This is a genomic window from Arcicella rosea (genome assembly GCF_040543805.1).
GTDB lineage: Bacteria > Bacteroidota > Bacteroidia > Cytophagales > Spirosomataceae > Arcicella > Arcicella rosea.
The window spans coordinates 57,672-769,957 of sequence record NZ_JBEUMS010000001.1; the positions used below are offsets into that span (position 1 = coordinate 57,672).

Sequence of the window (712,286 nt, forward strand, 5' to 3'; positions counted from 1 at the left end):
CATCTGGTAATTCGGGCAAGCCATCTTTATTACCAGTAATTCCAGCAAATTTTTCAACATAGCTATACCAAGGTGCAATATCAGCGTAACGAATTGGCCAATCTACAGCAAAACCGTCACGAGCTGGCCCTTCAAAATCTAAGTTGCTCCAACGTTGGGTTTGTCTTGCCCAAAGTAGCGACCTCCCTCCTACTTGGTATCCACGCATCCAAGTAAATGGTGCATCCTGAACATACTCTTGTTCGGCATCTTTCACTAAAAAATGTAGTGTACTTTCTCCAAAAATATAATGGCTACTTGGTATTTTATATTCATCATGAAGAGCCAAAGGTATTTTCCCGTGATGTTCAAATTCCCACGGATTCATCATCGCAGTTGGATAATCACTAATATGTTTAACATCTCTTCCTCGTTCCAACACCAACGTTTTTAACCCTTTCTCTGTCAATTCTTTAGCTGCCCAACCTCCGCTAATCCCTGAACCAATTACGATGGCATCAAAAGTATTTTTCTTATTGCTGTCAATATTAAAGTATGTCATAAACCGAACTGAAAAATTTGTAATTTTTAAAGCTAATTATTAGGTTCAAGTAATAAAACTAAGCAATACATTTTTTATCTTTATCCTGCTAAGTAAATCTGCTTCTTTGATGCAACGTTCTGCATTAATCCCCTGTCTTACAGAATAACTACTCCCCACATTTACGCTCATAAGAATCTCGTCATCTGTTAAACGATAACTACTTGCTATTTCCTGAAAATTTATGCAATAATTTTTTCATTAAAGATTTTCACCAATCCACTGAAATGCAGAAATTTTTATTGTTTAGTATTCTTTTCGTGTCTTTGAATTTCAGCAGTTTTGCACAAACTGACTGCACAAATATTGGTTTTGAATTAGGAAATATAAGTGGTTGGACTGTGACCACTGGCAAAATAAGTAATGGCGGAACTTCAACCATCTATGGTCCTGAAGAACCTGGAGGTATTTACCAAATAACAAGCATTGGTAACGGTAATGACCCTAAAGTAACGAATGAAAAAATTCCGATGGTTGCTCCTGGAAGTAATTTTGCTATTCGACTAGGAAATACAGCTGATGATAATTCAGGAGGGTTTTATCATCGTTTAAAAACCTCTTTTTTAGTTACTCAAGACAATTCTTTATTTCAATACAAATTTGCGGTTATCCTTCAAAATGATAATAGACATACTGATGCTGAGAAACCTAGGTTTAATATCCAAATTACTGATGAAAATGGCAATCCATTGACTTGTAGCAATTTCAATATCCAATTATCAAGATCAGGAACAGCTTCAAATTTTAGTATTCAAAGCTATAACAACAGTGGAAATATTGAATATCGTAATTGGACTATTGGGTCAATTAACCTTCTGAGTTATCTTGGCAAAAAAATCAATATTGAAGTAACAGCTCATGGCTGTACCGAAAAAAGACATTTCGGCTATGCCTATTTTGATGCACAATGTTTGAAATCTGAAGTAAAACCAACAGCGGCTTGTCCAGATGAAAATGGTTATATGGTATTGAGTGCTCCTCAAGGTTTTGAAAAATATACTTGGAGTAACGGCGAAACTACTTCTTCCATCAAAGTATTAGCTAAATTAGACGATAAATATTCTGTAAGAATACTTCCCCTATCAAGTTTAGATGCTTCTTGTGAATTAAAACTTGATTATACCATCAAGTATCAACATGCCTACAATAACGTTAATGCAAAGATTTGTGAAGGGGAAAAATATACTTTGGGTGCTAGAGAGTATCAAACCAGTGGAACATTTATTGAAAATATACAAAGAACTGATATTTGCGACAGTACAATTACCTTGAATCTTACTGTAAATCCTTTACTCACAAAAAGTCAAGACATTGCCATTTGTGCTGGAACTACCTTTAAAGTTGGCACTGAAGTTTATAATAGTACAGGTTTGTACACAACAATCATTAAAAACGTAAACCAATGCGACAGCGTTGTTACGACCAATCTGAAAGTAATTGATTTTGACGTTTCATTACAAAATCAGGATTTTAATATTGTCACTGGTGATAGCGTTTTACTCAAAGCCATCGTAACAAATACTGGAAATTATCTTTATTCATGGCTGCCTGCCACAGATTTAAGCTGTAGTTATTGTGCTGATACTTGGGCTAAACCATCATCAAGTCGGCAGTATTCTGTTTATGTAAGTAGTTTGGATGGAAAAGCTTGCGAGAAAGTAAAAGTGGCAAATATTTCTGTAAGAAGTTGTGGTTTGGTTTTTATTCCAGATGCCTTTTCGCCCAATAATGATGGTAAAAATGATACTTTTTATACTTTCGCATCTGGCTGTGTAAAGCAAATTAAAAACATGAAGGTTTTTGATAGATGGGGCGAAGTAATTTTCTGGAAAGAAAACATTGCTCCTTCGGTGGCATCCAATGGTTGGGACGGCACCTTTAATGGTTTACCAGCCGACGTTGGTATTTATGCGTATAATGTAGAAGTAGAATTGAACGATGGAACAAGCTATACTACACAAGGAAGTATAACACTGATGAGGTAAGTATTATTTGCTTTCATTTTAAATCGGAAATATATTACACTAATACCTAGTAATTTTTGCCTATTTTATAAATACATTGAGTATTTTAAGGCTTTTTTCTTCCTTATAATTAGTATCAGAAGTAATTAATCCTTACTTTGTTTAACTAATTAATCACAAGCTTTGTCGTACTTATTGGGTTTTTAGCAAAAAAGACGACCATTATCCAAATTTAATACACATGAAAAAATTACTCCTTACTGGAATAATTGGGTTAAAACTGTGCACTTCATTTTCCCAAGTTATTTCCGAACCTCTTCAATATCATTGCTTCAAAACAGCTGAACCTTTAAAAATTGACGGAAAACTTTCTGAGGCTTCTTGGAAAAAAGCAAAATGGACAAGCCTTTTTATTGACATTGAAGGCGACAAAAAACCTAAGCCGCTACAAGCTACAAAAGCCAAAATGTTATGGGATGATAAATATTTGTACATCGCTGCCGAATTGGAAGAAAAACATATTTGGGCTTATCAAAACAAAAAAGACCAGATTGTTTTTCTTGAAAACGACTTTGAAATATTTATTGACCCAGACGGAGACGCTCATAATTATTTTGAATTAGAAGTAAACGCCATCAACAATACTTTTGACTTATACCTTCCGAAACCTTATAGAGATGGTGGGAATGCGTTAATTAACTGGGATATTAAAAAACTAAAAACGGCTGTAAATGTAGAAGGAACGGTAAACAATGCTACGGATACTGACAAGCGTTGGACGGTGGAAATTGCGATTCCATTTACTTCAATCAGTTTAGACAATGATGTTTTAAAACCACAAGATTTATCTTATTGGCGTTTGAATTTCTCAAGAGTAGAATGGAATCACGATGTTAAAGCAGGCAAGTACAGTCGCCAGAAAAATGCCAATGGCGAAGGTTTTTTACCAGAATACAATTGGGTTTGGTCGCCACAAGGAAAAATCAATATGCACATGCCAGAGAATTGGGGCTATTTAGTATTTTCTGATAAAAAGGTTGGTTCCGAAGATTTCGATTTCCCTTTGCCAAACATTGAAAAAGTAAAGCAAATTGCTTGGGACATTTATCATAAACAAAAAGCCTATTTTGCCCAAAATCAGCATTATGCTAAAGATTTGACACTTTTAGAACTTGATACGAACCTCCAACAAAACAAAGAACTTATTCAAAATATTGAGCTAGAAGCCACCAGTCAAACATTTTTCATCAGTATTATTGACAAAGAAGGCTTGAATAAAATTACGCTCAATCAGGATAGCCTCCTCAAGATAAGCAAAAGCAAGTCTTTATAATTGTAAAAAACTTCAACAACAGTTAACCGAAATGGAAAAACGTACCTTTTTAAAACAAATGGGTTTAGGAGTAATGGCGGTAGGCCAAAGTAGTAATTTACTTCAAGCACGCCCTCTACTTCCTGTCCAAAATAACACTCAATTAAAAAACTGGGTTTGGATAAATCCCGACCACAAAGAAACCGAAGCTGTTTTAATCGAGCGTTATAAAAAATATAAAGCACACGGTATTACTGGGATTTTCTTTGAAGCTGATGATGAAAAACACTTTACCATCGCTAAAAAACAAGGACTGACTACTCATCGTTGGATTTGGACTTTGAATAGAGGTGAAGAAAGTCTTTTGAAAGCACATCCAGAATGGTATGCCATCAACAGAAAGGGCGAATCTTGTGCAACAAATCCTCCTTACGTAAATTATTACCGTTGGCTTTGTCCTTCTCGTCCAGAAGTACGTGATTACTTAGAAAAAGCCGTAAAAACCGAATTAAGTAAACCTTATGTAGATGGCATTCACTTAGATTATGTTCGCTATTGCGATGTAATTTTAGCCGTAAATCTTTGGCAAGTATATGGCATCAAGCAAAATCAAGAATTACCTGAATATGATTTTTGTTATTGCGATGTTTGTCAGGCAAAATTCAAAGAATTGAAAGGTATAGATATCAGAACTTTAGAAAATCCTGACCAAAATTTATCTTGGCGAAAATTCAGATATGATAATGTTACTCGTCTGGTAAATCATCTGGCTCAAACAGCTGCTAGTTTCAAAAAGCCTATTACAGCTGCCGTTTTTCCAACGCCAGAAGTAGCCAAAAGAATAGTACGACAAGACTGGGTAAATTGGAATTTATCGGCAATTTGCCCGATGATTTACCATAAATTTTATAAAGAAGACGTAAGTTGGATTGGCGATGCCGTAGAAGAAGGCGTAAAAGCTTTACATGGAAAATTCCCTTTATATGCAGGTTTGTACTTGCCCGATTTCGATAATAATGACGAAATTGTTCAAGGCATAAAATTAGCGCTGAAAAATGGTGCCGCTGGCATTTCATTATTTGGCAACGTCAATGATGACGTTCTGAAAGCTTTGGTAAAAGGCACTAGCAAAGTCTAGTTTCTTCCTGATTTTCAAGGAGTAATACAAATTATCTAATTTTACTCCTTGAAAAATTCAATTAGCCTTATTATTTTTTAGTCTTTTAAAAAATAATTTCTACACTTTATCCCCTTCAAAGGCAATTATCACAATACTAAGGAAAAGATTCATTTTTAAAATGATTTAAGCTTTTGTATATCGCATTCATTTTAAGTAAATTGCTTTAATATATCTGATATTTTTTCAGAAAAATTTTATTCCAAAAACATTAGCTACTCGGTACAAGCAATTTTAACTTATGGTAAGCCTACTCCATGAGTATTGAATTGTCCGCTGAATTTTACACACATGGAAAATTACCTAAGGAATAAACTTACCGAAGTTATACAAGTAGATTCCTCCGTTTTTGATTTTATACAACAATTTGCACTTGATGGTCTTTGGTTTTGGGACGCCAAGAGTACGTCATCTTGCTGGATAAATCCAAAATTGGCATCCATGCTAGGCTATAATACCTCTGAAGAAATTGAAATTTTACAAAAAAACTGGTCAGATATTTTTCAGGAAAAAGATTTAACACTCCTTGCTGCTACAAGCCAAACTAATAGCTCCCACAAAAATATTGCTGTCCGTTATTTTCATAAAGATGGCTCAACGATTTGTATGGATTGTTCGATTTTGTTAATCTATGATTCAGAACAAAAGCTTGATACAGTACTTGGTGCAAATATTTTACATAAAGTCATTCAAAATACACCCAATAGCGTTGAAAAGTTTTACACAAGTATCGGAGAATCAACAATTAATAGCGATTTTTTATATGTGATTAAAACTAATATTTACGGAAATTACACCTACATCAACGACTATTTTTATAAGATTTTTGGCTTTACAGAAGACGAAATTCTAGGAACCAACGCTTTATTGTCGATTATTGAGGAAGACCATGCCGCTTGTCAAGAAACAGTAGCAAAATGTTTTATGAATCCTTTAAAACCCTATAAAGTAATTCTTAGAAAGAAAAACAAACAAGAGGAAATTGTTACAAATCAATGGGAATTTACAGGCTTGCCAGATAAAAATGGAAGTACTTTTGAAATACTTTGTGTAGGATATAATGTTTCGGAAAAAGTAAAAACTGAAAACGATTTATCTATTTTGGTTTCAAACATGACCGATTTACTCATCTCTGTAGATTATCATGGTATTGTAACTTTTGTATCGGGCAATGTTACTGAATTGTACTTATACGAACTTGATGAAATTGTTGGAAAACCATACATTGATTTTGTTCACGACGAAGACATCGAAACGGCAGTTGAAGCTATTCGTAAAACCATCGCTACGGGTATTCCATTTACCAATCTTGAAATTAGAATCAAGAAGAAAGAAGGCGATTTTTATTGGACAAATATCAATTCAAGTGTTAATCCAATCAATAAAGAGACAATTCTAGTAATTAATGATATAACAGCGAAGATGACTTCGCTTCATGAACTTAAACAAGCCAAAGAACTATTACAAGAAATCAGTGAAGTTTCGAATGTGGGTGGTTGGGAATATTTCCCTGAAATTAACCATTTCTTTTGGTCGGATATAAGCAGAAAAATCTATGATTTACCATTAGAATTTGTTCCGAGTATAGAAAACATCCAAAAGTTTTTAAAACCAAAAAGTAAAAAAACATTTCAGAATGCTATCAAAAAAGCGATTCAAAAAAATATTTCTTCTGATTTAGAACTAGAAATCATTACAGCTAATCAACAAGAAATTTGGCTTAGAAGTATCATCAAAGCCGACTTCACTAACGACATCTGTACCAGAGTGTATGGTACTTTTCAAGATATTAATCAGCTAAAAAAAGCAGAGATTGCCAGAGAAAAATCTACAAAATTATTAAAGCATTTAACCAAACAAGTACCAGGAATACTGTACCAATTCCAGCTTACAGACGATGGTCGTTATTTTTTCTCATATCTGTCACGTCAATTAGTAAATACTCCAGAAATGGATTTACTTAGCTCAGAAGAAAAGACTAAAGCCTTACTCAAGTTTATTCACCCTGATGATTATCAGATGGTTATCAATAGCATATTCAAATCATCTAAATCATTAACATTGAAAGATATAGAGTTTAGAGTTACTTTACCTTCGAAAAAAGAAAGGTGGCTTAAAGCAATTTCTACCCCTGAACGTTTGAAAGATAGTGTAATCTGGCATGGCTACATGGGCGACATTACCGACAGAAAACATGTAGAACAAGAATTAAGACGAACAAAAGATTTCCTTCAAGAAACAACCCAAGTGGCTAGAATTGGTGGTTGGGAAGCAGATATTGATGCCCAAACAGCATATTGGTCGAAGATTACCAGAGAAATTTATGAAGTAGATGAAAAATATCCTACGATAGACATAAATGACGGGATAAATTATTATAAAGAAGGACAAAGCAGAGAAACACTCACAAAAGCTTTCACTGAATGTATCCAATATGGAATACCTTTTGATATAGAAGCACAATTGGTTACCGCTAAAAACAGGGAAATTTGGGTACGAGTAATCGGTAAAGCAGATTTCAGTATTTCAAATAGAAAAAGAGTTTATGGTACTCTTCAGGATATTACTGATACTAAACTAGCTGAATTTCAACTCACTAGAACAAAAGATTTACTTGAAGAAACTAACAGAGTTGCTCGTATTGGTGGCTGGTCGGTAGATATTCCAAGCTATAATGTTTACTGGTCAAACATGATAAAGGAAATCGCACAAGTTCCACTTGATATTGAACCAAGTATAGCAATTGGTTTATCCTTGTACAAAGAAGGCTATAGCAGAAATCTCATTACAGAATCTTTCAAAAACTGTATTGAATTCGGTACTCCATTTGATGTAGAATTACAAGTTGTAAATACTAAAAATGAAGATATTTGGGTAAAAATAATCGGTAAAGCAGAGATTGAAGAAGGAAAAATCAAAAGGGTTTATGGTATTTTTCAAGACATCAATCAAGCAAAAATTGCTGAGGAAAATGCTAAAAACCTTCATCAACTTGAAATATTATTGACAAAGGAAAAACAATTGAACCTGCTTAAATCAAGATTCATTTCCTTGACTTCTCATGAATTCAGAACTCCCTTAGCGGGCATTTTAGGAAGTGCCGAACTTTTGGATTTATACGCTAAAAAGATTGAAAATGAACGAGTAAAAAACAAAATGCAAGAACATATTAGCCATATTACTTCGCAAGTGGATAGGCTAACAGGCATCGTTGCAGATGTACTTACTTTGGAAAAAACTGCTGAAGGAAAAATAGTTATGAAGCTCAAAGCTGTGCCAATTAAAGCATTTTTACAAAAAGTCACCAATGAACTATACATCAACCTTCGTGATAATAGACAGTTAAAATTGGTTTTACCAGAAGATGAAAAAGAAGTTTTCACAGACGAATCCCTCCTTGTTCATATTCTAAACAATCTCATTAGCAATGCCTTTAAGTACTCAAGAGGCAACAAACTAAGCCCAGAAATTCAACTATTTTACTTTGAAGACCATTTTACTATCATCGTAAAAGATTATGGTTTGGGGATTCCGATGAAAGACCAAGAACATTTATTTGAAACTTTTTTTAGAGCTGACAATGTAGTAAGTACAGAGGGTACAGGCTTAGGATTAAGCATTGCTAAAGAATTTACAGAGAAACTTGGTGGACAGATAAGTTTTGAAAGTAAAGAAGGCAAAGGGAGTTCGTTCACATTAAAGTTACCTTATTGAAATTACAGGCTGATTCTTTGATAAATACCAAAATTATCGTATATTAAATTACCTTTTTTCTAAAAATGATTCTTACTGTATTTAAAGACAATTATTGTGCATAAATTCCACTATGAAAACTAAAATACTATTTGTTGAAGACGACGTTGTTTTGAGGAACAATTACGTTGAAATTTTAGAATTATTTGATTTCACCGTCATCCCAGCAGAAGACGGCGTTGAAGCAATGGAAATTCTTCAACATCATGATATTGATGTAATCGTGTCTGATATACGAATGCCCCGTATGAACGGACTAGTTTTTCTAAAAAATGTTCGGGCAGATGCTAAGTTGGTCAATACTCCATTCATTTTACTTTCTGCTCATGCCGAAAATGCCGATTATGAAAATGGTATTAAAAGCGGTGCTAACGAGTACCTCACCAAACCCATAAGAGGGAAAGACCTTGTCAATGCTATTCAAAACGTAATAGCTGAAGTATAATAGTATATTTATTTAGGGTTAAAAATCTATGCTATCATTCTGTTCAAAATGATAAAATATCCACGAATAACCAATGGAATATAGTCAAAATCCTTCAAATGAAATCCTTCGTTTAGCGGCCTTGAAGGAATTGAATATACTGGATACTCCTGCCGAACAAGACTTTGAAGGCATTGTTACATTAGCTGTTCAAATTAGCGGTGCTTCTTTAGCTATGATTAGCCTCATGGATTCAACCAGACAATGGTTCAAATCTAAAATTGGAACAGATTTATGTGAAATCTCAAGAAAAGATTCTTTCTGTGAATATGTGATTCAAAACGAGTCTTTTTTAATCGTTGAAGATACTACTGTAGATGAGCGTTTTAAAAATAATCCATTCGTAGTTGGTCCGCCTTATGTTCGTTTCTATTTGGGTGTTCCTATCAAAAACCAACAAGGTTATATTTTGGGCTCTATCTGTATTTTACATACCTCAATTTTAACCTTAAATCAGCAACAAATTAAAAGTTTAGAGATACTCGCTCGACAAGCAGAATCGCTTTTTAATAAAAAATCTGATTTAATTTATTCTGAAAAAATCCTTTCAACTTATGTCAATAATACTTTAGACTCTATTATTTTATTAGATACAGAAAAGAGAATTATTGATGCGAATAAAGTATTTCAAGAAAGAGTTCGAAAGCTACTCAACAAAGAATATCATAAAGGAGAAAGTATTTTTGAATACTCGCATCCATCAACACATTCTCTTACTGAAACATATTTTGCCAAAGCAATGCTTGGCGAAGAAGTAAGTACCGAACTACTTATTCCTTTCGTAAATGTTCAAAATTGGTATAAAATATTATTTATTCCCTCGAAAAACGCATTCGATGAGATAGTTGGAGTAGTAATTACTTTAACCAATATCAATGAACAAAAAAGGTATGAAAAACAATTACAATCGCTGAATGAGGAGCTTAACTTTCATTATACCAATTCGCCTTTGGCGGTGATAAAATGGGATAGTGATTTAATCATAAAAAGTTGGTCGGGGCAAGCCGAAGTGATTTTTGGTTGGAAAGCCTCTGAGATTGTAGAAAAATCTTTTTATGAAGTCAACTTGATTCCTGAAAGTGATTTTGACCGTGTGAAGCTTTACGCCGAACAGATGCTCAGTGGAACAGTTAGTAGATTAACCTCTAAAAATAAAAACATTACAAAATCAGGTGAAACCATTTATTGTAATTGGCATAATTCAATTTTGATGGACGAAAATGGAAAGGTAATTTCTATTTTATCCTTGGTTGAAAACGTTACTGATGTCATCAATATCACCAAAGCCTTAGAAATAAAAACCAACAATTACGAAGCCCTCATTAACAGTACAAATGATATAATTTGGAGTATCGATACAAATTATCGGCTAATGACAGCCAATAATACTTTTCTGCAAACTTCAATTACTTATCTTGATGAAAAATATCAGATAGGAGATTCGGTATTTAAGCCAAAAATGCCTGAGTTAATGAGGAGTTTCTGGAAAGAAATTTATGATAGAGTTTTCCTTGGCGAAAGCTTTGTCACAAACTTTTTGGTTCCTGATAAGAAAATTGATATACCAGACATCCATTTTGAAATAAATGCCAATCCTATTTTCAAGAATAATGTTATTGTTGGTGCTGCTTTATCTTTAAGCGATGTTTCTGAAAAAAAATTAGCCGAACAAAAACTTTCGGAATCGGAAGCGAATCTTCAAGCTATTTTTGAAACAACCGACACTGGTTATATTCTCATCAATAAAAGTTTAGAAGTATTATCCTTCAATAAAATTGCGAATGATATTTCTTCTCAGAACTTTTTTAACGCTGATAAAGTACCCACAAATGGTACGCCAATCTTAGATTATTTCCCTGCCGAACGAAGACCCATCTTGCAAAAAATGATGGTAGAAGTATTGAATGGCAAGAGGATAGAGTATGAAATTTCTTTCCCTCAACCCAACAATACTACCAATTGGTATTTTGTAAGATTATATCCTATTCTGAACAAAAAAAATCAGAATTATGGTTTGATAATGGCTTTATCAGATATTACTGAACGTAAATTGGCCAATGAACAACTGAAACAAAGTGAAATGATGTTTAGCGATTTAGCTAAAAATTCTCCCGGAATTGTTTTTCAATTTTGCGTTGAAGCCGACGGTTCTTCATATTTCTCTTACATTAGTGATAAAGGTAAAAATGCTTTTGGTTTTCCGGTAAATGACAAAAATTGGCAGCAAAATGGCAAAATCAATAAAAGAGAAAGAAATGCTTTTTTAGATTCTATCAATCAAGCAGTTATGCACAAAAAAGATTGGAACTATGAAGGTGAAGTAGAAACTAAAGATGGGCGAAGAAAGTGGTTTCAAGGCTTAGCGAGTCCTACCATTAAAGGGGATAAAATCATTTACAATGGTATTTCTCTGGATATTACTGAAAGAAAAATTGCCGAAGAAGACCGCAAAAATTTGAGGAAATTAGAAATCTCATTAGCAAAGGAAAAAGAAATCAACAATTTGAAATCAAGATTTATTTCGTTGACTTCGCATGAATTCAGAACTCCAATTACGGCTATTGTAACCAGTTCTGATTTGCTAGATTTTTACTCAAAACAAATTGACAATCAAGAATTGAAACTCAAAATTAAAGACTATATCAATAAAATTTTGTTTCAAACCAACAGGCTAGACGCTATGTTGAAGGATATTTTGATGATTGAAAAAACAGCTGATGGAAAAATATTTGTAAAACCTCAACCGATTAATCTCCATAAATTCTTGCACGACCTCAACGAACAATATTATGTTGACAGAAAAGATAAAAGGAAGTTAAAGCTATTACTGCCTGAAAAAATCAGAGAAATCATGACAGACCCTTCGTTACTAAGCCACGTGGTTAGTAATTTAGTCAATAATGCTTTCAAATATTCTCCTGAAGCTCAAGACCCTGAATTAAGTGTTGAATATCATAGTGATTTTTACAGTATTAAAGTCACAGATTATGGTATTGGTATTCCTCTGGAAGAACAAGAACATTTATTTGAAACGTTTTTTAGAGCAAACAATGTACTAAATATTGAGGGAACGGGACTTGGACTAACAATCACCAAAGAATTTACTCAAAAACTAGGTGGCAATTTGAGTTTTATCAGTAAGCCATTAGAGGGAAGTTCTTTTACAATCAGCTTTCCTTATAATTCATAAATTATTTCAACTCAAAGATGCAGGGACTTTTAGAACTACTTCAAAAGTATTGTTATAAGTATTTACTTCTAAACTTCCTTTTTGTCTTTCAACCCACTCTTTTATAATATACAAACCCAAACCAGAACCATTCATATCTTTAGAATAATGCGCCTGATAAAATGGTTTTATCATACTGGTACTCATTGTATAAGTACCTTTATAATGATTTTTAATCGTCAGAACTACCATTTCATTTTCGAAGTAATTATCTGAAGTAATTTCAAATTTAGGATCTGAATATTGAATTACATTTTGTAATAATTCGGTAATCATTTGTTCAAGCGAATCACGATTGAAATCAAATAAGTAAAACGCATCACCTTGAATATTGAAATCAAATTGGCTGGTTGTACTGTTTTTCAAAAAACTAAAAATACTATTCTGTAGCTCAACAACATTTATTTTAGATTTACTAGTACTCCCCCAAGGATTTATCCCATTAACTAATTGATTGTGCCACAATAATTTACGAGTAACCCGCAACATTCTTTGTCCAGAAATCTGAATTGCTTTTACGATACTACCAGCATCAGTCAAATCATTTTGACTAATCATTTCTTCTAGCAGTGTTCCGAAATTGATAATACCATTCAGAGGAGTGAGATATTCATGTGTAGAGATTTGATAAAAAACATCTATTGCATTTTTCCTAGTTTCAATTTCGGCATTTACTTTTTTAACAGAACTGATTTCTATTCTGGCTTGAATCGTTTCAATTAAATCTTTAGAACTATATGGTTTTGTTAAAAAATCGTCAGCACCTAAATTCATACCTTTTCTCTTATCCGTCAAATCGGCTAAACCCGAAAGAAAAATAAAAGGTAGATTAATAAAACCTTTTTCCTGCCTGATAATCCTAAGTACATCAAAACCGTCCATAGAATCTAGCATTATATCACAAACAACTAAGTCTGGCTTAATTTCCTCTATCAATAAAATACCATCTTTAGTGCTATTTGCTACAAAACATTCATAGCCATTTAAAGTTAGTATTAAACTGGTATTTTCTGCAAGAAGTAAATCATCTTCAATGAGTACTATCCTAGACATATTTTTATATTGTTTTATCAGTAGATTATTTAATACTTTTATTAACTCAGGCAAGGGTTTTACTTAAATAGGAAATATTAATTCTTATGGAAACAACACTTCAAATTTGCTTATTAAAAATAAGCAAATTATCTCCATTTTATATCTTTTAATACTTCTTTTTTAAATAATTTATATTCAAACCAAAGATAGATAAGTATCATTCATTCAATACTTTACCTTTTATAAGATATTGAACGTGTTTGGAAAACACAATTTAATACAAAATAATGTTTTAAAAGTTAAATTTATATATTAATCTCTAAATAATCACTAGGGTTAAAAATGAAAAATCCCTTCCGCAATTGCTACGTGAAGGGATTTGTTTATTTTTTTGGAAGATTTAGGGAATCAAACTACAGCTTTAAAATATTCATTTGCCTCTAAAATCGCCTCATGGAGTATTTCTTTTCCTACCGGTTTTGGAAGATATTTTAAAATCTCAGCATGTGGTGCGTTCTTTCTAAAAATGGTGTAATCAGACGCTGAAACCACGATTACTAATATTTTTTTATCTTTAAATTCTAAGTAATGATTAGCCAAATACTCTAAAAACTCATAGCCATCCATTACAGGCATATTCAAATCCAGCAAGACAACAATTTTATCATGAGTTGTTTCTTTAAGAAACTCAACAGCTTCTTGACCATCAGTAGCTTCAGCAAATGGAATTTCATAAGTCTGTAAGTACTTTCGCATCAGAAAACGATTGAGGTGCTCATCGTCAACAATTAAAGTTATGGCGTTGGTAAACATATTTTTTATGTGTTAGTTCGCTATCGAATCTTAGTTTTGATTAATGATATACTATAAAAACTTAATAAAATTTAGGCTGTTTTCTTAAAATACCTTCATGTTATAAAGTTAAGGACTTTTAGATAAACAGAATTAGGACTTTTGAAAGTAGGAAAACTAACAATAATCATGTTAATCTTTTTGTTTTCTGAACGAATAACTTTTTCTTTCATCGTTTTCGAAAATCATTTCCTACAAAAACAATCCACAATCATCATTCCATTTTTTTAAAAATCAGAAAATTTGTTATATCTATCTAAAAATAAACCCATTTGTGCTGATTTTTAATAATTATTATCAAAAATACCTATTTTATATAAAGCAAAAATAACATTTGTTAATTCAAAAGCTACACATCATTGATAATTCTTTCTGATTATTTCATCATTTTAATGATGAAAATTTCTAAAGCCAAGAAAAGTAAAGCCGCAATGATAAAATATTTCCAAAGTGCTACCCCAAAATTCTGTTCATTAAAAGTACTTACAAAATCAGCATCATCTACTTTATCAAAAACTTGAATATTTTTCTTAGCTCCCAAAAGATTTTTCAATTCAGACACAGTATAAAAATCCATCATAGATTCCTTATGGTCATGATTAAATGCCAATACTTTCTGTACTTTCCCATCTAAAATCAATTCATAATATCCCGATTCCAACAATTGGTTTTCATTTAATTGATTCGCTTTGGGCAATTCAATCGTTAACAGATTTCCTACTAAATGCTGTACGGGAATAAATTCCATTTTGTTGCGTCTTAAAGTAAAAATTGGTTGACGGGCATTCACTTCAGTTTTTACTTCATCCAAAACAACAGAAATTGTATTTGATTCAAAAGAAAAAGCTGTTTGCTCCTGCGCTACGCTTTGTGCCGCAATTTTATACATAATGGGTACAAACAGGGCATTTCTAGCAAACTCACCAAACTGAATATCCAAAGGTGCGCCTAACAAATATACTCTTCCACTAGCAACTTCTGAAACTGTTAAGAAAGGCTGATTATTCCTGAAATTCAATAATTTTTCACCCACAGCTTGCCAAGTAATTAGGGCATTTTGATTGGGCATTTGTATCATTTCCTTTTGTGTAGAATTATCAAAAATATCTAAAAAAAATGACGAAGATTTCACAGGTTCAGCCAGTGGCGTTACTTCAGAAGTAATTGATTTTTTTGCCTGAATATTTCTTATGTTGAATGCACTAAGGAAATCATTGTAACTTTTTAAATCGGGCGATTGATTCGGAATGAGCATCAAACTTCCTCCGGACTTCACAAAATCATCTAAAGCCAATTTCATCGAACCTTCAATATTTTGTAGTCCTTCTAAAATAATAAAATCTACTGTTTTAAAAAGTCCAACATCAACGTTTGAAGCTGCATAATTCTTATAAGTAAAAACACTATCGTTAGCAAAAACCGCAGGCAAATATTTTCCCGAAGTATTTTGTCCTGACAAATGCAACACCTTAATTTTCGGTGCTACATTCAACACAAAGAAATAATCGTTGTCAAAAGTAATGGGTGTATCATCAAACGAAATGTTTGCTTTTTTAAAGCCTTTTCCTTGAATATTAAAAGAGAAAGTACTCATCGTTGAAGACTTAGCAGGAATAGTAGCAATCGTTGACGAAACCTGAACACCATCAATCAGCAATTTTACGGGCAAATTTTCAACTGCCGTTTCACCAGTGTTAAATAATTTTACAGACAATTGATTCACCTGCATTTCACGCACAAAAGGTGTATTCAACCAAACAGAATCTACAAAAATATTTTGAATCGCTTTCGACTGAACTGGTACTAGAAAAAGCCTATCAGTTGAATCTAAACTAAGTTTTGATAAATTCCCTACGGTAGATTTCTGAAAATCCGAAAACCATATATATTGGTTTCCACCTTGTGAATTATGTTTAGATGCTAGATTTTTCTGACGATTCAATACTTGTTCTAAAGTACGTGGACTATGCGTAAACTTGATAGAAGTAGTGCGCTCTTTGATTTGCTGAGTATTCCCAACAGCATGTTCATCAGCTGAAAAATCATTAGTAATCAATTGTAATTGAGAACCTTGTGGGAAAGAAAGCAGGAGCTCTTCTACTTTGTTGATGGCTTTATCTAAATATGATTTTTTATCCAATTCGTTTTGCATCGATAATGAATTATCAATGTATAAACTACTTATTCCTCCTACTTTTATACCTACTCCAGTTTTAGATGGGAAAAATGGCTGTGCAAAAGCAAGTACTAAAGCGATGATAAAAGCCATCCTTGCAGCCATAATCAATAAATGCTTTAGCCTACGAAATGAAGACGTCGTAGTATTAACAGCCCGCAGAAAAGCCACATTGGTAAAATATACTTTCTTGGTTCTTCTAAAATTAAAAAGGTGAATAATCAAGGGAATCGCAGCGGCTAAAAGTCCCCAAAGGAAAAATGGATATAGAAATTGCATGAAATATCTCTTCGTTTTTGTTCAAGTACAGTTAAAATCATCAATACTTGAAATTTCATTAATGTATAAAACTACAAAAAAAAGCCATCATTGATTAAATCAACGATGGCTAATTCAAGATTTGTATAACAATCTGCTTTTGAAAAATAGAAAATCAAACGTTTGTTTAAATTCTAACGAGTAATTTCAAGAATTTCAAATTCTAATTTACCTGCAGGCGCTTGAATTTCAGCAGTATCTCCCACTGATTTTCCAAATAATCCTTTTCCAAATGGCGATGAGTTAGAGATTTTACCAGCTTTCAAATCTGCTTCTTCTTCCGACACGATGGTATAAACAACTTCCATCCCATTTTTCTTATTTTTGATTTTTACTTTTGATAAAATCGAAACTTTAGACGTATCAATATTGGTTTCGTTCAAAACACGAGCATTGGCAACGATTTCTTCCATTTTAGAAATCTTCAATTCCAATAAACCTTGTGCATCTTTTGCGGCATCGTATTCAGCATTTTCACTTAAATCTCCTTTATCACGAGCCTCCGCAATTTGCTTTGCCATATCCGAACGTCCTTGCAATTTTAAATATTGCAATTCAGCTTTTAATTCCTCTAATTTCTCCGCAGTATAATACTGTACTTTTCCCATTGTCTTTATTTTTTACAAAAATGATGAAGCAAATTGTTTAAAATCATAGTCAAAACTACTATAAGCTTATATTACCACAATTTACATTCAGCACTTCTTTGAGTTGATACAAAAAAAATTACTGACATCGCTGCCAGCAAGTGAAATTCCTATTCTAAAAATATTTACCCAAACTCTTTACAAACAAAAAGAACGGCTTTCGACCGTTCTACAAGATTTTTTATGACCTTTGCAGAAATTTCGAAGCTAATGAATGATGCTTGTTTGAGTCTTTCGTTGCATATTTTACTGAATTGAGTTAGCAAAGATAGTAAAACAGATTTCGAATTCAAAGAGAAATTTCAAATTGTGTTTTTTTTAGAAAATTTATATTGAATTCACGATACTGTCAGTTAGAAGATTTAACCAACAAGCACCAACAAATCTTAATTTATCTGTTTTCTTTGTTGAGAAAAATTAGAAAAACCAAAATCAGCCATCTCAATCTAGCGTTTACGCTGATAAAACAAATATTAATCTTATGAAAATAATCTTTATGGGTACTCCCGACTTTGCCGTTGAGAGTTTAAGAATTTTAGTAGAAAATAACTGTAATGTTGTCGCAGTAATTACTGCACCAGATAAACCGATTGGTCGTGGTTTAAAAATTGGGATGTCGGCAGTAAAAGAGTATGTTTTAGCCAATGCGCCTCAGATTCCTATTTTACAGCCAGAAAAACTAAAGAATTCTGAATTCTTAGAAGAACTAAAAAGTTATGACGCCGACCTACAAATTGTTGTTGCTTTCAGAATGCTTCCAGAAGCCGTTTGGACAATGTCAAGATTGGGTACATTCAATTTACACGGTTCGCTTTTACCACAATACCGTGGTGCAGCTCCTATCAACTGGGCAATTATCAATGGCGAAAAAGAAACAGGTGTAACTACTTTTTTCTTAAAACATGAAATAGATACTGGCTCAATTATTTTTCAAGAACATGAGCCAATTGCTGAAACTGATAATGTAGGTGATGTGTATATTCGCTTAATGCACATTGGAGCAAAATTGGTTTTAAAAACCGTGAGAGCCATTGAAGCGGGCGATTATCCGCAAGAGCCACAAGTAGAATCTGATGAAATAAAACACGCTCCGAAGATTTTTAAAGAAACTTGTGAAATTGATTGGACTAAATCTAGCAAATTAGTTTATGATTTTATCCGTGGACTTTCACCATATCCTGCCGCTTGGACTACTTTAAACGGAAAAGTTTGTAAAATCTATCGTACTACCAAAGTAACTGACGAAAATATTCAGTTTGAAGAAGCCTTTAAAAGTGATGGCAAAAAATACTTGTACTTCAAATGCTCAGATGGCTATTTAGCCATTGAAGAATTACAATTAGAAGGCAAAAAGCGTATGGGAATTGAGGAGTTTTTGAGAGGGTATAGGTTGTAGTTTTGGACTTTTAGGATTTTAGGATTAATGACTTTAAGATTTTGGTTCTATATTATCACCTCCTAAATTTGACAAACAATTTACTTTTAATATTGTCAAATTTTAGGAGGTGAAATTTACATCAAGGATTCTCTAATTTATACCACTGTGTAGTCTTCAATAATTCACGTCTGTTTAGAATTTTCTGAGAAGCCATTTTTGGGGAATAATACTTCTCTAAATAATCTAATACAACTTTTTCGGATTCGCCTAAATCCCATAACTTATGGTTTTTCTGCATCCACCTGATTTTATCTTTCCAGCCTTCACGAGTAAAACGATGTTGCTGAATCAACTGTGTATTATGGCAAGCGGTACACTGTGCCTTTATCATCATCAAATTGGTATCGTTAATTAATCCCGTTTCTGAATCAATCGTCAACGAATCAGATAGATATGAGTTTTGAGTTTTGATTGCTGATTGCGGAGTTGAATACTTGGCTTGCTTGAAAGCAAAAAAAGTAATCAATATCGTTCCGACAAATAAATATATGTTGATAACTTTCATCTCGATGTTGGTTTATACGACTTTCACCGCAATTCTGTGACAAGCATTATTCAAATATCCGCCCGGATTCCACTGTGGAATTACCATTGGTTGCGTAATTCCTTCACTATCTGTTGCCTTTACCCATACTTCAAAATAGCCTTTTTGTGAAAAATCCAATGCTAAAGACCAATGTTGCCAAGCCAAACGATTTTTGGGAGCTTCCAAATTACATTTCTTCCAAGTAACACCATAATCAAGCGAGAGTGATACTTCATTGATTGTTAAATCACCCGCCCAAGCGTGTCCACGCAATGTAAGCGTTTTTCCAGCATCAATTACGGCCCCCGTTTTAGGATAAGTAATCAAAGATTTCACTGGCATCGCTCCAATAATTTTGAAATTTTCGGGTGTTTCAGCTAATTTTTCTCCCGGTTCTATTGGATGAATCGGTACTCTGTAGCTATGACCAGTCATTTTTTCGCCATCATGCTCCTTGTTTCTAACTACAATTTTATCTAACCATTTTCCAGAAACAGATGCAGGCCAACCCCCAATTACCAAACGAAGTGGAAAACCATGTTCCAAAGGAATATCTTTGCCATTCACAGCCCAAGCAATGAGCGTTTCGTCTTCCAAGGCTTTTTTAATAGGTACTCCTCTTGAAATTACCGACTTATTTGGTGTTCTACTCAAGTGAATATCTTGTCCGTAATAGCCAATATAAACGGCATCATCTTTCAAACCGACTTCCGCCAAAATATCTTTGAGCCTAACGCCCGTCCACTCAGCACAACTTACTGCTCCTTGCTCCCACTGGTTTCCAGAAGTCTGTGGGAAATAGCCCGAACGTCCATTTCCTCCACATTCTAAAGTAAGTTGATAAGTATAATGTTTGAATTTTTCCTTTAACTCTTTGAGTTTGTATGTCTTTGCCGTTTTAACAGATTCACCACCGATGGTTAAAGTCCAAGTATTAATATCGATATTGCCTTCTGGAATCAAGCCGTTATTACGAATAAACATTTTTTCCACAGGCGTTACTTTGTCGTCTAATAAATGTGGAGGTGTTTCTACATTCCAAGGTTTATCAGAAAGAATGATTAATTCTTTGTTTTTCCAGTGGGGCAAAACACCTTCAGCTGGCGTTAAAATTTGAGGAGTTTTTTGAGCAAAAGGAACGTTAGGAATAATTAACCCCAACAAGGTAGAGTAAGTGCTTTTCTTTAAAAAGTCTCGTCTGTCTTGAATCATTTTTTTCATTGTTAATTTGTCTTACAATAATGTACTAAAGTTTAAATCGACATTTTTAGCAAATCAGGTGGTTTGATTCTTCACTACAAAGTTGACTTATTTTAACATATTTAAAGCAATTTATTCAGTAAAAATAGTATTTCTATCCGCTTTTAGGATTTTATGCACTCAAAATAGAAACAACATTTAATATGAAAATATACAAAACTAAACAAGGAATTATCGTAGAATCGGCTGGTAAATTTTATTTATCTACTGAAAGCAATTGGGATATTTATGTAAATCGTGATGATTTATATGAACAAGTAAGCAAGGAAATTGCGACACTAACAGCCATTGAATGGGCTGGGAATGATATTCTTGCGCCTATCAGTCAACAAGAAATTTGGGCATCTGGCGTAACTTATATGCGTAGCCGTGAAGCTAGAATTGAAGAATCTAAAGATGCTGGTGGTGGCGATTTTTATGCTCGTGTATATGATGCAGAACGCCCAGAGATTTTCTTTAAATCGTCCGCAAGCCGTTGTGTAGGAACAAACGATTTTGTCCGTATTCGTAAAGATTCAGCTTGGAATATTCCTGAACCAGAATTGACACTTTTTGCTACTTCAAGTGGAAAAATTGTAGGTTATACCGCAGGGAACGATATGAGTTCAAGAGACATTGAAGGCGAAAACCCTTTGTATTTACCTCAAGCAAAAAGTTATGACAAAGCTGCTGCGATTGGACCATGTTTGTATGTAACGGATGGAGAAATCAGTCCTGATACTTTAATTTCGCTAGAGATTTTAAGAGATAATGTTTCACAATTTCAGGGAAGTATTGCCATCAATCGCATGAAGCGTAAGCATAATGAATTGATTTCATTCTTGTTTAGAGAAACATCTTTCCCTCACGGAGCATATTTGATGACAGGAACAGGCGTTGTGCCGCCAAATGAATTCACTTTAGCTGTTGGCGACGTCGTGAATATTTCTATTGAAGGAATTGGAACACTTACTAATACAGTAGAGCAAAAAGCATAAAATTTAATTTACTTGGTAGATTCTGACTGAATCTATCAAGTAAATTATTATTACAAAAACATTTCCTGTAAAGCCTTCCAAAGGGCTTTTTTCTTTTCTACATCATTTTGCAATTCACTCAAAGCATCTGAAAACAAAAAGCGAATGTTTTTTATTTCTTTAGTTTGATATGGATTGAGTGGAATTTCAAGCTTTATTTTCTGTAAAGCCACCCCAAAAGTGATAAAATGACTGATTAGATTCTGAGAAAAAGCAGTTCTAGCATTCATCTGGCTCAAATCAGCCAAGCGGACTAAATCTACTTGATTAAGATTTAATTTCACTGCCGTGAGAATTTTCCCCAATAAAGCTTGGTCCGCATCGCTACAATCATCTACCAAAATAACCACTCTATGGTTTGGCACAAAATGTAAAGGCTCTTGTACTTTCTCAACCTTTATTGTTGCTACAACTTGTTCAGCAATCGGTGCTACAATCTGTTTTTTTTCAATGGATACTTCTTCATTTAGCACCTTTTTTTCAGGAATTACATACAATTGTTCTCCTGCAAAAAGTTGTTGAAAAAGTATGGTATTATTCTCAGGCATTATCTCCTACAATTAACATTTTAACAAAAACTTCCCTACAAATTTCAAGCAATCTTCTGGTTCTTCAACCATTCCCATGTGTCCTACTTCATCAAGAATTGAAGAAGAGAAAAACTTAGGAATCATAATTTGTGCTTTGGCATCTGCTGGATTTACACTTTTATCTTTTTCTCCGATAATAAACATTACTGGACAACGCAAAGATTTTAATACATGCTTACGGTCTGGACGGTCACGCATGGCTTCCATACCTGTAATCAATGCTTCGACAGGCAAAGTTGAAGAAGCTTCAATATGTTTTTGAATAATTTCAGGATACTTTTTAGCAAAAGCTTCCGCATATAAATTAGGCGTTGATACTTTGATAAAAGCTTCAGCTCCGTGTGTTTTCAAAAACTCTACATTCTTATCTCTAGCGGCCTTTTTTTCATCGGAATCTGCAAAAGCAGTAGAATGAAAAAGTCCTAAGCCCAATACTTTCTCAGGATATTTTTCAGCAAAAGCTAAAGCGATATAACCACCCATCGAATGCCCAATGATAACACATTTTTCAAATCCTTTTGAAGTAACTTCTTTTTCAACAAAATCGGCATAATCTTCAATGGATTTCAAATTACTCAGTCGTGCATATTCTGGAACAATCATGTAAAAATCCTTCTGTAAAAAAGGTACATAACCACTCCAAATGGTAGCATCTTCACCAAAACCATGTAATAATACAACTGCTTTTTTCATAATATTCATTCACGAACGCTAACCAAAAGGTTTCATTCGTTTTATTTTAATGATTTTTCGGGATTTCTCTCCCTCTAAATTTTAGTAAGAATCCAAGTAAACACACAACCAAACTTCCAAAAAACAATACACTTAACCACTGATTATAATACATAATGGCGAACATACATACGACAGACAACACAAGGGCAATCAAGGGAAAATATGGATAAAATGGTGCAATAAATGGGCGGTCGAGTGTTGGTTCTTTTTTACGCAAAGCCAATAAACTCAACATACTCATCGCATACATTACCACAGCACCCAAACCCGACATGATGATAATTTTATCAGTCGTTCCCGTAAAAATAGCGATTGCTCCCACAAATCCTCCTGCAATCAAAGCCCAATGTGGCGTATGATATTTTCTGTTGACAACTGATAAAAATTTAGGCAAATAACCAGCACGAGCCAAAGCAAAGATTTGTCGAGAGTAACTAATCGTGTTACAATGAAACGAAGCAATCAAACCAAAGAGTCCTAAACTAGCAAATATTTTCGAAAGACTATTATTTTTCCCCAAAGCCATAGAAAGCGTTTCGGGCAAAGGATAGTCAATATTACTTAAAGTTCGCCAATCGCCAACACCTCCGCTCAAAATCATTACTCCCAAAGCTAAAATCACTAAAGTAATAATACTTGAAATATAAGCTTTTGGAATCGTCGTTCGTGGTTCTTTTACTTCTTCTGCTACCATTGCCACGCCTTCAATCGCTACAAAAAACCATATAGCAAAAGGTATTCCAGCAAAAACACTGTTAGCAGTAATCGTCGGAGGATTATGTGCCAGAAAATTTTCTGTTTTGTAAAAAGGAAAAATAACCGCAATAAAAATTATCAGTTCTACGACAGACAAAATCGTAACAAACAGTGAAAAACGGGCAGATTCTTTAATTCCAAAAAGATTAATCGTGATAAAAATCACATACATCCCGATAGCCGTTGGCACAACTGGAATAGCAGGATGTAAAAAATTTACATAGCTTCCCAAGGCATAAGCGATGGCTGGCGGTGCTAATAAAAAATCAACCAAAGTAGCAAAACCAGCAATGAAACCTCCTACTCTTCCAAAAGCACGATGAGCGTAATCAAAAGCGCCACCCGCATGAGGAATAGAAGTAGTTAGTTCAGTATAAGAAAAAATAAAAGTAACGTACATCACCGTTACCAATAAAGTAGCGATTAAAAAGCCAATTGTTCCAGATGAAGCCCATCCATAATTCCAGCCAAAATATTCACCCGAAATCACAAGTCCAACTGCAATTGCCCATAATTGAGTGGTGTTGATTACTTTCTTTAAGGTTGGTTGATCCTTCTCAGTTATCGGCTGTCGGCTGTCGGTTGTTTGCATAAGTTTATAATATTAATAAGGATTAAAATATTGATGAATTGGTAATGCTATATATTATTAAACTAGATAAAATACACCCTTTAAATTAAGAAGGAAACCACTAAATATTCTTTAAAACCTATTTCTAAAAGTAAAACCTCAAAAACTATCGCTAAAAATTGAAGACCGAAAGCTGACGACTGAAAGCCATTTTACAATTGGCAATTAAACAAATATACAAAAGGCTCAGAGAATCTCTGAGCCTTTTGTATTAAATTCTAAATAGATAATGTTGCTTACTAAGCTGTTACTTTCAGAATACTTACAAGTTTATCCACCACATAATCAATCTCTTCTACCGTATTATATTTCGAAAACGAAAATCTCACGGAAGGTCTTTCAGGGGAAACATTCAAAGCTGTTAACACGTGTGAGCCAATATCCGAACCACTCGTACAAGCACTTCCGCCCGACGCTGAAATTTTGTTAATGTCTAAATTAAACAAAAACATATCTGCTTCTTCAGATGGTGGAAAACTTACATTTAGAACTGTATAAAGACTTCTTTCTAAATTAGCTGAATCTCCATTGAATTCGATACCATCTAATTCAGTACTTAGTCTATGAATCATTCTGGCTTTCAATGCCTCAACGTGTTTTCTATGCTCATCCATTCCTGAATAGGCAATTTCTAATGCTTTTGCTAAACCTACAATTCCATACACATTTTCAGTACCGCCACGCATATTTCTTTCTTGTGAACCACCATGAATAAATGGCGTGATTTTGTTTTTCGCATTGATATACAAAAAGCCAATCCCTTTTGGTCCATGAAATTTATGTGCCGCACCCACCAAAAAATCTATTTTCAATTGTTGCAAATCATGACGATAATGCGCCATCGTTTGCACAGTATCCGAATGGAAAATTGCGACATAATCTTCACATAATTGTCCGACAACATTCAAATCTAATAAATTACCAATTTCGTTATTTCCGTGCATTAACGAAACCAATGTTTTTGGATTATCACGCAGTAATACTTCTAAATGTGTTAAATCAATGTGACCTTTATCGTCTAGTTCAACATAACTCAATTTGATTTTACCTTTTTTAGCCATGTACTCCAAAGTATGCAATACGGCATGGTGTTCTAAACGAGAAGTAATGGCATGAGTAATACCAAAGTCTTCAATAGAGCGAACGATGGCAGTATTATCAGCTTCTGTTCCACCAGAAGTAAAGAAAATTTCAGCGGGCGAAGTATTCAATAAACCAGCGATTGATTTTCTAGCACGTTCAATCGTATTACGCACTTCACGACCATGAGTATGGATGGATGATGGATTTCCAAAACTGGATTCCATCATGGGTAACATTGCATCGATAACAGCTCTATCCATCGGAGTTGTTGCTGCATTATCTAAATAAATTCTATTCATTGTTTTGATGAAGTCTATTACTTCTGTCTGTTTAATCGGATTTCTTATAAATGCAAAATGTCAGCCCACGTGTGGTCTGACATTTCATCAAATTGGTATCTTAATTTTTCCTTAAAAATCATACATAAACGAGAAAGCTACGTTTCTTAAACTTCCGTTTGTTAATTCTCTATATTCGATTTTCACGGCTCTCTTCCAGCTCATTCCAATACCTACAACGGCATCTCCTCCAAATTTATCCATCACTGATAAACCTACATTTACATAAGGTCTTATATTTTTTTTACCAAAGTGCATACCTCCTAAAACGTTCGCCCCAAACACTTGAAGTGCATCATCGTAATTAGGGTTTGCAAATTGTCCGCTTGACTCTCTTATGTTATTATAATTAGCCTCTACTAATAAAAAAGTATTTCTAAAATTTCTAGGAAAATTTATCCTCAAGGCCAAACCAGCAATCCAATTACTTGGATTGTTCACTTTTAAAAAATGTCCGCCAACTGCTCCTACAGAATATGTAATTTTTTCATCTTTACTTTTACTCGTATTAACTATAAATGCGGAATTATTACCCTTACATTTTAAATATGATAGGCAGATTTTTAAAATTTCTTTTTTAGTATAAGCTAGATTATCATTAATTTGAATAGCACTACAATCAGCCAATAACGCTCTCAGTTGACTAATGTAACCTTTCTTGCTTACCATGTACAAGATATTTTCTTTATTGTAGCGATATTCTTCTGAAAAAAACAATTCCTGAAAAGTATTATCTTTTTCAAGAAACAAATGGACTTTCTCATTTGAATCCACAAATTCTAGAAGTGTGATTATGTCTGTTTTTAATAATACCCTTAAAAATCTATCCCCTTCAAACAAAGTAGGAACAGTCTCAACATTAATTGATTTCTGGTTGTTGACATCCACAAAGATTTTTATCTTTTTTGATAAGTACAATTCATTGTGTACTGTAAACTCGTCTGCACTTTGTGAATCAATTAGGTCTGGGTAAGCATCTAAAGTGGATTTAAATTGAACACTTTTAGGCGTTCTAAGCCAATTTTCATAATTGATAAAACCTACAACCTTTTTACCATCTTTAATAAAGTATCCTTCTTCATAGTTTTGAGCATAACTTGATGAAAAGATAAATAGGATAGTTGAAATTAATAATAATATTTTCATGTAGCTTGAGTTTTAAATTGTCAATAAATAAGTGTATTCTCGGTAAATAAAATAAGTCAATACTATTTCCCTGAAACAATTTCCTTTATATCACTTATTAATTTCTTTGCTAAATTATCAGCCTTTGTAATAGAATCTGATTCTGAGTAAATTCTAATAATTGGCTCTGTATTTGATTTTCTGAGATGAACCCATTCTTTATCAAATTCAATTTTCACACCATCAATATCGTTAATTGGGTTCTTAGAATATTTCTTTTTAATCGCTTCTAATACTCCATCAACATCAATTTCGGGAGTCAATTCAATTTTATTTTTTGAAATATAATACTCTGGATAACCTTTTCTGAGTACAGAAATTCGTTTTCCTGCTTTTGCTAAATGTGTTAAAAACAAAGCTATTCCAACCAAAGCATCACGACCATAATGTAATTCTGGATAAATAATTCCTCCGTTTCCTTCGCCACCAATTACTGCTTTCGAAGATTTCATCAAAGTTACTACATTTACTTCACCTACTGCCGAAGCATAATATTTGCCTCCAGCTTTTTCAGTAACATCACGCAAAGCACGAGTTGAAGAAAGATTTGAAACAGAGTTCCCTTTTTTGTTTTGTAAAATATAATCAGCAACGGCCACTAAAGTATATTCTTCCCCAAATGGTGAACCATCTTCACACATGAAACAAAGTCTATCAACATCAGGATCTACAACGATTCCTAAGTCAAATTTACCTTTTTCCATTGCGTTGGTTATATCTGTTAAATTTTCAGGCAATGGCTCAGGATTATGAGCAAAATGTCCTGTTGGTTCGCAATGTAATTTTGTAATTTGTGTTACACCGAGTGCTTCTAATAACATCGGTACAGCTATTCCTCCAGAAGAGTTTACTGAATCAATGATTACTTTAAAATCTTTATTTTTAATCGCTTCAACATCAACCAATGGTAAAGCTAAAATCAAATCAATGTGCTTTTGAAGCCAAGTATTGTCTTGGGCATAAGTACCCAATTTCTTAACATCAACAAAATCAAAATCCTCATTTTCAGCAATTTGAAGCATTTCTTCTCCATCATTTCCTGAAATAAATTCGCCAGTAGCATTCAATAACTTCAATGCGTTCCACTGAATAGGATTATGACTTGCCGTTAAAATAATTCCTCCAGCTGCTTTTTCAGCAGGTACAGCCATTTCAACGGTTGGTGTTGTAGAAAGTCCTAAATCAATTACACTTAAACCTAAACTTTGTAGCGTTCCTGTTACTAATTTGGAAACCATGTCGCCTGAAAGACGAGCATCACGCCCTACTACAATTTTAAGTGTTTCGGGGTTTTTCCGCTTTAACCAAGTGCCAAAAGCAGCTGTAAATTTAACAACGTCTAAAGGTGTTAAGGCTTCTCCCGCTTTTCCACCTATAGTTCCTCTGATGCCCGATATTGATTTGATTAGTGTCAATTGCTTAATAAAATTTTAAGGAGATAGTTAAATTATCAAAAACTAAAGTTAATATAAAAAAGCCTGTTTCTTAAAATAAACCCTAATTGTATCAATTTAATTGTACATAAATTTATCTAACGGTAATTTTTTGTTTTTCATAATGTTTTTTCTAACCCCAATATGCTCAAAAGCAAAATTCATTTTAGAAAAAACGATATTAACATAAAAGCCTTCAAACTGTAAAGTCTGAAGGCTTCTGTTAACCGACATGGATTCGAACCATGAATGACAGTACCAAAAACTGTAGTGTTACCATTACACCATCGGTCAATTTAATTCTTTTGTGATTTGACTTGTTAATGAAAGAATTCTTGAAACGATGTTTCAAGAATTCTTTTGTTAACCGACATGGATTCGAACCATGAATGACAGTACCAAAAACTGTAGTGTTACCATTACACCATCGGTCAATCGCAATTGAATTGTGGTGCAAAATTAGTAGTATAATTTGGTTTTGTCAAGCTCTTTTTTCAAAAATTAATTATTTACATCCATTCAACTTCCTAAGTAATTGAATATTTGTTCATTAACATTTCAAAAAAAGGTTCGAATTTATCTGCAAATATTCTTTTATAATGAAACTCCGCTTGTTTCTACCGTTGGAGCAATCTTTTTTACCAAACCTTGTAATACTTTACCCGGACCACATTCTACAAAAACAGTTGCTCCGTCTTCAACCATATTTCTTACAGATTGCGTCCAACGAACAGCACCTGTCAATTGTGAAATAAGATTTGCTTTAATCGTTTCAACATCTGTTGAAGGTTGAGCATTTACATTTTGGTAAATCGGACAAGCTGGTTGTTCAAAATGAGTTGCTTCAATCGCTGCTGCTAATTCTTCACGTGCAGATTCCATCAATGGTGAGTGAAAAGCACCGCCAACTGGTAATAATAATACTCTCTTCGCTCCTGCTTCTTTCAATTTTTCGCCAGCTTTTGCCACGCCTTCGTTTGAACCTGAAATCACTACTTGACCCGGACAATTATAATTAGCTGCAACAACTACTTCATCTGTAATAGAAGCACAAATTTCTTCAATTACTTCATCTGACAGGTTTAAAACCGCTGCCATCGTAGAAGGATTGTTTTCACAAGCTTTTTGCATGGCTAAAGCACGTGCAGAAACTAATCTCAATCCATCTTCAAAACTCAAAGCACCAACAGAAACTAAAGCAGAGAATTCACCTAATGAATGTCCAGCAACCATTTCTGGTTTGAAATCAGCCGTTTCTTTCGCTAAAATAACAGAATGCAAGAAAATAGCTGGCTGAGTTACTTTAGTTTGTTTGAGTTCTTCGTCTGTTCCTTCAAACATAATATCTGTAATACGAAAACCTAAAATTTCGTTTGCTTGCTCGAATAATGCCTTAGCTGATGCTGAATTATCATAAAGGTCTTTACCCATGCCCTTAAATTGAGAGCCTTGACCCGGGAAAACGTATGCTTTCATTTGAATAATTAAATGAATGTGAGTAAAATAAGTAAAAAGAGTATAGCGTTTCTATGACTCTAAAAGTCCGCAAAATTAACTATTCAAATCAACTATTTACTATTCGTTCAGAGAAATCTTTCTTTTAAATCAGGACTTGGCATTCTACAAACCTCCGATTTCCCGAAGAGTTTATAACGATTCTTTGCTACCAAATCATAAAAAAAATCAAGGATAAAAGTAGGCAAAATACTGAATACCGATAAATACTTCCAAAAACCTGATAAATCTTTGGCAATTTCTAAAGCTGCTTCTGATTTAATGTATAAACGATTGTTTTTCAACAAAATAACCGAATCAAAATCTGAAGTATTTCTATCATACTTTTTCAATACTTCATATCCAAAATCAGATTGCAAAGAGGCAAATTTAAAACGCTTTTGAGGGTCATGGTCAATCACAAAATTGATGGAAGCATTACAAAAATTGCATACGCCATCAAATAGAATTACTTGTTGCCCCACTAAAGGCGTGTGTATATTTCCCATAAAATATTATCTTAGTAAAGCAAGTTTAATCGGAAGTCTAATAAATAATGCAAATTAAACTTTAATCATTCAGAATATGACTACAACCATCATTATTGCCATCTGTTCGCTATTATTAATTGCTTACGCATTTGACTTGACGTCTTCTCGAACAAAAATTCCTTCGGTAATATTATTACTTCTTTTAGGGTGGTTAGTAAAACAAGTTACTACTTTAGCACAAGTACAAGTGCCAAATCTTAACCCAATCTTACCTGTTTTAGGCACTATTGGTTTAATATTAATTGTACTAGAAGGTGCTTTAGAATTAGAATTGGATAAATCAAAAATTCCAGTCATCAAAAAATCATTTATAGTAGGCTTTTTCCCAATATTAATTCTAGCATTTTTCTTAGCTGGGGTATTCCAATATTTTGGAGATACTGCATTTAAAAATAACCTCATAAATGTTATTCCACTTTGTGTTGTGAGTAGCGCAATTGCCATTCCAAGTGTGAAGAATTTGAAAGCACACGACAAAGAATTCATTATTTACGAAAGTAGTTTATCAGATATTATCGGAGTACTTTTTTTCAATTTTGTGGCTTTAAATGCTTCTATTAGCTTTAATTCTTTTATGGAATTTGGCTTAGAATTACTCGTTATTATTATTGTTTCATTTATTTCTACAGCTACTTTATCCTATTTACTGAGTAAAATAGACCATCCTATCAAATTTGGGCCTATTATTTTACTGGTAATATTGATTTACGCTATTGCAAAAGTGTTTCATTTACCAAGTTTAATTTTCATTTTACTTTTAGGACTTTTCTTGGGGAATCTCGACAAGCTCAAGCAATTCTCTTGGATTCAGCGATTAAAACCTGAACAACTAGAAACTGAAGTCAATAAATTTCATGAGTTAGTTGCTGAAGCTACTTTCTTAATTCGAGCTTTATTTTTTTTGTTATTTGGTTATTTGATTGAATCTAGTGAAATTTTAAATACAGATACTTTGAGTTGGGCTGTAGGCATTGTGTTAATGATTTATTTTATTCGAGCCATTCAATTGAAACTATCAAAACTTAAACTTAAACCTTTACTTTTTGTGGCACCAAGAGGATTAATAACCATTTTGCTTTTTTTAGCCATTGAACCTGAACAGCATATTCCACTCATGAATAAATCATTAATCATCCAAGTAATTGTATTAACAGCATTGGTCATGATGTTTGGACTGATGAATGTTAAGCAAAATGAACAAAACCAACAAGAATAAATGTTAGCAGATTAATTGTTTAAATTAAGTTAATTCATAAGAAATTGAATATTAAATCCTTACGCAAAATTATGCTAACTGTTCTTATTTTTGTTGCCTTTATTGCTATTGGCATCTATATTTTTATGCAACAAAATGTTTTTGGGAAAGATCCTTCTGGTAATCGTTTAGAACGTATCGAAAAATCACCCAATTATAAAGACGGTTCTTTTCAAAACCTTTCTCTTACAGAAGTAATGCCCAAAGATGCGTCTTATTGGGGAATGTTTAAAGATTTTTTAAATAAACCTAAAACTGTAGAACCAGAACAAGCCATTCCTTCTATTAAAACAGATTTAAAAAATTTACAAGCTGAAAAACCAACAATTGTTTGGTTTGGACATTCTTCTTATTTGATTAAATCAAAAAACACAAGCATTTTGGTTGACCCCGTTTTTAGCGGTTCGGCTTCGCCTGTTTCATTTTTTGGAAAAGCATTCAAAGGTGCTGATGCTTATGAAGTAGAAGATTTTCCGAATATCGATATGCTTGTGCTTTCGCATGACCATTACGACCACCTTGATTACGTGACTATCAGTAAATTAATTCCAAAAGTAAAGAAATTCTATACAGCACTAGGCGTTGGCGCACATCTTGAACATTGGGGAGTAAAACCTGAAAATATTGTTGAATTTGATTGGTGGGAAAGCCAGAAAGTAGCCGATAATATCACAATTACTTCAACGCCAGCAAGGCATTTTTCAGGACGAGGTTTTACTCGTGGAAAAACACTTTGGTCTTCTTTTGTTTTGAACATTGATGGTTACAACATTTTTATCGGAGGAGATTCCGGTTATGATTATCATTTTAAAACCATTGGCGAAAAATTTGGACCATTTGATATTGCTTTATTAGAGAATGGACAATATGGAAAAGATTGGCCATTAATTCATACTTCGCCTGAAGAAACTGCTAAAGTAGCCGAAGAACTAAAAACCAAAGTATTGATGCCTGTACATTGGGCAAAATTTGCTTTAGGTTATCATGCTTGGAACGAACCTATCAATCGCTTAACAAAAAGTTTAGCCCATTCAAACATCAAACTAACAACTCCAGTAATTGGTGAGCCAGTGGTTTTAGATAGTATTTATCCACAAAAAGTCTGGTGGAATTTTTAAAATTTTGATGTATTACAAAGCCACACATACTTTTCATTTGCTTCTTTTATATTTGTGAGTGGTCAAACGAAACGAGCTTTAAAATCTAAATATTACTCAAAACTATGAAAAGAAGAGATTTCACTAAAAACATTATTGCTGGTACTGGTTTGGCAACTTTGCCTTCATTCGCAAAATCGTCAGATAAAGTAAACTTAGCAACTCCTCAACCTGTATTTAAATTAAAATATGCTCCACATTTTGGTATGTTCCAAAATTCGGCTGGAAAAGATGAAATCGACCAATTGAAGTTTATGCACGAAATGGGTTTTCGTGCTTTAGAAGATAATGGCATGATGGGTAGAAGCCCTGAATTACAAAAGAAAATAGGCGATACAATGGCTAAATTGGATATGTCTATGGGCGTTTTTGTAATTGATGGTGGTGATAACTGGAAAACTTCTTTGGCAACTGGCAAGCAAGAGTTCAAAGATGTTTTTGTGAATACTTGTAAAAAAGCGGTAGAAGTAGCCAAACGTTGTAATGCTAAATATATGACGATTGTACCCGGTTATTTCGAAAGAAATCTTCCGATTGGTGTACAAACTGCTAACGTGATTGATGCTTTTAGAAGAGGTGCTGAAATTTTTGAACCGCACGGTTTAGTAATGGTGATGGAACCGCTTTCGGATAATGCTGATTTATTTTTACGTCATTCAGACCAATCTTATTTGATTTGTAAAGCGGTAAATAGTCCGTCATGTAAAATTTTATTTGATATGTGGCACATGCAACGCAACGAAGGACGTATGACGCAACACATGGATTGGGTTTGGGATGAAATTGCGTACTTTCAGATTGGAGATGAACCAGGTAGAAAAGAACCAACAACGGGTGAAGTAAATTATAAATTCTTATTCAAACATATTCACGAAAAAGCAAAAGCGACCAATAGAGGTGAATTTATTTTGGGAATGGAACATGGAAATTCTATCGGCGGAAAAGAAGGTGAGATGAAATTGATTGAAGCCTATCGTGCTTCTGATTTGGCTTAAATATGTAATTTTTCAATAGGGTTGGATAAATCCAATCCTATTGAAAAAATTAAAATCTACTTCCTACCATAATCAGCAGGGTTTTCGCCCCAAAATTCAGTTTCCCATTTCAGGATTTTATTGCTGTATTTATTGTTCTGTAACCAAAGTATTCCTCTATCTACTAATTGAAAAAGTTCTTCATTTTTAGCATTTCGTTCAAGCTTAGTTTTTACCGCTTTATTTTTTATCCAGCTAATAGCCGTTTTTGAATCTGAATAAATTGGCAAGGTAGAATTATGCTTCTGCAAAAAAGCTAAACCGTGCACTATCGCCAAAAACTCACCAATATTCACCGTTCCTTCAGGAAATGGTCCCATCGAAAACAGTACTCTTTTAGTAGCAGTTTCAACGCCTTGATACTCTAGTTTCCCCGGATTTCCAGCGCAAGCCGCATCTACAGAAATACTTTCTTGTAAAGGTTTTCCAACTAACGCCGCAGATTTACTTGATTTGCCAGTAGCATTACTTTGTGTTTTCTGAACCGATTGCCAATAATTTCCTTTGAAGGCATCATCAGCTTCTTTTCTGCTTTCGAAAGATTTATATTGAGCCGTTTCAAAACCTTTTACTTGTTCTTCTGCCTCTGCCCAAGTTTCAAAAACGCCTGTTTTGCGTCCTTTCCAGACTACATAAAATTTTGGTTTCTTTGCCAATGTCAATCTATTCTTTAAATTCTTCCTAAAACGATTATCCAATTCTTGATTTAATAATTTTAATAGAAATCGCTAATAAAATTACCCCAAAAACTTTTCTTAAAACATTTGCTCCTACTTGTCCTAAACGGTTTTCTATCCATTGAGAAGCTCGCAAAACGGTGTAGATAAATACTAAATTCAATAAAATTCCAACCAGAATATTAATTTCATCAAACTGAGATTTCAAGGAAAGAATCGTAGTCATCGTTCCTGCACCAGCAATTACTGGAAAAGCCAATGGTACAATAGAAGCGGCTTTTGCTCCACCTGTTGATTCTTCTGATTTAAAAATACTTCTGCCAAGTGTCATTTCTAGCCCAATCAAGAAGATGATTAAAGCCCCAGCAATGGCAAAAGAATTAATATCAACCCCAAAAAGATTTAAAATAGATTTTCCAACATATAAAAAACCAATCATGATTCCACCTGAAACTAGCGTTGCTTGTTCAGCGTGAATATCTCCAGTTTTTCTACGAATATCAATAATGACAGGAATTGAGCCTAAAATATCAATGACTGAAAAAAGAATGAGTGAAACCGAAATGATTTCTTTAAAATTTAATTCCATTGCTATGATTGTAAAATTTCTTTGAGTTTACTTATTTCGAACGGTTCAATGGCTGGAAAATTAGCAATTCTAAAAGTTGTATTTTTCCAAGTACCGTAGCCATTTCCCAACGTAATGCCTGCTATTTTAGTTCGCTCTTTTATGGCTTTAATTTGTTGTTCGTTACCTTGTACAGCAATTACAGTATCTGACTGTATTTCAATATTTTGCGTTAAACAATTTAAACCAAATTTATCAGAACTATTAAAGAAATCATACCAATCTTTCGCTTGTCTTTTAATTTTTTCTGAAATCACGGAAATATTAGAAATATCACTTAAAACTTTATTCAACAAATAAATACTTAGTACATTTGGCGTATAATGTGTTTGAAATTTGGCAAAGTTTTCTTGCATGAACAAAAGACTATTATAGTATTTTCTATCATTAATTTGTTCGGCTTTTGCCAAAGCTCTTGGCGAACAAATCATGATGCCCATACCAGCAGGCAAGCCTAAACACTTCTGAACAGAAGCAAACCAAACATCTCCATTTTCCCAATCTAATTCAATTCCACCCAAAGATGAAGTAACATCAATAGCAATAATACTTTCTGAAAAAGTTTTTCTGAATGAACTAAAATCTTTGATTTGCGTACCATTAGAAGTTTCATTTTGAGTCAGACAAAGCACTTCTACTTCTACATTCAGTGCTAAGTTTACAGATGGATTTTCTGTTAATGAAAAAGGAATCCTATCGGTCTTCTCTACTATTTTGCTACTATAATCTGCCCATTTTTCGCCAAAAGCTCCATTATAAAAATGCGTTGTTTTTTGAGCAGTAAGCGACTGCGCAATAATTTCCCAAGCCTCTGTCGCCGAAGAAACAAAGTAAATGCTGTAATCGGTTGGAATATTCAGTTTTTCATGCAAAAGCTGGATAGCACTTTTCGTGATTTCCATACATTCTGCACTCCGATGATTAATACTCAAAACACCTTCTTCAAAAGCATTTTGCATATATTTTGCAACTTGCGGATAGACTTTTGAAGGGCCAGGATAAAAAGTTATCATTAGTTGGTATTTTTCGATGAACGAAGAAATGAGTAAAACACTTCTATTATTTCACTCATTTCTTAAAGCTAAAAGACTATAAATACGTCTGAATCGCAAAATCGTAGCCTCGCAAGCCAAATCCAATAATAATTCCGATAGAATTTTTACTGATATAACTATGATGACGGAATTCTTCACGCTTATGAACATTTGAAATATGTACTTCAACAACGGGTGTTTTTACACCAGCAATGGCATCAGCTAAAGCAATTGAAGTATGGGTAAAAGCACCAGCATTTAACACAATACCGTCGTAAGAAAAACCAATTTCATGAATTTTATCAATCAAAAAGCCTTCATGATTCGACTGAAAATATACTAAATCTACTCTATCAGAATACTTATCTTTTAATACTTCAAAATATTGCTCGAAAGTTTGGTGACCATAAATTTCTGGTTCACGTTTGCCCAATAAATTCAAATTTGGACCATTGATGATGATGATTTTTTTCTTTGACATTGTTTTTCTAAATGAAAGGTTATTCCAAATCTGTAAAGCAATGCTTCACAAATGGTTTTTGACTATCTTTGAATTAATTCTGCGAAATTAAAATCATTGTTTCCTATTTTAATTCAAATTTTCAATAAATCCCCAGCAATAATATCTATGCTATGGCAAAGCTATCTAAAAAATTTCAAAAGCTATCTTACTTTAGAACGTTCTCTTTCTGAAAATTCGATAGAAGCTTACCTTCGTGATGTTCATAAATTATGGCAATACCTCGAAATTGCTGGCGAAAACGACATCAATCCTGAAACCGTCAACGATAAGCATATTTTTAATTTCTTTACTTACATGGGCGAATTGGGCTTAGAAACTACTTCACAGGCTCGTATTTTATCAGGTTTAAAAGCTTTTTTTAAATATCTTTTATTGGAAGATGTCATAAAAACAGACCCAATGGATTTGATGGCTTCCCCAAAAATTGGCAGAAAATTACCTCCTACTCTTTCTTTTCCTGAAATAGAAAAAATATTATCTGTCATCGACCTTTCTACGCCCGAAGGAGCAAGAAATCGTGCTATTTTAGAAGTACTTTACAGTTCTGGTTTACGAGTTTCTGAATTGGTTGAAATGCAATTAACCGAATGTTTTTTAGACATTGGTTTTATCAGAATTATCGGAAAAGGAAATAAAGTAAGGCTTGTGCCAATTGGTAGAGATGCCATTCATTATCTTGAAATTTACTTAGAAAATATTCGAAAATATCAGGTAATAAAAGAGGAAGCAGGTAATTATGTTTTTTTAAACAGAAGAGGAAACAAACTTACCAGAGTAATGATTTTCCTGATTATCAAAGACTTAGTAGCACAAGCTGGCATTCATAAAAACGTGAGTCCGCATACTTTTAGGCATTCATTTGCCACACATTTAATAGAAGGCGGAGCAGATTTGCGTGCAGTTCAGGAAATGTTGGGACATGAATCAATTACAACTACCGAAATTTATACTCATTTAGACCGAGAGTATTTACAACAAACAATTGTAGATTTTCATCCAAGAAGTAAAAAACATCTTAAAGTTTGATATGATTTCGAATACGACTCAAACTATCAGGATGAATGCCTAAATAGGAAGCCAAATCTTTGATGGGGATTAATCTCAAGGCATCTGGCTGGTTTTCTAGTAAATACAAATACCGCTGTTTTGCATTTTTGGAAATCAACGAATAAGTACGTTTGCTTTCACGAACGTACAATTGTTCAGCAATCAATCGATGAAAACGTTCGGCATTTTTAGATTTTTCCATCAATTCCAACACTTTCGGGTAATATAAACGAAAAGCATTCACTGCTGTTACAGCCTGAATTGAAATATGAGAAACTTGTTGAGATAAACAAGAAGCAAAAGAGCTAACAAAATTACCTTTAAAGCCCAAATCAACACAAATTCCCTTACCATCTTGCGTAAATGCTTCGTATTTAACAGCACCTTCAATGATGAAATAAGCATATTTTTCTACCTCACCACGAACGGTTAAAAATGCTTTTTTAGGAAACGAAACTTCTTCAAGTAATTGTTTATAAAATTCCCATTCTTCCGTAGAGAAATTCGCAAGCTTAAAAATCGACTCTTTAACAAGATTCGTTTTATCGAAAGGGAAGTAAACCATATTCTGATTGTCTTAATTCAATATCAAAAAAAATGCTGAGTTTAGTTTAAAACTACACTCAGCATTCAACAAAGTTAAAAATATTTCTGGTTTCAATGTGATTTTTTAATTCCACATAAGATACGTGACTAGGTCATTATCTCTTTCCACTTCTTCAATGATTTCCAGTGGATAGTCAAATTTAATTTCTTTTGAATCCGTTTGAGTAAAAGTAATTACGTAGCCGTTCGATTTTAAATTAACAACTACCCCGTCTCCATAATCCGTATGGCGGATACGTGAGCCAATGCCTAAGATTGGGTTTAACATGATGATTATATTTAAATGATTAAACTTGCTTATTCCCTTATACAAACTAAACCAGCCGACATCAGAAATAAGCTTAGTGGTTGAGCTCGTAAAGTTAATAAACGTAATTTAATATTTATATAATATACATATAATTATTTTTTTTATTAATATAATCATATTTCATGTTTGCGCCAATCAGTTTTTTTCATCGTCAATCCTCTGGAAATGGAATATAGATGAAACTTGCGAAATCTCTATCTAACACAAAAAGACAGCAGTATTCATCAGCGTCTTTGTAACTTGACTGAAAAACCTCTAAATTTTCTTCTGCAATTATTTCTCTTTGTACAAATTCTTCCACAAACGAAGCATGATAATTCCAAGTATTTCCACTCATTTCGTGAATACCAATTAGCTTCTGTCCGATTTGAACTGGATTTTGTGAAACTGCAAAAATTGGGAATTTAGAGAACCCTCTCGTTCTGATTTGGTATGATGCTTCTTTCAAAAATTCTGCAACTAGAGCAAAATCAGCAGAAATAATTCCCAAATATTTCCCATTCAAATCTGGAGAATTGGGTGCATTCGATATGGCTGTGTAATCTTCAATCATTGTTTTTTTATTTTGTGGACTTTGGGATTTGAAGACTTGAGGATTTTGAGACTTGAGGACTAATTTTAAGAATCTTATTTTTAGATTAAATAAAATCTTAAAGTCCTCCAATCCTAAATCTTAAAGTCCTAAAGTTTTCGAGTCTTAAAAGCTAAAATCTCGCCGCAGACAGCAAACTTAAATCTTTATAATTCAAACCAAACTTCTTGGCGATGTTGGCATTGGTTAAGCTTCCTTTGAAAGAATAAACTCCTTTCATAAATGCTTTATTGGCAAAAATTGCCTCTTCTATTCCACCAGTTTTTCCAGTTTTCAACAAAAAGGAAGTAAAAATATTACTCAAAGCCTGACTTGCTGTATGCGCTACTCTCGAAGGAATATTCGGCACACAATAATGAATAACGCCGTATTTTCTAAAAATGGGCTGGTCGTGCGTGGTAATTTCTGAAGTTTCAAAACAGCCTCCTCTATCAATACAAACATCAATAATTACGGAATCAGGCTTCATCATCGAAACCATTTCTTCAGTAACGATACAAGGTGTGAAACCATCTTCTGCACGCAAAGCACCAATTACAACATCAGCATCACGAATCGCTTGTGTTAGCACATTAGAATCAATGATACAAGTATAAATATTTTGACCAACCGAATACTTCAATCGCTGTAATTTAAAAATATCCTTATCAAATACTTTCAAATCTGCTCCCAAACCAATGGCGATTCTTGCTGCATATTCTGAAACAGTTCCCGCTCCTAGAATCACTACTTTAGTGGGCGGTACTCCAGTAATTCCACCTAAAATTACGCCCATTCCATTATTGGCACTGCTCAAACATTCGGCAGCAATGAGCATTACAGTACTTCCCGCAATTTCGGACATGGCACGAATAATAGGTATTCCGCCGGCATTATCTTCAATATATTCATAACATAAGCCCGTTATTTTCTTGCGATTCAACTTTTCGAAATACTCTTTCGTCAGTTTCGACATATTTAGCGAAGAAACTACCGTTGCGCCATGTTGTAAATACTCAATTTCATCATCAGTCAGCGGTTGGATTTTTACAATTACATCTGCTTTGAAAAGCTCTTCGGTTGAATAAACTATTTGCGCTCCTGCTTCAGAATATTGATTATCTGTAAATTTTGCACCATTCCCAGCTCCTGTTTCAATCAATACTCTATGCCCATTTCTGATTAGTAAAGCAACGGCATCAGGTGTTAGCGAAATCCTATGCTCTTGCATCGATACTTCACGAGGAAGACCTATGAAAAGGCTTTTGGCATTTTGTTTTGTCCAAACTAATGCCTCTTGCGTCATTAATCCTGACTGAGCAAGTACTTCTTTAAATCCTGAGGGTTGAGCCATTTTGATTGCTTAATTTCAATTACGATAAGCTGAATGTTTGAAGACAAACATCAATGCTAACACTAAACTTTTGACAAATTTATCACTCTTTTACCATTTTCATCTACTTCGATATTTACTTTCAAATGTTTAGAAGGTAAAAGGTTTACCACTTTTGATGGCCATTCAATAAAACAAAAGCCACCAGAATAGAGATAATCCTCGAAACCAATGTCCATAGCCTCTTCTTCATTTTTGATTCTGTAAAAATCAAAATGGTAAATATTCTCTCCTCTTGTGGTAGCATATTCATTCACGATAGAATATGTTGGACTTTGCACATGGCTATTTACTAACATACATTCACAAATTGCTTTAATCAAAGTAGTTTTGCCAGCGCCCATTTGTCCTTCGAAAAGCCAAACAGGAGTATTTTTGCCAAAAGCCAAAATGGATTGAGCCGCTTTATTGATGTCTTTCAGCGAAGAATATTCTATTGTTTTGGTATTGATTTGGTTTTTACTCATTTTATCGTAGCTGTTAGCTTTCAGCAATAAGCTTTGAGCTTTTATTAATAATTCTTCAAAGGGTTTTACAATATATTACAAGTATAAATAATAATTCAGAACGCATAATCATTATTAGTATTAGTTTAACCTAAAAACTGACTTAAATAGTTTCTTGCTGTTAAGATTGCACTCTCTACATTTTCGACTGAACCTTCGTATGCTTTGTCTTCTACTTCAATCACAACTGGTCCACGATAGCGAGCATCATTCAATGCCGAAAAGAATTTTCCCCAATTGATATCTCCTAAGCCCGGTAATTTAGGTGAATGATACTCTAAAGGGTTTGCCATAATCCCTACTCTACTTAGTTTATCATAATATACTTTTGCATCTTTTAGGTGAATATGATGCAGACGATCAGAATAATCATATAACGGACGAGTATAATCCATCATTTGCCAAACCAAATGAGAAGGGTCATAATTCAAACCCAAAGTAGCAGACGGAATGATTTCAAACATTTTATCCCAAATGGCTGGCGTTGTTGCCATATTTTTTCCTCCGGGCCATTCGTCGTTTGTAAAAAACATTGGGCAGTTTTCAATACCAATCTTCACACCTACTTCTTCGGCGAGTTTAACAATATCTGTCCAAGTTTCTTTAAATTTATCCAAGTTATAAGCAATATTTTTAGAAGGGTCTCTACCGATGAAAGTGTTCATCACAGGAATTTCCAATTTAGCTGTAGCTTGAATAATTTTCTTGATGTGGTCAACATAAAAATTTGCCTTATTCACATCTGGGTCGAGTGGATTAGGATAATAGCCTAAACCTGAAATAAATACTCCTTTTTCGGTGGTATAATTCTTGATGTGAGCAACCTGAGCTTCATCGAGTGCTTCCACATCAATATGCGTAACACCTGCATAGCGACGAGCGTCGGCATTTCCTGCTGGCCAGCACATTACTTCTACGCATTTAAAATTCTTTTCTGAGGCGAAATCTATTACTTCTTCAAAAGTACGCTCCGCTAAAATAGCACTGACAAATCCTAATTGATGCATTGTATGTTTTGAAATGTATTAAATTGGTTTTTAGTAAATTTTAAGTAAAAATAGGCAATCGGTTTAAGAGTTAGAAGTATTCTGTTTCGATTTATGTTTAAAAATGATGAAACAAAAAAAGGTCGCTGAACAGCGACCTTTTTTGAAAATACTAAAAATTTTAAACCTATTTTAATGTTAAAACTTCTTGAACAATACGTGGAGCAGTAGCATTATAAGAATAATGAAGGTGGAAGCTCTTTGTAGCTGGGTCATAATAGTTTTTAGAATAACTTTGATTGATGTTTGGCGTAACACCAGTTGGCGAAACGGTAACGCTGTTGTCAGCATTAACTGTCAAAGTCATTGTATAACCTGAAGCACCTAAATCCCCTAGTTCTGTCGTAACGCTATTAGCTGTTAAAGTAACTACATCTTTCATTCTATCAATATCTCTTGGACCAGCAGTTGGGTGAGTAAACACTCCTACCGCTTTGTACTTTCCATGATATTTGTTTTTAGCAATAATTTGGAATAAAGCCGAACCTAAACCGCTTCTTACTTTATAGTTTCCAGCACTTACAACAGAAACCCCTAAAGCATATTTCTTGGTAGGATCTAATTTAGTTGGATCAAAAGTAATTGCGACATTTTTACTAAATTCTCCTACACCCATTTTTATATCAGTTCCTGATAATTTGTAAAGACTAGCTGGTAACGCATCAAACAATGGCTTTTGAGTTTTAGCATTGTCTGGATTTGCATTATATACTTTAGCATCTGCATTATACTTTGTAATCAAAGCATCATCAGCTTTGATGGTTACATTCACTTCAGAATTAAGCTGAGAAGAGCTGTTTACATCTCTGATAATTTCAAGGAATTCCGTTGTTTTATCACCTGCAACTAAGTCAACCCCTAGAAGAGTTGTTTCCTCACCTCCAGCAGGGAGTCTAACAAAGTTAGAACCCATGCCTTCAATCATATCTTTACCTTCTGGAACACAGGCTGTTGCTAAAACAACAAGACCTAAGACTAAGGCTTTTATTGATTTAATATATTTTTTCATTTTTTTCTCATTTAAAATTAAAAACATTTTTTCAAAGGAAGACTAGGCTACTTATCCCACCAGATTTTAGCATCTTGTGTATTTCCACCAGATAATCTACCAACAGCAGCATTGAAGTTTGTACCATTTAATGTAGCTTCGTTTGCTCCATAAACATATCTACGAGGAATCGCCTTACTTGCATTAGTTGCTTTTGAAGTTGCTACTAACGCAGGTACACCTGTTCTTCTCCATTCAGACCAACCCATGTGTCCGTTTGGATAGAATGCTACATAACGTTGTAATTGGATTTTTGTTAAAGCACTAGTAGCAAGCGATACGTTATCAGAACTAATAAAAGTATTGAATTTAGCTTGATCAAATACTCCCCATTGTTTCCATGACATTTCGATACCCTTTGAATACATATTTGCAGCATTCTCAGTAGTCCAACCCAATTGTGCAGCTTCAGCTCTAGCTAAATAAGCGTGTGAAGCAGTAAGAATTTGGTTAGTAGATGTTGCCTGACGTAAAGATTGTTCAAAAATGAAAGAATAATCAGCATGACCATTCGCATAAGTAATAGCATCATCACGAGTTAAACCATAAGGGAAAGATACAATTTCACCTTTACTATTTGGTTGAGCCATTGCATTAATACGAGCATCTTGGTTAGTAATCATAATGTTAGTAAATACATCACTAACTGCATAATCTTTACGACCATCGTATAAACTAAACCAAGGGTTTTTATATGCTCCACCTGGATAAGTAAGTGCTGTGTTGTCTTCATTAGCATCAATTACTCCACCTGTAGAAGCCAAAGCATCAAGAAATTGCGTTTTACCTGTAGTAGGATCAACTTTTGAAATACGCAATGCCATAATCATACGTAAAGTATTGGCAAATTTTCTCCATCTCGTCAAATTTCCGTTGTGTACAATGTCTCCTTTTGGAATAGCACCAGCATCAAATTGAGCGATAGATTCCTTCAACTCTTTAAAAATGAGATTATAAACCTCTTGCTGAGTATCATATTTAGGCTTTACTATTTCAAGAAGAGCCTCAGAAGCTGGCATATCTCCCCATAAATCTGTCATCGTTAATAATCTATATGCTTTCAGAATTCTAGCTAACGCAATTTGATTATTATTTGAACCATTTAGCGCAGCATAAGTAGCTGTAGCAGCATTAGTATTACTATTAATGATATTCTGCAAATCGTACAAACCTCCAGCATATATACCGTCCCAAGCAATTTGAGGTGTGGCATACAATGATGTTTCTGTATATTGTGTTTCAGCGAAGTATTGACAATATAAAGCACCATTTAAGCTTCCTGTTGAAGAAGGAGTACCAAAATCTAATAAGGCATTTGTCAATAATGACGAAGTAACTGGCACTAAAATTGAGTTTGGATTTTTATTAATATCTCCAAAGTCATCCAGTTTGCAACTTGATGCTCCAATCAACAAACTCGTTGCAGTTAATACTTTTAGTATATTTTTTTGAAATTTCATATCTTTAAAATTTATATCAGAAATTAGAAACCTAATTTAACGTTAACTCCGAAAGAACGTGTTCCAGGGAATTGACCATTTTCACCGTAGATATTTGATAACTCTGATGGGTCAAAATCTCTATTTTTTGCATAAACTAACCATGGGTTACGAGCAACAAACGAAACTGTTGCATTTTGCAAGAATTTAGAACCTTTCAAAGGAATTCTGTAACCAAGGCTAACCTCTCTTACTTTGATAAAATCTAAATCATAAACGTGCTCTTCTGCGATATTACTTCCTCTGAATTGGTGGTAATAAGTTTGAGCATCAACATAAGTATCAACATTTTCACCTGTAGCCGTTACTCCTACTACGTGTACACCACCACCATCAGCAACAGGATCACGCAAAGGATTTCCTTTGTCATTTAAGCCAGCTGTTCTTTCAAACAAACCTGAGAATGAACCCCAGTGGTCAGAAAGAGAGAAGTATTTACCTCCTTTAGAGAATTCGATGTTTGCACTTAAAGTGAACTTCTTGTAAGTCAATTGGTTAGTCCATCCACCAGTAAAATCAGGAAGTACACTACCTAAATATTTGTTTGGAGTTTGTACATACATACCATCAGCAGTAACTACTTTCTTACCATCTTTGTAAGTAAAACCGCCACCTCTGATTTGTCCCCATGCTTCTCCTTTTTGGTGAACAATTGTAGCACCTGAAGTAGAAGCGAAAGTACCCGAAGTAACAACAATCGCATCAACGCCTTCAGCTAACTCAATAATTTTAGAAGTGTTTTTAGCGAAGTTAAGCGTTGTATTCCAAGCAAAGTCCGCAGTTTTTACTGGTGTTGCATTGAATGAAATTTCAATACCATGACGATTTAATTTACCCGCATTGATTAATTTAGAAGTAAATCCACTTGCTCCAGTAATTGGTACACTGATAATTTCATTTACTTTATCTTCATTGTAATATGTTACAGATAAACCATATTTATCTTTCAAGAATCTTAAATCAATTCCAAGCTCGTAAGATGACGATAATGATGGTTTAATATTAGGGTCAACAATGGTATTGGGAGTTCCCATCAAGGTATTACCATTGAATTTATCATTAGCCAATGAATAATTTAAAGCTAATTGATAAGGAGATAAGTCAGATCCTACTTGTGCCCAGCTTGCTCTTACTTTACCGAATGATAATACAGGAACTTGGTCTTTAATTAACTCGCTAAATACTAAGCTTGTACCAACTGATGGATAAGTATATGAATTACCTCCAGCAGGTAAAGCAGAACTATTATCATTACGAACAGAACCTTCTAAGAAAACAAGGTCTTTGTATCCAAATGAACCACGAGCATATAAACTTCTTACTTCTTTAAAGGTTCTTGATGAAGTAGTAACAACATTTGATACTGAGTTACTTAATGCAAAATAATCAGGAACAACAAGACCATCAACAGTGTTTGCAGACATTACTCTGAATCTATCCTTACGAATATTTCCCCCTGCAATTACGTCAACACTAAAATCGTCGCCAATTTTTTTATTGTAAGCAGCAGTAATTTCATAGTTCGTTTCATTTGGAGACCAGTTATTGTTGACTTGGTTTCCTAAATATTGAGCAGTAGAGTAAGATGCTTTCAATCCTGTTTGTGAAGCACTTGTTTGAAGAATACTTGGAACTGCATTTTCAATTGTTCCTGTACCATTATTCAATCTTGCAAAACCAGAAATTTTGAAGTTATCATTCAACTTATATGTTAAATTAATATCTCCAAATAATCTTCTACGATTCTCAGTATATTGAATTTTTTCAAAGTAAGAATAGAAGTTATACCAGTAGTTTGCACCATAGAAATTTACAGGTTTGGTAGCATCATAAGCACCTGGGTTGTTATGATTCCAGCTTCCTAAAATTCCTTCAGGAGAAGTCAAGTCTTTCAACTCTTTCAATTTATCGAAATCTAAATCTCTATGAAACCAAGAGTTAAATGAACCTGATGAGTTATTTGAATAAGCATCATCAAACTGTCCCTTAATAGTATAATCAACATAGTTGATGTTTGCAGAAGCTGTGAAGTGCTTACCTAAATCTATTGTTGTTTGTGATGAAATTGTATATTTTGCTCCACTAGAGTTATACAACATACCATTTTGATTCTGAGCAGTAAACGATAAACGAGTTGTATAGTTATCACCTGCTTTAGAGAAGTTCAAGTTGGTGTTTGTAGCAACTTGCGACTGATAGAAACTTCTGATGTTATTTGGTTGAGGCAATAATTTTGCAGTTTTACCAGAATATTGAGTTCCTTCATACCAAGCATACCAAGGCAAATAATCTTGTCCTACCATTCTAGGTCCCCAAGAAGCATCATCAGAATAGTCATGATAATATTTACCATTCATTGCTTGCCAAGATGTAGGCATACCTGCTTCCCAATTAAATTTAATCAAATCTGGAGAACCTCCACCCGCATAAGAGTTTTGATATTTAGGAAGAATATAAACATTATCAACAAATGTACTTTGGTTGATTTCAACACCAATACCTTTTTTATTGGTACCTTTTTTAGAAGTCATGATAATAACCCCAGCATCACCTCTTTGTCCGTACAATGCAGTAGCACTTGGTCCTTTCAAAACAGTAACCGATTCAACATCATCAAGGTTAATATCTGATGAACCTACTGGATTACCATCAAGAATGTACAATGGAGCTTTGTCTGAAAGAGAACCAGCCCCTCTAATTCTGATTGCGGCATCTCTACCCAATGCTACACTTGACTGGCTTCTTACTTGAATACCAGCAACTTTACCTGCCAAAGCATTGTTCAAGTTTGTCTGACGAATCGTATTCAACTGTTCGTCTTTTACACTTTGTGCAGAATAGGTCAATGACTTTTCTGAACGCTTAATCCCTAAAGCTGTTACTACTACTTCCTGAAGTTGTGAAGTGTTTGCTGTCAAAGAAACATTAATAGTGGATTGGTTGCCCACTTCAACTGTTTTGGAATTAAAACCTACAAAAGAGAAAGTAAGAGATGATGAAGCGCCTACGCTGATTTTGTAAACACCTTCAGCATTAGTTGAAGTACCTCTTGAAGTTCCTTTTACAGAAATACTTACCCCTGGAAGTGGAGAACCATCCTCTGATGTTGTCACTTTACCGGTAATAATCCTGTCTTGTGCATAGGTTTGCCCGATTAAAGCCAACAGAAACACGGAGGTAATGAGTAGAAATTTTCTCATTTCGTTGATTAGTTTTGGTTGATAAAAATAGAAATATTACAAAAGAATGTAATCAAACTTCAGTAAACCCAAATTGGGTTTGTGTAATTGAAATCTAAAAAAACAGGGAAATGCACAAAACAAGTCTCTTATATAAAAGAGACCTTGTTCCTGAAAAGGAGCAATAGAAATAGTTTTTTTAGTTTTGGTCGATGATGGATAACAGAAATTCTGTTATCACAATGTTAAAATTAGTTAATTTTTTCAATAAACAAGCTAGTGAATGAAAATTTTTCTCCATCGAATAATCCAAAGTCTGATAATTTAAGATTGGGAATCACTAAAAGTGCCATAAACGATAGACTCATAAAGGGAGAATTCAATGTACATCCTAAATCTTTGGCAAATCTATCAATCGCAGAATATTCTTTGGCTACCAAATAACCATCTTCACCCGACATAATGCCTGCAATTGGTAATTTCAATAGGTTTTTTACTCCTTTTCCAGAAATTGCTGCCACTCCACCCCTTGCTTTTATAATCATATTCACCACCTCAGTAATGGCTTCGTCATCTACCCCAACTACGATGATATTATGAGAATCATGCGCTACAGAAGATCCTATAGCACCTTGTTTTAATCCAAAATTTTTAATAAACCCTATCGCTGGTGGAGCATCATGATAACGATTCACTACTGCTATTTTTAAAATATCATTCTTTACATCAGATACAACCAAGCCGTCTTTTACTAAAGCTGGGCATTCTAGTCTCAAAGTAATAAGTTGCCCATCCAACACTTCTATTACTTGGATTCTCTCTCCTTCTGCCTTTACTTGGAACTGTTCTGCTGTTTTAAAATTACATTCAAAATGATTGACAACTTCGCTTGGCAAATTCGGGATTTTTGAAATGCCATTTTCTGCAACAATTTTCCCTGAAATATAGGTCTGAAGTATTTCAAAGTTTTGGAGATTTTCTATCAAAATGAAATCAGCATTATCACCTTCACGTAATAAACCTACTGGAAGTTGATAATGTAAAACTGGATTTACACAAGCAACTTTAAGAATCTCAAATAAAAGTGAAGGATGCTTCGACAAAGCTCTTTTCACCAATAAATTAATATGCCCCTCCACCAAATTATCAGGATGCTTATCATCTGAACAAAACATTAGTTCATTATAATACTCAGGTAATAGCCCAATCAGCGCTTCAAAGTTTTTGGCAGCAGAACCTTCTCTGATTAAGATTTTCATACCATACTTTAATTTATCTAAAGCTTCTTCTTCGGTAAAGCATTCGTGGTCGGTCTGACAACCTGCTTCAATGTACTTTCTGGCAGCATCTCCTCTTAATCCGGGTGCATGTCCGTCAACTGGTTTATTGTATGATTTCGCCAAGGCTATTTTCGCTAGCATGTCTTCATCACCATTCAATACTCCCGGAAAATTCATTACTTCTGCCAAATAACCTATTTCTTCATATTGCTGAAATAATTCTTCAATATCGCTGGGTGTAATAATTGCTCCTGCGGTTTCAAAAGTAGTAGCGGGAACACATGATGGAGCACCAAAACAAAATTTAAATGGCGTTTGTCTAGCATTATGAATCATATATTCTACTCCTGCTTTACCCAAAACATTTCCAATTTCATGTGGATCAGAAACTGTTGACACTGTTCCATGTACAACTGCCAAGCGTGCAAACTGTACGGGAGTAAGCATCGAACTTTCGACATGCACGTGGGCATCGACAAAACCCGGTAAAATATAAGGAGTATTGCTTGCCGCTTCTTCGGCTAATATTTTTATGGATGAGATTTTTCCATCTTGAATTTCAAGAATGCCATACTTGATTGTTTTTTCAAAAATGTTGATGATATTCCCTATTACTTGCATAATTTTTATTTTTTTGAAAGTCAATTATTTAAACTAAAATGCGTTCAAACTGAAAATTTAATCTGTATATTTAAACATTCAGCAGGCTTCTGTACTGTCCATTTCAGTATCTTTGTTTATATTTAAATATTGCTGGTTTGATTTTTATCGGACGAATAAAGCAATTTATCTTATCATTCTATCATTTTATCCTCGAAAATTATCTTTCAATGAGAAAAGTCATTATTGCTCTTGACGGGCATTCGAGTTGCGGAAAAAGTACTACTGCAAAACGTGTTGCTGCTAAATTAGGTTATGCTTTTATTGATACTGGAGCGATGTATCGTGCTGTGAGTCTTTACTTTCATCAAAATCATGTTACTCCTACCAATCCTAAAGAAGTAGAAAAAGCCCTTAGCGAAATACGGATTAGTTTTCAATTCAACGAGCAACGTGGCGCAAGTGATGTGTATTTGAATGGTTTGAATGTTGAAAGTGAAATCAGAAAAATGTATGTTTCTGAAATGGTGTCTGAAGTAAGTGCAATTACTGCTGTCAGAAAAGCAATGGTGGCGCAACAACAACAAATGGCAAAACATGGTGGTGTAATTATGGATGGAAGAGACATCGGCACAAAAGTTTTTCCAGATGCCGAAGTAAAAATATTCATGACTGCCGACCCGGTAATTCGTGCTGAAAGAAGACAAAAAGAATTACTCGATAAAGGTGAATTAGTTGATTTGGAAGAAATTATTGAGAATTTAAAGAAAAGAGACATTCTGGATTCAACTCGTGCAGAAGGACCACTTATTCAAGCGGAAGATGCTGTTTTAATGGATACTTCATTCATGACTTTAGAAGAACAAGTAAATTTTGTGATTGAGCTACATCAAAGTGTATTAGAAAGATTATAACATTCAGAAGTGATTAAATAGGGAAAAACACCTCAATAAATGATGAGTAAAGAATCAAGTAAAATAGATTTTGTAATTGTTGGTCAAGGACTGGCTGGTTCTTTACTAGCTTACTTACTTCTTCAAAAAGGGAAAAAAGTACAGATTTATGATGCTCCAGAAATACCTTCATCATCGAAAGTAGCCGCAGGAATTTTCAATCCTGTTACGGGTAGAAAACTGATTAAAACTTGGATGGCTGATGAATTATTCCCCTTTCTTGAACAGTTTTACGTAGCCTTAGAAAAAGATTTACAAGCAAAGTTTTTTCATCAAGTTTTAATTTATCGTCCATTTCCTAATCAAGAAGTACAAGAATATTTTAAGCGCAATGTTCTTCCTGAAAATTTTGATGATTTTGCAAGCCTTGAATTTGAAAATATCAAGTACAAAAACTTAGTAAATAGCGAATGGGGTGGCGCTACAACCAAACAATCGGGTTGGGTAGATTTAAAAATACTTTTAGATACTTTTAGGCTTTATTTTAAAGAAAAAGGCATACTCGTCGAGGAAAAATTAAATCCAGAAGAAGCCCTTTCTCAGCCTTATAAAACTATTTTCTGCGAAGGTTTTCAGGGAAAATTCAATCCTTTTTTCAACTATTTACCCTTCAATCCTGTAAAAGGAGAAGTATTGGATATTACAATAGAAGGAATCAGTTTGGATGAAATCATCAGTCAAGGTGCTTTTGTTGTTCCTTTATCGAAAAATACTTTCAGATTAGGAGCCACTTATACTTGGCATGAACTCGACTTTAAGACTACTCCACAAGGAGAAAAAGAGTTATTAGATAAATATCATAAATTAATGAAACCCGATTTGAAAGTAGTGGCTCATTTAGCAGGTGTACGTCCAGCCAGTAAAGACCGTCGCCCGTTTATAGGAATGCACCCTGATTTACAACAAATCGGCATTTTTAATGGTTTGGGTTCAAAAGGAGTATCATTAGCACCTTATTTCGCTAATCAATTTGCTGAATTTTTAGTAACTGGAAAAGAACTTTCTTCGGAAGTCAATATAAATCGTTTTGCTTCGTTATATTTAGGGGCTGAGAATTCGTGATTGCTTATTTCATTGCTTTTGGGAAATTCAATTAATATGCCTTTCGTTTCCTGTATAAGTAATGATTAATTCACGAAGAAATGCCTTTTAACTTCGTCCTAAAACAATGAGAAAATTTTTACCTATAATATTTATTCTGACTACATTTTGCTCATTAGCTCAGAATTTTTTGCCTACACAAGAACCATTCGGTAAAAACCGTATTCAATATCGACCGTTCAAATGGAAAGTATTGGCTTCCCAAAACTTTGAAATTTACTTCTATGAAGGCGGACAACAAACTGCAACGCTGGCTGCACAATTAGCAGAATCAGAATTCGATAGAATTACTGAAATATTAGGCTATTCTCCTTTTACAAAAACTAAGATTTTTGTTTACAACGCTACACAAGACCTTAACCAAAGTAATGTGGGTTTACATCTTTCTAGCGAAAGAGAAATCAGAGAAGAAAATTTAGCCAAATCTCGTATTGAAATTGCCTATTCTGGCAATGCTGAAAGTTTCAAAAAACATATTACGAAAGAAGTTTCACATGTATTTGTGCATGATATGCTTTACGGTGGAAGTATTAAGGAATCGCTACAAAATTCATTACTCTTGAGCGTTCCTGAATGGTATATGACTGGAATTACAGCCTATATTTCTGACGGCTGGAACACGGAAATGGACACGTACATGCGTGATGCCATTAGTAATAAATATTTGAAAAGACCTAATCTTGCCAATGGAAAAGAAGCAGAATTGGTTGGGCAATCTATCTGGAATTATATCGCTGAAAAATACGGAAAAGACAATATTGCGAACATTCTGAACCTCACCAGAATTATCAGAAATGAGCAAACGTCAATTTCAAGTACTATCGGAATGCCATTTACAAGGTTTTTAAAAGATTGGCGAGAATATTATTCTGTCATGAATGATGCTATCAACAATAGCAGTTATCAAACACCAAAGTATGATTTTAAAATAGACGAAAATAAATTCAATAGTTTTGATAAAATCAGTAAGTTCAAAATCAGTCCAGATGGAGCTTTTATTGCTTATTCAAGAAACGAATTAGGCAAATCGAGTATAGAAATTTTAGACGTAAAAACTAAAAAGAAAGCATTATTACTTACTTCTGGCTATAAAACACTCAAACAATCTGTTGATTACAATACGCCTTTACTTTCTTGGACAAAAGGCGGAACACTAGCCGTAATTTATGAAAACCAAGGCGACGTTGTACTTTCAGTATTTACAGATATTACCGAAAAAGATTTGACAGGTAAATTTGCAGCCAGAAAAATCTTGAGCAATTTCGACCAAATTCAAGATTTTGATATTTCGGATAATGGAACAACGGTTGTTCTAAGTGCCATCAGCAAAGGACAAAACGACTTGTTTTTGTACGAAATTGCAAGAGGAAGAGTACAACAATTAACCAATGATTTATACGATGATTTAAGTCCACAATTTGTAGGAAATGCAGGAAAAATCATCTTTACATCAAATAGATTAAAAGATTCTCTAGAAATCGATAAAGGAACTTACAAAAATGTGAATAATCGTTTCAATCTGTTTTTACACGAAGGGAAAGCTAAAGAAGCAACGGTAAAACGGTTGGTTGATTCTCTAGGAACGATTTCAAGACCTATCGTTTCGAATGGAAGTACTGTTTACTTTTTAAGCGATGAGCGTGGAATTAAAAACATTTATAGACTTGTCGCTGGCGATTCAGTGGTTACACAAGTAAGTAGTTTCAAAAATGATGTTGAAGATTTTGACTTTACAGGAAGCACCAACAGCTTGGTTTATAAGTTTTTAGAAAAAAATCAAGAAATTATTGCTTATCAAGCTCAAGCAGATTTTGAAACCAAAAATAATGTTCCATACACACTTAGAAATGTAAGGCTTTATGGAATGACGCAAACAAACAATAATCCAATTCAGACCAAAACAGAAGCGCCAAAAACCATCGCAGAAGCTACAACGACTGTTACAAAAACGCCAAAATTGGTACTTGAAAAAGGAGAAATTGATACCAACGATTATTCTTTTGATATTACAACGATTTCTAAAAATGCTGGTCAAAGTGGAACAGAAGTACCTAAAAATGACAAAAGAAATAAAGTAGAAAAGATAATTTTAGCGAAGCAAAGTCGCAAGGAAAATATTAAAATTAAAGCTCCGACAGACTACAACAATCCTTTCGTTGTGAATAATACCGACCTTGATTTTATGGTTGACCCACTTCCACAAAGAGGATTTGGTTTGAAGGGAACAATTAATATGAATGACTTACTTGAAAACCATCATCTTCAAGGAGGAATATTTCTTACTCCGAACCTAAAAAATTCTGATTTGTGGGGAGAGTATTCATATTTAGCGAATAGAATTGATTATAGCGTAAGATTTGACCGTAGAACAATTTCTGAAGAAACAGAGTCCACTATCAAAAAATATCATTTTAATAGACTTTCAGTTTCGGCATCATATCCAATCAATACCAATACCCGTATTATTGCAACGCCTTCATTTACAGCAAATAGATTTTTGGATTTAAGAAGTTTAGCTGCTCCAGATGGCGTTTCTACATACTTAGGTGGTAAAGTTGAATTCGTTTACGACAATACCATCAGTCATGGAATCAACATGCTTGAAGGCACAAGATTCAGAGCTAGAATAGAGCATTACTCTGGTTTATCAAATTCAATTGATGGTTTCAATCGTGTATTTATCGACCTCCGTCATTACTTGAAACTAGGGCGAGGTACTATTGTAGCTGGAAGATTCTCTGGTGGACATTCCTTCGGAAATGCTCCAAAAGCAACAGTAATGGGTGGTATGGATAATTGGTTAGGAATTCAATATCAAGACAGAACTGGCGACACAAATAATCCTTTAAATCCAACAACAGCTGATACCAAAGAACCTAAAATAGATAATAAGGATTTGTTTTTGTTAGATTATGCTACTTCGTTGCGTGGTTTTAATGTGAATAGATTATCAGGAACAAGTCATTTTCTTTTAAATGTGGAAGTAAGATTTCCTATTGCAAAGTATTTGTACAATGGACCAATTTATAATAATTTCTTCAAAAATCTTCAATTGACAACCTTTACTGATGTGGGTTCTGCTTGGACAGGTGCAAGCCCATTCTCAAGAAGAAATGGATTTAATACTGTCGTAAAAGGGCCTTCAACCAATCCATTCCAAGCCACAGTAACCGATTTCAGAAATCCATTCTTAATAGGTTATGGAGTCGGTGCAAGAACCACCATACTAGGATATTTTGTAAAGTATGACTTGGGTTGGGGGTTAGATAATAATGAGATAAAAAGTCCAATTTCTTATATAACTTTAGGATATGATTTTTAAATTATCCTAAAGTTTATATGAATAAAACAATTTATGTCTTGATATTACTGTTAGGTTTTGGGATTTATTCAGTAAATAGCCAAAGCCTAACAACTTCAAATCTTCCTATCTTAAAAGTCAATACTCAAGGAAAAAGTATTGTTGATGAACCCAAAATTTTATCGACTCTTGAAGTGATTCATAAAGGAAATGGCTTACTCAATAGCATTAATGACCCTGCAAACATTTACAAAGGCTTTGCTGGCATTGAATTGAGAGGTTCTACTTCCAAAGATTTTTTTCCTAAAAAACCCTACGGTTTTGAAACTTGGAAAGATAGCCTTGGAAACGACCAAAAAGTAAGTCTTTTAGGAATGCCAGCAGAAGCCGATTGGGTGCTAAATGCTACTTATAATGACAAGACTTTCATGCGTGATGTACTCACTTATGATTTGGTTAATAAAATGGGGCGTTATGCTACTCGCACTCGTTATTGCGAAATGGTTTTGAATAATGACTATCAAGGATTGTACATCCTGATGGAAAAAATTAAAAGAGATAAAAACCGAGTAGATATTTCAAGCTTAAAAACGACTGACAATACTGGTGAAGATGTAACGGGTGGCTATATTCTTAAAATTGATAAAACATCTGGATCTCCTTCAAAAAACTGGACAAACAATACCAATACTCCTTTTGGTAATTACAAAACCTTCTTTCAAGTAGAATATCCTAAAATTGCAGATATTACACAGCCTCAATTCGAATACATTCAAAAGTATGTAAACGATTTTGAAGCGGCTTTGCTTTCACCAGATTTTCAAAGTCCACAAGCAAAATGGCGTGAAATGTGCGATTTGGATACTTTTATTGATTATTTCCTGATTACAGAATTTGTAAAAAATGTTGATGGTTATAGATTGAGTACCTTTTTTTATAAAGAAAAAAGTAGCAAAGGTGGAAAGCTAAAAATGGGTCCCGCTTGGGATTATAACTTAGCTTTTGGCAATGCTGATTATTATGATGGTTATAAATCTACAGGTTGGCAATATAAAATCAACGACATTGCTTTGCCAAAAGGTGATACTTATCCTGCGCCATTTTGGTGGCAACAATTAGCGCAAGATTCCATCTTTAAAACCAAAACGGTAAAACGCTGGGAAGTACTCCGCAAAACGACTTTCAATCCTGATAATATCAACAAATGGATAGATTCAACCGCTACGGTTTTAGAGCCTGCCATGAAAAGGAATTTCAACAAATGGCCTAGTGTTTTGGGAAAATATGTGTGGCCAAATTATTATGTTGGAAGTACTTATCAAGATGAAGTAAACTGGATAAAAGAATGGATTAGAACTCGTACTTTATGGCTAGATAGCCAATTTCAAACATTTGCGCTCACATTGGGCAATGAAGATTTTTTAGAAAAAGAAAAGCCAATCAAAGTATTTCCAAACCCTGTAGAAAGCGAAACAACTCTTGAATATCAGGTATTTAAAAAAGGGAATGTCTCCATTATTTTACATGATATGAATGGAAAAATAATCAGAACATTGGTTGAAGAATTTCAAAATACTGATACTTATCAAATCTCACTAAATTTAGGAAACCTCAGTACAGGAAGTTATATTTTGAATTATCAACTAGATGGAATTCCTATTGAAAGAGTTAAACTATTCAAAAAATAGCTTTGGGTTGATAGAAAGCGACTGACAATCTGGGCTGTAATTTGAACATTAATGTTTCAATTCCTTCCGAAGGTTTATCCAAATTTTCATCTAAAGAAATCAAATAATGTCCTTCCCAAATATCAATCAAAGAGATTAAAGGCGTGAAAAAAGTAATTCCGATTTCGTGCGCATTTTTATCTTTTATGTTGGAATCTATAATATCCATTTTGTATTGATTGAATGGCATAAAATTATTGCCAAGATTATCTCCCAAATGGTAAATTTTCCCTTTCCATTGTAAAATATAGGGATGTGCCGCCATACTTACTAAAAAATGTAATTGTTCGGCTTTTTCATTTTTACTCAGTATTTCTTTGAAAGTAAATAATGGAGCTGTTTTATCATTGAAAAGCTGAGATTGCATCAAGAATTCTTGATAAGTACTTTCCCAAATATACTTTTCCCAAGCAGTACGAGAATGTTGATTGATAACAATCCTAAAAGCGAATCTTACTTGTCCTTGTGGCATTTTCTTGAAATAATTCAAAAAGAGGTTTGAGAATACGATTTTCTCAAACCTCTTTTTGATAGTTTATAGACTAACCTTTCACATAAATAGTATGCGTAAGTACGTAACCAGCCGCTGTACTTCCAGTTACTGTTGACATTTCTGTCGATACTCCATCACTGAAAACATTATCATTTGCATTTTTAGTATCTGCTTGTCCATGACTCGCATAAACGCCTTGTGCATACACTACCGCACTAACAGCTTCAGGAAAAGCAATTTGTGTTACCAACAAAGAAGTACCAGAAGCATTATAAATATGAACGTGAATATGCGGTGCTCTACCAGAATACCAACCCGGATAAATACTCGTAAAAGCAGCGACTCCAGTACTATCAGTCGTCTGTCTGCCTCTTAAAAAATGAACAGAAGTATAATTTGTACTTTGCATACCAGTGCCTCCGTACTCTGAATACTCTCCAGCGGCATCGCAATGCCAAATATCTACAATGGCATTGGCTAAAATATTACAGCTATTATTTACATTTCTGACAACAATATCAATAGTCAAAGGCGTACCTTTTCTATCAGAAGTAATGTCTTTTTTGACTAAAGTGGCAGGTTGTAGTGTGGGAAAAGGTCCAGCCGTTTCAGAATTTGTTACCGAACAACTTGATGGAGTAACAGAAGTATCAACTCCTCCTGTTGTTGGTGTGGTTGTGGTAGCATCTGCTATTACTTCATCTTCTTTGCATGAAGCCAACAAGGGCGTGGCAACTGCCAATGCTCCAAGTGAACCAAAGCTTTTTCTTAAGAAATCTATTCTTTTCATTTCATTGAGGAATTTAGGGAGTTCCTACAAGAATACACGTATAGTTAAACATGTATTGCCTCAATGAATAAAATATTGAAACATTAAATTTTAATCTCAGCCAATAATATGATTGCTCCATTAGAAAGTGCTTCAAATTCTATATTCGAATCATCAGTAAAATACCATAAAGCTAAAGCATCTTTGGTTTCTAAAAGTCTATTCTGAACTTCAAACGCTCCTTCAATGATGAATGCAAACAAGCCATTTTTAGAATTTTTCAAGTTGTAAAAACCTTCTGCTCTGCCTTCATATTGCCCAATAAAAAAGTAATTTTCGTTTGAATCAAGTGAGATTAGCTGATTCTTTTTTTCAAGATTCAACTCATTGATGCTAAAGCTTCTTCCTTTACTTCCCTCCTCTTTTAGTTGTGTCTGCAAAAAACTGATAGTTTCTTCGCTATAAGGATTTGCTATTTCATAAGTATCTCCAGCTTCTCCTGAAAAAATAACTACCTGACTAGCAACCACATACTCTGCTTCGTTATTATCAAAACTAACTGCTAATCCGCCTACAATTGGTAACAATATTAATGTTGTCCTTTCTTTCAGCGTCAACATTAAATGCTCGCCTGCTGCTAATACTTCTTCATTGAATATTTTTAAAGCACCAAAAGGAACTCTACTTTCTTCAAAATATTGCTCATCATTGAAAGTATGAAGTCTTTTGAAAGTTTTACCAAAAGTAACTCCTCTTTTTTCGGCAAGATAGATTCTAGCTTCATTTTGCTCTAGCATGATTCCTGATAATTTTATCTGTTTATGTAGAATACAATGATTTTGAAAAATTATTGCTTTATACTTTCTCCAGAAAATAAAAAAGATAGCGAACGCTATCCTTCAAAAGCGATTTTTACATGTGAACCATCGCAATATGGTTTATTTTTTGAAGCGCCACATCTACAAAAAGCCGTCGTCTGACTTTTCATTGTTTCATTGCCGTCTTTATCTTTTACTTTCAAATTTCCATAAATCAATAATGGTCCATTCGCTAATACTTCTACCACCGTATTTTCTAAAACTTGGCTTTCTTGGTTATTTTCATCATTCATAAAATAGCTCAAGGCACCTGAAGGACAAGCTTTTACTTGTTCAACAATGTTTTTCGTTTCCTCCTGTTCCAAGGTTATCCAAGGACGTTTTTTAGGATTAAAAACAGTAGGAAGATTTTTAAAGCAAATGGCTGAATGAATACATTTTGAAGGTTGCCAAACTACAGTTACTTCTCCGTTGCTATATTTCTTCTTGATTTCCATGAATTTATTGCGCTTTGTTCAAACGATATTACAAAAAATCTGAATACATTCTAATAAATCTTTCCGAACTTTACACTGTATTTTGTTAATCAGAACAACAATGGAACTTGAAACGTTAACACTTCCAAAAACAATCATTCCACTTTTAGAGGAAACGCACGCAGCATCGGCAGAAATGAGACGTTTGACGGACGAAAAGAAAAAAGCCGTCCTAGAACGTTTGGCAGTGGTTTTGTTAGAAAACAAAACTCAAATCATCGCTGAGAACTTGAAAGATTTAGTCCGTATGGATTTATCTGACCCCAAGTACGACCGTTTAGTATTAAACGAAAATCGTATTGAAGCTTTAGCAGAAAGTATTAGAGAAATAGCGGTACTCCCCGACCCCTCTGGAGCAATTTTATTAGAAAAAACATTAGATAACGGTTTAAAAATCAAAAAAGTAGCCGTTCCGATGGGTGTTATCGGCGTTATTTATGAGGCTCGACCAAATGTAACAGTTGATGTCACGGCTTTGTGTATTCGTTCTGGAAACGCTGTGGTTTTGCGTGGCGGTTCGGATGCTTTTGACACGAACTCTTATTTGGTAAGTTTAATTCACCAAGTGTTAAAGGAGTTTGGAGTAAGTACTGCTTGTATTACTTTATTGCCAACCGACCGTGAATTGGTGAAAGAATTATTGACAGCAACCCGTTTTGTCGATTTAATTATTCCTCGTGGTTCAGCTTCTTTGATTCAGTTTGTGCGTACTCATTCTTTAGTACCAACTATTGAAACTGGCGCAGGTGTTTGTCATACTTATGTAGAAACTTCGGCAGATTTACAGAAAGCAAAAACGATTGTAGCAAACGCCAAAATTTCAAGACCATCAGTTTGTAATTCTTTAGAAACGATTATCGTTGACGAAGCCATTGCTGAAACATTTTTACCTTTAATCATCGAAGATTTTGCCAAAGCGGAAGTAGAGATTTTTGCCGATGAATTATCTTTTGAAGTACTATCTCAACATCAATATCCGTACTTACAAAAAGCGCAGGAAGATGATTTTGGCAAAGAATTTACTGATTTCAAATGCTCTATCAAAACCGTAAAAAATACGGATGGTGCTTTAGAACATATTCGTAAACACTCTACTCGTCACTCAGAAGCCATCATTACGACCAATGATGAGCTAGCCGAAAAGTTCATTACTGAAGTAGATGCTGCAGCGGTTTATACCAATGCTTCTACCAGATTTACGGATGGCGGACAGTTTGGTTTAGGGGCTGAAATTGGAATTTCTACGCAAAAACTTCACGCTCGTGGACCTTTTGCTTTAGAAAAATTAGTGACTGAAAAGTGGCTAATTAGTGGCGACGGACAAATTAGATAATATTCCAACAGTGGCATTTCAAAGAAAATAAATAAAGGGACGGAGCGATTCGTCCCGCTATGATTATGAAAATTGAAGCCTACCAAGTATCAGAAGTCATCAACTTAAAAAAGTTCAGAAACGAATACACCAACGAACCGCTGCTTTTCAATAATTCTGAACTTTTTTACAAGCAAGAAGAAAACAAATACTGCTATTTGCTGAGTTATGGCGTAGTAGTTTTTGGCGGATTTAATGATTTAGAAAAAAGTGCTTTTCTGAAATTCGTGAAAACCTTTGCAGAAGACCTTGTAACAACCAAATTTGAAGAAAATTTTGACCTTCAAACAGATGCCCAAACGGCACTTATTCTTCGCTATAATTCTATTACCATTCCCGAAATCACAGAAGATTCTATCAGAATCGTCATGTTGAACATCGGTCAATCTGTTTCTTTAGACTATTATGAATTCCTGACTTTAGAGATTTTTCAAGATTCCCAAAAATTCACAGACGAACTCGAACAAACAGGTACTTTTAGTCATTCTAAGAAAGATTTACTAAAATTTATCGGTCGAACACTCAACATCAAAAATTCCATTATTGATAATCTTTACATTTTTGATGCCCCAGATGTTGTGTGGGAAAACGAACATTTAGAACGCATCGACAAAGGTTTGAAGCGAAACCTCGATTTAAAAATGCGTTATCAAGACATTGATTATAAATTAAAAATCGTTCAAGAAAACCTCAAACTTTTTACAGATTTACTTCAAAACCGAGAAAGTACTCGTCTGGAATGGGTAGTCATTATCCTGATTTTGATAGAAGTTTTTGATATTTTGGTAAAGAAATTTTTTGAGTGAATTACCGTTTAATAAAAATCCTAACCATATTTATAAACACCCAATTAATACTTACACAAATGCAAAAAACTATCCTGATCGTTCTAAGCTTAACTTTTTTCACTTTCCCTTCAAAAGCACAAACACGCTTTGGTTTAAAAGGTGGAGTGAATCTAGCTAATGTTTCCATCACTTCAGGTGGAGTAACAGTTACGCCAGATGCACTTACTTCTTTTCATGCTGGTGTATTATTAGAAAGCAGATTAACAGAAAGAACGCTTCTTCAACTCAATTTGCTTTTCTCTCAAAAAGGCTATGAAAGCCAAGCTTTAAGTAGTAAGTTCACTGTTAACTATATTGAGATACCTGTAAACTTACTTTATGAAGTAACCAGAGATTTTACACTTGGTGGTGGAATTTATGCTGCTCATGCTATCAATGGCAAAGGTGTAATCCAAGGAAAAAGTAGTGATTATGATTTCGGGACGGGAAAAGCGAATCGTTTTGATATGGGTGTAAATCTAATCGCTGGCTATGAAGTTATAGAAGGATTAAGAGTAAGCGTCAATTATACCTATGGCACTGCTAACACAACAGATAATGGTTATATCAAAATCAGCAATAAAGTTTGGGGATTTTCTTTGACAAAACTTGTTGGTGAAAGATAAATTTTCACAAATTTCAGTGATGGTTCCTAGCAAATTATACTGGACTTTCAAATTACTAACCTTCAATAATAAAAGTATTATCGCCTCATCTTGATTTGCCAAATCGTACACTTGTACCTACATTTGTGTATGGAAAACTTTGTCGTTTCAGCCCGAAAATATCGCCCGCAATTATTTGATTCCGTCGTTGGTCAGTCGCATATCACTACAACGCTCAAAAATGCTATTCGTACCAATCATCTAGCGCAAGCTTTTTTGTTTTGTGGTCCTCGTGGTGTTGGAAAAACTACTTGTGCCAGAATTTTAGCAAAAACTATTAACTGTCAGAATCTTAGCGAAGAAGCCGAAGCTTGTGGAGAATGCGAATCTTGCCGTTCTTTTCAGAATAATGCTTCGTTTAATATTCACGAATTGGATGCTGCTTCAAACAATTCGGTTGATGATATTCGTAGTTTGATTGACCAAGTACGTTATCCTCCGCAATCAGGAAAATACAAAATTTATATAATTGATGAGGTTCACATGCTTTCAACAAGTGCTTTCAATGCCTTTTTGAAAACTTTGGAAGAACCGCCTTCTTATGCAATTTTCATTTTAGCCACTACCGAAAAGCATAAAATTTTACCGACGATTCTTTCTCGCTGTCAGATTTTTGATTTCAATAGAATTCAAATTCAAGACATGACTCAGCATTTATCAAGAATCGCTACGCAAGAAGGTATTGAAGCGGATAACGATGCGCTTGAATTGATTGCTCAAAAAGCCGATGGTGGTTTAAGAGATGCTCTTTCAATGTTTGATTTGAATGTTACTTTTTCTAAAGATAATATTCTTAGATACTCGGAAGTACTGGATAATTTACACATTCTAGATTATGATTATTATTTCAGAATGACAGACGCTTTGGTAAATGCTAATATTTCAGAATCGCTTTTATTATTCGATGAAATCTTGAAAAAAGGTTTCGATGGACATCAATTTATTGTTGGCTTATTAGAACATTTCCGAAATCTTCTGGTTTGCAAAGACCCCGTCACGGTCAGGCTATTGCAAGTTTCTGAATCTGTTCAAGCAAAATATTTAACGCAATCAGCCAATGCACCATATTCTTTTTTAGCTTCTGCTTTAAGTATTGGTTCTGCTTGCGATTTGAATTATAAAGCAGCCAAAAATCAGAAATTACACGTAGAAATTTGCTTATTGAAATTAGCTAATATTTCTAAAGTATTGAATTTAGCCAACTTACCAGCAACGGAGGGCGATGGCTTGGGAAAGGATTTAGGGACTAAGGAAAACGACACGAAGATACACGAAATTACAAATGTAAGTTCGGACAATACTTCAGTGAATATTCCCCAAATCCCAATCAGCAATCCACAAATTGGCAAATTAAGAAGTACTTCAACACTTGGAAAACCAGTTACTCAAGCTCAAGAATTACAGAATATCGTTACGCCAAAAGCTACAGTTCAACAAAATAAAGCATTTACGCTGGAGGAATTACAAACTGTTTGGAACCAACAAATAAAACATTTAGAAGAAAAAGAACGTTTTAGTGAATATGTAATCTTGAATAGACCATTTACATTAAAAGGAACGACAATTCATTTAGAAGTAGATAATGATATTCAAGTAGATTTATTAACGACTACTTTAAGAACAGAAATTCTTAATCATCTCAGACAAGTTTTACAAAATTCAACCATCCATTTAGAAGTAGTGGTGGCTGAAGTTGAAAACAAAACGCTGATTTATACCCAAGCTGATAAGTTTAGATTTTTGGCAGAGAAAAACCCTGCACTTAATGAATTGAGAAATGTATTGGGTTTGGATTATGATTATTGATAGCTAGAAGCTGTGAGTTATGAGCCTTGAGTTCTTGTGCCGTTGCGTGTGTCTACACACGCAACCACGTTACTGCCTTAGAATCGCTCGTGAAGACACTAGCGTCGGCAAAGCAACTTACTTAGAAACAATTCTTTATCTGATGAAAAGAAGGAACTTCATTCATAAAATACTTACCCTCGCTACGGTGTCAAAATCTAGCGGGGGTATTCTTTTTACCCAAGCTGGAAAAACGCAAATGATTAAAACTCGCACGAATAATCCCGATTTAAAAACCATTCTGGATACTTGGGAAGGTACACCGGTTGACCAAGATGGTCGTTTTATGAATCATGAATTTCCTTTTATTCATAAATTTGGCACTGTTTTTAAATTGATGACGACCAAAAATCCTCAGAAACAATTCAAAAAAGAAGATACTTGGCAATTAGAAGTAATAAAAAACGATGCTTTCTTAACTGAAACCAAAGACATGATTGTTTGGTTGGGTCATGCAACATTTTTTATTCGTTTGAATGGAAAACAAATTTTAATTGATCCTGTTCTAGGGAAAATTCCTGCCACAAAACGCCATTCTGAATTACCGATTTCGCCTGAAAAACTCCAAAATCTTGATTATATTCTGGTTTCTCATGCTCATTACGACCATTGCGATAAAGACAGTTTGAAATTATTACAAAGTCAAAACCCAAAAGCAATTTTCCTGACAGGTTTGAAAATGATACCATTACTTCGAAAATGGATTCCCAATAACGAAATCCAAGAAGCTGGTTGGTATCAACAATATCAAACCAAAGATGATTTATCTATTTACTTTTTGCCTTCAAGACATTGGTCAAATCGTTCTTTGGGCGATGCCAACGAAAGACTTTGGGGAGCGTTTGTATTAAAGAGTAAAGATAAAACCATTTACTTCGGCGGAGATTCGGGCTATGGCAGTCATTTTAAAGAAGTAGCCACTTTGTTTTCAAATATTGATGTCGCCATGATTGGCGCTGGTGCTTATTCGCCACGTTGGTTTATGTCGCCCAATCATCAAGACCCCGAACACGCTGTGCAAGCCTTTAATGAAACCAACGCTAAAGTAATGATTCCTTTTCATTACGGCACTTTCGACCAAGCCGATGAGCCACTTTCTGAACCTGAACAAATTTTAAGACAATTAGAAAAAGAAGGAAAAATCAATCAATCCTTAAAAATATTGAAAGTAGGCGAACAACTTTTAGTCTAAAGCGGTGGGAACATCGCTTTTTTTATGCTTTTTCAAAAAATAATTTCAAAAACTAAAAAAATAGTTTGTAAACTAAAATATTAGTTTTATATTTAACCAAGAATTCACAAGGGTATCAAACTTAAATAAAATTTAAAGAAAAAATGCAAGCAGTAGAAAGAGAACTAACCAAAGCTGAAGAACAAATTATGCAAGTACTTTGGCAAATAGAAAAAGGTTTTGTCAAGGATGTTTTGGATGAATTACCTGAACCAAAACCTGCTTATAATACGGTTTCGACAATTATCAGAATTTTACAAGAAAAAGGATTTGTTAGCCACAATTCTTATGGAAAATCGCATGAATACTTCCCGATAATCAGCAAAGAAAGTTATAGTTCTTTCGCTACTGAAAAATTGGTAGAAGGTTATTTTGAAAATTCATTCTCAAGTCTTTTCTCATTCTTCTCTAAAAAAGGAAAAATCGACGTAAAAGATGCTGACGAAATTTTGAACATGATTAATAAAATGAAAGAAGAAGAGAAATAGTAAAGCTTTAGGCTGTAAGCTCTGATTTTAGTAAAAATATTACATAGCCAATAACCTATTCAACCCTTAACATTTAACAATGTTCTATTACTGTTGACGAAGTAACTTTCTACACCTTTAACCTATTTTCTTGAAATATCAATAAAGCTAAATACTGATTACTTCTTAGTATTTAGTTTTAAAGCAAAATTCAATCAAAAACAAAAACATCATGGCTGAAATATCTGCATCCGACAAAAACAATGGTTCAAAAAAGAGAAGTCATAAATTATCAACCAAGATAGACATGACACCAATGGTAGATTTAGGTTTTCTACTCATTACTTTTTTCATGCTTACCACTACCCTAGCTAAACCTGTCATTTTGCAACTAAATATGCCTGATAAAGATGACCTTGGTCAAACTTCACCAGTGCGTTGTTCAGAATCACTGAATGTTGTATTAGATGACCAAAATAAAGTTTTCTACTATCAAGGATTGGAATGTAACTCGAAAGTGAATAGTACCGATTTCTCTGACAACGGCATCAGAAAAGTATTATTTGATTATAAACGTAGAATTGGTGACAATTTTACGGTGGTCATCAAATCTACAGATAAGGCAAAATATCGAAATATGATTGATTTATTAGATGAAATGAAAATCACTAATAATAGACGTTATGCCATCGTTAATATCACATCAGACGACGAAAAACTACTGAGTATTAAATAATTACGAGTATCCCTTTTTCTTTTATTAAGCTATCCGAAAACCAAATTTACGACACTATGAATTGGCTAAGCTACCTCCTCCAAGTTAATTTGTATTTAATACTTTTTTATGGTTTCTATCGATTGTTATTGCGAACAGAAACTTTTTTCAATCTTAATCGAGGCTACTTGGTAGCATCGGCTGCTTTGGCTTTTTTCATACCTCTGATGCAATCAGAATGGGTGCGTAGTTGGTTTGTTACTGAGCAAGTATCACAAACGTTTAGTACCTTCTATTCGCCAGAAACTTTTTATGTGACAGCCCAAAGTGCCACCAAAGGAAACTTAACGGTAGGTGATATGTTTGCGTTTGCGTATATCGTTGGGATTATTTTTGGAGTTTGTCGTTTTGGTGGGAATTTAGCCTATTTGGGTAAAATGATGAAGAAAAAGGTTTCAGGAGAAAAAAATCAAAGAGCTTTTTCATTTTTCAATATGGTGTTTGTTAGTAAAGAATTGAAAAATCGTTCAACGATTATGAAACATGAATTTGTACATATTCGTCAATTGCATTCTGCTGATATTATGCTTTTTGAGTTAATTGCGATTTTCAATTGGTTTAATCCTATTGTTTATCTCTACAAAAGTTCTATCAAACAAATTCATGAATTTATTGCTGACGAAGTAGCAAGCCGACACGAAGCATCAAAAGCAGACTATGCCATGTTACTTTTTCAAGAACAATTTGGAGTACAAGCTATTCCATTAACGAATAATTTTTTCAATAAATCACTCCTAAAATTAAGAATAGATATGTTACAAAAACAACGTTCAACCCAAACCGCATTATTAAAATATGGCTTAACAGCTCCTTTATTTATGACGATGATTGTAGTTTCTTCGGCTACTTTAGCGAGTAAATCAATTTCTAAGATAGAAGATAGTATTAATGAGGGTAGCCAACAAGTTGTAGCACAAAACATTGATATGTTCCCACATCAAACAAAAATCAAGAAAGAGATATTACCAGAAATTAATGATGCTATAGATTTATCCGAAGCACTCATTATTAGTCCAGCTTTAGCCAAAGATTTAAAAAGGGACTCCACTAATGTATTTAATGCAGTTGACCAACAGGCTGAATTCCCTGGTGGAATGGAAGCTTTTGCTAAGTATCTTCAGACCAATTTAAAATATCCAGAAGCTGCTCAAAAGGTATTTGCATCAGGTAAAGTTTATATACAGTTTATCGTCAATAAAGATGGTAGTACTTCTAACTTCGAAGTACTTTCAGGCGCTGGTTATGGTATGGATGAAGAAGCCATTAGAGTTTTAAAAAGTATCCCAAAATGGGAAGCTGGTGTACATCAGGGACAAAAAGTAAATAGTAGATTTACAATACCTATCAAATTTGTATTAGATGAAAAAGTAAGTCCTCTTTTTATCCTAGATGGTAAAGAAATTTCAAAGGAAAACTTAGATTTACACAATCCAGATACTATTGAAAGAATTGATGTTTTGAAAGATAAAAGTTCCTTAGAAAAGTATGGCGAAAAAGCTAAAAACGGCGTTATTATTATCACTTCCAAGAAAAAGTAATTCTCTTAAAAAACCTCAACTAAGATTGAGGTTTTTTTAAAATCAAATCAACTAAAAAATTAGTTTAACATCCAAACACAAACAATCATGGAAAATCAAACAGTAGTACACGAAGACGATACTTTGGAAGACATCGTTTTCCAAAACCGCAACAAAGCTTATGGTGCTTATATTTTGCGAACCGATTATCAAAGAGTAATCAAAATCGCCTTATTAGGAGGCATTGGTTTATTTTGCTTGGCAATTGGCGCACCTATGATTTTAGCTAATATTAAGCATGAAGATAAAATAGGAATAACGATAAATTTAGAAGATTATAAAATTCCAGAACCGCCCAAAGATATACCTGTAGAACCAGAAGTAACACCTCCGCCACCGCAAGAGGAAGTTATAGTACATAAAACAATTGCCTTTAACGAACCTGAAATTGTAGAAGACGATAAAGCAACTGAATTACCACCAGACCAAGATGTACTTAATAATACAGATGCTCAGATTAGTTCAGTGACACAAGAAGGAGAAATTGGTGAGATTCCAGTGGATGACCCTGATAAATTTAAAACAGGTGAAGGCTCTGCACCAGTTGAAATAAAAGTTGAAGAAGAAAAAACATTCCTATCGGTTGAAACAATGCCAGAATTTGCTGGTGGAAATGCTGCTTTGGCTAAATTTCTTCAAAAAAACTTACGTTATCCACGAAATGCTTCTGAAGTTGGTATTGGTGGAAAAGTATATGTACAATTTGTAGTTGGTAAAGATGGAAATATTTCAAGTATTGATATTTTGAAAGGTTTGGGCTTTGGGTGCGACGAAGAAGCACAAAGAGTAATTAAGTTAATGCCCCGTTGGAATCCTGGTAAACAGTCTGGTAGAAATGTATCCGTAAAATTTACTTTACCTATCGTTTTTCAACTCGACCAATAATCTGAGTGCAAATACTCAAATAGTATAAGAAAATAAAATTTGTTTTAGTAAAAAGTATTGTTAAAATATAATTATTTCAATTTTATTTTAATTTAATCATTTGGTTGTTAGGATATTATAAAATATTTTTTTGAATATTTGTGTTAACTTTGATTAAGAGAATAATCAAAAACATTCACTAGAATTATTTATAAAATAAAAATATTAATCTTAAAACCCAATTACGATTATGGCTTTAACGAAACAGTATTCAAAAAGTAAACCAGTATGTAAAGTAACTTTTGCGCTTCCTGCTGAAACAGTAAATGGTGCAAAAAAAGTAAGTTTATTAGGTGATTTTAACGAATGGAATCCTACAGCTTTGAAAAAACAAAAAGATGGTACTTTCAAAGCTTCAGTTGAATTAGAAGTTGGAAAAGAGTTTGCTTTCCGTTATTTAGTTGATAACGATATTTGGTTAAATGATGAAGAAGCAGATAAATTTGTTCCAACGGGTGTTTCTTACGATGAAAACTCTGTTGTAGTACTTTAATTTAAAAGGCGATTGAAAAAAGCTTAGCTTTCTTCAATCGCCTTTTCTGATATTATCAAACACTTTTGTACTGAAATTAGGGAAGTCGATTAATGTAATCTAAAGCCCAAATTCATTTCCTATCCGTCGCTTCTTTTATACTTTTACTATCATTTTCTTCTCGTACATTATCCACAAAATTCCCAACCAAATCAGTACAAAAGTGATTGCTCCTGCCAAAGAAGCATTCTTTGGCTCAGTGAAAAAAGGAACAATAAACGATTTATACAACCAAGTAATGGAACTTACTTTTTCGCCATCGGGCAAAGCAATTTTTATCATGTTCATCACTCTTGGGATTAAACCTGATAAAAAGAAAACCGTAATGGCATTTACGCCATAAACTACAAATGGTTTTGTCCAAAATTTGTATCCTTTTACATCTATCAACCAATAAAAACCTGCTAAGAAAAACATCGCCAAACCAATCGTCCAAAGAGAATAAGAACTTGTCCACAAAGATTTATTGATTGGAAAACCTGCGGCATCCCAAAACCAAGCCAATGCCAAAGCGATACTTCCGTACAAATAAATGTACATTAGTCTTTCTGTGATGTTTTTATCGCTTCTTTGCAACCAAGTACCTACTAAAACACCCGCCAAACCATTAGCAATAGCGGGTAAAGTACTTAGAATACCTTCTGGATCCCAAACTTTTACCGCTTTGTATAAATGCGCTGTTCCAAGTAACAATCTATCTAAAAATGCCCCTAAATTATGTTCTGGTTCAAGATTCGCAGCGCCAGCATCAGGAACTGGCACGAAAGTCATCAGTAACCAATAGCCAATTAAAAGTGAAGCAAAAATGATTTGTTGAGTACGTTGTTTTGTCGTCAGGAAAACGATAGAACTTACTAAAAAAACAATAGCAATTCTTTGCAAAACGCCGGGGATTCTAACAACTGAAAAATCAAATTTAGGAAAAAGGGAAAGGAAAATACCCAAAGCAAAAAGCTTAATACTTCTTTCTATAATCTTTAAAATCGTTTTGCGGTCTGCTACTTTTCCTTGAAAAGCAAATGAAATAGAAACGCCTACGATAAAAAGGAAAAAGGGAAAGACTAAATCCGTAGGAGTACAGCCATTCCATTCGGCGTGTTCGAGCGGTGCATAAATATGTCCCCAATCGCCTGGATTATTGACCAGAATCATCATGGCGACGGTCATCCCACGAAATACATCTAAAGAAAGTAAGCGTTGTTTCATTTTTTTTAGCTGTGAGTTTTGAGCTATGAGCTGTGAGCATTGAGCTTTGAGCTTTGAGATATGAGTTGTGAGCGATGAGACTTAAGATTTTAGCTGAGAAGTATCTTTCAATAATTATTAATAAAAAACTGATAACTCAAAGCTCAAAGCTCACTGCTGATAGCTCAAAACTAATAGCTCCAATTTACAAGCTATCAACAAATTCTACAACAGCCTCTACCATGCCTTTTGCAATTGGTAAATCTGGATTAGTATAAGTTTTTATATTCTCTGCTCTGTCGATTGGCGCATTTTTCAACACATGATTCATGCCATTAATTAAGATTAATTTTGCTTTTGGTTGGGCTTTAGCTAACAATTTCCCTTCGTTTTCATTCACTTGAATATCCGTCGTTCCTTGAATAATAAGTGTTTTTGCCTTTACTTTTTTGATTTCTTCCGTAGGCACGTACTTCAACCACGAAATCATATAAGGTTGAATACTTGGACGAAAAATCATATATACCGACATATTCTGCATAATTTTTGAAAACGTCTCTCCTTTTTTTAATCTTTCAAAGTTTTTCTTTACTTCATTCTTTGCAGAATCAGGCAAAGGTTGCTGTGCCATTTGTTCAATAATAATTTCATCAATGCCACGAGCTGGCCCAGCCAAAGAAATATAGCCATCTACAGGCGATTTTTGAATCGCAACCATTCCCAATAATGAGCCTTCTGAATGTCCTAAAACGGTAATTTTCGAAAAACGATTACTCTTTTTCAACGTATCAATCCACTGCTGAACGTCTTGAATATAAGTTTCAAAAGTCAAATCACTTTCTTTCATCATCGAAGACGCACTTTTTCCTACGCCTCTTTTGTCGTAACGCAAAGAAGCAATTCCCTTATTTGCCAAACCTTCTGCCAAAAGTTGATACGATTTTGCCGTTACACTCAAAGAACTATTCCCGTTGCGGTCTGTCGGACCAGAACCTGCCACAATTAATACGACTGGTACTTTTTTAGTACTTTTTGGTATTAATAATGTTCCATCCAAAACGCCTTTGGCTTGTTTTAAGACGATATTTTCTTCTTGAGATTGTGCTACGAGCTGATGAAATGATGAACAGAAAAAAGCAAGTAAAATAAAGATGGTGTTTTTCATAATATTGTTTTTTGATGGCTAAACGTCAATAACAAACCAAAGCATTTATATCAAAGCCTAATTTGTTGTAATTTTGATTTTCTTCAAAGATGCAAATTATCCCAAAAATCTAATGTCAAAAAGTATAAACGGTTTTCAATTTAAGCAATTCTTGGTGCGACAAGACCAAACGGCGATGAAAGTAACCACCGATGCTTGTATTTTGGGAGCTTATACTGCACTTGAAAACGCTACAAAAGTTTTGGATATTGGCACTGGCACTGGCTTAATTGCGATGATGTTAGCGCAACGCTCTAAAGCACAATTTTCAGCCGTTGAATTAGACGACAATGCTTATCAACAAGCGGTGGAGAATATTCAAAATAGCATTTTCAAAGAGCAAATCACAGTTTTTCATCAAAGTATTCAGGATTTTGCAGAAAACAATAAAGATTTGTATTTTGAGTTAATTGTCAGTAATCCTCCTTTTTTCCAGAATCATTTAAAATCCGAACAGGAAAAAAGAAATAAGGCTTTACACACGGATACGCTTTCTTTTGAAGATTTACTGACTTCGGTAATCAAATTATTGTCGGCTGATGGTCGTTTTGTCGTTTTACTTCCTGCTTATGAAAGTACAGTATTAGAAAATCTGGCTTTGCAAGAAGGACTTTATCCACACAAAAAATTACTGATAAGACATAGAAATGGGTCGAAAATATTAAGAATTATTACGACCTTTGGACTTACTGAAAAAGAAACGATTCAAGAGGAATTAATCATCCGAAATCTTGATGAAAGTTATACAGCACAATTTTCAACTCTTTTGAAAGAGTATTATTTAATTTTTTAAGCCGTACAACGGGATTTCATCTCGTAAATATATCATCACATCATGTTAGATATTTCTGTTATCATTCCCCTTTACAACGAAGAAGAATCACTGCCCGAACTTTGCTCTTGGATAGAAAAAGTAATGAAAACCCATCATTACAGCTACGAAGTAATCTTTGTAAACGATGGTAGTCGTGATAAATCTTGGCAAGTGGTGAAGGATTTATCCAGCAAAAATACTTTTGTAAAAGGTATTTCTTTTAGCAGAAATTACGGAAAATCTGCCGCTTTGCACGTAGGTTTTAAAGAAGCAAGAGGTAAAGTTGTGATTACGATGGACGCCGATTTACAAGATAGTCCAGAAGAAATTCCTGAATTATACCGCATGATTACGGAAGATAATTATGATTTGGTATCGGGCTGGAAACAAAAACGCTTCGACCCAATCACTAAAACCATTCCTACTAAATTATATAATGCGGCAACTCGCTCGATGTCGGGCGTGCATTTGAATGATTTTAACTGCGGACTGAAAGCTTATAAAAACGAAGTAATTAAATCTATCACGCTTTATGGCGAAATGCACCGCTATATTCCTGTGCAGGCAAAATGGAATGGCTACGATAAAATTGGTGAGAAAGTAGTACAACACCAAGCCAGAAAGTACGGTACAACCAAGTTTGGAATTGAACGCTTTTTGTACGGTTTCTTAGATTTACTTTCTATTACTTTCGTACAGAAGTTTGGTAAAAGACCGATGCACCTTTTTGGTGGTTTTGGGATTTTGTTTTTCTTGATTGGAAGCTTTATTACGATTTACCTAATTGGCGATAAAATTTACGCCATCGCTAACCATATAAAATTCAGAAACGTAACCGACAATCCACTTTTCTTTATGGCTTTGGTAGCCATTATTATAGGGGTACAATTATTTGTAGCAGGTTTTATTGGCGAATTAATGACCAGAAATTCAGAGAAGACTACAGATTATCAGATTCGGGAGAAGGTGTAGTGGGATATTATTATCATCAGAACGGTTAAATCTTTTTTCCAAAAATACATATTCAAATCACTAGGAACGGGTTTAAACCCGTTCCTAGTGATTTGAATACGTATTTTATTAGTATTTACAAGATGCGTCTTAAACAAAAAAACGAGATTCCATCCCATTTTACAATTGTTTTTTCATTTTCCAATGAGGAATTTCGCCGAAAAGCAAATAGGATTCTGCATAGATTTCATAGCCTATCGCTTTATAAAATTCAAGAGCATTGATGCGGGCATCAAGAATGATTTCTTCTAAGCCTTTTTCCTTCCCTAAGTCTTCTAAATATTTCATCAAAAACTTCCCTACTCCTTTTCCTTGTGCATTGTTGGCTACTGCCACACAGCGTACTTGACCTTGTGTAGCCGAATTCATTTGTAAGCGAGCAACACCTAACAATTCATCTGTTTCAGCATCAACCGCCATTACATGATGCGCTTGGTCTTCGTCGGGCAATACTTCACTTCCTTTTTTCTGATGCCACGGTTCACGCAAGACTGTAAAGCGTAAATCATAATATTGTTCCCATTCTTGGGCTGTATTGGGTATTTTGGCGATAAGCATTTTTTTAGCTTTAAGCCTAGAGCAATGAGCTTTGAGCTTGTTTTATGATTTAAGTTATTAACCAGAGTCTTGAATTACTCAAAGCTTGTAGCTCAATTCTCATTGCTAACAACCTACAATTCCGTTACTTCTCCAGACACGCCTAATTCTGAAAAGAGACGTTGCCAATATGTTGAAATGGCTGGATTATTGATTTTTCTGGAAGCCGTTGGTTCAAAAGGTTTGGCAATAAAGATTTGAGCCATGCTAATATTAGGTAAAGTTGCTTGCAAACGTGCGGCATCTTCTCTTGCCCAACCAACAGCCGAAGCATCATCTACAGGAGGGGCTTGATGAAAATCACGACGGTTAGCCCCTTTCATACTTTCAACCATATCTGAAAGGAAATAGGCTTTTACCGTAAAACCTTTACCAATTTCATGGTCAATCAAAGGCAAAGCGGCTAAAACATCAGTACTGTTTTTACTTGAAGAAGGATTGAGTGACGTTAAGTGATTAATCACTACTTTCTTGAAAATGCTACGTTCTTTACTGATGTCCATTTCAAATTCAGTCTTTTGCGCTTCGGCATCCGTAGCACTTGCTCCCTCAGCAATTTCCATTTCAGAACGAGCAACCAAGGCTGCTACTTTGGCTTTTGCCGTATTTTCATGGATAAAATATACTTCTATTTTATCCCCTTTGGTTTTAATATTTTCGTCGATTAACTGATTGATAATCTTAGTGTATTTTTCATAGATAAATTGTTTGTTGGGATCAACACTGACAGATTTATCAATAAAAATCATCGAACAAGTTTTACTTTCATCAACAGTATTTTCGTATTTGGTAGCGGGACTAGAACAGCAAAAAAAGATAGTAAGAGCAATGATAAACAAAAAATATTTCAACTTATTTTTCATGGTTTTTCGGGTTATGATGTGCGATAAAGGCAGTTAAAAGCTTGATTTAAGCTTAGTTATTTAAAACATTTGCAAAATAATCAGTTTTGTCTTAGAATCCATCATTCCACTAAACTTATCCTTTGTCAATATGTTATTATCTTTGTGTCATCGTTCTATTTTGAATTAATTTTAACGAATCATGAACAAGAATCAAAAAATATTTCGCTGGGTTTTTATCATTTTCACTTTGTTGATGGCAGGTTTAGCCATACAAATGGGCATGAGTACGACTGCTCCGTGGAATAAGAAAAAGAATAAAACAAAGATTGAAATCGGAAACGACGCAAGATTATTTTCTTTCTAAAACAAAAAAGACTTTCCGAATTTAATTTGGAAAGTCTTTTTTATGATTGAGGAACAATTACTTATTCAAAATTCGCTTAATATCATTGGCTTGTGTAAGATACTCTCCAAATTTATCATAACTCCCTGAAATCATTAATCCTTTGAAAGTCAACAAAGTAGTAATATAAGAATCAAGCACGTCGATGATATTTTCTTGATTTTGTCGGAAAATCGGAATCCATGTTTCTGGACTAGATTTTGCCAAACGAACCGTTGATTCAAAACCTGTACTTGCCAAATTGAAAATACTTTCTTCATCTTTCTCTTTCGCCAAAACAGTTGAAGCCAAAGCGAACGAACAAATATGTGAAATATGTGAAATATAAGCCGTATGAATATCGTGAGCGACAGAATCTAAATAAGTAATTCTCATTTTCAAACCTTCCACATACATTTTCTTGATTAACTCTACCAATTCAGGTTTTGAATCTTCAATATCACAAAGTACACAGTTTTTGCCATCAAAAAGATGCCTAATCGCTGCTTCTGGACCTGAAAATTCCGTTCCAGCCATTGGGTGAGTAGCCACGAAATTACCTCTGTTCGGATGATTTTTCACCGCTTCAATGACTGCCTTTTTAGTAGAACCAACTTCAATTACTATTTGGTTTTCTGTAATCTGATTCAATACTTCTGGCAATAAAGTCAACAAAGCATCTACTGGCACAGCCAAAATAATAATGTCCGATTGTTTTACGGCATCTTGCAAAAGAGCCACTCGGTCGATAAGCTTTAATTCTAAAGCCTTAATAATATGTTCGGTTTTGTTATCGACACCAATAACAGTATCGGCAAAACCATTTTCTTTTAAACTCAAAGCCATCGAACCACCAATAAGCCCAAGTCCAACTACTGAAATAATCATAATTTTGTATTTGGCTTTGAGCTTTAAGCTTTGAGCAATGAGCCTTGAGCTGTCGGCTTTGAGCCTTTATTTTTAAAATTCTTTTTTATTATCTTTTATTCTAAAAGCTTTCAAGTAATTTCTCTACTACTTCTTACATCTTATATCTCAAAATCCTAAAGTCTTATATCCTTCAATCTTAAAGTCCTAAAATCCCAAGTCTTGTATCTTGCATCTTGACTCTTGGTTCTTCTACAATCTTAAAGTCCTAAAGTCTTATAGTCTCAAAGCTCACCACTCAAAGCTAAAGAGCTAACAATCCTCCCAATCGCCTGCTCAAAAACTGATACTTCAGCACACAAAGAAGTACGAATATAGCCATCTCCAGCCGAGCCAAAGATTCCACCAGGAGTAATGAAAACACCTGACTTCTCAAGAATCTCATCCGATAATTCAAACCCTGTTTGATAATTGGCTGGAATTTTAGCCCAAACAAACATTCCAGATTGATTTTTATCGTATTGACAGTTTAACAAATCCATCATTTCAAAAACCTTCTGCTGACGTTCACGATATACAGCATTCAATTCATCAAACCAAGACGAAGGATTTTCTAAAGCCTTCACCGCCGCCATTTGCAATGGTAAAAACATCCCAGAATCCATGTTTGATTTAAAACGTAAAACAGGATTGATAAACTCGGCTTTTCCAACCAAAACACCCAAACGCCAACCAGCCATATTATGTGATTTCGACAATGAATTGAGTTCTAAAGCAACTTCTTTCATTCCTTCTACGGCTAAAGCACTTTCTGGATCATCGTTCAAGATAAAACTATAAGGATTATCGTTTACAATTAAGATATTATTGGCTAAAGCAAAATCTCTTAATTCTTCAAAAAAAGCTTTATTAGCTTTTGCCCCAGTTGGCATGTGTGGATAATTTACCCACATCAATTTTACTTTAGATAAATCTTTTTCAGCCAATTTTTTCAAATCAGGCAGCCAACCATTTTCTTCCGAAAGGTCATAATCAACCACCGTAGCACCTGTCAATAAAGAAGCCGCACGATAGGTTGGATAACCCGGATTTGGCACTAAAACTTCGTCGCCAGCTTCCAAATATGCCATCGAAATGTGCATTACTCCTTCTTTTGAACCAATCAAAGGCAATACTTCATCCACAGGATTTAAACTTACTCCGTAGGCATTTTGATAGAATTTCGCAAAACCTTCACGCAAGGCAGGAATACCTACATAGCTTTGATAGGCATGGTTTTTAGGGTTTTCTGCTGCTGTTGCCAAAGCTGAAATAGTTTCAGCAGAAGGCGGTAAATCGGGACTACCGATACCCAGATTCAACACATCAATACCTGAAGCACGCATCGCTGCGATTTGTTTTAGCTTGGTCGAGAAGTAATACTCCTGAACCAAATCCATTCGGGAAGCTGGTTTTACATTCATTGGTTAAAAGCCTTATCGTACTTGGAAGAAGGCACAAAAAAAACCGACTTTTTCAAGTCGGTTTGTGTATATGTATTTTTTGATTTTCAAAAAGATTAGTCAAAACACAACCGACTGCTACTGTGCGTAGTAGTAATAATAAGTACGGTATGTGTTCGCTGAATTATTCATGGCTTCAAAGGTAATGTGAATTTTTTATTTTGACAAGAATTTGTTTTGGGAATTGAAAAAATGGTAAAACTTAATCGCTCATTTTTTAATATTCATCAATTCCTAAAACGATTAATCGTTTTTACCAATACTCTTTTAGTACTTACTTTAACGGTATTAATGGCTGAAAGCACTTTTGTCTTTGGCTTCGGTGTTAAAGAAACATTATAGTTTTCTAACAAATGTTTTTTGGCTAATTCTTCTGAATTCCAATAAATATCTGCATTTGAATAGGCACTGATTCCATTGCCTAATGAATTGAAAGGCGAATGTGTGGCAAAATCTTCAAGTCTATGATGTTTAAAAATATAACCTTGATTTACCATCTGATGAAACCAAACCGTTCCCCAATCATTTCCGCCCCAGCCTGCGGCAAAAGTAACATTATTACCTTTGGGTAATGAGCTTTCACGATAAATGGATGTACTAATTAAAGCGGCATGTTCATTTAAACGACATTCTGGAAGTGGATGAATTTTATCTTCATTGATTAATCGCATTGTTACTTCCCTCCTTGGAATATCATGACGATTCATCATTTCAATTAATTCACTCTTTGTAGGCTTGTATTGGTCGAAAGTGCTAGACTTACATTTGTTCTCAAACGCAGCTGGACATACCCAACATTGACCAATCGCTCCTGTTCCTGCCAGTTTCTCAGGTCCTTTAGCAAAAGTATCTAACATTTTACCCACAGCATCGTCGTGAAAAAGGCAATCGTTATGAATTACTAATACATACTCTTGATCAGACTGTTCAAAGGCATATTGATAAGGAATTTGGTAGCGATACTTAGCGTCATTCCGAGTTCTCTCAAAATCTAGTTCTCCCAAATTATAAAAGTATTTAGGTTTGAAATATACGATTGGCTCATCTTTCAGCACTTGCTTCAATAGGTACATTCCATTAGAATCCTTTTGTGGTTGATTTTTTTCTACCGTAACATAGATTTTATTAATGTGTTCTCTACTGTACTTGAGCAAACTTTTAATGGCTAAAATCGTGTGATAGGGTTTACCATATAAGCATACGCTTACATCTACTTTCTTTTTTAAATTACTACTCATCGAAAAAACTGTATTAAGTGTATGTATGATTTAAAATGAATTGTGATTTCATTATCTCTCGTTTCATAGTGGTATAAACAGAGACAATAAAGTAATTTTTGAGCAGAGCTTGCTTGAAAGTAATTGTGGTAATTACTTCATTACTAAACGCATGTCTATTGTAATTTCCTGATGTCAGGCACTTTGATATGACTTTAATTTGGAAGTTTTCTAATCATGTAGATACTAAGAATATAGAACTTCTTTTGTTTAATCACGGAGTTGAAGTTAATATTGATTTTAATATTAATGAACTAAAGAAGATTATTTTTTCAAAAAAGATATTTCTTCACGAAAGATTTTTCATCAAATCAAACACCAAATCCGATTCAAAACCTTTACTGAGTGCATAACTTAATAGTTTTTGTTTGCGTTTTAATGGATTACTTTCTTTGATTTCTTTCGCTTTTTTTTCAAGAAGGTCTGTTAATGTTTGGAGATAATCTTCGTCGTCAATTTCACTCATTCCTGCTTTTAAACAGTATTCAGACACACCACGCATTTTTAATTCTTGCCGAATTTTTAATCTTCCCCAACGTTTCTGACGGTATTTACTGCCTGCAAAAATTCTGGCGAAACGTTCCTCGTTGAGGTAATTATTCTCAATCAGCCAAACAATCATCTCCTCCGCCTCATCGCCTTCAACCTCCAATTCAGCAAGTCTTTTTCGTACTTCTTGCTGCGTGCGTTCTTGATATGCACAAAAGTTAGCGGCTTTCACAAGTACTTCTCTGTTCATTATTTTCTCCTATTTTTTACTTTCTTTTCTTTGCCAAAAGAATCTTTCGCCACATAAATTACTCTGCTGATTAATCCTACACCAGCGATACCGCCAAAAAGTACCATCATGATTGTCTTTTCATTCAACCCAAAATCAAAAAGACTTGTTAAAGCCCAAACTAAAACCGCCAAGAGCATCAAACCAGCCACAGCCAATAATATATATGCGATATTTTTCATCTTAGAATTTTTATGCGTTCCTACAAATTTCGTGGATAGCTTTTAAATGTTTTTATTATCAACTATAAATTTCAGGTATATGTTGAAAATATTTGAACCACTATTCATTCCCTGACTAGTTAGAAACCAATTAGGAGAATGGAAATAGTACATTTCTTGGACGGGTTGCAAAATCTCTCAGTCGGGAAGCAAAATCCCTCAGTCGGGTTACAAAATCCCTCAGTAGGGAAGCTTAATCTCTTAGTCGGGTTACAAAATCTCTCAGTCGGGTTACAAAATCTCTCAGTCAGGAAGCTTAATCCCTCAGTCAGGAAGCTTAATCTCTAAGTCGGGAAGCAAAATCCCTTAGTCAGGAAGCAAAATCCCTCATTCAGGAAGTTTAATCTCTCAGTCGGGAAGCAAAATCCCTCGGTCGGGAAGCAAAATCCCTTAGTCGGGAAGCAAAATCCCTTAGTCGGGAAGCTTAATCTCTCGGTCGGAAAACAGCTACGGAAAGGATAAATCCAAAGGATTTAAATGTTTATAGATAATTCCAATGCCGATAAACATTATTCGACCCCGAAGGGGTCATACACTCACATCATTTCCCTTTTTCCTATAACCCTGTAATCCTTTCAGGATTATTGTAGGCTTAATCAATGAATTGGTGTACTCTTTTATTTTCTTACTTTTCTCTAAGTGAAAAGGTCTTTTGCCATTGTGTGTCTTTACTCATAATTTCAACTATTCTAACAAAATTCGAGCGTGATGCTCTTCTTTGTTTTTGGTCTTAGGAGAGCCTAAAACCAGTCGGAGGAGCAACTGCTCTTTTTTCATCAAACATAATTCAGCTTTAATATATCAAAGTCATAATTGAATAGGTTTGCATCAAAGTCGTCAAAAGGATTATCAAGGGCATTAAAACTCGTTAGTGTCGGGTGTTTAAAAATATTTGTGTCAAACGATTTTAGTTTGTTTTTGCTAATAAATATTTTTTTTATTTTAGGTAATTCAAATAAAAAATTGGGGAATATTTCAAAATTATTGTCATCCAACACAATTTCTTCAAGGTTTTTTAATTCGATAATATCGTTAGGTAATGATTTTAGTTTATTTCCCGATAGATTAAGACTTTTTAAATTGATAAGTTTGTTAAGCCCAACTGGAATAGTCGTAATTTCTTTTCCGTGAAACGAAAGAGATTCTAATTCTGTCAAGTCAAATATTTCTATTGGAAATGTCCTAATCGTATTATAATAAAAAAAGTACTTATTTCCAATGAGTTTATACCGTTCGCTGTTTTTGTCTGTATGTATAAATTCATTTATTTTTTTAATAGACTTCTCGTACCCATACCACTTATTATTTTGATGATAGAAAAGGATTGTTGCATGATAATCAAATGGATTACCACCCAAATCAAAGTTGTCAATGTAAGGCATTTCAATTAATAAGTTTTCAGAAATTTGCCTGATTTGGTTATTGAAAAGGTATAGATTTTTCAACTTTTTTAGTTCAATTATTCTTTCAGGCAGTTGAGTTATTCTGTTGTTCATTAACTTAAGAGTTTCAACGTCTTTTAAATCAAAAACAGTATCGGGAATAAAAGTCAAGCCAAGTCCAGAAAGATTAATTTCCTTGGAATTGTTCAATTTTGCTTGTTCAATTATTTGATTTGCGTTCATTAATTTCAGATTTTATTTGATTCGAGATTATATTTAGATTTGCTGTCAACAAAAATACAACCGCAATATACTAGATTATCGTTCTGTTTTATGTCAGCAATCCATCAGAAGCTCTCACTCATGGCATGACTAACAAAGATTTGTCTCTTTTCCCAAATCAATTAGAAGTCATGCCATGAGTATTTCTCCAATATTTTCCCTAAAAACCCTAATATTGAATTAAAAAGGCAAAATGCTGGTTTTAAAAATGCTTTTCTCTTTGAAAAACTTAACTTTGAAGATTGATATAGCCTTCCAAAAGACAATCTAAGTATTCGTGCAATATTATTTTCAATTAATATAAATTGTAAGTATCTGAAAATGAAAATTTTAAATTCACAATTCGCAACTCACAATTCTGCATTAGTACTTAATACCCTTCTAAAATGAATAGTATGAACCCAGATGTTATGCAAGCTCCCGTGGCGGCGATAAAGCCACATCCAATGACTCTCCACGGCGATACTCGTCAAGATAATTATTATTGGTTAAACGACCCCGAAAACCCAGAAGTAATACAATACCTTGAAGCTGAAAACGCTTATACAGATGCCGTAATGGCTCCCACAAAGGCTTTGCAAGAAGCTCTTTTCCATGAAATGAAAGGCAGAATCAAAGAAAACGATGAGTCTGTTCCAGTAAAAGATGGCAATTATTATTACTATTCAAGATATATTGAAGGTGGAGAATATCCTTTGTACTGTCGTAAAAAAGGTGCTTTAGAAGCCGAAGAAGAGATTATGTTGGATGGAAACGAAATGGCAAAAAATCATGCTTATTTTAGCATTGGTGGCTATGAGGTTTCCGATAACGAACAGATTTTAGCTTATGGTGTAGATACAGTCAGTCGAAGAAATTATACCTTGAAATTCATCAACCTAAGTACTGGCGAAATTTTACCCGATGAAATTGAAAACACCGAAGGCGGAGCTTACGCTTGGGCGACTGATAATAAAACGATTTTCTACATGGTGCGTGACCAACAAACTTTGTTGGCTTCAACAGTATTTCGACATGTAATTGGTACGGATACTTCTGAAGATGTATTAGTTTATACTGAAGAAGACCCACAATTTTATATGGGTTTGGGCAGGATGAAATCTAAGAAATACATCATTTCGGTTTCTGAACAAAATGGCGTTTCTACGGAATATCGTTTGTTAGAAGCTTCAAATCCTACTGGTGAATTTACTCCTTTTTATCCAAGAGAAGAAGGTTTGGAATATGCCATCGAACATTTTGAGGATAAATTTTATATCAGAACAAACGCTCAAGATGCCACCAATTTTAAATTGATGGAAGTAAATGAAGTCGAAAGTACTGACATGACAAAATGGAAAGAGGTAATTCCACATCGTGAGGATACTTATTTGGATAGTATGGAGGTTTTTAAAAACCATTTGGTGTTGCAAGAAAGAAGTAAGGCTCTGATGCACATCCGAATTATTAACCAAAGTACAAAAGCAGAGCATTATATTCAGTTTGACGAAACGGCTTATGATACTGGCGTATCATCAAATCCTGATTTTGATACAAACATTCTTCGTTACTCTTATACTTCGCTTTCTACACCAAGTTCAGTATTTGATTATAATATGGATACGCAAGACAAAACGCTGATGAAAGAGCAAACCGTTTTGGGTGAATTCAACAAAGAAGATTATATCAGCGAACGCCTTTTCGCTACCGCTCGTGATGGCGTAAAAGTACCGATTTCAATTGTTTACAAAAAAGGTTTCAAAAGAGATGGCTCGCAACCTTTGCTTCAATATGCTTACGGTTCTTATGGTTATTCGATTGACCCTTACTTTTCGGCAGCAAGATTAAGTTTATTGAATCGTGGTTTTGCTTTTGCGATTGCTCATATTCGTGGCGGACAAGAAATGGGTAGAAACTGGTACGAAGATGGCAAATTGTTGAAAAAGTTAAATACTTTTCATGATTTCATTGATGTTTCAGAATACTTGATTCAAGAAAAATGGACTTCAAAAGATAAGCTTTTTGCCAATGGTGGTTCGGCAGGAGGTTTGTTGATGGGTGCAGTAACCAATATGCGTCCTGATTTATACAAAGGGATTTTGGCGGCTGTGCCTTTTGTGGATGTGGTAACAACCATGCTCGACGAAAGTATTCCTTTGACCACTGGCGAATGGGAAGAATGGGGAAATCCAAAACAAAAAGAGTATTACGAATACATGAAATCGTACTCGCCAGTGGATAATGTAGAAGCAAAAGACTATCCAAATATGTTGGTTACCACAGGTTTGCACGATTCGCAAGTACAGTATTTCGAGCCAGCCAAATGGGTAGCCAAATTACGTGCCTTGAAAACTAACAATAATCTTTTACTTTTCCATATCGACATGGAAGCTGGTCATGGCGGAGCATCAGGCAGATTCAAACGTTTCCATGATGTAGCCTTAGAGTATGCTTTTATGTTGAATTTGATGGGAATTGATGAGTGAGGAGCTATCTGAGTGATGAGTTTTGAATGCGGAATGATGAATGTTTTTAGATTAGTCAACTTTTTGAAAGTTGACTAATCTGATTTTATCGAATCTGATTTTCTTTATTATTAAAAGCTTGATGCTTTACCATGAATAATTTCCAAAACAAAATAGTCTGGATTACAGGAGCTTCGTCGGGCATTGGCGAAGCTCTTGCCTATCAGTTTGCCAAGGAAGGAACAAAATTGGTACTTTCGGCAAGGCGTGAAAAGGAATTGCAAAGAGTAGCCGATACCACTGGACTCAGTGCTGATAAAGTATTAGTATTGCCAATGGATATGTTGAATTTTGATGTTTTTCCAGAGAAAGTAAAAACGGTTTTGGAACACTTCGGACAAATTGATGTGGTAATTCAGAACGCTGGCATTACGCAACGTTCATTAGTAAAAGATACAGATTTTAAAGTCTATCGAGACATTATGGAACTGGATTTTTTTAGTACTGTGGCATTTACGCAAGCAATTCTTCCTCATTTTAGCGAAAGAAAAACAGGACATTTTGTAGCAATCAGTAGCGTTGCTGGAAAAATCGGGACGCCACTCAGAAGTGGCTACTGTGCCGCCAAACATGCTTTGATTGCCTTTTTTGATTCATTAAGAGCAGAAGTTTGGCAAGAAAACATACAAGTAACGGTCATTTGTCCGGGTTATATCAACACTTCTATTTCACTAAATGCCTTAGATGGCAAGGGGAATGTTCATGGTAAAATGGATAAAAACCAAAGTAAAGGAATGAGCGCCGAACGATGTGCTGAAAAGATTGTAAAAGCCGTAAAAGCGAATCAAAAAGAAGTATATATCGGTGGTTGGTACGAAGTAATGGGTGTATATCTAAAACGCTATTTACCTTCATTGGTTTATAAAATCGTTCAGAAAGTAAATGCAAAATAATTTGAAGATTTGGAAATTTGAAGATTTGAAAATGTAAAATTTATTGATTAATAGAGTTAATAACTCTGTATTCTTAATGATTTACTGACTTAGTTTTGAAATTCAAAAGCTTATTTTCCTATTAGAGGTCGAATTAATTCGACCTCTAATAGGAAAATAAAAAAATCAAACAATTTCATTTTCAAATTAATTCTATTTTCCCACACTACTCTTTCCAGTATTCATTTCCATATAATCAACCACCAAACTTGCCATTGATTTCATACCTAATACAAAACTACCTTCGTCGATATAAAAATCTGGAGTGTGATGTGGTGCTGTTTCTGAAACGGGTTTACCTTTTGGAGCGCCGCCCAAGAAGAAGAAAACTCCCGGCACTTTTTGCTGATAGAAAGCAAAATCCTCTGCACCAGTCACCGCAGCAGTGATAGAAACATTTTCTTTACCAGCTACTCCTTCCAAAGTAGGAACCATTTTCTCCGTCAAAGGAATATCATTATAAGTAACAGGACACATTCTAGTGATGTTTACTTCGGCTGTTGCACCAGCACTTTCAGCAATATTTGTGGCAATTTGAGAGATTCTAGCATGAATCATGTCTTGTACACCAGTATCCAAAGCACGAATCGTCCCATTCATATTTACTTCTTCTGGAATGATGTTACTTCTTACACCACCATTAATTTGTCCGACCGTAACAACCGCCGCCGATTCTGTTACAGGAGCATTTCTACTCACAATGGTCTGCAAACCCATAATTACTTGTGATGCCGTGACGATTGGATCAATACTCGACCAAGGATAAGCTCCGTGCGATTGCTTTCCTTTAATTTTAATTTTAAACCAATCAGAACTCGCCATCGTACCACCCGGACGGTATTTTATTTTGCCAATTTCCGTTTGAGCATTGATATGCAAACCAAAAATAGCATCCACTTTAGGGTTTTCTAAAACGCCTTCTTTAATCATCAAAGCAGCTCCGCCCTCTTCTCCTTCAGGCGCACCTTCTTCAGCAGGCTGAAAAATAAATTTAATAGTTCCTTTTAATTCACTTTTCATCGAAGCAAGAATTTCAGCAGTACCCATCAAAATTGCCACGTGCGTATCATGCCCACAAGCGTGCATAATACTTACGGGTTGTCCATTATACTCGCCAGTTGCTTTAGAAGCAAAAGGAATATTAACACGTTCTTTTACAGGTAAACCATCCATATCAGCACGCAAAGCCACTACTGGACCGGGTTTTCCACCCTTCAAAAGACCTACAACACCTGTTTTTCCAACGCCAGTTTTTACTTCAATTCCTAATGCACGTAAATGCGCTGCTACTTTTTCAGCCGTTTTAAATTCACGGTTACCTAGTTCTGGATTTTGGTGAAAATCTCTTCGCCAAGCTACTACTTTGGCTTCAAGACCTTCAGCTTTCTGTGCGATTTTAGATTTTAATAGTGAAGTGGTTTGCGCAAATGAAGTGGAAAGAGAAAACATCAACAATGCCACAGGCAGAATAATCTTTTTCATGAAAAGTTTGATTTAAGATGAAATGATAATGATTTAAAGCTAACATTTTAATCGTCATCTCCCAAATTTTTATAATCACTTTGAAGATTTATACCCTATTAAATATTGTATTTGGTGACATTTATGATAGATAATGCTCAACGATGGCAAACTTTTAAGCTATTTTATTCAAACATTTTTATCATGAAATAGTTATATAAAAAATAAGAATCGAATCTTGTGTCAAAATGCAATTTGCAAGATTCTCCAAATTTTCATCTTCAATTTTCTAGTTTTACCTAAGAAAATACTGCTTACATGCAATTATTGCCCTATTAATTAATGTTTCAACAAATAAAATTTGCATCAGCAATAAAATTCCTGTTATTTTTGCATAATATTTTTTTATTCATCAACTCAAACTAAAATCAAATGAGCAAAAAACTACTTCTTAGTTTTGTGCTTCTGCTTGCGCTCGTATTTCGAGTAGCTGCACAAGACAGAACTATCACAGGGAAAGTTACATCTTCCGAAGACGGCTCAGCACTTCCTGGAGTAAGTGTTGGAGTGAAAGGTTCAACCAAAGGTACAGTTACTGCAACTGATGGTTCTTATAAAATCAATGCTTCTAGTTCGGCAACATTGGTATTCACATTTGTGGGTTTCAAAAAAACAGAAGTGGCTACAGGCTCAAAATCAATTGTTAATGTTTCTTTAGTTTCTGAAATTTCAGACCTTGAAGAAGTTGTTGTTGTTGGTTATGGTACTCAGGCTCGTCGTACATTAACAGGTTCGCAAGCATCTGTTAAAGGTTCAGACATTGCAAACATTCCCGTTCAAACATTTGACCGTGCTTTACAAGGACGTGCAGCAGGTGTTCAAATCACTGGTTCAAATGGTGTTCCGGGCGGTCAAGTACAAGTACGTGTACGTGGTGTAGGTTCTATCAAAGGTGGTACTGATCCTTTGTATGTTGTGGATGGTGTTCAAATTAACACATCAAGTAACTCTGCTTTTGCTTCTACTAACCCTTTATCATATCTTAATCCGAATGATATTGAAAACATAGAAATCCTAAAAGATGCTGCTTCTGCCGCTATTTATGGAGCTTCTGCGGCAAACGGTGTTGTGTTGGTTACTACTAAAAAAGGTAAAGCTGGAAAAACAAACATCACCTTAGATTACAACACAGGTTATGTTGAGCCAACTAAATACTTAGATGTTTTGAATACACAAGAGTGGATTCAATTAAGAAGAGAAGCTTTATTCAACCAAACAGGAAATGAAGCAACAGCAAGATCAGGAGCTTTGACGGGTGTAAGATTAAGTGGTACACTTACAGATGCTGAAATTGCTGCACTTCCTACTTATGATTGGCAAAAAGAAGCCTACCAAAGCGGAACAACGAATAATTATAACTTCTCGATGAATGGCGGTAATGAGAAAACAACTTTCTATTTATCGGGTGCGTACAACCAATCAGACGCCAACATTAGAAATGTGGACTATAAAGGAGGAAACTTTAGTGCAAAATTAAATAACAAGGTAAGCTCTCATTTGAATGTTGATGCTTCTATCAACTTGAGTTCATTTAATCAAAGTGGTACTTTTGGTGGTCCAAACGGTGGGAGTTTCTTAGGTTCTCCTGCGTTCTCGTCTCCATTAATTTTGCCAATGAACCGTATTTATAACGACGATGGTTCTTACTTCGGAACTCCTGCAGAAGGCGGTTTAGCTGGTGTATTGAACCAAAACGTTTTGATGGTAAGTGATTTGAACAAAATCAAATCAAGAACTAATCAAGCAATTGCGTCATTAGGTTTAACTTACAAAATTATTGAAGGTTTATCTTTCAGACCTTACGCTAGTTTAGATTACCGTACAATTAACGGTTATAACTTCCAAGACCCACGTACTGCAGATGCTTTCAACGTAAAAGGTCGTATTTCTGCTCAACAATTTGAGTTAATCAACTTCTTGACGAATGCTACTTTTATGTATGATAAAGTGATTAAAACTGACCATAAAATCAGTGCTTTAGCTGGGGTTGAATATCGCCAAAATACTCAAGAAAACTATCAAACAACTGCTGAAGGTATTCCTACTCCACAGTTTACGACTCAATCATCAGCTGCAAACCCAATTAATATATTTAGTTCTTGGACAGGTTTCAAAAAAGCTGGTGTGTTCACTCGTTTAAGCTACGATTTCAAAAACAAGTATTTCTTAGGACTTACTGCTCGTTATGATGGTTCATCAAGATTCGGTGCTGAAAATCTATATGGTTTCTTCCCAGGTGTTTCAGCTGGATGGGATATTTCTGGAGAAGATTTCTTAAAAAACAACCCTTCTATCTCTCAATTGAAACTAAGAGCTAGTTATGGTACATTAGGTAACGACCAAATCGGAAACTTTGATTCAAGAGGTCTATACGGTGGTGGAGTAAACTATAACGGACTTTCTGGTATTTCTCCTACCAGTTTAAGTAATGCTTCTTTGAGATGGGAAAGAAACACTACTGCTAACTTTGCTTTAGACTATGGTTTCTTCAACAGCCGTGTACAAGGTTCTATTGAATACTTTGTACGTACAAGTACTGATTTGTTGTTAGACCAACCTGTTCCTCAAACAAGTGGTTTTAGCACTATCTCTAACAACTTAGGAGGTATGCAGAATAAAGGTCTTGAATTTAGTATCAAAACAACTAACATTGATAAAGGAGGTTTCAGATGGACTACTGATTTTAACATCACGAAAATTGATAACAAAATCACAACACTTTATGATACTTTAACTACTTTGCCTGGTCGTGCAGTGGATGAGCAAATTAAAATCGGTCATTCTTTCAACTCTATTTATGTAGCAGAATATGCAGGTGTAAATCCAGCAACTGGTCGTGCTATGTGGTATGATAATGCTGGTAATATTATTTATCGTATTGCTGGTAATGTTGATTCATATTCAAAAATTATCGGTAGTCAAATCCCTAACTTATATGGTGGTTTTACCAACGATTTCTCTTATAAAGGATTTGACTTGAACGTGTTGTTCACCTATGAGTATGGTCGTACAGCATTAAATAACCAATCATCTTTCATGTTTGAAAACGGTGGACGTTTATTTAACACACTACGTTCAGTATATGAAAGTCGTTGGACAACTCCGGGACAAATTACAAGTACCCCTAGACCAATTAATGGTAATACCGAAACGCTTGGTTCAGGTGTCACTAGTAGCCTTGGTTCAAGATTATATGAAGATGCTTCATACATTCGTTTAAAAACTATTTCGTTAGGTTACAATGTTCCAAAAGCTACTGTTAGCAAATTTGGGCTTGCTTCAGCTAGAATATATGTTCAAGCTTACAATTTATATACTTGGACAAAATGGTCTGGTTTTGATGCTGAGTGGGCTAACTTAGGAAATGGAAATAGTGGTGTTGTTCCTCAACCACGTGTTGTAACCGCAGGTGTTAAATTAGGATTCTAGGCTTATAAACGAAACCCTGTTTTTAGAAACATTTAAAGAGAAAATCAAATGAAATTAAAAAATATATTTAAACCACTTGCACTTGGCTTAGTACTAACTGCAAGTTCATGTAGTGATCTTTTGGATGTGCAACCACGTCAATCAATTGATTCTGCTACTGCCCTTACAAGCGAAGATGCAATTCGTGCTGCAGTCAATGGTGTTTACGATGTGCTTCAATCAAACCTCCTTTATGGTCGTGATTTGATAGCTATCCCTGAAGCTTTGGCTGATAACGGAAGAGCCACAAATAAATCTGGTCGTTTAGTTGCTGAATACCAGAATCAAGCTACAAATGCACACTTTGTTATTTGGGAAAGAGCATATAATGCAATCAACCAATTAAACTTGATTTTAGAAGCACTTCCTAAAGCTACAGCAGTTCCAGTAGCAACTAGAGATTCATTTGAAGGACAAGCTTCTATGCTAAGAGCTTTACTTTATTTTGAATTAGCTCGTTGTTATGGTTATGAACCAAAAGTAGTAGTAACTCAATCGGACAGAGGAACAGTACCACTTCATAAAAAAGGAGTGTTGGATCTTTCTCAAATTGAGAGATTACCACGTGCTACTATTGCTGAAACTTATGATTTCATTTATTCAGATTTAACAAATGCAATAGCTAAATTATCTACCGTAACACTTTCAACAGCTTATGCTAACAAAGGTGCTGCGAATGCTCTTTTCTCAAGAGTAGCTTTATACCGTGGAGATTATGAAAATGCCATCAAATATGCAAATGCGGCATTGACATCAGGTATTGGCAAATTCCAAACTAAGGATGCTTATGTTGGTGCATGGCGTGCAGCCAATCACCCAGAATCAATGTTTGAAATTGTATATCAAACTAACGAGAATATTGGCGTTAACCTTTCTTTACAAACAACTTTCACAACTTTAGTAACATTAGGTAATACTGCTACTACAGGTGGTTTCGGAGATTTAGTACCAACTGATGCTTTATTAGCTTCTTTTGAACCTGGTGATGTTAGACGTAATTTGTATGAAAGAGGAACTGCTGGTAGAGGTACTGCTGAAATTGAATGTACTAAATTCTTCGGAAGAAGTGGTACTGTTAACTTAGATAACATTCCAGTTATTCGTATTTCTGAAATGTATTTGAACCGTGCTGAAGCTTATGCCCTTACTGGAAAAGAAACAGAAGCTTTGGCTGATGTTAACATAATCCGTACTCGTGCTGGTTTAGAAGCTAAAACTGGTTTAACTGGACAAGCTTTAATTAATGAAATTGCTAATCAAAGACGTATTGAGTTTGCATTTGAAGGACACCGTTTCTTTGATTTGAAACGCCGTGGGCAAGATATTATCAAAGCTGCTCCAGTTCAAAATATCGCTTATACAGATTTCCGTATTTTATCATTTATCCCAACCCGTGAAATTCAAGCGAATTCAAACTTGAAACAAAACGTTGGATATTAATATTTTCAATATTTAAAGAAATTTCAGATGAAAAGAATAATCAATATATCATTGCTTTTACTTGTCATGACTTCTTTATTTTCATGTTTTGATGAAAATAAACCACTGTTCGACAAAGTAACACTTGTAGAATTTCAAGACGCTGTCGTGGGTTCTCCAGCTTTAGGAAAAACATTTCCTTTATTAGCTTCTACTAATGCTGTACAAACTAAAACATTAAGAATCAACTTAGTGGGTGCACAGCGTGAGACAGAATCAGTAATCAAATTTTCAGTCGATCCAACTGAAACTACTGCAATTGCGGGTACTCACTACGATTTAGCAGGCGCTACTACCATTACAATTCCTGCCAAATCTAGCTTTGGTGAATTAAAAGTAAATATTTTAAAAGCACCTGCTCAGCCTAATCAAACAGCTACTGTAGTTTTTGTTTTAGAAGGAAACGGAACAGATATTAGCCCAAATGCTAATTACAAAAAAGTAGGGTATAGAATTACTTTATAGTATGTTTTGATACTCATTGAAAAAGCCTTCTTGGAACTTCCGAGAAGGCTTTTCACTTTCTTAAACTTTTGAAGTTTTGAAATACACTTTATAAAGCCAATATCCACCCAAAGCAAGCAACATAAACATCCAAAGTTTTGTAACAAATATTAATACTTCTTCAAAAAGAAACCATCCTGTTCGTACACTTTGCCAAATTCTAACAAAAAGATTGGGCTGATAGGCAAAAGGGTTTTCCATATTAGGAAGCATTTCTACAGTATTAGTAACAGGTTGATACAATTCAACGGTGAGCGTACTGTAATTTACTTGGTCGTTCAAACTCATTGTTTGTACTTTATTGTTATCGGCTTGAGTCTGATAATCTAATAATTTCTCTTCTGACGCTGTGGTTTCTACCAATTTTTTACCTTTCTGTTCAATCTCTTTTTCAAAACGATTTTCAAATTTTGAGAAGCGTTTCTTACGTAAATCGCTTGCAATTAATGAAAAACTTACATCATCCGCAGCAATTCTTTTACGCTCTACAAATGTCATTACTGGTTGAATTTCTCTCAGTACTTTATCAAAGTATTGATTCGGGATTCTCATCGTAATTTGGTTCGTGATTTCATAGGCTTTGTTATGTAAAACCGAATCTTCGCTTATTTCTACTTCATTGGTTTTAATTACATTGGTTAATAGCTCTGCTTCGGTTATAAATCCTTCATACTTTTCTGCAATGTCTTCAATTTTGTTAGTCGCATCTTGTACATTTTTTACTTTAAACCTCAAATCAGCCGTTTTAATAAATTTTCTTTTTTCAAAGGGCTCTAAGCTAGTTGTAGCACCATTAATCGCTAAAGAATCAGACATTTCTATTAAGTCTGTCGTTTCAGCTTTTTGCTCAGAACATCCCGTAAACATAAGCATTGCATAAATTGCAATAACAGAAAGAGAGAATTGGTAAGTTTTCATTGCTTGTGAAGGTTTTAGTTTTTAATGAAACGAACTCAATCCATCAAGTATTATCAATAATTAAAAACTTATTAAAAAAAACTTAAAAACTCATTAAAATGTATTTTTAATTATAAAAAAACCTCAAGCTTAGATAAACTAAACTTGAGGTTTTCTATTAATATTATTTAATAAAAATCTAAATAGTGATTAACATCGCTCCATAAGAATATCCGCCACCGAATACTGTTACAATGATATTTTCTCCTTTTTTAAATTCTGTTTTATGTTCATCTAAAACAATAGCACAACCCGCACAACCTGTATTACCTAAGTACTGAATATTAGAAAGCATAACGTCTTCTGAAACACCTAAAGTACCAGCCACATTTTTTGAAATTCTAAGGTTTGCTTGGTGCGGTGCGATATAAGCAACATCTTTAATCGTTAAATTATTTCTTTCAAGAATCTTCAAACTTGCTTTTGGCATATAAGTACATGCGTTAATAAACACATCTTTACCATAAGGCATCACTAAACCTTTCTGATTTAATTTCAATGTAACACTTTCAGATGCTTTTCCTACATTGGCTGCACCGCCAGTTAACAAATCTTTAATTTCCCAGTTACTTTCTCCGAAACTTTCTTTTGAAATTGAAACCACTACGGCTCCGTCTCCCCAAAGATGACCTGCTTTTGTATCGTCTTCGTTATTATAAGCTGTATTATGTTCTGAAGCTACTACTAATGCTTTTGTTGCTTTTCCAGTTGCAAAATATCCTTGAACAATTTCAATGGCATTTAATAAAGATGAACAAGCTGAGGAAATCGTAACTACTGGAATTTCACTAACATCGATATGGTGTTGAATTGAATGTGCTAAAGTAAAAATACTGTCATAAGGAGTATAAGTAGCACCAATAATTAAATCAACTTCAGAAATATCATAAGGTAAACTCGCTTTAATTTTATCGACTGCCTGAATTGCCATTGTATGCGTATTCTCATCGGCTGATGCTTTACGACGTTGGCGAATGCCAGTACGTTCGGTAATCCAGTCGTCAGTTAATCCATTTAATTCTTCAAAATAAGCATTGGTAATAATTTGTTCGGGCAAATAACTTGCTATAGCGTTTATAAACATTTGGGTTATTTTGGTCTTTTCTTGTAAATGTCAACGTAATCTCCTGACAATGAACTTGGTATAACTTTATGAGTATTCCGATTTCATTGACGACCACAAAAAATTAATTTTTGGGTCTAAATCTAATACAAAGGAACTCAATGTTTTTTCATAGTACAACAATTTATTAGAAATAAACAATTATTACTTAATAAAGTCCTGTATTTTTTTGTACTATTTCCATGTTTTTTGGATAAATCCCATAAAAGTAAAGCTAAATACTAAATTCAACAAATTTTAGCGAAGGGAAGTCAAAAATTACGATTCTATCCTAAAAATGATATTCGTCATTTCAGTAAGATTGATATTCATCAATCTTCTATCTTACTTCTGCCTTTTTCTTGAACCAAACTTTTTTACTTTTATTACTTACTTCGTCTGATTTACCATGTACTTTCTGAGAAACATGTGGTTTTGTTGGACTTGGAATTGGAGCCGCATTACTCTTTTTAAAATCATGGTCTTCAATCACAGGAATATTCTTTGCAATCAATTTTTGAATGTCTCTTAAAAAATTCTTTTCTTCCGAATCACAGAAAGAAAATGCTGTTCCGTTTGCTCCTGCCCTTCCAGTACGACCAATTCTATGCACATAAGTTTCAGGAATATTCGGAATATCAAAATTGATTACATAAGCCAGATTATCAACATCAATTCCTCTAGCGGCAATGTCAGTAGCAACCAATACTCTAGTCGTTTTACTCTTGAAATTATCTAAAGCTCGCTGACGAGCATTCTGTGCTTTATTTCCATGAATTGCTTCAGCTTTGATGTCGTTTTTCGCCAAAACTTTCACCACTTTATCCGCTCCGTGTTTGGTACGAGTAAATACTAAAACAGTTTCGATAGATTTGTCTTTCAAAATATCCATCAACAAAGCATTTTTCTGGTCTTTTTCCACAAAATAGACCGCTTGTTTGATGGTATCTGCCGTAGATGAAACGGGTGTTACTTCTACTTTAACAGGCTTGTATAAAATATTATCCGCTAATTTCTGAATTTCAGGAGGCATCGTTGCCGAGAAAAATAGCGACTGACGTTTACTTGGCAAAAAAGTAAGAATTTTCTTAATGTCATGCACAAAACCCATATCTAACATACGGTCGGCTTCGTCCAGAATAAAAATCTGAATATCTTTTAACGAAATAAATCGCTGATTGATTAAATCTAATAATCTACCCGGTGTGGCTACCAAAACATCTACGCCATCTTGTAAAATATCCGTTTGGCGTCCTTGTTTTACTCCACCAAAAATAACAGTATGTTTTAGTCCCGTAAATCTTCCATAAGCTTTAAAACTTTCGTCTATTTGAATCGCTAATTCACGAGTCGGCGTAACGATTAAGGCTTTGATACTTCTTTTCCCACGATGTTGAACAGGATTTTGGCACAACAATTGAATCGTCGGAATGGCAAAAGCTGCCGTTTTTCCTGTACCTGTTTGGGCTACTCCTAGCAAATCTTTTCCTTGAAGTATTGTTGGAATCGCTTGGGCTTGAATAGGTGTTGGCGTACTGTAACCTTCCTCAGCTAATGCTTTTTGGATAGGTTCAATTAAATTTAATGATTGAAATGACATGAGGATGTTGTTAAAAACGAAAAGGTTTTAATATGTAAAACGAACATATAAAACACTAAAAATCAAATATTTGCTTATTATTAATAAGCGAAAACAGTACAATTAAATTGTACACAATAGCGTAATAATTACTATAATTTTCTAAATGAGATATTCAATAATTTAGAAAATTCTGAAATTCTTTTTACTTCATTCTGGCTTACAAAACAGATTGAAATACCTCTTTTCCCAGCTCTGGCCGTTCTACCACTTCGGTGAGTATAATATTCGGGTTGGTCTGGCAATTGGTAGTGAATTACATAAGCCAAATCGTCCACATCAATACCTCTTGCAGAAATATCCGTTGCTACTAATATTTTCAATTTATGATTCTTGAAAGCACGCATTACTTTGTCTCTTTCACTCTGTTGCAAATCTCCATGAATAGCATCTACCGCTATATTTTTACTGACTAACTGTTTCGTTAGCGTTTGAACAGCCGCTTTTGTTCTACAAAATATAATGCCTGTAGAAGCGCCCATCGTTTTTAAAAACTGCATCACAAAATCAAACTTCTCTTTTTCTTCACATACAAAAAACTGATGTTCAATTAAATTGTTCACCACTTCGCTTTTACTTACTTGAATGGTATGTGTGTTTTTAGACATATAAGTATCCACCAATTTCTGCAAAGCGGTTGGCAAAGTAGCCGAAAACAACCATTTTGAGCCATCATGAGGCGTTTGTCTGAGAATATTATCTAACTCATCTTTAAAACCCATGCTCAACATTTCGTCGGCTTCGTCCAAAATTAACGTTTTAACGGCACTCAAATCCACGGCTTTTCTAGCTAATAAATCAATGAGTCTGCCAGGCGTGGCTACAATAATCTGAGTTGGTTTTGATAAAGCTCTTAACTGAATATCTATTTTTTCACCTCCATAAACTGCTTCAACAAATATTTTTTCTGGAGCATACTTTGTCAGTTTAAACAAATGTTTGGCTATTTGTTGACAAAGTTCACGAGTTGGTGCTAAGATTAATGCTTGTACTTCTTTTGATTTAGGATTTACTTTCATCAAAAGAGGCAAACCAAAAGCAGCAGTTTTACCTGTTCCTGTTTGTGCTTGTCCAATAAAATCGTTTTGATTTTTTAATAAGTAAGGAATTGCTTTTTCCTGTATTTCAGAAGGCTTATTGATATTCAGTTCAGTCAATGCTTGGATGAAATGTTCTGATACGCCTAATTGTTTGAATGTTGCCAAAATTGTATTTTTTTATTCACAAAGGTAAGGAATTATTAATGAAGAAGCTCTTTGATGAGCGATGATACAAAAAAGGCTACAAGTTTGGTTACTTATAGCCTTTGATTTTTTCTTGAAAATTACCAAGCCATTCTTGGTAATGGACTTACATCTTGTGTACAAAACTCTCCTTTTTCAGCTTTGAAATGTGCTGCCATCGCTATCATTCCTGCATTATCAGTACAATATTGAAAAGCAGGAATATAAACATTCCAATTTTCAGCCTCTCCCATTTTTTGCAATTCTGCTCTTAAACCAGAATTTGCCGAAACACCACCAGCAATCGCAATTTCTTTGATTTTATACTGTTTAGCCGCTTTTTTGAGTTTCTGTAAAAGAATTTTAATCAAAGTGGCTTGCATCGAAGCACAAATATCTGCCAAGTTTTCTTCAACGAAATTGGCATTTTTCTTAGTTTCTTTCTGTAAGAAATACAAAAATGAAGTTTTAATTCCTGAGAAAGAGTAATTCAATCCCTGCATTTCTACCATCGGAAACGGAAAACGTTCTGGATTTCCTTCTTTAGCGTACTTGTCAATTAAAGGTCCACCCGGATAAGGCAAATTCAATAATTTAGCGGTTTTATCAAAAGCTTCGCCCACAGCATCGTCTTGGGTTTCACCGATTACTTCCATTTCTAAAGGCGAATGCACAAATACAATTTGGGTATGTCCTCCGCTTACTGTCAAGCATAAAAACGGAAAATTGGGTTTGGGTTCATCAATAAAATGTGCCAAAACATGGGCTTGCATGTGGTGAACATCAATCAAAGGAATATTCAAACCCATCGCCAAAGCCTTGGCAAACGAAGTACCTACTAATAATGAACCTAAAAGGCCAGGTCCACGAGTAAAAGCAATGGCATTTAGGTCATTTTTTGTTATCTTCGCTCTTTCAAGTGCCTCTGCCACAACAGGTACGATATGTTGTTGATGTGCACGGCTAGCTAATTCGGGAACAACCCCGCCCCATTTTGTATGGATAGCTTGGCTTGCTACAATGTTGGAACAAATTTTGCCGTTAATAATTACAGCTGCTGAGCTGTCATCACATGATGATTCGATTGCTAAGATTGTCATAATAATGCAAAGATAATGAATGCTAGTTGATAGAACACAGTGAAAACAATACCTTAGCGCTTCTGTGATAGGCTTTTGTCTGATTTTTTACAGTCAACATAATTTCTATAGTAAAAATAAATGTTCATAAAGGTTTCTAAAATATTGACAAAAATAATCCTCTACACTGTTGTGGGTTTATTATTGTTGGCTGTTTTAGGCTCTTTAGCACTTAGAAGTTCCTATTTACAAACTAAGATTGCCCAATATTACGCTCCAAAAATTTCTAAAGCACTTGGCTATCCAATCGAAATTGATAAAGTAACTATTCGTTTTTTTGATGAAGCTACGCTAGAAGGCGTAAGAGTAAAAGATTATCAGAACCATCAAATGATAGATATTGAAAAACTAGATTTAGATTTTCAATTGAAAAGTCTTTTACAAGATTCTCTGAAAACGAAATTAGATTATGTAAGATTGTATCATCCAAAAGTTGGTTTAGTGACCGACAAAAAAGGTGATTTGAATATTGATGAATTTATTCGCCGTATCAACAGACTTACGGCTTCTAAACCTGACCCAAAGCATAAACCTACGCCATTTATCATTGGCGAAGCTGATATTGTAGAAGGTATTTTTAGCATGAATGATGAGTCGGAACCTTATATGAACGATAGAAAATCGTTCGACCATTATCATTTCAAACTGCACGAATTAAATGCGCATCTCAAAAACTTCACTTTGATTCGTGATACTGTTACTTTTCAAACTACGCTAAAAGCATACGACCGCTCTTCTGATTTAAGAATTAAAACGCTTAAAACACATTTCTTGATTTCTGATACGCAAATGCGTTTTGATGGTTTATTGCTGAAAGTAAATAATTCAGTGGTAAGGAATAATATCGTTATGTCGTTCAGAAGTCAAAAAGATTTCAAACATTGGAATGCAAAAGTAAGAATGCGTGCCAATTTTGATTCTACCGTGGTTGCGGCAAACGATATTGCTCGTTTTGTAAACGACATGTATCAGTACAAAGAAATTTATTATCTCAACGGAAAATTTGATGGCACCGTCAATGATTTTAAACTCCAAAATTTCGATTTATATTTTGGAGAAAAATCTAAATTAAGAGGCGATTTTGCCTTTAAGGGTTTACCCAATATTCCTAAAACAGACATGAATTTCAATATGCGAAAATCGTATGTTTTGGTAACTGATTTAGAAAAATATATTGGCAAAGACCCAGTAAAAGCCATTGAAAAATTTGGGCATATTACCTTTGATGGCACTTTCAAGGGAAGTACTTCTAATTTTAAAACGACAGGATTGTTGACTTCTGATTTAGGAAAATCGGACGTGGATGTTGCGATGGTTTTAAAACCAAACGAAGCTAATTCTACTTACAAAGGTTCGTTGAAATTAGAAGATTTTAAACTCGGAAAACTTCTTGAAAATGCAGGTTCATTAGGTGACATTTCACTTTCTGGAAAAATCGAAGGCGTTGGTTTTTCAATGAAAAATGCTAGTTTGAATTTCGACGGAACGGTTAAACAAATAGGTTACAACGACTATAATTACAAAAATATTGACATTAATGGCAAACTTGCCAAAGAGCTTTTTGATGGAAGAATTGCCGTAAAGGACACAAATCTTGTGTTGAATGTATTCGGAAAAGTAGATTTACGAAATGGGAAAAGTGACGTAGATATGCTGGGGAAATTATCGAAGGCCAACCTAAAAAATCTTCATTTCACCAAAGATGATTGGCGAATTTCTACGTTACTTGATATTCAATCGAAAGGAAAAACCATTGATGATTTGGTCGGGAAAGCTAAATTTATCAACACTTATGTTACGCTAGAGCAACGAAACTTAATTCTTGATTCTTTGTACATTACTTCCAAACTTGATGATAGTACTCGAAAATTAAACATTGAATCAGATTTAGTTAATTTGGATTTTAATGGGAATTTCAAGCCTAGCCAAGCTTTTGAAGATTTAAAAATACTTGTTGAAGAATATAAAATTTACTTTGTTGGCGACGAAGCTACTCGTAGAGCTTATTATGCGAAAAAGCCATTAACGCCTCCACAGAATTACCAAATTGCTTATCAGTTTTATCTCAAAAACTTCGACCCAATTCTTTCATTTTATTATCCAGACGGACATATTTCGAAAAAAACTTGGATAGATGGCACTTTCGGAATTAGCAATACTTCTACTTTCTCCTTGAGTTCAAAGATTGACACTTTGGTTTTGGGTCAAAAGTATCGTTTCTATCAGTCGGATATAGATTTGAACTCTTCAAAATTCTATAATACGCCAGAAATATTAGCGTCGTTAATCTTGAACTCTAAAAAACAAAAAATTAGTGTACTTGCGCCAACAGAACAACTTGACATTGATGCTTCTTGGGCAGATGAAGGCATTAGATTTACCAGTGGTTTAAAACAAGTAGGAACATCGAATTTAGTAAAACTCAATGGAAATTTGAAGTTTATTCCAGACGGTATTGCTTTACAGTTCAAACGTTCTAGGCTTCATTTACTTGATCAAGATTGGAACGTTAGTCCCGATAATGCCCTAACAATTATTGGTAATGAAATTACTGCCAAAGATTTATACTTGAGTAATTTAGAACAATTCATTGCCTTGAACGGAAATGTTTCGGAGGATTCGCTCAAGAACTTAACTTTCCAAGCTAAAAACTTCAAGCTTGAAACCTTAGCACCTATCGTTTCTTTGAATATGAAAGGCTTGGTAAACGGCGAAGTTGAAGTAAAAAACATTTATAAAAGTATTAACCTTGATAGCCATCTGAACATCAAAGATTTGTACTTGGATAATTTTTTGATTGGTAATGTAACAGGTGATGGCGTTTTTGATAACGAAAGACAAATTGTAGATATTAATTATTCATTAGAGCGTCTTCAAAATCAAGTACTGAGCGTAAGAGGTATTTACGACCCTAAACAAACTGAAAATTCACTCGATTTATTGGCTACTTTAAACCAAACAAATCTTCAAATTTTAGAACCTTTTACAAAAGGACTTTTCTCTAAAATTGGTGGCGTAGCGATTGGCAATATCAATATCAAAGGAAAACCTTCTCACCCGATTTTAGAAGGAGCGATTGACATTAAAAAGGGTACGTTGTTCTTCGATTACTTAAAATCTGTCTTAAATTTTGAAGATAAAATCACTTTTGAACCTGATGAAGTTAGAGCGAAAAGTCTTCGTTTAACCGACGATGAAGGCAATAAAGGAACGCTAAAAGGTAGTGTTTTCTTTGATGGTGACAAAACATTTAGTGTAGATTTAAACACAACAATGAACCGTTTTAAAATCTTGAATACCCTCAGAAGAGATAACGATACTTATTACGGAACAGCTTATGCTACAGGAAAACTAAATTTAAGTGGCACTTTCGATAATCTTAATATTTCTGCCGATTTAAAAAGCGATAGAGGAACAAGATTATATATTCCGCTTGACAAAGCACAAGATGCTGGAAATCAAGAAGAAATTGAATTCCTCAGTGCAAGAGTAGCCAAAGATTCTTTGAATAAAAGCCAAGCAAAAAATGGCTCAAGTAGCGGTATCAAAATGGATTTCAACTTTGAAATTACGCCTGATGCTTATGGAGAAGTACAATTCGACAAACAAACTGGTGATATTATGCGTGCTAACGGTTCTGGAATTATCAACCTAAAAGTTGATACCAGAGGCGGTTTTGATATGACTGGCGATTACAATATTGAACGTGGAGATTATACTTTTACTTTCCAGAATATTATCAACAAAAAATTTAATATTCAAAGAGGAAGTAAAATTTCATGGTCGGGTAATCCTTATGAAGCTATCGTTGATATTCGTGCCGCTTATACACAAAATTTAAGTTATTTGGGTTCTGTCATTGACTCTACTGGAAGAGGCAGAGAATTAAGAAACAAAGCCGATTATACACGCCGTTACCCTGTTGACATTACAATTAATTTAAAAGATAGACTTTTACAACCAACGGTTTCTTTCAATTTGAAAATGCATGACTATCCGCAAAACCCAGATTTCAATTCTGCGGTAACAGCATTTGAAAACAGAATGAAAACGGATGATCAGGAATTAAACCGACAAGTAAGTAATGTTTTATTGTTGGGACAAATGGTGTCGCAGACAAATTCAACCGCCTTTGCGACAGTCAATTTAGTCAGTAATTTAACTGAATTATTATCGAATCAATTGAGTAATGTTTTCTCTAAAATCGACCAAAATTTGAACGTCGATTTATCATTGAATGGAAACGGTTTGAATCAAGATTTGATTAATAATTTGCAGCTTAGACTTTCATACAATTTCAACGACCGCTTCAGAATTACGAGAAGTGGCGGTTTTACAACAGCTACCAATCAAACAAATGCCCAATCACTTATCGGCGACTGGGCATTAGAATGGTTTATTACAAAAGACGGAAGTTTGAGATTTAAAACTTATAACAGAAACTTACAAACGTCAATCTTGGGTGCTTTAAATACTTATCAAACCTTTACTTCTGGCGGAGCAAGTTTGCTGTACACCAAAAGCTTCAATTACTTGTTTTTAAATAGAAAGAAATCTAAAAACCCACTTGCAGAATCAAACGAACCAATCGTTAATCCATAGAGAATTTAGTTACATTTTCAACCAACCCTCAAATTTCACCTTCAAAAACTCTCACAGCTGGTCCAATCAAAAAGACATTTTGATAGCCATTTTCTGTACGTTCAAATTCAATTCTTAGCTGCCCTCCCATTACTTTAATATCCACAAATTTATCAAAGCCCAAACGAATATTAGCTGAAATAGCACAAGCTGTCACTCCTGTTCCACAAGCGTATGTTTCATCCTCTACACCACGCTCATAAGTTCTTACAGCCAAAGCATTTTCGCCAGTTACTTCCACAAAATTCACATTTGTTCCACCTTTGCTTACAAAAGGTTCTCCATAACGTATAGCCTTTCCAGTACTGTACACATCATAATTTTGTAAATCACTTACATAAGTAACATAATGAGGCGAACCAGTATTCATAAAATCATATTCAGGTGTTTCCTCAATATTATTCACATCAATCATTTTCAGTGAAATCACTTCTTTTGTTACTTTCGCTTCGTGTTCTCCATCTACAGCGATGAAAACAGTTGAATCACCAATAATGCCTAAGTCATGAGCAAAACGAACTAAACATCTTCCACCATTTCCACACATTGAACCCTCTGTACCATCTGAATTGAAGTAAACCATTCTAAAATCATAGCCTTCTGCTTCTTGTAACAACATTAAGCCATCTGCACCAATCCCAAAACGACGGTGGCATAAATGGGCAATAAACTCCTGTGAAATTGGGAAAGATTTTGAACGATCATCAACCACTACAAAATCGTTTCCGGTACCTTGATATTTATAAAATTTCATCTTAATAATTATTCAAAACTTAAAACGCCTTAATTTTTACCCAATATTATATCGTTCTTTTAATATATTCAAATGATGACGCTCATGTCCAGCAATCATACAAACCAAAGCTCTTGCCGAAACCTCATGTCCATTCGCTATTCCAATTCTTGAAGCTACCTCCTCTGAAAAAGAAGAAAACAATGCGATAGAACTTTCTCTTACTAAACGATACTGTTCTAATAAAGATTCAAAAGGAATTTCATTAAAATGCGACGCATCCATATATTCATTTTCATTAAAACCAGGTAAAGATTGTTTTTCTCCTCTTGCAATACACAAAGCACGGTAACCAAAAATGCGTTCCGTATCAGTAAGATGACCCAAAATTTGTTGCGGAGTCCACTTCCCAACTGCATATTGATACTTTTTTTGCTCTTCAGACAAATTTTTATAGATTTTTTTTACAAGACTTTCTTGCGCCATAAGTACATCAATAACATTTTGACTTTCAACCTTTTCTATATAAAAAGAAAAATACTTATCATCAGGAAACTCGTTTTCAAAAGGCTTTCTCATATATTTTTTTGATTTTTTTTGACAAAGGTATTGCATTCTAAAATAAAACGACTAATTTTGCATCACAATAACACAACGACATAACAACACAAAGTTAAGAAGTTGTTAAATTGCAAAAAAGGTTTGGTAGTTCAGTTGGTTAGAATACATGCCTGTCACGCATGGGGTCGCGGGTTCGAGTCCCGTCCAGACCGCCAATTAAAAGTCTCATAATCATTGATTGTGAGACTTTTTTGTTTACACTGCTTTATGTTACAATAAATTCAAATCAATACTTCATCGCTGTTTCTATTTAAATTCCTACTTTGTATCAGAATTCAATTTTTAAAAAATAATCCTAACTTCTCTATAGCAAGCCTTAGAAAGATTAATTTTAACCCTTCATATCAAAAGGTAGCAATGAATTTAGATAAGATTATTGACGCAATTTTCGAATTGCCAGAGGAATCAAAAAATGCTCTTAAGGAAAGTATTTCCGAAGTTGCCTATCCAAAAGGTCATATTCTATTGAAAGCCGACAAAATTGAGCCTACTATTTACTTTATCAAAAAGGGAATCGTGAGGGCATTTATTAACCAAAGTGACAAGGAAATTACTTTTTGGTTTGGGAGAGAAGGTGAAACGGTTATTTCTATGAAAAGTTATGTTGATAATCAAAATGGATATGAAAATATTGAACTTTTGGAAGACTGTGAATTCTATGAGTTAAAGAAAAGCGACTTGCAAAAATTATTCGAGAAGGACATAAACATTGCAAATTTTGGTAGAAGGTTCGCTGAAAAAGAACTTATCAAAACGGAAGAAAGATTAATACATAGACAATTTAAAACTGCCTCAGAAAGATATAGTAGTTTATTAAAAGACAGTCCTGATTTAATCCAAAGAGTACAATTGGGTCATATTGCATCTTACCTTGGCATCACACAAGTAAGTCTAAGCAGAATAAGAGCAACAATAAGGTAGCAGTAATTCGTTTTTTATCATTTGTAAAATTTTTATTCGACTCACTTCAAGAACTTTGTCCCATAAAAAACAAAGGATATGAACTGGATTATTTTGATTATTGCTGGGTTGTTTGAAGTAGCCTTTGCTTCATGCTTAGGAAAAGCCAAGGAAGCTACAGGAAACGATGTTTATTGGTGGTATGGTGGTTTTGTTGTTACAATGACCATCAGTATGTTACTTCTTCTAAAAGCTACACAAACATTACCGATTGGAACTGCCTACACTGTTTGGACAGGAATTGGTGCTGTGGGAACTGTTCTCATGGGCATTTTTATATTTAAAGACCCCATAAATTTTTGGAGATTATTTTTTATTACAACGTTGGTCGGTTCTATAATTGGCTTGAAATCAGTATCTCATTAGCGATTTCTTGTATTCTTTTCTAAGATATTTACAATAAAAGCTGTTCGTAGAATCTTGAATTTACAAAATTTTAAACGAACAGCTTCTAAAAAATAGGTGTAGAATTTTAATTAATCACATCTCAATAATAAACAATAATGATTCTTTAATTATAGCCATTATTCTGAGTAATGGCTGAATTTTGTGAACGCACAATTTGTGGAATTGGCAGTAACAATTTGTCGTTTGTAATGGCTTTGCCTTTAGTTGCTAATAATGAAACAGCTCTACTGTTTCTTTTCAAGTCAAACCAACGATGAAATTCTAATGCTAATTCTGTTCTACGCTCATGTTCGATGGCTAAATTCAAGGTTGTATAAGTAGCTGGATAATTGGGTTCACCAAATTTTGGCAAACCTGCTCTACTTCTAACCAAGTTCAAATAACTCGCATCTCCTGTTGCTTCTGATAGCATCAATAGCACATCAGCATAGCGTAAAACCATGAAATTATTATTCGACAATGGATTTCCTCCGCCCAATACTGCATTGGTATGAACCCATTTGATAGGATATTTCTGCGCAATGAAAGTATTTCCATTGTTATAACCCAAAGCAATTGATAAATCTCTGCGTGGGTCATTATTTTCATATTCGTTGTATAAATCATCCGTTACTTGGTTCATGCCAGAGCCATAAAATCCTAAGAAATTATTATTTGGATAAAATGTTTGATAATATCTACTGTATGGACTTGATACTGAACCGCCTTGATATTGAATCTCAAAAATTGATTCTTTGGTATTTTTTACATTTGGTCCCCAAAGACTAGCATAACTTGGCAATAATGCGTATTGATTACTGTTATATACTTCTTTCAAAACTGTAGCGGCTGAAGTCTTATCTCCAATCGTTAAATACACTTTTCCCAACAAAGTTTGTGCTGCTCCTTTTGAAGCTCTACCGATTTTTGCACTTGAAATCGCAGAAGCCAAAGGCAATTTATCAATGGCAAAAAGTAAATCTTTTTTGATTTGTTCATACACTGCTGCTTGTGGCGAACGAAGAACGGCATAAGCTTCAGTACCTGTCAATGGTGTTGTTACGATTGGTAAATCGCCCCAAGTTTGCACCATATTAAAATAATACAAAGCTCTTAAAAATTGCATTTGGGCTTTTACTTCATCTTTATAAGCAGTACTTAGGCTGGCACCTTCTATTTTATTCAAAACAATATTGGTACTGAAAATTGCTTTGTAATAATCTTGCCAAAATTGATAAACCATGGTATTGGTCGTCATCAAAGAGTAATCTTTAAACTGCCATTTATCAGCCTGAATCCCTGAAATATTAAACATGATGGCATTATCGCTCATTTGTTCATTCACGTATGAAACAGGTCCTTCCGGATGATAAACTGTATAAAGCGTAGCATAAGCTGAGTTTACAGCTAATTCAAAATCATCAGTTGTTTTAAAATTATCGGCGGTTGCATTTGAAATGGGCGCTAATTCTAAGAAAGAATCACCACAACTTGTTGCCGTTAAACTAATGGCAAGCAGGAAGCATAATTGTTTTATTTTTTTCATCGTCGTATGTCTTTTTGAGGTTTCTTCAAACCAAAATATCTTCTTAAAAATCGAATTTTGCACCAATCGTTATTACTCTTGGAATTGGATATGAACCATAATCAACACCAACAAAAGCTCCGTTTGGTGCATTTCCAGAAGCATTTAATCCATTTGAAGTATTACCATTGGCTTCTCCTGAAAAACTCGAAGCACTATAAGTAGTATTTTCAGGGTCATAATTGGTATAATGACTCCACAAGAAAACATTCTCAGCATTCATATAAATACGAGCTGTTTTGATTGGTAATTTTCTTAAAATACTTGCTGGTAAAGCATAAGAAACACGGATATTTTTTAATCTTACGAAAGACGCATCTTCAACCCATAAACTTGTAAATTGGTCTTGCAGACCCGTCAGCCCTAAAGTAGCTCTGAAGTGCTGCCCGTCGCCCGGATCAGTTTCCGAACGCCATCTGTTGGCTACTCCTGCGTACATATTACGTCCGTTGTTCCAGAAACCAGAGTAACGAAAATTTTGATTTACAATTTCGCCACCGAATGTTCCTTGAAGCATGAAAGAAAAATCAAAACCTTTGTATGAAAAAGTATTGGTTAAACCTGCCATAAAATCGGGCTGATAATTTCCTAAAGTTGTGCGATCATCGACAGTAATTTTGTTATCACCATTTACATCTCTGATAATTGGGTCTCCTGGTCTTGTTGTTGAATAATGTGGATAAGCATCAACAGCTGCTTGATTTTTGAAAACTCCATCAACGATATATCCATAAAAATTAGATATTGGCTGACCCACTTCTGTTTTTACCGCAACCACAAAATCTGTATAAGTAATTGGCGCATTGCTTTGTCCTAATTGCAATACTTTATTGCGATTCAAACTGAAATTGAAATCAGTTGACCAATTAAATTTCCCTTTTACATTTTGTGTATTCAAGTTTAATTCAATACCTGTATTTTCCATTTTACCAATGTTGGTCAATTGTGTTGCAAAACCTGTAATATCAGGTACTGGAACATTCAATAACATATCATTCGTAGTAGAATTGTAATATTCGGCTGATAAACCGATGCGATTGTTCAATGTTTTTAAATCAAAACCGATGTTAAATTGCGTAGTACGTTCCCATTTTAAATCTGTATTGGCAATATTTCCAATGGTTAAACCCGGCGCAAGAGTTGTTCCTGAAACATAATTAGAAGAGTTCAACAAGCTTTTTGAACCATAATTTGGAATCTGGTTGTTCCCAGCCATACCATAGCTTACTCTAAATTTAAGACTATTAATGGCATTAATATCTTGCATAAAATTTTCGTCTGAAACCATCCATGCACCAGAAACTGATGGAAAATAACCCCAACGAGTATTTGAACCAAATCGTGAACTTCCATCACGACGAATGGCAGCTGTTAAGAAATATTTATTTTTGAAATTATACTGTGCTCTCCCTAAATATGAAAGCATCGACCATTCAGTAGCATTGGTAAAACCACTTGACACTACACCTGCATTAAGCGTTTCAACTAAATCGTTAGGAAAGTTTCCAGAAGTAAGCGAAGCAAATTCATTGCGTTGACTTTGCGCTGAATATCCTAATAATACATTAAGGTTATGTTCTCCATAAGATTTTTCATAGCTCAAAGTATTCTCGCTCAGCCAGTTAAACATATAACCACTTGTTGAGTAACCTTCTGCAGCTAAAACGCCTGAATAACCATAACCTTGTTTATTTACACGATAAGAATTATAACGAGTATTGTACAAATTGGCATTGATACTTGTTCTGAATTTTAAACCATCTATAATTTTATACTCTAAAAATGCTGTTCCTAAAGTATTAAAAGTCTTGTTTTGCTTGTGGATATAACGTGTTAATGAATACGGATGCCATAAATTTAAATCGTTATAAGCCACGTATTTATTCCAAACAGAATTAGGGTCACGATAACCGATGTTGCCATTTTCGTTATACACTGGAAAAATCGGGTCACTTTGTAAGCCTAAACTTACCACATCACTTTTTCCTTGTGTTCCATCAGTGCGGTCGAAAATACTTGTTACGCCAATATTCAAACCAATGGTAAATTGGTCGCTTAATTGATGTTTAATATTCGAACGAATAGAAAGACGTTTATAATAGTTTTCGTCTAATACTGCTTGTTGGTTGAGATAAGCCGCCGAAAACATAAACTGTGTTTTTTCTGTACCACCCGATGCTGAAAATTGTGCATTTTGTGAAGGCGCAACTCTGAACATCACATCTTGCCAATCCGTCCCTTTTCCAAACTGTTGTGGATTTGTTAAAAACTCGTCAGGAATTCTATAAGTAGAAGTACGAAGACTATTTGGGTCGCTCGCTTTATTTTTAGCTGGATTCAAATCTACCCAAGCATTATTATGTGCATCAATATAATAGTTAATCCATTGCTGGGCGTCCATCATTTCTACTCTTCTTTCTACACTTTGCACGCCAGATTCATATCCTACACTGAAAGTCGTTTTACCCGGCTTTCCTAATTTTGTAGTTACCAAAATAACTCCATTCGCTCCTCTCGAACCATAAATTGCTGCCGAAGAAGCATCTTTCAATACCTCTACAGATTCAATATCTTGTGGGTTTACCATGTTGAGGTTGAAGTTTTCAAGCGGAACGCCATCTACTACAAATAATGGATTCGTTCCTGCTGTAATTGAACTTACTCCACGAATACGAATAATCGGCGAAACACCTGGTGCTCCTTGTCCTTGTGAAATATTTACCCCTGCAATCTGACCAGCCAAAGCTTGCGTAACATTGCTAAAAGAACGGTCTTGAAATTGCTTGAAATTTACTGACGAAACGGCTCCAGAAACGGCTCTTTTACTTTGTGTTCCATAACCAACAACAACTACTTCATCCAAAGATTTCTGGTCTATTGCCATTGAAATATTAAAAACAGTGCGTTTTCCAACAAGTACTTCTTGTTTTCCATAACCAACATAACTAAAAACTAAAACAGTATTTTCGTCTTCAATATCTATTTTAAACTGACCATTCGCATCCGAATTCGTTCCTTTTACTGTTCCTTTTATAGTAATATTTACGCCTGCTAACGGACTACCTTTTTCATCTTTAATCGTTCCAGAAACACTTTGAGCAATTTGAGCAACTGCAAATTCTTCCTTATTTTCCTCTACAGGTACAAACGATTGTGAAGCATTTTCCAGTTTTCTTAACACAATTTGTTTATTCACCACTACATAAGTAACGGCTAACGGCTTCAGTAAACGTTCAAGTACTTCTGCCAATTTTTCATTCTTGGCTGATAAAAAAACTACTCGTTCTAACGGCACTACTTGCGAATTATACGAAATCCTGATTTGGGCAGTCTTTTCAATTTTCTGTAAAGCTGATTTTAGCGCAATTCCATCAATTGATACACTGATTTTTCTATTCAGCTCTTCTTGTGCTGAACTTTTCGCCCACGAGAAGCTCGTGAGTAATAAAATCATGAAAAACTGTAGTCCAGTTATTTTCATAATAGTAAGCCATAAGGCATTTGATTGTCGATTTTTTTTCATATAATTGTTCGTTTTTGGAATGACAAAAGCACAAAAATCCCCTTTCCCTCGCTAAGGGTTTATGTTCTTCAGGCATCAAGGGGATTGAAAGTAAAGGTGTTAGCAGTGGTGGTACATTGCTAATACCTTTTTTTATGGCTACGGAGGTAATGTTAAAGGGAAAATCATAAAATGTACATGTTATTGGTTACAACCTCGTGATTGAATGATAATCTTTTCGTTTACTACTTCAAAATGGGAATTAGGCCCTATCGCTTCACAAATCAATTTCAATTTTTCAAAAAGTGGCTCATCGGCTAAACTGGTCGTTAACGAGCAATCAGCCAATAATTTTTCATCAAAATAAATCGTGACACCATAAGCTTTTTCGAGTGTTTGAAAAATATTGCTGATGGGTGTATCGCTAAATTCTAGGCTTGGTGTAGCATTTGAAGTAATTGCTTTCACTTCACCGAGCTCAACATTCGACTGATTCGCATGATGACTTTCGCTATTCACAACTACTTGTTGATTCGGCAATAATGTGATGATATTTTCAGTACTTTCGCCTTCTTTCGGGAAAACCATTACTTTTCCTGTTTTCACAACTACTTTTATATCAGCTGATTTCAAAAAAGCTTGAACCGTAAAACTCGTTCCTAATACTTTTACTACAACATCTTTGGCATGAACTAAAAAAGGGTGATTGGCATTTTTTACGACTTCAAAAAAGGCCTGACCTTTCAGATAAACTTCTCTATTATTGGTATTTTCAAAAGTTGCAGGAAAACTAATAGAACTATTGGGCTGTAAAAGTGCCGTACTTCCATCTGGCAATTGGACAGGCATTTTTTGTGCCGTGAGATTTTCTTTTTCAATCAACTTTCTGTTAATTTTTGTCAATAAAAGTTCTTCCGAAATATTTTTTTTCCATAAATAAGCGCCTAAACCCATCGCAAAAATGATGGCTACAGAAGCAACTAATTTCAAAAGCCATTCTCTGTTTTGGAAAAACTTTAATTGAATAGGCTCTCGCTGGTTTTCTATATTACTAATTGTACTCAGGGTTTTATTCACTAATAATTCTACTTGAAAATCGCTCACATTTTCGCCTTCTATTGCTGAAGCAAGGATAAAATCACTAGCTTGCTGCACGAGTAAATATTGCTGAGGATTTTCATCAACCCATTTTGTCCAGAAATCATTCGGGTTTTTATAGCCTGAACTCTTTACCCACTCCACAAATGATGGATTCAGAACAAAATCATCTATCGTATAATCATTATATTTTTTCATAAAATAATAATATGCTTCTATATACAGTAGAAACTATTGAGCAGGTTCATACTGCTTTTTGAATAAAAAAAATTAAAATATTTACAATTGTCCCTAAAAAGTCAATTTTCAAGGCAGGAAATGAAAGGTTTTACTCGAAATAAAGGAAAAGAATACTAAGCCAAACAGCATCATTCGGGAAAACTGTACGCAAAAATGTAAGTGCTTCGTGAATAAGATTACCAACAGTTTGGTATTTAACACCCATAATATCAGCGATTTCCTGATTATTCAATTCTTTGAAGTACTTTAAATAAATCGCTTCTTTTTGGCGTTTTGGAAGACTATTCAGGTGTTGATTAATAATTTTTACACGGTGAAGTTCAGTTTCATCCTGAATGATTTTTTCTTCAACAGAAAAACCTATTTCAAAACATTCTTCTGATTCTGAACCGTCGTATTGAGGACTAGCAAAAGTACTTTTCTTTACTTCAGTAATAATTCTTCGTCTTACCGATGAGTAAATGTATGCTTTCACCGAACCTACATCTTCTTTCAAAGTATGTCGATATTGCCAAAGCTGAATAAATACTTCTTGAATACAATCTTCAATAATTGAATCATCGCTGATCATTTTTCGACCATAGCCAATCAGGGGTTTTGCATAAAGCCTCAGAAGCGTAGCAAGCGCATCTTCATTGCCATTACGCAAATCGTACCAAAGGGCTAATTCATCATATTGAGAAGATGAATACGACATAAATCTGAGGAATGTTAAATATTAATGTACACAAACTAGGAAAGTAAAATACCAGTTACTAGAAAGGTAAAAAGAATAATATTCTACTCAAACATAAGCTTCATTTATTAATTGTTTTTTTCGAAAATTTTCGATTTCAATCAGTATTTGCTTCTTTTTACGTCATTATTGATAAAATATGAACTTGGAAGAAACCTTTGCTTTTCGTCTTATTTCCTTCAAAAAACATTTTTCCTTACATTTACTGCTATTTTAATATAAAATATCATTCTTATAGATGTTTGCGAAACTAACTTTTCCCGATTCTCTACATCCACACGAACTAGACGACTATCTTGCCAATGGATGGTTTAGAATGGGGCAGACTATTTTTACGACCAATTTTCTGAAGTTTTCAGGAATCATCTACAGCGCTATTTGGCTTAGAATTGATTTATCGACTTTTGAAAAAAGTAAAACGCAACAAAAACTTGAGAAACTTAATGCAGGTTTCAAAGTCGTGATTCAGCCCATTCAATTTAGTGAAAAACAAGAAAATCTTTTTCAAAAATATAGAAATCATATCACTTTTGATGCTTCTCCTTCTTTAGAAAACCTACTCTTTAATAATGGCGAAAACGATGTTTTCAATACTTATGAAGTAAGTGTGTATGACCAAGAGAAATTGATTGCAACAGGTTTCTTTGACTTGGGCGATAATACTTCTGCTGGTATTACTTGTTTCTATGACCCTGACTATAAGAAACATAGCTTAGGGAAGTTTTTGATGTACCAAAAAATAGATTTTTGTAAGAATTTGGGAATGCGCTATTTCTATCCGGGATATTTTGCTCCGGGTTATCCTTTGTTTGACTATAAATTAGATTTAGCAAAAAATAATCTTGAATACCTTGATATACATAGCAACAATTGGCTAAGTTTTAAGCATTTTGCAAAAGAGAATGTTCCTTTTTTAATCATGACCCAGAAGCTCAAAACATTATCTGAGCAACTGAGTGAAATCGGTTTTGAACATACATTTTTTAAATACGATTACTTCGATGCTGATTTGATGACCAACTTAAATGGCTTAAACCTTTTCGATTTCCCAATTTTTATTTTCTGTTTTGAAGTAGATGAAAATAACCCAAGTCCGATTATTGTTTATGATATTCGTGACCATCAATATCATCTATTACTTTCTAGTAGTGTTTTCAGAACCTATGCCGACCAAAACGTAGGCGACCATTATAGTACGAATCTCTTAAAAACAATCAAGTATTTATACTCAAGTGAATCGGCAAATATTATGGCAAATGTAGTTTCTATGTCTTTAATCAAAACAGTATAATTTTTTCATGATAATTATTCAAGATTTATATGTAATTTGAAAAACATAGACCATTGGAAAATATGAAGGGAAAAATTAGAGCAATCATTACAGGTACAACAGGCATGGTTGGTGAAGGCGTATTACATGAGTGCTTGATGCACCCGCAAGTTGATACTGTACTGGTAATCAATAGAAAACCTTGTGGAGTACATCACCCAAAACTGATTGAAATTATCCACGAAAATTTCTTTGATATTACTCCTATTCAAGATAAACTCACTGGTTACAATGCTTGTTATTTCTGCATGGGCGTTACTTCTTTAGGCAAAAAAGAACCCGAATACACTCAATTGACGCATACGCTTACTTTGCACATTGCCGAAATACTTAGCAAACAAAATCCAACTATGACTTTCTGTTATGTGTCTGGGGCTGGCACTGATAGTTCTGAAAAAGGAAAAAGAATGTGGGCAAGAGTAAAAGGCAAAACCGAAAATGATTTAATGAAATTGCCTTTTAAACACGTTTTTGCTTTCAGACCGGGTTATATTCAGCCGACGGATGGGCTGAAAAACACTCAAAGTTTTTATTCATATCTTAGTTGGCTTTTCCCAATTTTCCAGACTTTATTTCAAAACTACGTTAGCACACTTACTCAAGTTGGTTTAGCGATGATTCACGCTACACAGCATGGTTATCCAAAAAACATTTTAGAAGTAAAAGACATCAATGAATTGGCTGGAATATAATATCAAAATGCTGTTATTTTTCCTCAACACTCATAATATCAACGAGGTTACGCTTTCCTTTTAATTGTATTTTTCCAATTGATGCTACATCATATTTTGCTGTAATTTTAGCAAAATCAATCAATTCTTTAGACGCTAACAAGTATTTCCCATAATCATTACAAACACTTTGAATTCTGGCAGTGGTATTTAAAGTATCGCCATGATAGGCAATATCTCTTTTAATTTCCCCAATTTCTACCGCTGTTACTTTTCCTAAATGAACACCCGCTTTAAATTTTGGCACAGTACCATATTCGTTTTGATAAGCTGATGCTCGTTTGTTAAATTGTGCTTCGCAGGCAAAGTAAAAAGCGATACAAGATAAATCTTTCAGTCCTTCAGATAATGCCCAAGAAATCACAATCTCATCACCCACATATTGATATATTTCAGCCCGAAACTTCGGAACTACGTCGTTAATATCCATAAAACTTTCCTGAATAAAAGCACTGTATTTGATATGCCCTAAGTTTTCGGCAATACTTGTTGATGACTGCAAATCCATAAACATAAATACTCTTTCTTCTTCTTTAGGCGAACGATACTTCCCTAGTAAAAGAGGTAACAAAATCCCAGGACCAAACTTTTTATTCATTTGGTTGATGAAACTGATGATGATGTTCATAAAAAAAGTATGAAGCAGAAACAAGTAAAAAATATATTTCCACGATTCTTCATCTACTTTAATATTGCTTAAATCAACCATTGGAGCTATCAATTTTTCAAAAAGCACATACCTGATGATGTAGAAAAGTATCAAGGAAACGATAAATGAGAGTATTGCTTTGAATATCATTACTCTTCCAAGCGATTTTCTTCTGAAAATCCTATTTTCTAAATAGTATTCAATCATTCCAAATGAGATACCAAATAAAAATCCTAAAATCAGTGCTAGTAGAAAACTAGACCACAAAGTATCACCCATGACAAAATTAGCACTTGTCATAAACGAACGAAGTATTAAATAATTAACCAACCCAAAAGACAAGTGTGCTATAATCCAAAAATTTATTTGGATTGATAAATGAGAAAATAGTGGATATTGAAAAGCTACCCGTCTAGCTCTACTGGTATAATCTAACCTTTCTGACATATAAAATGCTATAAAACTGTTTTTAGACTTTGAGGTTTTCAACAAATAAAAATTAGTTCTTGAGAAAATAAAGCACCTTTGGCAATATTCAAATACTTATATTTTTATTCGTTTTCAAGCGAAGGTTTAAATTTAGGTTTTTAATGGCAATTATCCCATTCTTTGGCAATATGTCGTATGATAAAATCATTCTATAGTTAATCATCCTCATTATCCCCACTGACTTTTATCATATTTTAAGCCTATCCCTTGCCATAATTTTGTAAAAAAAACTTATATGGCAATCTTAATTTTCTTCGTAGCTCACTGGTATCTATCGTTATTCTCTCAGACATTCTTTTTACATCGTTATGCAGCGCATCAGATGTTCACGATGTCGAAGGGTTGGGAGAAATTCTTTTACTGGTTTACTTTTATCACGCAAGGTTCTTCGTTCCTAAGCCCAAAAGCTTATGGAATTATGCACCGTTTACACCATGCTTATGCAGATACTGAAAAAGACCCACATTCGCCAAGTTACTCTGATAACCTTTTCCACATGATGTGGAAAACTAAGGATTATTATAATGCTGTACTTAACGACCGTGCGGGTATAGAGCCTAAATTTTTGAAGGGGGTTCCCTATTATGCTTTGGTTGAAAAATTAGGAGACAAATGGTTTGTAAGAATCGCTTGGGGTGTTTTATATACTTTGTTTTATATGAAATTCGCTACACATACTTGGGAATATGCTTTGTTGCCAATTCATTATTTGATGGGTCCTGTTCATGGTGTAATTATCAACTGGTTTGCTCATAAATATGGTTATGTAAATTTCAAAGTAAATGATACAGCCAAAAACTTATTACCATTCGATTTCTTGATGATGGGAGAATCATACCACAACAATCACCATAAATTAGGTGGAAGAGCTAATTTTGGTATCAAATGGCATGAATTCGACCCCACTTATCCAGTTATCTTAGTACTGAATTTATTACACATCATCAAACTAAAACGCAATAACGATTTGAATTATATGTAGGTAATTTAGTGAATGAGTGAGTTGTGAATTAGTGATTATTGTTCTTAAAGTCAAAAAACTAATTGTAGATTCTCATTCACTAAATCACAATTCACTCATTCACAATTTATAATGATGGACTTTGATGCAAAAACTTTTACGCTTGGCGAGCAATTAACTCCTGAACAAAAAGCGTATTTCGACCAATATGGATTTATTCATTTCAAAAATTTCATTTCAAAAGAAACCGTAGAAGCTTTCAAAAAAGAAGCACATCGTGTAGAAAAAGAATGGCTTGAGGCAGGAATTGATAAGATGAACGGCATTCCTTTGAAATTCGGGAAGGATGAAAAGGGCAACCCTATGATTCAGCGTTTATGTTTTTTATCACAACACAGTGCTATCTTGCATGAATATTTGCAAGACCCACGTTTGAAAGCTTTACTGACATTGATTCCCAACAATGCTAATCGCATCGGCGAAGACGAAAAAGATGGTTTGGTTTTCAATCATTATGTGAATGCTGATAACAGTAAGTTTTCGCAAATGGGTTGGCATACCGATAGTCCAAGAGATTTATTTTTAGGACAAAAAATCTTAAAAATGTTGAATGTTGGTACGCATTTAGATGATTGTCCGATGGAAAATGGTGGTTTAAGAGTATTGCCCGGTACGCACAAACTAAGTAAAATGAAAGTGTTGTTTTTGAAGAAACAATTCATTGACCATAATCCAGATAAAAACGAAGTAGGTTTAAATATTGAAGCGGGCGATTTAACCGTACACGATGGCGACCTTTGGCATAGAGTAGAAGTTTGTCCGTTTACAGGTGAAAAATCTCGAAGAAGAGTCATGTATTTTCCAATTGTTCAAGGAAAATATCAACCTAAAGACGAAAAAAGTAAAACTCCTTTTTATCATAAATTGGGGAAATTAGTGGTAAAATAGTTTTTTAGCTTTGAGTTATGAGCCTTGAGCTTTAAAAAACAATGACTCTTAAAAGCTCAATGCTCATTACTCATTACTCACATGAAAAAAGACTTAGAAACCCGTGCTGACATAGAACTATTAGTCAATAGTTTTTATGATAAAATACGTGATAACGATACATTAGGCTATATTTTTGATGAAGTAGCCAAAGTAAATTGGGAAAAACATTTACCAAAAATGTATAGTTTTTGGGAGATGATTCTTTTCAATAAAGAAGGTTATGAAGGGCATCCGCTTCGTCCGCATTTGGTGATTAATAATCAACATCCATTGAATCCACAACATTTTGCTACTTGGCTAACAATTTTCGAAGCTACTGTTGACGAACATTTTGAAGGTGAAAAAGCAGAAGAAATTAAAAGTAGGGCTAAAAATGTAGCTTTATCTTGGGCATTTAAAATTCACCATTTTAATAGTCCTGCCTAAAAAAGATTTGTCCACTTTCATGAAAGAGGACAAATCAAAAAGTTTATTCCTCCTCAAATAAATGCGATTTAAAGAGTAACAATTCCATCAAAAACTCAAATTTAACAATTCAAAGGTCGTTCCTTACTCCTCTGTACTAAACGCTATTTCATTTCTACAACTAAATAGGTACTTTTGGCAATTCGCCCAACACACAATCTAAGTACATTTCTAATCGAAATAACACATGAAAATCATCTATTTTCTATTAGTACCCCTCCTATTCTTTTCTTGTAAAAAAACACAGGAGCAAACTCAACCCGAAATCATGAATATTTCGGAATCGGTTTATGCTTCGGGAATCGTGAAAAGTAAAAATCAATATCAGGTTTTCTCAAAAGTAAATGGTATCATCGACGAACTATATGTGAAAGATGGCGATTTTGTACAGAAGGGTCAACCACTGATGAAAATCTTCAATCAAACAAGCAGACTCAATACCGAAAACGCAGCCTTGCTCGCCGCCAATGCAGATGTAAAAGCGAATGAAGATAAATTAAAAGATTTAAGCATTGCGATAGAATTAGCTCATAAAAAACTTCAAAACGACTCTCTACTTTTTCTTCGCCAAAGTAATCTTTGGGCACAACAAGTTGGTACTAAAGTAGAATTTGAGCAAAGAGAATTAGTTTACACCAATTCAAAAATTGCTTATCAATCTGCCATTTTGAAGTACAAAGAATTGAAACGCCAAGTAAATTTTTCAGCGGCACAATCCAAAAAGAATTTAGCCATTAACCAAACTATTGAAGCAGATTATACTTTGAAAAGTGAATACGCTGGTCGCTTGTATAGTTTACAAAAAGAAAAAGGCGAAATGGTAAATGCACAAACCGCTATTGCTACTATCGGTGATGCCAATCTGTTTAGCTTAGAACTACAAGTAGATGAAGATGATATTGTTAGAGTAAGTATCGGACAAAAAATCATGGTGACACTAGATAGTTACCAAGGTGAAGCTTTTGAGGCAACCGTCAATGAAATTGATCCATTAATGAATGAAAAAACAAGAGCTTTTACAGTAAAAGCAAGCTTTACAAAACAACCGAAACTATTATATCCAAACCTGACGGTAGAAGCCAATATCATCATCCAAACCAAAGAAAAAGTACTGACAATTCCACGCAATTATTTAATAGAAGACACTTACGTTCTGAACGAAAAGAAGGAAAAAGTAAAAGTAAAAATAGGTTTAAAAGATTATCAGAAAGTAGAAATCCTATCGGGTTTAACGGCTCAAGACATCATTCTAAAACCTAGCAAATGAACGCAAAACTCATCATCAATATAGCCAAATCGCTATTATTAGCCCGCTGGCGACAAACACTTGTGGCGGCTGTAGGCGTTACATTTAGTATCACGATGTTCATTACGCTTTTGGGTTTTATGAATGGACTGAACGATTTATTAGATAATTTAATCCTCAACCGCACGCCACATGTTAGGCTTTTTAATGAAATAAAAGCCAATAAAAACCAACCCATAAATCTTTCAGAACGCTATAAAGCTTACCATAATTTTATAAGTTCAATCAAACCAAGTGGTAATAGTATTGAAATTCGTAACAATGGACTCATCATGCAGACACTCCGTAATGATGATAGAGTATTGGGAATTTCACCCAAAATGACGGCACAGGTATTTTACAATGTTGGGGATATTGATATTACAGGTGTGGTAAATGGCGTAGATGTAGAAGCAGAAAGTAAATTGTTTTTCTTTCAAGACTATGTTACCGAAGGCTCTTATCTTGATTTAAAAAATGTTCCGAATAGTATTATTTTGGGGAAAGGTGCTGCCGATAAAATGTTAGCCAGAATTGGCGACGTCATTCAGATTACAACGCCTAAAGGCGAACGTTTTCCTTTGAAAGTTGTTGGTTTTTTTCAATCTGGAATTGTTGAGATTGATAAAGTACAGAGTTATGCGTCCATCAAAACGGCTCAGAAATTATTAGGTCAAACAAATAGTTACGTTACCGACATCCAAGTAAAATTAAAAGACATTAAAATGGCTCCTGCACTTAGCAATGAGTACGCCCATGTTTTTAATACTGATGCAGAGGATATTCAAACAGCTAATTCTCAGTTTGAAACGGGAAGTTCCATTCGTTCTTTGATTTCCTATGCCGTGGGAATTACACTGTTGATTGTAGCTGGTTTCGGGATTTACAATATCCTAAACATGATGATTTATGAGAAAATGGATACTATTGCGATTTTAAAAGCAACAGGTTTTTCTGGCAAAGATGTGAATAGAATCTTCATTACGATTGCACTAAGTATTGGTTTCTTCGGGGGCATTACGGGTTTGATTTCTGGCTTTTTACTTTCCTCCGTCATCGACCAAATACCCTTCAATACAGCAGCATTGCCTACAGTAACGACTTATCCGATTAATTATAATCCAAAATTTTACTTCATCGGAATATCTTTTTCATTAATCACAACCTATTTCGCTGGACTTTTCCCTGCACGCAAAGCAAGTAAAATCGACCCTGTGGACATTATTAGAGGAAAATAATATGCAACATTCAACCATTATTCAGGCAAAAGCCATCAACAAAAGTTTCCACGACCCTGTGACAATTCCTATTTTGAAGGATATTAATTTTTCTGTGAACAAAGGAGAATTTACTTCTATCGTAGGAAAATCTGGCTGTGGGAAATCGACTTTGCTGTATATACTTTCTACAATGGATACTGCTTATGAAGGAGAGTTATTGATTGATGGCATCAGTATGCAAGGCAAAAAAGAGCAAGATTTGGCAAGAGTAAGAAATGAAAAAATTGGTTTTGTATTCCAATTTCATTACTTATTGAATGAATTTACGGTGTTACAAAACGTCATGTTGCCTGGTTTGAAACTCAATAAATATTCTGAACAAGAATTAGAACACCGAGCGATGGAACATCTTAGAAAATTGGGCATAGAAAACCAAGCCTTGAAAAGTGCTACACAACTTTCAGGAGGAGAAAAACAAAGAGTAGCCATTGCAAGAGCATTAATCAACGACCCGGTGATTATTATGGGCGATGAACCTACTGGTAATTTAGATAAAAAAAATACAGAAGTAGTTTTCGATATTTTTCAACAATTAGCCATAGAATACCAACAAGCACTATTAATCGTTACTCACGACCCAAGCTTCGCCAACCGTACTAATCGAATTATTGAAATGGAGGATGGACGGGTGATTAAATGTTAGGGCAAAACCAATAAATATGCTGAAAATCATTCCATTAACTTGAACTATCTCAGGCATTTTTGTAAATTTGCTTACTAATTTTCAACACCATGAGAGCAAAATACATAAATCCATTCACTGATTTCGGCTTCAAGAAAATCTTTGGTGAAGAAGCAAGTAAACCTCAATTGCTTGACTTCTTGAATGCTCTATTGCCACAACCTAATAAAATCGTTGACCTTTCTTTTAAAAATGCCGAACAGCTAGGCATTACTGATGCTGATAGAAAGGCGATTTATGATATTTACTGCGAAAATGAAAAGGGTGAAAAGTTCATCGTAGAGCTTCAAAAGGCGAAACAGAATTACTTCAGAGAAAGAACAATCTATTACTCAACTTTCCCTATCCGAGAGCAGGCTGAAAAAGGGAATTGGAATTATAATTTAAAAGCGGTTTACTGTATTGGCATTTTAGATTTTACTTTCGATGATTATGAAGCTGAACCAGAAAAGCATGAAGTAGTTCATTTTATTAAACTGAAAGATCAAAAGGGAAAAGTCTTTTATGATAAACTTACTTATATCTACCTTGAAATGCCCAATTTCAAGAAAAATGAAGAAGAACTCGAAACTCGCTTAGATAAATGGCTTTATTTTATCCAGAATTTGGAAGATTTTCAGTCAATACCTCTCATTTTCAAAGACGAAGTATTTACGCAAGCGTTTGAGAAAGCAGAAATTGCCAAATACAATCAAGTAGAATTAGATAGCTATGAAAGTAGCCTGAAAGTTTTTAGAGATAACAAAGCTACATTCGACTATGCCAAACAAACAGCTTTTGACGAAGGAATAAATGAGGGAAGAAAAGTAGGTCACGAAGAAGGCATGAAGGAAGGTATTAAAGAGGGCATCAAAGAAGGTATTAAAAAAGGCATTGAAGAAGGTGAATATAAAGCAAAATTAGAAATAGCTAAAACACTCAAAGCAAATGGAGTCCCTACTGAGCTTATTATTTTGACAACTAAGTTAAGCAAAGAAGAAATAGATAAGCTTTGAGATTTTGTTCGTTAAAATCTCAAAGCTTAATGCTCACCGCTATCAATAACTCAACTCTACAATTTCTTTCACTATCGCTGGCGTGATGTCTTTACGTTCGCCAAGGGCTTTCCAGCCTCTTTCTGTGAAACGTTTTTCGATAAATTCTGCTGATTTTGCATAATCATCGGTGTATTCAGATAAGCGAGTTTTTACGCCTAATTCATGTAAAAAGGCTACTGTACGGTCGATAGCGGCATTGGCTTTTTCTTCCAAAGTACCTTCGGTGATGTTCCAAATTCTTTGTCCGTATTGTGCCAACTTATCTTTTTTATTCTCGAAACGTACTTTATAAAGATTCGGGAAAATAATGGCTAAGGTTCTTGCATGGTCGATATTGTACAAGGCTGTTAGTTCATGACCAATCGCATGAGTTGCCCAATCCGTCGGAACGCCTTTTTGTATCAAACCATTCAAAGCCATTGTACAGCTCCACATAAAATTAGCGGCTGCCTGATAATCACTTGGGTCTGCAATAATTTTTGGCGCTACTTCTACCAAAGTTTGTAAAATACTTTCTGCAAAACGGTCTTGTAACAATGCTCCAGCTGGATAGGTCAAATACTGTTCCAAGACGTGCGTATAAGCATCTACAATACCATTGACCAATTGTGTTTTAGGAATACTTTTTATTACTTCTGGGTCGAGTACTGAGAACTTAGGAAATAATCCTGGACCACCCATTCCTAATTTTTCATGGGTTGATTGGCGAGTAATTACCGCTCCAGAATTCATTTCAGTCCCCGTTGCTGGCAAAGTAAGTATTGTTCCGAAAGGCATTGCTTTGGTTGTACGCACAGGCTTGGTTAAAATCTCCCAAGGGTCACCATCATAATCTACGGCTGCCACCAAGAATTTTGTTCCATCAATCACCGAACCTCCTCCTACTGCTAATACGAAATCAACCTTTTCTGCACGCATGATTGCTACGGCTTTCATCAAAGTTTCATAACTTGGATTTGGCTCGATGCCTGCAAATTCTATTATTTTTCTACCTTCTAAAGCTTTGGTTACTTGTTCATAAACACCATTGGTCTTGATACTTCCTCCGCCGTAAGTCATTAATATCGTTGCGTCGGTAGGAATTTCTTTGGCTATCGTAGCGATTTGTCCCTTACCAAAAATGATTTTTGTGGGGTTCTGAAAATCGAAATTTAACATGTTGATGGTTCTTTGTTTGTTTATAAAGTTTTACGCTAATACGCATAATCTTTCAACAAGCCTATGTATTGAAAAGTTTCTGCAATACTCTTTCTCAACACAAGCATCACAATGCTTTTTTGCCTTATTTATCCATTACAATGCCTTCATATTCTCCGATTTTAGCTACTTGAAAATTAATAAAACCATCTTTCCATACATATTTTATAGGTGATTTTGTAGCTAAGTCATATACTTTTGAAGGCTTAAAGCCTGTATTAATTTTAAAGTTACGTTCATAAACAGGCAAGGCATCAAAGTAAGAATTTCCACTAAAGCCTGTAAGGTTTATTAAGTGTAGTATCAAACCATCGTTTGTATTACCGACGCTTTTGTGGCTAATATTTTTTCCGTAGGCTTGTAAAATCACTTCTATTCTTTCTGGTGCATTGGTTTGTACAAGCTCCTTTGCTTTTGGCATTACATAATCTATCGCATCTAAAAGGATATTTTTATGTTCTTCATAACCATGTAAATAATATAGCTTTCCGATATTGATGGGTAATATCACATTTTTACTCTGTGGGAATTCTTTTATTCCCATCGCATAGTAATTGATGGGTTCGTGACCTCCAATGATTTCTGGAGGACCGGGTCTTCCTTTACTTAGTATTGGAAATAGCTTTTTGTCTGTTCCCGATAAATCATATAGCCCTAAATTAAATTTCCAAAACAACATTTTTTGTAGGGTAAAATGCTTGAGGATATTGGCATCATTGGGCTGTAAATAAAAGCCTGTTCCGTCATGGTCTTTATTGATAATCTTTGCTCCGAATAGCTCTTTCAAGGTTTCGGGACTATCAAACAAACTTCTGTTGGTCGCAATAATGTTTGTACCTGCTTTGCTTAGTTCTTTTAGTAGTGCTATGGCTTCTGGTTTTAGGTAAGTAATTTCTGGCAGAATGATTAATTGATATTGTTTTACTTTATCTGCTACATTGACAAGCTGTGCATCTTCAATAATATCAAAAGGTAAATGTGCTTCTTTTAACATTAACTGAATACCACGATACTCTTGCATTGGGTCGCCATTTGGCCATGAACCTGGGGCTATCAATGCTATTTTGGCAACAGATTGGTAGTTTCCAAAATAGGCTTCGTGCTTTTTGTGGAAAGCATAAATCTTTTTAAATACTGGGTAATTTCTTTCGTCTTCATAACCACGCATATCACCCATCATGCTCATATCTAAACCCGAACCATTGGCAATATTTTCATACAACCTAATATTTACTTCTTCTGGTTCGGCGGCATTATAACGTGACTGAAATGAAATTTGCTGAATACTTGCATTACTAATAATATGATTCGGAAACGAATTACGTGCATTACTCACATTATCCGATGCTGAATATGGCCAGTATGGCAAATTACTAGTTTGAGATTCATGCCGAATAATGTCCACATGTTTATCTAAATAAGTACAAATAGCAATTTGTTCGTTCTTAGACTTCACAAGGTTATGAAGTTTCTCTGACCAATCTTCAATAGTACTTTTTTTAAAGGCTAAGTATTCTTGGAAAATGGGGTCGGCTTTATCTTCTACCGTTGGTAAGGTCTTTCCATTGCTGTATTCGGCAAAACGTTTTTTATCATATTCATTTTGGTCGATGCCATGATATTTTCCTTCGTAAGGGTTATTCACTTGATAGCCTGGCATATTCAGGAAGATTCCATCAATAGGAAAGAAATTTATTACTTCTTCAATAATCTTAAAAGCCTTGTCTTGTACATAAGGAGCATTAATTGAAACGACGTACATATCGGTATTGATAATACGTTCATTCTTTGCTGAGATATAACACCAATCTGGATGTTTTTTGAAGATACTTTCGTGAACTCTACTAAAGTCAAAACGAACGATGACCTTAATATTTTTTTGATGACATTTATCCACTACTTCTTTCAACATATTATTTTTCATCCAAGGGTTCTTGTAATGAAAATCTAGCTTAGTATCATAAAACGCCATAATCCCCCCTGCATTGATGATAAGCGTATTGGCAGAAAAATCCACTAAATCTTTTACTAAGGAGTCTGGATTGAGTGTTGCAGCTTCGTAGTCAGGAAGATTGGTTTGTATTACTCTTAAATTATTCCGTTTCCACCAAAATTCAGGTTTAGATTCTTGAGCAAAGATGCCATTCGACAAAAATGTTAGTAGCAAAAACAGGGAAAGGATTCTCATAGATTAAATATTAAAGGTTCTTGCTATAAAAATAGAATAAATTACCGAAAAGGAAAGAAGGCTTTGTAGGGAACAAGGCTAATTGCTGATTGATGATATAGTGCTAAAAATGAAAATGATATATGTTTAAATTAGGACATAGATTAAATTCAGAATTTAGTACTATCCTGAAAACAGGAATATATCTAAAACAAAAATTTGATAACATCCTGAAAATAGGAACATATCTAAAACAAAAATTTAATACTATCCTGAAATCAGGAATATATCTAAAACAAAAATTTAATACTATCCTAAAATCGGGAATATATCTAAAACAAAAATTTAATAGTATCCCAAAATCAGGAATATATGTTTAATAAAAATTTGATTACATCCCAAAATCAGGAATATATGTTTAAACAGAATTTGATACTATCCCAAAAACATGAATATATGTTTAACAAAAATTTGATTACATCCCGAAATCAGGAATATATGTTTAACAAAAATTTGATTACATCCCGAAATCAGGAATATATGTTTAAACAGAATTTAGTCTATGTCAGAATTTGGACATAGATCTAAAAATAGAATTTTATATATATACGATTTCAGACATAGACCTAAAAATAGAATTTCATATATGGACGAATTCAGACATAGACCTAAAACTAAAATTTTATATATGTACGATTTCAGACATAGACCTAAAACTAAAATTTCATATATGGACAAATTCAGACATAGACCTAAAACTAAAATTTTATATATGTATGATTTCAGACATAGACCTAAAACTAAAATTTTATATATGTATGATTTCAGACATAGACCTAAAACTAAAATTTCATATATCCACAAATCATAGGATATATGTTATAATGATTTAGTCCTTATTTGATTTTTCTGAAACAAGTATCAATTTCCATATTCCTTTGCATTTCAATCATAATAAAGGACTTTCAATTTTACGATTTAGTATATTTACCGACTCATTATATTATAACCTTATTTACATGAAAAAGCTTTTTATCATTACATTATTATTGTTAGTTCAGTCGGCATACGCACAACAGCGTTATTATCAAATTGGAGATTATCAGTTAGAAAATGGACAAGTGCTAAAGGATTGTAAAATAGGATACCGCACCTTCGGAAAGCTGAATGCCGATAAATCAAATGCAGTATTAGTACCCACTTGGTTTACAGGCACTAGCCAACAAAAATCCTTTGTAGCGAATCCAAGTGATATAGCTGATAGCACCAAATACTTTGTCATTGTAGTAGATGCCCTTGGTAATGGAGTTTCCTCCTCTCCTTCTAATAGTATAAGCCAGAAAGATAAACTTTTCCCTACCGTCAGTATTCGTGATATGGTAAACACTGAATATAAATTGGTAAAAGAAGTTTTGAAGATTAATCATTTATATGCAGTAACGGGTATCTCAATGGGTGGAATGCAGTCTTTTCAATGGATGATGAGCTACCCAGAGTTTATGGATAAGGTAGTTCCGATTATTGGTAGTCCTAAGCAAAGTACTTATGATAAATTATACTGGAATCTTCAATTAAGTATTATTGAGCGTGGGCAATATTCAGCCGAAGCCATGAAATCAGTAAATGCGCTGCATCAACTAAACCTCTGGACGCCAAGCTACAGAGAAGCTCATAGCAATACGGATGAATATGCTACTTATATCAAAAAGATTGAGGATGATGCGCTGAAATTAAATGCTTATGATTGGGCGACACAGCTAAAAGCGATGATTAATCATGACATCTTTCAAGAGCAGAAGCCAGAAGAAGCCTTTGCAAAGGTAAAAGCAAAAGTGATGATAGTAATTGCAACGCAAGACCACATGGTGAATCCGCAAGCAGCGATACGTTTTGGTAAATTATTAAAAGCCCCAATTGTAGAACTAACAGGCGATTGCGGACACATGGCAACCTCTTGTGAAGGGGATAAGATGCGAGCGCATATTAAGGGCTTTCTGGATTAGGGATTAATATATATTAGATTCTTTATGAATTTCCTTATCAATACCGTAAAGATTATCCCGAATTTTCTAATCAATAATAATAAGATTTGGGTGTTTAATATTTATTATCGCCTTGTCCTTACTTTTCTTTTCTTGATAAAAGAAAAGTAACAAAAGAAAATCAAGAATTCCTAAACTCGCTTCGCTCAAACAGTAGGAATTCGTTGTTTCTCAATCACAAAAAAGTGGTCAAATTAGTTATTTGACCACTTTTTATCGAATTTAATCTCACAACTCTTAGCTCTATAAATCTCCCTTTAATTGAAAAGTCAACACAGGTAATGGCGAGCTAATGATTACTTGCTTAGATTTACTTGGGTCTATAATCTGACTTAAGAAGTTACGGTGATGTGCAGCCAAGACAATCAAATCCGATCCTTGTGCTTTGGCAGTTTTCAAAATGCCTTCTGTCACATTACTAGCAGTAACCTTCGTAATCTCAAAGTCTTCCTTCACAAAAGTACCTTTAATCTGGTCGATAAATTGTTTATCAGCTTGAATATCAGGTTCAAAAGAAGCCTCCACTTTTACTAAATTCACTTTAGCACCAAGCTTCTGCGCCAAGGCGAATACTTCTGCCAAAACATCGCATTCCTCATATTCTAGTTGAGTAGCATACAAAATTTGTTTAATACCCACACTTTCCAATTGTTGCGGAATCGCCAATACAGGAATAGAAGCCTTAGCGGTAATATGCGCCGCATTACTTCCGATTAGTTTATTAATAAATCCACCAGAGCCTGTTCTACCAATAACTAAGAAATCTATTTCATGTTCAGCAATAGCATCAAAAATTCCCGAAGTAACGTCATTGAGTTCAAGCAAGGTTTCGTGTTCTATTCCAGCCTCCTCAAGTTCTTTTACCAAAGGGACAAATTTTGCGTTCATACTTTCGTACTGTTCATTCAAGGCCTCTTGCATCATCAATGAGTCAGCATAAATGCCAGGTTCTACAAAATATGGTAGATAAGTATGAATTAAATAAATTTTAGCCTCATACGCTTTTGCTAACAAAGTTGCGTATTGCAAAGCCTTTTTAGCGTTCTCTGAGAAGTCGGTTGCAACAAGAATATTTTTCATGGTTTGTAATTGGTTTAATATAAAAATTCGCTAAAAATACTATTTTTTTCAGCCTATAAATATCTACTTTTTATCTGAAAATAGGCTTGTTTTGAATATTATGTTTTATTAATTATTTCCCTTGTATTCAAACTACTAAACCGTCTGTGAAAACAGTTTTCTTTCGGTATTTTCTTGGAGCATTCGTTTATCAAAAGCCATACAGATATTACGAATAAATGGGCGTCCTGCTGGATTTACTTGTAATGAGTTCTCATCATAAGTCAATAATCCATCTTGTTTAAAACCAGCTAGTTTCTCGAAAAGGACTTGTCTTTCTTCAAAACTAAATTCATCATCTTTCCAAGAAGTAGCAAATTGGCACATAATATCCAATATCTGTTGGCGAATGGTAAGGTCTTCGTCTGTTAAGATATGTCCTTTCAAAATGGGTAATTGGTCATTTTCAATCATGGTTTGGTACTCATCAATATCTTTGACATTCTGAGAGAAAGCAGTCCATGAATCACTAATTGATGATACTCCCAAACCTAATAATACTTTGGTTTGCGTGGTGGTATAACCCATAAAGTTGCGATTCAATGTGCCATTTTGCATAGCTTTATACATAGAATCGTTTGGTAAGGCAAAATGATCCATACCTATTTCTGCATAGCCATTTTCCTCAAAAAGTGTTCTTCCTGTTTCGTATAATTGACGCTTGAGCGCTGCTGAAGGCAAATCTTCATCCCTAAAACCACGCTGACCGTTTCCTTTAATCCACGGCACATGTGCATACGAGTAAAAAGCCAATCTGTCGGGCTGTAACTCAATGGTTTTAGAGATGGTATCTTGAATAGATGAAATTTGTTGAAAAGGTAAACCAAAAACTAAGTCATGACTGATAGATTCATAGCCAATTTCTCTGCTCCACTCTGTTACTTGTTTTACATTTTCAAAAGGTTGAATACGATGAATGGCTTTCTGAACGATGGGGTCGTAGTCTTGCACGCCAAAACTTACTCGTTTGAAACCTAAATCATATAATGTTTTTAGATGTTGATAAGAAGTGTTATTCGGATGTCCTTCAAAACTGAATTCATAATCTGTGCTAATACTGGTTTGTTTTACAATTCCATTGATTAATAAATCCAACATTTCAGGAGCAAAGAAACTTGGTGTTCCTCCGCCCAAATGAATTTCTGTGATTTGTGGTTTCTCAGAAAAATACTTTAAATACATTTCCCATTCCTTCAAAACCGCTTGAATATATGGTTTCTCTACTTGATGATTCTTGGTAATACGTTTATTGCATCCACAAAAAGTACAAAGACTCTCGCAATAAGGAAGATGAATATATAAGCTAATTCCAGTTGCTGTATTTGTACTTCTGAAAGTATCCGTTAAAGACGAAAGCCAAGCGTTTTCACCAAAACCATCGCTTTGCCAAAAAGGAACAGTTGGGTAACTCGTGTAACGGGGACCAGGAACGTTGTATTTATCAATTAAAGTATTCATAGTTCAAAATTACTTGTAAGTACTAAGCCCTTCTTATGATATTTATCAGTTTAGATACTGATAAATCCTTGTCTTTACTCTGACTTATCTCATGGGTGAAACGAGCCTTTTAGCCGAATTTTGAGGCATCAAACATTTCTAAAATCTTCAAAAAATGCAAGTTATCTTCTTTATGATTGGCGTAAGTTTATTGATGGCACTGGGTTTTCTGGGTGCTTTCTTCTGGTCGATGTCTAAAGGACAAAACGACGATTTGCACACACCCGCTATGCGGATTTTATTTGAAGACAAAGAATAAAACCATCCCACCATGAAAAACAACCCACAAACCACCGACAGTCAAGAACACAAAAAATGTACCTGTGACAAAGACTGCAAACGTTGTAAAGCACTAAAAGAAATTGACTTTGAGCTAATTAACCAGAAATAAATAATATTATGTCAGCGATCAATACCCATGTAGAACATTTTGAGTACGACAATAAAATAGTCCGAAATTTTGCACTAGCCTCTATCGTTTTTGCGATAGTTGGCTTGCTAGTCGGAGTACTTATTGCTACTCAACTTTTTATGCCTTCTGCCAACATTACGCAGTACTTTACTTTTGGGCGTATCCGTGCATTACACACTAATGCCGTGATTTTTGCTTTTGTAGGGAATGCTATTTTCGCAGGAATGTATTACTCTTTACAACGTCTTTGTAAAGCCCGTTTGTATAGCGACCTATTATCGAAGATTCACTTTTGGGGTTGGCAATTAATTATCTTGTCGGCAGCCATTACACTTCCTTTAGGTTTAAGTACTTCAAAAGAATATGCAGAATTAGAATGGCCAATTGATATTGCCATTGCTTTGATTTGGGTAGTATTCGGAATAAATATGTTCGGTACTATTTTAAAACGTCGTGAACGCCACTTGTATGTAGCCATTTGGTTTTACATTGCTACTTTTGTTACTGTGGCGATGTTACATATCGTGAACTCATTAGCGATTCCAGTGTCTTGGACAAAAAGTTATTCTATTTACGCTGGGGTTCAAGATGCTTTAGTACAATGGTGGTACGGACACAATGCTGTAGCATTCTTCCTTACTACTCCATTTTTAGGTTTGATGTATTATTACTTACCTAAAATGGCCAACCGTCCAGTGTATTCTTATAAATTATCAATTCTTCACTTTTGGTCATTAATTTTCTTGTATATCTGGGCGGGACCTCACCACTTACTTTATACAAGTTTGCCAGACTGGGCGCAATCATTAGGAACGGTTTTCTCAATCATGTTGATTGCTCCATCTTGGGGAGGTATGATTAACGGTTTGCTTACACTCCGTGGTGCTTGGGATGCAGTTCGAGAAGACCCTAGATTGAAAATGATGGTAGTTGGTATTACGGCTTATGGTATGGCTACTTTTGAAGGACCTTTACTTTCTTTGAAAAACATCAATGCCATTGCTCACTATACCGACTGGATTCCTGCACACGTACACGTTGGCGCTTTAGGCTGGAATGGTTTCCTTTCTTTTGCCATCATGTATTATATGATTCCAAAGATTTATGGGAATCAGATGTTCTCTAAAAAATTGATGAACGCACACTTCTGGCTAGGTACTTTGGGGATTTTATTCTGGGCAGTTCCAATGTATATCGCAGGATTTACACAAGGAATGATGTGGAAAGAGTTTACTGCAGAAGGTAATTTGAAGTACGCAAGTTTCTTGGAAACTACACTACAAATCATCCCAATGTATATGATGCGTGCCTTGGGTGGTGTTTTCTACTTATCTGGTGCATTGATTGGTGCTTATAATATTTTCAAAACTATGTTGGCAGGAAAATTAATTGCCAACGAAGCAGCACAAGCTCCAGCCTTAGAAAAAGTATTCGTAGCACAAGGTTCAGATACTTACTGGCACAGATGGTTGGAACGTAAACCAATGCCATTATTAGTAGGTGCTTTGGTTGTTGTAGCGATTGGCTCAATGATAGAATTAATGCCGACTTTAATGGTAAAATCTAATGTACCAACGATTGCTTCGGTAATGCCTTATACTCCTTTAGAATTAGAAGGTAGAGATTTATACATTCGTGAAGGTTGCGTTTCTTGCCATAGTCAAATGATTCGTCCTTTCCGTTCTGAAACCGAACGTTATGGTGAATACTCTAAAGCAGGTGAATTTGTATATGACCACCCATTCTTGTGGGGTTCAAAAAGAACTGGTCCAGATTTGCATCGTGAAGGTGGCAAGTATCCAGATTCATGGCATTATCACCACATGAGAGAACCAAGTTCAATGTCGCCCGGCTCTATTATGCCAGCTTATGATTGGTTATTATCTCAAAAATTAAATATCGCTGATACAAAAAACAAGCTAAAAGCGATGAAAACTTTAGGTGTTCCTTACGATGATTATGCCATTGCACATGGTGAAGAAGACTTGAAAATTCAAGCAAAAGGTATTGCAGATAATTTGGCAAAAGAGGGAATCAAAGTTGCGCCAGATAAAGAAATCATTGCCTTGATTGCTTATTTACAAAGAATTGGTACTGATATTAAAAAAGGACAACAATAGTAACCTCACCCCCTGCCCCCTCTCCTTTTGAGAGAGGGAATTTGGGAAAAACTCTTTAAAGACATTTCGTATCAAACACAGTTCTTTAAGAAATTGATATTGAATCGAAAATCATATAAACTTTTCCCCCTCTCAAAAGGAGAGGGGGCAGGGGGGTGAGGTTTTTCAAAACACATAAAACGATGTTCAGACAATTATTAGATAAAGTTCAAGGAGCCGATGTTCCAATGATTACTTCTCTTCTCATATTCTTTGTGTTTTTCTTAATGGTAGGAGCTTATCTGTTCATCATTGATAAAAAACACGTCCAATACATGAGTAATTTACCTTTAGAGGAAAATAATTAAGATAACCGATGAAACGCCCATCGTAAAGATTTAACACTCAATGAAAAATTGGGCGTTCCATCTGATGCCGTTGAAATTATTGAAATTTAAAATCAGATGAAAAAGATATTTATATTCTCATTTCTTTTAGGCTCGCATCAAATCTTTGCAGCCGATGCCCCACAAAAAGAGTACTTTTTCGGAGGTATCAAAACAGCGGAAGACTTGCTCATGGTTTCGTTATTGGGCATTTTAATCATTACTTGTATCGTCATTTGTTTTTTAGCATATAGCTTACAACAAAAAGTGCAGGCATTTATTAATCCATTAAAACAAACTGATGAAGCCTATGAACAAGCCATGCAAAACCGTACTTTCTGGCAAAAAATCGCAAGTTTAAAGCCTTTGTCGATGGAAAAAGACTTGGAAATGGAGCATAAGTACGATGACATTGCCGAGTTAGATAATCCTACTCCACCTTGGTTTATGTATCTTTTCTATGCTACCATTGTTTTTGCTGTAGTTTACTTAATTGGTTTCCACATTATTGGCAATGGTAAAATCATGGTTAATGAGTACTCTGAGGAGGTTTCGATTGCAGAAAAAGCTAGAGAAGAGTACATGAAGAAATTCGCCAATGCTGTAAACGAAGATAATGTAAAAGCCTTGACTGATGCTAAAGCAATAGAAAGTGGAGCGAAACTTTATACCCAAAACTGCGTAGCCTGTCACGGTGAAAAAGGAGAAGGAAAAGTTGGACCAAACCTTACTGATGAATTCTGGCTTCATGGTGGTTCTGCTAAAAATATTTTTCATACCATTACTGAAGGTGTACCCGAAAAAGGGATGATTTCTTGGAAAAAAACATTGAATCCAATTCAGGTGCAGCAAGTATTAAGTTTTATCGTTTCTTTAAAAGGTACGAATCCTCCGAATCCGAAAGAACCACAAGGAGAAAAGTATGAATCTTCTGAGGCTTCCACAGATTCGACAGCCAACAAAGCCACAAGTGCTATTTCGTTGAAATAATTCACCTAAATCCCCAAAGTGTTTGATACTCTTTGGGGATTTGCTTTCTAACATTAAACAAGATAAAATCGTAATAAGAAGTGATTAGAAATTCGTGATTGGTAATTAGAAAATACTCAGATTTGGAGGAGTAACAAAACCAATTATCAACAGCCACTTACGATAATTATCTACAACAATTATGAAACAAGCAAAAATAGATACAAGCAATTACCGAGATCATCTTTCGAATGTGACGGAAACTGGTAAAAGAATCTGGATTTACCCTCGTATCGTCATCGGAAATTTTTATAAGCTTCGTACTTATTTCTCTTGGTTATTGTTGGGGTTACTCTTCGGACTTCCATTGATTGAAGTAGATGGACATCCCGTGTTTCTTTTTAATGTCATTGAAAGAAAATTTATCTTTTGGGGAGTAACTTTTTTTCCGCAAGATTTTCATTTAGTTGCCATTGGCTTGCTTACTTTTATCGTATTTGTCATTCTATTTACGGTTATTTTTGGTAGAATTTGGTGTGGTTGGGCTTGTCCACAAACCATTTTTATGGAAATGCTTTTCAGAAAAGTAGAAGTATTAATTGAAGGCGACCACAATGCACAAAGAAGATTAGATAATGAGCCTTGGACTACCGAAAAAATCTGGAAGAAAACCCTTAAACACAGCATTTTTGTATTACTCTCATTTCTGATTGCGAATACTTTCTTGGCTTATATTATCGGTAAAAGAGAATTGTTTGCTATCATTTTAGATAATCCACTCGACCATCTTGCTGGGCTTTTTGCGATTATTATTTTCACTGCTGTTTTTTACTTTGTCTTCGCCCGTTTTCGTGAACTGGTTTGTATTGTCGTTTGTCCCTATGGGCGTTTACAAGGTGTAATGTTAGATAAAAAATCTATCGTTGTCGCTTATGATTTTTTACGTGGCGAACCTCGTGGCAAAAAGCAAACGGCTGAAGAAAAAGAAAAAGCTCCCGTAGTACACGGTTCTTGTATTGATTGTAAAATTTGTGTACAAGTATGTCCGACGGGTATCGACATCCGAAACGGAACACAATTAGAATGTATAGGCTGTACCGCTTGTATTGATGCTTGCGACGAAGTAATGGACAAAATTAGTGAACCACGTGGATTAATTCGTTATGCTTCACAAGAAGGTATCGAACAAAAAACAAAGCTTAAATTCAATCTTAGAATTGCTTCTTACTCTTTTGTATTAGTGGCTTTATTAAGCATTTTGGCTTATATGTTAATGACTAGAAATATCGTTGAAACAACTATTTTACGTGCGCCGGGTTTGACATATCAGGAAAATAAAAATGGTACTGTTTCAAACCTTTATAATGTTCAGGTTTTGAACAAAAGCTATCAAACAATGCCTATTCAATTAAAAATTAATCAACAGAATGCTCAGATTAAAATGATTGGAAAAGCAATTGTTGTTCAGCCGGGCGAAGTGGCAGAATCTTCATTTTTTATAGAAATTCCGAATAAATCTTTAACTGATGGAAGTCTAAAAATTGAGATTGAAGTAATTTCTGATGGAAAAGTAATTGACCATGTAAAGACAAAATTTTTAGGGCCGATTTTGTAGAGAGAGGCAAGATTTTAGACGGAAGAAGCAAGATACAGGATATTAAAGGCAAGATATTAGATAACTAACTTCAAGCTCTAAATTTTAATTCTTGTTTCTTACATCTTGTTTCTTCAGTCTAAAGTCTTCCAACTTTTTTCATCAAAAAGACTAACAAAACTCATATTTTTTTCAAGAATTGTACAGTAGCTTTGAATCATAAAAATAACATTATGAACTGGGGGAAATCAATCGTTTTATGTTTTATCATCTTCGCAGGTTTTATCGGCACGATGGTTTACAAAATGGCTACTACTAATGTAGATTTGGTAAATAAAGATTATTACAAAAACGAAATCAATTATCAATCTCAAATTAATAAACGCAAGAATTCGTCAAATCTCAATATAAACAATGCCATGACTTATTCCTCTGAAAACCAAACTTTAAGAATCGGTTTCCCAACAAATGTAAATGATGGAAGTGTAACATTCTTTCGTCCTTCAGATAAACGTTTAGACTTTACCGTACCTGTTCAAAAACAACCTATTTTCAATTATTCTACCGAAAAATTAGAAAAAGGCAAATGGAAAGTACAAGCTACTTGGACAGACGGAATTAGAGAGTATTATTTAGAAGATGAGTTTGTCGTTCGTTAATCGTTTTTCGACCTAACCATTAACCATTTTTAAAGCTTAAGTAACATGGAATTTCATTCCGTGAAACACCATTTTAATAATGAACATTCTTTTTTCCATAGCTTTCATGACGGGTTTGGCAGGCAGTTTTCATTGTGTTGGTATGTGCGGTCCGATTGCCCTAGCCTTACCCGTCGGGAAGCTTACTAATGTTCAAGCAATTTTCGCACGTGTTTTATACAATCTAGGAAGAATTATTACTTACGGAACACTGGGTTATGTTTTTGGCTATTTCGGAGGAGAAATTTTTGTAGCTGGTTTTCAACAACAATTATCTATTTCAATTGGGATTTTGATGCTCGTGTTGATGATTCCGAGCAAATCAATTCATTTCAATCCATTTCATCGAATTTCAAGTATTTTAAAAAAAAGTGTCGGCTCGTTGCTAAATACCCACTCACTAATTGGTTTTTTAATTTTAGGCGTACTCAACGGACTTTTACCATGTGGTACTGTTTATCTTGCTCTGGCAGGTGCAACAGCTACCACATCTCCTATTGAAGGGGCTATTTTCATGGCACTTTTCGGCTTAGGAACAGCTCCCTTAATGTTTTCAGTAAGTATTTTACCTAAATTTTTAAGCTTGAATGTTCGGCAAAAAATCAACAAATTCCTTCCCATTTACTCGTTGATATTAGCTTCTTTTTTTATTTTTAGAGGTTTGAATTTAGGAATTCCATATATTAGCCCAAAATTTGAAAAAGTACCGATTAGTCAACAAATTCCTATTTGTCACGAAAAAACAAAAAACTAACCCAATATATTTATAATTATATATTTTGAAACTCGTTAATATTAATATGCGTTTCAACAGCATAACCTGAATTAAACGAACATTGCCATGAAAAAAATACTTGTTCCAACCGATTTTTCTAATCTGTCATTACTTGCTTTAGATACAGCCGTAGAAATCGCTCAGCAATCAAAAGCAGAAATATTACTTTTCCATGCTCAGCCAATGCACTACATGATTAGTGCAGATCCATTTCCTGTAACAATGATGCCAAATTTAGATTTGGATTTATATAAATACGAAGTAGAAGAAGCCACGAAAAAACTCCATAAAATTGCAGAAGCACCCATTTATGATGGCGTGACGATTACTCCAATTTTAGGAGATAGTTATCTTCCAATTGAAGATGCCATCACACAACAATCTGATGTAGATTTAATCGTGATGGGCTCAACGGGTGCTGAAGGATGGAAAGATTTATTAAGTCGTTCAAATGCAGAATCTGTGATCAGAAATTCACATTGCCCAGTACTGATTGTCAAAGAATCAGACAAAAAATTCAAAATGAAACGCATCATGGTAGCGGTAGATTTTGAAACAAGGGTTTCGACTGAATTCATCAAAAAATTACATGCTACAAAAGCTAAATTAACTTTTGTGTTTATCAATACTCCTGATGGTTTTGAAGATAGCCATACTACCACAGAAAAAATGTTTAAACTAGGTGAAGAATTGGGTATCAAAGAAATGGATTTCTTGATTTATAATTATTACAGCATTGCCAAAGGTATCATTGCTTGTGCGAAAGACATGAAAACTGATATGATTGTTTTAACAACCAATAGCAGAAAAGGATTAAGTTTACTTTTTGCAGGAAGTATTACTGAAGATGTGGTAAATCATTGTGATATTCCAGTATTGGCTTTGGTTTAAAGGTATATTTTAATAATAAAAAAGCGACTTTTTCTTGATGAAGAAGTCGCTTTTTTTGTCTAATGTTTTTTATAAATTACTTATCTAAAAAATCAAACAATATCAGTATAATCTATATATTTGAATTATATTTTACAGAATATAAACAACTCATCCTAAACCGATTACAGCTATTTCTCTAATTATCTAAAACCAATAAAATTATTATGAAAACGAAATCATTTTTAATATTAATAGCAGGTATATTCTTATCCGTTTTCTTATCCTGTAAAAAAGAGGTAAATCCTACGCTAGATACCGACATATTAGTTTGTGGTACCAAAGACCCTATAAATGATTTGAATTGGTTAGCTGATGAAATGAAGTTTAGGGAATTTTATAGGATAAATTCTGAAAAAATTAACGGTGTGGTCTTGTATGATTACAAAGGAGATAATGTCATTGAGGTTCAATGCTCACTTTGCTCCTCCACTAATATTCACCAATATAAGTGCGATGGGACAAAAATAGATTTTACGAATTCTAATAATTACAACGATTATTTAAAAAATAGGACGAAAGTAAAAGTTTTATATGGAACAGAAATATGGACATTTTAAAGCCCGTTTTCAAACATAATTATCAGATAAAAACTTCTAAATTTAATAAAACATGAAACTCAAATCTATATTGCTGGAAATCTTGATTGTGCTTTTTATGGCTATTAGTTCTTTTGCGATATTGGTTTTATATGTAAAAGATATTATCTCAGACCCAAAAATTACTTGTGTAATGTATTTGATTTGGATGATGATTGTAGGGAACTACCGTGCAAATATTGAAGTCAACCAAGAAACAATCAGTGTTTACTTTGATGACGAAGAAATAAACAAAAAAGCAAAAAGATTTTTAGGAAAAATTCAGGTTTATGGGGCATTAATAACAATTATACTTGTATTAACTTTACCCGAACTTTTCAATTATTTCTCCATCATTCTTTACTTTATTTCATTACTAGCTCTTCCCTACTTTTACGCCCGAAAACTTCATAAACAGAAATTTGCTTAAGCTTCTGAATAAGTCATTTCTCTGAAAAGTGAATAATCCATTACCTTTGTGTATGGATTATTTCAAAAAACTACTCAACTTACTAAAAACTGAAAGAGATGAAAGTCTGAATCAGTACATCCAACTTACTGAAAAATCATCCGTGAGCGAACGCCGAGCGAACGGACTTACTTGGTATCCTATTGCGATTAGAGGCTCAGAAATTGGTCGTGGAGATTATCTCTCGGTTGAAATCGAACGCACTACTCATCAAGACCTTCCTCATCAATTCAGATTTGGAATGCCTGCTGTACTTTTCAGTAATCACGACCCACAAAATGATAGAATTGAAGGAACAATTGCACATCAAAATGGCAATCGTTTAAAAATTACTTTGAAAACGGACGAATTACCAGAGTGGAGTCGTGATGGGAAATTAGGAATTGATGTGTTGTTTGACGACAATAGTTTTGATGAAATGCAGTCGGCTATTAAACAAGCTGATACATTGGCTGAAAAATCCGAAAGTAATTTAGTTCAAGTATTAATTGGCGAAAAAACACCTACTTTTCAAGAGAACTTACCAAGCGTTTCAATTCCTCGTTTGAACACTTGGCAAAATGAAGCAGTCAATAAAATATTATCTGCCAACGAACTAGCCATCGTTCATGGCCCTCCAGGCACTGGAAAAACGACGACTTTGATTCAAGCGATAAAAGCATTGATTCAAAAAGATAATCAGAAAATTTTAGTGGTTGCTCCAAGTAATACTGCTGTAGATTTATTGAGTGAAAAACTGCACGAAGAAGGTTTAAATGTATTGCGTGTTGGAAATCCAGCCAGAGTAAATGAAAAACAATTAGCCCTTACTTTAGATTATAAAATGGCTGACCATTCTATGATTCGTGATGCTAAAAAACTAAAAAAACAGGCACAGGAATACAAAAATATGGCGCATAAGTATAAGCGTAGTTTCGGAAAATCTGAACGTGACCAACGTAAATTACTTTTTGAGGAAGCCCATAAAATCATGAAGGAAGTCGGCAATACCGAACAGTACATCATTGATGATTTAGTGGCAAAAGCACAAGTAGTTACGGCTACTCTTGTAGGCGCAACGCACTATACGGTTAGAAATCTAAAATTTGATACCGTCATTATCGACGAAGCCGGACAAGCTTTAGAACCTGCTTGTTGGATTCCAATCCTGAAAGCTTCCAAATTAGTCTTGGCTGGCGACCATTGTCAGTTATCGCCAACAATTAAATCTAGCGATGCTGCTAAAAATGGTTTGGAGGTTACTTTATTCGAAAAATGTATCGCTTTACATCCAGAAGCTGTTACTTTATTGGCAGAACAGTATCGTATGCACGAGCAAATTATGGGTTATTCTTCACAAGTATTTTATCATAATAAACTCAAAGCGCATCGCTCGGTTGCCAATCATACTTTAAAAAGTGATAGTACACCTTTGTTGTTTATTGATACTGCTGGCTGTGGTTTTGAAGAAAAAATTGAAGGAACTAGCTCAACAAATCCAGAAGAAGCCGCACTTTTAATGAAACACCTTAGCTTATTTAGTGACGAATTGGCTCTGGAATATAAACCTGAGAACTTTCCGACAGTTGCCATTATTTCGCCTTATAAACAGCAAATTAATTTATTGAAAGAACAATTAGTACATACGCCTGCATTGCAAATATTCACAGATAAAATTTCGGTGAATACGATTGACAGTTTTCAAGGACAAGAACGAGACATCGTATATATCAGCATGACCAGAAGTAATGCAGAAGGAGCAATCGGTTTTTTATCTGACATCCGAAGAATGAACGTTGCGATGACTCGTGCTAGAAAAAAATTAGTCATCGTTGGCGATAGCGCAACACTCGCACAATTTCCGTTCTATGCAGATTTTATAGAATATGCCGAAAATCTAAATGCTTACCAAAGTGCTTGGGAATTTATCAATTAAAATCACTGTATTCAATCAATAATTGCACTAACAAATATCATAGTTTAGCGCTAGAGGAGAAAGTAATTTTGACACAAGAAAACGGATAAATCATTTTCGCTTTATCCAAAGACTAAAGTTAAGACAACAAATATTTTTGTCTTAATCGTCTAATTCACCTAAATCTAACTCAAATGAAGACTTTTTTTTATAGTGTTAAGGAATTTGAAAAACAATACCTCATTGATGCCAATCAGGATAAACACGAAATTAATTTTAGTAATCAAAGTTTAGCAGCTGAAACCGCCATTTTATCTGCTGGTTATGATGCAGTTTCTGTTTTTACTAATGATGATGCCTCCGCAGAAGTTTTACAATTACTGCGAGAATCAGGTGTGAGATATATTGCGACACGCTCGGTAGGAACAGACCATATCGACCTTATTGCAGCCAAACAAATGGATATTAAAGTTGGCAATGTACCTTCATACTCGCCATATTCAATAGCCGAACATACCATTGGAATGATGTTGGCATTGAACAGAAAATTAATTCTAGCAAACGAAAATGCCCATCAATATCAATTCGACTTAGCTCCACTCATTGGTTTTGATTTGAATAAAAAAACGGTTGGGATTATTGGACTAGGTGAAATCGGTTCGATTGTAGCCAAAATTTTAAATGGTTTTGGTTGTAAAGTATTAGTTTATGATATAAAACATGACTATACGAAAGCTTTGACACAGCATTTTGCGTATGTTTCGCTAGATACACTTTATGCAGAGGCAGATATTATTACTTTACATTTACCTTTTACCCCTCAAACAAAGTATTTAATCAATCAAGAGAGTATCGCTAAAATGAAAGATGGCGTAATGTTGATAAATACTAGTCGTGGAGGAATTATTAATACCAAAGAAGTACTTGAAGCTTTAAAGACTGGAAAAATAGCCTACTTAGGCTTGGATGTTTACGAAAAAGAAAGAGGTATTTTCTTTAAAAATCACGAAAGTAAAGAGAAAAAAGACGAATTGCTTTTGGCTTTATTAGCACATAAAAATGTGTTAATAACAGGGCATCAAGCCTTTTTAACCAATGAAGCTTTAACAAATATTGCAGATAAAACCATCGAAAATTTAAGTGATTGGGAAAACGAATACTATAAAGAATGCAATTCAAAAATAGGAAAAGTAGCAGGACTAGAAGAATTATTACATTAGTTTTAGGGTGAATATTCATGAAAAAGGCTTCCGAATTCGGAAGCCTTTTTGTTTGTATTGATTAACCTTATTTACATAAAAACGAAGGTAAACTAAAATTAGAATTCAATTCTGCTGAATTATCAATCCACAAATCGTTCTGATAATACCAAATTCCACCAAGATTGAACATAAAGTTATATTTTTCTCCTCTATTTAAAAGTGTACTCTGAGCAACCAATTTATTATCAGCAGTTGCTTTTAATACACCAATACTTGTATATCCTTTTCCATCTTTTAAGTCTGCAGCAGCCTGAACGTCTCCAATCTTAAAGGCAAAACCATTATCGCATTTAGGATTAATTGTTATCTTAACGTAGTTGATTGGACTTATCAACGCAACATCAACATTTGTTACTGCATTTACATTAGCACAGCTTATATTAAGTGTTTTGGTAAAAAGTGTTTTTCCTGTAATACTTTTTGTCGTTACAGTAATGTTAGATGAAGTTGGCGCATTCCCTCCTATTTGACCTTGCACAAAAAGTTTACAATTTAATGTTGTACCTAATCCATGAGATTCATTAAATAATACTCTTCCGCTATTATCTACCACAGTTGTATGTATTGTTTCTCCAACATAAAGAGGATCACTTAAAACATTTAATTTAAGATTTGAGCATTCTGATAATAAATCACCACAGTAAAATTCTGTTAAATGATTTACTGAGGCTACAAATTCCAACACATTTCCATTTTTCTTAACAGTACTTGTACCTTCATATTTTAAGGTTTTAGCATCTTCATCGTAACTTGCAAAACTTAAAACATCTCCTTCTTTAATATCTTGTCCTGCCGAATTTTTAGTACCTACTCCAAACTGAAATTTAATTTCAATCGGTGCAGAAAAAGTTTTTACTTTCTGGCTACTTTCGTTTGAAATTTCCGCACTCACCGCTGAAATTGGATTGATACTGAAATTAGGAATAGCGTTATCGTTCTTGTCAACAACTTTCATTCCAGCTTGTTGCTTATTTACAATTACACTTGATTTTTTAGGGTCAACTTGTACTAATACAACATTCAATTTCCCAGCTACAGGGCTTCCAACAGCATCTTTTATTGTAATTCCAGCATTGATACTCAATGTAGCATTATGACTGCTTCCAGCTAAAGCTGGTGTAGTTATTTGGATAGCTTTTGTGGTTTTTCCGGTATTATCAGCATCTTCGGCTTTTTGAATCACGGTTGTACCTTCGGGCGGTGTGGCAATTTTAGTGACTTTAATGATAACTTTTTGTTCATCATTACTGGTTATCTCAATAGGAGTAATTTCCTTCAAATAACCTTCACTTTCTGTAATGATTGAAAATTTAATCGGTGAAGCAGCGCTTGCAACTGTGCCTGGTTTTAACGCTAAAATCATGATACCATTTTTGGGTTTATAAACTTTTTTGTTAAAGCTATCAACCACTTTTGAAGAATCTTTTCCACCAATACGTACATTCATTGTACTTGGCACTTCTCCTACATTATCATTTGCTTGAGAGTACTGCACAATAATACTTGAACCAGTAACAGCATCTGGAAATTTAAACTGAACACCCTCTAAAGGTGGCGTGCAGGAATAACTTATTGTAATGGCAGCAAAAATTAAAATTGCGTAATTAATATATTTTTTCATCTTCTGAAATATCGTTTTAAGTTAAATTTCAACAAATGATTGTGTGATTTCTTTTTAAGGAATTGCCACGCATCATTCATCAATCTTAGAATTAAAGATTTTAGACCGTAATTACCTTTTATAAATTAGATTTTAACTCTAATCGAAAAAGATAATTTTGGAATAAATGAATAGTTTTTGACATTATTCTGAATACTGAGAATATTGGCATCAGTAATAAGTGTCTCTACAACTCCAGAACGGTCTAACGTTAATTTAGGCGAACCAGAATAATAAGTCCCTAACTCAAAGCCAAAACCTACACGTCTTTTAGGAATCGCTCTACCAAAGCCAAAACCTACGTATGGGCGAATAGCATTTCCAGATACTTTAAGATTCGCTTTTCCGAAATCTTCAGCATCCATTTGAAAGTCTGATGCAAATTTAAAAGTACCTGTTTTAATTGTGGGTTCTGCCATTACTTCAGAATCTCCTGTTCCATAAGCCAAGCCTCCAACTAATTTGAAAGACTTGTTTTTAAATGGATGATAATCCACAAAAGCATCTATCAATATTGATTTAACTTTTGGAGTAACATCAATATCGGAAGCATCATCGCCAAGCGAAATTGTAATGGGCGGGGTAACAAACATACTGACATCAAAATAACTAACACCAATTCTAAGGTTCAAGGAATTGTCTAGTTTTAATGCTTGAGCTACTTCTCCACCAAAACCCATTGTTCCAAATTGGATACTAATAGAGTTTCTTCCATACTGATATTCAGTTAAAATTGGCGGTTCTTGTGATGAGGGAATGGATTGTGCTACTACTTGGCTAGTAATACCAAATGCAATTAGAAAGTAAAAGAGTTTTTTCATAAAGCGTCTAGTCAAATTATTTAAAAGTTAAAATTCTGATATGATAGTTTTAGTAAAAATATGAAAACAAGTAATAATACATCAATTATAAATCTAAGGTGCTTCGAAGAAGTTTACTTATTGGAAATGGAAAATGTAAGATTGATAAATTTAGGTTGAATTTAATCACTTAACAAGTAAAACGTATATAAAATATGCTATTTTTATATTTATACGTTTAATGCTATTCAACAAAAAAAGAGCTAGTACAAGTACTAACTCCTTCTCTACAAAACTAAAAAATAGTTAACGAATCAAAGTATTTTACCCAATAAACGATAAAACTGATGTTTATGTAAGATAAAGTCTTTTTCAAGCGTTTCGAAAGCTGACCTTTGTCGTTCGTGAATTAATTCCATTTGCTCATCAAATAAAAAACTTTGGGCTTGAGCATAATCTGCAAAACGTTCTTCCTGAGTTTTAATACCAATTAGTAAATTTTCAATTACTTCTTTTGCATTACTAAACTCTTGGTTGAAGGTATTTACTTCCAGCAACAATTCTTCATCAGTATTTTTATTTTTTACTTCTTCAATCAACTTTTGGAAGTACTTCAACTCATCAGCATAAAATGCCAATGAATCTATCCATTGCATGTTTTCGTGGTGACATACATCAAATTTCATAACATTCTAAGATTAAAGTATTTTTGATAAACATTTATAAAAATCGTGTTTTGTACGAATAAATTCATTTTCGAAAACTTGATAACGATCACGCAGTGAAAAATGTTGAGTACATATTTCTTCTCCTAATAAAAACTCTTTACCCAAAGCATCATCTACAAAACCCCATTGTTCTTGATTAATCACCTGTAATAATTCGTCTGATTCTCTATGAAGACTTTGTAGTCGGTTTTCAAAGACAAAAACCTGATTCAATACTTCTAATATGGTATTCTTAGCTTTTACGTCCTCAATCAATGTATCAAAATATGATAATTCCTCACGATAAAAAGTTAGATTTTGTAACCATTTTACGTTCTCTTTATGATACACGCCATATTTAAATACCTGAGTATCATAAACATTATTTTCTACCTTCTCCATAGTTTGTTTTCTTAATTATTAAATTTTATACTATAAATTTCTCCTATTTTTCATGGACTGCCTAGTATAAAAATCATATATTAAGCTGACATATCTCAAGTTTATTTTCTTAGCATCAAGCAAATTTGTACCTTTATTTATCAAAAAAATATTACTATGGACTTCCCTATCAATACTATACTTTTAAAAACTATTTTAGAAGATACTCCAGCTTTTATGGGTATCTATAACATATCTACTCATCGTTATGTTTTTATTAACAAAGTGGGGCTAAGTATGTTAGAAACTACTGATTTAGATGATTTTACGGCTAAATACCCACGTGGTTTCAGAAAAGATAAACTCAATCTTGAAACCCAAAGTAAAATCTATCAGCATTTAAAGGAGAATCAAACTTGGATAGAAGATACACTTTTTGAAACAAGTAATCATCTTGAGTTCTGGGGAACTTTACAAATCTCTATGTTCGAAAGTGAGGATACTCAGTATTACTTGGTGCGTATTAACGATATTTCATACCAAAAAAAGGCGGAACAACAATTAAAGGATGATAATAATCGCTTTGAAGCATTGTTTATGCACTCTGCCATTGGATTAATTATGGTTGACCGTGAAGGAGTAATCATTTTATCTAATCGCTTTGCCAATGTTATGTTTGGCTACGAACAAGGAGAATTGGAAGGTAAACAATTGGAAGTACTGATTCCACAAAATATCAGAGAAAAACACCGTGAAACCTATACAAATTATACCAATAAACCGCAATCAAGACCTATGGGGATTGGTCTTGATTTAAAAGCTCGTAAAAAAGATGGTACGCTTTTTCCTGTAGAAATCAGCTTGAGTCATTTTAAATCTGGTGATAAACCTTACTATATTTCTTTTATCAATGATGCCACTTTCAAGAAAAAAGCTGAAACCGATTTATTAATCAAAACTACTGAGATTCAAAAACTCAATAATAGTCTTGAAAAAGAAGTAGTAAATAGAACAAATGCTTTGGTAGAAACACTTAAAAATCTGGAGCAATCTAAAAAAGAACTCGAAGTTGCACTGAATAAAGAAAAGGACTTAGGCGAGCTTAAATCTAGGTTTGTTGCCATGGCTTCTCATGAATTCAGAACTCCTCTTACGGCTATACTTTCGGCGGCTTCCTTGATTGAGAAATATACAAAATCTGAAGACCAAGAAAAAAGAGAACGCCATACCCAACGAATAATGAATGCCGTTGGAAATTTAACAGATATACTGGAAGAGTTCCTTTCTGTTGGCAAACTTGAAGAAGGAAAAGTAAATGCTAAATTGGCAAATTTCGAATTACCAAAATTAGTAGAGGAAAGTACCAACGACCTCAAGAATATGCTCAAGAAAAATCAACAAATAGCATATCAACATTTTGGAGAAACCATCGTTTGTTTAGACAAATCTTTATTCCGAAAAATCATTATCAATTTAGGCTCAAATGCTATCAAGTTCTCAAATGAGAATTCCGTCATCAATATTTCTACTGAAAAACTCGACAATATGCTTATCTTGAAGGTTTCCGACCAAGGTGTAGGTATTTCAGAAGATGACCAAAAACATTTATTTGACCGTTTTTTCAGAGGTGCCAATGTTACCAATATTCAAGGAACAGGCTTGGGCTTACACATAGTAGCTCGCTACGCTGAACTATTGAATGGAAAAGTATTTGTTGAAAGTACCTTAAATCGTGGTACAACTTTCAGTATTAAATTTGCTCTGTGATTTTTAAAGTAACCAATATCTCAAAATATAATTAATCTTTTTATTTTTGGCAGAAATCTTTCTGGAATTTTAATTAACAAGAAACACCCTTAAATACTCGCAAATGAAAACAATACTCCTTATAGAAGACAGTGACGATATCAGAGAAACAACCGCTGAAATTTTAGAACTTGCAAGTTACAATGTTCTGACTGCCGAAAATGGAAAAGTTGGGGTTGAACTTGCCCAAAAAGTAAAACCCGACTTAGTGATTTGCGACATTATGATGCCAATTTTGGATGGATATGGAGTATTGCATATTTTTAGCCAAAACCCAGAATTACAAAACATTCCATTTATTTTCTTAACGGCAAAAGCTGAACGTTCAGACCATCGAAAAGGGATGGAAATGGGCGCTGACGATTACTTAACGAAGCCTTTTCAAGAAATCGAACTTTTGAATGCCATTGAAAGTAGATTGAAAAAGATTGATAACCTTTCTAAATCATTTAAAAATACGGAATTAGAATTAGAAGAACTTTATCAACAAGCCCGTGAATATGTTGATATCAACTCGCTTTCTAAAGATAGAAAAGTATCAGCAATTAAGAAAAAACAATTGATTTACACTGAAGGTGACGAACCGATTAAGTTTTACTTCCTAAAATCTGGGAAAATTAAAACGTATCAATCAAACCGAGACGGAAAGGAATTTGTAACAGGTTTATATAATTCTGGAGATTTTTTTGGGCATATTGCTATTATTGAATCAACTGAATATCAAGAATCGGCAGAAGCACTTGAAGACTGTGAAGTAATCGGAATTCCTAAGAACGATTTTTTAGAGTTAATTACTAGGAATCAATCTGTAGCGAATAAATTCATCAAAATGTTGGCTAATGATATTCAGGAAAAAGAAAAGCAGTTGACACAAATGGCTTATAATTCTTTAAGAAAACGTACTGCTGACGCTTTGGTGATGTTATCAAAAAAATACAAAACCGAAAAGCAAGACAAATTTTCAATTAGAATTTCAAGAGATGATTTAGCGTCTGTAGTAGGTACTGCGACAGAATCACTTATCAGAACTTTAAGTGATTTTAAGTCAGATAAATTGATTGAAGTAAGTGGAAGCGAAATCACCATTATCGAAGAACAAAAACTAGCGAACCTTAGAGGTTAAATCAATCTTTCTCAAAAAAATAAGTCATTCCTGCTTCATCAATATCGTCATAAGTAAACATTTGTTTATGACGATATTTGAAGTAATAATTTATCAAAATAAAGTCTCCTAAACAGCCATAAGTATGTAAAACAAAAGTAGAAACTATAAGTGTTTTATATTCAGGCAAAGCAAAAAAAGCAATTAACAAAGCCAAAGTAATCACTAGAAAAGGCATCACTGCAACAATAGCATTTTCTTTTAAACTCATCACAAATTTCTGAGCATAGGCATAAACCATCAATGTTTTGGGCGTCCACCCAAAACCTACTTTTTCTGCTCCAAGTACTTTAAATACTAATCCATGAATGCCTTCATGAATGGGCAATAAAACAAAAATCAATAGCCCAAAGGCTTCTAAAACTTGCCAAGGGTCAAGTTTAAACTTCCCAATTTGTTTTCCAATAAAATACCCAAGAACAGCTCCAATCATTCCTATCAGAACAATTCTCATAACTTTATTGCCTGTTTTGAGTTTAGTTGAGTTGGCTCCTAATTCTTTCATTAAAAACGCCATCATTTCATCAATCTTGAACGACTCTACGAGTGAAAAATGATTTGGATTATGGAGTTCATCAATACTTGGCTTTTTCATATAAAAGAAAAAATGGTCATTAGTTTTGATTTTAACTAACAACCATCTTGCAATGTTTATAAACTTAATAATTCTTTAAATCTGATTGCTTGACGACGAGAAATTTCAATTTTATCTCCACTTTCTCGCAAGGTTACTTGTAAACCACCTGAAAACCAAGGCTCGATTTTCTGGATATATTTAAGGTTAATAATATGCTTTCGGTTGGCTCTGAAAAAGGTTTTTGGGTCAAGTCTATCTTCTAAAGCATTTAAAGATTTTAAAACTAGTGGTTTTTGATCATCAAAATAAAGCCTAACATAATTCCCCATCGATTCAAACAAACGCACATTTCCTAAGCGTACAAACCAACATTTTTCACCATCTTTCACAAAAACTTGGTCATTTTCTGTCAAAACAACCGTGCTATCTTTTACTGTTTCAGTAAGCTGTTTTTGGCGATCAAATTCCTCTTCTACTTTTTGAATAGCTTCACTTAATCTGTGTAATTCAATTGGTTTAAGCAAATAATCTAAAGCATTAAATTCAAAGGCTTTGATAGCGTATTCGTCGTAAGCAGTTGTAAAAATTACTTCTGGCACATAACCTTCCAAGTCACTTAGTAAATCAAAACCTGTTTTGCCTGGCATTTGAATATCCAAAAATAACAAATCAGGATGTAGCTCGTCAATCATCACAACCGCCTCATCTGCATTGGCAGCTTCTCCAACGATGTTTATTTTAGGAAAATTCTCTAGCAAGCGTTTTAATTCGTTTCTTGCCAAACGTTCGTCATCAACAATGATAGCCTTCATATTAAAATTTATGGTTTCTGATTAGCTTCTCTTCTAATCATCTTTTTAGATTGTCACTTTAGGTTTTACAATATTAGTAATTTTTGAAAAAGGTGTATCTTTTTCGGGTTCAGCAGACGGAATTGGTATCGTAATTTCAGCCGTAACAACATCTTTGGATGCTTGATAAATTCTGAATTTAGATTCTGGACCAAAAAGTAATTCTAAACGATGCGCTGTATTTTCTAGTCCGAAACCTCCCGAATCTGTCGTTTCTAAAACTCCTGTATTACTGATAATGATTAATAAATTCTTTCCTACCAATTTTGCTTCTAAACTCACAAAACCACCTTTCACAGGTTTCGACACTCCATGTTTTATGGCATTTTCCACCAGAGTTTGTAATAACATTGGCGGTACTTGTACGTGCATTGTATCTGGATAAATATTTTTTCTGATTTGCAGACGCTCTTCGTAACGGATTTTTTCTAGTGCTAAATAATCTTCAACCGTTCTTAATTCTTCAGAAAGTGAAACCGTTTTTCTTCTATCTGCCAGCAAAGAACTTCTTAGAATATTAGATAATTGCGTGACTGCTTTTTGGGCTTTATCAGGTTCTTCCAAAATCAAAGCACGAATACTATTCAAAGCATTGAACATAAAATGTGGATTCATTTGCGCTCTCAATACTTTTGATTCTGTTTCTTTGACTGATGATTCTAATCGAATTTTATCTACTTCTACTTCAGATTTTCTTTCGAAATAATGGGAAGCATAATAAAATAGTGTCCAAATCATCAATGGTTTTGCCCAGCTAAAAATAAACTGCATTACAAAAAAGAATGACCAGAGGTCTCTTTCTTCTTCTTCTCGTAGCAAGTAAGAATCTAATGGAATATTGACAAATGCCATAAAAACTGACATAAAACCTACTGCAACCAATATTCGGGGAATTACTCTGTCGATTGGCAATTCTACCCAACCGTACTTTTTGATGATTTTTCTGAAATTATGAGTAATTACAATGGCAACAACAACATTCAAAAGTGCTGCAACAAACCAATCTAAAGACCAACCAAAATCATTCGAATAAATCAAAGCTTCGTTGGCCAACCACGCCGACCAGCCGAATACTTGTAAAATCCAATATAACTTAGCTCTAGACATATTAATCTTTTCTACTACACTTCTAAAATGAAATGTAAATCTCTATTTACCCCCGTTTCTTCTACCTTTTTACAACAAATTAAGGCAATGTACTAAAAAGCGATGGAATTATTCAGTAAACGGAAAGTGGGCTTGATAAACGGATAAAAGAGGAAATGAAGAATTGAGGGAAATATGAAAGAAGTATTTTCACATATTTCCCTTGAATATGATTATTCGACGATAAGGTCGTCGAGGTGTGAAAGATCGTTTTCTAATTCTACAAAAAACTTGCCTTGTTCATAATCATAAATAAGTTTATACAAACAAAGGTTGGCGTGTTCAAAAGTATCCATTTCTTGTAATTCACGTTCTAACAATAATGTTAAAATGATTCTGATGGCTCTTCCGTGCATGGCTACCAAAATTGTTTCTTCATCTGGGCGAGATAAAATCAAATCAATCACAGGCTTTTGGCGAGTAATTACATCTAATGGGCTTTCTCCGCCTTCTGAAGGCATATCTACCTTACCATTAATCCAACTATCAATAAGTATTTTATAATACTCGTTATCAACGTCATTAGGTACTCTTCCTTCACGTACACCCCAACTGATTTCGTTTAGTCCTTCGTGTTGTTCCCAAGGAAGTCCTTTTTCAAGAAACTTCTTTACCGATTGGTGTGTCCTCTGTAATGCAGAAGTATATACTTTATCAAAATCAATATGGTGATATTTTTGAAAAAATGCTTCTGCCTGAGCATGTCCTAATTCATTCAATTCAGAATCAACGCCACTGCCTTGAACAATACCTTGACGGTTGAAATCTGTTTCTCCATGGCGGATTAAATAAACGGTCTTTATTTTGGGAGTTTGTGATTGCTCGTTGGACATTGATTTGAAGGATTATATTTTATGACAATCTTTTTAATGGGTTTGTTGCCTTTTTACAAATTATGTAAAGTTAATCAATAAAAAACTCATTTAGTTTGACTAATTTCCCGCAAAAATACAGTTTTTGAGCATAATTCAAATCATCGACATGATAAAAACATCCTATACACTCGAAGAACTTAATGAAAGAAGTAAAGGCAATATGGTTGGATTTTTAGGAATTGAATTCACAGAAATAACCGATACTTATATTGCTGCCAAAATGCCTGTAGATGAACGCACTAAACAACCAATGGGTTTACTTCATGGCGGAGCATCAGTAGTATTAGCAGAATCTTTGGGAAGTATCGCTTCTTGGATGATGTTAGAAAACCCTGAAAAACAAGCTGCTGTTGGCATTGAAATCAATGCAAATCACTTAAGATCAGCTCGTGGTGGCTTTGTTTATGCCAAATGTTATCCCTTAAAAATTGGAAGAACTGTGCACGTTTGGGATATTAAAATTAGCGATGATAAAGGCGATTTAGTTTGCGCTAGCAGATTAACCACCGCTATTATTGAGAAAAGATAATGAGTGTTAAAATTTTCAACAACTTAAACTTTTAACACTCAAAGACTTATAAAATATTAGGAAAATTTTGAATTTTCTGAAACCGCATTTATACACAAGATGTTAATTTTATAGTTCTTTATAAATTACTAAAACACTTCAGGATATGACCCCGACTTCGGAATTTCATATTTCACAACAAACACATAAATTAGAAAGACTCTCACAAATTGCTTTTGCAGAGGGTTTTCCTTTGGCACTTTGGCAGTTGCCACAATCTACTGAGAAACAATTAATCATTGATCTTTCTGGAAGTACTCAACGTACAAAAATTGATTTAGATGAATTACCTGCGGGCTTTGTGATGAGTCCTTTTCAGGGAGAATCACTCTTTCTAAGAGGTGATTTATATTATCGATTTGATACGAATAATCATGAAATTGAAGATAATCTCAAAGGAAAAGCACTTGAAGCAGAAGTTTTTGAACGAAAATATTTAGATTATTCGGAAGAGGACGAAAACGAAGTAAATTCATCGTCCGAAAAAAAAATCAAAAAACAACAGGTTCACATTTCAGAAAGTACCTTAGAAAAATGGGACGGTGGCTTATACAATGAAATGATTTTTGCAGAAATGGTTTCAAAAGCCATTATCGCCATTGAAAATGGTGAAATGCAAAAAGTAGTTTTATCGAGGACTAAAAACGTTACTTTGCCCGAAAGTTTTGAAATAATTGATGCTTTCCAGAAACTATGTAAGGCTTATCCAAATGCCTTTGTTTCTTTAGTCTATTTACCAGAATTTGAAGCGATTTGGCTTGGAGCAACGCCAGAAACATTGGTCAGTGTAGATGCACAAGGTATTTTCAAAACGATGTCTTTAGCTGGTACTCAATCTGCTGTTGGCGATAATGGCGAAATGCTTTCGCCAATCAGTATTCGTTGGTCGCATAAAGAAATTGAAGAACAAGCTTTTGTGAGCAGGTACGTGATTGAATGTTTTAAGAAAATTCGTTTGAGAGAATACTGCGAAAGTGGGCCAAAAACAGTGCAAGCGGGCAATCTGATGCACTTGAGAACCGACTTTAAAGTAGATACAAAAGCGCTTAATTTCCCTCAATTAGGCACAGTAATGCTTGAATTACTGCATCCAACTTCAGCTGTTTGTGGAATGCCAAAAGATACTGCTTTGCGTTTAATTGCTGAAACTGAATTACACAATCGAGAATTTTACAGTGGATTTCTGGGTCCAATAAATATCCAAGAAGAAAGTCATTTATTTGTCAACCTAAGAACGGTAAAAATTCAAGGTAATCACGCTACTTTTTTTGCAGGTTGTGGCATTACTGCTGATTCAAATCCTGTAAAAGAATGGTATGAAACAGAAATGAAAAGCCAGACTTTAATCAACGTGATTCTGTAAAATAATCAGCCTAGTGTTTCATCGTGTAAGATTCTGATTTCTTTTCGATGTCGCCAATTATCATCAATTTTACAATATCAATTCGAGCATCCGTCATTTCAATAATTTGGAAATTGAACGGATGAAAAATAATGGTTTCGTTAATTTCTGGAATATCCTCATTAATACTGATTATCATACCTCCTAAAGTATCATAATCCCCTTCTGGAAGGTTCCAATCGTATTTATCATTCAAATAATCAATTTCTAATCTTGCAGAAAGTAAATAGGTTTTATCTTCAAGTCGTTTTTCGGTAAGATTTTCATTATCATCATATTCATCCTCAATTTCACCAAAAATCTGCTCCATTACATCTTCCATACTTACTAAACCAGCGGTACTTCCAAACTCGTCAACCACTAAAGCGAGCGATTTATGTTCTTTAGAAAAACGGAATAATAAATCTTTCGCAGGCATCGCTTCAGGCACAATTGGAATAGGCGTTAAAATGCCCTGAATCTCTTTTGGTTTTTTGAATAAAGCTAAAGAATGGCAATATCCCAAGACGTCCTCCATTGTTTCTTTATAAATCAATACTCTTGAATGCCCGCTTTCTACAAATACTTTTTTCAATTCTTCAATACCGTCTTCAATATCCACCCCCACAATATCTGTTCTTGGAATCATACAATCACGTACACGTACTTGTTTGAATTCAAGTGCATTATTGAAGATTTTAGTATCTACTTCTGCTTCTTCTTCTGTGGATGTTTTGCGGTTCAGATTTTGAAGATAATTGTTCAAATCTGTCAAGCCAAAAGCGGGTCTTTCTTCCGAATATTCTAAGCGTAAAATATTGTTAATAAACCATTTAGACAAACCAACAATTGCCCAAACCAATGGATACATCAATGTATAAACGATAAGAATTGGAATTGCCAATACTTCTAAAAATCCATCAGGATTTAATAAAAAAATGCTTTTAGGCGTAAATTCAGATGTCGCTAAAATGATAACAGTACCAATAAAAGATGCAATTAAACCCGCAGCAATCCCGGAAATTGGCAAGTATGCCTCTATCTCATGATGTAAATATCCTTCCATAAAAATACCGTAGGCTACTAAGGAAAGTGTATTTCCGATGAGCATCGTCCCGATAAATTTTGAAGGATTTTTTAGATAGTTAGAGATAATCTGCCCTGTAATTACTCCTTGTTTGGCTTGGAGTTCAAAATAAAGTTTATTGGCAGATACAAAAGCCATTTCTACACCTGAAAAAAATGCCGAGGCGATAATGGCGATTATTATACTTAGTGCTTGTTGGGAGTCCATATTTTGGGTTAGGAGCTTAGAGATTTACCTAACAAAATTGTTGTTTCTTTCTCAAATATAGAAAGAAATCTTTAAAATCACTTATTTTTTCCCTTTCAATAAAGCCTTTCTTTGGGCTTGTTTATCGTCTTTTGGCTTTTCGCTTGGTTTATTTTTAGCTTCTTCCTCTTCTTTTTTCAAACGAATTTGTTTAGAATACTGGAAGTAAAACAAACAAACCATTGCAAACATTAAGAATGAATAATGATAAAATATCTTATTCCAAAAGGTGGGTTCTAGCCCAGCTGGTAAACCTGCACGCAAATCTAATATCCACATGATGATAAAACCAATGGCTGCAAATAGAAGAAGTATTTCTTTTTTACTCATAAAATTTTTGAGACAAAGTTGGAAAGTATAAGACTTGATAGCGAATAATATATATAATTCCCATTCGCCATTGCTTACTTTTCTTGTCTTGATACAAGAAAAGTAACCGAAGCGTCGGTCGCAAAAGAAAATCAAGAAATTCCGAAAATCGCTGCGCTCAAACAGCGGAATTTCGGAAAATTGCTTTCGCTTGATTCAAACAAAACTGACTAAAAACCTTTGTCTCTCATCAATTTGAATTCCCTGTATCTTCTGATGATTGCCATTACAAAACCAACAATTAATACCAAAGTTCCTAACCAAAGTAAATTGATTAATGGCTTCTGAATGGCTTTCAAGATGATAAAATCTCTTTGTGTGGTGTTGATTGCAAAACCAAACTGACCTGTTTTAGGGTCGATGTTGGTAAACTTTGCTCTCACGCCAATTTCATCATTTTCTATTGCTGGCATGGCTACCAAACCTTCTTTAATCACAAAAATCGGATTTACTTCGTAAGGTCTGAAATCTTTACCCATTACTTTTATCGTAGCTTGAACTGCGGCATCGTTTGGTCCTAAAGGTTTGCCTTCGTAAGTATCAACACGTTTTACTTGGTCTAACACAGCTACATAGTCGTTCAAGAAGAAAGTATCTTTCAAAGCAACCGTAAAGTTTTCAGTTTTACTCCACTCCTTTTCTTCCAAATTTGGTGCTAAAGCCACATAAGTATAAAGGTCACCTCCAATGGTATGTTTTAAGGCTGGAGATGGCGCATTTCCCATTTTTTTATTAATCTGAAATCTAGGGAAAAGTGTCGTTATTTTTCCTTCTTTATCTCTGAAATCAATTTCATAGAATTTATTTTCTGGAAAAACAGGTAAAGTATCTCCTGCTGAATAATATTTTTTTCCTTGCTGAACGATGTCTTCCAAAGCTACTGCGTGGAAATCATTTTCAATCAATTCTACTTGTTTTGGATGAAGAAACTCTGGTAATTCTCTTCCTTCTACTCTTACTCCTTTGTAAGTAAGTGTGTAATCACTCATTTCAGATGGAGTATTCAACCAAAGAATTACGTTTTCTTTATTCTCTTTATCGTTGTCTTTGGTAAAGGCTTCATCTTTTTCAGAAATCGCAAAACCACTATTATTGATTGAAACTACTTTTGAATAACCCGAAGAAAACAAAATGCCCAGAAGCATCATTGCCACACCAATGTGCGTAACGGCTCCGCCTGATAATTTATAATTTCCTTTGAAAATATCTAGTAAAATAGTACCGTTCGTGATGATTGAGAAGATTCCTGCAAACAACAAAGTAATATAAGTTGGCGTACTGAAGAAATCACCTACTTGTGATTTTGTTGTGAAGAAAATCGCTACGAAAGTCAAAATTAAACTTAACAAAAGTGGTGTTAATAAATGTTTGCTAAGGGTTTCTTTTTTGATTTTTCTCCACCAAAATGATTGTCCGATTCCAGAGAAAATGGCGATACCAACACCAAACCATAATTGAAATTTAGAATAATAAGTTGGGGCATCGGCAGGTGGCGCTAATTTTGAAACAAAGCCTAATCCTTCAACAATTTTATTATAAACTGGCAGTGAAGTAGCCGCAATAATCTGGAAGGACGACAAGCAAAGGGTAGTTGCTCCCATAAAAATCCAGAATTCACGACTGTAGGTTGATACTTCTTTTTCATCTGAAGGAATGTCTTTCCAACGAATTACCAATAAGACAATCGCCACAAACAAGAAAAACAACATGTAAATCAATAATTGACCAGAAAGTCCTAAATCAGTAAAAGAGTGTACAGACGCTTCTCCTAAAATTCCACTTCTATTCAAGAAAGTAGAGTAAAGAACCAATACAAAAGTAGCAATTACTAAAATGTATGAAGTACGCAAAGCTGCTTCGTTATTTTTGTAAATAATCATGCAGTGAATTGCCGCCACTAATACTAACCAAGGTACAAATGAAGCATTTTCAACTGGATCCCAGTTCCAATATCCACCAAAGTTTAAGGTTTCATAAGCCCAATAACCACCCATAATAATACCAACACCCAATACTAAAGCCGAAACTAAAGCCCAAGGCAAAGCTGGACGAATCCATGAACTAAATTCTTTTCTCCAAAGCCCAGCAATGGCATAAGCAAATGGAATTAGAGTAGTTGCAAAACCTAAAAATAAGGTTGGAGGGTGAATAACCATCCAATAGTTTTGAAGTAATGGATTCAACCCATTTCCATCTTCAGGAACGAAATCAGGTTTCATTGCCCAAACTGGCAAATCTGGCATGGCTTCACGCATTAATAAAAATGGTGATGAGCCAATTTTTAAATCAATTATTGGTAATACTACTCCCAAAATCATTGAGCATAAAAACACTTGTACTGCGCCAAAAATAGCCATTACTGGTGCTTCCCAATGTTTATTGGTATTGATTAATACAATTCCTAAAACGGCATGCCAGAATATCCAAAGTAAGAAACTGCCTTCTTGCCCTTCCCAAAAACAGGAAATAATGTAATAAACAGGTAATGCTTTTGATGAGTGAGACCAAGCATAGTGGTATTCAAAATAATGCTTGTAAATAATGGTGTACAAAATGGCAATAATCCCGATAACAGCGGCTCCGTGTATATAAAATGCGAAACGAGAAAAACGTTTCCAAGAAGCTTGTTCTAATAAATCAGTAGTTTGTACCGATTTGAAGTAGCCAAATGTTGAAATTAATGATGCCACAAACGACAAAATAATAAACAAGTGACCAATATTTCCGATGGTTGTATGTAACATAAAGGGATTGGGGATTTCAGATTTAGCATTTCGGATTTTTAAACCCAAAATATTCTTCCCAAAATCGTTAATAAAAAGCTATCACAATATTGGATAGCTTCCTATACAAATTATAAAGATTATGACTGCTTTTCTGGTTTTGCTTCTTTAAACTCTACTTTACCATCTTGATATTTTGAAGGACATTTAAGCAAGATTTTTTCGCATTTGAAAACATTTCCATCCATGTTACCAATGATAACCATTTGCTCTGCTCTGCCCATATCTTGTGGTTTCGGAGCGTTATAAACTACTTTTTGTTCACGCCCATTGTTATCAATTAGCATAAATTCTAAGTGGTTGGCATCAAGTGTTGGATTATAGACTAAATCCTGAATATTTCCAGCTGCATCTTTTTTCAATTTACCAACTACATGTACTTGGTCGTTGTCGCCAGTTTTTGCCATGTTTTCAGCGACAGAAAAATCAACATAAGTACTTGCTTCTGTACCTGTTGAAACAAGGATTGCTACAGCAATAGCAATCACAATTAGTCCGATGATATGCGTCTTTTTCATATTTGTTTATAATTAGTGATTGAGTGAATTGTGAGTTAGTGATTCGTTAATATTCCTAAAATCTAACATTCCGAATTACTCATTTCTGAAAGCTTAAAGCTCGTAGCTCACAGCTTCCCACTATTTTCTTATTTGTTTTTCTAACTTAGAAATTTTACTGTCAAGATTTATTAAATAAACGATGATTCCAGCGAAAATGGTTGCAACAACTGCTACTACTACATAAATTCTACCGTCAGCAAATAATTTATCAGCCATTTCTGGTTCACCAGCGGCATTATCTTGTGCAAAAAGGCTTACTGAAATAAGTAAGCAAATGATTAACGAAAGTGTCTTTTTCATATTTCTAATCTTGATTCAATGCTATCAATTTTCTAATTCTTAAACGAAGGCTGGTAATCCAGAAAGCTAAACAAATCCAGCCGATACAAGCAGGATAAAACACGATTCTCATCGTATGTTCAGTATCCATTGGTTTAAAACCTGGATTTCCTCCATTTCCCGGATGAAGAGAATCGGTCATTCTTGGTAAAATAATCAATAATGGTATCAACAAGGCAACCGCAAAGATGTTATAAATCGCTGAAATCCTTGCCCTTTGCTGTTCATCTGTAAAAGAACCTCTTAGAATAATGTAAGCGAAATAAATCAACAAGCCAATCGCTGCACCATTTAGTTTTACATCATTAGTCCACCAAGTACCCCAAGTATATCTTGCCCAAACACTTCCTGTTGCAATACCTACAATGCCAAAAACAATGCCCGTATTGGCATATTCAGAAGCTTTGTCATCAAAACTAATGAGTGGATTACGAAGATATTGGATTGAATTCCATACCGAAACACTTAGCATGGCGAACATCGAAAACCACATCGGTACATGAAAATAAAGATTACGAGCAGTTTCATGAAGTATTGGTTGGCTCGGTATTCTACCCAGAAAACCCCAAATTACTACATAAGCCAATAGCACTACGGCCAAGATTTTATACCAGTTTTGTTTCATTATTTGAGATTCAAGTGATTAGTAAATAGTGATTGGTAATTAGTAGTTTACACACCCTCACTTATTATCACATTTTTTTATTTTCTAAATTCTCTAAGGTTTGTTTCTTAATTTTTATCCTACTTCTTCTATTTTTCCTTTTTTATTATTACCCTCCTAAAGTCTTGAATCTTGCGTCTTTCATCCTAAAGTCCAAAATCCTAAAGTCTTAAATCTTCAGTCTTGTCTCTTGCTTCTCCTCTAACTTCTCCACAAAAAAGGAAAAAGAATCACACTCAAAACAAGTACAATAGCATCTATTGCCAAGAGCATGAATACTTCGTCCAAGCTACTGGCTCTATCTAGTCCATCCAAAGCATTTTTAGAAATCTTCAACAACATCAAAAGCATTGGTAGAATAACTGGAAAGCTAAGGATTGCCATCAAAGTAGCACTATTTTCAGCTTTTGAAGCAATTCCAGCAATCATCGTAAGAGTACTCGAAAAACCAACTGCACCCAATACAATACTTGCTAAATACAAAGGCATATCTCCTACTGGATTTCCCATCACTACAGCATATACTCCAAAACCTGCCAAAGCCAGCACTAACATCAAAAGTGTATTATAAACAATTTTTGAAAGAATAATTCCGACAGGACTCGCCAAAGTATAATAATACAAAAGCCTTCCGTAACGCTCTTGTGTAAAACTTTTAGCAATGGCATTCATCGCAGTGAATAATAAAATAATCCAAAAAAGCGTATTCCACGTAATTTTATCAATTTGATTGGCTTTCATTCGAAAAGATAAATAACAAACATACACTGTACTAACAATATAGAGTAACATGCCGTTTAACGCATATTTCTGTCTTAGTTCAAGCGTAATTTCTTTTTCTATTAAAGCTTTAATCTCTTTAAACATTCTCGGGAATAAGCAAATGCCTACTTTCTGTATTTTTTTGCAAAGTTACGACACAAACAAAACGCTTGGTCATGAAACAAAATAATATTTTGACATTCCAAAATGATTTTAGTCATTAATTGTTTCTAATGAAGGAACTCTTTGTTAATTTGCATTTGTTTTAGAATAAGTCTAAATAAATCCATTTTTAAAGAGGAAAGATTAGCTGTTCAATTCCGATTATAGTATTTGAGTATTTATTCAGTTTTTACTGATGAAAACAAAGCCCATGAAAACCATTGCAGATTTAAAAATAGGAGAACGAGGAGTTATCGTAAATTTCACAGACCAAGGTTTATCGTTGAAATTACTTGAAATGGGTTGCCTACCCGGTACCCAAGTCACTATGACGCACATCGCCCCTTTCGGCGACCCTATTGCAGTAAAAGTTTCGGGCTATGTACTTTCTATGAGGTTAAACGAAGCCTCAACGATTGTAGTTGCCTAAAAAGTAATTGTACAATTTGATGATATTTGTATTTTCTTGATGAAAACAAATTATCTAACAAGTGAAAACAACATTTGATGTTATTCAATTACTTAATTTTAAAGCTTCTTTAAACAAAGGATGCTCTCAAGAAATTGCCGTTAATTAATTTAAAAAATTGAAAAAATCTCCAAAAATAGCTCTCATCGGGAATCCAAACGCTGGGAAATCATCGTTATTTAACTCACTAACAGGACTTCGTCAGAAAACTGGAAATTTTCCTGGGGTAACGATGGACAAACTAATTGGTAAGTGGAAATTAGAAACTGGGGATGAAGCCGAAATTCTGGATTTACCCGGCATCTACAGTATTTATCCAAAATCAATGGATGAACAAGTAGTTATCAACATCCTAGCCAATCCAAAACATCCCGATTATCCAGATTTAGCCATTGTTGTTGCTGATGCTTCAAACCTTAAGCGTAATTTGCTACTTTTCAGCCAAGTACGTGACTTAGGAATTCCAACAGTTTTAGCACTAAACATGATTGACGTAGCAGAATCGCAAGGAATTGTGATTAATTCTGTGAAATTATCTCGTGAATTGAATGTTGAAATTGCTGAAATCAATGCTAAAAAAGGAATCGGATTAAACGGTTTGCGTTTGGCAGTTAATAAAACCTTAGAATCTGGCTATAATTCAAATGATTCGCTACCAATGTCTTATTCAAAAGAATTGGTAGAAGAAATCAAAGAAAAATATGGCGATACCGATGATTACCATGCTTTACTTTGGCTTTCGGAACATGATAATTTAAGACAATTCAATACGCAACAAAGAATAGGTTTTGATGTACTTCAAGAAAAGTACGGCTGGAAAACGCAAGAAGCGCAATCAAAAGAAACCATGGCAAGGTATGCACAATTGAATGAAATTGTGGATAACTGTTTACACGAAATGCCTGTTGAAGAAGAACCTATCAATACTTGGACCGACAGACTTGATAAAATTTTCTTACATCGTTTCTGGGGTTATTTTATTTTCTTGGGCATTTTGTTCATTGTTTTCCAAGCAATTTTTACTTGGGCAACTTATCCAATGGATTTGATTGACGGTGGTGTAGCCTCATTAAACGAATTCCTCAAAACAGAACTCCCTAATTCAAAACTTACCGATTTATTAACCGACGGATTGATTTCGGGCATTGGCGGTGTGTTGATTTTTATACCACAAATTGCCTTTTTATTCTTGTTTATTTCCATGTTGGAAGAAACAGGTTATATGTCGAGAGTAATGTTTATCATGGATAAACTAATGCGTCGATTTGGTTTGAGTGGAAAATCTGTCGTGCCTTTAATTTCTGGTATCGCTTGTGCCGTACCAGCCATTATGAGTACCAGAAGTATCAGTTCGTGGAAAGACCGATTGATTACAATCATGGTAACGCCTTTGATGTCTTGTTCAGCACGTTTGCCGATTTACACGGTGTTGATTGCTTTGGTTGTTCCAGAAAAAAGCTCATTATTTGGCATTTTCAATTTACAAGGAGTAGCACTTTTTGCCTTGTATTTATTGGGTTTCTTCATGGCTTTATTCTCAGCTTGGATTATGAAGTTATTGCTAAAAGTGCAAGAAAGAAGTTATTTCATCATGGAATTACCTTCTTATAAAGGACCGAGATTTTCGCACGTTGCTATCACGATATTAAATTCTACTAAAGCATTCGTATTTGAAGCAGGTAAAATTATTGTAGCCATTTCAATTGTATTGTGGGTTTTAGCAAGTTATGGACCTGGAGATGCCATAGAACAAGCAGAAATTAAAGTAAAAGCAGAAAACCCAACACTTTCTGGTATTGAATTAGACAACAAGATTGCTTCTCAGAAATTGGAGAACTCTTATGCTGGCGTATTTGGAAAAGTAATAGAGCCTGCTATTAAGCCTTTAGGTTATGATTGGAAAATCGGAATTGCCTTGATTACTTCTTTTGCTGCCCGTGAAGTATTTGTGGGTACGATGTCAACTATTTATAGTTTAGGGGGAGAAGTAGATGATGAAAACTCAACAGTAATGAATAGAATGCGAGCAGAAATTAATCCTGAAACAGGCAAACCAATGTATGATACTGCATTAGGATTTTCATTATTGATTTTCTATGCTTTTGCCATGCAGTGTATGAGTACACTGGCAATTACTTATCGAGAAACAAAATCTTGGAAATACCCAGCCATCCAATTATTTTACATGACAGGCTTAGCTTATATTTCAGCGCTTATTGTGTATCAAGTACTGAAATAATATTTCCAACAATATTGACGATAAAGGCAGGCTCTGGGTCTGCTTTTATTGTTTTGTGATAAAATACATTTTTCAAAACGCTATTTACCAAAGTAGCTTTACACCGTATTCACTAAAAAAGCCATCTTTGCTTACAATAGTAATTTTTTCACAAAGGGTTTGGGCTATTAACATTCTATCGAAAGGGTCACGATGATGAAATGGTAATGAAGATACAAGTACAATATGTTCTGAAAAAATCGGAAGTATTAAAAAACCACAAGCCTCTATTTTGCTGATAAGAGATGGAATATCAATAGACATTGACAGCTTATTTAGGCTCACTTTTACAGCAATTTCCCAAAGACTAACAAGACTTACGTAGATTTCATTTGAAGGATTTTCTATTTCGATTTTAAGTTTGTGGGGTAGATTTAAATCATTTTCAACAAACCATATAAAGGTATGGGTGTCAAGAAGTAGTTTCATTCTGTATATTCTTTAAAATCATCTAAAGGCTCATCAAAATCATCTTCCATTTTAAAAGTTCCTTGCATACAACCTGCTTTGGGATGAGTTTTTGACGACTCATATTTCTTTTCTAAAAATTCGATATAATCCATCACCTCAATTTTAAGGGATTGAGGAAGACTTGATAATTTTGAAAGTAAAGCTAAGTCTGACATTCTTCTGAATTTTTACTTTAAATTAATTTTTTTTATGTTAAAACACAAATATCAAATTAAGTACTCTATTCCTACATAAATCGAAATATCTCTCAATCTCTCAAAGCTATTCTAAACTTTTCTTGGTAGATTACTCTTCGTCTTCTATATTTAAGGAAACGATTAATTTATTCACTCGCATCTCGACAAACAATGCCTCAACAAAGTGCACTAATTATTTTTATTAAAAATGCAGTATTAGGAAAAGTCAAAACTAGAATTGCTCAAGATTTAGGAGATGAAAAAGCTTTGAAAATTTATGAAACGCTTACTGAAATCACTCGTTCAATTACTGATCAATTAACTGGAGAAAAGGTATTGTTTTATTCCGATTTTATCGATTACAATGACGCTTGGGATAATACTTTGTACGATAAGCAATTGCAAGTTGGCAATGATTTAGGAGAAAGAATGCTCAACGCTTTTACTTACACATTAAGCAAAGAGAATATTAAAAAAGCAAGTATTATTGGAAGTGACTGTCCAGACATTAGTCTATGGCATCTTACCAAATCATTTTATGCGCTTGATACACATGAAATAGTAATTGGTCCAGCAAACGATGGTGGCTATTATTTATTAGGAATGCGAAAACCCTATCCCGCAATTTTTCAAAACAAATCTTGGAGTAGCAATAGCGTTTTAAAAAGTACTTGTGAAGAACTATTGGCTTCAAGAATTCCTTATTATTTACTTCCTTATTTGACTGATACTGATACCATTCACGATTTTAGTCCAGCATTTGAGCAATTACTTATTCAGAAAGGAATTCTTACAAAAAATGAATTGAGTCAATAAATTACCATTTCAAATTTTCGATAATGTCACTGGCAATCATTGCCATTTGCCCACGAGTTTCAGCGGCTAAATCTCCTGCTTCTCCATGTTTAAAAACACCTAAAATAGTGGCTTCTTTCGCTGAATAATTTTGAGCCAGTAAAGCAGCAATTATTCCAGTTAATACATCTCCACTTCCACCCGTAGCCATTCCTGCATTGCCTGTCGCATTAAAATAAATACCTCCTTCGGGTGTTGCAACTGCGGATTGATAGCCTTTCAACACTATAAATATTTGATATTTTTGAGCGAAAGTTTGAAGTAAAGCCAGTTTTTCATAATCGTCTTTCCATGTTTTCCCCAATAGTTTTTGAAACTCTTTTGGATGAGGTGTCAAAATTGTATTTCTTGGTAGTTTATTCAATAAATCTTTCCCTTCCTCAGTCGCTAAAAGATTTAAGGCATCAGCATCAATTACCAGTTTTTTATCTTGAGCCGACAAAATTACACTTTCCAACATTTTAAAAACATCTGGATGTGTACCTATGCCCGGCCCGATTGCGATGGACTGATAAATACTTAAATCATTCTCCGTAAAATCGGTTGAAATAAAATCAAAATCGTCAGCACTTGTCCAAGTCATCGCTTCAGGAACAGCAATTTGCATGATTTCAAATGCAATGTTCGGAACATGACAAGTAAGTTTTCCCACTCCCGAATGCAGACAAGCTTTGGCTGATAAAATAGCAGCACCCATCATTCCTTTTGAACCTGCAAGCAATAAAGTATGTCCAAAAGTACCTTTATGAGAAAATTTAGGACGAGCTATTGGTTGAATATCTTGAGTATAAAAATAATAAGAAGGTAATTCTGAAATCATTTCTTGGTTCAAACCAATATCTAAAACTTCCCATTCACCGACATACTCATAGTTCTGAGGAAGTATCAAAGCCAATTTTGGCAACTGAAAAGTAATGGTGAAATTCGGTTTAAAAATAACATCTACTTTTGTATTTGCTTCATCCATAAACAAACCAGAAGCGATGTCAACCGATATTTTTTCAGCACTCAATTCATTTAATTGAATAATCAAAGCTTTTAGAAGTCCATCAACAGCCCGATTTATACCAGCACCCAAAATGGCATCAATGATAATATCATTTGCTGTGATTTGTTGAAAAGCTTTAAAGTCATCTTCATTTTTAATAAAAAAAACCTTTTTTAATTCTTGTAACCTGCGAAGATTAATCTCAAAATCAGTACTTGTTTTTTCAGCATACTGAACAACAAAAACATTAACCGAAAAACCTTTTTGAATCAATAAACGGGCAATCGCCAAACCATCTCCACCATTATTTCCTAAACCACAAAAAACATTGACAGACAATTTTGAATTGTGAAAATACTTTTGAAGAAACCAATTCATAAAAGCAACGGAAGCTCTTTCCATTAAATCAACAGAAGAAATTCCTTCTTTTTGAATCGTAAAAGCATCCAATGCTTTTATCTGACTCGCTTTCAAAATTTTCAGCGTTTTCATTGGCTTTGATTATTTTTTATTAATCATACTTTCGGTTACTTCATTCAAAACTCTGATTTTTTCCTGAAAATCACCTTTGATTGATTTTCTAATTTCTCGCAAATTTTCTAATAGATTCTGAATATCATCTGGAATAATATCATCCAAAAACTCACGCATTCTTTTAGCCATCGTTGGCGATTTTCCATTGGTCGAAATTCCAATTTTCAAATCTCCTTTTTGTACGATTGAGCCCAAGTAAAAATCACAAAGCGCTGGTGTATCCGCAACATTACAAAGGATATGGCGTTCTGCTGTGATTCGCTTAATACTTGCATGTAAGTCAGGATTATCGGTTGCTAAAATCACCAAATCTCTTTCGTTCAAATCACTATTTTCGAAATTTCTTTCTTCTAAAATTACTTGAGGAAAATCTTTGGCGTATTCTCTTAATTCTGGTCTTATAAAAGTGCCAACAACGGTTACTTTGGCATCTGGACTATTGTTGAGCATTGCCGAAAGTTTTTCTAAACCAACATTTCCACCGCCAACAAGTAAAACATTTAGTTCTTCTAATTTAAGAAAAACAGGAAATAATCGGTTTTTTATGGAAGGATTTTGCATCGTCTTTTAATTAATTGAGATTAAGTACTTTTCGTACACGTTTTCCGTTGTTGGTTATTCTGTTTTGAATATCTTGACAATAATCAAAATACTTGAAAAAATTCTCGACAACTCAAGTATAAATTTAAGCTAACCATTGAAAAAGCGAAGATACAAACAAAAAACCTTGCTCGGAATCCGAACAAGGTTTCAGTAATCAAGCATTTATATAAAAATCATTATGAAAGACTTTTCTCTTCTAAGTTCGCCAACGAAGCTCTTATTACTTTTTTGTCGATTTTTCCGACTGATGTTTTCGGAATCGCTTTAGCAAAATCAACCGAACTTGGGATTGTCCAAGCAGTAATTGTTTGGTCATCCACATATTTTTGAAGGAAATCTTTGAGTGTTTCTTTCGTTAAACTTTTTCCTTCTTTTAATATAATCATTGCATGAGGACGTTCTCCCCATTTTATATCTGGAATTCCTACAACCGCTACTTCTTGAACAGCCTCATGTTTACCTATTAAGTTCTCCAAAGCGATAGAACTCACCCATTCACCGCCCGACTTTATTACATCCTTTATTCTATCAGTAATCTTCAAAGAATTACTTTGATTCATTGTGGCAACATCACCAGTATGCAACCAGCCATCTTTCCACAATTCTTCCGACTTTTCAGGTTCATTAAAGTAACCTTGAGTCAACCAAGGTGTTCTAGCGGTAATCTCCCCAATTGTTTCACCATCTTTCTCTGCTACTTTCCCCTCTTCTGTAAGTAATTGTAAATCAACCAAAATTGCAGGAGTTCCAGAACGAGTACGAGCTTTTACTTGAAAATCTATGTCTGTATTTTGTACATCTTCTGGCTTGAGATAAACTGTTGATAAAATCGGACAGGTTTCAGACATACCGTATCCAGTAATTACATCAACACCTCTTTGTAAAGCCGCTTTAGCTAGTGCTTCTGGTAAAGCAGAACCACCAATTACAACTTTCCAACGAGACAAATCAATTTGTTGTGTAGCTGGATGGCTGACAAACATTTGTAAAATTGTTGGTACACAATGTGAAAACGTGACTTTTTCTTTCACAAAACACTTTAAAACGGTTTCGGGCTCAAACTTACCTATGTAAACTTGTTTGGTATTACACATAGTTGCCACATACGGAAAACCCCATGCGTGAACATGAAACATTGGTGTAAGTGGCATATAAACATCTGAATTATTGAAGCGACAAGCGCCATCAATTGCACTAAATGTTACACTAATTGATAAAGTATGTAATACCAATTGGCGATGAGTAAAATAAACGCCTTTAGGGTTTCCAGTGGTTCCAGTAGTATAAAAAGTGGTCGCTACTGCATCTTCATCAAAATCTTCAAAATCGTATTCATCAGAAGCTTTTGCTAAAAGAGCCTCGTATTCACCAATAATTGGCAAAGTAGTATTATTAACAAATTCGCCATTATCAGCGCAAATAATAATACTTTTCACTGTAGTAATTTCATCAAATATTGAAGCCAAAAGTGGCAAAAAGTCAATATGACAAATAATTACTTCATCTTGAGCATGATTGATTGTATATAAAACCTGAGCAGGAGAAAGACGCCAATTAATAGTATGCAAAACGTTTCCTGTCATCGGAATGCCAAAAAAACATTCTAAGTAACGATGAGAATCGTAGTCGATTACAGCAATTGTTTTTCCACCATCAATTCCCAAATTTTTAAAAACATTTGCTTGTTTGCGTACTCTTCTGTTTAGTTCGAAATAATTGTATCGCAAAGTATCCTTATAAACAATTTCGTTATAAGGCTCTAACATAGTAGAATAAGCAAGGATACTTTTAATCAGTAAAGGATATTTAAAAGCTTGACTTGCTGGTGGTAATTTGCGAATATTCATTGAAAATCGTGAAAACAATCACTGATTTATTATAAAAAATATAAAATTATTAATAACATTACAAAGGTATATGTTTTGATAAATTAAAGTAAATAAATGTTTATTTTTTATTTGGAAAAACTAGCGAAATAACGAGCTAAAGGCATTTTAGAGTTATTTTCAGCCTTTATAAAAGAAAATACTCTTCAAAAACAAGTTAGAAAATCTATGACATATAAGACTGTAAAATATTTCCTGAAAAATTTAAAATCCCGAAATCAAAAAGTTTAATGATTTTTTTATGGTTTTAAGCCAGTCCTGTCTTATTTTTACTCCATACTTTACAGGGCATAGCATTTATTTAGAATATATTAGGTAAATTGCCTCGTACAAAGCCACTATCAATCTTTAAACTTTCTGAAATCTCAACCTAAAAATTTTACCAAAAAAATATTTTAATTATGAACAACCTTACTCAAAGAACACTCTTAGTCATTTTGTTTGTGATAGCGTCTTTAGGTGTTGTCTGGGCAAATGGTTCTACTTCAACTTCAGAGGAGAACACAAGTACCACAAAAACTTCGGGGAAGTCAGTAATTCCTGCTCGGCCAGTCGTTGAATACGTTGGTATTGATAGGTGTGGTTATCAATCTATTGGTGATCCTGTTAGTGTAGTTATTGTGAGAGCAACAGGATGTGGTTCTAGTCAAACACATTGGTATGATTCTAACAACAACGATTTAGGCTTAGACTCTCCAGGTCGTGACCTTAAGTTTTTAGAAATTACTTCTAACATTACTGTTTATGCTAAATGTTATGATGGATTTGGTTTTGGAGATCCTTCTAATAGTGTAAATGTTCAATATCAAGCTGCTCCGTCAACAATTCCAACTATCACACTTGACAGAAGTATTGCATGTGATGGAGAGAAAATAACGTTAAAGTCTAGTATTACTAATCCAAATTATGAATATCGTTGGGAGCGTACACTAGGAATAAACAATACTCCTTCGGCTCCTAATATTATAGACCATAATACAGAAGGTTTTGGAACACCTACCTTAAAAGCTACTTTGTCAGGTTATTACTACCTTTCTGTAGTTTCTCCAAGTTGTCCTCAAGCTCCTGCTTATGCAAGTGGAGTAGTTTTTGCTGAGTTTTATTCTTTACCAAAGCCAGTAATTACTGCATCAGCTACTACTTTCTGTGAAGACAATGGTATTACGCTTAAAACAGACAGTCTTCAATTTATTAAGAGCTATCAATGGTATTTGAATGGTGTTAGGCAACCTAACATGGGAACTATTAGCCATATTGAGAAATTCCAAAAAACTGGTTCAATTCAAGTTGTTTCTGTAGAAGCTAGAGTTGGCTGTCTTTCTCCAATTTCTGATCCAGTTGCTTTACAAGCTGTTACTGTACCAATTAAGCCTGTCATTACAGCAAGTGCTTTAGATTTTTGTGAGGATAAAGGTATCTCGCTAAAAGCTGACAGTGTTCAAGTGACAAAAAGTTATGATTGGTATTTAAATGGTGTTAAACAAGCTAGTTTAGGAACGATTAGTCATATTGATAAATTCTATCAAACTGGTTCGGTTCAAGTAATTGCTATTGAGGGCATTTTAAGTTGTCCTTCTCCAATTTCTGAAGCAGTTTCACTTAAAGCTATTCCAGTTCCTGCAAAGCCTGTTATTACTGCAAGTGCTTTAGATTTTTGTGAAGACAAAGGTATTTCTCTTAAAACGGATAGCTCATCAATCATCAAAAACTATCAATGGTTTTTAAACGGTGTTAGAAATAATAATCTAGGTACAATCAGTCATATTGATAAATTCTATCAAACTGGTTCGGTTCAAGTAATTGCTGTTGAAGGTGTTCTAAATTGTATTTCTCCAATTTCTGAAGCAGTTTCACTTAAAGCTGTTCCGGTTCCAACTAAACCTGTAATCACAGCAAGTGCTTTAGAATTTTGTGAAGATAAAACTGTTTCGTTAAAAGCAACAAGCAGTGCTATTGCTACGTCATTCCAGTGGTTCATTAATGGTGCTAAACAAGATACTTTAGGGACTACAAATACCGTCAATTCATTCAACAAAACTGCATCAATTCAAATCATTGGTGTTGAAAGCGTTTTAGGATGTTTATCTCCTATTTCTAATGCAGTTAATTTAACAGCGCTTGCATTACCAGCAAAACCAGTTATTAGTTCTTCAAAACTGAATGCTACTATTTGTGATGGCGATGTTGTAATGCTTACCTCAACTTCAGGATTTAGTTATACTTGGAATACAGGAGCTACAACTAGAAGTATTGACAACATTAAAACTTCTGGAAAATATGCTTTAAAAGTTACTGATGAAAAGGGGTGTGTATCAAAATCATCTGATACAACAACTGTTATCGTTAATGCTCTTCCTGCTAAACCAGTAATTACAGCAAGTGGTGTTTTAGCATTTTGTGATGGTGGTGCAGTTACTTTGACTTCAACACCAAATGTTAAATATGTTTGGAGTAATAATGAAGCTACTCAAGCTATCACGATTAAAACTTCTCAAGATTTAACAGTAGCAGTAATTGATGCAAACAACTGTAAATCTCCAGCTTCTGATTTAGTAAAAGTTACAGTTTATGCTTTACCTGCAAAACCAACAATTACGTCTAGCAGTAGCCTTGCATTTTGTGCTGACCAAAGTGTAATCATTACTTCTTCTGATTTACCAAATGGTGAAGTAACAAAGTATCTTTGGAGTAGTGCTGATGTTACTAAATCAATTACTGTAAAAACAACTGGTACATTCTCTGTAAAAGTAATTGACCCTCGTGGATGTGTGTCTCCTTCGTCAGACATCGTTACAACGACTGCTTTACCAGTACCAGATGCACCAACTATTGCAGCTGATGGACTTACGATTTTCTGTTCGAGAGATAATGCAGATTACAGCAAAATCAACTCTGTAAATCTATTAGCGACTAGTAATTTTGAAGTAACTTGGAGTACAGGTTTAGTAGGTAAAACACTTAATCTTACTTCTATTAATAGCCAAGGCACTTTCATTGATATTTCAAGAGAATATACTGCAACAGCTAAGAATACTACAACAGGTTGTATTTCTGCGAAATCAGCACCAATAAACATCATCGTTAGAAATAACCCTGATGCTTCGGCAGCAAGTATTGAAAAAGATGGTACATATACTTTGAAAGCCGTTAATTTCCCTACTGGAAATGAATATGAATGGAAATATGGTTCAGAAGTATTAGCATTTAAAGAAGGCGTAATTAAAGCGAATAGATATGGTGATTACAGTGCTAGAGTTAAAACAGTATTTGCTATTGCTTCAGCACCAGGTGGGCAATTAGCTTGTTTCTCTAATTTCTCTAAAGCATTTACATTTAGCGAAGAAGCAATTTTCAAAGGCTTATCTATCTATCCAAACCCAAGTAATGGTTTATTAACAATCGAAACATTAGCTGACTACGATAATCCTCAGATTTTGATTTACGACCTTCTTGGAAGACAAATCTACGCTAGTACTTTACCAACAATTAAAGGAAAAGTAATTGTCGATTTAAGAAATAATAATGAAGGAGAATACATGCTTCGCTTTAAAGCTGGAGATTTTGATTTAACTAAACGTATTATCGTAAATAGATAGTTGTAAAAAATAAAGAAAAGCCTTCTCAAATTATTTTGGGAAGGCTTTTTTTATGTCTATTTTGTACATTAGTATTTCATTCTTAAATCATTTCATCAATGACAACCCTAAAATATATTACTTACTTATTCGTCTTATTATTGCATCAAAATACTTATGCTCAATGGATAAAACAAAACGTTGCTACAGATGCTAGTTTTAGAGCGATACATGCCATTTCTAAAAAAGTAGTTTGGATTGGAGGCTCAAAAGGAACTTTCATTAAAACAACAGATGGAGGAAAAAATTGGCAAGTAAAACAAGTACCTGAAGCTGAAAAATTAGATTTCAGGGATGTTCATGCCTTTGATGAAAATACTGCTATTTTGATGAGCGCAGGAGAAGCGGAACAAGGACATGCCAAAATTTATAGAACTGAAGATGGTGGCAATACATGGAATATTGTTTATCAAACATCTGAAAAAGGTATATTTTTCGACGGAATAGATTTCTGGGATAAACAAAATGGTATCGCTTTCAGCGACCCAATTAATGGGCACTTTTTTATTATTAAAACCAAAGACGGTGGTAAAACTTGGTTGCCTATCAATCTTGAAAATATTCCGAGTAATCAAGAAGGTGAAGCAGCCTTTGCGGCAAGTGGTACAAGTTTAATTGTTTCTGGCAAGAATAATGTTTATATCTGTACAGGCGGTGCTTCAAATGCAAGAATATTTAAAAGTATTAATCAAGGTGAAAACTGGGAAGTAATCAATACTTCAATGCCCGCAGGAAAAACTAATGGATTATTTGGTTTGAGGTTTTGGGATAATCTTCATGGTATTGCCGTTGGGGGAGATTATTTAGAAATTAATAAAGCCATTCCCAATGTTTTAATAACAAACGATGGAGGTAAAACTTGGCTGGATGCTCCACAAACAAACCCAGCTGGATTAAAAGAAGGAGTGGCAATTTACAAGAAAAAAATCTTGATAGCCGTTGGACCATCTGGAACAAGTTTTTCAAAAGATTTTGGAAAGTCGTGGAAAGCGATTGACACTTCTCCTTTTCATGCCATTAGTATTTTTGGAAATAGTATTTGGGCAGTTGGAGGAAAAGGAAGTATTGCTAAATTAGACACTTCATTTTTCGGGAAGTAATTAAAAACTAAAAGCTTCAGGGTATAAACTAAAATTTATACCCTGAAAAGAAAAAGCTAATCCTTCGCTAAAATGAAATATGTCAATACTTAACCGCAAAAACTCATCACTCATAATTCCTATTACTTCTTTCCCTTCCAAGAAATCATCAATACTCCAAACAGTACTACGAATGTGCCTGTTAATTGCCAAGCTGATATTTGTTCTTCAAGAAAAGTATTCGCCATAATAATCGTTGCGACTGGCCCGATGCTCCCGATAATTGAAGCATTACCTGAGCCAATTCGTTTGATACCCTCCGAAATCATAAAAGAAGGAATTACGGTTGAAAATACTGCCATTGAAAGACTCAACCAATATGCTCCAGCTTCATACGCCAACAACCCTTTACCTACTGAAGCTAAATAATGAATAATTACCATGCCTGTAGAAATCAACATTGAATAACATGTAAAACGCAAAGCTCCAACCTTTTGAATCATTTCTCCACTTCCTACCAAAAACAAAGCATAAGTAAAAGCGCTTAAGAAAATCAAGAAACTACCAATTACTAAATCTTTCTGTAAGCCCAATTTTAAATCTGGAATAAAAGCTAAAGCAACACCTAAATAGGTAATTACCAAAGCCACATATTGAATTTTATGAATAGGCTTTTTTAAGAAAATTGCAGAAACCACAACCACAATAGTGGGATAGATAAAAAGGATTAGACGCTCAACACTAGCTGTAATATAATTTAAACCACAAAAGTCAAAAAGCGAAGCTAAGTAATAACCCACTAAACCAATGGCAAACATCCAAAACCATTGTCGAGCAGTTAGCTTTACTTGTTCCTCTTTTTTCTGTTGAAAAAATAAAATTATCAGGTAAAAAGGTGCTGAAAACAGCATCCTTAAAGCTAATAATGAAACGGTATCCACATGATAATGTATATAATTATACTTTACCAAAACGGCTTTTCCGGCAAATAAAACTGCGCCAGTCAACACTAAAATTACTCCAACAAAATACTTCGCTCTACTTATTTCCTTCATGGCTTATTAAAAATTGAGGTAAAAAACAAAAGACCTTTCGCATCGCTGAGAAAGGTCTTTTTAATAATATATTTTATCAAATAGCTACTTATCTCATACCTTGTGGGTTGATTGCGAGAAGTAACCAATTTGCTGAAATCATATTCATTGATAATTATTTTTTTCTAAAGAAAATCTGAATTGGCACACCATTAAAATCAAAATGCTCACGCATTTGGTTTTCTAAATAACGTTCATAAGACTCACGAATATACTGTGGTAAATTACAGAACATTACAAAAGAAGGTGCTTTTGTTGGTAATTGAGTCATGTATTTGATTTTGATATACTTTCCTTTCCAAGCTGGTGGAGGATAGTTTTCAATCACTTTCAACATTACATCATTTAATTTAGAAGTAGGAATTTTTCTGGTTTTGTTTTCATACACTTCCAGTACTTTTTCTACAGCTTGGAAAATACGTTGTTTATCTTTTACTGAAGTAAAGATAATTGGCATATAATTGATTGGTGCCATTCTCTGACGTACCGCATCTTCAATACGCTTCGCAGTCATTGAATCTTTTTCAACCAAATCCCATTTATTAATCATCAACACAATCCCTTTTTTTGCTTTATCAGCCATCGATACGATGTTCATATCTTGTGCTTGTAAGCCAGTTTGTACGTCGATTGTAGTGGCATCAACAATAATCACCGCAACATCACACTCTTCCATCGCTTTAATTGAACGCAATATCGAATAATATTCGATATTGTCATCAATTTTTGCTTTTCTACGAATTCCAGCGGTATCGGTAATGATAAAATCTTTTCCGAATAAAGTATAGTGATTATCAATTGCATCACGAGTAGTTCCAGCAATATCTGTAACAATACTTCTTTCTTTACCTAAAAGGGCGTTTAAGAAAGATGATTTTCCTACATTTGGTTTCCCTAAAATTGCAATTTTCGGAATACCAGCATTTGGATTTTCAATACCTTCTTCTGGGAAATGGCTAACAACTGCATCTAATAAATCTCCTGTTCCTGAACCACTTTCAGCAGCAATTGGAAAAGGTTCGCCCATTCCTAATTCATAGAACTCAACCGCTTCCATTCCTTTTTCATAAGTATCAGCTTTGTTGGCTACAATATAAACAGGTTTTTTAGAACGACGAAGCACTTTAGCAAAGTCTTTATCTAAATCGGTTACTCCAGTAGAACAATCTACGACAAACAAACAAACGTCTGCTTCTTCGATAGCCAATTCTACTTGTTCACGGATGGCACCTTCAAAAGTATCATCAGAACCATGCACATATCCACCAGTATCAATAATGGTGAAAAATTTACCAATCCACTCACCATATCCATAGTGACGGTCACGAGTAACGCCTGAAACGTTATCCATAATTGCCTTTTTCTGTTCGATAAGGCGATTAAAAAGCGTAGATTTACCCACGTTTGGGCGACCTACAATTGCAACAATGTTTGACATTTTTTGATTTTTTGAGCTGTTCCCTGCGTACCTTATATGATTAATTTCCTGAAAATCAGTCGTTCAATCTTGGCTTAACAAGCACCTCAACGTTAAAGATTATAATATACTGTTAAAAATTAGGGGTAGATATAGCTATCAGCAGTGAGCTTTCAGCTTTGAGTTAATTATATTTTAAAAATTATTTTCAAATTAACACACTTTCAAATTTTCAAATTCATTAGTCTTGACTATAACCAAATGACTTTACTTTTTGTGCTTTCGAACGCCAGTCTGGTTCTACTTTGATAAATTGTTCCAAGAACACTTTTTTACCAAAGAATTTCTCCATTGCTTCACGTGCCTGAGTACCTACTTTTTTGATAGATTCTCCTTTATGACCAATCAGAATCGCTCTTTGTGTTACTCTTTCCACATAAATTTCTGCCGAGATTCTGATAAGATTATCCTCTTCTTTGAAAGAAACAATAACAACCTCGCAAGAATAAGGAATCTCTTTTTTATAATTCAAGAAGATTTTTTCTCTTAAAATTTCCGAGGCAAAAAATCGTTCGGGTTTATCCGTTAATTCTTCTTTATCAAAATACGGTGGGTGAAGTGGTAATTGTTCAACGATAGAGTCAAAAATCTGACCAATGTTTTCTTCTTTCAAAGCCGAAATTGGAATGATGGCCTGTGTTGGAAAACGTTCACGCCAATGCGCAATTTTTTCTTGTACTTGTTCTTCGGTTGCTAAATCAATTTTATTGATTAACAACAACACAGGAACATGGTCAATCCTTGCTAATTTATTGATAACATCATCTTCGTCGTACTTTTCAAAAATATCCGTTACAAACAAAATTACATCGGCATCTTCCAAAGAACTATGCACGAATGTCATCATTGATTTATGTAACTCATATTTTGGAAGAATAATTCCGGGCGTATCAGAGTAAACCAATTGAAAATCAGTTCCTTTATGCGTACCATTCAAGATACCCATAATTCGATGGCGAGTGGTTTGTGCCTTTGAAGTAATAATTGAAAGGCGTTCTCCTACCAAAACGTTCATCAAAGTAGATTTTCCAACGTTTGGTTTTCCGACAATACTGACAAAGCCTGCTTTATGATTAATTGTTTCCATTATTATCCTCGTTTATTTGTCAAAATTACTGAAAAATCAGTAGAGGAAGGAATCAAGATAGTTTTGGGGAGTGGCTAACGAGTTCCCTACGGGATGACAAAACGATTTGTATAAATTTTAAAATAAAAAGACGAGCCGTATGACTCGTCTTCTCTCTGTAGCAGGAACAGGACTCGAACCTGTGACCTTTGGGTTATGAGCCCAACGAGCTACCTACTGCTCCATCCTGCGGTGTTGTTTCCATTTGATTGGACTGCAAAGGTACGATAGTTTTTTGTATTCTACAAGCGTTTACTGAATTAAAAAAGAAAAATATTTTAAATTTATTTCAAATAAACTTTTAATCTACTAATAAACAGACACTTATCTAAGTGAATTATTTTCAAATTATTTTATTTCAATGACCTTGAAGACCCGCCATTAAATCTTTTGCCTTCTTAACATTGGTATTTATCTTATCAGATTCTACCAATCCATCTCGTAATCTTACAATTCTATGGGCGTATTGCGCAATATCATCTTCGTGCGTTACCATTACAATGGTGTTTCCTTTAGAATAAAGCTGGTCGAACAAATCCATAATTTCATAAGAAGTCTTAGAATCTAAGTTACCTGTAGGTTCATCGGCTAAAAGTATCGAAGGGTCATTCACTAAAGCTCTGGCAATTGCTACACGCTGACGCTGACCACCTGAAAGCTCATTTGGTTTATGTCCAGCTCTATTTTCCAAACCTACTCCTTTTAAAGCCAACATGGCTTTTTCTATTCGGTCTGCTTTATTGTAACCTGCATAAATCAACGGCAAAGCAACATTTTCTAAAGAAGATTGACGTGGTAATAAATTGAAGGTTTGGAATACAAAACCAATTTCTTTGTTACGAACCGTTGCCAATTCATTTTCAGACATTTCACTTACGTCTTGATTGTTCAGAATATACCTCCCTGTTGATGGAGTATCCAAACAGCCGATGATATTCATTAATGTTGACTTCCCAGAACCCGATGGTCCCATAAAAGCTACATATTCACCTTTGCTGACTGCGATACTTACATCTTTTAAAGCTTGAATTACTTCTTCACCCATTACGTAACGTCTGGAGATGTGGCTAGTTTCGATGATTTTCATATTATTTCCTTAACTATAAAGTTTTGATCAGTTGAGCTTAGAGGCTCATATTTTATGTATTTCTTCAAAATGATAAATCATTTATGAATTATTACTCTTTTGTTGATATATTGAAATGAGAAAGATTCCGATGGCTAAGCATTTGTTATTCTCATGATAGATTTTTATTGTTCCATCATTGGTAAACAAGCTTTTTGAAAAATGAATCATTAAACCTTCTTCATTATGGAGTTCCCATTCATTAGCAATTAAACCTATCTGTTTGAAGAAAAACTTTCCTTCGTTTTCTAATAGAATATAGGCTTCTGTATTCCAAAAATTGATGTTAATTCTTCCTATTACTTTGTCTTTATCTTCGTAGATAATCACAGTATCGGATAGTAATCCTGTTACATCAAAAAAATATTCTTTATCTCCAATCCTTACATTTGAGTCATAAGACCAAATAGATTTCTTTTCTGTTTTAACAAGTACTTGAGCGCCATCTTTGACTTCGTAAGTGGAACTCCAAAAATCTTTAGAGAAGGTTAGTTGCTCGCTCATGTCCATAAAATTATTCTTAATAAACAAACTTAATAATTTACTGAAAACCAGCACTTGCCTTTTCGATAGAAGCTAATTTAGCTTGATAGGTTGGTAGAAAACGCTGATAGTCGGTTGGGGATAATTTTTGAAGTATCTTCATTCCATCTACAGCATAATCTTTCATCCCAACTTTTAAAGCTTGAAGGATGTATAATTGATATAGCACTGGAGAATCTTTTCGCCAAGCAATGGCATTCAAACTAGCTTCATAAGCTTTATCTTCTTGCTTTTGTTGGTTGAGTATTTCAATGGCTTTCGTCAGTACTTCTTCATTAACAGGATGTTGTTTCAAACCATCTACAGCAATATTTTTGATGCTTGAAATATCTACTTTTTCTGTTGCTTCTTTCTTTAATAAAGTATTCAATAACAATTGATAATACTTACCTTTTTTATCGGTAGAATCGCCTAGCGACCAAGCTTGTAGCGTTTGAAAAGTTATTACTTTATCTCCTTTATAATATTCTTGAACAATATCTGCAAAAAGTAAATCTTCAATATCTGCTTGATTTTCATCTAGTTCCGACAATCTTCTCAATGGCAAAATTTCTCCTTTTGCTTTCTGATAAAGTGCTTGATTGTACAATCTTGCGAAATCAGCGATATTACTTAGTACAGAATCTTTGGGTAAATCTATTTTGGTGATTTCTTCGGAAGCGATTACTTTTTTATTTTTCAATACATTTTTCAGGGCAAGCACATTAGCTTGGTATGAACTGTACGTGATATTCTCTGGCTTTTCTAACAATTCCTGAATGGTTTGTTCTTTTCCATTCATTGCCCAAAATGCTAACAAATTACTTGCGGGTACTTCTGACTTTCTAGCATTTTTCACTGCCATTTCATAATATAAAACAGTTGAATCTACCACATTCGATTTGTTGAATAGGTAAGCCAAATTATTCTGCAATTCTCCACTTGTCGGGAATTTGGCTAAACCTTCTTTCAAGGTAAACATGGCATCAAAAAAATGCTCGCCATCATAAAAAGAACGGCTCAGTCCTTCATAAGCAAAGACTGATGGATTTTTAGCCAAAGCTTTTTTGAAGTACAATGCTGCTCGTTCATTATCGTTTTGCCATAATGCCAAAGAAGCCAAAGCATAATTACTTTTATGATTGCGATATTCGTAAGCCAAAGCCATTTGGTACTCCGATTCTGCCACTCTATATTGTTTGTCAAAAGCATAATAATCGCCCAAAGCATTATAATATGCAGCATTTGCTTGCTGAAATGTAAAGAAATTTTTCAACACTAATAAAGCAGCAATGATAATAATTGACAATACTCTGGCTGTCCAAATCGGTAAGTTTATGGGTTTAAAAACTACTTTGTGTACTTCAAAACCTTGCTTGAAAAGCGGCAAGAAATTCACTAAGACATAGATTAAAAACACCAATCCCATCGCCAAATGCGTGTAAGTAATTGCATCTTCTAATACTTCTATCATGGGGTCGTTGCCAGTGGCAAAGGCTTGCCCGCAAGTGGCTAAGGTAACAATAGCTAATCCCAAATAAATAAACGAACCAGCATCTTCAAAGTCGACAATTTGCTTGTTTCCCTCCAATCGTTTTTTGAAACCCCAAATGCCTAAAAATGTAGAGGTAATTAATAAGACAAATGGGCTGATGTAAATCATTTCCCAGTCAATTACTTTGTTGTTATGTAAAAAAACAAGCAATACATTGGCTAAATAAATCAAAGAAATCAATAAGAAATTCTTTAATGCCTGTGGACTTTTTGAAGAGGTTGTCAGTACCAAAAAACCTTGAACGATTTCATAAGCAATCATAAAAATAAAAACCACACTCAATATCATCGCTCCCGCAGTTCTATAACTCGCTAATAACAAAAAAGGCGTATTCACTTTTGTGCTGTAAAGAATCACAAAAATGAGTAAGATGCTTATTAAAAAGAAAGATAAAAACCTTTTGAAAATATTAATATCTGGACGAAAAGCATGGAAGAAATAACTGAGACCTGCATAGAGTACAATCAAAGCCATCGTAAAATATCTGTTACTGGAATTATACAATAATTCAAGGTTGAACGTAACCAAGAGTAAAATAACAAGCCCCATCGACAACAAATACCAAAAACGAGCCAGCGACGAAAGTGCTGAGAGCATTAAAACAAAGGCAAAGACAAAGAGTGATAGAAAAATATAATTCCCGATAAGGTTTATTTCCATCGGTGAAGCCAAGAATTGTTCTGTTACTGTGAAAGTTTTACTTGGAAAGGAAAGTGTTTCCTGCCCAACATCAAAGTAATCCAACACAAAAGGAACTTCGCCTAATTCAGCTAAAATATTCCAATGCACCACATTTTCTAATCCTTTGAAATAAAAGAAAATAAATGCAACCACTGTAAACAACAAAATACTGATTGAGAAAAAATATAGCAGACGAGAAGCTTTTTGCCAGTTTTTCCAGAATTGTATTGAATTCATATTGATATGATAAATTAAGCCTTTGGTAGCGTAAAATAATGGTTATTTAAAAAGCAATTGGCATAAAGCACAAGCCTTTTTGAAAGATTGATAAAGCATTTAGCCTTTGTACAACAGACAAAATTCGCAATTATTATACTTGATTGGAAATCTATCAACTTATTTCTTAGCGAACAAAGTATAGATAGCCCAAGCTATCGTTTTTCCGAAACCAACTCTTTTATATCATCATGAAAAAGAGAATCTCAAATTTTCCACTAAAAGGATAAAATTTTATCCTTTTTACATCATCTTTCCTACTAAAAGAGGAAAGTTTGTCTCTTTTAGTAGGAAAGTTGCTACTCCAAATACCAACATTGCTATATTTTTACGGGAAATTGCGGTTTTAACTAAGAAAATTCCTACTAAACTTCGGGATATTGCGGTTTTAAGTAGCAATTTTTCTATTCCAAGTACCAACATTGCTATTTTAACAGGGAATATTCCGTCTTTTTTGCGGGAAATTGCGGTTTTTTATTAAATATCATTTCATCACAAATTGTATCATTGTGAAATTTGTCAATGTTGTCTATCATCTTCAACAAAGCATATAGCTCCTCATAAAAGTATCCTGAATCTTGTAAAAAATATTTGATTCACTTTTAAAGCCCTAGAAACAAAAGGACATCAAAACTTTATCGTGTTGAGGCGAAAAAATATTTTCGAATTTTGATTTTTGGAAAATTGCCCCAAAATCCCAAAAATCTAAGTATTTTTTGGGGTCACTCTTAAAGCAATCCAACAAAACGATACTTTTTAAGCAAAAAATATGGTAAAAATCCAAAAACAGAATTGTTAATCTGAATTTTACCAAGTAGTTTTGCAGTCTGAAATACTACGTTAAGTACATAAAAAACGTAATCACTTGACAATCAGATAACAAAATCACAATACAAATGGCAAATGCAGTCAATACAGGGAAAGTTACGCAAGTAATCGGACCAGTTGTGGACGTGAGCTTCGAGGGTGCTAACTCTCATCTCCCCACAATTTTGAATGCCTTGGAGGTTACAAAAGCCAACGGCACCAAAGTTATTCTCGAAGTACAACAACATTTAGGTGAAGACCGTGTTCGTACCATTGCAATGGAAGGAACAGAAGGACTTCAAAGAGGTCAGGAAGTAAGAGACTTAGGACAACCTATGTCTATGCCAACTGGTGACAGTATCAAAGGACGTCTTTTCAACGTAGTTGGTGAGGCAATCGATGGTATTCCTCAACCTAAGTCTAACAAATCAATGCCAATCCACCGTCTTGCTCCAAAATATGACGAATTGGCAACTTCAACTGAGGTGCTTTTTACAGGTATCAAAGTAATTGACTTGCTTGCTCCTTATGTAAAAGGTGGTAAAATTGGTTTATTTGGTGGTGCTGGTGTAGGTAAGACTGTATTAATTATGGAACTTATCAACAACATCGCTAAAGCTTACGAAGGTCTTTCGGTATTTGCTGGTGTTGGTGAGCGTACTCGTGAGGGTAACGACTTATTGCGTGAAATGATTGAATCAAACGTAATTCGTTACGGTGAAGATTTCAAACACGCAATGGAAAAAGGAGAATGGGATTTATCTAAAGTAGATGAAGAAGCTCTTTTAGGTTCACAAGCTACTTTGGTGTTCGGTCAAATGAACGAGCCTCCAGGAGCACGTGCTAGAGTTGCCCTTTCAGGTTTGACAGTTGCTGAATATTTCCGTGATGCAGAAGGAGAAGACCAAGGTCGTGATATCCTTTTCTTTATCGATAACATCTTCCGTTTTACACAAGCAGGTTCTGAAGTATCGGCTCTTTTAGGTCGTATGCCTTCAGCGGTAGGTTACCAACCAACGCTTGCTACTGAAATGGGTGCGATGCAAGAACGTATTACTTCAACAAAAAGAGGTTCAATTACTTCAGTTCAAGCGGTTTATGTACCTGCCGATGACTTAACTGACCCTGCTCCTGCTACTACGTTTACTCACTTAGATGCTACAACGGTATTATCACGTAAGATTGCTGAATTAGGTATCTATCCAGCGGTGGATCCATTAGATTCTTCATCACGTATTTTATCTCCAAGCATTTTAGGTGATGTTCACTATAACACTGCTCAACGTGTTAAAGAGATTCTTCAACGTTATAAAGAATTACAAGATATTATCGCCATCCTTGGTTTGGACGAATTATCTGAAGACGATAAATTGGTAGTATCTCGTGCTAGACGTGTACAACGTTTCTTGTCACAACCATTCTTTGTGGCTGAACAATTTACAGGTTTAAAAGGAGTATTAGTTGATATTAACGATACTATCAAAGGCTTCAACGCTATCATTGATGGTGATTATGACCACTTGCCAGAAGCAGCTTTCAACTTAGTAGGTAGCATCGAAGATGCAATTGCTAAAGGAGAAAGATTAGTAGCAGAAGCATCGAAATAAAGTTTAGGAGTAAATGAGTTTATGAGTAAAACCTTACTCATAAACTTTTAACTCATACACTCATAAACTGAAAAAAAATGAATTTACAAATCATTACTCCCGACAAAAAAGTGTTCTCTGGCGAAGTAGATGTAGTTACGCTACCGGGTACAGATGGTTCTTTCCAAATCTTGAAAGACCACGCTCCTATCGTTTCGACTTTAGGAAAAGGAACATTAGCGGCTGACAAACAAGAGTTCATCATTGATGGTGGTGTTGTTGAAGTATTGAACAACAAAATCTTGGTATTGGCAGAAGCAGTATTGTAATTAGTATATAGTAATTGTAGATTCGTTCTCAATTACAAAAACTATATTAAAAGCACAGGCTCATTGGAGTTTGTGCTTTTTTATTGCACTTATAATAAATGATTTACGATATATTTTTCATCTAATTCAAAATTAAGAATATTGGATTTGTCCAAAAATCATTTATTCCCTATCTTTGTACCAGAAATGAAACAAATGATGATACAAGCAGTTTTTACGAGTAACTTTTGGAAAATGTCCAAAGATTTACCTTCAAAAAAAGGCTGTGTTATCGTTTCTAAAAAATATTTTTATTAGGAGGTCAAGTTAATTGACCTCCTTTTTTATAGTACAATCTTTTTTCAGTAACCAAGAAACAATCAAATGAAAGTAACACAAAGCCAAGCAGCTATTTTGTTGTTGGAAGACGGTACAGTTTTTAGAGGGAATGCTCTCGGAAAAATCGGGACGAGTGGCGGAGAAATTTGCTTCAATACAGGTATGACTGGCTATCAGGAAATTTATACTGACCCTTCATATTTTGGACAAGTAATTGTAAATACAACTTCTCATATCGGAAACTATGGAGTAGTGAACGATTTAGAAGAAGAATCTGGCACTGTAACCATTTCTGGAATGGTTTGTAATGAATTCTCACCAATTCATTCACGTAAAACGGCTGATGGTTCTTTACAAGACTACTTCGAAAAAGCTGGAATCGTTGGTATTTCAGGCGTTGATACTCGTCAAATTGTTCGTCATATCCGTGAGGTTGGTGTAATGAACTGCATTATTTCTTCTGAGATTTTGGATGTAGAAGAATTGAAAAAAGAATTAGCGAAAGTACCGCCAATGGAAGGACTTGAGTTATCTTCTCAAATCTGTACACAAGAATCATATTTCTTGGGAAATCCAGAAGCAGAACACAAAGTAGCTGTTTTAGATTTAGGCGTAAAGAAAAGTATTTTAAGTAATCTTACTGATAGAGATTGTTATTTGAAAGTATTCCCAGCGAAAACTTCTTATTCAGAAATGCAAGCTTGGAATCCAGACGGATACTTTATCTCGAATGGCCCTGGCGACCCAGCAGTGATGCCTTATGCCATTGAAACTGTTAAGGCAATTGTAGAAAATGATAGCCCTACTTTTGGTATCTGTTTAGGTCACCAAATTTTAGCACAAGCGTCTGGTCTTTCTACTTATAAAATGAAAAACGGACACCGTGGTTTGAATCACCCAGTGAAGAATTTGATTACTGGTTTATCAGAAATCACTTCTCAAAATCATGGTTTTGCTGTAAAAATGGAAGAGTTGGAAGCAAATGAAAATGTTGAATTAACGCATATCAACTTAAACGACAAAACTGTTGAAGGGTTAAGAAGAAAAGATAAACCTGCATTCTCGGTACAACATCACCCAGAAGCATCTCCAGGTCCACACGATTCTCGTTATTTGTTTGATAATTTTGTGGGAATGCTTTAATTTGAGATTTGAGGATTTTGGACTTGAGGACTTGAAGATAAAAGGTTTTAGGCTTTCTATCTTCAAGTCTTTTGTTATTAAGTAATCTTAAAAGTCTCAAAATCCTATAGTCTTCAAGTCCTAAATCCTCAAGTCCCCAATAAAAATGCAAAGAGTAAGAATTACTGACGACGGTTTTACTACTTTATTCAGTGCAGAGTTTAACCAATTTTATCATTCTGTTCGTGGTGCTTTAGACGAAACCCAAAGAGTATATATCGAATTGGGTTTATTGGCGAAAATGCAGGAAACACAAGAAATTAGCATTCTGGAATTGGGTTTTGGTACTGGATTAAATGCTTTAATAACCGCTGGAGAAGCTGAAAAAAATCAGCTAAAAGTACATTATACCAGTCTTGAGCCATTTCCCATTTCTGAAGAAGATGTCAAATTATTAAATTATCAGACGGACACAGCAACTGATTTACTCCAAAAGCTTCATTCAGTAAACTGGGAAGAAAACATTGAAATCTCTTCTAATTTTTCACTCAAAAAAGTAAAGAGTACGCTTCAAGATTTTAAAACTGACGAGCTATTTGACGTCGTTTATTACGATGCCTTCGCTCCTTCGTCACAACCAGAACTCTGGACGGTGGAAACATTTACTCATGTTGCGTCTTTCTTAAAAAAAGGAGGATTCCTGACTACTTATTGTTCAAAAACTATTGTCAGAAGGGCAATGGAACAAGCAGGATTTAAAGTAGAAAAACATGTAGGAATATGGGGTAAAAGAGAGGTAGTGAGAGCCATTAAGTTATAAAAACTACAATTCCTATTAGGCGGCGACTTAAGTCACCGCCTAATAGCAAAGGATTTGAGAATTATATTATCAAAAGGTCTTTTTAGTATCTCAAGCAGGCGTTACTTCGCAAGGATAACCAAATAAGCAATTTCCTTTTACTAATTTCGATACGACTGATGGCACTAACTCTTCCCAACCAGATTCGCCAGATTGGATTAGTTTCAAGACCGCATCTGTATTAATTTTGAGTAGTTCTTTATCGTAATTTTTAATATCGGCAAATTTATCGTTGTCTTGCAAATATTGAAACAAGCCTTTTAAGTGCGAAGGAGGAGTAAATTCCTTTGTGGTTACAATTTCACCATCTGCATTGAGCATTGGGTGCAAATACAATTTAATTTTAGGAGCAAACAAGGTAGAAAAAGCTGAAAGAATTCCCCCTGAAATATTGGTATAATGCTTTTCTTCAAAAATATAATCAAGGTTAGGCATTCCTAGAATCAGACCCATTCTTAATTTGGTAAAACCACATAGATATTGCACCAAACGATAATATTCATGAAAATTTGAAATCAAAACGGTATGTCCTAGCGAACATAAAATATCTACACGATCGAGGAAATCTCTTTCATTGATTTGTTCACCACCTGCTTGTAAATTCTTCAAAGTAAGTTCAGCTAATAAAACTACTTTATCGTCATCAACGTCTGGTTCGGCTTCAAACTGTTTCAAACCCGTTTTAATCATGTCTAAAGATACATTCGTAACAGGTCTAAAACGTCCACGTACTGCCACAATATGTTTTTTATAGAAGGCTTCTGAAGGCTGCATTACATTTCCGTCTGGTCCGAAAAGTGCGGCATTGGTAAAACCATTTTTTACTAAGTGAAGCGACATCAAACGGTCGTCCACACCTTTAAAGTCTGGACCACGAAAACGAATCATATCAATCTCAATTCTATCAGACGATAAATCATCCATTAAAGATTGAAGCAAAATTTCAGGCTGTGCATTATAATAGAAGCAACCATACATCAAGTTTACACCAATAACACCTAAAGCTTGTTGCTGTAAAACATTGTCATTGTCTTTCATTCTTACGTGAATGACAACATCGTTTGGTTCGCCATTTGGTTCAAGTTGAAAACGTAAGCCAATCCACCCATGTGGGTCATTATTTTTTTGATAGTTTAGCGCAGCAACAGTATCAGCAAAAGCAAAAAATGTACGTTCAGAAGCCATTTCGGTCAGACGTACATTTAATAATTTATACTCACGAGTAAGCATTTTCATCAAACGGGCTTCTACTACATAACGCCCAGATTCTTCTTCCCCATAAATGGCATCCGAGAAAGCCATATCATAAGCTGAAATAGTTTTTGCAATCGTTCCTGATGCTCCGCCCGACTTAAAAAAATTAGCAGCGACATCTTGCCCAGCCCCGATTTCAGCAAAAGAGCCATAAATTCGGCGGTCGAGATTGATGCGAAGAGCCTTCTGTTTTGTGCCTAAATTTCTATCGTAATTTACCATGACATTATTCTCTTTATTTAATTGTACCCTATCACTCAAAGCATTTCCTAATTTACAATTCAATGGGCAAAGCTTGACAAAAATCTACCAAAAATATAATTCTTTATCTAAAAATTAATACAAAAAACGAATTAGCAAGCAGTTGAGTAGGTTTTAAACAAACAAAAGTATAAAACGTAATATAGCTCATTCAATTTAGGCTAATTGTGATTTGTGAAACAAAGTCAAACCAGCAATCGGACTTTCCATAATCACTCCAACACTAAAGCCTTTTTCGATGGCTACTCTTCTTAGAATATCAGAGTAATAAAATGCGACAGAACCTGTGAAATGAATTTTATACTGTTGGTAATCTGGATACTTTAATAAATATTTTTCAAAAAATAAATCAAATGCACTTTTAACTAAGCCAAACGTAAATGGATGATTGCGATTATCAAAAATAAATTTTGAAAAAGAAGCAAAGTAACGATTAGGAAAAGGTTTTTGATAAGCATTATCTAAAATTTCCAGACGGTCTTTCGCACCAAAACGCTTTTCGAATTTTTCACGAATATCAATAGGCATTTCTTTGTGCAAATAACTTAATACTAATTGTTTGCCAAGGTAACCTCCGCTTCCTTCATCTCCCAACCAAAAACCTAAAGGTGGTACTTGAAAAGTAATATCTTTACCATCATAAAAGCAAGAATTAGAACCAGTTCCTAAAATACAGGCAATGCCAGCCTCACGACCACACAAAGCACGAGCCGCCGCCAACATATCACTCTGTACTTCTATCTTTTTTATTGTTGGAAAAATCGTTTTGAAAGCCAAGCGAATAATTTCAGCTTTTTCTTCATTTGTGACACCCGTTCCATAATAAAAAACTTCAGAAACTGCTTGATTGTTGAGTGATGGTAATAAGTTTTTTTGTAATTCTTCAATAATTGAATCAGTAGTTTGATAATATGGATTTAGCCCAATTGTTTTGGCTTGGGAAACTTCTCCGTTTGGAGAAATCATTCGCCAATCTGTTTTACTTGAGCCACTTTCTGCGATTAAAATCATTATAAATCAAATAATATTTTGTAAAAAAAAAAGAAATTATATTACTTTTATAGATGTGTTTGACACCTCTGAGACACAATTATACAACAAAAAAATCAAACGCCTTCGATTAAGAGGTGAGAGGCACCTTTATTAAAATGAAAAAAAATCTACTACTGTTTGTACTTCTTATTTCCTCATGGAAACTTTCTGCTCAACTCAAAATTGCGACAAATTCTGCAAATCTTTGTGAAGGGACAAATATTATTTTTGATGCGACAGGTATTCCGACTAATGCCTCAATCCAATGGCAAAAAAATGGCATTGACATTCTAAATGCTAATGCAAAAACTTACCAAACTTCAGCTTCAGGGAGTTATTCTGTAAAAGCAGTGAGTGGTACTAATAACTGGGTCAGAAAAAGTCCAACTGAAGACTTTGATCATCTATTAGATGTTTTTTTTGTAAATGAAAAAATTGGCTATGCCATAGGTAATAATGGAACTATTATTAAAACCTTAAATGGCGGAATTTCTTGGGAAAGCCAAATATCAAACACGACTGAGACACTTCGTCGTGTTTTCTTTATTGACGAACAAAACGGATGGATAGTTGGTATGGTAGGAGAGATATTAACAACCAATGATGGGGGGGCAAATTGGAGAAAAGCTCCTAAAACTTGGAATTATAATAGATATTTTGAAAATATTTTTTTCCTTAATTCTAAAGTTGGATGGATTTTAGGAAGTGAATTATTGTTAAAAACTACTAATGGTGGGGAGACATGGACATCTCTACCTCAATCCTCACCTTATGTAAGTGTGTATGCTATTTTTTTTACTGATGCTCAAACAGGTTGGATAGCAGATTATTTTGGCAGTATTTATAAAACAACAGATGGTGGTGCTACTTGGAAAGAAAGTTATTATCTTAATGGTGATAAACCTTTTAATGTACCCCAAGAATTTGGTTTTTTCCTTTCAATATCTTTTACAGATAAAAATAATGGATGGGCAGTCGGATCAAATGGTATAATGGTTACTACATCAAATGGAGGTTTAAGTTGGACAAGAAAAAAAGGTATTAATGATAACCTTTTTTTCAACAAAATTCAATTTAGTGACGCTAAAAATGGTTTTGCCTTTACTTATGGAAGTGAATATCTACAAACATCCGATGGAGGAAATACTTGGATAAAAAAGAGTATAGACTTGAATACACCGATAAGTATTTACTTTTTATTTGGTAAAAACAATATATGGTCTGTTGGTAATGAAGGAACAATTATTAATACTACAGACAGTGGACTTAACTGGAAAATACTTAGAGGAAATACACAATGGTTATTTGATATTAATTTTGTAAATTCCTCTATTGGCTACAAAGTAGGAAATTATGGATTAATTGAAAAAACCATTGATGGTGGTGTCACTTGGAAAAAGCAAAATTCTGGCGTTAATAATACTATCTTTAAAGTGAAATTTGTTGATGAAAATACTGGATGGGCTTTAATCAAAGGTGGCGTTCAAGGAAGTCAAGGTAGTGTATTGAGAACTGTTGATGGTGGAAATACTTGGACAAATCACACTATATATCCCAAAACTATTTATTTAGAATTTATCAATGCAATGTTTTTTAATGATGCTAAAAATGGTTTTGTTGTTGGGTATAAAAATACTATTTATAATACTAAAGATGGAGGTCTTACTTGGAATAAAGTAAAAACCACTCTCGATTCTAATCAACATTTAGAGTCTGTTTTCTTTTCTGATTCAAAAAATGGTTGGGCAGTTGGTAATCCTGGTAATATTGTTAAAACTCATGACGGTGGCGAAACATGGACCAAGCTCAGTATTGACGAGAAACATAAAAATGGCGAATTTAGATCTGTATGGTTCAATGATGCAAAAAATGGCTGGGTTCTTAAATATCCTAATCTTATATTAAAAACTACTGATGGTGGAATTACTTGGACAGACTTTGAGGTAGAAAACCAAACATTAAAGTCTATTATTTTTACAGATAATAAAACTGGATGGATAACAGGTGAGCGTGGATTGTTGTTAAAAACCATTGATGGTGGGATTAATTGGGAAACTCAACAATATAATAGCTCTAAAACCTTAAATGGACTGTTTTTTTCAAATACTCAAAACGGGTGGGCAGTAGGCACTGGCAATACTCTACTTAAATATGAGCAACAAGTTTTAGCTACTTCAAATACGCTTATGATTAATCCCAAACCGAATGTTCCAAACTTAACTTGGAGTAACAATGAGGGTCGTCTAATTGCCACAAGTACAACACAACCTGTACTGTTTTCTTGGTTTAGAGGAAATAATGAAATAAAAAACTTTACTAGCACGACCTTCTTTCCAACTAGCTCCGGAACATACAGTGTACGTGTAAGTGACTCAAATTTCTGTTCAGAGTTTTCAAAGCCAGTTGAAGTAAGTATTTTATCATCTGATAACCCTTTTCAAACCTCATATTTAAATGCTTATCCAAACCCCAATAATAATGGAGTATTAAAAATAGACTATTCCAATTTAAAAAATGGCAGAGTAGCTGAACTACAACTAATTGGTATTGATGGATTATCTGTTCATAATCAAAAGCTTGAACTTCAAAATAACTCATTCGCAGGAGAAGTTGACCTCAAAGGTTTATCTTCTGGCATATACTTTTTACAAGTGGTTTCAGGCGAACAAAAATCTGTGGTTAAAATAAGTGTTGTAAAATAATGCAACCAAAAATTACCAAGTTGTGTCTATAAGTTTAAAGAAATCAAGAATTATTAGATACTAACTCACCCACAACTATAAATTTTTCAAAAACTTTGTCGGTATGTGGAGCGTCTTTTAGTTCATCGGTTAAATCTTGACCAGCCCAATGTTCATAATGCTTACCATTACGCCAAAGTCTGGAATTACTAACATCATAAATAATCCCTTTGAAGGCAATCCAGATTTCGTCACGATCTTGACCGTTCCTTAAAGCCAATTGAGATTTTGTGTATTTTTTTAGCATAATTATTTTTTATATATTGTATCAAATTTGTTGAACTCAATTTATTTTATCATTTTTATCCCTCAAAAATAAAATCTAACAGATAATGAAAAAACTAATTCTATCCCTCCCTATTCTCTTTGCCTTTGTTTTAATACTAAGCAGTTGTGGAAAAGATGCACCTGAACCAACTTTAACAGAAAAGTTGACAAAAACTTTTACCGTTAGCATTGCAAAAGAAGGTGGTGTTGAAGTTTACAACAAAACTAAAGCAACAAACATTGCTTCTGGTTATTCTAACTACAAATTAAGTTTAAGTAGTACAAAGTCGGCTACATTAACGGCGAAAGATAATACTACATTCACGGGTACTTGGGCATTGACAAATACAGACAAAACTTTAAGTTTAACTGGATTAAAAACTTCAGCAGGAGCGAATCCAACTGGAACTACTGGAACAATTGAATTTACAATCGTTACAATTGATGGAACTGGTTCAGCAGTAACACTTGAGTCTTTACAACCAGACATTAAAGCAAGTAATTCTATTGTTAATTTACAATTAGTAAATCCTTAAACCAAACATAAATTATTACCACGAAGCCATCTCTAATAGGATGGCTTTTTTCTTTTCCATAAAATATCAATCCATCGATTCTCTCAATCACAAAATCAAACGTAACTTTGTATTATGGAAACAAGAACAGAATTAAGTACAATCGGAGAATTTGGCTTGATAAAGTTAATCGATTCGAAATTTCAAACCATTAATCCAGAAACCATCAAGGGAATTGGCGATGATGCAGCCATCATCGATACTGCTGGAAAAGAATTGGTAATTTCTACCGACCTTTTGATGGAAGGCATCCATTTCGATTTAGCTTATACTCCTCTCAAACATTTAGGTTACAAGGCTGTTGCCGTAAATGTTTCTGATATTGCTGCGATGAATGCTATTCCTAAACAGATTACGGTAAGTTTGGGCTTGAGTAATCGTTTTTCGGTAGAAGCCATTGAAGAATTATATGAAGGTATCAAGATTGCTTGTGATGAATATAAAGTAGATTTAGTAGGTGGTGATACTTCGGCTTCACGCTCTGGTTTGGTGATTTCAATTACTGCTTTGGGTACTGCGGAAAAGAAAAATATCGTTCGAAGAAATACTGCTAATACGAATGACATTATTTGTGTTTCGGGAGATTTAGGTGCTGCTTACATTGGTTTACAAACGCTTGAAAGAGAAAAACAAGTATTTTTGGCAAACCCTGATATGCAACCTCAATTGGATAAAGATAAAGATTATGTGATAGAACGCCAATTGAAACCGAATGCCAGAATGGATGTAATTTATGAATTGCGTGATTTAGGCGTAATTCCTACTTCAATGATTGACATTTCAGATGGATTGGCTTCTGAAATATTACATCTTTGTAAAAATTCTGGTACTGGTGCGGTTATTTTTGAAGATAAAATTCCAATCGACGACCAAACTTATTTAGTAGCAACTGAATTAAACTTTAGCCCGATGACGGCTGCATTGAATGGCGGAGAAGATTATGAATTACTTTTTACAGTAAAACAAGAAGATTTTGAAACCATCAAAAACATGTCTGATATAAGTTTCTTGGGTTATATGACTAACGATGTAGATGGTGTAAAATTAATGATGAAATCGGGTACGTTAATCAACGTTACTTCGCCTGGATTTGAGCATTTTTGATGCTTTTTAAAATAAATTTCCATAAAAAATGGCTTCGTTTTGCGAAGCCATTTTTTATGGAAACTATATCATTACAATCAAACGGCTATCATTGTTAAAACTCCTATTAGCATAATAATTTTACAGGCATTACTCAGAAAAGCAAAATCATTCGGTTTGTCGGCATAGACTAATTTATAAGTCAGAAAACCAACGGGAAACATCATTAATAGAAAAATATAAGCAATTCTTTCATTCGGTAATTGACTTGCCAGAATGAATAAAATACTGATAAAAATGGCGATTAATCCATAAACAAGATTTTTGGTTCTGGCAATTCCCCAGATAATTGGAAGAGTTCTACAACCATGACGTTCATCGCCTTTTACATCTTCCATATCTTTAATAATTTCTCGAATCAAAGTAATGAAAAATGAAAAAGTAGCATAAACCCACACTTCTCGCTGATGACCAGGATAATAAACGGCTAAAACCAACAAAGAAAAACCCGTTAAAATAGCCACCATCAAATTTCCCCAGAAAGCCAATCTTTTTAATTTATTGGCATAAAGCCACAAACAAAAAACGGCACATAAATTCACAAAAGCTGTTTTTCTATCTACCAATAAACCCAATAAAATTCCAGAAGCATTAAAAATTTGATGAATCAATAAAGCCCATCTTCTTTTAATATATCGCCCAATTACTACTCGTTCGGGTTTATTCACTAAATCAATTTTTATATCATAATAATCATTGATGATATAACCAGAGGCAGCCACCAAAACGGTCGCTAAAACAATTAAGAATAAGTTTTTTTCTAATAAAATATCAAGGATATGGCTGAAAGAAAGTGGTTTATCTCTAATCAAAAAATATCTTGTAAAATATTGCGTAAATACGATAATTGCTAAATTTTGCCAACGAATTAGTCGGGTAAAACCTGTAAGTACTTGTAGGTATGTAACTTTCCGAGGGGTTCTCAACATCATATTAGAAGATTGTTATGCGCTATAACAACCAAATTTATTCCATTTTCATCCCTTAAAAAACTTTTTTAGTGATTAGAAGAGATTTTTTTTTGTTTTTGTGTGTTAGACTTTTGATAAGTCTATTCGCTAAGACTTAACTTTACATATCCACAACGTGCGGCGAACCGCTTCAATATTAGATTAATGAAAATCGGAATTGTTTGTTATCCTACTTACGGAGGTAGTGGTGTTGTAGCCACAGAATTAGGTAAGGCACTTGCAAAAGCAGGTCATGAAGTACATTTTATCACCTATTCACAACCTTCAAGGTTAGACTTTTTTAACGAAAATATCTATTATCATGAAGTAAGTGTTTCTAGCTATCCACTTTTCCAATACTTACCTTACGAGTCGGCTTTGGCAAGTAAAATTGTTGATGTAGTTATCAACGAAAGGCTTGATTTATTACATGTTCATTATGCCATTCCTCATGCTTCTGCGGCTTATTTAGCAAAGCAAATTCTAAAATCAAAAGGTATTCATATTCCATTTATTACTACGTTGCATGGAACAGACATTACTTTAGTTGGCAAAGACCCATCTTTTGAACCAGTCGTTACTTTCTCGATTAACGAATCTGACGGCGTTACGGCAGTGTCAGAAAGTCTGAAAAACGATACTTATGATGAATTTGAAATTGTAAGTAAAATAGAAGTAATTCCAAATTTCATTGATTTAGAACGGTTCAAAAAACTTCGTAAAGATCATTTCAAAATAGCAATCTGCCCTAATGGCGAAAAACTATTGATGCACACTTCTAACTTTAGAAAAGTAAAAAGAATTGAAGATGTTGTCCATGTTTTTCATAAAGTAAATCAAAAAATTCCTTCAAAGTTACTCTTGGTTGGCGATGGACCGGAACGTACTTCAATAGAAATGCTTTGCAGAGAATTGGGCGTTCAGCAAGATGTAAGATTTTTAGGTAAACTTGATGTGATAGAAGAAGTACTTTCTTTGGCAGATTTGTTTTTGCTGACTTCCGAAAAAGAAAGTTTCGGTTTGGCAGCTTTAGAAGCAATGGCTTGTGAAGTACCAATTATTTCTTCGGACGCTGGTGGATTGCCAGAAGTAAATGTGCATGGCGTAACGGGTTATGTTTCTAAAATTGGCGATACCGACGACATGGCAAAAAATGCCATTTCAATTTTAGAAGATGATGAAGTACTCGCTCGTTTCAAACATAATGCACATGAAAGAGCTAAAGAATTTGACATCGCTAATATTTTACCCCTTTACGAACGTTATTATGAAGAAGTAACTGCCAAAAGTTGGAAATTTCCACCACAACCTTGTGCAGTCGATAGTTTAAATTAATAATAATATGCCCCTAAACATACAAGTAAGTAATCGTAAAAGAGTTGTCATTATTGGTGCTGGTTTTGGAGGCTTGAAACTTGCTCAAGAATTAGCAGGAAGTGCTGACTTTGAAGTTGTTTTGATTGATAAAAATAATTATCATCAATTTCAGCCACTATTCTACCAAGTAGCTACCGCAGGACTAGAACCTTCAGCGATTTCTTTTCCGCTTCGATTGGCTTTTCATCACTATGAAAATGTGTATGTAAGGGTGGCGACTGTCACAAAAATTATTACTGAACAAAATCTTATTGAAACCAATATTGGTGAACTCTCTTTCGATTATCTAGTAATTGCAATTGGAGCTGACACCAATTTTTTTGGCAATAAAAATATTGAAGACAATGCTCTTCCGATGAAATCTGTCGGTGAAGCACTTGGACTTAGAAATAGAATACTAGAAAATTTTGAAAAAGCCTTACTTGCCGACCAAGAAGAAGATAAAATTGGTTTGATGAATGTAGTGGTAGTTGGCGGTGGCCCAACTGGTGTAGAAGTATCTGGTACTTTGGCAGAAATGAAAAGAATGGTTTTGCCTAAAGATTATCCAGAACTAGATTTTGATTTAATGCAGGTTCACATCATAGAATCTGGTGGAGAATTATTAGGGCCAATGTCGCTAAATGCGCAAATTAAATCAAAAGAATATTTAGAGCAATTAGGCGTAATAGTTCATCTAAATACCAGAGTAACAGATTTTGATGGAAAGCATGTTTATTTTAACAATGGCACAACCATTAGAACCAATAATTTAGTATGGGCTGCTGGTGTTAAAGCCAATGTGATAGAAGGAATAAAACCAGAAATCTTGGTTCGTGGCGGGCGCTTAAAAGTAAACAGACAAAACCTTGTAGAAGGATACGAAAATATCTTTGCTGTAGGCGATGTGGCTTATATGACAGAAGATAAATTTCCGAATGGTCATCCACAAGTAGCACAACCCGCTATTCAACAAGGGAATTTATTAGCTAGTAATTTAAAAAACATGCTAAAAGGAAACCCTGTTGAAGATTTCTGCTATAAAGATTTGGGCTCTATGGCAACTATTGGTAGAAACAAAGCTGTAGTGGATTTACCATTTTGGCATTTTCAAGGATTCTTTGCTTGGCTTACTTGGATGTTTGTTCACCTTATTGCTATTGTGGGTGTAAAAAACAAAGTGTTAATATTTATCAACTGGTTGTGGAATTATATTACTTACGATCAGTCATTAAGGTTAATCATCAAAGCTAAATCTCCTAAAAACAATCAAACTTAGCGAACTGACTATTAATCACATAAACAAATTATCATCAAATAACATGACAAACGGTATTTTATTGTAAATAAATCTTCAGTATCTTTGTCGTTATAATTCAACAAATTGATAGGTATTAAGCTCTTTATATAAAATTAGTACAATTTATACGCTAACTCTCCTACTTATCTGAAATAGTATTATGGAAGCGAAAAACACAAAAATAAGACCTAAAAATAGTGGCTCTAAACAATTATTCGATAATCCAATTTTAGAGAAACTATCACACACACACATTGCCATTCCTGTTAGTATGTTTTTCGTTGCAGGTTTTGTGCTTGGATATTATGCTTTTACTCATACCGAATTAGCCAACTGGGCAATCGGTATGCTATTTATAGTTGGTGCAATTACATTTACTTTTATTGAATATTGGGTTCATAGAAGTGTGTATCATATCGAACCAACCACTGAAGCAAGAGCAAAATTCCAATACATCGCTCACGGGGTACATCACGAATATCCAAAAGATAAAACTCGTTTAGCAATGCCTCCGATTGTCGCTGTAATTGTGGCTGTCACTTTGTTTTCAGTCTTTTTTGTATTGATGGGCGAAGCTGCTTATGCCTTTTTCCCCGGTTTTATTTGGGGCTATGCAGCTTACTTATTAGTACATTATTCTGTTCATGCTTATGCGCCACCAAAGAATTTCATGAAGCAATTGTGGATTAACCACGCTGTGCATCATTATAAAGATGGAAATGCTGTTTTTGGTGTTTCTTCACCAATTTGGGATTATGTTTTTGGAACAATGGCAACGATGGACAAATCGAAAGTTTCTGAGAATTTATAAGAAATATTTATTTAGCAATAGCTCCGCAAGAAATACAGTATCTTGCGGAGTTTTTTATTTTATCTTTGAACCTAAATTCATTCGCCAAATCTCATGAAAATATTACTGATAGAAGACGAACCTAAAACACTTCAATCGCTTCGACAAGGATTGGAGGAAAATGGTTTTGAAGTTGATATTGCTTATGACGGCGTCATTGGTAAACATCTTGCTCGAAAAAATCAATATCAAATCATCGTTACCGACATCATCATGCCAGGTATCAATGGACTTGAACTTTGTAAACAATTGCGTGAAGAAGGTGTTACTACGCCAATTTTGATGCTTACTGCTATGGGAAGTATCCAAGAAAAACTGATGGGTTTTGATGCTGGTGCAGATGATTACTTGGTAAAACCTTTTGATTTCTTGGAATTGTTGGCTCGTATTAAAGTATTGAGTAAAAGAAACCTAATTCCTCTTCCAAACAATAGTAATATTCTGAGCTATAGTAATCTTGAAATGAATCTGGATGCACACTTAGTAACCAGAGGAGGCAATAAGATTGATTTAACTGCTCGTGAATTCGCTCTTTTAGAATATCTTTTGCGCAATCAAGGTAAAGTAATTTCAAAAGCTGATATTGCCGAAAAAGTATGGGATAGTCGTTTTGAAATGGGCACTAACGTCATCGAAGTTTTTATGACGATGCTTCGTAAGAAAGTTGATAAAAATTATGATACTAAATTGATTCATACCCAATACGGCGTTGGCTACGTTTTGAAGGTTGAAGAGTAATTCAAGTTAAATCAAAAAACGATTCTATAAATCATGCAAATTCGGGCAAAACTTACTTTACAATTTACACTTCTGGTGTCTGTAATTGTTTTGACAATTTTTATTGTTATTTATGGTTTGCGTTATAATTACGTCAAAGAAGAATTTTATAATCGTCTTACACAAAAAGCTTCGACTTCTGCCAAATTATTGGTTACTATCAACGAAGTAAATTATAAATTACTCAAGAAAATCAACCAAACGAACAAGGATGTTCTTTATCGTGAAAACCTTATTATTTACGATTACGAAAACCTAAAAGTATATTCAAGTAATGATACGAGTGGGTTTAAGATTTCTTCGGAAATGCTTAACCAAGTTAGAAAAGAACGAGTTTCAAGGTTTACACAAGGAGATTTTAAAATTGTGGGAATCCTTTATCGTGACCGTTTCAATCGAGTTGTAACCATTGCTGGCGCAGTAGATTTATCAGGGGAACGAGATTTAAAAAATCTTCAAAACACCATGTTTGGTTTGTTTTTTATTGTGATTGCTGTCGTGGCTGTAACGGGTTGGTATTTTTCTGTTCGTGCTTTGTCGCCTATTTCTGAAGTAATCAAACAAGTAAAAACCATTTATCCACAAAACGTTAATCAACGGCTTACCATCCAAAATCCTAAAGACGAAATTGGGCAACTTACCGCTACTTTCAACGAACTTTTAGAAAGAATCGGAGAAGTATTTCGTTTGCAAAATCTATTTGTTTCGAATGTTTCTCATGAAATGAAAAACCCTTTGATGAAAATCGGTTCGCAAATAGATGTTACTTTATTGAAAAGCAGAAGTGAAGAACAATACTTGGCAACATTGCAGTCTGTCAGACAAGATATTCGTGAACTTGGTCAGCTTTCAAATACTTTGTTAGAATTAGCCAAAGTAAGTGATTTGAACCATAGTTTGATGTACGATGAAGTTCGCCTCGATGAAATTATCTGGGAAGCTGGTGATTTACTTTTGCAAGCCGAAAAGGATTATCAAGTACAAGTAAACTTTACCAGTGAAATCGATGAAGATTCAGAATTGGTGATTCAAGGCAATGCACAATTATTGAAAACAGCTTTTGTAAACTTGATGGAAAATGGCTGTAAATTCTCTGAAAACCATACGGTGAAAGTAAGTATTCGTTTCTTGGAAAAACAAATTGAAGTACAATTTGAAAACAAAGGTGCAATGGCACAAAAAGAAATCGCCTTAGTTTTCGAACCTTTTTACAGAAGCCAAAATACGGCGAGTATCAAAGGTTATGGTGTGGGTTTATCTTTAGTAAACCGAATTGTGAAACTTCATGGAGGAAGTATCAATGCACATTGTTCTGATAATTCTACTTTTTTCACTTTACTTCTTCCTTATTCTGTGGGAATTAAATAAGGTTTTACTTCGCCAACATCTGGACAAGCATCATATAACTCTTGAATACTTTTGTGAAGTACTGGATGTATAAAATCTGCTGCAATTTCTTCTAATGGCACTAATACAAAGTTTCTGTCTTGCATTAAAGGATGTGGAAGAGTAAGTGTATTTTCTGCGATTATTTGATTTCCATGAAAAATAATATCAATATCAATTAGCCTTGCTCCCCATTTTTCGATACGCACTCTCCCCAACATTTCTTCAATCATTTGTGCTTGTAGCAACAATTCTTTTGAACTTAATGTTGTTTCAACAGCAAGGGCTAAGTTTAAATAATTAGGTTGGTTTTCCACACCCCAAGGTGCAGTTTCATAGAATTTTGAACGTTTGGTAATCAATCCAATCTTAATGGCTATTAATTGAATGGCATTTTCCAGAATTTCGGCTCTGTTTCCCAAATTTGACCCTAAAAGTAAGTAAGTCGTTTGGAGATTTAGCTTTTGCATTGTATTTTTAGTTAAACTTCTTTAAAAGCTCCATAGCATATAATCTATATTATTACAGACAGAATCGCTTTTCTTAGTGTATATTCTTGCAAAGATTTATAAATATCGCTTAATTCACCAATAATCCTTTAAATACCTACCATGAAAAACATCACAAAGGGCTCTATACTCATTTCCGAACCTTTTCTTAAGGATCCGAATTTCAATCGAAGTGTTGTACTTATTTGTGAACACGAGACGAACCAAGGCTCTTTTGGATTGATTCTGAACCAAACTTCCAATCTAAATCTGGATGATGTATTGGAAGAAAATATTTATCCTGACGTGCCACTTTATGTCGGTGGCCCCGTTCAGCATAATACTTTGCACTATGTGCATCGCCGTCCTGATATTATCGACGGGGGAATCACCTTGATGGATGGTGTTACTTGGGGTGGAAATTTCCAACAAGTAAAAAGCCTCCTTAATAATGGAGTATTATCGCCTAAAGATATTCGTTGCTTTATTGGCTATTCGGGTTGGGAAGAAGACCAACTTGATAATGAACTCAAAAAAGATTCTTGGATAGTTTCAAGTACAACTTCTGATGTTATTTTTGATACGCCTCCAGAAAATTTTTGGAGAACAATTCTTAAAGAAATGGGTGGCTCGTTCAAAGTATTAGCTAATTATCCAAGCGACCCAAGCTTGAATTAAAATGTCAGACAACAATAATATTCCTCATATTTCAATCATTAATACTCGTCCCTCCGACCAACATTTATTACTCTTGGGCGGTTTAGGGACGTTTTTATATGTTATCTATTTCTTGATTAGAACAGAATACATATCAAGCGCTATTTGTTTATTTACTAGCATTTTTTTGATTTATCAGTATTTAGAAAAAATCAAGGTGAAGGCTAAACTCATTATTAGTCAGGATGGCATACAAGTGGTTGGACAACCTTTTGTTTCTTGGGCATTTGTTCATGGATTACAGATTCGTCCAGAAGTGAAGGGAAATCATTATTCCGAAACCTTGGTTTTTACCAATAATGGAAGAATTCAAGAAATTCCTATTCAACAATTAGATATTACTGCATGGCAATTAGAACAGTTACTTGAAATGTATCAGGAACGGTTTAGGGAAAGTATTGTTGAAAATGATGAACTTTTGTAAAGATTGTTAAACTTTAATTTGAATTAAAATCATGAAAACTGCATTACAAATAGATATTAGCTACGAACAAGTATTTGCTCTGGTAAAACAACTTCCTCAACAAGAAAAAATCAAATTAAGTAAAGAATTAGAAAAGGAAGGTATTGAGAATAAATTATCTGAATTGCTTAAAACATTTCAAACCAAAGAACTAAGTTTAGATACGATAACTGAAGAAGTTGAAATTGTAAGACAACAATTATATGAAAACAAAAAGCATTAAAGTCATTTTTGACACTAATGTTTGGATTAGCTTTCTAATTGGCAAACGTTTGTCATTCATAAAAAACCATATCTCTAATGGACAAATCACAATTATAACAACTCATCAACTGTTAGTTGAGATTAAAGAAGTTACTAGCAGAGAAAAATTAAAAAAGTACTTCCCTAAATAAAGTGTTGATGAATTAATTAACCTTTTAGAAACCATTGCGATAAAAATAGAAATCCAACCTGTTCACTTTATTAATAGAGATCCAAAAGATAATTTTTTATTAGATTTAATCGAGTTTTCTAAAGCTGATTATTTAGTAACAGGGGATAAAGATTTATTAGAACTTAATCCCTTTCAAACTGCTACTATCATAAGTCCAGCAAGTTTTGAAAAACTCTTCTAAAACCATCTCCTCATTTTATTCCTCCTTTTTGTAAGCTGTAAAGCCCTGTTATTAAGTCTATTTTCAAGCTTTTCCCTTATCTTTGTATTCTTTAAATCCCAAAAACTAATCAGAGAAGTATATCGGGAGTGTTTTTTCCCGAAAATAAATCCGAAATCACACATTGAAAAAGCTATTCCTTCCCAAAGTACAGAAATCTTTCCAAACGGAAATACCATTGCCTTCTTCTAAATCAGAATCTAATCGTGCTTTGATTATCAATGCCTTGGCAAAGGGAAAAGATAATTTATCGAACCTTGCTGAAGCTCGTGATACTCAAACGATGATGCGTTTGTTGGCTTCTGATGATGCCATCGCCGATGTGATTGATGCTGGAACTACCATGCGTTTCTTGACTGCTTATTTCTCGGTAACGGGTCAGCAAAAAACAATGACGGGTACTCCAAGAATGTGCGAGCGTCCGATTGGTATTTTGGTAGATGCACTTCGTTCTTTGGGTGCTGATATTGACTACATCAATAAAGAAGGTTATCCGCCTTTGAAATTGAATGGTTTTAATTTCTCTGGAAATAAAAATTTATCTATCAGAGGTGATGTTTCTTCGCAATACATTTCTGCTATCTTAATGATTGCACCTTTATTGCCTGAAGGACTGATTTTAACCATTACTGGTGATTTAGGCTCTAAACCATATATCGAAATGACGATTCAACAAATGAAGAGTTTTGGTATTACGGTTACTCCTGACTGGGAAAATATGACGATTACTGTGCCTGCACAGCAATATCAAGTAATTCCTTATGCCATTGAATCAGATTGGTCGGGAGCGAGCTATTGGTTTTCGATGGTAGCGCTTTCTGAATTTGAAGATGCTGAATTAGAATTATTAGGCTTAAAAGAAAATTCATTACAAGGCGATTCTGTGATTACTGACATCATGAGTCACTTAGGAGTGAAATCTGAATATACTGGTCGTGGCTTTAAATTGACGAAAATCCCTGCGGAAACTTCTTTGGCTTGGGATTTTACCAATTGTCCAGACTTAGCTCAAACGGTTTGCGTTGTGGCGACGGCTAAAAATATTCCACTTACATTAACAGGCGTGGAATCTTTAAAAGTAAAAGAAACCGACCGTATCTATGCTTTACAAACTGAACTAGCCAAAATTGGTGGAAGTTTAGTCGAAACAGAAAAAAACCATAAATATTTGTTAACTGCAAGCGGAGAAGCGATTAAAGCAGATACTGCCATTCATACTTACGATGACCACCGCATGGCAATGGCTTTTGCTCCTTTAGCTTTGGTTTCAGACATTACGATTGAAGAACCAGATGTAGTGGTGAAATCGTATCCTTCGTTCTGGAAACATATCGCTGCGATTGTTGATATTGAAGCATAGTCAACCATTCTGTTGATAAACCAGCAGTAGCTTATAAATAACATTTTAACAGATGACATGAATTTGATTCAAGTCATCTGTTATTTTTTTATCCATACACTACTTTTAAAAATGCCTATCCCCTATTTATAATGAGTAATTATGAAATCATTTCTGACGAATGAAGAAGTTTTTCAAGGGTGAAAATATATTTTTCTTCCTTACTAAATAGTTTTTCAAGGGTGAAAATGTTTTTTTCTACCTTACTAAATAATTTTTCAAGGGTGAAAATATATTTTTCTACCTTACTAAATAATTTTTCAAGGGTGAAAATATATTTTTCTACCTTATTAAATAGTTTTTCAGGGGTGAAAATATATTTTTCTACCCTAAAAATAAGTTTTTCAAGGGTGAAAAATATGTTTTCTAGCCATAGAAGAATAGAGATTCATCAATAATAAAAAAACATTGACATATAACAAATAAATATCTATATAATTGAATACTAGTCAGTTATCAATAATTACAGCAATAGACACAAAAAAAAATAGTGCAGGGTTTGCCTACACTATTTCTGATATAATTGATTTCTGAAATCTCTTATTGCAATTGTAAAACTTTAGAAGTTGATTTTGCGTATTCAAAAGCACCAAACATGATTGCTGAGAAAAGTAAATTACTCACCAAAGTGTTTTGCAAGAAAGGCAAAGCCATTGTATAGCATGATACTAAACCTTCAAAAGTTTGTGGATACATTTTACCACCTGTCCAAACCAAAAAGTTTGATACTACAAAGAATACAATAGTACCCAACACATTGGCTGTAAGTAAACTTTCTATCGTTACTTTCTTTAAAATAACAATGCCAATTAATACCACTAAAGCGAAGCAGATAAATACTGATGGCTCGAAACCAAATGAAAAAGTAGGATACCACTGCTTATAAAAAACATTGTTCAACACCAAATTAGATAACCACAAGGCAGCGAATGGCACAATAAAAGCCCATTGCTTTTTTGTAAAATATGCCCCTCCGAACAATGCGATTGTTCCTACAGGTGAAAAGTTGGATAAAGTTGGTGCAATCACCGCTAAAAAACGAAAGGCAGTAGCAACCAAAATGATAGCAACCAACACTCCAAAACGAAGGTTTATTGAATTTTTCATGAATATTTCTTCCTAAATTTCTATTCTAATTTATTTAGGATATACAAATTTACTAAGGTTTACAGATTTCAACGTAATTTTGATGAAAATTTAAAATAGAAGAGTCTTTAAGGAGTAAATACTTTTGACCAATATTGAAATCTAGGGCTAACCATAACGGCATTTTGAATTAATCTTGATGTCTTACAATAGCAAAACCCTAAAGTCAAAGAATCTTATAGCTCCAATCATTTACCCCGATAAAAAATGTTTTCTAAAAATTTCAAATTAGGCTTATTAGGTGGCGGACAATTAGGAAGAATGTTACTCCAAGCTGCTATCGATTTAGATATTCATGTAAAAGCGCTTGACCCAGACCCAGATGCGCCTTGTGCTAAAATTGCACCAGAATTTGTAGTGGGTTCTTTTCTTGATTATGATACTGTTTATCAATTCGGACAAGATTGTGAAGTAATTACTATCGAAATTGAAAACGTTAATTTAGAAGCTTTAAAGAAACTTCGTTCAGAAGGGAAAAAAGTATTTCCTCAACCAGAAGTATTAGAAATCATTCAAGATAAACGTATTCAAAAACAGTTTTACTTAGATAATAATCTTCCTACTTCTGATTTTATCTTGACCGATTCTGTAGAAGACATCAGTAAAAATCTTGATTTCTTACCTGCTTTCAACAAATTAGGAAAAGGTGGTTACGATGGCAGAGGAGTACAAAAATTAAGCTCAGAAATTGATTTGCCTTTAGCTTTTACCGAACCAAGTTTACTAGAAAAAGCGATTGATTTCGATAAAGAAATTGCAGTAATCGTTGCTAGAAATGAACATGGAGAAATCAAAACCTTCCCGACGGTAGAATGTGTATTTCATCCTGTATATAATTTGGTTGAATATTTATTTGCACCAGCGGCTGTTAATGAAAGTATTCATGAAGAAGCCAAGCAAATTGCGATTGAAACAGCAGAGAAACTCGGTATCGTTGGACTTTTAGCAGTAGAAATGTTCTTGACGAAAGAGGGCAAAATACTTATCAATGAAGTAGCACCACGCACACACAATAGTGGGCATCATACTATCAGAGCTAATCATACTTCACAATTCGAACAACATCTTAGAGCCGTTTTAGGTTTGCCGTTGGGTGATACTATAGCACATTCAAAAGCAGCAATGGTGAATTTATTGGGTGAAGATGGCTATAGTGGCGAAGCAAAATATGTTGGTATGGACGAAGCTTTGGCAATAGCAGGTGTTTATCCATTTTTATACGGTAAAAAAATTACCAAACCATTCCGCAAAATGGGACATGTAACGGTAGTTGATGAAAACTTAGATTCACTAAAAGAGAAAGTAAACATCGTAAAAGAAAAGTTAAAAGTAATAGCTTAAATTTTAGAGAAGATACTTTAATTTAACTGTTTGATATGATTCAAACTGTTTATAAAATCCCCAAAATCATCTTAGCGTTGATTTTGGGGATTTTTGCATTTCCACTGATAATAGACTGATATTCATCTTAATTTCTTTGATTATCTGTAAAAATTCAATGCTCATTAGCTTCGACAAAAACCGTTTAATAAATTATTTTTTAGATTTCAATAATTAATTATATTTTTAAGTTTTACACATAAAACCAACCAAACATGAAAAAAACAGTAGCTCTACTCGTACTTATTCTCTCTTGTATTAATGTAGTTTCTGCACAGAAAGAGAAAGACGAAGAATTAGCCATGAAGGCTCAAATTGCTTATTTAGATTCAGTTGACCATGCCATGAAATTTGAACATGGCACCATTGTTCTAAAAAACTCCATTGCCAAAATCAACATCCCAACAGGTTTCAAATTCTTAAATGCCGAACAAGCTAGTTTTGTAGTAACAGATATTTGGGGAAATCCACCACAAGAAGTACTTGGAATGATTTTGCCTGAAAATGCTAAAGTAACTGATGCGTCTAGCTATTTATTCATTATTCAATGGGACGAAATGGGCTTTGTAAAAGATGACGATGCAGATGAAATTGATTATGATGACCTCCTCGCTGACATGCAAGAAGAAATAGAAACAGACAATGAAGAACGTAAAAAAGCAGGTTATGATAATATAAAGCTTGTTGGTTGGGCTGCCAAACCATTTTATGACAAAGAACATAAAATATTACATTGGGCGAAAGAAATTAAATTTGGCGATAGTCCAGACAATACGCTTAATTATAATGTTAGAATTTTAGGGAGAAAAGGTGTTTTAATATTAAATGCTGTAGCGGGAATGAATCAACTCCCGACGGTCAATAAAGACATTAGTAAAGTTTTAAATATTGTAGAATTTACTGATGGCAATAAATACAAAGACTTCGACCCAAGTGTAGATGTTGTAGCCGCTGTAGGTATTGGTGGTTTAGTAGCTGGAAAAGTATTAGCGAAATTAGGCTTTTTAGGACTTTTAGCTAAGTTTTTTGCGCCCTTGCTCAAGTTTGGGAAATTGGGTATTGTAGCAATTGGTGCAGGTGCTTCAGCTATCTGGCGTTTTATCACTGGTAAACGCAAAGAAGATGAACCAACAGCAACTCTTCTTGATGAAACACCAACGGAGCCATCAACAGACGAACCTTCTGAAAATGTTTAGTATATAAGCTTATTATATGTTTTAAAAGCCTCTAGTCAATTTGAAATAGAGGCTTTTTCGATTTTTAGCCCTAAATTTGTATTCATTTAACGCAATTTAATTAGTTAGTAGATAATGGTAGGAATCATCATGGGCAGTATTTCAGACATCAAAGTCATGCAAGAAGCTGCCGACGTTTGTAAACAATTTGGCGTAGCGTATGAAATAGACATCGTGTCGGCTCATAGAACACCTTTGAAAATGGTTGAATATGCAACATCTGCTCGTGAAAGAGGTGTAAAAGTAATTATTGCTGGTGCAGGCGGAGCAGCACATTTACCGGGTATGGTTGCTTCTATCACAACACTTCCAGTAATTGGAGTACCTGTAAAATCTTCTAACTCGATTGATGGATGGGATTCAGTACTTTCAATTTTACAAATGCCTTCAGGCGTGCCAGTAGCCACAGTTGCATTGAATGGTGCTAAAAATGCGGGAATATTGGCAATTCAAATGTTGGGTATTGAAAATCAGGAAATTGCTACTAAATTGCAAAACTATAAAGTAGAACTTAGCGAAAAAGTTACAGAAATGGTTACCGAATTGAAAGGAAATAAATAATAGTTTTTGAGATTTTTATAATTTTAATCATCGAAAATTGTTTTCTTTCTAAACAAACCTCACCAATCCTTACGAAATATGGAAGACTATCGTAATCCTCGCCCAGCAGAAGAAAATTCAAACATTCCCATGATTACCCTTTTGGTATTAGTGGCATTGGTAATTGCTTTGCTTTATGTTGGTTGGCAGTCGATGAGTGATGATACCACCAAAACTGAAGTTGTTCTAAGTACTCCACCCAAATCGGATGCGATGAAAGGGCAAGAAGATGCTGATCTCGTAACTGCCCCAACAACTGAAATGCCAGAAGAAGGTGCAGAAAAAGAAGATAAAGAAGCATCAACAACAGTTGATGAAGCAGAAAAGCAAGACAAAAAAGCTCAAGAAGAAAAAGTAGCAGAGAAGAAAAAAGAAGAAACCAAAAAGGTTGAAGAAGTAGCCAAAACTGAAAAGAAAACTACGGAAGCACCTTTAAAGGGAACAACCTTCGTACATACAGTACAAGCTGGAGAAACTTTTTATGGTATTGCGAATCGTTATCATATCAGTAAAGCTGCCTTACAAACACTTAATCCTGATGTAAAACCTGAAGGTATTAAAGTTGGCATTACTAAATTGAATGTAAAAGTAAAAGCGATTCATACAGTAGGTCCTGGTGATATTTTAAGAGTAGTTGCTCAGAAATATGGTGTTAGCAAACAGTCAATCATGGACGCTAATAAAAAGACCAAAGACATTACTGAAAGAGGCGAAAAATTGATTATTCCATTACCTTAAAATAGAAAAGCAAAAGCAAGAATCATCCCGATTTTTTTCTTAAAACTAGTTCTATAGGTTTTTAGAGATTTTGTATTTATACTCGTCCTTACTTTTTGTCTTGATACAAAAAGTAACCGCAGCGGCGGCCGCAAAAAAAATCAAGAATTCCTAAACTCGCTCCGCTCAAACAGTAGGAATTCATTGCTCATCAATCATAAAAAAGCGGTCGAAAAACTAATTTCGACCGCTTTTTATTGTTTTGATAACTCATGTTTTATTTGTTCACTCACAACTCTACACTCTAAACTAAGCTTAGACCAGTCATAATTGCTGGCTTTTCAACACCCATCAAATCTAAAATTGTTGGAGCAATATCACCTAATTTACCATTTTTGATTGCTTTTTTATCTTTATCAATCAAAATACATGGAACAAGGTTTAAGCTATGTTGCGTATTTGGTGAACCATCGTCATTAATCATATAATCAGCATTTCCGTGGTCAGCTAATACGATTACAGAATAACCATGTTCAACACCTGCATTCACAACAGCTTCTAAAGATTGATCTACTGCTTCACAAGCTTCAACTACCGCTTGGAAATCGCCAGTATGACCAACCATATCAGGATTAGCAAAGTTCAAACAAACGAAATCAGCTTTTTCATCTACCAAAGCAGGTACTAAACTATCACGTACTTCATACACAGACATTTCTGGTTGTAAATCGTAAGTAGCTACTTTCGGTGAATTACAAAGAATACGACTTTCGCCTTCAAATTCTTCGTTACGTCCACCCGAGAAGAAGAAAGTAACGTGTGGATATTTCTCAGTTTCTGCAATTCTGATTTGTTTTTTACCAGCTTCAGATAATACTTCACCTAAAGTAGCAGGCAAGTTACTGTCATCAAAAATTACATTTACTCCAACAAAAGACTTATTGTAATTCGTTAAAGTATAGTACTGAATATCCAATTTCTTCATACCATTTTCAGGGAAATCTTGTTGCGTTAACGCTTTTGTGATTTCCTGCGGACGGTCTGTCCGATAATTGAAACATAATACTACATCGCCTTCTGCAATCGTAGCAACTGGTACTCCATTTTTTGTTACTAAAAGTGGGTCGATAAACTCATCTGTCACACCCGCTTCATAAGATGCCGCAATTGAAGCCAAAACATCTTCTGTTTCAGTTCCGATTCCTTTCACCATTACATCGTAAGCTTTTTGGATACGTTCCCAACGGTTATCTCTGTCCATTGCATAATAACGACCCGTTACGCTGGCAATTTTACCCACAGAAGTAGCTAAGAAAGAAGATAAATCTTCGATATATCCTTTGCCTGATTTAGGGTCAGTATCACGTCCATCTGTAAAAGCATGAATATATACTTTATCTAAACCATTATCTTTCAAAACATTACACAATGCTTTTACGTGATTGATATGTGCATGTACACCACCATCAGAAACTAAACCCATCAAATGGAAAGGCTTATTATTATCTTTAGCATACTTAATCGCTTTCACTAAAACTGGTTCATGGCGAAGAGTATCTTGTTCAATCGCATCATTCAAACGTACCAAACTTTGTTTTACAGTACGACCAGCCCCTAAATTCATGTGCCCAACTTCTGAATTACCAAATTGTCCTTCTGGTAAACCTACTTCAGGACCAAATGTAACCAAGGTACTGTTTGGATTATTCGCCAAAATAGAATCATAAAATGGCGTTTTGGCTGCAATGATTGCCGAACGGTCTTCATAACCCTTCTGAGCTATTCCCCAACCGTCAAGGATAATTAAAATTACTTTTTTGTCCACGTGTATTGCTTGATTTGTTTTATTAGCGTTAGAAATTAGCTGTAAGCTTTGAGCAATGAGCTTTGAGTTTTTTATAATTTTTAAAATTCGATTAATCAAGTAACATACTGCAAATCAGAATCTTGAAACTTATCTTCAAACTATTCACAACTCATCACCGCTGCGGCGGACCGCTCACAATTCACCATTATCAATTAATGTTCTTTTCCGAAAGTTTTCTCTCCTGCTTCAATCGATACCGCTAAGTGATTTTCTTTGGGTGGAATCGGGCAAGAATATCCATTACTGAAAGCACAATAAGGGTTGTATGCTTTATTAAAGTCTAAAATTACGCTATCATTTTGAATATCGGTAGTTTCAAGCTCTAAATATCGTCCGCCGCCATAAGTATCTTTGCCATTTGTAGCATCTTTGAATGGAATGAATAAGTAATTTTTGTACTTCGGTATCGACATCAAATCCATACTTCTATAAACATTCAACTCAACATTTTGCCCTTGCAACTGAAAAGAGAGTACTCCATATTTATAGTATTCTTTCTTTTTGCCAGACGATGTCATCATTTTAAATGGACTAACATTATCTGACTTTTTAAAAGTACAATTTACTTTGAAGCTTTCATCAGGTTCATAAAAGCGAAGAAATGCCAAATCCTCCTTTTTTAAAGGGCTATTACTACCACTTTCCAAAAACTCATTTTTATAATGTTCTCGATGTTTTAAAATACTTTCTTGATAAGATTGCGCTGAAATCTCACTCGAAATTAATGTCAGTAATATTAAGATTAATCTTTTCATCTACAAATGATGTTTATCAATTAAGAAATCTAAAAAAGTATCCGCACAACGATTCACAATTTGATAAACTTCTTCAAAATTATCAGAATTTCCATAGTATGGATCAGGCACTTCCATTACTTTATTTTGAAGTACATTGTCAAATTTTCTGTACAAAAAGCAATTTTCTTCTGCTTGTTTAATGCCGATAGAACGTGCGCTGATGGTTTGAATATTTTCCATATTATAATTGTCCATCGCTACAATGTAGTCAAAAACAGAAAAATCTTCTCCAGAAAGCTTTCTACAATGATGAGTAAGTTCTAGCCCATGCAATTCTGCATTTTTACGAGTACGTGGGTCGGGTAAATCTCCGATATGATAAGCATGAGTAGCGGCAGAATCACACTGAATGACACGCTGTAAACCACGGGCTTTCACAGCTCTTCTAAAAGTTTCCTCCGCAATAGGCGAACGACAAATATTACCAGTACAAACAAATAAGATTTTTAACATCATTTTTTTAACGATAACAATTCAGAGATTCATCCAAACTAAGAATTGTGTAAAATAAAGCTAGATTACAAATTTCACAAAAAAACCTGTAAAACGGCTTAGTAATACAGGCTCATTTGCATTTATTTTGAAAAGATTTACTTCTCTAATGGCAGATTGTCTTCATCGACAATCACAAAAATCTCTTCATTGGGCTTTTTCATCAGATATTTTTCACGAGCAAACTTTTCAATCAAACTCGGACTTCCCATTACTTCTATTTTTTCTTTTTCTACTTCCTTTAATTTCTCAGCGTAATAAGCCGTTTCATCTTCTAATCTGCTTAATTCACGATACATTTTAATCTGAGTAAATACATTATTGTCATCAAAACAAAACATCCAAACTACCAACACTGATAGTGTAAGTGTATAAAATCTATATTTTACTAAGAGTAATTTTTTCATAGCAATGGCAAGTGTTGCTTTTTAGATATACAAATATAAGGTATTTCAGCCCTAAAAAATAAAAGAGCCTTGCAAAAACTCTGCAAGGCTCTTTTAAATCTGTTATTTCCAATTAGAAATTTAATCCTGGGAAGTAAGCGTTTGCGCCTAATTCTTCTTCGATACGAAGTAATTGGTTGTATTTAGCCATACGGTCTGAACGAGAAGCCGAACCAGTTTTGATTTGACCTGTGTTCAATGCTACTGCTAAGTCAGCAATTGTAGCATCTTCAGTTTCACCTGAACGGTGAGACATGATGTTTTTGTATGAATTACGTTTCGCTAAGTTAATAGTGTCGATAGTTTCAGTTAAAGAACCAATTTGGTTTACTTTTACTAATACAGCGTTAGCAACACCTTGTTCGATACCCATTTGTAAACGTTTTACGTTTGTTACAAATAAATCGTCACCTACTAATTGAACTTTGCTACCAATCAATTTAGTTTGCTCTGCCCAACCAGCCCAGTCATCTTCAGCCATACCATCTTCGATAGAGATGATTGGATATTTATCAGCCCAAGTTTTCCAGTAAGCAGCCATTTCCATGTTGTTCAATTGCTTGCCATCTGATTTCTTGAATGTATAAAGACCAGTTTCTTCGTTATAGAATTCAGAAGCAGCAGCATCCATTGCGATGAAAATTTCTTCACCTGGTTTGTAACCTGCTTTTTCGATTGATTGTAAAACGATTTCGATTGCCTCTTCGTTAGATTTGATGTTTGGTGCAAAACCACCTTCATCACCTACGTTAGTTGAATATCCTTTAGATTTCAATACACCTTTCAAAGCATGGAAAACCTCAGTACCCATACGCAAAGCGTGTGAGAATGACTCAGCTTTAGCTGGCATTACCATGAATTCTTGGAAGTCGATTGAGTTATCAGCATGAGAACCACCGTTCAAGATATTCATCATTGGTACTGGCAAAGTGTTAGCATTAACACCACCAATATAACGATATAAAGACAAACCAGACTCTTGAGCTGCCGCTTTAGCTACTGCTAAAGAAACACCTAAGATAGCGTTTGCTCCTAAATTACCTTTGTTAGGCGTTCCGTCTAATTCAATCATCAAACGGTCAATCATATTTTGCTCAGAAACTTCTAAGCCCCACAATTCTTGAGCAATAGCAGTATTTACGTTTTCAACGGCTTTTAAAACACCTTTACCCACGTAAACGCTTTTATCCTCATCACGTAATTCAACGGCCTCGTGAATACCTGTTGAAGCTCCAGAAGGCACAGCGGCACGTCCAAAAGCACCATCTTCGGTACGGATATCTACTTCGATTGTTGGATTTCCACGAGAATCCAAAATTTGTCTTGCGTGTACATGTTGAATTGCACTCATTTTGCGTAAATTTTGTTTTTGGTTATAAACGGAGGGAATTTTTGTAAATTAGATAATACTCTCTCTTCTTCAAGTAAAATATTTATTCAATCTTTGAAAATCAAAACTATTTTCAAGTGAATTGAATACTTTATTCAAATTCTTGAAAACAAATTTAAGCCTTTTTTCAAGATTGCTTGTACTTTTCTAATACTTTCATAGTTACTTAATTTTAATACTAAAAATAATGAAAAATATTATTCGCACATTTATATTTTTTACCATACTTTCTACTGCAAATATAAGTAATTGCTTCTCACAAGTTTTGTCAACTGATGAATTTCAGAAAAAATATTCTGAAACTGACAATGCACAGCTTTTAGACGTTCGTACTGCTGGCGAATTTGGCGGAGGTCATCTGACGAAAGCGCTGAATATTGATTATCGTAGTCCAGACTTTATTCAAAAATTAAATACTTTAGATAAAACTAAACCTGTTTTCGTGTATTGTCTGTCTGGAGGAAGAAGCAAGGCAGCGGCTGAAGTATTGAAGCAAAATGGGTTTTCATCGGTTTATGAATTACAAGGTGGTTATTTAAAATGGACAGCGAACAACTTACCTGTTGAAGGCTCAAAGGAAAATACCAATGCTAAAGGGTACTCTAAAACAGAAATTGAGACTATTTTGAAAGAAAATAATGTAGTCGTTTTAGATTTTTTCGCTTCTTGGTGTGGTCCTTGTATCAAAATGATGCCGACTGTCGATAAACTTTCACAGGAATTGTCAGGAAAAGTGAAATTTGTGAAAGTAGATGCTGATGCCAGTAAATCAGTAGTAGAAAATTATAAAGTAGATGAAATTCCGACGTTTATCATTTTCAAAAATGGAAAGCAAGTAAAGCGTTCAACTGGATATTTGGAAGAAAAGGCTTTACAGAAAATGATTACGAATCAACTTTAAAATGACAGAGGCGAATGAAATTAATTCATTCGCCTCTGTCATTTTATCTTTTTCTTACAAAAAGCATCTCATCATTTGGAATTTTGATTCTTAATAAGAGATTCATTCCATCTTCAATTTTAACCTGTTCACTTGCCAGTAAACTATTAAAATACTTTAATTCAAAAGCCATTTCAGTTGGTGAACCTGCCATTTTGGTCTGCCCTAAACTTCCACTTGCCAAACCAGTCCAATCCCTCCAACTAGTACTTGTAGCTAGAGTCATACTTCCATTATAGGTATTAACAGCTGATTTTCCATTGATTGTTAAATCGTTGGCATTTTGGGCTGTATTACTACGAGCTATCTCCAAATCAACAGGAAACTTTGCTGTGCTTGTCTTCACTAACTCTTTTTCAATCACCAAACTATCTTCTTTGACATAACCGACAAAATTCCATTTCCCAACCATGATGTCACTCAGACTAGGAACTGGCGAACATCCGCATAAAGGCGTTGGGTCAAGTGTTATACCACAAGCCCAAACAAGTGTTGTTAATAGAGCAACTGCTACAGTACGATAAATATTCTTTTTCATGATTTAGATATTTAAGTTGAAACAAAGACACCTAAAAGTTGGGCTAGGTTGTAATTCTATCCTTAAATTTGTTTGAAATTTGTTAAATCCAATCTGTTTTGTCTAAAAATATTGCCATTTTCGCTTCTGGTTCAGGCTCAAATGCCGAACGCATCGTTGAATACTTTTCAGATTCGAAAGAAATCAACGTAAAACTTTTTCTTTGTAATAATCCTGAAGCAGGTGTAATTCAAAGAGCCGAACGATTAAATATTCCTTTGGTGATGTTCAATCGTCAACAATTCAAATCTGGTGAAGTAGTTGATATTCTGAAAGAAAACCACATCGACTGGGTAATTTTAGCGGGCTTTTTATGGCTTGTTCCTAAAAATATTGTAGAAGCTTTTCCGAATAAAATCATCAATATTCATCCAGCACTTTTACCAAAATTTGGAGGAAAAGGCATGTACGGGCATTTTGTGCATGAAGCTGTGGTAGAAAACAAAGAAACAGAATCGGGTATTACTATTCATTTGGTTAACGAACATTACGACGAAGGCGCTATCATTTTCCAAGCATCCTATCCAGTTTTGCCAACCGATACGCCTGAAGATGTTGCTAAGAAAGGACAAGTATTAGAACATAAACATTTTCCAGAAGTAATCGAAAAAGCAATTCTTGGGTAATAATTAATTCAATGTTCCTTCTCGATTGGCAATGTCCCATGCGGTGTAAAACACCAATTGAGTTCTTTTTTTGAGTAATTCAAAATCTATTCTATCCACATCATCGGTAGATTGATGATAATCTGGATGTTCGCCATCGAAGTAAAAAATGATAGGAATTTTGTTTTTAGCAAAATTATAATGGTCTGAGCGATAGTATAATTGTTGTGGGTGCGATTCTGAATTATAGCTATAATCTAATTTCAGGTTTGTAAAAAGCGCATTATTACGTTCGCTCAGAGCATGTAATTCTTGAGAAATTTTATCTGAACCAATCAAATAAACATAGTTTTTTTGATTGGCATGGAGTTCGTCTATCCTTCCAATCATATCAATGTTCAAATCACAAATCGTATTTTTCAAAGGAATTACAGGCTTTTCTGTATAATACTCTGAACCTAAAAGTCCATATTCTTCGCCTGCAAAAGCGATAAACAAAATACTTCTTCTTGGACTTTTTCCTTGCTTTTTAGCTTCTGAAAATACTCTCGCCATTTCCATCATCGCTACTGTTCCAGAACCATCATCGTCAGCACCGTTGAATACAGTTCCATTTTTAGTGCCAATATGGTCGTAATGTGCAGAAATAACCAATACTTCCTCCTTTTTATCAGTTCCTTCCAAAAAGCCTATTACGTTTTCGGTAGCAATTACATTCTTTGCTCGGCTCATTTTATTGGTTGGATTCAACATTATACTATGTTGTCCTCCAAAATATTTTTTGATGTAAAAAGACTGAAAAAATGAGGAATCAGAAGTATTCTGAGCAACAATTGCTTTTAGTCCATTTTCTTGAAAATACTTTGCCAGATAAACAGCCGCAATTTTCTGTTCTTTTGAACCCGTCAGACGACCTCTTAAACTATCGCTTGCCAAAAAACTCAAGTGTTTTTCTAAGTTTTCAGTGGAAATTGTATCAGCGAAATAAGTAACCGTCTGTTCATCAGAAACAGTCGAAAAAAACGGAAGAAGTAAAAAGAAGTATTTTTTCATAAATGGATTAACAAATCTAGGCTCCAATCTGGAATATTTATTCACAAATTGAAGCCTAGATTTATCAGATTAACGTAAAATGACAGAAAGAGAAGCCTATTTTTTATCTGAATCTACCACGATTCTCTTATCACGATTGGCAATATCCCAAGCTAAATAGAATACCAACTTGGCTCTTTTCTCCATTTTATCAAATTCTATTTTCTCAACATCGTCTGTCGGTTGGTGATAATCGTCGTGCACACCATTGAAGAAAAATGCTACAGGAATTTTATTTTTGGCAAAATTGTAATGGTCTGAACGATAATAGAAGCGATTTGGGTCGTTCGGGTCGTTGAAACGAAAATCTAAATCAATTGGATTATGCTTTGCATTTTGTTCAATCAAAGAAGCGTGCAATTCTGAAGAAAGTTTATCTGAACCAATCACATAAATATAATCACCTTTACCTTCATGTTCTTTGTCGGTTCTACCAACCATGTCGATATTAATGTCACAAACTGTACTTTCTAATGGAAAAACTGGATGTCTTACATAATATTCAGAACCCAACAAGCCTTTTTCTTCACCAGTAACGGCCATGAAAAGCATACTTCTTCTTGGTTTATTTCCAGATTTTGCAGCTTCACTAAATGCTTGAGCTACTTCCAAAACCGAAACCGTTCCAGAACCATCATCATCAGCACCATTATAGATTTTCCCATCGGTTACTCCTACGTGGTCATAATGTGAAGTAACAATCACTAATTCATCTTTTTTATCCGTTCCTTCTAAATATCCTAATACATTATAAGTTTCAACAGGCTGAACAGTTCTTTCAATTTTAATCTTTACAGATTGTTTCTCCAATTGATTAGCAACACTTTTAGTAATTGCTTTTTCTTTTAAAATACTTAATTCAGCAACAGTAGTATTGAATAAATCAGCAGCCATGGTTTGTCCAATCGTCAAAACTGCGAAATCTGAACTTTGTGGGTCTTTCTCTTCTGCAAAGTTAATTCTGGCATTTCCAAAACGCTTTAACATCGTTTGGCGTTGCTTAATTACTTTTTCAAATTCCTCAACACTTTGTTTTGAAATCAACAATAAAGCCTTTGCTCCTTTACTTTTGGCAGTTGCCATTTTTTCCTTCCATGCATCGCCTTTACTCCATTTCGACATTTCTGTATTCCCAGAAATCAAGTAACTCCCATCGGCCAAACGTGGTTCGCCTTCAAAAGCGACGACGATTTTACCATTTACTTTTGCACTTTCGTAATCGTTTAAAGCTTTATCTTCAATCCCGTATCCTACAAAAACCGTTTCAAAGTTTTCTTCTTGTGGCATTGGCGAAATGCTGTTGGCTATGAAATCTGATAAGTATTTGAATTCTTTATTCTTTGTTTTTAAGTAAAAATCGCCCCAACCACGTTTTACTAAATCTACCAATTGAAGGTGCGATTTACCATTTACGGGAGCTTTAAAGCCATAATTACTGAATTGTTTGGCGATATATTCTGCGGCTACTTTTTGTTCTGGCGAACCTGTGTCTCGTCCTTTTAGACTATCTGAAGCGATAAAAGTCAGGTGTTTTCTTAGGTCTTTTACCGTAATGGTTTTAGCATATTTTTCAGCGATTTTCTGAGCATTTGTCTGGAAAAAAGTAGCTGATAAACATAAGATGCTTATTAGAAGTGTATTTTTTTTCATGAAAGGTAATTTTAATTTATTGATGATACGAATTTAAGGAAATTATTTGGAAACATTTCCTTCGCTATTTTCTCAAAAATACCATTCACTTACATTTGTCGATGTTGTAAATGGGATTCTTCTTTTAAGGAAATATTCCTCTATGAAGAATCCCAAAACAATTTATCTCCAACCTCCGCCTAATGCTTTATAAATATTCACAACGGCATCGTATTGTTGTTTTTTCACATTTATCAATTCGATTCTGGCTTGTAAAGCATTGGTTTGAGTGATTAAAACTTCTAAGTAAGTGGCTCTACCAGTTTTAAATAAATCGGTAGAAGTAACGATAGATTCCGTTAAAATACTTACTTCTTGGCTCTTTAATTCCTGAATTAAATTAAGATTTTTAATGTTCGACATCTCATTATAAACCTCTGTATAAGCACCAATGATACTTTTTTGATAATTATACAAAGCTTCTGTTTGAATGGCATTCGCCATGCCGAAATCTGCATTTAATCCTTTTCTGTTGATTACTGGAGCCGACAAACCACCTAAGAGATTGTAGGCGATTGACTGTGGAGAAACAACATAAGCTGGATTAAAGGTTTGAAATCCAACATTCGCATTGATATTTAATGAAGGATAAAAAGCCAAACGTGCCGCTTCAACATCTGCTTTGGCCGCCATTACTTCATACTCTGCTTTTTTCACATCTGGGCGATTTCTCAATAATTGTGTCGGAATTCCCATTCGGATTTGCGTTGGCAAAGGTTTGGTAAATTGCAATTTATCACGAAAAATAGGTTGCGGATACCTTGCTAACAAGAAGTTGATTTTGTTTTCAATTTCAACAATCGACTGCAAAATTTCTACTTCTAAACTTCTTGTATTGAGAATTCTCGATTCAAATTGCTTTACCGCTAATTCATTGGCATAACCAGCTTCTTTTTGCGCTTTAATAATTTGCAACTCATTCAATTGAAGATTTCTGGTTTCTTTGATAATATCTAATTCATTATCCAAAGCAATCAGGCTATAATAACTTGCTGAAATCTCAGAAATCAAATTAGTTATAATCCAGTTTTTACCTTCAACACTTGCTAAATAACGAGCAATGGCTGCCATTTTTTTATTGCGCAATTTACCCCAAATATCAACTTCCCAAGAACTTTGTAAGCCAATATTAAAATCAGGAAGATGTTCTGATATTTTTTGGTCGTCGGTAATATTATTTGAAAAATTGGTATCGTAGTTTCCCACTCCATCCATTGTATATTTTCCAAATCTTTTTTGTCCGACCGAAACTCCAGCATTCACAAATGGTTTTCCTAATACTTTCGCAAAATTGAGTTGCTGTTGCGCCATTTCAATTTTTTGCAAAGTCATTAACAAATCAATATTATTGGTCAAAGCTGTGTCAATCAAAGCAATCAGCGTTTCATCTGTAAAATAGCTTTTCCAATTAATCGCTGCATCGTTGGTTGAATCTTTTTTACTGTTATAAGATTCAGGCATTGTTTTCAACGAAGGCTGTTTGTAGGTTTTCAAGGGTTTACAATTCGTAAACATCAACGCCAAGAAAAGCCCAAAAGAGAGTAAATAATATTTTAGTTTAATCATCATTTTCTAATTAAGAATTAATTCTTCTTTCTTATTTTTCTTAGTTTTTTTCAGTGCCATTGTTGCAAAAATTACGTACAATCCCGGAATAATTATTACGCCAAATACCGTCCCGAAAAGCATACCGCCTGCTGCTGCCGAACCAATTGTTCGGTTACCGATAGCACCAGCACCAGAGGCTGTCATCAAGGGAATTAGTCCCGCAATGAAGGCAAAAGAAGTCATTAAAATTGGTCTTAATCTTGATACTGCCCCTTCAATAGCAGCTTCAAGTGGAGTACGTCCTTCTTTTTGTTTTAAAATGGCAAACTCTACAATCAAAATGGCATTTTTACCCAATAGACCAATCAGCATGACGAGTGCTACTTGTGCATAAATGTTGTTCTGTAAACCTAAAACCAAGAGTAAAGCAAATGCTCCGAATATTCCTGTTGGCAAAGAAAGAATTACTGGAATTGGCAACAAGAAGCTTTCGTACTGGGCAGCTAATAAAAGATAAACGAAGATTAAACAAATGATAAAAATATAAATAGCTTGGTCGCCTGATAAAATTTCATCACGTGTCATCCCAGACCAATCATAAGTATATCCTTTAGGAAGTTTTTCTAAAGCTACTTCTTTGATGGCTTCAATGGCTTTACCACTACTGAAACCTGGAGCAGGTTCGCCGTTAATCATCGCCGAAGTGTACATATTATAACGAGTAAGCTGTTCTGGTCCATAAACTCGCTCTACTCTGATAAAAGCAGAATAAGGAACCATTTCACCTTTATCATTTTTCACATACATTCTTAAAATATCATCTGGTTGCGCACGGTATTTTGGCAATGCCTGAATCATTACTTTATACATTTGTCCAAAACGAATAAAGTTTGTTGCATAGAAACTACCAATCAATGACTGTAAATTGTCCATCGCATTATTCACAGAAACGCCTTTTTGGGCTGCTTTATCGTTATCCACATTGATTAAATATTGTGGAAAACTCGCATCAAAACTGGTAAAAGCATTCTGAATTTCTGGACGTTTGTTCAGTTCTTCAATAAAAGTTTGCGTTACTTTTTGAAGTTTTTGTAAATCGCCACTACCTGTTCTGTCTTGTACTCTTAATTCAAAACCACTGGCATTACCATAACCCGGTACTGCTGGCGGGGGGAAAAACTGAATACTTGCATCTTTGATATTTTTGGTTTTTTCTTTCAAAATCTCCACTACATCATCTACCGATTCTTTTCTTTCTTCCCAAGCCTTTAGGTTAATCATCCCCATCCCGAAAGAAGCACCCGAACCATCTGTCAGCAAACTAAAACCTGATAAAGTAGAAATTGATTCTACGGCTTCTATTTCAGTAGTTGCTTTCTGAATTTCATCCATTACAGCTTCTGTTCTTTCAACTGTCGAACCTGATGGAGTCGTTACGTTGGCATAAACTGTACCTTGGTCTTCTGTTGGAATAAAGCCAGAAGGCAAAAAGATATTTGTACCCCAAGTAGCACCAATAAAGAAAATTAACATCAAGAAAGTAACTACTCTTCTATTCGCAATCGAACCTAATAACGCTTTATATCCATCCGACAAACCATCATATTTCTTGTTGAACTGATCAAAGAATCTACTTATCAATGTTACTTTCTTAGGTTTTCCATGATTGTTTTTCAACATAATGGCACAAAGTGCTGGCGTTAACGTTAAGGCATTTACCCCAGAAATCACGATGGCAATTGCCATGGTAATAGAAAACTGTCGATAGAAAACCCCAACTGGACCAGATAAAAATGCTACAGGAATAAACACGGCTGTCATTACCAAAGTAATCGCCACAATCGCTCCGCTGATTTCGTTCATAGATGAAATCGTTGCTTCTCTGGCATCCAAATGTTCTGTTTCCATTTTTGCGTGAACGGCTTCCACAACCACAATGGCGTTATCTACTACAATCCCGATAGCTAATACTAAGGCGAAAAGGGTTAATAAGTTAATCGAAAACCCAAAAATCTGCATAAAGAAGAAGGTACCAATCAAAGAAACAGGTACTGCTAATGCAGGAATCAAAGTAGAGCGGAAATCTTGTAAGAAAATAAATACAACCAAAGCCACCAAAATAAAGGCTTCAATAAGGGTTTTGATTACTTCGTGAATAGAAGCATCCAAGAAACGAGAAACGTCATAACTGATGTTATAGTCCATTCCAGGAGGGAAAGTTGCTACTTTCAACTCAGCCATTCTTTTCTTTACATTTGCAATTACTTGACTCGCATTCGAACCCGGTCTTTGTTTCAAGATAATCGCCGCAGACGGTTTTCCATTTTCTTTAGAAAGTACGTCATAATCAAGCGAACCAAATTCTATATCCGCAACTTCTTTTAAACGAAGTATTTCTCCATTAGGGTTAGCCTTGATAATTACATTTTCATACTGTTCAATTTTGGTGTATTTACCTGTGTAACGTAATACATACTGCAAAGACTGCGCTTTTCTACCAGAACTTTCTCCAATTTTTCCGGGTGCAGCTTCAACGTTTTGGCTTCTTAGGGCATTCATGATATCTTCTGCCGAAACATTATAGGCTGTCATTCTATCTGGTTTTAACCACACACGCATAGAATATTCACGTTGCCCCATGATGTCGGCAAAACCTACTCCGTCAATTCTTTTTAATTCTGCAAGAATGTTAATATCTGTAAAATTGTATAGGAATTTTTCATCCGCAGTAGTATCACTCGTCATGATGTTTAGGTACATCAACATACTGTTTACTTCTTTTTCGGTAGAAACCCCCGCTTTAATTACTTCTTCGGGTAATTCATCCAAAACTGTTGAAACCCTGTTCTGCACGTTTACAGCCGCCAAATCTGGGTCTGTTCCTACTTGAAAATATACTTGTACGATACTTGTTCCGTCATTACCTGAAACGGATGTCATATAAGTCATTCCGGGAACACCATTGATGGCACGCTCTAAAGGTGTAACTACTGCTTTGGCACATACTTCGGCATTGGCACCTGTATATTTTGTTGTAACCGTTACTGCTGGTGGAGCAATATCTGGGAACTGTGTAACGGGCAGTTGTGTCATTGCTAAAAGCCCTAATAATAGAATTATCAGGGAAATTACGATTGACAGCACTGGCCTATTGATGAATGTTGTAAACATATTTTTTCGTCTTTGGATTGATGAAAGATATTTAATCGAAACATTTCAACACTGATAATGTCGATTACAGCTTGAAAGATGATGATTACTTATTTCTTAAATCATCAATAATTTTTGTCATCGAAATCATTTCTGGAATGACTTTCATGCCATCTTTCACATTCTGAATACCTTCATAAATAATTCTATCACTTGTTGTAACGCCTGATTCTATGACATACAAATGTGGGATTCTTAACCTTGGCACTATACTTCTGGTTTGTATTTTATTGTCTTTATCCAACACATACACAAAAATCTTATCTTGAATTTCAAAAGTTGATTTCTGCGGAATCACTAACGCACCTTTTACATTATTTTTAATTCTTACTTTACCACTTGAACCATGTTTTAATATTTTTTCAGGATTTGAAAAACGGGCTCTAAAAGCAATACTTCCTGTATTTTTATCAAACTCTCCCTCAATCGTTTCAATATTTCCTTTATAATTATGTGTTTCGTTGTTCGCTAAAATCAGGGAAACTTCGCTTTTTGCAGATTCTCTGATGGTTTTAGCAAACTCTAAATATTCTTTTTCAGATACGTTGAAGTAAGCAAATACTTCTTGGTTGTCTGAAATCGTGGTTAGTAATGTTCCTTCGTCGATTAAACTTCCTATTTTGTTCGGAATTCTATCAACAATACCATCAAATGGTGCTTTGATTTCAGTAAATGACAATTTCAATTTAGCACTTGTTTCATGCGACTGTGCTTCTTCAATTCTGGCATTCAAAGCATCTAATTTTGCTTTTGCCATTTCATATTCTGTTTTAGAAACTACATTTTTATCAACCAACAATTTCACATTTTGCAGATTCAATTCTGCTGCTTTTGCTTCTGCAATAGCACTTTTTAGCAATGCTTTTGCCTTCAAGATTTCTTCTTTATATTCTTGACTACTGATACTAAATAATATTTGTCCTTGCTTTACAAATTTCCCTTCGTCCACATAAATTTTTTCGATATAACCTTTTACTCTCGCACGAATTTCTACATTCTTGATAGCGTTGATGTCTGACACATAATCATTATTGTACTCTGTATCAATGACGATTGGGTTAGTCGTCGGAAATTCTTCTTGTTTTTCTTTACTGTCTTTGTTTGTTGAACATGCCGTCATCAATAAAACAGCACTGAAGCATGTAAGCATGAATACTTTTTTCATTACATAAATAAATTAAGTGAATAAATACATTTGGGTAAATAGAGTGCTTTAGGCAAAACCCAATAAAGTCTTCCTCACTAAAAAAGAGTGAGATGTTTTATCAAAAATCAATACGCTATCAGGAAACTTTTCTAGGAGTTTCTGAGATACTGAATAAATTTTCAGTTTTACAATACATTAAGATTTTACGGATCAAAATCTTTCAAAAAAGAATAGCCATAGCGATAAATCTTCGTAAGGAACGAAGGCTCTATCAATCATTAACACAAATTTTTAAGAAAGTTTTTGGAATACTAAGCCACTAAAAAAAGGGAGTATTCTGGGGGTGGTGAGTGGAATAAAATAATGACGTCGAGGTAATGAGCATCTTTGTAGATGAAATTACTTTTCGTCTCATGAAGATTATTAATATCAAATATAAAAGTATCAGCTGGGCTAAAGATATTACCGATACAAGCTGTTCTGTTACGTTTTGAAGTCTTTGTTTTTTTTTGAACTTGTTGTTGTTCGTCATCATCCAAATCAGAATCATCAAAACCCAAAATGAGGTTTTCTAATGAGAAAAAATAAGCATGATTACGTAAGGCTTTTAATGACTTGTATCGCTTTGATGAGTTATTATTGTTTTGGCATGAAAAGCCATTCATTTTAGAGAAATCCTTAGAAGATAATATGGAATTGTTATTTAAAACAACGCTATGTTCATCAACAAAAAAACTTAGATTAGTACTATTTTTACTCGCAGATATTGGATTTGTTTTGATGAAGAAAAGTATCAAAAATGTGCATTTAATGCAAAAAAGAATATGTTTTGGGCTTAATTCCACAAAAAGTACAAATTCACGTTTAACAAAAATACAATTTTTATCATGAAATCAAAATTTTTAAACTTGATTTTAGACAAATCAGAAGAATAATGATACGAATACCCCTGTTTGTTATAAGATGATAAAATTCATCAACATAAGTGTAGCGAAGAGGTTTATTTTACCTCTTCATAATCTATATATTCACCTCCATTGAAGTTTTCAGTTCCCTTTCCTTTTTTAGTAGGTACATAATCAACGTCAATTTGTCCTTCTCTTTTATTTTTATGATTAGACGAATGTTGAGTACGTTGTTGTTGCTGAAAGTCTTGCTGTGCTTTATTGATTTGAGAAACCACAAATCCTCTAAAAGCCCATTTTAACAAACTTGGAAAAATGAATATGATAAATAAAATGATGAGGATGATCTTGATTAACATGATATGCTATGATTTACTAAAAAGATAAAATTAAATAAGTATTTCAACTTACCATTTATGTGTACGTCATCTCAATACAAAACAAACTTAATGTAATCTCGCTAATTTGCTGTACTGTATTGGTAAGCTTGATTGACTAAACTTCACAAATTAATAACGTCAAAATTACAAATTAGTTTTTTGTCTCATTATAAAATCTGGAAAGTTTTTACGAATGGTCGTATATTCATGTGAATTAAGAAAAACGTTTACTATAGGTTAAAAACAAAAAACACTTTCGGCAAACCGAAAGTGTTTTTTGAGAAATCAGTTCTTTAAATGCTATCGTAATTTCAAAGTTACTACTGATATTACTACTAAAAGAATACAGATAATCCAGAAACGGGTTACCAATTTAGCTTCATGGTAGCCTTTTTTCTGAAAATGATGATGTAATGGTGACATCAGGAAAATCCTTCGTCCTTCACCAAACTTCTTTTTGGTATATTTAAAATAACTCACTTGCATAATTACGGAGAGTAATTCTATCAAGAAAATACCACAAAGTACAGGAATCAACAATTCTTTTCTGATTACAATGGCCAAAGTAGCGATGATTCCACCTAACATTAAGCTACCAGTATCGCCCATAAATACTTGTGCTGGAAATGAATTGTACCATAAAAAGCCAATACAAGCCCCGACAAAGGCGGCACAAAAAACAGCTAACTCTCCTGAATTAGGAATAAACATTACATTCAAGTACTGTGAAAATACTTTATTTCCAGAAACGTAAGCTAGCACTGCTAAACCTATTCCGATAATCATTGAAGTTCCTGCGGCTAATCCATCAATACCATCTGTAATATTGGCTCCGTTCGAAACCGCCGTAATGATGAAAATCACTGCAATTACATAAACCACCCAAGTATATTCATCTAATCCTAAAAAGTCTGGAATCAGATAACTATAATCAAATTGGTTGTTTTTCAAGAAAGGTACAGTTGAAATCAGAGCTTTTGAATCGGTAAATTTTTGTACTTCTCCAATGTTCGAAGCAATCTTAGCTTTTTCGTAAAAACGTACTTTAATGCCATCGTTGAACCACATCGTTAAACCCACGATTAACCCTAAACCAATCTGACCAACAATTTTGAATTTACCCGAAAGTCCTTCTTTATTCTTTTTGAATACTTTAATATAATCATCAATAAAACCTACAGCACCTAACCAAACTGCTGTTACTAATAATAAGATGATGTAAATATTATCAAGCTTGGCAAACAAAAGTGTAGGCACAATTAATGAAAGCAAAATGATGAATCCTCCCATTGTTGGAGTTCCCTTTTTTTGCATTTGTCCTTCTAAACCTAAATCTCTGATGGCTTCGCCAATTTGTAATTTTCTGAGTAAGTTGATAACTGTTTTTCCCCATATCGCCGCAATTCCTAAAGAGGTAATTACCGCTGCAAAAGCACGGAAAGTGATGTATTGAAACAAACCCGCTCCAGGAAAATTGAAGTGTTTGTCTAAATAATCAAATAAATAATAAAGCATAATAATTTGGTTAGAATGATGGCGAAAAATTATGAGGACAGACTCAAATAGCTTTTAAAAAATAAAAACAGAAGCAAATTTACTAATGTTATTGAGTTTTAAAGCAATATTCAGTTGCTAATCCTTTATCTCTTTTGTTGAAAACTTTTGTTAGTTCGCAAAAGCTTCTTTCAATACTAATCTATCATCAAAATCGTGTTTCACTCCTTGAATGTCCTGATAAGTTTCATGTCCTTTCCCAGCTACTAAAATAATATCTCCTGCTTGTGCCAAAGTATTTACTGCATAAAAAATGGCTTCTTTTCTATCTTCAATCGTTTTAGTTTTCTTGAAATCAATCGGCGGAACTCCTTTTTGCATTTGTGCTAAAATCTCCATTGGGTCTTCCTTTCTTGGATTATCGGAAGTCAAGATTACTTTGTTTGATAAATTACAAGCAATTTTTGCCATGATTGGTCGCTTGGTAGCATCTCTATTTCCTCCACAACCTACTACAGTAATTACTTGTTGGTCATCACCTTTAATTTGCTTGATAGTTTTCAACACATTTTCAAGTGCATCTGGCGTATGAGCATAATCTACAATGCCTACTTTTCTGTCTTTAATAGAAACGATTTGTTCAAACCTTCCCGGTGCGGTTTTCAAACCAGACATTTCAACCAATACTTCGTCAGGGTCTTCGCCTAACAAAGTAGCTGCACCATAAATTGCCATTAAATTATAAGCATTGAAAGTACCGATAAGCTGGAAATGTATTTCTCGTCCATCTATTTCCATTTGCAAGCCATAAATACTATCTGAAACGATTCTGCCTTTTACGGTAGCAAGTGTTTCTAAAGAGTACGTTTTGATACTTGCTTTGGTATTTTGAACCATTACCGAACCACGACGGTCATCTACATTGATTAATGCAAAAGCTGTTTTGGGTAAAGCATCAAAAAAACCTTTTTTGGCTTTGATATAATTATCGAATGTTCCGTGGAAATCTAGATGGTCATGTGTGATGTTTGAAAAAATTGCTCCTGCAAAAGTTAATCCTGTAATACGATGTTGCACCACTGAATGCGAACTTACTTCCATAAAAGCATGAGTACAGCCTGCTTGTACCATCTCTGCCAAGAGTTTGTTTAAACTTACGGCATCGGGCGTGGTATGTGTTGAAGGAATTACTTCTTCATCAATCTGATTCTGAACAGTTGAAATCAATCCACAACGATAACCTAATTGACGAAACAAACGGAATAATAACATTACGGTTGTCGTCTTTCCATTAGTTCCTGTGATGCCAACTAATTTTAATTTCGCCGAAGGATTACCATAAAATGTAGAAGCTACATAACCCAAAGTTTCTGAAGCATCTTTTACTTGGATATAAGTAATGTTTTCTGCTTGTACTTCAGGTAAATCTTCACAAAGAATTGATTTCGCTCCCAATCCAATTGCTTTTTCAATAAAAGTATGTCCATCTACTTGTGTTCCTTTTAAAGCAACAAACATTGACCCTTCTATAACTGCACGAGAATCAATAATAATAGAGGATACTTCTACTGACGAATCACCAATGATAGTAATCGTTTGAATGTTTTTAAAAAGATTGGACAGGATTTGCATAATAAATATTTAAAAGGAATTTTATTTTAATCAGTACGAGTTGTGAATTGTGAGTGATGAATTGCGAGTCAAAAATGTTGATGTACTGTTCTTTTGTAAATTGTTGCTACAATTTAACCTCCTAAATTCACAACTCATCATTCACAATTCACAACTATTTACTCCTAATTCAACACTAAACCAATGGTTCTATTCTTCGCAGCAATTACTCCCGGAGGAATGGATTGACTCTTCACTTTCCCAAAACCTGAGTAACTTACTTTAAAGCCTTTGTTTTCTAAAATATAAATGGCATCTCTCAGAGACATTCCTCTTATATCTGGTACTTTATTTTTAGGATTACTATGTTCTTCATAATGTACTTTACCGCTTTCAGCTTGCATCACTGCCCAACCTTCATTGCTTGGTTTTCTTTCAATACCAAATTCTTCATTGATTGCTTTAATGTCCGAAGTATGGGCAATCTGCTTCTGACTCGTCAGCTTTACTCCTCCGTTTGCATCTTTTGCCAATAATTTGTGCATTTGAATATCACAAGCATAAATCTTATCTGCAATTTCTTTAAACACTGGTGCCGAAGCATCACTTGCAAAAAGAGCTTCTCTTTTTACACCTCTCGGATTATCAATCGCTACTACGCAACTGTACTTGGGTGCATCCGCAGGAAAATAACCGATGAATGAAGTATAATACATTCCTTTACGATACTTGCCATTAATCAGTTTTTGCGAAGTACCTGTTTTTCCAGCAATTTTATATAAATCATTTTTGATGTTCGATGCTGTTCCTCTTTCTACCACACCTTCAAGCATTTTTCTTACTTTTTTAAGTGTTTCTTCTGAACAAATCGGGTTTTCATCTACTTCTTGTTTTAGCTTGAAATCATCTTCTACTTTATCCGCTACTCTAGTTTCTTTTACGATGATGGGCTGAATCCATTTGCCATCATTTGCAATGGCATTATAAAAGGTTAACATTTGAAGGGGCGTCAGTAACATTCCATATCCGATAGAATTCCAAGGTAAACCTGTAATATCCCCTTTTTTCGGTGGACTAATTCTTGGAATAGCATCAGGTCTTAATTGAAAATTCAGTCTTTGATCTAAATGAAAATCATGTAATTTTTTATAATACTTCTTTTCATTTCCTTTTCCAAAATACTTTAACATCAATTTGGCTGTACCAACATTTGAAGAATGTTCAAAAACAGATTGGGCTGTTATTGTTCCGTAACCTGTTGTTTTAGAATCTTCCAGAATCTTATCTCCAATTTTTATTTTTCCATCTCCTGTTTCTACTAATTCATCATTAGATAGATTCCATTCTTCCATCAAAGCAACCATCGAAGCTAATTTGAATACAGAACCGGGATCGGTCAAACCTAACACTGCATGATTATAAGTTTCTGCATAATTAGAAGTATCACGCATTCTAGTAAGGTTGGTCATTGCTTTGATTTCTCCTGTGGCTACTTCCATCACAACTACGCAACCTTTATCTGCTCCCGACCTTTTCAAAGCTCTCAATAAAGAACTTTCTGCAACGTCTTGAATATTCACATTAATAGTGGTGTGAATATCTAAACCGGGAATAGGAATAGCTTCTTCTCCGCCATCTATCGGACGAAAACTTCCTTGTCCTATCTTTTCAAAAATACCTTTACCGGGAACTCCCGCTAATTGACTATCAAAACTGTTTTCAATCCCTACTTTTTCTTTGTCTTTTTTATAACCAATGGTACGGAAACCCATTTTACCAAAAGGATTATAACGCACATTTACTTTTTCAAAAACTACACCGCCTTTATACTTTCCTTCTTTGAAAATAGGCCATTTCTTCATCATTTTTACATCTTGAAAGTCAATCAAAGAATTGTTTAAAAGAATGTATCGATCTTTTTCATGACGAGCCAGATTAATCATAGAGTAATAGTCTTTCCAATCTTTATCACCATAAAAGTTGGAGAGTTTTTTACAAAGTTCTTCGATTCCATCATCAAAAATCCTTTTGTTTTTATCTGATAAAGAAACGAGCGGATCGAAACCTAAACGATATTTAGGCAAAGAAGTAGCCAGCAAACTACCATCGTCTGCATAAATATTCCCACGAACAGCTTCAATCGTTCTTTCACTAACGTATCTGAGACTAGATGCTTTACGCCATTTTTCACCTTCGATATTTTGCAATTGAACAATACGCCAAATGATACCTCCTGCAAAGCAAAGGATTAGCAAAAACACGAGGCGTAGCCTCATTACTATGTCTTTTTTGATGTTCATTGATATAAGAAATCTGATAGAGAAACGCTTCAGCACGTATTTTCACGCTACAATATCCACAAATATACTAAAAATTGGAAATTAGGCTTGAAGAAAGCATGAAGGGGATGAAATGAAAAAAGAGAGTGTTATGGTGTTACTCAATGTTTCTATGATAAGCCTAACTTTAGATAAATCAAATAACTATCTTTTTCATCATTAATTTCAAGCGTGTGAGTATTTGGGTAAAGTGTTGATAGACGTTTTTTTACATTGTTTAAACCTATTCCTCCAAAGGTATTCTTTCTATTGGCTAATACTTTATTTGATTTACTATTTTCTACTTTGAATAATAAATGGTTATCAATAACTTTTAATTGTATTTTAATAAAACATTTTGATTTCAAATCTCCGATACTGTGTTTAAAAGCATTTTCAACAAAGGTAATAAGCACCATCGGCGGAATATTTCCTTGAATTTCTCCTTCTACCTCAAAACTTACTTCCAGTCTTTTGGTATTTCTGATTTTCTCTAATGCTATGAAATTTGTCAAGAAATTCACTTCTCTTTCCAAGCTTATTGTTTGTTGATTAGATTCATAAAGTACATAATCTAATAAACTTGATAACGATAATATTGCATCACCATTACGTTTATCTTCTGTAATAGTAAGACTATAAATATTATTGAGTGTATTTGTTAAGAAATGAGGATTAATTTGTGCTCTTAAATAATCAATTTCTATTTGCTTCTTTTCAGAAACACTTTTAGCTAATGAACGAGTAAGCTTGATAAAAAAGGCTGGTAAAGCAGTAAGAAAGATTTCAAGAGTATAACCAATCATATCTCTAGTTTTAAAAAAATACCATATCCCTTCATTGTAATAGTGTTTCCAATATTCATCACTGGATAACTGATAAATTAACCATTTATTTTCAACAACTATTTTAACCCTTAAATATGAAAGTATAGCCATTATTAAAAGAAGTGTAGCTGTACCCAAAATTGTTATGACATATTTTTTAAATCCATCAGATTCCCAACTTGGTAAGATTAAGTAAATGGTTCCATAAAAAATAATCATATTAAGAGCAGAAACATAAGTTACTGATGTGAATTTGTACCCTAAACTCGCTGTAGGTAAAACAAAAATTACCCAAAAAGACAAATAAAGAAATACCCAAAAAACAACATGCAACAACATTCTTCTTTTACTAGACACCCCTTCAATAGGATAAACTCTTAGAAATAAATCGGTAATTTTTTCCATTTTAAAAAATAGGTTTACTCTTTAATTGTATTTAATTGTTGGTTCTGTTTATTTCCACTTATTAACCTGCTGAAAACAGCTATTCTTCTGTTTTCAGCAGGTATTATTATTTTATTTCAACACTTCAATCGCTTCAAGTTCAGGCCCACCACCTCTGTTTCCTGAACCTGCTATGGTATAAACTTTCCCTTTTACCACAACTGCTCCTGTTCCATGACGACCTTGATTTAAACTTGGATATTTTAACCATACTTTTTTATCAACATCATAAGCTTCTACTTCGCTATGTGCAGGAACTTGCGCAGGGCTTTCGCCACCAATAATCAACACTTTATTCCCCAATGCTACTGCTGAATAGCCCGCTCTTTGTGTTGGAATGTTTAAGTTTTCGGGCAATGTTTCCCACGTGTTCTGCTTAAAATCATAAACATCTACAGCAGCTTCTGTTAGATTTAATACTTGGTTAATCTTAGCTGTTGAACGTCTGCCTCCGGCCAAGTATAATTTATCTTTAATCACGGCTACACTCACGTGGTCTCGAACATGCGGAGCATCAGCAAGCTTACGCCAAGTATTTTTCTGTGGGTCATATTCATCTAACCATGCAACGTGACCGTCCCAATGTCCATCCTGAATACCACAAACCATATAAATTTTATTTTTATACACTACACAACCCGCAGACCCTCTTAATCTATCGCTAGGAATTTCTGGTCCTTTTCTCCATTCATTCTTTTGAAGATTAAAAATGTAAATATTAGGGATGGGCGTTTCATGTGGATATTGTCCCGTCAAAGCTCCCATTACATAAACTTCATTTTGAAAAGTAACAGCTTGTAAATGATGTATTTCTAAGGGTGCATCTGCAAGTTTAGTCCAAGTTTTTGTTTTAATGTCAAATACTTCGGTAGATTTCACTGTTCTTCCACCTAATAAAACTAATTTATCCCCAACAGCAGCTAATGTATTTTCTAATCGCTTAGTACAATTGTTTTCAGAATAAATTTTCTCCCAAGTTTGGGCATGCAAGTGATTGTCTATCAAAGCAATAAACAACAAAGAAAGCGTTAAAATGTGTCGATTAATTTTCATGATAAATTAAATTGTTTAAAAGTATTATTTGCTTCAATTTAATGAGGTTCTTTAATATTTCAAGCCTTTTCTGTCGCTTACATTGGTTAATTATTCATCTGTAATTATGGTGTTTAAAAGCTATTATTAGAAAACAGAAATATTCTGAAACTGTCCTTTAGCATCTTTTTTAGCTATTTTTCTTATCAGCGAAGGTTTTCTGTAAACTAGCATTGTTTTATTTCTTACAAGAAAGACTTCTCCGTAAACTAGAAATGCTTTTTTTCTTACTAGAAAAACTTCTTCGTAAACCAGAAATGCTTTTTTTCTTACAAGAAAAACTTCTCCGTAAACCAGAAATACTTTTTTTCTTACAAGAAAAACTTCTTCATAAACCAGAAATGCTTTTTTTCTTACAAGAAAAACTTCTTCGTAAACTAGAAATGCTATATTTCTTACTAGAAAAACTTCTCCGTAAACTAGAAATGCTTTTTTTCTTACAAGAAAAACTTTTTCGTAAACTAGAAATGCTCCATTTCTTACTAGAAAAACTTCTCTGTAAACTAGAAATACTCTATTTCTTACAAGAAAAACTCCCTCGTAAACCAGAAATGTTTTTTTTCTTACTAGAAAAACTTCTCCGTAAACCAGAAATGCTTTATCATTTATAGGAAAAATATATTCGCTTATAAGAAATGCTCTGTTTCTTACACGAAAATTTTCTTCGCTTATAGGAAAAATTCCATCAGAATGAAAAAATACATATTTTCATCTTTTGAAAAACTTAACCATTGTTAAAAAATAGATTTCTCAATCTTCTTAAACTATAGCCTAAAGTATTGACAAAAATTTCAAACCATCTTATAAAATGAAGATTAAAATAGCCAAAATCATCTGTGTCATGTTTCTTTTTATCTTTTGTTTTATCAAATTAGGAAAGATGTTTGCCCCAGGAACTAATGTAAATGCAGAAGTTTATGATGTTGAGATGAACAGTACATTATTGATTCAAAAGATGTTATTTTTCAAAAAGATACATTCCAATTATAATGTTCCAGAGGAATCAGCAGCTGAAGATTTTTATTTAAAAGGAAACAATGAGGAATCCATTATCTATTTTTATTATAAGCCTGAAAATCAAATTATTATAATTTCAGTTGAACCTGATATAGCATATAAGACTAAAAGTAAAGTATTTTTTAAAGCAATCAATCAAGGTATTTATTTGGGAAACTGGAAAGATATTAATCATGATTATGATTTTAAAGAATCGCAGAAAGAAAAGGAAAAGTTTGAAGAAAGAATACTAAAGCCATTGAATGTTGTTTATCATAAAAGAAGTTTTTTAGAACAACTCATTTTTTAAAATAAAAATATTAAATCTAATCTATTACGATAAAAACTAAGTCATAAAAATAAATACTACTGTTATTAAACTGTAACTATTCATGCTGTTTAGGGAATAGAAAGATGTACTCTTTTATTACCTCAACACATGAAGAAAAAACTAATATTCTCCTTAATCATTCTATTAGTAATGATTAATCATCTCTCCACAGCACAATACAATAAAGGTTCAAGGTTTTGGCTTGCAGAAGGAACATTCACTGGCTCTATTTATTTAAATAGTAGCTTAGGAGACAGAAAATATACTGCTGGCTCTTATTTTGACAAAGACTTTCAGATAAAGAATCACACCATTACAATAGCTTATAAAAATGGTTCTTTTAGTGCAAATAATAAAGCAAAAGGCTGGCTGGTCTCTTACAATATCATCTTTAATCAATTTACTAGTTCCCAAAAGTCTACAAACAGTTATTCTAACTTTAACTTAACTGAAACAAATTATACCCATGCTTTTAATGGAGGATATTTTATAGATAAGTTTATCCCTATTAGTAAATCTTTAGCGATTTATGGAGAAGTGTTAGGAAAAATAGGATTTAGCTTTAATAATGGAAAAGGGATATCGCCAGCACATGATATTCATATTGCCGCAAATGCAAATCTAGGTATTCGTTATTTTATCAATAAAAAAATATTTGTTAACGGACAAGCTTCATTAGCAAATATCAACTTGCAAAGTTTAACAGTTAATGACAAAACTTCTGCAAAAGTTGATATAAGTAGTATTATGACTATCAATACAATATCAATAGCCTTTGGCAAATCATTTTAAACCTTTACTTCAATGAAATCAATCATTAATTCAATATTAATACTTGCTATAATAGTAGGGACAAGTATATCTTTAAGAGCTCAGGTTAAGGCTGATAGGCAATTTTTTCAAGGTACAGCCAATATTAATCAATCATTTGGCAATAATGCAGACAGAGCAAAGCAGTTTTCAGCAAGTGTAGATTGGGGAAAGTATAAAACAAAAAATAGTGCTAATATATTTTCTCTTTTAGTGGCTTTTAAACATACTGCTCCGTATCAAACTAGTAGTACTAATGATATAAAAGCATTTACTATCGGGTTAAGCAAAGGACAAGAGTATTACAAAACACTTTTAGGTAAGCTTACTATTTACGGGCGAGTGATGGGAAGTATTAATTATTATAAAAATGAAACAAGTACAAGTGATAAAAAAGGGATAAACTTAAATTTATCTGGAAATGGAGGTTTAATATATCCTATCAATCAACAATGGTTAATTACAGCACAATTATTACAAGTAAATGTAGCTACAATAGGCTATTTATGAAATAAATATGAGTCTTCTGAATATTACCCTTCCGACTTTGGTGCTTCTTATATAAGAGTATATAACAATTCTCAAGAATTTAAATATAATTTTAGCCCTGATATTTCTTTCTCTTATGGTTTAGGCATTCGTTATGTTATTAAATAGTATTTTGATAAATCTTGATTTAAAAGTAATTTATAAACTATTGCTTTTGAAGTTATCAAAAACAAGGTAATCAGTACATTAAAAACATTCTTAATCTTTATACCTTTGGGAAGTTTATAAACTCAAAATTATGACTTCCCAAAAGCTTTTACTACAACAAACAGTCAATCATATTCATCCGTTATCAGAAGAAGACTTTGAGGCTTTCTATGCTTTGTTTAAACCCTATACTGCAAAAAGAAAGGAAGTGTTAACACAAGCAGGGAGTGTGGAAAAGTATTTATATTTTGTATTGGAGGGCTTACAAAGATTGTATTATTTGGATGAGTATCATCGTGAAGCGACTTTGGTATTCTCTTATCAAGCAAATTTCGGTGGAGTGTTGGATTCAATGATGAATCAAAAACCTTCAAAATACTATTATGAAACGCTAAGTCCATCTATTTTTTTGCGGGCTTCATATTCTCAAATAGAGGAATTGTTGACCAACAAACCATCTATAGAAGTTTTATTACGAAAAGGATTAACGGGAGCTTTTTCTGGTATATTAGAGAGATTAGTAGAACTACAATGCTTTTCGTCGGAAGAAAAGTTTCAGCAATTATTACGAAGAAGTCCACACATTTTACAAATTGTGCCACATAAATACTTAGCAAATTACATTGGTATAGACCCAAGCAATTTCAGTAAATTAATCAACAGTATTAAGATATAAACATTAGCGGTTTATCTTATTCTTCTACCACAATTTTGGTTGGTGGCACTTTGTTTTCTTCCAAACCCATTGATTCTACCTTTTTAATGATTTCAGACTGCTTTCCTGCTTTCATAAAATCAGCTTTTTGAGTAGTATAATCTGCTCTTTTCTCTTCTAAAGCAAATTTCGCTTTGTCTATTTTATGTATCAAACTTTCGGCATTCAGTGATGAAACGATGTAAATCACAATCAATGCCGAAACCCACAATACATAGCGTAATTGGCTGGCAGGAAATTCGCCACCCAATATTCTATCCATGTTAAAAATCTTATCAAAAAAAGCAAAAATACCCTTGCTAGGTCTATTACTTGGCTGACTAACTTTAGGTGCACGTGAAACATTTTTTGCCATAGTTATTTCTTTTTATTTTTCAGACAAAGCTGCAATTCTAAGTTTAGCACTTCTACTTCTTCCATTGATAGATAATTCTTCAGGAGAAGCTTCTATTGGCTTTTTATTGATTGCCATCAAAGGCTTAGTCACAGTTCCATAAATAATATCCTTATCAGGCTCTCCTTTGAAGTTTCCAGCTTTGATATAATTCTTCACCAATCTATCTTCAAGCGAATGGAAAGTCATGATACATAATCTACTTTCATCATCTTTCAACAAATCAGGAATTTGTTCTAAAAACTCTTCAATCACTTCCAATTCTTGATTTACTTCAATCCTAATGGCTTGAAAAACCTGTGCAAAGTACTTGAACTCTTTGAACTTTGGAGCATATTTTTCTAAAATAGCCTTCAATTCTCCCGTTGTTTTGATGGGTGCATTCAATCTTGCACTATGAATAGCATTTGCTAAAGTTCGGGCATTCTTGATTTCGCCATACATACCCAGAATTTTATGTAATTGTGCTTCAGAATATTCATTGACAATAGTATATGCCGAAACATCTGCCTTTTGATTCATACGCATATCTAAATCTCCTTCAAAGCGTGTCGAAAATCCACGAGTTGGTTCATCAATTTGATGCGACGAAATACCAAAATCGGCTAAAATACCATCTACTTTCTTTACGCCATATAAACGCAAATATTTTTTAATGTTTCTGAAATTAGCTTCAATAAAAGTAAAACGTGGGTCATTGAAAGCCTGAGCATTTACTTTAGCATCGGGGTCTTGGTCAAAACCATATAACTTACCTTTCTCTCCTAATTGTGCTAAAATAGCTCTTGAATGACCACCGCCACCAAAAGTAACATCTACATAAACGCCATCTGGACGAATATTAAGTCCATCAAGACATTCTTGAAGCATAATTGGGCGATGGTAATCAGTATTGATAGTCATTATTTCTTGAATCTTAGAATACAAATTTATGGATAAACTTAATGGAAATTGATAAAGGATTTCAATCGAGCATGATGTTTTGTATAAACATAGCATCAAAGAAACCATAGGTTGATTTTTATTAAAGATGAAGTAAACGCTTTACATCTAATGCTAATTTCTGAGAGAAAATCTCAGCGCCACGTTTATTCAAATGTTGAGAATTGTAGAAATACTTTCTTTGATAACAAAGTGAATCGTTTGAATAATCTAAAAAGTAACAATGATACCGTTTTGAAGCATTTTTACACATTTCAATCATTGTAGCTTTGTTTTTATAGAAAGGTTGAACTTCATAATATTCTGGCGCATACAAAAGCACAACTTTAATATTTTGCTGTTCACAAAAAGCGAGATATTCTTCAAACTGTTTTTTAATTTCATTGTTAAAAGAATACTTTACTCCTTTTGGATAACGCTTTTTAAAACGCTCAAAATCTTGGTTCCATTCATAAACATTGCCTTTGTAACCTTTGTATTTTGAAGTAGTATCATACAAAGCAGTAAGGTGTACAAAATTACAAATGCCTTCCCAAGCCAAAGATTGTTGATTCTTATACTTCAACAAAGGAATATTTTGTTGATAAATATCAAACTCACCTTTATGCCCACGAGTAGTTGCTAACAAAATGGGTTCGTTGATAAAAGGTAAAAATTGTTCAGGATTCACTACATCTGCTCTTTTGGCAAAACCATATACATCAACATTGTGGATAATATAATCGGGTTTTTTATTATGCGCTAAGTATAATTTAAAACGAGCCAATTGCATATCAAAATGCCAAGCAGACATACCCAAATTATAAGAATTAAGATGAAGAGTACTGTCAATAATTTTAGGGGAAATATGAAACTCAGCTCTTGATGAACCTAAAATGAGTAAATCAGCATTGATTTTAGCATCGAATAAATCATTCCAAGCAGCAAAATACTCATTCCTAGATTTCCTTAAACCATTATCAACCACAAAAGCCAAAGCATACAAACTAATGATAATTAGGAAAGACAACAAAGCTATTTTCTTGAAAAACCTTTTTATCATTTTATTAATTTCGCTTCAATCTTAAATGCTTTTTTATCTCCAAAAACTAATTTCTGTGTACCTTCTATTAAATAATAATTCACAACATTATCTGCTAAAGTCATTTTAACATGCTTATCAGTTTCATAAAGATAATTCTGATTAGCAATCGTTGCTTCCATTGCAGTCATCTGATTATTTTTCAGTAGAATTTTGATGTCTTTTACTGGTAAGTTTTCAGATTTTTTTAGCTGATAAACAATCGAAGAGTCAGACTGATTGATTTCATAGCTATTCAAATAAGCAGGCTTGTTTAAATCTGTTTGTAAGAATAATTCAAACTCTTTAGACCAGTCTTCAATCTTTACATTCTTTGTTTCAGGAACTTTCTCACTCCAAACAGTTTTAGAAAAAGTAGGTTTCCTTTTATCAAGCACACTGATTTGATTAGTAATCGCAGTTTTCAAATCATAGTATTTATGAATCTTAATTGTAGATTCCTCTTTACAAGAAACAAACAACATAAGCATAACAAGTATTGTAATGGATGATTTCATATTACAAAATTACGGATGTCTATTGATATAAGTAGTGTAAATTTACAATCGACCAAAAATAACAAAAGGACTTCGACCAAAGTCAAAGCCCTTTTGAAAAATAGAAAAATCTAAATTAGATTATTCTTCAGTTTTTTCTTCCGAAGTTTCAGCAGCAGGAGTTTCATCTTCTACTACTTCAGCCGAAGGAACCTCAGCTACTGGTGCAGCTTCGATAGTATCTTCAGTTTTCTTAGCTCCAGAACGACGACCACGACGAGTTTTCACTGCTTTCTCAGCTGTAGCTGCTAATAAAGTTTCGTTGAAGTCAACTAATTCCATTAAGCACATTTCAGCATTATCACCAAGACGATTCGCCAATTTGATAATTCTAGTGTAACCACCTGGACGGTTAGCAACTTTTTCAGAAACAATACCAAAAAGTTCTTTAACAGACTCTTTGTTTTGTAAATAAGAGAATACTACACGACGGTTGTTAGTGCTATCGTCTTTTGATTTAGTAATCAAAGGCTCGATGTATTTTCTTAATTCTTTAGCTTTAGCAGCTGTAGTTTCGATTCTTTTGTGAAGAATCAAAGAAGATGCCATGTTCGATAACATAGCGGCTCTGTGAGGAGCAGTTCTACCTAAATGGTTGAATTTTTTACCGTGTCTCATTGTGTTGTTCGTAAGTTTAAAATGAATCACTTAATTCCCAGCGGAAAGAAGCTATCATTGCGGTTAAGTTAATTCACATCAACTCACCTATTACTACTATTAAAAATTAAAATTTTAGTGCTTACTACATTGTAGCAAACACTAAAATTTTCTAATTACTAAGTAAGTATTGGATATTAATCCTCGTCTAAACGATAACGAGCAACATCCATACCGAAGTGAAGTCCTTTTTCTTCGATTAGTTGTTCTAATTCAGTCAATGATTTCTTACCGAAGTTACGGAATTTCATCATGTCAGAAATTTCTAATCTAGCTAAGTCTCCTAAAGTTCTAACATCAGCTGATTTTAGACAGTTGTAAGCACGAACTGACAAGTCTAAATCTGCTAAAGCAGTCTTCAATAATTTTCTCATGTGAAGCATTTCTTCATCTACCACGTTATCTTCCTCTGCCTTCATAGACTCGAAAGTCATAGTTTGGTCAGAGAACAACATAAAGTGTTGAATCAAGATATAAGCTGCACCTTTCAATGCGTCTTCAGGGTGAATTGATCCGTCAGTTTCAATATCCAAAACTAATTTCTCATAATCCGTCTTTTGTTCAACACGAGTATTTTCGATGCTGAATTTCACATTTTTGATTGGCGTAAAGATTGCATCAATCGGAATGTGTCCAAAAGGAGGTTCTGAGTTTCTAGTTTCGTCTGAAGGAACATATCCACGACCTTTTTCAACGATAATCTCCATCTCAAATTCTTTTGACTCATCTAAATTACAGATAACTAAATCTGGATTTAAGATGTCAAAATAATTTGTAAACTTAGCAATATCGCCTGCTTTTAGAGTGCTTTGACCTTTCACTCTAACATTGATTTTATTCTCAAGGATTTCCTGACTTTTTTTGAATCGAACTTTCTTCAAATTCAAAATAATTTCAGTCATATCCTCAATTACTCCTTCAATGGCTGAAAATTCGTGCAAAACTCCGCCAACCTTTACGCTTGTAATAGCGTAGCCTTCTAATGAAGACAACAAGATTCTACGAAGTGCATTACCGATTGTAACGCCATAGCCTTTTTCGAGTGGCTTAAACTCAAATAACCCGTGAAAGTCGTCAGCTTTTTCCATGACAACTTTATCGGGCATTTGGAATGCTAATATTGACATATTTCGTAGCGTAATTTACCTTGGAATGTGTAAGAATAGAGTAATCAATTCGCAATTTACGAATTAACTCTGTAATTTTAGCATTTAGGGTTACTATTTTTTCGATAAAATCTTGACATTTCAGAAGAAATCATCTATATTACAAGTTTACAGAAAATTTAAGTCCCTTAGAATAAACAATATTAATTATTGTACATCTAATATTGAATAAACACAAAATCAAACAAACTTAGATTTTACAAACAAATATGTAAAATCTAAGTCACAAAGTTTTCAATTAAATTGTCAGAATATTTTTGACCATTTACTCTGTCAAAATATATGATTACTTAGAATAAAGTTCAACGATTGCTTGCTCATTGAAGTTCTCTGGAATATCAGAACGTTCTGGATAAGAAACGAATTTACCAGTCATTGTAGGAGTATCCCATTCTAACCAGTTGAAACGTTTTCCAGCTTTTCCAGCAAGTGAGTTAGAAACTACCTCTAATGATTTAGATTTCTCACGTACACTTACTAATTGTCCTGGCTTAAGAGAATACGATGGAATGTTTACAATTTCACCGTCAATAAGAATATGCTTATGAATAACCAACTGACGAGCTGCACGACGAGTAGGAGCAATTCCTAAACGATAAACAGTGTTATCAAGACGAGCTTCACAAAGTTTCAAAAGGTTTTCACCTTTGATACCTTCTCTTACAGCCGCTTTGTGGTATAAGTTTTCAAATTGCTTTTCAAGGATACCGTAAGTATATTTCACTTTTTGCTTTTCTTTTAATTGCAAAGCATATTCTGAAACTTTACCACGTTTACCTTTACCGTGCTGACCTGGACCATAGTTTTTGCGAGCTAACGCTTTACTTGGACCTAAGATTGGCTCACCAAAACGACGAGCAATTTTTGATTTTGGACCTGTATATCTTGCCATTTCTAAAATTAATAAGTCATCAAACCTCTTTTGTTCGATGAAGTAATTAGGATAAATAAAAGAAAACGTTAATAATTACTAATTAACGTTTCCAGTAAATTTTTAAGAAGATTAAACTCTACGACGTTTTGGAGGACGACATCCGTTGTGAGGAAGTGGAGTAATATCTTTGATAGAGATTACTTCGATACCAGCGTTAGAAATAGTTCTAATTGCTGATTCACGACCTGAACCTGGTCCTTTCACAAAAACATCAGCTTTTTTCATTCCAGCTTCTACAGCTACGGCAGCGCAGTTTGTTGCGGCTGTTTGTGCAGCATAAGGAGTGTTTTTCTTAGAACCTTTGAAGCCCATTTTACCAGCAGAAGCCCAAGAGATCACTTGTCCTTGACTGTTAGTAATAGAAATAATGATGTTATTAAAAGAAGCTTTGATGTGTACTTGACCATGCTGTTCAACTACAACAACTCTCTTCTTTGCTTTGTCTTTTCTTTTAGCCTGTGCCATTGTTAGATTTGTTTTTCAATTCCAGTTTTGAGTTCGTACATTCTCCGAAGAGCAACCTTCTCATCTTAGAACTCGACGAATTAAGAATATTATATCCTTAAACTCAGCCTAATTTTTACTTAGTAGCTTTTTTCTTGTTCGCAATAGTCTTACGCTTACCTTTACGAGTACGAGAGTTGTTCTTAGTTCTCTGACCACGTAATGGAAGGCCTTTACGGTGACGAAGACCACGGTAACAACCGATGTCCATCAAACGCTTGATGTTCAACTGGATTTCAGAACGAAGTTGACCTTCAGTCTTGAATTCTCCAGCGATAATCGCACGAATTGCACTTGCCTCATCATCGTTCCATTCGCCAGCTTTTTTGTCGAAAGAAATATTAGCTTGTGTTAAAATTTTCTGAGCAGTGCTACGACCTATTCCGAAGATGTAAGTCAGAGCAATTTCGCCTCTTTTTTTGTCGGGAATATCAACCCCTGCAATACGAGCCATACTTTTTTAGCTTTTTAGATTTTAAATGAAGGAAGTTTCTCAACTACCCCATGTTAATAATCATCCTTGTCTTTGTTTGAACTTTGGATTTTTTTTGTTAATAACATAAAGTTTTCCGTGACGACGGATTACTTTACATTCAGCACTACGCTTCTTGATAGACGCTTTAACTTTCATTGTAGTATTTAATTAATGTTTCTATTAATTACAGTTTTGCAAAAGCATCGCTAAAGTTTGAATAAACTATCAATTGCCAACTGCCTATTTTACTTGTAACGATACACAATTCTTGCTTTACTTAAGTCATAAGGAGACATTTCTAACTTCACCTTATCACCAGGTAAGATTTTGATGTAATTCATTCGCATCTTACCAGAAATATGGGCAATCACTTGATGGGTATTTTCTAACTCTACTCTAAACATAGCATTTGAAAGAGCCTCAATGATAATTCCATCTACTTCTATTGATGATTGTTTTGCCATAAATTCAATTTGAAAATTTCAAATATTAACGATGTACTCTGACTTAGCGATTACTTCTTCTATAAATTTAAAAGTAGTTAATATATCTGCTTTGTCTTTTTTAATTGCTACTGTGTGTTCAAAATGGGCAGAAGGCTTTCTATCTTGAGTTCTGATAGTCCAGCCATCATTTTCTTGATGAATAGCTTTCTTTCCTTGATTTACCATTGGTTCAATGGCAATAACCATGTTCTCCTTTAGCTTTGCACCATCGCCTCTTCTACCGTAATTTGCTACTTCTGGCTTTTCATGGAGAGATTTACCTACTCCATGTCCAACTAATTCTCTTACAATCGTAAAACCTAATTTTTCACTGTAAGTTTGAATAGCAAAACCAATATCACCAATTCTTTTTCCTAGTACTGCTTGTTCAATGCCTTCATACAATGATTCTTTTGTAGTTTTCAATAAACGAAGAGTTTCTTCATTTACATTCCCGATAGCATAAGTATAAGCACTATCAGCGTGAAAACCATTTTTGAATACACCACAATCAATTGAAACAATATCTCCGTCTTTTAACTGATAATTATTAGGAATTCCATGAACAACTACATCATTTACAGAAATACATAAAGATGCTGGGAACTTGTTTCCGCTTACATTATAATTAAGAAACGAAGGAATACTATTGTTATCTTTAATAAACTCGTAAGCTACTTTATCTAACTCTTTAGTCGTCACACCTGGTTTTATCATTTTGGCAACCTCTGCATGAGTTTGACCAAGTATAATACCATTTGCTCTAATTACTTCTAAATCGCTATTTGTTTTTAAATAAATCATTCTTATTGCGCTTAGGAATTTAAAATCCTAAAATTATTACTGAGCAACCGCCTCTGTTCTACCTTTTACTCTACCTGATTGCATCAATCCTTCATATTTACGCATCAATAAGTAACTTTCTATTTGTTGTAAAGTATCTAGCACTACACCAACTAAGATAAGTAAAGAAGTTCCTCCAAAGAAAGATGCAAAACCACGAGTAATTCCGAATAAACTTGCTAAAGCTGGAAGGATAGCGATTAATGCTAACATAAAAGCTCCTGGTAGTGTAATTCTATCTAAAATATCAGCGATGAAAGTAGATGTTGCTTCACCTGGTTTAACACCTGGAACAAAACCACCACCTCTTTTCATATCATCAGAAATTTGTGTTGGATTAATTGAAATTGCCGTATAGAAAAATGTAAATACGATAATCAAGAAAGCAAATAACAAATTGTATTCTAATGAAGTGAAATCACTAAATTTTTGAGCAATTGATTGAGCAAATTCACTTTTTTCTGCAAAAGAACCTGCTAATAATCCCGGAACAAACATTAAAGCTTGTGCAAAGATGATTGGCATTACACCAGCAGAATTAAGTTTTAAAGGAATATACTGACGTTCACCTCCTACTGATGAAGTTCTGTTACCAACTACTTGTTTAGCATATTGAACAGGGATTCTTCTAACTGCTTGAGTAACCATTACAGCACCCATTACAACGAAGAAAAGCGCTACAATTTCTATTACAAATAATAAAGCACCTGACATACCACGAGACTGAGCTTCACCGATGATTGAGCCTGGGAAACGAGATACAATACCAATCATAATTAGCATTGAAATACCGTTACCAACACCTTTATCAGTAATTTTCTCTCCTAACCACATACAGAACATTGTTCCAGCAATCAAGATAATCACAGCAAATAAACGGAAAGACCACGCACTTACGATAATGGCATCAGCAGGGATTGTTGTTTGTAAATAAGCAGTTGCTTGAGCAGCAGTAACAAAAATAGTTAAAACTCTAGTAATTTGATTTAACTTTTTTCTTCCTGATTCTCCATCCTTTTGCATCTTCTGAAAATATGGCAATGCAATTGTTAACAATTGAATAGCGATAGAAGCAGAGATGTAAGGCATGATACCTAACGCAAATATAGAAGCATTGTTAAATGCTCCACCCGAAAACATATTCAATAATCCTAATAAACCGCCTTCTCCTTTTTGTTCTAATTTTGCAGCATCAATACCTGGTAAAACAATATAAGAACCTAAGCGAAAAAAGGTGATAAACAACAGAGTGTTAAGGATTCTACCTCTTAGCTCCTCTATTGAGAAAATGTTTTTGATAGTGTTAATAAACTTGTTCATGCTATCTGTTTAAATAATCGTCAAATAATGAATGAAAACTGAAATTGTTCAACTTTTTCTTTAATCACAAATCTGTTGCCAGTTTTTACACGATTACTCAAATATTTCTGTTGCCTATCTAATTAATTTGAAAATCGGGATTTTGAAAAATGAATACCTACAAAAATATAAAAAAGATTTTCAGTATCAAATTTTCATAATTTCAAACTACCCCACAATTGCTTTACCTCCTGCTGCTTCGATAGCAGTTTTGGCAGATTCAGAAAAACCTTTTACTGTTACTTCTAATGCAGAAGTTACCGCACCACGTGACAAGATTTTCACTAAATCATTTTTAGAAACTAATCCATTATTGTAAAGCACATCATGATTGATTACTGTTACGCCAATAGCATCAGCTAAAGCTTGTAAAGTATCAAGGTTAATAGCCTTGTATTCTACACGATTGATATTTTTAAATCCGAACTTAGGAACTCTACGTTGCAAAGGCATTTGACCACCTTCAAAACCAGCTTTACGAGAATAACCTGAACGAGACTTTGCACCTTTGTGACCACGAGCAGAAGTTCCACCTAAACCAGAACCAGCACCACGACCAACTCTTTTTCTAACTTTTGTTGAGCCTTCAGCAGGCTTTAATGAAGAAAGATTCATTGTATTTTTTGTTAAATGTTTGCTAAACGCTACTCCCCTGTGGAGCAACTCGCTTATATTAATGAGCTTAACTCAGTAATATTAGATAGTTTCAACTACAATCATGTGTTGAACAGCACGAATCATACCTTGGATTGCAGGATTCACCTCTACTTCAACGCTTTTGTTCATCTTACCCAAGCCTAGTGCTTGCATAGTACGTTTTTGAACTTGTGGACGTCTGATTGTACTCTTTACTTGTGTAATTTTTACCTTTGACATGGCTTATTTGAATTGTGAATTCTGAATTATGAATTGTGAATTATTATTGACTTCATATCTCATAATTCAGATTTCATATCTCTTATCTTATCCGTTGAATACTTTTGCTAAGGAAACGCTTCTTTGGAAAGCAACTGTATGTGGATTTCTCATTTTCACAAGAGCATCAACTGTTGCTTTTACCACGTTGTGTGGGTTTGAAGAACCTTTAGATTTAGCTAATACGTCATGCACACCAGCAGATTCTAATACAGCACGCATTGCACCACCAGCGATTACTCCAGTACCCGGAGCTGCAGGCTTCAACAATACGAAACCACCTGAGAATTTACCAATTTGTTCGTGTGGAACAGAATTTTTCAATAAAGCTACTTGGAATACGTTTTTCTTTGCATCCTCAATACCTTTAGCGATAGCATCAGTTACTTCATTAGCTTTTCCTAATCCGAAACCTACGATACCTTTTCCGTCACCAACTACAACGATTGCAGAGAAGCTGAAACGACGTCCACCTTTTACTACTTTCGCTACACGATTGATAGCAACAACTTTTTCTTTTAATTCGCCTTCGTTAACCTTTATTGGCTTTGATATTAATTGCGACATTTTTTCTGAATTTGAAAATTTGTGAATTTGAAAATATATAAAATACTGTCAAATTAACTAATTAGAATTTAAGACCACCTTCTCTTGCACCATCAGCAATTGCTTTTACACGACCATGATACAAGTATCCGTTACGATCGAAAACAACCGCTAAAATACCAGCCGCTAATGCCTTCTCTGCGATTTTTACTCCTACTTGTTTAGCATTATCGACGTTACCATTAGCTAAGCCTAGTTCCTTTGTAGAAACTGCTGCTAATGTATGTCCTTGAACGTCATCAATAATTTGTGCATACACACCTGTGTTTGAACGAAACACAGATAATCTTGGCTTGGTAGCTGTACCAGAAACCTTTGCTCTTATTGATCGTTTTATGCGTAATCTTCTTGAATCTTTTTGCGTAGCCATTGTAATATTTGTATGTTTTGTGGATTACCGACCCACGATTTCAATTTGAAAACTTAATAATTTGAATATTTGAAAATCAAACAAAACTCTCAAATATTCAAATATCTTCAAATTATGATTATTTTTTACCACCAGTTTTACCAGCTTTTCTACGAATTTGCTCACCAACAAAACGAATACCTTTACCTTTGTAAGGCTCAATTTTACGTAATGAACGAATTTTCGCTGAAACTTGGCCAATTAATTCTTTATCAATTCCTTCTAAAGTTACTTTAGGGTTTTGACCTTTCTCCATTGCAGTTGTCACTTTCAATTCGCTAGGAATTTGAACAAATACAGCGTGAGAATATCCTAAACTTAACTCAAGAATATTTCCTTGATTAGATGCTTTGTAACCAACCCCAACAATTTCCATCTGAGATTTATATCCTTCACTTACACCAATAACCATGTTATTGATTAAAGAACGATACAAACCATGAAGAGCTTTGTGACGTTTTTGTTCAGTAGGACGTTTAACTGCAAGTTCAACACCTTCTACTTCAACGATAATATCTGGATCAATTGTACGCTCCAAAGTTCCTTTAGGACCTTTAACCGATACATGATTTTTATCAATCGTTACAACAACTCCCGCTGGCAACGTAATGATTTTATTACCAATTCTTGACATAATTGTTAATTGTTTTGCTTAAATGGAAGTCAACAAAATCAAAAGATTAAATTGAAGCTTCTTTCAGCGTTAAGAAATATTAATAAACGTGGCAAAGTACTTCACCACCTACGTTTAACACACGAGCTTCTTTGTCGGTGATAACCCCTTTTGATGTCGAAAGAATTGCAATACCTAAACCATTCAATACACGTGGCAACTCAGTTGCACCTTTGTATTTACGTAAACCTGGCTTAGAAATTCTTTCTAATTTAACGATTGCCGACTGCTTAGTAACCGGGTTATACTTCAAAGCAACTTTGATGGTACCCTGAACAGTTGTATCGTCAAATTTATAGTTTTGAATATATCCTTTATCAAAAAGCACCTTAGTGATTTCCTTTTTGATGTTAGAAGCAGGGATTTCAACGATTCTATGGCGTGCCTTGATGGCATTTCTCAATCGTGTTAAGTAATCTGCTATTGGATCTGTCATTGTTTTCGATATTTGAAACGAACCCTTCCTGAAAAGGCTCGCAAAATTACGGAATAAAAATTAAGAAGACAAGTTAATTGATAATTAAAATAAATCTAATTACTTAATTATCAATTATCTGAAGTCGTTTGATATTACCAGCTTGATTTAGTTACCCCTGGAATCAACCCATCAGAAGCCATTTGGCGGAAAGTAACACGGTTAATACCGAACTTACGCATATAACCTCTTGGGCGTCCTGTAAGCTTACAACGGTTGTGTAAACGAACTGGTGAAGCATTTTTAGGTAACTTATCAAGTCCTAAATAATCTCCAGCTGCTTTTAAGGCTGCACGCTTTGCGGCATACTTAGCAACTGTTGCTTCTTTTTTTCTTTCTCTTGCTTTTACTGATTCTTTTGCCATTTGTGTTGAGAATCTTTATTTGTTATCGGTTATCTGTATCCGTTATCGGTAAATGTTATTTAGAAAATAATATCAATAATAACAGTTCACAGATAACTTGAATCAATTACTTCTTCTGATTTGAGAAAGGCATTCCCATTGCTGATAACAATGCGTTCGCTTCTTCGTCAGTTTTTGCGGTAGTTACAAAAGTGATATCCATACCAGAAATTTTATTTACTTTATCAATAGAAATTTCAGGGAAGATAATTTGTTCTTTAACACCTAATGTATAGTTACCACGACCATCGAATCCTTTGTCCGATACTCCTTTGAAGTCACGTACACGTGGAAGTGATACAGTCATCAAACGGTCAAGAAATTCGTACATTTTTTGTCCTCTCAACGTTACTTTAACACCAATTGGCATGTTTTCACGTAATTTGAAGTTCGAAATTGCTTTCTTAGAAATTGTTGCAACAGCTTTCTGTCCAGCGATAAGAGTGATTTCTTCAACACCCGTATCAATCAATTTCTTGTCAGCCACAGCAGCACCAATACCTTTGTTGATTACAACTTTAGTAACTTTTGGAACTTGCATTACTGATTTGTATTGAAATTTCTCCTTTAAAGCAGGAACGATTTCATTTACATACTTATCTTTCAGTCTTGTAGTTGTCATTTTATGAAAATTTATGTGGATTTCCGACCCACTTTTTCAATTTGAATAGTTATTGATTATATACCATAACTATTTATTTGAGATTTAATTAAATGAATTTTCCTGTTGCTTTCGAAAATCTCTGCAACTTTCCTTCTTCGTTCAATTTACGACCAGTACGAACTGGCTTACCATTTTCAGCGATTGCCAAATTTGAAATGTGAATAGAACCTTCACGTTTCTCAATACCACCTTGCGGAGTATTAGCATTTGGTTTTACGTGTTTTGTTTGAAGATTCACACCTTCAACAATTGCACGGTTCTTATCAACCAATACTTTTTTGATTACGCCTGTCTTACCTTTTGAGTTTCCAGCGATAACGATAACTGTATCACCAGATTTGATGTGCAGTTTTGGCTGCTTATTAAACTTTCTTTCCATGATACGAATTATGATTAAAGCACCTCTGGGGCTAATGAAACGATTTTCATGAAACCTGCATCACGTAATTCACGTGCTACTGGCCCGAAAATACGAGTACCACGTGGCTCGTCGTTGGCATTCAACAAAACGGCTGCGTTATCCTCGAAACGAATATATGAACCGTCTTTACGACGAATCTCTTTTTTAGTTCTTACTACTACGGCTTTAGAAACCGTACCTTTCTTCATATTTGATGATGAAAGTGCTGATTTAACAGTCACTACAATTTTATCACCAATTGAAGCGTATCTTTTTCCTGTACCGCCCAACACACGGATAACTAGAACTTCTTTAGCTCCTGAGTTATCTGCTACGCCGAGTCTTGATTCTTGCTGTACCATTTTATGATTGGAATACTGATTTTAACGAAAAATTTAACTTCTTAATAATATTGATTGTTGGGAAGGAAATTATTTCGCTTTCTCGATAACTTCAACTAATCTCCAACGTTTATTTTTTGAAAGTGGACGAGTTTCCATCACTTTCACTGTATCACCAATACCACATTCATTGTTCTCATCATGAGCCATCAACTTTGAAGTTTTTTTCATAAACTTACCATAAAGTGGATGTTTTACTTTTCTTTCTACGGCTACAGTGATTGATTTATCCATCTTGTCGCTCACTACACGCCCTACTCTGATTTTTCTCAGATTTCTTTTTAATTCTTCCATCGTTGGATTTTTTAATTGTTGTTACACGATTGACCTCAAGCGTTATGTTGATGAGGTCTGTTATAATTACTTTTCAGTAATTCGATTTATTTCGCTGCTGAGATAGCAGTTTCCAATCGAGCGATAACTTTACGAGCCTCACGGATACGTAATGGATTTTCAATTGGAGAAATAGCGTGAGCAAACTTTAGGCGAGCTAAAGCCTCTTTTTCAGAGGCTAAAGTACTTACTAATTCTTCTGCGCTTAATTTTTTGATTTCTGCGTTTTTCATGACTTTGATTATGAAATATTATAATCTGAATATTAATTAATTGATTTGACAAACTTTGGAAAGCCATCAAATCATAACTAACCAAATTTTCAAATTACTGTGCTTCTTGATAATCTCTACGCACTACGAATGAAGTACGAAGTGGCAATTTTTGAGCTGCTAAACGAAGCGCCTCTTGTGCCAATTCTAAAGGTACACCAGCCGATTCAAACAAAATTGTTCCTGGCTTGATACGTGCCACCCAGTATTCTGGAGCACCCTTACCTTTACCCATACGTACCTCTGCTGGTTTCTTCGTAATAGGTTTGTCAGGGAATACACGAATCCAAACTTGACCTTCACGTTTCATGGCACGAGTTACTGAAATACGAGCCGCTTCAATCTGACGAGCAGTGATGCGTCCTGGTTCCAAAGCTTTGATAGCGAACGTACCGAAATCAAGTTCATGACCACGAGTAGCGTTTCCTTTAATCCTACCTTTTTGTTGCTTACGGAACTTGGTTCTTTTTGGTTGTAACATTTTCTTATTAAGTCTATGGGTCGGTGGTTTCAAGAATTAAGAAAATGAGTTGTTAAAAACACTCTTCTCTTATATTTACTACTGACCACTGACGAGAATTTACGAATTATCTCTTACCACCCGCTGGTTTGTTGCCACCGCCAGGACGATTTCCGCCAGGTTTGTTAGCTCCGCCACCACGGTTGTTATTGTTGTTATTACGACGTTGTGCATCGTCACGACCACCAGCACCGCCACGGTTGTCACGTCCACCACGACCTTTACGATCGCCATCTTCGCCACGTCCACCACGGTTATTACCTCCACGAGCATCCGCTCCACCAGCAGCTTGTTGAGCAGCCATTCCAGCATTTGGAGATAAATCACGCTTACCATAAACTTCACCACGGAAAATCCATACTTTGATACCGATTTTTCCGTAAACAGTTAATGCTTCAGAAATTGCATAATCGATATCTGCACGAAGTGTGTGCAAAGGAATACGACCTTCTTTGTATCCTTCAGAACGTGCCATTTCAGCACCTCCTAAACGACCTGAAAGCTTCAATTTGATACCTTGAGCACCTACACGCATTGCTGATGCGATAGCTTGCTTCATAGCACGACGGAATGAAATACGAGCTTCTAATTGTTGTGCGATAGCCTCACCAATTAATTTAGCATCAATCTCAGGACGTTTGATTTCAAAAATGTTGATTTGAACATCTTTGCCTGTGATTTTCTTTAATTCTTCCTTGATTTTATCAACTTCTTGACCACCTTTACCAATTACAACGCCCGGACGAGCAGTATTGATAGTCAAAGTAATTCGCTTTAAAGTACGCTCAATGATTACCTTAGAGATTGCACCCTTTGGAATACGTGCGGCAACATATTTACGAATTTTATCGTCTTCAACTAATTTATCGGCAAAACTCTTACCACCATACCAGTTAGAATCCCAACCTCTGACGATACCAAGTCTAAAACCAACGGGGTTTATTTTCTGTCCCATTTTTTGATATTTAGATTTTTTCTCTAATTATTCTGTGATTATTGTTGGTGCGGTTGCTGAAGCAACTACAAGTGTAATGTGGTTAGAACGTTTCAAGATTCTATGACCACGACCTTGTGGAGCTGGACGCAAACGCTTTAATGAGCTACCGCCATCTACTGTAACGGTTTTAACGTATAAGTCAGCATCTTCTAACTTTACATCCTCATTTTTATTTTGCCAGTTAGCGATAGCCGAGAGTAACAATTTCTCTACATGTCTTGCGCCAACCTTAGGCTCGTATTTCAAAATACCGAGAGCCTTATTTACTTTCTGACCTCTAATCATGTCTACCACGATTCTCATTTTCTGAGGTGAAGTCGGAACATTATTTAACTTAGCTACTGCTTCCATTTTTTTGAATTATGAATTTTGAATTTTGAATTATGAATTGATATTAAGTAATCCATAACTCATTATTCATAATTTTAACGTTTGCCTTTATCTTTTTTTGCCGTGTGACCTCGGAAGTTGCGTGTTGGAGCAAATTCACCCAATTTATGACCTACCATATTCTCTGTCACAAATACTGGAATAAATTTGTTTCCATTATGCACTGCGAAAGTGTGCCCAACGAAATCAGGTGAAATCATCGAACGACGTGACCAAGTCTTAATAACTGACTTTTTTCCTGATTCGGTCATGACTTGCACCTTGTTGTCAAGGCGGTAGTCAATATAAGGTCCTTTTTTTAATGAACGTGCCATCTACCTATTTTTTCTTTCTACTGATGATTAGACGATTTGATTGTTTCTTCGGCGTACGAGTTTTCTTACCTTTCGCTAATAAACCTTTACGTGAACGAGGGTGACCTCCTGATGAGCGACCCTCACCACCACCCATTGGGTGATCGACTGGGTTCATCACTACACCACGAACTCTTGGACGGCGACCTAACCAACGATGACGACCTGCTTTACCCATTACGGTATTCATGTGATCACTGTTAGATACCGAACCTACTGTTGCTAAACATCTTGACAATACCATACGCATCTCACCTGAAGGCAATTTTAACGTAGCATATTTGCTATCACGAGCTAACAATTGTGCATAAGTACCTGCAGAACGAGCCATTTCAGCACCACCACCTGGACGAAGTTCAATTGCGTGAACAATTGTACCTGTTGGGATATTTGCTAATGGAATAGTGTTACCTACTTCTGGTGCTGCTGTAGCACTTGAGATTACTTTCTGTCCAACAACGATTCCTGCTGGAGCGATGATGTATGCTTTTTCGCCATCGACATATTCGATAAGAGCGATACGAGCTGTACGGTTTGGATCGTATTCAACTGTTAAAACTGTTGCTTCAACATCGAATTTGTTACGGAAGAAATCAACTAAACGATAACGACGTTTGTGACCCCCACCGATATAACGCATGGCACGGTGTCCATCTGCATTACGACCACCTGTTCTTTTTACTGGGGCTAACAAAGGCTTGTACGGCTTTGAGGCTGTTATTTCCTCGAAAGTCGCAGCAATCCTGTGGCGTGAGCCCGGGCTTGTTGGTTTTAATTTTCTAGTAGCTGCCATTTCTGTGCTTTGTTCAATTTATCGGGATGAACTCCCATAGTTAAGTAATTTGAAGATTTGATAACTTGAAGATGAAATCGAATTCCAAATTTTCAAATTAGCTTAATTCAAATTATAATTTAAATTCCGTCATAGAAATCGATTACTTCACCTTTAGCGATAGTAACGATTGCTTTTTTGAATGTCGAAGTAATACCAGAAGTAACTTTAGTTCTAGTACTTCTTGATTTCTTCTTACCAAATTGGCGAAGTGTGTTTACAGCCGTAACTTCAACACCGTACATTTTCTTGATTTCTTTAGCAATCTCGATTTTGTTAGTCTTGTTTGCTACTTCGAAAACGTACTGACCGCCTTTCTGTAAGTCCTGAGATTTCTCAGTAAGAATTGGTCTTTTGATAATGCTCATTTTCTTATTTTCGTTATTTATTATCCGTTATTGCTATTCGCAATTAACCAATAACTAATTACTAAAAGATGATTCGATTTTTGAAATTGCTCCTTCTACGATAAGCAATTTTGTTGCGTTAACTAAGTCATAAGTGTTAACTTGTCCTGTTGAAGCAATTTTCGTTTTTGGAAGATTACGACCTGACAAATAAACATTTTGATCTTCTTCTGGCAAGATTAACAATGTCTTAGTATCGTTTAAAGACAATGCGTTCAACAATGCTAAGTAAGATTTAGTTTTTGGAGCATCGAAAGAGAATCCTTCTAATACTGTTACTGAACCTGACTGTACTTTAGCTGCATAAGCTGATTGGCGAGCCAATGATTTCACTTTCTTGTTTACTTTGAAAGAGTAATCTCTTGGAACTGGACCAAAAATACGTCCACCACCTTTCATCAATGGAGATTTTGCTGAACCAGCACGAGCACCACCTGTACCTTTTTGTTTTTTAATCTTGCGAGTAGAGCGAGAAACTTCTGCTCTTGGTTTCGCTCTGTGAGTTCCTTGACGTTGGTTTGCCAAGAATTGCTTCACGTCTAACCAAACTACGTGTTCGTTTGGCTCGATGCCAAAGATTTCGTCAGAAAGAGTTACCTTTTTGCCTGTTTCTTTGCCTTGTATGTTTAAAACTGATAATTCCATTTGTCTAATTTGAAAATTTGAAAATTGAAAATTTGAAAATTGATAACTACTGATATTTCAAATCACTATAAAGAGTTGATTTATATCTTTCAAATTTTCAAATCTATTTTTCAAGAATAACGTAAGAGTTTTTCGCTCCTGGGATTGAACCCGACACTACGATTAGGTTTTTCTCTGCATAAACTTTCAATACTTGTAAGTTTTGAACTTTTACACGGTTACCACCTGTACGACCTGCCATGCGAATACCTTTGAATACACGAGATGGGAATGAACAAGCTCCAATTGAACCTGGGTGACGACCTCTGTTGTGCTGACCGTGAGTTTGACCTCCAACCCCTGCAAAACCGTGGCGTTTAACAACCCCTTGGAAACCTTTACCTTTTGAAGTACCAATTGCATCTACGAAGTCACCTTCTACGAACAATTCTGCTGAGATAACTTCACCAAGTGAAAGCTCATTTTCGAAAGATCTAAACTCAACGAGTTTTTTCTTTGGAGTAGTTCCTGCTTTTTTGAAGTGACCTAAAAGAGGTTGCGTTGTGTGCTTCTCTTTTTTCTCGCCATAGCCTAATTGAATAGCACTATAACCTTCTTTTTCTACTGTTTTTACTTGCGTTACTACACAAGGACCGGCTTCAATCAGCGTACAAGCGACAGCAGAACCGTCAGCGTTGTAGAGGCTGGTCATACCGATTTTCTTTCCGATAATTCCAGACATTTTATTAGAATAAAACGTTAAATAATTGATTGTAAATGAACGAGTTACGACAAAACCCCAACTGGGAACGTAAAACGGACTGCAAAGGTCGGGATTTAATTTGGTATAACAAAATCTATACTAATTAATTCACGAATAAAAATTTGCGACAGAATTGAAGTAAAGCTACAAGATGTGCACGTATGCAGACGAAGAGACGGAAAAGACCGTATTGCGTTGAAAAACGAAACGTTTCTTGTGTAGCTTAATATTTACAATACAGACTGGGCATTCAGTTTTGCATTAAAATATCAGTTCTGACACTGTTGCAAGTAAACTTGCGGTAATTTGAATTAGGAGGTTTAGCGTTTTGCCTATTTCTGTATTTTTTTATTGAGTTCTGCCAACCCATATAAAAACAAAGAAAACGCTCTCTCTTAATTGGACTGCAAAATTAGAGGATTCTTTTTGAATTACAATGAGTTAAAGAAAAAATATTTAAATTATTTTACATTTTTTTTACAATCAAAATATGACTTTGTTGTATGTTCCCTTTTTGAATTTTTCTCCTCATTTCTTGTAGCTGATTTATCCTGAGAAAAGACTGAACATTTCGTTGTTTTTTTTGACGAATAAAATTATCCTTATCTTTGTAATCTTAGCAAAATAGCCCTTTATGAAAATTTCTATCATTACAGTTTCCTTCAATAGCGCTGCCACTATTCGCCAAACCATTGAAAGTGTTTTAGCACAAGATTACCCAGCACTTGAGTACATCGTGGTTGATGGTGCATCAAAAGATGGTACGGTAGAAATTTTAAAGTCGTTTGGAGATAAAATAAAATTTATTTCAGAACCCGACAAAGGTATTTACGATGCCATGAATAAAGGCGTAAAAATGGCTACAGGAGAAGTAATTGGAACAATTGGTGGAGATGATTTTTATCCTAATAATCAAGTTATCAGCAATGTAGCAAAAACATTTCTTCAATACCAGACAGATGCGATATATGGTGACATCCAGTTTATTAATCCAGATGACATCTATACAATCGTTCGCTATTGGAAATCAGGTGAGTACTCAAGAGAAAACTGGTTGAATGGCTGGATGCCTCCACACCCTTCTTTCTATATAAAAAAAGCTGCATTTGAAAAATATGGATATTTCGTAACTGATTTTACTTGTTCTGGTGACTATGAATTTATGCTAAGAATGCTTTACAAAAAGCATTTGACGGTTCAGTATTTACCCCTTACGCTTATGACGATGAGAAATGGAGGTACAAGTACAGCCTCTTTGAAACATCGCTACAGGGCAAATATGGAAGATAGAAGAGCATGGAGAATTAATAATTTAAAGCCTCATTGGTACACTTTATGGATGAAGCCACTTTCTAAAATCGCACAATTATTTAAGAAAGGATAGGAAACTTCCTACCTTTCCATTTACACATTGGCCACTCTGAAAGGATGCACTTCTGTTTGTTGCCAAACGCCCATTGTATTGTAAGGGTCGTTATTGAACCAATCTTGAAATGCCGTTTCTGTTTCAAATTGAACAATCATGGTTGAACCTATCATTTGTCCTGATTCATTCAGGATTGCTCCTCCTAATAAAAAGTTTCCGTTTTCTTTTAATTTTCTGACACATTCCAAATGATGTGGGCGGGCTGTCATTCTACGGTTTTGTGCTTCGGCATCGCTTCCGTCAAAAGCGTTAATTACATACTGTAACATTTTATTTATGGTTTTTGATGTGACTTTATGAAGGTATTTATGTCATAACAAACGATTGAATAAATCGCAGATAATCAAGATACCTAGCTAGTATTAATTATCTGAATTTATTTCATTTATATTGAACAATTATTCTGTATTAAAGTTTATTGTTTAATCCTTATCCAAAGCCAAATATAAAAATATACAACCACATCAACATGAGAGATAATTTAATCGCCTTCGTGCGAAAGTACGTTGATTTTTCTGATGAAGATCTTGATTTAGCTCAACCCTATTTTACTGACATCACACTGAAAAAAGGAGAGTTTTGGGTAAAAGAAGGAGAATATAATGCTGACGTTGCTTTTATCAACAAAGGCATGGTACGTTCTTATTTCATCAAAGAAAAAGTTGACATTACCTTCGACCTTACCATTGAAAATCAAATCTTTTCAAATACTACTTCTTACTCTTTGGGCTTACCGAGTACTGAATATATTCAAGCAATTGAAGATTGTGATTTGTGCGTCATTACGAAAGTAAATTTGCATCTCCTCTATGCTCAATCTCCAAAGTGGGAACGTCTTGGTAGAATAATTTATGAAAATTACACTGTTTTACAGGAAATGAGGGTTCGTTCTTTTATTTCAGAAACAGCCAAGGAGCGTTATGAGATATTATCAAAAACAAAACCTGAACTTATCAGGCGAACGCCACAGATTTACTTGGCAAATTATTTAGGCATTACACCTCAGTCATTAAGTAGATTAAGAAGAGAAATTACTCGATAAAAAATAGGCTCACCGAAATTCGGCGAGCCTATTTTTTATTACTCCCAATTCAACACTACTTTTTCAATAATATCACAGGCTTCATTCATTTGTGCTTCTGTGATAACCAAAGGTGGAGCAAAACGAATTTTGTTTCCATGTGTTGGTTTGGCTAATAAACCGTTTTCTTTAAAAGCTACACATAAATTCCATGCGGTCTCGCTTTCTTCATCGGTATTGATTTCTATGGCATTTAATAAACCTTTTCCTCTGACCAATCTAATTAAATCTGAACGCTGGGCAATTAACTTTGTCATTCTCTCACGAAACAATTCTCCCATTTTCATGGCATTGTCGGCTAGGTTTTCATCTTTCACGACTGATAATGCTGCCATCGCAACGGCACAAGCCAATGGGTTTCCTCCATAAGTAGAGCCATGTTCGCCTGGTTTGATGGTAAGCATAATTTCATCTCTACAAAAAACGGCCGACACTGGATAAGTACCGCCAGAGAGTGCTTTCCCTAAAATTAAAATATCTGGTTGAAAATCTTCATAATCGCAAGCTAAACGTTTTCCTGTGCGGGCAATGCCTGTTTGTACTTCATCTGCAATGAATAATACATTTTTCGCACGACACATTTCATAGGCTTTTTTCAAATAACCTTCGTCTGGTACTACTACTCCTGCTTCGCCTTGAATCGGCTCAACCATAAATCCTGCTACATTTGGGTCTTTCAAAATCTCAGCTAAAGCATCTAAGTCATTATAAGGAATGATTTCATAACCCGGCAAAAGTGGACCATAATCAGCATAGCTTGATGGGTCGGTTGAAGAAGAAATCGCTGCCAAGGTTCTTCCCCAAAAATTGCCTGCGGCATAAACCGTTTTAGCTTGATTTTGTGGAATGCCTTTTACTTTATAAGCCCATTTACGAGTAAGTTTCAGGGCGGTCTCCCCTCCTTCTACGCCTGAGTTCATCATCAATACTTTGTCGTAACCGAAGTATTCACAAAGGAATTTTTCACAAATACCTAGCTGGTCGCTATAAAAAGCACGAGAAGTAAGTGTAAGTTTGTGTGCTTGTTCAACTAAAGCTTGAACAATTTTTGGGTGACAATGTCCTTGATTTACCGCACTGTAAGCTGAAAGGAAATCGAAATATCTTTTATTTTCTACATCCCATACAAATACGCCTTCTCCTTTTTGAAGGACTACTGGCATTGGATGATAATTATGTGCGCCGAAACGGTTTTCTAATTGCATGGCTTTTTCTGATGCCGATGCGCTTGAAATTTGTGCTGTCATTTTTGGAATTGGTGATTGAGTGAATTGTGAATGAGTGATTTAAAAATCTCAATTCAGTATTAATATTACTAGCTTTTAAAATGCTTGTTTAACCAATAATTTGCTGTAGTGGCAACCCTTGCGGTTGCCTCGCATGAAACGGCAACTGCAAGAGTTGCCACTACAAATTACCCTTTAAAAACAGATAACAATTTTTCAATCATTCAATCCAGACAAACCAATCACGTACAGAATTAGTACAAATACAGAAAGAATACGATGAATTTTACAGAAGTGACCATACAATGAGCTTGTCGTAAACACACGGTTACTGATATGCTTGTTGAAGCCTATCGCTGAACGTTGGTATTTAGGATAAAAATCATTCATGTTTGAAGAAACGCTATTCTTTTTTTGAATACGCATAATCCAAATTTACAAAGTATTGAACATTTTACAAAATTGAGGGTTGATTTAGTAGTATGAAGAAAACAAACGAACAAAACGATAATAATCGACAAGGATTAACAGCAGAAGACTTTTACTTAAATGAAAATGGCTTTATGGTTTTTACAGAAGCCTATCATTTAAAAAGAGGTTATTGTTGTAAAAATGGCTGTAAACATTGTCCTTATGGTTTTAAAAAAGGAAATAGTGTCTAAAGATTTCTCTCTTAAACACTATCTCTTTTATTCAGGATACGATTACACTTATTTCAGTTTTTGCAATGTTATTTGAAGTGAATCACTTCCCATCTTAGCCAACATCAGCATTTGTTGAGGGTCTTCTAATTGAATCAGTTTTGCAGTCAGTACTTCTATTTTTTCAGGGCTTTGTTCAAACGTTAATTTGATTTGCTTTTGAACATTATCAAAATCGTAATGCCCTATTTTACGACGATTACTTCGATTAAATTCTAATACACAAACATCTCCAATATCAAAATAGATTTTAGTAAGAGTAGAGTCCATGATACATGAATCCACATTAATTGCTTTATTATTGACTTTAAGCGATTTTACATCATAAGAACCTATCAAAATCTCATTTTGCTTTGGCTCATTTTCAAGGCGATAAACAAAGAGTAAGGCAAAAACAATAGCCGAAAATCTTACTATATTTTTGATGGGATTATTACTCACACTTAGGCTTGCATCATCCTCATTTTTCTGAAAAAAGAAAAGCATTAACTTATCCCATTCCAATAACAAAAAATATAAAACACCCATCACTAGCACAATAGACTGCATCAATGCCCCACCATTCATCTCATAAAAAACATTGATTAATAAAATATTAAGCATGACGGGCAACAGCACAAATAAACCCAACATCTGTGTTTTACGAAACAGGAACAGCAGAGAACCAACAATCTGCATACTTGCTACAATACAAGCAAAAGGATAGGAATGTCCAAAATAAAACCAAGTAAGCCACTCGCCCGACTGTTGGCTCATTGGTATATCTGCAATATGCTGAGGAACCACAAATTGTTGTCCAAAGATTTTTTTCCATCCAAAACTCGCTACATTAAAAGCTAAAGCATAGCGAATGAAATCTAATATAAATTGTGACTTTTGAGGTAAATCTTCCTCTTTACTTTTGGTCTTAAAATACCAAACAATGGCGTAAATGATTGAAGCAAAAAAACATAGTCCTGCTAAACCAAATACCATTGCAGGACTAATCCAAATAGGTCTTTTGTCTCTGCCAACTAGTAAAACGTCAGCCGATAAAGTAATGCCTAAGATAAAACAGGCAGCAAACTTCTGAAAAAATGATTTGAGTTGCATAAGTGAAATGAGTATTAAAAATTAGAATTTAGGGCAAAAAACAGGTTTTTGAACACCTAATTCTACTCAAATCACGATTTGACTATCATTCCTGAGATTTTTTTTGAAAGGCAGTTGGCGTCATTCCAGTTACTTGCTTGAATGAACGCTGAAAAGTAGGCAATGAATTAAAACCAGCATCGTAAGCGATACTCAGAATGGTTAAATGATTATTTTGTGGGTTTGATAATCTCTGCTTGGCTTCTTCTATTCTATATTCATTGATAAATTCGCCAAAGCCTTTATGGAGTATTTGATTACAAATGGCAGAAATGATTTTAGGATTTAATCCTGTGAGTTCTGATACTTTGGCAAGATTTAACTCAGGATTCAAGTAATATTGTTCTTCTTCCATTACTTTTTTCAATCGTTCGATGGCTTCATTTACTTGTTTTTCTCCCAATAAATCAAGGATAGATTGGTTATTTTTTTGTTTGTCAATTCTTATAATGCTGATTCTATGAAAGCCCATAAAAGCTATCCAGTACATCACAAACGACAACCAACATTCAAGAGGCAGGTAAAATAACATATTGCTTTCTTGATGCAACAACACACTTCCATAAATAGTAAAAGCCCAAACAATTAACGTTCCTAAAAAAACATAAAGCAATAAAGTTAGCCATCTGTAGATAATTGCTTTCTCTTCCTTCACGTCATCCATCAACGAAATATCACCATACCAAAGTTGTAGTGTTTTGTATGATTGGAATAAAAACCAAGCAAAAACGACTATCATTAAATGGCGTTCTACATCAATGACACTTCTATAAATTGTGAATAACTGTGAACGTTTAGGTTCATCTGAAGCAGTAAAATGAATTAATAAAACAAAGCTTAAGTTGACCACCAAACAAAGTGATGCAGGAGAAAAGTAGAACCATTTAGGGCGACTGAGGGCTTCAACACCAATTGTATTGGCTACAATATAAAGAAACAGCAGTGTCCCTAAACAATAAATATGCACAAAGGGAATGTAGTTATCAATAAAGAAAAAGCTACTCGATTTCCCTAGTGTGAACATCAAAATCTCAAAACTATTGTAGGCAAAAATGAGGATAAGCCAAGCTAAAAAGTATTGTTTGATAGGATTATCTCGCTTTGAAAAGAACAAAATACCACTCAATACTATGGCTTGTAATAAACCTAAAAGTATAACAAAACTGATGATGGGAATATTGAGCATATTGTAAGATTAATCTTGTTTTGTAAAATTGGGATTATTATCCTCAAGAAATTATCCCTTTGAATAATTTTATACATTTGCTAATTAATAGGGTTTGCTCAGAATAACCTAATATGTTAGCTTATTTGATTTCATTCCTTCGCTGATAAAAAAACAGAAATTCTTACGACTCATCAACATGAATAAAATACTAACAACCGAAAGACTCATCTTGCGTGAATACAATCTTGACGATACTCAATTTATCATTCAATTATTAAACAGCGAAGGTTGGTTAGCCTTTATTGGCGACAAAAACGTGCATACCGAAGAAGATGCAAAAGCCTACTTATTAAACGGCCCCATGAAAAGCTATACAGAAAATGGCTATGGTTTAAGTTTGGTAGCGACCAAAGACGATTTGACCCCGATTGGTATGTGTGGATTAATTAAGAGAGATAATCTTGATTTCCCCGATATTGGTTTCGCTTTTTTACCAGAATATGTAGGAAAAGGCTACGCTTTTGAAATTGCCAGTGCCACGATTACTTACGCAAAAGATACATTAAAATTGCCCATCGTCTATGGTATTACGATGCCTGAAAATGCAAGTTCAAAAAAGCTTTTAGAAAAAATTGGGCTTAGTTTAGAAGGATGGTATTCTTTCCCTAATCAAGGGAATAAACTCCTGCTATTGAAGCTTACCTTCTAGTAATGAACAATTAACAAAAAAAGGTGATGCTTCATACTTTATAGTTCTTCATTCAACAGAAAATGATGACGCATCATCATTTTCACATCATCATTCAACAAAAAATGGTGACGCTTCATCGTTTTTACATCATCGTTCAACAAAAAATGGTGACGTATCATCATTTTTATATCATCGTTCAACAGAAAATGGTGGTGTATCATCATTTTTACATCATCGTTCAACAAAAAATGGTGACGCTTCATCATTTTTACATCAACCTTCAACAGAAAGTGGTGGTACATCATCGTTTTTACATCAACGTTCAATAGAAAATGGTGGAGTTTCATCATTTTTACATCAACATTCAACAAAAAATGGTGGCTCTTCATCATTTTTATATCATCGTTCAACAGAAAAAGATGACGCACCATATCATCCTGACACTAACCTTTACTTATTGTAAATGGTTGCCTCTGAACTATTGAGTTATTTGTGAGCGAGACGCTCTTTTTTTACTTTTGGAGTGAAGGTAAACCAGTAGAAAGCCATTATAAGTCAACAAAAATGTATTAGCCACTTGCCGTTGTCAGTGTCTTCACTGACAACCTCCTTTGCTGTCGCACGTTTTGTTAGTAAAAAACACCAACAAAGGCGAAAAACGTCACTAAAGGCATACACTAATCCAGAATGGATTAAATGTTTATAGGAAAAATAAGACGATGAGAAGTATGACCCCTCCGGGGTCGAACAATGGTTGTCGTTTTTGGGGATTTTCTATAAACCTTTAAATCCTTCGGATTTATTACGCTTGCCTTTTGGCTTCTTTTACTTTCATTAAAGTATGCAAACACAAATCAAATCTTCACTTGTACCAGTAAATACAACAAGAATCAAGAAAATCATTTACATTTGAGTGATAATATTCTGACAAATGAAAAACCTTGAATCATACATATCAGAGATAATTAAACTTTGTGAAAATCACAAAGTTAAAAGCCTGTATGCTTTTGGTTCGGTTCTGACTGATAGCTTTAATAATGAAAGTGATATTGATTTAATTGTGGACTTCTCAAATATTGCAGTGGAAGATTATGCCGATAACTATTTTGACTTCAAATTTTCTTTACAAGAAATGCTTAAAAGACCCATCGACCTACTGGAAGAAAAAGCTATCAAAAATCCATATTTCAAACAATCTGTAAATCAACAAAGACAACTTGTTTATGGACAATGACATTAAAGTATGGCTTTATGATATTTTAAATGCCATTATGGAAATTGAAAGCTTCTTTGATGATGTTCCAAAAATATTTTCTGTATATCAAAATGATTTGAGAACAAAAAGAGCTGTTGAAAGAAACATCGAAATTATAGGTGAAGCTCTCAATCGAATTTTAAAACGTGATGAGACAATACTCATCACAAATGCCAGAAAAATAGTTGATACTCGAAATAGAATTATACACGGCTATGACTCTGTTTCTGATGATGTAATTTGGGGAATTGTGATTAAGCATTTACCTATTTTACAAAATGAAATAAGAACTATGTTAAATGAATAACCTTTACCATCTCCCCCCCAATAACTACCTCAACTGATTCAAAGTATAGCAAATCAAATTATTGAATAGGTATTTACCATCTGTACTTTCTATATCGCCTGTTTTTAGTTCATACACATAACCTGCTTTTAATTCTGCTAAGGTCAAAGAAACAGTTTTGCCATCGGCTGAAAGTTTGATGGATTGTACTGGAACGTCTTTTACATCAAATTGCTTTGAACCATAGGCTTGATGATACTCATAATAAAAACGACGGAATTTATAATTGAGTAAATCTTGTGCTTTGGCTGGGTCGAGTGGCATAGAGAATGTTAAGTCAAACCCTGTTTTGGTAAGTTTCATTGCCATAATATCTAAATGGTTTTTGCCTTTCCAAGTAATGCGTTGAATACCTCTTGCTCCAACCCAACCGTGGTCGTTTTGTCCAACCCACAAACTTCCGTCGGGAGCAAAAGCCAAACGATTATTTCCAATTCGCATTTTTGAACCAAAATTCAAAGGAATACAAGCCCCTTGCATTGCTCCGCCTACTTCCTCCATCAATAGTCGAATTGCGTATTTATGATCCATGTCGCCAATCAACATTTGTCCGCCAAACATTCCAAATTTTCCTCCTGTATTTTCTAAAATTGGTTGTGTGGGCGAATTAGCAAAATATCCATGCGGAAACTGAATGGATTCTTTAGTTCGCATACTGTCTAAGCGGGCAACAGGTAAATTAATCGGTACGACTCTTGGAAAATCTTCTTTCCAAATCAAACCAGCAGGATGTCCGTAAAACTTCCCTTCTTCTACATGAAATAATTTACTTGTCCCTAACCAATCGCCCTGATTATCAGAAACGAATAATCTGCCTTGTGCATCAAAACCCAAACCATTTGGCGAGCGAAAACCTACGGCAAAAGGTTTTAAAATACCATCTTTGCCTAACTTCATAATCCAACCACGATAAGGCACGCAAGAGTACATTCGTCCCGGACGAGAAAGTGAATCATATTTTCCACGAATTTCATTCCTGATTCCTGCACCGTTCGAGGCTAAATTCAAAGCGATAAAAAGATTTCCTTGTTTATCGGCTATTGGACCAAAGGCAAATTCATGGTAATTGCCCGACATCCCAAAATCGTCTGTTACAGTTTGATAAACATCGGCTACGCCATCGCCGTCGGTATCTTTTACACGAGTAAGTTCTGGGCGTTGCATGATTAAAATTTCATGATTATTAATCACCATCATGCCCAAAGGTTCATGCAAACCTTCGGCAAACATTTTCCATTGTTTGGTTTTCTGGTTGTACATCATTACTTCGCCACGATGAAAACAGGCTACAAAACGTCCATCTGGCATAAAGCCAATTGCACCTGTTTCGGCAACTAAACCGTCGGGTAAAGTAATGTTTTCTACTTCATAATAATTTGCCGCAGAGTCTTTGGGCGTAATAGTTTGTGCTTTCAGGCTTGCATTAAAAAACAGTAAAGCCAACAAACAGCCAAAGGATATGGTAAAAGTTCTTTTGTTGTGAAGCATGTTGTGATTTTTCATCTTTTCATGGAAATACTAAGACGTTGAACATTAGCTGGAATACTAAGTACGCCATTGTTGAATTTACCTAATTTGCTTTGGTACACGATGCCGTCGTCGGTATTGACTAAAAAGTAAAGCTTTTGTTTATTGTTCTTAAAGGTAAAATCTCTAATCAAAGCTTTTCCATCAGCACTTAAACGAATGGTTTCGGTTACTTCTACTTTATCCAATAAATATTTGAAAGTCGGTAATCTTTTGTTGAGTTGATAACCTTTAAAATCAACCGTTGGAATGGTTTTCACATTAGCAATTCTGAAAGGAAAATCAGTTTTATCTCGCCAATAAACTTCTCCAACTATTTTGGTTAATTTACTTCCGTTGCCTTTCCATTGTTCTGAGTTATCCACAAATCCACCCGACCAAGCGTATCTTAAATAACATTTGCCTGCATCAAAACAATAAGATTCTGTTTCGTTAAAAGCTACGACAATGGCTGCTGGTCCACAGTCAGGCATAAAAGTGCGATACAATAATGGGTATTTTAATGGAAATGGATGCGGTGAAGGCGGTGACATGTGATGTCCTTCGTGACTAACAACAACTGCTGCTTTTTGTCGTTGACCTTCGGGTACATTGATGTCTTTTTCTAAAGGGGGCAATGCTTTGTTGGTGGCATAAATTGCTCCGTACATCACAAAACCATGTCCGGGATAAGTACAGACATAAGGATAAATTCCTTCTTTTTCTAAAGTAAAAGTAATGGTATCAATTCTGCCCGGTTCAATGATTTTGGTATTGGCAATAATCAAAGGAGAATTAGGTACATAATCCATCGTTGCCCCTTTATCGCCCAATTTCATGGCTTCCTCTACTACTTTTAGTCGGAAATTGGGTTTAGTGACCACCATATTGTGTGCCATATCGTCGTGATTATCCAGAATAATCGTCAGACGAGTATTGGGTTGAACTGCCAAACGAGGCAAATCAAATTGTAAGCCACCTAGAATTTTAATGGTAATGGTTGTGTCTTTTTGTGAAAAGCCTTGCAGACTTATCAACAATAAGGCACAAAGTACACTTAAACGCATCATTTTTATATCTTTTAGCATTTCTGAAGCAAAGGAAATTATATATTCAAGTAAATTTCAATTCGTAAATTAAGCATGATAGTGGAATTTCTCTTCATGTATTGTAGGTTTTAGTCTTAGTTTTTAGCTTATAAAGATTAAGACTTGTAAAATCTAATGGTTTAGGAAAAGATAAAGGCTTAACAGTCTTAGATTATGTTTATAAAGTTGTTAATTTAGTTTGGTCATAATAGTAAAATACTATTAGCCATAGCTTACTTTTCTTGTCTTAAACAAGAAAAGTAACAAAAGAAATTCAAGAAATTCCGAATCGCAGCGGCGAACCGCCTCGCTTCGCTCAAACAGCGGAATTTCGAAAAATTGCTTTCGCCTGTTTAATATCAATTTGATAAATGAAATTTGAAAAGATTCTTCCATCTGCTTTGCTAAAACCTTATATCAAACATTTGGTCATTTCGGAAGTTTCCGAAGAACAAACTTATAAGGTTTTTCCTTCTACTGGGCTTGTAATGGGCTTTCAGTACAAAGGTAGTTTGGCGTATCTTTCTCAAGAAGGAGAAAACAAATTAGCAAGTACGGGCGTTACGGGTTTACAAGATGGTTTCAGAGTTTTTAAGAGTAATCCTAATATTGGTTCTGTATTGGTATTTTTTAATGAAATCGGAGCGTCTTATTTCCTCAAAACACCTATCAATGAATTATTTGCAGAAAGTGTTTCGCTAGAACATTTTATGAATCAATATGATTTAGAAAAAGTGGAAGAAGCTCTTAGCTTTTCCAAAAGCGATGAACACAGAATTTATATTGTAGAACAGTTTTTACTTGCTCATATCATCGAAAAGAAAGATGACCAGCTCGTCATCAAAGCTATTCAATACATTTATCATCATAAAGGAAATGTTAAAATCAAAGAGTTGGCAAATTTGCTTTGCATCAGCCAAAGTCCATTTGAGAAACGATTCCGACAAGTAGTTGGTACTTCTCCTAAAAAATTTGCGTCAATCGTTAGGTTTCATGCCGTACTTGATAGCCTGAATCAAGTAAAATCACTGACTGAAATTTGCTTTGAAAACAACTATTTCGACCAAGCGCATTTTATCAAAGACTTCAAGCATTTCACAGGTGAAACGCCTGAAAAATTTATTAAGAAGAACGAGAAGTAAACGATTTTTTACAATTTCAAGCCAAGTAAATCTCCCAAATTTGTATCACATTTAAACACAAAAAGACATGTTTACAATTAATCAAATCAAAGAGATTCACTCAAAAGTAAAAAGCGGTGCAGATTTTCCACAGTATATCCAAAACCTTATTGTTTTGGGCTTAACGAGCTATGAACATTACGTTTACGACGGACATACAAAATATGTTGGAAAAGATAATTTTCAAATTGAGTCGGAAGCGAAGTATGCTTCCTTAGCAATATCAGAAGAAGGCAATGTGGAAAAGCTGAAATACGCTTTAAAAATTCACCAAGCTGGCGAAACCGATTACTTCACTTTCTGTAAGCAATCAGCCGAAGCGGGTGTTGAAAAATGGAAAGTTGATATGCAAGAAATGACTTGTATTTATTACGATAAACAAGATATAACGATGGTAATTGAAAAAATTCCTAGTCTGTAATTGAATACATTTAAGGTAACGTTAATTTTAGGACAATCTACATAACTGGTTCTTTTTCTTATCTTTATAAAAACAACCCGAACTAAATTAATTATTACCATGAAAAATGTATTTGACCAGAAAGAGACTGCCGAGATTTTAGAACGCATCGACAAGCTAAGTCCAAGTTCACAACCACTTTGGGGAAAAATGAACGTTGCCCAAATGTTAGCGCATTGCAATGTTTCTTATGAACTTGTTTATGAAGAAAAACATCCGAAACCAAATTTCTTGATGAAGTTTATGCTAAAGATTTTTGTAAAAGATACGGTTGTTGGCGACAAACCTTACAAAAAAAATAGTCAAACAGCACCGATGTTTCTCATTGTTGATGAAAGAGATTTTGAAGTAGAAAAGACACGTTTAGTTAATTATATCAACAAGACCTTATCATTAGGTGAAGCTTATTTTGATGGAAAGGCATCTCATTCTTTTGGCTTATTAAGCAAAACTGAATGGAGTAATATGTTTGCGAAACATCTTGACCATCATCTTAATCAGTTTGGAGTGTAATAAAAAAGAGAGGTTCTGAACGATTTCAGAACCTCTCTTTTTTATCATTTCTATTAATAATTTGCCAATTTACTTTTCCAGATAATTCCGTTTTTACTTTCGTACTTATCAATAAAACCTTTATCGAATAAATCTGCCAGAATATCATTGGTTTCTTCCATATCTCTACTACTCAAGAAAGAAAATTCTTTGCTGGTCATCGTCGAGAAATTGGTAAATAAGAAAATTGGATCCGTATTGAAAGTCCTTTTTGTGGCTTTTGGCACCAGTTTATGAATAATTTCTTCTAAATACTCATATTCTTGATAATCCTTACTGATAATTTGTTCGTTTTCAAGATTGGTAAAAATCAGCGTTGGCAATACGCCTACTTGCATATTCTGAGCCAAAATCAAATCTTCTCTGAAGGCTTCTTGGGCTTTATTTTCATAATCATGAACAAAACGAGCAGAGTCTAATCCAACATCAAAAGCCGCTTTTTCAAGATAAGCCATATCAACGATATTGATTTTTTCAAGGAAGAGCATCTCTTTAATTCTTCTCAAAAACAACAAAGCCAAATCTGCATCTTGCATTTGTGCTGCCTTGAAAGCAATTGAAGGCGGATATGAAGAAGGCAATGGGTCTTCAATCCAAATATCACCATCCAACGGAATTCCGTGAATCATACAAACTTCTTCCCAATGTGGTGCTACGTCAGAAGGTTTGGTGATAGGTCCACGCTCGTACTCATCCCAAGAAGGCAATAAACCTCCCATTCTGTAGTCAATCTTGATATAAGCACCATATTCTAATTTCAGCTTTCTCAATAAAGGCTGTACAACCCAACAAGTAGAGCAAATTGGGTCAGTAAAATACTGAATATCAATAAGCTTTTCGGTATGTGCATCTTTGTCTTCTCTTTTTGAAATCAAAGGCACAACCATTTTATCGCCATCCACACTGAGTGGGTTCAAAAACAATTCCTTTAGTTCTCTTCCTAAATAAATATGTTTTTTAATATCGTCTTGACGTTCGTCGTAATATGCCTCAAAAGCTTCTTCAACATCATATAAAGACAATAACTTTTCGGTCAATTTTTTAGCATCTAAAATCGCATTGGTCGTTCCAGCACTGGTAAAAGGTAAAGCCAAATGAGCGGCATCACCAATTAAAACCACATTATCTGCATGAAATTTAGGTAATAATCCGAAGTCACGAGTATTCCAGATATAGCTTGTACTGAAATCGTTGGTTTGTAATAATTCAGTTACAACAGGCGGGAAATCGGCTAATTGGTAATTACAGAAAGCTTTTAATTCTTCAGGAGAACAGCCTTGGTCGCAATCGGCCTCAGCTACACTGTACTGCATAAACCAAACGAAGTCTTTTTCAGAAACAGGAATCATTCCAAAACTTAGTCCACGAGTACAGCTTTGATATTTTGTAAATATATTTTGATGCGAAGCACCTAATTTTTCATTCGTACAAATCCCAACTACTTCTTTTACTTCGATTGGCGTATAAGTAACTGCACCTAAAATAGCTTCACGCACGGCAGAATTCCCACCATCTGCACCAACAAATACATCTCCATATTCTACTTCACCATTGGCAAATTGTGCAGCGATGGCTTTACCATTTTCATAGATAAAATGTGAAAATGTTCTACCTGTTTTGAGTTGCTCTTTCGGGAATAAATCATATAAAAACTGCACTAAATCTTTACGTTTGATACAACGCCAAAGATTCAATTTTTGCCTTTTTACTTGTTTTCCATCTTGTCTATTCAAGCTAAAAGCACCGATTTCTTCACCAGGAAGACGAATTTCTGTATTAGCATTTAATTCATTTAAGATAGACCAACCGTCGATGTGCATTAAAAACGCATGACCACGGGTAGTCATTTCTTTGAATTTTTCGTTGACAACAACTTCAATATTATTTTTCTTGAGTAATAGTCCCAGTGTTAGGCCTGCGACGCCTCCGCCAATAATTACTACTTTCATAATGTGTTGATTACTGTTTTAATTTGTGAAAGTGCTTGTGTAAGGATTTCATTTGAAGTAGCAAAACTTAGTCGAATATAACCATCTGCGCCTGCTCCGAACCATTCTTTTAATCCTGGCACTACAGCTACTTTGGCTTCATTCAACAATAATTCATGTACTTCTTTGCTGGACTTTCCTGTTCCTACGATATTGGCAAAAGCCACGTAGCAACCTTCGGGAGCAATACAGCTTACACCTTTCATGCTGTTAAGTTCAGTAACACAAAGCTGTTGCATTTCGTTTAAATGTGCTACAAAAGCTTTTAACCAATAGTCACATTCGTTGAGGGCGGTAGTGGCGGCTATCTGTCCTAATACGTTTGCTCCGTGTACAGTAGATTGATGTAATGATACTTTTATTAATTTATCAAAAGTTTCTTGATTGGATGCCATCACTGAACCAATGCGTAAACCTGCCAAACCATACGATTTACTATAACCTGTTACAGTAACAGTGCGTTCACGAATGGCTTCATCTAATGAAGCAATACTGGTGTAAGTATGGGGTGCATAAATAATATCACTCCAGATTTCATCCGACAAAATCGTCAAATTATGTTTGCAAGCGATGTTACCTAGTTGAAGTAATTCTGCTTTGGTAAATACTTTTCCAGTCGGATTAAGCGGATTACACAAGCAAATCAATCGAGTTTTAGGCGTAACTAGTTTTTCTAATGCTTCAAAATCTACCTTTTCTGTTCCTGCTGGAATCGCAAAAGAAACTGCCTTTCCTCCCACCGATTCTACAGAATATCTGAATAGAAAATCGACTGGGTCAAAAATGATTGCTTCATCATTAGGTGATAAAAAAGCCTGACAAACAACATAAATTCCAAAAGCGGCACTATCTACAGGAAAAATGTAAGCTGGCTTAGCAGGGATATTTCTTTTGTTTTGAAAAAAGGTAGCAACACTTTCTTTAAAATCAGGCAGACCATCAGGAGGACCATAACACAAGTAGCGGTCTTTCACAAAACGTGTGATTGACTCTGCAATTTCAGGAGCACTCGGAAAATCAGGGTCGGCGGCCGTCAATGGAATTACTCCTTGGGGTACTGTTGCCCATCTTAAATTATAGGCACGTTGTTTTAAAATTTCTAAATTGACAGAGCGACTATCAAACATTGAATATTGTGGTTGGCGGTTAATTTTTATGAGTTATATTCTTAAAAGAGACGATAAAAGAGGCAATGTTTAATATTTCCACCGCTCTTCATATTGTTTGGATGCTAAATATGTTGAATAAATGTAGAATTTACAATTTTATATTCATTTTTCTTTTAGAAATTATCATTTGTTCATACTGTGCTTTTTGAATTCCATCGTATAAACGTTTTTTTGATTTGGTCAACCCTATTACTTTATCATTTTGTTTTCAAAATTCCTACAAATAATCAAGGCTCACACTAGTCAATAAAGGTTTTAATTACAAAGATGAGCAAGCACTATTAAGGCTTTGTTAAAGGTAAATTATGTTTTAAAAAATTCATTTTGAACCTTGCCTATGCTTTGAAAAACTGGATAATCTTGGTACTTCCTGTTAATCCTTCCTGAAAAACGCTCAAAATAGCTTTGTGAAAACGTTGTCGGGAACGATTGCGTAAAAAATTAAGCTAAAACATTGGATATTGTAATTGCTTACGCCTACTTTTGAAAATAATTTTTTTAATATTAATTATTACTTTTCTTATGTATAGACCACTCAAAGCTTCAAGCGATACGGAATTACTGGGTCTTTTGCTAGAAGACAACGAGACTGCTTTTGAGGAAATTTACAGAAGATACTTCCAAAAACTTTACGCATTAGCGAAACGCAGACTTTACGATAATCAACAAACAGAGGATATTATCCATGATTTGTTTTTGAACTTGTGGCTGAACCGTCAAAAAATACAAATTGATTCTTTACAAAATTACCTCCTGCGTAGTGTAAAGTACAGAGTTTTGGATGCACTCGACCATCATACGGTAAAACAAAACTTTCTGGATTATCAATTACACATCAATCAAAGCTCCAACATTACCGAAGAAAACATCCTCTATGCCGATGCAATGCGTCTGTATCAAGAAAACCTTATCGTATTACCCGAAAAATGCCGAGAAGTATTTTTGTTGAGTAGAGCGGGGCTTTCTCAAAAAGAAATTGCTATTCAATTAGGCATTTCTGAAAATACTGTTGAAAATCATATCGCCAAAGCTTTACGCTTATTGAAGTCTCGTATGGCTGAATTTATCAGCCCAAATGCCCTTTTCCCTCTCTTCTTCTTCCTTTTTGAAAATTAATTTCAAAAATAATCATATTCAAGTAGTGGAACTGTTTTCCTTAGCCGACTAGTAAGTTAAGGAGTAAATAGTATTTTATTGATAAAAAATAGCAACTAACATGATTCAAGGTGAATTCAAGGATGATGATGAAATCATCAATTCGCTCAAGCAAAAATATACTCCTGATGAAATCAAAAAACTGTTGGATTGGTACAATGCCTTCGACGACAATCAAGATGGAGTTGAAGAGCATACAGAACCCGAAGAAAAAATTTGGGAAATATTACAACCAAGCCTCAACAGCGAAGCATTAGAAACATCAGTAATTCCTTTGTTTAACCGCAAAGTAATTCGTTGGGCAATTACAGGCATTGCAGCCAGTTTCCTGGTATTGTTAGGCTGGTTTTGGCAGCCACAAAAAGAAAGTAATCTCCAAGAAACGATGGGTTTCAAGGAAGTTTCACAAAAAGAACGTTCGTTGTGGCAATCGTTTACCAACACAAGTAAAGCGATACATGAATTAGCCTTGCCAGATGGTAGTAAAGTTTGGCTGAATCCTTCCACCACTATTTTGTACAAGATTGTAAAAAATGCGGCAACCAGAGATGTGTATTTAGAAGGAGAAGCTTTTTTCGATGTAAAACCCAATAAAGAACAACCTTTTCATGTAAAAAACAAAGGTTTGAATGTAGTGGTTTTGGGAACAAGTTTCAATGTGGTGGCATCTTCAAAAGATGCAAAATATGAAGTTTCGGTGGTAACGGGAAAAGTAAAAGTAAAATACCAAGACCCTGAAAATAGCGAGCGTTTCAATCAGGTAATCATTACGCCACAACAACAAGTAGTAATTCAAAAAGAAGAGAATACTTTAGAAACACATGATTTAACCCTTGAAAAAAGTAAACACCGCCAGCTTTGGGAGCCAATCAGCATCAGTTTTGATGAAGTAGCACTTGATAAAGTATTAACCCGACTGGAAGTAGAATATGGCATGACCATCCGTACACCCAATATGAATATTCGTAAATGCACACTTTTCGCCAATTTCACCAACCAGCGTTTACCTGTGATTATGGATATTATTTGTAGTTCTATCAATGCTACATATCAAATAGAAGGCAATGAAATTACAATCATTGGCGAAGGCTGTTTGTAGAAATTGTGAGTTATGAGTGACAGATTTTTAAATTAAAATAGCGATGTATAACATTTTAACTCATTTTAAAACATCCTGTTTAGCAGAGATTTAACTAAGTATTTTATTTTCAACCAATACAATTTCAATAAAAAAAGAGGGCTTGAAGTGTTACCAGCACCCAAGCCCAAAAATTACCCCAATCATTTCCTAGGTGATTTAAGAGTAATGTAGATTTCAAACACAAAATCGTACAAAGCAAATTTATGGAAAAACAATTTATTAAGACAACATTTTTCAAAATCATGAGGATGACTGTCATTCAGTTGGCCATTACTGTAGCTTTCATGGTGACATCGTATGCCAAAGAAGCCAAAGCACAGGAAGTTTTAGCCAAAACCGTGACTGTTTCTATAAAAAACAGCACGATTAAAGGTGTACTCAAAGAACTGGAGAAGGAATCGGGAGTACCTTTTGTTTTTAGTTCCAAAAACAGTATTTCGCAAGCAACGAATCTTACTTTGACGGCTACCAACGAAAGCCTGAAAAATGTATTGAGCCGTTTCTTACCTCCACTTAATATCGGCTATAAAGTTGTGCATAATGCCATCATATTAACGCCCATGTCTGCAGTTGAGGAAAAAATAGTACTTCCCTCCTCAACAATTGAAACGTCTATGCCCAGTATCGCCGCCGACGCTACTGTTAAAGGTAAAGTGGTGGATTCAGAAACAGGTGAAACACTTCCTGGCGTAACAGTAAAAGTAAAAGGAACTACCGCTGGAACAACGACAGACGTTAGCGGAAAATATAGTATTTCAGTAGCCAAAGGTGCCACTTTAGTTTTTTCTTTCATCGGAATGAAAACACAAGAAGTAAGCGTTGATGGTCGTACAGAAATCAATGTATCTCTTGCACCAGACAATAGCATGCTTGAAGAAGTAGCCGTAGTAAGTGATGGTTATGGTTTGGTAAAGAAAACCGACAATACTGGTTCGGTAGCAAGTATGTCGGCTAGAGATTTAAAAAATATTCCCATCACCAGTGCCGCACAAGCAATGACGGGTAGAATGGCTGGTGTTAGTGTAGTAACGACAGATGGTTCACCAGATGCTGATGTGGTGATTCGTGTACGTGGAGGTGGTTCACTTACACAAGATAATTCGCCTTTGTATGTGGTAGATGGTTTTATTGTAAACAGTATCAAAGATGTACCACCTTCAGATATTGAAAGCATCAACGTTTTAAAAGATGCAGCGGCTACAGCAATTTATGGCGCTCAGGCATCCAATGGTGTGGTGGTAATTACCACGAAAAAACCTCGTCCGGGTCGTACTACTGTTTCTTACAATGGTTTTATGCAATTCAAAACATTGCCTTCTGACAGAGCCTATAAAGTACTTTCTCCTTACGAATACGTTTTGGTAAACTATGAAAGAGCTAAACTAAAAACGAATGCCGATGTGAACAACATGGAGAAGTTTTTTGGAAAATATGGCGATTACGATTTGTACCAAAACAAAAAAGGAACCAACTGGCAAGACGAACTTTTCGGTTCTCCACGTACTACTCAATCGCATAATTTAAGTATTAGTGGTGGTAACGAAAACACAACAATGAGCTTAAGTTTGACGAACAATACTGACCAAGGATTACTTACTGGTTCGGGATATAATCGTAATGTTATCAACTTCAAAATCAATCAAACGATTACTAAAAAATTGAAGTTTGATGCTTCTGCTCGTATTACGAATACTATCATTGACGGTGCTGGAACTTCTGGTTCTGCACAACTTAATATTAAAGATGCTGTTCAAACAAGACCAACAAATGGTATTGCTGATGAATTAGACATTGATTTAAGCAGTGCTGGAACGGATGATGATTTTGCTTCTTTCCTTTTGGCACTTGTTAATCCTAAAAAATTAGTATCACAAGACTGGCGTAAAAGAACTACGCAAGACTATGTTTTCAATGCTGGTCTGAGTTGGTCAATTCTTAAAGACCTTAATTTAAAATCGACGATTACAGGTTCTAAATCATTCGATAAAAACTTACGTTATTATGGTCCATTAACAGGAGAATCTTTCAATAACGGAAGTAGCTTACCTATCGGCGAGAAAACTGTAAATGAAGTAGATTCTTTCCGTTGGCTAAATACATTGGGTTATCAAATGTCTGGTTTGGGTTTGCATAAACTTGATTTCTTATTAGGACATGAAGTATATTCTTTGGGCGGTAATCAAAGTTTTATTCGTACTGAAGATTTTAGAGCATCCATTACGCCAGAAGAGCTTTTTGCCAATATGTCGTTCGGACGTACCGACCGCCAATCTACTGCTGAAGTTACTAATGTGAATCGTGTTTCTGGTTTTGGTCGTATCAATTATCAATTCAAAGACCGTTACTTGGCTGCTATTACTTTCAGAGCTGATGCTTCAAGTAAATTCAGTGCTGAAAACCGTGTAGGTTTATTCCCTGCTTTGGCTTTAGGTTGGAAAATCTCTGAAACAAAACTCTTCAAAAACATCACTGCTTTGGATGAATTGAAACTTCGTGCAAGTTATGGTGCTACTGGTAACGACCGTATTGATGCTACTGCAACAAAATTCTTGTTTGAAGCTACAACACTTCGTGGACCGGGTTTTGGCAATGTCGATAACGTTTATTATGCACCAACTGGAACTACTTTATATAACCCTAATTTGGTTTGGGAAACAACTATTAATAAAAACCTTGGTTTAGATTTCGCTTTCTTCAAACAACGCTTAGTCGGAAGTATTGATTTATACCAAAACGTAACGAAAGATTTATTACTTCAATCTGCCATTCCATCAAGTTCTGGTTTTACCAGACAATGGAACAATGTGGGTAGTACTTCAAACAAAGGTGTTGAATTAGCATTGACAGGTTATTTCATTGATAAATCTGATGTTTCATTCTCTGCAAACTTCAACTTCGGGATGAACAGAGCGAAAGTAGAAGCACTTGATGGAACGACGGAACGTTTCTTCCAATCGAACTGGGCAAGTACTGATTTACGTGACCAAGACGATTTCTACGTAAAAGTAGGTGGTACTTTAGGTGATATTTATGGTTACGTTACAGATGGTTATTATACCACGAATGATTTCGCAAGCTATGATGCTACCGCTAGAAGATATATCCTAAAAGAAGGAGTGATTAACTCTACTTCAATCACTGGAAATTCGGCTATCAGACCGGGCTTTATCAAATTAAAAGACATTAATGGCGATGGCGTAGTAAACAGCCTTGACCGTAAGGTTATCGGAAATACACTTCCAAAAGCGCAAGGTGGTTTCGGATTTAATGGTCGTTATAAAGGATTAGACGCTTCGATATTCTTCAACTGGTCGTATGGAAATGATGTCTATAACACTGGTAAAATTCAGTACAACCAATTCCGCCGTGTTACTTATGGAAACCTTACAGATGCCATGAGTCTTGAAAATCGCTTTACTTATTTAGACGTTGACGGGAAATACACTGGTACTCCAGGTGAAATCGTAACTGATTTAACGCAATTGGCAGAACTAAATGCAAATAAAAACATTTGGTCGCCACTAGGTTTTAGCGATTCGCAAACATTAATCAGCGACTGGGCAGTTGAAGATGGTTCTTTCATCCGTTTAAACAACTTAAACATTGGTTACTCTTTACCAAAAAGCTGGATTTCTAAACTTGGTATGTCGCAATTTAGAGTGTATGTAACAGGTAATAACCTTTATCTCTGGACGAAATACTCTGGCTATGACCCAGAAGTAAGTACTACCAGAAGTAGTTATTCTGGCTTAACACCTGGCGTAGATTATTCATCTTTCCCTAGAAGCCGTTCTTATACTTTTGGTGTTAACATTACTTTTTAAGTAAAGAAAGCAATCTATAATCAACATAAATATAGCTGAACGTTTAAGCGAACAGTTATTAATAATAATTATGAAAAAGAAATTAGTGATTCTCGCAGCCTTGTCAATTTTTATGACATCCTGCAAAGACTTTTTAGAACCAGATTCATTATCAACTTTCGATACGAATTATATTTATTCAAACGTGGACGATGCTCGTAAAGGAGTAAATGCCATTTATGAATCTTTCGGACAAGATGCTTTCCGTTCAAGACTTTCAAATAACATGGCGGGCAATACCGACATCGAACACCAAAGTGGCTGGTCGAGTTCGGCAGACCGTTATCAAATTTGGGATTTAAGTGCCCTTGCGACCAACAGTGATTTACGTATTACGTGGAATGCCGCCTACACTGCTATTAGAAACTGTAATGTAGCCATTGAAGGCATTGAAGCCAGCGCAGCACTTAAATCTTCGGATGCTACGATTTCTAAAAAAATGTATCAAATGCTTGGTGAGGCATACACTATGCGTGCTTATTGGTATAGTATGCTAACGTTTTATTTTGGAGATGTGCCGAATGTTCGCCTTGCACCAAAGGCTGGAAACGATTTCTTTTTACCGAAAGAAGACCGCAATGTTATTTTGACACAGGTAATTCAAGATTTGATTGATATTGAAGGAAAAATGTCTTGGGCTGACCAAACTAGCTATGGTATCGAACAAATAAATCGTGAATATACTCTTGGGATGATTTCTCGCTTGGCATTACAAAGAGGTGGATATTACCTTACTCCTTCTTTAGCCATGGAACGTAAATCAGATTATTTAGAGTATTATAAAATTGCGAAGGAATATGCTGAAAAATTAATTACGCTAAAAGATCGTGCTTTACCAACAGATTTCAGACAAGTATTTTTGAATGAGTCAAAATTTGTAACGCCAGCCAATAGCGATATTTTATTTGAAGTACCATTCGCCAATGGAAATGGTGACGTAGGCTGGAACATCGGCATTACTGTTGACGGTGGAACAACTGCGGCACATAGTTATGGTTCAGGAAGTAACTATATGGCTATTCCTCCTACTTATTATTTCTCTTTTGATACGTTGGATATTCGTCGTGATGTTACTTGTGCCTTATACAAAATCAACACAAGTGGACAAGCCATTTTCGTAAACAATTCGATGAACATCGCTCAAGGCAAATGGAGTCGTTGGTTTTTAGATAAAGCTCCTGGTGCTTCAACAGCCAAAGGAACAGGTATCAACTGGCCAATGTTGCGTTACTCTGATGTTTTATTGATGTTGGCAGAAGCTGAAAACGAATTGAATGGTCCAACAGCTACTGCACAAGATGCTTTAAGAAGAGTACGTCAACGTGCTTTCGATTCAAAATATTGGCCAGAAAAAGTAACTAATTACTTAACAAGCATTTCGGGAAGTAAACAAACATTTTTTGATGCAATCGTCAATGAAAGAGCTTGGGAATTTGGTGGTGAAATGATTCGTAAATATGAATTGATTCGTTGGAATTTGTATGCTAAAAAATCGCAAGAACTTGTAGCAACGACTAAAGAAATGGCAGATGCAGCTTTTGCTGGTTCAGGGAAATATTCAGAATTACCAGATTATATGTACTGGAAAAGAGATGCAAGTGGCAATTTCAAAATATTAAATCCAAGTCGTAAATACGTGGGAACACCTGATGCTACTTGGACGAGAGTGTCGTTTCTTGCCAGCTTAAAACCTACAGCAACTACTTACCAAGATTGGATTAACAAAGATTGGGAAAAATATTATAATGGTCCAGTGCCGGGAGTTGCTCGATACATTTTCCCAATTCCAGCAGAAGCCATTACAAATAGCCAAGGTAAATTAGTGAATGATGGATATCAATTTTAGGTGAATGTATAAGTGATGAGTTAGTGAATTTTCGATGAATGATTTACTAACTCACAATTCACTAATTCATAATTAAACAAAGAAATACTCATGAATAAAACACATATAAAACAAGGTTTCGCAATTGCAATGATGAGCTTAGTGGCTTTCTTTGCTTGCAAACCTGAAGAGGAAATCACGGCTGAAACTCGTCTTTTCAGACCCGTTTTAAATAAAGAACTTTCTGCTAAAAATAATACCATCATCGTAAACATGGGAAATATCAAAGCAGCAACAGGCTATACTGTAGAAGTTAGTAGAGATACTTTCAAAACAACTGATTATACTTTTAAAGTAGATACCAATTATGTTATTGTTGATGAAACCTTGCTGAAAGGTGAATCACTTTATTGGAATACTACTTATCAAGTACGTGCCATCGCACATGCTGCTAAAGTAGAATTGGATAGTAAAGTGTCGGATTTAGGAAGCGTAAAAACTGAAAAATTCCCAAGTATTATGGCTACTCCTACAGCAGCCGATGTAATTGATGTCGCTGCTAGAATAAGATGGACAACAGGCGGTGTAACTGTAGCAAAAGTAAAAGTATTTGCCAAAACCGACCTTAAATTAGCTACTCCATTAGCACAATACAATGTTTCAGAAGCTGACCAAAAAGCTGGCAGTACGATTGTTAGTAAATTAAATCCACTCACTACTTATCAATTAGCCATTTATGCTGCTGATGGTACGATTAAAGGTTGGGATAATTTTACAACAATCAGCCGTGCGGTAGATACAAGTAGCCCGAATGTAATCGACTTATCAGAAAACGACGACCCAACTGCATTAAATACTGCTTTGTTGAATGTAGTAGAAGGTGGAATTATCGTTTTGAAAAAAGGTGCTACTTACACCATGCCTGTTAACAATTTTGCGAAGTCTGTTACAATAACAAGTGCTTATGGCTTTGGCGAACAAAAAACGATTATTACTACTTCTGGTGGTGGAAATATCGCAACGGGTGTTACGTTAGATTATATCCGATTCAGTAATATCGAATTTATCGGAGCGGACATCGGTGGAAGTTATATTTTCAATCCAAACATCGCTACTTTAACAACGGTGAAAGAACTTTCTTTGGATAATTGTATTGCTTCGAATATGCGTGGATTATTACGTATTAGAGGAAAATTCTTTGCTACTAATTTCATTATCAAAAACTCTATCATTCACCAAATTGGTACTTATGGCGTTTTAACGACTGATACTGATGGTGCTGGTAATGCAGCTGTTGACAATATCATCTTCCAAAAAAGTACTTTTAGTAAAATCAATATCTTCTTGACTTCTCGTCAAAACTCAAATTCAGTATTGATTGAAGACTGTACTTTAAGTGAAGTAGCCACCAACAGTGGTTCATTATTCAACTGGCGTGGTGCGGCTGGTTTACGTAACGTAACGAATGGTATTAAAATTTCGAATTGTATTTGGGGACATGCTTGGGATCAAGCAGGAACTGCCGTATTGGCTGTTCGTGGGAAATCTGCTGGTTTAGACCTTACCAACATTACTGTTTTGAATACTTATACAACAGGAGACTTCTCTTATGTTGCAGGGACAGAAATCTCAGGTTTGCCTTCATTTACTTATACCAAAAAAGCATCAGAACTTTGGGTAAGTCCTTATACTGGCTTAAATTTCAATTTCAAAGATACTAGCTTCCCTGGTCGTAAAGATACTGGTGACCCTCGTTGGAGAGTAAAATAGCTTATTATTGAAAATAAACAAGATTAAAATATACCTCATTCCCAACGATAACCGCCATTTGAGTTGGGATGAGGTAATTGAACTCAAAAATTATGTCAAAAAAAACCTTCCTCTTATTAACTTGTTTGGTAAGTTTTGAAATGCTTGCCTGTAAAAGTGCTCAAATCACGCAAAGTGTTCAGGCTAATGCTTATCCACAAGATTCTGTTGCTGAAAGAATGCTTTTGTACCAAAGAGATAATGGAGGCTGGCCTCAACCGGGTGGTGATGCTATCAATTATAAATTAACAATTTCAGAAAGTTTACGAGCAAAATTATTGTCCGAAAAAAAGGTTTACGATACCACTATCGACGATAAAGCTACCACAAACGAAATCAATACTTTAGTAACTACCTACAAGAAAACACAAAATCCAGCCTATCTACAAGCTGCCGAAAGAGGTATCAAGTATTTGTTGGAAGCCCAAAATAAAGCAGGTGGCTGGGGACAATTCTTCCCTGATACTTCTGGCTATCATAAGCACATTACTTATAATGATAATGCCATGATGGATGTGATGAAAGTAATGCAAAATACTGCCGATGCCAAGAATGATTTTGAGCTTGTTTCTCCTGCATTAAGACCTTTGGCTAAAGCAGCCGTTCAAAAAGGAATTACTTGTATTTTGAATACTCAATACAAACAAAATGGCAAGTTAACGGCTTGGTGTGCACAACACGACCGTGTTACTTTACTCCCAGCTAAAGCCCGTAAATTTGAATTGCCTTCGCTAAGTGGTGCTGAAACAGTGGGTATTGTCACTTTTTTAATGGCTATTGATAATCCTTCTCCTGAAATTAAACAAGCAATAAAAGCTGCCATTAATTGGCTTGATTCAGTAAAATTAGTAGGCATCAAAATTGAAGAAGTAAAAGACCCTTCATTGCCAAAAGGTAAAGACCGTCTGGTAAAAGCAGACCCAAATTCAACGCTTTGGGCAAGATTTTATAATTACGAAACGAATGTACCTTTCTTTACAGGCAGAGACAGCGTACCTAGAGCAACGTTAGCTGAAATTGAAAACGAAAGACGTGTTGGTTATGCTTATTATGGCATTTGGCCAGCTAAACTTTTAAGTACCGATTACCCAGCTTGGGTACAGAAATGGGATAAAAAATAAAAATATTTTATCCAAATACCTCTATTTCAATCAATTGCTTAGTTCTCTTTAATATTTTCCAAAAGGGGACTAAGCATTTTTAACCTTTTTAACGGAAAATACATTTCCTGATAAAATCCGATGAAAACTTCTTTACGATTAAGTAAAGGCAAAAAAAGCTTTTTTTTGCCTTTGATACTCCTTTTGCTTTTTTCTTTGACAATCAATGCCCAACAACTTGCATTTCCAACTGCCGAAGGTGGCGGACGCTTCGCAAAAGGTGGACGAGGCGGAACGGTTTATGAAGTAACCAATCTCAATGATTCAGGTGCAGGAAGTTTAAGAGATGCCATCAGTCAGCCCAATCGAACTATCATCTTTAAAGTTTCTGGAGAAATAAAGCTAAAAAGTCGTTTACAAATTAAACAAAACAACATTACTATTGCTGGGCAAACGGCTCCGGGTCAAGGAATTTGTATCACTGGTTATACCGTAAATATTTCTGCCTCAGATGTCATCGTCCGTTATCTCCGCTGTCGTTTTGGTGACGACAACGCTGTAGATGACGACGCTATGAACAGTTGGAATCACCTTTTTGAAAACATCATTGTTGACCATTGTTCCATGAGCTGGTCAATCGATGAAACGGGTTCATTTTATGGTATTCGTAATTTTACTTTACAATGGTGTATTCTGAGCGAAAGTTTATTCAATTCAAAACACGATAAAGGCAAACACGGCTACGGCGGTATTTGGGGCGGTGCTAACGCTACTTTTCACCATAATTTATTGGCACATCATACTTCTCGAAATCCACGTTTTGGGGGTACTCGTCCGGGCTATATTCCTTATGACGCTTCCGAAGAATTGGTTGATTATCGCAACAACGTATTATACAACTGGGGAAACATCAATTCATCTTACGGTGGCGAAGGTAGCAGAATTAACATGGTGAATAATTATTACAAACCCGGTCCAGCTACGCCGGGGAATTTAACCGTAAGTTCTAGTTCCAATAAAAGAAACCGTTTGCTCAATTATTCCAATTTTGTGGTAGATAATGGCACAGATACTACTTGGGGTGGTAAGTTTTATATTGAGGGCAATGTGGTAGCGGGCTATCCAGATGTTTCGGCAGATAACTGGACGAAAGGTGTACAAAAAGATAGTTATGCAAGAGCCGATGAACTAATCAAAGCGGCACGCCAAAGTGTTCCTTTTGCTACTGCTCCTTTGCGTACTCAAACTGCAGAACAGGCATATTTAACAGTATTGGATAGTGCTGGTGCAATACTTCCACGACGAGATGCTGTTGATGCCAGAATTATTCGTGAAACAAAAAATGGCACGGCTACTTATGAAGGTACTGGTTATTCAACCGTAAAAGATGCGGGAGTTACGCATCCTTCAGGCATTATTGATAGTCCAGAAAATGTAGGTGGAGTTCCAAAATATGGCTCGAATACTCCTTATAAAGATACTGACAAAGACGGAATGGATGACCTTTGGGAAACCGCCAATGGTTTAAATCCTAACAACGCTAGTGATGGAAATACGATAGCAGCAAATGGTTATACCAATTTAGAGAACTTCTTGAATGGAATTAGTAAAGACACTGGAACAGGTGAAATTGCAGGTGGTTCGGTAATCATTGACTTAATGGGTTACGATGCCGTAGTAGCAAAAGACGGAACTGGTTCTTTTAAAACGATTCAAGCAGCCATTGATGCAGCACCTGTAAATGCCACAAACCCTTACAGAATCTTTATCAAAAATGGGAAATATCTTGAAAAAGTATCAATCGTTGCGAATAAAACTTTTATTCATCTCATTGGAGAAAGTGCCGCAAAAACCATTATTTCTTGGAATGATTATTCTGGCAAAGTAAATCCTGCGGGTGGAACTTTCGGTACAAGCACTTCTGCTACTTTAACCATCAAAGCAGCTGACTGTTATTTACAAAATTTAACGGTTGAAAACACCACTGGCGATGCGCCACAGGCTTTAGCCATTTCTTTAGAAGGCGATAGAAATGTGGCAAAAAGCTGTATTTTTCTGGGTGGACAAGATACTGTATTGAGTAATGGAGATGGTAAAAGACAATATTTCAAAGATTGCTATATCGACGGTGTCGTTGATTTTATCTTCGGAAGTGCCATCACTGTTTTTGATTCTTGTGTGGTTTATGCCAAAGACCGAGGAGATAAATTGGCGGGTAGTTATATCACCGCAGCCAATACGCCTACCACCCAAACTTATGGCTATATTTTCAGAAATTGTATTTTGCCATCGAATACAGGAGTAACTTCTTACGTGTTGGGCAGACCTTGGCAAAACGATGCTTCAACGGCAGATGTAGCTAAAAAAGGGAATAAAGTAGTTTTCTTGAATAGTATTTACGGCAACAAAATTGTAAAACCAGAAGGTTGGTCAACTTGGGATACTGGAACCAATACTTCAATCATTACTTACGCAGAATACAAAAACAAACGTTATGATGGAAGTTTGGCAGATATTAGTAAAAGAGTAACATGGTCGAAACAATTAAGTGATGCAGATGCCTTGGCTTATTACGATAATACCAAAGTCTTTGGCACTTGGAATCCATGTGCTACAACAACAGATTTTTGCACTCCATCAAAAGCTGAAATTGCCTTCGTAAATATTAAAGTAACGAAAGGAGCAAATCTTTCTACCCCAACAACTTTCGCATGGAATGTAGCTTGGGCAATGAAAGACCTTCGTTATGAATTATACAGAAGTACCGACAATAAAGCAACTTTCAGCAAATTGACTGAAACTGTATCTGCAAGCGATACCATCATTAATTTCAAAATGACTGATGCCGCACCAGCCGCTGGGAAAACTTATTACTACTTATTGAAAGGAATCAAAACTGGTTTAAAAGATTACATTTCAGATACTTTAACCGTATCAAGCGTTCCAACAATTACGATAGTTGGTACACCCAAAGATTTTATGCAAGGTTTAGGGAAAGCTTCTGCGGCACAAGTTTATAGTTTATCTGCTGAAAATTTAGCTGATAAACTTATGATTACGATTCCAAATAATTTTGAAATTTCTGCCGATGCTGGTAAAACTTGGATGAATTCATCAAGTAATTTTTCCTTGATGCCTACCAATGGAAGTATTGCTACGACAAGTATTCAAGTTCGTTTAAATAGTACGCAAGCAGGTACTTTTAGTGGAAATATTTTGCATGCAAGTACGGATGCTATTAGTAAATCTATCACGGTAAATGGTACTACACAAACCGACCCATTGCCTGTTTCACAGCGTTTGGCTTTTTGGTCGATGATTGTTGCTGATAATGATAGTTCGGCTTTAAGAGCCAAAGGAGTAATTGTTCCAAAACCAATTTTGAAAAGACTTAGCCTTTCAAATAACTCAGTGATTCCTGCTTATTCAGCATTGCATGGACAAGCTTTTGCTCCTTCAACAGATGGAGGAGGATTGTGGACAACTGCTGGAGGAGGTTTTGGAAATAACTTAAACCGTGGATTATATGAACAATTTGTGATTAAAGCTTCATCGGGTTATGCTGTAAAAGTTGACTCTATCAGTTTAAAAATGGCATTGTATGCCGCTGCTACTGGAAAATTTGCTGTTGTTTATTCTAAAACTGGTTTCAAAGCTGATTCTGCTGATGCTTCAGGCGGTTTGATGAGTGGCATACCAATGCCAAATACTGCCAATGGGGCATTTGCTACGCCAGCATTGCCTGTTTCAGAACCTAGTGAAACGGCTACTTTCTATCAATTAGCCCTAAATGGTGCCAATGGTATTAATCTAGTGGCTGGCGATTCAATTACTATCAGAATGTATTTTAGTACGGGTAGTTCAAGTGCGGGACGATATGCAAAAATTAAGGATTTAAGTATTTTGGGGTCTATCAAAGATTTGAATGCCGTGAAACCTGTAGTGCTTAATGTTAGCCAATCGCTCAGTGATTTTACTTTTATGGTTGGGACTAACTCTCCTATCCAAACTTATTCCATTACAGGTGAAAACCTGACTCAAGATTTGAGTATTACTGCACCCATTAATTTTGAAATTTCAAAAGATGGAATAGCATGGTTTGGTTCAAATACCAGTTTGAAGTTAACAGCAATCGCTGGAAAAATTACCCAAACTACCATTTATGTAAGAGTAAACACTGCTAATGCGGGAAATTACTCTGGAAATATTTCGCATGTTACAGAGGGTTTAACTACGATTCTTTTACCTGTAAAAGCAATTTTAACAGCCTCAGCGCCGACGCTTAACATTAGTCAAAATTTACAAGATTTTGTTTATTTGATTGGCGGTGTTCCTGCGAATACTCAAACTTATAATCTTTCAGGCGATAACTTACTGGCTGAAATTATTCTGACGCCTCCACCTCATTTTGAAATTTCTTTGGATAATACAACTTGGGTAAATGCGGCTTCTAGTTTAAAACTTATACCTACGTCAGGAAAATTATCCCAAACAAGTATCGCTGTAAGAATGACAGCTAAACTGATTGGTAATTTTACTGGAAATATTACACATAAGTCTTCAGGCATGAGTGAAAAACTGTTAGCCCTAAAAGGTTCAGTTAATGCTCCTTTAGCGGTGGAAGAAGAACCCGTGAATAAAATTGCCATTGGACCGAATCCAGCACAACAATCGTTGAAAGTATCTCACCCAACAGGCAAAGCAAGCTTAAGTATTTTGGGAACAGGCGGACAAAAAATCCAACAAATTGAAACACAACTCTATTCAACTTTCACCATCATCAATCTTGAACATTTATCTTCTGGTCAATATTTCATTGAATACTTGGCGGACAAACATCGAGAAGTATTGAAGTTTATCAAAAACTAAATAGTGATTAGTAAATAGTGATTAACAATTAGAATTACAAACTTCTAATTATCAATTATTTGCAAAAAATAAAACGTCTCTTAAATTGTATTCATTGCTTAACTATCAGATTAAAAATCTATTTTTAATTACATTTTCTGGTTTAAAAGCAATCGAGATTACTACCAATGCCAAAAGAATAAATTACCTGAGCGGTAACCTTTACGGTTACCGTTTCTTATCTCAGCAATTGTCAATAGGTAACCGCAAGGGTTACCAACAGTTTTATCCTGAAACATAATACCTTAAATTTTCTGAGTAATCAGCATTCTCTTGGATTGTCCAAAAAACTACACAATTTCTACACAATTTCCCCAATTTTCACCTTATTACTCTTTTAGCTTCAAAAAGCTTTTTAAGCATAAAGTTCCGATTCTCTATCACACAATGATGTGAAGAAACAAAACCCCTCCAACAATCAAAACACTGTAAATCAGCAATTTACAATCATCCATTTCCTTTTATGGCTTCTAATCACTAGGCTTTTCATCAGCCAAGCATAATTCTTTTACATTCATTGAGCAAAACAACAGATTCAAATTAAGAAATACAGATTAACGAGTAAATATCCAAAAACGCAAAAATTCCAATTCAATCATTCAAATCTTAAACTTTATAATGTCTTATGAAAACTAAAAGAATCCTTATTTATGCTTTAATGGCTTTCGGAATCGCTACTTTACAATGGTCATGCAGCAAAGATGATGAAAATGTAACGCCAGAGGCGACAGAACAAGACCCGAACGCTCCAAAAGGACAAGTAAGAATGGGCATTACGGATGCTCCAATTGACAATGCCGAAGTTAATGGCGCTTTTGTTACCATTACAGAAGTAAGATTAGACGGAAAAAGATATGATGCTTTCCAAGGACCAAAAACCATTAACATTGCTGAACTGAATAATGGTAATTTCTTTACTTTGGGAGATGGACAATTCCAAACTGGTACTTACAGTAAATTGACCTTTATTTTTGACTATGAAAAAGACCAATTTGGTAATGCACCGGGTTGTTACCTTTCAAAAGTTGATGGTACAAAAAGTAAATTGGTGATTTCTGGTAATGCACGAAATTCATTAGATGTAAATACTAAACCATTTACCATTGCGCAAAATGCAGCAACTGATTTGATGATTGATTTCGATTTAAGAAAAGCCATCAAAACATACAATGAGAACTCAAAGAAAAATTACTCATTCGTAACTTATGGCGAGTTGCAATCGTCTTTCAGAGTTGTTAATAAAACGACTACGGGTACAATCTCAGGACAAATGAGTGGATATAACCAAGCTGTAATGGGTAATGTTGTAGCTTATGTCTATAAAAAAGGCGAATTTAACAAAAGCACAGAAGCAAAAGGACAAGGTGATAGTTCTGTAGAATTTAAAAATGCAGTATCAAGTTCAAAAGTGGATGGAAATGGTAATTTCAAAGTATCGTTCTTAGAAGAAGGTGATTATGAAATTCACTTCGCTTCATACAAAGCTTCAGGCGATGCTAGTTCATCAGCTACACTAAACGCTTTCTTGAGTCTTTCAAGTGCTTTAGATTTGAACAAAATTTCAGTTAAATCAAACACTGATATTAGATTAACTTTAGCTGTGACTGGTGTGGTAGGTTTATAAGTTTCGTAAATACCTTTCCCAATATTAGCAAAAGAGTAATTTGCTAGCTAAAACCCTCCTCTTTGTGGACAAAACAAAAAGGAGGGTTTTTATTTGTACTTATAATACCATGAAAAGTTATTGTAGAGATGCTTCAACCAATTTCCTTAATTCAACATATTTCTCTTGGCGACCCTCTGATTTTAGGTAAAATGTCATTAAAAATGCACAGTACTTCTTGTCATTATTAATCCAAGGAAAACTTCCGAACAATCCCGGACTGCTAATTGCGCCATTTGCCATAATCCATTCCCCGAATCCATAACCTAATCCACCCGCCTCCGCAGGGGAATAAGCCACTTTTACTTCGGCATTAATTCTATTTACTTGCATTTCAGCAATACTTTTTTCTGAAAGAATCTGCTTTCCATGAAACTGACCTTTATTCAAAATCATCGTCAAGAAATTCATATAATCATTGGGCGTACTGTTTGCACCGCCAGCAGGCAAAGCTACTTTGGCTTTGCCAAAATCGGTATTTTTCATCTCAAATGGTGATGCAATGCGTTCGGCAAATAATGTTTCAAATGATTTTCCGCTTATCTTTTCTATGACAGCACCCGCAATTTGTAAACCTGTATTACTGTAACGAAACACTTTGCCTGCTTGTCCTTCCCTTGGATATTGAGCAATATTTTCAATGGCTTCGTCCATACTATGGATTACTCTCATTTCTTTTAAATTTTCTCTTAAATCAGGAGATAAAATGCCCGTAGTATGTGATAAACATTCCTTTATTGTAATTCCCCCTTTACCATTTTTTGAAAGTACAGGCAGAAATTTCCCGACGGTATCGGTTAATTTCAATTTGCCTTCATCCACAAAAGTCATCACCAATGCAGCACTCAGCCATTTGCTACAACTGGCAATTGGTTGTTTTGAATTAGGAGTAAAATTACTAAAATCTGCTGTTTTATCTTGGCGGGAAGCAATCAATTTGCCAAGCATTTTTTGCCTATTATTCATCTGATTCACAGCATGGCTATACACTATTTTCCCATCTTGATAAACCATCAAGATAGCTCGCCCGCCCATGTCATCAACATTGTTTTCAAGCCATTGATTTAGTTTAAAGTATTGTTCTTGTGCAAAAGCATTCCCTGCTAAACCAAAGAGCAACCACAATAATAAAAGATTCTTTTTCATATTTGAGGGTCAATTATGATAAAATAGTGTTGTTAAAATCTTATCTATTTCTCATTCTTTTTTTCATAAGCAACGAGTAGAAAAATATCTTGAGTCGTATGTACTAAATTAGCCAATACCCATTAGAAATATAGCAATTTCATACAAAAAGAGTCTCCCGACATACTTAAAGTATATTGGGAGACTCTTTTTTGCGGTATTCTGCGGGATTTTATATCTCACGAGATACTCAAAGTATATCACGAGATACTTTTTTGCGGTATTTTGCGTGATTTAGTGTCTCTCGACATACTTGAAGTATCTCGTGAGATACTTCAAGTATGTCAAAACCGAAGAAAACCGCAAAATGCTTATTTTTTGATTTCGATACAAAATGTAATTACTGAATCGGAACAGTGACTACTGTTGTATCCCAATGTAAAATCATATCAACGCCTACTTCTTTTTCATTGAAATCAATGGTAAATTTTTCTGCGCTATCTGTTGTTTGAGTAGATGGGGCTGGTACTTTCAAAACATCTTTCTTTTCATCATAAGATAAACCCCATTGCCCAACTTCTGCATTGAAAATGATTGTCCAATCTCCTTTTTCTGGAATCGTAAAGAGTGTATAAGTACCTGCTTTGAGTAATTTCCCTGCAATGGTTACATCTTTTGAAAACTTAATTACTGTTGCTTCGTTCGCTCCTGTTCTCCACCATTTACCATAAGGTACAAGGGCTTTTTCTGTATCTGTTCCGAAAATTAATCTACCTTTTTTTGAAGGTTGACAATAATCTACGGTAATACTCAAGCCATTTTTTTCGTATTCTGCCGTTGAAGATGGACTAAACGATTTGGTGTAATAAAATCTAAAAAAAACTGCTAGAGAAGCTAAAATTGCTAGGATAATGAGGATAACTCTTAATATTTTCATCATGAATACTCAATTAGAGAGATTGGAATCAGTAGATTAGGATAAACTTGGAATCAATTTTGTAAAAGTACTCCATTTTATCTTGGCTTCAAAATGATTCCAAACACCTAATTATTAATTTATATCCACTCGCTTTGCATATCTTTTTCACGCTTCACAATACAACGTTCGGCATCTAATAAATGTAAGTTTTCATCAATTTCCATACAAGTTTTGGCATCATGCAATAGCTCTTTGTATGAACTCTTAATTTCTTTACGTTTCAGTGCTTCCAAAAATCTACGGATGTCTTCATCACTTTCTAAAATTAGTGGCGGTACAGCCGTCAATTTTCCATGATCATCTTTGGCAACCATCGTAAAATAAGAAGTATTTGTATGTTTTACACTCGCCGTTTTGATATTCTCAGCCACTACTTTAATACCTACAATCAAAGAACTATTCCCAACATAATTGACCGAAGCATGTAGCGAAACCAATTCACCTACTTCTACGGGCTGTTTAAATTCAACATTATCTACCGATACCGTAACCACATACGTGCCTGAATGCTTGGCAGCACATACATAAGCAACCTTATCCATTAATGATAATAAAATTCCTCCGTGAATTTTTCCTCCAAAATTTGCGTAAGACGGAATCATTAACTCTGTAATGGTCGTTCTTGAATAGTTTACTGTTTTTGCGTTATCCATCGTATTAAAGTATTTGGTTAATTAAAGAATATAAAATAAAGCAAGGAAATGCTATTAATTGCAAAGAAATATTGAATATTAAGAGATTACTCCACAAACTTAGTGGGTTTTATCTAAATTCGATTAGGAGTAAATACATTTTGACCCGTATATTTGCACAAAAATTGAAATTTTCCAAGAAAATCTCTACGAAGGAGTATAAAAACCTTCGTGATTAAGCTTTATGAATCCTTCCACTTTGATTTGGCTCATTTTACTAACCCCACTCGCAGGGTTTATTATGCCAATTCTGTTGGGTAAAAAATATAATACTTTAGCCGCTTGGCTAAGTATCGCTTTAACAGGGCTAAACCTTATTTTTTCAATCGTACTTCTTCGTCAAAATCTACATGTTGCCAATCCACATTTGGTTTTCAATTGGTTTTTACTCGGAAAAGAAACTTACTCTTTTGGCTTCTTAACAGATTCACTTACGTTAATGATGTTGGTATTGGTAAACTTCATTGCTTTACTGGTACAGATTTTCTCATTAGAGTATATGGAAGAAGAACCCGACCAATATCGTTATGTTGGTTTTTTAAGTCTTTTCGTATTCTCGATGCTTGGCATTGTTTTGACCGATAATTTATTGGTAATGTATGCCTTCTGGGAATTGGTAGGTTTAAGTTCTTACTTACTAATTGGTTTCTGGTATCAAAAACCAGAAGCAGTGAATGCTTCTAAAAAGGCATTTTTAGTGAATCGTGTGGGTGATGTTGGTTTTTTACTGGGGATTTTTCTAGCATATTATTTATTTGGTCATAGCAATTTTCTGTCTTTCAGTAGCGAAATGGCGAATGTTCCAGATACTTCCTTAATTCCAGTAGCAGGCTTATTACTTTTCTGTGGATGTGTTGGTAAATCAGCACAATTTCCATTGCATACTTGGTTGCCCGATGCCATGGAAGGACCAACGCCAGTTTCAGCATTGATTCACGCCGCCACAATGGTTGTTGCTGGGGTTTATTTATTGGCTCGTATTAATCCATTATTAGGTTTTGATGAATCTGTAATTGTAGCTTCAGTCGGCTGTATTACCATGCTGATGGGTTCCGTTTATGCGATTTTTCAAACAGATATTAAAAAGACTTTAGCATATTCTACCATTTCACAAGTAGGTTTGATGGTCGTTGGTTTGGGTTCTGATGCTTCTATTTTCCATTTATTAACCCATGCTTTCTTTAAAGCTGGTTTGTTTTTAAGTGCGGGTTCTATTATTCATGCTTTGCATCATGCGGGACACGGTTTTGATGCACAAGACATGCGCCTGATGGGCGGTTTACGCAAAAGGATGCCTTTTACTTTTGTTTGTTATATCGTTTGTTCGTTGGCTTTGGCGGGAATTCCATTCTTTTCTGGATTTTTATCGAAAGATTCTATTCTTGCACAAGTAATTGCACAGGCAGAACAACATCAAAGTATGGCTTTACATCTTATCAGCGTAGTGTTTTTCATCGGTATTCTATTGTCTGCATTTTATATGACTCGTCAGGTTTGGATGGTTTTCTTTGGTGAATTCAGAAATGAAAAAGCAGATGTATTTGCCATTCATGAAGGTTCTTGGAAAATCACTTTTCCTATCGGTTTATTAGCGATTTTATCCATTGGTTTTATATTTACTTTCAATCCACTCAATGCTGAAAGCACTTGGTTTTGGGAATTTATGAAACCTGAAATGGTAGAAAAAACGGGCGAAAATCATTGGGTAGCTTATCTTTCTACTACTTTGGCTGTGGCAGGAATTGCTTTAGGATATTTATCCAGAAATAAAGTTTTTGATTTTACAGTTCCGACTTTAGACGCTCTTTATCAAAAAGCCTTTGTTAATCCAGTCTTGAAAGCATCCGATTTACTACAAGGATTGGATAAAGATTATCTTGACCGATTCGTAAATGTATTTGCCAAATTACAAGTCGTGATTGCTAGTATGATTGCTTGGTTTGATGCCAAATTTATTGATGGTATTCCGAATGTGATGGCATTTTTTGCTGGACAAATCGGGAAAATTACTCGTTCAGTGCAAGCGGGTAAAGTACAGCTTTATGTAGCCATGTCGTTTTTAGGCTTGATTGCATTGGTTATTTTTATCGTTTTTTCATCTTGATATTGCGTTTGACACTCTATCGAACACAATTTTTCTTATATCATTATGCCCATTTTATCAGTACTTATATTTTTACCATTGATTGCTTCGTTGGTTGTGGCTTTTTCTCCAGACCAATTCAAAGCTTATTTCAAATGGTTTACGCTAGGCGTTACAGCGATAGAATTAGCGATTTGTATTTACTTATACCAAAATTTCAACCACGATGTTGCCGATTATCAATTCCTTGAACAATTGGATTGGATAACGCTACCATTGGGAAATTTGGGTGTCGGTTCTATCGACTACCTTTTGGGTGTAGATGGCATCAGTATGCCTATGGTTTTATTAACGGGCATTGTGATGTTTGTTGGAGCAATTTCCTCTTTCCAAATTGAACAAAAAGAAAGAGGCTATTTTTCACTTTACTTGTTACTATCAGGTTCGGTGATTGGCTGTTTTATGGCTTTAGATATGTTTTTGTTCTACCTTTTCTTTGAATTCATGCTTTTACCAATGTACTTTTTGATTGGTATTTGGGGCGGACCAAGAAAAGAATATGCTTCTATCAAGTTTTTCCTTTATACTTTATTTGGGTCAATTTTCATCTTAATTGTGATGATTGCCCTTTATCTTTCTGTAGTTGACCCTGTAGAAACGGCTGTCAGAATTGGTTTAATTAATGATGTTTCGGAAATCACGCCACAAATTATTACAGAAGTACAAAACTTATTGAAAGACCTAAAAATTCCTTCAGAACAAATTGTACATACTTTCGATTTACGATTTATGCCAGATGCAGGTAATTTCCTTCCTGATTCTTGGTTGAATATTTTATCTGGAACGCAGATTTTCAGTTTCTCAGCTCGTGCTTTAGCTTTTATTTTATTAATGATTGGCTTCGGTATTAAACTGCCAGCCGTGCCCGTGCATACTTGGTTACCAGATGCTCACGTGGAAGCACCAACGCCAGTTTCAGTTGTACTTGCAGGAATTTTATTGAAAATCGGTGGTTATGGATTTTTAAGAATCGCTTATCCTATTTTTCCAGAAGTAGCTACAGAATACGCTTTTGTGATTGTTGCCTTTGGGGTATTATCGATTATTTACGGAGCATTCAACGCCTTAGCCATGAACGATTTGAAGAAAATGATTGCTTACTCTTCGGTTTCGCACATGGGTTTTGTACTATTAGGAATTGGCTCATTAACTAGCGAAGGTATCAACGGAGCGGTATATCAAATGTTTTCGCATGGAGTACTTTCTGCAATGTTGTTTTTATTGGTGGGTGTTTTGTACGACCGCACACACGACCGCCGTATTGATAGCTATCAAGGTTTGGCGAATAAAATGCCTCTTTACACAGCCATGACGGCTATTGCCTTTTTTGCCTCTTTGGGTTTACCTGCTTTTTCAGGTTTTATTGGCGAAGTATTTACTTTGATGGGCGGTTTTAATAGTCCATTAATTCCAAGATGGTTAACGGCAATCGCTGCATTTGGTTTGGTTTTAGGTGCTGGTTATTTCCTTTGGACCTTACAAAGAATTTTCTTTGGGAAGTACTGGGTAAGACAATTTGAAGGAGTTTTAGAAGACTTAAATTTCAGAGAAAAAATAATGCTTTATCCTTTATCAATCTTGGCTTTGGTATTTGGTATTTTCCCTCATCTCATTTTTGATTTGACGAACGCTACCATTTCAGAACTGTTGAAATTGTTTTAACTAATAAGGCATTTTAATAATGGCTGATACTTTTCCTTGAGCATTCATAATTTTCAAAGAAGCATTATCGCCATATTGTAATTCAAGGCGTTTTTTAAGGTTTTCTAGTCCAATACCTCCTTCATTACTTTTAGGTCTTGGATCAAAAACACCAGAGTTTTCAACACTTAAAATGATATAACCTTTTTCAGTATTGGCAGTAACTCTGATATGTCCACCAGATTTTAATTGACCGATTCCATGTTTTACAGCATTTTCTAAAAGCGTATTGATAGTCATTGGCATAATTAAAATATTTCCAATGTCATCTTGAATCTGGAAATCATATTCTAATCGAGTATCAAAGCGTAGTTTTTCAAGAGAAAGGTAATTTTCAGCCAAACGAAGTTCTTCGCTAAGTGTTGCTTTTTGTTGTTCGCCAAGATTCAAAGAAAGTCTGAGTAAGTCAGATAATTGAATGATAGATTCACGAGCCTGAACATTATCAATAAGAGTCAATGCTTTAATACTATTCAAAGCATTGAATAAAAAATGAGGATTTAACTGTTTTTTAAGGCTTTCTAATTTTGATATTCTTAACAGATTTTCAGTATGAGATTCTCTTTGTTTTCTATCTTGATAAATACTGAGAAAACGAAACAAGTTAAAAAACATAAACCAAGGCAAGACTTTCCATACATTTTTCAGGAAAATCACGATAAAAGCCTCAAAAGAAGTATCTGAATAATTATATAACTGATAATCAAGAACAGTATAAATCGAGCCTATTGACAAAGCACCTACCATCGGGAAAAGCGCATTTTGAAGATGAGTAATATCATCTGGATGGAAGCGCCCGATAATAATTTTATAAAAGTGACTTGAAATTAGACCTGTAAAAAAATAAAGTATTAAATAAATAGTTTTAGTAGATTGGTTGAAATCTGTAAATTCAATGTGTTGGATAGAAAGAAGTGTGACAATCGACCAGCAGAACATTTGAATCAACCAGTAGAATTTAGTTTTATTCATAATTTTACTAAAATTGAAGTTAAACTCAAACATAACAACAAAAGTAGAATAAAACACGCTTGCGAAGAAAAATAATGACCAAAATAATATACTTACCCGATTTACTTGCCCATATTCTTGATAGTTTGAGCATCATTTCTCCAGAAGTCTTTCTGGGGGCGGTCTTTTTACTCCTTATTATTGCTGAATTATTCCTTTATAAATACGCTTCTCAAAAATTTGATTTATCTGAAAGTACTAACGAAAACGCTTATCAAAATACGTTGTGGGGTATCTCTTTAATTTCAGTTTTAATTGCTCTGAATCAAATTGTGCAACAATTTTCAAATACAAATGATACATTTTTGTTTGGACAAATGCTGATATTAGATAGCAAAGCCATTTTCTTTAAAGTACTCTGTACACTTTCTGTCATTATTCTATTGGCACATATTTATGTTTCAAAAAGAAAATACGCTGGCGAATTCTACCCTTTGATAATTAGTGTGTTGATTGGTTTAAATCTAATGACGATGTCGGTGAATTTATTAATGATTTACCTTTCTATCGAAATCGTTTCTATTTCATCCTATATTCTTACAGCATTTAATAAAACGAAAAAGGCTTCTGAAGGTGGTTTAAAATATATCCTATTTGGTGCAGCTGCTTCGGCAGTTATGCTTTATGGAATGTCATTATTATATGGCATGACGGGCACTTTAAACATTGCTTCGCCAGACTTTTCAAGAGGGATTGCTCAAACAGATAATATTGCTTCAACCATTGCGATTGTACTAACACTTTGTGGATTTTTATTTAAAATATCAGCGAGTCCATTTCATATCTGGACACCCGATGTGTATCAATCTGCTCCCACTCCGATTGTCGCTTTCTTTGCTGTAGCACCAAAAATTGCAGCTTTTCTTGTCATTATTCGTTTTTACTCTGCTGTTCCGAACGACTTGCAAGTACTTACAGCTGTAATCGCTTTGGCAAGTATTACTTTCGGGAATTTCTCGGCTTTATGGCAAAAAGATACCAAAAGATTATTGGCTTATTCAACCATTGCTCATACAGGTTTTATGTTGATTGGCTTGGTAACGCTTTCTGAATTAGGAGTAAAAAGTGTAGTTTTTTACTTAATCGTAAGTTTGTTTACTAATTTTTCAGCCTTTTTGTTGATTGATTTAGCCGCTAATAGAACTGGCAATGATGTTCCAGAAAATTCTTCAAAATTCTCTATCGACAATTTTAAAGGATTAGGAAGAATCAATCCATTGTTTGGTACATTGGTTGTAATCGTGATGATTTCATTGGCAGGTTTACCTCCTACTGCTGGTTTCTTTGCGAAACTCAATGTATTTTCAGCACTTTGGGAAGCCTACCAATTATCAGGAAAACAAATCTTATTATTACTCTTCGCTTTTGGCTTACTGAATACTGTAATTTCTTTATTCTTCTACTTAAAAATTCCTTTCTTGATGTTCTTTAAAGAAAGTGAAGAAGGCAAAACTTTTAAACTCAATATCGGACAATTAGCCTTAGCAATACTTTTGGTTTTACCAATTTTAGGCTTATTCTTCAAAGCTGATTGGTTGATGAATATCATCAGCCAATTATAAGTTTATTTAAGGTAAACACCCATTCTGCTTTCGTCATCTAACACAACAGAAACGTATTCGCTTAAAGTTGTTGAAAGTTCATAACCCACGTAGTCGGCCATGATAGGAAAACGACGATAATTTCTATCAACAATTACAGCTACTTGAATGCGTTTTACGGGAATACTTAAAAATGGAGATAATGAATAAGCTAATGTTCTGCCACTATTCAGTACGTCGTCAACAACGATGATGGTTTTGCGCTCTAAAAATCTTTCGTCGCAGTCAAATTCTACTGGACTTTCGTAAGTAATATCTTTATCGACATCAATCAATACGGCACTGGCTTCTAAAGGAGAAATCTCTCTAAGTGTAGATGCTAATAATTTAGCGAAAGCATGACCTTGCCCTCTGATTCCAGCAATGACAATATCCGACTCTTCAAAATTATTTTCATAAATTTCAAAAGCAATTCTTCTAATTTTTTGAAGTACTTGTGTCTGACTCAGGATTTGGCTTTCGATAAGTTCCATAATTTACAATTCTTGAAAAGTCTTGGATATTTTTTCATTAAGATGTTAAAATTAGCATTCAAAAGCACCTAAAACAAATCATTAAAGGTAATTTACCCATAATTTCATCTTGTACTTAAATTAATTACAGTCCAAGAATTGTATGATGAAATCATTAATTTGATGCTGATAAAGCTCTTCACTACAAAACTTCCTTATTTTTTGTACCTTTGTGTTCTGAATCACCAAATTTTATTACAGACATGGCAAAAGGATACGCTCAGTCACAACAAAGACGAGTACAACAACCAATTCAATCAAATCCGTTAGCAATCAAAACCAAAAAGTTTGCCCTTGAAAAAAATAAATTCATCGGAATAAACATGATGCAACTCATTAAAAATCAATGGTATTGGGGATTTGTGCCTTTAGCATTAATTTTTATCAACGTAATCGTAAACCTTACTGGTGTTTATCATAATTACTGGATTTATGTTTTAACAATTATCGGGGCATTAGCTTATTTGATTTTCTGGGCAATTCAATTTACAGGTGTTACTCAATTAGAACAATACAAGCAACTTTTTAGTAAATATCGTTACGAAATTGACAGTCGCCAGATTTTGATGAAATTGAATGACACAGAAGGAGGCGTTATTAAATGGGATATGATTAAAAATGCTAGAAAAACCAAAGAAGCATTTATCTTAGATATGGGTCAATATCAATTTATTTACTTGCCATTCACAGTATTTAATAATGATAGCGATAAGAAATTATTAGATAGAATATTGAAAGATAAAGGATACGAAATCGCCTAAATCTAATTTTCGTACGTGAAGATATGTACGGAAAGTATTTAATAAAAATCCCCTGCAAACCGTGTTTGTAGGGGATTTTATTTTTTAAGTAAACTCTTTTAAAAACTCTTTATAGTTAAAAATCACCCAGAAAGTAAACATAACAGTTGTTATTACTACTATCAATAAACAAGCCTTGAGAGACGAAAAAATAACATCTTCTTTTATTGATTCATAAGTTAAATCTTTGCAAGATATGTTTTGTTCAGGATTACTTGCTAAGTATTGGACACAAATTGTTTGACCTATTTCTCCTTCGTAACTTTTAAAAGTTGTACCTACATAACTTTCTCCAGCAATAGAGAATTTAAACTCCCCAAGAGAACCAATACTTCTTCTTGATGAACTCTTCTTTCTAACAATAACCGCTCTAGTTTCAACAGGATTTTTTAACACAGCGTCTCTAACCGAATTTCGGTTAACCACTTGAAATAAAATTATACTAAAAATAAACAGAGAAATACCAATCCAAAGTAAAAGCATAAAACGAATAAATGATTTTACTTTATCCCGATTTAGTTTTCTACTTTTACGTTGTGATTTTGCATTTTCTCTAACTAATGCTCTTTTTAATCTCCTATTCAATGTTGCAAGTTTAATAAGGTATTACTACTGCTTACCCGAATGCGTAAGGGTTTCAACCATTTCACCACGAGCTAGTTTTTCTGCTTTTTCAAAGTTTTGTAATGCTTTTTGCAATGTTTCATCAAAAGACATCAATACTTGATAATATTCATTATTCAAGGTTCTGTTGGTTTTTCTTTGCCAAATATTTCTAGCCACTAAAGCTTTTACTTGTCCTCGGATATAATTGGCTGAACGCTCATAATCTTTGGCTGAATATTTGATTTTTGCTTGTGTTGCCAGTTTTTGTAAATCTGCCATCATGGCATCAGTCACAACAAATTGTTTTGAAAAATCCTTGAAACTAAGTTTATCCAAAGCCTTCAAATTGTTATTTGCATAATTCAAAGCATATTCTCTGATGACATTCTTGCTAAATAATTCGGTTAAATACTTAGAATAATAAGTAGTGTCTCTTGCCACAAATACATCTGGTGTGATACCACCGCCACCATAAACTATTCTACCCGCAACAGTTTTATATTTTAATTTCTCGTTAAATTTGATACTGTCAGAACTAAAAAATTCTCCGCTTTTTATTCGTTGTTCATAGTCTTTTTCGTAATCTTCTTCTTTTCCTAAAGCATAAGGTTTTTGAATACTTCTGCCACTTGGCGTGTAATATCTCGAAATAGTCAATCTTAATTCTGAACCATCATGTAAAGTAATTGGCATTTGTACCAAACCTTTTCCAAACGAACGTCTGCCGACAATCAAAGCACGATCATTATCTTGCAAAGCTCCTGCTACAATTTCAGAAGCCGAAGCACTGTTTTCATCTACTAATACAATCACTGCTCCTTTTTCAAAAATACCTTCTTGACGAGTAAAAGTTTGTGAATCAAACTTTGTGCCTTTGCCATCTGTGTAAACAATCAGTCTATCGTCTGATAACAATTCATCAACCATTTTCTCGGCACGGTCTTTATATCCTCCAGGGTTTCCACGTAAATCAAGTACTAATCTTTTTAAACCTTGCGATTTCAAAGAAGTTAATACTTTTTTAAATTCATCATAAGTAGATTCTGTAAAACGATCAACTTTGATATATCCCGTTTGGTTATCCATCATAAATCCTGCATTGATTGAATAAGAAGGGATTCTATCACGAGTAACCGTAAAAGTTCTGACTTTACTTTCCCCGTTTCTTACAATTTCAAGGTTTACTTCGCTTCCTCTTGGTCCTCTGAGTTTACTAAATATCAAACTTGAATTTACTTTTTGTCCAATCAGTGAAACACCATCTGCTTTTATCAATCGGTCGCCACTTTTAATGCCTACTACATCCGAAGGACCACCCACCATCGCATTAACAACATAAACGGTATCATTAAAAACATTGAATTCAATACCAATGCCATCAAAACCGGACTCTAATTGTGAACGTGCCGCTGCTACATCTTCTGTTGAAAAATAGGAAGTATGAGGGTCTAATTTCTCTAACATTTTTTTGATAGAAAACTCTACCAAAGAATCTGTACTGACAGAATCTACATAATTGGTTTCAACCAAAGAAAGTACTTCACGATATTTTGCAATACCTTTTGCAACATTATTCATCCTCGACTGACCACCAAAGAAATTGGCACCAACAAGCATACCTATCACCAAAGTAAAAGCAATGATAATGGGAAGTCTGACACTCATTGGAGAATTATTTACGGGCTTATTTTCCTTCATCTTTTAATCAAAAAATTATTTTAACAACAAAATACCAATAAATTCTTAAAAAGCATATAATGTTCTACCTTTTTCAGCAGGAATAGGTTTTTTAATAACGATGAATCCTTTCGGAAAATATTTGCCCAATAAAATGATGTAACTTTGTAAGATAATAAATCAAAAATACTTCAACCCTAGCTCTACTATTCTGAAGAAAGATTTTTTCCAATTCAATTTCTTTCTCTTGAATATTTAAAAGAGTAATGGCTGAAGTAATTCAAATACAATGGGAAGAATTTTAGCCATAGATTATGGCAGTAAGAGAGTAGGTTTGGCAGTAACCGACCCTTTAAAAATTATTGCTTCTGCTTTAGATACCATTCATAGCAAAGATGTCTTGGAATTTTTGAAGGCATATATTGCCCGTGAAGAAGTTGAAGCGATGGTTGTGGGAATGCCTGTCAACTTAGATGGAGAAGACACCAACAATACGCCACAAGTAAAAGGCTTTGTAAAAGGTCTGAAAAAAGCATTTCCTGATATGCCCATTCATTTACATGACGAACGTTTTACTTCGTCGATGGCAATGAGTGCCATGATTACAAGCGGATATTCGAAAAAAGACCGCCGTGAAAAAGGAAATATTGATAAAATTTCTGCGACAATCATTTTACAATCTTTTATGGAAAGTAAAGGGATGTAATTAATTGAGCGTTTGAATGAATGAGTGATTTAGTGATTAATACATTCAAAATAACAATTTTCAACAAAGCTTATAGCGTACGCTTCAAGGCAAAAAACAATCAACATGAATCTTTACGGACTTATTGGTTATCCGCTTGGACATTCATTTTCTAAAGGATACTTCACTGAAAAATTCCAACAATTAGGCATTGCCGACACCCATACTTATGAAAAATTTGAATTAGAAAACATTCAAGATTTTCCTGCTTTATTAAAAAGTAATAGTCCACAACTAAAAGGTTTGAACGTTACCATCCCTCATAAACAAAATGTTATTCCTTTTTTGGATGCTGTAGATGAAGCCGCTTTAAAAATCGGTGCGGTTAATACTATCAAAATTATGCCTGATGGTTCTACCAAAGGTTTTAATACTGATTATTGGGGTTTTCGTTGGACTTTAGAAAAGTGGGCTGACTTTCAAGAAATCTTACCACAGAAAGCTTTAGTATTAGGAAAAGGTGGCGCAGCAAAAGCAATTATTCAAGCTTTGCAAGATTTGGGTTTAGCAACACAATATGTATCAAGAACTAAAGAAGAAGATACCATTACTTATGAAGAATTGACTGAAGAAGTAATGAAAGAACATCTTTTTATTGTGAATACTACTCCTTTAGGAATGTATCCTAAAACAGAAAACTTTCCTGCAATACCATATCATTTATTGACAGATAAACATTTGTTGTATGACATCGTTTATAATCCTTTGGAGACTACTTTCTTAAAAAAAGGACTTGAAAATGGTGCAAAGGGTGTCCATTTCGGTTTAGAAATGCTTCACGGACAAGCAGAAAAAGCTTGGGAAATTTGGAACGCATAAAACAACACACTTCCCTGTCACATCCTAAAAAAGCACGAGTTGGAAACTCGTGCTACGGTTTATTTATTTTCTTCTTCTTCGGTTTCTTCTGCTTCACCTTTTTCTTCTAGCATTTGTTGATATACTTTCATTCCTAGTTTTTCTCCAAATGCTTTACCCATTTGCATGGAATCAGCCATGATGAGTGGTTGTTTTTCAATTACTTTTTTTCCTATCGGACTTTCATGATATGCTATCAATTCTTTTATTTCACTATGGGTGAAATGCTTGTCATAAATAGGTACATATAACATTATAAGTTCGTCGAAATCAATCGTAGTAAGTACTTTATCAAAAAAACCTTCTGGAGCATCCTTGTAAGCCGGGTTTGTTTTCATCATACTCATGTATTGTGTCATCATTGTTTTGACAGCCTTAGCAGTACCGCTTACTTCAAGAAGTTTTTTGATGTCTTTTACTTTTGCGCTATCGGTTTGTGCAAAACTTGTTAAGGAAACGAGTAAGAGAATAATAAAGGTGATTGCTTTCATGCTTGTGTATGTTTAAAATATGATAAAATACGATGGAACATTGCTTTAAAAGTACGGCACTAAGGTAAATAAAACAAACAATTGATTAACATTATTGGAGGAATACTTTAGTAAAGCAAAAATACTTGCTATTCTATAGATAGTTTTTTAGTAGCTTTGTGTAATACCTTATTAATTCAACATTTAACATTTCTATCACTATGAAACACTCCGTTTTTTACATCGTACTGTTATGTACTTTTTTTACACTTTCAAACCTTTGTGCACAAGTACAATTTGACAATTTCCCTTCTTATGAAAAGTTAATCTCTAAAGCACAAAAAGACAAAAAACTCATTTTTGTTCAAGTAAATGCTGCTAGTTGTAATCAATGTAATGAAGTAGCTCAAAAAGGACTTTCTAGTACTCTTTTAAAAGAAAAATATGCACTCAATGTCATTGCTGTTTCTGTAAAACAAGAAGATGAAATCTTCAAAAAAATCCTTGAAAAAAACCAACTAAATAACTTTTCGATGGGTTCGTTTTTTTTAGATGCTGATGGATTTGTTTTACGAAAAGTAAACTCTACTACTTCTGATCCAGCTTTTTATTTAGAATTAGCCGATAAAGCCATTGAGCTCTCAAAGAATAATACTTTAAAAGAATTAGAATTGAAATACAAAAAAGGTGATAGAAGTAAAGAACTGCTCAGAAAAATTATTGAAGAAAGAAACAAGTTTGATATTGAAGCTTATGAATTGGTGGATGAATACCTTCAGATGCAAACTTTAGCAGAACTTTCAACGATTGAAATGGCTAAATTCCTCACCGAACAAGCTTTACCATTGAACAATATTGGTAGAAAACTCTTATTAAATCTTTTTTCTAAAAAAACAGTTGATAGCTTATTTTTCACTTATTCTTTAAAAGAAAGAGTAAATATTAACAACAAAATCATACAAAGTACTAATACCATTGCGATGAAAAATAAGGACAAAGCTTTGGCGTATCAGATAGGTGGTTTTATAGAAAATGTCAATACTGCTGGTTTTGAAAAAGGAAGTTTCAAAAGATATACTTATCAGTTAAGTTTCTTTGAAGCTATTAAAGACACTACTGCATATTTAAGAGATTCTCAGGCTTTTTGTGATTATTTGTTGATGAATGTATCGGTAGATAATTTGAAAAAAAGAGAAGATAAAGAGCGAAATGCTATACTTGAAACGAAGAAAAAAGAGCAAAATGGTATCGCTGTCGTGTCCACCACTTATACCCCTTTTTACATAGGTTATGCCCGACAATTGAATAATGTTGCTTTTTCTTATTATAAATATACCAACAATTCAGAAAACTTATTAAACGCTTTAAGATGGTCGAAGAGGTCTATGGAGATCTACGAAGCACTTTCGCCTGATGTAAATCATCAACAAAACCCAATGATGATGGATACTTATGCTTGTTTACTTTATAAGACTGGGAAAAAAGAAGAAGCGATTCAATGGGAAACAAATGCAGTAGAAACCTTAAAAAAATATGGGGAAGAAAGTAGTAGTTTAGAGAAGACTCTAGACAAAATGAAAAGAGGAGTTTTATAAATTAAATAATATTGACGCTCAATGCTGAATCGAAAACATTTAGCATTGAGCGTTTTTCTTATCAAACAAAAGGAATTGAAATCGTTACGGATGTTCCAGCAGTAGGTTCTGAATGCAAAGTGATGATACCATGTAAATAATTTACTCTTGAACGAATATTATTCCATCCATTATTCTCTGGCTGTACTTTGTTATCGTCAAAACCTTTTCCGTCATCTTCAACTGTAATGGTCAAGGTTCTTTCTTCTTGATAAACAATCTGAATCAGAATTTCAGAAGCTTCAGCATGTTTGAGGGCATTCGTCATCAATTCTTGAATAATTCTAAAAATCATTAAGCTACTTTCAGGCGAAATCTCAAATTCCTTCCCAAAATGTTGAAAAATAATATTCGGTGAAGTACTGTTTTGTTTTAAAATCAAATCATCTATCGAACGAATTAAACCAAATTGGGTCAGTGCATTTGGTTGTAAATTACTTGAAATAATACGTACTTCTGCACAGGCATCATCTATCATTTCCGCAATTTGGTCTTTAGAAGTATTGATATTTTCTGTCTGGAATTTAATTCTGGATAATAAAGTCCCTAAGCCATCATGAAGTTCTTGCGAAATACGCAGTCTTTCTATTTCTTGTCCGTTAATCAAAGCACGAAGTGTTTCGATTTGAATATTTTTCTTTACCTTCTCGGCATCTAAACGATTAAACCTTTGTCTGCTAAAATAGGCGTAAGTCAGCACACCAATCAATAGAATCGCCAAAATAATTAAGACAATATACATTTGTTGGCGAATCAAAAGTTTGTCTAATTCTATGTCGGCGAGTTTCTTTTCTAAAGCAATTTTAGAAACCACCATGCGCTGTTTTTCCAGTAAATTATATTCGCTAAAAGCACGAACATCGCTTTCCATTTTAGAGAAATAGATTTCTTCAGTGGTTTTTCTGGCTTTATTCATAAAGTCATAAGCCTTCTGAAAATTCTTTTGCTTGAAGTAATAGTTTTGAATTTCGTAATACACTTCTTTTTGCAATTGTATCAACATGCTATTACTTTCAACAATTTTTTGACTTTCTAATAAAGTGGCAAGTCTTTCTTCCTGATTATTTAAAGCATCATAACATTTAGATTTTACGTAAAGCGAAAGTGCCTCCAACCAATCAATTTGTAGTTTTTTGCCTACTCTATAACTTATTTCAGCATGTTTGAGCGATTCGTCATACTTTGCAATACGATAATAATAATCAGAATAAGAAGAATGGAGTCTCCCTTCGTATGCCTCATCTTTTACTTTTTTATTAAGCATTTCAACCCTATCAAGGATTTCTTTTACATTTTTGAAATTATTCTCGTGAATATCAATATTGGCTAAATTCACTAAATGCCCAATTTCACTAATTGGTTGATTTTTTACTCTGAAATAATCAACAGCACTCTTTATATATTCTTTTGCATACTCTTTAATAAAAGGTCTATCCATAAAATAAGAGCCCAAAGCACCTCGTATATTGTAAAAATTAGCCGAATCTTTCATTATTAGAAAACACTCCATGCTTTTACGGAGGTTCGTAAGCGGAGAATAATTCAGTCCGTACTGTTTCTCTTCACTTTTGGCATAACTCCAATAAGTATAGGCTAGTCCAAGCGTATCTTTTTTGTTTTGATATTTTTGTAGCAGCTGGTCTAATTGAGTTTTAGTATAGTTATTACTTAAACTAGGGTACTCATCTTGGGAAATTGCAAAAGAAACCTTGAGAAGCAAAAAAAATATTGTTATTTTAGGAGATAAAAGAAGGTTCTTCATATTAGTATAAATATATATTTGCCAAATATTAATCACGTAATGATACGCATTTTATTAGTTGATGACCATAAAATTTTCACGGAGGGAGTAGCATCATTGTTATCGCCTGTTTCAGATTTTGAAGTAGTTGGTGAATGCAAAACGGCTGAACAAGTTAAGGTTTTTTTAGCAGCAAATAGCATTGATGTTGTGCTGCTAGACATCAACCTTGGCGAAGACAGTGGTTTGGATGTCTGTAAGTATATTTCAGACAATTATCCTCCTGTAAAAGTATTGGCGATGTCGATGTATAATGATGAAAGCTTTATCACGAAAATGATTAAAAATGGTTCTTCAGGCTATATTTTGAAAAATACTGGTACCGAAGAATTACAAAAAGCCATTAGAACAGTTTACGAAGGCAATACTTACCAAAGTGAAGAAGTGATGAACATCATCATGAGGGGATTGACACGACAAAAACAACAAGAAAAAAGCCTTTATCAGATTCGATTTACTAGAAGAGAAAGAGAAATACTTGACCTTATCGGAAAAGGTTTAACGACAAAAGAAATAGCCACAACGCTTTTCATCAGCGACAAAACCGTAGAAACGCACAGAAGTAATTTATTAGCAAAATTTGAAGTAAAAAACGTAGCAGGGCTAATCAAACTTGCTATTGAATATGGATATTTGAAGTAATGAGTGATTGAGTGAGTTGTGAATTGTGAGTTAGTGAATAGGTAAATCACTAATTCTTATTTAGAATTTATATTACTACTTACTTCAAAAATAATCATTAATTAACTAACTCCATAACTCACAATTCACTAACTCACAACTACAACTAATAGCTCACATAATTATTTGTAAACGAACCATCGTCGTATAAATCAATTACTGCATAGCCCGCTTCGGTATGCTGGTATTTTCCAAACCACCATCTACCAGAAACAGCACCATTACAACAATACGAAACACCATTATAATCCACACGGTCACTTAAATGTATATGGCCCGAAACGGCGAGTTTTACATTTTTATGGTCATGAAAAAGTTCTGCTAATTGTTTAGAATCAGTGTGCATCCAACTTCCCGGTACTTCCCAACGCCCATCTTTTTCTTTCATATTGTTTCCATCAAAAAAGACACAAGCCGCTAAAATAGGAATGTGCGAGATTACCATTGTTGGTTTATTAGCTGGTAAAACTTTAAGGTCTTTTTTCAGCCAGTCGAATTGTTCTTCATCAACATTGGCCGTGTACCAAGAACCATCTTTCTTTTTCTGAACACTATCCAACATCACAAAATGCCAATCTTTATTATCAAAGCTATAATAACGCTTATCCATGCCCATTTCGTCCATTGCCCATTTTTTGCCATCTTCAAAGCTACTTTGGCTATCGCCTTCGCAACAAATATCATGGTTACCAACACTGTGGAAAACAGGCAAAGAGTTTTCAGCTTTCAGCACATCATTGAATAAATTCCACTGTTTTTTCACATTTCCTTTTCTATGTTTATGTGCATCCATCACACAGTCGCCAGAGTTTATAATCAAATCAGGTTTTACTACATCTTGAATATGATGTAAACATTTCGCAAAACCTTTTGAAGAATTTACCAAAGGAATGGCTTCCTCAATGTGTACGTCTGTAATATGCGCAACTCTTAGTACTCTTTTCGGAGTATTGGTTTGCTCTTTTGCTTTTACAAAATTCGGAATGGATAAACCGCCAGCTACAAGCCCCATCTGGCGAAGTAAATCACGTCTTTGCATCTAATTTCAGTTTGGTTTCGCAAAGATTGTCTTTTAAGATAAGCTATTGGTTGTCTGACAATTAAGCCTTTGTAAACTTTACTGATGGATTGTAAAGAAATTGTAAATTAGCGGTGAGCTATTAGCTGCGAGCCTTGAGCAATGAGCTTTGAGATTTTATAGCTGCAAACCTTTTAAAAGGGAGTATTAAAGCTGATAACTCAAAACTCACTTCTCAAAGCTCAAGGCTCAAAGCTTATTGCTCAAATCTCATAACTTACAGCTCGTAGCTCATAGCTAAACGCTGATTTAGTAACTAATAAAATTCTACGGAAAAGTTCTTTTAAATCAATGCCTTCGTTCAAGGCAATACTTGGTAAAAAACTACGTGCATCTAAATTGGGCATTGTATTAATATCCAATACATAGATTTCCCCATTATGAATACGAATATCTGTTCTAGACATTCCTCTTATTTTCATGGTTTTGTGTAAAGTCAAAACCTTTTGCATAATTTCCTGACGAATACTTTCTTCCATTGCTGGATTCAATATTTTTTCAGTCACTCCATAGGCTTGTCCTGCAATATATACTTCTCTGTTATCATCAGGACGAATCTCTAAAGGTGATAAAGCCATATAATCTGTTCCGTCTTCATTCGGAATTACACCAACTGTAAATTCACGACCAGTAATATAAGGTTGAATGATGTAATCTTCCTTCTCCATTAAAGTCTGATAAGGTATTTCAGAAGCATCAAAAACTAACATATTCAAATGTAAACTCCCCATGCGATGTTTTACGATATAACGTTCGTACTCTAAAAAAGCTACATCACTAAGCTCAATAATAGGAGGCGTTTTTACTTGTATTTCTTCACAGATTTGTGGAAGATTCATTTTGTCTTTCGCTAAGATTTGTACTTCATAAGTACTTGCGGTGTGATTGATAGCATGGCTATCCAACCAACGAGCAATATCCGCCTGACCGACTTCTCCGAATCCATAACACACATTAAAAACTACATCGAATTGCTTTAAGAAATCGGCAAATTCTGTCGTAAAACCCACAAAATGTGTTACATAAGGATAGTAGTCATCTGGTGTAGCTTTCAAAAAAGTAGCAATGGTACTTCCGAAAATATTTTCTTTCCACGGTGTGAAAGTGGAATCTGAATATAGGAATATGAGTTTTTGAGCTGACATGATTTCATGGTTAATATTAGAAATCGAAAATAATAGACATTACAATGTCCAATGATTATCAGATAATTATGGATGTGTTAATTTTTTATACAAACAGCATCTTTTACAAAAACGTAAAGTGTTGTTAATGATATGGTTACATTAGAAAACTATTTTTGAGACGTAAATTAAAACAAATCATCTCATGCAAAAAGTAGGACGTTATCTAGGCGTTTTTCAACGCAATTTTACTTGGTTTATGACTTCAATGTTTGTTTCATAATAAACATAAAGAAAGCATAATTCAAGCTTAACACTGAGATAATCTTAGGGCAGTAAGTTTGGTTAAAATTTATCAAACTTTTTAAGATTATAAAAAATGATTGACCTATCTCTGAAAATCTTATTGGTTGACGACGACCCAGATATTCTAGAATTACTTGAATACAACCTACAGAAAGAAGGTTTTCAAATCCGTACTGCCGAAAATGGTCTTCAAGGGATTCAAGTAGCTCAAGATTTCTTGCCCGACATGATTCTGATGGACATTATGATGCCCGTTATGGATGGTATTGAAGCTGGCAGAATCATCAAACAATCTAAAGAATTGAAGAATTCTTATCTGATATTCTTGACCGCCAGAACAGAAGAGTATTCGGAAGTTGCCGCTTTTGATATTGGTGCGAACGATTACATCATCAAGCCTGTAAAGCCTAGGGCTTTAATTAGCAGAATCAAAGCAGTTTTTCAACGCAACATTGCCGAAACCTTAGAAGAAGAAAAAGTGGTTTTGGAGGATTTAATCATTAACCGCCAAAATTATTCTATCGCTGTAAAGGAATCTTCATGGACTTTACCCAAAAAAGAATTCGACTTGTTGATGTTCTTTGTGAGTAACCCAAATAAGGTTTATACCCGAGACGAAATACTTTCAAGTGTTTGGGGCAAAGGCATTCACGTCACAGAACGTACTGTGGATGTACACATCCGTAAGATTCGTGAAAAAATCGGAGAAGATTACATCCGCACTATTAAAGGAGTAGGTTATTTATTTTCAAGAAACTAATCCTTAACAATCCTTTAATATTCTGGCAATCATCTGATTAAAGTAAAATAACAACTTTGGATTATGAAAACGCCAAAGCAATATAAAACCGTCATCATTTCTGATGTTCACCTAGGCTCAGAAGGTTCAAAAGCTAAAGAAGTAACAGCTTTCTTGAAGAGTATTTCCTGCGAAACCTTAATTATGAATGGCGATATTATTGATGGTTGGCAATTGAAAAAGGGTGGTTCTTGGAAGAAAAAACATACTGCTTTTTTCAGGGCTGTCTTGAAAATGATTGAAAATCATAATACCAAAGTAATTTATCTGAGAGGAAATCATGATGATTTTTTAGACCAAATCATCCCTTTTCAATTAGGAAAATACTTTATCGTTCAGCGTGATTATATTTTACAATCTGGTTCAAAAAGCTTCTTTATTACTCATGGAGACATTTTTGATTCGGTGACTTCGCAAATGAAATGGCTCGCCTACCTCGGCGATATTGGTTATAATTTCCTTTTATCCATCAACAAACTATATAACCAATATCGTAAGTGGCGAGGTTTTTCTTATTACTCTTTTTCGCAGAAAATTAAACAAAGAGTAAAGGAAGCGGTAAACTATGTTTCGGATTTTGAAGAAAAACTTATCGAATTAGCCAAAGCAAATCATTGCGAAGGCATTATTTGTGGGCATATCCACAAACCAGACATTCGTTTGATTCAAGATATTACTTATATGAATTCTGGTGATTGGGTAGAATCATTAACAGCTTTGGTTGAAGACTACCAAGGCAATTGGGATTTACTTTATTTACTCCAAAACACACTGGATTTAGAAGAAGAATTAACAGATGAAGTAATAGATACGGAGGCAATGAAAACTGCCAAAGGAATTTTTATGAGTATCTCTTAACATACAACCAATATGAGCAAGTATTTATTCGTCGTGCAAGGAGAAGGTCGTGGACATTTAACACAGGCTATTTCTCTTTTTGAAATCCTGACTGCCGCAGGGCATGAAGTGGTTTCTGTAATGGTTGGCATGGAAGACAATCGTAATTTACCGACTTTCTTTACGGATAAAATCAACGCTCCGATTAATACTTTTGCAGCTCCAAGTTTAGTTTATGGACAAACCAAGGCGGTAAAAGTTTGGGATACTATCAAAACACATTTGCTGAAACTCAGTAAGTACCGCAAAAGCGTACAATATTTAGCGGAAGAAGTAAATACGCATCGCCCAGATGTTATCGTGAATTTTTACGATATTATTTGTGGATTATATGCACAATTTCATCGTCCGAATATTCCAGTTGTTTGTGTAGGTCATCAATATTTATTACTTCACAATCAATTTGTTTCATTACCTGACAAAAAAATAGACCGTTTTTTATTAAATCTCAATACCCATCTTACCTCTCTAAATTCAACAAAAAAACTAGCATTATCTTTTGTGGAAATGCCCGAAGATAATGCTAACCACATTGTAGTTACTCCTCCGCTTTTGCGTGAAGAAGTAAAAGCGTTAAAACCTACGACTAGACCTTATTTTCTAGCCTACATTACCCATCATAAATTAGCAGAAGATATTATCAATTGGCATGCTGAACACAGAAATGTGGAAGTACATTGTTTTTGGAACAATCGTGAGTTTGCTAATGAATGGCAATGCCATGAAAATCTTACTTTTCATCAAGTAAATGCCGACAAGTTTTTGAACATGATGCAAAATTGCGCTGGATTAGTTTGTACAGCAGGTTTTGAATCTGTTTGCGAAGCTATGTATTTGGGCAAACCTATTATGATGGTTCCTGTGCCAAATCATATTGAACAACAAATTAATGCTTTAGATGGCGAACGTGCTGGTGCTGGTATTGCAGATACTACCTTTAATTTCTCACGCTTTATTGAATATCTTCCTCAGCACAAAAGTATTAGTGAGACTTTTCAAGCTTGGCAAGCACAAACAGCAAGCATCTTTTTACATACTTTAGAAGAAGTAACTAAGAAAGAAATTGAGATTTATACTTTCAGAAGAACAACTCAATTGGCAAGATATTTCCGTAGATCTTTGGGTTCTAGTTTGTAAAGTTGGAGGAAATAATTATTGAGATGGTCAAAGTCTGAATCTGTAGTGACTAGCGTTAAATTTAACAAAGAGGCTGTAGCGGCAATCCAAAGGTCATTTTTACCCATATTTCTGGATGTTTTATGAGGGAATTCCTGAAAACTTGGATGATTTCTTTGACTGAATGCGTCAATATTGATATAAGCATCAATCAATATATCAGTCAATTCTATTACAGTAACATTACTGAAAATATATTCTAAGGAAGTTAACTTAACACTTCACCAATTATTTTGAAAAGCGATAGATTGTACTTCAGCAATACTCGCAATTGAGATATAAATAAGTTCAGCATTTGGATTTAATAGTTCAACTGCTTTCACTGGATTTGTCGAACGAGCAATTGAAATGATAATATTAGTGTCGAACAGTAAATTCATTTATCTATCTTTTTAACATCTTTAATGCTTTTTTGTATTCTTCTTCTGTTAAAGGTTCTCCTAAAGGTATATCATTTAAACGTTCTGGCGTATGACCCGTCAACTTGCCAAAAGCAGTAGTTCCTCCAGCCGCTATAATTTCTTCTGCGGAATAAGTTTTTACTTTCTTGAAAATATATGGCTTATTTGTTGAGTCAACTTTCATGATTTCTAAAGGATGATATGCTGTAAATATAACAAAAAAATCAATCGCTTCTATTCCCATCTTTACTCTTTTGAAAGCTAAAGCTGTCAGCATTTTCAAGATGAATTATCAATTTTGATATACTATAATCTTAAAAAATCAGTTAAAAGCTTATCGACAATTGGATAAAATAAAGACAAACGTTTTCGTTTTTGAACTTTTTTAACTAATTTAGGAACTGAACTCAGACATTATACCCAATATTATGCTGAAAAAAGCTTTATTTACCATATTTTGTGTAGGAATTCGTATTGCCTCTTTTGGTCAATTTGCTCCTTCTGATTCGACTCACAACAAGTCTAATCAATTCACTTTCGGTACAGTAAATAATCTCCTCGACTTCGCTAATGACCACCTTCATCTGAGGTATCGCTCTGGTGGAACTACTAAAAAAGGTTTTGATTGCTCTGGTTTTGTCCGCTATTGTTTTAAAAACTTTGGGATGATTTTACCCCACGGTAGTGCTGCACAAAGTTTATTGGGTTACTCTGTTTCCAGAATTGAAGCCCAGCCTAGTGATTTGATTTTCTTTAAAGGGCATAATGCCAAAGGGAAGAGAGTCGGTCACGTCGGAATTGTTACCGAAGTAACCGACAAATATATTAAGTTTATTCACTCAGCTTGGAACGGTGGTGTTCGCTACGATTATTTAGATGCCGCTTATTACCAGAAAAGATTTATGGGTATTAAACGTGTAATGAATCCTGCTGATGCTAAAAATATTAAGATTGAAAAGGATTAGTAAAATTGTGAATTGTGGTTGAGTGAATTAGTGATTTTGTCTCACTTCTCACTGCTTTTCTTCCAACTTTTCAATAACCTGCATAATTTCGCAGTATAATAAACCGCTTCCTCCGCCGTAATGCTGAACAATTGGTAAATTAGGGTTGATACTTTGAAAGTATTCCCTCAATTTATTTTCAGATTCTTCTTCAATTCCACTTCCCAACAACACCATATCATACGTTTTTTCCTTGCATAACCTGCACGATTCTTCGTCTGTTAAAGCACCTGTGGCTTGCCAATCTTGATTTTTGTTGATTAATCTCAAAACTGTTTCGTGAATATCAACATTTCTTCCGATTACTAATATTTCGAACTTTCTCATAACGACATCGGTACTTCCATTAATAAGATTTCTGCATCTTGACTATTCGCTTTTATTTGCAAATGCTCAATATCCCAAACACCAAAACCATCTCTTTGAGCAACCGTAAAACCTTCAATATCAAAACTTCCATTCAATACAAAAGCATAAACGCCGTTTCCTTTTTTCTTGATTTGATATGTTTTGGCAAAACCTTCATCAAATTTCCCTAAATGAAACCAAGCATCTTGATGAACCCAAACTCCTGCATCATCTGGATTGGGTGATAAAATTTGTTGAAGATTATTATGTCTGTCGTTTACGTCTAAGGTAATTTGGTCATAGCGAGGCGTAACATTCTTTTTGTTCGGGAAAACCCAAATTTGTAGAAACTTCACCAAATCATCTTTACTTTGGTTATATTCAGAATGGTAAATGCCCGTACCTGCACTCATTACTTGGATGTCTCCTTTTTTGATGACTGCCACATTTCCCATGCTGTCTTTATGTTCTAAATTCCCTTCTAAAGGAATAGAAATAATTTCCATATTATCGTGTGGATGCGTTCCAAAACCTTTACCTGCATCAACACGGTCGTCGTTCAAAACCCTTAAAACGCCAAAGTGCATACGTTCAGGATTATAATAATTGGCAAAACTAAAAGTATGATTACTATCTAACCAACCATGATTGGCATGTCCACGAGAATCAGCTTTATGAAAAACAGAATTTTCTAAAATCTTAGAAGGCGTATTTGGAATATGATTAAAACCAATAATATCAAGTTCTTTCAACTCATCAATATCGTTTTTAATAACATTTCCCAAAGCAGCAGAAGCTGCAAAAATACCTGTACCTGTAATTCCTTTTTGTATGAAAGTCTTTCTGTCCATCGTCTTGTTTGTTTTCTTGTCTCAAAATTACTGCGACGATACTCCCAAAACATTGAACTAGGACAAGATTATACTTTCTCCTTAAAAAACTTATTGACACGGTTTAATGAATACTCCCCTCGTTTTCTAAATCACAAAGCAAGATTTCTAAATTACAAAGCTCATTTTCTAAGTCACAAAGCAAGTTTTCTAAATTACACTCTTATAAATCTGAACTTTCTAAAAAAAATCAGGTCTTAGGATAGCCCAAGACCTGAAATACTCAAAATATCATCAAACTACTTACCAGCCACCAACTGATATAAAGCTCCTTTATCGCTTCCTAAAAGTACTGTTAGTAAATATACTTCCCCCGCTTGGTCTTCGCCAAAGCTGTAAATATGCCAGTTACCAGCATCTTGCGAGATTGAAAGTTTTTCTCTGTCCCACTGCTCTTTTTTATTATTTGTCAATGCCCAAACTGGTCCTGTCCAATCAGCAAAAATGTATTTGCCAGCTATGGTAGGAATTTGTTTTCCTCTATACACAAAACCACCTGTGATACTCAAACCATCTGAGTGAGGATACTCTGAGATAGGATTAATCCAGTTTTTAGGGTCTGGGTCATTCGGGAATTTTTCGTGTAAACCTTCTCTGATTCTCCAACCATAATTGCCACCTTTTGTGATAAGATTTACTTCTTCATAATTATCTTGACCAACATCTCCTGCAAATAATTCTCCCGTTTTTTTATCAAAACTGATTCTCCAAGGATTTCTAAAACCATAAGCATAAATCTCTGGACGAACTTCTGATTTACCCACAAATGGATTATCCGAAGGAATGCTATAAGGCAATTGTTTTACATCTACTCTAAGGATTTTCCCTAAGAAATTACTGAGATTTTGGGCATTGCCAGATACTCCGTGTTTATCATTTTGTCCTCCACCATCACCAACGGCAATGTATAAAAATCCATCTGGACCAAATTTCAAATCTCCTCCATTATGGTTCGACTGAGGTTCATCAAATTCCAAGACTGTTTTAGCCGTACTTTCATCAACAATATTCTTATTTTTAGCAGAAACGGTGTATTCACGAATTACGCTTTTATGGTCTAGCCCTCTTGCAGGAACTGCAACGGGCATACTGCAATACACATACAATTTGCCATTTTTAGCAAAGTCTGGATGAAAAGCCAAGCCCAACAAGCCACGCTCTTCGTAGCCTTTTTTCTTGATTACTTCGTCCGTAATGTCTAAAAACAAGCTTGGCAATACTTTACCTTTTTGAATAATTTTAATTTTCCCTTCTTGCTCGCAAACAAATAATCGTCCAGATTTATCGTTAGGTTCAGCAAAAGCCGTTGGATGCGAAAGTTCATCTGTAATTAATTTTTTATCGACTTTCAAAGCCGAAATCGTTTCCTGACTATAGCCAGTACAGCTAAATATTAAGCTGCAAAAAAGAATATTAATGAGTTTTTTCATGTCTATTTTTTTAATTGTGATTTAGTGAATTGTGAATTAGTGATTTTTATATTACAGCTATTTAAACATTTGTTTTTTTAACAGAAAAAATGGTATTAAACTATACCTAAATCAATATTCATGAATAAAGTGAGTCTTTGAGCTAATACATTTTACAAATTCCTATTAGCGGGTGAATTAATTCACCCGCTAATAGGAAAATTCAAACAGCTTAATTTTATAATTCACTAATTCACAACTCTCTAATTAGTTTTCAATAGATTTATTTTTGAAATCAAATAACAATTTACCTTTTATTGGCGTATAATTCAGCATCATATTTTTCTGGCTTTGTGGACCATATAAATTTGCTGGATTAAATTTTGCGCCAATCGGACTGATGGCATTCAAGAAACCAATGTTTCCAGTCGGGAATGGCGGACTGGTATTATCGTTCGTCGCACCTTTAGGTTTTTGTGGCTGAAGCATTTGTAAAAACATATTTTCGTCTTCAGCATATACCGTAAAAGCACTTTCTTTGGTTTCAATCACTACCCATTTCAAATCTGAATGATAACCTTTGAATTCAGGATATTGAAAATCTTCGCCCGTGATGGCATCATTATAATCTTTATGCCAAACGCCGTATTGCAAACCTTTCATGCGGTTTTTCCATACTCTGTAAGGACCACGTCCCAGCCATTTCATGCCCGTAATTTCTTTTTCTGGATAATTAAAAGTAATTCCCATAAAATCAGCATCGCCTTTTTGTGAATATTGATACGACATTTCAACAGGCTGATTCGTCACAAATTTCCACCAAACATTAAAATATCCGCCATCACCACCATAACTAACCGATACTTCGTAGCCATTTGGAGTAGCATAATGTTTAAAAGATTTTAAGGAAAGATTAACGCCCGCCAAACTTGGACCATTCGATAAGGAAATATCCGATTTTGAATTATTTACTTTGGTTAAATAACCTGTGTTTTTATCAAAAGTATAAGTAACATTATCAGCTTTAATCGTCAGGAAATTACCATCTTCGTTGGCTTCAATTTTTGTATTAACACCTTTTGAAGCAATTACTTTCGTAGCACTTTCTTCTTTTTCAGGAATCACCCACGACCAAGTAAAAATCTCTTTCCCATTTGGGTCAATTGCTTTTAAATAAAGAGCTTCACTGTCTGTCCAATTGTTGGGTAAATTCAATTTTAAATAACCCGTTTCGCCAGCAGGAATGGAAGTAAAACTTGGTTTACCAGTTTGGTTAATAATTGTTGCTAAAGATTTATCGCTTGGTTTTGGGAAAGAAAGCAATTGCCATTCAAAAGTACATTGATTTAAATCGGTGAAAGAATAATGATTTTCTACAGGCAACTTTCCATCAAAAGTACGTGGCAAGTATTTTTTAGTGATTCTTACTGGTGACCAGATTTCTTTTATCGCATAAAAACTGGCTTCTTTTTCACGATGTGGCCCTAAAATTCCATCAGGAGCATTGTTCCCAAAACCATCCAAAATACCATTTTTATCCGTTCTCACTACGGCTTCATCCACAAACGACCATAAAAAACCACCCGAACAATGCGGATGTTTGAGCATCAAATCCCAAAAATCTTCTAAGCCTGCCCCGTGTCCGCCATCGTACAAACCGTGCATAAATTCAGTTGGCATCATGATGTCTTTATCGTACAAAACCGCATTCGCCAAATAATTATAAGTAATATAATGCTTAGAATCAAAGCCGTTGAAACGTTCCCAAGGGTGAAAAACAGGGCGTTTTTGTGGGTCGTACAATTCAAAATCTTTGTCTAAATCTCTGTTCCAACCGCCTTCATTGCCATTGTCCCAAAACAAAATAGCAGGATGATTAACATCACGAATCACTACTTCTTTCACTAATTTTCTACCCGGAATGGTATCATACTTATTTTGCCAGCCCGTTAGTTCGTCCATTACATACAAACCCAAAGAATCACAAACATCTAAAAAGTGAATATCTGGCGGATAATGCGACATCCTTACGGCATTCATATTCATTTCTTGCATCAATTTCACATCCTTGATGCTTAATTCTTTACTGGTAGTTCTGCCCGTTTCAGGATTAAAAGAATGGCGGTTTGAACCACGAAGCGTTACTTTTACACCATTCACATAAATGCCATCTCGCTTTCTTACTTCAATACTTCTGAAACCAAAACGTTGTGTACGACTATGAATAATGCCTTTTTCATATTTCAGTGAAATCTTTGCTTGATACAAATTAGGCGTTTCAGCATTCCACAATTTTACTTGTTGAAAAGCTTGTTTCAAGACCGTTTTAGCTTCTGAAGGATTGATTTTTGAAGAGAATAAAGTACCGATATTTTGCCCTGACAAAGTTTGTACTTGTACGTCAATACTTTGGTTGGCATTGGTTTTTGAGGTAAAAACATCTACCGAAAAATTTCCATCCGCTTTTGCATCAATTGCCAAACGTTCGATAAAACTTTGCGGAACAACTTCTAAATAAACTGGTCGATAAATTCCACCAAAAGCCCAAAAATCACCGTGACGTTCAGCAACATCAATAGATTTATTGGCTGAGGCTTTATTTACTTTTACTTCTAATAGATTTTTACCCGTTTTCAGCAAATCTGTAACTTCATATTGAAACTGATAAAAACCTCCTTGATGTACATCCCCCGCCAATTTTCCATTGATTTTCACTTCGGTATCCGTCATCGAACCTTCAAAAACGATGAATACTCTTTGGCTTTTCCATGTTTTCGGAACATCAAAAGTATGTTTGTACAATCCTTGTTCGTCGGCTTTGGTTTCCTCTTTTCGGTTTTCTGTACCATAACTGTACTTACCAAAGCCTTGTAATTCCCAGTTAGAAGGCACTGCAATTTTTGTCCATTTTCCACTGTTCATTCCTTTGTTGCAAAAGAAATCCCATTGAACGGTGTGGTCTTTGTCAGTTCCTGAAAGATAAATTTTCTGACTTTCTTGAGCGAATACATTGATTGAGAGTAAAAGCAGACTTGCCCAGAAAGCATAAATCGTTTTGTTTTTTTTCATAATCATTCATTATAAGGTTTAATGTACTTTCTTATAAAACATTCGGTAAAATATTTCTGCATGAAATTCCAAAAAACAAAGCAATATCCTGTATGTATTTACTTGCTAAAAGGCTAATTTATTCTTGATTCACAATTGTTTGAGGAGAAATCAATGGATTTGGAGCGTCGGGGGGAATGGAAAATTATTTCTGTAGCAAAGCTTTTTAAGATAAACTTTACTACAGAAATATTAATATTACTTCTTGATGAGGACTTCAATTGCTGAAGCTAAATACGCCAGTGGAGCATTCCAATTGATGGCAATTTCATTTGTTGAATACGAACATTCGGCATCTAAATAACATTCATCGGCTACTTTGGTGGTATAACCTTCACATTTATCTTGTTGTCCAGCGTTTGTTCCGCCCGATAAAAAACCAGGTAAAGGCTCGACAATTCCGTCAGCAATTGCCAAACGATGATGCAAGTGCATAGGGGTTTTTGAACCAAATGCTGTTAAAAAAGAATAACCTGTTCCATTTCTTCCTAAAATATAATCAAGATTTGTTAAGGCTAAATCTAAGTACTTTTTATCTTTTGTGAGTTGATAAGCCTGAATCATGGCAATTCCCTGATTGGCGGCAACTGCCGTACTTCCCCACACAAAATCTTTTGCCGTTTTTCCCATTACAGTTTGAAATGAACGCTTTTCAATGCCACTTGAAAGCGTATCTGCAAAAGCTATTAAATTACTTTTTAAAGTCGGGAAATCTTCTTTCGCCTTTCCTGTTAATTGATTGTGGAATCTTGCTAAAGAGTAATAACCCAACAAACGAACTTGATTCCATGAAGGCACAGACATTTTCTGAACTGGCAAGAAATCAATGCTATGATAATACTTTTCGTCTTTAGTAGTGATGTATAATTCTGAAGCTGCCCAAATAAATTCATCCGAAACCGTATTATCGCCATAGGCTCCTGTGGTGATTTTGGGCAAAAACTGTTCGTTTAATTTATTCTGATCATATTTCACGGTTGGATTTTTACTTGCCCAATCCCAAGCACGAACAGAAGCCGATAAACAGGAATCTGCCAAAGTAGGAAATTCTTTAGGAAATTGTCTGAAAATACGAGCTGCTTGTGCCATTACTGCGGCAAAATCTAATGTTGCGGCAGTACTTTTCTGAACAACATATCGAGTTTTCTTGGCATGGTTTGGCATCAACATTCCATCAAAATTGGCATTTGTCAATTTATGATAAACCCCACCGTCGCTATCTTGCATGGTCAACATCCATTGCAAATTCCATAGCGCTTCATCCAACACATCAGGAACAGTATTATTACTTTCTGGAATATTCAGGTTTTGTTGCTGAAAATAGTCTGGAAAGTCTTCATACATAGAAAAGAGTGTTCCCATCGTTATCCCAGAATTCACGATATACTTGTTATAATCGCCTGCATCGTACCAACCTTTTGGCGATGAAATAACTTTTCCTGCGGGTCTTTTATCAGAAATTGCCGAAGGATGAATCAATATTTTTGTATCAGGATGAGCGAATGGTCTTGCCCATTTCCCAGCATACTTTTCAGGAATTTTCGTGGATGCTCTTTGGAAATAAAAAGCTTTCAGAGAAGCTTTGGCCACACCTTGGTGTACTTTTTCTTGTATTTCAAAAGGATATGAAACACCTAATGTTGGCACTTCAATAACATATTTCCCATCTTTTTCCAAGCTTGAAAAGTCTGCAATTTGTGTTTTTTTTCCTGAAAATTCCGACTGACGTTCATTACTTAATTTTCCAGTTAAAACAGTATTTTTTAAATCAGCCGTTTTGACCATAAACGTCTCAGCATTTGCGTTTACGATTACTGCTATTTTGGGGGCATTAGGATAAAAACCTACTTGATTGAGGCGAATATTTTCAGATAATTGTTGCGAATAAACTGTACCAATCGGAATTGTTATGAAGGATAAAATGGCTAATAGTTTAATATTCATTGGATAATAGTTTTATCAATAACACATCGTTATTGTTTCCAAAATAAGAAAAAGTATCCTGTTGCTTAGTCCTTTTTAAGAAGGAGCAATCAAGATTTTATTTTTTATCGACCAACATACAAACTGAACCATAAGCTGGAACAATTACTTTAATACCCGTTCCAGTAAGTGCTGAGCGTGCTTTTAAAGAAGCATAATCAGTTGGTCCACCAGCAGCACCTTTCGGACCATTTCCATTCACTAACACTTTTCTTGAAAATTCGCCATTGTCGTTACTTCCTTCCAAACTATACCAGTAATAGCGGTTGCCCATCAAAAAGTTTTTAGTTTTTACTTCCACCGTCAGCGGAACACTTGAAGTATTCAATAAAGTAATATTTACCTGACCCGAACTATAAGTTGAAGCATAAGTTTTGATGGCTGTTGCTCCATTGCCAGTTACGGCTGAAGAAACCAATCTATCACCAATCATTTTCTGGAAATAATACATATAATGAAAAGAAGGACGAGGATTCCAACGTGGGTCGTCAGCACTTCCACCATCGCTAAAAAGTCCATGATCATTACCATTTTCCCAACCATTGAGCAAATCCCAACGAGCTGCCAAACCATATTTATTTTTAATGGCTTCGCCTTGAACGATGACCGCAAAAAGTCCACTTATATTCGATACTTGTTGTTTTAAATCCAATGCCCACATATTCCATTCTGTAAAAGCAATCGGTTTTACTTCTCCCCCATTTTTAGTGATTTCATTAGTCACAAAACTCATCATCACCGCAGGAATGTTCAGGGCTGAACTCAGTACTGTAGACGCATTAGATTTTTGTCCGAAAGGAGTAATATAATTATGAACAATATAAAAATCAGCTTTATTATTGATTTCAGGAATCAGCGTAGCATTCCAAGTTTTGGTCGTATTATTTTGCCAAGATTCTGTGACAGATTCTTGCATCACGGCTCCAATCTTAATTTTTGAACCAACTTCAGCTGCTGCTTTTCGCATAGAATCAGCATATACTTTGAAGTGCTGTGCGTATAATTTTCCTGTTAAAAACTCTGGTTGTCCGTCTTTATTTTTACTTACATCAATTCTATAGCCCGCTTCCCAATCAGCATAATTTTCGTTACCAATTTCCCAATATTGTGTTCTTCCATTATCAAAACGTACCCATTCCGCAGCTAAATGTGCCGCAGTTGCTACAGGATTTGTACTTGTACCATAACGAGCAAAACCGTAATTAATCGTAATAATTCCCTTGTTGTTACTCTGTTTCAGCAAATCATAATAATTACTCAGAGAACCTCGCCAATTATCTTTTGTTTGTCCATAGAAAAAGAAAGCATCTACCAAAGCACCATCTTTATTCATGTGCTTGTCTGGTACTCCCCAATCTTTCATGTATTGGGCGGCTGGTGTTTGTCTGCTATTATTATTAGGGTCTTGAACGGGCGAGGCATTCCAAAAGTAGCCATCACTTCCACTGCCCGCTGGCCAACGAATAATGTTAGGTTTGAGGTTAGTAATATCTGTAACAAAACTAGGTTGATCAACCAAAGTTCCCATCCAAGTATTGGCATTATGACCAAAGATTTGTTGAGGTATTTTAGCAATAATATCCGAAGCATCAACCGTTACTGTCGTCAAGGCTTGCGTTGGTGCAGCAAAATCGGTATAAGTAGGAGCTATGTAATTTTTAGCTTGCCAATCATCCAAGAAAAAACCAACTGTATTGGCAATTTTAGGCTCAACAGGAGGAATAATGGTAACTGTTGTAGTGTCTTTAGGAACAGTAATGATATTTTCTTCTACCGTTTTTGAGCAGGAAGAACCCAAAAGAATTGATAGTCCAAAACATAGTATTGGATTAAAGCATTTCATAATTATGTCAGTAAAGTTGGATGAATTATCGAAAAAGTAAGGATGTTTGAAAAAAAATCCTTCTATAGCAACTAGAAGGATTTTTTCTTTTTGAGAGTGAAGTGAATTATTTATTCGTTGTTCTTACAATACGAAGGTTATCAACAGCCATTGCTATTTTATCAATATCGCTATTTTGTGGTGTTGTATTATCGAAGAAGAAAACAAATTCAGCTCCGCCATTATTTCCATCAGCCCCCAAAATATCACTGATTGACGTTGCTGAAGTACCAGTACCATCGGAGGTTCTGAAATCCGTTAACGGAATCGTTTGTGTTACCCAACCTTGTGTAGAGAATGCTTTTCCAGCGACTCTCCAAGGTTCATAACGAGCAGCGTAGTTTTTACCATTAGCTTTAATCAAAAATGCACCTGATGCCCAAGCTTGCTTCACATTAATTTCGAATTTCAATGAAAAATGTTCTACTCTATTCGTTAAACTATCTTTGCTCATTAATGGATTTCTCAAATCTGTTGTTAGCCACAAAGCTCTTCCATCTGCATTCCACCAAGCATTATCTCCTGCTTTGGTTACAGTATTTTTTTCAAAATAAGCATAAGAACCATGCGCACCCGGATAGTCTGTAGTGCTGTTTTTTACAAAAATATTCCACATCCAATTTGCCCATTGTTTATCATCAAAATTAGCAAATACGCTTGCTCCTGAATTCAAATTAAAAGGTGCTACTGTTTTCGAAATACCATACTTCGTTACTACTTGAAGTGCTCCAGAAAGGGTTAAATTTGCAGGAACTTTTACTTCTATTTTATCTCCTTCTTTCGTTGCTTTAAAGTCTGTTACTTCAATATTTCCCGGAAAAACCACCTTTTGAACTAAAAGAAAATTAGCTCCATGTATTGTAATTGTTGCTCCTGGAAGTGCATTTTCATTATCTATCCAATAAATATTAGGCGGTGGTGGCAATAATAAGAAGTCATAAGATACTTCTCCATGACTAGTTACAATTCTAAGTTTATTAGAAACCGTTGCCATCGTTGCTTCAGTTGGGGCTTCTTTGGGAAGTCTAATAATTAAGTGTGTGTTAGTGTTGTAATTGGTATTGAATGAAGCTTCATAATCGTTAAAATATACTTTGATGATGCCTCCTAGATTTTCACCATTAATCACCAACAGTTTATCATCAGGAATTGTTGATACAAATGTGCTGTCTTTATGCCTTGAAATAGTATCCAGAAGATAGACTTTCTTGATGACAGGCGTTCCTGTAGAGATAGGCTCTAATTCGGAATCCTGACAAGAAGATAAAATAGCAAGCGAGACGATGAATAGTAATCCCAGCTTACCAAATATATGATTCATTGATTTTTTCATTTTCTATGAGAATTTATCAAAGGAGAGGAATCCTCTCCTTCCAAATTTTACAATTGATACTTGAAACTAAAACTTGTAAGGAACTGGTGGTTTTCTCAAGTTTGGAGCCATCGCCAATTCTGTATCAGGATATGGTAAAAACATCGTTGCATCATTAACGGTATAAGTACGAGGTACTAAAATTGTAGTCGTAAATTCACGAATTCTGCCATTTGCATAAGTACCTGGCTTGATGTCTATTTTATATTCTCCTTTTTGTTGAGCATTGATAATTGCTTTCGCTTTCGTCGGATTATAGTAATACAAGCGAACAATATCATACCAAGCATCGCCTTCAACTGCAAATTCGTAACGACGTTCATGCAAAATTTTATCAATATTGATAGAAGTCACCGAAGGTAAACCAGCTCTGTTTCTTACAGCATTAAAATACTTCAATGCTTCAGGGTCTGTAGTAGAAGCATTATTTCCTAAAATTGCTTCTGCATAAATAAAATATACATCTGCCAAGCGTTGCATATAAGTATTGTTCCCAGTAGCTTGAACCTGCCCTTTTCCTTCATTATCATCTGGTGTACCTACAATGTATTTTTTGAAGTGAGCAATATTGCTATAAGTACTTGCTGATGGAATTGGCTCTGCCCATCCTCCGCCTTTTTTGTTTAATTCAGGATAATGGTCACCCGGAAACATGTAAGTTGCTTTTCTACGAATAGAGTCTATTGGGTCTAAATTTAAAACATAGTCTGCCGAAGCACCATGTCCTCCACCCCAACCATCTGAACCTCCAGTAATCGTACTGTTTTCTGCAAATTGTGATTGAAACCCATTTCCTACTCCCCAAGGATCACGCAATGGAACCCACTGTAAACCAAATAATTGCTCTGGATTATTGTTATTTTTTGTAAAAAATAAGTCTGCATAATTATCCATCAATTTGTATGGACTATTCATAATTACATCTCTAGCATAATACTTAGCACTATCTAAATACATTTGGTTACGTTGTCCATTGCTTGAATTCAACCCTGAACGAGTCAAATAAAATCTAGCCAACATTCCTTCCGCAGAGTACTTCGTTAAACGACCTGTCGTAGAAGTAGCAGGAAGATTAGCAATGGCATACTGCATGTCACGAATTGCAAATTCCCAAACGCTTTCTACAGTATTTCTTGATAAAGTAGTATCTCCACCTTGTTTAATATTATCTGTAATAATTGGAACAGGACCCCAGTTTTGTACCAAAAGAGAGTACGCTAAACCACGCATATAACGAGCCTCGCCCAAGGCTGTTTTTTTTGCCGTTGCCGAAACTGCTGGCTTCGCATAAGTATTAACATTGCTAATCAATACATTCGACTGAGCGATGATATTATAAAACGAAGACCAAGAATCCTTCAAAGCACCGTTGGTATTTGAAACAGCAAACGAACAAAATTGAAGCCAGTCAGCTACGTAAGGAGTAAAGAAGTTTCCTCCACGACCATCACCAAAAGCCAATAAAGATTGTCCGTTTGCACCTGCCCAAACTTGGTTATATAAAGCTGCTGTTGAAGTAAGTAATTCAGCATCGGTATTGAAAAATGTTCCAGCCGTTAGATTACTTAATGGCGGTCTTTCTAAGAAATCGTCTTTACAACTACTTGTCAGACCACAAATAGTTAAGAACAGAAATATGTATTTTAAAAAATTATATCTTTTCATTTTCTTGATGTTTAAACTTGATAAAATGTACGTTGATTAAAAGTCTGCCGACAAGCTAAAAGTGTACATTCTTGAAGATGGATAACGACCATTATCAAAACCTGGAACATTTGAAGCATTTCCTACTTCTGGGTCATATCCTGAATATTTGGTAATAGTAAAAGCATTTTGAACACCAGCCGTTAAGCGTAAACCATTAATTGGCAAGTATTTTTTAAGAATTGCTTTTGGTAAATTGTAAGTCAAAGTGATGTTTTTAGCACGTAAATACGAACCATCTTCGATAAACTTATCAGTTGCACGACCGTTACCATTTGGTGTATTTCCTACTCTTGGCACATTCGTTCCCGGATTCAACAATTGTGCAGTTTCATCATAACTACTTGGTCTGGCAAAATTGATTACTTCTTTGTAAGCTCCACGAATTAAGTTGGTAAAGCCCGAATTGTTCAATTTTAATTGGTTGAATATTTGGTTTCCATACGTTCCTTGCATGAAAATTGACAAGTCGAAGTTTTTATAAGAGAAACTATTGTTGATACCGAAAGTATATTTTGGCCAAGGATTTCCAACAACGGTTCTGTCTAAATCATCAATTACATTATCTCCATTTACATCTACAAATTTCACATCACCGACCCAAACGCCATTTTGACTAATTGGTACATTTGCAGGAACAGCACTGTTGATAAGCTCTTGGTAATTTTGGAAAATACCTGCATACTTATAAGCATAAAACTGCCAAAGTGGTTGACCAATATTTGAACGAGAAATTACATCAGTAAACCAAGGTTTACGGCTGGCAAAAGCTCTGTCTGTATTGAGTTTTAATAATTTATTTCTATCAAACGAGATATTAAAACCGCTTTTCCATGTTAATGAACCTGCTGATTTCCCTTCAATCGGTACAGTATTGATTGAAATCCCAATTCCTTTATTTTCTAAATCACCAAGATTTACTACTGGTGAACCGATTGCTCCTGTTCCAGTTGTTCCTGCATAGGCTGGCAATGGTAATTCTGTAATTAGGTTACTGGTTTTTCTTAAATAAGCATCAAAAACTAAATGAATTCTGTTTTTGAAAGCGTGTAAATCTAAACCGATATTGTATGATTTTGTACTTTCCCATTTCAAATCTGGGTTAGCAAAATTGGCTGCTAAAAAGCCTTGACCCGTTTGTGTTGGAATAGCATTCAAAGAAGCATAGATTGGTTTTCCCCAGTATTGGTTACCAGTAGTTCCCATTTCTACTCTTAGTTTCAAATCATCAATTGAACTCACACCTTTCATGAAATTCTCTCTTGAAACCCTCCAAGCGGCAGAAACTGAAGGGAAGAATCCCCAACGATTGTTTGGACCAAAATTTGAAGAAGCATCTCCACGATAAGTAGCTTGAAGAATATATTTATCATCAAAAATATAACCTATACGAGTAAAATACGATTCTTGTGAGCTTGCATCTCTGCTACTTCCACTGATAGAAGTTTTTAAATCACCAGCGGATAATTCTGGAATATTATTACTTGTATAACCTGTTACTTGTCCTGATAAATTCTCAGAAAAACTGTATTGTGATTCATGACCAACGTTTATATTAATGTCATGTTTTTGAAATCTTTTAGTATAATTCAAACGCTGGTTAGTACTCCAATAATAACTATTTCCTGCATATCGTCTTGATGAAGTAACCGCATTGGTTGCTCCTTGAGTGATATTATTTACTCCAAATTGATACGATGGATTAAAAATTGCTCTTGTATCATTACCATAAGTACCGTTAAATTCTGCATGAAATACCAAATCTTTGAAGATATTCAAATCTGCATAAACAGCACCGAAGGTACTTATACGTTTATAAACGTTGCTATTGGTATAAGCCAATGCCACGGGGTTGGTCACAAAAACGTAAGAAGGAGTGGTAGGTGTTACGTTTTGAGGTCCACCCCATGAGCCATCACCATTTTTTAGCGGTGTTGCTGGTGACTGTTGGATAGCGGTACTAATAATTTGGTCGTCTCCAATGGATAGGTTTTCGTTGGTTCCAGAAAGAGATAAGTTTGTCCCAACTTTTAAATAGCTACGAAGTTTAGTTTCAAGGTTTAATCTTAACGATTTTCTATCAAAGCCTGAGTTGGGTGCTAATCCGTCTTGATTCAATAATTCAAAAGAAAGATAATAAGTAGTTCTTTCGTTACCTCCACTGAGCGAAAGCTGTTGTTTCTTCATCGCAGCGGTTTTGAACAAAGCTGTTTGCCAGTTTGTACCTTCCCCTAAAATAGAAGGGTCTGAAAACTCCGCTTGGCGACCATAACCAGCTATATCCGCCCAAGCATTACTATAAATTGCGTATTCCTTCAGGTTCATTACTGGCAATTGGTTCGGTAATGTCTGGAAGTTATACATACTTGTAAAGTTAATTCTGGTATCGCCAGCTTTCCCTTTTTTTGTAGTTACCACAATTACTCCATTTGAAGCTCTTGAACCATAGATTGATTGCGCCGAAGGTCCAGTCAATACGTTCATCGATTCAATATCATCTGGATTTAAACTTGCTAAAATGTTTGATTGTCCGTCAGACTCAGTACTGTTTGGTGGCATAATTTGTACTCCGTCAATCACATACATTGGCTGAGTATTTCCATTAATTGAAGAAACTCCACGGATATATACTGAAGATGCTCCACCCGGTTTTCCTGAATTACTTGCTACATAAACGTTAGCCGCACGTCCTTGCAAGGCTTGGTCTAGTGAAGTATTGACTGTTCTTTTAATTTCTGATTCACCAATATTGGTTTGCGAACCTGACAGATAACGAGTTTTTTGCGAACCATAACCAACCACTACTACTTCATCCAAAGACGAAATGTTTTCTACCAAGGTTACATTGATTTTTAATCTGCCTGCTATTTTCACTTCTTGAGAAGAATAACCTACCGACGTAATGAGCAAAGTTGCATTACTTCCTGCATCAATACTAAATTCGCCTGAAGCATTAGCCGTACTACCAGTGGTAGTTCCTTTTACCAAAATACTTGCTCCGGGAACAGGTTGATTATCCTGACTAGAAACAATTTTACCTGTAATTTTTTGTGTTTGTACAGGGGCTTTCTGAGCTGATACTTCGCTGATTTGAAAAACGAACATCAACAACATAAATGACAATTTGAAGAATAAATTTTTGTCCATTTTTGGTGGATCACTGCTTTGGAAAGTTGTTTTCATTGTAAAGGATTTATTGGGTATAATGTATTTGAATATTAGAGCAAAACGGCACACTTAAAAAAGTTGAATTTTATATCGGGATAGTATAAAAAATAATAGTACAAAATTGGGTTTAATTTGTACTATATAAATCAGGGCTTTCCCCTGATTTAAAAATCAAGGGTTTACCCTTGGTTTTTGACAAAACAGACAAGATTTAATTGAAAAAGAAGGACTAGACACACTAGGAGACAGGTTCTAGAAAAATTACTTTTTTATTGAAAAATATCTCATTCGTTAATAAAATAAGAATCATTAATTCATGTTATAATTTTAGTATCATTTACTTTGAAGAATAATACAAAAAATTTACATTTTTTAGAACGAGTTTCCAACTCATAAGTATAGACGTATAAAAACTAAAAATCCCACAAGCAATATCACATCGCTTGTGGGATTTTTAAATTACTTGATTGGCTATTAAGCTGTAATCTTCTTTAAGTTACCAAAACTTGTCGTTAAATTATCAATTGGTGATGGCGCTCCATCTTGTTCGATGAAAAGATGTTTTACTCCAGCAGTATCAGCAGCCGCAAAAATTGATTTAAAGTCAACAATTCCTGTTCCTACTTCTACAGGCAACAAGGTTTCTTTGTTCAAATCTTTTACGTGAAACAATGGGAAACGTCCCGGATGTTTAGCAAATAATTCTGGAATATTTACACCAGCTTTCGTTGCCCAAGCCAAATCCAATTCAAATTTCAATAAATCAGCACTAATTTGTGAAGTAAAAATATCGAATGGTAATTGTCCATCTACTTTTTCAAATTCAGCCGTGTGGTTATGGAAAATAAAAGTAAGTCCTGCTTTTTTACAAGCCTCTCCTGCTTTCTGAAGAATCTCTAAAGACGATTTAATATCTTCTGATGTCTTCACAGGAATACTTGCACATACCAAATACTTTGCACCGCCTTCTGCAACTTCGTCAACTACCTGCTGAGTATCGTTCATTAACGATTTCATCGGTGGCATTTTTTTCAACATTTCAGCATTCGGATTTACGGGTGCTCCCGGTTTTGGAGCTGGCATTCTGAAAGGCGCACCCATAATATGGTGTGCTTGCCAAGTCATGCCCAAATCACTTACTACAGTGGCAAATTCCTTTGGCTTCATGCCATAATATCCGCCTTTCATGCTGAAAGCCGATTCTATTTCTTTATAACCAATTCCAGCAATTTGCTTCAATGTTCCTGTTACATCTTTGTCGATAATCGACATCGTTGTGAATAACTGCACTCCAAAGTTTTTCGGAGTAAGTTTAGTAGCAAATGCGTCTGCCAAATTTGGTAGTAGCATTCCACCAAGTGCTAAAGCACCTGTGTTTTTAAGAAAGTCTCTTCTGTTTTGCATAGTTTCAGGTTATGTTTTATTATCAAATCTTCAACAATAAGCCGTTTTTATTGTGGTTATGTTTTTCCGAATCAAATATTATAATTGGATACAAGAGTGTTTACAGATATTCATTGACATCGCCTGCCCTAAGGCAGGCATGAGTCCGAATTTATAGTTGTACTTTATTTCTTTATGGGTAAATCGTCAATTTATAAATCTGGTTTTCAATACATTATTTCAATAAGAATGGTTTTATTCAGCTATTCTGTCTATTTTACATCTTCCTTGAATTTTCAGTACCCATTACATGATTAAAATAGCTATCATTTTTACTTCTAAAATAATCTTAGGATATCATATTCATTAAGACAATGGGAGCTATCTGAATTCATACTTTCTCTTTTCTTAATTTGCCTCACCATTTGTCAAAAACCTGAATAACAAAGTGCTAAGAAAAATACTCAAAAAAAATCATATTTATTTTTCCAGATTAAATAGTATTAAAATTATTGTATCATTGCGGTACAATGATAATTGAACCTTTTTATCTTACCAAATTTTTCTTTACATTTATCAAAATTTCGCTTAAACATCTCAAAAAAGCTTATGAGTACTCTAATTAGTTCTGTTGATTATCTTCCTGGCATTTCAATTGACTGCGTGATTTTTGGATTTCACGACAATCAATTGAAAATATTATTACTGAATTTTAAAAGTACAGATTGGTTAGCTGTTCCGGGTGGATTTATCAAAGAAAGTGAAAATTTAGAAGAGGCAGCCCAAAGAATTTTAGAAGAACGCACAGGTTTGACGAACATTTACTTAGAACAATTTCACGTATTTGGTGATAGAAATAGACGAGATAATGAAGTAATGAAATCTGCAATGGCAGCTGGTGGAAATATTATTGGTCCCGACCATTTTTTGATGAGACGCTTTATTTCGATTGGTTTTTATGCTTTGATTGATTTTACGAAAGCAACACCAACTCCAGATATACATTCTGATACTTGCGAATGGTATGATATTAAAGAAATTCCTACTTTGATTTATGATCATTCATTAATGGTATCAAAAGCTTTGGAAACTTTACGCTTCTTTCTGGATGAAAAACTGATTGGTTTTAATCTTTTGCCAGAAGTATTTACGATGAATGATTTGCAGAATTTATACGAAACCATTTTAGATAAAAAGTTACTCCGCACTAACTTCCAACGCAAAATGTTAAGCTTGGGGATTTTGGAAAGATTAGATAAAAAAATGACGGGTGCAGCCAACAAAGCGCCTTATTTGTATAGATTTACTGGAAAGTGATTTACTCATTATCATAAAAGAGAACAGGCTTGCCGTAGAACAGCAAGCCTTTCTTTTTTTCAATCAAAAACACAACTTTACGTGTGTTCCAGACTGACTATATCTTGAAGAAATAATCAATGTTATTTCTTATTTTTTACTCTTTACCGAATTCACCTACTGCTCTAATTTCGATGTCTTCACTTACTACTGCTGATGGCATTCCGCCTACACCGAAGTCAGTACGTTTGATAGTCCCTGTTAATTTAAACCCTGCAATTGGCTTTTGAGTTCTCATGTTTTTACCAACACCGTTCAATGTTAAATCAAGTGTTACTGGTTTTGTTACTCCTTTAATCGTTAAATCGCCTGCTAATTTATACTTTTTAGCATCAACTTTAGTGATAGAAGTACTTTTGAACGTCAATTTTGGGAATTTCTCAGCATCAAACATATCTGGTTTTCTCAAATGTCCATCTCTCATATCGTTATCAGTAGCCACACTTGCAACATCTGCTGATAATTCAAAAACAGCATCCGTAAAATCTTCTTTTGATGAAGTAATGGTTGCATCAAAAGTTTTGAAATTACCATCTACTTCTGAAAGCATTAAGTGGGTTACTGTAAAGCCTACTTTAGAGTGCGCTTTATCAACATTCCATTTTTGAGCAAATGATGATGTTACTGATACAACAATGGTTGTTACTAGGATTGCGATTTTTTTCATTGTTTTAGATTGATTAGACTGGTTTATTTTAACGTTTGAATTTACAAATTTTATACTTAATTATTAGATTCCCCACTTTTCACATCATCATTTTTAACAGATTTTGATTTTTTCTGTTCTACAAACTTCATGTTACCAATCTTATAACTAAACGTTAATTTGATATTTTGGTTATAAATATTGTTTACACTTTTCTGACTAAACTGTGCGGTATTCAACGTTGAAGTCATCGTCATTCCTCCAAAGAAATTCTCTGCTGCTAAGCCAATACTTCCTTTTTTGTTGTTGATATCTTTCTTTACACCAACAGAATACATTCCCATTCCGCTTTGTGAACCTTGTAATTGTACTTGGTTTCCACGGTAACCACCGAATGCTTGAACGCCCCAACCGTTATTTAATTGTATTTGTGATGAAATTCTTCCACCAATTGTTAAACCTGAGTTACTAATTAGTGAATAACCGCCTGTTGCATTCGCTGCTTGTCCGTCTAAGTAATTATAGTAAATATCTACTCCTCCGTTCAACGACCATTTCGGTGTGATGAAAGTATTTCCAAAAATATTCGCTCCGTATGTTTGTTGCTTACCAATGTTTTGGAAAGTTGTTACGATTGCCCCAACTAAAGTGTCTGATGGCGTACTGATTCTTACAATTGAATTGTTTGTCTGACGACCGAACACCGATACATTCAAATACGTTCTGTTGATATTTTTACTCAAACTTAATTCAACATTATTGGTAATTTCTGGTTTTAAGCTCGGGTTACCAATCGTAATATTTTGTGCGTTTGAAGCATTGAAGTTCGGATTCAATTGTTGTAAACCCGGACGTTGAATACGATTATTGTAAGCCAATTTCAAAGTTGCACCACCTAAACTTTTAGAAATATTAATACTTGGCACTAAATTTCCATAAGATGGAATATTGATAGCATTCTTATCGGTCGTAGCATCAATCGTTGTGTATTCGTAACGTGTTCCTACTTTGAAAGTATATTTATTCTTGGTTGAATAAGTATAAGAAACATATCCCGACGAAATCATTTGCTTGTAATTCAATAAGCCCGAAGGATTATTGGCATCTGTACTATATCCTCCTGTACTACCTGCGAATAAATATTGGTAGTCGCTATCTACTTGACGAGTAATACTTTTTAAACCTACTTCAAACATTTGGTTTTGTTTGATTGGTGTTTGATAATCTGTTTGAAGTGTAATCTCACGATTGGTATTACCGTTGATGTTTCTCTGACGACTCAATAATTCACTAGCTCCGTTCAAAATATTAGCATCAAAATTATTCGTTAAATTATTTTGGCTGTATTGAGTAGAAATAGACCACTCTTGTTGTGGTTTGAATGTTTTGATATAATCAACATTCACATCTACTGAATTGGATAAATCTTTGCTATCAACATCTCTGTAAGAAGTAGAAGTTAACGAACTGTTTGAAAACAATCTCGTGATATAATCTTGGCTACGTTCTAAATTTCTTGTACCAAAAGCTACCGAAGCATTGATTGATTGGCTTTTTGAAATTTCATAATCAAAACCTAAATTATATCTTCCAAAAAGACCGTTGTCTTTAGCATCAGAACTTTGTTGTGTTAATTGTGTAACACCATCTCTCACGGTTGATTGCTCTAAAGAAGTAGCTGATTTATTGTAGAATAATCTTCCAAAACCTCCTAAAGTAACACCTAATTTACCACTACGATAACTTCCGTTTAGTCCTAAGTTTGAAGCACGAAGTCCTACTCCTGAATCTACATTCAATGTCAAACCTTCAATAGATGATTTTTTAGTGATGATGTTGATAATCCCCGCTGAACCTTCAGCATCATATTTAGCCGATGGCGAAGTAATTACTTCTACCGTTTTAATCAAATCAGCAGGAATCATTTTCAAAGCATCTGCAATACTGCTTGCTACAATGGTAGAAGGCTTATTATTGATTAAAACTTTAATATTGGTCGTTCCTCTTAACGATACATTTCCATCTAAATCGACCGAAAGCATTGGTACTTTTTTCAAAATATCCGAAGCGTCTCCACCTTTTGCTAACATATCTTTTTCAGCATTATATACTAGGCGGTCAACTTTTTCTTCAATCAATGCTTTTTCAGCTGTAACTGTTACGCCATCTAACATTTGAGAAATTGGTGCTAATTTCAATACGCCCAAATCAATGTCTTTTCCTTTTTCTACTTTAATATTATCGATAGTTTTACTTTCAAAACCGATGAACGAAATCGTTAATTTATAATCACCAACAGCAACTTTCGTTAATGAAAATTTTCCTTTTTCATCTGCCATTGTTCCATCAACTGGCTTTTTAGTAGCTTTGTTGATTAATGAAATATTAGCAAATTCTACCGCATTCGTAGCAGTTGAATCAATGATAAAACCTGAGATTTTAGAATTTCCCTTAGGAGTATTGATTTCAAAACTTGGTGCAGCCTGTTGTTGAGAAGTTTGTCTTCTACCATTTCCATCTCCACCGCCTCCGTTTGGCGGACCTCCGAATTGAGCTAATGCGATTTCACTACTTGTGAAAATGATTAGGAATAATGTTAATAATTTTTTCATCGTCGTAAAATATTTGATTGTATCGAAAACGCTTTTGATTTTTTGGTCTTTGTGAATTTCTTGCTACAAAACAAATACAATAAAATGAAAGGAAAATCAGCGATAGACAATCTGGGGAGGAAAATCGACGAATCGGATACTAACACGATAAAGTGGAATTGTCGGGATTTCGAGGTGAATTATCGGATAAAATAGAGGACTCATCCAATAGTTTAGACAATTGGAGTACTTCAAGCCCATCAAGAGTATATATGTTAGTTTTTTTACAGAAATTTGAGTTGAACTTATACCAAACTGATTATTATTCATTATAAAAATATGCAAGCTTATATCCAACGAAATAGAATCTTACTCATACACTTGTCTTTCTGGTGTGTGTATTTCTCTTTCTTTTATTATCAAGTCAGCTTCACCAAACCCGGTGAAGAACCCGATTTAGTAGAAGCTTTGGTTACTTCCGTACTTCACGTAGGTTTTGTAGCTTTAGTGGCTTATATCAATTATTTTATTTTTCTTCCACGTTTTCTAAAGAACAAAAACCTTGTAGCTTATTTGTTTGAATTCCTTCCACTTTTTGCCATTATGATTACAGCATATATCTATGTAAAAAGGTATCAAATGGCACATAATGAACATATCGGTTACTTTTATAGCTCGAAATTTATTGTTCAACAAGCTGTAGGAACGTTTTTCATTGTCATTTTTGTGGGAATGTTAAAGTTTGCAGAAGATTGGTTGGAACTTGAAGCCAAACGAAAAGAAGTAGAAAATGAAAAGTTGATGGCAGAGCTTACTTTCTTGAAAGCGCAAATTAATCCGCACTTTTTATTTAATACTTTGAACAATCTGTACTATTTAGCTTTTACCAATTCGCCAAATACTACCGAAGTAATTGCTAAATTATCACAAATGATGCGCTACATGATTTATGATTCTAATCATGCGAAAGTATTGTTGAGCAAAGAAATTGAGTACATCGAAAATTATATAAGTCTCGAAAAACTACGATTGAACAACCAAATTCCGATTAGCTTTGAAATTGAAGGAAACATCACCCAAGCACAAATTGTCCCTTTAATTCTGATTACTTTTCTGGAGAATGCCTTCAAACATGGTGTAAGTAATAATTCAACCGATGCTTTTATTGCTGTAAAATTATTGGTGAGTAATGAGTCTTTGATTTATACGGTAGAAAACAGTAAATTGAAGTCTTCAAATCATGAAAAATCAGGTATTGGTTTAAGAAATGTTAGTCGTAGATTAGATTTGAGCTACGCTAATAAATACCAATTAGACGTTGAAGACGGAGAAACGAATTATAAAGTAAAATTAACGCTTGTAATTTAATTGTGAATTGTGATTGAGTGAATTAGTGATTTCTATAAAACATTACTCATTAATCCGCAATTCTCTAATTCACAATTAAAAAAATCACTAAATCACAATTCGCTAATTCACAATTAAAAAGATGCCCCATACTTGTATCATTGTTGAAGATGAACCTTTGGCTCGTAGTTTAATGGAAACTTACGTGAAAAAAGTGCCGTACTTACAATTAGTACAATCTTTTTCAGACCCATTAAAAGCCTTAGATTTTCTTAGAGATAATACGGTTGATATTCTTTTCTCGGACATCCAAATGCCTGAGATAACTGGCATTACTTTGTTAAAGATTTTACAGAAAAAACCTTTGATAATTCTTACGACGGCATATTCTGAATACGCTATTGAAGGTTATGAATTAGATGTGTTGGATTATTTGTTGAAACCCATCACTTTTGAAAGATTTCTAAAATCTGTTGAAAAAGCTTCTTTACGATTGAATACCACTGTTTCTGTTCAACAACAGCCACAAGCACCTGTGATACAAGAGAAGGTAATCAAAGAAGTAATCATCAATCAAGCAGATGCAACACAGGCTTTTATTTTTGTAAAAGATGGCACAAAACTGGTAAAAATCCGCTTGTCGGAGATTATGTATATTGAAGGTTTGAAGGATTACGTCACCATTTATACTACTCAACAAAAAGTAGTGGCATTACAAACTTTGAAAGCTTTGGAAGCTCAATTGCCCGAAACACAATTCGTCAGAATACATAATTCTTATATTGTTGCTTTAGAATGGATAGAATCTGTTCACCGAGAAAAAGTACAAATCGGCAAAGTATTTTTACCGATTTCTGATACTTATAGAAAGGCATTTAAGGAGTTTATTGAACGATGAAATAGCTTTTCAGCAGTGAGTTATGGGCAATGAGCTAAGTTTATCAAAAACTCATAGCTCATCGCTGAAAGCTCAAAGCTATTTTAAAAACTCCTCAAACCATCGCCCCGATTCTTTTACTGTTCTTTGTTGTGTTTTAAAATCTATGTGGACTAAACCGAATCTTGGTTTATAGCCTTCAGTCCATTCAAAATTGTCTGTCAACGTCCAAGCTAAGTATCCATTTATATTTACTCCTTCTTGCTTGGCTTTCAAGATATGCTGTAAATAACTTTGGTAGAAAGCTACTCTTTCGCTATCGTTAATCTTTCCATCGAGGAATTCATCTTTAAAAGCCGCACCGTTTTCAGTCACCATGATTTGTTTGATGTCTTTGTATTCACCGAACTGTTTCAAAATATTGTACATTCCATCAGGCGACACTTCCCAACCTAAATCCGTTACATTATCAATCTTTCTGGTTTTAGGTTTTACTTCAAGCGCCTTCAAATATGGAATCCAAAAGGCACTTTTCACTACCAATTTAAAGTAATTCTGCACGCCAATAAAGTCAAAATCGAAAGCCAATTTCTCCATATCTCCCGCATGAACATACTTCTTTATCATATTTTGTAGAAAAGGTAATTCATGCACAGGATAACCCAAGCCCAAAGTAGGTTCAAGAAACAAACGATTCAATAAAGCGTCAATACGTTTGGCAGCTCTTTTATCATTTTCGCTATCAGTAAAAGGCTCGATGAATGAACATGAGAAAGTAGTCCCAATCACTGCTTCGGGTACATTTTTACGAATAATTCTTCCACCTTCGGCTTGGCACATTGCTACGTGATGTACGGCTGGTAAGAAATTCCTCATTCCCAAACGACCGGGCGCATGATAGCCCGTCATATAACCCAAACCTGTAAAACCTGCGGGTTCGTTTAGTACTAACCAATGCTTTACTTTTGTAGCAAATTCACGAGTAACAACTTCGCAGTAATCCGAAAACCAGTCGATAACATCACGGTTTGTCCAACCGCCTTTATCTTCTAAGGTTTGAGGTAAATCCCAGTGATAAAGCGTGACATAAGGTTCTAATCCATTTTCTAAACAGCAGTCTATTACTTGATGATAAAACTCTAATCCAGTCTGATTTACCTTGCCAGTACCATGCGGCAAGATACGTGTCCAAGCGATAGAAAAACGGAAAGTATTAAAATTGAGCGATTTGGCTAGTAAAATATCTTCTTCAAAACGATGGTAGAAATCGCAAGCTACTTTAGCATTTTGCTGGTCTTTGATTTTATTCTTTTTATGTGAAAACTTATCCCAGATAGATTCACCTTTACCATCTTTATCCCAAGCACCTTCGTTTTGGAAAGCAGCCATGGCTATTCCCCAAGTAAAATCTTTCCCGAAAGCCTCTTTTGAAAAAGTATTTTCTTGCACAACAGTAGTGGGCGACAAACTAATATATTGATTCTCTTGCATTTACACCTAAAATTTTGGGTTGCAAAAGTAAGTATAAAAATCGTTATTGTTATGTTAAATTTTTGGAAGGGAAGGTTGGCTGGGTAAATTGGTTGAGAACAAATGCTATTCATTAATTTTGGTTTATAGGAAATACTAAAATCTGAATATGAAACTAAAGACATTGTATTAATAAAACTTAATCCATTCAATTAAAATGAAATACGTGAGTTTAGAAGAAACCCTGAAAATTTGTTTGAGTGATGAGAAAATTTGTTTAGAACGAATAAATTTATCTGAGTATAGGAATTGGGCTATAGGAAATCTAGAGTTGACAGCCAGAGGTATAGCCATTCATTCTATGTATGTTTTAAATGATTATGTTAAAGCCAGAGAACATTTTTATAAAGCCGCTTTATGTGGAGAATATATGGTGAGAAATTATGATGAGCTGATGGATACCTCAATTTATAAAATTTGCTGTGCTGTGTTAAGTGACAATACAGATATTATTAATCGCTATGGAACACTAAAGAATAAAGTGTCAAACAAGAATTTTATTGGTTATATTTTTAATACTGCCATTAGGTCTATTATTACTGATAATGCAGAAGAGCTTAAAGCCCAAATTGAGAAATTAAAAATAACTGTTACGAAGAAAGGAAATAAAGGTTTTACAGGAATGATTAACGTTTGTGAGGGTATTTTGAACAACAACAAAATACTAGTAGAACAGGGGTTACAAGAATTAATTAAAACACACGGAAGAAGAGGTGAATTTTGGTATGCAAAAACCTATTTTTCATTTGAAATAACAGCATTAGCTAAGTTAGCTTGGCGAAAAGGGATAGAAGTAGAAGTAGATAGCCCATTAGTACCCAAAGAGATGTTACCAGTCAGAGAACTTGATAATTATATTGGTTATGAATTTTAACCATTGCTTGGCGTAGGGTGTTTTTTAACAACAAAATAGGCGCCTTCTTGCAAATAACCTGACTAACAGTAGAAATTCTGTGTCCATTAAATACCAAAAGCTGTCGAACAACTAATTTCGACAGCTTTCTATGTTTTTAATATTCTTGATAAATCACTCTTAATAAATCGTCTTATTCGCTTCGTTCTCAAGTAATATCTCTTTGTCTTCTATGTCATTCTGTACTTTATCAATAAGATATACTAAAAACAATGCTACGATGTTTATTGAGAGGATGACTGAGTTATCGCTTACATCAAAGTTGAGTGTATTTTCAGCAAGTGAAAAACCTGAGATAACTTTAAATGTTTCGGTATAACTAATACCCAACGACAGCATGATGCCTGCTACAAATTTTAAGGTAATGCCTGAAAGCGTAAAGTTAAAGATTTGTAATACTTGACTAAGCAATGAAAATTGTAAGCCTCTGTTGTGTTTTCCTTTCACAAGTAACTGCCCACTATACACCGATAAAGCACTCACAGCTAAACAAAATAAATACAGTATTGCTATTGTTTGATTAACAGTATTTGTTTGTAATAGTTGATAAATGGTAAAGCCAATACCTGTAACACCGCCTATAATTTGATAATAACCAATGTTGTTGAGGATTGTTTTTTGGTCTTTGTTAAGTTCTGTTTCCATAATATTTCGATTGCTTGAATGAAAGTTGTTGACTATTTACTGTACGTAAAATCTATTCAAAAAGATTGGCAAATTTAAGAATAATTTTACTCATCGTATAGTCTCTAAAACTGTGTCATAAGTAATAATATTGTAGGTTTTATCCTGATTTCTGAAAAAAATTGATAGTTTTTACCTAATTAAAAGCTTAATTATCACACAAATGTCTAGTACTCAATCAGCTAAGACAATAGTTGTGTCAGCTCATCTTTTTTTTAATCAATCGTTCCAATTCAAATAAAGAATTAAAGCCTATAAAGCTTCTTTATTGACCTGATTTCATTAACACCTCATCAATTTTTAATTATCATTAAACAAACTCTATTGACTCTCCACTAATTTCTAATCAGTACTCATCATTTTTTGTTGACATACCATCAATTTTCAGCCAGCATTCACAATTTTTTGTTGACACGCCACCAATTTTTAGTCAGTGCTCACCATTTTTTGTTGGCATATCATCAATTTTTAGTCAGCACTCACCATTTTTTGATGACACACCAACAATTTTTAATCAGCACTCACTATTTTTTGTTGACACGCTAGAAATTTTTAATCAGCTTTCACCATTTTTTGTTGGCTCACCATCAATTTTTAATCAGTATTGAACAAATTATGTTGGTGCTTTATCAAAAAAAATAGCGTAGCCTACCTTTTACAAATGATAAGCTACGCAGGTTAGAATATTAAAAACATTAATTACTGATTGTTATCTTTTTTAGGCTTTTTAGAGGATGGTCTTTTGTATCGTTGGGCAATTCTATCTACTAAATCTTTCATTGAACCGTCTTCTTTGCATGCTACTTTCAATAGTTTATATACTTTATCCGAGGCAATCATTGCATCGGCGCTGGCGGCCAACATTGTGTCGTCTATCCTATCTAATAAATCTGCTACTGCTAGTTTAACACTTCTTAGCTGACTAATTAATACTACATCTTTTTCAAATTCTTCGGTATCAAAATCGCCTGTCATTTTGTTGGGATAGCTTTTAGCGCCCTCCAAGCACAGTAACACATATTCAACGCTTTTAGAACCCATTACTCTGCTAGGACTTTGGTCTGCTGGCGTACTAATTAAAAAAGGTAATTGGTCTTTTGCTTGTTGCAAAAAAGCAATTGCTGCTATTTTGTCGGCTTCGTTCAAAACAGCTGAAATTTTGTTGGATGCACTCATACCAGTAAGTTTTATTAAGTTAGAAAAAAGATTTTAGAGAGCGTCCTTCGTAGAATGTCTTATGGAATAATGGTGTTTACTATTCAATTTTCTCCAATAAGTATATATTACGAAGTATGTTGCAAGAAGAAAGGTAATCGGTGTCGAAAATCAGGTGCTTGCGACCAATCTTTTGCCTTAACAAACGTATAAAAATTATTGATTGTTTAGCCATAAAACAGGAAGAAATTATAGGGGTATTTATTAAACGGTAATTCAATATTCAATTCAAGACTTTAATTGGAGATTTTAGTATTTGTATGAAGATAAAGTCAACTCAATGAGTAATACTTCTGCCCTGATATTCAGACAAATAAAGACAGATTTTTATAAACAAATCAGCCCAACTCGTAATGACGAATTGGGCTGATGATGGAATACTTATTTTTAAGGAATACATCCCTCACAAGGCATAAATCTTAGCTATTAAAAACCTCCTCTATCATAGAAAGTATTTCTACGTGAAAGTTTTAATTCTTGTAATAAAGCTGATTTCACTCTGATGGTGAAATTATAAGTACTTGAACGACCATAATATGGACTGGCGATTGGTGTCCAGTCGAAATTAGCTTCCCAACAGTGTAAATCTCTATGAATACTAATGTTGGTCAATGAAATCCCTTTGTTCACAAAATCATAACCAGAACTCAAGGTAAAATTCCATTTCTCCGTCAGTTTCACATCGCCTTTGAAAGTCAAGGCACTTACAATCGTAGCAGGTGCAAAACCTGTTTTGTTCATGTTGTAGTTAAAACCAAACTGAAAACTCCAAGGCACAGACCAGTCAACATAATCGTTGATGTTTCTGTTGATTTGATTCATTTGTCCTTCAGTACCATTGCTATTTTGTTTCTTTTTATCGGCTACGGCTGGTTTAAAGCTTTTACTTACCGAGAAGTTTAAGCTTGCTAATTTAGCAAAACCTTCGCCCACACTGATTAACAAAGTATCAATTCTACGTCCAGAAATTGAATAACCATCATTTACATATTTGTATGGATCTAACGAACCGCCCAAATTAATATCAAATTTTCTCACTCTTGAATTCGCTCCGAAATTCAAGTTAGAGAGTTTGTATTGAGTAGCGAAGAAGTTATAATTTCCAGTCAACGAGAAGTTATCAATTAACATCATTTTCTCAGATTCTTTCTGCGCAGTATCCGACTTCGCCCTGAGTTTCGCTTCTAAAGTATTCTGAATCCCAAAACTTATCCCCCCTGATTGACTACCACGGTTGGTTTGCGAAGGATTAAAGCTTGAGATATTCAAGAAATCCCCCGGCAGCGTTTCTTGTCCTGCTAAAGAACTTGGAATGGTTTCTCCTTTTTGGTATTTATGAACTCTATTATTGATTTGAACCGTTTGATAAAAACCATATTTCGGGTCTGTAAAATCGGGCGTATAATTAATACTAATTGAAGGCGATAGTGTATGACGAATACCTTGTAATCTACCTTTTTTGAAATTGATAGTTCCGTACAAACGAGTATTCATACTCATCGAGAAAGCATAAGTATAATCTGCATAAAATGCACCGCCTCTTAAAGTATCAATAGCTACAGCACCTTTTTTTGAAGTAGTATCTAGACTGTAAACCGCAGCTAAATCATTAACTTTTTTGAACTCGTATCTATACTTCTGCTGATAAATGTTTCCAGAAAAGTTAAAACCAGGCGTTAAGTTAATGTATTTACCAATTTTGATATTCGGTAATGAAATCGGAATACTGTATTGTGCCTTAAACTGCGCATTCTTTAACAACTCTGGTAAAGTTGATAAGTTGAATGGAATCACACCGTCTCTGGCAAGGTTTGTAGCGGAATTAGCTGCTGTTCTTGGGTCGATGATAACAGGTTTGGTTGGGTCAAGGTCAAGCGTATCAATAGTTCTATAAACAGTATAACCAAAGTTGTTGTAAGAACGGTTGGTTAATGCCACTTGGTTGGTAATACCATACGTTCCAGAAACATCTAAACCCATACGAAATTGGTCGATAAAACGGTCGGTAACAGCATTTTTCTTTTTAAAAGGCTGAAATTGGTTTAACCCAAAAGTATAATTGGTATTGACATTTACCGCTTTGGTTACTGTGTTTTGGTCAGCCTGTAAACTTAAACTTGTACGAACAGTTTGCCCAAAATTGCGGGAATATTGTACCGAAGAGTTTAAAGCCGTAGAGATATAGCTACTTGTATTTACGCTATTGTACTGGCTATTTGAATTACTTTGTAAGTTAACCGATGCAGAGAAACTAGAATTTCCACGACTTTGTGGTGAGTGCGACCATTGGATACCATAGTCACTTCTCGACTGGCGGTCGAACTCGCTACCATTATTACTTTTTCTGAAATTCAAATTAAAAGTACCTGAATAACGATAACGTTTGATATACTGTGAATTGGCAGCAATCCCGAAACTTCCTTTCGAGTAAATTTCACCCGTAAGCCTTAAACCGATGTTCGGACTTAAAGCAAAATAATAACCACCATCCCGCAAGAAGAAACCTCTACCTTGTGGTTCTTCACCATAAGTAGGCATGATAATACCAGAAGTACCCGATTCTTGAGGGGGTTTATAAGGGAAGAAACCAAAAGGTAAACCAATTGGCAAAGGAATTTCGTTTAATTCAAAATGGAAAGGCCCTGCTACGATTTCTCTCTTACCAACCACCTTAATTTTAGTAGCCCGAATATTAAAGTGGGGATGTTCCAGATTACAAGTAGTATAAATAGCGTTTCTGATATAAAGATTATCTTCATTATCCTTTTTCACTTTTTCACCCTGAATCAAACCATCGCCTTGCGTGGTGATAAGTCCTTTAATAAAAGCCTTTCTACTTTTAAAATTATACCTGATTTCCTCTGCATCATAAGGCTCGCCCCCTTGTTTAAAAATGGGTTTTCCAACGATTTTATTCGTCGTCGAATCTTTAGTGCCCTGAGCAAAAACTACATTCTTCGCCCAATCGAGCTGAATGAAATTTGCTTCGAGTGAAACATCACCATAAGTAACTTTAGCTTCGCCATACAGATACACCACTTGGTTTTCGGTATCCATAATGGTAGAGTCTTTGGCAGAGTAAATAACCGTAGTGCTAAGGTCACTTTCTTTTTTTAAAGAATCAGGTACGCTTTTTGTAAGACTTTTCTTGGTAGAGTCTAAACTAGCAGTATCTTTAGGGATTACTGTATTAGCTTTACTGGCTTTAGGTTTAAAGGGTTTTCCGCCCAATAATCTTTGAGCCGAAGACTGATTTAGTGTTATAAGCCCTAAAAGTAAGCTAATTACTATACTGAATATGTGGATTGCTTTTTTCAGAAGTCTTTAAAATTTATATTTGTCTTTTATTAAACAACGCACAAAAATACTTCATTACTTGTTGAACATAGCGAACCAACCCGAAAATAATGTTAAAGTTTGTTAAAGGTTTTTTAATAATCACTTGGATTTGCTCGCTCAGTGGTTTTACTTTTCAAGATTCACTTGTTGAAGAATCAGCAAATCAGCCTGTTTCATTACAGACCAGAGTAAGAACTGTTGTACTGGATGCTGGTCATGGCGGGAAAGACCCCGGTTGTCATGGTGCCAGCAACGACGAATCTAAAATAGCACTAAAAATTGTTTTAGAACTAGGAGAAAGAATCAAAGATGAATATCCAGAAGTAAGAGTAATTTATACTCGCACAAAAAATGTCTTTGTAGATTTGCACGAACGTTCTGCTATTGCCAATAGAAATAAAGCAGATTTATTTATTTCGGTACATTGTAATGCGCATCATTCCTCTAAACTTGCAGGAACTGAGACCTACACAATGGGGTTACATAAAACAAGTAGCAACCTTGATGTGGCAAAGCGAGAAAACTCCGTAATTTTGCAAGAAGCCAATTATGAAAAAAACTATAATGGCTTTAATCCGAATTCTCCATTAGGGCATATCATGATGGCAAATTACCAAAGTGCCTTTATGATGAATAGCCTTAAGTTGGCACAAAAAATTGAAAAACAATTCAAACAAAAAACTGAAAGACATAGCTACGGCGTAAAACAAGCTGGTTTTTTAGTACTTTGGGAAACCGCAATGCCGAGTGTATTAGTAGAGTCTGGTTTTTTAACGAATAAAAACGAAGAACAATATTTAGCTTCTCAGTCGGGTCAAAACGAAGTAGCAGAAGCCATTTTCAGAGCATTCAAATCATATAAAGAAGAAATTGAAAATTAGAATAATTGATTGTTTCTAGCAAAAAATCATATTTGTTCCGATTAATCAATTGCTAAAACTTCAATAATCAACACATGAACATCTCTAAAGAAACCAAAATAGGAATACTTGCCATTACAACCTTTGTAATTTTATACCTAGGATTCAACTTTTTAAAAGGACAAGATTTCTTTACTCAGGAAAACAAATACGTCGTAATCTACAAAGATGTACAAGGATTAACCGCAGCGAATCAAGTTTCATTAAGTGGAATGAAAATTGGACAAGTAAAAGCCGTAGAGTTAATAAAAGGGGAAAATAACCAAGTAAAAGTCGTAATCAGTATCCGAAAAGATTTACAATTACCCGAAGGAACCAAAGCAGTTTTAGCTTCTGATGGATTATTAGGTGGGAAACTCATCAGAATTGAAATGGGAAAACTCTCAGGAAAATTCATTGAAGATGGCGGAAATTTAGTCGCTTCTTCTGAAACAGGCGTAACTGATTTATTAAAAGAAAAAGCCCTCCCATTAATTCAAAACCTTGATTCATTAACAAAATCGCTTCGTATCGTTGCCAAAAGCTTTGAAAATACGGGTGTGGTGGTAAATGGTTTTGTGAAAAATTCAGATCGTTCGGTTGGTGTTTTGACTTCTTCTTTGAATGCTACTATCAACGAAAATAGAAATAACTTAGCAGGAATTTCTGCCAATATGAAAACCCTTTCTGGTAATTTAATTGAAACAGAAAAAAGCTTAAAACCATTGATTGGTAAATTTAACACAATGGCTGATTCGCTTAATGCTTTGAAAATTAGTGAAGCGGTAGCAACCACTCAAAAATCTTTAGAAGGACTCCAACGCATTATGCAAGGCATTGAAAAAGGTCAAGGTTCAATGGGTAAATTATTGAAAGACGATTCTCTTTATACCAACCTCAACCGTTCAGTGGCTGATTTAGATAAACTTCTAATTGATTTCAGATTAGCGCCAAAACGTTACGTAAACATTTCTGTTTTCGGAGGCAAGAAAACACCACCACCAGTGGTGAAGTAATTTGTGAATGAGTGAATTGTGAATGGGAAGTGGCTTCTATAAGTTAGTTTTCTAAAGAAAATCAATCACTAAATCACAATTCACTCACTCACAAATTAATCGGTACAGGCGTTTGGCTTTTTATTTCGTTGACAACAAATCTGCTTTGTGCATTTCCAATATTCGAGAGTGTCGCTAATTTATGTAAAATAAAATGGCGATACTCATCCATATCTTTCACCAATACTTTCAACAGAAAATCGGAACCACCCGAAATACAATAGCATTCTACTACTTCGGGCAAGAGTAAAACATCTTTTTCAAATTGTTCCAAAAAACTTGCTGCATGTTCTTTCAGCGTTACATCTACCAAAACCACCAGACTTTTCCCCAATTTAGATTTGTTCAGAATGGCGGTGTATTTTTCAATTACTCCTTCGTTTTCCAAACGTTTTATTCTTTCATGAATGGGCGTAGTCGTGAGGTTTAGTCTTGAAGCAATTTCCTTGTTTGTCATCAAAGCATTTGCTTGCAAAAACTGTAATATTTGTAAATCAATATTATCTAAAGCTGCCATAATCGGAAAATTAAATGTTATTTTAACAAGCGTGCATCACTAAAATCTAAAGAATCTGATACTTTCAGGAAATTCTGTAAAACAGGGTTGGTATCATCTTTTCGCCAGATTATTGATAGATTCGTTCGTTCTGGAATGTTTTTCATTTCGATAAATTTTACTTTCATTGCCGAACTAAATTTATATGAAATCGGCATCACCGAAATTCCCAAATTGTGTTCAACCAATTTCAAAATCGTTGCCCCATAATTTGATTCATGCACAATATTCGGTAAAAAACCTTCTCTTTCACAAATCCTCAAGAGTAAATCATGATATACCGAACTTGAATTTCGGGGCGGTAAAATAAAATTATCGTTTTTTACTTGTGCCAAACTTTCAAAGTTATTTTCATTGATGGGGTGGCTTTCAGGTAAAATTAAAGCAAAAGGTTCTCTAAAAACAACTTTTGAAGTAAGATACTTATCTGGATGGAGTTCCCGAATAAAAGCAACGTCAATTTCATGTTTCTTCAATGCTTCAATCACAGAGCTATCAAGCATTTCAGATAAATTGGTTTTAATATTCGGGAAAAATAATTTCAAAGCCGATAAAAGTGGCGGAATAACCGAGTAAATCGCCGAACCGGGATGTCCAATTCTAATTTCTCCTTCTCCCCCATTATGAATCAATTGCGTTCTGTGTTTGATATGCTCCAATTGCGAGAGTATTTTTTGTGCTTCATTACTCAAATACTCTCCCGCTGGCGTAAGTTTTACATTTCGTTTATCACGTTCAAACAATAAAACACCCAATTCTTTTTCTAATTGCTGTATTTGCCTGCTCAAAGCTGGCTGGGCAATAAACATTTTTTCTGATGCCTTTGAAAAATGAAGCTCAGAAGCGACTCCCAAAAAATAAGTTAACTGTCTAAAATCCATCGTTTATTATGTTAAAATCAAGAAGTAAATGGATAAGTGCGGTATTTTCTATTTATGCTTAAAAAGCATAAGTTGATATAAATTAAGCATTTTTTATTATAAATAGAAAATGGTTTATTTGTAAAGAATAATAATATACGTTTAAAAAGCTCGTTCTTATGAGTAATAACCCTCAAATTAAAGAAGCAAATAGCGCAGATGTAGCAATACTTTGCAAGCTTGGCGAACAAACTTTTATTGAAACTTACGGGCATCAAAATACTCCTGAAAATCTTCAAGCTTATCTTTCTAAACATTTTAGTCAGGAACAGCTATTAAGTGAAATTCAAACAGAAGGTACAATTTTCTTAATGGTTGAACTGAACGAAGAAATAGTAGGCTATGCCAAGCTAAGAGTAAATAAAGCGGAGTTTTCAGACAGAAATGCCCTTGAACTAGAGCGTATCTATGTAAAAAAGGAATTTCATGGAAAAAAGTTAGGGGCTTATTTACTTGAACAATGTATTGAAAAGACAAAGGCTGTTGGCTGTGACCTGCTCTGGTTGGGTGTTTGGGAGTATAATTTAAAAGCACTGAACTTTTATAAAAGCTGGGGGTTTGAAATAAGTGGGACACATATTTTTGTGTTAGGAGATGATGAGCAGACAGATTACTTGATGACAAAAGAAATAGATATACTTAAAGTATAAGTACTCATTTTTAAGAAATGTGTATCAAAAGCATTTACACTTTTCGTGTGAATTTTTAGAAAAGGTTAATACATAAAATCCCTACCGTTGGTGGGGATTTTTGTTTTATAAAAAATTGAAATAAATAAATAGTATGCTTGCATAACAAATTTATTTTTATTTAACTTTACCTATATTTTTTATAAAACAAACAACATGAACCGTTCAATTAGAAAAGTAGCCGTTTTGGGCTCTGGGATTATGGGAAGCCGTATCGCTTGCCATTTTGCTAATATAGGCGTTGAGGTCATGCTTTTGGATATTGTTCCGAAAGAACCCAACGATGCTGAAAAAGCCAAAGGGCTTAGTATTACTCATCCTGCGGTGCGCAATCGTATCGTTAATGATGCTTTTCAACAAACTTTAAAAGCTAATCCAGCGGCATTGTATTCTGCATCTTTTGCCAATAGGATTAAATTAGGAAACTTTGAAGACAATCTTGCCGAAATCAATCAATACGATTGGGTGATTGAAGTAATTGTTGAAAATTTAGCGATTAAAAAATCTTTGTATGAAAAAGTAGATGCTTTACGTAAAGCAGGTACTTTGATTACTTCTAATACTTCGGGAATTCCGATTCATTTAATGGCTGAAGGTCGTTCGGATGATTTCCGAAAACATTTCTGTGGAACACACTTTTTCAATCCTCCACGTTATCTGAAATTGTTGGAAATTATTCCAACACCTGCTACTGATGCTTCGGTAATTGATTTCTTGATGCACTATGGCGACCGTTTCCTTGGTAAAACTACCGTTTTGTGTAAAGATACTCCCGCCTTTATTGCCAACCGTGTGGGTGTGTATTCGATGATGAAAACCATGCAAGTGGTAGAAGAAATGGGACTGACTGTAGAAGAAGTTGATAAACTTACTTCGGTAGTAGTTGGTCGCCCGAAATCTGGTACTTTCCGCTTATCTGATGTTGTAGGTTTAGATACAACCATCAACGTTTCAAATAATTTATACGCTGGCTTAACCGACGACGACGCTAAGGACACTTTTGTTTTACCAGAAATGGTGAAAAAACTCCAAGAAAATAAATGGTTGGGCGATAAAACTGGTCAAGGTTTTTACAAGAAAATCAAAGGAGCAAATGGCAAATCAGAGATTTTAGCCTTGAACCTTAAAACCTTTGAATACGAACCTTCACAGAAAGTAAAGTTTGGTGTTTTTGAACAAACCAAAACCTTGGCTTTGAAAGACCGCTTCGCAGTTTTATTAGCCGACAAAGGCAAAGCAGGCGAGTTTTATAGAAAAACTATTTTAGACGGTTTCAGCTACGTAACAAAACGTATTCCTGAAATTTCAGATGAATTATACCGAATTGATGCCGCCATTTGTGCAGGTTTCGGTTGGGAAATGGGTTTGTTTGAAACTTGGGATGCTATCGGTGTAGAAAAAGGGCTTGAACTGATGCAAAACGAAGGCATGAAATCAGCAGATTGGGTGCATGAAATGTTGGCTTCTGGAGCAAAAACTTTCTACAAAAGAGAAGGCGGCAAACGCTTGTATTATGACATTCCGACGAAATCTTACAAAGTAATTCCAGGAACAGAATCATTTATTATTTTAGAAAATCTTTCCAATAATATCGTCTGGAAAAATGCTGAAAGTAATGTGTATGATTTGGGTGATGGCATTCTGGGCTTAGAATTCCGTTCAAAAATGAATACTTTCGGTGCAGGCGTGATTGAAGGCATTCAGAAATCAATTGCTTTGGCAGAAAAAGATTTCCGTGGTTTGGTTATCGGAAATGATAGTACAGAAGCATTTTCGGCTGGAGCAAATTTGGCGATGTTATTCATGTTTGCGATTGAACAAGAATATGATGAAATCAACATGATGATTGCTCAGTTCCAACAAACGATGATGCGTGTGCGTTATTCTTCAATTCCTGTGGTCGTTGCTCCACATTCTTTGGCTTTGGGTGGTGGTTGCGAAATCAATCTTCATGCTGACAGAGTGGTAGCTGCTGCTGAAACTTATATGGGTTTGGTAGAAGTTGGCGTTGGTTTGATTCCTGCGGGAGGTGGAACAAAAGAAATGGCTTTGCGTTGCTCTGATTTATACAAAAATGGCGACCCAGAATTGAATACTTTGCAAAATGCCTTTATGAATATTGCAATGGCAAAAGTAAGTACTTCGGCACAAGAAGCTTATGAAATGAATTACTTACGTCGTGGTGATGAAATTGTTTTGAATCGCTCTCGCTTGATTGCAGATGCCAAACAAGCTGCCATCGAATTAGCTGAAGCAGGTTATACTCAGCCTAAAAAGCGTACTGATATTAAAGTACAAGGCAAAGCAGGTATTGCGCTTTTCAAAGCGGGTATTCAAGGAATGAAGATGGGAAGATACATTTCAGAACATGATGCCAAGATTGCTGAAAAATTAGCTTACGTAATTTCTGGAGGAGATTTGAGTTATCCACAATTGGTTTCGGAACAGTACTTATTAGACTTAGAACGTGAAGCTTTCCTTTCGCTTTCGGCTGAGAAAAAGACTTTAGAGCGTATCCAAAGTTTATTAAATGGCGGAAAACCGTTGAGAAATTAAGTTAAAGCTATGAGTTATGAGCCTTGAGCTATGAGTTTTTTTAAAAAATTATTACATACAAAAGCTCAAGGCTCATAGCTTTTAGCATTAAAGCTTTTACGCAATTTATTCAAAATCACAATAGTTTAACAGCCCAAAGCTCAAAGCTATACAAAAGCTAAATTAACATGAACGCATATATCGTAGCGGGCTATCGTACCGCTGTTGGAAAAGCCCCAAGAGGTGTTTTCCGTTTTACAAGACCCGATGATTTGGCAGCGGAAGTTATCAAACATTTGGTGGCACAAGTACCTGCTTTAGACCCTACTCGTGTAGATGATTTAATTGTAGGTAATGCCGTTCCAGAAGCAGAGCAAGGCATGCAAATTGCTCGCTACATTGCCCTTTTATCATTGCCACAAAATGTACCGGGTTTTACTATCAACCGTTATTGTGGTTCTGGTTTAGAAGCCATCGCTTTGGCTTCGGCTAAAATTCATTCGGGTTTGGCAGATTGTATCATTGCTGGCGGAGCAGAATCTATGTCTTTAGTACCAACTACAGGTTACAAAATGGCATTGAATTTTGAAATTGCGCAGAAACATCCAGACTATTATATCGGAATGGGTTTAACAGCCGAACAAGTACGTGAACAATTCAAAATTTCTCGTGAAGAGCAAGATGAATTTTCGGTAGCATCTCATACCAAAGCTTTGGCTGCCCAAGCTAATGGCTTATTCAAAGATGAAATCGTGCCAATTACAGTAAAAGAAACTTTTTTTGATGCTAATTCAGGCAAAAAGAAAACCCGTGAATATGTAGTTGATACCGACGAAGGTCCAAGAGCGGGGACAACAATGCAGGCTTTATCGAACCTAAAACCTGTTTTTGCCGCTGGCGGAACAGTAACGGCAGGTAATTCTTCCCAAACTTCAGACGGTGCAGCTTTTGTAATGGTAATGTCTGAAGCAATGGTTAAAGAATTAAATCTTGAACCGATTGCTCGTATGGTTACTTATACTACGGCAGGCGTTGAGCCTCGCATTATGGGTATTGGTCCAGTAGCGGCTATTCCTTTGGCATTGAAAAAAGCAGGATTAAGTATCAACGACATCGACCAAATAGAATTGAACGAAGCCTTTGCGGCACAATCGTTAGCAGTTATCAAAGAATTAGATTTAGACCGCTCTAAGATAAATGTCAATGGTGGAGCTATTGCTTTAGGACATCCACTGGGTTGTTCTGGAGCGAAACTTTCAATACAATTATTTAATGAAATGCGTCGTAGAAATCAAAAGTACGGCATGGTATCGGCTTGCGTTGGTGGCGGCCAAGGCGTAGCTGGTATTTATGAATTATTGTAGTTTTTAGATTTTATAATTGAAAAAGGGCAGGATTTTCTTGCCCTTTTTTTGTTGAGTTGAGATAATTAAATTTTTGTATCCCTTTGCACGACATTATTCTCTATAAAACAGCTCACCAATTTTCTGAATATCAAACAAAACTCCCGCTTGCGAATTTCCCAAAAAAGCAATCACAATGTCATCATCTGGATAAATGATTAGATAAGAGGAGCTACTAAATGAATCTCCAGCATGATACCAAATACGATGTCCATTCTTGTCTTTACCTGTGTACCAACCGATTCCATAGCCAGTTGCTTTTTTATCCGTAGTATATTGGCTTTCAAAAAGTACCTTTTTTAGGTTCGTGTCAATGTATTTACCATGCAATAATTCATTCCCAAATTTCACAAGGTCTTCTGCTGTGGATAAAAGTCCACCGCCAGCATATTTGTAACTCAAATCTCCTAAATCGTTTTCTTGACCTGTGGCATCGTAGAATTTACTCCTATTATTGATGGTACTTTTAGTATCGTCCCCACAAGTAGAAGATAGTTTTAAAGGTTGCCAGATATTTTTAGTCATATACTGTAAATAGTTTTGACCGCTCGCCCCTTCAATGACTGCTCCAATTAAATTCCAGCCAAAACTTGAATAATGAAATTGGCTATTCGGTTTAAAAAGTAAAGTATCATCTTTAAATATCCTCAACGCTTGTGTCGCATTGTCAAAATGTTCTGTACGAATATAATCGCTTAAATCATTCTCATTGTAGTCACGAAATCCAGCTAAATGACCTGCCAGCTGTCGAGTACTTATTGGATATTTTTTTTCAGGAAAATCAGGAAGATATTTTTGCACTGGTGCATCTAAATCAAGCTTTCGCTCAGACATAAGCTTAATTAATGCAACCGAGGTCATGGCTTTAGATATGCTATTTATTCGGAAACGAGTAGAATCAGTTACTCGAATATTATTTTCTACATCGGCATAACCTAAACTAAAAGAGTACTTGGTTTTATTTCCTTTACTAATATTGAGCTGCATTCCATTCATAGCACTTTCGTCCATAAAGTCTTTGCAGAGCTTCTGTACTTTACATTCAAGAGCATCTTTACAAGGAATTTCTGTGCTTGTAGTTACATCATTAGTTACATTAGTCTGGGTATTAAGTGTTACATAGGCACATACTATACCATGTACTTTTTTCCAGTTCCCCAAGCTATTTTCTCTCTCAAAGCAAGAAAAAAGATTAGTCTTTGTACTTGAAATACCTATAAATGTTCCGGGTAAGTCTATACCGCCCCTCATGATTTTTTGACGTACTACCTTTTTGCCTTCAAATTCAACAGTATCAAATTTTAGCCTTTCAGGATACTTTGCCATAAAATCTCTGTAGCCATTTGCAATGGCTGTTCTATCATTTACATCAAGAATTTGCTCAAATGTTATAAAGAAGGGTTTTGTGATTTGATAATTCAAATGAGAAAGGTCAAAATTCAGCCATCCATTTTTCATCGAAGATGCTACAATAATACTTTGTTGAAGAAGGTCTTCATTCGGTTGACCCGTCAAACTATCAACGTCATTCAATCGAATTCTAAACTTGAATGATTGTAGATTGTTTCTGAATACTCTAAGATTTACTTTTCCCAAATAAGCAGGAAAAACAAGCCCTTTTTGAATGTAAGAATCTTTGTTCTCAATCAGTAATGCAATACAACGACCAGCATAAGTAGTGTCTGGTTCATAGGCTCCACCATTGAAAGACCTATTCCCCAATTCAAAGGTTTTATTTTTTTGCTTAGATGCTGTAACCGTAATTTGATTGAGCAAAGTAGTTTTCTCACTTAAAAGAATAGTAATGTCTTTATCTTGTTCAAGCAATTTGATAGGTATTATTCTTTTTCCAAAACCAAGGGCTGAAAAAATTAAAGTATCTGAAATCAATTTTTGAGGAATAACGATTGAGAAACTTCCATCTAAATTAGAAATAGTCCCAACGTTAGTGTTTCTAATTCCAATATTTACGTAAGGCACAGCCTCTTTGGTACTTCTGTTGAGTGTTTTCCCTTTGATGATTCTTTGTCCAAAATTAAGATTGGACAATGTCAGGAAAATAAAGATTAGAAAAATTCTATAATACATAATGAGTGTTAGCTTTATTGAAAAACGAAAAATGCGTTTAACTCTTTCATAATGACCTAGATAATTTATCAAAAGGTAAATTCTTTCTAAATCCACACCACAATTTGCGGTTTTCTTCGGTTTTTATATACTAAAAGTATGTCTTTAGATACTAGAAGTATGTCGAGAGATACTAATTCCCGCAAAATACCGCAAAAAAGTATCTCGTGACATACTAAAAGAATATCACGAGATACTAAATACCGCAATTTCCCGCAAAAAAGATGCTCTCGACACTCTTTTAGTATCTCCAGACATTCTTTTGGATGGTTTTAGCCCTGTTTTTGATGGTGAAAATATTTCTCAAAAATCACTCAAATAAGCGCTTGCCATTCATCCTTGAAAATCACCAGTCGAAAGAAGTCGATTTTGGTATCCCCTATTCAAATTACCGTTTATCAATACCGCAAACCGACCATTGGTTTTTGCGTTGAAAGTATCAAGCCATCTGCTAATTTTGATTCAACAATAAAGCAAAAAACATTTGTAAGTAATTAATAAACAACTGTTTAACCTCTTAATTTTAATTAAAAATAAAAATTTAACCGTATCTAAACAAATAAAAACAATGAGAACTTTAGCACAAATCATCGCCATTGCAACTTTAACAACTAGCTCAATTTTCGCAAATCCTATCGCAGGAGAAACAAGTGTAAATGCCAACAAAGCGAACAATTTCGCCATCGGAATGTACCAAAGCGTTGGTACTTTAGATATGCACCTTACCTTAGATAAAATCGCTGGAAAGACAGTAAGTGTTTTAATTAAAGACAAAACTGGCAAAGTTATCCACACTGAAAAAATTGCCAAAAATGCTCGTTCATATCATGGAAAATTTGATTTACAAGAACTTAACGATGGTGCTTACACCATTGAAATAACAGATGGTACTGATACGATTACTCGTACAATCAATATCAATTCTGCAAAACCACAAGAGATTACTCGTACAATCGTAGTGGAATAAGCTAATATATAAAACTATAAAAGCGAAAGGCTGTCAGTATTCTGACAGCCTTTCGCTTTTATAGAAAGTTAAAATTTAATTCAACACAATACTACTTAATTCAAGCGATAACCAATGTGTTTCCAAGCCATTTGTTTGTACTTTTCTAAAGATGGCTTTTCAAATTCTACTTCTTTTGCCTTATCGTCCCAATCTCTCATTCTAATATATAAATCGAAAAGAGGCATTCTTTCAAATGATTTTGCATCCTCTTCTGTCATTACTCCACCTTGATACTCCAATGTTTTCTTACTGGCTTCCGAAAGTTTTTGGTAATAATCAGGATACTTGAAAGTTAAATATCTTTTTGCTTCAACATGATTTCTGACTAAAAGGGCAATTCTATTTGAAAAACCATTTTTGTACAGAAAATTAGCTCCCGCAATTTCATGTCTGATATTCCCTAAACCATTCATTTCATCACGATTTGGCAAAAAATGTCCAATATCATGAAAGAAAGCCGCTAAAATTACTTCTTCATCATAGCCTTCTTCTTCTGCTAACATGGCAGCTTGAAAACTATGTTCTAGGATAGTCAATGGTTCGCCGACGTATTCGTCGGCACCATTAATTTCATAAAGACCAAAGATTGAATCAAGTCTTTGACGGAGGATAGATTCAGAGATTGTCATTGGTTGATAGGTATTTTATTTAATTAACCACATTGCTGCGTTGATATTTTCGCCTTCAATTCCTACACCAAATTGGCGAGTCAAGGCTTCTTTTAAATTATCAATATTAGTCGATTGCTCAGATTGTGGATATCTAAAACGTAAAGGAATTTTTGTTCCATTTCCTGTTCCAGCCCCAATCAAGAAACTTGGAATACCTGTTCTACGCCAGTTGTAATAAGCTTCATAACCTGAATTCTGGAAGAAAGCGATATACTTTTGACTCAAGATTTGTGTTAAACCTGCTGCATTATTTCCAGCATATTTTACAGAAGCTTGTGCTAAATAAGCTGTAGCATCTGAAATACCATAGAACGACATCGAAGCTTTTATACCACGTTCGTACCAATCTTGTGCATTACCAGTAACCCAACCTTGATTTACAGCCTCAGCAATGTTGAAACACATTTCTGGATAAGATACCAAGAAAGTATTTTCGCCAGTGTATGAACTGTAATAACGCTTACGACTTTGGAATGAATACTCTCCACGACCAGCCTTTGATGACATATCCGCTAAATCTTCTCCAGAACTTGCACCAACATAAGCTTCAACATCTGTAGCTTTTAAGCCTTTTGCAATTTGTGCTTCAGCAGGTTCTGATACTACAAAAAGACGTGGGTCATTATTGTTTTTCAATAAGTCGATATAAGTTTTCGACATATTTTCACGAGTAGCGTTATTTCCTAAGTTATCAGGGTTACGTGGATATTTGTTGTTTACACTCCAAACATATTGTAAAGATTCTGATAAATCAGTCATCAATGGATATTTCGTTGGGTTAGCAATGATTGCTGCAAAATCTTGTTTTACTTTCAAATCTGCATCATCTGCTTTTTTACTTAAATGAATCAATACTCTTAATCTGAAAGTATTAACAGCTTTTTGCCATTTTCTTAAATCACCAGCATAATAAATATCACCGTCTAAAGATTTATCACCCGCAGTAATCAAAGTAGCTAAATCATTATTTGATTCTTCTAACCATTTCAATACTTGAATGAATACTTCTTTCTGCGTATCATATTTTGGTTTATCAACCGTAATTCCTTTTAAAGCATCTTTTACGGGTAAATCACCTACTCTTAAAGTCATGTTTGTGTAAGAGTAAGCTCTTAAAAACTTACCTAAAGCAGAATACGGATTCAAAGTTTTTGCACCACTTTTCAAAGCTTCTTCTTCTAATTTCACTACGTTTTTCAAAGTAGTAAATTGTAAAGAAGCATATTGCCAGTTGTACTCGTTTGTATCGTAATAGGCATAATTTGAACAATAGAACTGATTGTTACGCATGGTGCCATTCCAAGCACCTTCGTTCATTCCGTTCAAAACACTTCTTAAAATAATAGCAGAAGGTACGGAAGTTGGTAAGTTGGGATTTTGCTCCAACAATTGGTAATCACTACAACTCGCTAAGAGTGTGATGATTAAGAATGAGAAAATATATTTTTTCATGAGAATTTCTTATTAAATTTTATTTTAAAACTTACTTTAAAAAAGTGATAGGGAAAGTAGCAAAGAACATATTGTACACTGTTGCACTATTTTCAACAGTAATACCCTCAACTTCAAGGTTTAAAAGTACTTCGCTAATAGTTTTGTTATCTATCAATTCTGACTCGAAATTTTGTTTTACTAATCTATTAATCTCGTTTATGTATCGGTCATAATCAGGACTATATACCTCGACTTGATAATAATTCTTCTCAGGACTTTCTGGTCTCCAACAGATAATACAATGAAAAGGAATTAACATACTGATACTTATATCAATAAAAAAATCTGCATCCTCTGTTATTTTTATCGTAATATCTAAAGACCTAAACGAGAGTCCGTAATTACTTAAAACATTGAAATACTTTTCTTCAAGACCTTTCAACAAAGCTTCAAATCTTGGAAATTGCTTTTGTGATTCAATTTCAAAAGTTCTTCTGATTTGTCGTATAGTTTCATGCTTTTCAAAATCTTCACTTAGAAAGTCAATATCTCTTGGATATATATCAAGTATTTCTTTTAAGTAATCTGAAAAGTTCATTCCTAACTTAAGGTTAAATTATTGACAATTGTAAGCAGTTGTTGAACTATATGGAACAAACTTGTAATTACTGGCAGGTAGTAATTCTGTATAAGTTCCATTAACTTTCCCATAAGCTCCTAAGTATTGTCCAAAGTAAAAATCAATTCTATTTTTAAAAACTTTATTAACCTCGGCATAAAGTCCTGCTGATGATAAAGTATTTCTTTCAGCAATATAAGTTTCATTAGCTTCCTCAAAAGCATAATCAAAAGCACGTGCGGCAGCATTTGCTGCTTCCCCAGCGGTAACAATTCTACCTCCTTGTGTTTTGTAAGCTGCGGTAAATCTTAAATAATTAAGATTAATTTTAAGGGTTGGACCATCGCTAGCAGCAAAGAAAAGTTGAACTTTAATTGCAGCTTCAAGAGCATTTGCTGTTTGTGATAATCGTACAAAATTAAATGTTCTACAATCTGTTTTATAAAAAGGTAAACCGGTAGTCCCGTCTGTTGAATTACCAGAAATAAATCCAGGATCTGGTGCAGGAGCACTGCCACCTCCACTACCCTGACCACCTAGTACTCCTGGTACTTGACTCCAATTCACTGCATCTGGATTATCACACACATACACAGTGGTAGTACTACCTTCACAACCTCCAAAATAAGCATATGGATTAGATGGTGTTCCTCCCCACCAGCAATAGCCACTAAAAGAACTTATAAAAACACATTCATCAGTTCTCATTTTAGAACGATTAGCAATAAAGTTCTCAGTTAGGAGGTGAACATTTTGACCAATTGTGCATGGTAATTTTTCACCAATAAACTTTTCATTAATACTAATAAACATAAATGAAAAATACTCTTCTGTCTCTTTTTCTGTTGCTTTGTTGCTATTAACAATCGTTTGTTCAAAATTTTCTAGACTTAAAACCTTGTACTTCCATATATTGCTACTGTCTTTAGAGCACAATAATACTTTCTCTATAAACTTTGACTCTATATCTGCTATTGGTAAAATAACTCTTGATTCATTTTTCCCTGCATACTGATGTGATAATTTCCAAATAGGGTAAGTATTTTGGTCATAAAATGACTTAAACACATTCTCTTTACTATTGATATTTTTTAAGTCCTTAACCAAATCTAGCATCAATTCTGTTTGAATATTGGCATTTTTAGTTGAATCGCTTAACCTAATATTTTTGTATATCTTGTAATTATCAAAGTCGTAAAACAATCCTAAATCAATATTTTCTGTTACTCTTGGCACTATTTTTTCATCACTTATATCCTTACAAGAAAACAGGAAACACACTAACAATAATAATGAGAGGCTTTTTATTATAGTTTTCATTTGTGTAAATTTTACATTAACGGATTTTTATAAAATGAATTATGTTTAGAAATATTAGAATACAATATTGATATTGATACCGTAACGTTTCATCGTTGGTGTTTGTAAACCTGAAGAAGCGTTCAAACCTGTGTATTGGTCTAAGTCAACACCATCATGCTTGCTGTCGATGAAGTAAAATAAATTACGACCAACCAACGATACTGAAGCTTGTTTGATGAAGGTTTTTCTTAAAACTGTTTGTGGTAAAGTATAACCTAATGTTACTTCACGCAATTTCGAGAACGTTTTGCTCATCAAGTTACCTTCAGCAGTTCCGTTATAACGGCTGATATAATCTTGCGCATAAGTTTTGATGGTATTTGGTGCAAATTTCAACTGAGCATAATTGTTGATTAAACCAGTTTGTGCATCATAAGTTGGAGTACCTTCTACAATCATTACGCCTTCGCCGATATAAGATTTAATTCCTTGTGCGTCTAAGTCACGTGCGATACCATAAGCTCCTTGTGTAGTTTCGATATGACGACCACCACGGAATGTTTGTTTACGGATATAGTCTTCGATGATACCACCTACACGACCATCAAATTGGAAAGACAACGACCAGTTTTTATAATTTACTTTGTTGTTGATTCCCCAAACGTAATCTGGATTAGCATTGCCAACTAATGTCGCTGCATTGTTAACAATTGGACGACCACCAGCATCGTTGATGATTTGTCCATCAGTTGTTCTTTGGAAAGTCTTAACAAAAACTTTATCTATTCTATCTCCAATGTTGATAAATTGTGTTTTCTCATTTCCACTAACAAAGTAGTCAGAAGCCAATCTATCAATTTTAATTCCGTTTTCGTTATAAACTTCCTGTAAAGTTTCTTTGAAAGTTGACCAGTTGAAGGCTACATCCCACGATAAATTATTACGTTTTAATGGTGTTCCTTTCAACGTAATTTCCCAACCAGTTTTCTTTGTTAAAATACCATTCACGATAGCAGAAGTATAACCAGTAGTTTGTGATAAATCACGGCTAAAAATTCTTGGACCATCATTTGAAGTAAAATAAGTAACATCAGCAGAGAAACGGTTTTTCAATAAACTCAATTCTAAACCAGCTTCAATTTGCTCTGAAGTATTTGGTTTTAAAGATGGGTTATTCAATTTATCAGAGTATGTAGCACCTGGAAGTAGGTTATAAGATGGACTGATTCCATATCCAACAGAATTGCCATAAGTTGGTCCATCATAAGAAGAATTGTATCCTGAACCGTAATTTAATGGATAACTAGAACCAGGTGTTGCTCCAATTGTTGATTGCGTCAACCCGTCTTTTACGTTAGCATAAGATGCACGGAATTTCAAGAAAGAAACAACTTCTGGCATTTTTACATAATCCGAAACAACTGTTGTTAAACCAAATGAAGGATAAAAGAAAGCGTTATTTCCTTTTGGTAAAGTTGAAAGACGGTCAAGACGACCAGTTGCAGATAAAGTAAATAAACCTTTGTAAGTAAAGTCAGCTGAATAATATGCACTTTGTACTTCCATGTCCGACAAATAACTGAATGCCTTGATTGGTCTCAAAGAGTTAGCAAAAGTATAAACGCCTGGTGTATTCAAATAATCAGTCGTTACATAACTTGAGTTGTATTTGAAACTACGGATGTTTCCACCTGCCCATACTTTTACGTCAAAATCATTGGCAAATTTCTTGTCAAATTTCACTAAAACATCTGTGTTGTTTTCAAACAAAGTACGTTTGTCTTCACGATAATCTCCTTTTGCCTCTTCACGACCATAAACAGTTGCTGAGAAAGGGAATTTTTCTGAACGGAATATATCATACGTTGTAATTGAAGTACGACCAGTAATGCTAAAATTATTATTGATTTTATAATCTAAAGAAGCATATCCGTAAATATCATTTTTATAATGACTTCTCAACCATTCATAAGCCACAAAATAAGGGTTGTTATAACGTTGATACTCAGCATAAATTTGTTGACTACCTTCTTTACCTGCTTGCCAGTAATTACGCATATCGTCAACGCTCCAGTCAGCACCACCCCAAATTACCATATTGTAAATCAATGAGTTTGGTCCATAATTTACGTCTGGAATATTAGGTGTAGATTGACGATTGTAGTTAAGGTTGGCGTCAAATGTTAATTTATCTGAAAATCTGTATTTCGTAGAAATGTTGAAGTTAGCAGTATTTAATTGTGTGTTAGGGACAATACCTTTTTGGTAATTGTGTGATAATGAAAAACGGATATCCATTTTATCATTGCTACTTGCTACCGAAATATTGTTGTTCGTCAAAACAGCATCACGTAAAAAACGTGTAAGGTTGTTTGCTCCACGGGCAGTCCAAGGAGTAGGAATACGTTTTCCAGTTGCTGGATCGATAGGTGAATCGTATTGAGCGATTTTTTTCTGACCAGTTGGGTCAAATTTTGGTCCCCAAATATCATAGTCACCATCATTTTTTCCGCCGCCTCTACCATCTACGAACTCATAACTACCGTGGTCACCGGGGCCATAAAGGTCTTGTACTCTTGGTATGGTGTTGAAACCACTCTCAATCATGGTCGAAGAATTGAACTCGACCGAGAAACCACGTTTATCTTTTGTGCCTTTTTTAGTTGTAATCAAAATAGCACCATTTTTTCCTCTAAAACCATAAAGAGCGGCAGCGTTAGCACCTTTCAATACAGAATATGTTTCGATGTCGTCCGCAGAAATATTCCAAGTATCCGAGTTGATAGGTACACCATCAACTACATACAAAATATCAGTATTACCTCTTAACACTACATTTGGGCGACCTAATAATTCAGCTGAAGGACCAACTGTTAAACCTGCTACTTTACCCGTTAGAGAGTTAATAGAGTTTGGTTCACGAGCTTTGATTAAATCTGCACCTTTTACTGTTTGGATAGAGTTTGAAACTGTTCTTCTTTCTTTAGAAATACCTAAAGCAGTAAAAACAACTTCACCGATTTCCTTAGTATCTAAAGCTAATACTACATTTACTACCGACTTAGCCCCTACTTGTACTTCTTGAGCTGAATAACCAACAAATGAAAATTGTAAAGTAGCTGAAGATGAAGTAGCGATTTTATACGTTCCATCTGCGTTTGTAGTTGTTCCTTTGTTAGAACCTTTAATTCTTACACTTGCTCCTGCTACGGGAGTGTTGTCTGCACTGTCTGTTACTTTACCCGTAACAATGCGTTCTTGGGCTTGCGTAACGAACGACAAGAAAAGAAACATCACTGCTAAGAACATTGCGCTCTTAGTCAAGTTTAGGTTTCTTTTAAATTCAATTCGTAAAATGTTTTTCATGTTGATTGTGAGTAAGGTTTTTAATTCCTCGCAAAAGTATAACCTTGCTTTAACCACAACTTTAGCAGAACATTATCAATCCATGAACAATAAATGTGAATAAGTAGCCCTTATCGGGATTAGTGTTAGGGGAATATTAGGGAAAGGTAAAATGACTATAGAAACTAAATCTTTGTCAGGAAAAGACACTTTCTAAATATAAAAATACCCACTAAAAAACGTAATCGCTACGCTTTAGTGGGTAATATTTTTAAAATATCAATAAATGGCTTTGTTCTTTAATACTGTGCTTCGTAACCTACTAAAGCCATTTCCTGACCCATTTCTAAGTATTCTTCTTTTTTCTGTGGCGCCCAAGTACCAAGTCCGTCCACATAACGATTATACATACAAAATGCCGAAGCAATTAAAACCGTATCATGAATTTCACGATCTGTTGCTTGATGTTCACGAGCTTTGGCGATGTCTTCAGGCAATACATTTTTTCCTCCTATTTGTACTTTGGTAGCAATATCTAATAAGGCTCTGAGTTTCGGAGAAATCGGTGTTGAAGCAAAGTTTTCTTTGATGTCGTCAATCAAACTTGCATCACAACCTAAATGTGCTACCGCCGCCGCCGCATGTGAAGTATGGCAAAAATGACAATCATTTAAATATGAAACGTGCGCTGCAATCAATTCGCATTCTGCACTATTCAAACTTGAATCGCTACGAAGTAAAGCTTCTGCAAGATTTAATAAAGGAACAGCCGTTACTTTACTGTAATCTAATAAACCAGTAATTCCTGGCAAATTTGGGTTGGTAAGTGTTATATGTGCCATTGTCTTAAATTCTTTGATTGATGGAAATTAAAAATCTATCGCTATTTGCATAGCAACAAATACCAAAATATCAGCCGATACGATGGTAAAAAATCATTGAATATTAAGACAATTCGGGAGGCGTAAAAAAGGAGGTACTGTAGTCTGTAGGCAAATATGCTTTGTAAGTAAAAGTTTGAGCAGCCTTGCTCAATTCCGCCCATTGAGATTTAGCAAGGTGTATTTCATTGCTTTGGATGTAATTAACGGATAAAGATTTACAAAGCTCCAAGGCTTTTTTCAAAGGAGATTCTTTGTCTGAATGGTCACGAGCAAGAATAGTATTGATTTCATCTGACAAGGAAGCAAATCGTTCTCTTGCCGATTGGTTGGTTTTAATTTTGGTAATTAAAGTATCATTTTCATAACGTTGTTCAATAACGTTATAAAATTCGCCTTTGTATTGAATCAAAGCTTCTGTAGGAGAAGTATTATGAAAATCTGCTGTGTAAGGCAATGAAATCGGAATTTTAACTTCCAAGAATTCATCGTTGGCTTCAAAAGGCGTTGCTTGAGCGTATTCTTTATCAAAACATAGCAAAACTATCCCCGTGCTGAACATATTGTACAGCAAAAGACAAAGAAGCGATATGCTAATGATTCTTTTCAAGACTAATCAATTGATAATTACCCTCAAATTTATACATTTTTTTGAATATTATTCAGATTTTTTAGACTTAAATCAGCATTGCTTTTAAAATCTAACTGTCATTTTCCTTTCTCCTAAATATTGACTTAAATCAATTTTATAGTATTTTTATATGTAAGGTCTATTCCTTTAAAATTCTTCAATCATAACATAGTTCGAAATGAAAATAGAAAAATATGCTACGCAAAGTAACTATGATAAATCTATCTACAGTTTCAAAAGTGAGGGTATCAAAATAATTGAAAAGAGAGTTTATTTTACCCAAATTGATGATACTAATAACTTTGGATTTCTTCCTTCAATCAAACTTTACAATATTGCTTTGGGTGATTGGGACGAAACAATTAATGATATTAACGACTACTCAAGAAGTAATAATGGAGATACTGAAAAAGTACTTGCTACTGTTGCTTATACCATAAAAGATTTTTGGGAATATCATCCTGATGCAGTGCTATTTTTAATAGGAAGTACTCCTGCTCGAACTCGACTCTATCAAATCGCAATTGTTAACAATTTTCATGAAATCGAAAAAGAAGTTACCATTTATGGACTAATTGATGACGATTGGCAAGAATTTATTATAGGATCTAATTACGATGCCTTTTTGATTTTACAGAAAAGACCTTTATTTTAGTAATATGAAAACGACAAAAAAAACTACTCAAAATTCATACATCAAGTATAATTCCCAACTTGATTTTGCTCAAGGAGGTAAACTTGTTGACAAGAAAATTGTGAAAGCCAAGGAAATCCTGTCTAAAACAACTTTACCAAAGGAACTTATTGAACCATTTTCTAAAGAACAAACATAATATTTAAATCTAGTTTGGATTAGGAATTCGAATGACTGCACCAACAGAAGAATTAGACATTAATTTTCGATTAAAATAAAAGAAGGAAATCGTTATCAATACCATTGAAATTAAAGGTAAAAACAAAGATAAATCTGTTAGTAAAGTAAGCCAAGAAGTGTTTTTCGTACCAAAATTCTGATAAATTAAAATCACGACACTGCCCACATAGCCACTAAAATCTGCTAAGTAAAACAAGAATCCAACATTGGCTTTTTCTTTCAACACTGCCAAAAGTCTTTCGAAAAGCATTCCGTTAAATGGTACATAAGCCATATAAAGCCCTATTCCCAAATAAACCGACCACCAAAAAGGAGAAGTAGTATGATTTAAAAATGAAAGTGTGGATACTAGAATCAGCACAGAACCCGAAAAAATCATTAAATGATTCATCCAAAAAGCTTGCTTGTGGTCTTTCACAAAGTACATAAAAGCCGTAAAAGCACAAATTACTAAACCAATCAAAGATTCTGTTTGTGTAAAAATTGAAGCGTTGGTTACGCCTATTTCCCGCCAAATTTCTACGCCAAAATTATCTCGAATATCTCTCAGAATCGTCATCAATACATAAATCGCAATCAAGGAAATTAAGCCAAAACCATACTTTTTCAAGAAACCTTTTCTGTCAGTAGCATCCATTGGCAAACGTTCTGACCGTTCAGATTCATCAATTTTACTTGGCTTAGGTGCAATCGACATCGCATACACTGAAAGTAATAATAAAGGAAAAAATACCAAACCCGTTAAAAAAGGCATCCAGTATTCATTCACGCCAATATTCACAAAATACTTGCCGATAGATTTCACCATACCAGAAGCCACAATAAAACTTACGGCTAAACCTGCCCCCAAAATTTCGGTAATTTGTCTGCCTTCTAAAAAGCTAAAAACTAAACCATAAACCATTCCTAAACCCAAACCATTCAAATATAAAAACACCCAATTGTATGGCGACGGCACTAAACCAAAGAATAATAAATTCACTTCAGCAAATAAAATCATGCCTATGATATACTTCGCTCTTTGATGTGCTTTTACTTCAGAAACTATCTTGATACCCAAGCCCTTGGCTGTGGCATAGCCTAATACTTGCGAAATGACCAAGACGATTTTGTAGTCGATTCCCCAAAGAGTAACGTCATGGAAATCGCCCGCTGTGAAGGGTTTTCGGAAAGCATACATACAGAAATAAGTACTGAATGCCGCTAAACCTAAATAAATAGCAAGGAATATTTGAGATTGACGATGAAGAAAGTTTTCGAGTTTGTTCATGGATGAAAAACACTTCTAATTGGGCATTATCGTACTCTAATAATGTTCCCAAAGAAGATTTTTTATCACAACATTACAAACAAAAAAGTCTATAAATCAGCACTTTACAAAGCCTTAATCAAGATTTAACCTATGCTTAAAATGAGAGTAATTATCTTTGATTTCAAGAAAATAACATCTCAAACCAGAGACAATAGCATTCCAATATTTACAAAAGAAATGCTTGTTATTATTAAATCAAAAAGCAAATGTCACTTATTGAATTAGTCATTTTTGATATGGCGGGAACTACCGTTCAAGATCGCCACGAAGTAGAAATGTGCTTTATCGAAGCCGCTACGCAAACAGGTTTAACCGTTTCCCCAGAACGTGTTTTGGCTTTACAGGGATATTCGAAAAAATATGTTTTTGAATTATTATGGTCTGAAATGATTGGCGATAATCATCCAGACTTACGTGAATTCGTTAATAATTCGTATCATGTTTTCTGCGAGATTTTAGAAAACCATTATCACAACAATGATATTTTCCCAACAGACGGCTGTTTAGAAATCTTTGATTATTTGAAAAGTAAAGAGATAAAAATTGCTTTGACTACAGGTTTTTACAGAAAAGTAACCAATATCATTTTACAAAAATTGGGTTGGTTAGAAGGACTCAACGCCAATTATGTTGGAAACCAAAACACATTAATTCAAGTATCTGTGGCATCCGACGAAGTACTGAAAGGTCGCCCTGAACCTTTGATGATTCAGAAAGCGATGCAAACTCTTCAAGTAAATGATGCTCAGAAAGTTATTAATATTGGTGATACGCCTTCTGATTTAAAATCTGGTGTGCGTGCAGGATGTAGAATGTCTTTGGGTGTAACGAATGGAACGCATACTCGCCAACAATTGAGTATCCACAGAAATGATGGTTTATTGAACAAAGTTTCTGAGATTAAAGACATCATCGAAAGTCTTGAAAATGAGCGAACTGAAGACAAAATGGATTTTCCTTTCTTGAAAAAACTTAATTTTTTGCTTTAGTAGCTTTGAGCCGTCAGCTTTGAGAAGATTTAGAACCTTCAATTTTATTTGAACAATAACTAATAAAAAGGAAAACCAGTTTTTAAACCAAAACAAGTAGCGGCAAACCCTTGCGGTTGCCGCATCCTAAACGGCAACCGCAAGGGTTTGCCGCTACAACAAATTAATTTTAGAGACATTTTGGGCAAACACAAAGCCTGCAACATCAATAAAATTTAGCAAAAATCCCTTTCGGTTTAAAAAATCACTCAATCACAAATCACTAACTCACAATTAAAACATTCTCTTTTGTAAAAACCACTTTATGAACAAATATGATTTAATCGTTATCGGAGCTGGAAATATTGGTACTTTTCATGCTTATCACGCTCTCACGCAAGGTAAATCTGTCTTATTAATTGACAAAGATTCTGAGCCGATTGAAGCTACTGTTAGAAATTTCGGGCAAGTTGTTCCTTCTGGTCAGGCCTTGGATACTTGGTTTGAATACGGTCGTGAATCGTTGGGCATTTACAAAAAAATTCAAGCTAAATTTGATATTACGGCTCGCCAAAATGGTACTTATTACTTTGCTTCTGACGATGAAGAAATGGTACTTTTAGAAGAAGCTCGTGCTTTGTTTAAAATCAGAGAGTACTCTTCTACACTCCTTTCCAGAAAATCTTGTTACGAACGTTTTCCGAATCTCAATTCTGAATATTACAAAGGCGGTTTGTTCTTTCCAGACGAAGTATCGGTTGAACCAAGAACGATGGTGCATCGAGTTCGCCAAATGTTGATACAAGATTTTGGTTTGGTATTTATGAACAATACGGCTGTTATCAATTGTGAAATCAAAAATGGAATTTGTGAAGTAAGTACGGCAACGAACCAAAAGCTATTTGCCGATAAAGTAGCTATTTGCAACGGACATGAATTCAAAATTTTGTTTCCAGAAACTTTCAACCAAAGCGGTATGAAAATCTGTAAACTGAATATGATGCAAACCTATCCGTTACCAGAAGTAAAATTGAACGGCAATATTTTATCAGGACTTTCGATTCGTCGTTACGATAGTTTTAAATCTTGTAATTCCTACCAGCATTTACAAACGCCAGAATGGCAAAAGCCTTATAAAGAATGGGGTATTCATATTTTGTTTAAACAGGCTTTGAATGGCTCAATCATCATTGGCGATTCGCATGAGTACGCTGATGTGGACGAAAACGCTAAATTGCCTTTAGGAATTGATATGAATATCAACGATTTAATTCTGAAAGAAGCCAAAAGAATTATGGCTTTACCAAACTGGAAAATTCAAAATTATTGGGCTGGATATTACTCTCAAACGGCAGATGGCGGTTCTTACGAGTATCAAATTGAAGATAAAATTTTTATTTCAACAGGCATCGGTGGAAAAGGCATGACTACTGCCGCAGGCTATAGCCGTAAGCGTGTTGAAGAGATTCTAAAATAAGTTATCTGTTATCTGTTATCTGTTATCTGTTATCTGTTATCTGTTATCTGTTATCTGTTATCTGTTATCTGTTATCTGTTAAAGTAAACTCAAATCTCAAAAGACAGTTCCAATGTAATGTTTGGAATCATAAGGGATAACAGTTAACGATTAACAGATAACAGACAAAATTTACTTCATCACTCCTTTCACCGCTTCACCAATTTCTTTCCCATTCTGAAAATCGTAGCCTAAAAATTTCGCCAGAGTTTTAGCAATTTGGTTTTGGAAGTACTGCCCTTCGCTTTTAATTTCTCCCAAAGCTGGAGTATCTGGACCAATTACACCAAACCAAATTTCATAACAATCAGGTACTTTTTGTCCATGACTTGTCCACTGACTTTTAATTTTGTTTCCTCTTCCGTGGTCTGTTGTTAGAATAATCGTGGTTTTGTCTTTATATTTTGGATTACTCTGGCAGTAATTCCATAAATCGCCCACAAATTTATCCACAGTATTGGCCGCAAAAAGGTATTCATCGTATTTCGCTTCGTGAGCAAATTCATCTGTTTCATCAAAAGATAAAAAGAAAACACTTGGTTGGTTTTTCTTGATATATTCTTTTGCTAAAAAATAAGTAATAAAATCGTGGCGGTCGCTGGCTAAACTTGGATAAGTACTTTGAATTTCATTCAAGATTTTTTCTTTTTCTGTCATATTTCCTTCCACCAATTCTTTACCCGAATTCACAGGAATTCCACTTCTTTTTTCATTAATAATATATGGAAAAACATCCCAAGTAGAATATGCCGCTACTTTCCCTTTATACTTTGGTTGGTTGTTTAAAAACTCTAAAACGGTAATATTTTCATTCAAATTTTTATCGTTTGAATTTACTTTATCGTCGGCATAACCAGTCAAAATTTCGTTGTAGCCCGGATACGAAAACCAGTACGGATTTTTCACATTCACTTTATTACCAGCCCAACGATTTCCGTAAAGTTGCCCTTGTTTTGCCATCGTATTCCAAACAAAAGGCATGATTTTTTTGCGACTAATTTCCGCTGTATCCGACCAAAAATTTTGTTTTACTCTATCTTTATTTTTTGTGTAATCTTTACTGTTCAATAACACAGAATCCACTCCGCCAAATACTTCTTGCCAACGAAAACCATCAGTTGTAATCAAAAATACATGCTCCGTTTTATGTTGAGCATATATTTCCTGCTGAAAAAACAAGAGTGAAAAAACCGTCAAAACAAGTGCATTTGACAGTTTTTGAGGAAAAACCAGCAAAGCTTTTCTTATTTGAAATACATAATCGCTTACCATTAGTTTTATCATGGTTGAAGCACTTGGTAAAATATTCATTCTCTTGTTTTTTAAACAACACTAACGGTTGTCTGCTTGTAAAATATAAGGGAATCAAAAATAGGTATTTCAAACAGTCATGCAGTTACTGAAATATTAATTATAAGTTATTACTTTTGGGACAATATTATATAAATATTAATTAGCCACTCTTCTAAAATCATCTAGGAACTTTGTTTTCCTTTTTTTTGATACGCTTCTATAGGAAAGCCAAGTGATTTTTTTTCAAACAGCTTAACAAAGGAGTACAAAAAGTACTTCACTGCTTTATTTTAATCATAAAATTATAATGAGTGCATATTTCAAAATACTCAAAATTTACTCAGTCTTAACACTATTAGTATTTGCAGTTGCTCCGGTTTTTGCGCAAACTACCAGAATCAAAGGCAAAGTAATAGATGCTAAAACTGGAGAAACTTTGCCTTTCGTAAATATCAGTATCATGGGGACAAAACAAGGTACTCAGACCGATATGAATGGCAGTTTTTATTTAGAAACCCCTCAACTAAAACCCACACTTAGAGTCGCTTTTGTAGGATATTCGCCTGAAGTAAGAGAAATAGATGGTGGAAAAATTGTTTCTGTAATCTTTAAACTCAAAACACAAAACACTGATTTACAAGAAGTAACCGTAAAAGGCAAAAAAGACCGCTATCGAAATAAAGATAATCCAGCGGTTGTATTAATCAGAAAAGTAATTGAACATAAAGCCCAAAATAGAAAAGAATCGCTAGATTTTTATCAATACAACAAGTACGAAAAATTAGAATTTGATTTGAGTAATGTTTCTGAAAAGTTTAGAAATAAACGTTCTCTCAGAAAATTTGACTTCGTTTTTAACCACTTAGATACTTCTCAAATCACGGGGAAAGTCAATTTGCCGATGTATTTGAAGGAAACCATTTCGGACGTTTATTTTAGAAAATTGCCTGAAAATAAAAAGGAGATAATCAAAGGTGAAAAAATGACGGGCTTGGGAAATTATGTGGATAATAATGGCATCAAGCTATATTTAGAAGCACTTTATCAAGACGTAAATGTTTATGATAATAATATTTTACTCTTAGCTACGCAATTTTTAGGACCAACCGCCCCCGTTGCTCCGCAGTTTTATCGTTACGTGATTATCGACACCACAGAATTTAAAGGGACAAAATGTGTGAATTTGGGTTTTTCTCCGAGAAATTCAAACGACCAGCTTTTTCAAGGAACAATGCTTATTTCTTTAGATTCAAGCTATGCGATTAGAAAAGTACAAATGGGTTTTTCGAAAGACATCAATGTGAATTTTGTAACAGATTTACGAGTTTCGCAAGAATATGATTTTATTGAAAACGAAGGTTTGATGCTGACGAAAGATGATTTAGCAATTGAATTCAACCTCCTCAAAAAAGAAAATGGCATGGGACTTTTCGGACAAAGGAGTGTGTCGTATAAAGACTATGTTATCAATAAAGCGATTGAAAAAAGCATTTTTGAAGGCTTAAAGACCGACATCCAAAAAGATGCTGAAAAACGAGATGACGCTTTCTGGGAACAAGCTCGGCATCATTCTTTATCAAGCAAAGAATTAGGCATTTATTCGATGGTGGATAGTGTAAAAAAAGTACCAGCCTTCCAAAGAGTAATGAACACGGCTACTTTTTTGCTTGAAGGTTATAAACCAATGGGTGGTTTTGAGATTGGACCCGTCAATACTTTTTACAGTTTCAACCCGATTGAAGGATTTAGGGCTAGAATTGGCGGAAGAACTACACCAACGTTTAGTGAACGAATGGCTTTTGAAACCTATGCAGCTTATGGTTTTAGAGATGAACGTTATAAATATTTTGCCTCGGCAACCTTTTCCTTAACCGACCACAATACTTATACTTACCCTATTAAACATTTCAGAATTTCGTATCAAAATGAAATCAAAATTCCGGGACAAGAATTACAGTTTGTGCAGGAAGACAATTTTTTGCTTTCATTCAAAAGAGGTCAGAATAATAAAATGACCTACAATAAAGTACTCAATCTTGATTATCTGAATGAATCTAAAACAGGTTTAACTGTTAATATTAATTTTAAAAATATTCGCCAAACGCCTACTGGTTCTTTGTATTTCAATACTTTGCAAAATGATGGGACGCTGAAAAATATTCCAGAAATCATCAGTAGTGAATTAATGATTGGATTAAGATATGCACCAAATGAGCAATTTTATCAAGGAAAAAATTATCGTATTCCGATTATTAATAAGTATCCATCTTTCCAAATCAGATATACTTTGGGCATGAAAGGATTGTTGGATGGTCAGTACAATTTCCATCGACTGGTGGCTTATGCTCAGAAAAGAATTTACATTCCACCAATTGGTTATACGGATGTGGCTTTGGAAGGTGGTAAAACGTTTAATCCTCTCCCTTTTGCGTTGTTGACAATTCATAGAGCCAACCAAACGTATGCTTATCAGCCTGAAGCTTATAACTTAATGAATTTCTTGGAATTTGTGAGTGACCAATATGGAGCGTTATTTATCGACCATCATTTTAATGGATTCATTTTCAATAAATTACCGCTAATCAGAAAATTAAAACTGAGAGAAGTAATTACATTTAAAGGCTTGATTGGAAAACTCAGCGACCAAAACAAAGCCACTGCGGGAAATGGTTTATTGGTAATGCCTACCGATGAAAATGGAAAAGCTAGTACCTTTTCATTAGAAAAGAAACCTTATATGGAAATGAGTTTTGGTATTGAAAATATTTTTAAAGTATTAAGACTAGACTTGGTAAAACGTTTGAGTTACTTGGAAAACCCAAATGTTAGCGCCAACCCAACAATAAGATTTAGAATGCGATTCGATTTCTAATAAACAACTGAATATCAAATACTTAATCTATCTCTTATTCTTTAGTCATTTTTGCTATATATACAGATTAAACAATTTTATTGACTAATCTGTAACTTTACTTTACATTTGACTAACCACATGAATTTATAATTGCGTTGATTATCTTGAAAACTTACCAAATACTTAATTTCAGGATAATATTAACCTAATACTTGCTTGATAATTTTGTTTTAAATCCAACACAAATCATTTATGCAAAAGAAGATATTATTCATCACGGGTTCAATCAACCAAACGACTCAAATGCATCAAATTGCGAAGCAATTGCCTGAATATGATTGTTGGTTTAGTCAAATTTTTGTGGATTCGCCCTTCATACAATGGGTACTTGATAAAACTGATTTTTTAGCAAAAACGGTTTTGTCTGGTCAATTTAAAGCGAATTCTGAAAAATTTTGCCTTGAAAATGGTCTTCAAATGGATTATAAGGCCAAAAAAAATCAATACGATTTAGTCGTTTATTGTTCTGATATGATTATTCCTGATAGATTACTTCAAAGAAAAACTATTTGGGTACAAGAAGGAATGGTTGATGAGTATAACTTTTTCAGTAAAATCATCAAAAAATTAAATCTTCCTCGCTATTGGGCAATTGGTACTGCATTAAATGGTTCTTCAAATCTTTGTGATATTTACTGTGCAGCTTCGAAAGGTTACAAAGAACGCTTCTCTAACATTGGCACTAAGGCTCATAAAATCTTAGTAACTGGCATTCCAAATTTTGATAATTGTGAACAATATTTGGAGAACGATTTTCCTCTACATGATTATGTTTTAGTAGCGACTTCTGATAGCAGAGAATGTTTCAGACCCGAAGATAGAATTGGATTTATTAAAGATTGTGTAGAAAAAGCCGCTGGAAGACAACTCATCTTCAAACTTCATCCTAACGAAATTATGGAAAGGGCTGTTGCTGAAATCAAAGAAAATACGCCTGAAGGAACTTTGATTTATACTTCTGGAAATATTAATCCGATGATTGCTAATTGCGAAGAATTCATCACACAATATTCATCAGCAGTGTATGTTGGTATGGCATTGGGTAAAAAAGTACATTCTTATTTCGATAAAGAAGAATTAGAAAGACAAATGCCTATTCAAAACAAAGGTACTTCTGCTAAAAATATTGCTCAGGTTTGTCGTGATTTTTTAGCTTTCAAAGGTAAAAAAGAAGATTTTGTCAAAACATATCAATACAAAGCTGTTCAGTCAGAATTAGTCTTTCAATAACATTTAAAATAATATAAATGACTGCCATTACTATTGTTGTTCAAGCACGTATGTCGTCGAGTAGATTACCCAAAAAGGTTTTATTACCCATTTTGGGCGAAAGTCTCCTCTATAGAATGATAGAGCGTTTGCAGCAAATTAAACACAAAGCAACAATTGTAATTGCTACTTCTGAAGACCAACAAGATGATGTTATTGAAACTTTTTGTCAAACAAAAAACATTACTTGTTTCCGTGGAAGTTTGAATAATTTATTAGATAGACATTATCAGGTTGGGAAGTTAACCAATGCTGATATTATTATCAAAATACCTTCTGATTGTCCATTGATTGACCCACGTATTGTGGATAAAGTATTGGATTTTTATGTTGAAAACGAAGGAAAATATGATTTTGTGAGTAACCTCCATCCTGCTACTTATCCAGATGGTAATGATGTGGAAATCATGACTTCGGAAGCACTGAGTAAAGCTTGGCAAGAAGCAGTTCGACCTTTAGAGTTAGAACATACAACGCCTTATTTCTGGGAAAATCCAGATAAATTTCGCTTGGCGAATGTAGTTTGGGAAACGAATTTAGATTACTCGATGTCGCATCGTTTTACGATTGATTATCATGAAGATTACTTATTTATCAAACGAGTGTTTGAAGAATTATATCCACAAAATCCTCGATTTTCATTAGATGATATTTTGACACTTCTGCAAGAAAAACCTGAAATCTATGAAATCAACCAACATTTTGCTGGCGTAAATTGGTATAGAAATCATTTAGGTGAACTGAAAACCATTTCACAAGAGCAAACCAAATTGAGCATTTAGCGTAAATTCCAAATAAATAAAATGACCGAAGAAAAATTAGAAACCTTAAAAAGTATCGCTTTGCGAGTACGTGAGCACATCATCGGAATGTCCACCGATGGCGGTTGTTTTGTAGGAGCGTCCCTTTCAGCTACCGATTTGATGGTTTATCTCTACAACGACTTTTTAAATATTAGCAAAGAAAACCTCGACGACCCCAACCGTGATTATCTGTTTCTTTCAAAAGGACATGATGTACCTGCTTTGTATGGCACTTTGGTTGAAATGGGTATTTTAGAGGCTAATCGTTTACAAAATCATCTTTCTACATCCGATAATATTTACTGGCATCCAAACACCAAAATTCCGGGCATTGAATTTCATTCTGGTTCGTTGGGACACCTTCCTGCAGTTTCGTTGGGCGTGGCTTTAGATTGTAAAATCAGAGGTACAGAAAACAAAATCGTTTGTATTTTGGGCGATGGAGAATTGAATGAAGGTTCTTGTTGGGAAGCCGTTTTGGTGGCGAATGCTTACAAATTAGATAACCTCATTTTTGTAATCGACCGCAACCAATTTCAAGCGAATGTTGCCACGGAAGATTTAATTCCTTTAGAACCTTTAGCGGATAAATTCAAGGCTTTTGGAGCAAATGTTCAAAGAATAGATGGACATAATTTCCAAGATTTAGAAGAAGCATTTTTAGCCATTGCTGACCAGAAAGGTAAACTCAATGTTATTATTGCTGATACTGTTCGTGGAAAAGGCTTACCAAGTATTGAAGCTCGTGCCGACCGCTGGTTCTGTAATTTCTCTGAAAATGAGGTTTCACAATTGATGGAAGAATTACATGGCGTTCATTCAGCAAATATTGAATCAGAGGTGTTGGTGGTTAGATAAGTTTTTAGCTGTAAGCTTTGAGCTATGAGCCGTGAGCTATGAGTTCAATGAAATATTACTCAAGGCTAAAAAAACTAAAAAAGCTCATAGCTCAAGGCTCACAGCTAAAAGCTAAAAATTAAAAAATCATGTACGAAGAATTATTAAAAAATACAGCCCTTGCTGACGAGCGATTTGTGGTAATGACTGCCGAAAACCGTGCTTTGGTGAGAAACCTACCAGCAGTTTTGGGAAAAAGATTTATAGATACAGGTATCACCGAACAAACGATGTTGGGAGCTGCCGCAGGTTTAGCTTTACGTGGACGCATTCCAGTAGTTCATGCTTTGTCGGCATTTTTGTCGATGCGAGCTTTTGAATTTATCCGTACTGATGCAGGTATTGCCAATCTTCCCGTAAAGTTGAGCAGTTTTATTCCGGGTTTTTTATCGGATGGAAATGGACCAACACACCAAGCGATTGAAGACGTAAGTATCATGCGTGGTATTCCGAATATGCAGGTTTTTGCTCCTGCCGACGAAAGCGATTTAGTGACGATGTTACCTAAAATCTGGAATACACCAAATCCTGCTTATGTGCGTATTTGTACAAGACCAGCCAAGTATCAGCACGATACAAATTTTGAAATTGGTAAAGCTGAAATCATTTCAGAAGGTACAGACGTGACGATTTTAGTTTATGGTTTTATGTTTGAACAAGCCTTGATTACCGCTGAAATCTTGCGTGAACAAGGTAAATCTGTGGGTTTAATCAACATGAGAAGTTTGAAACCAGTGGATGAAAAAGCAATCATTAAAGCGGCTCAACAATCAGATTTAATTGTAACGATTGAAGACCATTTTTTAACAGGCGGTTTGTACAGTATCGTAGCAGAAACATTGTTGAAAAATAGAATGACAGCCGATGTTTTACCGATTGCTTTGAACGAAAAATGGTTCAAACCAGCACGCTTGAATGAAGTATTAGAATACGAAGGTTTCACAGGAAAACAAATGGCAGAGAAAATATTGGAAGTAGCTGTGAGTTATCAGCTATAAGCTATGAGCAATGAGCTTTGAGTTTTTGCTCAGATAGCTCAAGGCTCAAAGCTTCTTCTGTCTTGAATCTTGTGTCTTTCATCTTAAAGTCCTAAAAAAATGCCCAATACAATACAATCTAACGAAAATTATCCAAATATCACGGAGTCGGATAGTTGGTACGAAAGAGCTTTAAAAGTACAAAAGCCCATCACACAAACACTTGCCAAAGGGCCAGGTCAATTTACAAAAGGTGTTGCACCAAAGTATTTGCAGAAAGGAAAAGGCTCGCACGTTTGGGATGTTGATGGTAATGAATATATTGATTTCAACGCTGCGATTGGCCCACTTTCTTTGGGTTATACTTATCCAGCGGTGGACGAAGCCATCAAAAAGCAATTGGAAGATGGTATCACTTTCTCGTTGATGCACCCTTTAGAAGTAGAACTTTCTGAATTAATTCAAGAGGTAATTCCTAATGCAGAAGCCGTAAAAATCTCGAAAACTGGTGCGGACGTTTGTTCGGCAGCCATTCGTGTGGCTCGTGCATTTACAGGTCGTGAGAAGATTTTCTGTTGTGGTTATCACGGTTGGCACGATTGGTATATCGGTATTACAAGCCGTAATGCAGGTATTCCAGAAGCCATCCAAAACATGACTTATACTTTTGAATACAACAATATTCAAGCAATTAAAGAAGCTTTGGACGAAGACGTCGCCGCCATCATTCTTGAACCTTTCATTTTTGAAGCACCACAAAATAACTTCTTACAAGAATTAGCACAAGTTTGTCGTGAAAATGGCACTTTACTCATTTTTGATGAAATGTGGACAGGCTTCCGCATTGCTTTGGGTGGAGCTCAAGAGTATTTCAAGGTTACTCCAGATTTAGCAGTTTACTCAAAAGCCTGTGCCAACGGAATGCCAATTGCTTTATTGACAGGTCGTGCAGACGTAATGGAATTGTTCAACAGCGAAGTATTTAGCTACACAACTTTCGGAGGCGAAGCACTTTCTTTGGCGGCAAGTATTGCTACCATCAAAGAAATCAGAGATAAAAACGTACCTGCTTATTTAGATGAAAAAGGTGGAATTATCAAAGACGGTTACAACGAAATCGCTAAAGAATTTGGTTTAGAAAACATGACAAAATGTATCGGTTATAACTGCCGTTCAATGGTAACTTTCGCTCCAGAAGCTGGCAATGGTTTAGAAGTAAAAGCTTTGATGCAACAAGAAATGATTAAGCGTGGCGTATTGTGGGCAGGTTTTCATAACATGTGTTTCAGTCATTCAGATGAAGATATTCAGTACACGCTTTCGGCTTACCGTGAAGTAATGCCAATTTTGAAAGAAGCCATTGAAAGTAAAGATGTAAAATCGTACTTGAAAGGTGAAGTATTAGAAGCTGTTTTCAGAAAAACAAGCAATTATAATATTAAGCCTGCTTTGGCAAAAGCCTAATCAAGTTATGAATTATGAGTTTTGAATGATGAATTTTCATTACTGCATTGAAGTATTGAAAAATAGCTTTATTACAAAACCGCTTTATCTGATTGTTTTTTAGAGATAACATTTTATGGAAAATATAAATACAAGTCCCATTACTCAACTGTTTTCATTGGTCGGAAAAACGGCAATTGTTACAGGCGGAACTGGACTTATCGGAAAGAAGCATTGTGAAGCCTTAAAGGCAGTTGGAGCAAATGTTGTAGTGGCAGACATCGCTCAAGCGAATCCAAAAGCTTTTGCTGAAACATTGGGAGAAAATACTTTGGGAGTAAATATTGATGTTACGAATGCAACCTCTTTGATAGACGCAAAAAATGAAATTTTAGCTCGCTTCGGTTCGATTGATATTTTGGTGAACAATGCCGCTATCAACGATATGTTTGAAAATCCAGAATTGGCGGCTTCGCTTTCTGCTTTTGAAAAATATCCATTAGAATCATTCCGCAAATCTTTAGAAGTAAATGTATTGGGCGTGTTTTTATGCTCACAAGTATTTGGAACAGTAATGGCAGAACAAGGTAGTGGAAGCATCATCAACATTGCTTCTACCTACGGAATCGTTGGACCAGACCAAAGTATTTACCGCAACGAAGCTGGCGAGCAGTTGTTTTTCAAATCGCCATCGTACCCAACTACCAAAGGAGCAATCATCAATTTTACTCGCTATTTGGCAGCTTACTGGGGCAACAAAGGCGTGAGAGTAAACACGCTTTCTCCGGGTGGTGTAGAAAATTCGCAAGATGAGTATTTCGTAAAAAACTATTCAGCCAAAACTCTTCTTGGAAGAATGGCGACTTCAAGCGATTATCAAGGTGCATTAATTTACTTAGCTTCCGACGCTTCAGCATACATGACAGGCGCAAACTTAGTCGTAGATGGCGGATGGACAGCTATTTAATTATGAATTTTTGAGTTATGAATTATGATTGAGTGGGTTGTTAATTAGTGAATTGTGATTGAGTGATTAAAAAAGTAAAAGATTGAAATTTAATCATAAGTAAAAAAAATAACTCACCAATTCACAATTCACTCAATCACAATTGAAAACGAATCACTAATTCACCACTCACTAACTCAAAATTTTAAAATCAATCACTAATTCACAATTCACTCAATCACAATTGATATAAACATGAGCTTACACGAAAAAGCCAAGCATATTAAATTACTCATTACCGATTGTGATGGCGTGTTGACGGATGCGGGCGTTTATTATGGCGAAAATGGTGAAGTATTAAAAAAATTCAATATCCGTGATGGAATGGGTGTTGAAAGACTTCGCAAATTAGCAAGCGTTGAAACAGCGATTATTACAGGAGAAGTATCTCCTTCGGTTGCCAAAAGAGCCGAAAAGCTCAAGATTACTGAATTGCATTTGGGTATCAAAGATAAATTGGCTGTGTTGGTTCAAATTATGGTTAACAGAAATCTGACCAAAAATAACATTGCCTACATCGGCGACGATGTGAATGATATTGAAATTATGCAAAATGTAGGATTAACTGCTTGTCCAAGCGATGCTATTAGTTTTACCAAAGAAGTTGCCGACTATATCTGCGAAAATAAGGGTGGTGAAGGTTGTTTCAGAGAATTTGCTGAATTAATCATCGCTGCACAATCTTAATCGAATTTCATAAAAATATTTTAACCATAATGTCTTTTAGGGATTGTCCAAAATATGATATTTGAACAATCTCTTATCCCCAAGACATCAATACTTTTCTAACAAACTCTTCTCTGGGGGTCAGGGGGTTTTTATGTACATTACAAATGAAAAACGTTACATTATCATCAGGAAAAGTTATCGGTAAAGGTCAGCCATGCTACATTATTGCCGAAATCGGAATCAATCATAATGGTTCATTAGACGTTGCGAAACAATTAGTTGACGAAGGTGCAAATGCAAAAGCGGATGCTGTAAAGTTCCAAAAAAGAACTCCAGAATTATGTGTTCCACTTGATCAATGGGAAATCCAAAGAGATACTCCTTGGGGAAGAATGTCGTACATCGACTACAAACGTAAAACTGAATTTGGCAATTTGGAATATTCTGCCATCGACCAACACGCTAAACAAAGAGGTATCGACTGGTTCGCTTCGCCTTGGGATGTGGATTCTGTTGATTTCTTAGAACATTTCAGTCCAGTTTTATACAAATTGGCTTCGGCTTCTTTAACGGATTTAGAATTAATTGAAAAAATACTTCACACGGGTCGTCCATTGATGATTTCAACGGGAATGTCAACCGTAAAAGAAATTACAGATACGGTAGCTTTCATTAAAAATTTCGATGAAAATTATCCATTAATGATTGCTCATTCTACTTCGGCTTATCCTTGTAAACCAGAAGAATTGAATCTGAGTATGATTAGAACTTTGGGCGAAATGTTTCCAGACACTCCAATCGGTTACTCTGGTCATGAAACTGGTTTGGCTACAACCGTTGCGGCTGTTGCTTTAGGAGCTACATTTGTAGAACGTCACTTTACTTTAGACCGTGCCATGTGGGGTTCAGACCACGCTGCTTCTGTTGAACCACAAGGTTTGGCTCGCTTGGTAAAAGACATTCGTGACGTAGAAATCGCTGCGGGTGATGGTATCAAAAAAGTATATGAAGCTGAAATTTCTCAAATGAAAAAATTAAGAAAACATATTTCTGCAGAGTATTCTGTTTAGTTTTGAGCGTATATTTCCACAATTTTTCTCAATAGGGATGGGCTTAAGTTCATCCCTATTGAGAAAAATAAGATATTTAACAGCAAAATATTAGCTTACTTTATCATTAAATACAGTCTGTTTTCTGCACAATTGAATCAGTATTTTTCTTGATTGCGCTTCAAAAATCACAACCAATATGAATCTCTTAACAATAACCACTTCGATACTTGTCTGTTGGATAATTTTTATCATCCTCATGGAACGACTTTATCCTTATCGAAAAGGACTCAAATTTTTCAGGGAAGGCTTTTGGGTGGATTTGGTTTGGTACACAATCATTCAAAGTTACTTTCTTAAAATCCTTATTTTTGATTATATCATTCAGCCAATTAATGTTCATTTCGATTGGTCCGATTACCAATTTGTAAAACATTGGTCGGTTCCAGCTCAAGTACTTTTCTTTTTGATTACTCACGATTTTTATATTTATTGGTTTCATCGTTTTCAGCATTCTAATAAATTTTTCTGGAGAACACACGAAGCACATCATTCAGGCAAAGAAGTAGATTTTCTGGAAGGTTCTCGTTCACACGTTGTCGAAATTATCATCAATCAAACCATCGAGTTTTTACCCATTATCGTACTCGGTGCCGACCCAGCCGTTCTACCGATTAAAGCATTATTAGACGCTGTCTTTGGTATGTTTATTCATGCGAATATCAATGTTAAAATGGGAAAATGGAAGTATATTTTCAATTCTCCAGAATTACATTTATGGCATCACGCCAATTATCAAGAAGTATTTCATGCTAATTTTTCTACCAAATTTGCTTTCTGGGATTATCTTTTTGGTACAGCATATTTCCCGGGACATAAACCAGGGAATGAACGAGAAAACTGGGGATTGTACTACGATTATCCGAAAGATTATTTCTTACAACATGCCTTTTCAGTAAAGCGTTTTGATGAAAAGAAATTACTTCGCCACAAATGGTTTTCTTGGTATTACAATTTGCGTCCGAATATCTTAAAGAAAATCAACCATTGGATGGAAGATATCGAACATTACTTTTTGGTTGAAAACTCCACGATGAATTATCGAAGTATAGAACACAAAAACGAAGAAAAACCTGAATCTCACAATCATCATTCTGACCTCAAATAAATGGCTTGGATTTATATTTTAATTGCTGCTTTATTTGAATCAGCATGGACATTTTCGCTGAAATTTCTCAGTTTTAAAGACATAAAATCCCTTCCACTTCACAAGTATTTGGAGATGGAAGGGATTTTAAAAATTATTCCTTTATTGGGTTATATCGTTTTTGGTATCGGCAATATTTACTTTTTTTCAATCGCACTAAAAACTATTCCAACCGCAACAGCAATGGCTGTTTGGACTGCATCAGCATTAATTTTTATTAAGATTGCCGAAATACTTTTCTTTCACGAAAAACTCAATTGGCCTGAAGCTTTTTTCCTGATGCTAATTACCGTCGGCATTGTGGGCTTGAAAGTAGTTAGCGGAAAATCGTAATTAATTTATCGTCGTCCAAATCCGAAATTTCGGTAATACTCCCTTCAATTTTTGGTGCTAAAATACCTGATTGTAATACTTTTTTACTTTTCAAAACGATGGCTTCGTCCCAAAGTTTGGTATCAATAAAACCTTGAAGTAAAGTACTTCCGCCTTCTACAATCAGCGATTGGACTTTTCTTGTCGCTAAATCTTGAATGATGTTTTTGAGTAAATCTGCTTCTTCAATTTTTACAAAAGAAGTATTTTCTATTACTTTATTTTCAAGCAAATTATAGCAAATCGTTAGCTGAGAGTTATCGAAAATCTTTAAGGATTTGGGTAAAGTAAGATTTTTGTCTAACACAATTCTTAAAGGATTTTTGCCTGTCCAGAAACGAGTATTCAAGGCTGGGTTATCGTAGCGAGCGGTATTTGTACCAACCATAATCGCATCTTCTTCGCTTCGCATTTTATGCACAAATCTTCTGGAAAGTGGATTAGAAATTTGTACAGCCTCAAAATTTTCTTTGGCAATAAAACCATCAGCCGTTTCTGCCCATTTCAAAACAATGTATGGTCGATTTTTCTCAATAGCATTAAAAAAACGCTTGTTCAAAGTTCTTCCTTCTGCTTCCAAAATTCCCGTTTCAACTTCGATTCCAGCAGCTTTTAGCTTGGCAATTCCTTTACCGCCAACCAATGGATTTGAATCTACATTACAAATAATTACTTTTTTTACCTGATGTTTTACCAGTAAATCTGCACATGGTGGCGTTTTACCGAAGTGCGAACATGGTTCAAGCGTCACATACACCTCCGATTTGGGCAACAAAGATTTATCCTCAACCGAATTTACAGCATTTACTTCTGCATGAGCTTCGCCATATTTTTTATGCCAACCTTCGCCAATAATTTTGCCTTCATGCACAATTACACAGCCCACCATCGGATTCGGCGAAACCGTTCCCGCTCCCAAACGAGCCAATTGTAATGCACGAGCCATCCACATTTCAGCAGACTTGGCGTAATATTCTTCGTAACTTTGCATAAATTTTATTGATAACCTGTATGTCCGCAAAAAAAATATTCCAAGAACTTTTCTCCGAAATTAACGCTGTTTACGATGAAAACGAAGCGAAGAGCATCGTTTATTTACTCTTAGAACACTTTCAAGGTATTTCTAAAACAGATATTTTGTTGGACAATCCGCTGAAAAAAGATTTCGATTATCAAGAAATTATTCATAGAATCAAACAACATGAACCTGTTCAGTACATTATTGGCGAAACAGAATTTTATGGTAGAATTTTCAAAGTAAGTCCCGCCACTTTAATTCCACGACCAGAAACGGAAGAATTGGTTGAATTAACGATACATACTTTTCAGGATTTAGTGAAAAAGCAAATGATTTCTTCAAGTCCAAAGGTGCTTGATATTGGTACGGGAACGGGCTGTATTGCTATTTCTGTTGCTGGCAATATTCAACATTCCGTCGTGACGGCTTTTGATATTTCGGATGAAGCTTTGAAAATGGCGAAGCAAAACGCTACGTTGAATGAAGTAAATGTAAACTTTGAAAAAGTAGATTTTTTAGATGAATCAGTGCATGATTCTTTGCCTGTTTTTGATATTATTCTCTCAAATCCACCTTATGTGATGAATGTAGAGAAGCAAGAAATGGAAAATCATGTCTTAGATTTTGAACCGCATTTGGCTCTTTTTGTGGAAGACGAAAATCCGCTAATTTTTTATAAAGCCATTGCCAAATTTGCAAAAAAACATTTAACTGAAAATGGTTTTTGTATCGTAGAAATCAACCAAACTTTCGGTTTAGAAACAGCTGAATTATTCTGGAAAGAGGGTTTTAAAAGTGTAGATGTAATCAAAGATTTCTTTGGGAAAGATAGAATGGTGAAAGCTTTGTTATAGCTGTCGGATTTCGGTCTTCGGATTTCGGTCATCAGCTTTCGGATTTGTAATTTCAGATTTTTATAATTTATCTAAAATTAATACGTCTAAAAAGCCGAAAGCCAACATCCGAAGACCGATATCCGAAAGCCAAAAACTAAAACAACAATTCCGCAAACACAGCATGGTGGTCAGATGCAAAGCGACCGTTCCAAGTATTACTTAATGTTCCGTGCTTTAATACTTTAATTTTATCAGTGTTCAGGAAAATATAGTCAATTAATTTACCTTCAATTTCTTTTGCCTGAAAACCATTAAATGTACTGATTGGTCCGAAATGTGGCTGTTTTGTTACTTTCTGTGCATCTATTAAACCTTCGTTAATAATAATTGTTGGCTCTTCTTGTGGAGTACTGTTGAAATCTCCTGTTAAAATCACTGGAATTTTTGGGTCGATTGCCTTGATTTTTGCGACTAACATTTTTGCACTTTCACGACGAGCTACTTGTCCGATGTGGTCGAAATGTGTGTTGAAAACATAAAATACTTTTTTCGTTTTATTGTCTTTGAATTTGGCATAAGTCACTACACGATTCAAGGCAGCATCCCAACTTTTACTGGGTGCTTCTGGCGTTTGACTTAACCAAAAAGTATTGCTTTCTAATACTGTAAATTTGTCTTTTTTGTAAAAAATAGGTGAAAATTCACCCGCTTCTTTGCCATCATCACGACCAACGCCTACATAAGCATAGCTTGGTAATAAAGTACTTAGGTTTCTGATTTGTCCGACTAATACTTCTTGCATTCCACAAATATCTGCTTCGTAAAACTCAAGCATACTGCTAAGATTTTCTTTGCGTTTTGACCATTGGTTTTCTCCATCCTGAACCGTTTCCAGACGAATATTGAAGGTCATTACATTAAGTTTTTGTTGGGAAAAACTGCTCATAGAAGTACTTATCAAAAGCGTTAATAGCAGAGAATAAAATGTTTTTTTCATTTGCTGATTGTTTGGAGATTTTCAGCAAAACTATTCATTTTCAATCACAGGCTTGCCCTGATATGGATGAAATTTGTGTAAAGAATGTTTGAGATGCAAGATACAAGAAGCAAGATTTTAGAAGCAAGAAGTAAGACTGAAGATTAAAGACGAAAAGAACAATATGTAAGATTTTAAACGGAAGACTGGAGAATCTGTTTAAAAATCCGACTTCTGAAATCACAAATCCGAAATTGCTTTCAGTTCTTCTAAACAGTTATTACATAAACAAGCACCGTCAAATTCCCATTGACTGACGTCGGCGATGTACTCTATTTGTTTTTTTGTGAGGTTTACTTTCATGCAATCGCATTCCAAAATGTTGTTTACTTTGCAGATAAACAGCTTTTCACATCTTGGGCAACTTTCTTGTGCGTGTTTTTCCATGACTACATTTTTTTACATTTGGAAACTCGTGCGACTGTCTTGTAATCTGCTTTGAATTTTACACAATCCAAAAACAATTTTCCTCTGAGACCATTCAATCTTACTCAATCCAAAAATAATTTTCCTCTGAGACCATTCAATCTTACTCAATCCAAAAATAATTTTCCGCTAAGACTATTGAATCTTACACAATCCAAAAATAATTTTCCGCTAAGGCTATTGAATCTTACTCAATTCAAAAATAATTTTCCTCTGAGACCATTTAATCTTACGCAATCCAAAAATAATTTTCCTCTGAGACTATTTAATCTTACGCAATCCAAAAATAATTTTCCTCTGAGACTATTTAATCTTACGCAATCCAAAAATAATTTTCCGCTAAGGATATTGAATCTTACGCAATCCAAAAATAATTTTCCGCTAAGGATATTGAATCTTACGCAATTCAAAAATAATTTTCCGCTAAGGATATTTATGCTTCCTGCATACTGTTCAACTTTTTATAGAAACCATTTTCGTTGGCTAAAAGCTCATGATGTGTGCCTCTTTCTACGATTTTCCCTTGATTGATGACCAAAATTTCATCTGCATGTTGAATTGTACTGAGTCTGTGGGCAATTACCAAAGTAGTACGGTTTTTCATTAAATGCGTCAGGGCTTCTTGCACTAATTTTTCTGATTCCGTATCTAAGGCAGAGGTGGCTTCGTCCAGAATTAAAATTGGAGGATTTTTCAAAACCGCTCTTGCGATACTCAAACGCTGGCGTTGTCCTCCCGACAAACGACCGCCACGGTCGCCAATAAAAGTTTGATAACCATCAGCCAATTGTGAAATGTATTGATGCGCATTGGCAATCTTGGCAGCTTCTTCAATCTGGGCATCAGTCGCTACCGAACCAAAGGTAATATTGTTCGATACAGTGTCATTAAACAAAATAGATTCCTGTGTAACGATTCCTATTTGCTTACTTAAAGAAGCTTGGGTAATTTGTTTTAAATCGACACCATCCATCAAAATTTGTCCTTCCGTTGGGTCGTAAAATCTTGGAACAAGGTCGGCAAGCGTTGATTTTCCTCCGCCCGAAGTTCCCACCAAAGCAATAGTCTTTCCTTTTTGGATTTTGAAAGAAATATTATCCAACACTTTTCGTCCCTCTTGATATTCAAAACTTACATTTTTGAATTCTATTTCTTCCTTAAATTCTGGAATAGCAACAGCATTTTCGGCATCTTGAATGGCAGGAACAGTATCAATCAATTTCAAGATTCTTTCTGCCGAAGCAATTCCTCTTTGTACGCCACTAAAAGCATCTGCAATTACTTTGGCCGGTCGCATCACTTGCGAAAACAGAATAATGAACGAAATAAAGGTAGAAGCACTTAAGCTTTCGTCGTTGTTAATCACCAACGAACCACCGTATAATAAAATTCCAGCGATAACGGTTACGCCCAAAGCTTCTGAAACTGGTGAAGTCATTTCTTGACGATAGACCATGCGCAAGACAGCAGATTTATAGCCATAATTTTGTTCCTTGAATTTTTCAGCAACTACTTTTTCGGCATTGAAACCTTTTACAATTCTCATTCCGCCGAATACTTCGTCGAGCGTGCCAATCATTGCACTTTGGCGTTCTTGTACTTCACGAGCCGCACGACGTAAACGACGACTTATCGTGGCAATTACTCCACCCGAAATTGGCAAAATTAATAAAGAGAAAAGCGTCAGCTTCACCGACATATTGAACAAGAAAACAAAGTACATTACTAAGGTAAATACTTCTTTAAAACTTGCCGTGAAGGCTCTTCCAACAGAATTTTCAACTTCTTGAACATCAGTAGTAAGATGCGCCATCAGGTTTCCTTTTCTTTCATTATTGAAGAACCCAAAATGTAGATTAAGTGTTTTCTCGAAAATAGCTTGGCGCAAGGAAGCAATGGTTTGTGCTTCTACGGTTTTGAGAATTCTTTGTGAGAAGTAACGAAAGATATTTGAACAAACTACCGATACCACAATGGCAACACAGGCAAACTTCAAAGCGCCCATTCTGCCATATAAACCAATGATTTGATAGAAGTAATAATTGAAAATCTCTTTAAAGTAATCAGATTCAAGCGAGAACTCAGGCTTAATACTAAATTTCTGTAAATCAACCATTTGCACTTTATCAAAAAGTACATCAAGTAAAGGAATCAGTAAAGTAAAATTTAGAATGCCGAATAAACTTGCAAGCAATGAAAGAATAAAATATGGAAATGCGAAGGCTCTTAAAGACTCAGCATATTGAAGAATACGAAAGTAAGTTTTCAATGAAAATTGTTTCAGATTTGAACGTTAATTAAAAATAACTCATACAAATTTAGTGAAAATGTGTTGACTATTTTGCTAGAACATTATATCTGCAATATAGTACTTGAAGGATTAGCTAAAAATCACTAAATTGTAAAAGATTAATACTAATTTTGTATATAAGCTCTCACTAAGGCTTTGAAATCTCTTTAATATATACTAATTGCTTTTATGAAATTGTCTTTACAACCATTAAGACCTTTACCTGTTTTCGGGTTGAGGTTTTATCAGGTAGAATTTACTTTCTACTCTTTCCGGCAAAAGGTTTTCTCAAACCAAATCTTCCAGCGCAATGCTATTAAGCATTTCTCTCATTCTTTTTATTGTTTTAAATCCAACCTTCTTGACCGATTTAACGTCCATTATAGCACTTTGCTATAGTTTTTCTGGCTAAAATGTTGGGAGAATACCCAAAAATCAGGTCGATTCAGGAAGATTCTATTGTTATAACACTAATTGCTAATATAAATATATACTGATTTAAATGATACTTTCCGTATTTAAAGACAAGCGTAAGCTTTTCCCCTTTTTATGGTTTTTTACGCCTGCTCTTGCTGGGTTTCTTAAATGGAGGTTAGGCGAAGTAAACAATTATAATATTTTCACAGGTGTATATCACCATCTAATTGAAGGCTTAAATTTATATGATCTCTATCCCAAAGAGTACTTTGATAGCAATCATTATGGGCCATTGTTTAGCTTAATCATTATGCCTTTTACTTATATTCCTAATGGAATTGGCATACCACTTTGGAATTGTTTACAAGCCTTTGCACTGTATAAAGCACTTACCTTATTACCAATAAAACCAGCCTATCAATGGATTTTATTAGCCATTTGTTTAGTTGATTTGAATACTTCTTCTCATAGTGTTCAGGTGAACCCTACGGTGGTTGCTTTTATTATTTTCTCTTGGCATTTTGTCAAAAAAGACCAAGTAATTTGGGCAACATTGTTTGTGATGCTTGGTGCTTTTGTGAAACTGTACGGAATTGTAGGCTTAGCATTTTGGGTATTTTCAGAAAGCAAAATCAAATACATTGCTTATTGTTTTTTATGGGCAATTGTACTGTTTGTGTTGCCGATGGCAATTAGTTCTCCTTCTTTTATCGTACAATCTTACTTAGATTGGTACAACAGTTTGGTGCATAAAAACATCCAAAACCAAGGTGTTGAAAATGGAATGGGAACAAGTATGCAAGATGTTTCGCTGATGGGTTTGGTCAGACGAGTAGGTGGTTTTCCACAGCTGTCTAATCTATTTTTTATTATCCCAGGTTTTATTTTACAAGTAATGCCTTTATTAAGATTCAAACAATATAAAAACATACTCTTTCAATTAAGATACCTTGCCTCCCTGTCCATTTTTGTAGTTATTTTTTCTTCTTCATCCGAATCTCCAACATTTATTATTGCGGTAACGGGTGTAGCAATTTGGTTTATCACACAGGATTTTCCAATACAAAAATGGGTCTGGGTTTTACTTATTACTGTTACGGTGGTGACTTCGCTTACCGCAACTGATATTTTTCCCGATTGGTTACGGATGAAAATCATTCTGTATTCAATCAAAGCCTTTCCATGTTGCTTGGTTTGGTTTGCTTGTATTTACCAACTCTTATTCGATGAAACCTCAGAAATTAAAACATTATGGATCAATCAAGACTAAACATTTGTATCCTCTCGGCAGCGTACAATGAAGGTGAAAATCTTTTAGTTTTTTATCATGCCGTAAAAAAAGTAATTGATAAACTTCCTTATTCTTTTGAGTTTTGTTTTGTAAACGATGGCAGTAAAGATGATACGCTTTCGGTGATTAGAACATTAGCGAAGAAAGATGAATCCGTTAAATACCTTTCTTTTTCTAGGAATTTCGGACAACAAATTGCTTTGAAAGCTGGGATTGATACCATCAATGCCGACGCCATTATTATGATGGATAGCGATTTACAGCATCCACCAGAAATGATTCCTGATTTGATTGAGCTTTGGTTGAAGAAAAAAGTAAACATGGTCAACACACTTCGTGAAGAAGACCAAGATTTATCATGGTTCAAAAAACAATCGAGCAAACGTTTTTATCAAGTACTGAATAAAGTAAGTGATTTAAAGTTAGAACCTGGACAAGCAGATTTCCGTTTAATCGACCGACTAGTAACTGAAACCTTAAAAAAATCAAAAGAGCAAGATGTTTTTTTAAGAGGAATGATTCAATGGATTGGTTACGACCAAGCAACAATTAAATACAAAGCCAACAAGCGTTTTGCTGGAGAAAGTAAATATACTTTCGCTAAAATGATGCGTTTAGCTTTGGCGGGTATTACTTCCTTCAGTATAAAGCCACTTTATACGGCAATTTATATTGGTTTCTTTTTTGCCTTGATGTCATTTTTGTATTTGCCTTATGTACTTTATAGTTTTGCAATCGGGCAAGCTGTTGATGGTTGGGCTTCCATCTTGATGACGATTGCCTTTTTTGGAGGATTAAACTTAATTGTACTCGGTGTTTTAGGAATTTATATTGGTAAAATTTTAATCCAAAATAAAGAAAGACCTTTGTACATTATACAAGAACAAAATATTCATGAAAATAGCCTTGTTGAGTTTTGATGTAGAAGAGTTTGATATGCCTTTTGAATATGGTGGAAAACCCGAAATGAAAGAGCAAATCGCTACTTCCAATCAAGGTTTACAAACCATTACTTCTGTTTTAGATAAGTACAATGCCACAGCAACGTTTTACTGCACTGGCGTTTATGCTTTGGCAAAAACTGAACAGATAAAAGAACTAAGTAAAAAGCACGAAATTGCTTCGCATAATCATTATCATTCAAGTCATAAAAAAGAGGATTTGAGTACTTCTAAAGCCATTTTAGAAAATATTACGCAACAAGAAGTAGTAGGTTTCAGAATGCCAAGAATGGCACCCGTTTCGGATGCTGATTTGTTGGAAGCGGGTTATTTATACAATGCGTCAATCAATCCAACTTATTTGCCGGGTCGATACGATTATCGACATATTTCTCGTACTTTTTTTACTCAGAATGATTTAATTCACTTTCCAGCTTCGGTTTCACCTGCTTGGCGAGTGCCTTTATTTTGGATTGCTTTTCATAATTTTCCATTGTCTTACTTCTTTTATTTATGCAAAAAAGTAGTGGAGGCAGACGGTTATTTGCATTTGTACTTTCATCCTTGGGAATTTACAGATTATACAGATTTACCCAATGGAGCAAAATATCCATTTTATTTGCACAGAAATAACGGTAAAAAAATGTTGGAGCGATTCGATAATTTGATGGCTTTTTTACAAAAAGAAGGTTTTGAATTTAAGACGACTAAAGATTTTCTGATTCCTTCAGTTTCGCATATTTAATGACGGGATTCATTGCCGAAAGCAATGCCCACATAAAACCTGCGTAGCCGTCTAAGCAAGAAGCTTTGAGGAGGTAAATTTTTAAGAACGTAATCGGGAAACGCAAAACGATGGTTGAAACGGAAGCTTTCTTCCCACGTTCAGCCAACGTTTTTGCACCGAGTGAAGTATATTTATTGAATTTATTGAAGTAATCGGTCAAATCACGGTAGCTATCGTGTAAAATATGATTCGCTAACACACCAATTTTGCCTTGTATTGCTACACTTTCGTGAACGTGTTCAGTATTCCAATTCCCAAAATTTCGATTGAAAAGTCTTAATGTAAGTCTTTTGTATTCGCCACTAAAACGTAATAATTTTCCTAGAAAAATCAAAGAACGAGGAATTTTATAAGCTTGGAATTCATCATTTTCAAGCGATAAATTTTGAATTTCAGCCTGTAATTCATCACTTAAAATTTCATCATCATCCAAAGAAAGTATCCAATCGTTTGAAGCTTGAAGTGTAGCAAAATTCTTTTGCACCCCATAATTATCAAATTTTCTGTAAACTACTTTTGCCTTAAAAGCTTCAGCAATTTTTAGCGTTTTATCGCTACTTCCAGAATCCACCAGTACAATTTCATCTGCCCAAGTTACGGCTTCAAGTACTTTTGTTAATGTTTTTTCAGAATTGAAAGTAATCAGAACTACGCTAATTTTCATGGTTTTGAATTGAAATCAGTACTTTACTTGAATGCCGTGATAATACTCTTGTGCTTGATAATCTTTTCTGAGCGGATGTCCGTCCCAATCTTCTGGCAATAAAATTCTTCGTAAATCTGGGTGACCTGTAAAGTTGATTCCTACTAAATCAAAGGCTTCTCTTTCATGCCAATCTGCTGTTTTCCAGATATGGCTTACAGTTGGTACATCTGGTAAAGCTTCGCCTTTTTCATTTCTTGGAAAAATCACTTTCAGCATTAATTTATGTTCGTAAGGAATGGAGTACAAATTATAAATTACTTCCATCGTGCCTTTTTCCACGCCATTATCTAAAGCCGTCAAACAAGAAAGCATATCGAAATAACATTCTTCGTGCTCAAGCATCAATTGACAAACCTCCGCAATACTTTCTGTTGGTACAGCAATACTTTGGTGGTCGCTTTGAAGAATGATTCCTTCTCCGAATTTTTCTATCAGAATATTTTTAAAGTTCTCTATGTTCATCTTGTTTATGCTTTCACTGCAAAGGCTGGTTTTTGATTTCTTGCCTCTTCTGCTTCCATTTCTAATAATGCTTTGGGAGCAACCAAACTTTCATTTCTAATTTTTTCTTGCAATTGCAAAAATCCACCAATCAAAGCTTCTGGTCGAGGTGGGCAACCCGGCACATATACATCTACTGGAATAATTCTGTCAACACCTTTTACAACGTGATAGCCATGTTCCCAATAAGGACCGCCACAGTTTGAACAACTTCCCATTGAAATCACATAGCGTGGTTCAGGCATTTGTTCGTAAAGGCGACGGATACGGTCAGCCATTTTGAAAGTAACCGTTCCTGCTACAATCATTACATCCGACTGGCGAGGTGAAGGTCTCGGGAAAACGCCAAAGCGGTCTAAATCATAACCTGAAGCCATCGTTTGCATCATTTCAATGGCACAACAAGCCAAACCAAAACCCATTGGCCAAAGCGAGCTAAGACGTGCCCAATTGATGAGGTCATCTACTTTAGTAATTACAACACCGCCTTCATTGAACTGTTGATCGAGTAATCCCTGCATAATGATTTAGATTTTGAGGATAGAAAAGCGTATCCCGAACTGCAAATTTAATCTCAATCCTGCATTTTATTGGTTTATTCTCAAAAATTATCGAACAATGGTTAAATATCCCGTAATCGGACGAATGTCTTCATCCGCTTTGATAACATAATAATAAGTAGCCGCTGGCAAATTTTCGCCATCTTTTCGTCCATTAAAAGGGTTGGAAGAATAATTCATTGTACTAAAAATTTCACCTCCCCAACGGTTATATATTTTCACCTCAGCTTTGGGATATTCTTCAATACCTTCTAACACCCAAACGTCGTTTACATTATCTTCATTGGGTGTAAAACCTGAGGGAACAATGATTTTTGCTTTGACTTTCACCAAAATATTATCACTATTGGTGCAATTACTTAGGGATGAAGTTACTTTTAAAGTATATTCAGTATCTGCAATTGGCGAAGCTATTGGCGTTGGAATATTAGCATTATTCAAACTATTGGCTGGCGACCATTCGTAAGTTAGATTATTATCAAAACCTCCGCTTGCTTGGCTTTTTAGCGTAATAGTATCTCCTCTGAAAATCACTAAATCGTTGCCTAATAATACTTTTGGTGGCAAATCCACAAAAGTAATTCTAGTGATTTTAGAAACACAACCATAACCATTGGTGTATTGATAAGTAATTGGCGAAGCGCCATAAATCAAAGGCGAGAAAGTTGTACCATTCACACCTCTGCCTATGAATTTTGCCATAGCAGCATCATAAGGAGTCACATAATTTAGTAAATCAAGTTTCAGATTAGCAGTACCACAAAAAGGAAAAATTGTATCAAATTTGATGGGCGTTAAAGGATTGACTGTCAGTTTTAAAGTATCCGACATTTTTTTACAATTGTTTTCATCCGTAACCAGTACTTTATAAATTCCAGATGTTTTAACATCAAATTTATTCACAGTAGAATTTTGGATGGAAACATCATCTTTGTACCAATCGTATTTTAGGTTATATCCTAAATTGGCGACAAGTGGAATACTTTCTCCATCGCAGATTACTTTTTTATCTATTTTGTTCGTAAACAAAGCATCGGGCAAAGCATAAACTGTTACTTTGGCAATTGGTTCATATTCGCAAATACCGCCAATCTGAGTCATTCTAGCTCTATATTCTCCTGATAAATTGACATTTATTTCATGGCTGTCACTGTTCGGGACATCAAAGGTATTACGAGTCCAAGAATAACTATAAGCACTTGTTGCAAAAGTACTTCCATCTTGTTTTTGAATCGTTAGTTTAACTGGTATTTCATCAAGACAGACCTTTTTTTCATCAGGATTAATAGCATATTGTTCACCTGTTACTTTTTTTACGATGGTTTCATCCGAAGTAGATGTTTCGCTACAACCCGTATTATAACCTATAATTACCGTGTATTTTCCCGGTTCATTCACTCTTATTTTATAGCGATTTTCGTTGACAAGATTTACATCATCTTTTTGCCATTGATACAAATATCGGCTGTTGATTTCTGTAGCGAGTTCAACAAAACCATAATCACAAAAATCAATCGTGGTTGCGTGAATTTTCACAGGAGCTAAATCTCGGAAAACAGCAGGTTTTGCGGGAGCATCAAAACAGTCAATTACTTTCAATTGAAAATCCCTTCGAGTCTGCCCAATCACTACGCCATTTCTAATTTCTTCTACCAAAACAGAATAGACAAAAAGCCCAAGTTCGGTAGCTGTAAGCGTAATTATGCCTTGATTATCAATCTTCATTCCCGGACTTTCAGCTGGAATAGCCGTTGTGGCACTATATCCACTGTTCCACGTAATGGTTGGTATATTAGACGTACCAATTGGGTCTGGAGTACTATTGCTCATTGCAGATGAGCTAAACCCTCTGTAAGGTGTTACAAAAGAGTAACGCAATTGGTCGCCATCGGCATCTGTAGCAGAATTATCAAAACTAAATGGCTGTCCTTTACAAATATATTCACCTTTAGGAAAAGAAAACTCTGGAGAAGAATTAACAAAATCTGCTCCATTTTTCTTTAAAGCTGGAAACTCCAAATAAAACAGCATACCAGTATTTTCTGAATTACGGATATTATTAGCTACATTTCTACAACATCTATCATGTACAATATAATAACCTTCTGCATCAGCATATTGAGTTGGATCCAGCTGTATATTTTGTGTATAAGTAATATTGACAATGTCTAAACCTTGGGTAGTAGCACAAGCGGCGTTGTTGTAAACAAATGGTTGTCCATTCAAATCATTAGCAAATAAAACTAGCGTTCTCATCAGAACATTATCCCTTTTCCTAAAAATACCAACTTTTAATCTATCATCTTCCTGATTGGGGGTTCTACGTACTTTATCAAAGTACACGTGCATTGTTAAAGTAAATGCACCATGTGTACTCCCTCTGACAAGGCTAAAATTGCCTCCAAGAATATGACTAGCTTTAAGTTCATAGCTCAATAAAAGGCACGTAAACAGTATAAAAATGCTGTAAATTTTCTTCATAGTTTTTGGATTTCAGAGCGTATTCAGTATTCAAAATTGGAAGTAAAGCTGTATCAGAATTGATAGGGAGGATTTTGTAAGGGAAGGTCTTGAGTATTTTGATTTAAAAATCAGTATTTTCACATCATTGTTTATCCTTATTGATAATAATCATGTCTTTGACAGTAGAAGAACAATTTATAAATTTATCATGTAAGATACTAACTTACTAAGAACGTTGCAATTAAGTGTAAATTATGCAAAACAATTTTTTCGATACTCGTATAGAATTCCTCAAAGGTGTTGGTGCTGCCAGAGCTTTACTATTGAATACCGAATTACAAATTTTCACCTATGGAGATTTAATTCAATACTATCCTTTTCGCTACGAAGACCGCACTAAATTTCATAAAATTTCTGATTTATATGATGGAATGGATGTTGCCCAAATTAAAGGGAGACTGCATTTTGTAGAAAAAATTGGAGAAGGACATAAAGCCAGATTGACCGCTCAGTTTTCGGATGGAACGGGTTCTATGGAACTTACTTGGTTTCAAGGAGTAAGTTTTTTAGAGAAAAAATTAAGACCAAGTACAGAATACATCATTTATGGAAAGCCCACTTTCTTTCAAGGTCGCCCACAAATGCAACATCCAGAAATGGAATTGCCGAATCCTATCAATGAAAAAGGTGGTTACTTTCAGCCAGTTTACGGTTTAACCGAAAAATTAAAAAAACGATATGTAGATTCAAAAGTAATTGCGACGATGCAACGCAATTTGTTGGATTTGGCTTATGATAAAATCCGAGAAACACTTCCTGATAATCTCAGACTAAAATTTCGTTTGGTTGAAAAAAAAGATGCTGTTTATAACATTCATCTTCCACAGTCAGAAGCTTGGCTACATCAGGCAAAACGTAGATTGAAGTTTGAAGAGCTTTTTTATAATCAGCTTCGGCTTATTAAGCAAAAACTTAGCCGAAGAATTGATTACAACGGACAAGTATTTAAAAGTACAAGTTTGGTGACTGAATTCTACAAAAATCATTTGCCTTTTGATTTAACCAATGCTCAAAAGAAAGTAATCAAAGAGATTTTTGAAGATATGAAATCGGGCAAACAAATGAACCGATTATTGCAAGGTGATGTGGGCTCTGGTAAAACTATTGTCGCTTTTATTTGTATGCTTTTGGCAATCAGCAATGATGCTCAGGCTTGTATCATCGCTCCTACTGAAATTCTTGCAGACCAACATTATCAGGGTTTAAAAGATTTTGCCGAAAGTCTCGGAATTAAAATTGATAAGTTAACTGGCTCTGTTCGTAAAAAAGCCCGTGGTATTATTCATGAAGGATTGTTGGATGGTTCGCTCAAAATACTTGTTGGTACACATGCCATTTTGGAAGATATTGTACAATTTCAAAATTTGGGGTTTGTGGTCATTGATGAGCAACATCGCTTTGGCGTAGCACAAAGAGCCAAGCTTTGGGAGAAAAACTCCGTAATACATCCACATATTTTGGTAATGACAGCAACGCCAATTCCAAGAACTTTGGCGATGACACTTTATGGCGATTTAGATGTTTCCATCATTGATGAATTACCTAAAGGACGAAAACCGATTAAAACTGTTCATCGATATGACTCGCACCGATTAAATGTTTTTGGTTTTATGCGAGATGAAATCAAAAAAGGACGACAAGTATATGTAGTTTATCCGCTGATTGAAGAATCTGAAAAATTGGATTATAAATTCTTGACGGACGGTTACGAAAGTATCGTTCGTGCATTTCCAGAATATCATGTAAGTATCGTTCATGGGAAAATGAAGCCAGCCGATAAGGATTTTGAAATGCAGCGTTTCATCAAAAAAGAAACACAGATTATGGTGGCAACTACCGTGATTGAAGTTGGTGTAAATGTACCAAATGCTTCCATCATGGTAATAGAAAGTGCCGAACGTTTTGGCTTAGCACAATTGCACCAATTGCGTGGACGAGTAGGTCGTGGAGCTGAACAAAGTTATTGTATTTTGATGACGGATGTAAAACTATCAAAGGATACTCGTATTCGTTTAGAAACGATGGTAAGAACGACAGACGGTTTCGAAATTGCCGATGTTGACTTACAGTTGCGTGGTCCAGGCGATTTATCAGGAACACAACAAAGTGGTGTTATTGATTTACTCATTGCCGATTTGGCTAAAGATGGGGAAATCCTGAGAGTTGCAAGAGAATGTGCAACTGCTATTTTAGAAGAAGACAACGATTTGGAATTACCCAAAAATGCAATGATTAAAGAGCAAGTAGAAAACCAAAGAGCCAATGCCAGCAACTGGGCTAGAATTAGTTGAAAATGTTCTAAACAAAACGACTTGCCAAATATTCTTTGGCAAGTCGTTTTATTATTTTTAGGAGGAATCTACAACCTTAATAAGCTCTCATTTCAACACCTTTCATAAAGTTTACAAAAGCAGTATTTACTACTTTGTTACCTCCTGGTGTTGGATAATTACCTGTAAAGTACCAGTCTCCAGTATCATTCGGACAAGCTTTATTTAAGCTATCAACAGTCTGATAAACAATCGCTAATTCAGCTTTCAAATCTTTAGGTTTTACTAATTCAGCGATTTTATCAGAAATCTCTTCGGTAGTAAATGGCTCATAGATAGCTTTTACAAAGTTTTCTTTATGAGCAGTTCCTAATTCTATCGCAGCCAAACAACGTCCTAAAGTTTCTTCTAACACATCATCCATATTTCTTTCAATCAGTAATTGATAAGCCGCACGGAAAGCTACAAATTCTTTCATACGAGACATATCAATACCATAACAATCTGGATAACGAATCTGTGGAGCAGACGAAACGATAACGATTTTCTTTGGTCCTAATTTATCTAATAATCTCACGATAGAACGCTCTAAAGTAGTTCCACGCACAATTGAGTCATCAATCAAAACTACATTATCAACTCCTTTTTTGATTACCTCAAAAGTAGTATCATAAACATGCGCCACCATATCATTACGGTCGGCATCATTGGTAATAAATGTTCTTAATTTAACATCTTTAGAAATCAATTTCTCGACTCTCGGACGGAAAGTAAGCAAATCTTCAAGGTCTTTTTCAAATAAAACACCTTCCATAATTGCCTTCTTACGCTCTTTGGCAAGATAATCTTCCAAGCCTTCAATCATACCCAAAAAGGCAGTTTCAGCAGTGTTCGGAATATAAGAAAATACCGTATTTTTAAGGTCGAAGCTAACTTCTTGAAGTACTTGTGGAATCACTAAACGCCCTAATTGCTTGCGTTCAGCATAAATATCTGGATCAGAAGCTCTTGAGAAATAGATACGTTCGAAACTACAAGATTTTCTTTCGATGGGCTCAATGAATTGCTTTTCAGAGTAATCTCCATTTTTATTGATAATTAAAGCGTGTCCTGGTTGCACTTCTTTAATATCTTCATAATTACAATTGAAGCTTGTTTTGATAGCTTGTTTTTCTGAAGCTACTACCACTACTTCGTCGTCGGCATAATAAAATGCTGGTCTGATTCCTGCTGGGTCACGTGCTACAAAGGCTGCGCCGTATCCAGTCATTCCGCACATGGCGTATCCACCATCAAAATCACGGCAAGAACGTTGTAGAACTCTTTGTAAATCTATATTATCCTGAATAACATCCGATAATTCTGGATTGTGATATTCGCTTTTGAAGTACTCGAATTGGCGTTGGTTTTCTTCGTCTAAAAAATGACCGATTTTCTCCATTACCGTTACAGTATCCACTTTTTCTTTAGGATGCTGACCGAGTGAAACCAGTTTGTCGAATAATTCTTCAACATTTGTCATGTTGAAATTTCCAGCCATTACTAAGTTTCTACTTCTCCAGTTACTTTGTCTGAGCATCGGATGGCAGTTCTCAATTTCATTCTGTCCGTGTGTTCCATAGCGAAGGTGTCCTAAAAATACCTCGCCAGAAAAAGCCACATTTTCTTGAATCCAATGAGCATCTTTAGCTTTGTCTTTGTTGTCCTTCAGAGCTTTTCGGAATTTCTTGTAAATCTTTCCAAAAATATCAGGTACAGCATTTTGTTCAACAGAACGATAGCGACTGATATAACGATGACCCGGAGGAACATCAATCTTGATGTTGGCTACTCCTGCACCGTCTTGTCCTCGGTTTACCTGTTTTTCCATCATCAAATACAATTTGTTCAAACCGTACAATGGCGTGTTGTATTTGTTGATATAATACTGATAGTCTTTCCGAAGACGGATTAGCGCTATCCCGCACTCGTGTTTAATTGCGTCAGACATGACTTTAATTATATTTTTTTTGAATTATTAGAACCTATTTTTTGGAAAATAAAGTTCCCTCAACCAATGTATTAAATGTCAAATGGTTTTGGTAAGAATTCGCAATAAATGTCAGATTAAAAAAGAATTAAAGATGGGTTATTTTTCTGTTAGCAAAATTACAGATATAACTTTGATAAAAGCAAATTTTCGAGATTCATTAACAGTATTTTTTCTTGCAATTTTTATACTTGTAATTATTCCTAGATTTAGTTGAAATATTAGTACTTAATACTTAGTTTTCAAGACTTGGTAAATCTGTGCTTTAAAATGAGTAGAAGTAGGAAAGTTAGATTTTTTACTTAAAAATGTAGTATCATTTATAAAAATAAAAATCCGTCTCGGTCACGACCAAAACGGATTTTTATTTATTTTATTTCTTCTGATATTCTTTATCTAAAAATAAATAACGATTATCATTCGGAGTTTTTATTGCTTTTGATTGTACTTTAATAATCATCACATCTGGGTTGGCTTCGTCTTTTGCTACTGGCCAATTTTCTAAACCTGCGCCATTCGGATTACCCGTTTTGATGAAATTCGCAAAATAGTTTTGCATCGTTTCCGATACTTTATAATCATCTGCGTTCCAATCGTAAGTGGCATTTCCTCCTAAATTTCCCATGGCATATTCAATTTCAGCAGAGTGAACTGCGCCTTTTGGTTTTGGAGCTTTAGGAGCATTTTTATCTCTTTTTACTACGCCACCCGCCAATGCAGCTTCAACATCTTGGGCTTTCATATCTGGTCTTGGATGTGCGTAAAAGTAACGATAAACTGGTTGATTGCTATTTTTACGATGTGCATCAAACCATTTCCAAGTTGAAAATGCGATAAAACGGTCGCCAGCCAAAGCCGTTGCCGATTGTTCTGTTTCTTCGGCTGTTCCTGCTGGATATAATTTTAATACTTCCTCTGCTTTTTCACCATAAAGTTCTTTTACGGTATTTGTATAAACTTCTGGAGTAGCTTCTTTTCCTTTTGTCAAAGCTTTGTAATTCATTTCTTCCGAATTCCAACCTACTAATAAAGGTACATTGGCGTGTTCTTTACTTGCATAAACTTCAGGAAGCGTTTTTGGTAAAAAGTAACCATCAAGTGTTGATTTGAAATTCCAAACACCAAATTCCATCATTTTTTGATATACTTCATAAGTAGTCATCGCACGCAATTCTTTCAAAGAATTCACACCTGCTTTTTGTGCAAACGAAGTACCTGTTTTTTCACCTTCTTGCAATGAAACAGCTGCCAATGTTGGGAAAACCAATCCACCACTTTCACCAATCGCACCAGCGATTAAGTTTCTTGACAATGGCGAAACCATTTGCGCACTTACTGAAACAGAACCTGCTGATTCACCAGCAATCGTGATTTTATTCGGGTCACCACCAAAATTTGCAATGTTTGCTTTCACCCATCTCAAAGCAGCGCTTTGGTCTAAATAACCATAATTTCCAGAAGCTTTATTTGGAGATTCTTTTGTTAATTCTGGATGCGAGAAAAAGCTAAATATACCTAATCTATAATTTAAAGTAACTGTAACAATTCCTTTTTTCGACATACTTTCGCCGTCATAACGTGGTTCAGAGCCATCGCCTGCAATAAAACCACCGCCATAAAAATAAACCAATACTGGCATTTTTTCTTGTGTTTTTACTTTTGGCGTCCAAACATTCAAATACAAACAGTCTTCGCTCATACCATTACTTCTAAAACCCATATCACCAAAAATGGCTGGCTGAACGGCTTTTGGTCCAAATTGTTTGGTTTCTAAAACGCCAGTCCAATTTTTTACAGGTTGAGGCTCTTTCCATCTCAAATCACCAACAGGAGGTTGTGCATAAGGAATGCCTTTGAAAGTATGGATATTTGAACGCACATCAAATTCTCCTTCAACAATTCCATTCACTGTTTTGGCTTGAATGGGTAATACATAACCATTTTTTTGTGCTTGTGCAGTAATATTGAGCGTTGTTAGTGCACAGAGTAAGATGAGTAATCTGATGTTAAATTTCATTTTATTTGTTAGTTTTACGAAAGATTGAATCTATTGTCTCAATTTGTGACAATATTAAAATGAATTACAGAAAAATACAATTAAATCTTATTATTTTTTAAAAATGTCAGAAAATACAATTCCTTCAAAGTATGTAAAAACAGCTAAAGAATCTGGCTTTTTAGCTCATATCGCCTATGATTCAGTCATTTTTGGCTTTGATGGCTCAACCTTAAAAATTTTAATTTCTGGCTATAGTAACACCAAATTATTTGCTTTACCTGGTGGATTTGTGAAGGAAAATGAAAGTCTTGACGATGCCGTGAGAAGAGGTTTGTACGACAGAACTGGCTTAGAAAACATCTATTTAGAACAATTTCACACTTTTGGGTCTTTGGAAAGATACATTCCTGCAACGATTGAAAAAATTATGTTGAGCAATGGCCATCTAAAAGCTGGCGAAAATCATTGGTTGTTAGAGCGTTTTATTTCGGTAGGATATTATGCTTTAATCAATTTTAATGAAGTAAAACCCAAGCCCGACGAATTATCTGATAGTTGCGAATGGTATCCAATCAATGAATTACCACCCTTGATGCTCGACCACCACGAAATGGTGCAAAAAGCCTTGGAAACACTTCGTGGAAATATTAATAAAAAACTGGTTGGTGCGAATTTATTACCTGAGAAATTCACGATGAAACAATACCAACAAGTATATGAAGCGATTTTAGGAGAAAATATTCGTAGAACTACTTTTCAAAGACAAATACTTGGTTTAGAGATTTTGAAACGACATGAAAAACAGTTTTTAGGCAAATCGCACAAAGCGCCGTTTTTGTATAGTTTTATCAAATAGTCGATTAAAAAATTAGTCCAACGATATTCTCGCTGGACTAATTTAACCAAAGTACACAACTCAAAATTCATCACAATGTTACTCCTTCACATAAGTATTCAGCCAAGTATTCATTTCCCAAAGCATGTGCAAAATTGACTCTTTGGCTTGGTAGCCGTGGCTTTCGTAAGGTAATTGTACATAACGTACTGTTGCGCCCAAACCTTTTAAAGCATTATAATATCGCTCTGACTGAATAGGAAAAGTCCCCGTATTATTATCGGCTTCGCCATGAATTAGCAACAAAGGTATTTTCATTTTATCGGCATAATTGAATGGCGACATTTTATGATATGTTTCGGGCGTTTGCCAAAAAGTACGTTCTTCACCTTGAAAACCAAAAGGTGTTAAAGTACGATTATAAGCTCCACTCCTAGCAATTCCTGCTTTAAACAAATCAGAATGCGACAATAAATTTGCTACCATAAATCCACCATAAGAATGCCCCATTACGCCTACTTTATTCGGGTCAACTACTCCTAATTTGGCACCTTCGTCGATAGCAGCTTTCGCACCAGCTACCAATTGTTCCAGATAAGTATCATTGGGTTCGGTAGTTCCTTCGCCAACAATTGGAATAGACGTTCCTTCTAAAATAGCAAAACCTTGTGTTACCCAAAATATTGGTGAACCCCAATAAATCGAAGTAAACTCATAAGGTGAACCTGAGATTTGTCCTGCATTACTTTTATCCTTAAATTCTAAAGGATAAGCTTCCAACAAACATGGCAAAGCACCTTGTTCCTTTTGATAATCAGCAGGTAAATAAAGATTTGCTGTTAACTCCACGCCATCATGACGTTTGTATTTTAATACTTGTTTTTCTACCCCTTTTAAGGCTGGATATGGATGTGGGAAAAAAGTAATTTGTGTACTGTTTTGTTGTTTTAAATCTCGAATAAAGTAATTGGGATTATCCTGTTTTGATTCTCTGATGGTCAGAATAATCTGTTTTTCATTATCAAGAATAGCAATCGGACGTTCATAAAATGGTGCTTCCGAACGCCAAAGTCGATTTGTTTCCTTAGTCGTCAGGTTCAGAATATCGACAAAAGGTCGGTCGCCTTCGGCAGATGCTCCGTCGCCCGTCATAAATACGGAATTATCTTTTTGCAAATCCATGACCAATCTTCCATACTGATTCTTTTTAGTTGATGGATTTCCCGGTTCATTATACTTATCCTCAGAAGAACGGTCGAATAACACAACTGCTTCCTTCCCTCCACTTGGGTCAATAATTTTGGTAATTACTCTTCTGGTTTTGTGCCAATATTCATCGATTAAAGCCAAATTTTCGTTTGCCCAAATGATTCCTGCATAGCGATAGCCAGTTTCTGCAATGGTTTTTGTTACTTCCGTAAAAGGCGAACTCAAGGTGATTACTCTGTCACGAACGGCTACTTCATTTTTAGGGTCGCCTCCATCTTGGGCTTCAACCCAATAAACAGTAGCAGGAGTATCATGTCGCCAATTAAAACCACGTGGTTCTTTTTGAACAGCATCAAAAGAAATCGGAATATTTTCTATCAAAGGATTATCCGCCAACGTTTTGATAAATGCTCCATCGATGTTTAAAACATCTATTTTTTGTGGAAAACGGCTATAAGGAACAAGGTATGAAAACGGACGACGGATGGTTTTGACCAAAAGGTATTGACCATCTGGCGAACTACTTGCCGATTGAATAATACTTGCTTCAATAATTTTTTCCTCTGTTCCTTCCAAACTGATTCTTACCAGTTCAGCAGTGGCATAAAATTCGAAAAGCTTTTCGTCGCTTTCATTTTTTAGTAAATCTTGGTAGGTTCTGCTTGGATTTGTTTTTCCTAAATTTTCAAGAATTGTTGGTCCTGTACGTACGGCATTTTTCTGTGGAGGATTTCCACGATTAGGCACAACTACTTTCGCTAACAAAGATTTTCCATCCGAAAGCCAAGAGTATGGATGTCCAAAAACAGCATTCATTGCTAAATTAGACACTTTTTTAGCCGTAGCTGTTTCAATATCTAAAATCCAAAGTTCTATTTTTTCAGGACTTGAATGACAAAAAGCAATTTTAGATTCATCTGGCGACCAGCTTGCATAATTCAATAAAGGTTTTTCGGGCAAACCTTTGATGGCTATTTCTTCTTTCCCTACTACTTTTCTTAATCGAATACCTACAAAATAAGTAGTTCGGCTTGGTCCATTATTGGCAGGATTAATTCTCAGACCTGCCAACCGAAGTTCAGGTTCTGCTAATTGTGCAATAGAAGGCTGGGCTGCACGCTGAAGCAAAACCATCCATTCTCCTTTCGAATCCACACTTACACTAGGTGTTGGGCTTGCTGTAACTAAATCAGCAATTACTTTAGGCGGTGTTTGGTAACCGTCGTTTTCACAAATATCCATATCGTCACGAAGTGTTGAAAGTGTAAAGTTTATTACAAAATACTTATGCTTATCTATTCAAATAAATTAACCATAGTATATTAAACTGAAAATTGTTTCTCAATTAAAATTCCTTCGGACAAATAATATCCGTAAAATTTCAAGAAATCCATGCATAATAGCATGTTTTTAATTTTATCTACGTATGCTCAGGTTCGTAACAAAGACGGAAACATCATATTTAAGCCATATAATAATGGATAATTAAAAAAAATCGTCTTGTAATTTTACCATGCGTTAAAACAAGCTCAATCGTTACTAATTGCCAAATATGTCCTATTTTCATAAACTTCTTTGGTACATAAATTAAAAATTATTTATTTTGCAAGTGTTACTCTTTTTCAAAATCATTACCTAAAGACAATAAATAATAACTTTAACAACTATAAATCAACCACTTAAATAAATAAAAACATCTTAATATCGAAATTATCAGTCTCTACTAAAGTAGTAAAAAACATTGTACAAGTACCGTCGCTTACAGTAACCAGTAAATGTCTTTTGATGTTTACTAACTCTTTTAACTTCTTAATTTATTTATAAAACTATTTTTAATGCTCTCATTATCATTTTTATGAGTAATGTTTTTAACCTAAATCATCGCCATTTTAAAAAATCATGAAAAAAAGTATCATCCCCGCCTCTGTAGTTTTAATTTCCCTCATTTTAACTCAATCTTCTTGTGTGACAAGTAAAAAGTACAATGAGCTCGACAGTTCGAAAAGTCGGCTCAACGAAAATTTCAAACGCTCACAAGTTGAAGTACGAGATTTAAGAGCCAAAACACTAACACTCTCCGAAGAATTACTTGCCCAAGAAAACAAATACCGTTCTTATTTTGTAGAAATTGGCAACATCAGAAACAATTACAAACAAGATTCTTTGAAAGTTTTAAGCCTTTTCAAAGATGTTGATTTGAAAGTTGAAGAATTCAAAGCGTTTAAAGTTGAAACGCAGAAAAAAATCGAAGGTTATGAGACACAAGTGAGTTCACTTAATACTCATATCAAAAAGCAAGAAAAAACGATTCAGGTTTTATCTAACAGAATTGTAAAAGAACGCAGAATTCATACCAATCAGAAGCGTGAAATTATCAATCGTTACGAAAGAAAAATTAAAAACCTAAATGCCTCAATCAGATCTTCTGCTAACGGAGTTTAATTTTAAAAACCTTTGATTTCCAATTGTGAAATCAAAGGTTTTTTCTTTTAACCACCGCTTACTGGTGGAATCAATGCAATCTCATCTCTGAAATGTAAAAGCAAATCTTTCTCAGCATATTCGCTATTCACTGCCAATAATAACGATTTTATAGCTTTCAGTTTCGGATAATTATTCTTTAGCCTTTCCAACAATTGCTCTGCATTTGCCTCTTCCTCCATGTCTATTTCAATATAAGTATTTCCAATTATTTCCTTGGTAATACCAAAAAGATTGATGCCGTACTTCATATTACTTCCTAAATATTAATTTTAAGCTACAACAATTGAATGTTTTTGCATTCACTACAGTTATTTACTTAAATTTGTTCAACAAAGAAACGAATTTAGACGTGATAACTCAAAACAAAAAACAGAACTCCCAAAACTTGATTTACGACAATCATGGTCGGCCAATTACGTATCTGCGTTTGGCAGTGACAGACCGTTGTAATTTACGTTGCTTCTATTGTATGCCAGAAGTGGGTGTGAAGTATTTACATAAATCAAAATTGATGACTTATGAAGAAATGCTTCGAACAGTTTCTGTTTTGTCTGAATTAGGCGTTTCTAAGGTAAGAATTACGGGCGGAGAACCTTTTGTTCGCCACAATATGATTGATTTCATGTACCAGCTTTCTGAAATTGAAGGCATTACAGAACTCAATATTACCACAAACGGAATTCTGACAGGACAATACATCCGCCAAATGAAAGAAATGGGCGTGCGTGCTGTGAATTTAAGTTTGGATACTTTAGATAAAAAACGTTTTTTTGAAATCGCAAGAAGAGACGAATTCGACAAAGTTTATGAAACGCTCTTTCAATTATTAGACGCTGGTTTTGAAGTAAAAGTAAATGCCGTTGTAATGGACGGACAAAATACTCAAGACATCATTCCATTATCAGAACTCACTAAAGACAATAACGTTTCGATTCGTTTTATTGAAGAAATGCCTTTCAATGGCGAAGGTGCACATTATCCAAAACTAAACTGGAATGCGCCTCGTATTTTAGCGGAAATTAGAAGCCAATATCCTGATTTACAGAAATTGGTTGACGCTCCAAATTCTACTTCTTACAATTATCAAATCCCAGGTTATCAAGGCAATATTGGTGTAATTGCTGCTTTTTCACGTACTTTTTGTGGTACTTGCAATCGTATTCGCCTAACGGCAACGGGCGATTTAAAAACTTGTCTTTACGACGATGGCGTACTAAATATCAGAGACTTACTGAGAAGTGGAGTTTCCGATGAAGAATTAAAAAGTACTTTTATCAATGTTTTCAAACAACGCCCCAAAGATGGCTTTGAAGCCGAACGCAACCGCAAAAGTATCATTACAGAATCAATGACTACGATTGGTGGATAATCGCCTTGAAAAAGGTTTTTAGACAAATACTTCTAAAAATGCGTTAATTTTGTTTTCCGAAACAGATGTTAGCACATTTTTGAATCTATCTTTTTATGACAATTTCTGAAATCTTCAATCAATTTAATCAGCTTAAAGTTCTCATCGTTGGCGACGTGATGCTAGACTCCTACACTTGGGGAAAAGTAGAACGTATTTCGCCAGAAGCACCTGTTCCTGTTGTGAATGTATTAAACCGTGAAGTACGTTTGGGCGGTGCAGGAAATGTGGTAATGAATGTTCAAAGTTTGGGTGCGGAAGCCATTATTTGTTCTGTTGTTGGAAACGATACTTATGGAAATGATTTAATCAAACTTTTACAAGAATGTGGTTTATCTACCGAAGGCATCATTCAGTCTGAAACCCGAATTACAACAGTAAAAGAAAGAATCATTGCAGGCTCGCAGCAAATTGTACGCATTGATACAGAAACCGATGCTTTGATTAATGAAACTGAAAATCAATCACTCAGTCAAAAAATCAAAGAACTTGCCAAAGAAGCCAACGTCATTATTTTTGAAGATTATGACAAAGGAGTGCTTTCTAAAGAACTCATTACCGACATTATTGATTTTGCCAATAATCACAATATTCCAACCGTAGTTGACCCCAAAAAACGAAATTTCCTGCATTATCAGCAAGCCACACTTTTCAAACCCAATTTGAAAGAATTGCGTGAAGGTTTGGACATCTGTTTTGATGTAAAGAAAAGTGAAGAATTAGAAAATGCGGTAAGTCAATTAAAAACTACTTTACAACTAAAAGGTGCTTTTATTACGCTTTCAGAAAGAGGCGTTTATATTGATTTCAAAGATGAGAAAAGACATTTTCCAGCCCATTTCCGTAAAATTGCGGATGTTTCGGGTGCGGGTGATACTGTTATTTCTATTGCTGCTTGTTGTGTTGCTTTGGGTTTATCGCCTGAATTAGTAGCTGGTTTATCCAATTTGGGTGGCGGATTAGTATGTGAATCATTGGGTGTTGTGCCGATTGACAAAGCCTTATTGGAAAAAGAAGCTATCTTGCATTTAGAAAAATAAGCCTAAAATCTTCATAAATAAGTTGAAATTTACGTCAACCTATTTTAGGCAAGCACAAAGCACAACTAATCACCAATCACTTTTTACTAATCACTGCTTACAATGTTTGAAGTACAAAAAGATGATTTTTTGATTTCGACGGATAAATCAAAATTACAAATTGACGTAATTCATGATTATCTCTGTAATCGTTCTTATTGGGCGAAAGGTATTCCTGTGGAAATCGTTCAGCGTTCTATTGCTCATTCAATTGCCTTTGGTGTTTATCATCAACAAGAAAATACATTAACGCAAATTGGTTTTTGTAGAGTCACCAGCGATTTGGCAACTTTTGCTTATTTAGCAGACGTTTTTGTTTTGGAAGAATACCGAGGAAATGGACTTTCTAAATTTTTGGTTGAAAGCGTACTGAAACATCCCGACTTACAAGGTTTACGCAGATGGGTACTCGCCACTTGGGATGCCCACGGTTTGTACGCTCAATTCGGCTTTGAGCCTTTGGATAAACCCGAACATTTTATGCAAATAAAAGCGGTGAATCCGTATGGAAGCTTTCAGCTATGAGCCTTGAGTTCTTTCTTAACCCCACCAATAGAATAAATACTCAAAGCTGAAGGCTCAAAGCTAACAGCTATACAGGCTTTTCCTCAATTCCCAACATCGTCAAAGACGGATTGATGGTTCTTGACGTAATGACGATTCTGAAAATTTTATTGTTCGCAATTTTGAATTCAGCTACGTACTTTCCTTTCTCTTTCAAACTTCTATACACTGCCGTATAATTAATTTTACTTTCCCAACCATTTATTACCAAAGACGCAATTACTTGGTCTAAACATTTGCTGAGATTAGAAAAGTAGCTTAAAACTGTTTCCTTTTCACGAATCGTATTCAGCGAACCAATCGGAATTACGGCTACTTCATAAATAGTTTGTTGTTTCATAAATTTAAATGAAAAATAATTCAACTATTTTTCTAACGTAAAACTTTTTATAAACGTTCGGCGTTTTAACATCATACGATTCAATAAAGCAAAAAGCCCCAATTCTCATTGAGGCTTTTTTTATGTCTTATTTTCAAAGAAATTTACTGAGCAATCGCTGTAAATTCAATTTCTACCAAGTAATCTGGTGAAACCAATTTGCTGATTTCGTAAATTCCTGTAGTTGGTTTAATCGCTCCAAAAAATGCTCCGTGAGCTCTTGCAATATTATCAAATTGCGTAATATCAGTTGTAAAAATTCTTGTTCTTACTACATCGTTCAAGCTTGAACCAGCTTCTTCTAATACTTTTGCAATTCTTTCAATGATATTATTGGTTTGTGCAAAAGCGTCGTCAGCCTTTACATTTTCTCCATCAACAATGGCAACCGTTCCTGATACTTCAATAATATTTCCGATTCTTACGGCACGGCAATAGCCCATTTTGTCTTCCCAAGGTGAGCCTGTAAGGATATTTTGTCTTGACATTTTGTGATTAATTTTTGGTTAAGTCACAAAGATAATTTTAGCAAACCGAAATACTAAAGGTTTTGTATTCAATTTTTAGAAAGTTAAAGAGGATTCATCTAAAATTTGTCGTAGAGATTGCCTTGTCTCAAGTTTTTTAAAGATAACTTGCTAAAGAAATCTCCAAATCATCATCCTTTGAAAACCTTTATTATTTACTTCATTACTGCTTTAATAAGTTATATTGCCACAATTCCGCCCGGTCCACTAAGCGTTTATGTGGTACATAGTACTTTACAGAAAAATATCAGAATTGCTATTTTGGTAGCCTTAGGAGGCGTTTTATGCGAAAGTACTTATGCCTATTTAGCCATTGAAGGTTTAATGATTTTTGATAAATATCCAGAAATTGAATATTGGATGCAAAGGGCAATTATCATCTTACTTTTCGGGGTTGGAGTCTTTACTTTCTTTCAGAAAAAACATGAAATTGAATATGAGAAAATTTCGTTGAACAATCCTTTTTTTTCCTTTATCAAAGGTATTTCTTTATCCCTTTTCAATCCTGCTCTTTTGCCTTTTTGGGTAGTGGTTTTACTTTCTTATGGTAAATATGATTGGCTGAAAATTACTTCTTCCATTCAAAAAACAAGTTTTGTGTTAGGTGCTGGCACGGGAACATTCTTGTTGGTTTATACTTATGCTTTTCTGGCAGATAGGAAGCGAAATCTTATTTTTAAATACTTGAGCGACGAACGGTTGAATAAACTCATTGCTTGTATTTTTATCGGATTGGCTTTGTTGCAATTGGTGAATTTATTAGTAAACTGAGGGGAGTGATAAAAAAATATTATTTTGAAAGTGTAGCGGCAACTCTTGCAGTTGCCGTTTCAAGTATGGCAACTGCAAGAGTTGCCACTACATTATTTGAGGAGTTATTGAATTTTAAATGAATACTTTTAAAAATACTGATAATCAACAACTTAAAATCTAATCACTAAATAAAATTTCAAGCTAATTGATGTACATCTTTCACAATAATTTCACTACGAGTATAATCTATCAATCCTGCATTTTTGAATTCATTAAAAAGTAAAGTAACGGTTTGGCGAGTACTACAAATCAGTCCTGCGATGTCGTTATGGGTAAGATAATTCTTCACCACGATGTTTTTTGTTTGTCCGTTTCCTTCTTTCATCGCCCAATCTTTCAAGAACAAAGCAAATCTTGTTCGTACATCTTTGAACATCAAATTGGTATAGTTATTAGAAATCCTTTTAAGTTTAAAACCCACCAATTTGGTATAACGAATGGCTAATTGAGGATTTCGTTTTACGATATTTTCAAAGTCATTTTGCTTGAAACTGCAAATCACTACTTTGTCGGAAACAGCAACGGCGTACTCATCTTCGTTTTCATCCATTTCATCAAAAGTATATTGCCCGAATAAATCTCCCGAACGTAAAATCTCTTTTACTGTTTCATTGCCTTCTGCATCTACCGAAATAATTTTCAGCGTTCCACTTTTGATGGTGTAAAGTCTTTGCTCGTCATCATGCGAAAAGTAGAGAATTTCATTTTTTTTAACCGTTTTAAAATTCGGAATCAAACACAAAGCACGGTTTTCTTCACGGCTTAAAACCGAGAACAATTGGTGGTCGTGTAAGTACCAATATTTTGCTTCTTCTTGCATTGGAGTTAATTAGGTTAATGTATAGAAAAAGGCGAAAAAATCACCTTTACGGATATAAGCTACAACAGAACAACAAAGCAAAGTAACTAACGCTAAGATAAACAAATATCCTCCATCTCCGTCGCTTTCAATTCCCAAAACGGTGAGATGTGCCAAAATCGCTCCCAACATTACTCCTATTCCTAAAAATGCTCCCAACCAAGCTTTCCGTGGACTAAGTAATAAGATTACGACCAAAAACTCTGTTACTCCTGCACCGTAGCGACCGAATGGCTCAACGCCCAATTTGCTAAACAAGGCTACGCTTTCGGCAGCACCCGAAAACTTGAAAAAAAGTGTTTGGGCTAAAATCACCGCTGCGATGATTTGGGCTGTCCAACTAATATAGATTTTTTGACTGGTCATGGCTTTATTTTTTGATTATTTTTTCCCAATTAATATCTGCTTTGGCTTTTAGATTGGCTTCGTCTTTATTCCAATCTGTAAGGGTATTGCTGAAAAAAGTATGATAGAACAAGTACAATTTTCCGTTGACGATTTTATACGTTTCGGGGTCAACTTCTACTTTTTCGCCTTTGCTTCCCATCGCATAAGCACACCAACCTCCGTATTGTGGTTCGTATTTTGAAGGATTTTTCTTGAAGGTTTCCAAATTGCTGGCAGATGAAAATTGGTAAATAATTCCTTCTTGCGTGTAAGAATACTCTTTTTTGCCTTTTTGTGGTTTTCCTTGAAAATAAGTCAAGGCATCGAAGCCACTGAGTGCTACTCCTTTTTCTGTTAAGAAGTGTTTTTTACGTGTGTTTATGTCTTGTGAAAAAACATTTAAACTAATGATACTGAATAGAATAATAAGAAATTTCATCATTGTTGTTATTTGATTACGATACAAATTTTACAATTCTCTCCTTCACCAATTGTCATCTTCCTTACAGTTTTATAATTTTCGCAAACCACACAAAATAATTCTATCAAATATTGACAATGTTATATTTTTATTATAAATTCAATAAACTAAACAATTATCAAAATGACTACTATTGAAAGCATAGAAAATTGGGGTGATAAACACCACCCAGCTTGGCTTGACATTGTTCGGATTGGCTTGGGGTTGTTGCTATTCTTTAAGGGAATGAGCTTTATCGGCGATACTTCCTATCTCTCGACGCTTGTAGAAGGACTGCATTTTAATGCTTGGACTTTTGTGGCGGTGCATTATGTGGCTTTCGCCCATTTGGTCGGAGGACTGTTGATTACTTTGGGTTGCCTTACCCGACTGGCGGCGGCTTTCCAAGTACCAATTTTGTTTGTAGCAGTATTTTTTGCCAACATCAGAAATGGCTTTACTTTCGTCAATTCTGAGCTTTGGTTATCGGTGATTGTATTATTATTACTTGGGCTTTTTTGGTTGATTGGCTCTGGTAAATTCTCTTTTGATGAATATGTAAAAAATCATCCAGCTTATAAAATGAAGTGATTTTTTTGGATTTGAAGGTTTGAAAATTTGGTGATTTGAAAATAAAAAATCTGCTTTACAGTAATAAATAGCTGTAAAGCAGATTTTTTTATTTAGATTTTTACCAATTGTAGCGACAACTCTTGCAGTTGCCTCGGATGAAACGGTAACCGCAAGGGTTATCGCTACCGTAAATGATTGGACTCCTTAAACGCTTTCAACCAATTCTTTTATTTTTACTTCAACGCCATTCCAAAGTTGATTTCTAACTTCTAACGAACGAAGTGAATAAGCTTCTGCTTCTGCCCATTTTTCGGCATCATTTCCACACAATTCTTCTACCATTTTCAAGGCTAAATGGCTGTGATGGTCGCCATCTACTTCTATATGTCTTTCTAAATAATAATTGAAAATCGAAATGCTTTCTGGCATACTTTGGTTTAAATCTTTCACCATCGAAAGGAACATTGAAGGAATCAAATCTTCACGCCCAAAAGTAAATACAGCAGCCATAATATGTGGTTTCTGCGTATTGATTACTTCAAAAGTAAAATCTACAAATTGACGGACGCTTTCCGAAACCTGTACTTGTGTCAAAGCTTCCTGAACACTTACTTTTTGCGAAAGTAAAACGATAAGCTTTTCAATCTGTTCGGTTGAAGCACCAGATTGTTGCATGGCTTTCAAGTACAATTCAAAGTGACTCATGGTATTGCCTTCGGTGTCGGTATCACTTTCTTCGCCAATCACAATTTCGTTGATTAAAAAACGTGTACTAGCACTGCCAACAGGAATCCACGGAATGTCCACACAAGTAAGATGACGTTGCAAACCTTTTAGCAATGACATAAAATCCCAAACGGCAAAGACGTGGTCTTGCATAAAAAGCTGTAAATCTTCTAATTCATGAATGTATTTATAAACCGAATGAGAAGTAATTTCTTGACGAATTGGCTCGATTGCCGATTGAATTTTAAGAATATTGGGGTTCATTTTGCTTTTTTTGATGATGATTGTATCTACGTTTTTTATAAGTATTTCGATTTATCTAAACACAGTTTTTATGACTAAAGTTATTAACAAACAATTCATTTAAGGGTTTAAGCTTCTATTTTTCAAGGACTGAAACTCAAAATTACAAAACTTAATATTCATAACTTTCATTTAACATTGAGCTAATCATGAAGTAATATCTAAATCTGATTTTTGTGTAAAGACAAAACAATTTCTTTATGAAAAAAATCTATTGTATTTTTTATTGCTTATGCTGCTTAGAAAGCAAAGCTCAAGATGGTGTCTATCTAAACAGTCAAGACTTTGAAAAAGAACAACTTATTGCCACTAATGCTATCGTTTTTAAAGAAAGATACAGCAGTGTAAAAGTTAAAAATGGCACTACCAAAATCTATAATTTTAAAAATGCTTTTGGCTATCGCAAAGGCGAAAAAGACTGGCGATTTGTGGGCAATAAATCTTATGAAATTTTAAGTAAAAAAGGCATTTATGTTTATCGTTTAGACATCAGTAATGAAATGTCCAATCAACTTTATTATTTCAGTAAAGAAGCTGATGGTGATTTGATTCCTTTATCAAAAAGAAATTTAAGAAAAGCCTATTCAGATAATCAAGATTTCATTGAATTACTCAACAGCATCAATTGGCAAATAAGTTTGGAAGAAGCCATTCCTCCTTTCAATACCCTCAGAATTGCTGAACTGTATAATTACACAATAGCTAAAAAATAGAAAAGCCGAAGCGATACGCTTCGGCTTTTGCATAATTACACCAATATGAAAATCCATTTCGGACTTTCTCCCCGTTTTACAACGAGGAGAAAACCTTAATAAGGCTTGACTGTTACCCACTCATGAGTAGCTTTGTTGTATTTTAGGTGGTCATCTGGCCACTCTATATATTGTTTCATGGAAAGATATTCATCTACATTTCCCTTTTTAATCAATTCCTTAAATAAAAAACCTCCTCGCTCTACTACAATCTCTTCTCTTAAATGAGGTGTGTTAATGACTTCTTCAAAAGATTCTGGCTTTAATGAGCCTTCTTTGAGTTTAAATTTTGCCAATACTCCTCTTCTGAAGATTGGGCTTGATGAAACAGGACGAATAATGAAAACATAATTCCAACCGTCTTCTGCTTGATAATATTCTTGGATTTTAAAAAATGGTAAGGCTTTTTGGTAGAAACTTCTATACTTCGTTTCAAATTTGGTGTTGTTATTAGCACCTGGTGCAGGCGAATAGATATAAGTAATGATGTTGGTTAAAAGTGTGTCTTGTTCTTGAGTAGAAAAGTAATTACTAGCTTGATTTTTTTTTGAACTACACGATGTCAGTAAAACAAAAGCAGAAAGAATGATTAAGATATTTTTCATATTGGTAATTGAAAGCTTAATGAACTTCAGTCTGATATTTTTAAAAATATGCAGACTGAAGTTTTAATTGTACTAAAATTATTTCACGTAAGAAACACCTTGTGGGTTAAATTCTGTCCAACCTGCTGTCCAATCTACATCGTTGAATGCACCAGCATAAGTAGTTTTTGTAAAGAATGCAGGTAAAGTAGTTGGTAAATTAACACCTGATAAACTTGAACCAGAAGCTAAAGTAAATGTTGGGCGACCTGTTAAGAACAAAGAAGGGCTTAAACCAACTGTTGAGCTCGTTGCTAAAATTTTATTTCCTGTCTGAGCTGCAAACCAAACTGATGGTTTTTGATCACCAATTAATATATCAGCTAAAGTTCCACCTTGCTCTTTTTCAGAAACTGCACTTGTACCAAAACCACCTGTTCCCCAGCCTTCTAATCCAGCCAATACAACGTTGTTAAGTACTAATTCTCCTCTTGAAGCATTACCTTTTGCATCACCTCTTTGGCTATCAATATAAACTCCGTAAGGATAACCCGTAACAACTGCATTATAAACTTTCAACTTGCTATTGCGACGCAATTGCATACCATTTTGGAATTGAGTACTAATTGTCGTTGCTAAACTTCCTTTAGGTCCGATAATACTCATGTTTGCTAATGTTGCAGAAGTAAATGGTGTATTGCTTGAACCTGCTGCATCGTTATCTACTTCAAAACCATTTGAACCAGAAATATCTGCTTGTGTTGCACCACGAATACCGATACCGAATTGGATGTTTCCAGAGAAACCATTATCCATATCAAAATCATCATCTAATCCTTTGTAAGCTACTAAGTATTTAGCATTTACATTACCACCAAACCATTCGAATGAATCATCTAAACCAAATGAAGCTTGTAAATATTCTAAGCTTGTTCCAGCACCTACAGAACCAAATGTGAAAGAGTTAACTTCTTGATTAGGGTTGATTGGAATACCAGCATATTCAACACGTACATATTTTAATGAACCTGAATTATCAGCATTATCAGTTCCTCCGTGGAATGCACCATAAGCTCCTTCTAATTCACGGCTTGATTGAACATCTGGCAAGTTATTTACAGCACGACCACAGATTACTAATCCACCCCAGTCACCTGGTTCACGTTCACCTACTGCTCTTTCTGATGTAAAAATAATTGGTTTAGCAGCTGTACCTTCAGCGATAATTTTGCTTCCTCTTTGAATTACTAATGTACCTTTTGTAGCACGGTCACCGATGATAATTGTACCTGGTTGAATCGTCAAAGTACCTGTTTTAGTGATTGTTCCAAAAACAGACTCTTGACCAACACGTACAAAGCTTTTCAATTTATAAATTTTGTCAGCTGTCCAAGTTACGTTTCCTTCAATGATACCTTCAACTGTTACAACTGTTGGGGCAGGTACAGCCGATACTGTAACTGGGATAGTTGTTAAAGCTGACACTTGATTCGATTGATCTGTTACTTGAACAGTAAAGTTTACTATTGAGCCAGCAGCTACATTGTCAATCACATAATCCTTTGTATAGTCTAATGTTTTTTCTCCTGTTCCAGTTTTTGTATCAAAAGCAGCACCATTTTTCAAAACCACTACCGACTTTACACCACCCGGAGCATTGATAGATGCTTTTAACTGAACTGTTGCTCCTGGAATACCAGCTAAAGTTCCTGAAACTGAAATTGTTGGTAAAGGAACCACTTCTGCTGTGTCGTCCTTACAAGCTTGAAATACCGTTGCCATCGAGAGCAACAAAGCAATAATTCGAGTAGCTTTCATGTTTAAAAATCTCATTGATTTAATTATTAGATTAAGAAATAATGTGTTAAAAATTCAACTGAAAATATATTGATGGATGATTATTATTTTTTTCTTAATGTGTACACAAGTCCTAAAGAATATGTTCTGCCCGGAGAATAAGACTGAATAACTTGGTCAACATTGGTATCATAAGTATTGTCTTTGTTACCATCTTGGATGATCAAATTTCTTTGATTCAAGATGTCTGTAATACCACCTTTCAAAATAAGATTTCTGGCAATTTCTTTAGAGAAAGTAAAATCAATTACATTACGTGGCATTTCGTACCAATCTGGATAACCTGCAGCAAATGAGTTACCTACCGCATAAATACGTTTACCGATTACGTTGAACAATAAGCTGATTTGTGTATTCTTTTTAGCGTCGTTGTAATTGATACCTGCATTAACAATGTACGGAGACTGCCCTTGTAATGGACGATTATCCGACTGATTAGTAGCGGTTGAACCAATTTTTACACGACTGTAGATAAATGCGCCATTGAATACCAAATTAATTTTATTTAATAGGGCTGATGCTGTTAATTTATCTAATGACTTTTTTACTTCGATTTCAACTCCAGCACTGTAAGCGCTTTCAGCATTTCCAAAACTTAAATTAGCATTTGTTACGCCGTCAAAAATCACTTCAATTGGGTTTTTAAAGTTCTTGTAGAAGGCTGCTACTGATATTACTTCTGCTGGTGTTGGGTAGAATTCATAACGGAAATCATAATTATCAATTTCGGCATTGTTCAAACTTGGGTTACCAGTAATTACACGATTATTTACAAAATCATAAAAAGAGAATGGAGCAACTTCACGGAATTCTGGACGATTCAAGGTTTTACCATAAGCAATACGCAATAGAGCTTTTTCAGAGAAATTATACGTTAAATTTGCTGAAGGCAAAAGATTTGTTAAATCACGATTATAATTTACTGGCAAGTTTCTACTGATGTCATAGCTATTTAATTTTTGAACGTTCTTTTCTACACGTACACCAGCAATCAAGTTTAATTTCTTTGTGAAAGAGTAATTTCCAGAGAAATAACCCGCAATTTGATTATTACTTGCTGTGTATGAATCAGAAGCATTTGTTTGCTCATCAATTTTTACTCCATTGGTTGTATTAATATTTTGCAATGCGAAAATCTCATCAATAGGCAAGCTGCCAATATCAAATAATGAGCTATTTGAACGAACATAACCAAGGTTACGAGCATTAAATGTACGTTTCTTGTCTTCGTAAAAAACACCTGCTTTTACTTCTATTTCCTTATTATCTTCTGCCGTTTTTCCTTTTGATACCGTTAATTTTTGTACTAAATTGATTCCTCCTAGAATAGCATCTTCGTCGAGCATGATATTCGTTCTTCCCAAGTTAACCGTTTGCGCTGCTCCAAAAGGAACTAATAATGTTGGTGTTGCTCCTTCTGTTGAATATCTATAACGCTTATAATCAGGACGATCGCTGTTTGATTTATTGTAACCAACTACCCAGTCTAATTTTGTTTTATTATCATTGAAGTTGTGACGACCCAATACTTGACCTGTGTAAATTCCACGATATACTTGGTCTAGTGAACGAATATTCCAAGTTCCACCATTTTCTAAACCATTTCTATTCACATATTGAGCGTTGCTCATTTGGTTATAGAGGTTTTTAAATTCAAATGTGTGGTTTTCGTTCAATCTCAAAGCCCAGTTATGTAAAAAACCTGCACGAACTGAGTTGTTATATTGTAAATCTCTGAATTTAGTATCTTCATTAATGGTTTCTACGCTATTTTGGTCAATTGAATAACCAAAATCACTTCTTGCCATTTCAAAAGTTGTACGAGTATTACTGTAGTTAAAGGCTGTGATGTTCGCCAATTTCAAATCTTCTTTATCAATAAATTTATAAGCACCAGTAATTGAGAAACGTAAATCAGGAATAGCAGTAGAAGATTCTGGCGTCCAAGTATTTCTTAACATTTGTCCAGCTTGTGTTAAGGCTGCTTGGTTAGAAACAGCAATTTGTTTTAGCTCGCTTGTTGTTGGGAAATATTTAGGAAGGTCTGAAAAACCATTATTAAAACCTGTATAAGAGTATTTTCCAGTTTGCGGACGGAAAAATTCTTTTCCTGTAGTTCCATCACGGTAAGCTCCGCTTACATCAACTGTCAAATAATTTTCGTCTGGAATACTTTTCGTGAAGATTTTCACCACACCACCAGCAAATTCACCCGGTAATTCAGCGGCTGGAGATTTATATACTAAAATACGGTCGATTTGTCCTGAAGGAATAACATCGAATGAAAATGAACGAACATCCGATTCCATACTTGGTGTAAATACGTTATTTAACATTACTGTGTTATAACGTTCATTCAAACCACGAATGTTAATGAAACGGTCTCCGAAAATTGTTACACCCGGTACACGTTTTACTACTTCGGCAGCGGTACGGTCTAAAGTCTTACCAATTTGTGCGGCAGAAATACCACTTACAATTTGCTGAGCAGCTTTGATTTCTGAGATAACCGAAACTTCAGTATTAGTTAATTTCTTTGCTACAACTTTTACTTCATTTAAAGTAGTAGCTTGGTCTTCTTCGATAAAAGTGTTGATTTCTGTAACACTACCTTCAACAACTTTTACATTTTCAATGAATTTTACTTTATATCCAACAAATGATATTTTCAATTTATAATTACCAACTGGAATTTTATTGAATGAAAAGAAACCGTTGATATCAGCGGCTGCTCCTTTGTTGATTCCTTCAATAAAAACGGTTGCTCCAACTAAGTCTTCTTTACTTACTGCATCTTTAATTGTACCACGAATAGTTCCTTCTTGAGCGAAGGTGAATGAAAGAGAAGAAAATAAAATAATTAATGTGTAAAGTAATTTGCGCTTCATCATACTGGTTTGTTTTTTGATGGCACAAAATTAGGTCGGCTATATAACCGCAGTATTACGCTTGTGTTATGCTTAGTTTATGTTTATGTTACCCCAATGTTATGCGATTTAAGGTTTAGGGGTACTTCTCGCTAAAAACAACAATTCAATAAGGTCCTTTACTTTTTTATAATAATGTTTCTAGCCTTGTATTTTAAATACACACTTCCTGATTTATCTCCTTGTGCATCTAAATGTTTTTGATTAATTTCCTTTTATAAAAACTTCCTCAACGATTTTCTGCATTAAATTTGAACATTTGGTTCTTTTTTATAAAAAATCAGCCAAAGTCAATATCTATAAACAACATTCAAAAGGTTTTGCATTCAAAAAATATAAACTCGGTTAAATAAATCGAGCTATTGATTGCCTTAAAACATTTAGTAAATCCCCCGCCAAAATTAATGAGTAAGCCTAAACAAGAATTATATAGCCTTATCAAGAGTGACTTTTCAATATTTGATTTTATCCAAGAATCAGCATTGGATGGTTTTGGATATCTTGATATTGAAGATCCTTCAAACGAATGGATTAATCCTAAATTTTGGACTACTCTAGGTTTTTCGCCTAACGAAATTCCAGAAAACCATTATGTCTGGAGAACCCTGATTCATCTTGATGATGCTAAAAAATTCTTTGAGCATTACAAAAGTCCTAATAAACCTTACGACGAAATTCTTCGATTCAAACATCAAAACGGTTCAATGGTTTGGTTTCGCTGCCGTGCGATGCTTATCAGAAATAGCGATGGTGCTGCCATTAACGCTATCATTTCTTTTACAGACGTAACAGAATTAATGAGAAAAGATGAGTTTTTGGAGCGATGCAATGCCGCTGCAATGGTTGGTTATTGGGAAATTGACATGGAAACCCAAATACCATACTGGAGTAAAATCACTAAACTAATTCATGAAGTTCCTGACGACTACCAACCCAATTTATCAACCGCCATTCATTTTTTTGAAGAAGGAGAAAGCAGAGAGCAAATTACAAAAGCAGTAGAATTAGCCATTTCAACTGGTAAACACTATGATGTTGATTTAAAAATTGTTACCGCTAAAGGAAATCTCAAATGGGTTAGGGCAATCGGTCAAGCTGAATTTTATGAAGAAAAATGTGTTAGAATTTATGGTACTTTTCAGGATATTCATGCTCAGAAACTAGCGCAAGAAGAACTCATTAAAGAAAAGCAAAAGCTTCAAAGCGTTATAAAAGGTACTAATGCTGGTACTTGGGAATGGAATGTACAAACTGGCGAAACCTTTTTTAATGAGCGTTGGGCAGAAATAGTGGGTTATACTTTAGATGAATTAGCACCAATCAGTATAGATACTTGGTTGAAATTGGTACATCCTGATGATTTAAAAATATCTAATCAAAGAGTTCAAGCTTGTTTTTCAAAACAAACCGAATATTACCAATGCGAATGCCGAATGAAACACAAAGCAGGGCATTGGGTTTGGATTATTGCCAGAGGAAAAGTGGTAAGCTGGACAAACGAAGGAAAACCTTTGATGATGTACGGAACACATTCTGACATTAGCGAACAAAAGAAAAAAATTGAACGTAATACTGTATTTATTGAACATACTCCTACCGCTATTGCAATGTTTGATACTGATGTAAAGTATTTGGCTATATCAGAAAAATGGCGAACGGATTATCATTTAGAAGGTATTGATTTAATCGGAAAATCACACTACGAGATTTTTCCAGAAATAGGCGATGAATGGAAAAAAATACACCAAGAATGTTTACAAGGAAAATCTATCAAACGAGATGAAGATAAATTTGTTAGAAAAGATGGTTCTGTACAATGGTTGAAATGGGAAGTGAAACCTTGGTACACTGAAGATAATGACAAAATTGGTGGCATTATTATGTACACAGACGACATTACCGAACGTAAAAAAATTGAACAAAGTCTTCTGGAAAACCATACTTTATTAGAAACCATTCTTGAGAGTATTGATATTGGTATTGTAGCTTGCGACCAGCACGGTAACCTTACTTTGTTTAACAATACCACTAAACAATGGCATGGCTTACCTATCGCTAATATTCCTCCGGAAGAATTTCCTAATTATTATGGGCTTTATCGTTTAGATGGTACAACAAAACTAAGTACTGAAGAAATACCGCTGATTCGGACTTTACAAGCAGGAAATATTCATAATGTTGAGATAATTATTGCTCCTAACGATGGCCCAAGTCATATTGTATCTATTTCGGGTGCTCAACTCAAAGGACCTAATGGTGAATTATTCGGTGCTGTTGTAGCGATGCACGATATTACTGAAAGAAAAAAAGCGCTAGAAAAACTTCAGATTAGTGAAGAAGCTTTTAGAGGTAATTTCGAAAATGCGGCAATTGGTATGGCTTTGCTTGATATTGACGGAAAATGGCTAAAAATTAATCAAACGCTTTGTCAAATTATTGGATATTCTGAAGAAGAACTCTATCAACTTACTTTCCAAGAAATTACTCATCCAGATGATTTAAAAGCTGACCTTGACTTAGTTCAAGAATTGATTGATGGAAAAAGGTCACATTATCAGATGGAAAAACGATACATCCATAAAAAAGGACATATCGTTCAAATCATTTTGGCAGCATCTTTAGTAAGAAATCAGTCTAATCAGCCTTTATATTTTATCTCACAAATTATTGATATTACTCAGCAAAAAAATGCGGAGCAAGAGATAAAAGCACTTTTAGATGTTACAAAAGACCAAAATGAAAGACTAAAAAACTTTGCTCATATTGTTTCACATAATTTGAGGTCTCACTCTGGAAATATCTCAATGATGATGGATATACTTCTTGAGGAAAATCCTGAATTATCCGAAAATGAATACTTAAATTTATTAAAATCTGCTTCCAAAAATCTTGGCGAAACCATTGCTCATTTGAATGAAGTAGTATTGATGAATACAGCCGTTATTGATAATTTAAAAGGAGTAAGTTTGTATAACGCAATCCAAAATGCCATTCAAAATGTATCGGCTCTTGCCCGTGAATCAAAAGTGGCGATTGAAAACAATATTAATACAGATGAAAAAGTACTAGCCATTCCCGCCTATTTAGATAGTATTATGCTTAACTTTCTGACAAATGCTATCAAGTACTCTTCAGATGAAAGAGATAGCTACATCAAACTATCAACTATTATAGAAAAAGATTACCTTATTCTGAAAATAGAAGACAACGGTTTGGGCATAGATTTAAAACGACATGGCGCCAAACTTTTTGGTTTGTACAAAACATTTCATTACCATAAAGATGCCAGAGGTGTTGGTTTATTCATTACCAAAAATCAAATTGAGGCAATGGGTGGAAAAGTAGAAGTAAGTAGTGAAGTAGATAAAGGAACAACATTCAGCATATATCTTAAATATGAAAAAAATTGACATTGCTTGCATCATCGACGATGACCCTATCTTTGTTTTCGGCACTAAAAGACTGATGCAATTAGCCAATTTTTGTAATGGCTTTTTGGTTTTTAAAAATGGTAAAGAAGCTTATGATAACCTTAAAACAAGTATCATAGCTGGTGAAAAACTACCAGATTTGATTTTGCTCGACCTGAATATGCCTATTTGGGACGGATGGCAATTTTTAGATGAATTTATCCAAATTCCTATTGAAAATGCTGTGACGATTTTTATCGTCACCAGCTCTATCGACCCTGAGGATATTAAAAGAGCAAAATCTTATGAAATTGTAAGTAATTATTTGGTTAAGCCAATTAAAATGGATGACCTCAAAAAATTAATGGAAGAGTAAACGTTCCTAATTACTTGATTTATAAGCCAATAATCACAACAAAAAAGCCTATAAATCAAGCTTTTAAAATTCTTTCTTCAAAATAACATAAAATTTCTGCTACCTTTGCATCAGTTTATGGTGCATTAGGCTTGTATCAATACAAGTTTAAAGCTTAATAGGGAATCAGGTTGAATGCCTGTACTGTCCCCGCAACTGTAAGTTTCAATACCATCATTACCATTCTTCAATAGCCACTGGTTTAGTGGTGATTGAGTGAATAAATGATTGAGTGAATGAAGAAATTCAAAAATAATCCTAAAATTTAATTGGCTTATTAATCACTAAATCACAAATTCACAAATTCACCAAATATTATTCTGGGAAGGTTTGGGTACATGAGAAACAAGTCAGGAGACCTGCCATTAAATCATTCTTGATTGCTTGCTTACGGAGGATAAGCATCATTGAGCGTTCGATTTTTCTTTCAATTTTCTTGGTCAATATTTTCGGTTTCATTCCGCAGGTCAAGGCTTAACTATCAACGTTATGTCTGCTGTTTTTACGTATTGCTTACGTTTTCAGCCAATACTTTTAGTCATGGGTATTTTTATATCCTTGCGAAGCCATGCCCAAGAAATTGCCAACAAACAAATCGACGAAGTAAAAGTAACAGGTTTTGCTACTGAACATTTTATGGCAGGCTTGAAAGTACAAAAAATAGATTCTGCTACTTTAGCTCGTTTTCAATTTCAAACTTTAGCCGATTTTCTACAATATCAATCTCCCATCGCTTTTAAAAGTTATGGAACTGGTCAGTTAACAAGTATTTCTTTCAGAGGAACTTCTGCCATGCACACGGCAGTGATGTGGAATGGATTGAACATTAATAATCCAATGGCGGGACAAACCGATTTTTCAACTGTTCCATTGTTAGGTTTCGACCAAATGGCGATTCAATATGGTTCTTCGGCTTCCTGCGTGGGTTCTGATGCAGTGGGTGGAAGTATTTTACTCAATTCTGTTCCACAATGGAAAAGACAAGGAATGAACTTCACGCTTGGCGGACAGTACGGAAGTTTTGATAATTATAATCTACAAACAGGTTTACGTTTTGTAAAGTCTTACAAAAACGGTTTACAATTTTCTGGCAAAACTTTACTTTACGGAAGTAAATACAATAATCATTTTTCAGCCACAGAAAGAACTGATAGCAAAGGAAGAACTTACCCGATTGAACCTACTGAAACTGCCCAAAAAGGTTTTATTCAAGATTTGTACTTGAAACAAAAAAATAACAATGTACTTTCTTTGAATATTTGGCTGACTGACAATAAGTTGAGTATTCAGCCAGATGTAATTGCCTCCAGAGAAATTACACAAACAAAAGCGTACCGTTTTCTTTCTTCCTATCAGTTCGGAAATACAAATGTAAAAGCGGCTTTTGTCAGAGACATTATTGATTATGGAACGGGCGATTTTGCTAATCCAAGTCATTCCGAAACCGACCGCTACATTAGTCGTGCAGAACACGAATTTTCTTTTAAATCCTTTGATGGTTTTGGCAATACTTCTATCAGAATCGGTGGAGAATTTGTGCATTATGTAGCAAAAGTTGATGGCTATGGCGGTGGTGCAATTACTGAAAACCGTCAGGATATTTTTGCTTTAATCAGACAGCAACTTGCAGAAAAATTAATTATTTCGCTGAATCTTCGTCAGGCTTTTTCAAGCCGTTATAAAGCTCCTTTTACGCCTTCATTGGGTATTGAATATGCAGTATTTTCAACGAAAAAGCATGAAATTAAAGCTACAGCCAATGTTGCCAAAAGTTACCGTTTACCTACTTTGAACGAACGCTATTGGAAAGTTATGGGTAATCCAGACATTCGTCCAGAAAGTGGTTTCAACAAAGAAATGGGAATCAATTGGAAACAGGTTCTTTCTGAAAATATAAATACTTCTTTGGATATTAATCTTTATCATAATTTGGTTAACGACTGGACTTACTGGAATCCAGACAAAGGGTATCGGGTAGAAAATCTCCAACAAGTATTGGCAAAAGGTTTTGAAGTTTCGGGAAATATCAAATATACAAAGGCCGATAAAATAGCTGGTTTTACGGGTACTTATGCTCTTACGAACACTTCTCAACAAAAAGTTTATGCGGCTTATACAGAAGATTTTATCGGCAAACAAATGATTTACGTACCACGTCATTCGATTTCGGGTACAGCATATATTGGCAAAGGAAATTGGAATTTAAATATTCAAGGATTGTATAATTCTGAACGCTTTATCACTTTCGACCATTCTGGACGACCTTTTCCATCTTACTTTATTTTGAATTCAACCATTTCGGGTAAAATCCAATTGGGCGAAATTCAATCAAACCTAATTTTTCAAATAAATAACTTGACGGATACGGTGTATCCGAGTGTAAAAAAGAATGCCATGCCGGGAAGAGGTTTCTCTTTGGGATGGATTATGAGTATTTAGATTTTGGATTTGTGGTTTCGGATTTCAGCTTTCGGTCATCGGATTTCGGATTTGGGCTTTCGGTCTTCTGAATTCAGCTTTTGGAATTTGAATTTTGGATATGGTTTTCGGGTTTCAAGTTCATCTTTTTTCATTTTCAATAACTAAAAAATCTGAAATCCGAAATCCGACGACCGAAATCCCACATCCAAAAACCCAAATCGTTTTCATATTTTAATCAATAATAAAACAATGCAATTTAATTCTATTATCGTTCGCTCATTGGTAGCAACTTCTTTATTCTTGTCGTTAAACGCTTGTAATTCAGAAACAGAAGTAGTAGTACCTGCTCAACCTTATGATGCTGGTGTGTTTGTAGTTAACATAGGTAATTTCACTGACAATAACGGGTCAATTTCTTTGTACAATCCAACAACCAAAACAATTTCTAATGATGTTTTTCAAAAAGAAAATACTCGTTCTTTGTCTGGTTTAGTTATGGGCTATGCGGAGGTTGCTGACAAAGGGATAATCTTGGTAGATAACTCTACCAATGGTAACGATGCTATTGAAATCGTATCAGCAAGTACTTTTAAATCAGTAGCAACAATTAAAGATGTTGAAAACCCTCGAAGTGTAATAAAAGCAGGTACTAATAAGGCTTATGTAGTTTGTTGGGACACATTCAATCCTGATTATAGTTATAAATTAGGCTATATAGCTGTAATTGACCTTACCACTAATAAAATCACTAAAAAAATACCTGTTCAAAATGGTGCTGAAGGCATAGTAATAGTAGGTAATGAAGCATTTATTGGAAACACTTCATTTTCAGGTATTAATTCGATTTCAGTTGTAGACATAACTAAAGACGAAGTATCTGGAAATATTCCTGTACAAGGTGCAGCTGCTAGTTTTGTAGTGGATGCTAATAACAAAGTTTGGTGTACAGTTGGAAGTGAAATCCTTCGTATCAATCCTACTTCTAAAATTGTTGAAGCTCGCCTTAAGGTTAGTTCAAAGCCATCTTCAAGTCCAAATAATTTGACATTAAATGCTAACAAGACAGTTATCTTCTTTGATTATTCATATGAAGATTATGCAGATAACTCTAGAAAGAAAGGTGAAATTTATAGCTTTAATATAACTGATGCTACTATTTCGACAACAACGCCTTTAATCAAGCGTGCTTTTACAGGCTTTGCATTTGACGTTAAAAATGGAATTATATATGCTGGCCTCACTCCTTCATACAAGCAAGCGGGTTATGTAATTAGATATCAGCCTAGTGGTGCTTTAATAGATTCAATAAAGACGGAAGTTGGACCTAGTGGCTTTTTCTTTAAATAGTTACTAATTTCAAATAGCTTAACTTAAGGATTAGGATGACATTGTTTTGAAAATAATGTCATCCTAATTAATATTAAACGTGATGCAAGAGATTATATCTTCTACTATTTATCTCTTTTGAAGAAATCTGATTATTTTTTATCGCAATACAGTTATTAAATCTCCCTAAAATTGATATGAATTTTTCTCAATTATCAATTATACTTATAAAGAACAGACAATCCTTAGGTCTAACCCAAACAGAAATAGCAGAATATATTGGCGTTGCTCAAAGTACTTATAATAATTGGGAGTCTGGAAAACACAAACCTAGCATTAAATATCTTATCAAAATATGTGAAGTATATCAACTAAAAATTAATGATTTAATTCTTCAAGTATCTTAAATAAACATATTATCAGTTTCCTGATTGGAGTAGAAGAAACATTAAAGTAGGTTCACATTATAATTTAAAACTTTTACAAAATATGAAAAAAATAACCTGTTTACTCCTTATCTGCGTCGTTTCATTTCTAATGACCAAATGTTCAAATAGTACTAGCATTGTTCCTGATAGCGATTTGCAATTAAAAACAGTAGTACCCATCGAAAATAATTGGGACTTGAAGTCATTGTCAATACTACAAAACATAAAGTTCAATACTATAAATGAGAAAATAAAAAGTTTGTCAGAAGAGGAATTAAAGAATTATGAACGTGACATAGTTACTGCTTATGATGAATATACAAAGAATCCATCAAAAGAATCCTTAGGGAAATATATTGGATTTTTAGGTTATACAGATATAAATGATTTTCTCTTCAAGGACAATGCAGAAAAAAGGTATAAAGAAAAGATTTTCAAAGCCTACTACAATAGTGATTTTTCTACCAAGAATATTCAAAAATTCTCAATAGAACTTTCTAAAATATATACAAATAACAACCCGACAGTAAATTCAACCCAAGCAACCCCTTACTGTGGATTGGTATGTGCAAATACAAATAGCATATGTTTAGCTGAGGCTAACAATGCCTATAATAATGCAACAAGTGGAAGTTGTACTTTAAATACGATAACAGGATGTCAACCTATTTATCAATGGACAATCATAGGAGTCTCTGTTCCTAATTCTATGGTAAATGGTTGTCTTGTAGTGAGGGCTATTATAAATAGAAATTTCGGACCTTTTTGTGACCTTGGACCAACTCCATTTGTAGTTGTTAATGATGTGTTCAAGTATGATTATGATCCATCACGAGCTAATCAAATGATTATATATAATGCAGGACCACAGACTAATGATTGTAATGATTACAATTCCTATAATTCTTGTTTAGCAATTAAAAAGCAAGCTAAGGAACAAGCAGATATAATTTATGCCATAGCAGTTGCAAAATGTGCTCTGAGCTATTCTACTTGCTTAAATGGTTGTCAATAAAATATTAGCGTAAATTTAAATATCAGAAGAAGGCTCAATTAATCAAATTGAGCCTTCTTCTGATATTTATTCTTTCAATTTATTTACTTTCTTTATACAACAAACCTCCAAGTAATATGAAACAGCAACTCAACCCTCGTTTTTTAACCTTGCTTTGCTTTATTTTAGCGATTGCTTTGTTAAGAATTGCCAACTCCGCACAGCTTACTCCAGTAGCAAATTATACGCCTCTGGGTGCTATGGGACTTTTTGGCGGAGCATATTTTAGCAATCGTTGGAAGGCTCTAGCTTTTCCAATTCTTACCATTTTCGTGAGTGACGTAGTGATTAACAAAGTGGTGTATCAAGGAAAATATGGAATGATGTACGACGGTTGGTATTGGATTTATGGCATTTTCGCCATCATTGTATTGTTTGGAAGAGTAATTCTTCAAAAAATCAATGTCCAAAATGTAGTTTTAGCAGCGGTGATTGCCTCTGTTTCACATTGGGTTTTAGCTGATTTAACGGTTTGGATTGGCGGAGGAACAGATTTAAGAACGAATTTACCTTTAACCCGTGATTGGGCTGGTTTACAACAATGTTTAATTCAAGGTTTTCCTTACATGAAAAACTTCTTAGTTGGAACATTGGCATATTCAGCTATTCTTTTTGGTAGTTTTGAATTATTACAAGTTCGTTTTCCAAGTTTGGCACAAAATCAAGCTTGAGGCTATCGGTCTTCAGATTTCGGCTATCTTTTTTGAATTCTTGTTTAAGGATATAGCTAGATTCTAAAAGCTCTTACCTCTAATTTCATTATTTATTAATAAAAAGCAATTGCTGACTTCTGATAGCTAATTGCTGAAAGCTCAAAACAATGAAAGCTGTCTCTTTTCTTCCTGCCGCAACACAAATGATTTACGATATGGGTTTGCAAGACTTACTCTATGGCGTAACCTTTGAATGTCCGCCAACATCGAGAACTGAAAATGAAATTTTAGTGCGTTGTGTGCTTGAAGGAAAAGACTATTCAAGTGAAGAAATCGACAAGATTTTCTCGGCTTCTAAAGCACAAGGAAAAAGCTTGTATTATGTAGAAGAAGATAAATTACAAGCTATCGCACCCGATGTTGTCATTACACAAGACGTTTGTGAAGTATGCCAAATTGATACAAAATGTACGCAAGCGGTTATTGATAATCTTGAAAAAACACCTCAGATTTTAACAATTACACCCCAAAGTTTAGAAGATGTTTTAAATTCTGCGATTACGATTGCGAAGGCTTTGGGCAGAGAAGAAGCTGCTTATTTGCATTTAGCGAATCTTCAACAAAGAATTGACAATGTTATCGACAAACTCCGTGAACACAGAGCTTTGCCTAAAAGAGTAATGTTGTTGGAATGGATTGAACCAATTTATAATTGTGGGCATTGGATTCCTCATCAAATTGCTTACGCTGGTGGCATTGATATGCTGAGTAATCCTTCTGGCGACAGCATCGTGACGCAATGGGACAAAATATTGAAGTACGACCCAGAAGTATTAATCATAGCTCCTTGCGGTTTTGAAACCCAAAGAAGTATGGAAGAATTACATCTATTAACCATAAAAAACGGTTGGGAAAATCTACGTGCAGTTCAAAATAAAGCAGTTTTTGTGCTTGATTATGATTTGTTCACTCAACCAAGTGCATCGACCTTAGTAAATGGTATTGAAATTTTGGCAGCATTATTTCATCCTACACTTTTTAATATTCCCAAACACCTAATTCATAAAGTGTACCCTATTTTTAATCAAACTCTAGCTACATAATTTCTTTTTTGAATTATGTTTCATCATGAAAAAACATTTCCTCTAATCTATCATGGGTCTGGAACGCAAGTTTCGGACCTTTTTTATGGCGTATCAAACCACTTTATAATTCCTATACTCTCCGATTCTATAGCCTGTCAGCTTTTCAATTCCCATTTTTACTTGGTTTTTGAAAGAGAGCTTTTTCTCGTGAATATCATAATTAAACATCCAATTTACGCTATCAATTCTGGCTTGCATTACTGCTGGATGCGTAGCTTCAAAAAGTGTTAAAGAATCTATTTCTGAGTAATCAAAAGCCTCTAATACTTCTTTTATTTTATCAACATCATGACCTTCTCCCCAAAAATTGATAGAACTTTTCATCTTTTCACGCTGAATTTCTGGCGGTTTTACCCAACCATAATGGTAAATATAAGCGTCTATTAATTTTACTTTCAATTTCTGATTATCAACCGTTCTGAAACCTTGAGCATCTTTATAAGAACGTATTTTCCCAGTATTTTTAATCACCCTGATTTCTCTTCGATACCAACGATGAGCGTTGCCTACATAGCGATATGAACCATAAAAATGGGTATAATTAAACAGTAAACCTTCTACTTGAGATTTATGTAAATTATCCTGCATGGCTTGTTTAATAACAGGCAAATACTTTTCATGTACTACTTCATCTCCTTGAATATAAAAACACCAATCTGCATCTGGCGAAACGGCGGCTAAAGCTTTATCTGTTTCAACAGCAAGTACTTGTCCGCCTTTACGCAAAGAATCATCCCAAATGGTTTCAATGATTTTTATTTTCGGAGAATCAATACTTTGAATTAAAGCCAAAGTTTCGTCTTCTGAATTTCCCACAGCTACGACTACTTCATCACATATTGGCAAAATAGAAGTAATGGCTTCGACGATGGGATAATCAAATTTGATGGCATTTCGGACAAAAGTAAATCCAGATATTTTCATGAGATTATTCAGAAAAAGGCAAAAATTTAGGATAGTTTTCCAAAGCCTTTGGCGTTTGGGGATTCAAAGGTTTTCCAGCTAAAACCGTTTCGTAATAAGTAACATATTTCTCTGCCATTGTTCGGGCAGAAAAAATATCCTGAGCATATTCATGGCAATTTTGGGGCGAAAAATGGTCAATATTTTTCAATTGTTCAACCCATTCATGCTTCTGATTTGAGAGAAAACCAACCTCAGGATGAATCAATTCGGGCAAAGAACCATAAGTAGTACCAAACACAGCCGAACCCATATAAAGGCTTTCAACAATTGCCAAACCAAATGGCTCGTGCCATAAAACTGGGAAAAGTAAGGCTTTCGATTGGTTTAAAATGCTTAACTTTTCTTCCCCACCAATCATGCCATGAAAACGAACATGAAAATCGGGTGTGAAACGAAAACCCATTTTCAAATTCAAACGAGTACCGCCCATCACGATTAATTTATGGTGACTTCGCTTCGAGATTTCAATCGCTCCTTTTACATTTTTTACTCGCCAAGCGGCTTTTGCTAAAAAATGAAGATGTTTTCGAGGAAGATTCAAATCTGGCTTTCCATAATCATCAAAATCAATTCCGTTATAAACAAAGGCTTCTCCGCCATGTCTTTCTGCATGATTTTTAGAAACGAAAACAGTGTTCTGATGCAAAGAATCTAATTGCGAACTGTTGCCATGCTGAGTAACAACAAATGGCTTCCGAATATATTCTTGCGGTTTTTGATTGAGATGAACTACATCAATATCATCAGGAATTTGCTCGTCTAATGGTTGATTTTCACGATATGGGATAATTTTGGCGAAGGACGATGTTGAACCTTCTTTCACCAGAAATGTCACATGATGCCCTAACAAACTAAGGTATTTGCCAAGCCACCAAACTACTCGTTCGGTTCCACCATATTGATTTACAGGAAGTATCGCATTATGTTGAAGAAGTATATTCATAGTGTTTTGTTCCCACAAATTCGTTGGAGAGACAAAAATCGAAAGATTTTAAGATTGTTTTCTCAATAAAATATCATGCTCAATACCACAAATTTAAGCTATTGTCTGTGTAGTTTGACTATACTCAAAGAAATAAGCGTAATTTTGAAGCTTTAATTGAAAATCATTCCATTTTAAAGATAGAAGTTTATGCGTTGCTCAGTGAATATCGCTTTTTACAATAAAATTGATAATCTTAAGCTCATTTTGGCAGGATTAGAACGCCAAAGCGTTAAAGATTTTGAAGTGATTATTTCAGATGATGGTTCTCGTGAAGATGTTGTTAAACAAATCAGAGAAATTCAAAAGCATTCGCCACTCCATATCAATCATCTTTGGCAAGAAGATAATGGTTGGCAAAAAAATATCATGCTAAATAAAGCCGTGATGAGTGCGAAATCTGATTATATTATTTTTATTGATGGCGATTGTATTCCTGACGATAGATTTGTGGAAGCACATTTGGAAGCAAGACAAAAAGGATTTGCACTTTCGGGAAGAAGAGTATATTTATCGGATAAAATATCTAAAAAACTTACGCCAGAAAGTATCAAAAAAGGCTATTTCAAAAAGAATTTTTTGTACTTGTTATTATCGGGTGAAACTCGACATGGCGAAAAAATGCTTTATGCAAGAGTACCCTTTTTTGCCAGAATGATTAACAACAAACATCGTGATATTTTAGGTTGCAATTTTTCAATTCATAAAGAAGATTTACTAAGTATTAATGGTTTTGATGAGCGTTTCCTTTGGCCAGGTGTTGGCGAAGATTTGGATGTTTATAGACGACTTATTTTAATTGGGAAATCAACAAAATCAGTAGCTTCTTCGGCTTTGGTTTATCATTTGCATCATAAGGAAACAAAAATTCCACAAGAAACTTGGGATTTACAAAAAGTAACGCAACAAGAAACAGAGCCATTTACGCCTTTCGGTATCGTGCAGAAATAAATCAAAAACCCTTGTTCAAACGTTTGAACAAGGGTTTTTTGTTAAATAACTTTCTATTATTACTTCTTCTTTATTTGCTGAATAATTTTAGCTGGAAAAATCCTTTCAATAAATTTTTTAAGCCTAATTTGTGCCAAAGGAACTCTTTTCTGAATGGCAAGTTTAGCAAAATCCCAATCCTGAATCAAAACTATATCTTCTTCTAAACTTCGGTTTCCTAAAAAAGATTCTACCACAAATTTTCTGATGATTTCATTCCATTCTAATTTATTATCACAGTAATGACCTATACAAAAATTAGAAGATTTTGCTTCTCCAAACTCAGAAATGGCTACAGAAATTGAAATCTTTTCAATCAATTTTTTTGTAACATTTGCTTGAAGCATACTATCACAAATCAAAAGTGCCATCTTTACAATATCATAACCTTTTTCAGCTGGCAAAACCATTACTCCAGTATTCCAAATACAATGTTCTGGCTGAATTACAATCCCTCCAAACGACATTCCTCCTACCTGTTTCCAAAGTAACTTCTCACTTTTACTTTTCATTACTGAAAGCTTTCCTTCATATTGATGTAGCATAGAATGCGCTAAATCGGCTTTCAATAAATTAATATTAGCATACAAAAAAGTATCGGTATCTAAATATACAACAACTTCTTTCGGATGAATCGAACATATATATTCTATGGCTTTGATTTTTACTCTTCCCAAAAACCGCTTTGGGCCTTCCCATTCATCCAATAAACCTTTGCTTACTTCTACAATATTCACTCGGCTAGCTACCCGCTCATAATACTTTGGAGCGTCCGTCAGAACATATATTCTGTCTGTTTCACTCATCTGACTCAGAAATGAGCAAATAGAAAAATATGTTTGAATATGGTTTTCTTGTTCTTCTCCAAAAACCAAGTACAAAATATTCATAATGAAATCTGGTTACTCAAGACTATTTCTAAATTGAATAATATTAATGATGCTGTTGGTGTGAAAATCACTGTATTGATTAATTGTAGCCTTTGTTTAACCCTTAATGTCAATTCTACTAAAACCTCTGTTGTTTCTTTCTAGTTTAATTTGCGTTGAAATTCTTTCTTTGATAGATTCTACGTGAGAAATAATACCGATGTTTTTCTGTCCTTCCTGCTGTAATTTCTCTAAAGTACCCAAAGCCAAATCTAGTGTTTCGGGGTCGAGTGTTCCAAAACCTTCATCAATAAATAAGCTTTCTAGTTTTACATTCTTAGAAGCCAAATCTGATAAAGCCAATGCCAAAGACAAGCTCACCATAAAAGTTTCCCCGCCCGAAAGTGTTTTTACAGAACGACGTTCATTGCCCATATACTGGTCAATTATCATCAACTCATCGTCCTCATTTTCAGTAGGTTTATCTAACAAATAACGATCGGATAGCTCAGCTAAACGTCGATTTGACAATGCTATCAATCTTGCTAAAGTTAGGCCTTGTGCAAATGTACTAAATTTTTTCCCTTCTGCATCTCCAATATAGCGGTTTAATAATTCCCATTTCAAATTAGATTTTTCTAAGAAGGCTATTTCTTGTTCTAAAGCAGAAATTTCCTGACGATGTGCATTCTGAACTTGAATTTTTACTTGTAATCCAGTTACTTCATCGGCGACAGCTTTTCTCTGTTCTTGCAAAAGTTGATTCAAAGCAAGTAATTCTTCCAAACTTATCAAAGGATTATCTTCTTGCTGTTTTTGTTCAAATTCTGCCTTTTTACTCTTCAATTCACTTTCTAAAACAGTTATTTTGGTTCTTAGTTTTTCCTGTTCATCTCTTAAATTTTTACTTTGTTCTACCGAAAGTAACTGCTGTTGAGCCTCTTCAAGATTTGTAAAACCTAATCCATTTAAAGCCACCAACAATTCGTTCTCTAATATTTTTACTGCTTCATTTTTCTCTTTTATTTCAGTATCAAGTTGCTGAATTATTTTCAAATTAGCAGTGATTTTTGTCTGTAATTCCGAGAATTCTTGTTGTAGTTTATCACAATCGTTATTGATATTTTTACCAATGTATAAGCCCTTAATGGTATCAATCAGTACATTTTTTTGCTCCTGAAAACCCTTCGTTTCTTTTACAATTCGGTAAAGCGATTTTAAATCTTCTAGTACTTTTACAGATTTAACTAGCAAATTCAAGGCTTCTGTTTGCTGCTCTTTCAACTTTATTTGTTCCTGAACCCACGCTCTGTTGCCTACTTTTTCTAGTTGTAAATTCTGCTTTACTTCATTAATTTCTAAGTGTTTTACATCTAGCTTTTGTTGAAGTTCATCTTTCTTCTTCTGCTCTTTTAATTCTAATTGATGTGCAGATGCAATCTGTGTTTTCAAAGTATTTACTTCATTGTTCAATACTTTTTCTTCGGCTTTTTGGCTCTTTAAATTTTGGTCAATTTCTACATAATTATTGGCATAATGACTCAAAAATGGATGCTCTAACGAACCACAAAGTGGACAAGCTTCGTCTTTTTTCAAAAGTTTGGCTCGGTCTTTTTCAAAGTTGTATGATTTCCCCAAACGCTCTTTTTCTACTTCTAAAGCCTCTATTTTCTGAACAAGTTGAGTATATAAAATTTGTTTTTTTTCAAGAACTAAAGTATTCGTATTTTGAAATTCAAGTTGTATTTTTTCCTCTTTTTCTGCTTCGCTAAAAAGAGTTTTTAAATTACTATAATCACCAATTAACTGATTGAGATGATGATACAATCTTAGCTCAAATTCTAATTGTAATCCTTTTTCTTCTACTTCTTCTGGCGACGAAATCTTTGCGACTTCATACCATTTTTCCATCTGTACTTTCTGCTCTTTGGCAACCGACTCAATTAATGCTAAAGATTTATCAGCCAATTGATTGACAGATAAATTATTTAACTGTGGAATTCTCAAAAACGAAAGTACTTCACTAATTTGCTGTTGTTTAGCTTTCAGCGTTCCTTCTTGTTCACTTAGTTCTCTCAGCAATTCTGTTACTTTCCTACGGAATTCTTGTAATACTTCAGTCGCATTTTCTGCATTAACTTTTTCATTCGTAAAATCTGAAATGACACTAATATTGTGATTGAAGGCTTGCTGATTTTGAACTAAATCTTGATTTTGAACGACTTGTCGATTTTGAAGATTTCTAAGTTCTCTTACATCATTTTTTACTTGTAAAATACTTTCTCTGAAAGGCTCAACCAATTCATGTTGTTGAAGTATCGGTAATTTTTCTTGTTCAAATACTTTCCAAATCGTAGCGGTATTGGTATAATCTTTTTCTTTTTGAAGAATTTCGTCTCCAATAACTTTCAAAGTATTTTTTAATCGAATACTTTCCGAAGTTTTTTCCAAATTTTCGTTGGCTTTCACAATCGAAAATTCTTTCTCGGCTAAATCTTTTTCCCAAGTTTCAGCAATTTCTTGCGCAACTAATTTCTCCGAAACACTCTTGATTTGGTTTCTTTTTAATTTTAATTCTCCGCCTTTTTCGTTATTTATTTCAAAGGCTTTTTTGCCTAGCAAACGATAAATTTGCATGCCCGTAATATCTTCCAAAAGCTTGCCTCGCTCGTCTTTTCCAGATTTTAAAAATTTAGAAAATTCTCCTTGCGACAGCAAAATTGATTTCACGAATTGGTCATAATTCAGTCCAATCAAACTTTGATTTTTATCAGGTACTTCTGTTTTTTTGTTGGTAATTATTTGGTCTTTGGCTTTATCGACAATCTCCATTCCATAATCATTCAGATTATTATTTCGATTGACATTGATCCACCATTTCGACACAAAAACGCCTGATTTACAAACGTACTCTACTTCTACGGCACATTCTTTTTCACCACGAGTAAGAATTGAACCACCCGAACCGACTAAATCTTTAGAAATCTTTTTATCAAATCTTGGCACACGGTTGAACAAAGCCAAAGTAATGGCATCTAAAAGCGTTGATTTCCCCGCTCCCGTTGGTCCAACAATCGCAAAAAGTCCCGCCGACGACAATGGATTTTCGGTAAAATCAATCCGATGTTCGCCTTTGAAAGAGTTGATATTTTTTAAATATATTTTATTGATTTTCATCGCTTAGTTTTCCTCTTTTACTTTTTGTAATAATTCCACAAAAGCTTCCATCAACAAAGCCTGATGCTCTTCCGAAAGTCCGTTTTCTTTTTCTAATCTTCGTTTCAAAATTTCCGTTTCGTTAATGTCATCAATATTTTGTCCTTCAAAAAATAGCTCTGCTGTGCTGTTAATTTCGTTTTTGAATGAAATTCTATGTTTTAAAACGATGGCATTTTCATCTTCAAAAACGGCAATAATATCGTTTAGTTCTCTGGTCAAAATAGGATTGTGTAATTCTTCCGTTACTTCTATTTCTAAAAATGCTTTCAACTGGCATTCGTTTTGAAAACTGCTGAGTTGACTTTTTACTTTCTCGAAATCGCCCGAAATTTTCTTCAGCATTCTATTTTTGGGTACTGGAATGTCTTCTATTTTTTGAATTTTTCCTGCTGAAATTTCCAATTCAATCACGATTTTTAAATCATTTTTTTCACTAAAACTCAAGGCAATCGGCGAACCAGAGTAACGGATATTTTCTTTGTCCGATACTTTTTGTGGACGATGAATATGCCCTAAAGCCACATAATCGAAGGTTTCTGAAAAATCGTTTCCTTCAAAAGCTGCCAAATTTCCGATTTGAATTTCTCGTTCAGATTCTGAAGCCACAGAGCCATTGGCGTACAAATGTCCCATCGCAATCACGGGCGTATTTGGGAAGCGTTCTTTACAAATATTAGCTAATTGGTCATAATGATTTTTAATGCCATTCCGAACCGCTTCGATGCGTCCTATGGCTGTTTCTCCTTCCACTGCCTGACGCAAATCGGCATCACGCAAATAAGGAACAGCACAAACAATTAATTCCTTTAAATCAATGATTTCATCTTCAATATTGGGCATAGCTCCGCCAACAACGATGACATCCAACATCGACAAAATATCTTTGGGTGCATTCAACATCGACACCGAATCGTGGTTTCCACCAGTGATGATGATTTTACATTTTTGCAAAATCATTTGTCGTAAAAACCAATAGTAAAGCATTCGGGCTTCAGCAGGTGGATTAGCGAGATCGAAAATGTCTCCTGAAATCAATAACACATCAATTTTTCGTTCTTGGATAAGGGCAATCAGCCATTCCAAAAATAATTGTTGGTCTTCGTGAAGGTCGTACTTATGGAGTTTTTTCCCTAAATGCCAATCGGCAGTATGTAGAATTTTCATGGAATGTCATTCTGATTAAAAAAGAATGCTAAAATACGGCTCTTAATTGAATTATACCTTAAAAAGATTAGGCTTTACAAAAGCATAAACCCCACAACATTGAAACATTCAATATTGTGGGGTTTAATAAAATGATTTTATCAAAAAGACTATTGCTTTCTAAGCTTTCTCATTTTGTGTAAAGGTGCTTCTAACTCTTGCTTGAATGCACCAGTAGCATCAAATAAAAGTACTTTACGGTTTGTTCCATCATTGATAGCGACATAATAGTTACCATCAGCATCTGTTCCTGCACGCTTGATTGTGTAACCAGCATAAGTAGCAGTAACATAAGTAGTAATAGAAGCTGGTAAAGTCGTTACTTCAACAGCTGTCAATTTCGCTTTTCTAGCGTAATGTTGAAGTGCTTTTACAAAAACACCATTAGCATCAAACAATAACCCTGTTTCAACGCTATTTAAAGTGATTCCTACAACATATTGACCTTGAGTATCCGTCCCAGCAAATTTAATCGTAGCACCAGCATAATTCGTAGAGATATAAGTAACGATTGCTGTTGGTAAAGCGGCTGGGTCAACAGTTGTAATTTTTCCTCTGCATTTTTGTTTCGTTACGGTGTCTGTAACTGCCGCAGTACGTGCAGCTGAAACTTCTAGGGTTTCCAAAGCATCATCAGAAGCTGTTAAATCGTTCTGTTTTTCACAACTTGCGAACATGATACCCACCAAGGCTGTCATTAAAAACAATAATTTTTTCATTGGGTAATGGTTTTAAAGTTTAAAATAAATTTTGAACATTTCAATTACTTAGACAGCCTATATTTTACATGCGTTGCATGACGAGTAAAAATACTTAAGATTATTATAACCAAATTAACTATAAAATACTTTTAGATGTTAATTAAGACAAAAGGAAACAAAAAAGGCCTCCATTACTGGAAGCCTTTTTCAATATCACTATAAAATTATTAAGCTAAAGCAATACGTTTGAAAGTACTGATAGTTAATCCTTTTTGAGTTTGCTCTAACAATTGTTTGATATTGATTGAGCTATCTTTTACAAATTGTTGGTTCAACAAAGTGTTTTCTTTGTAGAATTTCTCCAATTTACCTGTTGCAATTTTTTCTAACATTGCTTCTGGTTTTCCTTCTTGACGAGCTTGGTCTTTACCGATTTCGATTTCACGTTCGATAGTAGCTGCATCAACACCGTCTTTATCTAAAGCAACTGGTTTCATTGCAGTGATTTGCATAGCGATATCTTTACCAACTTCAGTAACGTCAGTTCCAGTTACGTTTGTAAATGCTACTAAAACACCAATTTTGTTGTTAGAGTGGATATAAGAAACAACTTTATCAGCAGTGATGTTTTCATAACCAGCTACATTGATTTTTTCACCAATTTTACCAGTTAATTCAACCATTGCTTCTTGAGCGTTACGTCCGTCAGCTAAAGTAGAAGCTAATAAAGCATCTTTATCAGCAGCGTCAGTAGCAACAGCTGATGCCAATAAAGCAGCAGCTAATTCATTGAAATCTGCTACTTTAGAAACTGGTTCAGTTTCGCAAGCTAAAGCAACTAATTTACCATTTGTTCCATCTTCGCTGATTGCAACTAATACTACACCTTCGTTAGTAGCGTTATCTGCACGTTTAGCTGCCACTTTTTGACCAGCTTTACGAAGAATATCAATAGCGGCTTCAAAATCACCACCTGCTTCAGTAAGGGCTTTCTTACAATCCATCATGCCCGCACCGGTCATTTGTCTTAATTTATTAACGTCTGCTGCTGAAATAGCCATCGTTTTATTGATTTTAGATTTTGGATTACGGATTGCGAAATTGAACTGGCTTTAATTACGTTATTTCGCAATCCGCATTCGCTAATTCAATGTTAATTTTTAAAGGAACAGCCCATAGAATTCCATGGGCTGCTTCAATTTTGATAAATTATAATGATAAAGTTATGACAAAAGGATAAGTATTCATGGCTTCTCAGATTATCATATCTTCAAATTATTATTAATCTTCTTTCTCGTATTTAGCTGCAACTTTCGCTGCTTCTTTAGCTGCTTCTTCGTCAGCTAAACGCTTCGCTTCTTCTTCCTCTGCTAAACGAGCATCGTCTTTATCTTGCTTACGCTCCATTAAACCTTCTTCGATAGCTTTACCAATTGCTAAAGTAATTAAAGCGATTGATTTGTAAGCATCATCATTAGATGGTACTGGATAGTCAACTAAATCAGGGTTCGAGTTAGTATCGCACATTGCGAAAACTGGAATACCTAATCTTTTTGCTTCTGCTACTGCAATGTGCTCACGCTTAACGTCAACTACGAAAAGAGCTGCTGGCAAACGAGTAAGGTCAGTAATACCGCCTAATACTCTTTCCATTTTCTCTTTATCACGAGACATCATCAAACGCTCACGTTTTGCTAAAGCTTTTACTGTTACTTCATCTTTCAATAATCTGTCGATAGTTGACATTTTCTTGATTGATTTACGTACAGTAGCGAAGTTTGTAAGCATACCACCTAACCAACGGTCAGTTACGTATGGCATTTTCAAACGACGAGCTTCTTCAGAAACAATTTCTTGTGCTTGTTTCTTTGTAGCAACAAACATTACTTTACGACCTGAACGAACTACCGCTTTGATAGCAGTACAAGCTTCGTCTAAACAAGCTAAAGTTTTGTTCAAATCAAGAATGTGGATACCATTCTTCTCCATAAAGATGTATGGAGCCATTCTTGGATCCCACTTACGTGTCATGTGTCCAAAGTGAACACCGGCATCCAAAAGGTTTTTGTATTCTAATTGTGCCATTTTCTGACAGTTATCTGTTATTTGTTAATTGTTATCAGTATGATACTAAAATCCAACTAAACAATAACTTCTAACTTTAAATTAAAAGTTGAAAAGAAAATTGAAAACAACAAAGACATCGGTCACTGTAAGTCTTGTTGCGTATAATTAAAATCAAATATTGGGTTATCCATTAGTAGTTGACAGCAAAACTGATAACCGATAACGGATAACCAATAACGGATATTAACGTTTCGAGAACTGGAATTTACGACGAGCTTTCTTACGACCTGGTTTCTTACGTTCTACCATACGAGGGTCACGTGTTAAGAATCCTTCTTTTTTCAAAGCTGGACGACGCTCAGGATCGATTTCTTGTAAAGCACGAGAAATTGCTAAACGAAGCGCTTCTGCTTGTCCTTTGATTCCACCGCCATCAAGATTTGCTTTGATATCATAAGCACCTTCAGTCTTAGTCAATGCAAATGGTTGATTAACGATAATTTGTAAAATTTCAGATGGAAAGTACTCATTCAAAGCACGACCATTCACAAGAATAGTACCGTTACCTGGAGTCATATAAAGACGGGCAACAGCTGTTTTTCTTCTTCCTAATGTATTAGTTACTTCTGCCATTTTTTTATAGAGAAGTTATCAGTTATCTGTTAATGTTAATTCGTAAAAACGAACAACGGATAACGAATAACAAATAACGATTATTAGAATTTAATTTCAGTTGGTTGTTGAGCTGCGTGTGGATGTTCTGTACCTGCATATACATACAAGTTAGTGAACAAACGGCTTCCCAAACGGTTTTTAGGTAACATACCTTTAACGGCTGCTTCTACAACTCCTCTTGGGTTTTTCGCTAACACTTCTCTTGGCGTTGCAAAACGCTGTCCACCTGGATACCCTGTGTGACGGATGTAAACTTTATCAGTCATTTTCTTGCCAGTAAAACGAATTTTATCAGCATTAATAACGATAACATTATCACCACAGTCAACATGTGGAGTGAAAGAAGGCTTGTGCTTTCCACGTAAAATTTTTGCGATTTCAGAAGTCAAACGACCTACAATCTGATTCTCTGCATCAACGATAACCCATCCCTTTTCTGTGGTAGCCTTGTTGGCTGAGATGGTTTTATAACTTAAAGTATCCACTTTATTAAGATTTTAAAAGTCCTAAATGTTTTCTCAAAGAAAGCACCTTTGCCAAAAGGTGTTACAAAAAATATATTCACGGTGGACTCTTATTAATTGCTGTGAAAGTATTTTCGGTAAATCAAAGTTGGAACGTCTCTGATTTTCAATGATTTTGCCTTATTTTTTTTCTGAACGGGCATCCAGTTAAAAATTGGGAACGCAAAATTACGGAGTTGTTTCGGTATATGCAAAAAAAACTAGAAAAGTTTTAGCTTTTTACGTGGCAAAATCTAAGCTTTTTTCATTTGTTGTTTGATAAACTTATTTTGATGCTTCTTTTACTAGAAAAAATGATTAGTCAGGTTAATAATTTTACTTTCTCTTAAAGTCCTGTTACTGTGTAAATGATTGTCGTTGAGTATGTTTTAACTGGAATTAACACTGAAACACCTCTAATTTCATATTGAATAGGAACACCCACTCGGTTACCTAAAAGCGCTAAAGAACCTGAAAAAAAATTGGAATTTGTTGTAGTAATTTGTTGATATGAACTCACGCCTGAAGGTGTTATCGTTGCTAACAAGCCTCCTGTGCCATCTCCAGTTTTACGAATGAATAATTGTAGTCTCGAATCCCAAACAATGTCTTGGCGTCTAACACTTACTTGGTACGTCAATAAAGACCCATTAACATTTATAAGAGATTGATTTGAAGAACTTGTTATATTATTCGTATAATCTGCACCAGCTTGAGTAATTGTGGAAGAAGATAATGATTCAGACCAATTAGTTCCTCCAGACTGAATCACAATGCTTTGAGAAAAAAAAGAATGATTGATTAAAAGGCTAAAGAAAACAATTAGGTAGTACTTCATCGTTACAACATTATTTAAATTTCAATTATCTGATAGTGTATAAATGATTGAGAACGAATTAGTACCCTGACGCAATTGACTATAGTTGTTTATTGATAAACTAAATTGAAGATTATACCCATTAGAAACACCTACTCCTGTATAAGCACCTCCAATACTGTTTATAATTGTAGTAGGAGTATTTGATAGCACAACAAGCCCTGAAGATGTCCCAAATGTACCAAAACTATTCACGGCCGTTCCTGCTTGTAGCGACAAAGTTAGTCCACTCGGAATACTCCCATTTGCTATCTGGGCTGTTACTTTTCTAGAAATATTCTGTGCTACTCCTGAAGTAAAATTCAACCATTTCGTATTGTTTGTAAGTGTGTTTGTAAGCCCCGTTCCTGATAAACTAGGAACAGAAAATTGAAAATCAATAGTGCTATTACTAGGCTTAACACTTAATAGAGAAACAGAATTTAGTGTTAAACCAACATCGACAGTTGCACCACTTTGACCGAGTACAATCTGAAAATAAAGTATAAATAATAATAAAAAGAATATTTTCATTCAGTATTGGTAGATAGGGGTTCTTTACTTTAGTTTCACATGTAGTTGAAATGTCTTGTCTGAAAAATGTAATTTTCGTTCCTTACTTATAACTGTAAAAGACAATTGACTCTCTTTATTAGGTATAACTTGAATTATTTGTTCAGAATTTTCAAACGAAAATAGTTCTTGTCGATTAGCAAACCATGCTTTTACCTTCCACTCCCCTGGTAAAATCTCTTTATAACAAAACTCTCCCTTTTCATTCACTTTTGTTGTAAAGGTTTCTAATCCTTTTTCAAAAGTCACAAAAATTAATGGGATTTTATTAATAGAATCTTTTTGATAATTAGTGGTCAACAAATTTATCTTTCCTAACACTTGGCTTGTTTTTACTAAGCTCAACTTTACTCGATGAACACTATCTTGTTTAACAATTACTTCTATTGGACTTTTACGAATATTAGTTACTCCTTTCGGTAACGACGTATTTTCAATCTTTAACAAATATCTTGATGGTAATAAATCGTTAAAGTAAAAATTACCGTTATGGTCTGTTAAAGTCCTTTTCTCTCCAATTTTTATTAATAAATCTGACAGTTTTAGATCTGGGTCAGTACTTTCCACCTTTCCATAAACAGCCCCATTCTTTTTACTTCTCGCAATTGGCAAATTTAGCTTTAATGTATATTTTACAGAAAAATAAAACATATTGTGATTACTCATTGCTATATTTTGATGATAAGGCACAAATGTTCTCCCAAAACTTGCTGAAATTAAATGTTGTTCACCAATATTTACATTAATTAATCCATTTACGAAAGATTGGGCAACAATCAGTGCATCAGGAGTAAAATTATTACGATACATCAACGAAGCATTCAGCCAATGTTTAAGCTTTACTTTCAACGTTCCTCCATAAAAAAAATAATTAGCAATGGCATTATTGATAGAATATTTACTTGTCTGTTGATGTTCAAGAATGCCTCCCAACCAAGTAGATGATACAATTTCAACTTCTGGATTTAACGAGTTAGAGAATGATTGACGAAGCAGGTTTTCATCATTAAAAACCAATAAATTTTGGGCTCTTCCAAAACGTCCACTATATAAAATATTTAGTTTTTTAGATAAGTAACTATAAATTATATTGGCAAAATCTTCTTTGTAATGAAAATTTTGAGGAATCATTCTATCCTCTCTTTCTTGCCAATTATAACTAAACCTTAATTGATTTTTCTCGCTTATTTGATAATTCGAAACTAACATAAAGTTATTTATATAAGGAGAAGTATTGTACATAAGTAAATCAAAACTTGGATTTATTCGGGTAAAATTATGCGTTATACCAACACTTAACTTATCTGAAAATCTATAATTTATATTATTTACGGACAACAAACTATTTCGATAAAACCCTTGAAAGTCTTTACTAGCATAAATAAAACTACTCGACAAATAAAATTTGCCAAGGCTAATATTCATATTATTGAAAACAGCAAGATGATTTTTATCAAAAGACTGACTCACAGCAAATTCTGTTTCAACATCCCATCCTTTCGTTCTGTATTTACTAGTAATACTATATAGATTTGATATAACACTATAGGGCAAAACATTTTGACCAGCCTTTTTAATTAAATCAAAACCCATTTGAAATTTATCGGAATGATTATATCTAAAATTTACCCCATATTCATAAGCAATTTCAGAGAAAAATCTGGGTTTTGCATAAAAAAAGCTTATCCCGATTTTTTGAAAATCATAATCATATCTAAACCCTCTACAAAATCTTCCAAATTCAATGAGATTTGATAATTTTAACTGATAATCACCAAGCTGAAGTACTGACTTTTTCAAATAGCTATATTTCAAAGCTAAAATCTCATACGAGCCAGTAATGGGAATACTAAATTGGTCTGGACCATGAATAGTAAATTCTGCAAAATGTTTATTGGTAAAATCTAAGAACCCTTTCCCTTTAAAATCATACTGAAGTGCCTTAAACTGATTATTTTCAGAAGAAGTCCCCACATATATACTACTTATTTCAGTGGGAAATCTTAAATATTGGTCTTGTTGTTTATTTTCAGTACCATAAACAGATGTACTTACCAATGTTGTAATTGGCAATAGAGAATCTTTTAAGTAAACAACTAAATCTGAGGTAATGTACCAAGCGCTTTCGGTTCCTTTGGGTATTTTCTGGCGAACGCTTACAAGTATTGATTCTTTTTTTTTAAGTAACAGAGTGTCGCTTATTTTTTCAATTTTCCCATATATAGACTTCAAAAATAGCTTTTCTTCTGCATTTCCTGAGTTATTGATTAAAAAATCAATTTTAAGAGAATCCCCTTCTTTAACAAACTCTGGTGTATCAAAAGCCACTACCTGAATATCTCTAATTCTCCTCACCAAAAGTTTCACGCTTTTGGTAATAGTGATTCCATTTAAATTGAGCTTTATGGATAATTGATACTCAGAAGCTTCAGCATCAGATGGAATTGATATACCATAAATACACCTAATCAGGCTGTCATTTTTAATACTCTTTTTACTTGTTAACAATCGCCATCTTTGTGGTAGATTAATAACAATACTTGATAAGCTATCAATGGTTTTTGTCTTTCGAATATCTACAAAAACAGTAAAAAGCTTTCCTGGTTCAACAGATGTTGGCAAATCAATTTTTATAATACTTTCGGATTCAAACTGTCCTTTTGCATTAATGGTAACCAAGATAGAAATGAATAGACATACAACTCTCCATCTTCTAGAAGCATTTATTCTTAAATGGGATTGGTTATATATTGTTTGAAAAGTTGCCATTATGGTACTTTCAGGTATGTAGCTATTCTATTTCAACATTAGATGCAAACAAATCCACTCCATTATCTGCTACCAGAATTCCATCATATTTCCCTTTTAAAAGCCCACTTACCTCTATTTCAAAATTATTACATTTTTGAGGATAAACTCTTTTATAATGGCTTTCAATTACTTTTAGCTTTTCCTTTTTTTCATTGTAAATTTCAAGCAAAACTTTGGTTTTAGTTGAAAAAACGCCATCATTCTTTAGTAAAACATCTATTATTTTTTTATCTGAAGCTAAATTTTTAATCTTGACATTTTCAAAGCTTAAAGTTACAGGTTCATAGCTTCCATTATCTGCTATTATTTGTATAGCATAACGTACTTTAGAGTTAATCTTTAATCCTGAATTATCATTGGTAACAAATGGGTCTGCTCCCTCAATCATTAGCACAGTCCAATAACTTCCCTTAGGTGTGTCACTTGGAAGCAATATTGTATAACTCACATCATACTCTTCGTTGGGCGATAATACTTTTTCATTTAAATTAGTATTTAAAAAAGAACTAAGAGATCTTGGATTGACAATCTGATTAGAAAAATCAGCATCAACACCACACTTTAATATTAGTTCTTCTTTGTAAATCAGGACTTTCTCTGGTTTATCAGAATCATTCCTTAGTTTTATTTTGCCTGTTAAAGTTTCGTTACCATTATTGGTTTGATGAAGATGGGTGAGTCCATTTAAAATCACAACATTCCCATGTGAATTACTTAGACTCAAAAAAAAGAAAGTAATGAGAAAATACAAGGTATTAATCAGAGTTTTCATAAACTGTAGTAGATTCTAATTTAGGCTATTTAGTAGATAAGAGCTTATCATTATGGCTTCGAGAAAACTCAAAGTCATTCAAATAAAAATACAATAAAATGCTGTGATTAAGCTTTAACATTGACGTACTAAACAACTATATCACAGCATTATACGTTTCGTTTACTTAACTAGTCTGAAAGAGTGTACGTAATAGTTACAGAAGTAGTTCCTGATCTCAAGTTTGCATAATTTGATGCTGTGCCTGTATTAAGACTATAAGTTATGTTACTACCATCAGTAGCAAGGATTCCAGTAGCACAGCTGGTAATACCCGAAATTAAAGGAGTATCCGTAACAGCTAGTGCTGGCACATTAGAACCTGTGCCACCTTGCCCAAGCAAGTTGGTTGCAGTTGGATTTGCAGCAGTAACGCTAATGTTTACACCATTTATTAATGCGGAAGTTTTGACAGAAATTTTTCGAGTTGTTGCTGGTCCTGTTAGAATAGAAGAATACTGCAAATAAAGTGTTGAATTATTTGCGGGCGCAACTATTGGTTCTCCTGCTGTTGTAGGTGCTGTAAAGTTCATCGTTAGGTTTTTTGAGGCTGATGGGGCTATTCCTATCATCGTAACAGCCGGAATAGTAATGCCAATGGTATGATTGTCAGTTTGGGCAATCAATTCCTTTCCGAAAAAACTTAAAACAGCAGTAAAAGCGAATAAAAATTTGTTTTTCATGATAGCAAATATTTTAAAGTTTATGTGTATAATTTAGAAAACAAAAAGCATGATAAAAACTTGTATTATTATAGTCCTTACAACAATCTTTTCTTCGTAGAATTGGAAACACTTACACCATATTCTTTTGGAAGCTTAATCAAATAAAATTCAACAATATAACACTAAATAGAAGGGAATTAATAAATGTAAATTTTTTGGGCATTTGCTAAAACAATATAAATATATAAATGGTTTTGACAAAAAAAAACTGAGTGTTACTTTTTTTTATAAAATTCAACAATTTCTTTTTGTCTATATACTCTATAGCTAGAAATAACTACTCTTCCTTCTTTTGTTAAACTCCAGAACGTACCTTTGTATTTAATTGTTGGCATTTTACAAGTCAAACTTAGAGGGCATTCTAAGCACCAATAATGAAAATTATTTAAAACTGTGTCAAAAGGAGCAAATAATACATATTTCGGCAACATCAAAGAAGGTATTAAATCTTCCTTGAAAGGGCTTTCGTTATCATGGAGACATTTGAAAGAAGCTCGACAAAGCCGAAAACCCATTTTTGTCAATAATCCTGACTACTTCAAACAAGAAACTGGGATTGTTACTTTACAGTATCCTCATGAAAAGCTACCAATTCCTGATAATGGTCGCTATCAATTACACAATGAAATGGACGATTGTATCGTCTGTGATAAATGTGCTAAAATTTGTCCTGTCGATTGTATAGAAATTGAACCCATCAAAGCAACTGGCATTGCAGGTTATGCTTCTGATGGTTCTGCCATTCGTTTATATGCAGCGAAGTTTGATATTGATATGGCTAAATGCTGTTTCTGTGGTTTATGTACTACTGTTTGCCCGACAGAGTGTTTGACCATGACACAGGAATATGATTTCTCTGTTTTTGATATTACCAAACATAATTTTGCTTTCGGAAATCTTAGTCCAGAACAAGCACAAGAAAAACGTGATTTGTACGACCAATTTATGCTTGAAAAAGAAGCGATGAAAGGTTTGAAAACGAAGAAGACAGAAGATAGCAAGACACAAGATACAAGACTGGAGGATACTGGACAAGAAGAGAAAAAGCTTGTTGCAAAACCAGCGTTTAAACCAGCATTCAAGAAAAAAGAATCAGGATTGGAGGATGAAGGACTAAAGGAAAAAGGACTTGTGGATTCTGGACTTGTGGATGAAGGATTAAAAGAAAAAAACACTCAGCTCATACCTCATAGCTCACTGCTAACCGAAGTAAAAGCTGAAGAAATCACAAATACGCCAAAGCCGAAACCAGTTTTTAAACCTTCATTCAAGAAAAAAGAATCAGGACTAGAAGACGAAGGACTGGAGGATTCTGAACATGGGGTTAAAGAACTAAAAGAAAACAACTCACTGCTCAAAGCTCATAGCTCACTGCTAACCGAAGTAAAAGATTCGGAAGAAGTAAAAACAGAAGAAATCACACTTACACCAAAACCAAAACCTGTTTTCAAACCTTCGTTTAAAAAGAAAGAAGAAGGAACAGAAAGTTCGGAAGTAAAAGGTTCGGATGAAGTAAAGGCTCAAGAAATCACAAATGCGCCAAAACCCAAACCCGTTTTTAAACCTTCATTCAAGAAAAAAGAAGAAGGAGTTGAAAGCTCAGAAGTAAAAGGTTCGGATGAAGTAAAAGCTGAAGAAATTACGAATACGCCAAAACCCAAACCCGTTTTCAAACCTTCGTTCAAGAAAAAGGACTCTGGAATAGAAGACGAAGGACTAAAGGAAAAAAGCTCACAACTTATAGCTCAAAGCTCAGAGCTATCGGAAAATTCTGGACTAAATGATACGGATGAAGTAAAAGCTGAAGAAGTTACAATTGCGCCAAAACCGAAACCCGTTTTCAAACCTTCATTTAAACCAAAACCTAAAACAGACAATTGATACCTTTTGTTTACATAGCTTTCATCGTTTTAACTGTTATCTCTGCATGTGTTGTGTTGTGGAGCAATAATGTTTTATACGCTGCTTTTAGTCTTTTACTTACGTTTTTTGGCATCGCCGCACTTTATGTATTGGTTGGTGCCGATTTTATAGCCATTACTCAGCTACTCGTTTATGTTGGTGGAATTTTGGTTTTACTCCTTTTCGGGGTAATGCTGACCAACCAAAATGGTAACAAAGAAAATGGCAAAAATGATATTATAGGCACAAATACTAATCGATTCATTGGCTTTGCTGTTGCACTGGGTTTGTTTAGTTTGCTTTTTTATGCCTTCGCAAAAACAAACTTTATTGACATCCAATCAAATCTATTTGAATCAATTGAATCGTTTTCTACTACACAAAACATTGGTGTTTTATTAATGACCGACTTCGTGTTACCTTTTGAAGTTTCGGGTGTTTTATTGATGGCAACGCTCATTGGTGCAGCTTATTTAAGTAGCAAAACCAAAGTTTAAATATTTCAAAAATCTTGTCGATAACTTATCAATGGACAATAGTTTTCTTTCATATTATTTACTTACAAGTGCTTTATTATTTAGCATCGGCTTAGCTGTAGTGGTTACCAAACGAAACGTCATTGTAGTTTTGATGGGAATTGAATTAATGCTAAATGCTGTAAACCTAAATTTGGTGGCTTTCAGTAAAAATGACCCTGATTTACAAGGACAAATGTTTGCACTCTTTGTGATTGTCGTTGCTGTTTGTGAAGCCGTCGTTGCACTCGCAATCGTGTTGAAAGCACATGAACATTTTCAATCAATCAATCTTGACGAGATAAGTAATAATTCAGAATCTTAATAGCTTTCGGATTTCAGTCATCAGCTTTCAGAGGTCGGTTTTAGAGCTTCGAAATTTTTACTTATTACTTACGTGAAAAGATGTATCTGAAAGCTGACATCCGAAGACCGAAAGCTAACGACAGAAATCTGAAATCCTAAATCCAACATCCTAAATTCCCAAATCCTTCATCCAATAAAATGACAAAAACTAAATACGTTTCAGAATCTCTTACTACAATGACGGAAATGATTTTTCCGAACGATACCAATACTTTAGGAAATTTAATGGGTGGAAACCTCATGCGCATGATGGATGTTGTCGGAGCAATCTGTGCACAAAAACATTCAAATCGTATCGTTGTTACTGCTTCTGTCGATAATGTATCTTTTAAAGAATCTATTCCGCTTGGTAGCGTAGTTACGCTTCAGGCTAAAGTAACCAGAGCTTTTAGTTCTTCAATGGAAGTTGTGATTGATGTTTGGGCAGAAAATATTCCAGCGCAAGAAAGAGTAAGTACCAACAAAGCATTTTTCACTTTTGTGGCGGTTGACCAAAGTGGTCGCCCAATAGATGTTCCTATTTCATTGACTGAAACTGACGAAGAAAAAGCACTTCACGAAGGAGCTTTACGCAGACGTCAATTACGTTTGGTTTTAGCAGGAAGAATGAAACCTTCGGAAGCAACCGAATTAAAAACGTTTTTAAACGGTGGCGAATAGCTGTAAGTTTTGAGTTATGAGCATTGAGCTATGAGAAAGCGATACAAATTTTGCTGTGCAATGCTCAAAGCTCATAACTCGCCGCTAGTTAATCAACTCTACTCTTTCCGAAGAAAAAGCAATTGGCTTTTCAACAAATAATACTTTCGTTGAAGTCCACACATTTTTGAATAATTCAGAATCCCGATAAGTATTCAAATGATTTTCACTTTCCCAATAACTATATGTTGAAAAGATATTGGGAAAGTTTTTATCTTGTAATAGTTCTAAATGTTGACACCCTTCAAAACGTCTAATTTTGTGCTTGGAATCATTAAAAATCGCCAAAAAGTTTTCCACTTTTTCTTCATGAAATGTCATTCTTACAATTCTGATTAGCATAATTTTGAATGGTTAATTTTCAATAAAAACAAATTACTTAACATTAAATCGCTCCATTCCTTTTCTGTCTTGTAAAGTAACGTAAGCGTATTTTCCATTTGGACTGAACACCAAATTACTACTCTGCAAACCTTTCAATTGTACTTCTTTGAGTAATTTCCCTTTTTTCGAAAAGACAAGTATTTTGCCCAATCCCCAACGACAAACGTAAAGATTCCCTTTTGCATCGCATTTCATGCCGTCTAAGCCGCCGTCTTCAAAGGAAGCGAAAAGCCTTTTATTAGCAATGTTTCCAGCAAGGTCAACATCAAAAGCCCAAACTTTCTTCTGAACACTTTCATTCACATATAAAATTTTCTCATCTGGACTTAAACAAATTCCATTGGCAGTTCCCATTTGGTCAGTTAAAAGGGTTTCTTTTCCGCCTTTGTCTATTCGCCAAATTTTTCCTGTTGAATTTTTCCAACTTGGGTCTGAGGCAAAAAATACATCTTTTTTAGTAATACAAATATCATTAGGCTGATTGAAAGCATCGTTATGACAATACGTTGAAATGGCTTTAGTTTTCATATTTACTTTCAAGACATTATGTCCCGAAAAATCTGCTAAGTACATATTCCCAGCTTTATCAAATTGAATCGCATTGGCAGTACTTCCTTTGGGTAAAGTCAAGAATAGTTCACAAGTACCGTCTGAATTCACTTTGCCAATCGTACCATCTTCTTTAAAATTTACGACGTACAAATTTCCAGCTTTGTCAAAATTTGGCCCTTCGATGTTGTTGGTAAATAAATTCTCTGCGGTAAAATCTTCTACTTTGGTTTGCTGTGCAAAAGTTTGGGATGAGAGTAAGGAAAATAAGGCTAGACTCAAAGAGTAGCGTGTCATTGTTTTTTTCATGAATTTTAATTGGAAATAGTATATAATTTTAAATTGGATACTGTTTAATAATCTACTTTATCGTTCTTTTCATTCCATAATTCAAAAGCTTTTTGGGCTTCTTCTCTTCCCAAAGGAATCATTTCGATTTTTCGTTCAGCGAGTGGCAATGGAATTTCATCATAAATAAAAGCATCGTCGAAACCTGCTTCGGCTGCATCATCACGAGTATTGGCATAATACACTTTTGAAGGACGAGCCCAATAAATTGCGCCCAAGCACATCGGGCAAGGCTCACAAGAAGTATATAATTCGCAATCGGATAATTGAAAAGTATCGAGATGCTTACAGGCATCTCTAATAGCTACTACTTCTGCATGTGCTGTTGGGTCGTTGGTAGAAGTAACTTGATTAAATCCTTCGCCAACAATTTCTCCATTTTTCACAATTACTGCGCCGAATGGTCCGCCTTTTCCGCCAGAACTTCCCTGAATTGAAAGTTCAATGGCTCTTTTCATAAATTTTAATTTGTCTTGTTCCATGATGAAGATTTTTTTGGCAAGTTAGTAAACTCAATCAAAACTCTAACGACTGGATAGAACCTTTGCTTTTATATTTGTTTTTGAAGATTTTGAAAATAAGTAAAAATACTCATTCAGAGATATATTTTCTTGAAAAACATATTCTATAAATATCAGTTGAAGTTTAAATAGTCTCGTACTATTTAGTACCAATCTATATAACAGATGATAAAAAAGACTTAATCAGTACACTTTAACATTTCCCCTAATTTTAGCATTAAAAAAATGTCGCAAACAAAATTTTATCAGTAAATTGCAGATAAATTTTGAAAGGATACTAGTCAAATTACGTATCGGTTTGAAGATTAAAGTATAATTACTTGATAATCAAAGCCTAAAACTCAAAAATCAACAATGAACTATCAACCATCCGATTATCTTCCAATACTTATCCAATTAGGGGCTGCTTTAGCATTTATTGTTGCAACAATGCTTGCAACGCACTGGCTAGGTCCTAAACGTCATAGTGCATTAAAAGATGATGTTTTTGAATGTGGTATCGAATCAGTGGGTGATGCCCGTACTCCTATTTCAGTTAAATACTTTCTTGTAGCTATTCTCTTTGTCCTATTTGACGTAGAAATTATTTTTATGTATCCTTGGGCTGTAAATTTTATGGGATGGGTAAAGTCATCTTCAGATGTAGCCATTAATATGTTTCTTGAAATGTTAGTATTTATGGGCTTATTGTTGGTAGGCTTCATTTATGTTATCAAGAAAGGCGTTTTAACTTGGGAGAAGTAGTATCGTTGAATGGAACAGGTTTTTCTGTAAACAAGCCTTTCCTCATCACAGTGTTATCACAAATTTGAATATATAAATATATTGTGTTTCTGAATTGATTAGCGTGCCAAAATGATTGATGGCTTTCTGATACTTAGATTCTCAAATAGATACAATGAGCGATAGAATAATAAAAACAGTTGATGCTCCAGAAGGAATTGAAGGACAAGGTTTCTTCGCTGGCAAATTAGATGATTTCGTGGGTCTTGCTCGTGCAAATTCACTTTGGCCACTTCCTTTCGCTACTTCATGTTGCGGTATTGAATTTATGGCAACAGCCGGAGCTCATTATGACATATCAAGATTCGGGTCTGAACGTATGTCTTTTTCTGCCCGCCAAGCCGACATCCTAATGGTAATGGGTACTATTTCTAAGAAAATGGGACCAGTCCTCAAGCAAGTATATCTTCAAATGGCAGAGCCTCGTTGGGTACTTTCAGTTGGAGCATGTGCTTCTTCTGGTGGAATTTTTGATACCTACTCTGTTTTACAAGGCATCGACCGTATTATTCCTGTTGATGTATATGTTCCGGGTTGCCCGCCTCGTCCTGAACAAATTTTGGATGGTTTTATGCAAATTCAAGAAATTGCAAAAACCGAACAACGTCGTCGCAGAGAATCTCCTGAATATAAAGCACTTTTAGCATCTTACGGAATTGAGTAACAGTTATCCGTTTAAATTTTACCTGTTTGAATAACAAGTAAAAGCTAGACGATTAACAGATAAGCTAACAATGACAAACGAACAAATAGCACAAGATTTAGTCGCACAATTTGGCGAAGATAACATTTTTGGAATTGTAGAAAATTACGGTCTTCTTAACGTAACAACTACAACCGACACCATTGTGCCGTTGATGCATTATTTATATCAACATCCAACCTTCAAATTCCAGTTTCTTACAGATTTAGGTGGCATTCATTTTCCAGACGTTCCAAGTCATGAATTTGGTGTTATTTATCATCTACATAGTTTAGAAAACAATGTAAGATTGATTATCAAATTATATGTTTCCAGAGAAAATATCGTAGTACCAACCATCACAGGCTTATATGCTTGTGCCAATTGGATGGAAAGAGAAGCATTTGATTTTTACGGAATTTTGTTCTCTGGACACCCAAAAATGGAGCGTATTCTGAATGCTGAAGATATGGATTATCATCCGATGCGTAAAGAATATCCTTTGGAAGACGCCACTCGTCAAGATAAAATTGATGCCTTGTTTGGTAGATAAATTTATAAAAATATGTCTGAAATCGCATTAGTATCAAGCCCATTTGTAGGCTTAGAGAAAGCACAAGTAGATAAAAAATATGTCAATGAGTTGACAACCCTAAACTTAGGACCAACTCACCCTGCAACACATGGTATTTTTCAGAACATCTTAACGATGGACGGAGAAACTATTATTGATGCAGAACAGACAGTAGGATACATTCACCGTGCATTCGAGAAAATTGCTGAGCGTCGTCCTCTTTATCAAATCACAACGCTTACAGACCGTATGAACTACTGTTCGTCGCCCATCAATAATATGGGTTGGCACATGACAGTAGAGAAACTTTTAGGCGTTGAAGTACCTAAAAGAGCGCAATATATTAGAGTAATTATGATGGAATTGGCACGTATTGCCGATCATATCATTTGTAATTCCATTCTTGCTGTTGATACAGGTGCTTTAACAGGCTTTTTGTATGTAATGCAATGGAGAGAGCACATTTACGAAATCTACGAAGAAGTATGTGGTGCTCGCCTTACAACGAACATGGGGCGTTGTGGTGGAATGGAAAGAGATTTATCTAAAGAAGCCATCCGTAAAATCCAAATACTTCTTGACGAATTCCCTGCTGGACTCATAGAATTTGAAAGCTTAGTAAAACGTAACCGTATCTTCATGGATAGAACCATTGATGTTGGTGCTATTTCTGCTGAACGTGCTTTAAATTATGGTTTTACTGGACCAAACCTAAGAGCCGCTGGTGTTGATTATGACGTTCGTGCCATGAATCCATACTCTTCTTATGAAGATTTTGATTTTGAAGTACCCGTTGGAACAAAAGGTGATACTTATGACCGTTTCTTGGTTCGTGGAGAAGAAATGTGGCAAAGTTTAAAAATCATCAAGCAAGCTTTAAATAATCTCCCAGAAGGACCATATCACGCTGATGCCCCTCATTATTATCTACCAGAGAAAAAAGAGGTTTATAATAACATGGAAGCTTTAATTTATCACTTCAAAATTGTAATGGGTGAAATTGACGCTCCAGTTGGCGAAGTTTATCATTCAGTAGAAGGTGGTAATGGCGAACTTGGTTTTTATTTAGTATCAGATGGTGGCCGTGCACCATATCGTTTGAAATTCCGTCGTCCTTGCTATATTTATTATCAAGCATTCCCAGAAATGATTAAAGGCTCAACACTTTCTGATGCCATCGTTACGATGTCGTCTATGAATGTGATTGCCGGGGAATTAGACGTGTAATTTTGCTTAATTCAGACTAAAACATGACAAATACACAAACCATACAGTTTCCAGCGGATACGTTGGAGTTAGTTCATAAAATCATTAAACGTTACCCAGAAGGTAAGCAAAAATCTGCTTTACTTCCAATTCTACATTTGGCTCAAGCAGAGTGGAGATGGTGTAGTTCAGAAGTGATGGATTATGTGGCTAGCTTGTTGAAAATTAAGCCTGTTGAAGTATATGAAGTAGCTTCATTTTACACAATGTTTCACTTAGAACCAGTAGGTGAACACGTAATTGAATATTGCCGTACTGGGCCATGCTGTTTAATGGGTGGAGTTGAAGTATATGACCACTTAAAGAAAAAACTAGGCATTGAAACCGGAGAAACTACTCCAGACGGTAAATTTACGATTAAAGAAGTAGAATGCTTAGCAGCTTGCGGTTGGGGACCTGTCTTTCAAATTCGTGAAAAATATTATATGAATTTGACCAACGAAAAGGTTGATGAAATCATTGATGAGTTGTCAAAATAATAATGTACTCTTAATTAATTGATACACTTTATCTGAATTCGATGCGAAATATCGCTGAGCAAATTTAATAGAAAAATGAAAATATTAACCGAACATATTGACGTACAAGGCATCGATACTATTGATGTTTTTCGTAAAAATGGTGGATATAAAGCTGTTGAAAAAGCTTTAAAAACGATGACTCCCGATGAAGTTACTGAAGAAGTAAAAAAATCAGGTATTCGTGGACGTGGTGGTGCTGGTTTCCCAATGGGTATGAAATGGTCGTTTTTGGCTAAACCAGAAGGTATTCCTCGTTATTTAGTTTGTAATGCGGATGAATCAGAACCGGGTACTTTCAAAGACCATTATTTGATGATGAAATCTCCTCATACTTTAATTGAGGGAATGATTGTTTCGTCGTATGCTTTAGGAGCTAATACTTCTTATATTTATGTAAGAGGCGAATTAATGTATGTTGTCAATATTCTTGAAAAAGCCATTCAAGAAGCTTATGACAAAGGACTTTTAGGTAAAAACATTTTGGGTTCAGGTTATGACCTCGACCTTTTCGTTCAACCAGGTGGCGGTGCTTATATTTGTGGAGAAGAAACTGCTTTGTTGGAATCGTTGGAAGGAAAACGTGGAAATCCACGTAATAAGCCTCCATTTCCCGCAGTAAAAGGTTTGTGGCAATGCCCTACAGTAGTTAATAATGTAGAGTCTATTTCTGCTACTTCTTGGATTATTAACAATGGTGGCGACGAATACGCTAAAATTGGTATTGGTAGAAGTACAGGAACGAAATTAATTTCAGCATCAGGTCATGTTCGTAAGCCGGGTGTTTATGAAATTCCCCTTGGTATTACTGTGGAAGATTTTATTTATGCAGATGAATGGTGTGGCGGAATCAGAGATGGACATAAATTGAAAGCTGTCGTTGCGGGTGGTTCATCAGTACCTATTCTTCCAGCAGAATTGATTTTAAAAACAGCAAATGGTGAAAATCGTTTGATGACTTATGAATCGCTTTCTGATGGTGGTTTTATTACGGGAACGATGTTAGGTTCTGGCGGTTTTGTGGTAATGGACGAAACTACTTGTATTGTTCATAACACATTGACATTCGGTCGTTTTTATCACCATGAATCATGCGGACAGTGTTCGCCATGCCGTGAAGGAACAGGTTGGATGGATAAAGTACTCTACAGAATTGAACATGGAAAAGGACGTCAAGAAGATATTGATTTGTTAGTAGATGTTGCAAAGAAAATAGAAGGAAATACCATTTGTCCATTAGGAGAAGCTGCCTCTTGGCCAGTTGCTGCTGCGATTCGTCACTTCCGTGATGAATTTGAATGGCATATTAAACATCCTGAAAAAGCAACACAAAAAGGAGCAGTATTTATGCGTGAAGGGGCTAGTTGGAGTTTATAATTTAAAGATTATGAAAAAAAAGATATTATTTATTGGACACGACGCCAATGTTGCGGGTGCTCAATATGTATTACTTGATTTCTTAAAATCTTTAAAACAAGAAGGTTTTGAAACCTATCTTTTATTAGCAAAAGGAGGTTCTTTACTTCCTGAATTCAATAAAGTAGCAGAAGTAATTCTTTGGGAATATGATGATAAAGACACTCAAAGAAACCCATATTCAAGGATTATTTATGATAAAGTTTTTAAATTAAACAAGCTTCGTAAATTAGCCTTTTATCAAGAAAAACATAAAGAGCTTGCTGAATTAAAGTTCGATTTAATTTTTTCAAATACAATTGCCAATGGCGGTTTGTTAAGAAGTTTAGAGTTTCTGAGATGCCCATTTGTGGTATATGTGCATGAACTTGAAAACTCTATTCAAAAATATACTTTGCCAGAAGATTTGGACTATCAAGTAGAAAATTGCATCCATTTTTTAGCGGCATCTAAAGAGATTAAAAGTAATCTCTTCTTGAATCATCAAATTGATGAAGATAAAATCACGGTTGTCAATCCATTTATATCAGTAAATAATATACTTGAAAAACTCAATAATGCAGATCAATCAGGTATTCGGAAACGGCTGAATATTCCTAAGGATGCCATTGTAATTGGGGGTTGCGGAAATTTTGAATGGAGAAAGGGAGTTGATACTTTTTTATCAGTAGCCAATGCGATACTTAGTGAAAAGAAAGACGTACATTTTCTTTGGATAGGTATTCAAAAAAACTCTGTTGAACACCAAAACATTTTGTATGATTTAGAAAAAATGGGGATTCAAGAACATGTACATGTTATCGCTCCTACGATGGAAAACATGGATTATATGTCTTGTTTTGATATTTTCTTTCTTTCTTCAAGAGAAGACCCGCATCCATTGGTCATGATTGAAGCAAGTTTAAATAAAATTCCTGTAGTATGTTTTGATAAATCTGGCGGTGCTCCTGAATATGTAGAGCAAGATGAAAGAGTAATTATTCCTTATGGAGATATTATTGCTGCCAAAAACAAATTGATTAGTTTAATTGAAGAGCAAACACTTAGAGAAGAAATCGGGCAAAAAATGTACGAAAAAGCATTAAATTACGATGCTGCTATTATTGCACCACAGATATTACAGATTATCGAAGAAATAAACGAGCATGAAAGTATTTCTTAATTATAAATGAAATACCGTCTGAATCGAACTATAGTAATTAGGTTATTCTTTGGAAAAACCATGTTTTAATCGACAAATAAATATTAAGCTTTTATATGAAAGTTACAATAGATAACATCACCGTTGACGTAGCTCCTGGAACAACCATTATGCAAGCGGCTCGTCAAATTGGGCCACATATTGCACCTCCAGCCATGTGCTATTACGAACCATTAAAGGCTTCGGGTGGTAAATGCCGTGGTTGTTTGGTTAAAGTAACAGCAGGTTCTGAAAAAGACCCTCGTCCTATGCCGAAATTGGTGCCTGCTTGTATTACTCAAATTCAAGAAGGTATGGTGGTTGAAAACACCATCAACGAACAAGTATTAGAAGTAAGAAAAGGAATCGTTGAGTTCTTATTATTGAACCATCCTTTAGACTGCCCAATCTGTGACCAAGCTGGTGAATGTGATTTACAAAACTTTACTTTTGAGCACGGTGTATCTAAAACACGTACAGTTGAAGAAAGAAATACTTTCGATCCTGTTGATTTAGGTCCGAATATCAAATTAAATATGAATCGTTGTATTTTGTGTTATCGTTGTGTTTACACAGCAGACCAAATTACTGACGGACGTGTGCATGGTGTGATGAATCGTGGTGACCATGCTGAGATTAGTACTTATATTGAAAAAGCAATTGATAACGATTTCTCTGGAAATATTATCGATGTTTGTCCAGTAGGAGCTTTAACAGATAAAACATATCGTTTCAAAAGTCGTGTATGGTTCTCGAAACCAGTAGATGCAAGTTGTGATTGTGGTAAATGTTCTGGAAAAGTAACACTTTGGTACAGAGGAGACGAAGTAATCAGAGTAACAGCTCGTAAAAACGAATGGGGAGAAGTAAAAGAATTTATCTGCAACACTTGCCGTTTCGAACGTAAAAAGACTTCTGATTGGACTATCGAAGGACCAAGCAAAGTACCACACAATTCGGTAATTTCTGCTAATAAGTATGGAGCGAACAAAATCACGCCAGCATTCCCATTAAAACAAGCAGCAGAGCAATACAAAAAGATTGACGACAACCGTGACCGTTCATTTTTAGCCCCACAAAAGCAATTAAATTAATTGATTGTAGATAGTTTACTATTTACTCATTTAGATATATGGAAATTACATCGACATTATTTACGGCCAAAGCCATTTATGTAGGGATTATCTTCGCTATCACCCTTGGTGTAGCGGCCTATTCTACTTACTTTGAACGTATCATTGCTGCTTTTATGCAAGACCGTGTTGGACCAGATAGAGCTGGACCATTCGGTATTTTACAGCCTCTTGCTGATGCTGTAAAAATGTTCATGAAAGAAGACTTTATCCCAGCTCATTCAAATAAATGGCTTTTTATTGCTGGTCCATGTTTATCAATGCTTACAGCTTTGATGACATCAGCAGTAGTTCCATTTGGTGACCAATTAGATTTAGGTGGAGGAATCATCTTAGACTTACAAGGAATTGATGTAAACATTGGTATCCTTTGGGTATTTGGAATTGTTTCTTTAGGTGTTTATGGTGTTTTAATCGGTGGCTGGGCTTCAAATAACAAGTATTCATTAATTGGTGCGATTCGTGCAGCTTCTCAAAACATTTCGTACGAATTGGCTATGGGGCTTTCAATCATCGCTATCTTGATGCTTTCTGGCTCACTTTCAACAAAATCTATCGTTGAAACTCAACAAAATGGTCATTGGAATATTTTTTATCAACCATTGGGTTTTGTTATTTTTATCGTTTGTGCTTTTGCTGAATGTAACCGTACTCCTTTCGATTTACCAGAATGCGAAACGGAATTAATTGGTGGTTACCACACAGAATATTCTTCTATGAAATTAGGCTTTTACTTATTCGCTGAATACATCAACATGTTTATTTCAGGAGCAGTAATGGCTACTTTATATTTTGGTGGTTACGATTATCCGGGACATGACTTTGTTGCATCTTTTGCATCAGAAAAATTCGGCGTTACTGTTGGTTCAAACATTGCTACATTAGTAGGCGTAGGTGCATTAATCGGAAAAGCATTATTCTTTGTTTTCGTGTTCATGTGGGTTCGTTGGACTCTTCCACGTTTCCGTTATGACCAATTAATGGGCCTAGGTTGGACTGGCTTAATTCCATTAGCAATGTTCAATGTTGTATTGACAGGTGCTTCAATGTTATTTACTGTAAATGATGGCGGTTCAAACTGGCTGACAGTTGGAGCATCATGGGCTGGCGTTATCATCATGTTAGTGGTAACATTTGCTTACAGTGAAATGAAATACAAGAAAAAGAAATTAGCAACAGCTTAAAATATTGTAATATTTTTAAGCTTCAAAATAAAAACTCTTTCCTTTAAGGTTTGAAGACTATTATGAAATTATCAAATAAATCCAAAGTCTTAGAGCAAGAAGAAATGACTTTTGCCGAACGCATTTACTTACCAGCTATCGTTGGTGGTATGGCTACTACGCTTAAACACTTCTTTTCTAAAAAAGTAACCATTCGTTATCCTGAACAAAAACGTTATTTAGGGCCTGTTTTCCGTGGGCATCATATCTTGAAACGTGATGAACAAGGCGCAGAACGTTGTACTGCTTGTGGGCTATGCGCTGTAGCTTGTCCAGCAGAAGCAATTTCAATGGTTGCAGAAGAACGTAAAAAAGGCGAAGAAAACTTATACCGTGAAGAGAAATACGCAAGTGTATATGAAATCAACATGCTTCGTTGTATTTTCTGTGGTTTATGTGAAGAAGCTTGTCCTAAACAAGCCATTTACTTACAACACGATAAAATGGTTCCTGTTTTTGAAGACCGTTCTGAAGTAATCTTTGGAAAAGATAAATTGGTTGAAAAAATGGATAATCGCTATTTAAGAGAAGGTTGGAAATAGCCATTTTGTAAATAAATTATTTGTAATATCTGATAACGATTCATTAAAATATGAACTTTTGGTACTTCCTAACTGCCTTGACACTCCTGAGTGCATCAATGGTAATATTATCTAAAAACCCAATACATAGTGTTTTGTATTTGGTTTTCACATTTTTCTGTATTTCTGGTCATTACGTATTATTAAATGCTCAGTTTTTAATGGCTGTTAATATCGTAGTTTACGCAGGTGCCATTATGGTATTATTTCTCTTCGTAATCATGATGATGGATTTAAGTAAAAATTCACCCGATTCGAAAAGTACATTGACCAAACTAGCAGGAGCGATTTTAGGCGGAACACTTTTAGTAATCTTAATTGCAGCCTCACGTAAAGTAGATTTAAAGAATGCTGTAGGTCTTCAAGCTTATGATGCTCAAACAGGAATGGTTGAAGGGCTAGGACAAATCCTTTATCGTGATTATGTACTTCCTTTTGAATTGGTTTCTATCTTATTTTTTGTAGCCATGGTTGGTGCAGTAATGTTAGGAAAAAGAGAAGCTGGAGAACGCAATTTCTAAATAAAAACATATCGTATTTAGCCTGATGATTAATTTCGTCAGGCTTTTTTGTTTTCTTGTTTTTCGGGCAATAAAAAAGGGTTAAATCTTGAAGATTTAACCCTTTTAATATGGTAAAAGAATTACTATTCAACAATACCTAATTGAACTGTATTCGTCTTTAAATTCTTATCTGAAGGAACACTTAAGGTAGTTACGAAAGTATCACCAACAGCTAATAAACCTTTTTCTTTCAAGAAGTTTGTCATACCTTTTACAGTTGCTTCAACATCTTTCCCTTTTGTTTCATAATAGAAAACATTAGCTCCCCATAATAAACCCATCTCTTGCTGAACAGCTTTATTAGAAGTAAAGATATACAAGCCCGCTTTAGGACGGTGAGCAGATAAACGGAAAGCAGTATAACCACTATTTGTAATACACAAAATTGCTTTTGCTTCAGTATCACGAGCTAAACGACAAGCTCCAGCAATCATACGGTCATTTAAAGGGAATTCGATTGCTCCTTTACTTAAAGAGTGATTCTTAAAGTAAATTGAAGCTTCATCTCCTTTTACGATTTTGATTTCGTTTTGTTGTTGCTCAACTACTTCTTGAATATGCGCCATTGTTTCAACAGCTTTCAATGGATATGCACCAGAAGCTGATTCGCCACTTAACATCGTAGCAGAAGCTCCTTGCAATACAGCATTAGCAACGTCAGATGTTTCAGCACGTGTTGGTACAGGGTTTGTAATCATCGACTCTAACATTTGAGTAGCCACGATAACTGGTTTTCCAGCTAAAGTACATTTCTCAACCATTAGTTTTTGTAAATGAGGAACTCTAGCACCATCAATCTCAACACCAAGGTCACCACGAGCAACCATGATTGCATCTGTAGCTTCGATGATTTCGTCTAAATTATCAATCGCAAATGGCGTTTCGATTTTAGCAATTACTTTTGTATTCTTTCCATAAGCCTTGATTCTGTCTTTAATATCATGAATATCAGCAGCAGTACGAACAAATGAAAGAGCAATCCAATCAACACCATTATCTAAACCAAAATATAAATCTTTAAGGTCTTTTTCAGTTAAACATGGTAAAGAAACTTTAGTGCCCGGAAGGTTAATACCTTTCTTCGACTTTAAAACTCCACCATAAATAACCTCGGTAATTACTTCCTTCTTTTCTTTATCAATCTCTAAAACTTTAACTTCTAAATTACCATCATCCATCAAAATTCTTTCTCCAACATTTACATCTAAATACATAGAAGTATAAGTTGTTCCAACTCTCTCTGAAGTTCCCATTAAAGTTTCATCCATTACGAATGTCAATTTATTTCCTTCAGTAATAGTAACACCATTATTCTCTACAAGTTGTGTACGAATTTTAGGACCTTGTAAATCTTGAAGAACTGCAAGATTAATACCTAACTCTTCTGAAACATCTCTAATAGTTTTTAATCTATTCAAATGATCTTCGTGAGTTCCGTGCGAGAAATTTAGTCGGAAAATATTTACGCCAGCTTTTGCAAACTTAACTAGCATTTCTTTTGAATCGGAAGCGGGACCTACTGTTGCTACGATTTTGGTTTTTCTTTGATAGGACATAATTCAGTTAATTATTCAATCTTGATAGTTCAATTAGATAATATAATGCGAAATTACATTTTACTATTTACACTTTGAATTAAATTTATGTGTTTTCTTCGAGAAGTTTAATTTTTATTTTGCAAATATAATTTTATCAAGAAAATAAATAACCAAATCAACAGTATATATTTTAATAAATATCAATAATAATATTTTGTCTTACTATCAGATTTCGAATGATTCTATAAGTTACAAAAAAATCCCATAAAGTTTTCACCTTATGGGATTAGCAATCGTTTTTCTAAACCTTAATTTACTTCTCGTTCTAAAGCTATAAAATTACACAATACTTTATCATTATTAAAAATCGGCAAAATATCTACTTTACACAAATACTGTTCACCATCTTTTCGGTAATTAAGTACTTCTCCTGAAAACGATGTTTTGATAGTCAGCTTCTCTCTAATTTCTTTTCTGATTACTTCCGAAGTTTCAATTCCTTGAAGAAAATTCGGGAATTTCCCAATGGCTTCATAAGCACCATAGCCAGTCATTCTCGTAAAACCTTTATTCACCCACTCAATTCTTTCGTTCGGACAAGTAATGACTATTGCATTTTCTCTATGTTTCAAAAAGCTTTTGATTTTACTTAAATTAAAATGCCAAGCACGGTTTCTAGCATATTCTTCTAAAAATTCGTACTCATTTATATGATTATTTGCTCTTGTGATAAACTCATAAGCATGCAACAATGGGCTCACTAAGTGTACATTCTTGAAAGTATCACAATGGACTTCTGGGGAAAGATTGGTCATTTTACAAAATAAATTTAAAGTTACTGATGATGGTAAGTCTTTGTAAAATGATTTTGTTTTCAAATTTTACATTTTTTTTGAAAATAATCTTTCAGAAGACTACAGCCACAAAAGCCTTTGGTAATAATTATAAAAAACTAAATATCTTTGCCATAATAGAAATTTAACCCTTGATGAAAGTGAATCTTAAAGCCCTAAAACACATTTATTTTCTTGGAATCGGTGGCATCGGTATGTCGGCAATTGCTCGTTGGTTTATTGCCAATGGCTATTCTTTGGCTGGTTATGATAAAACTGCTACTCCACTAACCAATGCTTTACAAGCTGAAGGAATTCCCGTTCACTTCTCAGATGATATTAATCTGATTCCCGCTGAATTTTTAGCTAGTAAAGAAGAAACACTTATTGTTTACACTCCTGCTATTCCGAAAGACCATCTTGAATTTAATTATTTAAAAGACAATGGTTTTACGTTGATGAAGCGTTCACAAGTATTGGGACTTTTAACCAAAAGCTTTTATACAATCGCCGTTTCGGGTACGCATGGCAAAACCACTACTTCTTCAATGGTTTCGCATATTCTAAAAAATGCAGGTAAAAATGTTACTGCTTTTTTAGGAGGAATCACCCAGAATTATGGCACAAATTTCTTGATTAATGAATCGCCAGAAGATGTAATTTGTGTGGTAGAAGCCGATGAATTCGACCGTTCTTTTCTTACTTTATATCCCAATTTAACCATAGTTACTTCTACCGATGCCGACCATTTAGACATTTATGGCGACCACGACCAATTACTGGAATCTTTCCAATTATTTGTCTCTCAACTGAAAGATGGCGGTAAATTATATCAGCGCAAAGGTTTGAATTTAGCAGGTTTCACCAACAATGAATCGACAGAGTATTCATTAAATGAAGGAGATTTCTATGCTAAAAATCTAAGAATTGAAAATGCTGAAATGATTTTTGATATTGTTTATCCAAATGGCATCATCAAAGATTGTACTTTATTAACACCCGGTTTTCATAATGTGGAAAACGCTTTAGCGGCTACAGCGGTGGCTTTAGAAGTAGGACTTAGTCCAGCGCAAATCAAAGATGGCATTTGTACTTTCGGAGGTGTAAAACGCAGATTTGAATACCATATTCGTTCAGAGAAAATTGTTTATATTGACGATTATGCACATCATCCTACCGAAATTCAAGCGTTTTTATCGTCTGTAAAAGCATTGTATCCACAACATAAATTAACGGTAGTTTTCCAACCGCATTTGTTTACTCGTACCCGTGATTTCCAAGAAGGCTTTGCTGAAAGTTTAAGTTTAGCCGACGATTTGATTTTACTAGATATTTATCCAGCCAGAGAATTGCCAATTGAAGGCGTTACTTCTGATATTATCTTCAATAAAGTAACTTCAGCAAGTAAAACACTTTGTAGCAAAGAAGCCGTATTAGACCTCCTCAAAGAAAAACAACCAGAATTAATAGTAAGTGTTGGGGCTGGCGATATTGATACTTTGATTCCTAAGATTAAAGAATGGGGATTGAGCTTGTAATGTTTTAAATTCCACTTTCCACAGCTTTGACAACTTTTAAAAAGTTGTCAAAGCTGAACCAATCAAAACCTACGCCACTACTAAAAAAACTTAATTCATAGAATATTCATTAATCAACTCCCTAACTACTCTTTTCCTCAACATATCATCATTTATCAAAATCATATAAGCCTTCATATAAATTACATCAACGTTTATATAATTTACATAAAGCTTGATATAATTTTGATAAAGTTTTATGTAAAAAGTATCAACGTTGATAGGCTACACATAAACCTTTATGTGTAAAGCATAAATGCTGATATAATTTGTATAAAGCTTTATGTAAATTATATCAAGCTTCATACTTTTTGCATCAATTGTTTTGTTTGCTTAGATTTGTTTTATCCCTAAAAACTATATTTACAGTAAAAAATCATCAACATGAAAAAAATCCTTACGTTAATTGCCATTACTTGCTTTTGTATGCAACTCAATGCCCAACATCTGAGTATCGAGCATATCATGCAAGACCCTAAATTTACCATTGGTGCTTTACCTTCTTCTATCAATTGGTCGGAAGATAGCCGAATGATTTACTTCAACTGGAATCCTTTCCGAAACAAGGCTGATTCTTTATACAGTGCTTCAGTTACTGAAAAAAAGCCTTTTAAAGTTCCTCCGCAAACTCGTAGAGCTTTGCCTTCTTTTAATGGTGTTTATAGTCGAGATTTCTCAAAAAAGATTTATACCAAAAATGGAGATTTGTTTTTACTAGACTGCAAAACAATGGCGGTTCGTCAGATTACCAATACTGTAGAGGCTGAAAGTAATCCTAGCTTTAATGGCAAAGAAAGTAAAATCATTTATAGCAAGGCAAGTAATTTATACAGCTTTAATCTTTCGACTGGTGAAACAGAACAATTAAGTAATTTCTTGACTGGCACTAAGAAAACGGAAACGAAAGCTAACGAACAAGAAAAATGGCTTAAGAAAGACCAATTGAGTCTTTTTGAAGTATTGAAAGAACGTGCCGATAAGAAAAAACAAGGAGAGGCAATTGCCAAAGAAGATTTGCCAAAACGTGCCAAAGAGATTTATATTGAAGATAAAAGAGTAGATATCCAGACTTTGAGTCCTGATGAAAATTATATTACTTATCGACTCACAAAATCGGCCACTGGGGCAAAAAATGCTGTAGTACCAAGTTATGTTACAGAATCTGGTTTCACAGAAGATTTACCTGCTAGAACAAAGGTGGGCGCTCCAATGCCTACTTATGAGTTTTGGGTTTATGACATTAAAAAAGATACAGCTTTACAAGTATCAACTAAAGAAATTGAGGGCATTGATGAACAGCCAGCTTATTTGAGTGAATACGCCAAAAAAGACACGACCAAGAATAAAAAAGTTGAAGCTAGAAAAGTAATTTTTAATGAACCGATTTGGTCGGAAGATGGAAAATACTGTGTGGTAGTAGTAAGAAGCCAAGACAATAAAGACCGTTGGATTTTAAAACTAGATGTTGCTACCAGAAAACTTAAAACCATCGACCGTCAAAGAGATGAAGCTTGGATTGGCGGTCCTGGGATTGGCTCTAATTTTAGTACAGGAAATATTGGCATTTTAGGCGATAATCAAACACTTTATTATCAATCAGAAGAAGATGGTTATTCTCATCTCTATGTTGCTAATTTAGCCACAGGTGCTAAAAAGCAATTAACCAAAGGGAAATTTGAAATTCAAAGTCTTCAATTATCAAAAGACAAACAGCATTTTTACTTTACTTCTAATGAAGAACATCCGGGCGAACAGCATTTTTATAGAATGGCTGTAACAGGTGGCGATAGAGTACGTTTAACGAAAATGACGGGCTCAAACCAAGTAGTACTTTCGCCTGATGAAACGAAATTGGCTTATTTGAATTCATACTCGAATCGTCCTTGGGAAGTATATATTCAGGATAATACAGTAAATGCTCCGCCTAGCCAGATTACGAAATCACAAAGCCAGCAGTTTAAAGAATACAAATGGCGTGAACCCGAAGTCATTACTTTTTCTGCCAAAGACGGTGCAGAAGTATATGCTCGTTTGTATGAAGGCAAAGGAGAAAAAGGCAAAAGACCAGCCGTAATTTTTGTACATGGTGCTGGTTATTTACAAAATGTGCATAAATGGTGGAGTCAGTATTTCCGTGAATATATGTTCCATAATATGTTAGTTGATAATGGCTATACTGTATTGGATATTGACTATCGTGGTTCTGCTGGTTATGGTAGAGATTGGCGTACAGGTATTTATCGTTTTATGGGTGGTAAAGATTTAACCGACCAAGTAGATGGTGCTAAATGGTTAGTAGAAACCCAAGGTGTTGACCCTAAAAAGATTGGGATTTATGGTGGCTCTTACGGCGGTTTTATTACATTAATGGCAATGTTTACTACGCCAGATGTGTTTGCAGCTGGTGCAGCATTAAGACCCGTAACAGATTGGGCAGCCTATAATCATCCTTACACAGCAAATATCTTGAATGAACCACAAACAGATTCAATTGCGTATCGTAAAAGTTCACCGATTTATTATGCTGATGGCTTAAAAGGCAATTTATTGATTTGTCACGGAATGGTTGATGTCAACGTACATTACCAAGATGCCGTGCGTTTAGCACAAAGATTAATCGAATTGAAAAAAGAGAATTGGGAATTAGCTTCTTATCCAATGGAAGATCACGGTTTTGTAGAACCAACATCATGGATGGATGAGTACAAAAGAATTTTCAAATTGTTTGAAACAACATTGAAGAAAAAATAATTTTGGGATTTCGGATGTCGGATTTCAGCTTTGGGTAATTTTAAAAAACTGAAATCCGATGTCTAATCATTCACTAACTCACAATTCACTAACTACTAAAATGAATATATAAAATCTAAAGGATTAGCATATTTAAACTGATAACCAGTTTTCTCAATTAGCTTTTGTGGACTGATGATTTTAAATGGAATGGCTTCTGTAGCTTCTTCAAAAATTGGGATGTCAAAACCATATTCTTTACAATTCTTTAGAAATACTGCTTCACGCACAGGATGCTCTGGCGAGACAACATTAAAAGTTTCTCCCCAAAAGCCTTTATCAAGTATCATTGAAATAATGCCAATTACATCATCTTGATGGATGTAATTCACAGGAATTTGTCCAGTATTGATGCGCTTTCCTGCAAAATACTTCGCCCCAATTCTTTCCACTCCCATCAAGCCTCCACAACGTAAAATAGTTGTTTGTACTTCAAGTGCTTTTAATAACTCTTCTACTTTTATCAAGGCAGAAGAAACTATTACTTCATCTTCTTCTGTGATTTCCCTATTCAAATCTGGATAGACAGACGTAGAAGAAGTATAAATGATGGATTGAATACTGGAATTTTTAATAGCAGGAATTAAAGATTGAATTTGTTGGATATGATAATCTTCACCATACTTGCCAGCACGAGGTGGAATACAAATAATTAATGTTTCTGATTGAAGAAATTCAGCAAGTTCTTCGCCTTCTACTACTGGAGAAAATTTCAATAGAAAAGGCTGAATGCCTACACTTTGAAGCAATGGAAATTTGGTTTCAGAAGTAGTAGAACCTTTTACTTCATGACCATGCTCTACTAAGTATTTGCCTAAAGGCAAACCTAACCAACCACAACCTAAAATACTTATTTTCATAGATAAAACTTTTTTCTCAAGATAAACTCTTCTACTGTTTCAGGAATCATGTAACTGATAGATTGTCCATTTTTCAAACATTCACGAATGAAAGTAGCTGAAATATCCAATAATGGAGCTTTGACTAAACGTACATTTGGATGATTTTCTAAATCACTTGCTTCTGAATTCGGACGTGGATAGACATATAAACCGAAATATTCTAAAATCTTATCGTGGTTTTTCCAATTCGGAAACTGAGCTAGATTATCGCCACCAATAATTAATTTGAATTCATGTTGCGGATACTTTTCTTGCAAACGAATGAGGGTATCAATCGTATAAGAAGGCTTGGGCATCGAAAACTCTATGTTGGTTACCTTAAATTTAGGATTATCAGCAATGGCTTTTTCAACCATATCCAAACGGTCGAATTCGTGCAATAAAGATTTATTTTTCTTGAAAGGATTCTGTGGAGAAACTACAAACCAGACTTGCTCTAAATCTGTAGTGGTTGCCATTACGTTAGCAACAATTAAATGCCCAATATGGATGGGATTGAAAGAACCAAAAAAGAGACCAATTTTCATATAGCTGTGAGCTATGAGCTGTAAGCTATGAGCTGTAAGCTATGAGCTGTAAGCTATGAGTTATGAGAAATGAGCTATGAGAATTAAGATAAAAGATTAATATTTTCTTTATTTTATCTTGCAAATCAAAACTCAAAGCTCAAAGCTCATTACTCAAAGCTTAATGCTCAAGGCTCAAAGCTTAAAGCCTAAAGCTTTTTCGTAAAATCATCAAACAGTTTTTGTGCTTTTCTAAAAGCTTCTGTTAAGTCATCATTTAGTAAAATGATGTCGAACCTGTCTTTAAAAGACATTTCAAAATTCATTTTAAATACTCTTTTCGAGATAGAATCTTCTGAATCAGTACCACGTTCACGCAAACGTTTTTCTAGTTCTTGTACACTTGGCACTTTTACAAAGATTGATAAAGCTCTGTCTTTATAATATTCTTTCAATTTCACGCCACCACGAACATCTACATCAAAAATGACATGTTTTCCAGAAGCCCAAAGGCGTTCAATTTCTGATTTCAGTGTACCATAATAAGCTCCAGGATATACTTCTTCCCACTCTACAAATTCATCATTATCAATTTTCGCTTTGAATTCATCGGGTGTCATGAAGTAATAATCTTTCCCATTTTCTTCGTTACGTCCACGTTTATCACGAGTACAAGCAGAAATAGAAAATCCAAGATTGTCATTATTGGCAAGCAAATGCTTTACAATAGTAGTTTTGCCCGAACCAGAAGGGGCTGAGAAGATAATAAGCTTTCCGTTTTCCAATTTTCAACAAGTAAGTAGGTACAAAATACCCTAATTAATTAAAAGTAAAAGGCTATTAAGTATATCGTAACAATCACGACGGACTTAATAACCTTTATCAAAAGAGCAAGCTAGCTCAATTACAATGCACTTATTTTCTTTTTGATACAATCAATCAAGCTTGAAGGAACGCATTTTTTTTCCAATTTCAATTGCATTGTTTCTTTGATACATTTCTCCAATTCATATCCTTTCTCACACGGCAAACACTTATCCATGTTTTGCTTAAATTGCGCTATTTGCTCGTCTGTTGCCTGACCATCCACAATTAACTGGACTAATTTCATACACTCAGATTGGTGCTCGCAGCTTGTCTTTTTTTGAATTTTTTCAACCTCGGAAACCATTATTCTATTGGATTAAGCAAATTTAATTTGGCGTTTTATTGGGGTTACTATTTGTGATAATCAAGTAGTTAATCAACAGGAAGGTTTATAAAAAAATTCCCTTATGTTTAAAAATAAAAAAAATATTCCTTTGAAAGTTCATTTTTTTATATCCATGACTACTTATTCTGCCATGCTGTCAGCATTTACGTCATAGCCTAATGATTTGGCATACGATTTCAATTTCTCTTTCAACAACATTCTGGCACGGTGCAAACGAGAACGGACCGTTCCGATTGGAATATCTAAAATCTTCGCCATTTCTTCATAGGTAAATCCTTCAACATCACAAAGGATAATCACCGTTCTAAAATCAACTGGCAAAGCATTTAAAGCGTTTGCAATTTCATCCCCAATTAAATCTTGAACTGTATCAGCTCTTAAATCTACTGTTTGGGTTGTTTCAGCGTCTTCTTCAGAATTATAAGTTGTTTCAACATCTTGATAATCAACTTTAGAAGGTTCTTTAGACTTCTTCCTAAAGTCGTTGATAAAACTATTCTTTAGGATTCTGAACAGCCATGCTTTGGCATTAGTTCCTTCAGCAAAAGAGTTGATGAATCTAAATGCTTTGAGATATGTGTCTTGGACAAGGTCGTTGGCATCATCTTCATCATTCGTTAGACGAAAGGCAAAGTTGTACATTGAGTCAATGTACGGCATAAACTCTTTTTCGAAAACTCTGTGTTTTTCTACTTCAGTATAGGTTTGAGTTATTTTAATTTCTTCTTGCTCGTCCATGGTTGCTGCTGAATATCACTTGATAAAAATAGAAAATGATACCTTCATTATCAAGTAATTTATTGAATCTACATTACATTGTTTTAGATAATTTTTTATAAACAAACAACTTGCCAAGCATGATTTTTATCATTTTACTGACAAAAAGGCACAATCATGATTGGTTACTAATCTTTTCTAAAAAATTGAATAATGACAATTACTAAGGTTGTAAAAATAGTGCTGGCAATTACTTTGGCTAGAATGGGTAGAATAAGTCCGAAATCTGAGGCTTCTAATGAAAAAAGTATAAAATGATGAACAAATGTCAAAATCGTTACATAAGATACAAACCAAGATAAACCCATTGATTTTAGACTAAGTACTTGGCGTTCGTCATAGCCTCTTTGTGGTACTAATAGTGCTAAAATGGGAGTACGAATATAAGCGATGAAAGTCATCGCAGCGGCATTTGCACCGATGGTATTATAAAAAATATCAATAAACATTCCAGCAATAAAGCCTAGAAACACTAGCTGTACTCTACTAATATCAAAAGGAAGTAGAATAACAGTGGCTACATAAACAAAACAAAATGCGTGATTAAGGAATACCAATTGTCTGACAAAGAAAATTTGCAACAAAAGATAAAAAATAAAAGTAAGTATTTGTGGAAAAATATTTCTTGGAGTCATTCTTAAATTAAATTGCCGAGTTTAAGCTATGCACAATTATTACAACAGTTTTTTATTTCTTTACTTCGCTGTCAGTACTTTCTAAAGCTCTCTGTTCTTTTTCAAGTTTATTATTAATTACATAAACATAAGAAAGTGTACTAAAATCAGTCGCCAATTTTACTTTAATGTCATGAAAAGTTTGATCGGGCTTTAAACCTACTTTACTGACATAACCGATTACGATGTTAGAAGGGAAAACATAGTTAAAGTCGGAAGTCATGATGGTATCCTTCACTCTAACATTTTTATATCTAGAAACATCAGTCATTTCAACAATAGAAGGATTTTTCCCATCCCACTTTACCGAACCAATTTCGTTATTACTTTTAACTTTTGCAGAAACGGTATATTCTGAATGAAGAATAGAAATTATTCTTGAATAGTGTTCTGAACAAGATTTAATTTTACCAACTACTCCTGTTGAAGAAATTACGCCCATTCCCGGAGCTAAACCATCCGCAGTACCTTTATCAATCGTAATATAATTATTGAATTGTGCTACTGAAAGATTTGTTACTTTGGCTACTGTAAACTTAAAACGAGCAGCCACAGCAGAATCTGCTTTATAAGTAATATTTGATAAACTTATTGGTGTTTGTTGGGCTTGTAATTTTCCTACCAATTCGTAGAGATGTTTGTTTTCAGCACTTAAATCATCATTAACTTTTCTAAGATTTGAATATTCAACAATTGAATTCGAAATATCTAATGCTTGTGCTGCATAATAATTGGTTGTGTTAAACATCACAGCACTTGGGTAATTATTGTATGAATAAAAAAACCACAGACTCAGTACCTCCAATAATGCAAACAGAATGAAGGCTCGTTTCCTAGAAATAAATTGGATTAACTGATACATTTGCTAAAAGAAGAATCTTGGAGTAATTGATTTTGGAAAAGTCTATAATGTAAAAATGAGTAAACGAAAGAACATAAAAATATCATTCTTTCATTTACTCATTTCTTAGCTTGATTAATTAAGAGATGAGAATGGGCTTGAAATGGTCAAGATGTTTTAGTACTTCACCTGTTCCACGTACAACAGCTCTTAATGGGTCATCCGCAATATGAATTGGCAATTTAGTTTTATTCGCCAAACGTTTATCTAAACCATGTAATAAAGCTCCACCACCTGTTAAATGAATACCATTGTGGTAAATATCGGCAGAAAGCTCAGGAGGAGAAACCTCTAGGGCTTTCATTACTGCTTCTTCAATTTTAGAAATTGATTTATCTAAAGCATAAGCAATTTCAGAATAAGTAACTTTAATTTCTTTTGGAATACCAGTCATTAAGTCACGTCCACGAATTTCATAATCTGCTGGTGGATTTTCTAATTCTGGCAAAGCCGAACCTACTTCAATTTTGATTAATTCTGCTGAACGTTCGCCAATCAATAAATTGTGTTCACGACGCATATAGTCAACTATATCACGAGTAAATACATCACCCGCAATACGCACTGAAGCTTCACATACAATTCCTGAAAGCGCAATTACTGCAATTTCAGTTGTACCACCACCAATATCCACAATCATTGAACCATTTGGTTGTTCAATATCTATTCCAATACCAATTGCCGCAGCAATGGGCTCGTGAATCATGTACACTTCTTTAGCCCCAGCATGTTCTGCTGAATCTTTTACCGCTCTTTTTTCAACCTCAGTAATTCCTGAAGGAATACAAATCACCATACGGTGAGAAGGCGTTAAAAAACGGTTTCCCGTATCAATCATTTTAATCATCCCCCGAATCATCAATTCGGCAGCCGTAAAATCGGCAATTACTCCGTCTTTTAAAGGACGAATGGTTTTGATATTCTCGTTGGTTTTTTCGTGCATCTGCATCGCCTTGTTACCAATCGCCAATACTTTATTGGTGGCTTTATCAAGGGCAATAATTGATGGTTCGTCAACCACAATTCTATCTTTATGGATAATTAACGTATTGGCAGTACCAAGGTCAATCGCAATGTCTGACGTCAGGAAATTGAATAATCCCATTTTATGATTTTGTTCTTTATATTAATATTTTTAATGACAGGTCTTGTGTAAAGTTAATCATTTAAAACCACCTGTTTTCAGATATTCTTGTAAAAGTACAAAATTAATGAGAATGTGAGAGATTACCTTAAAACCTTGAGGAAAAAATTTAGCAGGATTTAAAGATAAAAGGCAAAAGGAGAGAGTGACTTAGCTTTTTGAAATAATTCTTAGACTTTCTTTTACTGTATTTTCTATCCAAGTAAAATTGTTGCTTTCTAAAATTGCTTTAGGGAATAACTGTCCGCCCATTCCAACGAATTTGGATCCTGCATCTAGCCAAGTATTTAGACTTTCTTCATTGGGTTCAACGCCACCAGTGATCATCATTTCTACTTGGGGCATAACCGTTTTAACAGATTTGATAAAAGAAGGATTTAAAATATTTGCAGGAAAAATTTTAACAATATCTGCACCCAATAGATAGGCTTTATAAATTTCGTTGGGAGTAAGTACTCCTGGGAACCAAGCCATGTTATTTTTTTGACAAACCTGAGCTACTCCAGCATCCAATGTCGGCTGAACTATAAAATCTGCATCTAAGCTAACAAAGTATTCAGCATCTTCGGCATTATAAATAGTGCCAATACCAATTGCCATATCTGGGAAATCACTCCGAATGTATTTTACTAATGCGGCAAAAACTTTATCTGCACCAGCACCACGATTGGTATATTCAAAAACTCTGATTCCACCATCATAACAAGCTTTTACTACCGCTTTGCTCTTTTCAATTTCGGGATGATTGAAAAGTGGCATAATGGGTGTTTCATTAAGTTTGTCGTACAAAGTCTCTTTGGAAAATTTCATAGCTGTTTTATCTTCTTAATTTTCCACTTACATCGCCATTCATCACGGCTTCAATTTCTTTTACTGACGATAAATTAAAATCGCCTTCAATTGTATGTTTTAGTGCCGAAGCAGCTACACCAAATTCAATTGCTTTCTGTGTATTTTGATAAATGATTTCTCCATAAATGAAACCAGCCATAAAAGCATCACCTCCACCAATTCTATCAACAATATCTGGAATATTGATTTGCTTGGTTTCTAGCATTTCAAATCCGTTCCAACATTTTCCTACCAAAGTATTGTGCGAAGCTGAAATCTGTCCTCGTTTGGTTGTCAATATTTTTCTAAGCTTTGGAAAACGATCAGTAAGTTGTTGACAAACTGATTTGAAACTTTTCTTTTCGTCATTAGGCACAATACCAAACATATCTTCAGCATCGCCTTTACTACAAATAATTACATCGCAATTTTCAATCAATTCTGGCATTACTTCATTGGGTTTCTTGCCCCATTTCCATAAATTAGAACGATAGCCTACATCGGCAGAAACTTTTAACCCTAAGCGATTAGCTGTTTGTGCTGCCTCTAAGCAAGCTTGAGCTGCACTTGCTGAAATAGCAGGAGTAATACCCGTGAAATGAAACCATTGGGCATCTTTTAGAATATTCTCCCAATCAAATTCAGCAGGATTCAGTGTGGCAAAAGATGAATTAGCTCGGTCATAAATTACTTTACTTGGACGCATCGCTGCTCCTTGTTCTACAAAATAAATACCGATACGGTCGCCTCCAAGTGCTACATCTTGCATACTCAATCCGTACTTCCGATAAGTATTGATAGCGGCTACACCCAAATCATTATCAGGGAAACGAGTAACGTGGCTCGCTGGAATACCCATAATAGCCAATGAGGACGAAACATTTGCTTCGCCCCCACCAAAATTAATATCAAAACTTGTCGACTGTTGAAAGCGAGCATGATTGGGCGTACTAAGCCTCATCATAATCTCACCGAAAGTGACTACTTTTTTCATAAATATTTTCTTACTGCATCAGAAAACCCTTCTAATTGTGTTAAGTCTTCTCCCCACAAACTTCTGTTGGATAATACTTTATCTAAATCAAAATTTTCCCAAGCTTCATAAAAGTACGGAGCAAAATTACAATTGATTGGATAATACTCACCATTTGATTCTCCAAAATAATTCCCATTCACTTCTTTTTCTGCCTTCATGAATTGTAAATATGCCGCAAAACCCATTGCAAACAATTCTGGTGCTTTTCCAAATTCACGATAGTATTGCAAAAGGATAGGAATATTACGCATCTTCATTTTAGCAGTGTATTGCACCGTAATATCTAATAATTTATGTTGCAAGAATGGATTACGGAAACGGTCTAAAACCATTCTACCGAAACGGTCTTTCACTTTAGGATCTATTTTATAAGGAATGGCTAAAGAAACTTCGCCCAACATCATATTGGTGATAATTTTACTTAAATAGCTATTACTCATTACATCTTTCACCAAACGGAAACCTAATAAATAAGCCATTCCGCAGGTTAAAGTATGGGTTCCGTTAAGCATTCTTAACTTTAATTCACGATATACTTCGATGTCTCTTTCGATGATAACACCTGAATCTGCACTTGCGAAAGATAAAACTTTACGGATTTTCTCGTCGCCTTGAATTGCCCATAAACGATAAACCTCAGAAAGTATCATCAAATCATCTTGATACGAGAATTTCTTTTCCAATTCTTCACAAATTTCTTTGTCTGGTTTTCCCGGTACAATTCTATCTACTAATGAATTACAGAATGAATTATGGTTTTCAAGCCATTCGATAAATTCTGGTTCAAGTCCGTTACGATGTGCTTGTTCTAATACAATTTCTTGTAGTTTATCTCCATTCCCAACAATTAATTCAGTCGGAATAATCACCATTCCACTTTTTGCAGAACCTTTAAACTCTTTCCAACGCTCGTATAAAAAGGCTAATAGTTTTACTGGGAATGATTGTGGAGGAGTATTTGTGATTTTATCATTTTCTACTAGAGCAATACCAACTTCTGTTGTGTTAGAAATGATTACTTGCATTTCAGGATTTTTCGCACAAGCTAGGATTTCATTCCATTGTGAACGAGCTGAAATAGTACGAGAGATTGAAGCATTAATGATATATTCTTCAACGGGTTGTCCATTTTCTAAACCTTTTACAGCATGTGTAAAAAGCCCGTCTTGTTCGTTGAAATCGTCAGTGCCACCTTTGTCTGTAGATTTAACCACCACTATACGACCATTGAACACTCCCTTTTTGTTAGCCTTATCAATAAAATAATCGCAAAGTCCTCTCAATAATACTCCAGTACCAAATTGAAGTACTTTCTCTGGAAGTTCAAAAATTTTATCGTTAGGTAATTCAACAAGTTTACTCAAGTTTTCAGCATTCGACGCTAAATATTCTCTGGTCAGTTTTTGATTCATTGTATCACAATATTTAATTATTTATATATTTTAAAGCCTCAAAGTACTTACTATCTACTCATTATTGTCTTAACAATAAAGCGTAAATCAAGCAAATAGACCATAATCTATTACTCATTTTACGCTTTATTGATGAAAATGCTAAAAATTGTGTTGCTTATACTTTAATCTAAGCTTCTCCTATTGGACCACGATAATTTGTTGGAAAATGGAATCCGTCTTGGTTTTTATCGTCTGTTATTGGGCCATAAGCCTCTTCGTATTTTTGAATATTCTCTTTTAAAGCATTCAAAAGACGATACACATGGTCGGGGGTAAGAATTACTCTTGACTTTACTCTTGCTTTTGGTATTCCGGGCATCATTTTGATAAAATCAATCACAAATTCACTTTGAGAGTGTGCAATCATCGCCAGATTCACGTATTCTCCTTCTGCCATTGCTTCGGTTAATTCTACATTTATCTGGTTTTCTTCAGTGGGTTGACTAGCCATTTTATAGTTCAATTAGATTTCTTGAAATTGTTTTTTACAGACTATGAATTTATACAAAAGAATATCTTATTGCAAATTAATTCAGGTTTTATCCTTCAAAACAAAATGCTTAGTACTTTGTTTCAAAGATTTACCTCAGCATATTTGTATAAAAATCCTTATGTACAAACATCTTTTTTTCGACCTTGACCATACGCTTTGGGATCATAATACCAATTCTAAACAAGCTTTAGACGAAGTATATCAACACTTCGATTTACATACTTATGGCATTCCTTCTTCGCATCAGTTTTACTTAAAATTCAACGAAATCAACCATCGATTATGGGATTTGTATGAACAAGGAAAAATAGCTCAACCCGAATTACGCCACAATCGTTTTAGAATGATTTTTTCTGAATTAGGCTGTTATGATTATTCGCTTTGTGATAAAATTTCGGATAATTATATCAACATTTCAGTTCGCAAACCTAATTTATTACCGAACGCCAAATCTGTTTTAGATTACCTTTTTCCAAAGTATCCATTGCATATTATTACGAACGGTTTTATGGAAGTACAAGATATTAAAATGACTTCTGGCGGAATTAAACACTATTTCCGAGAAATCGTTACTTTTCAAAATTCAGGATTCAAAAAGCCAGAAGTGGGTATTTTTGAATATGCTTTAGATTTGGTTGGAGCAAAACCTCATGAATGTATCATGATTGGCGATAGTTTTCAAAGTGATATTGTGGGTGCTACTAAAGCTGGAATTGATACGGTTTTTTTTAATCCAGACGGCAGAAAACAAGATATTACTTTACAACCCAAACATGAAGTGCGGGATTTGATTGAGTTAAAGGGGATTCTTTAGTTGGGACTGGAGGACTTTAGGACTTGAAGATTTTGGATTTTTAGATACAAGAAGCAAGAGACAAGACTTTAGAACTGGAAGACTTTAGACTTTTGAGGTTTTGTTTTTTATTTTTAATGAATAGATTTTTTTTGCCTACCGCTTACCGCATATAGCCATCTTAAAACAACGACAACTGATTACTGTCTCCTTTTTTATCAAAAATCTTTTTGTCTTTGATTAATTTTCTGTGCTGTTCAAGGAATGCTACGAAAGCGTCTATTTGTCGGTAGAGTGGTGTAAAATCGTAAGTTTTGATGTTGTATCGTTCTTGATATACGTCTTCAAAATCAGTGATGATATAATCTAAGGTTTTTACGCCCCATTTTTGCAAGCCTAATAAGTACAAATTCTGATGATTCAACGCAAAACGATTGGGTTCATAAAGTCTGGTCGATTTTAAATCAACGGCACGGTCGCCTCCGACTAAATCTACAAAACCGTAAATCAAGCAATTTTTATACTTGGCTTCTGTGTAAAACTGTGTTTTGTATTTGGCTGGTAAAAATTCACGAGCTTTTTCGATGATTTTTTCACCAAATAATTCTTCATTTTCTCCCGTCACTACTGCTTTTTCAAAATCAATACCTTTTTGTTGGGCTTCGGTAGTTGGCTTTTTTACTCTGTTAATCCTATCAATTATTTCCCACAAATCCACCAAAATATTACCCTGAGCATCCAATACTTGTTGCTCATACAAAACAAATGAATTGATTAATGTGGGATAAATTCTGTACATTTTGTTTTTGATTGTTAATTTGAAACGGAAAAATCCGTTTCAAATTAATGGAAATAATGTTAAGCTATTACCAAACGTTCAACCGCTTGGTCACCAATTAAATGACTTTCTACGATTTCTTCAACATCTGACAATTGAACATTGCCGTAAAATACTCCTTCTGGATAAACCACTAAACCTGGACCAAAAGCACAAACATCTAAACAACCTGTTTTTTGTGCTCTGATTTCTGACAACAATCCTTTTTCTTTTAAAGATGCTTTGAAAGCATCAACCAATGCGCTTCCTCTTTCTGAGCCACAACATTTTTTGGGTGCATCTTTCTGATTCGTACAAATAAAAACGTGTTTCTTGTATTTCATTTTGTTTTTTAATTTTCGCTGATAACTGCTGAAATGAATTTCAACAATTTGTTTTTGATAAAATCGTTCAATCCATGCAATTTAACGGTTTTCTCGTAATTTTGGAATAAACCCAAGAAGACAGGAGATAAATAAATCCTAATCGACACATTTTGCAATCAATATTTGTATGACTTTTCAGACGCAAGAACAATATCAGTTTATCGAAAGTATTCTTTTTGAAAACTTAGGACATCATCCAGAAGTACTTGATTTTCAGTTTTTTTATGGCGGAAACTTTAATCTTGCTGTAAAAGTAAAAGTTGCCGAAGGCGATTATTTTATTAAATGGAATCAAGGCGACCACGATGGCATGTTTGAATCGGAAGCGAAAAGCTTACAAACTTTGCGTGATAAGGACGTACTTTCAATTCCAGAAGTAATCAATTATGGAAAGATTTTGGATAAAGAATATTTGATGATTGAATTCTTGACGGCAAGTTATAAACAAGAAAATTATTGGCAAGATTTCGGTCAAAAACTTGCTAAACTTCATACACATACACACCACAGTCACGGCTTAGATTTTAATAATTATATTGGTGCTTTACGCCAAAATAATGAATGGATGGAAGATGGTGTTCAGTTTTTCATTGAAAAAAGATTGAAAGTACAAGCTGGTTTAGCCCTTTACGACCGCAAGATTTCACAAGAATTATACGATAAATTTCAAACACTTTTCGAGAAAATACCAAACCTAATACCAAACGAAAAGCCAGCTTTACTTCATGGCGATTTATGGTCGGGAAATGTAATGACAGATAGCAAAGGTTTGGTAGCCTTGGTTGACCCAGCTTGTTATTACGGTTTGCGAGAAGCAGAATTAGCATTTACCACCATGTTTGGCGGTTTTGAACCTGTTTTTTATGAAGCCTACCACGAAGTATATCCTATCGAAAATGGTTTTGGAGACCGTATTCCGCTTTATAATTTATATCCATTAATGGTTCATGTTAATCTTTTTGGTGGTGGATATTTAGATGCCGTTGAGAAAATTCTGAAGAAGTATTAATGATAACTTACTGATTTACTTACTATTAAATATTTTTCTAAAATTTTACAACCTTAATATTTACACATTAAATTAAAATTATAACTTTGTCTATCGAATTTATAGAATTTATTAAATCTAATTAACAAACAATCTCATGAAATTTGAAACACTCCAATTGCACGCTGGGCAAGAAATCGACCCTACAACTAATTCACGTGCAGTACCTATTTATCAAACTACTGCTTATCAGTTCAACAATGCAGAACACGGAGCCAACCTCTTTGCCTTGAAAGAATTTGGGAATATTTATACCCGAATCATGAATCCAACAAGTGATGTTTTTGAAAAACGCTTAGCAGCATTAGAAGGTGGTGTAGCGGCTTTAGCCGTAGCTTCTGGGCATGCGGCACAGTTTATCGCTATCAACAATATCACGACGGTTGGCGATAACTTTATCACTACTTCGTTTTTATACGGTGGTTCGTATAATCAATTCAAAAATTCATTTAAAAATATTGGTGTTGAAGCTCGTTTTGCTGATGGCGACGATGTTTCTTCTTTTGAAGCCTTGATTGATGATAAAACCAAAGCGATTTATCTGGAAACTATCGGGAATCCAAGTTTCAGTATTCCTGATTTTGAAGCCTTTGCTGAATTAGCTAAAAAATACGATTTACCAATTATTGTGGATAATACTTTCGGAGCGGGCGGAGCAATTGCTCAACCTATCAAACATGGCGCACATATTATTGTTGAATCGGCTACCAAATGGATTGGCGGACATGGTACAACAATGGGTGGAGTAATTGTAGATGCGGGTACTTTCAACTGGGGAAATGGAAAATATCCGCAGTTTACCGAGCCATCTCCAAGTTATCACGGATTGGTCTTGAACGATGTTTTTGGTATCGGCGGACCTTTCGGAAATATTCAATTTATCATTCGTGCCAGAGTAGAAGGTTTACGTGATTGGGGTCCAGCACAAAGTCCGTTTAATTCTTTCTTGTTGCTACAAGGTTTAGAAACGTTGACTTTAAGAGTAGAAAGAATTGGCGAAAATGCACTTGCTCTTACAAATTGGTTATCAGAACATCCAGAAGTAGAAGCTGTAAATTATCCAGGTTTAACAAGTAGTCCATATCACGAATTAGCGAAAAAATACCTTACTCGTGGTTTTGGAGGAGTGTTCTCATTCAAACTAAAAGGTGATAAAGCAAAAGCTGAAAAATTTGTAAATAGCTTAAAATTAATTAGTCACTTGGCAAATGTGGGCGATGCTAAGACCTTGATTATTCATCCAGCATCCACAACACACTCACAACTTTCGGAAGCTGAACAAATTTCAGCGGGAGTTGAACCTACTTTATTAAGAATTTCGGTAGGTATCGAACATATCGACGATTTAAAAGAAGATATTGAACAAGCTTTGGCGGCTTTGTAGGTTTTCAGCTTTGAGCCGTGAGCTTTGAGCTTTCAGTTTTCAGTTTTCAGTTTTTTTAAAACATAAAAACCCGTTGTTGAAAATTTCGACAATGGGTTTTTACATTAATTTTCAATTTGACACATCTTCAAATTTTCAAATTACTTTCCATAAACTCCTTGTAAGAAAGTTTCAGCATCTACTGGAGTTCTTCCTAATAAATCAGCTAAATCTGAGCTTACTTCATCAAATTCTCCTTCTTTAATTGCTCCACTAAAACCCGCAAACAAACCAATATATTCAGCAGGAACGCCTACTTCTGTAAGTGTTTTTGTAAATTCCTCCACACTTGGTGAAACATATACAATTTGCTTTCCTGTGATTTCTGAAATAATGTTAGCTATGTCTTGATACGAATAAGTTTTCGCACCAGTAATATCATAGATTTTATTTTCGTGTCCTTCGCTTGTCAACACGTTTGCGCCAGCTTCTGCCATGTCTGTACGCAAAGCAAATGCTGTTTTTCCATCACCAGCAGGTTGATAAATTACGCCTGTTTCAAGTACTTGTTCGCCCACAAACATTGGCAATAAATCTGTATATAAACCGTGTTTCAAAATGGTATAAGTAAGTCCTGATGCCTTCAACCACTCCTCTGTTTTTAAGTGACCTTCTGCTACAAAGGCAATTGGAGATGTCGCAGTTTCATTTTTACGTTGGAAACTCGTATAAACTACATGTTTTACACCAGCAGCAACGGCTGCTTTTACTACATTTTCTTGTTGAGGAATTCTATTATGAATATCATTTCCTGAAACAAAATACAATTTATCAATTCCTTGAAATGCAGCTACTAATGAATCAAAATCACTATAATCACCCACAAGAACACTTACTCCTTTTTCTTTCAAAGTTTCTACTTTAGCGGCATCTCTTACCAATACTGCAATGTTTGAAGCCTCTGTTTTGGCTAATAAAGCATTTACAACTGCACTTCCTAATCCGCCAGTTGCTCCTGTTACTAATATCTTACTCATTTCTTTAATTGTTTATTTTGAATATCCTTTTGCAAACTAAAAGTAATTAAGTTACTTTTGGTAAGTCAAAGGTATAGACTAAGTATTTATCTATCAAGAAGGTACGAAAAAGTGCGATACTTACTTTGATGTTAGTATTACTGATAATCAATCAATTAAAATGGATAAAATCTTAGATAATTTTACAATTTCGCCAAATTGTCCTGTTAGGAATGTATTAGATAGGTTTGGTGATAAATGGTCGATACTTGTTTTGATGGTTTTAGGACAAACTGGTACGATGCGTTTTAATGAAATTCATAAAACGATTGGGGATGTTTCACAAAAAATGCTGACGGTTACTTTAAGGTCTTTGGAAGCAGATGGTTTAATTTCAAGAGAAGTATTTCCTGAAATTCCGCCAAGAGTAGAATATCAATTAACGCATTTAGGTTTTAGTCTTGTGCCTCATATCAATAGTTTGGCAACTTGGGCAAATGAGCATTTACCAGAAATCAGAACTTCGAGAGAGAAATTTAAGGTTTAGCTATTAGCTTTGAGAAATGAGCTATAAGCTATGAGATTTTTTGTGCTAATAGTTTATTCATAGAAAAGGGTAAGTACCAAATTGGATACTCACCCTTACTTTATTTTAAAGCTTTCTAAAATCTCAAAGCTAAAGGCTCATCACTCACAGCTTATAAAGTCCCTTTTCTCATTTCTTTCACGGCATAATCAACTGAACGAGCCGTCATTGCCATGTAAGTTAGTGATGGATTTTGGGTTGATGTTGACGTCATAGACGCTCCATCTGTTACGAAAACATTTTTACAACTATGAATTGCATTCCATTTATTCAAAACAGATGTTTTAGGGTCTTTACCCATTCTTGCACCACCCATTTCGTGAATATCTAAACCAGGAGTACGGTTTGAATCGTTCGTTCTGATATTGGTAAATCCTGCTTTGGTGTACATTTCTGTGAATTGTTCAAAGAAATCTTTAACCATTTTACGGTCATTATCGTCATATTCAACCGAAATTTTCAATTGAGGAATTCCCCAAGGGTCAACTTTTGATTTATCCAAAGCTACATAATTACTTTCCTTTGGAATAGTTTCGCCCATCATGTGCGAGCCTACGCTCCAAACATTGTTATATTCTGGTTTCAATAAAGCTTTCTTCAAATCTTCACCTAAGCCACTTCTATCATCGTGTTGATAACGCCCCGCCGAGAAACCTGCCGCATAGCCACGCAAGAAATCCGTTTCTTGTTTTTCAACATTTCTGAAACGAGGAACATACGCTGAATTTGGTTTACGTCCATCGGTTGTACTATCCAAAAACCCTTCGTAATCCGCATTAATAGTTGCTGTGTAATTATGGAAGGCTATGTATTTTCCTAATACTCCACTATCATTTCCTAATCCGTTTGGGAAACGGTGCGAAGTAGAATTCAATAATATCAAATTTGAATTTAGTGCTGCTGCATTTACAAAAATGATTCTTGCATAAAATTCCATCATTTGGTTGGTCGTAGCATCAATTACTCTTACGCCTGTAGCTTTGCCTTTTTTCTCATCATAAATGATAGAATGAACCACCGAGTGTGGACGCAAAGTCAATTTACCAGTTTTGGCAGCCCAAGGTAAAGTAGAAGAATTACTGCTGAAGTATCCACCGTAAGGACAACCTCTTTCGCAAATTGTTCTGCTTTGGCATTGCGCTCGTCCTTGGTCGTAATGTACTTGTTTTGGTGAAGTAAGATGCGCACAACGACCAGTAATAATATGGCGATCTTTATAGTTCTTCGCTACTTGTTCTTTAAAGTATTTTTCAACACAGTTTAATTCATGCGGTGCTAAAAATTCGCCGTCTGGCAAACTAGCTACATTATCTTTATTACCAGAAATACCAGCAAATTTTTCCACATAACTATACCACGGAGCAAGGTCAGCATAACGAATTGGCCAATCTACGGCAAAACCATCACGAGCTGGTCCTTGAAAATCATATTCTGACCAACGTTGTGTTTGGCGAGCCCAAAGTAAAGATTTTCCACCCGTTTGGTAGCCACGAATCCAATCAAATGGTTTTTCTTGTACGTAAGGATGTTCGGCATCTTTTACAAAAAATTGTTCTGTGCCTTCATAGAAAGCATAACATTTGCTAACGATTGGATTGGCATCTTTTACTTCTTTTTTGATACGATTGTGGTGTTCAAATTCCCACGGCTGCATCAATGTTGTCGGATAGTCGATTACGTGTTTTACATCTCTTCCTCGTTCTAAAACCAATGTGCGTAATCCTTTTCCTGTAAGTTCTTTGGCAGCCCAGCCACCACTAATTCCTGAACCAATTACGATGGCATCGTAAGTTTGGTTTTTAATAGCATCTATATTTAAATTGGACATTTCTTGAGATAAAATTTGAGACCGTGAATAATAGCTTAGACGTTTAAGTTGTTAAGCAAATTTTTAGTACTATTTCTTGATTGGAACACAACCATGATAACGACCCGGAACCATTTCAAAGATTCTTAGATTGGTCATCACGTATTCAGAAACTAAGTAACCGTCGATTGTCAGACCTTTTACCAATTGTACAAAACCTTTTTCGTCGCTGTTTGGTGAAGTACTCATTTTCTTCAATACTTCTAATTTTTGTTTAGCATCGCTTTCTATAAAGGTTTTACCATTTTCTTTTTTCGATAACTCATCTACCGAAACCATTCCTTTCGCAAAAATATCTTGAGATTTTTTATCGTAACAATCTGCTACCATTTTCAAGATAAATTTATCTGCACCAAGTTCTTTCGCTCCTGGAGTATCTGTTTTTGGAATAATCGTTTCTACGATTTCTGCCAATAAAGTTTCTTGCGCATAAGTAATCTTAAAAGCACCACTTTGAATCGATTCTTTGCTCCACGCATTTGCCCACGCTGGTAAAACAATTGTTCCACCTATCGTCAGAGCTAAATTTTTGATTGCCGAACGTCTTTGCATTATGTTATGATTAATTTAGGAATACAAATAAAAGGGTTTTTAATCTAGGGATTAGGCTGAGTTATGTGGTTTTATTAACTAGTTAAATATCAAGTCATAAAAAGTTATTTCTACCATTTGCAACCCGAATCCATAATTTAAATTTCCGAAATAGTAAATTATGGTTTTAAGTTACAAAATATAAATTATTTTAACCCAAACTCATATCTAGCATAGACACTTGGAAGTAAAAATACCCTATACTGTGAAAGGGCTTGACCCAATAAATTTCCCGTTGAATACAAAAATAAGATGTGAATAAAATAACAGAGAGGAAGCTTTAAGCTAAAAAGGAATAAACAATTTATTTTGTTGAATCGTGATAAAACCACAATTCAACAAAATTTCCTAGCCTTGAATAGGCTGTGCATCAGGGAAAAACGAGTGTAATTTCAATAAAATTGATTCTACCACTGCATCAGGACATGAAGCTCCACAAGTAAGCATTATCGTCACTGGCTGTTTTTTCGGTAAAAAATCACTTGTATGTTTTTCTGTTTTTGAATGTAAATCAAAATGACTGATAAGATTTTCTGTCAGGATTTTATCGGCAGAAGAAATAAAATAGGTTGGCAATTTTTGCTCACATAATTCTACCAAATGTGAAGTATTTGATGAATTATAACCACCTGCAACCACTACTAAATCAGCTTCCTCTTTCAATAAACCATAAGTAGCACTTTGATTATCGTTGGTAGCATAACAAAGCGTATCACGAGTATCGGCAAAATAAGCCGTTACGTCAGAACCTTCAATGCTATATTGCTGAATCATGATTTGCTTCAAATAATCTGCAATTCCTTGCGTATCCGAAGCCAACATTGTGGTCTGATTCACCACGCCGATTCTTTGTAAATCTTTCTTTACATCAAAACCTTCAGAGTACTGTCCTTTAAATTCTTCGTAAAATTGTTCAGTAGGTTTTTCGCCAGTAATGTATTTCGCCAATTCTATGGTCTGCTTCATATCTTTTACGACAACTGTAGGCGCATTTTCTTTGGCATGTGAAAAAGTAGCTCTGGTTTCTTCGTGCGCTGGTTTTCCATGCACCACAATGGTGTAATCTTTTTGACCAATTGCTGTAGCACGATTCCATACTTTTTCTACGAAAGGACAAGTAGTATCGTATTGATAAGCATTGATACCAATATCTGAAAGACGTTGTTGGATTTCAACCGTTGTACCAAAAGCTGGCACAATTACGACATCATCAGAAGTCAATTCTTCCCAAGGAATCAATTGTTTACCAGAAGTGTCCATGATGAAACTCACGCCACGACTCAATAAATCAGCATTTACATCAGGATTATGAATCATTTCTGATAGCAGAAAGATTCTCTTATCAGGATTTTCCTCTATCGTTCTGTAAGCAATCTCAACTGCATTTTCGACGCCATAGCAAAAGCCAAAGTGTCTGGAAATCAAAAATCTTACAACACCATAATCCAAAACGGTTGGTGTGAAGTCTTTTTTGAGTTTATCCTCCAAACGGCGCTTCTCTTTGATACCACCGATGATAGTACTCTTGTATAGATCAGGAATCTGAAATGATTTCATTTTCTTCATTTTTCTTCGGGCATCTCCTTCCGAAGGAGTATCTACCCGAAACAGTTCAATATCAGAAGAATTACTAATTACCTCCATCTCTTTAAACAACTTTTTTGATTAACAGTTTTCAAAGTTACATCAAATTGTAAAAATCAAGTCAAATAAATATCAGTAATTGAGTAAATGGTCACTAAAATTCAAGCTTTTATAGTTGTTTAATGACCCGTTTTATAATTTAAAAATTCCTAAAAAATACTACTCATGACTAAAGCATTACTAAAATACAAAAATTACGATGTGCATTCTATCACAACGATTTCACCATTAGGAAAAATCAATGCCAACATTGCTACTTGGGTTATGCAAAGTGCAATGCAAGGAAAATTTATCACCGTAGCTCTTTACAAAACGGATTATACCATAGCATTGGTACGAGAAAGCATGATATTGAATGTAAATCTTTTGGCGAAAGACCAAGCCAAAAAGCTTATTCCTAAATTGGGAAGAAAAAGTGGGAGGACTTCTAACAAATTTGTCAACCTTCCTTTTGAAATAGATGAAAGAGGTTGTCCTTACTTGACCGAAGCTATTGGCTATATTCAATGCCGATGTGTGGGATGTATCGACTCTGGCGACCATGAATTGTTTGTCTGTGAAGTATTAAAGCAAAAAGTACTAAACCCAAACAAAGAAGTTTTGACGAATGATTACTTGAAGGCTGAGGGATTGGTGAGGGGATAAATAGCTTTCGGTCGTCGGCAATCAGCTTTCGGTATTGAGAAAACAAAAACGGCAACCGTGAAGGTTGCCGCTACATTTTATCATATTTTCTGCTTTCAAAAACCGAAAGCCGACTGCCGAAAGCTAATTATTTTCTTTCAAAAATCACCGCTGCCCAATTATTTTTGTTTTCGGTATGTATTTTTGTTAAGCCTGATTCGTTGGCTACTTTTTCAATATCTTCAATATCGTGCTGGTAAAAACCACTTACAATTAATTTTGAAGGAGCAGCTTTCATAAATTCAACATATTTCGGAATATCACGCATCAAAATATTACGGTTGATATTTGCCAAAATAATATCGTATTGGTCGGCAGGTTCATCCTCAATCGTTCCCTGACGAATCACAATATTATCACAATCATTTAATTGTACATTTTCACGAGAATTTTCAGCCGCCCATTCTTCAATGTCAAAACCTGCTACTTCCGAAGCCCCCAATTTTGAAGCAAAAATGGCTAAGATTCCCGTTCCACAACCAACATCTAATACTTTTTTCGCTTGGTGATCAATCTCCATTTGTAAACTCAACACCATCGAAGTAGTTTCGTGATGCCCCGTTCCAAACGACATTTTGGGGTTAATCAACAATTCATATTGAATACTTGGATCAGGTTCATGGAAATTCGCACGTACTCTTACACGACCATTTGCTGCTAAGATTGGCTCGTAATTTTTCTCCCATTCCTCATTCCAATTCTTTTTTTCTAAAGTCGAGTAGCTGTAACTAATAGGAGTCATCGCTAAATAACGCTCCATAATTTCATCCAGATTTTCTTCAGAAAACAAGTCCTCCGTAATGTAAGCGTTTAAACCCTCCGCTTCTTCGGTAAAAGTTTCGTAGCCAATTTCACCTAACTCCGCCATGAAAATATCCGAAAATTCTGGGTTGATGTTTAGTTTTACTTCTATGTAGTTCATGATTAAATTTTGATTTGCTTGTTTGCAGCCCCAAAGATAATATTTTTCTACGGGTAGGGTTGAATATTTTTTAACTGAAGGAGTCATTAATGTACTCTAAAAATGGGGGTTTATAGGTAATACCATCAGAATTTTGCGATGCTAAAATCAATAAAAATAGAATTCCATTGACGACTTTTCAAATAAATATCATCTTTTTATAAAAAAATCCACTTAAAACATTACTGGATTTTTTATAACCTTACGTCTGAGAATTAAGTATTTATTTTTAAAAAATCTTCAATAATTTCTTCAAGTTTTTGAATTCGTTTCCTCCATGAATTTTCCTCAGCACGTTGCATTCTATCTTCCAATTTTTTTTGAGGTTCTTCTTCTAGTGCTATTTTAATATTGTCAATAAAATCCTCATGAGAGCTACTCAAATAGATTAAATCTTCAAACAAAAAAATATCATCAGAAAAATCTGTTGATACCGTAGGAATTCCAGCAGCGAGGTACTCATTCATTTTCAAAGGATAAACCCCTTTTGTAAGATTATTTTTTTTGTAGGGAATAATAGCAGCATTTGAATGACATAAATAAGCGGGCAGGGATTCAATAGGTTTAGGACCAATAAAATAAAGGTTTTTGATTTGTGATAAGTGTTCTCTATCTATGTCGTTTTTGTCATAAGTTCCTACAAATAAAATACTTCCTTCTTTAAACACATCTGTTATTTTCTTTAATAGTTCGTAATCAATTCTCAGATTACTGTAATGTCCTGTGTAAATTATTATAGGCCCCTTCAAACCCTTCATTTCCTTTGGCATAGGATACGGTTTATTAATCGCATTAGCAAAAACTTCATAATCAACACCATTGCTTAAGAAATGTATCTTTTTATCCACTTTTTTTGAATAGATGTCGCATAGTCCTGTTGATGTTGCAATAGCAATGTCGCATTGCATAATTGCATCAAACTCAGCTTTGATACCGTGCTTGGCAATATAGGGTTCTTCACTAATCATATCAAACGATTGGTAAATATTAGCCAAGGGTTTAAGTCGAATTTTATGTGAAATAACAGGGGTGTTAACAGGATAAAATGAGTTTATGAAAACATAATTCTTCACATCGTAGTCTTTTATTATTTTTTTGATTACCTCATTTACCACAAAATTATTGTAACGATTTAAAAAGTTATATGCTGCTCCTTGTGGCAAAAAGTTTATTGGTAGCGATATTCGTGGTGTAACTTGAATAAATGAACTCTGAGGGAATTTTTTTTCATCGTAAATATTAGAACCAACTAATATAGCTTTCAATCTTTTTTTTAACCCTGGGACTTTTCTTTCATCTATTACATCTTTCACAGAATAAGGCTTATCTATATAAAATACACGATGAGTTTTAGACCATTCTTTAGCCAGAGCAACAGAAACAGAAGATAATTCGGAATCACTTCTTGATAAGCTAAATATAAACAAATCATATTCAGGTAGCATATTATATTTTATTTTATGTAGTTGATTAAAATATCTATCATTATTCCTTGAAGTTGAAGCAGACATTTTCTGGCTTTATAGAATCTGTTGATTTTTTAATGTCTTTAGATTATAAAACTGCTGTACAATCACAAAAAATATGACTTATAATTAAAGGTAAAAGGTCTATTATTAATATAATAATTGTAAGAAATAAGATACTATGCAAATCATTATATGTGAGCAAACAAGACTATTAGATAAATACTGTTTAACATTTATGATATTATATTTTAGTGCCTTTACACTACTAGAAACAATTAATCTTTTTTTAAATAAAATTTAATATGTCGGTGATAAAATTCAGGATAGAATCTAAAAGCATAAACAAATGTTCTCAAGACGTTGACTTTTAACTCTCTGTACAAAATTACTTGCCCAATTATAAAGCCAAAGGTGCTTGAGATTAATGTTGCTCTTGCTGCTCCCATCACCCCTTGTGATTTAATGAAAAAATAGTTGATTCCAATATTTAGACATGCACAAAATAATACAACCCAAAATGTTAATTGAGTTTTGCCAATTGAATCTATAACGACACCAAATTGACGTCCAAAAGGGACGAACATACAATAAAGCAAGGTAATTTTTAACAAAGGAATTGAGTCGTCGTATTTTCCACCTGCTATCATATTGACAATTAAGTCCGAAAAAATATATAAGAATGTAATAACTGGTATTACAAGTGCTAAAATTGTTCCAACTGACTTTTCGTATAAATACCTAACTCCATCAAGCCCCTCTTTTGCACGCTTTGCACTTTGTGGGAATACAATGGTTGCAATCGCACTAGTTGGAATTTCTACCAAATTTGTTATTCGAACAGCAACATTGAATGCCCCAGAAGCTACAGGTGAAAGCATTGCTCCAAGCATCATTTGATCAATTGTTCCAGATAATATTGCACTTACTGAAGTTCCAAATGTATATTTACCAAAATGAAAAAGCTTACTCATCCAATCTATATATATATTTTTTTCTAATATTAAGTATTTATTTACATATTGATATCCAACAGCAGTTGCTATCACTACACCTAATATCTGTACATAAACTAAATAAATCAATGGAGTAGCAAACTGACTAGCAAAACATCCTAAAATAAACATAAACAGAATAATCTGACGAACAAGCGTTGTGATAAATATTCCATTAAAGGTTAAATTGGCTTGCTCTACACTATTAAAAATTGCTAAGACCCCAGAAAGTAAGAAAGTTATATTATGTACATAAAACATAACTTCTAGTTCTGGAGAATGCCATAATAAACTCAAATAATGAGAAAACATCAAATTTAACAACACACAGAATAGAGAAAGAGCCGTACTAATAGCGACGGATGCCATAATAATTGGAGTTTTTTCTTCTGGTTTTGCCCCAGACAAAAACTTTACGAGTGCATTTCCAACCAAGCCATTTCTAGCCACTTCTAAAATCGAAGTAATTGTGATGAAAAGAGTCCAAGCACCAAAATGATTTTTATCCAATACTCTTACAAGCATGTAGAAACCTCCAAAACCAAAAAGTACATTTGCAAAGCTTTGAATAATATTCAAAAACCCAGATTTAATCCAATAATTATTCCCCATTCAATTTATGAGTTTACGTAATATTTTAGCACAAAATCACGAGCCTCTTCGCTAGTTTTGGCATGATAAATTGTTGCTCCTGATAATTTTGGGAATAATGTATCAAAGCATCCAAAATGATGCTCTGGTCCTTTTTTAGAAAGAATAATATTCGAACCTTTGAAACAACTTGCCAGTGCAGCTGTTCCTCCGTGTATTGAAATAAATTTATCGCAATTTGCATACACCAACATTTGAAAATGATTGTAATTGTTGGCATTTACTTTATTTTCTCTATACAAGTCTTCCATCAATATTACTTCTGGGTGAATTTTCCCAAGCCATTCATTGTCGTTCAGCTCATAAATTTCACTTGTGTCACTTGTAATATTTTGTGGACGTGGACGATTGTAAATAATTGTATAATCCTTTTTGAGGTAATTTATCATAAAATCTAAATCTTCAAGACTATAAAAACTAATTGGCAGTCCACCCCACTCCATGTTATAACGATTAGCTATTATGAGAATAGGTTTTTCATATACATAAATGTCATTCTTAAAATATTCTTTATAAGGCACCTCAAGCCATTTACTCATGTTGTAATTCTGGCTATACAACACCCTTGGGAGTTCATAATTATAGTTACCTTCGTTAGTTCTAACATCAAAAAAATCCTCATGATAAGGCGAGAAGAAATACATCTCCTTGGTATAAAAGGCTGATTTAGTACTTTTTAATGTACCATTTTTATAATGCCAATAAGCAAAAGGAATTGTAAATTCTAATTCTGGAGCAAACTCTCCTTGGAACTCTATCGTTTTATAAGGCTTTTTAATAAAATAATCTCGAAAAAGATATTTAAGTTGCTCAAGTTGACACCTATAAGTATGGCGATAATAGTAATTAATATCAGGTGTCATTCGTCCGTAACGGAGTAAGACAATTAAGCTAAGAAATTTATTTAGGTATTTTTCAAACATTTCAATATAGGTTGATTCATCTTTCAGAAATTGATACAATATACATAATATCAGTGTCAAAAAACAATAATTATGTCGAAAGATTTTTCAGAAAAAATATCTCAAATAATTACACTTTTCAAATAAAAATTTCATCAAAGTTTACCTGTTGAGATTAATTAATCATTTGTCAAATAGAACCAGAGTTAATAGTAAATCAAATAGAACCAGAGTTAATAGTAAATATAAAACTTAATGATTCCTCAATAGCCCATTACTCATTAAAAAATTAAAAAACTTTAAATACGGTTTTGATGATACGTTTATTCAAAATTGCCTAAGAAACAGGATATAGTCGTGATTGAATATGAAATTAAACGACAAGGATTTTGGAATAGTAGTAAAAGCATAGATATTTGAAATACTTTATAAAAAACTGTCCCACAAACCATACCCCACAAAAGCAAAAACCCCTCAAACATTACGTTTAAGGGGTTTTTTGTGGTAAAGGGCGGACTCGAACCGCCGACACACGGATTTTCAGTCCGATGCTCTACCAACTGAGCTACTTCACCTGAATCCCGCCTGTGTTTCGGGACTGCAAAGGTAGGAAACTTTTTTTTAACGCCAAACATTTTCTGAAAATAATTTCAAATATTTTTAAATATTTTTCTAAATAGTATGCTTGCATACCAATAAGAAAATCAACATCTTTGTATCACACAATAAAATCAGTAAATTGTTAAATAAAGTACAAAATTTATCTTGAATTCATCAAAAATGGTTCTGATGAATTTTTTAAAATAAATAAGTACCAAAACTTATTTTTCCTGAATTATGCAAATCATCCAACAAATTCTCTTCGTAGCAGCTTTCGGTTTGGCGGCTTATTTTATTTCAAAACGCATACAAATCATCAAAAAGACCATTCAGTTAGGCAGAGCTGAAGACCGTTCGGATAATCCTTCTGAACGATTGAAGACGATGCTTCGGATTGCTTTCGGACAAAAGAAGATGTTCGACCGACCAGTCATTGGTATTTTGCACTTTGTAATTTATGCTGGTTTTTTACTCATCAATGTTGAAGTACTGGAAATTGTATTGGATGGCATTTTAGGTACTCATCGTCTCTTCGCTCCTATTCTGGGTAGTTTTTATACTTTCTTGATTAATTTCTTTGAAATATTAGCCGCAGGCGTACTCTTGGTTTGTGTGGTGTTTTTGATTCGTAGAAATATTACCAAAGTAGAACGCCTACAAGCTACTCGCCACCGAGAATTAAATGGTTTTCCTGTCATTGATGCTAATAATATTCTCTTTGCTGAAATTATTTTAATGACGGCTCTCCTCAGTATGAATGCCGTTGATAGCATTTTGCAAGAACGTGGCAACGAACATTATCATCCAGTGGGTTCTTTTGTGATTAGTACTTTTTTGAAACCCATCTTCACAAATTGGAGCGAAACCGCTTTAATCATTTATGAACGCACGGCTTGGTGGCTACATATTTTGGGTATTTTAGGTTTTGCTTTGTATGTTACTTATTCCAAACATTTACATATTTTCTTGGCATTTCCGAATACTTATTTCTCGAATCTGAAAGCAAAAGGCGAAATCCCGAATATGCCAGAAGTGACGAAAGAAGTACAAATTATGTTGGGTTTGGCTCAGCCTGATGCTGAGGCAAGTACTGAAATTGCTCGTTTTGGAGCGAAAGACATCAAAGATTTATCTTGGAAAAATCTGATGGATGCCTATTCTTGTACTGAGTGCGGACGTTGTACTTCGTCTTGTCCTGCCAATTTAACGGGCAAAGCTTTGTCGCCACGAAAAATTATGATGGATACTCGTGACCGACTTGAAGAAGTAGGTAGAAACCTTGCTGTAAACGGTGGCATTTTTGTAGAAGACGGCAAAGCATTGTACGGAAGCTATATTACTTCGGAAGAATTGCGTGCTTGTACTACTTGTAACGCTTGCGTGCAGGAATGTCCGATAAATATTTCGCCTTTAGATATTATTCTGCAATTGCGCCGCTATCAAATTATGGAAGAATCTGACGCTCCAGCTTCTTGGAATGCAATGTTTTCAAATTTAGAAACCAATCAAGCTCCTTGGAAATTTGCAACTTCGGATAGATTTAATTGGGCGAATGAAGTGAAGTAAAGCTGTGAGCTATGAGATTGCTGAAATAATTTTAACAAGAAACAAAACACTTTTTGAATAATGAAACGATTATTTAAAGTATTAATCATAGTTTTTGTCGTTTGCTTTTTTGGTTATTTAATGGGTCCAAAACCCGATGCTCCGACCATGAAGATTCCCGTTTTTGATTTACCAACTTCATTAGTTGATTTAGAAACAAAAATCAATACTGCTGAAAAAGCCGTAGTAGGTATTCGTCCCGACTGTGAAGCCAGAATCATTTGGGCAGATACAGCCAAGAAAGTAAAAACCAAATTAGCCATTGTATATGTACATGGCTTTTCGGCAAGTCAGGAAGAAGGCGACCCTGTTCATACCAATTTGGCAAAAAAGTACGGAGCAAATCTGTACTTAGCTCGCTTGGCTGGTCATGGCATTGATTTGGGCGATTCTACGATGAAAAACGTAAAAGCTGATGATTTTATTAATTCAGCAGAAGAAGCTTTGGCAATTGGCAAAAAACTGGGTGATGAAGTAATCGTGGTTGGAACATCTTTCGGTGGAGCGTTGACTTTGTATTTGGCTTCGCAACATCCAGAAATTAAAGCCATCGTACTCTATTCTCCTTGCATTGAGATTTTTGATAAAAATGCTAAGCTGTTGGATAATCATTGGGGTTTGGCTTTGGCAAAATTGATTACTGGCTCAGAAGTAAGGGATTTTCCTCCGCATAATCCGATTCATGCCAAATATTGGAGTACGCATTATCATATCAATGGCGTAATTGCTTTGCAGAATTTCTTGACAAACGTAATGACTCCAGCAACTTTTGAAAAAGTAAAATGCCCAACTTTTATGGGATATTATTACAAAAACGAAGAAGAACAAGACAAAGTAGTTTCTGTGCCAGCGATGCTGAAAATGTACGATGAATTGGGCGTTTCAACCAATCAAAAACAAAAAGTTGTTTTCCCGAATGCTGGAAATCATGTGATTGGCTCTTATGTTTTATCAAAAGATTATCAACACGTTCAAAGAAAAACAGAACAGTTTTTAGATAAGGTTGTAGATTAAAAGCTTTGGATAACCAGATTTCGGCAGTCGGTTACATTTTCAAATTTAGCTCATTTTCAAACTTTCAAATTGATTTCCCAATGGCTCCGAATCTTATTTTATATGCTGTTCCGTTTTTTGTGCTGACGGTTATTCTTGAGGCAATTTTTATTACTCGTGAACAAAAAGATTATTTGGAAGTAAAAGACACTTTTACTTCTATCGCTTTGGGTTTGGGAAATTTACTAAGTGGACTGATTTCAAAAACTGCCATCGCATTCATTTTTTTGTACTTATACGAAAATTTTCATGTTTTCACTTTAGACGGTTCGGCTTGGTGGATGTGGGTTTTAGCGTTTTTTGCCGATGACTTTAGCTATTATTGGTTTCACAGAGAAGCACATTTGATTCGATACTTCTGGGCTTCGCACAAGGTTCATCATTCATCTGAAAAATATAATTTGGCAACGGCACTTCGACAAACTTGGACGGGCAATATTTCTGGTTCATTTATTTTTTATCTGTGGATGCCCATTGTTGGTTTTCACCCCATCGTAGTGGTGATTATGCAACAAATTAGCTTGCTTTATCAGTATTGGATTCACACCGAAACCATTGGTAAAATGTGGAAACCTTTTGAATTTATCTTTAATACGCCTTCTCATCACAGAGTACATCATGGCTCGGATGTGAAGTATTTGGATAAAAACTACGCAGGTATTTTGATTATTTGGGATAGAATGTTCGGTACTTTTATTGATGAAGACGAACGACCAACGTATGGTTTGACCAACAATTTAAAGACTTATAATCCTGTAAAAATTGCCTTCAGCGAATGGGTTGATATTGCCAAAGACGTTTGGAAGGCAGGTTCACTGAAAAACGCTTTCAACTATATTTTTGCTCCTCCGGGTTGGAGTCACGATGGTTCAAGAAAAACGGCTAAACAGATGCAGGAGGAGTTTTTAAAACCAGAACCAAAGTAAAAAAGAACCATCATTCCTGACAGTTCCTTTTAAAAACAACGAGCGAGTGCCTAAAAATATTTATCCCTCCTCCTAACGTCCAAAACGTCTTTGTTCATTGCAAATATAGTGAAAAATAAAGACTTATCCAGCAAAATAAAAGATTTATCAATAAAGAAATGACACAAGAAATAGAATATAAAGTGCCAACAATGGCAGAAATGATGAGTACAGGCGAAAGCCCTGAAATTTTGTTTTGGGTGGGTTGTGCTGGTTCGTTTGATGACAGATACAAAAAAGTAACGATTGCTTTTACAAAAATCCTAAATCAAGTTGGGATAAAGTTTGCTGTACTCGGCACAGAAGAATCTTGTACAGGTGACCCCGCACGCAGAGCAGGAAACGAATTCCTATTTCAAATGCAAGCCACTATGAATATTCAAGTATTGGATGGTTATGGTGTAAAAAAAATCGTGACGGCTTGTCCGCATTGTTTTAATACTTTAAAAAATGAATATCCAGCTTTGGGCGGAAATTATGAAGTAATTCACCATTCTACTTTTTTGCAACAATTAATTGATGCTGGAAAAATAAAATTACAAGGCGGTGGAGAATTCAAGGGCAAAAAAATCACTTATCATGATTCTTGTTATTTAGGACGTGCCAATGATATTTATGAAGCTCCACGTTCGGTTTTGGAAGCCTTGGATGCTGATTTAGTAGAAATGAAACGTTGCAAAACCAAAGGTTTATGTTGTGGTGCTGGCGGCGGACAAATGTTTAAAGAACCCGAAAAAGGTAACAAAGACATCAATATTGAACGCATTGAAGACGCTTTAGCCACAGGAGCAAGTACCATTGCCGTAGCTTGTCCATTTTGTATGGTGATGATGTCGGACGGCGTGAAAAACAAAGAAAAAGAAGATTCTGTAAAAGTATATGACTTGGCAGAATTGCTGTTGGAGGGGATGAAGTGAGAATGTATTATGCTGAATTAGCGATTTTCATTGATGGCATGACTTGAAGTCATGCCATCAATGGTATTAATTTTCACTCAATCTCTGCAGAAAGCAATTTTCAAACTATATTAAAATAAAATTTGAATTAGCAATAAAAATGCTTTCCCATAACAAAAACAAGAAAATGAATAAACTAAAAGAGAGAGAAACATACTCTTTACAAATACTTTAGATGATATTGAAACTCCTAAAATTATAAGTAAAAATTTAGCTATAGTAATATACTGATTATCAGAAAATACCACTTTAGAAAATGTAAAAATCAATAGAACTAAAATCCAGATAGTTATCATTAAGGGACTTTTAACTTGATTGAAAGGCAAGTTAATCCCAAACAGCTCAAAATGTGAAAGTAGATAGATAATTAAACCAACTATCAGAAAACTAGTAGGTAATTGGTTCAAAAAGATGTTTAAAATTTTAAGTGTTTGTTCTGCAAGCATTTTGTAATAGTTGTATTTTAGGATTGAACAAAATCATTTTCAATACATAAGTTAATAATAAGTTTTTTAGGTTATTTATCTGTTTGGGGCATTTGTATTAACAATAAGCACGCTACTTTATAAACATTTGATTATCAATCTCATACCAACATCTTGGTTTGGTTTGTTTTTATCCTTAACTTTGTGCAAAATTAACCTAAAGAGTAAAGACGCCAATCTTTGCTCTTTTTTTGTCGATAAAAAATAATCTTACTTCCTACAAATTTGAAAGTAAAGATTGCGAAATCATGGAAACAGCAACAATCACCAAAAAAGATATACGTAAATTATCGTTGGCTCAAATCAAAGACTTTTTGACTGAGCATGGCGAACAGGGTTTCAGAGCTAAACAGATTTATGAATGGCTTTGGAAAAAATCGGCTCAGACTTTCGAGGAAATGACGAACCTTTCTAAGAAAACTCGTGAGTTGTTAGAAAATAACTTCGACATCAGAGCGGTTAAAGTATCCGAAAAACAAATCAGTTCAGACAGAACTATCAAATCATCATTTGAATTATTCGACCATAATTTGGTAGAAGGCGTATTGATTCCTGCCGACGATAGAATGACTGCCTGTGTTTCTTCACAAGTGGGTTGTTCACTTACTTGTAAATTCTGTGCTACGGGTTATATGGACAGAAAAAGAAACCTCGACCCAGCCGAAATTTACGACCAAGTAGTTTTGATTCGTGACCAAGCAGAATCGCATTACCAAACTCCGCTTACAAACATTGTTTATATGGGCATGGGCGAACCATTGTTGAATTATGCCAACGTGTTGTCGTCTATCAATTACATTACTTCACCCGAAGGCTTAGGAATGTCGCCAAAACGCATTACAGTTTCTACGGCAGGTATTGCAAAAATGATTACAAAATTGGGCGATGATGAAGTGAAATTCAATTTGGCACTTTCGCTTCATGCAGCCAATGACGAAAAGCGTAATCAGATTATGCCCATCAACGAATCCAATACTTTGGAAGCTCTGAAAGATGCTTTATTGCATTTTTACAAAAAAACAGGCAGTAGAATTACGTTAGAATACATTCTTTTCTATCGTTTTAACGATACTTTGCAAGATGCTAAAGAGCTTTGGGAATTTGCCAGACAATTTCCTTGTAAAATCAATATCATCGAATACAACCCAATTGCCGAAGCAAATTATACCAATACTGATCCACAAACTTTGGCAAAATTTGCTCAGTTTTTTGAAGGTAAAAATATGGTAATTAATGTGCGTCGTTCAAGAGGAAAAGATATTGATGCCGCTTGTGGACAATTGGCAGGGAAGAAACCACCAGTCGTGAAAGAAGAAGTTACAGCATAATCATAAAATACTCTGCGATAGCGATACAAGCGAAGATTAACATTGCCAAACAAAGTATCACTTTACCAAATATTCCAGCAATCAGCCCTAAAAATGAGCCAATCGCCGCTTTTAGGGCTTTTTTCGGCTCCGCTTTTCCAAGAATTTCACCTAAAAAAGCTCCAAGAAAAGCTCCAAGAAACATTCCAAAACCAGGAATAATAAATAAGCCTGCAAGTAAGCCAATTGTTGAACCCCAAGCTCCATACTTAGTTCCACCGAATTTTTTTGTTCCCCAAATGGGTGCGTAATAATCAAAAATACTGATTCCGATAGTCACCAAAGTAAAGAAAGCCAAAGTCTTTCTATCAAAATCAGCATACTTGGAGTAATGCAACATAAACAGACCGACCAAACTCAAAGGCGGACCGGGCAATGGCAATACTGCACCAGCCAAACCAACTAAAAGGCATATTATTGAACCAATCAATAGCAGTATGTCCATTTATGAAAGAGTTGTGAATTATGAATGATGATCTTAAAATTCAGTATATCAATATTTTAAAGTTATAACTCATTATTTATTTTACATAGATTATCTATATCTTATGTTTTTTAAACCATTAATTTAAAACCTTCTCCATGAAGATTTAGAATCTGAATTTCGGGTTCTTCTTTTAAGAATTTTCTTAATTTGGTAATATAAACATCCATACTTCTGGCGTTGAAATAAGTATCATCTCCCCAAACCATTTTTAAAGCAAAACTTCGACTGACGGGTTTGCCCATATTTTCACAAAGTAATTTCAATAAAGCTGATTCTTTCGCTGTCAATTTTTGAGATTCGCCGTTTCTTTCCAATAATTGTTTTTCGGCATCAAATGCAAAACCCCTGATGATGAAATTTGAAATCTTTTCGTTTTGTAATTCTACCTTCTGGCTTCTTCGTAAAACGGCTTGCAGGCGAGCCAACAATTCTTCCATCGAAAAGGGTTTGGTCATATAATCATCCGCCCCCAATTTAAAGCCTTGTAAAGTATCTTCTTTCATCGCCTTCGCCGTCAGGAAAATAATAGGAGTATCTTTATCAGACATTCGTACTTCTTTTGCCAAGGTAAAACCATCCTTTTTTGGCATCATTACATCAAAAATACAAAGGTCATAATCTTGTTGTACAAACTTTGTAAGGGCATCGTCGCCATCTTTTGCTAAAATGGTTTCATAGCCTTTTATCGTTAAATATTCTTGAAGTAAAGTACCTAAATTGGGGTCGTCTTCGGCAAGGAGAATCTTTGTCATGTTAATAATAGGGATAATGCTTAAATGTATATTTTAACTTAGCTGTGACGTAATATCAATCGGTAAAATTACCTCAAATTCGCTTCCTTCGTTGATTTTACTTTGGACGTTTATTTTACCATGATGTTCTTGAATCATTTTCTTAACATAACTCAAACCCAATCCAAAACCTTTTACATCGTGTAAATTACCCGTAGGAACTCTATAGAATTTTTCAAAAATATTCTTCAAAGATTCTTTACTTATCCCGATTCCTTTGTCTTTTATCGTAATCGAAATCCCTTTTTCGGTATTCTTCGTAGCAATGGTAATTTCAGGTTTTTCAGGCGAATATTTGTTGGCATTATCTAAAAGGTTAAAGATAATATTGGTCAAATGTACTTCATCCGCTTCAATTTCCGTGATTTCTGCTTGTAAATCTAAATCAATGATACCTTCACGAAGTTCAATTTGCGGACTAATATTTTCTAATACTTTCTCTATAATTTCATGAACGTCAACGGTTTTTAGTTTCAATTGTACGTCTCCTCTTTCCATTTGTGCCGTTTGAAGTACTTTCTCTACTTGCGAACCCAAACGTTTGTTTTCATCTCGAATAATGCCTAAATAACGCTTAAACATCGACGGACTAGCTGCTACGGCTTCGTCTTGTAACATCTGAGTTGCCAACGAAATCGTAGAAATTGGCGTCTTAAACTCATGCGTCATGTTATTGATGAAATCATTTTTAATATCAGCCAATTGTTTTTGCTTCACAATGGTACTTACTGCCACATAAAAACAACTCAAAACCACTAAAATCAACAACAATGAAGTTGCGTACATCACCCAAATATTTCGGATAATGTAGCGGTCTTGATTCGGGAAATATACTCTTAAATAATTTTCAGAATTGGCATAATCATTCGGAAAAAGATTGACTGTATAAGTATCTTTGTCGTTCTTCAAACCTGTCATTTTATACTTCATCGAAGAAGCATAATGTAAATAATTAGGTTCTTCTTGGCTACTAATTCCGTACTCAAAAGGGATTTCAATCCCCTTCATTTTGATTTCATATTTCAACAAAGAATCTAGTACTAAATAATTGATTCTGTCATAAATACTTCTCTTTTTGAACAGAAAATCATTGAAAACCTCTTTAGCCATTTCGGCTTTATTCATTACTTTATCTTGCGTTCCTAAAGGGTCAACAATTTTATCAACATGTTTTTTGTTTACTTGTTTTTTTCTTGCTGCTGATAATTCAGCTTTTCGCATAGAATCTTGTTTTTGAAGCGTATTTTGGTGTTGTTGCAATGCTTCCGAAAAAATTTCGTCTAATTGTTTATGTTCATTCAAACGATTTTGAAAATCTTGAATGTCAATATTCATTGAAAATTCCTGATATTCTCTAATTTCCCCATTAGGCAAAATTTCCGTTCCTTTCGACACCAAAATATCTGAAGGAAATGGCGTCCCTCCTACTTTATCTAAACCAATCCCAGTTTGGTTTGAAGCAATTGGTATTTTTTGCTTTGGAGTTTCAATTGGCTTCTCAGTAATAGGTTTCGCAATTGCCATTAGCTGTTTTTGCTTTTCCTCCGCTTCTACTTTTCGTTGTACAAAATAGTAAAATTCTTGTTTTCCAAGCTTGCGAACTACCTGTTGCATGGCATCTCGAACATCACTTCCAAATTGGTCATTTTTAGAGCGAACCGTAAATCCTAGCCAATACATTTGAAAGGCAATTAAACCTAATAAAGCAAAAGCCATCAAAGCAATTATATATTGTATTTTCCGCTTAGTCATTCTTAATCATTAATATTTATTGAACTGTAAACATTAAGCTATAAGCACTTTTTAACCATTATAAGTGGCTCGTTTCTTTCAATTGCTTGTACTTATACACTTTAAAACAAGCTAAACCCTTAAAAATATTGTGCTTATAGCAGCTTTGCAACATTTTTATTTTTAGCGTGTCTATTACAGCGCAACAAAATTAAACTAATTCTTAAGCAATTTATTTCGTTTAACATCTTTTAACAAAGTTTAAAGGTTTGATATAGAATAGGTTGATTAAGTTTGTTTCATGTAATCTTTACATGATTTTTTTTACTCAAAAAACAAAAATCACTATGCAAAAGAACATCAAAATTTTCGGAACAGCGATCTTGTTTGCAGTTAGTATGACTGCAATGGCACAAAAAAGTACTTCTCAAAATATTGAGGAAAAAGACGGCAAAATTAAAATTCATGTAGAATCTACAGAAAACGGACAAAAACAAGTTTTCGACCGTACTTACAATGCCGAAGGAATGAATGCAGAACAAAAAGAAGATCTTATTAACCGTATTACTGATTCTTTATCAACAACTTTAGGAAAAGGCGAAAGAAAGCAAATTAGAATTAAAGTTGATAGAGGAAATGAAAGATTTGCACAGTCATTTAAAGCTCCGAGAAATGAGCAAAAACGCATTGAAATCTACAAAGATGGCAAAAGAATAGAAAAGGATTTTGACAGAAACGACCACAAAGAATTTCACTTCGATTTTGACCATGACAAACTTTTAGGTTCATTAAAACCAGCCATGAAAGAATTCAAGTTTAAATTCGATCACGACTTCAAAGATTTTGAGCCTTTCAGCGATTCAAAAACAGTTAAAGCCTTGAAAATTTATCCAAACAAACCTTTTGATAATAAATTGAATCTTAAATTTTACACACCTGAAAAAGGAGATGTAAATGTTACGGTGACAGATGTGAATGGAAAAGAAGTAGGTTCTCAGAAATTCAAAGATTTCCAAGGTGATTTTATGGGTCAAGTAGAATTAAAGAAAAATACTAAAGGAACACTTTTTGTAACCGTAACACAACGTGAAGATGGTACTGCAAAAAGAGTTGTTATTGAATAAATAAATTGATTGGAATGTTTCGTTTTACAGAAAGAGTAATTGTTTAAAAGCAGTTACTCTTTTTTGTTTATAGCCTGATAATGAAATGAGTATGCAAAGTGTTTTCTTCATCAAACTCAACCAAGCTCGCTCTTTGTCTATGATTCCACATGTAACCAATCTCAGTTGTAAAATGCGGAGAAAATGCGTGACTAAACATCAAGGTAAGCTGGTTTTGACTAAAATTATTGGCTGGTAAATTAGGTGGAATATTCAAAAGTGGTTCTTCACTGACATACATAATATTGTTTTTATTCAGATTATACCTCCACTGAATCCGTAAACGAATCCTAGCTTGCTCGTCTCCAAAAGTATTATCACTTCTTTTAAACAAACGATATTCATAACCAAATCTTGACCTAAAAGTCCATTTTGGGCTCAATACTTTAGTCCATTCTAAATAAGCAACAGGTCTTATTTCCAAACGCACAGGTCTTTTTAAATCATCCACTTTTCCATAAAGTGGGAAAGTATTAAAAACAATGGGAGCAAGACTTACTGCCCAATTTCCCTTTCTATAAACTGTCGAAATTCTGTAAGCTTCCACATATCTTGAATCGAAAAGATTATAATTTCCTTTACTAAAATCATTTTGTCTTCGGTAAAGAAAGTCTGCATTCACATCAAAATACTTACTTATTTTTTTTTGAATTGAAACCCTTGACCACAAAGTATAGTGTGGATAATTTTGGGCATAACTTGAAAAGCTCGCTAAAAAAATCATAGCAAAGCCCCAAACATATTTTTTCATTTAAAGCAGTTAATAAATATCCTACAAATTACATGAATACTTAGCTACTTTCCAATTTTACACCCTCTATCACCTTTAAATGGACAAAAAATCTAAAAAAAGTTTCAAGCTTAATTCAAACATAATCAGCGATTTATAAATTTTGTGAGATTTTTTTATTAAAAATTTTCACAAAAAGCTTGCACAGACGAATTACATCGCATAATTTTGCACCACAATTCAACGGAATTATAACAACAATTCAAAAGAATCACAAGCGAAAGTAGCTCAGCTGGTAGAGCGCAACCTTGCCAAGGTTGAGGTCGCGAGTTCGAACCTCGTCTTTCGCTCAGCTTATAGAAGCACCTTACGGTGCTTTTTAAGTTTAAGAGATTAAGGTTACAACTTTAATTTCATGCCAGGGTGGTGGAACTGGTAGACACGCAGGACTTAAAATCCTGTGAACGCAAGTTCGTACGGGTTCGATTCCCGTCCCCGGTACAGTTTAAAGAGGGTTTTTACAGTAAAATGTAAGAACCCTTTTTTATTTGGTACAACATAGGTACAACATTTTTTTCGCATAAATTAGGGCAAAAAAAACTGCAAATTCCCTGAAAAAATTATAAGCTTTTAGTTTAAGCCTTCACTTCCCTATCGTTATTCTTTTCTTACAAATAAATCACACGACACATAAACATGCTTATTGAATGTTTCCTTATTTTTAAGAAAATATCTCATTAACGCCCTTGTATCATGTTACTCGAATTCACTGTCGGCAACTATCTTTCAACTAAGAATAAAACAACACTTAGCCTATTCGCTGTGCCTATCAAGGAGCATAAAGAAACAAACATATTTTCTACAGAGCGTTATGAGTTGTTAAAAGGTGCAGTTATCTATGGGGCTAATTCCAGTGGGAAAAGCAATTTCATTAAGGCAATATCTACCATGAGAAGATTAGTGCTGCAATCGTTTGAGCAATCCTCTACTGCTGAGTTGGATATTGCCCCTTTTCTTTTGAGTACAGAAACTGAAAAAACAGATTCTTTTTTTGAAGCTGTTTTTTCAGTTGATAATATTCGTTATCGCTATGGCTTTGAACTAGACAACCATAGCATCAATACAGAATGGCTTTTTGAATCTCAAAAGAAAACTGAAAAACCTTTATTTATTAGAGAGCATGATAGAATAGAAGTTATGAGCAGGTCTTTCCCAGAAGGTAAAGATTTAGAAAAACGTACGAGAGATAACGCTTTATTCCTTGCTGTTGTAGACCAGTTTAACGGGAAAGTCTCAAAAAAAATCATGAAGTGGTTTAATAATTTTATTACTATTTCAGGATTAAAGCATGAAGGATATAAAGGTTTGACTTTGGAAATGCTGGAAAATAAGCAAACTCAAGCCACTTTATTGAGCTTTTGCAAAACACTAGATTTAGGATTTGATGATTTAGCTATTTCTAAAAAACCATTCGACCAAAAAGAACTTCCAAGTGACTTGCCCGAAGGGCTGGTAAAGCAGTTACTCACAGATTTTGAAGGCGCATTTAAAATCGACATCAAAACAACTCACAAAAAATATGATGTTAAAAATAAAGTCATTGAACAAATAGAATTTGATATGCGTAGTCAAGAATCTTCTGGTACAAATAAGTTATTTAATATTTCTGGTTCTATATTCAATGTACTCAACAATGGGGGCTTACTGGTAATTGATGATTTGCACACCAGTTTACATCCTCTACTAACGATAGCCATTACAAAGCTTTTTAACTCAAAAGAATGTAATCGTAACAACGCACAGCTAATTTTCGCTACACATGACACAAACATATTGAATTACGGCAATTATCGAAGAGACCAGATTTATTTTGTCGAAAAGAATAAGTACGGAGAATCAGAGATGTATTCACTTGTTGAATATAAAGAAGCTGGAAAAACTATTCGAAGAAACAAGGATTATCTTGAAGGTCGGTATGGTGCTATTCCGTTCATTAGTAATCTTTCAGGGATAGTTACAAAATAGCAAGGACAATAAAAACCAGAAGATAATCTGAATAAATATGATGGCGCATATCAAATAATTTTTTAAATTTAATTGATTATTTCATCCACCCTCTTCCATTCAAAATTCATGCAAGTCATCTGCCTAGAAGAATCTGCCTTTTATGCTTTAGTCGAGCAAGTTGTCGCACGGCTAAAAGAAACGAACAAAGTGGAAAAGGAAAAATGGATTTCTGACGAGCAAGCCATGCAACTCTTGAATATCAAATCAAAAACTACATTACAGAAATTGAGGGATGAAGGGAAAATTAGATTTTCTCAACCGCAAAAGAAAATCATCCTCTACGACAGAGATTCAATTGACAAGTATCTTGAGGGCAATGTTCATAAAATATTTTAGCTATCGCAAGATTTGACCCCTTATAAACAACAATCAAACAATGAACGAGCAAGAAAATACGGATTTGTACATCAAAGGCTTTAATCAAGGCTACATGATAGCCGCATACGAACCAGAGCTTTCAGAAAAACTTTCAAAGACGACTGGAGAAAGTTCTTTCATTTCTGGCATTCAGGATGGAAGGCAACAATACTTGGATGAAAGATTTAAAGAGAAAATGCCGTCTTGGTTGAAAAATAATCCTTTTGAAGAAAAGGATAGCAAATCAATGACAAATGAAAAGGATAAAGACTTTGATATTGAACATGAGCGATAATCAATCTCTATCTTTATCCATACAAATATCCAAACTTTTCTTATTCGCCATATCCTTTGTGTTTTCAGAAAAATCATTCATCTGTGGATAATCATATTGAGCCGTAAAGTTCTCAGGCGTATTTTTAGATTGAGCTTCTGATTTCGCTATTTCACTTTTATTAGACTCATTAGCTTTTTGCCTATCAGTCATATCTTTCGTGTTTTCAGAAAAGTCCTTTGCCTTTGGCAATTCATATTTAGCCATGAAGCTCTCAGGCGTATTTTTAGATTGTGGTTCTTCTTTTGTTGTTTCGCTCATATTCGGTTCATTGTCTTTTTCCTGCGCAGTTACTTTTTTTGCATTTTCAGCAAAGCCTTTATCCTTCGGCAAATCATCTTGACTCACATGCTCTTTGTCTGAACTTTTAGTTTGAGTATCTGATTTTGTCGCTTGGTTTTTATCAGGTTCAGTTACAACTGCATCTTTCTTTTTATCAAATGAATATCTTTCGTAATATATGCTTTCAATACGTTCGAACGGCTCACCATTTTGCTTTTGACCATCCTTTTCTATACCAGTCTTATACTTATTATCACTCAACTGATAATCGACAACTTCTTTAACTTTTTTTGCGTTATCGGGGTCTATATTTTCAAGTCCTTCATCTAACCTTTTCAAGAAATCGTCTTTTATCTGTGCTTTTTCTTTATTCCATCCAGCAATCTTACTGTCATTGCTTTGTGAAATATCTGGGTTTCTACCGTATTGTGGACTTCCATAAAAAGGGGGGCGATAGGCAGATTGTGGACCCCTATCAGGTCTGGTATTATTAATTTGAGTGTCGATGGCTTCTATTTTTGTTCTTGCCTCTTTGAGAGGTTCTTCAAGATGGCTTAACTCTTCAGGTAAGATTGTCTTTTCTTCATCTTCAGTTTTCATACTCCCCAATTTTATTGATTAATAATAGAACACATTAAATATAAGAAAAAATATATTTCTATAAACCAAAACTAAAGTATTAAATATTCTAAAAGCTAAACAGCAATTTTTCAATCAAACACATTAAGATTAATGATTAAAACAGATATTCTAAATTCAAGCTTATTATATTATAAGCTTCTAAAAGAAATAGGCTGTCACCAAATACAATTGGACAGCCTACTTCTTTTAACCTTGCTTTTTTTGCTAGTATTTGAACAAAGAAGGTTTATTCGTTAATACTAAATCGTTACATTTTAGTTTTTTTCTCAATCAAATCCATGCCACATTTCGAGCATTTTCCAAGTTTATTACTCATTACATCTGGATGCATGGTACAAGTATAAATTTGCTTTTCATCTTTTTTCTTCTCGGACAATGCCATGCCACATTTTGAACATTTGTCTCCATTTTTCCCTTTAATATCTGGATGCATAGAGCACACATAGCTTATTTTTGTTTCTGTTTTGGATTTCTTATTGGTATTGGGCTCTTGTCCAAAAGAATTAATTATTGAGATGCTCACAAAGAGCATAAAAACAGCGATAAATTTGTTGCTTTTCATTTTATCTTAATACCTAACCCCAAGGAAGTTTTTTAGTATGCTTAAAATCATTTCTGGGGTTGTACTTGAAATGATTTATGCAAGATTATTTTTTTTGCTATGTGTTTTCATGTCCATTTTATTGGTAAAACAATGTAAAGAGCAGGCTACGCCTTTATAACTGTCATGTACATTCCCAATTTTTTTCCCCTTAGCATCTAATATATCACAGGTTACACCATCGACGTCGTTTACAGAGAAGACAACCAAGCCGTTTGCATCATAATACGTTTTCCCATCTTTCCCCATTTTTCCTAGATTCTTTCCATTGACATCCAACAAAGAACCATTTGTATTTACGAAAGCTATTTTCTGACCATTAGAGTCTTTTATAAGACCTTCTCTGGTGACAGACCCTATTTTCGTGCCTTCCAAATAAACATCACCCTTTGAATCAATGATATGACCTTTGAAGTCAGAACGAGGTTTTTGACCAAATGAGTTCTGTGTAAAAAAGCTCATTAATATAATGAGTACAATTGCTAATTTTTGCATTGTTTTGATAATTTAAATGTGAAAATTATACTTTACAGGAATTGAACTCTCAAGAAGATTTATTTATACTAACTGTTATCATACAAAGCCTGTACTTACAAAAAGCACTTGCATTACCATTAGAAAACAAAATATACGAATTAGCTTCTTTTTCATCTCTCCTATTTATTATAATGTAAAATAACATTTGAAAAGACAATTCTACATCATACATTTTTCGCTCATTATTATATAATTTTCTGTTTAAATATTTAAATATAAATACACTACAAAACCTGTGATTCCTTCAATGCCATTCAATGTAATAATATAACTAAGACTTTTAAAAATAACTAGAAATCCCTAATTGTATTACACCCATCTTAGCTGGTGGATTACCTAATAAATCCCATTGTTTTTGGAAACGATAATTGAATCGGATGACGGTTGATGGAATAGGTCGCCAACTAACAGCGGGCATAATTGAGAATACTTCATCATAAATTTTATCTCCTGTTTCAGTAAATGTGCCCATATTCCAATCAACTCGCTCGATACGACAAGCGATACTAAAAGAAGAATTCGGAAAGCCTGCTAACGGTTTTTTATAAATGGGTTGTACAATATCTACAAAGCCTCCATTTTGTTTACTGCCATATTGTACAGCATAATTATTAGGTAAATCTACATTTACCCATGCCCATTCTGCGATAATTGATGTTTTGGTTTTTTTTATCACAGTGTTAAAATCTACTGCAAAAACATTTAGCGACTTTTTCTCTGCTAAAATAAAGCCATCATCTTCAAACTTATTATAAACTCCTCCCATGTATGAAAGTCCCAACTCTCCAATTTTACGATTTCTAATTGCTATTTTACCTGTAAAAAGAGCTTGCCCATTGCTACTCTCTTCAAAACGGTCTTTGTTGGCTTTTGCTGCTGGCAAAGAGGTACGACTGTTTTCATTATCAATAATGGTTTCATCAAAACCATTGGTCAAATAAGTTTCGTAGGCAAATACCCATTGCTTCGTATATTTTTTACCATAAAAACCCATTCCCACATTGCTAAAAGTAGCAGGAAGCATTTGTGTTGCTGATATAGGTCTATCGCTAAATTCCCATTTCGGACCATCATGATTTTGGTTAAATGCTCCAATCGGATTCATGATGATACCCCCACGAAAATTAAAAAGGTTCGCAAACTGAAAATCTATGGCAGCAAATTCTATATTAATTTCCTTTGTACCATCTTCAAATTCAATCTCAGACATGAATTTTATTTTCTGATGTAGGCTCCCCCCAAAAAACAAGGTCATTCTACGCATTTGAAAAGAAAAACCTTCTCCAACACCGTCTGTAGCCCTATAATTGGTATTGAATTCTGCATATCCGCCAATCCCTAATGGAGTACGTCCAACCTGTAAAAACGGGCGGTTATAAACTGCATCAAGGTTCATTTTGGTAGAATCTGAAATCGATTTTCGTTTAAACAGTGTGGTATCAATCTGAGCAAAAATAGTTTGAGATAGTGCCACCGATAGTATCAGTAAAAGTAGTCTTTGGTTCATTCTTGTTAGGCTAAAGTGATATAAATATATTCCTCGTCTGTTTTCACATTAAATGTTCGCAAAGCCTTTTCAGCAGGACCTTGTGTTACTTTTCCTTTGTTATCAAATTCACTTCCGTGACCTTCACAAACCAAATAATTGCCATGTGGTTGTACTTCATTGCCTTGGTGCGTACACTCTAAATAGATAGCTGAGTATTGGTCTTCTCCCAAACGAAAAAGGGCAATTGGAAATCCTAATTTCTCATATTTTGCCACGATTACATTTCTCATATTTTGCTTTCCATCTTTCTTTACTTCGATAAACTCGCTTTTTTTAACTAGTAAGTTGTTTTGTTTCAAACCTATTTGCTTAGCATAGTATGCTGAACTACAACCCTGTAAAGCTAGCGTTATAGCAGTCCCCCCGATGCAAGTCAGACAACCTGTACGAATAAAATCACGTCTTTTCATGTTAAAGGCTTTCTAAAAATGTTATTAATGCTTGTTTTTCTTTAGTACTCAATTCACTGTATTGCAGACGGCTTTTTTGAGCCTCACCTCCATGTAAAATAATTGCTTCATTAATGCTTTTGGCACGCCCATCGTGTAATAAATAGATTTTGCCTCCTTGGGAGTCTTTTGATAATCCTAGACCCCAGAGTGGGGTCGTTCGCCATTCGTAAGTCTTAGCAGACCCTTCTGTGTAATTATCATCTAAAGCTTTACCCATGTCGTGCATAAGTAAATCAGTATAAGCAGCAAATGTTTTATTACTTAATCCTTTTATGGTAGAACTACCTGTCTTCATTATTGGTGTATGACAGTTACCACATTGAATTTTGATAAATAATGTTTTCCCTTCTTTCACCTCAACTATTTCAGCATTCCGTTGAATTGGTGCTTTTAGTGTGTGTAGGTAATGTACCAAATCGGCTATTTCTGCATTACTTACTTCGGGGTCAAGCTCCTCGCCACTATATGTATCTTTGGGTAAATATGTACTAACTACGCCCATATCTTGATTATAAGCATTCACTGTTTGGTTGAATAAGTCATACGCTCCTGCCTTTCTTCCAAAACGACCAATATATTTACCATTTTTAGTAATTGCATTGGCTTTGGGAGTTACAAAGTCCGCTAACGTAATCCAGTTAGGAACACCAGAAATACCATCATTATTTTTATCCTCTGGGTCAGCCAAAGCCAAAATATCTACATCAGGAACAGCCTCTAAAAACCCTAGACCTGTATTTGAAGGAGCAATAAACGTAGCTTGGGAAACTCCAGAAGGAATATTTTCAGGAGTAAAACCAGAAATGGCTCGATGTTGCAACTGAGGACCGCCTTGTGTCAAAAAATGATTCCCCGTTTCATCCGTTTGTCCAAAACGAATTAAGCTTGTGGCTGGATGTCCTTTTCCATCGCCTGCATGACAACTAATACAAGAGTTTGAAACAAACAAAGGACCCAAGCCTGTATTGGCTGTAAAAACCTTTGTAAAAGCTATATCTCCACGAAGGAATTTAGCCGTTTCAGTAGTGGACAATTCTTCAATTGTTCCGTCTAAAACTATATTTTCATCGGGAGAGTCAGGAAGTAATTTTTCACAAGCAGTTACGAAAAAAAAGATAAGCATTACTATCAAAAAGGTACAATTTGCTTTCATAGCTCTATGATTAAATATTAGAAATACAAATATATAATATTTAGACTAATCTAAATATTATATTAGCCATATTGTTTTGATTATTTTTGAGTTATTTTAAAAATAAAAATGGGTTACTCAAATACTCTGAGTAACCCACTTTTATTTATCGTGACTATCAAAAATACTTAAAACTTCATATTCTGAATTCTAACAGCATTTAGAATAGCTAATAAAGCTACACCTACATCTGCAAAAATCGCTTCCCACATATTGGCTAACCCTCCAGCACCTAATATTAACACAATGGCTTTTACAGTAAAAGCAAGAGCGATGTTTTGCCAAACTATCTTTTTGGTTTGTTTACCAATATTGATTGCCATCGGTATTTTTGAAGGTTTATCATCTTGAATAACAACATCAGCCGTTTCAATAGTAGCATCGCTTCCTAAACCACCCATAGCAATACCCACATCACTCAAAGCTACTACGGGAGCATCATTTACCCCATCGCCAATAAAACACACTGTTTCATGATTAGCTTTTATTGCTTTGACCTTGTTTACTTTATCTTCTGGTAATAAATCTCCAAAAGCATTCGTAATGCCCAATTTATCTGCAACGAATTTCACGACGTTACTTTTATCCCCACTGAGCATCGTGGTTTTTACACCTAATGCTTTTAGTTGATTGATGGTTTCCTGTGCATCTTTCTTAATGCTGTCGGCAATGGTTAAATAACCCACAAATTTTTTATCGTAAGCAATCGCAATCAACGTATAAACAATTGAAGTGGGGTCAATATCATACGCAATTGAATAAGTATCCATCAATTTGAAATTACCAACTAACAACTCTTTGCCATTTTTTTCGGCTTTAAGTCCCTGTCCAGCAATTTCCTCAATATTTTTCAATTCGATACTGTTGTCTACATTTCCCACAAAGTCATGAATGGCAGTAGCTACTGGATGTGTACTCTGACTTTCCAAAGTATTTACCATTTGCAGTATTTCATCTTTATTAACATCTGGCTTAATGACTACTTCCTGTACCTTAAAAATACCTTCGGTCATTGTACCCGTTTTATCCATTACTACGTTCTGAATATTAGCGATGATGTCCAGAAAATTACTTCCTTTAAAGAGAATACCATGTTTACTGGCAGCACCAATCCCTCCGAAATAACCTAAAGGGATACTAATAACCAATGCACACGGACAAGAAATCACCAAGAATATTAAAGCACGATACAACCATTGACTAAATACATAGTCATCAATAAAAAAGTAGGGCAACAAACAAATAGCAATTGCTAAAAACACGACAATTGGCGTATAGATTTTAGCAAACTTTCTAATGAATAACTCTGTTGGTGCTTTTTGTGCAGTGGCATTTTGAACCAACTCCAAAATTTTCGAAAGTTTACTATCCTTATATGCTGTCGTAATTTTTACTTGTGAAACAGTATTCAAGTTTATCATTCCTGCTAATACAATTTCTCCTTTGGTTTTGGTATCTGGTTTACTCTCTCCAGTAAGTGCCGCCGTGTTAAAAGAGGCTGTGTCTGAAAGTAATTCGCCATCTAAACCTAATTTCTCTCCCGCTTTCAATTGAATAATGTCACCAATATTAGCAGAGGCTGCCTTAATCGTTTTCGCCTGATTGTTTTGCAAGATAGTTACTTCATCAGGTCGCTGGTCAAGTAGTGATTTAATGTTAGCTTTTGCACGTTTTACCGCTAACGTCTGAAATACTTCGCCTACAGAATAAAATAACATTACCGCAACTCCTTCAGGATATTCACCAATAGCGAATGCTCCAAGTGTTGCAATACTCATCAACAAAAACTCTGAAAATATTTCACCTTTACTCATACTTTCCACTGCTTCTTTTAATACAGGAAAACCAACTGGCAAATAGGCTACACCATACCAAACAATGCGTAGCCATCCAGTGAACCAAGATTGTGCGAAATAATTGTCTATCAGAATAGCAATTAGTAATAAAAATAAGCTAATTGTCGCAGGGAGAAACATTTGAAAAATGCTTACACTTACATTAGTGTGATCGTGTCCATCATCGTCAGAATGCTCATCTTGATGTCCATCATCGTCGTTGCTAGCACAACAATTGTCTTTGGGGGCTTTATTTTTTAAAGAGAGATTTGCCATTTTATTTATTTTTTCCTCTTGTGTACAACAAAGTTGCTTTCCATCTTTGTCATAAATATGTTTATGTTCCATGTTGTTAGCTTAAGTTAATGTGCATGTTCATCGTCGCCTTCAGCATTGGCTATGGATGATTGTAAATAATATGAACCCTTTATAACAATTTTTGCTCCAACAGCTATGCCTTGTAGAGGAGTAACCTGAACAAAACCTAATTGTGTCGTTCCTGTTTTTACTTCTATTCGTTTGAAATGTACACCTTCATCATGGCTCTGTTTATTGACTTGCTCTTTGCCTGTTTCTTCATGTTGTTCTTGAATAAAAATAAATTCTTTTCCTTCTGCCTTGATAACCGCATCAATAGGAAGCGTATTTACATCGTTTTTGCCGATATCAATTAGTGCACTTACATACATACCGGATATTAAACCTGCTTTACTATTGTTAATATCGGCATGAACAGCCACTGATTTTGTTTCATTTTGGAAGGCTTGACCAATACTAAAAATCTTTCCTAAAATTTCTTGATTTCCTTGGTTGGTAAGTACAAAACGAACGTCCTGTCCAATTTTTATTCTAAAAAGGTCTTTTTCATACACCAATAAATCTACGTGCATTTTTGAATTATCAACGATTGAAAACAAAGAGGTATTAGGAGAAACACTGCTACCAATTTTTACATCTACAGCCGTAATATAACCAGAAATAGGTGCTGTAATGGCAATCGTGGCAACATTTTCTTTACCACTAAGGGCAATTGTTTGCTCCAGAATCTGGATTTGATGTGCTAAATTTTCGACTTTACTTTTGATAGCTTCAAAATCGGCACTCGTTTTTTGAAAGGTCTTTTTTGCCGTTACGTTTTCATCGCTTAATTCTTTTTGGCGAAGAAAATCTAGGCTTAAATAGCCCATTGAGGCTTTAGCTTGTTGCAATTCATCCATCAATTTTGCTTTTTGCAAACGAAGATTATTAAATTCAACACTTTGAAATGTAGCTAGGCTTTGCCCTTTCTTTACATACTGTCCCTCAATAACGGCAATAGATTTAATGATACCTGCCATAAAAACAGATACCTCTGCTTGATTTTGGGGTGGAAGCTTCGTATAACCATTGGCTATGATTACCTCACTTAGATTTTTTCTCTCGAAATTGCCAAAAACAATTTGTGATGCTTTCACCTGAGCAGGAGTAAGTTCTACCGTACCTTTTTCATCTTCATGATGTTCTACTGTTTCTGTGGTTTCAGCACTTTTTTTACATGACAAAACAGTCATGATTAAAAGAAACACCGTAATATATTTTGCTATGCTATGATGATTGAATTTCATTTTTCAAAAATTTAATTGTTCAACAAATATTGAATATTGATATTATTTTGATTGAATTGGCTGATAACGCTAAGGTGATTTTGCTGAATACTCAATACTGTTTCTAGTCCTTGCAAATATTCTACATAGCCTATCTCTCCATTTTGAAAGGCTCTTTGTGCATTACTACTAATAATCTCGGCATTGGGTAAAGCCGTTTGGATATAATAATCTATTAAGGATTGATTGACCTTTTGCTCTTCAATCTGTTGCAGTAGCTGGCTGTTGATTTGATTTTTGAGATATTCTGCATTCTTTTGCTGAACCAATATTTCTGTTTCCGAAGCTTTAATACGAGCATTAATTGCCTTGCCAAAAATGGGAATACTGATGCCTAAATTAACTCCTTGAAAGCGTGGTGAGCCGTTGTAATAAGTGGTTTTGCCTTCAATATCCTGATTGCCCGTGAGTGATTGCAAAAAGTATCCTGCTGAAAAATCAGGTTTTCGTTGAGCTTTTTCTACATTTTTGAAAGCAGTAGCAATCTGTATCTGTTGCACTGCTATTTGAAGTATGGGATTTTGATTGATATAAAGCGAATCTGCATACAAGGCTTTTGAAGGAGAAAAATTATTTTCAGCCAAAACAAAGTCCTCTTTCAAGTTCAATATATTTTTTAGCTTGATTTTTTCACGTACTATCAATCCGTCATTTTGCTTCCTGATTTGTGTCAGTTCTTGCTGTTTCGTTTCGGCTGTTGTTTTCTCTAATAAATTACTTTCACCCGTTTTGAATCTCAATTTTGCAGCATCCAGAAATACCTTTAAGTATTCCTCTTGTTTTTGTAGCAACTGATTGATAGCCGACCAGTATAAAATCAGATTCCAAGACTGTCGAATTTGATGAATAATATCATGCTTTGTAGAAGCTAATTTAAGCTCACTATTTTTGATATTTTCGTTAATCAGCTGCTTTTTTGCTTGAAATTGGAAAGGACTAAAACCTTGTGAAATGCTATAGTTCTGGTCGAAACTTCTGGTATTGTATTGTCCCAACATCGCATTAATAGTGGTTTTGGGTAATTCAATAGCCGTTGGTTTTAGCTGATTTTGCATTTTTATCGCTAACTCGTTGACTTGAACCAGCGTGTTGTTTTTAGTGCCTAATTCAATCGCTTGGTTCAAACTGAGCATTGGGTTTTCCTGTGCATTAGCCACATTGCTTGCCACAAAAAAGAGTAAAAGCCCTGCAACAAAACTTGCTTTTTTAGGAGGCTTAATACCATTTTCCAAAAGAAAGTACAAAATTGGCAGAACAATGAGGGTTAATAAAGTAGCGGTAATTAACCCTCCAATGACTACAGTCGCTAATGGTTTTTGTACTTCAGCCCCTGCTCCGCTACTCAATGCCATTGGTAAGAATCCCAAAGAAGCTACAGCGGCGGTCATAACTACAGGACGGAGACGAACTTTTGTTCCTTCCTTAATTCTGGCTAAAACATCATCCCATCCTTCTGCTTTTAGTTGATTGAAATAGCCAATCAATACGATACCATTCAGTACCGCTACTCCGAAAAGAGCAATAAAGCCAATACCTGCTGAAATACTAAAAGGCATTCCTCGTAGCCAAAGAGCAAAAACACCCCCGATAGCAGAAAGAGGAATTGCCGTAAAAATAAGCAAGGATTGTTTGACAGAATGAAAGGTGAAAAACAGTAAAACAAAAATCAAGAGCAAAGCCGCAGGAACAGCCACTGCAAGGCGTTTATTGGCTTCTACCAAATTTTCGAACTGACCACCATAAGTGATATAATAACCTTCTGGCAATTTGAGTTTAGCATCTAATCTTGCCTGAATTTCGTTTACGACCGACTTTACATCTCGTCCACGAACATTTAAGCCAATCACTATTCTACGCCTGCCATCTTCACGACTTATCTGTGCTGGTCCCTGTTCGAAATTTACGTCTGCCACTTGTTCAAGAGGTATTTGATTACCTGAAGGAAGGCTTATAAATATATTTTTTACGTTAGAAATATCCTGACGAAAATCTTTATCAAGACGAACCACTAAATCATAACGCCTTTCCCCTTCATAAACCTTTCCTGTGGCTTCTCCAGCAAACCCTGTTCTCACTACTTTGTTCAAGTCTCCAACATTCAAACCATAAAGTGCCATTTTATCTGGATTATAGCGTACCGTAATTTGAGGCATTCCCGTTACCTGTTCTGCCTTAATATCGGCTACGCCTTCAATATTACCGATAAGTCCAATGGTACTATTAGCTGTTACTGCGAGTTTTTCTAAATCTTCTCCAAAAATTTTGATAGCAATATCACTTCTTACACCTGTCATTAATTCATTAAATCGCATTTGAATCGGTTGAGAGACTTCAAAACCTACACCAGGAATTTGCTCCATTTCTTCTTTCATCATATCTGCTAGTTGATAGAAATCCTTCGTGGTTATCCATTCTGATTTATCTTTTAGAATGATAATTAAATCTCCTGTTTCAATGGGCATTGGGTCGGTTGGTATTTCGGCTGAACCAATTTTTGATACGACTTCTACAACCTCTGGAAATTTAGCTTTCAGTATTTTTTCTAATTTCGTTGAGGTTTCGATACTCATGTTTAATGAGCTTCCATTAGCATTTCTAAAATTAATGGCGTAATCACCTTCTTCCAAGGTTGGAATAAACTCACCACCCATTCTGCTAAAAACAAATAGGGCAACCCCAAAAAAAACGACAGCAACACTTAGAATGACCGTTTTTAAGTCTAAGGCTTTGTCTAAAATAGGCTGATAAAAACGATAGATAAAATCAATAATTTTATCAGAAATATTCTTTTTGTGGCTAATCATTTTACTTAAAAATAGAGCCGATGCCATTGGCACATAAGTAAGCGAAAGAATGAATGCACCTAAAATGGCAAAGGAAACGGTTTGTGCCATCGGTTTAAACATCTTACCTTCTGTGCCTACTAAAGCCAAAATGGGTAAATAAACAATAAGAATGATGATTTCACCAAAGGCGGCACTACTCCTTATTTTGGTAGCAGCATGTAATACTTCATCGTCCATTTGTTGGTCATCTAATCGACCTTCTTTATTTTGATGCAAGCGATGAATAACGGCTTCCACAATGATTACTGCTCCATCTACAATAAGCCCGAAATCTATTGCACCCAGACTCATCAGGTTACCACTCACGCCAAACAGGTTCATCATGATGACGGCAAAAAGCAATGCTAAAGGAATAACTGATGCGACGATCAAGCCAGCACGCCAGTTGCCTAAAAGTAAAACCAAGACAAAAATGACTATTAAAGCTCCTTCTAATAGGTTTTTTTCAACTGTTCCGATGGCATTATTTACGAGTTTTGTTCGGTCAATAAAAGGTTCAAGGGCTACGCCTTCAGGCAATGATTTTCGGATTTGTTCTACTTTGGCTTTGGTACGGTTAACAACCGCCGATGAGTTTTCTCCTTTCAGCATCAACACCATACCTCCTACAACTTCGCCTTTACCATCTTTGGTAACTGCTCCGTATCGCAAAGCAGACCCTTCTTGCACTTTTGCTACATCTCGAATTAAAATAGGAACCCCGTTGTTATTTTTCACCACTATTTTTTCAATATCAGCGATGTTTTTCACCATTCCCAAAGCCCTGATGAAATACACATAAGGCTGTTTATCAATATAGGCACCTCCTGTATTTTCATTGTTTTTTTCAAGTGCAATAAAAATATCAGTAATAGTAACATTCATACTTTTAAGTCGGTCGGGCTGAACGGCTATTTCATATTGCTTGAGGTTCCCTCCCAAAGTAGTTACCTCGGCAATTCCAGCAGTTCCTAGCAGTTGAGGCTTAACAACCCAATCTTGAATACTACGAAGTTTTGAGGCATCATACTTATCTTCAAAGCCTTTTTTAGCGAAAATAACGTATTGGTAGATTTCTCCCAAACCTGTACTGATGGGGGCTAGTTCAGGAATACCAGTACTCTTGGGAATGAGGCGTTCGGCGTCTTTTAGCTTTTCACTCATTTGCTGTCTTGCCCAATAAATATCTACATTTTCTTCAAAGACAAGTGTAATGACACTCAAACCAAAACGGCTGAATGAGCGCATTTCTACGATTTTTGGAATCGTCTTCATCGTCTGTTCGATGGGATAGGTAATAAACTGCTCAACTTCTTGGGTAGCTAATGTTGGAGCAGTTGTAATGACCTGTACCTGATTATTGGTAATATCTGGTAGAGCATCAATAGGTAATCGACTTAAATTATAAACGCCAACTAACACTAAAGCCAACGTAAATAAGCCCACGATAAATTTATTTTTTATCGAGAATTCAATGATTTTATCTAACATTATTTTGAAATCTAATTTTTAAAAACTCATGTAATGCCACAAATAATATCCCTACTGATTAATCAATCAGGTGCATAACAGTGACCATAAAATTTTTGAAATTAGACTTTGGGCGGTTGCCAGATATTCCCGTAGAAATTTGAAATGGAAGACTCGTTTTTATAAACAATTATTGGATTCTCTGTGTAAAAAGAACTTTCCTTTTCAATAGTTAAAGCAGGAAGATGGAAACTGAAAGCAATATTCATTCCACAACAAGCACAAGTACAAAAAGGAGAACAGGTTTCCGTATCTTCAGTATGCTTTGGAAGTTTTGTTTTAGATAATGAATATTGATTGTTGCTAGAAACCTTATTACAGTCATTCACATCTCCGCAAGGCAGACATGAAAGTACAAGTATGTACATTGATAATATGACTGAAAATATTTTCATAAAGCAAATTTACATTAAAAACAGATGCAACAGGTTTTCAAAAACAAAATATTATGATTATTGAAAACAAAATATCATTCATTATATCCTTTTCTACACTTATAGACGATAATTCCTGCTCTTCTTGGTGGACATCTTCTATCTAATCAACAGGGTCAATAACTATTACAGAAAAGCCGAGCTTCGTATTTTTTTCCTGTAATGCTTTTATCCTATTTTGGCAAATTTTAGACACTGGGCAATTCTTAGTAAGAAATGTCAGAATAATGCCTTTTGAATCCTTGATACTATCTAACGAAATCGTTTCTCGATTGATATTTTTTAGTTCAAAGGCAATTGCTTTACTATTGACTTATGGAGCTTTTGGTAATCAGCAATGAAGACGCTAAAACTTAGCATTAAAACAAATAATGTTTTCATAGCTTGAAAAAGTTTAATGATTATTTATAAATACTTATCCTATTGCCTCTTAGCAAAGAAAATAATGGAAATGCCTACAAAAACGATGATTGCCCCAATAATATCAAATCTATCTGGTTTGAAATTGTCAAATTTGTAAGCCCAAATAAGAGACATGATAATGAATACTCCTCCATAGGCGGCGTAAGTACGAGCAAAATCATTCGGCTGAAAAGTTGCCACTATTCCATATAGAACTAGGGCAACTCCCCCTAATAATCCATACCAAAAGGGCTTATCTTGTTTGAGCCAAATCCAAATCAGATAGCCACCTCCTATTTCAAAAATACCTGCCAGAACAAAAATTATTATTACTTTTACAAAACTCATATCTTCATTTTTTATATCAAATATATATACCAACTATTTTAGTTTATGTTGCAATCACAATTAGTATCACAAGATTCTACACAGGATTTTATTCGTTGCTTCTCTTTATAAAATCCATAGAAAAAGAATATTCCAGCTAATCCCAAAGCTAAAATGCCAATTTTTTCGAGATATAAACTCAGTACTGTAAGTGAACTAATTCCTGCAATTGTTCCGATGATTGGTAAAGCACAGCATGCACCACACAAGCCAATACTTATCCATCCTATTTTTTTGAATGGCTCAGATTTAATTTTAATGTTTTTCATTTTTCTTCTATTTTTAAATTTACATTTGCAAATGTAAACAGTGGAGTATAGTCCATTGTCAAGAGAAACTTTTAAATATTTTCAGAGATGCTAATAGGTGAATTATCAAATAAAACGGGGTTATCACGAGATACTATCCGTTTTTACGAAAAGCAAAGACTTATAACTATTAGTAGAAAAGAAAGAAGAGATAATAATTACAAGGAGTATTCTGAAAAAACCTTAGAAAAGCTACTTACAATCAAAAGGATTAAAAGCTTTGGCTTTACACTTCATGAAATATCTGAGCTATTGAATTTAATGGAAATTGGGAACGCCTCTTGCGAAAATGTTTCAGATAAAATGGTAGCGAAAACCAAACAAATAGATAATACTATAAAAAACCTTCTTGAACTGAAAGCACAAATGCTCAATGGAATTAGTAATTGTGCCAATAATTGTTGCGAATCTGAAAAACATAATTGTCAAATATTACATGTCCTTTAACAGCGTTGGTTTGGATAGAGAGAAAAATTGACCACATCATCACATATAATTAACAAATTAATATTTCTTAATTATACAATCTCAAATTACATTGAATCTAATGAGAAATATGCTAAAATAACAGGATTGTTTCTTGTAATGCAGGGGTTATCAAATGTTCTCTGAATCAGCACAAAAACTCATTGATGAACGCTTTGGTGGTGATGCCAAAGCCTTTGTTCAAGCCCATATCCATTCAAGGAGAGGTGCGCTCAATTGGAATGATATTATCACCAGCGAAAAGGTTTTTCCTGAGTACGCTTCAACAGTCGAAGACATTATCGAAAGATTATTGGGCTATAGTCCCCCTACCTATCTAACACTTCCCTACGAGTCCTTTTTAAGAGCCGTTGTCTATGGCTATCATAATGGCAGCATTTCACAGGATGAGATGCTTGAGCAGTCAGAAGAATATATCAAACTTATCCGCAATAAGGATATGGAGGATTATAGCTATTTGTATCATTCACGAGAAGAGTATCAGCAATATTTTGAATACTTGCCTGAATACAAAGAAGTCGTCAAACATAGATTCACCCGATTTCTGGGTTATGAACCTAAACTTGAACATTCTGTGATTGCCGAAATCTTGACAAGAGAATGCTTTGTTCAAGATAGATTTATTCTCCAAGAAGGCATTCTTTCTCAAGCTGACATTCGAGCCATTACCATCATTAAATATCGAGAGGTGTTAATTGAGCTTGGTAAAGAGGAAGCTGATAAATCTCCACTGATTGCATTGGAGCTACGTTACCGTGTACTGAACACCGAAAATTAGAACAAAAAGATAACCAACTAGCAGACAGCTTGTTATATTTTTAAAAAATATTTGCAAAAAGTTTTGCAAATTAACATACGTTCATATAATTTTATTATAAATACCTAAGTATAAACCTTATAACTCTACGTCTATGGACATTCACGACCTAGACTTTCCAATTTTACAATTCCCCTCTTCTGCCCATGAACAATCAACATGGACAATTCGACATGCCGTTGAAGGTGTGCAGATATTTGGTGGTATTGGCTCTGGCAAAACTTCTGGCTCTGGTAGAATGCTTGCCCTTAAATATTTGAAGACTGGATTTGGTGGATTGGTATTAACAGCCAAACCAGACGAAAAAGAGTTGTGGCAACAATACTGTGCAGAAACCAACCGAACACAAGATTTGGTTATCATAGAACCGAACGGAAAATACAGTTTTAATTTTCTGGAGTATGAATCTACGCATACAGATTCTAATGAAGCTATCACTGAAAACATCGTACAGGTATTAAAAACAGTAATTCGTGCTGGCGAAGAAAAAGACAGTGGAAAAGGAGATGACCCCTTCTGGGAATCTGCTTTGGATATGCTGCTTTTTAATGTCATTGACCTTTGTAAAATTGCCTATGGCTATGTTTCTGTACAAATGATGTACGACATTGTTCAGACTCTGCCAAAAGCTACTGACCAATTAAACAATCAAGAAGATGAACAATCAGAATCAAAAGCATTTAACAAAGCCTATAAATTAGCACATAACAATATTCTTGAAAAAGTAAAAGCTTGGGATAAATCGCTCACCCCTCAACAACAAAGTGTGATTTCTGATACTGATTCATACAATCAGGCTGTATTGGATAATGTGATTGAAGCACGTTTGATGAAATTTTTATACGAATTTTTCTTTGATAATTTCAAGAATCTCAGCTCAAAAACACGTTCAATAGTAGATTTCACTTTTTCTGGATTTCTATTCAGGTTGCTTAGAGAACCTGTATATTCCATGTTCTGCCGTCATCAATCTAACATTACGCCTGACGATTGTTTGAATGGCAAAATCATTATCGTCAATCTGCCTGTGAAAGTTTATCACAAGGTTGGTCGTGATTGCCAAATTCTCTTCAAATATATCTGGCAGAGGGCAATGGAAAAGCGGAATATAAACAATAACAGACGACCTTTATTCCTATGGGCGGATGAGGCTCAAAATTTCTTGCATGAACATGATGCCGAATATCAGGCGACAGCAAGAAGCAGTCGAATTTCTACAGTCTATATCAGCCAAAATCTACCCAATTACTATGCCTCTATGGGTGGGCAGAAAGGTGAATACCGTGTCAAAAGCTTTCTGGGAACTTTAGGCACAAAGATATTCCATGCCAATGCGGATATAGAAACGAATAAATACGCCTCGGAATTAATTGGGGATACAACCTTTTTTGACCCTTCGAGAACCATCACCACTTCCACAGAATTTTCACAAAGCGATAGCTTATCGCTTAAAATTGACAGGCACGTAAGACCAGAAAAATTCATTAGCCTCAAAACAGGTGGTGCAAAAAACAAATTTAGAGTAGAAGGCTATTTTCATCGACAAGGTGATAGTTTATCTGGAAAAAAGAATTTTATTAAAATGGATTTCGACCAATTATTCAGACCATAACAAACAATTTTCTTAACTAAAACTATCACACACAATGAAAAAAAACCTGTATTACCACACCGTATTCGGCAGAAAAAATGTGATTAAAGAATTTATTTTAAACTCTTTTTTAGACATGGCTTCTGGACCCAGATTATTATTAGAAGTATTTACGAGAACCAAATTTGGAGAACGCTATTTTTCATTTTCAACAGCTATCATTTTTACAGTGGTATTGGCACTCTATCCCATCATTGCGTCTAAAATACCAAGCTTTGACAGTTATGCTTATGCCTATGGTAGAGAAGAAGAAGAGACTGGCATTGGGACAATTCTTAGTAAGTATTTCACTTGGTATGCTTACTTAGGAGCATTCATGTACCAATGTTTTAAGCGTCGAGAAGAAATAAAAAGAGAACCTTCTGTTTTTGATTTCGCCCGTTTTAGTCTTTCAACTGGGGTCGTCAATCCTGCTTTTTATGATTTCAAAATCAATGGTCAAACCCCTACTCCACGTCAAGTTTGTATCCTGTTAGAACCAGCTATTTTCTTAGGCTTTGGTATCCTATTGGCTATTTTCCAACAAAGCCTCGGCTATTTACTGATATTTTGCAGTATCGTTTACTCTTTGAGCTGGAAAGGTGCTTATTATAAAGGCGACCAATTTGTCATGGATAAGATTGACAAACTGATTGCCAATGAGGAGATGGTTGATTCTTTTGTCAATGGACGAAAGCCAGAAGAAACCCGTGGTTTTGAAACCTACGGTAAAAGACCAGAGAATACGGATTTTAGACGTAAAGTAGCTGAAAGCTTTTTTGAAAGTGACGATGACGAGCCTGTACAGGTATTTTAAAGCTCCTAAACTGTGCTTAGGGAAGACGTCTGATGTAATTTATTTACTTAATACTTACTATCCCTCAGCACAGCTTTTTACGACTATCTGATTTATCCAAGATGAACAGGCAATAACATCAATAGAAACATTCCCAGAGCGTTTTACAGTACCCTTAAAATCCCTGAGCATGATAAGAATGATTCAAAGCACTTCGGCTGCTCATGCGAAAGCCTACTTCTCTGAGTCCCTGTCTAAGTCGGATTATTATATCAACGACCAAGAACTCAACGGGCATATTCAGGGAAAATTGGCTGAACGTTTAGGGATTAGCGGTATTGCCACCAAGGAAGCGTTTTTTGCCCTCTGTGAGAACGTGAACCCAGCGGATGGTACTCCGCTAACCCCCAGAAAAAGAGAGGAACGGACGACAGGCTATGACATTAATTTCCATTGCCCCAAATCTGTTTCCATCTTGCATTCCCTGTCCAAAGACAAGCATATCCTCGATGCTTTTCACGAAAGCGTAAAGGAAACCATGCAAGATATTGAAAAGGATAGCAAAACTCGCATCCGAAAAAACAATGTTTACGATGACCGAGATACCCAAGAACTGGTATGGGCTGATTTTGTCCATCAGACCGCCAGACCAGTAGAAGGTCATGCTCCTGACCCTCATTTACACGCACACTGCTTTGTCTTTAACGCTACATGGGATGAGCAAGAAAAACAAATCAAGGCTACTCAGTTCAGGGATATAAAACGAGACATGCCCTATTACCAGACGATGTTTCATAAACGGCTTTCTGATAAATTGATTAAACAGGGTTATCAAATCCGTCGAACGGAAAAGTCATTTGAAGTGGATGGCGTTCCAAAAAACGTTATTTCCCTATTTTCAAAACGCACGGATGAAATCGGTCGTATTGCCAAAGAGAAAGGCATTACGGATGTTGATGAATTAAGTTCGCTTGGAGCAAGAACCCGTTCAAAAAAGCAGACGGGTTTAAGCATGGCTGAATTAAAAGCTGAATGGAAACGACAAATCAAAGAATTGGATAAAAATGGACAAGAGGAAGGCGAACAAGGAAATATTCGCTTTGCTCCTGAAAAAGAAAAGACAGTTATCACCTCCAAGCAATGTGTTGATTATGCCCTTGAACATGGCTTTGAAAGGGCTTCTGTTTTACATGACCGACGTTTGCTGGAATCAGCTTATCGCCATAGCATCGGCGATGAATCCATTTCTATGGATGAAATCGACAAGCATTTTAAGGAGGATAATCGAATTCTTCGTGTAAAAGAACAGTCTAAAATTCTATGCACGACCCATGACACACTCAACGAAGAAAAGTGGATGGTCAAGCTGGCAAAGGAAGGAAAAGGGAAACTTAAACCCCTTTATACAAAAGCACCTGAACTTAAATTAAATGGACAACAGGCAGAAGCCGTTAGCCATGTGCTGACAACCACCAATCGGGTATCCATTATCCGTGGAGCAGCAGGAACAGGCAAAACGACCTTGATGCAAGAAGCCGTAGGCTTGATGGAAAAAGCTGGCAAGAAAGTAATAGTTGTTGCCCCGACCGCACAGGCTTCCCGTGGTGTCTTACGTGAGGAAGGCTTTGAAAAGGCAGAAACGGTTGCCAAGCTTTTGACCGACCAGAATATGCAGAAGCAATTATCCAATCAAGTTTTATGGGTGGATGAAGCTGGATTGCTTGGGACAAAAGATATGACCTCTTTGCTTGAGATAGCCAACAAACAAAATGCAAGACTTATTCTGGGTGGTGATACCAGACAGCATTCAAGTGTTGTCAGAGGAGATGCTTTGCGTATTCTGAATACTGTGGGTGGTATTAAAACCGCTGAGGTAAGTAAAATTTATCGTCAAAAAGATGAATATTATCGTTCAGCCGTAGAAGACCTATCCAAAGGCAATGTGAAAGATGCTTTTCAAAAACTCGATAGCATGGGTTCGGTAAAAAGCGTTTCACCGTTAAAGCCCAATGAAGAGTTGGTCAGTGACTATGTTGAAGCCCTTAAAAAAGGAAAATCTGCCTTGGTAGTTTCGCCAACCCATCAGCAAGGAGATGAAGTCACCGATGCTATCCGAAAGAAACTTAAATCGGAAGGGTTGATTGGTAAGAAGGAAATCAAAGCGACAAAATTGAATAGTCTTAATCTGACTGAGGCTCAAAAAAGTGATTGGAGAAACTTTGAAAAAGGGCAAATCATCCAATTCAATCAAAACAATGCCGGCATTAAAAGGGGTAGCCTTTGGACAGTGCAATCCAGTGCTGAAAGTGAAGTCATGATTAAGAATGAAAGCGGTCACACCGTTCCGCTTCCTATTCAAAAGAGTAGCGATTATGATATTTTCTCCAAAAGCGAAATGGCAATTGCCAAAGGTGATACAATCAGAATTACCCGCAATGGTTTTGACCAAGAGAAAAACAGGTTGAACAATGGGCAAATGCTGGAAGTGATTTCTGTGAGTAAAAAGGGAGATATTGTACTCCGCAATGCTATTAGCAAAGGAACGTATAAACTTAACCAGGATTACGGTCATATCTCCCATGCCCATTGTGTGACTTCCCATGCTTCACAAGGGAAAACAGTGGATGAAATCTTTATTTCTCAGCCAGCATCAACTTTTCCTGCAACGGATGCCAAGCAATTCTATGTTTCTGTATCCCGTGCCAGAAACCGTGCACACATTTACACAGATGATAAAGAGCAATTACTTTACCATGCCTCAGAGCTTGGTGAAAGACAATCTGCGATAGAGCTTGTTAGTAGGCAAAACAAAACCAATGAAATGGTTCATCATCAAATCAGAGATGAATTGAACCGCACTTCTCCAGAGCCAAATAAAACAAAACAAGCAGAAAAAGCTTCTCCAATAAAATCAAATTACGAAGATTATGAGCCAAGATTATAAACTACGTTACGACCAAATACGGGAAGGAGACCCGACAAAACCTAATACCCCTGCCCCAAAGAAAGATGAATCAATGGAGGTATATCAGACACCAAGCCATGCTCGTAACCTTTGTTTGGTATGGCTTGATGGCAAGAGAATGTTTTTCAATTACGCTTATTTAGTATCGGGGGAATATTCAGCAAATGGCGAAAAGAATATTATCCTGCTTCATTTCGCTTCTTATACCGTTCAACTGCAAGGGTACGGCTTAGAGTCTATTTTTATGAGTATTCTTGACCATGCCCCTAAAATAATCACCATGGTTGATGAAAGATATGTGGTGGATGGTATTGAGTCGGTGGTAACAGATATGCTGGTTGAAAGAAAAAATGAATAATTCTTTACCCTTGTATTGGGCTGATATTCATTTTAGTTTAACTATTTTATCCACTTTAAAAATCTTCAAAAAGTATTACTGCACAGATAATCAAAGTGATAGATGAGTAGGAATATTTTTTTACGAATATTAGGAATATTTTTTTGTTTTTTTTCGCAATTTATTATACTTTTGTAATAAGTAGTAAAGAAATTTATAAAATAACTTAAATAGTTTATTGATGAAAAGGAACATTATTAGTCTTGAGGAAGCAAGTATAATTTTAGAACCACATTATTCAAACATTGTAAATAGTATTGTTGGAGGATTTGAAGACTACCAAAAAATAAGCGAATTTGCTAACACACTAGGTAGACCTGTAACATTTGGAGGTTGTACAAAAGGTTCACTAATTCATGACCAAATTAGAGTTCGTATAACTGAGCAATACGAAGAAAGCAACCTATTTGAAGCTAGAAAATGGAATAATATTTTTGCTTTAAAGTTAGAAGATGATGTATTAATTCGCTTCAAAAAATTAGACAAAAACAAAGGAATAGCCAACTATCGAACTGAACAGCACATTAAATTTATGGCTCAATCTTTAATTGATGGGTTTCCAGACCAGCCAACTTTTTTATTTGCTGGTTACATTCCAGATAAAACATGGACATCAATTCGTGGGGTTTATATTGCTTGTTGGAATGGCAAAACAATTGAATGGTTTGATGAAATAGGCAAGTATTGTGTTAGACAACTTAACATTTTTGAAGAGCCAGCTACTGAAGAATTAGAAAAACGCTTTAGAGTTCGACTAAAAAACAAATTCAAAATACAGTCCGAGCAAAAAACTGGTACAAACGAATAACATTTATGAAAATAAGACCTGAAACTATTGTTCTTGCAAGAGAATCAAGAAGTTATACTCAAAAAGAACTTGCAAATCTTTTAGGTGTAGAGCAAGGGACTATTTCAAAGATTGAAAAAGGGTTATTAGAGCCAAGCGATAGTGTAATACAAAACATTTCCGATAAACTAGATTATCCACTTTCATTTTTTAGTGAGCCTTTAATTAGAGTTCAAGGGTTATACAGAATGAAGCTTAGCATGCCCGTTTCTAAATTTAAAGCTTGTGAAGCAAAAATGACAATTATAGAACGTCATTTTACAAAATTACACGATGCTGTTGAATTGCCAGACATCAATATCCCTTCATGGGATATTGACAAAAATGGTTCCCCAGAAATGGCTGCTATTTTTGTAAGAGAACGTTGGAGAATACCTAAAGGCAGAATAGATAATTTAACAAAAATATTAGAGGATAATGGAATCGTCATTATAATGCTTGATTTAGGAGACTTGGATGCTTTGAGTACATTCTCCGAAACACGACAGCCCCTTATTTTTCTTAATAAAAGAAGAACTTCGGATAGGCTTAGATATAATTTGGCTCATGAATTAGGTCATTTTGTTTTACATTGGGGACAGATAGTTTTGGAAGATAGAGACAAAGAGCAAGAAGCTAATGAATTTGCCAGTGAGTTTCTAATGCCTATGAGAGATATTGAGTCCCAGTTAACAAGACTTACTCAAGATAAAATTATTGAGTTAAAAAGGTATTGGAAAACATCAATGAAGGCTATTGTTAGAAAAGCATATACATTAGGGACATTGACAAAAGACCAATATTATTATCTAAATAAACAGTTTAACTACATGGGATATGCCAAAGGTGAGCCTGAGTTATTTCCAGCAGAGAAAGAAACATTATTCTCTGAAATCATCAGTATTTATATCAATGAACTAAACTACAGTAAAGAACAGCTATCTGAACTACTAAATACGAATGTATCAGAATTGGAATCTCTATATTTTGGAAAAACTTCAATTAAAGCAATGAACTCACTTAGAATACAAGCTTAAGAAGCTCCTTTTATAATATTTGAATTTGTAAGAAAAGCAATTACTCAGGAAATATTCGCTTCTCTTACAAATTCAATAATGCCTTATTATGAACTCCTCTTTTGTTAATTTCTCCTTGTCCCAAACCATTCAAAATCACGTTTGATAGTGATTTTATTATTGTAAATATCTCTACCAATTACCACCAATGAAAGGCTGGATAATTGAGTTCTTGCTTCATCAATATCTTCTTCAGGTTCGTCAGCTTCAAAAGTTGTTTCAAAAATTACAAGGTTGGACGATGGATAAATAACTGTACTAGCACTTTCACTTGTTCGAAGGTGTGCATAACTTCTTGGATTTAAAGTTAAGCAATCTGATATGACAGCGAACTTCTTACCATCTTTGATGTAAATTATCTTTTCAATTATCAGCGGACCGATACCGTTATTACTGATACGAACCCGAAGCGTTCTTTCTTTATCTCTAAAATCAATTTGCCCTAATGGTCGCAAAGATTTCTCATTGTGTACACGCTGTAAATAAAGTTGATAGAATGTCGCCAGCAATGCGAGCAGAGCAATGATTATCTCCAAGACACAAACTCCCTAAGTCAAATGAAATACTGAATTTAATTGACTATAGCAGGCTGGTAGTATTGAAGCAATTTTAATCGTTCCAAGGCTTGAAGCTCAAAATATAAAGGGATAAATTGATGATAAAGACTGCATTGTGGGTCTTTATCATCTTTGCGGTACACGGGGCATCCACTGGTACAAATATGTTTATATCGACATTTTTTACAATCTTCGGATTTCTTATCTTCGTCATGTTTGCCCATTTCTATCATTTCCACAAGGTCTTTCTGCTCATCGAAGATGGTGAAAGATGAAGGGCTTTCTTCCCCAAATTCCACATGACAATATTTAAGCGTACCATCCACGTAAATAGCCCCGCCAGAAAAACCAGAAGCGCAAGTCTGAAAACCTAAATCATTGGGTTTGAGGTCACAAAATTGAAAGCGTTTTGAAAAGCTCCATCCGACTTGAATTGCTTCTTGCATGATAGCAAAAGAAGCCTTCAAGTACTTTTCTAACTGAATAGCATCAATGTCTTCACCCTTTACAATAGAGTATCGAAAAGGCACATCCAAAGCGATAAGATAATGGGTTAATTCAGGCAAGCCAGCCAAATTTTGATTATTGATTACAGTGTTTACCGAAACTGGAATCTTTTGTGACAACAGCTTTCTCAGATTCCTATCAACCACAATGAAAGACCCCTTCCCTGACAAATATCTTCTGGTCATGTCATGCGTATCACCGACACCATCCAAAGAAACCCCAAAACTCAAGTTATATTCTTTAGAAAAGTCGATAATATCATCATTCAATAATGTCAGATTGGTAATGAAAGATACTTCTAAGCTACAACCGACTTCTAGCAAAGCCTGTTTTGCGTAAGGAATAAATTGTTTCCAGTTTCTGAATTGGCTTAGTGGTTCACCTCCTGCCAAGCGAAACTTTATTGATTTTAATTTGCGACGCTTTACTGTTTCAACCAGTTTATAAATTAACTGCTCCCTTACTGCATCAGTCATACCTTTGCTGGTATTGAGGGTTGAGATATAACAGTAGCTACATCCAAGATTACAAGTATCAGTTGTATGAATCCAAAAGTTTAGAGATTGGGGTTTATCAGGCTTTTGAGGTTGACTAAAACTCTTGTCAAAGCGAATAATTTCTGTACGTGATAAAAGATTTAAGTAAGCTACCAGAGCATCCTCGCTTAAAGAAAATAGACTGGCAATACTGCTTACATCAGATTGACCATCAATCGCTTTTAAAATATCGTACTGGGCTTTGTTCAGCAATCGAAACGAATTTGGAAAGGCACAATTAACAACGAAAGCGTAGTCTTCGTTAATTTGCTTGTGAAGTAATTGCGGTGCTTTTTGAGGTATCCATTTCATCATCTTCTTCGGTTGAGGTATATCCATCACAATCGCAATTTGCATTAAGAGATTTGCGTTTCAGTATTCCTTTTCCTAGTAGGTTTTCAAGTGTCCTGAAATCATCAAATAAAAGGCTTTGGGTATTTGTGAAAGCTGTCATGTTACGATTAAGTTTAAACGTTTACTTAAAATTACCACATTATCATCTTTCAAAAGAGGTATTTTGCTTGTATCTCACAAGTGAGATTATTGTTTTTTACTAGTTTCGTTTTACTTATCTTTGCCTATCACAGTTAATTGATAAGACATGGTACATCAAGGTCACAACGTAAAACGTATTAGAGAAATATTTGGTATTAAGCAGGAAGCCTTAGCTGTCTCTTTGGGACTAAGCCAACAAGCTGTTTCTCAGTTGGAACAAAAAGAAGTACTGGATACGGCAACATTAGAGAAGATTTCTAAAACTCTAGGTGTTTCTAGTGACGCAATCAAGAATTTTAATGAGCAATCCGCTGTAACAATTATATCAAGTACATTACATGATAATAGTGGAAGCGTGTTTCATAACCCTGTATTCAATCCCATTGAAAAATGGCTTGAGACTATCGAAGAAAACAAAAAGCTTTATGAAAGACTCTTACAGTCTGAAAAAGAAAAAGTAGAACTACTACAGAAACTGTTGAATAAATAGTCTAAAGATAATAGCATTCTTCACCAAAAGATAAAGATGGAAAATGTCTGGCTTCCAAAACACTTACGGCTGGAAACTCTTCTAGCAATTATATAATTTCGGCATGGCGACTTCTCTTAATCATCCTTGTAATTATAACATGCTAATTTATATTTGCAAGGATAAATACGTTAAATAATCTTTCCCAGTAGAAAACTCTATATATTACATTTCTGAGTTCCTTAATAAAAATCTGTTCAAGATTTCCCTGACCAGATTTCAGGTTTATGAAGCTTTATTCTTACGAACCTTACGCTAGAGCCTGTTGACTCTGGCGTAAACATGGTCTTGTACCCTTAAGGGTACAGCGAACTAATTTAAACTCACAGCTATTTTGTCTGCTTGAATAGCAAGTTCCAACACGTCATGAACGAGAAACGTATCTATCATAGACAGGGCATACTCTCGGTCAATTGGTAGCATATCGTTACTTAAGATAACTTTATCAATATAGAATTCTGGATTCCAAAGCTTGCGGATAATTTCAGGATGACGAGGCTCCATTCGTAACATAACCGTTTCAAAAACGCTTTTTGCCTTTTCAATGAACTCATCACGAACCTGCTTTTCTAGGGGAAGAGATGTAATTTTTACAACAGGTTTTGTAATCACCTGATGTGTACTTTCACTTTTTGTTACGAGTTTTTGGCTTGAGTTTAGTCGGTAATCTGTATAGAAGCTTTGATGTCCGTCCACATAAGCGAAAACTTGTTTGAAAATTTCCAACTTACCTTCGAGGTCGAAGGTGATATTGTTATCCAACTCAACATTGAAAATGTAGTCGTCCCATTCTTCAACGCTAACCTTGTGCATGTTGTCAAACAAAAGCTTTGCAAGTTCCAGTTCAATGTCTGAAGCTTTTAGCATCTCTGTCCATTTGCTAAATCCAACCCATTGAGCAATGATATGCTGAGCCTTCATCAGCGTAAAATTGTTTTCATCAATCTCATCATCTATGATAAGCCTATCAATATCGAAATACTTTGGGCTGTACTTGTACAGATACCTGCTCAATGCCGTATCAAAAGAGGATGTTTGGGTTTTGTAATCTTTGTGGAGATTTTTTGCCTGAAGCTTAAAGTAGTCAATTGGTTTCATAATACATACCTTATGTTGCCAAATTTATTATCTAAAAAGTTGAGCGTTCGTAGTCTTTTGGTTAGATAACAAACTTGGTCAGGTTTGCATGAAGTATCTATCTATTGGCTAATGAAATCTTTGCACGAACGAGCTGGCTTGCCAAAAAGCACAACCCATTATAGTGGTAATTCTAGAAAACACAAACAGAAAGTTGTCCAGCTCGCTTGACCTACTATTTGTTGCCAATAGTCTTTGCCACTAAATCAATATTTGTTTGCAGAATATTATAATCGGTCGCCAAGGTTCTCCAAGAATCCAGAGCGTGTCTTGTTCTTCCAATAATTTCATCTATGTGCTTTTGAGGTAGCTTGGCTTCTCTACCCAGTTTTACCAAATGGCTAATGGTAGGGTTTTTGCCTTCTCCCATCACCATCATGCTTTGTTCTCCATTCGGACCACTTGAGAAGGTGAGGTCATAGGCAGGGGATAGTTTCCATTCTCCATGATTATCCATCAGGAAACTGAAATTTTTGGCGTGGTCGTCCCTATTATGGGCAAGCACATTGAAAACGGCAAGCCGATACATTTTTTCTACTTCACGAATATCTTTGGTAATCGCTCCAGTTAAATTGAGCAAATCTTCATAATCCAGCGATGGGACTCTGAAATCACTATGCAACAACCCACTTGCCGTATGCATGTGAATTCGTTTGCCACCATCTCTGTCAAAACGTTTAACGGCGAAGTGACCAGCTCCTTTCTGTGATGGAAATAAATGCACTTCAGGCATCAGTACACCTGCTTCCTTTGCCATTAAGGCGTAAACATATTCAATCGCACCAGCATCGATACCATCTTGAGAATTCGTAAATTTAACCAGCCAAGGTTCAAGCCCTTCATCAAGCTTCCCTGCCCCATATATAATTTGCTGGAAATCTTCACTAACAGCAACAAGAGCTTTTGGACGGGCTCCAGCAGACGAACCATTTAAAGCGAGTAATTCCCTGATAACTTCTTCTGAGCTGCCTTGTAACACTTCCTGCGATTGCAAAGCCAGTTGGTCGAGATTTATTACTTCTTGAACCTCTGAGGGGCTATGGTCAGGTTCATAAACAAGCGCTCCCATGCCCGACAATCCGACATGAGCAAGACGGTCAAGTGGGGAAATGGTGGCTGGTAATACGCCTTGCGACCTCAGCAATCGGTCGAAAAGCAATCGCCCCCAACCGTCTGGGAGACTATCACTAAAAACACCTGCCAATCCTTCAAACGGTCGTTGCGGTAATGCTGAAACGCCCTTTTTCAGTGGCAGGCGAAACGGGGATATTTGTATGCCTGTTTTTATGAACTCATCATCATATTCAAAATAAATAATGTGGTCACGTACTGCCAAGCGTCCTACTTGTTGTATGGCTGTTCCAAAGTCTAAGCCGACCTTGATTTCTGTAGTGGGCTTAATCATTTTTTCCATCCTCTTTTTCGGGATGCGTTATCCGTATCTTTCAATACATCATCAATAGAGTTGAATGTTGGTTTTGATGGTTTAAGGATATTGAGGAGTTCTTCCACTTCCCCAACCACCATCAGAAGTTTCAAAAAGGATTCCAGCGAAATAGCCCCTTTTTGTTCAAATTTTCGCAAAGTTGCCAGAGGAACACCAGACCGTTCGGCAAGACCCTCTTGGGTAAGTTCCATGGATAACCGTCTTGCCCGAATATTTTCAGCAATTTTTAACTGTGCTTTCGAAGCTGATATAAGTGATAACATAGTAGTACTTTATAAGTTAATACAGTTAATACTAACACTATAGTATTACAAATGTAATAAAATTCAAGAGGAAAATATACCTTTTTTTCCTCTTATATCGCCTATTACTGAAAATAAATCATCTTACCTAAAGCTTGATTATAGTCACCATTGGAAAAGGTATTTCAATAGCTTTATTCGGTTATTTTCTGTTAGGAGGCTAAATACAAGAAATCCGAAATGCTCAAAATGAGGCAAAATAACAGCAAAAAATCTGGTCAAAGTTTCCCTTGACCAGATTAGATTTTAATTTATCAGGCTTTGTTCTTACGAACTGTCAGGGCGACTTTCTGTCCCAGACTGTCGAGCGATAGGTTAAGCCCTTCTCCGTCGGTGTGTTCCCATGCAACGCCAGCTTTAATCCATTCAGCTTTTGCATCGTCTCCATTGTGTTTTAGGAAATATACTGTGTGGGTTGGCATTTTAGGGTTGGTTTCCTTTTGGTTAGACATCATCAAATCTCCTTTCTTTGTTGTTGATGATAGAAGCTTACAAAGCGAATAAGGGGTGAAAGCTCCCCGAAGGAAAAAAATCGTAGCTCGCTATCTATTTTTTTCCGAAGTCGTTAGAGCCTTTTATCGTAGTAAAAGGAGGGATAAGCGTCGTCACAACCGTTGAAGCTAGGCTTCTATCAATCATTCAACCGACAAAGAAATTAGTGATTTGATTGGACTAACAAACGCTAAACCCTAAATGCCCCCTCAAGAAGGAGTAAACTTTTCAGGAGATTGCAAACCATGAATGTATTCAACAGCCTTTTGTGCATGGGATGCTGCTGAGAAGATGAATCGCTTATCATCTTTTAGGACTTTCAACCATGACTGGATATAAGCTGCATGTTCTTCTTCTGGCATAGGTTCAAAACCTAAATCTGCTGCTAAGAAACAAGCTCCCAATTCAGCCACAAGTTCTTCTTTCGCATAGCCTTCATCAGCATGATGCTTGCGTCCCAAATCACGATTTAAGCGTTTTGGATGTTTCGTCCAATGGGTAAGCTCATGGGCTAAAGTCGCATAATAGCTGGGAGCATCAATAAAACTTTCAAACGGTGGCATTTGAATGTTGTCCAAACCCTGATTGTAGGAAGCCTTTTTGCCAGTATAAATATCTGCTTTGGTTTGGGCAAAGAAGGTTTCAAGCTCTTCTATACGCTGTTGCGGATTAGTGATGACAGGTTCTGGAATTTGATAGAATACTTCTGGTAAGCTATCTATCTGGGCGACATTGAAGACAGTGTAGGATTTCAAGAAAGGAATTTTAGTGACTTTGGATTCACCTTCTGCTTCATCTTCTTTGAATATATGGTCGGCATAGACAACCTGAGTCCCCTTTTCTCCTTTTCTTACCGTTGCTTTCATGTCAATTGCTTGTTTGAAAGTCATCCAGTGCGGATAAACATATCCTTTTTCTGCGGAAGTTCCCCAAAGCATCAGCGTATTGATACCAGTATAAGGAATATTATTCCAGCGAAGCGGACGGGTGATTTGTCCAGCAAGATGCTCTGAGTTCCACGGTTTACGCCATGTCAGATTGCCTTTTTCTAAATCTGCAAGGATTTTATTGGTCACTCTTGCATAAATATCATTTTGAGATGGGGTTTCATTAGTCAACTTAGCCTCCTTTGATAAGCGTTTGGAAGGTTTTCTGTTTGGTTTTTTTGTTGAAGCATTCATTTTCAATTCTCCGTAAGTAAGGATGACGGGGATTGATAGACCTGAAGTTAAAGCGAATGAACCAGCAAGAATTTTGGTTGGGCGGGGAATGCGAAGCAGGCGAAAATTATTGTTGGTGGAATGAGTGCTTCAGGTAAATCTCCGTCCTTGAATCCTTAGTTTCATCAGGAAGAATTGATAATGAATACCAAAAATCAAGCAGAAAAAAGGAGAAAAAATCCCAAAGTACTATCAGGCTAAATGAAACCAAGCTCACCTGGGCATAAGTGACTTATCTTCAAAAGAGGCATATCCATCAGCGGTAATAATTAAGTGGTCGAGCACTCTTATTCCCAGAAAGTCGCTCGCTTGTATAACTCTCTTTGTCAGTTCAATATCTGATTGGCTTTCCTTTAGATTTCCAGAAGGATGATTATGTGCTAAGACAATTGCCGAAGCATTTGCTTTCAAAGCCGTCATAAAAATCAACTTAGGGTCAATAAGGCAATAGTCAGTTCCACCACTTGCTATTTCAGAAATACCTAAGCAAGCGTTTTTTCTATCAAGTAGCAATATTTTGAACTGTTCCAATAGTTCTATCTTGCTATCGTCCCAAGTCTTTCTAAGGATTTCATAAGCATCGAACGAATGAGTGATTAGGGGTCTATCTTTTGCTTTAATTTTGCTTCGATACACCAATTCTATTTCAGCTACTTTGAAAAGTTGAAGCATTTCTTTTTTGTCATTCATACCCTACTCCTACAATCCAAGAGTTTTCATGTGCCAAGCATTTACGTCTTTATGAGCTTGGTACACTTTATTCATTTTGACTTGTTTGAGCGAAGATTCTGATTTGAGAAAATCAGCAAGCACTTCACTCCCTTTCGTGCCGGCATTGTCGTTATCGAACCATGTATAATAAAAACGATAACCGTAATTCTGAATGTAAGGCAAAGCCTGTTTTATGCAGGACAAAGAATTCAGGATGATGGTATCGCCTTTGATTTTCTTGCCATTGAGCTGTGTGACAACCGACAGGTAATCCATGAATCCTTCAAAAAGATGGATGCCTTCTGGTTTTGGGTTTGTGCCACGAATAAAAGAAATCGCTTTGGGTCTTAGACAGCCTTTGAAAAAAGGATTCCTCAGTTCAAAGCCACCTTCTTCATTAGGAAATCCCAAAGCATAAAAGCTTTTGTTCGTTCGCTTGTTCTGAACATGAAGTTCTTTGAGAAATTGCTTTGCCAGATTGAGAGGAATACCTCTTTTTTCAAGATAGTGAATCAACCCTAAATGGTTGATTGATTTTTTGGATTTTAAAATGAGTGAAGAGTCTTCTTCTTGATTATTCTCTGCTTGCAATTCAGGAATGAAAGAAATATCAGGCGTGTACTGGTACTGATATATATTTTTAATCCATCGAAGAGCATCAGAAGTAGTGTGGTCTTCATTCCTGCTTTCGAGATAATAGCGACCAAAAGAAATCAAATCGCCACCAATACCTAAGCCGTGGTCGTACCAGAGATTATGTTCAATATTTACAAAGAAGCTGGGCGTTTTCTCAATTCTGAGAGGAGATAAATAGCAATATTCTTTCTTGCTAACCTTCTTTGGTAAAACATTAAGCTTGCACAGTATTTCGGAAATAGGTATATGTTTAGCCAGTTCTATATTCATTGTGACCCTCTAAGAGAACAGTGATATTGAGCTAGGGTAAGAAGAGTTTTCGCAGAACTTTTCTTACCCGCCCCTTAACGACAAAGCTGTCGTTCTATAAATTCATTCAATGAAGAAAGACGATATCTGACCGACCTGCCGACCTTAAGAGGACGTAAATCATAGCGTTTGGTGCAATCCCAAACGGCTAAGGTGCCGACGGTCACTCGGAGATAACGGGCTGCTGCTTTTCGGTCGAGTAATGGTTCAAGAATTGGGATTGGCTTATTTGGCATTCAACTTCCCTTCTAATGAAATAAATAATCAGCACCAGAAATATCAGAACGTTTCTGATACTGACGGATTGATAAAGGAATTCATTCTGATGAGTCAATACAATCGAAGATTGATTAATGAATGATAAACTTGGGAAATGTTGAAAAAGGAAATATGAAAGATGAGATACTTCTAGTACAGAAACTCTCTAAGGTATAATATTGATTTTCAACCTCTAACATAAATATTCTTCCTTTAATCATTTTTGCTACCAGAGCAAATAATCATATTTAATGTACCAGAAGAAAAATAGTTTGGAAGTGGTCTTGACTTGAGCATCTCTTTAATTTCAGACAACACTTTTCCTATTTGCATTTGTAATTTAGAATCAGCACCCCCGATATGAGCAAAGTATCTATCCTCCTCTGTTATGCTAAGCTCCTCTTCTACATTAATCCCACTAGTAAACTGGAGTCTATCATTTTGAAAAGAACAAATGTTGTTGAATTTAAGTTGTTCAAATAACCCAGGGAGGTACATTCCTATATCATTATCTCCTAACTTCAAGAGACGTTTACCTTCATGCAGTCTTGACCAAAATTCATATAAAACAACTCTGTGCCTTATATCAATCTCCGAGGTTAGAGAACTTACCTCCAATCTATTGAATAAATTGATTGGCTCTACGCAAATAACTATACCAGTTGGTTTTATTAACCTTTTCATTTCAGAAAGGCACTTTAATGGATTATGCAGATGCATCAAAACTGTCTGACATGTCACTATATCAAAACTATTAGAAGGTAAGGGAATATCATGAGCATCAGCCTTAATAAATTTAAATTTATCGCTTAACTCGTTGGGAAAGGAATTAGAAAATATATTCTTTGACTCATCTAACCATTTCTGTTCAATATCTAGTCCTGTGAAAGTAAAGGATGGTTCAACATATTTAAGCAACATTCTCGACCAATGCCCAAGACCAAGACCTACATCTAACATTGAATTGTAATCTTTAAGCCCCCATCTTTGTGCTAAAAGACTTACAAAGTCTTCATTCCACCAAAGATTCCTTGATTGATAAAGAACATCACTAGAATGAGCTTTAATAGTAGTAGTCATTTCAAAATATCCTCATATTTGAATGTTGCTTGACTTGATAAATCAATTTGCCTTATACTCGCATCTACTAAATCCAATATCTGATAAAATCTTTCTGTAACCAAGTCTTTCTTTTCATCTTTTAAAAGCTGGTTTAAACTATCAATTGTTTTTCTGCAACTGTCAATCATAACACTTGTTGAAGGATGAACAATTGGATTTAAAGGCTCACCAGTTTCAATACGAAAATTGATAACTTCATGAGCAACAACTAGACTGTGTATAACTTTATCTAGAGGTCGATTCCTACCCAAAATTGCCGATAATGCGTAATTTTCCTTTTGTGCAATCAATGAGAAATCTTTATAATGTTTGTAGCACATTTCATCTAAAAAAAGAAGATTGTGCGTTAATTCATGAACTAAAAACTCAGCAATGTCTAAATCTGTCCAAGCCTTTCGATTACAACACCAAATAACACCTTTGGCATCAGAAATAGAACCACCACCCGAGTCTAAAGACCTTGAATAAAATATAGTGTGTATTACGAGATGAAAAAAATCATGAATAACGTCATTAGTATCATGAATGATATTAAGTGCCGCTGATACTCTTTCTAATGCTAACCTCATACTCTCGATGGGCGTATCATCAAGTATTTTAGCTGAAATATCAGTAATATCACATTCTTGTGATAAACAATTAGTCAGACTTTGTATTCGTTGGGTGTTGTAACAAAATAGAGGCTCATTGTCATCTGCAATGAGCCCATCAGCAGAGTTTTTGCGCAAAAACTGTAAGTACGCCTTTCTTAAAGACTGAATACTATTTATATCTTTCGTAACAGTTTTGCTTAATAAAATAAGTGTTTTTAAAACACCTTCTTTTCCTATTAGATAAAGCATAATTAAATTTAATAAATATCTTTTTCTAAACTATTATAGGTTCTCATTACTAATCTTACACCACCTCTACCTTCTGTAATAGACTTATATTGACTATTTACATTATCTACCACTAATGAAGTTTTAGCAACATCAGTCTCTTCTATTGATTGTAATAAATTCTCAAAATCTTTTTCTAAAGATATTGATTCATAAGTATTTAGCACATTTTCCATTTTCTTGTTTTTTATTTTAAAAATACAAAAAACTTATTAACAATCAAATAATTATTAAAAAAAATACATGTTTTTTTTTAAATTAAACCATCTTCCGATTTATAGTAAAAAATTAAGGCAGAAAATGGTCAAATTTTAAACTGACACAGTTGGATGAGCAGCCCCTTTAGGCTAAGGTATCTATCTTAAATATAAACCAAAATAAACATTTAAGTAGTTTTTTTTATACTTTCCCAAAATTCTAACAACACTAAAAAATATGTCTAATTCTAATCACTTCAATTTTAAATATACTTTCTATTAATCTTTCTGATTGTGAGAATACTATTCTTATCAGGTTTACATTAACTCTTATTTTATGAATCTGAGCAACAGCTTATTGTCAAGTTTTTTACACATAAAACTTGATATTTTTGCTTAAATCATGGTATATTTACTGCATGATGACTATTTCAAAGCAAATATCCCAACAGATAAATCAATTCCCAGAAGACATTCTCTTTGGGTATAAGGAATTGAATATCAATCAGCAGGATTATACCACTGCTGCAAAAGCTTTGGAACGCCTACTGAAAAAAGGAGTTATCAAGAAAATCTCTAAGGGAAAATTCTTCAAACCTAAAATGACCATATTTGGTGAGAAGAAACCAAGCGAAGAGCAAATACTAAAACCATATTTATATAATGAAGGTAAGAGAGTAGCCTATATTACGGGTACTTATTTCTACAACCAACTGGGCTTAACCACACAAATTCCATCAACTATCAGAATTGCCAGTCGAGATAAGAGCATTACCATCAAAACACTTTCGGTAAAGGCGAGTCCTGCCAAAAGCTATGTTGATGTCACCGAAGAGAACTATCAGATTTTAGGCTTTCTTGATGCGATTAAAGATTTAAAGCAAATCCCCGATATTGATGTTACCTTAGCCCTTACAGTTTTTCAGACGAGAATTAAACAACTCAATGAAAAACAGACTCAGGGTATGGTAGAATATGCCTTAGCTTATCCTTCACGAGTAAGAGCCTTGCTTGGGGCAATTCTTGAAGCAATGTGCATAAAGACCAATATTGAGATTCTAAGAAAATCACTTAACCCCCTTTCCTCTTATAAGCTTGGCATTAGTACGAACATTTTACCAACAGCACCCAACTGGAACATTCAATGAAACTTCACACTGACATAGAACTATTCAAGGATGCGGTTACTATCACTGCACAAATGCTTTCTTTACCAGAAATTTATGTGGAAAAAGACTATTGGGTAACTCTGGCTATACATCAAATTTTCACTAGTGATGTTTCAGAGCTTACCATTTTAAAAGGTGGAACAGCCTTAGCCAAAACCTTTTCGTTCATCAACCGATTTTCTGAGGATATAGATTTGGTTGCTTTAAGAAGTTCAGAGGATAGCCCTAACAAACTAAAAGCTCGTTTAAAGAAAATCACTGAATCAATTATCGACCTAATGCCTGAAATTGAGGTTGACGGAATTACCAATAAAAAAGGACTTATCCGAAAAACGGCTCACTCATATTCCAAGGCATTCAGTGGAGAGTTCGGACAAGTAAGAGATATGATTATATTGGAAGCAAGCTGGCTTGGTTCTTATGAACCTTATCAAAAAGGCAAGATTAGTTCCATGATTTACGGTATGATGGTTGAGCGAAAGCAAGAAGAAATTGCCAAACAATATGGTTTACTTCCTTTTGATGTCATGGTTTTATCTCCAACCAGAACCTTGTGTGAAAAAATCATGAGCTTGGTTCGTTTTTCCTATACTCAAACGCCCATAGAAGACCTAAAGAAGAAAATTCGTCATACTTATGATTTGCACCAGCTTCTGCAAGAAGTGGATATAAAAGCATTTTTTGAATCAGAAATGTTTGATGAAATGATGATAAAAGTAGCTCAAGACGATAAGGTAAGTTTTAAGAATAATAACGACTGGCTTCAATTTCACCCAAGTGAAGCATTACTTTTTAGAGATTTAGATAATGTATGGGCAGAATTGAAACAAACCTATAATGGCAGTTTCAAAGCCCTTGTATATGGCTCGCTTCCTAAAGATGATTTAGTTTTAGAAACACTCAGAAAGATAAAGAATAGACTGGATTTATTAGAGTGGAACATACCTGAAAAACTTTAGAGGAATCTAGCTCCTTCAATGTTTTCATTGTCATGGGAAACAACATAAATGTCCAGTTTTTTATATAAAAAACTGGACATTTAGACTATACACTACCTCAATTAAGGCACAAAACTGAACATTAAAAATTTTTATTTATATAACACTTAAATAGGAATATACTATCTTAGGAGTTCAACTGAAAGTATAAGCCAAATGACATCTCAAACATCCGAAACACCTAAAACAGGAGAATGGAAATATATCCTTTTGAATGGTAAATCTAAACGATTGGAAGTTTTAAATCCAGAGTTCAACAAAGGTTCGCTTGAGTCTTTAGAGGAGATTAGACCATTCAAAAAAGATGAAGAAAATACTACTCCATCTGTAGAAATTGCAAATCGACTAATGAGAGAAGGCTACGTAGATTTCTTCAAAAAACCTTTCAAAAACTTACTTATTCTATCTGGTGCAGGCTCTTCTATTGACGTTGGCGGACCTTTAATGAGCCATCTTTGGACAAAAGTGGAAGAAAAGTATCGTATTAATGGCATTGATGGATTTAGCATCATAAGAAAAAGTGTTAACTTTTCTAGTCCACAACAAGACCTTGAAGCACTACTATCACAAATAGAGGGTTATAGTAAATTTGCTGGAGATATTAAAATCACCATTGATAGCAAAGTGTTCAATTTAAGCGAGATAAAGGATTCAATTTTTGAAATCATAAAGCACAATTGCACAATTGCAAAACCTACAGGAGTTTACCCACATAAGATTTTTTTAGAAAAGCTTCTTCAAAGAAAACAAACAAATCCCCGTGTAAAAGTTTTTACTCTTAACTATGATTTGTTATTTGAGTACGCAGCTACAGAAGTAAATGCAATAATTATTGATGGCTTTTCTTTTACCTTTCCGAGAACGTTTAGTGGACGACTTTTTGACTATGATATTGTTCAAAGAGAGGGCAGCAAATTACAAGAAGAAGATAATTTTATACAAAGAGTTTTTCATCTTCATAAATTACATGGCTCACTAAACTGGGAAAGAGAAATAGATGGAAGGATTTTAGTAAAAGATAATCCCAAGAAACCCTTAATGGTGTATCCCAGAGAAGCAAAATATGAGGATTCTTACGAGCAACCTTTCTTTGAGATGATGGCTAGATTTCAAAGAAGCTTGAGAATTAATAATGATACATTACTAATATCAATAGGATACAGCTTTAATGATAAACACATTAATGCAGCAATTGAAGAGGCATTAAATCAAAACCCAAGCTTTAGGCTTGCTGTAATAAACCCTCAATTTGATGACACTAGAACATCCGATGCATTAAAACAAATAAAACTCCTAGCTGAGCATTCTGAAAGGGTAATACTGATTTCAGAAAAATTTATAGACTTCGCAAACTTTTTCCCAGAAATACAGACCTATGATACTGAAACCTATAACGCCATAAGCCTGAAAAATGACAAATAGTAAAATAAACCCATTTAGGCATGAATACTTTTTAGGCTACATAAATCAAGTATTCCCACAGTTTGTAAAAATACATTTTCCATCATCTGTATTACTTAATGGATTTACTCATTTTGGAGAAGAATTTAATGGAGGATTAGTAGGTAGCTTTATCGTTATCGAAGGGGAAAAGTATGGATTTCTAGGTAGAATTACTGAACTATCATTACCAGAGTCAGAACGCCTCTCTCTGAATGAGCGAGCTTTTCAGACAAACGATTTTCACCCTACAGGAAGAATAGAAATTTTACTTTCGTTTGACTTATACAACCCTTTTAAAGTTAAAAAAGGGCTCACTTCTTATCCAAATATTGGAGCAAAGGTTTTTGTAAGTTCAGGAGAGCTAGTACAAGAGTACATGTCCCGTTTTGGAGTCAAAGATAGTGAGCAACCGAATTGCGTATCATTAGGGCACTTAGTTTCAAGTAAATCAACAGATGTTAAAGTAAATTTACAGTCAATATTTGGAAGACATTGTGCCGTTGTTGGAACTACAGGAGGAGGTAAAAGTTACACAACCAGCAAACTTATAGAATCTGTTATTGCGACAGGAAATAAAGCGATAATTATTGATGCTACAGGGGAGTATGAAGGGAAGTATGATGATAGTGTGTCTATTGATATCGGTGACGGAACGCATGTTTTTCACTATTCTCAATTAACAATAGACGACCTTTTTTACTTAATGAGACCTTCCTCTAAAACGCAAGTTCCTAAACTTATGGAAGCTATTCGTTCACTAAAAATTGTTTCTTTGAATAATGGACAAAGCTTAAATAAAGTATTAAGCTCAACAGAAACACTTACAACTAATATTCAAGATGGATTAGTAAAAAAAAGTGGGTCTGACAAACGTCCTTTTGAAGAATTCTATTATAAAAATACTTCTCAAATAGAGAGTGAAAACTCAAATTTTGATATTGAAAAATTACCATCACAAATTACTCATGAATGTGTATGGGATACTGCTAATGGTGCTCCCCACAAGTGGGGGAGTAAAAATGAAAATGATGTTTCTTATTGTGTGAGCCTTATCTCAAGGATTAACAATATAATTAGTACCTCTATTTACCAAAATATTTTTGGATTTAAAAAACAGCTTGATGCCAATGATATAACCAGCGTTATAAGTAGATTTATCAAAGGAGACAATAAGATTTTAAGGCTCAATTTCGGAAATATTCCATTTGATTTCCAAGTGAGAGAAATATTAGCAAATGCAATTGGAAAGTATCTATTAAACTTAGCAAGAAATAAAGAGTTCAAAGAAACTCCAATCGTTCTTTTTGTAGATGAGGCTCATCAGTTTTTGAATAAAACAATTAAGGATGAATATTTTGATGTTAAACCGTTAGACGCTTTTGACTCTATTGCTAAGGAATGTAGAAAACATGGCTTATTTCTTTGTATTGCTACCCAAATGCCAAGAGACATTCCCCATGGAACGTTAAGTCAGATGGGAACATTTGTTGTTCATAGGCTAATTAATCATAATGATAAGGAAGCTATAAATAACGCCTGTAGCTCAGCTAATAAGAATACATTAGATTTCTTACCAATTTTAGGTGAAGGCGAAGCAGTTTTAACAGGTGTTGATTTTCCAATGCCTATCATAATGAAGTTTTATGAGCCAATTAATAAACCTAACTCAAAAACACCAAGACTTAAATAAACATGACTCCAACAACCTTTTCAATTGAAGCTCTTACTGGGTCAAGATTAAGACGAGAGTATCTGTTTCGTTTTGAAATCTCCAAATGTAATACCTAACTGACACAAGTAGCGTGATTATATTCTTCGTGCGTTAATTCGCAAGGCAGGCAACAGCTATTCCTTTAATAATAGATATAATTAGAACCTAATATAGGTGTATTTGCTTCTCATAGAAAACAACATAGAATGTCCAGTTTTTTAATTAAAAAACTGGACATTCTATTACAATACTCACTCCTTTTTCTTTCATAGAAACATGATAAACACCGTAGCAAGTCTATGCCATGAGATTTGACATTCCAGTGAACTTAGGATATTAATGAACAATCCACATTTCTAATTATTAGAAGTACGGATAACAAACAGTGGTAAGGGAAAAAACAAAAGACTTTTTTCTTCATATTGGCAATGGGTTAATTCTTACTTTTGAATCCCACCTCTTCCGCCAATACTTGATTTACGGGTATTACCCAATCTTAATCAAGTCGATGAAAAAACATACTTTATCCTTACTATTGGTACATTGACCTAAACCCCAATTATTGGTTTTAGGGTAAGATTTAGGGTAAGATTTCAATTATCCATAACGTCTTACCCCAGTAGCCAAGCTACCAAGGAGTAAAAGATGTCTCTTTCAGACTTAGCCATTCGTCACGCCACCCCTAAACACAAACCATTCAAGCTATCCGACACAGAAGGATTATTCCTTGATGTCAGACCTACAGGAAAGAAAATATGGAGGCTCAAATACTATTTCCTTGGGAATGAACGGCTATATACCATTGGCAACTATCCAAGCATCAATTTAGTTAAAGCACGTGAAAAACGAGATGAATTAAAATCAATTCTTGCAGATGGCAAAAACCCTGCCGAGATAAAGGCAGAACAAAAGCGTTTAGTCATTTTCCACAATGCCCAGACATTTCAGGTTGTCGCTGAGGAATGGCATAACCGTAAGCTTGATACATGGACGCAAGCCTATGCTAAGACCATACTATTTAGATTACAAATGAATGTCTTTCCTTATTTTGGGGACAGACGTATATCGACAATAACAATCCAAGACATTATTCATTGCCTACATAAAATAGAAGACCGTAAAGCTTACGACCTAGCCAAACGTGTCTTACATATTATAGGTCAAGTATTGAGATATGCTGTAATCACTGGACGAGCAGAAAGAGATGTTACGCCAGACCTTCGTGGAGCTTTGAAAAGGCATAAATCTGGTCATTATGCCTGCATCTCTCCAGAAGAAATTCCAGATTTCTTAAAAGCATTAAACTCAAATAATGCTCGACTATATCGTCAAACTGTCCTTGCAATACGTTTACTAATGTTAACATTTGTAAGAACAAAAGAACTTATTGAAGCTACTTGGGATGAATTTGATTTTGACCGTAAAATCTGGACTATACCACCTGAAAGAATGAAGATGCGGCGACAACACGAAGTTCCTCTTTCTAGACAGGTTATTGAGATTTTGCAAGATTTAAAGAATATGTTCCCCACGAGGCAATACATTCTTCCAAGCATCATCAATGCAAAAAAGCCGATAAGCAATAATACTATTCTGAAAGCTCTTGAATCTATGGGCTATAAGGGTCGCATGACTGGTCATGGTTTTAGAGCCTTAGCTATGAGTACTATTAAAGAAAACTTTAATTACAGGCACGAAGTAATTGATAGACAGCTTGCTCACCTTCCTTCAAACAAGGTTGACCAAGCTTATGATAGAGCACAATTTATGCCTCAAAGAACACAAATGATGCAGGATTGGGCTGATTATGTTGATAAAATCGTTAAGGATTAACAATTACGAAAGGGATTGTACAAATTTCTTCCAAAAATCTATTTGTTATTATAATTTCAAAATAGTATTTTTGGTTAATAGGTGTAGAACTATTTACCAAATAGCTCAAACGATTTTCGTTTGAGCTTATTTTTTGTGGTTCTATCGCTATAAAAATAACATTAAATTTATAGTAGTTTATAAATGATATTCACCTTACACGTATAAAGCAGGATATAAAGAACCACAACTATACAGTTTGTGTTTTTATTTTGAACCAAAAAAACTAAAATATAAGTAACATGGCAAAAAATACTAAAAGCACATCTAGCTCTATAGCTAGTAAAGCATCTGAAATCCTTACAAATCCTAATTCTTCTGCTATTGCAAAAAGTTTAGCTGGCTCTGCTCTATCTCAAGCAAATACAGGAAATCAAACAGGTGCTAAAATGGAAAGTACTGCTTCTAAAGTTCTTCAAAGCGAAAAGTATAGTGAAATTACAAAAGAACTAGCAGCTTCTGTTCTTTCACAATCGAATAAAGACCGCTAATAGATTTTAGTAAAGGATGGATGCTTGAACTATGCCACTTTCCACCCGCTTATACCGTTGGTATCATGCTGGTGGAAAGTTCGGCACAAATAGTTATTTCGGTCGTGTAATCTTCTATTTTTAGCTATTCTATTATTGGACTACTGAACATTCGTTAGACTTATAAATTAATCACAGCCTCCAAAGCATCATCAGTCATCTTGGTCATAAAATTCGACTGATACTGCATCGTGGTTTTTATATCTGTATGCCTGTATAGCTTTTGAAGAACATTGGCTGGAATTCTATCTGCTGAGATTTGAGCAAATGAATGTCTGGCAATGTGCATGGTCAAAGGTTTTGTAATCCCTGCTTTTACTGCAATCTTTTTTAAATAGTCGTTACAAACCCGATTTCTTGTTTTGATATAATTTTGAACTTCGTTAGCTTTTGAAAGGTCTGGCAATTTGGCAAGGTCATGGAAAACTAAATCATGGGCATTTTCTCCTCTTGGGTACTGTTCCAAAATTCCTGTCACTTTATCAGGAACTCTCAAGGAACCTGTTTTTAGATTCTTGCCCATTGCGTAATACAAGCGTTCATTTTGAAAATCAGACCATTTAAGGCGTAGAACGTCAGAAATCCTCATTCCTGCAAAATAGAATGAAATCAGAAATAAATTTCTTGAATGATTTTCACCATCTGTCAATTCTAGGCTTTCCAGAGCCTTTATTTCATCAATAGTCAATCCAATTTTCATGGAATCAGGAAATTTGATAGAGATTTTTCCCTTGCCCTTACCGAAAGGATAGTATTTTTCTTCAACTAAACCAGAAGCAATTGCTCTATTAAAAATAGTCCTTATCACTACAAAGTGATTAACGACTGTTCTTTCAGTAATCTTTCTTGTACCGATAAGATAAGCTCTGAACTTTTGTAAAAGCCCAGGATTTATTTCAGCAAAGTTTATATCTGAACCGCCAAGAAATCTTCGAAAACCATTGATACGGGGTAAATCAGTACACTTTTGATTAAACCGTCCTGTTTTATCTAACTCTTCAATATACACTTTTGCTTGAGAAAAAAATGAAATACCTTCTTTGGGTTTTATATGGCTACGAACGGCTTTTGAAGATACATCCTTATTATGAGCAGCCATATTTAGCATCTTATCATTTGCTTCTGCTTTTTTGCTAAGGATAAAATTATTTAACTGTGCTGAATTCGGATGAGACTTTTTTATTTTTTGTGCAACGGCATCCCAATCCGCTTTACGAACACTAAACCCTAAATAAATATACGAAGACTTTCTATCAATGGTAACACGCATCGCAAGCGGAAAAGTACCATCTGAATTTTGTTTGCTACGAAGAACAATTTTAAGTGAAGATGCCATATTTGTAATGGATTTAGTCTCTACAAAATCTTTCAGTACAAATATAAAGAAATATTTGGTACAACATAGGTACAACAAATAGCGGTTTTTCTTGATTTTACCTGATTTTATAAAAATCATAACTATTTGATTATCAGCACATTTAAAAACAAATAACACCATATTAAACCAAATATTTATGGACTTAAAATCCTGTGAACGCAAGTTCGTACGGGTTCGATTCCCGTCCCCGGTACATTAAAAAATAAACTCTTTAAATTAGCATTTTGCTTGATTTGAAGAGTTTATTTTTTTTGTCCATACTTCTCTTATTTTTCATTACACCTTCTTCTGTATCATCTCAAATGATGATATTTGTACCTTAGATTTCTTTCAGTAAATCATTCAACATGAATACTTCGTTTGGTTTGAAATACTAAACTCCATGATTTCGTTTATTTCTTGAAGCTAACTCCTACAATAATGACTATAAAACGCTTTTATTTAACTTTTGGAATAATCCTATTTTACTTGTCTTCTCAAGCGCAAGGACTTAAACTTTCTGAGAAACCTGAGGAATTTTTAGCGGATGTAAAAAACATCTTAGCGGCTTCTGGAAACCCACAAGCAAATGCAATTGCTCAAAATTTTGACCAGAACTGGAATGCTGGTAAAATCGCTGAAACACAGAAAGCATCTCTGGCAAAAGTTGCTAGTTTTATGCTCAAAAAAGGCTATAAATCGCCACAATTCATTCCTTTTTTTGATGCAATTAATCTTGGATTGAACAGCGGAGTACTTACTCAGTCTAGTTTTGATAATTATTTAAGTACACTTCAAAAATCAGTAGAAACTGGGGATGTAAAAACCACAACCAGATTCATTGATCTTTGTAGGCTATTTTTCAAAAACAATAGTCTTTACTTCACAAATTTCAACCGATTATATGCTTTTAATGGTGCTGTAAATTTTAAATTCAACGAACAGAAAACAGAAATTTTTAAACCTGAAAAAACAAATACTCCAGCTAGTACAACAGAAACGCCCAAAAAAGCTGCTTGGGACGAATGGGATGCTCCACTTCCATCAAACAATAACACTGCTACAGCACCGCAAGCTGAAGAACCAATCGTTCAATTTCTAAATGCTGGTCCAAGCATAGAATTCAATAATATTAATTTAGCAATCGTTACTGCCAACGATTCTGCGATTGTTCAAAACACAAAGGCTTTTTTGGATATTAAAGATGGAAATTTGATTGGAAATGGAGGAAAGTTTTCTTGGGAAACAGTTGGAGTGCCTGAAATCTTTGTCAATTTAGACAATTACAGCATGGCAATTAGAAACCCAAAACTTTTAGCAGATGTTGCCACGCTTAATTATCCTCAAAAATTGTCGAATCCTATAAAAGGTATTTTTGAGTTTCAGAGTAGAAAAAGAGTAAAGAATAGTTTGGCTATTTTTCCAAGATTTATGTCATTGCAAAATGATGTTACTTTAAAAAACAGCTCAGACATCGACTATACTGGCGGTTTCACCATCGTTGGCACTAAAATATCAAGTGCTTCGGTTCAGTCTAAATATGCTACAATTTTAGTCAAAAAGGATGGAAAAACGGCTTTCAAAGTAATTAGTAAACGTTTTGACATTAGCGATTCATTGATTACTTCTCCTTCTGCTATTTTTACAGGTTATTTTGCTAGTCAAGATTCCCTCTATCATCCGTCCGTAAAACTGAATTATAACCGTCAATTAGAATATTTACGTCTCAACAAAGTAGATGATGGCGGTTTTAGAGAATCATCTTATTCGGATAGCTATCATAAATTAGATATTACTTCAGACGTAATGCGTTGGAATCTGAAAGATAAAAAAATGGATTTCATGATTGTTACTGCCAAGAACATCGTTCCAGCTTTATTCGAATCTTTCGATTACTTCAATCCAGAACGTTTTGCGAAAATTTCTGCTAATTACAGTTTCAATCCTTTATTGGTTGTTTCTAATTTCACAAAAAAGAATAATCTTCAATCAACCACAGTCAGTGAGCTTGCTCGTGCATACCAAAAAGATGCGAGTGCCTTAAAATCTGTCTTTTTAGAAATGATGCAAAAGGGTTACTTCGACTATGACCCAGATGTTGAAAGGTTAAAAATTTCAAGAAAAGGCTTACATTATTTGGCTGTTTATGGAGCTAAAAAAGATTATGACAATTTCTTGATTCCTTCTTTTTATGCTTCTAGTGCTAAAGATTCTACCGCCAATGCTTCTTTAGATTTGAATAACAATCAGTTAATCATTAGAGGCGTTAAGCAATTTTATCTTTCTGATTCGCTTAATGTTTACATGGCGCCTTACGATAACATTATCAAGGTAAATAAAGATCGAAATTTTGGAATCAGTGGCGAGCTTAAAACAGGAAATTTCAGATTCAGAGGAAGAGATTTGTCTTTTAACTACAATGAATTCAGTGTTAAACTAGACAAGATTGATTCTATTACTTTTATTCCACAAAAAGAATTGGCTAAAAAAGGTCGTACTGAAATTGGTGGAGACTTGAAATATGAAGCTGGTGTAATTTATATTAATAAACCTGATAATAAATCTGGACGCCAAAGAATGTTGAATTATCCTCGTTTGGTTGTTCCGACTGGTGTTACTGCTTACTTCGACCATCCTTGGCGATTGGATGGTATTTATAACAAAAAGATTTACTTCAAAGTACCAAGTATCGACTTTGATAGCTTGAATGTGAAAGACATTAATTTCTTCGGTACTTTTTACTCTGATGGCATTTTCCCTCCTTTCAAGGAAACATTGATTTCAATGCCCGACAATACTCTAGGCTTTAGCCATAAAGTGCCCGAAGGAAAGTACAATTTATACAACAGCAAGACTTTTGTAAAGTTTACGTCAAATTTATTGATGGATAGCAAAGGTTTGCATACCGAAGGAGAAATCAATCACCTGACGGCACAAATTAAGGCAAAAGAAGCCTTATTTACTGCCGATTCAGTGACAGCCAATGGAACAACGGGTATTATCAACGAAGGAGAAGTTGGCAAAGCTTATTTTACCAAAGTTGCTATCAATAATTTTAAATTGAAATGGCAACCAAAAGTTGATAGTATGTTGATTGAAACTCAGAAAAATACTTTTGATTTTTATGCTGGAAGTTCAAAACTAGAAGGAAAACTTTTGGTTCGACAAACAGGTTTATTTGGTTTTGGAAAAGTAAAAAGACAAGACTCTGAAATTAGCTCGAATAATTTCAAATTTGGCAAAGGTGTTTTCACGGCTGAATTAGCTGATTTATTTGTTGGTAACACAATGAGTGCCGCAAAACCTGCTTTACTTGGGAAGAAAATGAATATCAATTTCAATATTCAAACGGGTTTGGTAAATATCAAAACACCGACGAATTTGAAATTAGAGGATTCTACCAGTTTATATTTTCCATACACGGCTTATCAAACTTCCATCAACAGCGCTGAATGGGACATCAATAAAAAATTAATCACGATGAAAGGTGATGTAAAAACTACTACTTTTTCATCAATGGAACCAAGCCAAGAAGGACTTTCTTTCAGCGGTTCTGAAGCTTTGTATAATATCGAAAAACAATCTTTGAATATCAACGGTGTCCCTTTTATTAGAACGGCTGATGCAAAAATCTTTCCTGACAAAGGAGCAGTTTTTGTAAGTAAAGATGCTGAGATGAAAGATTTTCATCAAGCTAAAATCATCCTTGATACGGTGAATACTTATCATCGTTTGGTTAATGGAAATATTAAAATTCTATCAAAATCAAAGTTTGAAGGTGATGCTATTTATCGTTATGTAAATACAATTGGCGATACGTTAAATATCAAAATGGGAAGTTTCGATTTTAAAGAAACATTTCTTGATAATCGTAAAAAAACAAAAGGATACATTACGACTGCTAAAGCAAGTATTGAACAAAACAGTAAATTTTTCCTAACGCCTAAGTTATTGTTCCGTGGAGAAATTAGTATGGTTTCAACTGACAAGAATCTTACGTTAAATGGTTTTATTCGTCCAGATACAAAAAATAAAAGATATGATTCTAATTGGATTGCTTACAAAGGAAGTAGCCGTGATAGTGTAAGTATCGACGTTCAACCTACTTTGATGGGTGAAACAAATACGCCATTATTTGCTGGTCTTCATTTTAGAACTGCTTCTAGTGGTTTGTACACCACTTTTTTATCGAATAAAGAAGATGCAAAAGACGAAGACATTTTTGTAGCAAAAGGGGCTTTCAGAGATATTACGAAAACTTCTCGTTTTGAAATTGGGGCTGACGACAAAACGCAATCTTACGAAGCCAATCGTTATGTTTTTGATGATGCCAAAAAGACTTTAAAATTAGAAGGAGCTTTCAATTTCTTTAATCCAAATACTTTATTGCAAACATCTGGTTTTGCAGAAATGCGAATAGATAGCGGGAAACACAAGTTCGACCAAATGTTAGTCCTAAATTTCCCAATGCCTACAGAAGTATTGAAAGCAATGGCTGATAAAATTGTTAAGGTAAATTTAGATTCACGTGATAATACGAGTGCTGATGAACCGGAAGACAAGGAGAATTTATTATCTAAAATTGCGAATATCATTGGTGGAAAAACGGTAGCACCATTTGAAAGACGTTTGAAAAATGAACACGTACCGCTCTTTTCAATTTCTTCAAAATTCAATACGACGATGGTGATTTCTAAAGCCAATTTGCGGTATTCAGAACAGCAATCTGCTTTTTATACCGTTGGAAAAATTGCCATTGCCAATATTGGCGGAACCGACATCAATGCTGAAATTGAAGGAATGTTAGAAATCAAGAAGACAAATGAAGGCGATGAATTCTATTTGTATCTCGAACCTTCAGAAGATGTTTGGTACTTTATGGGCTATTTGAAAAACGAAATGGGTGTAATTTCTTCAGATGGGGAATTCAACAATGCGGTTGCGGCAAAATCTAAAGGTGTTAAAAAAGGCAGTGGCAAAAATGCTTATGCTTTTCTTGGAGTAGGTGCCGAAGAGAAAATCGCTTTTACCGAAAGATTTGTAGATAATTACAGAACCAGAGTTGAAAAAGGCAAAAAAGTAGTCAACAAAAAAGAGGAAAAACCAAAAGTAGAAAAGAAGAAAGAAGAAGTGAAAGAAGGTTTTTAAACATACAAAAGCCCAACAAAATAAATTTTGTTGGGCTTTATCAATTTCGTCAGTGTGTTAGAAAATGCTAAGCTGATAGTCCTATCATTTTTCTACGAATTCTATTAAAACATTTCTCAATTACTTGCTTGTAGGTTTTACCAAATTTATCATAACACCATACTTGCAATTCTTTTACTTCATCAGATAATAAGGTCTTGATTGCTTTTTTTAATTCTTTCTCGAATAACTTTGCATCAAAACTAACTTTTTCCAATATAACTTTGACATAGTTTAAGGTAACCATAGCTTTTAAAGGATTTAATAAAGTAACAATATAAATCTCCAACCAAATTTATAATACAAATACCTGTAAATCAAGCATTTTACATAAAATAATTAATTGTTATTTTATATTATTCAGTATTAATTTTTTGAACGTTTATTTTGACAACGGTGAAACAAAAAAAATATTATATAATTATTTCAATATTTTTTTATTTTTTAATAAGCTTTTATTCAAAGGCTCAAGACAGTGATGTATCGCTAATTTTAGGCGATAAGAGTATTTCTATGAATGAACCCTTCGTGGTGACTGTGGTTGTAAAATACATTGGCGAAGCCCAAGTACCTACTTGTAAGTTTCCTGATTTACCGAATTTCACTAAAAAAGGCTTCTCTCGTTCTACCACACATTCGTATGTAAATGGACAAACAGTTTCAACTTGTAACATCACACAAAACTATTCTCCGCTAAAAATCGGAACTTTCAAAATTCCTTCTTTCAAAGTAAATGTGAATGAACTCAATTTAAAATCAGAAGGATTTAGCGTGAAAGTAAGTAAAGTAATTTCAGATAAAACCAGTACTGAGAAAAAAGACATCGTTGATTCGAATGAAGATTTTACGGATTTTATAGAAGGAAATCAAGCCGAAATAATTAGCTCTAAAAACGATGCTTTCCTAAGTTTGAGCACCAATAAATTCACTCCTTTTACTGGTGAAGGTTTTACGGTTACACTAGCATTTTATGTTGCAGAGAATAATCCAACAGAATTTGAATCTTACCAAAATGAAGTTCAAATTCCAGAAATCACCAAAAAACTGAAACCTGAAAACTGCTGGGAAGAGAGTTTTGGTTTAACAGAAATGCAACAAGGACAATTAGTTCTGAATGGCAAATCTTACACTCAGTACAAATATTATCAAGCTACTTTTTACCCATTAAATAACAAGCCTATCGTTTTTCCTTCGGTCAGTTTAAAACTGATAAAATATACCCTTGGAAAAAATGGTGAAAAAATACCTGAGTTTACTACTTTTAAAACCAAGTCGTTTATCATCAAAACAAAGGATTTACCGAGCCATCCTTTAAAGCAAGAAGTATCCGTTGGAGATTTTTCATTGAAAGAGGTAATCAATAAAAACAGCATCAATACTGGTAAATCGGTTCAATATCGCATTCAAATTACGGGCGATGGATACAACATTAAGCTACCAGAAATGAAAAATGATAGCCTTTTTGACTTTTTTCCTCCTGAAGTAAATTCAAGTTCATATCCAGAAAATGGAAAAGTTGTTAGTACAAAAATCTTTACTTTTCTAATTATTCCGAAACAGGCTGGTAACTTTGCACTCGGGAAGTATTTTAAATGGGTATTTTTCAATACAAAAACTGATAAATACGATACTTTACAATCAAAACTCCAACTAAAAGTAAGTGGAGCAACCATCAAAACTGCTGATACTCCTTTAACGGTAATTTCAGTTTATGATGGTTTGAAAGAAAAAGATTCGTCAGAAATTCCCAATGATTTCAGTAAATTTTTGAAAGATGAAGCCAATATTCTGATTTCAATTATGCTGATAGGAATGGTTTATATTTTATTATCCAATAAAAAACGAAAATAAGTAAGCGCAATCAAAAGAATGAAATAACAATTTTTGTTATTTCTCATACAACTCAAATGAGCAGTACATACGGTAAATTATTCAAGATTAGTACATTTGGCGAGTCGCATGGCACAGCAGTTGGTGTAATTGTTGACGGCTGTCCGGCTGGCATTGACTTCGATTCATCTTTTATTCAAAGCGAATTAGATCGTCGCAAACCTGGGCAATCCAGAATTACCACACAACGCCGTGAAGCCGATGAATTTCAAGTACTTTCTGGAATTTTTGAAGGAAAAACAACTGGTACACCAATCGCTATGATGGTTTTGAATGGCGACCAACGTTCAAAGGATTATTCACATATTGCCCAACAGTTTCGTCCTTCGCATGCTGATTATACTTACACAGCAAAATATGGCAATCGTGACTATCGTGGTGGTGGACGTAGCTCTGCTCGTGAAACAGTAGCTAGAGTAGCGGCTGGTGCATTGGCAAAATTGATATTAAAGCAAATTGGTGTCGATATTAAATCTTATGTTTCGCAAGTTGGTAAATTAAAATTATCAACGCCCTATCAACAATTAGATTTGAATCTTGCCGAAGAAAATGCCGTTCGTTGCCCAGACCCAGCAGTAGCACAACAAATGTATGATTTGATTGATGAAACTCGTAAAAAAGGAGATTCAATCGGAGGCGTTGTTAATTGTGTAATTACTGGTACACCAGTTGGTTTAGGCGAACCCGTTTTCGATAAACTTCATGCCGAATTAGGAAAAGCAATGCTAAGTATCAATGCAGTAAAAGGTTTTGAATATGGAAGTGGCTTTGAAGGCGTTGAGATGTACGGTTCAGAACACAATGATGAAATGTTTTTGGATGAACACAATCGTGTAAAAACAAAAACCAATCATTCAGGTGGCGTACAAGGTGGAATTTCTAATGGTGAAGACATTTACTTTAGAGTTGCCTTTAAACCTGTAGCGACCATCATGCAAGACCAAGACAGCGTAGATGCTGAAGGAAATGCTGTTGTGGTTTCAGGAAAAGGACGCCACGACCCATGCGTTGTACCACGTGCAGTACCGATTGTGGAAGCTATGGCAGCCTTAGTATTAGTGGATTTTTATTTAAGAAACCGTGCAACTAGCAAAGTTGCTCAAGAAATTTCTTCTGATTTACCTTGGTAAAATATGTTTTTTTCTGACGAATACTTTATGCAAATTGCCCTTCAGCAGGCCGCAATTGCCTTTGATGAAGGAGAAATTCCAGTAGGAGCAGTTATCGTATGTCAGAATCAAATTATCGCTAAAGCATATAATCAAACTGAAAAACTCAATGATGTTACAGCACATGCTGAAATGTTAGCGATTACTTCGGCGGCTCAAACTTTGGGTTCAAAGTATTTAAAAGATTGTACTTTGTATGTTACTTTAGAACCTTGTGTAATGTGTGGCGGTGCAATTTTTTGGTCGCAATTAAATAGAATTGTTTGGGGAGCATCGGATGAAAAAAGAGGTTTCAAAAGAGTAAATCCATCTATCATTCATCCCAAATCAATGGTTACATTTGGCGTTTTACAAGATGATTGTGAACAAATATTGAAGAGTTTTTTTAGTCAATTAAGAACTTAATTATCATTTTGATAGTTTTTGAAACAACATGAGTAGAGAAAGTTCTCGAACTCCTTAACTATATAATTAATAATAACTCCTTATAAAAATGGCATTCGTATTAGACCCTTTACCTTATGCAAATGATGCTTTAGAGCCTCACTTTGATGCGTTGACGATGGAAATTCACCATGACCGTCATCACAATACTTACGTTACTAACCTTAATGCTGCTGTGGCAGGTACTGAATTAGAAGGCAAATCTCTTGAAGAATTGGTTTCTGAAGTAAGTAAATACTCTCCAGCAATTCGTAACAATGGTGGAGGACACTGGAATCATACATTCTTCTGGAATATTCTTTCTCCAAACGGTGGCGGAGCTCCAGTAGGTACTTTAGCAGAAGCTATCACTGCTAAATTCGGTTCATTTGAAGCATTCAAAGACGAATTCAAGAAAGCTGGTTTAACAAGATTCGGTTCAGGTTGGGCTTGGTTAGTTGTTACTGCCGACGGTTCAATTGCTGTTTCTTCAACACCAAATCAAGATAATCCATTAATGGATATTGCTGATGTAAAAGGTACTCCTATCATCGGTATTGATGTTTGGGAACACGCATATTATTTGAAATTCCAAAACAAACGTCCTGATTATATCGATTCATTCTGGAACTTGGTAGATTGGGCAGGTGCTGAAAGCCGTTTCCAAGCAGCTAAAGCTTAATAAGTTATAAAATAATAGCAATTTTTTCGTGATATTTTCATTGAAAAAATTGCTATTTTAAAATTGACTCCCTACCTTTGCAGTCCATTACAACACGGAGGTTGTAGCTCAGTTGGTTAGAGCATCGGTTTGTGGTTCCGAGGGTCGTGGGTTCGAGCCCCATCTTCCTCCCAAGGTCTTGTCAATATGACAAGACCTTTTTTATTGCCTAATCTCACAACAAACCATGAATTACATTCAGCTTAAAGCATTAATCACGACACGTTATCGGAAAACTACTTTTACGATACTTTCATTGATGTATATTGTTGGATTTATCGGTTTAAAAGTCCCTTTAACTCAAGAATATTTTAAAGTATTATCTCCTTTTAACCTTTGGACTTCATTAATTCTATTACTTCTTTTTCATCAAGATTTTCAACCTAAGTTTATTCTATTTGCTGTTATTACTTTTCTAGTTGGTTTTTTTATAGAAGTAATTGGCGTGCATACGGGCATTATTTTTGGCGAATATCAGTATGGACAAACGCTTGGTATCAAACTCTTTGAAGTCCCCATTGTCATTGGCGCAAATTGGCTTATTTTGGTTTATTGTTCTGGAGTTATTGTTGAACTCTTCTTTCAAAATCTAAAATCAAGTATTTCAGGGAAAATCATTTTATCAATTATTGCAGCCTGTTTGATGGTTGGCTTAGATTTGTTGATTGAGCCCGTAGCAATTCGTTTAGATTTTTGGCAATGGTCATTCAACAAAATCCCAGTACAAAACTACCTTGGTTGGCTGGTTGTTTCTTTGGTTTTACAATTCTATTTTATCAATAGTAAATTCCTAAAAAACAACTTATTAGCACCACTTTTATTTTGTTTACAATTATTGTTTTTTCTTCTCCATACACTTCTCCCAGCTTAGGCTACTTGAATATTATTGTATAATTTTGTAAACTTTTCTTTAAACAAGATGTTTATTCTTTATCCCTAAGTGTACAAATATTTACACATGGCAATTCGATTGCGTTACATCATTTTATTCAATTGAAAACTTTAGTAAAAGTGATTTTATAAAACTCAATATTTTAATATCAGAGTTGAACAAATCTTTGATTTGTATTTCGATTGTAGAAAATCATTAAACCCTTCGACCCAAAAACATGAGCAATTATTCTATTAAAGACCTTGAGCAATTATCTGGTATCAAGGCTCATACCCTCCGAATTTGGGAGCAACGCTATGAAATTTTAAAACCAGATAGAACAGATACTAATATACGTACTTACGATGATAAAGACCTTAAATTGGTTTTAAACATTGCTCTGCTTAAAGAACACGGTTATAAAATCTCGGAGATTTCAAAAATGAGTTCCGATGAAATGTCAAAAGAAGTAATGTTGATTTCGGAAAAGCAATTAAGTTATCCAGAACAAATTCATGCTTTGACGATATCGATGTTAGATTTAGATGAAGAAAGGTTTGAAAAAATTGTAAGTACCAATACGCTTCAATTTGGCTTTGAAAATATGATGACTAATATCATCTTTCCTTTTCTAAGCAGAATTGGCACTTTATGGATTACTGGTTCAGTTGGACCTGCTCAAGAACATTTTATTTCAAATTTAATCCGTCAAAAGCTTATTGTAGCCATAGATGGTCAATTACCTTCACTCAGACCGGGTGCAAAAAAATATATGCTGTATTTGCCTGAAGGCGAAATGCACGAAATTAGTTTATTATTTGGAAATTATATTATCCGTTCACGTCAGAACAAAGTAATTTACTTAGGACAGAGCCTGCCTTTTAGTGAGCTAATTTTTGCATATAAAGTACACAAACCTGATTATCTTTTTAGTGTGATAACATCCGTACCTGGGCAAGATGAAGTACAAAAGTATGTGTATCGCTTAGCGAAGGAATTTCCTGATTCAAAAATATTATTATCAGGTTATCAAGTGGTAGGACAAGACATTGACTGTCCTGATAATGTAGAAATTATAACTCAGATTAAATATTTAATGGATATTGCTTTAGAATAGGAAGAATATAAAAACGATACTCTTCCTATTCAGAATATTTTAAACAAATTCTTTCCCTTTTTTAGTAGCATCTGCCACAAAGTTCTTCACGAATTGTTCTTGTTCTTTTTCACAAATCATCAGAACGTTGTCATATTCAGCAACGATATAGCCATCCAATCCTTGAATTACCACTAATCGGTCTTTTGGTGTTTTTATAATGCTATTTTTAACCCCGTAAAGCATCGTTGCTCCATCAATTACATTAGCATCTTCATCTTTATCCGATACTTCATATAGCGACTTCCAAGTACCTAAATCAGACCAACCAATATTTCCTAAAACTGTAAATACGTTATCCGCTTTTTCCATGATAGCGTAGTCAATCGAGATACTCTCACAGTTTTGATAAATATTATTGATAAAATCAGTTTCCTGATCAGTGAAGTAAATATCATTCCCAGATTCAAAAATACTGTGTACAATAGGGCTATTTTTTGAAAATGCGTTTTTAATTGCTTTGGCAGTCCAGATAAAAATACCTGCATTCCATACATAATCTCCACTTTCTAAAAAAGTTTTAGCCAATTCTAAATTGGGTTTTTCTCTGAAAGTTTTAACTCTTTTTACTTCAGTTTCTGATTGATCATATTGAATATAACCATAGCCAGTATCTGGGCGAGTCGGAGTAATACCAAGCGTAACTAGAACATCTCCTTTAGCAGAAGTTTCTAAAGCAATATTAATTCTCTTTTCAAATTCCTTTTCTTTTAAAATAATATGGTCAGCAGGTGCTACCACAATATTAGCATCTGGATTTTGCTTAGCAATTTTATAACAAGCATAAGCTACGCAAGGAGCTGTATTTCTTCGGATTGGTTCTGCTAAAATCTGACTATCCGATAAAAAAGGCAATTGTGTCTTTATTAAATCAATGTAATCAGTACTTGTTACAATAAATATATTTTCATTTGGGCAAATGTCCTCGAAACGATCAGCAGTTTGTTGCAAAAGCGTTCTCCCCGTTCCTAAAACATCATGAAATTGCTTGGGATTATTCGTTCTACTAAATGGCCAAAAACGAGTACCAACCCCTCCTGCCATAATTACTACATAGTTATTCTTATTCATGATTTAGTATTATTTTTTTTATATTCTAGTTGTGTGCTATCGTTCTGAAATTTAAAGATATGTATAGTTTCTAAAAAAAGGAAATTATAATGGAAAGCTTCATTTGTTAGTAATAAAAACTCTGTAAAATACCAATTTTTCTATTTTTTCTACCTAACATTAAACTCCTTAACAAGTTTGCTCTAATTTCACACACATTTTTATAAATGTACTTTTTTCTTAAATTAAAATACTATCTTAACTTCACAAGGGTTAGTATTGAACAATTTTATCTTCCAAATCAATCATTAGACAATTTTAAGAAAAAATGTAAAAAATTTACTCTGCTTGCATAATAAAATCCAAAAAATTCTTTCTATTTGCATAATAATTCATCGAATCAGGAAAAAGGCATTATTTAAATTTTAATTCACTAACAAATAAAGGTATGAAAAAACATTTTACGACAATGAGGCTTGGGCTAATTACCACGCTATTGTTTATGACCTCAATGCTATTTGCCCAAACAAAAATATCGGGTAAAATAAGTGATGGCTCAACAAAAGAGCCATTGATTGGTGTAAGTATTGCAGTAAAAGGAAAAGTAATTGGAACAATTTCGGATACTAAAGGCGCATTTGCACTGACTACAAGCACTCCAACGCCTTTTACTATTGTTGTTTCAAGTGTTGGTTATAATACTCAGGAATTTATTGTAGATGGCAGTAAAAATAATTTTGACATAACACTCTCTGAACAAAGTATTATGGGGCAAGAAGTTGTCATTTCTGCTTCAAGGGTAGAACAAAGTATTATGAAATCTCCAGTTTCAATTGAGAAAATGGATATACGTGCCATTCAAAATACTCCTTCTGCAACATTTTACGATGGACTAAAAAATCTAAAAGGGGTTGAAGTAAGTACTCAATCGTTAACATTCAGCTCTGTCAATACTCGTGGGTTTAATGCTAATGGTAACGTTAGAATGGTTCAATTGATTGATGGAATGGACAACCAAGCTCCGGGTTTAAATTTCTCGGTAGGAAACATTGTTGGTATTTCTGAATTAGACCTTGAATCTGCTGAATTACTTCCTGGTGCTGCTTCAGCATTATATGGACCAAATGCCTTGAATGGTATTTTATTAATGAATTCAAAAAGTCCTTTTTTATACCAAGGACTTAGTGCATCAGTTAAAACTGGGCTAATGAATGAAAAAAGTCGTTCTGTTGCCACAACTGGTTATTATGATGCTTCAATTCGTTTTGCTAAAGCATTCAACAACAAGATTGCCTTTAAAGCCAATTTTTCTTATTTAAAAGCAGACGATTGGCAAGCAAATGATTTTAGAGACCAAAGTTTCTTGAACGGTAGCAATTTCAATGGTACACGTGATAATAATTATGCCTATAATGGTGTGAATGCTTATGGAGATGAAACAAACGTAAATATGTATGGCGGTTTGTATGGAAATGGTACTCCAGGCACTGGAGCGAATGGAACTTCCCAAATTTTAGGTGCTATTGCTACATTTGTTTATCCTGCTAATATTCCAGGAATTGGAGGAAAATCTTTAGTACAATTATCAGGACAAACGCCAAAACAAATTTTTGATGCCATCATCCCAGGTCAAACCAATTCAAACATTTCAAGAATAGGTTATAACGAAAGAGACTTGGCTTCTTATGGAACTACTAGCATAAAATTAAACGGTGCTATTCACTACAGAATCAACGATAATGTTGAAGCTATCGCTCAAGCAAGTTGGGGAAATGGAACGACTGTTTATACAGGAGCCGACCGCTACTCTATCAAAAATTTTAGTTTAGGTCAATACAAATTAGAAGTGAAAGGTTCTAACTTCTTTGTAAGAGCATACACAACACAAGAACGTTCAGGAGATGCTTACGCTACTGGAACATTAGGCGCTTTGGTTAACGAAGCTTGGAAACCAAGTACAACGTGGTATCCACAATATTTTGGGACTTTCGCACAATCTGCGCTTACAAATTACGCTACTATTTTTGCTGGTGCATTAGGACAAGGACTCGCACCTTCTGCAGCTGTTACTGCTGCTAGTGCAAGTACTCAGGGGCAATTTGGCGCTTATCATGCAGCAGCACGTACTCTTGCTGATGCAGGTCGCTTAACACCTTCAAGCGCAAATTGGAATGCAACGCTTGATAATGTAAAAAGCTTGCCTATCCCTCGTGGAGCGAAATTTAATGACAAATCAAATCTTTATGCTATTGAAGGGATGTATAATCTTTCTCAAGCCTTCAATAATGTAATTGATGTAATCGTTGGTGCAAACTATCGTACTTATTCTTTAAACTCTGGCGGTACTTTATTTGCTACACAGCAAGCAAACGCCGATGGTTCAAGCAATCCTAGTGCGAAAGAATTTTCTATCAGTGAATATGGTGCTTATGCACAATTAGCGAAAGATTTATTCGATAAAAAATTCAAACTCTCAGGTTCTTTGCGATATGACAAAAACGAGAATTTTGCAGGACAATTTACACCAAGAATTTCAGGTGTATTCTCTCCTACAAGTGACCATAACTTCCGTTTATCATACCAAACAGGTTTTAGAATTCCAACCACACAAGACCAATACATTGATTTATTAACACCACAAGCACGCTTAATTGGTGGCTTACCTTTATTTGACGATCGTTATCAATTATCTGGTAAAAGCTATGTTTATAGTACTGTATTGGCAAATCCAACTGATCCAACTAAATGGCAAGTATATAATAGAAAAGAGTACAAACCAGAAAGAGTTGGCTCATGGGAAGTTGGTTATAAAGGTTTAATTAGTAAGAAACTATTTGTTGATGCCTATTACTACACAAGTACATTTACTAATTTCGCTATTTCACAAGTCGTTGTTAAGCCAGACCCTGCTATCGCTGGAAGAGTACAACCATATTCATTACCTACGAATGCTGAAAAAGATGTAAAAACTGAAGGCTGGGCAGTTGGCTTGGACTATGCTTTTCCTAAAGGATTCAACCTTGGCGGAAATGTTTCGCATAACGTACTAAGTGATAATGGAGGACTTACTTCAGGACAATTGCAATACAATACTCCGCCGTATCGTTTTAATGCCTCTTTTGGTAACCGTAATGTCGGTAAAACTGGAGTTGGTTTCAATGTAGTATGGAGATACCAAGAATCATTCATCTGGCAATCAAGCTTTGCTAGCCCTGCGGTGAATACTTTACAACAAGGAAATATTCCAGCATTTAGCACACTAGATGCTCAGGTTTCAAAAAAAGTAGCAAGTATTAAATCTATCATCAAAATTGGTGGAACTAATATCTTAGGAAAATCTTACGTTACTTCATGGGGTAATCCAACAGTAGGCTCTATGTTTTATGTAGGAATTGCATTTGATGAATTATTAAACAAATAAAAAGCACTCGCTAGAAAATAAAAAGAGGAATATTCACAATGAATATTCCTCTTTTTATTTGAGTTAATTTCTCTATTTCTCTACTTGTGAGTAGTTCAATTCAACTGGAGTGTTACGACCAAAGATTTTAACCATAACGTTCAATTTCTTCTTATCATCAAAGATTTCTTCAACAGAACCTTCAAATCCAGAGAAAGGACCATCTATTACTTTAATAGTTTCGCCTTTCGAGAACGATGTTGGTGCTAATTCTTCAACAGCAACGGCTTCGTCCATTTTACCCAAGATACGCTTAATTTCTCCGGCACGCAATGGAATTGGTGTTTTAGATGTCTTACCATCATTCCAGCTTAAAAAGCCAATTACACCTGGCATAGAAGTAATTAAATGGGCTACTTCACCGTATTTAATATCTGCTTCAACAAAAATATATCCCGCAAACAAAGTTTTTTCACGAACAGTTTTTTTACCGTTACGCATTTCAAATATCTTCTCTGTTGGAATAATAATTTGTGGAATATAATCCTGAAGACTTTGTCTCGCAATTTCATTTTCGAGATAAGTCCTTATTTTCTTTTCTTGTCCTGAAACAGCTCTCAGAACGTACCAATTAGTCTCTGCCATTGTATGAGTATAAATTTCAGTTTGCCCTTGTAGATTTTGGATTGATATTACATCAAAGCAGATTTATTGCTAATGCTATATTCCGAAATCTGCCATTAATATTATTGATAGAACCACTCTAATCCAGACTTGAAAAGGAAGTCAATCATACCAACCACTAATGCAAAAATTAAAGATGCCACTAATACAAGCGTTGAACTTGCTTGTAATTCTGAAAATTTAGGCCATGTTACGTTTTCTGTAACCTCTGTCCAAGACTCTTTAACAAGTTGTTGTAATTTGTTCATGGTTTTATTTTTCTATATTATACTAATAATCTCTTTAATCTGTAAGCAAAAACAGTTATGCTTATAAACTTTTAAGTTCCAATATTTTAGGCTTTAAAATTAGTACATTTAAAATGTATATAAATTTAAAACCTAAAACTTGGAACTTAATACTAAGCACGGGAACAAGGATTCGAACCCTGATCAAGGGTGTTGGAGACCCGCATTCTACCATTGAACTATTCCCGTGTAAATCGACTGCAAAGATAGTTGTTTATCCTAAACTTGCAAAAAAATACTTACAAATTTATTCTAAAAAAAGAGAGCGTCACAGGTTTGTAACGCTCTCAATCTATTTTTAGCTAAAAATTAGTCTAAAATTTCAGTTACTTGACCAGCACCTACTGTACGACCACCCTCACGGATAGCGAAACGAAGACCTTTGTCCATCGCTACTTTGTTCAATAAAGTTACTGAGATTGTCAAGTTATCACCAGGCATACACATTTCTACTCCTTCTGGCAACATGATTTCTCCTGTTACGTCAGTTGTACGGAAATAGAATTGTGGACGATATTTGTTAAAGAATGGAGTATGACGACCACCTTCTTCTTTAGACAAGATATAAACCTCTGCTTTGAATTTAGTGTGAGGCTTTACAGAACCTGGCTTACAAATAACCATACCACGACGGATAGATTCTTTGTCGATACCACGTAATAATAAACCTACGTTATCACCAGCTTCACCACGGTCAAGGATTTTACGGAACATCTCAACACCAGTTACAACTGATTTCAAGCCTTCAGCACCCATACCTAAGATATCTACTGCTTCACCTGAGTTGATGATACCAGTTTCGATACGACCTGTTGCTACAGTACCACGACCAGTGATCGAGAATACGTCTTCAACTGGCATCAAGAAAGGCTTATCAACATCACGCTTAGGAAGTGGAATCCAGCTATCAACTGCATCCATTAACGCTTCGATAGTAGCTACCCATTTAGCATCTCCGTTCAAACCACCTAAAGCAGAACCTTGGATTACTGGAATGTTATCTCCATCAAATTCATAGAATGATAACAATTCACGAATTTCCATTTCTACTAATTCAAGTAATTCTGGATCGTCAACCATATCCACTTTGTTCATGAATACAACCAATTGAGGTACACCAACTTGGCGAGACAACAAGATGTGTTCACGAGTTTGTGGCATTGGACCGTCAGTTGCAGCAACTACGATGATAGCACCATCCATTTGAGCAGCACCAGTTACCATGTTTTTCACGTAATCGGCGTGACCTGGACAGTCAACGTGTGCATAGTGACGGTTAGCTGTTGAATATTCTACGTGAGCAGTGTTGATAGTGATACCACGCTCTTTTTCTTCAGGAGCCGAGTCAATTGATGAGAAATCTTTTTTCTCAGCAAGTCCTTTTTCTGACAATACTTTCGTAATTGCAGCAGTCAATGTAGTTTTACCGTGGTCAACGTGACCGATTGTACCAATGTTTACGTGGGGCTTACTACGGTCAAAATTCTCTTTTGCCATGATATTTAGTTCTTAATTAGTTTTATTTAAAAATTGTTTGATACTTTTTACATTTGAAACATTGAGGATTTGAATATTTGAAAACATTTTAACTTATTCTGTAAAAACAACAAAATAACTTCCAAATCTTCAAATTAAAACAATCTTCAAAAGATTCGAGCCTTTGAGCAGAATCGGACTGCCGACCTCTTCCTTACCAAGGAAGTGCTCTACCACTGAGCTACAAAGGCAAACTCCAAAACCTAACCCTTAGAAATTATAAGAGGTTAATTGTTAATCGTTTTTAGCTAAACTAATAACTATTAACTAATTAACAACTAACCACTTACTATTGTTTCCTTTGGAGCGGGAGACGGGGCTCGAACCCGCCACCTATAGCTTGGAAGGCTATCGCTCTACCAAATGAGCTACTCCCGCTTACTCTAATAGTGAAATGATTGAGATTGAATTTTAAAATCAATTTAAACATTCACTCATTCAAATCGTGGGGGCGGATGGATTCGAACCACCGAAGGAATACTCCAGCAGAGTTACAGTCTGCCCCATTTGGCCACTCTGGTACACCCCCATTTTCTCTACTTTCGAACCGCTTTCGTTTAGCGTTCTGGTGAAAGAGTGTGCAAAGGTAAGTTTATTTTTTATTTTGTCAAACGTTAAATAAGTTTTTTTTCACTTTTTTTTCGCAAAAAAATATAATTACCTGATAATTTGACAGTTACAAAATTGGCATTAATTGAATATTTTAAACGAAAAAATATTCAATTAATGCCAATGTCTTTTTTATAATCTTATTCCAAAACTTACTCCGCTGATACCAGGACCTCTTCCATCTTGAAAAAGCTTATTCATATCATAGTTAACAAATAAGTCTGGAAAATTCTTTAATCCTAATTCAAAAGCTAAACCATAACGAAGATTGTTCAAATAAAAGCTACTGTGATTCCAGTTCTTATCACCGCTATCTTCTTCTTTTGTTTTAGTGTAACTATCTATTCGATAACCTACATAACCACCTGCTGCCACATAAGTTACTACACTTCCTTTTTTAAAGGCAACATAAGGCATTACTGGAATGTTGATGTTCGCTACTGTCAATTTGTTTCGAGAAAGTGGAATTACATCTCCTTTGCTGTCTTTATAATTTTCAAAAGCTACATTGTTTGTTCCTTTAACAAGATAATTATTGTTTTCGAACATAAAATTGTTCCATGATACTTCTAAACCGTAGCTAATCTTCAAAGCTGCTTTTGCTCCTTTACTAATCATTCCGCTACGAGTCCAACCAAAACCAAAGTATCTCGAACCGAAAGGACTTAATTCAAAATCTTTGCTATTGTAAATACCAGAGATACTTCCTGTATTAGAAAACCCGTTGAAACCAAAGTAGATATTGAAACCCGAACGGCTAGAGAATCCTTGGTCTCTACGATTTACCTTAGCAGTATCTTTCAAAATTACTTTCACTTCATCATTTCCATCTTTAACCACTACCCCATTCCAACTCACGTGAACCTCGTCTCTGCCATCTTTAACATGTACTCCGCCACCGCCAATTTTCACATTTGAATTATTATTGATATTGTATTCTCTGCGAGTTGATTGGTTTGTTGCTGAACTTCTATTCAATTCTTCTGTTTTGGCATTAATCGCTACATTGATACTTTTATTGTTTTGTGTAATGACCAAGACAGTATCTTTACTTAATTCACTATTAACGACTCTGCGAATCCCTTTCCAAGTATCATCATCAAGGTTCATTCCATTTTTTTGAAACAATTCCTGCAAATCTTCTTTTAATGATCTACTAGGATTTTTGCTGTTTAATAAAGTCTGATTACGCTTGTCGATATTAATAACTGTTGAATCTGCTTCATTTGATTTTGCCGAACTTTTAAAACTAGTTATTGAGCTAACAAAAACTGAAAAAATTATTGAGAAAGTGATTTTGCTCACGATACTCTTGATTCTGAACGTTTCCATGGCGATTTTATTTATTGTTTTTAGGTTTTAAGAGATTTCTGTACCGGTTAATTCTATTCCTGCATGCCTTGGTTTTGAATTAAATTAGTAGTTAATCTAAAAACTCGTTGTTTACATTTTAAGATGCAAATGGTTAATCTTTGGTTGCATCAATTTTATTTATTTTTCTGTTTCTTCTCCGTTTGTCAAAGCATTTTCTATTTTGGCATCTGCTCTAGCTAATAACTTTTGTGGTTTAAAGCCTACTTCTTTCCAGTCCACATTTTCACCATTTTTAGCTCTTTTCAATTGTTGCCAAATTTTATTGAATTTGCTTTGTTTTCTATTAGCACTTTCATCAAGAACCGTGGCTTCTGCAACAGTTTCTGATTGTGTTTCTATTAAATTCAGAACGATTGTCTCTTTCTCAGGTTTTACAATTGGTTTTTGAGTATTTTCTACAACTAACACAATCGTATTGGTTTCAAGACTAGGTTTTGAAATAGGTTGAAGAGTAATATTTTTACTTAAAATCACTTCTTCATTACTATTTGTCAGTGCTTTTTCAAACTTAGTTTTTTTATGCTTAGGCACAATCACCTTCTCATTGCGTTTGCCTGCTGCGATTTCCACTGTAATCTTCTCATTATCTTGAAGACTTGCTAGACTTTCTTTTTCTTCAGAAGATTTTATTACTTCCGCAAAATTCTTTTCTGTTTTTACTTTTGGGTTACTTTTTTCTACAGAAGCAAATTTATCATCCACAGTATTTTCAGAAGTATTCAACCAATAGACTCCTGAGGCTAATAGTAAAGCAACAGAAGCAGCAGAAGCAAATTTCCACCAAAGCGGTATTACTTTACTTTCTTGCTTTTCTAATCTTGTTTGTAGTTTTTCCCATGCAGCAGCACGTGGTTGACGCTCGTATTGCTGTAGCTTTTCGGCAAAAAACTTATCAATATTTTCTTGGTTTTTCATATATTTTTCGATTAATCAAAATCGAGTTAAATCATTTGAACGACTGCATTTTGTAAAATTACTCTTGCTCTTGATAATTGAGATTTCGATGTACTCTCAGTTATTCCTAATTGGTCGGCAATTTCTGCATGAGAATATCCTTCGATGGCATATAAATTAAATACTGTTCGATAGCCTGTAGGAAGTTTCTCTATTAATTTAAGTAAATCTTTTGTTTCAAGGTCTGTTCTGAATTGTTCGGGTTCTGGTTCGTAAAGAATTTGATCATAGCTTACTTCAAATTGTGTTTTCTTGTTACTTCTCAGATACATCAACGATTCATTAACCATAATCCGACGAATCCATCCTTCAAAACTTCCTTCCAATTTAAAACTATTAATCTTGTCGAATACTTTTACAAAACCTTCAATCATTACTTCTTCCGCTTCAAATTCATCGTGCACATACCTAAAACATATCCCCAACATTTTTGGGGAATACTTCTCGTAAACTCTTCGTTGGGCTTTTGGATCGCCTTTCTGACAAGCTTTTACTAATGCCTCTTCAGTTTGAAATAAAGTAATCAGTTTCACGGTATAAAGTTCTGGTTTAGCTTTTTATAAATCTGGGGTTCAGAGCAATTTGTTAACTTAATTACTTTCAAGATGAAATATACTAATGAAAGGTTGCACGATAAATATTGAATATTCAAATTTGTAAACAATAATTGATTTTTCTTTCTAAAGAACAATTTTAAAGAAGGTCAAATTCATACGAAATTTCCCATTCTAATCATTTTTATATGAATTCATCTGCAGCAATTGGCATTTTTGATAGCGGTATTGGTGGCTTAACAGTTGCTCATGCAGTAACAAAACTACTTCCAAACGAAAATATTATTTACTTTGGCGATACTGCACACTTGCCTTATGGTGATAAATCTGCGGCAGCGATTCAAGCATATTCTATCAAAATTTGTAATGTTTTATTGCAACAAAAATGTAAAATCATTTTGATTGCCTGTAATTCAGCCTCGGCTGCTGCTTATGAATTGGTAAAAGAATATGTAGGTAGCAAAGCCAAAGTAATGAATGTAATTGACCCAGTGGTTAATTATATTTCAGAAAACTATGCAGGTAAAACAATTGGCTTGATTGGTACAAAGCAAACCGTAAACTCTAATATTTATCGTAAAAAAACAGATGCTTTAGAAAAAGATATTACTTTAAAGTCATTGGCAACACCATTACTCGCTCCGATGATTGAAGAAGGTTTTTTTAACCATAATATTTCTGAAAGTATTATTCAAGAATACTTAAAAAATGAAGAATTGAAAGATATAGAAGCGCTTATTTTAGGTTGTACACATTATCCATTAATCAAAAAGCAAATAGAAAATTATTACAAAGATTCTGTAACAGTTTTGGATACTTCTGAAATCGTAGCAAAGTCTGTTAAGGAGTTTCTGTCTGAAAATAATGCTTTGAATGCTTTAAATGCGCATATCAAACATTTTTATGTTTCAGACTATACACAATCATTTGAAACATCAACAAAAATCTTTTTTGGCGAACAAATTCGGCTAGAATATTATCCACTTTGGGAATAATAAAAATGGTTTCAGAATGTGTTCTGAAACCATTTTTATTAACTGAAAGCTTTTCTTAAACGTTGTCTCAAAATTGTTTGAGGCGACATACTCTTTTTTGAACTCTTCCACCACAAATATCCAACAACTGCTACAATCAAGTATGGTGTAACTAATAAATACAAAATAGCAAAGTTCAAGTTTGATGCAATTTGGCTTCTACCATTCGAAACCGTACTCTCTACCGTCATTCGGCACATAGCACATTGTGCAAAGCTCATCGACAGCGAAAGCAAAAATATAAGGGAAGTTAAAATGAGTTTTTTCATAAATCCTTTATGGGGGAAAACGATTACTTATAATATGGAGAAATCATCAAGTAAACAATTACACCTGTTACCGAAACATATAACCACATTGGGAAAGTAAATTTTACAATTTTTTTATGTAAATCAATTTGATTACTCAAAGCATAATACATTGATCTAAGGACAAACCATACCACACTAATGGATAAACCAATGTGCGAAAGTAAGAAAAAATAATATACTGCTCTTATAGCTCCTTCGCCTTTAAAAGGAGTAGAAGGATTAGAAATATGGTACAATATATATAAAACTAAAAACAATGAACCTTGAATGAACGACAAACTCATCATTTTTTGGTGCCATTTAATATTATTATTTTTAATAAAAATGTAGCCAATAATTAATGTAATTGAAGTGGTTGTATTAAGTACACCAATTACATGAGGTAATATTTTTGTCCAAGCTCCTAAATCAATTTTTGTACGAACTCCTATCAGTACTGCTACTGCTAAAGGAATTGCAATTGACAAAACATTAACTAGCTTTTCATTTTTTTCGTTTTTCTCTACCACTAATGAAGCCATTTTTCTTTCCGTTTTCTAAATCAACTATTGGTTTGATATATTTTCAAGAGTACTCTCATTTCAAGGATTAATCTATCAACATCCTTTTTGTCAGTTCCATCATAAAAACCTCTGATGTGTCCTTCCTTATCTACAAGTATTAACTTTTCAGAATGGATAAATGTTTCGTCTGGAATTTTAATTGCTTTATCATACTCTGAAGCATCTGCTACTGGAATGTAATATCCTTTCACAGCCAAGGGATAAATCACTTTTTTTTCACCAGTCAAAAAATGCCATTTTCCACTTTTAGCGTCGTATTCTTTGGCATATTTTTTCAATTGTTGAGCGTCATCATGAGAAGGGTCAACAGAGATAGAAACAAAATTTACTTCTTCATTTTCTGAAAAAGTATCTTGTACTCTTGTAAGTTGCGTTGACATCTTTGGACAAATAGAAGTACATCTTGTAAAGAAAAAATCTGTTACATAAATTTTTCCTTTCAATGTACTGCTCGAAAACTCACTCCCATTTTCATCTATCAATTCCCAGTTAGGAATAGTATGAAAAACGGTATCCATTTCAGGTTGATTCCATCTTGGATTTGGATTTTTCTTCAACATCACATTTCCAGTTGTAGAATCTGTCAATGGAATCATGTAGGGTAATTCATAATGGTTTTCACCAAAACCCTTTAAATATAAAAAAATTAAAGCTGGAACAACTAACGCAGCGATTAGGATTCCAGCTTTTTGAGACTTTTGCATGATTGTTTTCTTTAATCAATCTTAATGTTTTAGTATCGCTACTAAAACATTTGTGGATAATTACCAAGAAGTAATTATCCACAAATTATATCAGTAAAGGTGACCGCCTTCGTACATCAAAGCAATCAATAACCAAACTACAAACACTGTTGGTATTAATACAGACCAGATAAGCGTTTTCACTTCATGTTTCAAGTGCATAAATTCTCCTACGATGAAAAATGCTTTAACAATTGTCATTATAACGAAGATAGCAACTCTAAAATGGTTAGCTGGTAAAGTAAATGCAATAACGAATTCTATCGCTGTAAGGACTAAAAGAATCCAAAACGTTTTCCAGATAGCCGCCGTTTGTGCTGGTGGAATTACTTTTTCATCAACATGTGATGAATGATTATGTGATGCCATTATATTTTTAGATTAACAGTTATCGAATTATACAAGATAGAAGAATGTAAATACAAACACCCAAACTAAATCTACAAAGTGCCAGTAAAGACCTACTTTCTCTACCATTTCGTAGTGACCACGACGCTCGTACAAGCCTGTAGCTGTGTTAAAGAAAATCAAGATATTTAAGATAACACCTGAGAATACGTGAGTTCCGTGGAAACCTGTAATAAAGAAGAATAAATCTGCAAATGCTGGAGGACCGTAAGGATTACGAGTCAAATTTGCACCTTCAATAGGATTACCCAATGCGTCTTTAGCAGCTAAAGCTAAATCAGCAGGACCATGAATGAAGTGAGTCCATTCCCAAGCTTGAGAACCTAAGAAAGTAAAACCTCCTACAATTGTCCAAAGCATCCATTTTTCAACATCAGCACGGTCGCCACGATGACCAGCTTCAACAGCCAATACCATAGTAACAGAACTGAAAATCAAAATAAATGTCATGATTCCAACAAAAACTAATGGAGCCTCAACACCATGTAAAAATGGAACAGCTTCGAATACTTTGTCAGGGATTGGCCAGTGCGTAGTAGAGAAGAAAAACTTTTCATGAGCACCAGTGTATGCTTGCTGGCTAAAGCGAATCATACCGTAAGTTACCAATAAGGCTGAGAAAGTGAACGTATCTGAAAGTAAGAAAAACCACATCATTAGTTTTCCGTAACTAGCTTTCAAAGGCTCTGAACCACCCGACCATGTCAATTTTTCAGGAACGGCAGTAGCAGCGTGTAATGCAGACATCTTTTATAATTTGGGGTTTATTAATTATTTAAAAGTTCGCTAATTTAAACAGATTAACGATTAAAATACAAGAAAAAGAATAAATACAACCAGAGTATATCCAAAAAGTGCCAATAAGTAGCGCATAATTGGATTCTAGTAAGGTTTTTAGATTCGGTCGTAAACTTAAACGATGAAACCAAAGAAACCAATAAAACTACTAATCCTGAAAATACGTGTAAGCCATGTAAACCTACTAATACATAAATCCAAGAAGCGGCAACATCACTTCCAGCGAAGTATAATTGATTCTCAATTAAATCAGAGAAACCAATTACTTGAGTGATTAAAAACACCAACCCGAACACAAAAGTAATAGAAATTGCTGTTTTGAGTGTACTGAATTTATTTTTTTTTGCAGCTCTCACTGCGAAAATCATTGAAATACTACTTACAAACAATATAATTGTTGAATACCAAAAGATTTGAGGCAATTCAAACTCGTGCCATCTACCTTCTGCTTTTCTTACTAAATAACCTGAAGTCCATCCTGCAAACATCATGGTTATTGATACGATTGCTAACCAAAGCATAAACTTCTTTGGGTTCATCGAGAGCGTTTCTTCAGGCTCTCCTAGCTTTATATTGGCTAAATGTTCTTGTGTCATTATTTGTTAACTGTCAATTCTAAATCAAAATTATACCTTGTCCATCAAAAAAGCTATTTGCACGATTGGCAAATATATAAACGACCCAAACATCATCATCAAGGCTGCTTTATCAGTTGGTTTCGACATTAAATAAAATGTCTGTGATAAAAACAATACTCCACACAAAACGGCTACCATTGCAGAGTTTATACCTGTCATGTGTAACAAATAAGGCACAAAACCACATGGAACCAAAAAGATGGTGTACATCATCATTGTCAAAGCAGTTCTTAAATCTTTGTGACCATTATTGGGTAACATTTTAAAGCCTGCTCTTTGATAATCTTCATCCGCAACCCATGCAATAGCCCAAAAATGTGGGAATTGCCAAAAAAACTGAATTGCAAATAAAATTCCGGGTTCTAATCCAAAATGATTTGTGGCTGCAACCCAACCAATCATCGGAGGGAAAGCACCGGGAAAAGCACCTACAAAAACTGAAATTGGCCCTACTCGTTTCAATGGTGTATATACAAACCCATAGAGTAAAAAACTTAATAATCCGAGTAAGCCAGCCTTATAATTAAACTCAATAAATAGAATATATGATGAGATAATTAACAAAATAATACAGAATACAGTCGCTTCATTTACCGACAATCGTCCAGTAGGTAATGGCCTGTTCTGTGTTCTTTTCATTAGTTTATCTAGTTCTTTTTCTTTAATCTGGTTCACGATATTTGCTGCACCAGTAATAAAAAAACCGCCTAAACTAATATAAATTATTTTTTCCCAATCGATATGATCTACAGCTAACGAATAACCAAATGCACCAGAAAATGCAACTAGCGCTGATAATCTAAATTTCAATAATTCGTAATATGCTTTCACTTTTAAAGCTATTCCGATAGGAATGTTTTCTTCTTTTGAGATCATTACACTTTATGAATATCAAATATTCATTTTATTCTAAAATTACTTTGCTAAAAACTAGCTTTTACTTGCCTTAAATACACGTTCAGCATTTATTAACAGATAAACGATAAACTGTATTCCTAACGACAAAATAGCAAGCGTTAAATGAATTGGTTGAATATATGCTGGCACACCAAAGTAAGCCATTATTATTCCTGAAATAATTTCTATGATAACAATTGCTAAAAGTGCTACCATAAATTTATATGTCAAACCTTCTCTTTGGATATTCTTTTTCAGAAGCCAAATTAAATATACATGTAGAGCAAGTATTACCAACGAATACGAACGATGAATCAAAAACGGCAATCCCATTTGTTCTATCCAAGTATTTCTATTATATCCGAATAAGGGATTAGCCACTACTCTATCAATTGCTTCTCTTACTTGTGTACCTAATAATACTTGCGAAGTAGAAAGTACCAATGTTAAAACCAGAACCAAATTTAAAGTTGATTTTTGGCTAATTGTTTCAACTGAAATTACTTCAGACCAAGCCCTAGCAATGGCATAAAGTAATACAAATACAACCAGTACGGCTAACAACATGTGCAGTGTTACAACACCAGGCTTCAAAAAAGAATCGACTACATATTTCCCTAATACTCCATTCGCACCTATTAAAATAACGCCTAGAAATGATAAATATACGATTACTCTATCTTTCTTGAAGTAATAGAAAATAGAAGCTATAAAGGTCGCAAATACAACAATCCCAGTAAAAGCACCCAGTAATCTATTTGCGTACTCTATCCATGTTTTTGTTGCATTAAATTCTACTTCTCCATGCAATTTTTCTGCATAAATTTCTTGGTAATTATGCGGAAGTTGGCTTACATCAGTTGGTGGAATTAGCATGCCAAAGCATTTTGGCCAATCTGGACAACCCATTCCTGAACTAGTACTCCTAACAATTCCACCAGCCAATACTAATAGATAAATCGTAATGATTGTTAATATTCCTAATTTCCTAAAAAGCATTATTAGAATATTTAAACATTGATAAACTCAATTCATTTAATGCGAAATCGAACTAAATGAATCTTCTAAAAAGAAAAATTGAGAATATGTTAATTTAAGATAACCTAAATTAACACATTCTCAATCTTAGAGGTTTTTTAACATCTTAGTGACTATAAGATGAATTTTGAATATCTAATAAATCTTCAATATCCTTTTCATGTGCAATCTCCTCATTCTCCTCTGGTAAGTTAGATTCAGGTGTTGCTGAATATGGAACGTTCTGTGGAATGAAATCTACTGCTGAACCTGGTTTACTGTAGTCGTAAGCCCAACGATATACTGCTGGAATTTCACCTTCCCAGTTACCATGTACTGGAACAACTGGAGTAGTCCATTCCAAAGTAGTAGAGTTCCAAGGGTTTTGTGGAGCTGTTTTTCCTTTGAAGATAGAATAAACAAAGTTAATTACAAATATCACTTGCGCAGTGAATGTTAAAATAGCAGCTATTGAGATAAACATGTTCATATCAACAAAAGCTTCCATTCTACCATTACCTAATGCAGTAAATGAATAATAACGACGTGGGAAACCTGCTAAACCTACATAGTGCATTGGGAAAAATACGCAATAAACACCGATGAAAGTTGCCCAGAAGTGAGCGTATCCCATGTTTTTGTTCATCATTTTTCCGAACATTTTAGGGAACCAGTGATAAACCCCAGCCATCAATCCGAAGAATGATGCAGCACCCATTACTAAGTGGAAGTGAGCAACTACAAAGTAAGTATCGTGTAAGTTAATATCTAAAGCGGCGTTACCAAGAATAATACCTGTTAAACCACCTGAGATAAACAATGATACTAGACCAATAGAGAACAACATCGCTGGAGTAAAGATGATATTACCTCTCCAAAGTGTTGTAATATAGTTAAATGCTTTTACTGCTGAAGGTACTGCAATAATCAATGTTAGGAACATAAATACTGAACCTAAGAATGGATTCATACCTGTTACGAACATGTGGTGAGCCCATACAATAAATGCAAGCATTGTAATACCCATCATTGAACCAATCATCGCACGGTAACCAAAGATTGGTTTACGAGAGTTAGTAGCAATAATTTCAGAAGTGATACCTAAAGCTGGAAGTAATACGATATATACTTCAGGGTGACCCAAGAACCAGAATAAGTGTTGGTATAAAATAGCCGAACCACCTACGTTTGGTAAAGCTTCACCGCCGATATAGATTTCTGACAAATAGAATGATGTACCAAAGCTACGGTCGAAAATCAATAACAAAGCAGCCGATAATAATACAGGGAAAGATAAAAGACCTAAGATAGCTGTAAAGAAAAACGCCCAGATAGTCAAAGGTAATTTAGTGAATGACATTCCACGTGTACGAAGGTTAATAACTGTACAAATGTAGTTGATACCGCCCATTAACTGAGAAACGATAAAGAACGTCATACTTGTCAACCATAATGTCATCCCTAAACCAGAACCAGGCATTGCTTGTGGTAATGCACTTAGTGGTGGATAAATTACCCAACCGCCAGATGCTGGACCTGTTTCAGTAAACAATGAAGCAAACATGATAATTGATGCTAAGAAGAAGAACCAATATGATAACATGTTGATAAAGCCCGAAGCCATATCTCTTGCTCCAATTTGAAGAGGAATCAAAAAGTTTGAGAAAGTACCTGATAAACCTGCTGTTAATACAAAGAATACCATGATGGTTCCGTGCATAGTAACAAGTGCTAAATAAAACTCTTTCTCTAGTTTTCCATCAACAATCCATTGACCTAACACTGGCTTTAACCAAGTTAAATCCATATCAGGAAAACCTAATTGCAAACGGAAGATAATTGACATCGCACCACCAAAAAATGCCCAGATAATACCTGAAATTAAGTACTGCTTAGCAATCGTTTTGTGATCTTCTGAAAATATATATTTTTGTACAAAGCCTAACTCGTGATGCTCATGTTCATGCTCGTGTGCATGAGCGTCTGTAGCGTTTAGTGTCGCAGTTGCCATAATTAATGAAAATTTATTCTTGTTGAATAAGTAGTTTAACGTAAAGATGCCGTTCCAGCTGTAGCTGTTTCTGTTGCTGTAGTACTGTCTGCTTCAACAGCAGGAGCTTCAATGTATTTTTGAGCTTTTGCTTTGAACTTTTCAGGAACTTTAGCCAAGTAATCAGGATTTTGAGTTAAGAATGGCTTTTGTTGTTTACACCAAGCTGCATACTCATCTGGTTCATCAACGAAAACTGTGATTGCCATACCGAAGTGACCACTACCACAAATTTCAGTACAGTTTAACTTATAATTAAAATCAGGATTACCAGTTTTATAACGCATCTCATCTGTTGAAATCGTTGGAACAAACCAGAATTTAGTTGGCATTCCTGGTACTGCATCCATTTTAACCCTTTGGTAAGGTAAATAAACAGAGTGTAATACGTCTTGAGCTTTGATTTTCAATAATACAGGCACTCCTTTTGGAATGTGCATTTCGTTAGCAGTAAAATCATCGAATGATTTCTCATCAGTAAAATCAATACCTATACTGTTTGTATTATCAATCAATTTATAGTTATTATTTCCTAATTTATTGTCATCATTTCCAGCATATCTAACATACCATCCGAATTGGTGACCTGTCACTTCAATCACAACAGCATTATCTGGTGCTTGTGAAGTAATATCTCTCCAAGTTCTCCAACCTGTAAATACAAGTACTGCCATTACAATAGCAGGGATTACAGTCCAGATAAGTTCTAGCTTGTGGTTAACTGGATAAAAAGTTGCAATATTTCCTTTTTTATAACGATAGATAAAAGGGAAAACAAATAGAAGTGCATTCGTAACAAAGAATGCGAAAGTAATAACTCCCATTGAAATCCAAAACATACTATCTGTTTTAACACCATGTTCTGATGCCGCTACTGGTAAAAAGTCTGGTCTTGCGTGGAAAAACGACCATGCAGCACCAATAGAACCTAAAACCAAGAATATAATGAACCCAATTGCATTTAGATTATTAGCTCCGTCAACTGGTACATCAGAGTCTGTATCAGTTCCCTGAATACCTTTTGATAAAGCCATACTCTTGCTGACAATGATAATTGCCAAAATCAAGAATATTACTGACAAAAGTCCTATTAAATACGTCATGTTCGTAAATAAATTTTAATTATAAATTCTTAATAAAATGTTTATCAAAAATGTTTTTTGTGATAAAACATTTTTTCTATTTCAATAAAATTAAATATCGTGATGAAGAGCTTCTTCCAAGAAAGGATGGTTTTTAGCTACTAAAGAAGCTTTCGTTAATTCATTTGATACAATGTAAATGAAAGCAGAAGCAAAAATTGTAACCATACCAAACTCTACTAATCCGAATCCACCGTGTGGTCCAAGTGTTCCTGGCATAATCATTTGGTAGAAGTCTAAGTAGTGACCAACGATGATGAAAGCACAACAGATTTTTAAGAAAATTGCAGTTCTTTTTGCATCACGAGTCATCATTACTAAGAATGGGAAGAAGAAGTTAAACACAACGTTTAATATTTCTGTAGCCTTGTAAATTTTGTCATGACCTTCCCAACGCTCTAAGAAATAAATCGTTTCTTCAGGGAAGTTAGCATAGTAAATCAACAAAAATTGTTCGAACCAAACGTAAGTCCAGAAGATAGAGAAAGCAAACATGAATTTACCTAAATCGTGTAAATGGCTAAAATTCACATATTGCATATAGCCTTTGTCTTTCAATAACAATACAGTTAAAGTAATAGTAGCTAAGCCTGTAACATGCCATGAAGAGAACATATACCATCCGAACATTGTAGAGAACCAGTGAGTGTCGATAGACATAACCCAGTCCCAAGCTGACATTGAGCTTGAAATACCCATTACTACAATAAAACCTGTAGCAATTTTCACCATATCGTAAAAATTAGCACTGCCTCCGTTCAAATCTTCATCAATAGATTTTTTACGCATCCAGTTCCAAAGAACTAACCAAAGCACAAAAAATACAACCATTCTACCTAAGAAAAATCCTTGATTTAAATATCCTGATTTTCCAGCAATGATTTTATCATAATGCTCGCTTGAAGGATCAGTAATTCCATGGTGCATCCAGTGGAAAATAACATCGCCTTTGAAAATGAATGTTAAAATTAAAACTGGTCCAGTTACCATCAAGAAACGTGGAAACGCTTCTGGAATTCTTTTAATTACTGATGACCAACCAGCTTTAGCAAGGTATTGAATTGAAACGAAGAACATACCGATTACAGCAATACCTGTAAAATATACTCCGTTCAACCAAAGGTTTGCCCAGATACGGTTCGTCCAGTCGTAATCACCATGATGAGAAACCGCTCCGCCAGAAAGGTGTTCTCCGTGCTCAGCACCATGTTCAGCAGCTGCTTGAACTACTTCGTGCCCTTCACCACGTGATAACAAATAAATTCCAACTAGTAGAGCTACAACTCCAGCCACAAAAGCATAAATGATTCTCTTGCGACCCTCCGCCGTGAACTCAAAATATTCTTCGACGTTAGCTGGGGAAAAATGTGAATGTCCCGCCATTATACTATAAAGTTTGTAAGTTTGATTTTATACTTTTAAAGAGTTTGCCATGAAACTCCGAAATAATCCTTCGCAAATAATACTATTGCTTTTGCAATTCATGAACATACAATACAATCTTCCAACGGTCAGCAGAAGAAATTTGTGAACCATGTGCCCACATTCTACCTTTTCCATGCGTAATTGTATGATAAATATGTCCGTCATTTACATCTTTCAAAGCATCAGATGAATATACAGGTACACCCGCATATTTTTTACCTACAAGACCATCACCTTTACCAGCCTCACCGTGGCAATGCTGACAGAATCTTTCGTATTGTTCTTTACCAGCTTCAAGGTTTTTTTCTGTAGGAGCAAAAGGATTACTCAATAAAGCTTCAGAAGAAGCCATATCTCCAGATTTAATGTTTCGAGCAATTAAGTCCATTTGAAGTAATTTAGCATTCACAGAATCACTTTGTGCTTTGCCAAAATTACTACGAGGTACAGTTCCTTTTACTGGTAAACGCATATTCATTCCGTAAGGATTAATATGGTTTGTATCTCCTTCAGACTGTGACATTGGCTCGTATCCTACCGAATGATACATATTTGGAGCAAATTCAGTCCCTGGATCGTTATGTTTGTCCTTACAAGCTGTTAGCGATAATGCGATAACTCCACTTACTAAAAGACTTTTTGTTTTGTTAGTAAACATAATTTTAGAAATATTTTTTTCGTCAATCACCTAGAAATCATTTCAAGTGACATAAACTAAAATTGCTTAACGTTCACTTCGATTGCACCTGTTGCTTTCAAAATAGATTCGATTTCTGATTCTGACTTTTTATTGTTTGCCATATTGACAGTCAAAATAAATCTATCATCTGTGCTTCTTAAATCGAAAGTTCTTGGTTTCTTACCTGGCCACAAGCTGTTTGATACCAAGAAAGTACCAACCATACCAAAGGCAGTAAACAATACTGTACCTTCAAATGAAACTGGAATCCAGTCTGGCAAAGCAAAGAAGTCTTTACCACCAATAATCATTGGCCAGTCGAAAACCATTGTATAGTTTATCAAAGAGAAAATACATGTTAAACCTAAACAACCAAATAAAAAGGCTGCGATAGGAATACGAGTACGTGGATGTCCAATTGCAACATCTAATCCGTGAATTGGGAATGGAGTATAAACTTCTTCGATTTTGATTCCGCTTTTCTTCACTGTTGTTACAGCTTGTAAGACTTCATCATCATCATCATATACTCCGACTAAATATCTTTCTGTTGAATCCATTGTTTGAATCTTTATTCTGTTTTGTGATTTGTAACTAGTAAAATGTTGAACTTAATTACTAGTGAACATTTTCTTTAGATTTTTCTCCACCTTGTTTTTTCTTGAAAGGATAGTTTGTTGAAACACCTTTCATTACAGACTTAACCTCGAACATATTGATTACAGGTAAGAATTTCGCAAACAAGAAGAATAATGTAAAGAATAAGCCGAAAGAGAAAATATAATCACCAATATCATACATTGTTGGCGAGAACATAGCCCATGAAGAAGGGATATAGTCACGGTGCAATGAAGAAACGATAATTACAAAACGTTCGAACCACATACCGATATTTACAATCACAGATAAGATGAATGAAACAAGGATACTTGTACGTAATTTTTTGAACCAGAAAAGTTGTGGAGAAATTACGTTACAGCTCATCATCATCCAATATGCCCACCAGTAAGGACCAGTAGCACGGTTAACGAAACAGTAGCTTTCGTATTCTACTCCTGAATACCAAGCGATGAAGAACTCTGTTAAATAAGCAATACCTACGATTGAGCCTGTAACAGTAATGATGATGTTCATCATTTCGATGTGCTCAATTGTGATATAATCTTCTAATTTAAATACTACACGAGTAATTAATAATAAAGATTGTACCATTGCAAATCCTGAGAAAATCGCACCAGCAACGAAGTATGGAGGGAAAATGGTAGTATGCCATCCTGGAATTACAGAAGTTGCAAAGTCCATTGATACAATCGTGTGTACAGAAAGTACAAGTGGTGTTGAAATACCTGCAAGAATTAAAGATACGTATTCATAACGTGCCCAAGTTTTTGCTGAACCATTCCAACCTAAACTGAATAAGCCGTACCAGAATTTTGAAGCTTTAGTTTGTGCTCTGTCACGAATAGTAGCCAAGTCAGGTACAAGACCTAAATACCAGAATACTAACGATACTGAAAGGTAAGTTGAGATAGCGAAAACGTCCCAAACCAATGGAGAGTTGAAGTTTACCCAAAGTGAACCAAATGTGTTTGGTAATGGTAATGCCCAGTGAAATAACCAAGGACGACCCATGTGAGCCAAGATAAATGATGCAGCACAAAGTACAGCAAAGATTGTCATTGCTTCCGCAGCACGGTTAATAGATGTTCTCCATTTCTGACGGAATAATAATAGTACGGCAGAAATCAAAGTACCAGCGTGACCAATACCTACCCACCATACGAAGTTGGTAATATCCCAAGCCCAGCCAACTGTTTTATTTAAGCCCCAGACTCCGATTCCTTGCCACCATGTCCAGAATAGACAATAAGCACCGTAAGCAAAAACTACGAGAGATACTCCAAAAGCAATTTTCCATTCTTTTGTTGGAGCCCCTTCTACTTGCTTACAAATATCATTTGTAACGTCGTGATAAGATTTACCGCCTGAAACGAGGGTTTCTCTTATGGGTGATACTACGTGCGACATATTTTAATATTTGATAGTTTTAATTTCAGTGATGGATCAAAAAAAATGATTGAAGAGTAAAATCTATTCATAAATATTACTCTTCAATATCATTCTGACAATATTATGCGTGTTCTTTGTGCTCAGCTTTAGCTTCTTCTTTTTTAGCTACTTCATCCTTGTTACGAATTTTCACTAAATAAGAAATACTAGGCTTAACGTTAATTTCTTCGATTACACCAAATGCACGGCCTTTGTGTTCTACTGCTAATAATTTTGAGATTTCTGATGTTTCATCATTCATATCTCCAAAAGTAATAGCGTTAGTAGGACAAGACTGAGAACAAGCAGTTTGGATTTCTCCATCTTTTGGTCTTCTCTTTTCTTTCTTCGCTTCTAATTTACCAGCTTGGATACGTTGAACACACATCGAGCATTTTTCCATAACCCCACGTGAACGAACTGTTACGTCTGGGTTAATTACCATACGACCTAAATCGTTGTTGAAGTGGAAATCGTACTCGTCTGTTTGGTAATAACGGAACCAGTTGAAACGACGAACTTTATATGGACAGTTGTTAGCACAGTAACGTGTACCAATACAACGGTTGTAAGTCATTTGGTTAAGTCCTTCTGTAGAGTGAGTAGTTGCCAATACTGGACAAACAGTTTCACAAGGAGCATTATTACAGTGTTGACATAACATTGGTTGGAACACAACTTCTGGATTTTCAGAAGCATATTCTAATCCTTTTACATCTTCAACATCAGCATCAGAAGAATAATAACGGTCGATACGCATCCAGTGCATTTCACGACGATTAATTACTTCTTGACGACCAACTACTGCAATGTTATTTTCAGCATTACAAGAAACCACACAAGCGGAACAACCAGTACATGTGTTAAGGTCGATGACCATACCCCATGCGTGATTATTATATTTGTGTCCATTCCATAATGTAATGTCTAATGCACTTTTCTTACCTTCTGCTGTTGAAATTTCTGGTTTGAAACGACCAGCTTCTACATTTTTCTTGTAAGCGCTTAATACTGTTTCTTGAACAACAGCCTCACGAGCCATTACTGTATTGTGAGTTTGTGTACGAGCAATTTTAGCAGTTTCACCAGTTGCTTTTACTTGAACATCGCCTGCATTGAAATAAGCAACATTTCCATTAACAACTGAAGCGAATGGATAAACATTAACACCTACACCATCAGCAGATTTACCAGCTTTAGTACGTCCGTAACCGATAGCAATAGCTACAGTATCATTTGCCTGACCTGGCTGAACAATGAATGGTAATTTAACTGATTTACCATTTACTGAAACTTCAACTTCAAGTGTATCTAATTCTACTTCTTGATCTAACGCTAATTTTTTAGCCGTTGCTAAAGATACTGTTGCATAATTGCCCCAACATGCTTTAGATACTGGCTCTGGACATTCTTGTAACCAAGGGTTGTTAGCTTGAGAACCAGAACCCATAATTACTTTTTCATAAATAGCTAATTCCATTTTATCAGAAGTAGCTTTATAGTTTTTAGCAACTAAAGTAGCAGCTTCAGCAAGATTTACAGCTGGTGTTACTGCAGATACAGTTGAACCTAACTCATAAATACCGTCGTGCAATACTTTAGACCAAGCAACTTTTCCACCTAAAATACCTAACCAGCTATTTTCAAGATATGTAGCATAGTCACCGTTCAAACCTGACCAAGTTAAGAAACTTGATTGCGCTTGACGAGTCTTGAAAATTGTTGAGATAGTAGGTTGAGTGAATGAGAAGTAACCTTTTTTAGGTTCTGAGTCATTCCAAGATTCTAAGTAGTGAGAATCTGGAGTGCTATATTTACAAAGCGAACCTGTTTCGTCTGCTCTGTCGTTAGTTGAAATACTTAATTCAATTTTTGGTAAAGCCTCTGCTAATTCTGCTCCACGTGGGTGATTATAAACTGGATTAGCATTATAGAAGATTACAGCAGCAATTTGACCAGCTTTCGCTTCAGAAATAAAGCTATTCATTGCTACATCTGAACCTGAGCGATAACTTACAGGAGAACCTGCATCAATCGTAGTTCCATAAGAGCCCAATAAACTGTTGATAGCAACAACAATTGATTGAACTGCTGGGTCATTAGAACCAGAAACTACCAATGATGCACCTTTAGTTGCTACTAAGTCAGCAGCAGCTTTATCTAGATGATCAACTTTTACCGCTGAAGTAGCAATCGTTGTAGCGCCAAGTTTAGAAGCTACTGCATTATAAAGTGAAGCGACCACTAAACCTTCTTGCGATGGTTTATAAGTTGCACGATAATCTGAGTTAGCACCAGTCATCGACATGATAGTCTCAAACTGATAATGACGAGACATCTCTTTGTTTCCACCTTCAGCAGAGCTAACTCTACGAGTTTTAGCCCATTGTTCTGAAAACTCATCTCCTGATAACCAAGTTCCTAAGAAATCAGCACCGATAGAAACAATTGTTTTTGCTTTACTAAAATCAAAACTTGGTAAAATACCTCCGTTCGCTTGCGCAAGACCTGACAACGAGTTAGCATCATAAGTTACTAATTGTGTTGTAGGGTATTTTGCAATAAACTCTGCAATTACTTTCTTAGTAGTTGGTGATAAAATTGTGTTTGATACAATTCTAATCTGCCCACCTTTAGCAGCAATTTTAGTAAGTCCTGATATAATTTCTTTATCAGCTACTTTCCAATCTGCCGGTGCACCTGCCACTAAAGCTCCTTTTAATTTCTCATTATCATAAAGACTCAATACAGAAGCATGAACACGAGCAGAAATACCTTTCGTAAGAGATGACTGAGGGTTTACTTCTATTTTGATTGGACGACCTTCACGAGTTTTAACCAATACTGAAGCATAGTCACCACCATCAGTAAAAGTAGATGCGTACCAGTTTGCAATTGTTGGTTCTACATCTTCAGGTTTGTTCAAATAAGGGATAGTCTTTTTTACTGGCGCTTCACAAGCTGCCAAAGTAACTGCTGATACTCCAAAACCTAAAACTTTTAAAAAGTCACGGCGATTGGTATTTGTACCATCAATAATAGCTTCACCTTTTTCATCTGTTGTAGGGGCATCTCCAAATTCACGATGAGCATACTTTACAAATTCTGCTTCATTGGTCAATTCCTCAAGCCCTCTCCAATATCGTTTTGTATTATTTTCCATATATCTAATATGTATAACGAAATATCTTGATTATAAACTTAAAATGTCAACACTGAAAATCATTTTGATTAATAGTGACATTTTGAACACTCTAAACCTCCAATATTTTGAACTTTCAAAGGTTCTTTGTTTTCCTTATTATGTAATTCTACTAATTTGTCGTAGTAAGCATTGTCTTTTGTGTTAACATCTGTCTTTCTGTGACAGTCGATACACCAACCCATCGTTAATGATGAACGTTGTTCAACAACTTCCATTTTATTGATTTCACCATGACAATTAGTACATTCTAAACCACCAACATTCGTATGTTGAGAGTGGTTAAAATAAGCTAAATCAGGCAAATTGTGAACTCTAACCCATTGAATAGGCTCATCGTTTTCTAAAGAACGATAGATTTTTTGAATTTCTGGAGATTCACGTTTGATAGTATTGTGACAGTTCATACAAATGTTTGCAGAAGGAATGTTTGCACCTTTTCCTTTATAAACACCTGTGTGACAGTAGTTACAGTTGATTTCGTACTGTCCTGCATGCAATTTGTGAGAGAATTGGATTGGTTGCTCTGGAGCATATCCTTGGTGAATACCTACACCATAAGCAGTATCAATAGTTGCTTTACCAATCAAAAGAGTGATTAATAATGCAGCACCAGTTTTGAATGCACTATTTCCTGCTAACTTTTTTCCGTTTTCAGCAATTTTCTGAAAGAAAGGAACATCTTTAGCTTCGTCTGAGTTAGGGTCTATAGAAGCTAATTTTGAAAGAGAAGAAACAATTGATAATAACGCAACTAAAACAAGAATCATTACTCCCAATAACGCAACTAAAATATATTGCATCATTCCACCATTTGAAGAACCTTCCGCTGGAGCGGCTGCTACTGCTCCACCTTCTCCTGCTGCTGGAGCTACTGGAGCTGCCTGTGCATCAATGTAAGCAATTACACTCTTGATTTGATCTTCAGAATAGTTTGGATAAGGAGTCATCTGGGCTTGATTGAACTTCTTAAAAAGGTCGTTCGCATATTTGTCGCCAGATGCAATTACAGCCTGAGGGTTGTGTACCCATTTAACAATCCATTCTAAGGGTCTTCTTTCACCAATTCCCTTTAAGCCAGGACCAACTAGGGTCTCATCGTTTGTGTTGTGACAAGCGGCACAGTTGTTTTTGAAAATTTGTTCCCCTTCGGCTACGTCTTGTGCGTTAACATTCACAGTTGCGGCGAAGAAGCCTAAAACTGCCGTTAGTGCAACAATTTTCAAGCGTTTCATGGTTATCATAATCGTTTTATAACAGAACATTTATATAAAAATACAAGATTTAATTCAATTCTTTCAATTCTCTCAACTTGATTACTCTTTCAGGAAATAAGAGACGCAAGTTTATTTTTTTAGCAATATTATCAAATAGACACTTTTGCGGGTCACAAAAGTACAATTGGATTATTTATGAACCAATTAATTTAATGTGCATTTTTTGCAAATTTCGTATCGCTCTCACCAATTTAGAATCTTTCTAAGCAACACCATAATTTAGGCACTTTCTTATATTGAAATTTACACTGATTCGTTTGTACAATATCAAGACCACTCTTACATCTAAATTAACCGCTCATAAAGGTAATAAAGAATTGATTTTTTGCAGTACAAAAACAATATTTAGATTGATTTTATATAAGTGAATTGGATATGTGAAAACTAAGAATATACCCAAAGCTCATATTTATCAAAAGCCAGAAAAATAAAAAGCCTTTCAACGATTGCTGAAAGGCTTTAAAATCTGAGGTCTCGAGCGGATTCGAACCGCTGTGGAAGCTTTTGCAGAGCTCTGCCTAGCCACTCGGCCACAAGACCATTTGATTGGAGTGCAAAATTAATACAAAAAATATAAAAACAAAAGACTCTTTGATATTTATCTTAAATCTTTCAGAAAAAGGTATTCAAAATCATTTTATAAAAAAGCATAATATGCTTATAATAAGGTTGATATCATAAGAAAACATCCATAAAAAAAGCGTTCTGAAAATCAATGATTCTCAGAACGCTTTAAAATTATAACAAAATTAGATTATTCAGCAGCGTTTGCTTTTTTGTCTAATTTCTTTTTTGCCTCTTCACGAGCTGAATCTTCCATTTGAGCTTTCAGTGCTGAAAGAGCATCTAAGTCACCTAAAGTAGATTTTTCAGTGTTATCAGCTAATTTCTGAACGTCTTTAGCTGTTTTCTTTTTCTCTTCAACTACTGCTTCTTCTTTAGCATCGTTGTAAACTCTTACGTGAGAAAGAACAATTTTACGATCTTCTTTTTGGAATTCAATTACTTTGAAGTCTAATTGTTCACCTACTTCAGCAACTGAACCATCTTCTTTCGTTAATTGCTTCAATGGAGCAAAACCTTCGATTCCGTAAGGTAACTCTAAAGTAGCTCCTTTATCATTCTTCGCAACTACAGTAGATTTATGTACTGAACCTAAAGTGAAGATTGATTCGAAAGTATCCCAAGGGTTTTCTTCCAATTGTTTATGTCCTAAAGCTAAACGACGGTTGTCAGCATCTAGTTCAAGAACGATAACATCTAATTTTTCGCCAACTTTAACGAATTCAGATGGATGTTTGATTTTCTTAGTCCAAGATAAGTCAGATACGTGAACTAAACCATCAATACCTTCTTCTAATTCAAGGAATAAACCGAAGTTTGTTAAGTTACGAACAGTACCAGTGTGTTTAGAACCGATAGCATAACGAGCTAACAAATCTTGTTTAGTCCAAGGATCTTCAGTTAATTGTTTGATACCTAAAGACATTTTGCGTTCAGCACGGTCAAGTGTTAACACAACTGCTTCGATAGTATCACCAACTTTCAAGAAGTCTTGTGGGTTACGCAAGTGCTGAGACCAAGACATTTCTGAAACGTGGATTAAACCTTCAACACCTTGAGTAATTTCTAAGAATGCTCCGTAATCAGCAACATTTACAACTTTACCTTTTACTTTAGAACCAACTTCAGTTGTTTCTGCTAAAGCATCCCAAGGGTGAGCTTGTAATTGTTTCATACCCAATGAAATACGTTTCTTGTTTTCATCGAAGTCCAAAACAACCACTTGGATTTTTTGGTCAAGTTTAAGCATTTCTTGTGGGTGGTTGATACGACCCCACGAGATGTCTGTAATGTGAAGTAAACCATCTACACCACCTAAGTCGATGAACACACCGAAGTTAGTCATGTTTTTGATTACCCCTTCAAGTACTTGTCCTTTTTCAAGGTTAGTCAAGATAGACTGGCGTTGTTGCTCAAGGTCTTTCTCGATTAATACTTTATGAGATACAACTACGTTATCGTTAGCGTGGTTGATTTTAACCACTTTCACTTCCATTTTCTTACCTACAAAGATATCGAAATCACGGATTGGTTTCACATCAATTTGTGAACCTGGTAAGAATGCTTCTACACCATAGATATCCACGATCAAACCACCTTTAGTACGACGTTTCACGAAACCATCGATAACCACATCTTGTTCAAGAGCGTCTTCGATATTTTTCCAAGCAGTCATTACTTTAGCTAGTTTACGAGAAAGAATCAATTGACCTGATTTGTCTTCTTGGTTTTCTACATAAACATCTACTACATCACCTACTTTCAAATCAGGCATATCTCTGAATTCAGAGGTTGGTACAAGACCATCTGATTTGAAACCAATATTCAAGATAATTTCACGGTCAGTAATCCCTACGACTGTTCCTTTTACTACTTGTTTCTCAGTAACTAAATTTAAAGTTTCCTCGATTAGAGCCTCCATTTGAGCTCTCTGCTCAGCAGAATAACCTCCACCGATACCTTTTGTGCCGACTAAATCCCAGTCGAAATCTGCTAATTGGTTAGCCATGTGTTTGATTAAAAGCCCTTTATACATCATCGCCACGGGCAAAAGGCGAAGAAATTAAGTGAAATTCCCTAAAAGTGTTACTTTACGGGGGTGCAAAGATAGAAAAAATTTGTAATGATTTGATAATGAGGAGGAAAAATATTTTTCAGTTTATAAATCAGCTTAAAAGTCAAAATAGCTGCCAGAATACAAATAGTTAACATAGGTAAAGTCTCGCTACCCTTTATTTTCTGATTTACAATTATTTAGTAATCCTATAATTTTCAGTCTTGATTTTTTCTATTTTCTTTGTAAAACATTTATACACAAATCAATATTACACTACATGAAACATTTCTACTCATTGCTGCTTACTACATTATTTTGTATCAATTACACTGTATTTAGCCAAGAAGTATCCTCTAATTCACCTATTTGTTTGGGCAATCCCCTTGAACTCAAAGCCAGTGGTGGAAAAACATTTGTTTGGAAAGGACCAAATGGCTTTACTTCCAACAAGCAAAATCCAATCATCGAAAAAACTATCTCTGAGAATGCTGGTAATTATAGCGTTACTATTGATGGGACTACTACACTAAATGTTGATGTAAAGATTGGGAAAACTTACTTTGGTTTTCAAGGAATCTATAACTACGTTAGTGGAAATAGTCTTGTTCTAGGCACATACCCTTCTGATGCTAGTGATATTGATATATCTTTTAATTATTCATGGTCTGGTCCAAATAACTTTACTTCTCAATATCGCACTCCAAGCATTTCTGGATTCGATAAAAAAGCCCAAGGAAAGTATATAGCTACAATAACTGATGAGTTTGGATGTATTTCGGAAGCATCGACGATTGTGGCATTTCAAACGCCTGATTGCCCTTATAGAGCAAGATTATATATTGAAGCTGGAGATAATGATAGCTACTACGATTACTCTGAAACTTATGTTGCCTCTATAAAAATTTGTAAAGGGACTTCTACGACTTTAAAAGTTGATACTACATTGTTTGGGAAATGTAAAGTAGAATGGTATAAGAATAATCAATTATTGACTGGAGAAAAGGGAATAAAATTACAGATTAAAGAAGATGCTATATATTACGCCAAAATCATCAATTCCACATGTGAATATACAACTGGGAAATTAGAAGTCCTTAGTAAAACATCTCCCACTGTCACAATTTCTTCAATTGGCAATGAAAGTCAACTTTCTATTTGTAAACTTGGAGGAGAAGCTAGGTTATTTGCTTCGTTAGAATATTTATACTTAAATGATTATACTTATCAATGGCTGAAAAATGACAAAGTGATTGACGGTGCCACCAACTGGGATTATTTGGCGAAGGAAGAAGGAGAATATAAAGTTATTGGAAAAACAGGTTCATGTGTGGGTATGTCTTCTCCTATTAAAATTGTCAGTACAGATAAAATAACTGCAAAACTATCTTTTCGATCTAATTCTTATGGTAGCTCTTATGGAGTCACCTCGGACATGTCTGAAATAAGAGAATTAAAAGTTTGTACAACAATCCCTGGACAATTCTACTTATCATCACAAGGCACTGGAAATCAGGAATTATATTTAAATGATAAACTATACAGCTCAAATAGTAGTATTTATGCAGCCAACCAAGGTGGTACTTATAAATTAAAAGTAACCCAAGGCGAATGTACTGCTGAAGATAGTCTAAAAATAACAATGGGCAATTCCTTTACTATCCCATTGAACCAAGGTCTTACACTTCCTACTTATTTTTACAGACCAACAGGTAGTAATACTTACTATTATCCAGATTATAATTATTCTAACTTTTTGTCAGATAATGGTTTCAAATGGTATAAAGATGATAAATTGTACATAGAACAATCAACGCTCACACCACTTATCTCTGGAAATTATCAGTTAAAATATACAGATAGTAAAAGTGGATGCGTTGGAGAATCAAGGATTGTTAAAATTGACAAACCTATTATAGCTCAAAAATTTACAATCAATAGTCCAAAAACAACCATTCTTTGCGAAGGTAGTTTAGGTACTTTAAGACCCAACATCTGTTACAATGATCAAATCGTTTGGAAAAAAGATGGTAAAAAATTAACTAGTCTCAATAGTGGTTGTGAAATTACTGTGAATGAGGCAGGAAAGTACTGGTATGAATTTACGAGTGAACCTTACACCTATTATTCTGATACTATAGAGGTGAAAATTGAAAAAAGAGCTAATATTTCTGTAAAAGATTCATGCCTAGCAAATAATACATTTACCTTAAACGCAAATACAATTCTTGAGGGAAAATATCAGTGGTATCGAGATAATCAGTTGATAAAAAATGCTACCACCAATACTCTCAATACAACTCAATATGGAAATTACTATTTACAGGTAACTAAAAATAATTGTGTCAATCTATCTAAGGAAATTAGTTTAGGCATTTCCATTCCTATTACGCAAAATATTTGTAAGAATGATTCTATTATTTTTACTCCTAAAGGAACTCTTAAAACGGTAGAATGGACTGGCCCAAATAATTTTAACGCCAAAATTCTAAATCCTAAAATATCTAAGTCAACACCAGCGATGTCAGGTATTTACACTATCAAAGGTGAAACCACTAGCGGTTGCATTGTCTCTACACAAAGCCGTGTAATCGTGAATGACTTACCAAGAATGAATCTACAAAAAACATTATTGGCATGTGAAGGTTCTGATTTTGAGTTCCCTCGCCCGACATCAATTTTAACGGATACTACTGAAACCGCTGATTATTTTACTGTCACTTATCCCAATGGCTCTCAATTTAAAATTGAATCGTATAGCTCTGCTCTTTTACCTGTATTTAAAAAAATTTCCTCCAAAAATGCTGGTACTTACAAAGTTGATGGCTTTTCCAATAAAGGTGGATGTTCTGTAACAGGCACAACACAACTATCAGTAGTCAATTCTGCAGAATGCCGAAGTATAACACTAGGAAATCTCAATCCAAGCTATTTAAAACCTGGTGTATGTGTAAATACTGAAATTGAAATTCCTTTTAGTACAACGGGAGCTTTCCCCGTTGGAACAAAGTTTAAAGTACTCACGATTGAAAATATCGTATTAGGAGAAGGTACTAAAAGCCCAATCAAAATCAAAGTACCACAAACTTTTTACAGTTTTGAGATTCGAGTAGTTTCAGAAGATAAGACTGTAAGCTCTCTTAAATCCAGAATTAATCTTAAATCGGGTGTGCATGATGATTTCATTATTAGTGATAGACTATTCTCTGCTAAGGATTACTCTTCGAGCGATATTATTGCATGTGATAGTGCCCATATTTTGTCTTCTTTTAACTCAAATCTTACAAACTTTCAATGGTTTAGAAACAATATAAAAATACCTAATGTCAATACCTACAACCTACAAGCTAAACAAAGTGGAAGTTATACACTAAAGTTTGAAACAGAATATGGCTGTATTTGGGAAACAAAACCAATTAAAGTAACTCTTGGACAATTCCCCAAACTAATAATAAGTGGAAGGAATGAACTTTTATGCGGAGAAGAAACGACAGCTATTAACATAAATTCCTCCGCTGGGAATATTACTTGGAAAAGAGATGGAATAATACTTGCAGGTAAAAACGCTAGTAGTCTTAATGTAAGTCAGGCAGGGAAATACGTCGCCACCATTCAAAACAATCAATGTTTGGCTATTTCAGATACTTTAGAAATCACCCAAAGCACCAATAATAAGTTAAAAACAAAAGTTGTATATAGTTACTGGACGGTTGGATGTTCTAAGTTCAAAGCTGATTTGTATGCTAAAAGTGGTTATTCAAGTAAAAAGCTAAACTATCAATGGTTCAAAAATGGCATTGAAATTCCTAATAATAATGATAGTCTTTTAATTGTAACTGAAAATGGCAAATATTCTGTTAAAATAAGCAATGGTACATGCGAAGGATTTTCAGAAGAAGTAATTCTTGATAGACCTTCGATTCAAAAAGCAAGCTACTACTATAATAATACTAATGTTAGTATTGAAAAAGAAATCTGCGAAGGATCTAATATTATATTAAATCTCAACAATTATTTACCAACCTCAATATCAAATAAATTTATCAGTGATTCTTCTCAAACTAATTTTCCCCTTGTTAAAAATACAATCTATTGGTATCGAGATGGTAAGCAAATCAATGAGATAGAATATCCATCAAAATCAGGTAGTGTTTATACCGAAAAAGGTGATGATTATATTTCTTTTTATTCTGAAAATGGTAAACGTATTAACTTTGCTAATTTCTCAAGCAAAACGTCAGGAAAATATTATACAGTTATCAAAGCTCTTTACGAAAATGGAGAAGAATGTGAATCATCAACCGACACTGTTGACATTAAGTTTAGTAAGCGAGTACAACTAGAAAATGATTATTCTTATGATAAAAATTTGAAATATATACCCATTACAACTTGTCAAGATTCTGTGACATTTCGAGGAAACTCTAACTCAATTTCAGCAAATAGCTATGATGGTCCTGTGAATAATCAAAGAGCCATTGGATATGCTTGGAAAAAAGATGGGCAAATTTTTAAGCCATCGAATAACCAAGAAACTAACCAATCTATCACTACTAACCAAGAAGGTACTTATGTATTAGAAACGCAATACAAAGGTGGCTGCGTTTCTCTTTCACAACCTTATAAAGTCTCTTTGGGGAAACTGGTAGTGTCGATGGATAGGCAAACTTCTTATGACAATAACATTTGCGAGGGCGACAAAATCACTTTCTATGGCATGGCTTCAACTAGTGTTATTGATACGAATAAAATAGTGTACAAATGGCTAAAAGATGGCGTAAGTCTTAGCAATTTATCCAACCTAACTACAAGTAAAGCTGGATCATACCAATTAAAAGCGAGTCAGGGCAAATGTGAAGGAACTTCTGAAACCATTAAGGTGAATTTCGTTAAAATCCCAACTAGTATTAGCCCAAAAGATTCTATTACTTTCTGCAATAACACTACCGTTAATCTCATTGCTAGTAATGAAACAGGTTTAAAATATCAATGGGAACTAAATAACGTAGGTATTAAAGATGCTAATGCCTCCACTTTTAAAACAAATAACTCAGGTATTTATAGGGCTTTGTTAAGAAAGGGTGAATGTTGGGATTATTCAGAGAAAGTAAAAACAATTGCCCTTCCTACTATTTTACCGAAAGCGACACTCACGGGCGACCAAAGTATTGATTATGACAAAGAAACTAAAATCTCTGTTAGTTTAAATTCTTACGCTCCGTGGACTTTAACATTTTCGGATGGGCAAATATTTACAGCCACAACTTCGCCTTTTGAGGTCAATGTAAAGCCGTTATCAACCACTACTTATACGCTAAGTGAAGTAAAAAATATTTGTGGTATCGGTACAACAGAAGGTTCTGCTAAAATTGAAGTAATTATACTCGCTAATGATATTGAGAAAGATATTAACGTAGAAGTTTATCCTGTTCCTACTGCTGAAATTTGTAATTGGAAAGTAAGTACTGATAAGCCTGAAAAAGTATATTTGACGCTTTATGATGTAAGTGGAAAAAATATCCTAGAACAAACTTCTGAAGATCGTTCGCAAAATCATTCAGGAGTAATTGACCTTTCTAAAATCAATGCAGGAACATATTTCTTGAAAATTGACGTGGGTAACAAAAATATTACTCGTAAAATTATAAAATACTAATTCCTACAAAATAAATAGAGCCACTCATGAAAATGGGTGGCTCTATTTATTTTAAAACTTCAAGTTAGCTGGTAAGTATTTCTTTACTAACTCTTTGTAATATGGTTTCAAGGCTTCAGTATCTGGAGGAACTGGAAGTTTTGAATACAAATCATAAGGATTGAATTTCTTCACCCATTCAAACATTTCGTGGTCATGTTCATCCATTAAATGTTCATAAGCATTTTCACGGTGTTGTGAATAAAATGAGTGATAGCGAATCATGTACAAAGCTGGCTCTGGTAAATTATCTTTTACCATTTGATATAAATACTCATCATGTCCCCATGACATATCTACGTTTCTTAAACCACAATTCGGTGAATAAACACCATATTTAGTATTAAAACGTTCGTCATGTGCATCTGGATTTGCTTCAAAGTATTCTGAATAAACAATTTTATCTGAATGCTTACAACCTACTGGGAAAGTATCACCTACTACAGCCCATTGTGGTTCTCCAAACAAACAAAGTACTTTACCCATGTCGTGCAATAAACCTGTTAATACAAACCAATCTGGATGTCCGTCTGCACGGATAGCTTCCGAAGTTTGTAATAAATGTTGCCATTGGTCTAATGAAGTATCAGGGTCAGAATCGTCAACCAACGAGTTTAAGAAATCAAAAGCATCCCAAATCGGCATTTCTTTTTTATCAAACTTCAAGAACTCTGCTTGTTTTTGCTTCACAAAGTCATAAGTTTGATACTTGTGATTCAAACGGTAAAACTCCCGAACGGTATCTCTTTCAGGATTATCATAATTACGATACTCGTCCTTTGTCTTTTTAAAAGTAGTATCTTCTTCAGGATAACGTTGTAAAACGTCGTCTTCCCAAACATCAAGGCTCGCTAAAGGAGCGATTTCTTTTTCTGAAAATTCCATAAGACCAAAACAGATTAAATGGCTATAAATTAAGATATTGAATGTTAAAAATTAAATAATTGTACTCACAAAATATATTCTCAAAAGTATAAATTTTCTAGCATAATTTTAGGAATTCCTAGTTTTGATTTACCAAAAAACAGTATAAAGTGCTGCTAAAACACCACAAATCAGTACCGAAACAACCACAAAAGAATCTGAAACCTTAAACATACTCGAATCTATGGCTAAACCTTTTGTTTCTTCTTTTTTTCTGCCTTCCATTAAAGAAACCGTTACCATTAAAACAACTAAAATCACATAAACCCAAAGCGTTCTATCTAAAAAAGGAATCGGCTCTATCCCTATCCATTCTGGTAACATTTTAAATAAAAGCGAAAGTGGCAAAGTCAGTACGGCAGCAATAATTGCCGCATTTGAAGTAGTTTTTTTCCAGAACAATCCTAAAGAAAACAAAGCAAATGCACCCGGTGTAATATAATTTGAATATTCTTGAATGAACTGATAAGCTTGTTCAAGATGACGAAGCTGTGGAGTAACCAACAATGCTATCGCAAATGAAACCCAAACGGCATATCGTCCTACTAAAACGGTATTTCGCTCAGTAGCGTCTTTGTTTAAGATTTTTTTATAAATATCTAAACTGAAAATCGTAGCAATACTATTACACTTACTTGCCAAAGACGCTACAATTGCAGCAGTAAGTGCTGCAAAGGCAAGTCCTTTTAAACCCATTGGCAAAAGATTCATTAAAGATGGATAGGCATGGTCTGGTTTTACAATACCGTTTATATCTACCATTTCTTGTTGTAAAGAACCATTATTATATAGTACGTACGCCGCTATACCAGGAATAACACAAATCAGTGGAATTAATAATTTTAAAAAGGCTGCAAAAATAATCCCGCTTCTTGCTGTTTTTAAATCTGCTCCCAAAGCTCTTTGAACGATGTATTGATTACATCCCCAATAATTCAAATTGTTTATCCACATCCCTCCTATCAAAATTGACAATCCGGGCAATTCATAATAGTACTTATCCCCTTTAGAGAATATCATGTGAAAATGGTCATCGGCTTTGGTTTTTAGCAAAGACAGTCCATCAAAAACGCCTTCTCCTCCAAATTTATCCGAAACCATATTTAAGGCTAAATAAGTAGTGGCTAATCCTCCCAAAATCAATACGACCACTTGGATAACGTCGGTGTAACCGATTACTTTCATTCCTCCAAGAGTGATTAATATCGCAAAAATGGCTAAAGCACCCATACAATATTCAAACTGTAAACCTGTGATGGTTTCTAAAGCCAAAGAGCCTAAGTATAAAATGGAAGTAAGGTTGATAAATACATATAACAAAAGCCAAAATACTGCCATAATCGTCGCTACGGTATCATTATATCGTAATGACAATAATTGTGGCATGGTATAGATTTTATTTTTCAGATAAATTGGAATGAAAAAAACTGCCACGACAATCAAGGTTGCTGCCGACATCCATTCATAAGATGAAATGGCTAAACCAATGGCAAAGCCTGAGCCTGACATTCCGATAAAGTGTTCTGCTGAAATATTTGAAGCAATTAAAGATGCTCCGATTGCCCACCAAGTAAGTGAACCTTCGGCTAAAAAGAAGCCTTTTGTGGTTGAGTTTTTTGTTTTGTCTCGCTGAAATACCCAATAGCCATACGAACCAACAAGTATTAAATACAATGAAAAAACGACGTAGTCGAGCTGATGAAGGGAATTCATATTAAATGGATAAAATCTAAATTAATCTAAGATATATCTAAAAGTAAATATTATTATTTTTTACTCGTTTTCTTGCAATTTTATCAAAAACACTGTCCTGATTACACGAACCATTGCTCAAATACTTTAGCCTTCGATTAAGTCGTTTAAAGAAGGACTAACAATTCTCTATCATGCTATTTCAAAAAAACATTTCATTTCTTAGCGTTTTGTTGCTTTGCTTTTGTTCGAAAAGTATAGCGCAAACGCCTTCTTTGAGCCAATTATTTTATCCAAATGTTACGTTACGAGCCGAGTTTATGCCCGAAACATCAATGTCAAACGGACAAAAATTTGGTTTCAACAGAAGTACGGCTTTAGGAATTATTCCTTTGAGTACAGAAATTCAAGCAGGAATTGGTTTCGGGAAAAAAGCTGATATTCAGGCGAAGCATTCTCTATTGGTGGCAAATCTTGCCCAAATCAACACAACAATTGATGGAAAAGATGACCCAAATGGTGGTTATAAAACTTTGGGCATGACTTACCTCCAACTTAAAGCCAGTTTGCGAGAAAAGCTTTGGGTATATGCCATTGGTGGTGGCATTACGCAAAGCAATGAAACTTTTTTGAATCCACAACCTTACTTTTATGGTGGAGCCGCTCGTTTGCGAATTTTGGGTTTAAAAACACAAATACTTTATGGCACAGCCATTATCTATAACCAGAAATTCAGAATTGTTCCTGTTTTTGGTTTCACAAAAGCACTTGGGAATGACTGGAAAGTTTCTGGGATTTTGCCTTTCAGAGCCAGTATTGGCTATAAACTAAATCCTTGGCTTCATCTGGATTTTAATTCGGTTTACGATGGCTATAGCGCTGGTTATCAAGAATACGCTATTTCAGAAAAAATGATTCGTCGCCAAAACTATCAACAAGTACGATTTACGCTATCGGGTAATGCACATGTTTTGAATGTTTTTAACCTTGGTATTGAAGGTGGTTTAACGGCTTTTAGAAAAGTAAAAACCTTTAATGCTGCTAACGAAAATCTTAGTACTTCAAGCTTGCCTGTTGCTCCCTATATAGGTTTTAGTGTAAGATATATCACAAGTAAATCAAAAATTTCTTCTAAGTTTTTAAAAAGTACTGGCATAGATTTTTAAGGTCATTGATAACATTCTGAAAAACAATAGTATCAATTCAACCTTATAAAAAATACCATTTGGTGGAAAATATGATTTATAAAAATTCAATAATTTTTCTTAGTTATTGAAGTAAAACCTTTCTAAATTTGGAAAAGATAGCTCGGAGATAATATCAATATCTACTTCTATCCAATAAGTATTTTGTACCTGCCTAAGAGCCCACTAAAAATTCTATCTAATTATTTTACTCGTTGAAACATCGCTTGTCTTGAAAAAGATGAGCTTATCAAAAACATCAGATTTTTTCCGAAAAAATATAACTTCATCGCTACTTTTGGTGTTCGTTTAAAGAGTGATTTGAAGATTAAAAGCTTAATCATTACTTTCAATCATGAATTAAAAAACATGGTGTATATTGGTGGCTAGTAAAATCGAACATTAAGCAATAAAAATAAGTATTATATAAAAAGATTGTTCAGTAAAATAAACTGACAAACAAAAATTCCCTTAACAACCATGACAAACATTACGCAAATAGAGCCCCTTTTAGTCGAAGACCCAAACCGCTTTGTATTGTTTCCGATTAAGCAAAACGATATTTGGCAATTCTATAAAAAAGCGGAAGCTTCATTTTGGACTGCCGAGGAAATTGACCTTCAACAAGATTTAGCCGATTGGGAAAATCGCTTAAATGATGGTGAAAGACACTTTATCTCGCACGTATTGGCATTTTTTGCAGCTTCAGATGGTATTGTCAACGAAAACCTTGCGGTAAATTTCCTTTCTGAAGTACAATATGCTGAAGCAAAATGCTTCTATGGATTCCAGATTATGATGGAAAATATCCACTCTGAAACGTACTCTTTGTTGATTGATACTTATATCAAAAACCCAGTAGAAAAAGATAAAATGTTGCGTGCTGTTGATACGATTCCATGCGTAAAGAAAAAAGCTGACTGGGCATTGCGTTGGATTAACGATGGAAACTTTGCAGAGCGTTTAATTGCTTTTGCTGCTGTAGAAGGCATTTTCTTCTCAGGTTCATTCTGTTCAATTTTCTGGTTGAAAAAACGTGGTTTAATGCCAGGTTTATCGTTCTCGAACGAATTGATTTCAAGAGACGAAGGTCTTCACTGTGATTTTGCTTGTTTACTTTACACAGAGCATATCAAAAATCAATTAGAACCAGCTTCTGTCTATAAAATTATTATGGATGCGGTTTCTATCGAAAAAGAATTTGTAACGGATGCTTTGCCAGTTTCATTAATCGGCATGAATGCAGAATTGATGTGTCAATACATCGAATTCGTAGCAGACCGTTTATTGTTAGCTTTAGGCTTACAGAAACAATACAACGCTACCAATCCTTTCGATTTCATGGAAATGATTTCATTACAAGGTAAAACAAACTTCTTTGAAAAAAGAGTAGCAGAATATCAAAAATCAGGCGTCATGTCTGAAAAGGAATCGATGTCATTCTCTTTGGATGAAGATTTTTAGTCAATCCATTTAGTAATAACGACAAAGCCCTCAGACATTCATTGTACTGAGGGCTTTTTTTGTTTATACTAAAGCTCATATTTACTCCAAATGGATTTATATTTGTGTTATCATTATATACAAGGAACAATATGTCTCGCAAAGCTGAAACAATCAATGAAATAGACCAAGCTGTAAAATTTAATGAGCCTATTGGTCCAAGTCATTCTTTTTTTACTGATTTTTCTGGATTGAGGGGTGAATTTGAAGATAGGATTGTTTATAAAAACTTGAATGTAAAAAAGGAAAATGGTATTTTCTCTTTCAACCCTGCTATAAATGGTGGCAACAAATCCATTCTTTTTCTAGGCGGAATGCGTGGCTCTGGAAAAACTTCCGAATTAGCCAAGTATGCCGAAAAGCTCAATAGTCCTCAATGCTTTTTTTGTGTTACTTGTAACATCGACCAAGAGTTAGATTTGAATGAATTGGAGTATATGGATATTCTGATTCTTCAATTAGAGCAACTAACCAAGCGGCTGAGCGAATTCGATTTAACCATTGATGAAGGTATCAAAGAACGATTAGAAACTTGGTTTGCAAAACGAGAAACAGAAATAAAAAGGGATTTAAAGGTAGAGGCAGAACTGGAAGCAGGTATTGAAATCAGTACAAAAAATCCGCTTTTTAGTTTGTTGAATATCTTTGGAAAATTTAAAACTGGGGTTGTCGGTTCTAATGAAAGAGCTAACATCGTCAGACAAAACCTTAAAAATAATTTCAATTCTTTTGCTACCATCTTTAATGAATTCATTGAAGAAGTAAATTACACACTTAGACATAACGAAGTAGCCCAAGAAATTCTTTTTATTGTAGATGGTTTAGAGAAAACACTGAGTGCCAATACTCGCAAGAAAATAATTATTGAAGAACAAAACCGAATTGATAAAATCAAGGCTTATACCATCTTTACTTTACCAATTGAATTGATGAGTCAAAGACCTAACTTATCACAATTTAGTAGCGTTGAAGCTTTTCCATTTGTGAAATTGATTGAAAGAGATGATACAGAAGATGGTATTGCTTTTGAGAAATTTAAAGAGTTTGTATATAAAAGAATAGATAGTAGTCTTTTTCAAAATGAAGAGATTGTCCATAAAGCTATTAGGTATTCTGGAGGTTCGCCACGAGAGCTTTTAAAGATTTTGGAAACTACCGCTTTTTATGTGGAAGATGAACAACAACAAATTGATGAAGTGTCTTTAGATAAAGCTTTGCATAGATTAGCAAATCAAACTGCACAATATATTACTGAACCAATGTTAGAAAAAATGAAGAAAATCATTGAAAATAATCGTGCAGGAAAAGATACTCCTTTTGATGAGGTATTACAGACTATGTTAGAAAACATCTATGTGATGGAATACAACAGCGGAAGTTATAAAAGAATAAACCCTATTTTGGAACGCTCTAATTTGTATCAACAATATGTTCAAGGATAGTTCCAATCAGGCAGAATTTGAATTGCTCATTCGTGCAACACGACATGAGCTTTTTCATTTTATTATTGTTCAATATCAACATTTAGATTTGGTAAGAACAGTGAAAAATGATTTAAAAGCTAAATATCCAGAACGACCTTTTGCCGAATTTAACCTTGAAAATATCAATCCTGAAACGTTTATCCATTCCATTTTAGCTTGTAAAACGGGCTTTGTCTTTATCGAAAAATTTGAATTATTCTTTCAAGAAGATTTGCAGGCATTAGCTATTGGCTATAATCAGAGAAGAGATTTATTTTCCACACTTCCCATTCAATTAATTGTATTTGTGCCTTTTGGAGGAGATACTTTACTACATTTTCAAAAAACAATGCCTGATTTTTATTCGATTCTCAACCTAAGTATTAGTTTGAAATCTGAAAATTTACCAGCAGAAAATCTTCAAAGTAGAATCCCTTTTGATAATACCAATAACGATTATGATAATATAGAGGATGCAAAAAAGGAAATTGAAAGAATAGAAAAAAGACTAACGACACTTGAGGATATTCCTGAAAATGCTTCGTTGATTTATAATTTGACAATTAAATTAGCTCGTGCACATCGCTTTAATGCTGATTATGTGAAAAGTAAAACATTGTATGAACAGTTACTATCAGTATTAGTAAAACAAAATAATCCTGATTTAGAAAATGTAATAATCCATATTCAAAATGATTTAGCAACGCTTCTTCAAGAATTGGGAGAACTAAATGAAGCCAAAACTTTATTAGAAAAAATTCTGCGTTTCGATGAAAGAAGATTTGGTTTAGAACATCCAAATACTATAATTACATATTCTAATTTAGCAAGTACCTATAAAGACTTAGGGGATTTAGAAAAAGCTAAAACACTATCTAAAAAAGTTTTATCCTTAGCTGAGAAACATTTTGGTAAAAACCATTCAACCACTGCAATAGCCAATTCTAATTTAGCTTTAGTAATTAAAGATTTAGGTGATATTCAGGAAGCAAAAAAACTTCTGAAAAGAACATTGTTTTCAAATGAAATTAATTTTGGCAAAAGCCATGTTAATACTGCTGTAAGTTATTCAAACTTAGCATTAGTACATATTGACCTAAAAGAATATGAAGAGGCTAAAATCTTATTAAATAAAGCTCTAGCAATAAATGAAAAGAACTTCGGAGTAGTTCATCCATCGACAGCAATATGTTATGCAAATTTAGCTACTGTCTATGCAAACTTAGGAGACTATAAGACAGCTAAAGATTTATTTGAAAAAGCATTATTTTCTGACATTAGTACCTTTGGAGAGAATAACCCCACTGTAGCAATTCGTTGTTCAAACTTAGGTATAGTACTTATGTACTTGGGAGATAATGAAAGAGCAAAAGAATTATTAGAAAAAGCATATAAAATAAAATTAGATTTTTTTGGTCAAGAACATCCATATACCCAAGCTGATAAATCTAATCTAGATTTCCTAAATCAACAAATAGCATCAACTAATCATTGATAAACCTTTCTATTTGGAATAGCTAACCCTAAATCAATCAAATAGAAAACACTTCCTTCTATTCAATTGAATCCTTTCCTTCAAAATCCGTATCTTTGCAACAAATTTCGTCAGGACTGAAAACTGACCCACAATTCTTATAAAATGATTTCAAAAACATACGCTCCACAAGACATTGAAGCCAAATGGTATCAATATTGGCTCGAAAATAAATTCTTTGCTTCAAAACCAAATCCAGACAAAGAACCTTACTCTATCGTAATTCCTCCGCCAAACGTAACGGGTGTACTCCACATGGGTCACATGTTGAACAATACTATTCAAGATGTATTGATTCGTAAGGCAAGAATGGAAGGTAAAGAGGCTTGTTGGGTGCCGGGTACAGACCATGCGTCTATCGCAACGGAAGCAAAAGTGGTGGCGATGTTGAAAGAAAGAGGCATCGAGAAAAAGGATTTGACTCGTGATGAATTCTTGGCTTATGCGATGGAATGGAAAGACAAGTACGGCGGGATTATTCTGGAACAATTGAAAAAACTGGGTGCTTCTTGCGATTGGGACAGAACTCGTTTTACGATGGAACCTTCTTTGTACCAAGCCGTAATTGATACTTTCGTTCGTTTGTACGAAAAAGGTAAAATTTACCGTGGCGTAAGAATGGTAAACTGGGACCCACAAGGGAAAACGGCTTTATCTGACGAAGAAGTAATCGACAAAGATATTCAAGCGAAGCTTTATTATATTACTTATAATGTTGTTGGGGAAGAAGGAAGTTTAACGATTGCTACTTCTCGTCCTGAAACGATTATGGCTGACTCTGCCGTTTGTATTAATCCGAACGACGAGCGTTATACACATCTTCATGGCAAAACTGTAAAGATTCCATTGTTAGGTCGTGAAATTCCTGTGATTTTGGATGAGTACGTAACGATGGATTTTGGAACGGGCTGTTTGAAAGTAACGCCTGCCCATGATTTGAATGACTACGAATTAGGCTTAAAACATAAATTGCCAGTAATCGACATCTTAGACGATGCAGGTTTCTTGAACGAAAAAGCGGTATTGTATGTAGGACAAGACCGTTTTGCGGCTCGTAGAAATATTGTAAAAGATTTAGAAGCAGCAGGACATTTAGTAAAGGTAGAAGAGTACAAATCTATCGTTAAAACATCTGAGCGTACTGGTGCGGTTATCGAGCCGAAATTATCTTTACAGTGGTTCTTGGAAATGAAAGAGGTTTCTCAGCCTGCTTTAGAAAACGTAATGAATGATAACATCAAATTGTATCCACCGAAATTCAAGAATATGTATTCGTCTTGGATGGAAAATGTGAGAGATTGGTGTATTTCAAGACAATTGTGGTGGGGACAACAAATTCCTGCTTATTACTTGCAAGACGGTACTGTTATCGTAGCAAAAAGTAAGCGTGAAGCTTTGCGTAAAGCCCAACACGAATTACAATTATTTGCTTTAACAGAAGAAGACTTAACCCAAGACCCAGACGTTTTGGATACTTGGTTCTCGTCATGGTTATGGCCAATTTCTGTTTTTGACGGCATCGAAAATCCTGATAACGAAGACATTAAATATTATTATCCAACCAATGATTTAGTGACTGCACCAGAAATTTTATTCTTCTGGGTAGCTCGTATGATTATTGCTGGTTATGAATGGAGAGGTGAATTACCATTCAGAAATGTATATTTAACGGGTATCGTTCGTGATAAATTAGGCAGAAAAATGTCTAAATCATTAGGAAACTCGCCAGACCCATTAGATTTGATTGCTCAATACGGAGCAGACGGCGTGCGTACTGGTATGCTTTTCAGTTCGCCAGCAGGAAACGACTTAATGTTTGACGAGAAACTCGTAGAACAAGGACGTAATTTCTGTAATAAAGTATGGAATGCTTATCGTTTGGTAGAAGGTTGGAACGCAACAGATATTTCACAACCACAGGAAAACTTGTTGTCAATTCAATGGTTTGAATCACGTTTGAATCAGACAATTATTGATGTTCAAGAACATTTCGTGAAGTTCCGTATTTCGGATGCACTTTTGTCGATTTATAATTTGATTTGGGATGATTTCTGTGGCAAGTACTTAGAAATGATTAAGCCAGCTTACGAACAACCTATCGACAAAGCGACTTTTGAGGCGACAATTTCCATTTTTGAAAAATTGATGTGCTTGGCTCATCCATATATGCCATTTATTACAGAAGAAATTTGGCAAGCAATCAGTCAACGTGGAGCAAACGAAAGTATTTGTAGAGCGGCTTATCCATTGGCAGGTGAAGTAAATGCTACCTTGTTAGCAGATTTTGATGCCATGTTTACTGTTGTAACAAAAATCCGTGAGACACGTAATGCTAAACAACTTTCTCCGAAAATAGCTTTGCCTTTATCTATCAAAACAGATGATAAAGCACGCTACCAAACGTTAGAAGGCATTATTCAAAAATTAGCGAATACTGAAACAATTGAATATGTAAATGACAAAGTAGATGGCGCTATTTCATTTGTAGTAAAAGCTGATGAATTTTTCATCAATCTTGCAGGTGAAATTGACGTAGAAGCTGAATTAGCCAATGCCAAAAAAGAGTTGGAATATAACTTAGGTTTCAAAAAATCGACAGAAGCGAAATTAGCTAACGAACGTTTCGTAGCCAATGCCAAACCAGAGTTAGTAGAAAGAGAACGCCAAAAATTGGCAGATGCTGAATCGAAAATTAAGGCTTTGGAAGAAATGATTGCGAGTTTAAGCAAATAGATTTTTAGCTGTGAGCTATGAGCCGACAGCTTTGAGATTTATTCTTTAAAGAAAAAGACTCGGGAGAAATCCTGAGTCTTTTCTTTTATTGGTAATGAATGACATTTGATGGCTTCTTTCCAAGCTGATTTAATACGGAGATTCACACAGATTTTAAAAAACGTAAAACCAAAATCCGATATCTGAAAGCTCAAAGCTGACAACTCATAGCTCATAGCTAAAATTAAAACCCAACTCCAGTCGTCAAAGTTTTTACACGACAAAGATACATATCAGCCGTGATGTAAAGCGTTGAACCATCGTCTCCCCAAGCGCAATTTGCTGCTAGTGAACCCGTTTCTATTCTTCCTAATAATTTTCCCGCTGGCGAGATGATTAATACTCCACCCGGACCGGTTGCGAATAAATTACCTTTTTTATCAATCTTCAATCCATCTGGCAAGCCTGAACGCTTTTCATTTTTCAGCATATAAGTTGCATCAAAAAGTACTTTACCTGTTCCTAAACTTCCATCTTCGTTAACAGGATATGCCATATAAATAGCTCTGTCTTCATGAGATTGCGCCACATATAAAATCTTTTCATCTGGTGAAAAAGCTAAACCGTTTGGTCTTACTAAATCATTGGCTACTAAGCTTACTTTTCCATCTGTTCCGATGCGATAAACGCCAAATTCAAGTTCACGACTTGGGTCTTTGTCTTTTTTAGGTAATCCATAAGGCGGGTCGGTAAAGTAATAAGCTCCGCCAGAATGTTGCACAACATCGTTCGGGCTATTAAATCGCTTTCCTTGGTAATTATCAGCTAAAGTTCTTTTTCCGCCTAAAGTCAAAGACATTGACGATACTCTACGATCGCCATGCTCGCAGGCAATTAATTCACCTTTATTGTTAATCGTTAATCCATTACTTCCGGGTTCGTCACCGTATTCTCCCAAACCTGTATAACCCGAAGGAGAAAGAAAAATGGTAGCTCCTTCGCTTTCATTCCATTTGTAAATGGTGTTGGCTGGAACATCAGAGAAAATTAAGTATTTCCCTTTTTTATGCCAGACTGGTCCTTCCGACCAAACAAATCCAGATGCTAAAATTTCTACTTTAGCATCGATAGAAATCAGACTTTCAAGAGCTGAATCAAACTGAGTGATTTTCCCTAGCGTGGGATAAACTTTTTGGGCATGAATTGTTGACATTGTAACGAACGTAAGCAATGTTAGAAAGTTTTTTTTCATTAAATAGTAAATTATTTATAAACAGTTAGCCTTGTAAATATACAAAAACTAAATACTACTTATAAAAAAGATTTCCTCTAGTTATATTCTACTATTTAAGTCGGCAAATTTTGCTCCGTTCTTCTCAACAATATCGACAATTTTATAATTAATTTCTTCCCGTGTTTTATTCAAAATGGCTACATTATTACTTTCAACATTATAAGCTACTTGAATATCCATAGAACCTTCCCCAATTCCATCAAAACGAGTAATACCCGGCTCTGGCTTATAAATATGTTCATGTGCTAATACTTCTTCTTGAATTTGTGAAACAATATTTTGAATCGTACTTGCAGGAGTATCTTGTTGAAGTTTAATTAAATATTTTGCTCTGCGAAACTGACGAGTACTCATATTTTCTAAGGCTTGGGCTGTCAATAAACGATTCGGAACGGTAACGACACTTCCATCAGCAGTTTTTAAACGAGTACTTCTAAAACCGATTTTTTCAACATCTCCAGATACTTTATCTATTTGTATGTTATCCCCAACAACAAAAGGCAAATCCATAAAAAGCATTAAAGAAGCAAACAGATTTTCCAAGGTTTCTTTGGCAGCCAAGGCAATTGCCAAACCCCCAATTCCCAAACCTGTTACCAATGCCACAACATCTATCTTGAAAACAATGCCTAGCATTGAGAAAAAAGTCATAATAGATACTGTTACAACTGCCAAATCTTTGAAGAAAGGGACAAATTGGTCATCAAGTTTCGTTTCAGTCAATGCTGCTCTTTCTTGAAAAATAAGGGCGATAAATTTCACCAAACGAATCAAAATCCAAGAAATTGAGAAAATCAAAAAGCATTGAAAAATCTTCAGAAGTACTACCTTCAAGCCCAAAGTAGCGGCTAAATTCCAAGAAAGAGGAAAGTGTAAATAAAGAAAAGCAAAGTAAACCATCAACACAATGATAAAAAGCTCAACGGGCTTTCTGAGCATCTCAATACAAGTATGAATTGATACTTTATCGTGTTTGATAAAACGATATAAAACTTTACTAAGCGATACTGATAATAAACGTTTTAATAGTAAGCTACTCACTATAATTCCGATAAACCAGAGAATATCATTAACTTTATTTTCAAGAATTTCAGATTCTAAGAATTCCATAATATTTGTTTTTTAAAACTTAAAGATGAATGTTATGATTGGGAGTGAACATAAGAATTTTAAAAACGCTTTCCCAAAATTGTAAAAATTGCTTTTATTTTAAACGATTTGCTGTCTTTTTTATCCCAAAAAATCATACCGAAGCAAATTTCACTTACATTATTTTACATGAATTTAGCCATAGACTTAGGAAATACTTTTGCCAAAACGGGTCTTTTTGAGCAAGGAAAGCTCGTCGAAAGTAAAGGTTCTTTTACCTATTCCGAATTGATTGACTACGTAAAAGACTTAAAGCCAAAGAATATTATCATTTCAACAGTGAGTTATTCAGAAGAACAATTGAGTCAAGATTTTTCGGATGACAGTACAAAAGTGTTCTTTTTAAAAAATACTACGCCCGTTCCTATCACTAAATTGTACGATACACCAGAAACTTTGGGAGCCGACCGCATTGCTGCTTCCATTGGTGCAAGAGTTATATTTCCTGAAAGTAACGCTATGATTATTGATTTAGGTACTTGTATTACTTATGATTTGGTTGATACCGAAGATAATTTTCACGGAGGAATTATTTCACCTGGAGTACGGATGCGATTCACCGCTATGAATACTTTTACAAAACGTTTGCCGTTATTAGAACCAGAAGAAGCGCCCCACATTCTTGGAAAAAGTACAAAACACGCTATGCAAAGTGGCGTAATGAATGGTATTACTGCAGAGATAAATGGATTTATTGAAGAGTATCACAAGCTTTTAACAAAAATTAACGTCATTTTATGTGGCGGAGATGCTACATTCTTTGCAAACCGCATAAAATACCCGAACTTTGTAATTCCAGAGTTGGTGCTGATTGGACTTAACAGAATTTTAGAATATAATGTCGAACAAAATAAATAGTATTTCAAATTTTATGCGAGCAACAATCCCTTCAAGGGTTGTAAATAGAAAAAGTTACAATCAAGCATTTGCTTCTAAGTTCCTATTCAAATCATTCTCTCGTTTATTTATTGCTGTTTCTTGCCTTTTGGCATTTCATTCAATACAAGCACAAGAAACGAATTCTCCGTTTTCATTCTTAGGCATTGGCGAAGTTTATAATGGTGGAACTGCCGTAAACTCAATGTCTGGCGGTTTGGGTGTGGCAAGTTCTAACGGTATTTATGTGAATACCTTGAACCCAGCGATGCTTGCAAGAAACCGTTATACTGTTTTTGAAATGGGTGTAAATACCGAAATCAAAGCGATGCAAGACAGCAGACAACGCTCTAATACTTATAATGGAACTTTAGGGCCAGTTATATTGGCGTTACCAGCTTCTCCACGTTGGACTTTGGCCTTAGGTTTAATGCCTTATTCTACCGTAAATTACAAAACCCTTACTTCACGAAAACTTAACGTTGTTGGTACAGATAGTACTATTCTTACTTATAATGGCGAAGGCGGACTTAATAAGGCTATCATCAGTAATGGAGTTAGAGTAAGTAAAAATATGTATGTTGGTCTTGAAACTTCTTATTTATTCGGAGTAATCAACAGAGATATTACCACACAAAACCTTAGTGATGGGCAAAATTATCAAGTAAAAAGCTTTAATCGCTCTAATTACTCAAGTGTACATTTTAAATTAGGCTACGCTTGGAGACCAAAGATTAGCAAAGAATATTTCTTAAATATTGGTGCTACAGCAGAATTATCACAAAACATTGGCATCAAAAATCTTAAAGGATTTAATACGTATGATGCTTCGGGTATAACACTTATCAATGCCGATACGCTTTCAAATCCAAACGGAAGTATTACATTACCAGCCAATTACAAATTTGGAATAAGTTTAGAAAAGCCGGGAAAACTACTTGTTTCATTAGATTACTCAACAACAAAATGGACAGGATATAAAAGTTTAGAAGGTGATAATGATGGACTAAAAAATGCTTATACAGTAGCTGTTGGTGCTGAATATATTCCAAAATTTGATGCCATCTCTGGATACTTCAACCATGTAATGTATCGTGTAGGTGCAAATTACACACAATCTCCTTACACTTATAATGGAAACGAAGCAGCAAAAGACATGAGTTTCTCTGTAGGTGTTTCATTACCATTACGTACTATTTCTTATGTAAATATTGCTTATGTAAGAGGAAAAAGAGGAGTACTTTCAACAAACGGATTAGAAGAACAATACAGTAAAATTGTTGTTGGCTTCTCGTTAGGTGATTTCTACTGGTTCCGTAAACCAAAAATTGATTAATTATTCTAATTATATGAATCAATTCAAAATATATTTCAAACAATTGACTAATTTGACAACTCCACTAAGGGTTGTCAAATTAGTTTTACGCCCAATACTTGGTTTAATGATTACTTTCTTTTTACTAATGGCTTGTAAGGAAGAAAAGAAAGTAATTGCCAAAAAAGCTTATGAGGGACCAATCTCTGAGATTTATGGTGTAAACATGACTTATTCAGATTCTGCCAGATTAGTCGTTAGAATGTCCACAGAAAGCCAATTGACAATGCCGAATGAAGATAAAGTATATCCTCATGAAGTAAGAGTATTCTTTTTTGATAAATTAGGGAATAACAGTACCACTTTACGAAGTGATTCTGCAAGATACATTCGCATGAAAAATATTTATCATATCATGGGAAGAGTACTCATCAACAATCAAATTAAACACGAAACACTTACTACAGATGAACTTTATTGGAATCCAGATACTAAGAAGATTTATACAGACAAACCAGTCGATGTAAAAACATCTGAAGAAGTCTTTCACGGTGTAGGAATGGATGCTAATCAAGATTTTACGGACTATACACTCAGAAAAGTAACGGGAGTTGTTAGTGTAAAAAATTTACCATAAGTAATAACTATGAGGTTGTTGCTTAAAGATTTCTATCTATTATGTATGGTCCCTGCATAAAGACGACCAACTGCCGCCCAAGTAATATCATCGTTGGTTATTAAACGTTCTAAGAGTTTAAATAAAGCTTGTGGAAAATTGTTGTGGTTAGATATTAGCGGATATTATACTGATTTTGGTTCTACAACTGTTAATAAATTGAGATGATAAAGTGGCTCTCCACATTTATACTACACTTGTTATTCTTTTCCAACGCTACTAAAAAATAGGTACATTTTGTCTCAAAATTGTATTACTTGTAAATATTCTTACTTCATTATTGAAGTTAAATTGAAGCACTCATAAGCTAGAACAATCTTCAATTTTCATTTCCATACTTACCGAATCAATATATTAATTGGTTAATGGCATCTTTTTTATAAAAACCCCTATTTTAAGGGATTGTATAACGATATAATAAAAACTTACTTTGCAATGTCAAGTTTAATATTTGCCTAACCAACTAATTGAAATTCACCACTATGAATTTTAAGGTAATCAAAAAACTTGATATTTATTAATATAATTAAACTGATGGTAAGTCGGGCGGATATTACTGTCGGTTTAATTGTATTATAAATGTTCTTAGGTCATTATAAGTAATAGAAAAGTGATTATTATCATTTTTTTTTAGAACCTTCATCCTCACTGTACATTTTAAAGGGTTTTAACTTTGATTGAAAGGGCATTTGAATCATAATAAATTTAAGAAATGGATTTGTTAATAGGAATCATTGAAGATGATCATAATTTAAGAGATAATATTGAGAAGTTTTTCTCCTTATACACAGATATAACTATTGTTTTTTCTGTGAATAGTATAGAAAAATTTTTAAGTGAAAATAAATCATTAACACAAGAACCATACTTAATCTTTATTGATATTGGTCTTCCCGGTATATCAGGGATAGAAGGTATCAGTTTGATTCGTAAAACCTACCCTAATGCACACATCGTGATGATAAGTGGCACTTGTAATGAAGATTCTGTTTGGGAAGCCGTAAGTGCTGGTGCAAATGGGTATTTGTTAAAGCCTCTTTCGCTCAAAAAAATCATTGAGCAAATCGATATTATTAAGAATAATGGCGCTTTAATTTCGCCAGAAGTAGCTTCAATGTTATTTTCTAAGATTGCTCAGAAAACAAAGGAAAAAGAAGCTAAGATAGAAGGCGTTCTTACAAAAAGAGAACTTGACGTTGTGGATTATTTACTGAAAGGACAAAGCTACAAAGAAATCGCCAACCAATTATTTATTAGCTATTCTACTGTAAATGACCATATTAAAAAAATATATGCAAAGCTTGAAATTAATTCGAAAGGAGAATTATTAGCTTTATTCATCAACTAAATAATATATTATGAACAAAAGCCCATTCATCTTAATTGTAGATGATAACCGAATGAATAGGCTTGTGTTATCTAAACAACTAAGTTCTTTAGAAATACCAATTAGTGAATGTGAAGACGGACAACAGGCGATTGATGCTATCAAAGAAAGTACTTTCCAGCACATCATTGTTCTATTAGATTTAAATATGCCTGTGATGGATGGCTATAAATTCTTATTGTATTTAAGAGATAACAAAGTAGAATTTACTGGAAAACAAATAGAAGTGATTGTGGTCTCGGCATCAGAATATGCAGTTTTTAAAGAAAGAAAATTAGATGTAGAAATTGTAGCGTATTTACAAAAAGTAGTAAGTAAAGTAATGCTTATTGATGCGATAGAACTTGCTATTGGAAAATTTGACTTCGATGGTATTTAAAAAGAATGACATAGCCTTGGATCTCCGTTTTATATTAAATGAAGTTCCCTTTGCAGTTTTATTAGAGGATAATCAAAGAAGGTTACAATTTGTAAATCCTAATTTTTGCGAACTATTCCACATCCCTATTGAACCAGACCAAATGGTTGGTTTCAACTGTGAACAAGCCGCTGAATCTGCTGCCCCGCTATTTAAATACTCTCAAGAATTTTTAGAGAGAGTAAAAGAAATTCTTGCTAAAAAAGAACCCGTTAGACAAGAAATGCTTGAGTTGGCCGACGGAAGATTTTTTTTGAGAGATTACTTACCCATTATTAATAATAATTTTTTTGAAGGACAAGTATGGATTTACTATGATTATACCTACGCTCATAGTTTAGAAGTAAAGAAGAATAATCAAAAGAAATTCTATGAAAGCATTTTGTTGAATATCCCTGCTGATATTGCTGTTTTTGATAAAGATCATAAGTACTTATTCGTCAATAAAAGAGCTATTAAAAATGATGAAATCAGAGAATGGATTGTAGGAAAAGATGATTTTGATTATGTGAAGTTTAGAGGAAGGGACATCAGCATTGCTGAAAAAAGAAGAGCATTATTTCAAGAGGTAGTCAACCAAAAAGATTGTAATGAATTTTTAGAAGAAAACATTACTCCTGAAGGCAATATTCAGTATAATCTTCGCAGGATGCATCCTTTCTATGCTGATAACAATGAATTAGAGTTTGTTGTCGGCTATGGGATGGATGTTACTTCTATCAAAAATGCTGAAGAGAATGTTAATCGTAGGGAGAAAAATTTGGCTCAAATCACAGAAATTTTAAGTATTGCCGTAATTGTGATTGACCAATCTTTTAATGTGATTTATACAAACTCTTCTTTTGAATCTACTTTTGGTTATGCTTCAGACGATATTATAGGAAAATCAATTAATGTAATTGCAGTTGAAAATATTTCTTCTTTAATAAAGGAGATAGAGTTTGCCAAGCAGAGGGGTAGTTTTGAAGGTTCTACCAAAGAATATCGTTTTCAAGATAAGTATGGTTCAAGAAGATATTTAAGTGTTTCGTTTGTTCCATATAATATAGCAGAAAGTAACGAAGTATTTTATGCAATCTTCTTTAGTGATGTAACAGACCAACATCTTGCCGTTTCTGAATTACAAAAAATCATAGAAAAGGAGAAACGATTGAATGAGCTAAAATCAGGATTTGTAAATATTGTTTCTCATGAAATGCGTACACCGCTTTCTGTCATTCAGTCGAGTGCACAAATTATGGAAATGCTGAGCGAAACTGATAGATTGGATAAAGAGTCCGTTGACTTCCATACAAACAGAATTGTTAGTGAAGTAGGTGGCATGGAAAGTTTGATGGAAGAGCTACTCCTGATTAGCAAAATAGAAAGTGGTAAAGTAGAATTCAGACCATTCCCGCAAGATTTAGAAAGTTTTGTAAGAGTAATACTTCATGAAAAATATGCACAATTGGCAGATGGAAGACAAATGCAAGTAATTGTAAAGGGAGTAAATCATGAAGTAGAATTTGATAGAATGATGATGAATCATATCTTGAATAACATCATTGGAAATGCCTTTAAATATTCTGAAGAAAAAAAAGCACCGATTTTACAACTACATTTCAGACAGCATGCTGTAACTGTTATGGTGGTTGATTATGGAATTGGTATTCCAGCAAAAGACTTACAAAATTTATTTAAGGCTTTCTCAAGAGCATCAAATGTAGATGGAATCAATGGAACTGGTTTAGGTTTACACGTAGTGAAATATTTTACAGATTTTCATAAAGCGAAAATTTATTGTAAATCTCAAGTCAACAAAGGAACATGTATAATGCTTGAATTTAATTATAAATCATATTCAAATGCCAAAAATAGTATTAGTAGAGGATGAATTACAGTTGGCAGAGAATACAAAACTTATCCTTGAAATCAATGGATTTGAGTGTTTTGTGGCTAATAAAGGACAAGAAGGAATTGATTTGATAAAATCAATCAATCCATGTTTGGTTATTTGCGATATTAATTTAGACGAAATTGATGGTTATGAAATCTTGAGGCAAATAAGATTAGATTCTCTATTTCTAAATTTACCCTTTATCTTTTTAACCGCCAGAGCCGACTTTGTGGATAAAAGAAAAGGAATGAATTCGGGTGCTGATGATTTCCTAACCAAACCTTATAATGCTAGAGTATTAGTTGAAACGATTCGAGCACGTTTGGAACTGAGTAATCAGAAAAAAGAGTCAGTAGGAATAGAAATCAAGAAAAATGCGATAGATGTATTTTATCATGTTTCCAATCATGAATACCTAACACCGCTTAATGGTATTATTAACCTAAGCGAGATTGCTTTGGATATGGTTAGAAATAAGCAAACTTCCGACATTGAACCCTTATTAGAAGGCATTTATACTTCTGGAAACAGAATGCTGAGAACTACCAGAAAGCTATTGTGGTACAACCAATTATCTAATGCTGTAAACCCTTGGAAAAATGTATTAGGAGCCAATAGCCAAATTAATGTCATTAAGTTTCTGCAAGATGTTGTGGATAGTGCAACCAAAAGCTCATTAAAAATATTTGACATCAATATTAAGTCAAACGTTACTTATTTATATGGATATGATGAGAGTTTAATTCAAATTATGTTCATGGAGTTAATCCAAAATGTAGTGAATTTTGCTGACCCAAATCGAAAAGTATATATAGAAGCAAGACTTGAAAATGATTTTTTAGTATTAATTATTAGAAATCATTATTTCGAGAATTATACTTTGTCAACAGAAGAGATAAAGCCATTTTATCAAGCACATAATCCCAAAGATATGAATGGCACAGGCTTAGGCTTATACGTTGTAAAGGAATGGGTAGAGTCAATTAATGGGCAATTTGAAGTAAAAGGCGAGAATCAACTATTCGATGTCATCATAAAAATTCCATTGAGTTTATAAATAAAAACTGTTTTTATGAACGGTTAAAATAATTCTGGGGTAAAAATATAATTAAATGCTTAACACTAATTTTAATTCAATTGTATTTCCGATAGTAATCATTTTGAGTTGTTTAATTATCTTTTTTTTGATTTACAACATTAGAAGAACAACTCAAAGAAAATGCCCTAACTGTGATAATAGGATTTGTACAGCAATCAAAACTCCTTTCTACTTAAAAGTACTCTTATTCTATCTGAATAATTTTGAATATTATAAATGCCATAATTGTGGGAATAGTTTTATTCTCGTCATAAAGCTATGAATAATTAAATATACAAGCCATAGTAGTAATTTAATTCACTTTTAAACAATAGTTTTTTTCACTAACACACACTTTACAATCATGCAGCAACAATATATTTATGTATTATTGGTTTTACCAATAATAATCCAAATCATTATGCTTTTATTTTATACATTTAGAAGGGCTTCTACAAATTGCTGTCCAAAATGTAAGAATATTTTGAGTGGTGAACGAACTAGAAGACCTTTCATTGTAAAACTTTTTTTATCCCCATTTTTTAGCTTTAAATACTATCAATGTTTGAGTTGTTACGCTGGTTTTTTTATCCCAATGTCTGAACTGAAAAAAGAAAAGAGTACTAAAGTTCAAGAAATGACTACATACAAGGGATGACTACATAATAGATTTCAGATCAAATCCCTTGTTGATTTATTATTATTCCCTAAAGATTATTCAAAGCAATACTTGTCTTGTGATAGGTATTGCTTTTTATTTTCTTCTATTTATAAAATAATTTAAGACAATCTAAAATTAAGTACAAATACTTAAATTTTACTTTATTTTTAATGAGTATTTATACTTATGAAAAATATCCCTTAAATTAGGGAAAAACCCCTAATTTAAGGGATTGTACATACTTTAAATAAGTGGTTATTTTGTATCTACTAAGTCAGTAGAGATTGTGATAAATTAATCTACTACATTCACTAACACACTGAATATTGAACAAATAGACTAACCATACTTTTATTGATATACAACTTAACGTTTAATATGACTTATCCCACAACACTAACAGCTTATGATATTGAACAATCAATTTCTCGACGCATTAGATCAATTTGTATTTATTGTTGATACAGAATATAAAATACGAGCATTCAATAAATCTTTTGCATCACTCTATTTTTCGCATTTTGATGTGTATCCTGAAATTGGTCAAGAAGGACTTATGAACTATAGTCCAAATCTTGGTGAACTGGTTAGAAGTTCATTCAAAAGAGGTTTTAGTGGCGAGCGTTTTAAAATTAATAATCAAGTTAATGGTGTATATCTGGAATTTACGGTTAGTCCTATTTTTGATGAAAATCAAAAGGTTGACTCTCTAGTTGTTTCAGCGCATGAAACAACACAAACTAATAACCTGATTAAAAAGGTTTCGGCTCAGGAAGAAAAATATCAATATGTCGTTGAAAATATTCATGATGTAATTTTTCAAACTGATGTTGTGGGCAATTGGACTTTTCTGAATAAAGCTTGGACTGACATTTTTCAATATACAGTAGATGAGTCGCTAAACACACCATTTTATTCATACTTACATCCTGATGATGTAAGGAAAAATGAATTACTCTTTGAGCCACTTATTAATCGTAAAAAAAAGTTTTGTCGTCATGTTATTCGCTACATTACTAAAGCCGGAAAAGTAAGATGGATTAAAGTTTTTGCTACACTTTTAATAAATGAAGACGATGAAATAATTGGCACAACTGGTACTTTAAGAGATATTACTGATGAAAAAGTCAATGCACATTTCAACGAGCTATTATTAAATAATGTTCGTGACCTTATCTGTATTCATAATCAAGATGGCACTTATCTTTTTGTTTCGCCATCAATTGAAGATTTAACAGGATTCAAACCCCATGAATTAATTGGTAAAAGTCCTTATGATTTTTTTCATCCAGACGACCTTAAACTTGTCAAAGAACGCCATCAAGAAGTCTTAAGAACAAAAGGAGATAGTACGTATACATCATGTCGTTTCTTAAAGAAAAATGGCGATTATGTTTGGGTGGAATCAAATTCAAAAATATTCTTTGATGAGTATGAAATTGAAAATAGGATTATCACCTCAACTCATGAAATCCAAGAAAGGAAATTAGCTGAAGAAAGTATGATGAAAGCTCTTCAGAAAGAAAAAGAATTGAATGAGCTAAAGTCCAGATTTGTGGCTATGACTACGCATGAATTTAAAACACCACTTTCTACTATTTCTTCATCTGCTGATATCATTGAAATGTATACTGAACGCAGCCTAAATGCTGATACTGAAAATATCATCAAACAGGTGAAAAATATCAATGTCGAAGTACTTAGAATGACGAATATGATGGATGCGTCTTTGTTTTTAGGTAAAATAGAAGCCAACAAAACAGAAGTAAACAAAGAAGAAATAGATTTGGTAAGCTTAGTCCAGTATATTATTGATAGACAAGTAAGACATCAAAAAGATAAGCGTAAATTATATTTTGAATTGAGGGGAACAGTCAAAAAAGTGTTTGCAGATGCTCAACATTTAGAGCATATTTTAGACAATTTAATTTCTAATGCTTTTAAGTACTCCCCAAATAAGCCCAGTCCAGCTTTAATTTTAACTTTTAATGAAAATAATTTCACCATTGATATTATAGATTATGGCTTGGGCATTCCGCAGAATCAACATAAAAAAGTTTACTCCTCTTTTTTTAGAGGAGATAATGTAAGAAATATTAAAGGCACAGGACTTGGCTTACTGATTGTCTATAATTTAGTAAAAATGAATGGTGGTAAAATAACATTCGAAAGCGAAGAAAATCAAGGAACTACTTTTACTTTAGAATTTCCGTACCGATAAAACTGCATTCAACATTAAAAAATAACAGATACTGATTTAAAAGTACAAAAAAATCATAATTTTATGATAATTGTTAGTGTTTAGTTGCTTTTTCAATTCTAAATTTATCCTTAGAATTGGTTACGTACTTATTTGGGGATTTTTATTTTAATTTAATGATTAAATAAGCTCAAAAAAGGGTCAACTAAAGGATTAAAAATCGTAGAAAAATTCATTTTCTATCATATCTGTTAAACTAATTTTTAGAATGACTAAGCAAAACGACCTATTATCATTAAGCCAAGAAGCGCTAGACATTCTGGTAGATCCTGTTTGCGTATTAGATGCAGAATGTAATTTTGTTCTTTTCAATAAATCTTACAGTACTTTTTTTAAAGAATTGTATGATTACTTCCCTGTAATCGGAAGTAAAAGACTTACTGATACCGATACTTTGTTTTCATCTGTCGCTCCAAATAATATTAGAAGAGGATTGAGTGGAGAAAGATTTAAGACTACTCATGAAGCTAAAGGGAAATTTTATGAATTTTATATCAATCCAGTTTTTAATACTGAACAGAAAGTGACTCATCTTATCATTTATTCAAGAGATGTTACTGAAAAAAAACAGCTAATCCGAAAGGTATCAGAGCAAGAAGAACAATATAAACATGTAGTTGAGAGTGTACATGAAGTGCTTTTTCAAACAGATAATGTTGGAAATTGGACTTTTCTAAATAAAGCATGGAGTGATATTCTAGGTTATTCTATTGAAGAATCTATCGGAAAGCCTTTTTATACATTTCTGCATCCTGACGATATAAAAAAGAATGAATTACTTTTTGAGCCTTTAATTAATCAGCAAAAAACTTCATGTCGTCATATTATTCGTTATCTCAACAAAGCTGGTAACACAATTTGGATTAAAGTTTTTGCTGCCCTTTTAACGAATGAAAAAAAAGAAGTTTTAGGTGTAACAGGTACTTTAAGAGACATTACCAATGAGAAAGCTAATTCGCATTTTAGCGAGTTATTATCAAGTAATGTGCGTGATTTAATTTGTATTTACACCCTTCAAGGCGACTATCTTTATGTTTCTCCCTCAAGCAAAGATGTTTTGGGCTATGAACCAGAAGAACTAATCGGCAAAAATGTTTATGACTATTTTTATCCTGAAGATATTGAAGGAGCACAAAGAAAACATGAACTTTTGCTTTTAGAAGACAAAACAGAATCATCAATTGAGTATAGATTCCTGAAAAAAAATGGGGAGTTTATTTGGATGCAAACGTCGTATAAAATGTTTTTTGATGAATATGATATCGAAGACAGAATTATTAGTTCGAGTAGAGAAATAACCCTAAAAAAAAGAGCTGAAGAAAGTATGATGAAGGCTCTTCAAAAAGAAAAAGAGCTAAACCAACTAAAAACAAGGTTTGTGGCAATGACTGCCCATGAATTTAAAACGCCACTTTCTACTATTTCTTCCTCAGCAGAAATTATAGAAATGTTCCTTGAACAGCTAAAAGATGGTATTATCAGAGAAAAGGTAAACAAACAACTCAGTAATATTCATACTGAAATTGCTAGAATTACTAATTTGATGGATGAAACATTATTTTTAGGCAAAATTGAAGATGAAAACACGGATGTCAAAAAGGTAGAAGTAGATTTGGTTGCAATAGTAAACTATGTCATGGAAAGGCAAAACAGGCATCAAAAAGATGGTAGAAAATTAGTTGTGGAGCAAATCGGAGAAGCCAGAAAAGCACTTGCCGACCCACAGCATTTAGAACATATCATTGACAATTTGGTATCGAATGCGTTTAAATATTCTCCGAAAAGAGATAGCCCAAAATTAACTTTATACTTCAATGAAAATGATTATGTCATTGAAGTAAAAGATTTTGGCATTGGTATTCCAAGAAATCAGCATAAAAAGGTTTATTCTTCCTTTTTCAGAGGTGAAAATGTTGGAGGAATTAAAGGAACTGGTTTAGGCTTATTGATAGTCCATAACTTAGTAAAAATGAACGGAGGTAACATTACTTTTGAAAGTGAAGAAAATGTTGGAACAACTTTCAAACTAACCTTTTCATATTCTTAATTGTACTTCTTTGCAGACTTGAGTTTCATCTCTGAAAAGCAACAAAAGCGATTAAAATTACAGACAGGAGAAAAGTATCATTACTCTACTTTATTTTTACAAGTAGCCAATATTTTCTGAACATCTTTTACTTCTGTAATGGTTTTTTCGCCACCCCATTCATTATAAATAAACGTAGCAATTTCGGCTACGTCCAACGCTTGTAATTGTGAATTGGCTGGCATTGGTTGATGATACGATTTTCCATTTACTGTAATGGTGTCCATCAATCCATTGCGCATAGAACACAGAATTAATTCTTTATTCTTTGCCAAAAAATCGGAACCAGCAATGGGCGGATACAATCCCGCCAAACCTTCTCCTTTTTCTTGATGGCAATTCGCACAATGGGTTTTATAAAGTGCTTGTCCGTCGATATAATACTGTTTTCTCTTGATTTCCTCTTTGCTATCACAAGCAACCATCATCAATACACAAAAAGCAAAACCAAGTTTGTAAGCAGTAATTGTGCTTAACATTAATATCTTTTTCAACAAATTATTATTTATTATTTGAACTCGACTCATTTAAAAGTATTTCCATATCCTCCATCAAGTTATCTACTTTTGCAGGAACAGTTCCATCATAAATTCCACGAATGTGGCGATTTTTATCTACCAAAATAAACGCTCCGCTATGCACTACTCCACCCGGTTGTGTTGGGTCGTCAGCAGCAGAAACCATGTAACTTTTTTGACCAATTTCAAAAATCTTCGCTTTATCACCCGTCACCATTTGCCAAGAGGTGCCTTTAATTCCTAGATTACTCTTAAATTCTTTCAAAACCGCTGGCGTATCGTGGCGTGGGTCGATTGAATGAGAAAGAATTACAACGTTTGGATTGTCTTTAAATTTTTCATAAATCCGAAGCATTTGCGTTTTCATTTTTGGGCAAATCGTCGGACAAGTCGTAAAAAAGAAATCTGCGATATAGATTTTTCCTGCAACAAATTCTTGCGTAAGTTTTACCGAATCCTGACTGATAAATTCAAAATCAGGAATTTTATGGTAAAGAGTATCAACAACCATTTTGCCATCAACCAATTTCTCGACGGTTTCTTTATTGCCCAAATAAGGTAATTCTTTAGGCTCTTGCGAGCAGCCAAATACAATTGTTAGCAGAAAGATTAAGGATAAACATTGAACAATATTTCTCTTCATAATAGTTTACAAGTATTCAAAACTTACTTTTTCAAAAAAGCTTTTGCCTCTTCAATACTTGCATTCGTTAATTCCTTTACTTTGATGATTTTATTTTTCTCTTCTTCGTAGTACTTCACTACTTCTTCTTCCGATTTTCCTTTTACTTGATCTGGATTATACTTTTCCATCCATTCCATCATTTGTACATCGGCAGAATCTAAAGCTACGTACAATTCTTTCGCTTTTGAAGAATCTGAAGATACTTTTGAAATAGAATCTAATTGTCCTTTCAAGGTCATGATTTCATCCATTTTTGGCATTACTTCATCATGTACTGCCATTACTTCTTCAATCATTTTTTTCTGTTTGTCTTCCGACTTTGAACAAGAAAAAACTACTGACAACATTAATACTGATAATAATATTTTCTTCATATTGATATGTACCTGTTTAGTTTGGAACAAATTTATTGAGATAACAAGCTTTTGACCTTGAACGTTTAGCCTGCAAGATAATATTTTAACTGAGGGTAAGATGCTTCCCTAAAATCTCACGAGCATTTTCTACAATGGCTTTTGATGGATTTTCACCACCAATCATCTGTGCAATTTCCATTACTCTTTCATCACTACTTAGTTTTCGGATTCTTGAAACCGTTCTGTCGGAAGAATTATCTTTATACACAAAATAATGTGCTGCACCTTGCGCTGCAATTTGATGTAAATGTGTAATGGCTATCAATTGGTGATTACGGCTCATTTCTCGCATCATATTTCCTACTTTTATTGATACTTCTCCTGAAATCCCAGTATCAATTTCATCAAAAATAATGGTTGGTAAAGCACGTTTATTGGCTAAAATATATTTAATCGCCAACATTAAACGGCTAAATTCACCCCCAGAAGCCACATTTTTAATCGGTTGTGGTTTGATGCCTTTGTTCGCTGAAAACAACAAATTAATCACATTGATACCCATCGGTGATGGCTTGATGATTTCGTCTTCAATTTTCAAACTGGCATTTGGCATTCCTAAATCTTTCAACAAATCTGAAATTTGTTTTTCGATAATAGGCAAAGCTATGAGTCTTGATTGTGATAAAGCTTCGGCACTTATCAATACTTCTTTCTCGGTTTTCTCTACTTCTGCTTTTGCATTTGCCAAAGCTTCGTCGATATTCAGTACTTTATTAACTTTTTGTTCTAATTCTTTCTGAATAGCCAATAATTCAACATCTGTTTTTACTTGATGTTTCTGTAAAAGATTATAAATTACATCAAGTCTTTGTTGAATACTCGTGATTTTTTCGTCGTCTAATTCTACTTCTTCAGCTTCACTTTCTACTTCTACGGCAATGTCTTTGAGTTCAATCAAACAACTTTGAATGCGCTCTTTCAATTGTAAATACTGTTCGCCAAAAGTGCTAATGCTATTCAAATTGGCTAAAGTTGAAGTAAGTAATGGAATGATAGATTGTTCGGTAGCATTCAAATACTCGGCAGACAAAAGCAATTTAGATTTTACTTCTTCGGCATTTTCTAATTTATTTAGCTCTTGTTCCAGTACTTCTAATTCGCCTGCTTTCAGTTTTATTTTCTGTAATTCATCTAACAAAAATGAATTATAATCAAACTCTTTTTTACTTTCTTTGGCTTCTATCCGAAGCTGTTCATATACTTTTTGTGCTTTATGAAAAGCCTGAAAATCTTTTTTATAAGTATCTAATAAATCATGATTTTGGGTGAAAGTATCGACGATTTCTAGTTGATAATCGTTCGCACCCAATAATAAATTATCATGTTGTGAATGCACATCCATCAATTGCGAAGCTACTCTGCGAAGCGTTTCTAAATTAACAGGCGTATCATTGACGAAAGCACGAGTTTTACCTTGTGGAGAAATTTCACGACGAATTACGCAATGTTCATCATAATCTAATTCTTCTTCTTCAAAAATACTCTTGATGATATAACCAGAAACATCAAATTCGCCTTCAATGACACACTTTTCGTTTGGATTAAAAAGTGTACGAGTATCGGCACGATTGCCCAATAACAATCCTAAAGCACCCAACATAATAGACTTCCCCGCACCTGTTTCGCCTGTAACAATGTTTAAAGCAACGTCTGGTGTTAATACGAGATGCTCAATTAAAGCATAGTTTTTTATTTGTAACTTCGTTAGCATAAGTTGTTGGCATAAAAGCCTTGTCTGTCAATTCTTCACAAATATACTAAGGACGGAGGAGTCCTTTTATTCAATTTCCAAATTTAGGTTCTCTTTTAGTCATTTTCGCTTCAAAAGCTTCTTTCAAATCAGCAGAGAGTAACATTCCCGCATTCCAAGTTGCCATGTAATTAAGTCCGTCGGCTACCGAATTATCACGACTATGTAATAAAATATGTTTTGTTCCACGAATGGCGACAGGTGATTTTTGGGCAATAGTTGTTGCCAATTTCATTACTTCTGCCAACATCGTTTCTTTATCAGTAAAAGTACGATTCACGATTCCGATTTTCTCGGCTTCCTTCCCTTCTACATTTCTACCTGTGTAAGCCATTTCTCGCACCAAACCATCGCCAATCAATTTGGGTAGTCTTTGCAAAGTTCCCAAATCTGCTACCATGCCCATATCAATTTCTTTAATCGTGAAAAAGGCATCTTCAGTACAATAACGCATATCGCAAGCACAAACTAAATCTACCCCGCCACCGATACAACCGCCATGAATTGCTACCAAAACTGGTTTAGAACAATTTTCAATGGCATTGATAGGCGCTTGCAAACTTAGAATATCTTTTCTGATTTTCTCTCTTTGGCGTGCATCACATGAGGTTTGCGATTGTGTAACCGACATCAACAAGCTTAAATCTATTCCTGCACAAAAATGTTTGCTATCGCCACCTTCCAGTACGATTACTCTTACTTCTGGATTTTCGTCTAGTTCAGTAAAGATTTCTAAGATTTCATCCCAAGCGGTTTGATTCAGCGCATTGGCTTTATCTGGTCGATTGATGATAAGATGAGCAATATGATTTTGGATTGATAATTTGAGCGTTTCCATGTTTTTGGGAATAAAAAAATCACAGAGAAAAAACTGAATATCAGTAGTTTCTCTGTGAATGTTGAAGTTAGACGATATTGAAATGGAACGCAAAATTAAAGTAAAATATTTCGATTAACTTCTGCCTTTACCTCCGCCTCCGCCATCGTTATCTCCATTTGATCTTTGATTTACTTTTACGTTGGTATTTCCAAAATTATAAGTAAAGTTGATTCTTAGTCTGCGGTTATCCCAGCGATATTCTCCTGTAGAAACCAATTCATTTGTTCTTGCTACATTTCTATAACGATTCAAATAGGCAGGGTCTTGGACAGAAATCTTTAAAGTAGCTTTTTTATCCCAAAGGAATTTCTTGATGCCTAAATCAAAAGCGCCTTGTGCTTTACTGGTTTCAAAACCCCATGTTTCGCCTGAATTTACATAGCCCGAAATTTCAGCAGAAAGTGTTTTATTCAAGGTAAATGTCTGTTGTAAATACAAGCCGCTATAAAATTGATTTACATTAACAACGGCATTTTCTCTGCTATAATTATACATATTGATTCCACTCCAAATATTTACATTGACATTCCACCATTTTGTAAGATTGAAGGGCAAGGAAGTACTGAAACTCCACCATGATACTTTGCCATTTACATTTTCTATGGATTCTTGTATCAAACGATTTCCAGGAATATAAACAGAATCTACACTATAAACCTCTGCAAAGAACTGCTTTACTGTTACATAATCTACCGTAAAACTAAAAGCATCTTTAATCGTATGCGTCATAGAAATGCTATTGTTTAAAGAAGGAAGTAAATTAGGGTTTCCTTTAGCATATTGTTGTGGCGAGAAAAAGCGATTAAAAGTATTAAAGTTATCACTGTTTGGGCGATTGATTCTGCGAGAAAAACCAAGAGAAACAGCGTAATCTTTTGTTACTTTTTTATTCAAAGAAAGTGTTGGAAACAAATTAAAATAGTTCTGGGTTGAAAGTTCTTCGCCTGCTCTGTCAGTTCCAGAAGTATAGGTTTGTTCCCCTCTTAAACCTGTTTGTAAATTCAAGGTTTTGCTGAGTTCTGTATTCAGCATAAAATAAACGGCATGAATATTTTGCTTGAATTTGAAATATGAACTTACCAATGCGCCATTATCTCTGAAATTATCATTAAAGTCTTTTGCATTATCCGAGAAACTACTTTTAAACCCTGTTTCTAGTTTTACTTTTTTGGTTAGATTTTTTACAAAATCAGCTTTCAAAGCATAAGTAACAAAGTTTTCAGGCGAGTAAATCTGGTTATTCACTACATTTTGTTGACTTTCTAGCACATTGGTCGTTTTAAAACGGTCGTCGAATATTATTTTATTAATAATCACATCAAAATCTACGTTTAATACTGTTCCAGATGTATCAAAAGTTTGTTTCCAGTGCGTATTAATGAGGTAATTTTTATTATCTGTATTACGGTTACGCAACATTTGAATGGCTTTTGTTGAACTGAGCTGTTGATTACTTTGGTTAATCGTTCTTTCAAAAAGATTATCCGACAAAGCCCCTTGTACTGTAAAACCTACACTTGTGTTTTTACTAAAATCATAATCAAAGGCTACTTTTGATGACCACGAATTTCCATTCCCTAAAGCCTTTCCGATGTTTTTACGAGTTTCAACCAAATTACTTCCTTCGTACAATTCTTGTGTTTCATTAAAAGCATTGAACCATGTCATGTAATTTCTACTGACATTGGCATAAAGTGTATATTTCCCTTTCTTGGCATTCATCGTAATTCCCTGATTATTTTTGGGGAAACTACCATATTCTTTATAATTGCTATAACCTACACCCATATCCACGATGTAGTTTGTGCCAAAATTTTTGCCTTTTTTAGTTTTGATATTAATAATTGCCGTAGTGCCAGAAGCATCGTAACGAGCAGACGGATTGGTAATTACTTCTATTTTATCAATGTCATCACTCTTTAGCGTTTTCAAGAAATTAGCTAATTGTTCATCGCTTAGATAGGTTTTACGGTCATCAATCATCACCATTACGCCCGATTTTCCTTTAACTTTTATCGTTTCTGAATTTCTATCTACTGTAATGCCCGGTACTTTTTCCATCAGTTCCAAACCGTTCAAACCAGAAGTAATCGGGCTAGCATCTACGTTCATAATCATTTTATCGCCCGAACGTTCTATCAATTGTTTTTTTACGCTTACTTCTACTTCTTTAAGCGTTTTAGATTCTGGCAATAATTGTATATTTCCAAGATTTAAATCCGAGCGTACTTCGATTTTTTGGTAGTACTTTTGATAACCAATCGTTGTGATGGCAAGTAAATAAGTATTATGAGGAATTTGTGGCGTAAGGAATTTTCCATCCACATCGGCTACAGCACCTTTTACCATTGTTGAATCTTTTTCATTCAAAATCAATATATTAGCAAAAGAAGCAGCCTGTTTTTTTTCGTCAATTACTATTCCTGAAACAGTTGACTGCCCCAAAGCTTGAATAGTAGTAAAGAGAAATAAAGCAAAAAAAGTAGGTTTAAAGGTCATGAGCATTGAGCATTTTGTTGATTTGACAAGAAGATGCAAAGGTTGTACAAAATGTTGCATGCAAAAAGTTAAAAAGTCTTAACAAAAGTTAAACATTCAGGATAGCACCCTTACAGGCAAAGCCTTATGAATGATAATTTCTACGGAAATGATATGGATTTACGAAAAGAAATGTATAAATTTTTGCCATGATTAGAGTCCCTTCCCTTATACACGCTGGTGAATTTCAATCCTTGAAAATTCAGGATATGACTTTCGTTGCCTATCGCAACCAAGACCCACCACTCAAAAACGAAGTGTTTTTTGAAGAACATGCCATGATTTTTGTCTTGGAAGGGGAAAAGCGTTTTACCTTGCCTAGCCAGACGATTCATGTGCGCAAAGGAAGTGTGGTGTTTATACCGAGAGGCTATTATTTAATGCAAGAAACCATTGATGCGAGCTACAGAAGTTTGGTTTTTTTCTTTAACGAAAAGCTTTTGAAAGAATTTGTCAGCCAACATTTGGAGCTTTTTGAAGAATACCAAAGTAGCCAAGCCTTGCAGGTAATGTGGAATAATGCGAATCAGTTATTGGTTCTGGAAATCACGGAGAGTTTGGATAAATTCACAGAATCTATCTTCCCATATTTTAATCATGAAACGCAATATTTGAATCATTTCTTACGATTAAAACTACAGGAATTACTTTTGCACATTCTGGAAATTGACCATTCAAAACAGTTTAAATCAATACTTTTTAGTTTGTACAAAGGCGAGAAACCTGATTTAGCTTTTTTGATGAATTCTTATTATTTAAAACCACTTTCATTAGAAGAATTATCAAGACTTTCAGGCAGAAGTTTGTCGGCATTTAAAAGAGATTTTCAACAAGAATTCAATACAACACCAGCCCTTTGGATAAAAAATAAACGTTTGGAATACGCTTGTTTACAGATAGAGAAGACAGAGAAAAACGTTTCGGAAATCAGTATGGAAATTGGTTATGAAAGTGTCTCACACTTCATAAAAGCCTTCAAAGAAAAATATGGGCATACGCCTTCGGCTTTGAAGAGATAGGGTTGATAAAATACTTTATCCCAATTTCATTTTACTTTATGAGCATTCAATCTTACTAGATGACTATTCTATTTTACTTTATGGGCATTCAATCTTACTAGATGTCAATTGCATTTTACTTTATAGGCATTTAATCTTACTAGATGACTATTACGTTTTACTTTATGGGCATTTAATCTTACTAGATGCCAATTCCATTTTACTTTATGAGCATTTAATCTTACTAGATGTCAATTCCATTTTACTTTATGAGCATTTAATCTTACTAGATGACTATTTCATCTTAATTATAGTCATTGTAAAATACAATTACAGGGATAGGAAAGCATTAAAGACTGATAAATAAAAAGAGGAGCTTGATACCAAACTCCTCTTTTTATTTTATTTCACTTCAAAAAAGCCTTCGCCGATTTTGTAGCCTTCTGCATATAATTCTATGATATGTTTGCCATCTTTATAAGCTTGTCCACGACTGTAAACGAATTCAACAGATTGATGACTGTTATCATAAACAATCCTTTGTTTGGCTGTATAAGTAACATCTTTGTTTTTATACGTAAAACTGCCAGAACCAGTACTCATATCTGCAACAGACTGACCAGCAGGGTCGATAATTCTTAAAAAAATCACTTTCGCTTCTCTTGTCGTCAATGGATTTTCTTGCAAATAGAAAGTGATTCTTACTTTATCTACTTTTTTAGATTTATAAACGCCGCCATCACTTTCTTTTCCTTTGGTTGAAATCGCATAAACATTAATACTTTCAGCATGAAGAGCCGCCGCTTGAGAAACCTTTTCGGATAGTTCTCTATTACGTTCAGATAATTCTTTTTGGCGAATTGTATAATTAATGGCAGAATCGTTCAAGGCTTTTTGAGCAAAAGTAATGTCTTCTAAAAGTGCTTGAGCTTCCTTACTCAGCGAATCGTTCATCGCTGCGAGAATGCCATTCTCTTTTCTTAAACTCACTAATTCATTATCTTTCTCTCCTAATAAAGTAAGGTATTTTTTGAATTTCAACTCATACTTTTTCATTGAAAAACCTACTGATTTCTGCAAAGCAATTTTATCTTTTTGCAATTGTTGCTTTGCACGAATCAACTCACTTACATCACCACCCAAACGTTTAATTTCAATAATTTTTGTATTTAACTGATTTTCTATCGAATCTAATTTGGTACTTGCTACTAACAAATCCTTCGCTTGTAAATCGCTTAAGTCTTCGTTTCTTTTATTAAACTGGCGTTCTCTGAAATATAAAAAGCCCAATGCTGTAACTAAAATAATCAATACAGCAACGGCGATTTTAAGTTTCTGTTCACTTTGTCTATTTGGATTATACTCCTCCATTGGCTAGTATTTGATAATTTATGTTTGTATTAACTTTAAACGTTATAAGTTTGGTTTAATTTTGCAAAACTAAGTGTTTGCCCCCGATTACACAAAAATACAAATATTTACCAATCATTTTTGAGCTGAAACCATGAGCATCGCAAAAAATTTAGAGCATATCAATCTTCAATTACAGGGCACTACAGCACGATTAATTGCTGTAACTAAAACTAAACCCATTGCTGATTTGGAAGAAGCCTATCAAGCAAACTGTAAAACCTTTGGCGAAAACAAGGTTCAGGAAATGGTTGAAAAATGGGAAATCTTGCCTAAAGATATTGAATGGCATTTGATTGGTCATCTACAAAGTAATAAAGTAAAGTATATGGCTTCCTTTGTAGCAATGATTCATTCTGTTGATTCTTTAAAACTACTTCAGGAAATTAATAAACAAGCTACTAAAAATAATAGAATTATCGACTGTTTATTACAAATTTATATTGCTCAGGAAGAAACTAAATTTGGATTATCACAAGATGAAGCCAAAGAGCTTTTACAATCTGATGAGTTTAAAAGCATGAAAAACATCAAAATTGTAGGCTTGATGGGTATGGCAACGAATACGGACGACCAAGCGCAAATCAGATTAGAATTTAGAAGTTTAAAAACGTTTTTTGATGAATTAAAGGCATCAATTCCTGAAAGTGATACGCTACAATTAAAAGAAATTTCAATGGGAATGTCAGGCGATTTTCTAATTGCTGCCGAAGAAGGTTCTACTTTGGTAAGAGTTGGTTCAGCTATTTTTGGACATCGCTAATTTTTGAGTGATGAGTGTTGAGTGTTGAATGCGGAGTTGTAATTTTTGTAAAAGCTCAAAATACTTTGCAAGGCAATTAAACCAGCCTTGCAAAGTACTTATTTTAACTCTCTCTTTTTATCTTTCATTGCATATTTTAATACTACTTTTTTCCTAGAAACAGTTTCCAGAAAAGGCTTTAAAATTTGCTCTGCTGATTTTTTAGTTTGCTCCAGAATCCCCATTTCTTTCGCCGATTGTGCTACTTGTACTTCTGCTTTTTTGAAAGCGTCATCTACCAATTTTGCTTCATCCATAAAAGCATATTCTGTATTATAAACCTTTGATTTTGAATGGTCTATTTTAAAACTACAGATTTCTGGTTCTGGTAAATGAACGACCAATATACTGTCTTGTTCGGTAATATCGGCAACTCTAATCTTTGTTAAATCCAAACAGCCTGTAGCTTCGCCTGTAACGATTAACAATACTTTAGCATCAGGCAAAAAGTCTTTTTTAATACGACTTTCTACCACATCTCTAAAATTATACTTTACCAACTCCAATTTTCCCATTGAAGTAATCTTTTGTAAAAGCACGCTATGCGATACTTCTGGTTCGGCATCTCCAAAAGGATTTTTGAAACTTTTAAATTTTTCCCATGCCCAAACAGCCAAAAGAATCAATAAAATCAAAGGGATTAAACGAAGTAATCTACGATATATAAGCATAGTATTGAGATGATATTTATCTAAAAACAAAAAACCCACGAAATAATTCGCAGGTTTTGAAAGTATTATTTATCGAAGATTAGTGACTGTAAGCAGAATTATCTGTTTGTTTTTCTAAGTCAAATAATTCGGTCAATACATCTACTAATTGATCTGCATCTCCACGTTTGCAAGCCGCTTTCAATTGAATTACTGGCAACTTCATGATTTTTTGCACAATGCCCATCGTGATTTTCTCGATTTTCTCAGATTCTTCTGGTGAAAGATTCTTTAAATGGCGAGCCATCTCTTCTTTACGAATTTGCTCAAGTGCATTTTTCAATTTATTGATTGTTGGTGAAACAACCATTTCTTTCGACCAATCATCAAAACCAACAATAGCTTCTGCAATGATTCTTTCTACATGAGGAATCGACGCTAAACGACTTTTCAGGGCTTCATCAGCACGTTCACGAAGACTATCAATGTTATAAACTAAAGCTCCTGGAATTTCCTCTACATTATCTTCTACACTTCTAGGAACTGATAAATCAATAAAATATTTGAAAGTAAGAATTCCGATTCTTTCGATTAATTCTTTGGTAACAATTGGTTTATCAATCATCACTGAAGAAATAATTACATCGGCTCTTTTCACTTCTCTTTCTAAAGTAGAAAAATCAGCAATTCTGAAATTACGTCCCGCAGCGATTTTCTCAGCTTTAGCACGAGTACGGTTCATCACCGTGATTTCAGCAAATTCTTGGTCTGCCATGTTTTTGCAAACATCGATACCTATTTCGCCTAAACCTAAAATTAATACTTTCGGATTGTTGATATTTCTAGTTACTTCTTCTGTCAAAGCTACAGCAGCATACGACGTAGAAGCAGCACCGTCACGGAAAGAAGTTTCTTGAGCAACACGTTTGTTTGCAAAGAAAATCGTGTGCATCAAACGGTGAAGGAATGGACCAGCCATATTCAAATCAGCAGCGATTTGATATGATTGTTTTACTTGATTAGGAATTTGTAAATCGCCAACAACTTTTGAATGCAAACCAGTTGCTACTTCAAAAAGATGCTGAACCGCTTCTGCTTGTGTATTAAGTTGTTGGAAATAATCAAAATATAATTCAGTATTGGTAATTCCTTTTTCGATTAACAATACTTTGATTAATTCAGCCGTGATATTTTGTTCGGCTACATAATATACTTCAGTTCGGTTGCAAGTAGAAACAACAAGGCTTTCTTGAATGCCAAACAAATCTCTAATTTTAAGCGAGAAATTTTTAATTTCTTCCTCCGTTAGAGCTACTTGTTCTCGCACCGCCAAGGGAGCAGATTTATATGATAAACTTAATGCTTTGAAAATATTTTTCATGACTCCTTACAATTCCGATTCGCTTCAACAAGAAAATATCCTTGTTTTCAAGCTATACAATTAAACAATTTGTAACGCTGTGTGCCATATTTTCACAAATTGAATAATTGTGTAAAATTACAACACGAATGATTATGATTGGCTCTAATAATGGCTAATTATTTATACTTATCTATAATTTAGAATACATATAAATAAGACGCTTATTCTTTGTTCTGTATTCTAAAAAAAATACAATTTCACTGTTTTCTAATTTTGTCGAAAGGTAGTAGAGTTTTTACGCTTCGAAACTGACTTTAATCAATTTTAATGTTAATATTAATTAGCTTGACTAACGAGGAGTATTCATTTTATTCCATTCAAAACCTTTACTTCACAAAAGTAAACAAAGATACTTGATAGTAAAAATTGATATTTTGTATATCACAATAGCTTTTAGCTATAATTCTATTCAATAAAAAAGGCAAAAGGTATTCTTGAAATGGAACATTAAATTCTATTCTGAAAAAACCTTTTACCTTTTTCTTTGTAAAACTATTGCCCTACAATATCTCCCTTAAGACTCGCCAAAACTGTCAATAATTGAATTTTTGTTCTTGATTCAACTTTGAATTTTACTAAAGATGCGGTTAAATCTTCCACCAAAGCGTTGAAATGTGCATCTGTAATTTTCATTCCTTTATGAGCCGTTTTCATATCTAAGCCTGTATATTTTTCTGGCCCACCTGAAGCTTGACCTACTTGGTTCACAAGATTCATTTTCAAACGATTCAAACGAGCTGGATCAGCCGCAGCAGCAGCAAAAAAAGCATTGATACGAGCATCAGCAGCCACTTTTCCAATAAAATCATCAATCACGGCAGTAATTGCTGCATTTCCACCTAAACGTGCATAAACAGTAGTCGAACCTTCAACAATATCGCCTTTCATGGTAGCCAAAGCAGTCAACAATTCTGTTTTTTCAGTTGTTGGTACTTTGAATTTATCAAGTGATAGTGATAAATCTTCTACCAAAGCATTAAAATGAGTCTCTTCAATACCCATTCCTTTGTGAGCCGTTTTCATGTCAAGTCCCGAATACTTTTCCATTCCACCTGTTGCCATTCCAACTTGGTTAATCAAATTGTTGCGCAATCTTGTAAGACGAGCAGGATCTCCAGCAGCATCTGCAAAGAAAGCGTTGATTCTTGCATCAGCAGCTACATTCGCAATGAACTGGTCAATCACTGCTGAAATGGCAGCATTACCCCCCAGACGGTCATAAAGCGATTTTACAGGAACTACTTCATCATCTTTACTGCAAGATGTAAACACAAGCATTCCTGCCATGAGGAATGCGCCCCATAGTTGCATTGTTTTTTTCATGTTTTTAAAAATTTTACCGATGACTGTAAGAGTTTTGCACGCTCGTTATGCACAACTTTTACGATTAATTTTAAGACTGTTCGAGCAATGAAGATTAAATTTTAATAGTCAAGAAGTAATAAAAGCTTTATAGGATTATTGATTAAAAATGCACTGTTAGTAATACTTATCGAAAACATAATGCTTTTTTCGCTCCTAGTATAAAATCGATGTATTCTGTAGGAACTGGACATTGCGGACCTTTGAAAGCAGTAAAATCTAATTTCGAAGGTTTGAAAGCCTCAGAAGTTAGCAATTTGGTCAATGCTTCTTCTGAGGTTTCGTCTTCATGGAAAGTAACACTTACGGTTTTTCCAATGCGGTTTACTGTGGCAGCAGTAATACCTATGTTAGCGGATAATTTGTTGGCGATGTTGATACTATCTTGAACCGATAAGTCACGGTCGAGATTAAAAACAGCTAGGGAAATTGGTTTTAAATTCAAGCGTTCAGAAAGTGGCGGTTCTTGCCAATTGGCATAAACAACAAAAGCAACGAAAAGACTTAAAATGACAATGCTTGTTACTTTGAATATTTTGGTTAGCGTTTGCATGGCTGAAAATATTTATTTGGAAGTTCTTAGATATGTTTTTCACTCAACAGACATATCTACGAAAGACATTTCATTTTGGATTGCTGGATTTGAAAAAATAACTAGAAAAATAAAAAACGGGGAATCTCCTCTCAGAAATTCCCCGTTTCGGTTAATACTTAATTGTTGTCTTAATATCCTTTTTCCCAGACTTCGTGTACTCTTTCGCCTGTAGCACTTTGCCCAGCATGAATCCAATCTTTGCCATTGATTACGCAGTCGTATTCAAATGAATTATTCACTTCTTTGTTTCTTTTCGAAGAAAAAGTAATTTTTTCAATATACTTCTCTTTTTTCTTGCTAAACGTACCGCCAAAAGTTCCAAAAAACTGATGTGTATCAATATTGAAACTCGCCGACTGAAAGTGTTCTCCAGAGAATATTTTTATTGTTTTAAAAGGTCCTTTAAAAACAGTTTGCATTTTAAATGCTTTGTCTTCTTTTGCTCGTAAACGCCAAAGTGCATTTGAAAAAGGTTCTGTACTTAATTTTTCAGTGATTCGTAACCAAGTACCAGTCAATGGACCTTGAACAACGGTTAAAGTATTTTTATCCAAAGAAAAAATATTTGCTACCGTTAAACCTACCAAAGTAGAATCTTCTGTATTAAAATCTCTTTTGAAGGATAAAATAGTTTTTGAATCTGCTTTTAATATTTCAAAAGTACCTCCACCTGTATTGACAAAATGTTTATCATTGGTTTGATAAGTAGCAAACATTAAATAGTTTTCAGTACAAATCAACCTTGAAGTATTGCCATTAGGGTTTACTTGTTGCCATACTCCATTGATAGACTGAGCAAACAAAACATTGCTAAGCGTTAGACAAAAACAAAAAACGAGTAATAATATTTTCCTAGTCATTGAAATGATTAAAGTATTGATAATGATTGAGTAATCAACGAAACATTCATGGTCTTTCGCATAAATACTTTATTTGTTTTTCCCAATGAGTTTTAATACTTCACTAGCGATTTCTTTCGCCGCTTCTGGTTTGGCTAATTGATGAATATTTTTGCTGAGTACTTCTTGTTTTGAAGCATCTTGCAATAAATCAATCGTTGCTTTCACTAAGCTTTCTCTGGCAGCAATATCTTTTACCAAAATAGCAGCATCGTTATTAACCAAACTCATGGCATTCATGGTTTGATGATCTTCCGCAGCCGTTGGCAAAGGCACTAAAATAGAAGGTTTTGCCGCCAAACATAATTCAGAAACCGATAAAGCTCCCGCTCTTGAAACGACCACATCAGCAACTGCATAAGCCAAATCCATTTCATAAATAAAATCAGAAACATAAACCTGACCTTTGAAAACACTTGCAGTCGTTTTGGCTCTGTCGATATACAATTTACCTGTTTGCCAAACTACTTGATAACCCGCACCAACCAAATTGGTTAATCCTGCATCAATGGATTCATTGATTGTTCTAGCACCTTGGCTTCCACCAATTACTAAAACTGTCTTTTTATCAGTTTGCAAACCGAAATGTTTTAAAGCTTCATCTCGTTTTGATTTTACTTCTAAAATATCTTTTCTGACAGGATTGCCCGTCATTTTTATTTTTTCTGCATCAAAAAAAGTATCCATTCTTGGATAAGCCACACAGATTTTTTTTGCTTTTTTCGCTAGTAATTTATTGGTAACGCCCGCATAAGAATTCTGTTCTTGAATCAAGTAAGGAACCCCCATCATAGATGCCGCTAACAATAATGGCCCAGAAGCGTAACCTCCTACTCCTACTGCAACGTCTGGTTTAAAATCTTTAATAATACTCCTGGCTTCGCTCAGGCTTGCGATTAATTTTCTTGGAAAGCTAAGATTCGCTAATAAATTAGAACGATTGATTCCCGCAATGGGTAAACCAATAATTTGATAACCCGCTTTGGGTACTTTTTCCATTTCCATTTTTCCTTCTGCTCCAACGAACAAAATTTCAATAGCAGGATTTATTTCCTTTAAAGCATTAGCAATAGCAATGGCGGGATAAATATGTCCGCCTGTTCCTCCACCTGAGATGATGACTTTGGTCATTTGAATGATAATTAAGCAATAAGTTTTAAGCCTTAAACTAAAAACTTATTTTGGTACTGTTAAAAACAAATAGCTGACAGCTAAGGGCTGATAGCTTATAAAATTGGATTTTTTACTTTATCTCTACTCACAGCAATAATAATTCCGACCATTGCACCCGTGAACAAAAGGGAGCTACCACCCATACTTAAAAGTGGTAAGTTTTGCCCCGTAACAGGCCCTAAACCAGTAGCAACGCCCATGTGTACCATTGCTTGAATCACTAAACTAAAGGTTAGTCCAGCCGAAAGTAAGCCTCCGAAGGCTCGCCCAGAACTATCCACGGCTTTCATTCCTCGATATAAAAACCAGAGATAAAGCCCCAAAACAAATACGCCACCAATCATTCCCCATTCTTCGATAATGATGGCATAAATAAAGTCAGATTCAGATTCTGTTAAGAAGTATCGTTGTTGACTTTTTCCTGGCCCTTTTCCTAAAACTCCACCGTTGGCGATGGCGTAAAAACTCCGTTCAATTTGATAATCGGAAGTCTGTGAAGCGTCTTTTTTCTTCGTTCCTTTTAAACCACTAGCAAAGTTGATAACACGGTTTCTGGCTGTTTCGATACGGCTACCTGTTCCGGTCATAACCAATAAAGTTGCCGTAATGAAAATACCCGCTAAAGCCAATAGTAAATATTGGCTAGGTACTCTTCCGAAAAACATCAATAAAAAGCAAGTTGTAAATAAAAGTAAGGAAGTAGAAACGTTGGTGAGTGCAATTGCCGAACAAACCAAAATGATTTTTACAATCATCGGTAAGATTTCATTAAAAGTATAACTCACATGTTGTCGTTTGGCTAACATTGCAGCCAAATTGGTGATTAAAGATAATTTGGCTAAATCGGAAGGCATAAATGTTAAACCACCAACATGAATCCAACGATTGGCATGGTTAATTCCCTGTTCGAATTTATAAGCATAAATCAAGAGTACAAAAGATAGAATTACACCAGCATTGGAATACATCGCAAAACGATGGTAGTCTAGTCGATGAAAAAACCACATCGAACCCAGCCCCAACGAAACCAAAATAATATGTTTAAAGATATGATAAAAAATACCTCCACTAGCCATTACCGCTAATTTCCCAGATGCACTTGATACGACAATAATACTTATCATCGACAAAGCTGCAACGATAGTCCATATCTGATGATCGCCTTTAAGATTACTTTTTAACCAATTTGTCACCATTTTTTCAATGAATTTTTGAAATAATATTTTGTTTAAGCAATTGTCAATGCTGATACAGCCGCTTTGAATTGTCTTCCTCTGTCTTCGTAATTTTTGAATAAATCAAAACTAGCACAAGCAGGCGAAAGTAAAACTACGTCACCTTCAGTGGCTACTTCTTGCCCAAGTGTAACGGCTTTCTTCATACTATCAACCGAGAAAATCAAGGGTACTTTTTTACCGAAGTAATCTAATAATTTTTGATTATCCGTTCCCATGCAAATCAAGGCTTTTACTTTTTGTTCAACCAAGTCTTCAATTTGACTATAATCATTGCCTTTATCAACACCGCCCATGATTAGCACAATTGGATCGTTGAAACTACCCAGTGCATAAAAAACAGAATCAACATTTGTTGCTTTTGAATCGTTGACAAATTTTACTCCTCCAACTTCTCCACAAGGTTCAAGGCGATGTTCTACACTTTTGAATGATTTTAATCCTTCTGCAATTTTATCGTTTTCAATGCCCAATACTTTTGCAACCAAAATAGCAGACATTGCATTGATGGCATTATGCGAACCTTTGATGGGCAAATCTTCTAAAGCAAATGAGAAATGATTTTCTTGATAAGTAACCTCAAGCCTTTCGTTTTGTAAACTTCCTCCTTGTGCTACTTTTTCTTGTAATGAAACTGGCAGATAATTGACTGGGAATGTCTTTTTAGCTAATTCATTTGCTAGTGCTTCACTTTCTTGATAAAAAATAAAGTTATCAGAAGGTGTCATATTTTGTAAAACTCTGAATTTAGAATCTACATAATTCTGAAATTCATAGTTATATCTATCCAAATGGTCGGGCGTGATATTGAGTAAAATAGCAACATCAGCCCTAAATTCGAAACAATTATCCAACTGAAAACTGCTAAGTTCTAATACAAAATAATCAAGTGTATCATCAATTACTTGTTTGGCAAAACTATCGCCAATATTACCTGCCAAGCCGACATTCAGCCCTGCATTTTTCAGTAAATGATAGGTTAACAGTGTGGTCGTTGTTTTTCCGTTACTTCCTGTAATCGCAATGATTTTTGCTTTTGTATAACGTGAAGCTAATTCAATTTCTGAAATAATAGGAATTCTAAGCGATTTCAACTTTTGAACTAAAGCAACTTTATCTGGAATTCCCGGACTTTTCACTACTTCATCAGCATCTAAAATTTGTTCTTCTGTATGTTGTCCTTCTTCAAAAGGAATCTCATTTTGATTCAAAATTTCCTTATACTTGTCTGATAAAATACCCTTATCCGACAAAAACACCTTAAAGCCTTTTGCTTTTGCCAATAAAGCTGCACCAACGCCACTTTCACCTCCGCCCAAGATTGCGATTTTTTTCATATTCCAGAATTTGTTATGTTCTCAAAATTCAATTTGCAAAGTAATCAAAACTCTGTCCTCTTTTAATATTTTTGATGGAAAAAATAAAAGCCCAAAGTAATTATACTTCAGGCTTTGTTGAAAAATATCAAAATTTTTATACTTTTTATTCAGCTGTTTTGTTAGCAATTCCGGCTTTGTTGGCAGCTTTGATGATAAAAAAAATCACTAGAGCAATAATTAAAAACTGAACAGTAACTTGGATGAAATTTCCGTATTTCACTTCCGCCTTACCTACCATGACAGACAAGGTGGCAAAATTTTCGCCTCCTAATGCAATACCAATAATTGGCATCAGAATATCATCTACTAAGGAAGTAACGATTTTACCGAAAGCACCTCCGATAATTACACCAATTGCCAAGTCAAGGACATTGCCCTGGGCAATAAAACTTTTAAATTCTTTTAGCATTGTTCTGAGTGTTTTTAGAGTAATTGACAATACTAATATGGTGAAAATCTTAGAAAGTATGTAAGAAACCTAAACCTAAATTTCTAGCCTGCTGAATTTTAGTGCTTAAATCGTCATCATAAAGTAAAATGAAATCAAAAGTAGCACTAAAATACTTGTTGATTTTAGCCGCAACTTTCGCATCAATTCTATTATCAATATGTCCTAAAGAGTTGGCATTGATAAAAACTTGATGACGTAATTTCAAGTTGACATTTTTAGCAATATCTTTATCAAAGTTTGATACGATTTGAATTAAGGCAAAATCATTACGAAACTTAGAGCCTACTCGTACACCATAAGCTGGTTTCAATTCACCAGTTATTGGGTCTTTTTCTCTTACACCATTGTCTGTTACAATTGTCTGACGAATAGCACCTGGCGATGCTACCATGCTAAAAAAAGGTTTTGGTCGCCATTCAAACCCGATAGATTCTGTAATATAAGCAGGCGATAAAAAGTTAGAAATCTTTATATCATTGGCAGCAACGTCGCCATATTTATAACCCGAAGTAAATTGTGATTGAAAGTTGAATACTCCAACCAAAGCCCATGTAGGAGATATTTTATGACCAACTTTTGAATCAAAAAACAAGCGGTCGATACTTTTTCTAAAACCGTTACCATTATTGAGCAAGCCATATTGCATTTGCAAATCGTTTACCCAAGTAGTTTTTGCTTTAGCGTATTCTCTTTTTGTATTAAAAAAAACGGTGAAACCTGTAGCATTTTGCCCTCCAGGGCTCCAGTTACTAAAATCAGCATTGCTGAAATTAGCACCATACTGGGTTTTCTTTTTCCAATACGAAGTATCTTTTTTTATTTCTTTAGGCTTTACTTCCTGTGGTTTGGTTTCCTGCGGTTTAACTTCTGGTGTTTTTACTTCTTGAGGCTTTACTTCTTGACTTTTTACTTCTTGAGCAAAAATGTTCGACGAATAAAATAAGCTTACGATAAAGAAGAGAAAATGCTGTTTCTTCATAATATATTTTTTAGTCCGTTATTTATAATTTCCACAAATAACGGACTAAAGTATTTTATTCTTATTTGGCACTGTAGTTAGGTGCCTCTTTTGAAATGGTAATATCGTGTGGATGGCTCTCTCTTGAACCAGCCGCAGTAATTTTTACAAACTTCGCTTTTTGCATGGCTTCGATGTTTCCTGCACCGCAGTAACCCATACCAGCTTTTAAGCCTCCAACCATTTGGTAAATGATTTCAGCTACAGCACCTTTGAACGGTACACGACCAACGATACCTTCTGGAACTAATTTCTTAATATCATCTTCTGCATCTTGGAAGTAACGGTCTTTTGAACCATCTTCCATTGCTTCTACAGAACCCATACCACGGTAAGTTTTGAATTTACGTCCTTCAAAAATAATCATTTCACCCGGTGCTTCGTCTGTACCAGCCAACATTGAACCAATCATAACGGTACTTGCACCGCCAGCGATTGCTTTTACAATATCACCAGAGAAACGAATTCCACCATCAGCAATAATTGGAACGCCTAAGTCTGCAACGGCTAAAGCAGCTTCATAAACAGCAGTTAATTGTGGCATACCCACACCAGCAATGATACGAGTAGTACAAATACTTCCCGGACCAACACCTACTTTTACGGCATCAGCACCTGCTTCGGCTAAGGCTCTTGCACCTTCGCCAGTTGCTACGTTACCAACAATTACATCAAGATTTGGGAATTTTGCTTTTACTGATTTCAAAGCATCAATTACTCCTTTTGAATGTCCGTGTGCAGTATCAATACTTACTACGTCAACACCAACTTTTACTAAAGCTTCTACTCTTTCTAATAAATCAGCAGTAACACCTACGGCAGCACCTACTCTTAAACGACCTAATGAATCTTTAGAAGCATTTGGATGACTTCTTCTTTTCAAAATATCTTTATAAGTAATCAAACCAATTAGTGTATCATTCTTATCAATAATTGGTAATTTTTCAATTTTATATTCTTGTAAAATGCTTTCTGCATCTTCAAGCGAAATACCTTCTTTGGCAGTAATAAGATTATTTTTGGTCATAATCTCAGTCACCAATTTGGTCAAATCTTTCTGAAAACGTAAATCTCTATTAGTAAGAATACCAATAAGTTTTCCTGCATCATTCACAACTGGAATACCTCCAATTTTGAAATCACGCATAATGCGGTGAGCATCTCCCAAGGTTTGTCCTTCAGTAAGTGTAATTGGGTCGATAATCATTCCTGATTCCGAACGTTTTACTTTTCTTACTTGAGCAGCCTGCTGGGCAATCGTCATATTTTTATGGATAATTCCGATACCACCTTCTTGAGCCATAGCAATAGCCAACTCAGCTTCGGTAACAGTATCCATCGCAGCAGAAACAATTGGAGTATTTAAAATAATGTTACGAGTAAGTTTTGATTTCGTACTTGTATCTCGTGGAAGGACTTCAGAATAAGCGGGAAGAAGAAGCACATCATCATATGTGAGGGCTTCGAAAAGGAACTTGGATGTATCTAACATGGCAAATATCGTTGATATTGTTATTTGCAAGACAAAGTTACTACCTTTTTTGTACTTTTAAAAGATTCATGAAAAAATTCTTATTAAATAATTGTAAAATTCTAATTCGATGAAATTCTTGATTAATTTTTATTATGCTCTGTAAACGAAAACTTTAACTGAAGGAAAAATGTACACTTCACTACTCCAGACTTTGCTATTGCAGATTGGTACTCCAACTACATGCAGTTTTCTCAGCATTAAAAAGCCATGAAGTAAATAAAATCTATACCGCATTGTAAGGTGTTTAATTACTGAAATAAAAACGATAAAATACTTCAACAGTAAACTGGTGCTTTCAAGGCATATTTTGCCGATTTAAATCAGTAAAGTATGATTAATCAGGACATATAGAAAAGCTTGTTTTTTTAATTTTGAGAAACCTTAATATTTTCAAAACCTTATGAAAAAAACACTCTTTATCTTTTTAATTATTATTACCCAAAAATCTATTGCTCAAGATTTTAAACCTTACGAGCAGACCATTCCAAATACTTCAGTAAAATACAAAATGATGCCAATTCCCGCTGGGGAATTTATGTTAGGAAGTCCCGCTTCTGAACAAGGACATGAAGCCGACGAAAGCCCACAAGTAAAAGTAAAAATTGAACCTTTTTGGATGGGGGCTTATGAAGTTACTTATGATGAATATCAATTATTCTTTGAAGAAGAAAGAGACCCAGAACCTAGACCGGATGCTATTACTCGTCCCAGTCCTCCGTACATAGATTTCACTTTGGGCATGGGCAAAGTTGGTGGTTTTCCTGCTAATTCCATGCAACAATACGCCGCCTTGATGTATTGTAAATGGTTATATTACAAAACAGGAATTTTTCACAGATTGCCTACAGAAGCTGAATGGGAATATGCTTGTCGTGCAGGAAGTAACACCACATTTTTCTTTGGAAATGATGCTTCAAAAATGTCAGATTACGCTTGGTTTAAAAGTAATTCAGGAGATAAATATCATCATGTAGGCGAGAAAAAACCAAATGCTTGGGGTTTGTACGATATGCTTGGCAATGTAGCAGAATGGACTTTAGACCAATACGATGAGGCTTTTTATCAGACTATAAAAGATGGTGAAACCAATCCTTATAATGTAAAATTAAAACGTTATCCAAGTACTGTAAAAGGTGGGAATTATCAAGATGAAGCCATTCAATTAAGAAGTGCTAATCGCCTGAAATCGGATGCAGTTTGGAATAGAAGAGATCCGCAGATTCCGAAAAGTAAATGGTGGAATGCTGATTCTCCCTTTGTAGGTTTCAGAATTATTCGTCCAGTAAAACAGCCAAACAAAGAAGAAGTTGAGGCTTTTTTTGAGAAAATGTTAAAATAGTAATAAGCTGTGAGCTATGAGCCATAAGCTTTGAGTAATCAGTTTTTAGCTTCTTTCTTTTTTTATGAATATAAATTTAAAAAACTCACAGCTCGTAGCTCAAGGCTTACAGCTCATAGCTCACAGCTTACCCAAAAATAAACAATTAACTAAACAACTATGAACTTTAACAGAAGAGATTTCGTCAAAAGTACTTCTATCATTACGGGTGGAATACTTACTACTCCGTTTTCATCGGAGGCTTCTTTTTTCAACAGTAATTCTGATGATACTATCAAAGTAGCTTTAATAGGTTGCGGAGGTAGAGGTACAGGAGCAATTATTCAGGCATTAAGCACTAAGCAAAATGTGAAATTAGTAGCGATGGCTGATGCTTTCAAAGACCGTTTAGATGGTTGCTTCGAGCAAATCACTAGCGATGATTTTGCTCATTTAAAGGCTAAAATTGATGTACCAGCCGACCATAAATTTACTGGTTTTGATGCTTATCAAAAAGCGATTCCAATGGCAGATGTAGTGATTCTGACTACTCCTCCAGGTTTTCGACCAATTCATTTTGAAGCAGCAGTAAATGCAGGCAAGCACATTTTCATGGAAAAACCTGTGGCAACCGACCCCGCTGGAATTCAAAGAGTATTAGCCGCTGCCGAAAAGGCAAAAGCTAAAAAACTAAATGTTGTGGTTGGTTTGCAAAGACGTTACCAAAATTCATATCGTGAATTAATGAAACGTTATCAAGATGGAATGATTGGCGACATCGTTTCGGCTTCTGTTTGGTGGAATAATGATGGCGTTTGGACCAAACCAAGAGTGGCTGGACAAACTGAAATGGAGTACCAAATGCGCAACTGGTATTATTTTAACTGGCTTTGTGGCGACCATATTACAGAACAACATATTCATAATATCGACGTAATCAACTGGGCAAAAAATGGTTATCCTGTAAAAGCAAGAGGCACTGGCGGACGTGAAGTAAGAAAAGGAAAAGATACAGGAGAGATTTTTGACCACCATATTGTAGAATTTGAGTATGCCGATGGAACGATTATGAATTCTCAATGCCGACACATTAAAGGTACTTGGGCTAAAGTAGATGAATTAGCGGTTGGAACAAAAGGGAAAATCCAGTTTGATGCTGCCAAAATCACCGACCACAAAGGAAAGCCTTTGTTCTCTTTTGATAAAAAGACAAAAGAAAATCAGCCTTACCAAACCGAACATGATGAATTATTTGCAGCCATCGCTAAAGGTGAATATAAATTTGCTGATGCAGAAAATGGAGCAAAGTCAACGATGACTTCTATTTTGGGAAGAATGGCAACTTACTCAGGACAAGTAATTGAATGGGATAAAGCCATTAATTCGGGCATTGATATTATGCCAAAAACTTTTGCTTGGGATGCAGATATGCCTCTTAAACCAGATGCCTACGGAAATTATCCAGTAGCAACTCCGGGGAAAACCAAGTATTTTTCATAAAAAAACAAAAGCAGTCCGAAATAAAATCGGACTGCTTTTTTATCATGAATACTTAACAACAACCACTTCCAGGTGTGCAGCAAGACGCATTGGCTAAATCAGCTAAATTGATTTTTACTTTCTCTTTCTTCACGCCATCAATGGCTGGTTTTTCAGCATAAACTGTTACGCTATAAATCCCAGTTCCAGATGCTAAAAAGGCTTTTAAAGCATCAATAGAAAGATACTCCATCAAAATATTGTCGGGTAAAAATATTGGCTTTTCTTTCTGAACGGTGATATTGTCGAAACCAGCTTCTTTAATCAATTGAAGGTATTCATATTTTTGAATCGCTCCCGATACACAGCCTGCGTACATTTCTGCGGCAGCTTTTAGCCCTTCTGGCAATTCGCCTTCTAAAACAATATCCGAAATACTAAAATGTCCGCTTGGTTTCAATACTCTAAAAATATCTTGAATAACATTTCTTTTGTTGGGTACTAAATTCAGCACACAATTACTTACAATTACATCGGCTACATTATCATTAACTGGCATATTTTCAATATCGCCTTCTCTGAATTCTACATTATTATAACCTAATTTTTCAGCATTTCTTCTGGCTTTATCAATCATGGCTTTTGTAAAATCAATCCCGATTACTTTACCTGTAGCTCCTGTTTCTGCACGAGCGATAAAGCAGTCATTTCCTGCACCAGAGCCTAAATCAATAACAGTATCTCCTGCTTGAATATTTGCGAAAGCTGTTGGCAACCCACAACCTAAACTCAAATCTGCATCAGGATTATAACCTTTTAAATGTTCGTAGCTTTCAGACATGATGGTATAAGTACCAGAAGGTCCGGCACCACAACAAGTTGAGGCATTATATTCGGCTGATTGAAGGGCGATTTCCCCATATTTTTCTTTAACAATGTCTTTAAAATTTTCTTCTTGCGTTTTCATAATAATCTTGTTTTTTATATGAAAGAACCCGAATCTTAAAAATGGACGCAGGTTTTTAAATATTTCTTTTGAAAAAATAACAAAAGCTCAACACTATCGTTATATTTATAAAAATTCTTGAAATAATAAAATATAACACTATGGATATTTTTCATTTCGATTACGATTTTCAGGAAAACTCTCAGGGAGCTGGCAACGATTTACAATTATTAGAGGAAAAATGGCTTGGCGATTCTTTAGTCGGTTATTTAGTAGAATCACAAACGCAAGACTGGCTTATTTCTCTGGTTTTTGTTTCAAGAGAAACACCTTTAAAATTCGTGATTAGAAAGTTAGAAAAAACGCCTTCACATGTAAAAATGGAGCAGTATCGTATTCTTTCTTCTAAAACTTCCAGACTTTTAAAACCATTTTATGAAGCTTCTTTGAATTAATTTTCGTGGAAAGTTAAGCACAAAGACATTCTCCTTTTTTGTTTCGTATTTCAATTATGTTTCCGTAAGCATCTACTTTTACGGGACAGCAATCCATGAGCTTTTGTTTCAATTGCTCTCTGCCACGTTGTACTCTTGATTTAGCTCCTGAAACTGAAATACCTAATTTTTCAGCTAATTGTACTTGCGATAATCCTTCAATATCTACTAAACGAAGTGCCTCTTCGTACTTTGGGTCAAGGTCTTGTCTAAAATGTTCAAGCCATTGGGCTACCATCGTGTTCAGTTCATTTTCGCTAAAATATGTTTGTTCTAAATTGTTTTGATAAACAGTATCTTCTTGCTCAAGTGCTCTTTTCTTTGAACGAAAGTAATTTAAAACTGTATTTCTAGCAATCTGAAAAACCCATCCAGCTAGGCGTTCTTCTTCTCGCAATTCATGTAAATGTTGATGAATCTTTATAAATACTTCTTGCAGAAGATCGTCGGTCACCTCAGCATTATGTGTTTGATTCCGAATAAACTCTTTGACAGGTTTACTGAAGTCTAACCAAATCTGATTAAATTTTATGGCTTTGGATGTGGATATTGCATTCATAAAACGAAGTTTTTCTGAAAGACGCCTTTTTATTGTAAAGGACGCAAAAAAGGCGAACATTTAGCAAACGTTCGCCTTTTTTACTTATTAGGCAACTCAACTTCTGAAGATTGAATCTTTTAAACTTCAGTGCCTAACGCTTCCTCAATCATTTCTTCTTCCTGAAATAATCTGGCTTCCATTACTTCTGTGGCATTTACTTCAAAGAATTTCTTATGAATATTAAATGTTTCATCTCCACATTCAGTTGGCGAAGCACATTGTATAAAAGAACCATCTTCCTGCATGGTATAAGCATTGACATTGTCTTTCAAATTCCAATCTAAAATATGAATGGCTTGTTGTTTAACTTGTGTGCCATAAATTTCAAAAAGGGATTCAATTCTACGGTCAAAACTTCTTACCATTACATCGGCCGAACCGCCATAAACTTTAGGTTCGCCATTGTTATGGAAATAATAAATACGAGTATGTTCCAAGAAATCTCCGACGATAGAACGTACTGTAATATTTTCAGATAAACCTTTTCTTTGCGGACGCAAACAACAGATTCCTCGAACAATCAATTGAATTTTTACACCTGCTTGTGAAGCTTTGTATAATTCATCAATCGTAATTTTATCTTGTAGGGAATTGATTTTAAAACAAATCCCACTTGGTAAACCAGCTCTGGCATTATCTGCTTCGTGCTGAATCATTTTTACCAAACTCTTACGCATATCACGTGGAGCCGTAATCAATCTTTGATATGAATGCGGTTGGGAATGTCCAGTAATTACGTTGAAAAACTCAGAAATATCTCTTGTCAATACTTCATCTGTCGTAAGCAAACCTATGTCGGTATAAAGTTTAGCAGTATCTTCATTATAATTTCCAGAAGATAAATGAGCGTAACTTTTCACCATATCTCCTTCATTTCTAATTACTTGAAGGAGTTTTGTATGAGTTTTCAATCCTGGAATTCCATAAATCACAAAACAGCCAGCTTTCTGTAAACGAAGTGCTTCACGAATATTATTTTCTTCATCGAAACGTGCTTTCACTTCAAACAATACCGAAACGTGTTTACCGTTTTCTGCTGCATGTAAAAGGGCCTCTGCAATGCGTGAATGTTTTGAAATTCTATAAAGTGTAATTTTAATCGCCAATACTTGTGGGTCTTCGGCTGCTTGTTCAAGCAATTGGAGTACTGGTTCAAAATTGTTGTAAGGATGATGTAGGAGTATATCTCCTTGTTTCATCGTTTCAAAAATATTTTCTGGTTTTTGTGTTAGCTGACCCAAGGCTGGCACTGATGCTCTTTGGGCAACTTGTTTTGATTTTAATTCTGCATGTTTGATAATTTGCCAGAATGCTGTAAAATCAATCAACGTATCGCTGAAAAAAATATCGTTTTTTTCAAGCTTCCAACGCTTCAACATCATCTGTAACATCCATTCCGAACAACCACCTTCCATTTCTATTCGGGTTACTCTTCCCAAACGACGGTCTTTGATTTTCTTCTTGATTTCGTCAATAAAATCTGTTTCAGAATCTTCATGCTCTACCAAATCAAAATCGCCATTTCTGGTAATTCTGAATAAAGCTACAGATTCAATTTCTACATTTTTATAGAGTTTCCAGATTTCATGACGAATGATTTCTTCGATTGGTAAAAACATGATTTCGTCTTCACGTTCTACCACATAAAAGCGTTTTAAGTTTTGTGGAATTTGTACAAAACTAATTTTTCTACTTTCGTTGATGTTACTTTCAGTACGTTCGCCTTCGCTTTTGGTGACAACCCCAAAAATCAAGGTTTTGCCCAATAAACTCGGGAAAGTATGCGTATGGTCGAAAACCATAGGCGTAAGCATTGGGTAAATGGTACGATTGAAATAATCAAGTACTTGTTCCATTTCCTCATGATTGAGGTCGTTCAAGCCGATTACTCTAAAGCCATTTCCTAAAAATTCTGGGAATAAATCTTCTTTATACAATCTTTGTGTTTCGGTCACAAAAGATTGTGTAGCAGCCATCAAAGTCTTTTTGAAAGGCAATTCTCTCAAACCTGAGTAATCTGTACGTTCTTTACCATAGTCGATGTAGTTATACAAAGAACCTACACGGATGGTAAAAAACTCATCAAGATTTGATGCTGTAATGGCTAAAAATTTTAATCTATCGAAAATATTTCTGCGAACGTCTCTTGCTTGGTCAAGTACTCTTTCATCAAATTTTAACCAACTTAAATCACGGCTGATATAGTCAGACTTTTCAATGACGTCATACGATTTGTTAATGACTTTTTCAAGACGACGTTTCTCATCTGGCGTTTGCTTTGTATTCATAAAATTATTTAGAAAGGAAAAAAGATTCCCCACAAGAGAATCCTTTACTCTACTGCGTTTTTTGTATTTGGGAATCATTCCACTCATGTCTCAACAAAGTTAAATCTAATCAGAATATATCCTCTATTATGAAATTATTAAATTTTCAAACTCACTCTTTTTTGATTTGCACTTCGTCAGCTACCAAATTAGCGAGTAATTGTTCTAGGTTTTTTAGTGTTTCAGGACTACCGTGATAGTCTGTAATCTTTAATTTTTTCGACTCATCATTGAAAGCGATAATCGTAGTAGGTAAATCGCTAATATGGGCTTCATAACTACTTTTGAAGTTGAAAAAATTAGCTTCTCTGAATGTTTTCTTGAGTTGCGCCACTGTTCCTTTCTTCAGTTTTTTAGTATGTAAACCTATTGTTCCAACAAACCTCTCGCCTTCAAAAACTAAACTATCGTTTTCAAAGACATTCAACTTATATACGGGACAAGTACCGTAACAAGCTGTTTTCTCTAAAGTAAAAATAGTTTTGGCAAGGTTTTCCGCATTTTTTGCAGTTTGCTCCGAATTGGCATTTGCAAGTTTTCGGGTATTCTTACAAGCTCCTAAAAGCAAGATAGTTAGGCAAAAAAAACTGAAGTTTTTCATCGTTTCAAAAAATTATGATGTATAAATTTGAACGCTCCTTCTATTAAAAATATTATATAAAACCTTGCGATTTAGCTAATTTAAGGCTTTTCGCTATTTAATATATAATAGGATTAAAATATTTTTTGTTATTTTCGTATTCCAAAACACACAGCGTCACTGCCCACCAAAATTCCCTCTGAAAGTATAGTTGTTTAACCGAATTGACGGAAAATCAAAAACGGTTAAGAATTCATGTTGAGAATTTAGCATTACCTATCAATGAATCTTAAAAATTTAAGTGACGAGCAATTAGTTTCCCTGTATATCGACAATCAAAGTAATCTCTATTTTGAACAACTTTACGACCGTTATGCTGATAAAATTTATCGCAAATGCTTATCGTTCGTCAAAGAAGAAGCTAAAGCTGAAGATTATACTCATGATATTTTCATGAAACTTGTGCTGAATATTGCTTCATTCAAGGAAACCGCCAAGTTTTCTACTTGGCTGTATGCTATTACTTATAATTACTGTATTGATCAAACAAGAATCACGAAAAGGTTTGCTGAAAATCCTATTGAAGAACATTTTGATGTAGTTGAAGATGATGATGAAACTGAATTAGCCGAAATGGAAGCCAATAGACTTCGCAAAGCTTTACAGCAAATTGTTCCTGAAGACAAAACCATTTTGATGATGAAGTATCAAGATGAAATGAGTATCAAAGAAATTTCTGGCAATTTAGATATTTCTGAAAGTGCTGTTAAAATGCGTTTGCTCAGAGCGAAAGACAAACTCAAAAAGGCATACTTAGAAAGTTTATTTTTTTGGGGAGTGATTATCACAAAAGCCATCCATGTTTTTTTTAATCATGAACAATAATTCATTTAAAAATATCGACACCGAAAAAAAAATACCTGCTCACGTAAAGTCTGCTCTGATAGCAGAAATCGAAACCATCAGAAATACTGCTGTTTTGGTAGAATTATTTGTAGGCAATTTCATCAACACTTTTAGCAAATCAATAGAAGATATACACATCAAAGAAAAAAATCCCAACGTTTGATTTTCTTTTTATTCATTTCAGAAAACAATTACCATTATGCCTAATATTCAAGAGATACTTTTTCAAACTTTTCAAAAGCTCTTAGAGCAGCTATTTTTATTTACTCCTAAAGTACTTGGAGCAATCGTTTTGTTAATTATCGGTATTATTATCGCCAAAATAGTAACGAATATTTTACAGAAAGGTCTTGAAAAAACTGGATTTGATAAACTTGGCGACAAGCTGAATACCATCGAAATTATTCAGCGTTTTGGTTCAATTAAGCTAAGTAAGCTGGTCTCAAAAACGCTTTATTACTTTATTATGCTGGTATTTGTAACAGCAGCAACCGAAACGCTAGGCATGAAAGTACTGACAGACATGGTAACGTCGTTGGTCAATTTAATTCCTAAATTAATTGCTTCGGCATTGATGCTTTTAGCTGGAGTAATGATTGCCGATGCACTCAAGAATTCGGTCATTAATATTTGCAAATCTTTGAAAATAGATTCAGGGAAATTATTGGGAAACATTGTTTTCTTTTTCTTTTTGATTATCGCCCTGATTGCGGCTTTGAAGCAGGCGGGTATTGAAACGAGTTTGCTAGAATCTAGCTTTAATCTGATTATTGGTGGAATTATTTTAGCGTTTGCGGTAGGTTATGGCATGGCATCGAAAGATGTTTTAGCTAATATTCTTTCAAATTTCTATAGTAAAAACAAATTCAAAGAAGGGCAAATTGTAGTGTTGGATGGTGTAAAAGGCGAAATCATTACGATTGATACCACTTCTATCACCTTAAAAACAGGCGAAAGCAATACCGTTTTTCCTTTAAGTATTTTACAAAATCAGAAAGTAGAAATCATTACAGTGAACAATATTTGATAGAATTCTTTCCATACTGAAAAATCTCCAATGCTTCATTCTTGAATATTTGGAGATTTTTTTATGCCTCAAATACGCTCGTATCTTCACATAAACCCTATAATTAAACATACAATCACACAGGTAATCAAGTTTTTTTGTGTTTTTGATGTACTTTTGCATCAGAACAATTATACCATTGCTTCTTTGTAGTTGAGCAATGGTTTTTTCAAGGCAAGTAAAAAGGAAATTTTAAGAGAAATCCTTACCCTAAAATAGCAAATTAATATTCAACAAATGGCTTTAGACCAAGAATCTGACAAAGAATTAGACGAAACAGAAGGTGAAGAAATGACCTTCCTTGACCACCTCGAAGAACTCCGCTGGCATATCTTACGTTCGGTAGCCTCTATTTTGATATTTACAATTATCGCATGGATTTTCCAAAAAGAAATCTTTGGAAAAGTAATTATGGGGCCTTCAAAATCTGAATTTTGGACGAACAGAATGCTTTGTAAACTAGCAGATGCTACGGGCGTAGAGGGATTGTGTTTTACACAAGCGAATTTTATTTTACAAAGTAGAGAAGTATCAGGTCAGTTTATGATGGCGCTTACACAATCAATCCTTGTGGGTTTGTTGTTTTCTTTCCCTTATTTTTTCTGGGAAATTTGGCGCTTTGTAAAACCAGGCTTAAAACTTACAGAAGCAAAGGCGGCTCGTGGAGCAGTTTTCTGGGTTTCATTACTTTTCTTCATGGGTGTTTCATTTGGTTATTTTGTAGTTTCGCCAATGGCAATCAACTTTTTGGCAAGCTTTAAATTAGACGAATCTATCCAAAACCAATTCGATATTAGTGATTATATTTCATTACTTTCGATGATGACTTTGGCTTGCGGACTAACCTTCCAATTACCAATGATTACTTATGTACTTTCACGAGTTGGAGTACTTACGCCATCATTTATGCGAGAATATCGTCGTCATGCAGTCGTTGTGATTTTGATTGTTGCCGCAGTTATTACGCCTTCTCCAGATATGATTTCTCAATTATTGGTCACTATTCCATTATTGGGTTTATATGAAGTAAGTATTATTGTTTCGGCAAGAGTAAACCGCCAGCGTGAAGCAGAAATGTTGTAAGTGAAGTTTATGAGTCTATGAGTTGATAAGGTTTTTGATAACCTAAAACTTAAATATTCTTCAACATAAAATTTAATATTCTCGAACATGAGTTATCTCGAATTTTAAAATTACAAAAGCGGTCTTAAATTAGTTTTTGACCGTTTTTTTATGATTGATGGACAAACGAATTCCTACTGTTTGAGCGAAGCGAGTTTAGGAATTCTTGATTTTCTTTTGCGGCCGCCGCTGCGGTTACTTTTCTTTCCTTGATGAAAGAAAAGTAAGGACTAGAATAAATTCAAAAACCTTTGAATTCTTCTAAAACTCTTTACTTTAAAGGGAATTCTGGATAATTCATGTTTAAATTATACCCATACCATGCTCAAGAAAGAACGTTATCAAAAGCTAATCGCTTATTTCACCGAAAACTTCCCGATTGCAGAAACGGAATTGCATTATCGCACGCCTTATGAATTATTGGTAGCGGTATCCTTATCAGCACAATGTACTGATAAGCGTGTGAACATGGTAACGCCAGCTTTATTTGAACGTTTCCCCGATGCCGAATCACTATCAAAAGCTGAATTTGATGAAGTGTTTCATTATATCCGCTCGATTTCTTATCCGAACAATAAAGCCAAACACCTAATTGGCATGGCACAACGTTTGGTTTCAGTATATCATTCAGAAGTACCAAGCACTATTGAAGAATTGCAAACTTTGCCGGGTGTTGGTCGTAAAACTGCAAATGTAATTGTTTCGGTGATTTATAATCAGCCCGCAATGGCGGTGGATACACACGTTTTTAGAGTATCTCACAGGATCGGTTTAGTCGCCAAAACAGCAACTACTCCTTTAGCGGTTGAAAAGGAATTGATTAAATATATTCCAGAAGCATCTGTACCAGTAGCGCATCACTGGTTGATACTTCATGGTCGATATATTTGTGTAGCAAGAAGTCCAAAATGTGGAGAATGTGCGTTGAAACATCTTTGTAAATACTACGAAGCACTTGAAAAGAAGGTGATGAAAGAAAAGAGTAGCAAAAAGCCTTAAGCTTTGAGTTATGAGCTTTTTTATTTTCAAATCTTCAAATTCTCACATTTTCAAATTAGATAATCATGCAAGAATACATTCAACAAAACTGGTTAGAAGGCTTAGGGATACTCACAACATTAATTTGTGTGTGGTTGAATACTCGCCAAAATATTTGGGGTTGGTTTTGGGCTATTGTTTCTTCTGGGATTTATGGAGTGATTTACTGGCAATTCAAATTGTATTCAGATATGGAATTGCAAGTAGTGTTTATCATTTTAAGTATTTATGGTTGGTATCAATGGCTTTTTGGAGGTAAAGAAAGAACAGAATTGCCAGTTACTACAATGCCTACTAAATTTTGGCTCGCTTGTTCTGTGATTTTTTTAGCTTTCACATTGGCTTCAGGTTATATGCACAGCAAATATTCTGATGCTAGTTTGCCTTATGTAGATTCGGGACTGACGGCAATAAGTTTAATTGCTCAATGGATGATGGCAAGAAAATACCTTGAAAACTGGATTTTGTGGATTGGCGCAGACTTTTTTTATACAGGAATGTACTTATACAAAGGGCTTTACGGAACAAGTCTATTGTATTTACTTTTATTAGTTTTGGCAATGAAAGGTTATCAAGACTGGAAGAAAAGCCAAGGGTTAATGTTGGATTTGTGATTTGAGATTTCGGAAGAATATCCGAAATCTCAATGCTCTCACTCTATTCTACCACCGCAACACCTCCGCCTGAATAACTTCTGTACTCTCCACGATACATCGCATCTGCCGAAACAGGTCCCATTTGAAATTTGCCTTTTGAAACAGCTCTTACTAAATAATAGAAAGTCTGGGCTTTGTCGGAAACATTGGTGAAGAAATTAATTCTATCGTCTCTAATATCAAAATGCTCTGGCGTACTTTGGTCTTTTATCCATACTAAATCTCTATCTGCATTCAATCTTGGGTTTTCAATTTCCAAACCTGCTGGAAGCATATCCGTTACCACTACGTTATCCACATTCAAACCATTCGATGTGGATAAAGTAATTTTTACCACAATCAATTGATTTTGTTTGAATTTAGCTTCGCCCAAAGGTTGCCCCGAACGAGTATAGAATTGCTTACGCACTCTCAAAATATTGTCCGTTTCTTCGTATTTGCCCGAAGCACTCAAACCTTCTGCTTGAGCAAAGTAATATAAACTCCCTTTTCCTTGTGTGCGAATCTGCGACTGAGTACCGATATTTTTGACTAATAAATCTTTTGTGGTAAAATTACCAACCACTTTTCCATTCGTAGTCAGCGAAGCCGTAATGTTGCTTGCGTTGGCTTTTTTCGCCAATTTACCCAAAGCTAAAAAGGCAAAAGATTGCTCTTGCGTAGTTAGCCAACGTTCTTGTTTGAGTACTGTGGAAAGTTGTCTTGCCAAAGTCGGAATCTGAATATTATTCGGGTCGGTATCAATCAAAGTATTCAATACCAAAGCCTGATTTCTAATCGGTGAGCTGAAACTTCCGCCAGATTGCTTTTCAGTTTGTTCAAAAGCATAATTTTTCGGTAAAATGGCAGAGTAACTTCTTACATCGCCAATCAAACTATAAGCGGCAGCCAATAAATACTTCTCGTCAGTTGTTAAAATATTCGGATTGGCTTTGTAATAATTCATGACCGAACGGTTGGGTTTGCCAGCCAAAGCCAAAACGTACAAACTATAAATGGTCTCTCGGCTTGCAATTACTTTTGTCGTAAAGCCATTTCCTTGATAATAATATTCGTTTTCGGTCTTTTTTGTGTTGGATTGATTACTGAGGTACTCAATCAATTTGCCTAAAGTGGTATTGTTTACTTCAAAATCATTCTTCTGAGCTTCCAACAAAAAGTGCGTTGCAAAAGCAGAACCCCACCAAGATTCACGCTCTCCACCTTGCCAGTACGACATTCCTCCGCTTGGCAATTGCATCGTTTCTAATTTACGAATGGTAGTTTCTACATTAAAGCGTGGATTCAACTGATTATCGCCCGTTTTCATATAAGGCTTTTTGCCCGACTGAATTTGTTTTACCAAATCGGCAAAGTACAATTGTGGAAAAGCCGAAGCCGTAGTTTGTTCTACACAACCATAAGGATAGTCTAACAAACTTTGGAACTGATTGGTAAACTGCACCATTGGCGATTTACTCAAAGTAATTTCAGAACTGATACTATTTGGTAAATAATCATGCACCAAATTTACCGAAGCCGTTCCGCCACCATTTACAACACCCGAAACAGCAGTTTTCATCAAAGAAGTACTTGGACGAATGGTTAAATCTATTTTTTCAGTAAACTTTTCTTTCAAACCATTTACCGTAACGTTTACTACGGCATTACCAGTCATCGCTCCTGCTTTTACAGAAAAATAAGTTCTACCTTCTCTTTCTGCTGGAATAACCAAATTTTGCGTTCTTAATCCTGTAACTGACAATCCGCCCGATAAAGTAATATTGGTGCTTACCGAAGCATTTTGTTTGGTAGTATTGGTGATATTTACGGGTACTTGTATTTCATCATCAGGCGAAACAAATCTTGGCAAAGCCGTACTTACCACCAATGGGTCGGCAACTTTCATGTTTTTAGTGGCCGAGCCAAAAGCTTCGTCTTTGTAGCCGACTGCCATGATGCGTAAATCGCCCGAAAACTGTGGAATATCAACTTCAAAAGTAGTTTCTCCGCCAAAACCAGTTTTCACAATGCCCGACCAAATCGCTACTAATTTTACTCTGCCATTAATCAGTGGATTGACTCTTTTTTCCAAATCATAACCATCGCCACCTACCGACGAGCTTCCCGAAATAGATAATTCTGGAAAAAGGAAAGGATATAAATCAAAGCTGTTTACTTCTAAAGCCTGTTTTTGATAAAAATGCTTGTAAGGGTCGGGCGTTTTGAAATTCTTCAATTGCAAAATACCTTCGTCCACTACCGCAATCGTTACTTCTGTATTGGCTTTGGTTTTAATGGTGATTTTTTGTTTGGTTTTTGAACGAGATTTTTCAACCGCCACAATTTCAATCGGTAATTGATTATCAAGTTCTTCTACCATGACTGGCGCATAACCATGTGCTACAGTCAGCGGTAAATTGGCATTGTCTAAAGGACGAATCAGCGTAGCCGAAACATACACATTTGGCAAATGTTCTTTCCGAATTGGGAAACTCAACTCTGCCGATTTTTTGTCGGTTTCAATCACAAAATTTTCTAACACGTGATTTCTTTCAATCGTAACAATCAATTTTCCAGCAAAAGGCGTTTTGAAGAGAACTTTGGCTTTGTCGCCTACATTGTACTTTTCTTTATCAAATTCCATTTCTACTTGTCCTTCGTTGTTGACTTCAAAAGAACTGTTTTGAGTACTACCAAAACCATAAGCATAAAAACTTTGTGCCGTCCAAGACTTCGCTCCTTCGCTATGTACTCTTACTTCGTATTCACCCGAAACTGGCGGAGCATAAGCCACAGTAGTTTTACCATTTTCAAAAGATAAAGCCCTTGAATAGACAACTTTCGTCTGTTTTTTAGAAGAATATTTCAAGGTATTATTCGGATTTTTCTGAATAACAGTTTGGTATTCAAAACGAACAATTTCTACTTTACCACTTGCATTAGCAAGTTTTCCATCCTTATTCAAAGCTACCAAAGGAATTTGTACGGGCACATTGGTACTGATATAAGTATCGGGCATTCCGATGCCATAAAATACGGGTTGTGTGAAAACATCAACCTTTTTGAGTCTGTTTACTGGGCGACCCGTTTCATCAAAAACTGTTACAAAAGTTTTAGCTTCCAACACACCCATGTTGCTATAAGTAGCAGGAATTAGAAAGTTTTCTTTTGCCATACCATTGGCATCGGTTACACCTTCCCTTTGAATGACTTCAAAATTAGTATTGTCCTGAATATCAAAAATATAGTTTTTAAATGCCTTAGCTTCAAAGCGTTTTCTTTTCAGCTCTATTTCCATTTCGTAATTTCGATTTGAAGCAGGTGGTCCAAATAAATTCTGTGCTGTAGCTGCAATTTGAATAGTTTCGCCATTGCGATAAAACTCTTTGTTGGCTTTTACATCAACCTTAATTCTATCGGGCATAAATTCTTCAATCGCAATATTTCTGGAAGCCAACAAAACATCGTTGGCATTCAGTACTTCAAGAACGTAAGTACCTGTAATCGAAGAAGTACTTGTTGGAATTGATAAAGCGACAGCTCCTTGTGGATTAGTTTCTTTTCTAAAGGTTTTGAATTCTCGTCCGTTAGGTAACAAAAGACGAATTTTCACAGGAATTTCTCCAACCGATTCCCAGTTTTGCTTGCGAATAACGGTATTCATATTAATAGTTTCGCCCGGACGATAAATGTCACGGTCGCCATACAAAAAGGCTTCAAAACCAGAAGTATTATCACGTTTGCCTTCTACATCAAAACGAGAGGTTTCTACTTGAGAACCATCCATTAATAAGTAATTGAAATCGTCGGCAGTATGTGCCGAAATCATCGCTACTTTAAAGCCAGAAGCTTTTAAATCTTTAAAAATAACAATGCCTTTTGAATCTGTTTTGGCAGTTTGAATGGTTTGATTATTACTTGAAACCAAACGGATTTCTACATCACGCATGGGGTCAGCCGTTTTGATAGAATTAGCAAAAACGACTACTTCGTTTTCAGAAGTTTTCATGATTAAACCAATGTCTGAAATACTCACCAATTTAGTCGCACTGTTGTAATATTCGTCACTTGAATTCAAACTGACTAAGTAAATACCTTTGATATTGTTCTGTTCTGGCAAAGATAAATTCAAGGCACGCACGCCTTTTACTTTGCTCAGGTTAGAAGTTTCAACCGTTTTATTAACAATCACATCCGAATATTGCCCCGATTCATCGGTGTCGTACATAAACGAACCTGCTTTGTATTCGTCCGTTTCTTCATTGTAGTCGTTATAATCTTGATAACGCCCATTCTTCATAAAATGCAAAATGTTATTTTCATACACTTTGGCAATTCTTACATTCACTTTGGGTGTATTAACGATATTTATGGCAATATTTTTATTTCCTTTTGACGATAAGTAAATGGCTTTCTTATTCACAAAACCAATAGAAGCAGGCATTTGCCCAAAGTATAAATCTTTGATATAATCTTCTGACAAACTTGCGCCCATTACACCTTTGATGTTTTTATTGATTGTCAGAATATAATTATCACTTTCATTAAAATCTCCACGAATAATAAAACCATTATCTATCGTTTCGACTTTGGTACTCATTGTCAGGTTCGTCTTTTCGGGTACTTTTACTTCAATGTTTTTCTCGATAGGATTTCCCGTAGAATCATATTCTATCACCGCTTCTTCTACTGCTTCTTGCTGTTTTGTACCTCCATCGGCTTCAATAGCATACATATTTTGTAAAAACTCAGTCGGCACACTTTGGTTGGTAATTACTTTTATATAACCTTGATTACTCTCGAAACCATGTTGAACATCAATGATTTCTAATGTTTTTATATCGGGTAAAGTCGTTTCTAGACTTAATTCTTCTGGCGTTTCAAAGTTAGAATTAGGCATCGAAAGCCCTTTTTCAATCGTCACTTTAAACGACTTTCCACTTGCATCACTTTGATTTTTTAGCTTCACTAACACATTTGCCAAAGCACCAGATTGTGTGATTTGAAACTCTTGTTGCTTGCCGTCTTCATCCGTCAAAACCAATACTTTTGCCAATTCTTGTGGATTGACAGGATAATTGAAATTCACTTTCAACATCGCTGTAGCCTGTCCGTCCTCTCTTGATTTTGTCCAGAAAGATTCTATATTTTCTACTTTCAAATAAGGCGTATGAAACTTGATTTTATCGACATCCAAACCCAAATCTTTTTCAGCTTTTGCCAGAATAGTTTTCAATACCATTGCCGAGTAATCGGTAGCAGGTTCAAAACCAACAGCAGGCGAAAACACCAATTCGTTGGTGGCAGTCCACTTAAATTTACCTTCTACTTTGGGTGAGAATTCAATCAGTGGCTCAGACGACCAAGTATTCAAATCTGATTCTTTGACCAAATCCTTACTAAAAGTAAACACAAGGTTTTGCGTAAGCTGCACTTCATCTTCAAAATTCATATTTCGGATAGAAATATCTCCAAATTTTGAACAAGAAAACAATAAAAAGAAAGAAATGAGCAGGAAGTAGATACCCGATTTTGGGCGAAACAAAGAGGTTTTCATAGAGCTTTGAGTCGATTTAGCAAATCGAAAAACAGAATTAAATGGGTTTGTAAAAATCTGCTGAGAAGTTCAGAAATTTTGATGATTTTTCAATTTTTTAAACATAAATCTTTATGTAAATTTAGTAAACGGTCAATTGTGGCGGATAGTGTCAAATTTTTTTGAAAGAAGGTTTTTAATTGGCATTCCTTTCATTATTTATTGGAACGAAACAATTGACGGAATAATTATAGGGAATTCAATATTGCTGCTTTCTTCGTTTTTATACGGAAAATTGCGTGAAAAAGATAGGCAAACCTATCAAAAAGATGGAATGACCTATCTCAGAGATGGATTCTTGATTCTTTTTGATGGGTTTGTCAATGGGAAAGATAGGTTGGCTGGTTTCTTAAAACAAAAAAAGAGACTACTCCTTTCGGAATAATCTCTTTTGATACGTTAAATATTCTAAGGTTAAACAATTGTACTCATTTCAAGAATTGTTAGTTTACTTTCCAAGTTGGTACTTTTGCTTTTTTGGCAATTCTGTATGAATAACCTAAACTGATTGAATAATCTGCAAAAGCAGCATCGCCTTGTACGTGAACGTATTTTGTAGGGTCAGTAATTTTAGAGTTTTGTAAGTTCTGATCTGCAATGTCCGCTGCACTTTGAATACGATTTTTGATAAAGTTGTAAGGCACAAACAAACTAAATGTATGTTGACCTGTACGATAAGTAACACCCGGCTCAATGGCAACAACATAACCCGGACGACGATAAGCTACTTGACCACCGAAAGCATCGTAAGCAGGAATTCCTTCAAATCTACCAGCTAATGAGAAGGCAAAATTTTGCTTTTTACCTACTGCTGTCATAAACCCTGCACGAGCAAAGTATTGGTCTGGCGAAGCATAAATATTATACCCTTCTAAACCTGCTTTTGGTGCAGATTTGAAAGAACCATTTGATTCTTGTGGACTGAATAAATAATAAGCATTTGCAAATGCGTAGATATTTCTATGAATTTGTCTGAATCCTTGGAATTCCAAAGAAAAACCAACGCCACCATCACCCGGTTGAATGGCTTGGTCCATCACTACATTCTTCTTAGTACCGTCAGTTTGCAAAGCATCATCAGTAGCTGTATAGCTTCCTGTGGCTAATTTGATACCAGCCCCAATCATGACATTACCTTTATGCGCATTTTCTGGTTTAATTAACCAATAGTTTGCTCCAAAACGGATGTCGGCTAAACCACCAGCACTTACGCTATAGCGAGTCAATTTCTTACTTGCAGCATCAGCTGTTAATGTTAAAGTTTGCGAGCGTTCAGAATTTACAAACGGAAGAGTAGCATTTAACTGCAATCTGCTAGACAGTCCATAAGATACATTGAAATCAACAGCATGTTGATAAATATTCACAGCATTGCCTAATGTTTGACGTTGCGGTTGTTCTTCAGTACCAACAAAATGGCGCCAAGAGTGAAAGTAACGGTAGTTTGCTCCTACTTGAATTTCACCTTTTGAAAGGTTGTAAGAAGAAGAAGCTGACATTGCATTGATACCGCCCATTTGGCGAACAGCTACACAACCTTGTGCGTTAGCTTGTTCGTTGATGAACAATGCAGTAGCCACAATCATTAAAGAATGTAAAGTTTTTTTCATGAAATTATTTTTTGGATATTTAAAAGAGAAGAATGTTCTTATTCAGCTGTAAATTACGAATGTTGAATTGTGTGTTTTTGTATTCCACAATTCAACATTCAAAACTCATCACTCACTAATTGCCACCATCGGCTTTTCCACGTGCTACGGCATAATCACCGATTTTCTTGCCGCAAACTAAACCTACTTCACAATCAAAACGGTAGTGAATTGCGCCATAAATTCTTGATTCAGAAGCTTCTTTAGCCATTGCATCTAAACTAGTTTGCTGACTTGGGAATAGATAAGAAAGTACCGAAGCTGCTGCTGCCGAAAACGTTGAGTGTCCAGAAGTGAAACTTGGGAAATTCGGCGTTCCTGTCGCAGTTTTTATACTTGGGTCAACTTGGTTTGGTCTTGGATAAAAATAGTAGTATTTGGTATCCCAACAACAAACACCTGCATCATGAATAGCAGTATTCATCAATGCTAAAGCTCTTGCTGTTCTGATTTCAGACATACTCGCATCTCTGATTAAATCCATCGCAATCTGATTCCAGTGTCCCGGAGGCGTTGAAGTACCCAAGCCATCCGCCCAGAATTGTACAATCGACCATTGTTTACGAGTAATATTTTCAGAATAATTTTTTACTTCTGCTAGATCTTTCTTGAAAGCATCTGAATCTAAAGCTGGAGGTGCAGCAGGACGAATAGCATCACGAGTTGCTTTATCGAAATTCCAAGTTTTTACTTCTCCAAATCTCATTAACATACCCGGACGAGAAGGAATATCAAGGCTTTTCCAAGCTGTTTTTAATCCTCTTGCTACAGCTGCTTCAGCCATTTGTGCTTGAATAGTAAGGTTTCCACCAGCAGTACCTGTACCATCTGTTTTAGCATAAGCAATGATTTTATCAGCAACTGCTTTTCCTAAAACATCAGCCGCATCAACATCACTTTGTACATTTTTACCTGCCCAAATACCTACTTTACGACCTTCTTCGTATTTATTATCTATCAATTGTGTTGGATAACTTCCTGGGAATAAAAACTTCAATACTCTACTTGATGCCGCTGCAATTACTGCTTCTTCAGAAGGGTAATCTGGTAAATCATCTGTATTTGTTTTTCTGTTGTACTTGTATTTATAAGCCCAAGTTGCTACCAAAGCATCGTATTGCGCAACACTAATTAAAGCATAAGCTCTTGAAGCATAAGGAGGATTGGCAAATGGGAAATAAGGTAAAGTATCAGGTTTTGCAGAGTTCGGTGCTGAATAAGTACCGTTTTCGTTTGGTTCTGGTGCAAGGTTATATCTTGCGATAAGTTCACGAGCAATTTCGTTCCAACGACCTACTGCGCCTACTTGCCAGTATGTTAAAGCGCTTTTTTGTTCAGCAGTTAAATTTGAAGCTACTTTTTGAGCTTCTGCTAATTCAGCTTTGTATTCAGCAGAACTTGTTTCTTTCGGTGCTGGAACTGCATAGTCGGTTGCTACACCGAAATACATTTTCCAAGTACCAGCGTTAGGCTCATTACTTGTTGGGACTAATGGGCGAAGTGATGTTCTTTCAACTTCTTTTGAACAAGATAATGCAAAAAGGCTAATAAAAAATATAGATAAAATTCTTGATTTCATGATGCTATGGGGATAATTGTCAGAATGAAATGGCTACTGATAGACTATTTCTTTTTCTTAAAATTCAAAATGTATTGTAATTGAGCGCCATAAGAAGCCTCCACTTTGCCAACGTTTCTACCAGCAATTACATGCGAGAAGTGTCCGTTTACAGAAAAGTTCTCAATCGGAGTATGCCAAGTAACAAAAACACCAACACGAGTCCAGTCCATTTTATTAGCAGGTAAAGGCATATCGTAACGGCGAATATCCGTTCCACTTGTTGCAGTAATATTGTCGATAAAAGCCTCCGCCAATACAGCTTTTTTATTCATACCAATTCTTAAAGAAGTACTTACCTGGTCAGGTACAGCCATTTCGTGGCTATATTCTATTTCATTACCAGTATAGTAATTGGTTCTGTCAACCTTAGTTTTGCTTCTAGCAATGTAACCACCTTGCGCAGTTATATGGATACCATAAGGCAATAATTGATGTACAATAAGGCGAGCTGAAGCTGTTTTAGAATGCAATCCGATTGAGAAAGGCAAGAAATCAGGCACATAATTCGTCACAGGGACAGATGCACCGATTACTCCGAATAATTGCATTTTGCCATAAGAAAAGAAATTATACTTTGCTGCAACATTCAAATCTTGAACTCCTTGTAAACCAGTCATCGTTCCAGCCGAAGCTTCGTTTTTGATATAAGGCAAAACGGCAAAAACGTTTAATTTTTCGGTAACACCATAAGCTGCCATGAACGAAGCCATTTGCGTAGAAAGTGTACCGATATTAAGATTGTTACGAAGTCTTTCGCCTTCCCAGTATTGATTCCAAGATTCTTTATCGTAATTAAGTACCAAACACAACTCATTTTTTGACATCATCAAGCCATCTTGAGTTGTTTGTGCAAAACTCATTTTAGTGAAAAATAGTAAGCAGCAAGTACAAGTAAATGTTAGTAAATGTTTCTTCATTTTGTAATGATTAGTTTCTTTAAATTGGACTCTCTTCCAAAATTATGGAATACAAAAGTCAATTCCAAACAAAGGGAAAAAATATTGGATTATTTGGAAATAAAATATTTTTATCAAAAAAGTATAAATAAAAATACACTTATTACTAGTATTGTATAGTACAGCTACTTTTTAGCTGATTTTTTAAGTGTTTCTACGGAGGTTCATCTAAGAGATTTCATTCTAAAGAATGCCACTTTCCACAATACTGGAAATTCTATACATTTATTACTGAATAAAATCAAGATAACTTGAGCGAGTTGAATTGAAGCATTGAAAGAAAAGGTATAGAACTATTCATTTTCACTTGTAATCTTGTAGTACTAATATTGTTGAGTATTAGGATGAAACGTTTTCCAACTATGCCAAAACTCTTGGTAAGCGTTTACTTTGGCAAGTGAAATATGTACCATTTTATTTTGATCAATACTTTCTCCTTTTAAATTATAACGAAGTTTATCATCCATCAAAGTATCATTTTTGATAGTGAATTTGCCATTATTGGTTGGGCTTTTGAAGGCAAAAAAACTTTTATTATCATTTGCCAAAACCAATAGAATTGCCTCATTCCCAATGTTGGTCTGGATAATTCTTTCTTTCTTCAAGCGATTCCAATCAAAAGCTTTACTTTCTTTCCCAATTTGGATACCCACTACCCACGATTTATCTTTCCATGATAAAGAATCCGTTCCAGTAAGTTTTTTTCTTGACCTTCCAGATTCATATTTGGCTGTACTGTCGTACTCTTCTTTGTATTTTAAATCAGGTTGCATGATTGTACTGGCTGGATACATCTTCAACCAAGTGTCTAACGATACTTGCTGTGAAGCAAGTTCTGGTAACATCGTACCTTTTAGTTTTCCTGTGATGGCTTCACCATTAGCTTGACGCCACCAGCTTTTAGTGGTATTATCTTCAAACATAGCATTGAAATGATCCATCCCAACCAATCTGAATGTTTCAGGTTTACCGTTAACAGTCGGTTCAAATACTCTTCCTGTTCTACAAACTGAGCAATAAGTAACCATGATAGGTTTACCAGCTAAAGTATCACGCACTTGATGATGATAGATAATCTGTGAAATTGGATAAGCTTTGGCTTCTCCATTGATTTCAACACCAATAATTACTCTGTCGAGTTTTATTTGGTTTTCATTGGCAGGTTTCATACTTAAAGCTTGGGTTTCTTCAAACATGGCATCAGCCGCCATTTTGAAATTAAAAGCATAACAAACACCAGTAGCTAATAAAATACCCAACAAAGTAAGCCAACGAGCTTGTTGAAAGGCAGGTAAAATGCCAAGCACAATCATTGCTCCAAATATGCCTCTAAATATCCAACGCCAAGTGTAAAGAAAGTAAGCAATGTCTATACTACGCATTTGCTGGCTTCCCGGCATGGGCATAATGAAATAAACATTCAGGATTTCAAAAATGATGACCCCTAAAACACCTAAATAGAATAGTTTTTTCATTCAATTTTATATCGTTGAATTATCTTAATTAATAGAAATGCCTTGTAAGTAAAAACTCTACATATCAATCTGATAGGTAGAGTTTGAAATATTAACCATTTATAAATACTTAATAACTTAGATTAGATTGAGTTTTTTAAAACTTTACACGTGTATAATCCGTGTAAAGTTTGTAATATTCCCAATTCTAATTTTATGAATATCTTCAATTTAGAGGAAAACAGAAAAAGAGATTTATTTTAGAAATACTTTGATTTTTCTTATTTACATAACAAAGATAAAAGTATTTTTTTGAAAAATCCAAATAACTGGAAAAAATTTCCAATATTTTGAATTTAATTTTAGAATCGTGGAAGAACTAATCTCTTTTTTGCCTTAAATCGCTCATTATAAGCCCCTGAATCAAGATTTTAAATTTCTTTTCTTAATTTTTTTTTTGAAGATAAAGTCTATTTCCAACAAATATTTAAAAAAAAGAGGTCTAAATTTCCAGTATTATGGAATTTTAGACCTCTTTTTTAGTTTGGAGATGAATTAGCATAACCCGTTTCTTCAGCAATCTTTTTAGCTCTTGCTTGATACATTGCTGGATTATCGGGAGCAAAAGTAGCCAAACCATCCACATACCGATTAAACATACAAAAGGCAGCGGCGATTAAAACAGTATCATGTATTTCAAAATCACTTGCACCTAATGCTTTGGCTTTTTCTACTTGATTTTCAGTGACAAACTTCCCCCCTTTTTGTACACTTTTAGCAATACTCAAAAGTGCTTTTAATTTATCAGAAATGGGTGCGGTCTGATAATCAGCCTTTACTTTTTGAACTAAGTATTCATCTTCTGTCGCATAATATTGCGCTACTGCCCCATGAATATTCTGACAGAAAAAACAGTCATTTAAAGATGAAACAAAAGTGGCGATTAGTTCTCTTTCTCCTTTCGTCAAGCCTTCGTCTGTACGAAGTAACGCTTCTGCTAAAGCATTTAATGGTTTCGCCGTTTTCGGACTAAATGCCAGTAATCCACGAATTCCCGGTAATTCTTCGGTCAATGTAATATGTGCCATGATTTAAGCTTTTGTTGGTAAAACGTATCCTAAAGTTCCCATTCGCTCACCCATTTGTGCATAAACATCGACATCTGTCGGTGTAAGTGTAGCGAGTCCGTCCACATAGCGATTGAACATACAAAAAGTAGCGGCAATCAATACAGTATCATGAATATCACGGTCGTTTGCTCCGAAGGAACGAGCTAATTGTACATCTTCGTCACTTACGGTTCTAGCATCTGTTTGCACTTTTCCAGCGATGTTTAATAAAGCTTTTAATTTATCAGAGATGGGTGCATTTTGATAATCTTCCAACACTAAATCAACCGTTTGAGCTTCATCTTGGAACAAATATCTTGCTGCCGCCGCATGGCTAGAAGAACAAAAAGTACAAGTATTTTGTGTGGAAACATAAGTAGCAATTAATTCTCTTTCAGCCTGACTCAACGGAGAATCGTCTCGTAATAAAATTTGTGCTAATTGATAAAGTGGCTTACCTGTATCTGGTCGATACATGACCAAACTTCGGATGCCGGGTACATTTTCTGGAAGTTGTATATGTGGCATAAATAAGAGTAATAGTTTTGAGTTATTTTATTTGGATAGCAGATTTTGATTTGATTAAATAATGCTAAAAATGAATGAGTTTCTTTTATTAAAAAATGTAGTGGCAAACCCTTGCGGTTGCCTTGCTCGAAACGGTGAAACGGCAACCGCAAGGGTTTGCCGCTACGGATTTTATGATATTAAATCCGAATACTTTGGTCAAGAATCATTTTAAAGGCATTCAAAATAGTTAAAGTATTGATTTTAAGAGAGAAATAATCACTAAATCACTCATTCGCTAAATCACTCAATTCCTTTATTCTCTGTAAAATAAACCACAGTCAAAGCAATTAAAAAAGTAATCGAAAAAGACAGTAGGGCATTGCCGATTCCTCCAAATACTGTAACTAAACTTCCTACAAAAAAAACGGCGGTGGCAGTAAAAAACCTTCCGATATTAAAACAGAAACCTGTAGCTGTTGCCCGAATTGTCGTTGAAAAAAGTGTTGGGATATAGCTAGAAAGAGAACCTTGGCTTATTCCGAAAAATAAAGAAAGTAAAGCTGTTTCTACATAAATGATGGGCGTAAAACTTGAGTTGGTGGTAAACAACAACAAACAAGCGATAAAACAACCTGAAAAAGTAAGAATCAAAGTAGTCCGTGAGCCTATTTTTTTGATTAAAAATCCAGAAAGCATTCCGCCAATAATGCCACCAATTCCTAAAAGCATCATCGTTAGTCCACGCTCTTTTTGTCCATCGGAGGAAGTATTTGCTAATAAACCTTGCACCCAAGTTGGAAGCCAAGAAAAAATAGCCCAAAGTCCAATCAACACTGAACCAAAAATCAAAGAGCCAATCAGTAGTTTTTTACCATTGATAGTAGAAAAAATACTTTCTTGTTCCTTATTCTTATTTATGCCTCCGCTTTGCCAACTTGAAGATTCAGGTAAGAAAAGCACAATTACAAATGCCATCAAGATTGGAATAATACCAAGCCAAAACGACTCCCGCCAATTACCAAATAGTACGTTCAAACCGCCTGTCAATACAATGCCGATAGGAAATGAAACTGCTAAAATGCCTAAAGCAACTGGGCGAGTATTAGTATCCCAAATTTCTGAAATATAAACGGTGGTGATAAGTAAAACCCCACCTACACCTAAACCTGTAAAGAAACGATATACCAACAGACTTTCCCAATTGGCAACGAAAACGGTCAATAAAGTAAATAATCCATAGATTCCTGCTGAAAAAGCTAAGGTTCTGATACGACCAATTTTATCACTCACAATACCTAAAGTCAATCCGCCAAACATCCATCCAAAAATAAAAGAGGCATTCAAATAAGCTCCAATTTTTCCTAATTCATCGACAGAAGGTGTTTTGCCTAATAATTCAGGAATAGCAACAGGTAAATTGACGGACATCAAAGTAGCCACAGTGCCTCCTAAAAGATAGCAAAGCATACAAACAGCAAAAGCAATGGTAGTACGAGACTGCGTTTTAGTATCGGTTATAGCAATTTCCATAAAAATATGATTAATGGTTTTAGGCTTGTTTATCAAAGAATCATTCCTTTTGAATCACAAATTGGTATTGATGTATTTTGATTTAAGAAAATTGTTTTTTTGATATTGACTTTAGCAATAGCATTACTTCCTTCTTTGATTTTAATGAACTGATTGGGTCTCAGATTTCTTAAAACTTGTTTCTTCCCAGTTTTCGCCCAAGTAATTTCTACTTCATCAATTAAATTACTTTGTCCGATACCGATTTCTCTTCTCAAAGCTGATGAGCCAAAACTTCCTCCAGAATTTACTTCACGATGAAGTACTCTCTTTATGCCTTTTTCTCGGAAAGTTACTTTTAGGCGAGTGCCTATTGCCGAACGATTGGTTTCTGAACCTTCTAATTGAATATTAATCCAACGATTATCGTTTTGACCTGGATTTAGGTAGAGCGAATTATTATAAGAATCGCCAATGTATGCTCCTCCTACTTCGATAAAAATATCATTGTCTCCATCATTGTCAAGGTCGGTAATGGCTACTCCATGTCCTTTTTGCAAATTCCCTACTCTGCTAGAAACTGTAACATCTGCAAATGTACCATTGCCCATATTTCTAAAAAGGCGATTAGGCACAAGCGATTTGTAGTCTGGATTACCTGTTCCTAAGTACATATCCAAATAGCCATCGTTATCAATATCTCCAAAATTTGAACCCATCGCAAAAACAGATTTATTTAAACCCGCTTCTTCGGATACATTGCTAAAAGTACCATCATGGTTATTATGGTATAAGTACATTTTGCCCGCTTTATTCGGAATACCTAAAGCTTCTGTTCCTGCCGAGTAAGCAATAGATTTTTCAAATTCATAGCCACAAACAAAAATGTCTTGCCAGCCATCGTTGTCATAATCCCAAAACCAAGTCGGGAATGTACTTACTCGAACATCACCCAAACCTGCTCTTTCAGTAACATCTTCAAATTGAGGAATTTTATTTTTCAAGCCTGTATTTCTCAATAAAGTTCTTCTGCCTTGAAGACCCGAAATAACAATATCTTGAAGTCCGTCATTATCATAATCGGCAGCACTAACACCTTTTACAAAATCAACTACTTGACATTTTGCAATGGAAGCTACTTCTGTAAAAGTGCCATTTTTATTACTCATGTATAATTCACATGGGTTATAGTCATCAAGTCCTCCATTTTCATTGCCAATAAATAAATCTAACCAGCCATCATTATTAAAATCTCTCCAAACGCCCGCTTGCGTAGGATGTTCTGAAAAAAGTCCAATTTCTACTGTAACATCTGTAAAAGTATTATCGCCATTATTTCTGAGTAAAGAATTAGCTTGTTTGCCAAATTTGCCCATCCAAGCTCCTCTTAGTACCAGAATATCCAGAAAACCATCGTTATTATAATCTGCTTGTACCATATTCAGACCACCTTTGAAACGCCCCAAATCTGAAATAACTGAACAATCAGTAAAACTACCTTTGGTGTCGTTTTTAAAATAGTGCATCGCTCCTTTTAATCCCCAATCAGAAGTAACAATATCTAAATAACCATCATTATTAAAATCATCGATAATTACTCCTCCCGCCATATTACGTTTGTTGTGACCTAAATTGGGAGCAATGTCCGTGAATGCTTTTACAGCATAACCAGAATTATCTTTATCTAAATTAGGAATAAGCCACTGTGAAGGCACTTTTGACGGATATTCACCAAGTGTCATATAGGCAATATTCAATAACCATCTTGACTCATAATCTTGATTATCTTGTTGAAGTAATTTTTGATAAACTTCAATCGCTTTTCTTGAACCTGTTTTATTTTGATGCACGCCACCATCTTTAATAGGCATAATACAAGATTCTGAAGAATGATTGCTGATACAGTTTTGGCGTTCTCCCATTCGTAAATACGAAATGGCATAGCCTTTTAATACTTCTGTATAATGTCTGTGATCGGCATTGGTGTTTTGCAATAATTGTTCAAATGCAAGATTCGCTTCTTGTTCTTGACCAAGCTTCAGGAAACCATTGGCTTTGAAAAAGCTTGCACGCAATCTCATTTCTGGATCTGGATGTTTGGTTGCCATCGAATCAAAGAAGATAAATTCTGCCTCAGGACAAAAAGTATTTTCTTTAACATAATATTTATCGTAAGTATCTGCTAAATGCTTAACCATTTTATCGTTAGAATTTGGAATTAATCCACATGATTGACCTACCAATAAAGCCAAGCATAAGCAAGTGTAAGTACAATATTTTAAGTTCATAGTTTTAGTAATTTGGATAAAATACAACGTTGTAAAATCTATCTGAATAGTTCATCAAAAGTTAAAGAAACATAATACAGTCCACCCACCGCTGGCGAACCATAAGCTTGTACGATATATTGATTTGTGAGATTGTTCGCTCCTAATTTTACAGTAGTTTTCAAACTTGGCACACGGTAATTTACTTGTGCATCTATTAAACTATATGCAGGAATATTGCCCGGACGGTTTTCATTAAATGTTCCGTACCAATCGAATGATTCTTGCCAATGCCAAGCTACACTAAAGCCTAAACGCTCTGTAATTTTTGAATTGCTGAGGGTTAAATTGGTTTTCCAACGAGGAGTATTGAAAGCTGGAATATTGTTTGGATTAGCATCCAAAATATTAAAATCAGACCAAGTACTGTTGAAACCAACTCTGAAGTTTTCTGGTAAGAAATACGTTAAACCCAAAGAAACACCTTGCGAACTTACTTTATCTGCCGCATTGGTATAAAGCTGGAAAGCCTGTGTTTTTCCACCTAAAATATCTTGTGCTGCTGCAGAGTTTATCGTGCCATCCGAATTTAAAACATTGTTGGTAGGACGAATTACGACTTGGTTAATCAAGAAATTTTTAAAAGTACTTCTGTAATAATTCACATCTACCAAAAGCTTTTGGGCTAACAAACCTTTATAACCAATTTCAAAACTTTGTGTTTGTTCTGGTTTGATATAAGGAACATTTGATTTTACGAGTTTACTTTTATTGTTTTCAACAGCTGTTGGGAAAGGCACTCCTTTCTGCAAATCGCTTGAAAAACCACTGGCAAATGCACCAACAGAAGCCGCAGTGAACGAATTTTCATAAGCATTTAAGCCTACACTATTGGCAGGAGCACCACCCAAAATAATGATTGGACCAACATTCAACTTGATAAATTGGTCTGGCACAGTTGGGTTTCTAAATCCTGTTTGGTAAGACGCTCTGAAATTATGATTTTCGGAAGGAGAAAATACTGCCGAAGCTCTTGGCGTAAAACTGCCATTGAAGTTTTCGTTTTTATCATATCGCCCTGATAGTGTAAGTTTTAGCTTATCTTCTAAAATTGCTTTTGAAGCCTGAGCGAAAACACCAAATTCCTTCACACTTACTTTATTGATTTTATCGTCAAATAAAGTACCGTTAGTTTCCATATCATATACTCGATAACTTCCGCCAACTAATAGATTTACTACTTTCAATGCTTGACTTAAATCATACTGAGCATCTACGTGATACAATTTACTGTTACTCAATACGCCTGCTCCGCCCAATCCTGCGGTAGCGATATATTTACTTTTTTGTTGTTCAAAATCACTTGAACCAGCAATAAAACGTCCTTGATCAGCAAATGCTCTGGCTGCTGAATGGTCTTGCCCAGTAACACTTCCTACTTTTCCTGTATAAGCAGCTGTATAACGTTCAAACCATGTAGCATCAGCTTTGTCTGGTGTCACTACATTTCCGTTTAAATCTCTTACCCAAGTACGGTTAATCAATTGTCCCAATGAACGAGTGTTGTAAGAATGATTCGATTGCTCTGCTGTAGAATATCCTCTGATAAAAAAGTTTGAACCTCTTAATTCTAAACGATTTTGAATCAATTTGAAATCATTCAAAGCAAAACGGCTACTTCCTGTATAATTTGCCGTGCCTTGACTATAATTTACTTGATAAATAGCTTCTAAACTTTCAGAGATTTTATAGTGTAAAGCCGCATTCAATTTGGTAGAGTAAACACCATAATTGGCTAAATCTTTTTCTTCATAACCAGTACGAGAAACTCTTCCAATTCCTTGAATGGTTTGAGCCACTTCGTCTCCATAAATATTCAAGGCATTTCTTCCCGGATTATTGGCTCCACGCTGTGCAACAGGAGTATTTGGGTCGATGTCGGTATAATTGTTAGCGTACCAATCCGTTCCTTTTAAGTAAGAAGCGTTTAATTTGAAGGCAAAACGATTGTTAAAGGCTTTGGCATAACGCAATGAAAAATCAGTGAAAGGTTTTGCACCAGAAGCATTATCCGAAACATGATTGATACCGACTTTTGTTTGAACAGATAATCCTTGATAATTGAAAGGATTTTTGGTTGTCGTCATCAATAAACCATTAAAAGCCACTGGTCCATAAAGTGCTGAAGCTGCTCCCGGAATTAATTCAACGCCTTCAACGTCTAAATCTGAAGAACCAAAAAGGTTTCCAACCGCAAATCCTAAGCCGGGTGACTGGTTATCTACGCCATCTATCAATTGTAAAAAACGGCTATTTCCTGTTGAATTAAATCCACGAGTATTGATTTGTTTGTAAGTCAAACCACTTGTAACCATATCCAATGATTTTACATTGACCAAGGCATCATAAAAACTTACCGATGGACTTTGTTGAATGGATTTCGCATCAATTTTTTCAATACTTACAGGTGATTTTAAAATATTTTCTTCTATTCTCGAAGCAGAAATCACTACTTGTTGTAATAATTCATCTCCAGATTTTAATGAAATCGCAATTGTCGAATTATCAGTTACTTCAACCATTTGGCGTTCAAAACCAATCATGGTGAAGATTAAGGTAAATGGAGGTTTTGCAGAAGTTTTTAAACTAAAGAAACCTTCTGCATTTGTAACAGTACCAATGTTTTTCCCTTTGATTCTAACACTTGCACCCGCCAATGGCTTTTTGGTTTCAGCATCTGTGATACTTCCTGTAAAGTTTTGTGCAAAAACAGCAAGTGAGTGAAATAATATAATGCTTAGTGTAAAGATTTTTTTCATAGATAATTAAGATTGAATAATTGGATAATTTTATGGGGAGTCAGATTTTCAAAATGTCTTAAGCAAGTGCTTCTTTTTTCAATTGTTCATAAATGGCTGGTACTCTGTTGTAGCCATTTGTCGTGATGCGTTGACCTAATTTTTCATAAAAAGCAGGTTCTGTTGGCGTTACGCTTGCCAAGCCATCCACGTACTTGTTGTAAAGACAAAATAAAGCGGCTATCAAAACAGTATCATGAATTTCACGGTCGCTTGCGCCAGCAACTTTAGCTCGTTCTACATCTTGAGCAGTAACATTTTTGCCATTTTGCTGAACATGACTCGCAATTGCTAGTAAAGCCTTCATCTTTTCTGACACTGGTGCAGATTCAAAATCCTTTTTTACCATTTCGCAAGTTTCTGTTTCACCCAAAAGAATATTTGCCGCCGCTGTATGTGCAGTTGTACAAAACTTACATTGGTTTTGCGACGAAACTAAAGTGGCAATTAATTCTCGCTCGCCTTCTGTCAGAGTAGATTCTCCACGAAGTAAAATCTGAGTGAGTTCACGAATGGGTTGAGCAGTATCTTGGCGATATTCAAGCAAACCAGTAATGCCTGGCAAATGACTTTCCAATGGAATATAAGGCATGATTGTTAGGGATTAATTTATTTTCGATAATGGACAGGAAAACATATTCCAATCACACAATTGCATCTATCTCAGAAATAATTGTATGAAATTATTATTCCAAATTTATGGAATAATAATAAATAAATCCAAATATTCGGAATATAAATTAATCAAGAAATTTAAAACTTAGTCGAAAATGTAGGAATATGAAGTAAACAAGCAATTCAAAGAAGTTATCAAAGTAAAATTTAGGCTTTATTGTTAGAATTGACGATTTTTGTTTTTCCGAAAAAGAGGAAAACAATGGAATTTCAAGAAGAGGGAAATCTGGAAAAGAGTGATAGAAGAACGTTGAGATAAGCACAAATAAAAATGCCAGAATAATGTAAATCATTCTGGCAAAATATGATGGGTAATTTTTCTCTAAAGTGTTTGTGGGTCGTTCAAAGAAGAATTACTTAAATTATCAATCGTTTGTTTTTTTAAGGCTTGAACAAACTTTTCAGTATCTTCAAAAGATTCTTCCTGACCAGAAAGCTTCTTGACTAAATTCAATAAATAAGTTTGCGTTTGTAACATCACAGAAAGCGTAATTTGGTTATCCGCAATTTGTCTTTGGTTACGAATAATACTTACCTGATTGTTGACAATGATTTCTTGGTTTTTGATAATCGTTGATTGATTTTGAATCACCAAATCATGATTATCAGCATTACGCTTTTGGTTTTCAATCATAATATCATGGTTGCCCACGATGCGTTCTTGCATATCTTTTAAGAAATTATGCTCGGCTATCAATTTTTGAAGTATTTCCTCTATATTTTGCATAATGATACTCTTGAATGAGAATTTTTATAATTGAAAAATGCGTTTACCTTTGTTACCCGTAAAATTAAAGATTTTTATTGATGCAAACCGACAAACTGAAAAAAATCAAATTGCCTTGGCTTTACTTGTCTTTCTTGATAGTGGTATTGAGTGTTTGGACATATTACATGGTATCCACCGATAGTTTCTATATTTTCATGAAACATGGATATGCTGTACTTACCATGATTTTCGGTTCGTTCATTGCGGGTTCTAGTCCCGAAGGAAGTGCCGCCATTGCTTATCCAGTTTTTACTTTACTCCTCAAAATCCCCCCAGCTATTGCCAGAAATTTTGCTTTCGCTATTCAAAGTATTGGAATGACTTCAGCAAGTTTACTGATTTTAAACTTAAAAATAAAAGTTGAGTGGAATTATATTAAATATGTCACGTTCGGAGGCATTTTTGGATTGATTTTCGGTACTTATTACATTGTTCCGCTTATTTCTCCGCCTTTGGCAAAACTCTTTTTTGTATCCCTTTGGCTAAGTTTTGGTTTGGTTTTATGGTATGAAAATACCAAACCAAAGCGTGAAGTATTCGATAAAATTCAATCGTTTCAACGTTCAGATATGGCGAGATTGCTATTTTTTGGATTGGTCGGAGGAATGATTTCTTCTATTTTTGGAACAGGTATTAACATTTTCTCTTTCTGTTTAATGACGATTTATTATCGTATTGACGAAAAAGTAGCCGTGCCTTCTTCAGTAATTATCATGACACTTGAAACGATTTTGGGTTTCTTTCTTCATGCAGGTTTGATTAATGATTTTCAACCAGAGGCTTTTGAAATGTGGTTGGCTTGTATTCCTTTTGTTGCATTTTTTGCGCCACTTGGTTCTTTTGTCATCAATAAAGTGCCTAGAAAAGCAGTTGCAACCTTTCTATACATTATTTTAATCGTTCAATTTATTGGAGCAATGTGGGTTATTAAACCTAATCTTTTACAACTGATTATGTGTTTAGTAACGCTCGTGGCAGGTTTGAGTACTTTTGTGTATTTGGCTAATGTGAAGAATAGTAGAATGGTGGAGGAGTAGGGATGTGCCTTTACATAAAAGTAAAATCATTTATCACTAGCGGGTGACTTAAGTCACCCGCTAGTGATAAGGGTTAGAACTTAATAGCCCTATTTTAATACAAAGAGCCATTAATTTGATATTAATGGCTCTTTGTATGTTAAACCTTATTAGATTACAAAATCCTCAACTTAGCAAAGCTCAATAAAAGTGTTTTCTCACCAATTGTTCCTTCAAATTGAATCACTGCTTTACGGTCGGTTCCGTTTACGTCTATCTTTTTTACTTTTCCGAAACCAAATTTTAAATGCTCTACTCGGTCGCCTTCTATTAAATTTTTGGTATCACTTGGCACAAAATCTTGTGAAGGAATATAAGTATTCCCAACAACAGGACGTGGAGCAGGTTTAGCAATGAGACTTGCCGTAGAAGTTGGTTTGTTTGAAGTACCAAAATCAGGTGCTTTTTGCTCTCTATTGGTCATTCTTACAAAACCTTGCGGAGCTGGTTTTTCTTCTGGACGACGAATATTTTTAGCAAATTGCAAATACTGTGGGTCGATTTCATCTAAGAAACGACTTGGTTCACAAGGTTTCAAGCGTCCGTATTGATAACGAGATTCTGCGTAAGACATCATCAGTTTCTTTTCAGCACGAGTAATCGCTACATAAAACAAACGACGTTCTTCTTCTAAATCCGCTCTACTTTGCAACATCATTTGGCTTGGGAAAAGGTCTTCTTCCATCCCAACCACATAGACATGGTTAAATTCCAAACCTTTTGCTCCGTGAATCGTCATTAAAGTTACTCTGTCGTTATCGCCATCTGGGTCATCGCTATCGGCTGTGGTCAATAACGAAACGGTTTGCAAGAAACTCGAAAGCGATTTATCTTCTTCCTCCACTTCATTATCGTCCACAAATTCTTTGATAGAGTTCAATAATTCCTGCACGTTTTCGTAGCGAGAAAGTCCTTCTACCGTTTTATCTTCATGTAATTCTCTGAGTAAACCAGATGCTTTGGCAATGTGCGAAGCCGCTTCATAAGCATCTTTTTTATCGGCTTCAACCATGATTTTGAATGACTTTATCAAGTCAGCAAAACCTTCGATGGTATCAGCAAATCGTCCTGCTTGGAACTGTTTGATATTTGAAACTACTTCCCAAACAGAAATCTGATTTTCAGAAGCCGTTACTGCAATTTTAGCAATCGTTGTATCGCCAATTCCTCTTTTCGGTAAATTAATGATTCTTTTAAAAGCTTCTTCATCTTTTTGGTTGACTACAAAGCGGAAATACGCCAATAAATCTTTTACTTCACGACGTTGATAGAATGATAATCCACCAATGATTCTGTACTTGATATTCAGTTTACGAAGTGATTCTTCAAAAGACCTTGATTGAGCATTGGTTCTGTACAAAATAGCAAAATCGGTATTTCTTAAACCAAGAGCCATTTTAGATTCAAAAAGATGCGTCGCAATCAATCGACCTTCTTCATTATCAGAATTAGCTTTGATGAGTTCAATCAATGAACCTACTTCGTTTTCTGTAAATACTTTTTTCTTTAACTGATTTTTGTTTTTAGCAATAATAGAATTGGCAGCCTCCACAATATTTTTCGTTGAGCGATAATTCTGTTCCAATTTAATGGTTGCCATATTTGGATAATCTTTCTCCAAATTCAAAATATTATCAATACTTGCACCACGGAAAGCATAAATCGACTGAGCATCGTCACCAACCACACAAAGATTTTTCGATAATTCCGATAATTTCTTCACAATCAAGTACTGCGAAATGTTCGTATCCTGAAACTCATCTACCATAATGTATTTGAATTTGCGTTGATACTTATCCAAAACCGCAGGGTGGTCACGAAAGAGAATATTGGTATTGTACAACAAATCATCAAAGTCCATCGCATTGGCTTGGAAACAACGCAAAGCATAAAGCTTATACAATTTGCCCATTTCTGGCAATTTAGCTGCTGCATCATCTGCCGCAATTACAGGATTATTCAAGTACTCATCTGGACCAATCAAACGGTTTTTTGCACCTGAAATACGGTTATAAATCACGTTGGCTTTATATACTTTATCGTCCAGTCCACGCTCTTTTACGATTGCTCTGATTAAAGATTTTGAATCATCAGTATCATAAATTGAGAAGTCGGAAGTATAGCCCAAATGCTTACCATCGAAACGAAGTATTTTTGCAAAAACCGAGTGAAAAGTACCCATCCAAAGGTTTTTACCGTCATTTCCAACCGCATTTTCAATACGCTGACGCATTTCGCCTGCGGCTTTATTGGTAAAAGTGAGGAGTAAAATCTGAAATGGGTCAACGCCTTTTTCGATTAAATAAGCAGTGCGATAAGTAAGAACACGAGTTTTACCAGAACCTGCACCTGCAATAATCATCAAAGGGCCATCTATATGTTGTACCGCTTCACGTTGCGGTTCGTTTAATCCTTTTAAATAATCCATAAATTTTTAATTCAATTTGAATTGACCTCAAAATTACGAAAAAATAAGGGAGGGCTTGGTATGAACACGGCTTTGTTTTAGAAATGATAGAGAAAGGGCAATTGAAAGGCTCATCTTCTAAGAAAATAAGCCGTAATTTTGAAGCGTTTTTTACTATTAGCGGGCGAATTAATTCGCCCGCTAATAGTAAAAAACAAGATTTTAGAAGCTAATTCAGACAAATGATGAGAGAGTTTAAAACATGATTAATATTTTATCAAATTAAAATCAGTTAAAACCACATCATTTTAAACCTCAAAAATCACTAATTCACTCATTCACAATTAAAAACATGAATCAAACCAGAAAAATAAGAGATAACGAAAAGGCATTAATTATTCACCTTTTAGCCAAATTGAATTTTACGATAGAAGATTATCCTATCGACGAAGAAGTATTTGAATACGAAGGTGGAAAAATGGGGAGTATCAGTATTGGTAATAAAAATCCAGATGAATACGATGGTGATTTAATTCAGGTTGAATACACTGATACCGACGAAACACCAGTATTGATTACCCTTACCAAAAACAAGAGTAACCAACTATTGGATTTAGACTTCTGGAAAGTAGATTTCTCTGCTTTGATTACTTATCCTAAACCTGAGGAAGTGGAAGTGAGAGAACTTCCTGATGATAATGTTGAGCTTTAAGCTATGAAAACAATTACGAACTGAAAGATAAATCTGCGTTAGAATTATCTTTCAGATAAAAATTACTATTTGAAAACCAAGCAATTAAAATATTTGTAATTTAGTACTTCTCTACAAAGAGTAATATTCTAATTTATACACAACTCTATCATATTTAACACATGAAAACAATCATCACCTCTATGTTGGCTTTAACGAGCTTTGCTTCTTTCTGCCAAAATCCCAACACTTTTGAAATAGAAACACTCTCGAAACCTGAGAAATTTCTTTATCAAACACCTTCAAGTAATGTTTTTAAATTCTTGAAAGCAGATATTGAAAAAAACTCTCAACTTCCAGACAGCCTTGTTACTTTCGGAGAACATCCTTTCTTAACTGGTATTATAACAGCTTATAAAGAGCATCGCCCTTTTACAATTTCGCCAGATATTATGTGGTTGCTGATTAGTCAAGGTTTTGCTCGACACATTTCGAATAATTCAGAAACTTTCAGAAAAGAACTTGTTGGCTTTAAAGACAGAAAAACCTTGAATATTGTTTCAAACGATATTCAAATTGGGAACCCTAACAGTAATTGGGAAGCACTTTTTCCACAATTCACAAATCAGATTAGTGATTATACTGGCAACAAATTAACAGCAGTACTCACTTCTGATTTTAGTACAACTACGCCAACAAGCAGAATTGTGAGCGAAATTACGGTGATGGAAACCGTTAAAGAATACTTCAATTATAAAATAGTTGTGATTGGTTGTGGGCTACCAAAAATTACAATTGAAGGAACAGTTGAAGATTGGCAAAAGGTACTCGACAAAACAAAATATGTTTCTAAATACAATTTAACTTGGTGGACTTCGGAGCTTGAACCTGTTTTAAAGGAAATTATTGAAACTAAAAAAGGCAATTTCAAGAAAGATTTCTGGATGAATATGGTAAAAGTACATACCGAGAAAAAGTATGGTTCGCCCACAACCATTGACGGATGGATTGTTAAGTTTTTCCCTTATACCAAAGAAGGTAAAAAGACAGATTTAAAACCCATTTTAAAAATCAACGATTTGGCTTCTGAATTGGTGAAAGTGCCATTTATTTTAGAAGATGTACGAAACAAAAAGAGTTATAAAATGGAGTTTTGGGCGGGTTTTGTAGGTTTGTCGCAAAACAAAAATGATTATACACTAAAGCCAGAAATCGCTTGGGCAATCAATAATAAAAATACTTTCGACCCGAAAAAATCTGAATTTAGGTATCAAGAAAAAATCGACGATTTATCAATTAGCAATATTGAAACCATACCAAACGATATTTACTCTTTGCAGAAAATAGATAATTTACATTTGTCGTTCATCAAAACTGTTCGTATTCCTGATGAATTAGCCAAAATTTCAATCGAAAATCTTGAACTAAAAGGGCAAATTTCTGCGGAAGAAGAGCAAAGAATTAGAAAATTACTACCTAATACTAAATTGAAGATTAATGGGGAAGTAAGAGAATAAAAGTATTTTAAAATGAAAAGGCTAGTTACTTATCTTGAAGTAACTAGCCTTTTCATTTTGAAATCTTTACTTAAAACTTCAAACTAACACCAGCCATTACATTTATTCCAGCTTGTGGATAGTAGAAATTCTCGGTATAACTTGTTCCTTCATAAATGTAAGTGTAAGTATAACCGTTAGATTCGTACAAAGTATTGAAAAGGTTATTTACTAAGAAACTGAAATTTACTTCTCTCAAAGTCTTGCCTTTTACAGTATAAATCGCACGAACATCATTTGTAAAATAAGCATTCAATTTACGGTTTTCGTTAGAAGTATTGTCCATATACTGTTTGCCAACGTATTTAGACAATAAACCAAATTCTAAACCTTTAGCTGGCGTAAATAAAATTTGCGACCCCACAATTACATTTGGTGAAAAAGCAATATCTGTTTTGCTAAGCGTTGGCAAAGCTACTTGTGTTTCGTTATCGTAATTATAGATTGATTCTGTGAAGTTCTTGATTTTGTTCTCCGACAAAGTAGCATTTGCATTAATTTTCAAAGCTTTATTCAATTGAACACCAGCTTCTACTTCTAATCCTAAACGATAACTTTCTGGAACGTTTACACGAATTGGCGAACCAACATCATTCAATTTTCCAGTTAAAACCAATTGGTTATTGTAATTCATAAAGTAACCGTTCAAAGCAAAAGCAGCTTTTCCTTTTTGAACTTTATAACCTACTTCAAAATCGTTCAACTTTTCAGATTTAGGTGTTGCACCAACATTATCAACAAAATCAGAACGGTTAGGTTCTTTGTTGCCTACGCTGTAAGAAGCATAAGCCGAAGCATTAGACGCTATTTGGTAACTTACTCCAAACTTTGGATTAAAGAATTTATAATCCACTTTTTGTCCGATGTTCAAAAGATTATCATCCGTTCCTTTAATTTCATAATTTACAGTTCTTACTTGTAAATCAGCAAAAGCATTTATTTTTTCAGTAAGCTGATAGAATACTTTTCCATAAATATTGAAATCCGTTTTCTGTGCCGTTCCGTTATAATATCTGTCTCCTAATTTTGAAGTAGAAGCATATTGCGCCCAAATGATTTCTCCATAATGACGACCATCATATTGATTTAATCCACCACCAATATTAGCTTTTAACTTCTTAATACCCTGATAATCAAAAGAGAAAGTTGTTCCATAAAAATCATTATCTAACCATTTTCTACGAACTAAATCTGTTTTAGTAAGCGTGGTATCTTTTAATACAATATTTGGTAAACCATACTTTGAAAACTTATCTTGCTCTTTAAACTGCTCGTAATATCCACGCCCATAAGTATAATGGAAATTCAAGTTGAATGTCCACACATTTGATAAAGTATGCGAAGAAAGTAATTGATAATGATCTTGCTGATAATTATCCGTTTGATTTGGATAAGTATATAAATTGAAAGTACGATTTATCGGCAAAGTTGCTTCTGATACGCCTTCCCAAGCTTGATAGGTTTTTTCTTTTCCGGAGAAAACATTCAGACGAACAAAAGATTTTTTTCCAAAGTAAGCTCCCGAAAGATAGAATGATTTTAAATCAGAACTAGCTCTGTCGATATAACCATCAGAAGTAACTTTCGACAAACGAGCATCAAAAGTAAATTTATCGTTTACCAAACCAGAACCAACTAAAATAGTGTTTTTTAAAGTATTGAATGAGCCATAAGCAGTATTGATTTCGGCATAAGCCTGTTTTCTGAATTCGTTAGTAGAAATATTAATTGATGCCCCAAAAGCACCAGCACCGTTGGTAGAAGTACCCACGCCACGCTGCACTTGGATTGAACTTACCGAACTAGCCAAATCGGGCGTATTTACCCAATAAGTACCTTGAGATTCCGCATCGTTCAAAGGAATGCCATTAATAGTCACATTGATTCTGGTAGCATCTGTTCCTCTGATTCTAATCCCTGTATAACCCACTCCAGCACCAGCATCAGAAGTAGAAACTAACGAAGGTGTAAAGTTTAATAATTGAGGAATATCCTGACCAAGATTTTGCTTCTGAATATCTTCTTTAGAAACATCCGTAAAAGCAATGGCTGATTTTGCATTGGCTCTAGTAGCATTTACTACTACTTCATCTGCGGCAAAAGTAGATTTACTAAGTTCGAATTTGAAAGTAGCATCTTTTTGTAAATCAATTACTTGTATTTTTTTCTCATAACCTACAAAGCTTATTTTCAAAGTATAAGTACCTTTTTTTACATTTTTAAGGGTGAAAACACCTTGTACATTACTTTGCGTTCCTCTTACTGCATTCACTAAAACAATGTTTGCTCCAGCCAAAGGTTTATTACTTTCGGCGTCAAATACTTTTCCTGAAATAGTATATTGGGCGTATGATTTTGTGAAGAGAAAAAGTATTAAAACTAAAAGATTTGAATACTTTAAAATAGCAAAATGTTGATTCTTTGAAGAAAAAATCATGGCAACGAAATGCTTGATGATACCTGCCTGAATAGACAGATTTCTCAGATTAGTCGTTAAATTTTTCATTTTTGAAAAGATTAACAACAGGCAAAGGAGTCAAATCCCGTTAGATTTAACAATGTGAAACCCTATGTGATTGATTGATTTTAAATCTGTTTACGTCATTATAACGCAAAACCAAATTTACAAAATCCCTTCGACGGAATTACCCGCATCAGGTTCAGTGGGTATAATCTCAGCCCGTTATATTAAGGCACCCCTTTTTGTGATTGTAAGACAAAGGTATGACGAAAACTGATAAATTGTATTTTTTTATTTTGAGACTTGAGGATTTTGGACTTTAGACACAAGAGACAAGAATCAAGACTATTTTTTAGATTTTAGGATTTACTGACTTTGAGACTTGAGGGTATACAATTTTAGGTTTTTAGTTTATTAAACAGGTACTCAAGCCTTGAAGACTTCAGAAAAGTGAAAATTTCTAACCGTAATACCTACAACTGAAATGAATAAACCTAACAGAGTAAAGCCTACAATGATAATTCCCCTCGACGGACTACTTTTCTTCACAGGCACTTGTGCAGGTTCTAGTACTTTAAAAACGGGTGTTTCTCTGTGAATTCTAATTTTCGTTTCTTCTAATTGCGTAGCTAATTGAGTGTAAAGATTGTAAGCCAATTCTACTTCATGTTGTAATTTTTTGCCTTCATCTTTGGCGATGTTCAAGAATAAATTCCTATTCATGTCCTGATAATGTGAGTACGCAAAAAGGGCTTTTTCATAATGTTTTTGTGCTTCATTGATTCGTGAGGATAAGAAATCTATGTCTTTTTGGGTTTTTTCTGTTCGGTACTGAATCACATAATTTAATAGATAATCTTGGGTAAATTTGGCAAGCGTAGCGGCAATTACAGGGTCTTGCATTTTTACTGACATTGTAATTACACCTGTTTTTTTGTCTAAAGAAGTCACAACTCTTTTATGCAATTCTCGGATTTGTAAATCTTCTTCTTTATTCAAATGAATCAATTCTGGAGTAATTTTTGGTTCATTCAAGTTCTGAAATTCACTTTTATTAGATTCCCCAACGAGCTTTACAAGTATTTCCTTTTTACTACATTCCTTTAGATAATCCGAAACAAGCATTTCTCGCTGATGTTCGATTGAGCGAACTTTTAAATGAAGTAGTTGCATCAAAAAAGGTGTACTCTGCAAAATATTCGGATATAAATCTGGGCGAACGGCTTCTGTCGAACCAAAACTACTGAGGTCAACGCCAGCAAGTCCAGCCAAAGATTTAAAATTATTCATACTTTCAGTTCCTTCTTTGATTTCCAATTCGGGTAAAATCTGCACTTGTGAAGTATATTCATTTGGAATATTATAAGCTATCCAAACCCCAAAACAAGTACATAAAGTGCTAAAAATGAATATTTTCCATTTCTTCTGAAGTATTAAATGAAGCAAAGGGAAGAGCTTGAAATTATTAAAAATAGGATTAGATTTCATGGCATAGATTTATTTTAAGTTGTTACTGATATTGACCAATAAATAGGAAACCGAAGTAATTGCTCCCACTAAAGCGATGCGTTCGCCTGTAGAAAGTTTGTGGACATTTTCATTTTGTAGGCTTGGAACAATGATTTCTGCTCCTTGTTCAACTTTAGGATAAGTATGGAAAAATAGAAAAGTGCGGATTTTATCAGAAATGCCGTTGGCGTATTTTATATACAATTTTCGTTTGTTAGCTTTTTCTGTGAAACCTCCCGCTTGTCTGATATAATCTTTTACGTTAAGATGTTGACGAAAAGTAACCGCAACTGGATTCAAGAATTCTCCTGATAATTTTATAGTTTCTAAAGTTCTTGGAATTTCAAGGTGGTCACCATCACGTAATAAAAGGTTGTCCGAACTATTGGGGTTTTGTAAAATATAAGCTAAATCAATCGCCAACACTGAACTGTCTCGTATAAATTTTGCTCCTTTCGGAAAAGCCTCTTTTTTCAAACCTCCCGCCAAATGAATCAAATCTGTAATGCGTTGAGATTTATCTTTTATCGTATAAACGCCCGAAAAATTCACTTCTCCATCAATCCTTACCGATTTTTGAACGGCATAATTTGGCGACTTACGAACATAAATTCTATCAAAGGCTTGCAATTTGAATCCTGAATTTTCAGGTGAAATTTTTAAATTTCGGTCAATTTTAAAGGTGAAAATTTTCACTTGTTCGTGATTAATGTTACTTGAATCGTTATCCAATATCCGTCTTGAAAGCTCAATTTCAGTATTACTTGCAGCATCTGTAAAACCCTTGGCAAAAAGTATCAAGTCTTCAATTGTTAATCCTTCTACAAAATCAAACACACCAGTTTTGTTTACTTCTCCGTAAATGCTAACCGTTCTTTTTTCTTGAAGTGAAGGAATGGAACTGATTTCGACAATATCTTCTCTTTGTAAAGGAATATCCGAAATTTCGTTTCTAATCAATTTACCAACATCAAAAGCAATGATAATGGGTTCGTTATTTTCTTGTTTTCGAGTAATTGTAGCACGATTTAGAAAGGCTTCTTCTTTCAATCCTTCGGCTTTTTTGATTAATTCTTTTACCGTAATCAGTCCTGTTTCCAAAGCATATTCCCCTGCTCTAAAAACAGCGCCTTTTATTTGTACTCTATTTTCGTAGCGATCCAGAATTGCTCCAACCGTATATTTATCGCCATTTTTAGGCATAAAATTCAATACTTCGTTTTCAGTAATGTTGAAAAGCTTTAAACCTGTTGCCGTATTTCTTTTGAGTGAAATTAAATTGGTATAAGCTTTATCCGTAAATCCGCCAGCGAAACGTAGTATTTCTTTGAGGTTTTCGGTAGATTTTACTTCAAAAATCATCGGACGTTTTACTTCGCCAGTTATTTCTACCCTTGTTCCATAATCTGCAATTCTGATTACATCTTGGTCTTGCAATCTGATATTATCTTTTTGGTCGGCACGCAATAAAAAATCATACAAATCAATAATTCTGACGATTTTGTTATTTCTGATGACCCGAATATTTCTAAACGAACCATTTTCAGAAGGGCCGCCAGACAAGTAAAGTGCATTAAAAACACTTGCCAATGACGAAATGGTATAAGTGCCAGGACGATTGACTTCACCCGTAAGCGTTACTTTAATACTTCGAACATTCGACAAAGTAATTTGTGCTGAAACGCCACTTTGCGGAAGATTAATACCTTGATAAAGTTGGCGGAGATGTTTGATAATTCTTTCAGAAGCTGTTTCAATGCTTAATCCATTGATGTAAATCGGAGCAAGATTGAGAATCTTTATCGTTCCTTCTGGACTGATTTTTACTTTATAATTATCCAAAGCATTTCCGAAAATATCAATATTCAACTCATCGTCTGGACCTAATTGATAATTTTTGGGCGTAGCAATGCGTAAATCTGGTTCAAAACTTAAATTATTTTGCGTGAAAAGCGATGCTCCGAAAATAGCAGGTTTGGAAGAATGATGTTCGAAAGAATCATTTTTGACAAAAGGAATTGCGGGTTTGATTATTTGTCGATTCGATGAAATTTCTTTTGGAGAATTCGGTTGAAGATTGTTAAAATACTTTTTGGTAAATCTTTCTTGAAGTGTATCAAATTGCGCAGAAGAGTAACCTTTCAGTAACATGGCTTCTTTGATTTGCGATTCGGACATGCCATTTGCCTGAGCTTTTAGAAATAAAGCTTTCAGTTGTTCATCGCTAAAATCGTTGAGTTTCTTTTGCGCTAAAATATTAGGGCAAAAAATGAAAGAAAAGAAAAAGATGTAGCAAATGTAGGAATTATATTTCCCACAAGATATTGTTTGTAGGCTCATTAACGTAACAATTTACAGGTGATAACTGTCTGATTGATAGAGAACTCTTCCTTAAAAATAAGAAATAAAATTATTCAAAGGAAGAGTTGAGCCTAAATATTTTTTGATTTACAAGCGTTGCATCAATTTTACAACCATTGCATCTTTCCAAGTTTTGAAAGTACCAGCAATGATTTGCTCTCTTGCCTGACCAACCAACCACAAGTAAAAACTAAGGTTATGAACACTGGCAATCATTGCTCCTAGCATTTCATCAGCTTTTAATAAATGGCGGAGATATGCTTTTGTATAAAAATTACTTGCATAACAATCAATGCCTGAATCGATTGGTGAGAAATCATCTTTCCATTTTTCATTTCTCATATTAATCGTTCCTTCTGTCGTGAACAACATTCCATTTCGTGCATTTCTGGTCGGCATCACGCAGTCGAACATATCAATTCCTAAAGCAATACTTTCTAAAATATTGGCAGGAGTACCCACACCCATTAAGTAACGAGGTTTATCTTTTGGCAAAATATCCGTTACCATTTCTGTCATTTCGTACATCATTTCGGCAGGTTCGCCTACCGAAAGTCCACCAATGGCATTTCCTTCACGCTCAAAACTAGCGATTACTTCCGCAGATTTTACTCTTAAATCTTTATAAACACTTCCTTGAACAATCGGGAAAAGTGTTTGGCTGTAACCGTATTTTGGTTCGGTACGGTCGAAATGTTCACAACAACGTTTTAGCCAACGGTGCGTCATTTCCATAGATTCACGAGCGTAGCCGTATTCGCAAGGATAAGGAGTACATTCATCAAAAGCCATGATAATATCTGCACCGATGGTTCGCTGAATGTCCATTACTCCTTCAGGACTAAAGAAATGTTTTGAACCATCAACATGAGATTTGAACGTAACGCCTTCTTCTTTAATTTTTCTACCAGTTCCTGCCAAAGAATATACTTGGTAGCCGCCCGAATCCGTGAGAATAGGTTTATCCCAACCATTGAATTTATGTAAACCGCCCGCTTTTTCGATAATATCCAAACCCGGACGCAAGTATAAATGATAAGTATTTCCCAAAATAATTTGGGCATGAATATCGTCTTTCAGTTCACGCTGATGCACAGCTTTTACCGAACCTGCCGTACCGACAGGCATAAATATAGGAGTTTCTATTTGTCCGTGGTCGGTTTGAAGTACACCTGCACGGGCTTTAGAATTGGGGTCATTGTGTTGTATATCGAAAGTCATTTGCTGAACAAAAAGGATTATAAGACCAAGAAAAGGAATATGATTATCCTTTCTGAATTTATTTTTACGGAAATCTTACAAAATTACGAGTTTTATCAACAAATCTTTCTTCTTTTACCGATAGCCTTTAGGCTTTTACTTATCTTTGCACTCCCAAAAGATTAACCAACTGATATTTAATACCTTGATACCCTTTCTATTTAGCATATACATATTTTCTGTTGGTCTTCAACTGTTTTTTATTTTATTCGTTTTCGCCAAAGTCAACAGACATGAAAGTCCGATTCAGGAAGAAATAACTTCAGAAGGCGTATCCGTAATTGTTTGTGCATGGAATGAACTAGAAAATTTAAAAGAGTTGATTCCATTATTAGATGAACAAGATTATCCAAATTTTGAAGTAATCATCATGGATGATCGCTCTTGGGACGGCACGCATGAGTATTTAATGAAAGAATGTTCGGCATTTCAACGAGTAAGATTTATACAAATAGAAAAAACACCAGCACATCTTTCAGCCAAAAAATATGCTTTGACTTTAGGCATAAAATCAGCGAAATACGATGTTATTTTATTGACTGATGCCGATTGTCGCCCGCAAAGTAAAGAATGGATAAAAGGAATGGCAGAATGTTTATTGTCAGAAAAACAAATCGTTTTAGGCTTTTCGCCTTATTATACAGAAAGCTCATTTTTGAACAAATTGATTCGCTACGAAACCTTTATTACGGCATTGCAATATTTTTCACTGGCAATAAAAGGACAGCCATACATGGGCGTAGGTAGAAATTTGATGTACCGAAAATCATTATTTCTTGAAAACAAAGGTTTTGCAAAACATACCAATATTGTAGGTGGCGACGACGATTTATTTATGAATGATGTAGCAACTGCGGAAAATACAACAGTTTGTTTGAATCCAGATACTTTTATGTATTCTGTACCAAAGAGTACTTGGGAAGCTTGGTATCGTCAGAAAACAAGACATTTATCGGTCAGTAAATATTACCGTTTTGAAAACAAATTAATCTTAGGAAGTTTGGCTTCCACTCAAATATTTTCTTGGATTTTATTGTTAGTATTAATTCCTTTTACGCTTCAAACAGTACTTTTATATGCAGTTTTGGGTGTTTTTGCACTGAGATTAATCGCTCAGTGGATAGTTTTTGCAAAAGCCAATCAGCGTTTTGATAATATTTTTAAATCAGCAACACTCCCACTTTGGGATTTTATATTTACACTTTACTTTTTGATTATGGGCGTAAATAATCTGATTCCCAGAAAGAAAAAAATGAGATGGAAATAAAGGAGTTTTGAATGATGAGCTTGGAGTGCAGAATGACAGAATAATCATAACCTCACTCCCGACTCCTCTCCTGTTGAGAGGGGAGCTTTGGGAGCGAAAATCTGCAAATAATCCACAATTCAAAACTCACTCAATCACAATTAATAAAAAGAACATGACAAACAACCATACATTAATAGAAAAGTATTTTCCACAACTTACTGAAAAGCAAAAACAACAATTTGCACAGTTGGGAGAATTATATGCACATTGGAATGCGCAAATCAATTTGATTTCAAGAACGGATATGGATAACCTTTATGAAAAACATATTTTGCATTCATTAGGCATAGCGAAGGTCGTTAACTTCAAAGATTTTACTGAGATTTTGGATGTTGGCACAGGAGGAGGTTTTCCAGGAATCCCATTAGCAATCATGTTTCCGCACTGCCAATTTCACTTAGTTGATAGCATTGGGAAGAAAATCAAAGTAGTAAACGAAGTAGCCAATGCCTTAGGTTTGGAGAACGTAAAAGCAGAACAAATCAGAGCCGAACAAATTGATGGAGAATATGATTTTATCGTAAGCCGTGCAGTTACTCGTCTTTTACCATTTTACGGTTGGGTGAAAGGAAAAGTAAACATCAACAATTACAATAAACTGAAGAATGGCATTTTGTATCTAAAAGGAGGAGATATGAAAGAAGAATTGAAGGAATTAGGCAAAAAAACAAGGACCTTTGAACTTTCAGACTATTTTGAGGAAGAGTTTTTCGAAACAAAGATGGTAGTTCACGTTCCGATGAGTTAAAAAGGGCTTTTCAAAAGCAAAAAAGTGTAAAAAAATATCATTTGTAATATTCTGAAAATCAAGGAATAAACATTTTTCTTTAAAATTTTGATATTTTTTTCATAGAAAACACTTGCATGATATTCAAAAACGGACTACTTTTGCATCACGATTAACAACAATCCTTCTTAGCTCAGCCGGTTAGAGCACATGACTGTTAATCATGGGGTCCCTGGTTCGAGCCCAGGAGAGGGAGCAAAAAGCCTTAAATCATACGATTTAAGGCTTTTTTGTTTTATATGTTCCAAGTCTAATTCGCTCTCTTTCCAATTGCTCTTCTATTTTTTCCAGCTTTACCCTGCAAATCATCACCCAAATCTTCACGGGCTTCATCGGCAATTTTCATTAATGTTTTGGTTACTTCTGGAAAATCAAGCTGAACATTATATCGCTCGCTTGGGTCTTTGCTCAAATCAAATAAACCACCCATGAAATTATAGTTTTCATTTACAGCTCCGGGTAAACCATCTTTTCCGGGAGTAAATCCTTCATAGGTACGTCCTGCATGAGGGAATACTAATTTCCATTTTCCATGGCGAACAGCTTCAAGATTATTTGCACGATAATAATATAAAAAAGTATCTCGTGGCTTTTCTGTGAAATCTCCTTGTAGCAATTTCCAAAGGCTAACGCCATCTATTTTCTTTGTAGGAAGTGGTGCTCCAGTTACTTCTGCAATAGTTGGCAGAATATCCAAACCCGAAGAAATATTATTACAAACTACTCCTGCTGGAATTACTCCTTTCCAAGTCATCAAGCAAGGGACACGTTGTCCGCCTTCCCATGTTGTGCCTTTGCCTTCTCTAAAGCCTCCTGCACTGCCCGCATGATTTCCATAATTGAACCAAGGACCATTGTCAGAAGTCACGATAACAATCGTGTTTTCGTCTAATTTTAAATCTACTAGTGTTTTTCTGATTTGTCCAATACTCCAATCCAATTCCATCAGAACGTCACCAAAAAGTCCTTGTTCTGATTTTCCTTTGAATTTATCAGAAACAAACAAAGGAACATGTGGCATTGGATGAGCCAAGTACACAAAAAAAGGTTTGTCTTTATTCTTCTGAATAAATCCGATAGTTTTTTCTGTAAACTGTGTGGTAAACTGACTTTGGTCGGGGTTAGTAGCAATTACTTTATCGTTTTCAATCAAAGGCAAAGGAGGATAATAGTTTTTAGCCACTGGATGATTTGGCCACATATCATTTGAATATGGAAGTCCAAAATATTCGTCAAAGCCATTTTGGGTAGGTAAAAATTCAGGAAGATGTCCCAAATGCCATTTACCATAAGCAGCAGTTGAATATCCCTGTTTCTTTAATAGTTCTGCAATAGTTTCTTCTTCTGGATTCAAACCTACTTTAGCAGTATGGTCTAAAGCACCACTAAAACCAACACGATTAGGATAACAACCCGTAAGTAATCCCGCTCTTGAAGCAGAACAAACAGCTTGTGGAGCATAAAAATGAGAAAAGAAAAGTCCTTCTTTTGCCATTTGATCCATATTAGGTATTTGGTAACCAATTGCACCAGTTCTACCTATATCGCCAAAACCCATGTCGTCAAAGTAAACTAAAACAATATTAGGTTTTCTTGTTTTGGGTTGACTAGCCTGAAAAGAAAAAAGTGAAAGGATAATAAAGAAAATGCCTAATAGCGGCTTGTACTGTATTTTCATGATTTATATTTTAGGTTCTTGTTGTAATGAATGTAGAAATATAGGCAAATTTTCAGTTTTTCTTATCCGAGATTAAAATGAGGTGCTAAAAGCCGTATAAAAACAAAACCCTGATAATTGTGAAATTATCAGGGTTTCGAATCAATCAATGAAATGATTAAACATATAATGGAAATGCTTCCATCCATTTATTTACTTCTGTTTTCACTGAACCTAAATATGTATCGTTATCGTGGTTCATCAATACGCTATCGATTAATTCCACAATGTGTAACATTTCTGCTTCTTTCATACCACGAGTAGTCATCGCAGCAGTACCAACACGCATACCTGATGTAACAAATGGAGATTTATCATCAAATGGAACCATGTTTTTGTTGATAGTAATATCAGCTTTAATCAAAGTGTTTTCAGCCAATTTACCTGTCAATCCTTTTGGACGTAGGTCGATAAGCATTAAGTGATTATCTGTTCCGCCAGAGATAATTTTATATCCTTTGTCAACAAATGCTTGTGCCATTACTTTGGCATTTCTTTGCAATTGTTCAGCATACGCTTGGAAATCATCTGTAAGGGCTTCTCCGAAAGCAATTGCTTTAGCGGCAATTACGTGTTCTAATGGACCACCTTGTGTACCTGGGAAAACACCGCCATCTAATAAAGCTGACATTGTTTTCAATTCGCCTTTCAATGTTTTTAAACCGAATGGGTTTTCAAAATCTTGACCCATCATAATCAAACCACCACGAGGACCTCTTAACGTCTTGTGTGTAGTTGTAGTTACGATATGGCAGTGTTGCATTGGGTTGTTCAATAAACCTTTAGCAATCAAAGCCGATGGGTGAGAAATATCTGCTAACAAAATAGCACCCACTTGGTCTGCAATAGCACGTAAACGTACATAATCCCAATCACGAGAATAAGCCGAAGCACCACAGATAATCAATTTTGGTTGTTCTTTCAAAGCAGTAGCTTCTACTTTATCCCAATCAATCAAACCTGTTTCTTGTTCTACACCGTAGAAAAACGCTTGGAAGTATTTTCCAGAGAAGTTTACTGGAGAACCATGCGAAAGGTGACCACCGTGAGAAAGGTTGAAACCTAAAATTTTATCGCCTGGGTTCAAGAAAGACAAGAAAACCGCAGCGTTTGCTTGTGCACCTGAGTGAGGTTGAACGTTTGCCCAAGTAGCACCGAACAATGCTTTTGCACGCTCGATAGCAATTGTTTCAACTTGGTCAACTACTTCGCAACCGCCATAATAACGTTTGCCCGGTAGTCCTTCTGCATACTTGTTTGTCAAAACTGAGCCTTGAGCTTCCATTACTTGCTTTGAAGTAAAGTTTTCTGAAGCAATCAATTCGATACCGTACTCCTGACGGTGAGCTTCTTGATTAATCAAGTTGAAAATTTCGGTATCTCTTTCGAGCGTGAAAGTTGCTGTTGCCATTTTATTAGAAGATTGCACGGGTTAAAAAGCCGTACATGGTTGGTTCTGTTAAAGAAAATCAACAAATTGTTATAAATTCATCAATAACCTGTGAATTTATCGGTAAAAATACTGCTTAAAAATGGATTGTGAAAACATTTTTCTAAATGTCAGCAAGCTTACCTTCCAAGAAAGTAAAATCTTTGAAATTTGTGAGGAAAATTCAACTAAAATCAACAGAATAAATGAAAAAGTTATTAACAATTCTGCTAACAATCAGTGCTTTATCTGTTTTTGCACAAGATGGTCCAACAGCATTAAAAATTGGCGACAAAGCACCCGATTTTACAGCGAAAGATCATGCAGGAAATATTGTTAGTTTAAAAGAATTAACGAAAAAAGGAAAGGTTGTCGTGATGTTCTATCGTGGAGCTTGGTGTCCGTACTGCAATAAATATATGAGCCAGATAGAAGAAGCTTTACCCAATTTCTCTGCAAAAAATGCTACTGTAGTTGCCATAACGCCCGAACCAGAAGAATCTATCAGTAAAGCCGTTGAAAAAACAAAGGCTACATTTTCAATTATTTATGATAAAGACAGAGCTATTATGAAACAGTGGAAGGTAGCGTATGAGATGTCGCCAGAATTACAAACCAAGTACAAAGGCTATGGTTTAGATTTGCAAAAACAACAAGGAGATTGGATGTTGCCTGTACCTGCAACTTACGTAATTGGGAAGAACGGTAAAATAGAGTTCGTTCACTTCGACGAAAATTACCAGAAAAGAGCAGAAATTAAAGATGTTTTGATGAAGCTGTAAGGGATTGAATTTGAAAATTTGAAGATTTGGTGATTTGAAAATGTTAATTATGGAGTCTGTTCACCGAACTGTGTCAGTTTAAATTTAAGTTTATTTTTTTACTTTTACTCAGACACACTTTATTATGGAGACTCCTGACAATTTTGATTTTGAGACTTTTAAGCAAGAAGCGATAAAAGGTCTTTATTCTGGCAAACCTCTTACTGGGGAGAATGGTATTTTTGCTCCTATGTTGAA

General features: G+C 34.7%; 619 protein-coding genes, 14 tRNA genes, 2 pseudogenes and 2 riboswitches (1 of these 637 only partly in view). Of the genes and pseudogenes, 266 read left to right on the forward strand and 369 right to left on the reverse strand.

Going from position 1 to position 712,286, the window contains the following annotated elements; translation table 11 throughout:
- On the reverse strand, positions 1-541 hold the 5' end (the start) of the coding sequence (locus ABID42_RS00265) for an FAD-dependent oxidoreductase (RefSeq protein WP_367281974.1). It extends 1,175 nt beyond the left edge of the window; the window shows 541 of its 1,716 coding nt (coding positions 1-541); the start codon lies at positions 539-541; its stop codon lies beyond the left edge, outside the window.
- Positions 542-807: 266 nt separating this feature from the next.
- On the opposite strand from ABID42_RS00265, the gene ABID42_RS00270 reads away from it, so the two are divergent.
- From ABID42_RS00270 to ABID42_RS00295, 6 genes are all read left to right on the forward strand, one after another.
- Positions 808-2,565: a T9SS type B sorting domain-containing protein gene (locus ABID42_RS00270; protein ID WP_367281975.1), complete on the forward strand. Its 1,758-nt coding sequence runs from the start codon at positions 808-810 to the stop codon at positions 2,563-2,565.
- Between the two features lie 220 nt (positions 2,566-2,785).
- On the forward strand, positions 2,786-3,877 hold the full coding sequence (locus ABID42_RS00275) for a carbohydrate-binding family 9-like protein (protein ID WP_367281976.1): 1,092 nt from the start codon (positions 2,786-2,788) through the stop codon (positions 3,875-3,877).
- A gap of 31 nt (positions 3,878-3,908) precedes the next feature.
- Positions 3,909-4,994 carry a family 10 glycosylhydrolase gene (locus ABID42_RS00280; RefSeq protein WP_367281977.1) on the forward strand — a complete coding sequence of 362 codons (1,086 nt, stop codon included), beginning with the start codon at positions 3,909-3,911 and terminating at the stop codon, positions 4,992-4,994.
- A 330-nt stretch (positions 4,995-5,324) separates the two neighbouring features.
- Positions 5,325-8,747, forward strand: a complete 3,423-nt coding sequence (locus ABID42_RS00285; protein WP_367281978.1) for a PAS domain-containing protein — start codon at positions 5,325-5,327, stop codon at positions 8,745-8,747.
- A 112-nt stretch (positions 8,748-8,859) separates the two neighbouring features.
- Positions 8,860-9,231: a response regulator gene (locus ABID42_RS00290; protein ID WP_323254774.1), complete on the forward strand. Its 372-nt coding sequence runs from the start codon at positions 8,860-8,862 to the stop codon at positions 9,229-9,231.
- Positions 9,232-9,304: 73 nt separating this feature from the next.
- A complete protein-coding gene (locus tag ABID42_RS00295; RefSeq protein WP_367281979.1) occupies positions 9,305-12,460 on the forward strand; it encodes a PAS domain S-box protein in 3,156 nt (1,051 codons plus the stop codon).
- A gap of 6 nt (positions 12,461-12,466) precedes the next feature.
- Here the strand turns inward: ABID42_RS00295 and ABID42_RS00300 are convergent, their stop codons facing one another.
- From ABID42_RS00300 to greA, 4 genes are all read right to left on the reverse strand, one after another.
- Complete coding sequence (locus ABID42_RS00300) at positions 12,467-13,552, reverse strand: hybrid sensor histidine kinase/response regulator (RefSeq protein ID WP_367281980.1); 1,086 nt, start codon at positions 13,550-13,552, stop codon at positions 12,467-12,469.
- A gap of 390 nt (positions 13,553-13,942) precedes the next feature.
- Positions 13,943-14,347 (reverse strand): response regulator, encoded by a 405-nt coding sequence (locus tag ABID42_RS00305; RefSeq protein WP_323254768.1) that lies wholly within the window; start codon positions 14,345-14,347, stop codon positions 13,943-13,945.
- 415 nt (positions 14,348-14,762) lie between these two features.
- Positions 14,763-16,841, reverse strand: a complete 2,079-nt coding sequence (locus ABID42_RS00310) for a BatA domain-containing protein (RefSeq protein ID WP_367281981.1) — start codon at positions 16,839-16,841, stop codon at positions 14,763-14,765.
- Between the two features lie 173 nt (positions 16,842-17,014).
- Entirely contained in the window at positions 17,015-17,488 is a 474-nt protein-coding gene (greA, locus tag ABID42_RS00315; RefSeq protein ID WP_367281982.1) for a transcription elongation factor GreA, read from the reverse strand.
- A 520-nt stretch (positions 17,489-18,008) separates the two neighbouring features.
- Here greA and fmt point away from each other — a divergent pair.
- Positions 18,009-18,923 (forward strand): methionyl-tRNA formyltransferase, encoded by a 915-nt coding sequence (gene fmt, locus ABID42_RS00320; RefSeq protein WP_367281983.1) that lies wholly within the window; start codon positions 18,009-18,011, stop codon positions 18,921-18,923.
- 121 nt (positions 18,924-19,044) lie between these two features.
- Here the strand turns inward: fmt and ABID42_RS00325 are convergent, their stop codons facing one another.
- Positions 19,045-19,470: a hypothetical protein gene (locus tag ABID42_RS00325; protein ID WP_367281984.1), complete on the reverse strand. Its 426-nt coding sequence runs from the start codon at positions 19,468-19,470 to the stop codon at positions 19,045-19,047.
- A 12-nt stretch (positions 19,471-19,482) separates the two neighbouring features.
- On the reverse strand, positions 19,483-20,712 hold the full coding sequence (locus ABID42_RS00330; RefSeq protein ID WP_367281985.1) for a sulfite oxidase: 1,230 nt from the start codon (positions 20,710-20,712) through the stop codon (positions 19,483-19,485).
- Positions 20,713-20,894: 182 nt separating this feature from the next.
- On the opposite strand from ABID42_RS00330, the gene ABID42_RS00335 reads away from it, so the two are divergent.
- Positions 20,895-21,728, forward strand: a complete 834-nt coding sequence (locus tag ABID42_RS00335) for a fumarylacetoacetate hydrolase family protein (RefSeq protein WP_367281986.1) — start codon at positions 20,895-20,897, stop codon at positions 21,726-21,728.
- A gap of 50 nt (positions 21,729-21,778) precedes the next feature.
- Here ABID42_RS00335 and ABID42_RS00340 read toward each other — a convergent pair whose 3' ends face one another.
- From ABID42_RS00340 to ABID42_RS00385, 10 genes are all read right to left on the reverse strand, one after another.
- Positions 21,779-22,315, reverse strand: coding sequence for a DNA polymerase III subunit psi (locus ABID42_RS00340; RefSeq protein WP_367281987.1), 537 nt, complete (start codon positions 22,313-22,315; stop codon positions 21,779-21,781).
- 12 nt (positions 22,316-22,327) lie between these two features.
- A complete protein-coding gene (locus ABID42_RS00345) occupies positions 22,328-23,050 on the reverse strand; it encodes an alpha/beta fold hydrolase (RefSeq protein ID WP_323254751.1) in 723 nt (240 codons plus the stop codon).
- Between the two features lie 46 nt (positions 23,051-23,096).
- Positions 23,097-24,440, reverse strand: coding sequence for an ethanolamine permease (gene eat / locus ABID42_RS00350; RefSeq protein ID WP_367281988.1), 1,344 nt, complete (start codon positions 24,438-24,440; stop codon positions 23,097-23,099).
- 278 nt (positions 24,441-24,718) lie between these two features.
- A complete protein-coding gene (locus ABID42_RS00355) occupies positions 24,719-25,861 on the reverse strand; it encodes a cysteine desulfurase family protein (RefSeq protein WP_367281989.1) in 1,143 nt (380 codons plus the stop codon).
- Between the two features lie 111 nt (positions 25,862-25,972).
- Entirely contained in the window at positions 25,973-27,046 is a 1,074-nt protein-coding gene (locus ABID42_RS00360; RefSeq protein ID WP_367281990.1) for a hypothetical protein, read from the reverse strand.
- A 62-nt stretch (positions 27,047-27,108) separates the two neighbouring features.
- Positions 27,109-28,500, reverse strand: a complete 1,392-nt coding sequence (glmM, locus tag ABID42_RS00365) for a phosphoglucosamine mutase (RefSeq protein WP_367281991.1) — start codon at positions 28,498-28,500, stop codon at positions 27,109-27,111.
- Between the two features lie 241 nt (positions 28,501-28,741).
- A tRNA-Gln gene (locus ABID42_RS00370) sits at positions 28,742-28,812 on the reverse strand.
- A gap of 69 nt (positions 28,813-28,881) precedes the next feature.
- A tRNA-Gln gene (locus ABID42_RS00375) sits at positions 28,882-28,952 on the reverse strand.
- Positions 28,953-29,112: 160 nt separating this feature from the next.
- Positions 29,113-29,994, reverse strand: coding sequence for an ACP S-malonyltransferase (gene fabD / locus ABID42_RS00380; RefSeq protein ID WP_367281992.1), 882 nt, complete (start codon positions 29,992-29,994; stop codon positions 29,113-29,115).
- 107 nt (positions 29,995-30,101) lie between these two features.
- On the reverse strand, positions 30,102-30,521 hold the full coding sequence (locus ABID42_RS00385; protein WP_367281993.1) for a thiol-disulfide oxidoreductase DCC family protein: 420 nt from the start codon (positions 30,519-30,521) through the stop codon (positions 30,102-30,104).
- 76 nt (positions 30,522-30,597) lie between these two features.
- Here ABID42_RS00385 and ABID42_RS00390 point away from each other — a divergent pair, with 76 nt between their 5' ends.
- From ABID42_RS00390 to ABID42_RS00400, 3 genes are all read left to right on the forward strand, one after another.
- Positions 30,598-31,779: a cation:proton antiporter gene (locus tag ABID42_RS00390; RefSeq protein WP_367281994.1), complete on the forward strand. Its 1,182-nt coding sequence runs from the start codon at positions 30,598-30,600 to the stop codon at positions 31,777-31,779.
- 71 nt (positions 31,780-31,850) lie between these two features.
- Positions 31,851-32,936 carry an MBL fold metallo-hydrolase gene (locus ABID42_RS00395; protein ID WP_367281995.1) on the forward strand — a complete coding sequence of 362 codons (1,086 nt, stop codon included), beginning with the start codon at positions 31,851-31,853 and terminating at the stop codon, positions 32,934-32,936.
- 104 nt (positions 32,937-33,040) lie between these two features.
- Positions 33,041-33,970 (forward strand): hydroxypyruvate isomerase family protein, encoded by a 930-nt coding sequence (locus tag ABID42_RS00400; protein ID WP_323254734.1) that lies wholly within the window; start codon positions 33,041-33,043, stop codon positions 33,968-33,970.
- A 56-nt stretch (positions 33,971-34,026) separates the two neighbouring features.
- Here the strand turns inward: ABID42_RS00400 and ABID42_RS00405 are convergent, their stop codons facing one another.
- From ABID42_RS00405 to aroQ, 4 genes are all read right to left on the reverse strand, one after another.
- The gene (locus ABID42_RS00405) at positions 34,027-34,665 is read right to left on the reverse strand and encodes a ribonuclease H1 domain-containing protein (RefSeq protein ID WP_367281996.1); all 639 of its coding nucleotides are present in this window, start codon (positions 34,663-34,665) and stop codon (positions 34,027-34,029) included.
- A gap of 34 nt (positions 34,666-34,699) precedes the next feature.
- On the reverse strand, positions 34,700-35,275 hold the full coding sequence (locus ABID42_RS00410; RefSeq protein WP_323254730.1) for a MarC family protein: 576 nt from the start codon (positions 35,273-35,275) through the stop codon (positions 34,700-34,702).
- A 2-nt stretch (positions 35,276-35,277) separates the two neighbouring features.
- A complete protein-coding gene (locus tag ABID42_RS00415; protein ID WP_367281997.1) occupies positions 35,278-36,327 on the reverse strand; it encodes an aminotransferase class V-fold PLP-dependent enzyme in 1,050 nt (349 codons plus the stop codon).
- 76 nt (positions 36,328-36,403) lie between these two features.
- Positions 36,404-36,829 (reverse strand): type II 3-dehydroquinate dehydratase, encoded by a 426-nt coding sequence (aroQ, locus tag ABID42_RS00420; RefSeq protein WP_367281998.1) that lies wholly within the window; start codon positions 36,827-36,829, stop codon positions 36,404-36,406.
- Positions 36,830-36,976: 147 nt separating this feature from the next.
- On the opposite strand from aroQ, the gene xerD reads away from it, so the two are divergent.
- Positions 36,977-37,897, forward strand: a complete 921-nt coding sequence (gene xerD / locus ABID42_RS00425) for a site-specific tyrosine recombinase XerD (RefSeq protein WP_367281999.1) — start codon at positions 36,977-36,979, stop codon at positions 37,895-37,897.
- On the opposite strand, the gene ABID42_RS00430 is transcribed toward xerD, so the two are convergent.
- The 10 genes from ABID42_RS00430 to ade form a co-directional block, all read right to left on the reverse strand.
- Complete coding sequence (locus tag ABID42_RS00430; RefSeq protein WP_367282000.1) at positions 37,887-38,483, reverse strand: Crp/Fnr family transcriptional regulator; 597 nt, start codon at positions 38,481-38,483, stop codon at positions 37,887-37,889. The two genes, xerD and ABID42_RS00430, sit on opposite strands and share 11 nt — an antisense overlap.
- Positions 38,484-38,588: 105 nt before the next feature.
- Positions 38,589-38,792: a hypothetical protein gene (locus ABID42_RS00435; RefSeq protein ID WP_367282001.1), complete on the reverse strand. Its 204-nt coding sequence runs from the start codon at positions 38,790-38,792 to the stop codon at positions 38,589-38,591.
- Positions 38,793-38,985: 193 nt separating this feature from the next.
- Complete coding sequence (locus tag ABID42_RS00440) at positions 38,986-39,387, reverse strand: hypothetical protein (RefSeq protein ID WP_323328417.1); 402 nt, start codon at positions 39,385-39,387, stop codon at positions 38,986-38,988.
- 151 nt (positions 39,388-39,538) lie between these two features.
- Positions 39,539-40,759, reverse strand: a complete 1,221-nt coding sequence (locus ABID42_RS00445; RefSeq protein WP_323254718.1) for an alanine dehydrogenase — start codon at positions 40,757-40,759, stop codon at positions 39,539-39,541.
- 62 nt (positions 40,760-40,821) lie between these two features.
- Entirely contained in the window at positions 40,822-41,265 is a 444-nt protein-coding gene (tsaE, locus tag ABID42_RS00450) for a tRNA (adenosine(37)-N6)-threonylcarbamoyltransferase complex ATPase subunit type 1 TsaE (RefSeq protein WP_367282002.1), read from the reverse strand.
- Positions 41,266-41,390: 125 nt separating this feature from the next.
- Positions 41,391-42,311 (reverse strand): sugar phosphate isomerase/epimerase family protein, encoded by a 921-nt coding sequence (locus tag ABID42_RS00455; protein WP_367282003.1) that lies wholly within the window; start codon positions 42,309-42,311, stop codon positions 41,391-41,393.
- A gap of 166 nt (positions 42,312-42,477) precedes the next feature.
- Positions 42,478-43,359 (reverse strand): BT_3044 domain-containing protein, encoded by an 882-nt coding sequence (locus ABID42_RS00460; RefSeq protein WP_367282004.1) that lies wholly within the window; start codon positions 43,357-43,359, stop codon positions 42,478-42,480.
- Between the two features lie 47 nt (positions 43,360-43,406).
- Positions 43,407-44,858, reverse strand: a complete 1,452-nt coding sequence (locus ABID42_RS00465; protein WP_367282005.1) for a SusD/RagB family nutrient-binding outer membrane lipoprotein — start codon at positions 44,856-44,858, stop codon at positions 43,407-43,409.
- 23 nt (positions 44,859-44,881) lie between these two features.
- Positions 44,882-48,097 (reverse strand): SusC/RagA family TonB-linked outer membrane protein, encoded by a 3,216-nt coding sequence (locus ABID42_RS00470; RefSeq protein ID WP_367282006.1) that lies wholly within the window; start codon positions 48,095-48,097, stop codon positions 44,882-44,884.
- Positions 48,098-48,327: 230 nt separating this feature from the next.
- On the reverse strand, positions 48,328-49,977 hold the full coding sequence (gene ade / locus ABID42_RS00475) for an adenine deaminase (protein ID WP_367282007.1): 1,650 nt from the start codon (positions 49,975-49,977) through the stop codon (positions 48,328-48,330).
- Positions 49,978-50,186: 209 nt separating this feature from the next.
- Between ade and cmk the strand changes: the two genes are divergently transcribed.
- The 4 genes from cmk (at position 50,187) to ABID42_RS00495 (ending at position 56,999) form a co-directional block, all read left to right on the forward strand.
- Positions 50,187-50,870, forward strand: coding sequence for a (d)CMP kinase (cmk, locus tag ABID42_RS00480; RefSeq protein WP_323254707.1), 684 nt, complete (start codon positions 50,187-50,189; stop codon positions 50,868-50,870).
- 39 nt (positions 50,871-50,909) lie between these two features.
- Positions 50,910-51,971, forward strand: coding sequence for an NAD(P)/FAD-dependent oxidoreductase (locus tag ABID42_RS00485; protein ID WP_367282008.1), 1,062 nt, complete (start codon positions 50,910-50,912; stop codon positions 51,969-51,971).
- A 106-nt stretch (positions 51,972-52,077) separates the two neighbouring features.
- A complete protein-coding gene (locus ABID42_RS00490) occupies positions 52,078-55,332 on the forward strand; it encodes a hypothetical protein (RefSeq protein WP_367282009.1) in 3,255 nt (1,084 codons plus the stop codon).
- A gap of 17 nt (positions 55,333-55,349) precedes the next feature.
- Positions 55,350-56,999, forward strand: a complete 1,650-nt coding sequence (locus ABID42_RS00495) for a CotH kinase family protein (RefSeq protein WP_367282010.1) — start codon at positions 55,350-55,352, stop codon at positions 56,997-56,999.
- Here ABID42_RS00495 and ABID42_RS00500 read toward each other — a convergent pair.
- From ABID42_RS00500 to ABID42_RS00515, 4 genes are all read right to left on the reverse strand, one after another.
- Positions 56,989-57,528 (reverse strand): hypothetical protein, encoded by a 540-nt coding sequence (locus ABID42_RS00500; RefSeq protein ID WP_367282011.1) that lies wholly within the window; start codon positions 57,526-57,528, stop codon positions 56,989-56,991. The two genes, ABID42_RS00495 and ABID42_RS00500, sit on opposite strands and share 11 nt — an antisense overlap.
- A gap of 52 nt (positions 57,529-57,580) precedes the next feature.
- Positions 57,581-58,321, reverse strand: a complete 741-nt coding sequence (locus ABID42_RS00505; RefSeq protein WP_367282012.1) for a dioxygenase family protein — start codon at positions 58,319-58,321, stop codon at positions 57,581-57,583.
- A gap of 83 nt (positions 58,322-58,404) precedes the next feature.
- Positions 58,405-59,097, reverse strand: coding sequence for a pirin family protein (locus tag ABID42_RS00510; RefSeq protein WP_367282013.1), 693 nt, complete (start codon positions 59,095-59,097; stop codon positions 58,405-58,407).
- Positions 59,098-59,192: 95 nt separating this feature from the next.
- Positions 59,193-59,615: a (4Fe-4S)-binding protein gene (locus ABID42_RS00515; RefSeq protein WP_367282014.1), complete on the reverse strand. Its 423-nt coding sequence runs from the start codon at positions 59,613-59,615 to the stop codon at positions 59,193-59,195.
- A 100-nt stretch (positions 59,616-59,715) separates the two neighbouring features.
- Between ABID42_RS00515 and ABID42_RS00520 the strand changes: the two genes are divergently transcribed.
- From ABID42_RS00520 to ABID42_RS00565, 10 genes are all read left to right on the forward strand, one after another.
- Entirely contained in the window at positions 59,716-60,987 is a 1,272-nt protein-coding gene (locus ABID42_RS00520; RefSeq protein WP_367282015.1) for a glutamate-5-semialdehyde dehydrogenase, read from the forward strand.
- Between the two features lie 65 nt (positions 60,988-61,052).
- Positions 61,053-61,832, forward strand: a complete 780-nt coding sequence (locus ABID42_RS00525; RefSeq protein ID WP_323328385.1) for an RMD1 family protein — start codon at positions 61,053-61,055, stop codon at positions 61,830-61,832.
- 59 nt (positions 61,833-61,891) lie between these two features.
- Positions 61,892-62,479, forward strand: a complete 588-nt coding sequence (locus tag ABID42_RS00530) for a porin family protein (protein WP_367282016.1) — start codon at positions 61,892-61,894, stop codon at positions 62,477-62,479.
- Between the two features lie 129 nt (positions 62,480-62,608).
- Positions 62,609-64,324: a DNA polymerase III subunit gamma/tau gene (locus ABID42_RS00535; RefSeq protein ID WP_367282017.1), complete on the forward strand. Its 1,716-nt coding sequence runs from the start codon at positions 62,609-62,611 to the stop codon at positions 64,322-64,324.
- Between the two features lie 142 nt (positions 64,325-64,466).
- The gene (locus ABID42_RS00540; RefSeq protein WP_367282018.1) at positions 64,467-65,555 is read left to right on the forward strand and encodes an MBL fold metallo-hydrolase; all 1,089 of its coding nucleotides are present in this window, start codon (positions 64,467-64,469) and stop codon (positions 65,553-65,555) included.
- A 143-nt stretch (positions 65,556-65,698) separates the two neighbouring features.
- Complete coding sequence (locus tag ABID42_RS00545) at positions 65,699-66,082, forward strand: BlaI/MecI/CopY family transcriptional regulator (protein WP_323254678.1); 384 nt, start codon at positions 65,699-65,701, stop codon at positions 66,080-66,082.
- 211 nt (positions 66,083-66,293) lie between these two features.
- Entirely contained in the window at positions 66,294-66,797 is a 504-nt protein-coding gene (locus ABID42_RS00550) for an ExbD/TolR family protein (RefSeq protein ID WP_367282019.1), read from the forward strand.
- A gap of 56 nt (positions 66,798-66,853) precedes the next feature.
- Positions 66,854-68,374: a TonB family protein gene (locus ABID42_RS00555; RefSeq protein ID WP_367282020.1), complete on the forward strand. Its 1,521-nt coding sequence runs from the start codon at positions 66,854-66,856 to the stop codon at positions 68,372-68,374.
- A gap of 87 nt (positions 68,375-68,461) precedes the next feature.
- Entirely contained in the window at positions 68,462-69,298 is an 837-nt protein-coding gene (locus ABID42_RS00560) for an energy transducer TonB (protein WP_367282021.1), read from the forward strand.
- 229 nt (positions 69,299-69,527) lie between these two features.
- On the forward strand, positions 69,528-69,830 hold the full coding sequence (locus ABID42_RS00565; RefSeq protein ID WP_184133698.1) for an isoamylase early set domain-containing protein: 303 nt from the start codon (positions 69,528-69,530) through the stop codon (positions 69,828-69,830).
- Between the two features lie 135 nt (positions 69,831-69,965).
- Here the strand turns inward: ABID42_RS00565 and ABID42_RS00570 are convergent, their stop codons facing one another.
- Both ABID42_RS00570 and ABID42_RS00575 read right to left on the reverse strand, forming a co-directional pair.
- A complete protein-coding gene (locus tag ABID42_RS00570) occupies positions 69,966-71,075 on the reverse strand; it encodes an acyltransferase family protein (protein WP_367282022.1) in 1,110 nt (369 codons plus the stop codon).
- Between the two features lie 184 nt (positions 71,076-71,259).
- The gene (locus ABID42_RS00575) at positions 71,260-72,219 is read right to left on the reverse strand and encodes an alpha/beta hydrolase (protein WP_367282023.1); all 960 of its coding nucleotides are present in this window, start codon (positions 72,217-72,219) and stop codon (positions 71,260-71,262) included.
- 112 nt (positions 72,220-72,331) lie between these two features.
- On the opposite strand from ABID42_RS00575, the gene ABID42_RS00580 reads away from it, so the two are divergent.
- Both ABID42_RS00580 and ABID42_RS00585 read left to right on the forward strand, forming a co-directional pair.
- On the forward strand, positions 72,332-73,051 hold the full coding sequence (locus ABID42_RS00580; RefSeq protein ID WP_367282024.1) for a tRNA1(Val) (adenine(37)-N6)-methyltransferase: 720 nt from the start codon (positions 72,332-72,334) through the stop codon (positions 73,049-73,051).
- 42 nt (positions 73,052-73,093) lie between these two features.
- Positions 73,094-74,044, forward strand: coding sequence for a glycosyltransferase (locus ABID42_RS00585; RefSeq protein ID WP_323254661.1), 951 nt, complete (start codon positions 73,094-73,096; stop codon positions 74,042-74,044).
- Between the two features lie 159 nt (positions 74,045-74,203).
- Here ABID42_RS00585 and ABID42_RS00590 read toward each other — a convergent pair whose 3' ends face one another.
- Together ABID42_RS00590 and ABID42_RS00595 are read right to left on the reverse strand one after the other, a co-directional pair.
- Positions 74,204-74,641 carry a GNAT family N-acetyltransferase gene (locus ABID42_RS00590; protein ID WP_367282025.1) on the reverse strand — a complete coding sequence of 146 codons (438 nt, stop codon included), beginning with the start codon at positions 74,639-74,641 and terminating at the stop codon, positions 74,204-74,206.
- A gap of 113 nt (positions 74,642-74,754) precedes the next feature.
- Entirely contained in the window at positions 74,755-75,543 is a 789-nt protein-coding gene (locus ABID42_RS00595) for a hypothetical protein (RefSeq protein ID WP_367282026.1), read from the reverse strand.
- A gap of 181 nt (positions 75,544-75,724) precedes the next feature.
- Here ABID42_RS00595 and ABID42_RS00600 point away from each other — a divergent pair, with 181 nt between their 5' ends.
- The gene (locus tag ABID42_RS00600) at positions 75,725-75,889 is read left to right on the forward strand and encodes a hypothetical protein (RefSeq protein ID WP_367282027.1); all 165 of its coding nucleotides are present in this window, start codon (positions 75,725-75,727) and stop codon (positions 75,887-75,889) included.
- A gap of 57 nt (positions 75,890-75,946) precedes the next feature.
- Here ABID42_RS00600 and ABID42_RS00605 read toward each other — a convergent pair whose 3' ends face one another.
- From ABID42_RS00605 to ABID42_RS00630, 6 genes are all read right to left on the reverse strand, one after another.
- Positions 75,947-76,795, reverse strand: coding sequence for a prephenate dehydrogenase (locus ABID42_RS00605; protein ID WP_367282028.1), 849 nt, complete (start codon positions 76,793-76,795; stop codon positions 75,947-75,949).
- Between the two features lie 263 nt (positions 76,796-77,058).
- Positions 77,059-78,237 (reverse strand): pyridoxal phosphate-dependent aminotransferase, encoded by a 1,179-nt coding sequence (locus ABID42_RS00610; protein ID WP_367282029.1) that lies wholly within the window; start codon positions 78,235-78,237, stop codon positions 77,059-77,061.
- 266 nt (positions 78,238-78,503) lie between these two features.
- On the reverse strand, positions 78,504-79,514 hold the full coding sequence (locus ABID42_RS00615; RefSeq protein ID WP_367282030.1) for a glycosyltransferase family 2 protein: 1,011 nt from the start codon (positions 79,512-79,514) through the stop codon (positions 78,504-78,506).
- 328 nt (positions 79,515-79,842) lie between these two features.
- The gene (locus ABID42_RS00620) at positions 79,843-80,292 is read right to left on the reverse strand and encodes a regulatory protein RecX (RefSeq protein WP_367282031.1); all 450 of its coding nucleotides are present in this window, start codon (positions 80,290-80,292) and stop codon (positions 79,843-79,845) included.
- Positions 80,292-80,513, reverse strand: coding sequence for a hypothetical protein (locus ABID42_RS00625; RefSeq protein WP_367282032.1), 222 nt, complete (start codon positions 80,511-80,513; stop codon positions 80,292-80,294). The genes ABID42_RS00620 and ABID42_RS00625 overlap by 1 nt, the downstream gene beginning before the upstream one ends.
- Before the next feature lie 815 nt (positions 80,514-81,328).
- The gene (locus ABID42_RS00630; protein WP_367282033.1) at positions 81,329-82,177 is read right to left on the reverse strand and encodes a leucine-rich repeat domain-containing protein; all 849 of its coding nucleotides are present in this window, start codon (positions 82,175-82,177) and stop codon (positions 81,329-81,331) included.
- Positions 82,178-82,611: 434 nt separating this feature from the next.
- On the opposite strand from ABID42_RS00630, the gene ABID42_RS00635 reads away from it, so the two are divergent.
- Together ABID42_RS00635 and ABID42_RS00640 are read left to right on the forward strand one after the other, a co-directional pair.
- Entirely contained in the window at positions 82,612-84,681 is a 2,070-nt protein-coding gene (locus ABID42_RS00635) for a S9 family peptidase (protein ID WP_367282034.1), read from the forward strand.
- A gap of 131 nt (positions 84,682-84,812) precedes the next feature.
- Positions 84,813-85,613, forward strand: coding sequence for an SDR family oxidoreductase (locus ABID42_RS00640; RefSeq protein WP_367282035.1), 801 nt, complete (start codon positions 84,813-84,815; stop codon positions 85,611-85,613).
- Between the two features lie 192 nt (positions 85,614-85,805).
- Here the strand turns inward: ABID42_RS00640 and ABID42_RS00645 are convergent, their stop codons facing one another.
- On the reverse strand, positions 85,806-87,134 hold the full coding sequence (locus tag ABID42_RS00645; protein ID WP_367282036.1) for an amidohydrolase: 1,329 nt from the start codon (positions 87,132-87,134) through the stop codon (positions 85,806-85,808).
- A gap of 411 nt (positions 87,135-87,545) precedes the next feature.
- On the opposite strand from ABID42_RS00645, the gene ABID42_RS00650 reads away from it, so the two are divergent.
- The 3 genes from ABID42_RS00650 to ABID42_RS00660 are packed head-to-tail and all read left to right on the forward strand — an operon-like array spanning position 87,546 to position 92,585.
- Positions 87,546-90,602 (forward strand): SusC/RagA family TonB-linked outer membrane protein, encoded by a 3,057-nt coding sequence (locus tag ABID42_RS00650; protein ID WP_367282037.1) that lies wholly within the window; start codon positions 87,546-87,548, stop codon positions 90,600-90,602.
- Positions 90,603-90,650: 48 nt separating this feature from the next.
- Complete coding sequence (locus tag ABID42_RS00655; RefSeq protein ID WP_367282038.1) at positions 90,651-92,081, forward strand: RagB/SusD family nutrient uptake outer membrane protein; 1,431 nt, start codon at positions 90,651-90,653, stop codon at positions 92,079-92,081.
- A 27-nt stretch (positions 92,082-92,108) separates the two neighbouring features.
- Complete coding sequence (locus ABID42_RS00660; RefSeq protein WP_367282039.1) at positions 92,109-92,585, forward strand: DUF4843 domain-containing protein; 477 nt, start codon at positions 92,109-92,111, stop codon at positions 92,583-92,585.
- Positions 92,586-92,645: 60 nt separating this feature from the next.
- On the opposite strand, the gene ABID42_RS00665 is transcribed toward ABID42_RS00660, so the two are convergent.
- The 5 genes from ABID42_RS00665 to tsaD all read right to left on the reverse strand — a co-directional run bounded on the left by ABID42_RS00665 (position 92,646) and on the right by tsaD (position 98,645).
- Entirely contained in the window at positions 92,646-93,542 is an 897-nt protein-coding gene (locus tag ABID42_RS00665; RefSeq protein ID WP_367282040.1) for a DUF4349 domain-containing protein, read from the reverse strand.
- Between the two features lie 178 nt (positions 93,543-93,720).
- Positions 93,721-94,665 (reverse strand): 3-oxoacyl-ACP synthase III family protein, encoded by a 945-nt coding sequence (locus tag ABID42_RS00670; RefSeq protein ID WP_367282041.1) that lies wholly within the window; start codon positions 94,663-94,665, stop codon positions 93,721-93,723.
- 358 nt (positions 94,666-95,023) lie between these two features.
- Entirely contained in the window at positions 95,024-96,283 is a 1,260-nt protein-coding gene (locus tag ABID42_RS00675; protein ID WP_367282042.1) for a DEAD/DEAH box helicase, read from the reverse strand.
- 131 nt (positions 96,284-96,414) lie between these two features.
- Positions 96,415-97,527, reverse strand: coding sequence for a DEAD/DEAH box helicase (locus ABID42_RS00680; protein WP_367282043.1), 1,113 nt, complete (start codon positions 97,525-97,527; stop codon positions 96,415-96,417).
- A 119-nt stretch (positions 97,528-97,646) separates the two neighbouring features.
- A complete protein-coding gene (gene tsaD / locus ABID42_RS00685; RefSeq protein ID WP_367282044.1) occupies positions 97,647-98,645 on the reverse strand; it encodes a tRNA (adenosine(37)-N6)-threonylcarbamoyltransferase complex transferase subunit TsaD in 999 nt (332 codons plus the stop codon).
- A 144-nt stretch (positions 98,646-98,789) separates the two neighbouring features.
- Here tsaD and ABID42_RS00690 point away from each other — a divergent pair, with 144 nt between their 5' ends.
- Complete coding sequence (locus tag ABID42_RS00690) at positions 98,790-103,286, forward strand: translocation/assembly module TamB domain-containing protein (RefSeq protein ID WP_367282045.1); 4,497 nt, start codon at positions 98,790-98,792, stop codon at positions 103,284-103,286.
- Positions 103,287-103,314: 28 nt separating this feature from the next.
- Here the strand turns inward: ABID42_RS00690 and dapF are convergent, their stop codons facing one another.
- Together dapF and ABID42_RS00700 are read right to left on the reverse strand one after the other, a co-directional pair.
- A complete protein-coding gene (dapF, locus tag ABID42_RS00695; RefSeq protein ID WP_367282046.1) occupies positions 103,315-104,079 on the reverse strand; it encodes a diaminopimelate epimerase in 765 nt (254 codons plus the stop codon).
- A gap of 36 nt (positions 104,080-104,115) precedes the next feature.
- Positions 104,116-104,637, reverse strand: a complete 522-nt coding sequence (locus tag ABID42_RS00700; protein ID WP_367282047.1) for a DinB family protein — start codon at positions 104,635-104,637, stop codon at positions 104,116-104,118.
- Positions 104,638-104,757: 120 nt separating this feature from the next.
- On the opposite strand from ABID42_RS00700, the gene ABID42_RS00705 reads away from it, so the two are divergent.
- From ABID42_RS00705 to ABID42_RS00715, 3 genes are all read left to right on the forward strand, one after another.
- A tRNA-Asp gene (locus ABID42_RS00705) sits at positions 104,758-104,834 on the forward strand.
- A gap of 202 nt (positions 104,835-105,036) precedes the next feature.
- Complete coding sequence (locus ABID42_RS00710; RefSeq protein WP_367282048.1) at positions 105,037-105,600, forward strand: Crp/Fnr family transcriptional regulator; 564 nt, start codon at positions 105,037-105,039, stop codon at positions 105,598-105,600.
- Positions 105,601-105,678: 78 nt separating this feature from the next.
- Positions 105,679-106,005, forward strand: coding sequence for a DMT family transporter (locus ABID42_RS00715; RefSeq protein WP_323328307.1), 327 nt, complete (start codon positions 105,679-105,681; stop codon positions 106,003-106,005).
- A 145-nt stretch (positions 106,006-106,150) separates the two neighbouring features.
- On the opposite strand, the gene ABID42_RS00720 is transcribed toward ABID42_RS00715, so the two are convergent.
- The 4 genes from ABID42_RS00720 to ABID42_RS00735 all read right to left on the reverse strand — a co-directional run bounded on the left by ABID42_RS00720 (position 106,151) and on the right by ABID42_RS00735 (position 113,148).
- On the reverse strand, positions 106,151-107,572 hold the full coding sequence (locus ABID42_RS00720) for a RagB/SusD family nutrient uptake outer membrane protein (RefSeq protein WP_367282049.1): 1,422 nt from the start codon (positions 107,570-107,572) through the stop codon (positions 106,151-106,153).
- A gap of 43 nt (positions 107,573-107,615) precedes the next feature.
- Positions 107,616-111,134, reverse strand: coding sequence for a TonB-dependent receptor (locus ABID42_RS00725; protein WP_367282050.1), 3,519 nt, complete (start codon positions 111,132-111,134; stop codon positions 107,616-107,618).
- Between the two features lie 180 nt (positions 111,135-111,314).
- On the reverse strand, positions 111,315-112,409 hold the full coding sequence (locus tag ABID42_RS00730) for a FecR domain-containing protein (protein ID WP_367282051.1): 1,095 nt from the start codon (positions 112,407-112,409) through the stop codon (positions 111,315-111,317).
- A gap of 130 nt (positions 112,410-112,539) precedes the next feature.
- On the reverse strand, positions 112,540-113,148 hold the full coding sequence (locus ABID42_RS00735; RefSeq protein WP_323256827.1) for an RNA polymerase sigma factor: 609 nt from the start codon (positions 113,146-113,148) through the stop codon (positions 112,540-112,542).
- Between the two features lie 277 nt (positions 113,149-113,425).
- On the opposite strand from ABID42_RS00735, the gene ABID42_RS00740 reads away from it, so the two are divergent.
- Together ABID42_RS00740 and ABID42_RS00745 are read left to right on the forward strand one after the other, a co-directional pair.
- A complete protein-coding gene (locus ABID42_RS00740; protein ID WP_367282052.1) occupies positions 113,426-114,478 on the forward strand; it encodes an arginyl-tRNA--protein arginylyltransferase in 1,053 nt (350 codons plus the stop codon).
- Between the two features lie 62 nt (positions 114,479-114,540).
- Positions 114,541-115,209, forward strand: a complete 669-nt coding sequence (locus ABID42_RS00745; protein WP_367282053.1) for a Rossmann-fold NAD(P)-binding domain-containing protein — start codon at positions 114,541-114,543, stop codon at positions 115,207-115,209.
- A gap of 13 nt (positions 115,210-115,222) precedes the next feature.
- On the opposite strand, the gene ABID42_RS00750 is transcribed toward ABID42_RS00745, so the two are convergent.
- The gene (locus ABID42_RS00750; protein WP_367282054.1) at positions 115,223-116,197 is read right to left on the reverse strand and encodes an adenylate/guanylate cyclase domain-containing protein; all 975 of its coding nucleotides are present in this window, start codon (positions 116,195-116,197) and stop codon (positions 115,223-115,225) included.
- A 424-nt stretch (positions 116,198-116,621) separates the two neighbouring features.
- Between ABID42_RS00750 and ABID42_RS00755 the strand changes: the two genes are divergently transcribed.
- From ABID42_RS00755 to ABID42_RS00785, 7 genes are all read left to right on the forward strand, one after another.
- Positions 116,622-117,368 (forward strand): acyl-CoA desaturase, encoded by a 747-nt coding sequence (locus ABID42_RS00755; RefSeq protein WP_323256836.1) that lies wholly within the window; start codon positions 116,622-116,624, stop codon positions 117,366-117,368.
- Between the two features lie 111 nt (positions 117,369-117,479).
- Positions 117,480-118,295 carry a phytanoyl-CoA dioxygenase family protein gene (locus tag ABID42_RS00760; RefSeq protein WP_367282055.1) on the forward strand — a complete coding sequence of 272 codons (816 nt, stop codon included), beginning with the start codon at positions 117,480-117,482 and terminating at the stop codon, positions 118,293-118,295.
- 81 nt (positions 118,296-118,376) lie between these two features.
- Positions 118,377-118,763, forward strand: coding sequence for a group III truncated hemoglobin (locus ABID42_RS00765; RefSeq protein ID WP_367282056.1), 387 nt, complete (start codon positions 118,377-118,379; stop codon positions 118,761-118,763).
- Between the two features lie 226 nt (positions 118,764-118,989).
- Complete coding sequence (locus ABID42_RS00770) at positions 118,990-120,069, forward strand: efflux RND transporter periplasmic adaptor subunit (protein ID WP_367282057.1); 1,080 nt, start codon at positions 118,990-118,992, stop codon at positions 120,067-120,069.
- Positions 120,066-121,325, forward strand: coding sequence for an ABC transporter permease (locus tag ABID42_RS00775; RefSeq protein WP_367282058.1), 1,260 nt, complete (start codon positions 120,066-120,068; stop codon positions 121,323-121,325). The genes ABID42_RS00770 and ABID42_RS00775 overlap by 4 nt, the downstream gene beginning before the upstream one ends.
- 1 nt (position 121,326) lies before the next feature.
- Positions 121,327-122,010 carry an ABC transporter ATP-binding protein gene (locus ABID42_RS00780; protein WP_367282059.1) on the forward strand — a complete coding sequence of 228 codons (684 nt, stop codon included), beginning with the start codon at positions 121,327-121,329 and terminating at the stop codon, positions 122,008-122,010.
- A gap of 89 nt (positions 122,011-122,099) precedes the next feature.
- Complete coding sequence (locus tag ABID42_RS00785; protein WP_367282060.1) at positions 122,100-123,044, forward strand: Rpn family recombination-promoting nuclease/putative transposase; 945 nt, start codon at positions 122,100-122,102, stop codon at positions 123,042-123,044.
- A 42-nt stretch (positions 123,045-123,086) separates the two neighbouring features.
- Here the strand turns inward: ABID42_RS00785 and ABID42_RS00790 are convergent, their stop codons facing one another.
- Together ABID42_RS00790 and ABID42_RS00795 are read right to left on the reverse strand one after the other, a co-directional pair.
- Positions 123,087-124,244, reverse strand: coding sequence for an iron-containing alcohol dehydrogenase (locus ABID42_RS00790; RefSeq protein ID WP_367282061.1), 1,158 nt, complete (start codon positions 124,242-124,244; stop codon positions 123,087-123,089).
- A gap of 124 nt (positions 124,245-124,368) precedes the next feature.
- Positions 124,369-126,471, reverse strand: a complete 2,103-nt coding sequence (locus ABID42_RS00795) for an alpha-amylase family protein (protein ID WP_367282062.1) — start codon at positions 126,469-126,471, stop codon at positions 124,369-124,371.
- 998 nt (positions 126,472-127,469) lie between these two features.
- Between ABID42_RS00795 and ABID42_RS00800 the strand changes: the two genes are divergently transcribed.
- Complete coding sequence (locus ABID42_RS00800) at positions 127,470-128,453, forward strand: alpha/beta hydrolase (protein ID WP_367282063.1); 984 nt, start codon at positions 127,470-127,472, stop codon at positions 128,451-128,453.
- A 282-nt stretch (positions 128,454-128,735) separates the two neighbouring features.
- On the opposite strand, the gene ABID42_RS00805 is transcribed toward ABID42_RS00800, so the two are convergent.
- Positions 128,736-129,572 carry a universal stress protein gene (locus ABID42_RS00805; RefSeq protein ID WP_367282064.1) on the reverse strand — a complete coding sequence of 279 codons (837 nt, stop codon included), beginning with the start codon at positions 129,570-129,572 and terminating at the stop codon, positions 128,736-128,738.
- A 135-nt stretch (positions 129,573-129,707) separates the two neighbouring features.
- Positions 129,708-131,069, reverse strand: coding sequence for an oxygen-independent coproporphyrinogen III oxidase (gene hemN, locus ABID42_RS00810; RefSeq protein ID WP_367282065.1), 1,362 nt, complete (start codon positions 131,067-131,069; stop codon positions 129,708-129,710).
- Between the two features lie 154 nt (positions 131,070-131,223).
- Between hemN and ccoS the strand changes: the two genes are divergently transcribed.
- The 12 genes from ccoS (at position 131,224) to ABID42_RS00870 (ending at position 143,132) form a co-directional block, all read left to right on the forward strand.
- Positions 131,224-131,367, forward strand: a complete 144-nt coding sequence (gene ccoS / locus ABID42_RS00815) for a cbb3-type cytochrome oxidase assembly protein CcoS (RefSeq protein WP_184134869.1) — start codon at positions 131,224-131,226, stop codon at positions 131,365-131,367.
- Positions 131,368-131,507: 140 nt separating this feature from the next.
- Positions 131,508-133,640: a cytochrome-c oxidase, cbb3-type subunit I gene (ccoN, locus tag ABID42_RS00820; RefSeq protein WP_367282066.1), complete on the forward strand. Its 2,133-nt coding sequence runs from the start codon at positions 131,508-131,510 to the stop codon at positions 133,638-133,640.
- Positions 133,641-133,822: 182 nt separating this feature from the next.
- A complete protein-coding gene (locus tag ABID42_RS00825; RefSeq protein ID WP_323256865.1) occupies positions 133,823-133,987 on the forward strand; it encodes a hypothetical protein in 165 nt (54 codons plus the stop codon).
- 96 nt (positions 133,988-134,083) lie between these two features.
- Positions 134,084-134,995 (forward strand): cbb3-type cytochrome c oxidase N-terminal domain-containing protein, encoded by a 912-nt coding sequence (locus ABID42_RS00830; RefSeq protein WP_367282067.1) that lies wholly within the window; start codon positions 134,084-134,086, stop codon positions 134,993-134,995.
- Positions 134,996-135,176: 181 nt separating this feature from the next.
- On the forward strand, positions 135,177-136,589 hold the full coding sequence (gene ccoG / locus ABID42_RS00835) for a cytochrome c oxidase accessory protein CcoG (RefSeq protein ID WP_367282068.1): 1,413 nt from the start codon (positions 135,177-135,179) through the stop codon (positions 136,587-136,589).
- A gap of 212 nt (positions 136,590-136,801) precedes the next feature.
- Positions 136,802-137,227, forward strand: coding sequence for a FixH family protein (locus tag ABID42_RS00840; RefSeq protein ID WP_367282069.1), 426 nt, complete (start codon positions 136,802-136,804; stop codon positions 137,225-137,227).
- A 79-nt stretch (positions 137,228-137,306) separates the two neighbouring features.
- Positions 137,307-138,020 (forward strand): sulfite exporter TauE/SafE family protein, encoded by a 714-nt coding sequence (locus ABID42_RS00845; protein ID WP_367282070.1) that lies wholly within the window; start codon positions 137,307-137,309, stop codon positions 138,018-138,020.
- 87 nt (positions 138,021-138,107) lie between these two features.
- A complete protein-coding gene (locus ABID42_RS00850; RefSeq protein ID WP_367282071.1) occupies positions 138,108-138,932 on the forward strand; it encodes a universal stress protein in 825 nt (274 codons plus the stop codon).
- Between the two features lie 206 nt (positions 138,933-139,138).
- Positions 139,139-139,531 carry a hypothetical protein gene (locus ABID42_RS00855; protein WP_367282072.1) on the forward strand — a complete coding sequence of 131 codons (393 nt, stop codon included), beginning with the start codon at positions 139,139-139,141 and terminating at the stop codon, positions 139,529-139,531.
- 52 nt (positions 139,532-139,583) lie between these two features.
- Positions 139,584-139,979, forward strand: coding sequence for a hypothetical protein (locus tag ABID42_RS00860; protein WP_367282073.1), 396 nt, complete (start codon positions 139,584-139,586; stop codon positions 139,977-139,979).
- Positions 139,980-140,031: 52 nt separating this feature from the next.
- A complete protein-coding gene (locus ABID42_RS00865) occupies positions 140,032-141,933 on the forward strand; it encodes an AAA domain-containing protein (protein ID WP_367282437.1) in 1,902 nt (633 codons plus the stop codon).
- A gap of 173 nt (positions 141,934-142,106) precedes the next feature.
- Positions 142,107-143,132: a 2-hydroxyacid dehydrogenase gene (locus ABID42_RS00870; RefSeq protein ID WP_367282074.1), complete on the forward strand. Its 1,026-nt coding sequence runs from the start codon at positions 142,107-142,109 to the stop codon at positions 143,130-143,132.
- A 67-nt stretch (positions 143,133-143,199) separates the two neighbouring features.
- On the opposite strand, the gene ABID42_RS00875 is transcribed toward ABID42_RS00870, so the two are convergent.
- The 4 genes from ABID42_RS00875 to ABID42_RS00890 all read right to left on the reverse strand — a co-directional run bounded on the left by ABID42_RS00875 (position 143,200) and on the right by ABID42_RS00890 (position 146,743).
- Complete coding sequence (locus tag ABID42_RS00875) at positions 143,200-144,795, reverse strand: hypothetical protein (protein WP_367282075.1); 1,596 nt, start codon at positions 144,793-144,795, stop codon at positions 143,200-143,202.
- A gap of 125 nt (positions 144,796-144,920) precedes the next feature.
- The gene (locus ABID42_RS00880) at positions 144,921-145,655 is read right to left on the reverse strand and encodes a hypothetical protein (RefSeq protein ID WP_323256887.1); all 735 of its coding nucleotides are present in this window, start codon (positions 145,653-145,655) and stop codon (positions 144,921-144,923) included.
- 293 nt (positions 145,656-145,948) lie between these two features.
- Positions 145,949-146,320 (reverse strand): hypothetical protein, encoded by a 372-nt coding sequence (locus tag ABID42_RS00885; RefSeq protein ID WP_367282076.1) that lies wholly within the window; start codon positions 146,318-146,320, stop codon positions 145,949-145,951.
- Positions 146,321-146,332: 12 nt separating this feature from the next.
- The gene (locus ABID42_RS00890) at positions 146,333-146,743 is read right to left on the reverse strand and encodes a hypothetical protein (RefSeq protein ID WP_367282077.1); all 411 of its coding nucleotides are present in this window, start codon (positions 146,741-146,743) and stop codon (positions 146,333-146,335) included.
- Positions 146,744-146,899: 156 nt separating this feature from the next.
- Here ABID42_RS00890 and ABID42_RS00895 point away from each other — a divergent pair, with 156 nt between their 5' ends.
- A complete protein-coding gene (locus tag ABID42_RS00895) occupies positions 146,900-148,489 on the forward strand; it encodes a sensor histidine kinase (RefSeq protein WP_367282078.1) in 1,590 nt (529 codons plus the stop codon).
- 103 nt (positions 148,490-148,592) lie between these two features.
- The gene (locus ABID42_RS00900; protein ID WP_367282079.1) at positions 148,593-149,651 is read left to right on the forward strand and encodes a response regulator; all 1,059 of its coding nucleotides are present in this window, start codon (positions 148,593-148,595) and stop codon (positions 149,649-149,651) included.
- Position 149,652: 1 nt separating this feature from the next.
- Here the strand turns inward: ABID42_RS00900 and ABID42_RS00905 are convergent, their stop codons facing one another.
- The 4 genes from ABID42_RS00905 to ABID42_RS00920 all read right to left on the reverse strand — a co-directional run bounded on the left by ABID42_RS00905 (position 149,653) and on the right by ABID42_RS00920 (position 153,097).
- Positions 149,653-150,285 carry a DUF3267 domain-containing protein gene (locus tag ABID42_RS00905; RefSeq protein WP_367282080.1) on the reverse strand — a complete coding sequence of 211 codons (633 nt, stop codon included), beginning with the start codon at positions 150,283-150,285 and terminating at the stop codon, positions 149,653-149,655.
- Between the two features lie 56 nt (positions 150,286-150,341).
- A complete protein-coding gene (locus tag ABID42_RS00910; protein ID WP_184134900.1) occupies positions 150,342-151,079 on the reverse strand; it encodes a LytR/AlgR family response regulator transcription factor in 738 nt (245 codons plus the stop codon).
- 45 nt (positions 151,080-151,124) lie between these two features.
- On the reverse strand, positions 151,125-152,225 hold the full coding sequence (locus ABID42_RS00915; protein WP_367282081.1) for a sensor histidine kinase: 1,101 nt from the start codon (positions 152,223-152,225) through the stop codon (positions 151,125-151,127).
- A 212-nt stretch (positions 152,226-152,437) separates the two neighbouring features.
- Positions 152,438-153,097 carry a histidine phosphatase family protein gene (locus ABID42_RS00920; RefSeq protein WP_367282082.1) on the reverse strand — a complete coding sequence of 220 codons (660 nt, stop codon included), beginning with the start codon at positions 153,095-153,097 and terminating at the stop codon, positions 152,438-152,440.
- A gap of 148 nt (positions 153,098-153,245) precedes the next feature.
- On the opposite strand from ABID42_RS00920, the gene ABID42_RS00925 reads away from it, so the two are divergent.
- Both ABID42_RS00925 and ABID42_RS00930 read left to right on the forward strand, forming a co-directional pair.
- Positions 153,246-153,668, forward strand: a complete 423-nt coding sequence (locus ABID42_RS00925; RefSeq protein WP_367282083.1) for a hotdog fold thioesterase — start codon at positions 153,246-153,248, stop codon at positions 153,666-153,668.
- Positions 153,669-153,813: 145 nt separating this feature from the next.
- On the forward strand, positions 153,814-155,070 hold the full coding sequence (locus ABID42_RS00930; RefSeq protein ID WP_367282084.1) for a chorismate-binding protein: 1,257 nt from the start codon (positions 153,814-153,816) through the stop codon (positions 155,068-155,070).
- Between the two features lie 10 nt (positions 155,071-155,080).
- Here ABID42_RS00930 and ABID42_RS00935 read toward each other — a convergent pair whose 3' ends face one another.
- The 7 genes from ABID42_RS00935 to ABID42_RS00965 all read right to left on the reverse strand — a co-directional run bounded on the left by ABID42_RS00935 (position 155,081) and on the right by ABID42_RS00965 (position 162,003).
- The gene (locus ABID42_RS00935) at positions 155,081-156,382 is read right to left on the reverse strand and encodes a hemolysin family protein (RefSeq protein WP_323256907.1); all 1,302 of its coding nucleotides are present in this window, start codon (positions 156,380-156,382) and stop codon (positions 155,081-155,083) included.
- Positions 156,383-156,463: 81 nt separating this feature from the next.
- Positions 156,464-156,751, reverse strand: coding sequence for a hypothetical protein (locus tag ABID42_RS00940; RefSeq protein WP_323328211.1), 288 nt, complete (start codon positions 156,749-156,751; stop codon positions 156,464-156,466).
- Between the two features lie 209 nt (positions 156,752-156,960).
- On the reverse strand, positions 156,961-159,534 hold the full coding sequence (gene ccsA / locus ABID42_RS00945) for a cytochrome c biogenesis protein CcsA (RefSeq protein WP_367282085.1): 2,574 nt from the start codon (positions 159,532-159,534) through the stop codon (positions 156,961-156,963).
- A gap of 119 nt (positions 159,535-159,653) precedes the next feature.
- On the reverse strand, positions 159,654-160,091 hold the full coding sequence (locus tag ABID42_RS00950; RefSeq protein WP_323256912.1) for a cytochrome c maturation protein CcmE domain-containing protein: 438 nt from the start codon (positions 160,089-160,091) through the stop codon (positions 159,654-159,656).
- 120 nt (positions 160,092-160,211) lie between these two features.
- On the reverse strand, positions 160,212-160,433 hold the full coding sequence (locus ABID42_RS00955) for a CcmD family protein (RefSeq protein ID WP_323256914.1): 222 nt from the start codon (positions 160,431-160,433) through the stop codon (positions 160,212-160,214).
- A gap of 4 nt (positions 160,434-160,437) precedes the next feature.
- The gene (gene ccsA, locus ABID42_RS00960) at positions 160,438-161,097 is read right to left on the reverse strand and encodes a cytochrome c biogenesis protein CcsA (protein ID WP_367282086.1); all 660 of its coding nucleotides are present in this window, start codon (positions 161,095-161,097) and stop codon (positions 160,438-160,440) included.
- Between the two features lie 240 nt (positions 161,098-161,337).
- Positions 161,338-162,003 (reverse strand): heme exporter protein CcmB, encoded by a 666-nt coding sequence (locus tag ABID42_RS00965; RefSeq protein ID WP_367282087.1) that lies wholly within the window; start codon positions 162,001-162,003, stop codon positions 161,338-161,340.
- Positions 162,004-162,271: 268 nt separating this feature from the next.
- On the opposite strand from ABID42_RS00965, the gene ABID42_RS00970 reads away from it, so the two are divergent.
- On the forward strand, positions 162,272-162,490 hold the full coding sequence (locus tag ABID42_RS00970; RefSeq protein WP_184134924.1) for a FeoA family protein: 219 nt from the start codon (positions 162,272-162,274) through the stop codon (positions 162,488-162,490).
- Positions 162,491-162,647: 157 nt separating this feature from the next.
- Complete coding sequence (feoB, locus tag ABID42_RS00975; protein WP_367282088.1) at positions 162,648-164,768, forward strand: ferrous iron transport protein B; 2,121 nt, start codon at positions 162,648-162,650, stop codon at positions 164,766-164,768.
- A gap of 84 nt (positions 164,769-164,852) precedes the next feature.
- Here feoB and ABID42_RS00980 read toward each other — a convergent pair whose 3' ends face one another.
- Positions 164,853-165,236, reverse strand: a complete 384-nt coding sequence (locus ABID42_RS00980) for a type II toxin-antitoxin system VapC family toxin (protein WP_367282089.1) — start codon at positions 165,234-165,236, stop codon at positions 164,853-164,855.
- Positions 165,233-165,433 (reverse strand): type II toxin-antitoxin system VapB family antitoxin, encoded by a 201-nt coding sequence (gene vapB, locus ABID42_RS00985; RefSeq protein ID WP_367282090.1) that lies wholly within the window; start codon positions 165,431-165,433, stop codon positions 165,233-165,235. The genes ABID42_RS00980 and vapB overlap by 4 nt, the downstream gene beginning before the upstream one ends.
- 192 nt (positions 165,434-165,625) lie before the next feature.
- Here vapB and ABID42_RS00990 point away from each other — a divergent pair, with 192 nt between their 5' ends.
- Positions 165,626-166,270 carry a TIGR04282 family arsenosugar biosynthesis glycosyltransferase gene (locus tag ABID42_RS00990; protein ID WP_367282091.1) on the forward strand — a complete coding sequence of 215 codons (645 nt, stop codon included), beginning with the start codon at positions 165,626-165,628 and terminating at the stop codon, positions 166,268-166,270.
- A gap of 1 nt (position 166,271) precedes the next feature.
- Here ABID42_RS00990 and ABID42_RS00995 read toward each other — a convergent pair whose 3' ends face one another.
- The 3 genes from ABID42_RS00995 to ABID42_RS01005 form a co-directional block, all read right to left on the reverse strand.
- Positions 166,272-167,789, reverse strand: coding sequence for an NAD(P)H-hydrate dehydratase (locus ABID42_RS00995; RefSeq protein WP_367282092.1), 1,518 nt, complete (start codon positions 167,787-167,789; stop codon positions 166,272-166,274).
- Positions 167,790-167,798: 9 nt separating this feature from the next.
- Positions 167,799-168,392, reverse strand: a complete 594-nt coding sequence (locus tag ABID42_RS01000) for a precorrin-2 dehydrogenase/sirohydrochlorin ferrochelatase family protein (protein ID WP_323256927.1) — start codon at positions 168,390-168,392, stop codon at positions 167,799-167,801.
- Positions 168,393-168,610: 218 nt separating this feature from the next.
- Complete coding sequence (locus ABID42_RS01005; RefSeq protein ID WP_367282093.1) at positions 168,611-170,281, reverse strand: fatty acid--CoA ligase; 1,671 nt, start codon at positions 170,279-170,281, stop codon at positions 168,611-168,613.
- A gap of 440 nt (positions 170,282-170,721) precedes the next feature.
- Between ABID42_RS01005 and ABID42_RS01010 the strand changes: the two genes are divergently transcribed.
- Positions 170,722-173,916 (forward strand): T9SS type A sorting domain-containing protein, encoded by a 3,195-nt coding sequence (locus ABID42_RS01010; RefSeq protein ID WP_367282094.1) that lies wholly within the window; start codon positions 170,722-170,724, stop codon positions 173,914-173,916.
- Positions 173,917-174,014: 98 nt separating this feature from the next.
- A complete protein-coding gene (locus tag ABID42_RS01015) occupies positions 174,015-175,055 on the forward strand; it encodes a WD40/YVTN/BNR-like repeat-containing protein (RefSeq protein WP_367282095.1) in 1,041 nt (346 codons plus the stop codon).
- A gap of 122 nt (positions 175,056-175,177) precedes the next feature.
- On the opposite strand, the gene ABID42_RS01020 is transcribed toward ABID42_RS01015, so the two are convergent.
- The 7 genes from ABID42_RS01020 to ABID42_RS01050 form a co-directional block, all read right to left on the reverse strand.
- Positions 175,178-176,089: a DMT family transporter gene (locus ABID42_RS01020; RefSeq protein WP_367282096.1), complete on the reverse strand. Its 912-nt coding sequence runs from the start codon at positions 176,087-176,089 to the stop codon at positions 175,178-175,180.
- A 154-nt stretch (positions 176,090-176,243) separates the two neighbouring features.
- Positions 176,244-177,566 (reverse strand): ribosome biogenesis GTPase Der, encoded by a 1,323-nt coding sequence (gene der / locus ABID42_RS01025; protein ID WP_323256937.1) that lies wholly within the window; start codon positions 177,564-177,566, stop codon positions 176,244-176,246.
- 220 nt (positions 177,567-177,786) lie between these two features.
- On the reverse strand, positions 177,787-178,692 hold the full coding sequence (gene era / locus ABID42_RS01030; RefSeq protein ID WP_323256939.1) for a GTPase Era: 906 nt from the start codon (positions 178,690-178,692) through the stop codon (positions 177,787-177,789).
- Positions 178,693-178,850: 158 nt separating this feature from the next.
- Positions 178,851-178,923: transfer RNA gene (locus tag ABID42_RS01035), tRNA-Met, on the reverse strand.
- 166 nt (positions 178,924-179,089) lie between these two features.
- Positions 179,090-179,818, reverse strand: coding sequence for an ABC transporter ATP-binding protein (locus tag ABID42_RS01040; protein WP_367282097.1), 729 nt, complete (start codon positions 179,816-179,818; stop codon positions 179,090-179,092).
- An 81-nt stretch (positions 179,819-179,899) separates the two neighbouring features.
- Positions 179,900-180,361, reverse strand: coding sequence for a hypothetical protein (locus ABID42_RS01045; protein WP_367282098.1), 462 nt, complete (start codon positions 180,359-180,361; stop codon positions 179,900-179,902).
- Positions 180,362-180,398: 37 nt separating this feature from the next.
- On the reverse strand, positions 180,399-182,852 hold the full coding sequence (locus ABID42_RS01050; RefSeq protein ID WP_367282099.1) for a hypothetical protein: 2,454 nt from the start codon (positions 182,850-182,852) through the stop codon (positions 180,399-180,401).
- Positions 182,853-183,787: 935 nt separating this feature from the next.
- Between ABID42_RS01050 and atpD the strand changes: the two genes are divergently transcribed.
- From atpD to mnmC2, 4 genes are all read left to right on the forward strand, one after another.
- Complete coding sequence (gene atpD / locus ABID42_RS01055; RefSeq protein WP_323256947.1) at positions 183,788-185,305, forward strand: F0F1 ATP synthase subunit beta; 1,518 nt, start codon at positions 183,788-183,790, stop codon at positions 185,303-185,305.
- Between the two features lie 77 nt (positions 185,306-185,382).
- A complete protein-coding gene (gene atpC / locus ABID42_RS01060) occupies positions 185,383-185,613 on the forward strand; it encodes an ATP synthase F1 subunit epsilon (RefSeq protein WP_309913518.1) in 231 nt (76 codons plus the stop codon).
- A gap of 363 nt (positions 185,614-185,976) precedes the next feature.
- Positions 185,977-187,074 carry a glutamine-hydrolyzing carbamoyl-phosphate synthase small subunit gene (carA, locus tag ABID42_RS01065; RefSeq protein WP_323328173.1) on the forward strand — a complete coding sequence of 366 codons (1,098 nt, stop codon included), beginning with the start codon at positions 185,977-185,979 and terminating at the stop codon, positions 187,072-187,074.
- A gap of 145 nt (positions 187,075-187,219) precedes the next feature.
- A complete protein-coding gene (mnmC2, locus tag ABID42_RS01070) occupies positions 187,220-187,873 on the forward strand; it encodes a tRNA (5-methylaminomethyl-2-thiouridine)(34)-methyltransferase MnmC2 (RefSeq protein WP_367282100.1) in 654 nt (217 codons plus the stop codon).
- Positions 187,874-187,963: 90 nt separating this feature from the next.
- Here the strand turns inward: mnmC2 and ABID42_RS01075 are convergent, their stop codons facing one another.
- Together ABID42_RS01075 and ABID42_RS01080 are read right to left on the reverse strand one after the other, a co-directional pair.
- Positions 187,964-189,388, reverse strand: a complete 1,425-nt coding sequence (locus tag ABID42_RS01075; protein ID WP_323257253.1) for a TonB-dependent receptor — start codon at positions 189,386-189,388, stop codon at positions 187,964-187,966.
- Between the two features lie 195 nt (positions 189,389-189,583).
- Positions 189,584-190,438: an N-acetylglucosamine kinase gene (locus tag ABID42_RS01080; RefSeq protein WP_367282101.1), complete on the reverse strand. Its 855-nt coding sequence runs from the start codon at positions 190,436-190,438 to the stop codon at positions 189,584-189,586.
- A gap of 137 nt (positions 190,439-190,575) precedes the next feature.
- On the opposite strand from ABID42_RS01080, the gene ABID42_RS01085 reads away from it, so the two are divergent.
- Entirely contained in the window at positions 190,576-193,161 is a 2,586-nt protein-coding gene (locus ABID42_RS01085) for a YCF48-related protein (protein WP_367282102.1), read from the forward strand.
- A 43-nt stretch (positions 193,162-193,204) separates the two neighbouring features.
- Here ABID42_RS01085 and ABID42_RS01090 read toward each other — a convergent pair whose 3' ends face one another.
- Positions 193,205-193,447 carry a cytochrome b5 domain-containing protein gene (locus ABID42_RS01090; protein WP_367282103.1) on the reverse strand — a complete coding sequence of 81 codons (243 nt, stop codon included), beginning with the start codon at positions 193,445-193,447 and terminating at the stop codon, positions 193,205-193,207.
- Positions 193,448-193,532: 85 nt separating this feature from the next.
- Between ABID42_RS01090 and ABID42_RS01095 the strand changes: the two genes are divergently transcribed.
- Together ABID42_RS01095 and thiL are read left to right on the forward strand one after the other, a co-directional pair.
- Positions 193,533-194,003: a hypothetical protein gene (locus tag ABID42_RS01095; RefSeq protein ID WP_323328166.1), complete on the forward strand. Its 471-nt coding sequence runs from the start codon at positions 193,533-193,535 to the stop codon at positions 194,001-194,003.
- 114 nt (positions 194,004-194,117) lie between these two features.
- Positions 194,118-195,146, forward strand: coding sequence for a thiamine-phosphate kinase (gene thiL / locus ABID42_RS01100; protein ID WP_323256960.1), 1,029 nt, complete (start codon positions 194,118-194,120; stop codon positions 195,144-195,146).
- A 77-nt stretch (positions 195,147-195,223) separates the two neighbouring features.
- Here thiL and ABID42_RS01105 read toward each other — a convergent pair whose 3' ends face one another.
- Positions 195,224-196,117, reverse strand: a complete 894-nt coding sequence (locus ABID42_RS01105; RefSeq protein WP_367282104.1) for a geranylgeranylglycerol-phosphate geranylgeranyltransferase — start codon at positions 196,115-196,117, stop codon at positions 195,224-195,226.
- A 183-nt stretch (positions 196,118-196,300) separates the two neighbouring features.
- On the opposite strand from ABID42_RS01105, the gene bshA reads away from it, so the two are divergent.
- From bshA to ABID42_RS01130, 5 genes are all read left to right on the forward strand, one after another.
- Positions 196,301-197,470: an N-acetyl-alpha-D-glucosaminyl L-malate synthase BshA gene (gene bshA, locus ABID42_RS01110; protein ID WP_323256964.1), complete on the forward strand. Its 1,170-nt coding sequence runs from the start codon at positions 196,301-196,303 to the stop codon at positions 197,468-197,470.
- Positions 197,471-197,477: 7 nt separating this feature from the next.
- Positions 197,478-198,770: an NAD(P)/FAD-dependent oxidoreductase gene (locus ABID42_RS01115; protein WP_367282105.1), complete on the forward strand. Its 1,293-nt coding sequence runs from the start codon at positions 197,478-197,480 to the stop codon at positions 198,768-198,770.
- Positions 198,771-198,951: 181 nt separating this feature from the next.
- On the forward strand, positions 198,952-199,602 hold the full coding sequence (locus ABID42_RS01120; protein ID WP_367282106.1) for a sterol desaturase family protein: 651 nt from the start codon (positions 198,952-198,954) through the stop codon (positions 199,600-199,602).
- A gap of 93 nt (positions 199,603-199,695) precedes the next feature.
- Positions 199,696-200,379: a response regulator gene (locus tag ABID42_RS01125; protein ID WP_323256970.1), complete on the forward strand. Its 684-nt coding sequence runs from the start codon at positions 199,696-199,698 to the stop codon at positions 200,377-200,379.
- 33 nt (positions 200,380-200,412) lie between these two features.
- A complete protein-coding gene (locus ABID42_RS01130; protein ID WP_323256972.1) occupies positions 200,413-201,786 on the forward strand; it encodes a HAMP domain-containing sensor histidine kinase in 1,374 nt (457 codons plus the stop codon).
- On the opposite strand, the gene folK is transcribed toward ABID42_RS01130, so the two are convergent.
- Positions 201,765-202,274 (reverse strand): 2-amino-4-hydroxy-6-hydroxymethyldihydropteridine diphosphokinase, encoded by a 510-nt coding sequence (folK, locus tag ABID42_RS01135; protein WP_367282107.1) that lies wholly within the window; start codon positions 202,272-202,274, stop codon positions 201,765-201,767. The genes ABID42_RS01130 and folK overlap by 22 nt on opposite strands.
- Positions 202,275-202,415: 141 nt before the next feature.
- On the opposite strand from folK, the gene ABID42_RS01140 reads away from it, so the two are divergent.
- The 5 genes and pseudogenes from ABID42_RS01140 (at position 202,416) to ABID42_RS01160 (ending at position 205,488) form a co-directional block, all read left to right on the forward strand.
- Complete coding sequence (locus ABID42_RS01140; RefSeq protein ID WP_323256976.1) at positions 202,416-202,970, forward strand: YqgE/AlgH family protein; 555 nt, start codon at positions 202,416-202,418, stop codon at positions 202,968-202,970.
- Between the two features lies 1 nt (position 202,971).
- Positions 202,972-203,433, forward strand: coding sequence for a hypothetical protein (locus ABID42_RS01145; RefSeq protein ID WP_367282108.1), 462 nt, complete (start codon positions 202,972-202,974; stop codon positions 203,431-203,433).
- A gap of 31 nt (positions 203,434-203,464) precedes the next feature.
- Positions 203,465-203,695, forward strand: a complete 231-nt coding sequence (vap15, locus tag ABID42_RS01150) for a type II toxin-antitoxin system VapB15 family antitoxin (RefSeq protein WP_367282109.1) — start codon at positions 203,465-203,467, stop codon at positions 203,693-203,695.
- Positions 203,676-204,089 (forward strand): annotated as a pseudogene (locus tag ABID42_RS01155) (putative toxin-antitoxin system toxin component, PIN family). The gene vap15 and the pseudogene ABID42_RS01155 overlap by 20 nt, the downstream one beginning before the upstream one ends.
- A gap of 163 nt (positions 204,090-204,252) precedes the next feature.
- Positions 204,253-205,488 carry a 3-phosphoshikimate 1-carboxyvinyltransferase gene (locus ABID42_RS01160; RefSeq protein ID WP_367282110.1) on the forward strand — a complete coding sequence of 412 codons (1,236 nt, stop codon included), beginning with the start codon at positions 204,253-204,255 and terminating at the stop codon, positions 205,486-205,488.
- Between the two features lie 579 nt (positions 205,489-206,067).
- Here the strand turns inward: ABID42_RS01160 and ABID42_RS01165 are convergent.
- Positions 206,068-206,634 (reverse strand): DUF6580 family putative transport protein, encoded by a 567-nt coding sequence (locus ABID42_RS01165; protein WP_367282111.1) that lies wholly within the window; start codon positions 206,632-206,634, stop codon positions 206,068-206,070.
- A 246-nt stretch (positions 206,635-206,880) separates the two neighbouring features.
- On the opposite strand from ABID42_RS01165, the gene ABID42_RS01170 reads away from it, so the two are divergent.
- The 4 genes from ABID42_RS01170 (at position 206,881) to ABID42_RS01185 (ending at position 210,626) form a co-directional block, all read left to right on the forward strand.
- Positions 206,881-208,014 carry a 5-(carboxyamino)imidazole ribonucleotide synthase gene (locus ABID42_RS01170; RefSeq protein ID WP_367282112.1) on the forward strand — a complete coding sequence of 378 codons (1,134 nt, stop codon included), beginning with the start codon at positions 206,881-206,883 and terminating at the stop codon, positions 208,012-208,014.
- Positions 208,015-208,268: 254 nt separating this feature from the next.
- Positions 208,269-209,249, forward strand: a complete 981-nt coding sequence (locus tag ABID42_RS01175) for a DUF2167 domain-containing protein (protein ID WP_367282113.1) — start codon at positions 208,269-208,271, stop codon at positions 209,247-209,249.
- 114 nt (positions 209,250-209,363) lie between these two features.
- Positions 209,364-209,849, forward strand: coding sequence for a 5-(carboxyamino)imidazole ribonucleotide mutase (gene purE / locus ABID42_RS01180; protein WP_367282114.1), 486 nt, complete (start codon positions 209,364-209,366; stop codon positions 209,847-209,849).
- Positions 209,850-209,927: 78 nt separating this feature from the next.
- Complete coding sequence (locus ABID42_RS01185; protein ID WP_367282115.1) at positions 209,928-210,626, forward strand: LysM peptidoglycan-binding domain-containing protein; 699 nt, start codon at positions 209,928-209,930, stop codon at positions 210,624-210,626.
- A 283-nt stretch (positions 210,627-210,909) separates the two neighbouring features.
- Here ABID42_RS01185 and gpmI read toward each other — a convergent pair whose 3' ends face one another.
- From gpmI to eno, 5 genes are all read right to left on the reverse strand, one after another.
- Positions 210,910-212,430: a 2,3-bisphosphoglycerate-independent phosphoglycerate mutase gene (gpmI, locus tag ABID42_RS01190; protein ID WP_367282116.1), complete on the reverse strand. Its 1,521-nt coding sequence runs from the start codon at positions 212,428-212,430 to the stop codon at positions 210,910-210,912.
- A 194-nt stretch (positions 212,431-212,624) separates the two neighbouring features.
- Entirely contained in the window at positions 212,625-213,227 is a 603-nt protein-coding gene (locus ABID42_RS01195; RefSeq protein WP_367282117.1) for a DUF1684 domain-containing protein, read from the reverse strand.
- Positions 213,228-213,725 carry a low molecular weight protein-tyrosine-phosphatase gene (locus tag ABID42_RS01200; RefSeq protein ID WP_367282118.1) on the reverse strand — a complete coding sequence of 166 codons (498 nt, stop codon included), beginning with the start codon at positions 213,723-213,725 and terminating at the stop codon, positions 213,228-213,230. It abuts the gene before it with no gap.
- 134 nt (positions 213,726-213,859) lie between these two features.
- Positions 213,860-214,168 carry an FtsB family cell division protein gene (locus tag ABID42_RS01205; protein ID WP_323257000.1) on the reverse strand — a complete coding sequence of 103 codons (309 nt, stop codon included), beginning with the start codon at positions 214,166-214,168 and terminating at the stop codon, positions 213,860-213,862.
- A gap of 112 nt (positions 214,169-214,280) precedes the next feature.
- Positions 214,281-215,558 (reverse strand): phosphopyruvate hydratase, encoded by a 1,278-nt coding sequence (gene eno, locus ABID42_RS01210; RefSeq protein ID WP_323257002.1) that lies wholly within the window; start codon positions 215,556-215,558, stop codon positions 214,281-214,283.
- Positions 215,559-215,784: 226 nt separating this feature from the next.
- Here eno and trxA point away from each other — a divergent pair, with 226 nt between their 5' ends.
- Entirely contained in the window at positions 215,785-216,498 is a 714-nt protein-coding gene (gene trxA / locus ABID42_RS01215; protein ID WP_367282119.1) for a thioredoxin, read from the forward strand.
- A 43-nt stretch (positions 216,499-216,541) separates the two neighbouring features.
- Here the strand turns inward: trxA and ABID42_RS01220 are convergent, their stop codons facing one another.
- On the reverse strand, positions 216,542-217,075 hold the full coding sequence (locus tag ABID42_RS01220) for an META domain-containing protein (protein ID WP_367282120.1): 534 nt from the start codon (positions 217,073-217,075) through the stop codon (positions 216,542-216,544).
- A 98-nt stretch (positions 217,076-217,173) separates the two neighbouring features.
- On the opposite strand from ABID42_RS01220, the gene purN reads away from it, so the two are divergent.
- Complete coding sequence (gene purN / locus ABID42_RS01225; protein ID WP_367282121.1) at positions 217,174-217,740, forward strand: phosphoribosylglycinamide formyltransferase; 567 nt, start codon at positions 217,174-217,176, stop codon at positions 217,738-217,740.
- A 3-nt stretch (positions 217,741-217,743) separates the two neighbouring features.
- On the opposite strand, the gene ABID42_RS01230 is transcribed toward purN, so the two are convergent.
- The 12 genes from ABID42_RS01230 to ABID42_RS01285 form a co-directional block, all read right to left on the reverse strand.
- On the reverse strand, positions 217,744-218,772 hold the full coding sequence (locus tag ABID42_RS01230; protein ID WP_367282122.1) for a M28 family peptidase: 1,029 nt from the start codon (positions 218,770-218,772) through the stop codon (positions 217,744-217,746).
- Positions 218,773-218,868: 96 nt separating this feature from the next.
- Positions 218,869-220,461, reverse strand: a complete 1,593-nt coding sequence (locus ABID42_RS01235; RefSeq protein ID WP_367282123.1) for a M28 family peptidase — start codon at positions 220,459-220,461, stop codon at positions 218,869-218,871.
- Positions 220,462-220,623: 162 nt separating this feature from the next.
- Positions 220,624-222,069 (reverse strand): TolC family protein, encoded by a 1,446-nt coding sequence (locus tag ABID42_RS01240; RefSeq protein ID WP_367282124.1) that lies wholly within the window; start codon positions 222,067-222,069, stop codon positions 220,624-220,626.
- Positions 222,070-222,072: 3 nt separating this feature from the next.
- On the reverse strand, positions 222,073-225,219 hold the full coding sequence (locus ABID42_RS01245) for an efflux RND transporter permease subunit (protein WP_367282125.1): 3,147 nt from the start codon (positions 225,217-225,219) through the stop codon (positions 222,073-222,075).
- 85 nt (positions 225,220-225,304) lie between these two features.
- Positions 225,305-226,408 (reverse strand): efflux RND transporter periplasmic adaptor subunit, encoded by a 1,104-nt coding sequence (locus ABID42_RS01250; RefSeq protein WP_323257018.1) that lies wholly within the window; start codon positions 226,406-226,408, stop codon positions 225,305-225,307.
- A 308-nt stretch (positions 226,409-226,716) separates the two neighbouring features.
- Positions 226,717-227,202, reverse strand: a complete 486-nt coding sequence (locus tag ABID42_RS01255) for a hypothetical protein (RefSeq protein ID WP_367282126.1) — start codon at positions 227,200-227,202, stop codon at positions 226,717-226,719.
- Positions 227,203-227,405: 203 nt separating this feature from the next.
- A complete protein-coding gene (locus ABID42_RS01260) occupies positions 227,406-227,669 on the reverse strand; it encodes a DUF4834 family protein (protein WP_323257022.1) in 264 nt (87 codons plus the stop codon).
- 321 nt (positions 227,670-227,990) lie between these two features.
- A complete protein-coding gene (gene mraY / locus ABID42_RS01265) occupies positions 227,991-229,205 on the reverse strand; it encodes a phospho-N-acetylmuramoyl-pentapeptide-transferase (protein ID WP_323257024.1) in 1,215 nt (404 codons plus the stop codon).
- 150 nt (positions 229,206-229,355) lie between these two features.
- Entirely contained in the window at positions 229,356-230,816 is a 1,461-nt protein-coding gene (locus ABID42_RS01270) for a UDP-N-acetylmuramoyl-L-alanyl-D-glutamate--2,6-diaminopimelate ligase (RefSeq protein WP_367282127.1), read from the reverse strand.
- A gap of 164 nt (positions 230,817-230,980) precedes the next feature.
- Entirely contained in the window at positions 230,981-233,071 is a 2,091-nt protein-coding gene (locus tag ABID42_RS01275; RefSeq protein ID WP_367282128.1) for a penicillin-binding protein, read from the reverse strand.
- Positions 233,072-233,244: 173 nt separating this feature from the next.
- Positions 233,245-234,345, reverse strand: coding sequence for a sensor histidine kinase (locus ABID42_RS01280; RefSeq protein ID WP_367282129.1), 1,101 nt, complete (start codon positions 234,343-234,345; stop codon positions 233,245-233,247).
- 111 nt (positions 234,346-234,456) lie between these two features.
- On the reverse strand, positions 234,457-235,437 hold the full coding sequence (locus ABID42_RS01285; protein WP_367282130.1) for a Kelch repeat-containing protein: 981 nt from the start codon (positions 235,435-235,437) through the stop codon (positions 234,457-234,459).
- A 254-nt stretch (positions 235,438-235,691) separates the two neighbouring features.
- On the opposite strand from ABID42_RS01285, the gene ABID42_RS01290 reads away from it, so the two are divergent.
- From ABID42_RS01290 to ABID42_RS01310, 5 genes are all read left to right on the forward strand, one after another.
- Positions 235,692-236,087 (forward strand): hypothetical protein, encoded by a 396-nt coding sequence (locus ABID42_RS01290; protein WP_367282131.1) that lies wholly within the window; start codon positions 235,692-235,694, stop codon positions 236,085-236,087.
- A gap of 197 nt (positions 236,088-236,284) precedes the next feature.
- On the forward strand, positions 236,285-236,782 hold the full coding sequence (locus ABID42_RS01295; RefSeq protein WP_367282132.1) for a hypothetical protein: 498 nt from the start codon (positions 236,285-236,287) through the stop codon (positions 236,780-236,782).
- A 129-nt stretch (positions 236,783-236,911) separates the two neighbouring features.
- Positions 236,912-237,595, forward strand: coding sequence for a hypothetical protein (locus ABID42_RS01300; protein ID WP_367282133.1), 684 nt, complete (start codon positions 236,912-236,914; stop codon positions 237,593-237,595).
- Between the two features lie 12 nt (positions 237,596-237,607).
- Positions 237,608-238,123 (forward strand): hypothetical protein, encoded by a 516-nt coding sequence (locus tag ABID42_RS01305; RefSeq protein ID WP_367282134.1) that lies wholly within the window; start codon positions 237,608-237,610, stop codon positions 238,121-238,123.
- Positions 238,124-238,400: 277 nt separating this feature from the next.
- Complete coding sequence (locus ABID42_RS01310) at positions 238,401-238,985, forward strand: Crp/Fnr family transcriptional regulator (protein WP_367282135.1); 585 nt, start codon at positions 238,401-238,403, stop codon at positions 238,983-238,985.
- Positions 238,986-239,001: 16 nt separating this feature from the next.
- Here the strand turns inward: ABID42_RS01310 and ABID42_RS01315 are convergent, their stop codons facing one another.
- The 33 genes from ABID42_RS01315 to rplC all read right to left on the reverse strand — a co-directional run bounded on the left by ABID42_RS01315 (position 239,002) and on the right by rplC (position 258,817).
- Complete coding sequence (locus tag ABID42_RS01315; RefSeq protein ID WP_323257036.1) at positions 239,002-239,379, reverse strand: FtsL-like putative cell division protein; 378 nt, start codon at positions 239,377-239,379, stop codon at positions 239,002-239,004.
- A 12-nt stretch (positions 239,380-239,391) separates the two neighbouring features.
- Entirely contained in the window at positions 239,392-240,321 is a 930-nt protein-coding gene (gene rsmH / locus ABID42_RS01320) for a 16S rRNA (cytosine(1402)-N(4))-methyltransferase RsmH (RefSeq protein WP_323257038.1), read from the reverse strand.
- 121 nt (positions 240,322-240,442) lie between these two features.
- Positions 240,443-241,402, reverse strand: coding sequence for a hypothetical protein (locus ABID42_RS01325; RefSeq protein ID WP_367282136.1), 960 nt, complete (start codon positions 241,400-241,402; stop codon positions 240,443-240,445).
- The gene (locus ABID42_RS01330) at positions 241,399-241,938 is read right to left on the reverse strand and encodes a hypothetical protein (RefSeq protein WP_367282137.1); all 540 of its coding nucleotides are present in this window, start codon (positions 241,936-241,938) and stop codon (positions 241,399-241,401) included. The genes ABID42_RS01325 and ABID42_RS01330 overlap by 4 nt, the downstream gene beginning before the upstream one ends.
- A 120-nt stretch (positions 241,939-242,058) precedes the next feature.
- On the reverse strand, positions 242,059-242,595 hold the full coding sequence (rplQ, locus tag ABID42_RS01335; RefSeq protein ID WP_323699260.1) for a 50S ribosomal protein L17: 537 nt from the start codon (positions 242,593-242,595) through the stop codon (positions 242,059-242,061).
- 176 nt (positions 242,596-242,771) lie between these two features.
- Complete coding sequence (locus tag ABID42_RS01340; RefSeq protein WP_309913354.1) at positions 242,772-243,761, reverse strand: DNA-directed RNA polymerase subunit alpha; 990 nt, start codon at positions 243,759-243,761, stop codon at positions 242,772-242,774.
- Between the two features lie 325 nt (positions 243,762-244,086).
- A complete protein-coding gene (gene rpsD / locus ABID42_RS01345) occupies positions 244,087-244,692 on the reverse strand; it encodes a 30S ribosomal protein S4 (protein ID WP_309914672.1) in 606 nt (201 codons plus the stop codon).
- 111 nt (positions 244,693-244,803) lie between these two features.
- A complete protein-coding gene (gene rpsK / locus ABID42_RS01350; protein WP_184128614.1) occupies positions 244,804-245,199 on the reverse strand; it encodes a 30S ribosomal protein S11 in 396 nt (131 codons plus the stop codon).
- Positions 245,200-245,314: 115 nt separating this feature from the next.
- Entirely contained in the window at positions 245,315-245,692 is a 378-nt protein-coding gene (gene rpsM / locus ABID42_RS01355; protein ID WP_323257045.1) for a 30S ribosomal protein S13, read from the reverse strand.
- 60 nt (positions 245,693-245,752) lie between these two features.
- A complete protein-coding gene (gene rpmJ / locus ABID42_RS01360) occupies positions 245,753-245,869 on the reverse strand; it encodes a 50S ribosomal protein L36 (protein WP_109324399.1) in 117 nt (38 codons plus the stop codon).
- An 89-nt stretch (positions 245,870-245,958) separates the two neighbouring features.
- Complete coding sequence (gene infA / locus ABID42_RS01365) at positions 245,959-246,177, reverse strand: translation initiation factor IF-1 (protein ID WP_095160735.1); 219 nt, start codon at positions 246,175-246,177, stop codon at positions 245,959-245,961.
- Between the two features lie 18 nt (positions 246,178-246,195).
- On the reverse strand, positions 246,196-247,002 hold the full coding sequence (gene map / locus ABID42_RS01370; protein ID WP_323257047.1) for a type I methionyl aminopeptidase: 807 nt from the start codon (positions 247,000-247,002) through the stop codon (positions 246,196-246,198).
- A 36-nt stretch (positions 247,003-247,038) separates the two neighbouring features.
- On the reverse strand, positions 247,039-248,361 hold the full coding sequence (gene secY / locus ABID42_RS01375) for a preprotein translocase subunit SecY (RefSeq protein ID WP_323257049.1): 1,323 nt from the start codon (positions 248,359-248,361) through the stop codon (positions 247,039-247,041).
- Between the two features lie 207 nt (positions 248,362-248,568).
- Positions 248,569-249,015, reverse strand: coding sequence for a 50S ribosomal protein L15 (gene rplO, locus ABID42_RS01380; RefSeq protein WP_323257051.1), 447 nt, complete (start codon positions 249,013-249,015; stop codon positions 248,569-248,571).
- An 81-nt stretch (positions 249,016-249,096) separates the two neighbouring features.
- Positions 249,097-249,276 carry a 50S ribosomal protein L30 gene (rpmD, locus tag ABID42_RS01385; RefSeq protein WP_323257053.1) on the reverse strand — a complete coding sequence of 60 codons (180 nt, stop codon included), beginning with the start codon at positions 249,274-249,276 and terminating at the stop codon, positions 249,097-249,099.
- 87 nt (positions 249,277-249,363) lie between these two features.
- A complete protein-coding gene (gene rpsE / locus ABID42_RS01390; RefSeq protein WP_309913337.1) occupies positions 249,364-249,882 on the reverse strand; it encodes a 30S ribosomal protein S5 in 519 nt (172 codons plus the stop codon).
- Between the two features lie 61 nt (positions 249,883-249,943).
- Positions 249,944-250,291, reverse strand: a complete 348-nt coding sequence (rplR, locus tag ABID42_RS01395; RefSeq protein ID WP_184128585.1) for a 50S ribosomal protein L18 — start codon at positions 250,289-250,291, stop codon at positions 249,944-249,946.
- A gap of 118 nt (positions 250,292-250,409) precedes the next feature.
- Complete coding sequence (rplF, locus tag ABID42_RS01400) at positions 250,410-250,964, reverse strand: 50S ribosomal protein L6 (RefSeq protein WP_367282138.1); 555 nt, start codon at positions 250,962-250,964, stop codon at positions 250,410-250,412.
- Positions 250,965-251,043: 79 nt separating this feature from the next.
- On the reverse strand, positions 251,044-251,439 hold the full coding sequence (gene rpsH, locus ABID42_RS01405; RefSeq protein ID WP_184128579.1) for a 30S ribosomal protein S8: 396 nt from the start codon (positions 251,437-251,439) through the stop codon (positions 251,044-251,046).
- A gap of 134 nt (positions 251,440-251,573) precedes the next feature.
- Positions 251,574-251,843, reverse strand: a complete 270-nt coding sequence (rpsN, locus tag ABID42_RS01410; RefSeq protein ID WP_109741979.1) for a 30S ribosomal protein S14 — start codon at positions 251,841-251,843, stop codon at positions 251,574-251,576.
- A gap of 106 nt (positions 251,844-251,949) precedes the next feature.
- Positions 251,950-252,504, reverse strand: a complete 555-nt coding sequence (gene rplE / locus ABID42_RS01415; RefSeq protein ID WP_323257058.1) for a 50S ribosomal protein L5 — start codon at positions 252,502-252,504, stop codon at positions 251,950-251,952.
- An 88-nt stretch (positions 252,505-252,592) separates the two neighbouring features.
- Positions 252,593-252,925, reverse strand: coding sequence for a 50S ribosomal protein L24 (gene rplX / locus ABID42_RS01420; protein WP_323257060.1), 333 nt, complete (start codon positions 252,923-252,925; stop codon positions 252,593-252,595).
- A 14-nt stretch (positions 252,926-252,939) separates the two neighbouring features.
- Positions 252,940-253,308, reverse strand: a complete 369-nt coding sequence (gene rplN / locus ABID42_RS01425; protein ID WP_309913324.1) for a 50S ribosomal protein L14 — start codon at positions 253,306-253,308, stop codon at positions 252,940-252,942.
- A 69-nt stretch (positions 253,309-253,377) separates the two neighbouring features.
- Positions 253,378-253,641, reverse strand: a complete 264-nt coding sequence (gene rpsQ, locus ABID42_RS01430; RefSeq protein WP_184128565.1) for a 30S ribosomal protein S17 — start codon at positions 253,639-253,641, stop codon at positions 253,378-253,380.
- Positions 253,642-253,727: 86 nt separating this feature from the next.
- Positions 253,728-253,913 (reverse strand): 50S ribosomal protein L29, encoded by a 186-nt coding sequence (gene rpmC, locus ABID42_RS01435; RefSeq protein WP_323257062.1) that lies wholly within the window; start codon positions 253,911-253,913, stop codon positions 253,728-253,730.
- 94 nt (positions 253,914-254,007) lie between these two features.
- On the reverse strand, positions 254,008-254,433 hold the full coding sequence (gene rplP / locus ABID42_RS01440; RefSeq protein WP_184128559.1) for a 50S ribosomal protein L16: 426 nt from the start codon (positions 254,431-254,433) through the stop codon (positions 254,008-254,010).
- A gap of 106 nt (positions 254,434-254,539) precedes the next feature.
- A complete protein-coding gene (rpsC, locus tag ABID42_RS01445) occupies positions 254,540-255,427 on the reverse strand; it encodes a 30S ribosomal protein S3 (RefSeq protein WP_323257064.1) in 888 nt (295 codons plus the stop codon).
- A gap of 27 nt (positions 255,428-255,454) precedes the next feature.
- Complete coding sequence (gene rplV / locus ABID42_RS01450; protein WP_184128552.1) at positions 255,455-255,820, reverse strand: 50S ribosomal protein L22; 366 nt, start codon at positions 255,818-255,820, stop codon at positions 255,455-255,457.
- Positions 255,821-255,894: 74 nt separating this feature from the next.
- Positions 255,895-256,173, reverse strand: coding sequence for a 30S ribosomal protein S19 (gene rpsS / locus ABID42_RS01455; protein ID WP_184128536.1), 279 nt, complete (start codon positions 256,171-256,173; stop codon positions 255,895-255,897).
- Between the two features lie 4 nt (positions 256,174-256,177).
- Positions 256,178-257,005 carry a 50S ribosomal protein L2 gene (gene rplB, locus ABID42_RS01460; RefSeq protein WP_323257066.1) on the reverse strand — a complete coding sequence of 276 codons (828 nt, stop codon included), beginning with the start codon at positions 257,003-257,005 and terminating at the stop codon, positions 256,178-256,180.
- Between the two features lie 119 nt (positions 257,006-257,124).
- The gene (rplW, locus tag ABID42_RS01465; protein WP_323257068.1) at positions 257,125-257,412 is read right to left on the reverse strand and encodes a 50S ribosomal protein L23; all 288 of its coding nucleotides are present in this window, start codon (positions 257,410-257,412) and stop codon (positions 257,125-257,127) included.
- A gap of 54 nt (positions 257,413-257,466) precedes the next feature.
- Positions 257,467-258,096, reverse strand: a complete 630-nt coding sequence (rplD, locus tag ABID42_RS01470; protein ID WP_323257071.1) for a 50S ribosomal protein L4 — start codon at positions 258,094-258,096, stop codon at positions 257,467-257,469.
- Between the two features lie 103 nt (positions 258,097-258,199).
- Positions 258,200-258,817, reverse strand: coding sequence for a 50S ribosomal protein L3 (rplC, locus tag ABID42_RS01475; RefSeq protein ID WP_323257074.1), 618 nt, complete (start codon positions 258,815-258,817; stop codon positions 258,200-258,202).
- A gap of 655 nt (positions 258,818-259,472) precedes the next feature.
- Here rplC and ABID42_RS01480 point away from each other — a divergent pair.
- Positions 259,473-260,222, forward strand: coding sequence for a glycosyltransferase family 2 protein (locus tag ABID42_RS01480; RefSeq protein ID WP_367282139.1), 750 nt, complete (start codon positions 259,473-259,475; stop codon positions 260,220-260,222).
- Positions 260,223-260,242: 20 nt separating this feature from the next.
- On the opposite strand, the gene ABID42_RS01485 is transcribed toward ABID42_RS01480, so the two are convergent.
- Entirely contained in the window at positions 260,243-260,533 is a 291-nt protein-coding gene (locus ABID42_RS01485) for a YciI family protein (RefSeq protein WP_367282140.1), read from the reverse strand.
- 200 nt (positions 260,534-260,733) lie between these two features.
- On the opposite strand from ABID42_RS01485, the gene ABID42_RS01490 reads away from it, so the two are divergent.
- Positions 260,734-261,306 carry a Crp/Fnr family transcriptional regulator gene (locus ABID42_RS01490; protein ID WP_367282141.1) on the forward strand — a complete coding sequence of 191 codons (573 nt, stop codon included), beginning with the start codon at positions 260,734-260,736 and terminating at the stop codon, positions 261,304-261,306.
- 38 nt (positions 261,307-261,344) lie between these two features.
- Here ABID42_RS01490 and rocD read toward each other — a convergent pair whose 3' ends face one another.
- Together rocD and ABID42_RS01500 are read right to left on the reverse strand one after the other, a co-directional pair.
- A complete protein-coding gene (rocD, locus tag ABID42_RS01495) occupies positions 261,345-262,592 on the reverse strand; it encodes an ornithine--oxo-acid transaminase (protein WP_367282142.1) in 1,248 nt (415 codons plus the stop codon).
- A gap of 195 nt (positions 262,593-262,787) precedes the next feature.
- The gene (locus ABID42_RS01500; protein ID WP_367282143.1) at positions 262,788-262,997 is read right to left on the reverse strand and encodes a hypothetical protein; all 210 of its coding nucleotides are present in this window, start codon (positions 262,995-262,997) and stop codon (positions 262,788-262,790) included.
- Between the two features lie 56 nt (positions 262,998-263,053).
- Here ABID42_RS01500 and ABID42_RS01505 point away from each other — a divergent pair, with 56 nt between their 5' ends.
- Entirely contained in the window at positions 263,054-263,233 is a 180-nt protein-coding gene (locus ABID42_RS01505) for a C1orf53 family protein (RefSeq protein ID WP_323257086.1), read from the forward strand.
- Positions 263,234-263,281: 48 nt separating this feature from the next.
- On the opposite strand, the gene ABID42_RS01510 is transcribed toward ABID42_RS01505, so the two are convergent.
- Both ABID42_RS01510 and ABID42_RS01515 read right to left on the reverse strand, forming a co-directional pair.
- Entirely contained in the window at positions 263,282-264,364 is a 1,083-nt protein-coding gene (locus ABID42_RS01510; RefSeq protein WP_367282144.1) for a hypothetical protein, read from the reverse strand.
- 85 nt (positions 264,365-264,449) lie between these two features.
- Positions 264,450-265,589 (reverse strand): helix-turn-helix domain-containing protein, encoded by a 1,140-nt coding sequence (locus ABID42_RS01515; protein ID WP_367282145.1) that lies wholly within the window; start codon positions 265,587-265,589, stop codon positions 264,450-264,452.
- A 178-nt stretch (positions 265,590-265,767) separates the two neighbouring features.
- Between ABID42_RS01515 and ABID42_RS01520 the strand changes: the two genes are divergently transcribed.
- From ABID42_RS01520 to ABID42_RS01535, 4 genes are all read left to right on the forward strand, one after another.
- A complete protein-coding gene (locus tag ABID42_RS01520; RefSeq protein ID WP_367282146.1) occupies positions 265,768-266,280 on the forward strand; it encodes a GNAT family N-acetyltransferase in 513 nt (170 codons plus the stop codon).
- A 62-nt stretch (positions 266,281-266,342) separates the two neighbouring features.
- The gene (locus ABID42_RS01525) at positions 266,343-266,591 is read left to right on the forward strand and encodes a hypothetical protein (RefSeq protein WP_367282147.1); all 249 of its coding nucleotides are present in this window, start codon (positions 266,343-266,345) and stop codon (positions 266,589-266,591) included.
- A 602-nt stretch (positions 266,592-267,193) separates the two neighbouring features.
- Positions 267,194-267,496 (forward strand): nucleotidyltransferase family protein, encoded by a 303-nt coding sequence (locus tag ABID42_RS01530; protein WP_323257096.1) that lies wholly within the window; start codon positions 267,194-267,196, stop codon positions 267,494-267,496.
- Positions 267,486-267,824, forward strand: coding sequence for a HepT-like ribonuclease domain-containing protein (locus ABID42_RS01535; RefSeq protein WP_323257098.1), 339 nt, complete (start codon positions 267,486-267,488; stop codon positions 267,822-267,824). Before ABID42_RS01530 ends, ABID42_RS01535 begins: the two co-directional genes overlap by 11 nt.
- 24 nt (positions 267,825-267,848) lie before the next feature.
- Here ABID42_RS01535 and ABID42_RS01540 read toward each other — a convergent pair whose 3' ends face one another.
- Together ABID42_RS01540 and ABID42_RS01545 are read right to left on the reverse strand one after the other, a co-directional pair.
- A complete protein-coding gene (locus tag ABID42_RS01540; protein WP_367282148.1) occupies positions 267,849-269,366 on the reverse strand; it encodes a DUF7133 domain-containing protein in 1,518 nt (505 codons plus the stop codon).
- The gene (locus ABID42_RS01545) at positions 269,363-270,457 is read right to left on the reverse strand and encodes a plastocyanin/azurin family copper-binding protein (protein ID WP_367282149.1); all 1,095 of its coding nucleotides are present in this window, start codon (positions 270,455-270,457) and stop codon (positions 269,363-269,365) included. The genes ABID42_RS01540 and ABID42_RS01545 overlap by 4 nt, the downstream gene beginning before the upstream one ends.
- 371 nt (positions 270,458-270,828) lie before the next feature.
- Between ABID42_RS01545 and ABID42_RS01550 the strand changes: the two genes are divergently transcribed.
- The 3 genes from ABID42_RS01550 to ABID42_RS01560 all read left to right on the forward strand — a co-directional run bounded on the left by ABID42_RS01550 (position 270,829) and on the right by ABID42_RS01560 (position 272,611).
- Positions 270,829-271,599, forward strand: coding sequence for a helix-turn-helix domain-containing protein (locus ABID42_RS01550; protein ID WP_367282150.1), 771 nt, complete (start codon positions 270,829-270,831; stop codon positions 271,597-271,599).
- A gap of 67 nt (positions 271,600-271,666) precedes the next feature.
- Complete coding sequence (locus ABID42_RS01555) at positions 271,667-272,059, forward strand: DUF1398 domain-containing protein (RefSeq protein ID WP_367282151.1); 393 nt, start codon at positions 271,667-271,669, stop codon at positions 272,057-272,059.
- 99 nt (positions 272,060-272,158) lie between these two features.
- Positions 272,159-272,611, forward strand: coding sequence for a DUF1569 domain-containing protein (locus ABID42_RS01560; RefSeq protein ID WP_367282152.1), 453 nt, complete (start codon positions 272,159-272,161; stop codon positions 272,609-272,611).
- Between the two features lie 53 nt (positions 272,612-272,664).
- Here the strand turns inward: ABID42_RS01560 and ABID42_RS01565 are convergent, their stop codons facing one another.
- Entirely contained in the window at positions 272,665-274,599 is a 1,935-nt protein-coding gene (locus tag ABID42_RS01565) for a DsbA family protein (protein WP_367282153.1), read from the reverse strand.
- Entirely contained in the window at positions 274,596-275,765 is a 1,170-nt protein-coding gene (locus ABID42_RS01570) for a pyridoxal phosphate-dependent aminotransferase (protein WP_367282154.1), read from the reverse strand. Before ABID42_RS01570 ends, ABID42_RS01565 begins: the two co-directional genes overlap by 4 nt.
- A 564-nt stretch (positions 275,766-276,329) precedes the next feature.
- Between ABID42_RS01570 and ABID42_RS01575 the strand changes: the two genes are divergently transcribed.
- From ABID42_RS01575 to ABID42_RS01610, 8 genes are all read left to right on the forward strand, one after another.
- Entirely contained in the window at positions 276,330-276,923 is a 594-nt protein-coding gene (locus tag ABID42_RS01575; protein WP_323257114.1) for an RNA polymerase sigma-70 factor, read from the forward strand.
- 100 nt (positions 276,924-277,023) lie between these two features.
- The gene (locus ABID42_RS01580) at positions 277,024-278,061 is read left to right on the forward strand and encodes a FecR family protein (protein ID WP_367282155.1); all 1,038 of its coding nucleotides are present in this window, start codon (positions 277,024-277,026) and stop codon (positions 278,059-278,061) included.
- Positions 278,062-278,306: 245 nt separating this feature from the next.
- Positions 278,307-281,927 (forward strand): SusC/RagA family TonB-linked outer membrane protein, encoded by a 3,621-nt coding sequence (locus tag ABID42_RS01585; RefSeq protein WP_367282156.1) that lies wholly within the window; start codon positions 278,307-278,309, stop codon positions 281,925-281,927.
- A gap of 70 nt (positions 281,928-281,997) precedes the next feature.
- The gene (locus tag ABID42_RS01590) at positions 281,998-283,812 is read left to right on the forward strand and encodes a RagB/SusD family nutrient uptake outer membrane protein (RefSeq protein ID WP_367282157.1); all 1,815 of its coding nucleotides are present in this window, start codon (positions 281,998-282,000) and stop codon (positions 283,810-283,812) included.
- Positions 283,813-283,902: 90 nt separating this feature from the next.
- Positions 283,903-285,561, forward strand: a complete 1,659-nt coding sequence (locus tag ABID42_RS01595) for a DUF5123 domain-containing protein (RefSeq protein WP_367282158.1) — start codon at positions 283,903-283,905, stop codon at positions 285,559-285,561.
- Positions 285,562-285,653: 92 nt separating this feature from the next.
- Positions 285,654-286,721: a pectate lyase gene (gene pelA, locus ABID42_RS01600; protein WP_367282159.1), complete on the forward strand. Its 1,068-nt coding sequence runs from the start codon at positions 285,654-285,656 to the stop codon at positions 286,719-286,721.
- Positions 286,722-286,841: 120 nt separating this feature from the next.
- Entirely contained in the window at positions 286,842-291,569 is a 4,728-nt protein-coding gene (locus ABID42_RS01605; protein ID WP_367282160.1) for a pectinesterase family protein, read from the forward strand.
- A 664-nt stretch (positions 291,570-292,233) separates the two neighbouring features.
- Positions 292,234-293,232, forward strand: a complete 999-nt coding sequence (locus ABID42_RS01610; protein ID WP_323257128.1) for a DUF4382 domain-containing protein — start codon at positions 292,234-292,236, stop codon at positions 293,230-293,232.
- Between the two features lie 117 nt (positions 293,233-293,349).
- On the opposite strand, the gene ABID42_RS01615 is transcribed toward ABID42_RS01610, so the two are convergent.
- From ABID42_RS01615 to ABID42_RS01625, 3 genes are all read right to left on the reverse strand, one after another.
- Positions 293,350-294,417, reverse strand: a complete 1,068-nt coding sequence (locus ABID42_RS01615; RefSeq protein ID WP_367282161.1) for a serine hydrolase domain-containing protein — start codon at positions 294,415-294,417, stop codon at positions 293,350-293,352.
- A 379-nt stretch (positions 294,418-294,796) separates the two neighbouring features.
- On the reverse strand, positions 294,797-295,336 hold the full coding sequence (locus ABID42_RS01620) for a DUF2911 domain-containing protein (RefSeq protein WP_323257142.1): 540 nt from the start codon (positions 295,334-295,336) through the stop codon (positions 294,797-294,799).
- A gap of 116 nt (positions 295,337-295,452) precedes the next feature.
- The gene (locus tag ABID42_RS01625; protein WP_184128325.1) at positions 295,453-296,028 is read right to left on the reverse strand and encodes an acyl-CoA thioesterase; all 576 of its coding nucleotides are present in this window, start codon (positions 296,026-296,028) and stop codon (positions 295,453-295,455) included.
- Between the two features lie 223 nt (positions 296,029-296,251).
- Here ABID42_RS01625 and nuoL point away from each other — a divergent pair, with 223 nt between their 5' ends.
- Both nuoL and ABID42_RS01635 read left to right on the forward strand, forming a co-directional pair.
- Positions 296,252-298,171, forward strand: a complete 1,920-nt coding sequence (gene nuoL / locus ABID42_RS01630; RefSeq protein ID WP_367282162.1) for an NADH-quinone oxidoreductase subunit L — start codon at positions 296,252-296,254, stop codon at positions 298,169-298,171.
- 45 nt (positions 298,172-298,216) lie between these two features.
- Complete coding sequence (locus ABID42_RS01635) at positions 298,217-299,872, forward strand: complex I subunit 4 family protein (RefSeq protein ID WP_367282163.1); 1,656 nt, start codon at positions 298,217-298,219, stop codon at positions 299,870-299,872.
- On the opposite strand, the gene ABID42_RS01640 is transcribed toward ABID42_RS01635, so the two are convergent.
- Positions 299,873-300,883, reverse strand: coding sequence for a sensor histidine kinase (locus tag ABID42_RS01640; RefSeq protein ID WP_367282164.1), 1,011 nt, complete (start codon positions 300,881-300,883; stop codon positions 299,873-299,875). It abuts the gene before it with no gap.
- Positions 300,884-300,957: 74 nt separating this feature from the next.
- On the opposite strand from ABID42_RS01640, the gene ABID42_RS01645 reads away from it, so the two are divergent.
- Positions 300,958-302,484, forward strand: coding sequence for an NADH-quinone oxidoreductase subunit N (locus ABID42_RS01645; RefSeq protein ID WP_367282165.1), 1,527 nt, complete (start codon positions 300,958-300,960; stop codon positions 302,482-302,484).
- Positions 302,485-302,486: 2 nt separating this feature from the next.
- Here ABID42_RS01645 and ABID42_RS01650 read toward each other — a convergent pair whose 3' ends face one another.
- Complete coding sequence (locus ABID42_RS01650) at positions 302,487-302,996, reverse strand: phosphoribosyltransferase family protein (RefSeq protein ID WP_367282166.1); 510 nt, start codon at positions 302,994-302,996, stop codon at positions 302,487-302,489.
- Between the two features lie 242 nt (positions 302,997-303,238).
- On the opposite strand from ABID42_RS01650, the gene ABID42_RS01655 reads away from it, so the two are divergent.
- Positions 303,239-303,796, forward strand: coding sequence for a YcxB family protein (locus tag ABID42_RS01655; RefSeq protein WP_323257154.1), 558 nt, complete (start codon positions 303,239-303,241; stop codon positions 303,794-303,796).
- Positions 303,797-303,880: 84 nt separating this feature from the next.
- On the opposite strand, the gene ABID42_RS01660 is transcribed toward ABID42_RS01655, so the two are convergent.
- A complete protein-coding gene (locus ABID42_RS01660; RefSeq protein ID WP_367282167.1) occupies positions 303,881-304,420 on the reverse strand; it encodes a hypothetical protein in 540 nt (179 codons plus the stop codon).
- 24 nt (positions 304,421-304,444) lie between these two features.
- On the reverse strand, positions 304,445-306,106 hold the full coding sequence (locus tag ABID42_RS01665) for a S41 family peptidase (RefSeq protein WP_367282168.1): 1,662 nt from the start codon (positions 306,104-306,106) through the stop codon (positions 304,445-304,447).
- Between the two features lie 301 nt (positions 306,107-306,407).
- Here ABID42_RS01665 and ruvX point away from each other — a divergent pair, with 301 nt between their 5' ends.
- On the forward strand, positions 306,408-306,824 hold the full coding sequence (ruvX, locus tag ABID42_RS01670; RefSeq protein ID WP_323257160.1) for a Holliday junction resolvase RuvX: 417 nt from the start codon (positions 306,408-306,410) through the stop codon (positions 306,822-306,824).
- A 105-nt stretch (positions 306,825-306,929) separates the two neighbouring features.
- Positions 306,930-307,682 carry a shikimate dehydrogenase family protein gene (locus ABID42_RS01675; RefSeq protein WP_367282169.1) on the forward strand — a complete coding sequence of 251 codons (753 nt, stop codon included), beginning with the start codon at positions 306,930-306,932 and terminating at the stop codon, positions 307,680-307,682.
- A gap of 59 nt (positions 307,683-307,741) precedes the next feature.
- On the opposite strand, the gene ABID42_RS01680 is transcribed toward ABID42_RS01675, so the two are convergent.
- Positions 307,742-308,212, reverse strand: coding sequence for a DUF2059 domain-containing protein (locus ABID42_RS01680; protein ID WP_367282170.1), 471 nt, complete (start codon positions 308,210-308,212; stop codon positions 307,742-307,744).
- Between the two features lie 200 nt (positions 308,213-308,412).
- On the opposite strand from ABID42_RS01680, the gene ABID42_RS01685 reads away from it, so the two are divergent.
- Positions 308,413-309,786, forward strand: a complete 1,374-nt coding sequence (locus ABID42_RS01685; RefSeq protein WP_367282171.1) for a hypothetical protein — start codon at positions 308,413-308,415, stop codon at positions 309,784-309,786.
- A gap of 61 nt (positions 309,787-309,847) precedes the next feature.
- Here the strand turns inward: ABID42_RS01685 and ABID42_RS01690 are convergent, their stop codons facing one another.
- A complete protein-coding gene (locus tag ABID42_RS01690) occupies positions 309,848-311,545 on the reverse strand; it encodes a sensor histidine kinase (RefSeq protein ID WP_367282172.1) in 1,698 nt (565 codons plus the stop codon).
- 81 nt (positions 311,546-311,626) lie between these two features.
- On the opposite strand from ABID42_RS01690, the gene ABID42_RS01695 reads away from it, so the two are divergent.
- Positions 311,627-312,268 carry a response regulator gene (locus ABID42_RS01695; protein WP_367282173.1) on the forward strand — a complete coding sequence of 214 codons (642 nt, stop codon included), beginning with the start codon at positions 311,627-311,629 and terminating at the stop codon, positions 312,266-312,268.
- Between the two features lie 145 nt (positions 312,269-312,413).
- Here the strand turns inward: ABID42_RS01695 and ABID42_RS01700 are convergent, their stop codons facing one another.
- Both ABID42_RS01700 and ABID42_RS01705 read right to left on the reverse strand, forming a co-directional pair.
- Positions 312,414-313,346 carry a metallophosphoesterase family protein gene (locus tag ABID42_RS01700; RefSeq protein ID WP_367282174.1) on the reverse strand — a complete coding sequence of 311 codons (933 nt, stop codon included), beginning with the start codon at positions 313,344-313,346 and terminating at the stop codon, positions 312,414-312,416.
- Positions 313,347-313,588: 242 nt separating this feature from the next.
- Positions 313,589-314,530, reverse strand: coding sequence for an ATP-grasp domain-containing protein (locus tag ABID42_RS01705; protein WP_367282175.1), 942 nt, complete (start codon positions 314,528-314,530; stop codon positions 313,589-313,591).
- Between the two features lie 358 nt (positions 314,531-314,888).
- Here ABID42_RS01705 and ABID42_RS01710 point away from each other — a divergent pair, with 358 nt between their 5' ends.
- From ABID42_RS01710 to ABID42_RS01720, 3 genes are all read left to right on the forward strand, one after another.
- A complete protein-coding gene (locus ABID42_RS01710) occupies positions 314,889-315,575 on the forward strand; it encodes a response regulator (RefSeq protein ID WP_323330506.1) in 687 nt (228 codons plus the stop codon).
- Positions 315,576-315,638: 63 nt separating this feature from the next.
- A complete protein-coding gene (locus tag ABID42_RS01715; RefSeq protein ID WP_323257173.1) occupies positions 315,639-316,472 on the forward strand; it encodes a UDP-2,3-diacylglucosamine diphosphatase in 834 nt (277 codons plus the stop codon).
- A 12-nt stretch (positions 316,473-316,484) separates the two neighbouring features.
- Entirely contained in the window at positions 316,485-317,648 is a 1,164-nt protein-coding gene (locus tag ABID42_RS01720) for a glycosyltransferase family protein (protein ID WP_367282176.1), read from the forward strand.
- On the opposite strand, the gene ABID42_RS01725 is transcribed toward ABID42_RS01720, so the two are convergent.
- From ABID42_RS01725 to ABID42_RS01735, 3 genes are read right to left on the reverse strand one after another with little or no spacing between them, the layout of a single operon-like run.
- Positions 317,603-317,854 carry a PIN domain-containing protein gene (locus ABID42_RS01725; RefSeq protein ID WP_367282177.1) on the reverse strand — a complete coding sequence of 84 codons (252 nt, stop codon included), beginning with the start codon at positions 317,852-317,854 and terminating at the stop codon, positions 317,603-317,605. The two genes, ABID42_RS01720 and ABID42_RS01725, sit on opposite strands and share 46 nt — an antisense overlap.
- Positions 317,855-317,908: 54 nt before the next feature.
- Complete coding sequence (locus ABID42_RS01730; RefSeq protein ID WP_367282178.1) at positions 317,909-318,067, reverse strand: hypothetical protein; 159 nt, start codon at positions 318,065-318,067, stop codon at positions 317,909-317,911.
- A 4-nt stretch (positions 318,068-318,071) separates the two neighbouring features.
- Positions 318,072-318,365: a hypothetical protein gene (locus ABID42_RS01735; protein WP_367282179.1), complete on the reverse strand. Its 294-nt coding sequence runs from the start codon at positions 318,363-318,365 to the stop codon at positions 318,072-318,074.
- Between the two features lie 151 nt (positions 318,366-318,516).
- Between ABID42_RS01735 and ABID42_RS01740 the strand changes: the two genes are divergently transcribed.
- Positions 318,517-319,053 carry a C40 family peptidase gene (locus ABID42_RS01740; RefSeq protein WP_323257181.1) on the forward strand — a complete coding sequence of 179 codons (537 nt, stop codon included), beginning with the start codon at positions 318,517-318,519 and terminating at the stop codon, positions 319,051-319,053.
- Positions 319,054-319,101: 48 nt separating this feature from the next.
- Here the strand turns inward: ABID42_RS01740 and ABID42_RS01745 are convergent, their stop codons facing one another.
- From ABID42_RS01745 to ABID42_RS01790, 10 genes are all read right to left on the reverse strand, one after another.
- The gene (locus ABID42_RS01745; RefSeq protein ID WP_367282180.1) at positions 319,102-319,419 is read right to left on the reverse strand and encodes a hypothetical protein; all 318 of its coding nucleotides are present in this window, start codon (positions 319,417-319,419) and stop codon (positions 319,102-319,104) included.
- On the reverse strand, positions 319,416-320,291 hold the full coding sequence (locus tag ABID42_RS01750; RefSeq protein WP_367282181.1) for a pirin family protein: 876 nt from the start codon (positions 320,289-320,291) through the stop codon (positions 319,416-319,418). Before ABID42_RS01750 ends, ABID42_RS01745 begins: the two co-directional genes overlap by 4 nt.
- Positions 320,292-320,569: 278 nt before the next feature.
- Positions 320,570-321,760 (reverse strand): PQQ-dependent sugar dehydrogenase, encoded by a 1,191-nt coding sequence (locus ABID42_RS01755; protein WP_367282182.1) that lies wholly within the window; start codon positions 321,758-321,760, stop codon positions 320,570-320,572.
- Positions 321,761-322,006: 246 nt separating this feature from the next.
- Positions 322,007-324,808 carry a glycoside hydrolase family 2 protein gene (locus ABID42_RS01760; protein ID WP_367282183.1) on the reverse strand — a complete coding sequence of 934 codons (2,802 nt, stop codon included), beginning with the start codon at positions 324,806-324,808 and terminating at the stop codon, positions 322,007-322,009.
- A gap of 237 nt (positions 324,809-325,045) precedes the next feature.
- A complete protein-coding gene (locus ABID42_RS01765; protein ID WP_367282184.1) occupies positions 325,046-326,791 on the reverse strand; it encodes a glycoside hydrolase family 9 protein in 1,746 nt (581 codons plus the stop codon).
- Between the two features lie 97 nt (positions 326,792-326,888).
- On the reverse strand, positions 326,889-328,673 hold the full coding sequence (locus tag ABID42_RS01770) for a hypothetical protein (RefSeq protein WP_367282185.1): 1,785 nt from the start codon (positions 328,671-328,673) through the stop codon (positions 326,889-326,891).
- Between the two features lie 106 nt (positions 328,674-328,779).
- Positions 328,780-330,033: a glycan-binding surface protein gene (locus ABID42_RS01775; RefSeq protein ID WP_367282186.1), complete on the reverse strand. Its 1,254-nt coding sequence runs from the start codon at positions 330,031-330,033 to the stop codon at positions 328,780-328,782.
- A gap of 78 nt (positions 330,034-330,111) precedes the next feature.
- A complete protein-coding gene (locus ABID42_RS01780) occupies positions 330,112-331,749 on the reverse strand; it encodes a RagB/SusD family nutrient uptake outer membrane protein (protein WP_323257198.1) in 1,638 nt (545 codons plus the stop codon).
- 36 nt (positions 331,750-331,785) lie between these two features.
- Positions 331,786-334,935 carry a SusC/RagA family TonB-linked outer membrane protein gene (locus ABID42_RS01785; RefSeq protein ID WP_367282187.1) on the reverse strand — a complete coding sequence of 1,050 codons (3,150 nt, stop codon included), beginning with the start codon at positions 334,933-334,935 and terminating at the stop codon, positions 331,786-331,788.
- A gap of 495 nt (positions 334,936-335,430) precedes the next feature.
- Positions 335,431-336,360, reverse strand: coding sequence for a sugar phosphate isomerase/epimerase family protein (locus ABID42_RS01790; protein WP_323257202.1), 930 nt, complete (start codon positions 336,358-336,360; stop codon positions 335,431-335,433).
- 588 nt (positions 336,361-336,948) lie between these two features.
- Between ABID42_RS01790 and ABID42_RS01795 the strand changes: the two genes are divergently transcribed.
- On the forward strand, positions 336,949-337,656 hold the full coding sequence (locus ABID42_RS01795) for an NUDIX hydrolase (protein ID WP_323257204.1): 708 nt from the start codon (positions 336,949-336,951) through the stop codon (positions 337,654-337,656).
- A gap of 136 nt (positions 337,657-337,792) precedes the next feature.
- Here the strand turns inward: ABID42_RS01795 and ABID42_RS01800 are convergent, their stop codons facing one another.
- A complete protein-coding gene (locus ABID42_RS01800) occupies positions 337,793-338,362 on the reverse strand; it encodes a YceI family protein (RefSeq protein WP_367282188.1) in 570 nt (189 codons plus the stop codon).
- 56 nt (positions 338,363-338,418) lie between these two features.
- On the reverse strand, positions 338,419-340,953 hold the full coding sequence (locus tag ABID42_RS01805; protein WP_367282189.1) for a TonB-dependent receptor: 2,535 nt from the start codon (positions 340,951-340,953) through the stop codon (positions 338,419-338,421).
- Between the two features lie 318 nt (positions 340,954-341,271).
- Here ABID42_RS01805 and ABID42_RS01810 point away from each other — a divergent pair, with 318 nt between their 5' ends.
- Positions 341,272-342,300 carry a sensor histidine kinase gene (locus ABID42_RS01810; protein ID WP_323257210.1) on the forward strand — a complete coding sequence of 343 codons (1,029 nt, stop codon included), beginning with the start codon at positions 341,272-341,274 and terminating at the stop codon, positions 342,298-342,300.
- Positions 342,301-342,421: 121 nt separating this feature from the next.
- Positions 342,422-343,177: a LytR/AlgR family response regulator transcription factor gene (locus tag ABID42_RS01815; RefSeq protein WP_323257212.1), complete on the forward strand. Its 756-nt coding sequence runs from the start codon at positions 342,422-342,424 to the stop codon at positions 343,175-343,177.
- 78 nt (positions 343,178-343,255) lie between these two features.
- Here the strand turns inward: ABID42_RS01815 and ABID42_RS01820 are convergent, their stop codons facing one another.
- A complete protein-coding gene (locus ABID42_RS01820; protein ID WP_367282190.1) occupies positions 343,256-344,647 on the reverse strand; it encodes a GH1 family beta-glucosidase in 1,392 nt (463 codons plus the stop codon).
- Between the two features lie 205 nt (positions 344,648-344,852).
- Between ABID42_RS01820 and ABID42_RS01825 the strand changes: the two genes are divergently transcribed.
- Complete coding sequence (locus ABID42_RS01825) at positions 344,853-345,560, forward strand: Imm49 family immunity protein (RefSeq protein ID WP_367282191.1); 708 nt, start codon at positions 344,853-344,855, stop codon at positions 345,558-345,560.
- A gap of 159 nt (positions 345,561-345,719) precedes the next feature.
- Here ABID42_RS01825 and ABID42_RS01830 read toward each other — a convergent pair whose 3' ends face one another.
- The 3 genes from ABID42_RS01830 to ABID42_RS01840 all read right to left on the reverse strand — a co-directional run bounded on the left by ABID42_RS01830 (position 345,720) and on the right by ABID42_RS01840 (position 350,729).
- Positions 345,720-346,244, reverse strand: a complete 525-nt coding sequence (locus ABID42_RS01830) for a hypothetical protein (RefSeq protein WP_367282192.1) — start codon at positions 346,242-346,244, stop codon at positions 345,720-345,722.
- Between the two features lie 738 nt (positions 346,245-346,982).
- Entirely contained in the window at positions 346,983-347,459 is a 477-nt protein-coding gene (locus ABID42_RS01835; RefSeq protein ID WP_323257220.1) for a hypothetical protein, read from the reverse strand.
- Between the two features lie 465 nt (positions 347,460-347,924).
- On the reverse strand, positions 347,925-350,729 hold the full coding sequence (locus ABID42_RS01840; RefSeq protein ID WP_367282193.1) for a putative LPS assembly protein LptD: 2,805 nt from the start codon (positions 350,727-350,729) through the stop codon (positions 347,925-347,927).
- 176 nt (positions 350,730-350,905) lie between these two features.
- Between ABID42_RS01840 and ABID42_RS01845 the strand changes: the two genes are divergently transcribed.
- Complete coding sequence (locus ABID42_RS01845) at positions 350,906-351,718, forward strand: N-acetylmuramoyl-L-alanine amidase family protein (RefSeq protein WP_367282194.1); 813 nt, start codon at positions 350,906-350,908, stop codon at positions 351,716-351,718.
- Positions 351,719-351,792: 74 nt separating this feature from the next.
- On the forward strand, positions 351,793-352,752 hold the full coding sequence (locus ABID42_RS01850; RefSeq protein ID WP_367282195.1) for an MlaD family protein: 960 nt from the start codon (positions 351,793-351,795) through the stop codon (positions 352,750-352,752).
- Positions 352,753-352,840: 88 nt separating this feature from the next.
- Here ABID42_RS01850 and ABID42_RS01855 read toward each other — a convergent pair whose 3' ends face one another.
- Positions 352,841-353,308, reverse strand: a complete 468-nt coding sequence (locus ABID42_RS01855; RefSeq protein ID WP_323257228.1) for an Lrp/AsnC family transcriptional regulator — start codon at positions 353,306-353,308, stop codon at positions 352,841-352,843.
- A gap of 17 nt (positions 353,309-353,325) precedes the next feature.
- Positions 353,326-354,228 (reverse strand): LysR family transcriptional regulator, encoded by a 903-nt coding sequence (locus tag ABID42_RS01860; RefSeq protein WP_367282196.1) that lies wholly within the window; start codon positions 354,226-354,228, stop codon positions 353,326-353,328.
- A 158-nt stretch (positions 354,229-354,386) separates the two neighbouring features.
- Here ABID42_RS01860 and ABID42_RS01865 point away from each other — a divergent pair, with 158 nt between their 5' ends.
- From ABID42_RS01865 to ABID42_RS01875, 3 genes are all read left to right on the forward strand, one after another.
- Complete coding sequence (locus tag ABID42_RS01865; RefSeq protein WP_367282197.1) at positions 354,387-354,917, forward strand: GNAT family N-acetyltransferase; 531 nt, start codon at positions 354,387-354,389, stop codon at positions 354,915-354,917.
- Between the two features lie 195 nt (positions 354,918-355,112).
- A complete protein-coding gene (locus tag ABID42_RS01870) occupies positions 355,113-357,512 on the forward strand; it encodes a 3-hydroxyacyl-CoA dehydrogenase/enoyl-CoA hydratase family protein (protein WP_367282198.1) in 2,400 nt (799 codons plus the stop codon).
- Between the two features lie 167 nt (positions 357,513-357,679).
- Entirely contained in the window at positions 357,680-358,855 is a 1,176-nt protein-coding gene (locus tag ABID42_RS01875) for an acetyl-CoA C-acyltransferase (protein ID WP_367282199.1), read from the forward strand.
- Between the two features lie 93 nt (positions 358,856-358,948).
- Here the strand turns inward: ABID42_RS01875 and ABID42_RS01880 are convergent, their stop codons facing one another.
- On the reverse strand, positions 358,949-360,943 hold the full coding sequence (locus tag ABID42_RS01880; protein ID WP_367282200.1) for a serine hydrolase: 1,995 nt from the start codon (positions 360,941-360,943) through the stop codon (positions 358,949-358,951).
- A gap of 646 nt (positions 360,944-361,589) precedes the next feature.
- Between ABID42_RS01880 and ABID42_RS01885 the strand changes: the two genes are divergently transcribed.
- Positions 361,590-361,988, forward strand: coding sequence for a T9SS type A sorting domain-containing protein (locus ABID42_RS01885; protein WP_323257237.1), 399 nt, complete (start codon positions 361,590-361,592; stop codon positions 361,986-361,988).
- 95 nt (positions 361,989-362,083) lie between these two features.
- On the opposite strand, the gene ABID42_RS01890 is transcribed toward ABID42_RS01885, so the two are convergent.
- The 7 genes from ABID42_RS01890 to ABID42_RS01920 all read right to left on the reverse strand — a co-directional run bounded on the left by ABID42_RS01890 (position 362,084) and on the right by ABID42_RS01920 (position 370,844).
- Positions 362,084-362,659, reverse strand: a complete 576-nt coding sequence (locus tag ABID42_RS01890; RefSeq protein WP_323257239.1) for an HD domain-containing protein — start codon at positions 362,657-362,659, stop codon at positions 362,084-362,086.
- Positions 362,660-362,674: 15 nt separating this feature from the next.
- On the reverse strand, positions 362,675-364,153 hold the full coding sequence (locus tag ABID42_RS01895; RefSeq protein WP_367282201.1) for a SusD/RagB family nutrient-binding outer membrane lipoprotein: 1,479 nt from the start codon (positions 364,151-364,153) through the stop codon (positions 362,675-362,677).
- Positions 364,154-364,184: 31 nt separating this feature from the next.
- Positions 364,185-364,733 carry a hypothetical protein gene (locus ABID42_RS01900; RefSeq protein WP_367282202.1) on the reverse strand — a complete coding sequence of 183 codons (549 nt, stop codon included), beginning with the start codon at positions 364,731-364,733 and terminating at the stop codon, positions 364,185-364,187.
- Between the two features lie 18 nt (positions 364,734-364,751).
- The gene (locus tag ABID42_RS01905) at positions 364,752-366,074 is read right to left on the reverse strand and encodes a hypothetical protein (protein WP_367282203.1); all 1,323 of its coding nucleotides are present in this window, start codon (positions 366,072-366,074) and stop codon (positions 364,752-364,754) included.
- A 54-nt stretch (positions 366,075-366,128) separates the two neighbouring features.
- Positions 366,129-369,380 (reverse strand): SusC/RagA family TonB-linked outer membrane protein, encoded by a 3,252-nt coding sequence (locus ABID42_RS01910; protein ID WP_367282204.1) that lies wholly within the window; start codon positions 369,378-369,380, stop codon positions 366,129-366,131.
- 320 nt (positions 369,381-369,700) lie between these two features.
- The gene (locus ABID42_RS01915) at positions 369,701-370,243 is read right to left on the reverse strand and encodes a carboxymuconolactone decarboxylase family protein (protein WP_323257244.1); all 543 of its coding nucleotides are present in this window, start codon (positions 370,241-370,243) and stop codon (positions 369,701-369,703) included.
- 103 nt (positions 370,244-370,346) lie between these two features.
- Positions 370,347-370,844 carry a hypothetical protein gene (locus tag ABID42_RS01920; protein WP_367282205.1) on the reverse strand — a complete coding sequence of 166 codons (498 nt, stop codon included), beginning with the start codon at positions 370,842-370,844 and terminating at the stop codon, positions 370,347-370,349.
- A 247-nt stretch (positions 370,845-371,091) separates the two neighbouring features.
- Between ABID42_RS01920 and ABID42_RS01925 the strand changes: the two genes are divergently transcribed.
- Together ABID42_RS01925 and ABID42_RS01930 are read left to right on the forward strand one after the other, a co-directional pair.
- Positions 371,092-371,568: a DUF6934 family protein gene (locus ABID42_RS01925; protein WP_367282206.1), complete on the forward strand. Its 477-nt coding sequence runs from the start codon at positions 371,092-371,094 to the stop codon at positions 371,566-371,568.
- A gap of 4 nt (positions 371,569-371,572) precedes the next feature.
- Complete coding sequence (locus ABID42_RS01930; protein WP_367282207.1) at positions 371,573-371,746, forward strand: hypothetical protein; 174 nt, start codon at positions 371,573-371,575, stop codon at positions 371,744-371,746.
- Positions 371,747-371,755: 9 nt separating this feature from the next.
- On the opposite strand, the gene ABID42_RS01935 is transcribed toward ABID42_RS01930, so the two are convergent.
- Positions 371,756-373,057, reverse strand: coding sequence for a DUF5690 family protein (locus ABID42_RS01935; protein ID WP_367282208.1), 1,302 nt, complete (start codon positions 373,055-373,057; stop codon positions 371,756-371,758).
- A 248-nt stretch (positions 373,058-373,305) separates the two neighbouring features.
- On the opposite strand from ABID42_RS01935, the gene ABID42_RS01940 reads away from it, so the two are divergent.
- A complete protein-coding gene (locus ABID42_RS01940) occupies positions 373,306-374,088 on the forward strand; it encodes an HAD hydrolase-like protein (RefSeq protein WP_367282209.1) in 783 nt (260 codons plus the stop codon).
- A gap of 304 nt (positions 374,089-374,392) precedes the next feature.
- Positions 374,393-375,544: a TIGR03364 family FAD-dependent oxidoreductase gene (locus ABID42_RS01945; RefSeq protein ID WP_367282210.1), complete on the forward strand. Its 1,152-nt coding sequence runs from the start codon at positions 374,393-374,395 to the stop codon at positions 375,542-375,544.
- Positions 375,545-375,715: 171 nt separating this feature from the next.
- On the opposite strand, the gene ABID42_RS01950 is transcribed toward ABID42_RS01945, so the two are convergent.
- On the reverse strand, positions 375,716-376,894 hold the full coding sequence (locus tag ABID42_RS01950) for an alkaline phosphatase family protein (RefSeq protein ID WP_367282211.1): 1,179 nt from the start codon (positions 376,892-376,894) through the stop codon (positions 375,716-375,718).
- Between the two features lie 289 nt (positions 376,895-377,183).
- Between ABID42_RS01950 and ABID42_RS01955 the strand changes: the two genes are divergently transcribed.
- The 11 genes from ABID42_RS01955 (at position 377,184) to ABID42_RS02005 (ending at position 389,443) form a co-directional block, all read left to right on the forward strand.
- Complete coding sequence (locus ABID42_RS01955; protein ID WP_367282212.1) at positions 377,184-379,748, forward strand: DUF5686 and carboxypeptidase-like regulatory domain-containing protein; 2,565 nt, start codon at positions 377,184-377,186, stop codon at positions 379,746-379,748.
- A 234-nt stretch (positions 379,749-379,982) separates the two neighbouring features.
- Complete coding sequence (locus tag ABID42_RS01960; protein ID WP_367282213.1) at positions 379,983-381,020, forward strand: hypothetical protein; 1,038 nt, start codon at positions 379,983-379,985, stop codon at positions 381,018-381,020.
- 17 nt (positions 381,021-381,037) lie between these two features.
- Positions 381,038-381,841 carry a cytidylyltransferase domain-containing protein gene (locus ABID42_RS01965; RefSeq protein WP_367282214.1) on the forward strand — a complete coding sequence of 268 codons (804 nt, stop codon included), beginning with the start codon at positions 381,038-381,040 and terminating at the stop codon, positions 381,839-381,841.
- A gap of 21 nt (positions 381,842-381,862) precedes the next feature.
- Entirely contained in the window at positions 381,863-382,720 is an 858-nt protein-coding gene (locus tag ABID42_RS01970) for a transketolase (RefSeq protein ID WP_367282215.1), read from the forward strand.
- A 128-nt stretch (positions 382,721-382,848) separates the two neighbouring features.
- Complete coding sequence (locus ABID42_RS01975) at positions 382,849-383,757, forward strand: transketolase family protein (protein ID WP_367282216.1); 909 nt, start codon at positions 382,849-382,851, stop codon at positions 383,755-383,757.
- A 99-nt stretch (positions 383,758-383,856) separates the two neighbouring features.
- On the forward strand, positions 383,857-385,200 hold the full coding sequence (locus ABID42_RS01980; protein ID WP_367282217.1) for an aminotransferase class III-fold pyridoxal phosphate-dependent enzyme: 1,344 nt from the start codon (positions 383,857-383,859) through the stop codon (positions 385,198-385,200).
- Positions 385,201-385,315: 115 nt separating this feature from the next.
- Positions 385,316-386,146: an SDR family oxidoreductase gene (locus ABID42_RS01985; protein WP_367282218.1), complete on the forward strand. Its 831-nt coding sequence runs from the start codon at positions 385,316-385,318 to the stop codon at positions 386,144-386,146.
- Positions 386,147-386,380: 234 nt separating this feature from the next.
- Positions 386,381-386,872 carry a KdsC family phosphatase gene (locus tag ABID42_RS01990; RefSeq protein ID WP_367282219.1) on the forward strand — a complete coding sequence of 164 codons (492 nt, stop codon included), beginning with the start codon at positions 386,381-386,383 and terminating at the stop codon, positions 386,870-386,872.
- Between the two features lie 146 nt (positions 386,873-387,018).
- Positions 387,019-387,924 carry an N-acetylneuraminate synthase family protein gene (locus ABID42_RS01995; RefSeq protein ID WP_367282220.1) on the forward strand — a complete coding sequence of 302 codons (906 nt, stop codon included), beginning with the start codon at positions 387,019-387,021 and terminating at the stop codon, positions 387,922-387,924.
- A gap of 238 nt (positions 387,925-388,162) precedes the next feature.
- Positions 388,163-389,071, forward strand: coding sequence for a sterol desaturase family protein (locus ABID42_RS02000; RefSeq protein WP_367282221.1), 909 nt, complete (start codon positions 388,163-388,165; stop codon positions 389,069-389,071).
- On the forward strand, positions 389,072-389,443 hold the full coding sequence (locus tag ABID42_RS02005) for a DMT family transporter (protein WP_367282222.1): 372 nt from the start codon (positions 389,072-389,074) through the stop codon (positions 389,441-389,443).
- Here ABID42_RS02005 and ribD read toward each other — a convergent pair.
- Positions 389,427-390,473: a bifunctional diaminohydroxyphosphoribosylaminopyrimidine deaminase/5-amino-6-(5-phosphoribosylamino)uracil reductase RibD gene (ribD, locus tag ABID42_RS02010; protein ID WP_367282223.1), complete on the reverse strand. Its 1,047-nt coding sequence runs from the start codon at positions 390,471-390,473 to the stop codon at positions 389,427-389,429. The two genes, ABID42_RS02005 and ribD, sit on opposite strands and share 17 nt — an antisense overlap.
- Positions 390,474-390,493: 20 nt before the next feature.
- Here ribD and prmC point away from each other — a divergent pair, with 20 nt between their 5' ends.
- The gene (gene prmC / locus ABID42_RS02015; RefSeq protein ID WP_367282224.1) at positions 390,494-391,354 is read left to right on the forward strand and encodes a peptide chain release factor N(5)-glutamine methyltransferase; all 861 of its coding nucleotides are present in this window, start codon (positions 390,494-390,496) and stop codon (positions 391,352-391,354) included.
- 136 nt (positions 391,355-391,490) lie between these two features.
- Here the strand turns inward: prmC and ABID42_RS02020 are convergent, their stop codons facing one another.
- The 3 genes from ABID42_RS02020 to ABID42_RS02030 all read right to left on the reverse strand — a co-directional run bounded on the left by ABID42_RS02020 (position 391,491) and on the right by ABID42_RS02030 (position 395,067).
- Positions 391,491-392,333, reverse strand: coding sequence for an endonuclease/exonuclease/phosphatase family protein (locus ABID42_RS02020; protein WP_367282225.1), 843 nt, complete (start codon positions 392,331-392,333; stop codon positions 391,491-391,493).
- A 219-nt stretch (positions 392,334-392,552) separates the two neighbouring features.
- Positions 392,553-392,759: a cysteine-rich CWC family protein gene (locus tag ABID42_RS02025; RefSeq protein WP_367282226.1), complete on the reverse strand. Its 207-nt coding sequence runs from the start codon at positions 392,757-392,759 to the stop codon at positions 392,553-392,555.
- 472 nt (positions 392,760-393,231) lie between these two features.
- Complete coding sequence (locus ABID42_RS02030; RefSeq protein ID WP_367282227.1) at positions 393,232-395,067, reverse strand: ABC transporter ATP-binding protein; 1,836 nt, start codon at positions 395,065-395,067, stop codon at positions 393,232-393,234.
- Positions 395,068-395,590: 523 nt separating this feature from the next.
- On the opposite strand from ABID42_RS02030, the gene ABID42_RS02035 reads away from it, so the two are divergent.
- The 3 genes from ABID42_RS02035 to ABID42_RS02045 are packed head-to-tail and all read left to right on the forward strand — an operon-like array spanning position 395,591 to position 398,482.
- A complete protein-coding gene (locus ABID42_RS02035; protein ID WP_367282228.1) occupies positions 395,591-396,775 on the forward strand; it encodes a glycosyltransferase family 87 protein in 1,185 nt (394 codons plus the stop codon).
- On the forward strand, positions 396,757-397,716 hold the full coding sequence (locus ABID42_RS02040; protein WP_367282229.1) for a glycosyltransferase family 2 protein: 960 nt from the start codon (positions 396,757-396,759) through the stop codon (positions 397,714-397,716). Before ABID42_RS02035 ends, ABID42_RS02040 begins: the two co-directional genes overlap by 19 nt.
- On the forward strand, positions 397,691-398,482 hold the full coding sequence (locus ABID42_RS02045) for a polysaccharide deacetylase family protein (RefSeq protein ID WP_367282230.1): 792 nt from the start codon (positions 397,691-397,693) through the stop codon (positions 398,480-398,482). Before ABID42_RS02040 ends, ABID42_RS02045 begins: the two co-directional genes overlap by 26 nt.
- On the opposite strand, the gene ABID42_RS02050 is transcribed toward ABID42_RS02045, so the two are convergent.
- The 4 genes from ABID42_RS02050 to ABID42_RS02065 form a co-directional block, all read right to left on the reverse strand.
- On the reverse strand, positions 398,445-399,188 hold the full coding sequence (locus tag ABID42_RS02050; RefSeq protein ID WP_367282231.1) for a glycosyltransferase family 2 protein: 744 nt from the start codon (positions 399,186-399,188) through the stop codon (positions 398,445-398,447). The two genes, ABID42_RS02045 and ABID42_RS02050, sit on opposite strands and share 38 nt — an antisense overlap.
- A 15-nt stretch (positions 399,189-399,203) precedes the next feature.
- Positions 399,204-399,692: an NADH-quinone oxidoreductase subunit C gene (locus ABID42_RS02055; protein WP_367282232.1), complete on the reverse strand. Its 489-nt coding sequence runs from the start codon at positions 399,690-399,692 to the stop codon at positions 399,204-399,206.
- Between the two features lie 5 nt (positions 399,693-399,697).
- Entirely contained in the window at positions 399,698-400,252 is a 555-nt protein-coding gene (gene nuoB / locus ABID42_RS02060) for an NADH-quinone oxidoreductase subunit NuoB (protein WP_323257304.1), read from the reverse strand.
- A gap of 87 nt (positions 400,253-400,339) precedes the next feature.
- Complete coding sequence (locus ABID42_RS02065) at positions 400,340-402,772, reverse strand: T9SS type B sorting domain-containing protein (protein ID WP_367282233.1); 2,433 nt, start codon at positions 402,770-402,772, stop codon at positions 400,340-400,342.
- A gap of 236 nt (positions 402,773-403,008) precedes the next feature.
- Here ABID42_RS02065 and recG point away from each other — a divergent pair, with 236 nt between their 5' ends.
- A complete protein-coding gene (gene recG / locus ABID42_RS02070) occupies positions 403,009-405,105 on the forward strand; it encodes an ATP-dependent DNA helicase RecG (protein ID WP_367282234.1) in 2,097 nt (698 codons plus the stop codon).
- Between the two features lie 76 nt (positions 405,106-405,181).
- On the opposite strand, the gene ABID42_RS02075 is transcribed toward recG, so the two are convergent.
- Both ABID42_RS02075 and ABID42_RS02080 read right to left on the reverse strand, forming a co-directional pair.
- Positions 405,182-407,074: an amidophosphoribosyltransferase gene (locus ABID42_RS02075; RefSeq protein WP_323257310.1), complete on the reverse strand. Its 1,893-nt coding sequence runs from the start codon at positions 407,072-407,074 to the stop codon at positions 405,182-405,184.
- 412 nt (positions 407,075-407,486) lie between these two features.
- Complete coding sequence (locus tag ABID42_RS02080) at positions 407,487-409,130, reverse strand: carboxylesterase/lipase family protein (RefSeq protein WP_367282235.1); 1,644 nt, start codon at positions 409,128-409,130, stop codon at positions 407,487-407,489.
- Between the two features lie 103 nt (positions 409,131-409,233).
- Between ABID42_RS02080 and ABID42_RS02085 the strand changes: the two genes are divergently transcribed.
- Entirely contained in the window at positions 409,234-409,968 is a 735-nt protein-coding gene (locus ABID42_RS02085) for an NUDIX hydrolase (protein ID WP_367282236.1), read from the forward strand.
- A 78-nt stretch (positions 409,969-410,046) separates the two neighbouring features.
- Here ABID42_RS02085 and ABID42_RS02090 read toward each other — a convergent pair whose 3' ends face one another.
- Positions 410,047-412,398 carry a S9 family peptidase gene (locus tag ABID42_RS02090; protein ID WP_367282237.1) on the reverse strand — a complete coding sequence of 784 codons (2,352 nt, stop codon included), beginning with the start codon at positions 412,396-412,398 and terminating at the stop codon, positions 410,047-410,049.
- A gap of 657 nt (positions 412,399-413,055) precedes the next feature.
- Between ABID42_RS02090 and ABID42_RS02095 the strand changes: the two genes are divergently transcribed.
- Positions 413,056-413,598: a hypothetical protein gene (locus tag ABID42_RS02095; RefSeq protein WP_367282238.1), complete on the forward strand. Its 543-nt coding sequence runs from the start codon at positions 413,056-413,058 to the stop codon at positions 413,596-413,598.
- A gap of 47 nt (positions 413,599-413,645) precedes the next feature.
- On the opposite strand, the gene ABID42_RS02100 is transcribed toward ABID42_RS02095, so the two are convergent.
- Entirely contained in the window at positions 413,646-413,888 is a 243-nt protein-coding gene (locus ABID42_RS02100) for a MoaD/ThiS family protein (RefSeq protein ID WP_323257320.1), read from the reverse strand.
- 137 nt (positions 413,889-414,025) lie between these two features.
- Here ABID42_RS02100 and moaA point away from each other — a divergent pair, with 137 nt between their 5' ends.
- The 3 genes from moaA to ABID42_RS02115 all read left to right on the forward strand — a co-directional run bounded on the left by moaA (position 414,026) and on the right by ABID42_RS02115 (position 416,652).
- On the forward strand, positions 414,026-415,009 hold the full coding sequence (gene moaA / locus ABID42_RS02105) for a GTP 3',8-cyclase MoaA (RefSeq protein WP_323257322.1): 984 nt from the start codon (positions 414,026-414,028) through the stop codon (positions 415,007-415,009).
- Between the two features lie 95 nt (positions 415,010-415,104).
- Positions 415,105-416,088, forward strand: a complete 984-nt coding sequence (locus ABID42_RS02110) for a bifunctional heptose 7-phosphate kinase/heptose 1-phosphate adenyltransferase (RefSeq protein ID WP_367282239.1) — start codon at positions 415,105-415,107, stop codon at positions 416,086-416,088.
- A 102-nt stretch (positions 416,089-416,190) separates the two neighbouring features.
- On the forward strand, positions 416,191-416,652 hold the full coding sequence (locus ABID42_RS02115) for a GNAT family N-acetyltransferase (RefSeq protein WP_367282240.1): 462 nt from the start codon (positions 416,191-416,193) through the stop codon (positions 416,650-416,652).
- Between the two features lie 67 nt (positions 416,653-416,719).
- Here ABID42_RS02115 and ABID42_RS02120 read toward each other — a convergent pair whose 3' ends face one another.
- Complete coding sequence (locus ABID42_RS02120; RefSeq protein ID WP_367282241.1) at positions 416,720-417,031, reverse strand: hypothetical protein; 312 nt, start codon at positions 417,029-417,031, stop codon at positions 416,720-416,722.
- Between the two features lie 143 nt (positions 417,032-417,174).
- Complete coding sequence (locus ABID42_RS02125) at positions 417,175-417,558, reverse strand: RidA family protein (protein ID WP_367282242.1); 384 nt, start codon at positions 417,556-417,558, stop codon at positions 417,175-417,177.
- A 177-nt stretch (positions 417,559-417,735) separates the two neighbouring features.
- Here ABID42_RS02125 and ABID42_RS02130 point away from each other — a divergent pair, with 177 nt between their 5' ends.
- A complete protein-coding gene (locus tag ABID42_RS02130; RefSeq protein WP_367282243.1) occupies positions 417,736-418,368 on the forward strand; it encodes a LysE family translocator in 633 nt (210 codons plus the stop codon).
- A 178-nt stretch (positions 418,369-418,546) separates the two neighbouring features.
- Here the strand turns inward: ABID42_RS02130 and ABID42_RS02135 are convergent, their stop codons facing one another.
- The 3 genes from ABID42_RS02135 to ABID42_RS02145 are packed head-to-tail and all read right to left on the reverse strand — an operon-like array spanning position 418,547 to position 420,098.
- A complete protein-coding gene (locus ABID42_RS02135; RefSeq protein WP_367282244.1) occupies positions 418,547-419,230 on the reverse strand; it encodes a Crp/Fnr family transcriptional regulator in 684 nt (227 codons plus the stop codon).
- A gap of 9 nt (positions 419,231-419,239) precedes the next feature.
- Positions 419,240-419,635: a DoxX family protein gene (locus tag ABID42_RS02140; RefSeq protein ID WP_367282245.1), complete on the reverse strand. Its 396-nt coding sequence runs from the start codon at positions 419,633-419,635 to the stop codon at positions 419,240-419,242.
- Between the two features lie 4 nt (positions 419,636-419,639).
- Entirely contained in the window at positions 419,640-420,098 is a 459-nt protein-coding gene (locus ABID42_RS02145; protein WP_367282246.1) for a YHS domain-containing (seleno)protein, read from the reverse strand.
- 162 nt (positions 420,099-420,260) lie between these two features.
- Here ABID42_RS02145 and ABID42_RS02150 point away from each other — a divergent pair, with 162 nt between their 5' ends.
- Complete coding sequence (locus ABID42_RS02150) at positions 420,261-420,707, forward strand: DoxX family protein (RefSeq protein ID WP_323257339.1); 447 nt, start codon at positions 420,261-420,263, stop codon at positions 420,705-420,707.
- 186 nt (positions 420,708-420,893) lie between these two features.
- On the opposite strand, the gene ABID42_RS02155 is transcribed toward ABID42_RS02150, so the two are convergent.
- Positions 420,894-421,679 carry a DUF3050 domain-containing protein gene (locus ABID42_RS02155; RefSeq protein ID WP_367282247.1) on the reverse strand — a complete coding sequence of 262 codons (786 nt, stop codon included), beginning with the start codon at positions 421,677-421,679 and terminating at the stop codon, positions 420,894-420,896.
- Between the two features lie 239 nt (positions 421,680-421,918).
- On the opposite strand from ABID42_RS02155, the gene ABID42_RS02160 reads away from it, so the two are divergent.
- Positions 421,919-422,431, forward strand: a complete 513-nt coding sequence (locus tag ABID42_RS02160) for a hypothetical protein (RefSeq protein WP_367282248.1) — start codon at positions 421,919-421,921, stop codon at positions 422,429-422,431.
- A 95-nt stretch (positions 422,432-422,526) separates the two neighbouring features.
- On the opposite strand, the gene ABID42_RS02165 is transcribed toward ABID42_RS02160, so the two are convergent.
- The 3 genes from ABID42_RS02165 to ABID42_RS02175 form a co-directional block, all read right to left on the reverse strand.
- Entirely contained in the window at positions 422,527-423,075 is a 549-nt protein-coding gene (locus tag ABID42_RS02165) for a hypothetical protein (RefSeq protein WP_367282249.1), read from the reverse strand.
- 78 nt (positions 423,076-423,153) lie between these two features.
- Positions 423,154-424,872, reverse strand: coding sequence for a beta-helix domain-containing protein (locus ABID42_RS02170; protein WP_323257348.1), 1,719 nt, complete (start codon positions 424,870-424,872; stop codon positions 423,154-423,156).
- Positions 424,873-424,955: 83 nt separating this feature from the next.
- Positions 424,956-427,802, reverse strand: coding sequence for a TonB-dependent receptor (locus ABID42_RS02175; protein ID WP_367282250.1), 2,847 nt, complete (start codon positions 427,800-427,802; stop codon positions 424,956-424,958).
- A gap of 440 nt (positions 427,803-428,242) precedes the next feature.
- Between ABID42_RS02175 and ABID42_RS02180 the strand changes: the two genes are divergently transcribed.
- The 8 genes from ABID42_RS02180 to ABID42_RS02215 all read left to right on the forward strand — a co-directional run bounded on the left by ABID42_RS02180 (position 428,243) and on the right by ABID42_RS02215 (position 438,648).
- Positions 428,243-431,248 carry a PAS domain S-box protein gene (locus ABID42_RS02180; protein ID WP_367282251.1) on the forward strand — a complete coding sequence of 1,002 codons (3,006 nt, stop codon included), beginning with the start codon at positions 428,243-428,245 and terminating at the stop codon, positions 431,246-431,248.
- Entirely contained in the window at positions 431,235-431,624 is a 390-nt protein-coding gene (locus tag ABID42_RS02185) for a response regulator (protein WP_367282252.1), read from the forward strand. Before ABID42_RS02180 ends, ABID42_RS02185 begins: the two co-directional genes overlap by 14 nt.
- Before the next feature lie 101 nt (positions 431,625-431,725).
- Positions 431,726-432,044, forward strand: a riboswitch (cobalamin riboswitch).
- A 108-nt stretch (positions 432,045-432,152) separates the two neighbouring features.
- On the forward strand, positions 432,153-434,102 hold the full coding sequence (locus ABID42_RS02190; RefSeq protein ID WP_367282253.1) for a TonB-dependent receptor plug domain-containing protein: 1,950 nt from the start codon (positions 432,153-432,155) through the stop codon (positions 434,100-434,102).
- 231 nt (positions 434,103-434,333) lie between these two features.
- Complete coding sequence (locus ABID42_RS02195; protein WP_367282254.1) at positions 434,334-435,431, forward strand: YncE family protein; 1,098 nt, start codon at positions 434,334-434,336, stop codon at positions 435,429-435,431.
- Positions 435,432-435,607: 176 nt separating this feature from the next.
- On the forward strand, positions 435,608-435,817 hold the full coding sequence (locus tag ABID42_RS02200; protein WP_367282255.1) for a helix-turn-helix transcriptional regulator: 210 nt from the start codon (positions 435,608-435,610) through the stop codon (positions 435,815-435,817).
- A gap of 82 nt (positions 435,818-435,899) precedes the next feature.
- The gene (locus tag ABID42_RS02205) at positions 435,900-436,853 is read left to right on the forward strand and encodes a hypothetical protein (RefSeq protein ID WP_367282256.1); all 954 of its coding nucleotides are present in this window, start codon (positions 435,900-435,902) and stop codon (positions 436,851-436,853) included.
- A 116-nt stretch (positions 436,854-436,969) separates the two neighbouring features.
- Entirely contained in the window at positions 436,970-437,563 is a 594-nt protein-coding gene (locus ABID42_RS02210) for a DUF6580 family putative transport protein (RefSeq protein ID WP_367282257.1), read from the forward strand.
- Between the two features lie 149 nt (positions 437,564-437,712).
- The gene (locus ABID42_RS02215; RefSeq protein WP_367282258.1) at positions 437,713-438,648 is read left to right on the forward strand and encodes an ABC transporter substrate-binding protein; all 936 of its coding nucleotides are present in this window, start codon (positions 437,713-437,715) and stop codon (positions 438,646-438,648) included.
- A 93-nt stretch (positions 438,649-438,741) separates the two neighbouring features.
- On the opposite strand, the gene ABID42_RS02220 is transcribed toward ABID42_RS02215, so the two are convergent.
- Both ABID42_RS02220 and ABID42_RS02225 read right to left on the reverse strand, forming a co-directional pair.
- Positions 438,742-439,614, reverse strand: a complete 873-nt coding sequence (locus tag ABID42_RS02220) for a glycosyltransferase family protein (protein ID WP_367282259.1) — start codon at positions 439,612-439,614, stop codon at positions 438,742-438,744.
- Positions 439,615-439,618: 4 nt separating this feature from the next.
- Positions 439,619-440,599: a glycosyltransferase gene (locus ABID42_RS02225; protein ID WP_367282260.1), complete on the reverse strand. Its 981-nt coding sequence runs from the start codon at positions 440,597-440,599 to the stop codon at positions 439,619-439,621.
- Positions 440,600-440,788: 189 nt separating this feature from the next.
- Between ABID42_RS02225 and ABID42_RS02230 the strand changes: the two genes are divergently transcribed.
- Positions 440,789-441,589 (forward strand): glycosyltransferase, encoded by an 801-nt coding sequence (locus tag ABID42_RS02230; RefSeq protein ID WP_367282261.1) that lies wholly within the window; start codon positions 440,789-440,791, stop codon positions 441,587-441,589.
- A gap of 59 nt (positions 441,590-441,648) precedes the next feature.
- Here ABID42_RS02230 and ABID42_RS02235 read toward each other — a convergent pair whose 3' ends face one another.
- The 13 genes from ABID42_RS02235 to ABID42_RS02295 all read right to left on the reverse strand — a co-directional run bounded on the left by ABID42_RS02235 (position 441,649) and on the right by ABID42_RS02295 (position 456,599).
- Complete coding sequence (locus tag ABID42_RS02235) at positions 441,649-442,518, reverse strand: hypothetical protein (protein WP_367282262.1); 870 nt, start codon at positions 442,516-442,518, stop codon at positions 441,649-441,651.
- Positions 442,519-442,614: 96 nt separating this feature from the next.
- Positions 442,615-445,674, reverse strand: a complete 3,060-nt coding sequence (locus ABID42_RS02240; protein ID WP_367282263.1) for an AAA family ATPase — start codon at positions 445,672-445,674, stop codon at positions 442,615-442,617.
- A gap of 3 nt (positions 445,675-445,677) precedes the next feature.
- Complete coding sequence (locus ABID42_RS02245) at positions 445,678-446,880, reverse strand: exonuclease SbcCD subunit D C-terminal domain-containing protein (RefSeq protein ID WP_367282264.1); 1,203 nt, start codon at positions 446,878-446,880, stop codon at positions 445,678-445,680.
- A 149-nt stretch (positions 446,881-447,029) separates the two neighbouring features.
- The gene (locus tag ABID42_RS02250) at positions 447,030-447,638 is read right to left on the reverse strand and encodes a PepSY-like domain-containing protein (protein WP_367282265.1); all 609 of its coding nucleotides are present in this window, start codon (positions 447,636-447,638) and stop codon (positions 447,030-447,032) included.
- 209 nt (positions 447,639-447,847) lie between these two features.
- Positions 447,848-448,681 carry a translation elongation factor Ts gene (gene tsf / locus ABID42_RS02255; protein ID WP_323257377.1) on the reverse strand — a complete coding sequence of 278 codons (834 nt, stop codon included), beginning with the start codon at positions 448,679-448,681 and terminating at the stop codon, positions 447,848-447,850.
- A 220-nt stretch (positions 448,682-448,901) separates the two neighbouring features.
- The gene (rpsB, locus tag ABID42_RS02260) at positions 448,902-449,705 is read right to left on the reverse strand and encodes a 30S ribosomal protein S2 (protein WP_184129680.1); all 804 of its coding nucleotides are present in this window, start codon (positions 449,703-449,705) and stop codon (positions 448,902-448,904) included.
- 225 nt (positions 449,706-449,930) lie between these two features.
- Positions 449,931-450,320, reverse strand: a complete 390-nt coding sequence (gene rpsI, locus ABID42_RS02265; RefSeq protein WP_309915319.1) for a 30S ribosomal protein S9 — start codon at positions 450,318-450,320, stop codon at positions 449,931-449,933.
- A gap of 83 nt (positions 450,321-450,403) precedes the next feature.
- Entirely contained in the window at positions 450,404-450,847 is a 444-nt protein-coding gene (gene rplM / locus ABID42_RS02270) for a 50S ribosomal protein L13 (protein WP_184129674.1), read from the reverse strand.
- 364 nt (positions 450,848-451,211) lie between these two features.
- Positions 451,212-451,703 carry a hypothetical protein gene (locus ABID42_RS02275; RefSeq protein WP_367282266.1) on the reverse strand — a complete coding sequence of 164 codons (492 nt, stop codon included), beginning with the start codon at positions 451,701-451,703 and terminating at the stop codon, positions 451,212-451,214.
- A gap of 21 nt (positions 451,704-451,724) precedes the next feature.
- Complete coding sequence (locus ABID42_RS02280) at positions 451,725-452,255, reverse strand: hypothetical protein (RefSeq protein ID WP_367282267.1); 531 nt, start codon at positions 452,253-452,255, stop codon at positions 451,725-451,727.
- Positions 452,256-452,279: 24 nt separating this feature from the next.
- Complete coding sequence (locus tag ABID42_RS02285; RefSeq protein ID WP_367282268.1) at positions 452,280-455,063, reverse strand: hypothetical protein; 2,784 nt, start codon at positions 455,061-455,063, stop codon at positions 452,280-452,282.
- A 22-nt stretch (positions 455,064-455,085) separates the two neighbouring features.
- Positions 455,086-455,877: a hypothetical protein gene (locus tag ABID42_RS02290; protein WP_367282269.1), complete on the reverse strand. Its 792-nt coding sequence runs from the start codon at positions 455,875-455,877 to the stop codon at positions 455,086-455,088.
- 170 nt (positions 455,878-456,047) lie between these two features.
- Positions 456,048-456,599, reverse strand: a complete 552-nt coding sequence (locus ABID42_RS02295; protein ID WP_367282270.1) for a hypothetical protein — start codon at positions 456,597-456,599, stop codon at positions 456,048-456,050.
- 435 nt (positions 456,600-457,034) lie between these two features.
- Between ABID42_RS02295 and ABID42_RS02300 the strand changes: the two genes are divergently transcribed.
- From ABID42_RS02300 to ABID42_RS02315, 4 genes are all read left to right on the forward strand, one after another.
- Positions 457,035-458,522, forward strand: coding sequence for a 4Fe-4S binding protein (locus tag ABID42_RS02300; RefSeq protein WP_367282271.1), 1,488 nt, complete (start codon positions 457,035-457,037; stop codon positions 458,520-458,522).
- Entirely contained in the window at positions 458,519-459,040 is a 522-nt protein-coding gene (locus ABID42_RS02305; protein ID WP_367282272.1) for an NADH-quinone oxidoreductase subunit J family protein, read from the forward strand. Before ABID42_RS02300 ends, ABID42_RS02305 begins: the two co-directional genes overlap by 4 nt.
- A 31-nt stretch (positions 459,041-459,071) precedes the next feature.
- Entirely contained in the window at positions 459,072-459,383 is a 312-nt protein-coding gene (gene nuoK, locus ABID42_RS02310) for an NADH-quinone oxidoreductase subunit NuoK (RefSeq protein ID WP_323257384.1), read from the forward strand.
- Positions 459,384-459,562: 179 nt separating this feature from the next.
- Positions 459,563-460,084, forward strand: a complete 522-nt coding sequence (locus ABID42_RS02315) for an acyl-CoA thioesterase (protein WP_323257386.1) — start codon at positions 459,563-459,565, stop codon at positions 460,082-460,084.
- 84 nt (positions 460,085-460,168) lie between these two features.
- On the opposite strand, the gene ABID42_RS02320 is transcribed toward ABID42_RS02315, so the two are convergent.
- The 3 genes from ABID42_RS02320 to ABID42_RS02330 are packed head-to-tail and all read right to left on the reverse strand — an operon-like array spanning position 460,169 to position 461,886.
- A complete protein-coding gene (locus tag ABID42_RS02320) occupies positions 460,169-460,465 on the reverse strand; it encodes a putative quinol monooxygenase (RefSeq protein WP_367282273.1) in 297 nt (98 codons plus the stop codon).
- 33 nt (positions 460,466-460,498) lie between these two features.
- The gene (locus tag ABID42_RS02325) at positions 460,499-461,365 is read right to left on the reverse strand and encodes an SMP-30/gluconolactonase/LRE family protein (protein WP_367282274.1); all 867 of its coding nucleotides are present in this window, start codon (positions 461,363-461,365) and stop codon (positions 460,499-460,501) included.
- A 44-nt stretch (positions 461,366-461,409) separates the two neighbouring features.
- Positions 461,410-461,886 (reverse strand): nucleoside deaminase, encoded by a 477-nt coding sequence (locus tag ABID42_RS02330; protein ID WP_367282275.1) that lies wholly within the window; start codon positions 461,884-461,886, stop codon positions 461,410-461,412.
- Between the two features lie 393 nt (positions 461,887-462,279).
- Here ABID42_RS02330 and ABID42_RS02335 point away from each other — a divergent pair, with 393 nt between their 5' ends.
- The 11 genes from ABID42_RS02335 to ABID42_RS02385 all read left to right on the forward strand — a co-directional run bounded on the left by ABID42_RS02335 (position 462,280) and on the right by ABID42_RS02385 (position 471,802).
- Positions 462,280-462,669 (forward strand): NADH-quinone oxidoreductase subunit A, encoded by a 390-nt coding sequence (locus tag ABID42_RS02335; protein WP_323257394.1) that lies wholly within the window; start codon positions 462,280-462,282, stop codon positions 462,667-462,669.
- 154 nt (positions 462,670-462,823) lie between these two features.
- Positions 462,824-463,372: an NADH-quinone oxidoreductase subunit B gene (locus ABID42_RS02340; protein WP_323257396.1), complete on the forward strand. Its 549-nt coding sequence runs from the start codon at positions 462,824-462,826 to the stop codon at positions 463,370-463,372.
- Between the two features lie 70 nt (positions 463,373-463,442).
- Complete coding sequence (locus ABID42_RS02345; RefSeq protein ID WP_323257398.1) at positions 463,443-463,943, forward strand: NADH-quinone oxidoreductase subunit C; 501 nt, start codon at positions 463,443-463,445, stop codon at positions 463,941-463,943.
- Between the two features lie 12 nt (positions 463,944-463,955).
- Positions 463,956-465,191: an NADH dehydrogenase (quinone) subunit D gene (nuoD, locus tag ABID42_RS02350; RefSeq protein WP_323257400.1), complete on the forward strand. Its 1,236-nt coding sequence runs from the start codon at positions 463,956-463,958 to the stop codon at positions 465,189-465,191.
- A 23-nt stretch (positions 465,192-465,214) separates the two neighbouring features.
- Positions 465,215-465,709, forward strand: coding sequence for an NADH-quinone oxidoreductase subunit NuoE family protein (locus tag ABID42_RS02355; RefSeq protein ID WP_323257402.1), 495 nt, complete (start codon positions 465,215-465,217; stop codon positions 465,707-465,709).
- Between the two features lie 75 nt (positions 465,710-465,784).
- The gene (gene nuoF / locus ABID42_RS02360; protein WP_323257404.1) at positions 465,785-467,125 is read left to right on the forward strand and encodes an NADH-quinone oxidoreductase subunit NuoF; all 1,341 of its coding nucleotides are present in this window, start codon (positions 465,785-465,787) and stop codon (positions 467,123-467,125) included.
- Positions 467,126-467,135: 10 nt separating this feature from the next.
- Positions 467,136-468,326, forward strand: coding sequence for a glycosyltransferase family 4 protein (locus tag ABID42_RS02365; RefSeq protein WP_367282276.1), 1,191 nt, complete (start codon positions 467,136-467,138; stop codon positions 468,324-468,326).
- A gap of 95 nt (positions 468,327-468,421) precedes the next feature.
- Positions 468,422-469,438, forward strand: a complete 1,017-nt coding sequence (locus ABID42_RS02370; protein ID WP_184129636.1) for an NADH-quinone oxidoreductase subunit G — start codon at positions 468,422-468,424, stop codon at positions 469,436-469,438.
- 38 nt (positions 469,439-469,476) lie between these two features.
- A complete protein-coding gene (gene nuoH, locus ABID42_RS02375; RefSeq protein ID WP_367282277.1) occupies positions 469,477-470,661 on the forward strand; it encodes an NADH-quinone oxidoreductase subunit NuoH in 1,185 nt (394 codons plus the stop codon).
- Between the two features lie 62 nt (positions 470,662-470,723).
- Positions 470,724-471,242, forward strand: a complete 519-nt coding sequence (locus ABID42_RS02380) for a NuoI/complex I 23 kDa subunit family protein (protein WP_323257411.1) — start codon at positions 470,724-470,726, stop codon at positions 471,240-471,242.
- Positions 471,243-471,292: 50 nt separating this feature from the next.
- The gene (locus ABID42_RS02385; RefSeq protein WP_323257413.1) at positions 471,293-471,802 is read left to right on the forward strand and encodes an NADH-quinone oxidoreductase subunit J family protein; all 510 of its coding nucleotides are present in this window, start codon (positions 471,293-471,295) and stop codon (positions 471,800-471,802) included.
- Positions 471,803-471,927: 125 nt separating this feature from the next.
- Here the strand turns inward: ABID42_RS02385 and pyk are convergent, their stop codons facing one another.
- Together pyk and ABID42_RS02395 are read right to left on the reverse strand one after the other, a co-directional pair.
- On the reverse strand, positions 471,928-473,400 hold the full coding sequence (gene pyk / locus ABID42_RS02390; protein WP_367282278.1) for a pyruvate kinase: 1,473 nt from the start codon (positions 473,398-473,400) through the stop codon (positions 471,928-471,930).
- Between the two features lie 290 nt (positions 473,401-473,690).
- Positions 473,691-474,197: a PAS domain-containing protein gene (locus ABID42_RS02395; RefSeq protein WP_367282279.1), complete on the reverse strand. Its 507-nt coding sequence runs from the start codon at positions 474,195-474,197 to the stop codon at positions 473,691-473,693.
- A gap of 179 nt (positions 474,198-474,376) precedes the next feature.
- On the opposite strand from ABID42_RS02395, the gene murC reads away from it, so the two are divergent.
- Both murC and ABID42_RS02405 read left to right on the forward strand, forming a co-directional pair.
- On the forward strand, positions 474,377-475,753 hold the full coding sequence (murC, locus tag ABID42_RS02400; RefSeq protein WP_435521467.1) for a UDP-N-acetylmuramate--L-alanine ligase: 1,377 nt from the start codon (positions 474,377-474,379) through the stop codon (positions 475,751-475,753).
- Positions 475,754-476,176: 423 nt separating this feature from the next.
- Entirely contained in the window at positions 476,177-478,543 is a 2,367-nt protein-coding gene (locus tag ABID42_RS02405; RefSeq protein ID WP_367282281.1) for a S9 family peptidase, read from the forward strand.
- A 95-nt stretch (positions 478,544-478,638) separates the two neighbouring features.
- Here ABID42_RS02405 and ABID42_RS02410 read toward each other — a convergent pair whose 3' ends face one another.
- The 12 genes from ABID42_RS02410 to ABID42_RS02465 form a co-directional block, all read right to left on the reverse strand.
- Positions 478,639-479,442, reverse strand: a complete 804-nt coding sequence (locus ABID42_RS02410) for a Rossmann-fold NAD(P)-binding domain-containing protein (RefSeq protein WP_367282282.1) — start codon at positions 479,440-479,442, stop codon at positions 478,639-478,641.
- Positions 479,439-480,011, reverse strand: coding sequence for a nicotinate (nicotinamide) nucleotide adenylyltransferase (gene nadD / locus ABID42_RS02415; RefSeq protein WP_367282283.1), 573 nt, complete (start codon positions 480,009-480,011; stop codon positions 479,439-479,441). Before nadD ends, ABID42_RS02410 begins: the two co-directional genes overlap by 4 nt.
- Before the next feature lie 188 nt (positions 480,012-480,199).
- On the reverse strand, positions 480,200-480,775 hold the full coding sequence (gene gmk, locus ABID42_RS02420; protein WP_323257427.1) for a guanylate kinase: 576 nt from the start codon (positions 480,773-480,775) through the stop codon (positions 480,200-480,202).
- Between the two features lie 119 nt (positions 480,776-480,894).
- Complete coding sequence (locus tag ABID42_RS02425; RefSeq protein ID WP_229202765.1) at positions 480,895-481,101, reverse strand: phosphohydrolase; 207 nt, start codon at positions 481,099-481,101, stop codon at positions 480,895-480,897.
- A 222-nt stretch (positions 481,102-481,323) separates the two neighbouring features.
- Positions 481,324-481,941 carry a sigma-70 family RNA polymerase sigma factor gene (locus ABID42_RS02430; protein ID WP_184129601.1) on the reverse strand — a complete coding sequence of 206 codons (618 nt, stop codon included), beginning with the start codon at positions 481,939-481,941 and terminating at the stop codon, positions 481,324-481,326.
- 167 nt (positions 481,942-482,108) lie between these two features.
- Positions 482,109-482,615 carry a hypothetical protein gene (locus ABID42_RS02435; protein ID WP_367282284.1) on the reverse strand — a complete coding sequence of 169 codons (507 nt, stop codon included), beginning with the start codon at positions 482,613-482,615 and terminating at the stop codon, positions 482,109-482,111.
- A gap of 52 nt (positions 482,616-482,667) precedes the next feature.
- The gene (mreC, locus tag ABID42_RS02440) at positions 482,668-483,516 is read right to left on the reverse strand and encodes a rod shape-determining protein MreC (protein WP_367282285.1); all 849 of its coding nucleotides are present in this window, start codon (positions 483,514-483,516) and stop codon (positions 482,668-482,670) included.
- Between the two features lie 118 nt (positions 483,517-483,634).
- A complete protein-coding gene (locus ABID42_RS02445) occupies positions 483,635-484,660 on the reverse strand; it encodes a rod shape-determining protein (RefSeq protein WP_323257435.1) in 1,026 nt (341 codons plus the stop codon).
- Positions 484,661-484,849: 189 nt separating this feature from the next.
- The gene (locus tag ABID42_RS02450; RefSeq protein WP_367282286.1) at positions 484,850-485,509 is read right to left on the reverse strand and encodes a beta/alpha barrel domain-containing protein; all 660 of its coding nucleotides are present in this window, start codon (positions 485,507-485,509) and stop codon (positions 484,850-484,852) included.
- Between the two features lie 7 nt (positions 485,510-485,516).
- Positions 485,517-486,524 (reverse strand): sugar kinase, encoded by a 1,008-nt coding sequence (locus ABID42_RS02455; RefSeq protein ID WP_323257439.1) that lies wholly within the window; start codon positions 486,522-486,524, stop codon positions 485,517-485,519.
- Positions 486,521-487,978, reverse strand: coding sequence for a tagaturonate reductase (locus ABID42_RS02460; protein WP_323257441.1), 1,458 nt, complete (start codon positions 487,976-487,978; stop codon positions 486,521-486,523). The genes ABID42_RS02455 and ABID42_RS02460 overlap by 4 nt, the downstream gene beginning before the upstream one ends.
- 169 nt (positions 487,979-488,147) lie before the next feature.
- Positions 488,148-488,471, reverse strand: coding sequence for a DUF3467 domain-containing protein (locus tag ABID42_RS02465; RefSeq protein WP_184129586.1), 324 nt, complete (start codon positions 488,469-488,471; stop codon positions 488,148-488,150).
- A 160-nt stretch (positions 488,472-488,631) separates the two neighbouring features.
- On the opposite strand from ABID42_RS02465, the gene ABID42_RS02470 reads away from it, so the two are divergent.
- Positions 488,632-489,327 (forward strand): YjjG family noncanonical pyrimidine nucleotidase, encoded by a 696-nt coding sequence (locus ABID42_RS02470; RefSeq protein ID WP_367282287.1) that lies wholly within the window; start codon positions 488,632-488,634, stop codon positions 489,325-489,327.
- A 160-nt stretch (positions 489,328-489,487) separates the two neighbouring features.
- Here ABID42_RS02470 and ABID42_RS02475 read toward each other — a convergent pair whose 3' ends face one another.
- Together ABID42_RS02475 and ABID42_RS02480 are read right to left on the reverse strand one after the other, a co-directional pair.
- Positions 489,488-490,105: an adenine nucleotide alpha hydrolase family protein gene (locus tag ABID42_RS02475; protein ID WP_367282288.1), complete on the reverse strand. Its 618-nt coding sequence runs from the start codon at positions 490,103-490,105 to the stop codon at positions 489,488-489,490.
- Between the two features lie 59 nt (positions 490,106-490,164).
- Positions 490,165-490,467 (reverse strand): (2Fe-2S) ferredoxin domain-containing protein, encoded by a 303-nt coding sequence (locus tag ABID42_RS02480; protein WP_323257449.1) that lies wholly within the window; start codon positions 490,465-490,467, stop codon positions 490,165-490,167.
- Between the two features lie 169 nt (positions 490,468-490,636).
- On the opposite strand from ABID42_RS02480, the gene ABID42_RS02485 reads away from it, so the two are divergent.
- Positions 490,637-491,518 (forward strand): fructosamine kinase family protein, encoded by an 882-nt coding sequence (locus ABID42_RS02485; protein ID WP_367282289.1) that lies wholly within the window; start codon positions 490,637-490,639, stop codon positions 491,516-491,518.
- Positions 491,519-491,654: 136 nt separating this feature from the next.
- Positions 491,655-492,941: an O-acetylhomoserine aminocarboxypropyltransferase/cysteine synthase family protein gene (locus ABID42_RS02490; protein ID WP_367282290.1), complete on the forward strand. Its 1,287-nt coding sequence runs from the start codon at positions 491,655-491,657 to the stop codon at positions 492,939-492,941.
- Between the two features lie 140 nt (positions 492,942-493,081).
- Here the strand turns inward: ABID42_RS02490 and ABID42_RS02495 are convergent, their stop codons facing one another.
- The gene (locus ABID42_RS02495) at positions 493,082-493,957 is read right to left on the reverse strand and encodes an SDR family oxidoreductase (RefSeq protein ID WP_367282291.1); all 876 of its coding nucleotides are present in this window, start codon (positions 493,955-493,957) and stop codon (positions 493,082-493,084) included.
- 160 nt (positions 493,958-494,117) lie between these two features.
- Here ABID42_RS02495 and ABID42_RS02500 point away from each other — a divergent pair, with 160 nt between their 5' ends.
- Positions 494,118-494,483, forward strand: a complete 366-nt coding sequence (locus tag ABID42_RS02500; RefSeq protein ID WP_323257457.1) for a winged helix-turn-helix transcriptional regulator — start codon at positions 494,118-494,120, stop codon at positions 494,481-494,483.
- Between the two features lie 151 nt (positions 494,484-494,634).
- Here the strand turns inward: ABID42_RS02500 and ABID42_RS02505 are convergent, their stop codons facing one another.
- The 3 genes from ABID42_RS02505 to ABID42_RS02515 form a co-directional block, all read right to left on the reverse strand.
- A complete protein-coding gene (locus ABID42_RS02505; protein WP_367282292.1) occupies positions 494,635-496,350 on the reverse strand; it encodes a GMC oxidoreductase in 1,716 nt (571 codons plus the stop codon).
- Between the two features lie 69 nt (positions 496,351-496,419).
- Positions 496,420-496,941 carry a gluconate 2-dehydrogenase subunit 3 family protein gene (locus ABID42_RS02510; RefSeq protein WP_367282293.1) on the reverse strand — a complete coding sequence of 174 codons (522 nt, stop codon included), beginning with the start codon at positions 496,939-496,941 and terminating at the stop codon, positions 496,420-496,422.
- A 387-nt stretch (positions 496,942-497,328) separates the two neighbouring features.
- Positions 497,329-498,537, reverse strand: a complete 1,209-nt coding sequence (locus tag ABID42_RS02515) for a 4-hydroxy-3-methylbut-2-enyl diphosphate reductase (protein ID WP_367282438.1) — start codon at positions 498,535-498,537, stop codon at positions 497,329-497,331.
- Between the two features lie 252 nt (positions 498,538-498,789).
- Between ABID42_RS02515 and ABID42_RS02520 the strand changes: the two genes are divergently transcribed.
- Positions 498,790-499,269 carry a flavin reductase family protein gene (locus ABID42_RS02520; protein WP_367282294.1) on the forward strand — a complete coding sequence of 160 codons (480 nt, stop codon included), beginning with the start codon at positions 498,790-498,792 and terminating at the stop codon, positions 499,267-499,269.
- Positions 499,270-499,396: 127 nt separating this feature from the next.
- Here the strand turns inward: ABID42_RS02520 and prmA are convergent, their stop codons facing one another.
- The 5 genes from prmA to ABID42_RS02545 all read right to left on the reverse strand — a co-directional run bounded on the left by prmA (position 499,397) and on the right by ABID42_RS02545 (position 504,858).
- Positions 499,397-500,230 (reverse strand): 50S ribosomal protein L11 methyltransferase, encoded by an 834-nt coding sequence (gene prmA / locus ABID42_RS02525; protein ID WP_367282295.1) that lies wholly within the window; start codon positions 500,228-500,230, stop codon positions 499,397-499,399.
- Between the two features lie 254 nt (positions 500,231-500,484).
- Positions 500,485-501,780: a glycosyltransferase gene (locus ABID42_RS02530; protein WP_367282296.1), complete on the reverse strand. Its 1,296-nt coding sequence runs from the start codon at positions 501,778-501,780 to the stop codon at positions 500,485-500,487.
- Between the two features lie 233 nt (positions 501,781-502,013).
- Complete coding sequence (locus ABID42_RS02535; RefSeq protein ID WP_367282297.1) at positions 502,014-503,342, reverse strand: flippase; 1,329 nt, start codon at positions 503,340-503,342, stop codon at positions 502,014-502,016.
- Between the two features lie 5 nt (positions 503,343-503,347).
- On the reverse strand, positions 503,348-504,304 hold the full coding sequence (locus ABID42_RS02540; RefSeq protein WP_367282298.1) for a hypothetical protein: 957 nt from the start codon (positions 504,302-504,304) through the stop codon (positions 503,348-503,350).
- A gap of 481 nt (positions 504,305-504,785) precedes the next feature.
- Positions 504,786-504,858 (reverse strand) — tRNA-Phe (locus tag ABID42_RS02545).
- Positions 504,859-505,120: 262 nt separating this feature from the next.
- Between ABID42_RS02545 and ABID42_RS02550 the strand changes: the two genes are divergently transcribed.
- The 4 genes from ABID42_RS02550 to ABID42_RS02565 all read left to right on the forward strand — a co-directional run bounded on the left by ABID42_RS02550 (position 505,121) and on the right by ABID42_RS02565 (position 509,423).
- Positions 505,121-506,449, forward strand: a complete 1,329-nt coding sequence (locus ABID42_RS02550) for a 4Fe-4S dicluster domain-containing protein (RefSeq protein WP_367282299.1) — start codon at positions 505,121-505,123, stop codon at positions 506,447-506,449.
- A gap of 60 nt (positions 506,450-506,509) precedes the next feature.
- The gene (locus tag ABID42_RS02555) at positions 506,510-507,502 is read left to right on the forward strand and encodes an alpha/beta hydrolase (RefSeq protein WP_367282300.1); all 993 of its coding nucleotides are present in this window, start codon (positions 506,510-506,512) and stop codon (positions 507,500-507,502) included.
- Positions 507,503-507,582: 80 nt separating this feature from the next.
- Positions 507,583-508,467, forward strand: coding sequence for a sterol desaturase family protein (locus ABID42_RS02560; RefSeq protein WP_367282301.1), 885 nt, complete (start codon positions 507,583-507,585; stop codon positions 508,465-508,467).
- A 158-nt stretch (positions 508,468-508,625) separates the two neighbouring features.
- Complete coding sequence (locus tag ABID42_RS02565) at positions 508,626-509,423, forward strand: (Fe-S)-binding protein (RefSeq protein WP_323294742.1); 798 nt, start codon at positions 508,626-508,628, stop codon at positions 509,421-509,423.
- Positions 509,424-509,533: 110 nt separating this feature from the next.
- Here the strand turns inward: ABID42_RS02565 and ABID42_RS02570 are convergent, their stop codons facing one another.
- A complete protein-coding gene (locus ABID42_RS02570; RefSeq protein ID WP_367282302.1) occupies positions 509,534-509,908 on the reverse strand; it encodes a hypothetical protein in 375 nt (124 codons plus the stop codon).
- Positions 509,909-510,195: 287 nt separating this feature from the next.
- On the opposite strand from ABID42_RS02570, the gene rlmN reads away from it, so the two are divergent.
- Positions 510,196-511,275 carry a dual-specificity RNA methyltransferase RlmN gene (gene rlmN / locus ABID42_RS02575; RefSeq protein ID WP_367282303.1) on the forward strand — a complete coding sequence of 360 codons (1,080 nt, stop codon included), beginning with the start codon at positions 510,196-510,198 and terminating at the stop codon, positions 511,273-511,275.
- Here rlmN and ABID42_RS02580 read toward each other — a convergent pair.
- The 3 genes from ABID42_RS02580 to ABID42_RS02590 all read right to left on the reverse strand — a co-directional run bounded on the left by ABID42_RS02580 (position 511,265) and on the right by ABID42_RS02590 (position 514,344).
- A complete protein-coding gene (locus ABID42_RS02580; protein WP_367282304.1) occupies positions 511,265-511,759 on the reverse strand; it encodes a DUF456 domain-containing protein in 495 nt (164 codons plus the stop codon). The two genes, rlmN and ABID42_RS02580, sit on opposite strands and share 11 nt — an antisense overlap.
- A 110-nt stretch (positions 511,760-511,869) precedes the next feature.
- Positions 511,870-512,553, reverse strand: coding sequence for a response regulator transcription factor (locus ABID42_RS02585; protein ID WP_367282305.1), 684 nt, complete (start codon positions 512,551-512,553; stop codon positions 511,870-511,872).
- A gap of 33 nt (positions 512,554-512,586) precedes the next feature.
- Positions 512,587-514,344, reverse strand: coding sequence for a sensor histidine kinase (locus tag ABID42_RS02590; protein WP_367282306.1), 1,758 nt, complete (start codon positions 514,342-514,344; stop codon positions 512,587-512,589).
- A gap of 326 nt (positions 514,345-514,670) precedes the next feature.
- Here ABID42_RS02590 and ABID42_RS02595 point away from each other — a divergent pair, with 326 nt between their 5' ends.
- A complete protein-coding gene (locus tag ABID42_RS02595) occupies positions 514,671-515,447 on the forward strand; it encodes a T9SS type A sorting domain-containing protein (RefSeq protein ID WP_367282307.1) in 777 nt (258 codons plus the stop codon).
- A gap of 67 nt (positions 515,448-515,514) precedes the next feature.
- Here ABID42_RS02595 and ABID42_RS02600 read toward each other — a convergent pair whose 3' ends face one another.
- On the reverse strand, positions 515,515-516,237 hold the full coding sequence (locus tag ABID42_RS02600; RefSeq protein ID WP_367282308.1) for a DUF2490 domain-containing protein: 723 nt from the start codon (positions 516,235-516,237) through the stop codon (positions 515,515-515,517).
- A gap of 256 nt (positions 516,238-516,493) precedes the next feature.
- Here ABID42_RS02600 and ABID42_RS02605 point away from each other — a divergent pair.
- The 5 genes from ABID42_RS02605 (at position 516,494) to ABID42_RS02625 (ending at position 518,935) form a co-directional block, all read left to right on the forward strand.
- Positions 516,494-516,566, forward strand: a tRNA-Gly gene (locus ABID42_RS02605).
- Positions 516,567-516,633: 67 nt separating this feature from the next.
- Positions 516,634-516,717: transfer RNA gene (locus ABID42_RS02610), tRNA-Leu, on the forward strand.
- Between the two features lie 252 nt (positions 516,718-516,969).
- The gene (locus tag ABID42_RS02615; RefSeq protein ID WP_367282309.1) at positions 516,970-518,241 is read left to right on the forward strand and encodes an AAA family ATPase; all 1,272 of its coding nucleotides are present in this window, start codon (positions 516,970-516,972) and stop codon (positions 518,239-518,241) included.
- A 108-nt stretch (positions 518,242-518,349) separates the two neighbouring features.
- Positions 518,350-518,619 carry a helix-turn-helix domain-containing protein gene (locus ABID42_RS02620; protein ID WP_367282310.1) on the forward strand — a complete coding sequence of 90 codons (270 nt, stop codon included), beginning with the start codon at positions 518,350-518,352 and terminating at the stop codon, positions 518,617-518,619.
- 40 nt (positions 518,620-518,659) lie between these two features.
- A complete protein-coding gene (locus tag ABID42_RS02625; RefSeq protein WP_367282311.1) occupies positions 518,660-518,935 on the forward strand; it encodes a hypothetical protein in 276 nt (91 codons plus the stop codon).
- On the opposite strand, the gene ABID42_RS02630 is transcribed toward ABID42_RS02625, so the two are convergent.
- From ABID42_RS02630 to ABID42_RS02690, 13 genes and pseudogenes are all read right to left on the reverse strand, one after another.
- Positions 518,936-519,856: a hypothetical protein gene (locus ABID42_RS02630; protein ID WP_367282312.1), complete on the reverse strand. Its 921-nt coding sequence runs from the start codon at positions 519,854-519,856 to the stop codon at positions 518,936-518,938. It abuts the gene before it with no gap.
- A gap of 289 nt (positions 519,857-520,145) precedes the next feature.
- Positions 520,146-520,460 (reverse strand): heavy metal-binding domain-containing protein, encoded by a 315-nt coding sequence (locus tag ABID42_RS02635; protein WP_367282313.1) that lies wholly within the window; start codon positions 520,458-520,460, stop codon positions 520,146-520,148.
- Between the two features lie 75 nt (positions 520,461-520,535).
- A complete protein-coding gene (locus ABID42_RS02640; RefSeq protein ID WP_367282314.1) occupies positions 520,536-520,994 on the reverse strand; it encodes a 5-fold beta-flower protein in 459 nt (152 codons plus the stop codon).
- 322 nt (positions 520,995-521,316) lie between these two features.
- Positions 521,317-522,543, reverse strand: coding sequence for a hypothetical protein (locus tag ABID42_RS02645; RefSeq protein ID WP_367282315.1), 1,227 nt, complete (start codon positions 522,541-522,543; stop codon positions 521,317-521,319).
- Positions 522,544-522,548: 5 nt separating this feature from the next.
- Positions 522,549-522,995, reverse strand: coding sequence for a QcrA and Rieske domain-containing protein (locus ABID42_RS02650; RefSeq protein WP_367282316.1), 447 nt, complete (start codon positions 522,993-522,995; stop codon positions 522,549-522,551).
- A gap of 1 nt (position 522,996) precedes the next feature.
- Positions 522,997-524,160, reverse strand: a complete 1,164-nt coding sequence (locus tag ABID42_RS02655) for a di-heme oxidoredictase family protein (RefSeq protein ID WP_367282317.1) — start codon at positions 524,158-524,160, stop codon at positions 522,997-522,999.
- Positions 524,161-524,357: 197 nt separating this feature from the next.
- Positions 524,358-526,412 carry a heavy metal translocating P-type ATPase gene (locus ABID42_RS02660; RefSeq protein ID WP_367282318.1) on the reverse strand — a complete coding sequence of 685 codons (2,055 nt, stop codon included), beginning with the start codon at positions 526,410-526,412 and terminating at the stop codon, positions 524,358-524,360.
- A gap of 14 nt (positions 526,413-526,426) precedes the next feature.
- The gene (locus ABID42_RS02665) at positions 526,427-527,668 is read right to left on the reverse strand and encodes an efflux RND transporter periplasmic adaptor subunit (RefSeq protein WP_367282319.1); all 1,242 of its coding nucleotides are present in this window, start codon (positions 527,666-527,668) and stop codon (positions 526,427-526,429) included.
- A gap of 11 nt (positions 527,669-527,679) precedes the next feature.
- Positions 527,680-532,023 (reverse strand): CusA/CzcA family heavy metal efflux RND transporter, encoded by a 4,344-nt coding sequence (locus tag ABID42_RS02670; protein ID WP_367282320.1) that lies wholly within the window; start codon positions 532,021-532,023, stop codon positions 527,680-527,682.
- A 101-nt stretch (positions 532,024-532,124) separates the two neighbouring features.
- Complete coding sequence (locus ABID42_RS02675) at positions 532,125-532,457, reverse strand: DUF6660 family protein (RefSeq protein ID WP_367282321.1); 333 nt, start codon at positions 532,455-532,457, stop codon at positions 532,125-532,127.
- 142 nt (positions 532,458-532,599) lie between these two features.
- A pseudogene (locus tag ABID42_RS02680) lies at positions 532,600-532,797 on the reverse strand (redoxin domain-containing protein); the annotation flags it as partial.
- Positions 532,798-532,916: 119 nt separating this feature from the next.
- Positions 532,917-533,246: a YnfA family protein gene (locus tag ABID42_RS02685; RefSeq protein ID WP_367282322.1), complete on the reverse strand. Its 330-nt coding sequence runs from the start codon at positions 533,244-533,246 to the stop codon at positions 532,917-532,919.
- A 38-nt stretch (positions 533,247-533,284) separates the two neighbouring features.
- Positions 533,285-533,554: a hypothetical protein gene (locus tag ABID42_RS02690; protein WP_367282323.1), complete on the reverse strand. Its 270-nt coding sequence runs from the start codon at positions 533,552-533,554 to the stop codon at positions 533,285-533,287.
- 87 nt (positions 533,555-533,641) lie between these two features.
- On the opposite strand from ABID42_RS02690, the gene ABID42_RS02695 reads away from it, so the two are divergent.
- The 8 genes from ABID42_RS02695 (at position 533,642) to ABID42_RS02730 (ending at position 542,547) form a co-directional block, all read left to right on the forward strand.
- The gene (locus ABID42_RS02695; RefSeq protein ID WP_367282324.1) at positions 533,642-534,040 is read left to right on the forward strand and encodes a MerR family transcriptional regulator; all 399 of its coding nucleotides are present in this window, start codon (positions 533,642-533,644) and stop codon (positions 534,038-534,040) included.
- 154 nt (positions 534,041-534,194) lie between these two features.
- Positions 534,195-534,857, forward strand: coding sequence for a hypothetical protein (locus ABID42_RS02700; RefSeq protein WP_367282325.1), 663 nt, complete (start codon positions 534,195-534,197; stop codon positions 534,855-534,857).
- Between the two features lie 133 nt (positions 534,858-534,990).
- Positions 534,991-536,508, forward strand: coding sequence for a type IV secretory system conjugative DNA transfer family protein (locus ABID42_RS02705; protein WP_367282326.1), 1,518 nt, complete (start codon positions 534,991-534,993; stop codon positions 536,506-536,508).
- 34 nt (positions 536,509-536,542) lie between these two features.
- Positions 536,543-537,343, forward strand: coding sequence for a hypothetical protein (locus ABID42_RS02710; RefSeq protein WP_367282327.1), 801 nt, complete (start codon positions 536,543-536,545; stop codon positions 537,341-537,343).
- Positions 537,344-537,512: 169 nt separating this feature from the next.
- Complete coding sequence (mobF, locus tag ABID42_RS02715; RefSeq protein ID WP_367282328.1) at positions 537,513-540,266, forward strand: MobF family relaxase; 2,754 nt, start codon at positions 537,513-537,515, stop codon at positions 540,264-540,266.
- Entirely contained in the window at positions 540,250-540,645 is a 396-nt protein-coding gene (locus tag ABID42_RS02720; protein ID WP_367282329.1) for a hypothetical protein, read from the forward strand. The genes mobF and ABID42_RS02720 overlap by 17 nt, the downstream gene beginning before the upstream one ends.
- Positions 540,646-540,865: 220 nt before the next feature.
- Positions 540,866-541,492 carry a hypothetical protein gene (locus ABID42_RS02725; RefSeq protein WP_367282330.1) on the forward strand — a complete coding sequence of 209 codons (627 nt, stop codon included), beginning with the start codon at positions 540,866-540,868 and terminating at the stop codon, positions 541,490-541,492.
- Positions 541,493-541,497: 5 nt separating this feature from the next.
- Positions 541,498-542,547, forward strand: coding sequence for a helix-turn-helix domain-containing protein (locus ABID42_RS02730; RefSeq protein WP_367282331.1), 1,050 nt, complete (start codon positions 541,498-541,500; stop codon positions 542,545-542,547).
- A 104-nt stretch (positions 542,548-542,651) separates the two neighbouring features.
- Here ABID42_RS02730 and ABID42_RS02735 read toward each other — a convergent pair whose 3' ends face one another.
- The 3 genes from ABID42_RS02735 to ABID42_RS02745 form a co-directional block, all read right to left on the reverse strand.
- Entirely contained in the window at positions 542,652-543,095 is a 444-nt protein-coding gene (locus ABID42_RS02735) for a hypothetical protein (RefSeq protein ID WP_367282332.1), read from the reverse strand.
- Between the two features lie 62 nt (positions 543,096-543,157).
- Positions 543,158-544,501, reverse strand: coding sequence for a radical SAM/SPASM domain-containing protein (locus tag ABID42_RS02740; protein WP_367282333.1), 1,344 nt, complete (start codon positions 544,499-544,501; stop codon positions 543,158-543,160).
- The gene (locus ABID42_RS02745; RefSeq protein WP_367282334.1) at positions 544,449-544,640 is read right to left on the reverse strand and encodes a hypothetical protein; all 192 of its coding nucleotides are present in this window, start codon (positions 544,638-544,640) and stop codon (positions 544,449-544,451) included. Before ABID42_RS02745 ends, ABID42_RS02740 begins: the two co-directional genes overlap by 53 nt.
- Positions 544,641-544,787: 147 nt before the next feature.
- Between ABID42_RS02745 and ABID42_RS02750 the strand changes: the two genes are divergently transcribed.
- The gene (locus ABID42_RS02750) at positions 544,788-545,171 is read left to right on the forward strand and encodes a helix-turn-helix domain-containing protein (RefSeq protein ID WP_367282335.1); all 384 of its coding nucleotides are present in this window, start codon (positions 544,788-544,790) and stop codon (positions 545,169-545,171) included.
- A gap of 351 nt (positions 545,172-545,522) precedes the next feature.
- Here ABID42_RS02750 and ABID42_RS02755 read toward each other — a convergent pair whose 3' ends face one another.
- The 11 genes from ABID42_RS02755 to ABID42_RS02805 all read right to left on the reverse strand — a co-directional run bounded on the left by ABID42_RS02755 (position 545,523) and on the right by ABID42_RS02805 (position 553,901).
- Positions 545,523-546,308 carry a hypothetical protein gene (locus tag ABID42_RS02755; protein WP_367282336.1) on the reverse strand — a complete coding sequence of 262 codons (786 nt, stop codon included), beginning with the start codon at positions 546,306-546,308 and terminating at the stop codon, positions 545,523-545,525.
- Positions 546,309-546,522: 214 nt separating this feature from the next.
- Entirely contained in the window at positions 546,523-547,761 is a 1,239-nt protein-coding gene (locus ABID42_RS02760; RefSeq protein WP_367282337.1) for a type II toxin-antitoxin system HipA family toxin, read from the reverse strand.
- Positions 547,749-548,057 carry a helix-turn-helix domain-containing protein gene (locus ABID42_RS02765; RefSeq protein ID WP_367282338.1) on the reverse strand — a complete coding sequence of 103 codons (309 nt, stop codon included), beginning with the start codon at positions 548,055-548,057 and terminating at the stop codon, positions 547,749-547,751. The genes ABID42_RS02760 and ABID42_RS02765 overlap by 13 nt, the downstream gene beginning before the upstream one ends.
- A gap of 293 nt (positions 548,058-548,350) precedes the next feature.
- Positions 548,351-548,518, reverse strand: a complete 168-nt coding sequence (locus tag ABID42_RS02770; protein WP_367282339.1) for a hypothetical protein — start codon at positions 548,516-548,518, stop codon at positions 548,351-548,353.
- A 279-nt stretch (positions 548,519-548,797) separates the two neighbouring features.
- Complete coding sequence (locus ABID42_RS02775) at positions 548,798-549,769, reverse strand: ArdC family protein (RefSeq protein ID WP_367282340.1); 972 nt, start codon at positions 549,767-549,769, stop codon at positions 548,798-548,800.
- Between the two features lie 252 nt (positions 549,770-550,021).
- The gene (locus ABID42_RS02780) at positions 550,022-550,480 is read right to left on the reverse strand and encodes a JAB domain-containing protein (RefSeq protein WP_367282341.1); all 459 of its coding nucleotides are present in this window, start codon (positions 550,478-550,480) and stop codon (positions 550,022-550,024) included.
- Between the two features lie 27 nt (positions 550,481-550,507).
- Complete coding sequence (locus ABID42_RS02785) at positions 550,508-551,425, reverse strand: DUF8464 domain-containing protein (protein ID WP_367282342.1); 918 nt, start codon at positions 551,423-551,425, stop codon at positions 550,508-550,510.
- A gap of 74 nt (positions 551,426-551,499) precedes the next feature.
- Positions 551,500-551,700: a helix-turn-helix domain-containing protein gene (locus ABID42_RS02790; RefSeq protein WP_367282343.1), complete on the reverse strand. Its 201-nt coding sequence runs from the start codon at positions 551,698-551,700 to the stop codon at positions 551,500-551,502.
- Positions 551,701-551,935: 235 nt separating this feature from the next.
- Positions 551,936-552,802: a class I SAM-dependent methyltransferase gene (locus tag ABID42_RS02795; RefSeq protein WP_367282344.1), complete on the reverse strand. Its 867-nt coding sequence runs from the start codon at positions 552,800-552,802 to the stop codon at positions 551,936-551,938.
- Entirely contained in the window at positions 552,799-553,686 is an 888-nt protein-coding gene (locus ABID42_RS02800; RefSeq protein WP_367282345.1) for an aKG-HExxH-type peptide beta-hydroxylase, read from the reverse strand. Before ABID42_RS02800 ends, ABID42_RS02795 begins: the two co-directional genes overlap by 4 nt.
- A gap of 8 nt (positions 553,687-553,694) precedes the next feature.
- Positions 553,695-553,901: a hypothetical protein gene (locus tag ABID42_RS02805; RefSeq protein WP_367282346.1), complete on the reverse strand. Its 207-nt coding sequence runs from the start codon at positions 553,899-553,901 to the stop codon at positions 553,695-553,697.
- A gap of 440 nt (positions 553,902-554,341) precedes the next feature.
- On the opposite strand from ABID42_RS02805, the gene ABID42_RS02810 reads away from it, so the two are divergent.
- The 6 genes from ABID42_RS02810 (at position 554,342) to ABID42_RS02835 (ending at position 561,606) form a co-directional block, all read left to right on the forward strand.
- Positions 554,342-555,070 carry a DUF6088 family protein gene (locus ABID42_RS02810; RefSeq protein ID WP_367282347.1) on the forward strand — a complete coding sequence of 243 codons (729 nt, stop codon included), beginning with the start codon at positions 554,342-554,344 and terminating at the stop codon, positions 555,068-555,070.
- Complete coding sequence (locus ABID42_RS02815) at positions 555,067-556,050, forward strand: nucleotidyl transferase AbiEii/AbiGii toxin family protein (protein ID WP_367282348.1); 984 nt, start codon at positions 555,067-555,069, stop codon at positions 556,048-556,050. Before ABID42_RS02810 ends, ABID42_RS02815 begins: the two co-directional genes overlap by 4 nt.
- A 195-nt stretch (positions 556,051-556,245) precedes the next feature.
- Positions 556,246-557,511, forward strand: a complete 1,266-nt coding sequence (locus tag ABID42_RS02820; protein WP_367282349.1) for an SIR2 family protein — start codon at positions 556,246-556,248, stop codon at positions 557,509-557,511.
- On the forward strand, positions 557,501-559,222 hold the full coding sequence (locus tag ABID42_RS02825; protein WP_367282350.1) for an ATP-binding protein: 1,722 nt from the start codon (positions 557,501-557,503) through the stop codon (positions 559,220-559,222). The genes ABID42_RS02820 and ABID42_RS02825 overlap by 11 nt, the downstream gene beginning before the upstream one ends.
- A 666-nt stretch (positions 559,223-559,888) precedes the next feature.
- Positions 559,889-561,076 (forward strand): tyrosine-type recombinase/integrase, encoded by a 1,188-nt coding sequence (locus ABID42_RS02830; protein ID WP_367282351.1) that lies wholly within the window; start codon positions 559,889-559,891, stop codon positions 561,074-561,076.
- 281 nt (positions 561,077-561,357) lie between these two features.
- Positions 561,358-561,606 carry a hypothetical protein gene (locus ABID42_RS02835; RefSeq protein WP_367282352.1) on the forward strand — a complete coding sequence of 83 codons (249 nt, stop codon included), beginning with the start codon at positions 561,358-561,360 and terminating at the stop codon, positions 561,604-561,606.
- Between the two features lie 160 nt (positions 561,607-561,766).
- Here the strand turns inward: ABID42_RS02835 and ABID42_RS02840 are convergent, their stop codons facing one another.
- On the reverse strand, positions 561,767-562,981 hold the full coding sequence (locus ABID42_RS02840; RefSeq protein WP_367282353.1) for a phage integrase SAM-like domain-containing protein: 1,215 nt from the start codon (positions 562,979-562,981) through the stop codon (positions 561,767-561,769).
- A gap of 462 nt (positions 562,982-563,443) precedes the next feature.
- Between ABID42_RS02840 and ABID42_RS02845 the strand changes: the two genes are divergently transcribed.
- Positions 563,444-568,150 carry a hypothetical protein gene (locus ABID42_RS02845; RefSeq protein ID WP_367282354.1) on the forward strand — a complete coding sequence of 1,569 codons (4,707 nt, stop codon included), beginning with the start codon at positions 563,444-563,446 and terminating at the stop codon, positions 568,148-568,150.
- Between the two features lie 67 nt (positions 568,151-568,217).
- On the opposite strand, the gene ABID42_RS02850 is transcribed toward ABID42_RS02845, so the two are convergent.
- Positions 568,218-568,406, reverse strand: coding sequence for a hypothetical protein (locus tag ABID42_RS02850; protein WP_435521466.1), 189 nt, complete (start codon positions 568,404-568,406; stop codon positions 568,218-568,220).
- Between the two features lie 296 nt (positions 568,407-568,702).
- Between ABID42_RS02850 and ABID42_RS02855 the strand changes: the two genes are divergently transcribed.
- From ABID42_RS02855 to ABID42_RS02885, 7 genes are all read left to right on the forward strand, one after another.
- On the forward strand, positions 568,703-570,040 hold the full coding sequence (locus ABID42_RS02855; RefSeq protein ID WP_367282355.1) for a BatD family protein: 1,338 nt from the start codon (positions 568,703-568,705) through the stop codon (positions 570,038-570,040).
- 56 nt (positions 570,041-570,096) lie between these two features.
- Positions 570,097-571,209, forward strand: coding sequence for a chorismate synthase (aroC, locus tag ABID42_RS02860; RefSeq protein ID WP_323257548.1), 1,113 nt, complete (start codon positions 570,097-570,099; stop codon positions 571,207-571,209).
- 3 nt (positions 571,210-571,212) lie between these two features.
- Positions 571,213-571,653 (forward strand): nucleoside deaminase, encoded by a 441-nt coding sequence (locus tag ABID42_RS02865; RefSeq protein WP_323257550.1) that lies wholly within the window; start codon positions 571,213-571,215, stop codon positions 571,651-571,653.
- Positions 571,654-571,741: 88 nt separating this feature from the next.
- Entirely contained in the window at positions 571,742-572,353 is a 612-nt protein-coding gene (locus tag ABID42_RS02870; RefSeq protein WP_323257552.1) for a superoxide dismutase, read from the forward strand.
- Positions 572,354-572,449: 96 nt separating this feature from the next.
- Positions 572,450-572,525: transfer RNA gene (locus tag ABID42_RS02875), tRNA-His, on the forward strand.
- A 54-nt stretch (positions 572,526-572,579) separates the two neighbouring features.
- Positions 572,580-573,263 carry a carotenoid biosynthesis protein gene (locus ABID42_RS02880; protein ID WP_367282356.1) on the forward strand — a complete coding sequence of 228 codons (684 nt, stop codon included), beginning with the start codon at positions 572,580-572,582 and terminating at the stop codon, positions 573,261-573,263.
- Between the two features lie 238 nt (positions 573,264-573,501).
- A complete protein-coding gene (locus ABID42_RS02885) occupies positions 573,502-574,380 on the forward strand; it encodes a MerR family transcriptional regulator (RefSeq protein ID WP_367282357.1) in 879 nt (292 codons plus the stop codon).
- A gap of 39 nt (positions 574,381-574,419) precedes the next feature.
- On the opposite strand, the gene ABID42_RS02890 is transcribed toward ABID42_RS02885, so the two are convergent.
- Positions 574,420-575,490 (reverse strand): mannose-1-phosphate guanylyltransferase, encoded by a 1,071-nt coding sequence (locus ABID42_RS02890; protein WP_367282358.1) that lies wholly within the window; start codon positions 575,488-575,490, stop codon positions 574,420-574,422.
- 427 nt (positions 575,491-575,917) lie between these two features.
- Here ABID42_RS02890 and ABID42_RS02895 point away from each other — a divergent pair, with 427 nt between their 5' ends.
- Positions 575,918-578,890: a TonB-dependent receptor gene (locus ABID42_RS02895; RefSeq protein ID WP_367282359.1), complete on the forward strand. Its 2,973-nt coding sequence runs from the start codon at positions 575,918-575,920 to the stop codon at positions 578,888-578,890.
- A gap of 72 nt (positions 578,891-578,962) precedes the next feature.
- Here ABID42_RS02895 and nusG read toward each other — a convergent pair whose 3' ends face one another.
- From nusG to ABID42_RS02945, 10 genes are all read right to left on the reverse strand, one after another.
- Positions 578,963-579,514: a transcription termination/antitermination protein NusG gene (gene nusG, locus ABID42_RS02900; RefSeq protein WP_184129484.1), complete on the reverse strand. Its 552-nt coding sequence runs from the start codon at positions 579,512-579,514 to the stop codon at positions 578,963-578,965.
- 101 nt (positions 579,515-579,615) lie between these two features.
- A complete protein-coding gene (gene secE / locus ABID42_RS02905; RefSeq protein ID WP_184129481.1) occupies positions 579,616-579,801 on the reverse strand; it encodes a preprotein translocase subunit SecE in 186 nt (61 codons plus the stop codon).
- 157 nt (positions 579,802-579,958) lie between these two features.
- A tRNA-Trp gene (locus ABID42_RS02910) sits at positions 579,959-580,029 on the reverse strand.
- A 120-nt stretch (positions 580,030-580,149) separates the two neighbouring features.
- Positions 580,150-581,337, reverse strand: a complete 1,188-nt coding sequence (tuf, locus tag ABID42_RS02915) for an elongation factor Tu (RefSeq protein WP_323257564.1) — start codon at positions 581,335-581,337, stop codon at positions 580,150-580,152.
- A 158-nt stretch (positions 581,338-581,495) separates the two neighbouring features.
- Positions 581,496-581,567: transfer RNA gene (locus tag ABID42_RS02920), tRNA-Thr, on the reverse strand.
- 111 nt (positions 581,568-581,678) lie between these two features.
- Positions 581,679-581,754: transfer RNA gene (locus ABID42_RS02925), tRNA-Gly, on the reverse strand.
- A 68-nt stretch (positions 581,755-581,822) separates the two neighbouring features.
- A tRNA-Tyr gene (locus tag ABID42_RS02930) sits at positions 581,823-581,905 on the reverse strand.
- 212 nt (positions 581,906-582,117) lie between these two features.
- Complete coding sequence (locus ABID42_RS02935) at positions 582,118-583,317, reverse strand: outer membrane beta-barrel protein (RefSeq protein ID WP_367282360.1); 1,200 nt, start codon at positions 583,315-583,317, stop codon at positions 582,118-582,120.
- A 159-nt stretch (positions 583,318-583,476) separates the two neighbouring features.
- Positions 583,477-584,274, reverse strand: coding sequence for a hypothetical protein (locus tag ABID42_RS02940; protein ID WP_367282361.1), 798 nt, complete (start codon positions 584,272-584,274; stop codon positions 583,477-583,479).
- A 26-nt stretch (positions 584,275-584,300) separates the two neighbouring features.
- Positions 584,301-584,846, reverse strand: coding sequence for an RNA polymerase sigma factor (locus tag ABID42_RS02945; protein WP_323257570.1), 546 nt, complete (start codon positions 584,844-584,846; stop codon positions 584,301-584,303).
- 209 nt (positions 584,847-585,055) lie between these two features.
- Between ABID42_RS02945 and murI the strand changes: the two genes are divergently transcribed.
- Entirely contained in the window at positions 585,056-585,862 is an 807-nt protein-coding gene (murI, locus tag ABID42_RS02950) for a glutamate racemase (RefSeq protein ID WP_367282362.1), read from the forward strand.
- Between the two features lie 38 nt (positions 585,863-585,900).
- On the opposite strand, the gene ABID42_RS02955 is transcribed toward murI, so the two are convergent.
- The 18 genes from ABID42_RS02955 to rpsA all read right to left on the reverse strand — a co-directional run bounded on the left by ABID42_RS02955 (position 585,901) and on the right by rpsA (position 605,672).
- Positions 585,901-586,170, reverse strand: coding sequence for a hypothetical protein (locus ABID42_RS02955; RefSeq protein WP_323257574.1), 270 nt, complete (start codon positions 586,168-586,170; stop codon positions 585,901-585,903).
- Positions 586,171-586,193: 23 nt separating this feature from the next.
- Positions 586,194-586,733, reverse strand: a complete 540-nt coding sequence (locus ABID42_RS02960) for a DUF420 domain-containing protein (protein ID WP_367282363.1) — start codon at positions 586,731-586,733, stop codon at positions 586,194-586,196.
- Between the two features lie 20 nt (positions 586,734-586,753).
- On the reverse strand, positions 586,754-587,479 hold the full coding sequence (locus ABID42_RS02965; protein WP_367282364.1) for an SCO family protein: 726 nt from the start codon (positions 587,477-587,479) through the stop codon (positions 586,754-586,756).
- A gap of 90 nt (positions 587,480-587,569) precedes the next feature.
- Positions 587,570-587,887: a cytochrome C oxidase subunit IV family protein gene (locus ABID42_RS02970; RefSeq protein ID WP_323257580.1), complete on the reverse strand. Its 318-nt coding sequence runs from the start codon at positions 587,885-587,887 to the stop codon at positions 587,570-587,572.
- A gap of 27 nt (positions 587,888-587,914) precedes the next feature.
- The gene (locus ABID42_RS02975) at positions 587,915-588,673 is read right to left on the reverse strand and encodes a cytochrome c oxidase subunit 3 (protein WP_323257582.1); all 759 of its coding nucleotides are present in this window, start codon (positions 588,671-588,673) and stop codon (positions 587,915-587,917) included.
- A 53-nt stretch (positions 588,674-588,726) separates the two neighbouring features.
- The gene (locus ABID42_RS02980) at positions 588,727-589,320 is read right to left on the reverse strand and encodes a cytochrome c oxidase subunit 3 (protein ID WP_367282365.1); all 594 of its coding nucleotides are present in this window, start codon (positions 589,318-589,320) and stop codon (positions 588,727-588,729) included.
- A gap of 30 nt (positions 589,321-589,350) precedes the next feature.
- Positions 589,351-590,238 (reverse strand): heme o synthase, encoded by an 888-nt coding sequence (cyoE, locus tag ABID42_RS02985; protein WP_367282366.1) that lies wholly within the window; start codon positions 590,236-590,238, stop codon positions 589,351-589,353.
- 54 nt (positions 590,239-590,292) lie between these two features.
- On the reverse strand, positions 590,293-591,258 hold the full coding sequence (locus ABID42_RS02990) for a COX15/CtaA family protein (RefSeq protein ID WP_367282367.1): 966 nt from the start codon (positions 591,256-591,258) through the stop codon (positions 590,293-590,295).
- A gap of 145 nt (positions 591,259-591,403) precedes the next feature.
- Positions 591,404-593,287, reverse strand: coding sequence for a cytochrome c oxidase subunit I (locus ABID42_RS02995; RefSeq protein ID WP_323257590.1), 1,884 nt, complete (start codon positions 593,285-593,287; stop codon positions 591,404-591,406).
- A 35-nt stretch (positions 593,288-593,322) separates the two neighbouring features.
- Positions 593,323-594,429, reverse strand: coding sequence for a cytochrome c oxidase subunit II (locus ABID42_RS03000; RefSeq protein ID WP_367282368.1), 1,107 nt, complete (start codon positions 594,427-594,429; stop codon positions 593,323-593,325).
- A gap of 90 nt (positions 594,430-594,519) precedes the next feature.
- Positions 594,520-595,851: a quinol:cytochrome C oxidoreductase gene (locus ABID42_RS03005; RefSeq protein ID WP_323257594.1), complete on the reverse strand. Its 1,332-nt coding sequence runs from the start codon at positions 595,849-595,851 to the stop codon at positions 594,520-594,522.
- Between the two features lie 82 nt (positions 595,852-595,933).
- Positions 595,934-596,551 (reverse strand): c-type cytochrome, encoded by a 618-nt coding sequence (locus tag ABID42_RS03010; protein WP_367282369.1) that lies wholly within the window; start codon positions 596,549-596,551, stop codon positions 595,934-595,936.
- A gap of 56 nt (positions 596,552-596,607) precedes the next feature.
- Positions 596,608-597,132, reverse strand: a complete 525-nt coding sequence (locus tag ABID42_RS03015; RefSeq protein ID WP_184129433.1) for a DUF3341 domain-containing protein — start codon at positions 597,130-597,132, stop codon at positions 596,608-596,610.
- 58 nt (positions 597,133-597,190) lie between these two features.
- On the reverse strand, positions 597,191-598,600 hold the full coding sequence (gene nrfD / locus ABID42_RS03020) for an NrfD/PsrC family molybdoenzyme membrane anchor subunit (protein ID WP_184129429.1): 1,410 nt from the start codon (positions 598,598-598,600) through the stop codon (positions 597,191-597,193).
- A 103-nt stretch (positions 598,601-598,703) separates the two neighbouring features.
- Positions 598,704-601,784, reverse strand: coding sequence for a TAT-variant-translocated molybdopterin oxidoreductase (locus ABID42_RS03025; protein WP_367282370.1), 3,081 nt, complete (start codon positions 601,782-601,784; stop codon positions 598,704-598,706).
- A gap of 68 nt (positions 601,785-601,852) precedes the next feature.
- Positions 601,853-603,058 carry a cytochrome c3 family protein gene (locus ABID42_RS03030; RefSeq protein ID WP_367282371.1) on the reverse strand — a complete coding sequence of 402 codons (1,206 nt, stop codon included), beginning with the start codon at positions 603,056-603,058 and terminating at the stop codon, positions 601,853-601,855.
- Positions 603,059-603,569: 511 nt separating this feature from the next.
- A tRNA-Cys gene (locus ABID42_RS03035) sits at positions 603,570-603,640 on the reverse strand.
- 214 nt (positions 603,641-603,854) lie between these two features.
- Positions 603,855-605,672, reverse strand: coding sequence for a 30S ribosomal protein S1 (gene rpsA / locus ABID42_RS03040; protein WP_367282372.1), 1,818 nt, complete (start codon positions 605,670-605,672; stop codon positions 603,855-603,857).
- A 325-nt stretch (positions 605,673-605,997) separates the two neighbouring features.
- On the opposite strand from rpsA, the gene ABID42_RS03045 reads away from it, so the two are divergent.
- On the forward strand, positions 605,998-611,373 hold the full coding sequence (locus ABID42_RS03045) for a T9SS type A sorting domain-containing protein (RefSeq protein ID WP_367282373.1): 5,376 nt from the start codon (positions 605,998-606,000) through the stop codon (positions 611,371-611,373).
- 51 nt (positions 611,374-611,424) lie between these two features.
- Here the strand turns inward: ABID42_RS03045 and ABID42_RS03050 are convergent, their stop codons facing one another.
- Positions 611,425-612,297 carry an inositol oxygenase family protein gene (locus ABID42_RS03050; RefSeq protein WP_323257606.1) on the reverse strand — a complete coding sequence of 291 codons (873 nt, stop codon included), beginning with the start codon at positions 612,295-612,297 and terminating at the stop codon, positions 611,425-611,427.
- Between the two features lie 129 nt (positions 612,298-612,426).
- A complete protein-coding gene (locus tag ABID42_RS03055; protein WP_367282374.1) occupies positions 612,427-614,049 on the reverse strand; it encodes a sodium/sugar symporter in 1,623 nt (540 codons plus the stop codon).
- Positions 614,050-614,222: 173 nt separating this feature from the next.
- Between ABID42_RS03055 and ABID42_RS03060 the strand changes: the two genes are divergently transcribed.
- From ABID42_RS03060 to ABID42_RS03080, 5 genes are all read left to right on the forward strand, one after another.
- On the forward strand, positions 614,223-615,194 hold the full coding sequence (locus tag ABID42_RS03060) for a hypothetical protein (RefSeq protein WP_367282375.1): 972 nt from the start codon (positions 614,223-614,225) through the stop codon (positions 615,192-615,194).
- Between the two features lie 498 nt (positions 615,195-615,692).
- Positions 615,693-616,676, forward strand: a complete 984-nt coding sequence (locus ABID42_RS03065; RefSeq protein WP_323257611.1) for a ribonucleoside-diphosphate reductase small subunit — start codon at positions 615,693-615,695, stop codon at positions 616,674-616,676.
- Positions 616,677-616,807: 131 nt separating this feature from the next.
- Positions 616,808-618,157 carry a hypothetical protein gene (locus tag ABID42_RS03070; protein ID WP_367282376.1) on the forward strand — a complete coding sequence of 450 codons (1,350 nt, stop codon included), beginning with the start codon at positions 616,808-616,810 and terminating at the stop codon, positions 618,155-618,157.
- A complete protein-coding gene (locus tag ABID42_RS03075) occupies positions 618,144-619,673 on the forward strand; it encodes a tetratricopeptide repeat protein (protein WP_367282377.1) in 1,530 nt (509 codons plus the stop codon). The genes ABID42_RS03070 and ABID42_RS03075 overlap by 14 nt, the downstream gene beginning before the upstream one ends.
- A 144-nt stretch (positions 619,674-619,817) precedes the next feature.
- Positions 619,818-622,445: a valine--tRNA ligase gene (locus tag ABID42_RS03080; RefSeq protein WP_367282378.1), complete on the forward strand. Its 2,628-nt coding sequence runs from the start codon at positions 619,818-619,820 to the stop codon at positions 622,443-622,445.
- Positions 622,446-622,668: 223 nt separating this feature from the next.
- On the opposite strand, the gene ABID42_RS03085 is transcribed toward ABID42_RS03080, so the two are convergent.
- Positions 622,669-623,637, reverse strand: a complete 969-nt coding sequence (locus ABID42_RS03085) for an SMP-30/gluconolactonase/LRE family protein (RefSeq protein ID WP_367282379.1) — start codon at positions 623,635-623,637, stop codon at positions 622,669-622,671.
- Positions 623,638-623,757: 120 nt separating this feature from the next.
- Entirely contained in the window at positions 623,758-624,828 is a 1,071-nt protein-coding gene (locus ABID42_RS03090; protein ID WP_323257617.1) for a mechanosensitive ion channel family protein, read from the reverse strand.
- A gap of 168 nt (positions 624,829-624,996) precedes the next feature.
- On the opposite strand from ABID42_RS03090, the gene ABID42_RS03095 reads away from it, so the two are divergent.
- The 9 genes from ABID42_RS03095 to ABID42_RS03135 all read left to right on the forward strand — a co-directional run bounded on the left by ABID42_RS03095 (position 624,997) and on the right by ABID42_RS03135 (position 637,461).
- Positions 624,997-625,725 carry a type III pantothenate kinase gene (locus tag ABID42_RS03095; RefSeq protein WP_367282380.1) on the forward strand — a complete coding sequence of 243 codons (729 nt, stop codon included), beginning with the start codon at positions 624,997-624,999 and terminating at the stop codon, positions 625,723-625,725.
- A gap of 13 nt (positions 625,726-625,738) precedes the next feature.
- A complete protein-coding gene (gene bamG / locus ABID42_RS03100; RefSeq protein WP_367282381.1) occupies positions 625,739-627,079 on the forward strand; it encodes a BamG family beta-barrel-assembly machinery protein in 1,341 nt (446 codons plus the stop codon).
- 52 nt (positions 627,080-627,131) lie between these two features.
- Positions 627,132-627,695, forward strand: a complete 564-nt coding sequence (gene lptC / locus ABID42_RS03105) for an LPS export ABC transporter periplasmic protein LptC (RefSeq protein ID WP_323257624.1) — start codon at positions 627,132-627,134, stop codon at positions 627,693-627,695.
- 757 nt (positions 627,696-628,452) lie between these two features.
- The gene (locus tag ABID42_RS03110) at positions 628,453-629,082 is read left to right on the forward strand and encodes a response regulator (protein ID WP_367282382.1); all 630 of its coding nucleotides are present in this window, start codon (positions 628,453-628,455) and stop codon (positions 629,080-629,082) included.
- 10 nt (positions 629,083-629,092) lie between these two features.
- Positions 629,093-629,500, forward strand: coding sequence for a response regulator (locus tag ABID42_RS03115; RefSeq protein ID WP_323257628.1), 408 nt, complete (start codon positions 629,093-629,095; stop codon positions 629,498-629,500).
- Positions 629,501-629,516: 16 nt separating this feature from the next.
- Entirely contained in the window at positions 629,517-631,412 is a 1,896-nt protein-coding gene (locus tag ABID42_RS03120; RefSeq protein WP_367282383.1) for a sensor histidine kinase, read from the forward strand.
- Complete coding sequence (locus tag ABID42_RS03125) at positions 631,384-632,472, forward strand: ATP-binding response regulator (protein WP_367282384.1); 1,089 nt, start codon at positions 631,384-631,386, stop codon at positions 632,470-632,472. The genes ABID42_RS03120 and ABID42_RS03125 overlap by 29 nt, the downstream gene beginning before the upstream one ends.
- Positions 632,473-633,566: 1,094 nt before the next feature.
- Entirely contained in the window at positions 633,567-635,375 is a 1,809-nt protein-coding gene (locus ABID42_RS03130) for a sensor histidine kinase (RefSeq protein WP_367282385.1), read from the forward strand.
- Positions 635,376-635,622: 247 nt separating this feature from the next.
- Complete coding sequence (locus ABID42_RS03135; RefSeq protein ID WP_367282386.1) at positions 635,623-637,461, forward strand: sensor histidine kinase; 1,839 nt, start codon at positions 635,623-635,625, stop codon at positions 637,459-637,461.
- Between the two features lie 80 nt (positions 637,462-637,541).
- Here the strand turns inward: ABID42_RS03135 and ABID42_RS03140 are convergent, their stop codons facing one another.
- The 6 genes from ABID42_RS03140 to ABID42_RS03165 all read right to left on the reverse strand — a co-directional run bounded on the left by ABID42_RS03140 (position 637,542) and on the right by ABID42_RS03165 (position 644,254).
- Positions 637,542-637,979: a c-type cytochrome gene (locus ABID42_RS03140; protein ID WP_323257641.1), complete on the reverse strand. Its 438-nt coding sequence runs from the start codon at positions 637,977-637,979 to the stop codon at positions 637,542-637,544.
- Between the two features lie 22 nt (positions 637,980-638,001).
- Positions 638,002-638,661: an SCO family protein gene (locus ABID42_RS03145; protein ID WP_367282387.1), complete on the reverse strand. Its 660-nt coding sequence runs from the start codon at positions 638,659-638,661 to the stop codon at positions 638,002-638,004.
- Between the two features lie 23 nt (positions 638,662-638,684).
- Positions 638,685-639,077: a hypothetical protein gene (locus tag ABID42_RS03150; RefSeq protein ID WP_323257645.1), complete on the reverse strand. Its 393-nt coding sequence runs from the start codon at positions 639,075-639,077 to the stop codon at positions 638,685-638,687.
- 85 nt (positions 639,078-639,162) lie between these two features.
- Positions 639,163-640,830 carry a DNA repair protein RecN gene (gene recN / locus ABID42_RS03155; protein WP_367282388.1) on the reverse strand — a complete coding sequence of 556 codons (1,668 nt, stop codon included), beginning with the start codon at positions 640,828-640,830 and terminating at the stop codon, positions 639,163-639,165.
- A gap of 70 nt (positions 640,831-640,900) precedes the next feature.
- Complete coding sequence (locus ABID42_RS03160) at positions 640,901-641,707, reverse strand: crotonase/enoyl-CoA hydratase family protein (RefSeq protein WP_367282389.1); 807 nt, start codon at positions 641,705-641,707, stop codon at positions 640,901-640,903.
- A gap of 114 nt (positions 641,708-641,821) precedes the next feature.
- The gene (locus tag ABID42_RS03165) at positions 641,822-644,254 is read right to left on the reverse strand and encodes a TonB-dependent receptor (RefSeq protein ID WP_367282390.1); all 2,433 of its coding nucleotides are present in this window, start codon (positions 644,252-644,254) and stop codon (positions 641,822-641,824) included.
- 182 nt (positions 644,255-644,436) lie between these two features.
- On the opposite strand from ABID42_RS03165, the gene ABID42_RS03170 reads away from it, so the two are divergent.
- A complete protein-coding gene (locus ABID42_RS03170; RefSeq protein WP_367282391.1) occupies positions 644,437-645,306 on the forward strand; it encodes an AraC family transcriptional regulator in 870 nt (289 codons plus the stop codon).
- A 381-nt stretch (positions 645,307-645,687) separates the two neighbouring features.
- Here ABID42_RS03170 and ABID42_RS03175 read toward each other — a convergent pair whose 3' ends face one another.
- Positions 645,688-646,656, reverse strand: a complete 969-nt coding sequence (locus ABID42_RS03175; RefSeq protein ID WP_367282392.1) for a DUF8428 domain-containing protein — start codon at positions 646,654-646,656, stop codon at positions 645,688-645,690.
- Positions 646,657-646,789: 133 nt separating this feature from the next.
- Between ABID42_RS03175 and ABID42_RS03180 the strand changes: the two genes are divergently transcribed.
- Entirely contained in the window at positions 646,790-647,458 is a 669-nt protein-coding gene (locus ABID42_RS03180) for a YggS family pyridoxal phosphate-dependent enzyme (protein WP_367282393.1), read from the forward strand.
- 98 nt (positions 647,459-647,556) lie between these two features.
- Here the strand turns inward: ABID42_RS03180 and ABID42_RS03185 are convergent, their stop codons facing one another.
- The 11 genes from ABID42_RS03185 to guaB all read right to left on the reverse strand — a co-directional run bounded on the left by ABID42_RS03185 (position 647,557) and on the right by guaB (position 659,174).
- A complete protein-coding gene (locus ABID42_RS03185) occupies positions 647,557-648,168 on the reverse strand; it encodes a DUF4230 domain-containing protein (RefSeq protein WP_367282394.1) in 612 nt (203 codons plus the stop codon).
- A gap of 79 nt (positions 648,169-648,247) precedes the next feature.
- Entirely contained in the window at positions 648,248-649,528 is a 1,281-nt protein-coding gene (gene hemA / locus ABID42_RS03190) for a glutamyl-tRNA reductase (protein WP_367282395.1), read from the reverse strand.
- A 534-nt stretch (positions 649,529-650,062) separates the two neighbouring features.
- Positions 650,063-650,893, reverse strand: coding sequence for a group I truncated hemoglobin (locus tag ABID42_RS03195; RefSeq protein WP_367282396.1), 831 nt, complete (start codon positions 650,891-650,893; stop codon positions 650,063-650,065).
- 166 nt (positions 650,894-651,059) lie between these two features.
- Entirely contained in the window at positions 651,060-651,485 is a 426-nt protein-coding gene (locus tag ABID42_RS03200) for a hypothetical protein (protein WP_367282397.1), read from the reverse strand.
- Between the two features lie 170 nt (positions 651,486-651,655).
- Positions 651,656-652,387 carry a hypothetical protein gene (locus tag ABID42_RS03205; RefSeq protein WP_367282398.1) on the reverse strand — a complete coding sequence of 244 codons (732 nt, stop codon included), beginning with the start codon at positions 652,385-652,387 and terminating at the stop codon, positions 651,656-651,658.
- Positions 652,388-652,456: 69 nt separating this feature from the next.
- Positions 652,457-653,557, reverse strand: coding sequence for an undecaprenyldiphospho-muramoylpentapeptide beta-N-acetylglucosaminyltransferase (gene murG, locus ABID42_RS03210; RefSeq protein ID WP_367282399.1), 1,101 nt, complete (start codon positions 653,555-653,557; stop codon positions 652,457-652,459).
- A 95-nt stretch (positions 653,558-653,652) separates the two neighbouring features.
- Positions 653,653-654,795, reverse strand: a complete 1,143-nt coding sequence (locus tag ABID42_RS03215; RefSeq protein WP_323257670.1) for an FtsW/RodA/SpoVE family cell cycle protein — start codon at positions 654,793-654,795, stop codon at positions 653,653-653,655.
- A gap of 32 nt (positions 654,796-654,827) precedes the next feature.
- Positions 654,828-656,171, reverse strand: a complete 1,344-nt coding sequence (gene murD / locus ABID42_RS03220; protein ID WP_367282400.1) for a UDP-N-acetylmuramoyl-L-alanine--D-glutamate ligase — start codon at positions 656,169-656,171, stop codon at positions 654,828-654,830.
- A gap of 145 nt (positions 656,172-656,316) precedes the next feature.
- A complete protein-coding gene (mscL, locus tag ABID42_RS03225) occupies positions 656,317-656,622 on the reverse strand; it encodes a large conductance mechanosensitive channel protein MscL (protein ID WP_367282401.1) in 306 nt (101 codons plus the stop codon).
- A 49-nt stretch (positions 656,623-656,671) separates the two neighbouring features.
- Complete coding sequence (locus tag ABID42_RS03230; RefSeq protein ID WP_367282402.1) at positions 656,672-657,643, reverse strand: DUF3078 domain-containing protein; 972 nt, start codon at positions 657,641-657,643, stop codon at positions 656,672-656,674.
- 61 nt (positions 657,644-657,704) lie between these two features.
- Positions 657,705-659,174, reverse strand: coding sequence for an IMP dehydrogenase (gene guaB / locus ABID42_RS03235; protein WP_323257678.1), 1,470 nt, complete (start codon positions 659,172-659,174; stop codon positions 657,705-657,707).
- A 442-nt stretch (positions 659,175-659,616) separates the two neighbouring features.
- Here guaB and ABID42_RS03240 point away from each other — a divergent pair, with 442 nt between their 5' ends.
- Positions 659,617-660,555 (forward strand): formylglycine-generating enzyme family protein, encoded by a 939-nt coding sequence (locus ABID42_RS03240; protein ID WP_367282403.1) that lies wholly within the window; start codon positions 659,617-659,619, stop codon positions 660,553-660,555.
- A gap of 159 nt (positions 660,556-660,714) precedes the next feature.
- Positions 660,715-662,034, forward strand: coding sequence for a Gfo/Idh/MocA family protein (locus tag ABID42_RS03245; protein ID WP_367282404.1), 1,320 nt, complete (start codon positions 660,715-660,717; stop codon positions 662,032-662,034).
- 52 nt (positions 662,035-662,086) lie between these two features.
- Here ABID42_RS03245 and ABID42_RS03250 read toward each other — a convergent pair whose 3' ends face one another.
- On the reverse strand, positions 662,087-662,980 hold the full coding sequence (locus tag ABID42_RS03250; protein ID WP_367282405.1) for an arsenite methyltransferase: 894 nt from the start codon (positions 662,978-662,980) through the stop codon (positions 662,087-662,089).
- A gap of 140 nt (positions 662,981-663,120) precedes the next feature.
- Here ABID42_RS03250 and ABID42_RS03255 point away from each other — a divergent pair, with 140 nt between their 5' ends.
- Positions 663,121-663,414 (forward strand): hypothetical protein, encoded by a 294-nt coding sequence (locus ABID42_RS03255; RefSeq protein ID WP_323257685.1) that lies wholly within the window; start codon positions 663,121-663,123, stop codon positions 663,412-663,414.
- 13 nt (positions 663,415-663,427) lie between these two features.
- On the opposite strand, the gene sigZ is transcribed toward ABID42_RS03255, so the two are convergent.
- The 3 genes from sigZ to ABID42_RS03270 form a co-directional block, all read right to left on the reverse strand.
- Positions 663,428-664,012, reverse strand: a complete 585-nt coding sequence (gene sigZ / locus ABID42_RS03260) for an RNA polymerase sigma factor SigZ (protein ID WP_323257687.1) — start codon at positions 664,010-664,012, stop codon at positions 663,428-663,430.
- 119 nt (positions 664,013-664,131) lie between these two features.
- Positions 664,132-666,342, reverse strand: a complete 2,211-nt coding sequence (gene ppk1 / locus ABID42_RS03265; protein ID WP_367282406.1) for a polyphosphate kinase 1 — start codon at positions 666,340-666,342, stop codon at positions 664,132-664,134.
- Positions 666,343-666,493: 151 nt separating this feature from the next.
- Complete coding sequence (locus ABID42_RS03270; RefSeq protein ID WP_323257691.1) at positions 666,494-666,982, reverse strand: DUF6438 domain-containing protein; 489 nt, start codon at positions 666,980-666,982, stop codon at positions 666,494-666,496.
- 261 nt (positions 666,983-667,243) lie between these two features.
- On the opposite strand from ABID42_RS03270, the gene ABID42_RS03275 reads away from it, so the two are divergent.
- The 6 genes from ABID42_RS03275 (at position 667,244) to pnuC (ending at position 671,707) form a co-directional block, all read left to right on the forward strand.
- Positions 667,244-667,846 carry an RNA polymerase sigma factor gene (locus ABID42_RS03275; protein WP_367282407.1) on the forward strand — a complete coding sequence of 201 codons (603 nt, stop codon included), beginning with the start codon at positions 667,244-667,246 and terminating at the stop codon, positions 667,844-667,846.
- Complete coding sequence (locus ABID42_RS03280) at positions 667,836-668,030, forward strand: hypothetical protein (protein ID WP_323257695.1); 195 nt, start codon at positions 667,836-667,838, stop codon at positions 668,028-668,030. The genes ABID42_RS03275 and ABID42_RS03280 overlap by 11 nt, the downstream gene beginning before the upstream one ends.
- Positions 668,031-668,066: 36 nt before the next feature.
- Entirely contained in the window at positions 668,067-668,894 is an 828-nt protein-coding gene (locus ABID42_RS03285) for a mechanosensitive ion channel family protein (RefSeq protein ID WP_367282408.1), read from the forward strand.
- A 276-nt stretch (positions 668,895-669,170) separates the two neighbouring features.
- Positions 669,171-670,016 (forward strand): twin-arginine translocase subunit TatC, encoded by an 846-nt coding sequence (gene tatC, locus ABID42_RS03290; RefSeq protein WP_367282409.1) that lies wholly within the window; start codon positions 669,171-669,173, stop codon positions 670,014-670,016.
- Positions 670,017-670,376: 360 nt separating this feature from the next.
- Entirely contained in the window at positions 670,377-671,054 is a 678-nt protein-coding gene (gene nth, locus ABID42_RS03295) for an endonuclease III (protein ID WP_367282410.1), read from the forward strand.
- Positions 671,055-671,119: 65 nt separating this feature from the next.
- Complete coding sequence (gene pnuC, locus ABID42_RS03300) at positions 671,120-671,707, forward strand: nicotinamide riboside transporter PnuC (protein ID WP_367282411.1); 588 nt, start codon at positions 671,120-671,122, stop codon at positions 671,705-671,707.
- 43 nt (positions 671,708-671,750) lie between these two features.
- Here the strand turns inward: pnuC and ABID42_RS03305 are convergent, their stop codons facing one another.
- A complete protein-coding gene (locus ABID42_RS03305) occupies positions 671,751-677,288 on the reverse strand; it encodes an alpha-2-macroglobulin family protein (RefSeq protein ID WP_367282412.1) in 5,538 nt (1,845 codons plus the stop codon).
- 148 nt (positions 677,289-677,436) lie between these two features.
- On the opposite strand from ABID42_RS03305, the gene ABID42_RS03310 reads away from it, so the two are divergent.
- On the forward strand, positions 677,437-677,712 hold the full coding sequence (locus ABID42_RS03310; RefSeq protein ID WP_367282413.1) for a hypothetical protein: 276 nt from the start codon (positions 677,437-677,439) through the stop codon (positions 677,710-677,712).
- Positions 677,713-677,770: 58 nt separating this feature from the next.
- Here the strand turns inward: ABID42_RS03310 and ABID42_RS03315 are convergent, their stop codons facing one another.
- The 11 genes from ABID42_RS03315 to ABID42_RS03365 all read right to left on the reverse strand — a co-directional run bounded on the left by ABID42_RS03315 (position 677,771) and on the right by ABID42_RS03365 (position 692,662).
- On the reverse strand, positions 677,771-678,937 hold the full coding sequence (locus ABID42_RS03315) for a hypothetical protein (RefSeq protein WP_367282414.1): 1,167 nt from the start codon (positions 678,935-678,937) through the stop codon (positions 677,771-677,773).
- A 115-nt stretch (positions 678,938-679,052) separates the two neighbouring features.
- Positions 679,053-680,555, reverse strand: coding sequence for a vanadium-dependent haloperoxidase (locus tag ABID42_RS03320; protein ID WP_367282415.1), 1,503 nt, complete (start codon positions 680,553-680,555; stop codon positions 679,053-679,055).
- Between the two features lie 44 nt (positions 680,556-680,599).
- Positions 680,600-681,457 (reverse strand): transporter, encoded by an 858-nt coding sequence (locus ABID42_RS03325; protein WP_367282416.1) that lies wholly within the window; start codon positions 681,455-681,457, stop codon positions 680,600-680,602.
- Between the two features lie 419 nt (positions 681,458-681,876).
- On the reverse strand, positions 681,877-683,028 hold the full coding sequence (locus ABID42_RS03330) for a DUF3179 domain-containing (seleno)protein (RefSeq protein ID WP_367282417.1): 1,152 nt from the start codon (positions 683,026-683,028) through the stop codon (positions 681,877-681,879).
- Between the two features lie 518 nt (positions 683,029-683,546).
- The gene (locus tag ABID42_RS03335) at positions 683,547-684,095 is read right to left on the reverse strand and encodes a carboxymuconolactone decarboxylase family protein (RefSeq protein ID WP_367282418.1); all 549 of its coding nucleotides are present in this window, start codon (positions 684,093-684,095) and stop codon (positions 683,547-683,549) included.
- A gap of 3 nt (positions 684,096-684,098) precedes the next feature.
- Complete coding sequence (locus ABID42_RS03340) at positions 684,099-684,644, reverse strand: carboxymuconolactone decarboxylase family protein (protein ID WP_367282419.1); 546 nt, start codon at positions 684,642-684,644, stop codon at positions 684,099-684,101.
- 282 nt (positions 684,645-684,926) lie between these two features.
- Positions 684,927-686,156 (reverse strand): MFS transporter, encoded by a 1,230-nt coding sequence (locus tag ABID42_RS03345; protein ID WP_367282420.1) that lies wholly within the window; start codon positions 686,154-686,156, stop codon positions 684,927-684,929.
- Positions 686,157-686,188: 32 nt separating this feature from the next.
- The gene (locus ABID42_RS03350; RefSeq protein ID WP_367282421.1) at positions 686,189-688,423 is read right to left on the reverse strand and encodes an FG-GAP-like repeat-containing protein; all 2,235 of its coding nucleotides are present in this window, start codon (positions 688,421-688,423) and stop codon (positions 686,189-686,191) included.
- A gap of 38 nt (positions 688,424-688,461) precedes the next feature.
- Positions 688,462-691,221, reverse strand: coding sequence for a TonB-dependent receptor (locus ABID42_RS03355; RefSeq protein ID WP_367282422.1), 2,760 nt, complete (start codon positions 691,219-691,221; stop codon positions 688,462-688,464).
- A 58-nt stretch (positions 691,222-691,279) separates the two neighbouring features.
- Positions 691,280-691,852 (reverse strand): carboxymuconolactone decarboxylase family protein, encoded by a 573-nt coding sequence (locus ABID42_RS03360; RefSeq protein ID WP_367282423.1) that lies wholly within the window; start codon positions 691,850-691,852, stop codon positions 691,280-691,282.
- Positions 691,853-692,257: 405 nt separating this feature from the next.
- Positions 692,258-692,662, reverse strand: a complete 405-nt coding sequence (locus ABID42_RS03365; protein WP_367282424.1) for a hypothetical protein — start codon at positions 692,660-692,662, stop codon at positions 692,258-692,260.
- Positions 692,663-692,742: 80 nt separating this feature from the next.
- On the opposite strand from ABID42_RS03365, the gene ABID42_RS03370 reads away from it, so the two are divergent.
- On the forward strand, positions 692,743-693,741 hold the full coding sequence (locus ABID42_RS03370; protein ID WP_367282425.1) for a sulfite exporter TauE/SafE family protein: 999 nt from the start codon (positions 692,743-692,745) through the stop codon (positions 693,739-693,741).
- Between the two features lie 154 nt (positions 693,742-693,895).
- Here the strand turns inward: ABID42_RS03370 and ABID42_RS03375 are convergent, their stop codons facing one another.
- Positions 693,896-696,208 carry an ATP-dependent helicase gene (locus ABID42_RS03375; RefSeq protein WP_367282426.1) on the reverse strand — a complete coding sequence of 771 codons (2,313 nt, stop codon included), beginning with the start codon at positions 696,206-696,208 and terminating at the stop codon, positions 693,896-693,898.
- Positions 696,209-696,539: 331 nt separating this feature from the next.
- Here ABID42_RS03375 and ABID42_RS03380 point away from each other — a divergent pair, with 331 nt between their 5' ends.
- A complete protein-coding gene (locus ABID42_RS03380; protein ID WP_367282427.1) occupies positions 696,540-696,899 on the forward strand; it encodes a DUF6984 family protein in 360 nt (119 codons plus the stop codon).
- 161 nt (positions 696,900-697,060) lie between these two features.
- On the forward strand, positions 697,061-698,395 hold the full coding sequence (locus ABID42_RS03385) for a DUF4419 domain-containing protein (RefSeq protein ID WP_367282428.1): 1,335 nt from the start codon (positions 697,061-697,063) through the stop codon (positions 698,393-698,395).
- A 70-nt stretch (positions 698,396-698,465) separates the two neighbouring features.
- Here the strand turns inward: ABID42_RS03385 and ABID42_RS03390 are convergent, their stop codons facing one another.
- The 4 genes from ABID42_RS03390 to tgt all read right to left on the reverse strand — a co-directional run bounded on the left by ABID42_RS03390 (position 698,466) and on the right by tgt (position 705,986).
- Positions 698,466-700,940: a TonB-dependent receptor gene (locus tag ABID42_RS03390; protein WP_367282429.1), complete on the reverse strand. Its 2,475-nt coding sequence runs from the start codon at positions 700,938-700,940 to the stop codon at positions 698,466-698,468.
- Between the two features lie 108 nt (positions 700,941-701,048).
- Positions 701,049-701,145: riboswitch (TPP riboswitch) on the reverse strand.
- Positions 701,146-701,321: 176 nt separating this feature from the next.
- Complete coding sequence (locus tag ABID42_RS03395; protein ID WP_367282430.1) at positions 701,322-702,383, reverse strand: GNVR domain-containing protein; 1,062 nt, start codon at positions 702,381-702,383, stop codon at positions 701,322-701,324.
- Between the two features lie 9 nt (positions 702,384-702,392).
- Positions 702,393-704,582: an SLBB domain-containing protein gene (locus tag ABID42_RS03400; RefSeq protein WP_367282431.1), complete on the reverse strand. Its 2,190-nt coding sequence runs from the start codon at positions 704,580-704,582 to the stop codon at positions 702,393-702,395.
- 270 nt (positions 704,583-704,852) lie between these two features.
- Positions 704,853-705,986, reverse strand: coding sequence for a tRNA guanosine(34) transglycosylase Tgt (gene tgt, locus ABID42_RS03405; protein WP_323697501.1), 1,134 nt, complete (start codon positions 705,984-705,986; stop codon positions 704,853-704,855).
- 184 nt (positions 705,987-706,170) lie between these two features.
- Here tgt and ABID42_RS03410 point away from each other — a divergent pair, with 184 nt between their 5' ends.
- The 3 genes from ABID42_RS03410 (at position 706,171) to ABID42_RS03420 (ending at position 708,317) form a co-directional block, all read left to right on the forward strand.
- Positions 706,171-707,292, forward strand: a complete 1,122-nt coding sequence (locus ABID42_RS03410; RefSeq protein ID WP_367282432.1) for a glycosyltransferase — start codon at positions 706,171-706,173, stop codon at positions 707,290-707,292.
- Positions 707,293-707,446: 154 nt separating this feature from the next.
- Positions 707,447-708,082: a 16S rRNA (guanine(527)-N(7))-methyltransferase RsmG gene (gene rsmG / locus ABID42_RS03415; protein WP_323258230.1), complete on the forward strand. Its 636-nt coding sequence runs from the start codon at positions 707,447-707,449 to the stop codon at positions 708,080-708,082.
- A gap of 161 nt (positions 708,083-708,243) precedes the next feature.
- Positions 708,244-708,317: transfer RNA gene (locus tag ABID42_RS03420), tRNA-Asn, on the forward strand.
- Positions 708,318-708,371: 54 nt separating this feature from the next.
- Here ABID42_RS03420 and ABID42_RS03425 read toward each other — a convergent pair.
- Together ABID42_RS03425 and glyA are read right to left on the reverse strand one after the other, a co-directional pair.
- Positions 708,372-709,799, reverse strand: coding sequence for a sulfatase family protein (locus tag ABID42_RS03425; protein ID WP_367282433.1), 1,428 nt, complete (start codon positions 709,797-709,799; stop codon positions 708,372-708,374).
- Positions 709,800-709,956: 157 nt separating this feature from the next.
- Positions 709,957-711,249 carry a serine hydroxymethyltransferase gene (gene glyA, locus ABID42_RS03430; RefSeq protein ID WP_367282434.1) on the reverse strand — a complete coding sequence of 431 codons (1,293 nt, stop codon included), beginning with the start codon at positions 711,247-711,249 and terminating at the stop codon, positions 709,957-709,959.
- A 224-nt stretch (positions 711,250-711,473) separates the two neighbouring features.
- On the opposite strand from glyA, the gene ABID42_RS03435 reads away from it, so the two are divergent.
- Entirely contained in the window at positions 711,474-712,049 is a 576-nt protein-coding gene (locus ABID42_RS03435) for a peroxiredoxin-like family protein (protein WP_367282435.1), read from the forward strand.
- Positions 712,050-712,286: the final 237 nt, after the last annotated feature.

Coding starts and splice junctions, on each gene's coding strand:
- mscL (WP_367282401.1), bottom strand. CDS start 656,622: ATGCTAAAAGAATTTAAAAGTTTTATTGCCCAGGGCAATGTCCTTGAC.
- ABID42_RS02570 (WP_367282302.1), bottom strand. CDS start 509,908: ATGCTTGCAGAACAAACACTTAAAATTTTAAACATCTTTTTGAACCAA.
- ABID42_RS01800 (WP_367282188.1), bottom strand. CDS start 338,362: ATGAAAAAAATCGCAATCCTAGTAACAACCATTGTTGTATCAGTAACA.
- ABID42_RS00870 (WP_367282074.1), top strand. CDS start 142,107: ATGAAGACTTTTTTTTATAGTGTTAAGGAATTTGAAAAACAATACCTC.
- ABID42_RS00345 (WP_323254751.1), bottom strand. CDS start 23,050: ATGAAAAAAGCAGTTGTATTATTACATGGTTTTGGTGAAGATGCTACC.
- rpsI (WP_309915319.1), bottom strand. CDS start 450,320: ATGGCAGAAGTAACTAATACATTAGGAAGAAGAAAAACAGCTGTTGCC.
- ABID42_RS00650 (WP_367282037.1), top strand. CDS start 87,546: ATGAGCAAAAAACTACTTCTTAGTTTTGTGCTTCTGCTTGCGCTCGTA.
- ABID42_RS00855 (WP_367282072.1), top strand. CDS start 139,139: ATGAAAACGAAATCATTTTTAATATTAATAGCAGGTATATTCTTATCC.
- ABID42_RS00360 (WP_367281990.1), bottom strand. CDS start 27,046: ATGAAAATATTATTATTAATTTCAACTATCCTATTTATCTTTTCATCA.
- pelA (WP_367282159.1), top strand. CDS start 285,654: ATGTCAAAAAAAACCTTCCTCTTATTAACTTGTTTGGTAAGTTTTGAA.
- ABID42_RS03050 (WP_323257606.1), bottom strand. CDS start 612,297: ATGGAATTTTCAGAAAAAGAAATCGCTCCTTTAGCGAGCCTTGATGTT.
- prmC (WP_367282224.1), top strand. CDS start 390,494: ATGTCCGCAAAAAAAATATTCCAAGAACTTTTCTCCGAAATTAACGCT.
- thiL (WP_323256960.1), top strand. CDS start 194,118: ATGGAAACAAGAACAGAATTAAGTACAATCGGAGAATTTGGCTTGATA.
- ABID42_RS03350 (WP_367282421.1), bottom strand. CDS start 688,423: ATGAACTTAAAATATTGTACTTACACTTGCTTATGCTTGGCTTTATTG.
- ABID42_RS01565 (WP_367282153.1), bottom strand. CDS start 274,599: ATGAAAGTAGTAATTATTGGCGGAGGCGTCGCAGGCCTAACACTGGGA.
- ABID42_RS01775 (WP_367282186.1), bottom strand. CDS start 330,033: ATGAATCATATATTTGGTAAGCTGGGATTACTATTCATCGTCTCGCTT.
- nuoD (WP_323257400.1), top strand. CDS start 463,956: ATGTCTGAAATCGCATTAGTATCAAGCCCATTTGTAGGCTTAGAGAAA.
- ABID42_RS02495 (WP_367282291.1), bottom strand. CDS start 493,957: ATGAGTAAGATATTAGTAACAGGAGCAACTGGCGGATTAGGAAGTGCA.
- ABID42_RS03095 (WP_367282380.1), top strand. CDS start 624,997: ATGAATTTAGCCATAGACTTAGGAAATACTTTTGCCAAAACGGGTCTT.
- ABID42_RS01020 (WP_367282096.1), bottom strand. CDS start 176,089: ATGAAGGAAATAAGTAGAGCGAAGTATTTTGTTGGAGTAATTTTAGTG.
- ABID42_RS02595 (WP_367282307.1), top strand. CDS start 514,671: ATGCAAAAGAACATCAAAATTTTCGGAACAGCGATCTTGTTTGCAGTT.
- ABID42_RS01985 (WP_367282218.1), top strand. CDS start 385,316: ATGGAAAATATAAATACAAGTCCCATTACTCAACTGTTTTCATTGGTC.
- ABID42_RS01315 (WP_323257036.1), bottom strand. CDS start 239,379: ATGGCAAAAAATGTTTCACGTGCACCTAAAGTTAGTCAGCCAAGTAAT.
- ABID42_RS01185 (WP_367282115.1), top strand. CDS start 209,928: ATGGAAGACTATCGTAATCCTCGCCCAGCAGAAGAAAATTCAAACATT.
- ABID42_RS01555 (WP_367282151.1), top strand. CDS start 271,667: ATGTTTACAATTAATCAAATCAAAGAGATTCACTCAAAAGTAAAAAGC.
- ABID42_RS02460 (WP_323257441.1), bottom strand. CDS start 487,978: ATGAATCAAAAACTGACCAGAGAATATTTAGCGTCGAATGCTGAAAAC.
- ABID42_RS01915 (WP_323257244.1), bottom strand. CDS start 370,243: ATGGCACATATAACACTTACCAACCCAAATTTGCCAGGAATTACTGGT.
- ABID42_RS02195 (WP_367282254.1), top strand. CDS start 434,334: ATGCAATTTAATTCTATTATCGTTCGCTCATTGGTAGCAACTTCTTTA.
- ABID42_RS03380 (WP_367282427.1), top strand. CDS start 696,540: ATGAATCAAACCAGAAAAATAAGAGATAACGAAAAGGCATTAATTATT.
- ABID42_RS02285 (WP_367282268.1), bottom strand. CDS start 455,063: ATGGCAACTTTTCAAACAATATATAACCAATCCCATTTAAGAATAAAT.
- ABID42_RS01815 (WP_323257212.1), top strand. CDS start 342,422: ATGCCCCATACTTGTATCATTGTTGAAGATGAACCTTTGGCTCGTAGT.
- ABID42_RS01820 (WP_367282190.1), bottom strand. CDS start 344,647: ATGCAAGAGAATCAATATATTAGTTTGTCGCCCACTACTGTTGTGCAA.
- ABID42_RS01650 (WP_367282166.1), bottom strand. CDS start 302,996: ATGGAACTTATCGAAAGCCAAATCCTGAGTCAGACACAAGTACTTCAA.
- ABID42_RS00575 (WP_367282023.1), bottom strand. CDS start 72,219: ATGAAAAACACCATCTTTATTTTACTTGCTTTTTTCTGTTCATCATTT.
- ABID42_RS02100 (WP_323257320.1), bottom strand. CDS start 413,888: ATGAAGTACGGCATCAATCTTTTTGGTATTACCAAGGAAATAATTGGA.
- ABID42_RS00925 (WP_367282083.1), top strand. CDS start 153,246: ATGATAAAAACATCCTATACACTCGAAGAACTTAATGAAAGAAGTAAA.
- ABID42_RS01010 (WP_367282094.1), top strand. CDS start 170,722: ATGAACAACCTTACTCAAAGAACACTCTTAGTCATTTTGTTTGTGATA.
- ABID42_RS01605 (WP_367282160.1), top strand. CDS start 286,842: ATGAAAACTTCTTTACGATTAAGTAAAGGCAAAAAAAGCTTTTTTTTG.
- ABID42_RS02340 (WP_323257396.1), top strand. CDS start 462,824: ATGAGCGATAGAATAATAAAAACAGTTGATGCTCCAGAAGGAATTGAA.
- ABID42_RS02560 (WP_367282301.1), top strand. CDS start 507,583: ATGGCTCCGAATCTTATTTTATATGCTGTTCCGTTTTTTGTGCTGACG.
- ABID42_RS03090 (WP_323257617.1), bottom strand. CDS start 624,828: ATGGAATTCTTAGAATCTGAAATTCTTGAAAATAAAGTTAATGATATT.
- ABID42_RS03185 (WP_367282394.1), bottom strand. CDS start 648,168: ATGCTTATATATCGTAGATTACTTCGTTTAATCCCTTTGATTTTATTG.
- ABID42_RS03025 (WP_367282370.1), bottom strand. CDS start 601,784: ATGGAAAATAATACAAAACGATATTGGAGAGGGCTTGAGGAATTGACC.
- ABID42_RS02385 (WP_323257413.1), top strand. CDS start 471,293: ATGAACTTTTGGTACTTCCTAACTGCCTTGACACTCCTGAGTGCATCA.
- rplO (WP_323257051.1), bottom strand. CDS start 249,015: ATGAATCTTTCTTCATTAAAGCCTGCTGAAGGCTCAACAAAAGTTAGA.
- rsmG (WP_323258230.1), top strand. CDS start 707,447: ATGACAAACAACCATACATTAATAGAAAAGTATTTTCCACAACTTACT.
- ABID42_RS02465 (WP_184129586.1), bottom strand. CDS start 488,471: ATGGCTAGTCAACCCACTGAAGAAAACCAGATAAATGTAGAATTAACC.
- rpsH (WP_184128579.1), bottom strand. CDS start 251,439: ATGACAGATCCAATAGCAGATTACTTAACACGATTGAGAAATGCCATC.
- ABID42_RS00865 (WP_367282437.1), top strand. CDS start 140,032: ATGGATTATTTCAAAAAACTACTCAACTTACTAAAAACTGAAAGAGAT.
- ABID42_RS00430 (WP_367282000.1), bottom strand. CDS start 38,483: ATGGTTTACTTCCCTTTCGATAAAACGAATCTTGTTAAAGAGTCGATT.
- rpsM (WP_323257045.1), bottom strand. CDS start 245,692: ATGGCTCGTATTGCAGGGGTTGATATTCCCGACAAAAAAAGAGGCGAA.
- ABID42_RS02245 (WP_367282264.1), bottom strand. CDS start 446,880: ATGAAAATTCTACATACTGCCGATTGGCATTTAGGGAAAAAACTCCAT.
- trxA (WP_367282119.1), top strand. CDS start 215,785: ATGAAAAATATTATTCGCACATTTATATTTTTTACCATACTTTCTACT.
- ABID42_RS01810 (WP_323257210.1), top strand. CDS start 341,272: ATGCAAGCTTATATCCAACGAAATAGAATCTTACTCATACACTTGTCT.
- rpsE (WP_309913337.1), bottom strand. CDS start 249,882: ATGTCGCAATTAATATCAAAGCCAATAAAGGTTAACGAAGGCGAATTA.
- ABID42_RS01700 (WP_367282174.1), bottom strand. CDS start 313,346: ATGCAAAGACGTGATTTACTTCGCCAGATGGGGCTTGTAGCTGGCGGT.
- rlmN (WP_367282303.1), top strand. CDS start 510,196: ATGGAAACAGCAACAATCACCAAAAAAGATATACGTAAATTATCGTTG.
- ABID42_RS00310 (WP_367281981.1), bottom strand. CDS start 16,841: ATGCAATTTCTATATCCATTTTTCCTTTGGGGACTTTTAGCCGCTGCG.
- ABID42_RS00580 (WP_367282024.1), top strand. CDS start 72,332: ATGTCAAAAAGTATAAACGGTTTTCAATTTAAGCAATTCTTGGTGCGA.
- ABID42_RS01850 (WP_367282195.1), top strand. CDS start 351,793: ATGAACATCTCTAAAGAAACCAAAATAGGAATACTTGCCATTACAACC.
- ccoN (WP_367282066.1), top strand. CDS start 131,508: ATGTCAGCGATCAATACCCATGTAGAACATTTTGAGTACGACAATAAA.
- cmk (WP_323254707.1), top strand. CDS start 50,187: ATGAGAAAAGTCATTATTGCTCTTGACGGGCATTCGAGTTGCGGAAAA.
- ABID42_RS01120 (WP_367282106.1), top strand. CDS start 198,952: ATGGAAGCGAAAAACACAAAAATAAGACCTAAAAATAGTGGCTCTAAA.
- ABID42_RS01780 (WP_323257198.1), bottom strand. CDS start 331,749: ATGAAAAGATATAATTTTTTAAAATACATATTTCTGTTCTTAACTATT.
- ABID42_RS00435 (WP_367282001.1), bottom strand. CDS start 38,792: ATGTTAAACCCAATCTTAGGCATTGGCTCACGTATCCGCCATACGGAT.
- aroQ (WP_367281998.1), bottom strand. CDS start 36,829: ATGTCAAAGAAAAAAATCATCATCATCAATGGTCCAAATTTGAATTTA.
- ABID42_RS01250 (WP_323257018.1), bottom strand. CDS start 226,408: ATGCTTACATGCTTCAGTGCTGTTTTATTGATGACGGCATGTTCAACA.
- era (WP_323256939.1), bottom strand. CDS start 178,692: ATGGAAACAATTAATCATAAAGCAGGCTTTGTCAGTATTGTCGGAAAA.
- ABID42_RS02220 (WP_367282259.1), bottom strand. CDS start 439,614: ATGAAAATATCTGGATTTACTTTTGTCCGAAATGCCATCAAATTTGAT.
- ABID42_RS01735 (WP_367282179.1), bottom strand. CDS start 318,365: ATGCTGACAGCTTTAGCTTTCAAAAGAGTAAAGATGGGAATAGAAGCG.
- ABID42_RS01515 (WP_367282145.1), bottom strand. CDS start 265,589: ATGCTCAATATTCCCATCATCAGTTTTGTTATACTTTTAGGTTTATTA.
- ABID42_RS01925 (WP_367282206.1), top strand. CDS start 371,092: ATGAAAATAGAAAAATATGCTACGCAAAGTAACTATGATAAATCTATC.
- ABID42_RS01970 (WP_367282215.1), top strand. CDS start 381,863: ATGACCGAAGAAAAATTAGAAACCTTAAAAAGTATCGCTTTGCGAGTA.
- recN (WP_367282388.1), bottom strand. CDS start 640,830: ATGCTAACGAAGTTACAAATAAAAAACTATGCTTTAATTGAGCATCTC.
- ABID42_RS02880 (WP_367282356.1), top strand. CDS start 572,580: ATGAATTACATTCAGCTTAAAGCATTAATCACGACACGTTATCGGAAA.
- ABID42_RS03060 (WP_367282375.1), top strand. CDS start 614,223: ATGCTATTTCAAAAAAACATTTCATTTCTTAGCGTTTTGTTGCTTTGC.
- ABID42_RS01275 (WP_367282128.1), bottom strand. CDS start 233,071: ATGAGGCTACGCCTCGTGTTTTTGCTAATCCTTTGCTTTGCAGGAGGT.
- ABID42_RS03000 (WP_367282368.1), bottom strand. CDS start 594,429: ATGACGTATTTAATAGGACTTTTGTCAGTAATATTCTTGATTTTGGCA.
- ABID42_RS01285 (WP_367282130.1), bottom strand. CDS start 235,437: ATGAAAATTAATCGACACATTTTAACGCTTTCTTTGTTGTTTATTGCT.
- ABID42_RS03335 (WP_367282418.1), bottom strand. CDS start 684,095: ATGGCACATATTACATTGACCGAAGAATTACCGGGAATTCGTGGATTA.
- ABID42_RS03390 (WP_367282429.1), bottom strand. CDS start 700,940: ATGAAAAATTTAACGACTAATCTGAGAAATCTGTCTATTCAGGCAGGT.
- ABID42_RS02935 (WP_367282360.1), bottom strand. CDS start 583,317: ATGGAAACGTTCAGAATCAAGAGTATCGTGAGCAAAATCACTTTCTCA.
- ABID42_RS00565 (WP_184133698.1), top strand. CDS start 69,528: ATGGCTTTAACGAAACAGTATTCAAAAAGTAAACCAGTATGTAAAGTA.
- ABID42_RS02975 (WP_323257582.1), bottom strand. CDS start 588,673: ATGTCTGCATTACACGCTGCTACTGCCGTTCCTGAAAAATTGACATGG.
- ABID42_RS03230 (WP_367282402.1), bottom strand. CDS start 657,643: ATGAAGAAACAGCATTTTCTCTTCTTTATCGTAAGCTTATTTTATTCG.
- ABID42_RS02750 (WP_367282335.1), top strand. CDS start 544,788: ATGGTACATCAAGGTCACAACGTAAAACGTATTAGAGAAATATTTGGT.
- ABID42_RS02640 (WP_367282314.1), bottom strand. CDS start 520,994: ATGCAAAAATTAGCAATTGTACTCATTATATTAATGAGCTTTTTTACA.
- ABID42_RS02530 (WP_367282296.1), bottom strand. CDS start 501,780: ATGTCTGCTTCAACTTCAAGGAATAATGATAGATATTTTAATCAACTA.
- ABID42_RS00980 (WP_367282089.1), bottom strand. CDS start 165,236: ATGAAACTACTTCTTGACACCCATACCTTTATATGGTTTGTTGAAAAT.
- ABID42_RS02890 (WP_367282358.1), bottom strand. CDS start 575,490: ATGAATAAGAATAACTATGTAGTAATTATGGCAGGAGGGGTTGGTACT.
- ABID42_RS01005 (WP_367282093.1), bottom strand. CDS start 170,281: ATGAATATTCGCAAATTACCACCAGCAAGTCAAGCTTTTAAATATCCT.
- ABID42_RS00290 (WP_323254774.1), top strand. CDS start 8,860: ATGAAAACTAAAATACTATTTGTTGAAGACGACGTTGTTTTGAGGAAC.
- ABID42_RS00300 (WP_367281980.1), bottom strand. CDS start 13,552: ATGTCTAGGATAGTACTCATTGAAGATGATTTACTTCTTGCAGAAAAT.
- ABID42_RS02720 (WP_367282329.1), top strand. CDS start 540,250: ATGAGCCAAGATTATAAACTACGTTACGACCAAATACGGGAAGGAGAC.
- ABID42_RS02485 (WP_367282289.1), top strand. CDS start 490,637: ATGACTTTTCAGACGCAAGAACAATATCAGTTTATCGAAAGTATTCTT.
- prmA (WP_367282295.1), bottom strand. CDS start 500,230: ATGAACTACATAGAAGTAAAACTAAACATCAACCCAGAATTTTCGGAT.
- rpmD (WP_323257053.1), bottom strand. CDS start 249,276: ATGTCAAAGGTAAAAATTACACAAGTAAAGAGTACAATCAGACGTCCA.
- ABID42_RS02410 (WP_367282282.1), bottom strand. CDS start 479,442: ATGAAAATAAGTATTTTAGGTTGTGGTTGGTTAGGTTTGCCTTTAGGC.
- ABID42_RS01635 (WP_367282163.1), top strand. CDS start 298,217: ATGCCCATTTTATCAGTACTTATATTTTTACCATTGATTGCTTCGTTG.
- ABID42_RS03070 (WP_367282376.1), top strand. CDS start 616,808: ATGTCTCGCAAAGCTGAAACAATCAATGAAATAGACCAAGCTGTAAAA.
- ABID42_RS02840 (WP_367282353.1), bottom strand. CDS start 562,981: ATGGCATCTTCACTTAAAATTGTTCTTCGTAGCAAACAAAATTCAGAT.
- mreC (WP_367282285.1), bottom strand. CDS start 483,516: ATGTATCAGTTAATCCAATTTATTTCTAGGAAACGAGCCTTCATTCTG.
- ABID42_RS02760 (WP_367282337.1), bottom strand. CDS start 547,761: ATGGAAAAAATGATTAAGCCCACTACAGAAATCAAGGTCGGCTTAGAC.
- ABID42_RS00840 (WP_367282069.1), top strand. CDS start 136,802: ATGAACTGGGGGAAATCAATCGTTTTATGTTTTATCATCTTCGCAGGT.
- ABID42_RS02765 (WP_367282338.1), bottom strand. CDS start 548,057: ATGTTATCACTTATATCAGCTTCGAAAGCACAGTTAAAAATTGCTGAA.
- ABID42_RS02045 (WP_367282230.1), top strand. CDS start 397,691: ATGAAAATAGCCTTGTTGAGTTTTGATGTAGAAGAGTTTGATATGCCT.
- ABID42_RS00595 (WP_367282026.1), bottom strand. CDS start 75,543: ATGAAAAATAAGTTGAAATATTTTTTGTTTATCATTGCTCTTACTATC.
- ABID42_RS01230 (WP_367282122.1), bottom strand. CDS start 218,772: ATGAAAAAATACTTCTTTTTACTTCTTCCGTTTTTTTCGACTGTTTCT.
- ABID42_RS02275 (WP_367282266.1), bottom strand. CDS start 451,703: ATGAAGTACTACCTAATTGTTTTCTTTAGCCTTTTAATCAATCATTCT.
- ABID42_RS02745 (WP_367282334.1), bottom strand. CDS start 544,640: ATGACAGCTTTCACAAATACCCAAAGCCTTTTATTTGATGATTTCAGG.
- ruvX (WP_323257160.1), top strand. CDS start 306,408: ATGGGAAGAATTTTAGCCATAGATTATGGCAGTAAGAGAGTAGGTTTG.
- ABID42_RS02805 (WP_367282346.1), bottom strand. CDS start 553,901: ATGGAAAATGTGCTAAATACTTATGAATCAATATCTTTAGAAAAAGAT.
- ABID42_RS01535 (WP_323257098.1), top strand. CDS start 267,486: ATGGACAATGACATTAAAGTATGGCTTTATGATATTTTAAATGCCATT.
- ABID42_RS02230 (WP_367282261.1), top strand. CDS start 440,789: ATGCGTTGCTCAGTGAATATCGCTTTTTACAATAAAATTGATAATCTT.
- rpsK (WP_184128614.1), bottom strand. CDS start 245,199: ATGGCACAGGCTAAAAGAAAAGACAAAGCAAAGAAGAGAGTTGTTGTA.
- ABID42_RS00765 (WP_367282056.1), top strand. CDS start 118,377: ATGAAAAAAGACTTAGAAACCCGTGCTGACATAGAACTATTAGTCAAT.
- ABID42_RS03360 (WP_367282423.1), bottom strand. CDS start 691,852: ATGCCTTATATTCCATTGGAAAGTCATTTGCCAGGCATTACTGGTTTG.
- ABID42_RS01075 (WP_323257253.1), bottom strand. CDS start 189,388: ATGGTAAATTACGATAGAAATTTAGGCACAAAACAGAAGGCTCTTCGC.
- ABID42_RS00790 (WP_367282061.1), bottom strand. CDS start 124,244: ATGTTAAATTTCGATTTTCAGAACCCCACAAAAATCATTTTTGGTAAG.
- tuf (WP_323257564.1), bottom strand. CDS start 581,337: ATGGCAAAAGAGAATTTTGACCGTAGTAAGCCCCACGTAAACATTGGT.
- eat (WP_367281988.1), bottom strand. CDS start 24,440: ATGCAAACAACCGACAGCCGACAGCCGATAACTGAGAAGGATCAACCA.
- ABID42_RS00610 (WP_367282029.1), bottom strand. CDS start 78,237: ATGAATGTAAAACCAGCTTCCCGAATGGATTTGGTTCAGGAGTATTAC.
- ABID42_RS01705 (WP_367282175.1), bottom strand. CDS start 314,530: ATGTCAGCTCAAAAACTCATATTCCTATATTCAGATTCCACTTTCACA.
- ABID42_RS03400 (WP_367282431.1), bottom strand. CDS start 704,582: ATGTCCGAATCGCAAATCAAAGAAGCCATGTTACTGAAAGGTTACTCT.
- ABID42_RS01580 (WP_367282155.1), top strand. CDS start 277,024: ATGATTCAAGGTGAATTCAAGGATGATGATGAAATCATCAATTCGCTC.
- ABID42_RS01715 (WP_323257173.1), top strand. CDS start 315,639: ATGAAAACGCCAAAGCAATATAAAACCGTCATCATTTCTGATGTTCAC.
- ABID42_RS02775 (WP_367282340.1), bottom strand. CDS start 549,769: ATGAATGCTTCAACAAAAAAACCAAACAGAAAACCTTCCAAACGCTTA.
- ABID42_RS01500 (WP_367282143.1), bottom strand. CDS start 262,997: ATGCGTATTCAAAAAAAGAATAGCGTTTCTTCAAACATGAATGATTTT.
- ABID42_RS03085 (WP_367282379.1), bottom strand. CDS start 623,637: ATGTCAACAATTCATGCCCAAAAAGTTTATCCCACGCTAGGGAAAATC.
- sigZ (WP_323257687.1), bottom strand. CDS start 664,012: ATGAATGCAATATCCACATCCAAAGCCATAAAATTTAATCAGATTTGG.
- ABID42_RS02510 (WP_367282293.1), bottom strand. CDS start 496,941: ATGCAAAGACGTTCGGCAATCAAAAATTTAGCTCTGACGATAGGTGGA.
- ABID42_RS01760 (WP_367282183.1), bottom strand. CDS start 324,808: ATGAAAAAAAACAAAACGATTTATGCTTTCTGGGCAAGTCTGCTTTTA.
- ABID42_RS03195 (WP_367282396.1), bottom strand. CDS start 650,893: ATGAAAAAAACAATGCAACTATGGGGCGCATTCCTCATGGCAGGAATG.
- ABID42_RS02320 (WP_367282273.1), bottom strand. CDS start 460,465: ATGCTAATCAGAATTGTAAGAATGACATTTCATGAAGAAAAAGTGGAA.
- ABID42_RS02565 (WP_323294742.1), top strand. CDS start 508,626: ATGACACAAGAAATAGAATATAAAGTGCCAACAATGGCAGAAATGATG.
- ABID42_RS01980 (WP_367282217.1), top strand. CDS start 383,857: ATGCCCAATACAATACAATCTAACGAAAATTATCCAAATATCACGGAG.
- ABID42_RS00750 (WP_367282054.1), bottom strand. CDS start 116,197: ATGACAAGTGCTAATTTTGTCATGGGTGATACTTTGTGGTCTAGTTTT.
- rocD (WP_367282142.1), bottom strand. CDS start 262,592: ATGACAGCACAAATTTCAAGCGCATCGGCATCAGAAAAAGCCATGCAA.
- ABID42_RS02475 (WP_367282288.1), bottom strand. CDS start 490,105: ATGTACAGAATTTATCCCACATTAATCAATTCATTTGTTTTGTATGAG.
- ABID42_RS01950 (WP_367282211.1), bottom strand. CDS start 376,894: ATGAATATTTTACCAAGTGCTTCAACCATGATAAAACTAATGGTAAGC.
- cyoE (WP_367282366.1), bottom strand. CDS start 590,238: ATGATCTCAAAAGAAGAAAACATTCCTATCGGAATAGCTTTAAAAGTG.
- ABID42_RS03270 (WP_323257691.1), bottom strand. CDS start 666,982: ATGAAAAACTTCAGTTTTTTTTGCCTAACTATCTTGCTTTTAGGAGCT.
- ABID42_RS01955 (WP_367282212.1), top strand. CDS start 377,184: ATGAGTGCATATTTCAAAATACTCAAAATTTACTCAGTCTTAACACTA.
- ABID42_RS01665 (WP_367282168.1), bottom strand. CDS start 306,106: ATGAGTGTCAGACTTCCCATTATCATTGCTTTTACTTTGGTGATAGGT.
- ABID42_RS02520 (WP_367282294.1), top strand. CDS start 498,790: ATGACTAAAGCATTACTAAAATACAAAAATTACGATGTGCATTCTATC.
- ABID42_RS00535 (WP_367282017.1), top strand. CDS start 62,609: ATGGAAAACTTTGTCGTTTCAGCCCGAAAATATCGCCCGCAATTATTT.
- ABID42_RS02855 (WP_367282355.1), top strand. CDS start 568,703: ATGAATGAACCCTTCGTGGTGACTGTGGTTGTAAAATACATTGGCGAA.
- ABID42_RS01585 (WP_367282156.1), top strand. CDS start 278,307: ATGGAAAAACAATTTATTAAGACAACATTTTTCAAAATCATGAGGATG.
- ABID42_RS01290 (WP_367282131.1), top strand. CDS start 235,692: ATGCTTTTTTTCTTACTAGAAAAACTTCTTCGTAAACCAGAAATGCTT.
- ABID42_RS00625 (WP_367282032.1), bottom strand. CDS start 80,513: ATGAAAAATATCGCATATATATTATTGGCTGTGGCTGGTTTGATGCTC.
- ABID42_RS02635 (WP_367282313.1), bottom strand. CDS start 520,460: ATGAAAAGCAACAAATTTATCGCTGTTTTTATGCTCTTTGTGAGCATC.
- ABID42_RS03345 (WP_367282420.1), bottom strand. CDS start 686,156: ATGGAAATTGCTATAACCGATACTAAAACGCAGTCTCGTACTACCATT.
- ABID42_RS00905 (WP_367282080.1), bottom strand. CDS start 150,285: ATGAAAAAGCCAAGTATTGATGAACTCCATAATCCAAATCATTTTTCA.
- atpC (WP_309913518.1), top strand. CDS start 185,383: ATGAATTTACAAATCATTACTCCCGACAAAAAAGTGTTCTCTGGCGAA.
- ABID42_RS01770 (WP_367282185.1), bottom strand. CDS start 328,673: ATGAAATGCTTTAATCCAATACTATGTTTTGGACTATCAATTCTTTTG.
- ABID42_RS02395 (WP_367282279.1), bottom strand. CDS start 474,197: ATGACCAATCTTTCCCCAGAAGTCCATTGTGATACTTTCAAGAATGTA.
- ABID42_RS02345 (WP_323257398.1), top strand. CDS start 463,443: ATGACAAACGAACAAATAGCACAAGATTTAGTCGCACAATTTGGCGAA.
- ABID42_RS01195 (WP_367282117.1), bottom strand. CDS start 213,227: ATGAAAAGATTAATCTTAATATTACTGACATTAATTTCGAGTGAGATT.
- ABID42_RS00755 (WP_323256836.1), top strand. CDS start 116,622: ATGGCAATCTTAATTTTCTTCGTAGCTCACTGGTATCTATCGTTATTC.
- ABID42_RS01490 (WP_367282141.1), top strand. CDS start 260,734: ATGAGAGATAATTTAATCGCCTTCGTGCGAAAGTACGTTGATTTTTCT.
- ABID42_RS01855 (WP_323257228.1), bottom strand. CDS start 353,308: ATGGCAGCTTTAGATAATATTGATTTACAAATATTACAGTTTTTGCAA.
- ABID42_RS00395 (WP_367281995.1), top strand. CDS start 31,851: ATGCTAACTGTTCTTATTTTTGTTGCCTTTATTGCTATTGGCATCTAT.
- ccsA (WP_367282085.1), bottom strand. CDS start 159,534: ATGTTACATACAACCATCGGAAATATTGGTCACTTGTTTATTATTTTG.
- ABID42_RS03015 (WP_184129433.1), bottom strand. CDS start 597,132: ATGGATTCAACAGAAAGATATTTAGTCGGAGTATATGATGATGATGAT.
- murD (WP_367282400.1), bottom strand. CDS start 656,171: ATGAAAAAAATCGCAATCTTGGGCGGAGGTGAAAGTGGCGTTGGTGCA.
- ABID42_RS00545 (WP_323254678.1), top strand. CDS start 65,699: ATGCAAGCAGTAGAAAGAGAACTAACCAAAGCTGAAGAACAAATTATG.
- ABID42_RS00900 (WP_367282079.1), top strand. CDS start 148,593: ATGAAAACAATACTCCTTATAGAAGACAGTGACGATATCAGAGAAACA.
- ABID42_RS01525 (WP_367282147.1), top strand. CDS start 266,343: ATGATGACGCATCATCATTTTCACATCATCATTCAACAAAAAATGGTG.
- ABID42_RS02075 (WP_323257310.1), bottom strand. CDS start 407,074: ATGTCTGACGCAATTAAACACGAGTGCGGGATAGCGCTAATCCGTCTT.
- ABID42_RS01115 (WP_367282105.1), top strand. CDS start 197,478: ATGCCCCTAAACATACAAGTAAGTAATCGTAAAAGAGTTGTCATTATT.
- ABID42_RS03200 (WP_367282397.1), bottom strand. CDS start 651,485: ATGCAAACGCTAACCAAAATATTCAAAGTAACAAGCATTGTCATTTTA.
- ppk1 (WP_367282406.1), bottom strand. CDS start 666,342: ATGAATACAAAGCAAACGCCAGATGAGAAACGTCGTCTTGAAAAAGTC.
- hemA (WP_367282395.1), bottom strand. CDS start 649,528: ATGAAAAATATTTTCAAAGCATTAAGTTTATCATATAAATCTGCTCCC.
- ABID42_RS02845 (WP_367282354.1), top strand. CDS start 563,444: ATGACTATAAAACGCTTTTATTTAACTTTTGGAATAATCCTATTTTAC.
- ABID42_RS03180 (WP_367282393.1), top strand. CDS start 646,790: ATGAGCATCGCAAAAAATTTAGAGCATATCAATCTTCAATTACAGGGC.
- ABID42_RS03075 (WP_367282377.1), top strand. CDS start 618,144: ATGTTCAAGGATAGTTCCAATCAGGCAGAATTTGAATTGCTCATTCGT.
- ABID42_RS03315 (WP_367282414.1), bottom strand. CDS start 678,937: ATGAAAAAAACTTTACATTCTTTAATGATTGTGGCTACTGCATTGTTC.
- ABID42_RS02870 (WP_323257552.1), top strand. CDS start 571,742: ATGGCATTCGTATTAGACCCTTTACCTTATGCAAATGATGCTTTAGAG.
- ABID42_RS02405 (WP_367282281.1), top strand. CDS start 476,177: ATGAAAAAAATCCTTACGTTAATTGCCATTACTTGCTTTTGTATGCAA.
- ABID42_RS01015 (WP_367282095.1), top strand. CDS start 174,015: ATGACAACCCTAAAATATATTACTTACTTATTCGTCTTATTATTGCAT.
- ABID42_RS02455 (WP_323257439.1), bottom strand. CDS start 486,524: ATGAAAAAAGTAGTCACTTTCGGTGAGATTATGATGAGGCTTAGTACG.
- ABID42_RS02730 (WP_367282331.1), top strand. CDS start 541,498: ATGAAAATAAGACCTGAAACTATTGTTCTTGCAAGAGAATCAAGAAGT.
- ABID42_RS01835 (WP_323257220.1), bottom strand. CDS start 347,459: ATGAGTGCATCCAACAAAATTTCAGCTGTTTTGAACGAAGCCGACAAA.
- ABID42_RS00740 (WP_367282052.1), top strand. CDS start 113,426: ATGTTTGCGAAACTAACTTTTCCCGATTCTCTACATCCACACGAACTA.
- ABID42_RS01645 (WP_367282165.1), top strand. CDS start 300,958: ATGACCAAAATAATATACTTACCCGATTTACTTGCCCATATTCTTGAT.
- ABID42_RS02655 (WP_367282317.1), bottom strand. CDS start 524,160: ATGCTTATCTTTTTTTTCGTAACTGCTTGTGAAAAATTACTTCCTGAC.
- ABID42_RS03045 (WP_367282373.1), top strand. CDS start 605,998: ATGAAACATTTCTACTCATTGCTGCTTACTACATTATTTTGTATCAAT.
- ABID42_RS00915 (WP_367282081.1), bottom strand. CDS start 152,225: ATGTCTAGAGCTAAGTTATATTGGATTTTACAAGTATTCGGCTGGTCG.
- ABID42_RS02185 (WP_367282252.1), top strand. CDS start 431,235: ATGAAAAAAATTGACATTGCTTGCATCATCGACGATGACCCTATCTTT.
- ABID42_RS01095 (WP_323328166.1), top strand. CDS start 193,533: ATGAAAAAACTAATTCTATCCCTCCCTATTCTCTTTGCCTTTGTTTTA.
- rplX (WP_323257060.1), bottom strand. CDS start 252,925: ATGGAAAGAAAGTTTAATAAGCAGCCAAAACTGCACATCAAATCTGGT.
- ABID42_RS00275 (WP_367281976.1), top strand. CDS start 2,786: ATGAAAAAATTACTCCTTACTGGAATAATTGGGTTAAAACTGTGCACT.
- ABID42_RS00655 (WP_367282038.1), top strand. CDS start 90,651: ATGAAATTAAAAAATATATTTAAACCACTTGCACTTGGCTTAGTACTA.
- hemN (WP_367282065.1), bottom strand. CDS start 131,069: ATGAATACTTTAATTGATAAATACAACGTTCCTGGTCCCCGTTACACG.
- ABID42_RS02940 (WP_367282361.1), bottom strand. CDS start 584,274: ATGAAAAACCAAGAAAATATTGATAAGTTTTTTGCCGAAAAGCTACAG.
- ABID42_RS01885 (WP_323257237.1), top strand. CDS start 361,590: ATGAGAACTTTAGCACAAATCATCGCCATTGCAACTTTAACAACTAGC.
- fmt (WP_367281983.1), top strand. CDS start 18,009: ATGAAAATAATCTTTATGGGTACTCCCGACTTTGCCGTTGAGAGTTTA.
- ABID42_RS00760 (WP_367282055.1), top strand. CDS start 117,480: ATGATGGACTTTGATGCAAAAACTTTTACGCTTGGCGAGCAATTAACT.
- ABID42_RS01205 (WP_323257000.1), bottom strand. CDS start 214,168: ATGAAAAAATTACTCTTAGTAAAATATAGATTTTATACACTTACACTA.
- xerD (WP_367281999.1), top strand. CDS start 36,977: ATGCTATGGCAAAGCTATCTAAAAAATTTCAAAAGCTATCTTACTTTA.
- ABID42_RS00340 (WP_367281987.1), bottom strand. CDS start 22,315: ATGCCTGAGAATAATACCATACTTTTTCAACAACTTTTTGCAGGAGAA.
- ABID42_RS01865 (WP_367282197.1), top strand. CDS start 354,387: ATGAGTAATAACCCTCAAATTAAAGAAGCAAATAGCGCAGATGTAGCA.
- ABID42_RS02615 (WP_367282309.1), top strand. CDS start 516,970: ATGTTACTCGAATTCACTGTCGGCAACTATCTTTCAACTAAGAATAAA.
- mraY (WP_323257024.1), bottom strand. CDS start 229,205: ATGCTTTATTATTTATTTGATTATTTAGACAAACACTTCAATTTTCCT.
- ABID42_RS02155 (WP_367282247.1), bottom strand. CDS start 421,679: ATGAACCCCAATATTCTTAAAATTCAATCGGCAATCGAGCCAATTCGT.
- ABID42_RS02550 (WP_367282299.1), top strand. CDS start 505,121: ATGCAAATCATCCAACAAATTCTCTTCGTAGCAGCTTTCGGTTTGGCG.
- ABID42_RS01920 (WP_367282205.1), bottom strand. CDS start 370,844: ATGTTCAGCACGGGGATAGTTTTGCTATGTTTTGATAAAGAATACGCT.
- ABID42_RS00600 (WP_367282027.1), top strand. CDS start 75,725: ATGAACAAGAATCAAAAAATATTTCGCTGGGTTTTTATCATTTTCACT.
- ABID42_RS00940 (WP_323328211.1), bottom strand. CDS start 156,751: ATGAGTAAAAAAGAAATACTTCTTCTATTTGCAGCCATTGGTTTTATC.
- ABID42_RS01510 (WP_367282144.1), bottom strand. CDS start 264,364: ATGCAACTCAAATCATTTTTTCAGAAGTTTGCTGCCTGTTTTATCTTA.
- ABID42_RS01710 (WP_323330506.1), top strand. CDS start 314,889: ATGATTGACCTATCTCTGAAAATCTTATTGGTTGACGACGACCCAGAT.
- ABID42_RS03320 (WP_367282415.1), bottom strand. CDS start 680,555: ATGAAATCAAGAATTTTATCTATATTTTTTATTAGCCTTTTTGCATTA.
- ABID42_RS02450 (WP_367282286.1), bottom strand. CDS start 485,509: ATGAAATTTTCCAAAGAGACTTTGTACGACAAACTTAATGAAACACCC.
- ade (WP_367282007.1), bottom strand. CDS start 49,977: ATGCAAGTAATAGGGAATATCATCAACATTTTTGAAAAAACAATCAAG.
- ABID42_RS02140 (WP_367282245.1), bottom strand. CDS start 419,635: ATGACCAGTCAAAAAATCTATATTAGTTGGACAGCCCAAATCATCGCA.
- ABID42_RS01990 (WP_367282219.1), top strand. CDS start 386,381: ATGAGCTTACACGAAAAAGCCAAGCATATTAAATTACTCATTACCGAT.
- ABID42_RS02740 (WP_367282333.1), bottom strand. CDS start 544,501: ATGATGAAATGGATACCTCAAAAAGCACCGCAATTACTTCACAAGCAA.
- ccoG (WP_367282068.1), top strand. CDS start 135,177: ATGAAACAAGCAAAAATAGATACAAGCAATTACCGAGATCATCTTTCG.
- nuoF (WP_323257404.1), top strand. CDS start 465,785: ATGAAAATATTAACCGAACATATTGACGTACAAGGCATCGATACTATT.
- rplW (WP_323257068.1), bottom strand. CDS start 257,412: ATGAGCATTATCAAAAGACCAATTCTTACTGAGAAATCTCAGGACTTA.
- vapB (WP_367282090.1), bottom strand. CDS start 165,433: ATGTCAGACTTAGCTTTACTTTCAAAATTATCAAGTCTTCCTCAATCC.
- nuoH (WP_367282277.1), top strand. CDS start 469,477: ATGGAAATTACATCGACATTATTTACGGCCAAAGCCATTTATGTAGGG.
- infA (WP_095160735.1), bottom strand. CDS start 246,177: ATGGCAAAACAATCATCAATAGAAGTAGATGGAATTATCATTGAGGCT.
- rpsN (WP_109741979.1), bottom strand. CDS start 251,843: ATGGCAAAAGAATCAGTAAAAGCAAGAGAAAGAAAAAAAGAAGCAACA.
- ABID42_RS01480 (WP_367282139.1), top strand. CDS start 259,473: ATGAAAATTTCTATCATTACAGTTTCCTTCAATAGCGCTGCCACTATT.
- ABID42_RS03140 (WP_323257641.1), bottom strand. CDS start 637,979: ATGTTAAGCACAATTACTGCTTACAAACTTGGTTTTGCTTTTTGTGTA.
- ABID42_RS01140 (WP_323256976.1), top strand. CDS start 202,416: ATGAAAAACATCACAAAGGGCTCTATACTCATTTCCGAACCTTTTCTT.
- ABID42_RS00570 (WP_367282022.1), bottom strand. CDS start 71,075: ATGAAACAACGCTTACTTTCTTTAGATGTATTTCGTGGGATGACCGTC.
- ABID42_RS03385 (WP_367282428.1), top strand. CDS start 697,061: ATGAAAACAATCATCACCTCTATGTTGGCTTTAACGAGCTTTGCTTCT.
- ABID42_RS01325 (WP_367282136.1), bottom strand. CDS start 241,402: ATGATAAAAAGGTTTTTCAAGAAAATAGCTTTGTTGTCTTTCCTAATT.
- ABID42_RS03165 (WP_367282390.1), bottom strand. CDS start 644,254: ATGCTCATGACCTTTAAACCTACTTTTTTTGCTTTATTTCTCTTTACT.
- ABID42_RS01240 (WP_367282124.1), bottom strand. CDS start 222,069: ATGATGATTAAACTAAAATATTATTTACTCTCTTTTGGGCTTTTCTTG.
- ABID42_RS02755 (WP_367282336.1), bottom strand. CDS start 546,308: ATGAAACCAATTGACTACTTTAAGCTTCAGGCAAAAAATCTCCACAAA.
- ABID42_RS03005 (WP_323257594.1), bottom strand. CDS start 595,851: ATGGCGGGACATTCACATTTTTCCCCAGCTAACGTCGAAGAATATTTT.
- ABID42_RS02200 (WP_367282255.1), top strand. CDS start 435,608: ATGAATTTTTCTCAATTATCAATTATACTTATAAAGAACAGACAATCC.
- ABID42_RS02710 (WP_367282327.1), top strand. CDS start 536,543: ATGAAAAAAAACCTGTATTACCACACCGTATTCGGCAGAAAAAATGTG.
- ABID42_RS03340 (WP_367282419.1), bottom strand. CDS start 684,644: ATGCCACATATACAACTTCCAGAAAATGTACCCGGCATCCGAAGTTTG.
- ABID42_RS02160 (WP_367282248.1), top strand. CDS start 421,919: ATGAAAAAAATCTATTGTATTTTTTATTGCTTATGCTGCTTAGAAAGC.
- ABID42_RS00800 (WP_367282063.1), top strand. CDS start 127,470: ATGAAAAAGCTTTTTATCATTACATTATTATTGTTAGTTCAGTCGGCA.
- ABID42_RS03055 (WP_367282374.1), bottom strand. CDS start 614,049: ATGAATTCCCTTCATCAGCTCGACTACGTCGTTTTTTCATTGTATTTA.
- ABID42_RS02995 (WP_323257590.1), bottom strand. CDS start 593,287: ATGGCAACTGCGACACTAAACGCTACAGACGCTCATGCACACGAGCAT.
- ABID42_RS03065 (WP_323257611.1), top strand. CDS start 615,693: ATGACAAACATTACGCAAATAGAGCCCCTTTTAGTCGAAGACCCAAAC.
- ABID42_RS01105 (WP_367282104.1), bottom strand. CDS start 196,117: ATGATGTTGAGAACCCCTCGGAAAGTTACATACCTACAAGTACTTACA.
- ABID42_RS00505 (WP_367282012.1), bottom strand. CDS start 58,321: ATGAAAAGAATAGATTTCTTAAGAAAAAGCTTTGGTTCACTTGGAGCA.
- nadD (WP_367282283.1), bottom strand. CDS start 480,011: ATGAAAATTGGTCTCTTTTTTGGTTCTTTCAATCCCATCCATATTGGG.
- ABID42_RS00630 (WP_367282033.1), bottom strand. CDS start 82,177: ATGAACGCAAATCAAATAATTGAACAAGCAAAATTGAACAATTCCAAG.
- recG (WP_367282234.1), top strand. CDS start 403,009: ATGCAAAACAATTTTTTCGATACTCGTATAGAATTCCTCAAAGGTGTT.
- ABID42_RS00850 (WP_367282071.1), top strand. CDS start 138,108: ATGAAAAAAATACTTGTTCCAACCGATTTTTCTAATCTGTCATTACTT.
- ABID42_RS02620 (WP_367282310.1), top strand. CDS start 518,350: ATGCAAGTCATCTGCCTAGAAGAATCTGCCTTTTATGCTTTAGTCGAG.
- ABID42_RS02250 (WP_367282265.1), bottom strand. CDS start 447,638: ATGAAAAAATTATTGTTTTTAATGACAGCCTTGGTGGGTATCATGTTC.
- ABID42_RS02430 (WP_184129601.1), bottom strand. CDS start 481,941: ATGGACGAGCAAGAAGAAATTAAAATAACTCAAACCTATACTGAAGTA.
- ABID42_RS03245 (WP_367282404.1), top strand. CDS start 660,715: ATGAACTTTAACAGAAGAGATTTCGTCAAAAGTACTTCTATCATTACG.
- ABID42_RS02535 (WP_367282297.1), bottom strand. CDS start 503,342: ATGGGGAATAATTATTGGATTAAATCTGGGTTTTTGAATATTATTCAA.
- ABID42_RS03150 (WP_323257645.1), bottom strand. CDS start 639,077: ATGAAGAAAATATTATTATCAGTATTAATGTTGTCAGTAGTTTTTTCT.
- ABID42_RS00460 (WP_367282004.1), bottom strand. CDS start 43,359: ATGAAAAAATATATTAAATCAATAAAAGCCTTAGTCTTAGGTCTTGTT.
- ABID42_RS00445 (WP_323254718.1), bottom strand. CDS start 40,759: ATGGCTCAACCCTCAGGATTTAAAGAAGTACTTGCTCAGTCAGGATTA.
- ABID42_RS00280 (WP_367281977.1), top strand. CDS start 3,909: ATGGAAAAACGTACCTTTTTAAAACAAATGGGTTTAGGAGTAATGGCG.
- ABID42_RS01130 (WP_323256972.1), top strand. CDS start 200,413: ATGCAAATTCGGGCAAAACTTACTTTACAATTTACACTTCTGGTGTCT.
- ABID42_RS02470 (WP_367282287.1), top strand. CDS start 488,632: ATGTACAAACATCTTTTTTTCGACCTTGACCATACGCTTTGGGATCAT.
- ABID42_RS01080 (WP_367282101.1), bottom strand. CDS start 190,438: ATGATTTTAATCGCAGAAAGTGGCTCAAGTAAAACAGATTGGCGAATG.
- ABID42_RS01300 (WP_367282133.1), top strand. CDS start 236,912: ATGAAGAAAAAACTAATATTCTCCTTAATCATTCTATTAGTAATGATT.
- ABID42_RS01965 (WP_367282214.1), top strand. CDS start 381,038: ATGACTGCCATTACTATTGTTGTTCAAGCACGTATGTCGTCGAGTAGA.
- ABID42_RS02585 (WP_367282305.1), bottom strand. CDS start 512,553: ATGACAAAGATTCTCCTTGCCGAAGACGACCCCAATTTAGGTACTTTA.
- rplQ (WP_323699260.1), bottom strand. CDS start 242,595: ATGAGACACGGTAAAAAATTCAACCATTTAGGTAGAACTGCTCCTCAC.
- ABID42_RS01085 (WP_367282102.1), top strand. CDS start 190,576: ATGAAAAAAAATCTACTACTGTTTGTACTTCTTATTTCCTCATGGAAA.
- ABID42_RS00415 (WP_367281997.1), bottom strand. CDS start 36,327: ATGATAACTTTTTATCCTGGCCCTTCAAAAGTCTATCCGCAAGTTGCA.
- ABID42_RS02580 (WP_367282304.1), bottom strand. CDS start 511,759: ATGGACATACTGCTATTGATTGGTTCAATAATATGCCTTTTAGTTGGT.
- ABID42_RS01930 (WP_367282207.1), top strand. CDS start 371,573: ATGAAAACGACAAAAAAAACTACTCAAAATTCATACATCAAGTATAAT.
- ABID42_RS01045 (WP_367282098.1), bottom strand. CDS start 180,361: ATGAGCGAGCAACTAACCTTCTCTAAAGATTTTTGGAGTTCCACTTAC.
- ABID42_RS00470 (WP_367282006.1), bottom strand. CDS start 48,097: ATGAGAAAATTTCTACTCATTACCTCCGTGTTTCTGTTGGCTTTAATC.
- ccoS (WP_184134869.1), top strand. CDS start 131,224: ATGCAAGTTATCTTCTTTATGATTGGCGTAAGTTTATTGATGGCACTG.
- ABID42_RS01235 (WP_367282123.1), bottom strand. CDS start 220,461: ATGAAAAAAAATACACTTCTAATAAGCATCTTATGTTTATCAGCTACT.
- secY (WP_323257049.1), bottom strand. CDS start 248,361: ATGAACAAGTTTATTAACACTATCAAAAACATTTTCTCAATAGAGGAG.
- ABID42_RS02125 (WP_367282242.1), bottom strand. CDS start 417,558: ATGTCAAGACAAAATATCCTTACAGGCTCACCTTGGGAAGACAAAATG.
- ABID42_RS01610 (WP_323257128.1), top strand. CDS start 292,234: ATGAAAACTAAAAGAATCCTTATTTATGCTTTAATGGCTTTCGGAATC.
- rplB (WP_323257066.1), bottom strand. CDS start 257,005: ATGGCAGCTACTAGAAAATTAAAACCAACAAGCCCGGGCTCACGCCAC.
- tsaE (WP_367282002.1), bottom strand. CDS start 41,265: ATGAGTAAAAACCAAATCAATACCAAAACAATAGAATATTCTTCGCTG.
- glyA (WP_367282434.1), bottom strand. CDS start 711,249: ATGGCAACAGCAACTTTCACGCTCGAAAGAGATACCGAAATTTTCAAC.
- ABID42_RS02165 (WP_367282249.1), bottom strand. CDS start 423,075: ATGAAAAATATCTTAATCATTCTTTCTGCTTTTGTTTTACTGACATCG.
- ABID42_RS02145 (WP_367282246.1), bottom strand. CDS start 420,098: ATGATGAAATTTCTTATTATTCTATTCAGTATCATTAGTTTAAATGTT.
- ABID42_RS01895 (WP_367282201.1), bottom strand. CDS start 364,153: ATGAAAAAATATATTTTCTCATTCTTAATCATCACACTCTTAGCGAGT.
- der (WP_323256937.1), bottom strand. CDS start 177,566: ATGTCAAACATTGTTGCAATTGTAGGTCGCCCAAACGTGGGTAAATCT.
- ABID42_RS01485 (WP_367282140.1), bottom strand. CDS start 260,533: ATGTTACAGTATGTAATTAACGCTTTTGACGGAAGCGATGCCGAAGCA.
- ABID42_RS03355 (WP_367282422.1), bottom strand. CDS start 691,221: ATGAAAAAAATCTTTACACTAAGCATTATATTATTTCACTCACTTGCT.
- rplD (WP_323257071.1), bottom strand. CDS start 258,096: ATGGAATTATCAGTTTTAAACATACAAGGCAAAGAAACAGGCAAAAAG.
- ABID42_RS02800 (WP_367282345.1), bottom strand. CDS start 553,686: ATGCTTTATCTAATAGGAAAAGAAGGTGTTTTAAAAACACTTATTTTA.
- rpsS (WP_184128536.1), bottom strand. CDS start 256,173: ATGGCACGTTCATTAAAAAAAGGACCTTATATTGACTACCGCCTTGAC.
- ABID42_RS01975 (WP_367282216.1), top strand. CDS start 382,849: ATGTACGAAGAATTATTAAAAAATACAGCCCTTGCTGACGAGCGATTT.
- ABID42_RS01625 (WP_184128325.1), bottom strand. CDS start 296,028: ATGGATAACGCAAAAACAGTAAACTATTCAAGAACGACCATTACAGAG.
- ABID42_RS01200 (WP_367282118.1), bottom strand. CDS start 213,725: ATGATGTTAAAAATCTTATTTGTTTGTACTGGTAATATTTGTCGTTCG.
- ABID42_RS02380 (WP_323257411.1), top strand. CDS start 470,724: ATGAAATTATCAAATAAATCCAAAGTCTTAGAGCAAGAAGAAATGACT.
- ABID42_RS01905 (WP_367282203.1), bottom strand. CDS start 366,074: ATGAAAACTATAATAAAAAGCCTCTCATTATTATTGTTAGTGTGTTTC.
- ABID42_RS01530 (WP_323257096.1), top strand. CDS start 267,194: ATGAAAAACCTTGAATCATACATATCAGAGATAATTAAACTTTGTGAA.
- ABID42_RS02685 (WP_367282322.1), bottom strand. CDS start 533,246: ATGAGTTTTGTAAAAGTAATAATAATTTTTGTTCTGGCAGGTATTTTT.
- ABID42_RS02110 (WP_367282239.1), top strand. CDS start 415,105: ATGACAATTTCTGAAATCTTCAATCAATTTAATCAGCTTAAAGTTCTC.
- ABID42_RS02645 (WP_367282315.1), bottom strand. CDS start 522,543: ATGAACCAAAGACTACTTTTACTGATACTATCGGTGGCACTATCTCAA.
- ABID42_RS00880 (WP_323256887.1), bottom strand. CDS start 145,655: ATGAAAAAACTCTTTTACTTTCTAATTGCATTTGGTATTACTAGCCAA.
- fabD (WP_367281992.1), bottom strand. CDS start 29,994: ATGAAAGCATACGTTTTCCCGGGTCAAGGCTCTCAATTTAAGGGCATG.
- murG (WP_367282399.1), bottom strand. CDS start 653,557: ATGACCAAAGTCATCATCTCAGGTGGAGGAACAGGCGGACATATTTAT.
- ABID42_RS02190 (WP_367282253.1), top strand. CDS start 432,153: ATGTCTGCTGTTTTTACGTATTGCTTACGTTTTCAGCCAATACTTTTA.
- ABID42_RS00825 (WP_323256865.1), top strand. CDS start 133,823: ATGTTCAGACAATTATTAGATAAAGTTCAAGGAGCCGATGTTCCAATG.
- ABID42_RS02325 (WP_367282274.1), bottom strand. CDS start 461,365: ATGAAAAAAACAATGACACGCTACTCTTTGAGTCTAGCCTTATTTTCC.
- ABID42_RS02500 (WP_323257457.1), top strand. CDS start 494,118: ATGGATAAAATCTTAGATAATTTTACAATTTCGCCAAATTGTCCTGTT.
- ABID42_RS01805 (WP_367282189.1), bottom strand. CDS start 340,953: ATGAAAAAATTATTAACATTATTCCTAATCATTTTCACAAGTAGTGAA.
- ABID42_RS03160 (WP_367282389.1), bottom strand. CDS start 641,707: ATGGAAACGCTCAAATTATCAATCCAAAATCATATTGCTCATCTTATC.
- ABID42_RS03125 (WP_367282384.1), top strand. CDS start 631,384: ATGCCAAAAATAGTATTAGTAGAGGATGAATTACAGTTGGCAGAGAAT.
- ABID42_RS00785 (WP_367282060.1), top strand. CDS start 122,100: ATGAGAGCAAAATACATAAATCCATTCACTGATTTCGGCTTCAAGAAA.
- ABID42_RS01170 (WP_367282112.1), top strand. CDS start 206,881: ATGTTTTCTAAAAATTTCAAATTAGGCTTATTAGGTGGCGGACAATTA.
- murI (WP_367282362.1), top strand. CDS start 585,056: ATGAATTCATCTGCAGCAATTGGCATTTTTGATAGCGGTATTGGTGGC.
- ABID42_RS01520 (WP_367282146.1), top strand. CDS start 265,768: ATGAATAAAATACTAACAACCGAAAGACTCATCTTGCGTGAATACAAT.
- ABID42_RS02725 (WP_367282330.1), top strand. CDS start 540,866: ATGAAAAGGAACATTATTAGTCTTGAGGAAGCAAGTATAATTTTAGAA.
- ABID42_RS00305 (WP_323254768.1), bottom strand. CDS start 14,347: ATGTTTACCAACGCCATAACTTTAATTGTTGACGATGAGCACCTCAAT.
- rpmC (WP_323257062.1), bottom strand. CDS start 253,913: ATGAAAAACGCAGAAATCAAAAAATTAAGCGCAGAAGAATTAGTAAGT.
- ABID42_RS02295 (WP_367282270.1), bottom strand. CDS start 456,599: ATGAAAAACAAATTTTTATTCGCTTTTACTGCTGTTTTAAGTTTTTTC.
- ABID42_RS03325 (WP_367282416.1), bottom strand. CDS start 681,457: ATGAGTTTTGCACAAACAACTCAAGATGGCTTGATGATGTCAAAAAAT.
- ABID42_RS01040 (WP_367282097.1), bottom strand. CDS start 179,818: ATGAAAATCATCGAAACTAGCCACATCTCCAGACGTTACGTAATGGGT.
- ABID42_RS02820 (WP_367282349.1), top strand. CDS start 556,246: ATGACATCTCAAACATCCGAAACACCTAAAACAGGAGAATGGAAATAT.
- ABID42_RS01890 (WP_323257239.1), bottom strand. CDS start 362,659: ATGACAATCTCTGAATCTATCCTCCGTCAAAGACTTGATTCAATCTTT.
- rplR (WP_184128585.1), bottom strand. CDS start 250,291: ATGGCTACGCAAAAAGATTCAAGAAGATTACGCATAAAACGATCAATA.
- ABID42_RS01270 (WP_367282127.1), bottom strand. CDS start 230,816: ATGCAAATCCTGTCCAATCTTTTTAAAAACATTCAAACGATTACTATC.
- ABID42_RS01640 (WP_367282164.1), bottom strand. CDS start 300,883: ATGAATAAAACTAAATTCTACTGGTTGATTCAAATGTTCTGCTGGTCG.
- ABID42_RS00730 (WP_367282051.1), bottom strand. CDS start 112,409: ATGAAAAAATATAATGATTATACGATAGATGATTTTGTTCTGAATCCA.
- ABID42_RS01000 (WP_323256927.1), bottom strand. CDS start 168,392: ATGCAAAATCCTTCCATAAAAAACCGATTATTTCCTGTTTTTCTTAAA.
- ABID42_RS02625 (WP_367282311.1), top strand. CDS start 518,660: ATGAACGAGCAAGAAAATACGGATTTGTACATCAAAGGCTTTAATCAA.
- ABID42_RS00355 (WP_367281989.1), bottom strand. CDS start 25,861: ATGAATAGAATTTATTTAGATAATGCAGCAACAACTCCGATGGATAGA.
- nth (WP_367282410.1), top strand. CDS start 670,377: ATGCTCAAGAAAGAACGTTATCAAAAGCTAATCGCTTATTTCACCGAA.
- ABID42_RS00605 (WP_367282028.1), bottom strand. CDS start 76,795: ATGATTATTTCAGTAGTTGGACTTGGGCTTATTGGTGGTTCGATGGCT.
- ABID42_RS02980 (WP_367282365.1), bottom strand. CDS start 589,320: ATGACACAAGAACATTTAGCCAATATAAAGCTAGGAGAGCCTGAAGAA.
- ABID42_RS02335 (WP_323257394.1), top strand. CDS start 462,280: ATGAACTATCAACCATCCGATTATCTTCCAATACTTATCCAATTAGGG.
- ABID42_RS00325 (WP_367281984.1), bottom strand. CDS start 19,470: ATGAAAGTTATCAACATATATTTATTTGTCGGAACGATATTGATTACT.
- ABID42_RS01125 (WP_323256970.1), top strand. CDS start 199,696: ATGAAAATATTACTGATAGAAGACGAACCTAAAACACTTCAATCGCTT.
- ABID42_RS03435 (WP_367282435.1), top strand. CDS start 711,474: ATGAAAAAGTTATTAACAATTCTGCTAACAATCAGTGCTTTATCTGTT.
- rpsD (WP_309914672.1), bottom strand. CDS start 244,692: ATGGCAAGATATACAGGTCCAAAATCAAAAATTGCTCGTCGTTTTGGT.
- nuoK (WP_323257384.1), top strand. CDS start 459,072: ATGGACAATAGTTTTCTTTCATATTATTTACTTACAAGTGCTTTATTA.
- ABID42_RS03255 (WP_323257685.1), top strand. CDS start 663,121: ATGGATATTTTTCATTTCGATTACGATTTTCAGGAAAACTCTCAGGGA.
- ABID42_RS02065 (WP_367282233.1), bottom strand. CDS start 402,772: ATGAAGAAAATTTACAGCATTTTTATACTGTTTACGTGCCTTTTATTG.
- ABID42_RS02175 (WP_367282250.1), bottom strand. CDS start 427,802: ATGATGAAGCGCAAATTACTTTACACATTAATTATTTTATTTTCTTCT.
- ABID42_RS00675 (WP_367282042.1), bottom strand. CDS start 96,283: ATGTCATTTCAATCATTAAATTTAATTGAACCTATCCAAAAAGCATTA.
- mobF (WP_367282328.1), top strand. CDS start 537,513: ATGATAAGAATGATTCAAAGCACTTCGGCTGCTCATGCGAAAGCCTAC.
- ABID42_RS00335 (WP_367281986.1), top strand. CDS start 20,895: ATGAAAATATACAAAACTAAACAAGGAATTATCGTAGAATCGGCTGGT.
- ABID42_RS00620 (WP_367282031.1), bottom strand. CDS start 80,292: ATGAACAGAGAAGTACTTGTGAAAGCCGCTAACTTTTGTGCATATCAA.
- ABID42_RS01675 (WP_367282169.1), top strand. CDS start 306,930: ATGAATCTTTACGGACTTATTGGTTATCCGCTTGGACATTCATTTTCT.
- ABID42_RS01220 (WP_367282120.1), bottom strand. CDS start 217,075: ATGAAAAAGAATATTTATCGTACTGTAGCAGTTGCTCTATTAACAACA.
- ABID42_RS00950 (WP_323256912.1), bottom strand. CDS start 160,091: ATGAAAAAGACGCATATCATCGGACTAATTGTGATTGCTATTGCTGTA.
- ABID42_RS00590 (WP_367282025.1), bottom strand. CDS start 74,641: ATGCTTATCGCCAAAATACCCAATACAGCCCAAGAATGGGAACAATAT.
- ABID42_RS01620 (WP_323257142.1), bottom strand. CDS start 295,336: ATGATGAAAATATTAAGAGTTATCCTCATTATCCTAGCAATTTTAGCT.
- ABID42_RS01685 (WP_367282171.1), top strand. CDS start 308,413: ATGAAACACTCCGTTTTTTACATCGTACTGTTATGTACTTTTTTTACA.
- ABID42_RS00895 (WP_367282078.1), top strand. CDS start 146,900: ATGGACTTCCCTATCAATACTATACTTTTAAAAACTATTTTAGAAGAT.
- ABID42_RS01875 (WP_367282199.1), top strand. CDS start 357,680: ATGAACGCATATATCGTAGCGGGCTATCGTACCGCTGTTGGAAAAGCC.
- ABID42_RS01730 (WP_367282178.1), bottom strand. CDS start 318,067: ATGAATTTACTGTTCGACACTAATATTATCATTTCAATTGCTCGTTCG.
- ABID42_RS01750 (WP_367282181.1), bottom strand. CDS start 320,291: ATGGACAGAAAGACTTTCATACAAAAAGGAATTACAGGTACAGGTATT.
- ABID42_RS00525 (WP_323328385.1), top strand. CDS start 61,053: ATGAAAATTGAAGCCTACCAAGTATCAGAAGTCATCAACTTAAAAAAG.
- ABID42_RS02150 (WP_323257339.1), top strand. CDS start 420,261: ATGACTACTATTGAAAGCATAGAAAATTGGGGTGATAAACACCACCCA.
- ABID42_RS00285 (WP_367281978.1), top strand. CDS start 5,325: ATGGAAAATTACCTAAGGAATAAACTTACCGAAGTTATACAAGTAGAT.
- ABID42_RS02785 (WP_367282342.1), bottom strand. CDS start 551,425: ATGAATATAGAACTGGCTAAACATATACCTATTTCCGAAATACTGTGC.
- tatC (WP_367282409.1), top strand. CDS start 669,171: ATGGCTTTAGACCAAGAATCTGACAAAGAATTAGACGAAACAGAAGGT.
- ABID42_RS02120 (WP_367282241.1), bottom strand. CDS start 417,031: ATGAAACAACAAACTATTTATGAAGTAGCCGTAATTCCGATTGGTTCG.
- ABID42_RS02290 (WP_367282269.1), bottom strand. CDS start 455,877: ATGAAAACTCTGATTAATACCTTGTATTTTCTCATTACTTTCTTTTTT.
- ABID42_RS02835 (WP_367282352.1), top strand. CDS start 561,358: ATGGCAAAAAATACTAAAAGCACATCTAGCTCTATAGCTAGTAAAGCA.
- nuoL (WP_367282162.1), top strand. CDS start 296,252: ATGAATCCTTCCACTTTGATTTGGCTCATTTTACTAACCCCACTCGCA.
- ABID42_RS02590 (WP_367282306.1), bottom strand. CDS start 514,344: ATGACTAAGCGGAAAATACAATATATAATTGCTTTGATGGCTTTTGCT.
- ABID42_RS03375 (WP_367282426.1), bottom strand. CDS start 696,208: ATGGATTATTTAAAAGGATTAAACGAACCGCAACGTGAAGCGGTACAA.
- ABID42_RS00715 (WP_323328307.1), top strand. CDS start 105,679: ATGAACTGGATTATTTTGATTATTGCTGGGTTGTTTGAAGTAGCCTTT.
- ABID42_RS02660 (WP_367282318.1), bottom strand. CDS start 526,412: ATGGAACATAAACATATTTATGACAAAGATGGAAAGCAACTTTGTTGT.
- ABID42_RS00670 (WP_367282041.1), bottom strand. CDS start 94,665: ATGTTTATAAACGCTATAGCAAGTTATTTGCCCGAACAAATTATTACC.
- ABID42_RS02515 (WP_367282438.1), bottom strand. CDS start 498,537: ATGAAATCATTTCAGATTCCTGATCTATACAAGAGTACTATCATCGGT.
- ABID42_RS00555 (WP_367282020.1), top strand. CDS start 66,854: ATGAATTGGCTAAGCTACCTCCTCCAAGTTAATTTGTATTTAATACTT.
- ABID42_RS00890 (WP_367282077.1), bottom strand. CDS start 146,743: ATGGAGAAGGTAGAAAATAATGTTTATGATACTCAGGTATTTAAATAT.
- ABID42_RS02705 (WP_367282326.1), top strand. CDS start 534,991: ATGGACATTCACGACCTAGACTTTCCAATTTTACAATTCCCCTCTTCT.
- ABID42_RS02675 (WP_367282321.1), bottom strand. CDS start 532,457: ATGAAAATATTTTCAGTCATATTATCAATGTACATACTTGTACTTTCA.
- ABID42_RS02700 (WP_367282325.1), top strand. CDS start 534,195: ATGTTCTCTGAATCAGCACAAAAACTCATTGATGAACGCTTTGGTGGT.
- ABID42_RS00700 (WP_367282047.1), bottom strand. CDS start 104,637: ATGAGAAAGCCTTTTGAAAACGAGTTTCCTGATGATAAGTATTTTTCT.
- ABID42_RS02425 (WP_229202765.1), bottom strand. CDS start 481,101: ATGAAATTAGTCCAGTTAATTGTGGATGGTCAGGCAACAGACGAGCAA.
- ABID42_RS01550 (WP_367282150.1), top strand. CDS start 270,829: ATGAAATTTGAAAAGATTCTTCCATCTGCTTTGCTAAAACCTTATATC.
- dapF (WP_367282046.1), bottom strand. CDS start 104,079: ATGAAATTTTATAAATATCAAGGTACCGGAAACGATTTTGTAGTGGTT.
- ABID42_RS03305 (WP_367282412.1), bottom strand. CDS start 677,288: ATGAAAACCTCTTTGTTTCGCCCAAAATCGGGTATCTACTTCCTGCTC.
- nuoB (WP_323257304.1), bottom strand. CDS start 400,252: ATGCAGGGATTACTCGATCAACAGTTCAATGAAGGCGGTGTTGTAATT.
- rplE (WP_323257058.1), bottom strand. CDS start 252,504: ATGACAACTACAAGACTGAAAGATAAGTATGTAAATGAAATCGTTCCT.
- ABID42_RS03365 (WP_367282424.1), bottom strand. CDS start 692,662: ATGCAAAATATAGAGGAAATACTTCAAAAATTGATAGCCGAGCATAAT.
- ABID42_RS03145 (WP_367282387.1), bottom strand. CDS start 638,661: ATGAAGAGAAATATTGTTCAATGTTTATCCTTAATCTTTCTGCTAACA.
- ABID42_RS00990 (WP_367282091.1), top strand. CDS start 165,626: ATGCCTCAACAAAGTGCACTAATTATTTTTATTAAAAATGCAGTATTA.
- ABID42_RS02770 (WP_367282339.1), bottom strand. CDS start 548,518: ATGCCAACCCACACAGTATATTTCCTAAAACACAATGGAGACGATGCA.
- ABID42_RS00660 (WP_367282039.1), top strand. CDS start 92,109: ATGAAAAGAATAATCAATATATCATTGCTTTTACTTGTCATGACTTCT.
- ABID42_RS01175 (WP_367282113.1), top strand. CDS start 208,269: ATGAAAAAAACAGTAGCTCTACTCGTACTTATTCTCTCTTGTATTAAT.
- ABID42_RS01790 (WP_323257202.1), bottom strand. CDS start 336,360: ATGCAAAACAGAAGAGACTTTCTTAAAAACACAGGTGCTTTAGCACTT.
- ABID42_RS02240 (WP_367282263.1), bottom strand. CDS start 445,674: ATGAAAATCAATAAAATATATTTAAAAAATATCAACTCTTTCAAAGGC.
- ABID42_RS02215 (WP_367282258.1), top strand. CDS start 437,713: ATGAAAGCTGTCTCTTTTCTTCCTGCCGCAACACAAATGATTTACGAT.
- ABID42_RS02960 (WP_367282363.1), bottom strand. CDS start 586,733: ATGGCTTCATTAGTGGTAGAGAAAAACGAAAAAAATGAAAAGCTAGTT.
- ABID42_RS01340 (WP_309913354.1), bottom strand. CDS start 243,761: ATGTCAATATTAGCATTCCAAATGCCCGATAAAGTTGTCATGGAAAAA.
- ABID42_RS01615 (WP_367282161.1), bottom strand. CDS start 294,417: ATGAAAAAGAATCTTTTATTATTGTGGTTGCTCTTTGGTTTAGCAGGG.
- ABID42_RS02025 (WP_367282226.1), bottom strand. CDS start 392,759: ATGGAAAAACACGCACAAGAAAGTTGCCCAAGATGTGAAAAGCTGTTT.
- ABID42_RS01295 (WP_367282132.1), top strand. CDS start 236,285: ATGAAGATTAAAATAGCCAAAATCATCTGTGTCATGTTTCTTTTTATC.
- ABID42_RS01830 (WP_367282192.1), bottom strand. CDS start 346,244: ATGGAAACAGAACTTAACAAAGACCAAAAAACAATCCTCAACAACATT.
- ABID42_RS00930 (WP_367282084.1), top strand. CDS start 153,814: ATGACCCCGACTTCGGAATTTCATATTTCACAACAAACACATAAATTA.
- ABID42_RS00805 (WP_367282064.1), bottom strand. CDS start 129,572: ATGAAAAATATTCTTGTTGCAACCGACTTCTCAGAGAACGCTAAAAAG.
- ABID42_RS00935 (WP_323256907.1), bottom strand. CDS start 156,382: ATGGACTCCCAACAAGCACTAAGTATAATAATCGCCATTATCGCCTCG.
- ABID42_RS02020 (WP_367282225.1), bottom strand. CDS start 392,333: ATGAAAAAAACATTTTATTCTCTGCTATTAACGCTTTTGATAAGTACT.
- ABID42_RS02825 (WP_367282350.1), top strand. CDS start 557,501: ATGACAAATAGTAAAATAAACCCATTTAGGCATGAATACTTTTTAGGC.
- ABID42_RS01995 (WP_367282220.1), top strand. CDS start 387,019: ATGAAAAACGTTACATTATCATCAGGAAAAGTTATCGGTAAAGGTCAG.
- ABID42_RS03425 (WP_367282433.1), bottom strand. CDS start 709,799: ATGAAAATACAGTACAAGCCGCTATTAGGCATTTTCTTTATTATCCTT.
- ABID42_RS03170 (WP_367282391.1), top strand. CDS start 644,437: ATGATTAGAGTCCCTTCCCTTATACACGCTGGTGAATTTCAATCCTTG.
- ABID42_RS02235 (WP_367282262.1), bottom strand. CDS start 442,518: ATGAATATTTTGTACTTGGTTTTTGGAGAAGAACAAGAAAACCATATT.
- ABID42_RS01935 (WP_367282208.1), bottom strand. CDS start 373,057: ATGAACAAACTCGAAAACTTTCTTCATCGTCAATCTCAAATATTCCTT.
- ABID42_RS01330 (WP_367282137.1), bottom strand. CDS start 241,938: ATGAAATCATCCATTACAATACTTGTTATGCTTATGTTGTTTGTTTCT.
- mnmC2 (WP_367282100.1), top strand. CDS start 187,220: ATGCAAAGAGTAAGAATTACTGACGACGGTTTTACTACTTTATTCAGT.
- ABID42_RS03080 (WP_367282378.1), top strand. CDS start 619,818: ATGATTTCAAAAACATACGCTCCACAAGACATTGAAGCCAAATGGTAT.
- ABID42_RS03115 (WP_323257628.1), top strand. CDS start 629,093: ATGAACAAAAGCCCATTCATCTTAATTGTAGATGATAACCGAATGAAT.
- folK (WP_367282107.1), bottom strand. CDS start 202,274: ATGCAAAAGCTAAATCTCCAAACGACTTACTTACTTTTAGGGTCAAAT.
- ABID42_RS03280 (WP_323257695.1), top strand. CDS start 667,836: ATGAACAATAATTCATTTAAAAATATCGACACCGAAAAAAAAATACCT.
- secE (WP_184129481.1), bottom strand. CDS start 579,801: ATGAACAAATTACAACAACTTGTTAAAGAGTCTTGGACAGAGGTTACA.
- ABID42_RS01540 (WP_367282148.1), bottom strand. CDS start 269,366: ATGAAAAATCACAACATGCTTCACAACAAAAGAACTTTTACCATATCC.
- ribD (WP_367282223.1), bottom strand. CDS start 390,473: ATGCAAAGTTACGAAGAATATTACGCCAAGTCTGCTGAAATGTGGATG.
- ABID42_RS03175 (WP_367282392.1), bottom strand. CDS start 646,656: ATGGAGGAGTATAATCCAAATAGACAAAGTGAACAGAAACTTAAAATC.
- ABID42_RS00645 (WP_367282036.1), bottom strand. CDS start 87,134: ATGAAAAAGATTATTCTGCCTGTGGCATTGTTGATGTTTTCTCTTTCC.
- ABID42_RS03010 (WP_367282369.1), bottom strand. CDS start 596,551: ATGTTTACTAACAAAACAAAAAGTCTTTTAGTAAGTGGAGTTATCGCA.
- ABID42_RS00295 (WP_367281979.1), top strand. CDS start 9,305: ATGGAATATAGTCAAAATCCTTCAAATGAAATCCTTCGTTTAGCGGCC.
- ABID42_RS02895 (WP_367282359.1), top strand. CDS start 575,918: ATGAAAAAACATTTTACGACAATGAGGCTTGGGCTAATTACCACGCTA.
- ABID42_RS02795 (WP_367282344.1), bottom strand. CDS start 552,802: ATGACTACTACTATTAAAGCTCATTCTAGTGATGTTCTTTATCAATCA.
- ABID42_RS01740 (WP_323257181.1), top strand. CDS start 318,517: ATGCTGAAAAAAGCTTTATTTACCATATTTTGTGTAGGAATTCGTATT.
- ABID42_RS00710 (WP_367282048.1), top strand. CDS start 105,037: ATGAATTTAGATAAGATTATTGACGCAATTTTCGAATTGCCAGAGGAA.
- ABID42_RS02600 (WP_367282308.1), bottom strand. CDS start 516,237: ATGAAAAAATATGTTTGGGGCTTTGCTATGATTTTTTTAGCGAGCTTT.
- purE (WP_367282114.1), top strand. CDS start 209,364: ATGGTAGGAATCATCATGGGCAGTATTTCAGACATCAAAGTCATGCAA.
- ABID42_RS03135 (WP_367282386.1), top strand. CDS start 635,623: ATGACTAAGCAAAACGACCTATTATCATTAAGCCAAGAAGCGCTAGAC.
- ABID42_RS00465 (WP_367282005.1), bottom strand. CDS start 44,858: ATGAAATTTCAAAAAAATATACTAAAAGTATTAACTGCAACGAGTTTG.
- ABID42_RS02095 (WP_367282238.1), top strand. CDS start 413,056: ATGAAAAAAAGTATCATCCCCGCCTCTGTAGTTTTAATTTCCCTCATT.
- ABID42_RS01940 (WP_367282209.1), top strand. CDS start 373,306: ATGTCACTTATTGAATTAGTCATTTTTGATATGGCGGGAACTACCGTT.
- eno (WP_323257002.1), bottom strand. CDS start 215,558: ATGAGTGCAATTCAACATGTACACGCAAGACAAATTTTGGATTCTCGT.
- ABID42_RS00550 (WP_367282019.1), top strand. CDS start 66,294: ATGGCTGAAATATCTGCATCCGACAAAAACAATGGTTCAAAAAAGAGA.
- ABID42_RS02955 (WP_323257574.1), bottom strand. CDS start 586,170: ATGAAAAAACTCATTTTAACTTCCCTTATATTTTTGCTTTCGCTGTCG.
- ABID42_RS01245 (WP_367282125.1), bottom strand. CDS start 225,219: ATGTTTACAACATTCATCAATAGGCCAGTGCTGTCAATCGTAATTTCC.
- ABID42_RS00955 (WP_323256914.1), bottom strand. CDS start 160,433: ATGAAAAAGACACTTTCGTTAATCATTTGCTTACTTATTTCAGTAAGC.
- ABID42_RS01785 (WP_367282187.1), bottom strand. CDS start 334,935: ATGGACAAAAATTTATTCTTCAAATTGTCATTTATGTTGTTGATGTTC.
- ABID42_RS02830 (WP_367282351.1), top strand. CDS start 559,889: ATGTCTCTTTCAGACTTAGCCATTCGTCACGCCACCCCTAAACACAAA.
- ABID42_RS01505 (WP_323257086.1), top strand. CDS start 263,054: ATGAAGAAAACAAACGAACAAAACGATAATAATCGACAAGGATTAACA.
- ABID42_RS02885 (WP_367282357.1), top strand. CDS start 573,502: ATGAGCAATTATTCTATTAAAGACCTTGAGCAATTATCTGGTATCAAG.
- ABID42_RS03250 (WP_367282405.1), bottom strand. CDS start 662,980: ATGAAAACGCAAGAAGAAAATTTTAAAGACATTGTTAAAGAAAAATAT.
- ABID42_RS01845 (WP_367282194.1), top strand. CDS start 350,906: ATGTTAAAGTTTGTTAAAGGTTTTTTAATAATCACTTGGATTTGCTCG.
- ABID42_RS02650 (WP_367282316.1), bottom strand. CDS start 522,995: ATGAAAAGACGTGATTTTATTCGTACAGGTTGTCTGACTTGCATCGGG.
- ABID42_RS00515 (WP_367282014.1), bottom strand. CDS start 59,615: ATGGAAATCAAGAAGAAATATAGCAACGGAGAAGTAACTGTAGTTTGG.
- rplN (WP_309913324.1), bottom strand. CDS start 253,308: ATGGTACAGCAAGAATCAAGACTCGGCGTAGCAGATAACTCAGGAGCT.
- ABID42_RS00775 (WP_367282058.1), top strand. CDS start 120,066: ATGAACGCAAAACTCATCATCAATATAGCCAAATCGCTATTATTAGCC.
- ABID42_RS02365 (WP_367282276.1), top strand. CDS start 467,136: ATGAAAAAAAAGATATTATTTATTGGACACGACGCCAATGTTGCGGGT.
- tgt (WP_323697501.1), bottom strand. CDS start 705,986: ATGACTTTCGATATACAACACAATGACCCCAATTCTAAAGCCCGTGCA.
- ABID42_RS02990 (WP_367282367.1), bottom strand. CDS start 591,258: ATGCTTTTTAGGAAATTAGGAATATTAACAATCATTACGATTTATCTA.
- ABID42_RS01165 (WP_367282111.1), bottom strand. CDS start 206,634: ATGAAAAATTCAATAAACCTTCGTTTTGGAGTGTTGGTTGCTATCATT.
- atpD (WP_323256947.1), top strand. CDS start 183,788: ATGGCAAATGCAGTCAATACAGGGAAAGTTACGCAAGTAATCGGACCA.
- ABID42_RS01755 (WP_367282182.1), bottom strand. CDS start 321,760: ATGAAAAAACTCATTAATATTCTTTTTTGCAGCTTAATATTTAGCTGT.
- ABID42_RS00830 (WP_367282067.1), top strand. CDS start 134,084: ATGAAAAAGATATTTATATTCTCATTTCTTTTAGGCTCGCATCAAATC.
- ccsA (WP_367282086.1), bottom strand. CDS start 161,097: ATGAAACAAAACTGGTATAAAATCTTGGCCGTAGTGCTATTGGCTTAT.
- map (WP_323257047.1), bottom strand. CDS start 247,002: ATGATTTATTTAAAAACAAATAGCGATTTAGAAGTAATTAGAGCAAAT.
- ABID42_RS02690 (WP_367282323.1), bottom strand. CDS start 533,554: ATGAAAAACATTAAAATTAAATCTGAGCCATTCAAAAAAATAGGATGG.
- ABID42_RS00995 (WP_367282092.1), bottom strand. CDS start 167,789: ATGAAAACGCTGAAAATTTTGAAAGCGAGTCAGATAAAAGCATTGGAT.
- ABID42_RS00860 (WP_367282073.1), top strand. CDS start 139,584: ATGAAACTCAAATCTATATTGCTGGAAATCTTGATTGTGCTTTTTATG.
- ABID42_RS00540 (WP_367282018.1), top strand. CDS start 64,467: ATGAAAAGAAGGAACTTCATTCATAAAATACTTACCCTCGCTACGGTG.
- ABID42_RS02135 (WP_367282244.1), bottom strand. CDS start 419,230: ATGCAAGAAGAAGCAAAATATTGGTACTTACACGACCACCAATTGTTC.
- carA (WP_323328173.1), top strand. CDS start 185,977: ATGAAAGTAACACAAAGCCAAGCAGCTATTTTGTTGTTGGAAGACGGT.
- ABID42_RS01145 (WP_367282108.1), top strand. CDS start 202,972: ATGTCAGACAACAATAATATTCCTCATATTTCAATCATTAATACTCGT.
- ABID42_RS01900 (WP_367282202.1), bottom strand. CDS start 364,733: ATGAACTTTTCAGATTACTTAAAAGAAATACTTGATATATATCCAAGA.
- ABID42_RS02225 (WP_367282260.1), bottom strand. CDS start 440,599: ATGAATATACTTCTTCAACATAATGCGATACTTCCTGTAAATCAATAT.
- ABID42_RS02665 (WP_367282319.1), bottom strand. CDS start 527,668: ATGAAATTCAATCATCATAGCATAGCAAAATATATTACGGTGTTTCTT.
- ABID42_RS01765 (WP_367282184.1), bottom strand. CDS start 326,791: ATGAATATTAAACTATTAGCCATTTTATCCTTCATAACAATTCCGATT.
- ABID42_RS00910 (WP_184134900.1), bottom strand. CDS start 151,079: ATGAAGGCTATCATTGTTGATGACGAACGTTTGGCAAGAAACGAATTA.
- ABID42_RS01595 (WP_367282158.1), top strand. CDS start 283,903: ATGAATAAAACACATATAAAACAAGGTTTCGCAATTGCAATGATGAGC.
- ABID42_RS00780 (WP_367282059.1), top strand. CDS start 121,327: ATGCAACATTCAACCATTATTCAGGCAAAAGCCATCAACAAAAGTTTC.
- ABID42_RS01280 (WP_367282129.1), bottom strand. CDS start 234,345: ATGGAAAAAATTACCGATTTATTTCTAAGAGTTTATCCTATTGAAGGG.
- ABID42_RS02790 (WP_367282343.1), bottom strand. CDS start 551,700: ATGCCAAATAAGCCAATCCCAATTCTTGAACCATTACTCGACCGAAAA.
- bamG (WP_367282381.1), top strand. CDS start 625,739: ATGCGAGCAACAATCCCTTCAAGGGTTGTAAATAGAAAAAGTTACAAT.
- ABID42_RS00845 (WP_367282070.1), top strand. CDS start 137,307: ATGAACATTCTTTTTTCCATAGCTTTCATGACGGGTTTGGCAGGCAGT.
- ABID42_RS02865 (WP_323257550.1), top strand. CDS start 571,213: ATGTTTTTTTCTGACGAATACTTTATGCAAATTGCCCTTCAGCAGGCC.
- ABID42_RS01575 (WP_323257114.1), top strand. CDS start 276,330: ATGTATAGACCACTCAAAGCTTCAAGCGATACGGAATTACTGGGTCTT.
- ABID42_RS00640 (WP_367282035.1), top strand. CDS start 84,813: ATGAATAATTTCCAAAACAAAATAGTCTGGATTACAGGAGCTTCGTCG.
- ABID42_RS02330 (WP_367282275.1), bottom strand. CDS start 461,886: ATGGAACAAGACAAATTAAAATTTATGAAAAGAGCCATTGAACTTTCA.
- ABID42_RS02370 (WP_184129636.1), top strand. CDS start 468,422: ATGAAAGTTACAATAGATAACATCACCGTTGACGTAGCTCCTGGAACA.
- ABID42_RS02670 (WP_367282320.1), bottom strand. CDS start 532,023: ATGTTAGATAAAATCATTGAATTCTCGATAAAAAATAAATTTATCGTG.
- ABID42_RS02555 (WP_367282300.1), top strand. CDS start 506,510: ATGAAACGATTATTTAAAGTATTAATCATAGTTTTTGTCGTTTGCTTT.
- ABID42_RS01655 (WP_323257154.1), top strand. CDS start 303,239: ATGGCAAAAGGATACGCTCAGTCACAACAAAGACGAGTACAACAACCA.
- ABID42_RS02080 (WP_367282235.1), bottom strand. CDS start 409,130: ATGAAATTTAACATCAGATTACTCATCTTACTCTGTGCACTAACAACG.
- ABID42_RS00635 (WP_367282034.1), top strand. CDS start 82,612: ATGAACCCAGATGTTATGCAAGCTCCCGTGGCGGCGATAAAGCCACAT.
- ABID42_RS01680 (WP_367282170.1), bottom strand. CDS start 308,212: ATGAAAGCAATCACCTTTATTATTCTCTTACTCGTTTCCTTAACAAGT.
- ABID42_RS02210 (WP_367282257.1), top strand. CDS start 436,970: ATGAAACAGCAACTCAACCCTCGTTTTTTAACCTTGCTTTGCTTTATT.
- ABID42_RS00410 (WP_323254730.1), bottom strand. CDS start 35,275: ATGGAATTAAATTTTAAAGAAATCATTTCGGTTTCACTCATTCTTTTT.
- pyk (WP_367282278.1), bottom strand. CDS start 473,400: ATGTCCTATCAAAGAAAAACCAAAATCGTAGCAACAGTAGGTCCCGCT.
- tsf (WP_323257377.1), bottom strand. CDS start 448,681: ATGGCTATTTCAGCAGCAGACGTTAATAAATTAAGACAAATGACCGGT.
- greA (WP_367281982.1), bottom strand. CDS start 17,488: ATGGGAAAAGTACAGTATTATACTGCGGAGAAATTAGAGGAATTAAAA.
- ABID42_RS03370 (WP_367282425.1), top strand. CDS start 692,743: ATGCAAACCGACAAACTGAAAAAAATCAAATTGCCTTGGCTTTACTTG.
- ABID42_RS00725 (WP_367282050.1), bottom strand. CDS start 111,134: ATGAAAAAAAATCGACAATCAAATGCCTTATGGCTTACTATTATGAAA.
- ABID42_RS00920 (WP_367282082.1), bottom strand. CDS start 153,097: ATGTCCAACGAGCAATCACAAACTCCCAAAATAAAGACCGTTTATTTA.
- ABID42_RS02965 (WP_367282364.1), bottom strand. CDS start 587,479: ATGCAAAAGTCTCAAAAAGCTGGAATCCTAATCGCTGCGTTAGTTGTT.
- ABID42_RS01590 (WP_367282157.1), top strand. CDS start 281,998: ATGAAAAAGAAATTAGTGATTCTCGCAGCCTTGTCAATTTTTATGACA.
- ABID42_RS02205 (WP_367282256.1), top strand. CDS start 435,900: ATGAAAAAAATAACCTGTTTACTCCTTATCTGCGTCGTTTCATTTCTA.
- ABID42_RS00970 (WP_184134924.1), top strand. CDS start 162,272: ATGAAAACCATTGCAGATTTAAAAATAGGAGAACGAGGAGTTATCGTA.
- ABID42_RS01695 (WP_367282173.1), top strand. CDS start 311,627: ATGATACGCATTTTATTAGTTGATGACCATAAAATTTTCACGGAGGGA.
- rpsC (WP_323257064.1), bottom strand. CDS start 255,427: ATGGGACAGAAAATAAACCCCGTTGGTTTTAGACTTGGTATCGTCAGA.
- ABID42_RS02540 (WP_367282298.1), bottom strand. CDS start 504,304: ATGTTTGAAAAATACCTAAATAAATTTCTTAGCTTAATTGTCTTACTC.
- ABID42_RS00270 (WP_367281975.1), top strand. CDS start 808: ATGCAGAAATTTTTATTGTTTAGTATTCTTTTCGTGTCTTTGAATTTC.
- ABID42_RS00455 (WP_367282003.1), bottom strand. CDS start 42,311: ATGCATCAATTAGGATTTGTCAGTGCTATTTTAGCGGAGCGTACTTTT.
- ABID42_RS02170 (WP_323257348.1), bottom strand. CDS start 424,872: ATGAAAGCTACTCGAATTATTGCTTTGTTGCTCTCGATGGCAACGGTA.
- ABID42_RS00490 (WP_367282009.1), top strand. CDS start 52,078: ATGAGAAAATTTTTACCTATAATATTTATTCTGACTACATTTTGCTCA.
- ABID42_RS01570 (WP_367282154.1), bottom strand. CDS start 275,765: ATGTTTGATAGTCGCTCTGTCAATTTAGAAATTTTAAAACAACGTGCC.
- ABID42_RS00530 (WP_367282016.1), top strand. CDS start 61,892: ATGCAAAAAACTATCCTGATCGTTCTAAGCTTAACTTTTTTCACTTTC.
- ABID42_RS03215 (WP_323257670.1), bottom strand. CDS start 654,795: ATGGTGACAAATTGGTTAAAAAGTAATCTTAAAGGCGATCATCAGATA.
- ABID42_RS00770 (WP_367282057.1), top strand. CDS start 118,990: ATGAAAATCATCTATTTTCTATTAGTACCCCTCCTATTCTTTTCTTGT.
- ABID42_RS02445 (WP_323257435.1), bottom strand. CDS start 484,660: ATGGGATTATTCAATTTCCTGACGTCAGACATTGCGATTGACCTTGGT.
- ABID42_RS01870 (WP_367282198.1), top strand. CDS start 355,113: ATGAACCGTTCAATTAGAAAAGTAGCCGTTTTGGGCTCTGGGATTATG.
- ABID42_RS02355 (WP_323257402.1), top strand. CDS start 465,215: ATGACAAATACACAAACCATACAGTTTCCAGCGGATACGTTGGAGTTA.
- ABID42_RS02780 (WP_367282341.1), bottom strand. CDS start 550,480: ATGCTTCAACTTTTCAAAGTAGCTGAAATAGAATTGGTGTATCGAAGC.
- ABID42_RS02630 (WP_367282312.1), bottom strand. CDS start 519,856: ATGAAAACTGAAGATGAAGAAAAGACAATCTTACCTGAAGAGTTAAGC.
- ABID42_RS00745 (WP_367282053.1), top strand. CDS start 114,541: ATGAAGGGAAAAATTAGAGCAATCATTACAGGTACAACAGGCATGGTT.
- ABID42_RS03330 (WP_367282417.1), bottom strand. CDS start 683,028: ATGAAAAAACTATTCTATTTAGGTGTTTTAGGGGTCATCATTTTTGAA.
- ABID42_RS00885 (WP_367282076.1), bottom strand. CDS start 146,320: ATGAAATTTGATGTATGTCACCACGAAAACATGCAATGGATAGATTCA.
- ABID42_RS01090 (WP_367282103.1), bottom strand. CDS start 193,447: ATGCTAAAAAAATACACAAAATCTCAATTGGCTTTAAGGAACGGTCAA.
- ABID42_RS02005 (WP_367282222.1), top strand. CDS start 389,072: ATGGCTTGGATTTATATTTTAATTGCTGCTTTATTTGAATCAGCATGG.
- ABID42_RS01560 (WP_367282152.1), top strand. CDS start 272,159: ATGAAAAATGTATTTGACCAGAAAGAGACTGCCGAGATTTTAGAACGC.
- ABID42_RS03240 (WP_367282403.1), top strand. CDS start 659,617: ATGAAAAAAACACTCTTTATCTTTTTAATTATTATTACCCAAAAATCT.
- ABID42_RS03030 (WP_367282371.1), bottom strand. CDS start 603,058: ATGAAACGCTTGAAAATTGTTGCACTAACGGCAGTTTTAGGCTTCTTC.
- rplC (WP_323257074.1), bottom strand. CDS start 258,817: ATGTCTGGAATTATCGGAAAGAAAATCGGTATGACCAGCCTCTACAAC.
- vap15 (WP_367282109.1), top strand. CDS start 203,465: ATGAAAACTGCATTACAAATAGATATTAGCTACGAACAAGTATTTGCT.
- ABID42_RS00440 (WP_323328417.1), bottom strand. CDS start 39,387: ATGATTGAAGATTACACAGCCATATCGAATGCACCCAATTCTCCAGAT.
- ABID42_RS00585 (WP_323254661.1), top strand. CDS start 73,094: ATGTTAGATATTTCTGTTATCATTCCCCTTTACAACGAAGAAGAATCA.
- ABID42_RS00390 (WP_367281994.1), top strand. CDS start 30,598: ATGACTACAACCATCATTATTGCCATCTGTTCGCTATTATTAATTGCT.
- ABID42_RS00720 (WP_367282049.1), bottom strand. CDS start 107,572: ATGAAAAAAATAAAACAATTATGCTTCCTGCTTGCCATTAGTTTAACG.
- ABID42_RS00485 (WP_367282008.1), top strand. CDS start 50,910: ATGATGAGTAAAGAATCAAGTAAAATAGATTTTGTAATTGTTGGTCAA.
- ABID42_RS01260 (WP_323257022.1), bottom strand. CDS start 227,669: ATGTTAATCAAGATCATCCTCATCATTTTATTTATCATATTCATTTTT.
- ABID42_RS02815 (WP_367282348.1), top strand. CDS start 555,067: ATGAAACTTCACACTGACATAGAACTATTCAAGGATGCGGTTACTATC.
- ABID42_RS02050 (WP_367282231.1), bottom strand. CDS start 399,188: ATGAAAATTAGCGTAGTTCTGATTACTTTCAATTCTGAAAAAACATTA.
- rsmH (WP_323257038.1), bottom strand. CDS start 240,321: ATGACTATCAATACTGATTACCATCGCCCAATTATGCTTCAAGAATGT.
- ABID42_RS00665 (WP_367282040.1), bottom strand. CDS start 93,542: ATGAAAACTTACCAATTCTCTCTTTCTGTTATTGCAATTTATGCAATG.
- ABID42_RS02085 (WP_367282236.1), top strand. CDS start 409,234: ATGTCAGAAAATACAATTCCTTCAAAGTATGTAAAAACAGCTAAAGAA.
- ABID42_RS00795 (WP_367282062.1), bottom strand. CDS start 126,471: ATGAGAATCCTTTCCCTGTTTTTGCTACTAACATTTTTGTCGAATGGC.
- ABID42_RS00875 (WP_367282075.1), bottom strand. CDS start 144,795: ATGAAAAAATATATTAATTACGCAATTTTAATTTTTGCTGCCATTACA.
- ABID42_RS02035 (WP_367282228.1), top strand. CDS start 395,591: ATGATACTTTCCGTATTTAAAGACAAGCGTAAGCTTTTCCCCTTTTTA.
- ABID42_RS00615 (WP_367282030.1), bottom strand. CDS start 79,514: ATGAGTAGTAATTTAAAAAAGAAAGTAGATGTAAGCGTATGCTTATAT.
- ABID42_RS00520 (WP_367282015.1), top strand. CDS start 59,716: ATGGAACTTGAAACGTTAACACTTCCAAAAACAATCATTCCACTTTTA.
- aroC (WP_323257548.1), top strand. CDS start 570,097: ATGAGCAGTACATACGGTAAATTATTCAAGATTAGTACATTTGGCGAG.
- ABID42_RS03205 (WP_367282398.1), bottom strand. CDS start 652,387: ATGACTAGGAAAATATTATTACTCGTTTTTTGTTTTTGTCTAACGCTT.
- ABID42_RS02090 (WP_367282237.1), bottom strand. CDS start 412,398: ATGGATATTTGTGAAAACGACGGTTACCAAACACCGCCTAAAGTAATT.
- guaB (WP_323257678.1), bottom strand. CDS start 659,174: ATGTTAGATACATCCAAGTTCCTTTTCGAAGCCCTCACATATGATGAT.
- nusG (WP_184129484.1), bottom strand. CDS start 579,514: ATGGCAGAGACTAATTGGTACGTTCTGAGAGCTGTTTCAGGACAAGAA.
- ABID42_RS01960 (WP_367282213.1), top strand. CDS start 379,983: ATGCAAAAGAAGATATTATTCATCACGGGTTCAATCAACCAAACGACT.
- ABID42_RS02480 (WP_323257449.1), bottom strand. CDS start 490,467: ATGAAATACAAGAAACACGTTTTTATTTGTACGAATCAGAAAGATGCA.
- ABID42_RS02040 (WP_367282229.1), top strand. CDS start 396,757: ATGGATCAATCAAGACTAAACATTTGTATCCTCTCGGCAGCGTACAAT.
- ABID42_RS02115 (WP_367282240.1), top strand. CDS start 416,191: ATGTTTGAAGTACAAAAAGATGATTTTTTGATTTCGACGGATAAATCA.
- ABID42_RS01545 (WP_367282149.1), bottom strand. CDS start 270,457: ATGCTAAAAGATATAAAAATGATGCGTTTAAGTGTACTTTGTGCCTTA.
- ABID42_RS02435 (WP_367282284.1), bottom strand. CDS start 482,615: ATGACTCCAAGAAATATTTTTCCACAAATACTTACTTTTATTTTTTAT.
- ABID42_RS00560 (WP_367282021.1), top strand. CDS start 68,462: ATGGAAAATCAAACAGTAGTACACGAAGACGATACTTTGGAAGACATC.
- ABID42_RS02280 (WP_367282267.1), bottom strand. CDS start 452,255: ATGAAAATATTCTTTTTATTATTATTTATACTTTATTTTCAGATTGTA.
- ABID42_RS03395 (WP_367282430.1), bottom strand. CDS start 702,383: ATGAAATCTAATCCTATTTTTAATAATTTCAAGCTCTTCCCTTTGCTT.
- ABID42_RS03275 (WP_367282407.1), top strand. CDS start 667,244: ATGAATCTTAAAAATTTAAGTGACGAGCAATTAGTTTCCCTGTATATC.
- ABID42_RS02970 (WP_323257580.1), bottom strand. CDS start 587,887: ATGGCATCACATAATCATTCATCACATGTTGATGAAAAAGTAATTCCA.
- ABID42_RS00735 (WP_323256827.1), bottom strand. CDS start 113,148: ATGTCGTATTCATCTTCTCAATATGATGAATTAGCCCTTTGGTACGAT.
- ABID42_RS03285 (WP_367282408.1), top strand. CDS start 668,067: ATGCCTAATATTCAAGAGATACTTTTTCAAACTTTTCAAAAGCTCTTA.
- ABID42_RS01310 (WP_367282135.1), top strand. CDS start 238,401: ATGACTTCCCAAAAGCTTTTACTACAACAAACAGTCAATCATATTCAT.
- ABID42_RS01795 (WP_323257204.1), top strand. CDS start 336,949: ATGAGTACTCTAATTAGTTCTGTTGATTATCTTCCTGGCATTTCAATT.
- ABID42_RS00330 (WP_367281985.1), bottom strand. CDS start 20,712: ATGAAAAAAATGATTCAAGACAGACGAGACTTTTTAAAGAAAAGCACT.
- rplP (WP_184128559.1), bottom strand. CDS start 254,433: ATGTTACAACCAAAAAGAACCAAGTTCCGTAAGCAACAAAAAGGTAGG.
- rpsQ (WP_184128565.1), bottom strand. CDS start 253,641: ATGGAAGAATTAAAAAGAAATCTGAGAAAAATCAGAGTAGGGCGTGTA.
- ABID42_RS02490 (WP_367282290.1), top strand. CDS start 491,655: ATGAAATTTGAAACACTCCAATTGCACGCTGGGCAAGAAATCGACCCT.
- nrfD (WP_184129429.1), bottom strand. CDS start 598,600: ATGTCGCACGTAGTATCACCCATAAGAGAAACCCTCGTTTCAGGCGGT.
- ABID42_RS02695 (WP_367282324.1), top strand. CDS start 533,642: ATGCTAATAGGTGAATTATCAAATAAAACGGGGTTATCACGAGATACT.
- rpsB (WP_184129680.1), bottom strand. CDS start 449,705: ATGGCACAATTAGAATACAAAAACCTTTTGGATGCCGGTGTTCACTTT.
- ABID42_RS00510 (WP_367282013.1), bottom strand. CDS start 59,097: ATGCTAGAGCAAAATGAAGCTAGAATCTATCTTGCCGAAAAAAGAGGA.
- ABID42_RS01720 (WP_367282176.1), top strand. CDS start 316,485: ATGAGCAAGTATTTATTCGTCGTGCAAGGAGAAGGTCGTGGACATTTA.
- tsaD (WP_367282044.1), bottom strand. CDS start 98,645: ATGACAATCTTAGCAATCGAATCATCATGTGATGACAGCTCAGCAGCT.
- rpmJ (WP_109324399.1), bottom strand. CDS start 245,869: ATGAAAGTTAAAGCGTCTATCAAGAAGCGTAGTGCTGAATGTAAAGTA.
- ABID42_RS00385 (WP_367281993.1), bottom strand. CDS start 30,521: ATGGGAAATATACACACGCCTTTAGTGGGGCAACAAGTAATTCTATTT.
- ABID42_RS02000 (WP_367282221.1), top strand. CDS start 388,163: ATGGAACGACTTTATCCTTATCGAAAAGGACTCAAATTTTTCAGGGAA.
- ABID42_RS01305 (WP_367282134.1), top strand. CDS start 237,608: ATGAAATCAATCATTAATTCAATATTAATACTTGCTATAATAGTAGGG.
- ABID42_RS00965 (WP_367282087.1), bottom strand. CDS start 162,003: ATGTTTAAAGAGATTAAAGCTTTAATAGAAAAAGAAATTACGCTTGAA.
- rplF (WP_367282138.1), bottom strand. CDS start 250,964: ATGTCAAGAATTGGTAATAAAATCATTACGTTGCCAGCGGGAGTTGTT.
- rplV (WP_184128552.1), bottom strand. CDS start 255,820: ATGGAAGCAGTAGCTAAGTTAAATAATGTTCCGACTTCACCTCAGAAA.
- ABID42_RS00495 (WP_367282010.1), top strand. CDS start 55,350: ATGAATAAAACAATTTATGTCTTGATATTACTGTTAGGTTTTGGGATT.
- ABID42_RS01745 (WP_367282180.1), bottom strand. CDS start 319,419: ATGAGAAAGTTCGAAATATTAGTAATCGGAAGAAATGTTGATATTCAC.
- ABID42_RS02055 (WP_367282232.1), bottom strand. CDS start 399,692: ATGAACATAGAGAACTTTAAAAATATTCTGATAGAAAAATTCGGAGAA.
- rpsA (WP_367282372.1), bottom strand. CDS start 605,672: ATGGCTAACCAATTAGCAGATTTCGACTGGGATTTAGTCGGCACAAAA.
- ABID42_RS02810 (WP_367282347.1), top strand. CDS start 554,342: ATGATGACTATTTCAAAGCAAATATCCCAACAGATAAATCAATTCCCA.
- ABID42_RS01050 (WP_367282099.1), bottom strand. CDS start 182,852: ATGAATTCAATACAATTCTGGAAAAACTGGCAAAAAGCTTCTCGTCTG.
- pnuC (WP_367282411.1), top strand. CDS start 671,120: ATGCAAGAATACATTCAACAAAACTGGTTAGAAGGCTTAGGGATACTC.
- ABID42_RS01860 (WP_367282196.1), bottom strand. CDS start 354,228: ATGGATTTTAGACAGTTAACTTATTTTTTGGGAGTCGCTTCTGAGCTT.
- ABID42_RS00400 (WP_323254734.1), top strand. CDS start 33,041: ATGAAAAGAAGAGATTTCACTAAAAACATTATTGCTGGTACTGGTTTG.
- ABID42_RS02180 (WP_367282251.1), top strand. CDS start 428,243: ATGAGTAAGCCTAAACAAGAATTATATAGCCTTATCAAGAGTGACTTT.
- ABID42_RS02315 (WP_323257386.1), top strand. CDS start 459,563: ATGACAAAAACTAAATACGTTTCAGAATCTCTTACTACAATGACGGAA.
- ABID42_RS01945 (WP_367282210.1), top strand. CDS start 374,393: ATGAACAAATATGATTTAATCGTTATCGGAGCTGGAAATATTGGTACT.
- bshA (WP_323256964.1), top strand. CDS start 196,301: ATGAAAATCGGAATTGTTTGTTATCCTACTTACGGAGGTAGTGGTGTT.
- ABID42_RS02505 (WP_367282292.1), bottom strand. CDS start 496,350: ATGTCCAATTTAAATATAGATGCTATTAAAAACCAAACTTACGATGCC.